This window comes from Streptomyces sp. SLBN-31 (assembly GCF_006715395.1).
In the GTDB taxonomy this organism is placed as follows: domain Bacteria; phylum Actinomycetota; class Actinomycetes; order Streptomycetales; family Streptomycetaceae; genus Streptomyces.
Genome location: NZ_VFNC01000001.1, coordinates 3,234,371 through 4,135,019 on the forward strand (window position 1 = coordinate 3,234,371; position 900,649 = coordinate 4,135,019).

Sequence of the window (900,649 nt, forward strand, 5' to 3'; positions counted from 1 at the left end):
GACCGGGCGAAGGCCGGCCCTGGGAGCGGCCGGGCTCAGCCCTCTCGCGGGTACGGGGTCACGGTCACGTCCAGCGTGAACGCGACGCGCGCCGCGCCCGCCACGTCCGGTGCCTTCGCCGGCGCGGTGACCCTGGCGGTGCCGCCCCGGGTCCCGGCGCACCGCAAGGTGGCGTGCGCGGTGCCGTCGGTGTCCAGGCGCCAGCCGGTCACCACGACGAACACCGGCGCGGAACTGCGCACGTCCGTCCACCGTTTGTCGTCCACCCGGGGCCGCAGCACCAGGGAGATCACGGTTCCCGGCCGCACGCACAACCGTCGCCGAACCGGGTCGCCCGGTTCGACGGTGACCCGCGCCAGCCCCGCGACACAGCCGGTGGCCGTGGGGGAGGGCGAGGCGGCCGATCCGGACGGCGCGGAGGACGAGGGCGGCCGGGAGGGCCGCGCCGGGGTGCCGGACGAGGGCTCCGAGGAGGGGCGGCCCGACGGACGGCCCGAGGGACTGCCCGTCGCCGACCCGCCGCCGTCCGACGAGCCGCACGCGGCCAGCGTCAGCACCGCGGCCACCGCCCATGCTCCGGCCCACCACCGCATGCGCCCACCTCCCGGACCGTTCGTGTACCCACCAGCATGCTCCGCGTTCCCGCACGAAGTCGCGTGAGCATCCGAACGTCCCCCGGTTGTCTGCCCGTCCGGCCCTCGATCGAGGACCGCGGACCCCCGCGCCGACGCTCCCCACGGCGGGATATTGATCAGGGAAGCCACGTGACGCACGGGGGGAGCACGACATCATGGGTACGGCAACTCCCCACAGGCGTACGCCGTCCAGGGCGACGTCGGCAGGACCCGCGGTCCGCCGCAGTCTCGAGGGCTCCGCGCTGCTGCGCGCCTATCGCCGCCTCGTTCCCGCACGGGTCAGACGCGCCGTCGTGGCCCGTACCTCCACCGCGGCCCGCGCCCGGATGAAGCAGTACATCGCGGTGGTGCCGTCCCTGCGGCACCTGCTCGGCAGGATGCGCGCGTTCGGGCTGCGGTGCCTGCGACCGGGCCTGTACCGGGGCCCGGACCGCGCCGTGCGTCTGGTGCGGGACGTCCCCAAGGCGGTGATCACGGAGCCGGACGTCTCACCGCTGGCGGCGCGCAACGCCAACGCGGCGGCGGTGCGCCGCGCTCTCGACGACGCGGGTATCGACTACTTCTGCGTCCGCGGCCGCAGCCACACCGCGGCGGCCGTCGCGGTCGCCGCCGAAGACCGGCGGCCCGTCCTGCGCGCCCTGGCGGCGGCGTGCCGTGCCCGGCCGGGCTACGTCTGCTCCCTCGACACACGCTGGCACGAGCGCAGGGCGACCCGGCCGGGCTTCCACCGTGCCGCCTGGCGACGACTGGCTCTCGCCGACGTCATCCGCGTGACGTGGTACCACGGTGATCCGGACGGCCGACTCACGCTGGGCCCCAAGTACGGCTGCGACGTGGAGTTCTGGCCCGGCGAAGGCGACACGTTGCTCGCCCCGCGCCCCAACCGCACGGCCGACCAGGTGCCCCGCACGGACACCCCGGTGCACGCCTCCGACTCCCTCTTCACCTGGCTCGCCCCCGCCGACCCCCCGTTGCCGCGGGTGCGCACGCGCAGGGAGTTCGCGCGTCCCGCGCCCGACGACATCCGCTTCCCCGTGGACGTCGTGTACACGTGGGTCGACGGCGACGACCCGGAGTGGCTGCGCCGCCGCGAGGCCTGCACCGGGCAGGGCTATCACGAGGAGGCGGCGAACGCGGCCCGCTACCTCAACCGGGACGAACTGCGCTACTCACTGCGCTCCCTGCACCTCTACGCACCCTGGGTGCGCACGGTCCACCTCGTCACCGACGAGCAGACCCCGTCCTGGCTGGACGTGAGCGTGCCCGGTCTGCGCGTCGTCAGCCACAAGGACATCTTCGACGACCCGAGCCTGCTGCCCACGTACAACTCACACGCCATCGAAAGCCAACTGCACCACATCGACGGCCTGTCCGAGCACTTCCTGTACTTCAACGACGACGTCCTCCTCGGCCGGCCCACCACACCCCAGGACTTCTTCCTCGCCAACGGCCTCACCAAGTTCTTCCCCTCGACCGCCCTCATCCCCCAGGGCCCGCCCTGCGCGGAGGACACGCCCGTCGCCGCCGCGGGCAAGAACAACAGGGCCCTGATCGAGGCCACGTTCGGCACCACGATCAGCCAGAAGATGAAGCACACACCGCACGCGCTGCGGCGCAGCGTCCTGTACGAGATCGAGGAGAGGTTCCCGCTCCAGCATCACGCCACCGCGGGTCACCGGGTGCGCAGCCTCGACGACGTGTCGATCGTCTCCTCCCTGCACCACTACTACGCCTTCCACACCGCCCGCGCCGTCCCCGCCCGCCTTCGCTACGCCTACCTCGACCTCTCCCACCCGGCGCTCGCGGCCCGCCTGGGCAGCCTGCTCGCGCGTCGGGACCGCCACGTGTTCTGTCTGAACGACACGGTCTCGCAGGCACAGGACCTGCCGGACCAGCAGGCCCTGCTGTCCTGGTTCCTGAAGGCGTACTTCCCGCTTCCCGGTCCGTACGAGACCCGGAGCTGAACTCCCGCGGCGGGCGGACCACTTGAAACCGGGCCGACAATCGTGCCCGGCCGGGGGATTGATCGCGGTGAGCCGGGGTAGACGGGCGCCGTGTAACCAGTGGGGCGGCGCGGTCCTGGGGAGGTCGTGCGCCGCCCCACCTTTCGTGGCCCGGACACAGACCGTCGACGGGGAGGGCCCCGACCACTTCTCGTGGTCCCTGATCACGCGGTGCGCAGCCCCCCGCTGCTCCTCCGCGTCCCTGTACGGGGCCCTCCCCGTCTCCTCAACCCAACCATCCGCCCACCGTCCTCGCGAGGGCCATGCGGCCCTTTCCGTCTTCCCCGAGGGTCCCGATCGGGCCGACACCCGCTCGCACGGGGTTGACCGGGGCCGGTGGGCCGGTCACCGTGAGGTGACACTGAGGGTGGGAGCGCTCCCATCATTGGCGTCACCCGCCCGGACCGTTGTCACCGATCGACAGAGGATGACCTCATGCGGACGCTTTCGACACCCTGCTTATCCCGCCGGACCCTGATGACCGGCGTCGCCGCGGGCCTGGCCGCCGCGGTGGCGCCTCCCGCGCGGGCGGCCACCGCCCCGGCCCGGTTCCACACCGCGGGCCGGGTCGAGCAGGCACCCGACGGTTCCGTCCGGTACTCGTGGCCCGGCGTCTACTTCGAGGGAAGGTTCCGCGGCACCGGCGTCGGCATCGTCCTCGACGACGCCGACAACGACTACGACGTGTCGATCGACGGAAGGACCGCGGCCACCCTCGTGACCCCCGGCAGGACCACCCACTGGATCCGGGGCCTCGACGACGCCGTGCACAGCGTGCGGATCGTCAAACGGACCGAAAGCCCGTGGGCCGCGGGCCGGTTCGGCGGCTTCGTCGCCGCCCCCGGAGGCGCGGTCCTCCCCGGCCCCCCTCGCCGGAGACGGCAGATCGAGTTCATCGGCGACTCGTACACCGCCGGCTACGGCAACCTCTCCGGTACGCGCGACTGTTCGGCCAACGGCGGAGTCAACCGCAACAGCGACGCGGACCAGTCCTTCGGCGCCCTCACCGCCCACGGCCTCGACGCCGACTACCAGCTCAACGCCTTCTCCGGCCGGGGCATGGTCCGCAACTACAACGGCAGCAGCCCGGGCACCGACTTCCGCACCTACTACGACCGTGCCCTGCTGAACGCCGAGGGCGACGTGTGGCACAGGCCGCCCGGATGGCGGCCGCAGGTCGTCGTGATCGGGCTGGGCATCAACGACTTCTCCACCCCGCTCAACCCGGGCGAGCGCTGGAGCGCGGCTGCCGAACTCGTCGCCGACTACGAGACCGCCTACCACGGCTTCCTCGACAAACTGCGGGCCCTGTACGGTCCCAGGACGTTCCTCCTGGTCAGCGCCACCCGACTCGCGGACACCACGGTGTTCGCCGAGACGACCCGACGGATCGTGCGAACCCGCAACGAGCAGGGCGACGACCGGGTCCGCCACTGGTACTACGACGGCGCGGACCTGGACCACCTGGGCTGCGACTGGCACCCCTCGGTCCACGACCACCGGATCATCTCCGGTCTGCTCGACGACCGGCTCGCCGCTCTTCCGCTGCGCTGGTAGCCGGGAGGCCCGAGCGCCGGGCCGTCCGCGCGTGCGTGGCCGCGAGGACGAGGATCAGGCCCGCGACCGCGACCGGCGCCGCGGCCACCAGCCAGTCCACTCCGCCGCCCGTGCCCGGGCTCACCGCGACGGCGGCGGCGACCGCGGCGACGGCCAGGGCGGAGCCCAGAAGGGCGGCGAAGACGTAGCGGGCGCTGTCGTCGCCCCTGCCGTGCCGGGGCGGGTTCGGGGTCAACGCCGCCCAATGGCGGGCCACTTCCCGCCGCTCGTCCCGGCGCCGGACGAGCGAACGGATGCGGAGGCCGACCGTGGCGACCGCGCCCGCCGCGGCCGTCCCGGCGACCGGCCACCATGTCTGCGCCACGAGGAGCAGGACGGCGACGAGGCCGGCCGTGCCCCAGCCGCTCAGGCAGGCGGCCGCGGCGAAGCGGCGGGAGTCCGGGCGGTCGGCTCCCGCGCGCAGGTCGACGAGGGCGGGGACGTACCAGACACAGCCGGACGCGGTCACCAAGGCGGTGCCGACCGCCAGGACGGCCTGTGCCATGTCACCTCACCGCCTCGGCCTCGAGAGCGGCGATCTCCGGGTGGTGAAGGTCGAACGCCGGTGACTCGGACCGGATCCGGGGCAGCGAGGCGAAGTTGTGGCGCGGGGGCGGGCAGGAGGTGGCCCACTCCAGCGAACGGCCGTAGCCCCACGGGTCGTCGACGCCGACCGGCTTGCCGTACTTGGCGGTCTTCCACACGTTGTAGATGAAGGGCAGGATCGACATGCCGAGCAGGAACGAGCCGATCGTGGAGACCGTGTTCAGGGCGGTGAAGCCGTCGGCCGCCAGGTAGTCGGCGTACCGGCGCGGCATGCCCTCGGCGCCCAGCCAGTGCTGCACCAGGAACGTGGTGTGGAAGCCGATGGTCAGGGTCCAGAAGGTGATCTTGCCGAGGCGTTCGTCGAGCATCTTGCCGGTCATCTTCGGCCACCAGAAGTGGAAGCCGGCGAACATCGCGTACACCACCGTGCCGAACACCGTGTAGTGGAAGTGCGCGACCACGAAGTAGGAGTCGGAGAGGTGGAAGTCCATCGGCGGCGAGGCCAGGATGACGCCGGTCAGTCCGCCGAAGGTGAAGGTGATGAGGAAGCCGGTGGTCCACAGCATCGGGGTCTCGAAACTCAGCGACCCCTTCCACATCGTGCCGATCCAGTTGAAGAACTTCACACCGGTCGGGACCGCGATGAGGAACGTCATGAAGGAGAAGAACGGCAGCAGCACACCGCCGGTGACGTACATGTGGTGCGCCCACACCGTCACGGACAGACCCGCGATCGCGATGGTCGCGCCGATCAGGCCCATGTAGCCGAACATCGGCTTGCGGGAGAAGACCGGGATGACCTCGGAGACGATCCCGAAGAACGGCAGCGCCAGGATGTACACCTCTGGATGGCCGAAGAACCAGAAGAGGTGCTGCCACAGCAGGGCCCCGCCGTTGGCCGCGTCGAAGACGTGCGCGCCGAACTTGCGGTCCGCCTCCAGCGCGAACAGCGCGGCCGCCAGCACCGGGAACACGATGAGGATCAGCACCGCGGTCAGCAGCACGTTCCACACGAAGATCGGCATACGGAACATCGTCATGCCCGGCGCGCGCATGCAGACGATGGTGGTGATGAAGTTGACCGCGCCCAGGATCGACCCGAAACCGGACAGCGCCACGCCCATGATCCACAGGTCGGCGCCGAGCCCCGGCGAGTGGACCGCGTCGGACAGCGGGGCGTACAGGAACCAGCCGAAGTCGGCGGCACCGCCCGGGGTGAGGAAGCCGAACGCGGCGATCGAGGAGCCGAACAGGAAGAGCCAGTAGGCCAGCATGTTCAGGCGGGGGAAGGCGACGTCCGGGGCGCCGATCTGCAGCGGCATGATCCAGTTGGCGAAGCCGGTGAACAGGGGCATGGCGAACATCAGCAGCATGATCGAACCGTGCATGGTGAACGCCTGGTTGAACTGCTCCTGCGACATGATCTGCATCCCGGGCCGGGCGAGCTCGGCCCGCATCAGCAACGCCATCACGCCGCCCACCAGGAAGAACACAAAGGCGGTGACGAGGTACAGCGTCCCGATCTTCTTGTGGTCGGTGGTCGTCAGCCAGTCCGTCCAGGCCGGCCGGCTCTCCTCCCGCCCGACCGGCTGTCCCGCCACGGCGACCACGGCCTCCGGGCGCGCGGGTACCACCTGCTGTATCTGTGCCTCGTCCACCGGACGGCGTCCTCCCGATCTGCTCATGTCGTACGACGAGCCGGGAAGGGCCACGGGTGAGGGATGTGACCGGGCCTTCCGGGCCGCCGCCACATGATCGGCCGAGGGGCACCCGGTCCCGATAGGGTCCAAAGTCCCCCGCGTCGGCCCACCGTGGGGGCCCAACGGCCCCTCTTCGCGCCGACGGGCCGACGGACCCCCGGTCAGGACCTCGCGTGTCGTACGCTGCTGAGCACCAGACCGGCCCAGGAACGGCGGGTATGTCCGAATCACCAGCGCGGGCGGCGCTCCCGTCACGCCCACGGCTCGACGCACCGGAACGGATGCACGGCCTCCTGAACGCGGTCATGAACCTCGGTCGCGGGCTGGAGCTGTCCCAGGTGCTGCGCGGCATCGTGGAGGCCGCCGTCGAGCTCACCGACGCCGAGTACGGCGCCCTCGGTGTGATCGGCGAGGGACAGCGGCTGTCGCAGTTCCTGACGGTGGGCATCCCCGACGACGCGGCGGCCCTGATCGGCCGGCCCCCTCGCGGGCGCGGCATCCTCGGTGAACTGATTCGCCACCCGGTTCCGTTGCGCCTCACCGACCGGACACGGCACCCCGGCAGCCTCCGTCTCCCCGAGCACCATCCGCCGATGCGCGGCTTCCTCGGGGTGCCCATCCGCGTCCGCGACGAGGTGTTCGGCAACCTGTACCTGACCGAGAAGCGGGACGGCGCGGACTTCGACGCCGACGACGAGGCCCTGTTGACCACGCTGGCCAAGGCCGCCGGCGTGGCCATCGACAACGCCCGCAGATACCACGACAGCCGCCGCCGGGAGCAGTGGCTGGAGGCGCTCGGCGAGATCGGCCGCAGTCTGCTCGCCGGCACCGAGACGCGCGCGGTGCTGGGCCTGATCGCCCGGCGGGCGAGCGAGCTGGCCGACGCCGACCAGGCCGTCGTCCTGCTCCCGTCCGGCCCCCACGGCGACCGGCTCATCGTCGAGACCGCGCACGGGCCCGACGCCGAGCACCTGACGGGTCTGTCCTTCCCGGCCCACGGCTCCCTCGCCGGGCAGGCGGCGCGCACCGGCAGCGCCGTGGCCACCACGGACGCCGGGAGCGACCCCCGGGTGCGCCCGTTCGGCGCCGGGGACGGCACGGCCCCGTACGGGCCCGTCGTCGCGGTCCCGCTGCCGCTCGACGCCGCGTCCTGCGGTGCGCTGCGGCTGAGCCGGCACAGCGGGCGAGCGGCCTTCGACGACACCGAGGTGCTTCTCGTCTCCCGTTTCGCCGACCAGGCAGCCCTCGCCCTCGAACTCGCCCGGCGCCGCGCGGAGTCCGGGGAACTGGCCGTCCTGCGCGAACGCGACCGGATCGCCCGCGACCTGCACGACCTCGCCGTCCAGCGGCTCTTCGCCACCGGCATGACCCTGCGGAGCACCACTCGCAATCTGGGCGGCGCGGACGCCGTCGAACGCGTCGGACGGGCGGTGCGGGACCTGGACACCACCGTCGAGATCATCCGTACGGCCATCTTCGAACTGCGGTCCGCCGGTGACGACCGGGGCGGAGCGGGACTGCGCCGTCGTATGCCCGAGACCGTCCGGCTCGCCGCCCGGTCCCTCGGGTTCGGCCCGGCACTGCGGATCGAGGGGCCGGTGGACTCCACGGTTCCAGTCGAGGTGGCCGAGCAGGTGCTCGCCGTGACCGGCGAGGCGCTCGACGGCATCGCCCGGCACACCGGCGCCACCCGGGCGGACGTGTTCCTGGCCGTGCCGATGACCGGGGACCGCCTGACCCTCACGGTGACGGACGACGGCACGGCCCCGCACGGGGACAAGGGGCCCGGCCTGCGCTCGCACGCCGAGCGGTACGGCGGGACGCTGACCGTCGAGCCCACCGCCGACGGCGGCACCCGAATATCGTGGCGGATACAGCTGCCCGCCGACTGAAACGGCCGCCGGCTACCGGAGAGGCCCTTGCCGCTCGCGCAGCCGGCCGGCCAGCAGTGCCGCCTGGACCCGGCGGTCCACGCCCAGTTTGGCCAGGATGGACGAGACCCGGTTCTTGATGGTCTTCTCGGCGAGGAACAGCCGCTCGGCGATCTGACGGTTCGTCAGTCCCTCGCCGATCAGGTCCAGGATCTCCAGCTCCCGCGGTGACAGCCGCTCCAGCTCGGGCGACACGGCCGGCTCGGGCGCGGGCAGCGGGGCCCGCAGCCTCGCCATCACCCGTGCGGTCGCCCTCGGGTCCAGCAGGGACTGCCCGCCCGCCACCTTGCGCACGGCTTCCACCAGGTCGGAGCCGTCGATCCGCTTGAGCACATACCCGGCCGCGCCCGCCATGATCGCGTCGAACAGGGCCTCGTCGTCGTCGAACGACGTCAGCATCAGACAGGCCAACTCCGGCAATCCGGCCCGTAGTTCGCGGCACACCTCGACCCCCGCACGGTCGCCGCTGCCGTCGTCGCCCAGCCGTACGTCCAGCACGGCCACCTGCGGGCGGACGGCGGGCACCCGGGCGAGCGCCTCCTGTGCGGTCGCCGCCTCCCCGGCCACGGTGATGTCCGGTTCGGCCTCCAGCAGGTCACGCACCCCCCGGCGCACCACCTCGTGGTCGTCGAGGATGAACACCCGCAGCGGTGCGGCGGGTCCGGGGGAGGGGACGGAGTCGGTGCGCATGGGAACTTCCATGGAGGGTCGGACGACGAGGTGGGCGGTCGGACGGGGTCAGAGGAGGGTCTGCCAGTAGTCCCACCAGCGGGTGGCGATCAGCATCACGATGCTCAGACACCAGGTGAGCGGTACCACCCAGTGGAACTCCAGCACCCCCGCGACCACCGCGCGCGGAGCGTTGAGGATGCCGTGCCGCAGGTTGTGCGCCGTCGTGTACCAGAACATCGCGATGGTGGCCGCCCAGGCCAGGCAGCACCACAGACACAGCGCACCGATCTCGTACAGCGCCTGCGTCATCAGCCACATGCAGAACGCCGCGCCGAGCAGTGTGCCGGCGTTGAGCCCGAGCCAGAACCAGCGGGGGAAACAGGCACCGGAGAGCAGCGCGACGCCGACGGTGACGACCACCGGGTAGGCGAGCAGCCCGAGCACCGGGTTGGGGAAGCCGAACACCGACGCCTGGGCGCTCTTCATGACGCTGCCGCACGACAGGACCGGGCTGAGATTGCACGAGGGGGAGAACAGCGGGTCCTGCAGGAGCCGGATCTTGTCGACCGTGATCACGAAAGAGGCGAGGGCGCCGAGCGCGCCGGAGACGATCAGCAGCCAGGCGAAGGCACGCGAGGCACTGCTCGCGCCCCGCGGGGCGATCCGCCGCGCCCCTTCCGGTGCCCGTCGTGCGGGGGTGGCGGTGGTCGTGCCGCTCATCGAAGGTGTTCCGCCTTGCCGGTGGTCATGAGGGGCGCCGGGCCCGCGACGGTGTGGGCGATCGCGTGCGGGCGGCGACCGGCGGGACTCGCCGGCACGCCGGGAGTCGTCCCACGGGCCGCCTTGTCGGGCCAGACGACCTCGACCTCGATGCCGTGGGCGCGGGCGTACGCCACCAGGTGGGCCGTGGCGTCACGGCCGTTGGAGGGCGAGCCGTCCCAGACGGCGAACAGGTGCCGGCACTCCGCGATCATCCGCTCGTCGGCCGCGACACACGCGTCCCGGTCCGCCGGGTCGTAGGGCAGCAGCCGTACCTGACGGGCGAGGAGCAGCAACTCGCCCGTCGCCATCCGATCCCGTTCGGGCAGCAGCGCCGGCACGAGCCCCTGGGTGGGAGTCAGGACGATCAGGTCACGTCCCGCCGCCCGCGCGGCCCGGCCGAACGCCACCGGCACACCGGCCCCCGCCCGCACCAGCCCCGGTGTGTCACCGGGCAGGCGGGCCAGGGCCGCCCGCAGCTCGTGCTCCACCAGGTCCAGCGTGTCCCCGGTCAGATCGGTGTGCCCCACCGCCGCGATCATTCCGCCAGCCTCCGCCCTACGACGCTCACGTTTCCCAGTGCCCTCGGGCCCAGCTCGCCACCGCCCCGGGCAAGGACCGCCGGGCCCTGCTCACAAGCCCATGGACAGGCCCGCGGGCTCAGTGAAGCCAGTGCGCCGAAGGCCGACAAGGGCCGAAGGTCCTCGCCACGGACCTCTGCGACGCGCCGGCCGCGCGGGCTCACGCCCAGGGCGAGGCGATGTCGAAGGTGGTGGCGACGCGCTTGATCTCGTCCGAGGTCAGGCCCTCGGCCCGCCGCCCGGCGACCATGTCCATGTACTCGTAGCGCGCGCCGGTCTCGGCGTACTCGATCCGGTCGACGGCGTGGGTGACCGACACGTCCGAGCGGGCCATCACCCCGTGCTTGCTCCACAGCACGACCTGCGCGTTCCGCAGCCCCTCGACGTTGGCCGCCATAAGCTCCGCCGAGCCGGGGACCATGAAGTCGAGCACGACGACCCCCTCCGGCAGGCTGACGACCGCTTCCGGCTCCCAGCGCAGAATGCGGGAGTTGAGGGCCGCCGTACCGCGGTAGGCGGGGACGTGACTGAGGTAGGTCAGGTGCGGGGGCTGGGCATGGACCGCCGCGTGGAAGGCCAGGCCGCGCCGCGCCACCTGGTCCTGGTGGACCCCCAGATGGGAGTTGAACTCGCTGGTCAGGCGGGCGAACCGGCGACGCGGCGAGGTGTGCAGGGTGGCCGTCCGCCCGTCCCGGAGGATGCGTACGGCGCCGATGCCGGCCAGCGGGTCCGCGGCGAGCTGGCGCAGCCGACGGCCGGAGCCGGTCACCAGAACGGTCCGGCCCGCCAGCGCCGGAGCGGGCAGGGGGAGCACGATCTCCTCGCTGCGGGGGAAGTGGTCGCCCAGTTCGAGGTCCCGGCCGACGTACACCGAGAGGTTGCCGGCGGCCGCCTCGCTCGCGCCGATGTCGCTGATCCGGCTGCCGGCCGCGCCCATGTCGGCGAGCAGGTCGTCGAGGTTCGGGAAGGATGTCGTCGTCGGCATGGCTCGGAGCCCCCTTTGAAACGTTTCACTATTGCTCCCACGCTATGCGGGTTCCGCGGGCCCGGACAGTGCCGAACGACCCCCTCCGGGGGTTCGAGGGGTGAACCATCAGCGGGTTTCAACCGGCCCCGTTCACAAACGAATTGGCTGTCCCGTTTCCTGTGTGAACATGCGTGCGACCTCTCCCCTGCGGTGTAGCTTCTACCCGTCAGTAGAGGCCTGATCAAGGGTGGTTCTGTGGCTGCCTCTCCGCACATAGAGAAATTCGCCGCTCACCTTCGCATGCTGAAGGACCGCAGTGGCCGGGGTTACGACCGCCTCGGCAAGGAGGCGGGCGTCAGCGGCTCCAGTCTGCACCGGTACTGCTCAGGCCTCGGCGTCCCGGCGGACTACCGGGTGGTGCACGCCTTCGCCAGGGTGTGCGGCGCCAGTGCGGAGGAACTGCGCGAACTGCACCGGCTGTGGGCCTTGGCGGACAGCGAGCGGGACGCACCGGCAGCAGCGGCCGTGTCGACCACCGAGGAGAGCCGGGAACCGCTGTCCGGCGCAGGCTACGCACCCGCCTCACCCGCCGAGGCGGCGCAGACGGCTCCCGTGCCGGAGGAGGACGTCACCCCGCCGCAGGTCACCGTCGGCCAGGACGGGGCGCCGCGCAAGTACCGGCTGCCCGACAAGCTCTCCTCCCGCTGGGCGGTCCTGGCCGCCGTGCTCGCGGTGATGCTGGTGGCCGGCTTCGTATGGCTGCCTTCAGGCCGTACCGCCGGTGACTCCCGGGCCGCGGGCGACAAGGTGCTGGACTCCTCGGCGTGCGGGACGGTCAGCATGGGGGAGCACGACGAGTGCGTGCGTGAGGTGCAGCGCCTGCTGGTGCGCGCCGAGGGCAGACTCGCCGTCGACGGGGACTTCGGTCCGGAGACCCTGCGCAGAGTGACCGCGTTCCAGGTGCTGGCGGGGGTGACGGCCAGGGGCGTGGTCGACGAGGACACCAAGAAGGCGCTGTACGCGCGCAAGGTGAGCATGGCGACCTGGTCGACGGCCAGGGTGGCGCAGCGGATCCGTGAGGTGTTCGTCGAAGACCCGGACACCGCCGTGGCCATCGCCCGCTGCGCGTCCTTCCTCGACCCGCTGTACGTGCTGCCCAACACCAACGGCAGCCGCAACTGGGGGGTGTTCCAGATCTCCGACACCCGCCTGCGCGACCTCGACGGCACACCGCTGAGGGCGTTCGACCCGGACTGGAACATCAGGGCGGCCCACCGGCTGTGGGCCGTTCGGCACGACTTCCACGACTGGCCGTCCTGCCAGGCGGCGTTGAAGAACACGCCGAAGAGCTGAGGCCCGGTGCCTCGGATACTCACCCGCGGTACCCGAGGACACCGGACCGTCGCCGGGCCGGCGTCAGACCGTGCCGTTCTCCCACCACCAGTCACGGCCCAGGTCGGCCCTGCTGTCGACGTGCTGGTGGTCGGTGTTGTACGTCTCCAGTCCGGAGAACCCGCAGGTCTCCGCCTTCTGGTAGACGGTCTTGTTGGACACGCCGGACACGTCGAGGTCGGCCGCCGTGCCGTACAGGTGCATGCTGTCGCTGGCGCCGCCGATCTCGGCGTTGTGCGCGATGCTGCGGAAGCCGGAGTTGACGGTGATCGGCTTGTCGCCCAGCTTCTTGCGCAGCGCCTCCAGCTTGTACATGCAGCGGCGCACGTTCTCCTTGACCTGCGAGGCGCTCAGCTTGCCGCCGTTGAAGGTGCCGTCCGTCTGGTTCACGAACTCGCTCCAGTTGAAGTGGAGCGTGGAACCGTCGGACTGCTCCAGGGAGTTGAGCTTGGCCTGGGTGTTGGGGCCGGCGCTGCCGTCGACGGAGAGACCGTACGCCGCCTGGAACCGGCGTACGGCCGCCGCCGTGCCGGGGCCGAAGTCCCCGTCGATGCCGACCCGGCTGTGACTGGCGCTGTCCGCGGCCCAGCCCGCGACACGGATCTGCAACTCGGTGACGTCGGCGCCGCTGTCGCCCTGATTCAGGGTGCGCGACCACCCGTAGGCCTGCGCGGTGCCGGAGAACAGCAGCTGGCCGAACGCGGCACCGGCGCCTACGGCCAGGGTGCCACGCAGCATGGCACGGCGGTCGATGGGTCGGGAGAAGGAGGTCATGGTCGTCCTTTCGGTGAACGGCGGTGCGGGGAAGGTCAGTAGGCGATCTGGAAGGTGACGTTCTGGGCGTCGGTGTCGTAGGCGTGGATGCGCAGGACGAAGTGGGTGCCGTCCTTGACGTCGGTGGCGACGGTGCCCCACTCGGTGCCGTGCGTGGTGTACGCGTCGTCGTTGTTGCACTTGGTGGTGTGGTCGACGAAGACCACACAGGCGTCCAGGAACACGCCGGGTTCGTCCGTGATGAGCCTGAGGTTGATGTCGTTGCACCGCGAGGACGTGGTGTAGGTGCCGTACTCCTTGGCGGCGGCCTGGTAGTGGTACGTCAGGGTCTTGGCGCCGCCGTAGCAGCTGGTGGCGGCGGCCGAGGTGTGCGCCGAGGCGGGTGCGACGCCCGCTCCCAGCAGTGCGGCCGCGGTGAGCAGGGCCGAGGCGAACGCTCTTGTACGGGTCATGTCGGTCTCCGTCGGGGGAGGAGGGTCAGAAGGCGATCTGCATGACGGCGTCGTCGCCCTCCAGGGGCACGCCGGCGGGCACCGTGAACTTGCTGTCGTTCAGGACGTCGGTGGCGATGGTCGTCCAGCCGCGTCCCACCCTGGTCCAGTGGTTGCAGGTGCCGTACTTCGCGAACTTCACGCAGGCGTTGACGTAGTCGGCGGTGCCGCCGATGACACGCATGTTGATGTCGGTGCAGCGGCTCGTGGTCCAGTAGGGGCCGAACTCGACGGCGTCCCCGTAGCGCACGGTGACCGCCCCGCCGTAGCAGGTGGTCGCCGCGGTGGCCGGGGCGGCCGAGGCGGAGCCGGTCGCCGGGGCGGTGAAGCCGAGGCAGAGGAGCAGTGCGACGGGAAGCGCGCGGGTGAACCGGGTGGTCATGCGGGTTCTCCTGTGGTCGGGCCGGGTCAGCGGTTGGCGAGCCGGTCCAGATCGGCCTGGGTGCCGTTGAACACGTCCGCGGTCGCCGGTGCCTTGATGCCCGGGAAGACGGCGGCGTCGGTGTACTGCCACATCGCCCAGGCCGTCGAGCCGTTGGGCAGCGGCGGCTGGGTGATCGACTGGCGGTAGTCCGCGAGTTGCAGCGGATAGCGGGCGAACGCGGTGGTCGAGCCCAGGCAGTCGTCCAGGAAGGACTTCTGCGTGTAGATGATCGGAGTGCGGCCGAAGGCCGCCTCCACCCGGTCCAGCCAGGCCTTGACGTCACCGACCGTGCCGTAGGTCGGGCAGCGTCCGCTGCCGTCGTCCATGCGTTCCAGGTCGAAGATCGGCGGCAGGTCGCCCGCCCGCTGCCCGGTGTAGCCGGTCGCCCGCACGGCGGCGATGAAGCGGTCGGCCTGCGCGGCACCCGTGTCGGGGGAGGAGCCCGTGTAGAAGTGGTACGGCGCCACGGCCAGCCCCGCCGCCCTGGCCGCCGGCAGGTCGGTGGCGAGGTACTCGTCGGTGACGTTCGTGCCCCGCGTCGCCTTGACCGTCGCGAACTCGACGCCCGAGGCCCGTACGGCCTTCCAGTCGATCGGCGCGCCGCCGGGGTGCTGGTACTTGGCCGTGTCCAGACCGTCGATCGAGTAGCCGGCCGGACGCGGCGGCGCGCAGTACGTGTTGCGGCCGGACCAGTCCACCAGCCTGGCCCAGGTGTTGGGGCCCACGACGCCGTCGGCGCTGAGATTCGCGCAGTGCTGGAGTTCGATGACCCGGGACTCGGTGCCGCCCCCGAAGTCACCGTCGATCGTCAGCGGCGGATAGTGGAAGGGCTCCATGGCCAGGTTCAGCCGGCACTGCAGCTCCTTGACCTCGACGCCGTTGGAGCCCTTCTTCAGGGTGGGGCGCGTGTCGGTGTGCCCGCACACCGCGGACTCCGCCGCACTCGACGTGCCCTGCACGCCACAGGTGTGCGGTTGTGCGGCCCAGGTGTTCAGCGCCGCCCACGTCTGCGGGCCGAGGACACCGTCCACCGCCAGCCCGGCGCACCGCTGGAAGTCCTTGACCCGCGTCTCCGTCGCCGGCCCGAACGAGCCGTCGGCCGCGATCGGCGTGTACCGGCTCGGCTTCGTCGCCAGGTTGAGCTCGCACTGCGCCTCCAGGGCCGGGTCCCCCGTCGATCCCCGTTGCAGGGTGGGCTGTGCGCTCGTGTGCCCGCAGACGGCGACCGCGGTGGCCGCGGACTGTGCCGCCTGTACCACCGTCGGCCCGCACAGGGGCAGGGCCGCTGCCACGGCGAGGGTCAGACCCCGCAGAAGCGTCCTTCGTCCCATCCGGTGTTCCCCCTCGTATGAGTTGCCGGGAGTTCCCGGCGCCGGATCATGCTGGCAGCGGTCGTCCTCAACTGGCCCAGCACGCCGGTGGATTGGGACACCGGGATGGTCACACCCGTGTGACCTGCGAGAACGGAACACCGCTGGGACGGCGGTGGGACGGGGACGGCGGAGCGTGATCCTGAGGGGCTCGTGGCCTGGCTCGGTGGCCGAGGGGGTGGGCGATGCCCGTGTCACACCCGAGCGCGTAGCCCTGGGCTGCCCAGTGAGGCCAGGCCGAGCGGGAGGGCGGCGCGCTCCGCCTGCCCGGGGGCAACCGCGGCCGCGGCGATGACGTCCAGACACATCGCCGCCACAGCGGGCCGTTGAGGCGCCTCTTGAGGAACATCCGCCCGGGGCCGGGCATGTGCACGTCCGGGCCGTTCGGCGAGCCTACGAGGTGGCAGTGCTGAGCGAATGGCCGTGCCCGGCGACGGTTTCGTTCGCGTCGGCCTGGTCGTTCCCCTCGACCTTGTAGCCCGGGACCGAGGGCCAGCGGACCGTCAGCACCACGGACTCCTCCTCCGCGTACCAGGAGTGGTCGACTCCGCGTCCCCATACGACGTAGTCACCCTGCTCGGTCAGGACGACGTCGCGTCCGGGGAGTTCCACCCGGAAGCGTCCGCTGATGAGGACCAGCAGGGCGGTCCGCTCTTCGCCGGTCACCCATTGGGCCCGCTCGTCGCCCTGCGGGTGGACGCCCCACTTGATCTCCACGTCCTCGCTGTGCCGGGGATCGGAGGCGTCCTTGAAGTGCCCCAGGAGCCACCCCCGGTCGAGTGCCGCGTCTTTGCCCGCATTGCCCACATACACGCCGTCGTTCATGGCTCGGAAGGTAGCAGCAGTGTGCCCCTGCTCTCGCAGGGGCACCTACCGGTCGCTTACTTGGACTCGCGGTTGAACAGGGCCCTCGACCAGCGGTGGCCGAGGACGGTCAGGCCCAGGCACCAGACGAGGGCGATCCACCAGTTGTCGCCGATCTCGGTGCCGAGGAGAAGTCCGCGCAGTGTCTCGATGGCCGGGGTGAAGGGCTGGAAGCGGGCGATCGGCTGGAACCAGCCCGGCATGGAGTGCAGCGGGACGAAGGCGCTGGAGATGAGCGGCAGGAGGATCAGCGGCATGGCGTTGTTGCCCGCGGCCTCGGCGTTGGGGCTGCTCATCCCCATGCCGACCGCGATCCAGGTGAGTGCCAGCGAGAACAGCGCGAGCAGCCCCAGTGCCGCGAGCCATTCCAGGATGTCGGCGTCGGTGGACCGGAAGCCGATGGCCACGCCGACCGCGCCGACGAGGATGACGCTCATGAGGCACTGCAGGACGCTGCCGGCGACGTGCCCGAAGAGTACGGACCCCCGGTGGATGGCCATCGTCTTGAAGCGGGCGATGATGCCCTCGTTCATGTCCGTGGCGACCGCGACCGCGCTGCCGATCGTGGTGGAGCCGATCGTCATCAGCAGGATGCCGGGAACGATGTAGGCGATGTAGGCGGAGCGCCCCGCGCCGGCACTCATGGCGCCGCCGAAGACATAGACGAACAGCAGCAGCAACATCACGGGTGTGAGCAGCAGGTTGAGCGTCAGGGAGGGGTAGCGCCGGGCGTGCAGGAGGTTGCGGCGCAACATGGTGGAGGAGTCGCGCACGGCGAGGGTGAGGGTGCTCATCGGGCGTTCTCCTTGGGCTGGCCGGTGTCGCCGGCTCGGTCGGTGTCGCCGGTGAGGGCGAAGAAGACGTCGTCGAGGTCGGGGGTGTGGACGGTGAGTTCGTCGGCCTCGATGCCGGCGTCGTCCAGGTGGTCGAGGAGGGTGCGCAGGTCGCGCTGGCTGCCGTCGCTGGGGATGCGCAGGGTGAGGGTGTCGTCGTCGGCGGTGATCGGGCGCAGGGTGCGGGCGGCCGTCCGGTAGGCGGCGGGGTCGGTGAAGCGGAGGCGGATGTGGCCGCCGGGGACGAGTCGTTTGAGTTCCTGGGGGGTGCCCTCGGCGGCGATGCGGCCGTTGTCGAGGACCGCGATGCGGTCGGCGAGTTGGTCGGCCTCTTCCAGGTACTGGGTGGTGAGGAGGACCGTGACGCCGTCGGCGACGAGGGTGCGGATGATCTGCCACATGTTGTGCCGGGCGCGGGGGTCGAGCCCTGTGGTGGGTTCGTCGAGGAAGATGATGCGAGGGTCGCCGACGAGGGTCATGGCGATGTCCAGGCGGCGTTTCATGCCGCCGGAGTAGGTGGCGGCGGGTTTGCCGGCGGCGTCGGTGAGGTCGAAGCGCTGCAGGAGTTCGGCGGCCGTACGGCGTCCCTGGTGGCGGGGCAGGTGGTGCAGGTCGGCCATGAGGAGCATGTTCTCCTCGCCGGTGATGAGGTTGTCGACGGCGGAGAACTGTCCGGTGACGCCGATGGCGGCGCGTACATCGTCGGGTGCGGTGGCGATGTCGTGGCCGGCGACCTCGGCCCGTCCGGCGTCGGCGGCGATGAGGGTGGACAGGATCCGCACGGTGGTGGTCTTGCCGGCGCCGTTCGGCCCGAGCAGCGCGAACACGGTGCCGGTGGGGATGCGCAGGTCGATGCCGTCGAGGACGGTCTTGTCGCCGTACGACTTGCGCAGGCCGTTCGCCGTGATGGCCAGGTCGGTCATGAGTGGTTCCCCCCAGTAAGGAGTGTGGGTTACAGGCTGCGGGCGGTGATGTCGCCGTTGGAGGTGGTGGCGCGGATGGTGAGTTCGGCGGTGCCGTCGTTCTTGAGCGCGTTGTCGATCCGGCCGTGGGAGGTACCGGCGTCCAGGGACGCCGAGACGCCGGCGGCGGCCGCGACGCTGATGTCGCCCGAGCCGGTGCGCAGGTCGAGCGTGCCGCGTCCGGCCTCGGCGATGCGGATGTCGCCCCGTGCGGTGCTGATGTCGGCGGAGCCGCCCAGCCGGCCGATCTCGACGTCTCCGTCGACGGCGGTGAGGTGGACGCTCGCGGCCTCGTCGATCTTGATCTGGCGGTAGGCGCCGTCGAAGGAGAGGTCGCCGAGGCGTCCGACCACGCGGAGTTCGGTGCCGGCGGACTTGGCCTCGACGCGGGAGCCGGTGGGCAGTTGGACGGTCACCTCGACGGCGCCGGAGTGGCCGAAGAGCTGGTTCTTCGCCTCGGGGGCCGTGACCCGCAGGACCCCGTCGCCGTGGGTGACCTCGATCTGCTGCGCCGCCTTGAGGTCGCGGCTCTTGGAGGCGTCCGCCGGCAGTACCTCGACCGTGGTGTCGGCGCGGTCGGCGGCGATGAGCTGGACGCGTCCCGCGGGGATGGCGAGGACGGCGAGGACGGGGGCGGTGGTGGCGAACTTCTGCATGACGTTCTCCTGGACTCGTCGTTGTTTCTGACATTGGAAACGCTACGTTGCGTTCTCAGTTCAGGCAACAAGGTTGTTGCGCAGGGAGTGAGAAATACCAGCTCACGGCCGCGATTTCGTTGCAACGGTCATGTCAGCTAATGCAATAGCTCCGATCGTTCGTTGCAATGGAATGTCGGTGAACGCTATAGTCGGGCCACCAACGCACCGAGAAGGAGGCCGCGATGCCGGGCGGCAGGCTCACGCAGCAGGAACGTCGGCAGATCGCGCTCGGGCTGGCCGACGGGCTCGCCTACGCGGAGATCGCCCGACGTCTGGACCGCCCGACCTCGACCGTCACCCGCGAGGTGATGCGCAACGGCGGCCCCACCGCCTACCGCGCCGACCTCGCCCACCGCGCCACCGAACGCCGGGCCCACCGCCGTCGGCAGGCCGCGCCCCGCGGGACGCAGGCGGCCCCGCAGCCCTACGGACGCGATCCCGAGGCCGTACGCGCGTACGAGGAGACCCTCACCACCGTCTTCATGCAGTCGGGCACACCCCAGATGATGGCGCGGGTGATGGCCTGCCTCACCGTCAGCGACACCGGCAGCCTCACCGCGGCCGAACTCGTCCAGCGCCTCCAGGTCAGCCCGGCCTCCGTCTCCAAGGCCATCGCCTTCCTGGAGGGCCAGGACCTGGTACGCCGGGAACGCGACGAACGCCGCCGCGAGCGCTACGTCGTCGACGACGAGGTCATGTACCAGGCGATGATCTCCAGCGCCCGGGCCTCCGCCCAGGTCGCCGAGACCGCACGGCAGGGCGTCGGCGTGCTCGGCCCCGGCACCCCGGCCGGCGCGCGCCTCGAAAACACCGCCCGCTTCCTCGACTTCGTCTCCGAAAGTCTCGTCCGCGCCGCCGAACAGGCCCGCGAGATCCTCCACACCAAGCCGGGGGCGATCGAGTCCGAAGTCGGTGGGGTTCACGACGTGTGAGTTCGTCGCCCCTCATGTTTCATGCGGCCGGCGCATGAAACATGAGGGACGGGCTATAGGCTCGGCGCCATGAGTATGAGCCTGGAGGAGCGGGTGCGGTCCGCTGTGGCGGCTCTTCTGCATGCGGCGGGCGAGTCCCAGACCGAGCTCGCGGGTGCGCTGGGAGTGAGCCAGGCGCAGGTGAGTCGGCGTCAGTCGGGTGCGGCCGCATGGAGTCTGGCCGACTGCGAGGTGGTCGCCGCGCACTACGGCATCGACGTCCTCGACCTCCTGGCAGGACCCACCCGCGCCGCGGAGGCGTTGCCCGCCGGACGCCGTCGCGTCCCCGGCCGGCAGACCACCGCGCGTCCTGCGGCCGTAGCGGACGGGGATGTGTGATGGGTGACTTCGAGGCGATCGACGCACTGCTCGCCCGCGCCGGGAAAGCGGTCCCGCTGCCCCCGGCGGAGGAGCGACGGGCCCTGCGTGAGGAGCTGAACCTCTCCCGCGCCCAGCTCGCCCGGGCGCTGGGGGTCGGCCCCTCCACGGTCGGGGGCTGGGAGTCGGGGCGCGACCCGAGCGGTGAAGTGCGGGAGAAATACGCGTACTTCCTCGAGGGGGCACGGACCAAGCTGGCGGCTGCCGCTGCCGAGGACGATCCGGTTCAGGAGCCGGAGGAGGACGTGTCGGGGGATGCCGGCCGGGACGTCGGCCCGGACGACGAGGTCGACGTACTCGCCGTTGCGCGGCCCTGTGTGCTGTGCGGGCAGCCGGCCCACCACGAGGTGGCCGGATATCCGCAGCACCTCGACCCCGCGGAATGTGCCGCGGCCCCGCCCACCCCGGGTTCCGAGCAGATCCCGGCCACCTCGGATGCTCGACCCCACTCTCGTCCCCGTCCCGGCGGACGGCCCGCCGGAGGGGTGCGGATCGTGCCCGCCGGACGCCGCGTGCAGCCCGCGGACACCCCCGACCTGGTCGTCTCGGCCGTCGCGGCCGCGCTCGCCGAACACTCAGGCGACGTGGAAGCCGCCACCGCGGCGCTGACCAAGCGGGCGATCCCGGACGCGATGGCGCTGCTGGACCACAGCCGCAAGGGCGGCCGTTACGACGTCATCGCCCACCCCTGGCTGCCCGACATCCTGCGCAAGCAGACCTCGCGGGGCGCCGACCAGATCTGGGAGGCCCGCCCCAAGTGGACGCGCCCCGAACTGCCGCCGGGCGAGCACGAGGTGACCGCGCTCGACGTCAACGGCGCCTACCTCTCCGCGTTGAAGACCCACCTGCCGATCGGTCAGTTGGAGCACTCGACCGGCGACCACCACGACCGGCGCCGTGCAGGCGTCCACCTGATCACCCCGCCCGTCTGGGAACACGACGCGGTGCTGCCCAACCCGGTCGGCAGCCGCGACGAGCCGGGCCCGCTGTGGGTGACCGAGCCGACCCTGCGCCTGCTGCTGCGTCTGTCGGGCCCGAAGTACGGCCTGTGCGATCCGCCTCGGATCCACGAGTCGTGGACGTCGGGCGCCACCGAGGGTCTGCTGGAGAAGTTCCGGGTCGCCCTGAAGGACGCCCGGGACGCGGCGATCGCCGAGGGCGACGAGGTGACGCTGGAGTACGTCAAGGCGATGTACTCGAAGTTCGTCTCCACGCTGGGGGAGTCGAACTACAACCGGGAGCTGTACCGCACCGACTGGATGCACCTCATCCGCTCTCAGGCCTTCGCGAACCTGTGGTGGAAGGCCCACCGCGCCTACGACGAGGGCCTGATGGTGGTCCGTGCGATGGGCACCGACGAACTGCACGTCATCGGCGACTGGCAGGCCGTGTTCGCGGAGGGACGCGGCCTGACCGAGGTGAAGGTCAAGGACGTCTACGTTGTCGGGGCGGACCCGTACAGTGATCCTCACACCGAGGACGGAAGAGACGATGCCTGAGCGGAACCTCGAGTTCGGCAAGTACGGCGCCCGCGGCATCAAGGGCCACGAGGCCGTGGCCCGCCAACTGGACGCGCTCGCCGGCTACATCGCCACGCCCGTCACCGTCCGGCGAGGTCTGCTGGCCCGTCTGCACTATCTCACCCGCACCGACCACGCCCGCGCCGCGGCCCGGGCCGCCGGTCTGACCGTCACCGACCGCACCGTGCGCGCCTGGCTTGACGGCACCCGGTCGCCCTCGCGGCGGAACCTGGAGCGCGTCGAGCGGGCGTACCGCACCGTGCGGCGCGAGAACGTCGCCCGCTACCTGACCGCCCGCCTCAACCGCGCCGGCCGCGGCACCCGCGTGGAGATCCACCCGCTCAACCAGTCCGGCGTCGACCGGCCCCGCCAGCGCGTCGTGGAGTTCCGCACCCTCAACGTGCGCCGCTGGGACCGCATCGTCGCCGCCTGGGCGGCCGGCGACGACCGGGAACTCGACGAGGCCTGGGTCGACCAGGTCGTCGACCTCGGCTCGCAGTGGGGCCAGTACGAGTACGTCACCAACGTCGGCTTCGCCGCCTGAGATTCAGGGTCGGCCGGGGGAGCGGCGAAAGCGGGCAGTAGTACCGCATGAGACCCCGACCGCGTTTCACACTGGCCGCGACCACTCTCGATGCACCGGACGCCCGCGAGCTCGCGCGGTTCTATGAGCGCCTGCTCGGGTGGCCTGTGCGGAAGGAAGAGACGGGCTGGGTGGAGATCGCACCGCCCGACGGCGGTGCCGGACTCTCCTTCCAGACCGAACCGCTCTACACGCGCCCGCGGTGGCCGCCGGCCCGTTCCGCGCAGCAGATGATGATGCACCTGGACATCCAGGTCGACGACCTGCCATCGGCCGTCGAGCAGGCCGTAGCCCTGGGCGGGACCGAGGCGGACTTCCAGCCCCAGGACGACGTACGCGTCCTGCTGGACCCGGCAGGTCATCCCTTCTGCCTCTTCGTGCGCTCCGCCTCGAACTAGACCTCGCATTCCGGACAGCCGCTCTTGCCGACAGGCATGTCGGGAACCTGGGCTAAGATGCCGACACTGGCGTCGGCAACATTTGCCGGTGCTTTCGTTCTGCCCTGGAACAGGTGGTTTTCGGATGTACACGGTGATGAACCGGATACCGGTCCCCGCGGCCGGCGCGGTGGCTTTCGAGGAGCGGTTCGCGGCGAGCATGCGCGAGACGCTGCCGGGCGTGCCGGGTCTGGTCACGGCGCGTCTGCTGCGCCCGCAGCACGCGGGCGGGGCGTACGCGGCGGTCATGGACTTCACGTCCCGCGACGCCTTCATGGCCTGGATGGGCTCGCCCGCCTTCCGCGCCGCTCACGGGCCGTCCACCGGCGGGACGGGCGGCGACGTGGAGACCTTCGAGACCGTCGCCTCCGTCGGCGCCTGAAGCGGAAGGCCTCCTGTGTTCCTCGCTCTGCGCGATCTGCGCGTCGCCCGCGGGCGGTTCGCCCTCATCGGTGCCGTCGTCGGCATGATCGCCGTCCTCGGCGTCATCCTCTCGGGGCTCGCCAGCGGCCTCGCGGACTCCGGTATCTCCGCCCTGCGCGCCCTTCCGGTCACCCACCTCGCCTTCGACAGGTCCGCCACCGGAGAGCTGTTCTCCCGCTCCACCGTCACCACCGACACCGCCCGGCAGTGGGCCGGACAGCCGGGTGTCCGCAAGGCGGAACCCCTCGGCCAGCAGTTGGTCCACGCCCGGCTCGGCGGCGCGGGCGGCAAGCAGCTCGATCTCGCCGTGCTCGGCGTACGGCCGGGCGGGTTCCTCGCCCCCTCGCCCTTGTCCGGCAAGCCGCTCGGTGGGTCCGGCGACCCGAACGGCGTCCTCGTCAGCGAGGAGATCGTCAAGGAAGGCGTCAGGATCGGCGACCACCTGACCGCCGGCCAGGCCGGCACCGACCTGACCGTGATCGGCACGGTCGGCCGCGCCTCCTTCGGCCATGTCGGCATCGTCTACGCACCGCTGCCGCTGTGGCAGCGGCTCCACTACGGCCTGCCCGGCGCGCTCCCCGACGCCGCCGCCCACCAGGCCACCGCCGTCGCCCTGCAACTCGCCCCGGGCGCCGACACCACCGCGATCGACCACCGCCTCGGCACCCGGACCGTCGACAAGGCCGGCACCTACGCCGCGTCCCCCGGCTACACCGCCGAATCCAGCACCATGACCCTGATCCGAGGCTTCCTCTACGCCATCTCCGCGCTCGTGGTCGGCTCCTTCTTCACCGTGTGGACCATCCAGCGCCGACACGAGATCGCCCTGCTGAAGGCGATCGGCGCCGCCACCGGCTACATCCTGCGCGACGCCCTCACCCAGGCCGCCGTCGTCCTGCTCGCCGCCACCACGGCCGGAACCGCCGTGGGTCTGGCCCTGGGCGGTGCGATGAATGGATCGGCCCCCTTCTCCCTCCAGACTGACCAGGTCACCCTGGCCGCGGTCCTGCTGATCGCCCTGGGCCTCGCCGGAGCCGCCGTCGCCATCCGCCGCATCACCAAGGTCCAGGCCCTCAGCGCACTCGGAGCCGAACGATGAACCATCCCGCACCCGCCCCCGCCGCGCGCCCGGTACCGGAAGCCGCAGTGCTGCGCCTGACCGGCGTCACGCTGCACCTGGGCCACGACCGGCAACGGGTCACCGCCCTCGACGACGTCGACCTCGCCGTCGCACCCGGCGAGTTCGTCGCCGTCACCGGCCCCTCCGGATCGGGCAAGTCCAGCCTCCTCGCCGTCGGCGGCGGCCTCCAGACCCCGACCCGGGGCGCCGTTCACGTGGCCGGAGTCGACCTGACCACGCTCAAGGAACACCAGCGCACCGCCCACCGCCGCCGCCACATCGGCTACGTCTTCCAGCACGCCAACCTCTTCGCCTCCCTCACCGCACGAGAGCAACTGCTGCTCGCCGCCCATGTCTCAGGCCGTCTCGACGGCGCGACCCGCCGCCGCGCGGACGACCTGCTCGAAGCCGTCGGCATGACCTCCCGCGCCGGCCACCGCCCCGACCGGCTCTCCGGCGGCGAGCGCCAGCGCGTCGGCATCGCCCGGGCCCTCGTCCTCGCCCCCGAGGTCCTGCTCGTGGACGAGCCGACCTCCGCCCTGGACCGCGCCCGGGCCCGCGACATCGTCGATCTGCTCGCCGAACAGACCCGCCTCCACCACACGGCCACCGTCATGGTCACCCACGACCACGAGATACTGGACGCGGCCGACCGCGTCCTGACCCTGCGGGACGGCCGCCTGAGCTGACCGAGCGACCGAAAGGCGATCCCCGCCCCATGCCGAAGATCAACGCCGCCACCGTCGCCGAGCACCGTGCACAGCAACGCGCCGCGCTGATCCAGGCCGCCGTCGACATCCTCGTCGAGCAGGGCGCCGCCGCTGTCACCCCGGCCGCGGTCGGCGCCCGCGTGGGACTCGCCCGCTCCAGCTTCTACCAGTACTTCCCGTCCTCCGCCGCGCTGCTCGCGGCCATCGTCGAGGAGTCCTTCACCGCCGCCGACGCCGCCACCACCCAGGCCCTCGTCGACGTACACGAACCCGCCGCCCGCGTCGACGCCTTCGTCCGCACCGAACTCGCCCTGGCCGCCCGGGGCATGCACCGCCCCGCGAAGGCACTGATGCAGGCCGACCTCCCCCGCGAGTGCCTCGACCGCGTCCACGAACTCCACCGACACCACTACGCCCCCCTCCAGGCCGCCATCGCCCTCCTGGGCGCCGGCGCCGACGAGCTGACCGGCCGGCTCGTCGGCGGCATCGTCCAGGCGGCCATGACCGCCGTCGAACACGGCGCCGACCCCGACCGCGTCGCCGACCGCGCCCTCACCCTCGTACGCCACGGCCTGACCCCGCCGACCGCCGAGCGGTCCGACGAACCCGCGGCCGGCGTCGCCCACGACTGACCCTGCCGTCGACCCCGGCGCGCACTCGGCCGCCGCGAACCTGCATGGGCTGCTCCCGTGGGGCACTCTGCAAGGTATGGGCCAGACTGCGCTGATCGTCGTCGACATGATCAACACCTACGACCACACCGACGCCGACCTGCTGCTTCCCTCGGTGACGGACGTCGTGCCGAGGGTGACCTCGCTCCTGGAGCGGGCGCGCGAGCAGGAGGCGACCGTCATCTACGTCAACGACAACTTCGGCGAATGGCGCTCGCACCACGGCGAACTCCTGGAAAAGGCCTTGGCCGGCCCGCACGCGAAGCTGGTCGAACCGCTCGTGCCCGACGACAACTCCCTCTTCGTGGTCAAGGCACGCCACTCGATCTTCTTCGAGACGCCCCTGAACTACCTGCTCTCCCAGCAGGGCATCGACCATGTGGTGCTGTGCGGACAGGTCACCGAGCAGTGCATCCTCTACTCGGCCCTGGACGCACACATCCGCCACCTGGAGGTGACCGTCCCCCGCGATGCCGTGGCCCACATCCACACCGACCTCGCCGAGGCCGCGCTGCGCATGATGGAGCGGAACATGGGCGCCACGGTCTGCGACGGCGACGATCTGTGGCGCGGCTGAACGGTCGCTCCCGGCCGGGTGTGCCGGGGCGGGGCGTCACCCCGGTGGCTCAGGACCCCGTGTCCTCGCGCCTGTCGCGGCCGTCCGCCAGCACCGCCGCCGCCCGGGGCCGGTACGAACGGAAACGACGCAGGTAGGACCGCGCCATCGGGCCCGGCGGCACTCCCCGGGCGAACGCCCGCATGTTGCGTTCTCCCGCGTTGTAGCCCAGGGCCAGCAGCTCCTCGCGGGTGTAGCGGCGCACATGCCGTTCGGCAAGGCCTCGGTCGAGGTCCGCGAGATGCAGCGCCGCGGCACGGACGGCGAAGGCGGGATCGTCACGCAGGTCCTGCCAGCGCTCCGGCAGGCCGTGCGCGCGCCGGACCCGCTCGAACGTCGCGCGGTGCATGTTGGCCACCCCGAAGGACGCCTCCGGCTTCCACCACTGCCACAACCGCTCCAGCAACGGATGGTGCGGCTTGTACGCCTCGTTGTACAGCACGGTCAGCACCAGCAGCGGCGACACCCCCGCCGCCTCGGCGCTGCGCAGCACGCAGTCGGCATAGTCCGCCGGGTCGTATTCAGCGGGCCGCAACGGCGGCGTCCGCGCCTCACCGCCATCGGGCCCGTCCGACCCCGGCCGCGGCACCGCCGTCGACGGTTCAGCCATCCCCACCCTCGTTTTCTCGCTCGCCCCGGCGGGGCGGCAGACCGTGAACGATTCCGCAGTGCACGTGCCCCCGCGCCCCGCACTCATTCCGGAGTCCGCCGCCTTCCCGTGCATCCGTCGACCCTGCCGCTCCAGAACAGAAGCTGCCGAGACCGGCACGGAGATCGGCGTACGGACACCGAAGCGGAGGCCCTTGTGATCGAAGTCGAGCGTTCTGTGACGTTGGATCACCCCCTGGCCGAACCGCTGCTCAAGCGGGAGTTCCAACGGCTCGCCGACGAGGTGTCCGAGCAACTGCCCCGAGCCGTGGACCGTGCGGTGGGCGCCCCGGAGACCGAAGGAAGGCACCCCCGGTGAGCGGCGCCCGGACCGCACGCGGCGTCGTGACCCGCCGATGGACGTGAGCGAGCCCGAGGCCGACGTGCCGCCGTCGGCCGGGATGACCACCGGCTCCCTCGCCAGACGTCTGGGCGTGTCGCCCACGACGCTGCGGTCCTGGGACCGCAGGTACGGTCTGGGCCCGGCGACCAGGGCGCAGGGACGCCACCGGCGCTGGACGCCCGAAGACGTCGCCATGGTCGTCGAGATGTGCCGTCTGACGGCCGGCGGCATCCCGCCGGGCGAGGCGGCGAAGGCGGCAAAGTCGCAAATGGGCCGGCCGCAGCCGCAGCCCGTGGCACCCTCCCGCCCGCCGAACCACGCCGTGGCCGCCCCGGCGGACGTCATCGAGTCCGTCACCGCCTCGCGGTCCGCCAGCGGCCTGCCGCTGGGCAACGTACGGCACGAGTGCAAGGGCCTCGCGCGCGCCGCCGTCCGCCTGGACGCCGTCGCCGTACAGGAGCAGCTCACCGCGGTGATCCGCGCCTACGGGCTGGTCGTGACCTGGGAGGAGATCCTGTCCCCGGCACTGCAGGCCGTCGGGCGCAAATGGCAGTCGGCCGGCGAGCGCTACGTCGAGGTCGAGCATCTGCTCTCCTGGCACATCTCGGCGACGATCCGGCACGTCTGTGTGGCCGCCGCGCCCGCGCAGAGGGAGTGGAAGTCCGCTCCCGTGATCCTGGCCTGTCTCCCGGGTGAGCAGCACACGCTGCCGCTCGAGGCACTCAACGCCGCACTGGCCGAGCGTGGTGTCGCGACGCTCATGCTGGGCAGCGCCGTACCTGCGGAGGCGCTGACGGCCGCCGTGCAGCGCGTCGGGCCGAGCGCGGTGGTGCTGTGGTCGCAGTCCGGTTCGACGGCCAGTCTGCCGCTGGCCCACCATGTCGCCTCCACCCGCTGGGGCATCCGGGGCGCTCGCACGCAGAGCCATGTGCTGCTCGCGGGCCCCGGCTGGGGGCGCGGGCAGCGTCCCGGTCTGCTGCGTCCGCGTGGCCTGCAAGACGCACTGGTCATGCTCGAAGGGCTGTGACCCGCGACCCACACGGCGGTGGTCCGCGGGAAAGTGGCCCTCGCCGGCTGTCGTCGAGCCCGAGGGCCACCGTGTTCCGAGCGGTCCGCTGCGCCCGCTACTCCTCGCGCTGTGCGCTCATGCCGGCGAGCGCCCGTTGATCCGCCACCCCGCCCGAGGGCAGTGCGGGACCCTGGCCCCGCTCGCGGCGGCGGGCCGCGAGCGACTCACGGGCCGCCTCGCGGGCGTGCCGGCGACGCCAGTACGGATTGTCGTGCGGCAGCTTGCTCGAGACCCGCCCGTACATGCCGAAGGTCAGGATGATCAGCCCCATGACGAAGCTGAACAGGACGTTGGTCATGCCGAAGTCGAGGAAGTTGGCCGAGCGGTCGAGGATGAAGATGTGGACGAAGCCGCTCAGCAGGAACAGCGTCCCGACCACCATGTTGAGCGTCGAGGCGAAGTTCCCGCCGACGATGCCGCCGCCGATCAGGGCCAGGCCCACGACGACGGAGATCAGGCTGAGCACGCCGTTGGTCGACATGCCGGCGATGCTCTGCCCGTCGGTGCTGAACGGGCTCAGTTCATCGGCGAAGCCGAGGGCACCGAAGACCAGCAGGGTCAGCCCGCAGAAGGCGGCGCCGTACCGGTAGACCTTGGCCAGACTGTGATCCAGGGGAAGCTCGTCGCTCAGTTTCATGGCGAATCCTTTCCGTGCACTGTTCGCGACAAATCGGCCGTACGGTTGCACGCTCGTCCGTCACGGCCCCAGCAAGGTCACGGCACCGGTCGCCGCGACCTGTCCGGCGGCCGTCACGACGAAACGGGCTCCCATGTGATCCGGTACGACGTCCACGGCGGCCCCCCGGACGGGCAGCGGCGAGCGGAGATCCACGTACAGGCCGGCCACTGCGCGAGCCGTCATGCCCGAGGACAGCAGGACGGCCTGCCGACCCGCTTCCAGCACGGCCAGGGCGGGCAGACCGGCCGGGCGGCCCGGCAGCAGAACGGGATGGGCAGGGTCGCGCGGGACGATCACCAACCGGCCCTGCGGCCCGCGGGCCAGCAGCACGTCGGGCTCGGAGACCGCACCCACCGCCGCCGCGGCGGGGTGCAGCAGCGCGGAGCCCGGTGCGGGGACGGGCGGTCCCGTCTCCGTCGGCGCCGAGGCGAACCTGATGGCGCACGTCGCGAAGAGTTGCTCCGCGTGCAGGTATTCGGCGGTGACGCGGAAAGAGGTGAGGGTGCCTGCCCGAAGCGCGAGGTCGCTCAGCATCACCCGGACCGACACCCGCGTGGCGCTGCCGCTCTCGACGGGCTGCGTTCCCGCGTACAGCCCCAGGTTCACCGACACCGCTTCGAGCAGTGGCTCCTGGCCGGGGCGCAGGTGCCGGCTCTGCACGGCCGTGGCGAGCTGGCGGGTGGACTCGACGACGATCAGCGGGTGGTGCGACACGGCGGTGGCGCGCTCGTTGAGAGGGTGCAGCCGTGGCCATTGGCACTGTGCCTCGAAGAAGCGGTCCCCCAGCCGGCGCAACGTCATCACCAGCATGCAGGCCATCGTCTCGAGCCGCAGACCGCGCCAGGTCAGCGGCTCACCCGGGCCCTCGTGCTGCTCCTGCGGAATGCCGTGTGCCGCGGCGACGGGCTCCCCGGCCAAGGCCACCTCGTGCACTGCCCTGTCCAGCATGAAGCCTCCTGATGGGCGGAGAGTTCCCCTGCGAACCCGTGATACCGGGCATTCGCGACGAGCCGCGCCGCCGGATGCGCCGGCACCGAATTCCACGGCGAAGGTGGAGGGCCGAACACCCCGGGCCGGGGGCCACGGCCGGGTGTCAGGGGGCGGCGATGAGCCGAGGCTCGCCCCAGTCGGCGGCCGGAGTCTGCCGCAACGCGTCGACGGCCGTGGCGCCGATGCGGTCGGCCAGGACCGACTCCATGACCGCGATGGTGGCCTGCGCCCCCTCGTGGACCCGCCGGCCCTCGGCCGTGGTGCGGATGAGGATCCGGCGCGCGGTACCCGGATCCGGGACCTGTTCGAGCAGGTGCATGCCGATCAGGGCGTGCACCACCTGATGGGCCGTCTGCCGGGCGACGCCGATGCGGCAGGCGAGTTCCGACAGGGTCGTTCCTCGTCGTCGAGCAGCGCGAACACCGACGCCTGGGTGGGAGGTCACCGGCTGTTCCCCGGCCGCTTCCATGCCGGCGAAGAGGGCGTCCTCGAACCAGCGCCGGGATTCGGCGCGGAGCTCGTCTCCGTGCGGGGCGGTGACCACCTGTGGGTGGGGATCGCGGACGAGGAGGTGGGGCGAGACCCGGATGGGGGACCGTCGCGCCTTGTCCCGGCGGAGGTCTGACGTCGGCGTCGGCCCGTCACGACTCACCGCAGGGCACCATCGCCGGCCACTGGCGGCTGACCGACGACGACCTCGCCCTGACGGTCGGGACACCGCCCGGAACCGAGGCCGGGATCCGCCTTCCGGGAGCCGCGCCGACACTCGCGGGACCCGGCACCTCCACGTACGAAATTCGGGTGCGACAGGGCCGGGCTCGTCCATAGGATCTTCGTCCGGGTGCCGCGCGGTGCCCGCCGACGGCCGGCATTCGACACCGGGGGTCCGTGACGCAATGAGCAGCCGCCTCTTCGCCATCTCCTTCGACGCGCATCAGCCCGAGCGACTGGCGCACTTCTGGTACGGCCTCCTGCGGCTCGACAGAGCCGACGACCTCCACGACGGCGTCGCGCTGCTGTCCGGCAACGACGCCGGGTACCGCCTGGGCTTCCGGTCCTCGCGGGCGCGCAAAGTCGCCCAGAACCGGCTGCACTTCGACCTGACCAGCTCCTCGCCGGAGAACCAGCGGGAGACGGTGGCCAGGGCACTGGACCTCGGGGCGCGGCACGCGGACGTCGGGCAGGGCCCGGACGCGTCCCATGTGGTGCTCGCCGACCCCGAGGGCAACGAGTTCTGCGTTCTGGAGCCGGGCAACCGCTTCCTCGCCGGCTGCGGCCTCATCGGAGCGCTCGCCTGCGACGGCTCCCAGGCCGTGGGGTACTTCTGGAGCGAGGCGCTCGGCTGGCCGCTGGTCTGGGACCAGGACGAGGAGACGGCCGTCCAGTCGCCGAAGGGCGGTACGAAGCTCACCTGGGGCGGTCCGCCCCTGATGCCGGACCCCGGCAAGGACCTGCACCTCGAACTCGCACCGGACGGCGATCAGCGGGCCGAGGTCGAGCGCCTGCTCTCGCTGGGCGCGAAGCGTCTCGACGCCGCTGACGATCCGGGCGGCGCGGTAGTGCTGGCCGACCCGGACGGCAACGAGTTCCGCGTGCTCGCCGACGGGTGAGGCCGGTCGCCCGACGCGGGTGTCACCTCGTCGAGCCGCCGCCCGAGCGCCGGCCGAGTGCCTGTTCGCGGACGAGGGCGCAGCTGCGCGTGATCAGTCGCGACACGTGCATCTGGGAGATGCCCAGCCGGCTGGCGATGCTGCTCTGCGTCATGTCCTCGAAGAAGCGCATGTACAGGATCGCCCGTTCCCGCTCGGGCAGTCGGCGCAGGCCTTCCTTGACGGCCTCCCGGTCGAGCACGACTTCGTAGGAGGCCTCAGTCGTGCCGAAGGTGTCGGCGAAGCTGTAGCCGTCGCCGTCGGAGGACATCTCGACGTCGAGGGACAGGGTCTTGAAGCTGTCCATGGCCTCCATGCCCGCGGAGACCTCTTCCTCGGTGAGGCCGGTGTGGACGGCGAGGTCCGCGACGGTGGGTTCGTGGGTGCCCGGGGCCTGGGTCAGCTCGCGGCGCGCCACCCGGACCTTGTTGCGCAGCTCCTGCACCCGGCGCGGCACCCGCAGGGCCCACATCCGGTCGCGGAAGTGCCGCTTGATCTCACCGGTGATGGTCGGCACGGCGTAGCTCTCGAAGGCTCCGCGTGAGGGGTCGTAGCGGTCGACGGCCTTGACCAGCCCGAGCGCGGCCACCTGACGCAGGTCCTCGATGTTCTCTCCCCGGTCACGGAAGCGGCCGGCGATCCGGCGGGCCATGGGCAGCCAGGCCTCGACGAGTTCGTCGCGCAGGGCGTTGCGTTCGGGGCCCTCCTCGAGCTCCGCGAGCCGGGTGAAGAGCGCCGCGGTGTCGGGGGCGTCGTCATGGGCGCGCTGCGCGGTAGGGGCGGCGGCGGTCGTCGTGGGCGTGCCGGAACGGCTTGTCGACATGTCGATGAGCATGCGTAGTGGCTCCCCGAACGATATGGGGCGGACCTGGAGGTCGTGGACCAGGCCGCCCGACGGTATGGCAGCAGTCAGGGTTCGCCGAGGTGAGCTGCCGAGCCATGTGGTGGCTCGGAGGGCAGGTCCACCCGGCGTGCGCCTCCGGTCCGAAGCGTGTGGTTCCGGTTGCCCGCCGGTCGCGGCAGCAAACACCCCGATCGCGGAACGTGCGTCGATTCGTCCCGGCGGTCCCCCCGGGAGGCAGTGGCCCTCGCGTCATGGACGCCCTGGCAGGTGTGGATCCAGCGGCGCGGGGCACCAGAAGATCGCTCAAGGCCGCTGAGCGCGGTGCACGGGGTGAACCTCCTGCCTCATGCGGCCTGACCAGCGGCCGCGTCGGCCGCGTTGAGAGTCGTGTCCTGTGGGGAGAGGGAATCGTCATGCTGCTTCCGGCCGAGAAGGATCTGCGCGCCGTGCTGGCCCGTTTCGAAAACGCGCGCATCGCGCACGATGTGCATCCGTCCGGACGGACGAGCCGTGCGCTGGAGGACGCCACGTACACGCTGTGCGTCATGACCGCCTCCCGTACCGCCGAGCAGGCCGTCTCCGCGGCCCGAGCCCTCCTCGACCGCTACGCCGCCGCGGGTCGGCAGACGCCGGACCAGCAGGACAAGACGCTGGCGGCGTAGGGCGCTCTGCCGCTGAGCGTCGTCGGCGTGCCGCGTTACGCTCATATGAGAGGTAGCCAGTTCAGACGGGCGAGGAGTTGTGCCTATTTGTCCGGGCTCTGGGCACTTGGAGGACCTGAAGGCCACCGTGCCCTCGGCCCGGGACGCACGTCCCGGACACGCCGACGTTCGAGCAACACCTCAAGGAGTGCCGTGAACATTCGCATGGGAGTCGAGGAGGAGTTCCACATCCTGGAGGTGGAGAGCGGACTTCTCGTGCCGCGCGCCGACCAGGTACTGCGACGGCTTCCCCGGCGGACCTTCACCGCGGAGATGCACCAGTCCACCGTGGAGTCGAACAGCGGGGTGCACGACTCCCTGGACGACCTGTACGCCGATCTGGCAGGGACGAGGCGGCGCCTCGACGCGGCCGCCGCCGAACTGGGGCTGGCGGTGGTGGCCGCCGGCACCGCCCCTCTCGCACCGGCCGCCTCAGGCCACCCCACCGCCGACCCCCGTTACCGCCACATGGTCGAGGAATACCGGCAGGTCGCCGACGAGCAGCTCATCTGCGGCGCCCAGGTCCACGTGGACGTGCCCGACCGGGACACGGCCGTGGGGATCATGTGCCTGATCTCGCCCTGGCTGCCCGTCCTGCTGGCGCTGTCGGCCAGCTCGCCGTTCTGGCAGGGCTCCGACACCGGCTACGCGAGCTGGCGCACGCTGCTGTGGCAGCGGTGGCCGACCGCCGGCCCGGTGGGCTGCTTCTCCAGCGCGGCAGACTACGACGCCGCCGTCGACGGACTCGTCCGCAGCGGAGTCATCAGCGACGCGGGGATGATCTACTACGACGTCCGGCCCTCCGCTCATTTGCAGACGCTGGAGCTGCGTATCTGCGACGCATGCCCCCGTGTGGAGACCGTCGTGCTCGTCGCCGGCCTCTACCGGGCCCTGGTGGCCGACGCCCTCGAGCGCCGGGCGACCGGCGCGGCCGCCTGCGACGGCCGGCACGAGTGGGTGCGCGGTGCGACCTGGCGGGCCGCGAGGTCGGGCCTGGGAGGCACGCTGGTGGATCCCGAGACCCGGGGCGAGGCGCCCGCCGGGGAGGTCGTACGCAAACTGCTCGCCCGCCTGCGTCCCGCGCTCGAGGCCCGGGGGGACTGGCAGACCGTCAGCGCGCTGGCCGAGTCGGCACTCGCGGAAGGCGACGCCGCGCGGCGCATACGCCGGACCGCCCAGGACGAGGGCCTGCTGGCCTGCACCGACATGCTGATCGCCGACACGCGCGGCGAGCGCCGGGACCGCAGAAGGACACCGCCCGGCCGCAAGAGCATCCCGTTCGCCGTCCCGGACCCGGCAGGCTCCGCTTCCGCTTCCGGGGCGCCGGAGGCCGTCGGCCGCTGACCCGCGGCCCGGCTCACGGGTCCGCCTTTTCCTGACACCCCACGGAGGTTTCGTCATGCCCAGCCATACCGCCCGGGCCGCGACCGGCAGGCGCGGTCGCGGCCCGGCCCGCTCTTCGCGACCCGCGGCCGTCACCTCGCGGACGGGAGGTGACGCGCTGTGTGCGGTCTGAGCGGGGAGATCCGCTTCGACGGGCGGCGACCCGACCTCGCCGCCGTGGAGCGCATGAGCGACCGGCTGGCGGCCCGCGGTCCCGACGGGCACGGAACCTGGACGCGGGGCGCCGTGGCGCTCGGCCATCGGCGACTGAAGATCATCGACTTGTCGGACCTCGGGGCCCAGCCGATGACCGACGCCGAGGGGGAGATCACCGGCGTCTTCAACGGCTGCGTCTACAACTACCAGGCGCTGCGTGAGGAACTCCGTGGACTGGGCCACCACTTCGTGTCGACGTCCGACACCGAGGTGGTGCTGAAGGCTTACCGGGAGTGGGGCACCGCCTGCGTCGAGCACTTCCACGGCATGTTCGCCTTCGCCCTGGTCGAGCACCGCACCGGACGGCTCGTACTGGCCCGCGACCGGCTGGGCATCAAGCCGCTGTATCTCGCTCCGGCACCGGACAGGCTGCGGTTCGCCTCCTCGCTGCCCGCCCTCCTCGCCGCCGGCGACACCGACACCTCCCTCGATCCGGTGGCCGTCCACCAGTACCTGAGCTGGCACGCCACCGTCGCGGCGCCCCGCACCGTCCTCAACGGCGTGCGCAAGCTGCCCCCGGCCACCGTACGGATCGTCGAGCCGGACGGCAGCCATCGGGACCACCGCTACTGGCAGCCCTCGTACACCCGCCGGCCCGAGTACGCGGGCATGAGCGCCGACGAATGGCGTGACGCGGTGCTGGAGGCGCTGCGTACGGCCGTGCGCCGCCGGATGGTGTCCGACGTTCCCGTCGGCGTGCTGCTCTCCGGCGGACTGGACTCCAGCCTGATCGTCGCGTTGCTGGCCGAGGAGGGCCAGCGCGACCTGATGACGTTCAGCGTCGGCTTCGAGGCCGAGGGCGGGGAGGAGGGCGACGAGTTCCGGTACTCGGACCTGGTCGCCCGCGAGTTCGCGACGGACCACCGCCGTACGACCGTTCCCTCCGCCCGGGTGTCGGCGGCGCTGGACGACACGGTCGCCGCGATGAGCGAACCGATGATCAGCCACGACGTGGTCGCCTTCCACCTGCTGTCCGAGCAGGTCTCCCGGGAGGTGAAGGTCGTGCAGAGCGGGCAGGGCGCCGACGAGGTGTTCGCCGGATACCACTGGTACCCGCAGCTCGCCGCGGTCGCGCGCGAGGACGAGCCGGAACGGTACGCCGAGACCTACTTCGACCGCCCGCACGACGACCTCGCGCGGATCCTGCAGCCGCACATGCTGCCGTCGCAGGACGTCTCGGGCCGTTTCGTGACGGAGCACATGGCGCATCCGGGGGCGGAGACCGCCCTGGACGCGGCACTGCGGCTCGACACGCACGTCATGCTCGTCGACGACCCCGTCAAGCGCGTCGACAACATGACCATGGCGTGGGGGCTGGAGGCCCGGGTGCCCTTCCTCGACCACGAACTGGTGGAACTGGCCGCGGCCTGCCCGCCGGAACTCAAGCTCGCCGACGGCGGCAAGGGCGTCCTCAAGGAGGTCGGACGCAAGCTGCTGCCCCGGGAGGTCGTGGACCGACCCAAGGGATACTTCCCCGTGCCGGCCATCCGCCACATGGCGGGACCGGTCCTGGAGCGGGTGCGGGACGCGCTCGAAGCGCCCGAGGCGAAGGCGCGCGGGCTGTTCCAGGAGTCGTACGTCAGCGAACTCCTCGCCGCGCCCGAAGAGCACCGGACCAAACGCGGGGCCAACGCCCTGTGGCAGGTAGCTTTGCTCGAGATATGGCTGCAGACGCACGGCATCAAGTGACCGGCCGCACGGCCACCGGCACCGCCCGGACGGTGCCCCTCGGCAGCGACACCGCCCCCGTCGCGGTGGCCCTGCCCGAGGCGGCGGGCCCGCGAGACGCCGTCACCCGGCTGCGCGCGCACGGCTGCTGGTACCCCTCCGCGAACCCCGACGGCACCGAGGCGGCCTTCATCTGCGACCGCGGCGGCGTCCCACAGCTGTGGGCGGGGCCGGTCCAGGGAGACGAGGTCCGGCTGCTCGACACGTCCCCGGACCCCGTCACGGAGGTCTCCTGGTCACCGGACGGCCGCTGGATCGCGTACACCGCCGCGCCCGGCGGCGGCGAGCACTCACGGGTGCTGTGCGTGCGGCCCGACGGCACCGGCCGCCGCATCCTCGCCGGGGCGGATCCCGACACCTCCGCCTACCTCGGCTGCTGGGCGCACGACGGATCGGCCGTCGCGGTCACGGTCGCCGTGCCCGCGGTGCGCAAGTCCGGGGACGGTTCGCCCGACGGGACCGCGAACTCCGTCGCGGGGCCTGCGCCCCGGGGCGGCGACGGACTGTCGGCCTATCTGCTCGACCCCGACGGTCTGGCGTCCCCCGCCCTGCTGGCCACCGAGGCCGATGCCGCCACCCTGCGGGTGTGCGACCTCAGCTTCGACGGCACGCTCGCCCTGCTGCGCCGAGGGCCGCGCGGCCGACGGGAAGCGGTCGTGCGGCGTACGGCCGACTCGGCCACCACCTGCACCATGCCGGTGGCCGACGGCGATCCGTGGATCGGCCGCTTCTCGCACGACGGCCGGACACTGTGGCTGCGCACCGACGCCGACCGCGAGTTCGCGGCGCTGTACGCCCTCGAACTCGACGCCGACGGCGCGCCGCGCGCCGCCACACCCGCGGCCCAGCGCCCGGGCAGCGGACTGGAACTGCTGTCGATGGCACACGACGGCCGTACGGCCGTGCTGGTCTGGAACGTGCGGGGCGCGAGCGAACTCGAACTCCTCGAAACGACCACGGCGCCATCGGGCGCGGACACCACGGGACCGGCGCGGCCGGTGCCCCTGCCGCACGAGGTCGTCACCCGTGCCGTGCCGGCCGGGGCGGGCCGGCTGCTGCTCGCACTGTCCGGCTCACGGCGCCGCCCGGGCGTGTGGTGGGCCCACGAAGGGGTGTCCCTGCTGCGCACCCGCTGGTCCTCCCGCGACGAGGACGCCGTCCCGCCCGGCCGTCCGCCCGTACGGCCCGTACCCCTGCACCTGACGGCGAGGGACGGACTGCCCCTGAGCGGCTGGTACTACAGGGCACCAGGGCGCGCCCCCGGCGAGCCGGCCCCCTGTGTGATCCACCTGCACGGCGGCCCCGAGGAGCAGGAACGCCCGGTGTTCAACCCGCTGTACCACGAACTCCTCGGCCGTGGACTGGACGTCTTCGCGCCCGACGTCCGTGGCTCCTCGGGACACGGCAGGTCGTTCGTCGACGCCGACCTGGGCACCGGCCGGTTCGCCGCCCTGGACGACGTCGCGGACTGCGCCGCCCACACCGTCACGGCGGGTCTCGCGGACCCGACCCGGCTGGCGGTCATGGGACGCTCCTACGGCGGCTATCTGACGTTCGCCTCGCTCGTGTGGCACCCGGACCTGTTCCGTACCGGCGTGGCCGTCTGCGGCATGTCCGACCTCCTGACGTTCTTCGCCGGCACCGAGCCGTGGATCGCGGAGTCGGCGGCGCACAAGTACGGACACCCGGTCCACGACCGCGAGTTGCTGCGCTCCCTTTCGCCGATGACCCGCATCGACGCGCTGCGCGTCCCGCTGCTCGCCGTCCACGGCGAGCACGACACCAACGTGCCACCCGGGGAGTCGGAGCAGTTCGTACGGGCGGCGCGTGAGCGCGGTGTCCCCGCCGAACTGCTCACCCTGCGCGACGAGGGCCACGACTTCCTGCGCGCGGACAACCGGCGCCTGTTCCGGCGGAGTGCCGCGGACTGGATGCAGCGCCACCTGGGCTGAGGACCGCGCCCGGCTCGGCCACGGGAGTGTTCAGGGCAGGTGCATGAGCAGCGTCACGGCGGCTCCCGCGGCCCCCGTGGCGATCGTGAGCCGGTCGGTGAGCAGCCGGGCCAGCCACAGCCCCCGGCCGCCCGTGCTGTCCAAGTCCGGGGCTGTTTCGGGAAGTTCGGGCGTGAACCCGGGGCCCTTGTCGGTGATCAGGCACTCCAGCGCGCCGTCGAGGCGCCGGAGCACCAGATGGCCGCCGCCCCCGGCGTGTTCGACGGCGTTGCAGGCGATCTCGTCGACCGCCAGAACGAATTCGCCCAGCCGGTCGTCGTCGAGCCCCTCCTTGGCGGCCGTGCTCTCGACGAGGGCCCGCAGCAGGGCCAGGCAGTCCGCCGTGAACCGCTGCTCCAGCAGGGTCCCGTCCGCCCGGTCGACGGACTCCTCGGAGAAGTTCAGCATCCGGCCCGCACCTCGCTCAGCGTGAGCCGGGGCACGGACGCCGCGCCGAGTTTGCGCAGGATTCCGGCGTGGAGGACCGAGCAGCGGATCTCGATCCGCTTGTGGTCGGTGGCCAGTTGGACCTGGCGCAGCAGGTCGAAAGCGCAGTGGACACCGAGGAAGTGCAGGTGTGTGAGGTCCAGCAGCAGATGGCCGCGGTCGGAGGTCTGCGCCAGAGACTCGGTGAGGGCCGTCCGGAACTGGTCCAGGGTGGTCAGATCGGCGTCGCCGGCGAACCGCACCCCGTCCTCGTCGGGGATCGACAGAAGGACCCCGAGGCAGTCGTGGAGGCGGCGGGGATGAGCGTCGTGCATGGCCTCCACCACGTCGGGGGCGAACCAGTCCCGGTCGTAGGCGCAGACCTCCGTGTAGGAGCGGCCGGTGAACAGGTGCTCCACGTGGGTCTCACGGTGCACGACCCCCGACACGTCGGCACCCAGGTCCGGCACCCAGCGCATGTCGATGAACGTGCGCAGGCCGGTGTACCCCTCACGCCGGGCCCGAGCGGTCTCCTCCCTCAGTCGTGCCGTCTGCCGGTCCATGGTGAAGGCGAGGTCGGGACGGATCACCTCCCGCATGCTGCTGAGCACGAGCTGCCCGCGCGCCCTCGCGGCGGCGGCCTGCGGGCCGTACGTGTCCAGGCGGGTGAGGACCTCCCGCCGTGGCACGTCGGGGTCGGCGAGGACCATCACCTTCTCGTGGCGGGCGAGACCCAGCCAGACGTACGCGGTGAGCACCTGCCAGCGCGACTCACCGAGGCCGTAGCCCACGAAGGCGTGGTCGCCGGGCCTGAGCCGCTGGACCGGGATGAGGCCGGCACAGCCCGTCTGCCTGTCGTGCATCGCAGCGTCCCCTCTGGTGGCGGCCCGCACTCCGTAGCTGCGTGACACCACACCGTAGCCGTCGGCGCCGCTCCCACCCTCACCACGAACGGATATGCCTTCCGAAGGGCGTCGTCTGCGCACAGCCGCCCACTTGGTGATCGCTTCCGACTGCCTCGGGCGAGCCCTTACCGGCCGGGGGCGGGCCGCACCGGGACCAGGTCGGCGAGGCCGGAGACCGTGAGCAGCGGCCGCAGCAGCGTGTCGGCGATCACCTCGATGCGCTCGGCTCGGGCGAACAGCACGTTCAGGCCGGCGCTGTCGAGGTAGTCCACGCCGGTCAGGTCGAGGACGACATGCCCGGGCAGGCGATCGAGCGCGTCGGCGAGCCGGCCGCTGTTGCTCATGTCGATCTCGCCCGTGACGGTCAGCAGCGCGGTTCCGTCGGCGGTTCGTTCTGGGGCGAGTGTCAGCTGCACAGGCGTCACGGGATCCTCGTATGCATCTCGACGCTGGTGCCCGACGGGCCGGGCGTGACGGTCACATGGCTGGACAGGGCGTGCATGATGCCGATGCCCCGGCCGCGCAGGGAGGAGGCGTCCGGATCGCCGGGCTTCCATCGTCCGCTGTCGGCGACGGTCACGTGCACGTGGTCGGTGAAGATCTCGGCACTCAGCCGGATGGTGCCGCCCGGGTGGTCGCGGTGGGCGTGCTCGACGGCGTTGGCGCAGGCCTCGCCGGTGGCGATGAGGACGTCCAGGGCGGTGCGCACGGGCAGTTCGCAGCGGGTGAGCCAGTCGCGCAGGGCGTGGCGCGCGGTGGCGAGCTGACCGGACTCCGCGGGAAAGGCGATCCGCAGGGGTGCCGGATGGCGGTAGAGCAGCAGAGCGACGTCGTCCTCGTACCCGCCCGTGGGAGCCAGGGCGGCCATGACGTGGTCCGCCAGCTCCGAGGGAGGCAGGTCACGGCCGGTCCGCAGGGCCTCGCCCGCCGCCTGGATGCCCTGGTCGAGCACCTGGTGCCGGCGTTCGACGAGACCGTCGGTGTACAGCAGCAGAGTGGACCGGGCGGGCAGTCGGCAGACGCTGTCGGAGCGTTCGCGGTCGGGACGGACGGCCAGTGGCAGCCCGCGGCCGCCTTCCAGCAGGCGCGTGGTGCCGTCGGGGGAGGCGAGCACACTCGGCGGGTGCCCGGCGCTGGAGTAGGTGAGGGTTCCGGTGTGCGGGTCGAGCACTGCGCAGAGGACGGTGGTGCAGAAGGCGCCCGGGATGCCGCCGGCGAAGTGGTCGAGGGCCATGAGCGTGCGAGCGGGGCTGGCGTCCTGCAGGAACAACGCGCGGCAGGCACTGCGCAGTTGGCCCATGACGGTGGCCGCCTCCAGGCCACGCCCGACGCAGTCGCCGACCACGATCCCGGTGCGCTCGTCCGGGAGGGTGATGACGTCGTACCAGTCGCCGCCGATCTCCAGCGGAGGGGTGGCGGGCTCGTAGCGCGCGGCGAAGCCGGCGGGCAGCTGGGAGGGCCCGAGGATGGCGCGTTGCAGGGTGAGCGCGGTGTCGCGCTGCTGGTCGATCTGGTGGCTGCGGGCCAGAGCCTGGGCGAGGTGACCGGCCAGCAGCGCGAGCAGCAGTTCGTCCTGACCGCTGAAGCGGCGGGAGGCGCCCAGTTCGATCCACATGACCAGCGGGCCGTCGGGATGCTCCAGCAGGACGCCCGCCCCGGTGCCCTCGCACACCGGCGTGAGCGGGGGATGGTGCTGCAGTTCGGCGATGGCCTCCTGCTGCTGCTCGGGGAGGTCCTTCCAGGACAGCGGGCCGGTGGCGGTCAGCGCGGGTGGCTCGTCCCCGGCGAAGAGCGCCGTCAGGACGTACTCGGCCTGCCACAGTTGCTGGAACTGGCCCAGAGCCGTCGTGAGTGCCTCGTGCAGGCCGGCCGTCTCCGCCAGGCCCGTGCTGAGGGCGGCCAGAGCGCTCTCGCGTTGGGTGGCGAAGCGCTCGGCGGTGATGTCGCGGAAGGTGCCGACGATCATCCGCCGGCCGGTGTCCGGGTCGTGGGCGCCGTTGAAGGCCGCCCTGATCCACAGGCGGCGCCCGTCCCGGTGGGTGAGGGGAAGGGTGTGGTTGCCCTGTCCCTGACGCAGCAGGTCGGCGAAGGCGTCGGCCACCGCCCGACGGGACTCCGGGTCGGCCGCGGCATCCGGCCACCAGGGATGAGGCGGCTCGCAGGGCAGGATCGCCGAGTCGTGGCCGAGGAGGGTGGTGAACGCGGTGTTGGTCTCCAGCACCACACCGTTCTCGTCCATGACGATCAGCGCCTCCTGCAGGGAGTCCACCAGGGCGGTGCGCCAGCGCACGTGGTGGGTGCGCAGATGGGCGAGTTCGACGTTGGCCCGCACACGGGCCAGCAACTCGGCCGCGGCGAACGGTTTGACGAGGTAGTCGTCCGCGCCCGCGGTCAGTCCTTCGATGGCCGCCTCCTGGCCGGCGCGGGCGGACAGCAGCAGGACGGGCAGCGAGGCGGTCCTGGTGTCCGAGCGCAGGGCGCGCACCAGGCTCAGTCCGTCCATCATCGGCATCATCACGTCGCTGACGATCAGGTCCGGCGGGTGGGAGCGGGCGGCGCACAGGGCCGCCCGGCCGTCGCTGACGGCGCCGGTCTCGTAGCCGGCGCCGTCGAGGATGCGCACGAGGTACTCGCGCATGTCGGTGTTGTCGTCGGCGACCAGGACACGCGCCCGCACCGGCGCCCTGGAGCCGGACTCCGAGGCGGCGGTGCCGGCGCCGGCCTTGTCCCGCACGGTCGTGCCGGTGTCGGCCGGCAGCCAGCGCAGCGCCTCCTGGACGAACGGGACGGCCGTCGTCGAGGCGGCCCTGGCCTGGGACGAGGTGCGGACGGCGTCGGCGGGCAGGTGCGCGGACCCGAAGGGCAACCGGACGGTGAAGCACGTACCGCGTTCGGGGCTGCTGTCCGCCGTGATGGTGCCGCCGTGCAGCGCGACGAGTTCCCGTACGAGGGCCAGGCCGATGCCGCTGCCTTCGTTCGAGCGGGCGCGGACACCGCCGATCCGGTGGAAGCGTTCGAACAGCCGGGGCAGTTCGTGTGCGGGGATGCCGACGCCGGTGTCGTGGACGGTCACCACGGCCCGGGCGCCCTCGGCGCGGACCGTGACGCGGATCGATCCGTCGAAGGTGAACTTCAGGGCGTTGCTCAGCAGGTTCAGGATCACCTTCTCCCACATGTCGCGGTCGATGTGGACGGGGCGGTCAAGCGGCGGGCAGTCGACGGTCAGGGTGAGGCCGGCCCGGTCGATCGCGGAGCGGAAGACGCTGGTCAGCTCGGCGGTCACGGCGGCCAGGTCGACCGGCTCGTAGGAGGCCTGCATGCGGCCGGCCTCGATGCGGGAGAAGTCCAGCAGGGTGTTGACGAGCTTGCCCAGCCGCAGGGCGTTGCGGTGGATCGCCTCCAGTTCCTCCCGGACCCGCGCGGGCGCGTCGGTGAGCAGTTCCTTCAGCTCCTGCACCGGTCCGGAGATCAGTGCGAGGGGGGTGCGGAACTCGTGACTGATGTTGGAGAAGAACGTCGTCTTGGCCCGGTCGAGTTCGGCCAGTTCCTCCGCGCGCCGCTGCTGGTCGCGGTAGCCGCGGGCGGAGCCGATGCCCGCGGCGAGGTGCCCGGCGACCAGTTCCAGGAAGCCCTGGTAGCCCTCGTCGAGGGCGCGGTAGCGGTTCAGCGCGGCGACGAAGAAGCCGTGCGGTGCTCCGCCCGGTTGCAGCAGCGGCATCAGCAGGGCCCGCCGGGGCGGTTCGGGCCAGTCGCCGGTCGGCAGGCCGGCGACGACGTCGGCGTCGAGCGGTACCAGTACCGGTGTGCCGTCGGCGAGATCGGCCCACGGCCAGGGGGCGGCGGGCTGCTCGGGGGACAGCAGGGGCGGTGCCGCCGGATGACCCGGCGAGATGCCCGTGGTACGGCTCAGGTGCGCGCCGTCCTCCCGGAGGAGGTAGGTCAGGGTGAAGGGCAGGTCGGCCAGGTTCCGTTCGAGTTGGCGGCCGAAGAACGCCAGCGTCTCGCTCTCCGTACGCACCACGGTGGGATCGGAGCCCAGGTCCCGCAGCGTGGCCATCCTGCGCGCCCCGATGACGCGCTCGGTGTCCTCACTGACCACGCAGAGCATGCCCACCACCGTGCCGCCGTCGTCGTGCAGCGGGCTGTACGAGAACGTGTGGTAGGTCTCCTCCCGGTAGCCGGAGCGCTCCAGGAAGAGCAACAGCCCCTCGTCCCAGGTGGCTTCGCCCGAGGCCAGCACGTGCTCGATCCGGGGGCCCACGTCGGACCAGATCTCCGACCACACCTCGCTCGCCGGACGGCCCAGCGCCCAAGGGTATTTGCGGCCAAGGGTGTTGCGGCGGTAAGCGGCGTTGCAGAAGAAGGTGAGGTCGGGGCCCCAGGCCATCCACATGGAGAACCGCGAGGACAGCAGGATGCGCACGGCTGTCCGCAGGCTCTGCGGCCACTCCTCGGGCGGCCCCAGGGGTGTGGCCGCCCAGTCGACGGCGGCGAGGTCCGCGCCCAGGCCGGGATCGGCGGCGAAGGCCTCGGTCCAGTCCGCACTGCTCCGCGCGTTGTTGCTCTGGTCACTGCTTCTGTCCGCGTGCCCCACCCGATCCCTGCTTCTGATCCGAGAGCCGGCGGAGAGCCGGACGTGCACTTCCGGCTTTCCGATGTCGAGAGGTATTCCGCCGGGGCCCTGGTGACGGATGCAGCCGGGGCATCCGACCAGTCATATCGAAAAAGAGATGTTTGTTCGAGCGGTGACGGTGCACACGGAGAGCTAACACAACCTTTATGCGACGAAGTGGAGACGGACAATGGGCATCATCGCTTGGATCCTCATCGGTCTGCTTGCCGGCGCCATCGCCAAGATGCTGATGCCGGGCAAGGACCCGGGCGGCATCATCATCACCATGCTCATCGGTATCGCGGGCGGCCTGCTGGGCGGCTGGCTCGGCAAGGTGATCTTCGGTGTGGACTCCATCGACGGATTCTTCGACCTCTCCACCTGGATCGCAGCGATCGTCGGTTCCCTCATCCTGCTGGCCCTCTACCGCGTCGTGGTGGGCAACCGACACTCGCACCGACACGCCTGACACATCGGTGACACGCCTTCGGGCACATGATCACGGCTCCCTCCCCGATGAAGGGGAGGGAGCCGTCGCAGTTCCGCGGTAATCCGGGCGGGGCGGGGTAATGGGACTGCGTTCAGCCTCCGTTGAGAAGGAGCCGAGATGACCGATGACGCCTATCTGTTCCTGCTGGGCGACGCGTCCGCGCCATTCGGGGTGAGCCCCGCAGCCGTCGGTGACCTCGCCTGCATGGAGACACCCGCGGTGCGTGCGTGGCTGGACGCGCAAGGGAGTACGGCGACTTCGCCGCAGCTGCGGCTGTTGCCCCCGGAGGAGACTGCGGCGATCCCCGAGGGAGCCGAACGCCTTCCGGTCCCGCTGAACGACGAGGAGTTGAGCCGGGTCCGGCACGCGATGTCGGCGGAGCCGCTGGCCCGGGTGGAGGACGAGCTGCTCGCCTACCGTGACTGCGCCGACGGCAGGGACGCGCTGATCGGCCGCGCTCTGGCCGCCGGCGTGGCGCCGCACCGCATCGTCGAGCTGACCGGGGTGGATCCCGCAACGGTCACGGCGGCCGCGAACGACTGACACGCGAAGGCGCGGGGCGTGGGAACGGACTCGGCCGTTCCCACGCCCCGCGTGTGTCACCCCTTCGCTAGCCGCACGTCAGCGTGGGCGTCGCCCAGTCGCCGTGGTCGTTGCCGTTTCCGTCACCGGCGTCGCCGACCCTGAGGTCGAGCACCTGGGCACCGCTGACGTCGACGTCGATCGGCACCGCGGCCTGTTTGCCCCGGATCGTCGGCGTGGTGACCAAGGTCTTGCCGTCGGCGATCACCGAGAACGTCACCGTCCCCGCGCCGCCCGTCTCGTCGTCGACGCCGACGTCCGCCGTCAACCGCGAGCAGTGTCCGGCGAGATAGAGCTCGACGCCGCTGACCGAGTTGGTGCCCAGACCCTTGGCGTAGCCGGTGCCGGCGATGCGGATCGGACGGCCGTCCTTGGCCGCCTGCTCGCCGACGCTGCTGTCGCGCTCCACCGGTCCCCATCCGTTGGTGGCGGACAGGAACGGCAAATCGCTCACCGCGTTCTCGCCGGCCGGCGGGGCGGGCGGTATCCCGCCGACGATGCGCTCGTCCTCGCCCACGGCCTGCCGACCGTTCTGCCGGTAGCGCACGGACGCGGTGAGCGCCGAGGCCGACGGCAGCGTCCCGCTCGGCGGCCGGACCTTCCAGGTGAAGGCGGCCGATCCGCCCGGTGGTACGCGCTTGACGGACGTGGGGCTCGTGGCGCTGACACTCCAGCCGTCGGGGGCGGAGAGCGAGCTCGTCAGCCCGGACGCGGACGACCGGTCCTTCGGTACCCGGACCGTGGCCTCGGCCGTGAAGGCCTGCCCCGGCTGAGCGGTGTCGGGCACGTCCAGGGAAACCTCGGCTCCCGGACGCTTCGGCATCGCGTACCGGTGGGGGTCGTAGCGGGGGCTGTCGTTCTGCGCGACGCGCAGCGAGGAGGCGTAGCTGCCGTAGTCGGTGAGGGAGACCTTGCCCAGTCCGCCGGTGCTGCCGTCCAGGTTCCACACGGCGATGGCGATGCTGTTGCGGCCGTTCGGGTCCAGGATGCCGTTGGGCACCGGGAAGCTGTGCTGCGGGCCGAGGTAGTTGACGTAGTTGCCCATCTGCCAGCCGTTGACGAAGATCGTCGCCCGGTACTTGCGTGACGGGTCGTCGGTGAACGTCAGCCCGAGCGAGGTGTCCTGGCCGCGCGGGAGGTCCAGGTTCACGTCGGTGCGGTACCAGGAGACGCCGGGGCGGGTGTCGGTCGTCGGCAGGGACACCCGGTTCCACTTGCCGTCGGGGTAGCCCGGCAGGGACCAGCCGGCCCGCTCGCCGTACAGGCCGCCCGTCGAGAGCGGGCCGCGCACGGTGTCCTGGAGGCTCTCGCCGCCGCGTACGCCCTGCACCCGCCAGGTGACGGAGGTAAGCGGCGCTCCGACGAGGGAGGCGCTGGTCAGGCCGCGCGGCGTCTTGTTGCCGTTGGTGGAGTTGTAGTCCTCCTCATGGCCCATGTTCACGGTGAGGACGGAGAGGATGTTGTCGCCCTTGGCCTTCACGGAACCCGCCGGGAAGGAGAAGTCGGCGCTGCCCGTGGTGGAGCTGCCCAGGAAGGTGCCGTTGAGCCAGGCGGAGAACGCCTGCGCGGCTCCGCCGGAGTCGGAGACCAGGTGGATGCCGGTCTCCTTGCCGGTGGTGCGGAAGCGGCCGCGGTACCAGGTGTTGCCGGTGTGGAAGCCGTAGTCGTCCGCGTACAGGACGGGCAGCGAGTTGGCGCCGGAGACGCTGTTGGTGGTGGTCTTGTCGGCCACCTGCCAGCCGGAGTCGTCGAAGCCGGGTGCCGCCTCGGGTGACTCCTCGGCGTGCTTCCAGCTCGTCAGGGCGGGCAGGTGTACCGCGGCGGCCACCGGGATCTTCCCGGTGAGGCTTGCCGTGTCGGTGGGCCGGGTCTTCACCGACCTGCCGTTCCAGGTGACGTGGTCGGCGGAGGTGAACACCTCGATGTTCTTGGCGTCGGCGTTGTCGCCGGTGAGTGCCACCGTGTGGCCGCCGTCCAGGCTGGTGGCCGTCCGCAGCAGGTGGGTGCCGTGCACGAGCACCGGGCCGCTCGCGGTGTCCTGGCGCCAGAAGGTCTTGGCGGTGTCCTTGTCGCCGACGAGCAGCGTCAGCGGGGGCTTTCCGCCGCCGGTGAGGGTGATACGGATCAGGCCCTTGTGCGTGTAGTTCAGCCGCAGGTCACCGCCGGCCTCGTCCCAGGTGGTCGTGACCGTGCCGCCGGTGGTGGTCACGGTGGGCCGGGAGGAGTAGCGCAGCACGGTCTCGCCGTCGCTGCCCGAGTCGCCGTAGAGCACGGCGACGTCCCGGTCGCCGATGGCCGCGCTGGTCATGATCTCGGAGGTGGAGTACCGCAACTGCGCGTCACCGAGCCGGTAGTCGGCCGTGATCACGTGGGAGTCGCGGCCGTCGAGGGTGATCGCGGTGCCGGGCTGCTGGGGCACGACCGGGTAGGTCGGTTCCGCGGCGGCGGCCATCGGCACGTCGATGGCGTCGATGGACACGTAGTCGTCCGTGGACCCCGAGCCGTGCTTGCCGGCGACGACGATCTTCAGGGTGTGCGCGCCGGACGGCAGGCCGGTCTTCTGGAAGAGCACCGCCTGGTTCTCGCCGCCGGAGTCGTCGACCGTCGCGATCTTGGTGCCGTCGAGGTAGACGTCGGCGTAGCCGTGGTTGTCGGTCTTCGAACCGATCCAGCGGATCGCGGTGCCGTCGAAGGGCACGGTGAGCGAGTCGCCGGCCTTGTTGGAGAACGACTCGGTGTGCTTGTAGTCGCCCCCGGTGTAGCTGGTGTCGGCGACGTGCGACCATGAACCGGTGTACTGCAGCGCGGAGTCGGGGTCGTCCCAGGTGTAGCTGGTGTCCGACGCGGGCTGGGCGTTGAGGTCCAGCGAGATGTGCGTCTTGTCGACCGCGGTGGACGTGGAGTTGCCGTGCCGCAGCACATGGAACTGCGTCTTGGTGTCGGGGTTCATCCGGGCGGTGTCGACGACCGCGGAGTTGTCCGGCGGCGTGGTCCTGATCGCCTCGGTCTTGGTCAGCGGGGCCACCGACTGGGTGAAGTACCCGATCAGCTTGTCCTCGTAGTACTTCGGATCGAGTTGGCGGTTCTCGCGGATCGCCGCCCCGTAGTCGTACGACGTGTAGTTCTCCGGCATGCCCAGCCAGCCCCAGTTGGTGCCGCCGTAGGTCATGTAGAAGCTCTGCGCGGTCGCGCCGACGGCTATGTTCTGCTTGTAGAAGACGTTGGCGAACCGGTCGTTGATGAGCTGGGCGCACTTGTCGTAGCCCGGGCCGCCCCAGGGGTCGAAGGCGCCGCCCTGGAACTCCGGCGAGTACAGCGGCTTCCCGGCCGGATGGTCGTAGCTGATGTCCGGGACGCCGTTCCACTTCGTGGGGTTGGAGCAGTCGAAGCCCTGCGGGTAGGAGTCGGGGCCGTCGACGTCCAGGGCGCCCGTGCCGGAGTTGAAGGTGCCGTTGTTGTTGCCGGTCAGCGGGACGGTGATGCCGTCGGCGCGGGCCTTGTCCTCCAGGTGCTTCATGTAGGAGTGGCCGGCGGCGGAGCCGTTGTAGTACTCGTTCTCCACCTGGTAGGCGATGACCGACCCGGTGCCGTTGGTGAGCTGGTGGCGGGCGATGATCCGGTCGATCTGCGTCAGCCACTCGTCCGCGTACTTCAGGAAGCGCGGGTCGTCACTCCGGTTGTTCCCGGCCTTGGTGGTCAGCCAGCCGGGCAGGCCGCCGCTGTCGACCTCCGCGTTGATGTACGGGGCGGGGCGCGCGATGACGTAGAGCCCGGCCTCCTGGGCCATGTCGAGCAGTCGGTCGACGTCACGGACGCCGCTGAAGTCGTACACGCCCGGCTTGGGCGAGTGGTATCCCCAGTCGAAGTACAGCGACGTGGAGTTGAATCCGGCGGCCTTCATCTTCTGGAAGATGTCGCGCCACAGGTCCGGGCTCGGGAGCCGGAAGTAGTGGAACTCGCCGGACCACAGGTAGGTGCGCTTGCCGTCGACGAGGAACGAGTAGCCGTCGAGGCTCACCGTGTGCGCCTGGGCGGCGGAAGCGGCGGGTGGCTGCCCGCCGCTGTCCCGCGCCGCGGCGGGCGCGGTCATGCCCGCGGCCAGGGCGATGGTGGCGGCGGTCGACAGGACCGCCTTCCACCACCGGCCGCGGCCGGGTCTCGCAGCTTTCGAACCGATCCGAATACTCCGCACTGCGGCCTCCATACCGCCTGAGTAATCAACATCCAACAGACTCAGGCAAAGTCGAACAGTAAGGGGGCGCAAGGCTCAACACAATGGGGCGGGAGGACACGGTCGGGACGGCAGGGGCGTCGCCCAACCGCCCGTCCCCTACTGGCCGTTCGGTGATCGATGGGAGGGAGTGCCCGCATCGTGCGAGGTGACCGCGGGCAGGTCCGGCACGGCCGCCTCGGTCGCACGCGCACGGGTCAGCGCTGTGACCACGCTGTGGGCCGACAGTGGATCGGCCGGCAGCACGTGGGAGGCGAACCAGCGTGCCGCCGACGGATCGGGGGAGGGGTCGACGAACTCGCCGCCCGCGTAGTCGTCGAGCGGAGGATCGAAGACGTACCCGGTGACGATGCCGTGCCGCACCAGGCGGTCGAGGAGGACGTCGCGGTCGTGGACGAGGAGCGGCACCCTGAAGAGCGGCAGGGCGCCCTCGTGTGCCGTCCGGTCGCGCAGGGCGGGCGACGCCCAGGGGGTGTCGGACAGCAGGCGGACACCGGCCCGGCGCCGGGCGAGGCTGTCGTCGAGCCGGGCCATCCGCAGCGCCAACGGTGCCTGGACGAGCAGGCCATGACGGTTTCGGAAGCCGTGCAGATCGACGCGCATCCACGGCTCGTAGGCGGTCAGGCTCGGCGTCCGGAGGGCACAGGCGGCCAGCAGCGGTGCGTGCAGGTCCATGCGGTAGCCGTCGCGCTCCAGCAGCCCCAGGCGCTGCATCGTCCGCCACACCGGGCTCACCAGATGGCTGCCGCGCACGGCGGAGCGGGCCAGCGGCCGCAGTGTCGTGGCCAGGTCGTCACCGAGCCGGCCCGGCACCAGGAGATCGTCGCGCAGCGACTCCAACTCCCTGCGAGTGCGGGCGCTCTCGAAGGCGAGGAAGCCGCCGGCCTTTCCTCCCGCGTGCTTGGACAGGCTGAAGGCGGCCGCCGTTCCGAAGGTGCCGATCGGACGGCCCGCCACGTGCGTCCCCATGGCGTGCGCCGCGTCCTCGAACAGCGGGATACCCAACTCCTCGCACCGGCAGCTCAGTTGCTCCACCCGGTCCGGAATCCCGTAGAGGTTGGTGGTCAACACCGCGTCCACGGTGCGCCACACGGACTCCGGTACGGCCGCCGGGTCGATGTTGCCGTCCCGGACCGACACCGGAGCCGCCACCGGGCGCAGACCGGCCGCGAGGACCACGAAGAGGATCACATCGTCGGTGACCGGGGACATGAGCAGCCGGGCCCCCGGCCGGCACCAACGCCTCAGGGCCAGGTAGAGGGCCAGCCGTGCCGAGGGCGTGTAGACGCATTCGCGTCCCAGCCGCCGGGCCATCATCGCGGCGAGTCGGGATCCGTACGGCATGGGTGCCTTCCTGTGGTGACCGGCGATCGGGTCCGACGGGGACGAGGGGAGCGGCTCAGCGCGTGTCGGTGCCCGTGACCCAGCCCGCGCCGAGCGGGCCCGAGGTGCGCAGCCGGCCTGCCGTCCTCAGCAGCCGGTCGGCGGGCCGACGCAGCCCGGGGTGGGCCAGGACGGTGTTGCGCAGGCCGCGCACCGGCCTGCGCCACAGCCGGTGTGCCGCCGCCACCGGGCTGGCGCGGTACGCGAGGCCTTCGCCGACCCGCAGCTCACGGGTCTTGAGCCAGTTCTTGTACTCCATGTCGCCGCGCCCCAGGTCCACGAGCCGCACCCCGTGACGGCCCGCCGCCTCGATCATCCGCAGATGCATGATCAGGCCGGGGGAGTAGCGGCTGAACGCGGGATCGTAGGCGGTGAACCAGCCCGCCAGCACCGTCTGCGACCTCGGCCCGAAGTGGGCGGCCACCGGACGGTCGCCGGCGTACAGCACGGACAGCATGCCGGTGAGGTGCCGCTCACGGACGGCGAAGAGGTCGTCCACCAGGTCCACGATCCACGGCCGGGCGAAGCGGTCCATCCGCCCCGTCCGCCGGTACTGGGCGGACTTCCACTGCATGAGCGTGCGCAGCCCCCGACGATCTCGCTCGTCGAGCACGAAGCGCACCTCGCCCGCGTCACCGCGCAGGCGGCGCTCCTTGGCCAGCGTCGTCTTGGTGTGCCGCGGGGAGGTCCGCCGCAGCCACTCCACGTAGCCGTTCCCCTCCTCTGGAAGATCGACCACCGGCGAGGCGAACGTCCCCGTGAGATACCTGTCGAACGGCTTCTGATCCTCGACGAGATGGTCGAACTCGAACACCGAAAGGCCGCAGGCCCGCAACAGCTCCGGCGGGTCCCAGGTGACGCCGGGACGGTGCACGACGGCCTGACAGTCGGACAGGCCGTACCCGATGGCCCGCCCCACGCCGAGGGCACTGCGCTGGTGGGGGAAGAAACCGACGGGCTCCGTCTGCTCCCGCAGGACCGCCACCACGCCGCCACGCCGGTGACGGGCCGTCGCCGCCGCGAACTCCGGTGCCAGGAACGGGTTGGCGTACTGCGGCGACTCGTCCATCGCACGGTGCCAGGCCCGGACCAGCGCGGGGCTCAGCTCATCTGCCGCGTGCATCGAGACGTCCATGTCGGACCTGCCGTCCTGCTGATGGCGGAAGGGGACGTGCAACAGGGTGTGCCACCTACCAGGGTCGAGGCGGCCGCACTCCGCGCGCTTGGGCTGGACGGGCCCTGAAGAAGGCCGCACAGCCCCTACGCCGCGGGTGCGGGACCCCGGCGCGCCTCGCCGACCATGGCCTGATTGATCATTGTGCGACCGACGCCCGGAACCGAGACTGCTGTGGGCCGACGGCGACGCGGAGGACGGGACGCTCGGTGAAACGCATCCATTTCACGGCGGAGGACCTGGCGCGGACCCGGGTGGCCACGACGATCGGCGTGGCGGCGGAGACGTTCGACACGGTGAAACTGCTCAAGGACCGCGACGCCTCCCTGGCCTTCCGCCGCTGGCAGGTGTCGGTGCGGGGGCGCCTCGGCGAACAGGCGGGCCCGCTGGCCGCGTTGATGCCCTCGCACGGGCCGCTGGTCGACATCGCGAGCCTGACGGGGCACACGGCGTCCATCGACGAGGCGGTGGACAACCTGCTGACCGCTCCCCTACCCCTGCTGCGCCTGGAGTTGGAGAACATCGACTTCCACCCCAGCCACCGCTCCTGGGCGCGCAACCTGGTCGCCGGGGACCGGGAGGCCCGCCTCCAGGTGGCCGCGGCGCTCCGCGCCTGCCACCGGGTGACCGTCGCGCCCTACTGGGGACGCGTGCGCTCCCGCCTGAGCGAGGTACGCGCCTCGTACGTGGGCGCGATGGCCGACGGCGGGGTCGAGCGGCTCCTCTCCACGCTCTCCGGTCCCTTGGTGCGCTGGCGACCGCCCGTGCTCGAAGTCGTCCATCCGCGCGAGGCGGACATCCATCTGAACGGTCGCGGACTCGTCATCGCGCCGACCATGTTCTCCACCGGGCAGGCCGAACTCCTGCAGGCGCCGCTCGACCCGGGCCGGCCACCGGTTCTCGCCGTGCCCACCCTCGACGGCGCCTTCCTCGACCCGACGCTGTGGGCAGCCGATGGCGAGAGCACCGACCGGTCGCTCGATGACCTCCTGGGACGCACCAGGGCTGCCGTGCTGCGGGCGACCGTCGGTGGATGCGGCACACCACCGACCTGGCCCGCCGCCTGGACATCTCGCCGGCTACCGCCAGCCATCACGCGACGGTGCTGCGCAACGCCCGCCTGATCACCACCCGGCGCGAGGGCCGGGCGGTCCTGCACACCATTACGTCACTGGGCCTCGCCCTGCTGGAGCACGGGCACCCGCACGCCTGACAGGCCCCAGAAGGCTATGCGGTTCCGGCCTCGCCCAGAAAACGCAGCAGCACGTCGGCCTCCGCGCGGAGCCGCGCGGCCCGTTCGGCATGCGCGGGAGCGGTCAACCGCGCCGCCACCTCCAGCCGTTCGGCGGCCTCGGCGCGTACGACGTCCACCACCAGGTGCTCGCTCAGCTCACGCCGCGCCGCTTCGGTGACGCCCACACCGACCGGAGACTGCTCAAGGGCCGAGCCGCGCGGTGCCACCTCGTCCACGGGCACCGCCTCCGCGTTGTCCAGCGCGGCGAGGGTCGAACGCAGTGCGCTCACCGCCGCCTTGTCGCGGGCGCGCATCGCTTCGGGCAGGGCCTGACGCATACGAAGTCGGATGGACATGCCCGTGATCCTAGGCCCTGTCGTCAGATCCCCGCCTGCCCGGAAGGCCCGCCCTGCGGGCGGACGACGGGAATGTGACGACAGGGCCTGGAGGCGGTACGCCGCGAACACCTCCGCGAATTGCGGTGCATGGGCAGCGCGACCCCCGTGCGCCCTGCCCATGCACCACGCCGTCGGCGAGGCGGGCCGGCCCGATGAGCGGGCCGACCCCTCGCCGCGGTGGACGGTACGGCCGTCCGCCCGGCGACCGTTAGTGTGAGGATCCGGATCGCGTCTTGCGAAAACCTTGTGACGGAGGACCGTTGAAGCTCCTTGTGCTCGGTCCGCTGGAACTGCGCCTCGAGCGAGGCGCGTCGGACCTGGGACAGCCGCGAAGGCGAGCCGTCCTCGCCGCGCTGGCGGCGGACGCCGGACGCCCGGTGTCCATGGAGACGCTGCTCGACCGGCTGTGGGACGGCGATCCGCCCGACGGCGCACGCTCCGTCGTCTACTCGCACATCAGCCGCTTACGCCGGCTCCTCGAAGAGGCCGCGGCGCAGGAGAACCGCGGGACGGCGACGCAGCCGTCGATCAGCCTGGGCAAGGTGTCCGGCGGGTACGTGCTGCGGGCGGACGAGGACGCGGTCGACCTCACACGGTTCCGCGCCCTCGTCGAGCGTGGCCGCGAGCCGGCCTGCCCGGACGCGGAGCGCACCGGAATGCTGGAGGAGGCGCTGCGGCTGTGGCGGGGCACCCCGCTGGCCGGACTGCCCGGAACCTGGGCGGACCGCACCCGTACCGCCTGGACCCGGGAACGGATCGACGCGGCACTGGCCTGCGCTCAGATCCATCTACGGCGGCGCACCCCGGAGAAGGTGCCCGAACTGCTGCGGCCCCTGCTGGTCGACCACCCCCTGAACGAGCAACTGGCCGCGTTGCTGATGCGATCGCTTGCGGCCACCGGTTCGACCGCCGACGCACTGCACGTCTACACCGAGACCCGCAAGCATCTCTCCGACGAGCTGGACTTACCCCCCGGCCCCGAACTGCGGTCCCTGTACGAGGAGTTGTCGCGGGGCGCCGACCTCCGCCGACCGTCCGCCCCGCGGCGGCCCGCAACTCCCGTCCCCGCCCAGCTCCCCATGGACGTACGGCCCTTCATCGGCCGGAGTGAGCAGCTCGTCGACCTGACCCGGGCTCTGACACCGGCCGACAGCGGCGCCGGGGCCACGGCGGCGGTCGTCTCCGCCGTCTCCGGCACCGCCGGCGTGGGCAAGACCGCGCTCGCGGTGCACTGGGCCCACCGGTCGAGGGAGGCCTTCCCCGACGGGCAGTTGTACGTCGACCTCCGGGGCTACGACGCTCGTTCGCCGCTGTCCGCGGCCCAGGCCCTGGTCGGGTTCCTCACCGCCCTCGGCGTGCCCCTGCAGGAGATACCGCTGCGCCTGGAGGACCGTGCCGCCCGCTACCGCACGGCCCTGAACGGACGCCGACTCCTGGTGATCCTGGACAACGCCGCGTCCGCCGCCCAGGTCAGGCCGCTGCTGCCGGGCAGTCCGGAATGCCGGGTACTGATCACCAGCCGGGACTCGCTGAGCGCGCTCGTCTCGGTGCACGGCGCCCACCGCGTGGTGCTCGGCGCGCTGTCCGGCGCCGACTCCCTCGCCCTGCTGCGCGCCCTGATCGGGGAACGCGTCGACGCGGAGCGCTCCTGCGCCGAGGACCTGGCGCGGCAGTGTGCGTGGCTGCCGCTGGCCCTGCGGGTGGCGGCGGAGCTGGTCCTGTCCCGGCCCACCGAGCCCCTCAGCGGTCTGGTCGCCGAACTCCACGACCACCAAAGGCGGTTGGACCTGCTGGCCTCCGGCGACGACCCCCGGGCCGCCGTCCGCGCCGTCTTCTCGTGGTCCTACGCCCGCCTGGCCGACCTGCCGGCCCGCCTCTTCAGGTTCCTGGGCCTGCACCCCGGGCCCGACGCCGACCTCCACTCCGTCGCGGCACTGGCCGATGAGTCCGTGGACGCCGTACGACGGGCGCTCGACGTGCTCGTCCGAGCGCACCTGGTGAACCGCAGCGGCGGCGGCCGGTACGGCATGCACGACCTGCTGCGGGTGTACGCGGCGGAACTGGCCGAGCGGCACGATCCGCAGGCCGACCGCGATGCCGCGCTCACCCGACTGCTCGACCACTGTCTGGCGGCCGCGGCAGCGGCCATGGGCGTCCTCTACCCCGCCGAACGGCACCTGCGACCCGCCGTCGAACGGCCGGCCACCGGGCTGCCACCGCTGCGGACCGCGGAGGAGGCCCGCGCCTGGCTGACCGCCGCACAGCCCACACTGGTCGCGCTGTGCTCACGCACCCAGGAGCCCGGCCCGTCCCGGCACACCGTGCGCATCGCCACCACGCTGCACCGCCACTACGAACGCACCGGCCACTACACGGACGCCCTGACCGTCCACACCCATGCGCTGCGGGCCGCACGGTCGGTGGGGGACCAGCGGGGCGAGGCCGACGTCCTGGCCTTCCTCGGCGCCGTCCACCGGCGCCTCGGTGACTACGACACGGCTCGGCGACTGCACGACACCGCCCTCGCGCTGTGCCGCCGCACCGGCTACGCGGCGGGCGAGGCCCGTCACCTGACCAACGTGGGAGTCCTCCTCGAACTGCGCGGCCGTTACCGGGAGGCCGCCGAACAGCACGAGCGGGCGGTCGCGCTGTTCCGCTCGGTCGGTGACGCGCACGGTGAGGCCGATGTGCTCAACAACCTCGGTATCGTGCTGGAGTTGGTGGAGGACTTCAAGGCCGCAATCGAACGCTACGAACGCGCCCTGACGTTGTACCGGACCATGGACCACGCCTTCGGGGAGGCCAGTGCCCTCGGCAACCTCGGCATCCTGCTCGCCCGGCTCGGCGGCCACACCGCGGCGGCAGGCCACTTCGAACGCGCCCTGACCCTGTTCCGGCGGCTCGGCAACGCCTCCGGAACAGGGCACGCGCTGACCAACCTGGGCAACGCGCTCAGCGGCCTGGACCGGCACGCGGAAGCGGCCGGTCACCAGCGCGAGGCACTGGAACTGTTCCGCAGGATCGGCGAGCGCTACGGCGAGGCCGGGGCCCTCAACGGTCTGGGAGAGGCCCTGCACGGCCTCGGGCGGCCCGCCGAGGCTCTGGAGGCGTACGCGAACGCCCTTGAAGTGGCCCGCGAGATCGACGAGCAGGAGGAACAGGCCCGCGCCCACGTCGGAACCGCCGTCGTGCTGCGGGCCGGTGAGGACCCGGCCGGAGCCGCCGGTCACCTCCGCGAGGCCCTGGAGCTCTACACGGCGCTCGAATCCCCGCGCGCACAGGAGGTCACGAGGATGCTGAACGGCGACTGATCACGGCGGGCCCCCCTTCGCACGGCGGGCCGGTCCGGGGTTCCTGATCAGGGCTTACGGGCCAGTCCGGCGGCGATGAGGCGTTCCCAGAGGGTGAGTTCCCGTTCCCCGTCGGCCGTCCACGGGTTGTCGTTCTTGTCGGGGCGCCACAGGGACGCGGGCACGATTCCGGGTTCGAGGATCTCCAGGCCGTCGAGCAGGGAGGCGATCTCGTCGTCGGTGCGCCACCGGCCGCGGCCGAAGGTCTGCTGGAGGACCTTCTCGGCCTCCTCCGTCTCCGGGTTGTTGCCGGAGCGGAAGTGGCTGACGAAGAAGTAGCTTCCGGAGGGCACCTGTTCGCGCCAGAAGCGGACTATGCCGGCCGGGTCCTCCTCGTCGTTGACGTGGTGCAGGATGGCGCTGAACATGACGGCGACGGGACGAGTGAAGTCGATCATCTCGACGGTGTCCGGGTGGCTGCGGACGGCCTCCGGGTCGCGCACGTCGGCCGCGACGACGCGCGTGAACTCGTTGTTCTCCAGCAGGGCACGGCCGTGCACCAGCACCTGGGGATCGATGTCGACGTAGACGACGCGGGACTCGGGGGCGTGGCGCTGGGCGACCTGGTGGACGTTGTCGGCGGTCGGCAGACCGCTGCCCAGGTCTATGAACTGACGCACCTCTGTGGTCTGCGCGATCTCCCTGACCGCACGGGTCAGGGCCGCGCGGTTGGCGAAGGCGATGGCCACCGAGCCGGGCAGATCACGCTTGAACACATCGCCGATCTCGCGGTCCACGGCGTAGTTGTCCTTGCCGCCGAGCAAGTAGTCGTACACGCGGGCGATGCTGGGCTTGTTCGGGTCGATGGAGGAGCCTTCGTACGTCATGGCGCACATTCTTCCCCGCAACCTGCCCTGACGACCGCCTTTTTGAAATCCTCCGAGGCTCACGGGGCGAGGCCGGTCCTCGGACGTCGTCCGGCGGATGCGTGGCTCAGGCGTTCCTCTGGGCGGCGGCGCGGCGTTGCCGTTTGCCAAGGGGCGCCTGAGAGAGGTCCTCCGCCTGGGACCGGAGATTCTTGTAGCCGTACCCGCGCTCGGTCAGCCACGCCCTCGCCGCCTCCTCGGCGCGTTCGGAGGCCTCCAGGATGTCCTCCTCTTCCTCTCCGGAGTCCAGGAACCGGAAGGTGAAGGCGGTACGCGCCGCCAGGTCGTAACTGAGGTGCCCCTCGGGCGTGAAGGCCGCGCGCAGAACGTCGTGCTCCGCGGCGCGGCTCAGGAGTTCGGCTCGCTGGCCGGCGTCCAGCCCGTCGAAGACACCGCGGACCGTGATCCGGAAAGTGCGAGTACTCATCCCGCGACACTAGCCAGCGAGACCGGCGCTCTCCACCGAATTCAGGTGCGGCGTCAGCGCCCGGGCGCCGCGGACGGCGAACGCCACGGACGTCAGGGTCGCATTGCAGGCGGTGGCCGGGGGGAGGACGTTGTGCCGGCCACCCACAGTCCGCGGGTGTTCCGGACGCGGCTGTGGTCGTCGCAGACGCTGGTGGCGTCGTCGGCGGGGCCCATGCGCGTGGTGCCCTGGTAGTGCAGCGAGCTGCCGGCGGCGAGCAGGACGCGGGAGTCGTCCAGCGGGACGCCCAGAGCGGCTCCCGCTTCGGCGACGGCCTTCTTGGCCCGTTTCATGGCGGCCAGGTCCCGGTCGGTGTAGCGGTAGTGGATGCGCGGCGCGGGCAGGCCGTACGGGTCCGTCCGGAGTCGGCGAATCGACACGGTCCTCGGCCGTGACGTCCTTGGCGCAGAACCAGCCAGTCCCACGACGGCTCCGGGCTCGATGTCCGTGTCGTCGGTGAGCGGGACGGGCGAGGCGTCCAACTGCGTGACCTGGCCGTGGAAGGGCTGCTCGTCGGTGCAGGGCACCCAACTCACCCCGCTCCGCGGGACGATGGCGCCGTCGGTGTCGCGCGTGCGGCCGGTGACCGCGCGGTGTGCCGCGACGACCTCGTCGGGCGAACGAACGGCGAAGACGACCTGCGGCTGGTCGTTGAGGTAGCGGCCCAGTGCGGGCGGGCGGACGCCGGAGGCGTGCAGGAGTTGCGGCGTGCGCAGGGCGTCTGCCGCCACGACGACCGCGCGTGCGCCGACCTCGGCCTCCGTGCCGGTGCCCAGGTCGCGTACGACGACCCCGGTCACCGTGCCCCCGTGCAGGACGACGCGCAGGCACAGGCAGCGGTCGGCGATCTCGACGCGCTCGTCGTGTGCGGCCGGACCGAGGACGACGCCGGTTCCGCTCCAGGCGTGCGCCCCGTCCGACCGTGTGGTGACGGCCAGGGGCATCGGGGCCACGCGCCGGTCGAGCGGGCGGCCGCTGTAGAAGAGGGCGGCCAGCCGGCCGCCTACCTCGTCCGCGAAGGGCGCCCGGTCGAAGGCGTGCGCGTCGACATGCAGGAGCCGTTCGGCGCGGGTGAGGTCGGCGTCCATTCCGGCGTCGGGGATGAAGCGGATGCGCTCGCCGTCGCCGGGACGGGGGCAGGCGCCGGTTCAGTGCGCGCCGATGCCGCCGACGTTGGTGGACAGGGCGGCGGCGGGCAGATCGGGGGGCGCCGAGCAGGCGGGTGCCGGGGCGGCCGGCCGGGCGGGGGCCCTCGGAGGCGCGCTGGGCCCGGGCCCGTTCGCCGGGATCGGTGATGTTCTTGACGTTGGTGCCGGGTGACGGCGTCAGCCGGGGTCCGGCGTCCAGGAGCAGGACGCGGGCGCCGGGGTGCTGGTCGTACAGGAGATCGACGACCGCCTCACCGACCTGCACCTCCCCTGGCACGACATCCTCGCCACCCAGCGGGCGGCCGACTGGCAGGGCCGGCTGTCCAGCGAGTACGAGGGCCGGCGCGAGCCCTGTCGAGGACGCGACCAGGTCCGCCGCCGGCACGCCCTGCTGCGGACACTGGGCACGCCGGGCACCTGAGCCCTGGGTGGGGGCGGTTGTCGCGCGGAGTGGGCTGGCCGGCGGCGCGAGGGGTACCGGTGGACCCTACGCCCGGGTTCACCGCAGGGCGCACCGTGGTGTCGTACCCCACGGGAGGCCGCCATGACGAACCTCGACACCGTGGCCGAAGGTCTTGTCGATCAGTTCTTCGCCCAAGGCCAGGCGGCCACCGCCCAGGCGCAGCGCTGGACGGACACCGGAGAGCTGGACCGGCTCACGGTCAGCCAACTGCGCCTCTGGGCAGCGAACCGCGTACTGGACGCGCTGGCACGGCCCACCAGCGCCGGCCCGGCGCGAGCCACGGCCCTGAAGGAGAGAGACGCACTGATCGACTGGCTGGAGGCACACGGATACCGCGCCCTGGCCTGACCTCGTGAGTGGGAAGAGGCGCCGGACGGGGAAGTCGGAGACGGTGGACGACTTCGAAGTCGATGATGTGGTGCAGCGGGCCCTGGACCGGCTGACGCTGCTAGCCGAGGCGACGACCGCGCTGTCCAGCACGCTCGATTCGCACAAGGGCCTGAGCCGGGTGTGCCGCATCCTGGTTCCGCAGTTGGCGGACTGGGCCGCGGTGGACCTGATCGAGGACGACGGCAGGCCGCGGCGCGTCAGCGTCGTGCACCACGATCCCGAGGTGCTGCCGGTCGGCGGCCTGACCGGTGAGCTGCCCCCCGTTCCCGAAGTGCCCGTGGGGCCGCTGGCCAGGGTGCTGGGCGGGGCCGGGCCGCTGCTGCTGACGTCCGCGGACATGCCCCCCGTCACGCAGGCGGCGGATGCGCTGCACGCGCGGCAGCTCGAACTGTTCGCGCAGTTCGGCACGGACACCGCGGTCGTCGCTCCGCTACGGGCCCGCCGCCAGGTGCTGGGCGCGGTGACCGTCGGCCGCAGCGCCGGGCGGGCGCCGCTGACCAGCAGTGACCTGGCGATGGTGGAGGACCTGGCGCATCGCATGGCGCTGGGGGTGGACAACGCGCGGTTGCACCGGGAGACACAGCACATCGCCGAACGCCTCCAGCGTTCACTGCTGCCGACGCTGCCCGAGACCGGCCCGCTGCGGCTGGCCGCCCGCTACATGCCCGCCGCGACCACCGCCGAGGTCGGCGGCGACTGGTACGACAGCTTCACGCTCCCCACCGGCCACACCACGATGATCATCGGCGACGTCACGGGCCACGATCTGCGGGCGGCGGTCACCATGAGCCAGCTGCGCAACATGCTGCGCGGCATCGGCTGCGACCGCGAGGAGCCTCCCGGGAGCATCCTGCGCCGTCTGGACCTGGCTCACCACACGCTGTATCCGCAGGCGACCGCCACCTGTGTGTACGGCCTGCTCGGCGAGCGCGAGGACGGGGCCTGGACGCTGGACTTCTCCAGCGCCGGACACCCACCGCCGCTGCTGATCACCCACGACGGCGACACCCGCTATCTGACCGGAGGCCAGGGCCTCCTCCTCGGCGTCGACCCCGACGAGCCGCGCCCGCACGCCGTCGAGGTGCTGCCCGCCGGCTCGACCGTGCTGCTCTACACCGACGGCCTGATCGAGCGCCGCGGCGAGGGCCTGGACGCCGGCATGACCCGGCTGCGGCAACACGCGGCCGCCCTCGCCCGTGAGCCCCTGGAGATCTTCTGCGACGAGCTCCTCACCGGGCTTGCCACCGATCACGCCGACGACGTCGCCGTCCTCGTCGCCCGCCTGCCCGAGCGTTCCAGGCGCGCGGTGCCCGACGCGTGACGTGCGTCGAAGCCGTGTCCCTCTCAGGTCCGGTACTGCGCCAGGACGTCGTGCAGGGCGTCGCTCACGTGGTCGGGAACGGGCTTTCCCTGCACCAGATTCAGGATGTGTTCCGCCACCACGTGCAGGTGCATGGTGAGAGCGCGCGAGAGATCCACAAGGCCCCGGCCCGCGTCGTCGAGCCGCATGGGACCGAGCACCATCAGCGCGCCCTCCGCCATGTGAATGGTGGACCGTGCGGCCAGCACGCGGCTCAGCTGGGTGTGCTCAGCCTCGGTCAACTCCGGGTGGACGATGGCCGTCGACAGTGCCGTGAAACGGGACCGCGGCGTTGGCGACTGCATGTGACCGCCTTGTCGTGAAGCAGAGAACACTTGTCCCACCCGACTTGCGCGGGCCGACATCGAGGGTGCAAGCAGTGTCGCACGACGCCCGCGCGTACGGGTTCCAACGCCTCTTCTCGCTGACCCTTGCTGCCTTGGATGCACCCATATTGATCAGCTCTTGATCCACCTGTGCTCCACCCCGCACACGGTCATGCGGAGAGCCGGCGGGCGAGCCAGTCCGTGCGGGTGCGACGGGCCGTGGTCGAGATGCGTGCCTGGGGGAACAGGGCGTCGAAGCCGTGGAAACCGCCTGCCCAGACGTGGAGTTCGGCCTGACCGCCGGCCGCCCAGATGCGGGAGGCGTAGTCCGCGTCCTCGTCGCGGAAGACCTCCGCCGAACCGGTGTCGATGTAGGCCGCCGGCAGGCCCGAGAGGTCGTCGGCGAGCGCGGGTGAGACATACGCGGGTATCTCGTCCTCGGTGAGGTCACCGAGGACGGCACGCCACCCGAAGGCGTTCATCTCGCCGGTCCACACGCCCGGCACGCCGGTGTACTGACGGCTGGAGGGCGTGGTGGCGCGGTGGTCGAGCATGGGACAGATCAGCACCTGGGCGACGATGGCCGGGGCGCCGAGATCGCGGGCCAGCAGGGCGACTCCGGCGGCGAGGCCTCCACCCGCGCTGGCGCCCGCGACGACGATCCGGTCGGGGTCGATGCCGAGTTCGGTGGCATGCTCCGCGATCCAGAGCAGTCCCTGGTAGCAGTCGTCCACGAGGGTGGTGCCGGTGGCCTCGGGGGCGAGCCGGTACTCGACGCTCACCACGACCGCGCCGAGTTCGTCGAGCCATTCCAGGGGGATGTCGATCTGGGAGAACCGGTCGCCCATGACCATTCCGCCGCCGTGCATCCAGTACACGCAGGGCGCGGCCTCGGGCCGTTCGGCGCGTGCGGACCGATAGACCGACAGGGGGATGGCAACTCCGTCCTCGGCCGGCACGGTGATCTCGCGACGGTCGACCTGCCGGCGCGCGAGGAGAGTGTCGACGGGCGTCGAGGGCAGCTGACGCAGCATCCTGAGGACTTCCGGGTCGAGCCGCGACATGAGCGGCATGTCGGCCAGCAGCTCACGGAGTTCGGGGTCGAGGGCCGGGCGTGCGCTGGTCATGAGGTGCTGCCTTTCGTTCTGTGCTGCAAGGGCAAGGGCAAGGGCAAGGGCAAGGGCAAGGGCAAGGGCAAGGGCAAGGGCAAGGGCAAGGGCAAGGGCAAGGGCAGGGCAGGGCAAGGGGAAGCGCGGCAGGTCGGGATCTCAGAAGGCGGCCTTGCCGAGGACCGGGACATGGTCGGTGTACTCGGACTCCTTGGCGAGCAGCCCGCCGATCCGCCCCACGATGGCCTGGGCGGCCTCGCCGGCGAAGAGCCGGTGGTGGTCCTCCTCGCTGGTCCAGCCCTCGACCACCTGCACCACGTCGGGGTCGGACGCGGAGCGGGAGACGAGATAGACGAGGCAGTGTTCGCTCGCCCCGGGGCTGCCCTCGTCCAGGCCTGTCAGCAGGAGTTCGACGAGCCGGTCGCCCATGCCCGGCCGGGCGGTCAGAGTGGCGTGGAAACCATAGGTGGCGATCATGGATGCCTCTTCTCGGTCGATGGAGTGGCGTTGTCTGCTCACTGATGCCAGTCAACCGCTCTGACCTGCGTAAACGATAGAACGAAGCTCTCCGTGACTTGCACGATCCTCGCGACCCAGGGGGTGAAGGTGTCGGTCGGTGCTGCAATGAGGGCATGTGCCTCGAAGAGATCCGCACCTTGCTGGCGCGGCATGTCCGCCCCGACTGGACCACGGCCGTCGACGGCGTCCTGATCTCGAAGGTGGACCGGCCGGATCCGCCGTCGCCGTCGATGTCCGGGACGGTCCTCGCCGTCATCGCGCAGGGCGCCAAACGCCTCGCCCTCGGCGACCGCGTCTACGAGTACGGTCCCGGCCAGTACCTGGTCGCCTCCGTCGACCTGCCCGTCACGGGGGAGTTCCTCCAGGTCGCCCCCGGGCGGCCGGCCCTCGGCTTCGGCCTCACACTGGAGGCGTCCGCCATCGCCGAACTGCTGTTGCAGGCGGGGCCCGGAGACATTCCCCGCGCCGGTGCGGCCGCGCCCTCGGGCATCGCGGTCAGCGATGCGCCGGCACCGCTGCTGGACGCGTTGGTCCGGCTGCTGCGCCTGCTGGACGAACCCCGGGACCGGGCAGTGCTGGCACCCCTGATCAAGCGCGAGATCCTGTGGCGGCTGATCACCGGCGAGCAGGGGGCGACGGTGCGTCAACTCGGCCTGGCCGACAGCGGCCTGAGCCACATCTCCCGGGCCGTGCGCTGGATCCGCGAGCACTTCGCGGAGCCTTTCCGGGTCGAGGACGTCGCGCGCATGTCCGGCATGAGCGCCTCCGCCTTCTACCGCAACTTCCAGGCGGTGACCGCGATGAGCCCGATCCAGTTCCAGAAGCAGATCCGGCTGCAGGAGGCCCGCCTGCTGCTCGCCACCCACCCCGGCGACGTCACCGGGGTCGGCCGGCGCGTCGGGTACGACAATCCCTCACAGTTCAGCCGGGAGTACCGCCGCCAGTTCGGCGCACCCCCCAGCCGGGACGCGGCCCGCATCCGCAACTCCGAACGCACCCCCGCGACCGCCCTGCCCTGAGGGAGACGAACGGGCAGAATCGTGCACGGAGCAGCGAGGATGGTTCTACCGTCTGCCCAGGTCAGACCGGTGAAATGGGATCCGTAACCCCCCACGGTCCCTCCGCGAGGCGAGAATCCCGCCCCGTGGATCCCATCCCGTCATGAGGACTCCGCCATGAACACGCTTCTGATCACCGGCACTTCGTCCGGCTACGGACAGCAGACCGCCCGCCACTTCCACGCGCAGGGGTGGAACGTCGTCGCCACCATGCGCACCCCGCGCCCGGGGCTCCTCCCCGAGTCGGACCGGCTCCGCCTCGTCGCACTCGACGTGACCGACCCCGACAGCATCGCCGCGGCGATCGAGGCGGCGGGGCCCGTCGACGTCCTGGTCAACAACGCGGGCGTGCCCTCCATGGGCGTGTTCGAGGGCACACCCATGGCCCGCGTACGCGAGGTCTTCGAGACCAACACCTTCGGCGATGGCGACGACGCAGGCGGTGCTGCCGCAGTTCCGGGAGCGCGGTTCCGGAGTGGTGGTCAACGTGACCTCCAGCGTGGTGCTGGGGCACATGCCGCTGTCTGCCGTCTACAAGGCGAGCAAGATGGCCGTCGAGGGGTTCACGGCGTCCCTCGCCCTCGAACTGGAGCCGTTCGGCGTGCGGGCCAGGACGGTCGAGCCGGGCGCCTGTCTGACGACGAACTTCGCCGCCAGGGCGACGGACGGCGCCTCACCGGACGAGCTGGTGCCGGAGCCCTACCGCGCCTTCGCGAAGAAGGCCATGGACGAATTCGCCGGCCAGGACCTCTTCACCCGGGAAGGCGACGTGGCCGAGACGGTCTGGCGCGCCGTGCACGACACGACCGGGCAGCTGCGCTTCCCCGCCGGCCCAGACGCGGTCCGCCTGGCCCAGGCGAAGTGACGGACAAACGGCAGCAGTTGACGCAAGTGCCGCCCCGCGCAGGGCAACGGTCGACCGGGTTCGGCAGTCGTACGGGGTGACACACGTCCGTTCACAGCTCTCACCGTCAAGCGCCGCCGCTCGTGGGGTGGTTGGCAACAGGGCCTTTGTTCCGGGGAGGAATCATGATCCGTAGACCTGTTGCCGGGGTGATACGTACAGGCGCGGTGGTGGGGGCCGCCGCCGGCCTTCTGGTGGGGGCCGGCGCCTCGGCCGACGCCGCGTCCGACAGCACACCGAGCGATCCCGTGGTCAGCGGTGTCACCGTCAACTCGGGGCACGACGTGATCGTGGGCATCACGCACAACGTGTCGTTCCCGGTGACCGTCACCGGGTCGGACGACTCGGGCCTGCTCTCCGCGGACGTGGATCTGAAGGGGCCGCACGGCGGCTTCTACACCACCGATGCCATGTGCGAGAGCGGTACGGCGTGCACCATGGTGTTCACCGTCAACGCGCACCCGGCCCCGGGAAGCGACGACCCGGTGGACCTGGCGAACGCCAACGCGGGCACCTGGTCGGTCGACACCTTGGTCGACGCCAACGACGGCGACTCCGTGTTCGCCCCGAGCGTGGGGTCCTTCGGCCTCAAGCGAGCGGCGCAGCTGACCGTGAACGCCGCGCCGGAACCCGTCTCCAAGGGCGCCTACATCACCGTCACCGGCAAGCTCGTCCGGGCCAACTGGGACACCTACCGGTACGCGGGATACGCGGGCCGGGCCGTGAAACTCCAGTTCCGTCCGAAGGACAGCAGCACCTACACCACCGTCGCCACGGTGACCACCAGTAACACCGGCACGCTGTCCACCAAGGTCAAGGCGGTCCGGGACGGCTACTGGCGCTGGAACTTCGCGGGCTCCACGACCACCGGTCCCGCCAAGGCCGCCGGCGACTACGTCGACGTACGCCCCTGACCCGCGAGTCCGGCACCTGCTCGATCCATCGGGGCCGGCCTCAACGAGGACCGGCCCCGACGGGTACTCACCACTTCACGGCGTCACCGCGTCACGACAGAGGCGGGTAGGCGTTCTGCATGAGTTGCCGGAACTGGGCGGAGAACCAGTGCCCGGCCAGCGGCGCGTTCGGCAGGGCGCCGGTGGGGTTGTTGCCGTTGAGGACGTTGCCACCGTAGGTGGGGTCACACATGCGGTCGAAGCCCTTGCCCTCGTCGTTGGAGACGGCGGAGCTGGCACCGTCGGACTCGCCCGGGGGCTTGACCCACACGTAGGCGTCGATTCCGGCGGCCGGAGAGGCGGTCGGCCGCTGGCCGAGGCCGGCACCGCTCTGGTTGCACCAGTTGCCGGCGTGGATGCGCCGGTCGATGCGGCCGCCGTTGACGTAGTCGTCGACCGAGGTCAGCGGTCCGGGGCCGGTGGGCCGGGCGGAGCCGCCCCAGCCGTTGCGGGAGGTGTCGATCAGCATGCCCAGACCGGAGTTGAACCCGGCCGCGACCAGCTTGTCCCGCAGCGCGACGGCGTACGACTGCTCGTCCACGTACTGGTTCCAGTCGACCCACTTCGACTGGCGCACGGTCTGCCCGTTGACCGTGTCGGTGACCTTGAAGTTCGGTTCCTTGGTGGGGCTGTAGTTGGCGGTGTTGACGATGAACCCCGTCACGTCGTTCACGCTCGCGCCGTTGGTCGTGGCGACCTTGGCGAACTCCTGCACGGCCGGCCCGAGGTTGCTGTCCCAGCCGAGCCACCCGTGGTGACCGGCGTCGATGTAGTTGTAGACGTTGGGGATGGCCCCGAGCTTGTCCAGGGCGTAGGAGACGCCCTTCTCGTAGTTGCCGTTGCTCTTCATGGTCACGCAGGCGGCGGTGGTGCTGTTGGTGCCGCCGGCGTTGGTGACCAGGTTGGGCAGCGAGTCGGGTTCGATGACCGTGGCGATCCGCAGGCCCGCGTACTTGGAGTCGGACAGGATGGTGGCGATGGGGTCGATGTACTGGGACTTGTACTTGTCGATGTCGTCCGGCCCGAGTTCGCCATTGGAGGCGAGGGCGGCGCAGTCGCGGCCGGGCAGGTCGTAGATGACCAGCTGGACGACGAGTTCGCCGGAGCCCTTCTGCTTCAGCGCTTCGTCGAGGTGGGCGCGCAGGCCCATGCCACCGTTCACGCCGTTGATGGCGGCGATCCGGTCGAGCCATACGGCGGTGGACTGGTCGGCGATCCGGCTGCCACCCGGCTCGGCGGCGGCGTGCGCAGACCACTCGGGGTTCACATAACCCTTGGCCCCGGCATAGGGATTGTCGACCCGGCCGCCGCTGCCGCCACCGTTGTCTCCGCCCGTGCTGCCGCCCGTGGTGCCGCCTGTGCTTCCACCGGTGGTGCCGCCTGTGCTTCCACCGGTGGTGCCACCGGTGCTGCCGCCTGTGCTTCCTCCGGTGGTGCCACCAGTGCTGCCACCCGAGCCGCCGTCGTCGACATTGCAGGTGACGCCGTCGAGGGTGAAGGTCGCGGGCACGGCGTTGGTGCCGCTGTAGGACCCGTTGAAGCCGAAGCTCACCGAACCACCGCTCGCCAGCGCGCCGTTGTAGCTCTCATTGGCCGCGGTGACGGCGGCACCGCTCTGGGTGAGCTTCGCATTCCAGAAGTTCGTGACCTTCTGGTTGCCGGAGTACGACCACTTGACGGCCCAACTCGACTTGGCCGTGCCGTTGTTGGTGACCGTGACGGCCGCGGTGAAGCCGGTGTCCCACTGGTTCTGCACCTTGTAGTCCACGGTGCAGGGGGTCGAGGCGGTGGCGGCGCCGGCCGGCAGCGTCAGGAGCGCCGTCCCGGAGGTGCCGGCGACCAGCGCAAGCGCGGCGACGAGCGACATTCTCGTACGACTCATGAGTGCGGGTTCCTTCTCCCTGAAGTGGTCATGCGGGTTGAGGACGTGCGGAGTTCGCGCAGCCCGAAGGGACGCGCAGGGCGCGCGTGGCCGTGCCGTTGGCAGCACGGAGCAGACTCGCCTGGTGCTGGTGGGCCGACTCTCAGGCCGGGGGAGGAGTTGATCGCCGTGCCGTCCGCGTGCCGGCCGAGGAGACGGCGGCGGCCCGGGCGACGGTGGCGGTCGAGGAGACCGGCAGGACCGGCCGGCCCCGGCTCACGTGGGACCCGGCTTCGTCGGCGATGGTAAAAGTGCTGAACGCGGGGGGTGTCGCATGAGCGACTCCTTGCAGCTTGGCGCATCGTGACGGATGCGTCGACTGATGGAACCGCTCCCACTGGTGCAACGGACGGTAGCGCCAACACAACTGATTGCACAGGGGTGTTGCTCGATTTTTCGAGCTCGTTCGCTTCGAACGATTCAACTTCTTAACGTCTTGACCGGAGCCGCCCCCTTCCCCACTATTGGGAGCGCTCCCACTGGTTCAAGCCTTGACCCCCCTCGAGCCGCTCTCGCAAGGAGGGAACCAGAAACATGAATTCCGGACGCGTGCACGGAGTCGGGCCCCGGTCCGCGCCGAACGCCGGCCGGGGCGGACCATGGCCCGAAGGTTACGATCCGCCACGCAGACGCCTCGTCGGTGGCCGCCGGCTCGTACGCGGAGCCTCTCCAACCGCCCCCCTCTGAAGCTTTGCGTGCGCGACTCCGTCGCAAGCCGACGGGGTCACCCCGCCGGGCGGTCCTCACCCCCCGAGGGTCGCCCGGCACCCGATCTTGTCAGGGGCATGATCTTCGACTCCTGCCCCTGTGAGATTGCATTGGGAGCGCTCCCAAGCAAATGGGCGCTCTCGCCGTCCCCTCACACCCCTGCGGAGGAACCGCATGCAACATTCGAAACCGCGAGCCAGGGTGCGAGCCCTGCTCGGCACGCTGCTCACGTCACTTCTCGCGCTGACGGCGCTCCTGACCGCGACTTCGCCGTCGCATGCCGACACGACCATCTGTGAGCAGTTCGGCTCGACCACGATCCAGGGCCGGTACGTCGTTCAGAACAACCGCTGGGGGACCAGCGCCACCCAGTGCATCACCGCCACGAACTCCGGTTTCAGGATCGCCCAGGCGGACGGCTCGGTCCCGACCAACGGCGCCCCGAAGTCCTACCCTTCGGTGTTCAACGGCTGCCACTACACCAACTGCTCGCCCGGAACCAACCTCCCGGCCCGGCTGAGCTCGATCTCGAGCGCGCCCTCGAGCATTTCCTACAGCTACGTCAACAACGCGGTCTACGACGCCGCGTACGACATCTGGCTGGACCCCACACCCCGCACCGACGGCGTGAACCGCACCGAGATCATGATCTGGCTCAACCGCGTGGGATCCGTCCAGCCGGTCGGCTCGCAGACCGGCACCGCCACCGTGGCCGGGCGTTCGTGGCAGGTGTGGTCCGGCAACAACGGCTCCAACGACGTACTGTCCTTCGTCGCGCCGTCGGCGATCGACAGCTGGAGCTTCGACGTGATGGACTTCCTCCGGCAGGCCGTCTCCCGTGGACTCGCTCAGGACAACTGGTATCTGACGAGCGTTCAGGCGGGCTTCGAGCCCTGGCAGAACGGCGCCGGACTGGCCGTGACGTCGTTCTCCTCGACCGTGAACCTCGGCGGCGGCACCCCCGGCGGCCCCGGTGGCTCGTCGGCCTGCAAGGTGACCTACGGCACGAACGTGTGGCAGGGCGGCTTCACCGCCGACGTCACGGTGGCCAACGGAGGTTCCTCCCCGGTGAACGGCTGGAATCTGGCCTTCACCCTGCCCGCGGGACAGAAGGTCACGAGTTCGTGGAACGCGAACCTCTCCGGCTCCTCGGGGGCGGTGACGGCCGGCGGTACGCAGTACAACGGGAACATCGCGGCCGGCGGACAGGTGTCCTTCGGGTTCCAGGGCACCTACGACGGGACCTTCGCCAAGCCGGCCGGCTTCACCCTGAACGGAACGGCCTGCACCACGGCCTAGAAGCGCCGGCACGCGTCGCCTGACGGCCCCCCACCGGGGCGGGCGGGAGGAACCGCCCGCCCCGCCCGGCGACGACCACCACCCCCACGACGGTCTTCGATCCCGACTTCCTTCGGCCAGGCCTCAGTTGATGACGCGCCGAAGAGTCGTGTGCCCCGTACCTCGGGCCGTAGGATCGGTGATCTCGTGGGGGAGGTGGTGATGGGCAAGCGACGCCCTGGGGCGCCGACGCTGGAAGAGGTGGCCGCCCACGCCGGGGTGGGGCGGGGCACGGTCTCCCGAGTCGTCAACAACGCGGCCGGAGTCAAGGAGTCGACACGCCGTGCCGTGCAACGCGCCATCGAGGAACTGGGGTACGTGCCCAACCTCGCCGCCCGGTCCCTGGCCGGGAGACGGGCCGACGCGGTGGCGCTGGTGCTCACGGAGCCGGACTGGAGGATGTTCGCCGAGCCCTTCTTCTCGGAGATCGTCCGCTCGCTCGGCGACGCGTTGGCGGACACCGGGATGCAACTGCTGCTGACCCTGGTCCGTTCGGAGGACGAGCGCCAACGCTTCCTGGAGTACGCGCGGGGCGGCCGGGTCGACGGGGTCCTGATGATGTCCGTGCACGCCGACGATCGACTGCCCGACATGCTGGCCGAGGCGCGGTTGCCGACCGTGCTGTTGGGACGCCGCTCGGGCGACGAGTACATCAGCTACGTGGACGCGGACAACGTCGGCGGTGCCCGCAACGCCGTGTCCCGTCTGCTGAAACAGGGCCGCAGGACGATCGCCACGATCACGGGCCCGCTGGACATGTACGTCGCCCAATGCCGGCTGCGCGGCTATCAGGACGCCCTGGAATCGGCCGGTCTGAAAGGCTCGCGGTCCCTGGTCGCCGAGGGCGACTTCACCGAGGACAGCGGGCGCCGCTCCATGGCGGAACTCCTGCGACGACACCCGGAGATCGACGGCGTCCTCGCCGCGTCCGACACCTCGGCGGCGGGGGCGCTGCAGGCGCTGCGGGCGGCCGGACGGCGGGTGCCGGAGGACGTCGCCGTGATCGGATTCGACGACTTCTCACTGGCCCAGCGCACCGAGCCACGCCTGACGACCGTGCGTCAGCCGGTGGAGGACATGGGACGAGCCATGATCAGACTGTTGCTGGAGGAGATGGAGGAGCCCTTCGTCGCCTGGCGGCACGTCATCCTGCGTACGGAACTGATCGTCCGCGAATCGGCCTGAGCCGCACGTGTGTTCCGCCTTCCGGCAAAGACCGTGAACCGTAGGCGAATCGGTTCGACGTAAGCGCTTCGACGGGAGGTCGGGACCGGCTGTCCGCGGAGTCACTGGCGTACCGCCGGAGGGGGCTCCGAAGCCGACGTACCGTCAGAAGAGCATCGCATGGGTCGCTTTCTGCGTGCTGGCCTTTTTGGTGCGACGCACCACCACGCCCCAGCTCATGGGCGTAATGAGGAGTCCTCAGAGGGCCGGGCCCCGCCGTCGGCCTCACCCGCGTGGCCCGCGGCATCCACGGCGCAGGCGACCGCGTTGTCGTCCGTCCGCCGCCGCACCGCAACTTTTCGACGCTGCAAACGCCTTGCGAACCGCGTGAATCAGCAGTCGAATCGATTCGCGACGAGGTTCACAGCAGGGGACTCCGCACGCTTTACCACCCCGCAAGACCCGGAGCATCGTCTCCCCCGGAACCTCTCTGCAATCCCACTGCACCACGGCACGTTCGAGCGCTTCGACACTCGTCAGCGCCACCACCACACCCCGCGCGGGTTGCGCCGGCACGTAGGGAGTTCAGATGGGAACCACACGGACAAGACGCCGCCGGCTGCCCGGCCGCGGCGCCCTGCTGACCGCCGTACGGCACAGAGTGAGACCGTCACCCGCGACAGCCGTGCGCCCGGCCCGTTCCCGGTGGTGGACGTCGGCCCGGGTCGGCGCCGCGGCCGCCCTCGTCGCCGGAGCTCTGGCCGGGGCGACGGCCACGGCCGGAACGGCCCGCGCGGCCACGACCGGTCCCTGCGACATCTACGCCTCGGGCGGCACCCCCTGCGTTGCGGCGCACAGCACGACGCGCGCCCTGTACGCCTCGTACAACGGGCCGCTGTACCAGGTCCGTCGTTCCTCGGACAACACCACTCGGAACATCGGCGTCCTGACCGCGGGCGGGTATGCCGACGCCTCCGCCCAGGACTCGTTCTGCTCGGGGACGACCTGCCTGATCACGGTCGTCTACGACCAGTCGGGCCGCGGCAACAACCTCACCCAGGCGCCCGGCGGCGGTGCCGCGGGCGGCCCCGACAACCTCGCCAACGCCACCGCCGCCCCCACCACGGTGGGCGGCCACAAGGCCTACGGCGTCTTCGTGGCACCCGGCACCGGCTACCGCAACAACCACACCAACGGCATCGCCACCGGGGACAACCCGGAGGGCATGTACGCGATCCTGGACGGGACGCACTACAACGGCGGTTGCTGCTTCGACTACGGCAACGCCGAGACGGACAGCAACGACGACGGCAACGGCACGATGGAGGCCATCTACTTCGGCAACATCAAGGTCTGGGGTTACGGCAGCGGCAACGGCCCCTGGATCATGGCCGATCTGGAGAACGGCCTCTTCTCCGGGGTCAACCAGCACTACAACGCGGGCGACCCCTCCATCAGCCACCGCTACACGACCGCCATCATCAAGGGCGGCCCCAACCACTGGGCCATCCGCGGCGGCAACGCCCAGTCCGGTGCCCTGTCCACCTTCTACGACGGGGTCCGCCCCAACGTCGCGGGCTACAACCCGATGCGCAAGCAGGGCGCCATCATCCTCGGCATCGGCGGCGACAACAGCAAGGGCGCCCAAGGCACCTTCTACGAGGGCGTGATGACCTCCGGCTATCCGTCGGACGCCACCGAGAACGCGGTCCAGGCCAACATCACCGCGGTCGGCTACGGCAATTCCTCCGGAGGCGGTACGAGTACCGGCGCGCTGCACGCGGCGGGCGCGGGCAAGTGCCTGGACGTGCCGAACTCCTCCACCACGGCTGGTACGCAGCTGCAGATCTGGGACTGCAGCGGTGGCGCCAACCAGACCTGGACCCGCACGTCCTCCGGTCAGCTGACCGTCTACAGCGGCAGCAGTCAGCTGTGCCTGGACGCGTACAACAACCAGACCTCGGCCGGCACCAAGGTGGTGACCTGGCCGTGCAACGGCGGCGCCAACCAGCAGTGGCAGCTCAACTCCGACGGCACCGTCATCGGCACCCAGTCCGGGCTCTGCCTCGATGTCACCGGTGCCTCCACGGCCAACGGCGCCCTGGCCGAACTCTGGCCGTGCAACGGCGGCTCCAACCAGCAGTGGAACCTCAGCTGACCGATTCGTGTGTTCGTTCGCCCCCACCCACTGTCCCGCACCAGTGAGGAACGCTCATGAAGAAGTACCTCTTACCTCTGGCCGTGGCGTTGACGGCCGCGCTGGGCATCGGCGCCGCGTCACCCGCGACGGCCGCCACCGGCAGCGGGTCGCCGCCTTCCGCGGACCGTGCCGCCGCAGCGCCCGCCGCCCTGCGGCTGATGCCGTTGGGTGACTCGATCACCTGGGGCGTCGGCAGCCCGTCCGGAAACAGCTACCGCAGCTTCCTGTGGAACCAGCTGGCGTCCGAGGGGCACACGCTGGACTTCGTCGGCTCGGGCCGCAACGGCGGCATGTCCGACCCGGACAACGAAGGCCACTCCGGCTGGCGGATCGACCAGATCGCCGGCATCGCGGACTCCGTGCTGGCCCGCTACCGCCCTAACGTGGTCACCCTGGAGATCGGCACCAACGACCTCAACGGCAACTACCAGATCCCGACCGCGCCCGACCGGCTGCGTGCGCTCATCGACCAGATCGTCCGCGACGCCCCCGACGCCACCGTCCTGGTCGGCACGGTGATCGTCTCCACGAGCGGCACCGAGGAAGCCAACCGACCCGCATTCAACGCCAAGCTGCCCGGGATCGTCCAGGCGGAGCAGGCCGCCGGCAAGCACGTACGCCTGGTGGACATGAGCGCCCTGACCAGCGCTGACCTGTCCGATTCCCTGCATCCCAATGACAACGGCTTCCGCAAGATGGCGGACGCCTTCAACACGGGGGTACAGGCCGCGGACGCGGCGGGCTGGATCAAGTCACCGCCATCGGCGGACGGCCAGGTCCGCTCCGGAATCGCAGGCAAGTGTCTTGACGTGAGCGGCGGCAACAGCGCCAACGGGACCGCCGTGGACATCGCGACATGCAACGGCTCCGCCGCGCAGCAATGGTCCGCCCGCTCCGACGGCACGCTGCGGGCGCTCGGCAAGTGCCTCGATGCCACCGGCCGCGGCACCGCCAACGGCACCAGGATCGGGATCTGGGACTGCAACGGCGGCAGTAACCAGCAGTGGCAGTCCTACGGCGGCGGCTACCGCAATCCTGCCTCCGGCCGCTGCCTCGACGATCCCGAGTCGTCCACCGCCGACGGCACCCAACTGGTCCTGTGGGACTGCAACGGCGGCGCCAACCAGCAGTGGAACCTCATGTGAGGTGACCGGGGTCCGTGAACACCGCGTCCGGCACGGCGGTCGTCGCCGGACGCGGCTTTCGGCATGCCCTCGAACGGCCTCCATCGAGCGTCAGACATGGGATGAATAGCGTCTTCGATTACCTGGACAGCGCTATTGACACGGCTGCGAGCCTGTGAGATCACTATGCGTCATGGGATGTCTGAGTGTTCCTTGTGGGCGCTCTCGGGCGAACTGACGGGAGCGGTCGACACCCCTTTTCGAGCCCTTTCGGGCAGGCACAGCACTTTCCGTCCCCTTCCCCCCCGCACACCGAGGACACGGAATGCAGCCTTCATCCGCTCCGCCCTGCCGCCCCGCGGCTCGCACGCCACGCTTACCGGCGGCCGCAGCCGTATGCGTGCTGGCCATGCTGGCCATGTTGCTGGCCGGCGCGCCGACGTGGTCGGCACCGGCATCCGCGGCGTCCCTGGTGAGTTCCGCGTCGGGACGCTGCCTCGATGTCAGGGGCAACGTCGACACGTCGGGCACCGCACTGCAGATCTGGGACTGCAACGGCCAGGCCAACCAGGCGTTCGAGCTCACGGCTGCGGGCGAGCTGAGGACAATGAACGGCACCAGGTGCGTGGACGCCTACGACAACCGGACGGCGCCCGGGGCCCCAGTGGTCATCCGCCCGTGCGACGGATCGGCGACCCAGACGTGGCGCGAGAACTCCGACGGGTCCGTCACCGGCACCGCGTCCGGGTTCTGCCTGGACGTCAACGGGGCGGCAACGGCCAACGGCACGGCGGTCATCCTGTGGACCTGCAACGGCCAGAGCAACCAGAAGTGGACCACGGCGACGGCTCCGCCCCCGCCCGGCAGCCCGGGGCCGTGCGACATCTACGCCGCCGGCGGCACGCCGTGCGTGGCCGCGCACAGCACGGTGCGGGCGCTGTACGCCTCGTACAACGGCCCCCTGTACCAGGTCAGGCGCGCCTCGGACAACGCGACGAAGGACATCGGAGTGCTGGCGACGGGCGGGTTCGCGAATGCGGCCGGCCAGGACGCGTTCTGCGGGGGCACCTCGTGCGTGATCACGGTCGTCCGCGACCAGTCCGGACACGGCAACGACCTCTGGTACCAGGGGTCGGCACAGGTCCCCGGATCGAGCCAGAGCAGTCCCGCGAAGGCGACCTCGGAGTCACTGACCGCCGGCGGCACCAAGGCGTACTCGTTGTACATCAACCCCGGCAACAGCTACTGGCGGGACGGCCATCTGACGGGCGTGCCGACCGGTTCGGCGCCCGAAGGGGCGTACATGGTGACCAGCGGCACCCACGTCAACGGTGGCTGCTGCTTCGACTACGGCAACAGCGAGACGACCAGGAAGGCCGACGCCGCCGGGGCGATGGACGCGATCAACTTCGGTACCGAGTGCTGGTTCGGCGGCTGCTCCGGCAGCGGTCCCTGGGTGCAGGCCGATCTCGAGTGGGGCCTGTACCCGGGCGGCAGCCAGTCCTGGAACCCCAACCAGCGGGCGTTTCCGAGCAAGTTCGTCACCGCGATGCTGAAGAACAACGGCACCTCGAGGTTCGCCCTCAAGGGCGGCAACGCCCAGTCAGGGGCCCTGACCACGCTGTGGGACGGCGGACTTCCCGGCGGATACAGCCCGATGAAGAAACAGGGTGCCATCGTCCTCGGCAGCGGCGGCGACTGCTGCAAGCCCGGCGGCGGCGCCAACCTGAGCGCCGGCACCTTCTACGAGGGCGCCATGGTCGCCGGCTACCCCTCCGACGCGACCGACAACGCCGTGCAGGCCAACATCACCGCCGCCGGCTACCGCTGACCCACCTCGCCCTCAACTCGGCCCAGGAGTCGATGACTTATGCCCACGACCACACCGGGAACCAGACGCTTACGGCCCCTGCCCCCGCTCCCGTCCCTGCGCAGAATCCTGGCGCTCGTCTTCTCGACCGTGCTGCTCACGGCGGCCGCCCCGCTCCTCTTCCTCGGCACGGCGCAGCCCGCCGCCGCGCTCGGCAACGGGCTCGCGCCCACCCCGCAGATGGGCTTCAACGACTGGAACGCGTACGGCTGCAATGTCTCCGAGTCGCTGATCAAGTCCACCGCCCAGGCGATGCACACCAACGGCATGCAGGCGGCGGGTTACACGTACGTCAACATCGACGACTGCTGGATGACCCACAACCGGGACTCCGGCGGACACCTGGTGCCGGACCCGGCCAAGTTCCCCGACGGCATCAAGGGCACCGCCGACTACGTCCACTCGCTGGGGCTGAAGCTGGGCATCTACGAGGACGCGGGCACCGCGACCTGCGCGGGATACCCGGGCAGCCTCGGACACGAGACCACGGACGCGCAGTCCTTCGCGTCGTGGGGCGTGGACTACCTCAAGTACGACAACTGCAACAACAACGGCGTCCCCGCGCGCACCCGCTACACCACGATGCGGGACGCCCTGGCGGCCACCGGGCGGCCGATCCTGTACAGCCTGTGCAACTGGGGCCAGGAGAACGTGTGGACCTGGGGTGCGAGCGTGGGAAACAGCTGGCGCACCACCGGAGACATCAGCCCCACGTACTCCAGCATGCTGTCGATCTTCCACAGCAACGTCGGACTGGCCTCCTACGCCGGACCGGGCCACTGGAACGACCCGGACATGCTGGAGATCGGCAACGGCTCGATGACGGCCACCGAGAACCGCAGTGAGTTCAGTCTGTGGGCGGAGATGGCCGCACCGCTGATCGCCGGCACCAACATCCCGCAGGCCAGCGCCTCCACCCTGTCCGTCCTCACCAACTCCCGCGTGATCGCGGTCGACCAGGACCCCCTCGGCAAGCAGGGCACCCTCGTGTCCTCCTCGGGCGGCCTGGACGTGCTGGCCAAGCCGCTGGCCAACGGGGACGTGTCGGTGGCCCTGTTCAACGAGACGGGCTCCACGGCGACCATCACCACCACCGCGGCCGCCATCGGCAAGACCGGGGCGACCTCCTACACCCTCACCGACCTGTGGTCGGGCGCCACCTCGACCACCTCCGGCACCATCAGCGCCTCGGTGCCGGCCCACGGCACCGTGATGTACCGGGTCGCGGGCGGCACCGGCGGCGGTACGACCGCTGTGACCGGCCCACTGCACGCCGTCGGTTCGGGCAAGTGCCTGGACGTACCGAACTCGACCACCACCGCGGGCACCCGGGTGGAGATCTGGACCTGCAACGGCGGCGCCAACCAGACCTGGACGCACACCGCCTCCGACCAGCTCACCGTCTACTCGGGCAGCGGTCAGCTGTGCCTGGACGCCTACGACAACCAGACCACGCCGGGCACGAAGGTGGAGATCTGGCAGTGCAACGGCCAGAGCAACCAGCAGTGGTCGCTGAATTCCGACGGCACGGTCACCGGCCGCCAGTCCGGCCTGTGCCTGGGCGTCGCCGCGGGCGCCACGGCCGACGGAGCCCTCACGGAGCTCCAGACGTGCAACGGGAGCAGCAGCCAGCGATGGACGCTGGGCTGACTCCGTGCCGCCCCTCCGCACCGCCACAGAGGAGGTCTCCTTGCCCGGATCAGCAACCGATCGCCGCCGAGGTCGACTCCCGGCCGCGTTCCTGATCGCCCTGGCTATGGCCCTGGCCGCACTGGGCACGCCGGCGTTCGCCACGTCCCCACGGGCCGGCACGAGTACGGCCGTCCACGCCTCGGCCCCTGCCGCCGCGGGCTCTTCCCTTCCCTGCGACATCTACGCCGCGGGCGGCACGCCGTGCGTGACGGCGCACTCCACGACCAGGGCGCTCTTCACGGCGTACAACGGGCCGCTGTACCAGATCCAGCGGTCCTCCGACCACGCCTACCGCGACATCGGGGTGCTCGCCGCCGGTGGATACGCCGATGCCGCGTCCCAGGTGTCGTTCTGCGCGGGCACGTCGTGCACGATCACGAAGATCTACGACCAGACCTCCCGGCACAACGACCTGCCGATCTCCTGGGGCGGTTACTGGAAGGGCCCCGGCCCCAACGGATCCGACGTGGGCGCGGACGCCATGGCCCTGCCGGTGACCGCGGCCGGACATCAGGTCTTCGGCGTGAAGGTCACCCCAGGTGTCGGCTACCGGCTCGACCACGCGAGCGGCGTGGCCACCGGCTCCCAGCCCGAAGGCATCTACATGGTGACCTCGTCGAACTACACCAACCAGTGGTGCTGCTTCGACTACGGCAGCGGCGAGAACACCCACACCGACACCGGCAACGCCACCATGAACGCCATCTACTGGGGCAACGCCTGCTGGTTCGGCGGCTGCACCGGCAGCGGTCCGTGGGTCGAGGCCGACCTGGAGAACGGCATGTTCCACACCAACACCGGCTCCAACAAGGACCCGAACAACCAGGGCGTGCACTATCCGTTCGTCAGCGCCTGGCTGAAGAACAACGGCACCACCAACTTCACCCTCAAATACGGCAACGGGGCGAGCGGGGGCCTGACCACCACCTTCTCCGGACCCTTGCCCAACGGCTACTCGCCGATGAAGGTGGACAGTTCGGTCCTGCTCGGCACCGGCGGTGACAACAGCCCATCGGGGCAGGGCGAGTTCTTCGAAGGCGCGATGACGGCGGGCTACCCCTCCGACGCCACCGAGAACGCCGTACAGGCCAGCATCACCGCCGCCGGCTACGGGACGGGCAGCGGTGGGGGAGGCACGCCGGGTCCGCTGCGTGCGGTGGGGGCGGGCAAATGCCTGGAGGTGCCGGGCGGTTCCACGACGCCGGGAACGCAGACGCAGATCCGTGCCTGCACCGGCGCGGCGAACCAGACCTGGTCCCAGACGGCCTCCCATGAGCTGACCGTCACCGTGGGCGGCAGCCGCCTGTGCCTGGATGCCTCGGGACAGGGCACCAGCCCCGGCATCAAGGTCATCACCTGGACCTGCAACGGCCAGTCCAACCAGCAGTGGACGCCCAACGCCAACGGCACGATCACCAGCACCCCGTCCGGTCTGTGCCTGGACGTCACCGGCGCCGCCACCGCCGACGGCACCCCCGTGCAGTTGTGGGCCTGCAACGGCCGGTCCAACCAGCAGTGGACGCGCAACTGACGCGTGAGACGCCCCCGGACCCCACCTGCGAAAGGAACCCGACCGTGTCAGCATTCAGACGGCTGCTGCGGCGCCTGCGTGCCTCGACGGCCGTGCTCACGGGCCTCGTCCTGGCCGCCGGCGGCCTCGTGGGAACGGCCGCCGCCCCGGCCCGGGCCGCCACCTCCATCACCGTCGACGGCACCTCGGGCGGCCGGACCTTCGACGGCGTCGGCGCGATCAGCGGCGGAGGCGGCAACAGCAGACTCCTGATCGACTATCCCGAACCTCAGCGCGGGCAGATCCTCGACTACCTCTTCAAGCCCGGCTACGGCGCCTCCCTGCAGCTCCTCAAGGCCGAGATCGGCGGAGACACCAACTCCACCTCGGGCGCCGAGCCGAGCCACCAGCACACCCGTTCCGACCTGAACTGCGACCGCGGCTACGAATGGTGGCTGATGGAGCAGGCCAAAGCCCGCAACCCGAGCATCAAGCTGTACGGGCTCGCCTGGGGCGCCCCGGGATGGATCGGCGGCGGGAACTTCTGGTCCACGGACATGGTCAACTACCTGGTCTCATGGCTGGGCTGCGCCAAACAGCACGGACTGTCCATCGACTACCTCGGCGGTTGGAACGAGCGCGGCTACAACGTCTCCTGGTACGAGCAACTGCGCAGCGCGCTCAACAGCAACGGGTACGGCAGCGTCAAGATCGTCGCGGCCGACTCGGACTGGGGCGTGGCGAACGACGTGAACTCCAACCCTGCGTTCGCCGCCGCGGTGGGCGTCATCGGCACGCACTACCCCTGCGGCTACCGCTCTGCCCAGTCCAACTGCTCGGTGCCGTCGGCCGCCACGTCGTCCGGCAGGCCCCTGTGGGCAAGCGAGAACGGCTCGGACGACTACAACGGGGGAGCGACGGCCATGGCCCGCGGGATCAACCGCGGATACATCGACGGCCGGATGACCGCTTATCTCAACTGGCCGGTGGTCGCGGCGATCACGCCCAACCTGCCGTATCCCACCATGGGCCTCGCCCTGGCCCCACCGGCGCGGCAACGGCCAACGGCACCCTGCTGGAGCTGTGGACCTGCAACGGCGCCGGCAACCAGACCTGGACCCGCAACTGACCTTCGTCTCGCAGACGTTGAGAGGCTCCGCATGACTTCCTCCCCCCACCCGATCAGCCGCCGCGGCCTGCTGGCGGCGGCCGGCGCGGCCACGGCCTTCGGCCTGCTGCGGTTCGCCCCCGAGGCAGCCGCGACCGACGGACCCGCGAGCTACACCGCGACCTGGTCCTCCGTCGACCAACACCCCCCGGCCCCGGCCTGGTTCCAGGACGCCAAGTTCGGCATCTACTACCACTGGGGCGCCTTCAGCGTCCCCGCGTTCGGTAACGAGTGGTATCCGCGCAACATGTACATCGGCGGCTCGAACGAGAACAAGCACCACATCGCCACCTACGGCGACCCCTCGGTGTGGCCGTACCACAACTTCATCGACGGCGCCCGCGACAAGGCGGGCAACCACGTCCAGTTCGCGCCCAAACCGGTGTCCCAGGGCGGCAGTTGGGATCCGGAGGCCTGGGCCCGTCTGTTCAAGTCGGCGGGTGCCCGGTTCGCCGGACCGGTCGCCGAGCACCACGACGGCTTCTCCATGTGGAACAGCCGCGCCAACCCGTGGAACTCCGTGCAGCACGGGCCCGGACTCGACCTCGTCGCCCTGCACGCGCAGGCCATCCGCGGGCAGGGCCTGAAGTTCATGGCCTCGCTGCACCACGCCTACCACTTCAACGGCTTCTACGACCACGTCCCGTCCCAGTCGGACCCCGCCCTGCGCGTCCTGTACGGACAGCAGGGCTCGGCGGCGGAGAACAAGCTCTGGTACGACAAGCTGGTCGAGGTCATCGACGGTTACCGCCCCGACCTGCTGTGGCAGGACTTCGACCTGAACCTGGTGCAGGAGTCCTACCGGCTGCAGTTCCTCGCGCACTACTACAACCAGGCGGTCGCCTGGAACAAGGACGTGGTCGCGACCTACAAGGACGGGCTCGACAACAAGGGCGAGGTCTACGACTTCGAGCGCGGCGGCCCGGCAGGACTGCTCACCCCGTACTGGCTGACGGACGACAGCATCTCCTCCTCCAGCTGGTGCTACACGGTGGGCATCGGCTACTACTCGACGCAGGCGCTGCTGCACTCGCTGATCGACCGGGTCAGCAAGGGCGGCACCATGCTGCTCAACATCGCTCCGACGGCCGACGGCACCATCCCCTCCGGGCAGCAGTCGATCCTGCTTGCCATGGGGGACTGGCTCGGCCGCTTCGGAGAGGCTGTCTACGGCACGCGTTCGTGGTCCAGTTACGGCGAGGGCCCCACCAAGATGGGCGGCGGCTCCTTCAGCGGACCGGTGGCCGGCAAACCACAGGACATCCGCTTCACCCGCAGCCAGGACAACAAGGTCCTCTACGCCACCGCGCTGGGCTGGCAGGGCGCGACGATGACCGTCACCACGCTGAACTCCGGCCAGATCAACCTCAGCAGCCTGACCGGCGCCCAACTGCTCGACAACGCCGCCGGCAGATATGTCGACCTGCCCGCCCCGACCCAGGACGCCTCCGGCCTGCACCTGGCCATGCCTTCGTCGAACCCGCCGTTCAGCGCCCTCGCCTACACCGTCAAGCTGACCTTCTCCGGCGAGATTCCCGTCCTCGGCGCACCGGGCGGCTCCACGACCTGGGTGAAGATCGCCAATGTGACCAGCGGGCTGGTGCTCGACAGCGGCGGCAACGTCGCCTCCGGCTCCAACCTCAAGCAGTGGAACTACGACGGCAGCCCCAACCTGCAGTGGCGGCTGATCGACCTCGGCAACGGCTACCACCGCATCATGAACCGCGCCAACGGCATGGCCGCCGACAGCTGGGGCAACTCCGCCAACGGCGCGACCGCCCGGCAGGCGGTCTGGAACGGCGGCACCAACCAGCAGTGGTCGCTGAACAGCCTCGGCAACAACCGCTACCAGATCATCAACCGCGGCACGGGCACCGCACTCGACGGCAGCGGCAGCACCACTGCGGGCTCGACCGCGGTCATGTGGACCCCGAACGCCAGCGGCAACAACGCATGGACCATCACCGGCACATGAACCGACCGCCGAACGAAGACCCTGCCCATCCCCGACCACGGAAGAAGGAACGTATGAAACGCATGCCACTGTTAAAGTCGCTCGCGGCTGCGGTACTCCTCGTCCTGACAGCAGCGAGCACCTCGTACGGCAGCGCCCTTGAGACGCCCTCGACGACCAAGGGTGCGGTACAGGCGACCGCCGGCTGCGGCAAGGCACCCGCGCTGACGAGCGGCACGCACACGATCCAGAGCGGTGGCCAGACCCGCAGCTACATCCTGCGCGTCCCCGCCGGTTACGACAGGAACCACCCCCACCGGCTGATCTTCGGCTTCCACTGGCGAGGCGGAACGGCGGGCGACGTCGACTCGGGCGGCACGGACGGCTACAACTGGTCCTACTACGGCCTGCGTCGCCTGGCGGACGGCGCGAACAACGGCACGATCTTCGTCGCCCCGCAGGGCATCGGCAACGGCTGGGCCAACTCCGGCGGTCAGGACCTGGCCTTCGTCGACGCCATGGTCAGCCAGATCGAAGCGGGCCTGTGCGTCGACACCACCCAGTTGTTCGCCGCCGGCTTCAGCTACGGCGGCGCCATGTCCTACGCCCTCGCCTGCTCCCGTGCGACGGTCTTCCGTGCGGTCGCGGTCTACTCCGGCGCGAACCTCAGTGGATGCAACGGCGGCAACCAGCCCATCGCGTACATGGGTCTGCACGGCATCCGGGACAACGTGCTGCCCATCTCGCTGGGACGGCAACTGCGTGACACCTTCGTCCGGACGAACGGCTGCACCCCGCAGAACCCGCCCGAGCCGGCCTACGGCAGTCTGACGCACACCATCACCGCCTACTCCGGATGCAGGTCCGGATACCCCGTCGTCTGGGCCGCGTTCGACGGGGCGGGCCACGACCCGGGCCCCATCGACGGTTCCACCGGCGACGGTTGGCGTACCTGGACATCCGCGGTCGTGTGGCAGTTCTTCACACAACTCCGGTGAACCAGCAGCCTCCGCCGCACTCTGCCGAGGCGCAACGGCGATAACTATCTCGTCGGACAAGCACATGGCCCCGAACGAGGGACACCGTCTCATCCGATGGGGCCATACCCGACCGAAGACGTACCACTTTCCGCGCGGACGCGTTGCCTCAGCATGGACCGCACCGTGACCACCGGAGTCCTCGCCCCAGAGGACGAGGAACAGCAGACGTCCTACGGCACACATCTCGCGGCGCCGCAGGAGGATCCGCCGATCTACGCCGCTCTGCTCAGGGAGTGGCGCGCTCGCGGCCGCATGGTCCCGGGGGTCCGGGACCCCCAGTGGATGCTGCTCACGGCCATCGGCCCCACGGTCACGGCGCAGTTCGCCGGTCCGCCGCGCGCGGGTCGCAGGGAGCGCGCCGCCGAGCTGCCCGCAAGGCATCGTACCGACAAGCTGTCATGGCGCTGACACTGCCGGACGCCCGCGACGTCACGGCCCTGCCGGGTCCTGCGTCGCGGTCGGCCGGTGTCCGACGACCGTATCCGCGGAAGGGAGACGGCCTTCGGGCGTCGACGCTCCGCACGTCGGGCATCTGCGTCTCGTAGGGGCTTGCGAGGAGAGTCGGCCGAGGGCCAGTTGCAGGGCCAGTTCCACGGCGGCCGGCACGAAGAGGGCGCCGGTGCCGTTGGGCGGGATCAGCCAGCGCAGCCGCCCGACGGTACGGTTCGGCGCGGGGACCGCGATCCAGGCGCCCTTGCCCGAGTAACGGATACCCGCACCGATCCAGCGGCCCGTGGGATCGGGCGGCAGGAAGAAGGCCACCCGGCGGGCACAGGCGTCCGCGAGCGCGGGGCCGGGTGGCTGTGGGATGCCCAGCAGTGCGTCCAGGGCAGGCATGGCGAGTTCCTCGGGCACGCTCAGTACGTCCCAGAACCGGCCGCAGGCCAGCACGGCGATGCCTGTCTCGCTGTGCCACTGGCGCTTGCACTCGCGTGGATCTGTCGCAGCGGCCGCGAGCCACTCCGTGGCCTGCCGCATGGCGGTCTGCATGGTCGTCCTCCGAGTTTCCTCCGCCACGCAAGCGGGCGGACATCCTCCACGCAGCCGGGGCGGCCAGGCCCGGCACATTCATGCTGGTCGATATTTGCACCTGGCGGAAGGGGTGGCGAACCGTGGCGAATTGTTCTCGAACCTTCGCGCGGACGGCGTTTCCTCGAACGATAAGGATCCGCCCATCGGTGTCGGGAGCCGGAGTCGGTCCGGGCGAGCAGACCTCGCCGCTGTGCGAGCGCCCCCGCGAAGATCCGGATTCGCGTTCCCGAACACGAGCGCCCCGCCGGATGCGACGCTGAACCCGTGATCAGTGCGTGCCGGCGGGGTGGGAGGAATGCGCGGTGTCTCTGACGGACAAGGCCATCGAGCAGATCCGGGAACTGATCCGGAGCGGTGCCCTGCCCCCCGGGGTCGAAACTGCCACCGGAGCCGGACCTGGCCGCCCGGTTGGGGCTCTCCCGCAACCTCGCCCGTGAAGCGGTCAAGGCGTTGGCCGTCGCCCGGGTGCTGGAAGTGCGGCGCGGTGACGGCACGTATGTGACGAGCCTTCAGCCGAGCCTGCTCCTGGAGGGGCTCGGTGGTGCGGTGGAACTGCTGCAGGGCGACTCGGTGGCCCTGCGGGACCTCATGGAGGTGCGGCGGCTTCTGGGGCCGGTCGCCACGGCACTGGCGGCCACCCGGATCTCCGACGACCAACTCGCCGACATCGAGCGGCATTCGAGCGCAATGCGTGAAGCCCGAGACGACGTCGAACAGCTCAACGCCCATGACGCCGCCTTCCACCGCGCGGTCATCTCGGCCACCGGCAACGAAACCCTCCTCACCCTGCTGGAAGGCATATCCGGCCGTACCCTGCGCGCCCGCGTCTGGCGGGGTCTGGTCGACTCCCGGGCCGCGGACCGTACCCTCGCCGAGCACGAGGCGATCTTCAACGCCCTGTCCGCCCGTGACATCGCCCTCAGCCAGGCCGCGGCACTGCTGCACTTCAGCAACACCGAGCAGTGGCTGAAACAGCACCTGCGCGCACGCGAAGCGGCACAGTGAGCGCCGTGCGCGACGGCGTCCCGCGCCGACACCCGCTGTGACGGCAGGCGCCGTCCGAATAGGTGCGTTGCCTTCTGTGGCCGGCGTCGCAAGGCTGCTTACCGAGGAGGGTGACGGCCGACGGGGGAGAGGGACAAGAACATGCTGCGCATTCACTTCGCGCCCGAGGATTCGCGCGCATCCGGCTGACGAGGACCCCCGATCCTCTCTGGGAGATCGTCGGCAGCCTGCACCGCTTCCAGACGACGCGCGGACGCTGGGCCTACGCGGACTGGTACCGCGGCGCACGGGAGGCCCTGATCGGCAGAGGGCTCGACGCGGCCGTACGCAGACTGCTCATCCCCGTACTGCCCAGAGCCCGCTACTTCCCCGACTTCCTGACCCCGCTGGAGTCCTCGGACGGACTTCAGCGGGGCCTGGAGGCGATCCGTGACGCCCCGCCCGCCCGGGTGGCGCGGGAGGTGCAGCGGCTCGACGAGGTCAACGGCGCCCCCGACTGGGTCGGTAGGCTGCCGGAACGTCACACCCGCGACGAGTTCGTGAAACTGCTCGGCGCCTATCACGAGGCCGTCATCGCGCCGCACCACGACACCATCTCCGCCCGGCTCGCCGGTGAGCACGCGCTGCGCGCCCGCCAGACCCTCGACGCCGGCATCGACGGACTGCTGGGCGGGCTGACGCCCGCCGTGCGCTGGGACCCGCCCGTTCTGCGGATCGACTACGTCGAAGATCGCGACATCCATCTCCGGGGCCGCGGCCTGCGCCTGATCCCCTCCTATTTCTGCTGGCAGATGCCCGTCACCCTGGTCGACGACAGCCTGCAGCCGGTCCTGGTCTACCCACTGCACCGCTCCCGGTCACCGGCCTTGGCGGCTCCGTCCGACGCCTCCCTGGTCGCGCTGCTGGGCAAGACCCGCGCCGCCGCTCTCCGCGCCCTCGCCCTGGGCGCGACGACGTCCGAACTGGCCCGGTTCCTGGGGGTCTCGCCCGCCACCGTCACCCACCACACGTCCGTACTGCGCGACGCGGGTCTGACGACCAGCCGGCGCTACCGCAACACCGTGCTGCACACGCTGACTCCTCTCGGCGCCGCGGTGCTCCGTCCCGGGTTCCAGCCAGGCGCCCGGCGCGCCTCGGCGGCACCGGACGGCCCTGCCTCTTCCCGGTCATCACAGCAGCCCCACCGGTAGCGACGGAGTAGCGGCTTCCACAGCCCTGCCACGGATTTTCGAGCTTGTTCGAAGGTGATGGCCCGGTTCTGTACGGCTCTGCGAGCGTGTGCCGCGTACCACTTCTGAACCGATGTCACCGGGCGGACCGACCTTTCCGTCCCGGGGCAACCACAGTTGGGGGATTCATGAAACGAGCCATCGTCGCGGCCGCGCTCGCCCTCGCCTCCGCGGGGACCTACGTGGCCTTCGCACCCGCCGCGTCGGCCGCACCGCAGGCCTGCGTGACCTCGACGCTGACCACGGGTGCCTACGAGGGCGTCGGCACGATCCGCTACAAGTCGTCCACCAGCAGCTGCGGCGACCTCAACCTCACCTACTCCGACGACTCCACGTCCACTCTCGGCGACCGTTACGCCGGCCGGCTCCGCAACTCCAGCGGTGTCTGGAACACGTGCAACAAGGGCTACGTCTGGGCTTCCGACGGCAGCCACAGCGTCAGCGACTCCACGTACTGGCTGTGCACCGATGTCCGTGACAACACCCCGTTCACGGTGGCCAGTTACTACGACGGCGGCGACACGGTCCACATCACCCACTGAGTACGCCGTCGCCACGCGGGGGTGCCGGGGCATGCGCCGACGGCACCCCCGCCGGCCAAGGAGAGGACAGTTCCGGATGGCCCGCCCGACGCACCGACTCCGGCTCCCGATCCGCGCCGCGGTCGCGGTCGCCGCGGTCCTGCTCACCGCCTGCTCGGCCGACCCCGCCCCGCACTCGGCCGACGTGGCGGCGGCCGGCGGTCCGGCGCGGTCCGTCACCCCTGCCCACCTCAGCCTCACCCTGCCCGCCGACCCCGTCCGCCTGGCCCTGCCGGCGACCGGTGCCGAAACACGCTGGACCCAGGGGCTGGACGTCTTCGTGCAGCAGGTGTCGCGTGCCGCCACGGCCTCGTGTGCGGCCGAGCGCGGCGCCGCCGTGCCCCGGCAGGTCCCGCTCGCGTTCATCCGGTTCTTCGAGATCCCCGACCTGGACTTCATCGCCCGGCACGGCACCAGCGAGAGCGCCGCCGTGCCCACCCCGACCCCGGACGCGTCCGCGACCCGGCCCGCCGGCCCCGCCGTACTGCGCGAATGCGGCGCCGAGGGGAAGTCCGCGGCCGGCGCCCTGCGCGACCTGTACGCCCCGCTCCAGCAACGGTGGTTCACCGAACTCGTCTCCCTGCGCCACGACCCGGCCACCGTCAAGGCCCTTCGCGCGCTGCCGACCTGTCTCGCCGGACACGGCATCCGGGTCCGTGACGAGAACGGCTTCTTCGCCCTCGCCGACGCTCGGATGCAGACCGCCGCTCCCTCCCAACTGTCCCGCGAGAGCCGCGAGCTCGGCCGTGCGTACGCGACGTGCATGCGTCCGGTCGAAGCCGTCCGCGAACCCGCCCGTGAACGACTGCGGACTCAGTTCCTCAAGGCCCACGCCCGCGAGATCCGCGTCCTGCGGCGCACGCTCGTCCCGGCCCTCCGGCACGCCGAGACCCGCTACGACGTACGCCTCGCCTTCCCTGCTCCCTGACGAAGGTCAGAAGGCGTAGCGCACGCGCAGCCAGGGCGCGTGGGTGGAGATGAGCCGGCGCAGGGTGTGCAGGGCGTCCGCCTTGATGCGGTTGCGGTAGCGGACGTTGTGGGCGCCGTTCTGTGAGCGCTTGCCCTGTTGCAGGTCGGGCTGCCACAGGAGGTCCTCGGCGTTCACGGCCCCGACGGGGAGGTCGTGGTCGACGGCGAACTCAACGGCATGGGCACGGTGATCGCCCCCGGCTAGCCGAGGCAGGGACCGGAACGCCCTCCCTCGGCTACTGCCGCTGGATCCTTCTGGACAACTTCGAGTGGATCTTCGGCTACGGCGCTCAACTGGGCCTGTACGAGGTGGACCGCGCGACGTTCCAGCGCCACCCGAAGCCGGGCGCGAGGGTGTACGCCGACGTGGTGCGCGACCATCGAGGCGCGCTCACGGCGTCCCGCTGAGCCGTGCTCCACACCCTCGTCAGGCGAGTTCCAGCACGAGCTTGCCGACGTTCTCCCCTCGGAAGAGCATCTGCAGGACCTCGGGGAAGTCGTCCACTGTTCCGCCGACCACGTGTTCCTTGACCTTGACGCGGCCGGTGCCGATCCAGGCGGCGATGTCCTGGGCGGCCTGCGGGAAGCGCTTGGCGTAGTCGAAGACGACGAAGCCCTCCATGCGGGCGCGGCGCACCAGCAGCGAGAGGTAGTTGGAGGGGCCCTTGACCGGTGCGGTGTTGTTGTACTGGCTGATCGCTCCGCAGATCACGACGCGCCCGTGCATCGCCAGGCGGGTCAGGGCGGCGTCGAGGATGTCGCCTCCGACGTTGTCGAAGTAGACGTCGATGCCGTCGGGAGCGTGCTGCTTCAGCGCCTTCCTGACGTCCTCGGCGCGGTAGTCGATCGCCGCGTCGAATCCGAGCTCGTCGACGAGCAGGGCGCACTTCTCCGGGCCTCCGGCGATGCCCACCACCCGGCAGCCCTTGGCCTTGGCGATCTGGCCGGCCATGGTGCCGACGGCTCCGGCCGCTCCGGACACCACGACGGTCTCGCCCTCCTTCAGTTCACCGACGTCCAGGAGCCCGAAGTAGGCGGTCATACCGGACATGCCCAGTGCGCCGAGGTATGTCGAGGGCGGGGCGAGGGAAGTGTCGATCCGCATGGCGCCCTTGCCGTCGGAGACGACGTACTCCTGCACGCCGAAGGTGCCGACCACGTGGTCGCCCGGCTGGAAGTCGGGGTGGTTCGAGGCGGTGACCTCGATGACCGAACCGGCCCGCATCACCTCGCCGATGCCCACGGGTGGCAGGTAGGAGGGGCGGTCGTCCAGCCAGCCCCGCATCGCCGGATCCAGCGAGATGAAACGCGTACGGCCCGCGAAGCGGCCGGGGCCGGGCTCCTCGACGGGGGCGGAACGGTGCTCCCAGTCCTCAGCCTTGACGTCACCCGTCGGGCGGGCGGCCAAGCGGATCTGGCGGTTGGTCGCGGACATCGCGCCTCCTGTCGTGTGCGGCTCGAGGCAGCATACCGACCAGTAGGTATGAGAGGGGGGTGACGGTGGTCACACCGGCGTCCCGACCTCACGGTCGGCGCCCATTCACGGGCCTTCTCGAGTTGTCCTATCTCTTTCGGCCGATAGCGCAAGGTGAAGCAAGTCACCGTCTGTTGACGTTGGCCGGTGCTCGTCCGACGGGTTAGGTTCCAGCGATCACGGGGCAGGACGTCGTAACCCCCCGAGCGCAGATCTCCCTTTCGCACCCTCCCTTGACGAGAGATACAGGACATGTCTGCTCAAGAACGCTCACACCACCCCCCGCGCCGCGTCGGCGTCGTGGCCGAGTCCGTCTCCGGGGAGACGCGGGTCGCGGCGACCCCGGCGACGGTACGGCTGCTGCTGGGCCTCGGCTACGAGGTCGTCGTCGAGTCCGGGGCAGGCGAGGCCTCAGGCTTCGACGACCAGGCCTACGCCGATGCCGGCGCGGGGATCGGCGAGGCCTGGGACGCCGACGTCGTCCTGAAGGTGAACGCCCCCTCCGACGCCGAGATCCGCCGGCTGCGGCGGCACGCGACCGTGGTGGCCCTGCTGAGCCCCGCTCAGAAACCCGAACTGCTCCAGGCGCTCGCGGGCGCCGGCGTGACCGCTCTGGCGCTGGACGCGGTGCCCCGCATCTCGCGGGCCCAGTCGATGGACGTGCTGTCGTCGATGGCGAACATCGCCGGCTACCGCGCGGTCATCGAGGCCGCGCACGTTTTCGGACGGTTCTTCACCGGCCAGGTCACCGCGGCCGGCAAGGTGCCGCCGGCCAAGGTGCTGGTGGCCGGCGCGGGCGTGGCCGGCCTCGCGGCGATCGGCGCCGCCTCCAGCCTCGGCGCGGTCGTCCGCGCCACCGACCCGCGGCCGGAGGTCGCCGACCAGGTGAAGTCGCTGGGCGGCGAGTACCTGCCGGTGAACGTCGACCAGGAGGCGAGCACCGACGGCTACGCCAAGGCGACGTCCGCCGACTACGACCGCGCCGCCGCCGAGCTCTACCACGAGCAGGCCAAGGACGTGGACATCGTCATCACCACGGCGCTGATCCCGGGCCGCCCGGCGCCGCGCCTGCTGACGGCCGCGGACGTGGCCGCGATGAAGCCGGGCAGCGTCGTCGTCGACATGGCCGCCGCGATGGGCGGCAACGTCGAGGGCACGGTGGCGGGGCGGACGGTGGTCACCGACAACGGCGTCACCATCATCGGCTACACCGACCTCGCCTCCCGACTCCCCGCCCAGGCCTCCCAGTTGTTCGGCACCAACCTGGTGAACCTGCTGAAGCTGCTCACCCCCGACAAAGACGGGCAGCTGACGATCGACTTCGACGACGTCGTGCAGCGGGCCGTCACCGTCGTACGCGACGGTGACGTCACCTGGCCGCCGCCGCCCGTCGCGGTCTCCGCCGCCCCCGCCGCGCAGCCCGCTCCCGCCCCCGAAGCGCCCGAACCGAAGCGGTCCGCGCTGACGCCCGCGCGGCGCTTCGGCCTGATCGGGCTCGGCATGCTCGCGATGTTCCTCCTGGTCGCCTTCGCACCCGCTCAACTCGCCGGGAACTTCACGGTGTTCGCACTGGCGGTGGTGATCGGCTACTACGTCATCGGCAAGGTGCACCACGCGCTGCACACCCCGCTGATGTCGGTGACCAACGCGATCTCCGGAATCGTCGTGATCGGCGCCCTGCTGCAGATCGGCCACGAGAGCTGGATCGTCACCACGCTGTCCTTCGTGGCGATCCTGCTGACGAGCGTCAACATCTTCGGAGGCTTCGCCGTCACCCGCCGCATGCTGTCCATGTTCTCGAAAGGCTGAGCCGAGATGACCTCCCTGACGGCCTCCCACGCGGCCGACCTGGTCGCCGCCCTGCTGTTCATCCTGAGCCTGGCCGGCCTCTCCCAGCACCGCACCTCCCGCGCCGGCGTCGTCTACGGCATCGCCGGCATGGCCCTCGCTTTGGTCGCCACCGTGGTCGTGGCGGCGCAGAGCATCACCGCCGGAGCGGTCGCGCTGATCGTGCTGGCGATGGCGCTCGGCGCGGCGACGGGCCTGTGGCGGGCCCGCCGCGTCGAGATGACGCAGATGCCCGAACTGATCGCCGTCCTGCACAGCTTCGTCGGCCTCGCCGCGGTGCTGGTGGGCTGGAACAGCTACCTGGAGGTGGAGTCCCACGGATCGGCGCAGACCGAGGTCGGCGCCGACCTGCTGGGCATCCACCACGCCGAGGTGTTCATCGGCATCTTCATCGGCGCGGTCACCTTCACCGGCTCGATCGTCGCCTTCCTGAAGCTCTCCGCGCGCATCAAGTCCCGTCCCCTGATGCTGCCGGGCAAGAACGCACTGAACATCGGCGCGCTCGCGGCGTTCGTCGCGTTGACCGCCTGGTTCACCATCAGCCCGAGCCTGCCCCTGATGGTCGCGGTGACCGTGCTGGCGCTGGCCCTCGGCTGGCACCTGGTCGCCTCGATCGGCGGCGGCGACATGCCGGTCGTCGTCTCGATGCTGAACAGCTACTCGGGCTGGGCGGCGGCCGCGGCCGGCTTCCTGCTGGACAACAACCTGCTCATCGTCACCGGCGCGCTGGTGGGCTCCTCCGGTGCCTACCTGTCGTACATCATGTGCAAGGCGATGAACCGGTCCTTCCTCTCCGTCATCGCGGGCGGCTTCGGCATCGAGGCGCCGTCCGGTGGCGAGGAGGAGCACGGCGAGCACCGCGAGGTGCGGGCCGCGGAGGCGGCCGAGATGCTCGCCCAGGCCCGCTCGGTGATCATCACTCCGGGCTACGGCATGGCCGTCGCCCAGGCTCAGCACCCCGTCGCGGAGTTGACGCGGCGGCTGCGCGAGCGGGGCGTCGAGGTCCGGTTCGGCGTCCATCCCGTCGCCGGACGGCTGCCCGGGCACATGAACGTGCTGCTCGCCGAGGCGAAGGTGCCCTACGACATCGTCCTGGAGATGGACGAGATCAACGACGACTTCGCCGACACCTCGGTCGTCCTGGTCATCGGCGCCAACGACACCGTCAACCCGGCGGCGACCGACGACCCGAGCAGCCCGATCGCCGGCATGCCGGTGCTGCGGGTCTGGGAGGCCGAACAGGTCGTCGTCTTCAAGCGCTCCATGGCATCCGGCTACGCGGGCGTGCAGAACCCCCTGTTCTTCCGCGAGAACAGCAGCATGCTCTTCGGCGACGCGAAGCAGAGCGTCGAGGAGATCCTGCAGGCGCTCGGCACCGACGGCCGGCACGAAGCGGCCCCGGCCACCCGCCAGGCGACGGTTCCGAGCCACTGAAGAGCCGGTTCCTTCCGCGCCTCCCGGTACCGGAGGCGCGGTCGCCGGTTCACCCGTGCAGCGAGCGGTACGCCGACACCGCCCCGGGGTGCAGGGCGATGCCCCCCGTCCCACGGCGATGGCGCCGCGGTGTCCGGCGGTCAGCCGGTACATCGTCGCCACCGCCGTCCGGGTCGACCTGTCGCCACAGGTCGCGTCGGCCCGACCGGCGGGCCGGGCCGGCGTGCCGGTCATCGGTCCGTCGAGGGTGACACCGGGCCGACGGCCACCAGTCGGGCGAAGTAGCCCTCCGGCACGCCCTCTCCCACGGGATGTCCTTCGGCCTCGATCCACGCGTGCGCGGTGAAGGGCGGGACGACGCGTACCACGGTGCACCAGGTCGGCCACGTGCCGCCGAGTCGGCACAGCAGAGCGGCCCCCAGGGTGCGCGGCAGGCATCCCGCTTCCCTTCCGTGCGGCCGGGCCCGTCGGGAGCCCGGCCGGGAAGCGGCCGTGGCACCTGTTGGCTGCGGCGTGCCAGGGTCGGGCAAGGGCCTGAGCAAAGGTCGGATAATGTGCAAACTCCGGCCGCCCGCGGTTGTGCGCTCCCTCGGATCACGGCCGTCTCCCGGAGCCGAGCCTTCTCTGTGCCGAGGTACGGCGACGGCCGAAAAATCGTTTCGCGCGCGCCGTCCGGCGGCCGATCGCCTCGTGGGCCGCATCTGCCCGCCGTCCGTCGCGAGCGGGCGGCACCGGCGCGCCCCGCTTCCGGACGCACTCCTTCGGTCGAGCCGGGTCGGTCCGGCGGGCTCGACGCCGGGAGCGGAGGAGGCGGTATGAAGACCGTGTGCGGATGGGATGGTCCGGTGGAGTGGCACCGCCGGGGATGTGCTTGTTCGACGGTTCTTCGGGTACCGCGTTTGAATGGGGCTGGAATCCGTATAACCAGGAAATTACTGAAAGTGATGTGCGAGTGACTCGTCTCAGTGGCTGGGGGGACGACCAGACGAGCGGACGGGGTGCTGAACCCCTGTCTGTTGCGCTGGAGATCGCCGATGCCGTGGACGGTCTGGCGCATCTGTGGACGGTGGCCGCGCAGGGAGCCAGCCTGAGGCTCTCGCCGCACCAGCTGCGGGCCCTGCGGATCCTGGAGGCGGAGCCGGGCCTCAATCTCACGGCCCTGGCCGAGGGCATGGACATAGGGCTGCCGACGGCCAGCCGCCTGTGCGACCGCCTGGAAGCGGCCGGGCTGCTGGAGCGCATGCTGCACCCGCTCAAGCGGCGTGAGGTCCAGCTGGTCCTCACCGGGCGCGGCCGGCAGGTGCTCAACGAAGTGGCCGCGCGCAGGGCGCAGGCGCTCGCCGCGGCCCTCAAGGCCATGACGTCCGACGAGCGGGCGGCGCTGAGCGCGGGGCTGAGCGCGTTCCGGAGCGCTCAGGAGGGTGTCGACAAGGAGGCCGGCGGCCCCGCCCTGTGACGTGTGGGGATCAGCGGCGGCCGTTCCAGTCGAGACAGACCACGGCGGCGTCGGAGAGCAGATCCTTGCTGCCGTAGTGCTCGATGAGGCCGGCGACGACCGCGCGTGCCGCCTCGTGCGGCTCCGTGCTGCGGGTGGCGCCCAGGACCTGGCGCAGGACCCGTTCGCCGAAGAGGTCGCCTGCCGCGGAGCGGGTGCCGTGCACACCGCTGCTGACGGCGATGAGACGGTCGCCGGGCTCGACGTGGAAGGTCTGCTCCTCGTAGAGGGTCTCCTCGAACATGCCGAGCGGCAGTTGGGCGTCCAGTTCGATGCGCTCGGTGTGGCCGCCGCGCTGGCGGAACAGCTGGGGGGAGCCCGCGTCCACGGCGTGCACGATGCCGGTGTCCAGATCGAAGTGCAGCAACAGCGTGGAGGCGTAGGCCTTGCCGCCGTACTGGGCGAAGACGGCCTGGTCGGCCAGGGCCGCCTGATCGGCGAGGCCGATGCCGGCTCGGCGGGCGTTGCGCAGGGCGCTGACCGTGAGACTGGTGAGCAGGGAGGCGTCTATGCCCTGGCCCATGCCGTCGGTGACGGTGAGGGTGAGGTGGTCGGCGCTGGTGGACCAGTCGAAGTTGTCGCCGCCGATGGCGTAGGCGGGTTCGAGATGGGCGCCGATGATGTACTCCCGGCGGGCGCAGCCCCGGCCGGGCAGGAGCTGCCACTGCATCTCGGCGGCGAGCGTGAGGCGCCGGGTGCGGCGGGCCTGGAGGTAGAGGTCGGTGTCGCGGCCGGCGGTGGTGACCTCGTGCCCAAGTGCCGTGGCGAAGTCGCCGAGTTGGAGCACGGAGTCCGGGGCGACGGTCTGCGCGGGCAGCCGCACCGAGAGGACGCCCATGCGGTCGCCGCGCACGGTGATGGGCAGGTGCACCAGATGGCCGGACGGCTCGTCCAGGACTTCGACGACCGGCTTCTGGGTGACGAAGGCGCTGCCCGCGGGCCCCTCGTCGGCCGGAACGGGCGCGTCGGTGTGCGGCAGGTGGGTGACCGGCTGCAGAACGGTCAGGCCGTAGTCGGCCAGCAGCAGGGTCACCTCCTGGGCGCCGACCCGCTCGGCGAGCAGACGGCGGGCGGTGGCGACCAGCGCGTGCGGCGGGGCGGCGCGCAGCAGGGCTTCCGCCGACGGTTCAGGTGCGTTCACGGCATTCACCCTCTCGCCTGGTGACCTCCACGCTACCGCGAGAGGGCCGGTTCCCAGGGGGTTCGTGATGGACGGGGGACCGGTCCGCCCCGGCGGGCCGGCTCGGCGCGGGGGGCTGCACGGTGTGGCACGGCAGCAGGCAGACGTCGTCGGCGCGTTCGCAGTCGTGCAGGAGGGGCTTGAGCACGGCGTCGGCAGCCGCGTCCGGGTCCTGTTCCAGCTCGGCTGCGCTCACCGCTTCCAGGGCGTGGCGGAGACGTCGGATCCCGGCGTCGATGCCTTCGCCCCGCCGTTCGACCAGGCCGTCGGTGTAGAGCACCAGGGAGGAGCCGGCGGGCAGGTCGGCCCAGTGGTCCGGGTACACGCAGGGCAGGGGGATGCCGAGCATCACGCCGGGCTTGGCGTCCAGGACACGGACGATGCCGTGGGCGTCGCGCACGACGGCGGGCGGGTGGCCGGCGGAGATGCGGCCGCCGACGGCGTGTTTGACGAGGTTGCTGGCCAGTTCGGTGGCCACCAGGGCGGCGACCGCGGTGGCGTGCGGGTCCAGTCCCGCGTGGGTGCTGGCGGCCTCGGCGGCGACGCGGACGTCCCGGATCCTGGTGCTGTCCTGGACCGGGATGTCCCACACCCTGGTCATGGCGCACCCGTCCGGGGGGAGGGCACGCCGGAGACCCAGTCGGTGATCGTCACGGTGGTGCCGTGCCCGGGGCGGCTTTCGAGGGTGAACTCCTGCACCAGCCGCTTGGCGCCGCTCAGGCCCGTGCCCAGGCCGCCGCCGGTGCTGTAGCCGTCGGTCATGGCCAGCTCCGGGTCCCGGATGCCGGGGCCGCTGTCGACGAACGACAGGCGGAGTCCACGGGCCAAGCCCTCCCGGAGCGGTGTGGCCTCCATGTGGCCGCCGCCGCCGTGGACGAGGGTGTTGCGGGCCAGTTCGCTGGTCGCTGTCACCAGTTTCGTCTGCTGGACGAGGTTGAAGCCGGCCTCTGCAGCGGCCTGGCGCACGTGTTGGCGGACCCAGGCCAGGTCGGAGTCCGAGGTGATGGGCAGGCGGGAGGTCGAGGCGGTTCGGGCATGCATCACGCACCCTCTTCCGGGTGAGAGGGCGGGGCGGCGGAGGACGTGCGGCCCAGCAGGGCCAGGGCGTCCTCTGCGCTGAGGGCGGTGACCAGACCGGGAAGGGTCAGGCCGAGCTCGACCAGGGTGATGGCCACGGCCGGGCGCATGCCGGCCAGGACGGTCCGTGCGGCCAGCAGGCGCGCGCTCGCGGCGATCTCGGCCAGGATGCGACCGAGGAAGGAGTCGACGATCTCCACACCGGAGATGTCGATCACCACGCCGCCCACCCGCGCGGGGCCGGCGGCGATGCGGTGCGTGATGTCGTGCTGGAGTTGCTCGGCCGCGCCGTCGTACAGGTCCCCCTGCAGGGTGACCAGGAGGATGTCTCCCAGCGCCAGTACGGGCACCGGCGCCGGGCGGGCGGCGGAGAAGCCGGTCACCGCGGGCTCGCTCCGACGACGGCGCGTCGTGCGGGAACGACGGGTCCTGCCGGCCGAGGGCGTGCGCCAGGGCGTCGGCGAGCGTGGCCCGCGTGAGGATCGATCCGAGGTCGATACCGAGGCGGACGATGGTCTGGGCGATGGCGGGGCGGATTCCGGAGACGATGCAGTCCGCACCCATCAGCCGGGCCGCGGCGACCGTCTTCATCAGGTGCTGGGCCACGAGCGAGTCGACCGTCGGCACGCCGGTGATGTCGAGGATGGCGCAGGAGGCCCGCTGGTCCACGATCGCTTCCAGCAGACTCTCCATCACGACCTGGCTGCGGGCGCTGTCCAGGGTGCCGATCTCCAGCAGCTGCTGGCGCTGGCGGGCGATCAGCTCCTGGCCCGCGTGCACGGTCGTGTCCGTCACCACCAGGCGGAGCGTGCCCATCAGGACCGTCAGGGCGAGCGTGCGGGCGTGGACGTCCGGGTCCGCCGCGTCGGCGAACTCGGCGCGCAGCATGGCGGTCACCGGCTCACGCAGGCCGACGACCTCGCCGTCGATGTGCACCGGGCCGAATCCGGCCTGAGCGCGGGAGGTGGACATCCGGCCGAGCTGGTCGCGCACGGTGTCGAAGCCGGGAGCCGCGACGTCCTCCAGCCGACCGGAGCGGGCCACGTCGGCGAGCGCGTCCACCACGGCCTTGCACGCCTCGACCACCTCGTCCCGGGAGATGGTGAAGACCGTGCGGAACAGGGCGGCGTCCGCCCAGCGCTGGGCGATCTGCTCACGGCGCCGTTCCAGGAAGGCGCCCAGCTCCTTGGCCGCCTCGGGGGCCGTGTCGTGCTCCGCCACCTGCATCGTCTCCCTGCTGCCGGGCGCTGCGGCCCGCAGGTCGGCAGGCCACCAGGCAATTATTGCCACATGACAAACATTAGCGCGAGGAAGTGTCGTGGACCAACAATCGCTCGCCGCCCGTCGGCAGGGCCGCCGGTCACCGTTCCGGTGTCCGGCCGCGCCAGTCCAGGCACACGACCAGCGCGTCGTCCTTGGCCAGGGCCGCCCCGCGGTGGCCGGTCAGCTCGCGCAGGATGGCGCGCGGCACCTCGGCGGCGGGCAGCAGACGGGTGGCCTGAATGGCTCGCGCCAGGGCGGCCTCTCCGTAGGGCTCTCCCTTGGGGTCGGCGACGGCGTGGACACCGTCGCTGACGAACACGAGCCGGTCTCCGGGCTCGACGCCGAAGTCCTGCGCCACGTAGTCGGTCTCTTCGAACATGCCGAGCGGCAGCTGCGCGTCGAAGGTGACGCGTTCCACCGTGCCGGCGCGCAGCCTCAGCAGCTGAGGGGAGCCCGCGTCCACGACGCGCGCGCGACCGCTGGCCAGATCGAAGTCGAACATCAAAACGGACAGATAGCAGCGCCCCTGGTAGTGGGCGTAGACGGCCTGGTCGGCGAGGGCCGCCTGGTCGGCGAGGGAGAGACCGGCCCGCCGGGCGTTGCGCAGAGCGTTGATGGCGAGGTTCGTCAGCAAGGACGCCTCTATGCCCTCTCCCATCCCGTTGGTGACGTACAGCATCAGATGGTCCACCGTGCTGGACCAGTCGAAGTTGTCGCCGAAGATCGCGTAGGCGGGCTCCAGTTGGGCGCCGAGGTCGTACTCGGGGCGCGAGCAGGAGCGGCCGGGCAGGAGCTGCCACTGCATCTCGGCGGCCAGCGTCAGCCGGTCCTTGCGGCGGGCCTGGAGGTACACGTCGGTGTCGCGCTCGGCGACGATGACCTGGTAGCCCAGTACGTTCGCGACCTCGGCCAGCTCGGACTCCCACTCGGGCGTCGCGTCGCTCTCGAGCAGGGTCACCGACAGTACGCCGAGCCGGTCGCCGCGGACGCTGACCGGCAGATGCAGACGCACCCGCCCGTCCCGCAGCTGCTCGTGGTACGGCGCCTGCGAGCCGAAGGCCCGGCCGGTCGGGCTGCCGTGCACGGGCACCGGTTCCAGGGTGTGCGGCAGGACCGACACCGGCTGCAGCACGGTCAGGCTGTAGTCGGCCATGAACAGCTCGACGTCCTGGGCGCCGTACTGCTCGATCAGTACGGCGCGGACGGCGTCCAGCAGTGCGTGGGGAGCCGCTGTGCGCAGGGCGCGCTCAACGGCTACGAATCTCTTCATGATGGAAAATGCACCTATCTTTCCCCGGGCACGCGCGGCGTCGCCCCTGTGGGAGCCGCATCGATCGCCCTGGTGAGCTGTGGCCCGCGGTCGGGCCTAGTACGCTGACAGGCACCCCAGTGCCTGCGAGAGTGTGATCGTGACTGCCTTCCGCCGCCGCACCGAGCCCGATGAGGTCGCGCGTGTGACCACCACGGCCGCCGAGCTGCTGGAAGTGGTGTGGGGCCGGGCCTCGACCGCACCCACCTCCGCGTCGCAGCTGCGCGTGCTGCACATCCTTGAGCACCATGACGGCATCAACCTGCGCTCGCTCGCCGAGTCCCTCGCCTCGACCCCGCCGTCCACCAGCCGGCTGTGCGACCGGCTCGTGGCCGCCGGATTCGTCGAGCGGGTGGTGAGCGCGGAGGACCGGCGTGAGGTGCGGCTGCACCTCAGCAGCCGGGGACGCGCGTTCCTCGCCGACCTGCGTGCCCGCAGGGAGAGGGAGTTGCGGTCGGTCCTGGCGGATATGCCCACCGCCAAGCGGATCGCCCTGCTCGAAGGGCTGGAGGCGTTCTGCGACGCGGCGGCGGCGCAGATACACGACGACGCTTCCGATCCGCGCAGCCAGACCGCCTGAGCGATCGCCTGAGCCACCACTCGCGTCCCAGGTGTCTTCATCACCTCGCGACAAGGGTGACCAGCACACGGAGTGGTCTCCGTCCACCGGAGCATTCCAGGTCCTTCCCCGCGTACTTCCGCCACGGTCACTTTGTTGCCTCACGACCATTATTGTCAAACAGCAACAGTCGGTCTCGTGGCTCCTACTCGCTACCGGTTACCCCGAGGTGGCGGATTTCTGCGGGGGTGTGCGGTTTGTCTCTCGAATGCCCCACGACGCATGACTGACAGTCACCGGGGAAGAACGCGCGACGCGGCGATCGGAGGGTTCGCGTCCGGCTGTCACCAGAGCGGCGGTCCTTGCGGAGGAGTCGAGGTGGGGGAGCCTCTCGTACCGTGTACCGCAAGAACCGCCGCTGCGAGGGTCTGCGGCGGGGGGGGGTGCCGCGACCTCTCATCACGCGCTTGCCCCGCATCGGAGGTCCTAACCCAACCAATTTCAGGGAATGTTGGGCCTAGGTGTCAGGGGCGCACATGTCGCCGTGCGGGGACGGTCACTCGGCCATGGCGGGGCGCAGGGTCTCGCGGTGCCGCCGGGCCTTGGTGATCAGCTCGTCGAGCGAGTCCCGCGTGCGGAGGAGGTCGGCGATGTGCTCGGAGAGCCGGTCGCGTTCCTGCGCCATCCGCTCCAGCGCGGCGTCGGAATGCTCCTCGCTGGGCAGGTCGACGCACGGCAGCAGTTCGGCGATGGTGCGGCTGGACAGGCCCGCCGCGTACAGCCGTTGGAGGAAGGCGACCCTGTCGACCTCCTCCTCGGTGTAGTGCCGCTGACCGCTGACACTGCGCGAGCTGTGAAGCAGCCCCTGCTCCTCGTAGTAGCGCAGGGACCTGACGCTGACCCCTGTCCTTGACGCGAGTTCGCCGATGCGCACTGTCGACCTCCCGACTGTGACCTGAGTCACACGGCCTTGCCCCTGACATCCATGTGAGGTTTTAGCGTAACCGCCGTGCCCGAGATCCGGGCACGGCGGACCTTGATGGAGTCATGAAGTGACGACCCTTTTCGACAGTTACCGGTTCGGAAACCTGACCCTGCCCAACCGCGTGGTGATGGCCCCGATGACCCGAGTCCGTGCCGCCGCCGGCGGGCTGGCCACGGCGTCGATGGCGACGTACTACGCCCAGCGGGCGACGGCCGGACTGATCGTGAGTGAGGGCGTGCAGCCGAGTCTGCTCGGCCAGTCGAATCCGGGAACGCCGGGACTGCACACCGACGAACAGGTCGCCGCCTGGCGCCCGGTGACCGACGCCGTGCACACCAACGGCGGACGGATCTTCGCCCAGATCATGCACGGCGGCCGCGTCTCGCACCCGGAAACGACCGGATCGCAGCCGGTCGCACCCTCTGCCGTGGCCGCCGTCGGGGACGTGTTCACCCCGACCGGTCCGCAGCCCGCGCCGGTGCCCCGTGCCCTGGACACCGCCGAAGTGCCCGAGCAGGCACGGTCGTTCGCCGAGGCGGCCCTGCGCGCGGTCGACGCGGGCTTCGACGGAGTGGAACTGCACGGCGCCAACGGCTACTTGATCTCGCAGTTCCTCTCCTCCAACGCCAACCTGCGCACGGACCGCTACGGCGGCTCGGTCACCAACCGGATCCGCTTCGCCGTCGAGGCCGTGTCCGCCACCGTCGACGCCATCGGCGGGGCCCGGACGGGCATCCGCCTCTCGCCGGGCGGAACGTTCTGGGGGTCGAGGAGAGCGACGTACCCGAGCTCTACAACGCGCTGCTGACCCAACTCGCCCGGCTGGAGCTGGCCTACGTCCACCTGGAGGCCACCGCGGACGACGACGTACTGCTCGGCCTGCGCCGCACCTGGCCGGGCACCCTCATCGTCAACCCGGTGCTTCCCATGGGCCCCAAGCAGACCGGCCGTACCGACGCCGACCGCTGGCTGGAGCTGGGCGCCGAACTCATCAGCTTCGGCCGGGCGTTCATCGCCAACCCCGACCTCGTCGAGCGCCTGCGCACCGGCGTCCCGATCGCCCCGGTCGACGAAGCCACGTACTACCAGGGCGGCGACGCGGGTTACCTGACCTACCCGTCGTACCAGCACACGGCCTGAGCCCTCATACGGACGGTGGAGACCACCGGGGCGGGCGGTCGCGGGAGAGGCGCTCCCGCCCGGCCCCGGTGGACACCGGTCAAGCGGCGATGAAGCGTTCCCACACGCGGTGGGATCCCATCAGTTCCCGCACCTGCTCCAGCGTGGCCGTCCCGCTGCCGGCGACCACGACTCCCGGCGCGTCAGCGGGCACCCCGGCCGCGTCGAGGGCGTTCTCGCCGCCGGCCCAGACACCGATCGCCTTGCCGTGCCGGAACGCCTCCGACAGCAGCAGACCGACCCGGGGATCGGCCGCCGCGACGGCCGCGCCCGACGGCCGGGCCTTCACGTCACGGGCGCCGAGCGCGTCACCGCCGACGCCGGGCAGTCCGGCCACCAGCAGGGCGTCGAACTCGACGGACCGTGCGGTGGCGTACGTCCGCTGGACCGTCACCGCGGCGTCGCCCGAGCCCAGGATGCCGCCCTTGGGCGCGACGACCAGAGGAACCATCCCGGCGCCGAGGATCGCCTCCCGTACGGCCTGTACGGCATCCAGGTCCCCGTCCGGACCGGTCACGATGCCGACGATACGGCCGTCAGCCGGCCAGGTGTGGCCGACCTGGGAGAGCGCCGGGCTCGGCTCGACCTCGGCCAGCGGCACGCTCGCCTTCGGCGCCGGCAGGCCGAGGCCCTCCGCGACGCCCGCGCACAACTCGGGGTCGATGTTGGCCAGAACCTGCAGCGCACGCTCCTTGACCGCCTGCTCGTAGCACTTGTTGAGCTCGAAGGTGTAGGCCGCGACGATGTGCTCGCGCTCCACCGGGCTCATGCTCAGCCAGAACCGGCGGGGCTGGCTGAAGTGGTCGGCGAACGACTCGGGGGCCTCGCGCACCTTCGTCGCCTCCGGCACGCGCACGGGAGCCTCGACGAACGCGCCCGCGTCCGCGCCCGCCGTGAACGGGCAGCCCCCGTCGAGGGAGTTGGGACGGTACGGTGCCACGCCCCGGTGCACGGCCGTCTGGTGCATGCCGTCGCGCAGCATGTCGTTGACGGGGGAGTGCGGACGGTTGATCGGCAGCTGCGGGAAGTTGGGGCCGCCCAGACGGGTGATCTGGGTGTCCAGGTAGGAGAACAGCCGCCCGGCGAGCAGCGGGTCGTCGGTGATGTCGATGCCCGGGACGAGGTGGCCGACGTGGAAGGCGACCTGCTCGGTCTCGGCGAAGTAGTTCGACGGGTTGCGGTTGAGCGTCAGCAGCCCGACCGGCTGCACGGGGGCGAGTTCCTCGGGCACCAGGTTCGTCGGATCCAGCAGGTCGATGCCCTCGAAGGTCTGCTCCGGGGTGTCGGGGAAGGTCTGGATGCCCAGTTCCCACTCGGGGTAGGCGCCGGCCTCGATGGCGTCGGCGAGGTCACGGCGGTGGAAGTCCGGATCGACGCCGCCCGCGATCTGCGCCTCCTCCCAGACCAGGGAGTGCACACCCAGCTTCGGCTTCCAATGGAACTTCACCAGCGTCGTGGCGCCGTCGGCGGCCACCAGCCGGAAGGTGTGGACGCCGAAGCCCTCCATCATCCGGTACGAGCGCGGGATGCCCCGGTCGGACATGTTCCACAGGGTGTGGTGGGCGGCCTCGGTGTGCAGGGTGACGAAGTCCCAGAAGGTGTCGTGCGCGCTCTGCGCCTGCGGGATCTCCCGGTCCGGATGCGGCTTGCCGGCGTGGATGACGTCCGGGAACTTGATGGCGTCCTGGATGAAGAAGACGGGCATGTTGTTGCCGACCAGGTCGAAGACGCCCTCGTCGGTGTAGAACTTCGTCGCGAAACCCCGCGTGTCCCGCACGGTGTCGGCCGAGCCCCGGGACCCCAGCACCGTGGAGAACCGTACGAAGACCGGTGTCTCCACGTCCTTGGCCAGGAACGCCGCCTTCGTCACGGACGTCGCGGTGCCGTAGCTGCGGAAGATGCCGTGTGCCGCGGCGCCGCGGGCGTGGACCACGCGCTCCGGGATGCGCTCGTGGTCGAAGTGCATGACCTTCTCGCGCAGATGGTGGTCCTGCAGCAGGACCGGCCCGCGCGGCCCCGCCTTGAGGGAGTGGTCGGTGTCGTACAGACGCGTGCCCTGGGCGTCGGTCAGGTACGCCCCTGACTGGGCCACGCGCGCCTGGGCGTCACCGGTCGGCTGCCCCGTCGGTGACATGGTCTCGGGCCCGCTCTGGTCCGGCTTCGGCGGCAGCGGCTCCCGGGGGTCGGTCGGCTCGGCCACCGACGGGGACTCGGGGCCCGGCTTCCCGGGGATCCCGTCCTCCGGTCCGTTGTCGCCGCCCTGTACGGCTTCGGTGACTTTCTCTGCTGCCCGCTTGAGGGGGTTGGGCTGACTCATCGATGTACCGATTCCTCTGCTCTGGACCGGCCACGGTGACCGTGGCCAAGCATGTGGGGGATCACAGGACTGGCGGGTGCGCCTCGACGGGCGAAACATGCCCGAATCCGCTGAGATCGGGCCTACGTCTGTCAACGTCTCACGGCGCGATCACTCGCACACCGGGCGCGTGCCAGGGGAGTGAACCGTCCGGACGGCACAGGTCGAATCCGGTCCGGCACCATCTCGCTCCCTTCGTCGCCCGCCCGACGGGGCCACCGCCACGACTGCGTACCCAGGTGACGGGACTCAAGGCATGCGCAATGGTGCCGATTGCATCCAGTGCCTTCAGGCCGCGAGGGATGGTGGAGGGTCAGGTCGTGGGTGTGAAGGCCGTGATGGCGGCGACGAGGCCGTCCGGGGCTTCCAGCGGAATCAGGTGACCGGTGTTCGGGATCACCGTGAAATCGGCCTGGGAGAGGAAGGGCACCAGGTTGTCGCGGAGCACGTCGACGGGTTCGACACGGTCGTTCTCTCCGGCGATGACGAGGGCGGGGGCGCTGACCATGCGGGTGTACTCGGTGATGTCCTCCGCGATGCCGCGCAGCGGCCACTCGGTCCGGGCCGCCTCGGCGCCGGCGCGCGAGTCGGTCAGGATCTGTGCCCTTACGGACGCGGGCAGTTCGGTCGCGGTGAGGACGTGGTCCCGGGCTCCGGCAGCGGACTCGTCGGAGTCGTAGGCGTGCGACAGGGCTTCCCGGTACTCGGGAGTGATCTGTGCGGCGGGCTTCGCCGGACCGGAACCGACGAGGACGATGCCACACAGGCCCGCGGGCCGGGTCGCCGCGACCAACTGCGCGACCTTGCCACCCATCGAATGCCCGACCAGGACATGGTCGGTGACGCCGGCGTCGGCGATCACCGCGAGCGTGTCGTCGGCGAGGCGGCGCAGCGTGTAGGGGCCGGCCATACCGCTCGAGCGGCTCCACCCGCGGAAGTCGACCGTGAGCACGTCCCGGCCCGGAAGGCGGTCGACGACGAGGTCCCAGGTGCGGGCGGAACCACCCCAGTAGTGCAGGAACACCAGCGTCGGTCCGGCCCCCGGCCGGTGGTCGTAAGTGGGCAGTGATGTCTGCTGCGTCGTGTTCATCGTGGCTCTCTCAGATCTCGCAGTCGGTCTGCAGGGTGCGGTTGGCCTGTGTGTTCATTGAAACTTCTCCGCCGGGGCCGGGCATCGGAGTGACTGGACGAGCGATGGTGGAAACTGGACACATGACCGTGATCCGGCAGATGACCTACAGGCCCCGAGGGCGTCCTGCCGCCACGGTCGAGACGATGACGTTCGACCGCCTTCGCGAGCTCAACGACGGCGGCACGCAACGTGCCGACTTCCATGTCCTCGCCGTCGTCGACAGTGGGCAGGGCTTCGTGACAGTGGACTTTCTCCAGCACCCGCTGGAGGAGCGGTCGGCGGTGTGGGTCCCTCCCGGAGCGGTCCACCGGTGGGACGACATCGCCGGCGTGGCGGGGCACCTCGTGCTGTTCGTGCCGACCGCGCCGGTCACCCCCGCCACCCGGCAGCTCGTCGCCTCTCCGGACCTGGCCGCACACTGGCGCGTCCCCGATGCCGACTGGCCGTTCGTCGACGCCGCGCGCGGCCATCTCCTCCTGGAGGCATCCGCACCACCGGCGGAGCTCTCGACGGAGCTGCCCGAGATCCTTCTGTCCGCACTCATCGCCCGGCTCAGGCCACCGCACACCGAAGCACGGTTCACACAGCCGTTGTTCCAGATGTTCCGGGCCGGCGTGGAAGCGCACTTCCGGCAACACCACGACGCCGGCTACTACGCACGCGCCCTCGGATACGCGCCCCGCACCCTCTCACGAGCGGTGCAGCAGGTCACCGGCCGCACGGCGAAGGCGTACATCGTCGACCGGATCGTCCTCGAAGCCAAAAGACTCCTCGCGCACGACCGCCTCACCGCGGCCCGCTGCGCCCACGCCCTCGGCTTCCCCGACGCGTCCAACTTCTCGGTGTTCTTCACGAAGGCGACAGGCGTGCGACCGGGCGCGTGGCAGGCGGCGATGGCCGTGCGGTGAGGAGTCCGTCTCCCGAGCAAGAAGCGCCGCGACCGCCCTTGTCGTTCATTGCCGGGTGGCGGCGTCGGTGCCGGGATAGAGGGGGATGACCTGGTCGAGGCCGACCATGCGCAGGACGCGCACCGTGTTCGGGGGAACCGCGGCGAGTGCCAGGTCCGCTTGCGCGGCGAGGGTGTGGTTGTGCGCGGTGATGAGGGCGGTGATGCCGCTGGAGTCGCAGAAGTCCATGCCCGCCAGGTCCAGGACGAGGCGCTGGCCCGGCCGGAGGGTGAGCGTGGTCAGCTGTTCGCGCAGTTCGGGGGCGGTGGTGTAGTCGAGCGCGCCGTTGATCTCCCAAACGGGACCGGTGCCGGCGTCTCGGACGGATATCTTCAGCGGGTTCATGAGTGGCTTCTTCTCGTCGGGAGGGTGGCGGGGCGGGCGGGCACACCGAGGGCGAGCAGGGCGGTGTCGTCGTCCAGTCCGTCGCCGAAACCGTCGAGCAACGCGGTCAGGGCCTGGACGAGGTCGGGTGCGGTGGCTCCGGCGTGGCGGGTGGCGAAGCTGAGCAGGGCGTCTTCGCCGTAGAGGCTGGAGCGGTCGGCGCCGGTACGGGCTTCGGTCAGACCGTCGGTGTAGAGCAGGAGGGTGTCACCGGGGCAGAGCGTGGTGGTGGCCGTGCTGAAGGGGGCCTCGGGAAGGACGCCGACGAGGAGACCGCCCGGGGTCGGCAGGTACTCGGCCGTGCCGTCGGCGCGCAGGACGAGCACGGGCGGATGGCCGCCCGAGGCCAGCTGTACGAAGACCTGCCCCGTGGTCTCGTCGATTTCGAGGATGCCGAAGACGGCGGTGCAGTACCGCGGGTCGCCACCGGCCGCGTACCGCTCGTGCAGCACCTTGTTCAGCGTGGTCAGGGCGGACTCGGGGTCGGGCTCGTGCAGGGCGGCGGCCCGCAGGGTGTAGCGGGTCAGCGAGGTGAGCGCGGCGGCCTGGGGGCCCTTGCCGCACACGTCGCCGAGGAAGAAGGCGAAGCGTTTGCCGTCCACCGGGAAGACGTCGTAGAAGTCGCCGCCGAGCTGGTCGGGCGAGGCGGTGTGGTAGTACGCGGCCGTGTCCAGGCCCGGGATGAGCGGGAGGATGTCGGGCAGCAGCGACCGCTGGAGAACGGCGAGGGCGTCCTGCAGCCGGGCGCGGTCGGCCTCCGCCTGCCTGCGGGCCTCTTCGGCGGCCGTACGGCGGCGCAGAAGCTCCTCCTCGTAGGCGCGGCGGTCCCGGGCGTCGAAAAGTGTGGTGCGGATCAGGAGCGGCTTGCCCATGCTGCCGTACTTGACGACCGAGGAGGTGAGGACCGGTATTCGGCCGCCCGCGGCGTCTCTCAGCTCCAGGGCGATGCCGTTGATCGCGCCCTGCATCTGCAGCAGTGGCGCGAAGTGCGTCTCGTGGTACAGCTTGCCGCCCACAGTCAGCAGGTCCGTGAACCGCATTCGGCCCACCACCGCTTCACGAGCCATGCCGAGCCAGTCCAGCAAGGTAGCGTTGATCTTCGCGATGGTGCCGTCCATCAGCGTGGACAGATAGCCGCACGGCGCGGATTCGTACAGTTCCTCGGCGCTGTCCTCCAGCAGTGCGGCGAACGCCGCGTTCGCCGTCACTTCGTCGTCGGAATCCTGGGAGTCGCGGGGATCGGAAGGGTCCGGTTGGTGTCCGGAGCGGCACATCATCGCAGGGCCGCCAGGAACTCCAGTAGCGCGTGATTGGTGGCCTCGGGCGCCGAGAGGTGCGGGCAGTGCCCGGTGGCATCGAGTGTGACCAGCGTCGAGCCGGGGACCGCGGCATGGACGAAGGCTCCGACCTCCCGGGGTGCGATGGCGTCCTGGCTGCACTCCAGCACCAGCGTGGGCACCCGCACCTTCTTCAGGTCGTCGCGGGAGTCGGACAGGAACGTGGTGCGGGCGAAGACGCGCGCCATGTCCGGATCGGTGGCGCAGAAGCTGTTCCTCAGCTCCTCGCCGAGTTCGGGATGTTCCGGATTACCCATGATCACCGGGGCCATCACGGCCGACCAGCCGAGATAATTGGACTCCAGAGACTGCAGCAACTCCTCGATGTCCTGTGCACTGAACCCGCCTCGGTAGCCGTCGTCGTCGATGTAGCGCGGGGACGGGGCGACCATCACGAGTGCGCCGATCCGCTCGGGAGCCATGTCGGCGGCCAGCACGCCGATCATCGCGCTGACCGAGTGCCCGACGAACACCGCGTTACGCAGGTCGAGTGACTCACACACCTCCGCGGCGTCCTGGGCGTAGCCGTGCAGCGAGGCGTACCGGTCCGGGGAGAAGGCGGACAGCTCCGAACGGCCCGAGCCGACGTAGTCGAACAGCACGACCCGGTGATCCCGGGCCAGCGCGGGAACCGTCAACCGCCACATGTTCTGGTCGCAGCCGAACCCGTGGGCCAGTACGACCGTCGGCCCGTCGGGGTTGCCCGTGACGGTGACGTTGTTCCTGCGAGCGATGTCCATGCCCGCCAGTCTCTCAACTTCCGACCAGTGCTTGCACACCACACCGAATCTGCCCACGGTCCGCCTCTCACCTGCATAAGTGCCTGCCGGGCCGCCGCGTCGCTTTGAACAGGATCGAATTCATGGACCCGGCGGCAGGCGGGTCGCAGGGTTGCTGCGATGACAGCAGGTCGCGGCCCGTCAGCCGGCCTGGTCGTGATGACGGCCGACCAGGGTCGGCCGCGGACGGAGGGACATCACCATGCGCAGGATCACCAGGGGCGCCGCCGCGCTCGCCGTCGCCACGGCCGCCGTGGCGGCCATCGGCACGAGCTCGGCGCACGCGAGCGACAGGACCGTCTTCAACTGTCCGGGCGGGGCGGTCTGCATCTACCCCCGGGACGCGGACATCCACTCGAGCACGCCGACGAACGTCTACTACAGCTACGGCGCCCACAATCTGAGCAACCAGTTCGGCAACCACTACGTACTCAACAACCAGTACGGCGGCGCCAACGCCACCGCCGACCTGTGCACCGGCTACAACGGCGTCGACTGCGGCATCACCATCGATATGAACTACTTCAAGCTCGTCAACCTGACGCCGATCAACTCGATCGTCCTCAACCGACCGTAGCCGCAGGTCTGCGCACGGGCCGGGACTCCCCGCGGGGATGTCCCGGCCCGTCGTCGTGGGCGGGCGCGAGAGTGGGCGCGGGCGTGGGCGGAAGATTCCTCGCGGTGGATGTCGAGAACGCCCGGCCCGCTCCGTCCCAGGGGTGCGATTGGCACCGACCACGGGAGTGTGGACCATGGAGCAGCAGCAGATCACCGAGATCCTGAGCCGCCCGACCAGCCAGGAACTGCTGGCTCGTGACGTGACCCGCCTGGCCTACGTCGCCAAGGACGGGACGCCCCGGAACATCCCGATCGCGTTCACGTGGAACGGTTCGCAGATCGTCCTGTGCACCACGAAGAACGCTCCGAAGCTCCCTTCGTTGCGCCGCAATCCCCACGGACGGCGCGTACGCGGACCTGCTCTACGCACCTGAGCAGGAGGCGTCCAACCGCGCGAGTGTCGACGCCGTCGGGCAGGTCGCTAAGGAACACGGCGTCGGCCGCGCCCAGATCTCACTCGCCTGGCTGCGCCGCCAGGAGGTCGTCACCGCGCCCCTGGTCGGTGCCGGTTCGATCCGGCAGATCGACGAGGCCGTGGCCTCCCTCGAAGTCGAACTCACCGAGGACGAGGTGTGGGCACTGGAGGCCCCGTACACCCCCCGGTACGACTGGCAGGGCGTCTCGGACGAGGCCGAGATGGAGGCCATCCGGCAGCGCGTCCCCGGAATGGCCCTCAGGTGAATCCCATCGTCCGCTCCGAGCCCGCAGCCAGGAGACACATGAAACAGGTACTGGTCACCGGAGGCACCGGATTCATCGGGAGTTGGTGCATCCTGTCCCTCCTCGACGCCGGTCACACCGTCCGCACCACTGTCCGCGACCTGCGCCGGGAACCCGCACTGCGCTCGTGGCTCCACGCGGCCGCGCAGTTCGACGACGACCGGCTCACCGTCGTACGCGCCGATCTCGAACACCCCGACGGCTGGGACGATGCCGTCGCCGGCTGTGAGTTCGTCCTGCACGTCGCCTCGCCGACCCTGCGTCACACACCGGCGAACGACGACGAGTTGGTGGCCCCGGCACGGGAGGGCGTCATACGGGTTCTGCGCGCCGCCCGCGACGCCGGCGTGCGCCGGGTCGTCCTGACGAGTGCCTTCGGTGCCGTCGGGATCGGCCACCCGAGGCGCTCGACGCCGTTCACCGAGGAGGACTGGACCGACGTCGACGCCGACATCCCGCCCTACCAGCGGTCCAAGACGCTCGCGGAGCGCGCCGCCTGGCAGTTCGTCGAAGACGAAGGCGGCGGTCTGGAACTGGCGGCGGTCCATCCCGTGGGCGTCCTCGGACCGCTGCTCGGCCCGGACGACCCGCCCTCGCTGCGTCTGGTGCGCAGAATGCTCGAAGGCAGGGTGCCCGCGTGCCCTCCCTTCGCGATGGGTTACGTCGACGTGCGCGACGTCGCGGACCTGCATCTGCGGGCGATGACCGATCCGGCGGCCGCCGGTGAGCGCTTCCTCGCCATCGCCGGGCACAGCCTGAGCGTCGTCGAGATGGCGCGCATACTCCGTGACCGCCTGGGGGAACGCGCCGCGAAGGCACCCACCCGCGAACTGCCCGTATGGCTCACCCGTGGCCTGGGCCTCCTGAACCCGGAGCTGCGACTGCTCAGGCACCAGCTCGGGCGGGATCTCGACGCCACGAGTGCCAAGGCCGAGCGGCTTCTGGGATGGCGGGCGCGTCCCATCGAGGACACCATCACGGAGACCGCCGAGAGCCTCCTCGCCCACGGCGTGGGCGCATGACCGGCTGGTGAGAGCGCCGATCCTGTCACTCCTCCGGCGATGCCGGCGGCAGGCTGATGTGGAGGGCGCAGACATCGTCGCGATGGTCGGGGCGTGCCATGGACGCGTGCAGACGGCTCAGGCTGTCCGGGCTTGTGGTCAGTAGGGTCGCGGAAGTGCCGGCCAGGGCGTCCAGGCCCGTCAGCAGGTCCTGACCGGGGTGCTCGATCAGGCCGTCGGTGAACAGCAGCAGATGATCGCCCTCCCGCAGCCGGAGGGCGGCCTCGGTGAACCGCGGGGTCGGGGTGGCGCCCAGCAGGATGCCGGTGGGGCGCTCGACGGTGTGGGCCGCGCCGTCGCGGACCAGGACGGGGGGCAGGTGTCCGGCCTGTGCCCAGGTGAGGGTGTGGTCGGCGGGGTGGTAGCGCGCCACGATCATGGTCGCGGTGGTGTGGCGCTCGCCGGGTGCGTGGATGTGCATCAGCAGAGCGTTCAGCCGCGTGAGCGCGTCGGTCAGACTCGAACCGGTGATGATCATGCCCTTTGCCGTGAAGCGCAGTTGAGCCATGGTCGCGACGGCGTTGATGCCGTGCCCCATGACGTCACCGATCACGAAGAGCGCGTCACCGTCGGGCAGTTCGATGGCGCTGTACCAGTCGCCGCCGACGCTGATGCCCCGTTCCGCGGGATGGTAGAAGGCGTTGGTCCACAGTCCGGCGAGCGTGACGGGGCCGGTGGGCAGAGGCAGCAGGGCCTGTTGCAGGCGGGCGGCCACCTTGCGTTCGGCATGGAGCAGGCCCCGTTGGGTGGAAACGGCGCGCTCGCTGCTGAGCAGGGCGAGTTCCGCGTCGCGTTGACCGGACAGGTCCTGGAAGAAGCCATGGACCTCCAGCGGTGTGCCGTCGGCGTCGACGATCGCTTCGGCGACGATGCGGAGGTGACGTACCCCGGTTCGGGTCGTGATGCGGAAGGGCTGGTCGATGGCGGTGCCGTCGCTCAGCAGTTGCTGGGCGGCCTTGGTGAGTTCGGGCAGGTCCTCCGGCAGGACGCATTCGGGCAGTTGCTCCAGCCGCATGGGGCCGAGGCTCCGGTCCCGGTCGAAGATCGTGAACACGTGCGGTGACCAGGTGATGGTGTCGGTGACGAGGTTCCAGTCGGCCCATCCGAGGTTGCCCAGGCGTTGCAGGGCGGCCAGGCGCTGTTCCTGCCGGGCCGCGATGTCGTGCCGGATCCAGGAGACGACGAGGTACTCCCCGAGCCGGGCCACCCGCAAGGAGAAACTGGAGTGCTGTGGGATGCCGGCCACCACCTCCTCGTAGGTGAACGGCTCGCTGGCGAACGGTCTGCCCGTGGCCAGTACGTCCAGGTAGCCCTTCCACATCTGCGTGCCGGCGAACGTGGGATAGCACTCCAGCACCCGCAGGCCGATCAGCTGGCGGCCGGTGCGGCCGGCGACGTCCACCGAGTCGGGCGCCGCGGCCTCGATGCGGAAGTCCTCCACCGTGCCGTCGGGCGCGGACAGCGGGGCGAGCAGGATCACCGATCCCGGCAGGGCGTCGAAGATCTGCTGCACGCTCTCCACGGACGGCTTCCGGCGCGGCACGCCCGAGTCCAGGGTCGCCATCCGTCCGGCGCACAGTTGCACCGCGCCCACCAGCAGTTCCCGCTCGGTGGGTGTGAAGGTCCGGTCGGTGCTGCGCAGGACCGTGACGACCTCCTCGACCTCCCCGCCGGTGTCCACCGGCAGCCAGGCGCGCGAAGGCCACCGGGGCAGGGTCTCCTCGGGGACCGCGTAAGCCTCGGGCGCCTCGGGTCCCTCCGACCACAGTGGCCGGTGGGTGCGCAGCGGGTCGTGGCCGTGGGAGTGGCCGCCGACGGTGAGGCGGTGCCATCGGACGGCTTCCACGCTGTCGATGCCCGCATGCCCGGTCAGCCGGACGCCGTCATCGGTTCCGACGTAGATCAGTACGGCGCCGACCTCGACGCCGTGGGAGAGGTGCTCCAGCAGGCAGCGGGCGAGATCATGGCGGTCCGCCACGCTCGCCAGCCCCAGGCCCAGTCTGCCCAGCAGCAGGGTCGCCTCGTGGTCCGTGCCCGGGGTGGCCGTCGGCGGGGTCGACTCCGTCGGCACCAGGTACTGGGCGGAGGAGAACACCGATCCGCCCCGGCCGCTCTCGCGGCGGCGCCGGCGGCGTCTGCGGGCCGGGCGGATGGCCCCCAGCGTCAGCCAGCATTCCTCGACGAGTGTCCGGCCGGCGGTGCCGCTGCGCTCGAGGAGCGTTTCGTAGGCCTCGTGCGCGGAACACCCCTCCTGCACCATGACCGCGCCCTTGGCGCGCTCCAGCACCGGCATCAGCGCGGCGACCCGCTGCAGGTCGACGATCTCGGCCCGCTGCCGCGCGACCACCTTCGCCAAGGCCGAGGAATCCGATGCGGCCCCCTGCCCGGGCGACTGTTCCCGTGACGTCACGTGTCGAGCATCGCACAGTGAGCGTCTTCGGTCAGCCCGGTGCCCGCCTGTCCGTCGTGGTCGGAGCGGGCGTGGGCGAGGACGGCGGTCCGTCGGTCGTTGATCGTCGTGTTGACGTCCTGCCGGGACCGGACGCCTCGCCGTGGACCTGCGATGCTGGGAGATGACGTGGGCCGGCCGGTGTCCGGTGTCGCGGTCTCAGGGGGGAGCTGCAGCATGGTGCGTCAGGACGTCATCGCGCGGGGAGCGGGGCCCGCGGTCGGCTGGGCCTGGTTCGCGGGCTGGCTGGTGTTGGGTGCGTGCGCAGCTGTCGGACTGGCCGCCATCCTGACGGTGGGGATCGCGCTGCTGGTTCCGGCCGCGGTGGGCGCGGCTGTCCTGCTGTGGAAGGGGCCGAGGAACGCGGTGGTCGGTCTGTCGGCCGGTCTTGCCGTGCCGCTCTTCTATATCGCCTACCTGAACCGCGGTGGTCCCGGAAACGTCTGCCGTACCGTGGCCGGCGGCCAGTCCTGCACGGACGAGTACACCCCGATTCCCTTCCTGGTCGCCGGAGTCGTCCTCGCTGCCGCGGGCTTTCTGCTCTTCGTCGTGCTCGGTCGAAAGAGCAGGACCAGCAGGGTCTGACGCGTTACCAGGCGTGGATGTGCGGCCTTTCCATCGTCGTCGAAATCATTGCCGCTCTCGGACGCCTCGGCGAATGCTTCCCCTTCATGTAGCGCTGCGACGCGTCAACGTGGGGAGAAGCTTGTGACCGAGTGGATATTGGCATTCGACGCCGACTGCCGACTCTGCGAAGAAGTGGCGGATCGGGTGCGCGGGTCCGTCAATGGCACGTTGACCACCGCAGGCCTCACGGAGCCCCGTGTTCGCGCCCTGCGCGCGCGTGCCCTGGGGGACGCGGCCGAATGGGCGCCGACCCTGCTGGCGGTCGGCGGCGACCGGGTGCGGGCCTGGACCGGGACCGCGCTGTCCCTGCGCCTGGCGCGGCTGTTGGGACCGTCGGCCTCGCTCCGGGTGGTGCGCGCGCTCCGCGACCTCGAGGGGCTGCGGCCGCACGACCGCCGGCGCATCCTCAAGGCCGTCCCGGGGCTGGCCCTCGGAACGTTTCTGGTGACCGGAGGCCTGGCCGCCTCACCCGCGCAGGCCGTGAACCGCGTCAAGGGCAGTGACGCCTCGCGATGGGTGAAGGCCAACCCCGACCGGCTGCCCTCCGGCTACGCCGAGTTCGCCTCCTACCCCGCGGACCATCGGCGGGCCATTTACCGCGCGCTGTCCGCCTCGGCCCGCAGTGATCTGTGGGTGGCGCACTTCGCGCACCACCGCAAGTCCCACCCAGGGCTTTCGTCCGAGCAGTCCGCCGTCCTGGACGACGCGACCCGACTGGCACCGCAGATCATCGCGGGGCGCCGGCACGGAGCAGCCCTCGAAGAGCTGCGGACGGCGGCCGTGGCGGCGTTCGGTGAGCGCGGGGCGCGGGCGGTCCTCATGACGCTCGGCCCGGCCGACCCGCCAGAGGCGGCGCCTCGCAGCGGTCAGAGCATCCAGGCCGTCGACTGCAACTCCCAGTGCGGGGGCACCGGAAGCTGCGACGGGGTGTGTTACGCCGGGTGCAACTGGACCGACTACGGCTGCGGTCCCCTGTGGCTGGGGCCGTGCAGCGGGTATTGCCCCTGAAGCCGCCCCTGCTGCGAGGTCCGGCCCCCCGACGTGACGTCGGGGGGCCGGAGTCGCTCAGCGGTGCGAGGTGTCCCTCGGCCCGTGGGTCACGGGAACGAGGTCAGCTTCGACGGCACGGTGTCCGTCCCCGAGGTCGGGGCGCCGGTGTTGTTGACGACGTGGGCGTACTGGCCCTTGCCGCCGAGGGAGATCACGAGCACGTCGTGCAGCTTCACCCCGGCGGTGACCGGGACCTTGAAGCCGTGCGCCTGGACGATCGACGGATCGGCGGTGTAGTTGCAGTAGCTGCCGAGCCCCCACGCCTCGTGCTGGGTCACGGTGTCGGCGACCTTGTAGGCCGCGTATCCGACGATGCCGTCATGCGTGATGGCGGCCGCGTTCGGGGCGTCGTAGGCCTTCTCGTTCTGGAAGAAGACGGTGCGGCCGCGTTCGCCGCTCCACAGGACGTCGTACTTGTTGAAGTGCTCCACGAACAGGCCGGTGGCAAGGACGTCGTCGCCGTTGACGCGCAGGCCGTAGTCGGCGCGGTTGGTGTCCCAGCCGACGCCGCTGCCGTGGTCGGCGCGCCACAGCCAGGTGTGGTCGATGACGACGTCGTCGCTGTTGACGACGACGGAGTTGGTGGCGAGGCCGGGTCCGGCGCCGCCGATGCGCACGAACACGTCCTGCATGGTGGTCGGGTCGGCCGAGTGGTCGGCGCTCGCGCCGGGCTGCCCGATCCGCAGCAGGGTGTCGGAGTTGACGGAGCCCGCGTCGATCAGGAAGCCGGCGAGGCGCACGCCGTCGACGTCGGCAACGTGCATGGCGTCGATGCCGTTGTCCGGCACGAGCGTCGCCAGGCCCAGTCCGAGTACGACGGTGTCGGCGCGGGTGACGTCGATGGTCTGGTCGAGGTGGTAGACCCCGGGGGTGAACAGGAGGTTGAGGCCCTGGGAGAGCGCCTGGTTGATCGTGGCGGCGGTGGCGCCCGGCTTGACGACGTAGAACTGGTCGAGCGGGACGGAGGTGCCCGCGTTCGCCGGCCAGGACACCCCGCGTGCGTTGGTGCGCTTGGCGGGCACGAACACCTTGTAGGTACTGCCGTCGAGGTAGAGGAACGGCTTCTCGCGGGAGACGGGCGTCGTGTCGAGAGTGGTGTACGGGCCCGAGTCGAAGTTGGTCGCCGGCGCGCCCTGCACACCGGTGAACGTCATGTTCCACACGCCGTTGGTCCAGCCCCCGACGGAGCTGTCGCGGGTGTACCACTGCTGCTGGGAGTACGGGCCGACCGTACCGTCGATCTTCGAGTCGGCGATGTAGCCGCCGGAGGCCCAGCCGTAGCCGTTCGGGGCCAGGTTGAGACCGCCCTTGACGTGGATGCGGCGGAAGGGGGCGGCCTGGGCGACGGCCCAGCGGTCGGTGCCGTTGGACGGTGTGATGGCGAGGTTCTCCGCCGAACGCCAGAAGTTCTGCGTGGCGTTGCCGTTGAACCAGCCCGCGTCGACGGTGATGTCGCCGTTGATCTGGGTGTCGTCGGGGTTGAGGCCGAGTCCAGAGATCGAGGTGTAGAAGCCGACCTGGGCGTTCATGCCGTTGTAGGTGCCGGGCTTGAGCAGGAACTGGTAGCGGCCGGTGCCGAACTGGCTGGACTCCTGCTTGGCGAAGACGTCGTCGAACTTCTGCTGGAGGTTGGCGGTGTTGGGGTCGACGACGATGACGTTCGGCCCGAGGTCGCCGCCGCCCTGGACCGGGGGAGTGCTGCCGCCCGTTCCGGTGTGGACGGCCACCTCCCACAGGGAGTAGCCGTAGCCTGTGGCGCGGACGGTGCCGTTGACGCGGACATAGCGGCCGGAGCCGGTGACGTCGTAGGAGGCCGTGCCCCCGCTCGCGCCGGTGACGCTCTTGAGCGTGGTCCAGCTCTGGCCGTCCGTGGAGGCCTGGATCTGGAACTCCTTGGCGTACGCGGCCTCCCAGGTCAGGTCGACCTTGCACAGGGACTTGACCGAGCCGAGGTCGACCTGCACCCATTGCGGGTCGGAGGCCTGGCTGGACCAGCGGGTGCCGGTGTCGCCGTCGAAGGCGGCGGAGGCCGGGGTGCCGGCGTTCTCCGTGGAAGAGGCCGAAGCGGGCCTGTCCTTGGCGGCGTTCGCCGTGTCGCACGAGGACGTGCCGGTGCCGGACGTGCCGAAGACCTGGAACTCCCACAGGGAGTAGCCCCATTGGGTGGCCCGATGGACGCCGTACATCCTGACGTAGCGGCCCTGTCCTGAGACGTCGAGGCTGTCGGTGCCTCCGTCGCCGCCGGTGACGGAGGTCAGGTCGGTCCAGGTGCTGCCGTCGGCGGAGGCCTGGATCTTGTAGTCCTTGCCGTAGGCCGCCTCCCAGTTGAGGACGACCTTGGAGATCGTGGCCGTGGCGCCCAGGTCGACCTGCAGCCACTGGGTGTCGGTCGCCGACGACGACCAGCGGGTGCCGGTGTCGCCGTCGACGGCGTAGGCGGCCGGTGTGCCGGCGTTCTCGTCGGAGGACGAGGTCGCCGTTCGGCCCTGGGACAGGGGGAGTTCGGCCGCTGCGGCCGGGTGGGGAACGGGTAGGGCGAGCAGCGCCGCCATGGCGGCGAGCACGACGCCCATGGATCTCAGTCTCATGGAGGTCCCTGCGGGTGTGGTGGGAAAGGAACACGTGAGGCCGCCGACGGCAGGCGGATCGACACGCCAAGGGCAGCGCCCCGACGCTTAGTTCACGTCTTGATTTAACTGATGAGTCACAACTCTCGGCAAGCCTTCGGAAGTTGAAATCTTTCCGGATCCACTTCTGCCGCATCCCTTGACATCTTGATGACATGCCCTCAACACTCCTCGGCGGGAGAGCGCTCTCCCGTATCCGACCCGGCGCTCCCCGACCCCCACAGCACAGGAGGAGGTCTCCATGTCACGGAGATCGAAAGGCCTGTCAGTCACGCTGATCACCGGCGCGCTCCTGCTCACCTCGCTCGGACTGGGCGGCGTCGCCGTCAGCGCCGGCCCGCCCGCAGCGCACAGCTCCGCGGCGCGGACGTTCGCGGCCACGCACTCCGGGCACGCGATGGCGGCGTCCGTCGCCGGCTCACCGGAGGACCCGGACGGCGACGGCTACATCCCCGCGAACCCGCCGGTCACCGGTGTGACGCCGTCCACGCAGGACCCGCCCCACCGCTACTTCCACGAGTTCCAGGCCAACTGCTCGGTCACCCGCACCAGGCCCGACGACCCCATCGTCTACCCGCAGCAGCCCGGCAAGTCCCACGACCACACGTTCATGGGCAACACCACCACCGACGCCTACAGCACGACGGCCTCACTGGAGGCCGGCGGCACCACCTGCAAGGCTCCCGGCGACCGGTCCGGTTACTGGATGCCCACCCTCTACAACGGCGACCAGCAGATCCTTCCCGTGGGGCCGCAGGTCATCTACTACAAGGCGGGCGTCACCGACTACACCAGCGTCCGGCCCTTCCCCAAGGGCCTGCGGTTCGTCGTCGGCAGCCCCCTGCAGAGCGCCGACGAGTTCCGCCACCACCCCGGCTTCGTCGAGGGCTGGGAGTGCGGTGACAGCTACTTCAACACCGAGTTCCCGGCGACCTGCCCCAACCGCGCCGACGTCCAACTCAACATCCGCTTCCAGGCGCCCAGTTGCTGGGACGGCACGTACCTGGACACCCCCGATCACAAGAGCCACATGGCCTACCCCGTGGTCAAGCCCGGCACGAACGACAACATCTGCCCCGCCGACCACCCGGTCGCCCTGCCGATGATCGAGTTCAAGATGGCCTTCCCGGTCAACGGCGACATGTCCGAGGTGCGCCTGGCCAGCGGCGCGGGCCACACCTTCCACTACGACTTCTTCAACGCCTGGGACGCCCCCACGCTCAAGGCGCTGGTCGACCACTGCGTCGTCGGCGGGCTGCAGTGCGACGCGCGCGGCTACGACGAGACCCACCCGGAGGCGGGCGCGGCACTGAACGAGCACTACGAACTCCCCTGAGGAGCAACAGCGATGACCCCACGACCCCGTACACGCTCCAGAACCCGCCGCACCGCGGCACCCCTCACCGCCGGCGTCCTGGCCGCCTGCCTCCTCATCGCGCTGCCCGCCGCCCAGGCCCACGCCGCCGGCAGCGTCGTCAAGGTCACCGGCGGCCAGGGTGCCTGGCAGCTGACGGTGGACGGACGGCCGTACCAGATCAAGGGCCTGACCTGGGGCCCGAGTGTCGCCGATGCCGAGAAGTACATGCCGGACCTGCAGTCCATGGGCGTCAACACGATCCGCACCTGGGGCACCGACGCCACCAGCAAGCCCCTCTTCGACTCCGCGGCCGCCCACGGCATCAAGGTCGTCGCCGGCTTCTGGCTCCAGCCCGGCGGCGGCCCTGGCAGCGGCGGCTGCGTCAACTACGTGACCGACACCGCGTACAAGAACCAAATGCTCGACGAGTTCCCCAAGTGGGTCCAGACGTACAAGGACAACCCCGGCGTGCTCATGTGGGACGTCGGCAACGAGTCCGTCCTCGGCCTGCAGAACTGCTACAGCGGCGACGAGCTGGAGAGACAGCGCGACGCCTACACCACGCTCGTCAACGACATCACCAGGAAGATCCACGCCGTCGACCCCGACCATCCCGTCACCTCCACCGACGCCTGGGTGGGGGCGTGGCCCTACTACAAGAGGAACGCGCCGGACCTCGACCTGTACGCCGTGAACTCCTACAACGCGGTCTGCGACATCAAGTCGGCCTGGGAGCACGGGGGTTACACCAAGCCCTACATCGTCACCGAGACGGGTCCGGCCGGCGAGTGGGAGGTCCCCGACGACGGCAACGGCGTCCCGCTCGAGCCCAGCGACCGGGCCAAGGCCGACGGGTACTCCCGCGCCTGGAGTTGTGTCACCGGGCACAAGGGCGTCGCGCTCGGCGCCACGATGTTCCACTACGGCACCGAGTACGACTTCGGCGGCATCTGGTTCAACCTGCTGCCCGCCGGCCAGAAACGCCTGTCGTACTACGCCGTCAAGAAGGCCTACGGCGGCGACACCACGCACGACAACACCCCGCCCGTCATCTCCGACCTGGCCGTGGAGGGCGACGCGGGCAGGGTGCAGGCGGGCCATGACCTCGTCCTGGACGTCAAGGCCACCGACCCGGAGGGCGACCCGGTCTCCTACGAGGTCCTCGACAACAGCATGTACATCGACCAGAGCAAGAACCTGGCCTCGCTGCCCTTCACCGACCTCGGCGGCGGCCGGCTGAAGGTGACCGCACCCGACCGCCCCGGGGTGTGGAAGATGTACGTCAAGGCGACCGACGGCCGGGGCAACGTCGGGGTCGAGATCCGCTCGGTCCGCGTCGTTCCACCCGTGCCGTCCGGCACCAACCTGGCGCAGGGGAAGCCGGTCACCGCCTCGTCCTACCAGGCGGGTTACGGCGACTGCCCCTGCACCGCCGCCAACGCGGTCGACGGAAATCCCGCCACCCGGTGGGCCAGTGACTGGAGCGACCCCCAGTGGCTCCAGGTCGACCTGGGCACCCGTACGACGTTCCATCACGTCCAGCTGTTCTGGGAGGCGTCGTACGCGAAGGCGTACACCGTTCAGACCTCCGACGACGGGCAGAACTGGCAGACGGTGCGCACCATCTCCGACGGCAACGGCGGCATCGACGACTTCGACGTCATCGGGACGGGCCGCTACGTCCGGGTCAACGGCACGGTCCGGGGCACCGGTTGGGGCTACTCGCTGTACGAGTTCGGCATCTACTCCTGACAGCCGACCCGACCGGCCCGCCTTCGGAGAGCGCTCTACTGCGTGATCCATACGTCCGTTAGGGTGCCTGCATGCGCAGACGGGCCCCCACGCTGGAAGACGTCGCCCGGGAGGCCGGAGTCTCCCGGGCGACCGTGTCGCGGGTGGTCAACGGCATCCGCAACGTCGATCCGGAGATACAGGACCTGGTCCGCCGAGCCATCGAACGCACGGGGTACGCGCCCAACCGGGCCGCCCGTTCCCTGGTGACCCGGCGGGCCGAGACCGTCGCCCTGGTCGTGTCCGGCGCGGGGGACACCACGGACGCCGGCCAGAACGCCTTCGCCGCGCGGGTGTTCGCCGACCCCTTCTTCGGCCGGGTTGTCGGGGGCGTCGTCGGCTTCCTGCGCCCCCGTTCCCTGCACCCGGTGCTGATGTTCGCCGAGTCCGCCGAAGCCCGTCACGAGGTGCTGACGTATCTGCGGCAGGGGCGTGCCGACGGCGCCCTCGTGGTCTCCACCCACGCCGACGACCCGTTGCCCGCCCTCCTCGCCGACGCCCGGCTCCCCGCGGTGCTCTTCGCCCGTCCCGCCCGTCCGGTACCGCTCAGCTACGTCGACCTCGCGCACCGGGACGGAGCGCGCCTCGCCGCCGAGCACCTGCTCGGGCGCGGCTGCCGCCGACTCGCCACGATCTGCGGCCCCCTGGACGTGCCCGCGAGCCAGGAGCGGCTGGCCGGGTTCCGTGACGCCCTCGCCCGGCACGGCCACCCCTACGTCCCGGTCATCGAGGGCGGGTTCACCCTCGACAGCGGCATCGCGGCCATGTCCGAGCTTCTGGAGCGCCATCCCGAGACGGACGGGGTGTTCGCCGCCAACGACCTCATGGCCCAGGGCGCGTGCCAGGTGCTGCGCGAGCGCGGGCGCCGTGTTCCGGAGGACGTGGCGGTGGTCGGCTTCGACGACTCCAGTGTCGCCGTCACCTGCCGTCCCCAACTGACCACCGTGCGCCAGCCGGTGGAGGAGATGGCGGCGGAGATGGCCCGGCTGTTGGACGAGCACATCCACGGCGCCCGCGCGGACGCGACCTCGGTCGTCTTCGAGCCCGAACTCGTGGTGCGCGAGTCGGCGTGAGTCCACAAGCAGGTCCGTACCGGATGCGTCAAAAGGTGGAGTGACAGGCCGACTTGGGGCTGCGTGTGCGATCGGAAGGCGAAGACGCCGGACTTGTCGCAGGCGGCTCGAGCGCTGAGAGAGCAGGGCCTTGTGATCCGGCGTGGCCGCAACGCAACTGATTTCGGCTTCAGTTGTTGACGGCGGACACTACTGGGGCTACAACCCGGAGAGAGCGCTCTCACGTCTGCTGTTGCTCCACCCCCACGCACGGCCGAACCGGCTTGAGGAGACCCCGCATGCAGAGTTACGTCAGCGCACCCGTTCACAGACCACCGATCGGCGCCGCACGCTGCCGCGCGGTTCTCGGTCTGGTCGTGGCCCTGATCGCCGCCTTCTGCGCGGCCCTGGCCCCCTCACCCGCCCACGCCGCCGACCAGCTGCTGTCCCAGGGCAGGCCCGCCACCGCCTCCTCGACCGAGAACGGCACCTTCCCCGCGAGCGCCGCCGTCGACGGCGACACCGGCACCCGCTGGTCCTCGGCCTTCTCCGACCCGCAGTGGATACGCGTCGACCTCGGCTCCGTCCAGCAGCTCAGCCGCGTCAGCCTCAACTGGGAGGCCGCCTACGCGACCGCCTTCCAGATCCAGACCTCCACCGACGCCACCACCTGGACCACCGTCCTCTCCACCACCAACGCCACCGGCGGCATCCAGAACCTCACGATCTCCGGCAGCGGCCGATACGTCCGGCTCTACGGCACCGCGCGCGGCACCCCGTACGGCTACTCCCTGTGGGAGTTCCAGGTCTACGGCCCCGGTGGCAGCGCCCCTCCGGACGACTTCTGGGGCAGCACCTCCGACATACCCCCGGCGAGCAACGCCGTCGAGGTGAAGATCCTCAACCGCACCAACGGCAAGTACCCCGACAGCCAGGTGTACTGGAGCTTCAACGGCCAGACGCACTCCATCGCCGAGCAGCCCTACCTCGACATGCCCGCCAACTCCGCGGGCCGCATGTACTTCTACCTCGGGTCGCCCAACGGCCCCTACTACGACTTCATCGAGTTCACGGTCGGCAACAACGTCTTCAACGGCAACACCACCAGGGTCGACGCCTTCGGCCTGAAGCTGGCCATGCGCCTGCACACCAAGGACGGTTACGACGTCGAGGTCGGCGAGAACCGGCAGACCTTCGCCGAGGACCGGGCCACCACCTTTCAGCGCTTCACCGACGCCGTGCCGAACGAGTTCAGGGTGCTTGCCCAGACCCAGGCCCCGTACCGGATCATCGCGCCCGGCAGCGACCCGAGCTTCCGCGCGGGCGGCGCCAACGCCAACTACTTCACCTCGTACGCCCAGTCCGTGGGCGTGAGCGCGGCCACCTCCGACATCTTCGGCTGCGCCGCCTCCCTGGCGGGCAACCCCGACATGTGTGCCGCCCTCAACCGTCACGTCGCCACCCTGCCGGCCTCCCAGCAGTCCGACCCGGCACAGTTCTACAAGGCGGCACCGGCGAACTACTACGCCAGGTTCTGGCACGACAACGCCATCAACCACCTCGCCTACGGCTTCCCCTACGACGACGTGGCGGGCCAGTCCTCGTTCATCTCCCACGCCGACCCGCAGTGGCTCCTGGTCGCCGTCGGCTGGTAGCCGGCCAGGTGCCGCGCACGCCCGACGCACACTGATCCGCTCCCTGGTCCCGGCGCGGGAGGCCGGGACCAGGCAGTTCGGCGTTCAGGAGTGCAGCACGGCGACCGGCCCGTTGTAGGCCTGCGCCGTCAGGACCGGCCGGTCCGACGAGTGCGCCCCGGCCGGCCACGACAGCCGGACGGTCCGGGACTCGCCCGGGAGCAGCCACAGGTAGTTGTCGCTGTACAGCGTGGGCAGCACCCGGTCGCCGCCCGGCTCCTTGAGCAGTGACAGCCGGACCATCGCGGCCACCGCCGAACCCTGGTTGCGGATCACCGCCGTCAGCTCCCGGCGGTCACCGGCGCCCGTCACCCGTGTGATCGAGCCCGTCAGCCTGACCTGCTTCGCCTTGTTCAGGGCACGCAGCGCGGCGGCCTCGCGGTAGCGCCAGTAGGTGTTCCGCGACACCTCCTTGCCCCGGGAGTCCCGCAACGTCAGCCGCAGCAGGTGCAGTTCGGGCAGGCCGTCCGTCCAGGGGACGGTGAACGCCTTGGTCGTGTCCGCTCGCGACACGTCCACATCGGCGGTCTTCTTCCCGGCCAGCTCACGGCCGTCCAGGTCGTACAGCCGGGCGGTCACGGTGGCGCCGCGCAGGTCGGCCGAGGTGTGGTTCACCGCGAGGACCTGCCACTCCACGGGGTCGGCCTGCACGTGCAGCGGCTCGCAGCCCGAACGGGCGCCGTAGTACATGCCGTTGACGTCGAAGTCGTAGTCGTAGGTCTGCCACACCGCGCTGTGCCAGGCCGGGTGGGACATCCACAGCATCAGTCCGCTCGCGTTGTCCCACAGGTGGGCGTTCCACGCCTCGAACATGGCGCGGGCGTTCTCGTAGTTGACGAACTGGGCCTTGCGGGCGAAGTCGTCGAGGTCACCGGCTTCGCCGAGCCGCGCCTCGATGGCCGCCCTGTAGTTCTGCGGTGCCTGGTTCCCGTGCTCGCTCCAGTCGTGGTAGTACCAGGCGCCCCGGATGGGCCACTCCGGCTCGTCGCCCGTCATGCTGCGGACCCCGGCCGCGGTGGAGACGACCGGCATGCCGATCTCGGTGTGGAAGCCGAAGTCACGGCTGCCGTAGGTCATCGCGTCGAAGTACCTCTCCGGCTCCACCCAGCCGTAGGGGCCGCCGCCGGTGACGACGCCGCCCGCCGAGTTGTTCTGGTAGAGCAGCCCGGGCACCTGCTGCTCCACGGCCTCGCGCATCCCCTTGTCGACGGTGGCAGGGGGATTGCCCTCGTTCGCGCCGCACCACACCACCACACTCGGGTGGATGCGGTAGCGCAACACGGTGTCCCGGGCCAGCGAGACGAACGCCTCGTGGTCCGGCGGGTCCATGCCCCAGGCGTTGGGGAAGTCGTTCCACACCAGGATGCCGTGCCGGTCGCAGGCGGCGAAGAACTCCTCCCGGTCGCTGCTGCCGACCCAGTTGCGGATCATCGTGAAGTTCATGTCGCGGTGCATGCGCACCGCCGCTTCCATGCGCTCCTCGGGCATACGGCGCAGGAGCTCGTCCCAGCCCCAGTTGCCGCCGCGGGCCAGCACGCGCACGCCGTTGACGCTGATCTTCAGCGGATCGGGGTCGTTCGACACGGACTTGACGTCGGTCCACGTCTCGCCGTCGTCGGACACCTGGATCGTGTACGACTTCGGGTACGCGCTCTCCCAGACGACGGCGACGCGGTCGAACGCCCGTGAGGAGCCGAGGTCCACCTGGATCCACTGGTGGTCCTCGTAGGCGGAGGACCAGCGGGTGCCCGGGTCGCCGTCGGTGGCGTGGGCGGCCGGGTGGTCGGGGTCCTCGGTGGAGGCGGTGGTCTCGCGGTGCAGGGCGAGGTCGGTGCCCGGGTCGCCGCGGTCGATCACGGCGAACGACCACAGCGAGTTGCCCCAACTGGTGTTGCGCAGACCGCAGGCGAGACGGACGTGGCGGGCGGTCCGCCGGTCGAAGTCCTCGATCTGGAGGCTGGCGTTGCCGTTGTTGAAGGGCAGCGGCACCGCACCGTTGTCCACCGCCTTCACGTCGGTCCAGTCCGAGCCGTTCGAGGAGACCTGGACCGCGAAGGTCTTCGCGTAGGCCTGTTCCCAGGTGAGGTCGACCCGGTCGAAGGACTGGGGGGTGCCGAGGTCGACGCCGATCCACTGGTCGTCCTGGTAGGCGGAGGACCAGCGGGTTCCGGCGTCGCCGTCGGTGGCGTGGGCGGCCGGGTGGTCGGGGTCCTCGGTGGAGGCGGTGGCCTCGCGGTGCAGGGCGAGGTCGACGCCCGGCCGGTTGCTGTCCTGGACGGACAGGGTCCACAGGGAGCTGCCCCAGGAGGTGGACCTGGTCAGGCATCTGATGCGAACGTGCTGGGCCTGTTGCCGGTCGAAGGTCACGGTCTGGGTGTAGGCGTCGCCGGACGAGGTGAACACGAGCGGTATGTCGTACTCGTAGCCGAACTGGCGGATGCCGAAGCGGGTGGTGCGCCCGTCGCTCTCACGGCCGTTCACGGAGGCGGTGAGGGTGAGGTCGTGCAGGGTGGCCTCGCCCAGCCCGTTGGGCCACCACAGTTCGGGGTCGCGCAGCCTCAACTGACCGAAGACGTCAGGGGTGAAGGAGACGTCGAGGCTCTCGCCGGCCTTGACCGTGACGGTCCTCGCCACCCGTACCCCGTCGAAGGCCGCCGTGACCGTCGCCCGCTGGTCGGCGGTGCCGGCGTTGCGCACGGGGACGACCAGGGTCACTTCGGCCACCGACAGGTCGGGCAGCTTGGGCAGGACGGTGTCCACGCGCGGGTCGCCGATGACGACATGCCCGGTCGATCTGAGCCGGACGTGGTTCCAGATGCCGGCCGCCCGGTCGCGCACGGCCGGCATCCAGTCCCAGCCCGAAGAGGCCAGGTATGTCGGAGAGTTGAGGTTCATCTGCTGGGCGCCCGCGTCCACCCAGGCCTCGCCCAGCGGTCCCTTGTCGCCGGGGCTGCCGGGCACCGGCATCGGCGTGATCCGCACCGCGAGGGCGTTCTCGCCGTCGGCCGACAGCTGCCGGGTGACGTCGAAGGCGGCGCGGGCGAACGGGTACGTCAGATCGCCGACGCGAGCACCGTTCAGCCACACCTCGGCCTTGTGGTTGACGCCGTCGAACTCCAGCCAGACATGCCTGTCGGCGCCGGTGCGCACGGCGCGGGGCAGCGCGAAGTCGCGCTTGTACCACCATGCGTGGCGGGACAGCGCCTCCGGGACGCGCAGGTTGTTCAGGCCGGCCACCGGGTCGGGCAGCTTGCCCTGCTCCACCAGCGAACCGAGCACCGTGCCGGGAACCGTGGCGGGCAGCCAGGCGCTGGTGTCGACGGACGTCTTCGACAGTTCGGCGCCGTCCGCCCCGGCCCAGTCGTCCAGGGTGAGGCGCCAGCCCGACTCCACCGGCACGGTTCCGTCGTCGGCGACCGTGAGCTTCGGTGCCTCGGTGTGCCGGGTGCCCCAGTCGGTCCAGCCCGTGACGGCGGGGCGGTGGCCGTCGGGGGTGCCGTACACCTCGAACCCGTTGAGTCCGAGGGGCAGCGGGCTGGAGCGCTTGTGCGAGGTCAGGCGCACCCAGCGCGCCCGCACCGGGCGGGCGAGCTTGATGTCCACGATGCCGCCGGTGCCCGCCGTGGTGCGGTGGACGGAGGTCCAGGTGCTGTCGTCCAGGGAGGTCTCGACGACGAAGACGAGCGGGTAACTCGACTGGATCTCCTTGCCGGTGGTGCCGCTGTGCACGTTGCCGCCGGTCGGCGGCGTGTAGACCGGGTCGGAGGCGTCGGCCTCGAAGGTCAGGCGGATCTCCGTGACCTCGCAGGCCGCCTGGAGATCGATGGCTATCCACTGCGGGTCGCCGTCCTCGGCGCGCCAGCCGCTGCCGCGGACTCCGGGCGACGAGAGGCGGTCGACCACGAAGGAGCCGGGTGTGGCGGCGTAGGCCGTCGAGGACACCGAAACCGGCCGGTAGAGCGCCAGTTCACCGCGCACGCCGGGGGCCGCGGCGGGTGCTTCGGCAGGAGCCGCGGCCGCGGTCGGCGCGGGCAGCGCGGAACCGAGACCGATGGCGGCCAGCAGGGTGGTCCCCGTGGCGAGGACGGTCCGCCGTGACGTTGGGCGCGACGAATCCGACTGATCGTTCATGAGCGTGACGTCCCATCGAAAAGCGGCACAAGCCAGAACATTTCAGTCTCGCACCGTGCTATGACAACGTTGCCAAAGGCTGATTGCGGGAGTGTCCGATGTCAACCCCTGTGACGTGGATCGGGGTTGAGAGCGGATCAAGAGCCAGGCGTTGCTGGAGGTCTGCGATGTCGCGACTGCTAGTAAATTAGGAATTAATCTTGACAGGCTCCCGGCCGCGGGCCCACAGTCTTCGCCGTGACGCCGGGCCCTCCGCCTCCGGACACGGCCCGCCCTCACGTCTTCCCGCTTCCCAACCATCGGGAGAGGCACGTGACTTCCCAGTTGCCGGCACACAGACCCTCGCGGCACCGGTCCTCGACCCTGATCATCGGCGCGGCGACAGCCGTCCTGACCGCGTCCGGCATCGGCCCGGTGACGGCCGACACCGGGGCCGACCAGGGCACACCCGCCTACTACGACAGCGGCTTGGCGCCCACCCCGTACATGGGCTGGAACACGTATTACGGTCTCGGCGCACCCACCGAGAGCGAGGTGCGTGCCGTCGCCGACAAGCTGGTCAGCAGCGGTCTGCGCGACAGCGGCTACGACATCGTCTGGCTCGACGGCGGCTGGCAGGCGGACAACCCGCGTGACGCGCAGGGGCGGTTGGTGGCGAACCCCGACCGCTTTCCGTCCGGCATACCGGCCCTGGTGTCCTACCTGCACAAGCGCGGGCTGCGAGCCGGAATCTACACCGACGCCGGCGAGTACGACGGTGGGAGGAGCTGCGGTCTGGGCAGCCGGGGCCACTACGAGGCGGACGCCCGGCAGTTCGCCGACTGGAAGATCGACGCGATCAAGGTCGACTTCCTGTGCGGGATCGGCGCCGAGCTCGATCCAGGGCCGGCGTACAAGGAGTTCGGCGACGCCGTCGCCAAGTCGGGCCGCAGGATGCTGCTGAACCTGTGCAACCCGCTGACCGACGACTGGGGGCTGCCGCACACGCCCGAGCAGGACGCGCACAACACCTACGCCTACGCTCCGACGATCGCCGACTCCTGGCGCACCGGAACGGACATCGCCTGGGGCACCCCGAGCCCGGGGGAGTGGCCCAACATCCTGCGCAACATGGACGCCAACGCATGGCACCCCGAGGCGCAGGGGCCCGGCCACTACAACGACCCCGACTACCTCATCCCCATGCGCCGCATGGCCGACGGGTCGCTGGAGCTGACGCAGGAGGAGTCCACCACCCAGTTCGTGATGTGGGCCGAGATGTCCTCCCCGCTCGTCCTGGGATCCGACCCGCGCACCCTGTCCCCGGCCATGATCGCCACGCTGCGCAATCCGGAGATCGTCGCGGTCGACCAGGACCCGCTCGCCGTCCAGGGGGTCCGCGTCGCCACGGACTCCGTCGGTGACGTCTACAGCAAGGTGCTCTCCGGCCGAGGCCGCCGAGCCGTCGTCCTGCTCAACCGCTCCGACCGGCCGGCCGCCCGCACGGTGACGTTCGCCGACGCCGCCCTGGGCGGCCCCGTCCAGGTCCGTGACCTGCGGGCGCGCGCCGATCGCGGCACCCACACGGGGTCGTACACCGTGGAGGTCCCCGCCCACGGCACCGCGTTCCTCAAGCTCACCGGACAGGACGCGCTGCCCGGCACGAGCCTCGGTGTGAAGACCTCGGCGAGCCCGGCCGTGGTGCGTGACGGCGACACGCTGACAACCTTCTACCGCGGGCCCGGCGGCACGCTCGTCCAGCACACGGCGGACGGCACTCGTCCGGCGCGCGTCCGGGATCTGTCAGGTCCGGTCGGGGGGCGGATCCTCGGGCAGCCCGCTGCCTACGCCTCCGCCGGCGGCCGCATCGACGTCTTCGTCCGCGGCACCGACGACCACGCCTACCGCAGGGTCTTCGCGGGCGGCCAGTGGGGTGCCTGGCAGGACCTGGGCGGTCGCCTCACCGACGCGCCCACCGTGGCGTTCACCGACCCCGCGCACTGGACGCTCGTCGCGCGCGGCGGCGCCGGAGACGTCGTGCGGCGCGGCCCCTCGTCCGCCTGGTCGTCGCTCGGCGCGCCGGACGACCGGCCGGTGTACGGCAGGCCCTCGGCGGTCGTCGACGCGAGCGGGCGGGTCCATGTGGCCGTACGCACCGCCGCGGACGACGTGCGCACCATCGTGCGGGACGCCTCCGGGAAGTGGTCGGACTGGACGTCGCTCGGCGGCACGGTGAGCGGCAGTCCGACCCTCGTCGCCGTGGGGGACGGAGTGGTGCTGTACGCGAGGGCGGCCGACTACACGCTCTGGCAACAGCGGTACGAGAGCGGGGCGTGGCAGGGCTGGACCAAACGGGAGGAGTTCCCCAGCGCGGCCTTCGACGGCGCGCTCGGAGCGGTCGCGGGGCCCGACGGCTCGGTCGACGTGGTGTTCCGCGGGGTCAACGGCTCCGTCCACACCACCCAGTTCAAATAAATTAGTAATAAATCTTGACGTGGCGTGATCACCACGCGACGCTTGATCCGCCGCGAGCCGGGCCCGGCCGCCACGAAGGCCGGGCCCGCCGCCCGCAACCCGCACGGGAGCCCGAATGACCCACCACCTGCCCAGCCGCCGGCACGTCCTCGCCGGACTCGGAGCCGCCGGGACAACGGCACTGCTCAGCGGCTGCGTCACCTCCACCTCCTCCGGCACGACCTCCTCCAAAGGCGCGGTGACGCTCCAGTCGAACCTGTCCGCACCGCAGGCCAAGGCCGCGATGCAGGACCTCGTCGCCGCCTACGGCAAGAAGGGGAAGGGACAGGCCGGCCTGAACACCGTGGCGGCGGAGACCTTCCGCACCCAGCTGCCGACCTACCTGACCTCCGCCAACCCGCCCGACGTGTACACCTGGTACCCCGGCTCGGTGGCGGACGCCTACGCGAAGAAGAACCTGCTCCTCGACCTGGACGAGGTCTGGAACTCCTCACCCGACCTCAAGAAGTACTCCAAGGCCCTGAACAGCCTGTGCACCGCGAGCTCCGGCAAAAAGGTCTTCGTCCCCACCACCTACTACTGGTGGGGCATGTTCTACCGGAAGTCGAACTTCGCCAAATGGGGCGTCAGCGCACCCACCACCTGGGACGACTTCCTCGACCTGTGCGACAGGCTCAAGGCCGAGGGAGTGGCCCCGATCGGGCTCGGCGCGGGCGGCGGTACGGCCTGGGTGGCCTCGGCCTGGTTCGACTACCTCGACATCCGCGTCAACGGCGCCGCCTACCACCGCGAACTCCTCGCCGGAAAGCACCGCTTCGACGACCCCGAGGTGCGCAGGGTCTTCGACCGCTGGCGTGAGGTACTGCCCTACTTCGACCCCGACGGCACCGCCGTCGCCTTCCAGGACGCCACCACCGCCCTGCTCAACGGCCGCACCGGCATGATGCTCATCGGCACCTTCTTCGCCGACGCCGCACCCAGGGACGCCCTCGACGACATCGACTTCTTCCGCTTCCCCGTCATCGACTCCAAGATCCCGCTCGCCGAAGAGGCCCCCACCGACGGTTACTTCGCCAGTGCCCGCACCGGCCGCCGGGAGCAGGTCTTCGACCTGATGCGCTACCTCGCCACCGCCGAAGCGCAGGAGATCTACATCAAGGGCTCCTCCGGCACGGTCCTGCCCTGCAACCCCGCCGCCAAGGACGCCGGCACCGCACTGGTGAGCAAGGGCCGCAAGCACATCGAGGAAGCCGTCGAGATCACCCAGTTCTTCAACCGCGACTCCAGCGACGCCCTGCAGCCCACGGCGGACACCGCGCTGACGAAGTTCATCGCCCGCCCCAACGACGTCGGCGGCATCCTCACCCAGTGGCAGCGCGACGCCGAGAAGATCTGGAACGCCTGACATGGCCGTCCTGACCGCACCGCGGCACACACCCCCGGCCTCGGTGCCCGCACACGGCGGCAGGGCCCGGGGGCCCCGGCGCACACCGCCCCTTGTCCTGGCCTTCGTCCTGGTCCCTCTGCTCGCCGAGGCCCTGTGGGTCTTCTGGCCCGCCCTCCAGGGCTTCTACCTCGCGCTGACGCGCTGGGACGGAGTGTCGGCACCGACGTTCGTCGGTCTCGGCAACTTCCGCGAGATGGCCGGCGATGACGTCTTCCGCAGCGCGGCCGGCCACACCGTGCTGTGGCTGCTGCTCTTCGGCGGCCTGTCCGCCCTGCTCGGCCTGGCCGCCGCCCTGCTGCTGCAGCAGGAGCGCCGGGGCGTCGGCTTCTACCGCGCGGCCCTCTTCCTGCCGGTCGTCTTCTCCCTCGTCGCCACCGCCCTGGTCTGGCAGGCCGTCTACCAGCCCGACGGCGTGCTCAACCGCCTCCTGGAATCGGCCGGACTCGGCAGCCTGCGCCACGCCTGGCTCGCCGACCAGGACACCGCCCTGTACGCGGTGATCGTCCCCGCCCTGTGGCGGCAGATCGGCTACGTGATGGTCCTCTACCTCGCCGGCCTGAAGGGCATCGACCCCGCCCTGTACGAGGCGGCCAAGGTCGACGGCGCCGGACCCTGGCAGCGCTTGCGCCATGTGACGCTCCCTCAGCTGCGCAGCGTCAACGCCGTCGTGCTGTCCGTCATCGTCATCGACTCGCTGCGCTCCTTCGACGTGGTCTGGTCGCTGACCCGCGGCGGCCCCTACCACTCCTCGGAACTGCTGAGCACCTACATGTACTCCACCGCGTTCCAGTCCCTGCGCCTCGGATACGGCTCGGCCCTCGCCGTCGTCATCTTCCTGCTGGCCTTCGGAGTCATCGCCGCCTACCTGGTGCGGGCCTTCCGGGAGGCCGACTGATGTCCGCCGCGACGCCTCACACCTCCGCCGGGGCGCTGCGCCGCCGCAGGGCCGCCACCGCCGGCTTCCACCTCGGCGCCGGAACCCTGGCCGTCCTGTGGCTGCTGCCCATCCTCCTGGTCCTCGTCACCAGCCTGCGCTCGTTCAACGACATCGCCGCGCACGGCCTGGGCAGTTGGCCACGCTCGTTCACCCTGGACAACTTCCGCCAGGCCTGGGTCGACGGCGGCCAGCAACGCGCCCTGATCAACAGCCTCGCCGTCACCGTCCCCTGCGTGCTGCTGACCCTCGCGCTCGCGGCCATGGCCGCCTTCGCCCTCAGCCGCTACGACATGCCCCTGCGCCGATTCCTGCTGCTGCTCATGCTCGGCGGCAACCTGCTGCCCCCGCAGATCCTGCTCATCCCCGTGTCCAGACTGAGCGAGATGATGGGCGTCTACGACACCCTGCCCGCCCTGATCGGCGTGCAGATCGGCTTCGGCGTCGGCTTCTACGTCTTCGTCCTGCACGGCTTCATGCGGGCGATCCCCGTCGAGATCCAGCAGGCGGCCGTCATGGACGGCGCCGGCCCCTGGCAGATCTTCTGGCGCGTCATCCTCCCGCTCACCCGGCCGGCGCTCGCCGCGCTCAGCGCACTGTCCTTCACCTGGATCTTCAACGACCTGCTGTGGGCGATCACCGTCCTGCGCAGCGACAGCCGGATGCCGATCACCGCGGCCCTCATCGGGCTCCAGGGACAGTACGTGTCCATGTGGAACGTCATCGCCGCCGGTTCCGTCGTCGCCGCCGCCCCCACGGTGGCCGTGTTCCTGCGCTTCCAGCGCCACTTCGTGGCCGGCCTGAACCTCGGAGCGGTCAAGTGACCCCGCCCCCGCGCTGGATTCTGCGCACCGACCACAGCAGCTACACCGTACGGCTCTCCGCGGACGGCCCCTGGGCGGAACTGGAGGCCTGGGGACCGCACGGCGTGGAGGTGGGGCCGCCGGCGCTGGACTGGTCCCACCGCACGCACTTCATCACCCCCGCCGACGCCGCCCCCGCCGAGTACCTGCCCCACGGGCTGCGGCCCTTCTCCGAGGCCGACCTCGTCGCCGCACGGCCCGGCGCCGAACGCGGCGTGTGGTGGACCTTCACGGGGGCCGAGCAGGACGGCGGCGGGCTCCGGCTCACCTTCACCGACGACGTCCTCGGCCTGCGCACCACCCTGTGCTACGCCACCGTGTCCGACACCGACGTCCTGCACCGCTGGACCGAACTGACCTGCACGGGCGAGGAACCGCTGCGCCTGGAGCGGTTCGACTCGGCCGCCGTGACCGTCCCGGTGACCACCGCGGCCAGGCTGACCTACCTGACCGGCCAGTGGTCCCAGGAGTTCCAGCGCACCCAACTCGACCTGAGCCGCGGCACGTTCACCATGGGCAGCACCCAGGGCGCACCCAGCCACGCGTACGCGCCATGGCTCGCCGTCCAGGACGCCGGACAACCGGACGCCGCCTACGGCATCGCCCTCGAATGGCCCGGCAACTGGCACATCAGCGCACACGCCGAGCCCGGAGGCACCGTACGGGTGCGGGCCGGACGCGTACCGCACGAGGGCGTGGTGCACCTGGCTCCCGGCGCAACCCTGACCACCCCCCGCGTGGCCTGCGCCTTCAGCGCCGACGGACTGGACGGGCTGTCCCGCGTCTGGCACCGCTACGAGCGTCTGCTCGCCGGAGAGCGCCTGCACCGCCCGCGCAAGGTCCTGTACAACTCCTGGGAGGCCACCGGCTTCGACGTCGACGCCGCCGGACAGCTGGAGCTGGCCAAGGCGGCCGCGGACATCGGGGCCGAGCTGTTCGTGGTGGACGACGGCTGGTTCACCGGCCGCGCCGACGACACCGGCGGACTGGGGGACTGGCATCCCGACCCGGCGGCCTTTCCGCAGGGGTTCGGCCGGTTCGTCGACGAAGTGCGCGCCCTCGGGCTCGACTTCGGGCTGTGGATCGAGCCGGAAGCCGTCAGCCCCGCCAGCGGCCTGTACGCCGAACACCCGGACTGGGTCTACCGCATCGACCACCGCCCGGCCCGCCTGGTGCGCAACCAACTGCTGCTCGACCTCGGCCGGACCGACGTCCAGGACTTCGTGATCGCCACCCTGGACCGGCTGCTGGGCGAGCACGCCATCAGCTACCTGAAGTGGGACCTGAACCGCCCACCCACCGAACGCGGCCGGCCCGGTGACGTACCCGCCGACCACCTCGACCTGGACGCCGGGCACGTCGCCGGCTACCTGCGCGTCCTGGACCACCTGCGCGCCGCCCATCCCCACGTCACCGTCGAGGGCTGCGCGGGCGGCGGCGGCCGGATCGACCACACCACGCTCGCCCGCACCGACGTCGTCTGGCCCAGCGACAACACCGCCCCCCTGGACCGCCTGCGCGTCCAGTTCGGCTTCCTGCACGCCCACGCGCCCCACGTGATGAGCTCCTGGGTCACCGACGCGCCCGGCGTCTTCGACCCGCGCCCGCGCAGCCTCGCCTTCCGCTTCGTCACCGCGATGTGCGGTGTCCTGGGCATCGGAGCCGACCTGCGCGAGTGGGGACCGGGGCAGAGCGCCGAGGCCGCCCGCTGGATCGCGCGGTACAAGGAGGTCCGTGACGTGATCCACCACGGTGACGCACACTTGCTGGGCACACCGGAGGACCCGACCTGCGGGATCCAGTACGACGCCCCGGACGGCAGCCGCACCGTCGTCGCCGCCTTCAGCACCGGCCGCCTGGACGGCGCCCCGCTCCTGCCCGGCCGCGCCGCCCGGCTCCGCCTGCGGGGCCTGGATCCGACGGCGCGCTACGACGACACCGCGAGCGGTGTCACGTACGCGGGCGCCCATCTGCTCCACTACGGTCTGCCGTTCGCCTGGAGCGCCGCCCACGACGCCGAGTCGGTGGTGCTCACCCGGCACCCGGCCGGCTGACCCGCATCCGTCCCACCGCCGGCCCGAAGGAGCCCGACCCCGCGATGGACCACTCCCCACGATCGACCGCCGCCCGGTTCACCGGCCGCACGGCCGTGATCACCGGCGCCGCATCCGGCATCGGAGCCGCCACCGCCGAACGCCTCGCGCAGGAGGGGGCCGCCGTCGTGCTCGCCGACGTCGACGGCGAACGCGGCACGGCCCTCGCCGAGCGCATCACCCGCGGCGGCGGCACCGCCCGGTCCGTCACCGCCGACGTCGCGGCCGAGGAGGACTGGGAGCGGATCGTGGCCGCCGCCCACCGGTTCGGGCCGGTGGACGTCCTGGTCAGCAACGCCTACACCGTCGACGTCACGCCGGCCCACGCGCTGTCCCTCACCTCCTGGCAGCGGCAGCTCGACGTGAACCTCACCGGCGGCTTCCTCGGCTTCCGCGCCCTCCTGCCCGACCTGCGCGAACGCCGCGGCGCGGTCGTGCTGACCTCGTCCGTCCACGCCCACAAGGGCATCCCCGGCCACCCGGCCTACGCCGCCGCGAAGGGCGCGCTGCTGTCCCTGTGCGGCCAGCTGGCCGTCGAATACGGGGGCCAGGTCCGCGTCAACGCCGTACTGCCCGGCCCCGTCCTCACCGCCGCCTGGGACCGGGTCCCGCCCGAGGACCGCGAGCGCAGCATCGCCGAGACCGCCGTGGGCCGCTTCGGCACCCCCGCCGAGGTCGCAGCCGCCATCGCCTTCCTGGCCAGCGACGAGGCCTCCTTCATCACCGGCGCGCACCTCCTGGTCGACGGCGGCTGGAGCGTCGTGAAAGCGTCCGCATGACCAGACCCCCCACCTCGCAGCAGAAAGGCAGCACGACATGACCCCCTACGCCCGCCGCGGCGTGCACGGCCAGACCGTGGAAGCACTGGCCCGCCGCATCCTGGGCGGGGAGCTCCCGGAAGGGGCGACGCTGGATCTCGTCGCCCTGCAGAGCGAACTCGACGTCAGTCTCACGGCCCTGCGCGAATCGCTGAAGGTGCTCGCCGCCAAGGGCATGGTCGACGCCCGGCAGAAACGCGGCACGTTCGTGCGCGCCCGCTCCGACTGGAACCTCCTCGACGCCGACGTGCTGCGCTGGCAGTTCGAGGGCGGCGGGGCCGACGAGGCCGACCGGGCCCTGCTGCGCGACCTCGCCGAGGTCCGCGCCATCATCGAACCCGCTGCCGTCCGCCTCGCCGCCCAGCGGCGCACCGACGCCGACGTGGCCGCCCTCGACGCCGCCCTGGAGGCCATGGACCAGGACGCCTCCGCCGCGCACGCCGTCGAGGCGGACCTCTCCTTCCACCGAGCTCTGCTCAACGCGACCCACAACGAGCTGCTCGAACGCATGGAGATGGTCATCGAGTCGGGCCTGGCCCACCGCGACCGCATCGTGCACAGCTCCCCGCACAGCGAGGACCCGGTCCCGGCCCACCGCGCTGTCCTGGACGCCGTGCGCGACCGGGACCCGGACGCCGCGGAGGCCGCCATGCGCGCCCTGCTCGACCAGGCCGGCCGCGACCTGGACCGGATCGACGGCGACGACGACACGAAAGGCCCCCGCCACAAGTGAAGATCGCCCGCATCGAAACCTTCATGGTCCCGCCGCGCTGGCTGTTCTGCCGCATCGAGACCGACGACGGCCTCGTCGGGTGGGGGGAGCCGGTAGTCGAGGGGCGCGCCGAAGTGGTGCGCAGCGCCGTCGACGTGCTGGCGGAACACCTCCTCGGCCAGGACCCGCTGCGCATCCAGGACCACTGGCAGGTGCTGACCAAGGGCGGCTTCTACCGTGGTGGCCCCGTGCTGTCCAGTGCCGTCGCCGGTCTCGACCAGGCGCTGTGGGACATCGCGGGGCAGGCCTACGGCGCCCCCGTGCACGCCCTGCTGGGCGGCCCGGTGCGCGACCGGGTGCGGGTCTACGCCTGGGTCGGCGGCGATGAGCCGAGTCAGCTGCGCGAGCAGGTCAGCGCCCAGGTCGAGGCGGGTTTCACGGCGGTGAAGATGAACGCGGCCGGCGCGACCTCGCCGATTCCCACCGCCGCCGAGACCGCGGCGGTCGTCGAGCGCGTCGCGGTGGCACGCGAGATCCTGGGCCCCGGGCGCGATGTCGCCGTCGACTTCCACGGCCGCTTCACCGCCGCCGGCGCCCGTCGTGTCCTCACCGAACTCGCCCCGCTGCACCCGCTGTTCGTGGAGGAGCCCGTCCTGCCCGAGCAGAGCCACCTGCTGGCGGACCTCGTCACCTGCGGCCCCATACCGCTCGCGACCGGCGAACGGCTGTACTCACGCCGCGAGTTCCTGCCCGTCCTCAGCGCCGGCGTCGCCGTCGTGCAGCCCGACCTGTCCCACGCGGGCGGCGTCTCCGAGGTGCACCGCATCGCCTCGCTCGCCGAGACCTACGGCGCCCTCCTGGCCCCGCACTGCCCGCTCGGCCCCGTCGCCCTGGCCGCCGGCCTGCAACTCGCCTTCGCCACACCGAACTTCCTGATCCAGGAACAGAGCCGCGGCATCCACTACAACAAGACCGCCGACCTGCTGTCCTACGTCGTCGACCCCGAGCCGTTCCGCTTCGTCGACGGACACGCCACGCGCACCGACCGGCCGGGCCTCGGCGTCACAGTCGACGAGGCCGCCGTACGTGCCGCCGACCGCGGCAGCCACGCCTGGCGCAACCCCATCTGGCGCCACCCCGACGGCTCCTTCGCCGAGTGGTGAACCGATGCGCGTGGAGATCGTCACCGACCCGGACCACGGCGGCCGCTGGACCTCGCTGAAGGCGGGCGGCCGGGAATGGCTGTGGCACCGCGACGCACCCGAACGCGACCGCGTCCTGCCCGGCGACGCCTTCGTCGACGCCGGCGGACTGGAGGAGTGCCTGCCGACCGTGCGCGGCACGCCCGACCACGGAGACACCTGGTCCCGCCCCTGGAGCGTCGTCCAGGACACCGAACGGGTGGACTGCGAGCGCTTCACCCTCACCCGTGCCATCCGCACCACCGGCCGGGACGCGGAGATCGACTACACCCTGGGCGCCGACCCCGGCTTCCGGTTCGTATGGGCCGCCCACGCCCTGCTCGACCTGTCCGAGCACGCCACGCTCCACGCACCCCGGGGCACCCCGACCCGCCTGTTCCCGGAGGCGGCCCCGTCGCTGTCCGAGCCCTGGCCCGCCGACGCCCCCTGGATGGAGGGGAGCTGGCCCGCACCCCGGGGCCTGGCACTGGACCGGTTCGGCCCCGACGACGGCACCGCCGTCGGCGCGGTCGTGGGCACCGCCCACTGCTGCGTCCACGACGGCCCCGACCGGCTGGCGCTGGCCCTGGAGACGGACGGCCAACCGACGTCGATCGCCCTGTGGCGCAACCTCGGCGGGTTCCCCGCCCCGGCCCCCTACCGCAGCACCGGCGTCGAACCCATGCTCGGCCGCGTCTTCGACCTCGCCGACGCCCGGGACGGCGACGCCGCATGCGTTCCGGCCACTGGGGAAGTCCGATGGCGGCTCACCCTGACCGCCCGCTGCCCCTGCCCCTGAACCCGCCGCAAGGAGTGCCCCCGTGGATCTGAGAACCGCCCTGACCACCCACCGCATGCTCGCCATCGTGCGCGGAAGCGACCCCGAGGCCGCCTTGCGCACCGTGCTGACCCTGGTCGACGAAGGCATCGCACTGGTCGAGGTCTCGCTCACCGGGGCGGACGCCCTGACCGTCATCGAACGGGCACGCAAGACGCTCGGCGCCGGCCCGCCGCTCGGCGCGGGCACGGTCCTGACCGCCGACGACGCCCGCGCCGCCCACCGCGCCGGTGCCGACTTCGCGGTCACCCCCGCGCTCGGCGAAGGCGTCCGGACCGCAACCGAGTTGGGCATGCCGGTGCTGGCCGGTGTGCTGACGCCCACCGAGATCGCCACCGCGGGCGCGCTCGGCGCGACGGCGCTGAAGATCTTCCCCGCGGCCCAGTTCGGCGGCCCCGGCTATGTGAAGGCCCTGCGCGGCCCCTTCCCGCACGAACTCCTCGTGCCGGTCGGCGGCGTCGACGCGTCGGCCGCCCGCGCGTACCTCGCCGCCGGTGCCACGGCGGTCGGCGTCGGCTCCCCCCTCGTCGGCGACGCCGCCGACGGCGGAGACGTCACCGCCCTGCGCGAACGCGCCCGTGCGTTCCGCGCCGCCGTCCGGGAGAGCACGCCGTGACCGAGTCGCGCCCCATTCGGCAGGGACCGGTGGTCTGTGTCGGGGAGACGATGGCGGCGCTGTCCCCGGACCCACCCGAACCCCTCGCCCAGGCGCGGCACTTGCGGCTGTCGGTAGCCGGTGCGGAGTCGAACGTGGCCATGTACCTGGCCGATCACGGCGTTCCCGTGACCTGGCTGTCGGCTCTGGGAGACGACCCGCTGGGCGCCCGGGTCCGCGCCGCCGTCGCCGCCGCCGGGGTCGACGTCTCCCACGTACGCACCGAAGCCGGCCATCCCACCGGGCTCCTCGTGAAGGACCCGGACCCCACCGGTACGCGTGTGCACTACTACCGGACCGGCTCCGCGGCCACCCGGCTCGGCCCCGAGCTGCTGGACCGCGAACCCGTGCGGTCGGCCGCCCTGTTGCACTTCACCGGCATCACACCCGCCCTGTCACCGACCTGCCGGGAGCTGGTCACCCGTGCCCTGGACACCCCGGCCGGGCAACGGCCGTACGCGATCAGCTTCGACGTCAATCACCGGGCCGCCCTGTGGCCGCAGGACGGCAGCGCGGGACGCGTGCTGCGCGAGCTCGCCGACCGGGCGGACATCGTCTTCGTCGGCCTCGACGAGGCGCAGAACCTGTGGGACACCGACCTGACCGTGACCGGGCTGCGCCGGCTGATCCCGCGGCCGCGGCTCCTCGTCGTCAAGGACGGGTCCCGGAACGCCACCGCCTTCACCGAGGACGACGTCCACACCGTGCCGGCGTTGCGGACCGAGGTGGTGGAACCCGTCGGCGCCGGGGACGCCTTCGCCGCGGGCTTCCTCGCGGGGCTCCACCGGGAGGCCACCGTGCCCCAGGCGCTCAGACTCGGGCACATCACCGCGTCCTCGGCCCTACAAGTGACCGGCGACCACGGAGCGTTGCCCGCACCGGCTGCCATCACGCGGCTCCTGACCCTGCCCGAGGGGGAGTGGGAGGCGCTCGGAACCGGGCAACGCGGAGCGGCGCCCTGTTAGCGTGCGCGGATGGAGAACCTGGGAAGTGTGCCGTGGCCGCCGGAGCCGATCAGGACCGAGCGGCTGGTGCTCCGCGGGCCCGAGGCGGGGGACCGTGCGGCGTTCATCGACCTGCTGGCCTCGCCGGAGGTGAACGCCTACGTCGGCGGCCCACGCCCGCGTGACGAGCTCGAGCGCAACACGCCCGAGGTGCCCCAGCGGTGGCCCGGGAGTTTCGTCGCCGATCTCGACGGGGAGTTGATCGGCCATGTCCTGCTCAGGAGGACAACGGGGACCGGTCGCCCGGCTGCCGTGGGGAAGGCCGATCTCGGCTACCTCTTCCTGCCCCGGGCGTGGGGGCTCGGGTATGCCGCCGAGGCGTGCTCGGCGGCACTGGCCTGGCTGGAAGGCGTCTTTCCCGGCGAGCCGGTCATGCTCACCACCCGGACCGCCAATCTCGCCTCGATGCGCCTCGCGGCGAAGCTGGGCTTCACCGAGGTGGAGAGGTACCAGGACTGGGGCGCCGAGCAGTGGCTCGGCAGGCGGTCACCGGTCACGCCGGCCGCCTGAGGACCGTGGCACGACCTGGCCACCGTACCCAGGCGGCGGGCTGTCACGGCGTGGCGTGCGACTGTGCGGCGGCTGCCGTGAGGCGCTGAAGGACCCGCCGTTCGGAAGGCAGCAGCGGGGGCTCGGTGAGCCGGGGCAGGGGAGAGCCGTTCAGCGTGGCCAGCAGGGCTCCCGGTCGCAAGGCCCGGGTCGGACCCGCCGTGAGGCTGGTGATGTCGAACAGCGCCGCCGCCGCCTTGAGGGAGCCGGTCGCCGCGTGCGTCAGCCGCCGCGCGAACGCGGTGGTCAGACGGTCGGCGAAGGTCGGCGTTCCGCCCTTCGTGTCCGGGTACAGGACGTCCATCGCGACCGCGGTGGACCAGGCCGTGTCGACGTGACGGGCCGCGTCCTTGAGGACGCGACGGGCGAGCCCCGGGCTGGAGACGCCGTCCTGTCGCAGTGCCCGGAAGAGGTCCTGCGCGCCGAGCGCGGCCACCGACATGCCCTGCCCATAGGCGGGGTTGAAGGTCGCCAACGCGTCGCCCAGGACGAGGAGGCGTTCGGGCCACACCGGCGACTTCTCGAAGTACCGGCGGACGTTGCTGGTGCTGCGACTGACCGCGACATCCGTCAGAGGTTCGGCGCCGGCGATGAGCTGACCGACGATCGGGTGCGGCAGAGCGAAGATGTACTTCAGGAAGGCCTGCGGGTCGCTCGGAGGTTCGCCGCCCCTGGTGCCGCCCGCGCTGACCATCCACCGGTTCCCCTCGATCGGCAGCACCATGGCGCTCCTGCCGGGACGGCCGTTGTAGGGGTTCGCCTGAAGCATGGTCAGCGGGAACGACTCGGCACCCGCCGGAGTGCGGTAGATACGGGTGGCGTTGGTCAGTCCGCAGTCGACCTTCCGCTCCTCCACGCCGCCGACACCGATGTCGCGGAGCCAGCGCAGGTTGTGTGAACCCCGCCCGCTCGTGTCCACCACGAAGTCGGCTTCCACCCGAGTGCCGAGGACCGGGTCCGCTCCGCTGACGCGCACCCCGCGGACGCGCCGCGCGTCGCCGATCAGCCCCTCGACCGTGGCCCGGTGGATCGAGACGTTGGTCGCCTGGGCCAACAGGGCGTCACGGACAACCCAGTCGAGCAGGGCACGAGTGCAGGTGATCATGCGGGAGCCGTTCCACCGGTAGCGGTGGAACCAGCCGGCGTCCGGGGTGAGGGCGAGCATGCCGCTGCCCAATGAGATCTCACGGGCGCCCGCTTCGAGAAGGCGCTCGCGCATGCTTCCCTCGAAGAGGCTCTCCATGGCGGACCACCCTCCGGCCATGAGCAGGTGGGCATGCCGGCCCTGGGGGACGCCCCGGCGGTCCTCGGGGCCGTCGGGCAGTACGTCCCGGTCGAGTACGAGGACTTCCGTCTCGGGTGCGGCCCTCGACAGCGCCGCTGCGGCGAGCAGACCCCCTATGCCGGCTCCGATCACGACAGCTTTCTGCGACACTCGCTCTCCTTGGTGCAGGTGAAACGTCTTCAGTGGGCGCGGACCTGAGGCGGCGCCAGGTTCTGGGCGGGGCTCACGGCGAGGGCAAGCTCGACCAGGTCCACGGTGAGGCGGAACTCGTCGGGCGGATCGGCGGCACCGGTGGTGCGGCCCGAGGCCCGGAGTATGGCGTCGACGATCATCGCCTTCTCCGCGGCGACGCGGGCTTCCTCCCGGCTCTTGCCGGCCTCCAGCGCGGCACCGTGGGCGGCCTCGCCGACCCCCCGGTCGAAGTGAGCCGTCAGGTCCAACAAGGCGTCGTGGATCTGCGCCTCGAGCAAGTACAGGCGGCTACTGGGAAGTTGCCGCCACACTCGGCTCCGCTGCTCCGTGCGGGGTGTTGCGGTGACGTCCTTCAGAGCCGCCCACAAGGGCATCAGGGCACGGTAGTTGGCCAGGCTCTGCTTCTCCGACGCGGCCGAGACCAGACGGGGCAGGACGAAGCCCGCGGAGTAGATGAGCGCGCCGAGGGACGCCGCGGGCGGTGCCACCGTGGTCGACAGGAAGTCCAGGTCGTATCCGTACCACCGTGCGACGACCGCGGCGACCTTGGTCAGTTCGAAGCCGAGGACGTCCAGCAGCAGACCGGCGAGGATCAGCCGGAGACCCACGCGCAGCAGGCCCGTCACCTCGCCCCGTATCCACTTCAGGCAGACGACGCTCAGCACGATGGTGCTGGCCAGGTGCCCCAGCAGATAGAGCGCGATCATCTCCCGCATGTACGGGGTGTTCGCGTAATAGGTGTCCAGGTCCCTGAGCCGCTCCGTGTCCGCGTCCGCGAGGAAGAACAGCACGATGATGGCGATGATCAGGGCCCCGTAGACCGCGATGCTGATGCGGACCATTCGGCGGATCCGGTCGCTCGGACCCCCCCGCCAGTAGATCAGCAGGATGATCAGGGAGCAGCTGAACGCGGAGATGACGCTGTACGTCAGGGGCGCGCCGAAGTTGGGGATTCCCGTGGCGCTGTTGACCGCGGCCAACGTCGCCGGCGCCGCACAGATGAAGCATACCGCGCCGAGGAACGCGGTCGCCCGGGTCGGTACGGTCAGCGGCGTACGGGGAGTCGTGCGGGTCCGGCGGATCATCATCGCGGCCACGACTAACAGCACGGCCGCCGCGTAGACGACCAGACTCATATCGGCAGCTCCGTTTCGCCTGCTGTGGGGGTGTGTCCGGATCCGCCCGTCACAGCGAACCGGCCCTGGCCGGGCCCGCCGCGACGGAGCGTTCCCTGCGTTCCGAGCGCCGCACGGCATCGGCGATCCGGACGAGCGCCTTGGGGTCCTGCGGCAGTGGCAGCGGGGCCGACTCGCCGAACGCGCCGGACGACCGCTGAGCGCTTCGCCGGGCGGCGGCCGAGATCGTCACCGCCCACGCGGAAGCCACGGCCCGCCCCTGTGCCCCGTCCTCGGGTCCGTGTGCGCCGGCCGTTTCCCGCAGCCTCTTCAACTCGGCGTCGTGGACCTGTTCGTAGAGCGCCTTGTCGAAGAACACCTCGATCTCGTGGAGGCCGTTGAGGATGGTGCTGCGCCGCCAGGTGCCCCACAGCAACGGTGAGCGGGGCCGTTCGAGGCGCAGGGCGCGGTCCTCGAGAACCGGGTCGAGCAGGGCGTCCAGCGGCGCGAGCCGCACGAAGTCGGCCCACGACGACAGGTGGTGCCCCGCCATCGGCAGAAGGAATCCGGCGACCGTCAGCAGCGCTCCCAGACCGGCGCACAGCGAGGACACCGACGTACCCACCGTCACCCAGTCCCGGCCCGACCACCGTGCCGCGATGGCGGCCAGTTTGCTGATGCTGTATCCGGTGCTGAGCGCCGTGCCGGTGCCGATCGTCAGCAGGCCGGCCCGCAGCCAGGGCCGTCGGCGTACCTCCGTCTCGCGAGCCCAGCGCAGCGACCACACGGCGCTGACGGTCGCGGCCGTCAGGTGCGCGAGCAGATACAGCACGACCATCTCGGCGACCCAGGGAGTCGTCGCGTAGTAGGTGTCGAAGTCGGTCCGCCGCTCCTCGGCGGGGTTTCCCACCGCGAAGAGGACGGCGATCCCGGTGAGGACCCCGGCGTAGCTGTAGATCCAGTTGCGTGCCGTGCGGCGGACGGACGGACCGCCGCGCCAGCAGGCGATCAGGACCAGGGAGGCCGCGCTGTACGCGGTGATCGCGGCGTAGGTCAGGGGGGCGGCCAGGTTGGGGATCCCGCTCACGCTGTTGATCAGGGCGACCGTCGGTGGCGCTCCGAGGAGGAAGCACATCGAGGCGAAGCCCAGCACGGCGATGATGGCCCGCAGGGAGGGCTCGGACCAGTGGCGCCTGAGGTCGGGCAGCCGGAACAGCAGCGCGACCCAGAGCAGACCGCAGCTTATGTAGTTGATCGCCCCGCTCATCTGCGGTGCCTCTGATAGCCGAGGGAGTCGGCGATGCGGCGAGCGGTGTCGCCGACGATCACGTCCCGGTCCATCAGGGCCCGCATCTGCCGGCCGATCAGAATGCCGAACAGCTCCGCTTCCTTCTCGGGGTCCTCGTCGAAGCCGGAACGCGCGGCGGCCGGCCGGGCGTCGTGCGGGTGCCCGGATCCGAGGACGGAGCAGGAGTCCGCCGCCAACTGCTCGGGGGAGAGGCGGTCCTTCTGCCGCATGTGCCACAACTCGTGGCCGAGGATCTGCGCTTGGTGCCAGACCTCGGCGTCCTGCTCAACGATCACGTCGTCCCGCTGCTTTCGCTCGACCCACATCCCCGTGGCGTGGAACTTACGGGGGATGCGCACCCGGTGAACCTCGAGCGTGCGCTCCCCGCGCCACCGCCGGGCCGACTCCACCAAGGCCGCGAACAGCGCCTCGGGATCCACCGGGCCCTGCTGTCCCGATGCGGCGTCCTGTTCGGCGAAGAGCTTCTCCCGGATGGGGCCGATGAGTTCCTCGGCGAACTGGTGCATCTCCCTGTCGCGACGCCGCAGGTGCCGCCACTGCCGGAAACCCACGAGAGGATTCATCGCCTCACCGACCACGATGTCTCCCCGCCCCTCTACGCGCGCAACGTCATTGACGTTGACCCGACATTACCGGAGAAGGGCCCCGTAGGTCGGCCCGGAAAGGAGAGAGCTTGAGGTCTGCGGGCCGCCGGAATCGTTACCGGTGGGTCTTCGCGGGAGTGCAGGGGTACGCGGGTCGGCCGAGCGCGGTTCAGGTCGTGGTCTCCGGCTGCGGTTCCCCGTTCTCGGTGCGCAGTTGGTCGTTGATGCGCTGGGCTTCCTCGAGCTGGTCCTCGAGGACGACTATGCGGCAGGCGGCCTCGATGGGGGTGCCCTGGTCGACGAGTTCGCGGGCGCGGGCGGCGATACGCAACTGGTAGCGGGAGTAGCGGCGGTGGCCGCCTTCGGAGCGCAGCGGGGTGATCAGACGGTGCTCGCCGAGGGCGCGCAGGAAGGCGGGGGTGGTGCCGAGCATCTCGGCGGCCCGGCCCATGGTGTAGGCAGGGTAGTCGTCGTCATCGAGTGGGGTGACGGAGTGGGCACTGCGAGGGGGCATAGACCTCTTCTTCCGGAGACGCGTCGGGGGGCCCGGGTGCCGTCCTGGCACCCGGGCCCCGAGCTTTCAACACCATCTACCGGCCTACTGCGCCGGCCTTCTTCGTCCGCAGATACCGCCGGGACGGCGGGGCTGCGGGGATCGCGGATGCGTGACCGGGGACCACCTTCCAATCCGGGGCCTGCGGTACCCGGACGGACAACTTCCTCGTCCGGGCGATCCTGATGGCGTTCTGCTCCTTTACCTTCGATTACTCGGTTGTACTGCTGGGTACTGCGGGTACTGCTCACGGACCCGATGGTCCGCTTCCTGCTTCACCTTCTTGCGGCAGATCCGTATCTGCCGCGTCCTTCGACTTCCTGCTGACACCACATACGGTAGCTCCGCGATGGGGCAATGTCTACTGTCACCGCAATAGATTTTGTCCGACGTCGAGCCGTGATCTTCTGCGTCCCGGAGCGGAGGAGCCCTCGTCGGCCGGGCCTGGACGGCGCCGTCACCCGCCGCGGCGTGCGGTGCTGAAACGGCGCTGGTAGGCGGCGGGGCTGATGGACAGCTCGCGGGCGAACACCCGCCGCAGACTCTCGTAGCCGGGGAATCCGGCCAGCAGCGCCGCCTGCGTGGCGGAATGCCCCTGGTCCAGCAGTGCCTTCGCGATGTCGAACCGGATGGACTCGACGTATCGGGCCGGCGTGGTGGACAACTCCTCGCGGAACAGCCGAGTGAGGTGGCGGGGGCTGACGTTGAGGTGCCCGGCGAGGTCCGTGACGGAGTGGCCCGCGGTGGGATCGGCGGTCACCAGGTCGACGACGGTGCGCAGCGCGGGGGAGCGGGGTGGCGGAGTCTGCAGGGGCGCGGAGAACTGTGACTGGCCGCCGGCGCGTTGCAGATAGACCACCAGGGCGCGGGCGACCTCCCGGCTCAGGTCGGGACCGTGGTCCTCCTCCACGAGTGCCAGCGCCAGGTCGATGCCGGCGGTGACGCCCGCCGAGGTGTAGGTGGTGCCGTCGCGCACGTAGATGGCGTCCGGCTCCACGCGGATCTTCGGGTGCCGGGCGGCGAGCTCGTCCGCGATCTTCCAGTGGGTCGTCGCACGCTTGCCGTCCAGGAGGCCGGTGGCGGCCAGGACGAACGCCCCGGAGCAGATGGACGCCACACGGCCGGATCGGAGCGCCAGCCCACTCGCCGCCTCGATCAGCCCGCGGGGGACGGGAGTTCTGGGATAGATGTTCGCGCCCGGCACCAGGAAGGTGTCGGGGTCGGGCTCGGTGGCGGGGCTGCCGTCGACGGCGGTCCGTACACCGATCGAGGAGGCCACCTCCGTACCGGTGGTCGACAGCAGGCTGATCCGGTAGTCGGCGCCCAGCCGGTTCGCTTCCCCGAACACGTCCGCGGGACCGGCGACGTCCAGCAGCTTGACCCCGTCGTAGACGAGGATCGCGATCCGATGCGGGGCGGAGCTCACAGGCCTTCTCCTCGGGTGTCTGGATTCGAGTGGTTCATGTCCGGGCCGAGGTGGCAGTGAAGGCCGCCCGGTAGGCACCGTGGAGAGCGGGCGCAGCACCTGCCCCTGTCCGCCGCGTGGAAAGCGTGAACCTCATGACCGACATTGTCGCAGCCGTGGAAATACCCGATACCGAGGCAGTGGCGGAAGCCACCGCATTCCTCCGTGAAACGACCGGGCCCCTCGTCTTCCACCACTCCCGGCGTGTTTTCCTCTTCGGCTCCCTCCACGCGCGCCGGCTCGGCCTCCAACCCGACCCTGAGCTGCTCTACGTCTCCGCGATGTTCCACGACGTCGGCCTTTCCGTTCCGTTCTCCGACGTGCGGCAGCGGTTCGAGCTCGACGGCGCCGACCATGCGCGCCGGTTCCTTCTCGACCGCGGCTTCTCGGACGGCGCCGCCGAAGTGGTGTGGACGGCGATCGCCCTGCACACGACGCCGGGGATCCCGGGGCGGATGGGCCCGGAGACGGCCGCCACGAACCACGGCGTCCTGACCGACGCGATCGGCTGGGGTCTGGACCGGCTGGACGGCGCCCAGGTGGAGGAGATCGTCGCCGCCCATCCGCGCGGGGAATTCAAGAAGGAATTCCTGCAGGAATTCGTACGAGGGCTGCGGTACCGTCCGGACACCACCTACGGGACCGTGAACTCCGATGTGCTGGAACACTTCGTTCCGGGATTCCGGCGCACGAGCATGGTCGAGCGCGTCATCGACGCGCCCTGGCCGAGTTGACGTCGAGAAAGAAAACGTCCGCCCTCAGGCAAACCTCGCTACCTTTCGCAATCGAACAAAGGAAATGTCATGCGAGCCATCACCGCACCGAGCCGCGAGGCCGGCGTCGCCGGGCTGACCCTCACCGACCTGCCGTACCCCCATGCCGCCGAGAACGACGTCATCGTTCGCGTGCATGCCGCGGGATTCACCCGGGGAGAGCTCGACTGGCCCGCCACATGGTCCGACCGCGCCGGCCGGGACCGCACTCCGAGTGTGCCCGGGCACGAGGTCTCCGGTGTGGTGGCAGAGCTGGGATTCGGGACCACCGGCCTCACCGTCGGCCAGCGGGTCCTCGGCCCGACCGACTGGGCCCGCGACGGCTCGCTGGCCGAGTACGTCGCCGTGGAGGCCCGCAACCTCGCCCCGCTTCCCGCGGGCGTCGACCACACGGTGGCGGCCGCGCTGCCCATCTCCGGACTGACCGCCTGGCAGGGCCTGTTCGAGCACGCGCGCCTCATGAGCGGCCAGACCGTCCTGATCCACGGTGCCGCGGGTGCCGTCGGCTCGATGGCGGTGCAGCTGGCGCGGGAGGCCGGCGCCCACGTGATCGGCAGCGGCCGCTCCGCCGACCGGGACACGGTCCGCGCTCTGGGTGCGCAGACCTTCCTCGACCTGGAGGCCGGCCGGCTGGAGGACGCCGGAGAGGTCGACGTCGTGTTCGACGTGATCGGCGGTGACGTTCTCGACCGCTCGGCCGCCCTCGTACGCTCCGGGGGCACGCTCGTCACGATCGCGCAGCCGCCGACGGTCCGGCCCAAGGACGGGCGGGCGCTGTTCTTCGTCGTGGAACCCGACCGCGCACGCCTCGCGGACCTGGTGCACCGGGTCAGGGACGGACGGCTGGAGGTCAGGGTCGGCGCGGTGCGCCCGCTGACCGAGGCGGCCGCCGCCTTCGCTCCCGAGAAGCGCGTCTCCGGCCGGACGATCATCCGGGTCGCGGAGGAATGAGGGCTACCTCGAGGTGGTGTCCAGCCGGGCGTCCAGGGAGGGCTCGGTCGCGGGCGATTCGAGTGCGGCGTTCACGGTCGGGGCGATGGGGAACATCGTGTCGAGACCGAGGACGTGCCACACCTGCTGGTAGTGGTCGCTGAGGTCCGCGATGCGCAGGGTCCCGTCGCGCTCCTCGAGCGCGCGGGTCACCATGATGAGCATGCTGATGCCCGAGGAGTCGAGGTACTGCACCTGTGAGGCGTCCAGGACGAGGATTTGACAGCCCTGCCTGATCAGGGATCTGCACTCGTCGCCGATGTGGGAAGCGGTATCGTAGTCGACCGCCTCGGGCAGTCGTGCGACCGTCGTGTTCCCTTGCCGCATCCGCACTGTGAGCATGAATTGCGTGCTCCCGTCTGGACCGTTCACACCTTGCAGTTCCTCGGGCGTCCTTGAGCGCCTACCCGGAATTCGATTTCTGTCTCGACCTCCTTGGTGTTCATCGTCACTCACTGCCGCTCGGGCAGCTCCGTGTGGAGGCGTATCGTCGTGCCCTCGACGGGCGTGGAGCGGATTTCCACGAGGTCGCAGAGCTGGTGGATGAGCCACAGACCACGTCCGCCCACCTGCGTCGCGGTCGGCCTGATGCGTCCCGCCAGAGGGTCGGCGATAAAGCCGGCGTCCCGGAATTCGCAGACGAGCCGGCCGTCTTCGCTCCACAGCCGCAGCACGCCGCGTCCGCCGCCGTGTCTGATGCTGTTCGCGGCCACCTCCGTGGCGGCCAGATGCAGTTCGCGCAGACGCCGGTCGGCCAGGCCGTGCAGTTCGGCGCAGGCCGCGATCTTTTCCCGGAGCGCAGGCAGGTCACCGCTGGTGTAGACGAATTCGTCGTACGGATCGCAGGGGTGGGTGAGGGCCCCGAAGGCGTACGGCGCCTGCGGATCGTAGTCCTCGCACGGCGTCGTCCGGCCGTCCTTGCGCATCTCGGGGTGGCAGCGGGCCATCTCCCGCAGCGTGGCCTTGTCGTAGGCGATGTCGTAGGGGCACAGCAGCCACCAGGCCGGGCCCTGGGCGAAGGCCTTGTTGAGCAGCCACTCGTGATAGCGCAGTTCCGCGGCCTCGGCCGGGCTGCGGACGGCCTCCCAGGGGGATTCGCCGATGCCGCGCACGGGCCGCCCGTCGGACACGTGTCCTTGGAGCCACTCCTGCCAGGCCCCGATGAGCCTGCCCGGATGATGCGCCACCTTGCTGGTGTCGACGTAGCGCACGGCCTCGTCCTCGCGGATCTCGGCGCGCAGCAAGGACGCCTTGTCGTGCGGGACGGCCACCACGACGGCCTCGCCACCGTCCAGAGCGTCCTGGATGAAGCTCGCGGTGCCCTCGACGAACTCCTCCCGGCCGGAGTACGGATACAGCTCGTGCCGGTACCCCGTACCGGGCGTTGGGGAGGTGGGAGGGGAGGAGGTCACGACGCGATCACCACCGGGATGTCGGGTACCGCGAATCCGGACAGCTCCCAGGCCAGCCGTACGGTGTCGTTGGTGCCTTCCAGGATGACCTTGCGATCCGGAAGGTGCCTGGCGGCATCGGCCAGCGCGCCCATCCCGGCGGCGTCGAAGAACTCCACGGTGTGGCAGAGCAGGCGGACCGTCGCCGTCTGGGCGAGGAGAGTGCACAGGATGGTGGCGAAGGCGCCGGCGCCCTCGCTGTCGATGGTCCCGCTCACCGTCCATCCCTCCTTCCCCGTCCGGTACACCTGGAACGCGGGTGGCCCGGGACTGCTGCCCAGACGGTGGGGGTGTACGCACTGGATCTGCCGCAAGGTGGTGAGGTCGAGGTCGCCGCTGTAGGCGCACACCACCATGGCGCCGGTGTCCGCGGCGAACTCCTCCAGGTCGAGTTCGCTGCGCAACAGCTCCGTCGCGCGTTCGGGGCGGCAGCCTGGCGTGACATGGTGCAGCACGCGCAGTGAGCGGAAACCCTCACGGTCGGCGTTGGCGGCCTCGCGGCGCACGGCGGCGAGCAGGGACCCGTCCAGCCGGGCGGGATCGAGGACGAGGGGAGCGAACTCGCTGCCTCGGTGGAAGGCGGGACCCACGACCACCACCTTGTCGCCGTGGAGTGCCCCGTCCGCGACGAAGGCGCGACTGCGGCCGACCACGTCGTCGGTGCGCTTCAGCATCTGGCAGACGTGATCACCGGCGTCGACCTCGTCCAAGGTCGCCAGGGTGCGCGACGCTCTCAATGCTCCTCCCCTCGCTTGCCCACCAACTTTAGTGGACCGGCAGTGGGCCCCGGCCGACGGCTTGGCGGCGCGCCACCGGCTGACCTCGACACTTGCGAGCCGGCCGGACGCGGCGCGGGGTTGACCTCAAGCGCTTGAAGTGTCGGAGGCTTGCCGCATGGCAGCCATCGAAGAGCAAGCCGGGAATCTGACAATCCAGGAGATGGCACGGCGGTCGGGCTTCAGCGAACCCACCCTCCGCTACTACGAGAAGATCGGCCTGCTCGGATTGGTCGCCCGCGAGGACTCCAGCGGTCACCGCCGGTACGGGCCGGCGACCGTGGAGCGCGTCCTGGCGTTGTCCTGTCTGCGGTCGTCGGGCATGACCGTCACCGGGATGCGCCGCTACCTGGACCTGCGGGCCCGGGGAGATTCCGCCGCGGCCGAACAGCACGAGCTGTTCGCCTCGCAGGCCGACAGGCTGGCCGCCGAGATCGCGCGACTGCGACTCCGACTCGCCCATCTGCGAGGCAAGGCCGACCTGTGGGACGCCCGGGCCCGCGGGGACGCCGACGCCGAGAAACAGGCCGTCGACGACGTCACCCACGTCATGGACCGATTCACCGACTGAAGGATCACACCTTGAGCACAGAGCAGGTCGCCGCATCCCCCGCCGCGCGCGGGCGGGTACTGGTCACGGGAGGCACCGGTTTCGTCGGCGGTCACTCCGTCGCCCGGCTGATCGCCGAGGGATACCGGGCCCGGGTGACCGTCCGCGAGCCCGGCCAGGAGGCCCAGGTCCTGGCCGCGCTGCGGCAGGCCGAGGTCGAACCGGCCGGGCGGCTGGAGTTCGCCGTCGCCGACCTCGGCGCCGACCGTGGCTGGGCGGAGGCCATGGACGGGGTCGACCACGTACTGCACCACGCGTCCCCGTTCCCCCTCACTCCGCCGAGACGGAGGACGAAGTCGTCGTCCCGGCCCGCGACGGTGCGCTGCGCGTCATCGCCGCGGCTCGGACGGCGGGCATCGCGCGGGTGGTGATGACGTCGTCCTACGCAGCCGTCGGATACACGGTGAAACCCGGCGACCACTACTCCGAGACCGACTGGACCGACCCGCACACCCCGGGCCTGCCCGCCTATCACAAGTCCAAGGTGCTGGCCGAGCGAGCCGCCTGGGAGCACGTCCGCGCTCACGGAGACATCGAGCTGACCGTCGTCAACCCCACCGGCATCTTCGGCCCCCAGCTGGGCGACCGGCCGTCCGCCTCCCTCGGCCTGGTCAGGAACATGCTGACCGGGCGGATGCCGGTGGTACCGGTCATGTACTTCGGCGTCGTCGATGTACGGGAGGTCGTGGACCTGCACCTGCGGGCCATGCTGCACCCAAAGGCGGCGGGTGAGCGCTTCATCGCCGTCGGCGGACCGGCCGTCAGCCTCTTCGGCATGGCACGCATCCTGCGGGAGCACTTCCCCGCCGCGGCCGCACTGCTGCCCTCCGCGGAAATGACCGTCGAGCAGGTACGAGAGGCCGCGAAGACCGAACCGGCCCCGCGGGACGCCGCCGCTCTGCGCGGCCGCATTCCGGTCATCAGCAACGACAAGGCCCGTTCGGTGCTGGGATGGGAGCCCCGGGACGTCGTCGAGACGATCGTTGCGACCGCGGACAGCCAGATCCGACGGGGCCTGGAACTGCCCGACGCCGGCCGAGCCGCCGGGCCTCACGGATGAGGGGCGGTCAGGCCGGCCCCCACGCCGTGTCTTGCCGGTTTCTTGACGAACCCGCAGGACTGGCAGGCCGATCCAGGGCAATGAGCGAGGGGTGATACGTAAGGCAATCGTCGCTGTGATCCTGGCGGGCGGCATCGCGGCAGCCGTCGCCGCGGTCGGACTCTCGCCCTGGTGGTGCCTGGCCGCCGTACCCCTGTGTCTGTTGGGGCTGGTCGGCTTGGCCGACCTGGTGCAGCGGGAGCACTCCGTACTGCGCAACTATCCCGTCCTGGGGCACGCCCGCTTCCTCATGGAGCGGATCCGCCCCGAGCTCCAGCAGTACTTCATCGAGCGGAACTACGACGGGCGCCCCTTCGACCGGGACGTGCGCAGCATCGTCTACGAGCGGGCGAAGGGCACCGACGCCGAACAGCCCTACGGCACCGAACGGGACGTCTACCAGCCCGGCTACGAGTTCCTGGTGCCCTCGATGGCACCCTGCCCGGTGCCCGGGACACCGCCGAGGGTCCGCATCGGCGGCCCGGACTGCGGCCGCCCGTACGACATGGCGCTGCTGAACGTGTCGGCGATGAGCTTCGGCTCGCTGTCGGCGAACGCCGTTCTCGCCCTCAACGGAGGTGCCGCAGCCGGGGGTTTCGCCCACGACACCGGTGAGGGCGGCCTGTCGGAGTACCACCTGCGGCCGGGCGGAGACCTGGTGTGGGAGATCGGCACCGGATACTTCGGCTGCCGCACCCCCGAAGGCGACTTCGATCCCGGCGAGTTCGCCGACAAGGCGGCCCACGACCACGTCAGGTGCGTGTCCCTGAAGTTGTCGCAGGGCGCCAAGCCGGGCATCGGCGGGGTCCTGCCGGGAGCGAAGGTCAACGGCGAGATAGCGAAGGTGCGGGACGTTCCCGAAGGGAAGACGGTGATCTCACCGCCGTACCACAGGGTGTTCTCCACCCCGCGCGAACTCGTCCGGTTCATCGCGCGGATGCGGGAGCTGTCCGGTGGCAAGCCGACGGGGTTCAAACTGTGCGTCGGCTCGCGCCGGCAGTTCCTCGCCGTGTGCAAGGCCATGCTGGCCGAGGGCACGGCCCCCGACTTCATCATCGTGGACGGCGGCGAAGGCGGCACCGGCGCCGCGCCCCTGGAGTTCGCCGACCATGTGGGCGCCCCGCTGACCGAGGGGCTGCTGACCGTGCACAACGCCCTCGTCGGCACCGGACTGCGCGACCGCGTCCGGATCGGCGCGAGCGGCAAGATCGCCACCGGCACCGATCTGGTCAAGCGTCTGGTGCAGGGCGCCGACTACGGCAACGCGGCACGGGCGATGATGTTCGCCGTCGGCTGCATCCAGGCCCAGCGCTGCCACACCAACACCTGTCCCACCGGGGTGACGACACAGGACCCCCGGCGAGCCCGCGCCCTCGACGTGCGCGACAAGACGCCGCGCGTCCAGCGGTTCCAGGAAGCCACCGTGGCGAGCGCCCTGCAGCTCATGGCGTCCATGGGCGTGACCGACCCCGCCGACCTGCGCCCGCACATGCTCCGCCGGCGCCTCGACCCCTACACCGAACGCTCCTACGAGGAGCTGTACGAGTGGCTGGAGCCGGGGCAGTTGCTCGCCGAATCTCCGCAGTCCTGGGCGGCCGACTGGAAGGCCGCCGATCCCGACCACTTCACCGTCTGATCCTGGAGGAACCATCGTGGCCCGTGCCGTCGCCCGCGTGATCGTGGACGCACTGAGCGAACTCGGCGTGCGCCAGGTGTTCGGCGTCGTGGGAGACGCGCTCAACCCGTTGACGGACGCCGTTCGCACCACCGAGGGCCTGGAGTGGGTGGGCTGCCGGCACGAGGAGGCGGCGGCGTTCGCCGCGAGCGCCCAGTCGCAGCTCTCGGGCACCCTCGGAGTGTGCATGGGCACCGTCGGACCCGGCTCCGTCCACCTGCTCAACGGGCTGTACGACGCGGCCAAGAGCCACGCCCCCGTCCTGGCGATCGCCGGACAGGTGCCGCTGGCCGAACTCGGCACCGACTACTTCCAGGAAGTCGGCAACGACGCCCTCTTCAGCGACGTCGCCGTCTTCCGCGCCACCATCACCTCCGCCGACCAGATGCCGCAGATGCTGGAGACGGCCGTACGCCATGCCCTGGGCCGCAAGGGCGTCGCCGTCCTGACCGTCCCGGGCGACCTCTGCGAACGCGAGCTGAGCACCGACCGCCCGGCCCGGTTCGGGCTCGACGCGCCGCTCAGCCGGCCGGATGAGCTCGCGGTGCGGCACGCCGCCGGCCTCCTGGACCGCGCCGAACGGGTCACCCTGCTCGTCGGACGCGGCGCACACGGCGCCCGCGAGGACGTCCTCGCCCTGGCCGACCGGCTGGCCGCGCCCATGGTCCTCACCCTCAAGGCCAAGGAGGGCTTCGAAGGCGACGCCAACCCGTTCCAGGTCGGCCAGACGGGCCTCATCGGCAACCCGGCCGCCGCGTCGGCCCTCCAGGAGGCGGACACCCTGCTGCTCCTGGGCACCGACTTCCCGTACCGGGACTGGTATCCGGAGGGCAAGACCGTCATCCAGGTGGACACCGAGGCAGCCCACATCGGACGGCGGGTGCCCGTCGAGGTCGGTCTCGTCGGCGACACCGGCGCCACCGTCCGCGACCTCCTGACCCACCTCTCGGCCGCCCCCGCCGGGGCGGACGGCGCCCGGGACCGCTCGCACCTGGACAAGGCCCGTGAACGCTTCGAGCAGTGGCGCGCGGGTCAGGCCCGGCTGGCCGACCCCGCACACGACAAGGGCCTGCTCGGCCGCATGCGCTCGTCGCTGGACAACCGCACCCACGACATCCGGCCCGAGGCGCTGGCGGCCGTGGTGGACCGGCTGGCCGCCGACGACGCCGTCTTCACCTCCGACACGGGCATGGCGACGGTCTGGCTCTCGCGCTTCGTCGAGATGCGGGGGGAGCGGCGGCTCATCGGCTCCTACAACCTCGGCTCCATGGCCAACGCCATGCCGCAGGCGCTCGGCGCACAGTGTCTCGACCGGGAACGGCAGGTCGTGGCCTTCTGCGGAGACGGTGGCCTGAGCATGCTCCTCGGCGATCTCATGACGCTGAAGACGCATCGCCTCCCCGTGAAGCTCGTCGTCTTCGACAACCGTCGTCTGGGCATGGTCAAACTGGAGCAGGAACAGGCCGGGCTGCCGGAGTTCGGCACCGTCCTGGACAACCCCGACTTCGCCGCCGTGGCCACGGCCATGGGCATCACCGGCATCCGCGTCACCGACCCGGGCGACCTGGAGAAGGCGGTACGCCGGGCCTTCGACACCCCGGGACCGGTATTGCTCGACGTGCTCACCAACCCCGACGAGATCGCCGTACCGGCCAAGCCCACCGTCGAACAGGGCTGGGGATTCGCGGTGGCCAAGGTGAAGGAGATCGTCCGCAGTCACGGTGACGACGGCGCGCACTGAACCGGATGCCCTGGTGCGTTCGGGGCCGTCCGGGGCAGTCCGATTTAGAAAGTGGCGTCTTTGGGGACACGTAGCTGCGTGGTCTCGATGACGTGAGGCGGTGACGTGCAGGTGAGCGACGCCGTGCGTCGGTCGCCCCGACATCCGGGTGCGGACCCAGGAGCCGGTCGCGGTGCGAGCCGCGGCCCGCGGCGGATGCGGTACGTCGTGCTCGGCAGCCGGCCGGCCCGTGGCGTCGGGACGGTGGCCCGGGCGCGCCGGGCGGCCGTCGAAGTGCGGCGCCCCGGGGACGGTGTGGCCGTGCACCACGGGCTGAAGGTGGGCGCCGCGTACGCGTGGCGGCTGCTGGTGCTCGGGGCGGCCGTGTACGCGGGCTTCGTGATCCTGGGACGTCTGCAGCTGGTCGCGGTGGCGTTGTTCCTCGCCCTGGTCGTGACCTCCGTACTGCGTCCCCTCGCCGATCTCCTGGCGCGCCGGCTGCCCAGGTCCCTGGCAGTGGTGGTCAGTGTCCTGGGCAGCCTGATGGCGGTCCTCGGTCTGCTGGCGCTGGTCGGCGAACTGGTGGCCAGGGAGTGGGACCGGCTCGGGCGGGAGTTCAGCGGGGGTGTCGGGCGCATCGAGCGGTGGCTGCAGGGGCCGCCCTTCCATGTGAGTCCCACGGTGATGTCGGACCTTCAGGGCAAGCTGAACACCTTCGTCTCCGAGCACCGCTCCACACTGATCAGCAGCGCGGTGAGCGGGGCGGGACGGCTCGTGGAGGTGCTGACCGCAGGGGTGCTCGCGCTGTTCTGCTCCCTGTTCTTCATCCATTCCGGCGACCGGTTCTGGAGCTGGTTCCAGGAGTGGCTGCCGCAGCCGGCCCGGGACCCGTGGAGCCGTGCGGGCCGTGCGGCCTGGCGGACCTTCGCCGGGTACACGCGGGGGATCGTCATCGTGGCGGCCACCAACGCGGTGCTGGTCGGAGTCGCCCTGTTCGTGCTGCGGGTGCCGCTGGCCCTGCCGCTGACGCTGCTGGAGTTCTTCGCCGCGTTCGTCCCGCTGGTGGGATCGCCCGTCGCGCTGGGCGTGGCCACGGTGGTCGCCCTCGCCTCGCGCGGGCCGGTCATCGCGCTCGTGGTCCTCGCGCTGATCGTCATCGTCGGCCAGATCGAGGGCCATGTACTGCATCCGCTGGTGATGAGCTGGGCGGTCCGGCTGCACCCGGTCGTCGTGGCCGTCTCCGTCATCGCCGGGGGCATCCTGGCCGGCGTGGTCGGAGCGGTCGTGGCGGTGCCGATGGTCTCGGTGGCCTGGGCGGTGCACGGCGAACTGCGCGGCCGTCCCGTTCGGTGAGAGAAGGGTGGACGCCTGGCCGACCGCAGCGCGAGCCGCGGGAGGCACGGGCGGCGGGATTCACGGCCTGGTGCTGGTGTAGCGCACGCCGGGGCCCCACTGCTCCTGCGCCGCCGCCATGCACCACTGGCACAGCGGGCTGCCGCCGGAGCCGTACTTGTGGGTCTTGCGCTGGCAGGCGGCGCACGGGCCGACCTTGTCACCGGGGCAGGTGAGCGCGGACGGGTCGGGCTCGCTGACCGGGGGCGGGGGAGTCGTCATCGGGAGAGATCCTGTTCTGGGCGATAAGTGGTATATCGCCCAAAGTTCAGGGTATCGGGCGATATCGTGCTGCGGTCGAAGGGTGACCGGACCTCTCGGGGGATAAGTCCACGACGTCGAGCTGTGCGTCGGGCCGGCAGTGGGCGCAGGCTCCGAGGCCGGCGGTGAGGAGGCGGCGGGCCTCGTCGCGGCCGACGGGCCGGCGACGGGAGCCGGCCATGTGGCAGTCGCCCGCGTGCACCTGGACGGGCCGTCGGCCGGTGCCGATGCCGAGCTCGACGATCCACTCCGGTGGCCGCGGCCTTCTGTGCCGGCCGTGTTCGGCCTCGGCCTGCCGCAGTCGCAGCGCCTCGATCTTCGCGTCGATCCGCGCCAGCCACAGGGCGTGCCAGACGCGCAGGGTGTGCAGGCGTTCCAGGTCGGGCGGCAGGTCATCGAACACATTTTTGATTCTATGCTCATGATTCCGTGCTGCGCGTCCTCGCGTGTTCGATTTTATGTTCGATAACGTGGTTGTGGGAGGTGAGGGTCATGACGAGGGCACACGAGGTGTCGACGGTGATGCATGTGCGCTGCCCGGACGGGCTGGGGGAGGAGGGCTACCGGCAGGTCCTGGAGCAGCTGGCGGAGCTCTCCCCGGTGGTGCGGGCGCTCCCGCCCGGTGCGGCGCTGGTGGAGCTGAAGGGCGCCCTGCGCTACCACGGCGCGGACGCGCGCCGCCTGGGGGAGATCCTGCGCGTGCGCACGCTCTCGCGCCTCGGCATCGACCTCCGGATCGGCATCGGCCCCACGATCACCGTGGCCGCCACCGCCTCCGCCCGGGCACCCGGGCCCGGCGGCGTCCTCGCCGTCGCCCCGGACCAGGTCACCTCCTGGCTGGGCCCGCTGCCGGTCGGTGCACTGCACGGCATCGGCTCGCGTCAGGCCGACGTGTTGCGTGACTACGGCATCCACAGTGTGGGCCTGCTCGCCGCCGTCGAGCCCGCCACCGTGCAGCGTCTGCTGGGCGGGAAGGCCGGCCGGACGGCGTCGGACCGGGCCCGCGGCATCGACCCGCGGCCCGTCGTGCCCCGCGAACTGCCCACCACGGCGGCAGTGAGCCGCGCCTTCGACCGCCATGTGCTGGACGGCGCCGACGTCCGCGCCGCTCTGCTGGAACTGGTCGTGCGGCTCGGTCTGCTGCTGCGCCGGCGCGACCAGGCCGCCCGAGCCGTGACGCTCACCCTGCGCTTCGCCGGCGGCGGCCGCTGGGAGCGGACCCGCCGCCTCGCGGAGCCGTCCGCGCACGACGACGACCTGCGGCTGCTCGCCTACCGGCTGATGGATGCGGCCGGTCTCCAGCGCGGACGGCTGACCGGGCTCGCCCTCAAGGGTGAGGACCTCGTGGACGCCGATCAGGTCGCTACGCAGATCAGCCTCGATGACGCTCGCGAAGCCCGCTTGGTCGCCGAGGAGGCCGTCGACCGGGTGCGGGAGAAGTACGGGCCCGACGTCATCGGCCCGGCCGCGCTCTTCCGCCACGCCTCCTGACGACACCGCTCCGCCGGTGGTGCCACCGGTAACCCGTCCGGCCCGCCCAGTTGACCGCCCATCCGGGAAACCCCAGCTCACACCGGGTTTCCCGGCCGCCCCCGGGACGGGCAACAGGAAACCCGTCGACCCCGGCAGTGGCCCGGGACAGGCTGATCCCCGTCAGCTCGAAGCACGGCCTGCGACGACGCAGGAGACCCACTAGGGGGAAACATGCGCAAGATGTTGAGCGCCGCCGCCGCGTTCGCGACCGCGGCCACGGCAGTGGTGGCGATGAGCGGCGCCGCCCAGGCCGCGCCCGCCGACGACTCGTGGGACGGATGCCCGTACGGCGCGGTCTGCATCTACGGCCAGGGAGTGGAACCGACCGACAACCCGCACCCGACCAACGTGTACTACAGCTACGGCGCCCACAACCTGAGCAACCAGTTCGGCAACCACTGGGTCTACAACAACCAGTACGGCGGCGCCTCCATGAGCCTGTGCAAGGGCTACAACGGCACGAACTGCGGCACGCCGATCCCCGAGGGGTACGCCGTCTACGCCGACCTCGGGCCCATCAACTCCATCACCCTCAACCGCCCGTAGCGCGCCCGCGCGCCCTTTGCCACGGGGGAGCGACCGCCGGGACCGGCCCCACACCGGTCCCGGCGGTCCCGTTTTTCGCCACTCCGGGTGAAAGGCTTGGTTCCGTGTCCGACCCCCGCAGTAATCTGGGCATCCGCCGTCTCACGATCCGGGCAGGCCAGTGCCTAGGGGGACGCCTTGGGGGACCAGGAACACGTACACGCGGGCGTCGACCGGACCGACCAGCCGGAAAACCCCGCACAGGCCACACCGTCGTTTCCCGCGCAGCTGAGACGGTTGCGCAGGGAGCGCGGTCTGTCGCTGGCGGACCTCGCGCGCCAGACCCACTACAGCAAGGGCTATCTCAGCAAGATCGAGACCGGCGTCAAGCGGGCGACCGTCGACGTCGCCCGCCAGTGCGACCACATCCTGCGCGCCGAGGGCGAGTTGCTCCGGCTGGTACGGGAGAACGCCCCGGTGGAGCGCGGCGGCGGACCGGCCGCCGACACCGGTGCGCCCGCCTGCCCGTACCGCGGCCTGGCGGCGTTCACCCCCCAGGACGCGGCTCGCTTCTTCGGCCGGGAGCGGGCCACCGCCGCGCTGGTCGAGCGGGTCTTCCAACGCGTCGGCGGTGGGCCGCTGTTGGTGGTCGCCCCGTCCGGCGCCGGTAAGTCCTCCCTGCTGAACGCCGGTCTCGTCCCGGCACTGCGGCGCCCCGGCGGCTTTCCCATGCCCGGCGCCGACCGCTGGCCCGTCGTCGCCCTCACACCCACCGCGCACCCGCTCGACGAACTCCTCGAACGGGCCACGAAGGTCCTCGGCAGCGACCTCGACCTCACCGCGGCCCAGGTGGCCGACCGCCCCGAGGCCCTGCTGGAGGCCGTCCGCGCCCGCTCCGACGACGCCCCGCCGGGCCCCGACGGCCGCCGCCCGCCCCCGGTGCGGCCCGTACTCCTGGTCGACCAGTTCGAGGAACTGTTCACCCTCTGCTCCGACGAGAACGAGAGACGGACCTTCGTCCGGGTCCTGCGCGCGGTGTCCACCTGCCCGGACCCGGCGGTCGTCGTGCTCGGCGTCCGCGCCGACTTCTCCGGACGCTGCCTCGAACTCCCCGAACTCGCACCCCTCTTCGGCGAGGGACTGTTCGTCCTGCTCCCCATGTCCGTCGCGGAACTGCGGGAGTCCATCACCCGGCCCGCCGAACTCGCCGGCGTCACCCTCGAACCCGGCCTGGTCCCCCTCCTCCTGCGCGACGCGGGCCTGCGCGACGAACCGGCCGGCGCGAGCGGCGCCACCACACCCGACGACACCCCGCCCGGCGCGCTGCCCCTCATCTCGCACGCCCTCCTCGCCACCTGGCAGCAGCGCGAGGACACCACCCTCACGGTGGCCGGCTACGAGCGCACCGGCGGCATCCAGGGCGCCGTCGCCCGCACCGCCGAGACCGTGTTCGCCCAGCTGTACCCGGCCGAACAGAAGTCGATCCGGCGCATCCTGTCCCGGCTCGTCCACGTGTCCGACGACGGGACCGTCGCCACCCGGCGCCGCACCGGCCGCAGCGCCCTCATGGAAGAACTCGGCGACGCCGACGCCGCCTCGGCCGCCCTCGACGCGTTCGTCCGGGCCCGGTTGATCACCGTGGACCGGGACACCGTCGAGATCACCCATGAGGCCCTGCTGCACGCCTGGCCCCGGCTGCGCGACTGGATCCACGCCGACCGGGCCGGACTCCTCATCCACCAGCAACTCGCCCACGCCGCCGCCGAATGGGAGCGCGAGCACCGCGACCCCTCCGCGCTCTACCGCGGCACCCGGCTCGACACCGTCCGCTCCTGGGCCGACGACCTCGACACCCGCGGCCGTCTCGGCCCCCGCGAAGAGGCCTTCCTTCTGGCCAGCCAGGCCGAGGAGGACCTCCACCAACTCATGACGAGACGTCAGACACGCCTGAAACAGGGTCTGCTCGTCGTCCTGGCCGTGCTGCTCGGCCTCGCCGTGACCGCGGGCGGCCTCGCCTACCAGCAGCGTTCCGCCGCTCTCGACCAGGAACGCGTCGCCCGGTCCCAGGCCCTCGCCGTGCAGTCCACCTCCCTGGCCGGCGGCCAGCCCGAGGCCTCCATGCTGCTCGCCGAGGAGGCCTACCGCGCCGCCGCCACCCCCGAGGCGCGCGGCGCCCTGCTGAGCACCCAGGCCCAGGCGTTCTCCGCCCGCCTCGTCGGCCACCACGGGCCCGTCAACGCGGTCGCCTTCGCTCCCGACGGCCGGCTCCTCGCAACGGCCGAGGCGTACGGCACCGTACAGCTGCGCCGGACCGCAGACCACCGGACCACCGCCACCCTCACCCTCCCCGGACGCGTCCGCTCGGTGGCTTTCAGCCCCGACGGACGCACGCTCGCGGCGACCTCCACGGACGGGCCGGTACGGATCTGGGACACCGCCGACCACCGGCTGCGGGCCCTGCTGCCCGCGGCCACCCACGGCGCCCACGCACTCGCCTTCGACCCCCGCGGCCGTACCCTTGCCGTCGCGGCCGACGACGGATCGATCCAGTTGTGGGACGTGGGCGGCGACCGCCCCACCCCGGTACGGCTCGTCGGCCACACCGGCCGCGTCGACTCGCTCGCCTACGCTCGGGACGGGCGGACCCTGGCCTCGGGCGGCTCCGACCGGACCGTACGGCTGTGGGACACCGACCGGGCCCGCCAACTGGCCGTCCTCAGGGGGCACACCGACGAAGTGCTCGGGGTGGCCTTCGCCCCGGACGGGCGCAGCGTGGCCTCCGGCGGCGTCGACCGGACCGTACGGCTGTGGGACGTGGTCACGCACCGGGCCACGGCGAAGCTCGCCGGACACAGCGACGACGTCAACGCCGTCGCCTACACGCCGGACGGCACCACGGTCGTCAGCGCGGGCGGCGACGGCACGACCCGCCTGTGGGACGTCCACACCGGCCGGCCGGCCGCGATCCTCGCGGGCCACACCGACTACGTGATGTCAGTCGCCGTGAACTCCACCGGGTGGACGCTCGCCACCGGAGGGTTCGACCAGTCCGTGGTGCTGTGGGACCTGCGCGGCCCGGTGCTGACGGCGCGTCCGTTCACTGAGGTCTCGCAGGCCGCGTACAGCCCGGACGGAAAACTGCTGGCCACCGCTGACGCGGACCACACCGTACGGCTGTGGGACGTGGCCCGGCACCGGATCGTGCGGACCTTCACGGGCCACCGCGAGAGCGTGTTCTCGGTGGCGTTCGCGCCGGACGGCCGCACCCTGGCGTCGGCGGGCTCGGACGGCACCGTCCGGCTGTGGGACATCCCCTCGCACCGCGCGCTCGTCACCCTCACCGGCCACACCGGGGACGTGTTCTCGGTGGCGTTCGCCCCGGACGGCCGCACCCTCGCCTCGGCCGGCGCCGACCGCACGGTCCGCCTGTGGGACGTCGCGACCCACCGTCAACTCGCCGTCCTGACCGGGCATGTGGACTACGCCAACGATGTCGCGTTCAGTCCGGACGGCCGCACCCTGGCCAGCGCGGGCGACGATCTGACGGTACGGCTGTGGGACACGGCCGGCCACCGCCTGCTCGCCACCCTCACCGGGCACACCGGCGCCGTACGCGGCGTCGCCTTCAGCCCCGACGGGGCGACCCTCGCGAGCAGCGGCAACGACGGCACGGTCCGCCTGTGGGACGTCCGCCACCGTCGCCTCGAGGCCTCCCTGACCGGCCACACCGGCTCGGTCCGCGGCATCGCCTTCTCCCCGGACGGCCGCCTGATCGCAAGCAGCGGCAGCGACCGTACGGTTCGGCTCTGGGACGTGCCCGGACGGCGGCCCTGGGCCACGCTCACCGGGCACACGAACGCGGTGTGGGGCGTCGCGTTCACCCCGGACGGGCGGACGGTGGCCAGCAGCAGCAACGACGGGACCGTACGCCTGTGGGACCTGGACCTCGGCGCCCGGCTCACCAGGATCTGCCGACTGCGCCGGGCGATCGGTCCACGGGAGCGCAAGGCGCTGATGCCGGGACTGCCCGTGTCCCTCACTCCCGGGTGCGCGCGGCCCTGACGGCGGGCGGCCGGCCGGATCGCACTGGTGGCGGGGGGTTTCCCAAGGGTTTCCCGTTGCCTCTCGGCGTGGGGTGACGCCGGGTGCTCGACCCACCGAGGCCCGGTCGGCAGGCTGATGCACGACCATTCACGCAGCACAGAAAACGGGGGTCCCGGCATGCTCCGGCGGACCGGAATCATCGGCACACTCATCGGGCTACTGGCCCTCCTCCTCTGGGCGCCCGCGGCAGTCGCCGCGCCCGCCGCGTCCACCGCCCCGGCGGCAAGCGGATGCGGAGTCCTCGCGTCCGGCGGCTCCGCGGCCGCCGAGCGCGCGATCGCCGCCGCCTGCGCCCAAGTCGACGCGGGCACCTGGTACACGTGGGGCGGCGGCCACGGCGCCCAGCCCGGCGCCACCTACGGCCAGGTCGACCCCATCGACCCGGCCAGCGAACACGACCCCGAGCGGCTGGGCTTCGACTGCTCGGGCCTGGTGCGGTACGCCTACGCACAGGCCGCAGGCTCCGACATCCTCAACGGCGACGCCAGCCAGCAGTACTACACGGTCCGCGCCGCCGCCCGCTTCACCGCCGACCAGGGCACCGCCCCGCTGCTCCCCGGCGATCTGCTGGCCTACGGGACCTCGGCGGACCTGCACCACATCGCGATCTACCTCGGCGCCGGCAAGATGGTCGAGGCGAAGCAGTCCGGTACGCATCTGATGGTCAGTGACGTCCGCCTGGGCGGCGACTACTTCGGGGCCCTCCGCGTCAACACCGGCGCGGTCACCGGGCATGTCTTCAAGACCTGGGGCACCGGAGTGTGGACGAAGAAGGCACCCTCCGTCGGCGCCGGCCGCGTCTACGCCTTCCCCGGTCCGACCATCATCCGGGTCGAGTGCCAGAAGCACGCCGAGGTCGTCACATCCGACGGCTACACCAACGACGCCTGGGCCTATCTGCCCGACTACAAGGCCTGGATGACGAACATCTACATCCAGGGCCCGGCCTGGCTGGACGGCGTACCCACCTGCACCTGAGCCCACCACCCGGGCTCCCCTCGCCCACGGCGACCGCCGACGAGCGAGGGGAGCCCGCCGTGCGATCCTGCCCGGATGAATGATCTCGGTGACGCGCACATGCGTATATGGACCCTGCGTATTACGGCCCTGCTCGCGGCAGACGCTCAGGACCAGCTTGCCTGGCTGGGCGAGCGGCAATGGGACACGGAGTCCGTCGTGGAAGAGCTGGAACTCCTCTGCCGCGTCTCCGAGGGGCTTGCGGAGCGCGGATTCTTCGAATCCCGGAATCTGCCCGATCTCCGGGCCATCGGCCGCTGCCTCACCGAGATCGACACCGCGCGTGGCGCCGACTTGTGGAACGAGGCCCTGATCACCGACCCGGCGTGGTCCGAAATACGCATGTATGCCCGCCAGTTCCTCCTCGCGACGCTGGGCGGCTGGCACCAGCCACTGCCGCGCCGCCCAATGAAATAGCTTGCGGATTTCGGGTCCTGAATCGATCCCGAATCTGTCCTCAATTAGTCCGGGCATAAACGGGGTTTGACCCGATAACCGGCTCAATTTAATGTGACGCCATGGATATTGGTCGATGGAATCCGAACATTCACTACTATCCCGTTGTTCTCGGCTTCGTGCCCGGGAACTGTCGCGAGGCGCTGGACGTGGGGTGCGGGGACGGAACACTCGCCCGTCTGCTGGCTTCGAGGTCCGGCCGGGTCACCGGGATCGATCTCTCCGCGGAGATGGTCGAGTCGGCTCGGGAGAAGAGCGAAGGGGTCGAGAACGCCCGGTTCCTGGAGGCGGACTTCCTCGAAGCAGGTGGCCGTGAGCTTCCGCTGGGCCACTACGACCTGATCACCATGGTGGCCGTCGCTCACCACCTTGGCACCGAACGCGCGTTGGCCCGGTCGGCCGAGCTGCTGGCCCCCGGCGGGAGATTGGCCGTCATCGGACTCGCCGGCCCCGGATCCGTCGTCGATCTACTCCACCTGGCCGCGGCGGTCCCCTCGGTGAAACTGCTGAGCCGGCGCAGGGGAGGCAGCACCGCACCGGCGAAGATGCCCGTGGCGGACCCGGACACCACGTTCGCTGAAGCACGCGAGATCGCCCACCGTGTGCTGCCGGGCAGCCAGTTCCGGCGCCGCCTGCTGTGGCGCTACACCTTGCTGTGGGAGAAGCCCCGCGACGGTCGCGGCTGAGCCTTGAGTGTCAGTGCCGTGCGCTTCACTGTCCGCCATGGAGCTCACGCAATCGACCGTCAACGACCTTCTGGCGCAACTCGGCCCGGGAGGCGGACACATGTACCTGCCCCTCGACCTGGACCCGCAGCATGTGACCGACCTGCTCTGCGACAGGTACGGCGCACCGCGCACCCTCGTCCTCGACGGCGTCACCGATCCGACGGTCGACGACTCCAAAGGCGCCGCTCTGCTCGGGGCATTCGAGGACCGGGCCGTGACGATACGAGCGTGGGCGTACGGGGATCAGTGGGTGGGCACGGGCACGACGCATGACGCCGAAGGGATCGAAAGGCCGGTGCTCGTGGTCGCGCCCAGGGAAGTGCCCGAGCCTCCGCGAGTCGTTGAGGACGAGGGCGAGGACGTCGACTGGGTGGTGCGGCTCGAACAGATCACCGGGTGGACGCAGCCCGCTCGGCGGCCGGACGTGGACTGGACGGAGACGGAGTCGCGCCTGGGCACCGCGCTGCCGAGCGACTACAAGCGCATGGTCGAGACGTTCGGAGAGGGTGCCTTCGACGGATTCCTGGGCCTGAACCAGGAGCCCTGGACAGGTCTCAGCCGGGACGGCCTGCTCATCTGGGCGGGCACGGAGCACGAGAACCTGCACTGCTGGAAGGCCGACGGCGACGACCCCGATCGCTGGACCGTCGTCGTCCGGTCCTTCGACGGTGAGGACGTCGCCTTCGACTGCCGGGCCGCGGAGTTCGTATGCCGGGTCCTGACCGACCCGCACCACCCGTTCACGATGGCCCACTACTTCGACACGCACTGGTTCATGAACTACCGGTCGAGCGACTGAACCACCCTTTGCAGGAAGGGAATTCACCTGTCCCGCACCCCCGGTAACGGATCGGGACCGCGTCGGGAACCCGCTCCGGCACTCTCAAGTCATCGGAAGGCGGGGGCCGATGGGGAACCGTCCGAAGGACAGGGAGACCGGGGTGACCAGGATCGTACTGATGTCGGGCAGTCTGCGGCGCGGCTCGGTGAACAGCACCGCAGTCGCGACGATCGGCCGGCTGCTCGCGCGGCGGGGCGCACAGGTGCACACGCCGCTGCTGGATCTGCGGACTCTGCCGTACTACGACCAGGACCTCGACGCGGCCGACGGCCCGGCCACCGTGGCCCGGGCGCGGCGGCTGCTCGGATCGGCGGACGCCCTGGTGATCAGCACCCCCTCCTACAACGGAGGCGCTCCAGGTGTCCTGAAGAACGCCCTGGACTGGCTCTCCCGCCCCTGGGGCGACAGCGCCCTGACGGGATTGCCGACGGCGCTGATGAGCGCCTCACCCGGGCCCCGCGGGGCGGCGGACGCCCAGCCGGGACTGCGGGTGAACCTCGAACGCTCCGGAGCGGTCCTCATCGACCACCGGCCCCTCGCGCTCGGCGACGCGGAAGCCCTGCCGCGTACGGACCAGGGGTTCACCGATCCGTCGGTCCTAGCCCTGCTGGAGGAACTGGCCGACTCCGTATGGGCGGCCCGGCGCGGCGCGGCCGACGCCGAGGTGATCCGCCCGCCGGCCGGTGACGGTGGGCTGCACCCCGCGGCCGTCGCCTGAGACCTGCCGGTCCCGGCGCGGCGCCGTGACGCGCCGCGTCCCTCACAGACTTGCCCCCTGCGTGGTGCCCACAAGGTACGCGTCGGTGGCAGGAACGCCCGTCCGGCCATGGACGGCACTTCGCTTCGGCACCACGCCACGTGGAGCCCGGATCCAGGAAAGGGGGTGCCCCTCATGACGAAGCTCGTCCGCCGCGTGACCCGCGCCGCCATCTGAGGCGCCCTGTCAGTTCCCTTGCCACGAGGTAAGAATGCGAAGGAGGTGCAGTCCCATGACGAAGCTCGTCCGCCGCGTGACCCGCGCCGCCATCTGATGCGTCCTCATCCTGTAGCGCAGTGAGGAATCGCCCCCTGGGGCCGGGTCACCCCAGCCCCGGGGGGCATGTCCACGTTCGCACGGCGCACCTCGTACCCCGCCGGCGCGGCCTTCTTTTCTTGCTCATCAATCCCTCTGCTCACTTTTTGTTGCCGCTTCAGCCCGTCCGACAGGAGTGGAGTCTCACCATGGAGATCCCCGAGATCCCCGAACGGATCACACGGATCGTCAGCCTGCCCGGTCAGGGGCTCTTGGCCTGTGACGTCCGCGGTGGCCTGCACCGCCTCGACCACGACCTGACCCCACGCCGGTCGTCCGGTCTGCCCGCCGTGGCGCAGGACCCGGCCGGCTGCCCGGTGTACGGCGTCGCCCTCGCCGGCGACTGGATCATCACCCGGGACAAGACCGGCACCATCTGCCGCTGGCACGCCGACACGCTGCGTCTGGCCGACCGCCTGGACGCCCGCACCACCGCCGACCGCTCCCTGCTGCTGGAGGGCGAACAGCCGTCCCCCACGATGCTGCGCGGCATCGGCGTGTGGAACGGCAAGGCGTACGTGGACAACGGGTACTTCCAGGTCGTCGTGCTGGACGTCGAGACGTTCGCCGTCGAGCGCATCGTCCCGTGGCCGCACGGCTACGACATGCTCGAATGGTTCTGCACCGACGCCCCGGGCGTACACGCCGTCGCCGACCGGCACGGATGCGTGCACCTCGGTTCGCTGGAGGAGTGGTCGTTCCCCACCACGGTGCGCGTCGACACCTCCAACGTGCACCGCGTCGTCTACGACGCCCGGCACCACCGCTTCTGGGCCATCGGCGACGCCGGCGTCGGTGACACCCACAACGTCTCCAACGGCGTGGTCACCATCGGGTTGGACGGCACGGTCGACCAGCGCATGCACTTCGCCCGCAATGACGTCGAAGGGCTCGTGTTCTCCCCGGACTTCACCACCGTCTACATCGGCGGTTTCGACGGGGAACTGCTCCTGTTCGACAACACCACCCCCGAACTGACCGTCCGCAAGCGGGTCACCGGCTTCAGCCACCAGATCATCGACGTCACCATCGACGAGCAGGGACGCGTCTACACCCTCACCCAGGACGGCGAGATCACGGCGCTGTCCCCCGAGGGCGAGGTGCTGCACCGGCTCGACTTCTCCCGCCAGTGCGTGTGGGACCTGCGTCCGCTGCCCGGCGACCCCACCACCGTCCTGGCCGGCACCGACGACGGAACCGCCGTGGTCCGCCTCGACACCCGGGGCGAGCACGCCCGGCTCGACCTCGTCGACGAGTACCACGGCGCACCGGGCTTCGCCCGCCGGGCCGAGCCCTGCGGCGAAGACCGGGTGGCGATCTTCTGGCCCGACACGGTGCGCCGGTTCACCCCCGACGGCACCATCGTGTGGGAGGCCCGCCTGCCCGGCATCGTCCACACCGTCTCGGTCTCGCCGGACCACAGCCGCGTCCTGGTGGCCTGCAACGCCGGCGGCTTCGAGTTCGACGCGGCCGACGGCCGGCAGCTGCTGCACGTGGACGGGCTGCTCGCGAGCGCCTGGGCGTCGGCCTATCTGCCGGACGGCCGCCGGGTGTTGGGCTGCCGTACCGGCCGGCTCGCGGCCTACGACGAGAGCGGCCGCGTCTCCTGGGAGACGGAGCTGGAGAGCTACCCCAAGCGGCTGCTGGTCGACGGCGACCGGCTGCGCGTCACCGGGGGCGGCGGTGTCAAGGAACTGATCGTCGGCGAGGACAAGCCGCGGCGGCAGTTCGTGGAACTGCTCGACAACACGGCCGAGAACTGCGCGCTGATCGACGGCACGCTGTGCGTGGTCACCTACGGCATGCAGATCGCCGCCTACGACCACGACAGCGGTGAACTGCTCGCCCTGCACGAGGATTTGCCCGACTTCCCCAAGGGGATGACCGCGTTGCGCGGCGACGACGGCCGGGCGTACGTGGTGGTCGGCGGCCGCGGCGGCTACCTGCGCCTGTACCGCCTGGACCGCGGCGGCGAGGGCCCGGTCCTGACCGTGCTGCGCGACCTGTGGCTGCCGCGTTCCTCCGGCGCCCGCCCCTTCCCCGCCGCGGCCGGCGCGGCCCGGCCGTGACCACGGCCGGCCAGGTGCGCGCCGGGCACGGCACCGCCCGCGGCGACGAGGTGGTGGAGCCCTCCCCGTTCACCGAGCGTCCCTTCCTCGTCTTCGCCGCCGGGAACGCCGTAAACAACGTCGGCGAGGCCCTGTACGCGACCGCGCTGCCGCTGCTGGCGTACCGGCTGACCGGCTCGCTGACGGTGATGGCGTGGCTGGCCGCCGCCGTGCCGATGAGCATGCTCCTCGCCCCCTGGTTCGGCTCGGTGGCCGACCGGCGCGGCACGTCCGGTCTCGTCCTGTACGGGCTGTTGGCGCAGGCGTCGGCGGCCCTGGCGATGAACCTGATGCTGTGGAACGGCCATCCGCGGACCTGGACGCTGTTCGTGTGCGCCCTGGTGGTGGCGGCAGGCGGGGTCGCCTACCGGACCGGCTGGATGACGGACGTACCCGTGATGTTCCCGCGCTGCCCGGCGCGGGCCCGCGGCACCCTCAACAGCCTGTTCCTCGCCACCACTCTGGCCGGGCCGGTCCTGGTCGCGGTGACCCTGCCGTGGCTCGGCTATCTGGGCGTGCTGTGGCTGAACCTGCCGACGTTCTTCGCACCGCTGGCGGTGTGGGCGGTGGGCGTGCGCCCGCCGCGCCGCACCGCCGCGGGCGCCGGGCGGCGCGAACCGGCACGCCTGCGCAAGGTCTGGCACGACGTCACCGCCGACCGGCGCATCGCCGTCACGCTCGTCCTGCAGATGGTGCTGGAAGCCGTCTGCGGAACCGGCCTGACGTCCCTGGTCCTCTTCGAACTGCGCCACTCCTGGCGGCTGTCCGGGCAGCAGGCGGGCTGGGTCGTCGCCGCCGTCAACCTGAGCCTGCTGACCGGCAACCTGCTCGTCTCGCAGCGCCGACGGCTGCGCCCCAGAACGCTGCTGCCCGTTGCCCTCGCCGCCCGCGCGGTGTCCCTGGCCCTGCTGGCGGTGCCGGTGTGGCCGCTGTTCCTCACCGCACTGGTCCTCGGAGCCGTCGCCCAGGGCGCGCTGCTGGCCGCCGTGGTGATGCTGCGGGTGCGCTACCTGCCGCAGGCCGTCATGGGCCGGGCCTCGGGCCTGATGTGGCTGCTGACCGGATCCGCCGCGCTGCTGTCCCCTGTTGTGATCCCCCCGCTCGACCGTGTTGCGGGCCCGCACGCCACGTTCCTGGCGCTCGGCGCCGTCTCGTCGGTGGTGATGGTCCACCTGCACCGCGCCCGCACCGCCTGGACCCCGACGAACCCGGCGACGACCGAGCCGGCCTAGGAGGAGGAAGACATGCCCCACATACCCGGCGACACCCGCACCACCGGCCTCCGGGCCCCCTCCGTGCCCGCGCTGCGCCACCGCGACGGCGCCGGTGACCCGCCGCCGCGGGCGGAGGTGCGCCAGAGCGTGCGCATCCCCCTCTACCCGGCGACGGGAGACCCGATCACCGCCCGCGTCATGACCTTCCGCGGGCTGGTGGACGGGCGCGAGCACTTGGCGCTGCGCCTGGGGACGGTCCAGGACGGCGTGCCGCTGGTGCGGGTGCACTCCGAGTGCCTGACCGGCGACGTGTTCGGCTCCGCCCGCTGCGACTGCGGCCCCCAGCTGCGCGAGGCACTGCGCATGATCGACACCGCCGGCGGGCTGCTGCTGTACCTGCGTCAGGAAGGGCGCGGCATCGGCCTGTACAACAAGCTCGACGCGTACGGGCTGCAGGACCGCGGCCTGGACACCTACGAGGCCAACCGGGCCCTGGGACTGGGCGAGGACATGCGCGACTACGCGGCGGCCGCGCAGATGCTGCTCGCCCTGGGCCACGAAGAGATCGACCTGCTCACCAACAACCCCAACAAGTGCGAGCAGCTGCGCCGTTACGGCATCCGGGTGCGGCGCACCGTCGCCACGGGCGTCTTCGTCAACCCGCACAACACCGGCTACCTGACGGCGAAGGTCGCCCGCACCTCGCACACCATCCGACTGGAGGAGTCAGCGTGATACGCCATCACGGGCCGATCAGCGGCGTCGCGGCCTTCGGCGGCGCGTACGTGGCCACGGCCGGCTACGACAACCAGGTCATCCTGTGGGACGCGGCGGCGCGGACGCCGCTCGCCCGCGCCGTCCATGACCACCTCGCCAACCAGGTCGCCTTCAGCCCCGACGGGACGCTGCTGCTGACCTCGTCCAGCGACTACACCGCTCGGCTGTGGTCGGTGCCCGACATGAAGCTGCGGGCCGTCCTGAGCGACCACAAGGACGACGTGGAGATGTCCGTCTTCCACCCGACCCGGGACCTGGTCGCCACCGCCTCCCGGGACCACCTGGTGCGCGTGTACGACCTCACGGGCACGCTGGTGGCCCGGTTCGAGGGACACACCGCCGACGTCATCTCCGTCGCCTGGCTGGGAGAGGGCGACGAACTGCTGACCTCCAGTGACGACGGCACCGTCAAGCGCTGGTCCCTGGCGGCCGGCGGCATGGTCGGCGAGGTCGACCTCGGCGGTGTGGAGACCGACACCATCGCGATCACCCGGGCCGGTGTGGTGTACGCCGGCAACGACGACGGCGAGATCATCACCATCGCCGACGGCCGCACCGGCAAGGCCCCGGCGCACGAGGCAGGCATCAAGCGGCTGGTGTACAACGCGGCCACCGAGTCCCTGGTCAGCCTCAGCTACGACCGTGCCCTTCGGGTGTGGGACGCCTCCGACGCGGACGCCGGGCTCCGGCTCACGCACACCGCCGAGTTCCCCGCCGAGGTGTGGGCCCGCTCGTGCGCCTTCCTCGACGACTCCACGCTCGTCTTCGGGACCTTCGGCTCGTCCTACGCCGTGTACCGCGTCACCGACGGCAGCTGGGACCTGACGGGAGTGGAGCCCACGGCGTGCGTCAACGCGGTCGTCACCACCGCCGACGGCGCCCTCTGGACGACCGGCGACGCCGGAATCGTATGGGTCGACGGACGGCAGCGGGCCGCCACCGGCAGCCTGTGCAACTTCCTCGTGGAGGTCGGCGGCCGTGTCCTGACCGGCGGCCAGCTCGGCCGGGTCTTCGACGCCCGCGACGGCCGCGTCCTGCACCAGCACCGCTCACCGCTGAACTGCGCCGCCGCCTTCACCCGCGAGGGCGTGCCGCACGTGGTGGTCGGCGCCTACACGGGAGAGGGCCTGGTGTTCGCCGTCCGCGAGGGACAGGATCCCGAGCACGTCGCGACGCTGCCCCTGCACACCAACGCGGTCAAGGGCGTCGCGGTCTCCGGGGACACGCTGTTCGCGGTGTGCGCGGACGCCTCGGTGTCCTGGTTCTCCCTGGAGACGTTCACCGAGACCGGCCGCGTGGACGAGGCCCACGCGCGGATCGCGAACGGCTGCGCCCCGCTGCCGGGCGGCCGTTTCGCCAGCGTCAGCCGGGACCTGACCCTGCGGATCTGGGACGGCCGCACCAGCCGTACCGTGCCCACCCCGCACGACCACTCCGTCAAGTGCGTCGCCGCCTCCACGGACGGCCACCTGGTGGCGACGGGCTCGTACGCGGGCACGGTTGCCGTCTACGACGTGACCACCGGGGACTGGCCGCACGTATTGCGGCCCACCACGGCGGGCATCTCCAGCCTGCACTACGACGCCGCCCACGGCCGGTTCCTCGCCTCCTCCTACGACGGGCGGGTCTACCCGCTCCAGCCCCGGCCGGAGCCGGCCCCATGACCACGGCCGACACCCTGGCGGTCAACCCCAACGAGCTGGACGACCGCACGGCGATGGGACTGCCCGCGGCCTTCACCGACCGCGTCGACCAGGACCGGCTGCGGCGGCTGACCCGCACGCTCGCGGGCAAGGACCCGCAGGAACTGGCAGCGCGGGTGGCCGACCCGCGGGCCGACCGGCTGCTTCGGCTGGCCGCGGGCCAACTCCTCGCCCTGCTGGGCGATCCCCGCATCGACCCGCTGGCGCCGGCGATGGAGGACGTCCCGGCCGCCCGCGTACGCCTCGGCCTGGCGGCGGACCGGGTCGACGCCGTCGCCGACGCCTGGCGGCACGTGGGCGTCACGCGCGCGTGGATCGCGAAGGAGGCACCGGAGTACGACGCCGACATCGCCGCCTTCCGCATCGCCCGCTACCCGGTCACCAACGCGGAGTACCGGCTGTTCCTGACCGAGCACCCGGACGCCGGACTGCCCACCTCGTGGCGCTTCGGCGTGTACCCCGCCCACCTGGCCAACCACCCGGTGTGGAGCGTGTCCCCGCAGGACGCCGACGCGTACGCGGCCTGGCTCGCCCGCCGCACCGGACGCGCCTTCAGGCTGCCGACCGAGGCGGAATGGGAGTACGCGGCCTCGGGCGGCGACGGGCGCGCCTACCCGTGGGGCGAGGAGCCCGGCGAGGACTTGGCCAACACCGTGGAGTACGGGCCCCTGGCCACCACCCCGGTCGGCATGTACCCGGCAGGACGCAGCCCGTTCGGCGCGTACGACATGGCCGGCAACGTCGAGGAGTACGTCGCCGACGACTACCGTCCCTACCCGGGCGGCCAGTATGTCGACGACGACCTGCACGCGGACACCGACGCCGGCTACCGGGTGGCCCGGGGCGGCAGCTTCACCCGCTACGCCGACCTGGCCCGCTGCCGCCGACGGCACGGCTGGTACCGGCGCGACATCTACGCCATGGGCTTCCGGCTCGCCGAAACGCCGCCCGCCCCGGGCGTCGCGGCGGGGTGAGGATCCGGTGAGCCGTCATCCGCGTCCGGCGCCGCCACCGTGACCGGCAGCCGGACGGGAGGAGGGTGAGCGGGCATGCCTCTGCCGTCACGCCGGGGCGCCGCCCCGCTGGTCGTGACCGGTGAACCGGTGGAGCAGCTGACCGACCCGGCACCGGCCGCGCTCAGGGAGCGGCTCGTCGACGCCGTCGCCGCACTCGACGGGGTCCGCACGGGTCCCTCGTACGTCTGCGTACGGGGGACCTGCGCGTTCCATCTCGCGCCGGTCCTCGCCCATGGGCCGGCCGAGGCGTTCCTGGCCGGCTCGGAGTTCGGGCACGTGCATCCGCCGTACGACGGGAGCGTGCACCTGATGCTGCCCGGCCGGTGGGCGCGGTGGGCGGTCGCGGCGGGGTGGGGCGTGACCGTCGTACCGCGCGGTTCGCTGCTGGTCTACGGCCCGCGTGACGAAACGGAGTCGATGGTCGTCGAACTCCTGCTGCGGCAGGCCTACTTGTTCGCCCGCGGTGATCCGTTCCCCGAACCGGCGTGACTCAGCTCCGGTGACGCGGGAGAGCCCGGCGTCGGTCGAGGGCAAGGGGCCCCTGGCCTGTCGGGTAACCGGGCGGTATCGGACCGGGACATCGTCGGGATCCGTTGGTCGCATCGTGGTGGCACACCAGGAACGGACAGCTGAAAGGAACGCGACATGCGTTGGTTGGGACATGCGGCAGTGGCCGTGGTCATGGCGGCGGTGGTCGGCTGGGCGGGGGCCACGGCGGGATCCGCCGGTGCGCACGCCGTCGACGGACGCGGCCTGGTCCTGGCCACCGATGTCGGCCCCACTCACTGACAGCCGTCGCGCGCCGGGCCGGGAGGAGACCGTGATGACGGTGCACCAAGGGCGGTTTCCGCTGGTTCTCCTGCCGGGACCGGACACCCCGGTGGCGGAGGTGGCCGGTCTGGTCCGGGCCCTGCCCGCCGGTCTCCGGCCGGTCGTGCTGCGCCCCGGCACGGGGGCGCGCACGCCGACCGGCCTGCCGGAGGCCCTCGCCCGGCAGGTACGCGACGCGGGCGTGCGGGGCCCCTTCGCGGTGCACGGCTGGGGAAGCGGCGCCCATCTGGGCCTGGCGCTGGCAAGGGAGTTCGAGCGGGCGACGGGGCACGCGGTCTGCACCACCCTGTTCGTGTCGGACGCGATCACCCCCGGCCGTACGGCCGAGGCGCGCCGCACGGTCACCGAGAGCCGGCTCGTGGTCTGCACCGACCGGACGTCGGCGCGGTTCGACGGGTCCGGTCTGCAGGCGTGGTGCCGCCACTCCACGTCCGGCACGGAGTTCGTCACCCTGCCGTCGGGCCCGCGGGCGGCCCGTGCGGCGGCCCTGTCCCGGCTGATCGCCGCACGGCTGCTCCCGGCCGCGGGCCGCCCGTCCGCAGCGCGGGCGGCGACGGCACACGTGCCGGGCGGTGACGTCGTGGCCGGCTCCGCGCCCTGACCGCCGAATCCGTCACCGCCCGCCCGCTTCCGGCCGCCGCGCCCTGACGCGTCACACTCAGGGCCCGGCGGCCGGGTCCATTTCCACCCTCGTGCCCAGCGCCATCGCCGCGGCGTGCTCCTGCGCCGCCAGCCCGTGCCCGTCGGCGGCGGTCCCGTCGCCCAGGGCCCGCAGGGACTGGGCCAGCCCCTGGTGCGCCCGGACCATCTCCGTGCGCAGCCCGATGCCCGTGGCCCGCTCCAGCGCGGCCCGGTGGCGGTCCACGGACCGTCGGTGCTGCCCGCGCGCACCGTCGATCCGGCCCAGCACGTTCTCGGCCGCGGCCTGTCTGGCCTGCGAGCCATGACCGCGGGCCAGGTCCAGGGCGTTCACCGCGTGCTCGTGAGCCGAGTCCGGGCGCCCCGCCCGCAGTTCCGCCTCGGCCAGGTTGCACAGCACCAGCGAGGTGAGCGCCGGCGCGCGCAGCGGTTCGCACAGCGCCCGGGCCCGGTCGAGGCACTCGGCCGCCGCGTCGAGCCGCTCCAGGCCGAGATGGGCGAGCGACAGATTGGCCAGCGCGGTCACCTCGATCCCCGCGTCACCGGTGTCGCGGGCCAGTGCGGCGGCCCGCTGCCCGGCCTGCACGGCCTCGGGCAGACGCCCCAGGCGCTCCCGGGCGAAGCACAGGTTGGCCAGGGCCTGCGCCTCCTCCCGCGCGGAGCCGAGCGCCCGATGGGCCTCACTCGCACGCGCCAGGTATCCGACGGCCTCCCGCAGACGTCCGACGCTGGTGCACAGCACGCCGAGCCGGCTCAGGCAGGCCGCCTCGGTGCGCGGGTCTTCGAGGCCGGCGGCGATCTCCAGCGCCTCCTCTGCCGAGGCGATGCCCTCCTGGAACAGGTCACGCTGCCACTGGGCGACCGCCTGGTTGATCAGCGAGACGCACAGCAGCTCCGGATCGCCCTCCTTGCGGGCGCTGTCCACCGCAAGCCGGGCCGTGTGCTCGAAGTCGGAGAAGTGGTTCTGGGCGTGCAGATGGAAGCCGACGCCGCGACTGAGCCACGCGGCGTGCCGGTGCAGGCCGTGCTGGTCGGCGAGATGGACGACCGCCACAACGTTTCGCCACTCCTGGGCGAACCACCGCTGCGCCTCCTCGGGGCGCAGGGCCGGTGCCGCCGCTGCCTGGGTCGGTGGGGCGCAGCCGTAACGCACCCGTCCGGGAAACAGGGCGTCACACGCGCGTTCCAGGTCGGTCACCATGCGGGCGGCCAGGCGCCGCACCGCGGCCGAGCGCTGTGGGCCGTCGTCGGCCGGCAGGGTGCGGGCGAAGCTGTGCACCAGGTCGTGGAAGGAGTACCGGCCGAACTCGAACTCCTGCAGCAGATGCACGTCCAGCAGGTACTCCAGGACCCGTTCGGCACTGTGCGCATCGGTGTCCAGGAGGGCGGCGGCGACCGGCACCGCGAAGTCGACTCCCGGATACAGGCTCAACAGCCGGAAGTGGGCGCGGTGTTCGGGTTTCATGGCGTCGTACGACATTCGCAGGGCCGTTGCGACGCTGCGGTCCCCGGACTCCAGTTCGCCCATGATGCGGGAGTCGTCGCCGAGCCGTTCGGTCAGGTGGCGCAGCGTCCAGTGGGGACGCTTGCGCAGGCGGGCGGCGGACACCCGCAGGGCGAGCGGAAGCCGGCCGCACAGCCGGACCAGGTGTGCGACGGCGTCCGGTTCGGCGGCCACCCGGTCGGCGCCGAGAATGCTGCGCACCATCTCGACGCTGTCCTCCTCGGACAGCAGCCCCAGGGAGAGCCCTTCGGCGCCCTCCAGTTCGGGCAGCCGGACCCGGCTGGTGATCAGGACCAGACTGCCGGGGGAGGCGGGCAGCAGCGGGCGTACCTGCGCCGCGTCGACGGCGTTGTCCAGGACCAGCATCAGCCGTCGGCGGGCGCTGGTGACCCGCCACAGTGCGACGCGGCTGAGCACGTCGTCGGGTACGGACTTGCCGGCCACCCCCATCGCCCGCAGCAGGACGCCGAGTGCCGTTGCCGTGGAGAGGGGTTCCTCCCCGGGGGTGAAGCCCCGGAGGTCGACGTAGAGCTGCCCGTCGGGATAGGTGTCGGCGAGGCGGTGCGCCGCGTGCACGGCCAGGGCCGTCTTGCCGCTTCCGCCCATGCCGTCGACGAGCAGGATGCGCGGGCTGGTGCGGTCGCCCGTGGGGGACGGCGCGGTGACGAGTCGCTGGATCTCCTCGTGGCGGCCGGTGAAGTCCGCGAGGTCGTACGGCAGCGTGCACGGGGCGGTCCCGGTGACCGCGAACGGCGGCTCGGCGGTGTCGCGGACGAGCGGTGGCGCGTCCAACTCGGGGTCCGCGCGCAGGATCTGCTCGTACAGGGCGGCCAGTTTGGGGCCGGGGTCGATGCCGAGCTCCTCCGCCAGCGAGGTCCGCAGCCGCGTGTACTCCTCCAGCGCCTCCGCCTGTCGCCCGGCGCGGTAGAGGGCGAGCAGCAGGTGGCCGCGCAGTACTTCCCGGTAGGGGTGCGCGGTGACGGACTCGCGCAGTTCGCCGATGAGCCCGCTCGACTCGCCGAGGTCGAGGCGCAGTTCGAAACACTGCTCGGTCGCGGTCAGGCGCTTCTCCTCCCACGCGGCCGCGGCGGCGTCGATGAGGGGGCCGCCGGTGCCGCCGAGGATGGGGCCGCGCCAGGAGTCCAGTCCGGCTTTCAACTGCATGACAGCGTTGTCAAGAAGCCCTTCGGCGCGGGCCTCCTGCGCGCGGCGCATCCGGATGTCGAACATCCGCAGATCCGACTGGCCGTCCTCGAGCATCACGCGGTAGCCCGGCGGTTCGGTGACGATGAACTCGTGCCCGGACGGTAACCGCCGGCGCAGTTCGGCGACCGCCTTGCGGACCTGGTGGACCGCCGTGGACGGCGGCGCCTCCTCCCAGACCGCCTCGACCAGCCGCGAGACGGGAACGATCCGTCCCGGCTCAAGCAGCAGCATGGCGAGTACGCGTTCGTTGACAGGGCCACCAGGTCTGATCCGTCTGTCTCCCGCCCAGATCTCGAGGGGGCCGAGTACGTGGAAGCGCAGATGGGGGGTGGAGTGCATGGTCGGTGCTCCAACTCGCGGTAAGTGCCACTGATTCCCCCGCAGGCCAGGTGCCTCATATGTCCGAGCTAATTGCCCGCTGAACATACTTACCCTTCCACGCCGCGCCACGGCCATGCACCGAAACCGGGCGGGGAGCGTCTCAGGGGCGGCTGTTCAACAGCCTTACGGGGGTGAGCCGTTGCAGCTCCTCCACCGTGACACCCGGAGCGGTCTCGACCAGGCCCAGGCCGTCGGGTGTGACGTCGAGGACCGCGAGGTCGGTGATGATCCGGTGGACGCACCGCTCTCCGGTGAGGGGCAAGGTGCACTCCTCGATGATCTTGGGGCTGCCGTCCTTGGCGGTGTGCTCCATGAGGACGATGACGCGGCGGGCGCCGTGGACCAGGTCCATGGCACCGCCCATGCCCTTGACCATCTTGCCGGGGATCATCCAGTTGGCGAGGTCGCCGGTGGCCGAGACCTGCATGGCGCCCAGCACGGCGGTGTCGATGTGGCCGCCGCGGATCATGCCGAAGGAGAGCGCGGAGTCGAAGAAGGCGGCTCCGGGCAGCACGGTGACGGTCTCCTTGCCCGCGTTGATGAGGTCGGGGTCGACCTCGTCGTCGGTGGGGTAGGGGCCGGTGCCCAGGATGCCGTTCTCGGAGTGCAGGGTGACGTGCACGCCTGCCGGGAGGTGCCCGGGGATCAGGGTGGGCAGGCCGATGCCGAGGTTGACGTAGGAGCCGTCGGTGAGTTCGGCGGCGGCGCGGGCGGCCATCTGCTCGCGGGTCCAGGCCATCAGGAACGTACCGTCCTCTTCTCGATCTGCTTGTCGGCGGCCTGAGCGGCCGTCAGTTCCACCACGCGCTGCACGAACACGCCGGGCAGGTGGATGTCGTCGGGGCGCAGGTCGCCCGGTTCGACCAGTTCCTCCACCTCGGCGACCGTGACCCGGCCGGCCATGGCGGCGAGCGGGTTGAAGTTCGAGGCGGCCCCGCGGAAGCGGAGGTTGCCGTGGCGGTCGCCGCGCCAGGCCCGCACGAGGGCGAAGTCGGTGGTGATGCCGTGTTCCAGGACATGCGGGCGGCCCGCGAAGTCGCGGGTCTCCTTGGGCGGGGAGGCCACGGCGACGGAGCCGTCGGCGGCGTGGCGCCAGGGCAGGCCGCCCCGGGCCACCTGCGTGCCGACGCCGGCCGGGGTGTAGAACGCCGGGATGCCGGCGCCTCCCGCGCGCAGGCGTTCGGCGAGGGTGCCCTGCGGCACCAGTTCCACCTCCAGCTCTCCGGACAGGTACTGGCGGGCGAACTCCTTGTTCTCGCCGACGTAGGAGCCGGTGACGCGGGCGATGCGGCCCGCGGCGAGCAGGATTCCGAGACCTCGGCCGTCCACGCCGCAGTTGTTGGAGACGACCCGCAGACCGCCCGCCCCCTGTTCGTGCAGCGCGCGGATGAGGGTTTCGGGTACGCCGCTGAGGCCGAAGCCGCCGACGGCCAGCGAGGCGCCGTCGGGGATGTCGGCGACCGCCTCGGCGGCGCTCACGCGGACCTTGTTCATGCGGGGGAGTCCTTTCAGCAGGTCGCGCCGGGCAGGACGGCGGACCAGCCGCCGTCGACGACGAGGTTGGCGCCCGTGATGTACGCGGCTTCGTCGGAGGCGAGGAAGACGGCGGCGTTGACGACTTCGTCAGGTAGTCCGACGCGGCCGAGCGGGATGTGCCGGGCGATGTCGCGCATCGTGTGGTCGTCGGCGAGGAGGTCTGCGCGGGTGCCATCGGTGTCGATCATTCCGGGGCTGACGCAGTTGACGCGGACGCCGTACGGTGCGCCCTCGGCGGCGAGTTGGCGCGTCAGGGCGATGACCGCGCCCTTGGAGGCCGAGTGCGCCGTGCGCTGGTTGGTGAGCGAGCCGGTGAGGCCCGCGGTGGAGCCGACGGTGAGCACGCAGCCGCGGCTGCGGACCAGGTGCGGCCAGGCGGCGCGCACGGTCAGCCACACCGAGTCGAGCTCGGCGCGCAGGGTGAAGGCGAAGTCCTCGTACGGCTGGTCGGCGATCGCCCCGAAGCGGACGGCGCCGGCGTTGGCGTAGACGATGTCGATGCCGCCGAACGCCTCCACGGCCCCCTCCGTCCACGCGCGGACGGAGCGCTCGTCGGTGACGTCGAGCGGGCCGGGGGTGAGGGCGGTGCCGCCCTCGCGGGCGATGAGGTGCTGCGTCTCCAGAGCCTGTTCGTGCAGCAGGTCCCCGCCCACGACGAGCGCGCCCTCGGCCGCGAAGCGCAGCGCCGCGGCCCGGCCCTGTCCGCGCGCCGTCCCCGAGATCAGGGCCACCTTGCCGTCGAGCCGCTTCACCGGCCACCCTCCGGCAGCAGTGCGTCCGAGATGGACTTCACGCCGCCGTGCGCGGTCAGGCCGCCGTCGACGGGGATCTCCGCGCCGGTGATGAACGAGGAGTCGTCCGACAGCAGGAAGACGACCAGCGGGGTGATCTCGTCCACGGTGCCGGTGCGGCCCAGCGGGGTCTCCCGGATGTTCGCCTCGCGGAAGGCGGGGGCGGCGAAGGCGGTCATCTCGGTGTCGATGTAGCCGGGGTGGACGGTGTTGACGCGGATCCCGCGCGGGCCGAGTTCGAGCGCCGCCGTCTTCGACAGGCCGCGCAGCGCCCACTTGCTGGTGGTGTAGGCGACCGGGTAGTGGGCGGTGAGGGCCGCCGAGGAGCCGATGTTGACGATCGCGGAGCCGGGCGGCATGAGCGGGGCGAGGTGCTGGATACCGAGCAGCGGGCCGGTGACGTTGACGGCGTGGACGCGGTCGAGGTCCTCGGGACGTACGTCGCCCAGCCGGGCGCGCCAGGTGATGCCGGCGTTGTTGACCAGTCCGTGGACGTACCCGTACGCCTCTTTCAACTCGGTGGCGAGATCCGTCCAGTCCTTGTCGCTGGTGACGTCGAGGCGACGGCCGCCGTCGGCGGGCTCGACGTCGGTGGCGATGACGCGGGCGCCTTCCCGGGTGAGGGCCGCTGCCTCGGCGGCGCCCTGTCCGCGGGCCGCGCCGGTGACCACGACGACCTTCCCGAGGAGCCTCTTGGGATGCAGGTCGCTCACGGCCGCTCCCGGGAACGGCGCCGGCCGGCGGGCAGCGGCACGGGCTCGGCACCGGGGACGACGGTGTTGGTGAGGGTGCCGATGCCCTCGACGGTGAGGGTGACGGTGTCGCCGGGCTTGAGCGGCGGCGGGCTCTGCTCGCCGCGCAGGCCCCACAGTTCGGCGAGGCAGCCGCCGTTGCCGCAGGTGCCGGAGCCCAGGACGTCGCCGGGCAGCACCCGGGTGCCGCGGGAGGCGTAGGCGACCATCTCCTCGAAGGTCCAGCTCATGTTGGACAGCAGGTCACGGCCGATGGTCTCGCCGTTGACCTCGGCGGTCAGCGCGAGGCGCAGGAAGCCGTCGGCGTCGCGGTACTTGTCCAGTTCGTCGGCGGTGACGAGGCAGGGGCCGAGGGTGGTGGCGGTGTCCTTGCCCTTGCAGGGGCCGAGGCCCACCTTCATCTCGGCGGACTGCAGGTCGCGGGCGGACCAGTCGTTGAAGACGGTGTAGCCGACGATGTGGTCGCGGGCCTGCTCTGGGGTGAGGTCGCGGCCCTCGCGGCCGATGACGGCGGCGACCTCCAGCTCGAAGTCCAGCACCGCGGAGCCGGGCGGCATCGGGATGGCCTCGCCCGTCGCGTGGACGGCGTGCGGGTTGGTGAAGTAGAAGGTGGGGGCTGCGTACCACTGCTCGGGCACTCCGGCGGCCCGGTCGACGGACCGTCGTACGCCTTCGACGTGTTCCTCGAAGGTGACGAAGTCCCGTATCGAGGTGGGCTGGAGCGGTGGCAGCAGGCGCACCTGGGAGACGTGCGGGCCGGGTGGTACGTCGAAGGTGGCGGCGCCGAGGTCGAGGAGTGCGGGCAGTCCGTCTGCGGCGGTGAGGGCCTCGGTGAGGGAGCGGACGCCGGGCACCGGGTACAGCACTCCGTCGTCGACGACCGCGAAGCGGCGCTGGTCGTGGTGTTCGTAGGCGGCGAAGCGCATGAGCGGCTCCTGGCTCGGGGCTGGGGCCCGGGGGCACGGCGGGCGGTGCGTCAGGGCAGTTGACAGGGCTGCCGTGCCCCCGGGAGTCGGGGTGGGATCAGACCGGCGGGGCGACGAAGCAGCCGCGGTCGGGGTCGTTGAAGGACTCCTTGGCGATGAGTTCGTTCATGGGGTTGGCAGTGCCCCACTGGTCGGTGACCTCGGGCCGGGAGAAGTCGTAGACGTGCGGGTGCCAGGTGTCCTCGTCCAGCAGCTCCAACTCCGTCGTGTACTCGACGGTGTTGCCGTGCGGGTCGAGGAAGTAGGTGAAGGTGTTGTCGCCCGCCATGTGCCGGCCGGGGCCCCAGATCTTCTTGAACCCTGCGCGGATGACGCGACCGGAGCCCCGCATGTACTCGTCGATGCCGCGCATCTCGAAGGAGACGTGGTGCAGCGAGGTGTGCGGGCCCTTGGCGAGGGCCATCGAGTGGTGCTGGTTGGAGATCCGCATGAAGTGCATGACCTCGCCCATGTGCGGCGAGCTGAGCGTGTCGGACAGGCTGAAGCCGAGGTGCCGCTCGTACCAGTCCCTCGTCCGGTCCAGGTCGGGGGAGTTGAGCACGACGTGGGACAGCTTGACCGGGATCGACTCCTTCTCCTCGATCTTGCGGTGCCTGCGCACCTCGACGTCGGCGGAGACCTCGATGGTGCGGCCGTCGACGTCGAAGAAGCGGAAGCCGTAACCGCCGCCGGGGGTGTCCACCTTGCCCGGCTGTGAGATCAACTGCACGCCACCGGCCAGGAGTCGCTCGGCGAGCGTGTCGACGTCCGCCGCGCTCGCGGCGCCGTAGGAGACGAGGTCGAGGCGCTTCTCGTCGGCCTTGCGCAGCCGGACGACGTACTGCTCGGGGGAGCCCTCGGCGGCCAGGAAGGAGATGCCGGAGTCCTCCTCGACCTTGGTCAGGCCCCACACGCCGGCGTAGAAGTCGAGTTGCCTGTCGTAGTCGGGCACGGCGAGGTCGACGTGCCTGAGGTGGGTGAGAAGACGTGCGCTCATGGTGTCACTCCCAGGGAGAGGAGGGCGGCGGCGTTGCCACCGCGGACGGCGTCGAAGTCGGCGTCGGGCAGGCGTGCCGCGCGCAGGGCGCCGACCGGGTCCCGCGTGCCCATGTCGAAGGGGAAGTCGGAGCCGAGCAGTACCCGGTCGGGCCCGGCGGCCCGGACCAACTCCCGCAGCACCGACGGGTCGTGCACGAGGGAGTCGAAGTACAGGCGCTTGAGGTAGCTGCTCGGCAGGTGGGCGCAGCCGGCGTCGGCGTCGGAGCGGGTCGTCCAGGCGTGGTCGGAGCGGCCGATGTGGGTGGGCAGGTAGCCGCCGCCGTGCGCGGCGATCACCTTCAGCCCCGGATGCCGGTCCAGTACGCCGGAGAAGATCAGGTGCGACAGCGCGACGGCGTTCTCCGTGGGCTGGCCCACGGTGTTGGACAGGTACCACCGGTCCAGCCGCTCGTCGAGCGTGCAGCCGAAGGGGTGCAGGAAGACGAGCGCGCCCGTCTCCTCGGCCCGCGTCCAGAAGGGTTCGTACGCCGGGTCGGACAGTTCCCGGCCCGGTGCGTGGCTGGAGATCTCCACCCCGGCCAGACCCTGTTCCAGCGCGTGGTCGAGCGCGCCCACGATCAGGTGCGGGTGCTGCAGCGGGACGAGTCCGAGGCCGCGCAGCCGGTCGGGGGCGGCCGAACAGTGGGTGGCGGTCGCCCCGTTGGCGAGCCGGTACAGCTTTTCGGCGGTCTCCTCGTCCGTCCAGTAGTGGTAGTGCGAGGGGGAGGGGCTGACGAGTTGGAGGTCCACGCCCTGGGCGTCCATCGCGGCCAGCCGTGCGGTGACGTCGAGCAGCAGCGGGATGCGTTCGCGCACCATGGGGCCGTTGACGGCGAGGGCCGCGGGTCCGTTGCGCCGGGCGTCCAGCGCCTTGGCCTCGGCCAGTCCGGGCAGGCCCTCCACCAGGGACTCGACGTCGGGCAGCAGCAGGTGGGCGTGTACGTCGACGGTGGGGGGCGTGGTCACGGCAGCTCCCTGAGCATGGTCATGGTGCGGCCCATCAGGCCGGGCAGGTCCGCGTCGCGCACGCCGTCCAGCTGCCACTGCCCGATCTGCACGGACGCCTCGACCACCGGACGGACGCGTGCGATGCGCCGCTCGTAGTACGCCTGGAACAGCGCGTCGTCCCAGTCGTCCGCTGCGGTCAGCCGTTGCGTGAGCACCCACGCGTCCTCCAGGGACATGGCGGCGCCCTGCGCGAGGGTGGGCGGACAGCAGTGCGCGGCGTCACCGACCAGCACGACCCGGCCGCGGTGCCAGGAACCCTCTACCAACAGCCGGTCGAACCAGGTGTAGTTGACCTTCGCCGGGTCGGTGATGTGCTCGGTGATCTCCGGCCAGAAGCCGCCGTAGGCGGCGGCGAGACGCCGCATCTCCTCGGCGTAGGTCTCCGGCGGTATCGACGCCCGGTCGCGGTTGGCCTCGACGACGTAGGCGTAGATCGTCGTGTCGCTCGTCGGGCAGTAGCCGGCGATGTAGGCGGGGCCGCCGTAGGCGAGGTCGGTGCGGGTGACGCCGGCCGGGCGGGGGGCGGCGACGCGCCAGATGGCCATGCCGGTGGGTTCGGGCTTGGCGGTGATGCCGATGGTGGCGCGGGTGGTGGAGCCGAGGCCGTCGGCGGCGATCACCAGGTCGTAGCGGCCCTCGGTGCCGTCGGTGAAGCGTACGGTCACGCCGACGTCGTCCTGTTCCAGGGACTCGGCGCTGGTGCCAAGGCGCACCGAGGCGCCACTCGCACGGACGGCGTCGCAGAGGATGCTCTGCAGCCGGGGGCGCTGCATGCCGACGGTGGCGGGCAGGTCGTCACCGCCGGTGCGGATGTCCCGGGCGACGTGCAGGACCGTGCCGTCGGGGGCGGTGATGCCGACGGACCCGAACCCGAAACCGGAGGTCCTGATCTGCTCCCAGACGCCCAGTTCGCGCAGCACGCGCAGGGCGTTGCCCTGGAGGGTGATGCCGGAGCCGGCGGTGGCGTTCCAGTCGTCCTTGGCCTCGATCAGGTCCACGGCCAGACCCGCGCGCCGCAGCAGGATCGTCGCGGCGTTGCCGGCCGCGCCGCCGCCTATGACGAGGACCGTGCGGGGTGTGCTCATGGGGGAACTCCTTCGTTCCGCTGGTTACTTGACGGCGACGGGGTTGACGGGCGAGCCGACGGCGCCGGTGATGGGCAGGGGAGCGGCGGTCAGCCAGAACTCGTGCACGCCGTCGGCCGCGCAGTCCTCGGCCAGGCCTTCCAGGTCCCACATCTCGCCGATGAGCAGGCCGATGTTGGGGATCGCGACCTGGTGCAGGGGCTGGAAGGCGTGCTCGAACTCGTTCGGGCGGACCTCGAAGCCCCAGGTGTCGGTGGCGATCGCGGCGATCTCGCTGCCGTGCAGCCATCCGGCGGTGGTGAACGACAGGCCCGGCGCCGGGCCGCCCGCGTAGTCGCCCCAGCCGTCGCGGCGCGCCCGGGCGAGCTGTCCGGTGCGCACCAGAACGATGTCGCCGCGTCCCACGCTCACCCCGTGCGCCTCGGCGGCCGCCGTCAGGTGCTCCGGCGTGATCGCGAAGCCGTCGGGCAGCTCTCCCGCCTCGCCTACGACACGGCCGACGTCCAGCAGCACGCCGCGCCCGGCGACATGCGGGGCCATGTGCTCGATGCCGGTGACGAGGTCGCCGTCGGAGGTGACGACCTTCTCGGCCGGGCGTCCGTTCCAGGCCTTGCCGTGGTCGAAGATGTGGCCGAGGCCGTCCCACTGCGTGGAGCACTGCAGCGGCATCGCGATCACGTCGTCGGCGCCGCCGATGCCGTGCGGGAAGCCCTGGTTGCCCAGGGCGGCGTCGGTGCCGGTGTCGAGCATGGTGTGCACCGGGTTGGTGCGCCGCCGCCAGCCCTTCTGCGGGCCGTTCATGTCGAAGGACTGCGCCAGCGAGAAGCTGGCCCCGCGCCGGACCAGGGCGGCGCCCTCGCGGCGCTTGTCCTCGTCGAGGAAGTTCAGGGTGCCGAGCCGGTCGTCCTCGCCCCAGCGCCCCCAGTTGGAGTACGACTTGGCGGCCTCGGCGATCGCGCCCTCGGGATCGAGCCGGTTCACGACGCCTCCGCGACACAGCGGGTGCGCTGGGCACCGAGACCGGTGATCGCCCCGTCCATCACGTCGCCGTCGCGCAGCAGCCGCCCCCAGTGCATTCCGTTGCCGGCCGGGCTGCCGGTCAGCACCAGGTCCCCGGGCAGCAGACGGGCGGTCTGCGAGGCGTACGACACCATCCGCGCGACCTTGAAGATCATGTCCTTGGTCGACTCGTCCTGCATGGTCTCGCCGTTGAGTTTCAGCGTGACGCGCAGGTCGTCCGGGTCGGTGATCGACTCGGTCGGCACGATCCACGGCCCGAGCGGCGTGAAGCCCGGTGCGTTCTTGCTGCGCAGCCAGTCGGTGCCGATCTGCGGCATGTCACGGCGGAAGACGGTCGCACGATCGGTCAGGTCGTTGGCGATCGTGTACCCCGCGATGTACGCGGGCGCCTCCTCGACGGACACCCGGTGCGCCGCCCGGCCGATCACGACCGCCAACTCCAGCTCCCAGTCCGGCTGTTCGGCCCACGCGGGCAGGACGACGTCGTCGTACGGCCCGGTGATCGCACTGGGCAGGCCGATGAAGACGTACGGCAGGTCCTCGGCCGCCCGGCTGTCCATGATCTCCGCCGCTTCGGCGCGCCGCTCGGCCTCGGGCCGGTCGTCACCGGGCGCGCGGTGTGCCACGTGCAGGTCGATCACGTGCTGCCGGTAGTTCGCGCCCGACTGGAGGACCTGGCGCGGTTCGACCGGGGCGTGCACGTGAAGGTCCGCGAGCGGAGTCCGGCCGAGGCCCGTGTCGGCGGCCAGCGCGTGCAGCTTCGGCAGTGTGGTCTGCCAGTCCTCCAGCAGGTTCAGCACGGTCAGCCGCTCGTCGCCGAAGGCGGACCGCAAATCCAGAACGAGGCCGTCGGGAGTGACCAGGGCGGGAAAGCGAGGCCCGTCCGGGGCCGAGAGCGTCGCGAGAGCGAAGGGTCCGGCGAAGAGCCTGGACGCGGATTCGGGTTTCACGGACATGTCCTCCTGATTGCGGTGCGACTAATCTGGACCCCGCACCCGTGATCAGGGAAATAGATTGTGTGGATCACCGTAATCCGTCACATGGATAGTCCCCGATCGGCGCCGCACTGCTGAGGGAAGCGCATGAACCTGGCCCGTCTCGATCTCAACCTCGTCGTCGCCCTGCGGGCCCTGCTGGAGGAGCGCAACGTCACCCGTGCCGGGCAGCGCGTCGGCCTCAGCCAGCCCGCGATGAGCGCCGCCCTCGCCCGGCTGCGCAGGCACTTCGACGACGACCTGCTCGCCCGCGTCGGCGGCCACTACGAACTCACCGCGCTGGGGCAGATGCTGCTGGACCGCACCGCCACCGCCTACGACGTGCTGGAACGCCTTTTCGCCAGCCAGGCGGACTTCGATCCGGCCAAGGAGAACCGCGAGTTCAAGCTGCTGGCGTCCGACTACGCCGTGGCCGTCTTCGGCACCGAACTGGCCCGCGTGGTGCACGAGGAGGCCCCGGGCATCCGGCTGCGCTTCACCCACACGCCGACGACCGTCGTGGACGACACCGCGACCCTGCTCAGCGCCACCGACGGACTGCTCATGCCGCACGGCGTCATCAGCGACTTCCCCGCCACCGACCTCTTCGACGACCGCTGGGTCTTCCTCGTGGCGCGCGACCACCCGAGCGTCGACGACCGCCTCAGCCGCAAGGACCTGGAACGGCTGCCCTGGGTGACGTACCAGCGGACCTACGACGCTCCCGCGGTGCGCCAGCTCGGCATGCTGGGCGTCGAACCGCGCGTCGAGGTCTCCGTCGACAGCTTCCAGCTGCTGCCGCTGCTGGTCGCCGGCACCCGGCGGGTCGCCCTCGTGCAGTCGCGCCTGGCCCGGCTGCTGGCACCCATCGCCGCCGTCCGCGTGGTGGAACCGCCGTACGAGGCCGTACCACTGCGGGAGGCGTTGTGGTGGCATCCGGTGCACACGCACGACGCGGCCCACATCTGGCTGCGCGAGACGGCCGCGCGGGTGGGGGCGCGGTTGCAGTCCGAGAACTGAGCCGGAACAGGCCGTTCAGGGGCGACGGGGGCTGACGGCGTGACGCCGCCATCCACGGGCTGGATCAGCCACATCGCAAACTTGGATGACGGGGGGACTGGGCAGGCCGAGGCCCGGAACGCATAGTCGTGGCACACCGCCGCGCCGCCCACAGACCGGCACCGGGCGCCGTCCGCCCGTCCGCCCGTTCACCGTGCGGTGCCCTTCCCCGCCCATGTTCCGGAGTGCCGCCATGCCCGCTTCCGCCGCCCTGCCCGCTCATCGACACACCCAGGACCCGGTTGCCGGGAGCAGGCTGCCGGCCGTGCTGCTGATGGCGGGCAGCTGCCTGCCGATCCTGGGCGCCGTCCTCATCGCCCCGGTGCTGCCGCGCATGCAGGACCACTTCCGGGACGTTCCCGGCAACGCCGCCCTCGTCCCCCTCGTGCTCACCGTCCCGGCCCTCTCGCTGGCCGTCCTCGCCCCGTTCGCCGGCGCCCTCGTCGACCGGCTCGGCCGCAAGCGCCTGCTGGTCGCGGCCACCGTCCTGTACACCCTGTTCGGCACCGCGCCGCTGTGGCTGTCCTCGCTGTACGGCATCGTGGCCAGCCGCGTCCTGGTCGGCATCGCCGAAGCGGCCATCATGACGTGCTGCACCACGCTGATCGGCGACTACTACACCGGACGGACCCGGGACCGGTACCTCGCGCTGCAGACCATGTGCGCGTCGGCGTCCGCCACGGCCTTCTTCGTCCTCGGCGGCGCGCTGGGCTCGGCGGGCTGGCGGGCACCCTTCTGGCTCTACCTCGTGGGCGTGCTGCTCGCCCCGGCCATGGCCCGCGCGCTGCCCGCCCCGAGCCCGGCCGCCGAGCCGACGGCGACGGACCGGCGCCCCTTCCCACTGCGGCGCATGGCGGGCATCTGCCTGCTGACCATCTTCGGCGCGGCCGTCTTCTACACCGTGCCTGTGGAGATGTCCTATCTCATGGACGACCTGGGCGTGCACTCCACCGGCGTGGTGGGCGCCGCCACGGCGCTCGCCAGCGCCGCCACCGTCCTTGGGTCGGTGCTGTTCACCCGGTTCGCCGACCGGGCGCGCCGGCGCCTTCCCGCCGTACTCGCCTTGTGCGCCGCGGGCTTCGTCCTGATGGGCGCGACCGACCACCTTCCCCTGCTCATCGCGGGCGCCGTCGTCAACTGCGTCGGAACGGGGATGCTGCTGCCGTCCCTGCTGACGGTGGCGCTGTCCCGGCTCGAGTACGCCGACCGCGGGCGCGGCACCGGGCTGTGGACGTCGGCCTTCTTCCTCGGCGAGTTCGCCTGCCCGCTCGCCCTGCTCGCCGTCACGAGCACCCTGGGCACCCTCGCCTCGGCGGTTCTGCTGCTCGGCGCACTCACCCTGCTGGTATCGACAGCACTGCTGCCTCTCACCCGCCGCGCGCCGAAGCCGCTGGCGCAGGCCGCACCTGAGAGCGCCTGATCCGAGGCAGGCGAACGCGAGGGGCCCGTCGACGAGTTGACGGGCCCTCAGGCGTGCGCGGTGCCGCTAGTCGCGGATCTCGACCCAGAAGGGGTCGGCGGCGTTGTACAGGATGCGGTCGCTGAAGTAGTACCAGCGCAGCAGGCCGCCCGCCGACCGGTTCTCACCGTTGGGGACGGCGCGGACGGAGAAGTCCCAGTTCGGGCTGCTCGCGCCCTGTTCGGTGGACTGGAACGGATACTCGTCGCAGTCCTGGGTGGCCGTGTCGTACGGGGGCAGTCCGCGCCAGGCCTGGTCCCCTCCGTACGGACCCGTGCGGTTGCAGGCGTAGTTCTTCCAGTCCTCGTTGCTCTTGGCGACGACGCCGCCGTCCGGGACGCGCTGCAGACCCTGGTCGTCGCGGCTCCCGCTGTACTTGCCGGGGATGTGCTTGGGTTCCAGTTCGATCGGATAGGTCTTGTCGGGGGTGTCCTGGGCGACCCGTATGTGCCGGGCGACCGAGGCGACCCGGGTGTCGCTGATGTCGTACTGGAGGTGCGGGATCACCTCGTAGTTGACGCACGCTTTCGGGTAGTCGACGTCGAACTGCGAGAAGTAGCCGGCGGAGTCGCAGCGGAAGGTGCGGTCGGCCGTCGTGGCGTCGGGGCCCACGTAGCCGCCGCCGGAGCCGCCGAACCGGAAGTGCCAGTGGTGGAAGAGGACTTTGTCCGGTGAGGTGGACGCCGCCTCGTCGGAGTAGATGTCCCAGTGCAGCCACTCGCGGTGGTAGTCCCACTCGTCGAAGGTGTGCTCGATCCCGCTGCCGGTCGCGAAGCAGGAATCGTAGCCCTCGGCGCAGTCCGAGAGGATGAACATCTTGAGGTTGGGGGCGGTGAAGAACCGATCCCAAAGGCTCCAGTCGTCGTACTCCACCGAGTCGTACTGGGCCTGGAGGTAGGTGCGCAGAACGCGCTGCTTGCCGTTGCCGACCGCCACCGCGTGGAAGGCGACGCTGCTGGTCCCCTGATACACCGGTTCGCCGTCGATGATCTTGAAGTACTGGACGCCGATGCGTAACTTCTGGCACCACAGCCAGCGATTCAGGGTCTCCCCCTGGGCGGAGGAAGCGCCGTCGCGGTCGAGGCACTGGTTGGTGTCCTGCGCGGGAGGCTCGTCACCGAGGTCGGTCGGCGGAAGCCCCAGGGCGGCTGCCTGAGCGGAGGCCTGCCCGTCCTTGGTCAAGGGCACCTTGGAAGTGTCCAGGTAGGACTCGGCGCCCGCTTTCCTCGCCTCGTCCATCGCTTCCTTCATCGCCTGCTTCGGCGAGAGGGGAGCCGTCTTGGCCTTGGGCGCGGGGGCGGCGCGCCACGCCGACCGAGGCCGCTTCGCCTTCTTGTCGACGCCTTCGCCGGTGAGTATCACCGGCTTCCCGATCAACTTGCCGTCGGCCGCGGCCCGCTGACCGCTCCCGGCACCGGGTGTGGCCGTATCCGCCGCGGACGCGGCCGGCACCCCCATACCCAGGACGAGAGCGAGGACCGTGACGACGGTGGACAGTAATGGTCTGCCCCGGCCGCGCATTACGATGGGTTTTCTCACGATGGCGCCAACCTCTCGTTGTTGCCGGTACGGAAGAGACTCCGGACCTGTCAGTGATTGGACGCCGACAACGTTGTTACGGGTGATGGAGGAAGCCCAGGGGAGAAACCGGACGTTCCCCATGTGCGGAAGGTCTGTCCCCGGCCTCGAAGGTTGGTGAAGGACCGTGTCCTGTGAAACGGGTGACGTGCGGTGGAACCGCATCGAGCACTGGCTCGCCCGGAACGCTCCCGCGTATCACGCCCGGCTGAATCCGCCCGCCGATCCGACATCGTTGCGACGGGCGGAGCGGGAGACCGGCCGTCCCCTGCCTGACGGATTGACCGCTTGGTGGTGCGCCGCTGACGGAGTCTCCCCGGCCCGGACACCCGACGGCCACACGCCCTTCAGGCTCCTGCCGTACGGATGCGATCCGTATCCGGTGGCGGAAGCGCTGGCGCGACGCGAACTCCACCTGCGCTCGCTGTACGACACCGTGCCGCCGCCGCTGGCCGACTCCCTGGAGGAGTGGATGGCCCGCTGTGGCGAGGACCGGGCCGGCACCTACTACCCGCAGGACGCGACGCCGCTCTGGCTTCCGCAGTGGCTGCCCGTGGCCGGCGACGGGATGGGTGGCGGTCTCTTCGTCGATCTGCGCGCGGGCGACCTGTACGGGTGCGTGGTCCGCCACGGCACGGCGTCCCACGGCGCGGAACCGTCCTGGCCGGACATCGAGTCTCTACTCGCCTGCGTGGCGGACAGGTTGGAGGCGCTCGGCGGGAACCCCGAGTAGGCGTGCGCGTCTTGCGGCGATTTACCGCGGGGCATCTTCCTCGGGTGCGGCTTGGGTGATTTCCGGTTCCAGGCCCTCGGTCACCGTCGTACGGTCTCGGCCCACGTCGGCTCGCCAGGCCTCGAAGGCCCAGGCGGTGACGGCGACGACGGCGAGGCCGAGGAGCCAGCCGCCCAGGACGTCGCTGCACCAGTGCACGCCGAGGGCGACCCTGGTGAAGCCGACGCCGATCACCGAGAAGACGGCGACGCACCAGCACGCGACCCGCCAGGCCCGCGGGACCAGCGGCAGCAGCACCAGCAGGAAGATACCGAAGGACGTGGTGGCGGTCATGGCGTGGCCGGAGGGGAAGGAGTACCCCGGCGCATGGGCGACAGGGTCCTGTAGGTCGGGCCGGGCCCGCTCCACCACCGTCTTGACCAGCAGTCCGATGAGCCCGCCGGTGACGGCCGTGACCGCCGCCCAGGCCGCCAGGCGCCAGGCCCGGCGGTACAGCAGCCACGCCGTCAGTACGGCGACGGCCAGACGCAGCGTCACCGGGTCCCAGACCCAGTCGGACAACAGGTGCAGTGCGCCCTTCCACGCCGGATGGTCGATCACCTGCGCGTGCAGCCGCCGTGCGGCGCCGGTGTCCAGGCGCTGCAGCGGCCGCCAACGGTCCTCGACCAGGATGAGCAGCAGTCCGAACAGGACCGCGCTCACGGCGGCGACGCCGGCGGAGGCGAGCAGTCGGGCACCGAAGCGGCGGTCGGCGCGACGGGAACGGCGGCGTAGTTGGGTGTACGTGCCCATTTCAGACTCCGGGATCTTCCTGGATCGGCCCGGGACGGCGGCCGCGTACCGCTTCCAGCTGTGCTGCGAAGGACAGGCCCAGCAGCAGGGCGATGGACGTGAGGTAGGCCCACAGCAGCAGGGACATGAACGCGCTGAGGGGGCCGTAGACGGTGTCGAAGGAGCCGCTGATGTTCAGGTAGAGGCTCAGCAGCCAGGTCAGGGTCATCCACAGGACGAGGTACACGGCCGCGCCGAAGGCCAGCCACGTGTAGCCGGGCTGCTTGCGGCGTGGCGAACGGCGGAAGACGGCGCTCGCGGAGATGAGCGCGAGCAGCAGACCGAAGGGCCAGCGCAGGATGGTCCAGGCGCGCAGTGTGCTGTCGTCGAGGTGGTAGACCGTCACGGCTGCCGAGGCGATGTCGCCGCCGGCGACCATGACGATGAACCCGAGGCCCAGGGGCAGTCCGGCGCTGAGCGACATCACCAGGCCCCGCAGGTACTTGAGGTGGAAGGGGCGGTCGCGCTCGTTGCCGTAGATGCGGTTCGCGCCTCGCTCGATCTGGCACATGGCCGTGGTGACGTTCATCAGGGAGAAGACGGCGCCGAACCACAGGGCGACCTCCGCCCCGGAACCCGATGTGCGGCGACTGCGGTCGAGCGCGTCGTCGACGACCTCCGCGCTGGGGCCCTGGGCGATCCGGTGGATCGTCAGTTCCGCCAGCCTGCCGACGTTCTCGGTGTGCAGGCTGGCGGACAGGCCGACGAAGGCGATGGCCAGCGGGATGACCGCCAGCACCGTCTGCAGGGCCAGGGCACGGGCGTGGCTGAAGCCGTCGGCATAGCGGAAGCGGACGAAGGCGTCGCGCACCAAGGACCAGCCGCCGTAACGGCGCAGAGTGGCCCAGGCCTCGTCGGCGGACAGTTCCTCTCCGCTCATGTCCCGGGTCTCGGGGACCTGAGTCGCGGTACCCATTCACTTCCCCCGTGCAGGCAGCAGCATCTTCAGGGCGCCGGGGGCCGCCTCGATCGTCAGGCGCCGCCCGCGGGCTATCGGGTCGCCGTCCAGTTCGCGGGGTTGGTCGTCGTCGAAGGTGAACTCGGCGCGCCGGAAGGTGAAGAAGGCCACCGGAGCGCTGTCGTCTCGGTCGGCGGGGGCGTCGGCGGCCGACCGCGGTGCGGCCGTGCCGCGCAGCAGTGTCCAGAAAGCGCTGATCCAGCCGCCCAGACCGTGCGGATCGAGGATCAGCAGATCAAGCCGCCCGTCGTCGGGTCGGGCGTCCGGAAGCAGCCGCATGCCGCCCTGCACCGCACCGACGTTGCCCACCAGCACCATTCGGGCGGTCCGGCGATGAGCCGGGGCTCCGTCCAGACGTACGTTCACGCTCATCCGCGGAGTTCGCAACCAGACGCGGGGAAGGGCCAGGACGTAGGCGAGCCAGCCCAGAGAGGCCTTCGTCCGGTCGTTGGCGTTGGCGCGCTGGAGCATCGCGGCGTCCAGGCCGGCGCCGCACATGGCGGCGAAGTGGGTGGCGGGCAGGCCGTCTCCCTCGATGCGGCCGAGGTCGACGCGGTGGACGGCGCCGCGCAGAGCCGCATCGAGGGCATCGACGGGTGACAGCGGCAGACCCAGATTGCGGGCCAGGAGGTTACCGGTCCCGCAGGGCACCAGGGCAAGGGGTACCGCACTGCCCGCCATGGCGGTGGCCGCCGCCCGGAGAGTGCCGTCGCCGCCGCAGACGACCACGAGGGTCGCGCCGTTGCGCACCGCTTCGATGCTCTGGCCGCCACCCGGGTCGTCGGCGGTGGTCTCGGTGAACGCCGGTGTGCCGTAACCGTGTTGCTCGAGAACCTCGCGGATGGCGTCGCGGTCGGTCTGATCGGTGACCGTGGGATTGAAGATCACCGCGGCGTGACCGGCGCGTTGACCCAGGCCTTCGGGAACGGTCCCGGCCACCTTGGTCGTCTCGGCCGTCTTGGCCGACCCGGAGGCCGGGGGAGCGGTCACGAAGCCGTCCGTGAGTACGGCGCGGCCGACGATCCACAGCGACAGCCCGCCGTTGACGAGGCCGCCCACGACGTCGGTGGGGTGGTGCATGCCCCGGTACAGCCGGGCGAGGCCCACCACGATCGGGATGAGGAACAGCGCGCCCGCCACGACGCGCCGCCACGGACTGCGCAGCCGGGACAGCGCGAGCACGGCCAGGCCGCCGTAGATCGCCGTGGCCGCCCCGGTGTGACCGGAGGTGTAGCTGGAGGTGGGCAGGGAGCCGTCGAGACGGTGCACCTCGGGGCGATGCCGGTCCACCGCCGTGGTGATGACCAGGAACACCAGGGACTGCAACGACACGGCGAGGGCGAGGAACGCGGCCTGCCGCCACATAGGCAGCCTCGGTATCCACAGAAGACCCAGGCAGCTCAAGAGGGTTACGGCTATGACCGTCCCGGTGTTGCCCGCTTCGGAGGCGAACCACGACACGGTGGTGAGCGAGTGCGTCCGTATCCGCTGAAAGCCCGAGTCGACATGGTCCTCGACCGTCATGGGCCACAGGTGGTGGGCGGGCCCGGTGATGAGCAGGCCTATGCCCACCATCAGTGCGGCCTGGCAGATGGCCAGGGCCGCGATCCAGCGAACGGACCAGCCGACTCCGCGCGGTGCGGTACGGCTGCCGGCGGCGGTGAGACCTCCCGCGGGTCTCTCCCCGGGCAACTCGGCTGGTCTTCCCGATACGGCGGTCGGCATCCCTACTCCCTGATCGAGGTGTCGCGGCGAGGGCCGGCCCGAGGCGTGTCCTCCGGCTCACCGCCGTATGCCCACTGAACTCCGGTACAGACGCGCCGCGCTCGGGTCGGTCCGTGGGGGAGAGGGGGCGAGAGGAGTCGTAGCGCACGACTGCTTCAACAAGTCCGCTGAGGGCGATACGAGTTGGCCGACCTGCCCCGGAAGGAGACCCGGCTGGTGAAACGAGCGGTCCCAGCCGGGAGGGCCGGTGCCGATTCCGGGTGCGCATGAAGGAGAGGGGCTTCGGGCGTGCCGTCGTATTCGCCGGGCAAGTGGCTTTTCGGGCTTGCTCGCCAGCCCGCACCGAACCGCCCCTCAAGGTCAACGGGAGACATGACGTGATTCTCGACGGCATACCGGCAGCCCCCGCCACCGACGACGCACTCGATGCACGCAAGCGCCGCCTGCGCCGTCGCCTGGAGCGGCTCATCGGCGTGGCCGCGACCGAGGGCAACGAACTGCTCCCGCTGCGCAACGGCGACCAGATCTTCCCCGCAATGCTCGGGGCGATCCGTTCAGCTCGCCACACCATCGACATGATGACGTTCGTGTACTGGCGCGGACAGATCGCCCGGGACTTCGCCCTCGCCCTCGCCGACCGGGCACGCGCGGGAGTGCGGGTCCGGTTGCTGCTGGACGGCTTCGGTGCGCAGAAGATCGAGCAGCAGCTGCTCGAGGAGATGGACGACGCGGGTGTGCAGGTGGCCTGGTTCCGCAGACCCGTGTGGCTGTCACCCTTCAAACAGAACCATCGCTGCCACCGCAAGGCCCTCATCGTGGACGAGGCCACCGCGTTCACCGGCGGCGTGGGCATCGCGGAGGAATGGTGCGGCGATGCCCGGGGCCCCGGCGAATGGCGGGACACGCATGTGCAGGTGCGCGGTCCGGCCGTCGACGGCATAGCGGCCGCGTTCGCGCAGAACTGGGCCGAGTGCCACGACGAGCTCTACGACGACCGCGACCGCTTCACCGAGCACGAGCAGCCCGGGTCGTCCGTCGTTCAGGTCGTACGCGGGTCGGCCAGCATCGGCTGGCAGGACATGCAGACCCTCATCCGCGTCATGCTGACCTCCGCCGAGGAACGCTTCCGGCTGGCGACCGCCTACTTCGCTCCCGACACGTACTTCATCGACCTGCTGTGCCGGACCGCCCGGCGCGGTGTGGAGGTGGAGATCCTCCTGCCCGGGCCGCACACCGATCAGCGCGCCTGCCAGCTCGCAGGCCAGCACCACTACACGCGTCTACTGGAAGCCGGTGTGCGCATCCGGCAGTACCAGCCGACCATGATGCACGCCAAGATCATCACGGTGGACTCGGTCGCGGCCCTGATCGGCTCCACCAACTTCAACCGCCGGTCCATGGACCACGACGAGGAGGTCATGCTCGCGGTCCTGGACGAGAACTTCACCGCGTCCCTCGACCGCGACTACGAGGCGGACCTCGAGCACAGCGTGGACATCAACCTCAGCCGCTGGAGACACCGAGCGCTACTGCAGCGCGCGAAGGAGGCGGCGGTGACGCCTATCCGACGGTTTCTGTGATCGGCGATCGTTGTCTGGCCAGGCGGGCTGCGCCACGACCGGCGACCGCAGACTGCTCACACGTCACACCACTCGCCGAGCTCGCCGGGTGTTCCTGTCGCCAGGAAGTGGCCCACCAGGTCCCAAGCGCGATCGACGGAAAGGACGAAGCGGCCGTTGAACGCAGCTAGGTCATCCAGGACGGGAATGCCGACCAGGGCCTCAGCTGCGACGATACCGTCTCCGACCAGCAAGGACGCCCCCTCAGCGTCATCGAACAGGTGGAGGACTCCCAGATCACCTCGAAAGCCGAGAGCCAGCAGGGGGAGCTCATCGCCCTGCCGACGGACTTCAAGGTACCCCTGCCCACGGCAGCGCAACTCGTCGAAGTGATCTGCCAGCTCCGCAATTCCAGAGCACCTCTCAACTGGGCAGAACCGCCCTGATTGCAGTGCCGTTGCCGCCCACGTCACGCTCATCCCCGCACCTCCGACGCCCATCGTGCTACGTGGTCGGCCGAGGCAGGCTTTCAGGGTAGGGAGCTTCCTCGGAAACGCTTCGCTGCGTCCGGCACTCGTCGGCTGGAGCTCGACCGCCAGGCAGGGTGCAGACCCGCCGGTCATGTTCCACAACATGGCGGACGGTCTGGCGACCTGGGGAGGGGCTCAGTCGCTCATCGGAGCGCACGATCACCGGCGGACGGCTGCACTGCGGATGGCTCTGCGCTGGCTCGCCGTGGTGTCGCCCCAGACGCCGTCCGTCTCGCCGTGGCGGATGGCCCAGTCGCGGCAGTCGAGCAGCACGGGGCACTGTCGGCACACCGCGCGAGCACGCGCTGTCGCGCGCTCTGTCTCCGCCAGCGGGAAGAACATCTCGGGATCCTCGCCGACGCACAGCGCCTGCAGGCGCCAGGCAAAGTTGTGATGCTCGAACGAGGGTGAACGCCTCATACCGCACCTCCGCGGTTCATTGGGGGCACAGGTCTGGTCGCGGCGTGCGCCGCGATCCCGGCAGAGGTGTTCGGCATCTTATGTCACAGGGCAACGAAAGGCCATAGCCGACTTTCCCGACATAGCGGCTGCGTGGATGGCCGGCCGTGCGGGGCGGGCGACATGGCGACCGGTCGCGTACGCAGCTTCACCGGCCGCTCTGCGGTGCGGCTCTCGGCGTTGTTGGCGTCACCCGGCAAGAGGGGCCTTGCAGCGTCACGGTGAACGACGCCGCAAGGCCCTGGGACCGGTGCTGTTGCTCAACCGGTTTTGGATATGTCTCGGCGACCTTGCTGTTCCAGGTCGTCGGCGAATTCAGCCCACCATCGGCTGCAGTATTTGGCCATACCTGCGATGCGGACCTTGCTGTGAGCCGGAAGGGACCTGATCAGCTTGGCCCGTTTTTCACCGCTGATGGCATGAAGACTGAGCCAGCGAAGAAGGAACCGGCCGTCCCCGGACAGTCGTACGGACGGATCTTTCTGAAGACTGTCCAGGTTGGAGATATAGGACCCCTCGATCGGTTGCTGGGCCAGGGTGAGTGTCCGCAGACCGTGGCTGGGCCCGGTGCCCGCGGCGGATCCCGGATCGGGGTCGGGGTCGGGGCCGGGATCGGGGTCGGTGTCGGGTAGGAATTTGTCGGGAATGGGATTCTCGCCTCGGTTGAGGCGTTTACGGACGTCCCGTGCGGTGCTCATGGAGATACCCGCGCGTTTGGCGATCTCCCGCAGGCTGAGATTCGGTTCCGCTTCGATGAGTTCGCTGGCGCGCTGACGGCCGGCCGCGCTGTTCAGTGGGCGAACTCGGCCGTCGCGCCCGATCCGGGAGGGCGCAGCGAACTGCTGGTCGGGTCGCGAGCGTGCCCTGATTCGGCCGACCGTGGGGGCGCTCAGCCCGGTCATCTGGGCGATCGCCCTGTCCGACCAGGCGTCACATGACTCGATCAGGCGTACGGCAGCGGCTTCCCGGTCGGCGAGGGTGAGTGGAAGTCCATGGGTCACGTTCACCTGGACGGCGCGTGCGAATGCCTCCACGTCGCTGCCTTCGAACCACTCCACCTGGATTTCGGTGTCCCCGCGTAACTGAGCGACGCGTAATCGGTGCATTCCGTCGATGACACGCATTGTGTCGCGGTGGACCAGAATGGGCGGCAGCGCGTCATCGGATTCGGCCAGGAGTTTTATGTGTTCGGGGTCCTCGCCGTTGATCCGGGGAGAATCGGCGGGTCGGAGTCGGTCGATTCGAGCGAAGTCCCTCGTCGCGGTCCGGGAACTACGGGCATCCGGTACTGACTTGTCGGACGTCACCGTATCACCCCGATCGTTTCACCCACCTCGGGTGTGGGCGACTCACCTTCCTTGGCGTCGCGGAGAACCCTGACATCCCGATGCAGTGTGATCCCAGGTGGTGTGGCCTGAACCATATCCGCTTCCCCCTCGTGTCTCGGATCAACTTACTGCCGCCTACAGCTTGTTCCTCCTGCTTAACTCGCAAACGCCGTGCTGCGAGTCTCTGGGAGAAGTACAGTCAATATTGGCCACGGGCCCGGCCGGCTGCGGGGTGGCTTGCGTGATGGCCCAGCCGATCAGTCTTGCGCCATGCGCAAGCGGGCGTCCGCAACGTGCGTCAGTTGAAGGCTTCCACTACCAGGGCACGTGGGAGCTTACTGTGCAAATCGTCTACGGCAACAGTTGGTTGAAGCGGTAGCGATGCCATGCGTTGTTGTACCGGCCGGAACTGCGGTCCCTCTCACGGTTACTATGCGCATCCGGCGAGATCCAGTCGCTCCCCGCGTACTGCCAGAGCTGCCGCGGGGGCGTAAGACTCCGCTGACCTCACGCCGCGTGCCGCCGTCGATGCCCGTCGCGACGAGCCCGCCTTTCCTGCGGCGACGCGGACCGTTGTGCTGCGCTTGCGGCCAGTCCGAAGTCAAAGGATGACCCTCACGCATTCGCCGGATTCATACGCTCACGGCTCGGTGCCGGGCATCTCAGCGTTTTACGGTGCCTTCACGCAGGCGATCGATCATCCGGTGCGTGGCGTGGAGCGGTGACTCCGTACTGTCGCCGTCGACGGCGATGCCGGCATTGCGGACCGTGATCTCTTCGTCCCAGGCCTCCATTCCCTCGAAGGGGATGGTTTCCCCGTGGACGTAGGGTGGATACGGTCGGTACGTGTTGATCTCGGCGGTGGGCGCTCCGCGGACCAGGATCGGATCGAGATAGAGCCCGTCGCTGAGGATTCGAGTGCTTGTCGGTATGTAACCGACGTCCAGTCCGCAGCGTCGTCGTGCGGACGTGTTCGGCTCCGAGCAGTGCAGGATGTTGGGGTGGTGGATCTCGACATCTCCGGGGTTCAGTTCGACGTCGATGATCCCGCACCGCTCCGACCATTCCTGGACCAGCTTCTCGTCGGAAGCCGAGAACAGCATGTTCGGCGAGTCCGTGCGACGGGTGGGTTGATAGAGCGGCAGACGATGGCTGCCCGGTATCACCCGCAGACAGCCGTTCTCCCGGGTGCACTCGTCGACAGCGATCCACACGGTCAGCGCCCGCATGGGGTCGAGCTTCCAGTAGGCGCCGTCCTGGTGCCACAACACCGGCTGGCCGTCGTAGGGCGGCTTGCATATGTAGTGGGCCGTGAAGCATGCGATGTCGGGCCCGAGGAAGAACTCCGCGATGTCCACCAGCCGAGGGTCGGAGACCAGCCGCACCCAGAAGGCGTCGTTGCGGATCAGCGGGTGATGCAAGTGCTCCGGCCGCAGTTCCGGATACCGTTCGGTGAGCCACGCCACATGCGCCTGTATTTCTTCCACAAGGCTCACGGGAATCGCGTTGCGGATGATGCTGAATCCGTTTTCCTCGTACTCGGCGCGAACTTTGTCCAAGGTGTTCAATGAAACTCCCTTGCTTGCGGTTCTGCGGTTTCCGACGCAATGGTCGTGAGCCGATCAGAAGTTTCTCAGGGCGCTGGATCTGATGACTTTTGAATGCAGCCCGAGACTCGCATGAGGTTAGCGGACGCATCGGCGCGTGCGCCAGAATGTCGAGACCGCCTCGTCCCCTAATACCGTTGATCAAGTGCGGCTGTGCGGTGTCGTGTTGATTTGATCGGGTGCCTGATATGGTCTCGGCGCACATTCGAAATGTGCACCGGTACGGCGCGCCGGGGCTCATCTCTCGGCTTCCGCTGCAGTGCCAGGTCGCTCGGCCGGGAGTCGGCTCGCCGCTCGACGGCGCGATGCGGATGCGATGCGCGGGCGTACGAGTGACAGAAGTTTTCAGTCGAACACTCAGCATGGGCGTGTGAGGTGAGTGAGGCCGTCCGCTTGGGTGTCGGTCGTGTCAGGAAGACACAGACAGGGGAGTGGACCTTGGACGACCTCACGTCGCCGGCCATGATCAGGCCTTTCCGAGCCGCAGGCCGACCTGATCCGTTACCGGTCCCGTCCGCCCAGCTCCGGATCTGGTTCCTCGACCGATTGGCGGGGGGCGCCCCCACCTTCAACCTGTCGATCGTGGTCCGGATGCAGGGCACACTCGACCGTCCCGTGCTCGAGGCGGCGCTGGCCGATGTCGTCGCGCGGCACGAAAGCCTGCGTACCGTTTTCGCCGATGTGGAGGGGTGCCCGGTCAAGCGCGTGTTGGACGAGCGGCAAGCATCGCCGGTCCTTGAGGTCTGCCGCGCAGACCCTTCCGAGCTGGAGCGTGAACTGGCCGTCGCGGCGAAGCGTCCCTTCGATCTGGCGACGGAGCCACCCCTGCGGGCCAGTCTCCTCGAGCTCGCCGAGGATGAGCACGTACTGCTGCTGCTGTTGCACCGCATAGCCTGCGACGGATGGTCGGCGGGCCCCCTCGGCCGGGATCTCGTGGCGTCCTACAACGCCCGGCGTCGCGGTGCCGTCCCGGACCGGTCCCAGCCCGTGGTCCGGGACGCCGATCACTTCGATCACTTCCCAGGCCGACAGCGGAAGCTCGGCGACCCTGCGGACCAAAACAACCTCAAGACCGGGCAGTTGGCGTACTGGCGGACGGCCTTGTCCGGTCTGGGCAACGAGATCGGACTGCCCTTCGACCGCTCTCGTCCTGCGACGCCGAGCTTTGGTGGCGACTCGGTGATGTTCGAGGTGGCATCCGAGGTGCAGGCGCGGCTGGCTGAGCTGGCGCGGCGCAGCGGAACCACGATGTTCACGGTTCTCCATGCCGGGCTCGCCGTGCTGCTCGCCCGCCTGACCGGTGAGCTGGATATCGCGATCGGTACGCCGGTGCCAGGGCGTGTTCGCGACCTGTCGGAGGACCTTGTCGGACACTTCGCGAACACCGTCGTGCTGCGGACCGACCTCGTGGGCAGCCCGACCTTCGCCGATCTGCTCCAGGACGTACACGCGGTTGACTTGGCCGCCTTCGCGCACCAGGACGTCCCGTTCGAGCAGGTCGTCGAGGCGGTCAACCCGGAACGGGTCGTGGGACGCCATCCTTTGGTTCAGGTGTTCATGACGGCGCGGCCACTGGAGCACGCGTGGGGGATGACCGGGCTGCGCACCACTGCGAGGGAGCATCCGTTCGGAGCGGTCGAGTTCGACCTGGGCTTCAATTTCGACACGCGGTACGCGCCTGACGGGACCGCGGTGGGCATCGTCGGCGAGGCACGGTTCAGTACGGACCTGTTCGACCGGACGACCGTGGAAACGATCGTCGATCGGTTGGTCCGAGTCCTCAGCGCGGTGGCCGCGGACGCCACGCTCGCCGTCGGCGATGTCGACATTCTCTCGGCTGCTGAACGCGAGACCCTCCTGAGCGGCTGGAACGACACCGCGACGGAGGTGTGCGCGCAGAGCGTGCCCGAGCTGCTGGAAGTGAGGGCGGCCAAGACACCGGATGCGGTGGCGGTACGGATCGGTGCTGTGGAGTTGACCTACGGCGAGTTGAACGCGAGGGCGAATCGTGTTGCCCGCTGGCTGACACGCCGTGGTGCCGGGCCGGAGTCGGTGGTGGCGCTGTCGATGCCGCGGTCGGTGGATCTCGTCGTCGCGGTCTGGGGAACGCTGAAAGCCGGCGCGGCCTACTGCCCGATAGATCCGGAGTACCCGGCCGAGCGAGTGTCGTTCATGCTGGCGGACTGCGGTGCGCACATCGTGTTGAAGGAGCCCGTGGTCGCCGACGACATGGCGGACACGAACCTGACCAACGCAGACCGTGTCACGCCGTTGTTGCCCGCACATCCCTGCTACGTGATCTACACATCGGGGTCCACCGGTGTGCCGAAGGCCGTGGTGATGCACGGTGCGGCGCTGGTGAACCTGATGAGCTGGTACCGGCGGGCGTCGGAGAAGGAGGGCTGGTCCGCACACCGGACCGCCAACTTCTCGTCGATCAGCTTCGACATGGCGATCATGGAAATCCTCATCTCCACCGTGCGCGGTGGATGTCTGGAGATGCCGCAGGAGGAGGCGCGTCGGGATCTGCACCAGCTGGTGACCTGGCTCGCGGCGAACGAGGTGAACGAGATCTTCGTGCCCAATCTCGTTCTCGCGGCGATCGTCGACGCCAGTCGAGGCGCAGCCGGCGGCCTCCCCCGGCTGCGGCATGTGGTCCAGGGTGGCGAGGCGTTCAGACTCACCGCCGAGTTGGCGGCGTTTCGACGGGCCGCGCCGGACCGTCGCCTGATGAACTACTACGGTCCGACCGAGACTCACGTGGCCACTGCGGCGGTCCTGCCCTCCGATCCCGATGAATGGTCGGCCGAGGCGCCGATAGGGCGGCCGATCGACAACATGCGTACCTACGTGCTCGACCGTTGGCTGAAACCGGTTCCGGTGGGGGTGCCGGGCGAGTTGTACATCGCCGGCGTCCAGTTGGCCCGTGGATACCTCAAGCGAGCGGGCGCCACAGCCGCCCGATACGTTCCCGATCCCTTCGGTGAACCTGGTACGCGGATGTATCGGACCGGGGACGTGGTGCGCTGGCAGGCGGACGGGCAGCTGATGTTCGTCGGCCGCGCGGACGACCAGCTGAAGATCAGGGGTTTCCGCGTCGAGCCAGGGGAGGTGGAGGCGGTCCTGCGACGCCACGAGGAGGTCGTGCAGGTGGCTGTGGTCGCGGTACGCGAGCGCAGCACGGCGGCAAAACGTCTGGTCGCCTACGTCGTGCCGGCGGCCGCGACGCTGACGTCGGCCGTCCTGCGACGCCACGCGGCCGAGTTTCTGCCGCACCACATGGTGCCGAAGATCCGGCTGATCGAGAGCCTGCCGCTGACCCCCAACGGCAAACTCGACCGAGGCGCTCTGCCGGCCCTGACCGAGGAGGCCGGCCGACCCCCCTCCAACCCTGTGGAACGGGAAGTCTGCGGCGCCTTCGCGGAGGTTCTGGGGAAATCGGTGGCCGATGTCGATCAGAACTTCTTCTCGTCGGGCGGCCACTCCCTGGGCGCGCTGCGGGTCGTGCATGGCATAAGGAGGCGCCTGGGGGTGAACCTGCCGGTGTCGGCCGTGTTCGAGTACCCGACGCCGGCCGGAATCGCGCGGGTCCTCGGACGTGCCGAGCGCGTCCGTGCCGTGAACTCGTCCTGAGGCCTTCGACCGGCACGCAGGCTCGCGGATGCGTCTATCGGTGACCCGTGATCCGCACGGCCCGCGGCTGCTCTGCATCGGGCCCGTTTTTCGAGGATGTCAACGGCTGCGGCATTTTCGCGCGCGCATATCACTGAAAACGTCGGGTGAGAAACCACTGCGCTCGAGTTGTGCCGGTACGAAAGAGCGACACTGGACAACCGCACTTCCCGCAAAATATGCTGCGAAGCGTCGCAATGGCCATCGAGAATGGGGGTGGCATCATGTCGTACAACCACTGAAAAAGAAGTGAAGAGCTGGCGTGAATTGCCAGCATTCAGGTGGCGGGACCCTCGAAGAACAAAGAGGGTTTGTGACCTGACGGGGCGTACGTCGTACGCATCTGCCTCTTCGGACGTATGAAATGCGAGCGATGCGGATGCGGGCCGCGTGCGCCCCTGCTCCAGCAATCAAGGGATTTCTTTCCGACCTGCGATCCTAGACGACATCATATTCCGATCGAAGGCGATAAAAGGTGACTCCCACTTCCGTGTACGATCCACTGCGCAGTGAGATGATTCGAGACCCTTATCCCACCTATGCCAGGATGCTCGAGGAGACGCCCATCCACTGGCATGCGGGGATGGAGGCGTGGGTGGTCGTACGGCACGCGGACTGCGTGCGTGTGCTCCGGGAACACGAGACGTTCGCCAGGGATCCCCGCCGTAACGGAGAGAAGATCCCGGAGTTCCGCCAGAACGTACAGATGATGGACCCGCCGGAGCAGACGCCGCTGCGTCGGCTGCTGGTGAGCGCGATGCGCTCACAGGACAAGAAGAGGCTGTTCGACGACGCGGTCGCGTTCCTGCGTGGCACGCTGACCGGACGAAGCCCCGGCGAGCCGTTCGACTGGATGTCGGACGTGGCTGCTCCTTTCGCGCTCCACCTGTCCGCGAGCCTTCTCGGCGTCCCCGAACCGGACGCGTCCGACTATGCGGAGATCTCGCACGGCATCGCCCTGCGCATGGATTCCGGTCTTGCGCCCGAGAACATTCCCGAGGGGGACGCCGCTCGGAAACGTCTGAACGACCTCGGAGAGAGCTGGTTCCCGCGCCCCGAGGGGGATGAGGGACTTGTCGCCCAGCTCATCCGGCGGGCGGACGACGAGTTCCTCGGTGGACACTACATGCGAAATTCCGCGGCGATGATGTTCAACGCGAGCTACGGGACGATCTTCGCCATGGTCGGTAATGCGGCTCTCCTGTTGGCTGCGCGGCCCGAACTGCTGACGGAGCTGTCCAGGCCCGAGATTCTGCCGACCGGTGTCGATGAACTCGTCCGCTTTGACGGGCCGGCGCAGGGGACGAGCAGGGTCGCGGTCGAGGAAACAACGATTCAGGGCACTCGCATAGGCGCGGGGGATTCCGTGGTGACGCTGCTTGCCGCCGCCAATCGCGACCCCCGCGTGTTTGACGATCCACACCACATCAATGTGTATCGCCGGCCGAACCCGCATCTCGGATTCGGTTCGGGACCACATGCCTGCTTCGGTTCCGAGTTCGGCAAGTTGAGTATCTCCGCGATGATCAACGCACTGAGCGACGACGGCGTGAGCCTGCGTCTCGCGGCCGAGCCCACTCGGCGCGTCACTGCCACGGTGCGGAGTCTGGACGTTCTTCCGGTGTGTCTCGAGCGATGACCTGAGCACCGACGCTGATCGGACTGAAGGGGTTGGTAGGCGTGCATGCGGTTCTTCTCGGTGCCGAACAAGAGGCGATCGAAGAGTTGGTCAGGATCGGACACTCCGTCACCGTGTTGTACGTGGCTCACGACCGGGTGGTGCTCGAAGGCTGCCGGGATCTGACCACGTACTGCGCCTTCCTGCCGTCGTTCGACCGGCCGGAACTCGCTTGGGCGGCCCTGGTCCACCTCGGCGTGGCCGACAAGGTGGACGTCGTCATCCCCGGTCACGAGTTCGCGGTGACCACAGCGGCCATCCTGAACGACATCCTCGGCCTTCAGAAGCGCATGGACCCCGCAGTCGCCCTCGCCGGACGTGACAAGCCGCTGCAGAAGAGCCTCTGGCAGCGGCACCAGGTCCCTACGGCGCGATACAGGGTCTTCGCCGAGAAGCCGACGAGCGAAGCGGCGCTGCGCCGCGGCCTGGGCGACCTGACCCCACCGTACGTGGTGAAGCCGACGGCGGACGGCGGTTCGCATCTGGTGTACCGCGTCGACACCGTCGAGGAGTTGTTCCGTCGGCTCAGCGCCGACACGGAGCTGGAAACGTGCATGGTCGAAGAGTGGCAGTCAGGGGATGAATGGCACTTCGACGGAGTCGTCGCCGACGGCCGCATCGAAAGCTTCATGGTGTCGCGCGACGCGACACCCGCGATCGAGACCAAAACCGGGAGTCCGTTCCGTTCCATCGCCCTCCCCGCCAAGCAGTATCCGGAACTCTACGAGGAGGCACGGGCGTTCGCGGAGAGCTGCCGGTCGGCACTCGGAGGCGAGTGCGGCGCATTCCATCTCGAGGTGTTCGGGGAGCCCGGCAGGTTCGTCGCCGGTGAACTCGGCTGGCGCCCGGCCGGCGGCCTGATCAGCGTCAGCGCGCTGCACAGCATCGGTGTCAGTCTCTGGGCGGCGCATGCCCGCGCCCATGTCGGGGCCGACGTCACGCAGCCCGAGTTCGAACCCACCGGCGTATTCGGCTTCGTATGCCTTCCGGTCAAGTCAGGCTTCCGCAACGGCGTGACCCGGGCCGATCTGGAAGGTCTTCCTGGAGTCAGGCACCTTCGCATGAAGGTCCGGCCGGGAGAGGTCATGAAGGAGATGAAGACCAGCTCGATCGCCGTCGCCTGGGCCGTCATCGAAGGAGACGACGTCGAGCACTGCGAGAGGCGGGTCGAAGACGCCATCCGACGGGTGGCCGAGATGCACGAGGCCAAGAGCACGCCATGACCACGCGGGGACGAAGATCACCGGTTCCGATGAGGCAAAGGCAGTCAGATCCTTGAGCATCCACCTGAACCTGTTCATGCTGCTTCCGGGGCATCACGACTCCGCTTGGCTGCACCCTGAGTGCGAGTCGGTGCGCGTCACGGACGTCAAGTACAACCTGGAGCTGACGCGCATCGCGGAAAAGGGGCTGATGGACTCCGTGTTCATCGCCGACGCCCTGTGGCACAAGCCGCGCAGCAATTACTGTGCCGGGCTCGAACCGCTCACCCTGCTGGGTGCTCTCGCTCTGGGAACCGAGCACATCGGGCTGATCGCGACGGCGTCGACGTCGTACTACGAGCCTTTCCACCTGGCGCGGATGTTCGCGTCACTCGATCACATCTCGGGCGGGCGCGCCGGCTGGAACATCGTGGTGTCCAACAGCGTCAACGAGGCCAGGAACTTCAACCGGTCGAAGATGCTCTCCCACCGGGAGCGCTACGAGCGTGCCGAGGAATTCCTCCAGGTGGCCGGCCGGCTGTGGGAGTCGTGGGACCAGGACGCGGTGATCCGGGATCGATCCACCGGTCACTACACCGATCCCGACCGGATCCATCTCGTCGGGCACGAGGGCGAGTACTTCAGGGTGCGCGGGCCTCTCAACATCCAGCGCTCTCCCCAGGTCCGCCCCTTCATGGTTCAGGCAGGGGCGTCGGAGGCGGGGAGGTCGTTCGCCGCCCGCCACGCCGACGCTGTGTTCACGGTGCAGGAGAACGTGCAGGACGGCGCGCGGTTTCGCACGGAGATGCGCCGGCGAGCCGCGGCCAACGGACGCACCGTCAAGGTGCTGCCCGGGTTGCTGCCGATCGTCGGCTCCACCCAGGCGGAGGCGGATCAGAGGAAACGTGACCTCATACAGATGCAGGCCACGGACTACGCCCTTGAGCACATCTCGATGATGCTGAACGTCGATCTCACCGACTGCTCCGTCGACGCCCCCTTCCCCGTGGACCGACTGCCTCCCGCGGACACCATCCAGGGCAACCGCACGACCTACGAGCTGATCACCGGCATTGCCCGCCGTGGTGGAGCCACCGTCGGCGACATCATCGCGCTGCAGGGTTTCGGGCGCGGCCACCTCGTGGTCACGGGCACACCGGAGCGCATCGCCGACGTCATCGAGACCTGGATCGACGGCGGGGCTGCCGACGGATTCAACATCATGCCGCCGGTGTTCCCGACCGGCCTCGTGGACTTCGTGGACGAAGTGGTGCCGCTACTACAGAAGCGCGGGCTGTTCCGCACGGAGTACGGCGAGAAGCGGTTGCGGAGTCGCTATGAGTGAGCGGACACCCGAAAGGCACGGACGACTGCCGGACGAACCCGAGCAGGACGACCCGGCCGACATGGCCTCACGGCTGCGTGAACACCTCGCGTCCTTCCTGCCCCGCGAGGCCTTCCCGACGAAGTTCGTGTTCGTCGACACCCTTCCGACGTTGCCCAACGGCAAGGTCGACAGAGCCGCGCTCGGGCGACTCGGCGCAGCCGAGGCAGCCGTTGTTGAGCCGGTACAACTGCCGGAAGCCGGTGACGACGCGACCACGGACGACCTGGACTTCCTGGTTCGGTTCTTCACCGCGGAGCTGTCCCGCGCCCACATCGACCCGGACGAAGATCTGACGCGACTGGGCGCCGGCTCCCTGATCCTGGTGAAGGCATGCGCGGCATGGACGGAGCGGACCGGGCGGCACGTCGACGGCGCTCGCCTGCGCGGCAACCCGACGATCCGCAATATCGTGGCGTGTTCCTCCCCGGTCGCGAGGGACGCGGACAACGCCGACGTCGTCGTCGACACCCATCGATTCGAAGTCCCCCTCGATCATGACGATCCGGCCGGACCGTCCATCACCGTGTTCGCCCAGACGGTGGTGCGCCGTGAGAACGCGGCCCGTCACCTCCCCTATCTGCTCTTCCTCCAAGGCGGCCCGGGCGGGCAGTGTCCCGATCCGCGCAATGTGATCCCGACGTGGCTCGACGCCGCACTGGACCGCTACCAGGTGGTGCTCCTCGACCAGCGTGGCTGCGGCCGTAGTTCACCGGTCACTGCTGGCTCCATCGCCGGCCTGACGGCGGCCGCCGCGCTGGAGCGACTGCGGTGTTTCCGCGCCGACGCCATCGTCCGGGACGCGGAGTTCCTGCGGGAGCGGATCCTGCGCATACCGAGCTGGACGCTGCTGGGGGAGAGCTACGGCGGTTCCATCGCCTTGACCTACCTCTCCCACTTTCCCGACCGAATCGACCGGGCGTTCATCTCCAGCGGGCTCATCGGGCCGGTCAGTACCGCCGACGACGTGCTGCGGGACACCTTGGTGATGAGCAAGAAGAAGAACGCCGAGTATCACGAGAGATATCCCGACGACGGGGAGATCATCGACCGGATCGTGGACCACCTGCGGGACCACGAGGTCCTTCTCCCGACGGGAGACAGGCTGTCGCCCGAGCGCCTGAGGATGCTCGGCCTGAAGTTCGGATTCGACGGCGGGATGGAGGCGGTGCACGACCTCATCCAGACCGCCTGGGACGGCGATGACCTGACCGAGGCCTTCGTGAAGGCGGTGGCCGCGACCGACATGTCCAGTGCGCCCCTGTTCTATCTGCAGGAGTACATCTACGGAATGCCCGGCTGTGCCACCCGCTGGGCCGCGGACCGTCTTTACGCGGACGAGCCGGTGTTCGGCGACCACGCGCGTCCGTTCCATTTCTACGGCGAGGTCGCCTTCCCTTGGATGTTCCGTCAGCTCGGCGGTCTGAGGCCGTTCGCCGAGGTCGCGGACGAACTTGCCCGGTACACAGGTTGGACGAGCCTGTACGACCTGCCACAACTGGCGCGCAACACCGTGCCCGTATACGCCGTGGCTGCCATGGACGACCTCTACGTCCCCGCCACACAGCAGTTCCGTACGGCACAGCAGATCGGATCGTGCTGGCTGTTCTTCTCCGCGGACTACAACCACGCGGGCTTGATGAATGACCGTCAAGGCCTGGCCCGACTCTTCGAATTCGGGTCAGAACCACGAACCCGGAGGACGTGAAACCGTGTCAAGCTCGCTGTTCGAGCAGGTCAGAGCAGTGGCACTGGACGACCCTTCGCGGCCGGCCGTGTCCGATCGGACGACCACGCTCTCGTACGGCGAGCTGGCGTCGAGAGCCGAGACCCTGGGCCGCCGACTCGTCAGCCATGGAGCGGGACCCGGAGATCGAGTCGGTGTGATGGTCGAACGGGGCGTCGACCTGGTGGTGGCGTTGTTCGGTGTGTCCGCCGCCGGTGCTGCGTACGTCCCTCTCGATCCGGGATACCCGAAGGACAGGCTGCGGGCGATAGCCGAGGACGCCGATCTCGCACTTGTGGTCACGGATTCGAGCGCAGGCGAGTTCTCCGTCCCGGTGCGACACGTCCCTCCACGGGCGGCAGCCGCCCCGGGCCATGCCGAGATCGTGCTACCCACACCGTCCCCCCAGGACCCCGCCTACGTGATCTACACCTCCGGCTCGACCGGCCGGCCCAAAGGCGTCATCGTCACCAACGCCAACGTGGCCGCGCTGTTCGACGCCCTGGACGAGACCTTCGGTACCCCGCGAGACGACACCTTTCTCGCGGTGACCAGTGTTTCGTTCGACATCGCCGTCATGGAGTTGTTCTGGCCGCTGACCCGCGGCGGAACGAGCGTCGTGAGCCCGGACCGAATGGTCGACCGTCTGGACCCCCACGGCGAGGGAAGCCTCCGGGACTTGATGAGGCGCTTCCGGCCCACGCTCTTCCAGGCCACGCCGTCCCTGCTGTCGGCCGTCGCGTCGTACGAGGAGACGTTGCGGTCGCTGCGCGGCCTGAGAGTGCTGTCCGTGGGGGGCGAGGTGTTCCCCGTGGGACTCGCTCGGCGCCTTGTGTCGGCCCTTCCCGGTGTTCGGGTGTGCAACATGTACGGGCCTACGGAGGCCACCGTCTGGTGCGCCGTCCATGAGGTCACGGCAGAGGAGGCCCGGGGCTCCGCGATCCCCATCGGGACGGCTCTCGGGCACGCCCGCCTCCGGGTCGTCGACGACCAGGGCGTCGAGGTGGTCCCGGGAGAGGTGGGGGAACTGTGGGTCGGAGGTTCCTGTGTCACGGCCGGCTACCTTCGCATGCCGGACCGGACCGAGGAGCGGTTCGTCGACGAGGCCGGTAAGCCGTCGCGACGTTGGTATCGAACCGGCGACAGGGTGCGCAGCCGGTGGGACGGCGCACTCGAGTTCGTCGGCCGCTTCGACCGGCAGATCAAGATCTCCGGGGTGCGGATCGAGCTCGACGAGATCGAGGCCGTCCTGTCCACCTCTCCCGACGTACGAGCGGCCGCTGTGGTCGCGCACCGGGGAACCGACGGCTCTCCCGAACTCGTCGCCTACGTCCAGCCGGTGCTCGCCGCGAGGAACCACACCGCGTCCGGCACGGAATCCGACCTCAGCGCACATTGGGGTCGGGTATGGGACGCCGCGTACACGCAGGAGCCGAACGCCGAGTTCGTCGGCTGGCGCAGCAGCTACACAGGCGATCCCATTCCCGTCGCCGAGATGCGCGCATGGCTGTACGACACCGTGCGCCGCATCGAGTCGACCCGACCGCGTCGGGTGCTGGACGTCGGCGTCGGGGCCGGCACAATCCTGCGGAGCCTCGCACCCCGCACGGAGCACTACGTCGGGATCGACATGGCTCCGGCGGCGATCCGGGCGGCGGCCCGGCAACTGGACGACGGATGGGATCACGTCAGTCTGCGGGTCGCCGATGCGGACAGCCTGTCCGAAATGCGGGCGGGGGAGTTCGACACCGTCGTTCTCAACTCGATCGTGCAGTATTTTCCCGGCCTGTCCTACCTGCACCGGGTGCTCACCGAGGCCGCTCGTATCACAGGGGGCGAGGGGGCCGTGTTCATCGGAGACGTCCGCGATCCGGCTCTGCTCGAGGCGCTTCACGCCACGGCCGTCCTTCACCACGCCGCGGCCGACACTCCCGCGGACGAGCTGGCCGCGCTGGTCAGTCAGCGGGTGAAGACGGATCGCGAGTTGTGCGTGCCGGGGGAGTTCTTCGCAGCGTTCGCGGCGGGCGCCGGGATGGACATCGTGCCTGAACTCAAGCGCGGCACAGCACGCAACGAGCTGACGTCCTTCCGGTACGACGTCACGCTCCTGGGTGCCGCGAGAGCCGCCGAACTCGACGCCTTCGCCGCACGTGGCGAGGCCGCGTCGTGGGAGCGGGTCGGCGGTCTCGCCGGCCTGAAGGAACTGCTCGAAGGACCTGGATCGGAGGCAGTGACCGTTACGGGTATCCCGAACGCCCGCCTGACGCTGCCCCTCGCGCTGTGTGGGCTGCTCGCCGACGCCGGGCCGGGGGACACCGCTTCTGACGTCAAGTGCAGACTCGCGTCCCACGACAGCGCGGACACGCCGGACATCGAGTCGGTCGCGGAGCTCGGCGACCGGGCCGGCCGCCCGGTCAGGCTCGTTCCGCACATGCACGGAGCGCGCTGCTATGACGCCTGGTTCGGGGAGCGCCGATGACGGGCCAGGGGAGCCCTCACGTTCGAAGCTCGCGGACGTCCCGGTTCAGCAGGGGCAACAGGCAGACGACGATGAAGGCGATGCCGCAGGCGACGCTCACCGACTTCGCCCCGTAATGCGCGGCCAGTGGTCCCATGGCCAGTTGGGAAAGGGGAATCGCCAAGTAGGACAGTAGGTCGTCATAGGCGGCGACCCGCGAGAGAGACTCTTCCGGAACGGCCGACTGAAGGGTGCTCTCCCAGGTGATGGCGGCCACGGTGAACCCGAGGCCGCCGACGAAGGCGGTCACGGCCACGATCCAGGCCTCCCCGGACAAGCCGACCGCCAGCAGTGGAAGGCCCGCGAGGGTTCCCCAGATCCGCCCGTCCCGGAGCGGTCGGCGCAGAACGATTTTCACGGCGACGACGCTCATCACGAGCAGTCCGATCGCTCGCACGGTCTGCACGGTGCCCCAGCCCACAGCGCCGTCCTCGCCGGACACCACCTGCGGCCCCAGAACGTTCCATGGACCGACGTTGAAAGCGTTCACCAGAGCGAACGAGACGGTCATGATGACCACCCAGCGCATCGACCGGAAGACGGCCCAGCCGTCGACAAGGTCGCGCCACAACGGCCGGTCCGCCGCCGGCGGCCGAGACGCCCCGGGGATGCGAGTGAACGCCGCGGCGGCCAGGACGAAGGAGGCGGCATCGGCTGCGAGGGCCCACCCGCCCCCGACCGTGGCCACCAGGACACTGGCGATCATCGGACCGAGGATGCGCACGGCGTTCTGGCTGCTGGCCAGGAGCGCGTTGGCGCGCTGCAGGTCCTTGCGCTCGACCAGTTCGGGGACGATGCCGCGCAACGCGGGCTGTGAGAAGGCGCTGACGGCTCCACTGACGAGGACCAGACAGGAGATCAGGAAGAGGTCGTAGCGGCTCGTGATCAGGATGACGGCCATCACCGCCATGACGGCGGCGGTTGTCAGGTTGGTCACGATGAGCACGGCTCGCCTGCTGACACGGTCCGCGACCGCGCCCCCGAGGAGCAGAAGCACCAGGGTGGGGATCATATTGGCAGCGAGGACGATGCCGAGATCGGTCGCGCTGCCGGACGCCTGGAGCACGGCGAGGGCAAGTGCGACGGTGGTCATGGACGAGCCGGCGAGATCGACGGTGCGGCCTGCGTAGAACCAGCCGAACCGGCCGCCTAAGAGGTGCCTCAACGGCGTGGGGGAGGCATTGGCTGCGTCGGTCACCTCGACACTATCGGACACGGATTCTTCCAACCTGCCGCAATGGTTTGCCAGTTGAGCTGGCAACGTAGCGAAGCCGCTGGTGGTCGGCTTTCGATCAGAACAACCGTCGTCACCAGTGGCTTCGGCTGCCTGTCTACCGATCACATGCCGACGTGTCCAGTTCTGACCCCGCTTCCTCGCGTGCGGGCGCCGGAGGGCGGGCGGCTCGCCTCCGTACAGGACGTGTGTCCTTCGGTGACGGAGGACGTGCGCGGAGGGGAGTCGACGGAAAGGGAAATTGCGCTACGCTGACCGGAGTCGGTCGGTGGAAGTCGGATCCTTATGCAGGAACTCCTTCCCGTTTCCGACGTCAGGTTGCGGCATTTCAGGCCAGAGTGCGTCTTTGAATTCGGCGCCATGACCTTCCGAGCCATTCCTCACTCGCCTCGAACACGGTTCACCCGTCCGAAAGTTGGTGAGACAGCAACATGCAAAACCCGTTCGATGCCGAGGACCAAGCCTTTCACGTGCTCGTCAATGACGAGATGCAGCATGCGCTCTGGCCGACTTTCGCGGAGGTTCCGGATGGCTGGTCCATGGTCCTTGAGTCGGCGGATCGCGAGTCCTGCCTCGAGTATGTGAATGCACATTGGACAGACATGCGGCCGAAGAGTCTGGCCGACGTTGCGCAGCGCCGTCGTTGAGGAGACTTCCGGGCATTGTCGGCAGCGCCGACAGGCGTTGCCCGAGAAGGGGCGACTGAACAACCCGACAGGAGAAGGCAAGAGATGCCCGATGCACGCATCGCACCAGACGCGGCGACGGTTCGACGCCGGACGCTTGAGTGGGTCGCCGAAATCCTGGAAGAGCCCGAGGTCACCGAGGAGGAGAACTTCCTCGACCTGGGCGGTCATTCCATGCTTGCCCTGGTGCTGGGTGAGCGCGCCAAGGACGCCTTCGGCGCCGACTACGACCTCAAGACCCTGTTCGAGGGAACTCTGGCCTCGGCCGCGGACGAGCTGGCTTCTCGCGTCGCCAGAAGCTGACAGTGCCGTGACGCCACAGAAAGGACGGCTTGCATGACGATCAGTCAGGAAACCGACTATCGGCTCAGCGCCGAAGAGCTCGCCAGGTTCGAACGGGACGGGTTCATCGGCCCGATCAAGATATTCGAGCCGGAGGAGATGACGGAGCGTTGGAAGAGCATCCGACGGCAGCTTCCCGACCGTTCCTTGGCCATCTATCCCGACGACGCGCTCAGCAGCGGCACGAACATCTCCAACTACGACCGCCACCTCGATGTCGATCTGCTCTCCGAGCACATCATGAACCGGCGGATCGTCGACCGCGTTGCCTCCATCCTTGGGCCCGATGTGCTCTGCTGGCGTACCGAGTTCTTCCCCAAGTACCCCGGCGACGAGGGCACTGACTGGCACCAGGCGGCCACCTTCGCCAATGCCAGCAAGAAGCCGCAGATCATGTGGCCGGCGGAGGACTCCGAGATCCCGTTCGGCGGCACGATCACCGTGTGGACCGCGTTCACGGACTCCACGAAGGAGAATGGCTGCCTTCAGCTCATGCCGGGCACGCATCGGGAGATGAACTACGACGAGTCCAAGGCCATGGACTACGATCCCGACGCGATCAACTCCCGTGAAAAGGAGGGAGTCAAGCGGGGATTCTTCGGCTACGACTACCGGCAGTTGCAGAAGGACCCGAACTGGAAACCGGATGAGTCCCAGGCCTTTCCCCTGGTGATGAAGCGTGGCGAGTGCGTCATCTTCTGGTCCACTCTCATGCACGCCTCCCTTCCGCACACCGGGAGCAGGAAGGACTACCGCATGGGATTCGCTGCCCGGTACGTACCGACCAAGGTGAAGATATACCCCGACACGGATCAGGTCGCCGAGTACGGCGGCGGTATCACGCTCGACAACTACGGCGCGGTACTCGTCTCCGGCGAGGACACCTACAAGATCAATACGATCGCCACTCACAGTCGTCGGGGTTACGCGTTCACTCCTCGCCGCTGGTGAGCCGGCACCGAGGACATGTCATGAGCCCGGTTCCGCTCGTTCTGCTGCACCATTCCGGCGGGTCCGCCCAGGTCTTCCACCCCCTCGTCGATGCGCTGCCCCAGCAGTTCGTGGCACACGTGCTGGAACTCCCGGGCAGGGGGCGCAGATGGCGCGAGAACTCCGTCGTCTCGGCCCAGAAGGCCGCCGAGGACCTCGCCGTGCAGGTCGCCGAAGCCGGAATCACCGGAAAATTCGCGATCTTCGGGCACAGCATGGGCGCCTATCTGGGTCTGCTGCTTGCCTCGCAGCTCGAAGCCACCTCGGGCGGGGCATACTGCGGCACGCTCTTCGCTTCGGCCGCTGCGGCGCCGTCCGGCGCATCCCCGTTGTTCGTCGGCGATCCGCAAGAAGCCGAGGAACCGGAAATCCTGGACAAAGCAGCAAGGTTCGGTGGACTGCCACCACAGATCCTCGCCCATGAACAGCTGCGAGAACGATCAGTCGCGTTGCTGCGCGCTGATTTCGCGGTGTGCGACGACTTCGTGCGTAAGCACCGCAACACCGTGACCGAGAGCCGGATCGTGGCGTGCCACGGCACCGACGATTTTTTCACCGGAGAGCAACTCGACCGGTGGCGCCTCAGTACGACGTCCGGTAGCGAAGTCGTGCCCTTCCCTGGAAGTCACTTCTACATCACGGACCATGCCGCGGAAGTGGCCGCGACCGTGTCCGCGATCCTGGGAGGCGGTCCGGCACTTCCCGACCGGCGCAGCGGCGTCGCGCACAGGTGATGCAGCTGGTCCCTGACTCTCCTGACTTACGCGGAAGCGAGAAGGCATGGCTGACGCACCACCCATGGAAGCGATCGTCCTGGCGGACATCGCGACCGTCCTGCTCGCGGGAGCCGTGATGGTGAAACTCGGCAAACGCCTGCGTCAGCCCCCCGTAGTCGCCGAGATCACCGTCGGTCTCATGCTCGGGCCCAGCCTCCTTGGCCTGCTGCCCGGAGACATTCCACATCACCTGTTTCCGGCTGGGGCGATGCCCATGCTGTCGGTCATCTCCCAGGTCGGCTTGGTGCTGTTCATGTTTCTCGCCGGCCTGGAGCTCGATGTGGCCGCGCTGCGCGGCCATGGAAGATCGGTAAGCACCATCGCCGTCCTGTCGATGGCAGTGCCGTTCGCCCTCGGTGTCGCGACAGCGGCGCTGCTGTACAGCCGGTACGCACCCCACGGCGGGAGCCTCGCAGTCTTCGTTCTCTACATGGGAACGGCTTTCTCCATCACAGCCTTTCCCGTGCTGGCCCGCATCATCCGGGAGGGCGGCCTTTCGCGGACCCGGATCGGCATCCTTGCCATGGCTTGCGCCGCCGTGTGTGACGTCCTGGCCTGGTGCCTGCTGGCCGTGGTCGTGGCGGTCGCGCAGTCCGACGGGATCGCCCAGTCCGTATCGGTCATCGCCTGGGCCGCCGCGTACGGCCTGGTCATGTTCCGAATAGTGCAGCCGCTGCTGCGTCGGCTGGTCGCCTCCCTCACACGGCACGGAGACCACGGCATGCTGATGATCACGGTCGTGTCCGGAACTTTCCTCTCCTCTTTGGCGTCCGCATGGATCGGCATCCATGCGATCTTCGGTGCCTTCGTGTTCGGAATGGTCATGCCTCGGGAGGCCCTGTCGGGGCTCCTCGGACAGGTCGCCGCCTCCGTGGAGAAGATCTCCGGCCTTTTCCTGCCGGTCTTCTTCATCGTGACGGGACTCTCGGTCGACATCGGCGCACTCGGCTGGGCGGGGGTGCCGGCGCTGCTGCTGGTCGTCGTGACCGCCGTGGTCGGCAAGTTCGCGGGAGCTGCGTTTCCGGCTCGGTTCCTGGGCATGAGCTGGCGCGAGGCGGGTGCTTTCGGCGCGCTGATGAACACGCGGGGGCTGACCGAGATCGTCATCCTGGACATAGGCCGTGAACTCGGGCTCATCAGCGACCGGATGTTCACGCTGATGGTCCTCATGGCTCTTCTCACCACCATCGCGGCCAGCCCTGTGCTGCGCGCACTGCGCATGTGGTACCCCGAATCCGTTCCGCCAGTGGCGGGCAGCGTCCTGCCGTCGTCCTCCCGGAAGAGGCCGCAGCACGCCAGCGAGGGCGGCATCGCGAGTCGTTCGGCAGAGCACACCGTGGACGGGCCCAATCCCTGAGAAGCCGGGTGCGGCGGCAAGCCATGTGCTGCGGGGCAACCTTCCGGGCATGAGGGGGCCGCGACGCCGTCGCCCCGGTCCACGCGGGCGTACACGGCGATCGACGCGCCGCAGCAGCTCAATGTGGACTCGTCGCCGCAGTCGACCGGCGTGAACTGGCTGCTCTGGGACGACGGGGCGCAGGTCCCGGTCCCCTGCGGCAGGACGCGACGTCATCCGCTCTCGACGAGCCTGATACTGCCCGCGGCGCTCGGACCAGTTGCACCGGTTCATGCGGAAGGGCGCCACCGGCATCGCCGTGGTCACCAGCGGCGTCAAGGGCGGTCCGTGGGCTGCACCGTCACCGCGTTCACCTCGGTGTCGCTCCAGTCGGCCCTGCTCCTGGTCTGCCTGGCCGACGGCAGCCGCACCCTCGCGACGCTACGCGCGAGGGGTGTGTCCGCGGTCAACGTGCGGCCCTTGCCGGTCACTTCGCCACCGTGCCGGGCGACCGGTTCGCCGCCGTCCCCCACCACCCCGTCGACCGCGCGCCTGTTGGACGCGGCGCTGGCCACGGCCGTGTGCCGGGTGAAGCGCGCCTGGCCCTTGGCCGACCACGCGCTGGTGCTCGGCCGGCCCAGCCACTACGGCGCTCTCCGCAAGGTGCCGGCCCTGATCCGCTTCGACGGAGCCGACGGCCGCTCTGCGCCTGAACGCCCGGTTCGTCATAGTCGGTTGGGCCGACCCATGGTCAGTTCTTGCCGGGAAGGGTCAGGAACCCCTCCGCGCGGGCGCTCGCCAGTCCGATGCGGGGAATGTCGCTGCTTCTCGCGAAGAGCAGGTAGCGCGGCTCCCATATCGGGCGGTACTTGGCGTTCGCGCGGTACAGGGACTCGATCTGCCACCAGCGGGAGAAGAACGTCAGCGTGGCGTGCCACAGACGCAGGACCGGGCCGGCGCCGAGTCGGGAGCCGCGTTCGAAGACCGAGCGGAACATCGCGAAGTTCAGGGAGACGCGGCGGATGTCCAGTTCGGCGGCGCGCAGCAGGAGTTCGACGACCATGAACTCCATCAGCCCGTTCTCGCAGGCACGATCGCGGCGCATCAGGTCCAGGGACAGACCGTGCTCGCCCCAGGGCACGAAGCTCAGCAGAGCCCGGGGGACGTCCTCGGCGTCGCGGCACTCCAGCATCACGCAACGCCCGTCGGACGGGTCGCCGAGGCGGCCGAGGGCCATGGAGAAGCCGCGTTCGGTGGCGCCGTCGCGCCAGTGGTCGGCGCGGTCGATGAGCAGCGCCATCTCGTCGGCCGGAATGTCCTCGTGGCGGCGGATGCGGACCGTGTAACCGGCCCGGCGAACCCGGTTGTGGGCCTGCCGTACGACGCGCATCGCGCGGCCTTCGAGGGTGAAGTCGGCGATGTCGACGATCGCCTCGTCGCCGAGTTCCAGGGCGTCCAGGCCGTGGCGGGCGTAGATGGTGCCCGCCTCCTCGCTCGCGCCCATCACCGCGGGCGTCCAGGCGTGCTGGCGCGCCTCGGTCAGCCAGGCGTCGATCGCTCCGGGCCAGGCCTCCGGGTCGCCGATCGGGTCGCCGGAGGCCAGGCTGACGCCGCCCACGACGCGGTAGGTCACCGCCGCCTTGCCGGTCGGGGAGAAGATCGCCGCCTTGTCGCGGCGCAGTGCGAAGTAGCCGAGCGAGTCACGGGCGCCGTGCTTGTCCAGCAGTGCGTGCAGCCGTTCCTCGTCCTCGGGGCTGAGCAGGCGCCGGCCGCGCGGGGAACGGAAGAGGGCGTACAGGACCAGGCAGAAGGCCGCCGCGAGGAGGATGTTGATGATGATGTCGGTCCAGCGGGGGGCGTGGACCGCGGAGACGCGGTCGGCGAGCGGTCCGACGCTGACCCCCCGCAGGAGGGTGTAGCCGAGCTCGTCGGCGAGGGTGGCGCCGGGGATCGTGTTCGTCGCGTGCACGAGGAGGGTGCCCAGGCCGCCGGTGACCACCAGGCCGCCCACGCCGACGGCCAGTGCCAGCTTCGGGTTGGACGGGTCGCCCACCGCGTGGAACTCGCGGCGGCTGATCAGCAGTGCGACGACGAACAGGCCGGTGAGGGCGGCGGAGAGCCAGTTGAAGGCGTGGGCACGGTACTCGTGCTGGGTGAGCGCGAGGACGTACAACACGAACAGGGGAGCGGACAGGGCGAGGTTGACCACCCAGGCGGCCCGCTTGCGGCGGCGCATCACCAGCACGAAGAAGATCGCCAGAGCCGCGGAGATCAGACCGGCCGTGGCCAGGTACGGCGTGAAGAACTGGCCGGAGTGGTGAGCGTGCTGCCGGTGCAGGTGCAGGGTGATACGGCCGTTGTTGTGCTCGTAGACCTCTTGCCGGAACGGGAGCGACATCACCGCCACTATGTTCAGTACGGCGATCACCCGCAGGTACCAGACGGTGGCGTCGGCGGCCCGTCGGCGCAGGCGGCTCGGCTGCGTGCCGGGGGTGCGCTGCGCGGCGGCCGGGCGTGGGGGTATCAGGGCGGACTGTTGTGATGCCATGGTGAGCGACTACCTTGAAGGCGGCTGAGGGGACGGCGATGGGGGAGTTGACCCTACACTCTGTAGGATATCGGCGCAGGTAAGGATGGGGTTCGGCCCGAGTGCGGGAAACGGTGTGAATCCGGGGAGCGTGAAGTTACCGCTGTGCCCGCTCCACCCGCCAGCGCGCCGCCAGTATCCACGCCAGATTGCCGATCGCGGTTCCCGCCACCACCGCCGCGACTATCACCCCGGCCGTGGCCAGCCCGTCGCTGAACAGATGCGGGCGCCGGTCGAGGCTGTGCAGGCCGAAGCCGGACAGCTCGTACACGCCTTCCATCGTGATCAGCAGGCTCACGAGCAGCACCGCCACGGTGGGTGCGACGCTGCGGCGGGCCTCCTGCATGTCCGTGCTCTGCATGAGTACCCCCGAGGAGTTGACGATCCGACGCGGCCGATGGGGGCCCTACAATACGTAGGGCTCGGCACGTCAGGTCGCCACGGGGTCCGTCAAGCGTGGGTGACCAACGCCGTTGCGGTCACTGCCACCAGGCCGGAACCGGTCCGGTTCACCGGTCCAGAAGTCGTGTTCGCCAGTGGATGAGGCCCTGGGACAGATCGCTGGTGCCGGGAGGAAGCCTGAGCAGGGTGGTGTCGATGTAGTGGAGGTAGAGCGGAACGAGGTCGGCGTGGAGGAGTGCGGTGAGGTGCTCCGCCGGGTCCGGCTGTCCGTGGCGGGCGCGCGTCGCGGCCCGGACGAGGTCCTCGGCCACCGGTGCGGGGTGCGCGAGGTGGTGGCGGATGGCGTCGTCGGTGGATCCGCAGTCCGCGGTCGCGGCGGTGTAGAGGAACCTGAGGGGGAGCAGGACCGCCTTGGTGAACCGTCTGATGTCGCTCGCCAGGCGTTCGGGGTGGTGGAACTCGGCCAGGACGGGGTCCGGCGCGAGCACCTGCAGCGCGAACCGGACGCTGTCGGTCACCAGCGTGTCGGCGCCCGGTGGTTGGACGGCCTGCCGTACGTCCTCGCCCAAGAGGAGTTTGCCGCTGTCCTTGAGGTCGAGCCGGTCGACGGCCGGGAATCTGCCGTCGTCGTGGTCCGTGCTCAGGGCGGGCAGGGAACTCCAGAACACTGACAGCCGTTGGTGGGAGCTGTCGCGCTCCTGGAGTTCGAGGGTCACACGGCGGATGGTCGCGTCGTCCTCGTGGTGACGGCCCGTCAGAATCAGCGCGAGGTCGATGTCACTGACTGCGGGTGCGAAGCCGCCGTGCGCGAGGCTGCCCAGGGCGTAGGCCGCGACGAGGCGGTCGTTGAAGGTCCGCTGGAACTGCCTCGCGCTGTCTTCCGCGATCCTCGTGGCCGAGTCGGCGTCGAGTCCTTGCCGGGGGAGCGTGCTCATGCCGGTACGACGGTGTCGCGGCGGGCGAGTTCGGCGATCCGGTCGGAGACCATGGTGATGATCTGCCAGGCGTGGTCGAGGAGTTCGGTGACCTCGCCGAGCTGCCAATCCTGGCGCTCGGCGAGCAGACGGTAGCCCATCTCGATGTGTTCCTCGTCCGCTTCGTCGTGCAGGGCGAAGTAGGCGTTGCCGGGGAATGCCAGGGAGCCGGCGTTGCTGAAGGTGAGGCTGCCCGCCTCCAGCACGAGGTGGGCCAGGACGACACGGTGCAGTCCGGGCAGCGTGCGGAACTGGTCGACGAACCAGGCGGCTCCGGCTTCGACGACGGGGTCCCAACCGGCGGTCCGCCCGCTGCGGTGGCTGTCCGCCAGGATGTCGTTGTGGCCGACCTCCTCCTGCTGGTGCTCCAGGGCGAGTTCCTTCAGTTGGGGGTCGGTCTCGAACGCGGCTCGCACACTGATCATCCGCTGGAACGCGTCCGACCACGGCGCCACGTGCGCCAGTACGGCGTCCTTGGTGGCGGCCGGTGTCGTGGGGTCCTCCAGCAGGACGATCAGGTTGCTGGAGCGGTACGCGCGGACGTGCTCCTCGTTCCTGTCGGCGACTTCCCGGAGGGGCGCGGGCATGGTGGTCATAGGGAGTCGTCCTCCTGGAGGGTGCGCGGGGATGGCTGTGGCGGCGGGCCGGGCTCGGCGGTGTGTGGGGGGTAGAGCGGAAACCTGAAGTAGACGGATACGTCGCCCTCGTGGCCCAGTGAGCGGTAGCTGACCAGCTCCTGCAGCCCCCGGCTCTGGTTCAGGGGGCGCGGCGCCAGGGCGTGCAGGAGGGCGTGGTGACGTCGTGGGTCGAGGCCCTCGTGCGCCATCAACGCGCCGATCCTGTCCGCGGCTTCCTCATCTGACGCGGTGAACGTGGACACCCGGAAGTAGGTGGTCGACTCGTCGGCGCGGAGGGCGTCCGGTCGGTAGGCGAGGCAGGTCAGCGGGGCCGCTCCGGCGGCTTCGGGCGCCGTACCGAGCAGAGTGCGGAAGGCCGAGCGGGCCCTGTCCGGCTCGTGGGCCCGGGCGAGGGAGGCCATCTGCTCCAGGACGGTGACGCTGCCGGTGTGGTTGCGGTAGTAGACCTTGGCCCTGGCCCGCGCGCCTGCGTCCAGGTCAAGGGCGAAGAACTCCAACTCCCGCTCGATTCCGTCCGCCCGTGCCGCTCGCGCCACCTGTGCGGAGGTATCGGCCCACGCGGTGCCCATGGCGAGACGCGCCATCGCCTCGCCGACCAGGGCGTGACGCTCCGTCAAGTCCACCGCGTACAGCCCGAAATAGACCTTGAAGGCAGGAGGACGGCCGGGCTTCCAGGCCAGGGAGTGCCACACCGGGACGGGCGCTGTCGCCTGGCCGGCGCCCGGCGCGAACATGTCGGCCACTTTCCCGTAGCGGTCGAGGCAGACCATCGGCTCCCCGGCCAACCCATCCGTCAGCGCCGCCGCAGCGTCTCGATTCGAGGCCGCGGTGATGGGTCGGGAGCTGCCGAGCGCCTCGAACAGGATGCGCAACTCCGGCCGCCCCCGTGACCACTTCACCGACATCTCCGCGGGAAAGCCGTCGTCCGCGACATACGAGGGGAACGGCGACGCCTGCCCGACGGGCAGGTCGGCCCACGGCCGCAGAAGATCCCCGACCTGTTCCGTCACAGGCCCGCTGAGGGACTGCGGCAGGTCGAGCCCCTCACACATCTCGCTCCAGCGCTCGCGCAGGAACCCGCCGATGGAACGCCCCTCGCCCGAGAAGATGCTGTCCATTCACCCGTCCCCTCTCCGAGCGTGGCCGGGGGATGCCGCGGGCGGCACCGGCGTCCCACGGAACAAGCACACGCGAACTGTTTCACCGCCGGTGTCGACAGCCCTCGCCGCACCCGACGCGATCACCACTCTCCAGCCGCCCAAGCACCCGAACCATCCTTTCGACGAGCTTCGAAAGGGTGACTCCGGGCGGGGAGCGACAGGGCTCCGCGGGCCACTGCTCGGAGCTGAAGCGGTGGCCCTGGTCGTCGCGCAGCAGGGCTCTGAGGCTGTCGATGCGGCGTCCCACCGACGATCGGCGAAGTCCGACGACCTGCTGGGCGCGCTTGACGGGCGGCTGCGAAGGCTTAACGTGCCGGCCGGCTCGACGCGACGTCCGGCCGCCGGGCACGTCGGCTTCCCGCCCGGTCACCGCCCGACCGGCCGCGTGGCTCACCGAGTGAGGCCGCCGCTCAGGCAGGCTCGTCGGGAAGCGGACGCCGTGCGACCTCGTGGGCGTCGTCCGCCGGTACGCCCAGCATGAGCAGGACCATCTCGGCCAGGTTCGCCGCGGCCTCGTCGCCGTCCAGGTCGGGGCGGGCGAAGCGGAGCTCGACCAGGGACAGCAGCGTTCCGCCGAGTGCGGAGAGGGCGACCGCCGGGTCCACGGCGGTGAAGCGGCCGGAGGCCATGCCGACCTCGAGATCACGCACCGCCCTGCGGGCCAGACCGTTGTCGGAGTGGATGTAACCGAGGCCGCGACGGCGCAGGACCTGCATCAGTTCCGGGTGGGTGTCGGCCATGCGGGCGCTGAGGCGGAAGCCCGCCGCGACGAGCTCCGCCGGATCGTCGAGCCCCGCGAGGCGTTCGTCGAAGCTCTGGCCGAACTCCTCGAGCGCATCGATCACCGCCGCTTCGAACAGCTCGGTCTTCGACTCGAAGTGGTTGTAGAAGGAGCCGAAGCCGACGTCGGCGCGCTCGGCGATCGCCTGGATGCTGACGCCGGTGTCCCCGGTCTCGGCGAGGATCTGCCGGGCGGCGCCGATGAGCGCCCGACGGGTTTCGGCGCGGCGCCGCTCGAAGCGGTTGCTGGGCGGGGCTGACGTAGGCATACGGCGAGTCTAGCCGCGTGGGCGATGACGGTCACATCTCTGATGAATTCATCAGTGGTCTCGGCTCACCCCTTGACGACGGAACTGTCAAAGTTGATGATTTCCTCATTACGGCGATGTTGCTCGGAGGGCACCATGTCTGAAACCCGCGTCCACGGGCCCGATGCCAGGACGGCCCATCAGGACCTGCACAGCGAAGACGGTGCGCTGCGCGGGGAGCACCCCGGCCGGTCCCGAAATCCGGTGATCAAGGTCGCCGACCTGGCCTGGCTGGAGTTCGAGAAGCCCGACCTGGACCGCGCCGAGGTCTTCGCCCGCGATTTCGGCTTCGGTGTGGCCGCCCGCACGGAGCGGGAGCTGTGGCTGCGCGGGACCTTCGCGGGCTCGCCCTGCGTGGTGATCCGGCGCGGGCGTACGTCCCGCTTCATCGGCCCGGCGTTCCGCGCCGCGGAGCGGGCCGACCTGGACCGCCTGGCCCGGGCCACCGGGGTCGACGTACGCGAGGCGGACGTACCCGGCGGCGGTCGGGCGGTCGACCTGCTCGATCCCTCGGGCTTCCCGGTGCGCGTGGTGCACTGCGGCGAGCAGCTGCCGGCGCTTCCCGAACAGCACCCGCTGCCGCTCAACTTCGGCACCGGTCCCCGCCGTACGAACGCCACGCAGCGCCCGCCCCGCGAGCCGTCGCGCATCCAGCGCCTGGGCCATGTGGTGCTGGAGACACGGGTGTTCGGCCGGGCTCTGGACTGGTACCTGGACACCCTGGGCATGATCGTCTCCGACTTCCTGTTCATGGACGGGCAGCGCGACCGGGGCCCGACCATGGCGTTCATCCGCTGCGACCTCGGCAGCGTGCCGGCCGACCACCACACGCTGGCGATGCATCTGGGACCCGGCACCGGCTACGTCCACTCCGCCTACCAGGTCACCGACCTCGACTCGATCGCCGCCGGTGGCGAGTACCTCAAGGAGCGCGGCTACCAGCGCAGTTGGGGCATCGGCCGGCACATCCAGGGCAGCCAGCTGTTCGACTACTGGCGCGACCCGGACCGCTTCATGCTGGAGCACTTCGCCGACGGCGACCTGTTCTCCAGCGAGCTCGAACCCGGCTGGGCGCCCATGTCGACGAGCGGCCTGGCCCAGTGGGGCCCGCCCGCCACCCGCGACTTCCTGGGCGCGAACCCCTCCCCGCAGCGGATCCGCGACGTCATCGAGGCCCTGCGCGGCGACAACGAGATGGACCCCGCGCGTCTGCTGGGCCTTCTCAAGGCCACCAGGTCCTGACCACCGACCCCTCCCCCTCACAAAGGCACCGACATGAGCACCAACGTCCTGCGCACCGCCGACGGCTGGTGGGTGATCCTCCCCCGAGCCCTCGACTCCGCCCGATCAGAGGGGACTCCCATCGACCGGGCCGTCCCCGTCCACACCAAGGCGGTCACCACCGCCGAGCTCATCGCCGACCGCGACGCCGTACGAGAAGCGGCGCTCGCCGGCGACCCGGGCACGCCCGTCGCCGACCTGGTCGCCCTCTCGCCGGTCACCGCCCCTTGCCGGGTGGTCGCCCAGATGGTCAACTACCGCAGCCACGCCCGCGATTCGGGCTTTACCGGCGACATCCCGCCCGCCTTCTTCCGCAAGGCGTCCGGCTCGGTCAGCGGACCCGGCGACCCCGTCGTACGGCCCTCCCACGTGAGGTTCCTCGACTACGAGATCGAACTCGGCCTCGTCATGGGCGCGCCCCTTCCCATCGGCGCCGTGATCGAGGAGCGGGACCTGCCGTCGTACGTCGCCGGACTGGTGATCACCAACGACGTCAGCGCCCGCGACGTCCAGCTGACCAAGACCCAGTTCTACGAGAGCAAGTCGTACCCGACCTTCACGCCGACCGGCCCGTACCTCGCCCTGCTGGAGCCGGAGGACTTCACCCGTCTCCTCGACCTGCGGCTGCGGTTGTCCGTCAACGGTGAGCTGCGCCAGGACCGCACCCTGGCCGACATGATCGTCCGTCCGGCGCAGGCCCTGACCCTGCTGGCCCGCTTCCAGAGCCTCGACCCCGGCGACCTGCTGATGACGGGCACACCCGGCGGCACTGCGCTGAAGGCTCCGCCGAAGCCGGTCGAGAAGATCGGCGCCCTCCTGCCGCCCGCGGTGAAGTGGAAGGCGTTCTTCAAGTCGCAGGCGAAGAACCCGCATTACCTCCGTTCCGGTGACGTGATCACGGCGACGATCGCGACCCCGGACGGCCGGATCGACCTCGGCGAGCAGCGAACCCCCGTCACGAACGCCCGGATCGACCCCGGCGAGCAGCGAACCCCCGTCACGAACGCCTGATCAGACCCGAAGTGAGCCGCACATGACCGTCGAAGGCAACGGGCCAGGCGCCCCCGTCGTGATCATCGGCGCCGGGCCGGTGGGCGTGATGGCAGCCCTCCTGCTCGCCCGGCGCGGAGTCCGTACCGTCGTCCTGGAACGCCACCAGGACGTCTACCCCCTGCCCCGTGCCGTCGCCACCGACGACGAGGTCCGCAGGATCCTCCAGGCCGCCGGCGTGGAGGAGGAGTTCGCCACGATCACCCGCCCGTCCAACGGACTGCGGCTGCTCGACGCCCGCCACCGGGTGAGGGCCGAGATCCGTCGCACCGGGCACGGCCATCACGGCTACCCACAGACCAGCATGTTCGACCAGCCCGAACTCGAAAGACTGCTGCGCGACGCCCTCACCCGGCACGCCGAATGCGAACTGCGCGGTGGTGTGGAGGTCACCGGCGTCGGACCGGACACCGCGGCTCCCGTGCGCGTGACCTACCGTGACGACGACGGCGAACACCAGCTGTGGGCCGAGGCCGTCCTCGGCTGCGACGGTGCGAACAGCCTCACCCGGGACGCCATCGGCGCCGCCTGGGAGGACCTGCGCTTCGAGGAACGCTGGAACGTCATCGACGTGCGGACGAAAGCCGACGTCCGCTGCTGGGAAGGCGTCGACCAGGTCTGCGACCCACAGCGTCCTGCGACCTTCATGCGCGTCCGGGAGGACCGCTACCGCTGGGAGTTCCGGCTCGGAGACGGCGACGAACCGCTCCGCGAACTCATCGCCCCATGGCTTCCGACCTCTTACGACGGCGACTTCGAGGTCGTTCGCGAGACGCAGTACACCTTCCGGGCCCGCACGGCCGACCGGTGGCGCAGCGGCCGCGTCTTCCTCCTCGGTGACGCCGCCCACCTCACCCCTCCGTTCATCGGACAGGGCCTGTGCGCGGGGCTGCGGGACGCCCACAATCTCACCTGGAAGCTCGCCCGTGTTCTGCAACACGGCGCGGACGAGCGGCTGTTGGACACGTACGAGAGCGAACGCAAGCCACACGCCAGGCACATCATCCGGCTCGCGGTCGCCATGGGCTGGGCCATGACCGGCGGACAGGACGGCGCGGCCGCCCTGCGCCGCGGACTCCTCGCGGCGGCCTGCCGCATACCCGGCCTGACCGCGATGGCCGGCCGCGATCTCAGCCCGCCCCTGACCGCCGGGCCCCTCGTCCGACGCGGCCTGCGCAGAGGCCTGGCGGGCACCCACTGCCCGCAACCGTGGGTCACCGCCGATGGGCGGCGCACGCGCCTCGACGACGTGCTCGGCGACTCCTTCGCCGTGCTCACCGCCGCCGAACCATGGCCCTCGCTCGAGGCCCTCGCCCACGGTCTCGGCATCCGCCCGATCCCCGTCGGCGACCTCGGCGACGACGGCACACTCGCCGCCTGGCTGCGCGCCGGCCGGGCGGAGGCCGTCCTGTTGCGTCCCGACCGCGTCGTCATGGACGTCGTGCCGGCCGGCGGCCGGGACTTCACGGGCACCGCCGCCTGGGCGTCCGTCCTGCACACCACGCCCCGCCTGCTGCCACCCGAGCCGACCGCACACCCGCTGAGGAGCGCCACACGATGACCGTGCCTTTCGCGACACCGGATCCGCAGACCGTCGCCCACAGCAACCTGGCGGACTTCGCCCGCCACGCCGGTATGGACGGCGCCGACTACGCGACCCTGCACCGCTGGTCGGTCACCGATCCGGCCGGCTTCTGGGGCGCGGTGTGGGAGTACTTCGACATCGACGCGGACACCCCGTACGAGCAGGTGCTCGCCGAGGAGACCATGCCGGGGGCCCGCTGGTTCACCGGCGCGACCCTCAACTACGCCCACCACGCCCTGCGCCACCTCGCCGACGACGCCGTGGCGGTCATCGCCCTCGACGAGACCGGCTCCTGCTACGAGGTGACCGCCGGCCGCCTGCGCTCCCAGGTCGCCTCCGTCGCCGCGACCCTGCGCGACCTGGGCGTCGGCAAGGGCGACCGGGTCGTCGGTTACCTGCCCAACACCCCGCACGCGATCGTCGCGTTCCTCGCCGCCGCGAGCCTGGGCGCGGTGTGGTCGGTGTGCGGACAGGACTACGCCCCCCAAGCCGCCGCCGACCGCTTCGCCCAGCTCGAGCCCACGGTCCTGATCGCCGCCGACGGCTATCCGTTCAACGGCACCACCCACGACCGCCGTGACGCGGCCCGTGAACTCGCCCTGGCCCTACCGACGTTGAAGGCGACGCTGCTGGTGGACCACATGGGCCTGCCGTGGCCGGCACAGCCGTACCCGTCGCTGGTGGTCCCGTGGGAGGACGCGGCGACCCGTACCGAACAACTCGTCTGTACGCCGGTGGAGTTCGACCACCCGCTGTGGGTGGTCTTCTCCTCCGGCACCACCGGTCTGCCCAAGGGCATCGTCCACGGCCACGGCGGAGTCCTGCTGGAGCACCTGAAGACTCTCGGTCTGCACTCCGACCTCGGCCCCGACCACCGTCTGCTGTGGTACACCACCACCCACTGGATGATGTGGAACCTGGTCGCCTCGACGCTGCTGACGGGCGCCGCGACGTGCACGTACGACGGCAGCCCCGCGCCCCTTGCCGAGCCCGACATGCTGTGGAGGCTGGCCGCACGCCACCGGGTGACCGTCTTCGGCACCAGTCCCCAATACCTGCTGGGCATGGCCAAGTTCGGCATCGACCCCGCGGTCCACGACCTGTCGTCGATCCGCGTGGTCGGCTGCACCGGCTCCGCTCTGCCCGCCTCCGCCTACCCCTGGGTCCGCGACCACGTCGGCGAACACGTGCTGCTGGCGTCCATCAGCGGTGGCACGGACGTCGTCTCCGGCTTCGCGGGCAGCGCGCCCAACACCCCGGTGTGGGAGGGGGAGTTGTCCGCACCCCACCTCGGCGTGGCGCTGGCCGCGTACGACACCGAGGGCCGGCCGGTGGTGGACCAGGTCGGTGAACTGGTCGTCACCCGTCCGATGCCGTCGATGCCGCTGTACTTCTGGAACGACCCCGACGGCACCCGCTACCACGACGCCTATTTCTCCTCCTACCCCGGCGTGTGGCGACACGGCGACTGGATCACCCTCACGTCGCACGGCTCGGTCATCGTCCACGGCCGTTCCGACTCCACGCTGAACCGCAACGGCGTACGACTGGGCAGCGCCGACATCCACGACGTCGTCGAACGCCTTCCGGAGGTCACGGAAGCGCTGGTCATCGGCGCGGAGGAACCCGATGGCGGCTACTGGATGCCCTTGTTCGTCGTCCCGGCCGCGGGGGTGGTCCTGGACGACGCCCTCAGGGAGAAGATCAGGGAAGCGATCCGGAGCGGAGCCTCACCCCGACACGTTCCCGACGAGATCCTCGAAGTGCCCGGCATCCCGCACACCCGTACCGGCAAGAAACTCGAAGTCCCCGTCAAACGCCTCCTCCAGGGCGCCCCTGCCGAGCAGGTCGTCAACCGCGGGGCCGTCGACGCGCCCGACCTCATCGACCACTACGCCCGGCTGGGCGCCGAGCGCCGGGAGCGGCCGGGCGCTCACGACCCCCGCCGCTGAGTCCCACAGTCCCCTCCGCCTCCCGGCTGCCAGGAAGGCTCTGTCATGCCCGCGCGTACGAAGGTTCCCGTCTACCGGCCCTACCTGTACTCGGCGTCGGCCATCCGCGACACCTACACGCACTACGCCGCGCTGCGCGAACTCGGTCCCGTGGTCCGGCTGCACAAGCACAAGGTCTACGCCCTTCCGCGGTACGCCGAGTGCAAGCAGGTCCTGCTGGACGAGGCGACCTTCGTCTCCTCGGACGGCGTCGCCCTGAACCCCGTCGCCAACCGGGCGGGGCAGGGCACCACCCTCTTCAGCGACGGTGAGGACCACACCCGCCGCCGCTCCCTGCTCGCCCGCCGCCTCGCCCCCAGGGCGCTGCGCGCGCTGCAGGACATGGTCGACCTGCGGGCCGCCGCCACGGTCGAAGCCGCCGTCGCCCGTCGGAGGGTCGACGGTGTGGAGATCGCCGCGGCCCTGCCGATGTCCGTCGTACCCGACCTGGTCGGCTGGCCACCCGAGGGCCGCGAGCACCTGCTGCGCTGGGCCGGCGCCGCCTTCAACGCCCTGGGCCCGCTCAACCGCCGCGCGATGTGCACCCTTCCCGCGTCCCTCGGCATGCTGCGCTACGCACGCGGCGTCGTCCGCACCGGGTCCGTGCTGGACGGCAGCCTGGGCCACGACCTGCTGGCGGCATCCGAAGGCGGCCGGATCATGCCGGCCGAGTGCGCCACGATGATGATCGACTATCTGGCGCCCTCCCTGGACACCACCATCAGTGCCATCTCCAGCGCGCTGCACCTGTTCGCCACCCACCCCGAGCAGTGGCGACTGCTGAGGGAGAACCCGGACCTCGCCCGCAAAGCGGTCAACGAGGTCGTCCGCCACGCGTCCCCGATCCGGGCCTTCTCCCGCGTCGCCGCCCGCGACACGGTCATCGCGGGCACCGCTCTCCCCAAGGGCTCCCGGGTCCTGGTCCTGTACGGCTCCGCCAACCGCGACCCCCTGGAGTGGGAGAATCCGGACACCTTCGACATCCGCCGCGACGCCGCCCGCCAACTCGGCTTCGGACGAGGCACGCACGGGTGCGTCGGCCAGGGCCTGGCCCGCTTGGAGACCACCGCCGTCCTCCGCGCCCTGGCCGCACGGGTCGATCGCATCGAGGTGGCCGGTCCACCCGAGTGGGCCCTGAACAACGTCATCCACCGCTTCGAACGCCTGCCGCTCGAACTCGTTCCGGCCTGACCCGCCTGCCGGCCCTTCGATGCCCCTCAGCGTCGCGTGCGAGCGGATGACGGCTCGACGAGGCGATCGTCGTAAAGCCGAGTACCCGCCTGCTTGATGAGCCTGAGCACGGGGGAGACCTCCTTGCTTTCCAGCCCGCCCAGGGATCCGATGCGATCGGAGGTGAACTTGTCCCTGGACCGCTTCGGCAAGGCCGTGCCTTGGTGAAACACGCCCGGGCTGCCGATGAGTTTCTCCGGGATCGACGGTCATAGAGGATGGTTGGTGCGCGCAACCGCGACCGTGACGGAAGAGCGCACCGGCCGACCCGTTGACAACCGACACGAGACACCGAGGAACTCTGATGCGAACCCTGATCAGCACTGCTTTCATCTCGCTCGACGGCGTCGTGGAGGCCCCGGGCGGCGAGCCCGGTTACCGCAACGCCGGTTGGACCTTCAAGGACGTCGAGTTCCTCCCCGAGGCGTTCGAGATCAAGGGGCGGGAGCAGAAGGAAGCCACCGCGATGCTGCTGGGCCGCACCAGCTACCAGGCGTTCAGCCCGGTGTGGCCGGACATGGAGGACTTCGCCGACTACAAGGCGATGCCGAAGTACGTCGTCTCCACCACCCTCACCGAGGGCGACCTGGTGTCGAACTGGGGCAGCACGACGATCCTGCGCTCGCTCGACGACGTCGCCGCGCTGAAGGAGACCGAGGGCGGCCCCATCATCGTCCACGGCAGCGCCTCCCTCAACCAGGCCCTGTCCGACGCCGGCCTGATCGACCGCTACCACCTGCTCGTCTTCCCGCTCCTTCTCGGGGCGGGCAAGCGTCTGTTCAGCACCACGGACAAGGACACCCAGAAGCTCAAGCTCGTCGAGCACGAGGCCTATGCCAACGGCCTGCAGAAGAACGTCTTCGACGTCGTCCGCTGACAAGACGATCCCCCGTCGTCTTACCGGTTGCTCTGAACGGCACTTGAAGTGACCGTGCCCCGTGACGGCGACGATTTTTCGGTGCCGATGGCGAACGACGACAGGAGGGTGGCAGTCGTGAGGCTGCCCCAGAGGGCGACCGGGCCGAGCGGCGCGAGAGCGGTGATGATCGCCGGGGAGACGGCGAGGCCAAAGCCGGTGGAGAGTTGGAAGCGTGCGAGGGCGCGGCCCAGGACAGGGGCCGGCGCCAGAGCGGTGACGAGCGCGGTGGCGCTGCCGGCGTAGAGGATCTCGCCGATCGTGCACACCACGGACACGGCGGCCACCGCTGGTGCGGCCCAGCCGTGACCGAGTGGGGTGACCGCGAGGAAGCCCAGGTAGGACGCGGCCAGGACCAGGCCGGAGAGCGCCAGGACGGTGCGCCGCGAGAAGCGGGACATGACGACGGTGACGGGCACCTGCAGGGTGACGACCAGCACCGTGTTGGCGACGAAGACGGCTGCCGACCACACCGGGGAGGCATGCAACTGCGTCACCAGGACCAGCGGGAGGGCGATCTCTGGGACGTTGAGGCAGAAGACGTAGATCACGTTCGCGGCGAGGAGTGCGGACATACGGGGTGCGGGCTCGTCGTCCCGGTCCGTGGCCGGGGTGGCCCGCGCCGGACGGGCGTGTACATGGACCGACCACGCCAGGGCGGCTGCGGCGAGGTAGGCGAGGCCCGTGACGGCGGCCAGGCCGCGCAGTGCGCCCGTCCCGCCCGCCAGGCAGACGATGGCCAGAAGGGCTCCGACGCCCAGGCCGGCGTTGCGCAGGGCGCGGGCTCCCGCGAGCGCGGTGTCGCGTTCGCGGCCGTGGGCCACCGTCGCCACGAGCGCGGCGTGGGCGGCGGGCCATGCCTGGTTGCCGATACCGAGGAAGAGCGCCGCCGCCGCGAACGGCCAGGCATGCCCGGCCGGGGCGGCCAGCAACAGCACAACGCCCAGTACACGCACCAGCATTGACGCCGCCACGACCGTGCTGCGCGCGCCGTGGTCCAGCCAGCGGCCCACCGCGGGCATGCAGACCAGACCCGCGACGATGCCCACGGTCATGGCGGTGCCGGTGACCGGCGCGGACAGCCTGAGCACTGTCACGCCGTAGAGCAGCAGAAAGGGCCGCAGGAGGCCGGTGCCGAGCGCGTCCACGGCCAGGGCGACGACGTAACGGGGGCCTCCGGAGGCGTGGACGAGGGCGCGAGGCCGGACTCGGGTGAGGGTTGCCATGGCGCAGACGGTGCGTCCGGCCGTCGAGTTGCGGCACGTGGGTTGACGTACATCGTCAATCGGCGCTGTCGCCGGACGTCCGGGCGGTGATGATGAGGGGATGACGCTGAGGATCGACATCAGCGGTCTGCCGTCCGAGCGCGTGCGGTTCGCTGCCTCCCCGCTGGCCGAGCTGACCGCGATGCTGCACGTGCTGGCCGAACCGGGCCACCATCCGCAGTTCGCCGGCTGGGCCGCGGACGTCTGGGCCGGTCTGCGTCCCGAGCTGGCCGAGCGGCTGCGGGAGGCCGAGTTCCTCTGGTGTTCCTCGCAGGCCGACTTCCTGATCCCGGGACGGCCTCGGCCGACGCTGGCCGAGGAGCTGGACGACGTGGACCGGATCGACGACGAGACGTACGTGACCGCCGCGCTCGTCACCACCTGCGGCAGCAACCGCGTCCACTTTCCCGGCAGGTCACCGCTCACCGACGCGACCGCGCGCGAGCGGGCCCTGGACGTGGCCCAGGCCCGCGGCGCTCTTCAGGAGGCCTTCGCGGAACGGCTGCTCGCCGATCCGGCCTCCATACGGGCACGGGTGCGCCGCACCCTCGAAGAATGCGCCGAGGCGTTCTTCGACGCCGCCTGGGCGGACGTGGCGGTGCGGCTCGCGACCGATCTGCGCCTGAAGAACGAGCTGCTCAGGCGGCAGGGCCTCGGCGTGGCACTCGCGTCGGTCTCCGGTGCGGTCGGCCTGGCGCCGGACGGTGACTGCATCGTCGTGGACAAGGTGCAGGACAAGGCGACCGCGGCGCACGGCGCAGGGGTCACTTTCATCCCGAGTGTCTTCGGCCGCCCGCACCTGGTGGCCGTTCACGCGCCCGGGTGGCATCCGGTGGTGCAGTACCCCGTGGCCGAGCCGGTTCCGGCGGAGCCCGTGTCTTTGGAGACGGTCACCCTCCGGCTGGAGGCGCTCGCCCATCCGGTACGGCTGCGGTTGCTGCGCACGCTGGCCCGTGGCCCGCACTCCACCGCAGAGCTGGCCCACTTCTGGGAACTCTCGCCCCCGGAGGTGTCCCGCCACCTGGCCGTCCTGCGCCGCGCGGGCCTTCTGACTGCTCGGCGGCAGGGCCGGTACGTCCGCTACACCCTCAACCTGTCCGACGTGACGTCGCTGGGCGCCGACCTGCTGGCGGCCGTACTGCGCTGAGCGGGCCTGCCGCGCACGGCACCGTGCACGAGGGCATCACCAGGGCAGGTCGACGACGACGGGCCGGTGGTCCGACACCGGCATACGCGGAGCACTCGCGGCGAGCGGCGCGCACCGGCATGCGCCGGAGACGAGGACATGGTCGAACTGGACCACGGGGCGGTGCGAGGGATACGTCCGGACCCGGGCCGGCTCCCGCCAGCCACCCAGCCCCGTCGGCCGAACGGACCGCTCGTGCGGGCACGACCCGGCGCACAGTGCCGCACCTCGACCGGCCTTGGGGGCGAGGATCTCGGCGGTACCGAGCACGACCCTGGGGATCGGGCCGATCAGGTTGAGGTCACCCAGCAGGACGTGCGGCCGAGGCAGGTCGGCGATCCACTCTCGTACGGCGAGCAGTTGCCTGATGTTCCATCCGGGGACGAACGAGAGATGCACCGCCACCACCGTCAACAGCCCACGCTCCGCCGCCATTACGGCGGCCAGGGCAGCGCGCGGCTGGTCGCGGACCACGGTGAGTCCGGGCCTCCCGGGCACCCGCAGCGGCAGCGCCGAGGGGGCCGGCGCGAACCGTCTCGCCCGCCATTCCCGAACCGGCAGCCTGGACAGCAGCGCGATGCCGTGCGACGGCACCTCATCTTGGGCCGGCGCATCGTGCGGACCGTGGACCCGTAGCTCCGGCGCGGACGGGTCGAGCAGCCACCCCTTGCCCGGCACGGCCCGGCCGTGGACCGCCGACGCGTACCGCCATTCCGGTGCGTCCGCTGCTTCGGCGGCGACGTGCGCCTGGTCCATGTGCCCCGACCGCTTCTGGAAGCGGTCGAGCTCCTGCAGCGCCAGGACGTCGGCGTCCAGCGCCGCGACGGCGTCAGCCAGTGGAAGCCCGGCCTGCGCGGGCGGGACGGAAACGGGCCGGCCGTCCTGAAGTGTCCGGCCGTGCAGCACGTTGAAGGTCGCGAACCGCATCGAAGAGCACGGTACGTGGCGTACGGCACGGCCGCACACCCGTGGGGGCACTCACTTCCAGGCGCGGTCGAGGAAGTCGGCCATCAGTGGCGCGATGTCCGGCAGGTGCGTTTCGAGGGCGAAGTGGCCGGTGTCGAAGAGGTGGAGTTCGGCGTCGGGGAGGTCGCGGAGGTAGGCGTGGGCGCCGGGTTCGATGAAGAAGGGGTCGCCGGTGCCCCAGAGGACGAGCGTGGGCGGGGTGTGCCGACGAAGCCACGCCTGCCAGCGACCGTAGCGCTCGACGTTGGTGTGGTAGTCGAAGATCAGTGACCGCTGGGCGTCCTTGCGGCCCGGCAGGTCGAGGAAGTGCTGGTCGAGGGTCCAGCCGTCCGGGGCGATGAGGTCCGGGTCGGCGACACCGGTCTCGTACTGGCCGCGGGTGCCGGCCAGGGTGAGTACGTCGCCGATGGTGTCCTGGGCTCCGGGCGTGTGGGGAGTCAGCTCGACGAGGCCGCGCGCGATGTCCGAGAGACCTTCCTCGTAGGCGTTGGCGTTCTGCACGACCAGGCCCGCGATCCATTCGGGGTGGCGCTCGGCGATGCGGAAGCCGACGGGGGCGCCGAAGTCGAAGACGTACATCACGAACCGGTCGAGGCCGAGGCTCTGGACGAAGCCTTCGGTGATGTCGGCGAGCCGGTCGAAGGTGTATGCGAAGCCGTCCGGAGTCCGGGTGAGGCCGAAGCCGGGATAGTCCGGGGCGATCAGCCGGTAGTGCGAGCCGAGGGTGTCGATGAGACGCCGGAACTGGTGGGAGGCGGAGGGGAATCCGTGCAGGAGAAGGAGGACGGGTGCGTCGGCCCGGTCGGGGACCGATTCCCGGTAGAAGACGGGGACGTCCTCGATCTCCACGTGGCGGTGGACCGTACGAGCGATGACACCAAGCATGTCTAATCCTTTATTCGCCCTGTTATGCATTAGGTTGTAATCGAGAGCGATCTAATGTGTCAAGGGCTCGGTGTAGCATTAGTCACATGAGTGATCTCGTGCCGCTGACCGGAGAGCCGCTGGCGCTGGACCTGGTCAACACCCGCCCGTCCACGGGCGACCTGCTGGTCTCCCCGGACGGCCTGCGGGAGTGGTGGACGTTGCAGGCCGCCCGCCTCCCGGACGAGGTGCCGCAGAAGATCGACGCGGAAGACCTGGCCGCCGTGCGGGCCGTACGAGAGCACACGGCCCGCGCCCTGGACCACGTCCGCAGGGGCGACGAGCCCCCGGCCGCCGACCTGCGGGCACTCAATGGCGCCCAGCGCGCCGCGCCGGCCATCAGCGAACTGGGCTGGACCGGCTCGGCCGTGACAGTCGTCCGTCGGCGGGAGGGCTCCCCGGGTCTGCGGCTCGCTGCCTGGCTCGCGGAAGCCGCCGCCGACCTGCTCGTCGACCCCGCGGTGGCGACGATCCGTGAATGCGAGGCGGACGACTGCGTGATGCTGTTCCTGCCCACCCATCCACGCCGCCGCTGGTGCTCGGCCGCCCGCTGCGGCAACCGTATGCGCGTCGCGCGGCACTATCAGCGCCACAAGGCGGGAGATCCGCAGCGCCCCGACGGCCGGTAGCCGGCTCAATCGCAGTCGTACGCGCGTGACTTGGCGCGCGAGTACGTGTGCTGAGACGCACGCGCCGGGCGTCAGCCACAACCCCGTCTCAGCAGGCCGAGCCCCGCGGGACGAACTCCAGGCGGGTGTGTTCCTGCGCGGCGAGCGCTTGGTGGTAGGTCGCGCTGCTGACCTGGAACCAGACGTCGTCCTTGGCCTTGTCACCACCGACGTCGTCCAGACGCACGCACCACCGCTCCGGCCGGACGACGCGGCGGTACGTTTCCGTGCCGCTGCGGACGTTCTTGCAGCTCCGCGTCCGCTCGGTGGTGTACCAGGTGCGGGTCCTCCTCTTGGTGCCCGTGCCCGAACTGGCCGTGTGCCTGACCCGTGTGGTGCTGGACGTGCACTTCTTGACCGTGTGCGGTCGGGTCGCCCTCACCGTCCTGACCGGGAGGTGACGGACCGTGTCCCGCAGGCCGGAGACCGAGTCGCTCCGCGGCGTGGTCTCCTGGGCGGAACTGTCACTGCTGTAGGTGATCGTGTCGCTCGGCGGCCTGGCATCGGACCGTCCGCTTCCGCATGCGGCGAGCCCGGCTATGAGCATCGCCGTTGCTCCGGCGACCATCAGTCTTCGCGTGTTCAAAACAGCTCCCTGCCAGGTCACCGGGTACGGCGAGTGATCGTCTGCGCCGTGGCTACGGCAGCGTAGACGATCATCCGCCGCCCACGGCCACCGGCAGGGGCCTGCTTGCGTCCCGCCCGGTCAGTCTCGGTCGGGCAGCACGGCGTCGGACGGGTCCAGGTGGAGGTGGTGTTCGATTCTTGCCCGCAGTGCCGCGGTGTCCCGGTGGTCGAGTTGTTCGAAGAGGGCCAGGGAGCGGGTCCAGGCGTCGCGGGCGTCGCGCGGATTGCGTGCCGCGTAGTGGCAGTCGCCGAGGTGGGCGAGGATGTCCGCCTCGTAGTAGAGGTCGCCGATGTGGTGGAAGAGCGCCGCGGCCTTCTCGTAGGAGGCGGCGGCCTCGCTGTGCTCGCCGAGGTGGTGGTGTGCGACGCCGAGCGTGTCCCAGGTGTGGGCCTCGCCGGAGACATGGCCGGTGTCGCCGATGAGGGCCAGCGCCTGTTCGCAGTGGTCGATGGCGTGCCGGTACTCGCCCAGCTGCACGTGATCCCAGCCGACGTTGTTGAGTGCCAGGGCCTGCCAGGCGCGGTCCCCGGCGGCACGGAAACCCTGCACGGCCCGCTGCGAGTGCCGCATGCCCTCAGGAACCCGGCCCTGCTGGGTGGAGACCCTGCCGAGCGCGAGATGGGTGTGGGCAACGCCCAGCCGGTCACCGATCCGCTCATACAGGCGCGCGGCGCGCTCGAGGTGGGTGCGGGCTTCGGCGGGACGGCCGAGGGTCGCTTCGGCATTGCCGATGTTGCGGTGGGCGCATGCCTGGCCCGCCTCGTCGCCCGCCCGGCGGGCGGCGGCCAGCCCGGCCATGTGGGTGCCCGCCCAGTCGGACCACAGCGCCTTCCGCTGGTGGAACGGCGTCAGCGCCGCCGCGAGCTGCCAGACGTGGACGTCGAAGCCTTCCTGGGCCGCCTGGTCGACAGCGGCGAGGAGCACCGGATGCTCGGCCGTGAACCAGGCCATGGCCCGCTCCCGGTCGGCCGGTTCCTCGGGGGTCACCTCGGGCTGGGCGGGGGAGGGGAGGACGGGATCCGCGGGCGGCCCGAGGAGGCGCTGGGCGTTCAGGGCGCTGAGCAGGTAGTGGTCGAGGGCGCGGTGCGTCACCTGGCGGCGGTCGGCGTCACTGTCCTCGGTGCGGGCGAGCTCGGCGGCGTAAGCGCTGAGCAGGTCGTGCGAGGCGTAGCGGCCGGGCAGGTGCTCGGAGAGGAGATGCGTTCGGGTCAGTTCGGCCAGCGGGGCTCGGACTTGTGGGGGCGCAACACCGGCCAGGCTCGCGGCGGCCGCGGCCGAGATGTCCGGTCCGGGATGCAGGCCGAGCAGCCGGAACAGCCGTTGGGCGGCGGGGTCGAGGGAGGCGTAGGACCAGGAGAACACCGCCCGCACCTGCGTGGCGGAATCCCCGCCGTCGAGGGCGTCCAGGCGGCTGCCGCTCTCGCGGAGTTCGTCGGCGAGGGTGGCGAGCGGGACGCGGGGCTCGGCGGCCGCTCGGGCGGCGAGTACAGCGAGAGCCAGCGGCAGACCGGCGCAGCGCGCGACGATCTCCGCGACGGCGTCGGACTCGGCGGCGATCCGGTCGGCGTCGAGGCGGTCGGCCAGCAGGGACCGGGACTCGTCCGGGGAGAGCACGCCGACGGAGAGCAGGCGCGCGCCTTCGACGGCCGCCAGGCTGGTGAGCCGGTTGCGGCTGGTGACCAGCGCCAGACAGCCGGGTGTGCCGGGCAGCAGTGGCCTGACCTGTTCGGCGTCCCGTGCGTTGTCGAGCACGATCAGCACGCGTCGGTCTGCCAGCAGGCTTCGGTAGAGGGCCGCCTGTGCCTCCAGGCTCGGCGGAACCCGGGCCGCGGGTACCGCGAAGGCGTCGAGGAATCCGCGTACCGCCTCCGCCGGGTCCACTACGGTCCCGCCGGGATCGAAGCCCCGGAGGTTCACGTAAGCTGCCCGTCGGGGAAGAACTTCCGCACCCGGTGCGCCCAGTGCACCGCCAGCCTGGTCTTGCCCACGCCGGCCGTGCCCGAAACGGCCGAGATGACCACCGGAGTCGGGAGCTGGGCAATCGCCAGGAGCGTGTCCAGTTCGGTCAGTTGGAGGTGTCGGCCGGTGAAGCCGCGTACGGCGAGGGGGAGTTGGGCCGGAACCGAGTCCCGCTGCAGTGCCGGCACGGTGGGTTGCCGCGGTGGGGCGGACGGCGGGAGGTTCCCTCGCAGGATGGCCTGGTGGGTCTCGCGCAGTGCCGACCCGGGATCCGTGCCCAGTTCGTCCGCCAGCCGACGCTGCATGGAGGCGTAACACTGCAGGGCTTCGGCGTCCCGCCCACTGTCGTGCAGGGCCCGCATCAGTGTCTCTGCCAGAGGCTCGACCAGGGGAAAGTCGTCGAGGAGGGTGGACAGCGGTCTCCGATCGTCGCCGTGGGGGCGCCGAGGCGTGCCTGGACGCGGGCCCATGCGATGGTCGCGTCCACCTGTTCCCGCCGCCAGGCCCGGCGCATCTGCTCGGCCCACGGGCCGTTCAGACCGCTGAGCGGTTCGCCCCGCCACAACCCGAGCGCCTCACCGAGCAGTGCAGCCCGCTCGCTGTCCGGCACGCGGGCGTCGCGGGCCCGGTCGACCAGCTGCCGGAAACGGTGAACGTCGACCTGTCGCCGGTCGGTCTGCAGGACGTATCCGTCCGACCGACGGGTCAGCCGCACCGCCTCAGGCGAGGCGTCGGCCGTGCGGTCGCAGGCATTCCGGATACGGGTGATGTGGGCGTAGAGCGAACGCCGGGCACCTTCCGGGGGATCGGTGCCCCAGACCCGGCCGACCAGTACGTCCACCCCCACCGGCCGGCCCGCGTCCACGGCCAACGCGGCCAGAACGGTGCGCCGTTGCGGCGGCCCGATGTCCACCAGCACGTCTCCCACGGCCAGTTCGACCGGGCCGAGTAATCGCAGTCGCACCATGCCATCCCCTCAGAAAGTGCACCGTTCCCGCAGATTCTGCTCACAACCGCGGTACCGGAACAGCCTGATCTGCGACGTGCTGGGCACGGACCCTCAGGGATGCAGGACGACCTTTCCGGCGACCGTGCCCGACTCGGCCAGTCGCATCGCCTCGGCGGCCTGGGCGAGGGGCAGCTCGGCGGCGATGTGGGCGGTGATCTCGCCGCGCTGCAGTGCGTTGAACACCTCGGTGAGATCCGTGCGCAGTCGGGCGCGGAAGCGGCCGGTGCTGAGGGCGCGGCCGGCCCAGACGTTGAAGAAGTAGGCGTGGCGGCGGTTGGGGAGGGTGTTCCACAGCCATACGCGGCCGAGCAGCTTGAGTACGGGCCACTGCTTGGAGCCCTCGTCGTCCCGGGTGGAGGCGCTGCCGTAGGAGACGAGCGTGCCGCCGGGCGCGAGCAGGCGCCAGGAGTCGACGATGCCGCGGCCGCCGACGTGGTCGAAGACCGCGTCCACGCCGGCCGGGGCGAGTTGGCGGACGCGGTCGGGAATGTTCTCGGTGCGGTAGTCGATGGGCGTAACCCCTTGTTCCCGCAGGGCGGCATGGTGGCGCGCGGACGCTGTGCCGATCACCTTCGCTCCCGCGGCCTGCGCGAGCTGGACGAGTACGGAGCCGACGCCGCCGTTGGCGCCGTGCACCAGGACGGTCTGCCCCGCACGGACGCGAGCCTTGCGGTGCAGCATCTGCCACGCCGTGATGCCGTTGATCACCACGGTCTCGGCCTCCGCCGCACTGATCCCCTTGGGGACCGGCACGACATCGGCGGCGTCGACGACCACGTGGCTGGCCCAGCCGCCCACCTTCAGCAGCGCGGCCACCCGGGTTCCGACCAGAGCGGGATCGACGCCTTCGCCGGCCTCCGAAACGGTGCCGACCAGGTCGTAGCCGGGGACGAACGGGAAGGGCGGCTGGTCGTAGTAGCGGCCTCGGCGCATCTGCTGCTCGGCGAAGGAGACGCCGGTCGCCTCCATGCGGATGACGACCTGGCCCGCTCCGGCGCCCGGAGCGGCGACCTGGCGTACCTGAAGCCCTTCCGGTTCCACCTTGCCCGGCAGTACGACCTCGACCCGTGTTCCAGCGTTCATGACGACCTCCGTCGATCCCTCGTCAGTTAGTGGCTGACGCGTTCGTTAGAAGTTATAACCAGTCGTGCGCGTGACAGTCAAGAACGTTCGTAATAGGGTCTAACTCAATGAGTGCGGCGGGGTACCTCGCCGTCCGGCTCTCTCGGAGCCGGTGACCAGAGCGGAGAAGGGACGCGCACGTGACTGTGGCGGGCAAGGAGACACCACGCGAGCGCTACCGCGCCCGGCTGCGGGCCGAGGTGAAGGAGCGTGCTTGGGAGCAGATCGCCGCCGCAGGTGCTCCGGGGCTGTCCCTCAACGCCATCGCCAAGCAGATGGGCATGAGCGGCCCCGCGCTCTACCGGTACTTCGCCGGCCGGGACGAACTGATCACCGAGCTGATCCGGGACGCCTACCGCAGCCTCGCCGACACCGTCCGCGCCGCGGCCGCCCCGGGTGCGGATCTCGCAGAACTCGGGCGCGCACTGCGGACATGGGCCCTTGAGGACCCCCAGCGGTACTTCCTCATCTACGGCACACCCGTGCCGGGCTACCACGCTCCCGACGACATCACCGAGATCGCCTCAGAGATCATGCAGAGCCTTCTGGAGGCCGCCGAACCGGACGCCGCCGAACCGGACGGCGCCGTGGTGAGCGTCGATGCGGGCATCAGGGTCGACGCCCCGCTCGAATCCCACCTCGCCGAACACCGGCAGTGGGCGGCCGGCCATCCCGCATCGCCGCCCGCCCTGCGCCGCGCCCTGCTCTTCTGGACCCGCCTGCACGGCATCCTCTCCCTTGAACTGGCGGGCCACTTCACCGGCATGGGAATCGACCCGGGCGAGCTGTACGAGAACGAACTGCGCCACCTGACTCGGTGAAAAAGTGGCCCCGCGCAGCCACGAAGGGCGTGCGCGGGGCCTGCGTCGTCGGCCTCGGTGAGATCATGCCCTGCCCGGGGTGACGACCCACTTTCCGTGGACCCAGTTGCCGGCCTTCTCGTAGCCGGAGCGGAAGGAGCCCAGCCAGTTCAGCGTCAGGCCGGCCTCGGCCGTGGACTTGACCGCGGTGTAGCTGGAGGGGGAGTCGGGCGAACCGCCCGTGGTGTTCTTCGCGACGTGGGGGAAGGGGTAGGTCGGGCGGGAGGAGGTGGTCTTGCCGCTGCTGTCGACCGTCCTGGTCAGCAGACTCTCCGGTGCCCGGTCCTTGGTGACCCAGTCGACGATCGCGGTCAGCGCGTCCAGCTTGTCCGGGCCCTGGCCGCCGCCGCAGTGGGCGACGCCCGGGAGCAGGAACAGCCGGGCGAAGCCGCTGGTGGCCGCCGCTCCACCCATGGCCTTCTGTACGGCCTTGTAGTACGCCATGGTCCCCACGGCCGGGATGTGCTGGTCGCCCAGGCCGTGCCAGAGGATCAGCTTGCCGCCGGCCTTCTTGAAGGTGCTCAGATCGGGGTCGGTGGCGTCGTACAGACCCTCGTTGGAACGCATGATCTTCTTGAAGTAGGCCGACGTGAACTTCACGTCCCTGTAGGTGAGTTCGGGGTGCGTCTCGTCGAAGACCTGGTAGCGGATGGTCTCCTTGACGAAGTTCTGGTCACCGGTGGTGCCGGTCGCCGTCGTGGGCACGACGATGCCGGCCCAGTTCAGTTCCGAGCCGCGCAACTGGTACCCCGGGTACAGGAGTTGGCCGTGTTCGTCGGTCGGCCCCGCGTAGATCCGGCGCAGGGTGGTGATCTGGTCGGCGGTGAGGCAGAAGTCGGCGGCCGTCGAGGTCTGCCCGGCCTGGCACTTGATGCTCGCCGGGTCCCAGGTGCAGCTCAGCGGGTCGGCGATGATCCCGTCGCCGGATGCGCCGCAGCCCTTGAGGACCGCCGTGTGCAACGGGGCGAGGTCGGCCGTGGTGATCGTGGCCGGGCCGCCGTCGAGGAAGACGGACTGGGCGGTCCAGGCGTGCGAGAAGGTGTTGAGCGCGGTGAAGTTGTTGGCCGGGGCGCCGGCGACGATGCCGTCGAAGTCGGTCGGGTAGCGCTGGGCCTCGGTAAGGGCCTGGTGGCCGCCCTGGGAGCAGCCGTCGAAGTAGGAGTGGGTGGCGGGGCGGCCGTAGTAGTGCTTGACGAGGACCTTGGCGACCTGGGCGAGCAGGTGGTCCGACTTGTAGCCGAAGTCGGCGCGCAGGGTGGGGTCGGTGGAGAACAGTCCGCCGCCCTGGGAGTGGCCCTCGTCGCTGGAGGCCACCGCGAAGGCGCCGTCGGTCAGCGGGACGCAGCCGTAAGAGGCGGCGGCAGCGGCGGTACTGACACTGCCGCACAGGCCGCCGCAGCCGAGCTGCAGGTAGTCGGCCTGCCAGCCGGTCTGCGGCAGGCGCAGCTCGAAGTGGATCTGCGGGGCGATCACGCCCTTGACGTCGCAGTGGGCCCAGTTGCCCAGGGTGTTGCCGTCGGCGGCCACTTCGGTCGCCGACGTGACCTCGAACGGTACGCCGGGCACGGCGGCCACCAGGTCGAGCGCACCGACCCCGGAACAGGACATGGCCGGCTCGATCCCGGAAGCAGTGGTGTTCGCGGTCACCGCCGTGGCCGATCCGGACGCCGACGCGCTGCCGGCCGCCGTGTCGGCCAGGGCCATGCTCACCCCGGTGACGAGAGCGAGGGCGGCGGCCAGGGCGGTCATGAAGGAGGCCGACGACCACCGGCACCATCGGGAAAGCGTGCGCATGCTCGATCTCCGTTCGATCGCTTCGATCGCTGAGCCGAGGCGAGTGACCGTCAAAACGGTGCGCACGGCGAGCCGTTCGGCCTGACCGTTCCGGGCGCACCGCAGCATCTTGCGGCTCACCCGCCCCTGACGACTGCGGCCTTTCGGGGCGGTACGGCGAGGAACGTAGCCCTGCGGTCGACGGCCACGCAAGGTCGTCAACGAAATTGTTGACGATTATTGGCGAGTGGTATGAGGCTGCTCGCGCGAAGGTCGCTGGTTCCAAGGGGTGAAGATGCCCGCTCGACGTGGCCTTTCAGCGACTCGCGGATGTCAGTGAACGTCACCTGTTGAAAGAATGCACGGGTGCAGCCGCTGCCGGTTCCTTGTCCCGCTCGCCTCATCCCGGACGTCACGGGCGCCGAGGCCTTCCGGGGTGCGTACCGCGAGGCCATGGGGCGCAACGCCGTCTTCGTGGCCATCGAATCCGAGGCGCCGCGGCAGTGGACCGTGAAGGCGGACACTCTCACCGCCGGCGCGGATCATGCGGTTGCCGATGTCGTCAACGATGCCATTCGGAACGCGATCCTCCGCCTGGTCCGCAACCGCGAAGCCGATTTCGGCGCCTACACGGGACCGGTGTACTTCATGATGCACGGGGTGCGGAACGAAGAGCGGGCCCGCGAACTCGCCGCTGCACTCCATGCCGCCCTCTACGGGGACCTGGAGCTTCTGGCCCGCGCCGTTCCTTCCGCACCCTGACGCGCAAGCCCTTGGCTCGGCCGCATGCCGCGCACAAGTGCCCTGGTGACAGTGCGCGGCAGGTCGGTCACGGTGGGCGTTCTCGCTGTGACAGGGGACGCGTACCGTTCCCACCTCGCACTGCATGCTCGCTGATTGGAGGGGCACTAGGGAGCAGACGAGCGCGGCTGTCCCCCGGCTGCGCGGGGGAGGGTGAGGCATGCGCATCTGGCAGGAGAACACGGAGGTCGGCGCGCGGCCGGGGCAGACGGCGCCATTGGGTGCCACCTTCGACGGCGCGGGTACGAACTTCGCGGTGTTCTCCGAGGTGGCCGAGCGCGTCGAGCTGTGCCTGTTCGACGAGGACGGCTCGGAGGAACGCGTCGCGCTGAAGGAAGTGGACGGCTTCGTCCACCACATCTACCTGCCGGACGTCGGCCCGGGCCGACGGTACGGGTTTCGGGTGCACGGGCCGTACCGGCCGGAGTCCGGTGAGCGCTGCAACCCGAACAAACTGCTGCTGGATCCCTACGCCAAGGCGATCGAGGGCCACGTCGAGTGGAACGAGGCGCTGTTCCCCTACCACTTCCAGGACACCGACCGCTACAACGACCTGGACTCCGCCCCGTACATGCCGAAGTCGGTCGTGGTGAATCCGTACTTCGACTGGGGCAGTGACCACCCGCCGCGGACTCCGTACAACGAGACCGTGATCTACGAAGCCCACGTGAAGGGCATGACGAACACCCACCCGGCGATACCCGAGTCGATTCGCGGCACCTACGCGGCGCTGGCTCACCCGGCCATGATCGACTACTTCGTCAAGCTGGGCGTCACCGCGGTCGAGCTGATGCCGGTGCACCAGTTCGTGCAGGACCACGCCCTGGTGGACAAGGGCCTGTCGAACTACTGGGGATACAACACCATCGGCTTCTTCGCCCCGCACAACGCCTACGGCTCGTCGGGCCAGCGGGGCGAGCAGGTCCAGGAGTTCCGGGCCATGGTGAAGACCCTGCACGAGGCCGGTATCGAGGTGATCCTGGACGTCGTCTACAACCACACCGCCGAGGGCAACCATCTCGGGCCGGTGCTGTCGCTGCGAGGGCTGGACAACGCGGCCTACTACCGGCTCTCCCCGGAGGACCCGCGCTATTACTGGGACACCACCGGTACGGGCAACAGTCTGCGGATGAACCACCCGCACACCCTTCAGCTCATCATGGACTCACTGCGGTACTGGGTGACCGACATGCATGTCGACGGCTTCCGCTTCGACCTTGCCGCCACCCTGGCACGGCAGTTCCACGAGGTGGACCGGCTGTCGTCGTTCTTCGACCTCGTCCACCAGGACCCGGTCATCTCCCAGGTGAAACTGATCGCCGAGCCGTGGGACGTCGGCGAGGGCGGCTACCAGGTCGGCAACTTCCCGCCGCTGTGGACCGAATGGAACGGCAAGTACCGCGACACGGTACGTGACCTGTGGCGCGGTGAGGGCGGCACGCTGGGAGAGTTCGCCTCCCGTTTGACCGGTTCCGCCGACCTGTACCAGAGCGACGGCCGCCGGCCCTTCGCCTCGGTCAACTTCGTCACCGCGCACGACGGTTTCACCCTGCGCGACCTGGTCTCGTACGACGGCAAGCACAACGAGGCCAACGGCGAGGACAACCGCGACGGCGAGGATCACAACCGCTCCTGGAACTGCGGCGTCGAGGGCCCCACCCAGGACCGCAGCGTCCTCGCGCTCCGCGCCCGTCAGCAGCGCAACCTGCTGGCCACCCTGCTGCTCTCCCAGGGTGTGCCCATGATCTCCCACGGCGACGAACTCGGCCGAACCCAGCAGGGCAACAACAACGCGTACTGCCAGGACAACGAGTTGACGTGGATCGACTGGGAGAGGGCCGCGGAGGGAAGCGAACTGCTCGAGTTCACCCGCAAGTTGATCGCCCTGCGCCGCGACCATCCGGTGTTCCGCCGACGGCGCTTCTTCAAGGGGCGCGTCCCGCGGGGGAGCGAAACGGAGTCGAAGGACATCGGGTGGTTCACCCCCGGTGGGCAGGAGATGACGGACAACGACTGGGACACCGGGTTCGCGCGTTCCCTCATGGTGCACCTCAACGGCAAGGCCATCACCGAACCGGATCTGCGGGGCCTGCCCGTGCAGGACGACTCCTTCCTGCTCCTGGTCAACGCCCACAGTCAGGCCCTCACCTTCACGGTGCCCGACGAACTCGGCCCCTGGTGGGCGGTCGAGGTGGACACGGCCATCCCGTACACCGAGTTCAGGCCGCTGATCAAGGCGGGCAGCGACGTGGAGGTCGAGGCGCGATCGCTGCTCGTGCTGCGCGGGCACGAGGACGCGTAGGCCGTGCGGGTCAGGTGCTCCACGGCTCCGCAGGGGTCGGTGGTGGCGGGGCCGACCGGGCCCAAGGCACTCGTCAGGTCGTCAGGGCCTGGTGCAGGGTCGGGCAGCAGTCGATGACGGTGTCGATGCCCACGATCTGCAGGACGCGGAGTACGGACGCGGTGGGGGCGGCCAGTCGCAGCCAACCGTCGGCCTCGGCGAGGGTGTTGTGGGTCGAGATGAAGATGTTGATGCCCGTGGAGTCCAGGAACGTGACGTGTTCGAGGTCGACCACGACGCGGAGACGCGGGGCATCGGGCCGCGGCAGGGCCTGGCGCAGCACCTGGGCGGTGTCCCGGTCGATCTCCCCGGCAAGGGTGATCACGTGGATGCCGTCGATGACGGTGGGGGTGGCCGACAGTCGGCCGGGGCGCCCAGTGGGGTCGACGTCGGTCATTTCTCCCTCGAACAGGACGTTGGGACTGGCACACTGAAGCGTTGGCCCGAGCTGCTGTGTGAAGGATACGTGTGACTCATGTGCGTGGCGCAGCCATCGGTAGCAGAGGGGCGACTCGCGATTCGGCGCCAGATCAGCGGCGTTGAAGACAGCGGCCAGGGATCTCGCTGTGAGGGAGGCGAAGACCACGGCGTCGGACCAGGGGCCGGAGACCAGCGTCGCGCTGGACGGTGACGGAACGTGCATCGCCCGTGCCCGGCACCTGGCCGCGGACTTCCTCACCCGCCAGGCCGGACACGCTGTGGCGGTCTCCGCGCGCGTGCGGGAAGTGGTCCAGCTGGTGGTGAGCGAGCTGGTCACCAACGCCTACAAGTACGCGCCCGGCCCGGTCATAATGGTGCTGAGGATCACCGGTGAGGCGGTGGAGGTCCAGGTGTGGGACTCCCACCCGGGGCTGCCCGAGGCCCGGACCGCAGACGCCAACCGGGTGGGCCAGCACGGCCTGGAGATCGTGAAAGCCCTCGCCGTGGGCTTCGAGGCCCGGCAGATGACGGCCGGCAAGTGCATCACGGTTCGTATCGCGCTGACGGACGGCCAGGGGTGATGTTGCCACTTGGGGGCATCCGGGAGAAGACACGTCAGGCAACTTCGGGAGGTACGTCATGCTCGCCATCGGTATCATCCTGCTTGTCATCGGCTTCCTCACCGGCGTCTCGATCCTGTGGACCCTCGGCCTCATCCTGACCGTGGTCGGAGCCGTCCTTTGGATCATGGGTTCCACGGGTCACGCGGTCGCGGGCCGTCGCCACTATTGGTGACGCGAGCCGAGAAATCCGGGCCTGCGGCCCGTCGTAGTGCGAGAGCCCCGGGAGGAGAAACAGCCTCCCGGGGCTCTCGCGACTCGGCTCGCCGATCGGCGGAGTCGTACGGTCAGGGGCGTCAGGCCACCTTGAAGACCCAAACGTACCGGCCCGCCGAGCGCGCGGCTTCGGGTACGTCGATGACCAGTGCGCCCTTGCTCGTGGTCCACGACAGTGGCCGGTCGTGGCCGAGGAGGGTGATCTTGTCGCCGCCGCGGACGGGTACCGGCGCCTCGACGCGGAGCCTGGCGCCCGGCTCGGCGAGTGAATGGATGTAGAAGGCGTGGTTGGGGCGGACGGTGAACCGCAGATCGTCGCCGAGTTGCGCCATGCGTGACCAGTATGTCGTGTCGTAGATCGCCTCGCCGTTGGTGCGCAGCCACCGGCCCGTCTCCCGCAGCCGGGTCTGCATGATCTCCGGGATGGTGCCGTCGGCGCGTGGGCCGATGTCGAGCAGGAAGTTGCCGTTCTTGGAGACGATGTCGACGAGACTGCGCACGACTTCCTCGGCCGTCATGTAGGCGTTGTCCGGGGTCGCCTGGTTGTAGCCGTAGCTGAAGGGGTCCAGGCCGCGGCTCGACTCCCATTTGGCGACGACCGTGTTCTCGTACGTCGTGTACTCGGGTGTGGTGAAGTCGTGGAAGGCGATGCCCGAGCGGTCGTCGACCGTGACGTCGATCGGGCGGGCCCGGTTCTTGGCGTGGTTGAAGTACTCGGCGAGCACATGGAGGCTGTCGTTCGCGCCGCCGATGTCGCACCAGATGAGTTCGGGATCGTAGCCGTGGATCAACTCCAGCATCTGCGGGGCCTGGTAGTCCCGGACGAAGTCCTTGCCGGCGGCGTAGCCGGTGTACGGCACCGGCTGGAGGGTGTACGGATTGCGCGGGGCGTGGCCCATCCACGGGCTGTCGGGGTTGAACCACTCCGGCATCGAGAAGTAGAGCCCGCGGTGCAGCTCGGGTGCGTAACGGCGGGAGGCGTCGAAGAGCTCCTTGACCAGGTCCCGTCTCGGGCCCATCTTCACGGCGTTGCGGTCCGAGACCTTGGTGTCCCAGAGCGCGAATCCCTCATGGTGCTTGGAGGTCAGGACGTGGTACTGCGCGCCGGCGTCGCGGAACAGCTCCACCCAGGCGCGCGGGTCGAACTTCTCGGCGGTGAAGCGCGGGATGAAGTCGTCGTAGGCGAAGTCCTCCCCGTAGGTCTGCCGATGGTAGGAGTGCACCGCGTTGGCCGGGTCCTGCATGTGGTTCCAGTACCACTCGGCGTACTGCTTGCCCACCGGTGACCAGGCGGGCACCGAGTACACGCCCCAGTGGATGAAGATGCCGAACTTGGCGTCCTGGAACCAGTACGGCGCCTGGTGACCGGAGAGGGAGGCCTCGGTGGGCAGGTAGTCGGCCACGCCGAGCTTCAGGCGGCTCTGCTGGGAGGCGGCGCGGGCACCGCGGCCGGTGACGGTCACCGACCCGTCCTGAACGGTCCCCGGAACCACGCCCCGACGGTTGCGGATGCCGACGCGCACGCGGGCCTGCTCGCCGGGGGTCAGGCGCCGGACCCGGGCCGGCTCCACCGTGCGGGCCCCGGGCACCTCGACGGCCACGGACACCCCGTCCCCGGCCAGGATCGGGACGGTGCCCGCGTTGACGACGGTCGCCTCGACGCTCTGCGCGCCCGTGGAGTCCATCAGGGAGTTCGTGGAGCGGGCGTTGCGCAGCGCCAACGCCCGTCCCTGGGCGACGGGTTGCAGGGAGAGGGCGAACACGTGCAGGGAAGGTTTGTTCGGCTGCGGCGAGTTGGTGACCGGCAGGGTGAGCGCGATCGCCTCCCGCTGCGGGTCGATCCACACCTCCGCCGTGCCGATCCCGACGCTGTGCGCGTCCTTGGCGCCGTCCGGGGTGTAGCGGTACTGGGCGGACAGTGAGCCGCCCGCCGAGTACCAGTCGGCGCCACCGAGAGCGGCCGTCGTGGTCGATCCGTCCGCGTAGTGCACGGTGGCCGTGCCGGAGGCGCTTCCGTAGCTGCCCGCGGTGAGGAAGTGCGCCGACAGGTAGCGGCCCTTGGGCAGTTCGATTCGCTGACCGAGGGCGACGACGTTGTTCTTGGCGCCGGCCGCCGAGGACGGGAACACGAAGGGGATGCCGTCGACCTCGACGGGCCCTACGGCGAGTTCCTCGCCGGGGAAGGTGTAGCCCGAACCGTCGAAGTCGCCGCCGCGTGCGGAGGTGGTGTCGATGCCGTCGTTGTCGTAGAGGGCGTCGAGCGGGACGGGCACGGGGTCGGGGACGGAGGCCCACGGCTCGGGGTGCCGGTCGACCGGTTGGGCCGCGTGCGCGGATGTGGCGGTGCTGAGGGGGAGGACGGCGGCGGTGGTGATGCCTGCTGCCGCGCCCAGAACCTGACGTCTTGGAGGAGTACTCATGGCGGCTCCCAATTCATCGGATGTCTGATGATTGAGGAGGTGTGATGCCCTGTCAATGGGGCGTACCTGGCGGTGAGTTGACGAATTGGTCGGATGGGTGGCGTAGGCGGCACCTCTGGTGCACGTGTCGTGGCCGTCGTCGAAGGCAGGGTGCTTGTGCGCCACCTGTGACATAGCTCACGGGAACTGGTCCGCACCGTCGGTCAGTTCAGAACGTGATCACAGATATGCGAACGCGGGTACGAAACGGAGATCCGGATGCCTTCGCGGAACTCTTCGACGAGTACGCCCGCGCGGTCTACAACCATGCCTTCCGGTTGACCGCCGACTGGTCCGCGGCCGAGGACGTCATGTCGGCCACGTTCATGGAGGCGTGGCGGCGCCGCGCCTCGGTCGAGGCCGAAGGGGGCTCCCTGCGGCCGTGGCTGCTGGGCATCGCCACCAACGTCGCCCGCTCCCAGTACCGCAGCAATCGCCGCTACCGCAACGCGGCGAGCGCCGCGGCCGCCGCGAACGCCGCCGAGGAGCAGGTCCAGGACCATGCCGAGGAGACCGTCGGACGTCTGGACGACCGGCGCAGGATCGCTGCCACGGTGGCCGCCCTGAGCCTGCTCAAGCGCCCTGAGCGCGAGGTCCTGACCCTGTGCCTGTGCGAGGGGATGGAGTACGCCGAGGCGGCCCGCGTCCTCGGTATCCCGGTCGGCACCGTCCGCTCCCGCCTCTCCCGCGCCCGCGGCAAGCTGCGCAGACTCACCGACACTCAACTCGCGCGAGAAAAACGGGAACCTACCCGCACGAACCGGCAGACAACAGGTGATCGCGGATACGCGGTCCGGTCCGCACAGGAAGGAAACCGATGAACGCCAGCCCCTCCCACCAGCCGCACCCGGCTGAGTGGACGGAGACGCAGAGTCTGCTGCCCTCCGCCGAGCGGGATCTGCCGGCGGGCCGCCACCAGTTCCACAAGGAGCAGCTGATGGCCCGGATCCACGAAGACCTCCGCACCTCCCCGGCAGCGCCCCCGAAACGGCCCAACCCGTTCCTGCGCCGTACGATCCTGGTGCCCGCCGCGGCCCTCGCCCTGGCCGGCGCGGTCGTCGGTGGTCTCGCCCTCACGGGCAGCGGCTCCGACGGCGGCAGGACCCCCCTGGCCACCGGCCCCGCACTGACCACCCAGGTCGGAGTCGCCGACGCCAAGGGCGCCCCCCGGCTCCTCGACCGCATCTCCCTGGCGGCCGCCGACGCCTCGACGCCCACGCCGCGCGAGGGCCAGTACATCTACATCGCCTCCAAAGTGGCGAGCACCTACCCGCGTACGGTCGGCGACAAGACCACGGTCGTCAGCCAGCAGCTGCACTCCCGCCAGGTCTGGAACTCCCTCGACGGCAAGGACGGCTGGCTGATCGAGGCCGGACAGACCGGCGACAAGGGCATCACCCTCTCGAGCGACATACCGCTGAGCGGGGCCTACAACGCCCTGGCCCAGCTGCCCACCGACCCCGGCACGCTGCTGCGGCGGATCTACCGTGCCTCGGACGCCAACCGCGACCCCGAAGTCCCGCGCGACCATGCGGCGTTCGTCGCCATCGGCGATCTGCTGACCGAGAGCTACCCGCCCGCCGCGATCAGCGCCGCCCTCTACAAGGCCGCGGCCAAGATCCCCGGCGTCGTCTCGGTGGACGACGCGGTCGACGCCACCGGCCGGCACGGGATCGCGATCGCCCGGCAGAACGACACCGACGGCGAGCGCACCGAGTGGATCTTCGACAGGAAGACCTTGCGGTTCCTCGGCGAGCGCACCGTGGTGGTCAAGGCCGTGGCGGGCAGTCCGTTCAAGGTCGGCACCGTCACGTTCACCAGCGCGATCACCCGGCGGGCGATCGTCGACGCCGACAAGCAGGTCCCCGGGCAGGCGAGCTGAATGCGTGACAGGACGGCTGCCGGTGCCGCGCTGGCAGCCCTCCTGGCGTCGGGGTTGTTGACCGGCGCCGCGCTGTCGGCCACCGGCTCGGGCCTCGGCGTACGGACGGAGGCGACGGTCACCGTCGTGGGGGCCGGCTCCCAACCCGGCGAGCGCACCACGGGATCCGGCCCCGGCCGTGAGAAAGGCCCCGGCTGGACGGGGGAGACCAGCCGGGGCCGCTAGGCGGTGGCGTGCGGAGGGCGGTCGCCTCTCGGCGGGATGCTCCATGGGGCTTCAGCCGAACGATCGTCCCCATGGGCGGAAGGTGAGGCCCGGGGACACTGTCCCCTCCGCAGCCACGATTGGATGAACGGTCAACCGCCCCGGACTGTTCCCGGCCCCTCACCCCTGCCGGAGTGATCTGAGGCACACCTCCTGGAGAGGGATCACCCGATGAAGTCGGCGACCAGGGTGGCGAACTCGTCCGGGGTGGCCAGTCGGACACCGAGGGTCTCGGCCTTGGCCCGCTTCGATCCCGCGCCTTCCCCGGCGACGACCAGGGTGGTCTTCTTGGAGACGCTGGAGGACGAGCGGCCGCCGGCCCGCTCGATCAGCTCGTTCATCTGATTGCGGCTGAGCTTCTCCAGAGCGCCGGTCATCGCGCCGGTGACCACGACCGTCATCCCGGCCAGCGGTCCACCCATCGCGCCCTCGGCGTCCGCGGACTCGGTCGAGGCGGCCGTCGACGGGGGAGTGGCGCCGGGTTCGGTCATGTTCACCCCGGCGGCAGCGAGTTTGTCGATGAGCGGGGCGAGTTCGGCGAGTTCGGCGACGATCGACGGGGCCTTCTCGGTGCCGATGCCCTCCACCTGCTGCATCGCCTCGGCGTCCGCGGCCCGGATGCCGTCCATGGTGGCGAAGTGCCTCGCGATACGGCGGGACATGGAGCGGCCGGTGCCGCGGATGCCGAGCGCGCACAGCACCCGGGACAGCGGCTGGTCCTTGGCCGCGCCGATCGCCGCCAGGAGGTTGTCGGTGCTGGTCTCGCCCATCCGCTCCAGGCCCAGCAACTGCTCGCGGGTGAGGGCGAACAGGTCGGCGAGGTCGGTGACGAGACCGGCGTCGACCAGCTGGACGACCCGGGTGTGGCCGAGGCCCTCGATGTCGAGCTGGTCGCGGCCGGCCGCGTAGGACAGGGCGGCCACCAGGTGGCAGTTGCGTCCGTTCTCGCAGCGCCAGCGCTGCTCGCTGGTGTCGATGCCGGACCCGCAGCGCGGGCACACGTCCGGGAAGACGATGGGCTGTTCGTCACCGGTGCGCAGGTGGGCGACGGGAGCCTCGATACGGGGGATGACGTCACCGGCCCGGTGCACCATGACCTGGTCGCCCAGCCGCAGGTCACGGCGGGTGATGTCGGCCGGGTTGTGGAGGGTGGCGTAGGTGATGGTGGCGCCGTCGATCTCGACCGGCTCCAGGACGGCACGCGGGGCGATGATGCCGGTACGGCCGACGTTCCACTCCACCTCCAGCAGCCGGGTGATCTTCTCGACGGCCGGCAGCTTGTAGGCGATGGCCCAGCGCGGAGCCCGCGAACCCGACCCCGCGGCCTGCTGGTCGGCGGCCAGGTCGGCCTTGATGACGATTCCGTCGATCCCGAACGGCAGCTCGGCCCGCAGCGCTGCGATCTCCTGCACCCGGGCCAGCACCCGTTCGACGGTGTCGGCGGTGATGCCGGGCACCGCGGTGGTGGCGGTGGTGTTGATCCCGTACGCGGCGGCCTGCGCCATCAGGTCGCTGTGCGCGAGTTCGCCCAGCCGCGCGGCGAGCTCGGTCCCGGTGTCGGGCAGGGGCAGCAGGCCGTAGCCGAAGAACGTCATCGGCACCGTGTAGGCGCGCTCCTTGGCACGCAGGGTGCCGGCGGACGCGCCGCGCGGGTTGGCGAACGGCTGCCCGCCGTGCGAGGTACGCGTCTCGTTGGCGTGCTCGAACTGGGCGGTCGTCATGAGGACTTCGCCGCGCACCTCGACGGTGACCGGCTCGGCGAGTTCGTCCGGCAGCCCCTCGATGGTGCCGATCGCGTGCGAGACGTCCTCACCGGCCGTCCCGTCGCCGCGGGTGATCAGCTGTCTCAGGCGTCCGTGGGTGTAGCGGGCGGCGACCGCGAGACCGTCCAGCTTCGGCTCGACACTGAACCGCTCGACGTCGTGGCCGATGCGCCGGGCGAGCGAGGCCGTCCAGGCCGTGAACTCCTCGGGCGAGAACACGTTGTCCAGACTCAGCATCGCCACCGTGTGCGGGACATCGCCCTCCACCGCGCCGCCGGCGACCTTCCCCGTCGGAGTGTCGGGCAGCACCTGCTCGGGATGGTCGGCCTCCCACGCGGCGATGCCACGCACCAGACGGTCGTAGGCGTCGTCGTCGAGTGCCGACGTCCCGCCCGCGTAGTAGGCGGCGGCTGCCTTCACCGCCTCTTCGACCGCCTGGGCGTAGGCGGCGGCATCCGTGATCACTGCTGCAGGTGTTGTCATGCCGGTCATCCTGCCTGCCACCACTGACAATGCCCCGCGGAGCGGACCTGAGGGCCTCGACGACGGGCGTGCGAGGCTCAGTGCTCCCACATGTCGGGCCCGCCGCCCCGCCACTCGATCGAACCCGACTGCCGTACCCACGTCTCGTCGGTGCTCTCCAGGCCCGCGAGGCGCAGGAACTCGACGATGTCCAGCAGCCCGTACGCCATCCCGACGAACCGCTCGCCCATCCGTACTCGCCGTCCTCCGTCTTCGGCGGGCGGGTAGATCACGATGGACTGCGTGCTGGTCATGGCACCAGCGTGCGGTCTGAGGCGCCGGCTCGCATGCGGGGCGCCGGCGCCGCTCAAAGGTTCCGGCATCGGTGCGCCCTGCCGTGACACCTGGGTCAGCGGCTGCCGTTCACGGCGTCGGCGTACTGCTCGTCGGTGACGGGCTCCAGCCATGTGGTGCCGTCGCCGTCGGCGTTGCCGACGACCATGGCGATGTGCGCCATGAACGTGCTGTCGGTGGCGCCGTGCCAGTGCTCCTCGCCCGCGGGGCACTTGACCGTGTGGCCGGCGCTCACGCGCACGACGTTGCCGTCGCGGGTGCCGACCAGTCCGGTGCCGTCGGTGACATAGAGGGTCTGGCCGCCTGCGTGCCTGTGCCAGTTGGTGCGCGCGCCGGGGGTGAAGCGGACCAGGGCAGCGGTCAGACGAGCGGGTTCGCTCGGGGTGTCGATCATGTTGAGGTAGACGTCCCCGGTGAACCGCTCGGCCGGTGCCTTGGCGGTGGGGGTCGAGTTGACGTGCTCCATGTTGATCTTCCTTGGGGTGGTGGTGTGGTTGTACGGGGGTGGGTCTTCGGTGGAGTCGCGTTCGTCGACGATCTTCTTGAGCCGTGGGATGGCGCTCATGGCGTGGCCGGTGACTTCACGGAAGATGCCCTGCTGGGGCCGAGGTCAGGACCGTGCCCGTGTCGCTGCACCGTTCTCCCTCGCTGCGGGGATCCGGACTTCGCCGGCGCTGTGGGTGACGATGCGGGTCACGTCGCGCTTGGCCGTCACGGCGAGGGCGATCAGCGGCAGCAGGGTCAGCCCGGTGAAGACGGTTCCTACCAGGGCGGGGCCGGTCACGCCGAGGGAGGAGTCGAGGGCCTGTCCGGCGAGTGCGGAGCCGGCGGCGATGCCGGTGTTGTAGGCGGACGTGGTCAGTGCCGAGGTGAGGGTGGGCGCGTCACCGGCGAAACGGACCGCGAGGGCGGTGACGACCGGGTTGATCGTAAACCCGGTGAGCGCCATGAGGAAGATCAGGACGACGGCGGCTGCCGGGCTCGCGGACAGCGGGATGAGCGCGAGCAGGAGAAGCGCGGTCGCCGCGGAGGCCGGGATCGTCGTGGACATGGGACGGCGGTCGCCGAACCGGCCGCCGACGAAGGTGCCGCCCAGCGCGCCGGCCCCGAAGGCGACCAGGACCAGCGGCACGGCTCCGGCGGGGATGCCGGCCCGGTCGGTCAGCAGTGGGGTGATGTACGTGTAGGCGGCCAGCACACCACCCATGATCAGAACGGCGGCGGCCAGCGCCAGCCACAGCCTCCCCTGGCGCAGTGCCCGGATCTCACCGCGCACCGAAACCCGGGCGCGCTGCTCCGTTCGAGGGAGGAAGCGTCCGATCGTGGCGGCGGCGAGCGCGGCGAGCGCGGCGAGGGTCCAGAACAGTCCGCGCCAGCCGGTGATGTGTCCGGCCAGTGAGCCGGCCGGGACGCCGACGACGTTGGCCAGGGTCAGGCCTCCCATCATGACGCTCACCGCCCGTGTGGCGTCGGCGGGACCCGCGGCGGCGGTGGCGATGACGAAGCCGACGGCCCAGAACGCGCCGGTGGCCAGCGCGGTGACGAACCGGGCGGCCATGGCGACGGTGAAGGAGCTGGTGAGAGCCGCGACGACGTGGCCGGCGGCGAAGACCGACAGCGCGAGTACGAGAGTGAGGCGTCGTGGGAGGCGCAGGGTCGCCAGGGACATGGCCGGCCCGCCGACGATCATGCCGACGGCGAAGGCGGTGATCAGCAATCCGGCGTGGGAGACGGAGACGCCGAGGTCGGGGGCGATGTCCGGGAGGATGCCGGCGATGACGAACTCGGTGGTGCCCATCAGGAAGGTGCCGCCGGCGAGCACCCACACGACAGGGGGCAGCTTGCCCGACGCGGCCGCGGCGGGGTGGGGCATGGAGGACTCTTTCCGTGTGTCCGTGTGTCCGTGTGTCCTGTGATCGGGTGATCGGGTCGTGGGGTGCACGGATGCCCTGGGGGCCTTCAGGAGGAGGGCGAGGTTCCCCATGCGCGTAGGACGCGAGGTCGCCCGGCATCCTCGCGGGTCAGGGCTTGAGGAGGGTCTTGATGGCTCGGCGCTCGTCCATCGCCGCATAGCCCTCGGCGACCTGGTCGAGCGGCAGCGTGAGGTCGAAGACCTTGCCCGGCGTGATCGCGCCGGACAGGACGCGGTCGACGAGGTCGGGCAGGTAGCGACGGACGGGGGCCGGGCCACCGCGCAGGCCGACATGGGAGAAGAACAGCTCCTGTCCGTCCACGGCGACGCCGTGGGGCACGCCGACGAAGCCCACGTTGCCGCCCGGCCGGGCGCAGCGCAGGGCCTGGTGCATGGCCTCCTCGGTGCCGACACACTCCAGCACGCTGTCCGCGCCGATCCCGCCGGTCAGCTCACGAACCCGGGCGACACCCTCGGCGCCCCGCTCGCTGACGATGTCGGTGGCGCCGAACTCGCGGGCCAGGTTCTGCCGCGTCTCGTGCCGCGACATGGCGATGATCCGTTCCGCGCCCATCTCCTTCGCGGCGATCACCGCGCACAGGCCGACCGCGCCGTCCCCGACGACCACGGCGGTCGAGCCGGGCCCGACCTCGGCGGCGTCCGCGGCCCACCAGCCGGTGCCCATGACGTCGGACACGGTCAGCAGGCTCGGCCACAGCTCCTCGCCCGGGACCTGGTCGGTGGCGACCAGGGTGCCCTGGGCGTTGGGGATGCGGACGTAGTCGGCCTGGCAGGTCGACATGAACTCGCGGTGCAGACAGTTGGACTGGAAGCCGTTGCGGCAGTTGGCGCAGGTGTTGTCGGAGGTGGCGAAGGAGCCGATGACGAACTGGCCCGCCCTGACCGCCGTGACCTCGCTTCCGACCTCCTCGACGAAGCCGACGTACTCGTGCCCCATCGGGTGCGGCGCGTCGGTCGGCTCCAGGCCGCGGTAGGGCCAAAGGTCCGAGCCGCACACGCAGGTTACGGCCGTACGGATGACCGCGTCGGTGGGAGCGAGGATCTTGGGGTCGTCCAGGGTCTCGAAGCGGATGTCACGGGGGGCGTAGATCATTGCGCCGCGCATGGGGAGTCCTTCGCGTGCCGGGGCGATACCGGGGAGACGGCCGTCGCCGGGTGCAGAGCCGGGTGGCGTCCCGCTCGCCGGCTCGCGGCCGGGGGAACAGCACCACGTCATCCAGGTAACCCGCTGCCGGCACGCGTAGCGAGGCACCGTCAAAGGGTGTACTGCCAGTACACTCCTACGGTCCCGCACGGGACGTACCGTCGAACGCGTGGACAACCAAGCAGAGGTCCGCGAGTTCCTGACCTCGCGGCGAGCGAAGATCACCCCCGAGCAGGCGGGCCTGCCCTCGGGCAGCCGGCGCCGGGTGCCGGGCCTGCGCCGCAGCGAGGTCGCGGCCCTGGCGGACATGAGCGTGGAGTACTACTCCAAACTCGAGCGCGGCAACCTCGCCGGCGCCTCCCCGGCCGTCCTGGAAGCCCTCGCCCGGGCCCTGCGGCTCGACGACGCCGAACGCGCGCACCTGCTCAACCTCGCCCACGCGGCCGACGGTTCCGACACCCTCACACGACCCCGACGCCGCTCCGCGCAGTGGAAGGCCCACCGCAGCCTGCAATGGGTCCTGGACGCCGTCACCGCCGGTCCTGCCTTCGTCCGCAACGGCCGTATGGACATCCTCGCCACCAACCAACTCGCCCGCGCCTTCTACGCCGACGTCTACGCCACCCCCCACAACCAGGCGAACCTGGCCCGCTTCAACTTCCTCGACCCCGCATCCCGCCGCTTCTACCCCGACTGGGACTGGGCGGCCGACATCTCCGTCGCCATCCTGCGCACCGAAGCCGGTCGCAACGCCCACGACAAGGACCTCCACGACCTCGTCGGTGAACTGTCCACCCGCAGCGACGACTTCCGTACCCGCTGGGGCGCCCACGACGTCCGCCACCACGGCACCGGTACCAAACGCTTCCACCACCACGCCGTCGGCGATCTCACCCTCGCCTACGAAGGTCTGGAGATGGCCGCCGAACCCGGCCTCACCCTCACGATCTACACCGCCGAACCGGGCTCCCCCTCCGAGGAGGGCCTACGTCTGCTCGCCTCGTGGGCCGCCACCCAGGACGCCGGCTCCGCGGAGGCCCCCGCAGCGAACTGACCGACTCTGTCCCCGGTCAGGGGTCGGGTCACGCCCCCGAGGGGGCCGTGGAAGGCCTGCCGTCCGGGCCAATACCGGTACCGAGGAGGCCCGCGGCGTCCTTGCTCAGCTCGGCGGTGAACTGCGCGCCGCCGAGCAGCGCGAGGTTGGAAAGCCACAGCCAGATCAGGAAGACGACGGCTCCGGCGAGAGAGCCGTACAGCCTGCTGTACGTGCTCAGGGTGGAGGCGTACAGCGCGAAACCGGTGGAGACGGCCAGCCACAGCACGGCGGCCAGGACACCGCCGGGCAGACTGTGCGCGCGTCGGCGTGCCGCGACCGGACCGGTGTGGAAGACCACGAGGATCAGCAGCGCCACCAGGCACAGCAGCAGCGGCCAGCGCAGCACGCTCCACCCCCAGGCCGCCGTCGCGCCCAGCCCGAACACCCGGCCGAGATCCTCGGCGAGAGGCCCCGTCAGCAGCAGGGCCAGGGAACCGGTCAGCAGCAGGACGAGCAGCCCGAACGCGGTGAGCACGATGCGGTGGGCCCGGCGCAGCGGCGAACGGCTGTCCTCGATCCGGTGCATACGGTGCAGCGCACGGCGGAAGACGGCGAGGTAGCTGGAGGCCGACCAGAGCGCACTCACGGTGCCGACCACCAGCAGCGGCCACGCGCCGCCGTCCACGCCCAGCATCCGGGACAGGGCGGCGTGCAGCGCCACCGCCGACTCGGCGGGCGCGTAGGCGGTGACCTGCGTGACGAACTCCCGGGCCGTGCCCGGACTGATCAGACCGAACGCGAGGACCGCCACCAGCAGAGCGGGCAGCACCGCGAGGATCGCGTAGTACGTCAGGGCCGCCGCGAAGTCCGAGATGTCGTCGTTCCACAACGACACCGGCGTGCGCCGCAGCGCCGGCCACCAGGCGGCATGCGGCCGGGCCCGGGGCACGGGGCGGACGGCGGGGCGGGTCTCGCCGGGGACGGGGTCAGCGGACATGGGACTCACGATGCGGTACGCCGAGGTGCGGCTGGATGTGCGGGCTGTACGGCGCTGTCGACTCGTCGGCCTCGGTGGTCACCGCGCGCGAGGTGGGCCGCGGTGCGGTGCCGCCGGGAGCGGCTGACGTCCGGGCCGTCCTCGCGTCCGGGGCCGAGGGCCCGCAGGCATCCATGGTCACGGTGGTGGTGTCCTTTCCTGCCCTGCTCGGTCGTGGGGCGTCAGCCCTCGGTTCGACCCGCTTCGGCCGCTGCCGTGACGCGGATGCCCCGAAAAGGCCCCGCCAGACCACCGCAGTCCGGTTCGTCGACCGCGTCGTCCAGTGCATGCCCGCACATGCCGGATTCATCCGCCCGGCAACGGCGTCGCCTCCCGGCCGGCCTTCCCTTGGCGCGTTCTCGTGCTCTCGGACACGCCCCGGACAGGGGGGCGTAGGCTCGAACGCACCGAGGGTTCCTCGTGTGCCGGCCCCAGGCGCTGCACCGTTCTCGGTGAACGACGACGCCGAGCCGGATCTTGTCCGGTTGCGGAGCAAGGTTTGCCCCATGACCGTGCACGTGCCGGGCCACCCGGCGACCAGCCGTCCCCGTCCGGTGGGGCGACATCCGATCGCTTCCGATGACTCGGTACCGCACTCCCGCCGGCGTGGAGCGCCGCCCGAGGAGGGCGAGTTCGTCCGGCCGCTGAACAGGCGGCAGGTCGACGACCGGATGTGGGAACTCGACGAGTTGTACGAACGCACCTCGTCGTGCGCTCCACGGGAGCCGGCCAACGTGGGCCCGTCGGGCCGGGACCGGTGCACCGCCTTTCAGCAACGGCTTGCCGACCATGTACGGCGGCCGGGGTTCGAACTGCTCGTGGCGGAGGCGGTCGGCCCCTCCGGTGCGAGGGACCTCACGGCATGTGCCTACGGCTTCCCCGTGCACCGCGCCGGGTCCTGGTGGCGGGACCTCGACGGGCACCTTCCGGAGGACCTCCTCGACGTCGCCGCCGTCGACGGGCTCTTCGCGATCGCCGACATCCTCGTAGAGCGCCGGGTGCGCACTCAGGACCAGACCCGCGACTGGAACCTCGCCCGACGCCTGCAGAAACGGCTGCTCCGCGCCCACACCGGCGCCGTCGGCGTCACCCTGGTGGACCGCTGCGACATGGAGTCCTACCGAGCACTACAGGCCTGGGGCTGGCGCCCCTCACCGGCCGAGACCTGGGCGACATCGCACTTCGTATCCCACCGCCTCCTGGTGCTCCGCTGACGACGACGGCCACTCCGCGCCCCCGTCGGCAGCAGGGCCTCTTGACGCTCGCCGGATTCGGTGGCCGCGAGCTGTCAAGAGGCCCTGATCGGAGAGGCAGGTCGGACATGCGACGCCGGAGTTGAGTGGCTCAGCGAGTCGAGGTGACCCGGTGCTCCTTGAGGGCGGCGCAGTTGGAGCCCGTCACCTGTACGGTCACGTTGGAGATGCTGCCGCCCCAGTCGATGCAGTGGCCCTTGCCGTAGACGTACGCCGGTCCCGCGTACGACGTGTACTGCCCGAAGTCGTTGGCGCCCTGGTCGGTGTCGGGCACGTAGATCCAGGTGGACATGTCCACGGCGGTGCCCGGGTTGCTGCGGATGGTCGCGACGCAGTTCTTGCCGTTGGAGGCGTTGTACGTCAGGTAGACGGTGCCCAGAGAACCGACGGCAGCGGAGTTCACCGTCTTGTAGGCGCTTCCGCAGACCTTCTGCGGCGTGGTGTTGGGTGCGGCCGAGGCCGGCGCCGCCAGGGCCGTGGCGGTCCCCAGCGCCAAGGCGGCCATGGCCGTGGAGATCAGGGCAGACCGATGGAATCTCATGTTTCCCCCTTGTGACTGTCAACTGGCCTTGCCAGCCTCCGTCGCAGAGGTGCGCACCACAAAGCTTTCGATGGTGGTCGAAGCGGATCGTCGACGTGAACGGACCCGTCATGTGGAACCAAAAGGGCGCCAGGCACACTCTGCGTGTTGTAGTTCCATCAACAAAGGATGCGCACACATGATCACGCTCACCAAGGAAGACGGTCCGGCCGACCTGGACGGAGTGACCCACCTGTCCATCGGCGTTTCCTGGGATCCCACGGCCGGCAGCAGCGGCGGAGTGCTGGGCAAGCTGCGCCGCAAGAGCGGGACCGATCTGGACCTGATCGCCATCGCCATGCAGGGCGGAGATCCGGTGCGCCTGGCGGGGCTGGACTCGCTCGACCCGATGGGCAACGGCTCGTTGACCCACAGCGGCGACAACCAGACCGGACACGGCGACGGTGACGATGAGAAGGTGACCGTCGAGTTCGCGCGGATCCCGCCCAACATCACGTCGATCGTCTTCGTGGCCGCCGCGTACAAGAAGGGCAGCTCATTCCAGAAGGCGCGCAACGTCAGCTTCAAGGTCTACGACGCCACCGGGGGCAACTCCCAGCAGGTCGCCGACATCTGGCCGAGCCTCCTCACCCAGGACAACGGCTGCGCCGTGGCCAAGGCGGTGCGTGTCGGTGGCAGTTGGAAGCTCGAGGTGATCAACACGACGGGGAAGATCAAGCAGGGCGATGAGCACGCCCTGATGCGTTTCGCTGTCAGCAAGTAGTACGGCGGTCACCGGAACGTGAGGACAGATCTCGCCGGCGGTGCACCGGGTGTGCCGCTCGGCGTGGGCCTCCACGACTGGACCGCGCCCGCGCTCCCTTGTTCACGTCCGGTCGCTCTCGTGCCCGGCCGCATCGATCGCGTCTCGTTTGCCGGCGTGCTCGCGCTGGTCGAGTGCCGCGACCTCGGGATGGTGCAGGTCGAAGGCGGGGGATTCGGAGCGGATACGGGGCAGGGCGACGAAGTTGTGGCGCGGCGGCGGGCAGGAGGTCGCCCACTCCAGTGAGCGGCCGTAGCCCCAGGGGTCGTCGACCTCGATCCGCTCGCCGTACTTGGCGGTCTTCCAGACGTTGTAGAGGAAGGGCAGGGTGGACAGGCCCAGCAGAAAGGCGCCGATGGAGGAGATGGTGTTGAGGGTGGTGAAGCCGTCGGCGGCGAGGTAGTCGGCGTAGCGGCGCGGCATGCCCTCGGCCCCCAGCCAGTGCTGGACGAGGAAGGTGGTGTGGAAGCCGACGAACAGTGTCCAGAAGTGGATCTTCTCCAGGCGGTGGTCGAGCATCTTCCCGGTCATCTTCGGCCACCAGAAGCTGAATCCGCCGAACATCGCGAAGACGATGGTGCCGAACAGCACGTAGTGGAAGTGCGCCACCACGAAGTAGGTGTCGGTGACGTGCCAGTCCAGGGGCGGGGAACCGAGGATGACGCCGGTCAGGCCGCCGAAGAGGAACGTGACCAGGAAGCCGGCGGCCCACAGCATGGGTGGTTCGAAGGACAGCGAGCCTTTGAACATGGTGCCGATCCAGTTGAAGAACTTCACCCCTGTGGGCACCGCGATCAGGTAGGTCATGAAGGAGAAGAACGGCAGCAGTACGGCCCCGGTGGCGAACATGTGGTGCGCCCACACGGTGACCGACAGACCCGAGATGGCGATGGTCGCGCCGACCAGGCCCACGTAGCCGAAGATCGGCTTGCGGGCGAAGACCGGGATGATCTCGGTGATCACGCCGAAGAACGGCAGGGCGAGGATGTAGACCTCGGGGTGGCCGAAGAACCAGAACAGGTGCTGCCACAGCAGCGCCCCGCCGTACTGGGCGTCGAAGATGTGCGAGCCGAACTTGCGGTCCGCCTCCAGCGCGAGCAGGGCCGCTGCCAGGACGGGGAAGGCGAACAGCACCAGGACGGAGGTCAGCAGTACGTTCCAGGTGAAGATCGGCATGCGGAACATGGTCATGCCCGGGGCGCGCATGCAGATGATGGTGGTGATGAAGTTGACCGCGCCGAGGATGGTGCCGAAGCCGGCCAGTGCCAGTCCCATGATCCACAGGTCGGCGCCGATGTAGCCGCTGCGAATGGGGCCGCTGAGCGGTGTGTAGGCGGTCCAGCCGTAGTCGGCGGCGCCCTGCGGGGTGAGGAAGCTGCTCAGGACGATCAGCCCGCCGAGCAGGAACAGCCAGTAGGAGAACATGTTCAGCCGGGGGAAGGCCACGTCCGGTGAGCCGATCTGCAGAGGCATGATCGCGTTGGCGAACCCGGCGAAGGTCGGGGTGGCGAACAGCAGCAGCATGATCGTGCCGTGCATGGTGAACGCCTGGTTGTACTGCTCGGTGGACAGGAACTGCAGGCCCGGCCGGGCCAGTTCCGCCCTGATGGCCATCGCCAGCACGCCGCCGACCAGGAAGAAGCAGAAGGATGTGATCAGGTACAGGTGCCCGATCTTCTTGTGGTCGGTCGTGGTCACCCAGGAGACGATCACTTTCCCTCGGCTCCGGCGCCCCTCGGCCGCCGGAGTCGGAGAGATCGGTTCAGTGGTGTGCGTCGCCATCGCAATCCCTCGTTCGAGCCAGGGCGGGTCTGGTCCGCAGGCGGTCACCGCGGCGCCTGGGTAACCAGTCATGGCGAACGTAGTCTCACTTACGCCGACGCAATTCGCTCGCGGAGCCGCCACATGGCCGGTCCGACCATTCCTCTGAGCGAGCCGCGCCGCGGTGACGGAGCGCCGGCAGGGGTCGGACTCCCCGGCGACCGGGCTCGTCGGTCCGTGATGTGTCAGGTGCGGCGTGTCCGCCGCACGCACCGTGCCCGGCCGGTGTCAGTCGCCGTGTCCTTCGAGCCCCTGAGACACGGTCTGCGGTGTCGGCCGGCTGTGGTTCTTGTGTTCCGGCTCGTGCAGCCGCACCTCGACGTGGCCGTCGACGATCCGGGTGTCGAACGCGGGCTGGGGAGCGGTGGCCGGGCCGCGTACGTTCCAGCCGTCCGAAAGCCGGAAGACACTGCCGTGCCACGGGCATCGCACGCAGCCGTCGGCGATGGTGCCCTCGGACAGCGGTCCCGCCAGGTGACTGCACCGGTCGGCCAGCGCGTGGAGGGTCCCACCGGTCTCACGGACCACCAGCACCGGGACGTCGTCAACGGTGCGCCGCACCGCCTGGCCGGCTGGGAACTCGGCCACGGCACCGATCCGGTGCCAGCCCGGCGAGACGACGTGCGGGACCTCTTCGGCGTGGTTGGCGCCCGACGCCTGCCGGTAGGCGAGATGGCCGCCCAGCATCCCTCCTGTGGCAGCCGCCGTCAGTCCCAGGAAGGCGAGCCCGCGGCCGGCTCGGGTGCGGTCCGTGGCGCGGCAGGCGAGCGAAGCGGCGTACAGTCCGACGGCCGCCGTGTTCGCCAGCGCGTGCACCAGGCCGACCCGTTGCTGAGGGCGGTGCAGTTCGGCCCAGTCGACGGCTCCCGCCAACGTGGCCGGGGCGGCGGCGGCCAGGCCGACGCCGATCAGCAGTCCGGCCTCCCGCGAACGGCCGGGGCGCAGGTCCAGCACCGCCGCCGACAGCCAGCTCCCGATGGGGACCTGCACCATCAGCGGATGCACCGGATGGCCCAACCACTTGCCGTGCAGCAGATCCCGGCCGGCACCCAGCGGCAGGGCGCGCACGCCGCGGCTGACCAGGTCGATCACCGAATCGGCACGCGTCTGCCGCTCCAAGCCGTCCAGCAGTTGCAGAAGCTTGTTCTGCCCCGTCCGACGATGTCTTGTGTCCTTCATGGGTCGCAGGGTCCCCCTTCTGCGCAGACCACAAACGGCCTGCCCGGCCATGCGGGTGTGTCGTGCGACCGCGACGGCCTTCGGCGACCGGAAAGCTTTCCGGAAGGCGGGGAGCAGCGGCGTTGTGGGAGCGGGGCGCGCTCACCCGGCGCGGCGCCGGTCCGCTGCTGAGTCCTCGCCCGCGTCCGGTCGCTACCCGCCCCCGCTCACTGGCCAGCCGCGTTCAGCAGATCCAGTGCGCTCTGCTGGCAGCCGTAGTCGCTGGTGCCGGTTCCGCCGTTCCAGTGGGGGCCGTACTGGTCGAGGGAGTTGCGGTCGTTGGTGTAGGCGGCGTCCGCCCACCGGTCCAAGGCGGCGGCGTAGGGGTGGTCGGACAGCTGGGCGTCGAGTCTGCCGAGGCCGCGGACGTAGGCGCCCTTGAAGGAGGGGCCGTCGCCGGTGCAGCTGTCGGACTCACCCGGTTCGCGAAGAACTCCGTCGGTCTGGAGGCGGACCGTGGAGGCGTCGGCCAACTGCCGGGCCGTGGTGAGCAGAGAGCTGTCGTTCGTGGCCTTGTACAGCTCGGTGAGGCCGCCGAGGACGACGCCCTGGTTGTAGGTCCAGGTGGTCTGGCCGTTGTTGGCGCAGGCGTCGGTGAGACCGTCGTTGATCATGTGGTCGGCGTTGATCATGCCGCTCTGCCGGAACCAGGCCCACTCGTTCCTCGCCCGGGACAGATAGACGCTGTCGCCACTGATCCGGTTGTGGAGCGCCGCGTTGAGCTGGAGGAACAGTTCGTTGGTGATGGCGTTCTTGTAGGTCTTCGTCTCGTTCCAGAGCACTCCGCCGCCGCAGGTCGCGGTCCAGTAGGCGTTCATGTGGTCGGCGTCGGCGCGTGCGGTGTTCAGGTAGCGGCTGTCGCCGGTCGCGTCGTAGGCGGCGACCCAGGCCAGGCCCCACCAACCGGTGTCGTCCAGATAGTCGTTGGTGAAGTTGCCGCCCTGGGCGCCGATGTTCTTGTCGTAGGTCGAGGCGATGGCGTACCGGTAGCTGGGCATGCCGCTGACGCGGGCGTTGTCGAGGACGGCGGTGAGGGCGTTGGCGGCGGTCCACCAGCCGTTGCCGCCGAACAGGCCCGTCCCGCGGTCGTACGACATCATCAGCGCGGTCGCCGCGGCGGTGCCCCGGCTCCAGGCGTTCCAGTCGACCCGGGCCCAGGCGGTACAGGTGATCTCCGGGCGGTCCCCGGCCTTGCCGCAGGCGCGCAGCGCTCCTACGCCGCTGGTGTTCCAGTCGTCGACGTTGTACATGAGGGTGCGCCAGCCGCGGGAACCCGAGGGCGTCGTGGTGTCGCCGAGTTTGCTGCCGCCGGACCAGGTACGACCGCCGTCGAAGCTCCGGTCCAGCCAGACCTCGTCACCCGGGTTGCCGCCGTCGATGGAGGCCCAGCCCATGACATCGTTGTCCGAGAGATGCAGTCGCACGGTACGGCCGTACAGGGTGCTGCTGACGGGAGTGCGGTCGGAGGTGGCCGCCGCGGGGTCGCGTGTGTCGCAGTACTTGTTGCAGACGGTGGCTGTCGCGGCTGCGGCTGCGGGCGAGGGTGTGGTGAGGGTCAGGAGAGCGCCCAGGACGGCGGTCGCCGACGCTGTCGTTGCCGCGCGGCGGGGTCTGAGTGAGTGGGGCACTGGCCACCTCCGGTGGGGGTGCGGAAGTCTGGTATGGACCTGTGCTGTGAGGGCTCTCAGCGTCCCGCTTGGTAAAGGACATGTCAATGAGTCGGGTCATTGACGACTGGCGCCGGAATGCCTGGCCTTGAGCCCGGAGGACATGCGGAGCGTCGTCGTTGCGCGGCGGCACCTCGCCGCGGTCACACGCCGCCGGGCAGGCGGCCGGACACGAGTCCGGCAATACGCCGCTCCTGCGCGCTCATCGCCACCGCGCCCCCGCCCTGGGGCAGTCCGACGTCCACACCGACGGGTGGCACCGACCGTGGCCGGCGCCACCGGGTGTGCCTCAGTCCTCCCACTTGGTGAAGAGCATGTTCAGCCCCTCGGCCATGGTCGGGTGGGCGATCAGTCCGTCCCGAAGTCGGGTGAAGGGCATCCCGGCCCACATGGCCGTCTGCACCACGCTGAGCACCTCCAAGGATTCGGGGCCCAGGAGCGCGACACCGAGGATCTCCTCGGTGTCGCGATCGACGACCGCCTTCCACAGGCCCCGGGTCTCACGCAGCGTGCGGGCCCGGGGGATGGCTTCCACCGGCAGCCTGGCGACCCGGATGTCACGGCCGGTGACGCGGGCCTGCTCCTCGGTGAGCCCCACCCGGGCGAGTTCCGGGTCGGTGAACAGGTTCCACGGGACCAGGCGCCCGGCGGTGCTGCGCGAACCGCCCGCGATGTTGGCCTTCACGATCCGGTAGTCGTCCAGCGAGACGTGGGTGAACTGCGGGCTGCCCGCCACGTCGCCCACCGCCCAGGTGTGCGGCGCGTCGGTGGCGAGGGTTTCGTCGACACGGATGAAACCGCGCTCGTCGGTCCGTACACCGGCGGCGTCCAGGCCCAGATCACGGGTGACGGGTTCACGGCCGACGGCCACGAGTACGTCGTCGGCGACGAGGGTCCGGCCGTCCTCCAGTACGAGGCGCACGGCCTGTTCCTCGTCGCGGAAGACCTCCTTGACGGATACACCCGCGAGCACGTCGACACCGTCCTGGCGCAGACAGTCGGTCAGCACTGCGGCGATGTCGGCGTCCTCGTGCGGCAGCAGGCGGGAGTTGTGGTCGAGTACCGTGACCCGGCTTCCGAAGGCTGCGAACATCTGCGCGAACTCCAGGCCGACATAACCGCCGCCGATCACTGCCAGCCGCTCCGGGATCCGCTCCAGGCTCAGGAGCGTGTCGCTGGTGAGCGGCTGGACGTCGGCCAGTCCCGGGAGTGAGGGGAGACGCGGCACCGTACCGGTGTTGATCACGACGTCCGTGCCGCGGACGATGCGGCGTCCACCGTCGTTCACATCGATTTCGACCGTGCGCTCGGCCACGAAGCGGGCCGTGCCGAGGACGAAGTCCATCCCGCTGTCCAAGAACTGGCGGTGGTTGAGCTCGACCATGTCCGCCACCACGCCCTCCTTGTGGGAGCGCAGCATCCGAAGGTCGACCTCGAGCTTGCCCAGGCTGAGCCCCAGTGACTGCGCGGCGGCGGCCCGGCGGGCCAGCCGGGCACTGGTGACCAGGGACTTGGTGGGTATGCAGGCCACGTTGATGCACGTGCCGCCGATCATGCCGCGCTCGACCATGACGACCCTGCGGCCGGCCCGCGCCACATCCATGGCCAGGGTCTTCCCCGCCTTCCCACCACCCACGACCAGCAGGTCGACATCCTCTACGACATCACCGGGATCGATCATGACTGTGCGCCCTCCTCGCAGCTGTGCCCCTGCGGCGACCGGGCCGTGCCACGTCGTGCGCGCGCCACGGCCGCCGTGCCCAGCATCTCCTCACGGCTCGGGCCGCGCATCCGACTGGAGGACGTCAGCCCCAAGGTCCTGGAGGGCAAGGGGTTTGTGGACCGGATCGTCTACCCGGCCGTCCACCCGGCGCAGCTGCGGCTGGTCCGCGCTCCCTGGAGCGGCACGCGCCTCACCTCTGCCGTGGCCGAGGTGAGGCGCGCTCGGGTTACTTGCCGAGGAAGGCGAGCAGCGCGCTGTTGACCTCTTCGGCGTGCGTCCAGAGCAGGCCGTGGGGGGCGCCGTCGACCTCGACGTAGTCGGCGTGGGGGAGGGCCTTGTGGAAGGGCCGCGCGGTGGAGTCGATGGGGAGGATGTTGTCGGCGGTCCCATGGAGGATGAGCGCCGGGACGTCGATCTTGGGGATGTCCCGGCGGAAGTCGGTGTACCAGGTCAGCGGGGCGGCTGCCGCGGCGTACGATCCGCCGCCCGCGGCGACGTTCCAGCTGTTGCGCACGGCCTCCTCGCTGATGCGGACGCCGAGGTTGTCGTCGAGGTTGTAGAAGTCCTTGTAGAAGGCGGTGTAGTAGGCGTACCGGTCCGCCTTGACGGTGTCGGAGATGCCCTTGAAGAACTCCTCGGGGGCGGCGCCCGTGGGGTTGTCGTCGGTCTTGAGCAGGTAGGGCTCCAAGGAGGCGAGGAAGGCGACCTTGGCGATGCGGGAGGTGCCGTACGTGCCGACGTAGCGGCCGACCTCGCCGGTCCCCATGGAGAAGCCGACGAGGACGGCGTCGTTGAGGTCCAGGGTCTCCAGGACGTGGTGAAGGTCGGCGGCGAAGGTGTCGTAGTCGTAGCCGGTGGTGACCTGGCTGGACCGGCCGAAGCCGCGGCGGTCGTAGGTGATGACGCGGTAGCCGGCGGCGAGCAGGGCCGCGCTCTGCTTCTCCCAGGAGTGGCCGTCCAGCGGGAAGCCGTGGATCAGCACGACCGGCTGTCCGCTGCCATGGTCCTCGTAGTACAGCTCGATGTCGGTGCTGTTCTCCTGGCCGACGGTGATGAACGGCATGGTGTTCCCCTCTCAGGGTGACGCGTTGTCTCCGGGCACGGTCGGCAGCGGGCCGACCCGTCTCGGAGCGGTCGGCGCGGCGCCGAGCGATTCCCTCAGCTTGCCTCCGATCGGCGAGCGGGGGATCTGTCCATTGACTTAATCGGTGGCGGTTCACGACCGTTCGGCGCGTGCTGTGCCTCCTCCGGCGGGCGTCATGCAGTGGCCCCCGTGAGGGCGTCCGCGAGCAGGGTGGCCGGCATGTCGTCGCACGTCCCTGCGCCCGACGGTGCAGGACGGGTTAGGCCACGCAGGTGGCGAGAGGGCGTGATACGTGAGTGCGGACACGGGTGATCCCTGGCGGTCGGTGACGGGGTGTGGGCCTGTGGAGGACTTCGTGGGGTCAAATGCTGTCGGGGACAGGGCCAACGGACCCTGTACGGCTCGGGCGACTTGGCGTTCGGTGGACTTGGCGGACGTTCGCCGCAGCACAGCCGAGAGGCGGTGCCGTCCGTCGTGGAGGGATCGCCATGACTGTTCTGGTGGCATACGCGACCGCTCACGGGTCCACTCGCGAGATCGCGCACCGTATCGCTTCAAGAATGCGGACGGAGGGTGTGGAGGTCGATGTGCGCGCCGTGGAGGCGGTCGCCGATATGAACGGTTATGACGCGTTCGTCGTCGGCAGTGCCGTGCACGACCAGAAGTGGCTGGCCGAGGCGCGGAGCTTCGTCCGCCAGGGCATCGCCGCACCCGGTTCCCGGCCGGTGTGGCTGTTCAGTGTGGGCATGCCGGGTGCGCTGCGCGGCCCCTGGAAGGGGCTGATGTACAAGGAGGTGCCGGTCATCGAGGCGGATCTCGCGGTACCGTTCTCCGCGCGCGGACATCGGCTGTTCTCCGGTGTCATCAGGCCCGAGCATCTGTCGCGCCGGGGCCGGTTGCTGTTCCGGCTGATGGGCTGCCGGTACGGCGACCACCGCGACTGGGACGAGATCGACGGCTGGGCCGAGCAGATCGCGGGGGCGCTCACGCCCCGCTGAGTCGGTGTGCGGCGGCAGGCGCCGGTTCGCCTCTGTGTCGGGCGGCGGACTCGCGGTGGTCCTGCAAGCCCTCACCAGGGAACCGAGGCCCTGGAGGATGGAACCGGGCTCAGGTGTGGACCTTGGGAGCAGCGGGACTGGAGGCTCTGGCGGTCGGGGGGCCGAGATTCTCGGGGCAGGAGCACGCCCGCGGCGAGGCCGCCGACGCCGATGACGGCCAGGCTGATCATCGCGGCGGCGTAAGCGCCCTTAGTGAGGCCGGCCGCAAGGATGGTGCCCGCGATCGCCGTGCCGAAGGACGAGCCGAGGTTCGACACGCTCCGGGACAGCCCTGAGATCTCTCCCCGTTGTTCCTCGGGGAAGCTCGACTGAACGACGTTGACCGACGGGGTCCGCATGACGCCCAGGCCGAGCCCTATGAGGAGCACCCAGGGACGAACGCCCAGGCGGTGGAGAAGCTCTCGGTCAGGATGATCAGGACCACCACGCCGGCGATGGAGACGACGAAGCCGGACGTGATGAGGGTTCTCCGGGGGAGGCGGCGGGCCGGGCGCTCGGAGGACAGGGACGACGCCAGCAGGCCCAAGGTGGCCGCCCTGAAGACGACGCCGGTCTGGATGGCGTCGTAGCCGCGCATGTAGACGGGTGGGATGAGCAGCGCGGTGCCGATGCCTTCGAGGATCGAGTTGCCGACGATCAGGACGCCGAGTCCCGGAGCGGCGGCGCTGGCAGGGCCCCTGTCGCGTAGACGCCCAGGCCGGTCAGGAAGACCGTTTGCGGCCGTAGCGGTCGGTGAGACTGCCGCCCGGGATCATCAGCGCGGCCATCACCAACAGGAAGATCGTGATGGCCACCTGGACTCCTTGGACGGTGGTGTCCAGGTCCTCGCTGATGTCATTGATCATCACGTTCATGTTGGAGCCCGCGAAGCTGCAGATGAACTGCGCCAGCGCGAGGGCGGCCAGCGCTCGTCTCGGACCTGCCGGCCGGCTCGTCCCGGCCGTCTGAGCCACCGGTGACGCCCCCGCCTGTGTCCTCGTTCGGCACCGTCAGTCCACGCGTTGCAGGATTCCCGTGGTTGCCGTGGCGCGGTCCGCTGTGCGCATTCTCCAGCTCTTCGTCGAGCGCCATGGCCGCGGTGACCAGGGCGAGGTGGGTGAATGCCTGTGGGAAGTTCCCGAGTTGCTCGCCCGAAGGGCCGATCTCCTCGGCGAACAGGCCGACATGGTTGGCATAGGTGAGCATCTTGTCGAAGGCATGGCGGGCCTGGTGGAGCCGGCCGCTGCGCGCGAGTGCCTCGACGTAGAAGAAGCTGCACAGGTTGAAAGTTCCTTCCGAGCCGCGCAGTCCGTCGGGGGATGCCGCCGGGTCGTAGCGGTAGACGAGACTGTTCGCTGACCAGTTCCTTGTCCATGGCGTCCAGCGTGCTCAACCAGTCGGGGTCGTGGGGCGAGAGGAAGCCCACGCGCGGCATCAGCAGGAGTGAGGCGTCCAGGACGTCGGTGTCGTAGTGCTGTACGAAGGCCTGGCGCTTGTCGTGCCAGCCGCGTTCGATGATTTGACGGAAGACTGTGTCGCGCGCGCCGGTCCAGCGGGCGATGTCGGCGGGGCGGGAGAATTCGGTGGCCGCGCGGATACCGCGGTCGAACGCAACCCAGGTCATCAGACGGCTGTAGGTGAAGTCCTGACGCCCGCCCCGGGTCTCCCAGATCCCCTCGTCGGGCTGGTCCCAGTGGGCGGCGAGCCAGTCCAGTACGTCGCTCAGTGCCTTCCATCCGCGAACCGCGCCGATGTCCCCGCCCACGATCAGCGCGTCGGACACCTCGCCGTAGATGTCGAGCTGGAGTTGGTCGGCGGCCGCGTTGCCCGCACGCACCGGCCGGGATCCTCGATAGCCCTCGAGGTGGTCGAGGGTGTCCTCGGTCAGGTGGGGGTCGCCGTCGACCCGGTACATGATCTGGAGGGGGTCCGCCGAGGGCGTGGCTTTGGCTTCGATGCGGTCGCGCAGCCAGCGAGGGAAGGCCTGCGCCTCGTCGTAGAAACCCAGGTCGATGAGTACTCTGACCGACAGCGATGCGTCCCGGATCCATGTGTATCGGTAGTCCCAGTTGCGCTCGCCGCCGATCTGCTCGGGCAGACCCATGGTCGCGGCGGCGATGGGCGCTCCGGTGGGGGCGTACGTGAGCAGCTTCAGGGTGATCGCCGACCGGTTCACGATGTCCTGCCAGCGGCCCCGGTAGGTGCACGAGCGGAGCCACGACAGCCAGAACGTGCGGCAGGTCTCCAGGGCGTCGGCGCACCCTTCCAGCGACGGGCGGGGTGGGGCGGGATCCTGGCTGGGCGTGCTGGTCAGCACCACTGCCGCCGCTTGGCCGGCGGAGGACGGCAACGACATCAGTGCCCGCTTCACCCTCCTTATCAGCTGGTGGACGCCGGTCGGGGCCGAGGAGTCGTTGGGCATCATGAAGTCGGCCACCTCACCGACCCCGCCCGGTGCCATGAACCGGGTGACCAGGACGGCTGTGTCCGACAGATAGAGCTGCCGGACGGTCATGGTGTCGCCGTCGGGGAACTCCACGGCCAGGCGGCAGTGGCCGCCGCGTTCATCGTCCAGGAGTGAGGCGAAGACACTGGGCGAGTCGAAGCGCGGCGTGCACCACCAGTCGACGGTTCCGTCGGACGACACAAGGGCAGCGGTCTGGAGATCGCCGACCATGCCGTGCTCCGCGATGGGCGGGTACCGGTTCGCGTGATCCCCCTCCGAGGTCAGGGACGCCGCGACGACACGGCGGGGAGCCGTCACGGACCTGTGCGTGCAAAGCCTTCGTCAGGCCCGTGACCGTCGCTTCACCCACTGCGGGTGAAACCCCACGCCCAAGTGCCGAAGGCGGACCAGATTCTGTGGTGAGCCAGGGTGCACAGGTGTCCCACCCGACGAGGAGTGCGGCGAACGGACGAGGAGGCACTCACCGGTTTCGTCTTCGGTTGATGAGGAGCGAGGCGCAGCACACCACTGAGCAGGCCAGTCCCGCGTACATCAGGGGCGCAGTCCAGAACCACACCGCTTCGGTGCTGTGGCCGCTGGTCCAGTGGCAGGTGAGGGACGGAGGGAAACTTTCCACGCTCACCGATGTCAGCCCGTAGTCCCGCCCGGCGTCCATGTACACGCCGGCACCGGTCTTGTCCGCGCACACATCGAGCGGATTCGTGAAGGCCATCCCGTAGACGGTTCCTGCCCCGTAGGCGGCGATCGCTGCCGCGCCGCCCAGCACTGCCCAGCGAACCGGCCGTGAGGGCTTCCTCCTGGTCACCCACAACGCGTAGGGGAATGTCCCAACGGCGAGGAGGAGGACGGTGATCGCGGGCGGACCGAACACTGCGAACAGAGACACCATGCGGTCAGAGGTTACGTGGACGCGGCAAGCGCAAGGCGGGTGAAGGGGACAGGTCGAACCAGCGGGAACCGCTCACCGCGTGTCGGTCCGCCACAGCCAGCGCAGAGCGTCCGGCAGCAGGACGCCGCCGTGGTTGGGGCTGTGTCCGCCGTCTCCCAGGACAAGGCGGAAGTCGTACCCCGCTTCGGCGAGAGCGGCGGCCACGCGCAGGTTTTCGGCGAGCCAGTTTTGCTGCGGCTCGTTCCAGCGCAGATCGCGGTGGCCGCTTTGCAGCAAGATGCGCAGCGGCTTGCGGGGAACGCGGGGGATGAGGTCCGGGTAGGGATTGCCGTCCGGCATCTGCGCGAAGCTGGACAGGTATCCGATGACGCGACGGAACCTGTCCGGCCGCAGCCACGCGGCGGTGAAGGCGCAGTTGCCGCCGCTGCTCCCGCCGCAGATGCCCCACCGTTCGGGCGACCGGGCGATGGCATGGCGTTGCGCGACCTGCGGGATGATCTCGGTGAGGAGGAAGGTGACGTACCGGTCGTCGAAGGCGTCGTACTCGGTGTTGCGGTTCTTCGGGTTCTCCGCGCCGGGGAAGACGCCGGGATCGACGAACACGCCGATGGTGACGGGGATGTCGCCGCGGTGAACGAGGTTGTCCAGGACGATCGCGCCGCGTACCTCACCCGCGGGGTCCAGATACCACCATCCGTCCTGGAACACCATCAAGGATGCCGGTTCGGTCGGGTCGTACTGTGCCGGCACATGGACCCAGAACTTACGGAAGGTTCCCGGGTAGACCTTGCTGTCCCTCCACTCGAACGCGACCGTCTCGCCGGCGGGCACGCCGGGCTGCAGAGCGGAATCGGGTCCGTGGGCGTAGCGCACGTCCGACTGGTCGAGTGGAAGTGGCTGGTAGGGCATCTCGATGGTCACGGGGGCAACCGTAGGGCCATCAACACCCTTGCCCGCAAGGGACGTTGACCACTCGCAGTAGGTGTCCGGCTGCGGCCGAAAAGCGGTGGCAGGCGGTCCGATTTGCCTGATCTTCCTGACCAATTCAAGCCGTTGAGTTGCCCCAGGCATGACAGTGCAGGTCGTCGGGTGTCACTCTTCTCCGGAAGTTCACCATTCCTTGCCAGATTCCTCACGCGGCGCAGCCGTGGCACCCCCCCACCTCCTTCCACCCGCATGCCGTGCAGCCCTCGGACCGGCGCACCCTGCCGGCCCGTGCCGTCCGCGGCCCCCACAACGGACCGTCGTACTGAAGGAGTTCTCGTTGTCCCTGCGACACCGCACCTCCCCGCGGCGCAGACGCGCCACCGCACTCGCTCTCGCGTCCATAGGATCCCTGCTCACCCTGGCCGTCACCGGTCACGCCGACGCCACCCCGGCAGCCCCGAGCCCCGCGAAGATCACCGCCAAGCCCCGCACCGGTGCACTGCCGGCCTCCCTGACACCCGCCCGCCGCGCCGCCCTGGTGAAGAGCGCGCAGTCCGCGGCCGCGGAGACAGCGCGGCACATCGGCCTCGGCGCCAAGGAGAAACTCCTCGTCAAGGACGTCGTCAGGGACGCCGACGGCGCCACGCACACGCGCTACGAGCGCACTTACGCCGGTCTGCCCGTGCTCGGCGGCGATCTCGTCGTCCACGACAAGAGCGGCCGCCTCGCCCTCACCAAGGCGCACCGGGCCGCCCTCTCACTGCCCTCGCTCCGTCCGAAGATCACCGCGGCGGGGGCCGCCGACCGGGCCGAGGCCGCCTCGAAGCGTGCCAAGGTCACCGGCTCCCGGATGGCGAAGAAGCCGCGCCTGGTGGTGTGGGCGGGCACCGGCAAGCCCGTCCTGGCCTGGGAGAGCGTCGTCGACGGCGTCCAACGGGACGGCACCCCAAGCGAGTTGCAGGTCGTCACCGACGCCGGATCGGGCAAGCAGCTGCTGGCCGCGCAGAAGGTGGAGACCGGTACGGGCACCGGCCAGTACGTCGGCACGGTTCCGCTCGGCACCACCCCCTCGGGATCGACGTACCAGCTCGTCGACCCCGACCGTGCCGGACACAAGACGTACGACCTCAACCAGGGCACGTCCGGGACCGGCACGCTGTTCACCGATGACAACGATGCCTGGGGCGACGGCCAGCCGTCGAACCGGCAGACCGCCGGCGTCGACGTGGCCTTCGGCGCCGCGGCCACCTGGGACTACTACAAGGACATGTACGGCCGCAACGGCATCCGCAACGACGGCGTCGCCGCCTACAGCCGTGCCCACTACGGCAACAACTACGTCAACGCCTTCTGGCAGGACTCCTGCTTCTGCATGACCTACGGCGACGGCTCCGGCAACTCCCACCCCCTGACCGCGCTGGACGTGGCGGCCCACGAGATGAGCCACGGTGTCACCGCCGCCACCGCGGGGCTGAACTACTCGGGCGAGTCCGGTGGTCTGAACGAGGCGACCTCCGACATCTTCGCCGCCGCCGTGGAGTTCCACGAGAACCTCCCGGCCGACCCCGGCGACTACCTCGTCGGCGAGAAGATCGACATCAACGGTGACGGCACACCGCTGCGTTACATGGACAAGCCCTCCAAGGACGGTGCCTCCCGCGACAGTTGGAGCTCCACCCTGGGCGGGATCGACGTCCACTACTCCTCGGGCCCCGCGAACCACTTCTTCTACCTGCTCTCCGAGGGCAGCGGCGCCAAGACCGTCAACGGCGTGTCCTACGACAGCCCGACGTACGACGGCCAATCCGTCACCGGCATCGGCATCCAGAACGCCGCCGCCATCTGGTACCGCGCCCTGACCACCTACATGACCTCGACGACCGACTACGCGGGCGCCCGCACCGCCACCCTGTCCGCCGCCGCCGACCTCTTCGGCGCATACAGCCCGACCTACCTCGCCGTCGCCGATGCCTGGGCGGCGATCAACGTCGGCAACCGCATCGCCCTCGGCGTCAACCTCGCCCTGATCGGCGACCAGATCAGCGGCATCGGCCAGGCGGTGAGCCTCCAACTGGACGCCTACACCACCAACACCGCAGCCTCCCTCACCTACGAGGCCACCGGGCTGCCCGACGGTCTGAGCATCAGCCCGAGCGGTCTGATCACCGGCACGCCGACCACCCTCGGCACGAGCGACGTCACGATCACGGTCACGGACAGCACCGGCGCCTCCACCTCGAAGACCTTCAGCTGGCGCATCGCCTACGTCTACGCCAACGCCAACCGCGTGGACATCCCGGACAACGGACCCGCCGTGGAGTCGCCGGTCACCATCACCGGCCGCGACGGCAACGCCTCCGCGACCACCTCGGTCTACGTCAACATCGTCCACACCTACCGCGGTGACCTCACCGTCGACCTGGTCGGACCGAACGGCACCGTCTACTCCCTGCTCAACCGCAGCGGCGGCTCCGCCGACAACGTCGACCAGACGTTCACGATCGACGCGTCCGCACAACCGCTCAACGGCAAGTGGACGTTGCGCGTTCAGGACAAGGCGTCCATCGACGTCGGCTACATCGCGCGCTGGCAGCTGACTCCCTGACCCACTCCCGCCGTACGCGGCTGCCCGGGCCCCGACCGGCCCGGGCAGCCGTCCGCCGGTCGGCCGCGCGCGGAAGGATCGTGTAAGCGGCCGGTGGGTCCCCGGCCATCTACTGCGGCGCCGGCCCGTGTGCTTCCGGATGAACATCGGCGAGGGAATCCGCCGCGGCCTCGGCGAAGTCGTGGATGAGTGGGGACCGGCGGCCGGCCACCCACGCCAGGGCCACCTCATTGGGGCCGATGCCGTCGACGCGCAGTGCGACCACGTCCGCCCGGGTGTAGAAGCCGGCGGTGGACAGCGGGAGCACACAGATCCCGGCACCGGCGGCCACCAGTTCGAGCTTCTCCTCGACCTGATGGATCACCGGAACCTCGGGTCGCCGATTGCCCCTCAGCTCCACAGCCACATGGCGCCACTCGGGAACGGCATTCGGGTCCTGCAGAAGGTGCTCGGAGGCAAGATCGGCGACGGTCACCGACTTCCGGTCCGCCAAGGGATGCCCGACAGGCAGGACGACGACCCGTGGCTCCCGGAAGAGTGGCCGCACCTCCAAGCCGTGCTCGTTGATGGGCAGCCGTACGATGCTGATGTCTGCCCGGCCGTCCTGCAGCACTTCCACCTGGTCGTCCCACGTGGTGCGCAACAGGCGCACGTTCACGTCCGGGTGCCGTGCGGCGAACGCGACCATGGCAGGGGTGACCGTGATGCCGGGCATGAAGCCGATGGTCAGCGTCTGGGTGTCGTGTGCCGCCGCCGTCACGCGCGTGAGCAGTGCCTGGGCCGAGGCGAGCAGGGGAACGGCGTCCTCCAGCAGCTGCTCTCCCGCTGCGGTGAGCACAGTGCCCCTGCGGTCACGGGTGAACACTTCCGCCCCGAGCTCGTCCTCCAGGCTGCGGATCTGTCGGGACAGCACGGGCTGCGCGATGTGCAGCCGCTCGGCCGCCCGCCCGAAGTGCAGCTCTTGCGCCACCGCCACGAAGTAACGGAGCTTCCGCAGGTCGAGATCCACCCGGAATCACCGCTTCCTCGCTACGCGCGCCGCCTTGGCGATAGGCGCTTTGCCGCGGCCGCCCAGGGGCACGCGGCCGCGGCAACCGATCACGAATCTACCCTTCCGGCTGTGGGAGCCCTCGCAGCCGGTGCGCGGCTTCGTCCGGGTGGATCACTTGCCGGCTGCGAGGACGGCCAGCGGGTCGGTGTGCGCTGGTGTCCACCCGAGTTCGGCCTCGGCACGCGCCGGAGTGAACTGCTGGTCCACGGCGAAGGCGTCCGCGATCGGGCCCATCTGCAGGCGGGCCTCCTCCAGGGTGACCGACGCGATCTTGCCGTCGAGGCCGACAGAGCGGGCGATGGCCAGCGCGCATTCCTTCGCGGTCGGGTTGACCCCGCCGACGCCCACGTACTCCGCTCCGGGCTTCGCGTCGAGCGCGGCGACGTACAACTCCGCGATGTCGTCGACGTGCACCAGCGCCCAGTGGTTCGCACCGTCGCCGATGCAGGGGACGGCGCCCGCTTCCTTGCCCGGGGTGGTGTAGAAGATGTCGATCAGACGGTTCTCGCCGCCGTACAACAGGCCGGGTCGCACCACGACGGGGCGACCGCCGTGACGCGCGCGCTCCAGGACGGCGTCTTCCACGGGTTTGCGCCAGGCGACCAGGGCCGGCGGGTTCCAGGCGGCGGTCTCGTCGGCGACGCCGTCGGTGTCTCCGTAGACCCAGGTCCCGCCGGTGTGCACGTACGTGCCGGTACCGATGCCGTCCTGCATGGCGGTGGCGGCTGCCAGGTCCTCGGCCCCGGTCTCGGCCTGCGCCAGGTGCACGACCGCCTCCGCTCGGGCGGCCGCGGCGTTGAGTACGCCGAGATCGCCCAGGCCGCCGATCAGCGGTGCCGCTCCGAGGGAGCCGACCGTCCCGGCCGCGCGGTCGCTGCGGGCCAGCGCCTCCACGGTGTGGCCGTGCCGGACCAGAGCGCTGATCGTCGCCCTGCCGATGTATCCGGATCCACCGGTGAGGAAAACCCTCATGATCTTGAGTCCAATCTCCGTCGGTCGATGACTGGTTCAAAGCCTGCGCTCGGAGACCGGAATGCGTCCAAGACCTCTTTCGTCACCTGTGATACCCGAAGGGCATCAGCGTGCAGATGCGGTCGGACAGGTCCGGGAGAGTGTGCCGCCGTCGGTCACACCGCGACCGGGGCCTTGATGGCCGGGTGATGCTGGTAGCCGAGTATTTCCACATCGCCGTAGGCGTAGTCGAACAGTGACTCCGCTTGGCGCAGACTCAACTGGGGAAACTCGAACGGCGTGCGCGAGAGCTGCTCGGTCACCTGCTGGAGGTGATTGTCGTAGAGGTGGCAGTCGCCGCCGGTCCAGATGAAGTCGCCCGGTTCGAGGCCGACTTGCTGCGCCACCATGTGCGTGAGCAGGGCGTAGCTCGCGATGTTGAACGGGACGCCGAGGAACAGGTCCGCGCTGCGCTGGTACAGCTGACAGGAGAGCCTGCCGTCGGCGACGTAGAACTGGAAGAAGGCGTGACACGGCGCCAGCGCCATCTTGTCCAGCTCGGCGACGTTCCACGCGGAGACGAGCATCCGGCGGGAGTCGGGGTCGCGGCGCAGTGTGTCGAGGACGTTGCTGATCTGGTCGATGTGCCGGCCGTCCGGGGCGGGCCAAGAGCGCCACTGCGCGCCGTAGACCGGGCCGAGGTCACCGTTCGCGTCGGCCCATTCGTCCCAGATGGTGACGCCGTGCTCGCGCAGCCAGCCGACGTTCGAGTCGCCGCGCAGGAACCACAGCAGCTCGTACACGATGGACTTCAGGTGCACCTTCTTGGTGGTGATCAGCGGGAACCCCTGCGAGAGGTCGTAGCGCAGTTGGTGTCCGAAGACACTTCGGGTCCCGGTGCCCGTCCGGTCGGCCTTGGCCGTCCCGGACGTGAGCACCAGCCGCAACAGGTCTTCGTACTGGGTGTCCGCCACGGACGCCGATTCTACTGGCGGCGCGTTCGGTGGACGCCGCCGCGGTGACCGGCAGGGACCGCCGCGGCGCGCTCCGGACACGGTGAGGTGGGCTGTTGCACGGAACGATAGCCTTCAGACGCGCTCCGGCAGTGCCCGTCCGGTGGCGTCCCACTCATGTTCGAGACTCCAGGAGCGACCGCGTGACCAGCCGCGTCATCCTCATCTCGCCCGCGAGCAACCCGTCCCTGCGCCAGGCTCGCTTCGACGACGGCCGGACCCCGCTCGATGAGAGCGGTACTGCGCGGGCCGGGGCGGCGGCCTGGACGCCGCGTTCGCCCGCCCGTGTCCTCACTTCCCCCAGTCTGCGCTGCCGGGAGACGGCCGCCGCACTCGGACTGCGCGAGGGTGACCCTCGGGCGGAACTCGCGGGCCTGCACGTGGGCCGGTGGCAGGGCCGCACGCTCGACGAGGTCGGCTCGGCCGAGCCGGAGGCGGTGGCGCAGTGGCTCGCCGACCCGGCTTCGGCGCCTCACGGCGGGGAGTCGGTGCAGCAGCTGTGCTCGCGCATCGGACAGTGGCTGGACAGCGAGTACGTGGCGGACGACCGCACGATCGCCGTCGTGGAGCCCGATGTCGTGCGGGCCGTGGTGGTGCAGGTGTCGCAAGCGCCGCCGACGGTCTTCTGGCGCATCGACGTGGCGCCTCTCACGGCGACGGAGATCAGCGGCCGAGCGGGACGCTGGAACCTGCGTGTGGGGCGCCCTCTCGGCGGGCGGGACACCGACGGCTGAGGTGCCGGAAAACGCCAGAGGGCCCTCGGACGGTTCCGTGGACCCTCTCGCGTGTGGCGGCGCCTGTCAGTTGAGGCCGGCCGCCGGTTGGCGTGCCGTGGCAGCCGCGGCGGGCTTGGGATTCAGCAGCCGTTCGGCCAACTCGCCGAAGACCAGACCGAATCCGGTCCACAAAGCCATCTGGATGGCCAGCGCGGAGAGCCGGAAGCGCCACAGCACGGTGGCCGGGAACTCTCTCGGCACCTCATTGACGACGGGCAGGAACGCGTACGCGAGCCCGATCACCAGCACGAAGGCGGCCACCGCGACCACGGTCGCCCACCATGTGCCCAGGGACGGCGCCAGGCGCTTGCCCAAGATCGTGGCGGCGATCGTGAGGAGGACGCTGAGCACCATCATCAGGAAGTACAGGGTGGTCCGCTTGCCAATGGTGTCGGGGTGGCCGACGGACGGCGGGTTGGCCGGGTACTTCAGGAAGGGGACGACGTAGACGGTGAGCAGTGCGCAGCCGGACAGCAGCAGTGCCGTCGCGCGGGGGGTGAAGCGGCCGACGCGGCCGAGTGCGAAGGCGTAGGCGAGGGCGGCGATGCCGCCGAAGGCGACCCCGTAGATGAGGACGCCGGTGGCCAGGCCGGCGGTGGACTGCAGGGAGCGGGAGACCACTTCCATCTCGTGCCCGTGGGAGTGGCCCTCCTCGAAGGCGATCGCCTTGTCGACGTACGGCTCGCCGAGAAGGTAGGCCACGACCAGCGCGAGCACGCCGGCCGCGAGGCCGGCGAGCATGCCGCGCACGAGGAGGTTTCTTACCGTTGCGGAGTTCATGGAGCGCTCGGTGTCCCTTGCCTCAGTGGCAGGGGAAGCCGAGCAGGTGGCGGGCGTCGTGCACCCACTCGTGAACGTCCGTGCCGTTGAACACGGAGGTGGCGCCCTGCTCGGCGCCGACGAAGTACAGCAGGACCAGCATCAGGATGCCGAAGAAGACCGCCCAAGGAGCGATCGCGCCGATCGGCAGCTTGGCGGGAAGAGCGGGAGTGGTGGCAGTCGGCTGGGCGACATGCTGCGCCATGGCAGGGCCTCCTCTGGGAGTTCGCGTCCCATCTCGGTGGTGCACATGACGACGGCTACGGGTCTGACTCGCCGCCACCTCTTCGCGAGGCGCAGGCACACAGTGGCGCGACCGTTCCGGATTCCCACCGGCTTCCGTCTTGCCGTCGTCGATATCCCAGCGACCGTACCGCGTGTCGCGAACATGGCCAAGACCGCACCACCTGGAGTGATGCATCTCGCGGCGGAAGGGGGATGCGGCGATGGTGCAGTCGGTGCTCGCGTGGCGGCGCACCCCGGCCGTTGGTGAGGGAGACAGGGGGATTGAGCCCTCGTGTCGGAAGCCGCTGCCTGCGGACCGTCCGGCGGCCGTTACACTGGTCGGCAGCGAAGGGGAGTAGTCCCGCAACACCGGCAGGTCGACATACTGGATGTCCACGGATGTCCCGGCCTCCGGGCTCTCGCATCACATGGTGCGGGGGTGGACGAGACCTTCGGCCAAGGCAAGACCCGGCCCGCACGGCTGTGCGGGCCGCTCCGTCATGCCGGGCCGAGTGGTTCTTCCCGTCGCCCGCCTGGGTGCCTCACGAGCCCGTGGCCCGGCCCCGGCAGAAAGCACCAGTAATGACCTTCGACCCCGTGGCGCTCGTCACCGCGTTCGGACTGATCTTCCTCGCGGAGCTGCCCGACAAGACGATGTTCGCCTCGCTGGCCATGGGCACCCGCATGCGGCCGCTGTACGTGTGGTTCGGCACCTCCACGGCATTCGTCGTGCACGTGACCATCGCCGTGGGCGCCGGCAGCCTGCTCAGCCTGCTGCCCACCCTGGCCGTCAAACTCGTCTCCGCCGCCCTGTTCGCCTTCGGCGCCGTCGTCCTGCTGCGAGGGTCGGGCGACGATGAGGACGAGACCGCCGGGAAGACCGTCACCGGTTTCTGGCCCGTCTACACCACTGCCTTCATGGCCGTGTTCATCAGCGAATGGGGTGATCTGACGCAGATCACCACGGCCAACCTTGCCGCCACGAACGGCTGGCTGCCCACCGCGATCGGATCCGCCGCCGCCCTGATGTCTGTCTCCGCCCTGGCCCTGCTGGCCGGGCGGTTCATCGCCAAGAAGGTGCCGCTGAAGACCGTGCAGCGCTTCGGTGCCCTCTGCATGGCGGGCCTTGCCATCTGGACCCTCGTCGAGGCGGTCACCGGCTGAGCCGGTCGGCGGCTGGCGGTGGTGCTGGGTCGCTGAGGCCGCGCGTGCCGGCCCGGGGATCGTTCGCGGCAGACCCGGGCCGGCGGCGACGGCGCGTCTAGGGCAGGACGGACCGGACAGCGTCCGGTGTGCGGCCGATCACCGTGGTCCCGTCGTCCGCGGTGATGATCGGTCGCTGGATCAAGGACGGGTGGGTGGCCAGCGCGTTGATCCAGCGCGCGCGGGAGGCGGTTTCGCGGGGCCGTGCGGAAAGGCCGAGCTCGGCCGCTTCGGGTTCGTTGCTGCGGGTGATGTCCCATGGCTCCAGCCCGAGGCGCAGCAGTACCTCCTCGATCTCCTGCGCCGTGGGCGGTTCCTCAAGGTAGTGCCGCACGGTGTAGGAGGCGTCTTCCGCGTCCAGCATCGAGAGCGCGGAGACGCACTTGCTGCAGCCGGGGTTGATCCAGATTTCCATGTAGTGGGTCTTTCGGTACGCGGGGGAGCGGTTGTCAGCCGGGCAGGCCGGTCAGTGTGAGGAATTCGCTGCGCGAGCGGGCGTCGGTGCGCAGCAGGCCTAGCAGGGTGGAAGTCATGGTGGTGGTGCCGGTGGCCTGGACGCCGCGCAGGGTCATGCAGGTGTGCTCGGCCTCGATGACCACCCCGACGCCTTTGGGCTGCAGCTGGTTCTGCAGCCAGTCCGCCACCTGCTTGGTGAGGCGCTCCTGTACCTGTGGCCGACAGGCGAAGTGTTCCAGGATGCGGGCGAGTTTGGACAGTCCGAGGATCCGTCGGCCCGGCAGGTAGCCGATGTGGGCGGTGCCGACGAAGGGCAGCAGATGGTGCTCGCACACCGACCGCAGGGGAATGTTGCGGGCCAGGACGAGTTCGTCGTACCCCTCGTCGTTGGGGAAGGTCGTCAGGTCGAACGAGCGGGGCGAGAACAACTCGGCATAGGCGCGTGTCATACGGCCCGGAGTGCCGCGCAGGCTCTCGGAGTCGGTGCTGATGCCCAGAGCTCGCAGGAACTGCCCGGCGGCCTGCTCGGCGGCTGCCAGGTCGGTCTCCTGCTCGACGGGGGAGACCACATGCAGGGCAGGCACCTGCTGAGGTATCGGCTCGGACGAATGCGACAGGGCGGCGTGGTGCTGGGACATGTCAGCTGCCCCCGACACTCAGGGCGGACAGCAGGACGAGCAACACGGTCGCCACGGCGAACAGCCCGTGCGCGATGACCACGGCGACGGGGAAGTGCCGCTCAGCGGGAACGTCCTGTCCGGCTCCGGCTCCGGATGCGGCGCCTGCTCCTGCTCCTGCTCCCGCCGGGACGGTGGCGTGCGAGCGGTGGACCGGGATCCAGCGGGCCAGCATGACGAATCCGAGCAGCGCGACGGGTACCAGCAGGATGAAGGCGGTCCAGGCCAGAGCCTCCTTGTCGGCGACGACGTAGACGATCCATACGACCAGTCCGATCGCGGCGAGGGCGAAGTGGCCGAAGATCACCGGGACCGGGAGGTGGCTGCTGCCGCCGCGGGCACCGCCGCGTGAGAGCCAGGTGCCGAGCATGTAGAAGCCGCCGAGAGCGGTGATCACCCAGGTGACCAGTGCGGCGATGTCCATGAGAACTCCAGTTGGGGAAAGCGGCTGCCCAGGCCTATGCCGGACAGAGGGAGCCGATGCCGGACAGAAGGAAGAAACGGCCGGGTCAGCCGGTGCGACCCTGTGCACCTGGCTGTACGGGGGTGAGCTTCTCGGCGTGTGCGGGGGTGAACCCCTCGGCCTGGGTCGCCTCGTCGGCGACCCGGACGCCGTAGCGGTAGGACAACTTGCCGCCCAGCCATCCCGAGACGCCCAGTACGACGAAGGTGGCGGCATTGAGCGCCAGCTGCCCCGCCCCCACGCTGCCGGAGGGGCCTCCACCGGCGTGCCGCCACAGGAAATTGCCGAGGTAGGCGGCGGTCACCAGCAGGTTCAAGGTCATGTGGACCAGGCCCACCCGGAAAGCACGGGTACCGGTCGGGATGGCGAACAGATCCAGGAAGCCCACCGTGGCCGCCGCCAGGGCGCCGATGACGCCGAGGGCGATCAGCCACATCGCCCCCCGGGACAAGAACTCCGGCCCCTTCACGAGGTGGGAGGCGATGTCGAAGACCAGGGCGGCCGCCCAGGCTCCGATCGGCACGGTGACGAGGATCGGGTGGAACGGGTGCCCATAGGGGCCGGCAAGCGCGGCACTGACCGGCTGCTTGGCCTGATGCGGCTGATGAGGCGTGGTCATCGGGGCCACCTCCTTATTTCACCAACAAATCTTGGTCTTATTCCGGGAGGTGGTCAAGTCCTCCAGCTCAAGCACGCGCGATTCGCCCACGCCGAGGACAGTTGGCGTTACCGTGATGATGTGACCTCCGACATGACCCCGCCCACCTCTTCCGACGACGCCGCGATCGAATCCGTCAGCGCGCTCGGCGAGGGCACCCGGCGGCAGATGTTCGCCTTCATCCGCCGCGCCCGTCGCCCCGTCACACGCGACGAGGCGGCCGCCAGCGCCGGCATCTCCCGCAAACTCGCCGCGTTCCACCTCGACAAGCTCGTCGACGCCGGCCTGCTGCGCGCCCGCTACGCCTCTCCCACGGGCGTCCGCAAAGTGGGCAGGCAGCCCAAGGTGTACGAGCCCACCGACACGCCGATCCGCGTCAGCATCCCCGACCGCCGCCACGAGCTCCTGGCCGACCTGCTCGTCCAGGCAGTCGTGACCGAAGGCGAGCACGAGACCGCGGTCCAGGCGGCGATGCGCACGGCCGGACAACGGGGCCAACAACTCGGCGAGGAGGAACGCACTCAGACGCGCCCCGGCCGGCTCGGCGCCGAGCGGGGTCTGACCCTGTGTGAGCGCATGCTCGACCGGCACGGCTTCGAACCCTCACGCGAGGCCCCCGACCGGCTACGACTGCGCAACTGCCCCTTCCACCCCGTAGCCGCCCAGGCCCCCGACCTCGTCTGCGGCATGAACCACGCCTTCCTCACCGGCTATCTGCAAGGACTGCGCGCTCCGGCAGTCGAGGCGGTTCTGGCTCCGCGCCCGGGCGAATGCTGCGTCGAACTCCGTCACACGGCGGTACGCGACGAGACGGAGGGGGCGGCCCCGTGACGCCCCCGTGGGATCACGATCTGCGAGTGGTGGGTGGCTCGGCCCAACCGCTGGTGGTCACAACCTCCCGTGCGATGTCGACGACGCCCCGGCCGTCCGTCGCCACGCGCACGGTCGCTGCGTGGGCCCGCTGATCCAGGAGCCGCGCCTTGCGGACGCTTCCTTCCAGCTCCTGTTCCAGCTCCGAGCCGAGTTCTCGTCCCAACAGCCGCTCCCGGGCGGTGATGTCGGAGGCGGTCAGCAGGACGCGTGTGATCCTCACCCCGGCCCCCATGGCACGTTCGAACATGCCGGTCGCCTCGGGCAGCACGCTCACGGTGTTCGTGTAGATCAGGCGCCGGTAGCCGCGCCGGGCGAAGTTCGCCCACACGGCGGTCAGATTGCTCTCGGTGATCTCCGCGCGGTGAGGGTCCCCCTCCGGTGCGGGATGTACCTGACCCATGAAGTCACCATCGATGATCGCGTGAGCCACTGCCTGGGAGCGCAGCAGCGCCGAAACCTCCCACCCCACCGTCGTCTTGCCGACACCGGCACGTCCTCCGATGAGCAGTACCTCTGCGTGGTTCATGCGCAGAGCGTGCCAGCGGGCGCCCACGTCACGCGATCCGATATCGATTAGGCCGTCTGACCCCGGGTATGTCCCGCACCGGGAGGCGGGGACGAGCCGGTGCGGAGAGTCGTGCTGACCGCGATGTCGTATCACCGGTGCCGACGGCTGTGGGCGTGGCATCGTGGCCGGGTGACGCATGGGGAAGAACAGGAGTGGCTGGCGACTCAGCGTCCGTCGCGTGCGCGCGAGGTCCAGGCCGGGCGCCTGGCCTGGACGGAGATCGACCTGATCGACATCAGAAACTCACCGCGGCCTACCTCCGCGCGCAGCTCCAGTCCGGCGTCTCCCCGTGGCAGGCCGAGTGCGAGGCGCCGGCGTCCGACCTCGATGCGGTCGGGCGGGTCGAGTCCAAGTAAGACCCTGGGGCGGCGTGAAGTCAGCCGCCGTAGGCCCACCCGTGCGGTTCACACCTCTCAGAGGTCGAGTACCGCGCGGATCGCGTTGTCGACGAGCTCTTGCTGCTCCGCGCCGATGTTGCCGTGCAGCGTGCCGGTTTCGAAGCGGATGGCGGAGAGCTGGAGGAGGTTCACGGCGACGAGGGAGGCGTCGACCGGGGTGGTCAGGTGCACGCTCATCGCCGTGTCGGGGTGCTGCGCGGGGGCGTGGAGGACCAGGACGACGACGGCGTTGTAGGCCTCGGCGAGGCCGTCGAGGCTGACGACGAGGACGGTGCGGGTTCCCTTGCCGGTGTCGACGTCCCACACATCGCCCTTGCGGATGGTCACAGGGCGTCGCCCTCGCCGGTGAGGTCGAGGGGCGCGATGGAGGCGAGCTTGCGGGCCGCATCGAGCGTCATCTGACGGCGCACGGCGCGCAGGATGTAGTCGTTCAGTGAGGGTGCGTCGGCGGCCGCGTCGCGCAGCGGTTTGTCCATCGCGTCGGGGATGCGGAGGGTGATGGCAGTCATGACGCCAAATTTAGTGGCATCGATGCCGTCACGGAAGTCGTCGGGCCGGCACCTCGACGAAGCCGTCCCGACGGCGCCGCACAACCACACCCGCCCGCCTTGCGGGCCCGTCACGGAACCCCGAGCTCGAACAACGCGTATCCGGCGTACGAACCCGACGCCACCGCCACGACGGCCAGGAGTGCGCACAGCAGGGGCAGGCCGACCGTGCGCAGGCGTACGGCCAGCGGGATGAACAGGGGGAAGGCGGGGAGCAGATAGCGCGAGACGTTGCCGAAGATCTGCTGGCTGCCCAGGACCAGGACGAAGGTGAGGACGGTGTAGACGGTCAGCACGCCAGGTGGGCGGAGCCGGATCAGGAAGGGGATCAGCAGCAGGCCCGTCAGGACGACCAGCGCGCCGATGACGTCCTCGAACGGGCTCGGGAAGAGGTAGTCGGTGCGGCCCACGGCCAGGGAGGTGAAGACGTCGAGTGTCTGGCTGCCGTAGTCGAAGGTGTGGGCCCAGGCACCCTTCTGCAGTTTGAAGTAGCCGGTCAGGTCGCCCATTCGGTCACCGACCCAGAGGAGGTAGCCCATGAGTCCGAGGGGGGCGATGAGGATCGCGGTCATCGGGCGGGCGACGTCTTCCTGCCGGTGGTGCAGTGTTCGCAGTGCCGCGACGGTGAGGGCGGCTATGAGTGCGAGCGCGGTGGGGCGGGCCAGGCCTGCGGTGAAGGTGAGGACGCCCGCGGTCAGCCAGCGGTCGCTCATCACCGCGTGGCAGGCCCAGACGGCGAGGGCGACGTAGAGCGACTCGGAGTACCCGGACCACTCGGCGCCGGAACCGGGCCACACGGCCCACAGTCCGGCCGCGGCGAGGCCCGCGCGACGGCCGCCGAAGCGGGCGGTGACGGCGTAGACGCCGAGCGCGGCCACGAACGAGGCGAGGATCGAGACCAGCATTCCCCCGCCGTAGAGGCCAAGGCCCGTGCAGGAGGAGACGAGCCGCATGGTGCCCGGGTAGAGCGGGAAGAACGCCGCCGAGTTGCCTTCCAGGGTGATCAGACCCGAGGCCTCGGGGATCCGGACGAGGGCCGGGTCGTAGCCGTGTGCGGCGATCTGCTGGTACCACCAGCCGTCCCAACTGGCCAGGACGTCCCACGCGTGGGCGCCGCCGCCGAAGCGCGGGTTCTTCCTGCGGAAGTCTCCGTTGGAGTCCAGCAGGTGCATGAAGACGGCGAACCCGATGAACTTCAGGATGCCGTACATCGCCAGGACGGGTCCGTGGTAACGGAGTTGGCGCCACGCCGGGTGGAGCAGGGAGGCGACGCGGGTCCCGCCGGTGGGCGCGGGGGAGTGGGTGTCGGGGCGCGTGGCCGGGGTCAGCGTGTCGTTCATGCGGTCGCGGAGTCCGTCCCGTGCCGGCGGGCGCGGAACACCCAGGCGCGCAACAGCGCGAAGCGGACGAGGGTGGCTGCCAGGTTGGCGGCGACGAGCACCGCGATCTCCGCGGTCCGTGCCGCCGCGGGGAACAGGTGGTGCAGCGCGGCGAGTGATCCACTGGTGAGGGCCAGGCCGATGGCGAAGACCAGCAGGCCCTTGGCGTGGTGGCGCAGCGCGCCGCCGTGGCCTCGCAGCCCGAAGGTGAGCCGCCGGTTCGCCGCCGTGTTGGCCAGAGCGCAGACCAGTAGCGCGATCGCGTTGGCGGCCTGCGCCCCGGTGGCGGGGCGCAATGCCGCGTACAGCAGTACGTACCCGACGGTGCTGACGGCTCCCACCGCGCAGAACCGCAGCAGTTGGCCGGCCAGACCGCCCGACGGCCCGTCGTCGCCGCTGCGGCGCAGTGCGGCCGTCGGCAGCGCCCCGCGGGCCAGCGCCCGGCCGATCCGGGCGATGCCCCGCAGGTCGGCCAGGGCCGTGGACAGGACGTCGACCCTGCTGTCGGGATCGTCGACCCAGTCGACCGGCACTTCGTGGATGCGCAGTCCGGCCCGCTCCGCGATCACCAGAAGTTCCGTGTCGAAGAACCACCCGGTGTCCTGCACCAGGGGCAGCAGCCGTTCGGCGACATCCCGCCGCACCGCCTTGAAACCGCACTGCGCGTCGGAGAAGCCGACGGCGAGCGTGGAGCGCAACAGGGCGTTGTAGCAACGGGAGATGACCTCGCGACGGGGGCCGCGCACCACCCGGGCGCCGCGGGCCAGGCGGGTGCCGATGGCGATGTCGGAGTGCCCGGATATGAGGGGGGCGACCAACGGCAACAGCGCGGCGAGATCGGTCGACAGGTCCACGTCGACGTAGGCGAGCACCGGCGCCCGCGAGTTCGACCATGCGGCGTGCAGGGCGCGGCCGCGGCCCTTCTCCGACAGACGGAGCCACTGCGTCTGCGGCAGCGTGGCAGCGAGCCGGGCCGCGATCCGCGGGGTCTCGTCGGTGCTGGCGTTGTCCGCGATGGTGATGCGGAAGGGGTACGGGAAGGTGTCCCGTAGATGGGCGTGCAGCCGCCGTACGCTGCGCTCCACATCTGCCTGCTCGTTGAACACCGGCACGACCACGTCCAGGACGGGCTCGCGGTGGTGCGCCGACACCGGTGTGGGCTGCGGCAGTTGGTTCATCAGGTCTGTCACGGTCCGTCCAGATTCGAGTCGTGGCGGAAGGCATGCCGACGGCGGGCACGGCGGTTTCGCGGTGCTGGACTGTGCGGCGGGTGCGGCGGTGCTGTGCGATGCGGTGGGCGCGGTCAGTACGAGGGGGGAGTGGCTCCTGCTATCCGGGGCCGGCAGAGCCCGACGCCGAAGCCGGTGCCGTCGACGGTGCTGCCGGTGGGGTGGGCGTCGTCGTGCCCTTCGGCGGCGACGTCGTCGGCGCTGTCGGGGGTGGGGCGGAGGTGGAGTCGGATGCGGATGAACTCCCGGTCGGGGGCGGCGCCGTGGACGTCGACGGCGGGGGTCCGGTGACGCTGCTGGTGCTCTCCGGCGTCGTGGTGCTGGGGGGCTCCGTCGTGGGTGCCGAGGTCGGTGTCGTCGGCGCCGGGGACACCTCGCTCGTCGTCGGCCGCGGGCGCGGTGCCTGCGGCTTGTCCGCCCCCGGGTCGTGGGGCAGTACGAAGAGGCCGAGCCCGAGTCCCGCAACCGCGAGGACGGAACCCGCTGCCTTCTGTGCCATGCGGACCCGCTTACGGTTCTGTACCCCGGCCCGCAGGCGCGCCCGGTGTTCCTCCCCGAAGGGGGTGTACTCCTGGGTGTCGCGCATCATCCGCGTCAACTCCCGTTCGAAGTGCTCCATCGGTTCCCCTTCACCCCACCGGCTCGATGACGTCGAACAAGATGCGACGCAGCCGGGCCACGCCCCGCGAGGCATGGGACCGGGCGGTGCCCACCGGGCACCCCAGTACTTCGGCGACCTGCTTTTCGGAAAGGTCCTGGTAGTAGCGCAGTACCACCGCGGCCCGCTGCCGCGGCGGGAGTTGGGCCAGGGCCCACTCCAGCCGCGAACGCTCTGCGACGGCCGCGGACACGTCGCCCGCCGCGGGCAGGTCCGGCAACTGCTCGACCGGGCTCTCGCCCCACCAGCGTCGCCGTGCCGAGCGTGCCGCCGCGCGCGCCAGCACCTTGCGTACGTACGCCTCCGGGGCCTCCTCGGCGATCCGCGGCCAGACGAACCAGAGCTTGACCAGGGCTTCCTGCAGCAGGTCCTCGGCCCGGTGCCGATCGCCTCCCACGAGCAGACGGGAGAGGTGGAACAACGCCGACCAGCGAGTTGCCACGAACCCGTCGAACCCTTCGGCTCGACCCTGTTCCACACGCACCGTCCCCGTTTCGACCAGGCCCCTACATCTGTGGAAAGACATTGGACAGCACGCCACGATGCACCTGACCTGTGTGATCCCGGTCACCGCATCCGGGCCCCGGACAGCAGCGGCCTGTCGCTGGCCGCTGCGGTCCCCTCTGTGGCCGCAGGGGTCAGTTCCCGCCGATCGAGCGGTGCATAGGTTCCCCGCAACCCCTGCTGCATCGAAGAAGGGATCGGGACAGTGAGTGAGAACCAGCACGACACCTGTGTGATCGGTGCCGGACCCGCGGGACTGGCGGTCGCCAGGGCGCTGGCCGAGCGGGACCTGCCGTACACGCACATCGAACGCCACACCGGGCCGGGTGGGCTGTGGGACATCGACAACCCGGGCAGCCCGATGTACGAGTCGGCCCACTTCATCTCCAGCAAGTCGCTGTCCGGGTTCGGTGGCTATCCGATGCCGGACCACTTCGCCGACTACCCGCCGCACCGCCAGATCCTGTCGTACCTGACGTCGTTCGCCGATGCCTACGGGCTCACGGACCGGATCGACTTCGGCACCGAGGTCCGCAGCGTGGAGAAGAATCCGGACGGCACCTGGACGGTCATCCGGGCCGACGGCCGGGCCGGCACACACCGGCAGGTCGTGGTGTGCACGGGGTCGCAGTGGCACCCCAACGTCCCCGATCTTCCCGGCCACTTCACCGGCGAGATCCGGCACACGGTCACCTACCGCAGCAGCGCGGAACTGCAGGGAAAGCGTGTGCTGGTGGTGGGCGCGGGCAATTCCGGGCTGGACATCGCCTGCGATGCGGCGCGGTCCGCCGACCACGCGGCGATCAGCATGCGCCGGGGCTACTGGTTCATTCCCAAGCACCTGTTCGGCCGGCCGGTGGACACCATCGCCGCGGGCGGCCCCCACCTTCCGATGTGGTTGCAGCAGAAGCTGTTCGGCGGCCTGCTGCGGCTGGTCAACGGTGACCCGCGCAGGCTCGGTCTGCAAAAGCCGGACCACAAGCTGTTCGAGACCCACCCGGCCATCAACTCGCTGCTGATCCACCACCTCCAGCACGGGGACATCACCGCCCGGCCAGGCATTGCCCGCGCCGAGGGCCGGACGGTCCACTTCACCGACGGCACCAGCGACGACTTCGACCTGATCCTGCTGGCGACGGGATACGTCCACAAAGTCCCCGTCGCCCAGCGGTACTTCGGCGACGAACAGCACCCCGACCTCTACCTGTCCTCCTTCTCCCGCGACCACGAGGGCCTGTTCGGCGTCGGCTTCGTGGAGACCAACTCCGGCGCCTACCAACTCTTCGACAGCCAGGCCCAGTTGATCGCCTCCTTCATTCAGGACTCCAGGGCCGGGCTGCCGACCGCCGAACGGTTCGCCCGCCTGGTCCGCAGCGACCGGCCGGACCTGTCCGGCGGACTGAAGTTCGTCGACTCTCCTCGCCACATCGGCTACGTGCACAGCGACGCCTTCGTGAAGTACCTCGGCAAGGTCGCCGACGGGATGGGCTGGCGCACCGCGGGTCTGCCACCGCGGGCGACGTCCGTGCGGCAGGAGGCGGTGGCGTCATGACGTACGACTTCCGTGACAAGGTCATCCTGGTGACCGGCGGCGCCGGTGGTATCGGCAGCGCCCTGTGCCACCGTTTCGCGGCAGGCGGGGCACGCGTCCTCGTGGTCGACATCGACGAGGTGCGGGCCGAACGGACCGCCGCCGAACTGCCCGGGAGCGGGCACACCGGGGTGGGCTGCGATCTACTGGACGGCGCCGCCGTGCAGCGGATGCTCGACGGCGTCGCCGTCACCCACGGCCGTATCGACGTCCTGGTCAACAACGTGGGCATGACCAGCGCGGAGCGCTTCGACGTGCGCAGTGTCGAGAGCATCGAGCGGGAGATCGACGTCAACCTGGTCGCCCCGCTGGTCACCACCCGGATCGCCGTGCCGTTGCTACGGGCCTCCGGCGACCCGCGCGTGGTCACCACGGTGTCGCTGGGCGGGATCTTCCCGCTCGGTGAGACCCCGATCTACACCGCGTCGAAGTTCGGACTGCGCGGTGCCATGCTCGCCATCGGGCTCGATCTGAGGGACAAGGGCATCCAGGCGGGTTCGGTGCTGCCGTCGGCGACCGACACCCGCATGCTGCGGCAGGAGGCGGTCGACGGCGGGAACTCCATGCAGTTCCAGGACCCGCCGCAGCAACCGTCCGATGTCGTGCACGCCGTGGTGAGCCTGCTCGACAAGCCCCGCCTGGAGTCCTACGTCCGCTCCGGAGAGTCTCGACTGGTGCGGTTCGCGATGCTGGCACCGAACCTGCTGCCCAGACTCTTCCCGCTGTTCCGTAAACGAGGCGAGCGGGGCATGGCCCGCTATCTGGAGGATCTGCGTCGCAGGGGGCTGGCCCGCCAGCTCGGCGGCGGGCGATGGGAACTGGTGGAGGAAGCATGAGCCGGTCGGGCGACACCCGTGTCGAGGAGACGCTCGACGTCGTCAATCCCGCGACCGGGGAACTGATCACGACCCTGCCGGCGGCGAGCGAGCATGACGTCGTACGGGCGGCCGAGCGCGCCCAGGCCGTCTTCGCCGGCGGCGTGTGGGCCGGCCGGCCCCCGCGGGAGAGAGCCGCAGTCCTGCTGCGCCTGGCCGACCTCATGGGGCGCCACGCCGAGACATTGGCCCGGCTGGACTGCGAGGACGCGGGCAAGCCGATCACGGAGTGCCGTACGGGGGACGTGCCCGCAGCGATCGAGTCGATCCGGTGGTTCGCGGAGGCCGCCGACAAGGTCTTCGGCCGCGTCGCTCCCACCGGTCGCGACAGCCTGGGCCTGGTGAGCCGTGAGCCGGTCGGGGTCGCCGCCGCGATCCTGCCCTGGAACTACCCGCTCGCCATGGCCGCCTGGAGAGTCGGCCCCGCGCTCGCCGCCGGCAACTCGCTGCTGCTCAAGCCGGCCGAGGCCACCCCCCGCTCGACCCTGCACCTGGCCGCCCTGGCGACCGAGGCGGGACTGCCGGACGGCGTGCTCACGGTCCTGCCCGGCAGCGGAACCGTCACCGGTACGGCGCTGGCCCGCAACCCGCTGGTGCGCGCCCTGTCGTTCACGGGATCCACCGCCACCGGACGCCGCATCCTGACCGACGCGGCCGAGTCCAACTTCAAGCGGGTCTGCCTGGAGATGGGTGGCAAGAGCCCCCAGATCCTCACGCCGGACGCGCTCGCGTACGGCATCGAACTGATCGACCACATGATCGAGGCAGCGTTCCTGACCATGGGGCAGAACTGCACCGCCGGCTCCCGCGTCCTGGTCCACCGCAGCATCGCCGAGGAGGTACTGCACCAGTTCACCGCCGCCGCGGGGAAACTCACCGTCGGCGACCCCGCCGACGCGCGCACCCAGGTGGGGCCGCTCATCAGCCGTGCCGCCTTCGACCGGGTCGCCGCCGCGGTGGACGCGGCCCGCTCCGCCGGCGCCCACATCCACACCGGCGGTCTGCCGCACGGTCTGCCGCCGTACGGTGCCTACTACCCGCCCACCGTGATCAGCCGGGCCCCGGCGGGCAGCGACGTACTCACCAAGGAACTGTTCGGTCCAGTCGTCACCGTCCAGACTTTCACCACGGAGGACGAGGCGGTGCGGTTGGCGAACGACACCGAATACGGGCTCGCCGCCTCGGTGTGGACCCGCGACCTCGACGCCGCCTTCCGGCTCGCGCGAGCTGTCGAAGCCGGGGTGGTCTCCGTCAACGCCTACAGCGAAGGCGACATCACGACTCCCTTCGGAGGGTGGAAACAGTCGGGATTCGGAGGAGCGGAGAAGTCCACCGACGCCTTCGCGCAGTGGACCAGAGAGAAAACCGTCTGGATCCGCACGCGTTGACGCCGCGGCACGGCGGCGATGTCGGTCCGTACGACACCGGCGCGCGCCTCACCGGTCGGCGGTGTCCGCGCGCAGCCGGGCCGGGGTCACCCCGTGCCAGCGGTGCACCGCCCGTCGCAGCGCGCGGACGTCGGAGAAGCCCGCCTGCCGGGCGATGTCCCGCAGGGTCAGCTCCGGCCGGCGCAGCAACTGCTCGACCCGTTCGCGGCGCACTCCGTCGACGACCGCCTCGTACGTCGTGCCGCATTCGACCAGCCGACGGCGCAGCGTGCGCTCGCTCAAGGCGTGCCGTCGGGCCTGCTCGACGATGGACGGCACCTCGGGCAGGCCCTGGGCGATCGAGATCTCCAGCCCCTCCAGCAGGTCCTGCCGGTCCCGCGTCGACGCCACCTGCTCCTCGAGAATCTCCACGACGGCGGTGTGGGTGACCGGGTCGCGGCCCGGCATCGGACGCCCTGCCCACGACGTGGCGAACACCAGGCGGTTCGATTCGGCGCCGAAGCGCACCGGGCAGCGGAACAACTCCGTGAACGGCCCGGTGTCGCGAGGGGAGGGATAGGCGAAGTCGACGACCCGCGGCGCGAACTCCGGCCCGAAACTCAGCCGTGTGAGGGTAACGACGCTGGCGAACGCCTCCTCCGCCAGGAAGACCGCGACCGGTGGATCGAGGGCCGGATCGGGCAGTTCGGTGCGCAACACGTAGCCGGCTTCCTCCGGCCGGGCCGACCAGACCACCATCGCCCCGGACAGGTTCTGGAAGCGCACGCCGGTCTCGATTGCCTCCCGCAGCGTGGGGGCCGCCATCTGGGCGAACCCGAGAAGCCCCCAGGAGGTCAGGTGCTGAGCGGCGCCCACCCGCAGGCCCAGGTGGGCGTCACCGGTCAGCTCCAGCGCACGCCGGATGACGGCACTGCCCTGGCGGTAGGAGACCCGCAGCGCCGCCGAGCGCATCATCGCCTCGTCCAGCCCGACCCGGTTCAGTTCGGGCCGGAGATCGACCCCGTACGCGTCGGTGACCGGACTCAGGCAGCGCAGGATGTTCGGAGCGATGGTCGCCGACGTGCTTCGGCTGGTTCCCGGCTGCATCGGGGCGGGGCTGTCGGGCATGGCGTTCCTCGTGGCCGGGTGGTCCTCGCGCCCACAGTAGAAGGAGTGTCGTGGACGCCGCCGCCCGGTTCTTGGTGGAACTCAGTGCGCGCCCGCGCTCTATGGACGCAGGTCCAGGACGATGTGCGGGGACAGCGCGCGGAGGAAGCCGGGCGCGTCGAAGATCTCGCCGGCCGAGGCGACGCCGACCGTCCTGATCCGTTCCGTGAGGATGCGGTCGACCGCTTCCACCGCGAGCGGCGCGGTGACCGCGTAGATGTCCTGGCCCCTTGCCACGGCTCGCCGCTCGACGCCGCCGGAGCGGACGACGACGTCGACGACGAACGTCTGCGCGGACCGGCCGCGTTCGTCGACCGCGGTCGGCGCCGGTGTGTCCGGGGCGGCCAGATCACCGGCCGCCTCGGTGCTCATGTAGGTGCGGACCTCGGGGACGGCCAAGTGGCTGGGGACGGTGACGACGTCGGCCATCGTGAACTCCCCGATGACGGTCCGTGGGCCCATCGGGTCGGGGAACGGCCACGTCAGGGTGGGCAGGGGATCGTCGTGGTACTCCAGCCGCCCCTTCGTGTACCGCACCCGCCGCCCGTTGCGCCGCTCCCCGGAGACCTTGCCCGCGGCGCGGGTGCCGTCCGTGGGGTGCCAGCCGCTCAGTCCGTAGGCGACGTGCACCTCGTCGGCCGCGGTCCAGTCGTCCATCGCGGCGGTGGCGAGGAGGTCGCCGAGACCGCCGTAGAAGGCCATCGCGGGGACGACCGCCACGTCCGCGGCCCGAGCGCGGTCCGCGAAGCGCGCGAACGTGTCGGCGTTGGCCTCGATCTCGGCCGCCACGTCCACGTAGGGGATCTTGGCGCGCAGGGCCGCGTCGATCACGGGGCCGGCGGTCGTGGCGAAGGGACCGGCGCAGTTGACCACGGCGGCCGCATCGGCCAGTGCGCGGTCGAGGGAGGCCGGATCATCGACCGATGCCGTACGGGGCTCGGGTCCGGGCCGTGACGCCGCCAGCTCCGTCAGCTTTCCGGTGTCGCGGCCGCAGAGCACCGGTACGAATCCGCGCTCTTGCAGGTGTGCGACCACGAACCGCCCCGTGTGGCCGTACGCGCCGTACACCGCCACCAGCTGCCCTGATCCCATGGCCTGCCCCCGCTCTCGAACGATCGACAGCGGCCATCCTCACGGGGCGGACACCCCACCACCAGTGTCCGAAACGACATGCCCCGTACAATTACGGACATGAGCTCTGTCTCGCTGGCGGTCACCGACGGCATGCTGCACTTCGAGCTGTCCTTGGCGTACGAGATCTTCGGCACCGCCCCGGCTGGAGTGGCCGGCCCCTGGTACGACCTCGACGTCTGCGGACCGGACGCCATACGGTTCGGCCCGTTCCGGCTGGAGCCCGACCACGGACTCGACCGGCTCCGCAGCGCCGACACCGTGATCGTCCCCGGCTGGGCCGACATCGACGCGGACCCGCCCGCCGACCTGGTGGACGCCGTGCGCGCGGCCCACGAGGCGGGGGCGCGCGTGGCCTCCCTGTGCACGGGCGTCTTCGTGCTGGCCGCGGCGGGCCTGCTGGACGGCAAGCGGGCCACCACGCACTGGGCGCACACCGAGGCCCTGGCCGCCCGCTGTCCCGCGGTGGAGGTCGACCCGGACGTGCTGTACGTGGACAACGGCAGCGTGCTCACCTCCGCGGGCAAGGCCGCCGCCCTCGACCTGTGCCTGCACATCATCCGTCTCGATCACGGCTCGTCCGTCGCCAACGCCGCCGCCCGCCGACTGGTCGTACCGCCCCACCGCGCCGGCGGCCAGGCCCAGTTCGTTACCACGCCGGTGGCCGCCCGGGACGACCACCCGTTCGCCGCCCTGCTCCCGTGGGCCCTGGAGCGCCTCGACCAGCCGCTGACGGTGGAGGACCTGGCGCGCCGGGCGCGGATGAGCTCGCGCAACCTGGGCCGCCACTTCCGTGCGGCGACCGGCACCACCCCGTTGCAGTGGCTGCTGACCCAACGGATCCGCCGCGCCCAGGAGTTGCTCGAGAAGACCGACGACACGATCGACAGCATCGCGGAGGCCACGGGCATGGGCACCGCGACGACCCTGCGCCGTCACTTCAACCGAACGGTCGGCGTGCCCCCGGACACCTACCGCCGCACCTTCCGCGCACGGACGGGAGTCCCACCTGCACGGTGAGGGGTCAGGCGTCGCCGTTGAGCATGGCAGCGGTCAGGACGGTGCCGCCGAACCCCCAACCACCGTCGACGACTTCGTCGATCAGTACGACGGTGTTGGGACGGGCCCGCTCACCGTAGATCTCCGCGTACAGGTCGGTGGTGCGCTCGACGATCTTCTTCTTGTCCTCGGCGCTGATGGTGCCCGCGGGAACCTTGAAGTTGGCGAAAGGCATGAGTGTTTCTCCTTGAACGGGTTTTCCTGTTGGGGGGTGCTGGTCAGAGGCCGGCGTGAGGGGTGAGCAGTGCGTCGATGCCGACGCGGCGGAAGAACTCCGCGCGGATCCGGTCGTACACGGTCGACACCACTTCGCTGCCGTCGCGGCTGGGATCGATGTGGGTGCGGAAGGGGCGTTCGCCGTGCGGCAGACCGATGATTCGGACGATCTCGTCGGCCACCTCCCCGACCTCCCGTCCGGCGGGGAAGATCTCGCTCAGGGTCTCGGCCATGGTGTCCCTGAGCCGGCCGTACAGCTCGTCGTACTCCGCGGCTCGCCCGGGGTCGGCGGGGGTGCCGGCGTGGGCGAAGTGGTTGGTGCCGCTCGGGTAGGCGCCGGGAATGACGAGGGTGGTCTCGATGCCGAACTTGATCAGTTCGGCGGCGTAGCTCTCGGCGAGGGCGTCCATGGCTGCCTTGGCGGCGAAGTAGGGCGCCAGGAAGGGAGGGTGTCCGCCACGGGTCGAGGAGGAACCGACCCACACGAGCAGGCCCCGCTGCCGGCGGCGCATGATCGGCAGCACCGTGCGGTTCACGCGCTGCGTGGACAGCACGTTGATGTCGTAGACCTCGGCGAGCTGGTCGGGAGTGAACGCTTCGGCCGGCCCGAGGACCATGTGGCCCGCGTTGTGGACCACCACGTCGATACGTCCCTGCTCGGTCATGACGTGGTCGATGGCGGCGTCCACCGAGTCCTGTTCCTGGACGTCCATCTCCACGGCGGCCATCTGTACGCCGCGGTCCTTCGCGAACCGGGCGAGCGCGGCGACGGCGGGTTCGTTGCGGTCCGTGGTGGCGCGCATGCCCGCGTACACGATGTGGCCGGCCTCGGCCAGGGCGCGTGCGGTGAGGTTTCCGAAGCCACTGGACGCACCGGTGACGATCACGACGTCGGGTTGGTTCGTCACACCATGCCTCCGTTGGCGCGCAGGATCTGGCCGTTCACCCAGTGCCCTGCCGGGCTGGTGAGGAAGGCGACCACCTGGGCGATGTCCTGCGGGGTGCCCAGCCGTTCCAGTGGCGGGGCCTTGGCGAGCCGGTCGATCTGCTCGGGCGCCTTGCCTTCGAGGAACAGATCGGTGGCCGTGGGGCCCGGGGCGACGGTGTTCACGGTGACGTCCCGTCCGCGCAGCTCGCGGGCGAGGATCATGGTCATCGACTCGACGGCGCCCTTGCTGGCCGCGTACGCGCCGTAGGTCGGGAACTGCGTGCCCACCACGGATGTCGAGAACCCCACGAACGAACCGCCCGCGCGCAGTCGCCGGGCGGCCTGCCGCGCCATGACGAAGGTGCCGCGGATGTTGGTGCGGTGCATGGCGTCGAGCGCCGCGAGGTCGAGGTCGGCTATGGGCGCGAGGGTCATCCGGCCGGCCGAGTTCACCACGACGTCAACGCCGCCGAACTCCTCCTGCGTCCGGTCGAACAGCGCGTCGACCTCCTTCTCGTCCGCCACGTCCGCCCGTACGGCGATCGCCCGGCCGCCGGCGGCGGTGATCGCCGCCACCGTCTCCTCGGCGGAGGCGTCGTCCCGGGCGTAGTTGACTACGACGGCCAGGCCGTCCTGTGCGAGCCGGCGGGAGACCGCACGGCCGATGCCGCGCGATCCGCCGGTGACGACGGCGACCCGATCGGCCGCCGGCGTGCTGTGGTTCTTGGTCATGTCCTCCACGATGCGCGGCCCTGGCAGGCGGAACCAGGGGATGACATCCCCTGGTTCCGCCGCTCCGGCCGGACGCACAATGGCAGGCATGGGTTCTGGGAAATACACCGAGCTGGGGGTCTTCCTGCGTTCCCGGCGTGAGCGCATCCGTCCGGCCGACGTGGGACTGCCGTCCGGCCCCCGGCGCCGGGTGCCCGGACTGCGCCGCGACGAGGTCGCGCAGCTCGCCGGAGCTTCGGTGGACTACTACAACGAGCTCGAACGCGGAGCCGGGTCCCAGCCCTCCGAGCAGATGGTCGCCGCGCTGGCCAGGGCACTGCGCCTGACCGCCGACGAGCGCGACTACCTCTACCACCTGGCGGACCGCCCGGTGCCCGCGCACGGCTCGGCCGCCTCGCACGTCCACCCCGGCATGCTCGACCTGCTCACTCGCCTGACGACGACACCCGCACAGGTCATCACCGACCTGCACGTCACTCTCGTCCAGAACCCGCTCGCGGTGGCGCTGCTCGGGGACCACTCCGGCTTCCGGGGCTCCCGGGCCAGCTTCGTGCACCGATGGTTCACCGACCCCGCCGCTCGCCGCCTGTATCCCGAGGCCGACCACGGCGAGCAGTCCCGCGCCTTCGTCGCCGACCTGCGCGCGGCCGCCGCCCGACGGGACAGCAAAGACACCGAAGCCGGCTCGATGATCAGCTCGCTGCTCGGCACCTCCCCCGAGTTCGCCGCCCTGTGGGCCGACCACGACGTCGCGTTCCGGCGCAATGACCGAAAGCGGCTCAACCACCCCACACTCGGCCTGATCGAGGTCAACTGCCTCAGCCTGTTCAGCGAAGACGGCCGGCAGCGGCTGCTCTGGTTCACCCCTGCGGTCGGCACCGACAGCGCCGATGCCCTGGACCTCCTCGCCGTCATCGGCACCCAGCAGATCAGCGAACCGACCCCCTGAAGTGCCGCACATGGTTACGGTAGCGTAGGTTACGGAACCGTAAGTAGGTGTTCCGAACCGGCGATCATCCTTGCGAGGAACCATGAGCACACCCGGGACGAAAACCGACCTGCCCTGGCTGATCCAAGGGGGGATGGGGGTGGGGGTGTCCGGCTGGCGCCTGGCCAGGTCCGTCGCGGGCGCAGGGCAGTTGGGCGTCGTCTCCGGCACCGCCCTGGACACCCTGTTGATCCGGACGTTGCAGAGCGGTGACCCCGGCGGTCACCTCAGGCGGGCCCTGGCCGCCTTCCCCGTACCGGAACTCGCCGACTCCATACGGCAGCGCTACTTCGTCGAGGGCGGGATCGGCGCCGACGAGCGGTACGCCGCCACACCCCGGCTGACGGCCGACGAGACCTGCGCGGCACGGGAGTTGACGGTCGTCGCCAACTTCTGTGAGGTGTGGCTCGCCAAGGAGGGCCACGACGGACGGGTCGGCGTCAACTACCTGGCGAAGGTCCAACTCGCCACGGCGCCCGCCATGTTCGGCGCCATCCTGGCCGGTGTCGACTACGTGCTGGTCGGCGCGGGCATTCCCGCGCAGATCCCGGGCATCGCGACCAGGCTCGCCCAACTGAAGCCCGTCACCGCGCGGTTGGACATCGAGGGTGACGACACGCCCGTAGAGCTGCCCTTCGACCCGGCCTCGGTGCTGGGCGGCGCGCAGCCGGGGCCCCTGCGTCGCCCCGACGTCCTGGCCATCGTCTCGCTCCCGGCCCTGGCGTCATACCTGAGCCGTTCGGCACAGACCACGCCCGACGGCTTCGTCGTCGAAGGGTACGGCGCCGGCGGACACAGCGCGCCGCCGCGCGGACCGATGCGCCTGGACGAGCAGGGCGACCCCGTCTACGGCCCTCGGGACATCCCGGACTTCGCCAAGATGGCCGCCCTTGGCCTGCCCTTCTGGATCGCGGGCGGCCAGTGCGGACCGGAACACCTGCGCCGGGCACGGGCGTTGGGAGCCGCCGGCGTCCAACTCGGCAGCGTCTTCGCGCTCTGCGAGGAGTCCGGCCTCGAAGCGCCGTTGCGGCGCCGGCTGGTCGAGCGGGAGCTGCGCACGGAACTGACCGTCCACAACGATCCCGCGGCCTCCCCGACCAGCTTCCCGTTCAAGGTCGCCGACCTGCCCGGCACACTGGCCGACCCGGCCGTCAGCGCGGCGCGCCGCCGGCTCTGCGACCTCGGCTATCTGCGCACCCCCTACCGCACCGAGCAAGGCGCCGTCGCCTACCGCTGCCCTGCGGAGCCTGCCGCGATGTACGTCCGCAAGGGTGGCGCCGTCGAGCAGACGACGGGCCGGAAGTGCCTGTGCAACGGGCTGCTGGCCGCCATCGGGCTCGGACAACGCCGCCCGCACGGCGTGGTCGAACCCCCCATCGTCACCATCGGCCAGGACCTCGGCTTCCTCCGCCAGTTGGCCCCCGAAGGCCAGGAGTACAGCGCGGAGTCGGTGGTGCGATGGCTGTCGACGGGGCTGACGGAAGTGCCTGTGTGAGCACTGTCCCGTCCAGAGTGGCTGGATGCTGTCACTCGGCGTGCCGCGCCAGCCAGTGGTCGGCTCATCGGTCGGTGGTGCCGCGGTGCAGTCGATGGGCCGCGCGATCGGCCGGCCCGTAGCCGGTCCGTGCACGCACAGTGGCCCCCCGTCGTCGTCGCGCCTCACTTGCGGATCACGGAAAGGCCGCCCAGATCCGCTGTGGCGTACGGAGCCGCCGCGACGCGGTTCCGCGGTCCGGTGCAAGCGTCGGATCACAGAGGCGAGTTGTTCCGTGGGCCTCGCTCATTGGCAGAAGCCGTCCGGGAGACGTCTCGGCAGCCGATGTGTGCGGAGACCGAGACCACGCCGTCAACGTTGCGGCAGAGCCGTTCGATGATGGGGATCAGGCTGTCCGCCTCGACGGACCCTTCGAGGGTCACCTTCCCCTCGTGTACGTCAGCTGTCACCTCCGAGGGCGCGAGGTGCAGCGTCCGCAGCAGTACGTCTCGGGTGATCTCGTCGCGGATGGCGTCGTCCCGGCGCAGGAAGATCCGCAGGATGTCGCCGCGACTGATGACGCCCCTGAGCCGGTCCGCCTCGTCCACCACGGGCAGACGCTTGACGTTCCGCAGCGCCATCAGGCGTGCCGCCTCCACCGCGGTCCACTCGGGACGCGCGCAGACGGCAGGGGCCGTCATCAGCTCTCCGGCCGTGGCACCCTCGGCCTTGGCTTGCTCCCACGTCTCCAGGTGCGGTAGCGGCGTCCCGCTGGACGGATCGGTGTCGGCGGAGCACTTGCGTAGGAGGTCGGCCTCGGACACCACGCCCAGGGGGTGGTCCATCTCATCCACCACCGGTACCGCGGTGATGCCGTTCTCGGCCAGCAGCTCGACGATCTCCTTGAACGGCGTGTCCTGCCTGGCCCGGACGACGTCATGGGTCATCAGGTCGGCAACAGTACGGTGCTGCATGTCGTCCTCCCTTCGCGGCAACCGGCGGGTCACACATCAAGCGTGTCAGCGGCAGCGCGTCGGCAGGAGAGCCACCCAGGACCCGTTCAGGGCCGGACGGCCCGGAAACAGGTCCGTCCGGCCCCTCCGATCGGGCTTCCTGAGCCCATGCGGCCGCTCCCCCCAGGTGTCACGTTGGACACAGGAGCGGTTCGAGGAAGCGGGTGACGATCATGCGAGCTGAACTCGGTGACGTACTTGTCGTCGAAAGCCCCACCACCGGAGTCACCAAGCGCGACGGCGAGATAGTCGGAGTCCACCACGAGGACGGAACGCCTCCCTACGACGTGCGCTGGTCGGACACCAATGGGGTGACTCTCGTGTTCCCCGGCCCCGACGCACACGTCCGCCACATCGAACACACCTCGCGGAGGCCGGACGCCGACCTCGGTGGGGCGGGGACGGACTGAGGTCCGCACCGAGGCGCCTGTCGGGGACGTGCGAACGCCGGCCCCGACAACGCCGCAACCGCGCTGCACCGGGCCGCCCCCCGACGTCCGGCCCGGCTGTTCGGCCTTCGCCGATGGGCCTGACGGCCCCTACGCGGACCACACCGAACCGGACACCATGGACGCACGATGCTCAAGCGCGCCGTGGCGGAGCGGGCACGTGCCGTCACGGACACGTCCGGAGGTGAGGGATCGATGTCGGTTCAAGACGAGTTGGCACAAGCTCGGCATGCTCTCGACGACCTGGTCCGTGCGGTGGATCGGCTTCAGATCCCCCTCGGAGACGACCCGGACGTCCGTCGCGTCCGAGTGGACACCGACCACCTGCGGGAGGATCTGGACCTGTTGCGGCAGAGCATGGCGGCCGGGGAGCCGGTCGTGGAGCGCGTGCAGCCACAGATCGTCTTCATTCCCCGCACTCCGTACGATCCCTCGATGTGGGTCGGATGCGAGGACGAGGGCATCGGCTCGCGCCACGGCCCGGAACGGCGGCAGGCCCGTCCGGCACGCTGGTTGCCCCGCCGGGCCTCGGGTCTGACCTGAACGCTGAACGGTGTACCCCGCCCCCGTCGCCTGGTCTGCCAGAAGCCTGAGATCAGGCGATCAGGACGAAGGGGGCGGCGTTGAACGGCCGAGCATGGAAGTGGGCGCTGATCTCGGCCCCTATGGCGCTGTCGGTCTCCGCGTGCATCGGATGGGGCGGCTATCGGCAAGCGCAGAACGTCCGCGCTTCTCGGCTCGTCGGCACCTGGCGTGCTCAGGACTGCGACACCACGCTGACCTTGAGGCCCGATGGATCGGCCTCCGCCGCCGGTATCCCCACCGACATGGATCTCCACGGCAAGACCGTGGACAGCCTCAGCGGCGACGGCACCTGGGACATGTACGAGTCCGGAGCCGAGCAAGAACTCGATGTGACCATGGGAAACGAAGAGACCCCGTTCAACCTCTGCCTGGACAAAGGGCACTTGATGGTGGGTCTGACCGTGGGTGATCCAGACGACATGAACTGGTGCGTCCTGACCGGACACTCGGCGGGTTGATGCGAGCGGGTGGGCCGCCCCTCCGGGGTCGGCCGCATGAGGTTCACCGTTCGGGACAGTTGTATTACCTCAACCCGGTTCGAACTCCGCTGGGTTGGGGCTGCGGTCGGCACTGGCCCAGTCGGCGGGGCTGGTGCCGACCGCGCGATGGGACGGGGCTACGGCGATGTCGTCCATCGGGGTGCCGTTTCGGCCCACGCGGTTTCCCACGCGGCGAGGTTGTGCCGGTGCAGGACGCGGCTTGCGATGCCGTAGACGACGGCTGCGGTGGTGTGGACGCCGAGGGCGGCGATGATGCCTGAGTCCACGGCGCGACCGCGGATCTCGCTGGGGTCCAGGGGCGGGGCGGTGATCCGTCCGCCGGTGTCGGTCCAGACGCGGATGATGCTGCCCCTGGGCTTGGCGGGCTCGACATCGGCGGTGGCCGTACGAGGGTGCCCGCGGGAATCGGTGAAGCGGACCTTGGTCGGATAACGGGTCTTCTTGGCTTCGGCAGACCCGGGCTCGGGATGACGCCGGGCGTCCTCGAGAAGGACGGCGATGGCCCGGTGACGGGTCTCGGACTGGTGCTGGGCGATGCGCGTGTAGTGGTGGCGAGCGGCGTCGCCGACCAGGAACACGGCGGCGGGAGTGGCTGCCAGTGCGGCCAGCACCAGGCCGAGCCCGATCCATCCCTGGAGCCGGTCACTGCGGCGACGCAGGGGATTGCGCCGCAGACGCCAGAACGCAACCCGGGGCAGCTCCTGCGGAGCCGGCGGCGGGGGAGTGCGGCCGGGCATGTGTCCTCCTTCTCGGCAGTGGACGCGGCGGATGCGGCGGATACCCCGGGCGATCCATGGCAAAGCCTTAGCGGCGGTCGGCAGTTGGCAGGCAATGGCGGGCAGTGGAGGGGTGGGTGTGAGCGGTTTGCAGGAGTTCGGCGGCGCCGCGTACGGCTGCTGTGTGCGGGGCCGGGACCACGCGCGGCGGCTCGTGCAGCCGTCCGGTGAGGTGATGGGTGATCTCGGGACGCAGGGCGCCTCCACCCGCCAGGAGGATCCGGCGGTGGAGAGCGTCGACGGTGAGCGAGGTGCGGTCCTGGTGGAGCATCGAGGTGAGCATTGAGGCCACGGCCTCGGCGATCCGCTCGGGTGTGGCGGATGCGCCGAGGTCCTCGGTGCCCAGGGCGGTACGGCGTGCGTCGGCGACGGCCCCGTCGTCCAGCAGGACGACTTCGGTGAGGTGGGCGCCGATGTCCACCACCATCAGCGGACGGGACAGGTCCGCCCCGGCCGCCACGGCGATGGCCCGGGCGCTGGGCACGGTCAGAACGCACCGCGGCCGCAGTACGTCGACCGCCGTACGAGCCTCCGTGCGGTAGGCGACGCCGTCCAGGACGGGAGCGGTGAGGACGACCATGGGGCGGGTGGCGCGGGGCAGGCGGTCGGCGAGGAGGCGCTGCAGCATGCGGGCACATCCCGGGGTGTCGACGATGGTGCCGCGCTGGACGGGATACAGCGCGCCCGTCCCGGCGAAGGTCACGGTGGGCACGTCGACCACGACACCTCTGCCCGCCAGCCAGGCCCGGGTGCGGGCGCTGCCCATGTCCAGGGCGATGCCGCAGCAGCCCCGGCATACCGGCCAGGGCCGGTGCGGGGCGGCGGTGTGCGGGTGGGACGCGCCGGTCATGGGATCGCCTCCTTGACCTGCTGGCAGCGGGCGCAGTAACGGGCCTGCGGCACGATCATCAGCCGCTCCCGTTCGATGGCGCGGCGGCACAGGCGACAGCGGCCGTACGTGCCGTCATCCATACGGGCAAGGGCTGATTCGACGTCGGCGAGGACCATGCGGGCGGAGGCGGCGAGCTTGATGTGCACCTCTATCTGGGAGGCGGCCCGCTGTTGGAGCCGGTCCTCGGTGCGGGAGGTGACCGGTCCGGCGAGCCGGCGCAGCTGCTCCTGTCGGAACAGGCGCTGCTCGTGCAGGTTCTCGCGCAGGGCGGCATGGTCGTCGGCCGACAGCGGTGCCGTGCTCTGGCTGATGGTCTGGTAATTCACCACTTCACCCCTCGGAGGGCATGGCGCAGAGGATGGAGACGGACGGTGGTCAGGTGGCGCGCCGCTGGCAGGCGACGCAGAGGCGGGTGTACGGGAGGATCTCCAGCCGTTCCGCGGGGATGGGCCTGGCGCAGTCCAGGCAGGTTCCGTAGGTGCCGTTCTCGATACGGGTGAAGGCCTTGTCGATCTCTTTGAGGGTTCGCTCCATGGCGGTCTTCTGCTCGGACAGCAGGTAGTCCTCCGAGGTGTACCCGGTCTCGTCGAGGGCCTGCAGTTGGGCCAGCCGGGTACTGCGGGCGTGTTCCAGGCGCCGGCGTGCCTCGAACAGATGGGGTTCGGTCCTGGGGACATCGAGGGCCATCGTCGATCCCTTTCGTGAGGACTCGTCCACTGCGCGGAAGCGCACCGCACGGGGTGGGTGCCGTACCGCGAGTCGGTGGGTGGTGCTGCGGGGCCGGGCCGAACCTGTCTGCCGGCCCGGTGCCCTCCAGCCTGTCCGGGCCGACGACGGATACCTATCGGGCGCGGGCCCCATTTACGGGGGGCCACGGGATCCATGCGGCGACGTCATGGGTGTCGCGCGAGCCGGGAAATGGGGTCCGGGGCCCATCGACTGGGCACTCGGGACGGGGCAGGCTGGCCTTGGGACCACTTCAAGCACCTGGCACGGTGGACGATGGCGGTCACAGTGGAGATGACGCCAGAAGGGGAGGCGCAGGGCCGGTGTCGTTGTTCTGGCGGATCTTCGCCCTGAACGCCGTGGTGCTGGGAACGGCCACGGCGCTGCTGCTGTGGGCGCCGGTGACCGTTTCGGTGCCGGTTGTGCTCACCGAGGCGATCATCCTGGTCGGTGGCCTGGCCGTGATGCTGGTCGCCAATGCCGCCCTGCTGCGGCTCGGTCTGGCCCCGCTGGACCGGCTGAGGAAGCTGATGACCACCGTGGACCTGCTGCGCCCCGGCCAGCGCCTGCCCGCCTCCGGCGGCGGCGAGGTCGCCGAGGTGATCCGTACGTTCAACGCCATGCTGGAGCGGCTGGAGCAGGAGCGGGCCACCAGCAGTGCCCGGGCGCTGCTGGCCCAGGAGGCCGAACGCGGCCGTATCGCGCAGGAGTTGCACGACGAGGTCGGCCAGAGCATGACCGCGATCCTGCTGGGACTCAAACGCGCCGCGGACGGTGCTCCGGCACCGCTGCGCGAGGACATCCACGAGGTGCAGGAGATCACCCGAGGAAGCCTGGACGAGATCCGCCGCCTGGTGCGCCGGCTGCGACCCGGTGCGCTGGACGACCTGGGTCTGGTCAGCGCACTGACCTCGCTCACCGAGGACTTCGCCACCCATACGGGGCTGCGGGTCACCCGCCGTTTCGATGCCGATCTGCCGGTTCTGGCCTCGGAGACGGAACTGGTGCTCTACCGCGTGGCCCAGGAGTCCTTGACCAACGTCGCCCGGCACGCGGACGCCCAACAGGTCACCGTCGCCCTGCGCCACGCCGATGACGGCGTGGTGCTGACGGTCACCGACGACGGCTCCGGCATCAAGGCGCTCCGCGAAGGCGCCGGCATTCGCGGCATGCGCGAGCGGGCGCTGCTCATCGGGGGCGGCCTTGAGATCACCCCGGCCCCCCGCAGCGGCACCCGCGTCCAGCTCACCGCGCCCGATGCCAGGAAGCAGCCCGACGATGACTGAACCGACCTCGCCCGCCGGGACGATCCGCATCCTGCTCGCCGACGATCACGCACTGGTCCGCCGAGGGGTGAGACTCATCCTCGATCAGGAACCGGACCTCGAAGTGGTCGCGGAGGCCGGTGACGGCGCCGAGGCCATCGACATGGCCCGCACCCACGACATCGACCTGGCGGTGCTCGACATCGCCATGCCCCGCATGACCGGCCTGCAGGCCGCCCGCGAACTGGCCGCCCTCAAGCCGGACCTGCGGATTCTGATGCTCACCATGCACGACAACGAGCAGTACTTCTTCCAGGCCCTGAAGGCCGGGGCCAGTGGGTATGTGCTGAAGTCCGTCGCCGACCGGGACCTGGTCGCCGCCTGCCGGGCCGCGATGAGAGACGAGCCCTTCCTGTATCCCGGCGCGGTCACCGCGCTGATCCGCAACTACCTCGACCGCGCGCGCCAGGGCGAGGAAACCCCCGACCGGGTCCTGACTCCGAGGGAGGAAGAGGTCCTCAAGCTGGTGGCCGAGGGGCATTCCTCCAAGGAGATCGCCGACCTGCTGTTCATCAGCATCAAGACAGTGCAGCGCCACCGCGCCAACCTGCTGCAGAAACTCGGCCTGCGCGACCGTCTCGAACTCACCCGGTACGCCATCCGCGTCGGCCTCATCGAACCCTGACCCCGGCCCGCACCACGCATCATCAGGAAGCCCGCACCACCTGTCACGGGGAAACCGACACCACACATCACCAGCGAAGGGGACGGTGCATGCACCACGCCGCGAGCACCGCCCCCACCCCCGCAGCCCCCGGCCCCCGGCCGCCGCTGTGCCGGCGGCCATCGTGCTGGCCCTGCTGGCGCTGGTGGCCACACTCGGCATCGCCGGCCCGGCAAACGCGGCGAGGGGCGGTACAGCAGTCGCGGCGGCAGCGGTCGACCACCACCGGGATACCGGAACGCGTGCCGACGACGGACGGGACACCGCCGGCGTACTCCGGGTGGCGACCCGTTCTGAGACGCACCGCGAGCACCCCGCTCCGCGCTGCGATCTCACCGCCTGCGCCCAGGGCACGGGCACCACGCCACCCGCCCGCGCGCAGCCCCCGGCGTCCGGTGGGCACCTTCCCTCGTCCCGGCCCCACGCACACGATGACCGTGGGCGAGGACCCCCTGCGCCCTCCGGCAACTGACATCCCCTTTTCCTGCCCTCACCTCGACAGCACCCGACCGCGCGCCCGCGTGGCCCGGTGCACCTGCCGGAGGCTCCGTTGCGCCGTTCCCTGCGCGTGAAGGCACTGCTCTCCCTCGCCGTGATCGCCGTATCCCTGTACATCGCCGTCACTGTGCCGGTCCGCCTCGGACTCGACCTGCGTGGCGGCACCCAGATCGTGCTGCAGACCCGCTCCACCGCCACCATCGACGCCGACCGCGAGACCACCGACCGCACCCTGGAGGTGCTGCGCGGCCGCATCGACGCGCTCGGCGTCGCCGAACCCACCCTCGTCCGCTCCGGCGACAACCGGATCATCGCGGAACTGCCCGGCGTACAGGACCCGAAGAAGGCCGCCGATGTCCTGGGCCGTACCGCGCAGCTCACCTTCCACCCCGTGCTCGGCGCAGCCGACCGCGCCGACGACACCTCCCCGCCCCTTCCCAAGCGGCCGAACGAGCGTGTCCTGCCCGACGAGACCGGTACATCACTGCGCCTCGGGGCGGCGGCCCTGACCGGCGAACACGTCAAGGAGGCCGCCGCCCGCTTCGACCAGCAGAGCGGCGCCGGGTGGCACGTCACCATCGACTTCGATGGCCGCGGCCGCGACGGCTGGGCCCGCCTGACCGGCGAGGCCGCGTGCCACCCGGCGGGTGAGCCGGCGCGGCGCGTCGCCATCGTCCTCGACGACAGGGTCATCTCCTCACCCCAGGTGGACCCCGCCGTCCCGTGCGGCACCGGCATCCGCGACGGCGCCACGCAGATCACGGGCTCCTTCAACCCCGAGGAAGCCCGTGAGCTCTCCCTGCTCATCAACGGCGGGGCGCTGCCCGTGCCGGTCGAGACCGTCGAGCAGCGCACCGTTGGACCGACCCTGGGCGCGCAGGCCATCACCGCCAGCGCCTGGGCTGCGGCCATCGGCACGGCGCTGACCTCGCTGTTCATCATCGGCGTCTACCGGCTCATGGGTGTACTGGCGGCCGTCGCCCTGGCCTGCTACGGGCTCATCTCCTACGCCGCCCTGGCCGCCCTCGGCGCCACCCTGACCCTGCCGGGACTGGCCGGTTTCGTCCTGGCGATCGGCATGGCCGTGGACGCCAACGTGCTGGTCTTCGAACGCGCCCGTGAGGAGTACGCGTCCCGCCGCCGCGCAAGTACCCGCTCGGCGCTGGCGGCCGGATTCCGCAACGCCTTCGGTGCCGTCGCCGACTCCAACATCACCACGCTGATCGCGGCCACTCTGCTGTTCTTCCTCGCGTCCGGGCCCGTACGGGGCTTCGGTGTCACCCTCGGCATCGGCGTGCTCGCCTCCATGTTCAGCGCCCTGGTGATCACACGCGTGCTCGCCGAGTACGCCGTCGCCCGCCCCGTCCTGCGCCGCCGTCCCGGTCTCACCGGTATCGCCAATACGGGCGCCGTCCGCGACCGCCTCACCCGCCGCAACCCCCACCCGATGCGTCGTCCCCGCCGCTGGCTGGCCACCTCGGCCGCAGCCCTCGTCCTGGCCGCCGCGGGCATCGCGGTCCGTGGCGTCGACCTCGGTGTGGAGTTCACCGGTGGCCGTCTCATCGAGTACGCCACCAGCGCTCCCGTCGATCCCGACCGGGCCAGAACGGCGCTCGCGGACGCCGGATTCCCCCGTGCGATCGTGCACTCCTCCGGTGACACCAACCTGACGGTGCGCACGGATCGGTTGACCAACGCCGAGGAGACCGAGGTGACCGGCACCGTGCGCGGCCTCGCCGACGGGGCGGACAAGGTCCGTGACGAACTGATCGGCCCCAGCCTCGGCGACGAGCTGCGCCGGGGCGCCCTGATCGCGCTGGCCGTGGCCCTCGCCACGCAGCTCGTCTACCTCGCGGCGCGCTTCCGTTGGCTGTTCGGCACCGCCGCGGTCGCGGCCCTCGTCCACGACGCGGTGATCCTCGTAGGCGTCTTCGCCTGGCTGGGCAAGCCCCTCGACGGGGTGTTCCTTGCCGCCCTGCTCACTGTCATCGGCTACTCGGTCAACGACTCCGTCGTCCTCTTCGACCGTGTCAGGGAACTGGCCCGAAGATCCCCCAAGGCGCCGCTGTCCGGCATCGCCAACCAGGCGATCCTGCAGACGCTGCCCCGCACGGTGAACACCGGCATGGGCGCCGCGTTCATCCTCACCGCTCTCGCCGTACTCGGCGGGTCCTCGCTCACCGACTTCGCCCTGGCCCTGCTGATCGGCCTGGCCGTCGGCACGTACTCCTCCGTCTTCACCGCCGCTCCGCTGGCCGTGGCACTTCACCGGCGCGGCGACCCGACCCCCATCTCAAGCAGGCCCTGATGCACCGGCCCGGGCGCGCACGCCAGGCTGTGAGCGATGGCGCGGGCCTGACCGCCGTGGCCTGCGAAGGAAACCGGCCGTGGCCGTGCAGTGCTGTCTGGCCGCGCGGTTGGGATGAATGCGGCCCGGCGCAGCTCCCCGCATCGTGTCCTGCCCCTCTCTCGCGGGTACTCGGCTGCTCTGCGCCAACCACGGTGGAGGAGGTCATCATGCGTATTGGGATCATCGGGGCCGGCAACGTCGGTGGCGGCCTGGCCACGGCGGCCACCGCGGCGGGCCACGAGGTCGCCGTCGCTGCCGCGCACCAGGCCCACGCGGCCAAGGTGGCCGAGCAGGCCGGTGCCGCAGTCGCGGCCGACCCGGCGGAGGCTGTCCAAGGCGCGGATTTGGTGATGCTGGCCGTACCGGCCGCAGCCGCCGCTGGGGTGCTGGGCCGGCTGGGTGACGCCGCCGCTCCCGGCACAGCGGTCGTGGATGTCACCAACCCGCTCAACGACACGTTCAGCGACCTGACCACCTCCGGTATCAGCCACGCCGAGCAACTGGCTGCGGCCGCGCCGCAGTTGAAGCTGGTCAAGGCGTTCAACACGATTCTGGCCTCGCGGCTGAGCAATCCCAGTGAGGATGGTCAGCCGCTGGACGGCTTCTACGCGGGCGACGACGAGGCGGCCAAGGCCACGGTGGCGCAGCTGCTCGGCTCACTGGGGTTCCGGCCGATCGATGTCGGCGGTCTACGCATGGCACGCGCGCTGGAGGAAATGGCGTTCCTGAACATCACCCTCAACGCCCGCAACGGGTGGTCGTGGCAGAGCGGCTGGAAGCTCGTAGGCCCCGTCAGTCGAACCACGGCGTAGCCACTCCTGTCGCAGCCATGGGCCCTCGCCGGCGCGCGTGACGCCCGGCGGGGCTGTGTGGCCGGCTCACAGCCCCGCGACCGTCATTTGCTGCCACGTAGGTAGTGGCAGCTCCCAGCCGGCGGGAGGTCGCCGAGGCACGGCCTCACCGGGGAGCCAGGCCGGATCGTGGTGGCGCCTTTCATCGCCGTGTCGGCAGGGCGGCCCCTGATGATGGGGTGGACCGACTTGCGCTGGTCTCGGACGTGGCGGAGCCGGGATCGGTCAGCCGGGGGACGGATGCGGCCAGCGGGCCAGGCTGCCGGGCGAGGGGGCGGTCTGCGCCGCTTCCACCGTCGAGGGGTAGATCTCGTAGGTCTTGCGCATGCCGCTGAGCTCGAAGAGCCGCAGCACCCGGCCGGAGACGGACGCGATACGCAGCGAGCCCTCGCTTTCACGGATGCGTTTGGTGATCGCCACCATCGCGCCCAGGCCCATCGAATCCATGAAGGTGACGAAGCCCAGGTCCAGGACGAAGTGGCGGTACCCCTCATCGAGGAGCTTGATCACCGCCGCGCGGATCATGGGGGCGGTGTGGGCATCGACCTCACCGTCGACCTCGGCGACGACCCAGCCGTTGACCACGTCGTAGCTCACCATCATGCTCTCGTGCCGGATGATGTTCGTTCGCACGGTCACCCCTCGTCACTTTCTCTGGACGGTGAAGGTCCCCTGGTTGTGGGGCAGTTGGCGTGGAAGCCGCCAACGTCCCGCGGTGATGGCCGCCGACCTTCCTCCAGCCGGCCGGCGAGGACGGCGGCTCGACCGTGGTGTACGTCCGTGGTGGCGGTCAGCGGGCCGCCCGGGTCTTGAGCGGCGCGATTTCTCCGTAGCCCTGCTGCGAAGTGGATGTTCCGGGTTCACCCCATTTTACCGAGAGCCGCCCGGTCAGCGGTGGGTGAGCAGCAGACGCCATGCCTCCGGGCCGCGCTGGAGGTACTCCACCGCGAACGCGCCCGGGTGGCGGTCCTCGATCTGGCCCAGCAGAGGCAGCGGGTCGTGCGGCGCCACCAGGACCATCGACTGCCCGGAGGGCACCGCGGCGATCGCGCCGAACACCGTGGCGTGCCTCAGTGAGTGGGGGACTTCGCGTACGTCCAGCTCGGGCACCTCGGTCTCGTTGGAGCCGCCGCAGCCACAGGCGCCTCCGCAGCCGCCTCCGGTGGTGGCCGCTTCGCCGGCAGTGCCGTGCTCGTGGCCGAGGAGTTCGTGCATACCCGCGAGGAGTCCGGAGAGGGAGATGTCGGGGGCGCCGGCCAGCAGGGGCAGGACGAGGGTGTTCTCCTTCTCCAGGTGTTCCTCGAAGAGCACCTGCAGTGCCCGGCCGTCGGCCGCCGCCCGCACGGGCGAAGCGGCGGTGCGCAGCGCGTCGACGAGCGCGGCCAGCCTGCGGTGCTCGGCGAGCATGCCGTCGATCAGGAGGCGGGCGGCGGGCAGGTCGTGGGCGACGGGGTAGAGCGCCTTCTCCTCGGCGGCCGCGTGCGGCAGCAGGTCGCGGTCGCAGAAGGACACCAGGTCCGTACGGACCCGGTCGACCGCCGCCGGCTCGCGGTCGGCGGCCTCGATCAGTATCGCGACCCGCCCGGCCAGGTCACCCGCCAGTTGCGTGTGGTGCGCCTCGACGGCTTCGGCGGCCGCCGCGTCCTGCGGGTCCGATGCGATGGTCAGGGTGCTCATGAGCGTCGTCCTTCCGACGGCCGGCAGCCCGTCCGCGTTCAGGTCGGGCCCGTGACTGCAATATACTACGGACATGACCGTGGAAAATAAGGGGCCGCTTCCCGGCAGCGGAACGAACCGCGTACCGCTGTCCCGGCAGCGCCGCGGTGTCCTGCAGTACCTGCGCGGCCAGGCCGCCCCCGTCACCGCGAGCGCGCTCGCCCGGGTGTGCGCGCTGCACGTCAACACCGTCCGCGAGCACCTGGACGCCCTCGTCGACGACGACCTCGCCGTGCGTGAACGGTCCAGCCCCTCCGGCCGTGGCCGGCCCGCCTTCCGCTACCGGGCCCGCCCGCCACAGGAGTCACCCGCACGCGAATACGCCGGGCTCGCCGCCGTTCTCGCCGCGCAGATCGCCCGCTCCAGCTCCGACCCCCGCCGGGACGCCCTCGCCGCCGGCGAGGACTGGGGGCGTGTCCTCACCGCGGCGCAGACGCCGTCGGCGGACCCCAAGGAGGCGCGGACCCGGCTGCTGGACCTGCTCGACGAGATCGGCTTCGCGCCGGAAGCGGACGAGAACGCACGCCAAGTCCGCCTGAGACGCTGCCCGTTCGTGGAGACGGCACGTGAACACCCCGGTGTCATCTGCGGTGTTCACGAAGGCCTCGCCCGGGCCGGACTCGCCGCGCTGGGCGGCGCACCGCAGGGGGTCGAGCTGCTGCCCTTCGCCGAACCGGACGCCTGCCGACTGCACTTGGGCATGACCGAGCGTGCCGACGATGACGACGACACCAGGCGCCCGACATCGCCCGGCACCCCTGGGGCGCACCGGTGAACCCGGTGTCCGGCCCCCCTCCCGCCGGCACCGCCGCCCGACGTGTGGGCGCCCGCCGCGCACCCCTGCTGCTCGCCGCCGGACTCTGCCTCCTCGCCGGTCTCGACGCCGCCCTCGGCCTGCTCGGCCTTCCGGCCCCCGTCACCACCGACCGACTCCCGCAGGTGCACGGCGTGTTGATGGTGCTCGGCTTCGCCGGAACGCTCGTCGCTCTGGAACGCGCCGTCGCCCTGGGCGGCCCCTCGGCCTATCTGGCCCCCGGCTGCCTCGGCGCCGGGGGCCTGTTGCTGCTCAGCCCGGTCGACCTGCTCGTACCCCGGCTGCTGCTCGTCGCCGGATGCGCCGCCCTGGTCGCACTGTACGTACGCTTCTGGCGCCGGCAGCCGAGCGCCGCCCTGATCGCCCAGGCCGCGGGCGCGGTGTCCGGGCTGGGTGCGGCACTGCTGTGGCTGGGCGGGATCGACGTACCGCGCATGCTGCCCTGGCTGGTGGCGTTCCTCGTGCTGACCATCGCGGGGGAGCGGCTGGAACTCGCCCGGGTGGCCGTCCTGGCGCCGTCGGCGGAACGGACGTTCCTGGGCTGCGTCGGCGCGGTCACCGCCGGTGTGGTCGCCACGCTGCTGTGGCCCGCGACCGGCACCGCACTGCTCGGTGCCGCTCTGCTCGCCCTGGTCGCCTGGCTCGTCGCGCACGACATCGCCCGCCGGCTGCTGCGCTCCACGGGCCTGCCCCGCTTCACCGCGGCGTGCCTGCTCGCCGGGTACGCCTGGCTGGGCCTGGCGGGCGCACTGTGGCTGCTCGGCGGCCCGGTCACCGAGGGGACGCGGTACGACGCGGTGGTGCACGCCGTGTTCCTGGGCTTCGTGATGTCGATGATCATGGCGCACGCCCCGGTGATTCTGCCCGCCGTCCTGCGCCGTCCCCTGCCCTATCACCCGGCGCTCGCGGTGGCGGCCTGGCTGCTGCATCTGTCGCTGGCGCTGCGCGTGGTCGTCGGCGACCTGCGCGCCGTCCGGGGCGCGTGGCAGGTCGGCGGAGTGCTCAACATCGTCGCCGTGCTGCTGTTCGTCGTATCGGCGGCCACCGCCTCCGTCATCGCCACGCGGCGCGCATCGTCGGCGGCGACGGCCTCCGCCGTCGCGTCGGCACCCTCCGATCCGAGGACCTCCCGGTGACCACGAACCTGTCCCTCTCCCCGGCGAGCGGATCCGCTCCGAAGCCTCCGGGCCGCTCCCCGCGCTCGCGCTGGCATCTCGGCGTGAACGCGATCGTGGCCGTCTGGCTCACTCTCTTCGCCGCGGTCGGCTCCGCCCACCACTTCCTGCCGCACGCCTTCTGGCTGCTCGTCCATGTGCTGCTGCTCGGGGCGGTCACCAACGCGATCGTCATCTGGTCCGGCCACTTCGCCGCGTCCGTCCTGCGGCTGCCCGAGGCCAACCGGGGTGCGCCCGCCGCACTGCGCCTGGTCTGCCTGAACGCCGGCGCGGTCGGCGTGATCGGCGGCATGCTCTTCGAGCGGTGGTACGTCGTCCTGGCCGGCGCGTGCCTGGTCGCGGCCGCGGTCACGGCACACGCCGCATGGCTTGTACGACTGATGCGCCGAGCGCTGCCCGGCCGGTTCTCGATGACGGTGCGCTATTACGTGGCCGCCTCCGCCCTGCTGCCCGTGGGAGCGGCGCTCGGAGTCGTCATGGCCCGCGGCGATCTCGCCGGTGACCTGTCCGAGCGGCTGCGTGTCGCACACGAGACGATCAACCTGCTGGGCTGGGTCGGCCTCACCGTCGCCGGAACACTCATCACCCTGTGGCCGACGATGCTGCGCACACGAGTGGCGGACGGCGCCGAACGGGCCGGCCGCACAGCCCTCCCCGTCCTGCTCGCCGGACTCGGCGCCGCCGTCACCGGCACCCTGCTCGGACCGCCGCCTCTGGCCGCCCCGGGCATGGTGGCCTACGCCGCCGGGCTGGTCGTCGCGGGCCGGCCCTGGTTGCGCGAGGCCCGGGCGAAGTCGCCGCGATCCTTCGCCGCGTGGTCGGTGGCCGCAGGCTGCGGATGGCTCGCCGGATCACTGGCCGTCCTGGCCGGCATCCTCGTCTCCACGACCTCCTGGATCACGGTGGGGGAGCGGATCTCGCTGCTGACAGCGCCGCTCGCCGCCGGCTGGATCGCCCAAGTGCTCCTCGGCGCGCTGAGTTTCCTCGTCCCCGTCGTCCTGGGCGGCGGCCCCACGGCCGTACGCGCCGCCACCGCGAGCCTCGAACTCGCCTGGCCGGCCCGGCTCGCCGTCACCAACGCCGCACTGCTGCTGTGCGTGCTGCCGGTGCCGTCGACGGTCCGGGTGGCGTGCTCGGTACTGCTGCTGGTGATGCTGCTGTTCTTCCTGGTGCTGCTCGTCCAGACGGTCGTACGGGGTATGCGCGACCGTCGCAGGGCCGCACAGGGAGATTCCGTTCCCGCGGCCGCCCCGGCCGAGGATCCCGCGCGTCCGCACCGGGTGCTCGGTGGCGTCGCGCTCGGGCTCGCGGTCGTGATGCTGGCCGTCGCGGGCGGCGCCGCGGCGGACGTGCGGTCGCTGCCGATCCTGGAGCGGTCCGCGGCCGCGAACGCCGACGGGGCGACGGTGACGCCGACCGGCCGCACCACCACGGTCACGGTGACGATCCGCGGCATGCGCTTCTCGCCGTCCTCCGTCGACGTACCCGCCGGAAACCGCCTGGTGATCACCCTGCACAACTCCGGTACCGACACCCACGACCTGGTGTTGGAGACCGGCGCCCGCACCGACCGGCTCAGTCCGGGACACACGGGCACGCTGGACGCGGGAGTCGTCGGCCGTGACCTCGACGGCTGGTGCTCGATGGTCGGCCACCGGCAGATGGGGATGACCTTCACCGTGGAGGTCACCGGAACCGCTTCCAACTCCCGCACGAACAGCGGCGGCACCGTCCACGACCACAGCGGCCGGGGCACCTCCACCGCCACGAAGGACACCGCCGCGGAGGCGTTCGACCCGATGGCCGAACCGGCCGCCGGCTTCACCGCCCGCAACGCCCAACTCCCGCCCGCCACCGGCGGATCCGGCCACCAGGTGCACAAAAAGACGCTCACCGTGAAGGAGGTGACGAGGGAAGTCGCGCCCGGCGTACGGCAGAAGCTGTGGACCTTCGACGGAACGGCCCCCGGGCCCTTGCTGCGCGGACGCGTCGGCGACACCTTCGAGATCACCCTCGTCAACGACGGATCGATCGGCCACTCGGTCGACTTCCACGCCGGATCCCTCGCGCCGAAGCGGCCGATGCGCACCATCAAGCCCGGCGAGTCCCTGACGTACCGGTTCACAGCCACCCGCAGTGGCATCTGGATGTACCACTGCTCGACCATGCCGATGTCCCTGCACATCGCCAACGGCATGTTCGGCGCAGTGATCATCGACCCGCCGAAACTGCGCACGGTCGACCGTGAATACGTGCTGGTCCAGTCGGAGTTCTACCTCGGCCGGCAGGGTGGCACGGCCGACGCCGCCAAGGTCAACGCCAAGGACTACGACATGGTCGCCTTCAACGGCTACGCCAACCAGTACGATCACGACCCGCTGACCGCCAGGACCGGTGAGCGCGTACGGATCTGGGTGCTGGCGGCCGGGCCGAACGAGTCCAGCGCGTTCCACGTCGTGGGCGGCCAGTTCGACACGGTTTTCCGCGAGGGCGCTTACGACCTGGGAGGGGGAGGGGCGGGATCGCCGAGCGGGGGCGCGCAGGTCCTCGATCTCGCCCCCGCCTCGGGTGGGTTCGTCGAGCTGTCCTTCCCACAGACCGGCGACTACCCGTTCGTCACGCACATCATGAGCGACGCGGAACGTGGCGCGCACGGTGTCTTCCGGGTGCGGTGAGGGCGCCATGAAGTTGACGCGTCCGGGCGATCGCAGGTCTCAGGTCCCGGTGAGATGGGCGAGCAGGAGCGCGGAGTCGTCATGGGGCCGAAGCGGAGTGAGGCAAGCGGTGGCGACCTCGTGGAGGGCGTGAGCGCCGACCTTGGGGTCCGTGGCCACCAGCAGGTGGCGCAGTTGCTCGCGGGCGTGATCGGGGTCGGTGTGGGGGATGTCGGTGAATCCGTCGGTGTACAGCAGGAGCTTGCTGCCGGTCGGGAGGCTGAGGCTGGTGGTGGGGTAGGGGGTGCCGGCGAAGGCGCCGAGGGGGAGTCCGGTCGGGAAGTGCGGAACGGGCGTGTCGCCGGGGGTGTGGATGAGCGGGGCCGGGTGGGCCGCTGTGGCGCAGTCGAGCCGGCCGGTCTCCGGGTCCAGGGCGATGAGACAGCAGGTCGCCAGCAGCGCGTGGTCGGGGTCGGCGTCGTTCTCCGCTGTGAGCAGGTCGTTGGTGAGGGCCAGAACGGTGGCGGGGTCGGGGTTGAGGGCGGCGTAGGCGCGCAGGGTGGTGCGCAGCCGGCCCATGAGAGCGGCGGCTTCGGTGTGATGGCCTTCGACGTCGCCGATGGTCAGGGCGATCCGTCCGTCGGGCAGGGGGAAGGCGTCGTACCAGTCGCCCCCGGCGTGGGCCTTGGGGGCGGCGGGACGGTACGAGGCGGTCAGCAGCAGTCCGGGGCGCTCGGGCAGACGGGCGGGCAGCAGGCTGCGCTGCAGACTGACCGCGCGTTCGTGTTCGGCGTCGTAGGTGCGGCAGCGCTCCAGAGCACGCCCGAGCAGCGCCGCGCCGGCGATGAGCAGCGGCTGGTCGGAGAGCTGGAAGGCGTGGGCGCGGGTGAAGGAGAACATGCAGACCGCCGGTGTGGTGCGGTCGGCCAGGGGGAGTGGGATGGCCGCCCAGGCGTGACGTCTGAGTCGGGGCAGGGTGGCGGCGTAGTGGGGGTAGGCGGACACCAGGTCGCGGTGGGACGGGGCGAAGACGGCCTGCTGGTCACGCAGGGCGTCGGTGAGCGGCGTGCGAGCCGAAAGCGACAGGCCATCGAGCACGGCGCGGTGCTCGCGGTCGTAGCCGGCCGCTGTCACGACACGGGTACGGCCGTCGTGGGCCTCGACGATGACCAGGGCGTCGGCACCGAAGACGGCGAGGGCCTCGCAGGCCGCGGCCGCCAGCTCGCGGGTTCCGCTCGCACTGGCGGCGCTGGCCGCGAGGGAGATCATGCGGTCGGCACGTCGTAGCTGCTCCCGCAGAAGCGCTTCCCGCTCGCCGATCCGCTGCGCCTCGGTGGTGACGTCGGTGACCTCCCCCGAGATGTCTCGGACCTGGTTGTCCTCAGTCCGGCTGCTGGTGCAGTGCGCGCGCAAGTGGCGCATGCCGCCGCTGTCCAGGGTGAGGCGGTAGGAAACCTCGAAGGTGCCGGGCCGCTCACGCAGCTCGCCCAGGATCTCCTCGATCCGCGGCAGGTCCTGCGCGGGGATACGGCACAGGATGTCGGCGAGCGGGTAGCGCCCGCGACCGGGCAGGGCGTGCTGCTGGGCGAAGACCTCGTCGCACTCCACCCGCTCGTCGGCCAGATCGAGGCGGAAGACGCCGGCCGACCGCGGCCTCAGCCGTGGGGCGGGTTCCGAGGTGCGTCCGGTTCGCTCCACGCCGGGCAGATAACGGTCCAGCAGGCTCACGGCCCCGCGCAGGAAATCCTGCTCCACCGAGTGGAAGGCGCTGACACCGGGCCTCAGCGCCACAGCGACGCCCTGCCTCTTGGCCAGTGGCAGCACCATCCAGGCCGCGGCCCCGGCTTTCGCCGACAACGGGTAAGGGCCCGTCGTCCCGCAGCCCACGTCCTCCTGGCCGAGGGCCGCCTGCCCCACGGGCCACGCGTCCCCCGTGGACAAGGGCTGCAACGGCGGCTGCCAGCGGCCGCCCAGACCGGCCATCCCGCAGGGAAACAGGTGCGTGCCGTCAGCCTGGAAGAGCATCACGGCCCAGCCCACGAGCCCCATCCACGCGGACGCCCGCACCAGGGCCTCGGTCATACCCTGCAGCTCGGCCGCCATCGCCAATGACTGCTCCAGCTGGCCCAGGCCGGGCGGCGCCTGCCTCGATCCCTCTCCATCTGCCGCATCGACCACGGCCACCCTCACTCGCCCTCGCGCCGAACTGTAGAACGACCATATATCGGAATTTTCACCCGTTGGGGCCAGAGTGCAAAGTTGACCATTAAATGAAACCCCGCCCGGCGTAGATCCTTCACCCGGTTCCGCAGGCCGATCTGGTCCGGGCGAGCCTTGCCGGTATCCCCAATCCGCTCGGTGACCTGGACAGCGATACCCGCAACGTCCTGCTGACCCTGGCTCGCATCTGACGACGGTCGCCACCGGTCAGATCAAGTCGAAGGACGCCGCCGCGGAGTGGGCCCTCGCGCGTCTGGCATGAGGTGCCCGACCCGGCGCCCGACCGAACGACCCAGTCCTTGGTTTGCACTGCCGGGCGGGCTTGAGGTCAGGTGGGCGTCTCGTCGTGGGTGCGGCGGCGGTAGGCGGCGGCGTTCATTCTGCTGCCGCAGCCTCGTTTGGAGCACCAGCGTCGGGTGGCTGCTTGGGAGCGGTCGACGAAGAGGCGGGTGCAGGGTTCACCGGCACAGAGGCGGATGAGCCGGTGGTCGGGTCCGCCGAGCAGATCGCTCGCGCTCGCCGCGAGGGTGGCCAACACCTGTTGGACCCCGCCGCGCCGTTCCACCCGGCCCAGGGCTTGGAGCGTGAGGCTGACGGGAGGGTGTGCCGTGGCCTGCCGGATGCGGGCGACGTCCTCGGGCTCGGACGGCTGTCGTTCGGCGGCTGCCAGGGCCAGCCGGTAGATCGACTCGCGCAGCGCCCGCGCCTCGGCCAGTTCCTCCTGGGCCACCGCCTCCAGTTGGTCGACCACCCCGGCCTCGACAGTCCACCGGGCGAAGTCTGTTGGCTCGGCCAGCAGTTCTTTGCGGCGCGTCGTGCGCCACGCCATCGTGGCGGCGAAATCGAGGGCCAAGTGATCACTGACGAAAGTGAAGCTCACTCCCCGATTATGAGCATCGCCCAGGCCGGGCACACATGTCGTCATACCTTCAGGGTATGACGTCAAGGGGCGAGGTGCCCGAGCAATAGAGCTCCGGTCTGGAGGCGTCAGTGCGTACGCAGACTTCCGTGAAACCGCGAAAGCCTTCAGGCCTGCACAAGTGGACGCTCATCCGTTACTTACAGGTGGCGCTGCTGGTCCGGCTCGCCTCCGAAGGGGCTCGTGTCGCCCTGGTGTTGCTCGCCGTGGACCGTACCGGCAGCACCAGCTTCGGTGGCGCTCTCATCGCGGCTCTCCTGGTGCCCAGTGTCATCGCCGCCCCGCTGGCCGGCGCCCTCGCCGACCGGATTCGGCGACGTCGGTTGTTCTACGGCGGCTGCCTGGTCTTCCACGGGACGGGACTGGCCACCGTGGCGATGTTGGCCGGGCGGGCCTCCGCCCCCACCGTTCTGGCCGTGGCTGGCGCGGCGGGCTGCTGCACCCCCGTGCTGACGGGTGGGTTGACCAGCCTGCTGAGCGACCTGCTGCCGCCCACGGCGCTGAGCCGTGCTTTCAGCCTGGACGCCGTCTCCTACAACCTGGCCGGGATCGCCGGGCCGACCCTTGCCTCCGCCCTCGCGACCTTGTACGGGCCTGCCCGCGCCCTCGTAGCGCTGGGTGTGGGCGCGGTGGCCGGCGGGCTGCTCGTCTTCGCCTTGCCATTGCAACCCCGGGCTGCCGGCACCCACGCCCTGCGCCCCGCAGACCTCGGCGCCGCAGTCGTCCTGCTGTTCCGCAACCCCCCGCTACGCTCGCTCACATGGTCCAGCGCAGTGGGCCAACTCGGCGTCGGCGCCCTGCCCGTGGCCTGTGTGCTGCTCGCCGCCCGTTACCAGGCGCCCTGGGCCGCAGGCGGCCTGATGACCGCCATGGCACTCGGCTCGCTGGCCGGTTCGCTGATATACGCCTGGCGACCGTGGGGCACCCGACGCCCCGAATGGACCGTCATCGTCATGCTGCTCGCGACCGGGGCGACGCTGCTCACCGTGCCCTGGGCGGACAACGCCGCCACCGCAGCCGGCGGCTTCGTGTTGAGCGGGTGCTGCACCGGGCCGCTGTTCGCCGCGCTCCTGACCGGGCGCGACCGTTACGTGCCCCCGACCGCACGCACTCAGGTGTTCACGCTGGGAGCAAGCATCAAGAGCGCCTTCGCCGCGGGAGGGGCCGCACTCGCGGGCGCGTGGCAGTCCTCCGGGTCGGGAAGTCTCGTCGTCGCGGTGGCCGGCTGTCAGGTCGCCGCGGCCGCACTCGGCGTGCTCTTGCTGAAGAAGCGCCAGACCGAAGCGGATTGCCCGGACCCGGAGAGGATCCTGCGGCACTGACCCCTTCTCCAGCGGGGCGTACGGAACGAGTATCAGCGCGCGACCGAGATGGCGAAGGGCGAGAATCCGCTGGACCGGATCACGTGCGGTACGAACAGGACCGCGGCCTCCGTGGCGCGGGCGGTCCGGATCCCGCCGAGGTCGGTGATCCATTCCTCTCGCCAGCCAACGTCGGTGAGGAGTTGGCGAACGGTCTGCTTGGCCTGCGGGTCCTCACCGGAGAGGAAGGCGTCGGGAGCCCGGGTGAGCGCGGTAGGCGCGGTCATGACCGTGAACAGCATGGTGTTGAGCGTCTTGACGACGCGCGTTTGGGGGAGTGCTTCCTGAAGTTGCTCGGCCAGGCTCGAGCCGGGGTAGAGCAGGTCGGCGGGCAGGCCGTCCGGGTCGTCGACGGTGGCGTTGGAGACGTCGACGAGGATCTTGCCGCGCAGTTCCTCGCGCAGGGCGACCAGCCGCTCCAGCGAGCCTGCGCCCGGCATGGCGTTGATGACGACCTGGGCGGTCCGGGCAGCGTTGGCGGCGGCGCCCGGCGTGCGGTCCGCCGTGGTCACCTCATGCCCTGCGCGGGTGAGTGCGGTGGCCAGATTGCTGCCGACACGGCCGTTTCCGAGAATGGCGATGACTGTCATGGATGATCCGGTCCTTCCCTCTGTACGAGCTGTGGTGTGCGGTCAGCGTGAGAGCGTGGTGACCGCTTCGGTGTGGACACCGGGCGCGGCGGCCAGGAAGCTCTCGCTATGCGGGGTCCACGGGCGGCCCTCGGCGTCGGAGATCCGTCCGCCGGCCTCGGTGACGAGCAGCGCTCCGGGCAGGAGGTCCGCGCGGGCGCCGGCGAACTGCCAGAAGGCGTCGATCCGGCCGGCGGCGACGTTCACCAGGTGCAGGGTCGCGGGCACGGCGGTGCGGACGACCAGCGCGTCGGCGAGCATCGCGGTGATCGAGGAGCCGACACGTCGTACGACGTTCTCGTTCTCGTCCGGCCGGGCCTGGCTGGTGGCCACGATGCTCAGGTTGAGGTCTGCGGTCGCGGAGACGTGCAGCGAACGGCCGTCGAGGTGGGCACCGGCGCCCGCGAGCGCCGTGTAGGTCTCTCCGGTCAACGGCAGGTGAACCACGGTGAGCACCGGCTGGTTCACGCGTACGAGGGTGGCGGTGACCGCCCATTCCGGCAGGGCGTGCAGGTGGTTGACGTTGCCCTCGGCCGGGTCGACGACCCACCATTCGCCGGGCGGCAGCGCTCCGCCGTCCAGTTCGTCCTCCACCCAGCCGGCGTCCGGGCGCAGCCGCGTGAGGCTGGGGCGCAGGATGTCGAGGGCCGTGTCGTCGTTCGCGGCGAGGGCGCGCATCAGCTCTTCCCGGGTCCGGTACCGGACCACCTGGCCGAAGCGTTCGCGCAGTGCCGAACCGGCCGCGCGCACGGCGACGGCGGTTTGCTCGAGCAGGTCGGCGTAGGAGGTGGCGGCGTCGGCGGCTGACAGGGTTTCGGACATGGAGGTGCTCCCGTGCGAGGAAGGGCGAGGAGGGGTGATGCGGAGCGAGGAGACGCGCTGTGCGTTGCGTCTTGCGCTCTGATCTCGACGGTATAGAGGCCGGGCATTGACTTCAAATGCATGTCAGGCACGCATAGAGTTACTCGCATGCAATTGGATTTGAACCTGCTCACCGCGCTCGACGCGCTCCTGGAGGAGGGAAGCGTGGCCGGGGCGGCCGCGCGCCTGCATGTCACCGCTCCCGCGATGAGCCGGAGTCTGGGCCGGATCCGACGCACGACCGGGGATCAGATCCTGGTGCGCACCGGTCGCACGATGACTCCGACGCCGTACGCGAGCGCCGTCCGGGAGCAGGTGCACGAGCTGCTGCACCAGGTCCAGGGAGTGCTGGCTCCGAGCCGTGAACTCGATCTGGCGACGTTGGAGCGCACTTTCACCCTGCGCTGGCACGATTCCCTGGTCGCCTTGAGCGGCCCCGCCCTGCTCGCTGCCGTGCGCGAACAGGCACCGGGCGTGCGACTTCGCTTCGTCGCGGAATCGAGCATCGACACGCCCGAGTTGCGGCGCGGCGAGGTCGACCTGGAGGCGAACGCCAACCGACCCAGTGCCCCGGACGTCCGTGCCGAGATGGTGGGGGAGAGCCGCATCGTCGTCGTCGTGAGGCACGGACACCCCCTCACCCGCGTCAAGACCGTCACCGCGAAGCGGTACGCCGCCGCGGAGCACGTGACCGTCTCGCGACGAGGGAACCTCAGCAACGCCCTCGACGACGCTCTCGCACAGCTCGGCCTCACCCGCCGCGTCGTGGCGACCGCGCCCACGGAAGCCGCCGCGTTTCAGTTCGCGCGTGGCTCGGACCTTCTGGTCAGCGTCCCCGAGGTCACCACGCGGACCGCGGTCGCGGACATGGGCCTGGAGGCTCTTCCCCTCCCTCTCGAACTGCCGTCGGCACCGGTGTACCTGTCATGGCATCAGCGCTACGACACCGACCACGCCCATGCCTGGCTGCGCGGGCTGGCGCGAACCGCGCTGGCCATGGGCGGAGCGTCGTAGCCGGTTGCTTCGGCCGCTCATCCGGTACGGGACACCTCGCTTCAGCCCAGTGACGCGCTCGCCGCGCGCAGTTCGGCCAGGGCCGCCAGGGTGTACCCGGCGAGCTCGTCCTTGCCGTCACGGTCGCCCTCGGACCATTGGGCGTATCCCCGCTTGAAGGCGAGGAGGCCCAGCTCGCCCGCCAGTGCCGCGGTCGCGCCGGGTACGCCGCGGGCGACCAGAGCGTTCGTCATCGCGGCCGCGAGGCTGACGCTCTTGAGGGCGTCGCGCTCTTGGAGTTCGGCGCTGGCGGCGACGGCCGCCTTGAGGCGCGGCGCGAGTTCGCGGCTCATGGGGCCCATCGCGCTTGATGCGCGCTCCAGGCCGGCGGCGACCGCCTCGAGGGGGCTGGCGTCGGCGGGCGCGTCGGCGATCCCCTCGGTCAGCAGTCGGCTCAGCGTCTCCTGTCCGGCCACGAGCAGCTCGCGCTTGTCGGGGAAGTGCCGGAAGAAGGTGCTCTTGGTGACCCCTGCGCGCTCGGCGATCTGCGCGACCGTCGTGGCGTCGTACCCCTGCTCGGTGAACAGGTCGACGGCGGCCACGACGAGGCGTTCACGTGCGCCTGGTTCCCATCTGCCCATGGTCACCATCCTATGTGATGGGACTCTTGTCCCGTCACCGCGGTAGGGTGATGGGACAAGAGTCCCATCACTTTGGGGAGTTTTCCCATGCGCGTGTTTCTCACCGGCGGCACCGGTCTGATCGGTTCCGCTGTCGTCGCCGAACTGCTCGACAACGGCCACACGGTCCTCGCCCTCGCTCGCTCCGAAGCATCCGCGCAGGCCGTGGAGGCGGCCGGTGCCGAGCCCCTTCGGGGTGCCCTGGCGGATCTGGACACTCTCCGCGCCGGTGCCGCGCGGGCCGACGGGGTGATCCATCTCGCGTTCAACCATGACTTCAGCAGCTCCGACGTCATCGCGAAGTCGGTCGCGGAGGAGAGTGCGGCCCTCGCGGCCATCGGCGAGGAACTCGTCGGCAGTGACCGCCCGTTCGTCACCTGTTCGGGTACGCCCTACGTGCCCGGCCGCGCCTCCACCGAGGCCGACCCGCTCATGACCGAGGGGCCGGTCGGTGGTCGGGGCCGTACGGTCACGGCGGTGCTGAGCCTGTCCGAGCGCGGGGTCCGCAGCAGTGCCGTACGTTTGCCGCGCACGGTCCACGACCAGGGGTCCGGTGGATTCGCCGGGCTGTTGACCGACATCGCCCGCCGGACGGGCGTGTCCGGTTACCCGGGTGACGGCGCACAGCGCTGGCCGGCCGTGCACGCGCTCGACGCGGCCGTTCTCTTCCGGCTCGCCCTGGAACAGGCGGAAGCGGGTACCTCCTGGCATGCCGTGGCCGATGAGGGGGACAAGGTGCGCGACATCGCCACGGTCATCGGTCGGCGGCTGGGCCTGCCGGTGGAGTCGGTACCGGCGGAGACCTTCGGCCCCCTCGGCCAGATCTTCGCGAACGACCAGCCCTCGTCCAGTGCGTACACCCGGCAGACGCTCGGCTGGGAGCCCAAGCACCCCGGCCTGCTGGAGGACCTGGGGAACATCCAGCCCTGACCGGCGACCGGGACGGTTCGGGCAGGCCGCGCCGAAGCGGTCCCGACCTTCCGCCCCGTGCATGAATCTCATAGCTGAGTGACGATGCCGAGCAGCCGCTGCTCGGCATCTCGCGTAGGGCATGCCGGCTGAGCGAGTTGCCGCTCGCCTTTTCTTTTCTTCCGCATAACCGGGCGCACAACCGGTCGCCGCCAGTACGCTAAACGGGCATTCGCCAGGAATTTCCTAGCGAATCCGCACCTGTTGACCCATGTCCGCACGGAAAAGATCAGGTGTGACCGCTCTCGGGGGGAATCGAACGCGCGGTGGAACAAAATCGCATGCCTATGCGAATAGGCCCTTATCAGGTTTTGGATTTTCTGGGGCAGGGCGGCATGGGGGCCGTCTATCTCACCCGTAGCCGGGGCGGACGGTCGCTGGCCGTCAAGGTCATTCGCGCCGACCTGGCCGCGAACCGGGACTTCCGTCGGCGTTTCGCGCGGGAGGTGGCCGCGGCGAGGAAGGTGAGCGGGGCGTACACGGCGCCCGTGGTGGACGCCGACACGGAGTGCGTCGAACCGTGGCTGGCCACGATGTTCGTACCGGGTCGCTCCCTGTGGGAGACGATCCGGGCCGAGGGTGCCCTCGATGGCGAGCGGGCACGGGAACTCGGAGCCGGTCTTGCGGAGGCGCTGATCGACATTCACGCTGCCGGGATCATCCACCGCGATCTCAAGCCGCACAACGTCCTGATGGGAGCGGACGGCCCACGGGTGATCGACTTCGGTATCGCACACGTGGCGGATCTTCCACCGCTGACCGATCCCGGCGCATTGCTGGGCACTCCGCAATTCATGTCGCCGGAACAGATCAAGGGAAACAGACTGACGTTCGCCAGTGACGTGTTCTCCTTCGGTCTGGTTCTCGCTTATACGGCGATCGGAGGCAGCCCATTCGGCCCGGGAAGCAATGCACAACTGCTCCTGCGCACCCTGCACGAGGATCCCGACCTCACCGCGCTTCCCGGCGGCCTGCGCCAGTTGGTCGCCGCCTGCCTTGCCCGGCGACCCGAGCAACGGCCGTCGCCGAGCGACCTGCTCGACACACTCGCGGCCGTGACCGCCCCTGACCCACAGATGGTGCGGCCCGCCCCTCTGCCGCCGGTGCCGACCGTGTGGGTGCCGGAAGCAGGGCCGGGCGGTACGGACTTCGCGCACAGCGCTCACGCCGCGCCGGGCAGTACGGACTTCGCCCGCAACGCGCACGCCGTGCTGGACGACGGACTGACCGACGCCCTGGTGATCGAGGCGGCCCGGCATGACGGCTGACCACGAAGCGCACCCGGCGCACGTCCTTCTGCACACGGATTGGAGCCGACTGGTGAAGCAGTGGGCCACCACGGCAGGCCTGCCGGTCCATGACGAAGACACCCATGTCTCACTCGATGTGACGCGCCGTCAGGCAGCGGCCGACGACCTGCACGTCCACCTCACGACCTCCAGCCGCTTCCTGGTCGCCTTCATCACCAACGGCCGGACGCTCGGGCCGGGCGAACTGGCCCGGGCGGCCGCGGCCGCCAACGCCTGGAACATCGAACAGCTGATGCCGACCCTGTCGGTCTGGAACGTGCGCGGCAAGCAGCCCCACCTGGCCGGCGTCTGCACCCTGCCGCTGCTGTGCCGGATGAGCCAAAACGACTTCGACGGCACCGCATCCGGCTGGGTCGACCAGGCCACGACCATGTTCGCCCGCTGCCGCGAGGTCTTCCGACTGTGATCCACGAACCGACCCGACCACGCCGTGCGCACCGGCCCGAGACAGGTCGCCGGGCCGCCCTCGCCCGGACCCTGGTGGGCATCGCCCTGCTGGGCTCGGTGCTGACGTTGGTAGCCGCCTTGCCGGCCGGCGCCGAACGACCCGAGCCGCCCCCTCCCGCCACGTCGGTCCCGGCGACACAGGACGACACCACGCACTTCACGGCAGGGCACTGCCCCACGACCGACTTCGGCGCTGCCGTGCGCTGTTGGGGAGATGACGCGTCCGGCGACCACATGGCCGTCGTCACCGTCACGGCGCCCCAGGAGTTCCACCAGGACGCCGGTTCGCGGTCCATGGCCGAGGCCGTGCGGCGCCTGCGCGGCAAGCTGACCGTGATCGTCCCGGACGGAGTGCGCACCGGCTCCGGAGGCACCCTCCTGCTCGCCCTCGCCGCCTACCGGGTCGTCGGACCGCACACCCTGATCAGTCCGCTGACGGAACGCGACGGACAACAGCTGGCGGACCAGGGCGGTTGTCCGCAGAACGGCTTCTGCGATGTCGTACGGACACACCAGCGCAGCGGCGACGAGCTCGTGCGGCGCGGGCTCGCCCAGGACACCCGTACGTCGTTGTTCACCGCCGGTCCCGGGATGGCGGGCGCGACGGCGGACGCCGGTGGCGGCACCGAGTCCGGGGTATCCGGTGACGTCGCCTTCCTGCTCGTCGTCCTGGCCGTTCTGCTGTGCCTGGTGACCGCGCTGGGCCTGCTGGTCGGCCGTACCCGCAGGCCCCGCCGACCGTCCGCGCCCGCAATGGCCGCCGCCGGATCCGCCGCGGCGGCCACGGGCTCCGCCGACGGGTCCGTCGGAGGTGCGCCGAGGCGGTCCGGGGACAGTCCGGACCGCCGGGACCGGGCCGACCACCGCGGGCACCGCGCCGGGTCACGACCGTCGACGGTCCCGGTCGCCGCCATGACCGCGGATCCGGGCCGGCAGCACGGTGAGGAGAGCACCGTCCCGCCGGCGCGGGTCCGCGAGCCCGCGGCCCGGCAGCGGTCGACGGGCGGCCGTGGCCGCGGGGAGGGTCTGCTGTCGGCCACCGTGCGTACCGTGCTCGGGCCGCAGGGCTATGTGGCCATCAACGGCCTGCTGTACCGGGCGCGTTGGGGCGGAGCCGGAGAGCCACCGGAACCAGGCCGGCCGGTGGAGGTCCGCCGGGAGAGCACCGGCGAGCTGACGGTGCTCGGCGACGACGAGATCTCACGGTTCGGCTGACCCGGACTCGGCACGACAGCAACTGCGACAACTGCGACAGCGATCCACAGGGGTATGCCCATGCACGACGACGCCTCGCGAAGCGTTCCTCTCTACTACAACGACATCCTGCCCGAGGGCAATGCCCAGAGGCAGCCTCTGGTGCTGTGCCTGGACACCTCCTCGTCCATGGCGGACGAACCCATCACGATGCTCAACCGGGCGTTGCAGGACTGGGTTCGGGAACTCCGGGCGGACATCAACCTCACCAACAGCGTTGAGGTCGCCCTCGTCACGTTCGGCGGCCGGCGCGTGTGCACCTGGAAGGGCACCACGATGCTGGCCGACACCGCGGACCCGGACGCCTTCGTCGCGGCGCACGCGTTCGGCGCACCGCATCTGCAGGCCAGCGGCGTGACGTTGATGACGGATGCGCTGCGCACCGCCGTTCACCTGGTCGCGGCCCGCAAGGCGGCGCTGCGGGCCGCGGGCCACCTCTACTACCGTCCGCAGATCTGCCTGATCACCGACGGACAGCCCACCGACACCGAGGGCCGCCTGAGCGACGACTGGCGGCAGATCGTGCCGATGCTCACCGACCAGCAGGAGAAGAAGAAGTTCCGGCTGTTCGCCATCGGCGTCGGAGGCATTTCCCCGCACGGCGAGCAGGTGTTGCGTGCCATCGCGCCCAGGTACTACGCCCGTCTGCAGGGATTCCCTTTCCGGCAGGTGCTCCAGATGCTGTCCGCCAGCGCCGGCACCCAGGACAAGGGGGACGGTGAGGAGGTCTACCAGAAGATCTTCGCCCGGTTCACCACACAACGGTCGGCGTGGAACACATGAGCGCGGCGAACATGAGCACCAGGACGACACACTGGCGGCTGCACGGAACCAGCGTGACCGGTCACCGGCACCGCCGCGACAACGCGGCCTGCCAGGACGCCTTCCAGTACCGCGGCACCGGCCCGGACACCTTCCTGCTCGCCGTCGCCGACGGAGCGGGCAGCCGCCCACACTCCCGCGAGGGCGCGCAGACGGCCGTGGAACTCGCGGACCTGCACTTCCTGCCCTCCTCCGGGCTGCCCGACGACCCGCGGGACGTGGAGGAATTCCTGCGGTCCCGGTTCACCGTGCTGCGCGCCGAGTTCCTGCGCCGGACCCGACCGCGTCCGGAGGACTTCGCCACCACCTTGACCGTCGTCATCCACACGCCGCGCTGGCTCGGCTATCTGAGCGTGGGCGACGGCTTCGCCGTACTGCGCGCCGGAACCCGCGAGGGGGAGCCGCTGTTCCACCTGCTGCCCCAGCCCGCACCGGTGAGCGAGTACAGCAACGAGGCGTTCTTCGTCACCTCGGACGATGTGTCGCGGCGGCTGGAGACCGCCTGCGTCCTGGACGAGGAGGTGACGGGAATCCTGCTGTCGACCGACGGACTGACCCAGGCCGCCGTGGAGTTCCCGGGCAACCACCGCAAGCGCGCCAAGCACGACTTCGTGTCCCGGGTGCTCGGCGCGATGGAGCGAACGGACATCGGTGCCGAGCAGGAGGAGGCTGAACTGACCAGGCTGCTGGAGTCCCGACGGCTGGCCGCCGACAACGCCGACGACAAGACCCTGGTCAGGGCGGTCCGAGGCCGATGAGCGAGGTCTTCGTCGACGGTGAGCGCACCCCGCTGGAGCAGGAGCCACTGGCCTCGGGCGGACAGGCGACGGTCTACGCGATCAGCGGACAGCCGCAGCGCGTGGTGAAGATCTACCACGACCCTCCCGGCGAGGATCAGCGCCGACGGCTGAGCAGCATGATCCGGATGCGCCCACTGGCCGACCGCGCCACCGACGGCAGCCAGGCCCCGGAACTCGCCTGGCCCACCGCCCTGGCCAAGGGCACCGACGGCACGACCGTCGGCTACGTCATGCGGCGGTTCGCCCAGCCGGACCATGTGCCACTGGCGGCTCTGTTCGACCAGCGGACCCGGGCCTCCTTGTTCCGGCCCGAGCTGAACTGGGGTTTCCTGCTGGGAGTCTCCTGGAATCTGGCGTACTTGACGGTCCGTCTGCACAGCGAGGACATCGTGGTGGGCGACTTCTCCGCCCGCAACATCGTGGTGGACCAGGGCGGATTCGTGACCTTCCTGGACTGTGACTCGATGTCCTTCGACGATCCGGGCGGGGGCCCGCGCTTCCGCTCCCAGATGCACACGCCCGCCTACAGCGCGCCCGAGCGCCAGGAGGGTGCGCCGGCCTCCCAGGCGAGCGACAGTTTCGCCCTGGCGATCTGTGTCTTCCAGCTGCTGACCGGCGGCACCCATCCGTTCGGCGGCTACCCCAAGGATCTGGGCTCGGTCAGCATCTCCATCGGCAGCCGCATCGCCGAGGGCACCTCGTACGTGACCCAGCCGCAGCGGGTCATCATGCCCCGGGGGACGGTCACACCGGAGATCCTGCCGCCCGCGCTCCGCGCCCTGGCCGAGCGCACCTTCGCAAGCTCGCCCTCCGATCCCACGCTCCGACCCACACCCGCCGAGTGGTTCGAGGCACTGGAGACGACACGGAACGAGACGGCGTCCTGCGCCGTCCGCACCCAGCACACCTACGCCGCCCACCTGGGCGCCTGCCCTTGGTGCGCTCGCGTGGCCCGCCAGGAAGCCGACCTGTTCGAGTCGGTGCCGGTCGCCTCGGTGCCCGCACGGACGCCGGCCACGAGTCCGAAGACGACCGTCACCGCGGACAGTGCGGCGGGCGCGGTTCCGCTCCCGCAGCCCCCCGATCCGCCACAGCCGAGCTCGTGGGGCGCCGTACCCGTGGCCGTGCTGATCGCCCTCTTCGTGATCGCCGTCCTCCTCCTCGGTTTGCACTGAGGGGGCGGACGCCGGACCGGCCGGACGGCTGACCGAAATTCTCATTTTCAGTGGGCTACGTCACAATAGGTTCATGTTCGAGGCGACAGCTCGAATGAACCCGGACATCCAGCGAGCGTATCTGGCCCGCCTCGGCGTCGAGGCGGCGCCACCATCGGTACCTGCGCTGCGTCTGTTGGTACGGCGCCATGCCGAGCGGGTGCCGTACGAGACTCTGTGGATCACGGCAGGCGAAGCCTGGAACATCGATCCGTACGAGGCGGCAGCGCGCATCGCCCTCCACGGTCGTGGCGGCTACTGCTATCACATGAACGGAGCGCTGGGCTTGCTGCTCGGTTCGCTCGGATACGCGGTACGGGGCCATGTCGGGGGAGTGCACGGCCCGGACGCTCCTCAGGCCTCCGTGATGGGCAACCACCTGGTTCTGACGGTGGAGGGGTTGCCGAGCGAGACGAATCCCGGTGGTGTCTGGTACGTCGACAACGGCTTGGGAGATGCTCTGCACGATCCGCTGCCGTTGGTCGCCGGAAGGCACGATCAGCCGCCGTTCGTGCTCGGTCTGGAGCAGGTCGCTGAGCGGTCGGAGTGGCATCTGACCCATGACCCGGGTGGCGGATTCACCGGAATGACCTGGACCACGGCTGAGGCACGTCTGGCCGACTTCGAGGCGCAGCATCAGTTCTTGTCGACCTCGCCGCTGTCCCCGTTCGTCCAGGTGCCGATGGCCGAACGGCGCGACGCGACCGGGGCTGACGTGATCCGCGGGCTGGTGCTGAGCCGGATCGGCGACGGCGCACGCACCGATGCGCCCGTCACCAGCCGCGCGGAATGGTTCGATCTGCTCGCCGATCTGTTCGGCCTGCGCTTGTACGCCCTGCCGGCTGAGACGCGCGAGCAACTCTGGACGAACGTTCTCGCGGCGCACCGTCGCTGGCAGGAGGCGCAGAGCTCGCAGAGCTGAGTTCCGGCGCAGGGCTTGCGTAGCTGAGTTCCGGCGCAGATCTCGCAGAGGTGAGTTCCGGCGCTGAATGCGCGCGCTGCGGCAGCCGCCGGGCCGCGTCATTCGCTTTCGCATTGAGCGGCCTCCGGCTCCCAGCGCAGGAGGTCCCCCGGCTGGCATTCGAGCACTTCGCACAGTGCGGCGAGCGTGGCGAAGCGCACGGCCTTGGCGCGGCCGTTCTTGAGTACCGCCAGGTTGGCGGGGGTGATTCCCACGCGGTTGGCGAGCTCGCCCACGGACATCTTCCGCTTGGCCAGCATGACGTCGATGTCGACGGCGATCGGCATCAGATGACCTCGTCCAGCTCGGCCTGCAGCTGCGACGCCTCGAGGTCGCGGGCTACGGCCTGGGCGAGCAGCATCCGCAGCACGAGCACGATGAGCGCGACCCCCAGAATGGCCACGCCGACGCCGGCCATGATGACGGTGACGCCCGGGTCGTCCCGCTGACCCGGTGCATTGACGATCGTGACCGCGAACCACAGGCACGCGGCCGTCACGATCGCGCCGATCACACGATCCACGTACCGGAAGGCATCGTGGGAGAAGACGGTGCCGCGGCGCACCATCGTCACCAGCCGCCATACGCTGCTCAGGGCGACTTGGGCCGCCACCATGCCCAGGGCGGTGATCACGCGCAGTGCGGTCAGTGGCAGCGTCCCGTCTTCCTTGTCGTTGCCGCCGACCAGCATCCACACCATCCCGGCCTGCACGAACACCGTGCCGGCGAGAACCACCACGAGCACGGCGCGCAATGCACGCACTGCCAGCTTTCCCATGACCCACCCTCCATCGACTTACGATGTGAATCTATCGATATTCGATAGGTGTGGCAAGTGTGGGTCGCCGTAGCGTCTCGTGCCCGTGGATACGCTGAGAGTCACGAGCACCGGCAGGAGTGCGATGCAGATGCAGGTGGCAGGCCAGGTGATCCGGGCTCCGCGAGCCTTCGACGGGACACGTGCGCTTCACGACGGCATCAGCGTGTTCGTGCAGGACGGGAAGATCGCCGGTGTGGAGCCCGTGGATGCCCCGGTCCCCGAGAACTGGCAACTGATGGACTACCCCCAAGGGACGCTGCTGCCCGGACTCATCGACATGCACTGCCACCTCGGCGCCGACAGTCACGACGGCGGACTGCAGCGGATGGACACCGACAGCGAGGAGCGGCTTGAGGAGGTCATCGACGACTCCCTACGGCGCCAACTCGCCGCCGGCGTCACCACAGTGTGCGATCTCGGTGACCGTAACTGGTCCGTCGTGCGCCGCCGCGATATGGCGCGCGGGATCGGCACGGCGGACCGGATGTCGCCGACGATCGTGGCGGCCGGTCCGCCGATCACCACGCCGGACGGTCACTGTGCCTTCATGGGGGGCGCCGTTGAGGGGCCGCAGCACCTGCGCGCGGCGGTACGCGCACGCGTCGAGCGGGGCGTCGACGTCGTCAAGGTGATGGGCAGCGGCGGACTGAACACACCTGGCACCGATGTGTCGAGCTGCCAGTTCACCTTGGAGGAGCTCCGGCTCATCGTCGATGACGCACACACCGCCGGTCTGCCGGTTACCGTGCACGCGCATGCCCTCGCCGCCGTCGAGCAGGCCCTGGATGCCGGGGCCGACGGCATCGAACACTGCACCTGCCTGACCGCCGACGGCGTCCGGATCACGGACGCGCTGCTGGAGCGTCTCGCCCGGCAGGGCACCACGGTCTGCCCGACGCTCGGGGTGACCGCGCGGGGAGTCCCACCGCCGCCCGTGAAAGCGACGATGGAGCGCTTCGGCATCACTGTCGAGGAGCGGCAGCAGGCGTCGGCCCGAATGCACCGTGCAGGGGTCCGCCTGGTGTCCGGTGCTGACAGCGGCATCAACGCCGGGAAGCCGCATGGCATCCTCTTCGCCGCCATCGCCGGTCTGGCTGCGGGAGGAGTCCCGGCGGACGCGGCGCTCGCCACCGCGACGTCGCTCGCGGCGGACGCGTGCGGAATCGCCGCCCGCAAGGGCCGGCTCCGGCGGGGGCTGGACGCCGATCTGCTGGTGGTACGTGGTGACCCACTGGAGGACATGGCCGCGCTGGCCGAACCCCTGGCCGTGCTGATCTCGGGAGTTCAGGCGCGGGGTGCCGCCTAGAACATGAGAGCCGGTGCCCCGCAGGAACGCCTGTCAGGTCTGCCTTCGCAGGTCAATCGACGGCGTCTTCGACGGTGGGCCGCAGGTCGAGCAGGGTGTCGGCGCCGGTGATCTCCAGCACGCGCAGCAGTTGAGGGGGCGGTGCGGCCACGCGCAGGTCGGTCTGCCGGTGGGTGGTCAGCAGCAGGTTGAGGAAGGTCGAGTCGGCGAAGGTGAGGCCGGAGGCGTCGACGACCACCCGGGCGTGTTGTGCGGCTGCGGTCTCCAGGGCGTTTGCGAGTGGGTCGATCGAGTCCAGGTCGTAGGCGCCGTGGGCGACGACGATCCACGCTCCGCCGCGTTCGTACTGGGTCACCCCGCTCTGCGGTGGAGCATGCCCGTTGAGCTGCTGAGACATCGTCTTGTCGTCGTCGGCGGTTGCCATAGTGCAAGTATGCCCATCCAGGGTCACGCATGGGTTACGGCTTCCGCGCGGGGTTGGATCGGCTGTTCCGATCCTTGGCCGGCCTACGGAGGAAAGATCATCATGTTGGCATGTCTGAGAACCAGCCCTCTGCGCCACCGACCGTGATGCGGCTCCCCAGTTACACCAAGACCGAGCAGGAGGAAATCCTCGGCAACGGCGATGATCCCTTCGGTGTCGCCGAGGCCGGTCTCGCGTGGCTGCCCAAAGAAGAACACTTCGGCGTCACACTCGGTGACCGACTCGTGGCACACGCCGGCCTGCTACGGCTGCCCCTGGCGATCGGGGACACGAAGACAGAGGTGGTAGGCGTGGGAGGAGTAGCCGTCGCACCTCAGGAGCGTGGCCGAGGGATGGCTCGCCTCGTGGTCGCAGCGGCACTCCACCATGCTCGGACGATGGGCCCTCAGCACGCGCTCTTGTTCTGCCGGCCTTCCCTCGTGCCGCTGTACCAGCGCCTCGGATGGCACCCACTCGACCAGGAAGTCCTGGTCGAACAACCGGAATCGCGCGTGGTCACCATGCCGCTGCGGACCATGGTGACGCCGCTGCGCGACAACGTGGCCTGGCCCTCCGGGCCGGTACGTCTGTTCTCCCTGCCGATGTGACGTGCGCCGCGGCGGACGTGGTGATCGGTGGCCGGTGACCGGAGGCTACGAAGAGCTGTTGCCCCGCGCCCTCCGGTCCGCCGTTCGGCGCGTTGCTCAGGCCAGGGCGGCCTTGAGAACAGTGAGTGCCGTCTTGGGGTCGGCGAGGGCGTGGTAGATGCCGGGGATCTCGTGGTCGTCGAGGCCGAGGAGGCTGTAGACGGCGTGCATGGCGCCGCGCACGGAGTACTCGACGGTGAAGACCACATCCTCCGGGATCTCCGTGAACTGGCCCAGGAAGGCGAAGTTCGTGGAGCCCTGGGGGACGACCAGCGGCCGGTCGTGGACGGTACGCGGGGCGAACTGGCTGGTGATGTAGGGCATCATCACCGGTATCACGGTCGTGGTCGCCGCGACCTGTTCCTCGATGTCGGACAGCCCGAGGTGGCCGAGGAGTTCGGTGAGAATCTCCCGACCGGTGGCCTCGGCCATCGTCTTGCCGGTGAAGTCGCCCTCGCGGTCGACGAACAGGCCGTATCCCCACAGGGTGTAGACGTCCTCCGGCTGCCCGTCGAAGTGCGGGGCGTGCGGCACCACGACGGACATCAGCCAGTTGGAGTCCTTGAACGTCATCAACGCGCCGGTGCCCGGGAGGTTGCCGGACAGTTCCTCGATGCGGTGCAGCAGCAAGGGGCTGCGCATGGTGAGGGTGAAGGACTCCCACTTCGCCTCGTCGACGTTGCCGTTGAAGGCGCCCGGCCGCCCGAAGTCATCCGCCTTGGCGGCGATCGTCTCCCACAGTCGCCAGCTCCCGTCCCGCTTGCCGCGAACCAGCTCCGGTGCCGTGGCGTCGTCGCCGTAGGCGGCGTCGGCGGTCATCGAGCCGAGTGTGATGAACGCGTAGTCCCCGTCGGTGAGTTCGTAGGCGTCCGGCTGTCCGGCGCGGTCGAGGTGCAGGCGTCGTACGCGACGAGTGCCGTCGTCCTCGGTGGTGAAGTCCACGTCGGTGACCCGTACTCCGTGCTCGAAGAGCACGCCACGGGCTTCAAGCCAGGCCCGCACCGGGCAGATGATGGAGTCGTACTGGTTGAGCCGGGTGCGGCGTACGCCGGACAGCGTGTGCATGCGCGGGAACTCCTGCATGAAGCGCAGGAAGTAGCGCTTGAGCTCGATGGCGCTGTGCCAGTTCTGGAAGGCGAAGGTGGTGCGCCACAACGCCCAGAAGTTGCTCTCGAAGAAGTGCGGCGAGAAGAAGTCCTCGATCCGGCGGGCCCCGATCACCGCCTCGGGCAGCACGAGCAGCCGGGTCAGCTCGAGCCGGTCGCGTGCGTCGAGTCCGTAGTCCGCGGCATCCAGGATCGTGGTGCCCTTGCCGATCAGGCGGGCCTTGGCGTCGGTGGGCCACTTGGCGTTGAACTCCTGGATCTCATCGCGTACGGAGACCGTGTCGTCGGTGAGGGTCGGGATGCTCTCGAGCAGGTTCCACAGGCAGACGTACGCCTCTTCCTCCAGCATCCGTCCGCCACGGGAGACGTAGCCGGCGGGCTGGTCGCCGCTGCCGTCCATGGAGCCGCCGACGACCGGGAGTTCTTCCAGGATGTGGATGTGCTCTCCGGGGAAGCCGCCGTCGCGGATCAGGAAGGCTGCGGCGGCGAGGGTGGCGATGCCGCCTCCGACGAGGTAGGCGTGGGACTGCTGCGGAGCGTCGGTCATGACGTCCCTCCGTTCTGGCCCCGTGTGTCACGGGCGGCCGATCCGTTCTCAATTCCGTGCGCCGCCTGTCCCCGGATGGCGGGCCCTGGGGGCGTGCGGATGGCGCCGACGCGGTCAGTCCGAGCGTGGCGCCCGTAGTGTCCAGTCAACGTGGTGGCTGATCGTGCGGGCAGGGCCGGATGTCCCTGCCCGTGTGCCGAGGGGCCCAGGCCGGAGTGCCGTACAGCGACGTCGGCGCCTGGCACAGCGAGGCTGCAGTGCCATGCCGACCGCCGACGTCGCCTGATCTAGGCTGCGGAAGATCGGCGGTCCCCTGTCCTGCCCTCGCTGGGCTGCAGGAGGGCCCACCCGCTATATGAGAGGCGCAGTTATGGGTGTGCAGCACGGTACGGACCGGCATCACCCGGCGGTGGTGGCGCATCGCAAGCACCGTGCGGAGGACGTTCAGCTGCGGATCGCCGACGGCATCACCCGGTTCGCGGGCTCGATGCCCTTCGTCTACGTGCACGCGGTCGTCTTCGCCGTCTGGATGCTGTTCTTCGAAGCCAGTCCCTGGCCGACGCTGACCCTGGTGGTGTCGCTGGAGGCGATCTTCCTGTCCACCTTCGTCATGATCGGCCAGAACCGGCAGGCGGCCTTCCAGCAGCTGAAGGCCGACCACGATTTCGTCGAGCAGGAACTGGAGCTCAAGACCAACACCGATCTCACGCGCGCGATCCACGCCATGACCCAGGAACTCCACCGCCGCCTGATCGAAGACGACGCCGAACAGTAGGGGCTCCGCACGTCGCTGCTTCGGCGCGCTGCCGCCTGGCCGACGGTGGGCGGTCCAGCCGGCGGCGCAGCGGACAAGTTGGTCTTGGGCGCGGGCCGGGCCACTGGCCAGGGTCGAATACACCGGCCGTTCCGCTGAGCGGACCGGTGGGCGACAGCCGGCCGGTGGTGCACCACGCTTGCCGTCGGTCGCTGACGACGGTGGGTCGTTCGGCTCAAGCGCGCAACCAACAGGGGGAGTTATGAGACAAGCATCGAGTCCTGCACCTCGCCGCCTACTCACCAGGGCGGCGGCAGGACTGCGGAGGCGGACGGCCAGGGTCGCCCGCTCGCCCAAAGCGGTGGTGCTGGTCGTGGCAGCGCTGGTGGCCACGGCCTTCGCCGCGACACCCGCCTACGCGGACGATCCTGGACTGAACTGCGCCGCAACAGCGACCGCCACCATCTCGGTGACGCCCAATCCCGTGCTCTACGGCCACAACGCTCTGGTGCAGTGGAGCGCGGACTGTGTGAGCAACACGGCGGAGGACGTGCTCGTGATCAGTGGGCCGGGCTTCAACCCCTCGACCACCGTCTTCCCGGTCGGCGGGGGATCGCAACCGGTGTTCATCGCCCAGACCGGAACCGTCGGCTGGAACATCACGGTCGTCGACACGTCGTCGGACACCGGATTCAGCCGAGACCTGGCGTCCGTCTCGGCCTCGGTGGTCGGCGTGACGACCGTGCCCGATGTGCTGCATGACACGCCGGCGCAGGCCGGCCAGGCGCTTTCGGGGGCTGGATACGTCCTCGGCAGCGTCGTCGATTGCGACAACCTCAACCGGGTCAGTTCGCAGAGTCCCCGTGCGGGCACCGTACTGCCTGCGGGATCCTCGGTCTCCGCAAAGATCGGCAAGAAGCCCGCTCCGCCCGCTCAGTGCGAGTGAACCTTCCGATCCACCTGCGTCATGTCTGCGTGCCGGAGCCGCACTTCGCGGCTCCGGCACGTTCACGACGTGACATCCGTGGGCCGAGCCGTATCTGCGGTGACTTCTGAAACTCAGGGGCGTTCGTACATCTGGAGCAGACCGCCGACAGAGAAGCAGAAGGCGCCGATGAGAGTGGTCCAGTTGGCGATGTCGGCGTTGATCAGGCTGCCGGTGGCGGGGCGGGTGTAGGCGGCGAGTGCCGAGAACATGAAGAGGACGGAGCCGAGTTGGTTCACGGCGACGATCCACCAGCCGAGGCTGCGCCGACGCAGGCAGGGCCATCCGCGGTGACAGATCTCGACGAAGGCGAGGTGGCCGGAGATCAGGAAGAGCAGGCAGCCGATCACGTCCGGGGTCCAGATGAGCCGGTTGATCTGCTGGACGCTGAGTCCTTTCAGGAAGGAGTCCAGCAGGTTGATGCCGAACACCAGGGTGCCGGCGAAGAGGACGAGCGTGCTCAGCCAGTCAACCCGTGTCGGCTCGTAGCTCCACCAGCGCCATGCGCGGGTGACCAGGCGGCCTTGGCCACCCGGTTCGTGGCGGGGCGCGTTGACGACCTGGAGCAGGGAGACGTAGCCGCCGGTGTTGAAGAACAGTCCGCCGGCGAAGTAGATCGAGGCGCAGGTCGTGGCGTCGCCGGAGCCGAACTGGGCGACAGCGGCGCCCGCCGTGAAGAGTGCGCCTCCGATGATGAAGGCGGTCGCGGCGATGGCGTTGAGCTTGCGCAGGCGGCCGAGGGTGAGGTCGTCGACGCTGACGTCCCGGCCGGCCGGAGCGCCGGACGGACGGACCGCGATGGTGCCGCGGCGCCGGGCGGGCCGCGACTCCCATACCGCGGTGCCGCCGCCGGGCGGCTGCCAGGTGAGCCGGGTCGTGAACGGTCCCGCACCCTCGGCGCGCTGCTCGGCAGCCTTCATGCGGGCTGGAGCGCGGCGGCGCCCTGCGTGCGGGACGGAGCACTGTCGGGGGCGCTCCGATCCGCATCTCGGCCAGGGCCGCTCCGGTCCGCATTCCGGCCAGAACCGCCTTGTGCGTCACTCATGACATTTCCCGGTTCGCTGGGCTGGGGCAGCCGGCCTGGCGCGCCCCTTGAACATGCCTCGACTCTGCCAGAGCAGACCGCACATAACGGCTATTTCGTGAGCGTTCAGCCGTATGCGTCTACGAGCGAAGCAGCTGCCGACCGAGACCCGCGGCCGCGCAAGCCGCTGGAAGCGAGCTCACTGACGACTGGGGGCAGGGACCCCGACGCCCCGGGTGGAGTACATCCGCTGTCGGCCGCCGGTTCTCGCCCATAGCCTCCGAAGAGACAGGGCAGGACGAGGCGAGAGGTGCCACGGTGGCTTTGCACGATGCTCAGGAGAGGGCCGCCGACCCGGCCGGCGACATCTTCACGTCACCGATCAGCGAGCAACCCCTGCCCAAGCGGGCCATGCCGGATCTGCCGGCGCCCCCGAACGTCGTCCTCCAGCTGCTGCGCAGCGAACTGCTCCTCGACGGCAACGCGGCCCAGAACCTCGCGACGTTCTGCACCACTTGGACCGACGACGAGGTCCGGCGCCTGATGGACCTGTGCCTCGACAAGAACATCGTCGACAAGGACGAGTACCCGCAGACCGCGGAGATCGAGTCCCGGTGCGTCAACATCCTCGCCGGCCTGTGGCACGCGCCCGGTGGCGCCGAGGGGACCGAACCCGCCGTGGGGTGCTCCACCACCGGATCCAGCGAGGCCGCCATGCTCTGCGGCCTTGCCCTGAAATGGCGCTGGCGCGACCGCCGACGGGCCGCCGGACAGTCGACCGACCGTCCGAACCTCGTGTGCGGGCCGGTCCAGGTGTGCTGGGAGAAGTTCGCCCGCTACTTCGACGTGGAGCTGCGCCAGGTGCCATTGGAGCCGGGCGCGACCGGCCTGCAGGCCCACCAGCTGCGCGAGTACGTCGACGAGAACACCATCGGCGTCGTGGCGATCCTCGGGGTGACCTACACCTGCACCTACGAACCCGTCGCAGAGATCGCGGCCGAACTCGACCGTCTCCAGTCCGAGACCGGTCTCGACATTCCCCTGCACGTCGACGCGGCGTCCGGCGGGTTCATCGCTCCCTTCCTCCACCCCGACCTGGAATGGGACTTCCGCCTGCCCCGGGTCGCCTCGATCAACGCCTCCGGGCACAAGTACGGCATGGCCCCCCTCGGCGTGGGCTGGGCCCTGTGGCGGGACAAGGCGTCCCTGCCGGCGGACCTGGTCTTCCACGTCGACTACCTCGGCGGCGACATGCCCACGCTCGCCCTGAACTTCTCCCGCCCCGGCGGCCAGGTCGTCGCCCAGTACTTCATGTTCCTGCGCCTGGGCCGCGAGGGTTACCGGCGCGTCTACCAGGCATGCTCCGACACCGCGCAGCACCTCGCCCGCCAGGTCGCCGACATGGGCCCCTTCACCCTCCTCTACGACGGCGCCGGGGCGCTCCCGGCGGTCTCCTGGACGCTGACCGACCCGACCTCGGTGGGCTGGAGTCTGTACGACCTGTCCGACCAGCTCCGCATGCGCGGCTGGCAGGTCCCGTCGTATCCGCTGCCGCGCGACCGTCAGGAGACCGTCATCCAGCGGGTGCTCGTGCGGCACGGCGTCGACCGTGACGAGATCGAACTCCTCGCCGAGGACATGCGCCGGGCGATCGAGCGTCTCGACAAGGGGCACCCGCGCGACTCCGCCCGCGTGGGCTTCCACCACTGACGGCCGCGGCCGGACTGTCGGCCTGAGGCCGGTCTTCCGGAGGGTTCACGATCGCTGACGGGGCCGTCAGCTCCTGGGGGCCGAGCGGTACAGGCGGATCGCAGAGGCGAGGAAGAAGATCCCGCCGAGGGTGGCGTAACCGGCAAGAGCAGCCAGAGACGGGTCGTCCTGGGCGGCGCCTCGGATGAAGCCCGCGCCGGCCAGGACAGAGATGCCGCCGCTGAGGATCATCGCCCACTGGCCTCCCATCGGACGGCGCGCGACGCCCACGAGAAGCTGGATGAGGCCGGAGGCGACCGCCCACGCGCCCCAGACGCGCAGGACGTCGGCGACGCCCGAAGTGCTGGCGATCGCCACGCCGACGGCGGCCAGCGCACTGACGGCCATGTTGGTGTACAGGCCCTTGAGCGGTGCGGCGGCGCGGGCCGACCTGGCGTCGACGACGGACGCGGCCACGTCGAAGGCGGGATAGACGAACAGCAGCAGCTTGGTGCCCACGGTGAGTTCGGAGCCCGACACCAGCAGGAGCGCGGCCCAGGCGGCGGCGAAGACAAAGCGGACGACGTACAGCCGGCGCAGGGAGGGCAGGGCGTCGGTGGACTCGGCGGAGGCGGTGGTGGTTGCCATGAGGAAGAGAGAACGTTCTCTCTTGTCGGGAGCTCCGCACACCCTTCTCCAGGAAACAAGAGAGAGCGTTCTACCCCTACAATGGGCGGCATGGCAAAGACGGAAGCCGGCACTGGCACCGGCAGGCGAGTCTCCGAGGCCCGGGAAAGGCTCCTGAAGACCGCCGCGCAGCTCTTCTACGCGGAGGGCATCCACACGGTGGGCGTCGACCGTCTCGTCGCCGAATCGAAGGTCACCAACGCCACCTTCTACCGCCACTTCCGCAGCAAAGAAGACCTTGCCGTCGCCTACCTCCAGAGCGTCGACCAGGCGATCCGCATCCAGATCGACACCCTGACGGCCGCGGACGTGCCGACCGACGGCATCCTGCGCGGCATCGGTGCGTCCCTGGTCGATCAGATCCGCTCGCCCGGTTACCGCGGATGCGCCTTCCTCAACGCGGCAGCGGAATTCCCCGATCCCGACCACCCGGTCCACCGCGCCGTCGTGCAACACCGCGACTGGTTCCTTCAGACGATCACCGGCCTGTTCGCCCCGATCACCGTCGAACAGGCCGATCACGCCGGGCGGCACTTCGTCATGCTCCGCGACGGCGCGATGAGTGCCGGCTACCTCGGTGACCCCGTCCTGGCCGGCGAGACCTTGCTGCGCGGCATCGAAGGACTGCTGCGGATCCACGCCGCCCGAGGGAAGGACGAGCGCGCCTCTTCCGACTCCGCATCCGATCAGACATCGTCGGCGGCCGAGACGGTCTCCGACATCGAGTGCTCGCCCAGCGCGGGTCCTCGGTGACCAGGGCGGCTGCAGGGCGCAACGACGTGTCAAACAACCGACGGCTTCACAACGCGAGCCGCTGACCATCGGTAGGAAAACCGTCGTCTCCTCGGCGGCGGACCTAGTCGGGCATGGCCACGACCGGCGTGCGAACGCGTGCCGTCCGCTGGCGACAGGGCGGGTGGGTGAACCGCTTTGTCCAGGGCGGTACTTGCGCTTCAACGGCGTTGTTTTGGGTGAGTGGGGCTTCGGTCGGTGGGGCGCGGCGGTCCGGGCCTCGGGCGGCCGCTCGTCCCGTGCGTTTGATCCTGCGGGGTGGAGGCTACCCGCTCCCGCAAGACTGCCCGCGGCCTGGAGGCCCGCGGTGAGCTGCGGGAACGATCGTGGCTCCCGGAGTGCCGACTGAGGTGCGGGCGTGGTGTGGCGTGGTACCGCGCGGCGGAACGCACGCAGGGCGAGGGGTTGATCGTGATGACGGTGGCAACACAGCAGGGTGGTGGCGGAGGTTCCAGTGGCCTCTACGACGTCCTGGAACTGATTCTCGACCGGGGGCTGGTGATCGACGCGTTCGTGCGGGTCTCCCTGGTCGGGATCGAAATACTCAAGATCGATATACGGGTCGTGGTGGCGAGCGTCGATACGTATCTGCGTTTCGCCGAGGCGTGCAACCGCCTTGACCTGGAGTCCGGCCCGCGCAAGCCGGCCGGCCTCACCGAGCTCCCCGGAAAGCTCACCGAATCGGGTGCCCGCGGCAAAACCAAAGGGGCGCTGTCCGGGGCCGCGGAAACGATCTCGCAGGCCTTCCAGGAAGCCCGGGACGAGGGACGTAAGCGGTAGGGAGAGGGCCCCTCACCGAACGGCGCACGTGCGATGAGCGCGTGCTTACGGGAGGGGCCGGCGCGGATGCGGCTGGTTTCTCACGGCGCGGCGGATACTGTGCCGTGAGAAGCTCGCCGCGGCAAGGCGAAGACGAGTGGTGAAGCGGCGCGGCGTCAGAGGCCGAAGACGCGTTCGGCCTCGTCGCGGTGGGTTGTGTGGAGCTCCAGTAGACAGGGGAGATCTCTTCGGGGGTCGTTTCGTCTGGCGGACGCGCAGGGGGTCCACACTCACCCGCGACTACTTGTCCGCCGAAGTCGCTTCCCGGGGCGGCGCTGTCGAGGCGCGTACGACGAGTTCGGTGGCGAGTTCGATGTGGTGGGACTCGGCCTTCTCGCCGTTGGCCAGTCGGAGGGCGGTGCGCAGGGCGGCGCCGCCCATCTCCCGTAGCGGCTGGCGCACGGTGGTCAGCGGTGGCGAGGCCATCTGGGCGAGGCTCGTGTCGTCGAAGCCGACCACGCTGAGGTCTTCGGGGATGCGCAGGCCTCGGGTGCGCGCTGCTTCCACGGCGCCGAGGGCGATCTCGTCGTTGCCTGCGAAGATCGCCGTCGGTGGCTCTTCCAGGTCCAGCAGTGCCACGGCGCCGAGCAGGCCTGTCTCGTACGTGAATTCCCCGGGCCGGACGTAGGCGTCGCGTACCGGCGCTCCTTGCGCCTCCATGGCCGCGCGGAAGCCGTGCATGCGTGCTTGGTTGCACACGGCCATGGTGGGTCCGCCCAGATAGGCGATGCGCCGGTGGCCGAGGGAAAGCAGGTGCTGGGTCGCGGCCAGGCCGCCGGCGAAGTTGGTCGCCCCGACGCTGTTGACCCGGTTGTCGGGGAGGTGCAGCGGGTCCAGCACGACCAGGGGCAGCCCGGCCCGGGCCAGTTCGTTCAGGTGGGTCGTGGTGTACACGCTGGTGATCGCGATGACGGCGCGGCGCCCGGCCGAGACCAGGTCCCGGGCCCAGTGCGGGGCGCGGGAAGCCCTGCTGATCACCACCGACGCTCCCAACTCGGCGGCGGAGTCGATGATGCCTTCCAGGGTCTCGGCCACATACGACTTGAGGCCGCCCTTGAACTGCACCTCGATGGTGGGGCCTTCGACGGTTTCGGTGTGCCGGAACACGGGCGCGAGGTAGTGGTGCTGATGCAGAAGTTCCTGTACCCGGGCGCGGGTTTGCGGCGCCACGTCACCGCGGTCGTTGACCACTTTGGACACGGTCGCGACGGAGACCCCAGCCGCTTGGGCGATGTCCGCCAAAGTGGTGCGTCGCGCGTTCCGTGGCATCGGTTCCTCCCCCTTGTACGTCCACCGGTGTGGTGAGAGCCGCCGGGCGCACCGGCAACGCTGGTGGAACCGGTCAACCGTACGGCAACCGGGCGCCGAGCTCGTCGGGTGCCCGGCTGGCGAGAGATTCGTGCCCGCAGCGTGCCGGTGTGCCGGACCCGGTCGAACCGTCGCTTACCGCCCCGCCTCGAGTCCTACGCGTCAGGTCCAGCCGTGGGCATCGAACCCCTCTCTGCTCCTGCCTCTGTGCACTTCGAAAACGTTTCGATCTCCTGCCGAGGTCCCTCGAGGGCGCTTTTCCCTGACCCTACCCAGCTGTTGGGCGCACGACAACGCCTCTGCAGACGCCTTGACAGGGTGTCAGTTCGAAACCTAATTTGCACGAACGGAGCTCGAAGACGTCCATTTCGAAAAGCTTTCGTCCTGACTCACGAGAAGCCGATGGCTCTCGAGTGCGGAGAAAAACATGGCGCTCTCCCGACGTACCCTCCTCGGCCTGGCCGCCGGCGTGCCGGTCTCCGCGGCGCTGGCGGCCTGCGGCTCGTCCGGTCCCAGCAAGAGCGGCGGTGGGGCCACGTACTGGTATCTGAACGGCCAGCCGCAGGAAGGCGTCAGGGCCGGCGCGGTGGACGCGTTCAACAAGGCCCACCCCAAGGAGCAGATCAAAGACACCACGTTCCAGAACGACGCGTACAAGACGAAGATCAAGACCGCCATCGGTGCCGGGCAGGCGCCCACCATCATCTGGGGCTGGGGCGGCGGGACGCTGCGCACCTACGTCGAAGCGGGCCAGGTCGAGGACCTCACCTCGTGGTTCGACGAGCACGCCACGGTCAAGAAGGGGTTGTTCCCCTCCTCGTTCGGCGCGGCGACCGTCGACGGCAAGATCTACGCGATGCCGTGCGAGACGGTGCAGCCGATCATCCTCTACTACAACAAGAAGGTCTTCGAACGGGTTGGCGCGAAACCGCCGAAGTCCTGGGACGACATCATGGCGCTGGTGCCGAAGTTCAACGCGAAGGGCATAGCGCCGTTCTCCCTCGGTGGCCAGTCCCGGTGGACGAACATGATGTGGCTGGAGTTCCTGTTCGACCGCATCGGCGGTCCCGAGCTGTTCCAGGCGATCATCGAGGGTGAGAAGAACGCGTGGAACCACCCGGACGCCATCACCGCGCTGACCAAGGTGCAGGAGCTGGTCAAGGCCCACGGGTTCGTCAAGGGCTTCTCCTCGATCACCGCGGACTCCAACGCCGACCAGGCGCTGCTGTACACCGGCAGGGCGGCGATGATGCTGCACGGCGCCTGGTCGTACGGCATCCAGAAGGCCGACGGCGGGGACTTCGTCTCCAGCGGTGCGCTGGGCTACATGACCTTCCCGCCCGTCGAAGGCGGCAAGGGCGATCCGAGCGACACCGTCGGCAACCCCGCGCAGTACCTGTCCATCTCCTCGAAGGCCGACGCCGAGGAGAATAAGGTGGCCAAGGACTTCTTCGCCAAGGGCGTGCTCCAGGACGAGGAGGTGAAGAAGTGGATCGACAACGGGTCGGTGCCCATCCGGCTGGGCACCGAGAAGCTGCTGGCGGCCTCCAAGAACGCCGACTTCCTGCAGTTCACGTACGACATCGCCAGCAAGGCCAAGGTGTTCGGCCAGTCCTGGGACCAGGCGCTGAGTCCGACGGCAGCCGAGACACTGCTGGACAACATCGCCAAACTGTTCCAACTCTCCATATCACCAGAGCAGTTCGCCCGTAACCTCAATGCGGTCACCGCCAAATGAGCGCTCTCACAGGCCATCCGCCGCGTCGTGAACCGCGCAGCATCCTGCCGTGGCTGGCAACGCCGGCGCTGGTGGTCTTCGTCGGCTTCGCCGTGATTCCGCTCGTCGGCGTCTTCGCGCTGAGCTTCACCACCTGGGACGGAATCGGCGCCATCCATCCGTCCGGGCTGACCAGTTGGCGCGCGGTGCTCACCAACCCCGGGCTGCCGCACGCCCTCTGGGTGACCTTCCTGGTGATGGTCGTGTCCTGGGCCGTTCAGACGCCACTGAGTATTCTGCTCGGCACGTTCCTGGCAGGCCGCCAGCGCTACCGCGCGGTGCTGGGCGTGGTGTACTTCGTCCCGCTGATGCTCAGCTCCGCGGCGATCGCGATCGCGTACAAGGCCCTGCTCGACCCCAACTTCGGGCTCGGCGCCGGGCTGAGGATCCACGCACTCAGCCAGGACTGGCTGGGGCGGCCCGGGCTCGCGTTCGGAGTCGTCGTCTTCGTCGTCTCCTGGCAGTTCATCCCGTTCCACTCACTGATCTACCAGGGCGGTGTCCAGCAGATACCGAAGTCCCTCTACGAAGCGGCACAGTTGGACGGAGCCGGACGGATCCGGCAGTTCTTCAGCATCACGCTGCCCCAGCTGAAATACACCGTCATCACCTCGTCCACGCTGATGGTGGTCGGGTCGCTGACCTTCTTCGACCTCATCTTCGTCCTGACCGAAGGCGGCCCCGGCGATGCCACCCGGGTCCTCGCACTGGACATGTACAAGCGGGGATTCCAGGCCAATCTGATGGGTCCGGCCAGCGCCATCGCGGTCATCCTGGTCCTGGTGGGACTGGCCCTCGCCCTGCTGCTGCGCCGGCTCGGCGGCCGGGACGCCGGAGCCAGCCAACTCGAGGGGGTCTGAGATGACCACCACGCTGACCGAATCGCGACGACCGCAGAAGACCACCCACGGCGAGAGGCAAGGCAAGTCCCGTCCTGCCCGCCGTCGCAACTGGGCCGGTGGCCTGGCCGGATGGCTCTGGCTCGTCGTCGTCGCCGTACCCCTGTACTGGGCCCTGATCACCAGCCTCAAGGTCCAGAGCCGCTACTACGCGAGCAACCCGCTGGTGCCCTCGGGTGACCCGACCCTGGACAACTACCGGCTGGTCATCGAGTCCGACTTCCTTCGCTACTTCGTGAACAGCGTCGTGGTCACCGCCGGCGCCGTAATCCCGGCGGTCGTGTTCTCCTTCATGGCCGCCTACGCGATCGTCCGGGGTTGGCGCATGCGGGCCCTGCGCGCGATGAACGGGCTGTTCCTCATGGGCCTGGCCATCCCGCTGCAGGCGACGGTGATCCCGGTCTACCTGATCATCATCAAGCTGCATCTGTACGACAGCCTGCTGGCTCTGATCCTCCCGTCGATCGCCTTCGCCATCCCGCTGTCCGTGCTGGTACTCACCAACTTCATCCGCGACGTGCCGAAGGAACTGTTCGACTCGATGCGGGTCGACGGAGCCACCGAATGGACGACGCTGTGGCGGCTGGCGGCACCGCTCACCCGGCCGGCCATCCTCACCGTGACCATCTTCAACGCACTGACCATCTGGAACGGATTCCTGCTCCCGCTGGTCCTCACCCAGAGCCCCGAGCGCCGGACCCTGCCGCTCGCCCTGTGGACCTTCCAGGGCCAGTACGGGGTCAACGTTCCCGCCGTTCTTGCCGCCGTGGTCCTCACCACACTGCCCGTCCTGGTCCTGTACGCGTTCGGCCGCCGTCAACTGCTGAGCGGTCTGACCGCCGGGTTCAGCCGTTGACCGACGCCAACGCCAAAGCCGGAACCCACGCTGTGGCCGGCCCGTGGCTCGGGCGACATGACCTGCATACCTGTTCGCCCGTCAGGCACTCACACAGGGCCTGACGGGCGTGGGAGGAAAGTGAACGCCAACGTGGCCGTAGACAACACCCGCGCAATCCCCCTCTGGAACGACCCCAGCCTGCCCGTCACCGCGAGAGTCGACGCCCTGACAGAGGCGATGACCCTGCAAGAGAAGACCGCCCAGCTGTACGGAGTGTGGGTGGGCGCCTCCGACCAGGGGGGTGAAGTAGCCCCCCACCAGCACGAGATGGAGGAGGCCGTCGATCTCGACGCACTCCTGCCCACCGGACTGGGGCAGTTGACCCGGCCCTTCGGGACGCTCCCCGTCGATCCTGCCCTGGGTGCGCTTTCGCTGGCCCGCACCCAGACTCGTATCGCCGCCACGAACCGCTTCGGCATACCCGCTCTCGCACATGACGAGTGCCTGGCCGGCTTCGCCGCCTGGGGTGCGACGGCCTACCCCGTTCCGCTGTCCTGGGGCGCCTCCTTCGACCCCGACACGGTGCGGCGCATGGCCGCCGCCATTGGCCGCGACATGCGTGCCGTCGGCGTCCACCAGGGACTCGCGCCCGTCCTGGATGTGGTGCGCGACGCCCGCTGGGGTCGGGTCGAGGAGACCATCGGCGAGGATCCCTACCTCGTCGGCACCATCGGGACGGCATACGTGCAGGGCCTGGAGTCCGCCGGGATCGTCGCCACCCTCAAGCACTTCGTCGGCTACTCGGCCTCCCGAGCCGGCCGGAACCTCGCCCCCTCGTCCGTGGGCCCGCGCGAGCGCGCCGACGTTCTGCTGCCGCCCTTCGAGATGGTGATCCGTGAAGGCGGCGCCCGGTCGGTGATGAACGCCTACACCGACACCGACGGCATGCCCTCCGCGGCCGACGAGGATCTGCTCACCGGCCTCCTGCGCGACACATGGGGTTTCGACGGCACGGTCGTCGCCGACTACTTCGCCGTCGCCTTCCTCAAGACCCTGCACGGCATCGCAGCCGACTGGGCCGACGCCGCCGGGACAGCGCTGCGCGCGGGCATCGACGTCGAACTGCCCAACATCAAGACGTACGGCGAGCCCCTGACCGAGGCCGTCACCGACGGCCGCATACCGGAGGCGCTGGTCGATCGTGCCCTGCGCCGGGTCCTCACCCAGAAGGTGACGCTCGGCCTGCTCGACAAGGACTGGAACCCCGTACCGGCCGCGCTCGACGGGGCCGACCTGGACGACCCGGCCGGCCTGCGCGGGAAGGTCGACCTGGACCGGCCCGAGAATCGTCAACTGGCCCGCGGGATCGCCCAGAAGGCGGTCGTACTGCTGAGCAACGACGGCACCCTGCCGCTCGCAGGGCCGCGCCGCATCGCCCTGCTCGGTCCCAACGCCGACGAGCCCACCGCCGTACTGGGCTGCTACTCCTTCCCGCAGCACATCGGAGTCCGCCACCCCGGGACCCCGCTCGGCATCGAGCTTCCGACGCTGCGCGGCACGCTCGCCGCCGAGTTCCCCGACGCCGAGATCACGTTTGCCCGCGGCACCGGAATCGACGACGGGGATCTCTCCGGCATCCACGAGGCCGCGCGGGTGGCACGCGAGGCCGACGTGGCCGTGGTGGTGCTCGGCGACCGCGCCGGGCTCTTCGGGCGGGGCACCAGCGGCGAGGGATGCGACGTCGAGACGCTGGCGCTGCCCGGCGCGCAGCAGCAACTGCTCGACACCTTGCTCGACCAGGGGACACCCGTGGTCACCGTGCTGCTCGCGGGTCGGCCGTACGCCCTGGGCCGCGCCGTGGGGGAGTCCGCCGCGATCGTGCAGTCCTTCTTCCCGGGGGAGGAGGGCACGCACGCGATCGCCGGCGTGCTCAGCGGCCGTGTCAATCCCTCCGGGCGTCTCCCGGTCAGTGTCCCGCGCGGGCCGGGCTCACAGCCGGCGACGTACCTGGGAGCGCGGCTCGCGCACGCCAGCGAGGTGTCCAACATCGATCCCACCCCCGCGTTCGCCTTCGGCCACGGCCTGTCCTACACGCGGTTCGACTGGGCGGACCTGACCGTGGACGCGCAAGAGGCCTCCACAGGCGGCGAGTTCACCCTCAGCTTCAGCGTCCGCAACACAGGCGAGCGGTCCGGAACCGAGGTCGTCCAGCTCTATCTGCACGACCCGGTCGCCTCTGTCGTCCAGCCGGTGCAGCGCCTCGTCGGCTACACCCGGGTCGAACTGGAGCCGGGTCACGCCCGCCGCCTCCGTGTCACCGTCCCGGCCGACCTCGCCTCCTTCACCGGACGCGACGGCCGGCGCGTCGTCGAACCCGGCGAGCTCGAGGTGCGGTTGGCCGCCTCCAGCGCCGATCCGCGCCTCACCGCCAGGGTCACGCTGACCGGAGACGAGCGCCACGTGGATCACACGCGGCGTCTGCACGCCACCTTCGAGCAGGAGCCGGTTGTCGGGACATGAGCCGGGTGTGCGCAGCGCGGGTCGCAGCAGCGGCGGCGCTGCGCACACCTTCCTGGTCTCACAGCACGCCGCGCTTGGCGAGGTTGCGCATCAGCGCTCCCACGCCGAACGTCCACGGCGTGGCGTGCTCACTGGGCACGACGGTGTTGACCAGGGCGCCGAGTCGCGGGCTGGAAATCCGTACGACGTCGCCGTACTCGTGGGTGAAGCCCGCGCCGGGTGCCTGTCGGTCCTCGGTGGGGGCGAACAGCGTTCCGGTGAACAGCACGAAGCCGTCCGGGTATTGGTGGTGCGGACCGTGCGTGGCGGCCACCAGGTCCAGTGCGTCGCGGCTGATCTCGCGCATGGAGCTGCTGCCGTGCAGTACGTAGCCGTCCGTGCCGTCGACCCGCAGGTCGATGTCGAGGCTGCGTACGGTGTCGAGGTCGAAGTCGTCGTCGAACAGGCGGATGAACGGGCCGATCGCGCAGGAGGCGTTGTTGTCCTTCGCCCGGGACAGCAGCAGGGCGCTGCGGCCCTCGATGTCGCGGAGGTTCACGTCGTTGCCGAGCGTCGCGCCGCGTACCCGGCCGCGCGAGTCCACGACGAGCACGGCCTCGGGCTCTGGGTTGTTCCACACCGAGGCGCCGAGCACTCCGATGTCGGCGCCGGTGCCGACCGCGGACATCACCGGGGCCTTGGTGAACACCTCCGGGTCCGGCCCGATCCCGACCTCCAGGTACTGCGACCACAGGCCTTCGGAGACGAGCAGCTCCCTGGCCTTGTCCGCTTCCGGTGATCCGGGGCGGATGCCGTCGAGCGCGCCGCCCACCACCTGCTTCACGCGGGCACGCACCCGTGCGGCCTGCGCCGGATCTCCGCCCGTACGCTCCTCGATGACGCGTTCCAGCAGACTCCGCGCGAAGGTGACACCCGCGGCCTTGATCACCTGCAGGTCGATGGGGGCGAGCAGGTGGGGAACGTCACGGTGGCCCGTCGGCGCCTGCAGCAGTTCCTCCAGGCGCCAGGTGCGTCCGCCGTCGGCCTCGCGTACGACTGCCGCCGCGTCGTCGCGTTCCATCAGGTCGGAGACGGTGGGTGCGATGGCCGTCAGGTCGACGACCTGATCGCCGCGGACCGCGGCCACACACGGTCCGTCCCACTCCGGGTGGTGGACGCGCGCGACGAGGGCGGCCCGGTCGGCGTCCTCCGGCAGGACGGAGCCTGTTGTGAGGCCCGGACGGGGGCGCGCTGCTGCCGATTCCACGATCGATGCTCTCCTGATCCGAGGGTGCGGCCGCCTGAGGGGCTCAGTGCGAGTCGCGGGGGACGTCGTAGCCACGGCTTCCGCGCAGGAAACCGAAGTCGGCCCCCTGGTCGGCCTGTTGGACGTTCTGGGTGTAGAGCCAGGCGTAACCGCTGGTGTGCCGCTCGACGGGTGCCCGCCACGCCTCCCGGCGCCTGGTGAGCTCGGCGTCGTCCACATCCAGGCGAAGGGTGCGGTTGGGGACGTCGAGGACGACGGGGTCCCCGTCACGCACCAGGGCGAGAGGCCCGCCGACGGCGGCTTCGGGCGCCACGTGCAGCACCACCGTCCCGTACCCGGTGCCGCTCATCCGGCCGTCGCAGATGCGCACCATGTCCTTGACGCCGGCCTTCAGCAGCTTGGCGGGCAGCGGGACGTTGGAGACCTCGGGCATGCCGGGGTAGCCCTTGGGGCCGGCGTTGCGGATGACGATGACGGTGTTCTCGTCGATGTCGAGTTCCGGGTCGTCGGCCACCGCGTGGTAGGCCTCGGGGGAGTCGAAGACGCGGGCGGGGCCGCGGTGCGTGAGCAGGTGGGGTGAGGCGGCGGACTGCTTGATCACGGCGCCGTCGGGGCACAGGTTGCCGCGCAGGACGGCGGTGCCGGTACCGGCCGGCTGGAAGGGGGCGTCGAGGGCGGTGATGACCTCAGGGTTGACGCATTCGGCGTTCTCCGTGTTCTCGGCGATGGTGCGTCCGGTGACCGTGATCGGTTCGCCGTGCAGCAGCTCGCCGCGGAGCAGTTCGGCCATGACGGCGGGCAGCCCGCCCGCGTAGCAGAAGTCCTCCATGAGGTACTTGCCGCTGGGCATCAGATTGACCAGGGTCGGCACCGCGCGGACCAGGTCGTCGAAGTCCCGCAGAGGCAGGTCGACGCCGACGCGTCCGGCGATGGCGGTGAGATGGATGATCGCGTTCGTGGAGCCGCCGATGGCCGCGTTGACGCGGATGGCGTTCTCGAACGCCTCCCGGGTCATGATCTGCGAAGGGCGCAGTTCCTCCTCCACCATGCGCACGATGCGCTGACCCGCCGCCTGGGCGGTCTCCATCCGGCGGGAGTCGACCGCGGGCCAGGCAGCCGAGCCCGGCAGTTGCATGCCGAGCGCCTCGGCCATGCAGGCCATCGTCGAGGCCGTGCCCATCGTCATGCAGTGGCCGTTGGAGCGCGCCATGCACCCTTCCGCGAAGAAGCACTCCTCCTCGGTCATCCGGCCGGTCTTCAGGTCCTCCTCGAACTTCCACACATGGGTGCCGGAGCCGACGTCCTGGCCCCGGTACTTGCCGTTGAGCATCGGCCCGCCGGTGACCATGACCGCGGGCAGGTCGACGCTCGCGGCGCCCATGAGCATCGCGGGGGTCGTCTTGTCGCAGCCGGACAACAGCACGACACCGTCGAGCGGATTGGCCCGGATCAGCTCCTCGACCTCCATGGCCATGAGGTTGCGGTACAGCATGGCGGTGGGGCGCATCAGGGTCTCGCCGGTGGCCATGGTGGGGAACTGCAGCGGCAGGCCGCCCGCCTGCCACACGCCGCGCTTGACGGCTTCGGCGACGCGCGTCAAATGGGTGTTGCACGGCGCGAGTTCGGAAGCACTGGTCGCGATGCCGATGACCGGACGTCCATCGAACACCTCGTGCCCGAAACCCTGGTTGCGCATCCAGGAGCGGTACACCATCCCGCTGCGCCCCTGGGCGCCGAACCACGCCTGGCTGCGGCGGCTGTTGCTCCGACCGTCGGTCATGAAGGCACTCCCGTGGCTCTGGCGTCGTCCGCTTCGCGATAGGGGCTTGTCAGGAGAGGACCCGCAGGCCGTACCCTGGAACTCAATCATTAAATGATTCGATGAATGGCGTCCAGGGGGCGAGCAGAGATCGTGGTGCACTTCCGGACCATGCACCAGCGCGTGGTCGACGAGCTCGGGCGCCGCATCGTGGGCGGCACGTGGGAGCCGGGGGAAGCGTTGCCGGTCGAAGACGCGCTCGCGGCCGAGATCGGGGTCAGCCGGGGCGTGCTGCGGGAAGCGGTCAAGGCACTGGCGGCCAAGGGAATGCTGCAGGTACGCCCGCGCACCGGCACGCGGGTGCTGCCGCCGGAGCACTGGAACCACCTGGACCGTGACGTGCTGCGCTGGAAACAGACCGGGGACGCCACGGCACTGCTGCGAGACACGGGTGAACTGCGCCGTATCCTCGAGCCCGAGGCGGCCCGTCTCGCCGCCGAACGGGCCGGCCCCGACGACATACGAGCCCTGTACGACTCCCTGGCCGCCATGCAGGCCACGGCGGCGGAACCCGGTCGCAGCGGCTACGTCGAGGCAGACATCGCCTTTCACCGGACCCTGCTCGACGCCAGCGGCAACCGTCTCCTCGGCTCACTGGGCCGCGCCGTCGACATCGCGCTGGAACACAGCTTCCGCGTCAGCACCCAGACCCCCGGCGCCGTTGCGGCCTCGCTTCCGGGTCACCGCGCCGTCGTGGAAGCCGTCGAGGCCCGCGATCCGGAGGCCGCGGCGGCCGCCGTACTGGCGATCATCGAATCCGCAGAAGAAGAGATCGCCCAGTCACCTGGGCTGCCGAGCGATGCCGCATGACCCGTCTCCTCAGCGCTACGGCGACTCGCCGCGCGGCAACGGGGCAATGTCGCCGCCGGCAGACTCGCCGTCTGGGAGCCACACTATGCGTTCAGTGCGGACCGCCGCCGCAGGCTCCGCTGCTCGGATCACACAGCGGACTCAGAGGTACGTCGGTACAGCCGGCGCCGTACACCCGCGCGGTCGTCTGCCTGCACGTCGCGCTCGTAGCGGACGATCCGGAAGGAGGCGAGCAGGGCTTCCACAGGCGTGGGCTCGCCGTTCCCGTCACGAAGCGGCAGGTGTTCCGCGACGAGCAGGTAGGGCTGCGGTGCTGTCGGCTCGCGGCGGACGGACAGGCGGCGACCGTCGGAGGCCCCGCCAATCAGCTCGATCTCCATACCGCAACGTCTGCCCGCACGTCCGCTTCGTACCGCGTGGCCTCGGACACGTCTCGGCGGGCGGTGCCTTGACCCATACCTCGGCTCAGCGTCCGGCCGCTCTCGGGCGCAGTGCCTTCAGCGCAGGGTGGTCGGGGCGACTTCCCAGTGGGTGACCTTGCCAGGTTCCATACCCGGGACAAGGCCGGTCGCGGGTGTCTGTCCGTCCCTGGGCGAGGAGTTCAGCGTGAGGCGGGAGACGATGCGGTAGCGGTCACCGCGGTAGATGGAGTGGACGTACTCCACGGGCCGGCCCGTGTCGTCGTTGGTGAGCCGTTCGAAGAGCAGGGCGGGCGAGAGGTGTGGAACCTCGAGGAGGCGCGCCTCGGCCTGGCTGACGACCGTGGGTTCGATGCTTTGCACGGCATCGCTGACGTGGACGTGGTGGCGTCGGCGCAGGTGCTCGTACAGCTCACCCACCTCCAGCTCCTGTGTGGTGAGGGTGGGCACCACGTCCGCGCGGATATGCAGGTGTTCGATCGCCATCGGGGTGCCGTCGACGAGGCGTAGCCGGGCCGCATAGACGATGTCCGCGGCGGGGGAGAGGCTGAGCTTGCGGCCTACACGGGCGCCGGCGGCGATGGTGGTGAACTCAAGCAGGCGGCTGGACCAGTTGCCCGACGCCTGAGGGAGCGTCATGCCCTGGGAATCGGCGACGAGTTCCTGAGTGATCTTTTCGGGTGCGACGAACATCCCACGCCCGTGTTCCCGCACGAGCAGTCCCGCAGCGACGAGTTCATCGACAGCCGCACGCAGAGTTGGCCGGGACACGTTCAGGTCGGCGCACAAGGATCGTTCGGAAGGGATTGCGTCCCCGGGGTGGAGTGCCTCGATGAGTTGCAGGATGTGATCGCGAACGCGCTCCCGCTTGAGAACCGCCCCTGATGAGCCAGCTTTCATCGTGCCGCTCCCGCTTCGCCGTCCCCCTGCCACACCTGACCAGTGGTCATCCCGGTGTTGACCTCTGGCGGCCACTGGTCAATCGGAGTGTAGTCCGATCGGGGGCGAGTCGCGGCCGACCGGCAATGATTAGCCATCAAGTTTGTTACTGACACGAGGGGTTGACGCCTCAATTGGTCTATGCCACCTTCATCGTCAGCAAGAGGTCACCTATCCAGTTACTCCACTGGTCAATTCTTCCGGTGCCTTCCTCCCAGGGGTCGACCATGAAGCTCCGCATGCTTGCAAGTACGCCCGCGCAGGTCATCGCTGGAGGTCTCAGAGAAGGCGAACCGCTCTGAGTGCGTTGCGTTCCCGTCTTCGTCACCACAGGTCGAGCGCGACGGTTCTCCCTGAGGGGCGGGCAACCGGTCGGCCGGCCCCGGGGCGAGCACCGGACAAGGCCGCCCGCGTACTGGGCTCTGACTCACACGCCACGCCTGATCCGCACCAACGACCGACTCAGATCTCTTCGAAAGGAGCATCATGGAACCCCCCTCCACCCCCACCACCACGTCCGCTCCTCACAGAAGGCGCGTCGCGCTGGCAGCCGCCGTCGCCTTGGCCACCGCATCAGGCGGTCTCGCCGCCCTCACCGGCACGGCCACGGCCGCCGGCGAACCGGTGACCGTCCAGTACCGCACCAGCGCGTCCGGCGCCACGGCGGACCAGGCCGAGCCCTGGATCAAGGTCAAGAACACCGGCTCCGCCGCGGTCCAGCTTTCCCAGGTCAAGGTGCGCTACTACTTCAAGGCCGATTCCGGCAGCCCCGGTTACCGCTTCGCCTGCTCGTGGGCGGTGAAGGGCTGCGCCAACATCACCGGCACCTTCGGCACGCTCGCCCACCCGACGGCCACCGCCGACCGCTACCTCGACATCGGCTTCACCTCGGGGGCCGGCAGTCTCGCCCCGGGCGCCGACACCGGAGACATGCAACTGCGGTTCTACCGCGCCGACTGGCAGACGCTGAACCAGAGCGACGACTACTCCTTCGGAGCCTCCCAGACGTCGTACGCGAACTGGCCCAAGGTCACCGCCCAGTTGGCAGGGAGCACCGTGTGGGGCGCCGCCCCCGAGGGCAACGACACGACCGACCCGCCCACGGACCCGCCGACCGACCCCCCGGCCGGTGGGCAGAACCTGTTCGACGACTTCAACTACACGACCTCCAGCGACCCGAGGATTTCCGCGAACGGCTGGAACGTCCGCTCCAACTCCGGCGGCCCCGGAGTACCGGGCGCCACCTGGGCACCGGAGAACGTCACCTTCTCCAGCACCGGCGGCAACTCCGTGATGAACATGCGGACTTCGACCTCGGGCACCGGCGAGAGCACCAAGCAGACCGAAGTGCTCACCAAGGCGATGAAGTTCAAGAACGGCACCTATGCCGCTCGGGTGCGCTTCGCCGACGCGCCGGTCTCAGGACCCGACGGCGACCACCTCGTCCAGACGTTCTTCACCATCAACGACCTCAAGGCCCCGATGGCCGACGACTATTCGGAGTACGACTTCGAGTACTTGCCCAACGGCGGCTGGGGCGAGTCCTCCAACATCCTCTACACGACGTCCTGGGAGACCTACAACCCCGACCCCTGGCAGGCGGTCAACCAGCACACGGAGTCCCGGCAGAGCTACGCCGGCTGGCACGACCTCGTGTTGACCATCGACAACAGCGCCATCAAGTACTACATCGACGGCGAGCTCTTCGGCACCCATGACGCCGCCTACCTGCCCGAGCGGGGCATGTCGATCAACTTCAACCAGTGGCTGATCGACTTCGGCGGCCTGAGCAGCTCCACCGCCCGCTCGTACGACGAGCAGATCGACTATGTCCTGCACGTAAAGGACCAGGTCCTGACCCCCGCGCAGGTGACAGCCAAGATCAACGCCTATCGCACGGCAGGTACCAACTTCGAGGACACGGTTTCCGGCAGCTGAGATGGTGACGGCAGGGGCCGACGCCTTTTGGGAGCGGGGCCGGTGTCCGGACGGTGGCTCACCCCGACCGCCGGCACACCGGCCCTGCCCGCCCGGCGACCGGCCGGAGGTGTGCGCCGACCAGACCCGCGAGAAGGCTCAGAGGACAGCCACGGAGAAGCCGCATGCGGGCCCCCGATCTACGTCGTGGCCCAGGCTGGCGGGCACGATCCCGCAGACTTGGCCGTCAACGGCTCAGGCAATGCAGGGTCGTCACGGGCTCGAGCCCGTCTCGCGGCTTCGGCCAGTTCGGCGGTGACGGACTCACGGTGTTCGGTCCAGACGTTGGCGCCATCCGTGTCTGCGACGGTCGCCAGGGCGCATGCGCAGGACGCGAGGGCTGGGCGCAAGGCGGTCTGGGACGAACCGGGACAGTCGGCTGCGGGTGATGAGAGGGACTTTCCTGAGACGCGGTCGGGTGCATCGGCGTCTGCAGTGGAAAGCGAGTGCAGATCACTGTGCGTCACCGCTGACCCTCCCTGATAGGAGCAGCATGCGCATCAAAGCAGTCATGGCCGCGACCATCCTCTCCGCCGCCCTGGTAGCCACCGGCGCCACGACGGCGGCAGCCGTCTCGCACGCCGGTCGTGGCGGTCACGACGACGAGGCGGTTTGCAGCCCGTACGCGGGCAGCCTCACCGCGCTGGGCGACCACATTGACTGGATCGGCGCCCATTGCAGTGACTACCTGCGCTGATCGACCCCGCCCCTGGCCCCGGGCTCCCCTGCCAGTCCCGGCGGCGGAGCCGGCCCTCTGAGCCGCAGTTGATCACTACGGGAGCCGAGGAGCTGCGCTGTCGCCGTCCGAGTGGCTATGACTTGTCCGGCCGACATGGGACTGCTTCGCGCCCAACTCGTTGATGTGAGCATGGGGCGGGGCGATTTCACGGATGCCGAGTGGGAACGACTGCGGCCGTGCCTGCCGGAAAGCAAGGGACAAGCCGGACCGGCTGCCGCCACCCGCCGGGCCGCGCCCCGCGGGCGCGGGTACGACCCGCGGTCCCCGGTCCGTCGGATGCCGCACGCGACGCTGTGTCGTCTGCCCTTAATCCGCCTGTTCGGGGTACTCGCGCCCTGATCGGCGGGTCGAGCCCATGACGGCGGCCGTCCCGCACGAACGAGAGAGGGACGGGAGCTGATCGCCGTGTCGAGTACACACCCGCGCCATGCCGGATCCGACAGCGGCGCCGGCCAGGAGCCGGTGGGCGAGCTGGTGCAACGCGCCTCACAGCAACTGACTGAGCTGGTACGCGGCGAACTGCGGCTGGCGCAGGCGGAGATGAAGGAGAAGGGCAAGCGCTACGGCAAGGGCGGTGGCCTGTTCGGCGGCGCCGGCGTCGTGGGCTTTCTGATGCTGCAGGCGCTGGTCGCCACCGCGATCGCCGCGCTGGCGGTGCCGCTGCCGGTGTGGGCGGCGGCACTGATCGTTTCAGGGGTACTGGGTGTGATCGTCGCGATCATGGCCATCAGTGGAAAGAAGCAGGTGGACCAAGCCGCGCCGCCCGCACCCGAGCAGACGATCGAGAACGTGAAGGCCGACGTGGCCGAGATCAAGGAGAGTGCACAGCGATGACCCAGCCACCACACGACGAGCCCACCGCCGCCGGCCCTGACGAACTGCGCGAGCAGGTCGAACAGACCCGCACCGAGCTCGGGCAGACGGTTGAGGCGCTGGCCGCCAGGACCGACGTCAAAGCCCGCGCTCAGGAGAAGGCCGCGGAGGTCAAGCACCAGGCCGCTGCCAAGGCCGGCAAGCTCAAGGAGCAGGCCACCCACAAGGCCGGGGAGCTGAAGACGAAAGCCGCCGACCTGACGCACCAAGCGCAGGAAAGCGTGCCCGACTCGGCCAAGGAGAAGGCCGCTCAGGCCGCCGGGCAGGTCCGCGAGAAGGCGGCTCAGGCCGGTCAGCTGTGGGAGGAGAAGGCGCCCGAGCCGGTGCGGCAGCGGGCGGCCCAGGGGGCGCAGTTGGCGCGCGACAACCGCAACCTGCTGCTGACGGCGGCCGGCGTGGCCGTCGTGGTGTGGCTGGCCTGCCGTGGCCGGAAGGACTGAGCCGTGAAGACTTCCAAGATCGCGTAGAAGCCGGCGGGTCTCGCCCTGGGAGCGGCCGGGGGCGTAGCGTGCCGGTGCGCTGTCCCAGCGGGCGTGGAAGACGCTCGGCCATGACCAGGGCGCCCCGGACGCCACCGACGGGGCCGCTTCGGCGGCGAGGTGCTGCTCGCGGCCACCCACAGGGCACGGTCTTCGCCGCGCCAAAGCGGGCGGTGACCGCACCGGGTTCCGCGCCCACGCACCGCCTCAGCGGGACCCGGCCCGGCTGACTGGCACGGAGGAAGCGGGAAACCCGGGGCACGAATAATCCCTCCTCCTGCTGCCTCGCACCCCTGACGAAGGGCTGACCCCGAGCATGTCCGATCAACACGCCGCCGTCGCAGTCACGGCCGCGGCCGTCATAGCCGCGATCCTGGTCGCCCGGGCGACGGTGCTGCACCAAGGCCGACGACGGTGTGGCACCGGCTCGGTGCACCCGCCGCAACGGCACCGCCGACAGCGCGCCGGCCAGTCGGCCCCCGCTGCATCCGCTGGCGCCGCCCCGGCGAATGACGCTGTGCGGGAAGCTGAAGCACACGTCCACACGTGCTGGCAGGAGCTGCGGAGCCAGAACCCTGCCCCCCGCCCGAATGACCCCTCATGACAGCGTTCTGCCCACCGAAACGGAGGGTAGATGCTCCAGCGCGGGGCGTATCCAGCACCGGTCACCCGGCTTCCCTCAAGGCTGGGACATCGAACGTCGGACGTCGCCTGCGGCGACTCGGGGCGGGCGGCCACAGCCGATCAGCCCAGGGCATGCGCTGTGAGAGGAGCGTGCATCGGGGCACTCGGACCCTATGACAAAAAGGTATGAAACTGGACAACAAGATCATGCTGTCGATTACGAGCCTCGGCTGGAGGAGCCGGGTCCCGGGCCGGAGACGGAGCGGCGCGCGCCCGAGACGCCCACGAAGCTTCCAAAGGGTGCGTGGCGTGCGGTGCTCAAAGGAAGTTTGCGGGAGTTCAAGGACGATGAGCTGACCGACAGGGCGGCGGCGCTGACGTACTACGGCGTGCTGGCGCTGTTCCCGGCGCTTCTCGCGCTGGTGTCGCTGCTGGGCCTGACGGGCAAGTCGACCACGGACAAGGTGCTGAACAACATCAAACAGTTCGCTCCCGGCTCGGTCCGTGACATTCTCACCAGCGCGGTGCAGCAGCTGCAGGGCAACGCCGGCATCGGCTCGCTCATGGCCCTGGTCGGCCTGGTACTGGCGATCTGGTCCGCGTCCGGCTATGTGGCGGCGTTCATCCGCGCGGCGAACGCGGTCTACGACATGCCCGAGGGGCGCCCGGTGTGGAAGATCCTCCCCGTGCGGCTCGGCGTGACGATCACTCTTCTGATCCTGGCCGTGCTCAGCTCCGTGATCGTGGTCTTCACCGGCGACTTGGCCCGCCGGGCCGGCACCGCGCTCGGGCTGGGCGACACGGCACTGACCGTGTGGTCGATCGCCAAGTGGCCGGTGCTCGTCATCTTGGTCACCGTCATGATCGCGATCTTGTACTGGGCAACCCCGAACGCGAAGGTGAAGGGCTTCAAGTGGATCACCCCGGGCAGTTTCCTGGCCCTGGTCATCTGGCTGATCGCCTCCGCCGCCTTCGCGTTCTACATCGCCAACTTCGCCTCCTACAACAAGACCTACGGCACGATGGCGGGCGTCATCGTCTTCCTGATCTGGCTGTGGATCTCCAACCTCGCCATCCTGCTGGGCCTGGAGTTCGACGCGGAGGCGGCCCGCCAGCGGGCCATCGCCGGCGGCCACCCGCCGCAGGCCGAGCCCTACACCCAGCCGCGGGACACCCGGAAGTGGGACGAGCAGGACCGGCGCCGCCTGGAACACGGATGAGGCCTGGTGCGGCGCTGGCTCATATCCACCTGCACCTGCCGATTCGCCCGCCCGGCGAGGACTGTCGCCAGTTGTCCGCTCCCGAGGGTTCGCCGACGGCCGTTTGCCGGCCGGCTGACTGAGGACCAGGATCGGCATGGGCCCACGGGCAGCGCCCCGGCCAGGTCGCGCGGCGTGCCCGGCCGTTGAGGTTAGTCAAAGGCGCGCCTCGCCTCGGGCGGTGAGACGCGCTGATCCGACGGGGGAGGTCAGCATTCAGCCGCGGGAGCGCAGAGAGCTTGCGGGTCCGCGTTGGACGCCGCGCTGCGCAGCAGGGGTCGGTCAGCGCGGCGGCCGGCCGAAGCCGAGAACCCGCGGCGGGGCGGCCTCATGTGGTGTCTCATCCTGGAAATGCCCGGACGGACGCGAACGAGCGTGTGCCGTTGCCGTTCCTGGGGGAGGCGCGTGAACGGTCCCCCTTTCTACACGTGTGCGATGCCGTAGCTGACGGCATTGGTGACGCCGTTGACCTCGAGGTATCCCACTGCGTTGAGGACCGCGCTACTGCCGACGTCCGTGGCCGTCGGGGCGAAGCAGCCCCGCGTGAAGCCGGGATTGAGGGGGCTGCCGGCGCAGTCGACGTTGCTGCCGAAGTCGCTGCGCACTGCACCGGCGATCGACACTGCGACGCTGGCCGTGTTCTGGACGACTACGACCGCTTGGGCGTCCTCGTTCGCGTTGACCACGATGCAGACCTTGAACTTGACGTGATCCGACACCGAGTGCGTCACGTAGGCGCTGCAATGCCAGTTGGAGTTGGTGCTGACGGCTTTCCAGCCCACCGCTGCGTCGGCGGGTGCCGCCGCGCACAGGAGCGCGCCGGCCATGGCAGAAGTGACGGTCAAAGCTCTTAAGCGCACAACATATCCCTTCGCATGGATTGATCTGCTTTCCGCTCGTGAGCGGGTCGCGTCAGTTGCGGACCGATCATGCAAGGCAGCCCGGCGGCCGTGTTGGTGCTGCATCCACACTTCTTTGCCACTGCGTGCACCGCGAAAGCCCCTCCTTACGGCGGCAGGCCGGTACGGAGTTGGGGAAGAACAGGCCGCCTGCCGGCGCCGGTGAGGCGCACTCCCGGAGGCGCGCCGCGTTCGTACGTCCCTTCACACGGCGCCGCCGCCGAGACCTCGGAGTGGAACGGAGCCCGGGAGTCTCGATGATCACCGCGAGGTCGCTCGATGCCGTCGACATGCCGCTTCGTAAGCTGGTCGGTAGAAGTGAGAAGGAACGTGGCACGGAGCGGAGAGGCGGGCGGGGATGATCGGGGCCCTGTTCCACAGCGAGGATGTCCCGGTGCAGGACCGGTTCGACTGCTGGCGTGAACTGGTCGGCCGGACCCGTTCCAGTGAGGTGATCAGCCGCCATGTGGACGACTTCCACGCGGAGCACCGGCTGATGGAACTCGGTTCGGTGACCGTCTGGTCGTCGTCCTTCCTGCCTGCCCGGTTCCGGCGCAACGCACGGATGGTGCGGCAATCCGACCCAGAACTGCTGCACCTGTCCCTGTTGCTGCACGGAGAGCTGGCACTTGTCCATTCCGGCCAGACCCATACCTTCAAGGCCGGCGACATCCACGTGGTCAGCAGCTCGCAGCCCTACGACCTCCAGTCCGCGGACGCCGGCCACCGCCACGCGGTCCAAGGCATCGGCGTGGACATCCCGACAAGCCTGCTGCCCCTGCCGCAACACCGGATGAACCTGGTGCTGGGCCGCAGCCTGCCCGCACACAATGGACTAGGCGCCCTGACGACGCAGTTCCTCACCAGCATGCAGGCACAGGCCGACCTTCTGCAGCCGGCCGACGCGCCACGACTGGGCACCGTCGTGGTCGACCTGGTATCCGCCTGGCTGGCCCATGTCCTGGAAGCTGAAGCCGCCCTGCCACCGGAGACCCGCCAGCGGACTCTGGCGCGCCGCATCCAGACCTTCATCCAGCACAACCTGCACGACCCCGACCTGACACCACCAGTGATCGCCGCCGCGCACCACATCTCCCTCAGCTACCTCCACAAAATCGCCCGCGAGCACATGGGGGACGAACCGGTAGCGACCTCGATACGCCGCCGACGCCTGGAGGCAGCCCGCCGCGACCTGGCCGACCCCACACAACGGACCACGCCCATCCACGTGATCGCCGCCCGCTGGGGAATCGTCCGAGCCTCGGACTTCACACGCAGCTTCCGCGCCGCGTACGGCCTCTCACCCAAGGACTACCGGCATCGCGCCTTGTCGCACTACCCGTAGTGACCCCTCGCTGGTCGCCTCGGCTGGGAAGGTCGTCGAACAGGCCGCGGCCATCTCTCGCACCCGAGACGGTCGCACCAACACCTACCGGATCGGATCGAACCGGGCACGGCCTGCACCACCAGGCCGAGGCCGGACTGCCGTCACCGCCTACCGGGACGGGCGGGCGTACTCGGTGAGCTTCACGGCCGGACGCGGCCAGCTCATGGTGCTGCGTTCCAGTCGCCGATGCCGAGGGCAATCGGGCATATGAGCCAGGGGTGATGGTCGATGGTTCGGCTGGTCAGGTCCTTTCCGTGCGGTCACACTCCCGGAGGGAACGCTCCCCGGCGACGGCCATCTCGATTGGCCCGACCTCGCCACCATGGCACGCGAACTGGCTACCCGCCTTGACCTGGACGAATCCGCGGAGACCCGGCTTTACGACGCCTTCGCCGCCTGGCGGCGAGAGCTCCAGGCCTCCCTCGACACGGACGGCGACGGTCGCGTCAGCGCCGACGAGTACGCCGCAGCCGTACCGTCCCTCGCCGGTCCCGCGCTCATCCGCATGGCCGAGGTTCTTTTCGACGCCCCCGACAAGGCGCCTGACGGCCGGATCAGCCGTCCGGCTCTGCCGCTCAGGGGAACGCGGAACTTCCTCGAGCGGCAGGGCTTCCCGCCCGCGCGGTCGCCGTAACGGCTCTTGTGACACCAGTGACAGGACCGCGACACAAAGCCCCACAACTCTCAGCGGCCCTCCCCGGTCTGACTTGGCATGGACGGCGACGACCTGCCGTCCCGCCACGTCACCAACAGGGGGAACACCATGAAGTCGATCCGCCACAAGGCAGCTACCGCCGGCGCCCTTGCCGTCCTGGCCCTGGGCGGCACGCTCGCCGCGACGACGCCGGCTTCGGCCGCCACGGCCGGCGCCTACAACGGAGCGTGCGGCAAGGGGTACGAGGTCTTCATGGAGACGCCGATCCAGTCCTCGCAGAGGACCGTGGCGGCCACCACGTACGTGGCCTACAGCTCCGCGGACAAGCAGTGGTGTGCTGTCACGGTGCGCAACAAGCCCGGCGCCCGCGTGTTCATGGAGGTCACCCTGGACACCTGGCCGACCGGCAACCACCCGGCCAGGGACGCCGGCTCCTACACGACCTACGCCGGCCCGGTGTACAAGGACCTGCCCGAGCCCGGCCAGTGCATGACCTGGAGCGGTTCGATCGACATCTACTACAACTCCGACCAGGGCCTGTGCCCCTGACCCGACGGCCGGCGTTGTGGCCGACCCTCGGGTCGGCCACACCTACTGCCCCCGCGGCGGGAACATCCGCGGTCCACGGCAGGCTCTCACAACGGGGTCATGATCCGTTTGCGGCGCCCTCGATGTCCGCCGGGCGGTACGTCAGGGACACGAGGCCGGGGTCGTGGCCCGGGCCGGCGCTCACCAGCTCCCAGGTGCGGGACTGGGCGCCGGGCCGGTAGTAGGTGGTGCCGTCCACGAAGACGGGGACGACGGTCAGCGTCAGCTCGTCGACGAGGCCGGCGTCGCACAGGGTCTGGCCGAACTGCCCGTGCCCGTAGACGATCAGGTCCCGTCCTGGGGCCCGTTTGAGTTCGGCCACGGCTTTCGCGGGATCGTCGGCGATCACGCTCGTGTTGGTCCACTCCGCCTCCTGGAGTGTGGACGAGAACACGTACTTCCTCATCGCGTTGATGTGCTCGGCGTACGGGCCGGACGCGGCGGGCCACTGGCGGGAGAAGAGCTCGTAGGTCCGCCGGCCCATCAGCATCGCCTCGCTGCGCTGCAGGACCTTCAGGGAGTGCTCCGCGCTGCCGGGCCCGAAGTAGGGCCCGGCCCAGCGCAGCGGCTCACCGATCACACCGTTCAGGGACACGAGGGCGGTCTGCACGAGCCGCCGGGAGCTGTCGGAAATGGCGTTCATGGGAATTGGACTGCCGGCGCGCCCGGAATGCATCGGTGCCGGCGCCCACCGATGCATTCCTCCCGGTCGCCGAGTCCATACCCGTGACAACGCAACCGGAAGGACTCCCCATGACCACATCCGCCGCCCCCGGCAGGCCACCGGCGCTGCGCTGGGTCCTGGCCCTGACCGCTGTGGCCGGGCTCATCGTCGCCCTGGACCAGCTGGTCGTCGCCACCGCGCTGAACACCATCCGGCAGGACCTGGGCGCATCCATGGCCGAACTGGAGTGGACCGTCAACGCGTTCGGGCTCGGGTTCGCCGCCCTGCTCATCCCGGCGGCCGAGTTCGGCGACCGGATCGGCCGCAAGCGGGCCTACCTGTCGGGCCTGCTGCTGTTCGCCGCCGCCTCAGCGGCCTGCGCCCTCGCCCCCACGACGGGCGTCCTGATCGCGGCCCGCGCCGTCCAGGGTGCCGCGGCCGCCCTGCTGTCGCCGGCCGCGCTGGCGCTGCTCACCGAGGCCACCCCGCCCCGCCAACGCGGAGCCGTCATGGGTGTCTACGCGGCCGTGATGGGCCTCGCCGTCGTCGGCGGCCCGCTGGTCGGCGGCGCCGTGGCCGAGGGGCTCGCCTGGCAGTGGATCTTCTGGATCAACGTCCCGGTCATCGCGGTCGTGGTCCCCATCGCCCGCTCGGTGCTCACGGAGCACACCGGTCGGCCCGCCGCTCCCGACGTCCTCGGCATCGTGCTCGCGGCCGGCTCGATGTTCGCCCTGGTGTGGGCACTGGTGCGGTCCGGGTCCGCGGGCTGGGACAGCGCGGAGGTGTTGGGCACCCTGGTGGCCGGCCTGGTCACCCTGGCGGCCTTCGCCGTACGCCAGGCGACAGCCGAGCACCCCATGCTGCCCACCCGTCTGCTGCGGCAGTCGGCCTTCGCCGCGGGCAACCTCTCGACGCTGCTGCTGACCGCCTCCCTGTTCGGCACCGTCTTCTTCCTGGCGCAGTACCTCCAGGTCGCCCTCGGCCATTCGCCGCTGGGCGCGGGGCTGAGGTTCCTGCCGTGGACCGCGACGCTGTTCTTCGTCGCCCCGGTCGCGGGCCGGCTGCAGGACCGGATCGGTCCGCGCACCCTGATCTGCGCGGGGCTGTTCCTCCAGGGCGCGGGGATGCTGTGGATCGGCGTCAACGCCCACCAGCACCAGGGGTACGGCGCCTCCGTGGCCGCGCTCGTTCTGTCCGGGGTGGGTACCTCGATGGCCATGCCGGCCCAGCAGACGGCCGTCATGACCGCCGTACCCCCGGCCCTGATGGGCAAGGCCGCTGGCATGTTCAACACCGTGCGCCAGCTCGGCGGAGCCCTTGGCATCGCCGTCATGGCGGCGGTCTTCGGCTCGGTGGGCGGCGAGGACTCCCCGCTCGCCTTCGCGGACGGCTTCTCCGGGGCCATGATCGTCGGCGCCGCCCTGGCCTTCACCGGCGCCGCGTGCGGGCTGCTCGCACCCGGCCGTCCTCGCCCGGCCGCACCGCTCGGCGACGGCGCCGACCGGCCCGTACAGGAGGAACTCGGTGCCCACTGACGACTTCACCGCCCTCGCCGCCTCCTACCGGCACGAGCTGCTCGCCCACTGCTACCGGATGCTCGGCTCGGTGCACGACGCCGAGGACCTGGTCCAGGAGACACTGCTGCGCGGCTGGCGCGGGTACGACCGTTTCGACGGCCGCTCCTCCCTGCGCACCTGGCTGTACCGGATCGCCACCAACGCCTGTCTGTCGGAGCTGGCCGGCACCCACCGCAGGGTGCTGCCCTCGGGTCTGGGCACGGCCGCGGAGGACGGGGGCGCGGACCTAGTGCACGCCGACGAGGTCGCGTGGCTCACCCCGCTGCCGACTCCCGGGCGCACGGCACACGCGCAGGACCCCTCGGAGGTCACGGTCCTGCGCGCCAGCACCCGGCTCGCGCTGGTGGCCGCCTTCCAACGGCTGCCCGCCCGGCAGCGTGCCGCACTGCTGCTCGTCGACGTGGTCGGCTTCCGGATCGCCGAGGCCGCCGAGTTCCTCGGCACCTCCGTCAACGCCTGCCGCAGCCTGCTGCAACGCGCACGTGCCGCACTGGCCGCCGACCCGCCCGCCGAGGACGACATCCGCCCCGACCCCGAGGTGGACGAGGAGGTGCTGCGCCGCTACCTGGAGGCGTTCGAGGCCGCCGACACCCGGCGGCTGGCCGAACTGCTGCGCAGCGGCGTCACGTACGAGATGCCGCCGATCGCCACCTGGTTCCGCGGGCGGGAAGCCGTGTGCGACCACTGGACGCGCCGCGTCTTCAGCAAGCCGCGACGTGCCGTGCCCCTGTGGGCCAACGGCTGTCCGGCGATGGCCGTGTACATGGAGGACGCGGGCGGCGACATGCGGGCGCACGCCATCGAGGTACTGGAGACGCAGGGCGGTCAGGTCTCGAGGGTCGTGGTCTTCCTGCACCCCGAGTTGTTCCCGCACTTCGGCGTCCCGGACGTGCTGAGGGGAGCGAGCGTGTGAACTCCCGACGCCTCCCGGGCCCGCTCCAACCGCAGTTGATGACGCCCGGACCACAAAAACCGCCTGGGCCACACCCGTTGGATCTGCTCCACCAGGCAAGCGGCGCCGCACTGGACACCCTGCACCGGGCCGCCCTCGCCGACCCGGCCACACCCACCCCCTGCACCCGCTGGAACCTCGCCACCCTGGTGCGGCACCTCACCGACTCCACCGCCGCGACTCGTGAACTCCTCACCGGCCTGCCTCCCGGACCTCCGCCGCAGCCCGGCTGCGGGCCGGCCCGACACGAGCTGCACCACCTGCGGCTCGCCGTGCGGGACCTTCCCCGGGACCGCGCCGGCGTCCGCTGGGCTGCACTGTTGGCAAGTTACGAACTCGCCCTGCACGCCTGGGACATCAACCAGGCCACCGGGTGCCGCACCCGCCTCCCGCCGACCCTGGTCGACGCGCTGCTCGGCTCCGCACCCCTGGTCCTCGACGGCGTGGACCGCACCGACCTGTTCGCCTCTCCCTTGCCGCCGCCCCGTCCCGACCACCCCACCGCCCGACTGCTGGCCCTCTTCGGCCGACACGCCGAGCCCGCCCCCTGAGACCCGGACAGGACGATCCACGCCCCATGAACCCCACCCTCTCGGAAACCGACCTCCAGACCCCCGACGGCCGCCGACTGCACGTCTACGACACCGGCGCGGATGACGGCCCGGCCCGACTGACGGTCTTCTGGCACCACGGCACACCCAACCTGGGCAGCCCGCCCGCGCCCCTGCTGCCCGCCTCCCGGCACCTCGGCATCCACTGGATCTCCTACGACCGCCCCGGCTACGACGGTTCCACGCCCCTGCCCGGCAGGAGCATCGCGTCGGCCGCCGCCGACGTCCGCGTGATCGCCGACGCCCTGGACATCGAGCGCTTCGCCGTCCTGGGTCACTCCGGCGGCGGTCCGCACGCCCTGGCCTGCGCGGCCCTGCTGCCGCAGCGGGTACTCGGCGCGGTGAGCGTGGCCGGCCTGGCACCCTACGACGCGGAAGGGCTCGACTGGTTCGCCGGGATGAACGACTCCGGCCGAGCCTCCCTGACCGCGGCGGCCGCGGGCCGCGAGAGAAAGGCGCGCCACGAGGAGGAGGCCGTCTACGACCCCGCCATGTTCACCGCGGCCGACCACGCCGCACTCACCGGGGACTGGTCCTGGTTCGAGGAGGTCGTGACCCCGGCCCTGGCCGACGGCCCCGGCGGACTGATCGACGACGACCTGGCCTACGTCCACCCCTGGGGCGCCGATCCCGCGACCATCACCTGCCCGCTGCTCCTGCTCCACGGCGGCCAGGACCGCATCGCACCGAGCACCCACGCCCGCTGGCTCGCCGACCGCACCCCCGGCTCGACCCTCTGGCTCCGCCCGGACGATGGACACCTCTCGGTACTGAACAGCGCGGTCACGGCGCTGGAGTGGCTGGTCGAGCACGCGAAGCCGTGACGTACATTCTCCACGGTTCGATCGCCGCCTGCTGCTCTCGCTCTTCCTGACCGCGGTCGACAACGGAGTCACCAGCGCAAACCTGCTTCCCCGCCGAAATTGTGGGAACTCCCCAATAAAGACCGGGTAGTTGAGTTGGGTCCAACCGGAGGCTACTTGCGCGTCCCCCTTTAGCCTGAGTGGTCAGTTTCCAACTGTTCACTGAATGGGGAATCTCGATGAAGGAACCCGGGCGCGCTTCTGGGAGGGTACGCCGTATCGCGGGCAGGGCGGGCAAGGTCGCGCTGGCCGCCGCACTCGGCACGTTTGTCCGCTGGGCTGTCACATGGCTCCTCGGCCGCCTCGGCTGAGTTGAGCAAGGAGGCGCGGGAACGCATCGGTTCCTCTTTGTGCCTCGGTACTCTTTGAGAACCGTCTTCATCGTGGTGCACCTGTATGCATCCAGCAATAAGGCACATTTCGGTGCCCCGGTTCCCTGGAGGTAACCATGAGCACAACCGACAGCGAGTCGGGGCCGGTACGGCAAGAGGATCCATGCCGTACCCGTCAAGTACTCGACATCGTTGGCGACAAGTGGTCGTTGCTGGTGGTACGCAACCTCAGCCAGGGACCGCGCCGCTTCACCGAACTCAAGCGGGCGATCGACGGAATCAGCCAGCGCATGCTGACCGTCACCCTGCGCGGCCTGGAACGCGACGGAATCCTCACGCGTACCGTCCACAACGTCATGCCGCCGCACGTCAGTTACGAACTCACTCCGATGGGCAAGACCCTCCGCCAGGCCACAGCGCCCCTGCTGGAGTGGAGCATCATGCACCTGGGAGACATCGACTCTGCCCGCGCCAGGTACGACGCACGCCCCGGCACGTCGACGGCCTAGCCTGCGCCCAGGTTCCCATGGCCCCGCGGCTTCTGCGCCGTTCAGCTGACCTCGATCACGACCTTGCCCTGCGCGGTGCCGTTCTCGATGGCGGCGTGGGCTGCGGCGACGTCGTCGAGGGTGAAGTGCCCGGAGTCGAGCAGGGGCGTGAGCGAGCCGGCCTCGGCGAGCGCGGCCGCCTCGCGCATGATCTCGCCGTGGTGCTCTCGCCCGCGCCCGGTCAGCAGGGGGAGCAGGGTGAAGACGCCGGAGTAGGTCGCCCCTCGGAAGGACAGGGGCGCGATGCTGTGGGTTCCCCAGCCCAGCGCGCTCACGACGTGCCCCGTGTAGGTGCGTACCGCCGTGAAGGAGGCGTCGAGCACGGAACCGCCGACGGTGTCGAAGACGATGTCGAAGCCCTCGCCTCCGGTGTGCTCGGCGACGTACTCCTCCACGGTCGTACTGGTGTAGTCGATCGGGACGGCTCCCAGGCTTTCGACGACCTTCAGGCGTGAGGGCGAGGCCGTGGCGAAGACCTCGGCGCCGCGGGCCCGGGCGATCTGTACGGCCACATGGCCGATGCCGCCGGCCCCACCGTGGATGAGGACCTTCTGCCCCGCGTGGACCCCGGCCCGGTCGACCAGGCCCTCCCAGGCCGTGATGACGACCAGGGGAAGGGCCGCGGCCTCCCGCATGGTGAGTGCGGCCGGCTTGCGGGCGATCAGGCGGGCGTCGACGGCCGCGTACTCGGCGAGCGAGCCCTGCACATCGCCGACGCCACCGGTCATGCCGAAGACCTCGTCGCCGGGCGCGAAGTCGTGGACGCCGGGGCCCACCTCCTCGACGACGCCGGCGAGGTCCAGGCCGAGGACGGCCGGCAGGGTGCGCTGGGCGTGGGCGGCCTTACCGGCCCGAATCTTGGTGTCCAGCGGGTTGACACCACTGGCCTTGATCCTGACCAGTACCTGGCCCGGACCGGCGGTGGGCTTGTCGATCTCGCCCAGCACCAGGGGGTGTCGAATTCATGGAGAACCACTGCGCGCATGACTGCGCCTCTTTTCCTGTCGTGCTGTATGGGTGTGGGCCCGGCGCGGCGATGCACCGGAGGCGGTCAGCTGCGGGCGTACACGAGCAGGCGCGCCGCGGACTTCGCCTCCTCCACGACGACGGGGTCCTGGAGCAGGCGCCCGGAGGCCAGGGCGCCGTCGATGAGCAGGCCGATGTGCCGGGCGAGCGCGCCGGGGACGTCCGCGCCGGCCTGCTCGCACAGCTCGGTCAGCCACGCCTGACGGCGCTGGGTGTGCTGCACAGTGATGGCCCGCGCCTCCGAGTCGAGGTCCGCCTCGACTGCGGCGCTGACGAATGGGCAGCCGAAGAAGCCATGCCGATCGAAGGCGTCCGTGAGCGCGTCGAACAGGGCGACGAGCTGCTCGCGGGGGTCGTCCCCGCTCCGAGCGGCGGCGTCCTGCATCTGTGCCATCCAGGAGTCGTCCGTCCTGCGCAGGTACGCCGCGACGAGCTCGTCCTTTGTCCGGAAGTGTGCGTACAGCGTCGCCTTGGCGATGCCTGCCGCCGCGATGACCTGATCGACGCCGACTCCGCGCAGCCCGTTGGCGTGGAACAGCTCGGCCGCCGCGTTGAGGATCCTCTCCTCGGACTTCGTCTTCCTGACCCGCGTCACCATCACCGTACCTCCTTAATCAGACAGACTAGTCTGTCTGATTAAGGGTGGCAAGTCGGCAGAGGCGGACCTGCAACGCGAGCCGAGGCAGCGCTGGAGCAAGACGGTCCGCGCGTCCCGGAGCCGCGTCTGTCAGGCGCGAGCGCCGCGGTACCCGGCGCCGCTGGTCAGCCCTGCGCGGTGGGCCGCACGATCAGCTCGTTCACGTCCACGTTCGCCGGCTGGTCTATCGCGAAGGCGATGGCATCGGCGATGGCCGACGCCGGGATCGCCAGCTGTTCGGCCGCCGCTCGTGCGGCTGCCTGGGCCTCTGCCGAGCCACCGCGGTCGGTCAGCTCACTCCGCGTGAATCCGGGGCTGACGACAGTGACGCGGACGTCCCTGCTCTCCTGCCGCAGCCCTTCGGACAGGGCCGCCACGGCGAACTTGGTGGCGCTGTAGACAGCGGCGGTCGGGTCGACCCGGTGTCCGGACACCGAGGACACATTGACGATGTGCCCACGGCCCTGCCGTCGCATCTGCGGCAGCACGGCGGCGATGCCGAAGAGCACGCCGCGCAGATTGACGTCGATCATCTGCTCCCACTCGGCAATCCGCAGATCGGCAATCGGTGACAGCGGCATCACTCCCGCGTTGTTGATCAGCACATCGATACGGCCGTACTCCTCCCTGCCGGCGGCGGCGAACGCCTCCACGGAGCGGAGGCTGGTCACGTCCAGCTCGCGGTGGGCGACGGACGCCCCGCCGTCGCGCAGTTCCTCGGCGAGTGAGGCCAGGCGCTCGGCTCGGCGGGCGCCGAGGAGCACGTGGTGGCCGAGCTGGGCCAGTCGGCGGGCGGTGGCCTCACCGATGCCGCTGCTGGCGCCCGTGATGAGGACTGTCTTCGGCTCTGCTGACGTGGTCATGTGTGCTCCCTCGGCTGTTCGGCGGCGTCCGCCGCTCCATCCATTTGGCCGCCCGGCGCCGGGAGCAGGAAGGAAGCACGAGCCTGGGTGCAGGACACCTGGGTTGACGCTCCGTTCCTCGGCGCAGCGCGTCGGCGCATGCTGGGGATGCCGGTTCGTGGCGTCCGCCGGCATTCGAAGGCGCCCCTGCGAGGCCACCGCTCGGAGGCAATCGGGACGGGGGCGATTGACGGTGACGCCGACGGACGGCATGCCCTCGCCCGGCTCACCGCCGAACCCTTCATCGACGGCGTGATCGGCACGCCACCGCGACCACCCGGCAGGAGATCACTCATGACCAGGCCCTTGACCGTGTCGACTCACCGAACAGCGACACCAGCGAGCGCGGCTAGGATCGATGTCATGGCGGCACACGACAACGAGCTCGGCGCCTTTCTCCGCGCCGGCCGCGCGCGCGTGGAGCCGGCCGACGTCGGACTCGCCGGCGGGGTCTCCGGGCGACGCGTCCGTGGCCTCCGGCGTGAAGAGGTCGCCGTGCTCGCCGGGGTCAGTGCCGACTACTACGCCCGCCTCGAGCAAGGGCGTGAGCGCAATCCCTCCGCGCAGGTGATCGGTGCCATCGGGCGAGCCCTTCGCCTCGCCCCCGACGCGCGCGAACACCTGTACCGCCTGGCGGGACTCAACCCCCGCCTCACGTCGGACGGCCCGAGGGATCTCGTGCACCCCTCGCTCCTGAACCTGCTGGAAGCCTTCCCCCAGGCGGCGGCCTACGTACTCGGGCCGGCCTTCGATGTCCTCGCGACCAACCCCATCGCCGACGCACTGCTGTCGCCGTTCGGGAACGAGCGGAACATGCCCCGCATCCTCTTCACCCACCCTCAGGCGAAGACGGTATTCACGGAATGGGAGTTGCTGCAGCGCAGCACCATCCACGCACTGCGGCTGAACGCGGGGCGGTTCCCGAACGACACGGGTATCGCCCAGATCGTGGCTGAACTCAGCGCTGTTTCCGGAGAGTTCCGCTCGCTGTGGGCCGACCACAATGTCGGAAGCCTCACCCGGGCCTTCAAGGTGTTCGTACACCCCGAAGTCGGGCGCATCGAACTGACCTACCAGACCTTCGACGTGGTCGACGCTCCTGGACAACAGCTGCTCGTCGGCAGCCCCGAGCCCGGAAGTCGAAGCGAAGGGGCCATCGCCTATCTGGCCTCCATGGCGAACCCCGCCTGACCATCCACGCGGGGCAGGGACCACAGCCGCTTCTGGGGTGCCGCACACCCAAGAAGGCACTGCCTTCTCGCCTGCTGACCGGTACGCATGCTGCAGGGGCCCGCGCCGGTCACGTCGGCGAGCCACGACAACACACCACGAGAAGGGACCCCCACACGATGGCCGAGATCCTGGAAGTGACCAGGTTGCGACCCGCCCCCGGCCTGACGCCGGACGACTTCGTCGCGGCCAACGCGGACATCAACGACTACCTCAAGCGCCGGCCCGGTTTCCAGTGGCGCCGCATCGTCGTGCAAGAAGACGGAACGATCCTCGACATCGTCGCCTACGACAGCCTGGAGCACGCCCGCGCGGGAGCCGCCGGGATCACCGCAGAGATGGGCGACTCTCCGGTTCACGAAGCGATCGATCACAGCACTGTCGACTGGCAGTTCACCACGGTGCTCCAGCACGTGGAGTGACGTGCCTCCTACCAAGAAGGAGAGATCGCCATGCCCCCGGGGCGGTATGGATGGGATGCCCACTCCGACCACGCTCCGACGGCGCAAAGGTGGTCGAGGTCAACCATGGCGTGGCTTGCTTCAGTGGCCGCTGGTGGCGAGCGCGTAGTCCCCGATGAGGTCGCCCAGGAGAGTGCCGGCGGTGAGGTCGCTGGAGAGGTGGCCGGCCATGTAGAGGCGGGAATAGAGGACTTCGGAGCGCATCCACTCGTAGTCCTGGGCGCGATGGGGGAAGAGCGCGCTGAGGAAGGTGACGGCCGCGGCCGAGCGGGCGGCGTGGCGGGAGGGGTAGGAGTAGGGGGCGTGGCCACGGCCCACGGCGGCACCGCACACGCCGCCAACACCGGGCACGGCACGACCGTCACCCTCGACGTGCCCTGCTGAGCGGCACCGTCGATCGGGCCCGGACAGCGGTGACGTACGGCGGGCACACGGCCCCGCCCCTCCCGGGCCCGCTGCTCGGCCACTGCGGCAATGGGGCCGTCGTCGCCGCGGTCTTCGGGGAGGACTTCGGCTTTCCCGCCGGCCGGTGACGACGTCGGCTGCCTGTACCTTCGTACACCGCCGGGGTCGCTACGTTACGTGTTCCTGACTCTCGAACGCGCCCACAGCGCTGCGGAGTTCTTCACCCGCGACGGTGGCGACGGTGCCCAGCCCGGCGACGCGACCCTCCACCCAGGGTGGAGGGTCGCGTCGCCGGGCTGGGCGCGTGGTCCGCGTCGCGTACTTGGTGTCCGTGGCACCAGCCCGCGCCGAGACAAAGCCGGCGCGGGTGATGTGTGCAGGGATCAGCCCTGGTAGGCGACCAGCGCCATCATGCCTGCCTCACCGTGATACGCGTTGTGGCAGTGCAGCATCCACTGTCCGGGGTTGTCGGCGTCGAAGAACACGGACACGGTCTTCTTCGGCAGGACGATGGTGGTGTCCTTGCGGGGCCCGCCGGCACCGAGCTGGTAGGTGTGGCCGTGCAGGTGCATCGGGTGCCACATGGTGGTGGTGTTGACGAAGTCGAGTCGGACCCGCTGGCCCTCTTCCACGGTGATGGGATGCGCGGCCGGGTTGTTCATGTCGAACCGGCGTCCGTTGATGGCCCAGTTGTAGGTCATCATCGAGCCGGTCAGCTCGATGCGGTGGACCCGGTCGGCCTTCTTCGACGCCAGCCGGACATCGTCCGCGGCGCGCAGCTGCGCGGCGGCCATGAGCATGCCGTCCAGTTCCTTCGGGCGGACGGTCGCGGTCGGGGTGCTGCCGGAGCCGGTGCGGATGACGGCCAGGCCGGTGGCGTTCTTTCCCTCCGCCAGCGCCACCAGGGGGAAGACGCCGTCGCTCAGGGTGACCAGGACGTCGTAGCGTTCGCCCATGCCGATCAGCAGGGCGTCGACCTGCTGGTGCCGCACGGGGAAGCCGTCGGTGTGGGTGATGGTGAGCTGGTGGCCCCCGAGCGCGACACGGTAGGCGGTGTCGCCGCCGGCGTTGATCAGGCGCAGCCGAACCCGCTTGCCGGGCTTGGCGCTGAAGACCTGCGGGTCTGCCGGCACGCGGCCGTTGACCAGGTGGTAGGGGTACTTGACGTCGCCGGCGTCGCCCCCCAGTAGTGGGCTCTGCGCGCCCATCAGCATGAACTTCATGCCCATGTCCCCGCCGGAGGACGGGGCGGACGTGGAGGGTGACCCGCTCATGCCGTCCATGCCGCCGCTCATGTCCATGCCGCCCATGTCGCCCATGTCGTGGCCGTTGGAGCTGGACGGGCTGCTGGAGTCGTTGCCCATGTGCATCCCGTCCATGCCGTGGCGCAACTCGGCGAAGGCGTCGTCGGGGGTACCGGTGACGCCGTCGAGCCAGTCGTCGAGGACGACCACCCACTCCTCGTCGTACGACAGGGGCTCCTTCGGGTCCTCCACGATCAGCGGCGCGTACAGCCCGCGGTCGAGCTGGGCCCCGACGTGGGGGTGGAAGAAGTAGGTACCGGGGGTGTCGGCGGTGAACCGGTACGTGAAGTTGCGTCCCGCGCGTACGGCCGTCTGGGTGGCCGGCGGCACGCCGTCCATGTCGTTGCGCAGGGCGATGCCGTGCCAGTGGACGGAGGTGGTGGCCCGGCCGGGCAACTGGTTGGACAGGGTGGCGGCCAGCGCGTCGCCGGCCGAGACGCGCAGTTCCTTGCCCGGTGTCCGGCCGCTGAAGGCCCAGGTACTGGCCGTGATTCCGGCGCCCAGGTCGACCTTGGCCGAGGCTGCGGTCAGGGTCAGTTCGTGTGTCCTGCCGCTGTGGGTGCGCTTCTTGTCGGTAGTGGCGACGGCCGATCCGGAGGGGCTGATCAGGGCAGGGGCGCCGGCGGAGCCGCTGCAGGCGGCGAGCGCGCCGGCGCCCGCGATGCCGAGCCCGGTCAGCAGGACGGAGCGGCGGTTCATGCTGTTCACAGGGGGTGTCCTTGTCTCGATTCGCTTCTGTTCGGTCGCGTGCGGGCACGGCCGGGCGCACGTGTGAAGGTGCGCAGCCGTGGCCGGCGGCCTACAGCAGGAATCGGGAGAGGACGGAGAGATCCGGTGGCGCCCGGCCCGTCGTTGCCGCTACGGCCTGCCCCACGGCCGGGCCGGGGTGCATGCCCGGGGCCTGGCCAGTGAAGGGCTGGTGGGGAGGGGCGAGCTTCATGGTGTCGATGCCGGCGGCGGAACAGTGCTGCATGGCCGTAACGGAGCATGCCCCGTTGTCGTCGGATGCCAGAGGTGTCGTCGCGCCGGGGGTCATGGGGCGCCCGCCCATGTGCATGGGCAAGCTCGCCGTGGTCGAGTGCCGCATGCCCGCCAGGCTGACTGACTCCGAGGCTGACGGAGGCGGAATATGGGTGATCGCCGCGGCTGTTTCGTGATGGACGAGAACAGCGAGTATCGCCACCACCGCCACGAGGGCAGCACGTATCCACCTCGGTGTGGCGCCGGGGGCGGCGCCCCTTCGGTGATCGACTGTCGCCATGGCTTCCGTCCGTGCTCGGGCCGGCCTGTCGCCGCCAATTTACCCCAGGGGGGTAATACGGCGAGCGGAGATCTCTCCTCGAGGTTTCTACAGGCGCAGCGCCCGGCGCAGGGTGTCGTTGAGTTCCGCGTACTTCTCCTCGGCTTGCGCGGCATCGGTGCGGGCGGCGTCGGCGACGCAGCCGCGTACGTGGTCGTCGAGGAGGCCGAGGGCGACTTCCTGCAGTGCGCGGCTGGCGGCGGTGATCTGGGTGAGGACGTCGATGCAGTAGCGGTCGTCGGTGACCATGCGGGAGATGCCGCGTATCTGGCCTTCGATCTTGCCCAGGCGGTTGAGGTGGTCGCTCTTGTGGGCGGCGTAGCCGGGGGCCGGGTGGTCGTGGGAGGGGTGGTGGGTGGCCGGGGTGGTGTTCATGAGTGTTGGCCTCCCTGGGGTGTGCCGTCGGGGGCGGAGGCGGTGTAGCGGTCCGGGTCGGCGTCGAAGGCGGCGGCGCAGTGGGCGGAGCAGAAGGAGTAGGTGCCGTGTTCGGTTTGCCGGTGTTCCGCGGCTGCCGCGGGGTCCACCCGCATGCCGCACACCGGGTCCGCGGCCGTTTTCCCGCGGTCCTCACATTGGCGGTGTGCGGGGGTGGCGCGCAGGGCGCTGTCGTCGGCGCCGGCTCGGTCGGCAGCGGACTCGACGCGGGGCTGCACGCGGACGGGCCGGGCCGCGGGCAGGGGCTGGGCGTGCCAGCGGCGCAGCCGTGAGGCGTTGGTGACGACCGACAGGGAGCTGAGCGCCATGGCCGCGGCGGCGATGATCGGGCTGAGCCGGATGCCCCACAGGGGGTAGAGGGCACCGGCTGCGAGGGGGATGCCGACGGCGTTGTAGACGAGGGCGAAGAACAGGTTCTGCCGGATGTTGCGCATGGCGGCCCGCGACAGGCGGATCGCGGTGACCACGCCGCTCAGCGAGCCGGAGATCAGCGTGATGTCGGCGGCTTCGATGGCGACGTCGGTGCCGGTGCCGATGGCCAGGCCGACGTCGGCGGCGGCCAGCGCGGGGGCGTCGTTGATGCCGTCGCCGACCATGCCGACGCTGCGGCCTTCGCCCTGGAGGCGGCGGATCTCGTCGGCCTTGTGCTCGGGCAGCACCTCGGCCAGCACCCGTTCCACGCCCACCTGAGCGGCGACCGCCGCGGCGGTGCGGGCGTTGTCACCGGTGAGGATGACGACCTCGATGCCGAGGCGCCGCAGGGCGAAAATGGCGGAGGCGGAGTCGTCCTTGACGGTGTCGGCGACCGCCAGCACGCCCGCGGGACGTCCGTCGACGGCCGCGAGCACGGGGGTCTTGCCCTCGCCCGCGTAGGCGGCGGCCAGGGGGACGAGCGCGGTGGTGTCGATCCCGACGTCGGTGAGGAGGCGGGCGGTGCCGACCAGGACGGCGCGGCCGTCGACGGTGGCCTGGACGCCCTTGCCGGTGACCGAGTCGAAGCCGGTCGCCGCGGGCGGGTGCAGGCCGCGGCCGCGGACGCCGGTGACGACGGCCTGGGCGAGGGGGTGTTCGCTGTCGGCCTCGGCCGCGGCCACCATCCGCAGGAGTTCGTCCTCGTCGAACCCGTCAGCCGGATGGACGTCGGTCAGGACGGGCTTGCCCTCGGTGACGGTGCCGGTCTTGTCCAGCACCACGGTGTCCAACTTGTGAGCGGTCTCCAGGGCTTCGGCGGAGCGGATCAGGATGCCGGCCTGCGCCCCCTTGCCGGTACCCACCATCACGGACAGCGGCGTTGCGAGGCCGAGCGCGCACGGGCAGGCGATGATCAGCACCGCGACCGCGGACACCAGCGCGAGGGTCAGTGCGGGCGAAGGCCCGAAGGCGAACCAGATGGCGAAGGTCGCGAACGCGATGGCGATGACCGCGGGCACGAAGTACGCCGCGACGGCGTCGGCGAGCCGCTGGATGGGTGCCTTGGAGGCCTGGGCCTGCTGCACCAGGCGGATGATCTGGGCCAGCATGGTGTCCGCGCCGACCTTGGCCGTCCGTACCCGCAGGGACCCGGTGCCATTGACGGTGGCCCCGACGACCTTGTCGCCGCTGCGCTTGGTCACCGGCATCGGTTCGCCGGTGACCATCGACTCGTCCACCGCGGAGGAACCGGCGAGAACCTCGGCGTCGACGGGGATCTTCTCCCCTGGCCGGACGACGATCTCGTCTCCCACCGCGACGTCGCCGATGGGGATCTCGGTCTCGGTTCCGTTCCGCACGACGCGGGCGGTGCGGGCCTGCAGGCCCAGCAGGGCGCGGATGGCCTCGCCGGTGCCGGCCTTCGCGCGGGCCTCGAGCAGCCGCCCGAGCAGGATGAGGGTCAGGATGACGCCGACGGCTTCGAAGTAGACCTCCCGCACGTCCTGCGGAAGCAGGCCGGGGGCGAGGGTGACCAGCAGGCTGTAGCCGTAGGCGGCGCTGGTGCCGAGCGTGATGAGGGAGTTCATGTCGGCGGCCCGGTGGCGCAGGGTCAGCCAGCCCGTCACATGGATGGGCCACCCGGTGTAGAACATCACCGGCGTGATCAGCGCCAGCTGCAGCCAGTGGTTCAGCATCCAGCCCGGCACCCAGTCGGCACCGAAGAGTTCGTGGGCCATCACCGCGAACAGCACCGGGGCGGTGAGCACCGCTCCTGTCAGCACCCTGCGGGTGAGGTCCTTGATCTCCGTCTGCCGCTCGGCTGCGTCCGCGGCCTCTGCCTCGGCCGCCGTCCGTCCCTCGCCGGCCTGTTGCCCGCCGCCGGTGGAAACAGCGGGAGCAGCAGGAGGAGTGGTGGCGCCGTGCCCGCCCGGAGCAGGCGGGGCGGAGCCGCCCGTGCCCTCCGCCGGTTCGACCACCAGCGTGCCGTGGATCATGTTCATTCCGCAGGCGAAGCCGTAGGAGCCGGGCCTGTCCGGGATGACCCGCACGGTGGTGCGGCTGTGGGCCGGAAGCCCCGCGCCGACCTTGAGGTCGGGGAAGACCACGCGCGAGGTGCACTCGCCGGCCTCCTGCCGGTCGAAGACCAGCTCCACCGGCACGCCCTGGCGGACCTTGATCACATCAGGGCTGTAGCCGCCCCGGACGGTGACCTCCACCCGCTGCACGCCGCCTTCCAGCCGCGCTGACCCGGCCCGGCGCGGTCCGAAGAAGTACCGGCCCAGAGCGGCGATCAGTACGGCCGACGCCACAACGACCACGATGTCAACGGCAGTCATGGACTCGTTCGCCTCCCAGGTCGGTCGATTCCCTTCCAGCCTCCGACCGGGTACCCCTACGAGGTAGGGGCTGAATGGCCCACCGGTCGGGGACCGTTCGGCCCCTCCCCGGCAGGCCAGGCAGCGTCACTATGCCGGTAGAGGCGAAAAAAAATCCCCTCCGGGAGCCTCTGCGCCCCCGGCTGCTGACAAGCCGAAGCAGGTGAGTGACGATGATGTTCTGGTACAACCACGACGTCAGCGGATGGGGCTGGTTCGCGATGTCAGCCGGCATGATCCTCTTCTGGGCGTTGATCATCGGATTCGGTGTCGTCCTCTACCGAGCCCTGTCCCGGCCGAGTGGTTCGCAGCCGTTCGTGAGCTCCCCGCCCACCGGCTCCTTCCCGCCGACCGCCCCCGCGCCCACCGCCGAGCAGCTGCTCGGTGAGCGGTTCGCCCGCGGCGAGATCGATGAGGACGAATACCACCGCAAGCTCAGCGTGCTGCGCGGCGGCACCGGCCCCCGGCTCAGCAAGAACTGAGGGAAACATGACGGGCGTGCCTTGAAGGAGGTCCGCGATGAACACCAATCAACGCAACTACGGCCTGTACGCCGTCGCCGCGGCCATAGCCGTGGTCGGCGCCCTGGCCCTCGGCCTGCCGGTGGGCACGCTCTTCGTCCTGGCGATCGCGCTCTCCTGCCCGCTGATGATGTTCTTCATGATGCGCGGCATCCATGGTGGTGGTGAGGCGCACGCCGGCCACGGCACATCCCACGAGCCCCGTACCCAGGACGATCTGCTCACCAAGCACGACCGGCCGCCCTACGACGCCGGCCGGACCTGACCGGCCCCCAACGGGTCGCGGACCGGGAGCATGCCTGCCCCCGGTCCCGCGGCCCTTCCCGCACACAAGTGCACACCGAGGAGGCCGTCATGGCTGACGCCGCCTACGGGTTGTGGCCACTGGTCATCCTGAACACCATGCTGCTCATCGCCTTCGCCGCGAGCTTCTTCCACCCCACAACCAGACGCGATCGGCGGGCGAGGGGCGCCCGCAGCGCCTTCCTCGTCGCCCTGTTCACAGAGATGTACGGCACCCCGCTGACGGCCGTCTACGCCGCCCGCACCCCGCGCTTCGTACCGCGCCGCCACACCACCTCGCGTACGCCTCGTTCTCTTCACAGCGCCACGCGGGAGGAGCACCCCCGGTGCCCCGTCCACATCTTCGGAGGCTGACGTGTACTCCGACTCCGCATCGTCCGCCGCACGTTCGCGGCGCCCCAGAGCGGCTGCACGCGCGGCCGCGGCCGGTCTGCTCACCGCGGGTCTGCTCAGCCTCTCCGGCTCGGCGGCGTTCGCGCACGGCGGCGAGGAGAGTGAGCGCGCCTTCGACCTCGTACGGCAGGGCATCGCCTATCTGGTGACCAAACCGAACGACTCCATGGACATCGAGGACAAGATCAACGACTCGCTGGAGGCCAAGGACACCTCACACGTCGACCTGGCCTATGTGCGCAAGGCACAGCGGGCGTTCAAGTCCGGCGACGTCACCGCCACCCGCATCCTGCTGGAGCGGTCCATCGGCGCCCGTCTGGCCACCACGCCCGCCGACCCACTGCCGATCACCAGCCCGCTGCCGATCACTGGCACCGAAACGGGCACGCTCGTCGTCGCCGACCCGCTGCCCGGCCGCGGGGCGCTGCACGCCGGGGACTGGGCTCTGCTGGCCGGCAGTGCGGCCGTAGGAGCCGCGGGCGTCGCCCTCGCCATCCGCATCCGCCCGCACCACGTTCATGGGCAGGCGACATCCGCGGGAGGCACGTCATGACCCGCATGCAGCCGGCGCCGACCGAGCCGCAACACCCCGAACGGGCCGGCCGGACACGACACTTCATGGACGCCGTCGACGAGCGCCTGGGTATCAAGGCCATCGAATACCCCGTGCCCTCCCACGCCAACACCGTCGGCTACAGCCTCGGCGGCCTGACCGCCGTCAGCCTGCTGATCCTTATCGCCACCGGCGTCGTGATGGCCCAGTTCTACAACCCCGACCCGGCCTTCGCGAACGCCTCCGTACGCCACCTCGTCAACGGCGTCTATCTCGGCAAGTACCTGCGCGGCCTGCACTACTGGGCCGCCGAGGCGATGTACGTTCTGGCGATCCTGCACCTGCTGCGGATCTACATCACCGGTTCTTACAAGCGGCCCCGCGAGGGCAACTACCTCATCGGCGTGGGCATGTTCGCCCTGATCATCGGTGCCATGTTCACCGGCACCGTGCTGAAGTGGGACCAGGAGGGCTACGAGGCCCTGAGTCACAACCTCGAGATCGGCAAGCTGTTGGGCGGCATGGGCTTCTGGTTCCACTCGGACTTCTCCGGCCAGGTCCCCCTGCTGATACGTCTGTACGTCGCCCATGTGTCGATGATCCCGATGCTGATCCTCGGCCTGCTGGTGCTGCATGCCCTGCTGGTCAAACGGCACAGGATCTCATCGCGTCCGGACAATCCCACGGAGACCGGTGAGCCGTTCGAGCCGTTCACCCATCACTTGCGCCGTATCGGCGCCCTCGGATTGATCCTGCTGTCCGTCCTGTCCGTGCTCGCGATCGTCTTTCCCCCGGGCATCGGCTCGACGCCGGTGGAGGGCATCGAGGTCACCAAGCCACCGTGGATGTACTGGTGGCTGTTCACTCTGGAGAACTGGATCGGCCTGTCCGGCATCGTCTGGGGGGCCGGCATCCTCTTCGCCCTGCTGATCGCCCTGCCGTTCATCGACCGAGGTCCGGAACGTCACTGGCGCCGCCGCCCGGTCGCGATGATCCTCGGGGCCGCCGTGATCGCCTTCCTGATCGTCCTGACGATCCTGGAGGCCGTCACGACCCCGGCCCAGCACCTGATGGGAGGCTGACACCATGTCGCGCGCCCAGGTCAGCCTGTGGACCCTGACCGCCGTCGCCGTCCTCGCCGCCGGCGGCACCGCCCAGGCCCTCGCCGCCCCGGCCTCCACGGCAGCCGACATCACGGTCGCCGCCGGCCTGCTCCTGCTCTTCGTCAGCGGAGCCCTGCTCTTCCGGGTGTTGAGGCACCTCCTGCGGTCATCGACGCCGCCGCATCCCTAGGAGCAGCCATGACCGCCGCCACCGTCCTCCAGGCCCCGCCGGTCCTGACGGCCACCGGGATCGAGAAGAGCTACCGGCGCGTGGCCCGGCCGCAGCGCCGCCGGATCACCGTCCCCGCTGCGCGCCCCCTGCCGCCAGGCGACCACTGACGTTCCACCGCGAAGGAGGACACATGACCACAACCGGCCGCAAGGAACTGCAGCATCCGCGCTTCGCCCGCCGGTATCTGAAGATGGCCGTCGAGTCCGATCGGCGAGGCGGTGCCGCCCATCGCGACCGGCTGCTCGCCGGACTGACCGGCCGTGTCCTGGAGGTCGGGGCCGGGCAGGGACGCAACTTCCCGCATTACCCGGGCACCGTGACCGAGGTGGTCGCCGTCGAACCCGACGACACCCTCCGCGCCGTCGCCGAGAAGGCCGCCACCTCAAGCGCTGTGCACGTCACAGTCGTGCCAGGTGATGCGAGTGAACTTGCGGCCGAGGACGGAGAGTTCGACGCGGTCGTCGCCTCGCTCGTGCTGTGCTCGGTCACCGACGTCTCCGGCGCGCTGACGGAGATCGCCCGAGTCCTGCGGCCCGGCGGCCAGTTGCGCTTCTACGAGCACGTACGCTCCCCGCACCGGTGGGCGGGCCTGCTGGAGGACGCGATCACCCCGCTGTGGCGCCTGGCCGGCGGTGGCTGTCACCCCAACCGGAACACCGAAGCCGCCATCCGGGCCGCCGGCTTCACTGTCACCGAGATCGACCGGTGCGCCTTCTCCTTCTCCCCGTGCGTACCGAACACGCTGCACATCATCGGGACCGCGGTACGCCCTTGACGGTCCCGTGCGGCGACCCGGATTCCTTCCCGACCCTGCAGATCCAGAGGCGTGGAACACGCCGCCACTCACTGCGTGATCCTATGTGATCGATCGATTACGGTTTGTGTGTGATTCGTGTGGTGGTCGGGAGCCGCGCCCTGCGCCGTCCTGCACCGTCCGTCCTGCTCATCGGGCTGATCGTGCTCGTGGCGTCCCACTTGGTGGGTGCCCTGCACGGGCCGGGCTTCATCGGCCCGCGCAAGCCCCTCACCGTAGGCGTCGCGGCATCGACGGCGGTCGCGGAACCGGTGACCCATCGGTCACGTCACGGCCACGGTCATGACGCCTTCGACGATTCCCTCGAGCATGTTGTCGACCGTGTCCGCGACCATGCAGACCTCCAAGCCCACGCTCCAGAGTCGGTCGGGTCGACGGCCGTTCAACGGCCCGCCACGAGTCCGTCCCCCGATCGCGCAGCCCCGGCAGACAGCGCTTCCGCACCCTCACACGGCCGATCCGCATGCGTCCAGCACTGCGTCTGGAGGCAGTAGGCACGACCCGCACGCCCTGATCAGGCCCGCACCCAGGGAGGGGCGGGCCCCGGTTCGGCGTGCCCCCGCGCCCCTGCACCACCAGCACCGCGCCCGCCCCGACCGGCGGACGCGAAGGAGCCGTACGCCCATGGATCTCCCCCTGCTCGCACCCCCCATCCCTGCCGGGGCCGTCGCCCCCGACCCCCTGATCGCCCGTCGGCCCGCCCACCTGGTCGGCAACACTCCGGTCCTGTGGATCGACGAGCCGTTCGCCCCACCAGGCCGCGGCTTCTACGCCAAACTGGAAGGCGCCAACCCCGGCGGCCTCAAGGACCGCCCAGGCCTGCACATGGTCCGCGAGGCACGGCGCCGCGGGGCCCTTACTCCCGGCGCACCGATCGTCGAGTCCTCCAGCGGCACCCTCGGTCTGGGCCTCGCGCTGGCCGGGCTGACATACGGCCATCCCGTCACCGTCGTCACCGACCCCGGCATCGAGCCCTCGATGCTCCGGCTGCTCACCGCACTCGGCGTGCGCGTCGACCAGGTCACCGCCCCGCACACCGACGGCGGCTGGCAGGAGGCCCGCCGCCGGCGGGTCGCCGAACTCCTCGCCGAAGGCCCGGGCGCCTACTGTCCCGACCAGTACCACAACCCCGACAACGTCGCGGCCTACCGCCCGCTGGCCGCCGAACTCCTCGCGCAACTCGGCCGTATCGACGTCCTGGTGGCAGCCGTGGGCACCGGCGGCCATTCGGCCGGCGTCGCGGCGGGACTGCGCGAGTCCTCCCCCGAACTGCGGCTCATCGGCGTGGACGCGACCGGCTCCACGATCTTCGGACAGCCCGCCCGGCCTCGTCTCATGCGGGGACTGGGGTCCAGCATCCACCCCTGCAACGTCGACTACGACGCCTTCACAGAGGTCCACTGGGTCGCCCCGGCCGAGGCGGTGTGGGCATGCCGCCGGCTCGCCCGGCGTCACTACGCCACCGGAGGCTGGAGCGTCGGCGCGGTGGCGCTGGTGGCCGGGTGGGCGGCGCGGACGTATCCCGTCGGCACGCGGATCGCTGCGATCTTTCCCGACGGCCCGCACCGCTATCTGGAGACCGTCTACAACGACGCCTGGTGCCGTGAACACCAACTCCTGGACGAAGACCCTCCCATGGAACCGGACGAGATCGCCGAGCCGGACGAGCGCGTGGTAGCCGGCTGGACCCGGTGCAACCGGGTGCGGGACCCGCTGGGGCGAAAGACGACGGCGCAGGCAGGTGTCCGGTGAAGCGGCTTCGAGCACAGGTGGCCTCCTTCGACCGGCCGGCCCGGCTGCTGATGGTGAACCAGTTCGCCATCAACTGCGGCTTCTACATGCTGATGCCGTACCTCGCCGACCATCTCGCCCACGGCCTCGGGCTGGCGGCCTGGGCGGTCGGCCTGGTCCTGGGCGTGCGCAACCTCTCCCAACAAGGCATGTTCCTCGTCGGCGGCACTCTCGCCGACCGCTACGGCTGCAAGCCGATGATCCTCGCCGGGTGCGCCCTGCGCACGGTCGCCTTCGGGCTGCTCGCGGCGGCGGCCAGCCTGCCCGTCCTGATCCTCGCCTCGGCGCTGACGGGTCTGGCGGGCGCGCTCTTCAACCCGGCCGTACGGGCCTACCTGGCGGCGGAGGCCGGTGAGGAGCGTCGGGTGGAGGCGTTCGCCACCTTCAACGTCTTCTACCAGGCAGGCATCCTCATCGGCCCGCTCGCCGGACTCGCCCTGCTGGCCTTGGACTTCACCGTGGTCTGTACGGTAGCCGCGCTCATCTTCGGCACGCTGGCCGTCCTCCAGGCCCGCGCCCTGCCTGTCCGCCCACCGGCCGATCGAGGTGCCGAGCCTATCTGGCGGGCGGTGGCCGCCGACTGGCGCACCATCGCCACCAATCGGCCCTTCGTCCTCTTCGCCGCCGCGATGAGCGGCTCCTACGTCCTGGCCTTCCAGGTCTATCTGGCCCTTCCACTCCAGGCCCGCGAGCTCTTCGGCGACCGGACCGGGCTGGTGACCGGCGCGATCTTCTCCGTATCAGCCCTGGCCGCGCTCTCGGGCCAGCTCAAGCTGACCGCGTGGGCGAAGGAGAACCTGCCCGGACCACGCGCGATCGTGTACGGACTGACGGCGATGGGGGCAGCCTTCGTCCCACTGCTGCCCGGGTCGCACGGCGCGGTCGTCGGCGTGGGCGCCCTGACGCTCTGCGCGGCCCTGCTCGCCTGGGGAGGGGCGCTGCTCTACCCCTTCGAGATGGACACCGTCGTACGGCTCTCCGGGGATCGGCTGGTCGCCACGTACTACGGCGCCTACAACACCGCATCGGGCATCGCGATCTCCCTTGGGAACCTCGCCGTCGGCGCACTCTTCGACACCGGGGTGCACTGGCTGCCGTGGGCAGTGCTGGCCACCACGGGATTCCTGTGCGCAGGGATGGTGACACGGCTGAACCGAGCCGGGTATCTGACGCCGAGGCCGACCGTGGTGGCCGTGCAGGGGTGACGCTCAGCGGGGCCCAGCGATGCTCGCCGCCCAGACGCGAAGCCAGTCACCGTGTCGGCCGGCGGATGACACTCGCCGGGGCCGTGCTGCGCGCGGCGGACCACGGCAGCGGCGTCGGCTTGGCCCGGGCGGGTCAGACGGCCGGCTTCCTCGCGGTGAAGAGGGACGCTGCCTGACCCGACCGGGCGCCGGCCGGTCAGAGGTTGCCGTTGTGGACGGGGAAGCGGGCCGGTTCCGGGATGCCCGCCGACTTCACGTCCTCGACCGTCGTCTCCATGGCCCTCAGATGCGACTGCAGGGCTTCGGCCTCGGCATTGCCCGGCCGGGCCCGCAGTGCGAGATGGGCCACCGGGTGATGTCCGTGGTCGTGGCCGCCCATGGGCCCGCTCCAGGGCGGGTGGAAGCTCCAGGGCACCTGCCCTTGCAGGTTGTTGGCGGCCATCCAGTCGTCGATCCGGGCGTCCACCCACCCGTGGATCTTCCAGAAGAGCGGGTTCACGTGGGAGGAGTAGGTGTCGCCGAGCCAGTTGTAGGCGGAGTCGTCCCACTTGGGGTCGACGTTGAACTCGTCCCCGCCGGGCCGGTATTCGGGCATCTGTGCCGACCACCGCATGTGCAGGGCGTTGTGGATGAAGAACTCGACGAAGGCGCCGAGGCGGCCGAGCGTGACCCGGCGCAGTACCGCCGGGTCGGTGACCTGCGCCTCCAGCGCGTGTATCCGGTCGTACTCCGCCTGCGACTTCACGTCCAGGAGAAACTGGGTGCCGCCGGGGTCGCCCGGCAGCTCGTAGACGGGCGGGACGGGGAAGTCCGGGTCGTCCGGCGTCGGGATCGTCACCCACCCCTGCACGTGCGGGTGTTGAGGATCGCCCACCTCGGCCAGGATGCCGTTGACCTCGGCGATCATCTGCCGGTGCATGTACAGGAAGTCCTCGCCCGACTTGTTGTCGAGTTCCACCGGCCTGTCCCCGGTGGCCGGGTCTGTCGGCCCGCGGGACGGCCGGGGCGGTACCCAGCCGTGGTCGCTGAAGACCTTCTTCTCCGCCGTGGTCAGATCGGCCCACGAGTCTCGTGTGCTGTGCCACAGCATGTGGTGCAGGCGCATGGCGCGGTCGGCCATGGCGTCGATGACCGGCTTGGGAAAGGAGTTCATGTGCGCTCGACCTTCCTGACTTGCTGAAGTCGGCGAGTTTGCCTGCGCGGCGGCATAGCCGCCGGCACGGAGGGTGGCTGCGGCAGCGCGGCGGGGGAGGCGCGTAGGGCAGGGCGGTAAGTGGGATGTGCGTACGGCCGCACGGTGCGCCGCAGGCTCGACGGCGACGGTGCCCGAGGCCGGGCAGAGCACACACGTGCCCCAGCGCTCGAACGGCCTTGGAGAAACGGCGGTGTGAGCTTGTCTGATTCCTCTGATTCCACTGTGGGGCAAAGTGCCTGTTCACGCATCTGGGCAAGACGCCGTGTCAGGGGTCCGCCCGCCCGGCGCAAGCCGGCACCGCTCACGCCTACGCCACCTGCGGCATCCCGCAAAGATCCGGGCCGGGTTGTCAGTGCAGGACGCTGACGGCTCGGGCGATGACCAGCAAGGAAGTCAGGAGTGCCGCGATGCTCTGAACGCTCATCAGCAGCTTGGCGCGGGCGGACAAAGGCATGGTGTCGGTGGGGCTGAAAGCGGTGGAGTTGGTCACGGACACGTACAGGTAGTCCACGAGGTTCGGTACCCAGTCGGTGCTGATGCTGGCCCCGTCGGCGACCTCCTGCACCGCGTCGTCGTTCTCGTCCTGGGAGAAACGGAAGTCCGCCAGCGGCAACTCGCCCCGGGGAAGCTGGGTGCGTGCCACCGGGCCGCCTCGGTCCAGTTCCCAGTACGCCAGACCGAAAGCGATGATGTTGGTCAGCCACACTTGCAGCGCGGCCATGAGCAGTGCACGGCCGTCCTTCACGCCGGCGTAGAGCAACTCGTGGATGAGGATGCCCAGGGCGGTGAGGTTGCTGGCGGCGATGACGAGGACAAGTGTCAGGGACAGGAATCGGAAGGCGGCCGTCTGCCGGGTGAGCCGTCTGGGATTGATGGCAATGAGAGGGATCAGGAGCAGCACTTCCAGGGTGGGCACCACGTAGCGGGGCGCGAGCAGCAGCTGCTGGGGGAGCGCCACGTACAGCAGGATGGCCACCAGCGTGGCGGCCACGCCCGGCAGCCGTGCCTCGCCGCGACGCTCGTGGCGAGGATGTCTCATACGCGCCCGATCGCGGCTCTTGACCATGTGCTGCCTCTCTGCCCTCACCGCCTTCCCTGGGACCGTGTCAGAAGGAAGCGGGTGACTTTGTTTTCCCTGAGCGCCGTCTACCCTGACTTTCGTCAGGCATATCGAGCGGGGGGCGGAAGCCACCCTGACGAAGGCTTCCTCTGAAACGCGCCCCGGAGGCGTCCGGCCACGAGGTCGTGATCAACGTGGCCGGACGCACGGTGAGTTGCCGATACACGCAGGCCAACTTGCGCAAAATGATGGACTCCAGGGTCGACTCCGCCCGGATTGTGGGCGCCGCGATCGCGGGTGCTGCCCAACCGCCCGGGGTGTGGCTGCGCCCGCAGCCCCACGGGGTTGAGGTCACAGCAATCGGTCGACCAGCCCGTCGATGTAGTCCGGGGTGAGCGGGACCATGCCGAACAAGACGCGGATGTACATCGGGGCCAGGATGTGGTCCAGCACCTCGAACGCGTCGGGTGGGTGCTCGCCACGGTCGCGGGCGCGATCGAGCATGGACTGCATTTGCCGGGTGCGTTCGGCCCGGAGGTCGGCACCGGCCTCCAGCCCCTTCTGACCGCTGCTCGACAGGGCGACGGCCAGGTGCAGCACCGCCGGACCGTCGGGTCCGGTGATCTCGCGGGCCACTTGGGCCGCGTAAGTGCGCAGGTCGCCGGCGAGGCTTCCGGTGTCGGGCATAGGTGACTGCGCGTTGAGGCGGGTGAGTGCCACGTCGGTGAGCAGGGATTCCAGGCCGCCCCACCGGCGGTAGATGCTGCTGTCGGCTACGCCTGCGCGGGCTGCGACATCGCCGACGGTGAAGTGGCCGTAGCCGCGCTCACTGATCAGGTGGGTGACGGCCTGGTGCACTTGCGCGCCGACGCGGGCGCTGCGTCCGCCGGGCCGCCGGGCTGGCTGTCGCTCGTTCATTCCCTCACCTTAACGCAGTAACCACTTGCGTTTGTGAGGCGATGCTCCCTATAGTCGCCTAACGCAGTCCTCGGCTGCTTTAGGGTGTTCAGGTGTGTCGACACCTGCGTCGACCAGACCGGGCGCAACCAACGATTGAGGGGCATCCCATCGCTGCATCCCATGCGACCATAGGCAGTCGATCAAACCGGGGCGTGCTGCTCACCGTGACCTGCCTAGGCCAGTTCATGGTCCTGCTCGACAACACGATCGTCGGAGCGGCACTGCCCGACATGCAGCACCGGCTGCACACTCAACTGACCGGACTGCAATGGATCGTCGACGCCTACGTCCTGCTGGTCGCCATGCTGCTGCTGTCCGGCGGTGTCTTCGCCGACCGGTTCGGCCGCAAGCGGGTGTACCTGACGGGCGCGGCGGTGTTCACCGCCGCGTCGCTGCTGTGCAGCCTCGCGCCGTCGCTCGGTTGGCTGGTCGTCGGCCGGGTTCTGCAGGGCATCGGGGCCGCGGCGCTGAGCCCGGCCTCGCTCGCCCTGCTCGCCGCCGCCCATCCCGTGCCGCAAGAACGGGTCAAGGTGATCGGGCTGTGGGCCGGACTCAGCGGAATCGGCCTGGCCGCAGGCCCCGTTGCCGGCGGCGTTCTGACGCAGGCCTTCGGCTGGCCTGCCATCTTCCTGGTCAACCTGCCCGTCGGCGTGGTCCTGTTGGCGGTCGGCCTGCGCCGCCTCGGTGAGTCCCGCAACCCGAGCGCCTCCGCGATCGACATCCCGGGCACGGGCCTGTCCGTTCTGGCGGTGGGGGCACTGACCTTCGGATTGATCGAGGGAGGTGCCCGCGGCTGGACCTCACCGGTCATCCTGGGCAGCTTCGCCGCCGCGGTGGTCCTCCTCGCCGCCTTCGTCGCCGTCGAAGCCCGTCGTTCGGCGCCGATGCTGCCGCTGCGGCTCTTCGGGCAGCGCCTGTTCACCGTGTCCAACACCGCCATGGTCGTGGTGGGGTTCGCGCTCATGGGCTCGTCGTTCTTCTTCTCCCAGTTCTTCGTGTACGTCCAGGGCAGTTCGATCCTGCGCGCCGGTCTGCAGACCCTGCCGGTATCCCTCGCCATGGTGATCGTCAGCCCGTACGCGGGCCGACTCGCCGCCCGGTACGGCTTCCGAATCGTGGTCACCATCGGCCTGGCCCTGGCCGGCCTGGGACTCCTGGCCCTCGGGATGGTGCACGCCGACACCGGCTACGGGAACGTGTGGTGGCGGCTGGCACTCATCGGCACCGGCTTCGCACTGGCCATGTCCCCGCTGACGGGGGCCGCCATCCAGGCGGTCAGCCCGCAGGAGAGTGGACTCGCCTCTGGCGTCAGCAGCACTACCCGGCAGATCGGTGCGGTGCTCGGCGTGGCGGTACTCGGAGCCGTCGTCCGCACCCGGCAATCCGGCGGTGCCTCCTTCGAGGCCGGCCTCAACAGTGCCTTCCTCGCTGCCGGCGCCGTCGTTTTGGCCACGGCCGTGTTCACCGGCCTGTGGCTGGCGAGGTCCAAGGCCGCGGAAGGCTCCGCGGCGCGGCAACGTTCCACCGTTCCGGGTGCGGTCCCCGTCTCGAACGAGGCTTCCGTGAACCGCCGTTGACGATAACAACCTCCCCTGGCCGGGAGGAGCGGCTGAGCGCCAAGAGCGTCGTCGTCACCATGCCGCTGCCGAGGCCCCCTGGACGGAAGGGGCCAGGACGATCCGACCCTGGCCGGGCGACGCACCACCAGGTCCGTATGGTTCCGTCAAGCCCCTCGCCGGTCCTCTTCCTCGCCGGTGTCGGCCTGTGCCTGGGGGGACGCGGTCTTGGTGCGCCCGGTGATCGGGGCGAGGCGTTGGGCGGCCGTGCCGAGGAGTTCCAGGTCGGCCTTGGTGTGGGCGATCGCCGCGTCGATCAGGAGGGTGACCAGGGGGTCGTCCGCCCGGGTGCGGCGTAGCCGGGTCAGACCGGCGAGTTCGGCGACGTAGGTCTGCTGTTGCGCGGTGATGAGCGTGTCGAGGGCGTCGGGGCCGAGGGAGGAGGCGCCGAAGAGTTTGAGGAACAGTTCGTCGCGGAATCCGCCGGTGCGGACCCAGGCGCTGGTGGCCCAGTCGCGCAACTCGTCGTCTCCGGCGGGTGTGAGGGTGTAGCGGGTCTTGTCGGGACGGTCCGCCTGGCTCACGTGGGAGCGGACGACGTACCCGTCACGGACCAGGCGGTCCAGGATCTGGTAGAGGTGACCGATGTTCAGGCCGCCCCATTGAGGGCCCATGGCCTGCTCGAACCGGCCTTTGAGCTCATAGCCGTGATCCGGGCCGTCGGCCAGCAGCGCGAGCACCGCGTGGTGAAGCGGCATGGACCCTCCTGCAACGCCATTTACATGCCTGGTGGATTGTGACAATGTACCGCTGCATTGTGACAATGCAGGAGGGTGGCAGCACGGTGGATGTGACGTTACGAGGTGTGACGCGCCGATATGCGGAACTGGTCGCACTTGATGCCGTCGACCTGCGCATCGAGTCGGGGACCGCCGTGGCGCTGACCGGCCCCTCGGGGTCGGGGAAGTCCACGGTGCTGCATCTGCTGGGCGGGATGGACCGGCCCAGTGAGGGGACGGTCGAGGTCGACGGCGACGCGCTCACGCCACGGCGGCTGGACGCGCACCGCCGACGGGTCGGTTTCGTCTTCCAGCGCTTTCATCTGCTGCCGGCTCTGACCGTGCTGGACAACGTCCTGGCGCCGGTGCTGCCCCGCCGGGTGGACTTCGACCGGCACGAACGCGCGACGGAGGTGCTGGAGGCCGTCGGCCTCGCGCAGCGTGCGGACGCACTGCCGTCGGAGTTGTCCGGAGGTCAGCAGCAACGGGTCGCGATCGCACGGGCGTTGATCAACCGGCCCGGGCTGCTGCTGGCCGACGAGCCGACCGGGAACCTGGACAGTACGACCGGGCGGGACATAGTCGAGTTGCTGCTCTCACTGCGCGAGCGCTACGGCACGACCCTGCTGGTCGCCACGCACGACGTCGAGGTCGCCGCCAACTGCGACCGTATCGTGCGGCTTTACGACGGCCGGATCGTGGCCGACGACCGGGTGACGCCGGACGGCGACGTCCTCGGCCGTCTCGGAGGCCTGCGCCCGTGATCGGCATGATCCTTTCCCAGCTGCGGCGCCGACGCGGGCGGGCCCTCGCTCTGGCCCTGGGCATTCTCGTCGCGGCCACCGGCTTCACCCTGCTGACCTCCGCCGTCACCACGAGCCGCGCCCGGACCACCGGAGTGGTCCGGCACAACGCCCGTTCCGCGTACGACATTCTGGTCCGCCCGTCCGCCGCGCAGACCTCCCTGGAGCGTCAACGGGGCCTGGTGCAGGCCAACTTCCTGTCCGGCGTGTTCGGCGGTATCACCCTCGACCAGTACCGGCGCATCGAGAAGCTGCCGGGACTCGACGTCGCCGCCCCCATCGCCAACATCGGCTATCTGATGGTGGACGGCCGCCTGCGCCTCGACGTCTCGCGCTTCCTCGACTCCAAGGCCCCCGCCCAACTGCTGCGCCTGAAGCCGACGGTGAAGGCCGGCCTCGGCAGCTATCCGGTCGCCGACCAGTACGTCTACCTCACCCGCAACCCGATCACGGTCCGCAACGATCTCATGGCCGAAACGGGAATGACCGGCCTGGAACAGGAGAAGGCGGCCGGACGGACGTACTGGGTGTGCTGGTATTACAACAGCGACAAATCCGATACGGCGAAGGGCGCCGACGGCACGAGGCTGACACCCCAGGCCGACCCCGGGTACAACCCGGTACCGACGTCGGCGTTCGACCTCGACGCACGATCGCGGATGACCTGCCGCTCGGGAGAGGGCAAGGCCGCGGCGGAGATCCCGGTCGCCTTCCCGGTACTGTTGTCCGCCGTCGCCCCGGATGCCGAAGACCGGCTGGTCGGTCTCGGTGACACGGTCACCGCCGGCCGGATGCTCACCTCGAAGGACCGGCCGGTGTGGGGCCCCGACCCCTTCGACAGCGGCCCGGCGGCCAGCCGCCAGCATGACTACCAGGTGCCGGTGATGCTCAGCAGCCACGCCCTGACCTCCACCACCCTGACGGCGAAAGTGCAGCGCCTCAACGCAGGTGATCCCACGAAGTTGCCCGGCAGGCTCGGCAGCCCGGCGGCCCACCGGTTCGTCACCGCACTGCGGGGCAAGACCGTCGGCACCGTCGGCGCCGACCTCGACAAGGCCTTCCGCTCCGTCGATCAGGCCGGCAACTTCGACACCGGCGGCTACTGGACCGTCGGACCGGTCGCCTACGGCACCTCCGCCAACGGCCTGGTCGCGCGGACCCGCCCGCAACAGCCCGCCGGCGTCTGGAAGAACAACCTCCAAGGAACCTCGGCGCTGCTGTCCGACGTGCCCGAAGAAAACGCCGGCACGCAGTACCGCACGGTCGTCGGCCATGCCTCCACGAACTGCGGGGGACACAAGACCTGCAGCGGCGAGGACGGCGGCCGCGCCCCGATCCCGGTCATCCACCTGGTCGGCCGCTACGACACCACCCGGCTGCACGGCTTTTCCGCACTCTCCGCCGTGCCGCTGGAGACCTACCGCTCCCCACAGGTCACCGGCGCCGACGCGGCCACCCGGTCCGCGCTCGGCGACCGACCGCTGCACCCCGACCGCAACCTGGGCGGCTACCTCAGTCCACCGCCCACCCTGCTCACCACCCTCGACTCGATCGCCGCGTTCACCAAGAGCCGCCACACTCCCACCGCCCAGGAAAGGGCGCCCGTCAGCGCCATCCGTATCCGGGTGGCCGGAGTGACGGGCGTCGACTCCGCGTCCCGGGCCCGGGTGAACGCCGTGGCCGCACGCATCCATGACACGTTCCCGCACCTCCGCGTCGACGTCACCGTGGGCAGCTCCCCGGCACCGCAGACCGTCGCACTCGCCGCCGGGCTCCAGGTCCGGGAGAACTGGACCGCCAAGGGCGTGGCCCTGCGCATCCTGCGGGCCGTCGACACCAAGAGCGCCGTGCTGTTCGCGCTCGTGCTGGTGGTCTGCGGGCTGTTCCTCACCCAGGCAGCCCTGGCCAGCGTCCGCTCCCGCCGCACCGAGATCGGCACCCTGCGCTGTACCGGGTGGAGCGCGGGGGAAGTCCTGCGCCTGATCCTCGGCGAACTCGCCGTGGTCGGCCTGGGCGCGGGCGCGACGGGCGTGCTCCTCGCCTACGTCCTGGGCGCCCTGCTCGGGCTCTCCCACTCCTTCGCGAAGGCGGCCCTGGTACTGCCGGTCGCCCTGCTCCTCGCACTGGCGGCAGGCCTCATCCCGGCGTGGCGGGCGACCCGGATCAGCCCCCTGGACGCCGTCACCGCCCCGGTGGCGCCGGCCCGCCGCTCCGTCCCCGTGCGCTCGGTCGCCGGCCTCGCCCAGCGCGACCTGCTGCGGGCGCGCGGCCGTACCGTGCTCGGCGCGGCCGGACTCGCCCTGGCGGTGGCGGCGTTCACCGTGCTGCTCTCGGTCACCTTCGCCTTCCGAGGTGAAGTCGCAGGTTCCCTGCTGGGCAACGCGGTCGTGGCCCAGGCACGCACCGCCGACTACCTGAGTGTCATCCTGACCCTGCTGCTCGGCGCGGCCGGCGCGGTGGACGTCCTGGTCATGTCCCAGCGAGAACGGGCAACGGACCTCGCCGTCCTGCGCGCCACCGGCTGGACGACACGCGAACTGGCCCGGCTGACCCTCTACGAGGGCCTCGGCCTGGCCCTGCTCGGCAGCCTCACCGGCGCCGCAGCCGGCCTGGCCACCGTCCTCGCACTCGGCGAAGGAGTCCTTTCAGGACACCTGTTGCCGGTCGCCGCAGCCGCGGCGACAGCCGTCCTCGTCTCGACCGGCCTGGTCTGCGCGGCACTGACCGTCCCGATCCGCACGCTGACCCGGATCGCGCCCCTGCGGGTCCTCACCGCGGACTGATGACGAGAACGACAGCGGACGACGGCCCGTAAAGTTCATTCCGTAGCTCGGCGGCGCGGCCGGGGCACCCCGCTCGCGGGCGGCCCCGGCCGCGCTCGTCACGCTGTCGCGGGCCAGAACTGCACCAGATAGTGCTCGATACCCTCCGGCACCCCGGCCTCCGCCGCCCGACGCACCTCGGCCCGGCCCTCGCAGTACACCCGCACCCACCAGCTGCCGCCGGTGTCGGACAGCCTCAAGCAGGTGTCCATCGGCCCACCCGTGACAGCCCATATCGCGAGCTCACCCGAGGCGCAGCGGAACTGCGCTTCCGCCCGCTCCTCCCATTCCCCGCGACCATCCGCAGCCGGAGGCTCAGCGTCCCAGACCTCAGCGGACAGGGTGGCGGTGTGCGTGTGGCCGGCACTCTCGATGTCGAGCCGCGCCTCCCGAGCGGTCAGAAAAGCACGGCCGGCCTCCCGGCCCTCCGGATACCCGACCGGCACCTGAGTGTCATCGACGTCCTGCAGGGCGAAGCCGTAGAAGTCGACCTCCACGTCCAGCTCCTGCTGCCGGACCAACTCGGCCATCTCGCCTCCCAAGCGCGTCACCCTGTCGAGAGAGTGTTCCATTTGCGAGGGTGTGCGGGTTAAGGTCGCACTCTGCGGATCTTGTACGGAGGTGCCGGCATGGACGACAGTACGACCCCGCGCCGGGGCCGACCCCCGGGCCGGCGGGCCGGCGAGGGAGAGCTGACGGACCGCCAGGCGGCCATCGTCCGCTACATCACACAGACGGTCGCCGAGCGGGGCTACCCGCCGTCGATGAGAGAGATCGGCCAAGCCGTCCATCTCGCCAGCAGTTCCTCGGTCGCCCACCAACTGCTGGCCTTGGAACGCAAGGGCGTCCTCTACCGCGACCCGCACACCGCCCGCGCCTACCAAGTGCGCCCCCCATGGGCACCCGCCGACGACGAGAGCACAACGGACGTCGGCGCCGTCGAGGTACCGCTCGTCGGTCGGATCGCCGCCGGCGCCCCACTGCTCGCCAACGAGATCATCGAGGACGTGTACGCCCTGCCCCGCCAGATCACCGGCGGCCACAGCGACGTCTTCGCCCTCACCGTCTCCGGCGACTCCATGATCGACGCGGCGATCTGCGACGGAGACATCGTCACCGTCCAGCGCACGGACAGCGCCGATCACGGCGACATCGTCGCCGCGCTCCTGGACGACGAGGCCACCGTCAAGGTGCTGCGCCGACAGGACGGGCAAGTGTGGCTGATGCCGCGCAACCCCGCCTACGAGCCCATCCCGGGCGACGCCGCCCGTATTCTCGGCAAGGTCGTCGGCGTCCTGCGCGTGCTGTGAACCGAGGGAGCCGGCATGGCTCCGACCTCCCCGCCGTGTGCCGCTGCCGTCGCAGGAGCTCCACCCGGGCGAGGTCATGATGAAGGGCACGCCCGCCGGCGGCGTCGGCACACCGGACGTCATCGCGCACGCGGTGGTCTGGCCGGCCAGCGGCGGGGCGGCCTTTGTGTACGGAACGGTGGTGGACATCGACGGCGGCAGGACCGGCGTCGCCGTCGTCGCGTCCTGGACCTGCTCCGCGCTCGTCACGTCACCGGCACGTTGCGGGGCGGGCGCGCCGTCCGGCACGCCCGCCGGCTGCTGCGATCGCGCCCGTCAGTTGAGTGTGCAGACCGGGTTGCCGGGCAGGCCGGAGGAGTCTCCGGTGGCGTTGAAGCCGAACGTCGTCCGGCCCGAGGGCGGGACGGTGCTGTTGTAGTCGACGTTCGAGGCTGCGACCGAGGAACCCGACTGCGTCAGCTTGGTGCTCCAGGCGGTCGTCACCTTCTGGCTGCCGGGCCAGGTCCACCCGACCTGCCATCCCTTGCTGGTGGAGGTGCCGGTGTTGGTGAGCGTCACCTCGGCGGTGAAGCCGCCGGGCCAGGAGTTGACCAGCTTGGTGGTGGCGGTGCAGCCGGAGTCGGTTCCGCCCCCTCCGCCGCCCGTCGAGCTCTGGGTGGTCGCCGAAACGCTGTTCGATGCGGCTGATGTGTTCCCCGAGCTGTCGTGGGCGTTGACCGTGTAGGTGTACGACGTCGAGGCGGACAGACCGCTGTCGGTGAAGGACGTGCCGGTGGTGTTGCCCACCAGTTGCCCGTCGCGGTGGACGTCGTAACCGGTGGCGCCGGACGAGGCGCTCCAGGACAGCGAGACGCTGCCGGCAGTGGTGGCGGTCACCGCGAGGTTCGTCGGCGCGTCCAGTGACCCGCCTCCGCCGTCGCTCGTGGTGTAACTGACACTGGTGTACGGCTGGTTACAACCGGAAGCGCAGGAGCGCGGTATGGCGAAGCTGTACGTCCGCCCGCCTTGCACGAGCTTGCCGTCCGCGTCACGGACCCGGATGGTGTAGCTCGATCCGCCCGAGGAGTTCGGGCCGATCGTGTACTGCTGTCCCAGGTCGCTGACCATACCGGCCGACACCCACGCACTGCCGTCGTAGAACTCCACACCGTGGATGCCGTTGGGCAGGTGCGTGACGTCGATGGTGGGCCACCACGTCGCCGCGTTCTGGACGAAGCCGATCGAGATGTCGCCGGAGTAGCCGGGTGCGGGGATGAACGACCAGGAGACGTGCCGGTTGTTCCAGCGGTCGGGGTACATGTCCGCCACCGGCCTGCCGCCGAGTTGGAAACTGTTCAGTGACTGTGTGGCCAGGTCCAGGTGGTACGGGTCGTCCCGGCACCACGCGTTGGTATCGCCGCAGCTGTCGGCGACCAGCATGTCCAGGGTCGCGCCGTTGTACTTGTCCGACGTCCAGTTCCCGTTGCGGCAGAACGCCTGGCCGGCCGCGCCGTCGTTGGTGCCGGTGCAGTAGTCACCGATCGTCACCCGGACCCAGCGGCCACAGTTGTGGCCGTTGTCGAACAATCCCATGCTGTCGGCGTCGCCGGCCGGGATCGGACGCGGGGTGGGCTGCCCGGCGTAGTGACCCGGTGTGTTCCACACGTTGAGCGCGACGAAGTTCCGTGACTCCAGATCGGCCTGCGGGACTCCGCACCCGCCGTACGGGGATCCGAGGCCGTCGAAGTGGGTGGCGTTGCCGGTGTAGCCCGATGGGTCCGCAAGGGCCGCTCCGCCGGCCGGTGCGGCGGACGGCGTCGCGGCGGCGGACGGTGACGACACGCCGTACAGCAATGACGAGGCGAGCAGCAGTACGCCGAACACCGCCAGGACGAGTAATCGCCGGCCGGTGCGTCGTGCGAGAGGGGTGGTGATCACAGTGACCTCCCTGGTGCCGGACCCGATGACCGGCACGTCGACTGGCCCGGCCTCGCGGTCCCCGCGCACCACCGGTCGGGTTCATGCCAATAATGCGACCGGAGCCGCGCCTGGTCACGCCCGCGCTGGAATGTCGTCACAGGGATTTACGGCTGCGCCGGTAAGCGCTATACCCGATAGGTGGGAGCGCTCCCAGCGTCGCGCTCCGGTCGGCCCCCGCACCCTGGTGCGCCGACTGCGGGAGCCTGCCACGCACGGTCGCACCACCCGCTGACGGGCCGCTCTCGGCCCTGCCCGGACGTCATCGATCCGACGGCTGACGGTGCCTGGCCGGCGCTTGCCCGGTGCCTGTCGTCCCCGCAGCGGTCGGATGACCCCAAGGAGACCCCCCACATGAAGATCACACGCACCAGGCGACACACATCGCCGATCCCTGGCCCTCGGTTAGTGAGCCTGCTGGGAGCGGTACTGCTCGCCTTCGCCCTGAGCTGGTTGCCCTCGCCCGCGTCGGCCCACGGCGTGGCCATGGTGCCGGGCTCGCGCACCTACCTGTGCTACCAGGACCTGGTCGCCCACAGCAGCACCCAGATGCCCGCCAACCCGGCCTGCGCCGACGCCGTCAGGGCGACCGGCACCACACCGCTGTACAACTGGTTCGCGGTCCTGGAGTCCAACGGCGGCGGGCGCACCAAGGGCTTCATCCCGGACGGGGAGATCTGCAGCGGCGGCCACACCGGCCCGTTCAACTTCTCCTCGTACAACGCGGCCCGCGCCGACTGGCCCAAGACGCACCTGACCGCGGGCTCGACCGTCCAGGTGCAGTACAGCAACTGGGCAGCCCACCCGGGCACGTTCAACGTGTACATCACCAAGGACGGCTGGTCCCCGACCAAGCTCCTGGCCTGGGACGACCTCACGCTCATCAAGTCCGTCACCAACCCGCCGCAGTCCGGCCGTGCCGGCTCGGAGGGAGGCCACTACTACTGGGACCTCACGCTGCCGAGCGGCAAGACCGGCCAGCACGAACTGTTCATCCACTGGATCCGCTCGGACAGCCAGGAGAACTTCTACTCCTGCTCCGACATCGTCTTCGACGGCGGCCACGGCGAGGTGACGTACTGATCACCGCATGACGCGGCGTTCCGGACCCGCCGGGCAACCTCCCGGCGGGTTGCCCACCGTCCGGCGTGCGGGCTCCCTGCGAGGAGACTTGGCTACGCCGACGGGGAAGCGAGGTTCACGGCTGCGCGTACTCCCGCCGCGTACTCGTCCGGGCACTCCCACGCTGCGAAGTGCCCGCCGATCGCGTATTCCGTCCAGGATCGGACATCGAAGAAGCGGCAGGCGAACTCACGCGGGGCGTTGACGAGGTCTTTGTGAAAGATCGTGAAGGCTGTGGGCACGTCAATGCGACCCACGGGTTTCGGACCGCTCTCCGCGTACGGAGTGAAGGACGTGCCGATTGCACCGCTGACCCAGTACGCGGTGATCCAGGTGAGCAACTGGTCCCGGGCGAAGACGGCCTCGACGTCACCGTCACAGTCGGTCCAAGTCCGTAGCTTCTCCACAAGCCACGCGGCGAGTCCGGCGGGAGAGTCTCCGAGGCCGACGGCCAGCGTGTGCGGCTTGGTCGACTGCTCGTGCATGTAGCCGCCCTCGGTCGCCTGCCATCGACGGCCGTAACTGGCGTAGGCACGCTCCGCTTCGGAGAGATCCTCCGGTGGATCGATGAGGAAGTGGTACTGCGAGACATCGGTCAGGTGCAGGGCCATGACCCGTTCGGGATGTGACGCGGCAATTGCTTCGGCGACGTCGCAGCCCACGTCTCCGGCGGAGATGACGTATCGGTCGTAGCCGAGTTCAGCCATCGCCTCGGAGATGGCTTCGGCCATCGCTGGTGCCGACATCCCCTTTTGCACGATGGGTGCGGCGAAGGGAAAGCCGGGCAGCGCGGGGACAACCAGATGCAGGTCCGACAGCAGCGGGAGAACCTTGTCGAATCGCAGGGTGGAGTCGGGCCAGCCGTGAAGCAACAGAACGGTGACCGCTTCAGGATGTGCTGAGCGCAGATGAATGCTGCGCAGGGGCGTGCCGCCGTTTCCTGTGAGGACCCACGGCAGGCTTCGGATCCTTGCCTCATGTTTTTGCCAGTCGTAGGAATCTGCCCAGTAACGGACCAGTTCCGAGAGGTAGTCGGCGTCTGTCCCGCGTTCCCAGCCGGTACCGCGGGGGAGGTCCAGGCGTCGGTAGGCCCGAAGCCTCGAGCGCAGGTCGTCGAGAACTCCCAATTCGACGGCGGGGGGAGCGTGTTCAGAGCCGGCCATTGGTGAGGTTCCTTTGCTGCGGAGCTTCCCGCGTCCGGGGTGTCCCTAGTGCACTGCCACCAAGGAGTGCCCTCAAACGCGGGGCTCGGGCTATGGTCCACCTCGTACGATTCGGGGTCCTCGGTCGTGCGAATGAAATGCTTGCCGGCAAGGTCGCGTCCGGTCAGTTGAGAGGTCACCCAGGGTGGTCGACACCACGGTCGCGGGCGTGTTCATCATCCGGGTGACGCATCGAGCAGGCTGAAATTCTGGAGCGGTGAGGCGTGGGCGGCTCGTATGATCGCGGGCGGGATGGGGCTCGTAGCGCAGTGGTGGTCGCGCCTTCACCTCATGTGGGAGGACACCGGTTCGAATCCGGTCGGCCCCATCCCGCCTCGGCAACGGAGGCTGGAGAGCAGACCCCGAGCACGGCAATGAGGTGGGCGGCGGTGGTCCGTCTTCCTCTGTCTGGGGTGGGGGAGACTGCGATTGAGCGAGATGGAGATCGCGGGGCAGGATTGGAGGGTCTTCAAAGTTGAGCGGTGCGGAGGTGTCCGCGGGCTCGGCGGGTGGTGACGGAGCGTGTGCGTAGGCGTAGGTCCTCTGCGTTGCGGAAGCCGAAGGCGTTGCGGGCGACGAGCTTGATCGCGCGGTTGATGCCCTCGCTCTTGGCGTTGCTGTGGCCGGTGTCGAGGAACACGGCGATCTCCGACCACCACCGGACCACGGTCACGGCCAGCCGGACGACCTCGGGGATATCCGAGTCCGCGCACCAGGTGAGGAACTTCCGTCGGGCATGGCCGACTTGGTGCCGGTCGGCGCCGGTGCTGGCCAGGGCGAGGAGATTGCGCAGGCTCTCCTTCGCGATCCACGCGGTCAGCAGCGTCTGCCCGATCTGCCCCTCGTCCAGCAGCGGGTTCCACATCCTCGCGAACTGCTCATCGGTGAGGTCCTCGCGTTGCGGAGGAGACGTCGTCTGGCCTTCCAATCCGGGTAACTGGCCTGTCCGCGTCGGCCGCGGGTCTCGGCGGTGGTGCGGCGCCTGACCATGGACGGCATTTATGTTGGCGAGCTGGACGACGTGGAAGTGGTCGACCACGACGATGGCATCGGGCAGGCCGGTGCGGATCGCGGCGCGGTAAGTGGCCGCCATGTCGATGGCGACGTGGGTGATGTTCTTGCGCCAGGTCCGCGGTGTGGTGGACAGCCAGGCCAGGACGTCGGCGCCGGTGCGGCCCTCGACCTGGCCGAGCAGCCCGCGTGGCCGGCCGCGTCGACGAACCCGGTGTGCCACCGATCCCGGGTCAGGCGCCACTTGCCGCTGTCGGGGTCCTGCTCCACTTCGTCCTGCCCCGCCGGGTCTCGTCGACGCCCAGCACCTTCACCTCGGGCAGCGGGACGTCGACGACCTCGCGCGCCGATGTACGGAAGGCCCTCATCACCGTCGGCCAGGACAGGTGCAGGTCGCGAGCGGCCCGGATGACAGTGGAGCCGGCATCGCGCACCCGGCGCCCGGCTGCCTGGCGCAGCCGGGTGGTGATCCGCGCCCCGGCCGGTATCTGGACGACGCTCTCGGTAAACGACTTCCTCGGGCACATCGGCTCGCGGCATCACCAGCGGCGCTTGTGCCACAACAGCACCAGCCCGCGCTCCCCGTAGGGAAGACCCCGAGGACGGGTCCGGGTCGTGCCCTTCGCCTTCCGGGCGAAGGCGCCGCACTCCGGGCAGGCACGAGCCGCTTCCTCCGCCGTGGCCGGATGCACCCGGCGGGTGCCGTCCTCAAGCCGCTCGACCCGTATGACGGACACCCCGTCGAGGTCGAGCAGCAACGTCGCTTCGTTGGGCAAGCCCGTGGATCCTGCTTGATCTCTCCCCGGAGAACAGAAATGATCACGCGCTCGATGGCGAGGCAGCAGCGGCGCGGGGCTGTCGTTGCGGCGGACCGGCTCTGGCCCTCGGGTCACTGGCGCTTCGCAGGGCAGTGTGCTCAGACGTTACGACGTAGGCCCGGATCAGGCGGTGGTCATGCGGCCGCGTCGACGAGGGCTTGGAGCAGGCGCTGGGGGTCTTCGGCGATGCGGTTGCAGACGTAGAGCCACCATTCCGTGCCGAAGACGATGTACTCCCGGGTGGGGTGGCCGCGCTCGGCCATGGCTTGGAGGCGGTCGGACCCGAGGCCGAGGAGGGTCTCGAACTCCCAAGGATCGGAATCGGTGCCCTTCCCTCCGAGGTGCTGGTCAACGCGGTTGATCAGATCCCAGTCGTGGGTGGCGAAGGAGCACAGATGGCCCGAGTCGGCCAACTGTTGCGCATACGCAAGATAGGCGGCGGTCAGGGCCGGGGCCTCGCGCCGGTGGGCGATGGCCTCAGGTTCGAGGAAGGCGCCCTTGACCAGGCGGATGCGGCCGGGACGCGAAAGCAGCTCCGGCAGGTCGTCTGCGGTGCGATACAGGCGTGCCTGGACGGTGATGCCCACATGGTCGAACCGCTCGCGCAGCTTGCGGTGCAGGGCAAGAACCTCGTCGGTCCGGTCGGAGCCTTCAGCCGAGATCACCATCTCCCGCCCGGTGTCGGCGGTGGCCTGGGCGATGCGGGAGGCGTTGGCAAGGGCAAGCTCCGCATCGACGGCGAGGCCGATGTGGGACAGGTCGAGGGAGATCGAGCACCCGGGTGGCAGCAGACGGGCCGCGGAGAGGAACGTGTCGGTCTCTTCCGTGGCTCGCTGCGGGTCGCGGCAGCTCTCGCCCATGTACTCCACGTTCACGCGGTGGCCGGCGGCCAGGACCTGCTGCGCCCGATCCAGAGCGTCGGGCAGGGTTTCACCGGCCACGTACCGCTGCGCAACTTTGCGGGCCAGAGGGCCGAGGACCGGGTCGCCTGGGACGCGCCACTTCAGCTCCTCGTCGAGTGCGAGCCCACGCAGGACTTGGGCAGCCTGTGACGAGAGGGCAGCGTTGGTGGCGGGGGTCTGCGTGGTCATGTGCTGTGCCTAGCTGTTCGCGGGATGGATGAACGCCTGCGAGCCTTCCAGACCGGCGCTCCCACCTGAGAGTGGCAGAAATGCCAGGTAAGCTGAAATTCCTGCCACCGTCGTAAGAAGGGATCGGGAACCTGTGCTTCACGACGTCGCCGTCCTTGCCCTCCAGGGTGCCCACGCGTTCGAGCTGGGCGTGTTCTGCGAGGTCTTCGGGATCGATCGCAGCGACGACGCGCTGCCCGCGTACGACTTCGCTCTTGTCTCGGCCACCGGCGACAGCGTGCCGACCCGCCACGGCTTCGAGGTGCGGGCCCGGCACGGGCTGGAGCGGCTGGCCTCGGCGGACCTCATCTGCGTCCCGGCCTACGACCTCAATGTGCGCCAGCCGGACCACCTGACCGAGGAACTGCGGGCTGCTGTGAAGCGTGGCGCTCGGGTCCTGAGCATCTGCACCGGGGCCTTCCTCCTGGGCGAGGCCGGGCTGCTCGACGAGCGACGCTGTACCACGCACTGGCGCTACACCGACGAACTCGCTCGCCGCCACCCGCGTGCCCGGGTCGAGTCGGACGTGCTCTACGTCGACGAGGACCCGGTCATCACCGGCGCCGGCACCGCCGCTGGCGTCGACACCTGCCTCCACCTCATCCGCAAGGAGCACGGCAGCGACGTCGCCAACGCAATCGCCCGCCGCATGGTCACACCCCCGCACCGCGACGGCGGCCAGCACCAGTACCGCCAACGCCCCCTGCCCCGGGAGGGGACCGGGTCCCTCGCCCCTGTCCTGGCCTGGGTGGAAGCCCACCTCGACCAGGACCTGACCGTCGAGGCAATGGCCTACCGTGCCCACATCTCCCCGCGGACCTTCGCCCGACGCTTCCGGCAGGAGACCGGGACCACGCCGTTGCAATGGTTGACCGGACAGAGGGTCCTGCTCGCGCAGCACCACCTGGAGACCACGGACGACCCAGTAACCGCGATCGCCCACCGCACGGGCTTCGGTACCGTCGACAACCTCCGCCACCACTTCGCCCGACACCTCGGCACGACGCCCCAGGCATACCGGCGGGCGTTCAGAGCCCTGCCCACCAGCCGACGATCCGCGCCCCTCACAGCTTCACAACGGCCGCGCAGTACTGACTGATCGCTGTCCGGTCTTTAGAACGGAACCAGGTCGGCAAGCCCGTCATCACCGTGACTGCACGTCGGTGGCCCAGACGCTGGGCACCGCTCAAGATCGAAGACCCGGATTGGAAGGGCATGCTGTGCGCGTGCGGTGCGGTAACTCTGCAGAGCACGTTGCCCACGATTTGCCGCATCTTGCGGGCGGCGGGGCGAGGTCCAGCCACGTCAGTTTGAGGAACACGTCTGGTCTCCGACGGGCCTTTGGGCACCGGCTCCTGCAGTGACGTCGGTTGCCCTCGCGGCCCTCGCGGACGGTGTGGCACCCCCAGCTCGCGAGTGGTTCCTCTGCCTCCTCCAGTGCCTGGTGGCGGGCGAGGGATCGGATTGGGATTCCGCTCGACGAGGGCTCGATCTGCCGAAAGAGTGCCGAGATCTGGCCGGCAGGGGGCTCTGGCTGCTGTACGAGGAGGTGATGTCGGGTCGGTCGATGGCAGCGTGCGGCACCGCTTTCGAGATTCTCACGGTGGTGGAGCCCGACAGGGGTCGTCTGCAACGTGTTCGGGACGGCCGAGTGGTTGCCCGTGTGCTGCCGGAGTGGCCTGTGCGATGACGAGTTTGAGGAAACCTGAGACGTTAGGCCGCTTCAGCGAGCACGTCCATGCGTCGTCTGCTGTCGCCGCGGCAGCGGGATTTCTGAGATCGAGGCCAGTACGCAGAGACCCGAAGTCATGATCGATGGGCGCCGAGCGGGCAGCACCGAACCGTGGCCCCGTGATCGCTGCGGGAAGCGGCTCCGGGTAGCGTCACCAGGCAACCGCGCCGAAGGAGAGCAGCCTCTCGTGGACCTGGGCATCGTTGGGCAGGCCGCCGGCTTGTTCGCTGTCACCAACATCGACGACATCGTGGTCCTGGCGCTGTTCTTTGCACAGGGTGCTGAGCAACCCGGCTCCGTCCGCCGCATTGTTCTGGGGCAGTACCTGGGCTTCGCCGCGATCCTCGCTGTGGCGGTGGCCGCCACCTTCGGCGCAACCTTCCTGCCCGAGGCCGCCGTTCCTTACCTCGGGCTTCTGCCGCTCGTCCTGGGCCTGAAGGCCGCCTGGCAGACATGGAAGGACCACCGCGGCGGCAGTGAGGACGAGGGGGAGCAGGCTGGCGAGGCTGGGCCGAGCCCGCTGGAGGTCGCAGCTGTCACCTTCGCCAACGGCGGAGACAACATCGGCGTTTACGTGCCCGTTTTCGCCACTGCCGGTGTCGGCGCCATGAGCGTGTACGCCGTGGTGTTCCTCGTGCTTGTGGCCGCGTGGTGCTTTGCGGGCAGGTTCCTCGCCACGCGGCCCGTGATCGCACAGGCTCTCGCCCGCTGGGGCCACATCCTGCTGCCGCTCGTCCTGGTCACCATCGGCCTGCTCATCCTCATCGAGGGCGATGCCTTCGGGCTTTGACCCGGGCTGCGCGCCGTCTACGGCACGGGGACTCGTGGGGAATACCTGCGGCACGCGCTTCTTGCCAAGCCCGTCTTGCGCGGCTCCGCGGAGACATCAGCGCTCCGGTGGTGTGGATGCCGTGGCCAGCTGTCGCAGCAGCCGTTCGACGAGCCGTTCCTTTGCGAGGGTGAGGTGGCGCCGGTAGGTGCCGTAGGGGACGCCGAGGCGTCGGGCGGCGGCCCTGTGGGTGCGGCAGGCCGTGATGTAGGTGGTGGTGAGCGCCTCGTGGGCTTTGACGCCCGCGGGGTCTGTCTGGATCGCGTCGAGGGCGGTGGTGATGGCGCCGCGCAGGTCAGCGACCGAGTCGCGTGAGCCGTGCGGCACAAGAGGGGAGTGCAGCAGGACGCTGGTGGGGAATTCGCGGGGGGTGTGCCAGGTGCGCAGCGCCTCGAGCACGCCTTCCGCGAACACCGCATGTGACCTTCGGCCGTCCGGGCCACTCGTGGTGGCAGGTGCGGGCCACGTCGTGACGCCGGCGTCCTGCGCTACGAGGACGTGGAGCAGCCCGTCCCCGGCGCCGGGGAGGTCCGCATCCGTGTCGCCGCGACCTCGTTCAACTCCGTCGACGGCAACATCCGCGGCGGCTTCATGCAGGGCCCCATCCCGGTGGTGCTGCCGCACACTCCCGGCCTCGATGTCGCAGGCACGGTCGATGCGCTGGGCGAGGGCGTGAACGGACTCGAGGTCGGCGACGACGTCGTCGGCTTCCTGCCGATGGACAAGCCCGGCGCCGCCGCGCAGTACGTCCTCGCGCCGGCCGAGCCCCTCGCGGCGGCGCCCAAGACCGTCTCCCTGGCCGACGCCGCAGCGCTGCCCGTGGTCGGTCTCACCGCGTACCAGGCGCTGTTCGACCACGGCAAGCGACAGCGCCAGAGGCGGCATGGCGGCGGCACTGACCATCTTGGCCCGCGAACGCGGCGGCCCGAACATCGCCCGTCAGATTCTGCTCATGCCGATGCTCGACGACCGTACCCCCGCCCCCGACCCTCACATCGCGCCCTACCTCGTGTGGTCCTACGACGACAGCCGCACCGCCTGGCCCGCTCTGCTCGGCGATTCCGCCGGCGGGCCGGACGTCCCGCCCACCGCCGCCCCGGCCCGCCTGAAGGACGCCACCGGCCTACGGGCCGCCTACATCGAGGTCGGCCAACTGGACGTCTTCCGCGGCGAGGACACCGCCTACGCCACGAAGCACAGCGGTGCCGGAGTGCCGGTCGAGTTCCACCTGCACCGCGGCGCCCCGCACGAGTTCGACTCCATCGGCTTCACCTCCGACGTCGCCCGGCGCGCCATCGCCGACCGCGTCCGGGTCCTGAAGTCGCTCTGAACCGCGACCGGCCACTCACAGCACGGCGCATCCCGGAGAAAGTGAACCTGACGGCGGCAGCGACGTGCATGGGCGAGACGTCAACTGACTTTCGTCGCACTGGAATTGGAGAGCGGATCGCGCTGAGGTCATGACGAGGCCGAGGGGAGGCAACCTCTCTCGCCGCACTGCGTCCTACGCAGTGCTACGTACGGAAATTTCTTCCAGGCTGTGTGAATGCCCACCATTGGCAAGGACGGTACGTGATGCTGGACCCCTCTTTCTGCGTAGACGTTCCCCGCAGGCTTCGACGACTCGGAGGCTGAGACCGGGGTGCACGCGATGGCGAGGAAACTGTTCCTTGGCGCGAGTGCCGCTCAGGTCTTCTCGAAGGCGCACGCCTGGGTGAGCGGGCAGGACATCCGCATCGCGGACGTCTCGTGGGACTTCCTTGACGGCGAGGATGAACCCCACTGTCTGGCCGTGTATTTCACGTTCGAACCCCAGTCTGCCTCAGGCTGACCACGAGGGGCCCGAACAGCCTGGGGCCGAAGGAAGATGGGGGTCGAGGTTGGTCGATCCCGGCTCCGACGGTACCTGACCGGTTGCCGAACCACTGGGCGGAGGTGGGTTTCCTCGTCGGTCAGGCGATCGACACCAACATGTACGTCTCGGCGAACGCGAGCACGATCCCGACGATCAGGAACAGTCCTTGGACGACGGCGGTGACCGGCATGCGCAGACTCGCGTGGACGAACGTCGAGACTGCGAGCGCGGCGGGAACCACCCAGGCGAGGGCGAGCCCCGAGAACGAGAATCCGGGATGAGGTCGTTGAGTTCCGGGCTGGGCGTCGCCCATGGTCGCCGCCATACCGCCCAGGGTCAAGATCAGACCGATGCCGGCCAGCGCGAGGGCGTCGGCCAGTGCCAGCAGCAGTGCGACCACGATGTCCGTCAGCCGGGAGGGCCGGGCCGGTTCGGCGGAGGTCTTGTCCCTGCCGTATCTCCGGCGATTGCCGATCTTCTTCCGAATTCCATCGAATCGGGTCACTGCTCGACTACATCACGGAGCGTGCCATTCCGGCATTGCCGGTACGTAACGAACCGGGCCCTGAATGGGCTCGTATCGGTATCCGGCTGATATGGCCTCATAGTGCCCGAGTCCCTGGCGGGCCGCCTGTGAGAGCGGTGTGGAGACGGTATAGTTCGGCCGTCAACTGTCGCCGTGGACGGGTCAGTTGCTTTTCCCTGCCGTCATTGTGAGTTCTGCCGCCGCACAGTAAATTGCCGCACTTTGCTTTCTCGCGCGGGCGACCGCCGCCATTCTCCGCCCCCTGAACTTCTCACCGAAAGCCTCTTGTTCGTGGCCATCACTGTGCACGGGGACCGGCCTGCCGGTCGGCATGCCGCCGTTCCGCCCGGCAGTCACTTTCGGCGAGTCTACGCACCACGCGCGAGTGATGCGCTGGCGTTTTCCATGTCGACGTACGCGATGCCGCTTCTGGTCCTGACCATCACCAGTTCCGCCTCTTTGACGGGTCTGGCGTTCGCGTTGGAATGGACGCCGCGGATCGCGGCGTTCGTGCTGGCCGGGAATGTGGTGGACCGGCGCGGTGCGGCCATCGTGTGTTTTATGTCGTCCCTCGCCCGGTCCGTGGTGGTGGCGGCGTCCGCGGTCGCCCTGACGATGCTTCCACGGGGCACGACTGAGACGGTCGTCATCCTTGTACTGGCGGCCGTGACCGGAACCCTCTCCCAGTTCGGGTTCGTCGCCAACGAGGCCGTCGGCGCGGTTGTCACCCGGCGCGGGGAAACCCGGCCGCACGGGACACAGGCGGTCCTCGTCGGCATCGACCAGACGGCCACGGTCATCGGTCCGCTGCTCGCAGGCTTCCTGCTGTTGTCCGGCCCCGGGTGGATGCTCGCATGCCTGAGCGCGGTCTCTCTGTTCGCCGCCGTACTCGGTCTGCAGACCCCGCCGACCCCGCTGCGTGCCGCGTCCGGGGAGGGGGCGGGAAAGGGCGGCGGGCTGCGGGCGGGCCTGCGCACGTTGCTGCGCCTGCCCGCGCTGGGCTGGCTTGTGGGCGGCCTGACCTGTTCGAACCTCGCGCTCGGGCTGCTGCAGTCAGCGAGCCCGGTCATTGTCGTGGAGACCTTCGGCCGCTCCTCGGCCAGCGTCGGCACCATGTGGTCCGCCGCCGCGGTGGCGACCCTGCTGGCGATCACCTGCTGCCGTCTGGTGTTGCGCCGACTCGACCTGTGGGCGGTGGGCGTCGTGTCCGCAACGCTCGCCTCCGCGGCCTGTCTTGGCCTGCCGCTGGCGCCGTCGTACGTCTCCTACACGGTCCTGGTCGCCCTCTTCATGGCGGGCGACGGTGGGCTCACGGTCGTGTTGCGAACCGTGCGCTCGCTGATCATCCCGTCGACGGCACTCGGTGCCACGCTCTCGCTGACCATGCTGATCCTGCTGCTACCCTTCCCCGCGGCCGGCATCCTCGTCGCGCTCACCCCGCCCGCGCACCTGGGCCGCGTGCTGCTGGTCTGCGCCGTCCTCCAGGCTGTCGCTCTGATCGTCACCTTCATCAGACTCCGCCGTGCGCCGGCCCTGCGCCTGGTCGTCGACGGGGGATGAACACCACGCGCAGCAAGGCACAGGCGTTTCCGGCGCCAGAACTGCTGGGTTGTCCGCCGATGGAACCTGGTGCCCCGTCGGCCTGATCGTGCTCGCGGTCCCCGCGGCGCCTCACCTGATCCGAGGGGGCCGCGCCCCGCTTCCGGTCAGCGCAACCGGGCTCCGGCGGCGGCCAGTCGGGCGTGCCAGTCGCGCATCCGTGCCGCCGCGCCACCGTTGAGCAACTGGTCCACCGCGCCTCCGGCCGCCGCCGCTCCCGATGATCCGGGGCCGGCGTCCTCCAGAGCCCGCTGCTGATCGGCGCTGGGCGCGGGGGACAGGGAGGCGCCCCTCCCGACAAGGGCGTAGCGCTGTCCTTCGACGGTGAGCACGAGGGTGCCGAGCCGGGTGGGGCGACCGGTGACCGCGCTGGGGTCGGCCTGCAGAACGGTGGCGAGGGAGCGGTCCCGCACCTGCAGGCCGTCTGGACGCAGGGTGACCAGCACGGGCTCACAGCGGGCGCCGTTCCACACGCTGCGCCGCCAGTACACGATCCCCGAGTGTCCGGTGTCTGTGCTCATACCACAGATCATGGCATGAACACGGCGCCCCCGGTCGCCGGCCGGCACATGGCTGGAGCGCACCGAGCGTCCGCCGCGGCAGTGGCGGAAGACCCGGGCTCTAGCAGGCCCCAGGCGGCCGGCAGCAGCCAGAGCAGTGCCAGCGCGGTCAGTCCCGGGAACGTGAGCACGCGCGCGGTGCGGCTCTCCCCGAGGGAGAGGTGGATGCGGCGGGCCTCGGCGCGGCGGAGGTCTTGGCGTCGAACCGGGTGCGCGACCACACCGCTTTGGCGGAGTCGTCCTTGCTGGCCCGGGGGCGCCGCCGCATCGCCGTCATCGGCGGCGCGCTGCGCGGCAGGCAGGGCACCGACCGGCAGCGCACCGACGGCCACCGCGCGGCCCTGACCGCCGCCGGCGTGCCCTTCGACCCCGGCCTGATGGTACCGGTGAACGCCTTCCACTGGCAGGACGGCGCGGACGCGGCGACACGGCTGATGCAGACCGCCACCCCGCCGGACGCACTGCTGTGCCTGAACGACAACCTGGCCCTGGGCGCCCTGCGCGCGCTGTACGAGACGGGCTGCGGGTGCCCGGCGAGGTGGACGTGGTCGGCTTCGACGACATCGAGGCCTCGCGCTACAGCGTGCCCAGCCTGACCTCCGTCGCTCCCGACAAACGCGAGATCGCCCGGGCCGCGGTGTCCTTGCTCCTGGAGCGCATCGACAGCCCCGACCCGTCCGCTCCCTGCCGGGATGAAGTGATCGGCCACCGGATCATGGTCCGGGAGAGCAGCGGCGGCTGAACGGCGCCTGGGTGTCACGGGGTTCGTAACTGGACCTACCGGGTGTCCGCCTCTCGAGACCGCAGCCATGGTGCGCCGCTGTCCGGGCCGCACGCTCCTTGCAGCACTGGCCGGTTGCGCCGCGAGGCTGCCACTCAGGCGATAGCAGCGAAGGGGCGCAGGTCACCCGCCTGCACCGCTCTCGGTGCTGTTGATGGTCGGCTCTTCGATCGAGAGAACTCGTCGGGCGAGGGATGCGCGCGTTCCGCCGGGCCGAGCCACTCGGATTGAGAAGCCGCGGCGCTGAATCCGATGATCCTCACTTGTTGGACTTCAGAATCGTGCACGAGCATGGTTGACGCATGACCCACGTCGCACATCCCGACCGCTACGACGGCACCATCCGCTACCGGCGGACCGGCCGCTCCGGTCTCCACCTCCCGCTGCTCTCTCTGGGGTACTGGCACAACTTCGGGGACGACCGTCCCTTCGAGACCCAGCGCGAGATCGCGCTGCGCGCCTTCGACCTCGGAATCACCCACCACGATCTGGCGAACAACTACGGTCCGCCCTACGGCTCGGCGGAGATCAACTTCGGCCGGCTGATGAAGCAGGACCTTGCGCCGTACCGCGACGAGATGGTGATCTCCACCAAAGCCGGCTGGGACATGTGGCCCGGGCCGTACGGTCAGGGCGGCGGCTCACGCAAGTACATGCTCGCCTCGCTCGACCAGTCCCTGACTCGCATGGGCCTGGACCATGTCGACATCTTCTACTCCCACCGCCTCGACGCCGGCACGCCGCTGGAGGAGACGATGGGCGCGCTCGACACCGCGGTGCGCCAGGGCAAGGCGCTCTACGTCGGCATCTCCTCCTACGACCCCGAGCGCACCCGTCAGGCGGCCGCCATCCTGCGGGACCTCGGCACGCCGCTGCTGATCCACCAGCCCTCGTACAGCATGCTCAACCGTTGGATCGAGACCGACGGGCTGTTGGACGTCGCCCAGGAGGAGGGCTTCGGCGTCATCGGCTTCACCGCCCTCGCCCAGGGGATGCTGACGGGCCGCTACCTCGACGGCGTCCCGGAGGGCTCGCGGGCCGCGGCCGGCACGTCCTTCGACGCGGCGTGGCTGACGGACGAGATGCGGGGCAGGCTGCGTGCGCTGAACGACATCGCCGCCCGGCGCGGGCAAACGCTGGCCCAGATGGCGCTGGCGTGGGCGCTGCGGGACGAGCGGGTCACCTCGCTGGTCATCGGCGCCTCCCGTACGGAGCAACTGGAGCAGAACGTCGCCGCGCTGGAGAACCTGGAGTTCACCGCCGAGGAACTGGCCGAGATCGACAAGTACGCCACCGACGGCGACGTCGACCTGTGGCGGGACGCCCGGCAGGGCAACATCGGCTGACACGGCAGCCGCCCCGACTCCGCGCCGGGCCCGCGGTTCACCGTCGGGTATGGCAGGCCAGGAAGGGCACTGGGTCGATGGGGCGCAAGCGGTCGAGGTGCTGCGGCAGTTGGTCGGGGTGTCTGACGAAGGTGCGGAGGGCGAGCGGTTCCCCACACGACACAACTGCCGTCATTGAGGCAGCCCTTCGAGGTGGCGGAGCCAGGTGTAGTTGACGGGCTGGGCAGCATTCCACTCTTGTTGAAGACCCGGATCAACGGGCACGAACCCGGCACCCGTATAGCACCGGAGCGCCCTGTCGTTCTCCGGATGCACCCGCATGAAGACGTCATCGAAGCCTGCCTCGACAGCCCGCGCAAGCAGACCTCGAACGAGTTCACGGCCCACTCCTTCGCCCCGGACCTCGGGATCCACGATGAGCCGTGCCAGCTCGACCTCGTCTTCCTCGGCGTCGAACCACAACTCCCCATAGGCAAGGAGTCTCTCGCCCTCGACAAGCACGTGCGCTTCCACATCGTCGCCCTGCTGCCACCCGGAGATCGTCTCTTCCGGCATGGGGAACTCGCTTCCCCCGCACCACATGACGACTTCCGTCAAAGATGTCGGCCAACCGGCAACGGAGGCAGCGTGCACAGGGGCAAAGCGGCGCAGGTCCATTAACGTCCATCCGTCCTGGGCTGGTCTGATCGGATGGGCACCGGTCATCCGTTCCGGGGCCCGCGGCAGCTGACGCTACGTGGGGTGCTCCAGGCGATCCACCGCATTTGATAGTTGGCGTTCCGGCTGGCCGCATGATGGTCAGCCACTTCCGGAGGAATGCCTGAGGCCGACGCCCTCAGCCGTGTTGGACTCGCCCGTTCTCCGCCGGCCGAGGCCATGGCTCACCCGTTCCGGCTCTCCCTTCTTCGGGGCGGAACGTCATGTCCATGCTGTTAGTCTCCTTGGACACGCGCGTGGGGGGAGCGGCCGGGGGGCCGCAGGGGATGCCAGGGCGTTGCCGTACCTCCTGCACATGCCTGCCCTGCTTTCTGGAGGAACGGTGGCCCAGCTCCACCCTCGTCGGCACAGACCCGGCATCGGCTCACGCTCGGCACGACGGACCGCAGCCGCCCTCATGGCGGCGCTGACCGTCGGCTTCCCGCTCGGGTACACGCACGCTGTGGCGGCGCCGGCCGTGCCCGCAGTCTCCGCCCAGGGCCTGGTCCTGCCGGCCGCCGCGCGGGCAGTTCCCCGGTTCACCCGGATTCTCAACGCCGGGACCAGCGGATTCCTGTGGGCTCAGGAGAGCGACGACCGGTTCCTGTGGACGGACTACGCCACCGGTACCACCACAGCGATCGAACAGCACATGCCGGCCCCGCTCCAGTACAACATCGACGACGGCTCGACCCTGGGGGACCTCTCCTTCCAAGTCGGCTACTACGGAGACGGATCGGACACTGTCGCCCTCTACTCGGAGGAGGACGATCAGGTCACGCTGATCCAGGGCGCCGGCACCTCGGGCGGCAGCGTCGTCGTCCCCGTGCCCGAGCCCTACTCGTACCAGGGCACTTTCGGCGCCACCGTCCTCACCAGCACGAGCGGCGAAGGCGGCAACCCGGAGGCCTATCAGCTCCGGCGCTTCGTAAGCGGCCAGGTCCAGGAGACGCCGGTGACGGGGCTTCCCTCCGGCGTCGGCGACATCCGCGTCGAGGACGGTGACGCTCGGTCGGTCATCCTGCGCTACCAGACGGACGACGGTACGCGCTGGAGCATCGTCGACCTCACCACGGGCGCATCCAGCCCCCTGCCCGACCGCCCCAGCCCCCAGGAGGGCTGGGAGGTGACCGGCTTCAGGCTGAGCCCCGGCTCGGTGCTGCGGCTGCGCCCGGGACGCGGCAAGGCGGACGTGCTCGACCGCGCCGACCTGGCCGCGCCGCCCCGAACCCTGGAAACGAGCTCACTGTCGTACGAGGCCACCTACGGCGTCGTCGGCTCGGCACTGCTGGGTGTCGAGCCGATGGCGCCGGGCGACAACAAGTACCGGGGCCAGCCCCTGGTCGCCCTCGCCTCCGACGGGTCGGACACCGCCTCGACCACCGTCATGGATCCGGCCGCCCACCAGCTCGTGCAAGCGCCGGACGGTTCCGTCCTGGTGGCGGGTGCCGCGCACCCCGTCGAGCAGGGGGACCTCGACTGGGGCGTGTACCGGGTCGCGCAGGGCGCCGACGGGTCGGTCACCCGCAGCCGCCTGACCGCCGTGCAGCCGATGCCCGCGCAGATCCACGGCCTCTCCCTGGGCAGCGGCATCCTCAGCACGGCTGACAACAGCACGCTCTACGAGCCCGGCACCGTCCTCGGCGCCTACCGCAGCACCTGGCTCACCACGAGCGGCACCCCGAGCCCCACCCGTAGCACCGTGGACGGCCTGGTCAGCGGCTGGGACGGCCCCTGCGACCAGATCATGCCCCGCTGCATCCGCATGTTCGCCGACGGCGCCGGCCACCACGGCCGCCGCGAGGCCACCGAGTCCGGCCTGACCATGCTCCGCTCCAACGGCGTGGCCGGCTGGGGTCCGACCCTCGACACCGGCGACGACTCCCCGCGGCTCGCGGACCTCTCCGGGCGGTACGCCGTCGTCAACGGCGCCTCCTCCGGCCAGCAGTACATCGGCGAGTTCGCCGCCGCAGGAGCGGGCAAGGTCCTGATCAAGCGCGACCGCGTCGCCGCCGCCGTGTGGGGGAACACCCTGTGGAGCGGCGCGGCCGGCGGAGGCAAGGTCACCGCCACTCGCCTGCCTGCGGGGACCGCAGCGGAGTCCTTCACCACCCGCAACGGCTGCACTCCCTCCGGCCTCCAGGCCGTGGACCGCTTCGTGTACTGGGTCTGCGAGGACGCCTCGGGGGACGTGCACGGCGCGGGCCTGTACGACCGCGCCACCAAGCGCACCTCCACCGCCCCGGACGGCAGGGTCCTGCTCGGTGACGGATACCTGGTCGAGCGCGTTTCCGGCACTCAGTCGGCCAGCGGGCTGACACTGATCGACCTGCACAACGGACTGCCCGCCTCCGGCAGTCACACCGACCTGCCGAGCCGCAAACTCGCCGACTGGACCGACATCGGCCCGAAGAACACCGAGGCCGGAACCAGTTGGACCGTGGACCGCTTCGGCGGCGGCGTCGCCTACGCCGACCGCGACCAGCGCGTGCACGTCGTACCGGCCGGTGTTCCCACGTCCCCGCTCACGGCCGTCGACGCCATGGTCGTCGCAGGATCCGCGAACTGGTCCGGCTCCTGGTGGCTGTCAAAGCCCGCGGCGGACTGGAAGGTGACGATCCGCCAGAAGGCGTCCGGCACCGCCGTTCGCACGCTGTCCGGTGCCGAGGCCCGTGGTCTGCTGACGGTTGACTGGGACGGCAAGGACAGCGCCGGCCGCCCGGTCACCAACGGCACCTATACCTGGACCCTCACCGCCAAGGCCGCCGACGGCCAGGGCGCTGCGCTCACCCTTTCCGCAGACGTCAAGGTGACGGCCGGGGCGGCGGCACCGCGCGACTACGTCGGCAGCGACGGAGTCGGTGACGTCCTCACCCTCAGCTCCTCCGGCACCGTCACCATCCACCGCGGCACCGGTACGGGCACGCTGGGCGGCACGGTTTCCGGATCCGGGTGGCCGGCCACCGCCCAGTTCGTGCCGTTCGGCGACCTCGACGGCGACCACTGCAACGACGTGCTGGTCCGTACCGGCGGCGCCCTGCGGGCCTACCGCCCGGCCTGTGGCAAAGCCGCGACGCCCACCACGCCATACACGTCACTCGGCACCTCGGGCTGGAATGCGTACGACGTTCTGACCTCCCCCGGCGACGTCAACGGCGACGGCCGTCCCGACCTGATCGGCCGCCAGTCCTCGACCGCAGACGTCTACCTCTTCAAGGGTCTGGCCAACGGGAAGCTCTCATCCCGCGCGAAGATCGCCTCCCACTGGACCGGATACAAGAAGATCCTCGGCGGCGGTGACCTCAATGGCGACGGCCGCGGTGACCTCCTCGTCCAGGACAAGTCGAACGTGCTGTGGCGGTATGAGGCGAACACCACGAGCACGGGCGGCTTCAAGGCCCGGGTCAAGGTGTTCAGCGACTGGGGTTCCTCCTACAACGCGGTCATCGGCGTCGGCGACATCACCGGCGACGGCCGCGCGGACCTCGTGGCCCGGGACACCACCGGCACCGTATGGCGCTACAACGGCAACGGCAGGGGCTCCTTCGGCAGCCGCACAAAGATCACCACGGGCTGGAAGGACTACAAGGCCGTCATCTGACGACAACCGGGCCCGCCCGGCATCCTCCGGGGTGCCGGGCGACGCCGTGATCGAAGTCCCCCCGCCAGCGGACCGAGACCCGCACCACCACCCAGACCACCGCCCTCGGCGAAGCCGAAGTCGTGACCCCGGCCGCACTGGCGTGGTGAGCCAGCTGGTGGTTGCTCAGACCTGCTGCTCGAATTCCAGGGCTTCGTACCGCCGCTGTGCGATGTCCTCGCGGGTGCCGACGATCAGGGTCTGGGTGTAGACGTTGAGGTCGATCGACTGGCCGTGTATCTGCGCCAGGAGAACGAGGTCGCCCTCGTCCGGTGCCAACTGCCAAGGGCTGGAGAAGCCGCCCAGTTGGACGGAAACTCCATGGGAGGCACCGCCCGCCGCCGCTTCCCGCACGGCGTCCTCGAAATCGTCCAGGATGTCGTCCCGGTCCGCGCCGCCATCCAGGAACGCGCTGGTCGCGGGGGTATCGCGCCAATCGGGTGAGACGGTCAGTCCCGGCACCGGATACAGAACATCCGGCTGGTAGACCCTGACCTGCGCCGGCTCGCCGTCGAGTTCGTACGTCGCCGGGCGTTCCGTGGTCCGTGCGTCGGCGGGGACGTGGAGCACCACGGACGACTCCGGCTCGTACTCGATCTCGGGAAGAACAACAGGCTTCCGTCGTGCGGGAGTTCGATGTCCAGGGCTTCCCGGGGGACTGCCGCGCAGTCCACGGTCAGCACCAGAGGGTCGCGTCCGTCGGGCCAGTCGACGCCGTCCGGCAGGCAGGGGAGGCCTCCCGTGCGCGCGGCGGGCCGGGCCTCTTCCTGCTGGGCGGGCGTCAGGTCCCGGAAGGGGACCAGGTGAAGGCACGGTCGGGAGCCGGTGAGCAGCTCCTGCGCGACGGGCCCGGGGACGCCATGCTTCTCGGCCGCTCGGTAGACGAGCTCTTCCACGATCGAAGTAGTCATGACCGCGATCATGCCAGGGCCCACTGACACCGACTGCCGCCCAATTGCCGCTCAGTTGGGGGTAGTTACTACAGTTCCGGAGCCTATGGCTCTTCGTCTCCGCCGGTTGGGGCGCGGTGGGACTGGCGAGTTCCGCGGTCGGCGGCGGGAGGGGTGCGCGGGCGTAGGCGCTCGCCCTGCGGGCCGAACATGATCAGGTACTCGACCGGGCCGCCGGGACTGGCGTTCGTGACGCCGTGCAGGGTACGGGTGTCGAACTCGGCGGTGTCCCCGGCCCTCAGGATGAGGTCGTGGTCGCCGAGGGCGAGCCACAGTCTCCCGTACAGGACGCACAGCCACTCGTAGCCGTCATGGGAGACCTGACGGGGGCGCGCCGGCGGATCTTCGAGGGCGGGCAGGACGTGCTTGTGGGCGTGCAGGCCGCCGACGTAACGGGTCAACGGCAGCACTGCCTTGTCATCGCCGAAGCTCAGCGGCGCCGCGGCGCGCGGCTTGGCCGCGGGGGCGGGTGCGGGCGCTGTGCCGGTCAGTTCGTCCAGGCCGACGCCGTACTCCTTCGAAAGCTGAAGCAGCACCTCCAGGGTGGGCTGGCGACGACCGGTCTCGATCCGGGACAGCGTACTGGTCGAGATGCCGGTCGCACAGCTGACAGCGGCGAGCGTCGCGCCGTGGTGCTCGCGCGCGGCCCGCAACCGGGGCCCCATTGCGGCGATCGTGCCTTCCACGTCATCGACTGCCATCTTTCCCGGCCCTTCCTGCCGTGCCATTCAACCCCCTGTGTCCTGCGAGTTCGCCAGATTGGCAAGGCTGGTCGCGGCGGGCGGACACCGCGCCGCATGATCGATGGGTAGCCGCATCAGCCGCATCAGCCGCGAACCGAGGAGAAGCCCATGCCGTCCGAGCCGAGTGCTGAGCCGCGCCACCGCACCGTCGAGGGCCCGGCCGGGCGCGTGCACCTGGTCGAGCAGGGTGCCGGCCCGCTGGTCCTCCTCGTGCACGGCTTCCCGGAGTCCTGGTACTCCTGGCGCCGCCAACTCCCGGCCCTTGCCGCGACCGGCCATCGGGCGGTGGCGATCGACGTGCGCGGCTACGGCCGCTCGTCCAAACCGGAGGCGACGGAGGCCTACCGGATGCTCGACCTGGTCGAGGACAACGTCGCCGTGGTGCGCGCCCTGGGTGAGGAGAGCGCGGTGGTCGTCGGCCACGACTGGGGCTCCAACATCGCCGCCACCTCGGCCCTGCTCCACCCCGAGGTCTTCCGCGCCGTCGGCCTGCTGAGCGTCCCCTACGCGCCTCCAGGCGGCCCCCGCCCCACCGACATCTTCGGCCAGGTCGGCGGCCCAGGGCAGGAGTTCTACGTCTCCTACTTCCAAGAGCCCGGCCGCGCCGAGGCGGAGGTCGAGCCCGACGTCCGGGGTTGGCTCGCGGGCTTCTACGCAGCCCTGTCCGCCGACACCATGCCCGCCCAGGACGAGCCCGACCCGCACTTCGTCGCCCGCGGCGGCCGGTTGCGCGACCGCTTTCCCACGGGGGTCCTCCCGGCCTGGTTGAGCGAGGACGACCTCGACGTCTACGCCGGGGAGTTCGAGCGGACGGGGATCACCGGTGCTCTCAACCGGTACCGCAACATGGACCGGGACTGGGAGGACCTTACCCCGTATCGCGGAGCCCCGATCAAGCAGCCGTCCCTGTTCATCGGCGGCGCCCTGGACGCCTCCACCACCTGGATGTCCGATGCCATCGACGCCTACCCCACCACCCTCCCCGGCCTGTCAGGCTCACACCTCTTGGACGGCTGCGGCCACTGGATCCAGCAAGAGCGCCCCGAGGAGGTCAATCGCCTGCTGACCGACTGGCTCGCCACGCTTCAGGTCTGAACAGGCTCGCCCCCGGGGCGGTTTGGCGTTCGCTGTCGGTGGCGCAGCTGCCGGGCGAGGGGGAGCGATGATGAGGCTTCACGCGGATGTGTCGGCCCGCCCGGCGCCGGGTGAGGCGGCCGCCTGCGGGGAGCGGAGGACGAGCAGGGTGATCTCGCTGGGGGCGAAGACGCGGAATGGCGGCCCCCAGAAGCCGGTGCCGCGGCTGGTGTAGAGGAGGGTGCGGGCGCCGTGGTGGCTGAGGCCGGCGAGGGCGGGCTGGTCGAGTCGGACCAGGTGGTGGAAGGGCCAGATCTGGCCGCCTGGGTGTGGCCGGAGAGCTGGAGGTCGATGCCGGCGGCTGCTGCCCGGTCGATGAACTTGGGCTGGTGTGCCAGGAGCAGGACGGGGAAGGTGGGGTCGGCGCCGGTCAGGGCTCCGGCGAGGTGGGCGCGGTGGCCCGGCAGGCCGGAGGATTCGGCGGTGACGTCGTCCACGCCGGCGACCACGAGGGTGTCGCCTCCTCGTTCGAGCAGCAGGTGGCGGTTGCGCAGCGGTTCCCAGCCCAGCTCGTTCATCAGGTCGACCCAGCCCTGGGCTTCGCTGTAGTACTCGTGGTTGCCGGTGACGTACACCCGGGCCCGGGTGGCCCGCACGGTTCCGAGTGGGGTGGCCTGGTCGCGGCGGCGCTGAGCCGTGCCGTCGGCGATGTCGCCGGTGTGGCACACCAGGTCGGCTTCCAGAGTGTTGACCCTCTCGCACACCCGTGCCGACCAGCGGGCGCGATCGAGTGGGCCGTAGTGGGTGTCCGTGATGAGCACCACGCGGAGGCCGTCCAAACCGGCGCCCAGCCGCGGGAGCTGCACGTCGAGTCGGCGCACGCGGGGGACGCGGCGGGCCTCGGCGTAACCCCAGCCGAGCATGAGGGCGCCGACGCCGAGGATGGCCCAAGTGACGATGCGGGCACGGTCCTGACTTCCGCCGACACCGGCCACGGTGAGGGCGAGCCGCAACAGGACACCGAGCAGAACGGACCAGGTGAACAGAATCCAGCCGGTCCCCAGCAGGGTGTCACCGATGATCGCCGCCCGGTCCTGTTGGCGCCGGCCGTGACCGCGCGCCATCGCGAGGGGCATGCCCACGAGGCCGAGGGCGAACAGCGCGGTGCCGAGCAGCTTGACGGGCAGCGGCCAGCTCTGGCCCGTGTACAGGAGCACCCAGCAGGGAACTGCCCACAGCAGTACGGGGGCGATCAGGGGGATGTAGCGCACCACGCGGAGCAGTCGGCTCCGCCGCGGTACTTGCGCTTCCCCCTCGGTGGTTCGGGTGCTGCTGGTGTCGGTCATGCTTGCCCTCCCCGACCAGGCTGCCGTCACGGGCACAGTATCCGGTTGCCCTGGGGCGGGCCGGATCATCGACCGGATCAGCGTCCATCGGGTGCCGAAGCGAGTGCGCGGTCACCTGAGACTCGCCGGATCACCGCGAAGCCCGCTGAAGTGGGGTGCTGTTCGAGCGCGGAAGACCGAGCGGCCGTGTCGGGAACAGTCGGTCCGACCGGCAGGTTGCATCGACCGAGGAACCGGCGCCACACGGGCGGGGACCACGCAGACCACAGGGTCGTCCGCCCCACCGTGGCCCGGACCTTCGCCACGGTGACGCCTCGCCGCGCACGTGAACCAGGACCCGCTTCGCAGGAGGATTGATCGATGCTCAGTCGGCCTTTGACGCTGATGGCAGTACATGCCCACCCCGACGATGAGGCCACGGGAACCGGAGGGGTCTTGGCGCGGTACGCGGCGGAAGGCATCCGCACGGTTCTTGTGACGTGTACGGACGGCAGTTGCGGTGATGGACCGGGGGGTGTCAAGCCGGGCGATCCCGACCACGACCCGGCCGCGGTCGCCTTGATGCGCCGTCGGGAACTCGAAGCGAGCTGTGAGGTCCTGAAGATCAGCGATCTGGAGATGTTCGACTACGCCGACTCCGGGATGGCGGGGTGGCCGAGCAACGACGCTCCTGGGTCCTTCTGGCAGACCCCCGTGGCTGAGGGTGCGGCCCGACTTGCGGAACGTATGCGGCACTACCGACCTGACGTGGTCGTCACCTATGACGAGAACGGCTTTTATGGCCACCCCGACCACATTCAGGCCCACCGCATCACGATGGCGGCGCTGGAGATGTCCGGTCTGACGCCGAAGGTGTACTGGACCACCATGCCTCGCTCGATGATGCAGCGGTTCGGCGAGATCATGCGCGAGTTCAGTGACGAGATGCCGGAGCCGGATCCGGCGGAGGCTGCCGCGCTGGCGGAAATCGGTCTTCCCGACGATGAGATCACCACGTGGGTGGACACCACCGCCTTCAGCGGTCAGAAGTTCGACGCTCTGGCCGCGCACGCCAGTCAGGGCGAGAACATCTTCTTCCTCAAGATGGGCAAGGAGAGGTTCGGTGAGCTGATGGGCGTGGAGACTTTCGTTCGTGTCCAGGACGCCACCGGTGCGGCCACACCCGAGGACGATCTGTTCGCCGGCCTGCGCTGATCCGCCCGCCCGACCGGCGGCAAGAGCAAGCCGCCCCTGTGTCGCCGTGGTCGGGGAGCGGTGGAGGATGCGGGCGAGTTCGTAGGTTGCTCTGAGGCCTGAAAGACCAGCGGAGCGTCACTTCGAGCACGTACACACGGCGCGGCCCGGTGGGTAGCTGATGCCCACCGGGCCGACTACCGGTTCCCGCCTCGCTCACCGCTGGCGGAGGCGGTCGTGGACGGTCGAGGTGGGCGTCAGTTGACCGGAAGACCGAGCGCCAGTGTCAGTTCGAGGACCCGGTGTGGCGATGCGAGATCCGGAAACAGCTCCCGTAGCTGCGTCATCCGGTACCGGACCGTCTGGGGATGGACGAACAACGCCGCCGCCACCTCGTCCCGCCTGCCCTGGTGCAGCAGCCACGCCCGCAGCGTCTCCTCCAGCCGTCGTGCGGTGGCGGCAGGCACGGCCTGCAGGGGTGCCAGGGCTCGGGCACGCAGGTCTGCGAACGCGTCCGCGTCGGCGCTCAGCACCAGCTCGGGCAGGTGGTCCTCGGTGTCGCGGATGTCGCAGGAGAGGGAGCGCGCACGTACCGCTCGGGCGTACGAGGCGGACGCACGCGTCCACGGCCGGGCCGGGCCGACGACGGCGGTACGGTCGGTCAGCTGCCGCAGGAGATGCGATCGGTCGGCGTCGGGGACGAGCAGCACACCGGTGGCGTCCGGCAGATCGTCGAGGACGAGGGTGCCCGGGTCGAGCGTGCGGTAGGCGGGCCGGGCCTGGGCGGCGGGCAGCAGGACCGCGGTCAGCGAGAGGGGAGGCTGCCACCCGGCCCGTTGAGCAGAGACGAGCAGCACGTCCGGGCTGGCGCCGGCGAGGAGGTCGCGGGCCAGGTGTTCGAGGTGGCGCTCGTGCTCCCTGCCCCGGGCAGCCAGTTCGTCGGCGTGGCCCGCGGCGCTCGCGGCGGAGAGCTCGTCGATGTAGGCGAAGGTCAGCTCGGCGAACTTGGCGACCTCGGCGGCGGGCAGGCCCGCGGGTACGGCACCCGCTGCCAGGCACCGCCAGGCCACGCGGGCCCCGACGCGGTAGGCGCTGAGCAGGGCGTCCATCGAACGGCCGTCACGCACTTCGCCGCGGCCCAGCTCGTAGGCCGCGTCACCGCCGTCGCCGCCCGTGGCGTTCCCGCTCGCGAGGTCCAGGTAGTGCCCCAGGGCGGTGCGGACGGCTCGGCGGATCGTGGCGCCCATGTGGCCCGACAGGGCATTGGCATAGGGCGGGACCTCGTCGATGATCGCCTGGACGACCTCGTCGGCGGTGGTCTTCAGCGCGGCCCGAAGTGCGGTGACCGTCGTCTCATCCAAGGCCAGTTCGCTGGCCCTCTCGGTTACACGGCTCACGTTTTTATTCCCTGCGAACAATTCCACCCACCAGATTCACGTCCTACGGTCAGGACTTTACGCCCTGAGACGCAGCAAGCTGGAGTCATGACGAGTACAGCCCTGCGCAGCAGGGCGTGGAAACTGCTGGAGATGGTCACGACGCCGCTGCTGCCGTCGGACTACCTCGACCTGGTCAGCCCGCTGCGTGCGGGCGCCGACCTGCGAGGGCGCATCGAGGCCGTGCACCCCGAGACGGGTGACGCCGCGACCATCGTGATCAGACCTGGACGGGGCTGGCGCGCTCACACGGCCGGTCAGTACATGCGGATCGGGGTCGACGTCGACGGGGTGCGCCTGTGGCGTGCCTACTCCATCACCTCGCCGACGAACCGCCCGGACGGCCGCGTCACGATCACCGTGAAGGCGATCCCTGACGGCAAGGTCAGCAACCACCTGGTCCGCAGGGCGAAACCGGGCACACTGATCCAGCTCGACCAGGCGACCGGTGACTTCGTCCTTCCGCGGGCCAAGCCCGCCAAGGTGCTCTACCTGACCGCCGGCAGTGGCATCACACCCGTGATGGGCATGCTGCGCGACACCGAGTTCGACGACGTCGTCATGGTCCACTGCGCCCCACGGCCACAGGACGTGATCTTCCGCGACGAGCTGCACGGCCTGGTCGCGGACAAGAAGCTGCGGCTCACCGAGGTGCACACCGACACGGACGGCATGCTCGACATCGCCCGGCTCGACGAACTCGTGCCCGACTGGACCGCGCGTGAGACCTGGGCCTGCGGGCCCACGGGCCTGCTTGACGCGGCCGAAAAGCACTGGAGCGACCACGGCGTACCAGAGCGCCTGCACACCGAACGTTTCCGCCCCAGCATCGTCGTCGCCGGCGACGGCGGCGAGGTCACCTTCAGCGCCACCGGCAAGACCGTCGACGCGGACGGCGCCACGCCGTTGCTGGACGTCGGCGAGGAAGCGGGCGTGCTCATGCCCTCCGGGTGCCGTATGGGCATCTGCTTCGGCTGCGTCTCGCCGCTCAAGGCGGGCGCCGTCCGCGACCTGCGCACCGGCGAGATCACCGAGGCCGAGCCGGGCGTCCTCATCCAGACCTGCGTGTCCGCCGCCGCGGGCCCCTGCGACATCGAACGGTAGGAACATCTTGACCGCAATCGACCCCACCGCCCACCTGAGCGCGGAGCAGATCGAGGAGCTCGGCCGCGAACTGGACGCGATCCGCGACGAGGTGATCGCCGGCCGTGGCGAGAAAGACGCCGCCTATATCCGCAAGGTCATCTCCGCCCAGCGCAAGCTCGAGCTGGTCAGCAGGGGCGTACTCCTGTTCTCGATCTTCCCGCCCGCCTGGCTGATCGGCACCGCCGGTCTGTCCGTGGCGAAGATCATGGACAACATGGAGATCGGCCACAACATCCTGCACGGCCAGTGGGACTGGATGCGGGACCCGAAGATCCACTCCACCACCTGGGAGTGGGATCACGTCTCGCCGGCCGACCAGTGGAAGCACTCGCACAACGAGCTGCACCACACGTACACCAACGTGATCGGCAAGGACAACGACCTCGGCTACGGCATCATGCGCGTCGACGAGGACCAGAAGTGGCACCCGTTCCACCTCGGCCAGCCGCTGTGGAACTTCATCAACGCCTGCTTCTTCGAGTACGGCATCGCAGCCTACGACTTGGAGCTCGGCAAGAACCTGCACAAGCGCCGCCGCAAGAACCCGGAGTTCCGCGCGCGGGCCAGGGCCGTGGGCCGCAAGATCCGCAAGCAGGTGCTCAAGGACTACGTGATCCACCCGCTGCTGTCGGGCCCGTCGTTCCTGCCCACGCTCGCCGCCACGTTCACCGCGAACCTGGTCCGCAACCTCTGGTCCCACTCGGTGATCATGTGCGGCCACTTCCCCGAGGGCGTGCAGGTCTTCGAGCGCCGGTCGATCAAGGGTGAGACGCGCGGCCAGTGGTACCTGCGCCAGATGATGGGCTCGGCGAACATCAGCGGCAGTAAGGCCATGCACTTCATGACCGGCAACCTGTCGCACCAGATCGAGCACCACCTGTTCCCGGACCTGCCGAGCAACCGGTACGCCGAGGTCGCGGTGAAGGTGCGTGCGCTGTTCGAGAAGTACGAGCTGGAGTACGTCACCGGCCCGCTGCCCAAGCAGGTGTTCTCCGCGTGGCACAAGGTCTTCCGGCTCTCGCTGCCGAACAAGAAGCCCGTGGTGAAGGCGCCGGAGCGCGAACAGGAGCTCGTCGCGGCCTGATTCCCGCCAAGAGTTCAGGTACGCGGTCGTACGAGTCGCCATGTTGCCTGGCGAGCGGCTGTGGAAGAGGGCGTCGAGTCCTTCACGAAGGACGGTGACAAGTGGGCGTCCGTTCCGATCATGGTGACGGAGGCGCGATAAGCGTGGATCCGAGGCAGTCCAACCCGACCGGGCTGAGTCGGATCCCCGAAGGGGACGTGAGCCCGCGTGACACCAGATGGCTCGTCCAAGTCGACGTCGAGCGCGCGGCCCTTGAGGAGCGCTGGGGTGCGCCCGAGGTGGCTCGTGATGACTTCGCGGAGTGGTTCTGCTTCGCGTTCGCCACGGCGGAAGGGGAGGCCTTCGTCCTGCTGCGGGAGGTGGCGCATCCTCCCGCGCCCGGATTCGTCCTCAGCGTGACGAAGGGGCTCTTCTCACTGGAGGCCGCCGACCGGATCGTCCGGCGACTGGACGTTGCCGGCGCGCGGATCACCCACACGAACGCCGAGGCCGTCTCTTAGCAGCCGGTGGGGGGTAGTGGTGGTGGCAGGCGGCCTGTATGGCCGCCGCTCTCTCGCCCATTCACGACTCGTGTTGTCGGCTCAGGTCCAGGGCCCCTCGGCGTGACGGTGCTGGCCCTGCCCAGGCCGGTATCGGCGGCGTCTATGAGGCCGGTGCGGGATGCGGTCCAGAGTGCGCCGTCTCCGGCAGTTTCGCTGCTACGGGTCGAGGCGATCGACTGCCTGCTCGCTCCATGCCCGGATGACCGATGTCTGCTCGGGGGTCAGTGAGTCGAGGAAGTGGCGGCGGATGTTGCCGCCGTGCACGTGGATGGCGTCCTGGGCGGCGCGGCGCCCCTCGGCGGTCAGTCCGATCCCCGCGCGCCGGCCATCGGCCCCGTACTGAGTGCGCTTGACGAAGCCGCGTTTTTCCATGCGGGTCAGCTGATGTGAGACGCGGCTCTTGTCCCAGTCGAGCGATTCGGAGAGCTCGCCCACACGCAGCTCGCGGCCGGCGGCCTGCCACATCGTCACCAGCACGCTGAACTCGGCCTTCGAGATGTCGCAGTCACGCTGCAGACCACGTTCCAGCTCCCTGGTGAGCAGGCGCTGTGCGCGCATCCAGGTATCCCAGAACTCCCACTCCTCGGGTTCCAGCGACTGAGTCTCCGTCATATCACCGAGGATACCGTGACCAGCAGTGTTGTCACGTCAACTCCTTCGGCCTAGAGTTGACGTGTCAACTCCTGAGAGGAAGACCATGACACTTCGCATCGCGATCATCCTCGGCAGCACCCGCCCCGGACGCCGCGGCGACCAGATCGCCGCCTGGACACTGGAAGCCGCCCGCGCCCACGGTGGAGCCGACTACCAGCTCATCGACCTCGCCGACCATGATCTCGGCAACCTCGACGAGCCCGGCAACCCGAACCTCCAGCAGTACCAGCACGTTCACACCCGCGCCTGGGGCGCACTCATCGACAGCTTCGACGGCTACGTCTTCCTCGTCCCTGAGTACAACCACTCCTACCCCGGAGCCCTGAAGAACGCCCTGGACTACGTGTACCGGGAATGGAACGACAAGGCCGCCGGGGTCATCAGCTACGGCGGCTGGGTCGCCGGGGCCCGGGCCGCCGAGGCACTGCGGCTCGTCCTCGCCGAACTCCAAATGGCCACGGTTCGTGCGCAGCCCACCATCTCGACACACGCCTCGTTCCATACCGGCACCTTCGTCCCCCAGGACGGTCTCGAGACTGCTGTGGGCGGCATGCTCGATCAGGTGATCGCATGGTCCGGCGCGCTGCGCGGGGTGCGCGAGGTCAAGACGCATACGCCCACGGCTGCATGAGGTCCGGTTCGCAGCGGTTCGCGAACAGCCCGAAAGGCCTCGCGGCCGACGACGGCATCACCGCTCGGCTCCACCCCACGATGCGCCCAGGTAGACAGGATCCCGGGAGGGCGACCCAGACCACCAGCCCGACCGCCTTCTAGTCGTCGATCCGTACCGGCGCGTGGGGGTCGGCGACGTGGGGGAGGACGAAGTTGTAGCCGATGGCGGCGTGTCCGCCGCCGTTGGGGCATACGCCTTTGTCGGGGTAGCCGTCGTAGAACATGGCCTGGCAGTTGGCGCAGTAGCGCCAGTCCGTCTGTGCGGTCGGAGTGCCGGCGATGTCGTGCGGTGGCACATAGTGCTTGCCGTCGGCGACATGGCTCCCGCCGCCTGGGCAGCGGCCCTTTTGGGGGTAGCCGTCGTAGAACATGAGCTGGCAGCGTCCACAGCGGCGCCAGTCGGTCTGCGCGGTGGGTGTGCCGGGCACGTCGTTGGGAATGACGAAGGTGTAGCCGATGGCCTGGTGTCCGCCGCCGGTGGGGCAGGAGCCCTTTTGCGGGTTGCCGTCGTAGAACATCGCGTGGCATTTGCCGCAGTAGCGCCAGTCGGTGACCGACATGGCAGTCTCCCTTCGTGTGTTCGTCCGGGGGGTGGCCCGCACGCCGTGACCGACGCTAGCCAACCGCTGTCAGCCCGGCGTTACTCAGCCGTCATCGCGCCGCTTGCGCGAGGCGCTCCGCGGCACGGCAAGCGTGGCGATCGTGAACGTGTCTCCCGCCGCCCAGTTACGGTTACTCGGGCCGTTCCGGAACCGTCCCGCGGCACCGGCACCTACTCCTCACATCAGGGGATCCCCGAACTGTTCGAGGAGAACATCGACCGGCGTATGGTCCGTGGGATCGGACGCGTCGTCGTGCAGGAGCTGCTCCGCCCAGATGACCTTGCCGTGGGACGTGTACCGCGTCCCCCACCGCTGTGCGAACTGCGCCACGAGGAACAGCCCCCGCCCGCCCTCGTCCGTGGTCGCCGCCCGCCGCAGTCGCGGAGAGGTGCTGGAGCCGTCCGACACCTCACAGATCAGACTGCGTCCGTGCAGCAGGCGCACCTTCACAGGTGGCGACCCGTAGCGGATCGCGTTCGTGACCAGCTCGCTGAGGATCAGCTCCGTGGTGAACGCGGTCTCCTCCAGTCCCCACCCGTTCAGAACGGTCCTGCACTGGGCCCGCACCGAGGGCACCACCGCCGTGTGGGGCGGCACATCCCATTCGGCCACCGACGAGGACGGGACCCGCCGGGTCCGCGCCGCCAGCAGTGCGATGTCGTCCGAGAGCCGGTCCGGCTTCAACGCCCCGATCACCGCCCGGCAGGTCTCCTCCGGAGTGCGCTCCCCGGCCCCGGCTCCGCCCAGCGCCCGGCGCAGCCCGTCGAGACCGGCGTCGATGTCGCGGGCGGCGTTCTTGACCAGCCCGTCGGTGTACAGGATCAGCTGCGAGCCCTCCGCCAGGCGCACGTCGGCGGTTTCGAAGGGGTAACCCCCCAGACCGAACGGGGGCGAGGCCGGCACCTCGGGGCAGACGACCGTCCCGTCCGGGTTCACCACCACGGGGCCGGGATGCCCCGCACGGGCCATCGTGCAGATCCCTGCCACCGGGTCGTAGATCGCGTACAGGCACGTCGCTCCGGTCAACCCCGCCCCCTCCTGGTCGTCGGGGGCAGTGCCGGAGTCGTCCTCGTCGTCCAGGCGGGCGACCAGATCGTCCAGCTTCCCGAGGACCTCGTCGACGGGGAGGTCCAGCGTGGCGAAGTTGTGCACGGCGACGCGCAGCCGCCCCATCGTCGCCGATGCGTGCAGCCCGTGGCCGACGACATCGCCCATCACCAGTGCCACACGTCCGCCCGGCAGCGGAATGACGTCGAACCAGTCCCCGCCCACTCCCGCCTCCGACGGCAGGTACCGCCAGGCCACTTCCAGGGCGTCCTGCTCCGGCTGGCCCCGCGGCAGCAGACTGCGCTGCAGCGTCACCGTCATCGCGTGCTCGCGGGTGAACCTCCGGGCGTTGTCGATGGCCACCGCCGCCCGCGCCCCCAGCTCTTCCGCGAAGGTCACGTCCTCCGGCCCGAATGGGGGCGAGCCCTCCGTGCGGTAGAAGTGCGCGAGGCCCAGGGGCACCCCCCGCGCCCGCAGCGGCATGGTCACCAGGGAGTGCAACCCCAGCTCCAGCGCCTTTCGAGCGCGTTCCGGATCCTGTTCCTGCCAGCCGTGGGCCTGCCGCAGGTCCGCCTCCAGGACACCCCGGCTCTGTTCCAGCGCCAGCATCTGCGGAGTCTCCGGCGAGAACGTGATCACTTCACCCAGCCGGTACACCGGCAGCATCCGCTGATCTCCGCTGATCGCGGACCGCAGCAGGTGGCGCCAGCCCTCTGTCGTCGGCTCGGAGCCGCGCACCACCGAGTCCAGCAGATCCACCGCGACGACGTCGGCGAACCGGGGCACCGCCACGTCGGCCAGTTCCTGGGCCGTGCGCTCCACATCCAGCGTCGTCCCGATCCGCATCCCCGCCTCGTACAGCAGCTTCAGCTGTCCCAGCGCCACCTCGGCCCGCCCCGACACCACCGCCAGCTCCGTGGTGTCCCGCAACGTCACCACGCTGCCCGCGTGGTCGGTCTCAGGGAACGTGGGCCGCTTGTTCACCGCCAGCAACCGGTCGTTGGCGAGGTGCACCTCGTCGGTGACCTTCTCCGGGGATGCGAGCACGCGTGCCATCTGCTCGGGAAGCCCCAGATCCCGCACGTACCGGCCCTGTGTGTCCGCCGGCAGACCCAGCAGCCGCTTCGCCTCGTCGTTGGCCAGCAGCAGCCGTCCGTCCTCGCCGGTGATCAGCACCCCCTCCCGCGCCGCGTGCAGCACGGCCTGGTGGTGCTCGTACAGCCGCGCCAGCTCCACCGGGGCCAGCCCATGGGTCTGCCGCAGCAGTCGCCGGGACACCGCGGTCGTCCCCGCCGCGGCCAGCACCAGCATGATCGCGCCGATGCCCAGGACGATCGGCAGCTGCGGCATCCACAGTCGCGACACGTTCCTGACGGTGATGCCCGCGGAGACCAGGCCGACGACCTTGCCGCGCGCGTCGGTCACCGGGACGACCGCCTGGACGCCCGTCCCCTTGCCTGCCGGCAGAGGCGGACCGCCCGCCTGTTCGACGACGGTACGGCCTTCGAGCGCCGGCTCGATGGTTCCGACGAACTTCTTCCCGATCTCCGAGGGGTAGGGATACGTGTACCGGATCCCCTCCGTGCTCATCACGACGATGAAGTCCATGCCCGCCCGCTTGCGCGCCTCCTCGGCTCGCGGTTGCAACACGGCGGTCGGATCCGGGCTGCGCAGCGCCAGGCTCACACCAGGGGCGCTGGCGAACGACTGGGCGGCCACCACCGACTCCCGACGCCCCTGCCGCACCGCGTCGCGCGCCGCCTGCAGCACGATGCTCGCCACCGCGACCACCACCAGCAGCACCACGATCGCGCTCTGGACGAGGAACACCTGCCCCGCCGCGGTGCGCGGGCTCAGTACCGACGGGCGCCGAGTCCGCCGGCCATCGGTGGGCGGAGGACGTGAGGTCCGCAATCGGCTGAGATATCCCTGCATACACCCTTGATAACACCGCTGCGCAGACCTGGGACGACTAAAGACGCCTCCCCGGAGAGGCGATCCCGCCGCGAGTCGAGCAACCTGAGGGCCGTGACGGGGGACCGCCCGAACGGCGCCCCGGGTGAGGGGCGCCGGCGACCGCGCGCCGGGCCCGGCGCCCGCCTTCCGTCGGCCGGATGACGACGCATCCTGCCGCACGTGTCTGATCATGAAGAACGAGCCGCGTCTTCCATCCGAGTTCGATGCCTGGTTCCTGTCGTTATGATTCATTTTGTGATCTGGTCTGGGCGGCCGTGGCGTCGGCATCCTCTTCGCGGCGGCCGGTGGGAAGCGGCCACGCTGTCACCGGTGATCCTCAGCGCCCTCATCGCCGTTCTGGCGTTCTCCACCCCACGGCAGATCGCCTTCAGCCGCCTCCTCCCCACCGCTCCCGCCCTCGCCGCCGCCATGTGGCCCGTGCTTCCCACGCTCCTGCTCGGACTGTTCTGCCTCCTGGTCATGATCGGTCTCAGCTTCGTCTACACCGACCTGGGAACGCCCTACACGTCGGCAGCCATCGTCGCGGTCACCCTGGCGGCCGCCTACGCCAGCCATGTTCGGCTGCAGCGCGAGGAGACGCTGTTCCACGTCCGGCTCGTCGCCGAGGCAGCCCAGGAGGTGCTGCTACGCCCTCTGCCGCGCTGCATCAACAACATCGAGATCGAGGCCCTGTACCTGGCGGCACAGGAGGAGGCCCGGATCGGTGGCGACTTCTACGAGGCGGCCGACACGCCGTACGGGATCCGGCTGCTCATCGGCGACGTGCGCGGCAAGGGCCTGTCCGCGGTCGGAGCGGCCTCCGCGCTGATCAGCTGCTTCAGGGAGGCCGCGTACGACGAGCCCGATCTCAGCGGCATCATTCATCGCCTGGAAGTCACCATTACCCGTCACAGTGCCGCGTTCGCCGTCCCGGACCGGCCGGAGCACTTCGCCACCGCCCTCATCATCGAAATCCCTCAGGACGGCGGTCAGGTCAGACTCGTCAGCTGCGGGCACCCTCCACCCGTGCTCGTCCACCAGGGCAAGACCAGGCTGCTGGAGGCCACCACCCCCTCGCCGCCGCTCAACCTGACGACGCTCGTCGGCGAACACCACCGCGTGGACACCTTCGACTTCACCCCCGGCGACCTGCTGCTCCTCTACACCGACGGGGTGACGGAGGCCCGGGACCGCGCCGGCACGTTCTTCCCCCTGCCGGACTGGACCCAGCAGCAGGGCCAGGCGCCGCCCCGCGAGCTGCTCGACCGGCTTCACGCAGCCCTGCTCCGCTACAGCGGCGGAAGGCTCGACGACGACGTCGCCGCCCTTGTCGTGCACTGCCCGGACGCGTGGGCCAGGGAGCACGACCTATAGGCCTCGCCCGGGCGGCCGTGGCGGAGATCGTCACCGGCTTCGCCGGACACGGCCCGCTCAGCGGAGCCCGTGTCCGTGGGGCGGTCCGGGCCGGGGCGGGGCGTGGAGGCGTCCCACCCCGGCCGGGTGTCATCGCAGGTACTTCACCGGCTTGGTCGCCGCGTTGAGCAGGTATTCCAAGGGACCGCGACGGAAGAAGCGGGACCAGACCCCCGCGAACAGAGTGGCTGCGAGGATAGCGGGGGTGGGGCCGCCAGTTGCCGGATGGGCGGCGGGTGACCGGGCTTCGAGGCTGGAGGCATGACACACCGTGCGCGACACAAGGAAGGCGAGACTTCGCTGCGGTCGGAGGCCGACGTGCCGGGTCGTGACGTCGTCTCCGGCAGGGGCGAGTTCCTGGAATTCCTCGGCCTGACACTGGCGGCCGGCACCTTCGCCCTGGTCGTCGCCCATCCTGAGGCCTGCGAAGCGTTGGTACACACCCTCGCCGCGAGCACAGGCCGACCTACCCACTGTTCGACACACGCTCACGCCCCGGTGTGCCGGGCACCGCGTGTGCGGTGCCCGGCACACCGCGGAAGAAGGGAATGTCGTGAACACCGCATCCGCCCCGACGACGGATGAGCCGTCCCTGTCCGCCCGCGAGACGGTCACAGCGCTGGTGTTGCTGGGTACGGCGGTCGAGGCGTTCGGCGCGTATGTGCTGGAGCGCACGGCGGAGTCGGTGGTGCTGGCCGCGCGGCGCACCCTGGTGGGGCGGTTGCTGCGGCTGCGGATCGCGGAGTGGGAACGGATCCCGCCGGGTGATCTGATGTCCCGGGTCACCTCGGACACCACGCTGCTGCGGGCGGTCAGCACCCAGGCGGTCGTCTCCGCCGCGACCGGAGTGGTCGCCTTCGTGGCGGCGGTCGTGGTGATGGCGTCCCTGGATGTCGTGCTGCTGGGTGTAACGCTCGGTGTGATCGTGCTGGTGGGCGGGGCGGTCGCGCTGGTGATGCCAAGGATCGCGCGGGCCGCCGAGCGGGCGCAGGAGGCGGTCGGGGAGATCTCCGTCGCCTTGGAGCGGGCTCTTGGGGCGTTCCGGACGGTGAAGGCTTCCGGTGCCGAGGAGCGGGAGAACGCCCGGGTGGAGGCGGCGGCGCGGCGGGCGTGGTGGCACGGTGTGCAGAGCGCGAAGTGGGAGTCCGTGGCGGGCTCGGCTGACGAACTCGCCGTACAGCTGGCCTTCCTCGCGGTGCTCGGTGTCGGCGGCGCACGGGTGGCGTCGGGGGAGATCCCCGTGTCCACCCTCATCGCCTTCCTGCTGTACCTCTTCTACCTGATCGAGCCGGTGTCCAGGCTGGTCGACGCCGTCTCCCACTATCAGGAGGGGGCGGCCGCGATCTCCCGCGTCGCGCAGGTGGAACGCCTGGCGACGGAGCCGCCTGCCGGGACGAAGGCGGCCCTGCCCCGGCAGGGTGCAACGGTGCCGAGTCCGGCGTCGGTGCGCTTCAAGGACGTGTCCTTCCGCTACCGCCCCGGCCTGCCGAGTGTCCATCGGCAGGTGAGCTTCGAGGTGCCGGCAACCGGGATGACAGCCTTCGTCGGCCCCTCGGGCGCGGGTAAGTCGACGGTGTTCGCGCTCATCGAGCGGTTCCACGAGGCCACCGGCGGCCGGGTCCTGGTCGACGGCAAGGACGTACGGGACTGGTCCCTGTCCGAGCTTCGGTCTGCCGTCGGGTACGTGGAGCAGGACGCTCCTGTGCTGGCCGGCACCCTGCGGGAGAACGTGGTGTTCGCGGCGCCCGGCGCGACGGACGACGACATCCGCGACGTCCTGGCCCGCACGCGGCTCGACAGCCTCGTCGAGCGCCTGCCGCACGGCCTGAACACCCCGGTCGGACACCGGGGTTCGAAGCTGTCGGGTGGCGAGCGGCAGCGCATCGCCATCGCCCGCGCCCTGCTGCGCAGGCCCCGCCTGCTGCTCTTGGACGAGGCGACCTCGCAGCTCGACGCCGTCAACGAACGGGCGTTGCGGGAGGTCATCGCGGAGGTGGCCCGGGAGACCACGGTGCTGGTGGTGGCCCACCGCCTGTCGACGGTGACCGGCGCCGACCGGATCGTCGTCATGGACGCCGGACGGGTCCGGGCGGTCGGCACACACGAGCAACTCGTGGCCGAGGACCAGCTGTACGCGCGACTGGCGGCCACCCAGCTCCTGGCCCCCGCGCGATGACCCGCCACAGGCCAGGTTGTCCGGTCGGCCACTGCCCGACTCACGGCCGGACAACCACCCGTACTCACGCAAGGACGGGCTTCAGGTATCGAGTTCGGCCGCCGCCGCCGCAAGCCGGGCGGAGCAAGGGCCAGGGCGCCGGCGCCCGTTGCCGGCCACGCTTACGAGTGGGCCCCGTGAGCCACGAGCCGACGGAACAGCACGAGGGGTCGGTCAGTCCGCGCTGGGGGGAATCCGCAGCCGCACCCGGTAGCCGCCCTCCGCGGTCGGGCCCGCATCCAGGGTGCCGTGCAGGATCTCGGCACGTTCCCGCAGTCCGACCAGGCCCTGCTGCGAACTTGGGAGGGAGAGGGAGGGACGCGTGGGCGGTGTGTTGGTGACGGTCACTCCCATGCCGTCGCCGTCCTGCCACAGCTCGATCCGGGCCGTGGCGCCGGGTGCGTGCTTGCGGACGTTGGTCAGCGCCTCCTGGACCGTGCGGTAGAGCGCCCGTTGGGCGGGTGAGCCCACGGTGGGCGGCAGCTCACCCGACAACTCCGCGTGTGTGCCGCTTGATTGCACCAATTTACCCAGGTCGGCCAGGGTGGGCTGAGGGGTGAGCTCCGTGGCGTGGCCGCCGGAGGCCCGCAGCAGCGTGACCATGGTGCGCAGCTCGTCGAGGGTCGTGACGCTCAGGGAACGGATAGTGCGGGCAGCCTCTGGCATCCGCGTCCTTGGCGGCGACCTGCAACGCCCCGGCCCGTACCGCGATCAGACTGACCTGGTGGGAGACCACGTCGTGCATCTCACGGGCCAACTGGGCGCGCTCGCGCGCGAGTACGGCCTGCGCGTGCAGGGCCCGCTCGTGCTCCCTGGCCTCCTCGATCTCCACTATCCGCCGCGCCAGGTCCCGGTGCGCCTGGAGAAGCTGTGCGATGAGGACCGGGGCGGAAGCGGTCGCCAGACTGTAGACGAAGGTGAGCAGCGTCATCGTCCGGCCGACCTCGGCGAGGCCGGCCAGGGGCCACGGAGTGCTGTTCGCGACGGCGGTCAGTGCGACGCACACCGCGAGAAGAGGGCGGTTGCGCGAGCGCTCGGCCAGTGTGAACAGCGCCGCCAGCGGAGCGACGGCGACGGGCTGGGTCAGGGAGATGGGCAGGGTGAGCAGGAAGACGACGAGCGGGAACCGGCGCCGGAAGGCCAACGCCACACAGCCGAGCGCGGCCAGTGCGATACCGAGGCGCGAGTCGTCCAACAGGTTCAGCCACACGTCCACGGCCGCCGCGATGACCAGGACGAGGTCGACGACCGGCGCGGGCACACGCTCCCACAGCGCGCGGACGCGGATCATCGCCCTGCCCCCGAGCGGGGGCGCTCGTCGAGCAGTCCGGCCCGCTGCGCCAGCAGCGCGGCCTGCACCCGACCGGTCACCCGCAGCTTGGTGAGGATCGCGCTGACGTGGTCCTTGACCGTGCCGGCACCCAGGTGGATGCGCTTCCCGATGGCGGCGTTCGACAGCCCGTCCGCCACCAGCACGAGGACGTCACGCTCGCGGGCGGTCAGCAACCGGACCCGTGCCGCATCCTCGTCGACGGCCGTCCCGCTGCCGGGGTGGCTGTGCAGTAGGCTCCGCGACGCCTTGGGGGACAGCACCACACCGCCCGCTGCCAGGGTGCGTACCAGGTGAGCGAGCTGCTCCGGCTCGGTGTCCTTGAGCAGGAAACCGCCCGCGCCCGAGTTCAGCGCGGTCAGGATGTACTCGTCGGCGTCGAACGTGGTCAGCATCGCCACCACCGGCGGATCCGGCATCGCGCGCAGCTCGCGCAGGACGGTGAGCCCGTCGACGTCCGGCATCCGGATGTCCAGCAGCACGACGTCGGGCCGCCGCCGCCTCACGGTCTCCACGGCGTTGGCCCCGCTCGCGGTCGCGACGACCTCGATGTCCTCGGACGCGCCCAGAATGAGTTCGAAGCCCGAGCGGACCAGTGCCTCGTCGTCCACCACCACTACCCGGATCACGTGCTCAGCCTCACCTTCGTCCATGCCGTCGGACCCATGCCGACTCGACCCTAAAGCCCCGATCGGTCCCGACGGTCCGGCGAGCAGCAGCTCCAGCCGCACGGCGGGGTAGCACCCACCACTCGGCAGGGGCCTCACAGCCGCCTGCCGGATAGTCCATGATCGGCCCGGTCTCCAGCCTGAGGGGCATGACCCATCACGCGGACTCCCCACCGCCCCCGGCCGACGCAGTGTCCCCTGTGAGTGAGCGCGGCGAGCCCCCCGGCCGGTGCACCCGGCATGGGCCGGCTGATCGGGCTGGACCTGGCCCGCGGCCTGGCCGTCTTCGGCATGTACGCGGTCCATGTCGGCCCCGCCCCCAGCCAGGGCGGTGTCATCGGCTTCCTGATGGAGCTGGCGCAAGGCCGCTCCTCCGCCCTGTTCGCCGTCCTGGCCGGCTTCGCGGTCGCCCTCATCACCGGGCGCCGCACGCCGAAGACCGGCCTGGCCGGCCGTCGGGCGGTCGCCAAGGTCGTCACACGAGCCGTGAGCCTGCTGGCCCTGGGCACCGCCCTGACCATGACCGGCACCCCGGTCGTGCCGATCCTCGCCTTCTACGGACTGTTCTTCCTGCTCGTGCTGCCGCTGCACCGGCTGAGCGCCAAGCCGCTGGCGATGATCGCCGCGGGCTGGGCCCTGGTGGGCCCGCAACTGTTGTACCTGCTGAAACCGGTGGTCGGCGGCCGCGCCTTCCCCACCATCGGCCACGCCGATGGCATCGTCTCGCTGCTCTTCACCGGCGGCTACCCAGCCTTGACCTGGGTTCCCTCCTTCCGTTCGTTCGTCATCGCAGGTATGGCGATCGCCCGCCTCGACCTGGCCGCCACGGCTGTCCGGTCACGTCTCGCCCTCACCGGCGTCGCCCTCACCCTCACCGGCTACGGCGGCTCCTGGCTGGCGCTGCGTCTCGTGCCCGGTGCCGCCGAAGCCGTCCGGGAAGCTTCAGAGGGATCAGGCATGTCGCCCATGTCGTCCGCACCGCCCGGCAGTGATGGCGTCTTCGGCAACACCCCCGCCGGGCTGCTGGTCGCCTCCCCGCACAGCGAGGCGACCCTGTCCATCGTGGGCAACACCGGCGTGGCGATCCTGGTGATCACCGCGTGCCTGGCCGCCATGGACGCCTTCCCCCGGCTGCGCCGCCTGGTCGGGCCCATCATCGCGGTCGGCTCGATGTCACTGACGGCGTACGTCTACCACATCGTCGCCATCTGGGTCCTGGACACCGAGAAAGCGACCGTCCCGCCGCTCTCTGTCCTGCTCGGCTTCATCGCGTCCGTCACCGTCCTCGCCACCCTCTGGTCCCGCTTCTTCCCCCGGGGGCCGCTGGAATGGCTGCTGGGCAAGGCGACGGGATTGGTGCGACACATGCGGTAGGACGCTTGGCCGTCTCAGGACACCGGGCCCTGAGGCGCTGCTACGCCCACCGCGGCGCGACGGAAACTGGACTGACCGAACGTGACCTGCAGCAGTGGCTGACCACTCGGCGAGACTAGCCGCAGCCGCACGCCTACTTGCGGGACAGCGGCGGTCGAATCCCAAGGTTGCCCCGCAAGGCCCGACGGCACGATCACAGCTTCCCGGTGCACTCGGACCGATGAGTTTCTCGACGACCTCAGGTCATCACCATTGGCAGCACGTAAGACCTGTCCGAGGGCATGGCGGGCCGGCTGGAGGTGCTGGCTTACCGGTGCCCGTGGCTGCATATGCCTGATCGGGGACGCAACATGTTGGACGGCGAACCAAATGTCCTGCTGGGACCTTTCTCGGCCCCAGGCGCGCGGGCGACGCCATGGGCGTCGGCGTTGGCGGTCCTGGCGGAAGCGGAGGTCTTCTGGCTGTCCACGGTCCGCCCTGACGGGCGACCGCACGTGACGCCGCTTTTGGCGGCTTGGAGTCTGGGCAGAATGTGCTTCACCACGGGGCACCAGGAGCGCAAGGCGCGTAATCTCGAGCGCAATCCCCGCTGTGTGCTGACGACCGGCACGAATGCCTTGACCGGTGTGGACGTCGTCATCGAGGGCTCGGCATACCCAGTGGAAGAGCGCTCCGAGCGCGAAGTGGCTGCAACGGACTTCGAGCGGAAGTACGGCCCACATCTGACCAGCCCCGAGGGGACCTGGTACGGGTTGGGCGAGGCCGTCATCGGCGGCGACGTCAGGCTGTATCGCATCGAGCCGGCTGTCGGATTCGCTTTTGGCAAGCTACCGACGTCCAGCGAGACCCGCTACACATGGCCGAGTCGTTAACGATCATGACCTCACTACAGCAAGAAGTCCAAGGCGTCCTGATCGAACTCGTCGAGAGCGGAGCCGAAACCGGCTTGCAGGTCGCCGTCTACCACGACGGCGCTCTTGTCGCCGATGCCGTCGCCGACGCTCGCAGCGGACGCAGAGTGACTTCGCAGATCCCGTTCTTCAGCTTCTCCGCGGGCAAGGCCGTGACGTCGCTGATCGCTCACCTGCTGGTCAGGACCGGAGCGGTCGGACACGACACACCAGTGGTCGACCTGTGGCCGGAGTTCGGTGCCCACGGCAAGGAGACTGCGACTCTTCGCCACGTGCTGACCCACTCGGTCGGTGTGCCGGCCATGCCCCGATGCATCGGCCAGGGAGATCTCATCGACTGGCCGCGGGTCTGCCGCGCGATCGCCGACGCCGAGCCGCAGTGGCGCCCCGGCACCAAAACCGGATACCACTCATTCACCTACGGCTTCCTGGTCGGCGAAATCGCACGCCGAGCCACCGGCAAACCGATGCGGCAGCTCCTCCGCGAGTGGCTCACCGTGCCGCTGGGCATCGACGGCGACCTGTATTTCGCTGTACCCAGCACCGACCTGCCCCGTTTGGCACGACTCGAGGACGCCGCACCCCAACCGGCCGCCCTACCCAACGACGACGCCATCCTTGCGCACTGGGAATTGCGACCGAGCGCGGCTCTGGGGAACAACCAACAGATCCTGCAGGCAGACATCCCGTCGGTCGGCACCTTCACCGCCCGTGGAATCGCCGCCATGAATGCGGCGGCACTCGACGGTCGGCTCATTGACTCAGATCAGCTCGCGGAGCTGACGGCGGTGGCCTTCGAGGGAATCGACCAGGTCTTCGGCAACCACACGCGACTGGCTCTGGGCTATCCCCTCGGACGCATCGGCGCTCAGCAAAACGAAGTATCTACCACGGTCGGCTGGGTCGGGGGAGGCGGCAGTTACGTCTATGCCGACACGGCCACACATACCTCCTTCGCGATGACCAAAACCCGACTCACCCCTCACTTCGATGCCGCACAACGACTCGCAGAGATCACCGCGGCGCACAGCAAACGGCACGCTTGAACGTCGACACGATGGTCTCTCGCAAGGCAGACGATCCGGAAATTGAGCGAGGGACTTTTGTCGTCTCCGTGGCTGTTTCCGGGCGGCGCCGGGCGATAAGACGATGACTCTCCAGCAAGGACACGCCAAGCACCAGCACACCGCGCCCAAAGCCATCTCAGCCCGTACGGCCGGATATCAGCAATCGATGATGCGACCCGTGGCCGCCCAACGGCGCCGCCGCCCCGCGTCTCGGCGGTCTGGTGGGCGTTGGTGCCGCGGGCCAACAACTCGGTGCTGTTTCGAGGCCCGTGAGGCGGATCGGCGCTGGTGGGGCGCCAGTTCTCCGCGCTTCTCCTCTCTGAGGGCGCCGGCATGGTGCGAAGAAACAGGAAGCCACGGAATCTCGGGCCGCTTTGATGGCGCAGTAACGATCGGGAAGGCCGGGATCCCAGGGCGTCAGTCCCAGGTCCTGGTCAGTTGATGTTCAACGACCCTGATGCATCGAGGAGTTGGTGCAGGAGATGCGAGGCGGTGATCACCCCGATCAGGTGCGTCCCATCCTTGGCGTGCTCCGCCACAGCCACCAGCGGGCTGCGCACCTGCGCCATCAGCGCGGCTACTTCCAGCGCTGTGTCGTCCGGGTTGGCGATCGGGGGCGGAGCCGCCTTGCTGGACAGGCACTCACCGACCTTGCGGCCCGCCAGCGCCTGACAGAGCCGATCGGCGTGCTTCTCGTCGACGACGGCGGCAAGCGTCGGATCCTCAATGACGTAAGCCGGCACCAGCGCCTTGATCATCTGGGAGGCCGGCAGGATCGCCTTCGGCTCGCCTCGCCCGTCCAGGACCAGCAGACCCGGCAGTTTGTGCTCGGCCATCAGCCGTGCAGCGTCCAGGGCATCGCTGTCGACACTCACCGTCGGGTATTCGACCGCCAGGTCACGAGCGCGCACGGCAGGCTCCTCATCCGCAGGAAACGTTCCTGTACCCAGCGTCGTACGCGTCCGCGGCACAAGCCAGGTCATCGACGCGAACATACGCGACTGCGCCCGACCGGCGTCACCGGGACGGTCGACCGCCGCCGGGCCCCTGATCCGCCCGGAGCGAGCGCACGGCGCGCCGTCGGAAGAGCTCACTCAGCTGTGAGCCGCTGATGAGCCCGGCCGCCAGCATCAACAAGCCCGCCTGTACGACGGTGAGGAGAAGCGACGTTTCCTGGCCGAGCAAGCCGCTCCACCTCAGCAGTGGAACGAGACCGCCGACCCACATGACGAGCATCGCGACACCCCTGACACGGATTCCCCACGGGCTCGTGCGGCTGCGGACGCGCCTGGGTGCCCAGCCCCGCAACGAGGCGATCGCCAGGGGCAGTACGAAGGCGGACCAGGTGATCAGCCAGATCCACGGGAACACGTCCCACACTCCATTTCCTGAAAGGCCGCTCGCTGAGCGGAAAGGTTCCCCTGGCCATCGGCCCGGAGAGACGAGAACACAGCCGACCCGGCCGGTGGGCTCGGGAGGTCGGAAGACTACCCGGGCCCACTTCGCCACCACGGCTGGTCAGCCGGTGATTTCGACCTTCCCGTTGGCCTCGGCGGGTGCGCCGGCCGTGGACGGCGAGGCGCCGAACCGGGCGGTGATGCCCTTGAGCAGTTCGGCGAGGTCGACTCCCGTGGTGGAGGTCAGCAACTCGACACCTTGGGCGACGTTGTCGGCCACCGTTCGGGAGAGCTGTGAGGCGCCGTCGGTGGAGATGACGGTCATCTTGTCCACCGCGCTGAGCGGTTCGGAGGCCTTCGCGACGACCTGCGGCAGCACCTCGACGAGCATCTGCACCACGGCCGCGTCGCCGTACTGGGCAAAGGCGTCTGCCTTCTTGCGCATCGCCTCGGCCTCGGCGGCGCCCCTGGCCCCTATCGCAGCGGCCTCCGCCTCGCCCTCAACGCGTACGGCCGCCGCGAGCGCGGCACGCTGCGCCTTCTCGCCCTCGCCGGTGAGGCGGGCACGCTGTGCGTCCGCCTCGGCCTGCTTGACCAGGGCGATCCTGCGGGCCTCCGCTTCCTGCTCGGCCTGGTAGCGGGCGGCGTCGGCGGGCTTGCGGACCTGGGTGTCGAGCTGGCGGTCGGTGAGCGCGGCCTGCCGTTCGGCGACCTTCTCCTGCTCGGTGAGCACTTCCTGCTTCCGGGCAGCCTCGGCGAGCGGACCTGCTGCCGCCGCACGGGCCGCTGCCTCGTCGGTCTCGGCCTTGATCTCTGCCTGCTTCAGTGCGAACGTCCGCTGGGCGATGGCGATCTCCTCCTCGGCCTTGAGGCGGGCCTGCTCGGCGGCGCGCCGGGCGACGGCCTCGGCGATATCGGCCTCCTGCTTGGCGCGGGCCGCCTCGGGGCGGCCGAGGTCTTCGAGGTAGGAGCCCTCGGTGGTGATGTCCTGGATCTGAAAGGCGTCCAGGACCAGGCCCTGCCCGGACAGACTGGCCTCGGCCTCCTCGGCGACCTGCCCGGCGAAGGCCGCTCGGTCGCGGATGATGTCCTCCACCGACATCCGGCCCACGATCGCGCGCAGCGCCCCGGAGAGCACCTCTTGGGTGAAACCGACGATGCCGTCCTGCTGCATGAGGAACCGCTGGGCGGCTGCGCGGATGGAGTCCTCCGTGCCGCCGACCTTGACGATGGCGACGCCTTCGAGGTGGGCCTTGACTCCGCGCAGGGTGACCGCGCCACGCACGGCGACCGGGATGTGCCGGGAGGACAGGTCGAGGGTGAACTTCTGCTGTACGAAGGGCACGACGAACACACCGCCGCCGACCACGACCTTCTGCCCGCTGTTGTCGGTGAAGATCCGGCCGGTCTCCGGGTCGGTGGCCTTCTTGCCCCGTCGTCCGGTGACGATGAACGCCTCGCTCGGACCGGCGACCTTGTACCGGGTGACGACGACGAGCGCCAGCAACACGAGGAGCACGACGACTCCGACCACGGCGATGACGACTGAACTCATGGGCTTTCCCCTCAGCCCTCCCTGGGGACGGCGGATCGACAAAGGTCATGCGGATAGGAGGGGTAGGGACGAAGGGGCCGGTTGGAGAACGACGCGGCCGGTCAGCGTTCGACCAGGCGTACGGACACTGCGCTGTGCGACAGGGCCTGTTCCACCCAGACCTCGGCGCCCCTGGCCAACGGAACCTGACTCCTGGCTGCGAGCTTCACGGGCTGCCCGGCCAGGCGGATCAATACTTCTCCGTAGCCGTCGGTCGGGATGGCGGTGACGACGGATCCTGACGCGCCGATCAGATCGTCGTTGCGCGGGGCGGCACCGGATCGGTCACTCATCAGTACCCGGCTGAATCGGTAGGTCAGCCATCCTGTGGCGACCCCGGCAGGCACACCGATCGCGGTGGCACCCACCACCCCAACTCCCGCGGTGCCCATGGCGATGGCGCCGGTGAAACCGAGCATGGATATGAAACCGGCGATCACGGGAAGGGACAGCAGTCCGTCGAACAACCCCTCCAGCACCCCGACGCCTTCGAAGAGACCCTCGAGCACGCCGTCGAGAACGAGCGACAGCACGAGCAGTACGACCCCTGCGATGCCGATACCGAGCAACCAGGCCATGTGCGCTCACCGCCTCCCTCGACGTCCTCCGTTGGTCACCGCATGCTCACATATGCGCTTCGCCGATGACATTGCCTGGTTCCGGCAGTCTTTACGCTTTCTTGATGCCGTGTTCCGGACAGGCGGACGGGTCACCCGACGGGAATTGAGGACGGGCGATCCGTCGCCGTTGTCGGTCAGCCCGCTTCTGCCTGGGCCTCGATGTCCTCGATTCCCGTGGGGCGGCCCGCACGGTTCCAGCGGAAGTACAGGCCGGCCGCGATCAGCAGGGTGGCCACCATGGACAGCACCGGCCAACCGCGCAGCAGGTTCACCGCGAGGGTGAAGGCCACGGCCGCCGCGGCGACGCCGTTCACCCAGGCCAGCGCGGGCTTGCCCTCGCGCAGGGCGAAGCGGGTCATGGCGAGCAGGCCGACGAGAAAGCTGACGAAGACCGCGACTGCGTAGAACAGGACGAGCTCCTGTTCCTGGGCGGCTGCCGCCACGATGATGAGCGCGGCGGCGGCGAGGTAGACGAGGACGGACCAGTAAGGAGTGTGGTGGCGGTTGGTCCGGCCGAGGACCGGCGGCAGTACGCCGGGCTTCTCGGGTGTGCCGGACAAGGCCTTGAGCAGGCCGGGTCCGGCTTGGAAGGAGGAGCTCGCTGCGGCGAGCAGCAGCAGCGAGCTGGTCAGCTGGAAGGCGCCGTACAGCCAGCCGGGGCCGGCGGCGGCGTGTGCGATGTCGGCGATTTGCGTGGAGTCGGCGCCGGGAATGCCGATGCGCAGTTGTACGGCCAGCGTGGTGAGGCACAGGGTGAGGCCGCCGACGATGACCACCAGCAGGGCGAGGGTGCCGCGGCCGAAGCGGCGGCGGTGGGTGTCGTCGAGTTGGCCGAGCTGGGCGATCGCGGTGGAAGGGGCTTCGACACCGGTGGCCAGGGCCATGGCGACCGGGAAGGCCAGCACGACCGCCAGGACGGCGGAGTGGCCCGGAGCGCTGGACGCGGCCGCGTGGCCGGTGGCGTGCGGTGAGGTGAAACCGAGGATCAGCACCCGCGGCGGAGATGACGACGAAGGCGACGGTCATGACGGCGAAGAGCAGCCGTCCGCCGTGCCCGAACCACGTGAGCCCGGCCACGACGACCAGCAGCGCCAGGGCCAGCGGGATGCGCCACGCGGCCAGGCCGGGGAAGAGGGCAATGACCGCGCTGGCGGCGGCCGCGATGGAGATGCCGATGGTCAGCACGAAGTCGACCACCAGAGCGCCGATGGGCGGGAACGTCCAGCGTGCCCCGAACGCCTTCGCCGCCGCGGCCGCGGCGCCGCCGCCCTTGGGAAAGCGGCGCACGAGCTGCCAGTAGTTGGCGGTGACGACGACGACCAGTCCGATCACCAGGCTCATGGTGGGCAGCAGCAGGGCCAGGTCGCCGTGCAGGGCGCGCAGGGCCGCCTCGATCGCGTACGCGACGGAGGACACTGGATCGGCGATCACCGCGAAGGCGAACGCGAAGAAGAGGACGGAACGGCGCGGTGTGCGGCCGTGGGTCACGGCAACCGGAGTGGCCGCGGCGGCAGCCGACTTCGAGAGGGTCACGCGAAGACCTTCCTGACGTCCTTTAGGACGGACTTGTTGGGGACAGGACACTTCGCCGACCAGACTTCCCGGCACTCCGGCATCGACGCTACGTCAAGACGGCGGCGGCACGGGGTTAAGGATCCGTCAGGGTTGGCCGCGAGGATGTCGGTGAGGGCGTAGCAAGACAGAGTCGACGTTGTGTCCATCCGGGCGGAATGATCACGAATGAAACCGTGGTAGCTGCAGGAGCGACGTACCTACGCCTCGTCGCCCCGGGACATGCCACGCTGGTCCCGCGTGTGTTAGGAACACGTCGGCATGGCGTGCGATTGTCGTCACGAGCGCTCCTGCTCCTACAGTCGAGACGTCGGCATTGGAGCGACGGTGTCGCCAGACGACCTTCCCGCCGTGTCAGTCGGCGAGATTGCGTCACGTTCCGCCTCATTGAGCCACGTCTGTCCGCGGCAGCGGCATGCCGGGGATCGGCACGGTCGCGCCCGGTCTGTCTGTCGGAGCTCGGCAATCGCGTCGTGCAGTCATCGGTACAGGTCCGCGCATTGCTTGATCATTCGCCGCCATGCCCGCGTGAACCGTCCTGCTAAACCGTCCATCGGCCCAGCTGGAGGGAGCGAGGCCGAGCGGCGGCGGTAACAGTGAGGGCGGAGCGCCCATCGGGCACTGCGCTACCTGGTGCTGATCGGGGGGCGGGACCGCCGTCAACGGTGTCATCCGAACGCGAAGTAGCGCAGCCATACGTAGCCGATCGTCACGGCAACAGTGACGGCCGTGACGATCAGGCCGTACTTGGTGAACTGCCAGAAGGAGATGGGCTGGCGGTTGCGTTCGGCGATGCCGAGTACGACGACGTTGGCGCTGGCGCCGATGGCGGTGGCGTTGCCGCCGAGGTCCGCGCCGAGGGCCAGCGCCCACCACATGACGTGGTCGCTCGCGCCGCCCATGTCACGAACGAGGTCGCTGGTGACTGGGGCCATGGTGGCGACGTAGGGGATGTTGTCGACGACGCCGGAGAGCACGGCGGAGGCACTCAGCAGGGTGAGGGAGCCTCCGAGTTCGTTGCCGCCGATCAAGTCGGCCAACTGTCGGGAGATTTCACTGATCACGCCGGTGTCGATAAGTCCGCCGATCATGATGAAGAGGCCGGCGAAGAAGGCCAGGGTGGGCCACTCCACCTCCTTCAGCACCTCACCGGTCTCCGCCGTCGAGATCGCGATGAGCAGTCCGGCACCGAGAAGAGCGACGATGCTCGGTTCGTAGCGCAGCACGGGGTGGAGCACGAATCCGGCGACCACCAGAGTCAGCACGATCAGCCCCTGAACCAGCAGCCGCGGATCCCTGATGGCCTCCCGCTCCTCCAGCGCCATGATCTCTACCGCGCGGTCGTCGTCATAGACGAAGGCCTTGCGGAACAGCACCCGGCACAGCGCGAGGAGCACGAGCAGCAGAACGGCCACGATCGGGGTGAGATGGACCAGGAAGTCGTTGAACGTCAAACCGGCACGGCTGGCAATGATGATGTTCGGCGGGTCACCGACAAGTGTCGAGGTGCCCCCGACATTCGAGGCGAACACCTCAGCGATGAGGAACGGGGCGGCGGGCAATCCGAGGCGTTCGCACACGAGCAGCGTGACCGGCGCGATCAGGAGGACAGTGGTGACGTTGTCGAGCAGGGCCGAGGCGACCGCGGTGATCACGACGAGCATGGCCATCACCCGGAAGGGCTTGGCCCGGGCCCGCTTGACCGACCAGATCGCCAGATACTCGAACATACCGGTCTTCTTGAGAACTCCGACGATCATCATCATGCCCATGAGCAGGAAGATGACGTTCCAGTCGATGCCACTGCGCTCGGAGTAGAAGGCCGACTTGTCGTCGGTGGCCCTGATCGCCATCATCAGACCCGCGCCGCCGAGCGCGACGGCGACGCGGTGGATCTTCTCGCTGATGATCAGGGCGTAGGCGCCGACGAAGACGACGACGGCTGCCCAGCTGTGGAAGTCGTTCACGATCCTCCGGTGTAGTACTCAAGTCCGGCTCCGATTTCGGCTTCGGTGGTGACCGTGCCGAAGTGCAGGGGTGAGACATCCGGCCCCACCCAGCCGGGGGAGAGATGGCGCCGGAGTACCCACCGCGCCGCCGGCTGGTCTGCGTCAATCCGTACCGTCCGCCGCAGCCGGCCCGGCTCATGCGTGTACATCGGTGTGCACCTCCTCGGGTCGGCCGGTGGCGTCGTCGTCCGGCTCCGGGATCCCGGCCAGGTCCTCCACGTCGAAGACACGGGCGATCGGAACGTCCGTGGAACTGTGGGCGACGATCGAGAAGGCGATACAGACCGCGATCAGCGTGAACGCCTCCCGTGCCTGCGGGATGCCGGATTGCAGCACCAGCAGCCCGTAGACGACGGAGGCGAAGCCCTTCGGTCCGAACCACGCTGCAACCAGCCTCTCCTTGCGCGTGAGGCGAGTACCGAGCAGCGACAGCAGGAGGGAGGCCGGGCGGATGAGGAAGATGGCCAGGATCACAGCCGCGTAGCCGCCGAGAGACAGGTCGCCGAACAACTTCGGGGTCAGCAGTGCGCCGAACACCAGCAGCGCCGCGAACTTCGCGAGTTCCGCCAGTGCCTCGCCGAGCGGTTCGAAGGACACCTTGGCCTCGGGCGAGACGTGGGCAAGAGCCGCTCCTGCGGAGAAGGCCGCCAGGTAGGGGTTGGCGTGCGTCAGGTGGCAGGTGGCATACAGGATGATCCCGGTAGCCAGCGGCAGGAGCGGTTGCAGTTTCGGTTCGGCGCCGAGCAGCCGGAAGCGGACCAGGGCACTGACGAGCAGCGGCAGTACGACGCCGAAGACCAGACCGAGCAACAACTCGACGGCGATCTTGCCCGCTGAGGCTTCCGAGCTGGTGGTCGCCGGACCGGCGGCGGCGATCAGCACGAGGACGACCGGGAGTGCGAGCCCGTCATTGATGCCGCTCTCCACGTTCAACAACTGGCGCAGTTTCGCCGGCACCTCGGCACGTCCGACGATCGCCGAGGCGAACACCGGGTCGGTCGGTGCGAGCACCGCGCCGACGAGAAACGAGGTCGTCCAGTCCAGGCCCACCAAGAAGTGCGCCACCAAACCCATGAAGACGAAGGCGAGCGGCATGCCCAGTCCCAGAGCGCGGGCCGGGTTCTTCCAGTTGGCGCGGAGTTTGGGCAGGGACACATGCATCCCGTCGGTGAACAACACCGCGAACAGCGCCAGGTCGGCTGTGACGGACACGATCTCACTGTCCGGCGTGATGTGGATCAAGCCGAGGAAGCCGTCACTGACGAGAGCACCACCGACCAGGAACAAAAAGGATGTGGAAAGCACCGTCCGTGCCGCCAGGCCGGACAGCAGCACCGCCACCAGCAGCGCGACTCCGAAGACCACCACGAGCACCATGGCTGAAACCCCGATCGGAAGAGAGAGTGATCCCCTGCTCGCCGACCAGGCTTCCCGGCACACCAGGTGGAACCTTACCCGTCCTTGATGAGCCTTTGACAGGTCACCACTCGTGATACCGAGGGAACGACCAAGTTGCCGGAATCCGGCAACTGCCCGCCGGAACCGTCGGCGTCCTACGAGGCGCGGCGTCTTCCTGCGCCGTCCGCGCCGGGGCATCTCGAACTGAGCGATTCCAACCCTTCGGAAACGTCTTCGCGAAATGACGGCCTGCCGCTGTCATCCGCGGGGTGAAGCCGAAGAAGGTGAGCTCGTTGTGGGCAGATCGGCAGCCGTCGTTGGCAGGGCGTCGGACGTCTCCTCCGACTGCTGATGCGATGTGGTATCCCCGTGTCCGCCAGTACCACCCGGCGACTCATTGATGCGTCAAAGCAGTACCGAGAAGCCAGGGTGAGTGCTTCGATGGAGGAAACAGACTGAGCGGCACGATACAGGGCCCGCCCGGGAGCCCGAGAAGCTGGATATCGGTGATGGTGGCACACATCGTGGGACTGATCGTCGCAATTTGCCTGGTTGGATACCTCGCCCTGGCCGTGAAGTTCCCCAAGAGGTTCTGAGACGCTCCCGTTGAGCGGCGTAGGGTTACGCCACGGTCGCCAGCGGGGCGATCAAGGATTTAGCGGATGATCGACGCGGCAGTCGGTCCGGACGCAGAGAACCCGCCTGCGCTGGGCGTCGACGTCGTCACTGCCTCGATGTCCAGCGCCTGAATTCGGCAAGGAGGCGGTTCGCGTAAATCGCGCGTCGGGGGACATGTAGCTTGACCGTTCGCGCCGTCGCCGACGGGCCGAGTATGCCATGGGCGGCTTGGCGAGAGACACGACAAGGGGTGGCCGTCGCACCAGTCGGCGCCCTGTGGACGACACGCTGACAAGGCGGAGGCGGAACGAACCAGGGTGGATGTGGCTCACTTCGCGGATGGGTCCAACCGCAGGCACCGGAGCACACGAGGCGCCGCATGAGGCGCATCTGTCGAACACCAACGCCCCTCTGATCCTGGTCGTGGTGGTCGTCGCGGTCGCGGTCATCGGCAACCGGATCGCCGGCGCGATCACGGCGCTGTCGGCCGCGGTCTGGTTCGACTTCTAGCATCAAGCGGCTGGGCACAGGCCATACCTGACGATTAGCGGACCAGGCAAAGTCCCGCCGTGAATCGATACAGGGAGGCGATGCCTGGTGAGCGGTGCCGGCAAGGGCCTCAGGAAGGTCGACACCTCCGGAAGATGAGAGGTGCACGAGATGATCCGCGGTTTCGACAGCGCCCCACCATCCTTCGCCCAGGAGATGGGCGCGATCCGACCTACCTGACCGGACCAAGCCCAGGAGCAGTCACCTGCGCACTCGGGGCCTCGGTCGTCTCCGCCCTCACGCACGACGCTCGTCTTGCCATGTTTTTGGTCAACTCACTCAAAAAAGCAAGGAATGAGGGATCGTCCGGAGGCCGGGTGCGGCGATCACGGGTGGTGCGGAGTGTGCGGTGGCGGCATGGTGGCCAGGTCGGGGGTGGCACGGTCGGCCTTTGCTGCGTCGGCCAGGGCGGCGGCTGCGGCTTCCGCGGCCTGGGCCGTGTCGCTGGCCGCTCCGGCGGCCGTGTCGGCGGCGGGCTTCTCGCGGGTGGCCGGCGATTGCGGCAATGCCTCGGTGAACGCGCGGGATACACCCTGCAGAGCCGACGTGACCTCGCTGGGGATCACCCAGAAGGTGCTGCCCGGGCCCTGCGCGAGTTGAGGCAGCGTCTGGAGGTACTGCCAGGCGAGCAGCTTGGGGTCGGGATCGTTGCGGTGGACGGCCTGGAACACCTCGTCGATGGCGCGGGACTGGCCCTCGGCCTGGAGGATGGCGGCGGTACGGTTGCCCTCCGCACGGAGGACGGCGGCCTGCTTGTCGCCTTCGGCGGTGAGGATCTGTGACTGGCGTTGCCCCTCGGCGTTGAGGATCGCGGCCCGTTTGTCCCGTTCGGCCCGCATCTGCTTCTCCATCGCGTCCTTGATGGTCTTCGGCGGATCGATGGCCTTGATCTCCACGCGGTTGACCCTCAGCCCCCACTTGCCGGTGGCTTCGTCCAGGACCCCACGCAGCTGGCTGTTGATCGTGTCCCGCGAGGTGAGTGTCTTTTCCAGGTCCATGGATCCCACGACATTGCGCAGGGTCGTGACGGTGAGCTGCTCGACCGCCTGGAGGAAACTGGCGATCTCGTAGAAAGCCGCTCGCGGATCGGTGACCTGGAAATACAGGACAGTGTCGATCTCCACGACCAGATTGTCCTCGGTGATGACCGGCTGCGGCTTGAAGGAAACGACCTGTTCCCGCAGGTCGATCAGCGGATGGACGCGGTCGATGTACGGGATGACGAGGCTCAGGCCAGGAGTCAGGGTTCGATGGTAGCGGCCGAGTCGCTCGACATTGCGAGCACGCGCCTGAGGGACGATACGGACCGCCCGTACCACGGTGAACACCGCGAACAGTGCGACTATCAGGCCGACAATCAAGAACGCCGTGGTTTCCATGGTTTCAGTCCCGGGGGTAGACGATCGCGGTGGCGCCGCTGATCTCTATGACGTCGACGGTCTTTCCAGCAGGGATCACGAGGGTCTCGTCGTAGGCGCGGGCCGTCCATTCGTCACCGTCGATGCGGACCCGTCCGCCCAGGCCCGTCACGTCCGAGACGACGTAGGCAGCCTTGCCGACCAATGCGTCCACACCAAAACGTGCCGCTTGGGGCTGGAGCCCGTGGCGCAGCGCAAGGGGGCGCACGAAGAGCACGGCGATGGTAGCGACGGCGGCGAAGACCAAGAACTGGAAGGGCGCCGGCAGCCCGACCGCGGCGGACCCTGCCGTGACCACTGCGGCCACACTCAGCATGCCGAGCGCGGCAGTCAGAGTGAAGATCTCCGCCACAGCCAACACGGCCGCGATGATCAACCAGATCAGCCATAGATCCATTGTGTGCCTCATGTGAACGGTGCGGGTACGGACGAGCCGGACTCCCATCAGTGGACCGTGACTTGGGCCAAGCCGCGATACCTATGCGTGCGAAGGCCCTGCCGATCCAGCGAATTTGAAACCGCTTTGCCTCTACTTTACCCAGGGAGGGGGGATTGCTACTCCTCATTGGGTGGCCAGGTTCGTGAATCTTGCATTGACGGTAGACCTCGCCATGCGATCGAGGACGAGCTCACAGGGACTTGTTTCTCGCCGCCACCATTGCCGTGCTCCGGTGCTCCTGGCCTACCAGATCAGCAACATCCTGCGCGTCATCGCCTTCGACGAACAAGAAACCCCCAGCCGCATCCTGCACCGACTGGACGATGTCTTCCACGAACTGCACGCCGGACCCATGACCACCGTCATCGTTGCCCGCCTGGAACCCCTGCCCCAGGGCGGCAGACTGCTGCGCTGGGCCAGCGCCGGTCACCTGCCCCCGCTCCTGGTCACCCCCGACCACCGGTCCCGTTACTTGCACGCCGACACCGGCCCGCCGCTCGGCGTCGACCCCGAGCTGCCCCGGCCCGACCACGAGGAGGCCCTTCCGGCGGGCGCCACCGTCCTTCTGCACTCCGACGGCCTGGTCGAGGACCGCGCGCACGCGCTGGACGACGGCATGCGCCGGGCCGCCGACATTGCCGCCCGCCACGCCACAGAGCCGCTGCCACGGTTGTGCGACGCTCTCCTCGGCCACGGCCAGGACGCCTTCGACGATGACGTGGCCCTGCTCGCCGCACGCCTGACCACATGACCTCGGTGCACATCCGGCCGCCGACGTATTCGACGGGGAGGGCCCCAACCGCTTCTCGCGGTTCCTGATTGCGCGGTGCGCAGCCCCCCACTGCTTCTCCGCGTCTTTCTGCGGGGCCCTCCCCGTCGTCTTCACTACATCACTTCAGCACCGGTCCCGCGAGGGCCGTACGGCCCTGACGGCCGCCCCGCCTGTCTTCTTGACCCGGCCACCGATGGGGTCGCTGACAGGACTTGGCGGTCCCGACACCTCATGCCTGGCCCCGCGGCCCACCGCAGCGGTGCGGGGATACCCTCCCTGCGTTCCAGGGCGGGGTTGGTCATTGACGAGCTTGAGTTGCGGGTCCACGGCAGCCAGCCTGAAGGGATGACCGGGTGAACAGTCCGCGAGCCCGCGCGTGGCCGGCTCCGGCCTGCTGCACAAGGCGGTGCGAGTTGAAACACCACGACTGCGGCATCGGTGATGTCGAACCGAAAACCTTCCGTCTGGCCGCCAGGCGCTCGCGGCTTGTCGGTTTTCGGTGGTCCCACCCCTCAATGGTGCATCCAGTGGGCTGAGGGCACCGCCGCAAGCGGCGATGCGTTGGGGGTGGCGGAGGTCATTTGGCCGTGGCGAGGACGTCGGCCAGTGCCGCGACGGCCTGTTCGGCGTCGGGACCTTTGGCGCGCACGGTCATGGTGCTTCCGGCGGTGGCGCCCAGGCCCATGACGGCCAGGACGCCTGTCGGGTTGACGGTCCGGCCGGCGTATTCGAGTTGCACGGTGCTGGTGAAGCCGGTCGCGGCGCGCGCGAGCTGGCCTGCTGGGCGGGCGTGCAGGTTGGCGGGCAGGACGAGGGACGTTTCGGCGCTGGCCGTGGTCGTGGCGGTGGAGTCAGAGCTTGTGGACATTGCGGGCCTCCTTGGCGGCGTCGGCGACGGTCTTGAGGTCGGCGCCGGATGCGGCGGTGACGACGGCGGCGACGGCTCCTTCGACGAAGGGCGCATCGACGAGGGTGACGTCTGGACGAGGGTGGTCTTCCAGGACGGTGCGGGCGGTCAGGACGGAGCTGCCGAGGTCGGGAAGGACGACGACGCCGCCCCCGCGGTCGGCCTCCTTGATCGCGTTGAGAACCAGGTCGTAGCTGGTGCCGATCCGGCCGTCGTCGGTTCCTCCGGCGGTGGCGAGGGGGACGTCCTTCGAGCCGATCTGCTCCACCAGCAGGCGAAGGCCCGAGGCGAGCTCGGCGCTGTGGGACACAAGGACGATGCCAACAGGTGTGTTCATGAACGGCTACGTTAAATGTCAGAACGCTGTTCAGCAATACGGAACAAGGGAAAGTTTCCGGCCCTTGCCTGCCCGCCGTGACCCGGCGGTGCGGATCACTTCACCTGCCGTGATCGCCCGGCGAGGCGACTGGCGCCATCGCGACCACTGACCCCGCCGAGCACCTGCCGGTCGAACCCGGGATATCCGCAGCCCACGACGACCGCGCCGGGGGCCGCCCGCGATCCGCATCGCGAGCAGGAAGGCTGCTTGGCAGGTCGCTCCATCCGCCGACTCGGTTCCCGTCCGCATGAAGGCGGCGACCGCCGCCACGCCCCCCGCCCGTGATGCCGATGCCGGAGCAGCCTCGAGCCGTCCGCCGTTGGGAGCGGGTTGCGGAACCCCTTGACAGGCGCGAAACGCAGCCTTAATTTTCCGGAACACCGTTCATTCATGATGAACAGTTTCCCCGGAGGCCACTGGCTTCCGGTTTCCAATGAGCCGGCCGCCAGGTTGCCCGACCCTGACCACCTGGCGGCCCCCTCCCCTCACAGCCCGCTCATGCGGAGGAGGTGAGCGCCCCATGCAATGCGGCATGGGCGCCCAACTATGGAAGACAACACCTACCGTCAGAAACTTCTCGCCGAGATGCTGGGCACCGCCGTGCTGGTGTTCATCGGCGTCGGATCGGTCCCCGCAACGCTCATCGTCGGCGGCGACGCCCCGTTCACCATGGCGCAGCTGGGAATGATCTCGCTCGCGTTCGCCACCGCAGTCATCGCGATGGTCTACTCGATCGGCCATATCTCCGGCTGCCAGATCAACCCGGCCATCACGCTGGCCCTCGCCGCCACGAAGAAGATGCCTTGGCGGGACGTCCCCGGCTACATCGCGGCCCAGGTGGCCGGAGCGGTGCTGGGCGCGCTCGCCATCGTCGGGGTGCTGGGGAAGAAGGCGGTCGACGTCGGCCTCGGTATCGCCGCCTACGGCACCGGTGTCGGCGCCGGGCAGGCCTTCTTCGCCGAAGCGATCGGCACGTTCCTCCTCGCGTTCATCGTGTTCGGCGCGATCGACCGGCGCGCCCCCGGCGGTTTCGCGGGCCTTGCCATCGGCCTCGGCGTCTTCGCGATCATCATCCCGGTGGCGCCGGCCACCGCGGCGTCCATCAACCCCGCCAGGACACTCGGCCCCATGACCACGGGAGAGCTGTTCGGAGGCACAGTCCACTGGGGCCAGCTGCCGGTCTACCTGGCCGCCGAGGTCATCGGCGCCCTCGCTGCCGGCTTCCTCTACGTCACCCTCAACACCAGCCGCAAGGCAGTCGCCGCTACCCCCGCCGAGGTCCCGGTGGCCCAGCCCGCCACGGCCGAAGGAGCCCTGTCATGAAGAAGCTCATCAACGCTCCCGAAGCAGTCCTCGCCGACACTCTGTCCGGTATCGCCGCCGCCCACCCGGCACTGAACGTCGACACGGACAACAAGGTGATCACCCGCGCGGGCGGCACCCGGACGGGCAAGGTGGCCCTGCTGTCAGGAGGTGGTTCCGGGCACGAACCCCTGCACGGCGGCTTCGTGGGAACGGGCATGCTGGACGCGGCCTGCCCCGGCGAGGTGTTCACCTCGCCCGTCCCCGGCCAGATGCTCACCGCAGCCCAGGCCGTCGACGGCGGCGCGGGCGTGGTGTTCATCGTGAAGAACTACACCGGTGACGTCCTCAACTTCCAGATGGCCGCCGAACTCGCCGCCGAGGAAGGCCTCAGCGTGGAGACCGTCCTGGTCGACGACGACGTCGCCGTCCAGGACTCCACCTACACCGCCGGCCGCCGCGGCACCGGAGCCACCGTCTTCGTCGAGAAGATCGCCGGGGCCCTCGCCGAGCAGGGCGCCGACCTCGCCGCCGTAGCCGAGATGGGCAAGCGGGTCAACGCCTCCTCCCGATCCTTCGCCGTGGCGCTGACCGCATGTACCACGCCCGCCTCCGGCAAGCCCGGCTTCGACCTGCCCGAGGACGAGATGGAGGTTGGCGTCGGCATCCACGGCGAGCCCGGCCGCCGTCGGGAGAAGCTGCGACCCGCCAAGGAGATCGTGGCCACGGCCCTGGACGCGATCCTCGACGACCAGCCGCTGGCCGCCGGCGACGACACCATCGTCATGGTCAACGGCCTGGGCGGCACCCCGCTCATCGAGCTGTATGTGGTGTTCAACGAGGTGGCACAGGTGCTCGCCGCGAAGAACGTCACCATCGCCCGCAGCCTGGTCGGCAACTACGTCACCAGCCTGGACATGGCGGGCGTCTCCATCACGGTGTGCAAGGCCGATGCCGAGATGCTGACCCTGTGGGACGCACCCGTGAACACCCCCGCCCTGCGCTGGGGCGCCTGACCGAGCCGGGGGCGGGCCGCCCGATCCGCAAGGGCCCGGGTCAGAGCCTCCCCGCAGCCAGCTCTGACCGAACCGCACCCCTTGCCGCATCCAGCGGCCGGCCCCCGGCTCACCCCCTTGCACAAAAAATGCCGCTACGCACGCTTTGAACGGAGCATTTCCGTGGACATCGACCTCGCCCGCGCGTGGGTGCAGGCCATCGCCGCCGCCGTGGACCAGCACAAGGACCACCTCACCCAGCTCGACTCGGCCATCGGAGACGCCGACCACGGCGTCAACATGCACCGCGGCTTCTCCGCCGTTTCCACCGCCCTGGACGGTGTCGAGGCGGACACCGTCGGTGCCTTGCTGGTCAAGAGCGGCACCACCCTCATCTCCAGCGTCGGCGGCGCCTCCGGCCCGCTGTACGGGGGCGCCTTCCGCGCCATCGGCAAGACGCTGGATGCCCCCAAGGCCACATCCCAGGAGTTCGCCGCCGCACTCGCCGCAGGCCTGGACAGCATCCAGAAACTCGGCGCCGCCGCACCGGGCGACAAGACCATGATCGACGCCTACGGGCCCGCGTTGGCCGCCTTCCAGCAGCAGGCCGACGCCGGAGCCGACCTCGCCGCGGCCGCGCTGGCCGCAGCCAACGCCGCCGAGGAGGGGATGCGTGCCACCACCCCGCTGCAGGCCCGCAAGGGACGCGCCTCCTATCTCGGCGCCCGCAGCATCGGCCACCCGGACCCCGGTGCCGCCTCCACCGCCCTGATCTTCCGTGCCCTGGCCGAGACGGCGGTGGCCCGATGACCGACCGCCTCACCTACGAAGGGCACACCGCCGCCGCCGGCACCGCGCTGGGCTTGTTGCGCCGCACCGACCGCCCCGCCACCCGCAGTTCGCTGCCCCAGCGCACCCAGGGTGACGGCGCGCAGCAGATCACCGACGCGTTCGACACCGTTGCCGCCCGGCTGCTCGAACTGTCCGCCTCGCTGCGCGAACAGGGCAAGGACGAACAGGCCGACATCATGGAGGTCAACGGCTACATCGCGCAGGATGCGGACCTGCGCAACCAGGCCGTCGAACGAGCAGGCGAAGGCCGGCCGGTGGCCGTCGCCGTGCGGCAGGCCATCGACGCCTACGCCTCAGTCATCGCCGCCCTGGACGACCCGACCCTCGCCGACCGCGCGGCCGACGTACGCCAGGTCGGCCGCCGCGTCCTGGCCCACCTGCACGGCGAGAGCGGCCCCGCACCCGACCAGCCCCTGATCCTGGTGGCCCACGAGATCGGCGCCGCGGACCTGCTGGAACCGGGCCAGACCGTGACCGGTGCCATCTCAGTCACCGGCGGCCCGAACTCCCACGCTGCGATCGTCGCCCGCTCCCAGGGCATCCCTCTGCTGCTCGGCGTCGACCCGCAACTGCTGCGGCTGCCCGACGGGCAGGAAGTCCTCCTCGACACCGAACGCGCCAGCGCCGTCGTCCATCCCGGCAACGACGAACGCGCCACCGCTCTGCAGACCATCGACGCGGCCCGGATCCGCAGGCAGGCGCTCGCACAAGAGCGCCACCTGCCGGCCCGGACCCTGGACGAGCACGACATCGTTCTGCGGGCCAACGTGGCCACGCAGGCCGAGGCCCGGACCGTCCTGACCGCGGGCGCCGACGGGGTCGGGCTGCTGCGCACCGAGCTGCCCTTCCTCAACCATGCCGCCTGGCCCACCCGCAACCAGCACGCGGCCGCCCTCGTCCCGGTGCTGCGTGCCCTCGCCGGGCAGACCGTCACCGCCCGGACCCTCGACTTCGCCGATGACAAGCTCCCGCCGTTCCTCGCCATGGGTCTTGATGGCGAGCGGCTCGGCCGCGGCCTGCCTCTGATGCTCGCCCAACCGGACGCCTTCGCCGACCAGTTCCGCAGTCTGCTCAACGCCGGAGCCGACACTGACCTGCGCATCATGATCCCTATGGTCGCGAGCGTCGATGAACTGCGCGCCTGCCGAGCCCTTCTCGATTCTGCGGCCACCGAACTCGGCGTCAGCGCACCCCCGCTGGGCATCATGGTCGAGCTGCCCGAAGCCGTCGCCGCAGCTGATGAACTTGCCCGCGAGGCGGCCTTCTTCTCGATCGGCAGCAACGACCTCACCAGTCAGATCCTGGGAATCGACCGCCGCGACCCCACCGCCACCCCGGCGATGGCCGCGCACCCGGCCGTCCTGAAGGCAATCGACCAGGTCGTCACCGCCGCACACCGCCACGGCCGTCAGGTCTCCGTCTGCGGCGACGCCGCCGCCCACCCCCTCGTCACCCCTCTGCTCATCGGCCTCGGCGTCGACGTCCTCTCCGCAGCCCCCTCCGCGCTCGACGAAGTCCGCGCCCGCATCCGCCGCCTGCGCTCCGACACCTGCTCCTCGCTGGCCGCCAGCGCCCTTACCCGGGACAGTCCCGAAGAGGTCTGGCAGCTCGCGCGGCAAGCATGCATGCCGTCGCTGCCGTGACGCCTGCCGCCTGCGCCGGCCCGGAGCTCCGCCCCGGCGCAGGCCGCCGTGCGCGCCGCAGGCCCGGACAGCCAGTCGGGGCCCCGTTGTCCCCACGCGCGGTGTTTCCAGTCGGCGGCGAAGGTGTAGCCCCACTTGCTGCCGTCACGATCTCCGTGACGTGGGGACGGCCCTGAAGCCACTGGGCGAGATGGGAGACAGTGGGCCGCAGCCCGCGAGCAGAGCGGGTCATCCCGGGCCGGCGCCGCGAGCCGGTTGCTGCCTGGTGCGGGTGGAGCGGCCTGTCACGCACGGGCCGCTGTGTCGGCGAGGGCACGGAAGATCAGGGCCGTCGACGTGGCCCCCGGGTCCTGGTGGCCGACGCTGCGCGCCCCGAGGTAGGAGGCGCGGCCCTTGCGTGCCTGCAGGGGCGTGGTAGCGCGCATGCCCTCCTCGGCGGCGTCGGCGGCAGCCGCTGCCGCGGCGGCGAAGCCGGCCCCCTGACGGGCCTGCTCCTTGAAGGCGGCCACGGCGGGTGCATACGCGTCGATCATCGTCTTGTCGCCGGGAACGGCCGTGCCCAGCTTCTGGATGCTGTCCAGACCGGCGGCGAGTGCCTCGGCGAACGCCAGCGGTTCGGCGGCAGGAAAGTCCAGGGCTTTGCCCAGTGCGCGGAACGCGCCCCCGTACAGCGGCCCCGAGGCACCTCCGATGGTGGAGATGAGGGTGGTGCCGGTATTGGTGAAGACGGCTCCGACCGTCTCGGGGCTCAGGTCCGAAACGGCAGCGGCAGCAGCGGTGAATCCGCGGTCCAGGTTGGTCCCGTGGTCCGCGTCACCGATCGCCGAGTCCAGTTGGGTGAGGTAGTCCTTGTGCTGGCCCACGGCGACGGTGATGGCCTGCACCCAGGCACGGGCGAGGTCGATGTCCATGGGGTCTCCGTTCGATGATCGGTGCAACGGGGTCGGTGGTTGGTAGAGCTGGGGGCAGGGTGCAGTTCACACGGCCTCCTGCGGCGGCCGCGCCTCCTGCACGGCCCCGCCTCCTGCACGGCCCCGCCCCCGGCCCGGTTCAGGCGTCCCGTCGCAGGGCGGGGCTGTTCATCACGGGCACGTTCCACAGGGACAGCATGTCGGCATCCGCCCTGCACACCGTGGTGAAGGCACCCGCCGTGCTCGGACGGAGCACGGAAGCGCCCACCCGCCTGCGGGCGGGGGGCCTCTCTCTCAGCGTTCCCGATTGCGCCAGGGCGAGCGGAGCGCCGGCGAAGGTGGTCACCGCCGCGGGGACGGACGCGACGACGAGCGCCTGCACGGCCATCCCCAACACCCTCGGCGTGGAGCCCTGGTGGGCGGGAGTTCTCTTCCCCATGACGGCGTCCGGTACGGGCTGGCACAGACGCTTCACCTCCGCAGGATGCGGGTTGTGCACGGGAGAGGAGCCGCCGGGTCCTGCTGTTCGGGCAGAATCCGGCCGCCTTGTGGAAACCGGACGGTCCACTTTCTCGGCATGGTTCATCATTGATGAACATCGTTCCGGAAGCTAGGCCCACGTCTCCCGCCTGTCAAGAGAGTCAGCAGCCGCGGTGCGGGGCTGTGCGTCTAGGTACCCGAGGCGTAGGCGGCCCGGCGCGGAGCTCCGAGGTCGCGGGAGAGATTGCGGGCGGTTTCCCGGACGGCCACGGCGAGTTCCTCGCGCGTCGATTCGCCCAGCATGCGCTCCACCGGTCCGACGATGCCGATGGCGCCCGCCACCTCGCCGGAGCGGTCGAAGACGGGCGAGGCGATGCCCGCGTCCCCGATGGCCGCCTCCTGGTCCTCGAGCGCATAGCCGGCCTTCAGGACCTCTCCTAGATGGCCTGCCAGCGCGTTCCGGTCGGTCATGCTGGCGCTGGTGAGGACTGCCAGCTCCCCGTCGAGCAGGCGTTCGCGCGCATCGGCCGACGATGAGGCCACGATGGCCTTACCCAGCGCGCATGTGTTCCACGGGATGCTCGCGCCCACCTCGAGAATCTGCACCGCGCCCTCGGGGCGAAAAGCATGGTGGACGATCAGTACGTGGTCGCCCGTGAGGACGCCCACCCACACGGCTTCCTTGGTGCGGTTGGCCAGAGCGTCCGCCCAGGTCAACGACCGCGTCCGCAGCTCGTGTGTGTCCAGATAGGCGTTGCCCAGCTGTACGAGGTTCGGCCCCAACTGGTACTTCGAGCTGTCCCTGTCCTGTCCGACCAGGCCCTCGATCTCCAGCGTGCGCAGCAGCGCGTGCACGGTGGGCTTCGCAACGCCCAGTCGGTCGGCCAGCTCGGTGACACCCAGCCGGGGACCGCCGGAAGCGAGTTCCCGCAAGATCTGCACTGCTCGATGCACAGACTGGACCATTGAGATCTCCGATTCAGTATTGCTGAACAGTGTTCTGAGATTTAATGTGACTGTTCATGAGCACACCCGTCGGCATCGTACTCGTGTCGCACAGCGCCGAGCTTGCTGCAGGTCTGCGTCTGCTGGTGGGGCAGATCGGTTCCGACGCCGTTCCCCTCGTCACCGCGGCCGGAACGGACGACGGCCGGATCGGCACCAGCTACGACCGCATGCTCAACGCGCTCAATGACGCTGACCGGGGGAGCCGGCGTTGTGAATCTTCTCGACCTCGGCAGTTCCGTTCTGACCATCCGCACCGTTCTGGACGCGATCACCCCTCCTGGACGCCGTCATCGTCGACGCTTCCTCCATCGAGGGCGCAGTCGCCGCGGTGGTCGTCGTGTCCGCTGCCGACCTGCACACCGTCGTCAACTCCGTTGAAGAGGCCCGCCATGTCCGCAAGCTCTGACGCTTCCCCCGCCCCCGCCGGTCACGAAGCAGCCGTTGTCCTTTCCGCCGATCTCCACGCGCGCCACGCAGGCCGGCCCGCCCGCGCAGCGGGTCAGTTCTCCAGCACCATCGAGCTGGGCTCCAAGGGCAAGACGATCAATCCCGCCACAGTTCTCGGCGTCATGGGCCTGGGAGTCACGGCCGGAAGCACGGTGACCGTGCGGGCCACCGGTCCTGAGGCCCACGACGCGGTCGCCACGCTGACCGACGTCCTCGCCAACGTCGAATAGCCCTGACCGTCATGACGTCGCAAATGACGAGCCGCGATCCGTGCCTACCTCCGGCCGGCGCCGCGCCTGCCGGTGAAGCCGAATACACCTGCCCGCTGCCGCATATCCCGGAGGCCGTGCGCACCATGCGCCATCGTGCGCGCGCCGTGCTTGGAAGCTGGGCCATACCGGCGACCACGACAGACGACACAATCCTGGTGATATCCGAGATGGTCACGAACGCCATCGCTCACGCCCTCCCCCCGGCCGTGCTGCGGCTGTCACTGCCGATCACCCGCAGGGGGCAGAAGGCCTTGCGTGTGGAGGTCACCGACGGCGGTCCCGCTATGACTGTCCGTTCACCTCTCGCCGATGCCCCGTCTGATCTGGGGGAGTGCGGCCGTGGAGGTGGCATCGTGGGGGCTCTTGCCCTTCAGCACGGCATCTTCTCCCGGGCCGCCCGTGTCACCCGGTGGGCCGACCTCCCCATCTCAGCCGGAGCAGGCCAGTGCGGTCGATGAGCGGCAGACAACGCGTAGCGTCTCGCAGCTGGCATGCGACCACCGGGACAAGGACGCGGAGACCACCCTGTACGCCACCATTGACGATGCCGTCGACGCCCTGCGCCACCACTATGACACCGACGCCATCAACGCCGTCGTCATCTGACTGACGGCTGCGAGCAAACCCGCACCCCCGGACACGGCCTCGAACAACTCACCCCACGTCTGACCGACCCCAGCCAGCCCCCCGTCCGCGTCTACACCATCGCCTACGGTCAAGACGCCTCCACTGCGTCCTGACCAACGTCATCTCTGACTTCTGAGCCCTATGCGCTGCCCCCGTGTAGGTGCGGGAATCGGCAACATCGGCACGGGGGAAGATCGAGGCATGGCCAAACTGCCCATGCCGAAGGTCGACCGGCTGCGGGACCGCGAGCGGCATCTGACACGTTGGTGGTCAGGATCACGGGCCCGCGATGACGCGAGTCGGTGCTTGAGCATGGTCCCGACGCGGCCCGGAGCCGTGCAGCTCAGGTCTGACGCGCGGTCTCGCGGTGCTTCCGGCTTCCAGCTTTCGTAGGGTGACAGAGCTCGTGGCTGTCGCGGAGGCCTTTCATGCCCCGAACCATCTGCCAGGTGCGATCAGCTTCGGTCAGGTGACCTCTCTGAACTAGCGGACCTCGTTACGCCGTATATCCGAACGAGGGTGACCCCAGAAAGAGCCGGCGTGGTCAGGTCACCGCGTTGAGCAAGCCGGCCAGTACGTCGGGGCGTTCCAAGGCGATGAAGTGACCGGCTTTCGGCACCTGCGTGAAGTCGGCCGTGGGCAGCAGCAGCTTGTTGGCCTCGCGGTCGGAGGGGCGAGACCAGTCCTTCTCGCCGTAGACGAGGTGGACGGGGGCCTCGACTCCGGAATAGCGCGAGCGGGCAGCGATGAGACTGGGCAGATTCTGGTACACGCCCCGGGCGACCGCGGTGTACCCGGGACGCTTGCCCACCTGGAGCAGTTCGTCCACGTAGTCCGTCCGTAGGGCGCTCTTGTCGCCGAGGCCCCCTTGGAGGATTCTGCGCAGAGCGGGCTTGGGCTCCACCCCGGCGATCGCCGGGCCCAGTCCGGGGATGAGGACACCGCTGACCACGACCCGGGCGAGGAGGCTGGAGCGGGCGATCCCGCCGCGGAAGTCATAGGCGTTGACCGCGACGACACGCCGGACTCGCTCGGGCAGATCGGCCGCGGCGGTCAGGGCGAGCACGGCCCCCATCGACTCACCGACCAACGTCACGTCTTGGAGGTCGAGTTCGATGAGGAGCCGCGCTACGCCCCTCCGCATGGCCGGCTCGTCGTACGACGCCCCGGGCACGATTTCGGAGTAGCCCATGCCCGGCAGGTCGAGGGCGTAGACGGTGTACCGGTCGGCGAGCAGCGGGATGAGGAGGCCGAAGTGCTCGGCCTGGGTACGCACGGTGTGCAGCAGGACCAGCGGGGCGCCGGTGCCCGCCTTGAGGTAGCGCAGGGTTCCCTCGTGGTTGTGTTCCGCGCGCGGGGCGATGGTGTGGCTCGTGGTCCCCGGAATGTGGATCGTGGGACGTGACTCCTGGGCGGGCATCGCGCTGACTCCTTGTGTGTGGAAGAGGCGTTACTTCGACAGCTGGGCGTACAGGCCGGCCAGGTCGTCGGCCAGGCCCGCCTTGACCTGCCGCGAGATGTCGGCGGCGAGCACCTCGTAGGCGCCCGCTTCGCCACCGTCGAGGGCGAGTGCGGGGACGTCACGAGGATCGGACTTGGGCGCGTCGACATCGGCTGCCAGGTCCGTGTCGACGTAGCCGAGGTGCAGTCCGGTGACCGCAATGCCGCGGGGCTGAAGCTCCACTACGTCGTCAACGGGGGAGTCGAGGAAGGACGCTCCTACGGCTGCACCTGCGTTGTTGATCAATACGGTGACGTCTTGCGCCTGTGCGGCGGCGACCGACACCGAGCCTGGGTCGGTGACCTCGAGCGCCACCGCAACGGCGTGGGGATGCGTCACAGCGCGCGGGTCGCGGGCCGTGCCATAGGCCCTGCTGGCCCCGCGCGCGTAGAGCTCCTCCACCAGCGATGTTCCGATGCCGCGGCTGCCGCCGGTGACGAAGACCTTTGCCCCCTTCAATGCGGTCATGATTGCCCCCCCACATCGGAAACCGATCGGTTTCGCCAAATGTAAACCGATCGGTTTTCTCGATGCAAGCCGCACAGGGCTGTGACGTGAGCGTGGCCTTCAAGGGCGAAGGGTGCGACTCCGGTTCGTGACGCGCGCTGGGGCGGCATCGCCTCCCACGCGCCGAACCACGAACAGCATGGGATCAAGAGCGTCATGGTCGTCGGTCAGAGCTTCGCCATCCACCGTGAGCCGGTGGGCAAGCGGAGCACCACGGCGAACTGCATGAGGGGCGGACGGAGGTGGCCGTCGGCGTGGCCACCGCGGTTACAGGCCGTGGCCACTGGCAGTCCAGGCCGGGAGCAGGGCAGGGAGGCCATTCATTCCTGGCTGCTCGAGCGGTCATTGCCCGTCCCCGAAAATCCGCGCGTTCGCGGGTCACCAGGGGCAGCGTCTTCGCCGATGAAGGCACCGAAGCATAGGCACCCTCAGAGGGCTGCAGGATGGGGATGTTGGCGAGCGGATCGGACGTTTGTGGCCAGGGTCCAGTCTCAGGAAGACCTCGTCGGCCTCATGCGGCCCTACCTTCTTTCGCACGGCCCGGTCGTTCGCGACGATGGGGTCGCGCGAGCGGGGCAGGGATGGTTGTCATGCTGGCTGCCGTTGATGGCTCGGGTTGCTGTTCCCCCTGTCCCGCACCCTCTGGACTGCTGATTAGCCTCTGCGGACCATCGCTTGGTAGGGCGAGGACGGGTGGAAGGGGTCGCACCGCAGGTTGCACGGCGAGGGGAGCGTCATGGCCGCCACCGCAGGATTCGACATCGCCAAGGAGTTCCACTGGCTGACGGTCATCGACGACCGCACTCGGCTGCTGCTCAGCCGCCGGGTCGACAATGACCCCGAGTCGATCGAGCAGGCCATCAGCGAACTGCACGTCATCGAGGGCCGATACGGGGACCTCACGGTCGGTCTGGACCTCATGGGCGGCGTGGCCGGACTGCTCACCGCCATGCTGCTGACCGCTGGTCTGCGCCGTGTCCACCTGCCCGGTCTGGCGGTCAACCGGGCCCGCCGCGGCACCCGCGGTGGTGAGAACAAGTCCGACCCTCGTGATGCGAAGGTCATCGCCGAACAGGTCATGCTCCGCGACGACTTGAGGGTCGTCGACCTGCCCGAGGAAGCCACCGTCGAGCTGCGGCTTCTGGTCAGTCACCGCACCGTGATGGCCAAGGAGATCACCGCGCGGATCAACCGGCTGCGGGATCTGCTCGCCGGCATCCATCCCGGGCTGGGGACGCGTGCAGGGGCATCTCTGCCTGTAGGCCCGTCTCTGTCTGTAGGCCAGCCCTGCAACGTCTCGGTCGGCTCTGGCCTCACTGCGCATCGGCAAGAGTGACGACAGCATGGCGAACGGGACGAGTGACTGTGGGCGTTGCTGCACACGTACGACGGTCATCGGCCTCGGCTCGGCGGCTCTACCACCGCCGCGGCCGTCACGGTCGGCGCAGAGGCCGGCTGTGGATGCCCCGCAGCCGGCTCCACTGGTCTTCTGTGGCGTGGTAGCCGTGCCCGCCTGCGGAGCGCGCGCCCTGCTGCTGCACCGCGCCGCCTATACATGTCCTGGCTTCTTCACGCTGCTGCCCGCCACTGAGTCAAGGCCATGGCCAGTCGGCGGGCGGTCGGTTCGGGGGGCGGTCAGTGGCCGAGGGCTTGCTGGAGGGTTTCGCGGCAGTCGATGAGGGCGTCGAGGCCGATGATCTGCAGGGTACGCATCACGGATGGGCCGACAGCGGCCAGGCGCAGCCAGCCTCCGGCTTCGTTGAGGCTGTGGTGGGCGGTGATGAGGATGTTGATGCCGCTGGAGTCCATGAAGGTGACTTGGCGCATGTCGACCACGACGCGGGAGTGGGCCGTGCCGGAGGCCTCCAGGGCCTGGCGGAGGGTGTCGCCGGTGTGGTGGTCGATCTCTCCGGCCAGGCTCAGCACGCGGATGCCGTCGGCGTCGGTGGCCACCACCGACAAGTGACCGGCCTGCGCGATGTGTTCGGTGTCCGTCATTTCTCCCTCAGACATGCAGATGATCCTTACACACTCAGCCTCGCGCGCACAGTGCCGCCCGACGTGATAGGGGCAGCGGCGTTGTGTGGCCGATCCAACAAGAAGGGAAAGGCGTGATCCCCGGCAGTGCGGGTACGCGCACGCTCAATGGTGAGGGAGTGACATGACAGCTGTGAGGGAACCGAACCCAGTGCAGGACGAGGGCGCGACGCCGGCCAGGCCGGTCATACAGACCAGCGCTGCTCTGGTGGGCGACGGCGCGGACATCGCCCAGGCCCGCCACCTGGCAGCCGGATTCCTCGCCCAGGTCCAGGCCGAGCATGGCCTGCCCGTCTCGCAGCGCGCCATGGACCTCACCCAGCTGGTGGTCAGCGAACTGGTCACCAACGCCCGCAAGTACGCCCCGGGCCCCGTCCTGCTGGACCTGCGCATCCTCGGCGGCCTGGTGGAGATCGTGGTGTGGGACTCCGACCCGGTCCTGCCCATCGCCCGGGCCGCGGACGCCGGCCGGGTCGGCCAGCACGGCCTGGAGATCGTCATGGCCGTCGCCCAGGGCTTCGAAGCGCAACGCGAGCCCGTCGGCAAACGCATCACCGCCCGCCTCGCCCTGGCCGACGACCCAGGTGGCGCGCTCACCGGCCGCAGGCCCCTGTAAAGCGAACTGGCGCCACCGCTCAAACGGCGACGGGACCGACAGCGTCAAGGCTCGTCGCCGCGCCGGGGATCGCGCTGGTGGGGTCAAAGTGGATGACCAGACGGCCGACAAGAAGGACCATACCGAGGCAGGCGTCAGGCTGGCGTAGGCGAGGGCCGCGAAGCGGTGGAGGGCGCTGAACAGCGGCGAACCGGCGGCGGTGTGGTCAGGCGGCCGGTACAGGCCCAGTGGCACGCAGGTGAGGGCAAGGACCACGGACCCGATGACGATGCAGGCCATGGTTCCCTCCGGCCCGGGCAGCTGAGCCACGCCGGAGCCGGCTGCGGATGCGCTGGTGTCCGGCGCGTGTCGGGTGGCCCTGCCGCAGCGGGATTGCCGGCACGGTAACCCGGCGTACCGACGCCGACCACGCAGCCGGCCACCGCACCGGCCTCACCGACTCCCGCCGTCGCCCTGGCCCAGCGCACCGTGGCCTCCTTCTCATCCTCGACGCGAGCGCCTGAACCTGACACCGGCACCGCCCAGCGGGAGACCCGCTGAAAGCTGGAAAGCGGCCATGCCGGCCGCTTCGGTGGGAAGAAGGGTGACAACCAAGGAGGCGGACGTGTTGCGTGATCGGATCGGGCTGTCGGATGTGCTGGCGGCGGCGGAGGACGCCGCACCGGTGGAATCGCTCGATGTCGTGGCGCGCAACCTGCGCGAGCGGTTCGGTGCGCGATACGTGTCGTTCCTGTTCGTGGACGTCGTCGGCCGTCGACTGCTGCGGGTCAGCGACAATACCGCCACACCGCGGCAGCGTCAGGCCGAACCCGTCTCCCTGGCCGGCAGTAGCGTCTACGACCAGGTCCTGCGCAGCCAGAAGCTGGTACAGGCGGCGCACGACGGGCCGGATCCCGGGCAGCGGGTGCTCGCCCCCGTCACCAACCGCGGCGACGCCATCGGTGTCCTGGAACTGTTCCTCACCGACGCCACCCCGGACGTCCTGGAGCAGGTCGAGGAGGCGGCACACGCGCTGGCCTACATCATCGTCACCGACCGCCGCTTCACCGACCTCTATCACTGGGGCAACCGCACCACCACAGTGAGCCTGGCCGCGGAGATCCAGCGCCAGCTGCTGCCCTCGGCCTCCTCCTGTGAGGCGCCCGAGTTCGACCTCGCCGGCGCGCTGGTCCCGGCCTCCGACATCGCCGGCGACACCTACGACTACTCCCTCGACCAGGGCACCCTGCACCTGTCCGTCACGGACGCCATGGGCCACGACGTGAACGCCTCGCTGATTGCCACCCTCCTGGTCAACGCCTCCCGCGGCGCCCGCCGCGCGGGCAAGGACCTGGCCGAACAAGCAAGCCAGAGTCACCAGGCCCTCGTCGAGCACGGCTGGCGCACCTTCGCCACAGGGCAACTGGTGCGCATCGCCCTGGACGGCAGCGGCGCCCAGCTCGTCAACGCCGGCCATCCCTGGCCACTGCGGCTGCGCGAGGGCAAGGTCGAGGAACTGCGCCTGACGGTGAACCTGCCTTTCGGCGTCTCCTGGCAGGGCGCCTATCAGGTGCAGGACCTCGACCTGCGCCCCGGCGACCGCCTCGTCCTGCACACCGACGGCATGCAGGAACGCGAAGCGCGCACCGTCGACCTGCGCGGCCTCCTCCACGACACCGCAGCCGAACACCCCCGCGAGGTCGTGCGCACGCTGGTCGGTGCGGTCTCCGAAGCCTACGGCGGCCGACAGCCGCGAGACGACGCCACGGTCCTGTGCCTCGACTGGCACGGCCCCCTCGCGGCAACCCCGCGCAACCCCACATAGCCCGGGTCATCACTGGCGATTGCGTCCAAGCACGGCCTGACGCCGGCGCCGATCGGTAGCCCACCGGACAAGCTCGCCGCGCTCGTGCGCCTCGTCACCTGGCGAGGGTGTGCCCCCGTCGCCTCGGGCGACGGAGGGGGGATATTCGTATGCCTGGCGGCTGTGGGAGGGCTAGAGTGATCGTCGTTCAGGTGCGAAGGTTGCGGCTACTTCTCCTGTAAAGAGGGTGACGCGGGTTCGAATCCCGTCGCCGGCCACGGCCGGTGTCGTCCAGCGGCCCAGGACGCCAACGTCGCCGCCACCGACCTTGATCTCTGGACGCCTACGACACGAGACCGCCCGCCATAAGGGGAACCACCGACGGGCGGCTTCTTACGAGGCCGCTATAGGTGGCGCGCGGAGGGCAGTCGCATCTCGGCGGCATGCTCCATGGTGCTTCAGCCGAACGATCGTCCCCATGGGCGGAGGGCGAGACCCGGGGTCACTGTCCCCTTCGCAGGCCCAACGTGCGTTCTGGCAGGGAGTGGAACCGTCCGGGTGGGGCTCGGACCCGATCAGCCGTGCGACCGGCTCCAGCCAGGGCACCAGGCGTGCCAGTGCCCACATCCCGGTGGCGACAGAGCGACGACCGTGGTGCCGGGCTGCCGGTCGGCCAGGTCGGCATGCCCAGTCGCCCACCTGGCAGTGGACGCGCTTTCGGTCGTACCGGCCCTGTTCTCGTATAGCTACGGCAAACGGACATGTAGCGCAGGGTGATGCTCGCGGCTGAACCGGGCGAGAGGGCCGGTGTCAGTTTCCGGAGTCGGCTGCATGGATGACGGCCCTGTACTCCCGAAGCTGCCACGAAGTGACAAGTAGCTTTCAGTAGTCGATCTGACGTGCTGCTGTCAGGGTCTCAGCGTTTTGCCCATGGGTAACCGGGTTAGCGGGCTGTGATCGCACGACGGGCGGCATCCCAGACCGCCTCGAATTCTTGCGCAGTCAGTTGATCGGGTTGGTGCCCCTCCTACTGTGAGACCGGGAGCCCAGCGGTAACCCCGAACATTCTTTCGTACTCGGCCAGACCCCCTGCCTGCTGGGCACGCTGCCATTCATCCAGGGACGCAGCCGCGATCGGGGTCAGCTCGGAACCCTGGAGCTCGACCTGTCGGGTCACCCAGCCGCCGGCGTCGACCTCGAAGTAGAACCAGATGGCTTCCTCGTCCCAGAAGCACTGCATCCACGTCGTCACCGGTCGGCCTGCCTCTGCGACAGGGCAATGCGGCGGCGTACGAGGTCGACATCCATGATCTTCACGGTGAGAGCGTCGCCGACCTCGATGACGTCCTGCGGCGATTGATCCAGCTCGTCGGTGTGCACGAGCCCCTCAAAGCCGTCCTCTCGGTCTTCGATGCGGACGAAGACACCGAACGGCACGATCTTGGTGACCGGCCCTGTGACCACCTGGCCGATCCTCTGCGCTACCTGCGGCCATGGGTCTTCCTGCACTGCTCGAAGCGACAGCGGCACTCGCTCCCAGACCATGTCGACGTCTAGAACTTCAGCTGTGACCTCCTGGCCGACGCTGACGACGTCGGACGGGTGGTTGATCGGACGCCAGGACAGCTCCGGAATGTTGATCATCGCGGTGAAGCCGCCGATGTCCACGAAGGTGACGCCGAAACTGGCGATGGACGTCACCGTGCCGGTGACGACCTGGCCGCGCCGCAGGGTCTTCAGGAACGCCCAGTCCCGGTCGCTGGGTGTCGGCTCGGTCTGCCAGCGCGCGCGGAGGACCCCGTCGCTGTCGGGTAGTACAGCGGTGAACAGCGGGAGATCTTCACCGGCGTACATGGATACGACGCCGGCAGCACTCGCGCTGGCAAGCTGGGAGGTCACCTCCTCGAACTGGGTCTCGTCCACGACCGTGCTGGTGATCTTCCCGTCTTCCTTCTCCCAGATGATCTCCACTAGACCTTCGTCGGGCAGGGCGGCCACCGCCGTGTCGACGTCGGTGAGCAGGTCCGGCCAGATTGCCAGCTGTGCGCGTGGGGCCAGCTGGGAGCGCACAGTGTCGATGTTGTCGCGGGTCAGGCGGTGCCACTGGGAGGCGTTGACGGCGAAGACCTCCTCCAGAAACACCGCGCGGTGGGCACTGACGGTCCAGTGCAGGCGGGCCCAGAAGTCGGCGTCGGCTGGCCGCTGCACGTATGCGGGGTCGTCGGGGGCGAAGTCGTACGGCGATGTGTCCAGGCGTTGCGTGAACAGGCCGAGCGCTCGGGTGCGGGTCAGCGCGGTTTCGCAGGGCAGGTTGCTGCCGATGTAGAGGTACTGGTCCCAGCCGACGTGCACCGTGAACTCTCCCTCGACCTCCAGGCGGCACCAGGCGCCGTTGTCGCGGAGCATCGCTCGGACGAGTTCCAAGCCGACACCGATCGGCACCAGTGCCCCGTCGTGGAACTCGGCAGGGCCGGCGGGGAAGAGGCCGGCCAGGCCGTAGCCGTCGGCTGGTGGTTCCAGGCCGAAGTGGGCGAAGCCTCCGAGCTGCGGCTCGCGGATGGCCAGCTGGTCGACGCCGCTGTCTTCGGCGAAGGCGGCGACGGCTTGAAGGTAGGCGGTTTCGACCGGCCCGTGGTCGCTGGTCGTGTCCTCAGCGCCGGCGTAGTGGCCGTGCTGGTCGCGGTCTGCGGGGTCGTACTGGGCGACCTGATAGACGTAGGGCAGCACGTCACTGCCCACCGGGAGTCGACGGCGTGGCTGCGTTCTGGTGGCGTTCAAGGACGCGGTAGACCGTGGCGCGGCTGACGGAAAAGAGCTCGGCGATAGTGTGTTCGCCGGACTGGTGCTGCTGGAACAGGTGGCTCTGCTGGCGGGCGGTGAGCTTGGGCTGCTTCCCCTTGAGCTTGCCCTTGGCCCGCGCCACCGCCATGCCTTCACGGGTGCGCATGCGCAGGAGATCGACCTCGAACTCGGCGAAGGTGGCCAGGATGTTGAAGAACATCTTGCCCATCGGGTCGGCGGGGTCGTAGAGCGTGCCGCCGAGCGAGAGCTTGACGCCGCGGGCGGTGAGGGAGTCGCCGATGTCGCGGGCGTCGGGTACCGAGCGCGCAAGGCGGTCGAGCTTGGGGACGACGAGGGTGTCGCCGGCGCGGACCGCCGCGAGGGCCTGGGCCAGGCCGGGCCGGTCGCGGTTCGTTCCGGTCAGCCCGTGGTCCAGGTAGATCCGGTCCTCCGGGACGTCCAGCATCCCCGGAGCGTACGGTAAACCCCCGCTCAGCGTACAGATCACCGGACACCCTAAATGAGACGCCGTCAGCACAGGTAGATCTCTCCCGCCAGGCAAGATCATCATTGTTCGCTGAGGGTTCCTCTATCGGACACAATCGACGGCCTGGGTCAGTACCCTGACGCGGTGACAACCGACACCGTCTTCTTGAGAGCCGTGGGCGGCACCGTCGACCTTCCCCTGCTCCCGCTTCCAGATCATGTCGCAGCGCTTCTGTCCGCGCTGGGCGGTCCGCCTCGGCTAGCGGCCCACCTACGCGCCGTCCACGACGTCGCGCATCAGCTGATCGGCTGGGTAGAGGAGCGCTATCCCTCCGCGGCGATCGACCGGGAGGCGGCGCTGTTCGGGGCCGCGACGCACGACATAGGCAAGACGGTGCATCTGGCCGAGCTCTCCGGGCCCGGGTCGGCACATGAGGAGACCGGGCGGGCCCTGCTACTCGAACGCGGCATCAGCCCGGAGCTCGCCCGCTTCGCCGCGACGCACGCGTCGTGGACGCGATCGGACGTCGTTCTGGAGGATCTCCTTGTGAGCCTCGCCGACAAGATCTGGAAGAACAAGCGCGTTCCCGACCTGGAGGACCTCGTCGTGGCCAGGCTGGCCGAGGCCACCGGCCGGCCGGTGTGGGAGGAGTTCCTCGCGCTCGACGAGATCCTCTCCCGCATCGGCGACGAGGCCGACGAACGTCTGGCGTTCCAGGCGTCCTTCCCGATCCACACCTGAGGACTTCGCCGCCACCCTGGGTGCGGGACTGGAGCGGAACGCTCCGGCCGCCCGAGCCTAGAACCGGGCATCACCTCCCGGTCGGTGCCGCCTCGTCCTGCGGGCGGCGCGGGGTGGGCACGGTCGCGGCTGGGGTGGTCAGGTCCAGCTGAAGGCGGCTGTTCATGTCCAGCTCGAACCGGCCGTAGGGGTTCACGTGCGTCCAGAACAGCGGGGACAGAGCCCGCCGATCGGCATCGGTGAGCATGTCGGCCCACTTCGAATCGACGAGGACCTGCTGCATCAGCAACGTGTTGACGTGCACGAGGGCGGACTGGAGCAGGTGGAGGGCGAGCATCGACGCCTCCTGGGATTCCTTGTCCGACCCGGCCAGATCGCCGTCCTTGCCGTAGGAGAGGTCCTGGTTCGCGCTGTTCCAGTTCTCCCCGACCTGCAAGCCCTCGTGGATCTCCTGGCGCAGTTCGACGTCGGCCAGGTAGTCGCAGACGAACGCTGTGCGCACCGCCCGCCCGAGTTCCTCGATGGCCTGGTAGGTCGGGTGCTTCGGCCCGCCGCGGGTGAAGCGGCGCAGGACTTGCTCGGCCTCGGCGGTGCCCAGCCGCAGGGCGGTGGTGTACACCTGCTGGGCCACATATTCCACCGCAGCGGCCGGGACCTCCTTGGCCGACTCCGGGAACCGGGCCTCCACCTCAAAGTACTTCAGCAGCAGCGCGAACCCGAGCCGGGTCGTCCCGGACTTGTTCCGCACCCGCTTCATGTCGTCTTCGAGTAGCGTCCAGACCTCGATCAGGTCCTCCGGCTCCCAGTCCTGTCGCACCGCTCCGCCCTTCCCGCCGACGTCACTCGTTCAGCTCAACGAGAGGCCCAGCGCGGGGAAGCGACCTTCAACAGCGCTCACGCAGGGCTACACCTCCGTTCGCCGTAGCTATACGAGAACACGGCCGTACCGATGAGTTTTGTGCGGACCCGCAGTCCATGCCCTGGATCCACCGACAGCGGTGGGGCTGTGCTGAGAAGGTTCCAGCGCGGGAAGCAGCGTACGGAGGCAGTGATGGGTGTCGACGACCCCAAGCAGGAGCGCACGGTCCGGACGGGCAAGCAGGGGATGTGGGTGAGAGGTCCCAAGGTGTTGGTGGCGGGGGCGAGCATCGCGGGACCGGCGCTGGCCCACTGGCTGCGCCGCCGGGGGGGCCGAGGTGACCGTGGTGGAGCGGGCTGACGAACTGCGTCCCGGCGGGCAGGCGGTGGACGCGCGCGGTGTCGCCAAGGAGGTCATCGGGCGCATGGGGCTGGACGCGGCGGTCCGCGCGGCATGCACGGACACGGCCGGCGCGCACACCGTGGACGCGGCCGGGCAGGTGCTGGAGACCTTCCGCGCGGACGATGACGGTGGCGACGGGTTCATCGCGGACATCGAGATTCTGCGCGGGGACCTGTCCCAGGTGTTGTACGACGACACCCGCGACGGCGTCGAGTACGTCTTCGGCGACCGAATCGCTGAACTCGCACAGGACACGGACGGGGTCGACGTGTTCTTCGCGGACGGCGACCGGCGGCGCTTCGACCTGGTGGTCGGGGCCGACGGGCTCCACTCGGAGCTGCGGGCGATGGTCTTCGGGCCGCATGAGCGGTTCCTCCGCCACCTCGGGCACGTGCTGGCCTTCTACAGCGTGCCCAACGAATTCGGGCTGGACCGCTGGCTGCTCGAGTACCAGGACCAGGAGTCCGGGCGCTCTGCCCTCCTGCGACCCATCCAGGACGCCACCCGGGCGATGGCCATGTTCTACCTCCCCTCAGCTGACTTCGACGTCGATTACCGTGACGTCGCGGCCCAGAAGCGTCTGCTGCGTGAGCGGCTGGCGGGCCTGGGCTGGCTGGCGCCGGACATCCTCGCGCACCTGGACGACACCCCGGACTTCTACCTCGCCCAGGTCGCCCAGGTGGTGATGGACCGATGGTCCAGCGGACGGGTGGGGCTGCTCGGGGACGCGGCGTTCAGCTCCTCACCGATGTCCGGGCAGGGCACCGGGCTGGCTCTGGTCGGCGCCTATCTGCTGGCCGGAGAGCTGGCGGCCGCCGAGTGGGACCCCGAGGCCGGGTTCACCCGCTACGAGGCGCGGATGCGCTCGTTCGTCGAGGCCAACCAGGAGATCGGCCGGTTGAACGCCCGCAGCCGCGACGTCCCCGGGCCAGACGCCGAGCCGGGCCCCGATTTCGCCGGCGAGTGGTTCACCGAGTTGGTCGGGCGCGCGATCAACGGCGTCGAGCTGCCCGACTACGCGGGCGTGCCGGACTTGATCAGTGCGCCTCGCTGAGGTTCCAACATCTGACCCGCCCCGCCCGCAGCCTCACCTCCCGAGGACCGTCCGCACGAGCGGCCACGGCGGCATCCGTGGGAGGAACACAAGGGCTTGAGCGGCCCGGTGTACGGGTGGCGAGTGGTTGGCGGGCGGCGCGCACACCGATGTATCGGGCATGGCCGACCCCAATCTTCCAGCCTGTGATCGCCCGCCTGGCAGCCCCGTGCCCGCTGTGGTCTCCCTGCTCTGTCTGCCGGCCGGGGCCGTCGCGGGACCGGTCCTCGGCGGCGAAGGCTTCGCCCGGGGCCGTATCGTGCTGGACGCCCTGGCCAACGTCCTCCTTTTTCCTGGCTCGTCGGGCGATACGCCACAGCCCGCCGTGCCTCGTCGCGGAGTTGGAGCTGCGAGCCGAGCGGGAGCAGATCGAGCGGCGGCAAGTCCCTGCCCACGACCCTGGCTCGCCGCCGCCGTCAGCGCCGGAATCCTCGGCGACATCAAGGACGCCATCGTCATCACCCTCGTCCTGTTCATCAACGCCACCCTCGGCTTCCTGCAAGAACGCCGAGCCGAGCGCAGCTTGGAAGCCCTGCGCCAGATGCTGGGGCTCACCGCCCGCGTGTGCCGCGACAGTCAGGTGAAGGTGGTGCCTGCCCGGACGCTGGTGCCCGGCGACCTCGTCCTGTTGGAAGCCGGCGACCGCAGCCCGGCCGACGGGCGCCGAGCTCGCCGCAGGTCCAGATGGACAGCCTGGCGCCTGGCCCTGGTCAGCGATATCGCCGTTGCCGCCTGTACGCTCGTTGGTCCGTGTCCGGGTAATGGACGCCTACCGTGGCGCCGCCTGTCGTGCCGTTACCCTGGACGCCGGTTGTGACGTGTGATCGCAGCGCGGCGGTGGGGCTCGCCGTACCCGAACCGCGGCATCGGTGCCGCCAACAGTCCCTACTTGCGATGGTGTGTGCCCGTATGCCCGGGCCACGGCGAGTGGGAGACGTACCTTTATGACAGCCCCCGACCCCAAGGCGACGGTCGAGCCCACGGATCCCGACGTCGATCTGCACGTGCCCGCTCAGCGGCAGCAGCCCTGGCGGGCGCAGGTTCCGATTGTGGCGGTGGTCGCGCTCGGCGGGGCGATCGGAGCGTCGGCCCGGTACGGGGCGTCGCAGTTGTGGCCGGTTGCGGCGGGCGGTTTTCCGTGGACGACGCTGTGGGTCAATGCGCTCGGCTGCGCGGTCATCGGCGTGTTCATGGTGCTGATCACCGATGTGTGGGCGGCGCACCGTCTGGTGCGGCCGTTTTTCGGGACCGGGGTGCTGGGCGGTTTCACGACGTTCTCGACGTATGCGGTCGATATCCAGAGGCTGGTCGACGCTGGTCATCCCCGGACCGGGCTCGCGTACTTGGCCGCGACGCTCTGTGCGGCGCTGGCGGCGGTATGGCTCGCGGCGACGGTGGCGCGCCGCCTGGTGGCACGGAGGCAGCGATGACACGGCTCACGGGCAGCGCCCTGCGGGTGACGATCTTCATCGGGGAGAACGACGTCTGGCATCACAAACCGCTGTACAGCGAGATCGTGCACCGTGCGCACAAGGCCGGGCTGATCGGCGCCTCGGTGTTCCGCGGGGTGGAGGGTTTCGGCGCCTCCTCCCTGTTCCACACCTCGCGGCTGCTGTCACTGAGCGAGGACCTGCCGGTGGCGATCGTCATCGTGGACACCGAGGAGCGGGTGCGGGACTTCCTGCCGCAGCTGGACGAGCTGGTCAGGGAGGGGCTCGTCATCCTCGACGACTGTGAGGTCATCCGCTACGTCGGCCGGGGGCAGCAGGCGTGAACTGGCTGCTCGTGGTCGTCGGCGCGATGGTCGGCGCTCCCCTGCGGTATCTGAGCGACCGGGCGGTGCAGAAGCGGCACGACACCGTCTTTCCGTGGGGCACCTTCACGGTGAACGTCGTCGGGTGCCTGATACTCGGCCTGCTCTCCGGCGCCGCGGTCGCCGGGGCCGCTTCCTCGCAGGTGCAGCTGCTGCTGGGGACCGGGCTGTGCGGGGCGTTGACGACGTATTCGACGTTCTCCTACGAGACGCTGCGGCTGGCCGAGGGCGGGGCCCGGTTCTTCGCCGCGGCCAATGTCGTGGCCGGCGTGGTGGCCGGGCTCGGCGCGGCATTCGTCGGGGTGGCGCCGGCGGAGGCCCTGTGGGCGTGAACCCGGCGGCGTCCAGGAAGCAGGAAGCCGGTCAGCCGACGCGGATGGGGCCGTGGCGGTTCGTGGTGTGGTTCGGCACGGTCAGTCTGCTCGCCGACTTCGTCTACGAGGGTGCCCGCTCGATCACGGGTCCGCTGCTGGCATCGCTGGGCGCCTCCGCCCTGGTCGTCGGGGTGGTCACGGGTGCCGGTGAGGCGGCGGCTCTGGGGCTGCGGCTGATCTCGGGGCCGTTGGCGGACCGCACGCGCCGCTTCTGGGGGCTGGCGATCGGCGGGTATGCCCTGACGGTCGTCTCGGTGCCGCTGCTGGGCGTGGTGGGCGTGCTGTGGGCGGCGTGCGCGCTGGTGATCGCCGAGCGGGTCGGCAAGGCGGTGCGCTCGCCGGCGAAGGACACCCTGCTCTCGCATGCCACGGCCGCCACCGGGCGGGGGCGTGGCTTCGCCGTCCATGAGGCCATGGACCAGATCGGTGCCCTGGCCGGCCCGCTGCTCGTGGCGGGGGTGCTGGCGCTGACCGGTGGCGACTACGGCCCCGCGCTCGGCGTGCTGGCTGTGCCCGGGATCGCCGTACTGCTGTTGCTGTTCTGGCTGCGGGCCAGGGTGCCGGACCCCGAAGCCTATGAACGTGAGGCGGAAGCGGCGGCGGCCCTGACACACCAGGCAGCGGATGGGCGGCTGCCGCGGGCGTTTTGGACGTATGCGGGTTTCACCGCGGCCACGACGACGGGGCTTGCCACCTTCGGGGTCCTCTCCTACCACCTGGTCGAACGGCATCTGCTGACCGCCGCGTGGGTGCCGGTGCTGTATGCGGCGGCGATGGCCGTGGACGCCGTGGCGGCCCTGGCCACCGGGTGGCTCTACGACCGTTGTGGTCCCCGCGTGCTGATCGCCCTGCCGGTGCTGACCGCCGGCGTCGTTGTGCTGGCGTTCACCGACACGGTGGCGATCGCGGTGGCCGGGTCACTGGTGTGGGGTGCGGCCATGGGCATCCAGGAATCCACCCTGCGCGCCACCGTCGCCGATCTGACCCCCCGCGGACGACGGGCCACCGCCTACGGGCTGTTCGCCGGGGTCGTCGGTGCGGCGAGCCTGGCCGGCGGCGCACTGACCGGCGGGTTGTACGGCTACTCGATCCCTGCGCTGATCACGGTGGTCGCCGTCATCCAGGTGCTCGCCGTGGTCCTGTTGTCCGTCACTCGGACCGGCCGGCCCTGAAATCCCGGCGTTGCACAGCCAGGGGTGCACGTCCGGTCGCGCCCCTGGCTGTCCCGTCAGTGGCTGAGCCGGTAGGTCAGGGATGGCTCGGCGGCGGCGATCTCGATGAGCCGGTTGTACTTGGCCACCCGCTCACCGCGCGCCGGAGCGCCGGACTTGATCTGTCCGCAGCCGTCGCCGACGACCAGGTCGGCGATGAAGGCGTCCTCGGTCTCGCCGGAGCGGTGGGAGACCATCTGGGCGTAGCCGGCTTCGCGGCTGACGCGGATGGCTTCCAGGGTCTCGGTGACGGTGCCGATCTGGTTGACCTTGATGAGGGAGGCGTTGGCGGCCTTCTTCTCGATCGCCTCGGCGATGATGGCGGGGTTGGTGACGAACAGGTCGTCGCCGACCAGCTGGATGCGGGTGCCGAGGCGTTCGGTCAGGCGGACCCAGCCGTCCCGGTCGTCCTCGCCGAGCCCGTTCTCGATGGTCCAGATCGGGAACCTGTCGGTCATCGTCGTCGCGGTCGATGAGCTGATCGCTGGCCAGGGCCTCGCCCGCTACCCGGTAGCGGCCGTCACCTGCTTCGCGGAATTCGCTGGCGGCCGGGTCTAGGGCGATGCCGTCGCGGCCCGGCGTGTACCCGGCGTCGGTGATCGCCTCGACCAGCACGGCGAGGACGTCCTCGGGGCGGGCGATGTCGGGGGCGAAGCCGTCCTCGTCGCCCAGGCCGGTGGGGTGACCCTCAGGGGCGAGGTGGGCCTTGAGCTTTATTCCGCATCCACCAGCGCGAAACCCGGCCCGTCGGCTGGCGCCACCGCCTTCATGACCGGCTCGCCTCCCTGGCCCTGCGATCCGCAGACGCCTCGTGGGCGGCTTGATTCCGCAGAGCGTCGCGCAGCCGCCGCAGATCATCCGCAGGCCGCCCCAGACCGTTGATCTGCAGCCGGGCGGCCTCCGTGCGGGCATCGGGGTGGGCGGTGAAGGCCAGATTCAGGGACTGGCGCACCATCCACTGGTCGTAGGCGAGCAACCGTCCCGCGCGTGCTTGTATCTCTGCCAGATCAGCTTCGGTCAGCCGCAGCTGCCACAGCCGGACGTGCAACCGGTGAAGTTCCGAACTCACCCGGCCACAATCCCGGGCGGCCTGAGCGCAAACGGGTCCCGGCTCGCCACAGGCCGCCACCGCACCGTCGGCGCGCTGCTGGACCTCCATGGCATCGCTGAGGACCTCAAGCAGCTCCCCGACCTGGGGTGGGCGTTCGAGAAGAACCGGCGTCGGCCGACGACGGCGGCAGACGACCTGGCCCAGGACGCGGCGCCACAAACCGCTGCCGGGCAACTGGGACCGGGCGGGCGCACGGGCTACGGGCATGGCTCCTCCTGGTCGGCACTGGACCACGGACCGTCAGCGAACGCCTCCGCGGTTGCGGTGAGCCCCATCACCGGCACGCCCGCAGACAACAGGGCGTGCTCTTCCAGTGTGCGCCTTGCTCCATTCCAGGCCGGTACTCCGTCACTGGGCATGGGCCAGACGGGGTAGACCGCCGGGACCCTCAGCGGACGGTCGGTCAGCACCGAGCACAAGGCGTGCAGAGTGAGCTCCTTCCCAGCGGAACCAGGGAAGCGGCTCCCTGCGCCGGAGCGCCCGCACGAAACGACGATCACATTGGCGTCGCCGCAGATCACGGACAGATGGCGCGTAATGACCGTTTCCGGATGCCCCACTCGGCCATGCTCCATGAGACGGATGTGGGCCCGGTGCATGAGGGGGACTGGGGTGCCGCGCAGAGAGCGTCCGCTGGACGTGGGGGAGAGTTCGTTACTCAGGTTTGCCGCCGATCTTCGCCGACTGCGGCAGGAGGCGGGCAGCCCGACCTACCGGAAACTGGCCGAGCGCGCGCACTACTCGGCGGCGACACTTTCCGAGGCGGCCGCAGGGCGTCGACTGCCCACGCTGTCCGTCGTGGTGGCCTATGTCGAGGCGTGTGACGGCGATGTACGCCAGTGGACGGAGCGGTGGCAAGAGGTCGCGGCCGAGCTGGCCGCCGCAGACAGCGAGGCGGAGGGAGCCGAGCGGGACGGGCCGGCCGACGGCACCGGCGACGTCGTGCCCTACCGCGGGCTGGCGGCGTTCGAAGCGGAGGACGCCGACTGGTTCTTCGGACGGGAGCGACTGGTCGACGCGGTGACGGCCCAGCTGGAGAAGAGCCGGTTCGTCGCGGTGTTCGGCGCCTCGGGGTCGGGCAAGTCCTCCCTCCTGCGCGCGGGTGTCGTGCCGCGCTGGCAGACGGCGCACGGTCAGCGGCGCGCGGTGGTGCTCGTGCCCGGCGCGCACCCGTTGCGGACGAGCGCGGCCGCTCTTGTCCCGTCTGCCGTGCGTTCGGCCGAGACCCAGCACGTCGATTCCGCCGCCGGTGACCAGGCCCTGCACCGGGCGGTGCGGCAAGCGCTGGCAGACCAGGGCGACGGCGCGGAGCTGCTGCTGGTCGTGGACCAGTTCGAGGAGGTCTTCACGCTGTGCCGGGAGGGCGACGAACGGTCGCAATTCATCCGGGCGTTGGTCGCGGCCGCGCACGCCGAGGACAGCCGCTGCCGGGTGGTGCTGGGCGTACGTGCCGACTTCTACCCGCACTGCACCCGTCACCCGGAACTGTCGGAGGCGTGCGGGGGCGCTCAGGTCGCCGTGGGTCCGCTGACGACCGACGAGCTGCGCCGGGCGATCACCGGGCCCGCCGTCCGTGCCGGGTGCACGCTGGAGGGAGCGCTGCTCGCGGAGCTGGTGGCCCACGCACACGACCGGGTAGGGGTTTTGCCTCTGCTGTCCCATGCCTTGCTGGAGACCTGGCGGCGCAGACGGGGCAACACGCTGACGTTGACGGGGTTCCAGGCCGCGGGGGGAATCGAAGGTGCCCTGGCCCGTACGGCCGAGAGCGTCTACACCGGCCTGACCGCGTCCGAACAGCGGGTCGCCAAAGGGGTGTTCCTGCGCCTGTGTGCGCGCTGGGGGAGGGCACCGAGGACACCAAGCGGCGTATCACCCGCGACGAGGTGGACGGCACGGACCCCGACACCACCGTGACCCTGGAACGGCTGGCCGCGGCACGACTGCTGTCCCTGGACCAGGACAGCGTCGAGATCAGCCATGAGGCACTGATCCGCTGCTGGCCCCGCCTGCGCGACTGGCTCGCCCAGGACCGCGACAGTGTGCGGGTCCACCGCCTGCTCACCGAAGCCGCCCAGACCTGGGCGTCGGTCGGCCGGGACCCCGAGGTCCTGCTCCGCGGATCGCGCCTGGCCCTGGTCGCCGAGTGGTCCGCCGGTGCCGCGCGAGACATGAGCGCCCTGGAGCGCGAGTTCCTCGATGCCTCCCGCGCCGCCGACCTGGCCGAGCAGACCGCCGCCCGACGGCGGGTGCGGCGCATGCGCCGTCTGATCGCGCTCCTCAGCCTTCTGCTCGCCCTGACGAGCATCGCCACGGTCGTCGCCGTCCGCGCCCAGCACAGAGCCGACCAGCAACGGGACATCGCCGCCTCCCAGCGCGTCGCCGAGCAGGTCCGGGCGCTGCGGTCGGCCGACCCCGCCCTGTCACTGCAGTTGTCGCTGGCCGCCTATCGGCTGGCGCCCACGGTCGAGGCTCGCAGTAGCCTGCTCAGCGCCTTCACCACCCCCTACGCCACCGAACTGACCGGCCACCGGGGCGACGTACCCGTGCTCTTCAGCCCCGACGGCCGTCTCCTGGCCACCGGCCACGCCGGGGGCGTACGGCTGTGGGACGCCACCCGCCCGCACCGGCCGCGGGCCCTCGGCACGGTACCCGCTGTCCAGGGCAGTCCCGTTCTCGCGGAAGCCACGCGTGCCACGGCCTTCAGTCCGGACGGCCGTCTGCTCCTCGCCAGAGGTGGGCTCGGCAACACGAAGACAACTCGGAGCGGTACTGGTGGCGAAGCCGGATCGCGTATGTCCGGTCCAACGCGTGTGCCGTACCGGCCAAACCGGTGTCGGCGGCACAGTGGGCTTCGGCCACGGCGAGGCGTATCTCCTGGCGCTGCGCGAGTGCGGGTTCGCCTGGGCCCGAAAGCGCCTCCTCTCGCAACTGAGCGGGGCTGGCGTAGGGATGGCCGGCAGCGCGCATGCAATGAGCCCACTGTTTGACGGCCCGCCCGAAGGCCGGATCGGCCATGACGCGTTTGTGGCGTACCTCCGGGAGCGAATCCTGCGTCACCTTGGCCTGGAACCAGGCCGCCAGATCGCCGTAGAGGACGCGGTCGGTGTCCGACTGACAGCCTTCGGTGCTGCGTCGCAGCACCATGCCGTCAAGCGCGCGAGCGGTGACGCCGTTCGGGTCCTGACCGTTGGCCGCACGCAACGCCTGCGCCCGGCGTTCCCGGGGCAGAGAGCGGAAGTACCGCTGGTTGACGTCCTGCTCGCGCAACCGGGCCATCTCGCGCTGGATGTCGCTGCCGTAGCCGTGTTTCCGGGCCCAGGCAACATCGTCCACCACATAGGGGAACTCCCTGGCCTGCGGTACGGGATTCCGCGGCACTGGACGGTACTCGAAGCCGTGGTCGCGCATACAGGTGCGCAGCAGGAGTTGTTCCGCCTGGTACAGCCGGTTCTTCTCCTTGGCAGTGAGGTCCCGTACGGCAGCACCGGCGGTTTTTCCGGCCTCTGGTGGTCGTTCTTCCGCGGCGACGATCAGGCCGCCCGCGGCCACACAACCGAGCGCCACCGCGAGGAACGCCCCTCGTTTCACTCTCCGCTTTGCCACGAACACCCCGCCCCCTTTCCAAGCGGGCCCCGGTCGGTGCCCGCCGACCAAGGGATAGCGGTCTTGGTTGTTCGACGTCGGCCCGAGCGGGCTGAACAAACAGACTCTGAACAAGGACTCGGGCTGTGTAGGCCCTGACCTGGGTCTGAACCCGGCTCCGCCGGTGGGTGACGGGCCGTTGCTTGTGCCGAGTCGCTCAGTGTTTCTGCCGTCGGCGGCCCAGCCCGGGCCGCCCCAACCGACCGAAACCGGCGCCCGGCTGCAACGCGAGCACGTACGGGAGGTCGCGCGTGACGCGTTCGCGCGCCGAATCCGGTGCTGCAGCCAGGCGGTGACGGCCGCGCTCGCCCGGGTCCGCATCGTCGTCGGCTGATCCTGTACCGCACATCCCGCTGCGGTTACGCGGCACCAACCTCGGGGCTCGGCGCAGCGATCTCTCGCACGCGGTCCAGGTGATAGGGGCGCTAACCGACCGGGTGGGTGCGCACGCGCGTCCTCAGGTTGAGGGTTGTGGTCGGTAGACCGGCAGGTCGGTGGGGAGCGAACCGAGGTGGGGTTTCTCGGCCTCGCGGCCGGGGGTGCCCCACAGATCCGCAGCCCGGGAGAAGTTGTCGCGGGTCGCCGACGGGGAAGGCGACAACCTCGCCGCCCTCCTGATCGTCGAAGAGGGCCTCGGCATCCTGCGCTGGCTCATCGGCGGCGCCCACCGCTACCTGGCCGGCGACCGGGACCTCACCGGCCCCGAACGTGTCCCCATCGGCACCACCACCGCCTACGCCGAGGCCGAGGACCACACCGGCCGCTCGTACGACGAATGCTGCCGCCTCGCCTCCGACCTGCGCGCCGAACAGACCACGCTCCACGCCGCCTACACCAGCTGGTGCCGCAATGAAGGCGCACTGGTGATGTCGTCACGCGCGTTCGCCGCCCGCACCGCGAACTCGTCGGGCTGGCCTCGCCCCTGCTGCGGACCAGGGCGAGGTCTTCGGCCCGGTCGTCTCCACGCCCACGGCCTTGCGGTTGCTCGCTGACGAGCGGGGCGCCTCCGTGCGGGGTGCGACGCCGTCAGGTACGCGTGCCGAACGGGTTACCGCCGGGCCGCGCGGCGACGTACGAGCAGGACCGTACCCGCACCGGCGGCTACGACCGCGGCCGCGGCGCCCGCGAGGGGCAGCGCAGGACCGGAACCGGTGGCGGCGAGGTTACCGCCGGTGGTGGAGGCGCTTCCCGAAGATCCGGTGGCCGAGGAGTTGCCGGTGGCCCCGGATCCCGTCGTCCCGCTTTCGCCGCTGGAACCCGAACCGCCCGGCGAACCGCTGCCGCCCGTCGAACCACTGCCCTCGACGTCGAGCAGGATGTCGGCCTTGTCGTTCGCCTTGTTCACGTCGTACGGGCGGGATTCGGCATTGAGGGCCACTGAGCCCTTGGCCCCCGCCATCGCCTTGTCGATCTTCAGCTTGAAGGAGTAGGTGTTCACCTGGTCCTCCTCCACCCAGCCCTGTGCGATGTAGCAGTCGTAGGTCCCGGCTGTCGGCTTCTTGCACTCTGGTGCCTTGACCGCGGTCGTACCCGAGGGAATCTTGATCAGGACTCGGGTCGGCACGGGAGGGCCCGGGTTCACCAGCACCCAGGCGGGGCCGGCGTTGATGAACTTCACCTGCAGGTCGACCGTGTCTCCGACCCGGCCGTTCAGCCGCGCTCCCGACACCTGGAAGTCGGCCGTGTTCGCCGCCTTCACCCGCACCCGATCTTCGGCATAGTCGTGGTTCCCGGAGCTACTGCCGGTGAGAACGGAGCCGGGCCGCTCGACCAGCTTCGCCGCGGGAGCGGTTCCGCGCATGGGCCTGCTCGCGCCTTCGTCGGGGCCGAAGTCATAGTCCCCGACGGCGACATCGAGATCCTCGTACAGTGCCCGATGGAGAGCCTTGAGCGTCAGCCTCTCGGGCGCGTAGACGACACCCGGCTCTACGGCCTGGTCGAACCCGCAGGTCATCTGGGATCTGGCCGGCAACTCGTCGTACGAGCCGATGTCCCACCGCACGCAGTTCGAGGGCACGTCGGCGTAATCCAACCCCTGGGTGACGGTGTACCGCAGCCAGACCTTCCGCAGTGCCTGGGTGCCCTTGTTGCCGAAGGTGACCGGTGCCTCGAAGGTGCTCCCCGGCCGCACTCCGCTGATCGGAGCGATGGTCCCCAGCACCAATTCGGTCCCGGAATCATCGGCCACGGCGCAGGGAGCGGTGCCCAACGTGATCAGTGCGCCGGCGCCGACGGTTCCGACGGCCCTGCGAAGTGTACGAAAGCTGTGATCGGAGCGGAGCATGCAATGACCCCTGGGCGAAGTGACGAAGATGGGCGGTGAGCCGGACAAGGCAAGTTCCGTATCTCAGACACACGCCGACGTCGGACAGTTGTACCGGCGTCCCGTCGGTTCGGCCGCGGGGTTGCCGTGTGGTGAGTCTGCTTTCCGCGGGCCTGCGAGCGACCTCCTCCCTGGCGCAGAGCGCAGTGGTGAGGCGCCCGGTCGCGACTTGCTCCGCAGCGGTGTGCTGGAGTCCGAAGACGGCGGCGGTGAGCCAAGCCGCGGGGAGAGACGGGTCGAAGTCACCTGTGTGCCCGGCTCGTTGGATGAGTCGTTCGAGCCGCTTCTGCTTGCCCCCAGTCAGGGCTGGGTTTCGGTTTGCGGCTCAGCCCGCGCATTCCTCATGGTCCCCGCCCAGTGGCCTACGGGCTCTCTACGGCGGCGACGTGGAGGAGCCCGAGAACGCCTTGGGAGCGGGTGCAGGGCTGGAAGTGGGTTGGCCGCTGTACCGGGCTTCATTCCGGGACGCCATTCTTCCCGCTGTACCTGAGGAAGAACTCCGAGCACCGGCCTCATAGAAAACCTGTCATGGCGGCAGTAGACATTGAGGGGTCGCTGGGGTACCGTTTTGCTCGTATCCAGGAAGTCGAAGTGGGCGCGGCAGACATGAACTGCCGTGCCGGTATGTCAAGAAGGACACGGCCCCGCGAGGCTGTGGGCAGTACCCGTGGTATCCAGCAGTGCAGTCGAGTAAGCGAAGGTAAGGAGCGAGACGCCATCAGGATCGCCCGGGCAAAGAGGTAGCTCGCCCGGGTACCGCAAGGCCCCGGATTGGAAGGTGGTCCCCGGTCACGCATCCGCGATCCCCGCAGCGCCCTTCCAGGCGGACCCTGCGGATACAGAAGGCCGGCGCAGTTTGCCGGTAGATGGTGTTGAAAGCTCGGGGCCTGAGCGCCGTTACGGCGCCCAGGCCCCTCGACGCGTCGCATCGCCGCCCGCGCCCGCGAACTCGTCGACCAGGGCACCCCCATCGAGGCTGCGTGCCGCATCATCATCCTCGAAGACCAGCTCGAAGAAGCCCAGCGCATCAACGAGCAACTGCGCGCACAAGACCGCGAGCAGCCGACGACCTCAGCCTGAACGGGCAGACACCGACCGCCGACGGGGCAATGAGCCCCGCCCTCGCGTGTTACTTCGCCGTGGCGTATACGGCGCGGCTCGGGCCGAGGCGGCGGATGCCGGGGATGGCGGCGCGGAGTACCTCTTGACTTGGGGCCGGGGCGGCGTGCAGATGAGACGGATACAGACCTGAGTGCCCGTACGTCTTCGGCGGCGCGTCATATCGAGCGCTCCTTTGAATCACACAGGCGATGGATCACCCGTCCCGCTCTCCGGGTAACGTCAGGGGCATGAGTCATCCGCACCCCGAGCTGAAAGCCGCCCCGCCCCTTCCCGAAGGAGGGCTGCGGGTCATCGCCCTGGGCGGCCTAGGCGAGATCGGCCGCAACATGACCGTCTTCGAGCATGCCGGCAAGCTGCTCATCGTCGACTGCGGCGTGCTGTTCCCCGAGGAGACCCAGCCCGGCGTGGACGTGATCCTGCCGGACTTCACCTCGATCCGGGACCGGCTGGACGACGTCGTGGGCCTGGTCCTCACCCATGGCCACGAAGACCACATCGGCGGCGTGCCGTACCTGCTGCGCGAGCGGCGCGACATTCCCGTCGTCGGTTCCAAGCTGACGCTGGCGTTCCTGGAGGCCAAGCTCAAGGAGCACGGCATCCGGCCGCGCACGGTACGGGTACGGGAGGGCGACCGGCGTGGCTTCGGGCCCTTCGACTGCGAGTTCGTGGCGGTCAACCACTCCATCCCCGACAGTCTCGCGGTCGCGATCCGCACCCAGGCCGGGATGGTGCTGCACACCGGCGACTTCAAGATGGACCAGTTCCCTCTCGACGACCGCATCACCGATCTGCGTGCCTTCGCCCGCCTTGGCGATGAGGGCGTGGACCTGTTCCTCACCGATTCCACCAACGCCGAAGTACCCGGCTTCACCACCTCCGAGCGAGAGCTGAACCCGGCGATCGAGCAGGTGATGCGCACCGCGCCGCGCCGGGTCATCGTCTCCAGCTTCGCCAGCCACGTGCACCGCATCCAGCAGGTCCTGGACGCCGCCCACCAGCACGGCCGCAAGGTCGCCTTCGTCGGCCGGTCGATGGTCCGCAACATGGGCATCGCCCGTGACCTGGGCTATCTGAAGGTCCCCTCTGGTCTGGTCGTGAGCACGAAGGAGCTGGAGAAACTCCCGGACCACAAGATCACCCTGGTGTGCACCGGCTCCCAGGGCGAGCCGATGGCCGCGCTGTCACGGATGGCCAACCGCGACCACATGATCCGCATCGGCGAGGGCGACACCGTCCTGCTGGCCAGCTCCCTCATTCCCGGCAACGAGAACGCCATCTACCGGGTGATCAACGGTCTCACCCGGTGGGGCGCCCACGTGGTCCACAAGGGCAACGCCAAGGTGCACGTCTCCGGGCACGCCAGCGCCGGCGAACTCGTCTACTGCTACAACATCGTCAAGCCCCGCAACGTCATGCCCGTGCACGGCGAATGGCGCCACCTGCGGGCCAACGGCGACCTCGCCATCCGTACCGGTGTCGACCCCGAACGGGTCGTCATCGCCGAGGACGGCGTCGTCGTCGACCTGGTCGACGGGCGCGCGTCCATCACCGGCAAGGTCCCCGCGGGCAACGTCTACGTGGACGGCATGGAGGTCGGCGGCGCCACCGAAGCGTCCCTCAAGGACCGCCTCACCCTCGCCGCCGAAGGCGTGGTCACGGTAGTGGCGATCGTCGACGCCGACACCGGCGCGCTGGCCGAGGCCCCCGACTTCCTGGCCCGGGGCTTCGTACACGACGACGCCACCTTCGAGTCGGTCATCCCCGTCATTGAGAAGGCCCTGGCCACTGCTGCCGAGGAAGGCGTCGGGGACGCCCGCCAGCTCGAACAGCTCGTCGCCCGCGCCGTGGCGAACTGGGCGTTCCGCACCCACCGCCGCAAGCCCCTCATCATCCCCGTCATCGTCGACGCCTAAGCCCCGGCCCGGCGGCACGGCCCCCGGTTCCGGCCGCGGCCGGAACCGGGGGCCGTGCCGGCCGCGGCCGCGTGTGCACGACGGCCGTCATCTGGCGCGACCGCAACTTCACGGCCGACTACCTGTCGGGACACGGCGAAGGGCCCGTCGGCGTGCGCCGCAGCGGGCCCTCTTGGGGTCGCAGAAGACCCGGGGGCGCGGACATCAATTGAGTGTCACTTTGAGGAACACGCACTCAAGGCTCCTTACTTAGAAGGGAGTTGAGTACGTGTACTCATACCCGGGGGCTTGCTGTGCGGCCAAGCTGGGGACACGGCGCCACCCAGGGCGCTGTGATCCAGCTGAGACTGTCGGGGGAATCTTCCATGTCGCGTCGTATCGTCATCTCCGCAGCTGCCGGTGCCGTGGTCCTCGCAGGCGCGGGTGCCTTCGCTTTTGCATACGCCGGCAACCAGGCGCCGGTACTGACGCACAGCACGGTGCGCTACACCGCTCCCGGCGCGGACCGTGCCGGCTCGCTGACGTTCACCACCGACGTCACCGCCCCCTCGGGCGTGAAGAGGGTGAAGGTGCTGGCCTGGCCGACTACCTCGTCGCTGGCGAAGAAGGCGCCCACCGCCAAGGAAATGGCCCAAGCCGAATCAGCCCTTTGCACGCCCTCGGGTGGACACACCGCGCGCTGCACCTACCGCGTCACCGTCTCCCGCGCCGATGCCGACACCACCCCGCGGGGACAGTGGTACGTGGCCGTCCTGGCCACGGCCAAGGACAGCCGTACCACCCTCGACACCAAGGCCGCCAACTTCACCGTATGACCCACATACGCGTGTGCGAGCGATACGGCTGCAACCAAGAAGTCACGCCCCTGCTCACCGCGACCGGAACGCGGCAATGAAGGCCACCGCCTCTGAGACGAGGCGCGGTGACCGCACTGCGGGTGATCGAGGCCGCCCAGCAGCTCGGGTTGAGCTTGGTCGCCGAACTGCAGGAGGCCGGTCCAGGCGCCGAGCCGCAGTCAAGCTCGCCGAGGTCCAGCAGTCGGTCGGCGCAGTCGCCCTCGGTGAGCCGGTCGCGGAAGTCGGACAGAACGCTGTGGTGGAAGCCGGTGTCTGCCGGCTCCAGGCCGAAGGGCGTACTTGAAGTCGTTGCGGCAGCGCTCCGTGACGCTATCGGCTCCCATCGGTCGAGGTCGTCAGCGCCAGTCGACCATTTTCATAGACTGTGAATATAAAAACGTTATGCTTCTAGGGTGAGTCATCAAGACGCCGCTCCCGGCGCGTCCGCCGCCATCGGGGCAGTCCTCTACGGCCTGGCCACCAGGGCCGCGAGACGCCTGCCCCGGGACATGAGCCTGACGTCCGCCGCCACCCTGGCGACCCTGGACCGGACAGGCCCGCGGCGCATCACCGATCTGGCCGCGGTCGAGGGCGTCACCCAGCCCGCGATGACCGCGTTGGTCCGGGTGATGGAGGAGTCCGGCCTGGTCGAGCGGCGGGGCGACGCGTCCGACAAGCGGGTCACGCTGGTGTGCCTGACCGAGGCCGGCGCCTCCTATGTCCGGACGCGGCGTCAGGCGGGCGTCAACGCGTTCGAGCGGTTGATCGGCGAGCTGACCGGCGACCAGGTCGAGGCGCTGGTGGCGGCCCTTCCGGCGCTGAAGCATCTGGCAGAGCTCGAAAGCCAGGACCGCGAAGCGACCACACGGTGACCGGGCAGCCGGACGGCGGGGTCGCGGTGAAGGCGTTCCCCGTGGCGCGTTCCGAGGCGCGGCTGCTGGTGTCCGCCCTGATGTTCATCGCTCTGGTCGTGGCGGCGGTCGCCAGCCTTGGGACGCCGCTCATCACCAGCGTGGCGACCTCGTTCCACGTCTCGCTCGGCAGCGCGCAGTGGACGCTGACCGTCGCGCTGCTCAGCGGCGCCGTCGCCACGCCGGTCCTGGGCCGGCTCGGAGCCGGCCCGCACCGGCGGGCCACGATCCTCGCCACGCTGGCGGTCGTCGTCGCCGGCAGCGCGCTCACCGTGCTGCCGCTGCCGTTCGCGTGGCTGCTGGCCGGCAGGGCGGCCCAGGGCGTCGGGCTCGGACTCACGGCGCTGATGATGGGCGTGGCCCGGGACCACCTCCCCGAGGAGCGCAGCGCGGCTGTGATCGCCCTGATCTCGGTGGTCTCGATCATCGGGGCCGGCGTCGGCTACCCGCTGGCCGCACTGCTCGCCGAGCTCGGCGGGGTACGGGCCGCCTACGGCCTCGGCCTGGTCGTCACCGCCGCCGCCCTCCTGACCGCGTGGCGCTCCATGCCCGAAGCCCCCGAAGGCCGCTCCGCCCACGTGGACGTGGCAGGCGCGGTCGTCCTGGCCGCCGCGCTGCTCCTGGTGCTGTTCCTCGCCGGTGAACGGAATCTGTGGAGTCGGCACCTCGCAGTGGCGGCGGGACTCGCCGTCGTCGCAGTGGTGCTGCTGTGCGTCTGGGCCGTCATCGAACTGCGCAGCAGGACGCCCCTGGTCGATGTGCGGGCGGTGCGGCACCCGGCGGTCGCCGGGGCGAACCTCGCCATGTTCGTCGGCGGGATCGGCATGTACCTCCTGCTCACGCTCATCACCCGGTACGCGCAGACGCCGCACGGCGCCGGCTACGGCTTCGGGCTGACGACCTTCGTCGCCGGGCTGGTCCTCATCCCGTTCTCGGTGCTGGGGTTCGTCGCCGGCAAGCTCACGCCGCGGCTCCGGACGCGGATCGCCGACCCCCTGCTCCTGGCCGGCAGCGCCGTCGTAGTCGGCGGCGGGTTCGCCCTGTTCGCGGCGGCCCGGTCGGAGCTGACCGAACTGTTCGCGGCGATGGGCGTACTCGGCTTCGGCGTCGGCGGCTTCTCGGCCGCGATGCCCGGCGTCATCCTGGCCGTCACCCCCAAGAGCGAGACGTCGAGCGCCATGAGCTTCAACTACGTCGTCCGCAGCGTCGGGTACTCCCTGGGCAGCGCCGTCGGCGGACTGATCCTCGCCGCGGGCACCGGCCCCGGCCACCTCTTCCCCGACGACAGCGCCTACACCACCGCGGCGTTGGTCGGCATCGGTGCCATGGCGATCACGACGCTGACAAGCCTCGCTCTCGCCCGCCGACGCTCGCCCGAGACCAACCCGTAAGCCGGATGCACTCATCGGGGCCTTCCTTACGTGGATACCCCTGGCTTGAGCCGGGGGAGGAAGCGAAGCTCCTGCGGAGCAGGGCAGGGAGAGCCGGTTCGCCGCCGGGGCGGACCGACGGCCACCGCACACGGGCCGACACCCAGCGCTCACACGGGAGCTGATAGGGTGTGAGATTTGGCGGAGCGGGTCAAGCGGGCGTTCAAGTACCGCTTTTACCCCACGGACGAGCAGGCGGCGGAGCTGTCGCGCACGTTCGGCTGCGTCCGGCTGGTGTTCAACAAGGCGCTGGAGGAGCGCACCCGGGCCTGGTACGGCGAGCAGCGCCGCATCTCCTACGTGCAGTCCTCCGCCGCGCTCACCCAGTGGAAGAAGACCGAGGAACTGGCCTTCCTGACCGAGGTGTCCTCCGTCCCGCTCCAGCAGGCGCTGCGTCATCTGCAGACGGCGTTCGCCAACTTCTTCGCCAAGCGCGCGAAGTATCCGCACTACAAGTCGCGGAAGAAGTCCCGCGCGTCGGCCGAATACACCCGCTCCGCCTTCACCTGGCGCGAGGGGAAGCTCACGCTGGCCAAGATGGCGCAGCCGCTGGACGTCCGCTGGTCGCGGCCGTTGCCCGAGGGTGCGGAGCCGACCACGGTGACCGTGTCCCGCGACGCGGCGGGCCGCTGGTTCGTGTCCCTGCTGTGCGAGGACAGCATCGCCCCGGCCCCCGCCACAAATCCGGCGGTCGGCCTGGACGCCGGGATCACGCCGCTGGTGACCCTGTCGACCGGGGAGAAGATCGCCAACCCGCGGCACGAGCGCCGCGACCGCGCCCGTCTCGCCAGGGCGCAGCGCGAGCTGGCGCGCAAGGCGAAGGGCTCGGCGAACCGGGAGAAAGCCCGTCGTCGCGTCGCCAAGGTCCATGCGCGGATCGCTGACCGGCGCCGCGACTTCCTGCACAAACTGACCTCGCGCATCGTCCACGAGAACCAAGTGGTCGTGATCGAGGACCTGACCGTCCGCAACCTGCTGAAGAACGGGCGCCTGGCGCGCGCGATCTCGGATGCGGCCTGGACGGACCTGCGCATGATGCTGGAGTACAAGTGCGCCTGGTACGGGCGCGAACTCGTCGTGATCGACCGCTTCTTGCCCAGCTCGAAGCTGTGCGGGAGCTGCGGCACGGTCCGCGGGAAGCTGCCGCTGAACGTCCGCGCGTGGACGTGTGCCTGCGGCGCGGTGCATGACCGCGACGTGAACGCGGCACGCAACATCCTGGCCGCCGGGCTGGCGGCGTCTGCCTGTGGAGACGGTGTAAGACCTCAACGGGAGTCCTCCCGGACGGGGCGGTCGTCGGTGAAACAGGAACCCCAGCGGGCGACCGCTGGAATCCCCCGCCTTTAGGCGGGGGAGGAAGTCAACCCAACACTGGAGGTTCTCTCTATGCCCAAGGCGTATTGGGTCAGCGTCTACCGCACCATTTCGGACCCCGAGAAGCTGGCTGCTTACGACAAGCTGGCCGCTCCGGCCGTCAAGGCCGGGGGCGGTCGGACCTTCGTCCGTGGCGGTCGGGTCGTGACGTATGACGCCGGAATCGCCGAACGCACCATCCTGATCGAGTTCGACAGCTTCGAGCAGGCCGTCGCGGCACGCGAGAGTGCGGCCTACCAGGAGGCGCTGGTCGCCCTCTCCGACGGCGTCGAGCGCGACTTCCGCATCGTCGAAGGCATCGACTGACCGAGGTCCAGTCGGATCTTCACTGAAGATCCGGAGGAAACGCCCGAGCTAGCGCTGGTGAGGTGATCCGGAAGCCTGGGATCGGCGCCACGGCTGTTCAGGAGGCGGGTCGCTGTCGTGGTGGAACAGGAGGCTTTCCCAGGCGTCCAGTCCGAACAGGACGAGCAGCAGTACGACCGGCAGGAGCAGAGCGGTGACGATCATGACGCCTCCCGATGAAGCAGTGTTCACGGGTATCGCCGTTGCGGGGACTGCTCGATCAGCTTGACCGGTGCACATGGATCGGGCCCGCCCGAAGGAGACGCATGTGGGCTGTTCGGGTGACGAAGGTCGGGATCATGCGGCGTGCACGCGCTCGTTGATCTGTGGACATTCCAGGTTTGCGGCGCGCCGCATGACGGCACCGGAGCGTGGCGGCACATCGAATGCACTCAACCGTCCTGGAGACGCGCTCCGCCGCCTGCCTCCATGCCGCGCCCCACGCGGGATGAAGCCGCGGATGCAGCCCGCATTCGCATCGCAGGCTGGAGGCCCGCGTCGCCGCCTGGTCCGACCGGTGCTGGGTGGGGCGGCCGGGTCAGGGGTGTACCGCTGCCGCCTTCCCGAGGATCTCGCGGGCGACGGGGAGCGCCTGCGCGCGGTCCTCTGGTACGACGCCGATGCGGGTGCGGCGGTCCAGGAGGTCGGACTCGTCCAGGGCGCCCTCGTGGCGGACGGCCCAGAGGAGTTCGGCGCGGGTGACGGGGTGGCCGGGGAGCACCGGCTCGGCCAGCGTGGGGTCGTGGGTGGCGAGGGCGTGGACCGCCACGGCCTCGGTGCCGTACCGGCGGACCAGGCGGCGGGGAACGGGTAGTGCGCGCAGCCGCTCGGGGGAGGCGGCACCGGTCATCGGCAGTGTGGCGGTGGGGGAGGGGGTGGCGCGCAGGCCCCGGGCCGCGACGGCGGTGTCCACGGCGTCCTGTGCCATCCGCCGGTAGGTGGTGAGCTTGCCGCCGACCACGATGGTGACCCCGTCGGGCGAGGTCAGTACGGCGTGTCGGCGGGAGATGTCGGAGGTGTGGTCCGGGGAGCCGCCGGTGGAGGTGTCGAGCAGCGGGCGCAGGCCGGCGAAGGCGCCGACCACCTCGTCCCGGCCGACCGGCACGTCCAGGGCCGAGCCCAGTACGTCCAGCAGGAAGCCGATGTCGGTCTCGGGCACCTCCGGCACGTCCGGTATGGCGCCCTCGACCGGCTCGTCGGTGAGGCCGACGTACACCCGGCCGTCCCCCTGTGGCAGGACCAGCACGAAGCGGTTGGTCTCGCCGGGGACCGGGATGTGCAGGCCGGCCGGCAGGGCTCCGAGTTGCTGTGAGCGCAGGACCAGGTGGGTGCCGCGGGACGGCCGGATGCGGATGCCGTCGGCGAGGGTGCCCGCCCACACCCCGGTGGCGTTGATCACGGCACGGGCTCTGATCTCGCCCTCCTCGCCGGTGAGTTCGTCGCGGACGCGGGCGCCGGTGCCGGTCAGTTCCAGTGCGCGCACCCGTGTCAGTACCCGGGCGCCGTGCGCGGCGGCCGTCCTGGCCAGGGCCGTCACCAGCGCCGCGTCGTCGGTCACCTTGCCGTCCCAGGACAGCAGTCCGCCGCGCAGGCCGGCCGCGCGGACCGCGGGCGCCAGGTGCCGGGCCTCCGTCGCGGACAGCCGGCGCGGCGCGGGCAGTACCGGGCGCGGGGTCCGGGCGGCCAGCCGCAGCATGTCCCCGGCTCGCAGCCCGGCCCAGGCCAGCGAGGCCTGGCCCCGGGACACCAGCGGGGTCAGCGGCAGCATGAACGGCTGGGCGGCCACCAGGTGGGGGGCCGTCCGGGTCATCAGCACCCCGCGTTCGACCGCGCTTTCGTGGGCGACGTCGAACTGCGCGGAGGCCAGGTAGCGCAGCCCCCCGTGGATGAGCTTCGAGCTCCAGCGCGAGGTGCCGAAGGCCAGGTCGTGGGCGTCCACCGCGACGACGTCCAGGCCGCGGGCCGCCGCGTCCAGGGTGGCGCCGGCCCCGGTGGCGCCGAGCCCGACGACCAGGACGTCGACCGTCCGGCCGTCCGCGGCCTCGGTCAGTTCCCGGCGGCGCCGGTGTGCGCTCAGGGACGAGCCGGGCGCGGCCTCGGTGTGGCTCATGGCGTCAGGGTCCTCTCCAGGAGGGTGCGCAGCTCGCCGAGGAAGGCGGCCGAGTCCAGCTCCGGGTCGTCCTCGTCGGTCATCGTGCGCAGGGACAGGGTGAAGGACTGCACGGTCAACAGCAGTGCCCGGGCCTGCCGTTCGGTGTGGCCGGGCCGTACCGAACCGTCCGCGTGGCCCTCGCGCAGCGCGTCGGCCAGCAGGCCCAGCAGTGCCTGTTGGCTCGCGCCGCGCCGGTCGAGGACGTACGGCAGGAGCAGTTCCGGGTCGACGTCGACGATCTTGCGGAAGAGCGGGTGGGCCCGGAAGGCCTCGACCCCGGCCACCAGTCCGTCCACGATCCGGGTGCGCGTGCCGGTGCCGGGCGCGGGGTCCGGTATGGCCCGGGTGGCCACGCCGACCCACTCCCGCGTCATCAGGTCGCCCACGAGGGTCCGCAGGTCCGGCCAGCGGCGGTACAGCGTCATTCGGGAGACCCCGGCGCGGCGGGCCACGTCGGCGAGCGTGGTGCGCCGCACCCCGACGGCCAGAACACAGTCGCGGACCGCGTCGAGGACGGCGTCGTTGTCCGATCCGCCGCCTGAACCGTTGTGACGAATAGGCGTCATGTGTCACAGTGTAACGCCTCGGAGCCTGGGCCCAAGCGGCACGGCCCCGACGGGCCTGGATCCAGCGGCACGGCCCCGACGGCAAGCCGAGCCGCACGGAGGCGGGCACCCAGGCCCCCGACCGAGCCTTCGACCAGCAAACTGACCTGTGAGGACGACCGTTCAATGGACATGCTGTGGAACGGCTGGGGCGACCCGGCCAAGGCGGCACCGCTGCCCGAGACGGTGACCGGGCTGCTGCACGACCTGCTCGGTGTCAGGCCGCGCAGCACCCCCGCCCTCGGCCTGGAGGACATCCGCCCGCCCGCCCTCACGGCAGCCCCGGCCGCCCTGCGCGCCCTCGCCGCGGCGGTCGGTGACGAGCACGTGCGCACGGACGCGCAGAGCCGCGTCCGTCACACCCGCGGCAAGTCCACCCCCGACCTGCTGCGCCTGCGCGCCGGCGACGTCAGCGACGTCCCGCAGGCGGTCGTCCTGCCCGCCACCCACGACGAGGTCCTCGACGTCCTGCGCGCCTGTGCCGCGCACGGCCTCGCCGTCGTGCCCTTCGGCGGCGGCACCTCGGTGGTGGGCGGACTCGCCCCGCAGCGCAGCGCGTTCGTCGCCCTGGACCTGCGCCGGATGAACGCCCTCCTCGACCTCGACCCGGTCTCCCGCACCGCGGTCCTCCAGCCCGGCGTGCGCGCTCCCGAGGCCGAAGCACTGCTCGCCGCAGAGGGCTTCACCCTCGGCCACTTCCCGCAGTCCTTCGAATGGGCCACCATCGGCGGCTTCGCTGCGGCCCGCTCCAGCGGGCAGGCGTCCGCCGGGTACGGCCGCTTCGACGAGATGGTGCTCGCACTGACCCTCGCCACCCCCGAGGGCACGATCGAGACCGGCCGCGCCCCCCGCTCCGCCGCCGGACCGGACCTGCGCCAGCTGATCCTCGGCTCCGAGGGCGCCTTCGGCGTCATCACCTCCGTCACCGTACGGATCCGCCCACTGCCCGAGGTACGCATGTACGAGGGCTGGCGGTTCGCCTCCTTCGAGGAGGGCACCGCCGCACTGCGCCGGCTGGCCCAGAACGGACCCCGGCCGACCGTGCTGCGCCTGTCCGACGAGACCGAGACGCTCATCGGCCTGGCCCAGCCCGACGCCATCGGCGCCGACCTGACGTCAGGCGGCGCGGGCTGCCTGGCGATCGCCGGATACGAGGGGACGGCCGAGGACACCGCGTATCGCCGCGAGCGGGCGGCGGCCGTCCTGGCAGACTGCGGCGGCACCCCGGCCGGCGCCGAACCGGGCGAACGCTGGGCGCACGGCCGCTACTCCGCGCCGTACCTGCGCGACGCCCTGCTCGACGCCGGCGCCTTCGCCGAGACGCTGGAGACCGCGGCCTTCTGGTCCCGCGTCCCCGACCTGTACACCGCCGTCCGCACCGCCCTGACCGACACCCTCACCCAGGCCGGCACCCCGCCGCTGGTGATGTGCCACATCTCCCACGTGTACGAGAACGGCGCCTCCCTGTACTTCACCGTCGTCAGCGCCCAGGGCGAGGACCCGGTGGCCCACTGGACGCCCGCCAAGCACGCCGCCAACGAGGCCGTGCTCGCGGCCGGCGGCACCATCTCCCACCACCACGGGGTCGGCACCGACCACCGCGACTGGTACGTCCGCGAGGCCGGCCCCCTCGGCGTCTCCGCCCTGCGCGCCGTCAAGCACCGCCTGGACCCAGACGGGCTGCTCAACCCCGGCGTCCTGCTGCCCACCGACTGACCCACCCGATCCGACCGCCTGCCTCGGAGGCCCATTCGATGCGCCAGTTCACCGCCGTCATCAACCCCACCGCGGGCGGCTCCACCGGGGCGGCGACCCTGCTCCAGCTGGCCCGGCTGCTGCGCGCGGCCGGCGCCGAGCTGGAGACCGAATACAGCCGCAACCTCGCCCACGCCCAGGACATCGCCCGCGCGGCCGGCGAACGCGGCCGGATCGTTCTGGCCGTGGGCGGCGACGGCATCACGGGCGGCATCGGCGGCGCGCTCAGCGGCACGGGGACCGTGCTGGGCCTCGTACCCGCCGGACGCGGCAACGACTTCGCCCGCGCGCTTGGCCTGCCCGCCGAACCGGAAGCCCTCGCGCAGATCCTGCTGCACGCCGAGCCCCGGCCCGTCGACACCATCGAGGTGGAGTCGGCCGTCCACCCGCGCACGGTGGTCCTGGGCAGCGTGTACGCCGGCGTCGACGCCGAGGCCAACCGGTACGCCAACAACGCCCGCCTGCTGCGCGGCGCCGCCTCCTACTACGCGGGCGGCCTGCGCGCCGTCACCACGTGGCGGCCGGCCGACTACCACGTCACCGTCGACGGCGAGGAACACCTCCACCGCGGCTACACCGTCGTCGCGGCCAACTCCCCCTACTACGGCTCCGGCCGGCTCATCGCGCCCGACGCGCGCGTCGACGACGGACTGCTGGACGTGGTGCTGATCCGCGAGGCCCCACGCACGCTCTTCTTCACCCTGATGAACGAGCTGAAGACCGGCGCCCACGTCCACCGCCCCCAAGTGCGCGTCCTGCGCGGCCGGGAGCTGCGCATCGAGGCCGACCGGCCCGTCCCCTACGGCGCCGACGGCGAGGTGGACGCCACCCTCCCGGTCACCGTGCGGGTGCGGCCCGGGGACCTGCCGGTGCTGTACTGAGCCCGCAAGATCGTCTCATCCGCCGAGGAGGCACCTGGCGAGCCGGTCCGCCTGTTCACGTTATGCAGTGCTCACCTTCGTTTCCGTCAAGAGAGCGCACACAAGAATGCCCCCGCGCGGAGGGCGCGGGGGTGGCCCGAAGAGGCTGATCAGAGCGCGTCCACGGCGATCACCTTCCAGCCGTCGGACGTACGGCTCATCGTCATCCGCACCCGGTTCAGGTCCAGACGGGAGCCCGAGACCTGGGTGCTCTGCGTGACCTGGTTGACGAAGAGCAGGACGGTGACCCTGTCCGGTGCCGCCGAGACGACGGAGGCCGCGGTGACCGACGCCTTCACCACCCCGTGGTACTTCTTCGCCGTCGGCCCGACCACACTCGCCGTCGTCTTCCCGTACTCGTCCCGGAAGTGCCCGGTCAGCCGATCACGTGCCCGGGCGAAGTCACGGTCCAGATGCCGGTAGTCGTACGACAGCACGACCGGCGCCGCCTTGCGCGCGGCCGTCAGTGCCTGCGCCCGGGCACTCTCGGCGCGCCGCTCCTGCCCGTACTGCCAGCCGAGCACCGCGACCGCGACCAGGCCCATGACCAGGAGGGCGCCGAGCACCGCGGTGACCAGCCACCGCCGGGACGGGCGGGCCGGCGCCTCGTCCGTCAGGTCCTCGGCTGACGGCTCCGGCGGGTCCTCCCAGCCGTCCGCGGCCGGCGGGTCGATCGTCAGGGTGCGCCCGGTGAGGGGTTCCTCGGGCTGCTTCGGATCCTCGATGCGCCGGGTGCGCTTGGCCGCCGCACGGGCGGCCGCGTTCATCGCGCGGCTACGGGCTGTCGGGTTCGCCATCGTCGTACTCCTCACTGGTGGTGCGTGACCGGTGGTGCGGGTCAGCCCACGAACTCGACGTCGGAGGTCAGCCAGCGCCCGTTCCGGTGGACCAGGTCGAGCTGCAGCCGATAGGTGCGGGCCTGCCCCTTGGGCACGCCAATGTTGGTGACCTTGCTGTCGGCGACCACCAGGACGCGGGCCGAGTGCGCGTCGGAGCGGACGATGCCGGCGTCGAGGACTTGCCCCTCGGAGACCGACCTGTTCTCGGCGACGAGCTTGGTCAGGTCCTGGGTCTGCGCGCTGAACTGCTTCTTGAAGTCGCCGGTGGCGCTCTCGAGGACGTTGGCGCTGTCCCGGTCGTAGTGCCGGTAGTCGAGCGAGGTGAAGTTCAGCGCGGACTGGCGGGCGGCGGACAGGATGTCCTGGCGCCGCGTGTCCTTCTCGTGCTCGTCGTAGAGGCGCAGGCTCAGCCAGAGAGCAGCTGCCGTGGTCAGGAGGGTCGCCACGACGAGTCCGACCGTGAGTGCCTTCCGGTTCCCGCCGAGTTCTCTCACGGTCAGGCCATAGGACCGACTAGCAACCATTGCCAGGACTCCTTTCCGAACACCGTCTGCTGGCCGCCCGTCGAGCCGATCTCGACGGGCCTTCCGTCCGGGCCGGTCGCGGTGCCGGTCTCCGGGTCGTACGGCGTGACGTACGCCGCCGGGTTCGCGCCGCCCGAAGCTGAGCGTGCGCCGGGGGCGTTCTGCGCGCCCCGTACTGAGGTCTTGCTGCCGCGCGGGGCGGTGCAGCGCGCGTCGGTGTTCGCCGCGCGCGTGCCGGTGTCCGAGGGGTCCCGCCGGGTCGTGCCGTATCCCTGGGTACACGGCGCCGGGTCGTCGGCGTTCACCACAAGGCCGAAGTGGAAGGTTCCGTCGCCCGGGACGACCGTGTAGCTGCCCGCGACCAGCGCCGGGAAGGTGACGAGCGCCTGCTCGACGCCGGGCAGGTGGGCCAGTGTGACCTGGCCGCCGCTGATCAGGTTGGCCAGCAGGACCGAAAGCTGCGGACCGGTCGACCTGAGCAGGGAGTTGACCTCCTGCGCGGCCGGCGCGGCATTGCCGATCAGCTTGCGCAGGTCCCCGTCGCTCGACTTCAACTGCTCGGTGAGCAGCGCCAGATCGTGCGCGAACGACTTGATCGACGAACCCTGGTCGGCCTGCGTCTTGAGGACCTTCCGGGAGTCCTCGATCAGCGAGATCGTCTGGGGCAGCGAGTCGGACGCCGACTCGACGAGCGCGTTGCCGGAGTCCACCAGCCGGCTCAGGTCCGGGCCGGTGCCGTTGAAGGCCTTGCCCAACTCGTCGACGGTGACCCGGAGATCGTTCTTGCCGACAGAGTTCACCAGCCGGTCCAGGCTGAGGACGAGGTCGGTGGTGGGTAGCGGCACCCGGGTGCTGCCCCGCGGGATCGCGCTGCCGTCGAGGAGGTACGGGCCGTGCGAAGTGCGCGGCTGCAGGTCGACGTACTGCTCACCCACCGCCGAGCGGTTGGCGACCACGGCGAGGGTGTCCGCCGGGATGCGCGGCGCCCCGTCCTTGATGTCGAGGGCGACCGACACACCGTCGTCGCCGGTCAGTCCCAGCGAGCCGACGCGGCCCACCGGCACCCCGCGGTAGGTGACCTCGGCGCCCGGGAAGATGCCCCCGGAGTCGGCGAAGTCGGCCCGCACGGTGTAGCCGCGGTCCAGGAGGCTGTCCACCAGGCCGGTGTACTCGGCGCCGACGTACGACACCCCAACAGCGGTGACGGCGGCGAAGGCGAGCAACTGTGCCTTGACGGTACGGGTGATCACGGTTGGACCCCCTTCAGCATCAGCTCAGCGAGCGCGAGGTCGATCCCCTCGGGTGCGCGGGCGCGGGTGGAGTAGGCGCTTGTGCACACGGGCGGGCACAGCACGTCGCCGCTGCCCGAGGAGGCCGATGGGGCCGGCAGGCCCGGCGTGCTCGGCAGCGCGGTCGGTGTGGGGACGCTCGGCAGGTCCGGGACGTCCGGGAGGTCCGGGAGATCCGGCACGTCGGGCGTGCTCGGGGGCTGCGAACCGCCCCTGTCCTCACCGGAGTTGCCGTCCGCCACGTTCCCGTACAGGTCCGCGAGGTCGAGGTCCGCGGTGAGGTGGAGGTTGACGTAGTCGCCCTTGACCGCCTCCGTGGCGTTGCGCGGGAACGGGTAAGTGGTCAGCAGCTCGAGGGAGTTGGGCAGGTCGCTGCCCGCCTTGTTCAGCTGCCGCAGGATCGGCCGGAGCTTCTTGAGGTTCGCGACCGTGTCGTCGTGCGAGGCCTCGACCACCTTGGTGCCGGTCCTGCCGAGCTTCGACAGGGCGGTGAGCATCTTCGTCAGCTTGCGCCGCTCGCCGGCCAGGACCTTCAGCGCGGGCGGCATCGTGTCGACGGCCTTGGCAATGGTCTCCTTCTCCTTGCCGAGCCGCCCCGCGAGCCGGTCGACGGCCTTGATCGCGCGGACGATGTCCGCCTTCTGCTCGTCCAGTCCGCCTACGAACGTGTTCAGCTCCTTCAGCAGCGACCGGACCCGGTTCTCGCGGCCGTCCAGGGCCTTGTTCAACTCCACGGTGATCGTCTTGAGCTGGGCCACCCCACCGCCGTTGAGCAGCGCGGACAACGCGGACAGCACCTCCTCGACCTCCGGGTTGCGGCCGCTGCGGGACAGCGGGATGCGGTCGCCGTCGCGCAGCCGGCCCACGGGGGCCGTGCCGGTCGGGGCGGCGAGCGCCACGTACTTCTCGCCGAGCAGGCTGGTTTGCCGCAGTTCCGCCACCGCGTTGGCGGGCAGCTTCACCGAGTCGGCGACCCGTAGCCGTACGCGCGCGTGCCAGCCGTCCAGCTGCACTTTCTCGACCGCGCCCACGGTCACGTCGTCGACCTTCACCGCCGACTGCGGCACCAGGTCCAGGACGTCACGGAACTCGACGGTGACGTGGTACGCGTGGCCGTCGTCGGCCGCACCGCCGGGCAGTGGGACGTCGTACCAGCCGTTGAACTCGCAGCCGGACAGCAGCAGCGAGCCGACCGCAGCCCAGGCGAAGGTCCCCGCCTTGCGTCGTATGCTCATGCGCTCGCCCCCAGGATCCCGCCGAGCGTCCTGTCGGTCGTGCCCGTCACCGCGGCACCCTGCGTGGGAGGTTCGGGCAGGGAGTCGAAGAGTTTCGTCAGCTCCTTGCAGTCGGGGTTCTTGCCCCCTTCGTCGCCCGTCGTCCTGAGCAGGGAGCACAGGAGCGAGGCCGGATCCTGGGCCTGCCGGGCGTTGTTGCGGGTGTCGAGGGTGCCGGAGGAGGGGTTGTAGGTGTTGTTCAGGTTGGACAGACCGACGGGCGCGACCGTCAACAGCTCGTTCAGCGCGGCCCGTTGGGTGACGAGCACCTGGGTCACCTTGCTGAGGCCCTTCACGTCCGAGGTCAGCGACTTCTTGTTCTTCTTCACGAAGGAGGACACGTCACCCAGCGCCGTGGCGAGGTTCGCGAGCGCCGCCGCGAGGTCCTTGCGCTCGCCCGAGAGCTGCTCGGCGACCTTGGCGAGGCTGGTGTTGAACGACCGCACGCTCATGTCGTCGGCCGCCAGGGCCGCCGTGAACACCTGCAGGTTCCGTACCGTGCCGAACAGGTCCGTTCGGCCGTCGGACAGGGTGGTGACCGCCTGCGAGAGGTCCTGGACCGTCTGGTTGAGGTTCTCGCCCTGTCCGTCGAGGTTGTCGGCGCTGACCCCGAGCAGCCGGGACAGGGAGCCGTCCTTGTTGGCGCCCTTGGGGCCGAGGGCGGCCGCCGTGGTGTGCAGGCTGTCGAAGACGCGGTCCAGTTCCACGGGTACGGCGGTGCGCTTCTCGGGGATGACGGCGCCGTTCCGCAGGATCGGGCCCGTCCGGTACACCGGCAGCAGTTGCACGTAACGGTCGCTGACCACCGAGGAGTTGATGATCGCGGCCTTCGCGTCGGCGGGGACCTTGCGCCCTTCGTCGTACTCGAACTCGACGCGCACCCGGTCGCCCTCGGGAGTGATCTTCCGGACTTCGCCGATGCGGACGCCGAGGACCCGGACGTCCGAACCGGGGTAGATGCCGACGGTGCGTGGGAAGTACGCGGTGACGTGGATCTTCCCGGGGCGCGGCCACAGCGCGTAGGTGAGGGCAGCGATCAGCGCCACCACGGTGACCAGAACCAGGTTCCTCCTCACTGCCCTCCTCCCGTCTTCGGGACCACCGGAGCGGCGACCAGGTTCTGGACGTAGGAGTCGAACCAGCGGCCGTTTCCGAGGGTGTTGGTGAAGACCCGGACGTACGGCGCGAGCAGCTTCACGCTGCGGTCCAGGCTGGACTGGTTGCGTTCGAGCATCTGCACCACACGGTTCAGGCCCCTGAGGGCGGGCCCGATCTCCTTGTCGTTGTCGTCGACCAGGCCGGAGAGCTCGATGCCGAGCGTGGCCGAGGTCTTCAGCAGCTTGTGGATCGCCGTACGGCGCTTGCTGATCTCCTTGAACAGGCTGTTGCCGTCCTTGACGAGGGAGGTGAAGTCCTTGGAGCGGTCGGCGAGTACGCCGGTGGTGCCGTTGGCGTGGTCGAGGAGTTCACCGAGGGCCTTGTCGCGCGAGGCCACCGTGCGGGAGATCCGTGACAGACCCTTGATGGACGCGCGTACCTCGGCGGGCGAGTCCTGGAAGGTGGTGGAGATGGTGTCCAGGGCCTTCGCCAGCTGCTCGGTGTCGACCTTCTCCGAGGTGGTGGTGAGGTCGCTGAAGGCCTGCACGACGTCGTAGGCCGCCACCGTGCGCCGCAGCGGGATCTCGCTGCCGGGGCTCAACTGGCCCGGCCCCTTCGGCTGCAGGGCCAGGTACTTCGCGCCGAGGATCGTCTTGACCCGGATCGACGCACCGGTCTCCATGCCGAAAGCCGGGTCGCCCTTGACCTTGAAGGTCACCTTGACGTGGTCGCCGTCCAGGTCGACGTCCTCGACCTTGCCGACCTTCACCCCGGCGATCCGCACCTCGTCGCCGGGCTTGAGACCGCCGGCCTCCGAGAAGGCCGCGCTGTACGTCTTTCCGCCACCGATGAAAGGGAGGCTGTCGGCGTTGAACGCGGCCACCGTCAGCACCGCGAGGACGGTGAGGCCCACGGCACCGATGACGACCGGGTTGCGCTCGCGGAACGGGATCAGGCGGGGGCGTCGCAGCCGTATGCGCGGCAGCCTGGGCGGATCGATGCGGACCTTCATCATCGGCTGCGGCTTGCCGGGGCGTGGTGCCCGTCGGGGAAGCCGTGGTCTGGGCAGCTTCGGCGGGTCGATGCGGACCCTCATCAGGGGTTCGGGCCTGCTGGGACGAGGCGCCCGACGAGGGAGCCGTACGGTCGGCAGCTTCGGCGGGTCGATGCGCACCTTCATCAGGGGCTCCGGGCGCTTCTTGCGCGTCACGATCCGCACCTCGCCCTCGCCACGTGCATGTCGGGGGTCAGCACCTGCTTCGTCTTCGGCAGCACGATCCGGCCGTCGAAGTCGCAGAGGTAGAAGTTGAACCACGAGCCGTACGACGCGGTCCCCGTCAGTGCGTTGAGCTTGTTCGGCAGCCGCTTCAGCACGCCCTCCACGGTCTTCTCGTTGTCGTTCAACGTCCCGGTGAGACCGGTCAGTTGGGCGATGTCGTCCTTCAGCGGCGGCCGCGCGTCCGTCAGCAGCCCCGAGGTGGCGTCCGTCAGATCGCCGATGTTCACCAGCGACTCGCCGATCGGCTTGCGGTCGGCGGACAGTCCGGAGATCACCCGCCGCAGCTGCTTGAGCAGCCCGGAGAAGCGGGTGCCGCGCTTGTCCAGCGTCCCCAGCACGGTGTTGAGGTTGTCGATCACCGAGCCGATCAGCTTGTCGCGGTCGGCGAGCGTCGTGGTGAGCGAAGCCGTGTGCACCAGAAGGCTGTTGACGGTGCCGCCCTCGCCCTGCAGCGTCTTGATGATTTCGGTGGCGAGCTGGTTGACGTCCTGCGGGCTGAGCGCGGCGAACAGCGGTTTGAAGCCGTTCAGCAGGGCGTTGAGGTCCAGTGCGGGCTGCGTGCGCCTCAGCGGGATGGTGGCCCCGGGCCTCAGCCGGGTGCCGTCGCCCGCGCCCTCGGTCAGGGCGACGTACCGCTGTCCGACCAGGTTGCGGTAGCGGATGACCGCATGGGTGCTGGTGAGCAGCGGACGGTCCGCGCCGACGGTGAAGGTGATCTCCGCCAATGTCCGGTCCTTGATCCGGATGCCCTCGACCTCGCCGACCCGCACCCCGGCGATCCGGATGTCGTCGCCCTTCTCCAGGCCGGTGACATCGCTGAAGACGGCACGGTACGTGCGCTCGGGGGTGAAGGAGACGTTGACAATGGTGGCGGCCAGCAGCGCCGTCGCCGCGATCGTGACCAGCGCGAAGACGCTGAACTTGACGAGGGGAGCCGCGGTCTGCCGGGCCGGGGTGGTCCTCATGCCACACTCACCGCCGTCCCGCGCGCCATCGGCCCGAACAGCAGCGTCACGACCGGCGGCACCTCGTCGGCCGGCACGCCCATCACCGGCGACACCAGCGAGCCGACGGCCCGCTGCTCGGCCCGGGTGGCGGAGACGCCGAGCGTTCCTGAGGAACTCCCCTTTTGCGAACCGTCGTTGAGATGTACGCCGGGTGCGGGGACCGAAGGGCTCGGCAGATCACGGCAGTTCGGCCCTGATTGCTCGCCGTATTGCGGCTCCTCCCCGGGCCGGTACGCGCCCTGCTGCCGTACGACTTCGAGCGTGATGTGCATCCTGCCCCCCCGGAAGGCCTGATCGGAGGCCTGTTCCTCGTGGACCAGGCCGGCCAGGAGGCACGGGTACTCGGGGGAGTAGCGGGCGAAGAGCTCCAGGGTGGGGCGGGAGACCCGACCGAGGGTGATCAGCCGGTCGCCGTTCGCGTCGAGGAAGTCGTCCGTGGTGTCCGCGACCGTCGCCGTCGCGGTGAGCGCGCTCGCGAGCCGGTCCCGCTCCTCGACCAGCGTGCGGCTGGTGGTGACGGTGTTGCGCAGGATCTCCATCAAGTCGGGGGCCGCATCGCCGTACACCTCCGCGACGTCGGCCAGACGGGCGAAGTCCTCGGTGAGGGACGGCAGATGGGGATTGAGGCGGTGCAGATAGGCCTCCACGCGTGTGAGGTTGTCGCCGATCCGGTCGCCGCGGCCCTCGAGGGCGGTGGCGAAGGCGGAGAGCGTGGCGTTGAGCTTGCCGGGCTGCACGGTCCGCAGCAGCGGCAGCAGGTCGTTCATCAACTGCTGCACCTCGATGCCGACGCGGGTGCGGTCCTGGGTGATGACGTCGCCGGCGCGGATGGACCGGGCCGAGGTGTGCGCGGGCGCGACCAGGTCGACGTACTTCTCGCCGAACAGCGTCTTCGGCAGCAGGCGTGCCCGCACGTCGGAGGGGATGTCAGCGACGTACTGGGGCTTGAGCGCGATGTCGAGCGTCGCCTTCGTCCCGTCGGCGTGCACCGAGCGCACCTCGCCGACCAGCAGGCCGCGCAGCTTGACGTCGGCGCGCGGGTCGAGCTGGTTGCCGAGGCCGTCGGCCTCCAGCTTGATCCGCACGACCGGGGTGAACGCCTGCTGGTACACGGCGACGGACAGCGACAGCAACAGTGCGAGGACGGCAACGAACACCACGCCGTACAACCGCAGTCTCAGCACCCTCACACGGCTCACCCCGCAATCCGTACGGTCGTGTTGGCGCCCCAGATCGCGAGCGACAGAAAGAAGTCGAGGACGTTGATCGCCACGATCGAGGTCCGCACCGCGCGGCCCACCGCGACGCCGACGCCCGCCGGGCCGCCGCTCGCGTAGTAGCCGTAGAAGCAGTGCACGAGGATGATCAGGACGGCGAAGACGAGCACCTTGCCGAAGGACCACAGGACGTCGACCGGCGGCAGGTACTGGGAGAAGTAGTGGTCGTAGGTGCCCGCCGACTGGCCGTAGTAGCCGGTGGTGATGGTGCGGGCGGCAAGGTACGAGGACAGCAGGCCGATCACGTACAGCGGGATCACCGCGACGAAACCGGCGATCATCCGCGTGGTCACCAGGAACGGCAGCGAGGGCACGCCCATGACCTCCAGGGCATCGGTCTCCTCGCTGATCCGCATCGCGCCGAGCTGGGCGGTGAAGCCCGCGCCGACGGTCGCGGAGAGCGCGAGTCCGGCCACCAGGGGTGCGATCTCCCGAGTGTTGAAGTACGCCGACAGGAACGCCACGAAGTTGGAGGTGCCCAGCTGGTTCAGCGCGGCGTAGCCCTGCAGGCCCACCTCCGTTCCGGTGAAGAACGACAGGAACGCGATGACGCCGACCGTGCCGCCCACGACCGCGAGGGCGCCGCGGCCGAAGCTCACCTCGGCGAGCAGCCGCAGGATCTCCTTCTTGTAGCGCCGCAGGGTGCGGCCCGTCCAGGCCAACGAGCGGCCGTAGAAGGAGAGTTGGCGCCCCAGCGCCTCGAGACTGTCGAACAGCGCCATAGCCTCAGCCCCTCTGCGGGACGACTTGGAAGTACACCGCGGTCATCACGAAGTTCGTCACGAACAGCAACATGAAGGTGATCACCACGGACTGGTTCACGGCGTCGCCCACACCCTTCGGGCCGCCCTTCGCGGTAAGTCCCTTGTACGAGGCGACGATCGCCGCGATCGCCCCGAAGACGAGTGCCTTGATCTCGGCCGCCCACAGGTCGGAGAGCTGGGCAAGGGTGGTGAAGGACGCGAGGTAGGCGCCCGGAGTGCCGTTCTGCAGGACGACGTTGAAGAAGTAGCCGCCGGCGACGCCGACCACGGACACCAGACCGTTGAGCAGTACGGCGACGACCATGGACGCGAGCACCCGCGGGACGACCAGCCGGTGGACGGGGTCGATGCCGAGGACCTGCATCGCGTCGATCTCCTCGCGGATCTTCCGCGCCCCGAGGTCCGCGCAGATCGCCGTGCCCCCCGCGCCCGCGATCAGCAGCGCGGTGACGATCGGCGAGGCCTCGCGCAGTACGGCGAGGACCGAGGCGGCGCCCGAGAAGGACTGGGCGCCGAGCTGTCGCGTCAGACTGCCGATCTGCAGCGCGATGACGGCGCCGAAGGGGATGGAGACAAGGGCGGTCGGCAGGATGGTGACGCTCGCGACGAACCAGGCCTGCTGGATGAACTCCCTTGCCTGGAAAGGCCGTCGGGGCATCGTCCGGACGACGTCCAGCGCCATCGCGAACAGGTTCCCCGACTGCCGCAGGGCACCGGTCGGTGACAGTCTCATACGTCCGCCACCGCCTTCCGCCGCCGCAACTCCGCTTCTCGTTCGGCAATCGCGTCCCAGCGGGGCGGTCGGAGGATGCCTGGGCCCGGCAGCAGGCGGGGAGTCAGAGCCTGGCTGCCGGGAGTCTGTGTGCCGTTGCCCAGTTGGGCCAGCTCCTGCTCGACCTGCGCGGCGTCCTTCTCCTCCGCCATGCCGATCGGGCCCTGCATCCGCCCGTTCAGGAACTGCCGCACAACCGGCTCGTCACTGGTCAGCAGCTCTTCCCGCGGGCCGAACATGACCAGCTCGCGCCGGAACAACAGGCCGATGTTGTCGGGGACCTGGCGGGCCGAGGCGATGTCGTGGGTGACGATCAGGAAGGTCGCGTCGATCTGCGCGTTGAGGTCGACGATGAGCTGGTTGAGATAGGCGACTCGGACGGGATCGAGGCCGGAGTCGGGCTCGTCGAAGAGGATGATCTCGGGGTCGAGGACGAGGGCGCGTGCGAGCCCGGCCCGTTTCCGCATCCCGCCGGATATCTCGCCGGGGAGTTTCGGCTCCGATCCGATCAACCCGACCATGTCCATCTTCTCCAGCACGATGCGGCGGATCTCGCTCTCGGACTTGCGGGTGTGCTCACGCAGCGGGAACGCGATGTTGTCGTAGAGATTCATCGAGCCGAACAGTGCGCCGTCCTGGAACAGCACACCGAACAGCTTCCGCACCTCGTACAACTCGTGCTCGCGAAGCTTCGTGATGTCCCGCCCCGCGATGCGCACGCTGCCGCGGTCCGGCTTCAGCAGCCCGACGAGCGTCTTGAGGAACACCGACTTGCCCGTGCCGGAGGGGCCGAGCATGACGGACACCTCCCCGGCGGGCAGCCTCAGCGACACGTCCTGCCAGATGACCTGGTGACCGAAGGACTTGGTCAGCCCTTCCACACAGATCTCGACACCCATCCGGTCCACCTCTCGGCCCGCGGAGCTGCTCCGACATCTGCTCTACGGGGAGGGGCGGGCGGTCCGTCGCTCGGGAGGGGGATTTTTTTCGGGTGGGTCTGCGGGGCGGAGTTCGGGTGGGGTCTGAGGGGGCTGTGCGGGTGGGTTCGGGCACGGCCCGCGGGACCGTTCGAGCGGGCCCGCAGGGCGGTTCGGGTGGACTTGTGGTGTTGATGCAGGCGGGGGCGCGGGGGGGTGGCTCGCGGGACGGATTCGGGCGGCCCTGCGCCCTGTTCTGGGTGGGGTTACGGGGCCGACGGGAGCGCGCTCAGGGCGGGGGTCGGCAGTGAGGCGGACGGCAGCGCGGGGGTGGGGACAGCGGACTCGACCGGCGTGGTGGGCAGGTCGGGGAGACCTGTCACCGTCGGCAGTCCGGACACCTTGGGCACGTTGGGTACCCCCGGCACCTTCGGGACCGTCGGCGCCGAAACCTGCGGCAGAGGCGGGACCGGCAGCGGTACCGCCTGCGCTGCGTCGCTTGGGGACCCGGCCGTCGGGGGAGTGGTCGACGTGGCCGAGGGGGCCGGTGACTGCCGGACCCGGCTCGTGCCGGTGCTGTCGGTCCGCAGGGCCCCCGCGCCGGGAGCCACCGACGGATGCGGAGCCGTCGTGGTGCCGCCGCCCCCGTCCAGTGCGTACGGCAGCACGAACCCCGCCACCGCCAGCGTGGCCGCCGTCGACGCGACCGCCACGGCCTGTGCCTTGCCGCCGGCCTTGAGGCGCCCGCGGCCGAGCAGGAACAGCACGAAGCCGAGGGTCGCGGCCAGGGAGTTGCGCAGGGTTCGGCGGGCCCGGGCGAGCAGAGACTCGACGGTGCGGTAGCTCAGTCCCATCTTCACGGCGACCTGGCCGACGTCCAGGTCCTCCGACTTCAGCCACAGCGCCTCCGCCTGCCGGGCGGGCAGCTCACCGCTGCGCACCGCAAGCCACTTCGCCTCCGCCCGGTCGCACACCGCCTCCTCCACCGGCACCGGACCGGGCGCGATCAACGTCGGGCTGACGCGGACCTCAGCCTCGCGGTTGACCTGCCGGTACCGGTCGACACACAGCCGCATCGTCACCGTCGTCAGCCACGCACCGAGCCGCTCCTCGTCGAGATCCGGCCGCTCCGCCGCGCGCAGCATCGCGTCGTGCACGGCGTCCTCGGCGTCCTCCTGGCTCATCGACCTGCGCCGAGCCACCTTGAGCAACTGTTCGCGGTGGCTCCACATGCGCCGCCAACGCTCGTCGGCGGCATCCATCTCCGCATCCATCTCGGTCGCCATGAGGGCCCCTTCGCGCTCGCTCGCCGGTGTCCCGGTCCGGCGGGTGGCGACATTACCGTCGGGTAGCCGCGGTTGTGGAGGGGGAGGAGGCCATCGAGTTCGCGCCGTTACTGGTCAGAGGCCGGTGCTGGGGAGCACGTCACCGACGGGGAGGTCGATGCTCGGGGTGGGTACGGGGGTGACCGGTTCGGCCGTACTCCCGCTCGCCGGGCGGGAGTTGGAGGGGGGCGGCGAGGTGGGGACGGACGGCGTCGGGGCCGGGGAGGGGGTGGTGCTCGGGCGAGGGGACGGTTTCGGCTTCGAGGTCGGCTTCGGCCGCGAAGGCTCGGGGTGCGTCGAGGACCGTACCGCCGGATCCGCCGTACTCGTCGAACCGTCCGGCACCACCCGGTGCCCCTCCAGGAAGTACGCGTACCAGGACCGCACCGTCCGCAGATACGCCGCCGAGTGGTTGTAGCCGAGGATCGCCCGGTCCAGCCCGGCGGCCTCGGACAGGTCCCGCCCGGCCGCGCACAGATACCGCCCCGCGGCGAGCGCCGCGTCGAAGACGTTGTCGGGGTCGGACCGCCCGTCGCCGTTCCCGTCCGCACCCCACCGCGCCCACGTCGACGGGATGAACTGCATCGGCCCCACCGCCCGGTCGTACACCGCGTCCCCGTCGTACGCACCACCGTCGGTGTCCCATACGACGGCGAAGGCACCGCCGTCCAGCCGCGGACCCAGGATCGGCGTCACCGTCGTACCGTCGGAGGTCACCCGCCCACCGCCCGCCTGCCCCGACTCCACCTGACCGATCGCGGCCAGCAACTGCCAGCGCAGCCCGCACCCGGGCGCGGTGTGGCCGAGCTCGGCCTCGGCGCGCCGGTAGGCGGCGAAGACGGTGGCGGGCACCGCGCCGCCCGTCGCCGCCGATGCCGTGCCCGTGCCCGAGCCTGTGCCCTTGTGCCTGCGTGTGAGCGGCGGAAGATCCGTGCGGTACGGAGTGTCACCGGACACGCTCGGCCCGTGCTCCGCGGTCTCCCGAGCCGGCACGGCGGCCCGCGCCTCGGTCGCCCCCGGCGCCTGCGACGCCGTCAGCGCCGCCATCGCCGCCGCCGCGACCGCCGTACCCCTGACACGTCTGACCCTCTGCCCTGCCACGTCCCGATCTCCTCCCTATGAGCGGTGAGCTGCTCTCGACTGCTCTACGGGGACGGGCGGCACGTCCGTCGCTGTGCTCAGGGCCTGCCTGGCGGATCAGCCTCCTCCACATTGCGGCTGCACGCTTCCCCACTCTCGGCTTCGCTCGAGCGGGGCCCCCATGACCCCGCTCGGGACGGCTGAGAGGCTCGGTTACTCGCGGCCGACCTGATCCGCCGGGCAGGCCCTGGCCTGAAGGATGCGCGGATCGTCGATTACGTGGGCGGCCGTCACCTAGATGACGAGGCCTCTGACCCGCCGCAAGGCCCGACCGGCCGAACGGTGCGATGGCGTTCCGAATGGCATCGCTAAATGCCGCCCGGCCGTCCTGAAGGGCCCGATACCTTAGGGGTATCAGGCCTGCGGAACAGGTATTGGACGTTCGGGTAAGGGCACCAGAAGATAGCCGTATGTCACCTCTTCCCATGCCCTCCGCCTGGGCGGGGCCTCTCCCCGAGGCTGCGCCGCCATCTGATATGGCTGTCTACCAGTTGCCTACGGGCACCTACGAAACCAGGGCGGTCTTCGCGTTCAAAGGCGGCTCATTCCGCGAAATGCGCAATTTCGCTGCAACGTCGGTCCTGGTGCAGCACCCCAAGGGTGATCTACTGATCGACGCGGGCTTCGGCTCCCAGGTCGCGTCGCACATGCGGGCTCTGCCACGGATGGAGCGCGCTCCGCACCAGTTGACCCGGACCGTGAGCGAGCAGCTGAAAGCCAGTGGCTACGACCACAGCAGGCTCCGTGGGGTGTTGGTAACGCATTGCCACTGGGACCATGTGAGCGGTCTCGACGATCTTCAGCTTCCCATCTGGATCAATGACAGAGAACTGATGCGGGCTCAAGCAATGGGGGAAGAGTTTTCCGCGAGGTCTCCGCAAGTCACACATTGCACCGATATCAATTGAAGGCTGCACCCTATCTTGGCTTTTCGTCGAGCTTCGATGTCTATGACGACGGCTCGGTAGTCGTCGTCGCCGCAGGCGGTCACACCAATGGCTCCGTCATCGTCTTCGTAACTTTGCCGACCGGTAAGCGGTACGCCTTCATCGGCGATTTGACCTGGCAACTCGATGCCATCCGCCGTCGTGCCGAGCGCCCCCTCATGATGCGCATGCTCGCCGACACCGATCCCCAACTGGTGCGCGAGGACATGCTTCGTATGATCGCGCTCGCTGACGTCATGCACATCGTCCCGGCCCATGACCTTTCCGCCTACGACGGGATCCCCATGCTGCTCAGCTGATCGGTATCAACCCAGGATCACTGGTGCGTGATGGCGTCTCAGTTGTTCCACGTCAACGACCGAACCCTGAACCAACCAGGTTCCACGGCGTGCAGCGACGCAGCGGCGAGTCTGTGTTGGGCTGGCCCGCGATCATGCTGTGGCTGAGCGGAGGTGGCCGAGGACCTGCGCTTCATCGGGGCCTTCCTTACGTGGATACCCCTGGCTTGAGCCGGGGAGGAAGCGAAGCTCCTGCGGAGCAGGGCAGGGAGAGCCGGTTCGCCGCCGGGGCGGACCGACGGCCACCGCACACCGGCCGACACCCAGCGCTCACACGGGAGCTGATAGGGTGTGAGATATGGCGGAGCGGGTCAAGCGGGCGTTCAAGTACCGCTTTTACCCCACGGACGAGCAGGCGGCGGAGCTGTCGCGCACGTTCGGCTGCGTCCGCCTGGTGTTCAACAAGGCGCTGGAGGAGCGCACCCGGGCCTGGTACGGCGAGCAGAGCCGCATCTCCTACGTGCAGTCCTCCGCCGCGCTCACCCAGTGGAAGAAGACCGAGGAACTGGCCTTCCTGACCGAGGTGTCCTCCGTCCCGCTGCAGCAGGCGCTGCGTCATCTGCAGACGGCGTTCGCCAACTTCTTCGCCAAGCGCGCGAAGTATCCGCACTACAAGTCGCGGAAGAAGTCCCGCGCGTCGGCCGAATACACCCGCTCCGCCTTCACCTGGCGCGACGGACAGCTGACGCTGGCCAAGATGGCGCAGCCGCTGGACGTCCGCTGGTCGCGGCCGTTGCCCGAGGGTGCGGAGCCGACCACGGTGACCGTCTCCCGCGACGCGGCGGGCCGCTGGTTCGTGTCCCTGCTGTGCGAGGACAGCATCGCCCCGGCCCCCGCCACAAATCCGGCGGTCGGCGTCGACGCCGGGATCACGTCGCTGGTGACCCTGTCGACCGGGGAGAAGATCGCCAACCCGCGGCACGAGCGCCGCGACCGCGCCCGTCTCGCCAGGGCGCAGCGCGAGCTGGCGCGCAAGGCGAAGGGCTCGGCGAACCGGGAGAAAGCCCGTCGTCGCGTCGCCAAGGTCCATGCGCGGATCGCTGACCGGCGCCGCGACTTCCTGCACAAACTGACCTCGCGCATCGTCCACGAGAACCAAGTGGTCGTGATCGAGGACCTGACCGTCCGCAACCTGCTGAAGAACGGGCGCCTGGCGCGCGCTATCTCGGATGCGGCCTGGACGGACCTGCGCATGATGCTGGAGTACAAGTGCGCCTGGTACGGGCGCGAACTCGTCGTGATCGACCGCTTCTTGCCCAGCTCGAAGCTGTGCGGGAGCTGCGGCACGGTCCGCGGGAAGCTGCCGCTGAACGTCCGTGAGTGGACGTGTGCCTGCGGCGCGGTGCATGACCGCGACGTGAACGCGGCACGCAACATCCTGGCCGCCGGGCTGGCGGCGTCTGCCTGCGGAGACGGTGTAAGACCTCAACGGGAGTCCTCCCGGACGGGGCGGTCGTCGGTGAAACAGGAACCCCAGCGGGCGACCGCTGGAATCCCCCGCCTTTAGGCGGGGGAGGAAGTCAATCCCGGTAGGCGGCCGTTGCGATCTGGACGAACGACCGGATCAGCGGGTTGGTGTCCGCCTTGTTCCATGCGGCCACTACACGGTTCGGCGGCATGTCGGTCAGCGGTATCACGGCCAGTTCCCCGGGCTGGCCGTGCCCGATCAATGTCATTCCGACGGTGCCGTTCCAGAGCACCGCCTGTATGCATTCCTGGACGGCCCGCACCACCGGACCCTCGCGGGGCTCGCCCCCGTTCCAGTACGACTGCCAGGCCGGGTCGGTGCCCTCGGGGAAACGGAACCAACGCCGGTCGGCCAGGTCGGCCAGCTCCAGGCTGTCGCGGTGGGCCATCGGGTCGTCGGCGCGCAGCAGCGCTCCTACCGGATCCGCCCGCAATTCATGTACGGCAAGACCCGTCTCGTCGAACGGCCCGCGGGTCAGGGCGACGTCGACCAGCCCGGCGCGCAGCCCGCAGGTCGGATCGCTCAGGTCGCTCTCGCGGATGCGGACCTCGACGTCCGGGTGTTCTCTGCGATACGCCGCGGCCAGCCGTGTCGCGCCTGGGTCGGTGCCGTCGGCCAGCATGCCGACGGTGATGGTCGCGGGGCCGGCCACGGAAGCCACGCGCATGCGCATCTGGTCGGCCTGGCGCAGCAGGAGGCGGGCCTCCTCCAGCATGGTCGCGCCGGCCGGGGTGAGTGCCACGCCGGTGGCGCTGCGGTGCAGGAGTATGACGCCGAGGTTCCTCTCCAGCCGCTTGATCGCGCGGCTGAGTGGCGGCTGGCTCATGTGCAGCCGCGAAGCGGCCCGCCCGAAGTGGCGTTCCTCGGCGACGGCCACGAAATAGCGCAGTGTGCGCAGCTCCATGACCGGCGACTATATGCGGACGGGATCGGCGTCGCCGCCGCCCGCGTAGCCTGCCCGGTCCTCTCGGGCAAGACGCGCCCGTCCCCGCGGTGGCTGTTGTCCAGCGGCGCTTGCAGCTCGCAGACCCGCTCCAAGGCTCCCAAGCGGCCGGTCGGGCGGGAAATCGCGGTCATGACCTACGCCCTCTTCCACGGCCACGGGGGCGGCCGGCTCGGGGCCACCGCCAGACCGGCGGCCGCGAGCAGGGCCGCGGCGCGGACCACCGCCTGCGCACCCAGGTCCGCAAAGGCGGGAAACGCCTGTCACCACCGCCGTGCGAGCCGCTGCTCGAGGGCGGTCAGGATGTCGCCGACAGGACCAAAGCCGATCACGGCGGTCGTTCCGCCGGCGATCTCGCCGCGCAGCGGCAGCAGGGCGTCGCGCGCACGAGCGGCCAGGGACGCGTCGTCGAGCAGGACCGCCGTGTGCGCGGTGACTGCCCAGAGCGCGTCGTACAGGTGGTCGGCGGGGGGAGCGGGCAGGACGGTGGCGGCCTCACGGGCCGCTGCGGTCTTCCCGCGGGCGAGGTGGAGCAGGGGCTGGACCCAGGGCCGGTACGGGCCCCAATCCAGGGCGGGATCGGTCGGCGCGGGCCGTCGGTGGCGCATCCGTAGGGACAGGAGAGCGAGCGGGAGGAACCCGGCCTCCACCCCGGGCATGCCGGCGCCGGCGAGGTCGGTGGCCACGGCGCGATAGGCGCAAGCGGCCTCGGCTGGATCGTCGGACCGCTCGGCCAGCTGCATGGCCCGGAAAGCAGCGGTCAGAACATGAACCAACGGCGTCTCATGAACGCCGGCGAGCCGCTCGGCCGCCTTCACATGGCGTTGTGCTCCTTCGCCGTCGCCGCGGGCCGCACACACCTGGATCCTGACGAGATGGCCGAGGATCTCGAACAGCGGGAGATCATGCCGCGTGGACAGGTCGATGAGCTCACCGGCGATCACATCGCGTTCGCCGGTGCGCCCGGGACGCTGGAAGGACTGCACGAACCGGGCGTTGAGCGCGAGCACCAGCACGCCGGGGTCGTTCAGGTCCCGGGCGAGCCGCTCGGCTTCGAGCGCCGCCTCGGCCGCCCAGAGGTCCCGCGTTCCGCGATGCTCCAGGGCGACGGTCGCCAGGAGCCGCGCGCGCAGCGCTGGCGGAGCCACGGAACCGAGCCGGTCCAGCGTGCGCCGTGCGATCGCCACCAGCGCCGCGGACCGTTTCGGGTCGTCGGCGCGCGTCCAGATGGTCGGCACGTCGTACGCGGCGATCACCCGGGCGGTCAGCCCGGGGTCCCCTGTTCGCTCCGCCTCCGCGGCGGCCGCCGCGCGCTGCTCCTGGGCAAGGACGAGATTAGTGCCGCCGGTGACCGCGGCGGCCCGGGCGACGGTGCTCATCGAACGCAGCCGGGTGTACGTGCCCGTCGCCTCCGTGCGTGTGAGCAGGCGCAGCCGGTCCTCGTCCCGAGGGGCGGACGTCAAATGCGGGGCCTGCCGGAGGATGTCACGTTCCATGTGGTCGAGGCTGTGCGCCGACTCCAGCCCGAACCGGTCCAGCAGCCTGCCCCGCGCCTCTCGCAGCACGGCCAGCGCGTCGACCTGGCGGCCGGCCTGGTAGAGCGCATGGGAGAGCAGGACCCAGCCGGGTTCCCGCCACGGATGCGCGGCGGCGAACGTCTCCAGCTCCGGGACGAGAGGTGCACCCCGTCCCAGGTCCAGCATCGCCCGGGCCCGCAACTCGACGGCCTGACAGTGTAGTTCGGCCAGCCGGGCCCGCTCCTGCGCCAGCCACGACGAGGCGGTGTCGAGATCCGCGTACGGCTCCCCCCGCCACCACGACAACGCCTCGCTCAACGCCCGCGTATCCGCGGCCTCGCCACCGGGCCGGTCGTTCAGGGCCCGGACGGCGTCCTCGAACCGGAGAGCGTCGACGGCCGCCCGCGGCACCCGCATCGCGTACCCGGTACCGACGGTCTCGATGATCCGCGGCCGGGCGCGTGGCAGTCGCTCCGGCTCCAGGGCACGGCGCAGCTCGGCGACGAAGGTGCGCACCGTCCCGGCAGCCGTGGACGGAGGGTCCTCCCACAGATCATCGACCAGCACCGTCAACGGCACGGCCCGCCCCCCGGCCGCGACCAGCCGCCCCAGCAGCTCGCGCCGGCGCCGGCTGCCGACCTCCACAGTGCGTCCCGCGGCATCCGTGACCTCGATCGGCCCGAGCACGTTGACGAGGATCTCCATGCCCACATTGTTCATCGCCCCCGGATCACCACCGAGTCTGCTGATCCACTGCTGATCCGGCCCCCGGATCCTTCGTGTCGTCCCTACAGCGACGCGTGAAGAAGGATTTCGACACGATGAACACAGGCATCCCAGGCTTCCAGACCGGGCAGATAGAGGTGGCCGACGGCGTGCGGCTGCACACGGCGGTCGGCGGAGAAGGACCGGCCGTCGTCCTGCTTCACGGTTTCCCGCAGACCCACCTGATGTGGCGGCACGTCGCCCCCGCCCTGGCCGGGCACCACACTGTGATCTGCCCCGACCTGCGCGGCTACGGTGCCAGCAGCAAACCGGAAGCGGCCGGCGAGGACACCTACTCCAAGCGCGCCATGGCCACGGACATCGTCCGCCTGGCCGACACCCTCGGACACGACCGGTTCACCCTCGTCGGACACGACCGCGGCGCGCACGTCGCCTTCCGGGCCGGCCTCGACCACCCGGACCGGATCAGCCACCTCGGAATCCTGGACATCCTCCCCACCCTGGACACCTGGAACGTCCTCCACGGAACCAGCGCGGCCGTGGCCTTCCACCTCTACCTGATGGCCCAGCCCCCCGGCCTGCCCGAACGGATGATCGCCGCCAGTGCCGACGCGTTCTTCGGCCACTTCCTCGACGCCTGGTCCGCGAGCCCCGACGCGATCCCGGCGGACGTACGGGCCGCATACCTGCGTGCGAGCCGGAACGCCGTACCGTCGATCGTCGCCGACTACCGCGCCACCGCGACCATCGACATCACCCACGACCAGGCCGACCTCGACGCCGGCAACCGGCTCACCATGCCCGTGACGGTCGTCCAGCAGGACTGGGGCAGGCACCTGGACTTCGACGCCACCGCGACCTGGCGGCCCTGGACTGACGACCTCCAGCACTTCACCACCCAGGCCGGCCACTTCATGGCCGAGGAAGCCCCAGAGGACATCACCACCCTGATCCTGGAGCTGATGAAACGATGACGCGCGCGTCCACGCCTCGACGGGCCGCTGCCGATCAGATCCGCCAGGGACGCAGCGCCTCGGCGACGGCGTAGACGTTCAGCCGGCTGTCGCGGATCTTGCGGACGAGGTCGGGCAGGGCGCCGGAGCTCGGATCGATGCCCTCGCCGGACCGGTTCATGTACTGGTCGGTGACGGACGCGGCGAACAGGCTGTTGAGATGATGCCGCGCTCGGCGACGTGGACCGTGCGCTGAACACTGCGCGCGCCGTCCTGGACGAGGGACACGAGGCCGCTCAACAGGCCGCCGACGAGATGGGCTACTGGTCGTCGCCCTCGATGGCCTCGTCTGCTGTGTCGGAAGAGGGAAGATCGGCCGCGGCATTGTCCGGGACAACCTCGAACAACCCGCCGACCAGCAAGGACACCTCGTTCCCGCACTACAACCCCCGCAGTCTTTGCTTGCCGAGTCCCTGGAGGGCATTTCCGAGGCGGTCCACCGGATCTCGGGAGGAAAGGATTCGCAGGACATCGCGATGCGTCTGGGCGGCCCGTCGTTCCCACCCTCGCCGACTCGGTCATGGTCCATCTACGCGACCCGATCCTCGTTGGCGACGCGGATGAGGGCCCGCTGCTACTACGGCTGCGACAGGTTCGCCGCCCCCCCACGCCACAGAGCCGCTGCCACGGCTGTGCGACGCCCTCCTCGGCCAGCGCCCGGACGACTTGAACGACGACGTGGCCCTGCTCGCGGCCGGCCTGACCACATGAGGCGTCTACCCAGTCGACAGCGCATTCGACGGGGAGGGCCCCAACCGCTTCTCGCGGTTCCTGATTGCGCGGTGCGCAGATCCGGCTGCTTCTCCGCGCCTGTGTACGGGGCCCTTCCCCGTCCCCTTCACTTCATCACTTCGGCATCGTTTCCACGAGGGCCGTACGGCCCTGACGGCCGCCCCCTCATCGCCTTGACGCCGGCGTTCCGGTGAGCGGAGCCTCGCATCACGCTGGGTCTGCGCAGCACGGCGGGAGCAGGAGCACAGATGTTGCTGCGCTAGCGGCCCACCATCGTCTTCCCCTACCAGCGAGGCTGCGGGGGTCGCGGAAGTCTCGGCGGTCGGGGCCCGGATGGTGCATCGCTTGCTGGACTGGCGGGCATCTCCTGCCGCAGCCCGCTCTCGTCGAATGGCCTCGACACGCGACGGCGGACGACCGCAGTCGCGGCGCCGAGGAAGATGAAACCGATCGTGACTGGACGTCAGTGCACCGGGCCGAAGAGAGGGTCACGAATCCAGGATTGCAGGCGCCTGCCCGGCGGTGGCAGAACCGCAACTGCTGGTGGGCCATCGGGCACGCACCCCGGCCACATCTCCGTGAGCCACACCTGTTCCGCGGTACCCAATCGATCCCAGTGGTTGCGAACCTCACCCACGAGCCGAACACTGCGCTCGCCACCTGCACCATCGAGATGCCGACCGAGATAGCAGATCGCCGATGCCACCGGTGACTGCACTGAGAGGTACTGCAAGCGGAGGCCAGGGGGCGGTCCCGAACGGCGCAGGATCTGCCTCAAGCGGACAAACGCCTGGTCCCAGGCACTGTCGTCTCCCGCGCCGGCGAGCCCCAGCATGGCGTAGTTCTTCAGGACCGCGTCACGGGCTGCCAGAGCCTGCGCAAGGTCAGCCGATGCCCCCGGCCCGCATCGCTTGGCCAGCGCAAGTGCCGCCGCACACCGCATATCCCGTGACATTCCCTCAGCCGACAGGATGTGTCGCAGTGTCTGTGGACCCGCAGAGCCCTGGGCATCACCCAGGACAGCGACCACAGACACGTGACGGCTCAGAGGAAGATCGTTCAACGCCGCGACGAGTTCGGCCTCGCCCGCAGGGCCGTCCATCACAGCGTCGCACAGCGCGCCCTCGAAGACCTCGGTCTTCCGATGCCGCAACCGTTCCCGCAACGAGGCCACCTCGGCTCCTTCCACTGACTTCGTCCGGCCGCCACCCTGACATGCCAGGCTGACATTCGGCGTCGCCAGTCTGCCCCGGCCAGCGTTATGGCCAACTGACCGCCTGGGGCGGGCGGTGGGAGTCTTCCGGCTACGGGGCGGGCTCGCACGTGACCTTCCGGTCTGGACAGGCTTGTGCTGTCTTGCTCAAGCCGGCCGGCTCGGCGGCGTCGGCGGTGAGGTTCCAGCGAACTTGGTGCCGACCCACTCGCGTTGTGGGGGAATCAGGCTCTGGCCATAGATTTCGCCGAGCCCACGCCCGTACTGAAAGCAGGCGGAGCAGCAGCATCGGTCTCACCAGGGTCAGTAGGCGCGTGCCACGATGGCGATGTTGCCAGGCTGGTCGTCGCTCTCGGGAACGGAACCGTCTGCGGCGACCAGGCACCGCACGGTGACGCCCCGTTCGGCGAGCTTGGCCTCACCCTCCACGCCCAGCGTTTCCCAGGCAATGCGCGCCCAGCCGGTGCTCGCCGCCTCCGCAGCCTCCTCGACCGTGGTCACCTCGACGGTGCGGTCGTTGCGACGCTTACGGGACTGCGCCAGCAGAAGCGCCTGGTCGTCCTCCAGTACCGTGGGCAGGATCTCGGACAGTGCCCCGATCGGCGTCGGCTCCTTGCTTCCCGCTACGCGGCGGACCAGCACGGCAGTCCCGTTCTCCACGTCACGTGGCCCGACCTCGATGCGTACCGGCACCCCCTTGAGCTCCCAGTCGACCGCGCGGCGGCCGAACGGCGTGTCGGTGCGGTCGTCGACGTGTACGCGGATACCAGCCGTCTTCAGCCGGTCACCGATCCCGCGGACCGTGTCCAGGACCGCGTCGTCGCCCTTGACGGCCACGATGACCACCTGAACCGGGGCCAGACGCGGCGGGATGCGAAGGCCGTCATCGTCCCCGTGCATCATCACCAGTGCGCCGACCATCCGGGTCGTGGAACCCCACGACGTCTGCCAGACGTATTCCTCACGGCCGTCCTTCGACAGGTAGCGCGTTTCGAACGCCTTGGCGAAGTTCTGGCCCAGTTCGTGGCTTGTGGTCAGCTGGAGGGCCTTGCCGTCGCCCATCATGCCTTCCAGGGTGAGCGTGTTGATCGCGCCGGCGAACCGCTCCCTGACCGTCTTGCGACCCGGTACGACATCCATGGAGAGGACGTTCTCCAAGAAGTCGGCGTACACCTCCTGGTGGATGTGTGCGGCGTAGTCCCGGGCGTCCTCGTAGGTGGCGTGTGCCGTGTGGCCTTCCTGCCACAGGAATTCCGTCGTACGAAGGAACACGCGCGGCCTCAGCTCCCAGCGGACCACGTTCGCCCACTGGTTGATCAACAGTGGAAGGTCGCGGTAGCTCTGCACCCACTTCGAGAAGTAGTCGTTGACGATCGTCTCAGACGTGGGGCGGACGACGACGGGCTCGTCCAGCTCCTTGCCGCCGCCATGAGTGACGACGGCCAGTTCGGGCGCGAATCCCTCGACGTGCTCGGCCTCCTTCGTCAGGTACGACTGCGGGATGAAGAGCGGAAAGTACGCGTTCTGCGCGCCGGCCGCCTTGATCCGGGCGTCCACCTCGTGCTGCATCCGCTCCCACAGGCCGTATCCGTACGGTCGGATGACCATGGTGCCGCGCACCGGCCCGTTGTCGGCCAGTTCGGCCTTGCTGACCAGGTCCTGGTACCAGCGGGGGAAGTCGTCCGCCTGGGGTGTGAGAACGGGTGCTTTTGCCATGACGCGCAGAGTAGGACGCGGCTCCACCAAGGCGCCAACCGATTACTTCCCACAGGTCAGGACGCCAGCCGGTCCAGTTCGGCACCGATGGCCTCGCGCAGTACGTCGTGCTGCGGGCCGAGGGCATGATGTTCGTCGCTCCATCGCTCACGCGGATACAGCCACACCGGTCCGCCCACGAGATCGGCTGGCTCCCAGCCGAACCGCGGCCACGCATGCGCATGCAGGAACGGATCGGCATTCCCGAGGATCTCCAGATTGACTCGCAGGAAAGCCGGATCCAGCCGCTCACAGACGCGTTCGACGGCCTCGCCCAGCTTGTCCATGCCGGACAGGAACGCAAGCCTTTTACTCTTCGGAAGTTCCGACAGCCGCTGCACCGAAGGATCGTCCACGAGGAGGACCGAATATCCCGGGAGGAACTGGACGTCCCCGATCACCGCAAACCCGGCCTTCACCCTTCGGAGCACCGTGGGATTCTCGCCCCGAAGTGCGCTACCGATCCGGTCCCTCCGCCAGTCATCAGTCATGATCGACCAGCCTACCGACCGCTGATCATCGGCTGGCGCGTTCCCGGACAACCCTGTTGCCGACAATGCAGGGAGGGCGTGGCGGGCCGCTTGTGCCTCACGTCCCTCAGATGCGTTGGCAGGTGAAGATCGTTGCGCACCAACGGCGTTGTGTACTGATCCAACCCGGGAGTGCAGATAACGCGGGTGTTGCAGCCGTCTGTTGGATCGTCACCGGTGTTCCAGTGGCGGAAGCTGCTACGGGTGCAGCCGTCGCGGGACTCGGTGGCCGGCTGGCGACGGCATTGGTACGGGGCAGGATGTCGGCGCTCACCCACCTCTGACGCCGGCGACGGTGTGGCTGCGGCCGGCCCGAGCCGCGGCCTCAGTCGGCAGACTCGCCGACGACGACCTCTCCCGCCCGCTCGCCCCGCGCCGGGCGGGCGGAGAACCCGGCGCTCTTCAGAACGGTGATGACCGCGGTGTTCATCGCCTCCTGCGCGACCCGGAGTTCCCTCACCTGGGGGTCACTCAGGAGCGCGTCGTGGGGCACGGTCCTGAAGTGTTCCTGGAGCAGCGGGTGGACCCGCCACCGGAGGAAGACTTGGGGAGGCAGGTGCTCGTCATCGGCGATCTCCACGTACACACCGTAGGAGAGGGTCGCGTCGAAGGTTGAGGCGAGGGGCAGGCCTGCTCTGGCCAGGGTGCTCTTCACCTTGTCCGCGAAGATGTCGTGCCGGATCAATACCTTGTCGCTTTCTCTCGGCGTGTGGTTCTGTCGGATGCCTGCCACGGCAGCACGGCCGGCCGGCCCTGGCTTTTCACGTTACCGAGGGCATGCCTGAGCTGAGACGGCCGTGCGCGCGTTCCGAATTCGGCGGGACCCTTCTCCAAAAGCTGTGCGCGACAATCATGGCGGCCAGTTCGCGTTCCCGCTCGCCCCCTTCGGTGACCTGCTGTTCGGCATCCGTCCAACCGGGAGAGCCCGGGGGTGAAGCTTCCCCTGCACAGGCGGCACTCCCTGAGTCTCAGAGATGGTTCTCCTTTTCGAACCCCGTGTACGCATTCCGCTGGTCAGGCATGAGATTACGGCTTGCACGGGAGCCTCGACTCGTTGCTGATCGAGTTGCCGTAGGGGTGGTGGGTGCCGTCTATGCCGGCCGCCTGGAAGCGCGGCGGAAGGCCGCAGCCGTGCGGGGGAGGAGCCCGAAGTCGAACTCGAGCGTCCGAACGAACTTGGCAGACGCCGAAGAGGTCCTGAGAGGTCCTCAGGCGCCGGGTGGTCGGGCTTGAGCGTAAGCATCTGGAGGCGCTGGCCGAGGAGGAAACGCCCGCCGGGACGGTCGGCGGTCCGCCGACGAAGCCGGTAGGACCTCGCCGTGCGGTGCCTCACCGCAAGAACGCGGCCGGAACGGACGTGCTGCCGGTGGCCTATCAGACGTTGACGGCCGCCGCCGTGGAGGCCGAGCCGATGGGCTCGGAGCCCGGGAGGCAGCGAAGGTCCTGGGCTCAGCGGCCCCGGCATCCACCTCGACGTCTGGAGACTGCGAAGTGTGAAAATACCGCTCAGGTATGAGTGGCCGTCGGCGCAAACCGAAGGGCGGGGCACCTGCGGTTCGCCTCCGTCTACCGGGCGTTCGACTCGCTCGAGGACTTCGAGACGCCCATCGCCAAGCTAAGGGTGCAGCAGAGCCGGAAGCTGTCAGGCCTGTCCTATCGCGCCGAGCGCCGTACCCGCCAACGTCCCCCAGTCCACGGTCCGATGGTAAGGCTGGGGGCGCCACGGCCCAGAGGGCGTGATCTGCTTGTCGACCTGAGCCCTCAGCTTGGGAAGCTGGGGCACTTGGGGACCGGTTGCGGCGCTGAGCTGGACGAAGGGCTGCCTTACGGCCTCAGTGGCACCGCTCGCTCTCCCCATGATTCCCCGCAGTTCCCCGCCCGATCCGGTGCGCCTGCGGTGCGACGTCACCGTCTCGCATTTCTCAAACGGTCGCTCGATCCGGCCTACAGATCGACACGCGACGCGTCGTCACCCCGCCTGAGGACCACGTGCGCCGGCCGGAACGGCAAGCCACGCAGTATCGGCTCAATGACCTTGAAGAGAGCGTCTGCGTCTGGTCCGTAGGCGTACACGACGGCTTTGCCTCCTCCGAACTCGTTGCCGTCGACCTCGCCGACGTTGGCTTCCTCGGTCACTGCTGCCATGGCTCGCTGTGCTTCGTACACCAGCTTCCGTTGGTCGGCATCGCCGAGGCCTTCACCGGCAAGTCGGAAATGTGCGATGACCGCGTGCTCCTCACCCCCGCTGTCCGGGGTCGGGGCTGTCTCCATACCGGACACACTCTCATCGGGGTCTGACAGCACCACAGCCTCACCCCTGCTCATGTCCTGCAACACCAACACGCTTTCCAACTGTGTTGGCGGGCGGCCTGGCGGTGTGCATGGGCGTTCATCTGCGTTCATGGGTGGCTCGCCACAAGGCCGGGATCGGCTCCGGGTCTCGGCTGAACGCCGGTGAACCCGCTCGAACGAGACGGAAACTGAGACGGTCCCCCCGGCTGCCGTTGGGCCTCGGACGGCCCAGAGACGGCCCGGCCGTAAAGCTCACAGTCGGCATCAAACAGCTGAGGCGGCCCGCCGCTGCGGCCTGATACCTCCCAGCCCGTGCGGTCGCCGCCACGTTCGTACGGGCGCAGGATGGAGATGATGGCCGGCAAGCGGGTTGGCCATTTGCAACGCCGGGATGCGGAAGTCGTAAGGAGGTGCGACGTCATGCCCCAGTTCATGGACGTTCACCACGGGATGAAGGACATTACGGCCGACCAGCTGATGGAGGCCCACCAGGAGGACCTCGCCATCGAGGGGGAAGAAGGCGTTCACTTCGAGAGGGCGTGGGCGGACCCGGAGTCCGGCACGGTCTACTGCCTCTCCGAGGCTCCCTCGGCCGAAGCGGTCAAACGCATTCACGAGCGCACTGGTCACCCGGCCGACGAGATCCACCCTGTTCCCCTCACCGTGTGAACAAAGCCCCCAGAACCGCAGTCGAGAACGCACTTCCCTAACCCACCACCCAGCCCAGCTCCCATCCCGTCTGCCGTCGACCCACTTACCGTGGAGCGGGTGTGCTTTCTGGCGTCCAGGTGGAGCGCGCCACTGTACGAACGCCCTGGACGCCAGAAACCACGTCTGCTCGGCTTTGCTCGGGTCGACGGCAGACGGGATGGGAGCTCCGCCGCGTACGTTCCCGGCGAGCGTTCGCCTGCGTCGGCCGGATGCCGATGACGCGCACGGGCGGGGGCTGCTCCTGGTCGACTCCACCGCCGAGTCGTGGCACTGCGGCTCCAGCCGATTCGGGGGGACGGTGGTCTCCTTCGTGGTGGCCGATGCGTGGCCTTTAGAGGGGGGAGCGGCCGCCCCGCTTCTCCCCCGTACGCCCGAGCGCTGTCGGTTCTACGGCCTCCGGGCGTCGGACGCGCGACCGTGCGGAAGGCTCGGGACAGCAAAAAGGCCCGGGTCTGTAACCTGGGCCTTCCTCATGGAGCGGGTGACGAGAATCGAACTCGCGCTCTCAACTTGGGAAGCTTGGGTTTCTTGGCGGCTGCTGCTGGGCTGACCTGCGACGGAGCGGTGTTGAAGCCCTGATCGCACCCCCAGTCAGTCCCCGCTGTTCCCCGTGGTTCCCCACAACGACTCCCTGCCTTCGCCCCGCGGGGAACGCGTCCGACAGCGGGCTGCTGCTGACCACCACTGCAGGAGTTCGATCAGCATCCACTCCGCTGGCTGCTGTGCTCTGACGCGACGGTCGGGCAGAGATGCTGATGTACGCCGCCGTCCGTCCTCGTTGATGTCAGCCGTGGATGTTAGAAGTCGCCCAGTGAGCGTCGGCCGGCGTCGGTGGCGTCGCCGCCTTCCAGTAGCGCTTTCAATGCTGCCAGGTCCTTGACGTTCGCTCGCCGCACAGCGGCGGCCATCATCGGAGCGCTCACTTTGGCAAAGCCCGATGGCTCGCCGCGGTTGCGCAGCGTCATCCGGGTATGGTCGGCGTCCACTGGCTGCCAGGTGTAGGTCGTCTCCATGGGGAACGGCCCCTGCTCGGTGCGCATCACGAGTCGTTCGGGGGAGTACTCGACGATTTCGTACGTGTAGGTCAGCGTGCGCCCCAGGAACTGGGCGACGAAGTCGAGCTTCGAGCCCACGGCGAGCGGCGGCGAGGTCCGCCAACGAACCGAGACGATGTTGGCATACCAGTGCGGCGCATTGGCCGGATCCCCGGCATAGGCGGCGACCTCCGCACAGGGACGGGCGATCACGGTCTCGGTGAGGACGTCGACAGCCATAACCTCAACGCTAGTCCGGCCACTCATGCTGGGGAGCTCGACACACGTGCGGCCCGCTCAGCCACCACGCCGCGACGGCCGACCCGTGCCAACGGTGCCGGGGCCCTCAGCTTGGGAAGCTGCGATCATTTGCGGCGGGCTTGAGGCTTCACCTGGGCGAACGGCCGGGGAGCGGGCCCGGCGGACCCGGCTGCTTTCACTGTGATTCTTCCCGCTGTTCCCCGCTCGATCTGGTGCGCTTGTGGTGCAGTCCGTATCCGGCGCAGTGCTGGGGGAGGTCTGTGCCGTCGTCCTTCGCCGACGTTGGTGCCAGCGCTCCGACAGCTCTCCGGTGACGACGAACGCGGCGGCCATCACGGCGCACGTGATCCAGTTCTTGAGGTCGCTGATGACCAGGCCGAAGAGGCGGAGTACGACCGTTACCAGGGCTCACCAGACGGGAAACTAGGCTGCCGCGCCGATCCATCTGCCTCGCCTACGGTTCGAGCCCTCGCCCAGTTCGGCGCCGGTGCTTCCACGCGCGAAGCTCAAGCCAGGTAACCCAACCTACGGATAATGTGATCGCCGTTTCGATCGCCTGCCTCCACGTCTCCGGGACCCACTTGTGTGCCGCGACTGCCACGAGGCCGAACCATGCGCTCAGCAGGAGGTAGTGCCGAAGGCGGGTGCGCAGGCGGGCGTCTGGCCGTGCCAGGTACACCATGGAGATCCCCCTCTCTAAACCGGAGGGTACAACGCGGCCGGAAGCGCGGTTGGTCGATCGCGTAGCAAGTTTGGAAGATCGCGTATGCGGATCTGGCCTGAGCCGGCAACACGCTGACCTCGGGCTACGCAAGTCGCATACCGACGTTCCCCGCTGCTCCCCGCCCATTGCTGCAGGGCGGGGCACGTTGGGGGCACGTGTGATGGTGGATATGGGGGCCTGGCGCAGTGCACCGGCTGAAAGGGATGCGGTGCCGCCCCGAACCATCGAGGGTCTCGTCGCCAGTGGGCAAGCCGATCCCGCTGTTTCAGGGCCAGGATCACGGGTAGCCAAGTGGCGTGGTGAATTTAGCCAGTGCCCTTTGGTGATTTTGCCATCCCGTACGGTCAGTGGAACGGAATGATCATGATCGAGGCCATGTTCACGCGCGGTGAACCATGTTGCCGCTGCGCAGGAGAAGACCGGTGGCCTACCGTAACAGAGCGCACACTCTGCGAAGATCATTTCAGGGACGTCGCGGTCGTGTACTTCGCTCGGCGGAACCACTCCAACCCTGTGGAAGCGGCCACCTCGGCGATGGCAGGTGGCCTCCAAGCCGCATCCGCCCCTGTAGACCAGGACGCTGACGAGACGGAGCCGTGCGCAACGACCACCGTTACCAGCAAGTGACAGTGAGAACGCTCAATGACCCTCACCCTCCACCGTCCCCCAGCTCCTATCCCGTACGCCGTCGACCCACACACCGTAGAGCGGGCGTGGTTCATGGCGTCCAGGTGGAGCGCGCCACTGCACGAACGACCTTGACGCCATGGGCCGCGTCTGCTCGGCTTTGCCTGGGTCGACGGCGTACGGGATAGGAGCTCCCCGCGCCACGCCACTACGTCCCGCAGGCGGCGACGGAGCCCCCTCCATCCCGGTGCCGGCCGATTCCCCGCCGGAGGCATCGTTCTGACCGCTCACGTGTGATCGTGCTTCCCGCCTCACGATCTCGCCCGCCATGGCCCGCATGATCCAACGAAGCCCAAGCCGTCGCGCACCTGCTTTTGGGGCACAAAGCGTCTTTTGGGTCCGTGGTGGCACCGTGTGTGCGGGCTTGTGGGCACTGCCGTCTTCCCCCAGGGTGCGGCCTGGCGGGTGTGGGCCGGGGAGGGGAATCAGGATCGGTCCGGCGCATCCGCCCTCGGCGGGATCGGAGCGTGAAGCGTGATCATCCCGGGGCAACGTGTGGCGCGGGGCCGGGGCCGGGGCGGCGCGGGCCGAAGGCATGAGCGAAGCCCCGAGCCCCGAGCCCGCGCCGGCCCCGTGGGGGCCGGTGGGGTGTGATCTACGCAGCGACGACCGGAAGCCGGAAGGGACAGCGCGACCGGATGCCGAAGGTAAGAGCCCCCCGAACCAGGGACCATGACGCTGTAGCCGCTGACCGCCGGGGATGGAGGCGGAAGCCCTGGGGGTTCGTGAAGCATGGGAGAGCTGAGGTTCCCATGGGTGAGCTGTCGGGTCCTCGGTTGCACACGGATCCCTGGGGTTGTCCAGTCCCAGGAGGTGCCTGACACGGTCGCACGGGGTTAGCAGTGGCGGAGCTGGTGCCTGGAAAGTGCGGGAGGGTCTTCTGGCCCTCATTATTGGGGCTCCCGGCCCTGCTGGTGGCGCTGGGCTGTCAGTAGCGTGCTGGTGAACGGCCTGTGTTTGGGGTGTTTGTCCCAGGAATGGACGTGACCACGATGGCGGCGCAAACGATGCCCGGCGGTGTGAGTCAGGCGTTCGAGGTCTTCGAAACGGAGGCCACGGGGCACGCGGGAGCGTGGATGAATGCCACCCGCGCGCTCGACGAGGCCTGCGCGTTGGATCCGAAGACGAAGAATCTCGCCTACCTTGCCGTGCTTGCCGCGCTCCGTCTCGAGAGCGGGATCCCGTTCCACGTGGCTCTGGCCAAGCAGTGCGGGGCCACCCGAGGAGAAGTGATCAGCGCGATCCTGCTCTCCCTACAGCCAGGCGGCCACGATGCGATCGCCTGCCTTCCTGCCGCGTTGCGGGCCTACGATGCGGGTTGAGCCGCACGGGCAGCCATCCCTTCCCGGTCAGAGCACTATCCATGAGTCGCTTCGGGTTTGGTCGTTTTGTGCAGGCTGGGAGTTCGACGCCTTGGCGGTGGGCGAGCGGCAGGAAAACCACTGGTTGGATCGTCCAGGTGATGCGGGTGCTGGCGTGGGTGACTGACACCGTGCAGGGCTCGGCGCGCAACAGGGCTTTCCTCATCGCGATGCGGCCGTCGTACAGCCAGACCCATGCTTCGTCGGAGGCCGCGAGGTCGAGTGCCGGTGAGATCGTGCGGAGTGCGACCGCGACCCATCGGTCTGCCTGAGGGGCCGAGTAGGCGTCGAAGGAGGCCCGAAGTGCGGGCCGTTCAGTTCTGGGAGCTCTTGGGTCCAGCACTCGCACCAGTAGCCGCGCCGGGTCTCGGTGTTCAGCACAGGTGACCTCCTGCGCGCGTGCCCGTGAAGAGCTCCGCCGTGACCGTGTGACCGTGTGGCCGCAGTCGCTTTCGTGGACGACCACCCGGTGGGCGATGGCGCTGACCATGCCCAGGCCCCGGCCGTGTTCGGCGTTCTGGTCCTGGTGCTCGGCCTTGGGTGCTGTGCCGGCGCCTCCGCCGTCTGTCACCGACAGGGCGATGACCTGGGCGGAGACTGCTAGGGCCAGATGGAAGCTGCCCGAGTCCCGGCCGCTGGCGGTGTGAAGGATGGCGTTCGCGCTCAGCTCGCTCACGATCAGCTCGGCGTCCTACGCCAGGGGTGAGCCGCGCAGGATGTCGCGGGTCCAGCGGCGGGCCCGGCTGACCTCTTCGGGAAATCCTGGGCAAGACAGGCCCCAGAACACCTCCGCCTGCGCGCCTGGGCCCACATGCTCGGCTTCTGCGGCCACTTCTCCACCAAGTCCCGGCGCTACTCCACCACTCTCGGCTCCCTCCGCGACGCCCGCGCCAAATGGCGCCGCGCACAAGCCGCAACAGCCACTACGAACAACGGCGAACCCGAGACGACGTACGTCCTCGCGCACTGGGTAACCGACCGCTACCTGTGTCCGTGGACCAGGCCGCCGAACTGCTCGGCACTACGACCCGCTTCCCTCGGCGGCTCATCGAAGAGCGGCGCATCCGCTACGTGAAGGTCGGCCGGCACGTACGCATCCCAGAGAGCGCGGTCGAGGAGTACATTACGGCACGCACCGTTGAGCCGATCAGACTCCGTCGCCGCACCGCCCTTCGGAGGGCTGCCTGATGGCCAACAAGAAGGGCAGACGCCGCCGTTTCGGTGCGGGAGGCCGACGCGCCAAGAAGGCGCAGATGGTCCTCGGTCTTGCGGGCAATGGTGGTCACAGGCCAGTGGCGGCGCGGACCAGTCCCGCGACCACCGTTGAGCGGCTGTGTGGGGGCCAGGCGATGACCGTGGTGACGCGGGGGGCGTCGGGGACCGGTACGGCCGTGAGGTCCTCGCGCAGGCCGGTGCGGCCCGACTCCGGCACGACCGCGCAGGCGCGGCCGAGGGCGATGAGCTGGGTGAGTTGTGTGTGGTCGCGCACCTGCGGTCCGGGGCCGTCCGCGAAGGTGCCGTCAGGGCGAGGCCAGCGGGGCAGGGGCAAGTCGGGAAGGTCGGCGACCTCCGCGAGCCGCACGTGGGGGCGGGCGCTGAGAGGGTGGCCCGCCGGGAGGATCGCGACCTGCCCCTCGCAGTGCAGGTCTTCGGTGTCGAAGCCGGTGGTGTCGTCGAACGGCCGATGCAGCAGGGCTATGTCGGCCCGGCCGTCTTGCAGCAGCCGTGCTTGCTCGCCCGGTCCGCACAGCACGACGTCCACGGCGGCGGCGCCGGGCTCGGCGGCGTAGGCGTCCAGGAGTTTCGCCAGCAGTTCACCGGAGGCGCCCGCCTTCGCGGCCAGAACCACGGCGGGGCGGCCGGTCGCCGCGAGGGCGGCCCGACGGGTGCGCCGTTCGGCGGCCTCGACGGCGTCCAGCGCCGCCCGGGCCTCCCGCAGCAGCACCGCCCCTGCCCCGGTCAGGGCGACACCCCGGCTGTTGCGCTCCAGTAGGCGGGCGCCCAGGCGCCGTTCGAGCCCGCCGATCGCCCGCGACAGCGGGGGTTGGGCGATTCCGAGCCGCTGCGCGGCCCGGCCGAAGTGCAGCTCTTCGGCGACCGCGACGAAGTACCGCAGCTCACGTGTCTCCACCCCGCCAGCCTAACCGGGGCGGCCAGGAGCGATACCCGGGCGGTATCGCCGTCCACCCAGTCGGTCTTGGACGCCCTGCCCGGCGGGGGAGAAGTATCGATGTCATGAGTGAGACCAACACCGTGAACCACCACAAGGTCGCGCTGGTGACCGGGGCCAACAAGGGCATTGGGTACGAGATCGCCGCCGGGCTCGGCGCCCTCGGCTGGTCCGTCGGAATCGGCGCGCGGAACGAGGAGCGGCGCGAGGCCGCTGTGGACAAGCTGCGCGCGGCCGGAGCCGACGCGTTCGGCGTGCCGCTGGATGTGACCGACGACGCCAGCGTGACAGCGGCGGCTCGGCTGATGGAGGAGCGGGCCGGGCGGCTCGACGCGCTCGTCAACAATGCCGGTATCACCGGCGGTGGACCGCAGGAGCCCACCACGGCCGACGTGAACCGGGTACGGGCGGCCGTGGAGACCAACGTGATCGGCGTCATCCGCGTCACCAACGCCCTGCTCCCTCTGCTGCGCCGCTCGCCGTCGCCACGGATCGTGAACGTCTCCAGCAGCGTCGGCTCCCTCACCCTCCAGACCACGCCCGGCGCCGAGACGGGCCCCATCGCCATTGCCTACGCTCCGTCGAAGACATTCCTCAACGCCGTCACCGTGCAGTACGCCAAGGAACTGGCCGACACCCACATCCTGATCAACGCCGTCTGCCCCGGCTACACGGCGACCGACCTCAACGGCTTCCAGGGAGTGCGCACCCCCGAGCAGGGCGCAGCCGCCGCGATCCGGCTGGCCACCATATCGGCCGACGGACCGACGGGCCGCTTCTTCAACGACGACGGAGAGGTGCCCTGGTGACGCGCTCTTGGTTCGCGCCACCCCCCCCAGGTACGGTGCAAGCCGCCTGCCCGCAGCCGGAACTGGCGGCCGACAACGTCAACGATCAGCAATAGTGTCGGACTGGCCGTGCCGACGGCGGGCCGCCTTGTCGGGATGGTTGACCTCGGTGACCGTGATGCCCTCGTGGTGCAGACAGCGGGGCAGGGCGGCCCCGTAGGAGCCGGTGCATTCCAATTCGGCCCGCCGCAATGGTCCGAAAGCGCGCGTGCCCAGGACAGGGATTGCCGATAGCGCTCCGCAGGTCGCGGGAATACTCCGCAGTCCAGCAGGGCGCCTGTGCTGGTGATCACCGCGGCCACATGGATGCCTGTATGCGTGTCGACTCCGAGCAGGACCTGCTCGTGGTGGCGGTCAGGACCGTGACGGTGTCTCTCGCGAAAGCCCCTGTCGGGGTACGCGCGCCCTTTCAGTTGGCAGGGAGACCGCTCTCCGGGGTGCTGGTAGCCGTCTGCGAGCAGCGAGGTGGGCCTTCTCAGGCCCGTCGGCGTCTGTGTCTCCAACTGGCTTCGCGACTGCTGGGTGCCGTTTATGGGGGTCGCCTTGACCAACCCCTGCGCCTTCCCGCCTGCTACCAGCACGGCGGTCGCACAGAAGTCTGTGCGACCGCCCACGCGAGCCGCCACTGCAGGGTCGTAGGCAGCGCTGAGGGGCTCCTTGGATCAGTGCTGTGCGAACTGGGCCCGCGTCCGTTGTACGACGTTCGGCAGGACCGCGAGTCCGCTGACGGTCAGCTGTTCGCCGTAGATGTCGGTGACTCTGATCGCCTTGCCGCAGCCGTTGCCATCGGCGGCGATGAAGTAGTTGAAGCTGGTGCGGGGCAACTGCCGCCAGCCGCCCCCGGTGCGGACCTCCAGCCGTGCCACCGGGTTGCGGTGACCGATGACCTGGATGCCGCACCAGTAGGCGCTGGACCCGGTCTTGTACCGGATGGACATCGTGCCGATGGAGCCGGGGCTCACCAGGCTCCAGGTGATGGGGAGCCGGCCGACCTTGAGGTCGGCGAGCTTGGCGAAGGCCTGTTGGCTGAGGTCGATCTGCCCGGGTGCGCAGGGCAGAGGGCATTCGTTGGTGATTCGTACCGTGATCGACTTGCCGTTGGCCGCGCGGACGAGCACGTACGCGCCGCAGGCCTTGGAGGTCTCGTAGTCGGTGGTGTTCATCGCCGCGATCATCATGTCCGGGCTCGGACCGAAGAGACATGCCCCGTCCCCGACACCGGCCGCGTAGGCGGTCGCGACACCCTGGTACGAGGTGTTGGGCCGGATCCGCCCTGCCGTCGGGGGCGTGCTGGAGCCGCGCGACGTCTTTTGTTGGCCCTTGGCCGTGGACTTTGCCGCCTTGGGGCTCTCGGTGGTCTTCGGGCTGGCCGAGCCGCTCGCACTCGGACTTGACGACCGGCGTGGCGTTGCGCTGACAGACGCCGAGCCGGCGGTGTCGGCGGACTTTGGCTGGGTGGTCACGAGTGGGGTGGCCGTGGCCGGCCCCGCGTCGACCTTGTGGCCAGGGAGCAACGCCATGACCAGACATGCGAGAACGCCTGCTGCTGTCACTGCCACTGTGGTGCCCAGCACGAGTTTGCGTCTGCGTCTGCGCTGCCGCGCGACCTGCCTCGTCGTCATGAATACCGGTCCGTTCGGGATCGAGCCATTGGTGCACTGGTCAGTGGCCGCCCGCGTCGAAAAGGTTGCCGACGACATTGCGGGAGTGTCACCGTCACGGTGGCGGCGGCAACGACACGGCTGCCAAGGCCCGTAGCGCCGCGACCGGTTTGCGTAGTCCGTAGGCGACCGCCGTCGACGCTCCGTCAACTACCTCTGCCACGCCTTGCCGCCACGCTCACCAACACTCTCTGCCCTGGCCGGCCCGGCCAGTGGCTGACCGCAATGCGCCGTGCCGCGCGACGGAGCCTGCATGGGTGAGGGGCGGCGGGGCATCCGAGGTGAGGCAGCGGGCTGACCGCGCCTTCGGTGCCGCCCGTCGACGTCAAGAGCCTCTTGGGAGTGAGAAGGTGAAGGGCATCCGTAGCTTCATCCTGCGCGGCAATGTAGTCGATCTGGCCGTGGGCATCGTCATCGGGGCGGCGTTCACCGCTGTGGTGAACGGCTTCGTCAGCGCCTTCCTGACACCACTGGTCGGGCTGGCCACAGGCGCCACCGGTGACATGAGCCGCAAGACCTTCACGCTGGGCGCCACCAAATTCCCCTACGGCGCCTTCATCAACGCGGCGATCAGCTTCCTCCTCCTCGCCGGCGCCCTGTACTTCCTGGTCGTGCTCCCGATCAACAAACTCCACGAACGCTTCGCCCCGCACCGAGACGTCCAGGCTCCCAAACGGGACTGCCCCGAATGCCTCAGCCCCGTACCCGCCCAGGCCCGACGCTGTGCCTCCTGCACCGTCCCCCTGCCCGCCGTACCCGCTCAGGCCGGGGAGGCAACCCAGCGCGCCGGGTGACCCGATCTCCATGTCCCGGCCTGTTTTGAGCTCCCGCCCGCGCCCTCTGCCTCCGATGCCGGGTCTGCTGTGAGCGGAGGGGCTCAGCGCAGCCGTCGCGCACGCAGCACCAGGTCGTCGGTGTGGCGCGCGCCGGCGCCACCGTCGGGTGCCACGCGGGGTCGCTGCTCGTCGACCTCCATCTTCCAGTCGTCGGTGAGCAGGGCGGCGACCATCGAGGGCCAGACGTAGTCAGCCGGGTCGAAGCCGCTGTCGTGCGCCCGCTGGGTGTCCATCCCCGCGTGGTGGACGAGCAGCAGCACGCCGCCGGGCGCGACGGCCGCGAGCAGCGCTCGCTCGGCTGCGGCGTCGGGGGTGCGCAGCAGGGCTGGATACTGCGCGGACACCAGGTCGAAGGAGGCCGGCGGGAGCGCAGCTTCCGTCAGCGCGGCGTGCACCCAGCGAACGGCGACGCCTGCGTCCCGCGCATGCCCGGCCGCCCGCTCCAGCGCCACACCCGAGACCTCGAGCGCGGTCACGTCCCAGCCGCTGCGCGCGAGCCACACGGCGTCCGCGCCCTCGCCGCAGCCGACATCGAGCACCCGCCCGGGCGTGAGCCCGGCGACCTCGGCCACGAGCGCACCGTTGGGCCGGCCGCTCCACAGCTGTTGCCGGTCGGCGTATCGGTTGTCCCACTCCGCCCGCACCGCGGGGTCTCCGACGTATCCGTCGCCAGGCAGGGAAGTGTCAGACGCGGGCGATGCTGCTGTGATGTTGTCGGTCATGGGCCCAACGTCACCCATCGTGGCCCGCTACGCCACTGTTGTTGCCGCTCCGGCAAAACGGCGTCCAAGGGGCGAGGAAGGCTTGAGGGATTGGTGTCAGTGGTCCCTGCGAGCATGCGGATCATGAATCGATCCGATGATCTCCTGGCGGGGCTGGACGACATCGACTGGGCAGCCCTGGGGCACGCCTACGGCAGCGCCGAGGACGTGCCCGGCCAGCTCCGGACGCTGTGCGGGCTGGGCGAGGAGGCCCGCAAGAGCGCCTTCCGCAGCCTGTTCGGCAACATCTTTCACCAGGGCACCCGGTACTCGGCCTCTCCGTACGCCGTGCCGTTCCTCACCCGAATCGCCGTCGCGGGCCCGGTCGGCGCCCGGGCCGACGCGCTGCTGCTGTTGACCCGTCTGGCCATTGACTGGCACGACGAGTACGACCTCCCGCTCGGCATCGACACCGCCGCGGGCGGCGCCGCGGCGTCGCCCGCCGGCTCCTTTGAGAGGCGGAGCAGGCAGAGGGCGGGATGGAGATGTCCTTGTACGGGGTAGACGGGCTGGACGACGCGGGGCGGTCCGGCGCGCTGCTTGAGGGAGGGTCAACGTATGCAATTCGACGACGATGCTGCTCTGGACACGTCCGAGGTCCAGGACGGTCGAGGAGGCGCGCTGGGCGGGATCCCGGGAGGCGGGAAGACCGTCGGCGGGGGACTGGTCGGGCTCGTGGTGCTGGTCGTGTCCGTGCTCTTGGGTGTCGACCCTGGCATGTTCGGCTCTGGCAGCAGCGACACGTCCTCGTCCGGCGAGCCAGCCGCGAACCTCGCGGCGGACTGCCGGACCGGTGCCGACGCCAACCGCAAGGAGGAGTGCCGGATCGTGGCCGTGGTCGACAGCGTGCAGGCATTCTGGAAGCAGACGGAGACAGCCGCCGGCAAGACCTACCAGCAGGCCCCGACGTTCCTGTTCACCGGCAGTGTGAACACCGGTTGCGGAAGCGCGACTTCCGAGGTCGGCCCCTTCTACTGCTCAGCCGATGACAAGGTCTATCTCGACCTCGGCTTCTTCAACGACCTGAGCAGCAAGTTCGGCGCCAAGGGCGGCCCGTTCGCCGAGGCCTACGTCATCGCGCACGAATACGGCCACCACGTCCAGGACCTCAGCGGAACGATCTCTCGCGGCAGCGGAAAGGGCCAGAAAAGCGGCTCGGTGAAACTCGAGTTGCAGGCGGACTGCTACGCCGGAGTGTGGGCCCACCACGCCACCACCACCCCCGATCCCAAGAGTGGTAAGCCACTGATCACCGACTTGACGAAGGACGACATCGACCGCGGGCTGGACGCGGCCGCCGCTGTCGGAGACGACCGTATCCAGCAGCGCTACCAGGGCAGGGTCACTCCCGACACCTGGACCCACGGCTCCGCGAGCCAGCGCCAGCGATGGTTCTCCACCGGCTACCGCTCCGGCCGCGTCGCCGACTGCAACACGTTCAGCTGACCACGCTGACAAGCACGGCATGACGCTCGGCTGTGGGGCCCCGCTGGTGGGCAGATTGCGCAGCATGCCGTGCCGCGGTCGACGGTTGGCGGCCGACACCAAGTGGAGGTGCTGCCTCGTCAGGCTGACTGTCTCCAGGACCGTGTCGTCGCCGCGCAGTTTGAGCAGGGCGTGATCCAGAGGGCGGCAGGGTCGTGCTGGGCCAGGTACTGGCCGGCGTGGGCGGGGTGGGCAAGACACAGCTGGCGGTCGACCACGCCCGCGCGACAACGGGACACGGACGCAGGGGATCTGCTGGTTTGGGTCACCGCATCCACCCGCACCGCCGTCGTCTCCGAGTATGCCCAAGCGGCCACCGGTCTGCTCGGCCCGGCCCCGGCCGATCCGGAGCGGGCGGCATCGGCGTTCTTGGCCTGGCTGCAGCAGAAGCCCGGCAGCGACCGGCCGCGAGGACCGCGTTGATGTCCGCGACGTTCGCCTCGCCGCGGGTCTCAGTCTCAAGGACGCGGGTTGACGCGCTGCCAGCGCGGGCGGGCGTCACCACCACGCCGTCCGGCCGCGGAGGCGCACCGCGGACACACGCGCCGTACCCGGTCGGCGGCGCCCCCGGACTCCGGGAAGGTGTCCGGCCAGGCGACGTGCGGGAAGCGCACCAGCCGCGAACGGCTGAGGGACAGGCCGCACACGGTCTGGTTCATCCCGCGCTCCCAGGCGTGCACATCTCCGGCGGGCAGTCGGCGTCGACCCTCCTCCTCGTCCGTCCACTGCCCGGACGCGGCGACGGAGAACTGCTTGGGGTGGGCCATGACCTCTCCTTGTCCCGATGCCGGCCGTCACGGCGTAAGCCGCTTAGGATCTTCGCCACGCCATTCGGTGAGCAGGACGGTCGCGTCGTCCTCGAGCCGACCGTGGTGATGATCGAGTACGGCCGTCATCAGACGGCGCAGGGTTTCGTGCAACTTTTGCCCGCCCGAGTGGTGACGGCGGACGAAGTCGATGAACCGGTCCCGCCCGAACTGCCTGCCCAGCGCGTCACGTCCTTCGACGACCCCGTCGGTGTACAGCAACAGCCGGTCTCCCGGCTCTAGTTGCTCACTGCACACCTGCACGGGCAGGCCGAAGCGTGCGCCCATCGGCCCGGCCGGGGGACAGGCCAGGTCGACGGTCCACCGGTTGTCACGCAGCAGGATCGGAAGTGGGTGCCCGCAGTTGATCCAGGTCAGTCTGCCGGTCGTCATGTCCAGATCCGCCAACACGGCCGTGACATAGCGACTCGTGCCGAACTCCTGGACCAGGGTGTTTTCCACGTACCGGCTGGTCTCCGGCAGCGACGCCCCCTGCCGACGGGCATTGCGGCAGGCCGCCACGGCGACGCTGGCGGTGATACCGGCGGCCGTGTCGTGGCCCATTGCGTCGAAGATGCCCAGATGCAGGGTGCCGTCGGCCACGGCGTAGTCGAAGGCGTCTCCGCCCACCTGGTAGGCCGGCTCCATCACAGCCCCCACGATCGCCTCATGGCCGGCGTAGGCGAGCGGGGGAGTGAGGTTCCACTGCATCTCCGCCGCCACGTTCATAGGCTCGGTGCGCACCAGTCGGGCATAGGAGTCGCTGAAGGTGCGTTTGCTCAGGAGCAGCAGAGCCGTCATCGAGGCGAAATCGCGCAGCGACTGACGGGTCGCGGTGTCGTCGGTGTCGGAGTTGGCGCGCAGTACCCCCAGTCGTTCCACACCGTCCGTGATGGCCACCCACCACCGCCGCAGGTCAGGGCGGTCGCCCGTGCCCGCTTGTTCGGAGAGCAGGTCGACGCGCTGATATGCCTGGCCGGGCAGGCTGCCCCGCACGCTGAACTCCTGCCCGGCGGCGCCTGCGTCCGGCCCTCTGCCGGTGAGCTGGCGCAGCACGGTCTCCTGGAGATCCACCACGAAGACGGCCGCGTTGCGCAGGCGGGCCGCGGCGGCGTAGTCGGCGATCATGCCCGGTAGTTGTTCGAGGGTAGCGGTGTGGCTGGCCTGCATCAGCCGTACCAGCAACGCCGCGGCACTGTCCGGCACGCAGAGCACCTCCCGCCGGGATCCTGGGCACGGTGGACCTGTCGTCGGCACCGCGAACCGCGTACCCGCCCTTGGTCAGGACAAGCGGCCGGCCGTCATTGTGCGGGGACCCTCCAGCCTCCACCAGCACAGACGCCGGGGCGGTCGGGGCCGTGGGGCAGGGGAGTATCGGAAGGGAGGCCGCTGGTGATCACGGCGGGTGCCTGACTGGAGTACCGCACCCGCACCGGCGCGGCACGCAGTCAAGGGCGGAGTCGTCCTCCGGGGCCTGCGTTGGCGCACTGATCCTTCGGTGCGCCCTGGACGGTGAAGAGGTGGGTGAGCGTCATGACGCGGCCGCGTATCGAAGGCGGCGATCTGGTGGTGCGTCTGCCGTGGCGGTGGGCGTTGGCGGCGGGGTGCCGCGGCGTGCGCCTGCCGCTTGAATTCGTGGACGAGGTTCATGTGGAGCCGTACTGGCGGCGTGTGCTGCGTCCGCATCCGGGGCCGCGCTACCGCTTCCCTCCGGGACGCTGGTGCGTGGCCGAGTTGGAGAGCGTCCGGGGCCGGGAGTTCGCTGCCCTGCGCTCCCGGGGCCCAGTGCTCGTGGTGACGACCCTCGGTCGGGGCCCCGTATGCCCGCCTGGCCGTGTCCACCTCCGACTCGGAGGGTGACGCGGTCCTACTGCGTCAGGCCGTCGCTCAGGACCGGCAAAAAAGTTGAGCCGGAGGTCGTCAAGTAACTGGCGTAGTGGTACATCAGAAGTAGAGCGGATGGACGAGGAACGATGAAGGAGGGATGACAGGATGCTGATGCGTACGGATCCCTTCCGCGAGCTTGACCGGCTCGTCGAGCGGGTCTGGGGCACGGCCGCACACGTGCCGCTGGACGCCTGGCGTGAGGGTGACACGTTCTTCGTGGAGCTGGACCTGCCGGGCGCTGACGCGGAGTCGATTGATCTCGATGTCGAGCGCAACGTCCTGACGGTGAAGGCCGAGCGCAAGCCGGCGTACGGCGAGAACACCGAGACGGTGGTCACCGAACGGCCCGCGGGGACATTCAGTCGGCAGCTGTTCCTCGGCGAGACCCTCGACCCCGACAGGATCGAGGCCTCCTACGAGGCTGGTGTGCTGAGGCTGCGGATCCCGGTCGCCGAGCAGGCCAAGCCACGCAAGATCGCCATCAGCGGCGGCAGCGACCGCAGGGAACTGGACAGCTGACGCCACAGCAACTCCTCTCTTCAAGGGCCTCGGGCATCAGCCCGGGGCCCTGACGCCGTCTTTGCCCCTTGGCCGTGCGGTGGCCCGGCCTCGCACCCGAACGGCGCCGGGGCGGGGGAGGGCCGAACAGCGCGGGCTGTGACCAGCGCAAGGAGTCCTCCACCAGCTCTCGGCGCTGCCATCCCGGCAGTAGGAAACGCCATGCGGTAACAGTCCCTGGGCGCTCTTCCGCCGCCGGGTCGGCCGAAGGGGCCGCGAGGACTCCCCGGCGCTGCTGCCCAGTGTGCCCTTGGCCGCATCGACTTCACCTGGCGGGCCCTGCCCGTGATCCACCCGGTCAACCATCCGGTCGACGGCGAGCGGCGGCATCGTCATCCGCGCCGACGCCGGGCAGCCCTGCTGGGCCACACACCGTCACCGAGGTCGTGTTCTACGGAGCCCACCACCTCAACGGGCAGACCCGAACCGGCTGGAGCGTCATGGGCACCGCCCCGGCCAATGGGCGGGGGTCTCCCGTGCTCACGCCGCAACGGCGAGGACGACGAGGAGGCCGCGTCCGGGACTGTCATGAGGTTCCCGGCCCGCGGCCCACATGCCGAACGACACGGCCGCGCCACCCGACAACTTGACATGAGCCTACGCAGGCGGAGCACGCCGGAACGCCCCCGCCCCCCAGGTCGTCTCGCGGCCGATCACAGTCGCTCCTGCCCCGCTCCCTTATCGGTGTCGGACAGCCCGCGGCCCGCGGCAGCGTGTGCGCATACGTTGGCGGACACACAGCTTCGCGGCGGACTGCTCGGACTGCTCAACCGCGGCCGCCAGCGCCGCGGCCGCTCCGGTGCTGATGCCGGAGAGGCCGACCAGCGGGCCGCTGGCCTCGGCGGGATATCGCACCGTTACAGTGACGGTCAGCCGCAGAGCGTCGGGCCGGGAGAAACCTTCGCCGACCACCCGCCTGCAGCGCTGGGAGCGCATCAGGACTGGGCAGGGCCCTCCGGCTTCCCGCTCTCCGCGTCGAACACCTTGGTGAAGGTGGCGCCGCACCGGCAGTGGGAGTGCTCGATCAGTTCTCCGTCGGCCGACACGCTCAGCCCTTGACTGAGCCGCACGTGCACATGATCACCCATGAGGAGCTGCCTTCCTCGACATTGTCTGGTCTGGTCATCGTGGAGGCCGACCGGGCAGGTCTTCAATGCCTCAGCTCACATGTGGGCGCCGATGGTGCAACCCTTCCGGGTCCGCCGCAGTGCCCGGGAGATTGGGGTGAGGAGCCCTGACACAACAGCGCAGGCCCGCCGGCTTGCGGCCGCGAGTGAGCGTGCGGCATCAGCGCGGTGTGCTGCTCGGGACGATGGCCGTCCTCGGCCGGGGCGCTGGTGCGATGTGCCGCGGCGTCACCGGGCAGCGGCACGGGCCGACGCGCGCCACCAGCTCCACCCATCGGCGGCCAGCGCTCGCAGGAAGGAGCGCCCTGGGGCACGTATCCATCTCGCCAGACTTGACAAGAGAGGACTCAAGTTTTATCTCAGAATAGGAGGCAGGAGAGCAGGAGATACCAGGTCAGTGTAGTAAGGAGGTGGCCGGAGGTGCAGGCGCCGGAGCCGGAATCGGACCTGTACGCCGTGCTGGGAGTGCAGCGTTCAGCCACGGCCGAGAAGATCACCTCGGCCTTCCGCGCCCGGGTGCGGGAACTGCGCGCCGACACCCGCGTGGACCCGGACACCACCGCACGGTTCGGCGACGCGCGGGCTGCGTACGAGACGCTGCGCGATCCCATCCTGCGGGCGGCCTACGACCAGCGCCACGAGCGCACGGTGCCTGCACCTGATCGGGGTGCTGTCCCCACCGAGCCCGTGCGGCCGACACGGCGGTACGCCGTGGTGCTCGGGGAGGTGCGCCCCGAGCCGCCACTGCGTGCGGGACCGGTCCGGTGGACCCCCGGCCGGTGAGAAGGAAGAACCGGTGAGACGACAAAAGAGGTGAGGACGAGAAGGGAGGGGCAGAGATGGCACGTGCGGTTGGTATCGACCTTGGCACGACGAACTCGGTCGTCTCGGTCCTGGAGGGCGGCGAGCCCACCGTCATCACCAACGGCGTGCGCCAGCGAACCGCTCACGCCCGGTCTGAAGGACGTCGCCGGCAGCCTCGAGGAGCAGCTCGGCTCGCTGGGTGTCACCTCCTTCGGCGAGGTGGGCGACCCGTTCGATCCCGCCTGCCACGACGCCCTCACCCACCACGTCAGTGCCGCCGCGGACGGCGTGGTGTGCTCGGCGATCCTGCGTCCCGGCTACCGGCTGGGCGAGCACCTGCTGCGCCCGGCGAGTGTGGAGGTCACCGGACCGGCCCCGCCCGCGAGCAGCGCGCCGGCGGCGCGGCGCGGCGGACACGAGTCATGCGCCCGCCCGGACAAGCCGCCGTTACCCCCAGCGCTCAGGCCGGCATCCGTACCGTCCGTACGCTCGGACGCCATCAGCCACTCCCGCAGGAGATCTCCGGCCGACGACGGCGGCGGCCAGGACCAGCCGAAGGACGGGGGACGGCGGGACGGTGGACGGGCACCTGACCTCCCCCTCACTCGCTTTGCGACCCACCGGGGCAAAGAGCCGAAGAGAAGGGTGGTTGCCACATGACCCTGCGACGCGAAGCCTTCCTCGAGCAGGTGAGGGAACGCGGCGAGTACGAAACGGAACACGAAGCCGACCGGGCGGCGCGCGTGGTCCTCGCCCTGTTGGGTGCGCACCTGGTAGGCGAGGTGCGCGCCCAGCTGGCGGCGCGCTTGCCGGAAGACTTCGCCCTGATCCTGCTCAACCCCCTGCAAAGCGCCGAGCCGCTGACGCCGGAGCGGTTCGTCCGCGCGACGGCAGCTTGGATCGAGGGAGCCACCGAGCAGACCGCAGCCTGGGACGTCAGCGCCGTCCTGAGTACCGTCGCAGACGCCGCCGGCCACGACCTCATGGACCAGGTCCTGTTCCAGCTCCCGACAGGCTACGACCTGCTCTTCGGCCTCCCTCAGCCCACTTGAGTGTGGCCGCTCGCCGCCGTGTCCCTGGCCACCGGCCACCGCCGCTGTGCAGCGTCCGCCGGGGGGCAGGGCCGACCGGACGGCGGCCGCGCGGGTCCGCGGCATCGACCGTCCGGTCGTGTCCCGCGCGATACCCGCCGCGGCCGCCGTGAGCGCGCCTGCGACCGGCACACCCCCGGCGGGACGCTGCCGGCGCCGGTGGCCCGGCTGGGGACGTGTCTGAGTGACGTGCGGTGGTGAGGCGCCGTCAGCTGCGCTGGGTGTGCGGCGCGCTCATGCCGGTTCGGGCCTTCTCCGCCTCCGCCGCGCGAGTGGCGGCACTGGCGGCCAGGGCCAGCAGGGCGGCTATCGCTCCGGTGATGACGTTGTTGACGACGGTCTTGGTGGTGCTGACGTCGCCTGCCACCACCCAGGGCGCGACGATCGTCCACAGGCCCAGGGCGCAGGCGCCCCACGCCATGCTGTGGGTGCGTTCGTAGGCCCGGCCGAACCCTCCGCTCATGAGCAGCGCGTAGGCGATTCCGACGAGCAGGTTGGTGACGGCGAGCGTCGACAGAGTGTTGAAGCCGGTGATCCACGGGGATGCGGCCAGATAGATGCCGGTGAGGAAGGCCAGAGTTCCGACGGCCTGCCCCTGGGGGGTGCTGGTGGCACGCTCGGCCATCTCGTGACGCTCACGCATTTCGATGATGTCCGGGTGCATCTCCATGGACGGCCGGGAAGCGGAAGTGGACATAGCTCTGACCTCTTTGTCTGACGTGCGGGCAGAGGCGTTCATGCGCCCTCCAGCCCGAGGAATTCGTGGTGTCTTGCCTGGGCCGGGTGACTGCTTATGCGTTCTTCACACCTATTCACATGAATTTAAGTTGGAGGTCACGGATGAGTGTAAAGACGGCCTTTTTGGCAAGCGTCGTGGCCGGGTCGGGTACAGGCCGCGGCCGCTGTGGCGGACAAAACCGGGAGCAGGGCGGGGTCTCCCAGCCTCCGTAGAGGGCTGCAGGATGGGGATGTCGAGCGGCCGGATCGGACATATGTGGTCAGGGTCCAGTCTCAGGAACACCTCGTCGGCCTCATGCAGCAGCCTGACTCAGGTCTGCGGGCACGCGGCGGAGAATTCCGCCCCAGGACCCCTTATCGAGTGTGAAGGCACAGACGTCGGCCTCCACGTCACACTGGCGATCACCCATACTGAGCGTGGCATCAACGCAAGCCGTGCTCTTCTCCGTGCTGACCGAGTGTTGTCCGCCCATCGGGCCGTCCTGACTCAGGCGTTTTCTGGCTGGGCTCCGCGAGTGCGGCGGGCTCGGCCGTCGCGGTGACCGTCTGCGGCTGGTCGATCGACTCGCTTGGACCACGCGGCGGATTCGCGCTCACCGCCGCGGCCGCCGCGGCGATGACTTTCCAGAGCCTCGCCGGTCTGCATCTACTGAGCGCACCCGAGCGGCAGTTGACAGCCGTGCAGACGACGCGAGACTGACGCCGTGCGTGAGCGGTGTCCCGCTGCGGCGGGCGTCGCCCACGGATCGTCGCAAGAATGGGCAGGGGACGTCTTGGCATCGGGACGGCCACTGCCGCCGCATTGCCGAGACGGTCCGACGAAGGCCGACCGGCGACAACGAAGAGGGGTTGCCAGCCATGTCACTCGCCCGCGTCCACAACTTCTCCGTCTCGCTCGACGGCTTCGCCACCGGTGAGGGGCAGAGCCTTGACGCGCCGTTCGGCCACGCTGGCGAGCGGCTGCACGAGTGGATGTTCACCACCCGGTTCTGGCACGACATGGTCGGAAAGCCCGGAGGGACCGCCGGCCTCGACGACGCGTTCGCGCGCCAGTTCGCGCCCGGAATTGGCGCCGAGATCATGGGCGCCGGGAAGTTCGGCCATCCCGGATGGCACGAGGACCCGGAGTGGAAGGGGTGGTGGGGGCCCAACCCGCCGTTCCACACGCCCACCTTCGTCCTCACCCACCACGCGCGCGCGTCGATCGAGATGGAGGGCGGCACGACGTTCCACTTCCTCGACACCGAGCCCGCCAAGGCGCTTCAGACGGCCCGCGAGGCCGCCGGCGGCCAGGACGTGCGCATCGGTGGCGGTCCCACGGTGATCCGTGCCTTCCTCGCCGCCCGGCTCATCGACCACATGCACGTCGTGGTCGTGCCGATCCTGCTCGGCCGAGGCGTCCGCCTCTGGGAGGGACTGGAGGACCTCGACAAGGACTACCGGATCGAGTCCGCCGCCTCGCCGAGCGGGGTCACGCATGTGACGTTCACCCGAGCGGGCCTCTGACTGCCCTCCTGTCCCGCCCTCTGCCTGGCCGGCTGTCCGGCGTCTCATGCACCGCGAGCGTCCCTCGCAGGCAGCACGCGAGGTCACGCCCGCGGCCGTGACGGTTCGGCCGGCTCCCACCGGTACCGCGCGCGTCGCATGTCCACCCGCGCCCCGCGCATCGGCGTGCCCTCCGCGAGCAGCAACCCAGGCGCCTGGCCCCCGTGGCAGGTCGCGGGGCTGCCGTCGGCGCGGACCACGCGCCACCACGGCACGCCCTCACCGAGCAGGCTCATCGCCCGCCCCACCTGCCGCGCACCGGCGCCGATGCGCTGCCCGACGTCTCCGTAGGAGGCGACGCTGCCGGCGGGAATGGCCGCCACCGCCTCGCGGACCTCTCCGACGATGTCCATGCCCACCTCGCTTCAGCAGGGCGCCGGATAGGTGATGCGCCCGTTCTCGACGTGAGCGCACTCGTTCAAGGACGCCGGGTTCGTCACCGTGGCCGACATGATGTGCGCGACCTCCGCCCCGGCCACGATCAGGGCGTCGGTGATGAGCCGGCGGTGGCACCGCCACGGCACGGCCTCGCTGCACATGATGACCGGTCGGCCGTGTTCGGCCAGGCCGAGCAACTCGTCCAGGCCCTGCCGGAACTCGCCGGTCATCATGTAGTCGGCGTAGTCCCGGAACGCCTTCACCCGCCACGCTCCGTTGACGCTCTCGACGCCCTTGGGGGTGTGCCGCCGGCCCCCCAGTGCCCGGATCCACCGGTACTCGATGGTCCGGGGGAGTCCGTCGACGATCGCGTCCTGGTTCCACTGGGGGAACGTGCGCGAGGAGGGGTACGAGCGGACGTCGACGAGATGGGTGATGTCGTTGGCGCGCAGCATCGCCAGCACCTCGTCGAAGGTACGGGTCGAATGCCCCACCGTGCAGACACGGTTCGCCATCCTGGCCCTCCCTTCCACCCCGGCAGGGCTTCTCTGGCCGCCGTGGCGCAGTCAGCGTCCGGCCGTGGCCTCGGGTACCCGGTCCGGGGGAGCGAGAACCACGCAGCAGCGGCCCGGACGGGTGCCAGCACCGCCCGCTCGGGTGACTGCCCGCCGCCTTCGAGCGGGCCCTGCACCAGGTGCAAGTTGAGCCAGCACGCCAGCACGCCAGCACGCCAGCACGCGAGTTCGCTGTGCTCGCGGGCGAGTCGGTGGAAGGGGCAGGTGCGCAGGTGGATGCCGCCCTCGGCGGTCACCGCGGGCTCGTACCCGCAGCCGCGCAGCGGCGCGGTCAGGTCGGCGCCGCCCGTCGACCGGCCGGCCGATCGCGCGGTCTCGGCCACCGCCTCCCCCACGGCCCCGAAGCCGTCGGTGACGACCGTCTGGGCCAGTACCCCGGCCAGCAGGCGTAGTCGCGGGGCGGCACGCTGTTCGACAGCTCCTGGCCCGTTCGCGCGTAGCGCTTGGCGCACCGGCTCGCACCCGGTGCGTCGCGTCGTGCGCGTAGCTGATGGCCAGCAGGCCAGGCGCCAGGCCACGGCCTCCGACATCCCCGGCTTCTGTCCTGCCGGGACCTGGACGAAAGCGCCAGCGCCGGCAGCAGGTTGAGGATCGCATCAACGCCATCGAGTAATTGGTCGTCGGGTGTGTACCAGGCGAGGAACTCGGCGTTATCGGCTTCAGGACCATGCTCGGTGTCTCGGAACAGATCGCAGCGCAGCAGGACACGATTACTGAGCTCGAACTCGGGTTGTCGTAGCCGCTGACAGGGCTTGGTCCTCGCGGTACGCGTTGTCATGAGGTACGCGCAGGGCGGGGGTTTGTCGGACGAGCCTCGGCAGTTCCGTGAGGGGATCCGGATGAGGGCGGCCGAGGGGTTCGCCCGGTACGAGCCCAGCTCGGTGATCGCGAAGGAGTTACGGGTCAGCTTGGTCGGTGCAGCGGTGGCGGCGGGCCTGGGACAAGGGTGGTCCGCGAGCTCTGCGGTCGGCCGGCTCGGTGTCGCCGCCGAGGTTGAGCGAGGCCCAGTTCGCGCACCTGGGGGCGGAGTTGGCCAAGGGGCAGGTCGCGCACGGCTGGCCGGATCAGCGGTGGAATCTCTCCAGGGTCAAGACCGTGATCGGCCGTCGGTTCCACAAGAGCTACACCCTGCAAGGGGTGCGCAGGCTGCTGATACGGCACAGCTTCTCCTGCCAGGTGCCGGCCAGACGGGCGGTCGAGCGCGACGAGGAGCAGGTCACCGGCTGGGTGAAAGAGACCTGGCCGCAGTGGAAGGGCCGCGGCGGCGCTCGGGAATGGATCGTCTTCGAGGACGAGTCCGGTTTCTCGATGACGCCGCCGGTTGCACGTACCTGGGCCCGCGGCCGCACGCCGGTGATCCTGGTCCGTCGCCGGTCCCGTCGGCGGATCTCGATCGCCGCGCTGGCCTGCTACTGAGATCATTCGCAGTGCCCCGGCCTTCAGGCCGGGGGTGAGGCGAAACTTGTGGTTGCGATGCGAAGCGTCGCGGTTTCGTTCCTGCGGAGCCGGACCCCGCTTGGCGATGGTGACGGATCATCCCCATTCTCATGACGACGTGGGGTTGACTTGCCTAGTGTGATCGTCATGCAGCTCCGGTACGCCTTCAGGCTGTACCCCGACGCCGCTCAGCAGGCCGCGCTGGCCAGGGCGTTCGGGTGCGCACGCGTGGTGTTCAACGACGCCGTGCGTGCCCGCGAGGACGCCCGTAAGGCCGGAAAGCCGTTCCCGACGGCCGGGCAACTGTCCACCCGCTTGATCACACAAGCGAAACGGACTGCGGAACGGGCCTGGCTGGGCGAGGTCTCCGCGGTCGTTCTGCAGCAGTCTCTGCGGGATGCCGAGGCCGCCTACAAGAACTTCTTCGCCTGCCTCAAGGGCACCCGGAAGGGGCCACAACTGGGCCCGCCCCGGTTCAAGTCACGCAAGGACGCCCGGCAGTCGATCCGGTTCACCGCCAACGCCCGCTGGAGCATCACCGACGCCGGCCGTCTGAACCTGCCGAAGATCGGTCCGGTGAAGGTGAAGTGGTCCCGCACCCTGCCCGCCACGCCCACCTCCGTCACCGTCATCAAGGACGCGGCCGGACGGTACTTCGCCTCCTTCGTCGTCGACACCGACCCCGCCGCCGACCAGGCGCGCATGCCCGAAACCGACCGCACCATCGGCATCGATCTCGGCCTGACCCTCCCCCAGAGGGGGTACCCCCATCGCGGTCCTCTCCGACGGCACGAAGATCGACTCCCCGCGCTTCCTGCGGCGCGCGGAGAAGAAGCTGAAGAGGGCCCAGCGGGAGCTGTCCCGCAAGCAGAAGGGATCCAAGAACCGGGCCAAGGCCCGTTTCAAGGTTGCCCGTGCCCATGCCAAGGTCGCTGACGCGCGCCGTGAGTTCCACCACCAGCTCTCCACCAGGCTGATCGCCGAGAACCAAGGGATCGCCGTGGAGGACCTGTCGGTGGCGGGACTGGCTCGCACGAAGCTGGCCAAGTCCGTGCACGATGCCGGGTGGGCATCGTTCCTCGGCATGCTGGAGTACAAGGCACAACGCTACGGCCGCACCCTGGTCAGGATCGGCCGGTTCGAGCCGACCTCCCAGACCTGCTCCACCTGCGGCGTCAAGGACGGACCCAAACCCCTCAACGTCCGGGAGTGGACGTGTGCCGCCTGCGGCGCGGTCCACGACCGGGACCACAATGCCGCGATCAACGTGAAGACGGCCGCCGGACTGGCGGTGACGGCCTGCGGAGCGCCGGTAAGACCAGGAGCCATCCCGGCACAGCGCGAAGAAACAGGAAGCCACGGATTCCCGACCGGAAACCGTGCCGCATAGCGGCACAGCAACCGGTAGAGAAGGCCAGAATCCTCGGGCTTCAGCCCGAGGAGCATGTCAAAAACCCGGTCAACGCTCGCGTCTGATCTACCGGCCGCGCCGCGACGACGGACGGCGCGACGGACGCAAGAGCTTCGCCTGGACCGACTACCGCGACCTGCTCGTCACCGCCCATCAGCAGCTCGGCGGCCCCATCGTGCTCATCTGGGACAACCTCAACGTCCACCTCGCTTACGGGATGCGGCAGTTCATCGCCCGGCAGGACTGGCTGAACGTCTACCAGCTGCCCTCCTACGCACCAGACCTCAACCCGGTCGAGGGCGTCTGGTCGCTGCTGCGGCGCGGCTGGCTGTCCAACATCGCGTTCACCACCCCCGAACACCTCATCCAGACGATTCGACACGGGATGAGGAAGATCCAGTACCGCTACCGCCCCCACCTCATCGACGGATGCCTCGCCGGAACCGGACTATCCCTCACCCCAACGACTTCATGAATTCAACCTCAGTTGTGACAGGACTGGCAGGGCATGGGCGGACCCCACGCCTCGCGCCCTGGTCAAGGGGCCGCCCGTCTGGCTCGGCTCCATCGCGGCCGGCTGGGTCAACTCGACACAGCGGGCAGCAAAACGGCGCTCGCAGCCCTGCCCGCCGAACTGCACCGTCACCGCCCGAGATCAGCCCGCCGTCGATCACGGCTCGTCCGAGCCGTGATCGACGGCGGGCCCGGCAGCGCGGTAAGGCGCTGCGGGGGTGGCGGGCTCTGCTCGGCAGGGGGCTACGGCAGCTTCACGAACGGCGCCAGGAAGGCGCGGGCGCCCGGGGTGTCCAGGCGGTACGACACGTTCGTCGCGTAGCACGGGCCGTCGCCGGTGATCGTGGTGGCCGCGAGCATGTTACGGCCGCCGATCAGGGCGAAGTTGGGGCCGCCGGAGTCGCCGTAGCAGGCGCCGCCGTTGCCCTGGGGTTCGGTCATCGCCAGGCGGACCCACGCGTCGTTGAGGGCGTCGAAGGTGACAGGCGCCTTCATCCGGACACCGCCGCCGGGTGGGTCTGGCCGCCGGGGCCGCGCTGGGCCTCCTGGGTGCCGTATCCGGCGACGAACCAGTCGGTGGAGTTCAGCGACTGTGGGCCGAGCGCGCCGAGCTGGTTGGCGGTGGGCAGCGTGGCTGGGGTGAAGGTCCAGCGGGCCTTGACCTTGGTCGTGGGCAGCTCGATCACCGAGATGTCGTGCGGGTCGGACGCGGGCCCGGGGTAGTCGGGATGGCTGTGCGCGGTGCCCTGCACGGCGACGGTGCCTGCCTGCGCGGCCGGATCGCCGGGGTACTTCTTCGCGGCGGCGTCGAGGCCGGCCTGCACGTCCTGGTCCAGGGACACGTAGAACTTCACGTTGTCGGGCCAGTCGGTGGTGCAGTGCGCGGCGGTCAGGAACGTGTCCGCGTCGATCATGGTGCCGGAGCAGACCCAGTCGACCCGGTCGGGTGTCGTGGGGTCGCCGTCGTTGTCCCAGGTAGCGACGAGCGCGCCGACCTCGGTGCGCTCGGGTGCGGGTGTCGCGTTGTACGAGTTGATGGCCGAGGACGGCAGCGCGGTGGCGAGCACGGCGGCACAGGCCGCGGCGGTGACGGCGGAGGCGCGTAGGGCGGTCAAGAGAAACCCTTCTACTGACGGGACGGGTGTTCTCCTGTGGGGGGGAGCAGCAGCGCCAGTGAAGCGCTCTGCAGGCCGCAGCGACAAGAGCACGCCCGCCTTTCCAGGGTTTTCCCTATGTACGGGCTATGGGGGGCAGCTCGCCGCGCGATGCGGCCGAACACCCTGAGGGCAAACCGACTTCGACCAGCCACGCAGCAGCAGTGTGCTTTCTGGTCTTCGCGCAGGGCGGCTACCTGTCGTGGCTGGAGGTCTGTTCATGGAGCGACGACATCCAGGTGACACGGGCCTCCGCGTGTCACTGGCTGCAGCCACGCTCTTGATCCCGAACGGCGAGCGTCCAGCGGTCTCCGATCTATACGACGCCAGGAGCCGACCGACATCACGAGTTCAAGTTCAGGTTTCCGGAGCTGCGCCCCCGAAGGAAAGCGCGGACAACATCATGGTGTCCGCTCAGCCTGGTCAGACCCTGACCTACCATCTCGCTATTCCCGCAAACCAGGCGCCCGGGACGTACTGCTACCACGACCATGAAATGTGCACCAGGGACGGCGAGTCGGTGCCGGGGATGGAGATGTCCTCTGCCCCTCAGCGAAGGCTCGCGGTGCGGCCCTGTTGGACGCTCAGCGTTAATGGGCCATGTGCAGCGATGGTCCGCTGACGTGAGGTCCAAGGGGCGGTCCGGAGACTGTTGTGGGCCAGCTTCGCCTACGACATCTGAGGCCAGCACCGGTCAGTCAGGGTCCGTGCTGACCGACGTGGCGGGAGGCTGCAACAGCACACCCTCGGCCGCCGCACCTGGCCGGCTGTCGGCGTACCGGTCAGTGAGCTGCCCGGGAAGCGCCTGGCGGCGGAGGCAGGTGATGAGGACCGACTCTGCGGCTGACAGCTTTGCCTGACCGGGCGCAAGGCACGAGCCTCGGGGGAAGCGGGGCCGTATTTGTCGCTGCGCGGACTTGGTCCGGATATGTCACACAGGCTGGGGGTACCCGCCTCGTAGCATGGCCCATGGCCGAATCCGGTATGCGGTGACAGCAACGGAGAACCAGATGAAGGCCTCCCAATCAGCAGCTCCGCCGACGCCCGCGCCGGTCCGAGCGGATGAGCAGTCCGCCGAAGTCCTCTGTGGGCGCTACTTGTTGGGCGCGCGAATCGGGTCCGGGGGCATGGCCGACGTCTATGAGGGCGTCGACACGCACCTTGGGCGGCCCGTGGCCGTCAAGGTCTTCCGGCCCGGCCCGGACCCGCAGGCGGAGGACCGTCTCACCGCGGAGGCCGTCCTTCTGGGCCGCCTGCAGCACCCGGGACTGGTCACCGTCTACGACGCCGGCCGCCACGACGACCGCGCCTACCTGGTCATGCAACTGATCAAGGGGCCGGCGTCGTGCATCGAGATATCAAACCGTCGAACATCCTCCTCGACGCCGCCGGTGCTCCTCACCTGGCCGATTTCGGCATCGCGCGTCTGGCCGACGCCACCCGCCACACGGCACCGGACGTGCTGATAGGCACCGCCGCCTATGTGGCGCCGGAGCAGGTTGAGGGCAGGCGGATCGGACCGGCCGCCGACGTCTACGCGCTGGGCTTGGTCCTGCTGGAGTGCCTGAAAGGCGAACCGGAGTACCAGGGCACACCATTGGAAGCGGCCGTCGCCCACCTACACCGCTCACCCGAGGTCCCCACCTGGGTCCCCTCGGACCTCGCGGCTCTGTTGCGGGCCATGACCGCCCAGGACCCCGAGGCCCGCCCGGACGCCGAGCAGTGCGCGCAAGCCCTCGCCTCCCAGCACGCCGAACCCGATCCATTTTCCCTGCCGCTCTCGGCGCCCTCCGAGACGCGCCTTCTGACGCGGCCGACCGCTCACCTTGGAGCGGAGGAACACATACGGTCTCAGGAGGCGGCGGTCACGCCAGGCGACCTCCCCGGCGGCACTCGCCACGGCCGTCGCCTGGCAGTGGGCACCGCCCTGGCCCTCTCCGTGGCCCTGGGCGTGGCTCTCGCCGCCACATCGAGCACCAGCGGAAGCGACGACGGGGCAGTAGTGACGCCTGCCGCAACCCCGTCGCACCCGCCTTCCGCGACCGCCAAGAGCGGGCCCGGTGTCCTCCCAACTACCTCTCGCGCCGCTCAGACTCCCTCTAGGGCATTGGGTGCGTCCCACCCCTCGACTGCGCCAGCCGGATCTCATGCCCAGCCCGTCTCCAGGACACTCGGGGCTTCTTATCCGGCGGCTACCCCGAGCTCAACGCTGCCCGGATCGGCGTCACTGCCGCCACACTCCGCGCCGACCGCAGGCGAGGCAACTGGCCCGAGCCCGAGCCGGAGCGCCTCCACACCGCCCGCGAGTTCAAGGCTGCCCGGATCGGCGTCACCGCCGCCACACTCCGCGCCGACCGCAGGCGAGGCAGCTGGCCCGAGCCCGAGCTGGAGCGCCTCCACACCGCCGGAGGCAGTTGGCCCGAGTCGGACGACACCAGCGGCGGCGCCAACCGCTGACACGGAGTCCGCATCGCCAGGGCCTTCGGAGGGCGGCGCCGCTACCGGCGCACCGCCCAGCCCAAGCCTGACGCATTAGCCTCGATCTTGCATGAGGGTCCGTCAGCTTGCTGACGGACCCTTTCGGCTCGTTCAGAGCGGTGATTTCTGCTTGCGGGCATGCTGGTGGCCCGGCTGTCGCACCGGATGGGCGCCGGGTTCCACGGCTCCGGGTGTGCTGTTCGCAGGGACAGGACGCTGCTGGTCAGCCTGGGCTGGGGGGAGCATCGAGCCGGGCGAGCGCGGTGGTGATCACCTTGGTCCAGGGCCAGTGGGCCGCGAGGCGGAGGAAGCGGCGGCGGCCGGTGGTGACGAGCTGGGCGGCTGTGGAGAACAGCCGTAGCCGCAGGCGGCGGGGTTCCCAGAGCCGGGCGGTGCCAGTGAGGGCGAGCATCGGCATCCAGGCCGGCAGGTCCAGTGCGAGCTGGACGATCTCCAGCCAGACCTGGTTCTGTGCCGCATCGTGCAGGGGCAGGTTGCGCAGGCCGGTGGCCCGTGCTGCACGAATGCGGTCCTCGGCGCGGGCCCGCTGGCGGTGCCGCAGCTCCAGCTCGGCGATCGGGGTGTGGTGGGTGTTTGTGGCGAAACTGGTCAGGCGCATGCCGTCGGCGTCGGTGAACCGCAGCTGGGCGCCGGGGTGGGGCCGTTCCTTCCGCACGATCAGCCGCGTCCCCTTGGGCCGACCCTTGAGGCAGTCGCCGTCGAGCTCGGCCACCCAGGCGCCATCGCGGATCTCGTCATCGGGCTCGACGGCCGGTGTCCAGGCCGATGCCAGGACCTTCAGAACGGCCTGGTGGATGGCGTCGGTGATGGTCATGCCGACCGAGTAGGACAGCCACCGGCCGCGGGCGGAAAGCCAGTCGACGAATTCGTGGGTGCAGCCGCCTGAGTCGGTGCGGATCAGCGTCTGCCGTCCTCGCCGGTACTTCTTCGGCAGCTGCGCCAATGCGAGACGGGCGGCATCGATGTGGTCGGCGGCGGTGTTGCTGCCCGCGTTCCCCGGGCCGCAGCCGCCCGGCCACCGGCTCCCCGGACCCGCCCCGGCCGTGGTCGACGAACCCCATCAGCGGATGGTGCCCGAATGACTTCTTCCAGTTTGCGGCCGCATCCTGTTTCTCGGAATGCGCTATGACCAGCACCCCGTCCAGGTCGACGACCACCTGCCCGGCCGCGTCCGGAGCCACGTCACCGGCCAACCTCCAGGCGTGTTCGCGGACTTGGGCGCGGGCCTGCCGCAGTGCGGTCAGCGCACGCTTCCCGCCCGCTGCCAGCGCGCCGATCAGCCGGGACACCGTCGGATCGGAGGCCACCGGCCCGAACACCGCCGACTCGGCCCGCAGCATGCCCACGTCTGCCAGGCAGTCACCGCCGAGCGCTACCGCGAGCGCGACATCAAGCAGGATCTTGCCCGGATCATGCACCGCTCGCGGTTTGCGCCATGGCACGAGTGCCGCCGATAGCCTCATCCAGACCGGACTTGCGGATCGTCTCGACCAGCTGCACCGCCCCGGCCTGTGAAACCACTCCGCGACCGCCGCCCTCGGCGCGGACACGCGGGTAGGCCCCGATACGCTTCTTCACCTGAAAGTGCCTCCGACGTGGGAACAAGGACCTCAGTAATCCTCATTCTCCCTGGTCAGAGGCACTTTCTGCTGATGCGATCACGTGCCGGACAGCCCCTGCGTGAAGGCCCGAGGCTGGTTAGGCTGGTAACAGACCGCTCGGCTCAACCGCTGTTGACGCGGCACTGGGAAAGCAAAGAGGTGGCGTCATGACCCAGGCACCTGGCAGCCAGGCCGGCGAGGGCGCAGTCCGCGAGTACGACGAGGTGCGCGGAGTCGTGCAGCTCTTCCTCGACGGCGAGGCGAAGGGCGACATCGCGAAGCTCAAGGAAGCCTCGCATCCGGACGCCCGGATGTTCGGCTCGGTCGCCGGTACCCGCTACGACATGCCGATCGCAAAGTTCATCGAGCTGGCGGCGAAGGAGCCGGGTGACACGGGCAACCATCGTGCGCGCATCCTCTCGGTGCAGCAGACGGGAGACGCTGCCACGGCCGTGGTGGCCGAGGAGGGCTACTGGGGGTCGCTGTCCTTCATCGACTATTTCCAGCTCGCGCGTATCGAGGGGACGTGGAAGGTGGTCAGCAAGCTGTTCGCCCACACTTTCGGGGACCTGCCCCCGTCGACGTAACCCATGGTCTCGACTAGCAGGACGGCACTGGTCCGCGAACCGACCGCGGCCATCGCCCTCGACGCGGATTCACGGATACGACCAGATACTCTTCTTCACCTGAGGGGTGCAGCTTTACTGACGAGGAACAGGCCCCTAGACAAGTCCCATCGTCCGAGGTCAGACGCACTCCTCGCTTACTTGTTCAAGCCTCGGACCCTCACACTCGCGAAAGCGCGAGGTTAGTACTCCAGCAGCGGTTCGTGTCCTTGAGCTGGCGGTTGTCGTTGTCCTGGTATGGAGGGGATGACTGAAGTCGCTGGCTGAGCTGCCGAGTTGGAGTCGGTGTTTGCTCGGGTGGCGGGCAGGTTCGCTCGGGCAGATCTGCGGTGGCGGATGCGGGACTACGTCCGCGGTCTGCTGGGGCGGCCGACACGCAAGAACGGCTGGCAGCTCGCGGAACGGGTTGGTCACCACACCCCTGACGGTTTCCAGCGGCTGTTGAACAGCAGTATCTGAGACGCAGACACCGTGCGTGACGATGTGCGTGATTACGTAGCTGAACGGCTCGGACCAGGTGGTGTGTTGATTCTCGACGACACCGGGTTCATCAAGAAGGGCACCACCTCGGCGGGGGTCGGCCGCCAGTACACCGGCACTTCGGGAAAGATCGACAACTGTCAGATCGGAGTGTTCGCCGCCTATGCCACCAGCTTGGGCCGGGCTCTGGTGGACCGGGAGCTCTACCTGCCGAAAGCCTGGACGTCTGACCGTGACCGCTGCCGGGCGGCGAAGATCCCGGATGAACGAGGTTTCGCGACCAAGGGCGAGCTGGCCCGGGACATCGTCCGCCGCTGCATGGCCGCCGGACTGCCCGCCGCGTGTGTCACCGCCGATGAGGCTTACGGACAGGACTGGCACCTCCGTCGCCTGCTCGAACAGCTCGACGTCGGTTACTTGGTCGCGGAAGTCCCAGCAGATCAAATCCCTGGCCGGGATCTGGCGCATCGACCAACTCATCGAGGAAGCACCCCTTGATGCCTGGCAGCGGCTGTCCTGCGGTGAGGGGTCCGAAGGGCCACGGGTCTACGAGTGGGCCGCGGCCAAGCTGCCCAACAACCTGATCTTCGATCCCGATCCGCCGACCCATCACCGCTGGTTGATGGCCCGCCGCAGCCTCTCCGACCCCGGCGAAGTCGCCTACTACCTCGCCTGCGCAGCCGTCGGCATCGAGCTGCCGAACTCGTCCGTATCGCCGGCTCCCGCTGGGCGATCGGGGAGTGTTTCCAGGCCGCGAAGAACGAGTGCGGTCTGGATCAATACGAGGTCCGCCGCTACACCGGCTGGTATCGGCACATCACCCTGTCGATGCTCGCCCACGCCGACCTGACCGCACTCGCAGCGCAGGCCGACGGCGGGGCAAAAGGGGCTGCAGAAACGGATCAGCACCCGTCCCGCTCACTGTGGCAGATATCCGGCGGCTCCTGGACGCTCTCCTGCCCCGTCCACGAGCCGAACGCGATCCCGTCATCCACGCACTGAAGTCGTCGGCCTGGAGAAGACACCACCAAGCCACCGCCCGCCGCTGCCACTACGAAAACGCAGCTCAGGACACGAACCGCTGCTGGAGTACTAGGGTCCGTCTTCAAAGATCATCGGATGGTGGATCATGGTGGGGTGATACGCCGTCATGAACTCACCGATCAGGAGTGGAAGTTACTCGCTCCGCTGATACCGCGGGCTGCGACGGGCCGGCCGCGGGTGCCGGACCGGCAGGTCATCAACGGGATGGTTTACAAGATCCGGACTGGGATCTCCTGGCGTGACCTGCCGGAACGCTACGGCCCATGGCAGACCGTCTACACCCGCTTCCGACGTTATGCCCTGGACGGTGTGTTCACCCGGGCCCTGCAGCGGATCCAGGCCCGTGCAGACGCAGACGGCGACATCGACTGGCTCGTCCAGATCGACTCCACCATCGTCCGCGCCCACCAGCACGCCGCCGCCACCGGCCGAAAAGGGGGATCCCTCGGCCGGACGAACCGGACGATCACGCCCTCGGCCGATCCCGAGGAGGCCTGACCACCAAAATCCACCTCGCCTGCGACGGTCGCGGGCGGCCTCTCGCGATCCTGGTGACACCTGGCCAACGCCACGACGGCATCTGCGCACGGCCCCTCCTGGAACGTATCCGCGTGCCGCGCACCGGCCTGGGTCGGCCACGCTGCAGGCCCGACCACGTCATCGCGGACAAGGCCTACAGCTCCCGAGGCTTCCGGGCCTACCTGCGCCAACGCGGCATCGGGCAGACCATCCCGGAGAAGACCGACCAGCAGCGACACAGGCATAACCGCGGCCGCCGCGGTGGGCGACCACCGGCGTTCGACCGGCAGATCTACCGCCAACGCAACATCGTTGAGCGCTGCTTCAACCGGCTCAAGGGATTCCGCGGCATAACCCGATACGAAAAGACCGCCACTTCCTACGAAGCGGCGGTCACACTCGCGTCATTCCTGCTCTGGGCAAGATCCGTTTGTTGACGGACCTTAGCGGCGGCGCCGATAAGCGCGTTGGTATGAAGTCGATGCCGAAGGCCGGTCCGTCCAGCCCGGACAGTGGCACGGAGGCCGCGTGCTCAGGACATGAGATCAGGTACCATCCCTGGTCAGAAGGCCTGGACGCACGGGGGTGTTCGGCCGTTCAGTCAGGGGGCGGGGAGCATGTCCGGTGCGGGCTCGGGCGGCTACAGGATCGACGCGAGCGGCATGGACGGCGAGGCCGGAAAGCTCGACCAGGCAGGCAACGACGTCGGCGCCATACGCGAGGCCGTGGAAGACCAGATGTGCTACACACCGGACGCTCTCGGCGGCTCCGACTCCGGCCCCGCGTACGATAACTTCGCCGCCGCCTGGCAGGCCGAGGCGAAGACGCTGGAAGCCGCGCTGCACGAACTCGCGGACAAGGTCGGCATCTCCCAGCGGAACTACCAGGGCGCCGACCACGACACCATCGTCGCGCTGCACTCCGCGGGCACGAACGACGGCCTGACGACCATGCCCACACCCGCCGCGGCCCATCCGGGGACGACCGCGGGCCCTACCCCGGGCGCGCGTCCGCCGAGCCTTGCCGACTTCGACTGACTGACCGGCACACGCCGTACAGATCGACACAACGGCACACGCAACACAGATCGACATGCCGGCGACTTCGCGCACCCGGCCGACGTGTGTGCTTCCACCTGACACCTGACACCTGACACCTGACACCTGACTCCTGGGCAAGGACGAGCAAGGACAGCGGGGCTCTCACCACATGGCTGACGCAGGCGAATCCACCACCGACCGCAAGGAAAAGATCGACCGTTACACGGGAGACCTCGCGACGGCCGACAGCAAGAACGAGGTCCTGGAGGCCATCGGCAACCTCCTCGGTGTCTCCGCGCCGGTCGGCTCCCCGAGCACCCTGGACGCCATCGCCCAGCGCTACAAGAGCCAGGCCGACAACGCCGCGGACGTACAGCACCGGGTCGAGAAGGTCGCCTCGTCAGGGCTGCCATCGGTGTGGGTGGGCAGCACCGGCGCCAAGGCGGCCGAGGTGGTGGCGGCGGCCGGCCGTTCCGCCGAGCAGATGGCCGAGGCGTTCCATAAGGCGTCCAAGGCCCTCTGCGACCTCTCTGACGCGCTCACCTCCGCCCAGTCCAAGGACGACGACGGCCGCGAGCAGCTTCGCAAGGCCCGCACGATGCTCGGCGGCGATGACGGCTTCTTCGACGACATGGTGGAGACGGACGACGAGGAAGCCGACCGCAAGCGGGCCCAGGACATCGCGGGAACGGGGGCCAACTTCCTTTACGCCGCCGCGCAGGAGGCGGACGACGCGGCGCGGACGGCGGCGCGGGAGCTGAACAAGTACGCGGCCGAGGCTCGTGCCGGGCACATGCACACCGACAACATCTCCGCCGCCGACCGCCTCGTCCTCGCCGACGTCGGCGTGTTCGGGGGCCCGCAGGAGGAGAACGAACTCCTCACCGCGGGCGACCTCGAACGTTCCGGCCGTTTCATGGAGAAGATGAACGCGCGGGACCAGGCCCGCTTCGAGCAGATGCTCGCGGATGCCAAGACACCGCAGGAGCGGGCGTATCTGGTCAAGGCGCTGGCCGCGGGCTACGACGTGGACGAGGTCGGCCAGTTCCGCGACAAGATCCACGGCAAGGACCCGTACTGGCTTCAGCAGCACCTCAGCCCGATCGTCACGGCCGGCGACAGCAAGGTGGACGAGGGGCTCAATCCGGACGGGTCGAACCGCAACACCGACTACCAGTGGTTCGGCGACGAGAAGTGGTCCCAGGAGGGCAACACCTGTGTGCCGTCGAGCACCGTGACCGCCCGCGCCATGGTCGATCCCCTCTACGCCCTGGAGTTGACCGGCGGACCGTCCGGACAGGAGAACGACCCCGACGCCTTCCGCCACCGTCTCCACGACGAACAGTTGCGCCTGCACGACGAAGGCGACGGCGACTACCTGCACTGGTGGTCCGACGTTCCGGATGGAATGGACAGTGACGGGCAGAACGAGATCGCCAACGACGAGATCAGCCCGCACACCGGCAGCAAGTACGAGTACGAGCAGGTTCGCGGTGCGGACGAGCGCCGTGACGTACTGCCGGACATCGAGAAGTCCGTCGCCGAGGGAAAACCCGTCCCCTTCGAAGTGGAGGGGCACGAGAAGGACGGCAGCCGGGTCGGACACCAGATGATGGTGATCGGCCAGGAGGGCGACATGCTGGAGATCTACAACCCGTGGGGCCAGACGACGTGGGTGAGCGAGGACGACTTCGTCAACGGCCACATGGACAAGGCCTCCGACTCCCGCATGCCCGACGCGTACGCCGTCCACCTGCCCGCCGACCGATAAGTGAGCGTCATGACCAGCGCCCTGCGCCGACTCGCCCTTCCCGCCCTGCTGATGACCCTGCTCGTGGGCTGCGGCAGCACCGGGCCGGACACCTACGAGCTGGGTGAGAAGCACATACAGGTGGATGCGGGGGAGGAGTTCAGGCTGTCCGTTCCGGTCGACACCGCGATGGGGGAGTGGTGGTATCTGACATCGCCGGAGCCCAACCCTGACGTCGTCCGGAAGACGGGCAAACAGGAGGAGATCAAGGCCGACGACGACGCCGTCGGCAGCGGGAGCGGAACGGACTCCTTCGGCTTCAAGGCCGTCGGTCCGGGCACGACGAAGATCCGGCTCATCCAGTGCCCGCGCGGCGCCTGCGCCGGCGGCGGCGATGCCGGCGGTCCCGTCACCCCGTCCCCCGTCCCCAGCGGCAGCCCCACCCCCCAGAAGAAGTACCGAGCCACCATCCACACCTTCACCGTCACCGTGAGGAAGTCATGACCTCCGCGTCGCAGACCCCGCCCCCCGGCCGGACCGACGACGAGCTGGCGCAGTCGGACATCCCGGCGATGCTGCGTTACGGCCTCTCCTTCGCCGGACCGCACCGCACCGCCCTGTTCGGCGACGGCGCGGTGGGCGCCGCCGTCCTGCTGGACCGGCTCGGCATCCAGCCGCGGGCGGTGGCCTTCCTCGCCAAGGTGGTACGCAGCGGGGGTGTCCGGTACGCGGCCGAGCTGCGCGAGCCGGTGCCGGGCGACGATGCGGCGTCCATGGTGCGTACGTGGCTGGAGTCCGCGGCCACCACCGCCGACGGGGTCGACGGCGACGAGCAGGCCGCCCGCTGGCTGGAGGCCGTCGCCGAACTGCTCGGCCTCCGGCACGTCTACCGCTCTCGGACAGCCGGGGAGTGAGCGGCGCGGCTCCGCGGCCGTCCAGGTCGACACCTCAGCCAGACCGTCTACGCCATCACCGACCTGCCCGCCGAACAGGCCGACGCGGCCGAGATCGCCGCCCGCCCGCCTCGTCCACTACCGCTTTTATCAACTGCCCGGCGTCGCAGCGTCCCTGGGGGCATTGCCGGCGGGCGTCTGTGGTCATGCCGCAGCCGAGGCGCCTACCAGCAGCTGTCCCATGGCGGCCAGCACGGACGGCTCGACGCGGTAGTACACCCAGGTGCTGCGCCGCTCGGAGGTGAGCAGCCCGGCCTCCTTCAGCTTCTTCAGGTGGTGGGAGACGGTGGGCTGGGAGACGCCGACGTCGGAGATGTCGCACACGCACGCCTCCCCACCCTCGTGCGAGGCCACCGCAGAGAACAGCCGAAGGCGCACCGGGTCACCGAGCGCCTTGAACATCCGCGCCGCGGTCTCGGCCTCGTCGGCGCTCATCGGGCGTTCGGTCAGCGGCGGGCAGCACGGCGCCGCACCCCGACCGTCAGCGGGCTCGACCAGCGGCAGCACCTTCGCATTCGACATGCGTCTATGTTGACACATGTCGAACCAGTGTGGGGAGGGCCCTCACCGGCTTGCGAGATGGGCGGCCAGGCGCCGGGCGATCCCGTCCGCGTCCCGGCCCACGCCGCGCAGCGAGTTCGACGACAGACTGCGCTGCCACTCCAGCCCGACGAACGCCAGCCCTGGCACGTCGGTGGCGAGGCCCTCGCGGTGCCGGGGTTCCCCTCGGCGTCGAGGGCGCCGTCCAGGCGGGCGAGGTAGGGCGGGTCGGGGTGGTAGCCGGTGGCGAGGACGATCGCGTCGACTTCCTCTCGCTCCCCGTCCGACCAGAGGAGCTCGGCTCCGTCGGCGCCGGTGAACAGCGGCCGCCGGTCGGGCCGTCCCGCAGCCAGGGCGGCCCGGTAGCGGCCGTCGTCGTGGACCGGCTGCGCCGGAGGGCGCGGCAGGAGTCGGCCGAGGGGTGCGCTGTCCAGGCCGTTGCGCGTAAGCCAGAAGTGCAGGTCGCGGCCCAGAACGCGCTGCGCCGCGAACTTCACCGGCCTGCGGGTGGCGAGCGTGACGCGTACGGTCTTGCCGAGCTCGGCGGCGATCTGCACCGTGGAGTTCCCCGCCCCGACCACGACCACCCGCCGGCCGGCGAACGGGGCGGGTGTGCGGTAGTCGGCGGCGTGCGGCACCTGCCCCGTGAACTCCTCCAGGCCCGGCAATGCCGGCCGGTGCGGGCGCCCGAACGTCCCGGAGGCCGCGACGACGGCCCGCGCGGACAGCTGGTCACCGCCCTGCAGCTTCAGCGAGAAGACGTCGTCGGCGCGGCGGACCGCGGTGACACGGCAGTCGGTCCGGATCTCGGCGTTCAGAGGGTCGGCGTAGGCGGTGAGGTAGGCGACCACCTCGTCGCGGTGCGGATAGCGGTCCCGGTCGGCGCCGGGGAACGGTATGCCGGGCAGGGAACTGTACCGGGCGGGCGAAAAGAGCGTGAGGCTGTCGTAGTAGCGCGGCCACGACCCCGCCACGCGGTTGGACGCCACCAGAACCACTGGCCACAGTTCGCGGTGCAGCAGGGCGTGGGCGGTGGCGAGTCCGGACTGGCCGCCGCCGATCCCGGTGATGTCGATGTGCTTCATCGGCTCCCCCCGTTTCGATGAATGTCTATGTTGACGCTCATCAATACAGGTGTCATGCTGGGCCGCGCAACCCATCGACAGATGTCGAAATACGCAAGGAGTCGCCGTGAACGCGCCCGTCACCACCGACCTGCCCGTCGTCGTGATCGGAGCCGGCCCCGCTGGTCTGGCCGCCGCCGCCCACCTGGTCGATCGGGGCATCGAGCCCCTGGTCCTGGAAGCTGGCCAGAGGGCCGGTGCCGCGGTGCGCGAGTGGTCGCACGTGCGCCTGTTCTCCACCTGGGGCGAGGTCGTCGACCCAGCTGCCGAGAAGCTTCTCGCCCCGACCGGCTGGACGCGGCCCGACCCGGCGACCTACCCCTCCGGCGGTGACTGGGCCGACCTCTACCTGCAGCCCCTGGCCGACGTCCTCGGCGACCGCGTTCGCTCCGGCGCCACCGTCACCGGCGTTTCCAGGGCCGGGCGGGATCGCATCGTGGACGCCGACCGCGAGGCCCAGCCGTTCGTCGTGCACGTCGCTTACGCCGACGGCCGTGAGGAGCGCGTCTTCGCCCGCGCTGTCATCGATGCCTCCGGCACCTGGACCACGCCCAGCCCGGCCGGCGGCAGCGGACTCCCGGCCCTTGGCGAGCGCGCGGCCGCCGACCGCGTCACCTACCGCGTCCCGGACCTGAAGGACCCCGTCGTGCGCGCCCGGTACGCGGGCAAGCGCACCGCTGTGATCGGCTCCGGTGCCTCGGCGTTCACCGCTCTTGCCTATCTCGCCGACCTCGCCAAGTCCGGCGACGGCGCCGGCACGAAGGGGGTCTGGATCCTGCGCCGGGGCATCTCCGGCTCCACCTTCGGTGGCGGAGAGGCCGACCAGCTCCCGGCACGCGGCGCACTCGGGCTGGCGGCGAAGGCCGCCGTCGACGCCGGTCACGCGGACGCAGTCACCGGCTTCCGCACCGAGGCGATGGACCGGGCGGACGACGGCCGCTTGGTCCTGGTCGGCGAGGACGGACGCCGCCTGGACGCGGTCGATGAGGTGATCGTGCTGACCGGCTTCCGCCCCGACCTGTCCTTCCTGGGCGAGCTGCGCCTCGGCCTGGACGAGCGTCTCCAGGCTCCGGTTGCCCTCGCTCCGCTGATCGACCCCAACCAGCACTCCTGCGGCACCGTCTACCCGCACGGCCACCGCGAGCTCTCCCACCCCGAGCAGGGCGTGTACTTGGTCGGAATGAAGTCCTACGGCCGCGCCCCGACGTTCCTGGCGATGACTGGCTACGAGCAGGTCCGCTCCGTCGCCGCCGCGATCGCCGGTGACCTCGAGTCCGCCGACCGCGTGGAACTCACCCTGCCTGAGACGGGAGTGTGCGGCGGCGCCGGACTGTTCGACGCTCCCGACGCCGCTCAGGGCGACGGCGGCGGGTGCTGCGCGCCCGCGCCGCAGCTCGTCCAGCTCGGCGCCCCGGCCGCGGTCGCGGTACCGGCTGAGCAGGCCCCGGCGGGCGGCTGCTGCGGCTCGTGACCGACCTCAGCACCCGAGGTGACGGGGCCGCGACCGGAACAGGGGACCGGTCGCGGCCCCGCGCCGCCCTGCCCGCCCTCTGCGTCACACAGATCGTGAGCTGGGGCATCGTCTACTACGCCTTTCCCGTCCTCAACCCCCAGATCACCGCCGCGACCGGCTGGCCGGCCGGGGCGACCACCGCGGCGTTCTCCCTCGCTCTCGTCGTCTCCGCCCTCGCCGGGATCCGTGTCGGCCGGATCCTGGACCGGCGCGGCCCGCGCACCGTCATGACCGTCGGTTCTGTGCTCGGCGTAGTAAGCCTCCTGATCGTGGCTGAGGCCCCGAACATCCCGGTCTTCACTACGGGTTGGGCGCTGGCCGGGCTCGCGATGGCGGCCACCTTCTACCAGCCGGCGTTTGCCGCCCTGACCCGTTGGTGTGCCCCCGACCATGTGCGCGCCCTGACGATCGTCACCCTCGCCGGCGGCCTAGCCTCTACCGTCTTCGCACCCCTTACAGCTCTGCTGGCCCACCATCTGTCCTGGCGCCACACCTACCTCGTCCTCGCCGTCATCCTCGCCACCGTCACCATCCCCGCTCACGCCCTGGCCCTGCGCGCACCCTGGCCCGACGCTCCAACGAGTCCCGCGCTCATGGCCGAGGGCGCCGCCGAAGTTGTGCGCAGCCGAGCGTTTCTCCTGCTCGCCGCAGCCTTCGCCCTGTCCGGCTTCGCGATGTACGCCGTCGTCGTCGCCCTCGTCCCGCTCCTGCTGGAACGCGGGTACACCACAAGCCAGGCCGCCTGGGCCCTCGGCCTCGGCGGCGCCGGGCAGACCCTCGGGCGCACCCTGTATGCAGCCATCGCCCGCCGCACCACCCCCACGGCCCGCACAACGATCCTGATCGCGCTCAGCGGACTGACCACCACCGCGTTTGCCGCCTTCCCCGGCCCGTATGCCCTGCTCATCGCCGTGGCGGTCGTGGCCGGCATGGTCCGCGGCAACCTCACCCTGCTCCAGGCCACCGCCATCACCGACCGCTGGGGCGCCACGCACTACGGCCGCCTCTCCGGACTCCTCGCGGCACCGCCAACCACAGCGGCAGCCCTGGCGCCGTTCGCTGGCGCCGCCCTGGCCGTGCCACTCGGCGGCTACGGATCCCGGCCGGCCAGGACGAAGCAGCCTCCGAAGAAGAGGACTCGGTCCAGGACCAGAGCACCGAGCTGGGAGCCGCCTTCTACAAGCAGGACTTCGCACTCGACCTCGACGCCGGGGGCCAACCGATCGGCACTCGCTCCGACTTCGTGCGCGGACCCGACGGGAAGGTGCTCTGGTGGCGCAACCACGGACGGCTGTACCGCCACCAGACCCAGTGACCGGGCACAAGACAGCGAAACCGGTGCGCCCAGGGCACGCAAGCCCTGGGCGCCGAGGGCGGAGGTGAACACGGGCCTGCCGTCGAGCTTGCCCCGTGCGGAAGTCGTTGCGGCGGCTCACCGGAGTGGATCTGCTCGCCGTCGGATACGGCCCTCGCCATCAAAGTCCTTGAAAAGGTAACCCCGAAGACCAGCTCGAAGAAGCCCGGCGCATCAACCAGAAACTGCGCGCCCCAGGCCGCGAGCAGCCGACGACCTCAGCCTGAACAGGCAGCCGACGCCCGACTGACCGCGTAACTGGGCTCCAGGTGGAAACGGATGCTGCTGCTGCGCAGGGTCATGGCGCTACCGCTCCTTCGCCATATGTCGATCATCCTTGATGGCCTTGCCCGCCGCCGATGGACCTTCGGGCGCAGGACGCCGACAACGATGCGATGTGCACCGGTCGGCGATCTGTGCTGTCGCCCCCCTCGGCGCAGCGGGATGTTCTCTCCGGTGGGCGGCGAGGCGGTGCGAGAACCTGAATCGACGGTCGTTTCGTCTTTCTGATCGTGAAAGGTATGGCAGGCCTCGAAGAGGCAGAACTCGTGCGTCGCGTCGCCGTTGGCGACCGGGCGGCGTTCGACGAGTTGTATCGGCGCACCTCACCCTGGTTGGCGATCCGGCTCCGCCGCCGGTGTGCGGACGACGACGTCGTCGCCGACGTGCTTCAGGAGACCTATCTGGCGGTTTGGCGTGCGGCCGGCAGCTATGCGGGCTCCGTGACCCAGGGCAGTGCGCTCGGCTGGCTCTGGACCATCGCGGCCAACCGTCTCGTCGACGCGTTCCGTCGGCGCGCCCGGCATGAGCGGGTGCCGACCGTTGCCCTGCTCGAGACGACCGCGCCCGCCGCCGAGGACGAGGTGATGGCGACCCGCGTCGACCAGAACTTCGAACAGGCGCTACTGCGGCTGCCGCCGGAGTTGCGGCAGGTGCTGCAGGCCATGGTGCTCGACGACCTGTCGGTGCGCCAGACCGCGGTGCTGCTCAGCGTGCCGGAGGGCACGGTCAAAACCCGCGCACGTCGGGCCCGGATCGCGTTGCGGGAGGCACTGTCATGACTCATCCCACCACCACGCTTCTGGCCCGATACGCGGAGGGCGGGCTGGGACTCGACGACGCCGCTCTCTGGTCGATCGAGGTACATCTGGACGGGTGCGCCGACTGCCGTGGGCAACTGGCCGCTCACGCCACCCCTGCCACGACGGATCTGCTCGACCGTGTCGCCGTCTCGCTCGACCGGGCGCTCGGAACGAGCCCGTCGCCGGCCCGGCACCGTACCCGGGCAGGGGCCGTGCACCGACGCTGGTTCGCCTGGACGCTTCTGCCCTGGCTCGCGGTGACCGCCGCAGTGCTGGGCTGCGGGGTACTCCTCGACGCCGCAGAGCCGAGCCTGCCATCGCTCGTACTGCTGCTCGCTCCGGTGGCTCCGCTGCCCGGCGTCGCGGTGGCCTGGAGCCGCCAGATCGACCCGGCCTGGGAACTGATCGCCACCACGCCCGCGGCCGGCCTGGCCATGGTTCTGCGGCGGACACTCGCGGTGCTCGTCATCTTCGTTCCGGCACTGCTGGTGGCGGGGGTGAGTACCGGAACTTCGCTGGCCCTGACCCTGCTGCCATGCCTGGCGTTCACGGCGGCCACCCTGGTGCTCGGAGCCCGCATCGGCGTACAGCGTGCGGCGATCGCACTCGCGGTGACCTGGTCCGTGGCAGTCCTGTTGCCGAGCCTGGCGGCCCGGTCCCTGTCCCCGGTACTGCAGCACGGCAGCACCGCCTTCTGGGCAGTGAGCACGGTGGCCCTCGCCGCGATCATCCCGCTCACCGCATCCCACTTCCGCCGCCTGGCCAGCGGCAACTGACTTACCGCCATCAAGATCGACTGGATCAACAGGAGAGACCCATGCGGGCGATGAGTGCTGCCGAAACAGCCCCCACGCTTCATCCCTGGCTCGTTCACGCAGAAGATCTGCGGGTCCGGGCGGGCCGGCACCTGGCCGTCGACGGACTCGACCTGGCGCTGAGTGCCGGCGTGCACGGTGTGCTCGGCCCGAACGGCGCCGGCAAGACCACCCTGATGAGGGCGCTGTCCACAGTCGCCGAACCTGCCGAGGGCTCGTTGACACTGCTCGGCGCGCAGGTCGACAACCGTGCCGACCTGCGCGGAATACGCCGCAGACTCGGGTATCTGCCACAGCAGTTCGGCTTCTACCCCCGGTTCACCGTGCGCGAGTTCGTCGGCTACATGGCGTGGCTGAAGGAAATACCCAAGGCCGCGATCCCCGATGCCGTGCAACGCGCGATCGATCGGGTGGGTCTGACCAGCAAGGCCGACAGCAAGATGAAGGCGCTGTCCGGCGGCATGGTACGTCGGGCCGGCATCGCCCAGGCGATCGTGAACGACCCCGAACTGCTGCTGCTCGACGAGCCCACCGTCGGACTCGACCCCGAACAGCGTCTCGACTTCCGCGACCTGCTGCGTGACCTGGGCACTGACAGCTGTGTGCTGGTCTCCACCCACCTCGTCGAGGACGTCGTCGCCGCCTGCACCGACGTCCTCGTCATGAACGAGGGCCGACTCCTCTTTCACGGAACCCCCGACGACCTGATCGCCAGCGGCGGGCAGAGCGACGCGGGCGACAGCCCGGCGGAACGCGGCTACTCCGCCCTCCTGCGCCGCCACCGGAGCAACGCATGAACCGCATCCTCGGCATCGAGTTCCGGCGGTCGGCCGCGCTCGGCGCCGCGCTCCTGATCGCCCTCGCCGGCACGATCCTGCTCCAGGCCACCGCGACGCGATGGTCCACGGCGTGGATGGCACTGGCCATGACGCAGCGCGAATACCTCGCGCTTCTCTCCCCTCTCGCGATGGCCGCCGGTGCCTGGCAGTCCTATCGTGAGCACTGGGCCGACGTCGGTGAACTGTTCGCCAGCGCGCCTCGCCCGCGACCGCAGCGGATGGTGCCGATCCTGGTCACGACCGGGCTGGCGGTGGTCGTCGCGTACCTGGTCACGCTCCTTGCCGCGGCACCACGGATCGCCGACACTGCACGCTACCTACCGTCGGCCGCGTACGTCCTCGTAGCCGTCGGCCTGGTCGCGATGATCGCGTCCGTCTGGCTCGGGCTGGCCGTCGGGCGTCTGGTGCCCGCGCTCGCCACCGCACCCGCGCTGGCCGTGATCGGCTTCGCGCTGCTCATCTTCGCCCCCCATGTCCTGCCCGACGGCGGATTCACTGCGGCGTTCTCCCCGATCATGGGGATGAGCATCTTCAGCGACTACGACACCGTCGACGGCCAAGTCAGCGCTGCCCAGGGGCTCTGGATGGCCGCGATCGCCGCGGCGGCCGTCGTGCTCTTCGCCCTCCAGGACCGCAGGTTCGCGTTCACCGCGCTGGTGCCGCTGGCCATCGGGGCAACAGCCGCGGCACTGGTCGTGCCGACCGGCGATGCCTACGAGCGCGGGAGGCTCGACCCGGTCGCCCAGGAACTGGTGTGTACCGCCGACGCTCCACGGGTCTGCCTCAGCCGGGCCCATGAAGCGTTGCTTCCCGAGGTTGCGCCCAAGGCCCGGCACGCATTGGGACTCCTGTCGAAGACATCGGTCGCCGAGGCACACGAGGACACCACCACGCTCTTTCCTCCCACCTCACCGAAGTCGCTGCCTGACACCGTGCTGGTGAGGATCACGGTGGACAAGCACGGTCACCTCGCCCACCCGGGCCTGCTCGAACCCACGATGCTCACAGGGGCGTTCACCGGCCCTGAAAGCTGCGGAGACAGGTCGAACGTCCCAGTCGCCACGGCGGCGGCCTTCTGGCTGCTCGACCGGCACCCGACCGCCGGTCCCGATGGCCTCGAATACGTCGACCCGGACGCCGTCGAGCTCTGGAAGGACCTGCGGGCCCTGCCGCGCGCCGAGGCCGATGCCCGGGTAACCGCCGTCTATCGGGCTGCCCAGCATTGCCAGGTCGCGACCGGCCTCCTGACACGAGGCGACCGATGAGAGGACTGACTCTCTACGCCCGCTCGCGCCAAGTGCCGGCGGCGCTCGGCGCGGCGGCCGGGGCCACCGCCATCACCGTACTGCTGGCGGCCACCTTCAGTGGCAAGGGGCAAGTCGGCCGCCCCGTAATGGGCCTGACGGTCCTGCTCCTGGTCTCCGTCGTCACCACCACGCTCAGCGGCCCCGACGACACCCTGGACCGTACGGCGGCGCGGCCATGGGGATGGTTGCGCACGTCCCACCTGGCAGCAGCCCTGCTATGCGTACTCGTACTCCTGCTGGCCACGCTGTTGACCGGCACACGGTTCGGGCCCCTCGGATGCGTCTTTCGCGACGCGGCCGGCCTGCTGGGCCTGACCGCCCTGGGAGCGGCCACAGTAGGCACCGCTCGATCATGGTTCCTGCCTCTGGGGTGGACACTCGGCGCGGTGGCGTTCCCGGGCCTGGGCAGTGTGGGGGAGACGCTGACCTGGCAGACGCAGGCCATCGACAGCCGACCCGCAGCGTGGGTCGCAGCAGCCCTCGCCACCGCCGGAACCGCCGCCTACGTCAGCCGAGGCCCACGCCCGCGAACAGCGTCGGACCCCCTCTGAGCCTGCTTTTGGTCGCTCTCAGCGGTCGAGGCGGAGGGCTTCGTCCGGCGGCGGTAGCAGGCCCTGCCAAACGGGCCCACCGTGATGCGGCCCGTGCGGCTGCCCAGGGGCGGCCGGAGCGCGAGGTGCGAGGGCTGCCGACTTCCCCGGTGGGTTGGCCTGCGACAGGAGTGCGGTTTGCCCGAAGGCGAGGTCCTGGGTCCGCAAGGCAGGGACGGCACACAGGGCAGGGCCTTCACCGGTCGACCGCAGCCGCCTCGGCAGCGAGCACCGTGTGATCGTCAACCGCCACGGCTCGCAGTCTCGCTGGGGGCGGGACCCGGCACGACGCCGGCATCATCACATCGCGGCTATGCCCTCCATGCCCGACTCGGCGAAGGGCGGGAGGCCGGCGGCAGTCGTCGTCACCTTGGTGAGGGAGCCGTTCCTGCCGATGTGAAAGCCGTCGACGGTTCCGGAGGTTCCGTTCTGCACGTACAGGAATTTCTCGTCCTGAGTCACCGCGAGGTCGATGACACCCTGCGACATGGCTGACGGCGGCGTGGCGATACCGATCTCGTTGGTGAGCGCGAGCCTGCCGTGCCGGTCGCTGCGATACCCGGTGACGGTTGAGTTGCCTGTGTTGCCGCCGTAGAAGAAGTCGCCGGCGCGCTCCAGCCAGCACGCCGCCTGGCAAAGGTGCCGGGTTCACTACGTGCGGGACGTCTTCAGCGTGATCGAGAAGGGTTCCGCCGCGCCCGCACCGTCCGTGTCGCGGATGACTCCGTCCGGCTCAGCGACCTGCAGCTGACCCACACCCGCGCAGGCGATGACGTCACCGTCTCTGAGCACGAGGCTGCCGCCCTCGGTGCGCCCCGTGAACGGTGTCGTCCTCGTGCTCGGGGCCCCATCCACGTACGCGGGGCTTGCGCATGTCATGGTCGCCGCGAGCGCTCCGGCCGCCGCCATGGTGGCAGCGAGGCTGCTGTCTTCCTCTTGGTCACCGCGGGTGCGCGGCCGCCGACGCCCAGCTCACTTCCTGGATCAGAGGGCACTGGGGTATCGAGAACCTCCTCCACCACGTCCGTCCATCAACACTCTGACCAGCTGATCAGCGCCTGCCGCACAGCGAGGGAACCTCAACCGGACAAGATCACTTCAGGCAAAGACCCTGGCTGCGAGGACAGGTACGAGGGGCAGGTGGTTGTTCGGCGTCATGTGATCGGAGCCCTTTCATTGTCAGAGGCTCCGGGTGCTCAGACGCGTGCCGTTCTCGGCGGTGATAATAAGGTTCCACGCGGTGGCGTTGTCACCGTCGTCGCCGTCCCACCAGGTCACGAACACGTCGGCCAACCGCTTTACGGCGGACTTGGCACTCTTGTCGGTGTAGGTGGTGGCGAGTTCGACGTCGTAGTCCCGGGCTCCGAGGTGGACGAGGATCACCTGGTCGACATGCAGCGCGAGCTGCTTCGCGCCGTTCGCACCGGCCCAGGACCGGAACCGGGCCAGAAGGTCCGGATCAGGTGCGCGGCGCGTCACCGGCCTCGCAGGCGGATGACGTTCCGTTCCTGTTCCGACGGCCTGCTTGCAGCCCAGGACCCAAGCCCCGCGGTCCTTTTCCACCACGTTCTGCGGCTGGGCTGTGAGGGACCGGCGGACGCATCCTCCCCACACCACTTCACGGACCCCCGCGCCCTTGCCGCCGTCCTTGAAGAGCCTTTTACCTTCGCGCCATCCGGCGTCGTACGCCATTGCGTAGCCGTGTCCGGCGGTAGGACGGGACGCCGGTGACTCCGGCGCGGTGCCGCCCCCGCCACCGCAGGACACGGTGATCAGGCTGAGCAAGACCGCCGCGCAAGTAACGAGCCGTGCTTGTGCGGGTGCGTACATGCCTCGATTTCCCTTCCTGATGCCTAGGCCCTCCACCCCAAGTAGAGCCCTTTCAAGGGTCCTTGGTTGCTTCATGGAATCGCCTTTACGTTTGTAAGACGGTGTGCCTAGGATCCGGAATCGCAACGGATCGGGCCGCTGACCACGGCCCGTGAGTACTCCAACAAGGGGGAATCTTGAGGCTGAGATACAGCCTGGCCGCTGTCACCGCGTTAGCGGCTACCTTCATCTCGACATCCGCGTGGGCCGATCCCGCACCCACTCCTGTGACACCGCCCGCGAGCAGTTCACCGCTGAGCCCGACGCCCTCCCCCTCCCTTTCAGAGGAGGCCGCACCCACTACTCCGGGCACGCCGTCCACGTCACCGTCCACGAGCACGGCTACGACCACGCCGCCGGCCGCTCCGTCCGACCCGGCAAGCGCATCACCCAGCGCGAGGAGCACTCCCGAAGACACGACACCGGCGACGGAACTGGAGAAGTTCTGGACCCCGGAGCGCATGGCCCAAGCCGTCCCGGTTGACGAGGACCAGCCCCTGCCGGGGCAGACGTCAGGTCCGAGCCGCGGCAAGGGCGTCGCTCGGACCTCGCCCTCACACACGTTCGAGGGCATCAAGGAGGTGGGCACGTTCTTCTGGCAGGACAGCGATTTGAAGTACCGGTTCTGCGCCGGAACCGTCGTCCCTTCCCCGGGCAAGGATATGGTGCTGACCGCTGCCCACTGCTTCGACAGCACCGACCAGCAGAAGAAGCTCGTGTTCGTGCCCAAGCACCACCGGGCCGACCCCAAGCCGTACGGGCTCTTCCCGATCAAGGTCGGGCAGATCTATGCCGACCCGCGCTATCTGCGCAAGGGCGGTGACCATGACTACACGGACCTGGACTTCGCGCTGCTGAAGACGGAGCCCCGCGCGGACGGGAAGAAGGTCCAGGACGTGGTGGGAGCGATCCCGATCGGCTACGGCACGGGCTTCGACCATCCCGAGACCAGAGTCATTGGCTACCCTTGGCTGCCTGACGACGACGGCAAGTACAAGCCTCATCAGGACCCGCTCGACTGCACGTCGCCGATGAAGAAGTTCAGCACGGACAGCTCCGGAGACTGGAAGGGCGGCACCTTCTCCCAGATCGACTGCGACGGCTATGTGAGAGGAACCTCTGGCGGTCCCTTCATCATCGGCGGTGACCACCCACAGGTCATCGGTGTGACGGGTGGCTGGCAGACCGGCGGCCACAGCGACGACACGTCGTACTCCTCGTACTTCGACAGTGACCTCAAGCGGATCTACGACGCTGCGGTGGCGGGGAAGATGCCGGCCCCGGTCGTACTTCCGGCTGCTTCGACGTGGAAACACGCCAACGACATCGCCTCTGGCTACTTCGCTCTGAACGGGCCGGTCTCAGAGGACCGCATGGACATGTTCGTCCTGTGGTCGGACGGCGAGCTGACCATCTACCGCGGCGCGGACAAGGGCCTGAATTACTTCGACAAGGAGATCAGGGTCCAGAAGCCGAACAAGCTCTGGGCGGAGCACGCCAAGCAGGTTGTGGCTGGCGACTTCACTGGCGACAACGGATCTGACCTGATCGTGGTGTGGTCGGACGGTGAGGTCACGCTGTACCCCTCGGTGGATGAGAAGGGCTTCCACGGTGAGAAGCAGATCGTCGCACCGAACCCGACGTGGAAGCACGCCACGGCGGTAACCGCTGGCCGCTATGGTGGAAACAAGTGGCAGGACGACCTCGTCGTGCGTTGGTCCGACGGTGAGCTGACGGTCTACCAGAACACGGGGACCAGTCTTGGCAAGGAGATCAAGGTCGTCAACCCGAACAGGCTGTGGACCCACGCGGTCGAGATCGGTTCCGGTGACTACACGCAGAACGACACCTGGGACCTGGTGGTGCGTTGGTCGGATGGTGAGCTCACGCTGTACGACGACTTCACCGGCACGGGTGACACCTGGGGCGAGCACCAGTGGAAGGCCCCCAACGACCTCTGGGAGCACGCCATGCTCGTCACCGGTGGTGATTTCAGCGACAACCCCTGGCCGGACGACACGCTCGTCCGTTGGTCGGACGGTGAACTAAGCCTCTACACCGAAGGCAACGGCTCCGGCATCGGCAAGGAAAACGCCCTCGTCAAACCCTAGAGTGCGACGCTAAGCCGCAGTATCTCGCGGCACACCCCGTGCGGGTGTGCCGCGGGGTATCCGTCCCGGCACGGTATTTCCTTCGGTGCGTGCTGCCGGAGCGCGAGCACATCGTGCCTCGGCCGGAGCCCGTGGGGCTGGTGAACTGAGCCAGGGGGCACGGTGCGGTGGACAGTGATCGTCCGGCCCGGCGGAATCCCATCGGGCTGCGGGCCCGTCAGCTTCGTCGGACGGACAGGGATCCCACCGCGACAGGTCGAGGACGACGCTGCGTTCCTCAGGTGTCACCCTTTTCTTCGAATTTGCACGATGAGGTGCCCGCCCCCGGAGTTGCTGTCTGAGCGGAGCCGTCTATAGCGGAGCCGTCTTCACGTTGCCGCGCCGCCCATTGCACCAGGAGGTGCCATGCATTCCGCTCGGTTGTCCCGGGCTGCTCTGTTCACCGTGCTGCTCCTCACCACGGGGACCGCCTGCACAGGTTCCGTCGGGCGCACTGCCGGGGCCGCCGGACCCGGTGCGTCTTCGGCAGGCGATGCCCTGTTTCCGACGCTGGGCAACCGTGGCTACGACGTCGCGCATTACGCCTTGACGCTGGACTACGTCCCGGAAACCAACGCGCTGGTCGGCACCGCGGTGATCACAGCCCGAGCCAAACAGGCCCTGAGTCGCTTTTCCCTTGACCTCATGGGTCTGGAGGTGCGCGATGCGCGCGTCGACGGCTCCGAGGCCGAGGTAAGGAGAGTGAGGAACAAGCTCATTCTCACGCCCGCTGATCCGCTGCGTAGCGGCAAGGTCTTCACGACCACCGTCCGCTACTCAGGCATCCCGAAGATGATCACTGATGCGGACGGAGGCGTGGAGGGGTGGATCGAAACCGACGACGGCGCAGCTGCGCTCGGAGAACCGACAGGCTCGATGGCCTGGTTTCCGGGCAACCACCATCCGTCCGACAAGGCGCTGTACGACATCACCATCACCGTTCCCAAAGACTACACGGCGGTCAGCAACGGCGAACTGGCGGGACTTCAGCACAAGGGACGACGAACAACGTCGCATTGGCACACGGGCGAGCCTATGGCCAGCTATCTCGCAAGTGTCGTCGTGGGCAGCTTCGACATATCCACCACGACTACAACGCATGGTCTGCCGGTTTACATCGCCATCGACCCCGACGAGGTCGAGGGTTCCCCCGACATGGCCGAGTTGGTCCCCAAAATCATCGACTGGGCCAGCGGCCGGTTCGGGCGCTACCCCTTTTCCGGCACAGGGGCGATCGTCGACCATCTGCCTGATATCGAGTACGCGTTGGAGACCCAGAGCAAGCCCTACTTCGAGGAGGCACCCGACGAAACGCTAGTCGTGCACGAACTCGCCCACCAATGGTTCGGGAATTCCGTCACCCCGACCTCATGGCGGGACATGTGGCTGAACGAAGGGTTCGCCACCTACGCTGAGTGGCTGTGGAAGGAAGACCAAGGCGCCACTACCGCAGATGAGATCTTCGACGCTTTCTACCATGGCACCCATCCCGAGAGTAAGGGAATCTGGGACTTTCCGCCGGCGCAACCTCCGAGTGCGGATCGAGTGTCCGACCCTCCCGTCTACGGACGCGGAGCGATGACTCTCCACCGCCTCCGCCTAACCGTGGGCGACAAATGTTTCTTCACCATCTTGAGGGCCTGGTCTACTCGGCACCAATACGGTAACGCCAACACCCGTCAGTTCATCGAGCTGTGCGAGAAGGAGTCCGGCATGGATCTGGCTGAACTATTCGAAGCCTGGCTTTACAGCAGGAACAAGCCCACTGCCGCGTAGCCGTTTCACTGAAGCCGCGTGGAGGTGGAATTCCAACGGTAACACCTCTGCGAACGGGAACATGGTGCGAGCCCTCGGGTCCGCCAATTCGGCATGCCCAATTCCACGACGCGCACCCTAGAAAATCTCCAAGAAATCCTTTTGTCTGCCGGGCTGAAGGGTGATTGGGTCTACTTGGCAATCCAGCCATCACTCGACGGATTACATGGGTAGGTACATCTCATATAATCCGCAATGAAAGCGAGGATATATATGCGTTCCCTCAGGATGTCCGCTGTTGCCGGCGTCACCGGAGTGGCACTGGCCTCGGGGATGCTCGCAGCAACATCGGCGGAGGCGATGTCCGCAACGACAACCACCGCGGCGGCAGCCAGGGATTGTACATCGTGGACGAGCGGCCAGACCGGAAACGTCAAATGCACTCACGGCTCTGGCGCCCGCATACACCGCGCAGTCGTCACTTGCATGAGCCGAAACGGTGGCGGCGCCAAGTGGGAGATCACCGGTCCCTGGGTAATCCTCGGGCAGACTTCATCTGCGACCTGCTCCGCAGTGGGCATGGTGTACTCCATCAGTTATGAACGCTCATCCCACGGCTGAGTCGTCCAGGCAGGGGGACGAACGTGGGCCAAGTGAGGAATGCAGGCACGATCTTGATCGTTTGACTTTCGACCTCGAATGCTGCCTCGGATCGATCACTCGGTTCGGTACACGCCATACACCAAAGTGCCCTTCGGCTGAAAATGTGCTCGGGCCGAAGGTGCACGAGCGTTCAGCGTAAAGGACGTCTTCAAGCGTTGACCGCAGCTGTACTGCGCGACGGTACGGCCTTCGCCTGAAATTGAACCAGGTGAAGGCCCTACCGTGCACGAGCTCGTTACTGACTTCGGCTCGTCAGTACTCCAGCCGTAGATCTTGGTCTTCATGGGGTCTGGACTGCTTGTCGTAGGTAGTGACAGTTGCGGGCGCGGGCCCGGTGGCGTCGGCGCCAGTCAGACCAGTGAAGCCGGTGAGCTGGGCCGTGGGCGGGCTGGACGGTCAGCGTCGCGAACAAATGCTGGATCTCGTTGCAAATCAACGGGATCAGCCCATCCGGGGACGGACGGCGGGCCTGTTCGTGGGCGGCCGTGACGGCCAGGAATGCGTGCGCGAGCATGGCGAGGGTGACCCGCCGGCGCCAGGACATCCACCGCCTCACCTGGTGTTCGTCCAGGCCAGCCAGGCCCTTTCCAGACTGGAAGGTTTCCTCGACCGTCCATCGGCGTCCGGCCACGCGCACGAGGGTGGCCAGAGGGACGGCAGCGGGTGAGTAGCAGCGGTAGAAGGCGAGTTCGCCGGTGCGGCGGTTGCGCCGGATCAGCAGTTGGTGGTGGCCGGGCCGGTTGTCGGTGATGTCGGCCAGGGCCCAGTCATAGAGGCGCAGTCGCTTGGCTCCGGTGCCTGCGGAGCGTTGCTGCCAGGCCCGGTTGGGCAGCTTCTTGACCAGGGCGTCGGCCCGGAGTATCCCTGCGCGGGTGGGGATCTGATGGTCGCAGGCGACGGCGAGGACGTAGCCGGTCTGCCGGGCTTCCAGCGCGGCGCGCAGGTGCGGGTTGGCCTCGTAGACCTCGTCACCGGTGACCCAGGCGACAGGGATGCCAGCGTCCAGGGTGCGGGTGATCAGCGTAGTGGCCAGAGCCGGCTTGGTGGCGAAGCCGATCTCGTCGGGGATACCGGCTGCCTGGCAGCGGTCCGGTTCATCGGTCCACGAGCGCGGGACGTACAACTCCCGGTCGATCGCGGCGTGTCCGGCTGGAGTTGAGTAGACGAGGTAGACGGCGACTTGGGAGTTTTCGATGCGGCCCGCGGTACCGGTGTACTGGCGCTGCACGCCCACGGTGTGGGTGCCCTTCTTCAGGTCGCCGGTCTCGTCGACGACCAGTACCGCATCCTGATCACCGAGATGCTCCACAACGTATCCGCGCAGGTCGTCGCGGACCGCGTCCGCGTCCCACTTGGCCCGGGCCAGCAGGTGCTGCAGGCCGTCCGGGCTGGCGTGTCCGGCATGCTCAGCGATCGTCCAGCAATTCTTCTGTGGCAGGTCGGACAGCAGTCCCAGGACGAGGGATCGTGCGCGGCGTCGCGCTTCGACCCGCACGGATCGGCCCGCGATCCGACCCATCAGGGCATCGAACATGCCCCGCCAGCGAGCGGGGTCTACGCTAGGGCCTGCGGCGACCGCTTGATCTTTGTTTGTCCACACAACACACGATGATCACCGGTGGCCGTACCTGCCCTGGCACTGCCCCTGACCAGTGACATCGCGGTCTACGGCTAGCGCATTAGGATGGGTGTAGAGGTCGATCTCGACGCCTTTGGGTGGAAGGGTTCGTGATGACGCACGAGGGCGGACTGAGGCTGCAAATGCAGCGTGTTCTCACCGCGCCATGCTCAGTCGTATTCCGAGCCTTGACCCAACCAGAGGAACTGGCCAAGTGGTGGGGCCCTGACGGGTTCACCACCCCGAGGGTGGGAAGCGACCTTCGGCCAGGAGGCGGTTATCGGATCGCGATGCAGCCTCCGGAAGGCGATCTGTTCTACCTGGTAGGGGAATTCCTTGAGGTCGACCCTCCGGAACGCCTGTCCTACACCTTCCGATGGGAGGACCCCGATCCCGAGGATCGGGAGACGGTGGTGACGCTGTCGCTTCGCGATATCGACGGTACGTCGGCGGAGTTGGTCTTCACCCAGGGTGACTTCGCCACTGAGCGACGACAAGCTCTCCACGAGGAAGGCTGGACTCAGGCTCTCAACAAGCTGGTAGAGCTGATGTCGTCCGCTGCGTCGCCTTAGATCACTCCGTCGGGGAGGGGCCTACCGGTGGCCGTACTCTCTTCACGCCGCCCTGACCAGAGATCACGATCTACAGCTGGAGTATTAGGGTGATCTTCCTCGAAGTCCCTGATTTCGATGGGGTGTCGTCCGTGGTGTGTGAGGTATGCGGATGGGGGCGGACTGAGCCCCAGGGGAATTGCATGAAGCGGATCCGTCCGGTTCACGCGCCTCGTTCGTGACGTCGTGTCATGTCATGTTCTGGAGCCGGAAGCAGTGCAGGCACGACGCCGGTAATCTTGTGTTGTCGAGGCCCACGAGAACCGAATGAGACCGTGCCTGCCGCTGCATCATCTCTCGTGCCCGTCGCGCTGGCTCCCCGCTGCAAGCCCTCAAACGCCGGCTGATGGTCTGGAGGGTGTCTTGGGGGTGTGGCTTCATACGTCCAGGCGGTGCAGCCAGGCGTCTTGCCCGTCTGCCAGGGAGAAGGTCGACCAAGGGCGGTCTCGGCGGCCTTGCTAGCCGTGACCTGCCGCACTCGATCTGCCGCACGCACTCGTGGAGTGGGTGACGATGCAGATCGTCACCCGGGAGGGTGGTCGGCGCCGCAAGTCCGACCGTCCGCGCATGCGGTGCTCGCTCTGACATACCTGCATCGACATGCCTCCTGGCTCAACTGGCTGCGGGTTTCCGCATTTCTGTCGACACCGCCCACACCTACGTCACCGCTGTCATCGAACACCTCGCGGACCAGGCGCCGGGCCTGCTCCTGGACGGCACGCTCGTCGAGTGCGACCGGGTCGGCGACGGGCGCGCGGACTATTCGACCAAGCACAAGCGTCATGGTGCGAACACGCAGGTCATCACGGACCCGGACGGCCGGACGCTGCGGCTCTCGCCCTCCCTGCGCGGACCCACACACGACCTGACCGCCGCCCGCCCACACAAGATCGTCAGGATCTGTGAGCGCCAGCGCAGTCCCACCCTTGCCGACATGGCCTACAGCGGGACCGGGCGAGTGGGTCGCCACCCCCAAGCGCCGGCTGCCCAAAGGCGAACTCACCACAACCCAGCAGACGGTCAACCGGGCCCTGACGGCCGCTCGCGTACCCGTCGAACGAGGCATCGCCCGCCTGGAGTGCTGGCGAATCTTCCGCCACGCCCGGGGCAGCCCGACCGCATGACGTCAATCATCAAGGCCGTCCTCACCCTGGATCGGCACCGCTGAAAAGGTTCCCTACGGTGTCCTGCGGGAGGCGGTGAGCCCTTCGTATGGTTCACCCGGCACACCAGCCTGCCCGGCGAGAAGCTGACCGCCCAGCTGGTGCACACGCTGGCGAGGGAGGTAATGGCCCTCAACCAGCAGGTCGCCGAACTCGACAAGACCACCGAGGCACGGTTTCGCGACCACCACACGTTCGAGGTAATCAGCAGCATGCCCGGTGGGTGTCATCCTCGGCACCGAGTTCCTGGCCGCCACCGGCGGCGACATGACGGCCTTCGGCACCGCCGACCGCCTCGCCGGCTTCGGCGGCGTCGCCTCGGTGCCCTGCGATTCCGGGAGGACCTGAGGCTCTGCCCTCTGCCCCGGCGACGGACCGTGACCGGGCGCCGCGGAACGCCCGTTCGACGACGTTGCCTCCCTGACGGGGGCCCTTGAACTCACCGTCCACGCCTGCGACCCCGACGAGGCCAACCGGCACACCGGATGCGCTGCCGTCAAACCTGGTGAGCACCTCCTCGTCCACACGCGCCTGCTCGTCAAAGGTAGAAACGCGCCGGGCCCTTCGCCTGGGACGGTGCCACCGCACGGACTGCGTTGCGACACGGCCGGCCGGTCGGTGGCCCTCTTCGGACGGCAACGGGCGACGGCAGGTCCTCGCGAGGTTGCCCATGACCTCGAATCGTATGGACCATTTGCCCGCATATGTACTTGTTGTTGCTCTATGTAGTGTCTAGCGTTCGTTGGGTACAGAACGGCTGCGGGACCCGACTCCCGTGACCACCGGCCAGGGAGCGAGGTGTGGAGCGACGTGAGGTCCGGCTTTCGGCCCCTTCCGGTCAGGAGGCGCCCCAAGGGGAGTGCGCGGCGGCTGCGGGTGCTTGCGGTGCTGCCCCTGCTGGCGTCGACGCTCGCTGCGTGCGGCAGCGGGGAGGGGTCCGGCCCACTCACCTTGAACTGGTACAACTTCCCCGACGACTCCGGTGCACTCCAGAAGGCGGCCGACCGGTGCAGTCAGGCCTCGCACGGCCGCTACAGGATCAGCTACAACAAGCTCCCGCGTGCCGCCGACGGCCAGCGTCAGCAGCTTGTCCGCAGGCTTGCGGCCCACGACGACTCGCTCGACATCGTAGGCCTGGACGTCACCTGGGGGGCGGAGTTCGCCGAGGCTGGCTGGATCCGCGAGTGGACCGGCGCGGCGAAGCAGCGGGCCACCGCGGGCACCCTGCGCGTACCGCTGCAGACCTCGACCTGGAAGAACAAGTTGTACGCCGTCCCGTACAACACCAACACCCAACTTCTTTGGTATCGCAAGGACCTGGTACCCACCCCGCCCAAGACCTGGGCCGAGATGCTGGACATGGCCCGTAACCTCTCTCGGCAGGGCAAGCCGCACTATGTGGAGATCCAGGGTGCTCAGTACGAGGGCCTGACCGTATGGTTCAACACGCTGATCAATAGCGCGGGTGGCTCCATCCTCAATCCGACGGCGACGAAGCCCTCCCTCGGTGCGCCCGCCGTGCGGGCCGCCGGGATCATGCGCGACCTGGCGCACTCTGCGGCCGCGGATCCCTCTCTCTCCAACCAGATGGAGGACGAGAACCGTCTCGCCATGGAGGCCGGGGGTGCCGCGTTCGAACTCAACTATCCGTTCGTCTATCCGTCGATGAAGGCCAACAATCCGGCACTGTTCAAGAACTTCCGCTGGGCGCCGTACCCCAGGGTCGACGCGAACCGCCCGGCACGGCCGACCATCGGCGGCATCGACCTGGCCGTGAGCGCCTACTCGCGCCACCCCCGACAGGCATTCGAGGCCGCCCTGTGTCTGCGCAACCGGGAGAACCAGCTCACCGCCGCGCTCGTGGGCGGCCTGCCCCCCACCTTGCGTGAACTGTACGACGAGCGGCCGTTCATCAAGGCGTATCCGTTCGCCAAGGATGTGCTGGCCTCCCTGGAGTCGGCGAGCGTTCGCCCGCTCACCCCCGCCTACCAGAACGTGTCGATCGCCGTGTCCCACACCCTGTCCCCGCCCTCCGGAATCAAGCCCGAAAGCTCGGTCAACACCATCAGCGGCCAGATCGACGATGCTCTGCAATCCAAGGGAGTGATCCCGTGAACCACCACCCCCTCGGCCGGTGCCCCCGAGTGCCGGTCTCATCCTGCGGCGGTCCCCGATGAGTATGCAGGCAGAACCGGCCGGAGCTCCGCCACCCCCTGAGGCGAAACAGTCGGCGCAGGACCAGGCGGCGCTCTCGGCCGGCGCCAGGCAGGAGCGGCGGCTGGGCTGGCTGCTCTGCTCGCCGGCTGTGGCCGTCATGGTCGCCGTGACCGCGTACCCGATCGGATACGCCGTCTACCTGTCCCTGCAGCGCTACGACCTGCGCTTTCCAGGGCAGGCGAAGTTTGTGGGCCTGAGCAACTACGGTGCGGTACTGTCCTCCCCGTTCTGGTGGCAGGCCTTCTGGGTGACACTCTTCATCGCCGGCGTGTCCGTGGCCATCGAACTGGTCCTCGGCATGGGGCTCGCTCTGGTGATGCACCGCACCATCTTCGGTCGCGGCTCCGTACGCACCGCGGCCCTCATTCCCTATGGCATCGTCACCGTTGTCGCCGCCTTCTCCTGGCAGTACGCCTGGACCCCGCAGCTCGGTTACCTCGCGGGGCTGCTGCCGAGCGGATCGGCCCCGCTGACCCACCAGTGGTCCGCCCTGTGGTTGATCGTGCTCGCCGAGGTGTGGAAGACGACCCCGTTCATGGCCCTCCTCCTGCTCGCGGGCCTCGCGCTGGTGCCTGAGGAAACCCTGAAGGCGGCCATGGTGGATGGCGCCACCGCCCGGCAGCGGTTCTTCAAGGTCGTCCTGCCGCTGATGAAACCGGCCATCCTGGTGGCGCTGCTCTTCCGCACGCTGGACGCGTTCCGGATCTTCGACAACATCTACATCCTGACCTCGGGCGCCCACGAGACGGGCTCCGTGTCCATCCTCGGTTACGACAATCTCTTCACCGCGCTCAACCTGGGCATCGGTTCGACGATCTCGGTCCTGATCTTCATCTCAGTCGGGATCATCGCCTTCGCCTTCGTCAAGCTCTTCGGCGCGGCCGCACCTGGGGCGGAGGTGAAGCGCTGATGGCCACCGTGGGAAAGACGCACGCCGCCCGCTGGGGTGTCATCAACGTCGTGGTGGTGCTGTACGCCCTGTTCCCGGTGTGGTGGATCGCCGCGCTGTCGTTCAAGGACCCCAGCACCCTCACCGACGGCAATTACATTCCCACTCAATGGACCTGGGAGAACTACCGGGGCATCTTCAAGACTTCCGAATTCACCCGAGCACTGATCAACTCGATCGGTATCGCACTGATCTCCACGGTGATCGCGGTGGTGTTGGGCACCATGGCCGCCTACGCGGTGGCCAGGCTGCGATTCCCGGGCAAGCGGGTTCTCATCGGCATGTCGCTGCTGATCGCCATGTTCCCCCCGATCTCCCTGGTGTCCCCGCTGTTCAACATCGAACGCATCGTGGGCATCTTCGACACATGGGTGGGACTGATCATCCCCTACATGACCTTCTCCCTGCCGCTGGCGATCTACACCCTGTCGGCGTTCTTCCGGGAGATCCCGTGGGACCTGGAGAAAGCCGCCAAGGTGGACGGGGCCACCCCCGCGCAGGCCTTCCGGCTGGTCATCGCGCCGCTGGCAGCCCCGGGCGTGTTCACCACGGCCATCCTCGTCTTCATCTTCTGCTGGAACGACTTCCTGTTCGCCATCTCGCTGACCTCCACCCGCGCCGCGCGCACGGTGCCCGCCGCGATCGCGTTCTTCACCGGGAGTTCGCAGTTCCAGCAGCCCACCGGGTCGATCGCCGCCGCCGCGGTGGTGATCACCATTCCGATCATCATTTTCGTTCTGTTCTTCCAGCGGCGGATCGTCGCCGGACTGACCTCCGGGGCGGTCAAGGGGTGACCAGGCTGGCTGCGGCCGGTAGGCCGCCGGCGGGAGACCCCGACCGCGCCTCCCGGACCCGGAAGGCATGAAGGCAAGGAGGCACCAGCATGGCCGAGATCACCCTCGAGCGAGTAAGCAAGCGTTTTCCCGACGGATCCCTTGCCGTGAAGGACGTGGACCTCGACATCGCCGACGGCGAGTTCGTGATCCTTGTCGGTCCTTCGGGTTGCGGCAAGTCCACCACCCTGAACATGATCGCCGGGCTCGAGGACATTACCGAGGGCACCCTGCGCATCGGTGGCCAGGTCGTCAACCAACTCGCTCCCAAGGAGCGCGACGTGGCCATGGTATTCCAGAGCTACGCGCTGTACCCGCACATGAGCGTGCGCGAGAACATGGGCTTCCCGCTGCGGCTGGCGAAGGTGGACAAGACCACCATCAATTCCAAGGTCGAGGAGGCCGCGCGAATTCTCGACCTCACCGAGCACCTGGACCGCAAACCCGCAAATCTCTCCGGTGGCCAGCGCCAGCGGGTGGCCATGGGGCGTGCGATCGTCCGCGACCCCAAGGCGTTCCTGATGGACGAGCCACTGTCCAACCTGGACGCGAAACTCCGGGTGCAGATGCGCACCCAGATCTCCCGCCTGCAACGGCGACTCGGCACCACCACCGTGTACGTCACCCACGACCAGACAGAGGCGATGACCCTCGGCGACCGGGTTGTCGTGATGCGGCAGGGCCTGGTCCAGCAGATCGGCACGCCCGCACAGCTCTACGACCTGCCGCGCAACCTCTTCGTGGCCGGCTTCATCGGCTCGCCGGCGATGAACTTCATGAACGCCACCCTGGAGGGCGGCATGCTGCGCTCGCCCTTCGGCGATCTGCCCCTCGAGGACCGTACGAGGCAGGCACTGGAACGGCAGAACGCGCCCCGCGATGTCATCGTCGGCCTCCGGCCCGAGGCCTTCGAGGACGCGACTCTGTCGACCCAACAAGGCCGGCGCGGCCCCGTCTTCACCGCCACCGTGGATGTACTGGAGTCGTTGGGCTCCGATGTGTACGTGTACTTCACCGCGGAGGGCGGGTCCGCGACGACCGCCGAACTGGAGGAACTGGCGGCCGACTCGGGTATGAGTGACACCGGAGCGGAGGTCCAGCAGATCGTGGCCCGCCTGGACGCCGCCTCGCGCGCCCGTGAGGGCGCGCCGGTGGAGTTGCTGGTCGACATGGCCAAGGCGCACGTGTTCGACCCGGCGACCGGAGCGAACCTGACCCACCCGGAGAGCGAAGCCTGACAATGCCGGGCGGCCGTACGGCGACATCATGGGCCAGGAGATGCCTCTGCTCGGAACCGACAGGGCTCCTGGACTTCCAGGCCTGGTTGGACCAAACGTGCTGGACCTTCGCCGACCCGGCCCACGAGCACGATCGTCGCCGGCTGGACCGGGCAGGCGCCGTTCTGGGAGCTGTAACCGCGCCGAATCAGACGTGTTGCGGCGCACGCGCACTCGCCGCCGCGCTCGGACCGGAAGGCCCTCGCCCTCGCACGGAGTGCCTTCGCTCGGCCCTCGCCTGCCGTCTGGCGTGGGCTTCTCCGCCGGGAGCTCGGTGCTCGCCATGGGTATGTCTACGGCGTGGGATTCGGGATACATGCACTGTGGCCACTGGGAGTCGCGGCGGCGGCCCCGGACGGCTTGTCCGGGTGTGTTCGGCGGATGGGGCTGCTGGCACACAGCGTCGGCTCGCTCTGCATGTCCGAGCGGGCCGACGCGGCGCAGCGGTCGTCTACTCAGGCGCCGCGCCTATGGCTTCCGATGTACGCCTTGCGTATCTGGCTGCCCGCGGTCTCCGCGTCGCTGTGTTCCCTGGGCATCGGAGCACGGTCGAATGTGCTCGTGCCGGTTGGCGGGGATGACCCTGGCGTGGATCATCAGGCAGGTCCGGTTCCGGCAGACTGGGCGAGTTCGACTGGGCCCCTGACGGGCCCCGCCTGCGATCCGTCAGGAAGTCGGCACGCCATGGGACCGCGGGAGGCTGCGAAGATGCAGGAGCGGCAGGAGATCGCCACTCGCTGAGCGAACTGGATGCTCTCGCCGAGCAGTTGACCAAGCAGCTACACGTGCAGGTCGAGCGGGAGGAACCCGCGATCCGGAGCGAGCGTTGAATCCTCCGGCCGAGCAGGCCCAGGCCGATGTCGAGGCGGTCGCTCCGGTGTCGGCGAAGGGGGCCGAGCGGAGGTTTGATTTGGATGCTCGTCCGCACAGATCCTGGCTGGTCGCCGCACTCGTCGCGGGCGTCCTGAGTGCTTGCGATGCGACGACCATGGATCCCACGGACCCCGCCAACTTCAGCTCCGTTGCCTTCGTCAATGGCACAGGCTCCCCAGCTGTCCTGTTCGAGCGTGCCGACAGCCGTGGGCGTGGCTGCCATGACATGAGCGGTCGACCCCGGAGACCGCAGCGACCAGCAGCTGTACTGGGGGAGCAGGACCCGATCCCTGGCAGGTTCGGGACACACGGGGGCAGATTTCGGCTGGCTGCTCGTGAACACGTCTCGTCGTGAATCGGGAGCTGTCTACTACCTCGGTGATGCCGATGCCAAGCCCGGCGAGCCGACGACTCCGCACGTCTCGCCACACCCTGCCCCGACCCGGTAAATCGGTTCCCCTCAGACGCACTGACACCGACGCACACCGACGACGAGTGGCTGCCCGAGAGGTGGGCCGATGCGGCAGCAGCCGCGCGGGGCGGGAGCGTAATGGCGTTTCTCCGGTGGTAGTTGCGTTTGCCGTGAAGAAGAACAACCATACCGTCGAGGGCCCTGACGGCCTGGTCTGCACTGCCCGACTGCCACCCTCAACTGGCTCGCCGGCCTGATACGCGGCCATCCCAAGAAGATCAGGTCACGGTGGCGGCATCCCCTGCACCAGCACCGTGTTGGATGTCATCGCCGGGCCGCCGACTGCACGGTCGGCGCACGGTTGCGGGTCAGCGGCATGCTCACCCCCGAAACGGTGGCCGGCGCCCTGCGGCTGCACGTCAACACCCTCGAAGTGCTCGCCCAACACGACGACGTACCGGTGGCCGACGAACCGGCCGCGACCACCGCGGCTGTTGCGCGGCGTTGAAAATGCCGAAGGCGGCGTTCACGATGCCGATGAACTCTGACGGCGAGGCCCCGCCGGTTGGTGTTCCGGCGGGGCCATTGTCGGTGAGGCGTCGTTTGCTTCGGCAAGGTGCCGGTGGATCAGCCTCAGTAGTCGAACACTGACCAGCAGATGTCGTTACGCAATCGCTGGTCGTCAAGTACGAGTTCGCTGATCGCTTTCGGGAGCTGGTCGCGCTGCCACTGGCACTCGAGCCGTCCTGCGGCCACACTCTCGCCTTGGCGCAGCAGAGCGCGTTCCACGCTACTCCGCACCAGCACGCGCGCGTGCTGGTGCGCCCGAAGGATTCTCCACGGCCCTCAGGGGTTCTCACCCGGAGTGAGACCGCTTAGGCTTGCGGCACTCCGCTGCGCACAGGGTTTCGTGGCAACGCACGCGGATCGGCGGCCGGTTGGCTGCCTGGGCCCCAGACCTAGGGCAAGGACCGATTCGCAGCCTCTGCAGAGCAGTCGGCTTTCGTTGCCGTGCTGGGCCGGCTGCTCGGCTCGCCCCGTCATGCTTCCCCTCGTCGCGAGACCGGCGCGGTGCCTCCCGCGTGCCGTCACACGGTCCGATGCGGGGTACACGGCTCCCGATCGCGCGCCCGTGAAGGGGGATTCGGTCGCGCGGGGAGTCTCAGACGGCCGCCGTCGAGGATTGAACGATCGACGGCGGCCGTCGGAAGACGCTCGCGGCGGCGGACCCACGGCCGCTTGTGTCCGCGGCAGATGCCCGGTTCACGTGCGCGGTGCCACCTGGTTCACGTGCGCGCCTGCCGTTCTTTCCACGTGCGTGGTGCCGCCCAGTGATCTCCCGGTACTCCCGCGGTGCGAGCCGAGTGCGGCCGCCTGTGTCTCGGGGCCCGGTCCTGCCAGTCGGCGGCCCCCTTCAAACTGTCGGAAGCTGCCCACGCACCCGGCCCACGGGGCTTGACCAGCGGTCTCGGGCGTTTCCGGGTATGGGGAGTACGGTGGGGACAACGAGAGTGCGTCGTACCCTCCTGACAGGTCGTCTCCAGCAGACCACTCGTTCACCAGGGGCAGCCCGTGACCCCGGCCGCGCCTTCCTCACTGCGGCCTTCGCCGAGGTCAAGGAGCCGCTCATGTCACCCAGCCCCACCACAGCCCCCGTGCGCGACGGCGGAGAGCGACTGTACGAGCCCGTGGTGCCGGGGGAGGCTTGCCGTTCGTGGCTCTCGGCCTCGTCGGCGGGCTGCTGGGGGACCGGCTCATCCACGCCCCCGACGTACTGCTCCTCCGGCGAGAGCCGGCGCAACCTCCAGCACGCCGACCCATCAGCGCCCGGCAAAGGTGCGGCAGCGGTCGGTCCGCCCCGCCGGCCACGGTTCACGAAGAGCGCCGGCCGCCGCCGAACCCGGATGCGGCCCGTGCCGCCCGACGTCAATCATCCCGTCTTGCAAGGCAGTTGGCAGGAGCCGTCATGAGCACCGCACTGCAACCCCCGCAGTCCTCCCAACCCGTCCTGCGCCTGCGCCTGGCCCCCCGCAGGGAGCTCCCCCGGCCCATCGACGGCGCGTGGTGGCCGCGTTCGTACGACCTGCTCGCCGAACTTCCGCACCTGCTCGCCGGACTGCCGCGTGAGTGGGGCCACATCTCCAGCGTCACGGTCAGCGGGGCGACGTGGTCCGCGGTGCCCGGACGGATGCTCGTCGCCAACCAGGTCGTACGACTGCACAGGGCACCGGGGGCTTCCGCCCCGCGCACCGTCGTCCTGCTCGCCCCGGGCCAGGGGCGTTGGGACCTGCTGGTCGTGCCGCCGGACACCACCGAGGAGGCCGCGGAACCGCTCATGTCGGCCGCCGCGGGCTCACCCCTGACCGGGTCCGTCACCACGGCTGCAGGGGTGGCTCAACAGCTCACCGGGGTACTGACACGCGCGCTGGTGGGCCGGCCGCCGCATGCTCCGTCGGCCGGACCGGGCGACGCGAAACGCTCCCGTTGACCTCGCGCTGCTTGTCGAAAGGGCCCCAACAGGGGGCCACGGTCCGTCGCCTCACTCGCGTCGGCGGTCCTCTTCCGGTGAGCGGCTGGTCTCCAGCCAGGACCGCGCCGGTTCCGCCGCCCGCGTCGTGTCAATGACGAGCTCCAGGCGCGTTCCTCCCCCGGCGCCCGCGGGGTAGCTGCGCTGCTCGGTGGCCGCGAAGCAACGCCGGAGCACCTCCGCGACACGTCGGGCGACCTCGGGAGAGGCGGCGACGACGCGTACGTCGGCGTGCCCTTCCGAGGGTGTTTCGGGAGGCTGCTGCATGGCGACCTCGTCGTCTGGGCACGGTTGGGGAAAGGGATCTTCGACTCTACTCCGGCCCGCCTCGCAGCTTACGCACGTGACCAAGAGCCCCCGGCCGCCGTGAGCCGCGGAGTAGTGTGAAACGAGGAGACCGCTCCGTGTTTCCCGTCGGCGGACAGACAGGTGTGTGTGGTGCCCGACTCCGACATCCCACGTGTGCACAAGCTCCTGCCGGACACGCTCCACCAACTGGTGAGGCCCGGGATGGCGGTCGTACGGCTGGAGACGACACATGAGCGGCAGGGCGTTTTGGACGGGGCATGGTGGCCGCGATCCCGTGACATCGCCGCCGAGCTGCCGGCCCTGATCACCGCTCTGACCGAGCATCTCGGGCCGGTCACGCGCATCGGCCTGGACGCCGCCGCCTGGGAGCGACTGCCGACCCGACTGATCGTCGACGACCACGTGGTCCACATCGACTCCTTCCCGGTCGGCGACGACACCGTCCTCGTCACCAGGGGCGACCAAGACCTCTTCTCCCTCCTCGTGGTCCCGCCGCACGCGACGCCCGAGGCGGCAAGCGCGGCGATGACCGAAGCAGTACGCGCCGACAACGTGTCCCAGGCCGCACAGATCCTCATCGACACGGGCACCGGCGAGGTGGGTCCGGAGACCTGATCACGGTCGGTCCTCCACGGGCAACAGGAGGCGTTCGGCCGCGAGTACCGCCTACAAACCCAGGGCGAGCATCCCGACCCCGCGCAGTGCGGGAAGCAGGGGACGCCGACATGTCCGAGCTGCACACCCCGCGCGCCGGGGACGAGCACCATGCCCGCGCGTGCGGGGAGCAGTGAAGGTCGAGATACGCGCAGGCAGCGGATGCTCCCCGCGCGGGCGGGGATGGCCCCAACACGGGCCGCACCGTGTCACGAGGCGCTGGTGCCTACCGTCGGCCGCTTTGCCTCGGATCGGAGGCGGGGCGGGACCGCCGGGTCACCAGGTCGCCGTGGCTCGGCCGAGCGCTGGGGACGGGCGCGAAACCTCCGCCCATCCTTGTGTCAGCAACCGCCAGTGGGTGTCGACCGGATAGGAACGGAGGGGGCCTTCCGGGCCCTGCGATGGAAGGAACAGATGGTGGCACGCTCCGAGGTCCCGTACTCCATAATCCGGTCCACCCAAGTGTTTGAAACGGTCGACGATGTCGCGGAGGCAGCCACTGAGGACTGGATCGTGTGGCTGCCGCCGGTTCGGACGCGACCGGTGGCAGGAGAGGAAGTGGCCACGCTTCTTGCTCACACCGCAGCGTTCTCACCGTTGCAGGGTGTGAAGGAGATTGCCGGTCCCCGACAGTTCAGGCTGGATACCTTCGTGCGGCAGGCGCTGACCGCGGAGCACGAGCACCGTCAGGTCTTCACCGACTGGCGCAGCACCTTCCTCGGTAGTCGGGTGCGGCGCGATGATCTGCTTCCGGGGCCGGACGCCTACATCGCACAGCGGCTCTACGGGGAATGGCTCATGGACCGGATGGCGGAGGGGCACAGGGCGTCCTGACCAGCGGTCGCAGTCGGGCACGAATCGGTGCTGGCGAGAGGCCGAGCACGACTTGCATCGGTTGCCCGGTCTATGGAGCAGGCGGGTGCGGATGTCTCGCGAACCGAGATGTCCATTCCTGCTATGAGCGTGGCGGTTCCGCTCTCTACCGACAACGTCATCTGCCGCCAACGAGTGTCTCACCCGCCGCGCGACCCGGCCGCGAGTGCAAGGGCCGGGCTGCCGCGGCTTTCCCTGTGTGAGGCGGCCCCGGCCCGCATGAAGACGCCTGCTCCGTGGTGGGCCGACGCCCGGCACGCCGGCACGCGGCAGATGACGGAAGCATCATCGGGGCGCGGCCAGGGTGCCGGGTGACGCGTTGTCAGGAGGGGTGGAGTTCGACGACGACGCGGTAGCTCGCCGGTTCCGAGGTGATGTGCAGGTCGGGGTCGTCGAACATGCGCTGCAGCGAGGCATGCCACTCGGGATTCTCGGTGGCTTTGTCGAGGGCGGTCCCCGACGTCCACTCCGCGATGTGGACGAAGCGGGTCTCCGGGCCTTCATCGAGGGGACGGTGCAGGCGGGAGCGGAGGAAGCCGGGCTGGGCCGCCATGATTCGGGCGTTCTCCTGGTACACGACGGTGAAGCGGTCGGCTTCGTCCGTCGGCACGGTGTAGGTCTTGATGACGGTGACAGGCTCGTCGGTGCTGGTCTTCGACGCGAGGGAATGGCTCATGTCCCTACTGACCGACGACGCCCCGCACATGTGACGGGTCGGCGGGTGCCGATGTACGGGCGCGGGTCGACACCGTGGGCGTTGTTGCTTTGCGGCATTCGGCGGGGCAATGCTGAAGGATCCCGCTGGGACGTCCCGGGAAGGCGAGGCCTCCGTGCGACGGGTGGGCTTGATCGGTGCTGTCGCGTCGCCGCCTTCGCAGATAACCGCCCGGCACGCGCTGCTGCTGGGCAGGAGAGGCGAGGGCCCCCACACGGTGTGCCCGCGGCACGTCGCGTGAGAGCCCTCTTGCGGTTACTCAAATACCGCGGCCTGTGGCTCAGTTGCCGCCGTTCTCCCAGTGGTGGACGGCCGTGGTTGCGGTCACGTCGTTCGCGTAGACGAGGGCGACACGGTGGTTGTACTGGATTGTGTACATCTTCTTGCCTCCGATGACCACCGCTCCGCTGGAGGGGAAGTAGTCGTCGGTGGCGGCCGCTTCCCGCGTAGCCACATATGCCTGTCCGGTCGGAATGGCGTACATGCTCAACGGTCCCTGTGTGGAGGCGCCCAGGCCGGCCGGGTACTCGGCCTTGTCGGGATAGCTGGAGCCGTAGAGGGACACGGGAATGGTGCCCGCGGGCTTGATGATCTTCACACCGTAGCTGGTACGGGTGTTGACGCCGCCAGGATTGTGGAACCACGCCTTCGCACCGCTGAACCAGATCGCGGTCCAGTCCTCCTGGACGTCCGCGACGACGAACTGCTGCCCTGCCTGAGCCGTGCTGCCCCAGTCGTTCACCCGGTCGGTGCCGGGCGCGGTGCCGTGGATCGACTGATCGCCGAAAAGCGGGGTTGTTTCGCTCGGAGCGGTGTGCAGGTTGACGAAGTTGGTCGGGTGCTGCTGCTCGATGCAGGTGGTCGTCTGGCCGGTCGGGTCGTCGGAGGGGCAGATCTGGAGGGTCTGCACGTTGTCCGCGAACGACGGCTTGATCGACACGACGGAGCCGGGCTGCGGCACCTCGGACACGCCGCTGACCGGGGCGTCGAGCAGGCTCATGAAGTGATTCCAGTCCCAGGCGTAACCCGGGTCCCAGTGCATACCGGAGACCAGAGCGGAGTTGGGCCCGGCAACGTTGTCATGTCTGGCGATGTGCTGCCGGTCCAGCGGGATGTCGAAGCGTTCGGCCAGGTACTTCACCAAGTCCGCCGTGGCCTGGTACTGCGCCTCCGTGTACCAGGCGGCGCCGTGCGCGGCGTACCCCTCGTGCTCGATGCCGATCGAGTGCAAATGGGTCGAGTAGTTGCCCGCGTGGAAGGCGATGTCCTTGGTGGGCACCATCTGGGTGACCGTGCCGGAAGAGGACATCACGTAGTGGGTCGCGGCGGGGCTCGTGGGGTTGGCCAGGCCCGCCACGCCGGCGTCGTAGGTGGACTCCAGGTCGTGGATGACGATCGTGTCGATGCGGATGCCATTGGTCGGCCGGTCGGCGACCTGGCGGCCGACCGGTGATCCGGCCACGAAGGTGCAGTCGACGGTAGTGGGGCACTCGGTGGCGGCCGCCGTCGACGAGGTCTTCAGGCGCAGGGAGTTGATCTGCTCTCGGGCGGGATCGACGGAAGGTACGGCGGACAGGCGTACGCGCTGGCCGTCCTGGGTTGTCGCCGAGGCACCGCTGCGGATCGTGCGGAAGACACGGTCGGCGAAGGAGGCAGCCGCCTGCTTCTGCTTGGCCTGGCTGTACCGGGCCACTGCCCCGTACCACTGTGAGGGGTCCACGGGGGTCGCCCCGACCAACTCCTTCTCGTACGAGGCGAGCAGGGCGGCACCCCCGCGGATGTTCGCGGTGTCGTCCTCGCGCAGGGACTTGACGGAGAGTCCGGTCAGCTCGGCCGCCTGGCGCAGGGTGTGCAAGGCGGGGTCCGCGGCGAGGGAGTCGAGGTCGGCGCGGCCCGCCGCGCCCGCGGCACCGCCAGCCAGCATGGTGGGGGTGACGTCCGTGAGGTTCATCGGTCCGTAACCGCCGTCGGTGCTCGGCAGGGCGCCGTGACCCTCCCAGGCCGACTCCTGGTGGGAGAGGGCGAGCAGCACGCTCGACGGGATGTCGAACTCCTCGGCAGCGGCCAGCAGCGCCTGTTGGCGAGAGTCCGCGGTCGCGCTCGGGTCGTCGGCGAGTGCGTGGCCGGGCAGGGTGAGCAAGGAGCCCGCGACCAGCGCGCTCACGGCGATACCGACGGGCACGCCAACGGCCCTCTTTCTTCTGTGCAAGGTGATGCTCCTCAGAGGAAGAAACATGGGCGTCAAGGGGCGCCGACGGCATGGCCGCTCATGGGGGAAGGCCCGGGCGACAACTCGATGCGCGGATGACTATAGGACCATGTTTGTTGCAGTGGCCACGGAAAGGGTAACTGTTTCCGTCACACGTTGTTGTGAACGAAGCTGTGTAGAAAGGGCATAACAGCCCGTCCAGAAAGGCGAGTTGCCGAACAGGCCAGGTAGGGAGGGGGCGCCGCGAAGGTGAAGTGACCAGGCGTGATCCTAGGCACCCGGGGAAGAGTGCGCCCGGGACAGGGACGCCGGAACCCAAAGACGATGTGGATTGCTATACACTCTTCACAGCGACTCCGGCACCGTGTGACACGCTGAGTTGCCGGTATGGGAGCGCTCGCCCACCCGCGGACCGTCCGTCAGCGGGTGCGTGCCTCGGGCTCCTGTTCGAACCCCCGCGGGCAGGTGCCCGAGGCATCTTTGTGACATTCAGTGCACTGAGCCGAGAAGGCTTCGGTCAGGACTCCTGGGCGCGGTAGAGACCGCGGCCGGCCCGGCGTACGCGGGAGGTGCCGACCAGACGGTCGAGCGTGCTGCGCACCGCATTGATGCTCCCGGAGTCGGTGTCGCGGCCTAGCGCCGCGGCCACGTCGCGCGCGCGGACCTCCGCGTCACCGACGCCCGCGAAGTAGTCCAGGATCTGTTCGGTGAGGGCCCCGTAGCTGCGCGGTTCCTCGGCCTCCGCATGCGAGGAGGCCACCGGCTTCTCCTTCTGCCTGCGCTCCGCCTGTCGCGGCGCGGACTGCTTTCGCGCCGTGCGGGCGGCGGGCGCGACGACCGGAGCGTCGGCCTCCGGCTGTTCGGGCTGCTCGGCTCCTCGGCGGCCGGACGGCTCGGCCATGAGGACCGTCAGGGCGCTCAGGGCGCGCTGGACGGAGTCGAGGTGGGCGGCCACGGCGGCCAGTTCCCTCTCCAGTGCCTGCTTCTGAATCTCCAGGCGGGCGAGGTCCTCCTGGAGGCTCTCCGCAGTGACCTCAATCTCATGCGCTGCGCGAGTTGCCGAGACCATGTCTTCCTCTCATCCTCACCCCTCCGTGCCGCGCCTCGCTGAAGTCAGCTGCGGTGCCGCTCGGCTCGGACCCCGGGATGTGTGGGTGCATCGTATGTCACAGCGTACGAGGTTTGGACCCGGTAGATGCAAGATGGTGATGCGAGGCCCCGTCGAGCCAGGCGACTACCACTGTCCTTTCACCCTTTCGTGAGCGGCACCTCAGCGGTGCGGACACGGTGCAAACCGGTCACGTCGTGGGTGACTGGACTCCGGGCCGGACAGGGGCGGAATCGGCCGTGGTCGGCGGGTGTCCGCGGGCGTTTGGCCGGGTTCCCGTCGGGACTGCTCGCAAAGGTGGCGCAGTCGAGGCGCCGATCGTCGGATGCGGGCGCCGACGTCGTCAAGAGCTTCTTGAGCCAGTGAGACACCAGCGGCACGCGAATCGAAGTCCTGGCCCACGCGTTGCCCTCATTTCTCCTGCGTGGCCGCCCGGTTCCAGTGGCGGAGCTTGTCAGGGTTGAGGACCGCCCAGATCTGCACGACGCGGTCGCCCGCGACGTCCAGGCTGATGACCGCGGCGACCTCGTCGCCGTAGCGCACCACTATTCCGGTGCGGGCGTTGACGGACTGGCAGTGCAGTGTGGTGCCGGGGCGGCCAGCTAGGAGGGTCAGCAGGCTGCGGGTGACGCGCCGTGCGCCGTGGACGGGCCGGGTCAGGGTTCTGACCTTGCCACCTCCGTCGAAGAACACCGTGGCGTCCGGTGCCAGGAGGGATGTCAGGCGGGCGGGGTTCTCTGCCACGCAAGCCTGTCGGACCGCTCGCACCACACGGTCGTGCTGCTGCGGTGTCGTGGGGTGTGCCCACCTGGTCCCAAGGCTGTGCCGGGCCCGGGCGGCGAGTTCGTCGCATTCCTGTTCCGTCTGTCCGACGATGGCGGCGACCGTCCCCGGAGCCATCCCGAACACGTCGTTGAGGACGAATGCTGCCCGCTCGGCCGGTGACAGCGTGTCCAGCGCCTCGAGGAGGGCCTGGCTCACCTCTTCGTCCAGGTCCTGAGGGGGCGCCGCGCCGACCGGGCCCGGATGCGACCGCCCGGTCGGCGCCAAGCGCTCCAGACAGATGCCGCCGACGGTCGTCACCAGCCAGGACCGGGGTTCGGCGATACGGATCCTGTGGCCGTCGGACAGGCCGTACCAGCGCCGGTAGGCCTCCGCCACGACGTCGTCGGCGTCCTGGCTCCGGCCCAGCATCCAGTAGGCCACGTTGAGCAGTCGGCGTCGCTCGTCGAGCAGCTCCGCGATCGGCACCGTCTCGTCGTCCTGTACCCGGTCCATCTGGCATCACCCCTTCGCACAGCACCCGAGAAGGCGGTGCCACCCCTGATTCCGGCCGATGTCCGCCGCGGCTCCCGACAATGGGGCAGTCCGCTTTCGTCCGACGGGGCCAACCGATGCACTGCTGACCGGACAGCGGCAGATCGTGTGACACGGTTTCCCGGTCGTACGCGGCGGCGCCCCCGTGCGCAGCGGGCCGCGGTCACCCTCGCGGCGGTCGTCAGGGCAGAAGGCTGTCCAGGGGCGTCTCGGGATCGGACAGGGCCCGCGTTCGCCACGGAGGCACCGGACTCGACGAGGGCGCGGACGGAGTCGATGACGTTCCACACGTTCACACTCATGCCCGCCAGGACCCGGTCCCCGGACAACCAGAAGGCGATGAACCGCCGCTCGGCCGGGTTCCCGCGGAAGACGACGCGGTCGTAGCCGCCGGGCTCGGTGTACCCCGTGTACTCCATCCCGAGGTCGTACTGGTCGGTGTAGAAGTACGGCAGCCGGTTGTATGCCGCCTCCTTCCCGGGCATGGCCAGTGCCGCCGTGCGGGGCTGGTGCAGGGCGTTGGCCCAGTGCTCCACCCGCAGATGCCGGCCGAGCCGGGGGTGGTAGGCATTGGCGACGTCGCCTGCGGCGTGCACGTCTTGGGCCGAGGTGCGCAGACGCTCGTCGGTGACGATGCCGTTGCGCACCTCCAGTCCCGCCGCCTCGGCGAGCTGGACGTTGGGGGTGATGCCGATGCCCACCACCACGGCGTCGGCGGGCAGTCGGGTTCCGTCGGCGAGCTGGACGCCGTCGGCGCGGGTGCCGTCACCGGTGATGCGTTCGACGGCGGCGTGGGGCCGCAGGACGACCCCGTGATCCCGGTGCAGGTCGGCGAAGACCTCGGCCGCCCCCCGGCCGAGCACCTTCAGCAACGGCAGCTCGGAGTGCTCCAGGACGGTCACCAGCGCCCCGGCCGTCCGGGCCGCCGCGGGGGTCTCCAGGCCGATCCAGCCGCCGCCGACGACGACGATCCGGCCCCGGGGGTGAAGGCGGCCTTGAGCCGCTCGCTGTCTCCCACGCGGCGCAGGTACAGCACGTTGTCCAGGTCCGCCCCGGGCACGCTCAGCCGGCGGGGGGAGGATCCGGTCGCCAGGAGCAGCTTGGTGTAGGACATCCGGCGTCCGCCGGTGAGTTCGACCTGGCGGGTGTGTGCGTCGACGGCCGTCACGCGCGTTCCCGTCATCAGCTCGACGTCGTGCTCGCGGTACCAGTCCTCGGAATGCACGAATATGGACTCGCGGTCCTCCTTGCCCAGCAGGTACCCCTTGGACAGCGGCGGTCGGATGTATGGACGCTCCGCTTCGTCCCCGATGAGGACGAGCGGGCCGTCGTAGGACTGACGCCGGAGTTCCTCGGCGGCCTTGCCCGCGGCGAGGCCGCCCCCGACGATCACGAACCCGTTTTCTCGCGACATGATGTTCCCGTCTCCGCTCGCGCGCACCGGACACTGGTGTGCCCTCGTGCGGAAAGACCGTGGAACCCGCAGGTTGTGACACCGGCCCGCGCCGCGCAGACAGCGTGCGGGCCTGCGAGGGCAGAGCGGAGCAGCGCGACGAGGGCGCGGACGACGTCCGTGTTCCACGACCGTGGCCGAGGCGGTCCGCAGATCCGCGTCCCTCGTCGCCGCCGGCGCTAGCGTCCGGTGCCTTGCGCCCAGTGCGCCTCGAGGGCGGCGGCCACCTCCGCGGGCCGCTCCAGCACCGTCCAGTGGTTGCAGTCGAGATGGAGGACGCGGGTGGCGCGCAGGGCGGCGCCGAGTTCGTCGCCGAACTCGATCTGGCAGGCCGGGTCGCGCTCGCCCCAGAACACCAGCGCGGGTGCGGTGACGTTCGACAGGGCCGGTTCCCACTCCGTCCCCATGGTCACGGCGGACCGGTACAGCCGCAGGATGCTGTCCTTCATCGTGCCGTCGACGTGCCGGACCATCTCCTCTACCGGTTCGGCGGGCGCGTCGAAGCCGTTCACCAGGTCCTTCGCGAAGGACTCAGGGTCCAGTTCGGCCATGAACCGCTCGCCGGCGACGGGATCCTGCCAGGTCTCGGCCAGCGGGTGCCAGACGTAGCGGGAACTGATGGGTCCGTTGCCACCGGCCCAGGTGCGCACCAGGTCGGGGCGGAGGGAGGCGGCGCGGGCGGTGAGAATGCAGCCCCAGTCGTGACCGACCAGGTCCACGGGCTCGCCGACGCGCTCGAGGCGTTCGACGAGCCAGTCGACGTACTCCTCCTTGCCGGATCCGAAGCCGGTGGGGCGGGGGGTGCCGAATCCGGGCAGGTCCCAGGCCTCGACGTCGGAGCGGGTCAGGTGCCGGCGTACGCCGTTCCACACGCGGTGGGTGTCGGGAACGCCGTGGATGAGGATGGCGGGCATGTCGGTACATCCCTCGTGATAGGGGCCGCGGCCGGGATCCGGGGAGGCTGTGCGGCCGCGGCGGGCCGGGACGACGAGCATCATGTGCCGCGTCGGATACACCCAACATAGTGGCACACAGTGTCATGGGTATGTGCCGCTCCCCAGTGCGGTGGGAGGGAATGGGCAGGCGGAGAACCCGCGCCGCGGGCGCCGGACCTGTCAACTGGGGGATGTACTCGCATTCGTCCCGCTCGCCCGCGCATCCGACGAGCGCGCCCTCCGGAGAGGCCTACGCCGTCAGTTCCGAGTTCTACGACGTGCTGCAAGGCGAGGCCGATGCCGCGCACGTGCGGCAACTCTGCGGAGAAGCGGTGGGCAACGCGCGGGTCGGTGTGCTGGACCTCGGCACGGGCACCGGCCGTGTCACCCCGCTGGGCCTCGCAGGGTCCGACGTCAGCGTGCACGCCGTCGAACCCACGCGGCCATGCGCGCCACCCTGATGACCCGGCCGGTGTCCTTCCCTCCGACGCGCGCAAACGGATCACCGTCCACCCCTCCACCCTCCCGGAGACCGGCCTGCAGCGGGTCGCGGAAGTCGCCGTCTGCCACAACACCCTGGCGTGCCTCGATCCTTCCTCACGCCGACGGCTCCACCCCGCCGTCACCGAAGCGCTCTGTCCCGGCGGCGTCTTTCCGCTGCAGCTTCCCCCGGCGGCATGTCTCCCGCGGGTGCGCACCGTCCATCCGCTGCCGCCCGACACTAGGGCGGCACGAGTACGGTCGGGGGCATGGTGCTGTCGGCCGACGCCGGCCGCTTCCGGACACGTTTCGACAACTGGGTGCGGGACGACCGGTGTCCTGCCCGAGCGCACGGAGACCTTCTGGATGTGGCCGGCCTTCCGGGACGAAATCGCCGCTGAGCTGGCCCAGCAGCGAGGAGTCACCCGGTTGCCCGACGCGGGCGATCCCGCGGTGCTGACCGTATGACGCGCGTAAACGGCGACCCATTACCCCTTGACACGCTGTGACACACAGAACGCCGTCCCGGAGGCGGTCCCAGTGTCACACGCGCGGGCCCTCACCTGTCAGTCCCTCTGCGGACCTTGCCCGGGTCTCCTCGGCCGCGGTCCGCTCCACCACCGGCAGGCACACGGCGACGGCTCGCAACGACTGATCGTCGTGACCAGCGACCGCAAGGACCCGCATATGTCGACCGTCGTCCCGTACACAGCGCTGACAGGTGTCTACACCATCGACTTGGCACACAGCACCATCGGCTTCTCCGTCCGGCACGCCATGATCGCGAACGTGCGCGGGCGCTTCGGCGCGTTCGAGGGGCTGGTCAAGCTGGACGGGTACCAGCTCAGCCGGTCCGAGGCCTATTTGAGCGTCCAGACCGGCAGTATCGACACCGGCAGCCCTCACCGGGACACCCATCTCGCGGGTCCGGACTTCCTCGACGCCGCCACCTATCCTCTGATGGTCTTCCGCTCCGCCGGCCTCGCCGACCGCGGAGACGGCCAGTTCCGTCTGATGGGCCACCTCAGGATCAAGGACATCGAACTCCCTCTCCACATCCACCTCGCCCTCAACGGGGCCACGCAGGACGAGAGCCGAGACCACCGTGTCGGCTTCTCCGGCACCGCTCTGGTGCGCCGCTCCGACTGGGGGCTCGGCGGGAACACGCCCGACGAAACCGGCGGCGTCCTCATCAGCGACAAGGTCAGGCTCAACTTCGACATCTCCGCCGTCCGCCTCTCCCGCTCGTATGCCGCATGACCAACCCCGCGCCACAACACCGACCGCCCCGCGCGGTCCCCGCCGGCGGCGATGCCGGTGACCACAGGTCGGTCCGCAACCGCGCCCGAACCGTACGCACGAATCCCAGGTGATACCCCCCATGAATCATCAAGACCCCACCGGCCCGACCCGGTTCCGCCCGATCACGGCGATGGAGGACCTGCGAGAGCACCTGCAGTGGGCCATCGAGCTGGAACACGCCACGCTGCCGCCCTACCTCACAGCCCTCTACTCGCTCGACCCCGAGCGGAACGCCCACGCCGTCGAAGTGGTCAGCAGCGTGTTCGTCGAGGAGATGATCCACCTCGCGCTGGTGGCGAACCTCCTGAACGCGGTCGGCGGGCAACCTCGCGTCGACACCCCGCAAATACTGGCGCCGCATCCGCGGCCCATGCCGCACGCCGACCCCTCCATGCAGCTGTCCCTGCTGCCCTTCGGTCAGGAGGCGGTCACCATGTTCCTCCGCCTCGAACAACCCGCCCACCCGGGCGACCTTGGCCGAGGGCGACGCCTACATGACGATCGGCCAGTTCTACGACGCGATCGAGAAGGGCCTGCGACACCTGTGCGCCGAGCTCGGCGAGGAAAAGGTCTTCACCGGTGATCCCGCCCGCCAGGTGGCCGCAGGACCCTTCGGGCACACCGGCGGGCGGCTGAGCCCGGTCACCGATCTCGCCTCGGCGCTCTCCGCCCTGGAGGAGATCGTGGAGCAGGGCGAGGGCGCGGCACGCGTCGACGTGTGGGACGGGGACATGGACATGTTCCACCCGCAGACCAAGGCGGTCTCGCACTACTACCGCTTCCAGGAGCTCGCACAGGGCCGGCGCTACCAGCCGGGGGACACACCGGAGACAGGGCCCACCGGCGAGACGCTCACCGTCGACCCCGCCGGGGTGCGCCCGATGCGGCCCAACCCGCGGCTGGAGGACCATCCGGAGGGCAGTGCGATCCGCACGGCGCAAGAGGCGTTCAACATCGCGTACGGCAAGCTGCTGCAGCTCCTGGAGCAGGCGTTCAACGGCAATCCCGCGATGCTCGGGGTGTCGGTGGGCACGATGTACTCAAGGGGCAGGCGCAGAGCCTGATGTCGATGCCCGACGACGAAGGCCTGACCGCGGGCCCGACCTTCGACTACGTTGCTCCGGAAGATCGCGGCTGACCCCCGAACCCATGGTGGCCCCCTGAACCGTTGGTCCAGGGGCCCCGACGTTGGTGCGGGTCAGGCGCGGAATCTGCACGCCCCCTGACCCGCGGCACCGGTGGGTCAGCGCACGGTCCGAGCGGCTGCCTCGATCACCCCGGCGACGTCGGCGGGGTGGGAGACACTCACGGCGTGCGATGCCCGTACGCGCGTGATGTGGGCGTGTGCGCGCTGTGCCATGAAGATCTGGACCTGCGCCGGGATGTTGCGGTCCTGGGTGGCGACCACGGCCCAGGACGGGATGTTCTTCCAGCCGGGCTCGGAGGCGTCGTCCGCCAGCGCGGCATTGGTGATCGGGCGCTGCGTGACGGCCATGAGGTCCGTGGTGTTGCGGGGGACGTCAGCGGCGAACTGCTGGTGGAACTTGCTCGGCTCGATCGTCAGGTCCGCATCGCGGGAGCCGTCCGGCAGGGTGACCGGCACGGAGCGCAGAGCGTCGCCGAGGGTGCTGCCGGGGAACTTGCCCGACAACTCGACGGCGCTCTCTCCCTTTTCGGGGAGGAAGGCGGCGACGAACACCAGGGCCTTGACGTTGTCGGCGTCGTGGGCGGCGTCGCTGATCACCGATCCGCCAGTGTCCGGCCAGGACCACCGGGCCGTCGATGCCGGCCAGGACCTCTTTGAGGTAGGAGGCGTCGTTGTTCAGCCCGCGCAGAGGGTTGGCCGCGGCGACGACGGGGTAACCCTCGTGCCTCAGCCTCCTGATGACGCCGTTCCAGCTGGTGGAATCGGCGAACGCGCCGTGCACGAGCACCACCGTGGGCTTCTTCTCGCTCTCCGGTGCGGACGTGGTCCTGTCCGCGTGGGCGGGGGCGACCGCAGTGGCGATGAGGGCGGTGGCGACGGAGGCGGTGGCCAGGAGGGAAAGCGGGGTGCGGACCCGCTGATAGGTGAAACTGCGGTTCATGAGAGGCCCTTCGGGAAGCGGTGTGCTGTCACCTTCAAGGACCGTGTGCGTGTCGCAAGTGTGACAGTTTGTGTCTGCTAGTCTTTTTTGCTGGTGAAGTGATGTTTGCCGGTGATTTCCCTGTACTCCTGGACGGTGGGTTTGAGGATCTGTGTCCCCTCGCCGTAGAAGCCGCGGCTGAGCCGCGCGCGCAACCGCCGCACCCTGCCGCTCGCGTGGCCGTCTCCGTCGCGTTGTCCCGGGTCGAGGGGCCGGTACTGCTCATGCGCCGTGAGGGCATGGAGTTCGTAGGGGTCGAGGGGCTGGTGCACCTCGACGTACTCGCCGTGCGGCAGGCGCTTGATGATGCCCGTCTCGCGGCCGTGCAGGACCTTGTCGCGATCGCGGCGTTGCAGACCGAGGGCGATGCGCTTGGTCACGAGGAAGAGGACGACCGGTACCACGAAAAGGGCGATGCGGACCGTCCAGGTGACCGTGTTGACCGACATGTGGAAGGTCATGGCGATGATGTCGTTCGCGGCTCCGAGCAGAGCCGCCAGGTACACCCCGAGCCATGCCACGCCGAATGCCGTGCGCACGGGCCGGTTGCGTGGCCGTTCCAGTAGGTGGTGTTCGCGGTCGTCGTCGGTGACCCAGGCCTCGATGAACGGGTAGGCGCCCATGACGAGGAAGAAGCCGAGGCCGGCGAGGAGAGGGATCAGATTGTCCAGGGCCAGGGTGTGGCCCCAGAGATTCACCTCCCACCCGGGCATGACACGCAGCAGCCCGTCGGCGATGCCCATGTACCAGTCGGGCTGGGATCCCGCGGAGACCTGATCGGCGCGATAGGGGCCGAACTCCCAGACGGGGTTGATCTGGGCGATCGCGGCGATGGTGAAGACGACCCCGGCGACCAGGCAGAAATAGCCACCCGCCTTGACCACGTACACCTGCATCGGCGGGCCGACCACGTTTCGCTCCGTACGGCCAGGTCCCGGGTACTGGGTGTGTCGGTGCCGGTGCCCGAGGAAGGCGTGGAAGGCGACGAGCGCCAGCATCAGCGCCGGAATGACCAGGACGTGGATCATGTGGAAGCGGGGCACCAGGTCGTGCCCGGGGAACTCGCCGCCGAACAGGAACATCGACACGTAGGTGCCGACGATCGGTACCGACAGAAGTGTCCCGTTCACCACGGCGAGCCCGGTTCCCGACAGGAGGTCGCCGGGGAGGTCGTAGCCGGTCAGACCACCGAACATGCCGAGGACGAGCAGTGCGAAACCGGCCACCCAGTTCAGCTCGCGCGGCTTGCGGAAGGCGCCGGTGAAGAACACGCGCATCAGGTGGGCCAGCAGGGCTGCGACGAAGATCAGTGCCGCCCAGTGGTGGGCCTGACGGATGAGCAGGCCGCCGCGTACGTCGAAGGAGATATGCATCGTCGAGTCGAACGCCTCGGACACCAACTGGCCGCGCAGCGGAGCGTAACTGCCGTCGTAGACGACCTCGTTCGACGACGGGTGGAAGTAGAACGTCAGATACACGCCGGTGATGAGCAGGACGACGAAGCTGTAGAGACAGATCTCGCCCAGCAGGAACGACCAGTGCTCCGGACGGGCCCTGCGTGTGCCGGTCGTGGTGGTGGACCCGATCCCCATCCGTGTTCTCGCCCAGTCGGCGATCTTGCCACCGCTGCGGCTGCCCGCCGTGGTGACCGGTTCGATTGCGTCGCTCATGTCATTACCACCATCAACACATCACCGGGAGCGCCTTGCGGCCGGGCCTGCGCAACGAAACGGTGCATGGCGACGAACTGCCGCACCGGGTTTCGTTGCCCTCATCAGAAGGGACCGGGAAAGTGGTGAAGGTGTGACATGACCGTAAGACAGGATCATGCCGGGGTTGTCCGGGTCAGGACGCCTTCGCGCCGATCCGCTCGACGTCCTTGCGTGCCGAGCGTCGCCGCGTCGCGCGGCGCTCGCTCTCCGTCGTGCCGCCCCAGATGCCCTCGACCTGCCCGACGTCCAGCGCCCACTGCAGACACCGCTCCCGCACGGGGCACCGGGCGCAGACGGCCTTCGCCTCGTCGATCTGGACCAGCGTCAGACCCGCGGTGCCGATGGGGAAGAACAGGTCGGGGTCGACATCCCGGCAGGCCGCTCTCTCACGCCAACTCATGACAGCGCCTCCTTACTCGTCTCGGATGCCTCTCATGTATCTGACCGTCCGAAGGGAGTCCCTGTGACATTCCAGGCGGAGGGCAACAGTGTGAAATACAGTGTGACAACAGACACAATGTCTTGAGCGGGGCTCCGGGGCGTCGCACCATCTGTGAGTTGTGAACGCCACACAGGGCCTGAGGCCCCTACCCAGCCCAGCCGTCGATCTCCGGGACCCCCTGTCCCCGGGCACCCACACCCTCGTCGTCCAGCACGGCACGGCCGCCGTCGACCAGCGCTACCACGTCGCCGGAACCGGCCCGGTGTGCGTCGCACACTCCGGAGGGCCGGGCATCGGCTGGGAGTACCTGCGCATGCCCGAGCTGGAGCGCAGCATGACCGTCGTCTACCTCGAGCCGGTCGGCACGGGCGATTCCGGCCGGCTGGCCGACCCACGCGACTACACCCTCGCCACCTACACCCACTTCCTGCACGCGGTGATCGAACACCTGGGCCTCGCCAAGGTGGCCCTACTGGGCCACTCCCACGGCGGCTTCATCGCGCAGCGCTACGCCCTCGGCCACCCCGAGCGCCTGACGTCCCTCGTCCTGTACGACACCTCACCGATGACGGGAGAGGAGTTCTGGGCGGCCGCGGTGGCCAACATGGAGAGCTTCGTTCAGCGGCACGCCGACGAGCGGCCGGAAGTGGCCACCTACGTCGCGGATCTCACCACGCGACTCGACCGGTCCGACGACGAGGGCGCGACGAAAGTGCTGCGCACCATCTCGCCCGCCTACTTTCACGACTACTGGGGCCGCGAGGAGGAGTTTGCCGCGGGGCGGGCATCCCTGCGGATGTTCGCGGCACCGGCCTGGGGGGTGGAGCCCCCGTTCGACGTCCGTGAGGAACTGCCCCGGCTCACCGTCCCGACCCTGGTCCTGGTCGGTGGGGACGACTTCATCTGCGGGCCGCGCTGGGCGCGCATGATGCATCAGCTCCTTCCCGACGCCCGGCTGGTGATCCTGCAGGAGACCGGCCATCTCGGGCACATCGAGCGTCCCGAGAGCTTCACGGCGGCCGTGCGCGACTTCCTCAACGGATGACCACGCGGGCGTCGCTCTCGCCGAGGAGGAGATGCCGCAGGAGGGGATCCGCGTCCTGGGAGCCGAGATCGCGGACCGCGTCCCGGACGACCTGTTCGTAACGGGACGCGGTACGACGCAGCGCGGCGTGCCCCGCCGGGGTCAGCAGCACCTGCACGCCGCGCCGGTCGTGGTCGACGACGCTCGAGATGATCAGGCCCTGTCGGCGCAGGCGTGCCATCAGCCTGCTCGTGGCGGACTGACTCAGGCCGAGCCCGTTGGCCACATCCCCGAGCCGCAGGGGTTCGGCGCCGGCGCCCGGGACGGAGCTCCTTCCCACGTAACGCAGAGCCTGAACTTCACTCAACCCGAACCCGGTCTCCTCGCGCAGCCGCCGCTCCACCGTCCCCTGGACCCGGCGGTGAAGGCGGTCGAGGGCGTCCCACCGGTCGGTCGCGCAGGACTGAGTGCGATCGTCGGCAGGGCCGGTGCGCACCTCGCGCACCACCTCCCCGTGCGACGTGCCGGTCATGCGGTGGCCCGGTAGGAAGACGCGCCGTCGCGTGCGGCCGTCCCCCCGCCGGAGTACGGCGCGTCCTGGCCGGTCAGCACGTGCTCCAGACGGTCGAGGTCTCCTGTGCGGGCGGCGGTGAAGATGGCCTGAACGAGCCGCCGATGGGTGGCCGCGTCCACGTGCTGCCGGTGCCGCCGGTTGTTCAGTCTGTCCTGCGCGCGGGAGACCTGCTGCCGTACGTTCGCCACGGACAGGCGGAGCAGGTCGCCGATCTGGTCGTAGGAATAGCCGAACGCCTCGCGCAGCACGTACGCCGCGCGCTGGTTAGGGGTAAGGGTCTGCAGAAGCAGTAGAACGGCATGCTCCACCGAGTCCTGGCGTTCGGCCAGGGCCTCCGGTGTCATCGTGGTGTCCGTGGACTCCGGCAGCCAGGGGGTGGCACTGGACTCGCGGCGTCTGCGAGCCGACTGCAGCACGTTGATGGCGAGCCGGACGGTCGTCGTGCGGAGCAGCGCACCGGGGTCGGCGACGACCGTGCGGTCCGTGCCCTGCCAGCGCAGCCACGCCTCCTGGATGACGTCCTCGGCTTCGCCGGGATCTCGGAGGATCCGGTTGGCGATCTTGAGCAGTCCTGGCCCGACGCGGCCGAACACGAAGACCGCGTCGTTGAGTTCTACAGGCGCGGCAGTGATGGTCACCATCACCGACTGCGGACTCTGCCGGGTTGCGATCACAGATGTGTCCACGATCGGCTCCTCTGTTGGCTGGGGATCGGCGGCTTCCCTCGCCACCGACACCAACTTCGCGCCGACACGGGCACTGCCGCGCCCCTGATAGACCGTGGGGCACCCCGTGGTCGTACCGTGGCCGCCACGTGGCCAGGGCCTACCACCCCCTGGTCCGCAGGCCCCCGGGGCCCGCCACCCCCTGGCCCCGGACGCCCCCCGGGGTCTGCCCCCGGCCCCCCACGCCCCTGGGACCCGCCCCCCGGCCCCACGCCTCGGGCCCCTGGCCGGGACCTGACCTCGACGGGACCTGCCCCGGACGGCCCGGAGCCATGGGCCATGGTCAGAGGAGTTCGTGGGCGCACCGCGAGGCGGGAGGCCGCTTGTGCGGCCCGTGCAGCAGGACGCTGGTGGCGAATTCGCGGGGGGTGTGCCAGGTGCGCAGCGCCTCGAGCACGCCTTCCGCGAACGCCGCGTGGGACAGGCGGCCGTCCGGGCCACTCGTGTTGGCCAGGGGGTCAGGCGGGGGTCGCCGCCCCGCCCGGCAGCACGGCGCCCAGCTGTTTGCGGGACCGGATCCCGAGCTTCGTGAACACCTTCCGCAAATGCCACTCGATGGTGTGCGGACTGAGGAACAGTTGCGCGCCGATCTCGAGGTTGGTCAGCCCTGCGCCGGCCAGCCGGGCGATCTGGGCCTCCTGAGGCGTGAGCGCCTCGTCGGTGCCGGTGTCGCGCCTGCGCACCGTCTCCCCGGCGGCCTCCAGCTCCCGGCGGGCGCGCTCGGCGAAGGCCTCCGCGCCAGCCCGGTCGAGGATCTCGTGGGCGCGGGCCAGCTGGTCCCGGGCCTCGGCGCGGCGGTTCTCGCGGCTCAGCCACTCGCCGTACAGCAGCCGGGTGCGGGCGAGCGCCGTTCGCACCGGGGTGCTCTCCAGCCGGGCGATCGCCTCCCGGTACAGGGCGTCGGCCGTGTCCCCCTCACTGATCAGGGCACGCCCCGCCGCGGAAGTGCCCGTCGCCCAGGCCGTGCCACTTGCCTGGCAGATGGTCGCGAGGCGACCGGCGGCCTCGACTGCGAGGTCCCGCTGCCCGCTGCGGGCCGCCGCCTCCACCAGCTCGACCAGGGAGGAGAGGGCGAGCCCCAGCTCCTGCGGGTACTCGCAGCCCTTGGCGGCGGCGGCACAGGCCTCCTCGTACCGCCCAAGGCCGTTGTACAGCACAGCCAGCGCCCACTGGGGAGCCGTGAGCGCCTTTCCCTCGCCGCTGAGGGTCCGGTCACCAGTGATCGTTCCGATCGCCCGCAGCGTCTCGGTCTCGCGGCCACGCCAGGGTTCGATCACCAACGCCCCGTAGTGTGCGAGGAAGTGGCTGCCGGTGGCCTCGCCGATCGTCACCGCTTCCGCGGCGAGCGAGTCCGCGTCGTCCAGATCACCGGCGAAGACCCGGTTCGACAGCCGCAGCAGGAGCGCCGAGGGCAGCACGGACAGGGTTCCCGTCTCCCGTGCCAGACGGACGAGCTTGGCCGACAGGGTGCTCCAGCTGTCGAAGTCCCACACGTTGTGGGCCATGCGGCAGGCGAACGGGAGCCAGCCCAGCGACTGTTCCACCGTGAAGCCGCCGCACCGCAGCGTGTTCAGCGCGCGGCGCAGAATCGGGGCGCCCGCCGCGTAGCCGTCCGTGGTGGCCAGGGCCAGGCCGTCGAGGAAGAGGTCGGTGGGTCCGGGGTGAGCCGTCGGGGGCGTGGTGCGTGCGGCCCGGGCGACCTCCTCGAGGCCGGGGCCGCTGGACACACGGCCCGCGGTGAGGGCCGCGTAGAACGCGTCCCGGTAGGTCTCGCGCGCTATGCCGGCGTCGAGCGGCTCGAACTCCCGGGCCGCCGTGAGCAGCAGCGGCACGGTGGCACCGGCGCTGCGGGATCCGAAGGTGATCTGTCCACGCAGCAGGCTGGCCTGGGCGTGCTGGAGATCGTCGAGCGCGCCCATCTCGGCCACGTTCAGCAGCTCGAGCGCGGCGTCGAACGCTCCGGCGAGGTACTTGGCCCGGGCCGCTGCCAGCGCTCTGCTGCGGCGGCGGGAGGGATCAGGCGTCAGCTCGGCCGCTCGTTCCAGGAAGGCCGCCGATGCGGCGATGCCGCCACGCGCCTGCGCGCGGTCGGCCGAGCGGGTCAGTTCGTCCGCCACGGCCTCGTCGGGCTCCGCCGCGGCGCGGGCCAGGTGCCAGGCGCGGCGGTCGGGGTCGGCCCGCGCGTCCGTGGCCTCGGCCAGTGCTCGGTGCACCTCACGGCGCTCGGCCGGTCCCGCCGTGCGGTAGACGGCCGAGCGCACCAACGGATGCCGGAATTGGACCCGTGTGCGCACTTCCAGCAGGTTCGCGGCCACCGCGGGGGAGACCTCGCTCATGGACACGCCGAGAATGTCGGCGGCGCGGCGGAGCAGTGAGACATCGCCGACGGGCTCGGCCGCCGCAAGTAGCAGCAGCCGCCGCGTCTGTGGGGGAAGTTCCTCGACGCGCAGGCTGAAGTTGTGCTCGAGCCTGCCGATGAGTGGCCCCATCGACGGTGAGGCGTAGCCGCCCGCGAGTTCGGCCGCGGAGGTGCTGCGGGGCAGTTCCAGCAGGGCCAGCGGATTGCCGCGCGCTTCGGACAGAATCCTGCTGCGGACCGGCTCGTCGAACCGGCCGGGAAGTACGGAGGTCAGCAGGGCGCGGGCGTCGGGCTCGCTCAGCCCCCCGAGGGTGAGCTCGGGCAGCCCTTGCAGGGCGCGTTCGCCGTCCGCCTCGCGGACGGCGAAGATCAGCCCCACGCGCTCCGCCATCAGACGCCGGGCGACGAACCCGACGATCTGGGCCGAGACGCGGTCGAGCCACTGCACGTCGTCGACGAGACAGATCAGCGGCGTCTCCTCAGCGACGTCGGCGAGCAGGCTGAGGACCGCCAGCCCCACGAGGAACCGGTCCGGGGGAGTGCCCGCGCTGAGCCCGAAGGCGGTCTCCAGGGCCGTCCGCTGCGGATCGGGGAGGTGCCCGAGGCGATCGAGGAAGGGCGCGCACAGCTGGTGCAGACCCCCGAAGGCCAGCTCCATCTCGGCCTCGACTCCCGCCGCGCGCACCACGGTGCAGGCCTCGGCGGTCTCGGCCACGTACTCCAGCAGGGCGGACTTGCCGATACCGGCCTCACCGCGCAGCACGAGGACCGCGCTGTGGCCGTCGCGCACCTTGGCCAGATGCCGGTCCAGCACCGCTCGCTCGCTCTGCCGCCCGTGCAGGAAGCCCGGATTCTCGCCTTTCATGAACACCCCCGGCTGCGAGCGTATATATCTGGTCTTCGGCCACACAACTCATCTGCGCCGCTGGTCACCTCGTGGGTGAGGCGCAGGGCAGTGGCGTCGTGTCGGGCCGTGGTGGAGCCGCGGCCGGGGCCGGCCGGCGTGTGTTGCCGGACCGTCGGCGGTTCGTGTCCGGCGTATCCGTGGCCACCGCCGTCGCGTCAGCGTATGTCCTCGAACGCCGCCGCCTCGACGATCTTCTTCACGGTGGTCAGATAGCGGGCGGCGTCCGCGCCGTCAATCAGCCGGTGGTCGTAGGAGAGCGAGAGGTGGACCAGTTCGCGGACACCGATGAACTCTTCGTCGCCGTCCTGTACGACCGCGGGCCGTCTGACCGCGGCTCCCACGCCCAGGATGGCCGCCTGGTCCGGCGGGACGATGAGGGTGTCGAAGAGGGCGCCGCGTGTTCCGGTGTCGGAGACCGTGAAGGTGGCTCCGGCCACGTCCGCGGGCGTGAGTCGGCCGGCGAGGGCGTGGTCGGTGAGGTCGTGGACGGCACGGGCGATGCCGCTGACGGTCAGATCGCCCGTGCCCCGCACCACTGGAGTCACCGGCCCCTGGTCGGTGTCGACCGTGATGCCGACGTTCTCGGTGTCGTAGTACGTGATGGTCGCGCCGCCCGTGTCGATCCTGGCATTGATGACGGGATGTGCCTTGAGCGCCTGGGCGGCGGCCAGGACGAAGAACGGCAACGGTGTCAGGGCGAAGCCCTCGCGGGCCATGAAGCCGTCCGCTGTCCGCCGCCACAGCCGCAACAGGCCGGTGGCGTCGGCCTCGACGGTGGAGGTCAGCTGCGCCTGCTCCAGCAGCGCCTGCTTGAGACTGTCGCCGACAGCCTTGCGCAGGCGGGGGACGGCGGCGGTGTGCCCGCGCAGGGCGGCCGGTGGCGGAGCCGCTGCCGTTGCCGCTGCTGGGATGGGGAGCGGAGTCGGAGCGGCCGCGGGTGCCGGTGCCGGCATCGGGGCGGGTGCGGCGGCGGGTGCGGGGTGCGGCATTGGCGCCGTGGCGGGCGGCTGCGCGACCGGTGCCGGTGAGGGGGAGGGCTGCGGTGTGGTTACCGGCGGGGCCGGGGCGGCGGTGACCGCGGTCGCCGTCGACGGTTCGGCGTCGGGCGGGCCGATGACGGCGAGCTCGGCGCCCACTTCGACCGTCTCGTCCTCGCCGACGACGATGGTCAGCAAGACTCCTGTGGCGGGAGCGGGGATCTCGGTGTCCACCTTGTCGGTGGACACCTCCAGCAGCGGTTCGTCCTCCTGGACGTGCTCGCCGGGCTGCTTAAGCCAGCGGGTCACGGTGCCCTCGGTGACGGACTCGCCGAGCGCGGGAAGGGGCACGGAAATAGTCATGGCGGCGTATGGCTCCTTCAGGTGTCCAGGCCGTAGTGCTTGCGGGCGCGGTCGACGGTGTCGGGGTCCACTTGTCCGGCCCGTGCCAGCCGGTCCAGGGCCGTCACGGTGATCGATTCGGCGTCCACACGGAAGTAGCGCCGTACGTCCTCGCGGGTGTCGGACAGGCCGAATCCGTCCGTGCCCAGTGAGTAGTAGTCCTGCTCGATCCACTGGCCGATCTGGTCGGGGACCTGGCGCATCCAGTCGCTGACGGCCAGGACCGGACCCGGCGCACCGGCGAGCGCCTCGGTCACGAAGGGCACACGTGTCTCGCCGCGCGTGCGGGCGGTGTCGGCGTCCATCGCGTCCCGGCGGAGCTCCGTCCAGGAGGTCACCGACCAGACATCGGCGCGCACGTTCCAGTCGGCGGCGAGTAGTGCCTGCGCGCGCAGTGCCCAGTGGACGGCGGTGCCGGAGGCCAGGAGCTGCAGCCGGGGGCCGGACACGGCGGGGTCGCCGGGCCGGAACGGGTACAGGCCGCGGACGATGCCCGCCTCAATGCCGGGCAGCGCCGGTATGGGCGGCTGGGGCTTCGGCTCGTTGTAGACCGTGAGGTAGTAGAAGACGTTCTCGGGCCGCTCCCCGAACATCCGGCGCAGGCCGTCGCGGACGATGACCGCGATCTCGAAGGCGAAAGCCGGGTCGTAGCTGACGGCCGCCGGGTTGGTGGCGGCCAGGAGATGCGAGTGGCCGTCGCCGTGCTGGAGACCTTCGCCAGTCATGGTGGTGCGTCCGGCGGTGCCGCCGACGACGAACCCGCGGCCCATCTGGTCGGCTAGGGCCCAGAACTGGTCGCCGGTGCGCTGGAAGCCGAACATGGCGTAGAAGATGTAGAACGGGATCATCGGCTCGCCGTGGGTGGCGTACGAGGTCGCGGCGGCGGTGAATTCGGCCATGGAACCGGCTTCGGTGATGCCCTCGATGAGGAGCTGCCCGGTCTCGCTCTCCCTGTAGTGCAGCAGCTGGTCGGCGTCGACGGGGTCGTAGGTCTGGCCCCGCGGCGAGTAGATGCCGGCCGTGGGGAACATCGACTCCATGCCGAAGGTACGGGCCTCGTCGGGGATGATCGGCACCCAGCGGGGGCCGGTGCGGCCGTCCCGCATCAGGTCCTTCACCAGGCGGACCAAGGCCATGGTGGTGGCGACTTCCTGGTGGCCGAAGCCCTTGAGCAGCGCCTCGAACGGCTGCGCGGCGGGCTCCGGCAGAGGCTTGGCGATCACACGGCGCGCGGGGGTGGGACCGCCCAGTGCGGCGCGCCGCTCGCGCAGGTACCGCACCTCGGGCGAGTTCTCCCCCGGATGCCAGAAGGGGACGACGTCACCGGCGAGGGCGCTGTCGGGGATGGGCAGGTCCAGCACGTCGCGCAGCTCACGGAACTGCGCCATGGTCAGTTTCTTCATCTGGTGGTTGGCGTTGCGGGACTCGAACGCCGATCCGAGGGTGTGCCCCTTGACCGTCTGGGCGAGGATCACCGTCGGTGCCCCCCGGTGTTCGACGGCGGCCCGGTAGGCGGCGTACACCTTCAACGGCTCGTGCCCACCGCGGGAATTCTCGAACAGCTCCACCACCTGGGCGTCGCTCAGGGTGGCGGAGAGGGCGGACAGGGCGTCTCCGACGAAGAAGTTCTTGCGGATGTAGGCGGCGTCCCGCGCGGCGAAGGTCTGCATCTGGGCGTCGGGCTCCTCGCCCAGGCGGCGCACCAGGTCGCCGGTCGTGTCCTGGGCCAGCAGCGGGTCCCAGGCCTCGCCCCACAGGGTCTTGACCACGTTCCAGCCCGCCCCGCGGAACCGGGCCTCCAGCTCCTGCACAATCTTGGAGTTGGAGCGCACGGGTCCGTCGAGGCGTTGCAGGTTGCAGTTGATCACGAAGGTGAGGTTGTTCAGGCCCTCACGGGAGGCCAGCGTCAGGGCGGCCGTGGCCTCCGGTTCGTCCGTCTCCCCGTCGCCGAGAAACGCCCACACGCGTGAGGCGGAGGTGTCCTTGATGCCGCGGGCCTGCAGGTAGCGGTTGAAGCGTGCCTGGTAGACGGCGTCAAGAGGGCCGAGGCCCATGGACACGGTCGGGAACTCCCACAGCCACGGCAGGCGCCTGGGGTGCGGGTAGGACGGGAGGCCGTGACCGCCGGCCTCGCGCCGGAAGCCGTCCAACTGTTGCTCGCTCAGGCGGCCTTCGAGGAACACCCGGGCGTAGATGCCCGGCGAGGCGTGCCCCTGGAGGAACAACTGGTCGCCCGAGCCGTCCTGTTCCTTGCCACGGAAGAAGTGGTTGAAGCCGATCTCGTACAGCCAGGCCGCCGAGGCGTAGGTGGAGATGTGTCCGCCCAGGCCGAGCCGGGAGCCGCGGGTGACCATGGCTGCGGCGTTCCACCGGTTCAGGGCGGTGATCCTGGTTTCCATGGCGATGTCGCCATCGAACGCTGGCTGCGCGGCCGCCGGGACGGTGTTGACGTAGTCCGTGGTGAGCAGCCCCGGCACGGACAGGCCGGCGCGGGCCGCGTACTCGTGCACGCGCCGGATCAGGTACACCGCCCGATCGGGTCCGGCGTTGCGTATGACGGCGTCGAGGGAGGCCTGCCACTCGGCGGTCTCCTCGCGGTCACGGTCTGGAAGCTGGTCGAGCTCACTACTCGACGGGGTCGCGTTGGGCCGGGACGGGTCACTCATGGGCGGCCTTCCTCAAGGCATGGGGGCGGGGGAGACGGGAGGGAGTGGTGGATGCCGCCGGCCGTCGGACGGTGCGGCGCGGGTAGATCAGCGGTCTTTGAGCCACAGGCCCAACGTGTGACGGCCCAGATGGGCGTCCGGTCCGGGCAGCAGGGTCCGCTCCCCGATCAGGGCACCGAAGAACGGCGTCTGTGCGTCGCCGATCACGGGAGTCGCGCAGTCCTGGGCGGTGAGCCCGTCGGCGGCGAGGTCCTCGAACGGTCGCTCCTCGGGTCCGCCGGCCTCCAGGACGCCGAACAGCGGCACCGCGACGGCGACGTGGGCGAGGGGGTGGCAACGTCGCCGGCCGCGACCGGTGGCAGCAGCGGGGCTGCGTACAACCCGTCCGCGTGCACGCCCGCGCAGACGGCGCTCTCCACGGACTCGACGAACGGAGTGGTCCGCACCAGGGAATACGGCAGTGCGGAGCGGCGGAGGAGGTCCTCCTGCGCGGCCTTGGCCCGGAGGTAACCCGAGGCGACGCGGTCGGCGCTCACGGCGGACAGTGCCACGTGGTGCTCGACGCCGGCATCCCCGGCGGCCATCAGGAGGCTGCGGGTGGTGCCGCCGAAGAACGCCGTGCTGACATCCTGCTGTCGCGCGGGCGCGTCGGTGACGTCCACCAGGATCTGCGCACCGCGCAGTGCTCGGCGCAGAACGTGTGCGTCACCGAGGTTGACGCCCAGGGCGCGGGAGAGGGGCACCACTTGCGGCCCGTGGTCCCGCTGACGGGTGACCGATCTCGAGCCGAGCCGTCCCGTGGCGCCTGCAACGACGACTTTCATGCGGTCTCCTTTGCCGTGGGCGGGACGGTCGGGCGTGACGGCCAGGACGTGCTGAGAGAGCGGCGGCGAGGTCGGATACGCCCGCGCACCCTGCCTTGTTGACCGGACGAAAGGTGTTGTTGTGACAAGCTGCCCGTTACCCGAACCTGGGTCGTCCCGACGGCGGGTGTCCCACGACCACGACCGCGGGGAGGACGCGGGTGCCGCGGGACACCGGAGGGGTGGACCTAGTCCACGAAGTAGGAGTCGTGCCGGTCGAAGAACGCGGAGCGCTCCTCCTCCGAGGCGTGCGCCAGCTGTGACACCTGCTCGAAGTACTCCTCGCGCGGCGCGCCCGGTGTGAACAGCAGGAGCATGTCCGCCGGTGCGTCGGAGTCGTTGCGGAAGGCGTGCAGCCCGCCTTGCGGCACGTGCAGGAAGTCGCCCTTGCGGGCGTCCACCCAGCGCACACCGTCGAAGATGCGCACGGTGCCGTCCAGGATGTAGAACGACTCCGAGATCCGCTTGTGGAAGTGCGTCTTCGGGCCGCCGGCCCGCGGCCTCATCTCGACGCGGTACAGCCCGAACTCGCCGCGGGTGGTCCCGGTGGTGGCCAGGTAGTGGGTGGCGTCCTTGCCCGGCCCGCTCTCGCCGAGGTCGGGTGGGGTGTCGGCAGGCCGGAACACGGCGCTGACCTCGCCGTCGTCTCCGAAGTACTTCTGTTCCGGGTAGGGGTACGACATGGTGGTTTCCTTTCCTGAGGCGGTCAGGCGGCCGCGTGCCCGCCCGCACTCGATGTGACCGGTGGGCACGCTCCGATGTGACGTCGGCGCGGCGATGGGCCGAGGTGCCGCGCGGTCGGGTGTCAGCGGGTAAGGCAGTCGTGGCGGGGGTGTCCCCGTCGCAGGGCCCGTACGTCCCGGACCGCCGCGGCGAATGCCTCGGGGCGTTCCTGCGGCAGGTTGTGGCCGGCGTCCGCCACCTGAAGGTGCAGGCGCGGGCCGGTGAAGTGGTGAGCGGTCGATGACCCGTCGGTCGCCGGGAAGTTGCCGTCGACGGTGCCGTCCAGGGTGACCGTGGGGACGGTGATCGGAGGAAGGCCGGCGAGGCGGGCTTCGAGATCGGCGTACGCGTCCGCGCCCGGTGCCAGGCCGAGCCGGTGCCGGTAGGAGTGGATGACGACGTCGACGTAGTCCGGATTGGTGAAGGCCTCAGCGGCCCGCTCCAGTTCGGCTTCGCCGAAGGCCCACACGGGGGAGTTGCGTTTCCAGATGACCCGGGCGACGCCCCGTGGATCGGCTGCCAGTCCGGTGCGGCCGCGCTCGGTGAGGAAGTAGTAGAAGTACCAGAAACCCGCCTCCAGTTCGGGGGAGATGGGGTTTATGGCGGCGCCGATATCCTGGATCAGGTAGCCGTTCACGCAGACCAGGCCGAGGACCCGTTCGGGCCACAACGCCGCGGCGACCGTGGCCGCGCGACCGCCCCAGTCATAGCCGGCGAGGTAGGCCCGCTCGATGCCGAGGGCGTCCAGGAGCGCGATGACGTCAGCCCCCAGGGCCGCCTGCTGGCCGGAACGGGGAAGAGAGTCGGACAGGAATCTGGTGGGGCCGTGCCCTCGCAGGTGGGGGACGATGACGCGGAATCCGCCTTCAGCCAGCAGGGGGGCCACGTCCACGTAACTGTGGATGTCGTAGGGGAAACCGTGCAGAAGGACGACGGTGTCACCGTCGGGGGAGCCCGTCTCGTAATAGGCGACTTCGAGCACGTCGGTCGTGACGCGTCGCAGCGGGGCGAGCAGGGGCAGGGCTGACATGCGAATCCTCCGACGAAGGAGCGGTGGGGGAGGGGAGCCGCGGTTCCCGTCGGGCGCGGCTGGGGTACCGGGTGTCGTGGCCGGGCGCGTTACCGGCCCGATCGCTGCCGGGCCCGGCCCTCGGAGACAGTGTGCACAGTGTGCATGAGAAGGTTGTTTTGTTAGTGTCAAGAGTGTTGGCATCATAATGGCCACGTGTGTGCACGGCGTGATCTCCTCATCACGGGGGACTGTCTTCCCGCACAGACCGGCCTTCGCCACCTGCTGTGACAGCGAAACAAGCCCTGCTCAGCGCCGTGCGCGTCAGGGCCGGACGGACCCCGCGGTCCGTGACGGCCCGAAAGTGCGGGGTCCCGGGCGCACTCACCGCGTCCGGTCCGAACAGGCGCGGAACATCCGACCGACTTAGGTGATGACCATGGAAACCGAAAGTGTTCTGCATCCCAGCTTCCTCGTTCCCGTCGGGCACGTGGAGCCGGTGCCCCGCCGTATCAGGGGCGTGATCGGCGGTCGCACCGTCTTCGACACGCGGCGCGCCCTGTACGTCTGGGAGTGGCAGGCCTATCCGCAGTTCAGCATCCCGATGCGGGACCTCGTCGACGGCGTCCTCGACGACGAAGGGGTCGCCGAGGAGCACGGTGCGGGGACGGCACACCGGCACACTCTGTCCGTGGGCGGGGACTCGCGCCCCGGTGCCGCCTGGGTGTGGGGAAAGGACGCCCCGGCGCCGCTCCAGGGCACGGTGCGCTTCGAGTGGCCGGCCATCGACTACTGGTTCGAGGAGGACGAACCCGTCTTCGTCCACCCCAGGAGCCCGTACTCGCGGGTGGACGCCGTGCGTTCCTCCAGCAGCGTCCGCGTGGAGCTGGAGGGCGTGGTCCTGGCGGAGGCTCCGGCGTGCGTCAAACTCTTCGAGACCGGCCTGCCGACGCGCTACTACCTTGACCGTGCGCACGTCGACTGGAGCCGACTGCGGCGGACCGACACGGTGACCCGGTGCCCGTACAAGGGAACGACCAGCGGCTACTGGTCGTTCGACGGTGCCACCGCCGCCCACGAGGACATCGCCTGGGCGTACGACTTCCCGACCATCCACGCCAACCGCATCGCGGGCCTGACGGCCTTCTACAACGAGCATGTCGACCTCTTCGTGAACGGCGAGCCGCTGCCGAAGCCCGGCACACTCCGTTCCTAGCCCCAGCCCCGGTGCCCGGTCCCGGGCCGTGCTCGACGGCCCGGGGCCCTTTGGTGTCACACATCTGCCGCGGGCCTGGTCTCATGGTGTGAAAAGTCCTCCTAATCGCCAGAGAAGGAACACACCATGAGCGACATCGTTCTCGAGCCCGCCGCGCAGGACTTCGCCGACGCGACCGCCAAGCCGCCGCTGCTGTACGAGCTCGGGGTCGAGGGCGCGCGCAAGCTGCTCGACGACGTGCAGGCGCAGCCCATCGAGAAGCCCGACGTGGACGAGAAATGGATCACGGTTCCGGCGCAGGTCGGCGACGTGCGGGTGCGTATCCTCAAGCCCGTCGGCAGCACCGGCCCCCTGCCCGTCATCCTGTACGTGCACGGCGGCGGCTGGATCCTCGGCAACGCCGGCACGCACGACCGGCTCGTGCGCGAGCTGACCGTCGGGGTGAACGCCGCCCTGGTCTTCGTCGAGTACGACCGCTCCCCGGAGGCCAAGTACCCGGTCGCCATCGAGCAGGCCTACGCGACCGCCCGGTGGATCACCACCGAGGGCGTCGGCGAAGGGCTCGACGCCTCGCGCCTGGCCGTCGCCGGTGACTCGGTCGGCGGCAACATGACCGCCGCGCTGACCCACATGGCCAAGCAGCGGGGCGACGTGGCCTTCGTGCACCAGTCGCTGTACTACCCCGTCACCGACGCGGCCCAGGACACCGAGAGCTACCGGACCTTCGCGCACGGCCCGCATCTGACGGCCAAGGCCATGGAGTGGTTCTGGGACGCCTACACCACCGACCCCGCCGAGCGCGCCCAGATCACCGCCTCGCCGTTGCGGGCGACGCTGGAAGACCTCCGGGACCTGCCGCCGGCCCTCGTCGTCGTCGACGAGAACGACGTGCTGCGCGACGAGGGCGAGGCATACGCCCGCAAACTCGTCCAGGCCGGTGTGCCGACGACCAGCATCCGCTACAACGCCTCCCTGCACGACTTCATGATGCTCAACACGGTCCGCGGCACCCAGGCGTCGACCGCCGCGATCGAGCAGGCCATCCACGTGCTGCGCAAGGCTCTCGGAACCGACTGACACCGCATACCCGACCACATTCCCCCGGCACGTCGAAAGGCCGTTTTTCATGAGTGCACACAAGCCCACCATCGTCCTCGTGCACGGCGCGTTCGCGGACGCCTCCAGCTGGAACGGCGTCGTCGACAAGCTGCTCGCGCACGACTATCCGGTGATCGCCGTCGCCAATCCGCTGCGTGGACTGACCACCGACGCCGACTACGTCCGCCAGATCGTGACGTCCGTCGAGGGCCCCGTCGTCCTCGTCGGTCATTCCTACGGCGGGTCAGTCATCAGCAACGCGGCCAAGGGGCTGCCCGAGGTCAAGGCGCTCGTTTTCGTCGCGGCGTTCCTGCCGGAGGAGGGCGAGAGCGCCGTCACCCTGTCGGGCAAGTTCCCTGGCAGCACCCTCGGCGACACGCTCCGGCCCGTGCCGGTGACGCTTCCCGACGGCAGGCAGGTCATGGACCTGTACATCGAACAGGCCAAGTTCCACAAGCAGTTCGCCGCTGACGTCTCCGAGGAGACCACGGCCGTCATGGCCGCGACACAGCGGCCGGTGGCCGATGCCGCGCTGGCGGAGGGCGCGTCTGCGCCCGCATGGCGGGACATTCCCTCCTGGGTGCTGGTGGCGGACGAAGACCGGAACATCCCCCCGCAGGTGCAGACCTACATGGCCGAGCGGGCCGGGGCCTCCGTCATCAAGGTCTCCGCCTCCCACGCGGTCAGCGTCTCGCGCCCTGGCGACGTGACCCGTCTGATCAATGAGGCGGCGCAGGCGACCGCCTGAGCGCCGGAGGCCCGCGCCTGACGGAGGCGGGGTGCGGGGTTCGGCTTCACAGCCGGACCCCGCACCCCGCGTACTTGCGTGGGCCTGACGCGTCACGGCAGCGGTGCGGGCTCCGCGAGCAGTGTGGGCACCGTGATGATCGTGACGTCCTTGGTCAGCAGCCGATGGACAGGACAGCGTCCCGCGACCGCCAGGAGCTGGTCCCGCTGTGCGGGGGTCAACTCTCCAACGAGCCCGATGTTCTTCACCACCTGCCCCTGTGTGTCGAAGCGGACCGCGACGTCCACCCGGTCCAGCGGCCATTCGTGGCGCTGCGCGTAGGCCCGCACCGCCATGGACGTGCACGCTCCGAGCGCGGCCAGGAGGAGTTCGCCCGGGGTGGGGCCGGTGTCGGTGCCGACGGGCTCCGGCTCGTCGGCTGTCAGGCGGTGTGTACCGATCGCCACGGAGCGCGCGAGCTGCTTTCCTTCGGCCACGGTAACGATGCGCGTGTTCATGCTTGCCTCTCAACCGAGGTACGGGCAGAGGCACGACTTGTGCCTCCCCGAAGCTCAGACCGTGCGGGGCGCCCGACTGTGACGGCCGGCGTGCCCGTACCCGGCTGGAAGCAGGGGGTGCAGGGCGGCGGTTGCTGCCTCGCGGGTGATCAGGGGTGATCAGCGGGACTGGTCGGTGGGGCGTACGAGGATCTCGTTGACCGCGACGTGGTCGGGCTGTGTGACGGCGTAGACCACCGCGGCCGCGATGTCTTCCGGCTGAAGTGTCCGCATCGACTCGGCCATGGTCTTGACCGCGGCACGCCTGGTGGGGTCCGTGATGTGGTCGGCCAACTCGGTCGACACGAAGCCCGGCTCCACGACGACGACGCGGACTCCCTGCTCGGTCACCTCTTGGCGCAGCGCCTCGGCGAAGGCATTGACGCCGAACTTGGTGGCGGAGTAGACCGCGGCGCCGGCCGAAGAGATACGGCCCGAGGTGTATTGGCGTCCAGGACGGGGCCTGTCAGCATGATGCCGGCATTGTTCACGACGATGTCGAGGGTGCCGAAGCGTTCGACGGTCCGGTCGACGGCCTTGCGCACCGACTCGGGGTCGCTGACGTCCATGTCCAGGACGAGGATCTCCCCGGGCGCCTCCTGCGCCAGTGCTTCGAGCCGGTCGGTCCTGCGACCACCGACGGCCACGGTGGCCCCCGCCTTCGACAGCGCCAGTGCGGTCGCTCTGCCGATGCCGGACGAGGCGCCGGTGACAAGGACGACCTTGGGGTCGAGAACGGAACTCATGTCAACTCCGAAAGGGGTGGTGGGGTGAGGCGGGCAGGCCATGTCGTGTGCGAGGAAGAGGACAGGGCGGCCCGAGAAGGTGACCGAGGGGTCACGTTGTGCCAGAGTAACACTGAAAATGACCCGCGAGTCATATTCAGTGTTAATGTTGTGACACGCAGAGGGAGGCGTCATGACCGGGAGAACAGCGGCAGCGCAGGCCAGGGCCGACAGCGTGCGCAATCGTCGGCTGCTCCTGCGAGCGGCTACCGAGGCCTTCGCGGAATGCGGGGTGGATGTGTCGATGCACACGATCGCCCAGCGGGCCGGCGTCGCCAAGGGCACGGTGTTCCGGCACTTCCCGACGAAGGACGACCTTCTCGCGGCGATCATGATGCAGCTGCTCGACCGGCTGCTCGACACGGCGGACCGGCTCCTGCGCGCCGATGACGCCGGCCGTGCGCTGAAGGACTTCATGGGACACGGAATCGGCCTGCTCGCCGCCGACCGCGCGTTCTGCGACGTCATCGGCCGGCCCTCGCTGCAGCACGCGGACGTACGCGAGGCGATCGACCGGCTCTGCGACACGGTCGAGGAGCTCACCGCCCGGGCCAGAGAACAAGAAGCCGTCCGTGGTGACATCACCGGAACCGACATCGTGCTGCTCCTCGGCGGCATCCACCAGACCGCCCAGCCGCTGCTGGACCGCGAACCGCGGGCGTGGGAACGCTTCCTGGAGATCGCGTTCGACGGACTGCGGGCCCGTGACCGCGCGGCCCTGCCCCATCCGCCCCCCGCCCGGCTGCGGATGGCGGACCTGTCGGGTGTCTCCGCACCGACGAAGGCATGACACTAAGTGGCACATCATCGGAGTGTTGTGAAATCATGCCGCAGCTTCTGTCTCGATCAGCCGGCCGACCAGCCGGGTACGGACGGGGGCGGGTAACGTCTGAGGCATGCCGTCGCGGCGGCTGCGGCTCCGGACTCTCGTCGGCGTGTGGGGGTCGCTCCATGGATCATGTCGTTGGCGCGGTACCGCTCGCCGAGTCGCTCGACGAACGGCGGCACCTGCTGGACGTCGCCCGCCGCGCGCTCGGCAGCCGCGTCGCGGCCGAACGCGTCGTCGACGAGGCCTACCAGCGGTGGTACCGCCTCACCGATCCGGAGCGGGTCCGGATGCCGTCCCCCCGGGTCTGGCTCACCCAGGTCGTGGACGAGGCGTGTCTGATGCGACCGGCGTCGGCCTGGCCCGGTGGGGAGGAACGGGAGATCCGGGCCCTGCGGGCGTTGTGCGACGAGGACGTGGAACCGGTCGAGCGGGCCCGGTTGAGTGTGGGTGCGCGGCAGGCGCGGCCCGTGTCGGCGGGTCGCGAGCATGAGATCACCGTTTCCGTGCGGCAGGCGTGCAGCGATCAGGACGGCCCCCGACTGAGGTCGCTGCTGGCCCCCGATGCGACGGCCTTCTTCGACAGCGGCGGCAAGATCCGGGCGCAGACGCGGCCCGTCCGCGGTGACGAGCAGGTCGCCCGCAGCCTGTTGGTCCTGCTGGCTGGACAGCGGCGTGTGACGCTGTGCACCGGATTGGTCAACGGGCGCACCGGCCTCGTCGCCCGGTGTGACGACCAGGTCGCCGCGGTGCTGACCCTCGACATCGCGGACTCGCTGGTCGTTCAGGTCTGGGCGGTGCTCAACCCCGACAAGCTGCGTAGCTGGAACCGTTCCCTTCCCGGGTGAGCTCACGTGCCACGGCGTCCACGGGACGCGAGGGCAGGGGCGCGCAGTGGGCGCGGGATCCGAGGAAGGCGGCGATCTTGTCGGGGGTGAACACCCACAGAACCCGGTGGATCCCCCGCCGTGTGGCGGCGATGGTCATGAAGGTGGCGGGGCGGCCGTCCCGGTACAGCAGAACCCCGGCGCGTCCATTGGCCTGCACGGGTGCGATCTCGACCGTCGGCCAGAAGCGTGACGAGGCGGTCGACAGGTTCGCCACCCGGGCACGACCGACCACGGGTACACGGGCCGCGCCGCGCAGCCCGTTGCCGTCGGACAGACTGACCGCGTCGGGCGTCAGGAGCGCTTCCAGCGAGGCCACGTCCCCATCCTGGGCGGCCGCGACGAAAGCATCGAGCAGCCTGCGGTGCTCCTGGATGTCGACACTGTCCCGCTCGTCGTCCGTGAGGTGCTTGCGCGCCCTGCTCACGATCTTCCTGGCGTTGACCGGGGTGAGGCGCAGGATCTCCGCGATCTCCGGGTACCCGTACTCGAAGGCCTCCCTCAGCACGTAGGCGGCCCGTTCGGTGGGTGTGAGCTTCTGCAGGACGAGGAGCAGGGCGAGTTCCAGGGCCTCGGCGCGTTCAGCGCCGGCCACCGGGTCGATGCTGGTGTCGATGGGCTCGGGCAGCCAGGGCCCGATGTAGGTCTCGCGGCGCACGCGGGCGGACTGCGCCACGTTGATGGCCAGCCTCGTCGTCGTGCTCGACAGGAACGCCGCAGGGCTGACCACCGCCGAACGGTCGGTCCGCTGCCAGCGCAGCCACGCCTCCTGCACGACGTCCTCGGCCTCCGTCGCGCTGCCCAGGACGCGGTAGGCGATACCGAAGAGCCGGGGCCGCAGTTCCACGAAGGTGGTGACGGCCTCGGCGAGGTTCCTGTCCGCGGGAGGTGCCTCTGTGGGGGATGCCTCTGGATACATGTCCCTCTGACTCCATTCCTCCGGGGCCCGGGTTGTCGGAATGCGGCCACGAGGCGCTCACAGACCCGGCGATCGTCTCCCCCTCAACGACCGGGGGACCGAGGACGCTGTGACAGTGCTTTTTGGAGCGCTTTTCCTCGGGGTGTAGGCGGAATAGGCCATGCGCGCCGGCTGATCTACTGCGCCGTACAAGAAATGGGCCTGTCGTTCCACGGGGCGTGGAACGACAGGCCCAGGAAGACGCGCCTACTGCTGCTGGGCGAGCCAGTCGACGAAACGGGTCTCGCCGATGCGGGCGTCCGGGCCGGGAAGCAGCGTGGTCTCCTTCAACTCGGCGCCGAAGTACGGGGCGTGCGCGTCGGCGACGACCGTACGCGCATCGTTCTTGGCGGCCAGGCCCTTGCGGATCAGCTCGTCCAGCTGGAAGGTGCCGGGACCGGCCACCTCGACCACACCGTTGACCGGCGTGCCCACGGCGGTGCGGCCCACAGTGGCGGCGACGTCGTCCGAATAGACGGGCTGGATCTTCACCGGGGCCAGCCTGACGGTGTCACCCTCGGTCGCCGACTCGGCGATGCCCTTCATGAACTCGAAGAATTGCGTGGCATGCACGATCGACCACGGGATTCCGGAGGCCTTGATCAGTTCCTCCTGCGCCTGCTTGGCACGGAAGTAGCCGCTCTCCTGGAGCCGTTCCGTACCCACCACCGACAGGGCGACGTGGTGGGTGACGCCGGCGTTCGCCTCAGCCTTGAGGAGGTTGGTGGTGGAGGTACGGAAGAACTCCATGACGGCGTCGTCTGCGAAGGAGGGCGAGTTGGAAACGTCGATCACGACGGCCGCGCCCTCCAGCACCTCGGCCAGGCCCTCGCCCGTCAGCGTGTTGACGCCGGTGTTCGGGGCGGCCGCCACCGCCTCGTGGCCGTGTTCGTTGAGCTTGCTGACGACCTTCGAGCCGATCAGTCCGGTGCCGCCGATCACTACGACCTTCATGGGGACGTTCCTTTCACTCATTCTCATCTGCCGCCTGCACGACGTATGACCGGGAATTGATCGGCGCTGTGACACCTTTCTCGAATCCCGGACTTCTTCTCCCGGGCAGGGTGATTCCTATTCGACGAGCTTTCCGTCCGCCGAGACGTCCTCCATCAAGGCCGCGATCTCGTCGGGGACAGGGCTGATGGGCTCCCGGGTGATGCCGTCGGTCGGGGACCAGACGAGGTTCACCTGCAGCGCGGGATCCATGTCGGGGTAGTCGCTGCGGTTGTGGCATCCGCGCGTCTCGCGCCGCTCCAGCGCCGCTTCCAGTGTGGCCCTCGCTGCCAGCGCCGACGACTTTAGGTCGAAGGCGTGGGCGAGGTCCTGGAAGCCCGCGATGTCCGGGTGGACGCCGACGTTCTCCATGCGCTTCTCGATGGCGTCCAGCTCCGCCAGCCCGGTTCGCAGCCCCTCCTCGTCGCGGACCACGCCCGCGTGCTCGGTCATGGTGTTGCGGATCGCGCGCTGCAGGGCGCGCACGTTCTCGGGTCCGTCCGCGGCGAGCAGGTCGTCGACCTCCGCACGCGCCTGGGCCACCGCGGCGGCCGAGCGCGGCTGCGCGGGCAGGGACTCCGAGTAGGCGGCGGCCGCCTGTCCGGTGATGCGGCCGTACACCAGCAGCTCGATGAGGCTGTTGCCGCCGAGCCGGTTGGCGCCGTGCAGTCCGCTGGAGGCCTCACCGATGGCGTACAGGCCCCGCACGTCCGTGCTGTGGTCCTCGGGGCGGACCCACACACCGCCCATCGAGTAGTGCGCGGTGGGCGCGACCTCGATGGGATCCCGGGTGATGTCCAGCATCTGCAAGTCCAGCAGTGTCTGGTAGACGCGGGGAAGCCGGTTCATGATGGTCTGCCGGGGCAGGTGGGAGACGTCGAGCCACACCCCGCCGTTGGGTGTGCCGCGGCCTTCCTTGATCTCGGTGTAGGAGGCGAGGGCGACCCGGTCGCGTGTGGACAGCTCCATGCGTACGGGGTCGTAGCGGTTCATGTACCGCTCGCCGAGCGCGTTGCGCAGGATGCCGCCCTCGCCGCGGGCTGCCTCGCTCACCAGGGTCCCGGCCGCGTTCTCCGGCTCGATGATGCCGGAGGGGTGGAACTGGACGAGTTCCGGGTCGCGCAGCCGGGCTCCGGCCTCCGCGGCCAGCCGGAAGGAGTCGCCGGTGTTCTCGTCGCGCCGTGAGGAGGTGCGCCGCCAGATCCGGGTGTGGCCGCCGGCCGCGAGGATGACGGCGTCCGCGTGCACGAGGTAGCGCCTGCCGTCGGCAAGGCCGAAGCCGTAGGCGCCGAAGACGGCGCCGTCGTGGACCAGGAGACGGGTGATGTAGACGTTGTCGAGCACCGGTATGTCCAGCTGGTTCGCGCGCCGGATGAGCGTGCGCTGGATCTCCAGGCCCGTGTAGTCGCCCGCGAAGGCGGTGCGGCGGAACTTGTGGGCGCCGAAGAAGCGCTGGGAGATCCGGCCGTCCTCCTCCCGGGCGAAGGCCATGCCGTAGCGCTCCAGGTCGTCGATGCCGAGGGCGGCTCCCCGGGTGACGATCTCGGCGGTGCGGGGGTCGCCGAGGAGGTAGCTCTCCTTGAGGGTGTCGGCGGCGTGCTGCTGCCAGGTGTCCTCGGGGTCCATCGTGGCCAGGGCCGCATTGATCCCGCCGGCGGCGAGAGAGGTGTGGGTGTCCTCCTTGGGGCGCTTGCCGACTGCGAGGACATCGACGCCGGCCTCGGCCAGCTCGATGGCCGCGCGCAGGCCCGCTCCGCCGGTGCCGATCACCAGCACTGTGGTGGAAAGACGTTGTTCGGTGGCAACCACGATTGCTCCCATCGCTCGGGGTGGTCACCTGCTACGACCAGGTGGAGTGACGGTTTGTGACACCGCCGCCCTGGCCCGGGCCCGCCTGTCGGTGTCACACCCCGGCCGCCGGGCCGGTCATACCGCACACCGGCCGGGCGCACGAAGACCGTGCGGTCCGCAGCCGCCGGCCGGCGAAGGGGAGGTGGGGACGATGACCTACGTCATCGCGGAGCCGTGCGTCGACGTCAAAGACCGGGCGTGTGTGATCGAGTGCCCGGTCGACTGCATCTACGAGGGCGAGCGGACCCTGTACATCAATCCCTGGGAGTGCGTCGACTGCCACGCTTGCGAGCCGGTCTGCCCGGTCGAGGCCGTCTTCCACGAGGACGACCTGCCAGCACGGTGGGCGCAGTACCGGTCCGTGAACGCCGAGTACTTCCGCGACGCCCCGGGGGAGGGCACCGGGCGGGCCGCGCGGGCCGACCATCCCGTGGTCGCGGCCCTGCCCCCGCAGCACGCGGTCAAGAACGACCTGTCCGGATTCGCCGCCCGCAAGGAGGAGGCCGTCGACGCCGACCTGTGGTTCCCGTGGTGAACCGTCCGGCACCGGTGCGGCGGGCCGGCCCTGGGTATGCGGCGAACCGGCGGTCAGGCACCCCGGGACGGCATGCAGGGGCGCGCGTCAGGCCCCCAGGGACAGGACGTAGGGGTTCAGCTTGACCGGGTTCATCACCCACATGATGCGCTCGATGCCGGCCTCGGACGCGTCCACGCACAACAGCGCCACCGGGGCGTCTTCTCGTGCGACGAGCACGGCGGGCCGGCCGTTGGCCTCGACGAACCGGGTCTCGGCATCCGGCCAGAACCGCGGGGCGAAGGCGGCCAGGTAACGCGAGACGTGATCGCGGCCGATGACGGGGATCCTGGACGCGCCGCGGATGCCGCCGCCGTCCGAATAGCTGACGACGTCCGAGGTCAGCAGGTCCTCCAGGGTGGAGAGATCTCCCGTGCGCGCGGCGGAGAGAAAGCCTTCGAGCAGACGCCGGTGGGCCGCGGGGCTGACGCGCTCCTTGCACTCGGCGCCCAGGTGCTTGCGCGCCCGGCTGACCAGCTGCCGAGCGTTCGCGTCGCTGGTCTCCAGGATGTCGGCGACGCGGCGGTAGGGGTAGTCGAACGCCTCCCGCAGCACATAGGCGGCGCGTTCGATCGGGTTGAGCTTCTCCATCAACAACAGCACCGCCAGCTCGAGCGCCTCGGCGCGTTCCGCCCCCAGGTGCGGGTCCTGGGTGGTGTCGACCGGCTCGGGGAGCCAAGGCCCGACGTAGGCCTCCCGGCGTACCCGCGCGGACTGGGCCAGGTTGATCGCTAGCCGGGTGGTGACCGTGGTCAGGAAGGCGGCTGGTTCATGGATCTGCGCGCGGTCGGTGTTCTGCCATCGCAGCCAGGCGTCCTGGATGATGTCCTCGGCCTCGACGGCACTGCCGAGGATGCGGTACGCGATGCCGAACAACCGCGGTCTGGCGGAGAGGAAGTCGTCGAGACCGCGGTCGAACGTGTCGGGGTGGGCGCCAGCGCGCATGGGTCGTCCCTTCTGGCTTTGCGCCCTACATGCTACGCGCGAAGGGGAAGGGTACGCGCCACGGGCCGCTGCTGCTCACGCTATCTCTTTCGCGAACCCCGGTCACACGGTGGCAATCGTCGCGCCCGATCCGCCAGATTTGCCCCCCGGACCGCTGCCCGACTTGCTCCGGAAGACCGCGGTCGACGAGTGAAAGGGACTGTGTGAGGAGGCCGGTTGTCACACATGCGCCCGGTGCCCGGTCACCAGTGACGAACGATGTTCACGCCTACGGAAGGTGCAACACAGTGTCGGACAACATGACAGCACACGACCACTCCGCCCACGGCCACCACGGGCACGGGGACCAGGAGGGCACCGCCGGCTGGATGACGGCGGCGAAGGTGCTCCAGGACGCCTCACCCATCACCGTCCCGGAGGGGGCGTCGGCGATGACCATTCTCGTCGAGTGGGAGCCGGGCGACCCGGGCACGCCCCCGCACCGGCACTCCGGCCCCGCCTTCGGCTACGTTGTCGAGGGCGCGGTCCGTTTCGAGCTCGAGGGCGAGCCCGAGCGCGTGGTGGAGGCGGGCGGCACCTTCTGGGAGCCCGGCGGAGACGCCATCCACTACCAGGACGGCAACGCGCTTTCCGACGCGCGGACCCGGTTCGTGGTGACCATGATGTGTGCTCCGGGCAAGCCCATGCTGGAACTGGTCGACGAGAAGGAACTGGCGGAGCGCGCCCACCTGCGGGCACCGCGCCCCACCGCCTGACCGGGCACGGACCCGGCATGGGCACGCCTGTCGTCACGGTGCACTGCCTGCTGACGCTGCTGTTTGTGGCGGTGCTCCTGCATGGGCTGAGGCGGGGCGCCGGGTCCCCCAGGACCGGGTTGGGTGTCCGGGTGGACCGGCTGCTGGCCGCCGCAATGGCCGTTTCCATGGCGGCGATGCCCTGGATCGATGTCCGCGCGGGGCCCGCTGCCGTCGTCGGCGGTGGTTTCACCGCCGGCGCGGTGTGGTTTCTCCTGCCGGTCGGCCGTCGGGAGGCCGGGAGGAGGGCGGTGATGACCCATCGGCTGCCGCACGCGGCCGGTATGGCCGCGATGGCCTGGATGCTGCGCGTGCCGCACACCAGGACCGGACCGGCGCACGCACACCGCGGGTCGGCTCCGCACTCCACCGGGCCCGGCGCTCTGGGCGCTGGCGTCCCTCTCGGCGGCTCCGTGATCACGCTGTCGCTGGCGACCTGTCTGCTGGCGTATGCGCTGTGGTCGCTGACCCGCCCCATGCCCTCCCTGCGCTCGGCCGTGAGCGCGACGCGCCGTGCCGCGGCGGCGACGCCGTCACGGCACGTGGGTGAAGGGGCGATGGCACTCGGGACGGCCGTGATGCTGGTCCTGCCCCACTGAGCGCGGGGAAGAAAAAACGGGCACGCGCGCCCGGCACGGCGAAGGTGCGGTGGCCCGCGGTCATGCGCTGAGTGACCGCGGACCACACCGCCGGACGGTCGGAGTGACGGTCGTCGCCCTACCGAGGGTGCGGGCGCCGCTCACGGTAGGCCCGCGCCGAGGAGGCGAGCGCCGTTCAGGATGGGCCCTGGTACACCGCCTTGCTCCGCATCAGGAAGTCGGAGAGATAGCTGTCGTGGGGGACGCCCGGCGACATCCAGTGGGTCGGCTGATCGCCGAAGTACACGTTGGCGATGCTGGTTTCCGCGACCAGGGCCTCCCACAGGTCCCGGTCCCGGGTCAGTGCCGACAGCACCAGCGTGTCGCGCAGCGGCGCCATGCCGTCCGCGCGGGTCCAGGGGGCGATCCACACCCAGGGGAAGGGCAGTTCGGTGCGCAGTTGAGGGGCTCGAGCGCTCGCGGTCTGATGCACGGCGGGGCGCAGTACGGCGCTGCCGTCTCCGAGGTCGTCGGCGATCCCGTCGCCCCCGAGCCAGGCGTGCGTCCCGGCCGCCACCGTTTTCAGATACGCGCTGAGGGCTCGCGCCCGCTCTTGCGGACACACCGGCAGACGGGCCCTCTCGTCTTGCGGGGGAAGGCTGGGCAGGACGGCCAGACGTGCCGCGAGGGCTTCGGCGAGCGGGGCCGGGTCGCCCTCGACGAGGATGGCGGTGGCGTTGACGCACGCGGTGCCGCTCTCGCCGGCGACGGACGCGACGAGGGCGTCCAGATGGTCACGCCAGTCGGTGTCCGCGGTGATGAGGATCTTCGACCGTCCCGGCCCCTGAGGCAGGATCCTCGCGTCGTGCGCGTACTTGGTCACCACGTCGTCGCCGCCGTAGACCACGGCCCGGTCCGCGCCGTGGACGAGCGTGTCGGCGGTCGCGTGGTCGGTGGGCAGTAGCATGAGCTGGTCGTCCCGGATTCCCGCCTGACGCAGTGCCGCGACGAGCCGGTGGGGGGTGAAGGGCTCGCGCCGGGACGGGCGCACGGCGACGCGATAACCCAGCGCCAGTGCCTCTAGCCAGACACGGTGTACGCCGGGATGGTTGCCGGACGCGTTGACGGCGAACACGTCACCCTGACGCGCCCACACCGTGTGCGTCTCATGCAGGACGGGGTCGCCGAGGTCGAGGGCGGCGCCGCGCGGCCTTCCACGGTCGGCGGACGAGGCGGCGTGCCGTACGAAGTGCGCCGTGCCCCGGGTCGCGGCGCGCACCACGGCGAGCGGCGTGCCCGAGGTCCGGCTGACGTGACGTTCGTATTCCCGGATGCTCAAGCCCCCCACGGTGCCCGCGGCGAAGGCCTCCCCGGCGGTGGCGAACACGGTCTCCAGGTCGGCCGCGGCGATCGGCGGCGCTTGGCGCAGGGCGTCGATCGCCCGAGCCACGTACAGCGGGGGAACCAGACTCAGCCGTGCGATGGGGGCACCGGCCACGTCGGTCACCGTGCTCGGCACACGTGTGCGGTAGGTGCCCCGCGGGCCCAGGGCGTCGAGGTGCAGCGGCTCGGTGGTCGGTACGGGGGCCATCAGTAGACACCCTCGATGACCGTCTCACCCTCGACCGCGGGAACCGGCGCGACGTCGGCGACCGCGTCCCCGGCGTGGCCGTCGGCCGGGCGGACCCGCAACGCGGTGTCCCGCTCCCTGTTGTTGGGGATCAGCATGGCCTTGCTGACGTGGCTCACCACCACCTGGCCCCGCTCCCTTCCGCCACCTGTTGCCCGGTGTCGGGATCCACGATGCTCAGGAAGACGTACGGCGAGACGGGGTCGAACACACACGGCTCCGACGCCGTGAGACCGACCCGCTCCAACAGCGCGGTGAGCATCATGGTGTTGCCGTACATGCCGATCAGTGGCACGTCGGGAAACACCTCGGTCCGCAACAGGTCCCGGGTGTCGGGATCCATGTGGGTGCCGCCCCAGATGATCGCCTGGGCTTTGCCGTTGATGACCTCCACGAGGTCGCCGTCCCTGGCGAAGCGCTCCAGCATCGGGGTGGTGGCGGCTATGACACCGATGTCCTGGCCGAGCAGGATGCGCCGGCACTGGTCCACGAGATGGTCGGTATAGGCGTCGACCTCGTCGCGACGGCCCGCGGCGACGAGCTTCTTGACCCAGCGGGGGTCCATGTCGACCCCCAGCCCGGGGCTGCCGAGACTTGCCGCGCCCCGTTGCAGCACATCGCCCACGAGGTGCGGGCCGGTCGGCGCCACGGTCAGCCACAGCGCGCCGACGGGCAGTCCGTGGTCCCGGAGCCGGCGGGTCACCTGCTCACTGCCGTGCCGCGCCCAGTCGTCCATCTGCACGACCCGCTTCGGCGCTCCGGTCGTGCCACCGCTCTCGAACACGTGCAGCGGTCGGGCCTGCGGACCGTAGCCGCGAGGCATGAGATCGGCCACCCGCACATCGCGCAGCTCGTCCGTCAGATCGGGAAAGAGCGCAAGGTCCACTACGCCCTTGACGTCGCGGCGGGGGTCGAAACCGGGCCGGTCGACCCGTTCCAGCCAGTAACGGGACCCCGTCTCGGGAGCGAAGTGCCACTGCATGGCCGCCCTGACATAGTCGTCGGGGTCCACCCCGTCGAAGGGGCCGGCGTCCAGAACGGTCAATGAGCCGATCGGCATGGAACCGCCTTTCTCGAAGTCGCTGAGGGCGGACGCGTGAGAGCCGCGCGTCCCGGGCGGTCCCGCGGGCCCGACCCGCTCAAGCACAGAAGACCGAGGGGTGCAGGCGTCTGTGACAGTCCGGCGGAAACGCGGCTGCGCCCCTGCCGCCGGCACACCGTCACAACCACACGTGTCTCGCGGTCTGATGACTGGGCCGCAGCCGACCGGCGGTGTGCCGAGGGCGAGGGAGAGGGAGAGGGACATGCGACAGGGACTGCGGATCGTGCGCGTCGACCAGGACGACGAACCCTGTGTGGCCGCTCTGCACCGCCGGTGCTCCGCCGCCGCCCGGTGGCACCGCTACCACCGGGCCGTGGGCGACCCCGACACCTACCTGGGGCCGCTGCTGTCCCGACCCCACTCCGTGCACCTGGCGGTACAGGACCCGCGAGAGCGGCTCGTCGCGATAGGGCATCTGCTGCCGGACGACGGTGACGCCGAGGCCGCGCTGCTGGTGGAGGACACCTGGCAGAACAGGGGTCTGGGCACCCGGCTCCTGGAGGAACTCGGCCGGTTCGCCGTCGTGTTGGGGGTACATGAGGTCTACGGCGTCATCCACCCCGACGACGCCCGCATGGCGGCCGTGCTGCACCACGCCGGCGTTCCGCTGCGCACGAACCCGGAGACGGACCGTGCGTCGACGGTCCGGGCCCGGACGCAGGACATCGGCCTCGCCCTCGCCTGCTCGCCGACGCGGCGTGCGTGGTGGCAACGCGGTGCTGGAAACACCGTGTGTCGGGGTCGTCGGTACACTCCCGGGCCCCTGAAGCTGGAGTTCAGCGGGTTCTCCGACACTCCTTCGAAGATGCGTCGCCTACTTGCTGAACTCGCACAGTACAAGACGTGTGACAACATTGAATGAAATAGTGTTTCGACTGTCGCTCGACGGCGGGTGCTTCCCCCCGCGGTTCGATGCGGGCGGCTACGAGCGAGGGGATTGCCATGGCCGAGCTGTTCTACGACACCGACGCCGACCTGTCCATCATCCAGGGCCGCAAGGTCGCGGTCATCGGTTACGGGAGCCAGGGTCATGCCCACGCGCTCTCGCTGCGTGACTCGGGTGTGGACGTGCGCGTGGGGCTGTACGAGGGTTCCAAGTCCCGGGCGAAGGCCGAGGAACAGGGCCTGCGTGTGGTGACGGTGACGGAAGCCGCCGCCGAGGCCGACGTGATCATGATCCTCGTCCCGGACCCGCTCCAGGGCGAGATCTACGAGCAGCACATCGCCCCGAACCTGAAGGACGGCGACGCGCTGTTCTTCGGGCATGGTTTCAACATCCGCTTCGGCTTCATCAGGCCGCCGGCGAACGTGGACGTGTGCATGGTCGCCCCCAAGGGCCCGGGTCACCTGGTGCGCCGCCAGTACGAGGAGGGCCGCGGCGTTCCGTGTCTGGTGGCGGTCGAGCAGGACGCCACAGGAAGCGCCTTCCCGCTGGCCCTGTCGTACGCCAAGGGCATCGGTGGCACCCGTGCGGGTGTCATCAGGACGACCTTCACCGAGGAGACCGAGACCGACCTGTTCGGTGAGCAGGCTGTGCTCGCCGGTGGCGTGTCAGCCCTGGTCAAGGCAGGCTTCGAGACGCTGACCGACGCCGGGTACCAGCCGGAGATCGCGTACTTCGAGTGCCTGCACGAGCTGAAGCTGATCGTCGACCTCATGTACGAGGGCGGCCTGGAGAAGATGCGCTGGTCGATCTCCGAGACCGCCGAGTGGGGCGACTACGTCACCGGCCCGCGGATCATCACCGACGCCACCAAGGCCGAGATGAAGAAGGTTCTCGCCGAGATCCAGGACGGCACCTTCGCCCGTGAGTGGATGGCCGAGTACCACGGCGGTCTGAAGAAGTACGCCGAGTACAAGCGGCAGGACGCCGAACTGCTGCTGGAGACCACCGGCAAGGAGCTGCGCAAGCTGATGAGTTGGGTCAACGACGAGGAGGGCTCGTGAGCGTGCGGGCCGGCACGGACGGGAACCGGTGACGGTCTCATGACGATGCTGCATGTCACCCTGCTTGGCGGGCTCCGCGAGATAGCCGCCGTACCACTGCCCGCGGCGGAAGCCGCGCACGGCACGCGGTCTCTGCGCCGCTTCGTCCTGGAACTCCACGTGCCGCACGAACGGCAACCGGCACTGGATGCCGAACTGCAGGCTGCCGCCGCGCCGGACGGGACGTACCTGCAAGGCACGGAGGCGATGTGGCGCGTGGTGGAGGGCTGGACCGTCGTGGCCCACAGTCTGCGGGCCGGGATCCACCGGTACCGGGTGGAGATCGAGGAGGTGAAGGACGCCGCGCAGGCCGGGACCCGCGCTGTGGGCGAGGACGCGTCAGCCGAGGCGGGCAAGCTGCCCGCCGGCGAGAGCGCCGACGTCATGCAGCTCAAGCTGGCCGTCCTGGTACTGCCCGTCTCGGACGTCGACCGGGCTAAGTCGTTCTACGAGACCGTCGGGTTCCGACTGGATGCCGACCATGCCATCGACGCCTCCTATCGCGTGGTGCACATGACGCCCCCGGGATCGGCGTGCTCGATCCTTTTCGGGACCGGAGTCACTACGGCGGCCCCAGGCTCGGTGCGGGGCCTGCACCTCGTCGTCTCCGACATCGAGCAGGCCTGCCGCGAACTCGAAGCGAGGGGCGTGGTGACCGGCAAAATCTTCCATGACACGAGCGGTGTGTTCCACCGCAGCACCGACGAGAAGCGGGTCGAGGGACCCGACCCGCAGCGTCGTGACTATCACTCCTACGCCGAGTTCAGCGACCCGGACGGTAACGAATGGGTGCTTCAGGAGGTGCTGGCGCGGGCCTGAGAGGCTCGCGCAGTGTTCAACCGCGAGGGAGGGCGTCCTCCGGGGATCCGGAGCGACGCTCACCTCCACCGTGTGTGGTCGCGGTGCCGCGCAGGGTCTGGAGGGACTCGGCGATCGACGCGATACGTGTGTTCACGACATGAACGGCCTCACGGAGCTGGCGCAGCCGCCCTTCAAGAGCCGTCGCCTCCGCCGTGAGCGACGCCGCGACGGTGGCGGGGTCCGCCTGAAGATCAACGCCTTGGGACATCTTCCCGGTCCTCCTCGGATCGTGTCGGACACCAATCCCCGTACTGACCGGACAGGGGGCGCGCTTGTGACAGCCGGAGGCGTCGTACCCACAGTGGGGCGGGTGGCCCGGGGCGGGGCCGCGGCTGACACATCCTGGGTTCAGCAGGCTTCCAGGGCGAAGTCGCCCAGGATGTGCTGTCGTATTCGCCGCACCTCGGCGCGATCGGGTTCCACGGGCACCTGGCCGCGGGCGTCCCGCTCGGAGGCGCTGTTGGCCCGGTGCACCGCTGCGCACAGGGCTTCGGCGCTGTCCGGCGCCTCGCCGACGACGTAGTACAGCCAGACGATCTGGGAGTCGTCCGACCGGCAGGGCAGCCCGACCAACCAGGTGCGGGAGTCTCGGCGTGTGCTGAACATGAGGTCTCATCTCCGTTCTCTGCCAGCGGCGATGGCGGCAAAAGTGAGTGGGGCTCCGCGAGGAGTTCCGCCCTTTCTCCATTGACTGGGCAGCGCCCCGGATCGTGACAGCGAATCGGCCTGTTACAGCTGTCCCCGTCAACTGCCGTGGCGCGACTCGTGGATGGAGATCTTGGTGTCACAGATACGTGTGTGCCCCTGTCTCATGAGCGAACAGATCGGGCCAGGCAGGAGAAAAAGGGTGTGCGTTTCGCGAGCCGCCGACACTCGTGCGTGGAGCCGCCATTGCCTCTCGCCGCACGAAAGACCACACATGAGCATCCCCATTCCGCGGCCGGACGTTCCGGCCGTCGATCGCTGTGGAGGACATCGGGCTCGCGAGGCCCGTCCCCGTGGGGACTTCTCCTTCTGCCGCGACCTCCGCGTGGTTCTGCTGTCCCAGGATGAACAGGACGCGGTCCACGTCCGGCGGCTGCTTCCGGACCGGCTGGCCGACGCGCTGGTTTGGCACACGAGCGTCGAGGAAGGATGCCGCACGTCCGGCACCCACGGCCCGCTGTGCGTTCTGGTGGGCAGCACACCGGGCGGACGGACCTTGGCCGACGTCGTCACCCGGGTACGGCGCCACGCCCCCGACGCGGCCGTGCTCGTTCTTGAGGGTACGTATGCGTCCCACGCCTTCCGCTCTGTCGCCGGCTCGGTGCACGGCCGGGCCGATCACCGCAGCAGCGCCCCCGACGAGTTCTGCGGGAAGATCTGGGTGGCGCTGCAACGTGCCGTCGCGGGGCGCACCGTGGCGGGCGAGGAGATCGCGCGGGACAACGCCCTGCTGGAACGGGGCCTGTTGCCCGACCTGACGCTGCAGGCCGACGGCTTCACGACCGCCTTCCACTACGCGCCGGGTCGCGCGCACACTTTGCTGGGCGGTGACTTCTGCGATGTGGTGCGCGGCGACGACGGCAGCGTCCACGTGGTCATGGGAGATGTGTCCGGGCACGGTGCCGCTGCGGCCGCCCTCGGTGTCCACCTGCGCCTGGCATGGCGCACGGCCGTGCTGTGCGGGCAGAGCCAGCTGGAACAAGTCCAACTGCTCGAACGCATCCTGACCGAGGAACGAGCGGAGGAGGAGACCTACGCGACCGTGGTGTCCCTGGTCCTGTCGCCCCACCGCCGCACCCTGCGGACGGTCACCGCCGGCCATCCGGGCTTTCTGCACCGGCACAGGGGAGAGGTCCGTTGGGTGGAGCCGCCGCCAGGTCTCCCGCTGGGACTCTTCCCCGGGCAAGGGGACTGGCGCGAGAGCGAGATGGCGATGCCGGACGGGGACGGCGTCGTGCTGTTCACCGACGGGCTCTACGAAGGTCGTACGGCCGGCGGACGGCTCGGGGAGGAGGGCTTGCTGAGGCTTGCCGGTCGGCTCGCGCATCTGGAGGCGCAAACGTTCGTCGACGCCCTGGTAGGCGGCGTATCGCTGCTGGCCGCCCCGTTCGGTGGGCTACGGGACGATGTGGCGGTGCTTCATCTGTCCTGCGACGGAGGGGGCGGGGTTTGATGTTCTGCCGACCCGCAGGACCGGCCCGGCCTACGGACGAAGCCGGTTCCCGCCGGGGAGAGCGGGAACCGGCTGGCAAATGCGCCCCGGCCGGGGGATCTCGGCGCTCGACCTAGTCGAGAGCCCGGTGATGGGCGAAGCGCGACACCAGCGGCGGCTCCATCAGCCAGCCGTGAGCCCGGCCATGCCGTGCGTCAGAGGTGTCGGCGGTTTCGCGCAGCAGGGCGAAGGCCATCGCCGCGCCGATGGCCAGCAGGCCCGCGCACAGGGGCATGGCCCGGTTGAACGCCGTGTCGAAGGAGTCGGGGGAGCGGGAGGCGTCCGGGCTCATGCCGACCAGCAGCGGCAGCGCGGCCACGGAGACCAGCCCGGCCGCGCGTGCGGCCGCGTTGTTGATTCCGCTGGCCAGGCCCGCGTCGGCGGCCTGGACCGAGGCCAGCAGCGTCACGCTCAGCGGAGCGACCATGATGACCATGCCCGTCCCCATCACGAGCAGGGCGGGCAGAACGTCGGCGAAGTAGGGGGCGTGCGTGCCCACCCGCGCCGTCATCACCATGCCCGCCCCGCACACCAAAGGGCCGACGGTGAGCGGGATGCGCGGGCCCAGGCGTTGGGCGAGTGTCCCGGAGCGGGCGGAGAACAGCAGCATCAGCACCGTGCTCGGCAACATGGCGGCGCCCGCCGCCAGTGCCGAGTAGCCGGCGACGATCTGCAGTTGCAGGGCGGTCAGGAAGAAGAACCCGCCCAGCCCGGCGTAGACGCACAGGGTGATCAGGTTGATGGCCGTGAACGGCCGGGACGAGAAGATCGACAGGGGCATCATCGGGTCGCTGCTGCGCCGCTCCACCAGCAGGAACGCGGCCGCGGCCGCGATACTGCCCGCGGCCGCGGCAAGGGCGACGGGCCCGCCGGAACGGGCTTCGGTGAGCGCGTAGGTGGCCAGAGCGAGCGTCAGCGCGCCCAGCGCCGCACCGCCGAGGTCGAAGCCCCGCCGGGACGGAGTGTGGGTACCGGCCGGGACGGTGGGCTGCTGAGGCCTGCCGACGGACTCCGGGACGTGGCGCATTGCCAGGGGCACGCACAGCAGCGCCGGGGGGATCGTCAGCAGGAAGGTCCAGCGCTAGCCGGGGCCGTCGACGAGCCATCCGCCGAGAAACGGCCCGAGTGCCGCCCCGATGCCGCCGAACCCGGACCACAGGCCGATGGCGCGCGGCCGGTCGTCCGGGTGGAAGGAGGCTTCGATGATCGCCAGTGAGCCGGGGGTGAGCAGCGCTCCGCCGACGCCCTGGAGCGCGCGGGCGGCGATGAGCGTGGTCGTGTCGGGAGCCAGTCCGCACAGTAGGGACGCCGCAGCGAACCAGATGATGCCCAGGACGAAGATCCGGCGTCGGCCGAAGCGGTCGCCCAGGGATCCGCCCAGCAGGATGAGTCCCGCTAGGGTCAGCATGTAGGCGTTCACGGTCCACTGGAGTGCGGCGAGGTCGGCGTTGAGGTCGTCGCCGATGTGCGGCAACGCGACGTTGGTGACGGACGAGCCGAGCAGCACCACGCTGGAGCCGAGGACGGTGGCCAGAAGGGTCCATCGGCCACGGGCGCTGGCGATGCGCAGGAGGGCCGGGTCGCTCGGGGCGGGGGAGGGGTGCATGTCGTCTCCTTGGGACAGTGGGCCAGGAGGCGGCCGGTGCGTTCGTGCCGGGCAGCGGGTGCGGCGGGTCGGTCTTCTCGTCTACGCACGGGTGCGCTGGGTGGGGGTGGTGGGTGGCGCGTCGCGTATGCCCGGGTGCGGTGGTTCGCGCGTGGGCCTTCGCATGGGACCCGGGGTGCTGTGGTTCGCGGTGTGGCGTCATGTGGACGCAGGGCGTCCGGGGGTCTGTCTCCCGCTCGGTGGGCCGGGGCGAGCAGGAGACGGACGGTGGGCGTCCGGCGGGCCGGAGCGCGCGGGTCAGCCGAACATGCCCGGCTTGTAGCCGCCGGCGGGCTGCTGGTTGATGACGTTGATGCGGTTGTAGGCATTGATGATCGCGATCAACGAGATCAGCGCGGCGAGCTGGTCCTCGTCGTAGTGCTTCGCGGCGTTGGCCCAGGCCTCGTCCGACACCCCGCCCGCCGCGTCGGCGATGCGGGTGCCCTGCTCGGTGACCTCCAGCGCCGCGCGCTCAGCGTCGGTGAAGACGGTGGCTTCGCGCCAGGCGGCGACCAGGTGCAGCCGCTGCTGGTCCTCCCCCGCGGCGACGGCGTCCTTGGTGTGCATGTCGGTGCAGAACCCGCAGCCGTTGATCTGGCTGGCCCGGATCTTCACAAGTTCCTGGGTGGCGACGGGAAGCGCCGAGTGCACAGCGGCTCCGGCCGAGTTGAGGTGTTTCATGACCTTGCCCGCGAGAGCGTTGCCGAAGTAGTTGATGCGCGCGTCCATGCAGGGATCCTGAGAGTCAAGTGACGGGAAATGAACTGACGTGACGTTGCTGCGATTTCGGGGCCGTGGGCTCCGTGCTCGCCGTTACTGCTTGCTGCTCCAGTCGGCGAAGTGCGTCTCGCCGAGCTGTGCGTCGGGGCCGGGCAGCAGGTCGGACTCCTTGAGGGCGGCGCCCCAGTAGAGACCCTTCGGGTCCGTCACGACCGTGCGGGGGTCGTTGTGGGCCGCGAGGCCCTTGCGGATGAAGTCCTCCAGGGTGAAGGTGTCGGGGCCGGCGACCTCGACGATTCCGTTGACCGGAGTGCCGACCGCCGTGCGGCCGACGGCCGCGGCCACGTCGCCTGAGAAGATGGGCTGGATCTTGATGGGGGCGACGGACACCGTTTCACCGCTGGTCGCCGAGTCCGCGAGGGTCTTGGCGAACTCGAAGAACTGCGTGGCGTGGACGATCGAATACGGCACTCCGGAGTCCCGGATCATGTCCTCCTGGACCTGCTTGGCCTGGAAGTAGCCGGACTGCTGGAGACGGTCGGTGCCCACGACGGACAGAGCCACGTGGTGCGTGACGCCAGCGGCAGCCTCCGCGGCGAGCAGGTTGGTGGTGGAGGCGCGGAAGAACTCCATCACCGCGTCGTCGTCGAAGGAGGGGGAGTTGGAGACGTCGACGACGACGGAGGCGCCCTTCAGGACGTCGGCCAGGCCTTCGCCGGTGACCGCGTTGACTCCGGTGTTCGGGGAGGCTGCCACCGCCTCATGACCGTGTTCGTTGAGCTTGGAGACGACCTTGGAACCGATGAGTCCGGTTCCGCCGATCACTACGATCTTCATGGACTTTCCCTTCATTGATCTCGCACGGCGCCCGGGGGTCTGCGGCGGCCTCGTCCACGGCACCGGTCGCGATGGTTCGTACCCTCCTGACCAGGCGGCCCCGGCATCTGTGACAGGGCGGCGCACAAAGATTTCGCGCCGCTGTCGATCGCCCTTACACGGCGGGTCCCGCATCATCGGACGCGTCGCGCCACGGCTCGGTGATTCCGTTCGGGGCGGGCCACAGGGATGTGCGGCGCACGCCGGTCGTCGCGGACCACACCATGGCGTCCGGGGTGTCTTCGCGGGCCCATTGAGTGACCACGACGACCGCGACACCGGCCTCGGCGACTTCGATGGCCGCTCGGAGGCCTGACGCACCGCTTCCCACCACGAGGACGGACGTGGTGAGCTGGTGTCGGAGCGAAGACATGCGTCCTCCTACGACAGCGAACGGACAGGATCATTGGTTGGGATCGACCGGCCAGGCCCCCGATTTGTGACAACCTCAGCGTGTGTCCGGGCGTGGAAGTAGTCACACCGTCTGTCCTCACCGAGGGGGAAGGGCCGCAGGTATCGTGACAAGGATTCTTTCGAACACCGCTGTGGGAGCACTGTTCTCCCGGATCCCGCCGAGGAGCCGAGTCGCATGATCGCCAGCCCGCTTCCCGCTCTGGTCGGCCGGCAGCGTGAGTGCACGGCGCTCGACAACCTGCTGGCCGGCCTTCGGGCCGGCGATTCCCGCGTCATGGTCGTCCGGGGCGAGGCGGGCATCGGCAAGTCGGTGCTGCTGGAGTACATGGCTGCGCAGGCGTCCCGGGTGCAGGTGACCTGGGCGCGCGGTGTCGAGGCCGACATGGAGCTCCCTTACGCGAGCCTGCACCAGGTGTGCGCGTCGTTCCTGGACGGTGTCGAAGAACTGCCGCAACCCCAACGTGACGCCGTGCGCGTGGCATTCGGGACGGTTGTCGGCGATCCGCCCGACCGTTTCCTGGTCGGCCTCGCCGTGCTGACCCTGCTCACCCGCGCCTCGGAGACTCGGCCGGTGCTGGTGCTGGTGGACGACGCCCAGTGGCTGGATCAAGTGTCGTTGCAGACACTTGAGTTCGTGGTCCGGCGACTGCTCGCGGAGCCGGTCGCCATGGTGTTCGCGGTCCGCGACCCCGAGGGGCAGTCCGCGCTCGCAGGCCTGCCGGCGCTGCAACTCAGGGGACTTGACGCCGCTTCGGCGGGAGAACTCCTGGAGGGAGCTGTGGGGGGACGGTTGGAGGAGCGGGTCCGGGACCGGTTCGTGGCCGAGACACACGGCAACCCCCTGGCGCTGCTGGAATTCTCCCGTGGCCGCAGCGCCGCCGAACTGGCCTACGGCGTCGACGCGTCGAGTGCCCCGGTCGTCCAAGGGCCGGTGGCCAGCCGCGTCGAGCGTGATTTCGCCGGGCGGCTCGGTGCGCTGCCGGCCGCGACCCGCACGCTGCTGCTGATCGCTGCGGCGGAACCGGTTGGCGACGTGCGCCTATTGATCCGCGCGGCCGCTTCCCTCGGCATCACTCCGGACGCCGCACCGGCCAAGGCAGCCGGCCTGATCGAGTTCGGCGAGCCCGTACGGTTCCGGCACCCGCTGGTCCGTTCGGCGGTCTACCACGGAGCCGAGCCGGAGGATCGACGTGCGGTGCACCGGGCCCTGGCCGAGGCCACGGACCCCCTCCTGGACCCCGATCGGCGTGCCTGGCACGCCGCGCAGGCGGCCGACGGGCCGGACGAGGAGGTCGCCGCAGGACTGGAGCAGGCCGCCGACCGCGCCCGGCAGCGCGGGGGCATTGCGGCCGAGGCGGTTCTGCTGGAACGCGCGGTGGAGGCGACGCCCGATCCCTGGTCGCGAGGGCGCCGGGCCCTTGCGGCGGCCGAGGCGCACTTCTCGGCCGCCGCGCCCGAACGGGCCACGGAATTGGCCGCGGTGGCCGACCTGTATCCCCTCAGCGTCCTGGACCGGGCCCGCCTGGCACGTCTGCGGGCCAGAATCCTGTTCGCCCGCAGCCGCAGCGACGAGGCGGCACCACTGCTCCTGAAGGCGGCCGCACGGTTCACCGCGGCCGGATCTCCCCTGGCGCGCGAGACCTACCTGGAGGCGATCAGCGCGACCATTTTCGCCGGCCGGGTCCATGGTCCGACAGGCGCCCGCGCCGGGGCGATCGCGGCCCGCGCCTCCGGGGCGCCCTCTTCGGGCTCCAAGGCCGCGGACGCTCTCTTGGACGGTGTGGCGGCCCTGCTCGCGGACGGCTCGGAGACGGCCGTCCCGGCCCTGCGCGAGGCACTCGACCTGCTCGAGCACGAAGAGCTCCGCACGCGGGAGGCGACCGTACGGTGGCTGCTGCTGGCCCCGGTCGCGCTTGAGTCGTTCATCCACTGGGCCTGGGACCTGCATGCCTGGGACACACTCTCGACTCGCGCAGTGCGTCTGGCCCGCGACATTGGAGCACTCGGCAGCCTGCCGCCGGCTCTGATCTACGCGGGCGGGGTGCACATCCACTACGGCGACTTCGCCGAGGCCGACCGGATGATCGACGAGGCCGACGCGATCGCCGCAGCGACCGGTCACGCCCCGCACAAATACGCCGCGCTCGTCCTGGCCGCATGGCGGGGTGAGGCGGATGTCGCCGCTGGCATCATCGAAGAAGCCAGAGAGCGCGCCGTGCAGCGGGGCGAAGTATCCCTGCTCGGTGCCATGGGCTACATCCAGGGCGTGCTCTTCAACGGACTGGCCCGTTACGAAGAGGCGATCGAGGCCGCCCGCACCGGTATCGAGCACGACGGGTTCAACTTCACTGGTCTGTCGCTGGTCGAACATGTGGAGGCCGCGACGCGTTGCGGTGAAATCGACCAGGCACGCGCCTCGTTGGCCCGCCTTACCGAACTCACCCGCGCCGCCGACTCCGGATGGGCGCGGGGTGCGAGCGCACGCAGTGAGGCGCTGCTGGCCGACGGTGAGGCGGCCGACCGCCTGTACCGCACGGCGATCGAGGAATTCGGCCGCGGCGGGGTTGTCGTGGAGGTGGCACGCACCCACCTGCTGTACGGCGAGTGGCTGCGGCGCGCACAGCGCCGCGCGCAGGCCCGCGAGCACCTCCGCACGGCCCACGACATGTTCGACGCGATGCCGGCTCACGCGTTCGCCGAACGGGCCCGCCGTGAGCTGATAGCCACCGGCGAGCAGGTGACCGCGCGGGAGACCACACCGGCGAACGCTCTCACCCCGCAGGAGTCGCAGGTCGCAGCCCTCGCCGCCGACGGCATGACGAATGCACGGATCGGCGCGGAGCTGTTCATCAGCCCCCATACCGTGGAATGGCACCTGCGGAAGGTCTATGTGAAGCTCGGCATCAGCACCCGAAGAGCCCTGCCGGACGTCCTCGACAGCGCACGGGCACGGTGAGTTAGAACCGACGGACATCACGAGTCCGCGGGGACGGCGTACCTATGGGTGACGGCATACAGTGCCCAGATCCGGTGCACCCGGTCCAGCCGCACCAGGTCGGTCAGTGCCTCGCGCAGCGAGGAACGAGGTCGGCCTCGCCCCATCTCGTGATGGGCGACGGGGGAAGGACAGCGCGGGCGGCCGCTGGTCCCAGCTGCCGATCCTGTCCCGATCATGACGGCGCACAAGGAACCAGTGCCCCGATCCACGCGTGTGCACGAGACGGGGAGTGGGTGATCCTCGCCGACCCGGCCGGACGTCTCGCAGGCCAAGATCCGAGCCCTGGTCGAACCTGCCGTCGACACACTCAAGACCTGGCGGTTGCTGCGCAAGCTCCGGTGCTCGAGCACGCACATGACCAGTCTCGTCCAAGCCGTCCTCACCCTCCACCTCCCCGGCTCAAAATGAAGTTGGAAAAGGCTCACTGATCCCAGAACGGGTTGTCGGCGACACCCGTGAACGTCAGCGTGTTCACCTTCACGACACCGAATTCCTTTGCACAGTTTGTGGTGCGGGACCCGTGGCTGAGCGCAGGGCAGGCCAGCCGTCTTACGACCTCTCGGACAGGGCAAAACGACCCCGTCACAGCAGCACTGAGAAGCAGTGGTATTGCTGACGCGAAGAGACGTCGTTGGACAGGAGTCGCCCGCCCCATCAGCCAAAGTGTGACACGCTGCACGACGATGCGTTGGTACCGTGTACCCCGACTATACGCACAGCGTATAGTCGACCTGGACATCGCAGATGGCGCTCACGCTCCGCGACTGCCCACCCCTGCGCCGCGAGACGGCACCCTGCCCCTAGTAGGTACGAGAGGAACATTGTGATCCCACCTGCACGTCGGCGCCTCGGAGGTCTCCGCGCGCTCGCTCTCGGCGCTCGACTCGCACTCTTCGGCGGGCGGAACAGCGCGATCCGCACGTCTTTTACAGCCGTCGGGGTGGGGCTGGGTGTGGCCATGTTGCTGTTCGCCGCGTCGGTGCCGACCGTCAGACACCACCGGGACCAGCGGATCCACCACCGCATCGATGTCAACCTCAGCGACCGCGCCACCACGCGCTCGGATCACACTGTTCTTATCAGGGACATCGACACCGTGTTCCGGGGCAAGAAGATCAGAGGGCGCATGGTGCAGCCGGAGGGGCCCGCGGCACCGCTACCGCCGGGAGTCCAGCGCTACCCTCGCCCCGGGGAGATGGTCGTGTCCCCCGCACTGCACGAACTTTTGGCCGCACCGGGAAACGGACTGCTGCGTGAGCGCCTCGCCCATCCCATCGCGGGTGAGATCGGCGATGCAGGTCTGCTCGATCCGGGCGAGCACGTCTTCTATCTGGTCGCGAACCACATGGCGGCGGATGCAGGGCAAGCGCGTCGGCTCGACCACTTCGGTAAAGCCTACGCGAAGAAGCCCCTTCCCCCTGAACTCGTCCTCCTCTGCATCGCAGGAATCGTCGTACTGCTCCTCCCCGTCGGTGCCTTCATAGCCGCGGCCGTACGGTTCGGTGGTGAGCGACGGGACCGGCGGCTGGCCGCCCTGCGCTTGGTCGGCGCGAACCGCAGGATGACCGCCACCATCGCAGCAGGCGAGGTCGCGCTCAGCACACTGGCAGGTATCGCCCTGGGTGCGCTCCTGTTTATGACGGGACGTCAGTTCGCAGGAACGGTGCAGATACAGGGGCTCGGTGTCTTCACCGAAGATCTCACGCCACAGCCCCTGCTGGCGGCGCTCGTGGTCGTCGCCGTGCTCACGCTCTCCCTCGGCATCACACAACTGTCGATGCATAAGGTGGCCGTAGAGCCTCTTGGAGTCGTCCGGAAGTCTGGCAGCACCTCGCGACGCCTGTGGTGGCGTGTAGCACTTCCTCTGCTCGGACTGATTTTGCTGCGGATCTCCGTACGCAGCCCTACCGACCTGAACGGCACCTCAGGGGTCGTCCTGGTGCTCATCGGCATGCTCTCGCTGCTCGTCGGAGTCACCGCGGTGCTGCCCTGGGCCGTGGAACGCCTGACCCGACTGTTCGGCGGCTTCGGCCCGCTGCCTTGGCAACTAGCTCTGCGTGGACTGCAATTGAACAGCGATTCCGCCACCCGCTCGGTCAACGGAATCGCGGTTGCCGTGGCAGGGGCCGTGGCCCTTCAAACCCTCCTCACCGGACTCTCCCAGAACCCCGTGGACAGCACCGCCCGAGGGGCACACGGCCCCTCCGCCTCCACACGCGTCGCTATCGCCCGCCTCGACGACGGCGGCACGCGAGGGGCGCAGTACGCCCCTGTGCTCGCCACGACTCCTGGCGTCCAACGGGCAATTGAGTTCAAGGAGTTGTCGGTGAGCCCCCTGAACGGTGGGTTCCCCCAGGCCGTCCTCATCGCCGACTGCGCTCATTTGCGCCTGTTGGCACAGTTGTCTTCCTGTTCGGACGGGGACGCCTTTCTCACCGCTTCTCCGGCCACAGACACCATGCCCGACATGACCACCTGGGCCACCGGCATGAAACTGCGCATGGACATGTACGGCTCCCGCTGGACAGTGCCGCACATCACCGCAACCGTCCGTGCGACCCCCGCCTATCCGGCAGCGGTTTCCTCTGAACGGACCCTGCTGGCCACTCCCTGGGCGGCCGGGCACACCGCCATCGCACACGCCGTCAGTACGGTCGCCCTCACCTATGCGACCGGGTTCAAAGACGTGCAGGATCACATCCGCACCGCAGCAGCCCGGCTCGACCCGGCCTTCAGCGTCGACTTTCCTGGAAGGTCCCAGGGCGACCCTGCCCTCGACGGAGTCAGGCGGGCTCTGCTGGCCGGGGTAACCGCCGTGCTGGTACTGATCGCAGCGAGCATGCTGCTTGGTGCGCTCGAACAGGTCCGTGAGCGCGCACGAGTCCTGTCCGTACTCGTCGCGTTCGGCACGCCCCGTCGTACGCTCGCCACATCCGTCTTCTTGCAGTCCGTACTTCCCGTCGGACTTGGTTTGCTCGTGGCGGAGTCGATCGGGACGGCCCTCGGCAGCACGCTGCTCGATCTCGCCGGAAGGCCTGTGACGCACAACTGGAGCACCCTACTGGCCATAGCCGGCATCGGGGCGGCCGTCTCCCTCGGTGTCACCCTGTTGACCCTGCCGGCCTTGTGGCGTTCGACGCGACCGCAGGGACTACGTCACGAGTGAATCGCTCCCCCGGCCGCGCCATGTGTAAGGCGACCGGCCGGAGGGTGCCTTCGGGAGCCTGAACGCCAGCCGCCTCCGGACTTCAGAACACGGCCATGATCCTCGCTCCGGAGGACAGTCAAGGCCGCGGAACGCCGGCCGCAACCACAACGCACACTGTGATGTGCAGAACCACGAGATGAGGAAGACAGCAACCGTGGATCCGGCAAGCCCGATCAGCACGTCGAACAACGGGACACGAAGCACTGAGGCTTCGCGGGAACTTGGCGTCATGGCATCGGTGTTCGCCAACTTCCGTCAGTACCTCATGGGATGGGGCACGCAGAGCCGAGTGGGCAACACCGTCGACCAGTTCCGCAGCGGGCTTGCCACCCCGCAGTTCAACGGCGTCGTACGCATACGGTCGGTGTCCGCGTACGGGGCGGACGTGACGGCCGTCCGCAAGGAGTTCGCGAACGTTCCCTGGTGGTGGTGGGTCGGACCCGACAGCCCCGAGGACACCGCCGACGTCCTGCGGTATCACGGTGGACGAGAGCTCACGACCCTCCCCGTGATGGTGCTCCCGCTCGACGAACGGGCCGACCCGGGCACAGTCCCGCACACCGCTCGCACCGGTTTGCGGGTGGAGCCGGTCCGGGGCGATGAACAGCTGGCCGAGTTGGTCCGGACGTACCGGGCGTCGATGGGTGTCGAGTCCGGGCTGGAGGCTGAGATGGTGCGCATCGAGGCGCGGCGCGAGGACAACGCCGACATCATCCGGCTGGCCGCCGTGCTGGACGGCCGAGTGGTCGGGACAACCGTGGTGATCACCGCCCACGGGGTGGCCGGGATCTTCCTCGTCCACGTGACCGAAACACAGCGTCGGCGGGGCGTCGGTGCGGCCCTGACGGCCGCCGCGCTCCAGGTGGGGTGGGAGCGCGGGATGCGCTGCGCCGCGCTGGCGGCCAGCTCTGCGGGCGAACCGTTGTACCGACGTTTCGGCTTCACGACGACATCCGAGTACCGGCTGTTCGCCTTCCCCGCCTGAGCCGCAGCCCGGCCCGGACGCGGAGTATGCGCTGCCCCTCCGACCTGCACGCCGACGCCACCGCTGGTTTGCCCGGCCGGCGGATCGCGCCGGGACTTCGCCTGCCGGCCGGTAGGTTGGCGAGCTGACCGCGCTCGCTCCCCCGACCAAGTCGTCTCTTACACCTCCGGCCGGGCATTCAGCGGCGCCTTCATCCTGCAGTTCTTCGGCTGACTCTGATCATGGCGTGGTAGAGCTCCGTGCGCTGCGGAGCCTCCGGTGCCGGTTCGACGGGAGTGTCGGCGGTGGCGCAGGCGCGCAGCAGTTGTGCCACGAGGCGGTGCGAGGCCTTGGCGGCCGTGGCGCCGCTGGCGCGCAGGGTCCCGGTATTGGCCAGCAGCACCTGGGTGAGATCGCGGCCGTCGAAGGCCTCACGCAGATAAGCCCCTGGCCCGGGAGATGATTCCGAGCGCGCCGCGGGTCGCCTCGGCGCGTCGGGTCTCCACGGCGCCCCCGGGAAAGGTCATGGTCAGGACCTCCACGAAGGTCGGGTCCGCGGTCTGCAGGGCGCACAGACCGCGGACGTAGTCGGCGAAGCCCTGCAAGGGGTCCGGATCGTCCGAGCAGGCGGTCACAAGGCTGTGGTGCGCCTCCACACGGTCCGTGAAAGCGGCGTCGATGAGGTGCTCCCTCATGCCGAACCGGCGGAAGCGTGGCGTTGCCGACGCCGGCCTCGCGTGCGATGGCGGTCATCGGGACGCCGAGTCACTCATGGGACAGGCGCCGGCGGGCCGCCCGCCAGGATGCGTTCGCGGTTGCGTTCCGCGTCGGCGTGCAGCGCCTTGGCGGGGCCGTGTCCCGACGGCGCCGCGTCCGGGCGGTGCTGTGGCCGGGGTGTTCCCTGAGGTCCGTGCGCGGCGTCCGTCTGCGGCCCCGAGCCCACCGTCTCGCTCACTGGTGGGGTTCCTTCCGGTGTCCGCCCCACGGCCGGATGACTACTTGCTGAGCCAGAGGTCGGGACCGAACACCTCGTAGTGGACGGACTGGGGGCTCAGCCCGTGTGCGAGGAGGTCGGAGCGGACGGCCTTCATGAAGGCCAGCGGGCCGCACAGGAACGCCGTGGCGTCGGGCGCAGGGGAGAGGCGGGCGATGTCGGCCAGGCCCTCGTTGATGTGGTCCGCGACGGCGTCGGGGTGGTCGATGTCCTCGTACCAGACGTGCAGGGAGGCGTGCGCGAGCCGCCCGACGAGTTCGACGAGTTCGAGCCGGTGGGCATGGTCCACGGGGGAGCGGTCCGCGTGAACGATGGTCACGGGCCGGTGGGGCGAGGTGGCGGCCAGATGGTCCAGCATCGCCAGCATGGGGGTGACGCCGATGCCGGCCGAGGCGAGCAGCAACGGGCCGTCACCCTCAGCGAGCAGGAGGTCGCCGAAGGGAAGGGAGACCTGGAGCGTGACGCCGGGCCGGGCGTGGGCGTGCAGCCAGGAGGAGACCTCGCCCTCCGGCACCCGGCCGTCGGCGGAGCACTCCCGCTTGACGGTGATGCGCCAGGTCTTGAGGCCGGGCGCCGAGGAGAGGCTGTACTGCCGTATCTGGTGGGCTCCGTCAGGCAGTTCGACCCGAACGCTGACGTACTGGCCGGGGACGAATGGGCCGGTCGGCACACCGTCGGCGCGACGCAGGACGAGGGAGACCGCGTCCGGCGTCTCCTCGTGGCGTTCGGCCACCTCCATGGCCTGCCAGACCGCGCCGTCCTCGACCCGCGCCTGCGCGTACAGGCGCGCCTCCAGGGCGTTGGCCATGAGCCAGTAGACCTCGTCCCAGGCGGCGGCTACCTCCGGGGTCACGGCGTCGCCGAGGACCTCGGCCACGGCCCCGAGGAGGTGACGGGCGACCAGCGTGTACTGGTCGGAGGTGATGCCGAGCGAGGCATGCTTGTTCGCGATGCGGCCCAGCACCGCGTCAGGGCGCTCGTCGGGGCGTTCCACGAGCGCTGTCGCGAAGGCGGCGACGGCACCGGCGAGCGCTTCGCGCTGGGTGCCGCTGGCCTGGTTCGCCCGGTTGAACAAGTCGCGCAGCAGCTCCGGCCGTTCCTCGAACATACGGCGGTAGAACAGCTCCGTGATGGTGCTGAGGGAGGCCCCCACGGCGGGGAGCGTGGTGCGGACGATCTGCGCGGACCGTTCGGACAGCATGCCGACTCCAAACTGGTAAATGAGATGCATATTTTTCGGTGTGAGTCACCGCTGGTGCTCATCCGTGCTCGCATGCTTGACCGGACCGCGAATTACCTTGTGACAACTTTGGGATAGCTACGGAGCACGGTGTGACGGGCTACCGGCTAATCGTGTTGATCGGCCCCAGCAGGCAGTGCTGGAGTCGGCGCGTGGACAACATCCCCGCCAACCGGCGGCCTTGGAACCGGATCGGCAACGCTTACCAGAGCGAGCACGACCCGCAGATCGGCGCCGAACCCCGGCTTCGGGGCACGTACTCCATCCCCGCCGCGCGCACCTGCACGCCCTAGGCGACGTCACCGGCACGCGCGTCCTCGACCTCGGCTGCGGCGTCGGCCAGTGGTCCAAGAGGATGTACACCGTCCAGTACGGCCACCGCGCTCCCTGGTCTACGAAACTGACATGCGGGTGAAGAGGGCGCCCACGCAGCCCTGGCACGTGATCCGACCACCGTGTCACACCGAGTGCCGACGACCGGTCTAGAGGGTTAGGACCGAGAGGAACAGAGGACACCGTGCGTGAGATCTTGATCGTGGGCGGCGGGTACGCGGGCTTCTACACCGCGTGGGGCCTGGAGAAGAGGCTGCGGCCGGGCGAGGCGCGCGTCACCGTCGTCGACCCGCGCCCGTACATGACGTACCAGCCCTTCCTGCCCGAGGTCGTGGCCGGTTCGGTGGAGGCCCGGCACGCGGCGGTCTCGCTCCGCCGTCACCTCCACTACACGCGTCTGGTGGCGGGCTCGGTGACGGAGATCCGCCACAGCGCGCGCACGGTCACGGTCCGCCCGGAGTCCGGGCCATCCCTCGACCTGCACTACGACGTGCTGGTCGTGACGGCGGGGGCGGTCACCCGGACCTTCCCGATCCCGGGGCTGAGCGATCAGGCGTACGGACTCAAGCACGTCGAGGAGGCCGTAGCGATCCGCGACCGCCTCCTCACCTCGTTCGACCGTGCGGCCAGTCTGCCGCGCGGGCCCGAACGCACCAGACTACTCACCGTCACCGTCGTCGGTGGCGGATTCTCCGGAGTGGAGGGATTTGGTGAACTGCTGGCCCTGGCGACCGCGTTGCTCAAGCAGTACCCGGAGATCGGCGCGGACGAACCGGCCTTCCACCTGGTCGAGGCACGGGACCGCATCCTGCCCGAGGTCGCGGACCGGCCGGGCGCCTGGGTGGTGCGTTCACTGGAGAAACGGGGGGCGCGGGTGCACCTGAACACCCAGCTGGTCTCCGCCGAGGACGGCCGGGTGCGGCTGTCGGACGGCACCGAGTACTTCTCGGGCCTGCTGGTGTGGACGGCCGGCAACGCCGCCAACCCGATCGTGCACAACCACAGCGACCTGCCTGTCGACGAGCGGGGCCTGCTCACCGTACGGGCGGATCTGCGGGTCACCACGGACACCGAGGTGGTGCCCGACGTCTGGGCGGCGGGGGACGACGCCTCGGTGCCCGATCTCGCGGCCGGGAGGCCAGGCGCGCACACCGTGCCCAACGCCCAGCACGCCGTCCGCCAGGGCAAGCTGCTGGCGAAGAACATCCTGGCATCGCTGCGCGGCCGTCCGACCAAGGACTACGTACACCGCAGTCTCGGTGTGGTGGCCACACTCGGGCTCGGCCGCGGCATCTTCCAGTACCGGGGACTGGTCATCAAGGGGTTCCCGGCCTGGCTGATGCACCGTGGCTACCACGTCCTGGCCATACCAAGCTGGGAACGCAAGACGCGTGTCTTCGCCGTGTGGGTCACGGCCCTTCTCTACGGCCGCGACATCGTGTCGCTGGCGTCGGTGCAGCACCCGAGGGAGGCATTCGTCTCCCGCGGCGAACTGCGCCGAGGAGAGGAGCCCGCACAGCCCGGAGGCCGGCTCACGGCATGACGGCGCGGTACAGTCCACGGCCAGCCCGCTGGACGCGCGAGGCGCCGACGAGACGGTCGAGCGTGCTGCGGACGGCGTTGATGCTGCCGCTGTCGGTGTCGCGTCCCAGCGCCGACGCGACGTCGCGGGCGCGAACCTCGGTGTCCCCGGCCTGCGCGAAGTACGCCAGGATCTGCTCCGTGAGCTTGCCGTACGTCGTGCCGCCGTCGCCCGCCTCGTCGCTCCGGCCTGCCGTGGCCGGGGGCTCTGCGGCGGCTTCGACCGTTGCCGCGGCGCGCACGGCCTCCGGCTTCGCCGACGACGGGACGCTCACGAGGGCGGGGTCCCGCTGGGATGGGGCGGCCGCCGGGCCGGTGCCGGGCATGAGCGCCTGAAGGGCGTCGAGCGCCCGCCCGAAGCGTGCTCACCCTGCTCCGCGCCCAGCCGCAGACCACCGTGGACACCAGGCCGGTCAACGGACGCACCCGGTTGGTCCTCCGCCACCGCGCCCGGGTCGGCGCGGTGATCACCCTCGACCCGGCCCCGGTCCGCACCCGGGACGACGAGGGACCGGCGTGACCGTGCGCGCACATCTCCTGCGCGGCCTTGCTGGCGGCCAGGCCGCCCCCGACGATCACGAACGTCTTCACACGCGACAGGTTGCATCCCGTCCCAGTTGGTGTGGCCCACACGGCGACCCGTGCGGTGGGGACGTGCGGATGACCGGGACGACGGGCCCGGTTGCGGCAGTACGGCACCCGGGGAGGCTCTTGCGGTGCGGCGTCTCACCGGCGGCCGCGCAGCGTCACTGCCAGCAGCTCCGACTCCTCGTACCCCGGGAGCGGGGCGAACCCGTGCGCTGCCAGCTCGCGGGTCAGCCGGGCCCGCGTCGCGGGCCACATCCAGAACGTCTCGGTGTGTTCCCGCAGCACGTCCTCGGCGTCCCTGACCCAGTAGTCGGCGCGGGTCCGGATGCGATAGCCGGCGGCCGACATCGTCATGCGCCCGCCGTAGATGTGCTCGCCGACCCGCTTGTCCGCCAGCAGGCGCACGACGGTGCGGGTTGGGAGCCGGGCGGGCGGCAGCTGCACGAACAGCGAGCCGCCGGGGGTGAGGGCCCTGCCCAGCGCAGGCCACAACTTCTCGCGTACGCCGGGTGGAAGACAGCCCACCATGTTGTGGCAGACGGCCACGTCCGCGACCGTGTCCAGCGCCGTCTCGTCCAGGGGGTGCGGGTGCACGGTGACCCGGTTCCGCTGCTCGGAGGGCAGGGCGGCGAGCCGGGTCAGCAGCGACGTACGCATAGCCCGGGCCGGTTCGACGGCGTGCACGTCGGCCCAGGAGCCGGCGAGGGCCAGCATCGTCACCCGCCCGGTACCAGCCCCGACGTCCAGCACGCCGGTGCGGGCGTCGGCGATCTGGGGTGCGTAGAGCCGGCGGACCCGGGCTTCGTCCGCGTCCGCCTGCAAGATGTCGTAGAACTCCGCGGTGACCGCGTAGGAGTCGGATTCCCGTCGGAGGCCCGACGGACCGCTGAGGATAGTGCGCATGCCCGACATGACAACGTATGAGCATAGTGTGTGACAGCGAGGACAGGCGACCGCAGCGCGGACCGTTGTCACAGAAGCACACGGTGCGCAGTCAAAGTACGTCGTCATGACCGCGCGATCCCCCCAGGTATGGCTGCCCGCACAGTTCGGCCGCCTCGCCGATCTGCCCCCCGGCCTCGATTACGCCCGCTGGGACGGCCGTTCGGCCTTTCCCACGGACCCGGCGGAGGTCGAGTTCTACGTGCCCCCGCTGACCAAAGACATCAGTGTCATTGCCCGGCCGCTGGCCCGGATGACCCGGCTGCAAGCGGTGCAGGCGCTCAGCGCCGGGACCGACGAGCTGCGGGCGGCACTGGACCGGCAGCCCCGTGAGGTGACCTTGTGCAACGCGAAGGGGGTGCCGGCTGCAGCCACGGCCGAGCTGGCCCTGACGCTGATCCTCGCCAGCCTGCGCGGCATACCGGAATCGCTCCGCGCCCAGGACCGGGAGGACTGGGACCCGCGGACGTTCTCCACCCTGTACGAACGGTCCGTGCTCATCGTCGGTCACGGCGCCGTCGGCTCCGCCCTGGAGAAGCTCCTGACGCCCTTCGGCTGCACCGTCACCCGCGTCGGGCGCGCGGACAGGGACACGCCCCAAGGGCCGGTGCGCTCCGTGTCGCTGCTGCCCCGGCTCGTCGCGGACGCCGACGTGATCGTGCTGTGCACTCCGCTGACCGCGGCGACCCGCGGGCTCTTCGATGCCGCACTGCTGTCCCGCGTCAAGGACGGCGCCCTGCTCGTCAACGTGTCCCGGGGCGCGGTCGTTGACACCGACGCCCTGCTGAAGGAGGTGCACGGCGGCCGGCTGCGGGCCGCCCTCGACGTTAGCGACCCCGAACCGCTCCCGCCGGGCCACCCGCTCTGGACCGCGCCCGGCGTCCTGGTCACCCCGCACGTCGGCGCTTTCACCCCCGATCTGTGGCCCCGTCTCGAAGCGCTCGTGCGACGGCAGCTGGCCCGGTTCGTCGCGGGCGGGGAACTGGAGAACGTCGTCACACGCTGACACGAGGCCGCCCGAGTGTCACACCCTTGCGTCCTCACCGGTCTTGACTGGCACAGCAGCTGATGAATGCACCCGAACAGTGTGCCGCGCGACGAATGGTGACGAGATGGGCAACGACAGCCGGCCAGCCGGACCGGAGCGAGGACGCGGTGGAGAGCGGTTCGCCACGTGGGTGGCGAACCGGACGGGCCTGCGCGGGACGGCCCGCTCCGCCCGGCGCCTGGTCTTCCCGGACCACTGGTCGTTCCTGCTTGGCGAGATCGCGCTCTACAGTCTCGTCGTCCTGCTGATCACGGGCGTCTACCTCAGCCTTTACTTCCACCCCTCCACCGATCTCGTCGTCTACGACGGCGGATACGCGCCGCTGCGGGGGCAGTTGGTCTCCCGGGCCTTCGACTCGACCCTGCACCTCTCCTTCGACGTCCGCGGCGGCCTGCTCGTCCGCCAAGCGCACCACTGGGCGGCACTGGTCTTCGTCGCCGCGGTCTTCGCGCACCTGCTGCGGGTCTTCTTCACCGGCGCGTTCCGCAAGCCGCGCGAGCTGAACTGGGCGCTGGGGTTCCTGCTCCTCGTCCTGGCCATGTTCGCCGGCCTGACCGGCTACGACCTGCCCGACGACCTGCTGTCCGGAACCGGCCTGCAAGTGGTCAACGGCACGCTCCTGTCGATCCCGGTCGTCGGTACCTACCTGTCGTTCTTCCTCTTCGGCGGCGAGTTTCCCGGCGAGGACCTGATCGCCCGCTTCAACGCCCTGCACACGCTGGTCATCCCCGCGCTGATGATCGCGGTGCTCGTCGGTTACGCGGTACTGGCCCTGCGCCACCGGCCCACCCAGTACCCCGGCCCCGGCCGGAGCGAGAACAACGTCGTCGGCGTCCCGCTCGCCGTCCGTGCCGTGAAGTCCGCCGGCTACTTCTGCTTTGTGTCCGGCGTGATCTTCTTCATGGCCGCCGTGGCCCAGATCAACCCCGTGTGGAACTACGGCCCCTTCCGCCCAGACCAGGTCTCCGCCGGGTCCCAGCCGGACTGGTACATGGGCGTCGCGGACGGCCTGCTGCGCGTCATGCCCGGCTGGGAGATCGACGTATGGGGCCACACTCTGGCCCTGGACAACTTCCTGCCCCTGCTGGCCGGCCTGCTCCTCTTCCTCGCGATGGGCGCCTATCCGTTTCTGGAGGCCTGGGTCACGGACGACGACCGCGACCACCACCTCCTCGACCGCCCCCGCAACCGTCCCGTACGGACCGCCTTGGGCGTGGCCTGGCTCAGCATCTACGCGGTGGCGCTCGTCGGCGCCGCCAACGACGTCATCGCCACCCGGCTGCACGTCTCCGTCAACTCCGTGACCTGGGCTGTGCGCCTCGGCCTGTTCGTCGCCCCGGTCCTGGCCTTCGTCACTACCAAGCGCCTCGCGCTCGCCCTCCAGCGGCGCGACCGCGACAAGGTGCTGCACGGCCGCGAGACCGGCGTCATCACGCGCCTGCCGCACGGCGAGTATGTCGAGGTCCACGAGCCCCTCGACCCGGCCCGGCTGCACACCCTCACCGCCCACGAGCAGTACCGGCCGCTGGAGCCCACGCCCGAACCGGACCCGGACGGACCCGCGCCGACCCGGACCCGGACCGCCACTCGGCGCCTGCGCGTGGCGCTCAGCCGCGTCCTCTACGGCCCGGGCACCCAGATCCCCAAACCCTCGCCGCCCGAGCACCGGGAACTCACCGCCCGGCACCGGCCCTGATCCGCCCCTGCCCCCTACCCGACCGACTCCCGCCCGTCTCCCACCCACGCCCCGCCCGGGAGACGGTCGGGGCACCCGCCACCGATCCCGTCCGAAAGGTCATCGACATGAACCGAACCATCCGCACCAGCCGAGCCCGTACCGCACTCACCGCCCTCGCCACCGCGAGCGCTTCGCCGGGCTGTTCACCACCACGACCGGTTCGGCTGCCGCCGACAAGGGCCCCGCCACCGAGGCGCCCAAGCCCACCGTCGTCCTCGTCCACGGCGCGTTCGCCGACTCCACGAGCTGGAACGACGTCATCCGCAGACTGCGCCACGATCACTATCCGGTGGTCGCCGTCGCCAACCCGCTGCGCTCTCTGAGCGGCGACTCCGCCTACCTCAGGGACGTCCTGGCCGGCATCGACGGGCCCATCGTTCTCGCCCGGGCACTCCTACGGCTACCTCGCTGCCTTCCTCCCGGACAAGGGGGAGAGCGCGGCCGACCTGGCGGGCAAGTTCCCGGGCAGTACCCTCGGCGACGCGCTGCGCCCGGTGCCGACCACGAACGCCGGCGGCTCCCCGGTCAATGACCTATAGATTCAGAACGCCGAGTTCCGCCATCAGTTCGCGGCGGACGTGCCCCGCGCCACGACGGACCTGATGGCCGTCACCCAGCGGCCGATCACCGACGCAGCCCTGGCCGGGGCCGCGGCCGAACCGGCCTGGAAGACCATCCCCTCCTGGGCCCTGGTCGCCACGCAGGACCTCAACATCCCGCCCGCGGTGCAGGAGTTCGTGGCCGAGCGGGCCCACGCCCACACCTCGAAGGTGCGGTCCTCGCACGCGGTGAGCGTCTCGAAGCCCGGCAAGGTCACCGAGGTCATCGAGGACGCCGCTGACGCGGTGCGCTGACACCCGACGCCGGACGAGCCGTGCGGACGGTGCGCTGTCGCCCGCCGTACGGCTCGTCGCGCTGTCGCCGCGACCCGCTCCACCGACCGCACCTGCCCCGGACGTGCAAGGACGAACTCGTGCGCTGCGAACCGCGGATCACCCCCATCGACTTCGCCGAGCTCACCTGCACCTCTGCTGCTCAGCGCAGACCCTGGAGCGCTACCACTGGGCAATGCCCCACCCCGGCACGTATCTGCCCGTACTGCTGACGCGCCCTGGGCCCCTCCATCTGGCCGTGCAGGACATCACCCGACGCCACATCGCCGTCGGCCGCCTGATGCCGGGACACTCCGTGGAGGCCGCGCTGCTGGTCGAGGACGCCCGGCAGAGCCGTGGACTGGGCAGTGGGTCTGGCACGGCACGCGCTCAGCGGCGGCCGGGACACCCTCTACGGTCTCTACCTGGCGGGTGACGGACGGATCGACGCGACCCTGCGCCACGCGGACGTCCCCGTGCACCGCACGCGGGAGGGCGACTCCGTCACCGCATGGGCCCGGAACTCGCGACCTCGCCGCGCTCGATGGGGCACCGACACGCTGACCCCGCACGCGGCCGGCCCGCGTCGCCTTCCTCCGGGGAAGAGCTCCGCGGACCGGCCGCGTGCGGGGTCCGTCGTCCTACGGCACCCTGTCGGCGTACAGGTCATCGTCGAACGCCGCGCCCTCCAGGATCGCCTTGACCGAGGTCAGGTAGCGGGCCGCGGCCGCCCCGTCCACCAGCCTGCGGTCGTCCGACAGCGACAGGTGCACAGGTCCCGGAGGCCGATGGCCTCGTCGTCGCCGTCGCGGAGACCGGGGGCCGCCTGACCGTCGTGCCCACACCGGCGATCGCGGCCTCCTTCGACGGCACGATGACGGTGTCGAACAGGGCGCCGCGCGAACCCGTGGTGGAGATCGTGAACGTCGAGCCCGTCACCTCGTCGGGCGTGAGGTGCCCGCCGCGGGCCCGATCGGCCAGGTCGTGGACGGCCGGCGCGACAGCGCGACGTTGGTGACGGTGGAGCCCAGCACCAGGACGCTCGACCCGAGCACCGTGGCGAGCAGGGTCCACCGACCGCGGGCGCCAGCGATCCGGAGGAACGGGACAGGCAGTGGGGGTGGCGCCGTCCGTGGCGGGGGAGTGCGTCATGTCGGATCTTGGCGTCGTCGTCCGACGGGGCGGAGCTGGCACCGGGCGGCCGGGGGCCGTCGCCCGACCGGCGGCCGGGGTGGCCGGGCGACGTACCGTGTTCGGCCGGGCCGGAGCGGCCGGCTCAGCCGAACATGCCGGGCTTAAGACCACCGGGTCACCAGCCCCTTTGCGGCTACCTCACGGATGTCCGTAGCGGTATCCGCTCCGCGCAAGGCCATCCCTCACCCGTGCGGCGTCGTCATCCAGCTCTGCTCGGGACCGATCCAGCCACCTGACCTCCAAACGGAACCGGTCGTTGGCGGTACGGGGGAAAACATGCACGTGAAGATGGAAGACCGTCTGATCGGCCACCTCGCCATCGGCGAGAAACACGTTCACTCCCTGACACGGCAGCTCGGAGCGCCGCAGTGCCCGCGCCAGCAGATGGACGACCTGAAACAAGTGCGCCGTCAAAGTCTGGTCGATGTCCTCCAGGCCTGCGGCATGCGCCTTGGGAATGACGAGGAGATCTCCGGGCGCGGCCGGGTGGATCTCCATGAAGGACAGGACTCGGGCGTCCTCGTACACCCGGCTGGCGCGAACCCGGCCTGCGACGATGTCACAGAAGACGCAGGCCGGATCCGCAGCGAACAACCCCATACGGCCAGCATGCGGCATCGTTCCTCCCCCACCCAACTCCTCCTTACTCACGAGGAGGGTGAGAGCCAGTGCCGAGGATGATGCGGCCGACCGTGTCCCACAGTGCTGCCGAGGCGAATACCGGCCGTTCCGCACCCGGGACTGCCGACCCCTCTCAGGCGCGGCGCACCCGCCAGAGCCATGTCGCCGTGCCGGCCGGCAGCGCGAGCGTCACGAGGTTGGCCACAAAGGCGGGGGTGGTGCCTGCCACGGCGCCTGACAGATTTCCGGTGGCGATGACGGCGCTCGGCAGGACGGGGGTAAGCAGTACGCCGGTGGTCTTTTGAACGGCGGTCCAGTGTCCCCGAGGTGCAGAGAAGTACCGCGCCGATGACGCGGAACAGGACGCCGAACAGCGGCCCGGGGAGGGCGGGGAAGATCATTATGAAGGGCAGCGAGAGGGCGAGCATCAGGAGCGGGACCAGGGGGTGCACCTTGCCGCGCCGGGCGGGTGCGCCGACACCGCTGCGGACCGAGGCCCCCACGTCCGGCGAATCCCCTGGTGAGCGACTCAGCTCTGGACGCCATTCGAGGCCGGGAGATGAAGAACAAGCTTATGCAGGCGACGACCGCTTACCCACCTGACGATGATTCAGCCCAGCAGGTCGCGGATCTCCCGGGCGAGGTCGATGGAGGCGTCGATCTCCAGTTTGCGGTTGGTGAGGCTCTCGACGTTGATCCCGAAAGGCATGCCGAGGCGGCGGCAGTACGCGATCAGGGCCCGGGCATTGAGGAGGCACTGCTCGTACGACACGGCGAGGGGGTCGCCGCGGGTGATCTCGGCCTGGAGCCATCGCGGGACCTCGATACCGAGCCAGGTCATGAACTCCAGGGTCTTCACCGACCCGCACGCGGCCAGGGTCAGCACCACCGGCTTCGGGTCCAGGCCCTGGTCGCGGCAGCCGTGGGTGTAGTCGGAGAGCAGGTTGCGGGTGTGATCCAGGTCGTAGCAGACCTGGGAGACGAAGAATTCGCAGCCGGCGTCCTGCTTGTGCAGCATGCGTGCGCATGATGTCATCCCACTCAGCGGCTCTCTGGCGAAAGCGGTTGGCTTCCGCCGGAGAGCCGCTGAGTGCGCGCAGGTGGATGGCGTCGGCCACCTACTTCCCCTGCTCTCCAATCAGGCGATGTCGGGCTGCCGGTTGAAGGTGCGCTGCAGCAGCCCGTAGAGGGTGTCCCGCTCCTGCTGGCTGAGTCTGTCCAGGCCCGCGATCGTGTTGTGCATTTTCCCGCGGATCACGTCGATGACGCGCTCTCCTTCGGCGGTGAGCACGACGTTCTTGACGCGCCGGTCGGAGGAGCTCGGTTCGCGGCGAACCAGGCCGCGCTTCTCCAGCCGGTCGATGATCCCGGTCATGTTGGAGGCGTCGCAGGTCAGCGTGATGGCCAGGACGCTCATGGAAGCGGGTCCGCGGCGCAACACGTTGAGTGTCTTGCCCTGGCTGGCCGTGAGGTTCTCGCTCGCGGCGGCGACGGTGAAGTCGCCGTAGTAGGCACCCAGCGACACCGAGAGCAGCTCCATGAGCTGGGCGGTGCCGATGCGGGGCGTTGCTGTCATGGACGTCACCTTACCCCGGAAAACTTGACGATCTCAAATATTCCTGGCTACGGTTCGTCCATTACTTGAAGTTCTCAAGCTTCGAGGTTCTTAAGTAGCTCTTCGGGGTCTGAAGGTAGGGAAGAGTTTCGTGTCTCACGTGCAGCATGCGGCGGTCCGGCAACGCTCGGCGGACACCGCGGTGGTCCTGGTGCTAGGGCTTGCCGCCATGGTCGTCTCGATGATGCAGACCCTGGTCGTCCCGATCCTGGGCATCATCCAGAGCGACCTGGCGGTCACCACTGCAAACGTCAGCTGGGTGACCACGGCCACGCTTCTGTCGGCCGCCGTCTTCACTCCGCTGCTCGGTCGCTTCGGCGACCAGCACGGCAAGAAGCCCACCCTCGTCGGCGTTCTGGTCGTGATGATCGCGGGCTCGGTGCTCGCCGCCACCACCACCTCGCTGACATGGCTGATCGTCGGCCGAGTGATGCAGGGAGCGGCGACCGCGATCTTTCCGCTCGCCCTGTCCATCCTGCGCGAAGAGATCAAGCCCGAGAAGCTGCATGGGGCCATGGCCCTGGTCAGTGGCACACTCGCGTTCGGCAGTGGGCTCGCGCTGGTCGGCGCTGGGCTCCTCACGCGGGGCTCGGACCCCGACTACCACCGGGTCTTCTGGCTCGCGGTGGTGCTGGCCGTGGCGGCGCTGGCAGGTGTGCTGTTCACCGTGCCCGCTTCCCGGACGAAGACGGGAGGCAGGACGGACTGGCTGGGGGCGCTGACCCTGGCGGCCCTCCTGGTGCTCCTGCTTCTGCCCATCTCGCAGGGGCAGGAGTGGGGTTGGGCCTCCGGCCGTACGCTCGGTTCCTTCGGCGGGGCGGTCGCCATGGCGGTCGTGTGGGTCGTGGGCGAAAATCGGGTCAAGGAACCGATGGTGGACATGAAGATGTTCGCCCACCGGCCCGTTCTCTTCACCAATCTGGCCGGACTGTTGCTCGGGTTTGCCATGTTCGCCCAGTTCATCGGCGTCTCTTATCTCGTCCAGATGCCCGAGGACGTCGCCGGTTACGGTTTCGGTGCTTCCGTGCTCCAAGCATCCGTCGTGTACCTGCTCCCGACCACACTCGTCTCGCTTCTGGGTGCTCAGTTCGGCGGCGTCATGGTGCGCCGGCTCGGGGCCCGCGTCACCCTGGCGGCCGGCGCCTGCTTCGGAGTGCTCGGATTCGCTTGGCTGAGCGCCGCGCACGACACCACCCCCTCGGTAATCGGCGCGGGCATGGTCATCGGCTTGGCCATCAGCTTCGGTTACGCCTCAATGCCCGCCCTCATCGTGGCCAGCGTGCCCGCGCACCAGACCGGGATTGCCAACGGCATCAATTCCATCTCCCGCTCGGTCGGCAGCGCCGTCGCAAGCGCGGTGATCACCTCGCTGTTGGCGTCGAAAACGATCCGGCTTCCGCACGGCATGCCCGCGCTGCCCCAGGAGAGCCAGTTCACGATCAGCTTTACCCTCGCCGGAGCGGCGTTCGTCCTGGTCGTCGTCGTAGCCCTCGTCGGAATCAGGGCGCAGGCACCCCACACGCCCGTACCGAGGAACGTGACGGAATCCGGGGCCGAGGGGCGTGCGGAGGCGGAAGCCGGCGCCGAACTCGTGTGACCGGGCCTCGTGCCGGCTGCCGACCGGCACGGCAGGCGCTACTCCTGACGTCAGGCGTCGGGGGAGTCACGGGGGCGACTGCGAGCTCGTCGGAGCCGTACCGGCCGCTCCCTCTCGTGCGGTGCTCGGGCCGCTCCCTCTCGTGCGGTGCTCGGGCCGCTCCCTCTCGAGCGGGGGTCCGGCCGCTGCCGTGCGGCGGTGTCGGCCGGCCAATGCCCCGCCGCACATCGACTCGTCGGACACACCCGAACGCTCCTCGACCAGCGCTCGGGTGACATCCGAACCCTCTATGAAAGGCACGACACGATGAAAACTCCCGACCGCACCAACGCGGCCGCACTCACCCCTGCCGAACACCGCACGGCGGTTGCGCAGGAGACCGCCCGGTTCGTCGCAGCGGTCAAGGACGCCGACCTCGGGACAGCAGTGCCCAGCTGTCCCGGCTGGACGCTGGCCGACCTGGTCAAGCACACAGGGAGCGTCCAGCGCTGGTTCTCGGTCCTGCTGCACACGCGCATCCAGGAACCCCCGCGCGGGCGCGAGGTGGACCTGCGACTCCCCGAGCAGGAGGACGGATACGCCGACTGGTTGGCCGAGAGCGAGACCGTGGCCGCGGACGCCTTCGCAGCCACCGACCCGAACCTTCCGATGTGGGCATGGGGCGCGGATCAGCACGCCCGTTTCTGGGCACGCCGGATGCTTTTCGAGACCCTGCTGCACCGGGCCGACGCCGAGCTCGCGCTCGGCCTGCGGCCCACGATCGACCGCCCGCTCGCCGTCGACGGGATCGACGAGTTCCTCGTCAATCTGCCCTTCGCTTCCTTCTTCGCCCCCAAGGTGGCCAACCTGCGCGGCCCCGACCGGACTATCCGCTTCCGCACCACCGACGGGGACGACGACTGGCTGGTGCGCCTGCGGCCCGACGGCTTCGGGCTCGACACGGGCCACCCGGCCACTGACACCGCGAACGCAACCGTCCAGGGCGCCGCGGCCGACCTGCTCTTGCTCGTCTACGGCCGGCTGGCCCACGACGCACAGGAGCTTTCGCACGAGGGCGACGAGAGCCTGCTGGCCCAGTGGTTCTCCAACTCGGCCTTCTGAAAAGGCCCTTTTCCCGGTGACGGCGTGAGACCGGGAAGATGATCAAGTGAGGCCGGCCTGCCAGATCTTGACCCGTCAGGGCTGTGGCCCGCAAGGCTGCAGGGGCTTCGACGACTGGCCAGATGCGTCGCAGCCTGCCGCATGCGTCGGTCGGCACAGGCGTGCCGGTGTACGCGGCGGTTCGGTGCCGACCCACCTCAGGCATCCGGGCTTCGCTCGGTGGGAGGGTGCAGGGGCCGGCACCAATGAGCTCGGCAGGGGGGCGTTTACCCAGCGACTCTCGGCCCAAGTGGGCGCTGCTCTCGATTCCAAGGCGAGCCATGCGAGGGATGCTTCCAGCAGGTCGCTACGGCCGTCACCCGGCAGGCAGGGGGTCGGGTCCGCTGTCCTCCGATCCAACGGCGCCGGTGGCCGCCGCCTTGCGTCGCTCCCGCCACCAGGCCGCGATCAGAGCGGCCGCGGTACCGCCCACCGCGTAGGCGGAGAGCACCCACCAGGCGACCGATGTGGCGTGCGCGTCGAAGTACACGGTGTTGCGGACCAGCGTGGTGCCCGCGCCCGGCGGCAGCGCCTGTCCGATCGCACTCCAGAAGAACGGCAGCAGCACCGAGGGGTACACACCGCCCGAACTCGGGTTGCCCAGCACCACGAACAGCACGATGGTCAACCCCGTGCCAAGCATGCCCAGCAGCGTCTGCAGCGCGAGCGAGGTCGCCGCAGACGCGAACACCACCAGCGTGCCGATCCCGGTCAGCGCCCAGAAGTGACCGCTCAGCGCGTCGAACACCGGGCCCACGATCACCGCGCCGGCGACCCCGGACACGATCGCGTACAACCCCAGTACCGTCAGCCTGATCACGATCCGGTGCCGGTTGGCCGGTCGAGAACCGGCGGACATAGTCATGATCGTCGCCGTCAGATAGCCGCCGATCACCCAGCCGAGCACCAGGTAGAAGGAGGTCATGCCGCGCCCGTCGCCGCTGTTGGGGGCTTGGATGTCGATGACCGCGACCTGCCGCTTCTGCACGGCCTCGATCTTCTGGGCGAGTTGTGAGGCGGTCTGTGACACCGAGGGGCCGCCGGCAGAGGCGACCAGCAGTGTGTCCTTCGTGCCGGTCGAGTCGAACAGGAACGCGGCGTCCGCCCTACGGTCCATGATCCGCTCTCTGGCGGCGGACTCGTCGGGGGCGGCGGTCGCCTTCACCGGGTCGCCGTCGAGCCCGTTGAGCTTGGCCACGATCTGCGCCGAGGCCTGCCGCGGGGCCACCACCGCCACCGGAATCCGGTGCGGCGTGGGGGAGTGGAATGCGCCCAGATAGGAGACGGTGAAGGCGAGTTGGATCAGCAGGCCGCCCAGTACGAGCCCGAAGGCACGAAAGCTGATGGCGTCCCGCAGTTCGGCCGGGAAACCCCGGGCAGGGGCGGCGGAGGTCGAGGGGGAGTCGGCGCTCATGGCACGCATGTACCCCGAATGAGCCAGAACACCGAAGGTGCGATTTGGCATGTGCTTGTCGTCGGTCTTTCTCGCCTGAGAGCTCGGGTGTTGCTGGTCAGGGTGGTGGGTTAGGGGCGTCGTGTGTGGGTGTTTGTGACATCGGGTGAGAAGTGGCAGCGTGCTGGGGGTGAGAGGGCCCAGGGGGTGCCGGCGGTGGCTACCAGCGCATGCCCAGCGCGTCGAGGTCGGTGCGGCGTTGTGGGGTGAGTTTGGCCGCTCTGCGGCGGGTGTTGTCGATCCAGGCACCGAGTTTGACGACCGTCTCCTGGCCGCCGTTGCCGCCTCCGCTCGCCCGGATTGTTTCGGTGTGTTTGCGGGGCACCCGTAGGTGGCCTTCGCGTGCGTGGAACTGGCGTGCGGCTGCGAGGTGGGTGGCCCACCATTCGTCCTGACTGCGCCGGCCCGGCGCTACGGTCTCGCCCGCGGCCGCGGGGTCGATGCCGGCGCTCTCCAGCAGGAACCGCTGCGCCGGCGTCAGCTGTTCCCATCCGGCCCGCTGCGCGGCGATCCAGGCGCCGAGGTCTTCGCCCTGGACGATGAGTTCACCCACCGCGGTCGGGAGGGTGCCGCTGGCGCGGGTTTGGGCGAGGGTGAGCCGGTAGCAGCGCTGCCAGGCCACGTCCCACCCCGCCAGGGCCCACCCGGGATCGAGGGCGTCCAGCGCTTCCATCCGCTCCTGGGCCAGTTCCCCGGCATACGAGAGGCCCGTCTCCCCATTCGCGCGTCGTGCGGCGTTCTCCGGGGTCTTGCGGGCCGCTGCGCGCTGGTTCTTCGCCCAGACCCCGATCTGGAACCCGTCTGCGCCCCAGACCGCGGTGGCCGGCGGCAGGAAGTGTCCGTGCGCGTCCGCGGACGCCTGTGCCACGGCGAGTCCGGCCTCCCAGGCGGAGGCCTGGACCGACCACACCATGCCCAGCGCCTCGAGTTCGGCGACGCGGCCGGCCTCGAGGGTGCCGGCGGCGTAGCAGCGGCGCTGATCGGTGAGGAACACCCCCAGGGGATACGAGCCGAACGCGCCCCACTCGTCCGGGGTGACGTACACATACGGCACCCGCAGCTCTTGCGCACCGCTCCCGCGCTGCCGCATGCGCCCGCTGCACAGTGCCCAGCCCGACCGAGGTGTATGTCGCGAACACCGTCACCGCCCCCGGGCCAGCCGTCCACGCCACCAGCACAGTTGGCTGGCGTGTTGGTCGCTGTGGGGGGCTTGGGCTTGGGCTTGTGACATCGCCGTCGGGTGCGGAGCCCGAACTGCTCACGCAGCGGAGCGTGGACGATAGGCCCCGCGCCCCGGTCCTGTACCCGTTGTCAGGGCCGGTTGGATGCTTTGTCCGTCGTGCTCGATGTGTCCATCGCGGTGCTGCGGGCGTCGGCCGAGGGGCGATACTGGGGGCCTGCCCGATCTCTCGACACCGAGCGCCTTCGAAATGCTGCGCGAACAGTACGCGCGTCGGCTGCCCGCGTCCTTGGACGAGCTCGCCGGGCCGACGACGGGCACGGTGGACCTTCCCCTGCATGTCGGGGTCTGACGGGGGTGGCCCCAACACGGGCCGCACCGTGTCACGAGGCGCTGGTGCCTACCGTCGGTCTGATAGGCCGGACGAGCTCCGGCGTCCGGGCGCCCCCGCACGAAGTCCGTCCATGACGATGTCCAGCAGGCGTGTCGCCTGCGGCTGCCAGTCATCGTGCGGGGCGAGCTGCCACAGGCCGGCGATGGCCAGCATGAAGTCGTCGGCTGTGACGCCGGGACGGATCGCGCCGGCCTCCTCGCAGGCGTGGAGCAGAAGGCCGGCAGCCTCGGTCACTGGGGTGTGGCCCGGTTTCGCCGCCTTCCCCGGCGAGGTGCTCAGGGCCTGGCGGATCGCCTCCGCCAGGCCGGCCTTGGTCATCGCGAACCGGGCGAGGTGGTCCATCCATGCCCGCAGCGCGCGGTCGGGTTCCATGGTCTCCAGCAGCACGGACGCGGTGTCGGCGATCTGCTGTACTCCGTGGCGGTAGAGCTCGAGGACGAGCGTCTCGCGGTTGGGGAAGTTCCGGTAGAACGTGCCCTGGCCGACGCCCGCCTTCTTGGCGATCGCGCTCAGCGGGGTGTCGGCAGCCCGGGAAAGCTCGGTGAGGGCCACTTCCAGAATGCGTTCGCGGTTGCGTTGCGCATCCGAGCGCAGGTGCGGGTCGTTCCTCTGCCGCACTCGTCCTCCTCGCCGGCTTGTGTCCGAAAGCGGTCCTTGAGAACCGGACAGTTGTCCACTACGTTCGACCGATAGCGGACAGCTGTCCGTTTGAGCTCACTCTAGCGTCGGACTGACGCCCCGACGTGTCCAGGACACGTGAAAGAAGGCTGAACATGGCCCCAGCCCCCTCGTCAACGTCCAGCGACATCACCCTGAACATCAACGGCGAGAAGCACAGTCTGCCCGTCGACCACCGCACCACCTTGCTTGACGCCCTGCGCGAGCGCCTCGACCTGACCGGCACCAAGAAGGGCTGCGACCAGGGGCAGTGCGGCGCCTGCACGGTACTGCTCGACGGACGCCGGGCGGTGTCCTGTCTGCAACTCGCCGTGGCCGCCGACGGACGCGAGATCACCACCGTCGAGGGCCTGGCCGAGGGCGACCGACTGCACCCGGTGCAGCAGGCGTTCCTCGACCTGGACGGCTACCAGTGCGGCTACTGCACCCCCGGCCAGATCTGCTCGGCGATCGCGGTGATCGAGGAACACGCGGCCGGCTGGCCCAGTGCCGTCACCGACGACGTCCGCCCCGAGGCTGGACCACCACCCCTGAGCGCCGAGGAGATCCGGGAACGGATGAGCGGGAACCTGTGCCGCTGCGGCGCGTACGTGTCGATCGTCCAGGCCGTGGCCCAGGCGGCGGAAGCGAAAACCAAGGAGGCGGCAGCGTGAGGGAGTTCGCATATGACCGGGCCCTCGACGTCTCCGGGGCCCTGGCCCTGCTGGACGCCGACCCCGACGCCCGCTTCCTCGGCGGCGGCACCAACCTCGTCGACCTGATGAAGACCGGCGTCGAGCGGCCCACCCGCCTGGTCGACGTCCGCGAACTGCCCCTGGACGGCATAGAGGTGACGGCGGACAGCGGCCTGCGCATCGGCGCCACCGTCACCAACAGCGACCTCGCCGCCCACCCCGAGGTCCGCCGCCGCTATCCGGCGTTGGCGCAGGCGGTACTGGCCGGCGCCTCCGGCCAGCTCCGCAACATGGCCACCGTCGGAGGCAACCTGCTCCAGCGCACCCGCTGCGGCTACTTCACCGACGTGACCAAGCCCTGCAACAAGCGTGTGTCCGGCAGCGGTTGCCCCGCGATCGAGGGCGAGCACCACAACCACGCCATCCTGGGTGCCTCCGAGCAGTGCGTGGCCATCCACCCATCGGACATGGGCGTCGCGCTGACCGCCTTCGACGCGGTCGTGTCGTACGAAACCGCCGACGGGCCCGGCGCATTGCCCCTCGCCGACTTCTACCTGCCGGTTGGTGACACCCCGCACCGCGAGACCGCGCTGCCGCCGGGCGCGCTGATCACCGGCGTCATGCTGCCGCCCGCTCCGGTGGCCGCCCGATCTCGCTACCGCAAGGTGCGCGAGCGTGCCTCGTACGCCTTCGCCATCGGCTCCGTCGCCGCGGCGCTCGACGTCCGGGACGGCGTCGTACGCGACGTACGCCTCGCCTTCGGGGCGGTCGCATCCCGGCCGTGGCGGGCGGCGACGGCCGAACGCGTCCTCACCGGAGCGCCTGCCGACGCCGAGACCTTCGCCGCCGCCGCGGACGCCGAACTCGCCGCGGCGAAACCGCTGCCCCACAACGCATACAAGGTGACCCTCATGCGCAACCTCGTCGTGGCCGTGCTGACCGAACTGACCGAGGAGGCCGCCCGATGACCACCACCCCCACGGCACGCAAGAACGCCGTCGGCACCGCGCACACGCGCGTGGAGGGCCGCGACAAGGTCACCGGAGCCGCCCGCTACGCCGGTGAGATCCCGTTCGCCGACCTTGCGTACGGCTGCCTGGTGGTGTCCACAGTCACCCGCGGCCGAATCCGTTCCATTGACACCGCCGAGGTCCTCGCCATGCCCGGTGTGGTAGCCGTCCTGCACCACGGCAACGCCCCGCGGGTCGAGACGGGGTACGTCGGTGTGCTGGGCGTTCCGGACCCGACCGCGGCCGTTTTCCAGCACGACAGGGTGCCGCACGCCGGCTGGCCGGTGGCGCTGGTCGTCGCCGACACCTCCGAACGGGCCCGGGAGGCCGCCGAAGCGCTGGTGGTGCACTACGAACAGGAGCCGCACGACGTCGACTTCACCAGCGAGCACCCCGACGCGTACCCGCTCGACAGCCATGGGCCGGCGGTGATCGAGAACGGCGACCTGGAGGCCGAACTCGCATCTTCCGCGGTGGTCGTGGACGCCGAGTACACCACCCCGGAAGAGCACCACACCATGATGGAGCCGCACGCGGCGACCGCCCGCTGGGACGGCGGCCGTCTCGAAGTCGTCGACTCCAACCAGGGGACCTTCTGGGTCGCGAGCGAACTCGCGCAGATGTTCTCGCTCGACCCGTCCGCTGTCCGGGTGCGCTCCGAACACGTCGGCGGCGGCTTCGGCAGCAAGGGCATCCGGGCACACCAGGTGGCCGCCGTCATGGCAGCGACCGAACTGCAGCGCCCGGTCCGTGTGGTCATGACCCGCCGTCAGATGTTCTCCCTCACCGGCTACCGCAGCCCCACCCGGCAGCGCCTGCGGCTCGGCGCCGATGCCGACGGCCGACTGCGCGCGCTGGAGCACCGTTCCCTCAGCGCCACCTCCACCGTGCACGAGTTCATCGAATCGGCCGCCGGCCCCGCCCGGACCATGTACGGCGCCGACGCCCACCACACCGCCAACCGGCTCGTCCGGCTCGACGTGCCGACCCCGACGTACATGCGTGCGCCGGGCGAGGCACCGGGATCGTTCGCACTGGAGTCGGCGATCGACGAACTCGCCGAGAAGTGCGGTCTCGACCCGATCGAACTGCGCGCCCGCAACGATCCCGCGGCGGGCCCGGTGTCCGGGCTGCCGTTCAGCGGCCGCAACCTGATCGCCTGTTTCAGGGAAGGCGCCCGCAGGTTCGGCTGGGCCGACCGTGACCCCCGCCCCGGCCTGCGTCGCGAGGGACGCTGGCTGCTCGGCACCGGCACAGCGGCCGCATCCTTCCCGGCGGGTGCCGGCCCGTCCACCGCGGCCGTGACGGCGGAGGCGGACGGCACCTTCACCGTGGGGGTCAACGCCGCCGACATCGGCACCGGCGCCCGGACCGCACTCACCCTGATCGCCGCCGACGCCCTTCAGACCGCGACGGAACACGTCCGGGTGCGCATCGGCGACAGCGACCTCGGCCCCGCGTTCATCGCCGGCGGCTCCATGGGCACCCGCTCCTGGGCGTGGGCGGTCATGGCCGCCGCACAGGAGCTGCGGGAGAAGCTCGCCCTCGGCGCCGACATCCCGCCGGAGGGGGTCACCGTACGGTCCGACACCACGGAGGCCCTCGGCGCCCTCGCCAGGACGGAACGACACTCCTTCGGCGCCCAGTTCGCCGAGGTGGCCGTCGACCCCGCCACCGGCGAGGTCCGGGTGCGCCGCATGCTCGGCGTCTTCGCGGCCGGCCGGATCGTCAACCCGCTCACCGCCCGCAACCAGTTCGTCGGCGGCATGACCTGGGGCATTTCCATGGCCCTGCACGAGGAGGCGGTCCGCGACCGGGCCCTGGGCAGCCACTACGGCGCCGACCTCGCCGGCTACCACGTCGCCTCCCACGCCGACGTTCCGGCCATCGAGGCGGACTGGATCGACGACCCGGACCCCGAGGACCCGGTCGGCATCAAGGGCATCGGCGAGATCGGCATCGTGGGCGCCGCCGCGGCCGTCGCCAACGCGGTCTGGCACGCGACCGGCGTACGCCACCGGGACCTGCCGATCCGCCCCGACCGAGTCCTGATGGCAGGCGTCCATGCTTGATCTCGCCGGGGACCTGCACCGCTGGATGGAGGAGGGCCGCGCGTTCGCCGTCGCCACCGTCGTGGCCGTCGGCGGCAGCGCCCCGCGCGGCCCCGGCGCCGCTCTCGCCGTCGACAGCGAGGGCACGGTTATCGGCTCCGTCTCCGGGGGCTGCGTGGAGGGAGCGGTGTACGACCTCTGCGTCCAGGCGCTGCAGCACGGCAAGACGGTCGTCGAACGGTTCGGATACAGTGACGAGGACGCCTTCGCGGTCGGTCTGACCTGCGGCGGGATCATCGACATCATGGTCATTCCGGTCGGCACGGACGCGCCTGGGAGGCCGGTGCTCCGGTCGGCCCTGTCGGCTGCCGTCCGGGACGAGCCGGCAGCCCTGGCCCGCGTCGTACGCGGCCCCGCCGATCTCCTCGGCACGGCCCTGCTGGTGCGGCCGAGCGAAGCGGCAGGGGAGCCATCCCGGCGCTCCCGGGCCAGCTCGTACGAAGGCGGACTCGGCGGGCAGACGGAACTGGACCGTGCGGCGGCAGGTGAAGCCCGCGCCATGCTGGACGCCGGCCGCACCGGCACGGTCGAGCTGTCGGCGGACGGCTCGCGCTGCCCCGGTGGACTGACCTTGCTCGTCGAGTCGAGCGTGCCTCCGCCCCGCCTGATCGTCTTCGGGGCGATCGACTTCGCCGCGGCACTTGTACGGGTGGGCAAGTTCCTCGGCTACCACGTCACCGTGTGCGACGCCCGCCCCGTCTTCGCCACCACGAACCGCTTCCCCGAGGCCGACGATGTCGTCGTCGACTGGCCGCACCGCTACCTGCGCGGCACCGCGACCGACGCGCGCACGGTGCTGTGCGTGCTCACCCACGACGCCAAGTTCGACGTGCCCCTGCTGGAAGCGGCCCTGCGGAGGCCGGCCGCGTTCGTTGGCGCGATGGGCTCACGGCGTACACACGCCGACCGGGAAAGACGGCTGCGGGAAGCGGGCTTGACCGACGGGGAGTTGGCCCGGCTGAGATCGCCGATCGGCCTCGATCTCGGTGCCCGCACACCCGAGGAGACGGCCCTGTCCATCGCGGCGGAGATCATCGCCACCCAACGGGGCGGAACGGGCGCGCCCCTGACCGGGTCGGGCAGACCGATCCACCACGAGGAGGAGACGCACGACGCGGGGACGAGCTCCGGCCCCTGGACACGGAGCACCGCGCCGATGCGAACGTCCATGCCGAGCTTGCGGTAGTGGCCGGGGCCATGCGCCGCGACGTACGTGTGGGCCGTAGGGTCCGAGCCGCCCCGACGGCGCACGGCCGACGCGCAGTCCTGACGTCGCCGTCTCCGGAGTGGGGCGACGCGCACTGAGCGCACGGCTCGGCGCCCTTCGCGACCGCGACCTGGCCCCTTCGTGACACACACCTTCGAAGAGCTCCTGGAGATGCAACGCGCCGCCGACCGGGCGCACGCGACCGTGCAAGCCCTGCGCGACCGGCGATCCGAACCCGAGCTCTTCTGGCAGGTCACGCCAGGGCGAGCAGGTGCGGTACTTCCACGCGACGGCTTCCAGGGGTCCCGAAGGGCATGCTGGCAACACAGAACAAGGGTTGCGCTCGTTGCGGGTCGGCGGTGGTCGGCCCACCGTCGTCCACGGGCCGGATCGGCCGGCATCGACGGCTCGATCCGCTCCCACATTGCATCAGTGATCACTAACCGGACAGACACATCCGATCAACTGACCAACCCACCAAGGAGACACGCTCTAGTCCACTGGCACCGCTGGCGCACCCGCCATCCCACCCGCGTACCGGGTGGCCCACTCTTCGACGGCGGCCAGGAAGGCGAGGAGCTGGGCTTGTACGGAGCCCAGGAGTTCGGGCAGTCGGGCCAGCGGCAGTTCGATGGCAAGGCCGTCCGGGCGCTTCGCTTCAGGCCGCAGCCGGATGGTCGCCCCAGTGTGCTCGGCGCGCGGCGTGGGGTCGTGGCCGAGCCAGGGCTCCTCGCCGTTCATCCAGTACATCCAGTACATCCAGTCTCGCCAGTTCTCCATGCCGAAGCAGCAGCCGGGCGGTGCGGTCACTCCGGTCGAGGTGTCCCGGACCCGGATGCCGCCGGGCGCGATGATCTGGTCAGTGGTCAGCAGCTGGTTGACCTGCTCGGTGCTGTCCTTGGGGCCCCGGGCCCGGGCCTCGTCACCGCTTTTGTTGTAGGTGGTCAGGACTGCCATAGCGGTGCCGAGCTCTTGCACGGACAGCAGGCCGGACAAGGCCAGGAGGTGGTCTGCGGGCGGGTCGGCTACGGGCCACAACGCGAAGTCGGTGGCGGAATAGGTTTCCAGCACGGCATCCATGATCAGCAGGTCCCCAGTGTCGCTCGTCAGATGGTGGGGACGCCTCTCTATCTCCGGGCGGGGCCGAGTCCTCACGTCTGCCGAGTTGCACCTGATGAGATATCTCAAGGTGTCTGGAGAACCGTCCCATTTCGGCTGCCCGGGCCCATCCCGGCGGGGAGTGGGGGCGGGGAGTGGGGTGGTCAGCATCGGCTCCGGCAGCGTCCAGGTCACGCCCCCCATGCCTTCCACCAGGTCCCTCCAAGTCGTCGAGAGTGGGTGATCAGTGGCCGGTCATCCGCACTGCCGCGCTGGGTCTCGCCAGCACCTTGGGTGTCTCGTCTCTGTCGTGCCGGGGCGCCGGCGCCAGGTGGTCGCTCAGGCGAGTGCCGAGCACGGGAGATCTGCTGTCCCCAACTGCGTCGCCGGGGCAGTCTGCAGGGATCAGTGGGGGGTGTTGGCGAGGAAGGAGAGAACGTGGGGCCAGCCCTGCTCGCGTGCGGCGGCGTCGGAGGCGCGGGTCCCGCCGAGCTTGGCTTTCTGGCCGGAGGTGGGGTTGATCACTCAGATGGCCCGTGGAAGGTAGGGGAAGGTTCCCACGCCGTGTCCTGCCCCTGGGTAGATGAGGGTTTGGTGGGGGTAGCGGTCGTGGTTGTCGTGCAGTTGGGCGGCGATCTGCCGGGCGAAGGCTGGGGATGCCCACAGGGCGTCGTCGGCGCCGGCGATGGACAGCAGCGGCCCGCTGAGATGGTCCAGCGGTATGAGGTCCTGGGGGACCGGCTGACCTTGGTAGGTCCAGGCATTGCCGCCGTGCGGGAAGCCTGGAATGACTTTGGAGGAGGGCGAGTACACGACAGTTCCGTGGACGAGCTGGGGGTAGTCCTCGGCCAGGAGCAGAGCGGCCTCGCTGCCGCGCGAGTAGCCCATCGCGATGATGTGGGCGGGGTCTGTCGACGGCTGTGCGGCCAGCAGGCGCGCAGCGGTGGCGAAGTATTCCAGCGGAATGTCGTGCAGGGTCGTGGGCAGACCGGCCACGCGGAAGTAGCCCAGTGCCAGCGTCGGATAGCCGTGGGAGGCCAGCAGCGCGGCCTCGAACTTCATGCTGACTCCGCCCTCCGATCCACCAAAAGCCAGCACTCCTGGATGGCGCGGGGTTCCAGGAGGGGGCAGGAACAGCTTCCCGACCACCTTGTCGTGCGCCAGGGACAGGTCCGTGCCGCGGACACCCGGCTTCGCCCATACGCGGGTGAGAGTGCGGTCCGCAAGCGAGCGCCCGTGCGCGGTGACACCGATCCGCACCTTGAAGGATGGGGCGAGATCTGGGTAGAGAGGGGCGAAGGAGGCCAGGTTGGGATCGCCGGACGGCGGCCTCATCGACGACAACAATCCCATGCCGTCGACCTTGTGGTAGGTCCCCGATTCCGGCCGCGACGTGGTGAGATCGACAACACCGTTCTCGTCCGCGGCAAAGGTCGCTTTTGCTTTCCAGACCTGCCCGTCGTACGCGCTCGCGGAGGAGTGCACGACGATCCGGCCTTGCGGGGCGAGGTGGGTGACTCTTATGTGCACAGGCTGATCGGCCAGGGCGACCGGCCTGTCAACAGTGATCACCGCCCGGGTACTGACAGGACGCGCCACTGAGCACCCGGCGGTCCCCCATATGACGATCACAGACATCACTAAACCTGCGGCCCACCACAGTGGCCTCCGTCGATACATCGTGCCCCCCTCGCCCCCGACCTTCCCCCCACATCTCCCATGGAGAGGGACGGCAGTCAACAGAGCCGTCGTGCGCTCCGGCCACCTCACCGGCCCGCGCACCGAACAGCGACATGCCGCGGGCGTTCCGGCACCCGGTGAGGGGCAGCGGCGGCGGCCAGGTCGGGGAGGAGCGGGTTTGCGCGCAGAACTGGATTCGCGCTTAGCTCCGGATGGCGCGGGCGAGCCAGGGGGTCAGAGTCACACGCAGGATCGGTGCTTTGTAGGTCTCGTCCCCAGGCAACGGGACGGTCAGCCATGCGCCGGGCGGGAAGAACCGCCCCGTCACGTAGGCCAGGCCACTATAGAGGGACCGCAGGAAGGCTGGGGCCGAGTCGCGGGGAACATCGTGGAAGGCGACGTTCTCGACACTGATCTTCGCGTCGTCCTCCGGGAAGATCTGTACGGTGACAGCCGGGGAGCCTTCCAACTCGATGAAGGCCTCGTGTGGCAGCGAGCCGTCCGGGTCGAGGACAGTGAATGCCCCGGCGGAGGTGCGGCGCGACGTCTGGTCCGCACCGATGTCGTCGGTCACGGTCATCGCGAGGCCGTACTCCCGCGCGATCTCACGTATCGCGGTGACGGCGGCTTCGGTGGTAGGCAGATGTGGATGGGTCATGATCCCACTGTCGCAGCAGGCTGATGGCCAGTGACCCGATCCAGGAATCCGCGCCGACGGCCGGACGAGTGACGGCATTTGGGGCTACCCGGTGCTGGCGCCCCAATCCAAGGTCTGCACGATCTCTGTTGTGCGCCCGTCTCGCGCTCGGGCAGCAGGCTGCGTCCCCGCTCGGGCCGTCTGCGCCGTGCGGGGGCGCTCAACGACGACTAACGCTGGCAACCACCGACAGTTAACTGAGCGTTTCACCCCGTGTGCGCAGTGTCGGTTTGCTCGCCGCTGTCTCTCCCGCCACCGTGTAGCGTCTGCTGGGCGGAAGGGTCGGCCGGACGACGGCCAACCGGGCTCGCGGCATCCACCCCCGTGCCATCGTTCCCCGCGCTCTGCCCGCCGCGGCCGCCGTGCAGTGGGATGCCAGCCGCACCGCCGGCCATGGCGGGATCCGCCTGAACTTGGAGGACCCCGAGAGCTGGTCCTACGCCCTGCTCGGACTCAACCCCGACGACGTACTGCTCTCCAGCGTCCTCAACCCGGTGGAGACGAGCTACGCCGAGCCGGAGGCGATCGCCCACGTTGCCCTGGAGCTGGTGGTGCACCGGCGGCTGCCGCAGGCGCGCTACCGCACCGAGTGGCCGGGCGCGAAGCAAGCGCGTGCGGCCGCGAGCGACTTCCGCCGCACCGCCTTTGGCGTCCCACCGTTGGGGCGAGGATGGGGGAGGAGATCACGGAGGGGGAGGGCGTGCAGCTGATCATCGACACCCAGCGGGACACCTACGAGCAGGCGATCGGCGCCGTGCAGGCCGCCTGCGGCTTCAACCTCGCCCCACGACAGACGGCTGGCCCGAGGCTCCCACCCTGGAACCGCGCCCCGGGCCGCAGGACCTGAGCGACGACGACCTGTGGGAAGGCTGGACGGAGCGACCGCTGTTCGACACGATCGCCGCGCTGATGCCCGGCGCCCGCACCGTGCTGCGCCGCATCGCCGACGTGGGGCGGTACCGCCACCTACGACGACATTCAGGCCCACTTCGTCGGCCACCCCGAGACCCCGATCGCGAAGAACCGGATCGGCGGGACGCTCACCTCCGTGCGGGCGGTCCGCCGCCGCATCGCCCCGGACAACAACACCCGCCTGCCCGAACTCGACGACCGGGTACGCGTCTACCGCATCGAGCCCGCCCTCATCGAGGGCCTGCAGCGGGCCTTCACCCTCGGCGACGCCCGCCCTGACCTGCTGCGCCAGGATCCGACAGTTACGTGAGCCGTGTTTTGGACCTTGCGGCCGACTGGTGAAAAGGAAGGCGGCGCCGAAAGCCGCGGCGACGTCACGGCAACCGCGCGGGGTGTGATGCATCCGGCCGCCGAGATCTGGCGGAAGTTGGTTTCAAGCTCCCGCCCTGCGCTCCCCCGAGAGGGGCGGGAGCCCCTCCCCGCTAGCAGCCGTTTGAGTGAGAGTGACAGTAGAAAGGCCAGCCTCCTCAGCCCGCCGAACGGGATTCAGACGCCGGCTACGAGCCCGGCGAGCCCCTCGAGGACCGCAAGTGCACGCCGGGTGCGATCTCTCCGGCGGTGACGCAGGCGAACCTGGGGTCGACGATCTGCCGCAAGGGCGGCTACACCTCCGGCGTACGCCCCTCCGCCTATGTGACGGGTAAGGAGAAGAGGCTGAACGCCGCCTCGGTTCGTGTCTACGCTCGCTCTGCTCGTCGCGCTGCTCCTGGTCGTCGTCGTGGTGCTGCTCGCGGCCGGCGTTGCCTACGTCGTGCACCGCCACCCGACCTGGGGCCAGCCCATTGGAGCCGCGTTCCGGCGCGGTCACGGTGATGGCCGCTCTGGTCGGCGTGATCCTCGCTCGGTGAGCAGCACTCCCGTGCGTGGTCGAGGCATCGGGGAGCCCGACCACGCACGGCTCTTGGTGGAGGTCTCCCAGCACGCCAACGTCCGGGTGCGCCATGTGGCTGAGGCAATTGTGGCGGTGGTCACCGGCAAGGACCCCGCGCCCCGGAGGTTGCGGGATCACCTGGTGGCGGCGATGTCGAGGCGGCAGGTGAAGTGGGCATGAACCGTGGGGGGTGGGGTAGATGGGTGCGGCTGGCCGGGAAAGGGGTCGTGACCTGGGGAGGTCTAAGGTGCCGCTTTCCCGGCCCTTGGCTTCACCGAACGCCGGCGCCGCTTGTCCCGTCGGAACGCCATCACGGTCTGACCCCGCAGCCAGCCGATTCCCACCACGTATCCGAAGTTTACGAGCCGCATCCAACTCGCGGACAAATGATCGAATGACGGGTGCAGGGCCGGGGTAGAACGATGCCGGGCGTCATCCCGCAGGGGAAGGCCCCGTTGTCGACCCGGCCGGCACCCCCGGCAAGATTCGAAGGACGCAGTATGGCCGGCGGCACCGTGAAGTGGTTCAACTCCGAGAAATGAGCGGGGTGACCAGAGTGGGTTGCTCCTGCGGGTCGAGGACCGCCGGGGTGGCGTGGTGGATGTAGCGGCGCGAACGTCGTAATTCCTCATGGCGTCGAGGGCGTCGGATCTCGTGGTGGGGCATGAAGCAGGTGATGAGGCCCGCCGCGAGCGAGGCACCGGCCACGCCCCAGAAGGCGATCGTGGTCCCGGGTCTTGGGGCGAGGCCTGAAGGCCGATCGGCCCCGCCGTGATCCCGGCGGCGGCTCGGTTTCGCGGATGCGGACAGTGGTCATTCCCGCTCGGCAGCGTGCATACCATTGCATGAACGGCATCCAGGCCAGGCTTCCAGGTCGCCCACCAGTGGAGATGCCGCCCGGTCGCCTGGTTCCGCGAGGACGCGGAGCCGTCGGGTGCTGGGGAGGTACAGGAAAACGGGGGGTGCGGCATGCATCGGCGGGCGCTACTGGGTCGCGATACGGAGCGGCGCACGCTGGCTGCCCTGGTCGAGCAGGGGGCCGCCGGTTCGGGCGGCGCGACGGTGATCACCGGAGCGCCGGGGATCGGCAAGTCGGCGCTGGTCGCGGAGGCCGCGGGCGCGGCAGCACGAGGCGGGGCCCGTGTGATCACCGCTGTGGGGGTCCAGTCGGAGGAAGACCTACCCTGTGCCGGCCTGCACCAGTTGGTTCACCAACTGCGCGACGGAATCGACGACTTGCCGGGACGTCAGCGCACCGCGCTGCTCGCGGCCGTCGGACTCGTCGACGAGGCCGTACCCGATCTGTACCTCGTCGGCTTGGCCGCGCTGACCCTGCTGACGGACGCGGCGGCGAAGGCGCCACTGCTGGTGGTCGTCGAGGACGCCCACTGGATGGACCGTGCCAGCCTCGATGTGCTTGGGTTCGTGGCGCGGCGGATCGAGTCCGACCCCCTCGTGCTGGTCGCCGTCACCCGGCGCCTCGACGACCGCCTCAGCAGTGCCGGCCTGCCTGTGCTGCACCTGGGCCCGCTGACGGACGAGGTGTCGGGTGAGGTGCTGGACGCGGTGGCCCCCGGACTGGGACAGCAGGTCAGACGGCGGCTGTTGGAGGAGGCCGCCGGGAACCCGCTGGCGCTGACCGAGCTGCCGGTCGCGCTGCAGTCGGTCGGCGGGGCGTACGCGCTCAACCCGGGTCCGCTGCCGCTGACCGCGCGGCTGGAGCGGACGTTCACGGCACGGGTCTCCCGTCTGCCGGCCGACACCCGTGCGGTCCTGCTCCTCTCGGCCCTCAACGGTGACGGGACGATGGACGAATGCCTCGCCGCGGCGACCCGGATGCTCGGGACGGCGGTCGACGCCGGTGCCTTCGAGGCAGCGATCGGCGCGGGCCTGGTGGAGGCCCAGGGGGCGGCCTTCAAGCACCCCCTCATCCGCTCGGCGATGCACCACGCCGCCACCGCCGCAGAACGTCAGGCCGCGCACGCCGCGCTGGCCGCCGCGCTCCACGGGCAGCCCGATCGGCAGGCATGGCACCGTGCCGCCGCCACCGCCGGTCTGGACGAACGAGTGGCACGGGATCTGGACTCCACTGCCGGCAGAGCCCTGCGCCGAGGCGGTGTCGCCGCGGCTCTTGCCGCGCTGAGGCGGGCGGCGGAGCTGACGAAGGACCCCTCCGTGCGGGCCGACCGGCTGCTCCGGGCGGCGGAGCTCGCACTGGAGTCGGGCCAAGGAGACGTCGCGACGCATCTGCTGACCCAGGCGCGCTCACTGGAGCTTTCGGTCCGGGACCGAGGCCGCGCGGCCTGGGTCAGCATCGCTCTGGCCGAGGGGACGCGGGGCGAGGGCGCCGCGACCGCCGAGCTGGCCGAGCTGGCGGTCGAGATCGCCGCCGGCGGCGAGTCGACACTGGGGCTGCGCATGCTGTGGAGCGCGGTCCTGCAGTGCTTCTGGGGAGAGCCGGGCCCGGCCGCCCTCGAGCGGGTCGCCGCCGCTGCCGACCGGATGCCCGTGCCCGCCGACAACGCCGACCTGGTCGCTCTGCGGGCGTACTCGGCGCCGGTCGAGCGTGCGGAAGGGGTCATGGAGGGCCTGGCGGGTCAGCTGGAGCGCTCGTCGGAGAACGCGGAGGGGGACCAGCTCCTGGGGGCCGCCGCCGTGACGGTGGGCGCTCCCGCCCTGGCGAGCCGGTTCACGGCGAGGTCGCTTGACGCCCTTCGAGCGCAGGGCAGGCTGTCGATGCTGGCTCGCGCCCTCTGCGTCCAGGCGGGGAGCGCCGCACGGCTGGGTGACGTGCGCGCTGGTTCCCTCGCCGCGGAGGAGGCCGCGTCGCTTGCACGCGAGACCGGTCAGCCTCTTGTGCACGCGATGGTGAACGCCATCCGCGCGCAGCTGGCCGCCGTCAGCGGCGACCCGGCGGCAGAGGCATGGGCGGCGGAAGCCGAACGCGAGGCCCTTCCCAGCGGAGGGCGCCCGGTGCTGGCCATCATGCAGATGGCCCGCGGGCAGGCGGCACTCTGTCAGGGCCGCTACGGCGACGCGTTCGGCCACCTGCACCGCGTCTTCGACCCGGCCGACCCCGCCTTCCACTCCTGGCTGCGCTTCTACGCGGTCGCGGAGCTGGTCGAAGCGGCGGTGCGCAGCGAATCCGCGGAGGTGGCACGCGACATCGTGCGGGAGCTGACCCCGCTCGGGGAATCGACGTCTTCGCCCGCCCTGCTCTGCGGGTTGCGACTGGGCCGGGCCCTGCTGAGCCCGCAGGATGCCGCCGAGCCGCTGTACAGGGCGGCCCTCGACGCCGTCCCCACGGACTGGCCGTTCGAGGGGGCGCGGGCGCGCCTCGCCCTGGGCGAGTGGCTGCGGCGTCACCGGCGGCCCGCGGAGTCCCGCGTCGCCCTGCGGGCCGCACGCGAGATCTTCGACGCCCTGGGTGCGTCGGCATGGGCGGAGCGGGCACGGCAGGAGCTGCGCGCCGCGGGCGCGTCGTCCCCGCGCCAGGATCCCGCCGCGGTCGACCGGCTGACCTCGACCGAGCTGCATGTCGCCCAGCTCGCCGCGCAGGGTCTGACGAACCGGGAGATCGGCGAGCGGTTGTACGTCTCGCCCCGGACGGTGAGCACCCATCTCCAGCGGATGTTCCCCAAACTGGGGGTCACGTCCCGCGGCGAACTCGCCGCGGTGCTCGGCGCCACGACGACGTACCCCGAAGGCGCGGCGTCATGACGTACGCGGAAGACGCAGCACCATGACGTACGTCGAAACCGTAGTCCGACGGACGCGGTCCGACCTGCTTGATTCCTAGGTTTGTGCCATGCCCGGTTCGCACACGGCGGACGGGCGGGAAGGCACACCATGGGAACCATCACCGTCGGCTCCGAGGGCTCGACCGGCATCGATCTCTACTACGAGGACCACGGGTCGGGGCAGCCGGTCGTCCTGATCCACGGTTACCCGCTGGACGGGCAGTCGTGGGAGAAGCAGACCGATGCGCTGGTCAAGGCCGGCTACCGCGTCATCACCTACGACCGCCGTGGCTTCGGCCGGTCGAGCAAGACCATGACGGGCTACGACTACGACACCTTCGCCGCCGACCTGGACACCGTACTGACGCAGCTGGACCTGCGTGACGTGGTTCTCGTCGGGTTCTCGATGGGCTCGGGCGAGGTCGCCCGCTACCTCGGCGTCCACGGCTCGGAGCGGGTGGCGAAGGCGGCGTTCCTCGGTTCGCTCCAGCCGTTCCTGTTGCAGACGCCGGACAACCCCACCGGTGTGCCGCAGAGCGTCTTCGACGGCATCGCGGAGCAGGCGGAGGCCGACCGCTACGCCTGGTACGAGAGCTTCTTCGTCGACTTCTTCAACACCGACGAGACGCTCGGGTCGCGGCTCAGCGAGGCCGCGCTGCGGGCGAACTGGGCCACCGCCATCGACTCGGCGCCCATGGCGGCGTACGCGTGCGTCCCGGCGTGGCTGACGGACTTCCGGGCCGACGTGGAGCGCATCGACGTGCCGTCGCTGATTCTGCACGGGACCGCCGACCGCATCCTGCCGATCGACGCCACGGCCCGCGAGTTCCGTCGCCGCCTGCCCGACGCGCGGTACGTCGAGATCGACGGCGCTCCGCACGGGCTGCTGCTCACCCACGCGGCCGAGGTCAACGCCGCCCTGCTCGACTTCCTCGCCGCCTGAGACCTCGCGCCTGTCACGAAAGGACCGCACTCCTGTGCCGGTTGTCAACAACCCTCTGCCCGAGCGCGACCGCGAGACCGCGGGTGCGGCGCTGCAGGCGACCCTGGCCGACCTTCTCGACCTGTCCCTGGTGGCCAAGCAGGCCCACTGGAACGTGTACGGCCCGCGCTTCCGCTCGGTTCACGCCCAGCTCGACGAGGCCGCCACCGTCGCCCGGAACCACGCCGACACGGTGGCCGAGCGCGCGGCCGCCCTGGGCGTCAGTCCGGACGGACGGGCCGGGACCGTTGCGGGAACCAGCGGCGTGCCCGCCTTTCCGCCGGGCTGGACCAAGGACAGTGACGCCGTCGAGGCCTTGGCGTACGCGCTCTCTGCCGTGACCCAAAGGCTGCGTGAGCGCATCGTCGCGATGGGCCCCGTGGATGTCGTCACCGAGGATCTCCTCGTCGGACTGACGGCCGATCTCGAGAAGCAGAGCTGGATGTTCCAGGCGGAGAACCGGGCCTGATCAGGCGGCCAGAGCCGCACAGTTGTCGTCCGAAGTGGAGAAGAGCATGGGTGTCGAGGGAACGAGCACAGACCGATTCGAACCGGTACGGGCGGTGCTGGGGGCGCACCTCGAAGCCGGCGAGGAGTTGGGGGCGTCGATCGCCGTCGATGTGGACGGGGTCATGGAAGTCGATCTGTGGGGTGGCCACGCGGACGAAGCACGGACCGTTCCATGGCACCGGGACACGTTGGTGAGTATGTGGTCGACCACGAAAACCCTCACCAATCTCGCGGCTCTCATCCTCGTCGACCGGGGCGCGCTGGATCTGCACCGCCCGGTGGCGTACTACTGGCCCGAGTTCGCCGCCCAGGGAAAGGAGCACATCGAGGTGCGTCACGTCCTGGCTCACACCTCGGGACTCTCCGGCTGGGAGCAGCCCTTCTCCATGGAGGATCTCTACGATCGGCCTACCGCGAGTGCCCGGCTGGCCGCGCAGGCACCCTGGTGGGAGCCGGGCTCCGCTTCGGGCTACCACGTGCAGACCCAAGGGCAACTGGTGGGAGAGCTTGTCCGGCGGGCCAGTGGCCGTACCCTGACGGAGTTCGTCGCCACCGAGATCGCCGAACCGACGCAAGCTGATGTCCAGATCGGCGCGCGACGGGCCGACTGGCCGCGTATCGCCGATCTGGTGGCCCCCTCGCAGCTTGGCGGTATACCCACGGGTCTTGATCCCGAGGGGATCTTCACCAGGACGCTGCTCGGAAGCCCCGCACGTGACGAGCACGTCGACACCCCGCAGTGGCGCTCCGCCGAACTCGGAGCCGTCAACGGACACGGCAACGCACGTGGCCTGGCCCGAGCGCTCTCCGTCATCTCGCGGCGCGGCCAGGTCAACGGCCGCCGGCTTCTCTCCGAGGAGACGGTGGACAAGGTGTTCGACGTACAGGCCGACGGAGTCGACCTGTTCCTGGGCGTTCCCGTCCGCTGGGGCATGGGCTACGCACTCGCCGATCCGAGGACGATGCCGCACATGCCCACCGGGAGGATCTGCTTCTGGGTCGGTCGGGGCGGTTCGATCGTCATGATGGACCTCGACCGGCGCGTCACGTTCTCGTACACGATGAACCGGGTGGGCGACGGGATCCTTGGCTCGGAGCGCACGCACAGCTACCTCAGGCATGTCTACGAAGTCCTGGAGCGTACCGGCTGAGGTGTAGCCGTAGGCTCCGCGCGCGGCGCTGTGGCACGGGAAAACATTGCCCGGAACGCGAGTGAGCGGCCGTCATCCGGCTGGAGGGGAACTCGCTCCCTCATCCGGGTTGCAGCTTCCGCACCCACGGTGCGACGCAGCGATCGTCACGAAGAGTGAGGACTACGGCACCACCTCGGCCATAGGCTCGATCACGTCGGGAAGGTGCTGCCCGCGGCACCTCGCACCGCCATCCATGTCCGCGAACGAGCAGTCCGCCGGCGGATGAACCGGTCCGATCGCCCCCTCGTAGGACAGGACGAAGGCGCTCCTCGCCCGGTGGACGGGCGAGGCCGAAGCCTCAGGATCACCCTCGGGCCGCAGCCCGGCAGCCGCTCTCCGGGCCGCTGTCGGCTGCCGCCCACCAGCGCTCCGATCCGCGCCGCTCACGTGGCGCAGACGGACCCACATCAACCAGGTACCGGCGAAGCGAGCCGGCCCCCGTTTCTCGACTTACCCAGCTGCATCGCCTTTCGGCCCGTCGAGCACCATCCATCGAACAAGAGGGATTTCACACATGCGCAACACCCGCCTCGTCCGTCCGGGGAGCAGATCCGCGCTGCTCGGTGTCACCGCGGCCGTCGGACTGTCCGTCGCCGCCGTCACCCTGCCCGCTGCGGCCGACGCTACACCCCACCAACCCGTACGTCCGACGATCGTGCTGGAACACGGAGCGTTCGCCGACGCCGCGAGCTGGGACGGTGTCGTCGCCCGGCTGCAGCGTGCGGGCTACCCGGTGGTGGCCGCCGCCAACCCGCTGCGTGGTCCGGCGACCGATGCCGCTTACCTGCGCAGCGTCCTCGACCACATCGACGGGCCCGTGGTCTTGGTCGGTCACTCCTACGGCGGAACCGTCATCAGCCAGGCCGCCGCGGGCCTCGAGGGGAAAGTGAAGGCACTGGTCTACATCGCGGCGTTCCTGCCGGACGTGGGCGAGAGCTCGATCGGACTGACGGACAAGTTCCCCGGCAGCACCCTCGGCCAAGCCGTCGAGTCCGTCAACTACGCCCTGCCCGACGGTGATCAGGGCGCGGACGTGTACATCAAGCCGGAGAAGTTCCGCAGCCAGTTCGCCGCAGACGTGCCGAAAGACAAGGCCAGGCTCATGGCTGCAGGGCAGCGTCCGATCGCTGCCGCCGCTCTGGAGGAGAAGTCCACCCAGGCCGCCTGGAAGACGATCCCCTCCTGGTCGCTGGTGACCACGGAGGACCGCAACATCCCAGTGGCTGCCCAGCGCTTCATGTCAGCCCGCGCCAATGCCCGCACGACGACCATCGACGCGTCACACGCGGTATCCGTATCCCGCCCCGAGGCCGTCGCCCGCATCGTCGAGCAGGCGGCCCGTACGGTCCGATGACCGAAGGCCCCGTCCTGTCGCTCGTCGTACATCACCGCACAGCCGTGTCCGATCGGGGCACTTCACCCTCAGCCGCATTCACACCGGAAGGCAGCAACTACCATGGCGTTCATCACCGTCGACCAGGAAAACTCCACCAGCATCGAGCTGTACTACGAGGACCACGGCACGGGGCAGCCGGTCGTGCTGATCCACGGTTATCCGCTCGACGGCCACTCCTGGGAGAAGCAGTCTGCTGCTCTCCTGGCGGCCGGCTACCGCGTGATCACGTACGACCGGCGAGGTTTCGGCCGCTCCAGCCAGCCCACCACCGGCTATGACTACGACACCTTCGCCGCCGACCTGAACGTGGTCCTGGAGACCCTCGACCTCGACGACGTCGTCCTCGTGGGCTTCTCCATGGGCACCGGTGAGGTCGGCCGTTACCTCGGCACCTACGGCTCCGACCGGATCGCCAAGGCCGCCTTCCTCGCCTCCCTCGAACCCTTCCTCCTCAAGACCGACGACAACCCCAGCGGTGTCGAGGGCGCCATCTTCAAGAACATCGAAGGTGCCGTCACCGCCGACCGCTACGCCTACTTCACCGAGTTCTACGAGAACTTCTACAACCTCGACGAGAACCTCGGCACCCGCATCAGCGAGGAAGCCGTCCGCAACAGCTGGAACGTCGCCGCCGGCGCCTCCTCGTACGCCTCGCTGGCCTGCGTGGCCACCTGGTCCACCGACTTCCGTGCCGACGTGTCCAAGATCAACGTGCCGGCACTGATCCTGCACGGCACCGCCGACCGCATCCTGCCCATCGAGGCAACCGGGGAACTCTTCCACCAGGCACTCCCACAGGCCGACTACGTCGTCATCGACGGCGCACCCCACGGCCTCCTGTGGACCCACGCACAGGAAGTCTCCGAAGCCCTCCTGGCGTTCCTCGCCAAGTGACCGACGGCCGACGCCTCACCGGCCGCGTGGCCAGCCGTGGGCATGCGGCCCTCGAGCCCGACGACGCTGCAGCGACTGAGTTCAGGGGGTACCGGCCCCCCGCCGCAACAGCAGGGCCGCGCAGCAATGGCTGCGCGGCCCTTGACCCTGTTCACGTCGGCGCGAGAGCAGGCGTCTTCGTCCGGGCGGGCCGGCCCCTGCGTGCGCGGCGGCCACCGGACGCCCGCGTGCGCGATCCCTCGGGCAGGTCTTCGAGGTCAGACCAGGTTGATGTTCTCGGCCTGCGGACCCTTCTGGCCCTGGGTGACGTCGAAGGTCACGGCCTGGCCCTCCTGGAGCTCACGAAAGCCTGTCGAGTTGATCGCGGAGTAGTGCGCGAAGACATCGGGGCCGCCGCCATCCTGAGCGATGAAGCCGAAGCCCTTCTCCGCGTTGAACCACTTCACAGTTCCCGAGGCCATGGTCATGCCTTCCAGTCGATGAACGCCTACCACTCCATGTGGCAGACGGAGGTGATCGCCCTGGTTCCTGCGGCACAGCACAGCAAAACGCCCACACCACAGGCGTGGGCAAGAGGGAATTCCGAACCACGACAGCTGGCACAGACGCTACACGCCCGCACACCGTGTCACCACAGAAATGATCACGCCGTGCAGTCCGTCGGTGCGTGCTGTGCCGAGGCCGACGGGCATATGAACTCCTCGTTGGCGTCGTCGCGCGGGTGGAGTGCGACCAGAGCAATCAGAGTCTTTGGCAGTGGTCACCAGCGGCGCTGTCATCACCGGTGGCCGGCTCTCGCAGCCACGTGGAGGCAGACGGTGTCGGATGTGCTGGCCGATGGTGCCTGCTCGGGCGAGTTCGACGCCGTCTTCGACTCGCTCGCGAAGCAGGACGGCCCGTCGGCCTCCACGCACCTGCACTTCCCTGTCGCCTGGATCCTGCAGGGCACCCTCGGGATCCCGGAGGTGGGTGGGATGTACGGGGTTGCGATCGAGGACGTCGGCGTCTGGAGTGTGGGTGACTTCAGCTGTTCCGGCCAGTGAGCGAGGGCGACGAGAATCTGCTGCACGCGGTGTGGGCCCGACCGTTACCCCGGTCGGGCCCACACCGCTGGTCAGATGCCGGCTCGTGCCTGTTGACCTGGTCAGACCGTCACGGGAGTGCCGGGCATCGCGGAGGCGTGCTGCCGCGAGCCGGGGATGTCCGAAGGCGCGGCCTTGGGCAGGGCGCGGCAGGTGAAGCCGAGCTGAGTCATGGCTCGCAGGACTTCGGTGGCGCTGAAGTCACGGCGGTCCTGGCGGGTGATGACGTGGCCGACTTGCTTGACGGGGTAGTGGCGACGGCCGATGATCACCGATTCTCCGGTGACCGGTTCGGGCTTGATGCCCTTCATCGATTCCAGCACTCCGCCCTTGGTGAGCTCGAAGGGGAAGCGGGCGATGACGCAGCGCATGTGGCCTCACAGGAAGAAGGGAAGACGGTCCGACCAGGGGCGAGGAGTTTCAGCGGAAGTGCCCGGGGCGCTGTTTTGCTCGGCTACGACTGGAACACCGAGGCGACGAGAACACATCGCGAGCCCGGCTTCGCCACCGTGGTCAGCGGGGTGAACGATCCGTGGAAGCAGCGGAGGTCACGCAGGCGGACGCGGTCCGTGCGAGCGCCGCTGTCGCGGACGGTGGTGAGGTCGGTTCGGGTCACCAGGCCCACGGGCTGGTCGTCCTGGTCGCAGACGACCAGCCGGCCCGTGCGTGCGGCGGCCATGACGGCCAGCGCCACCTCCACGCTCATGTCGTCACAGACCTGCGGTCCGGCCGCGTCCATGACGTCCACCGCCGTCCTGTGCAGGGTGTTGGCGCCCGCCGTGCGGGACTGCATCTGAAGCAGCGTCAAAATGTGCCTCCTGTCGAGATGGGTCGACTTCCTGATCACCAAGGTCTAGGCCACGGTGTCGAGGACGGGCCGGCGTGCGGGGGTGCGCCGGGCCGCCGAGGAGGGGCGGCGTCGGCCTCGGGAGGTAGCGCTGCGCTTGGGGCGTTCGACCACCGGTACGGTGATGACGACCGGGACGCCGGACGGGGCCTGAGCTCCGGTGATCCGGCTCAGGGCCTCGTCTCCCGAACGGACCTGGGTGGTCTGCGGCCGGATTCCGGCGTCCGACATGAGGCGGACCATGCCTCGGCGCTGGTTCGGTGTGACGAGCGTGACGACGCTGCCGGACTCGCCGGCGCGGGCGGTGCGGCCTCCGCGGTGGAGGTAGTCCTTGTGGTCGGTCGGCGGGTCGACGTTGACGACCAGGTCGAGGTTGTCGACGTGGATGCCGCGCGCCGCGACATTGGTCGCCACCAGCACGGTGACGTGTCCCGTCTTGAACTGCGCCAGCGTGCGGGTGCGCTGCGGCTGCGACTTGCCGCCGTGCAGCGCCGCGGCCCGTACCCCGCTGTTGAGTAGATCCTGGGTCAGCCGGTCGACGGCGTGCTTGGTGTCCAGGAACATGATCACGCGGCCGTCGCGGGCGGCGATCTCGGTCGTGGCGGCGTGCTTGTCGGCGCCATGGACGTGCAGGACGTGGTGCTCCATCGTCGTGACCGCGCCGGCCGACGGGTCGACCGAATGCACGACGGGGTCGGTCAGATAGCGGCGCACCAGCAGGTCGACGTTACGGTCCAAGGTGGCGGAGAACAGCATCCGCTGTCCCTTGGGGCGCACCTGGTCGAGCAGCGCGGTGACTTGCGGCATGAAACCCATGTCGGCCATCTGGTCGGCCTCGTCCAGCACCGTGATGTCCACGTGGTTCAGCCTGCACTCGCCGCGGTCGATGAGGTCCTTGAGGCGTCCGGGCGTCGCGACGACGACCTCGGTCCCGCCGCGCAGTGCGCCGGCCTGCCGGCCGATCGACATCCCGCCCACCACCGTGGCCAGCCGCAGCCCGACGGAACGGGCGTACGGCGTGAGCGCGTCAGTCACCTGCTGGGCCAACTCACGCGTCGGTACCAGGATCAGCCCCAGCGGCTGGCGGGGCTCAGCACGCCGTCCGGCAGTACGGGCGAGCACGGCGAGGCCGAAGGCGAGGGTCTTGCCGGAACCGGTGCGCCCGCGGCCCAGGACGTCACGGCCCGCCAGGGAGTTCGGCAGCGTCGCTCCCTGGATCGGGAATGGCACGGTCACCCCCTGCTTGCCGAGTTCGGCCAGGAGCTGCCCGGGCATGCCGAGATCGGCGAACGCCTCGACGGAGGGCAGTGCGGGGGTGATCGTCCTGGGCAGAGCGAACTCACCGCGCACCGCGGCGGGCCGGCGGCCGGAACCGCCAGAACGGACGGGCCCGCCGAAACGGTGCGGTGCCTGCGTCGCAAAGCGGCTGCCGCCCTTTCCGGCGTCGGCACTGCCCCTACGGGCGCGGGAGGAGCGGTCGTTCGTGCGGGTGCGGTTCATGCGGAACCTTCCTCGATGCGGCACATATCAAGGAATTCCCGCTGCGGTGAGCGGCACGAAGAATTACAAGTATGGACCGATGCCAAAAGACAGCAGATCTGGCCGACGGAAATCTCCGGGGCACAGACGCTGAAAGGGGGAAGCAATGGAGGCCCTGAGTTCCGGGCGTCAACTGCGGTGCAGCTTGCAGGATGCGCCTGCGCGCCTGAAGGAGGAGTCGCGTGTGTTGAGACTGCAGATTCCTCCGCGTCTTCCGCGGACAAGACCGGCGCGGGAGACGCGTGCAGCTGGGGCCCGCACCCCGAAGGATGCGGGCCCCAGCTACAGATTGTGCGTGAGCGTCAGGCGAGAACGATGTTCTCGGCCGTCGGGCCCTTCTGGCCCTGCGCGATGTCGAAGGTGACCTTCTGACCTTCGAGCAGCTCACGGAAGCCCTGCGCGGCAATGTTCGAGTAGTGGGCGAACACGTCAGCGCCGCCACCGTCCTGCTCGATGAAGCCGAAGCCCTTTTCCGCGTTGAACCACTTCACGGTACCAGCAGCCATGTCATATCTCCTTGGGGCAGTACATCGGAATCCGCACTGCGCGGACACCGCGTCGCCGCGATGATTACCCCGCCGGAAATGACCGGAAATACAGAAGTGCTCCCACCCGGCAGAACCGGGTAGGGGCACCTGAAGTTTCGGGAACCACAACTGCAACTCGCATTGACAGTAGCACACTGGAACGGCCCGTGCGCATAACGCAATTCTGCTCGACGCGGTGCGACAAAAACCCTCACCATGCGGTCCTGCAAAGTCTCTCCTCGCGAGCACAGATTCTGTTCCACTCGGAGCGCTACGTCACTCCGTTTTGCCGGTACGGAAGGCGGAATTCCCTCCGCCCGTCTTAAATTCTCCCTTCGCGATGACAGATATCTGCCACCTCAGTGGGTCAGGAGCGCGCTCACGCCGAGGCGGAGCGCGGGGTCGGCAGCGGCGTTCATCAGCCGTGCGGCTGTGCCGACGGGCGACCGCGGCGGGACGACCAGGAGCACCCAGCGTCCGACGGCGTGGCAGTCCAGGATGATGACATGCTCCTCACCCGCGGAACCCGTCGGGTTCACGGTGATCACTCGGCCGGGTGCCATCACCTTGTGCGGTACGTCGGGCCATTGGGCGGCGTCCACGGTGACGCGTACCGTGGTACCCCAACCCGTTTCCAACGCGGCGACGAGCGACGGCAGTTCCAATTCCAGCGCGTCACAGCGCGGCCACCATGCGCCGTCCAGCGGGCCGTGGCCGGAGCCGGGGGTGAGGGCCAGACGGGGCAGGGGCATGCGATAGGTGTGCCCCTCGTCCGCGAGCGGGGCTTCGGCGGGCGTTCTGCTGGATTCCATCGTGCGGTCCCGTCCCGGGAGCCGAGGTCGGCTGCCCGCTTCGTCACTCGCCGGGAACGGCACCGCCGATAGCGCTGCGCGAATAGCCCTCGATGGGTGCAGCTTATGCCCGGACCGGCGGCAGCAGGCGGGGGAGCGATGTCCGGCCCGTTCACAGGGCCGGCACTGCACGCGCTCTGTCGCCCCCTCCGTCGACCGGATCGATGCCGAAGCGCTGTGCCAGGCACCGCACCGTGGCCAGGCCGCCCGCTCTCACTCCAAGTCGCCAGAGGCCGCACGCCGGGTCGGCCGAGGTTGCCGTCGTACATCTCGATGCACACCTGGGTACCGGACACGTGCAGGTACAGGCGACAGCTGCCGCGGTGCCGCGTGGCGTTGGTGACCAGCTCGGAGACGATGAGGGTCGTCGCCGCGTTCGATCCGGATGCCGGCGAGGTCGATTGCGGCGTCACGGCGTCCCGCGGCGGCCGCCTTCTCGAAGCGCGGCTCGGCCCCCGCGCCCTTGCGGTGCAGCGGTTGTAACGCGAATCGACCCGGCCGAGGCCGCCGCCCTGCGGTAGTGCGTCAGCGCCTCCTCCACCACACACGGATTCCCGGTGTCCATGGGGCACTTGGCGAGGCCATGCAGAGCTCCGGCGTCCCCGGCGTCGGCGGCCCGACGGAACCAGGAGATCGCCTCGCCCAGCTCGCCAGCACCGGAGTGGAGGGAGGTGTCGGCTGCTGCTGGCGCTGCCGGGATGGTGGGTGGCGCGGTGTGCGGTGCCGTCAGCACCGCGGGGCTGCGTGGGCGGTCGGTTCGGTGTCGCCGTGCCAGGTGGGCCAGCCCAGCAGGCGTGGGCGTTCGGTGACCCAGGCGCGCGTGTCGGTGCCGATCTCCGCATCGATCAACTGCTCCAGCATGGCGCTGTAGCGGTTCGACCAGGCCGCGGTGTGCGGGGTCGGCGGCCAGGTTGCGCATCTGCGCGGGGTCTTCTTGGCGGTCGTAGAGCACGACGTCGTTGTGGGCGAACAGCTCGTCGACGGAGTGGGGCCGGTTCGGGGCCAGGGGCGCGAAGTAGCGGCCGAAGGTGTAGCGGTGGTCGTTGCAGGCGCGCAGGAAGCCCCGTTTGGTCCAGTCCGGGCGCAGCTCGCCGGCGGCGATGCGCCGGGGGGCGTCGGGGTCGGCGAACTCGAACCAGAAGTCGGCGTCCAGCATCATGATCGACTCGATGGCGCTCAGGACGCCGTCGCGCACCTGCCCCCCGTGCAGCGCGGGGACAAGGGAGCGGCCCTTTAGGGCGGGGTGGCGGGTCGCGGTCTCGGCCGGGTCGAGACCGGCGAACGCCAGGAGGGTGGGCGCGAGGTCGACCGCGGAGGCGAGGGCATCGGTGCGCACGCCGGCCCTCAGGTCGGGGTGGGCGATGACGAGGGGGACGTGGAGGTTCTCGTCGTAGACCAGGCTGCCCTTCTGCCGCAGGCCGTGGGAGCCGGCCATCTCGCCGTGGTCGGCGGTGAAGACCACGACGGTGTTGCCTGCCTGACCGGAGGCGTCGAGGGCGTCCAGCACGTGCTCGATGCTGCGGTCGACGTCGCGCAGGGCATTGAGGTAGATGTTCAGACCGTCGTACCAGTGCTCGTCGGAGGCCACCGGCCCGAACACGGTGTCGGTCATGCGCTGGTACTCGGTGATCGCCGGGGCGGCGCCGGAGAGGTCGTCGTGGAGGCTGGCGGGCAGGTCGAAGTCCCAGCGGCGCCGGTAGACCGGAACGTCGGCGGCGGCCTTCATCCGCACCGCATGGGCCAGCACCGGCGGCAGCTGCACCTGCGGCCGGCCGCCGTAGTCGAAGCTCATGATGTCGTGCGGGTTGACGAAGTTGACCGCCATGAACCACGGCTGCTCCGCCGCGACGACCGGAGCGCGGTCGCGCAGCCAGTGCACGGCCTGCCCGGCGATCTGTTGTCGTTGTCGTAAATCTCGGTCAGCGGCAGGTGCTGGCCGGTGTAGAGGACCGACCGCGCCGAACTATCTGATCGGGCAGGGGAGCGGCGCCGGCCAGGATTTCGGGGGCGCTGGTGTCATGTCCGTGTTGGGCCGCGAGTGCAGTACGCTGCGGCCGGCACGGACCGACAGCAGGGCGCTGAAGCCGTCGTCCTCCAGACTGTGCCGTGTCTCATGAGACGTTGGCCCGTCGAAGCGACCGGAGCCGGTGAGAGTCTCGGCTCTGCTGCCTCGCAGCGGGCGGATGCGGCCGGACTCCCGTACAGCCTCGTGCCAGAGCAGTTGTGAGGCCTCCGCCTCCGAAGTTGCCTCATATCGACCGTCTTCACACACTCTGACAGCCACGCATTGACGCTCACCGTGACGGTGCCCACGCTGGTAGCAGGGGCCGGTGGAAGGTGGGATCGTGAGTGGTGGGCGCAGTGAGCTTCCCTGGCTGCTGACGGCAGCGGAGAGGGCAGCGCCCGTGGAGGCTGTCGATGTGGTCTCGGAGGACCTGCGGCGGCGATTCAAGGCCCGAAAGGTCTCCTTCCTCATCGTGGACCTGACAGGGAAAGCGGTGGCACGACTGTCCACCGCCGGTGCCGCCGAAGGGGGGCGTGAAGCGGAGCGAATCCCGATGCTGGGCAGCGTCTACGAAAAGGTGATCCGAACTCAGCGCCTGCACCAGGAGGCGACTGCCCAGGGACAGCGAGTGATCGCGCCGGTCACCAACCGGGGTGACGCCATCGGACTGCTGGAACTGCTCCTGCCGGCCGCTCCCGACAAAGGTGTCCTTCACGCGGTCGAGGAAGCCGCCCACGTGCTGGCCTACGTTGTGATCGCCAACGGCCGCTTCACCGACCTGTATGCCTGGGGCAAACGCTCCAGGCCCCCCACCCTGGCGGCCGAGATCCAGTACCAGCTGCTGCCTGCGTCACTGTCATGCGAGGCTGCCCAGTTCACACTGTGCGGGAGCCTGGAGCCTTCCGAAGACCTCAGCGGCGACACCTTCGACTACGCCCTCGACCGCGACACCTTGCACGTGTCGGTGACCGATCCCATGGGCCACGACATCGACGCCGCCCTGGCAGCCACGGTTTTGGTGGGAGCTCTGCGCGGTGCCCGCCGGGCAGGAGCCGGCCTGGCCGAGCAGGCCCACCAGGCCGACCAGGCTCTGGCCGACCACGGCCGCGGTCACGCCACCGGGCAGTTGCTGCGTATCGACGTCCACACCGGGCGGGCCCAGCTCGTCAACGCCGGTCACCCGTGGCCACTGCGTATGCGTGAGGGGATTGCCGAGACGATTCCCTGCCAGGTGGACCATCCTTTCGGGCTTTCCGTAGGTGTGCCCCACTCCTACCGTGTGCAGGACCTCGATCTGCGCCCCGGTGACCGCCTACTCATCCTGACCGACGGCATGCTCGAACATCACGGGGAGGAGATCGACCTGCCCGCCCTGCTGGCGAAGACCCGGGATCTGCACCCGCGGGAGGCCGTGCTGACGCTGACGACCGCAGTCCTGGACGCTGCCGGTGGCCAGCTCGAAGACGATGCCACCGCGATGTGCTTGGACTGGCACGGCCCTCAGGAGACCCAGCGACACGTCAGCTCTGGTGCGGACACTCGGCAAGCCTCGGCCGCACGTCCCAAGCGGTAGCTATGACCAAAGTGGACGGCGCGGTACTTGGAGCTGAGCGGGGCGGCGGGCAACGAGCACCAGTCCGTCGACGGCGCCAGCTTCTGACCACGATCCATAGGACCACCCGGTGCCGTCGGCCGCGCGGTAGGCAGGCGGATCGACGCTGAAGATCGAGGGGCGGGACCATCAGCGGCGCGGTGGGCGGACGGATGGCGAACGGGCGGGCCCGAAGGGCCCTGCCTTGCGCCGAACCGTGACGGGCATCCTTGAAGCTTCAGTGGTATGTCGGCGGTCTCACCCGTACCGGGTGGATTCGCGTGGTGCGCGGGGCGCCCGACGCCGGCGAGATTGCCGCGCTGCTGGCGGTCATCGCGGCAGTCAGCAGTGCCAGTGGCGAGCGACGCGGTCTCGACTGTCATTGACGCGCTCGATGGGTTCATGGCGTAAGGCCGTATCAGCTACCCGGCTCGTGGCGCCACGGCGCACAACCTTCGAACACGTGACGTCGTGCCGCGCGCAGCGAAAGACCGTCTCGGCGAGGCCGACGCCGTCGTGGAGACGGCTGCGGGAGTGCCGGCAGTACCGGGTCTGGATACGCGCCGCCGAGCACGTGCGGCCCATCGACAACGACCTGCGCCTGCTGACCTGTCTTGGGGTGTGAGTTCGTTTCAGGCGGTGGCTGGGACGGCGCGGGTGAGGGGTTGCAGGTCTCCGTAGAGAGCGGCGTGGAATGCGGCGGCCAGTTCGCGGGCCCGGTCTTCGCTGCGCAGGCCGTGCATCATGAAGTAGACCGGTCCTGCGTAGGCATCCAGCTCGATCTCACGGCTTTGGACCAGGCGAGCGATCGCGGCCTGGGCTGCGTCGTTCACGGCGTTTTCGACGGTGTGCCCGGGGCCGGCGGGGAGTGTGTCCGCTTTGACGGTCCACCGCTGGGGTCCTTCGGATTCGACGGCGACGAATACGGCGTGCTCTGCCATGGCCTTCCGGTATGTGGTCTGGAAGGCGTCGGTGCCGGTGGCGTCCGGGATCAAGGGAGCGGGGCACGGGACTGGGAGAGGCTGCACGAGCGCACTATCCCAAGAATTCCCAAGTGAGGCACAAGGAACAATCACCAAGTGAGGCATAAGGAGTACCGGCAGCAGAAGGTCCAGTTCAGGGCTCATGGTGGTCCCGGTCCTTGCGGCACTCACCCCAGGGCGATGCCGCAAGGACTGAGAGGGACGCGTTGGAGGCGTCCCCTGGCTGAGAGGAGCGGCGGCGGCCCTCGCGGGAGTGCGGGCTGCTTCTCCCCTCCGTGCTCAGGGTCCTCGTACACGATCCGCTTCGGCAGAGGCCGTTGGACTCATGGCGGCGCCATTTGGCCCTGTCACATCCGATGCGCGATAAGCCCGGGCGAAGCAGATCGTCGCCGCATCTGTACGGCGTCTGAGGACTCGCCGGGGTGCATCGCCTTGATCACGGTGGCGATGCCGGCCGCGGTCGTACGGATCAGCAGGACGGCATCACGAAGAGGATCAGCGGCAGCGCGACTTTCATCGGTGGGCCTGCGGCGATGAGGCCGGAGATCAAACCGTTCATGTCGTCCCTGGTCGGGGTCCTGACGGAGGGCCGAAGCAGCTGGGCTCGGTGGACCCGGTACCTGGCCGCTTATGCGCATCCGGCGCGGCCATCGCCGCAGGTGAACGCTGCAAGACCAATGAGTCGATGCTTCGCCTGGCTGGAGCAGCGGGGTATCAGCACCTGCCGAAATGGCTAGTCAAGTGGCGACGGTGCCGACATCACCGAGTTGCCACAGTCGCGACGGCGGAATGGTGCGTGGGCCGCGCGGGCTGCGATCACGGCGTGGCGCTCTGAGCCTTCGGAGTGGCGTTGCAGGCCGTCGTCGACGACCCACGCCAAGTCGGAGGTTCTCGGCCATGTGGCCGCCGGGGGCCGCACTCCTTGTCATACGCCCCACCATCGCCACAGTATTACGGCCGTAAGGTAAACGATCGTAATTCAATTGCTCGAGGAGTCCGTCATGGCCACCCAACGGCCGGTAGCATTCGTGACGGGGGCGTCATCGGGGATCGGTAACACAACCGCTCGCGCCCTCGCCGCAGCCGGGTTCGAGGTGATCGGAACCGGGCGGAACACCTCGGGACTGACCCCGCCGGCCGGTGTGACCTTCCTCGACCTCGACGTGACCAGTGACGAATCCGTCACCGCCGCCGTCCAGGAAGTGATCGAACGGTTCGGTCGGATCGACGTCCTCGTGAACAACGCCGGTCTGGGCTCGGCCGGCGCCGCCGAGGAGAACTCCGTCGCCCAGGCCCAGAGCCTCTTCAACCTCAACTTCTTCGGTCTCGTCCGCATGACGAAGGCCGTCCTGCCGCACATGCGCGCCCAGCGCCACGGACGTATCGTCAACCTCTCGTCCGTCCTCGGCGTCATCCCGCAGCCCTACATGGCCCTCTACGTCGCCGCGAAGCACGCCATCGAGGGCTACTCAGAGTCCCTGGACCACGAAGTCCGCGAGCACGGCGTCCGCGTCCTGCTCGTCGAGCCCGGCTACACCCGGACCGCCTTCGATGCCAATGCCGCGCAGCCCGACACCCCGCTGCCGCTGTATGAGGAGCGGCGGCGTGTCTTCGACGAGGTGGTCGCTGAGGCGATGAAGGCCGGCGACGACCCCGCCGTCGTCGCCAAGGAGATCGTCACGGCAGCCACCGCCGCGAAGCCGAAGCTGCGCTACGCCGCCGGACCGCTCGCCTCACGCATCACCACCGCGCGACGTCTCGTCCCCGCCGGGATCTTCGACAAGCAGATCCGCAAGTTCAACCGGATGCCCGGCTGACGTCGTACCCGGCTCAACGATCTGCGGGGCGCGCGAGAGGCCCGTTCAGTTCTGACCTGACAAGGAGCAGCGCCATGGGAATCAGCGCGGAAGCACAGCAGTTCGCACATTTCCTCGGAAGCGTGCGCGCGAAGGCGTCGACACCGGGCCTCGATCTGGCCGTCGTCCGCGACATCGTCGACACACATGCTTCGGCATCGCCTGAGCCGGAAGGCGTCACCTACGCCGACGTGGACGCCGACGGCGTTCCCGCCCTGTGGGTCATCCCTGAGGGCGCCGACCCTGACAAGGCGCTGCTCCACTTCCACTTCGGCGGATCGGTCGCCGCCTCCACTGCGTCGGACCGCAAGGCCGCCGGCCGCATCGCCAAGGCAGCCGGAGCCCGCTCACTCGTCGTGGGCTTCCGCCTGGCACCCGAGCACCCCCACCCGGCGCAGATCGACGACACCGAGGCCGCCTACCGCTGGCTCCTCGCGAAGGGCTACGAGCCGCGGAACATCGGCAGCACCGGCCACTCGATTGGAGGCACCCTGGCGGTCGCGCTGCCGCTGCGCCTGCTCGCCAAGGGTGAGGCAACCCCCGGGGCGATCGTCAGCATCTCGCCGTGGACCGACCTCACGATCAGCAACCCGAAGGTGGACGACAACGAGAAACACGACAAGATGCTCAGCCGGGACATCCTCGAGCAGTTCCGAGCGGCTTGGTTGCAGGACCCCGGCGTGGACTTCGCCGACCCCGACATCAGCATCGTGAACGCCGACCTGACCAGCCTGCCGCCCACATCCCTGCACTACGGGGAGTCCGAGACGCTTGCCGGCGAGGGCGCCGACTTCGGCCGCCGACTCGCCGACTTCAAGATCCCCTCCGAAGTCCGCCCGCTGCCCGGGGGCCAGCACTCGTTCATCCTCGGCGCGGGGCGCGTGCCGGAGGTGGACCGGGCGATCGGGCAGATGGGTCAGTGCCTTCGCCGGCACCTCGGCAGCTGACGTGGAAGCCGCCCGGACATGCGCATCGTCCGCCAAGAAGGCAACCGAGAAGATCACACAAAGAGATGGCTGACATGAAGGCATTCGTCGTCGAGAAGTACGGCAAGGACGGCCTGCGCGCCGCAGACGTTCCCGAGCCCACCGTCAAGGACGGCGACGTCCTGGTCCGGGTGAGCGCCGCCGGCATCAACCCGCTGGACAAGATGGTTCGCGACGGGGAGTTCAAACGACTCCTGAAGTACAAGCTGCCCTTCGTACTCGGCCACGACATCGCCGGCACCGTGACGCAGGTCGGGTCCGCCGTGCGCGCCGTGGCCGTCGGCGACGAGGTCTACGCACGTCCCCGCGACCTGCGGATCGGAGGCTTCGCCGAGTTCATCGCGATCGACCAGGACGACGTCGCACCCAAGCCGCAGTCCCTCACCCCTCGCGAGGCGGCCGCGGTGCCCCTGGTGGCACTGGCCTCCTGGCAGATCCTCGTCGACCGCGCCCACGTGATGCCGGGTCAGAAGGTGCTCATTCACGCCGGTGCCGGGGGCCTCGGATCGACGGCCATCCAGCTCGCCAAGCACCTGGGCGCCACGGTGGCGACGACCACGAACACCCGCACCGAGAAGTTGGTCAGCACCCTCGGCGCCGACATCGTCGTCGACTACACCAAGGAGGACTTCTCCAAGGTGCTGTCCGGCTACGACCTGGTGCTGGACTCCCTGGGCGGGGCGAACCTCGGGAAGTCGCTGACCGTGCTGAAGCCGGGCGGTCTGGCCATCGGCGTCGCTGGCCCGCCGGACGCCGGTTTCGCGAGGCAACTCCGCGCCCCCTCGTTCCTGGGCATGGCCATGAACGCGCTTAGCCGAAAGGTGCGCAAGCAGGCCAAGGCCCTGGGCGTGCGCTATGAGTTCTTCTTCATGCAGGCCAGCGGCACCCAGCTCCGCGAACTCGGTGCCCTGTACGACAACGGACGGCTCCGCCCGGTCATCGACCGCACTTTCCCCTTCGACCAGACCCTCGAGGCGATGGCGTACGTCGAGCAGGGGCGTACCACGGCCGGAAAGGTCGTGATCTCGATGGCGCCCGGCAACGACTGAATCGGGCCGGCCGCGAAGAAGGCGTTGCGATGCTCCGGATGCCGGTCGCCTCCCATTGGAGTTCGTTCGTAATCCCATACGATGGCGAAGCCGGCGGAGGGCAGGCGACCCTTCCCGCGCACAAAGGAGCGAGCGCGTGGCGCGTTACGGGAAAGAACACAAACAGGCGACCCGGCAGCGGATCATCGAGACCGCCGGCCGCCGGTTCAAGAAGGACGGTATCGACGGCTCGGGCATCTCGACGCTGATGGCGGACGCCGGACTGACCAACGGCGCCTTCTACGCCCACTTCGAATCCAAGGACGACCTCGTGGCCGCCGCGGTCGCGGACCAGTTGCGTACGCAGTACGCGAACGTCATCGAGCAGGCGGCCACCGGGATCGCCGGACTCGAGCAGATCGTACGGTGGTATCTGTCGCCCCAGCACCGCGACAGTCCCGACGACGGCTGCCCCTCCGCCGCACTCCTCGACGAGGTAGGGCGCTGCGCGGACGAGACCAAGCAGGCGTACACCGACGGCGTGCTCGCCGTCATCGACGGTATCGCCGCTCGCCTGGCGCCCACCGATCCGCGCTCGGTGCGCACGAAGACCCTCAGCGTCTATGCCATGATGGTCGGGACGCTGCAGCTCTCCCGCGCCCTGGCCGACCGGCGACTCTCCGACGAGCTCCTCGAAGAGGGCATCCGCAACGCCCTCACTCTGCTCAGCGCACAACCACCGGCTACTGGCGGCTGAAGGTGCTGTTCGACGGGGACGAGGTGCCCTCCCGCGCACGGCCGGGCAGCAAGCACCACGTCCTCACCGACGGCCAGGGCATCCCGCTCGCAGTGTCGCTGACCGGCGGCAACCGCAACGACGTCACCCAACTCCTGCCCCTGCTCGACAAGGTTCCACCGGTCGCCGGTGTCGTCGGCCGCCCGCGCCGACGCCCGGACGCCCTTCTCGCCGACCGCGGCTACGACCACGACAAGTACCGGCGCCTGGTCCGGGCACGAGGAATCACGCCAGTCATCGCCGAACGAGGACAGGAAAACGGCTCCGGCCTGGGCATCTTCCGTTCTGTGGTCGAGCGCACGATCGCCTGGCTCCATGGCTTCCGACGGCTGCGAATCCGCTGGGAACGACGCGACGACATCCACGAAGCCCTCCTCGGCCTCGCCACCTGCCTGATCACCCACCGACACGTCCAACGCCTTTGTTAGGACGTCTTAGAGAGCATCTGATCAGTGTTCACGCTGATGTGGGTGGGATGCCCGTTTCGATTCGCCAGGTTGGTGTAGATTCTCCGGTCAGTTCGCGGGACATTTTGTTAGCCATCGCCCAGTGGATCATCGCTCTCGACCTCTGCGGGAGGGCTTCATAGTCGCCCGCCAGGCGGCGGTGCTGCATGAGCCAGCCGAAGGTCCGCTCGATCACCCACCGCTTCGGCAGCGGCTCGAACCCCTTCGTCCGCTGCCGCTGAACCACCTCGACATCGATGCCCAACCGGGCGCCGTGGTTGAAGATGCTGTTCTGGTAACCGCCGTCGGCCCAGACCTTGGTGACGCTGGGATGCGCCGCGGCTAGGTCGTCGATCAGGAGCTTGCCGCCGGTGGTGCCATGGACGTTCGCGGCGGTGACGAGGACAGCCAGCACCAGGCCGAGAGTGTCCGTGATCAGGTGCCGCTTTGTTGGGCAGCTTGGGTCCCTTGGGCTGTTTTCGGACGGCCGGTTGGTCGGTTTGCCGGAGCAGGCGTGTCGGCACCGTTTCTCCGTGGTCCGGCGCGGTGGGGCGAAGCGGGCCGAGGACGGGCGGTGCCTCCACCGACGGCGGTTGCGGTGAACGCACCGCCTGTTGTCGGGGTGTCAGAGGGCGATGATCTGCCACTGCTGCTCGGGTGCGCGGGTGTAGGTCAACTGGTCGATGTTGGCCCCGTCGGCGGTCGAGCCCGCATCGACGTTGAGCGACAGGCCGCTGAACCGGTTGGTGAGGTAGTAGTAGCCATCGCCGGTGGGCGTGACCGCCCAGTGTTGCTGGGGAACGTCGTCGTCTGCATAGATGGCGACGTTCCCGCCGTCCACCCGCGAGAGTCCGGCCACCTCCATCAGTTTGCCGCTGTTCACGTTCTTGATCTCGTAGTAGCCGTCTCCAGTGGAGGCGAAGGTCCACTTCTGTGCGGTGTTGTTCAGCCACGGCCACTGCTGGATGTTGGTGCCGTTGGCCGTACCGAAGTTGAACACGTCGACGACCTTGCCGCTCTTGCGGTTGACGATGCGGTAGACCGTGCCGTCGCCAGGGAGGACACCCGACACCAGGGTCGGCTTGGCAGTTCGGCCGCCGATGTGGAGGTTGCCTATGTTGGCGTAGCCGCCGGTGGCCGCGTTGGCCCGGATCCGTACGAATCCCACGTTCCGGGCGGGCCATTCGGCCACCTTGGTGGTGCGGTCTCCGGCCCAGGTGCCGGTGGCGACCTGGGTGAAGTTCGTGCCGTCGGTGCTGGTGGAGATGGTGTACGAGGTGATGTCACCGTCGGTGGTGTTGCTGCGGTTCCACTGCTTGGGCAGGTACTCCAGGGTGGAGACGTTGCTCCACACCCCGCCCAGGTCGATCGTGATGGAGTGGGGCAGGGCGGGGGACAGTCCCCAGGTCGACCAGCAGGTCTCGTAGTTCTTGTCGCTCAGTCCGTCGATGGCGTTGAGCGGTCCCTCTCCGGTGCGGAATGAGGTCGCGTAGGCGCTGACAGGTGTGACGGGGTGCTCGGCGCGCAGCATCTGTGTCGGCAGTGGCGGGCGGGAGGTGTTGGGGCTCCAGGCCGCGCCGACTTCGGCGAGTCGGTTGACGATGTTGGTGTCGAGCCTGCCGTCCCGGTTGGGCGGGCAGTTGAGGATGAACGAGGTGTACTTCGGTTCCAGGTCGGCCAGGTGGGACAGGATCGCCGCCTTGCTCATGGGGTCGGTGGTCGGCGTGGTCGGATGCCAGAACCAGCCGTTGCTGATCGTCTGCCCTTGCGTGGCGGCGTAGGTGTTTCCGGCCGGCGCGGTGACGCCCAGCGGCTCCTCGAAGTAGATCGCGTCACCGAGGAACGGCTCCGACAGCGCACCGTGGTCGATCATGATGATGTCCGGCTGGAGCGACTTCACGTGCTCGCGGATCCGCTGGTAGGAGACGGCCTGCTGGCCCATCTGCCACGCATAGCCGTCGGTGATGAAGATGTCGATGGTGCCGTAGTTCGTGAGCAGTTCGGTGATCTGGCCGAGGATTAAGGTCATGTCGCCGGGCTGGATGGCATCCGTGGTGTCGAGCCCGGACACCGTGTGCCGGCTCTCCCACGCTTCGATGCCGAAGGTGCGGTCCCATATCGAGTAGTAGAGTCCGACCTTCAGTCCCTTGGCCCGGAAGGCGTCGCAGTACACCTTCACCACGTCATGCTTGTAGGAGCTGTTGGCGACGTTCTGGGTGCCGTAGGCGCTCGGCCACAGGGCGAAGCCGTCGTGGTGCTTGGTCGTCAGGATGCCGTAGCTCATCTTCGCCGCCACGGCGGCGTCCGCCCACTGGGCACAGTCCACGGCCGTGGGGGCGAACAGGGCGGGGTTCTGGTTGGGCTCGGCCCACTCCTGGTTGGTGAAGGTGCCCAGGTTGAAGTGGTTGAACATGCCGAACCGCATGTTCACCAGCTTCTCCAGGTTGGTCTGCAGGTCGGCGGCTGCCGCCTGGGACACCAGGCTCGAGAGGGCGGGGGCGACGGGCAGTACCGTGGCGGTGGCAGCGCCGGCGGCGGCCCCCAGGAACGTGCGGCGGGACAGTCTTCCTGACGACATGGGTGTGCTCCCGGTTGAGGGTGGCTCTGCGGCACGGGATGAGGTTTGGCGGCGGCACCCGAGGGCGGGCGGGCTCCAGAGTTTTGGGCGCGGCTCTCCAGATGGGCTCCGAAGCGCCGGATGTTACGCATGAAGGTCGGTGACGTCACTGCCCCGTGTCAACAGGTGAATGGATGAAAGTGCTCACGGGCAGAGCGGAATTGGCGGTTTCGTCCCTCCGCGTACCTTTCCATTTCCTGTAGACATGCCATGTTCTGCAGGAGGCGGAGAGTGATCTACGAAGCGCCGCAGCGGTTCGGGGAGTGGTGCACCCGGCTGCCGCGGCGCCATCCGCGCCCCTCGCTCGCCCTGCACCCGGAGGGGGTGAGCGCAAGGGGGCGTCCCATCACAGACCGGCATCATTGATGGGATGGATTGATCCAAGGAGGCTGATGATCGAGCCTCTCCAGAACGCCCTACCTAATCTGTGCAGCAAACTTTGTCGCCACCCTAGACGGCACCGCCAACAAGCCTCTATAAACATCCCATCTCTGGGGGCGACACACAGCGGTCGCATCTCCGAAACAACCACCCGCTACGGGACCAGCGCGAGGAAGTACCCATGAGACTCAGAACCGGCCTCTGTTCCGCCGTCTCCGCCCTCTCCGCAGTGGCGCTGCTCAGCGCCTGCAGCGGCGGCTCCGGCACCGCTTCGTCGAGCAGCGCCCCGCTGGTCGGCGTCGACTACCCCCGCTCCGACACCGACTTCTGGAACTCGTACATCAAGTACACACCTCAGTCCGCCAAGCAGCTCGGCCTGTCCCTGAAGACCACGAACTCGCAGAACGACGTCGCCAAACTGACCGCCAACGCACAGACGTTCATCAGCCAGGGCGTCAAGGGCATCGCGATGGCCCCGCAGGACACCGCCGCCATCGCGCCGACACTGGCGCAGCTGGAGGCGAAGAAGATACCGGTCGTCACCGTCGACACCCGTCCCGACAGCGGCAACGTCTTCATGGTGGTGCGCGCGGACAACCGCGCCTACGGCGAGAAGGCCTGTCAGTTCCTCGGCGCGAAGCTGAACGGCAAGGGCAAGGTCGTCATGCTGGAGGGCGGCCTCGACTCTATCAACGGCCGTGACCGCACCGAGGCGTTCAACGACTGCATGAAGAAGAACTTCCCCGGCATCAAGGTGTTCGGCGAGGCCACGAACTGGGACGGCGCGACCGCGGCGCAGAAGCTGCAGACGGACCTGACCGCCAACCCGGACATCAAGGGCGTCTACATGCAGTCCAGCTTCGCCCTGTCCGGCACGCTCCAGGTGCTCAAGCAGAAGGGCCTGCTGGTGGGCCCAAAGGACAAGAAGCACGTCTTCATCGTGTCCAACGACGGCATCCCCGAGGAACTCAAGGACATCGCCGCGGGCAAGATCGACGCCACGGTCTCCCAGCCGGCCGACCTCTACGCCAAGTACGCGCTGTACTACCTGAAGGCCGCGATCGACGGAAAGAAGTTCAAGCCGGGCAAGACCGACCACGACAGCACGATCATCCAGGTCCGTGCCGGTCTGCTGGAGGACCAGCTGTCCGCTCCGCTGGTGACCGCCGACGGCGGCACGTTCGGCGGCGTCCCCAGCGTCAAGAGCGACGACACGTCGCTGTGGGGCAACAACCTCGGCTGACCTGCCTTCCCAAGGAACCCAACGGCCAACCATCACAAGGCGGTTGAGATGAGTGACGGGGAGCGTACTGTCACACCCGCGCCCGCCCCGGCGGACGACGGGCGGGCCCCCGCAGCCCCGCCCGTCGTCGAGGCGACGGGCATAGTCAAACGATTCGGTCCGACGGTGGCCCTCAACGGCGCCCGGATCACCATCAGGCCCGGCGAGACCCACGCGCTCGTCGGCCGCAACGGGGCCGGCAAGTCGACCCTCGTGTCCGTCCTGACCGGCCTGCAGGCTCCCGACGAGGGAACGGTCACCTTCGGCGGCGACCCGGCACCACGACTCAGCGACCGCGACGCCTGGCGACAGCGCGTAGCCTGTGTCTACCAGAAGTCGACGATCATTCCCACGCTGACCGTCGCCGAGAACCTCTTCCTGAACCGGCACCACCACGGGCGGGGTCGGCTGATCAGCTGGCCCGGCGTACGCCGCCGGGCCCAGGAACTGCTGTCGACCTGGTCGGTGGACGTCGACCCGCAGTCCCCGGCCGGCGAGCTGAGCGTCGAGCAACGGCAGTTCGTCGAGATCGCCCGGGCGCTGTCCTTCGGAGCCCGGTTCATCATCCTCGACGAGCCCACCGCACAGCTCGACGCGGCGGCCATCAACCGGCTCTTCGACCGCATCCGCGACCTGCAACGCCAGGGCGTGACCTTCCTGTTCATCAGCCACCACCTGCAGGAGGTCTACGAGATCTGCGACATGGTGACGGTGTTCCGCGATGCGGCGCACATCGTGACCGCCCCGGTCGCGGACCTCCCCCGCGCCGAGCTGGTCGCGGCGATGACCGGCGAGGCGGCGACCGACCGGCGGCAGGAGCGTGTCGGCAGCCTGGACCACAGCACCGCACCCGCGCTGGCCGTGCACCGCCTCGGCAGCGACGACACCTACACCGACGTCACCTTCCAGGTGGGCGCCGGGGAGATCGTCGGCCTCGCGGGTGCCGCCGCCAGCGGACGGACGGAGGTCGCCGAGACCGTCGTGGGACTGCGGGCCGCGGCGACCGGGGACCTGGAGATCGCCGGGCACCGGCCGCGGCCGGGCAGCGTGCCCGCCGCGCTCGCCGCCGGGGCGGGGTTCGTCCCGCAGGACCGGCACCATCAGGGCTTCGTGCCCGACATGTCGATCGCCGACAACGCCACCTTGTCCGTGCCCAAACGGCTGGGCAGGAACGGCTTCCTCAGCCGCGGCCGCCGGGACCAGCTGGCCGGGCGCATGATCGAGAACCTGGCCATCAAGACACCGGGACCCGAACTGCCCGTGTCCGCCCTGTCCGGCGGCAACCAGCAGAAGGTCGTCATGGCGCGCGCCTTGGCCGACGACCCCCGGCTGCTGGTGCTGATCAACCCGACCGCGGGCGTGGACGTGCGCTCCAAGGAGTTCCTCCTCGGCAAGGTCGAGGAGACCGCCGTGTCCGGCACCGGGGTGCTCATCGCCTCCGACGAACTCGATGACCTGCGCATGTGCGACCGGGTCCTGGTGATGTTCCAGGGCCGGGTGACGACCGAGATAGCCCGCGGCTGGCACGACCACGACCTCGTGGCCGCGATGGAAGGAGTGGACCTCGATGCCTGAAACCGTCCTCGCCGAGGGCGCCGCCCAGGCCGTGGAGCCCAAGCAGAAGCGGACCGCGCTCTTCGGCGGCCGGATCCCACTGGCCCGGCTGCGCGACCTGGCGCTCGTCCCGGCGATCGTCGTCATCGCGATCGTCGGCCAGATCGTCAACCCGGTCTTCCTGCAGGCCGACAACCTCATCAACGTCCTGCAGACCATGTCCGAGATGGCCCTGCTGGTCCTCGCCCAGACGATGATCCTCATCGTCAAGAAGATGGATCTCTCCCTGGAGTCCACCATGGGCCTGTCGCCCGGCGTCGCGGCCTGGCTGGTCGTCCCGGCCGGCGCCGGACACGGACTCGGGCTGCTCCCCGGCGCCTGGGCGGTCCCCATCACCCTCGCCGTGGGCGCGCTGGTCGGCGTGATCAACTCGCTGCTGATCATCCGCTTCGGCCTCAACGGCTTCATCGTCACGCTCGGCATGCTGATCGTGCTACGGGGCATCCTCACCGGCATCTCCGGCGGCCAGACCTTCTTCCAGCTGCCGCAGTCGATGCTCTACACCGGCACCGCCGAATGGTTCGGCATGCCCGCCTCCATCTGGATCTGCCTGGCCCTGTTCGCCGTCGCGATCGTGGTGCTCGGCTGGACCAGCTTCGGCCGCTCGCTGTACGCCATCGGCGGCAACGTCGACGCCGCGAAGGCGGCCGGCATCCGCACCGACCGGGTGCTGTGGATCGTCATCGTCACCGGCAGCGTGCTCGCCGCCCTCGCCGGGCTGATGCTCTCCGGACGTCTCGCCTCGGTCGCCTCAGCACAGGGCAACGGCTACATCTTCACCGTCTTCGCCGCCGCCGTCATCGGAGGCATCAGCCTCAACGGCGGCAAGGGCACCATGTTCGGCGCGTTCTGCGGCATCCTGCTGCTCTTCATGATCCAGAACGTGCTGACGCTGGCCGGTGTCCCGGCCCAGTGGATCGGCGCCCTCAACGGCCTGATCATCCTCGTCGCCCTCGCCATCTCCCGCATCACCGGCGGCAAGGTCCAGGAATGACCCGGGCGGCCCGCCGGCCGCCCGACCTCCGCCGCGTTCACGTCTCGCCGCAAAGAGGGGAACCCATCCCCCTCCTTGCTCCTCACAGGAGTTGCCGCCATGTCCGACCCCGTGCCCGCATCCGCCCGCATCATCGCCCTGGACGTCCTGGACGTGCGGTTCCCGACCTCCGAACACCTCGACGGCTCGGACGCCATGAACCCCGAGCCCGACTACTCGGCCGCCTACGTGGTCCTGCGCACCGATGCGGGCGACCAACTGGAGGGCCACGCCCTGGCCTTCACCACCGGACGGGGCAACGACGCCCAGGCCGCCGCCATCGCCACCCTCGCCCCGCACGTGGTCGGCCTGTCGGTGGAACAGGTCTGCTCCGACCTCGGCGCCTTCTCCCGCTCCCTCGTCCACGACCCCCAACTGCGCTGGCTGGGACCCGAGAAGGGCGCCATCCACATGGCGACCGGAGCCGTCGTCAACGCCGCCTGGGACCTGGCCGCCAAGCGCGCCGGCAAGCCCGTGTGGCGCTTCCTCGGCGAGATGTCGTCGCAGGAGCTGGTCGCGCAGGTCGACTTCCGCTGGCTGTCCGACGCCCTCACCCCCGGGGAGGCGCTGGAGATCCTGCACCGCGCCGAGCCGGGCCGCGAGGAGCGCATCGCCCGGCTGCTGGAGGGGGGCTACCCCGCCTACACCACCACCCCGGGCTGGCTGGGCTACTCCGACGAGAAGCTGGCCCGCCTCGCCCGAGAGGCCGTCGCGGACGGCTTCACGCAGATCAAGCTGAAGGTCGGCGCCGACCTCCAGGACGACATCCGGCGCCTGCGCGTGGCCCGTGAGACCGTCGGCCCGGACATCCGCATCGCCGTCGACGCCAACCAGCGATGGGACATCCAGCCCGCCATCGACTGGATGCGTGCCCTGGCCCCCTACGACCCGTACTGGATCGAGGAGCCCACCTCTCCCGACGACATCCTCGGCCACGCCGCCGTCCGCCGGGCCGTCCACCCCATCAAGGTGGCCACCGGCGAGCACATCGCCAACCGGGTCGTCTTCAAGCAGCTCCTCCAGGCGGGCGCCGTCGACATCGTGCAGATCGACTCCGCCCGCGTCGGTGGCGTCAACGAGAACATCGCCATCCTGCTGCTCGCCGCCAAGTTCGGCGTCCCGGTCTGCCCGCACGCCGGCGGAGTCGGCCTGTGCGAGATGGTCCAGCACCTGTCCATGTTCGACTACGTCGCCGTCTCGGGCACCACTGAGGACCGCGTCATCGAGTACGTCGACCACCTGCACGAGCACTTCGTCGACCCCGTCCGCATCACCGACGGCCACTACCTCGCCCCCACCCTGCCCGGACTGAGCGCACAGATGCTGCCGGACTCGCTCAAGGAGTACGCCTACCCGGACGGCCCCGTCTGGACAGCCCGTGCCTGACGCCCCGATCCTCGTCGACGCCCATCACCACGTGTGGGACCTGAACATCAGGCCGCAGTCCTGGCTCGACGAGCCCGGACACGAGCCGGTCCGCCGTACCTTCGACACCGACGACCTGCGCACGGCCGCGACCGCGACCGTGGCCGGTCGGCGGCTGGAGTGCGCGGTGCTCGTCCAGTGCGTGGCGTCGGCCGACGAGACGCGCGAGTTCCTCGCCCTCGCCGGCAGCGACCCGCTCATCGGCGCGGTCGTCGGCTGGGTGGATCTCACGTCCCCGGCGATCGGCGACGTACTCGACGAGCTGCGTGCCGGACCCGGCGGTGGCCACCTGCGGGCCATACGCCACCTCGTCCAGGGGGAGGCCGATGCCGCCTGGCTGCAACAGCCCTCGGTGGAGCGCGGACTGCGGGCGGTCGGCGAACGGGGCCTCGGGTACGACCTGCTCATCCGCAGCCACCAGTTCCCCCAGGCCATCGGCTTGGCCGAACGCCTTCCCGACCTGTCCCTGGTCCTCGACCATGCCGGAAAACCACCCATCGCCCGGCAGGACCTGGACGACTGGGAGCGGGGCGTGCGGCAGCTGGCCGCGCATTCCCAGGTGCGGTGCAAGGTGTCGGGCCTGGTCACAGAGGCCGACCACGAGCAGTGGACGATCGACGACATCCGGCCGGTGTGGGAGGTGCTGCTGGCGGCCTTCGGCCCCGACCGGTTGATGTTCGGCTCGGACTGGCCGGTCTGCGTCCTCGCCGGCGGCTGGAACCGCTGGGCCGCCACCGTCGAGAAACTCCTGGCCGGCTGCTCCGCCGCCGAGACCGAGGCGATCCTGGCCGGTACCGCCACCACGTTCTACCGCCTCGAGTCCGCTCGAAGGAAGGAGAGCGCTCCGTGCTGCTGACCGAACTGCTGCACCCGGGCATCCTCCAAGCCCTGGCGGGCGCCGGGCATGGAGCGCGGGTCCTGCTCGCCGACGGCCACTACCCGGCGAGTACGGCAACCGGCCCGCGCGCCAAGACCGTCCACCTCAACCTGGCACCGGGTCTGCTGGATGTCACCACCGTGCTCGACGTCCTGCTGCGGGCCCTGCCCGTCGAGTCGGCGCACGTGATGGTGCCGCGCGAGGGGGAGCCGGAGCCGCCGGCCATCGCCGAGTACCGCGCGATGCTGGCGCCCGTCCCCGTCGAGACGCTGGGCCGCTTCGAGTTCTACGACGCCGCCCGCGCACCCGACCTGGCGCTGGCGATCGTCACCGCCGACACCCGCACCTACGCCAACCTGCTGCTCACCATCGGCGTCCGCGCTGAAGGGACCCTGAGAACACGATGACACTCGCAGTCCGCTACCTGTCCGCCCGCGCCCTGGACACGGCGCCCGCCGAAAGCCCGTCCCCCGGCCCCGGCGAGATGGAGATCGCCCCTGCCTACGTCGGTATTTGCGGCACTGACCTGCACATCTTCCACGGCGACATGGACGCCCGGGTCGCCGTGCCCGCTGTCCTCGGGCACGAGATGTCCGGCCGAATCGTGCGGGTGGGTGCCGGCGTGGAGGGCTGGGCACCCGGTGACGCGGTCACGGTGATGCCGCTGCGCTGGGACGACAGCTGCCCGGCCTGCCTCGCCGGGCATCAACACATCTGCCAGCACCTCGACTTCATCGGGATCGACTCCCCGGGCGCGATGCAGCAGCGCTGGACCGTGCCCGCCTCCACTCTCGTACGGCTGCCCGACTCCCTCCCGCTCGACCGGGCAGCCCTCGTGGAGCCCACCGCGGTCGCGGTGCACGACGTCGGCCGGGCGCAGGTCCGCGACGGCGAGAAGACTGTCGTGGTCGGCGGCGGCCCCGTGGGAATCCTCATCGCGCTGGTCGCCCGGGCAGCCGGCGCCGACGTCCGGGTGATCGAACTCAGCCCTCACCGGCGGCGTTTGGCGGAGGAGTTGGGGCTGGCCACCTGGGACCCTGGCGCCGACGATCTGCCCGAGCTGGTCCGCCAGTGGACCGGCGAGGCCGGTGCGGACGTCGCCTTCGAGGTCTCCGGCGCGCAAGGCGGGGTGGACACCGCGGTTGAGGTGCTCGGCGTGCGCGGGCGTCTTTGTCTGGTCGCGATCCACCCCCGGCCCCGCGAGGTCAACCTGCACCGCTTCTTCTGGCGTGAACTCACCCTCGTCGGAGCCCGGTTGTACGACCGCTCCGACTTCGAGAAGGCGGTGACCCTGGTGGCCGACGGCACCATCCCGGCCGAGCGGCTGATCAGCAAGGTCGTGCCGCTCACGCAGGCACCGGCCGCGTTCGAGGCGCTGGAGGCCGGCGGTGACGTGATGAAGATCCTCGTGGACTGCACCGACGACGCCCAGGGAGCCGACGCATGACCGCCTTCGACCTCACCGGCAGGCTCGCTGTCGTCACCGGAGCCCGGCGCGGTATCGGCCGGGCCATGGCCCGCGCGCTCGCCGGGGCCGGCGCGGACGTCATCGGCGTCAGCGCCCACCTGGAGGAGTCCGGCAGCGCAGTGGAGAAGGACGTCACCGCCGCGGGCCGCAGCTTCGAAGCGATCCGCGCCGACTTCGCCGACCCGGAAGCCGTTCGGGCGCTGGGCGCGGACCTGGCCGGTCGCGAGCGTCCGGTGGACATCCTGGTCAACAACGCGGGCACGATCCGCCGCGCTCCGGCCGCCGAACACACCGATGCCGACTGGGAATTGGTGCTGCAGGTCAACCTGACTGCGCAGTTCGCGCTCACCCGGGCGGTCGGCGCGTCGATGGTGGCACGAGGGCGGGGGAAGGTCATCTTCACGGCCTCCCTGCTGAGCTTCCAGGGCGGCATCACGGTCCCGGGCTACACGGCCGCCAAGCACGGCATCGCCGGTCTCACCAAGGCCCTGGCCAACGAGTGGGCGCCGCATGGCGTGAACGTCAACGCGCTCGCGCCCGGCTACATCGCCACCGACAACACCCAGGCCTTGCAGGACGACCCGGCCCGCAGCAAGGCGATCCTGGACCGCATCCCGGCCGGCCGCTGGGGCAACGCGGACGACCTGGCCGGCGCCACGGTATTCCTGGCCTCCGATGCAGCCGCCTACATTCACGGCACCGTGCTGCCCGTCGACGGTGGATGGCTCGGCCGATGACCACCGACCTGACCACCGTCCTGGCCGGAGCCCGACTCCTGCCGGTCCTGACCGTGCCGTCCACCGCGACCGCCGGCCCACTGGCCGACGCGCTCGCGGCGGGTGGCGCCCGGTGCGCCGAGGTCACCTTCCGCACCCCGGACGCCGAGCGGGTGCTCAAAACGATGGCGGCCCACGGCGGCCTGACTGTCGGTGCGGGCACGGTCCTCACGCCCGAGCAGGCGGAACGAGCGGTGGCGGCCGGAGCCCGCTTCGTCGTTTCTCCGGGCTACGACGAGGAAGTCATCGCCAAGTGCCGGGAGCTGGGCGTGCCCGTGGTGCCCGGTATCGCCACCGCCACCGAGCTGATGCGGGCCCTCAAAGCGGGCTTCGACACCGTCAAGCTCTTCCCCGCCGAGCCGCTCGGCGGCTCGCGTGCGCTCCGCGCGCTCGCAGCGCCGTTCCCGGGAGTGCGCTTCGTGCCCACCGGCGGGATCGACGCCTCCCGTCTGCCCGCCTACCTGGCCGATCGGGCGGTCCTCGCGGTGGGCGGCAGCTGGATGGCCACCGCTGCCCATCTGGAGCGGGGGGACTATCCGGAGATCCGCCGACTGACGGCCGACGCCGTGGACAGGAGCACGACGTGATCGACGTGGTGGCCCTCGGCGAGGTGATGCTGCGCTTCGACCCGGGCGAGGGACGGATCCGCACCGCCCGCACGTTCCAGGTGTGGGAGGGCGGCGGCGAGTACAACGTGGTCCGCGGGCTGCGGCGCTGCTTCGGGTGGCGGACGGCCGTCGTGACCGCTCTCGCCGACAACGCGGTGGGCCGACTCGTGGAGGACCTGATCCTCCAGGGCGGCGTCGACACCTCGCTGATCCGCTGGACACCGGACGACGGGATCGGCCGCATCGCCCGCAACGGTCTCAACTTCGTCGAACGCGGCTACGGCATCCGCGGCGCGCTGGGTGTCAGCGACCGCGCCCACACCGCCGTCTCGCAGTTGCGCAAGGGTGACGTGGACTGGGACGCGGTGTTCTCGGCCGGCGTGCGCTGGTTCCACACCGGCGGCATCTTCGCGGGTCTGTCCGACACCACGGTCGACGTCGCCGACGAGGCGATGGCGGCCGCGCGCCGCCACGGCGTCACTGTCTCCTACGACCCCAACTACCGCACCAGCCTCTGGGCCGGCCGCGGCGGGCCGGAGCGGGCCCGCGAGGTCGACCTGCGCCTCGCCCGGCACGCCGACGTCATCGTGGGCGCTCTGGGCCTGGCCGGGACCTACCCGGGACAGACGCGCATCAGGGACGGCGAAGTAGCCGATGCCCTCGCCGAGTTGGCCGTCCTGCTGCCCGATGCGAAAGTACTGGCGACGACGCTGCGCGGCGTACCGTCGGCCGGCGTCAACGACTGGTCCTCGGCCGCCTGGTCCGCCGAAACCGGCTTCATCACCGGCCCCCGAATGCCCGGCCTGCAGGTCCTGGACCGGATCGGCTCCGGCGACGCCTTCGCCGCCGGCCTGATTCACGGACTGCTGGACGACGCCGGCCTGGAGCGCGCCCTGGCCTACGGCACCGCCCACGGCGCGCTCGCCATGACGACGCCCGGAGACGTCTCCATGGCCTCGCTCGCCGAGGTCGAAGCACTCATCACCGGCGGGTCGGCCCACGTCAGACGCTGACCGACGCCGGCGACGCCCGTATCCCAGGAGCACGACTTGCACCAGCTGCACCAGCGGAAGATCCCGAACACGTCCGTCGCACTCACTGCGCTCGGCTTCGGGGCCTCAGTGATCGGCAACCTCTACCGCGTCACCTCGGTCGACGAGTCGACCGCCGCGATCGACGCGGCCTGGGACGCCGGCATCCGTTACTTCGACACCGCACCGCACTACGGCCTCGGTCTCTCCGAGCGCCGTCTGGGCGCCGCCCGGAGGGACCGCCCGCGTGCCGAGTACGTCATCTCCTCGAAGGCGGGACGGCTGCTGGTGCCCAACGAGGAGCCACGCGGCGTCGACACCGAGGGGTTCGTCGTACGGGACGACCTGCGCCGGCAGTGGGACTTCAGCCGCGACGGCGTGCTGCGCTCCCTCGAGGACACGCTGCAGCGCACCGGCCTGGACCGCCTCGACATCGTCTATCTCCACGACCCCGACGACCACTGGCAACAGGCCGCCGACGAGGCCATGCCCGCCCTGGCCGAACTGCGCGACCAGGGCGTGATCGGGGCGATCGGCGCCGGCATGAACCAGTCCGCCATGCTCGCCCGCTTCCTGCGCGAGACCGCCGCCGACGTGGTGATGCTCGCCGGGCGCTACACACTCCTCGACCAGTCCGCCCTTGACGACGTCCTGCCCGCCGCCCGTGACCTCGGCAAGAGCGTCGTCGCGGTCGGCGTCTTCAACTCCGGCCTACTCTCCCGCGACCGGCCCGCAGAGGGCATGAAGTACGACTACCAGGACGCCCCGACCGACCTGGTGCGACGCGCCCAGGCCATCGCCGAGGTCTGCGCGGCGCACGGGACCAGCCTGCCCGCCGCCGCGATCGCCTTCCCGTACACCCATCCCAGTATCATCAACGTCACCCTCGGCATGCGGACTGCGCAACAGGTCGGACGAAACGTGGAACTCCATGATCAGCACGTCCCGGACGGCCTCTGGGACGATCTGCGCGCGCAGGGGCTGATCCGGTCGGACGTGCTCGCGGGGCACGGTGGAGGGAGGGATGTGCGGTGTCTCTGACGGACAAGGCCATCGAGCAGATCCGTGAGCTGATCCGTACGGGTGCCCTTCCTCCGGGCTCGAAGCTCCCACCGGAGCCGGACCTGGCCGCGCAGCTGGGCCTGTCCCGTAACCTCGCCCGCGAGGCGGTCAAGGCACTGGCCGTCGCGCGGGTCCTGGAGGTCCGCCGGGGGGACGGCACGTATGTGACCAGCCTCCAGCCGAGCCTGCTCCTGGAGGGGCTCGGCGGTGCGGTGGAACTCCTGCAGGGCGACTCGGTCGCCTTGCAGGACCTCATGGAGGTACGCCGGCTCCTCGAACCCATGGCCACGGCCCTTGCCGCCACCCGGATCTCCGATGAGCAACTGGCCGAGGTGAAGCAGCACCTGGACGCCATGCGCGAGGCCCGCGACAACGTCGAACGGCTCAACGCCCACGACGCCGCCTTCCACCGCGCCGTCGTCTCCGCCACGGGCAACGAGACCCTCCTCACCCTCCTGGAAGGGATCTCCGGCCGCACCCTGCGCGCCCGTATCTGGCGCGGTCTGGTCGACGACAAGGCCGCGGGCCGCACCCTCGCCGAGCACGAGGCCATCTTCAACGCCCTGTCCACCCGTGACGCCACTCTCAGCCAGGCTGCGGCACTGCTGCACGTGAGCAACACCGAGCAGTGGCTGAGGGAGCATCTGCGCTCGGGTGAACCGCTGCCCTTCGGGACGGCCGCGGGAAAGTGACGGGCGGGTGCCGATGTTCTTCCGGGCCCGGAGCTCGGAGGACTGAGGTCTCGGGATCGGGGGCATCCGGCGGCGAGAGTGGTCCACTTCTGGTTGGCGCCGCCGTTGCAGTCCCACTGCTGGAGCGGGTTCTGGTTGGTCAACGGTGAGCTCGTGAAGGCGGTGACGGTGCTGGTGCGAGCGTCGCGACCTTACGTGGAAGCTGCCGGTCGCCGTCAGTGGGCCGGTTCGATGCGGTCGGTGTCCGGGCGCTCCGCGCTCAGATGGGCGGTAAGGAAGCGGGCGGCGCGCTCGAGTGCGGAGTCTGCCTCGTCGAGGCGGCCGTAGTGGTGCTGGAAGACGTGGGGGAGTCCGGGCCCGATTTCGAGTGTGACCTCGACGTCGTCGGCGCCCGCGCGACCGGCCAGTCGGACGGCGTCGTCGAGCAGTACCTCGTTCGCCCCGACCTGCACGAGTAGCGGGGGTAGTCCGGTGAGGTCGGCGAACACCGGGCTGGCCAGGGGGTGCGCCCGGTCGCCTGCGCCGACGTAGAGATCGGCGTAGGCGCGCAGGTCGGCTTCTATGAAGATGGGGTCGGCGCCCTCCTTGGAACGGATGCTTTCTCCGGCGAGGGTGAGGTCGACCCAGGGGGAGAAGACGGCCACGGCGGCTGGTTGGGGCAGCCCGGCCTCCCGAGCCGCGAGGAGCGTGGCGATGCTCAAGCCGCCCCCGGCGGAGTCACCGGCCACGACGAGGTCTCGTGGGTCGGTGCCGGTCGCCAGCAGCTCGCGGTACGCCGCGAGCCCATCGTCGACGGCCGCCGGGAAAGGGTGCTCGGGAGCCAGCCGGTAATCCACCGACACTGTTCGCAGCCCGGCGCGGCGGGCCAGTTCACCGACCAGGCCTGCATGGGTGTCCGGTGAGCCGATGACGTAGCCGCCACCATGGAGGTAGAGCAGCCGGCCCTGGCCGGAGGCTTGGGCCGGCTCCAGCTCGAGGGCAGGCCGCCCGCCCAGGACGGTCTTGCGCGTGGCGACGCCCTCCGGCGCGGGGCGGGTGATGGCTGTGGCGAAACCGGTGCGCTGCTCCTCGGGCGTGGGCGGCGTCTCGCTGCGAGGGGCGGAACGGAGCATGGCGTCCAGGGCGTCGCGCTGCTGTCGGGACATACGGGTCTCCATGGGTCGGATGCGAGGATGGATTCCTAGGAATCCATCTGCCTGAGCCCAACCGGATTCCATGGAAGATGATTCCTGGGAATCCAATGGAGGTTTCTGTGAGCCACGTCACCCCGGTCTTCTTCGACCTCGTCCGCGTCGAGACCCGTCTCTACAACGCGGTCAGCAGCCGGCTGCGTGCCGAACAAGGTCTGGGGCTGGGCCAGTTCGAGATGCTGGAAATCATCGACCGTGTGCCGGGGTGCCGCGTGCTCGACATCGTCAACGAATTGGCGATCACCGTGGGAGCGGTCAGCAAGGCGGTCGACCGGCTGGCGGCCACGGGCTGGTGCCTGCGGGTCGCACATCCTCAGGACCGCCGCTCGTCCGTCCTCCGCCTCACACCCGAGGGCGAGAAGCAGTTGGCCGCTTCCCGCCCCATCGTCGAAAGGGAACTCCTCTCGCTGACCGCGGCGATTCCCGCTGACGACCTGGCCCGCATCGCCTCAACCCTGGCCGCCCTTCGCGCAACCCTCGAAGCGGGCGCCGATGGCCAGCCGGGCTGAGGGGGCAGTGCCCACCCGCTTCGAGAAAGCAGCGGCTGCCTGCTGGAAAACCGCGGCCGCCGCCACCGACACCCGCAGCACATCGCATGTGCTGATCGTCTTCGATGCCATCTGAGCGCGCCTGTCGTTGACGTAAAGCGCGCGGAGCTTGTTGTCGCGGTTCAGCGGCGCCTTCCAGAAGTTCCCGCTGTGCTGTGTCCAGCCGGTCACCTGAACGCCTCCGTTCAGGACCGGCTTCTCGTTCTGGTATCGGCACCGTCGGCGACGCCTGGACAACGCCCTCATGGAGTCCCAGATCGGCCTCTGCAAAACGGAGTTGATCAAGCCGCGCAAGCCCTGGCACGGCCTTGCCGACGTCGAACTCGCCACCGCGGAATGGGTGGACTGGTTCAACAACCAGCGCCTCCAATCCGCAATCGGAGACGTCCCGCCCCACGAACACGAGACCAACTACTACGCTCAACACCACCCCCAACCGGCGGCTGGAGTCAACGCATAGAGCCTCCACCGATCCCGGAGCGGTTCACTGTGACCGGCAGATGACGCCGAGATGCACCCTTGAAAGCCGATGCACCAGCATCGTCCGATTGACCATGATCGTCATCAGTCAGGCACGAGACCTCGCCCGCTATGGCGGATCAACTCGTGAGATGTTTTCTGTGAAGCCGGCTATAACCGTGCTCGTCGTTTCTCATTCCATGTGACGCAGCGGCCATGCAGGTCCGCGACCTCGTGGTAGATCAATCGAGGCTCCTCATGCCACTCTGGCTGCGTCGAGCGTGGGAAGTAGTGCTCGTAATAGCTGACCGCAGGGCTCAGCACTGGCCATACGCTGATCAGACCAGCGCCGATGAGGCCGAAGACGAAGTCCTCATCGATCAGGTCCTTGGAGAGCAGGATCGACAACTGGTTGTGAACCGCAGGAGTCGTCGCAGGTCTGCGTCCTGGCTGTTGTCGATGATGTTTGTCCATGGTGAGCCGTCCGCCACTGTCTCGTGGTACTCCTGTGCGTCCCGTGGACACTGCGGTGAGTGAGCCAGTGTCTCGGCCGTGCCACGGGTCCTGCGGATCGCCGGGTCGACGTACGCCAAATACATTGACCACGACAGATCGGCCTGGCGAGCCTGTCGCGAGGATTGCGTGTCTCTTCTGATCTGGATCATCGCGACGATCACGCCGGCGGCAGTGAAGATGATGGCCGCAGTCTGGACGTAGTCGAAGCCGGAGGATCCCTGGCCTTGGGCGAGTATCAGAGAAGGCATAGCGCGAGGCTGCCCGGTGAGCAGGCTGAAGACACTGTTCCGACTCGCTGACGTGTCGTGTGACCCATTCGCCGGGTCCCGCTTTGTGACCAGGGCGATGGCGGACTCCTCACTTCAGGCGGACATCGAGTCCGACCCCGGCTGTCGTGTGGATCGACCTGGCTCTCAACGACCTGGTTTGTTGAAGAGGCCGAATGACGCCGTGCCGTTCACGGCCGTCGGCGCCGTGAACGAACCAGGCCATAGCAAGAAGCTGTGAAGGACTCCGGAGGACGTGGTCGCTGCGGGGCACGCAATCAGCGCATCGTCACGGTGCTTGCGGACTGAGCGGTCAATTGATTGTCGCCGGGCCGGGCGCGCACTGGGGTAGGCGTGCGGCCGATGGTTTGCCAAGTGATGGCGAGGCTGCTGCGGCTGACCAGAGTCTGAGGATGGGTGTCGCCCGGGCTTCGAGGACTCAGGCTCCGCGCCGATTGTCGGCGGGGGCTGGCAGCATGACCTCATGAGCAATGATCTTGACGGAGTTCTGGCCGATCCCGCACGGCTGTTGAGCGTTGACCGTGCGGTGGTGCGCGCTCACCTCGACGGCAGTGACCGGGCGCGTAGCGTCGGTGGCGAGGTCTTCCTGCAGGCCGAGGCGATCTTCGGGGGTGGGGAGGTGACATCCGACGAGTTCGCCTCCTGGCTGCACTTCGCGGCGAAGGCGACCGGTCAGCACAACTACGCCGACCGCGTCGCGGCGGCCGCTCCCGGCATGCCGTGGCGGACGACGTGGGCGTGGTGGCGGCCGGCGAACTGGTTCCCGGCCCACCCGAGCCTGAACGGCGACTACTTCCAGGTGCGCCGGTGCCTGGACGGGCAACGCGAGCTCATCGAGGTCACCGACCAGCGCGGCCCGATCTGGCTCGAGGCCGCAACCGGCCGCCGTGTGACGGTCATGGACGAGATGGCGCTGACCGGCGTGCCTGCCGCCGCCGGGCCCGGCACGGCAGACGCGTTGTGCGACCTCGATCTGTCTCTGCCGGAGGAGTGGGGGGGTGCGGAGGCCTTCGCCACCGACGGCGGACGGACCCGTCACCTCATCGAGAGCGTGCACGGCATAGCGGTCGTCGAAACGGATCGCGACACGCTGCGGGACTGGCCACGCGACGCGGGCCTCGATTCCACGTCGGCGGAGGAACCGCCGCCGGGACCGGCCCCCGCCGTGCGGCGGTCGACGGGCCCGCTGACCGCGGCACGGATCGACGACGCCTTCGGTAAGCAGCACGTGGTGCGCATCCCCGAGGGCGAGCTGCCCGAGGGCCTCGCCCACGAGGGCGTCAGACGGTTTCTACGGGACGTCGGCCTGCCCTCCTGGTGGGCCTGCCACAGTGCCCAGTACGAGACCCGCCCGGTCGACGCCATGCGTCCCCCGGTTCCCGAAGACCTGGCCGGCACGGGCCTGCCCGACGGGATGGCCACGGAGGACCTGATCGCCTTCGGTGACACCGAGTACGGCGAGCTGTACCTCCACCGACACGACGGCACGGTGCACATCCGAAGCCGCCTGACCGGTCCGCACGACACGCTGGTGCCGCTCGCACCGGACCTCGACGTCTTCACCCGCGTCCTGGAGGCCATCGACCGCTACCGCAACGCCTGCTGGCACCCGTACCCGGCAGAGGGCGGCCAGGAGGACGTCAGTCAACTGTTCCTGGCGGAACTGGCGGAGCTGGCGCCGGACCTGCCCGACCAGGACACCCCGACGGGCACCGTGTGGAGCTGGCTGTATGCCGGCATCACAGAACTGGGGGTGGACGGCTACTGAGCCGGTCGTCCGCGCGGTGGAGGAACTCGGGAACGCCTTGGGCGCGGGTGTAGGACTGGAAGCCGGGTGGCTGCCCCAGAGGTGCACCTCACGCTCTACGCGTTCGGCCCGTTCGGCAGCGCTGTGGGAACGACACCGGCCGAAGGGTTATGCCGGGACCCCCTACGGTGCGGATGAGCCTCGGTGCAGGGCCGTCGCTCTGGCCCTGCGCTGGATGCCGTGGGGCGCCGAGATGAGCGGCGACTACTCGCCTGAGGACATCGGCGCGCAGGACCTGTGGCAGCGATGGGCGCAGTAGGCAACCCGGTGCCACGAGAGGAGGGCGGACCTGATCCGGCCGGCGAGGTGTACATCGCCTGGAGGGTCGAAGCGGCGGGACGGCGGCCGGCGGCGCGATGTCCTGGTGTCATGCGCCCCGGACCTGCGGGGCGGTCGACCACCGGAGGCACACCATGGCATCCAGCACCGCCGTCCTTCCTTCGCCCGCCGGCACCCTGACCGGCCCGTTCCGTTCCGTGCGTGACGTCGTGTCCGAACACCTGTGGGACAAGCAGGTCGGGCTGCTCAGGCGGGACTATCCGTACGACTCGGTCATGGCGGCCCGCGTCACGGGGCAGGGCTACGCCTACCTGCTGACGGCGATGGCCAAGCGCGGCCAGCGGCTCGGCCTCGCCCCGTCGTCGATCGTCGACATCGGCGTGCACACAATCATCCTGGACAATGTGGCGTACGCCGAGCTGTGCAACAAGTACACCGACGGCAACTTCCTGCACCACATCCCGCTCGTGGAGATGAAGGACGACGGCTCGGTCATGAAGACGGAGCACGTCATCGCCGCCGAGGGCTGGGAGGTCGACCTGCACCTGGGGTGTACCGCTCCTTCGAGGAGGGCGACTGGGCACGCGTGCTCGCTGCTCCTCCGAGGACGTCCAACCTTGCACCAACCTCGCAAGCCCACAGTGGTGCACACCGCGACGGCGAGGGCCGTCGTACCGCAGCATTCACCATCGCTCACCGAGGAGCGCCGCCATGGTGTACGCGCAGCCGGGAACGGACGGCAGCATCGTCAACTTCGCCCCGCCATATGACAACTTTATCGGTGGCGACTGGGTGGCCCCGTGGAGGGTCGCTACTTCGAGAACCTGTCGCCGGTGAACGGAAAGGTCTTCTGCGAGGTCGCCTGCTCCTCCGCCGCGGACGTCGATCTGGCCCTGGACGCTGGATGGACGCAACCGGGACGACGAGGCTCAGTGGAGTCCACCGCGGCCGGGATGCAGTCGCGGAGTTCTTCGTCGGCATCGCGCGGTACGGCTTGTCCGTCCGGCCAATCGAGCTCTTCGGTCGGGGCGACCGCGTCGTTGCCGTGGTCGCCGTCGAGTTGGCCGGCCAGCGGGCGAACGAAGTGGACCGATTCACCCTTCAGGACGGGCTCATCGTGGTCGTCGAGCACACCGGTGACACCGAGATGCTGAGCAGCGTCGTGACTGGAGAGGCGGCATCATGAGCCTGGCGCAGACCGCAGACGCGATCGGCTCGATCACATGGACCGAGCGCACCTGCGGCGTCCTGACCCGTCGCGAGCAGCGCGCCCTCGCACGGCCTCTGGTCCGAGGAGAACTCGCCATCGTGACCGGTCGGATCGCCATGGCGCTCCGGCTGCACTCAGGTGGTCGGCAAGCCATCGACCCGGTGCGGCTCCTTCCGCCGGACTCGGCGATGGCCAAAGACGCAGAGACCGCCGCGCGCGACCTCTTGAGCCCTGCCTTGCTTAACCATTCCCGGCGGACCTACGCCTGGGGTTCGGCTATCGCTGCGCTGGACGGCATCGAGTTCGACCGTGAGCTCCTCTACGTCGCCGCGATGTTTCATGACACCGGGCTCGCGACCCACGTACCCGAGGTCGACTTCACCATTAGACGCGCCGCCCTCGCCCGCACGTTCACTGACGACCACGGTCTCGCGGCCCCGGAGCGCGAGACCGTCGCGAACGCGATCGCCCTGCCCCACACCCCCGGCGTCGGGATCGACTCCGGAGCCGAGGCGTTCCTGCTGTCGGCCGGCGCAGCTGTGGACGTGTTCGGCCTGCGCAGCGACCGCGTTCCCGACGCAACCCGCAAGCAGGTCGTCTCGGACTTCCCACGGACGGGGTTCAAGCGGGAGTTCGCCCGGGCGTGGCGCGAGGAGGCGAAGCAGGTTCCGCACGGCCGGGCGTGGTACCTCCACCGCTTCGCTTTCAGCGACATCACGATTCGGCTCGCGCCGTTCCGTGGCTGACTGCGGGCTGGTCGGAGCCCTGTCACCACGGCCGGAACTCGGCCACGATCTCGTCATAGTGGGACTGACTGACGGAACCGACCTTCTCGATCTCCTCGGACATGGCTCTCACCACCCCAGTGCGGGTCCAGGCACGGCACTTCGCCGTGACGGGACAAGGCCCGCGTCCACAACCGAGAGTCAGACCGATGATCCTAAGATCACAACGAACGACCACAAATGGCCGATTGGAAAATGAAGTTGCACTCACAATGCGTTCGCTCAGCAGTCACTGTGACCAGTCCACGAACGCTTCCTTCCGACGCGGCCAAGCCCTCACCACCACCGCCGGGAGCAGTACCGGGCGTCCGACCGACCGCCGCCAGGCGCTTGCGCAGCCGCCGTTCCTTCCGCCACTGCCTGGAGCGGCACACCGACGAACAGAACATCGCCCCACGCCTGACCTCCGGCCTTGGCCGTTCACCACAAGCCCGACAAACCCTTTCACTTGGCCCGACCGGCGCCCTCGGACACGACGCCAGCGCGACCGGGCGAATGTGTTCCGGTTCTGCAGACGTGGATGCCCGTGCACTGGCCCTACGTCCAGGCCGTCGACGCCGCCTTGCTCGCCCGCGGCATCCCGCCCGGCCTGGTGCGGGCCAACATCAACAGTCTGCGGTGGGGGCTGACCGGCTACGTGTGATGGGGTCCTCCCAGCCGCACGATCCACTTGCGCGCGACGAACCGGCGCGCGAGAGCGGTCCTCTGCCCTCTGCGGACGCGGGCAGTGGTCTGGACGGCAGTGGCGTGCAGCCGGATCAGGAGGGTGAGTGACTCGCACACGAGGCAGGGGACCATCCGGGCATCGACGCGGCGTGCGGCGTGCCGATGGTGCGGTTCGGCTGCCAGATGCAGGACGCGAAGGGAGCTCCTGGCGGAGGTCTCTGAGCACGCCGGCGTGGAGCTGGGTAGGGTCGCCGAGGCCATCACGGCCAGTACAACGGGGCAGTCGATCCCGACCGAGCTCCACGACGGCCTGGCAGCCGTCGTCAGGAAGCGGTGGTTGGGACCTGAGCGCGGTGATGCGCGGTAGCCGCGCGCTGCTCTGAGATGCCGGAGGCCTGCCGGCCCTAGCTGACCGCAGGAGGATCGCGCGGTTCCACCGGATGAGAGCGGGTGTAAGCCCTGGCGGTGGCGGCACCAGGAGGTGCGGGCAGGGGACAGAAGTGCGGCGCCTGGGGGGCACGTGCTGTCTTATCCTCGTCCGCCGTGGTGAGCGGCGGCTCTTTCGGTGGCACGGTCCGCGGCAGGTGTCCGGCTGTGGCACTGTTGAGGGACTCCTGGCCTGCTGCATTCCCCCGAAGCGGCGGGCCCGGGACCATAGTGCGCCAGCCCTGTGTCCTCGGACCTCACACCGCTGGGGAGCCCGTCGTGGATCGTCTCGGCCTGCGGCGAAGGGGCGTGATGGATCCGACCATAACCCACCGAGGCGCGCGGCACTGGAGCGTTGATTTTTGCGGCCCTGCAACCGCATGAGCCTGCAGCCGTTGTACCCCCGATCACTCCGCTTATCCGACCGACACCACGCCACACGCCAAGCCCGCCTACCTCACGCCAGCAGATCCCCCGGCACCGACGCCAAGGAATGGACGGTCGCGTCTGGGCCTGTGGAAAACCCGTCCGGGTTGCTCAACGGCCCCGGAGCAGTGGCGTCGACGGCGGTGTCAAGGTCAGCGAGTTGTGAGCCCTTGTAGTTGGCAAGCGCCACGCAGGTTAAGACTTGTCCCGTAACCGCTGGTCACGTTGAGATGATCTTGGTGTGGCTGGTGTGATCACGACGTCGGAGCCGAACGTGAGGCTCGTGTCCTTTCCAACTTTTAGTCGTTAGGCCGTTCGGGCACGGTCAATCCGGCAGGAGCAGGCGGGCGTGGAGGTCGAAGGTGTCTATCACGCCTACCGTCGGCATGTGGGCTTACGCGGCGTTGAACTGCGGCTTCGGGCCGGAACTCTGTGCGGGATCGTCGGGGAGAACGGCTCTGGCAAGTCCACGCTGCTGAAGATTCTGTCCGGCGAACTGCGACCCACGCATGGATCGGTCCGTCACAGCGACCGGTTCGGCTACTGCCCACAGCACGTTGTCCTCAATGATGCGCTGACCGTCCGGCAGCACCTGACCTTCTTCCAGAGGGCCTACCGGCCCACCGATGTGCGCTACGCCGAAGGGATCATGGACGTGCTGGGCTTCACCGGCATACGCCGACGAGCGGGCCGGGGTACTCAGCGGCGGCACGCGGCAGAAGCTGAATGTGACGCTGGCGCTCATGCACGATCCGCAGGTCTTGCTGCTGGACGAGCCGTATCAGGGCTTCGACTGGGACACCTACCAGCGGTTCTGGGATCTGGCCGCGCGGCTGCGGGATGCGGGACGCTCGGGCCTGGTCGTCTCTCACCTGGCGTACGACACCGAGCGCCTGGACGAGCTGTGGCGCTTGGACAGCGGAATGCCGCGCGCGGACAGGCGGGGACCGCCGCGTGAGGTTTCACCTGACCCGCTTCGCTGTCGCCACCCGGTTCACCCTCCTGGAGCACGCCGCAATCGCTTCGCCATGGTCTTGGTGATCCTGTTCGTGCCGGTGTGGACGACCCTGGCGTACCTGGCGATGCCCGAGACCCCGGCCCGGATGCGGCTTCGCGCCACCGGGGAGGCGCTGACCCCGCACGGCAACGAGCTGACCGCGATCAGCTGCGCGCTCAACGCCGTCACCCTGATCACCGGTTTCATGATGTTCGCCGCCACCTTCTCCGGTAGCGGCTTCGACCGCCGGCTGGCCATGGCCGGCTACCCGCGCGCCCATCTGGTCTTGGCCAAGGTCACCGCCCTGGCTCTGGTCTCGGCAGCGGTGGCCGCCTACGCCACCGCTATCACCTGCCTGGCATGCCCCCCCGGCCAGCCCCTCTTACTCGCCGCCTCCCTGTTCTGCGCCGGACTGACCTAGGCCGTTTCGTTCGGATCATCTGATCGTTGATCCGGGTGTGCCATTGACTGACGCGCAGTGGGCGCGGATTGAGCCGTTACTCCCGGACCGAACGCCGAGGCGGGGTGGTCGGTGGCGTGACCACCGTGAGGTGATCGACGCCATCGCCTTCAAGTTCCAGAGCGGAACCCAGTGGGCCCACCTGCCGGAGAAGTACGGCAACTAGCGAGGCGTCTACAACCGGCTGCGAATGTGGGCAGTCGACGGCACCTGGGAGCGGGTGGTCACGGCGCTGATGGCCCAGGCCGACGCCGACGAAGACCTCAACTGGGCTGTCTCGGTGGACTCCACCATTGTGCGCGCTCACCAGCACGCGGCAGGGGCCCGCAAAAAGGGGCCCCTGCCGGCGAACCGGACGATCACGCCATCGGCCGGTCCCGTGGCGGACTGACCACGAAGATCCACCTGGTGGCCGACGGCCGCTGTCGTCCACTGGCGTTCGTCCTGACTGCAGGACAAGCCGGTGACGCGCCTGCCTTCGAGCAGGTCATGGCTCGCCTGCGAGTGCCCAGGCAGCGTGGTCGGCCTCGCACCACCCCGGACGTCGTCCTGGCCGACAAGGCGTACTCCTCGCGTGCCATCCGCAAACACCTGCGCAAGCGCGGGATCCGTGCGGTCATCCCCGTCCCGGCCGATCAGCAGACACACCGCCTTCGACGCGGCAGCCGGGGCGGCAGGCCGCCCGCCTTCGACCGCGAGACCTACAAGCACCGCAACACCGTGGAACGGTGCATCAACCGCCTCAAGCAGTGGCGCGGCATCGCCACCCGCTACGAGAAGACAGCCACGATCTACCTGGCCGGACTCCACGTCGCAGGCATCTTTCTGTGGTCCGCTAGGTGATCCAAACGAAAGTCCCTAGGCGCGCTCGGTGTCGGCTTCGGCTCCCTGCTGCGCCGGGAGGTCGAGGGGATGTTCGTCATCGTGATGACCAGCATCATCGACCTGGCCCTGCAGAACCCCATCATGAGTTGCGGGGCCGACAACGCGGTCGTGCGCTACCTGCCCTCTTACGGGGCCATGCAGGCCAGCACGGCGGCGGGCTTCTCCACCAGCCCGGTCCCCGGGCATTTGGCCCTCCAGCTCACCTGGTTCGCAGGCGCCGCCCTTCTCTCCCTGCGGGGTTTCCACCGCAGCACGCGCAATTGCCTGCCATCGACAGCCCTGGGTCTGCTGGCCGGACCCGGAAGGAGCAAGGCTGGCCTTCCCACACCGCGCCAAACCGCCACGCCATCGCCCGCGGCGTCCGACACGGAAGCACACTGAGGTCCCGGCTCTCGACATGGACGTCAGGCCGTAGCAACTCGTACGCGACTACAACCCTGCTCATAGCTGAGGCCCCCGGTCTACCGAGGGCCGCAGCCTGACGTCTCGCGGCCGCGCGAGGTGGTGATTCCGTCTCGCACGGCGATCACCCGGCGGGCAGCAGGTCGGACACATCGTCCAGGCGAGGAGCAGGACCTGATGGCCGACAGCCTCGGTGAGGCCATCGGTGACCCGCTCGACGTCCAGACGCAGCCGGATGCGGTCGGCGCCTTCGGTCGTTGGCGGCAACGGCATGTTCCAGCTCGTCGAGGCGATCCATGGCGGTCTCGGCCGCGGCGTGGTCGGCCGGGTCGCGTGTGAGGACCTGGCCGGTGGTGGTGTGCCGCGGAGCTGGTAGCTGGTCATCGGGACTCGTCCTTCGGCGTCGGATGATCAGTGGTCGAGTCGGCGATCCCGCAGCCTCCCTGCTGCACCCCCCGCGTACGGCAGCCCGACGGCGCCCGCACCCACGATGGCCTCGTACACGGCAGCCGGCCGGGCGGAGATCGTGCCTCTGTCCACGCTCACCCACGAACTCGAAGGAGTCGCGTGCTGGCAGGAGGTCGGAGACAGGGAGAGAGCCACCCAAGACCTGCTGAGCTCATCCGCGGTCACGACTGCGAACGTCCTCAATGTAGGCGTGCCGGAAATCGCCCGCGCCCTGTGATGATCGACGGCTCGGCCGGTTCACGCCTGGAACTCGGTGAGATCGATGGCGTGAATGCGCAGTGGGTAGCCGCACACCGGGTGTGCCGTCTCCCGCTCGGGCACCATGCCGAGCTTGCGGATGACGTTCTCGGAGGAGTTGTCCCCCAGCCGGTTGATGCTGATGACGCGGTCCAGGCCGCGGTCCTGGAGTGCGAACTCCAGTGTGGCGTGCGCGGCTTCGGATGCGTATCCCTGGCCCCAGAACTGTGAGCCGAGCCGCCAGCTGATCGCCACGGCGGGCATCACCTCCGGCAGGAACTCGGGCACGGACAGCCCCGTGAAGCCGATCAGTTCGCCCGAGGCCAGCAGTTCGACGGCGAAGAGTCCGAAACCCGCATCGTCCCACTCCTCCTCCCATCGCTCGATGGCCTCGGCTGTGTCGTCCAGGTCGCGCACCGAGCCGTCGTCGATCCAGCGCATAACCCGTGGGTCCGCGTTGATGTCCGCCATCGGTGCGAGGTCGTCGTAGTGCCACCTACGCAGGAGAAGACGGGGTGTGCGGATCTCGGTCATGCGCCCATCCTGCCGAAGGCAAGCGCCTCATGGGTAATCCCGCGCTCACCGCGCTGCTGCTCCAGCTGACCACTCACCCTGCCGCGCACCACAACCCTTGACTGGGCCGGTCTGCGCAGTGCGGGGCGGTGGCCGACCTGAGCCGCAGCGCATCTGATTCCCATTGCGCAGATTCCGGCCAGAGATCTGCGCAACGCTGTGATCTCCATGGGTGGGGCCATGGGCGCGCCTGGATCTCGCGTGGTCCGGGCTGGGGGAGTCATGGTTCGGGCCGGCGATTGGCGCCGAGGGAGGCCGGCTGGCAGTGGCACTACGTCGCCTTGCGGGACAGGCTGGGTATCACCGTACCCGGAATGGACGTCGGCAGGTGGCTGGGCAAGCGGAGGCAGAAAGCCGCCCCGTAATGTCAGCGTTCCCGGAGGTCACAGGCCCCGGCTGCGGCACGTCTCTAGGCGGGGACGCGGGGGTGTCGGAGTGGTGCTCCGGCCTGGTGGAGACTGGCGAGGGCCAGCCGGTAGGAGGCGATCAACCCGGTTTCCACGTAGTCCACACCCAGTTCCTGGCAGTGGCGCCGGACGATGGTCCGGGCCTTGCGCAGGTTGGGGCTGGGCATGCTGGGGAACACGTGGTGCTCGATCTGGTGGTTCAGCCCGCCCAGGGCGATATCCATGAACCAGCCGCCGCGCACGTTGCGTGAGGTGAGCACCTGGCGGCGGAGGAAGTCCGGACGGTCCTCGCCTGTCAGGATCGGCATGCCCTTGTGGTTGGGCGCGAAGAGGGAGCCCAGGTAGACGCCGAACAGGGCCTGGTGGACGGCGAGGAAGGCGATCGCCATGCCGGGCGGCAGCAGCCACAGCAGCACGGTCAGGTAGAGCACGAAGTGCGCGAACAGCAGGGCGCCGTCGAGCGTTCGGTGTTTGAGTGAGCGCTTGGCCAGCGCCTTCACGCTCGACACGTGCAGGTTGAAGCCCTCCAGGGTGAGGAGCGGGAAGAACAGCAACGCCTGCCAGCGGCCGATCAGGCGGGGGAAGCCCTTGGCGGCCCGGGCCTGGTCCTGGGACCAGACCAGCAGATCGGGATCGAGGTCAGGGTCGAGTTCCTCGTGGTTGGGGTTGGCGTGATGGCGGGTGTGCTTGTCCTGCCACCACCCGTAGCTCATCCCGACGCCGGCACCGGCGATCCGCCCGGATGCTTCGCTGGCCCGGCGGCGGCGGAACACCTGGCGGTGGGCCGCGTCATGGGCGAGCAGGGCGACCTGGCCGAAGACGACGGCGAGGAAGCCGGCCACGGCCAGGGTCCACCAACTGTCACCGATGAGCGCGACGGCGGCCCACCCACCGACATAGAGCCCGGCCACCACCGTGGTCCGCAGCGCGTAGTAGCCGGGACGGCGTCTCAGCAGACCGGCATCAGCGATCCTTCTCGACAATCGGGCGAAGTCACTGCCCGACGCCTCCGAAGGCGGGGGGTGGACCGTGGTGTCTGTGGTCACGTCGGTAACTCTCTCCGAAGGAGGCGGATAGTCAGGCGCCGCCTCGGAGTTGCTGAGACCGGGCCACAGGCAGGGATGCGCTTTCGCCGTATACACATCGCAAGGAGGGGGGACGACGTCCCTCTCCGCATGCGGGTTCCCTGGCAGGCAGGTCTCACACCGTGGCAGGACAGGGCTGAGGGAGCGACGGCCGCACCATTCAGGGAAGAACCGGGAAGTTCGGGGAAGAGGGGGTCGGCTGATCACTGAGGGGCACTCATCACGGTCTCCGGGCAAGCCTGATCACCGCCGAGTGGGAGGCCGCACGCTGCCGGTCGCTGCTGGGCCCGTGGACCGACCGGGACGTCGATGAAAATCGTCCGCATCCAGGCCGATCTCGTCACCGGCTACCGCTTCACCCACTAACCAGCGCAAAGCCCTCTTCGCGCCCCTCACGGAATCGGGTTGAGTACCTGTCCTACCTCTCTACACCGTGTCCTCACTGTGAGGGGCGAGAGGGACGGGCGACGTCCCCCGGTGTTGTGGGGGTCTCCGGTCGCCCCAGTACGGGCCGTGACCCCCGCAGGAGGAGCACGGCCGGGAGCTCGGGTGGGTGGTGATGTCTGCCTCGTCACCCCGCTGGGCGACAAAACGTTGCAGATGGATCTGTCCGGGGTGACGTTCATGGACTCCAGTGGCCTGAATGTCATGCTGGAGCTGGGTAGGCGTCTTCTCGCCGAAGGAGCCAGATTGGGGTTCAGCCCCGTTGAGGACGTGCTGCGTCTGACGGAGACCTATGAGCTTGTGGCCACTGCTGCTGTCAGCAAGGCCGTGTGAAGTCTGGAACGGCCGTGCGAGCTGGGAGAGTGCTTGGCGCTCAGGCCCCGCCGTCGGCCACCAGAGCGTTCTCCGCCTCGCCGACGGTGTCGTACATCCGCAGGATGGTGTCTACGCCGGTCATATCCAGCATCCGGTGAATCTTCGGCGGCACGCAGGCCAGCACCAGCACGGAACCGGCCTGATTCGCCCGGCGCCAGGCCCACAGCAGCACATTCAGCCCGGCCGAATCACAGAACGACACCGTGGACAGATCCAGCATCACGCGTCGCTGATCTGCGGTGATCTCGCCCAGAAGACGCTCACGGAGGAACGGAGCGGTCTGCCAGTCCATCTCCCCGCCGACCTGCACAGTCAGCGACGTTCCCAATGCGTGTGCTTGAACTGAAGGTTCCGCGGTCATCACGCTCTCCCAACCGCCTCATGGGGAGACGCGACCCGTTGTGACGATCAGCCTGCCGACTCCCCCTACACGGCGTCTCACACCGCGCACCCGGCCAAACCTGGGGCCTGGACGGGAACGGCAAACCGCTACGACTTCTACATGTGCGAGGTCACGTACCCCATCACCCGCTGAACGCCTTCCGGATCGCCTTCGACGGCCGACTGAGTCCAAACAACCGCTGACCACCCAACAACCAAGATCATCCGTTGAGTTGACAATCCCTCACTACAGCGGCTTGATGATGAGCACCTCCGGCCGACGCGCGGCGACAGGGCGCCGCCGTCCCGCCTCTGCCCTCAGGACCCCGGCAGACTCCGAGGCCACTTTCCTGACATGTGCCCATCCGCTACGAAGACCGGACCGGGTGGAGATAAGGTGCCGGGTCCGGCGGACGTGCTCACGCTGCAAATCCAGATCGGCTGAGCCCGACGGTGCTCGGCGTCGAACACGAGGGTCTGTACGGGTTGGCTGGACAGCCTGGTTATCAGAGGAGCACTCGATCGGAGCCGGTGTCCGCGAGGAGTCGTGCGGTCTGCGGGGACGGGTAGTGCAGTTGCAGGGACGTGTGGGTCTCGGCGGCGTGCCGCGACGCGTCGAGGAAGACGCGCAGGCCGCTGGTGTCGCAGAGGCTGACGGTGGTCAGGTCGACGTCGATGGTGGTGATGCCGTCATTCAGGCACCGCTCCAGGGCGGTCCGTACCTGGGGCGCGGTGACCGGGTTGATCTCGCCGGCCAGGGTGATCAGTGCTCGCGTGCCCCGGTCGTGCCGGTAGATGTTCAGCTGGGGAAGAGTCATGGTGCCTCAGTTCATGGGTTCCGGCCGCCACTTGCAGGTTCGATGGCCTGGTGGCGGAAACCGGCTGGTCACCTGTGGTGAGTCGTAGGGCTGCGTCGGCGGCGCGGCGGGAAGCGGCCACGGCCTCCGTCGCGGTGGTCCCGTCGCTCGCCGGAGGTCGGCGACTGGGACCGGCCGTTTTTCACCGGGGGTAGTGGCGTGCCGCGTCCGTGACGGCTGGGCAGGGCGGCGCTGTAGTGGTGCACGGCGATTCTGTCGGCGTGCTCGATGTTGAGCCGGTGGATCACGTAGGCGGCCGCTGCGATGAGGACGATGAAGGCGGCGGCCGTCAGCAAGGCGTTCATGGCGGTCGCCTCACATACCGACGATCAGGCGACTGGGCCGGCTGGGTCGACCGGGCTGGGGCGGGACGGCCGCGGACACCGAGGCGCCGCCCTCGTATTCCCATGCCTCGTCCGGGCCCAGTGGCTCGTAGGTCGCGGCGACGCCGTGCCGGGCCTCGTCCGCGGCGATGAGCGCGCTCGCGGTCTGGGGCGGTCCGTCGTAGTGGGACGCGGCAGCCATCAGCCGGGCCGCCGACTCCGCTCCGGTTTCGGGCGGGATGATCAGCAAGTCCCAGCGGCCGGTGCCGTAGGAGAGCAGCAGCAGCTTGTGCGGGTCGATTTCCGGGGTGAACCAGCCGACCTTGACGATGTGGCCGTGCACGGGAACCTTGGGCGGGATGACCGGCCAGTGCTTCGGGTTGACGGCGATGCGGGTGATGCGGCCCCATAGGGGGTCCAACACGTCGGTCAGTGCGGGCAGTTCGCTCAGCAGATCCCGGGAGCGGGGCCACCAGGCACCGTCCAGGAGGCCACGGGAGGCGCCGTCTCTCTTCAGGGTGAGACGCGCGGCCGGGGTGGCGACGGGCTCGGGGTACGGCAGGGTTGGGTGCAAGGTCGCCGACATGATGCGGACCCGTCTCCGGGCCGCCTCTGCGGCGGCCCGGGTTTCATCTCTCGCCGAGAACGACCCGGCGTGGAAGCCGGTGTGCGAATTGCCCTCGGTACTGTCGAGACTACTCCGCGCTTGGCCGCGACGCGGAGGAGTGGCCGCCTAGATGTGGAGCAGTCTCTGGGGTGATCTCCCGGTACTGCCCCAGTGCGAGCCGAAGTTCGTCGCCTGTGCGTCGGGATTCCGACCCTCCCAGCCGGCGCGCAAGAGACGCCGTCGTTCGGCGAGGGTGTTCACGAGTCGGGCGGTGGCTTCGTCATCGGCGCTCTCGGCCTCTTCCAGCGCCTCGAGCGGGGTGTCGGCGAAGGCGTTGAGGCGTGCCGGAGGCGGTGGACGATCTTGTACTGTTCGTCCGGAGTCTGGCCGGCGGGCCGTCGGGCGCGTGTCTGGTCGTACATCATCGGGTGCCCTTTGTGTTCCGTCTGAAGGCGTCCCTGGTCTTCTCCACGGAAACGGTCGTTCCTGCCGCGGCGTTGCAGTCGCCTGTTGCGGGTGGCCGGCCGAGCTCTTGCGTGATCCTGCCCTTCACCGTCTGCGCCTGGTTCCTGATGCTCCGCGCAACGGTCATGGCCGACCTCGCCGTTGTCCGCTGGGTGGGTTCTCGCGGGGACCGGGCGAGGCGGAATGGCGGAATGCTTCGCCGGTGTTCCGGATGTGCATGGCCCGGCACTGTGCGGCCTTCCGCCTCCGGCGACGGTCCGTGTCAACGTGGCGGCCACGCGATCCGGGCCGCCTCGTTACGGCCCGGGCGGCGGCGCATACGGCAGCATCGATGCCGTCAGCCGGTCGGGCCGTCCGGTGCCGGCGTCGGCCGGTGCGGAGGGGGCGTCGACCAATTCCGCCGCCATGAGAGCGGTCGCGGTCGACTGCGGGGCGGTGCTCGCGCTCGCGGCGGCCATCAGCCGGGCGGCCGACGGGGCGCTGACCTCCGGAGGTATCACCAGGAGGTCCCAGCGGCCCGACGTTCCGGACAGCAGCAGGATCTTGTGCGGATCCAGCTCCGTGGTGAACCAGCCGACCTTCACCACATGGCCGTTGACGAAAATCCGTTGCGGGATGACCGGCCAGTAGCGGGGGTTGACGGCGATACGGGTGATCCGCCCCCACAGCGGATCCAGGACGTCGGCCAGCATGGGGAGCTCGTCGTTCAGGTCACGGGAGCGGGGCCACCAGGCGCCGTCCAGCTCGACCTGTCCCGGGGAGGGGCGCACGGGTTTGAGGGTGAGGCGTGCGGTTGGGGCCCTGAAGGGCATGGCGCGCGGCGAGGGATGGTCGGTGGTCGCGGACATCGTGCGAACCCGTCTCCGAACCCCTGCGCGTGAGCAGTTGCCCGGTGCCGTTGCTCACCAGGAACGACACCGGTATCGGGGCCGGTGCGCGAAGTGCTCCCGATGGGTTCACGCTACTCCCCGAAGAGGCCGAACGGACCGCTCCCGGAGATCCCCTCACTTCCGGCGGCCGTCCTTGCCCGCGGAGCGGCTGGTCTCCAGCCAGGACCGCGCCGGTTCTGCCGCGCTGGTGGTGTCCACGGTGAGCTCGAGGCGGGTCCCTCCCTCGGCGTCCACGGGATAGCTGCGCTGTTCTGTGGTGGCGAAGCAGTGACGGAGAACCTCCGCGACCCGACGGGCGACCTCAGGGGAAGCGGCAACGATACGTACGTCGGCGTGTCCGTCCGGGGGAGTTTCCTGGGGCTGCATGACGACCGTTCCCTCTTGGGCGTGGATCCGTGGACTGGATCTTTCACCCTACTCCGGCCCGTGTGACCAGCGAGCTTCCCGACTGCTGCGGGCCGCGGAGTACCGTGAAACGAGTAAGTCACTCCGCATCTCTCACAAACAGGCGAGTGTCATGTCCGACTCCGGTCTCCCGCGTGTGACCAGGCTCCTGCCGGACGCCGTCCACCAGGCGGTGAAGCCGGGGACGGCTGTCGTACGGCTGCAGACCACGCATGACCGGCGGGGCGTTCTCGACGGGGCTTGGTGGCCGTGCTCCCGTGATATCGCAGCCGAGCTTCCCGCCCTGATATCCGCACTGACCGAGTACCTCGGGCCGCTCACGCGCGTCGGCCTGGACGCCGGAGCCTGGGACGCGCTGCCGACGCGACTGCTCGTCGACGACCGCGTCGTCCATATCGACTCCTTCCCGGTCGGCGATGACACCGTCCTCGTCACCAGGGGCGATCAGGACCACTTCTCCCTCCTCGTCATCCCGCCGCACGCGACGCCCGAGGCGGCACGTACCGCGATGGCCGAAGCCGTCCGCGCCAGCAACATCACGCAAGCCGAACAGATCCTCATCAACACCGGTACCGATAGGGCAGCGCCGAAGACGTGACGCCGGTCAGCCGAGGCGGCCGTCGTGCCAGTCCGGTACCGGCGCCGGGATGACCGTGCTGTCGAAGGCGCCGGGGTGCGGCAGTGGACCGGCGAGCCCGCGAAGATGGTGGTGGGCTGGAGGACCGACAATCTGGTCCCCGGAGCCGGCGCGTCAGCCGGTCCGGATCCGGACCGGCCCAGGGGATCCGGCTGGCGCCCACCAGTCTGCGCTCATAATGAGCATCTGCTCCCCGAGTGTGGCCCTCGGGATCTGCGTCCGTGACGTGCTCGTGGGACCGGGTGCCACCCGGTCCCACGATTGAAGGAGGCGATTCACAGTTCAGCCAACCGTGAGGCCCACAGTCCGGGTTCCGCGAACCGGCGCCTGCAAACAGTCTTGGGGCAATTCCAGCAGCCTGCCATCGGCTACGGCGGCCTCTGTTCAGGGCCATGATGTCCGAGGCTGCCTTCACCGGCCCGGTTCACCGCAAGGCGCGGACCGGTCTGCCGCGAGCCGCCGACGCAGGCACGCGCGCACCATGTAACGAGGGCAACGAGGGCACCCTAGTGAGCGACACGGCCACGTCAACCCGGCAGCACGCGCTCGCGCGACCGTCGTCAGTCGCACGAGCACGCCGGCCCGCGGCTCTGTTCCGAACCGCGGACTCGATGCCCGGGTTCCACGGTTTCGGCGCCCCAGACGTGCCGCCCTCGGCGGGCGTGGAGACGCACGCCAGCGGAAAACTGCGCGACGGTCAGCAGAGGACGTTCGAATCCTGGGGTCTGGGGCAGGGGCCCCCGGCGGAACCGGAACCGCCTCCCGCGGGGGAGCCGCTTGCGGCCCCGGCCCCAGTCCTCATGGCCGGGTTGCGTTGGGGCTGAACCCGCTCGCCCCAACGGCCGTGAGGACCATCCCGCAACGGCTCGCGTTGGGGGGAAGGGCGCGAGCCCTCGCGCAGGCGACCGCCGTCTTCGCCGGCCGGGGGCGGTGGTCGTTTCCTTTTACTGTCCCAGTTATCGGGGTGGTGCACCCCGCTCGTCGACGAACTGGTCCGTGCAGCATCGGCCTCTCTGTCCGCGTGGGGCAGCGCAGTCCGCACCGGACCGCTCGCCGCACACGCTTGGCCCCGCCCGGACCCACGAGATCAACAGCGAGGTTTCTTTACAGCTTCTCGCGCCTGACCGTCCACCCCGGCCGCCATGAGCGGTTCTGCGGCTTCCTCGGGCGTGTCCGGTGGCACGACCATCAGGTCCCAGCGCCCCTGGCCGGGCGCGAGAAGGACGATGGTGTCCGCCCGGCGGATTCCGTGAGGGTCCGGTGCAGCTGTACGACCTGGTTGGAGACGAGCATCCGGCCGGGCACCGCAGACCAGGTCGCCCCGTTGACCGTGACGCTGGTGATATAGCCCCACGCGCGCGGCAACCCGGCGAGCAGCCGGGGGAGTTCGGCGAGCAGGTCGTACGAACGAGGCCACCGCGCTGCATCGATGGGGCGTGGCATGCCGCCGCGCGGTGCCAGGCGCAGGCGCAGGAGGGGATGGGAGGGAAGCGGGGGTTGTAGTGCGGCGGTCATGAGATCTCCTGCCAACTGCCGTACATGGATGAATGATTGATGTCAGGCGCGGCAGGCGGCGACGCGGGCCGGACTCGGCCGACAGACGTCGTACACCCCCAGCCGAGACGTTCGAGGAGGCGGATGACGGCGGCCGACGGGTCGAGCTGGCCGCCGTCGACGCCGCTGGCGGGGTCGGCGTGGTGGCGGTTGTGCCGGCTCTCGCCGAACGAGAGCAGGGCGAGGGCGAGGAGGCACAGCGCCGGGACGGGGGACGTCCCTTTCGTAGCCGTGGGCAGCGGGACTGTGTCCGACGGTGTGACCGTCGTGGACGTGGTCGGAAGCGGCATACGTGACTCCTCGGCCTCGATGCGGATGGCGTGGCCGGGCTCACGGGCTGCCCTGTGAGGACGGGCGCGTGCTGCGGAAGGAGGGTGGGCCGGTGAACCGCACACGGGGAGACGGCCCGGGCCGGGCCGAGTTCCGGCATACGGAAAGTCCTCCTCCTGTCCACCGTACTCCTGCTCGTGTCACAACCGCGTGTGTTCGCAAGCGGCATCGCGTCGACGCGGGCCGACACACCGGACGTTGACCGGCCTCACGACTGAGGGCCATGCCGCTCTGCGAATCCGGTACGCCGCACTGGAAGCGGCGCTGGATGATGAACGACCAGACCCGGTCCCAACGGCCGGCGCACCAGCCCGCGGTGCCACAGGACGCCGCGCCGCAGATCCGGCACCCCTATTTGTCGGACGAGCGGGACAAGATCGCACAGTGTCTCGGAGCTTTGCGGACGATCCGGATTCGAGCTACTCCGCGCGGCGGCTCGGGACAGCGGTGGGAGGAGGGCTGAACACCGGATGGTTGCCAGCTATGGCCGCGACGCCTCCCGGGCCTCCTCGTGGGCGTGCGGGTACTTTGCGGTGCGGTGCTGGAAGGCGAGCACCTTGGGGTTTTGGACGACGCCCCCGCGGATTTCGATGGCGTGCCGGATCGTGTCGTCGGTGTCCCAGCCGTCGGGACCCTGGAGCACGACGTCCAGATACGGCAGGAGGGCCTCGCTGTTCTCCCAGGTCGCGGAGTTCCACAGGTATGAGGGGCTGTGGTCCACTGCGTAGTACCTGACGTGGTCGCCGACGGTGAACATCGGGTTGGTGAAGGTGGTGGGCCGGGCCCAGTCGAAGCCCATGCCCTCGTCGCAGGAGACGTCGATGACCAGGGTGCCGGGGGCCAGCTTGGGCAGGTCCTCGTCTATCAGGAACATCAGGGGCGCGTCGGTGTCCTGCAGCACGCAGTTGACGATGATGTCGTGCCCGGCGAGGAACTCGGCCAGCGGCAGCGGGCCGTCCTCGGTGAGGGCGACACTGCGTCGCGGGTCGGGGGTGTTGTCGGCCTTGTCGTGGTCGAAGTGGACGATCCGCGCGGAGTGGATGGGGGAGCTGACGGCGGTGACGCCACGCGCGGTGAGCACGTCGACGTCGTGCACGCCCAGGGCGCTGAGCGCGGTCACTGCGCCTCGCGCGGTCGCGCCGAAGCCGATGACGACGGCGCGCTGTCGGCGCCCGTAGTCGCCTGTCACGCCGGTCAGCTGCATGGCGTGCAGGACTGAGGAGTACCCGGCCAGCTCGTTGTTCTTGTGGAAGACGTGGAGGTTGAAGGCGCCGCTGCGGGTCCAGTGGTTCATCGCTTCGAAGGCGATCAGGGTCAGCTGCCGGTCGATGGCGGTCTGGGTGAGCCTGTCGTCCTGGACGCAGTGCGGCCAGCCCCACAGGATCTGACCCTCGCGCAGTTCCGCCAGGTCTTCGTGGAGTGGTTTGGCCAGCAGGATGACATCGCAGTCGGCGATGAGTTCCTCGCGCGTGCGGAAGCCCGCGACGAGCGGGGCGAGCTGGCTGTCGGGGACGCCGAAATGCTCTCCGTAGTTTTCCTGCAGGTAGATGCGCTTGCGGAGACTGGCGTCGATGCGGTCGAAATGAGCGGGGTGAACGGGCAGGCGATGCTCATTTTCCTTGCGGGTCTGCGACATGATTCCGAGCGTGAGCTGCTGCAAAATGCCCCTTTGGTTACTCCATGTCTAGCACATCGGGGCAAGTCGGCAGACGGTCGCGACGGGCGGGGCCGGGGCAGGCGCACGGGTGGGAGCCGGGTCCGGGCGACATGCGCGTGGCCCTGTTCGCTTCCGGGCAGCGGCATCCGTCTCTGCGGCGATAGGGTCGCCCGCTGTTGGTCAGCTCCGTCGGGTGCGGCCTCGGTCGACGCTCGCGCGGGCCTGAAGGCGCTACGGCCCGACGACAAACAGCAATTCCCGTGAGAACGCGTGCCGGAAGACGTCCGGCACCATGCAGATGAGAGGGCCGAATGGGCCGTCCCGCTGTTCTCCCATCCTGCCAAGGCCGCCGACGAATACGACGTCAGCCAAATGTGCAACGTCGACCCCCGCTGGCAGCCCGACAACTTCGAGAAGAACGTCGAGGCCGTGGGCAAGCTCGGCGGGCTGGCCGCGGCCAAGGGCAGACCATTGTCAAGAACCCGGTCCACCACCAATTCCTCCGCCGGGCAGCGGCATCGAGACCGATCCATAAGCCGGGCATACCCGTGATGCTACCGACACGTGGCACCCCTCTCACCGATGCCGCAGCGCCAGCAGCCAGGCTGCAGGCCCTCGCAGCCGCCCCCACACCGTACTGGTCCTGTACTCCAAGCGACGAACTACGCGGCGGGGCCCGTATCGAGTGCGCTCGACACGGGCCCCGCGAAGCACTGTAGTTGACGCTTACTCAGGACCACAGCTCGATGGAGGTCCCTTGATGCTGCCGCGTGCAGGACAGAGAGTGCCTTGGCCCGGCCGACCGTCTACGGCTGCACACCATCACCTACCTGCCGTCCGGGGTGGGTGCTTTCGTTATGGGTGCGCTGGTGTGGATCCGGGTGTGCAGGGGGCTGGTGTAGTCGACGGCCAGGAACGGGCCGGGCCAGGGCCGGTTCAGGCGGTAGCCTCGATGATGGGAAGCGGGCCGTCATGGTCGAGCCAGGCGGCCCGGCGGCTCAACCGCGGGTGCAGCCGGTCCCACGCCTGTGTGAGGGCCTTCCCACTGAGCCGGGTGTCCGTGGCCGTCACAGTCTGCTCTGTGCCCGAGGTTGCGGGGTCGTCGAAGACGAACTCGCCGCTCTTCGCGGGAGAGTGTTTGACGCCGCGTCACCCGGTCTGAACGGAGTCGGCGAGGATCTCGACGGGCAGGCCGTCCCAGTAGGTGGGCGATGCGCGGGGCGTCGCGGCGGCTGTCAAGAACGTTCCGTTTTCCCCGCGGTAGCGGCGGCCGACAGCCGCCGCGACGTGCGGGCCCTGTCGTCCGACCAGCGGCAGGAACTTCAGGCGGAGATCGACGCGACACTCGCTGAGACGAACAACGGGGGCGTGCAGATCAGTGCCAATGAGGTTTCCTGGGACGGCGGCGACCCGGTCCTGGTCTTCCCGCTCCCCGGGGAAACCGAGGCGCCATCCTCCAGCCCCGCGCGCAATGCGTGCCCAGGGGCTCGACACACCGACCGATGTCGAACCCCAGATCAACTGGGAGAACTGCCCTGCAGGGGCTGACGACAACCGCTGGTACTGCTTCTACCAGTACTCGGGCTTCGACGGCCGCCGACTCCAATGGAACCACGCGCACTGCAACACAGGCATCAAGTTCACCGACTACGGTTTCGACAACAAGACCACCGGCTGGGTGAACACGACCAGGAACGCGGACGACGTGGGGATGATCGTCACCGTATTCGACGGGTGATTCGTGGACACCTTGTGGCGGGAACAGCCGGGGACCAAGGTGAGTCAGGTGGACTCATTCAACGACAACAAGGCCAGCAGCTTCAGGGCCTGCCGAAGGTAGCTGCCACCGGCGACGATGAGTGCGACGCGCTGAGCGCGCCGGCAACGTGCGGGTGCGCTCAGTCGTTGCGCCGCCGTGCCTCCCCGGGCCAGCCGGCTCGACCCTCCAGCGCCTCGACGCGGGCAGCCAAGTCGTGGCACAGGGCCTCCAACTTCCTCACGCGCTGAGCGAGGTCCTCTCGCTCCTCGGGCTTGACGTGATGATCTGCGCCGGGATCGAGAAAGTACGTGTCGCGGTATTCGTCGTGCAGCTGTAGGAGCCCGCCTGTGCGCAGTTCTCGGATCGCGCTGTCGATCTCATCCTCCGGCACGGCGTACTGCGCCCGTAGCTCGGTGACCGTCGGCAAAATGTCACCGAAGGTATACCGCTTGTCAGCCAGGCCCTCGCGGATGTGTCGGACGAACTCCTCGCGTGCCCGCGCCACGTTCCTCGTCGTCGCACCGGGCATCCGAATCGCTTTGAGGTGCGCAGGCCTGTCGTACTTGTTCTCCGGCATCGCTCAGGGCCTTTCATGGTTCGTCGGCACTGTGGCTCGCTCCAGCGTCTCGCTCACACTGATCGTGGCGGGTACGGACACGTTCAGGCGCCGGGCGCTACCGAACAGAGCCGACTCCGAGCCCACGGGGTAACCCGACTCTGGGTCGAACAGCACTGTCTCTCGCTGTGTGCTGCCCTCCACCGTTTCACTCTGGGACACCGCGATCGCGTGCCGTCCGTTCCAGGTCGTGGTGGTGGATACGGCCACGCTGGTGTGGTCGGCGAGAACCCGCAACGCGGCGGCACGTAGCTGAGGATCGGCCGGGCCGGACCTCGCCGCGTAGCCGAGCAGGTCGTCCACCCCGTAAATGATCATCCCTGCTTCCCAGTTCACCTGTGCCAGCTGCTGCGCGAGCTAGCGGGGCGCGGTCGAGAACGGAGCGACAGTGTTCCAGGCACTGCTCTGCGGGAAGGGGAATTTGCCAGGCCCGAAGGTCCGGTCCTCAACCCCTTTGCCGGTGACCAGACCTGCCGCCTCGGCGTCCTTGCGCTGGGCGGGGTTGGGATAGAGCGGCTCGCCGTACGCGCTGCGTCGGCGCCCCGAGTCATTGTCGGCCACCCAGGACTCGGTCACGGTGGGGACGGCCGCATTCACCACTCCTGCCGGAACATCACCAGCGGTGTTCAACCACCAGCCCCAGGTCTTCGTGTACTGATATGCGCCCCGCCTCGGTTCGGGTCCGAGGCGGTCCACTCGGCGCGCGAAGGCGAGGAGGAACGCGCGTGCCGACTGCCCCTGGACAGGGCGCAGGGACAGCACGGGCGGTGTGTAGGCGACAGGGGTCGCCGCGTCCTTGCGGTCCAGGAGGTCGCGCCCGCCCACGGCCAGTACCGCGCCCGCGCCGGCGACCGCCGCGCCCGCCAGGAGCTGCCGTCGACCCGGCAGCACCACCCGTTGAGGACGCCGGGAGCGCTGCAGCAGCCCCAGTGTGTGCTCCGCCTGCGGCGGCAGGGTGATGTGGCCCTGCTCGTCGGGGCCTGCCGGGTCGTTGGCGACGGTTAGGAGTCCTCGGATCCGCTCCACATCTCGCTTCATGTTGCAGTCCCTTCCGCTGTCATGGGGCGAGGCTCGGTCACTGCGGTTACGTCACCGACGAGTTCACGTTCCAACCTGCGCCGGGCTCTGTGCAGACGCACGGTGAAGGTGGCCCTGCTGCATCCCAGAGCCTGCGCCGCTTCAGCCGGTTCCAGGCCATCCCAGGAGACCAGCATCAGCACCTCGCGGTCGCGCTCGGGTAAGCGAGCCAGGATTCGGGCGGCGCCCATGCGCTCCAGCACCTGGAGCTCCGCCCCGGCTTCCTCTCCCCGCACGAGATTCTTCTCGTGACGTAGTCGGTCGGCCAGCCGGTCCCGACGCGCCCGGGAGCGCCGCACATTTGCCGCGACCCGCCGGGCGATGCCGTACAGCCAGGGCAGGGCGGCGCCCCGCCTTGTCGACCAGCGCTCCCAGGCGATCGTGAAGACCTCCGAGGCCGCGTCGTCGACCAACTCCGGTGCGAGCCTGCGCGCCAGATACCTCGTCACGGCGTGGTACGACTCCCGGTACACCACCTTGAACCGGGACCACTCATCTTTCGCCTCGCCCACACGGCCTCCCCTGCCGTTCATGCTCGCAGACTGTTTGTGTCTGCCGAGGCGTTGCGATTACAGCAGCCCACGTGAAATCTCGCGGGTCCCGGGAACGTATCGCCTTCGACCGGATCCACGAGCTGCGGTGTTGGGGTTGCTGACAGCGGTGGGTGTGGTGTGGTGTTGGTCTCGGTCATTCAAGGACCGGTGTGGGTTTGCGCTGGGCAGGTGTTTGTTGGGCGTGCGGGGTCTGTGGGTGGGCTAGGGTCTTTCGTTTGGATCAGGCCGGATCAGGGAGCGGGGTCTGGCACGCGCATCTACGGCGTTGTCGTCGGTCCCCGACGATCCACGTCGGCTCCCTCCTCCGCCATGCATCTGCACGCACCAGACCCCGCTCCCTGATCCGGCCTGATCCAGACGAAGACCCCAGGGCCGACGTAGGGCCGGCCGTCCGAGGCGGACGCAGGGCCGATGGAGAGGGGTGTCTCGATCGCGGGTCCGATGACTGCCGGCAGCGCGGCGACGGTCTCCACCACGCGGTCCAGGCCGTCGCCCGCATGCAAAACCTCGCCCTCGCATCATGACCACAAGACCGCGATCACAGGCTCTGACCTGCCTAGACACGGCCTTGTGCAACACCCTTTAGCTGGACTGGTCCGTTGGCTCAGATCAACCGGTATGGAACCGGGGATCTGGACCTGGGCTTTTGCCCATGACCCGATCCGCTGCCTGTTGAGCTGTCATCCGTTCACCGAGCGCCATTTCCTCATGGCGTCATCCTCCGACTCCCGGTCGGTATACCAGGACACGGTTCGCTTTCCGCACATAATGCAGTCCTCGCCTTGAGAAGGTCGTTGCTGCCTGCGACACTTTCCGCAGAAGTAGACTTCGTTCATTTGCTTCGTCCCGTCGGTGGATATACTTGAACGCCGATTCGTGAAGCTGTTCATCTAGAGAAATTAGCCGGGCTGCCTACGCATCGTGCACTTCCAGTCGAGGGTCAGCGGACTGATATGCCTGCATGAGAGTGTCCAGTGCCTTGCGCGTTGCCACAGCGCTTCCGATGCTGCTCGGAGCCCGCAGGCGAATCTCCCGATGATCTTTCCGGTCCCAGACATACAGGTGGACGACTACGTTGCCGCCACCGCTTCCCATTGCTTTGGGGATCGAGGCGCCAACGGAAAAATCTTCTTTGTCCTGGTTTAGGCTCCCGAAAGGAGATTCATCTCGAGGCGTGAAGAACTCAAGTTTTTGCCCTGAAGGTACTTGGCTGGTAAATCGACGGAGGCCAGCGGCAAACTTGGCAGTCCCCGAAAACATGGAATCCGCCGACTGTTGAAAAATGTCTGCAGCCTGAACAACGGTCAAAATTGTGCGCAGGTCAAACCCTGTAACGCGCATCTGTTCCCCGATCCCTGTGCGTTCGGAATGCTCCATATCGTGGTCCTATAAGTGGAAGTACGCAAGGGGAATCAAAGTTCGCTTCTGGAACAATTGTTCGGTGATTGCAGATCCCCCTTCGCTTGCCCCCCGCGCCGTCGCCGACAACCGCCGTACGGTCGGCACCTGCGCCTTGTCGTGTGCGATGTGCCGGGTTGGTGTCAGTGGGTGGGTGTCGGTGACGGCATGTCAGGTTCAGGCTGTTTCGCTGCTGACGGGTGTTGAGCCTCGGGAAGTCACTGTCGTGGGGCGGCGCATGCGGCGGCCGTGGCTGTCGTGGGCCGGTACACCCCGCTCCGCTCCACTGTCTCGGGAACGGCACTTCTGATTCTTGCGGGGGTTGCGCGGCGGCACGGTGGTCGGTGTCGGTTGTGCGCGTTCCAACGGGTGTGGGGTGGGGCGTCGGATGCGTGGGGTGAGATCACGGCGGGGTTGAGGGTGTCCCGGCCGGTGGTTGCGCGATTACTGGAGCTGGATGCGGCGGGGGCGGCCGTGCGGATGGCGCTTGGTGAAGTGCTTACGGGCTGGAGGGTGACGTGGATGCCGGTACCGGTGCGTCCGTCGGTAGCCGGCATGCGGCGGGCGGTGTTCGACGCTCTGGCACTGCCGGCCGTTTCCCGCACACCTCGGCGCGGGCTGCGGCGGCCGCGGAAGCTCTGCGTGAGGCGCGGGTTCTGGTGGCCGACGAGACGCAGCGCCTTCCTGTGCCGTGTCTGGAGTCCGTGCAGAGCCTGTGGGACCACCCCGGCACGCAGGTCACGCTGGTGCTGTGCGGGGCGGGCAGCGAGCGGGCGCTGGGCCCGGCTTCCGCAGCTGGCATCCAGGGTGGTCGCGTGGCAGGAGGTTCCGCGCCTGGACGGAGTGGAAGTCGCTACGGCGGTGACCGGCTTTCATCCGCCGTGGCCACTGTCCCGGCCGCGCAACTGGCGTGGATCGACCGCTCGTGCGCGCACGGCACCTTCCGCACGTCGGCCGCATTGACCGCGCATCTGCAGAACGCCCTGCTCACCACCGCTGACACGTCCGTCGACCGCGCCTTGCTGCGGCGGCTGTTCAAGCGGGTCGCGCCGCCCCTGTGAACGGAGCGCTCTGCAACGGCCCAACAGGACGTCCCACCGCGCGAGGGGAGCTGGCATGGAGGACGAAGGCACCAGCCGCGCAGGCGGCGGACTGCCCGCGGCGTCGAGGAGGGCTCTGCGCGGTCCTGCGGTGCGGCGGCTGCTCGCCCTGCGGGCGGGGAAAGGGCTGACGGCCGGTCAGGCTTTTGGTTGGCTGGACCAAGACCTTCACCGATCCCCGGCTATGCACGGCCATCGTCGGCCGGCTGACCTTCAACGGCACGATCATCGAGACCGGCACCGACTCCTACCGCCTCGCCCAGTCCCGGGCCAAAGCCGAACAGGCCGCCGCGACCTGATATAACTGCCGCCCCTCGGTGGCCGTCCTCTCTTCTGACCTGCGGCCTTACGACCGTGCGGGTTGGTTGGCGATCAGAAGGGTGACGTCCGCAGGCCGAAACCCCAAACGTGCAAGATGCGGGCGACGGTGTCCTCCGCATCGGCGAGGAAGACGGTCAGCACCCCGTGGTTGCGCGCATGAACGGCCAGGGCCGCCGTGATGGCCGCGGCCAGGCCCTCGCGGCGAGCGGTGGGGAGGGTGCCGACGCCGACGATCTCAGTGGTGCCACCTGCCGGGTGGTAGTGGCCGGCAGCGAGGGGGGTGCCGTCGGGGGCAAGGGCAGCGATGAGTGCTTTGTTTCTGGCGGATCGTGGGCCGGACCACACCTCGACCGTGCCGTCCGCGGCCAACTCCTCAGCAGCCGCCGACAGTTCCGCAGGGCCCGCCAGGCCAACAGCGGTGCTCGGTTCGGCGAACGCCAAGCGAGGGAGAGCGAGTGCCTTGGGAAGGGCCGGGTCGTCGGCCGTCAGCACGCGGAGCGTGACGCCGTCCGGCAGGGGCTGCGGGGGAACCGGATGGTGCGGGTCGAGGACTATCAGGGGGCGTTCATCCACCGGCAGGTCGGCGGCCTCGACCCGGGCACGAAGCGCTGGCGCTGCATCGGCGAGCCACTCGAATGCTTCCGGCACGCCGAGTTCGCGCTGCCGGGCACGCACCCGGGCGATGTCAACTGCGGTGATGGTCCCGGAGCCCTCTGCGAGGGGTTGAGCGTGGCTTGGGCCGCCGTAGTTAGGGGTTCCTGGTTCCTTTCGCACGAACGCCGTAACGGCCCGAACTCTTCCGCGTCGGCGAACAGCAGTGGCACGGCCGCGTAGTACTGCTCGATACGGGCACGCAGTGAGTCACTCAATGCCGCGCATCTCACGATGGAGCATGGGCATGTCGCATCCGAAAATGACCGTCCGGAACGGCTCGGAAGGCCGCCAGGTGTTGCTAAAACTCATCGACGTGTCGGCGGGCGAGCCCCCTCAAGCGTTTCCAGAACTTAGCGTCACACGTTGCCGCTTCTCACCGACACAGTCACGCCGGTGACGATAACGGGGATGGGCCATGGCCATGACGGCGGGGGTGTGTCCTCGCTACGATGAGGTTTGGGCGGCCCGGACGCCCCCCCCGGTTCGACCGGCGAAGGGACCATAGTTTCACCGGGCGCTGCCCGGTCTCCTAGCGAGGCCGGGCATCGTAGCTAGCTCCGTGAGTCTCTTCACGGAGCTCACCCTGCGTACGCCACCCTCACCAGCGCATGTCGAGCTCATGCGGCGCCATACGCCGTTCTGGACTGAGCTTGGCGGCTCTGCGGCGGGTGTTGTCGATCCAGGCGCCGTTCTGACGACCGTCCCCGCCGTCTCCGTCCAGCTTGATCGTTTCGGTGTGCTTGCGTGGAACTGCCGGCCTGCGGCGTGGTTGGTGTCCCACCTTTAGTAGTCAGGACAGTCCGTCAACGGTGGCGGCTCAGGGAAAGACCGATTGCCATCGAGCCAGTCCGTCAACCACTGTGCCAGCGTGAACCGCTCCGGGAAGAGACAGTGCTGTTCGCAGCGGGCGTTCGGTTCCCAGCCCCACATGTGGCCTTCTGGGCTACTGAAATCGACGAACCACCACACGGCACCGCCAAGGGTCACCACCGGCACCGTGTGGCGCGGGGGATGCGGTGGTTGCGGCTCTGCCGGTCCGAAGGCACGTGCGAGCTGCAGAAGCGACTCTTCGTCGCTGTACCACTGACCGGTGTCGGTGAGAGACAGAACCTTGTGGCTGGGTCCGAAACCGCCGTTGGCGACTTCAAGATACAAACGACGCAGCAAATGGGGCATGGGCCAGCCGATGAGTGCCTCCAGCTCCGCGACCGCCTCCAGGGGCGCCGGCGGCGGCAAGCGGTGTTCCTGGGCGAAGACCCGGACACGGTCGATGATCTCGTCCTCAGTCACCGGCTGATCATCGAGTCAATGCCATCCGGCTGTCCATCCCATCTGCCACCACGCAACTCGTCCTCGCCGACGGTCTCTGCTCGCGTGAACCTGCAGGTGGCCTTCGCGGGCGTGGGTGCACCGGCCGGCGCAGGTCGTCGGAGTGGTCGCGGACGCATCCTGGCGGACGCGACGTTCGGCGAACCCCTGGTGAAGTGGTCCTGCGGGGAACGGGCATCAGCTGCGTGCCTGTGCAACGCATGCAGGCCCTGCGAGGTCACGCTTGCCAGTGCATGCCGAGGTTGCTGAGGGCCACACGTCGTTCGTCGGCGAGAGGAGGGTCAGTTGGGGTCGTCGTGTGTGCGGTGCTGGCGGAGTGCTTGGAGGATGGCTTGCTGGTGTGCCTCGTGCGGATTAGCAGGGGCTGTTGCCGGGGTGTCGAGGAGCGGGGCGAGGCGGCTGTGCAGCGTTTCGAGGCCGATGAGTGCGTCGAGACTTTGAAGGGTTGCGTCGTCGAGGACGGGTAGTGGGGCTCGATCGGGCGGTAGGAGCGTGGCGAGGAGGTTGAGCGGGTTCCACCCCTGGTCGAAACGCTGGTTGATCCAGGTTCGGCAGACTTCGGACTTGGTATGGCGCCATGCCCAGATGAGGGTGATTTCCTGCTACGTGAGTGCGTTCACGGGGCGGCTCCCGGTTGGGGCGAGGTGTCTTGCGATCTCGTGGCTGATGAAGGAGCGCGCCTCACCAATCCAGTTGACTGAGGCTGCTGGCTGTGCGCGGTCCGGGGTGTCGGCGTCGTTATGGCTGATGAGGCGTTGGAGGGTGCGGGCAGCCAGGACGGCTCCGTCTGATGTCTCGGCCATGGCCCTCAGGATCGAAGGCCGGTCGGGCTCTGCAAGGTCGGTCACGAGGTCTTTCGCGAGGATGTCCATGGCTCGGTCGGCAGTGAACAGACCCAGGGTCCCTTGAGGAGCCGCGGTGAGGTGGCCGTAGTGCGGGGCTGCGGCTTTGAGGATCGCGGCTGCCGGCACGGGAAAACCGGCGGCGCGTTTGTAACCGATGCGGCGGGTGATGCGTTGGGTGTCGTCGCGCAGGCGCAGGAGGAGTTCGTCTGCCTCTGCGTCCGGGGTGCCGTTAGCCAGTTGCTCCAGGGCGATGTCGAAGGCTCCCTCGGGAAGGTCGTCGTCGGGGACGCCGAAGACCGTGTAGCGGTCGAAGTAGTCGACGCTGCCGACGCCGCGTCGGTGTGCGATGGCCTGGAAGTTGCTGCCATAACCGAGAGCCTGCCGGACTGGTGCGAACAGCATGCCCATCAGGCCGATCACGCCGTCCAGGTGCTGTTCGGCGACGCCGGCGCTCTGGAGTCTGGTGCGCCATCGGTCGAGGCCCTGTTCGGGCCGCTCATCGCGGCGCGAGGGCAGATCTTTGCTGCTGCCGGTGAGCCACGAACTCTCACTGGAGTACTAGTACTCCAGTGAGAGTTCGTGTCCTGAGCTGCGTTTTCGGTAGTGGCAGCGGCGGGCGGTGGCTTGGTGGTGTCTGCGCCAGTGGGACCAGTTCAGTGCGTGATCTCGTGGATGACCGCGAGGTCGGGGGCGGGTCCAGAGAATGTCCAGGAGCCTTCGGATCTCTGCCACGGTGAGTGCGGTGATGGTGCTGGTGGGGTCGTTTCTGCGGCCCCCTTTGCGGCCTCGTCGGCGGCGAGGCCGGCAAGGAAGGCGTGGGCCAGCATGGCGAGGGTGATGTGCCGGTACCAGCCCGTGTAGCGGCGGACTTCGTACTCGTCCAGGCCGCATTCGTTCTTCGCGGCCTGGAAGCATTCCTCGATCGACCAGCGCATCCCGGCCACCCTGGCCAGATCCGCAACCGTGCAGGTCACGGGCGCGTAGGCGAAGTAGTAGGCAATCTCCTGTGTCCGTGTCAGGCTGCGGCGGGCCAGCACCCACCGGTGATGGGTGGGCTCGTCGCCGTCGAAGAAGCTGATCGCCGGCAGCCTGGCACTGGCCCAGTCATAGATCCGCGGGCCCTTGGCGCCCATGCCGCAGGAGATCCGTTGCCAGGCATCCTCGGGTGCTTCGCTGATGAGCTGGTCGATCCGCCAGAACCCTGCCAGGCTCTTGACCTGCTGCGACTTGGGAACAGCGACGACGTATCCGACACCGAGTTCCTCGAGCAGGCGGCGGAACTTCCACTCCTGACCGTAGGCCTCGTCCGCGGTTACCCACTCTGCCGGCAGGCCCGCGGCCAGCGTGCGGGTGACCATCACCTTCGCCAACTCGCCCTTGGTCGCGAAGGCCCGTTCATCCGGGATCTTCGCTGCCCGGCACCGCTCACGGTCGGCTGTCCAGGCCCTGGGCAGATACAACTCCCGGTCCACCAGGGCCCGTCCGCGGCCGGTGGCATAGGCGGCGAACACTCCGATCTGACAGTTGTCGATCTTCCCCGAGGTGCCGGTGTACTGCCGGCCCACCCCCGCGGACGTGCTGCCCTTCTTGACGAACCCGGTGTCGTCGATGATCAGCACACCACCCGGGCCGAGCTTCTGCCCGACGTAGTCCCGCACATCGTCACGGACCTCATCCGCCTCCCAGCGGGCTCCTGCCAGCAGGTGCTGCATTCCGGCGGGATCACGGTGACCTGCCCATTCGGCCAGCTGCCAGCTGTTCTTCCGGGCCACCGGAGCCAGCAGACCCCGCACATACCCCCGCATCCGCCACCGCAGATCCACCCGCGAAAACCGACCGGCAACCCGCCCGAACAACGACTCCAGCTCCGCCGCCCACACCTCGGCATCGACCATCCCCACCATGCCCTGACAACGACACACACCAGCTCAGGACACGAACTCTCACTGGAGTACTAGGGCCGCTCGCGCGCCGAAACGGACCGCGACGTCCCGGCATCGTTCTGCTGGATCTGGGGCCAGGACTCCGGCCCCGGCCGTCCTCGGCCCGCTCACGGGCGCGTACGTCGCCGATCTCGGCGCGGGGCCGCCCCGGCACGCCGCGCACCTGGCGGTGCGGCAGCCGATGGCCCGGGTGGACGCCGTGGACGCCTCGCCCGCCCAGACTGCGATGGCCGCCGACCCGTTCGGGCAGGTGCCGCGCCTGCGGATCGTCGGCGCGAATGTCGTCGCTCACCTGCAGGCCGCGCGCGGCTCCTACGACGTGCTGTACAGCGTGTTCGGGGCGGTCGACTTCACCGATCCGCGGCAGCTGCTGCCGGCGGCGTGTGGGGCGCTGTCGCCGGGCGGGCGGCTGGTGTTCTCCACGCTGGCCCACTTCCTGTCCGGGGACGTCGCCGAGGCCGACGTCGTCTCCCGGCAGATCGCGGTGAAGACGCAGGACGGCGAGGCCGCGTGGATGCCGCGCTGGGTGCTGCAGGAGCAGGTGTGGGTCAAGTTCCTCGACGAGGCCGGGTTCGCCGACATCAGCGTCGAGGAGTGGCCTGCGGGTGAGGGGCCGCGCGCGGCCGCGACGCTGCTAGTGGCGGCCCGCCGCCCGGCGTGACCTCAGGCGAACCGCGCCTCGGCGCCGCGCTACACGTACTGCCAGCGGCCGTCGTCGTCTTCGCCGGCGCGTTGGTGGTACGCCACAGCAGCAGCCGGTAGGGCTGCGGGTGCTCGACGGACGAGCCGGGGACGCCTGCCGGGTCGGCGATCACCGTCAAGAAGTGCGGCGGATGGCCGATGGCGTTGAGCTCGACGTCGAAGACCTTCCCTGCTGCCGGGCCGTGCAGCATGACGGCCTGCTCGCTCATGCTGCGCTCTCCGTCCGGCCGGGGGCGCGGTGGACGCCGTTCACGACGAGGACGACGGGCGGGCAGTCGGGGCACGAGTAGCGGCCAAGTGTGCCGAGCCAGCGCCAGCCCGCATCCCACAGGGGCGCCTGGGGGACCGTGATCAGAGACTTCACCGGTGAGGACGTAGGTGATTGGGGCGACGCCCGCCTCGCCGCCGACGCCGGGGTGGACGGAGTCGCGGTCTCCAACCGCGGAAGCCACCAGGTGACCGGCTTGCGCAACTGGTCGTCCTCACGGTGCTGGATCTGGTGGGAGGCGACGGATGACCCCTTACGGATTCTCGGCAAGGTCGTCGGCGTCCTACGCCTTCTCTGCACAGGCGGAAATCCCTTGGCGATGGACCTGCCGATCATGCCAAGCTGTCAACCACCAAAGGGGCGTAGCTCAGATGGCCAGAGCGCCGGTCTCCAAAACCGGATGCCGCAGGTTCGACTCCTGCCGCCCCTGCCACTCGTGCTTGGCCGCCTCGGCGATCACCCCTTTTATCAGCGCCTGGGGAAGGGATACGAGTCGCCCTCCCAGTCGTGGACGGTCTGCGGTGTGCTGGCGGGTGCCGGCTGCCTTCTGGCGGCCCTGGGGTTCCTTGCGGTCTGGGTGAATGGACTCGTCGCCCTCTTCGACTGACTCAGGTCACCCATGCAGGGCCCTTGTCAGGGCTGCGGTAACAGGTGGCGCGCCTCTATGCCTGTAAAACTCTTCCCCCTGCCGCCCTGAGCCCGAGAGCGAGGAGCAGTCGGGCGGAGGTGCGGGATGGCCGATGGGTTACGAAGGCGGCACCGAAGGTCGCGGCGCCCTCACGGCGGCCGGGCTGAGTGTGGTGCATCCGGCTGCCGAGATCAGCGGAAGTTGGGTTCAAGCTCCAGCCCTGCGCTCTCCAAGAGAGGGGCGGGAGCCGCTCCCGCCCTTCTCGGGGCCGGGCGTGATGCGCGTGACGGTCCACGCTGCCTCCCAGTGCCTCTCCACAGCGCCGGGACCGCCTTGGCGGCGTGGAATGGTGGGACGACGAGGACTACGCCGATTACGGCCTCCGGCCCGAGCAGATCGATGACCTCGGAATGTGGGCCGTGGAGTGGGCCACCAGCGTCAGTACGCGGCTGCAGGCTGAGGAGGATCCCGGCGAACTTTGAAGAAGCGGGCGTCCAGCTTTTCGGTCCCGGCGATCGGCGTCTGTCGAGGTGTTGGCGTTCGATCAGGGTGAGGAGCCGCACTTCGAGGGTGGCCGCTTGAGGTGGGTTGGTCTCGCGGCGGTGGGTGCTGGCGGGGATTCTTTCGGGGGTTGATGGGTGTGGTTTTGGGGTGGGGTGTGGTGGGTTTCGGGTGGTGCGCGCTCGTTGCTGGAAAACCGCTCACCCGGTATCTTTTTCGGTGTTGGCTCGTCCGTACGAGCAGCGGAGCGGTTCAACTTCCTTGGGGAGGTGGGTTGTTCCCGGGGGCTGGGGTTGTCCGGGGTGGGGGGCGGGTGTTTTGTGTGCTGCGCCTCCTTCGCCCTGCCGCGCGTGTGAGGGTCGGTGTCTGGGGGAGGTCCGGGATGGTGCACGGGGTTGAGGGGGATGTGGTGGTCGTGGGCGGGGGGCCGGTGGGGTTGCTGCTGGCGTGTGAGCTGGCGGGGCGTGGGGTGAGGACGGTGGTGGTCGAGTCGCGGGCGGGGGTTTCGCGGTGTCCGAGGGCGACGACGTTGCATGCGCGTGCGGTGCAGTGTCTGGTGCGGCGGGGGTATCTCGCGGGGCTGGTGTCCGGTAGCGGCGGGCGGATGACTGGCCGTGAGAGCGGGGCGGGTGGGGCGGATACCGGTGGGGGGCCGGTGAGCAGTCCGTTCCACTTCGCGGGTTTGGCGGGGTTGGTGATTTCGGTGCCGGCGGGGGAGCCGGAGCCGGTGTTGAAGTGTGCGCAGGAGGTGCTGGAGCGGCATTTCGAGGAGCGGGCGCGGGCGGTGGGTGTGCGGGTTCTGCGGGGGTGTCGGGTGACGGATGTGCGGCAGGGTCCGGGTGGGGTGCGGGTCACCGCGCGGGGGCCGGGTGGTGCGGCGGTGGTGTGTACGGGCCGGTACCTGGTGGGAGCCGACGGGGCCCGCAGCCTGGTGCGCCGTGAGGCCGGCTTCGCCTCCCGTGCCTATCCGGCGACGGTGTCGGCGATGGCGGGGGATGTCCGCGTAGAGGGAGACAGGGGCAGTCTGGAGGCGGGGTGGCGTCGCACGGAGCGGGGCTGGATCGTTGCCAAGCCTCTCGAAGAGGGGTGGGTCCGTCTGCGCACGCTGAACTGCCAGGGTGCGCACGCCGATCGTGATCGGCCGTTGGTCCTGGAAGAGCTCCAGCGTGAAGTGTGTTGGGTCACCGGCCGGGACATCACTTTGCGTGATGGTCGGTGGTTGAGCAGGTTCAGTGATTTTTCCCGGCTGGCTGCCTCCTACCGGCAGGGGCGCATCTTCTTGGCGGGGGATGCGGCGCATGTGCATTTCCCGGTCGGGGGTCAGGGGTTGAGTACGGGGGTGCTGGATGCGGTGAATCTGGGCTGGAAGCTGGCGCTGGCGGTGCGCGGCTGGGCGGGGGAGGGGCTGCTGGACAGCTATGACAGCGAGCGGCGGCCTGCGGCGCAGCGGGTGATCGACCATACGCGTGCCCAGCTGGCGTTGATGCGGCCCGGCCCGGAACTGGACCCGCTGCGGGCGCTGTTCGGTGAGCTGCTGGCCCGGGGCGGGGAGAGCGGTGTGCTGGCGTCGATGGTCAGCGCTCAGGACACGGTGCTGCCGACGCGAGGTGCGGGCTGTTCTGCCTGGGAGGGAACGTTCCTGCACAACACCGTCCTGCGCACCCGCCACGGTCGGGCCGATGTGATCGGTCTGCTGCGCGAGGGCTTGCCGCTGCTGCTGCTCTTGGGCGGCCACCGTGGCACCGACGCCTGTGCCGAAAAGGCTGGGGGGTGGGCGGGGCGGGTGCGGGTGGTGGAGGCCGAGCCGGTGTCCGGTCTGCCCTGTGCGCTGCTGGTGCGGCCCGATGGGTATGTCGCCTGGGCATTGGAGGGTGAGGGGGCGGCCGCCTGGGCGTCGGGGGCCGGCGGGCTGGCCGCTGTGCTGACGGAGCTCTTCGGCCCGGCCGCGGCAGTGAGGGCCCCCGGTGTGCTGGCCGGGGCGGTCGGCTGACTCAGGGTGTCGGCCGGGGCGCGGCAGTGGAAGCCGCCGACGTGGCGGCCGGGGCGGTCAGCTGGCCGATAGGGGCTTCAACGCGGTTTGCAGGCTGGGTAGTTGCTGGCAGGGCCTGCGGCTCGGTGTGGGCGCCGGCGTCGCTCGTATCGGGGTCGGCGGCGGCGAGGGCGGAACGGGTGGCCCTGCCGGGCGGGATGCGGCGCGGCAGGGTGCTGACTCTCACGTCGTGGGGGCCGGTGTGTCGGCGGGGCCGTCAGTTGACGGAGTACGTCGGCCTGGCTCCGGGGTGGGGGCTGCTGGTGGGGGTGGTCAGCCGGCGGGGGCGGGTTCCCGCGACGGGTTGAGGGTGGGGAGGTCGGGGTGGAGGGTTTGGAGTTCGGTGTAGACGGTGTGGCCGCGGGTGGGGGTGAGGTCGAGGGAGGTGAGGACGGAGGGGATGACGACGCTGGGCAGGACGTGGCGCAGGAGGGCGCTGACGCGGGTGGGGAGGTCTTGGTAGTTGGTCAGGGCCTGGGACATGGCCTGGATGCCGGCGAAGGCGCCGACGAGGACGTCGGCGGTCTCGGTGGGGGTGACGTGGGGCAGGAGTTCGCCCTGGGTTTTGGCCTCATCCAGGAGTTGGGTGCCGACCTCGCTCCAGCGCAGGAAGGGTCCGCTGCGGTCGAGGCCCTGGGCTTGCTGGTCGAGGGAGAGGCGTACCCCGGCGCGGACCATGGCGTCGGTTTGCAGGCGGTAGGCGTGCAGGACGACGGTGTCGACCATCTGCTGGATTTTGCAGGCGCGTTCGGGGATGGGCACGTCGAGGTCCTGGGCGTGCAGGACGCCCTCGGCGAGGTGTTCTTTGGAGGGGAAGTGGAAGTACAGGGCGCCCTTGGTGACGCCGGCGCTGGCGAGGATCTCGTTGACGGTGGCGGCCTGGTAGCCGCGTTCTTCGAAGACCCGTGCCGCGGCCGACAGGATGACGCGCCGGGTGCGGACCGCCCGTTCTTGTTTCGCCATGTCGGCCTCCTCCTTGCCGGTGAGTCCCAAGACCCAATAAAAAACCGTCCAGTTTGTATATTACAGGTGTTTGGTGGGCGCGGCATCCCTTCCGGCCGTGAAACGTTCAAGGAGTTGTGCCTCCAAGGGCCGCCACCTGGGCGGCAGGAGGCTGCGCAGCAAGCGGCAGGGGCGTCGGTCGCGTACCGGATCCGGAGGGGTGAGCGCGGGGCGGTGGAGGGGGCGGGGGTTGTGCGCCGGACCCGGGGGGCGGGAGGCGTGCATCGGGGCCGGGGGCGGAAGTCCGCGCCGCAACCCGGCAGGGAGGGGACGCGCGGGACCCGGCGGGGTGGGTGCCGGGCACGTCCAGGGAACGGGGGCGGGTGCCGGGTTCCGGCCCGGGGGCGGGAGTTCATGGACGGTTCGCAGGGCGGGGAAGAGAAGGGGTGGGTGCGGTGATTTTGGTGACCGGGGGGACGGGGACGGTGGGCCGGGAGTTGCTGGGGCGTTTTCCGGTCGGCTGGCGGGTGCGGGTGATGGCCAGGGATCCCGGCCGGGTGGCCGGGCTGGTCCGGGCGGCGGGGGTGGCGGGGAGGGTGGAGGCGGTTGCCGGGGACTTTCGGGATCCGCGGTCGCTGGCTGCGGCGCTTGAGGGTGTACAGACGGCGTTCCTGGTGACGACGGATGTGGCGGGCGGGGATGATGAGCGGTTTGTGGCTGCGGCGCGAGGGGCGGGGGTGCGGCGGGTGGTGAAGCTGTCGGCCGCCGCGGTGCTGGATGAGCAGGCGAATGATCTGATCACCCGCTGGCAGCGCGGGGCGGAGGAGCTGCTGTACGGCTCGGGCCTTGAGTGGACGCTGCTGCGCCCGCGGGCGTTCACCTCCAACGCCCTGGCGTGGGCGCCGTCCGTGCGATCCGCGCGTACCGTGCGCGCGCTGTACGGGACCTCTCCCCATGCCTGTGTGGATCCGCGGGATGTGGCGGAGGTGGCCGTCCGGGTTTTGACGGAGGAGGGGCATGCGGGGTGCGCCTATACCCTGACCGGGCCGGAGGCCGTGACCGCGGCTGGGCAGACGGAGCAGTTGGGCCGGCTGCTGGGCGTCCGGTTGCGGTGTGAGGAGTTCTCCCTGGATCAGGCGCGCGCGGCGCTTGCGCGCCGTTATCCGGCGCTGGTGGCCGAGGCGCTGCTTGCAAGCGCGCAGCGTCAGCGGGCCGGCGCGAAGGCGGGAGTCACGGACACGGTCGCCGCGCTGACCGGCCGCCCGGCGGGCACGTTCAGTGCGTGGGCGAGGGACCATCTGGCGGCCTTCGCGCCTGGCGGGTGACCGGCCGGCGGGCCCGGGTGACTGCTTTCCCTTGAGCTTGTCGTTGATGGTCCTGCGCCGAGGGGGTCTCGAGGCTCTTTCGGTGTTTTCCCGGTTTCACTGGATGAGTGAGGGGCCAAGGGCCGATCCCGTGCTGATCGACAGCGCAGCTCGGCGGCCGGGGTCGTGGGACTGGTCGAGTCCGAGGTTCAATGAGACTCGTTGATGGTGGTGACGGCGTTCCGGTCGGATGTGTAGGCGTGCCTGACCGCGCGGGGCGACGATCTGTTCGGGCTGTGCGACGCATTGTGCGGACCGGACCGTCGGTGCACAGGGTTGCCCTCCTATCGGACGGTCCAGGTCGGGGACACCGCCGCGCTCCCTTCAGCGGGTCAGAACTCGCACCGTGGGGCGACGGCTGCGAGGGATAGCTCTGCCGTCCAGGTGAGACTCGGGTCCACCCGCTGCCCCGACCCGTCGGTGCCTACGAGCGCGACATTGTGCCGGTCGCCGATCAGGCCGGTCGCGCACCATATGCGAACGTCCTCCTCGGCCTCGTCTTATGGCACGAGCACGAGCTTTCCCTTCGCTGCCGAGCGCTCGAGCATCTCGTGCGCGAGACGAGCGTCCGACAGCGGCAGGCGTTCGGCCACGACGGGGTGGATCTTGTGTTCACGGAGCAGCTCTAGCAGCGCGCGGAAGTCCGCCCGGAACTGCTCCGGGTCGCGGGGACCTCCACCCACGGGAAGCGCTGGGTGGCTGCCGGCCACGGGCAGCACTTGGCGGTGACGACCGTGCAGTTTCTGGATCCGGTAGGCGAGTGCCTGCCGACGGGGCGAGAGCAGGCTCCAAAGCGCGACGGCCCCCGTAGCCGCGTACCACTCTGCCCACGCTCGCCGGTTCTTGTGCCCATGCTCGAGCGTGGCGTAGTGGCCGTACACGACAAGCCGTCCGCCGCGCCTCAGCGCGCGGAAGGAGCGCAGCGACACCGCGCCGCCGAGGCCGTCGAGCACGACGTCGACGCCTTTCCCGGGGAGCTCGCGTACGCGCGCCAGGAAGTCCTCGTTGCGATAGTCGATCGCCACCGCGCCGAGCTGTTCGACCTTGGCCCGGTCGCGGGCGGACGCGGTTCCATAGAGGTGAAGCCCGGCGGCCGCTCCGAGTTCGAGGACCGCGGTGCCCACCCTGCCGGCAGCACCGTGCACGAGCACCGACTCGCCGCTCCTCACCCTCGCCACGCGGTGCAGCAGCTGGTAGGCGGTCATGTAAGTGAACACGAGGTTCAGAACCTCGGCGGGGTCGAGGTTCTCGGGTACCTCGACCGCCTCCGCCTCCGGCACGCAGACGCGCTCCGCGTCGGCGCCCCACACCGTCAGCGCACCGATGCGGTCCCCCTCTCGCAGCCTCGAGCAGCCCGGGCCCAGCTCCTCGACGACACCGACGAGCTCATAGCCGGGCGTGAACGGCGGCTTCGGTACGCCCAGATACGTGCCGGCGCGCAGTTGGGCATCGGTGAACGACACGCCTGCGGCCAGCACCCTGACGCACACCTCACCAGGCCCCGGCCGGGGATCGTCGTCCTCTACGACCCGCAAAACCTCGGGGCCGCCGAAATGATCAATGACGACGCGCTTCACGTCTTCAGCCTAGGTAGGCTGCACCGCCCTCGCATCCGATCGATCATGCGGTGGTGGGAATCGTGACCTCCTCAGGTCGGCGGTTCTTGCTCTCGGAATCGGTGGCCTCCTGTTGTCCGCAGGGGGCCGCCGCCGTGTCGGCGAACGGCACCAGAGGCCACCGAGAAACATTCTCTGGCACGGCACTGACGCGGAGGCAGTTCCTCCGCTTCTCCGTCAAGCCGACCATCACGTTCCCATCTTCGTCCGCCCCGCGCAGGCGGCGATGTCGATGCCGGCCAGGATGTCGGCGTTCATGCGGTCGAGGTGTCGAAGGTGTCGAAGGTGTCGAAGGTGTCGAAGGTGTACGCGATGTCAGCGAAGACGTCGCGCGACGGATGCGTGGAGCGGTCGACCAGGCGCCGAACTCCCGCGGCATCTCCCGCCACTGCCCGCCGGTCTTGAACCGCCAGATCACGCCCTCGAACTGCTGCCGTAGCTGCTCGGGGTACGGGCCGTACCGGCCTGTCGGCAAGTGCGGATCGATGAACTCCCGATCCTCATCCGTCAGTTGCGCTTGCGTCACGCAAGACGATCTACCGGAGGCACTCGGCAGCCACATCATCGTGTGGTGGCTGATCATGCGTTCATGCCGGTGAGAGACCCTTGCTCGAGTTGATGCGGACCTGGCCGGCGGCCGGGTTCGCCTTGCGCGCCAGCGCCTGCGCGGTCTCATCTCGTCCTTCCCGCACGATCTGTCGCTCCGTCGTCGTCTGGCGGAGGTGTACCGGCTCTACGGCGATGCTGCCGAGGCTGGACGCTGGATGTACCTCGAAGAGGACCGCAACGCCGATGAGACCGCTGCCTTCGAGGCGCGGTATGTCTGTGCCGGGTGGCGGATGAAGGCCCTTGCCTGGCAGGGGCCTTCAGGCGAAGGCCGTCACCGCTTCCGCTAAGGAGCAGCTGGTCATGGTGCGGACCGCCTGCGCCCAGGAGGTGGGGCACCCCGTTGACTGGGACGACCCCGTCTCCTACCGGGACGGCCTGGAAGGCAAGCGCGAGGCGCCCTTTGAGCCGTGGACGGTCGGCGGTGTGCTGGCGGCCAGCGGCTGGCCGTTCTCTTGTTCCTCGCGATCTGGGTGAAGGGACTCCTTTCCCTTTTCGGCTGACCGGGGGGTGTGCCTCGTGAGATCACAGGTCACGGCTCTGGTGTGCGTGACGGGGGGACTGATGCCGGTTGGCGGCGGATGACCCTGGCGTGGATCATCGGGCAGGTCCGGTTCCGGCGGACTGGGCCGGGTTCGACTGCACCGGTGACGGGCCCCGCCTGCGATTCGTCAGCAAGTCGGCACGCCATGAGACCGCGGGAGGCTGCGAAGGTGCAGGAGCGGCAGGGATCACCGCTCGCCGGAGCGAACTGGATGCTCTCGCCGAGCAGTTGACCCGAGCACCTACCGCAGGAGGTGCAGGTCGAGCGGGAGGAACCGGTGATCGCGGAGCGGGTGTTGGATCCTCTGCCCGCGCAGGACAGGCCGATGCCGACGCTCGCTCCGGTGCCGGCGAAGGGGGCCGTGCCGTGCAGGCGGTTCTGCTGATCCCGCACCGACGCCGCCGGCGAGGGCGCGCTGCCGGCCGACTGCCGCAGGATCCTGGTGATCGTGCGGGAGGCGGGATGGCCCGGTGCAGGCCGGGGCGGTTGGCGAGCCACGGCCTGGACGTGTCGGTGCGCGGCAGGCTGGAGCCGCTGGGGGCCGAAAATGACCAAGCTCGCCGAGCGGGGCTGGCTGCACAACAGCGGCCTGACGGGCAGGTCACCGCACGTTCGTGGCGCCCCGTCAGGCAACGTGTGCCTTCTGTAGGCTCTCCGTCGCCGAACGGAGGTTTGATGTGGATGGTGGCCCGCACAGATCCTGGCTGGCCGCCGCACTCGTCGCGGGCGTTCTGAGTGCTTGCGATCCGGCGACCGTGGATATCACGGACCCCGCCAACTTCAGCTCTGTCGCCTTCGTCAATGACACCGGCTCCCCAGCTGTCCTGTTCGAGTGTGCCGACAGCCGTGGGCGTGACTGCCATGACATGAGCGGACGACTCGCTCCCGGAGACCGTAGCGACCAGCAGGTGTACTGGGGAGGTCCCGATCCCTGGCAGGTTCGGGACACACGGGGGCAGATCATCGGCCTTCTGCTCGTGAACACGCCTCGTCGTGAATCGGGAGCTGTCTCCAACCTCGGTGATGCCGATGCCAAGCCCGGAAAGCCGACGACTCCGCGCGTCTCGCCACACCCTGCCCCGACCCGGTAAATCGGTTCCCCTCAGGCGGTGCTCGCGCGGCATGGGCTGTTGGTTCCTGCGGACGCGGCATCCCCGCCGGCCGGGGTCACGCGGTGGGTTTTGGCGGCGACGCTGTGGCAGGCGCCGGCCTGGTCGGAGGAGTCCGCGGTCCGTTCCAAGTGCCCCGTCATGGAGGCGGGTTGGCCGGTGCGCTGGTACTTCTTGCGGTCCTGCCGGGTGCGTTCCGCCTCGGTGTGGTGGGCGGGGCTGCCGTGCTGGGTGGCATCTGCTGTCCCCGACGGCCTGCCCCGCCCGTCGGGTCCGGCAGATGTCCCCGGGGGGTGGTCAGGTGAGGGGTGGGGCCATGGTGAGGGTGCAGCGGAAGACGTCTTCTTCGTTCTGTCGGGCGGTGACGTGGACGGTTCGGGTGCCTCCCGGGTCGGTGCCTGTGCCGTCGGTCGGGTGTGCCTCGACGGTGCAGGAGGTGTCGAGTTCGACGTAGTGCAGGAACTCACTGGTGATGGCGAGGGGGAGGGTGGTGTGGCCGAGGGTGGCCGTGGCGGCTTGGCGGGCGGCTTCGATCAGCAGCATGCCGGGGACGTGGTCGACGATGTGGTCGAAGAGGACGGGGTGGCGGGTGTCGACCCGCAGCTGCCAGCGGTGGGGCTGGCCGAGGGGGGAGAGGACGACGTCGGTGGGGGACATGCGGCCCACCCTCTGGGGGGGTTCGGGGGCGGTGAGGGGCAGGACCTGTAGGTCGCCGGGGCCGCGGGCGGCGCGCAGGCGCTGGTAGACGCGGGGGGCGATGCAGGTCTGGGTGCCGCCTCCGGTGGCGAGGAGCTGTCCGTCGCGGTGGAGGGCCACCTCGATGCGGAAGCCGGTCACCTCCCCGCGGCGTTGTTTGATGTCGCGGACGCGGACGTCGAGTTCGAGGGTGGCGGGGGTGGCGGCCACGCGCATCTGTGCGGGGCGGACAGCGACGCTCAGGTCGCTGACCAGGAAGCAGTGGCCGAGGGGGACGCCGTATTCGGCGTGGGCCAGGAGCAGGCCGGCCTGGCGGATCGTTTCGGCGGCGATGAGGGGGTCGTGGCAGCCGTCGATGGTGGTGAAGAAGCTGTGTCCGCGGGGCCACTGGGCGGCCAGGGTGAAGTGGTCCTCGCTCCGGCGTGCCCAGTCGGTCAGCATGACCTCGGCGACGGATGCGCGGTGCACGAGTTCTTTGGGGACGGTGCTGGTCAGTGGCTGGAAGACGGGGGCGCCGCCGGTGGGGGCGCCGGGGCCTGCCGGTTGCGTCAGGCCGGGTATCACGCGGGTGGTGCGGTAGGTGCTCACAGACATGGACATGGTTTCCCCCCGAGCCGCCGTGGCCTGGATGTGGCCGGAATGTGGGTGGTGGAGCGCCGAGGACAGTGAAGATACATACCACCCGGTTTAATTTCTAGAAGGAATGCGGAGTTCCCATGGGCAAAATGTGGAGCACCTCGTTCCCAATCCGCAGAGGAGTGCTCGAAGCGCTCTCTATCCCTGCTGAACGGGCACCTCCGGCACCCTCGCGGCGCCGTGGAGCCTTCCGGCGGTCCCCGGGCCGGCGGGGGTGTCCTCCGCACGTCTTCTCGAGTCGTTCTCGAGCGGCCTGCCCGAGGGGTCTCTCCCATGCGGCGGGCATATTCCCTGATCACGGTGGCCGGGAGGGATCGTGCGGGGCGGATTGGCGGCCGCGGTCCGGCCTAGAGGCCCGCCGGCGCGGGGGCGCGGCGGACGCCGGGGAGGAGGCGCCGGCGGCCTGGCTGCCACCGACGTCCCGGCTCCCGCGCTCCGGTCCCCGGAAAACCGCATGAGCGCGGCCCTTGGCTCTGCAAGACCTTCACATTTAAAATAGAGACCGCGTGCGCGGTTTGTTACCATCCTGTGGGTCGGCCGGCGGTGACGGTCTGCGAGGCAGGGGAGCGTGCGTGCGCGCGCGCTCTCGCGTGTCTCGTGTGCGGTGTCGTGCGGTTCGGTGGCCGGGGTCGTGCCGAGTCGCCCGGACGCCTGTGGATTTGTGCCCGGTTGTTTTGGTGGGGCCGTATACGGCCCGGCCCGGTCTGGTCTGGTCTGTTGGCGGTGCGTGCTGCCGTGTGCGGGCGGGGCGGTCCGGCCGGGGGGTGGGCCGCGCGGGCGGGCGGCAATGGTGGAGCCGGTCGGTGGCGGCCGGCCGCAGGTCAGGGAGAGTGGGCGATGGTGAAGCAGGAGCGGGCTGCGCGTACGCGTCAGTCGTTGGTGCGGGCGGCGGCCGAGGTGTTCGCCCGGGACGGCTTCGTGCTGGCCTCGCTGACCTCGATCAGCAAGCGGGCCGGGGTGAGCAACGGCGCGCTGCACTTCCACTTCGCCAGCAAGCAGGACCTGGCGCGCGCGGTCGAGGACGAGGCCGCCGCCGTGCTGCGGGCGATCGGCGCCTCCGTACAGGCGGGCGGCTCCCGTGCGCTGCAGCGGCTCATCGACGCCACCCACGCCCTGATGGAGCACCTGGAGCAGGATGTGGTGGTGCGGGCCGGGTTCGAGCTGGGCAGCGGGCCGCCGCGCCGGGACGGGGCGGCGGACTTGCGTGGGCAGTGGCAGGGCTGGGTGGAGGAGGTCCTCAAGGACGCCGAGCGCGACGGGATCCTGGCCCCGGGGGTGTCCGCGGCCGACGCCGCGGTCACGGTGGTGGCGGCGACCGTGGGCTTTGAGCAGCTCGGCGCGGAGGACCCGGTGTGGATGTCGGCGCGGACGCTGGTGCAGTTCTGGGACCTGCTGCTGCCCCGGCTGGCAGCGGCCGACGTCCTGGACGGGCTCGAGCCCGGCGGCACCCCGGCCACGGCGTCCCGCCAGGGATGACCGCACCAGCACCCGTGGCCTGTCACGGGCCGGCACTGCCCTGGCTGCCTTGTAGGCCTTGGCTGCCGTGCTGTGCTGATCCCTGGTTTGGCTGACCGGGCAGGACGGGCCGCGTGCCAGAGCGTGGCGCGGTAGGGCGGGTCCGTCCTGGACGGAAAAGCCATTTCGGCGAGGTGGAGCGCCCGTGGAAACACCCAGCCGGCGCGTACCGCCAGAACCCCTTGCACAAGAGGAGGGTGACACCACTTCGGACGGCTCTGGATGCGTACCCGCACCACGGACCGCTCGCGCGGAGCAGCATGTACGCCATGGAGATTACGGCCCGGGACTTCGACCGGAAGTCCTCCCAGATCCTCGCCGCAGCAGCCCGTGGCGAGACCGTCACCGTCACCAAGAACGGCACCCCCGGGGCCACGGGTCGTGCCGATCAACGACACCGAGGTGCCCCCGTACCCGACCGATGCCATGGGTGACCTCGATCTGCCCGACCTCGGCCTGCCCGACCTCACCGACGGCGAGAGCGAGGACGCTCCTCAGGGCCGGGGGTTAGGGTCGGCGGATGCGCCGGTTCACAGAGGGTGAAGTCTTGTCGGGGGTTGTGCGGGAGGCGTTGGGGGCGGGGGCCTGCGTGGTGGGGGTGGAGCGGTTGCGTGGCGGGAGCAAGAAGGGGGTCTACCGGGTTCATACGGAGGGGTCGCGCGCGGCGAGTGTGATCGTTTACAGCTGGGCGGAGGGCGAGAATTTCTGGCCGGCTGTGGGCGCTGTCGACGCGGCCGATCCGTTCGCTCCGGCCTCGGGGCTGGTCCCCTTCCTGGCCGCGCAGCGCAGGCTGGACGGTCTGGGAGTGCGGGTTCCGGGGGTGCTGGTGGCGGACGACAGCCGGCGCCACGGCCCGGCGGATGTGGCGGTTCTCGAGGACGTTGCCGGCGGCACGCTGGAAGCGCTGCTGACGACGGATCCCGCCCGCGCCTCGCAGGCCCTGCGCGAGCTGGCCGCCCTGCTTCAGGTGATGCACCGGCAGCACAGTGAGCACTACGGCAGGGTGGATGTCCTCGAGGGGAGCGGCACAGTGGGGGGCGGTTCATGCCAGCGGCTGGTGCTGGAGCGTGCCGTGGAGGATCTCGGCGAGGCGGCCGGACGTGAGCCCAGGATCGCAGCGGCCGCGGCCTTGTTGCACGAGCGCCTGCAGGAGCTGGCCGGGCGGGTGGCGCCGCGCAGGCAGCACGCGCTGATCCACGGCGAACTCGGCCCGGACCACGTCCTGGTCGATGCCCTGGGGCATCCCGTTCTCATCGACATCGAAGGGCTGATGTTTTTCGATGTCGAGTGGGAGCACGTGTTCCTGCGGCTGCGTTTCGGCGACCACTACCCGGCCTTGTCCCGCCCCGGACTCGATCCGGCACGGAGCGACCTCTACCTGCTCGCGATGCGTCTTTCCCTGGTGGCCGGCCCCCTTCGCCTGCTCGACGGCGACTTCCCGCACCGCACGGTGATGCAGGACATCGCCGAGCACAACGTCAGGCAAACGCTGGCCTTGTTGGCCCGGTAGCACCGCGTCCGTCACCTGCCTATCACTCCCGGCGCAACGGCCGGTCCTCGACGCGTTCTCCTGGCGCACGCGTCACTGTTGTCATCACTGGTGGGCATGCGCGGGCCGGCTGATCGGCCACCGCCTTGGGAACCGGCCGGCAAACGCTGCTCCTCGACCGGCGCTGGCGCCTGCTCGCATACCTCGCAACAGGGCCCCGCGACGGTTGTGATGGGTGCCGTGGGGTGCTGGCAGGGGGCGGGGGTGCGGGTGGGTTCGAGTGGTCCTTGAGCAGGGCTCAAGGGTTGGGGGGTGGGGGGATGTTGTACTGGCGGCAGGGACCGGGTTCGGCCGCGCGGACCGGGGCTGGTCCGGGTGATTGATGGGCTTTCGGGAGTGAGCATGAGCAGCACCAAGAGCGGCAAGAGCACCAAGAGCGGCGAGAGCGGCTCGTATGAGGGGTTCTCGGCCGAGGAACGGGCCGCGATGAAGGACCACGCCAAGGAGCAGAAGGCGGCGGCGCGGCGCGGTTCGCAGGCGGAGAAGGCGGCGCTGGCGGAGCAGGACGTCCTGGCCAAGATCGCCGAGATGCAGGGTGCGGACCGGGTGATGGCCGAGCGGGTCCATGCCGTCGTCACCGCCAGCGCTCCTCAGCTGGCGCCGAAGCTGTGGTACGGCATGCCCGCCTACGCCCTGGACGGCAAGGTGGTGTGCTTCTTCCAGAGCGCGGCGAAGTTCAAGGCCCGCTACGCCACCCTCGGCTTCAACGACCCGGCCCAGCTGGACGAGGGGTCGATGTGGGCGACCGCTTTCGCGCTGAGTGAGGTGACGGCCGAGGTGGAGGAGCAGATCGCGGCGCTGGTCAAGCGAGCCGTCGGCTAGAGGGAACGCCCTGTCAGGTCGGGACGCCCCGACAGGTGACAGGTGACAGGTGGTTGCCCCTCTTCGTGGTGTGTCCGCGGTGGTGATCGGGGTGCGCGGCCAGTCGGGGGACGCTGCGCGTCGTTTCCACTTGCCTGCGGCCGGGGCGGACGTGGGCCCATGCGTCGGGCGGGGCGCGGTGGGCGCCGATGCTGCCCTCGTCCCGGCGTTTCGACGCCAACCCCAGCATCGACGCAGCCACCGTCAGCACACTCGCCAGCTGCGAGTGGATCAAGAAGGGGCAGCCGCTCTGCCTGATCGGCGACTCCGGCACCGGCAAGTCGCACATGCTGATCGCCCTGGGCGCCGAGGCCGCCATGAAGGGCTACCGGGTCCGATACACGATCGAAGCCGCCGACGAGAAGCAGCTCACCAAGACCATCGCCCGCTACGGCCGCGTCGATCTATTGTGTATCGACGAGTTGGGATACAGCGTCGCCATCGCCTCCGAACGAGTCGTTCGGCGGCTGGACGAAGACCTTCACCGACCCCCGGCTCTGCGCGGCCATCGTCGACTGACTGACCTTCAACGGCACGATCATCGAGACCGGCACCGACTCCTACCGGCTCGCCGGCACCCGAGCCCGAGCCGAGGAACCTGCCAAGGCTGGTTGACGCCTGCGGCTTCCTACTCGACTGCCTGACGCCCTCCGGGCGGCAGGCAGTTCCCACGATGAGGGGCAGGCTCGACGGTTTCTCAAGGCCTATGCGGATCCGTCCACCGACGGCGCTGGGGCATACGGCTCGATCTCATGCCATGCCGGTGGGCCACCAAGCTGCCAGTCGAGCGGCAGCTGCGATCCGTCCAGTGAGGCACGGGCCGCATTGACGAAACGCATTTGGCCCTCAGCCAGGGCGGCGTGGATCCTCTGCAAGTCCTCGCGCGTCTTGGGTGAGCTGTCGACCAGTTCACAGAAGCGTCCCACGGCCCCCGTCAGTTCTGAAGCTGCCGCCGCCACTTCACGCGGCGCAACCAGGCTGATCGTCGTGAGCGCCGAGTGCCACGGCACCCAATCAGCCGTATGGGGCCGGTCCTCGAGGAACGCCTCACGAAGTTCCATCTCCAGCGTGGCGAACGCCTGCAAGAAGGCCGCATACGCCGCCGTCCGGTTGTCCCTGATCCACTGCTGATTCTGGCTCCGCCGTCCGACCACACCGCCGGCAACAACCCCTACGAGCGTGGTGGCAGCACCACCTGCGCTCGAGATCACCAGCTCCCACGGAACAGCCACGACAACCCCCCACACACTGAACGTGCCGCGCAACCGAACAAGGCTCAGCCCAGAAGCCCAGAAGCCCAGAAGCCCAGAAGCCCAGAAGCCCAGACGTTAGCCGATCACGCCGGACCCGCTCCGCGCGACCTCGTCGAGACGGCCAACCAGCGACTCGCCGAATCGCACTGGACCCACACGCTGACGTCATTTCTCGTGAACATCCCCGGACAATCGCTGCTGCTGAACATGAACAAAGCCACCGGCCTGGCCCTGCCCTGGGACTGCGGCGTCGTCGACATCGTCGAAAGGGGCGCGTCAGCAGGATCGAGCTGCTCTCGTGAGATGTTCGGCCGAGCAGGTTGTGGCCCGCTGCGCATGCGCGTACTGCCGGCCACCTGATCAACCCCTCTCTGGCATTCGGTGACAGGACTTGCCTCTACGACAAGAGAGGGGGCAGGAGGCGGCAGCGTGGAGGCGGTAGGAGCGGTCAGCCTGATCCGCATGGCCGCTGCCAACCTGGCCGGCGAACCCTGGCAGCGCCCCTCGGACGCTTGCCTGGTCCAGGTGGGCCTGGACGCCCTGCTGGCCGGCGTCGAGGCTCCCTCGTTTTTCCTGCCGGCCGGCCTCGCGCGTGGTGAATACCCCCAGGCCCGCGGGCTGTTCGGCCTGGTACTGCAAGAGCTGGGTCTGCTGCCGCCGGTCTCGCAAGATCTTGGCGGGGCGCGATGGACCGCAGCTTGGTGGTGGGCCGGCCAGATCGTGGCATGCCGGCTCGATCCCGGGCGCGGAGCGAAGCTGATCCATGAGGAGGCTGCAGCCGAACTCGGCTATCCCGACGCGCTGCAGCCCGTCGTCGATCTGGCGAGAGCACCCGGCCTGCCGGACAGCCGACCTCCGCACCAGCCGCCCCTTGGCGACCGGGTCACCTTTGCCGCGCGAGACCTTCTCGCCACCCAAGCGCACCCCGGCCACAGCCTTTGAGCTGCGTCGCATGCCCCACCATGACCGGTTCCCGCACGTCGTGCCACAACCTGCGGGGCACCGGCACGTGTGCCTGAGTTCCGGGGTCAGCTGACCGACGAGCACAGGGCCTGCCCTGTGGGTGGCGAAGGAAGTCGTTTGCCGCCCGACGCCGGCGTTCCTAGCCTGCGTCGGGTGATGACGGGTGATGACGTGTTGTGCGTGCTGGCCCTGCTGCAGCGGGCGCAGGCGGACGTGTGGGTGGGTGGCGGATGGGGAATCGACGCTCTGATCGGGGAGCAGACCCGACACCATCGCGATCTGGACCTGATGCACCGGCAGGAGCAGGAGGCGGCTGTGCTGGCCGCCCTGGGTGCGGCGGGTTTCGTTCAGAGCCTGAACTGCAGGCCCGTCCGGTTCGTGGTGAGGGCTGCGGACGGACGGGAGATTGACCTTCACCCGCTGGTCTTCGCTGATGACGGCTCAGCGGTGCAGGCCTCGCCCGCACCGCAACGGCCCTTCACCTATCCCTCCTCCTGCTTCGTGACGGGAACCATCCACGGGGCGCCTGTCCCCTGCCTGTCCGCCTGGCAGCAGGTCTACTTCCACCAGGGATACCAACCATCGGAACGCGACCGGCACGACATGGCACAACTGCGCCGCGTCTTCGGGATCACCACGCACTTTTGACCTCGAGGCGGTGCCAAAACTCAACCGGTATTTTCGCGCGCACGGAGCACGCACCGATGCCGGAACTCATCGGCATGCGCTGTTCCTGGTCATCGACAAGCCAAGCGCTCTCGTCGCCGGCGCCCTGCCGGGCAGCCCTGTCGTGATCGACGCCGATGACGCCCGGGGAGCCGCTGCCCGAACTGCCCTGCCGTCTTCGCACGGTGGCCGGACGTGTACGCGATGGGGTGGTCGGGGACGGATCGGATCTGTCGGGTCGGCCGGGTGGACAGGGCCGAGGTCGGCCCGTGGCGTCAGGAGGGGCGGCAGATCCGCCGCGCACTGCAGGCACCCGCTGATCCCTGTTCGTGACCGCTTCGGCGCACGTCGTGCCGGAGCCCGTCGGGCGGGCGGCCCTGACCGTGGCTCGGGCCGGGGGTGTGCCGGGCCGCCGGTGCTTCCCTCGGGCGGGAGGCACCGGTGCACGCTTCGCCGAGGAGGACCGCCGCTGTGGGGATACGCTTTTTTGGGGCGTTGCGGGTCAGTGCCGTCGCCTGACATCTCAGCGCCGCTCACCAGGGCACGGGCGTTGCGTCCCAGGAGAAGAAGCCACCGGTGGGGCCGTCGTCGGGCAGCAGGGCCAGGCGGGCGGCTGCCTGGGCGGCCTCGGCCGGGTCGTCGCCGGCAGCGGCGGCCAGGGGGTTGAGGTCGGTGGCCCGCATGCCGGGGGCGAGCGTGTTGACCTTGAAGCCGTCCTCGGCCAGCGTCTGGGCGTAAAGGACGGTGAGGGCGTTGAGGGCGGCTTTGGAGGACCGGTAGGCGGCGGCGCCACCGCTTCCCGGGGTGAACTGGGGGTTGGGGTTCGTGCTCCAGGTCAGCGATGCGGTGCCGCTGGAGATGTTGACGATGCGCGGATGCGCAGAGCGGCGCAGGGCGGGCAGGAAGGCATTGGTCACCGCCACCACCCCGAAGACGTTGGTCTCGTATGTGCGCCGGAACTCCTCGACGCTCGTGTCGGCCGGCGGGGCGAGTGAGGTTGAGATCCCGGCGTTGTTGACCAGCACGTCCAGACGGTCCACCTGGGTCGCGGCCCGTGCGATGCCGTCCATATCTGTCACGTCGAGGACCAGCAGGCGGGCGCCTGCGCCGATCTCCTCGACGGCTCGCTGTCCGAGCCCGCGGTCGCGAGAGCCCACGTACACGGTGAGGCCCTCGGCGGCGAGGAGCCGGGCGATGTGCTTGCCGATGCCCTTGTTGGCACCGGTGACCAGAGCTGTGCGATCGTTCATGGCAACTACCGTTCCCTGGCTGTGGGCGCCCTGCCAGGGACAACCTGTACCAGGCAGTGGGAGGAAAGCGGCATGGCACGGCAGGAGCTGGCCCGCTTCCTGCGGGAGCGCCGGGCGGCCCTGCGGCCGCACGAGGTCGGTCTGACGGCGACGGGCACCGATCGCCGGACACCGGGCCTGCGCCGCGAAGAGGTGGCGGAACTCGCCCACATGTCGGTCGACTACTACACGCGGCTGGAGCAGGCCCGCAGCCCGCGGCCGTCCACTGGGATCCTGGACGCGTTGTCCCAGGCACTACGGCTCACGCCGGCCGAGCGCAGCCACCTGTTTTCTCTGGCGGGATGGAGCGCGCCGCCCGGCATCAGCGCCGTGCGGTGGGTACGCCCGCAGGTGGCCCGGATGCTGGAGCGGTTGCCGCAGACCGGCGCCGTCGTCACCGACGCGGCGTACGGCGTCGTCGCCTGCAACCCCCTGGCCCAGGCGCTGCTCGGCGGCGATCTCGCAGGCGAAAGGACGAACCTGGCCCGGCGCCGCTTCCTTGGCCAGGGGCGGATGTACGAGAGCTCCAGCGCCGAGGAGTTCGGGCACATTGTGGTGGCGCGGCTGCGACGGGCCGCCGACCGCTACCCGCATGACCCGCAGCTGACCGCTCTGCTGGCCGAACTGCACGCCGGCAGCGAGGAGTTCCGACAGATATGGCAAACGCGTCCGGTCCACGCCCCCGGGCACCGCACCAAGATCCTCGATCACCCCCGGAGACCGGCCCGCTGCGGTTGAACTGTGACGTCCTGCTCGTGCCCGAGGATGACCAGGAAGTCGTCCTGATCACGGCCGACCCCGGATCACCTGCCGCGCGGACCCTGCACAGGCTGGCCAGGCAGGCGACCTGAAACATCAGACTGGCACAGGTCTCACCAGTGGTGACAGAGCGCCGCAACTACATGATCACCGGGGGGCTGTGCCCGCCTGCTGTCCACGCCGCCTCTCTGCGCGGGCTCTTCAAACAGGCACGCAGGCTCGCGTGAGCTGTTGCCGCCGCGATGCCCGATGAGTTAGGCCGCCGTGCCGGGTCTACAGCACGGGGGAAACCGGTCTGGATCCGAAACCGCAGGAGGCCGAAGTGTCCGCATCAGAAGGATCACTGGGGTGGTGATCACGGTGGTCTTCCGATCTTCGTGCCCAGCCACCGCCCGCGCGGCCCCGCCGCCCGCTGGGGCTATCCGCTGGTGACCTACGTGAGCGACGGGATCGAAAGCGCGATGGCCCAGGCCAAGGCCGCCGCCGGGGACAAGGACGTGCAGGTGCGTGGCGCGTACACGGCGCAACGGGCGCTTGAGGCCGGGGTGCTGGATGAGGTGCAGATCCATCAGATCCCGGTGCTGCTCGGTGGGGGCCGTCGCCTGTTCGACGTCTTGGCGTCGCAGATCGAGTTGGAGATCATCCGGGTGATCGACACGCCTGCGGCCACGCACATCCGCTACCGCGTCCGTCGCTGAACCGGTCGACCAGCACCTTCTGGGTCGTGGTGGGGCGAGGTGCGTTGCCGCATCGCATCAATCACCCGTCGGCGTACGGCGGTTCGCCGGGAATCTCCACCCCCCTCATTCGGGATCACCCACCGGCGACGGTCGCGTTTTGAGCAGGCCAGCGCATTTTCCGTCGGTGGGTCGCTAGCAGTGGGGCAGCAGGTTGACGTCGTACCTGAACCCGTCCCGGTCGAGGTTCACGTCGCTCACCCACACGTTCTTGTTGTGCGTGTCGTCGTCCGTGCGCAGCCACACGGAGCTGGTGTGGCCGTTGCCGGTGTAGGTGACGCCGTAGGTGTAGCAGTAGAAGTAGTTGCGGCCCGCGTGCAACGTGCCGGCGTGCGACTCGTTGTGCCAGTCGGGGGTCCAGTGGGTCCACTGGTCGACCACCGTGTTCAGGTAGACCGGCGCGGCAGCCTGACGCGCTGCCGCGCCGGCCGCGGTTCCCGGCGGGGAGGCCGCCGGGGAGGCTGCGGCCTGGGAGGCGCCGGCGAGCAGTGCGGCCGTGGCCAGCACGGCGAGGAGTCCGCTTCGTTGTGTTCGCGTGCGCATGGGTCCGTCTCCCCCTGTGTGGTGCCGCGGTGACGAGGTGCGTCCCGTCGGCGGTCGCTTTGGTGGGCAGGAACCTAGGTGCCGCCGGCGGGGGTTGCCAGCGTTTCGAAGGAGGCCGAAACGTCGCGGGCCGCAGCGTGTCCTTGCGGCCGTGGCAGGCAGGTGGGGGCCGGCGCGTACTCACGCCGACGCGGCGGCCCGCGGGGGAGGGAGGTGACAGTCGCCTGCGGTTTGGCGCGGTCGGTGGGGGAGCGGGCCACGTCGGCGGATGAGGGGCGCCCGGAGCGGCCGGGACCACCGTGGGGCACCGGCGCGAGGCGGCGCCGGCGCCAAAGGGGGTCGTCACCCGGTATCGAGGGTGGGCTGGAAAGTACCGGATTCGGCCTGTGCGGGCAGGGCGCCGGCCTGGCAGATCGTTGCGACGGCGGTCCGCGGGCCGTGGCGGGTTTGCATTCACGGCAGTGAAGAGACCGTAGTGGGGCCCTGAGGCGCCTCATCGCGAAGCGCGCCCCTGCGGACATCCGTGCGCTCATCGCCCCCTGGCCGGGAGCGGAGACGGCCGGCCGGGAAAACGGCCGGCTGCCGGCGGGCGTGCTGCGTCCTTCCTGCCGGTGTTCATCCCGGCCTGAAAGGGCCGGTGACGTCCCGGGGCCGCGGGGTTCCGGTGTTTCTTGAGCGGGGTTGAAGTGGCTCTGTAGTGCGGTGGCGGACGGTGGCGGCAGCCGATAAGGAGCCGACATGGGTGAAGCGGACGTCGCCCCCCTGGCGCTGCGGGTGGAGCGCGGGCGGGCCGATGATGAGGAACTGGCCGCGGTGGCGGTGGTGTTGTGTTCGGTGCTGGCCGGGCGGCAGGCGGCGGTCGGCGCTGCGGAGCCGGAGTCGGGGCCGCTTGCTGCGGTGCCGTCGTGGCGGCGTCCCGGCCGGCCCGGCGGGCAGTGGCGTTCCCCGCACTGCTGGCGGTAGAGCCCCCGGGGTGCCCGGCCGCGGAGTGGGCCGGGCGCCTTTCTTGGTTCAGGTCCGATGCACGATCCACGCGTGCCACCACCCCCCGTAAACCGCATGAATGGTTTGTTTCCGGGGGTGTCGGTTCGGTGCGCGCACGAGGGAGGCAGGCACAGTGACAGTCCTTGATGACATTCCCCCGGTGGTGGCCGGGCCGTCGCATGCGCGGGGGCGGGTGGCCGAGCTGCAGGCCATCCGGGCGCGGGTGCTGGCCGGGCCGTGTGAGAAGGCGACTAAGGCGCAGCACGCCAAGGGGAAGCTGACCGCCCGGGAGCGCATCGAGCTGCTGCTGGACGCCGGATCGTTTCAGGAGGTCGAGCAGTTGCGCCGGCACCGGGCGACCGGCTTCGGCCTGGAGGCGAAGAGGCCGCACACCGACGGTGTGATCACGGGCTGGGGCACGGTCGAGGGCCGCACCGTCTTCGTCTACGCCCACGACTTCCGCATCTTCGGCGGCGCGCTGGGCGAGGCCCACGCCACGAAGATCCACAAGATCATGGACATGGCCATCGCGGCCGGTGCCCCGCTGGTCTCGCTCAACGACGGTGCCGGCGCCCGCATTCAGGAGGGTGTCTCGGCGCTGGCCGGTTACGGCGGCATCTTCCAGCGCAACACCAAGGCCTCCGGGGTCATCCCGCAGATCTCCGTGATGCTGGGCCCGTGCGCGGGCGGCGCGGCCTACAGCCCCGCCCTGACCGACTTCGTGTTCATGGTCCGTGAGACCTCGCAGATGTTCATCACCGGCCCCGACGTCGTCAAGGCCGTCACCGGCGAGGAGATCACCCAGAACGGCCTGGGCGGCGCGGACGTGCACGCGGAGGCCTCCGGGGTGTGTCACTTCGCCTACGACGACGAGGAGACGTGCCTGGCGGAGGTCCGCTACCTGCTCTCCCTGCTGCCGCAGAACAACCGGGAGTTCCCGCCCCGCACCCCGTGCACCGACCCGCCCGCCCGGCGCAGCGAGGTGCTGCTGGACCTGGTCCCGGCGGACGGCAACCGCCCCTACGACATGGCCCGCGTCATCGAGGAGATCGTCGACGACGGCGAGGTGCTGGAGGTCCACGAGCGCTGGGCGCGCAACATCATCTGCGCTTTCGGCCGGCTCGACGGCCAGGTCGTCGGCATCGTCGCCAACCAGCCGCAGACCCTGGCCGGGGTCCTGGACATCGAGGCATCCCAGAAGGCCGCCCGCTTCGTGCAGCTGTGCGACGCCTTCAGCATCCCCCTGATCACCCTCCTGGACGTCCCCGGGTTCCTTCCCGGTGTCGACCAGGAACACGGCGGCATCATCCGCCACGGCGCCAAACTGCTGTACGCCTACTGCAACGCCACCGTGCCCCGGATCTCGCTGATCCTGCGCAAGGCCTACGGCGGTGCCTACATCGTGATGGACAGCCAGTCCATCGGCGCCGACCTCACCTACGCCTGGCCCACCAACGAGATCGCCGTCATGGGCGCGGAAGGCGCCGCGAACGTCATCTTCCGCCGTCAGATCGCCGCCGCGGACGATCCCGAGACCATGCGGGCCCGCATGGTCAAGGAGTACAGGTCCGAGCTGATGCACCCCTACTACGCGGCCGAACGCGGCCTGGTCGACGACGTCATCGACCCCGCCGCCACCCGCGAGGTCCTCATCCGCTCCCTGGCCATGCTGCGCACCAAGCACGCCGACCTGCCCTCCCGCAAGCACGGCAACCCCCCGCAATAACCCCGGCCCCCGGCCGGCAGTGTGCAGGGTTCTTCCGGCGGGCCGGAAGCCGCCCGCCGCCCCGCCCCGCCGTGCCCCCGGGGGTGCGGCGGGGCGGGAGCGTCCCTCCCCAGCCCTCGGCGGACAGGCGGGTGACACTCCGCGAAAGGTGTGCGGATGCGAAGTGGGCTGGGGCCGGCGCCGGTGTGTGAGCCCGGGCGGAGGGGGCGCCTCCCGCATTGACAAACCGACCGTGCTGTTTTTTACTCGTGTTCAAGCGGGAGCCGTGGCGCACCGTCCAGGCTTCCAAGCGGCGGTCTGCGCGGCATGGACCTGGCCGCAACCGGCACCGGACACAAGGGGGAAGACAGTGGACATCGAAGTTCTGGGCGCGCTGTCGGTAAGCGAGCACGGCATCTCTGTCACACCCACGGCCCCCAAGCCGCGGCAGGTGCTGGCCCTGCTGGCGCTGCACGCGGACCGGGTGGTGCAGGTCTCGGCCCTGATCGAGGAGCTGTGGGAGGACGAGCCGCCGCGCAGCGCCCGCACCACGCTGCAGACCTATGTGCTGCAGCTGCGCGAACTCATCGGCGAGGCGCTGGCCAAGGCGGGGGAGGAGGGGGTGAGTGCCAAGGACATCCTGGTCACCCTGCCCGGCGGCTACCGGCTGAACACCCGCGGCGGCCGGGTGGACTTCCGCGAGTTCGAAAAGCAGGCCGGGGCGGGCTACCGGGCCATGGACGCCGATGACTTCTCCGGCGCGGCCCGCCGGCTGCGCGAGGCGCTGGCGTTGTGGACCGGCCCCGCGCTCGCCGACGTCACCGCGGGCAGCCGGATCGGTTTGGAGATCAAGCGCCTGGACGAGGCCCGGCTGTGCGCCCTGGACCAGCGCATCGAGGCCGACCTGCGGCGCGGCCGCCACCGCGAGCTGCTCTCGGAGCTGACCGTCCTGGTCAACCGCCACCGCATGCACGAGAGCCTGCACGGCCAGTTCATGGTGGCCCTGCACCGCTCCGGGCGGCGCGGGGACGCCCTCAACGTCTACCAGAGGCTGCGCACCACCCTCGTACGCGAGCTGGGCCTGGAGCCCTCGGCCACGCTCAGCCGGCTGCAGCGCTCCATCCTGATGGCCGTCCCCGAGACCGTCCCCGCCCGCGACACGGAGATCAGCGGACCGCCCATGGCCCGGATGGGCTGACCCGCTTTCGCCCGGCCGGCCGCTGCACGCCGAGCGGTCCCCCCACCGGCCCCCGCACGCCGACCACGTCACCCCCCTACGAGGGCCGCAACACCGACCACGAGGGCCGCAACTCCCGACCGCGACCTCCAGCTCCACGCTGAGCTCCCGGCGACCACCGCAGCCGGCCGATCCCACGCTGAGCGCCCCAGCCGTCCCGCCGAGAAGGCCTCGATGCCGGGCCGGGCCGCCGCGAGGACCCCCCCAAGGGGTGAGCAGCAGCGGACAGCCGCTGCAACCCACCACCGGCCGGGCCCGGCAAGCGCGAGCGCCCGTCATGGCAGGGTGAACATCCCCCCCCGGTCGCCGCACCCCGAGCAGGCCCGACGCCGACCTCGACGCCGAGCCCCCAGGGCCCGTGATGAGGACCAGGGGCCGACGCACCCGCCTTGCGCACCCCCGTGCGCCCGGGCCTGCCGGAGGCAAGCACGCAGTTGCTGCGCGGGCCGGCGGATGGCTGACGGGGCCGAGGAGGTGGGAGCGGATCTGCACCACGACCGCCCGGCGCGGAGCACTCGACCGTGCGCAGCCGTCTTGCAGCGCCGCGGCGAACGCGCCGCGCTTAAGCAGGCGACGAGTGAAGCGTGACTGCCGACCGCGCCGCCGCTTCTCGCTGGGCTCATCTGGCCGGGCGTCTGCCTGCTCGTCTCGCGGAGCTGTCCGGGCCGACGACCGGGACAGTAGAACTGCCGCTGCACCTGGCGTGGTCGGGGCTGCGGCAGTTCGAGGCGGACGACGAGAAACTGCTGCTGGGCCTGTATCGCATCGTGCTCACCAACGGCCTGCGCGAGGACCTCACCCGCTATCTCAACGCCGAACTGCTGGTGCGGCACTGGCCGCGGCTGCGGATCGCCGTGGGCAAGCCGGTCCGCGCGTGCTGGGAGCAGCGGTTTTCCGAGCTGATGGCGGCTGTCGCTGCAGCATGAGGCTTCCCGACCTGCACCGGCGTCTGCTCGGTGACGCCGTTGAGAGCGGTGAGGCCTACCGGCTGGTGCCGGCCGGCGGCTATGCCATCCAGGCGCATGGACTGGTCAGCAGTCGCACCAGTGAGGACGTTGACCTGGCCACCGATGCGCCTGCGGACATGGCCGAGATCACCGGCGTTGTGGCCGCCGGTCTTGCGGACCGGGGCTGGACGATCCGCGTCGTGGAGGTCGCCCCGCGCATGTCCCGCCTGCTGGCCACCGATGCGGTCATCGGCGAGTCCTGCGAGATCGACATCCTGAAGGAGATCTTCCACCGGCCTCCCACCCGCACCGAGGCCGGGCCCACGCTGTCGAGGGAGGACGCCGTGGGGCTGAAGGTCCGCGCCCTGCACGACCGCGGCTTCCCCCGCGATGTCATCGACGTCTTCAGCGCCCGCGAGCTGTACACGCCGGCGGAACTCGAGCGCCTGGGTGCGCAGCATGACGAGGAGTTCGACCTGGAGGAGCTCCATGGCCGGCTGGAAGCCGTCGACTTCACCTCCGACCGTGAGTACGCCGCGTACGACCTGAGCCCCACCGAGATCACCGGACTGCGGGCCTGGGTCCAGCACTGGCTCGACGACCTCGGTCTCCGGCTGGCCGAGCCGTACACAGACGACGAGGACGACGGCTGAGGCGCCGCGCACGAGTGCCGCCTCTTTTGAAGCTGCACAGGTACCTCGATCGCGTTCCTTGCCGCCGAGCCGGCCGTAGCGGGTGGCGGTGGTGTCGCCCTCCGGGGTGCCGTACTCGTCGAAGGCTGGTGCGGTCGCCGGCCCTGGCTGGTGTCCAGCGGAGGGTTCGACGGTGACATCGTTCGTGGTGTCGGTGCGTTGTAGGACGGTGTCGCCGGTGGCGCTGGTGAGGGCGCCGAGGTCTCCTCCGATGTCCTGGACGTCGCAGCTGAGGGTGCTGCTGGTCTCCTGGGTCCGGTCGGGGTTGTGGTCGTCGGAGCCGTAGTGGTTGGTTTTGGAGCCGGTCCGGCTTCCAGGTGTAGCCGATGGTGGTGCCGGCTGCCTGGTGGTGGTGCGGCCCAAGGCGTCGTAGACCGTGCCGGAGGTGACCAGCCGGTCGGCGCTGTCGTACGAGTACGACGTGGTGTCCCCGTCACCACCGCACTGCGCGATCTGCGGGCCGCCATCAGGCGAGTGCAGGAAAGACAGCAGCCGCTGAGGGAGGGCTTGAGCAGACAGCCAAACAGGCCGAGGTGATGCAACACGTAGCCGATCGGCCCGAGCCCGCGTGCGCGGTAGCGTCGGGCCTCCTGAGGGGCTCTGCGGCCTCCTTTCGGCCCGGTGCCCTTGTGGCTTGTGCCAGGCACACCCCCGCCCGCGGTGCCGCTCTTGCGCGGCGGTGACGGTGGTGGCATGCACGCCGCATTTCATGAACGGCTTCGTCCGGTGATCCGATTGCGGCTGCGGAGAAAGGCAGAAGGGGAGTCTGTCATTTCTGCGGCCGCCACCGCCGGATCGCGGGCGCCGCACTAGAACGGCGGAAAAGAAACCCCGGCTCCAGCGGAATTGGGGGTTCATTCGAGTTGTCGTGGTGTGTTCTGTCCGTTCTCCCGCCGGGTGTTGTCGGCGGTTTCGTTTTTTTGCCGGTGGTTCGCGTGCGTATCGGGAATTGGTGCTTCCGGCCCGGCGGGAGGGGTGCGGCAAGAAGGTCACTCAATGATTCCTCGACTATGTCCGAGGGCGGGGTGGCGGCGGGGTACGGTGCGCCTCGTCCATGCGTCGCGGGAACGGACGTTCGGTCCCTGTGTGGCGCAATATCGACGAGCCTCGGGCACTGATGCGCACACCGGATCAGAAAACCGACTACAGCCGTCGAGGTACGGGGAGGAAGCCATGAAGATTTGTGTTCTTGGTCCACTGAGTGCCGACGTCAACGGGATGTCGATCGTCCCGACGGCCGGGAAGCCGCGCCAGATCCTGGCCCTGCTCGCCCTCTATCCGAGCCGGGTCATGCCGGTGCCCACGCTCATGGAGGAGATCTGGGGCACCGAGCTGCCCCAGAGCGCCCTGACCACCCTGCAGACCTACATCCTGCAGCTGCGCCGCCGCCTGGGGACCGCCATGGGGCCCGGCGCCCCCGGCACCGCCAAGGACGTGCTCGCCACCCGGCACGGCGGCTACCTGCTGCAGATACCGGCCGACGCCGTCGACGTCCACGCCTACGAACGCCTGGTCACCGAAGGCCAGCAGGCCTTCGAACACGGCGATGACGAGCTCGCGGCCCGCACCTACCGCAGCGCGCTGGATCTGTGGCAGGGGCCCGCCCTGGTCGACGTCCGCGTCGGCCCGGTGCTGGAGATCGAGGCGATGCGGCTGGAGGAGAGCCGGCTGGTCACCCGCGAGCGCCGCATCGACGCCGACCTGCGCCTGGGCCGGCACGCCGAGGTGACGGCCGAGCTGATGGATCTGACCGCCCGCCACCCCGAGCACGAGGGACTGCACTCGCAGGCCATGGTGGCGCTGTACCGCTCGGGCCGCCAGGCCGCCGCGCTCGACGTCTACCACCGGCTGCGCCGCCGCCTGGTCGAGGAGCTGGGCGTGGAGCCCTCGCCGCAGCTGCAGCGGCTGCACCAGGCGATGCTGGCCGTCGACCCCCAGCTGGACGTGACCTCCTGCCCCCGGCGCATCTCCACCTTCGACCTCTACGCCGCCTGACCCCGCCACCCCGCCGCGGTGCCGGGCGCGCCGGACCGGTCAGTCCACGAGGCCCAGATCCCTCAGCAGGGAGCGTTCCAGCGCGGTCAGGGGCACATCCGGGCGCAGCCGCTCGGGATGGCCGGGAGCGGGTTCGTGCAGCAGCCGGCCGGCATCGGCCCGGGCCGTCTCGCCCGCCAACTGCACGGCGCCGGCGGCCACCAGGCACTGCCAGACGCAGGCCGCCAGGGCGCGGGCGGCCCGCCGCAGGCGCCGGGCACCACGAAACGCCATCACCCCTCCTTCGGGCGGCGGGATGCCGCCCCCGCCCGTCACCGTCGGTCCGTGCGCTCGCGAACCGCCTGACACGGTCTGGAACGCCAGGCCGGCCGACCCCGCAGGGCCCCGGTCAGGGGAGTGCCCTGGTGCGGTGCGCCAAGGAAAATCCGGCCGCGGCGGGGCGCCGGGGCGGGCACCATGGCGGGGTGTCCGAACTGCTGTGGGCCGACATTGCGTACTTCTTCGACCCGGACTTGATGGGGTCGCTGCCGGATGTGCGTGTGCCGGATGCCTCGGTTCAGAACTGGCAGGCGGTCCTCGACCTCGTCGGTGACAGCGGCTGGACGTACCGCTACGCAGAAGGCGAGGCGGCGCTGCCGATGCCCACGGCCGAGGCGGTGCTTTCCCGTCCGGCTGACGCTGAGTGCCCTGAGCTGCGGGTGTGGCCGTCGGACGAGGTGCTGGCGATCTTCCGTTTCCATGAGGCCGAGGAGATCGACTTCGATGTGGATCTCCACGAGCTTCAGGGACAGGAGCGACTGGAGGTCTTGTGCGGCTTCCTCCGGGCGATCGGGCGACGGCTGGGCAAGCCGGTGCTGATGGATCCAGAAGGCGACTACGGCCATCCGGTACTCGGGTTCGACGCACAAGCCGACCAGGTCGTGCTCCTGGGCCGAGCCGCCGGTCAGGTGACCGGCGCCGGCCGGGGTTCGTAGAAGGGCCCCGTCGCGGAGCACCGCGAAAAGGGACGCCCGGCTCGACGTCCGGCCGCCACAGCGCAGCGCCTCGCCGGCAGAGAAGGCCGAACGAGCCGCCGCATCGCCGGCCCGGCCAGAGGGGCGAGCGGACACTTGCATGTCCCTGCCCCACGAGCGGCACAGCGCCCAGGGGCCGGCCGGCCGACCCGCCGAGCACGGTCCGTGCCTGGCTTCCAGCGCGCCGAAGACCGCGCGAAGGGTGAGCTCGCCGTTGGGCAGCCGCTTCTCGCATGCCCGTCGTCCCGGCCGGGACGACGGCGGTGGCCTGGTGCGCCCCTCCCGACATCCCGGCCGAGGACGACACCGATGTCGCTGCCATCGGTCATGCACGTGCGTCCTTCGATCCTCCCCACCCGGCCCTCCTACGGCACCGATCATTCATCCGCATGACGAAGAGGTCATGTCCTGATCAGCGGTCTGCCGATGCCGCCGGAGCCGGTGACACCCCCCAGGCCATACGTTCAACGGGGGAGCCACGCGCGACGCCGGACGCGGGGCGACCGCGGCAACGGCAGGAGGGCCCGTCACATCCCCCGCCCCCCGGCTGGTGCCTCCGGCCGGTGCCCTCCGCCCCTGGCCGCCGGTGCTCCCCCTCCCGCCCCCGCGGCGCCCCGGTCATCGCCCGGCCCCGCACTCCCGTGCCCCCCCGCCCCCCGGCCGGGGCCTGCAGGGTCGGCCGCAGTGCTCGGGCCCGGGTGGAGCCGGCGTCGTACGGGATGCCCCGCGGGCGGCACCGCCGACGCCGTGCTGGGGATTCCAGCCGTGCTCCGGTGGGGGCCGAGGTGTTCTCCACCCGGTCAGGACACAGTCCATGGCGAGCCTGTACGAGCCGGGCCGGCGGCACTTTCCCGTGCCCGGCCCGGCCTGGGCCGGTCTGGCTCGGACCGGGCCGGCCTGGGCCGGTCTGGTCCGGGCCGGGGTTGTGGATGTTCGAGACGAGAAATGGGGTGTGGTGGATGTACCTCGCGCCTGTGCACCGTATGGCCCAGCACGCGGAGGTGGACGCCCCGGCCGGCGTGCTCTACGGCCTGATCGCGGACGCCGTGCGCTGGCCGGTGTTCCTGCCGCCCACCGTGCATGTCGAGCAGCTGGAGTTCGACGGCGCGTCGGAGCGGCTGCGGATGTGGGTGACCGCCAACGGCGAGATCAAGTCCTGGACCACGCGGCGCGTGCTGGACCCCGTCGCGCACCGGGTGGACTTCCGGCAGGAGGTGCTGCCCCGCCCGGTGACCTCGATGGGGGGCAGCTGGAGCGTGGAGCCCCGCGGGCCGGAGAAGTCTTTGGTGACCTTGCGCAACGACTTCGCCGTCGCCGACAACGCGCGCGCGGACGTGGACTGGGTCAAGCGGGCCACCACCGCCAACACGCGGGCCGCGCTGGCCAACCTCAAACAGCTCGCCGAGCGCTGGCGCCGCCTGGACGACCTGGTGCTCTCCTTCGAGGAGTCGGTGCACATCGACGCGGGCGTGGAGCCGGTCTACGCCTTCCTGCACCGCTTCGGCGACCGGACCGACGCCGTGCCCGGCGCCGTGAGGATCGACCTGGCCGAGCGCGCCCCCGGGGTGCAGCTGATGAGCGTGGAGCTGCCCGCCGCCGGCGGCAGGACGCGTACGACCGAATCGGTGCGCATCGGCTTCCCGCACGCCGGGCGCATCGTCTACAAGGACATCCGCGACAGCGAGCAGCCCGCGCTGCTGGCCGCGCACGCGGGGGAGTGGTCGGTCGAACCCGACCCCTGGGGGGAGGGGGTCACCGTCATCGCCCGCCACCACGCCGTGCTGGACGAGGACGGCGTGCGCGAGCGCTACGGAGTGGGCGCGGAGGCGGTGCGCGTCGCGCGCCAGGCGCTGCGTGAACGGCTGGCCCGGGAGAGCGCCGCCGCGCTTGAGCTGGCCCGCGAGCACGCCGAGGGCGTCCTCGCCCGCCGGGTGTGAGCCGCGCGGCCGCCCCCGGTGGCCCAAGAGCGTGCCCGTGGCGCCGAACGGTGTCGTTTGCCGGCCTCACGGGCCGGAGTTGGAGGTCGCACATGAACGACAACCTGACAGCCGCCCCCACCCCCGCCGCCCCCGCGGTCCGGCGGACTGCGGATGGCCCGTGTCTTCCCGCGGACGGTGCGGCGCGGGCCCAGCACGTGGAGGATCTGCTGGGGGATCCCTTCGCCGAGGACAACCCGCACGGCCAGCGGGCGCTGCTGGCCGCCGACGAGCGGCGTCAGGCGCCCGCGGCCACCGAGGACCTCCTTCAGCGTTTCGGCCTGGGTGCGGAGTTCGTGCCCGCGTTGCTGGGCGGCCGCCTCACCGGCGTGGAGGACCTGGCGCAGGTACTGCGCCCGGTCTTCCGCCGGGACGTCGCGCTCGGCTTCGGCGCCGGGATGACCGCCCTGTTCGCCGCGTCCGTGGTGTGGACGGCGGGCGATGGCCGTCAGCGCCGCGACACCGCCCGGCGCCTGCTTCAGGACGGCCGGATCACCATCCTGCACCGCGAGTTCGTGCACGCCAACGCCATCCTGCGCGGCGAGTACAGCGCCCGCCCCGCACCCGGCGGCGGGTTTGTGGTGGACGGCCGCAAGGACGTCGTCATCAACGCCGACCGCGCCGACGCCTTCGTCGCCTACGTGCGCACCGCCGACGGCGACGGCCCCGACAGCCACTCGGTGTTCCTGCTTCAAACCGACCGGCTCCCCTCCCATGCCGTGCACCGGCTGCCGCGCGTGCGCACCCACGGCATGCGCGGCGCCCACTACGCCGGACTGGACCTTGTCCAGTGCCCGGTGCCCCCCGACGCCCTCATCGGCCAGCTGGGGGAGGGCATCCACCTGTCCCTGCGCACCTTCCAGGTCAGCCGGGCCCTGGTGGCCGGCGGCGCCCTGGTCGCCGGGATGGACAGCGCCCTGCGCTACGCCGTGCGCGCGCTGGGCGACTCGCGCCGCGGGCTGGTGCTGGGCGGGCGCCGCGGCCGGGTCCTGGCCGGTGTCTTCGCCGACCTGCTGGCCTGCGACAGCCTCGCCGTCGCCGGGCTGCGCCTGCTCGACCTGGCCCCCGAGTACGCCCTCATTCCCTCGGCCGCGGTCAAGTACGCCGTCTCCGCGCTGCTGCACGAGGACCTCGACGAACTCGCCGCGGTGCTCGGCGCCCGCGGCTACGACCGCGGCCCCGCCTACGGCGGCTTCCAAAAACTCGTGCGCGACCTGCCGGTGGCCGGCCTCGGCCACGCAGGCACCGCCGACACCCAGGCCGTGCTCGTGCCCCACCTGCACACCCTGGGCCACGCCGCCCGCCGGGGCGCGCCCTGGCAGGAAGCCCCCGCCGCCCTGTTCACCCCCGGCGCCCCCGGCGCCCCGGAGTCCGCGTTCGACTTCCGGCGGCTCAACGCCGAGCCCCGCGATCCCCACCACGCCTGCGACGGGCTGCTCGCCGCGCTGCTCGGCGCCGCCGCCCGCCTCGAGGGCAAACGTGATCGCGGCCCGCGCTGGGCGGCGCTGGCCGACCTCGGCCGGGCTCTGGCCGCCGAGGTGCACCACCTCACCCAGCGGTGCGCCGCCCTCGCCGGACGCCCGGAGAACACAGGGCCCTCCCCGGCCGCCTACGTCCTCGTCGACCGCTACTGCCTGCTGCTGGCCGCCGCCTCCTGCCTGGCCGTCTGCGAGAACGCCGCCCCCCACGCCCCGCACGGCGCCCTGCTGGCCGAACCCGACTGGGCGCTGCTGGCCCTGACCCGCTTCGCCCGCCGTCTGGGCCTGGAGGTGCCCGACGTGCCGGACGGCGTCATCCCGGACCTGGCCGCCGCACTGGTGGACCGCTACCGGCACGGGCACAGCTTCGACCTGTACGCCATGCGGCTCGCGTGATGCCCCACCTCGACAGAAACGATTCTGCCCGCCAGGGCGCGGCCCGCGCCCCCCAGCACAGCGGCGGACCGCAACGAGCAGACAAGGAGACCGACGCCGTGCACCCCGGTGAGCCCCCGCACCTGCGCGAGGACCGTGTCACCGACGACATCGACGCCCGCGACACCGCCGGCGTCCTGGCCGCCCTGCACCACCTGAGCGCCCTGGGCACCGTCGCCACCGCGCGCGGCTGCGCCGTCGCCCCGCCCGTGCACATCCCCCGCCCCGACAGCTCCTGGCTCAAGGTCAGGGAGAACCTCCTGGACCGCGGGGCCACGATGGCGTACGCGACCTGGACCGAATGGCTGCCCGCGGTCCTGACCACCACGCGGCTCAGGCCGCTGCTGGGCCGCGACCTCAGCCGCTACGAACGCACCCACGACCCCGCGGTCCGCTGCCGCTTCGCCGCCTCCCGGCTGCTGATCAAATACACCGCGGCGGCCGCGCTGGGCATCGCGGCCGAGGACATCGACATCGCCTACCGGCTCGGCGGCCGCCCCTACCTGCGCGGCCTGGACCAGGTCGAGGTGGGCCTGACCCACACCGGGGAGCTGATGGCCGTGGGCATCAGCCGCACCGGCCGGATGGGCCTGGACGCCGAACGCGCCGACCGCCGCTTCGATGTGGACCTGATGCGCCGCCAGATGTGCACCCCCGCCGAGGCCGCGGAACTCGACGCCCTGCCCGCCCACCAGCGCCCCGCATGCCTGCTGCGCCTGTGGACCCTGAAGGAGGCCTACACCAAAGCCCTCGGGCAGGGCATGCGACTGCCCTTCACCGAGTTCGGCTTCGGCCTCACCCTCGGCGGCCTGCGCACCCCCGACGGCCGGGCGGCCCTCGGCGACGAATGGGCCTTCGCCACCTACCCGGTCCTTGGCCGCTACCTCATCAGCGCCGCCTGCCACGACGCCGGACTCGACCCCGCCGCAGACACCTCGGTCGGCACCATGCTGGACCGCCGGCTGCTCACCGCGATGACACCACCCCCACACAACGACCCCCCGGCCGTGGACATCTGACTGTGCTCTTCGGGAGGTGGGTTCCACGAAGCCATCGCCCCGCCGGGTACTGCGGCAGGGTGTCGCGTGGTGGCCGGCGGTTGGGGCGAAGGTGAGGCGGGAGGCGGCAGCCGCCGCCGGACGTGCGGGCACCCGCACCCCCACCGAACGGCCGGCCCCACCGCCGCACGGGGCCCGGCCCTGGCACACCCGCAGCCGGCCACCCGCCGCGCAGCGACGAGGGCCAGGACCACGGCGACCAACCACCCAGGCGGGTGCGGCAGCACCCCCACCCCGGCGCACCCTGACCGCGGGCGTCAGCGGCGGACCAGCACCGCGTGCGTGACCGTCGGCGAGCCGAGCAGCTCCGACACCCGGTAGCCGTCGATCCCGCCGCCCAGATGGTCCAGCAATCGCTCCCCGCGCCCGATGAGCACCGGCGCGATCACCAGGTGGAGCTCGTCGATCAGGCGGGCCCGCAGATACTGCTGGATGATGGCCGCGCCGCCGCCGATCCGGACGTCTTTGCCGCCCGCGGCGTCGAACGCGCGCTGCAGCACCGTCTTGAGCGGCTCGTCGGTGAAGTGGAAGGTCGTGTTGCCTGCCATCTCAAGCGTCGGGCGCAGATGGTGGGTGTGCACGAAAACGTCGTGGTGGTAGGGCGGGTTGTCGCCCCACCAGCCCTGCCAGGACTCGTCCTGCCACGGCCCGCGCTGCGGCCCGAACATGTTCCGCCCCATGATCGTGGCGCCGATGTTCTGATCCCCGCGGGTGAAGTAGTCGACATCGATTCCGCTCCTGCCCGCGGCCGAATCCTGCGCCGCGGAGACGAACCAACTGTGCAGATCCTCACCCCAGCCGACACCGTCGCCGAACGGGGCGTCCAGTCGCTGGTTCGGGCCGGCCGCGAAGCCGTCCAGGGAGATCGTGACGTTGTGTACGCGGACCTTGGGCATGGCCTTCGCCTCTCGTGCTGATGGCCTTGTGTCACCCCTTGCGTCGAACAGAGCCTGCCGGGATCGACATCCCCGCGCCCGTTGTTTCCGCGTGCCCTACCGGTGCCCGGCACCGCGGGCCCTGGCGCCGAGCACGCGGCGCGGGCGGGGCGACGCCGGCGAGCAGCCGGCCCGCGCTGCCAAGACCGTCGTGCCCCGTCCTGCGGGCAGGGGCTGTCGTCGCACACCGGGACTGTTCCCTCAAAAGGCGCCAGTCGGCGTGGCGCCCACCTCATGCGACAGCACATCTGGCCCCCGCACCACCAGGCCGGCCGCCCGGCGCCCTGGTGGGCCGGGCCCCGGCGGGCGGTGCGGGCCCGCCCGCCCTACGGCACCGGGCGGTCCGAGCGCGTCAGTCGCCGTGGTAGAGGCGCACTGGATCGATCAGCTGGATGGTGGGGTCGTTCTCGGTGAGGTGGCGCAGTTCGTCTGTGAAGCCTGTGCCGCTGTAGCACTGCAGCCGGGTGGCGTCGGTGGCGGTGCCGCGCGCGGTGAGCAGAGCACGGATGTGCTGGAGGCGTTCGAGGTGGCTCTTTCCCATGACGTCGTTCCATTTGGCTTCGCCGATGGCGAGCAGGGTTTCGCGGCCGCTGTCGCTCTCGCCATGGACCGCGACGTCGACTTCGTGGCTGGTCTTCGCGGCAGGATCGTTGACGGTCCCGCTGGCGACCCTTGTGACCTGCCCGCCGTGGGTGGCGGCGGACGCGTGCCAGCGGGCCCATTCGCGGCAGACCTGTTCGAAGTGCGGGCCGACGACCTTGCTGCGGAAGGTGGACTGGGCGCGGTGCCAGACGGCGGGGGCGCGTCCGGGGCGTTCCAGATCGCCCCAGGCGGGGCGCATGACTGAGTGGTAGAAGGCGATGAGGGGTTCGGCGATGCGGTAGGCGGAGCGGTTGCGGCGGAAGGCGTCAGCCTCGTGAGTGATCATGCCGACGTCCTGGAGGACGCTGAGGGGGTGGGCGAGGTCGGTGGACTTGCGGCCGAGGAAGTCGGCGATGCCGCCGCGTGCGGCGTTTCCGGCGGCGATGGCGGCCAGGACGGAGTGATAGAGCGCGGTGTCGTGAAGTTCGGGTTCCTCTGCGAGCAGGTAGCGGGCCTCGCGGAAGAGCGGACGGGCGGGATTGAGGACGGCGCGGGTGACCCAGGCGTCGAAGTCGTCGGGCCCGGCGGGGATGTCGCCCTGGGTGAACTCGCGGCGGTAGGCGGGGGTGCCGCCGACGATGGCGTGGGTGAGCAGTGCGGTGCGCGGGTCGGTGATCTCCCAGAACTCGGCGGCGAGGCGGAAGTCCAGGGTGGGGACGACGAGTTCCAGGCCGGCGCGGCCGCGCAGCGGGGCGTTGCCGGCGAGGAGCTTGCCCATGAAGGACAGGGCGGAGCCGCACAGCAGGAGCCGTACGGGGGTGTTGGTGTGCTGGGCGGCGGGGTCCAGGGCGCGCTGGATGATCGAGGGAAGGGCAGGAGAGGCCTTGGCGAGGAAGGGGAACTCGTCGATGACCGCGACGGTGGGGCCGCATCTGTCGGCGATGCGCATGAGCTCGGTGATGGCCTCGTCCCAGTGAGCGAAGCGGAACGGGGTGGGCTGGTCGCGGTGGCGGGCGAGGGCTTCGCCGAACTGGCGCAGCGCGTCGGTTTCGGTGGTCTCGGTGGCGGTGAACATGAAGCCGCCGCTTGCCCGTGTGACGGCGTCCAGGAGGAAGGTCTTGCCCTGGCGGCGGCGCCCGGAGACCACGCCGAGGGTGGCGCGCGGGCCGGGCAGGGCGGCGAAGCGGGTCAGCTCGGCCCACTCGAAGTCGCGGTCGAACATCTCGGCGGGTTTGTCCACAGCACACCTCTGCATGGATAGGTGCGCTTATTATATCTGGGCTTATTCAAGAGCCCCGCAGGGTTGCCGGACGGCCATGCGGTGCCGCGGTGCCTCGGGCGGGCACCGCCGGTCACCTCCAGGGCCCACAGGGACAGCGCCAGGTCCCTGCGCGCGCGTCTCGTGGCGGCAGTCGGCCGCACGCTCTGGGTCCGGCTCGACGACGTACTGCTCCACCAGGGCACATGAGGCGTCCTTCCCGGCCGGCTTTTAGGCCCGGCGCGGGGGCTCTCCCTCGGTGAACAGCACCCGGAACGACAGTGCGCTCATGCGCCACCCGTCGGGGGTCCTGCGGGCCTCGCCGAAGGCGAGCGTGCCCGCGCGGAACAGGGCCGGCCCCTGCCCACCGGGATGGTTCACGTGCGTGGTCAGCACGTGGGCGCGGAAGACGGCACGCTCGCCGTCGATGTCGACCACCGGCGGCGAGCCCAGGTGCTGGGTGCGGGTGAAGGCCGCCAGGGAGGCTTGGTGCCAGGCGGCCAGCCCGGCGCGCCCGGTGTGGGCGCTCATCGGGAAGGTGACGACCGCGTCCTCGGTGAACAGGCTCCGGGCCCAGGCGTCGTCGAGTTCCCCGTCGTCGAGAGCGATCAGATAACGGCCCAGCAGGTCCCCGACCACGGCGGCCTCGACGAAGCCGGCGGCCGCGCCCGGGGCGGCGAGATGGTTGGAAGTCACCGCCCGAGCATGGTGCCGTCCGCGCCTGCCAAACCAGGTTCCTGTCAAAGATCTGACATTGCCGGCAGAGTTCTGTAACGGATTGCATAAAGCCTGTACCGCATTGTCTTTACCGTTCTTCCGTGGCCCGGCAATACTCGTCGAATACCAGTCGGGAGAGGGCGGATGAATACCTTTGACGCGGACGTGATCGTGGTCGGAGCAGGTCCCACCGGACTCATGCTCGCAGGCGAGTTGAGTCTCAATGGAGTCTCGGTCCTGGTCGTCGACCGGCTTGCCGAGCCCATCAGGGAATCCCGTGCCCTCGGCTTTTCCGCGCGCACGATCGAGGAATTCGCGCAGCGTGGACTTCTTTCCCGGCTCGGTGACGTCGACGTCATTCCCTTCGGTCATTTCGGCGGTGTGCCGCTGGACTACCGCGTCCTTGAGGGCGGCTCCTACGGCGCCCGCGGCATCCCCCAGGCACGGACCGAGGCCATGCTCGCCGGCTGGATCGCCGAACGCGGCGTCGCCGTGCGCCGCGGCATCGAGGTCACCGGCCTCACGCAGGACGAGGACGCAGTGACCGTCCACACCGCCGACGGGGACGCCGCCGGTGTGCTGCGGGCCCGCTACGTGGTGGGCTGCGACGGCGCCCGCAGCGTGGTGCGCACCGCCGCGGGCATCGATTTCCCCGGCACCGCGCCCACCGTCGAGCTGCGCTTCGCCGACATCACCGGCGTGCAATTGCGCCCGCGGTTCAGTGGGGAGCCGGTGCCCGGCGGCATGGTCATGGTGCTGCCGCTGGGCCCGGACCGCTCCCGTGTCATCTACTACGACCGGGCCCAGCCGCTGCGCACCACCCCCGGCCCGATCACCTTCGCCGAGGTCGCCGAGGCCTTCGGACGGCTGTCGGGCGAGGACATCAGCGGCGCCACACCGCTGTGGGTGTCCTCCACCACCGACGTCAGCCGCCAGGCCGCTCAGTATCGCAGCGGCCGGGTCTTCGTCGCCGGGGACGCCGCCCACATCCACCTGCCCATCGGCGCCCAGGGCATGAGCGCCGGCATCCAGGACGCGGTCAACCTCGGCTGGAAACTCGCCCTGGCCCTCAAGGGCCACACAGGCGAGCAGCTGCTGGACACCTACCACGGCGAGCGGCACCCGGTCGGCGCCCGCATCCTGGCCAACACCCTTGCCCAGCGCACCCTCTACCTCGGCGGCGCTGAAGTCGACCCGCTGCGCCAGGTGTTCGGCGAGCTGGTGCGGCACGAGGAGGTGCAGCGCCACCTGGTGGGCATGGTCACCGGGCTCGACATCCGCCACGACGTCGGCGGCGAGGGCCATCGGCTGCTCGGCCGCCGCCTGCCCGACCACCAGGTCACCCGCGACGGCGTCAAGCAGAGCGTCCTGGGCCTGCTGGCGTCCGGGCGCGGTCTGCTCCTCGACCTGGCCGGCAGTGCCGAACTGCGCGCCGCGGCCCAGGGCTGGTCCGACCGGGTCGACACCGTCACGGTCCAGGAGTTTGGGGACGAGGACCTGGGTGCCGTCCTGGTCCGTCCCGACGGCTACGTCGCCTGGGTCGGCGCCGTCGGCGAGGGCCCCGGCGCCGCCGCCAGCGGCATGCCGCTGACCCGCGCGCTGACCCGCTGGTTCGGCCCCGCCCACTGACACCGGCAGCCCCGCCCCTCACCGCCCGTCCCATCCCTTAAGGAAGCGAAGAAGACCATGCCGATCATCTCCACCGAGGACAACTACCTGACCGTCCTCAACCTGTTCACCACCGACACCCCCGCCCACCAGGAGCAGCTGCTCACCGAGATGGGCAAGATCGTCGACGCGGCCAGCTACGAGGGGTGGATCTCCTCCACCGTGCACGCCGGGCAGGACAGCCCCGGCACCGCCAACCTGATCCAGTGGCGCAGCGGCGAGGACCTGCAAAAGCGCTACTCCGGCGAGGAGTTCAAGCACCGCACGCTGCCCGTCTTCCGCGAGATCACCACCGCGATCCGGCTGCTGCAGAACGAGATCGTCTTCACCCAGACCCACCCCGCCCTGGGCGGCCGGATCGAGGTCTCCCCCGAGCGCGACGACTACACCGCCATCGAGGTCTACCGGGTCGGCGAGGCCGACCAGGCCGACCTGATCAAACTCCTGGGCGAGGGCCAGAGCTGGCTGGTGGACGTGCCCGGCTACCGCTCGCACTGCGTCTTCAAGGGCCTGCGCGCCATGTTCGTCGAGGGCGCCTTCGCCGTCGTGTACTCGCAGTGGGACAGCAAGGACAGCTACGACGCCTTTCGCAACCTGCCCCACGCCCGCAAGCCCGAGCCGCGCCGCGCAGGCGACGAGCGCATCGCCGAGCTGACCGTCGAGCGCGACGCCAACACCTACCGCGTGGTGCACACCCGCGCCGCGGGCCAGTAACCCCCGCCCCCTTCGGCCGGCCCCCGAAGAAGCGGGCCGGCTGGCGCGGATCGGCCCGCCGGCAACCCGGCCGCCACCCCTTGCCAAGGAGCGAGAACTGATGCACAGCACGCTGATCGTGGCCCGTATGGCGCCCGGTGCGAGCACGGACGTCGCCCGGCTGTTCGCCGAGTTCGACGCCACGGACATGCCGCACCGCATGGGCACCCGGCGGCGCCAGCTGTTCGCCTTCAACGGCCTGTACTTCCACCTGCAGGACTTCGACACCGACAACGGCAGCGCACTGATCCAGGGCGCCAAGGACGACCCGCGCTTCGTGCAGATCAGCGAGGACCTCAAGCCGTTCATCGACCCCTACGACCCCGCGACCTGGCGTTCCCCGGCCGACGCCATGGCCCAGCGGTTCTACCGGTGGCAGGCCCCCGCCTGAACCAGCCCCCCCGCCACCCCCGCACGGGCGGCCCTCTCCCGCGACCCGCGAAGACCGTTCAGCTGGGGCCCCGCGCCCCGAGACCCAAAGGAAGCACCCCATGGCCAGCATCCAGTTCACCCTCGACGACCTGCGGCGGATCCTGCTGGAGGCCGCGGGCGCCGACGAGAGCGTCGACCTCGCCGCCGACATCCAGGACACCTCCTTCGAGGTGCTCGGATACGAGTCCATCGCCCTGCTGGAGACCGGCGGCCGCATCGAGCGCGAGTACGGCATCGTCCTGGACGACGACGACCTCAGCGAAGAGCTCACCCCGCGTGACCTGATCGACGCCGTCAACGCCCAGCTGGCCCCGGCCGGCGCCCGGGCCGCCTGAAAGGGGGGAGTACACCCATGTCCGACACCACCGCCAGGGTCGCCCTGGTCACCGGCGCGACCAGCGGCATCGGCCTGGAGACCGCCCGCCTGCTGGCCGAGCAGGGCCACCGGGTCTTCATCGGCGCCCGCGACGCCGAGACCGTCGAAGCAACCGCCAAGGCACTGCGCGAGGACGGCCTGGACGTCGACGGCCACCGGCTCGACGTCCGCGACGCCGACTCCATCGCCGAGTTCGTGCGCGCCGCCGTCGCCGCGTTCGGCACCGTCGACGTCCTCGTCAACAACGCCGGCCGCTCCGGCGGCGGCCCCACCGCCGACATCAGCGACGAGCTGTGGGACGACGTCATCGACACCAACCTCAACAGCGTCTTCCGCATGACCCGCGAGGTGCTGACCACCGGCGGCATGCGCACCAAGGACCGCGGCCGGATCATCAACATCGCCTCCACCGCCGGCAAGCAGGGCGTCGTCCTGGGCGCCCCCTACTCCGCCTCCAAGCACGGCGTCGTCGGCTTCACCAAGGCGCTCGGCAACGAACTGGCCCCCACCGGCATCACCGTCAACGCCGTCTGCCCCGGCTACGTCGAGACACCGATGGCCCAGCGGGTGCGGCAGGGCTACGCGGCCGCCTACGACACCACCGAGGACGCGATCCTGGAAAAGTTCCAGGCCAAGATCCCTCTCGGCCGCTACTCCACCCCCCAGGAGGTCGCCGGCCTGGTCGGCTACCTGGCCTCCGACACCGCCGCCTCCATCACCTCCCAGGCCCTCAACGTCTGCGGCGGCCTGGGCAACTTCTAACCCCCATCCCCGCCACCCCCCCACCCCGCCGGGCCTCACGCCCCCCGCACCCCCCGGCCCCGCCCCGCCCTGCCCCTGCCCTGCCCCGTTCCGCTGTGTTGCTGTTACGCGTACCGCGGTCCATCGAGGAGAAGCCATGACGACTCGTGAGGTCGAGCACGAGATCACCATCAGCGCGCCCGCCGCCGCCGTCTACCGTCTCCTGGCCGAGGTGACCAACTGGCCGCTGATCTTCCCGCCCACCATCTACGTCGACCGGGAGGAAACCGGCAGCGGCCAGGAGCGCATCCGCATCTGGGCCACCGCCAACAACGAGCCCAAGACCTGGACCTCGCGCCGCACCCTCGACGCCGACTCCCTGCGCATCACCTTCCGCCAGGAGGTGCCCGCGCCGCCGGTCGCCGCCATGGGCGGCACCTGGATCGTCGAACCCCTGGATGACGGCGCCTGCCGGGTGCGGCTGCTGCACGACTACCGGGCCGTCGGCGACGACCCCCACGACCTGCTGTGGATCGAGCGGGCCGTGGACAAGAACAGCCGCAGCGAACTGGCCGCGCTGAAGGAGAACGTCGAACGCGCCCACGCCGCCCAGACGCAGGAGCTGACCTTCTCCTTCACCGACACCGTGACCATCGACGGCCCGGCCAAGGACGCCTTCGCCTTCGTCAACGAGGCCGGGCTGTGGCCCGAGCGGCTGCCGCACGTGGCCCGCGTCCGCTTCACCGAAACCACCCCCGGCCTGCAGGAACTGGAGATGGACACCCGGGCCAAGGACGGCTCCACCCACACCACCAAGTCCTACCGGGTCGTCCTGGGCGAGCACCGCATCGCCTACAAGCAGGTCACCCTGCCGGCGCTGATGACCCTGCACACCGGGGTGTGGACGTTTGAGGAGACCGAGGACGGCGCGACGGCCAGCTCCCAGCACACCGTCACCCTCAACACCGACAACATCGCCCGCATCCTGGGACCTGAGGCCACTGTCGCCGACGCCCGCGCCTACGTGCACAGCGCGCTGAGCACCAACAGCCTGGCCACCCTGGGCCACGCCAAGGCGTACGCGGAGCGGAACCGCTGACATGGCCGCCCCGCACCCGCAGCACCGGGCGCCGCACGCCGGGCCCGCGAAGACGGTCGACACCCAGGTGATCGTCGTCGGCGCGGGCCCCGTCGGCCTGCTGCTGGCCGGTGAACTGGCCCTGCGCGGCATCCGGGTGACCCTCATCGAGCGCCGCCACGGCCCCGACACCGCCTCCCGCGCCTCCACCCTGCACGCCCGCACCATGGAAGTCCTCGACAGCCGCGGCCTGCTCGCCGACCTCGGCCGGCCGCCGTGCGAGGTGCGCGGCCACTTCGGCGGCATCCCCCTGGATTTGACTCTGCCCGGCCCCTACCCCGGCCAGTGGAAGGTGGCGCAGACCAAGACCGAGGCCGTCCTGGAGGAGTGGGCCCTTGGCCTGGGCGCCGACCTCAAGTGCGGGCACACCCTGCACGCCGTGGACGACCGCGGCTCCCACGTCGAAGCGGCCGCCACCTCCCGCCACGGCACCCGCCTCATGCTGCGCGCCGACTACCTGGTGGCCTGCGACGGCCAGGACTCCACCGTGCGCGCCCTGACGAAGGCCGACTTCCCCGGCACGCCGGCCGCCCGGGAACTGCTGCGCGCCGACGTGCAAGGCCTGAACATCCCTAACCGGCGCTTCGAGCGCCTGCCGGGCGGCTTCGCCGTCGCCGCCCGCAACCCCGCCGGCGTCACCCGGGTGATGGTCCACGCCTTCGGCACCACGGTCCGCGAACACCCCGGCGAGCCGCACTACGACGAGGTCGCCGCCGCCTGGAAGCAGGTGACCGGCGAGGACATCACCGCCGGCACCCCGCTGTGGGTCAACCGCTTCGACGACGAAAACCGGATCCTGACCCACTACCGGCACGGCCGGATCCTGTTCGCCGGGGACGCCGCCCACCGCCAGATGCCCATCAGCGGCCAGGCCCTCAACCTGGGCCTGCAGGACGCCTACAACCTCGGCTGGAAACTCGCCGCCGCCGTCGACCGCACCGCCCCCGCCGGCCTGCTGGACAGCTACGACAGCGAACGCGCCGCGGTGGGCGCCGCCGTCCTGGGTAACATCCGCGCCCAGGCCCTGCTGTTGTTGGGCGGCCCCGAGATCGAGCCGCTGCGCACGGTCCTGGCCGAACTCATCGCGCACGAGGCCGTGCGCGCCCGCCTCGCCGCCATGATCAGCGGCCTCGACATCCGCTACGACGTCGGCGGCCCCGAGCACCCGCTGCACGGGATGCGCCTGCCGCCCACCGGCCTGCGCACCGGCGCGGCCCGCTGCACCACGGCCGACCTGCTGCGTTCGGGACGCGGACTGCTGCTGGCCCTGGACGGGCCGCCACCGCCCATGGGCACAGCCCTGGCCGACCGCATCGACACCGTCACCGCCCAGACAGAGCCCGGCTCACCCCTGAATGCCGGCGCCGTCCTGGTCCGGCCCGACGGCTACGTCGCCTGGGCGGGCGCAGAAGACGGCGCCGGGCTCGCCGAGGCCGTCCAGCGCTGGTTCGGATCCCCCTGACAACCGCCCCCGGCCCGCGCGGCCCGCCCCGACTGCGCCACCCCCCGCCGTAACCGAGCCCGGTTTTGCTGACTGAGAGGGATCCCACGCCATGCAGGACATCACGATGGACGCCGACGTCATCGTCGTCGGCGCAGGCCCGACCGGACTGATGCTCGCGGGTGAACTCCGCCTGGGCGGGGCCGAGGTGATCGTGCTGGACAAGCTGGCCGAGCCCACCGGCCAGTCCCGCGGGCTGGGCTTCACCGCCCGCGCCATGGAGGTCTTCGACCAGCGCGGGATCCTGCCCCGCTTCGGGCAGGGCGAGAGCCTGGCGGTCAGCGACGTCGGCCACTTCGGCGGCGTCCAGTTCGACTTCACCGCCCTTGAGGGCGCCCACTTCGGCGCCCGCGGCATCCCGCAGAGCCAGACCGAGGCGGTCCTGGCCGGATGGGCGGCCGATCTCGGCGCCGACATCCGCCACGGTCACGAGGTCCTCGCCCTCGACGAAGGCTTCCTCGACGGCGACCACGCCGAGATCACCGTCGTCACCCCCGACGGCGTACGGCGGATGCGCGCCCGCTACCTGGTGGGCTGCGACGGCGGCAAGAGCACCGTGCGCAAACTCGCCGGCATCGACTTCCCCGGCACCGAGGCGACCCGCGCGATGTTCCTCGCCGACATCACCGGCGTCGACCTCAAGCCCCGCTACCTCGGCGAGACCCTGCCAGGCGGCATGGTGATGGCCGCCCCCCTCAAAGAGGGCGTGCACCGCATCATCGTCTGCCCGCACGGCGCCGCCGCCCGCAGCGCCGAGGACACCGTCACCTTCGCAGAGGTCGCCAAGGCGTGGGAGCACATCACGGGTGAGGACATCAGCGGCGGCGGCGCCGAGTGGGTCAGCTTCTTCAGCGACGCCACCCGCCAGGCCGCCGACTACCGGCGCGGCCGGGTGCTGCTGGCCGGGGACGCCGCCCACATCCACCTGCCCGCCGGCGGGCAGGGATTGAGCACCGGCGTGCAGGACGCCGCCAACCTCGGCTTCAAACTCGCCGCCGTCGCCACCGGCCGCGCGGATGAGGCGCTGCTGGACACCTACCACGCCGAACGCCACCCGGTGGGCCGCCGCCTGCTGATGAACACCCGCGCCCAGGGCCTGGTCTTCCTCGGCGGCGAGAAGGCCGAACCGCTGCGCAGCATCCTCACCGAACTCACCGGCCACCATGTCGTGCGCCGCCACCTGGCGGGCATCGTCTCCCACCTCGACATCCGCTACGACCTCACCGAGGGCGAGGAAACGGGGGAGGGGGCGCATCCGCTGCTGGGGCGCCGCCTGCCCAAGACCGTGCTGAGCGCTCCCGAGGGCGCCACCGACACCTTCCGGCTGCTGCACGCCGGCCGCGGCGTCCTGCTCGACCTCACCGGCGACGCCCGCCTGCGCCAGGTTGCGGCCGCCTGGACCGGCCGCGTCGACACCGTCACCGCCACCCCGGCCGACCGCGACACGCTCTTCGCGGGCGCGGCGGCCGTCCTGGTCCGCCCCGACGGCCACGTCGCCTGGACCGGCTCCGGCACCACCGACGGCCTTCAGACCGCCCTCACCCGCTGGTTCGGCACCCCCGCCGCGCACTGAACCCACACGCGCTCGGCACACGGAGAAAGAAAGGGGGCCGCGAGGCCGGCGCCATGCCCGGGTATCAGATTCCCTGAGAACATCAGTTCATGAAGACGATGACCGCCACCGAAGCATCACGGAACTTCGCCTCCGTGCTGGACCGTGCGGAACGTGGGGAAACCATCGTGATCACCCGAGGAGGCAAGCGTCTGGCCGTGCTCGCTCCCGCGCCCGAGGCCACGGGACGGGCGGTGAAGGACGCTCTCCTGCGTCATCTCGGGACCCTCGACGATGCCTTCGAGGACGACGTGACGGCCACCCGTGACCTGCCGACGCTGGACGATCGGTGGAGCAATTGATCCTGGACACCGGCGTGCTTTCCAGGGGAAATGGCGGACGGCGTCAACCGGGTCGCCCGCCAGTCCTTCATCGATACCGTCCTCGCCACCATCCCGGTCGAGGAATACACCGTGGACGTGGCCCGCGCACATGCCCGGCTGCTCGCGCAGTCCGCCGAGCCGGCCAGCCCCGAGGTGCCCACGACCTGATCATCGCGGCCACCGCGCTGCACCGCTCGCACCGTGGTCACCCACGACAAGCGGGCCCGCTTCGACGACCTTCCCGGCGTTCGGGTACGTCAGTTGTGACGGGTCCTGGACGACAGCTGTGATGCGCATGCATGGGGTCGGTCATCCCACGATGCAGAAGGGCGTGGGAGTCCGCGCGGCCGCAGCCGCGCAAGAAACTCACGCCCCGGCCGACCCGTCTTATGTTTGGTTCATGCCTATGAAGCGGACCACCGTCTACGCGGATCCGGAAGACCTCGCCATCATCAAGGAGGCCGCGAAACGGCGCGGCATCAGCGAAGCCGAGATCATCCGTCAGGGCATTCACCTTGCGGCCATGGCCAACCGTGTCTGGGACGAACCTCTCTTCTCCCGCACCTTCGAAGGATCTGGTCGCACCGCCCGGCAGGGATGAGGCGCGCGCTACCGTCGCCGACGCTGTGCGGTGCGAGACCCCGGCCCGGGACAGCTGCCTGATCATCGTCATCGCAGACATGTCCGGCCTGCCGAGATCGATCACGTCGCCACTGGTGACATCGCCCGTGACGCGGCACTCAGCGCGGTCGACAACATCCGGCACCGGATGCGGCGAGGTCGTATCGTCCTTTCCGAGAACACGGAGCACCACCTGGGTGGCGCCCGGTCGGTGCGCGCCCGCTATCGCGACCTGGACCTGGATCTCGCAGATGCGGTGAACGTGGCCCCTGCCGCCGAGTACGACACCGACGCTGTGCTCAATCCCTGACCGTCGCGACTTGCGGGCCGTGCGCCCGCTCGGCCAACGCGCCTCCTGGCTCGTGCGGCGAGATTCCGGCGCGCCGTCCGGGACGAGTAACTCCGTGATCCCTCGACGGACGCCGATAGCAGCGTGGGGAGCAGCCCGTCCATCGGACGGGCTGCTCCCCACACCTGCATCAGGTGGGTACACCGAGCAGGGCGACCGGCGTTCCCCGCTGCGGCCGGGGCAGGGCGCACCGCAGCGAGAACAGCCCTTCCGATGGCCTTCAACCGCATCAACGTGCCCCCACTCAACGGTTGTTCACCGTCGTGGCCGGACCGCGGGGCGGAGGTCGGATGGCGGGCGTCAGACCTTGATGACGGTGACGCGTCCGCCGGACAGCGCGGCGAGGTCCTCGGGATCCGAGGTGAGAACGGTGACGGGTCCAGGGGCGGCCAGCGCGGTGGCGCTGAGCATGGCGTCGATGGCGTACTTGTGGCCGTGCAGGCCGGCGTCGGCCAAGAGGGCGGCGGCATGGCGGGCGATGGGCTCGGTGACCGGTTCGACGACCAGGCGGGAGAGCGTCCACTCCAGGGCCGGTCGGTTGATCCGGGGGTGGACCACCTCGACGAGGGTGGCCGCGGAGGTGATCACGCGCAGGTCGTCGGCGCGGGCGAGCGCGAGCCAGCCGGTGACCGTGCGGTCACGCAGGATGGCCTTGGCCAGCCCTTCGCTGTCCAGGACCAGGGTGCCGCCGGGGACGGCGGGAGAACGGGTCACGCGGCGTGCGCCCCGTCCGGTGCCTGCTCCTGCCGGGCATGGTGGAGCAGGTCGCGAAGAGCCTGGATCTCCTCGTCCGTGACGGGCCCGTGCTCGGCCTCGGCTACCTGGATGAGTTCGTTGAGATTGTCGCGTTCGATCTGGCGGGCTACGGCGGCGGCCACGTAGGCGGACAGCCCGGAGGGACCGCTGCGGGCTTTGGCGGCCTCGGCGATGTCTCGCGGCATGGTGATCGAATACTTGCCGGTAGGCTCACTCATGCTACCTATCCTACCTTGTATCCCCTGGCGGCTGGTGAAGGGTTTGGCCCCACGTGGCGTGCCAGCGCCCGGGCCCCTTGGTGCTGATCATGTTCGCCGTGTCTCGGCGACCGGCGGCACTGTCAGCTCAACTCACCGGCCGGGAGCCCGAACATCCGACAAGTGCTGGCGCGTCCGGTACCTGCGGTGGGTCGGCGCGCTGTTCTGGCGGAGCCTCTGACCGGCACACCCGCGGGGACCTGAGCAAGAAGGGGCGCCGCCCGAAGAGCCGGGCGGCATCCCCCTTTTTCCGGGTGTGCGCGGGCCGTCAGCGGACGCTGGCCTCCACCACCGAGATCGCGCCCGCGGTGGGCACCACCCGCTCCAGGTGGAAGCCCGCCTCGGCCAGCAGCTGCGCGTACTGTCCGGTGGTGCGCTCCTGGCCGCCCACAAGGAGCATCAGCCACAGGTCGACCAGTTTGGAGGCGTGCGCGGCGTTGGGCTTGTCCGGTACGACCATTTCCATCAGCAGCAGCCGGCCGTCCGGCCGCATCGCCGCCCGGACGTTGCGCAGGATCTCCAGGACCTGCTCCTTGGGCCAGTCGTGCACGATGTGCTTGAGGACGTAGGCGTCCCCGCCCTTGGGCACCGGCCCGAACAGGTCGGCGGCCACCACCTCGCACCGGTCGGCGACCTGCTGCTCGGCGAGGTAGTCGGCGGCCCCGCTGTCGGCCACCCGCGGGTCGGCGAGGATGCCCCGCACGCCCGGCGCCTTGTTCAAGATGCCCGCGAGGAGCTCGCCGCGCCCGGCGCAGAAGTCCACGACCGTGCCGTACGGGGAGAAGTCGTAGGCGGCCAGGATCGGTTCGGTCTCGGTGGCGGACATCGCGCCCATGCCCTTCATGAACACCTCCCCGTACTCCGGCTTGGCCTGAAGGAACTCAAAGGCCGTCATGCCGCGCAGCTTGGGCAGGCTCGGCTCCCCCGAGCGCACCGCGTCGACGAAGTGCGACCAGTCCTCCCAGTGGATGGGATGCCCCATGAGCACCGCGATGCCCCGCATCGACATCGGCGCGTCCTCCAGCAGCGCCGTTGCCATCGGACTCAGCGCGAAGCGGCCGTCCTTGCGCTCGGTGAAGATGCCGTTGGAGGCGAGCAGCCGCAGCAGCCGGTGCAGGGTGTCGGGGTGGGCGCCGACCCGCTCGGCGACCTCCGCGACGGGCAGCGGACCGCCCTGCAGCGCCTCGGCCACGCGCAGCTGCGCGGCGGCGTAGATGGCCTGGCTGAGCATGGCGCCCTGCACCATCTCCAGCAGCGAGAACGGTGCGGGGGCCAGCTTGCGCACCAGCCTCTGCAAAGCGGCGCGTACGCCTTCGACGACTCGCACGACACGGGCGGGCGGCAGCGGCATGGGTTCCTCCGTGAGGGGGCGGCGGGACGGCGGGCGCCCGCGGCGGGCAAGGGCCGGGCGCGCCCGCGGCCCTGTCGGCCGCGCGTACGCGCCTTCAAGACACCGAGACTCCGGTGGCGCGGACGGGCCCCGCTCGCACACCGCTGGAGCCACCCCCACACCCACCCGCCCTCTGCCCCATGAGGGGCGGGGGGCTCCAGTTGGTCCCCACCCGCGCTCCGGGAGCAGTTGAGAGTGCCCGGTGACGATGGGCTCCGTCCGTCTCGGCCAGGGGTCGAGAAGAGTCCCGGAGGGGGCCGTTCCCGTGAAGAAGCTTGCCTCGTCTGCCGCGCTGTCGGAGCGCGCCGAGCGCATCGCCCGGCGTTCGCGCGCCGACAACTGGAAGAAGCCGCCGCGGCGCATCGAGACGTCCGAGTGCATCACCTGCGACAGCTGTCTGCGCGGCTGCCCCGCGGAGTTCGGCGCCATCTTCGACCTCGGCCTGGACGTGGTGATCGTTCCCGAACTGTGCTCGGGCTGTCCGGCCTGCGTCCTGGAGTGCCCGGTCGACTGCATCTACGTCGACGAGGAGTGGACCCCCACCGGCGACGCGATGTGGAACCACATCGAACTCACCGCCGAGAGCGCCGCATGACGGATTCCGCAGGGCGCCAGGAGTCCCGCCGCGCCGCACACGCCAGGAAGCGCATCAGCCGCCGTCCCAGCCGGCTCGGCCTGCCCGCCGGGAGCACGGCCGTACCGGACCGCGTCCGGGATGAGGAGGCCGGGTTCCCCGCCCTGCTGCAGCGCGTCTGGCAGCGTGCGGCCAAGGCACCGGACCTGCCGTCGGCTCTTGAGGTGCTGCTCACCCTCGACGGACACGTGCCCGCCGACATCCAGCTGCGGGCCCTGAACTCGGCCGAGCAGGCCGCCCTGAGCGCACTGTGCGGCCTGACCTGGCGTGACGCCGACGCCGACGCGTCCACCGCCACCGCCGCGGAGCCCGGCGTCGGCTCCAATGGCTCCGATGAGCGGCCCGTCTTCCGCGGTGAGATCGCCCTGACCACCAGCGGCCGCATCGCCGTACGCACCCCCGGCGGCCGCCCCCTGGATGCCCGCGACCTGGTCGGCGGGGTGCGCCGGGTGCCCTGGAGCCGCGCCGTCCTGGACGTCTACCGGCGCGAGCTGCACGACGCCCGCCGGCGGCGTGCCGCCGGCGCCGCCGACTGCCGTGCCTGGCTGGCCGAGCAGGGGCAGGAGGGCCGTGATGCGCTGGTCGTCCAGGCCCGGCAGGCGGCCCTGCGCACCGCCCCGTTCGTCCTGTACCAGCAGGACACGCAGTACACCAACTTCCGCGGCCGCAACACCCTGACCGGCAAGACGCTGTGGCCGGGCCATCCCGACTGCGCGTTGAGCGCCCTGCACGGCCTGCCGCTGGAGTTGTGGTCGGACCAGGACACCCAGCTGGTCGTCTGCCTCACGCTGCTCATCCGCTCGGCCGGCTTCGGCCGCATCGAGGAGGCCAACGGCACCCAGCTGAGCGTCGAGCACGTCGCCCACACCCTGGAACGGGTGCGCCGCACCTACAACGCCGTCCCCGTGCCCGGCGCCGAGCCGGTGCCCGCCCCCGCCTCCCACACCGTCGCCGACCTCGACCACCTCGCCGCCGCGCTGCGCGAACGCCGCCGGCAGGTGGCCGGCAGCGCCCAGCTGTACCGCGAGATCCACGGGGCGCTGATGCACAAGGTGGAGCGGGTGGCCGCCGCCCCCGGCGACGTCGCCCGCGCCCGGCAGGGGGCCGTCGCCGAGCACCTGCGCGCCCGGCTGCCGCTGACCGGCGACACGCTCGCCGACCTCGGCCGCGATCTCGACGCCGCGCCCGGCTGGCTGGCCCGCCCGCACGGCGCCTTCGCCACCGGCCTGGAGTCTTTGGTCTACGAGGCCGTGGCCGCGACCGCCACCGCCTTCGACGCCGACTTCGCGATGAGCCGCGGCATGCGCTCGCTGCCCGCCCTGATCCGCGCGCTGCGCGGCGAGAGCTGGGCGGAGATCTGCGACTGGGACATCACCCACTTCTTCTGCTGTGTGGTGCCGCGCCCCGAGGCCGCCGCCCACTTCGGCCACTCCACGGCCGCGCTCGCCGACGCCGCCTGGGCGATGTCCTCGCGCATGCAGTACAACTCCTGGCACTTCGTCGCCGGCAACCTGCCGCCGGCGCCCGAGGTGGACGCCCGCGACCACTTCGTGCCGCCCGTCATCCCCGACCTGGCGTTCTTCTCCGACCAGCACCACCACGGGCACGTCAACAACAACGTGCGCTTCTCCATCCGCTCCCCGCAGGGCGTCGACGTCGACGGCCGCCGCTTCGAGGGCTTCATGGACCTGCGGCTGCTGCGCTGCGCCGGGCAGCCGTTCGGCGAGCAGGACCTGCTCGCCGCGCACCAGGTGTCCGCCTTCATCGCCCGCGCCACCTCACTCGCCGCCCAACTGGCCGCGGCCGGGACCGGGCTGGAGGTCACCGCCTTCGACTCCGGCTGGCACTGGGAGTCCATCACGGGCCGTGCACCGGCCGGTGCACACTCCCTGACCGGTCAGGTCCGCCGAGCGTCATGAGCGGGGGAGCGTTGACCGCGCACGGTGTCCGCCACACCACAGACCTCCTCAGGCGGGGCGAGCTGAGCGCTCTGGAGCACACCACCGCTGTCCTGGCCGCCGCCCGCGAACACGACACCCTGGACGCCTACGTCGCCATCGCGGGCGAGGAGGCGCTGCGCGCGGCCGCGCGCGCCGATGCGCTCATCCGCGAACTGGGTGCCGACACCTGGCGCACCTGGCCGCTGCTGGGCGTCACCGTCTCCGTCAAGGACCTGCTGCAGACCCGCGACCTGCCCACCGTGCGCGGCTCGCTGCTGCCCAACGACCGGCCCCGCCAGGACGCCCCGGCCGTGGCCCGGCTGCGCGCCGCCGGCGCCGTCATCGTCGGCAAGACCGCCACGTCCGAATACGGCTGGAGCGCCTGCACCCTCTCCCGCGTCGCCCCGCCCGTGCGCAACCCCCACGACCCGCGCCTGAGCGCGGGCGGCTCCAGCGGCGGCGCCGCCGCCGCGGTGGCCGCCGGCCTGTGCGACGCCGCCCTGGGCACCGACGGCGCCGGATCCATCCGCATCCCGGCCGCGTTCTGCGGCGTCGTCGGCTACAAACCCACCCTGGGCCGCATCCCGTACGTGCCCAACAGCGCCGACCGGCTCGCCCACCAGGGCCCCCTGGCCCGCACCGTCGCCGAGGCCGCCCTGCTCGCCCGCGTCATGGCCGGCCCCCACCCCGCCGACCCCGACTCCGCGCTCGGCTCCCTCGACGCCCCCCGCGCCGCCCGCACCCTGCGCATCGGCTGGATCGACTACGACATCACCACCGACGAGGTCCGCCGCGTCGCCGCACAGGCCCGCCTGGCCCTCATCGCCCAGGGCCACCGGGTGAGGGACGTCGAGGTGCGCTGCGAGCGCCTCTACCCCGCGCTCGTCGACCTCCTGGCCGCCTCCGAGGCGGCCGGCGCCCGCCCCGAGGACGACCAGTGGGCCGATCCCGGCCGCCTGGAGGTGATCCGCTACGGGCGCACCCTTAGCGGCGCCGACGTCATCCGCGCCGAAGAGGTCCGCCAGAACCTGCGCGCCACCCTGCGCACCGTCATGGACCGCTACGACGTCCTGGCCATGGCCACCGTGCCCGTCGAGCCGTTCGCCTACGACGCCGTCGGCCCGCCCTGGGCGGCCGACCCGGGTGATCTGCGGTGGCTGGCCTGGGCGCCCGCCTCCTACCCCTTCAACATGACCGGCCAGCCCGCCCTGTCCCTGCCCGCCGGCCGCACGTCGGCCGGCCTGCCGGTGGGCGTGCAACTGGTCGGCCCCGTCGGCGGCGACGACCTGGTCCTGGCCCTGGCCGGGCGCCTGGAGGCCGACCTCGGCACACCGCTGCCGCCCCCCGCAAGGGCCCTGCAGCCCGCCGCCGCCCACTAACCCCCGCCCCGCGAAAGGACGTTATTCCATGTACGTCAGGTCATGGTCCTCGCCCGCCGCCCAGGGCAGCGTCGGGCGGCCCTCCTTCGTGGCCGACCACGCCCTGTGGGACGACGCCCGCACCGCCGCCGCCGAACGGATCGAAGCCGCCCTCGCCGACATCGACCTCGTCCGCCTCGTCTTCGGCGACCCGCACGGACTGGCCCGCTCCAAGACCCTCACCGCCGAGGCGTTCCGCTCCGTGCTGCGCAACGGCATGAACTTCAGCCCCGGCCCGTTCGTCTTCGACACCGGACACGCCGTCGCCGTCGACTTCCTGGGCGAGCACGGCATCGGCGTCGACGAGATCGCCGGCGCCGGCAACTTCATCCTCGTGCCCGACCCGCTCACCTTCCAGGTGCTGCCCGGCGGTGACGCCCGCACCGCCTGGGTGATCGGCGACGAGTACCTGCGCGACGGCACCCCCCACCCGCTGTCCTCCCGGGCCGTGCTGCGCCGCGTCGCCGACCGCTACGCCCAGCACGCCCTGGCCCCCGTCGTGGGCCTGGAAGTGGAGTGGTACCTCACCCGCCGCCTGGACAACGAACCCGGCAACACCGGCAACGGCTTCGGCCTCCAAGGCCAGGCCCCGCGCGTGACGGCGGTGAACGCCGGCTACCAGTTCAACCTCGACGCCCACTACGACACCCTCGCCCCCCTGACCGACCCGCTCGCCCTGCACCTGCTCGCCCTGGGCCTGCCCCTGCGCTCGATGGAACACGAATCCGGGCCCGGCCAGGTGGAGACGACGTTCAGCCCGATGTCCGCCCTGGATGCCGCCGACGCCATGCTGCTGTTCCGCACCACCGTCAAGAACTGGTGCGCCCGCCGCGGCCACCACGCCTCCTTCATGTCCAAGCCGCTCCTGGACGCCGCCGACCCCAGCGGCTGGCACCTCAACCAGTCGGTCACCGACCTCACCACGAACACCAACCTGTTCGCCGCCGACGCCCTCTGCGGCGGACCGTCCCCGCAGGGCAAGGCCTACGCCGAGGGACTGCTGTCCTTCGCCCGCGAGCTGTGCCTTGTGTCGGTGCCCACCGTCAACGGCTACCGGCGCCTGGCCGCCGAGCACACCCTGGCCCCCACCCGGCTCGGCGTCAGCCAGGAAGACCGCAGCGCCATGCTCCGCCTCGTCGGCCACGGCGCCGGCGCGCACATCGAAAACCGCATCGGCGAACCGTGCGCCAACCCCTACCTCACCATCGCCGCCCAGCTCTACGCCGGCCTCGAGGGCCTGACCGCCCAGCCCGCACCCGCCCCCGGCGGACAGCCGGCCACCGGCGGCGCCCCGGCGGCCGACGGCGCGCCGGCGGTGGTGCCGCAGGACCTGCGCGAGGCCCTCGACGCCTTCCGTACCGGACGGGCCGCCCGGCTGCTGGGCGAGCCCCTGGCCGCCTGCCTGACCAAACTCAAGGAAAGCGAACTGCGCCGCTACCAGGCCTGGTGCCTGCAGGCCGCCCCCGCCCCCGGGCAGGTCACCGAGTGGGAACAGCGTGAGTACTTCGGCGCCTACTGACCCCCCGGCCCCCGCCCCCTGCCGCTCCACTCCCGACGGAGGCCGCGCATGATCGCCCGCTACACGCTGCCCGAGATGGCCGCCCTGTTCACCGACCACGCCCGCTACACCACCTGGGTGCGGGTGGAGATCCTCGCCTCCCAGGCACAGGCCGCCCTCGGCCACGTCCCCCACGAGGCGGTGAAGGACATGCGCCGCGCCCCCGTCCCCGACCCCGAGCGGGTCGCCGCCATCGAACGGGAACGCGACCACGAGGTGCTCTCCTTCCTCGCCGCCTACTGCGAGAACATCCCCGACACCTCAGCCCGCTGGGTCCATCTGGGCATGACCAGCTACGACCTCGTCGACACCGCGCTGGGCCACACCCTGGCCCGCGCCACCGACCTCCTCACCGCAGCCGCCCGCCGGCTGCGCCGGGTGCTGACCGAGCGGGCCCTGGAACACTGGGACACCGTGATGGTGGGCCGCACCCACGGCATGCACGCCGAACCCACCACCTTCGGCCACAAACTCGCCGGCCACGCCTTCGCCGTCGACCGCTCACTGCACCGCCTGGCCGCCGCCCGCCAGGCCGTCGCCGTCGGCACCATCTCCGGCTCGGTCGGCACCTACGCACTGATCGACCCCCGCGTCGAGGAACACGTCTGCGCCGCCCTCGGCCTGACCGTCGAACCCGCCCCCAGCCAGGTCGTCGCCCGCGACCGCCACGCCCAGCTGCTGCAGGCCGTGGCCACCCTGGGCGCCTGCGTGGAACACCTCGCCCTGGAACTGCGGCTGCTGCAGCGCACCGAGGTCCGCGAGGTCGAAGAAGCCCGCACCAGCGCCTACCAGGGCTCCAGCGCCATGCCCCACAAACGCAACCCCACCACCAGCGAACGGCTGTGCGGCCTGGGCCGCCTGCTGCGCGGCTACGCCGACACCGCCCTGGAAAACGTCGCCCTGTGGCACGAACGCGACCTCGCCCACCAAAGCGTGGAACGGGTGATCCTGCCCGACAGCCTGGGCGTCGGCCACTTCCAGGCCACCAAGGCCGCCGACCTGGTGGCCACCCTCACCGTCGACACCGACCGCATGCGCGCCCACATCGACCACACCGACGGCCTCCTCTACAGCTCCTCGGTCCTGGCCGAACTCCTCAGTGACGGGGTGGAACGCGAACACGCCTACCGCAGCGTGCAGGCCGCCGCCAACCACACCCTGGCCACCGGCGAGCACTTCGGCGCCGCCCTGGCCAAACAGGGCATCGACCTGGCCGGCCTGGGCCCCGAGCGCTTCCTCACCCACCACGACGTGATCCGCACCCGATTGGAGAAGCTGCATGAGCTGGAAGATTGAGCGTGTCGACGGGGCCGCACTCGACCTCGACGAGGTCCTGGGCGTCTACCGCGCCTCCGGCCTGGGCGAGCGGCGCCCGATCGCCGAGCGGGAGCGGTTCGCGGCCATGCTCGCCCACGCCAACCTCGTCCTCACCGCCCGCGACGACGACGGCACCCTCCTGGGCATCGTCCGCGCCGTCTCCGACTTCTCCTACGTCACCTACCTCTCCGACATCGCCGTCACCCGCGACCGCCAGCGCGCCGGCATCGGCCGCGCCCTGATCGACGCCACCGCCGCCGAGGCCCCCCAGGCCAAGCTCGTACTGCTGTCCGCGCCCGCGGCCGTCGACTACTACCCGCACATCGGCTTCACCCGCCACGACTCCGCCTGGGTCCTTAACCCCTGACACCCCCGGGGGCCCGGGCAGCCGGCTCCTGACGGGGGCGGCCGGGGCTGTACCGGGGCTCGACCGTGCGTGCCTAGATTCAGGTGTCAGGGCGGCAGGCCCGCACCCGCGCACCGCACTCCCGGGGGAGGCAACACCGTGACATCGGCACAGGCGCTGCTCGAGACCCGCCCGCCCGCCGGACCCGCCCCGGCCGCCCCCCGCCCCGCCAGGGAGCGGGAGCCGGTGGCGGCCGGCCGCTCCGCGGCCGTCGCGATGCCCTCCGGCCGCCGTGTCCTGGTCGTCGACGCCGACACCGCCGGCGCCGAATCGCTGCTGACCCAGTTGCGCCGGCACGGTCACGAGGCCTTCGCCGTGCGGCGTGGCGAGGCCGCGCTGCGCGCCCACGAGGACGCCGATCTGATCCTGCTGGACCTGGAACTGCCCGACCTGGACGGGCTGGAGGTCTGCCGCGCCGTGCGCGCCGTCAGCCGGGTGCCCGTCATCATCGTCACCGCCCGCGCCTCCGAACTGGACTGCGTCCTGGGCCTGCAGGCGGGCGCCGACGACTACGTCGCCAAGCCCTACGGGCTGCGCGAGCTGATGGCCCGCATCGAGGCCGTGATGCGGCGGGCGCAGTGGCAGCCGGCCGCCGCCCGCGAGATCCGCCGCGGCCCCTTGCACATCGACGTCGGTTCCCGCGAGGTGATGGTCGGCGGCGAGGAAGTAGCCCTGACCCGCAAGGAGTTCGACCTGTTGTGCCTGCTGGCCTCGCACCCGGACACCGTCATCCCGCGCAAGCAGCTCCTGCAGCAGGTCTGGGGTGACTCCTGGTCCCGGCGCACCGTCGACACCCACGTCAGCAGCCTGCGCGGCAAGCTGGGCGACAGCGGCTGGATCGTGACGGTCCGCGGCGTCGGCTTCATGCTCGGCACTCCCTGAGAGCGGTCTTCGACCATCTCAACGGCCTGCTCCGACGCCTCGTCCGCGAAGCCGAAGGCCGTGACGCCGAGCCGAGCGCCTGCGTGCTCGACGCCCAGAGCATCAAGACCTCAGCTAACGTGCCTGCGGCAGGTCAGGGCATCGACGCAGGCAAGAAGATCGCAGGCCGCAAACGCCACCTCGGCGTCGACACACTCGGCCTCCTCCTGGCCGTGCTGGTTCGCACCTTGATTCCTCACGCCTCGTCAAAGGCCTCGAGCAAGCGCTCGTACGCCAGCTTCGGCCGCAGGGCCGCGTCCCACGGCAGGGAATCGGCCGTGCGCGGAGGATAGATCTTGGTGTCGGCGGTGGAACCGTACCGGTCGGTGAATCCCCATGTGGAGAACGATGTGCAGTTCGGCTCCTCCAGACAGACCCGCAGCTTGCCCGCCATCTCATCAGCCTGGGTCTGCCGCCCGTCCTCCTCGTCCTCACCTATGGGGACGTCCATCTCCGACACCCGCGCCTGAACCCCGAGCTCCGCCAGATCCCGCACATGGCTGCGGAAGGTCTCCGGGTCGATGCGGTCGCCGGGTGCGTACTCATGGTTCTGGAAACCCACGCCGTCGATCGGTACGCCGCGTTCCTTGAGCCGCTTGACCAGATCGTAAAGGGCGTCCCACCGCTCGCCTTCCTCCTCGACCCCGTACTCGTTGAGGAACAGCCGTGCCTTCGGATCGGCCCGGTGGGCGGCCCTGAACGCCTCGTCGATGTACTCCTCGCCCATGGCCTCGAACCACGGGCTCTGCTCGGAGCGCAGACCGAGATCCCCGTTGGTGTAGCTCTTCTCGTCGTCGGACATGGGCTCGTTGACCACATCCCATTCCGCGACCTTTCCCTTGAAGTGCCCGGCGACCATGGCGATGTGCCGGAGCATGGTCCGGCACACCTCCTCGGGGTCGTCGTTCTCCCGCATCCAGTTGGGCAGAGCCTCGTGCCAGACGAGGGTGTGCGCGTGCACCTTCATGTCGTTGGCGCGGGCGAAGCGTACGAGTAGGTCCGCGTCGCGGAAGTCGTAGACGCCCCGGCGTGGGTGGAGGAACTGTGGCTTGAACGCGTTCTCCGGAGTGAGCATGGAGAACTGGCTCCCCGCGAGCGCCCGATAGCGTGAGTCGGTGAGCAGCGGGTTCTCGGCCAGGGCGGCGCCGACGTCGAACGGCCGCCCCACGTCTGCGGCCCGCGCACGCAGCGAGTCGTCCAACTGCTCCTGGCGCAGCTGCGGCGCCTCGATCACGCGGAGCGAGTCACCGCTCTCTGCCCGCGCGATCAGCTGCGTCAGACGCCATCCCTCGCGGCGCTCGTCTTCGCCCGCGTCCGCCTCCAGACCGAACCAGACAGTGCCCTCGGCGAACACCCCCGGGTCCTGCACGGTTCCCAGCCGCCGCCCGTCGGCTTTCACGCGGAAGGTGTCACCGATGCTCGACACGGCGAGCGTCACCGTCCCGGAGCAGCCGCAGTCGAAATCCTTGGAGATGGCCGGCTCATCGCCCTCGCCGTCCCATATCTGTACCTTCACTTGTCCGTCAGCGCTCACGCCGACGCGGAGTGAGGGCCGCTCCTGCCGCCACTCGTCGTAGATGACCGGTACACGTCCGTACAGCCGCAGCCATGAGTCGCCGTCATCGTCACCCACACCGGACATGTGCGCGGTGACGGTGAAGTCGCCATCGGTCTTGAGATGCGGGCCGGCCAGGTTCAGCGGGGGATTGGGCTGACCGCCGGAGGAGTCCTGCTCCACGATGCGCCGATCCAATGCGCTGACCCGCAGGATGTCGTTCCGCGCGGTGGTGCCCGGCATCTGCGTCCAGTCGTGGTTCCGCAGCAGGTCTTCGTCGATTCCGCCGCCCGCGCCTTCGCCCTGCCCCGTACACCCGGCCGCCACCGCCATGACGAGCACCACGGCGGTCAGTCGCTGCCGCGTCCCCCCACCAAGGCCCACCGTCCCTCCCACTCTCTTGTTCGAGACGAGATCAACGTCTCGAAACCGGGTCACAGTTCATCACACGTGAGGTACCGGGGCCTTGTGTGGCACGTCCCAGCTCGTGTGGCGGAGCGGGCCCGGATCATTGCGGCCTGCGCGAGGCTGAGCGTACGGAGTTGACGCGCTGGTCGTGACAGGCGATGACGACCGGGCCGGGATCGGCGCCGGGCCTGTTGGTGTCGACATAGGTGATGCACTGCCTGCACGCCGACACCACGCCTGACGAGAAAGCCAAGCAGGCTCGGTGCCATCGCAGGCTCCTGCCCTCTCCGGCCGCGGACAGCCGGTCCCACAAGGGGTTCTCCATACCTGCATTGAATCCCACGTGCCACCCTCTCGAGCGACCGTGACCTACTCAACTTCGCCGCCTTATCAAACGCCCCTGGCGGAACGAGCGCATCGCGTCGTTTCACGCCCCGTGTCACTCGTGCGGCGCGGGGCCCACTGCTGCCCGCACCCCTGCCCGCACTGCTGCCTGCCCTGCGGGCTGAACCGGGGTCCGTGCTGCGGCAGTCGGGCGGCGGGCACCTCGCGCGGCCGGCAGCCGACACGGTCTGATCCGCCACGGTGGCGCGCACCGCGCCGCACCCGCGGCCCGCACTGCGCCGAAAGTCGAGCCCCTCTCGAGCGGGCTTCCAGCCGGTCTCATGCGTTCCGGTCAACTCTGGGTGAGGCGTGATCAACCGAACGCGCTTTCCGCTTCCGTCTTTTTCGCACCCCATGGGAGACGAACATGCAGATCAGCTCGCGTCTGACCAAGGCCGGCATGCTGGGCTTCGCCGTCGTGTCCGCCCTTGCGATCTCCACCGCTCCGGCCTTAGCGGCCGCCGCGGTGACCGCCTCGCCCAGCAGCAACCTGGCCGACGGGCAGAGCGTGACCGTCACCGGCACCGGGTTCCCGGCGGGGGCCTCGGTCGCCGTGTCGCAGTGCCGGGAGAACACCACCTGCACCGACGCGCTGGCCACGGTCACCGTCGGCGCCGACGGCACCTTCACTGCGCCCTACACCGTGCACAAGCAGTTCACGGCCACCGACTGGAGCACCGGCACCGGCACGTCGGTGAGCGTCGACTGCGCCGTGCAGCAGTGCCAGCTGGTCGCCTACCTGGACGCCACCGGCCCGGTCGGCACGAACATCTCCTTCGGCTGAGGCGCCCGGTTTTCCTCGAAAACGGCAGCCCACCGTGCGGTGCCCGCGACCGGCACCGCCCGGTGGGCGCGTTCGTGTGTGCGGCCGCCCCTTCCGGGGGGCGTCTTTTCAGGCCTGGGCGGAGGTGACCGGCGCGGTCTCCCACGCGAAGCCGTCCGGGTCGGTGAAGGCCCCGGCGGTGCCGCCGAGCACGATGCGGTGCGAGCCGCTGCCCTCCTCGGGCACCCCGACGTCCTTGGCCAGGCCCTTGCGCTTGTAGAGGGCCAGCTTGACGGGGGCGTCGTCGCCGGCGGCGAACTCGACGTACTTGCCGCCGAAGCTCTTGGCGACGGACAGGCCCTGCTCGACGTAGAACTGCTTGCTGGCCTTGACGTCCTCGGCGCCCAGCAGCAGCACCAGGTCGTCGACCTTGCGGGTGGCGGGGCCGGTGTTCTTCTTCGAGCTGGTCGCCATCTTCCAGATGGTGCCGTCGGGGGCCTTGACGACACCGCCGTAGCCCCACAGGGACTTCTCGGCCGGCTTCAGCGTGGTGGCGCCGGCGGCGAGGGCGGAGGCGATGAAGCTGTCGACGTCGGCCGGCTGGGCGACGGTGATCGACATGGAGAACCCGCGGAATCCGGTCGTCTCCGCGTCGGAGGCGCGCAGCCGTAATTGCGGGCCCAGCCCGAAGGCGTCGGCGTAGAAGCGTTCGGCGGCCGCGAGGTCGGCCACCTCCAGGGTGACGGATGTGAGGGAGATCATGGCGGTCACTGTAGTCCCGGGGATGCGGGGGAGCCGGGTGATGCGACGCCGTCCGGAAGGGGGATGTCGGCGGCCGGCGGGCGTGCACATCCCGGGCAGCGGGTGCGGCCGGCCGCCGCAGTCGGCGGGCCTGCCGGAAACCGGCAGTTGAGGCCGCGTCACGCCGGCCGCCGGCCCGCTGCGCGTGCTTTTCGGTGCCCGGTTTTTCACCGGCGCGGGCCTGTAGCGGTCTTCGAGTGGTCCTTTAGCGGATCAGGACGGGCGCGCGCCACCCTGTTGAGCGGATCGGCACGTGGTGCGGCCAGTGAGGTGAGGCATGGACGCAATGGTGGAGGCGGCGGTCGCCTGCATGTACGAACGATTCGGTGATCCGCTGACCGTCGCGGACATCGCCCAAAACGCCGGGCTCGGCCTTTTTGATTTCTCCCGCCTCTTCAAGGAGGAGACCGGGGTGAGTCCCGGGAAATTTCTTGACGCGGTCCGTATCGGAGAGGCGAAGAAACTTATCGACGCCACCTCGATGAGCATCACGGAAATCTCCCGTGCGGCCGGATACGACGGCCTGGATTCGTTCGCCGATGCCTTCACGGCCGGTGTCGGCCTCTCGCCCGGCCGGTACCGCCGGCTGTGCCGGGGCGAGGGGGAGGTGCCGCCCGGGCCGCAGCCGGGCCCGGCCCCGCTGCACGGCTCGGTGGCGGGCACCGTCTCGCTGCCCGGGGGGCACGGCAACGCGCGCGCTTTCGTGGGGGCCTTCGCCACGGCCCTCCTCGCCTACCCGGCGCTCGCCTCGGCGGTCCTCGACGTCCCCGGTGACCGCCCGATCTGCTACTCCCTGCCGGGGGTTCCCCAGGGGCGCTGGCATCTGCGCGCGGTGGCGGTGGCCGCCGGCACCGCTCACGATCCGCAAGCCGTGCGCACCGCGCTCGTCGGGGGCGCCGCCCGGGCCGTGACCGTGACGGCCGGCGAGGTCAGCAGCGCGGCGGTGCGGCTGCGTGCGGCCGGCCCCGCCGATCCGCCGGTCCTGCTCGCGCTGCCCCGCCTGGAGCCGCCGGTGAGCGTGGTGCCGCATCCCGGGTGCGCCGCCGCCGCGGATGCGGCCGGCCCGGGCCTGGGCGGCGCGGGCCGGCTGCGGGTGGTGCCCGCCGCGCCGGGGTCAGGGGCCTGAGGGCGACAGCTTGCGGCACATCTCCTGGCGGGCCTTGAGCCGTTCGGCGAGCTGGCACCACTCCTTGCCGATGTGTTCGGCGAGCGGGGCGACGACGCCGAGCCAGTGCGGGGGGACGGTGTCGACGAACCGCCGCCCCTCCTCACCGGGTTCGGTGCCCTGCGACTGCATCCAGCGCAGCAGCTCCCGGCCGCCGGCGGTGTAGCGCAGGGCGGGGTCGGTGGCCATCTTGGCCGCCACCGCCGCCCAGGTGGGCGGGGTCTCGGTGTGGTTGCGGCGCTGCGGGGCGGCGCTCTCGGCGCCCGCGGCCACCTGCAGCGGCATCCGGGCGGTACTGTCGGCGGCCGTCTCGGCCGGCGCGGCGTCGTCGGGCTCGGGCACGGACCGTACGGGCCGCATGTGCGCCGGGCGTTCGGGGTGCGGGCGGCGCCCGGTGCGTTCGGGTTCCTCGCCGCGCCGCAGCCGGGCGCTGACGTCGTGCACGGTGCCCAGGGAGACGTCGGTGGCGCGGGCGACCTGGCGCAGCGGGGCACCGGGGTGGGCAGCGATGTACTCGGCGGCGCGCCGCCGGCCCTCACCGGCGTCCACCGGGCGGCGCCGGCCGTCCTGGCCGATGCGCTTGCCGCCCAGCGGGGTGGCGATGGCGGAGCGTTCGCGCAGCGCGGCGATGGTCTTCGCGCTGAGCCCGGCGATGCCGGCGATGGCGCGGTCGGACCAGTCGGGGTGGGAGCCCAGCAGGCGCTGGGCGCCGGCGACGCGGTCGGCCCGCGACAGCGGCAGGCCGTGCAGGCCGTTGGCCTTCATGGCGATGACGAGGGCATCGGCGTTGGAGCAGTCCAGCAGGCGGGCCCGGATGTGGCCGGCGCCCATGAGCCGGGCGGCCTCCAGCCGGTGCAGTCCGTCGATGACACGGCAGCCGTCGACCTGGACGAGAATGGGAGGAAGTTCCGCCGAATCGGCGGCGTCGACGAGCAACCGGACATGAGCGGCGTCCGTTCCGCCCTGGCGCAGGGAAACTCCGGCAGAAAGCGCGGCGACGGAAATGTCACGCGCCGGGAGTTTCTCGAAGTGGGTCAGGTCGAATTCACCGTGCGCCGACGATGCGGCGTCCTCCGTCCGGACGAGACTGAATGCACTCGTGAGCGAGACGGCTTGCGCGTTCCTCTGGGACATTTTCGGTGACTCCCTCTCTGCTGCCGCTGCCGACGAGGCTCGCAGGAGGGTCTTAAGCCGCAGTGGAGAGCAGGTCGACGTTCCCTGGAAAACGCAAAGCCGCCGCGGGCGCCCGCCGGGGGAGGACGGGCGCCCGCGGGGCGATCAGGCGTCCCGGCGCCGCAGTTGCACCGCCGCGGCGGCCAGCAGCAGGGCCGTCCACAGCGCGAGCACGCCCAGGCCCTGCCACGGTCCCAGCAGATCGCCGGCGCGGGCATGCTGCTGGGTGATCATGAAGCCGGCCTGGGTGGGCATCCAGGCGTGGATGTGCTCGCCGACGCTGCCGGGCAGCAGGTCCGTCATCGGGGTGATGACCAGGACGAAGCCGACGACGACGGTGATGCTGGCCGCGGTGTGCCGGATGAGGGCGCCGGCGGCGAGCGCGAACAGGCCGAGCAGGGCGAGGTAGAGGCCGCAGCCCACCACGGCCCGCAGGACCCCCGCATCGCCGAGGGCGACCGGCGCCTTGTCATGCAGGATCGGCGCGCCCAGGAAGAAGGAGCCGAACGCGGTCACCTCGCCCACCGCAAGCACCAGCAGTGCGAACACCGTGGCCTTGGCGGCCAGGACGGGCACCCGCCGGGGCACGGCGAGCAGGCTGGCGCGGATCATGCCGGTGGAGTACTCGGAGGCGATCGCCATCACGCCCAGCACGCACACGGCCAGCTGGCTGAGCAGGATGCCGCTGCCCAGGATGGTGCCGGTCGGGTCCAGCCGCATCTCGGCCCGCTGGGCGGGGGAGGTCTTGTCCCAGTTGGCGATGCCCATCTTCATGAACAGCGCGGTGAACACCAGGGTGAGCACGATGAGGATGGCCAGCGACCACACGGTGGAGCGCACCGAGCGGATCTTCGTCCACTCCGAGAGCATCAGGTTCCCGAAACCCTGCCTGCGCTCGCCGGTTGCCCGGCCCTGCGCGGCCAGGGGAGCGGTTGTGGCACTCACTTCACACCTCCGGCGGCGGGCAGGCCGGCGTCGTACTCGACGGCGTCCTTGGTCAGTTCCATGAAGGCCTCCTCCAACGAGCCGCGCCTGGTCGACAGCTCGTGCAGCACCAGCTTCTCGGCGGCGGCGAGTTCGGCGATCCGCGGCGCCTCGATCCCGGTGACGTCCAGGTCGCCGTCGTCGGTGCGGGTGACGGTGGCGCCCTGCCGCTCAAGGAGTTCGGCCAGCTGCTGCCCGTCGGGGGTGCGGATGAGGACGGAGCGCTCGGTGCTGCGCTCGATGAACTCCTCGGTGGAGCAGTCCGCGACGAGCCGGCCCCGTCCGATGACGATGAGATGGTCGGCGGTGACGGCCATCTCGTTCATCAGATGACTGGAGACGAACACCGCGCGGCCCTCGGCCGCGAGGGACTTCATCAGGTTGCGGATCCACAAGATGCCCTCGGGATCCAGGCCGTTGACGGGCTCGTCCAAAACCAGCGCGGCCGGATCCCCCAGCAGCGCGGCGGCGATACCGAGCCGCTGGCCCATGCCGAGGGAGAAGCCGCCCGCCCGCTTGCGGGCCACCGAGGCCAGCCCCACCTGCTCGATGACCTCACCCACCCGGCGCCGGCCGATGCCCTGGGTCTGCGCCAGGCACAGCAGATGGTCATAGGCGCTGCGGCCGGTGTGCACGGCGCGCGCCTCCAGCAGCGCCCCCACCACCCGCAGCGGCCGGGCCAAATCACGGTAGGCCACCCCGTTGACGGTGGCGGTGCCGGCGTCGGGCCGGTCCAGGCCCAGCAGCAGTCGCATCGTGGTGGACTTGCCTGCGCCGTTGGGGCCCAGGAAGCCGGTGACCCGGCCGGGCTCGACCGTGAACGACAAGTCGTTCACGGCGGTCTTGTCGCCGTAGCGTTTGGTGAGGTTCTTGGCCTCGATCATGGTCACCTCGGTTGAATGGCCTGCGAGTACTTCGCTGGGGCAAAATCCCCGGCCCCCTGTGATAGCAGGATCGCTATCTGTTCAGTAGTCGCCGCCTGGAGCGGCCCGTGAACGATGGCCCGCGCCTGCCGCCCCGGATATTTTGAACAGCTCGGCCCATCCGGCAAAGCGCGTGTTTCATCTGCTTACTTTCCTCGGTTGAACCCGAAAATCCTACAAGGGCGGTCATGAATTCAGACACGAACGCTCCGGCGCGTCCCCGGCGGCCGGTGATCGGGATCTGCGCGCGCACCGCGCCGGTCACCCTCCAGGACAGTGACCTCCTAGTCGCCCTGGCCCTCAACGCGCACGTGGCCTTCTTGGCCGAGGCGGGCGCCGTCCCGGTGCTGCTGCCGCTGGTTCAGGGGGCCCGGGAGCTCATCGGCCGGCTCGACGCACTGCTCGTGCCCGGCGGCCCGGACCTGGACCCGGCGCTGTACGGCGCGGCCGCCCACCCCGCGACCCGGGCGATGAGCCCGGACGCCGACCGTGTCGAACTGGCCGTGCTGCGGGCGGCGTTGGACGCCGGCCTCCCCGTGCTGGCGATCTGCCGGGGCATGCAGGCGCTCAACGTGCTGCACGGCGGCACCCTGCACCAGCACCTGTCGGACGTCACCGGCCACGACGGCCACCGGCCGCGCACCGCCTCGTTCACCCTGGGCCGCCAGCCGCTGACACTGCTGCCCGGCAGCCAGATCGCCGCCGTCCTTCACGGCGACGAGGAGCACACGGCCTGCCACCACCACCAGGCGGTGGACCGGATCGGCAGCGGCCTCGCGGTCACCGCACGGACAGCGGACGGCACCGTCGAGGCCCTCGAGGTCGTAGGCCATCCCTTCGCGGTCGGCGTGCAATGGGAATGCGGGCAGACGCCCGACAAACGACTCCACCACGCCCTCGCACACGCCGCCGCAAACCTGCGGAAAGAGCCGGCCGCCGCAATGTCGATTCATTGAGAAAAGGCGGCCGATGAGGTCAGACTGATTTTTCGAAAACCCCTCTTGTGAAGGAGCATTATGTCGCCGCGGATGCCGAATCCCTCGTTGGTGGTTCCCGACGTTCTTCCGCCCATGCGCGCGCTGGTCAAGGCCGTCAACAGCGTCGGCGTGCCCCTGGCCACGCTGGTGCTGGTCCACCTCAGGGTGAGCCAGATCAACGGCCGCACGGTCCACCTGCCCACCAAGCCCCAGGAGTTCGAGGACGCGGGGGAGGAGGACCGCCGTCTGCCGGTGGTGGAGACCTGGCGGGAGCAGAGCTGCTTCACCGACGCCGAACGCTCCCTGCTGGCGCTGGCCGAGGCCGCCACCCGCATCGACGGCGTGACGGACCCGGTCTCGGACGAGGTCTGGGAGGAGGCCGCCCGGCACTGGAACCAGGTGCAGCTGGCCGCGGTGGTCCTGCACATCGGGCTGGTCAACCTGTGGAACCGGGTCAACGTCGTCACCAAGCAGGAGGCGGTGGACTGGCGCATCAACCCCAAGACGTGGAAGCCGATGACCAGCCGGCTCACCCCGGCGCCGTAGAGCCGCCGCGCCCGAAACTCATCAGGCCCTGTCCGGAGGCGGTCTCCCGGACAGGGCCTGATGTCATGCGCGCGGGGAAAACCCCGGGCTCGTTCAGGGTGCGGTGGTCTGACGCAGGGCGGCGTCCAGGACGGCGAGCAGGGTCCTGGCCTGGACGTTGACGTAACGGCTGTGCGCGGCGAGCCAGTTGAGCTGGCCGGGGGTGACCCAGTGGTAGCCGGGGGGCGGCTGGGTGGGGGTGGTGGCCTCGTCGGTCTCCACGATCAGGTAGCGGCTCTCGGCGTTGAGGAAGCGGCCGCCCTCCTCGGAGTGCACCGTGGAGTAGCGCACCCGCTCGGGCGGGGCGTCCAGCATCACGTCCAAGAAGCGCGGGCGGTCCCCGGCGGGCAGGGGGGCGTAGTTGGACGGCACGCACTGTACGGTCGGGGCGAGTTCGACGGTGTCCAGGAAGCCGCCCTCCACCAGGGCGTGCGCCAGGACGTGCGGGACGCCGTCGAAGAGGCGGTAGGCGAAGCCGACCACGCCGCGCTCGACGGGTTCGATGATGGGCTGACTCCAGCCGGCCACCTCGCGGCCGGCGCCCTCGACGGAGACCGCCACCACCCTAAAGAACCGGTCGTCGGTGCGGCTGACGGCGTGCTCGCCGGTCTGCCATCCGCTGATCTCGCGCAGCGGCATGAGGCGGGCGCGGACGTCGTGCCGGGTGCGTTCCCCGGTGAACCAGGCCAGCAGGTCCGCGTCCGAGGACAGGGCCCGGGTCTCGGACGGTACCGCCGGGGCGCTGGCGAGCACGGTGCGGGCGTCCATGTTCACGACGTTGTCCAGGCGCAGCAGCTCAAGGATCTGGCCGAGGGTGAGCCAGCAGAACGCGTCGTGGACGGGGATGTCCTCCTCGACCTCGACGATCATGTTGCGGTTGCGTTTTTGGAAGAACCAGGCGCCGTGCTCGGACTGCAGGACGTCGGTGAGGACCTGCTCGCGGCGGGGGGCGAGGAAGTGCTCCAGGTACTGCACCTCCATGCCGCCGTGGGCCTTGGTGTAGTTGCTGCGGGTGGCCTGCACGGTGGGGGAGAGCTGCACCAGGTTGGGGTTGCCGGGCTCCATCTTGGCCTGCATCAAAAAGTGCAGGACGCCGTCGAACTCCTTGGCCAGGATGCCCAGGATGCCGATCTCCGGCTGCACGATGATGGGCTGCTGCCACTCGGCTTCCGGCCGGGTCACGTGCAGTCCCTCGATGGTGAAGAACCGTCCGCTGTCGTGCCCGAGGTTTCCGGTGTCGGGGGTGAAGGACCAGTGGTCGAGCTCGGCGAACGGGATCCGCCGCACCACCGCCCCGACGGAGCGGCGCTGCTGGGCCAGCCAGCCCGGCACCAGCGAGGTCTGGGTGTGCACGCCCTGGGGCGTTGCGGCCGACAGGGCCAGGCGTTCGGCGATTCCCGCCCGGGTGCGCGGGACGAGCAGGGTGGGGGCGCTCACGGCCGACCACCGCCTTCCTTCAGCGGCTTCCACCACTGGGGGTTGTCCCGGTACCAGGCGACGGTGTCGGCCAGTCCGGCGTCGAATCCGGTCAGCGGCCGGTGGCCCAGCTCCTCTTCGATGCGGCTCTGGTCCAGGGCGTAGCGCCGGTCGTGGCCCTTGCGGTCGCCGACGTGCCGGATCATCTCCGGGCCCGCCCCGAGCAGGTCGGCGATCTTGTGGGCCAGCTGCAGGTTGGTCACCGCCGTGCCGGCGCCGATGTTGTAGGCCTCGCCCGCCCGGCCGTCGGTCAGCACCCGCTGCACCGCACGGCAGTGGTCGTCCACGTGCAGCCACTCGCGGACCTGCCCGCCGTCGCCGTAGACGGGGATCGGGCGCCCTTCGAGCAGGTGGGTGACGGCGAGCGGGATGAACTTCTCCGGGTGCTGGTGGGGGCCGTAGTTGTTGGAGCAGCGGGTGACGGAGACGTTCAGCTTGTGGGTGCGCACGTAGGCCAGGGCGATCAGGTCGGAGGCCGCCTTGGAGGCGGCGTAGGGGGAGTTGGGCAGCAGCGGGGACTGCTCGGTCCACGCGCCGTGCTCGATGGAGCCGTACACCTCGTCGGTGGAGATGTGCACCACCCGCTCCACGCCCACCGCCAGGCAGGCCTCCAGCAGGGCCTGGGTGCCCTCGACGTTGGTGCGCACGAACGCCGCGCCGCTGGCGATGGAGCGGTCCACGTGGCTCTCGGCGGCGAAGTGCACCACCGCGTCCTGGCCGTGAAGGACGTCGCCCAGCAGCGTCCGGTCGAGGATGTCGCCGTGGACGAAGGTCAGCCGGGGGTGGGCGGCGGGGAGGTTGTCACGGTTGCCCGCGTAGGTCAGCGCGTCCAGGACGGTGACGTGCGCCTCCTCGAAACCCGGATAGCCCCCCTCGAGCATGGTCCTGACGTAATGCGAGCCGATGAATCCGGCGCCGCCGGTGACGAGGATTTTCACGTGACCACATCGCAATCCGAATTCCACGCTCGAAGCATGTCCTTTTCCCTTGTCTCGAGGGGGCGGCAGGGGCGCCGCGGGCCCTGCCGGCCGGCGGGGCCCGCGCGGCGGGCGGCTGCCGGGACCTGTTTTTGGCCGGGCATCGCCGGCACGCCGCCGGCCGTTGCCGTCGTCGCGTCGCCGCGTCGGGTGGGATGAGGGGCGTGGTGCCGGCTGCCCGGGGCGGGCAGTGCCGGTCTTGTGCGTGCCGCCCGGACCGGTGTCGGTGTCGGTGTGCCCGCTCATCGCTCTCCCTGTGCCGGGGCGGCCCTTTGAGTTCACGCCCGTCCTGCTCGTGAGCGTGGACGGCCGCCCTCGAAACCCTCTTGAGACGGGCTCGACGGCTTCAAAGGGGCGGCCGGCTGCGGTGGTCGGCTGTGGTGGCCGGACGGCTCCTCAGCTACCCCAAGGCAGGGCGACGTGGAAGCCGGCGCGGTAGTGCGCGTCGGTGTGCGGCGCGCTGCCGGGCCGGGCCGCACCGCTTGCGGGCCGTCGCCAGGTCCGCCGCAGGGTGCGGCCCGGTCCTGATCTCCCCTTCCTTCCAGGCCGTGGCAGGTCCGCCGCCTGTTCTCAAGCCGGTTTCCAGACGGCTTCGAGCGTGAGCCGACAGGCCGGTGCCACGCTGCGAGCGCGCTGAACTAGGAGGGGAAATCACGTGAGAAGGATTGCGTTGGCCATACCGGTCATGGCGGCCGCGCTGCTGGGCTCGGCCGTCGTCCCGGTCGCGGCGGCGAACGACGGGGCCGCCGTGGCGGCGGGCAGTATCGACTGGGTGCCGTGTCCGGGCAGCGACCCGGTCCTCGGCAACCTGCTCAAGGGCCTGGAGTGCGGCACCGTGCAGGTGCCGCTCGACTACGACCACCCCGAGGGCCGGCAGATCAGCCTGGCGCTGACCCGGGCCAAGCACACCGTCCCCGACAGCGACTACAAGGGCGTCGTCATCCTCAACCGCGGCCAGTGGCCCGGCGGCATCGGCCGCGACCTGCCCACCCGGTACGCCACCGGCACCACCGGGCTGGCCAAGGACGTCGGCACCGCCTACGACTGGATCGGCTTCGACCCGCGCGGCGTCGGCGCCAGCGAGCCCGCCCTGGTCTGCGACACCGACTACGTCGACCCCGGGCACGCGCTGCCGAACCCGGTGCCCGCCACCGCCGCCGACGAGCAGCAGTGGGTCACCCTGGCCCGCTCCTACGCCGCCAGCTGCCAGGAGAAGTACGGCGACGTCCTGGCGCACCTGAGCACCGAGGACGCCGCCCGTGACCTGGACCGGATGCGGATCGCCCTCGGCCAGGAGAAGATCACCTACTTCGGCACCGACTGGGGCACCTACCTCGGCTCCGTCTACGCCACGCTCTTCCCCGACCACCTGCAGCGGATGGTGCTGGACAGCGTGGTGCGCCCCAGCGGCGTGGGATACCGCAACAGCCTGCGCAAGAACGTGCTGACCGAGCGCAACGCCCAGATCTTCTTCGCCTGGGTCGCCCAGTACGACACCGTCTACCACCTGGGCACCACCGAGGCCGAGGTCGAGGCGGAGTACTACGCCGCGCAGGACGCGCTCGCCGCCGCCCCCCTGGACGGCAGGATCGGCGCGGCGGAATGGGCGGACGTCTTCGAGCCGGTCGTCTACCGCAGCTGGACCTGGCTCTCGCGCGCCAAGGTGCTCTCCGACTACGTGGTGCGAAAGGACCCGACCTCGCTGCGGGCCACCTGGACCCTGCCCGGCTTCCCGCACCAGAACCGGCAGGCCATGAACGACGCCGCCAACTGCACCGACGGCCCCTGGCCGCTGAACTGGAAGCGCTGGCACCAGGACTACACCCGCCAGTACAACGCCGGCAGCCGCTTTTTGACGTGGACCAACGCCTGGTACAGCGCGCCGTGCGCGTTCTGGCCGCAGCCCGCGCCGAAGACGCCGATGAAGGTCGGCAACGACCAGGTCGACGTCCTGCTGGTGCAGCCGCAGTACGACACCGCGCACGGGGTGGCCGGCGCCGTCGAGACGCACAAGCTGTTCCCCAACTCCCGCCTGGTACTGGAAAAGGGCGGCCACAACGTCGGCGCGGCGCTGTCGGCCAACAACAACCCCTGCCTGAACACCTACGTCGGTGACTTCTTCCGGGACGGCACCCGCCCCGCCTCCAAGAAGGGCATCGACGCCGTCTGCCAGGCATCCAACGATCCGGTGCCCGCGTCCTGACCCACCCCGCCCGAAAAGGGGGGCCCCGCGTGAACCCTCACGCGGGGCCCCCTTTCGCGCATCCCCCGTCCCGGCGCCGTGCCCGCCCCCTCCCGTCAGCGTCCGGCGGGCACCGGGCCGGCCCGGCGGGCGGCGGCCAGGCCTTCAAGGGTGAGCGCCAGCTCGTTGGGCGAGGGCAGCGCCAGCATCTCCTCGCGCAGCCGCACCGCGTTCGCCCGCACGGCCGGATCGTCCAGCAGCCGCACGAGCGCGGCCCGCACCGCCGGCCCGTCCGCCTGGGCAGGCGTCATCGCCAGCCCCGCGCCCGAGGCCTGAAGGCAGGCGAACTTCAGCGGGGCGTCGAACGCCCGGCTGATCAGCAGCTGCGGCACCCCGTGGCGCAGCGCGCAGCCGAAGGACCAGGTGCCGCCGTGATGCACCACAGCCGTACACGTCGGCAGCACCTCCGCCAGCGGAACGGAGTCCACCAGCCGGGTGTTGGCCGGCACCTCGCCCACCTCCCGCCGGGCGTTCGCCGGCAACGCCAGCACCAGCTCCATCTCCAGCCCTGCCACCGCCTGCAGGATCTGCCGCAGGCGCTCGACGGGCAGCGGCAGCCGGGCCTGGACGTCGTCGACGGAGTCGCCGAACGTCATCAAAACCCGCGGCGCCGCCGGCGCCGCGGGCGGCTTCGTGAGCCATTCGGGCACGACGGCCGGGCCGTTGTAGGGGACGAACTGCACGGGCAGGGTGCTCGCCGAGGCATCGGGCCTAAACGCCCCGGGCAGCGGGGCGATGGTGAACTGGCCGCCCACCAGGTCCTCGGCGAAGGGCACCCCGAACCGGCCCGCCCAGCCCTCCAGCCACTGCCGCAGCGCGTCGGTGCGCTGCCCGGGCGGCCGGCCGGCCTGGGCGTGCAGGAAGTCCTCCCGCATCCGGGTGTAGACGTCGACGGAGTACAACACCCGGGCGTGCGCGGCGCCCACGGCCTCGGCGGCCACCGCGCCGGCGAACGCCTTGGCGCCCCACAGCACCAGATCCGGCCGCCAGGCGCGGGCGGCGGCGACGAGGTCGTCCATCATCGAGTCGTTGGAGCGCCGCGCCTGCGGCAGCACCAGGTCCTCGAAGACCCGCGTCGCCTGCTCCCAGCCCAGCCGCTCACGGCCCGGCCGTATGTCGAACAGCGCCTCCAGGCCCTGCTGCGGGGCCCGCTGCGCGGCGGCGGCGCGGTCGGAGCTCTGGCGCCGGTCGCGCTGGGTGCGCACCTGTGCCGTCTCGCCGGGACCGACGGCCACGGCGGTCAGCCCGGCCGAGGTGACGGCGTCCAGCAGATCCGGCCAGCAGGCCACCCGCACCTCGTGCCCGGCCGTGCGCAGCGACCACGCCAGCGGCACCAGATTGAACACGTGCGCCTTCCACGGAAACGGCACGACGAGAACTCGCACAACGCACTCCTTTCCCAATCGGGGATAGGTGAATTCTCTTCCCCGCCCGGCTTGTTCAACCGGAGCGCCTCGGCAGTTGAACAAGCAGAACCGCTCGACCAACACCCTTGAAAAACCATGAACTTGACACAGCGGAGCACCCGACGCGATCGTCAATGCACTCGATTGCCGATACAGCTTCGGGAGGTGAATCAGATGAAGACGCTTCGCCAGTGGAACGCTCTGCGCTCGCAGCGTAAGGGCGGTGTCCGTCCGGCCGGTAAGTACTTCAAGTGGGCTGCCTGATCAGGGCGCTCTCGTGGCCTGTGGAGGGTGACATCACCCTCCACAGGCCAGGGTTTTTGGCCCAGGGATATCTGAGTCGTGGCAATCGAGGTGGGATCAGTGCACAGGTGGAGTTACGAACGTTTTGCCGTCGAGCAGAAGAATGTGAACGGGCTGGTCGAACGTTTTCTGGCCCCGGAGGTCTGGCAGACATCACGCGAACCGCTGACCGGTGAAGAACGCGCCGAACTGCGCGAGGCGATCGCGGCGCTTCGCCACCCCATGGTCATCGAAGAACTCTGTGCGATGGCGGCGACCCACCCCCGTGCGGATGTCCGCCTGACGGTTCTCGAGGGCGTCGAGCCGTTTATGGCCACGCTGCCCGCGGCGCGGGAATTCCTGGTCTGGCTGCTCGGCGACGACGAGGACTTCGTCGTGTTCACCGCCGCGAAGATCGCCGGCCGCCACCGCATCGGCGAGGCTTATGAGGAGCTGCTGCACATCACCGGACCGGCCGAGGCCGGCCTGCTGCGCAGCACCAAGCCGGTCGGCATCGGCGCCGCCGTCGTGGCCAAGGCGATGGACGCCATCCTCGGCGCCGAGGACCGCGCGGCCCGCCTTGAAATCGAGCGGGAGCACACCCGCACCGGCCAGCTGCCCGAGGAGTGCGCACTGGGCGAACACTGGGACTACGACCCGCCCAACCTGCCCCGCCCCGTCCCCGAGGGCATGGTCCTCATCCCGGCCGGCGACTTCGTCGTCGGCATCGGCATCGACGACGTCGTCCATCCGCTGTACGACGTGGACGACGCCGTGCCCCGCCAGCGCCGCCACCTGCCCGACTTCCTCATCGACCGCCACCCGGTGACCAACGCCGAGTACGACGCCTGGGCGAACGGCCCGCTGGCCGCCGAGCACGCCCTGTGCCACCCCGACGAGCCCGAGGACAAGGACCACCGCCGCGGCATCACCGGCGACGCCCGGTTCGGCCCCGACCACCCCGCCACCGGCGTCGACTGGTACGACGCCTACGCCTACCTCGCGCACATCGGCAAACGGCTGCCCACCGAACTGGAATGGGAGAAGGCCGCCCGCGGCGAGAACGGCTCCCTGTACCCGTGGGGCGATGACTTCGACCCCGACGCCCTGCGCTGGTTCGGCGCCTCCTTCGGCGAGGCGAAGAACCTGGAGCACTGGCGCGACACCCTGAGCACCTTCGACGAGGAAACCCCGGCCGTCACCACCGTCCCGGTCGGCTCCCACCCCAAGAACGTCAGCAGCTACGGCGTGGCGGACCTGGTCGGCAACTGCTGGGAGTGGACGGACACCAACTTCTTCACCCGCGACCGCATGAAGCCGATGATCTCCGGCCGGCCCCGCACCGAATGGGCCACCGCCGAGGAGACCTCAGTGGTCATCCGGGGCGGCGCGTGGACCTCCATGCGCGAGCAGGTCACGGCATACTTCCGCGGCAAGGACCTCTTCACCGACCGGCACAACGAGATCGGCTTCCGAGGAGTGATCCGGTGAGCTCCCCGCAGCGCATTCCCCGCTTTGGCTACGACGGCACGGTGACGGCCGAACAACGCGCCTTCTACGAGCAGTACGGCTTCGTCATCTACCGCGGCATCTTCGACGCCCACGACGTGGACCTCATCAAACGCGACGCCCAGCGCCTGGAACGCGACACCCTCGCCGGCAACGTGCCGGCCGAACACCGCGACCAGGTCATCAAACCCTCCTACGACGAGAACGGCCGGGCGACCCTGCACCGGCTGCCCTACTTCACCCTGCACTGCGCCGACACCCGCGACCTGATCGAGCGACGCAACCTGGACGCGCTCGGCCCCGGCCTGCTGGGCGGGCCGACCTGGCGGTTCGAGGACGCCGTCGACGGCGCCGTATGGCAGATGAAACGCGGCAAGCGCAGCTCCTACAGTGCCCTGGACTGGCACCTGGACTTCCCGCACGACCTGCCGCTGACCCCCCTGGTGAACGTGGGCATCTACCTGGACGACGCCACCCTGCGCAACGGCTGCCTGGTCCTGGTGCCCGGCTCCCACCGCTATCCGCCACGCCGCCTTGAACCGGTGGGACTTCCGCTGGAGGCCGAGGCGGGCGACGTCATCTGCCACACCTACAACATCCTCCACCACTCCGGCCCGGTACTGGACGACACCAGCCGGGCAACGCTGTACGTGTACTACTCCGCGGGGGAAAAGCCCTCGGCGGGCACCGCGTACAGCCACCGGGCGGGCGAGGACTTCGCCAAGATGATCACCGGAGCGGAGGCCGGCACACGTTGACTTCCTCCCCCTCCTGAAGGAGGGGGAGTCCTACGGCTCGCGCCGTGGGGTTTTCTGCTTCATCGCCGACTGCCCGCCCGGAGTACTCCGTTGAGGTCTCACATCAGCTCCACAGACCGACGCCGTCAGCCCGACGGCCAGAATGTTCTTCGCCGCGTTCACGTCCCGGTCGTGGGTCGTGCCGCAGGCGCACGTCCACGCGCGGACGTTGAGCGGCATCGTGTCCTGCAGGCTGCCGCAGGCGGAGCACAGCTTGGAGGAGGGGAACCATTGGTCGATCGCGATCACTGCGCGGCCGTACCACTGGGCCTTGTATTCCAGCATGCTCCGGAAATCGGACCAGGCCGCGTCGCTGATGGCGCGGGCCAGGCTGGCGTTCTTCATCATGTTTTGAACGGCGAGGTCCTCGATCACGATCGTTTGGTTTTCACGAACGAGACGAGTGGTGATTTTGTGCAGGTGGTCGCGCCTGCGGTCGGTGATGCGGGCGTAGACCTTGGCCACCTTCCGGCGTGCCTTGGCCCGGTTGGCTCCCTCCCCCTTGGCCTTGCGGGCGAGCTGCCGCTGGGCCGTGGCCAGGCGGGCTCCATCGCGGTGCTCGTGCCGGGGGTTGGAGACCTTCTCCCCGGTGGAGAGGGTCAGCAGGTGATCGAGGCCGACGTCGACACCGACGGCCGCGTGGGTGGGGGGAAGTGGCCGGACGGAGGGGTCCTCACACAGCAGGGACACATACCAGCGTCCGGCCGCGTCCTTGGACACCGTCACGGTAGACGGCGACGCACCCTCGGGCAGGGGACGGGACCACACGATCTCCAGCGGCTCCGCCATCTTCGCCAGGGTCAGCCTGCCGGCCCTGAACCGGAATGCGCTGGTGGTGTACTCCGCCGACTTCCGCGACTTCTTCCGCGACTTGAACCGCGGGTGCCTCGCCCGCCTGCCGAAGAAGTTCGTGAACGCCGTCTGAAGGTGCCGCAGAGCCTGCTGGAGCGGCACGGAGGAAACCTCGTTGAGGTAGGCGAGTTCCTCGCTCTTCTTCCAGGCCGTCAGCATCGCCGACGTCTGGTGGTAGCTCACCCGCTCCTGCCTCGCCCACGCCTGCGTGCGCGCCGCAAGGGCCAGGTTGTAGACCTTCCGCACACATCCGAACGTGCGCGACAGCTCGGCTGCCTGCGCATCGGTCGGATAGAAGCGGTACTTGAACGCCCGCTTCACGAAAGTGGCCACGGCTCACAAACTATTACGCCGGCTTGTGGCCATCTGCCGGTTCGTGGAAATGGACGCCGCTCCGCCCTGGCGGCGAACCGGCTTTCCCTGCCCTGCTCCGCAGTTGCTTCGTTTCCTCCCCGGCCTGAAGGCCGGGGTATCCACGAAGGAAGGCCCCGATGACCACCACCACCGCGGACGTTCCGCCCCAAGTCCTGCACCTCGCCGCCTGGGCCGAGGGGCCGGCCGCCGAACGCGACGCCCTGATCGCCGGCTACCTGAGCACCCTGGAGCAGCTGGCCGACCCGCAGCTGCTCGCTGAATGCCTGGCGGTCGGCCTGCTGCACGAGATGCCCGAGATCCGCCGCCAGGCCCTCGCGGCCGCCGTACGGCTCGCCCCGGACCTGGCGGCGGAGGCCGTCGGCTGGGCGCTGGCCGACCCGGACGAGACCGTGCGCGGCCCGGCCCTGGCGGCCCTGGCCGCAACGCCGGCCCTGCGCGCGGCGGGCGGCCCGTCCGCGCTGCACGCCCTGCTGGCCGTGCTGGGCCGCTCACCCGACCAGATCGCCGGCGGCGCCGGGAACTACGTGACGGTGGCGGACGCCCAGGCGCTGGCCTCGGCACAGACCCTGCTCGCCGACACGGCACTGGCAGACACGGTTCTTGAGGAGCTTCCCGTCCCGTTGTCCGCGGACCGGCTGCCCAGCCGGCTCTCCCTGGAGGGGATGCGGCACATCCCGGCCGGACGGTTGCGCCGCGGCACACCTCCCGGCGAGGAACGCTCCTGGGGTGATCCGGGTGAGCCCGCGGTGGCCGAGGTCACCGTCGAGGGCTTCTACCTGGACACCTGCCCGGTCACCAACGACGACTACGACGCGTTCGTCGCCGACGTCGGTGAGCAGGGCCACCTGTGGTGCCATCCGGACGAGCCCAGGAACACCGACCACACCCGCTCCACCGCCGACGACCCCCGCTGCGCCGGCGGCCATCCGGCGACCGGGGTCAGCTGGTACGACGCGGTCGCCTACGCCGCCTGGTGCGGCAAGCGGCTGCCCACCGAGGACGAGTGGGAGCGGGCCGCCCGCGGCGACGACCACCGCCGCCACCCGTGGGGAGCCGACTTCCGGCCCGAGCGGGTGCGGGGCCTGCACGCGCTCCTGGGCTGGGACGGCGATGTGGGCCTGGACCGCGCCGCGTGGCTGCGCCGGCTCGCGGATCTGTCTGTCGCCCACCTGCCCGCACTGACCGGCCCGGTGAACCTGCCGGGTGGCGAATCCCCCTTCGGGGTGAGGGATTTGTGCGGCAACGTGTGGGAGTGGACCTCCACCCGCTTCCTGGACGGCCTCCCCCTACAGCCGCGCTTCGCCGCCATGGACCCGGGCGATCTGTGGGGGGAGTGGTCGGCCGAGGTCAGCGTCCGCGGCGGGGCGTGGAGTTCACCGCCCGCGCTGCTCACCACGCTCAGCCGGGCGGGCAAGACGCTGGTGACCAGGAGTCCGGAGATCGGGTTCCGCTGCGCGGTGAGCGAATCGGAGGGGCCCGCTCGATGACCCCGGCACGGCGCATTCAGCGGGTGCTGCCCGAGGGCTACACCCGCTGCCTGGCCAACCCCGACTTCCGCCGGCTGCAGCCCGGATTCCTCGTCTCCTTCCTCGGCGACGGCATGAGCTTCATCGGGGTGGCCTGGCTGGCCGTCGAACTGGCCGCCCCCACCCACCGGTCCCTGGTGGTGGGGCTCGCCGTCGCCGCCTACAGCCTGCCCGCCGCGCTCGGCTCCCTGACCCTGGGACGCTGGCTCAGCGGACGCAACGCCCGCAGCCTGATCCTGGTCAACGCCCTCCTGCGCGGCGCCCTGTTCGCCCTGATCCCCGCCTTGTACTGGACCGGACTGCTGACCGCCGCGACCTACATCGCCCTGCTCGCCCTGTCCTCGATCCTGCACGCCTGGGGGATCGCCGGCCGGCAGACCTTCGTCGCCGAGACCCTCCCGGCCGAAGACCGGCTGGCCGGCCACGCCCTGGTGGGCAGCCAGGAGCAGCTGTCGTTCATCACCGGCCCCCCGCTGGCCGGTCTGGTCTCGGCCGCCCTCGGGCCGGCCGCGGTGCTCGCCGCCGACGCGCTCAGCTACGCCTACCTCGCCCTGGTCACGGCCCGGGTACGCGGCGAGGGCACCCTCGAGCGGCGGCCGCCGGTGCCGCTGCGGCGCAGCGGCCAGACCCTCGCCCGCCACCCCGAACTGCTGGGCCTGCTGGGCCTGTCGTTCGTCTTCTACCTGCTGTACGGGCCCATCGAGGTGGCCGTCCCCCTGGTCGTGGCCGAGCGGATGGGCTCCGATCCCACCGTGCTCGGCTGGATCTGGAGCGCGTTCGGTGTCGGCGCGGTGATCGGGACCTGGATCACCGGAACGCTGCGGCGGCTGCCGCTGTGGCCGACCGTGCTGGCCATCGTGGCCGGCTGGGGGCTGGCGATCCTGCCCTTCGCCCACTTCGGCACCCTCGCCGCGGGCATCGCCGGCTTCGGCCTGGGCGGCCTGATCTACGCGCCCTACGGGCCGGTGAGCATCACCCTGCTGCAACAAAAGGCGCCCCTGGAGGAGTTGGTCAGCCTCAGCGCGTTCCGCAGCGCGATCCTGGTGATCGCCACCCCGCTGGGCGCGGTCCTCGCCGGCCCCCTGATCGGCGCGTTCGGCGCGACGGGCACCATCCGCCTGTCCGGGCAGACCACCATCGCCCTCGCCGCCCTGGGCGCCGTCCTGATCCTGCTGCTGCGCCGGCGCCGGCACCGCCCGCAGCGGCACGAACCGCTGGTGAGCACCGAACAGCGGTAGACCCCCGCGCAAGGTGCGGGCCCCGCCCGGCCGGCCAGGTGCCGCGGGCGTGACTTCGGCATGTCCGGCGCCGGGCACTGTCAGGCAGACCAAGGAGCAACGGATGAAACTCGGACAGGAAGAGATGCGCAGCCGGTTCGAGCGGGAGCGGGCCGTGCGGCTGGCCACGGTCGACGACCGCGGGCGCGCCCATGTCGTGCCGGTCATCTTCGTGGTCGACGGCGGCATCTTCTACTCACCCACCGACAAGCCCAAGAGCGGCAATCCGCGGCCCAAGCGGCTGCGCAACCTCGACCGCGACCCGCGGGTGACGGTCCTGGCCGACTGCTACGACGAGAACTGGCTGGGGGCGTGGTGGGTGCGGCTGCGGGGCACCGCCCGGGTCATCGGCGACGGCCCGGAGCGCACCCGCGCGCTGGGCCTGCTGGACGGCAAGTACGAGCAGTTCGACGGCGCCCGCTACCTCAAGGACGGCGGACCGGTGGTGGCGGTCGACATCAAGGACTGGCTCGGCTGGGCCTACAGCGAGCAGTCCGCGGCGCCCACCGGTCGGCGCCGCACCTGGCGCGAGCGGTCGCGGCTGCGGTCCAGTCGTGCTTGACCGGTGCTGAAGAGGGCTTTGCCAGGCTGCGACTGGCAAGGCATCGGCCGATTCTTAAGGGGCGAATATGGGAGCCATCGAGGTTCCGGTTCTGATCGTGGGCGGTGGCGGGTGCGGTCTGTCCGCCTCCGTCTTCCTGTCCGACCAGGGCGTCGATCATCTGCTGGTGGAACGGCACCCGGACACATCGAGGGTTCCGAAGGCGCACTACCTCAACCAGCGCACGATGGAGATCTACCGGCAGCACGGCGTCGCCGACGACGTGCTCGCCGAGGCGGCGCCGCTGGAGAAGTTCGGCAAGGTGCGCTGGCAGACCACGCTCGCCGGTGACGGGCCGCTGGAGCGGCGCCTGATCCACGAGATGGACGCCTTCGGCGGCGGCGCGCTGCGCGAGACCTATGCGGCGGCCGGGCCGCTGCTGCCCGCCAAGCTGCCGCAGATGTGGCTGGAGCCGATCCTGCGCCGGCACGCCGAGCAGCGCAATCCCGGGCGGATCCTCTTCCACCACGAGCTGACCTCCTTCCGCGAGGAGGGCGACCACGTCGTCGCCGAGATCCGCAACGTGGAGAGCGGGGAGACCACCACGGTCACGGCGCAGTACCTTCTGGGCGCCGACGGCGGCCGCATGGTCGGATCCGAGGTCGGCATCCAGCTGCAGGGCCCGCCCGGCCTGGTCAACACCACCACCGTGTACTTCTCCGCCGACCTCTCCGAATGGTGGGAGGAGGGCACGCTCATCACGCACTTCCTCAGCCCCGAGGACCCCGACCTGTCCAGCAACCTCATCGAGATGGGGCCGCGCTGGGGCAAGGAGTGCGAGCAGTGGGGCCTGCACTTCGCCCCCGGCCCGCCCGGACGCTGGAACAACGACAACGTCGTGCCCCGCATCCGCGAGCTGCTGCGCATCCCCGACCTTCAGGTGACGGTGCACAAGGTGACGGACTGGATCGTGCACGCCCACCTCGCCGACCGCTACCGGGTGGGCCGCGTGCTCATCGCCGGCGACGCCGCGCACCGCCAGCCCCCGGCCGTCGGCCTGGGCCTGAACACCGGCATCCAGGACGCCCACAACCTCGCCTGGAAGCTGGCCGCGGTCCTCGCCGGCCGCGCCGGCGACACCCTGGTCGACAGCTACGAGGCCGAACGCCGGCCCGTGGGCCGGGAGAACGTGGACTGGGCGGTCTCCGCGGCCGTCCACCACCAGGCCGTCATCGACGCCGTCGGCGCCGGCCACAACATCCCCGCCGGCCGCCGCAGGCAGCGCCTGGAGTCCTACTTCGACCCCTCGCCGCTCGGCGACACCGTGCGGGCCCGCGCCCTGGAGATCTTCCACACCCACCGCGGGGGCTGCCAGTCCCTCGACATGGAGGTCGGCTTCCACTACGAGGACGGCGCGCTCGTCACGGACGGCAGCACGCCGCCCGCCCGCGTCCCCATGCGCAACGAGCACCAGCCCACCTCCCGCCCCGGACACCGGCTGCCGCACGCCTGGATCACCGCCGGCGGCCGGCGCCTGTCCACCCTGGACCTCACCGGCCCGACCGACTTCACCCTCATCACCGGCCCCGAGGGCACAGCCTGGCGCGAGGCGGCCGTACGCGTGGCGGAGAAGTTCTCCGTCGCCCTGCGCACGGTCAGCATCGGCGCCGGCGGCACTCACGCCGACGTCGACGGCGGCTGGGCGGCCGTGCGGGAGATCACCGACAGCGGCGCCCTGCTGGTCCGTCCCGACCAGCACGTCGCCTGGCGCAGCACGGACGGCGCCGGCGACCCCGAGCAGGTCCTGGCGCAGGTCTTCGCCACGGTGCTGGACCGCTGAGCGCGCCCCGACCGCACCACCAAAGCGGCCGTGCCCACCGGGCACGGCCGCTTTTGAGTGTCGGGGGAGAAGCCTTCAGGCTCCGACCGCCGTCGCACGGGCGGCGGCGTCCTGCTTCACCCAGGCCAGCACCTGCTCGGTGGCCTGCCGCGCGGAGGCCATGCACACCCCCACACCCACCCCGTCGTACAGGGCGCCGCACACGGCGAGACCAGGCTGGGCGGCGACCGTCTCACGGATCTGCCGCACCCGCTCGAAGTGGCCGACGGTGTACTGCGGCAGCGCGTCCTGCCAGCGGCTGACCCGGCTGGCCACCGGCACACCGTGCACCCCGGTGGCCTCGGCCAGTTCCGCGGTCGCCAGCGCCACCAGGTCGGCGTCGTCGCGGCCCAGCAGGTCCTCCTCGCCGAACCGGCCCATCGCACAGCGCACGATCTCCACCTCGCCGGCCAGGTGCGGCCACTTCACGGTGGTGAAGGTGACCTCCTTGACCGCCTTGCCCTCCGGCGCCGGCACCCGGTAGGCGGCATAGCCGCGGCCCGCAAGGCCGCCGGGGAACGCCGAACGGGGATAGGCGAGGGTCACCACCGCCACGTTGGCGTAGGGCACCTCGGCGAACGCCGAGACGGCCCGGCCGGTGCCGGGCACCTGCGCGAGCAGCCGGCCCGCGGGAGCGGCCGGAACGGCGATGATCACGGCGTCCGCCGTGAGGTGCTCCGTCCCGGAGGCCGTGCCCACGCTGATCCGCCAGCCGTCCGCACTGCGGGCCAGCTCGCGGACGGGGGCGTCGGTGCGCACCGACGCGTCCGGCGCCGCCGCCAGCACCTCGCGCACCAGCACCGCGGGCAGCGAGCCGAACCCGCCCTCCAGGGTCGCCACCCGCACCGGCGGCGGCTTCTGCCCCGGAGCGAGCACGGGCGTCAGCGAGCCGGCCGCGTCCGCCAGCGAGACGTGCGAGCGGGCCGCCTTCGCCAGCGGCGTCAGCGTGGCCTCGAACGACAGGTCCGTGGCCCGGCCGGCGAACACCCCGGCCAGGAACGGCTCGACCAGACGGTCCACGACCTCCTGGCCGAAGCGCCCGCCGACGTAGTCGGCGACCGAGACGTCACCCTCCCGGTCGAAGGAGGGCAGCACCAGATCCTGCCGGGCCCGCTCCACGCCCTCACCCGAGACCACGCCGGAGCGGGCGAGGTCGTCCATGTCGCAGGGCACGCCCATGAACTGACGGTCCGGCTGCTGCCGGATCTCGCCCCTGCTCCAGATCGCCGACGCCGTCACACCCGCCGACATGATCTTCTCGCCGAGTCCGGCGTCCGCGATCAGCCCGGTCGTGCGGCGCCGGTTGGCGTACAGCGATTCGGCGCCCTCGTCGACGGCGACGCCCGCGACCTCGGAGACCGACAGTTTCCCGCCGAGCCGGGAGGACGCCTCCAGCACCGTCACCCGGACCGGCTCGTTGCGGAGCTGGAACGCCGCCGCCAGTCCCGCGATGCCACCCCCGATGACGACCACATGGGGCTTTCCACTCACCTGATCCTGTTCGGTGCCAGCCATTTGACCAGATCCTTCGCGGTTAGTGTCGAAAGAGGGGCCGTCTTGCGCCGCCGATTCCTGCGGCGTCAAGACAGGTCCTGGCAGTCTCGCCGGGGGGCCCAGCCCCCCGGTCGAGAGCGCCTAGAGGGTCCCGTGTGCGGTGCCGAACCAGCGCTCGAGGGCCTGGGTGAGGTCGTCGACGGTGCCGGGGCAGGTCCAGGCGACGTAGCCGTCGGGACGGATCAGGACGGCGTCCAGGGCCGTGCCCGGCACGGTCCAGGTGCCGGTGTGGATGTCGACGCGGTCGCGGTGACCGTGGGCGGCCGCGGCAATGGCCTCGTCGGACGTCAGGAGCAGGCCGCGTCCGGTGCGCAGCAGTTCGCCGACGCGGGTGCGGGTGGTGTCGGCCAGGGTGAGGGCGGTGTCGGGGGGCATGCGCCGGCCCAGCAGGGGGTGGTCGCCCTTGGCCAGGTCGTAGCGGACGCCGAGGTTGCTCAGCATGCCCGCCGCGTACTCGGCGGCGTCCCTGTGGGCCAGCAGCTCGCCCACGACCTCGCGCACCGGGTCCATGTCCGCACCGGTCAGGCGCAGTTCGATCGCCGCGCGGGCGTTGCGCGCCAACTGCTCGCCCACCGGGTGCCGTTCACCGTGATAGGTGTCCAACAGGCCTTCAGGCGCACGGCCCTGGACGGTGGCGGCCAGCTTCCAGCCGAGGTTGACCGCGTCCTGCACGCCCACGCTCAGCCCCTGCGCCATGGCCGGGGGCTGCACGTGCGCGGCGTCGCCGGCCAGGAAGACCCGGCCGCTCCGGTATGCGGCCGCGGCGCGGGAGGCGTCGGTGAAGCAGCTGATCCAGCGGCACTGCCCGTGGTGGATGGACTCGCCCGTCAGCCGCTGCCAGGCGTCGGCGAGGTCGGCGAAGGCGATGGCGCCTCGGTCGCGGGGCGGCTGGGTGCCGGCCTCGTGGACGACGACCCGGGTGACGCCGTTCTCCAGGTCCATCGCCATCACCATGCTGCCGCCGGGCAGGTCCTCCCCGATGCGCCGCTTGCGGGTGTCGATGCCGGTGACGTCGGCGGTGAGGAAGCCGCGCCGGCCGTCGGTGCCGGGGAAGGCGATGCCGGCCAGCCGGCGCACCGTGCTGCGCCCGCCGTCGCAGCCCACGAGGTAGGCGGCGCGCTCCTCGGCGGTCCCGTCGGGGCCGTCGACGCTGACCACGACCTCGTCGTCGTCCTGGCGCAGGCCGGTCACCTCAAAGCCGCGCAGGACGGGCACGCCGAGTTCGCCCACCCACTCCTCCAGCATCCGCTCGGTGCGGAACTGGGAGACCCCCCGGTGCCCGTAGTGGTCCTCCTCCAGCATGCCGAGGTCGATGGGCACCCCGCCGAAGTGGCTGTCGGCGGGCTCGGTGGCCCCCAGCCGCTCCAGCAGGCCACGTTGGTCGAAGCATTCGGCGGTGCGCTTGGTGAAGCTCGCGCCGCGTGACTGGCGGGTGGGGGCGTCCAGGCGCTCCAGGACGACGACGTGAACGCCGCGCAGGGCGAGTTCACCGGCGGTCATCAGCCCGACCGGGCCGGCCCCGACGACGATTACATCCCTGGCCATGTCATCTACTCCTCAGTCGAAGGGTGCCGTCGGTGCTCACCGGCCGGCGGGCTGCCGGACGCGTGCGGTGCCGAACCAGTGCTCGAGCACCTGGGTGAGGTCGTCGGCGGTGTGCGGGGAGGTCCAGGCGACGTAGCCGTCGGGGCGGATCAGGACGGCGTCCAGGGGGGTGCCGGGCATGCTCCAGGCGGCGGTGACCGTGTGGACGCGGTCGCTGTAATCCTGGGCGGCCGCGGCAAGGGTGTCGGCGGATGTCAGGAGCAGGCCGCGTCCGGTGCGCAGGAGTTCGCCGACGCGGGTGCGGGCGCCGTCGGCGAGGGTGAGGGCGGTGTCGGGGGGCATGCGCCGGCCCAGCAGGGGGTGGTCGCCCTCGGCCAGGTCGTAGCGGATGCCCAGGCCGCTGACGATGCCCGCGGTCTGCTCGGCGGCGTCCTTGTGGGCCAGCAGTTCGCCCACCACCTCGCGCACCGGGTCCATGGCCTCGTCCCCGAGGTAGAGCCTGGCGGCGGCCCGGGCGTTGCGGATCAACTGCTCCCCGACGGGGTGGCGTTCGCCGTGGTAGGTGTCCAGCAGGCCCTCGGGCGCCCGGCCCTGGACGGTGGCGGCCAGCTTCCAGCCGAGGTTGACGGCGTCCTGCAGCCCGGCGCTCAGCCCCCAGGCGGCCAGCGGGGGGATCTCGTGCGCGGCGTCGCCCGCCAGCAGCACCCGGCCGCGCCGGTAGGTCTCGGCCAGCGCGGAGGAGTTGCCCGAGGCCCACAGCCACAGGCACTGCGCTTCGTCGATGGACTCGCCCGTCAGCCGCCGCCACGCGTCGGCGACCTCGGCGAAGGTCAGCGCACCCGGCTCGGGGCGGGCGGGCAGGGCCGGGTCGTGGACGACCACCCGGCAGCGGCCCCCGCCCAGCGGGGTGCACACCACCATGCGGCCGCCGGGCAGCCGTTCGCCGATCGGCCGCGGGCGCGGGCTGACACCGGTGATCTCCGCGGTGTACATGCCCCGGGTGGGCTCCCAGACGGTGGTGGGGATGCCGGCCAGGCGGCGCACCGTGCTGCCCGCGCCGTCGCAGCCGGCCACGTAGCGGGCGCTTTCCTCGCCGGCGCCGTCGGGGCCGGCGTAGGACACCACGACATGGTCGGTCGCCTCGCGCAGGCCGGTGACCTCCCGGCCGCGGCGCACCGGCACGCCGAGCTCGGCCAGCCACTGGCCCAGCGCCTGTTCGGTGCGGGTCTGGGACAGGCCCAGCACCCCGCTGTGGTCCTCGTCCAGCATGCCGAGGTCGAAGCGGACCCCGCCGAAGTGGCCCATCGGGCCCCACCGCACCGCGCCCAGGCGGGGCAGCAGTCCGCGCTGGTCCAGGGATTCGGCGGCGCGCCGGTTGAAGCCCAGTGCCCGGGACTCTTCGGTCGGGGCGGGCAGCCGGTCGTAGACGGCCACGTCCACTCCGGCCAGCCGCAGTTCTCCGGCCAGCATCAGGCCGACCGGGCCCGCACCGACCACGATGACGTCAGTTGTTTTCATTTTTTGAGGCCCTTTGCGCTGTGGCAATGGTTGGCCATGGTGAAGCTACTCAGGGCAATCTCCGGCCGCAACGATTCACCAATTCCCTGCGCGGTGGGGGGTGTTCGACCGTGGAGTCGGCGCAATTGAACGCGGAGCTGAACACTTGAGCATGCGGTCCGCGCCGCAGCAATATCGTCGGGTGCCTTCGGGAATTTTTCTCCCCCGGTGAATGCGCGCATTACCGGCCCCGCGAAAGGAAGCTGACGTGACGGACGAGAAGATCGCTCTGGTCACCGGTGCCAACAAGGGCATCGGATTCGCCGTGGCACGCCGGCTCGGTGAGCGGGGGATCGTCGTCATCGTCGGCGCGCGCGAGGAGACGCGTGGCAAGCAGGCCGCCGACGCGCTGGCCGCCGACGGCATCGCCGCGACAACGCTCAGGCTCGACGTGCGGGACCCGGCTTGTGTCGCCGAGGCCGCGGCGGAGATCGAACGGCGTTATGGCCGCCTGGACATCCTGGTCAACAACGCCGGCACCGCGGGCAGCTTCACCGGCCCCCCGAGCGCCGCGAGCGCGGCGGATCTGCGGGAGGTGTACGAGACCAACGTCTTCGGCGTGGTCACCGTCACCGGCGCGATGCTGCCGCTGCTGCGCCGCTCGAAGGCCGGCCGGATCGTCAACCTCTCCAGCCACACCGCCTCGCTGGCCCTGACCTCGGACCCCGGCTCCCCGCTGGCGGGCGTCAACATGATCGCCTACCAGTCGTCGAAGACCGCGCTGAACGCGCTCACGCTCGCCTACGCCAAGGAGCTGCGCGGGACTTCCGTCAAGGTCAACGCGGCCCTGCCCGGCGTGGTGGCCACGGACATCAACCACCACCGCGGCCGGCGCACACCCGCCGAGGGGGCGGCCGTCGTGGTCCGCCTGGCCCTGCTGGAGGAGTCCGGCCCGTCGGGCGTGTGCCTGGCGGACGAGGGACCGATCCCCTGGTAGCCCGCCCGACGCACGGCGGCCGCCTGGCGGCCGCATCCGACCGCACCGCCGGGCGCGTTGTCCGGCGGGCACGAGACTTGGAGAGACACAGTGGCGCTTGAGGGAACGATCCTGGTGCTCGGCGCAACCGGCCGGCAGGGCGGGGCGGTGGCCCGCGAACTGCTGCGGCGCGGCCACCGCGTGCACGCCCTGGTCCGCGATGCGGCCAAGGACCAGGCGCGGGCGCTCGCGGAGGCGGGCGCGGTCCTGATCCGCGGCGACATGGACGACCAGGCCTCCCTGGCGGCGGCGATGGACGGCGTGCACGGGGTGTTCAGCGTGCAGACCTTCCGCCAGCCCGGCGGCGTCGAGGCCGAGGAGCGCCAGGCCCGGGCGGTGGCGGATGCCGCGGTGCGGGCCGGGGTGCGGCACTTCGTCTACAGCTCGGTCGGCGGCGCGGACCGCGACACCCGGGTCCCGCACTTCGAGAGCAAGCACCGCGTCGAGCAGTACCTGGCCACCCTCGACCTGCCCACGACCGTGCTGCGCCCGGTGATGTTCCACGACATCCTGCTCGACATCGCCCCGCGCCCGGCCGGGGACGGCCTGGTGCTGGCGATGTGGCTGGACCCGCAGATCCCGGTGCAGCTCATCGCCACCGGTGACATCGGCGTGTTCGCCGCGGACGCCTTCGAGAACGCCGACGCCTGGCTGGGCCGGACGGTGGAGATCGCCGGCGACGCCCTGACCGGGCCGCAGATGGCCGCGGCCTTCGAAGCGGTCTCAGGGATCCCCACCCGCTACCAGCAACTGCCGATCGAGCCGCTGCGAAGCGCCCGCCCCGACCTGGCCAACATGTTCGACTGGTTCGAGCGCGACGGCTACCGCGCCGACCTTGAGGAGTTGCGCCGCACCCGGCCCGGCCTGATCACGCTGGAGAGCTGGCTGGCACAGAACTGGACCGCCCCGGTGACGGCGGCGGCCCGCTGAGGCCTCAGGTGAAGACCGGTCCCCGGGTGCGGGTGCGCTTGAGCTCGAAGAACCCCTCGGTCGCCGCCATGGCGAGCACCCCGTCCCACAGCCGCACCGCGGCCTCACCCCGGGGGGCGGGGGTCACCACGGGCCCGAAGAACGCCACGTCCCCGACCGCGACGACGGGCGTGCCCACATCCGCGCCGACCCGGCCGATGCCGTCGTGATGCGAGGCGCGCACCGCGCCGTCGTACGTCTTGGCCCCCGCCGCGTCGGCGAGGCGGGGGTCGAGGCCCGCCGCCGTCAGGGCGGCCGCGTAGGTGGCGTGCTCCTTGGGCGCCTGCCGCAGGTGGAAGCGGGTGCCGAGCTCGGTGTACAGATCGCCCAGCACCTGCGGGCCGTAGGTCTGTTCGGCGGCGGCGCACACCCGCACCGGCTCCATCCGCACCGCGAGGTCGCGGTGCCAGCGCTCGGGCAGATCGGTCCGTCCCTCGTTGAGGACGGTCAGGCTCATCAGATGCCAGCGCAGCTCGAGCGGCCGCTGCCGGGCGACCTCGAGGATCCAGCGGGAGGTCATCCACGCCCAGGGGCAGGTCGGGTCGAACCAGAAATCCACCGGGGTTGGGGTGTCGTACCGCAACGGGGCCTCCTCGACGTAGCCGGGCCGGAACAATTTGACAAGCCGCCCCGGAATTTCACTGGAGCAGCGCTGGACGGAGCCCTGTTCAACCGCTCAATTCCCCGGTTGAACATCCCGGAAGGCGTGGTGGGAATACGGAAGTTGCGGGTTCCCAAATCGCCGACCTATGGTCTGGAAATCCACGAAAAAAAGGCGCTCCGAAAGGAAAGGCATGTCCGTGCTGCCCGAGGTTCGCGACCAGTCAGACTCCTATGCGCTGCTCCATCTCATCCAGGGCGCGGTGATCACCCAGGCTCTTTCGGTCGCGGCCCGGCTCGGCGTCGCGGACGTGCTGGCCGGCGGCCCGCTGTCCGTGACCGACATCGCGGCCCGCGTCGGCTCCGACCCGCAGGCGACCCACCGCCTGCTGCGCGCACTCGCCGGCCATGAGGTGTTCGCCCGGCGTGCGGACGGCCGCTACGAGAACACCCCGATGTCCGAGCACCTGCGGGAGGACGCCCCGGACTCGATGCGCGGCTTCGCCGTGCTGATGAGCCACCCCACGCTGTGGGAGGAGTGGGGGCACCTGGCCGCCACGGTGGAGAGCGGCGAGGCCAACCTGCCCAAGCTGCGCGGCATGGGCGCGCTGGACTTCTTCCACGCCAACCTCGACTACGCCCGGGTGTTCTTCGAGGCGTTCGGCGGGCTCTCGGCCTCCGAGACCGACCCGATCCTGGCCGCCTACGACTTCTCCGTCTTCGGCACGGTCGTGGACGTCATCGCCGGCCGCGGCAACCTGCTGGCGGGCATCCTGAAGCAGGCACCGGACACCAAGGGCGTGCTGTACGACTCCAAGATCGCCACCGTCGACTCGCCGGCGCTGTTCGAGGCGGCCGGGGTCGCCGACCGGTTCACCATCGAGCACGGCGGCTACCTCGACAAGCTGCCCACCGGCGGCGACGCCTACGTCTTCAAGCACATCATCCACGACTTCTCCCGGGCCGACGCCATCACCGCGCTGCGCAACGCGCGCGAGGCGATCGCCCCCGGCGGCAAGCTCCTCGTCATCGAGTACGTGATCCCCGAGAGCAACGAAAAGCACCTGGGCAACACCATCGACCTCTGGCTGATGCTGATGCTCGGCGCCCAGGAGCGCACCCTCGCCGAGTACACCGAACTGTTCGCCGAGGCCGGCTTCCAGCTCACCCGGGCCGTGCCCACCAGCGCGCCGATCTCGGTCATCGAGGGCATCCCGGTCTGAACGACCCCGCGCACCGCACCCGACTTGTCACGGGTGTCGGCCGGTGGCCGCAGACACCGCATCGTCCTGGAGGCGGTTCGCCTTTCCCTGCCCTGCTCCGCAGGAGCTTCGTTTCCTCCCCGGCCTGAAGGCCGGCATATCCACGAAGGAATCCCGATGACTGCACGGATGGACAACCCCTCCCTGGTCGTTCCCGGCGCCCTGCAGCCCCTGCTCGACCTGACCGAGGTCATCGGCAAGACGGGCGTGCCCAAGACCACCCTCGATCTGGTCCGGCTGCGCGTCAGCGAGATCAACGGCCGCGTCTACACCTTCCCCGACGAGCAGGCGGGCGCGTGGGACGCGCGGCTGCCCCGGGTGGCCGGCTGGCGCACCGAGTCCTGCTTCGACGAGGCCGAGCGGCACGCGCTGGAGATGGCCGAGGCCGTCACCCTGATGACCGACCCCCAGGACATGGCCTCCGACGAGGTCTGGGAGAAGTCCGCCCAGTACTACACCGACGAGCAACTCGGCGCCCTGGTCATGCACATCGGCCTGGTCAACCTGTGGAACCGGGTCAACGTCGCCACCCGCCAGGACGACGCGGCCTGGCGCTGAGATCAGGGAAGAGGGCCCATCGTGCTCACGCTCATCAACGCCGGTCTGGGCAGGACCGGCACGACCTCGCTGAAGGCGGCCCTGGACCGGCTCGATTGCGGCCCGTCCTTCCACATGTTCGACATCGTCGGCGACGCCGAACGGCTGCGGCAGTGGGAGGAGGTCGTCTGCGACGGCGAACGCCCCGACTGGACGGCCCTGTTCGACGGCTACCAGGCCGCGGTGGACGGCCCCTGCGCCCTGTACTACCGGCAGCTCAGCCAGGCCTTCCCCGACGCCAAGGTGATCCTCACGGTGCGCGACGCCGACAGCTGGTACCGCAGCACCCACGACACCCTGTACCAGTTCGCGCTGCGCAGCATGGCCAACCCGCCCGAGCCCGGCAGTGCGCAGGCCCGGCTGCTGCGCATCACCCGCGCCATGGTCTGGGACGGGCTGTTCGGCGGCCGGTTCGCCGACAAGGACCACGCCATCGACGTCTACCACCGGCACAACGAGGACGTGGTGCGGACCCTGGGCGCGGACAACGTCCTCGTCTACGACGTGCAGCAGGGCTGGGAGCCGCTGTGCGACCTCCTCGGTGTCGACGTGCCGCACGAGGCCTTCCCGCGCACCAACGACACCGCGTCCATGCGGCAGCGGATCGCCCGGGCGGCCGGTACTGCGGCCGCCACCGGTTGAGTTCGGCGAGGAGACTACGGTGCTGATAACGGAAATGACGGTCCCCGGCGCCTACCGCCTGCAGCCGGAGGCATTGGAGGACCGCCGGGGCCACTTCTTCGAGTCCGTGCGCGCCAGCGAGCTGCTGGCCGCCAGCGGCTGGGAGTTCACGGTCCGCCAGGTCAACTACTCGGTGTCGCGGCGCAACACCCTGCGGGGCATCCACGGCACCACGGTGCCGCCCGGCCAGGACAAGTTCGTCACCTGCGTGCGCGGCAGCGCCCTGGACATCGCCGTCGACCTGCGCGTCGGCTCGCCGACGTTCGGCCACTACGACGTCACCCTGCAAAGCCCCCAGACGAAGACGGCCGTGTACCTGCCCGACGGGGTCGGGCACGCCTTCCTCGCCCTGAGCGACGACACCTGCATGAGCTACCTGTGCTCGCAGGAGTACGTCCCCGGCACGATGATCGACGTCGACGCGCTCGACCCGGACCTGGCCCTGCCCTGGGACTTGAAGGAGCCGCCGATCCGCTCGGACAAGGACGCCGCGGCGCCCACCCTGGCCCAGGCGGCGGCGGCCGGCCTGCTGCCCACCTACGCCCAGTGCCCGCCGCGCCCGCTGACCGCCACACGCTAGGCGGGCGTGCGCGGCGGGAGTGGCAGACGGCGGGCGGCATCCTCGGATGCCGCCCGCCGTCTGCCTGCTTTTTTCGGTGCGCCCGGCGCCCCTCACCGGCCGGCGCCCACCAGGTTCTGCCCGTCGAGGGCGTGCGCGCGGATGCCGGCCATCAGCCCCGCCTGCCGCACCAGGTCGCGGTGGTGTTCCGCCCGCGCCACCGGGTTTTGTACGGCCTCGTGGAACGTGGTGAACACCCCGAGGAACTGATCCGAGGCCGAGGCCCGGATCCGCGTCTCGCGGTCCTTCTGCTCAAGGCGCAGCACCGGGCGGGCGCTCGCCGAGGGCGTGAACGCCCACTCCAGCACCAGCCGCCCCTCGCTGCCCCACAGCTCATAGGCCGACCGGTAGCCGTGGGACAGCCCGAAGGAGCAGTGCGCGCTCACCCCGTCGTCGTCACCCAGCAGCGCCGCCCCGGACACATCCACCCCCAGACCCGGATCGAACCTCAAGGCCGCTCCCAGCACCCGCGCCGACGCACCCAGGTAGGCCTGGGCCGCGCGCACCGGATAGCAGCCGACCTCCCACAGCGCCCCGCCGCCCAGGTCCGCCTGGTACTTGATGCCGCGCGGATCGGTCGGCGGAATGCCGAACGTGCCGTGGTAGGAGCGCAGTTGCCCGATCGCCCCGTCGGCGAGCAGCGCCTGCGCCTGGCTGTGCTGGGGGTGGCGCAGGAACGCGAAGTTCTCCATCAGGGCCAGACCGCGCTCCTCGGCGAGCGCGACCAAGTCGCGGGCGGTGTCTTCGGCGGGCACCGCGGGCTTTTCGATCAGGACGTGCTTTCCCGCCTCGAGCGCCCGCCGCGCCCAGGTGGCGTGCTCGCTGTTGGGCAGCGGGATGTAGACCGCGTCGATGCCGGGCACCTCCAGGAGGCGCTCGTAGCCCTCGACGGCCGCGCAGCCGGCGCCGGCCGCCACCCGCCGGGCCTTGTCCACCGAGCGGCTGGCGAGGGCCACCAGATGGAACGGTGAGCGGCGGATCGCGGGCAGGGCCCGGCGCACGGCGATGTCGGCGCATCCGATGATGCCGATACCGGCCCTCTGCTCGGATTCGAGATCGGGCGTCAGATCTTCGTTTTCCACGGGTCCACCTAAACGACGACAGTAAATGCGCATGCCTGAACCGGTATGCCGTCAGCCTGAGTAAGTACACCCGTGCCTGTCAACCAGGAAGCAATTCGAATGCGGAGGCAGCCGGGGAAACTTTCGGCCGGGTGGCCGACGCCGATAAAGTGCGGGCACTGCCTAAATTGGCACGAAGTTACGAGGAGGCGCCACGGTGAAGGGCATCATCCTGGCCGGCGGCAATGGCACGAGGCTCCATCCGATCACTCTCGGGGTCTCCAAGCAAATGCTCCCGGTCTACGACAAGCCGATGATTTACTACCCGCTTTCGGCTCTCATGCTGGCGGGGATCACCGAAATCGAGATCATCACCACGCCCGGGGACGCGGAGATGTTCCGGCGGCTGCTGGGCGACGGCTCCTGGCTGGGCATCACCCTGACCTACGCCGAGCAGGACAAGCCCCGCGGGCTGGCGGACGCGTTCCTGGTCTCCGCCGACCACATCGGCGACGACTCCGTCGCCCTGGTGCTGGGCGACAACATCTTCCACGGCTACGAGTTCGGGCCCATGCTCCAGCGGGCCGCGCAGGACATCGAGGGCTGCGTCCTGTTCGGCTACCAGGTCCGCGACCCCGAGCGCTACGGCGTGGGCACCCTCGACGAGCAGGGCCGGCTCATCTCCCTGGAGGAAAAGCCCGCCCACCCCACCACCAACCTGGCCATCACCGGCCTGTACCTCTACGACAACCAGGTCGTCGACATCGCCCGCCGGCTGCGGCCCTCCGAACGCGGCGAGCTGGAGATCACCGACCTCAACCGTGTCTACCTCGAGCGCGGCCAGGCCCGCCTCATCCCCCTGGGGCGCGGCTTCGTCTGGCTGGACACCGGCACCCACGACGCGCTCATGGAGGCCGGCGACTACGTCCAGGTCCTCGAGCACCGCCAGGGCGTGCGCATCGCCTGCCTGGAGGAGATCGCCTGGCGCATGGGCTACATCGACCGGGAGTCCTGCTACCGGCTCGGCAGCCGCCTGGCCCACTCCTCCTACGGCCAGTACGTCATGGAGATGGCCCAGGCCGGCTGACCCCCCGCAACCGCATCACCGCACGCTCCCGCTCCCGCAACGGAAAGAAGTGCGACAGCGATGAAAATACTGTTCACCGTCGGTGGCAGCCAGGCGGCCGTCTTCGGCGTCGCCCCGCTGGCCGCCGCCGCCCGCAACGCCGGCCACGAGATCCTGCTGGCCGCCGACGAACCGCTGATGGCGGCCGCCCAGTCCGTCGGCCTGCCCGCCGTCTGCATCACCCCCGAGCGCATGCGCTACGGCCAGGACGCCCTGACGGCCGCCGGCCGCATCGACGCCCTGCTGGAGCTGAGCGGGCAGTGGAGCCCGGACCTGGTGGTCGGCGGCCTGTCCCACGTGCCGCGGGTGCTCGCCGCGAAGCTGAAGGTGCCCTACGTCCGCCACATCTGGCACATTGCCCCGATGGCCCGCCGCGACGCGACCGCGGTGGCCGAACTGGCCCCGCAGCTTGAGCGCCTGGGCCTTGGCGAGCTGCCGGACCCCGACCTCTTCATCGACCTGTGCCCGCCGCCGCTGCGCCCGCCCGGCGCGCCGGCCGCGCGGTCGATGCGCTGGGTGCCCCGGGTCAGCCAGCGCCGCGTCGAGCCGTGGATGTACACCCGCCCCGAAGGCCGCCGCCGGGCCCTGATCACCGCGGGCACCCGCAACCTGCTGCTGGACACCTCCGCCGGCTCGCTGCGCCCGCTGGTGGACGAGCTGACCGGCGCGGGCGTGGAGGTGCTGATCGCGGCGCTTCCCGAGGCCGCCGAGCGGTTCGGCGCCGAGCTGGGCGACGTGACCATCGGCTGGATCCCGCTGGACGTGGTCGCCCCCACCTGCGACCTCGCCGTCCACCACGGCGGTGCCACCACGGCCATGACGCTGCTCAACGCCGGGGTGCCCCAGCTGATCGTTCCCGACAACGGCTACGGCAAGGCCGTCGCCGAGGCCATCAGCGGCTACGGCGCCGCCGTACTGGTGGACCGCCACCGGCCGCAGGGACAGGACCCGCAGACGGCGATCGCGGCGGGCTGCCGCGCCCTCCTGGACGATCCCCGCTATGCGCAGCGGGCCCGCGCCGTGGCCGCGGAGGCGGCCGCGCTGCCCACCCCGGACGAGGTGCTGCGCGAGATCGAGACCCTGACCGCCCGCTGACCGCCCAGCCCACCCGGGCATGTGTCACGCCGAATCGCCCCGGGACCGACGGAGAGGTTCTCCGCGGTTCCCGGGGCGATTCGGCGTTGCCGGAGTGCCGGTGTGCCGGCCGTCAGACCAGCGCCTCCAGCCGGGGCACGATCTCGGCGGGCGTGGGCAGCGTCGAGATCTCCTTGGCGACGAACTGCGTCCGCTCGGTGTAACTGGGGTTCTCCAGCAGCTCCTTGCACGCCGCGGCGATCACTTCACCGGGCGCCTTGTCGGGCTCCTGGGCCTGCGGCCACAGCGTCTTGCCGGCGCCGAAGTCGGTGATGGCCTTGGCGATGGCCTCGCGGTGGTAGTTCGGCGGGAACTCCGGCGGGTTCTCCGGGATGACCAGCTGCGGCACGCCGTTGGCCATGAGCGTGGTGGCGGTGGTCGCGCCGCCGTGGTGGACGGCCAGGTCACAGGTGGCGGCGGTGACGTCCATCGGGATCCAGCCCACGCGCGCGGTGCCCAGCTCGGCGCCGAACCGCTCCACGGCGCCGGGGTTCGCCGCGATCAGCGCCTCCGCGCCCAGCTTCTCCAGCTCCTTGACCAGCAGCGGCATGGACCAGCCCGGGTCGCGGAACATCAGGCTGCGGAAACCCGAGGTGATCACCACGCGCTTGCGGCCCTCGGGCCGGGTGTACATCCAGCGCTCCAGCCGGCGCTGGGGGTTGCTGGGGATCCAGCGCATCGGCTGCGCGGCCGGGTCGTGGGAGGGGCGCAGCGACGGCGGGGTGGAGTCCAGCAGCAGATCGGGCGTGAGCAGCCCGTCCACGCCCAGGCGCTCCATCTCCGGGCGCAGCTCCGCCTCGGCGCCGGGGTCGATACCGGTGAGCGGAATGCCCAGGTACTCGATGTGGCGCACGTAGGGGACCTTCAGGTGGGCGGCGAGCAGCATCGCGGCGTAGCTCTGCGAGCTGCCCACGACCACGTCCGGGGTCCAGTCCTTGGCCAGCTCCAGCAGGGACTTCACCCCGGCCAGGCCCATCTGCGCGAAGCCGCGGCCCTGCCCGAACATCTCCTCGTCGCCCAGCTCCCGGGGGAAGCGCAGCCCCTTGCCCGGGTTGCTGATCCGCATGAAGTGCCGGATCGGGTCGACGGTGAAGCAGAAGGTGGGAAGGCCGATGGCCTCCGCGGTCTCCACCCACGGTTCGTGGGCGGCCAGCATGACGTGGTGGCCCGCGTTGCGCGCGGCCGTCGCCAGCGGGGCAGCGGCATAGTAGGTGGCCTGACTGCCCGTGGTTATGAACAGGATTTTCATGGCACTCCGGATGCTTTTCGTGGGATGCGGCCTGCGGCATTCGCGAACTGTACCGATGGTCCGCAGCGCGGCCGTTTTCTGTCAAACACCGGCAATTGGCAAGCCCGTTCATTCGCGGATTTCCCGCAGTTGAACGGGTTATTCTCCGGACGTCGTTGCGCACTCTTCGGCCGCTGACCATCATGAGGTCGGTACGTGGCCAGGAAGCCTCAAAAAACCGGATACCGAAAGTCGGTGGCACATGAACAACCTGATCTACGAAGCCCGGATGGCTCTCCGTGACGTCATGGAAGTGAACATCTACAGCCAGGGAAACGACAAGGTCTATCTGACCGTTTTCCCGGAGCTGGTCTGGGAGGGCACGGAAAAGACGCAGCCGGAGAAGGTCGTGCGCAACGTCATCGGCCTGCTGCACGACATGGACCTGGACGTCGCCGACGGCGAGGCGTCCGTGCGCACCCTGCTGGACGCCGGCCCCGTGGAGATCGTCCGCAAGGCCGCCTGACCGCGCCGCCCCCTCTTTTTTTCTTGTGTTGCGAGTGCCCGCGCCGACCACCGCCGCGGGCACTCGCCGTTGCCGGGTCAGTGCTGGTGGCCGGCGTGGAGGTGGTCGGCGGGGCCGACCACCAGCGGGCGCACCATGTGCTGCTCGTGCTCCAGCATGTGGCAGTGGTGCACGCCGCGGCCGGTGACGGGGAAGCGGACCGCGACGGTGACCAGTTCGCCCGGGGTGCCGTTGGGGCCCAGCCGGATCTCTCCCGCGGTGCCCACCCGGATGACGTCCTTCTCACCGCGCTCGTGCGGTTCGAGTTCGGCCGCCTTCACAAACGCCACCGGTCTCGCCGTCCCGCGCACGGTGCGGTCGAAGCCGGTCACGTCGTAGTTGTCGCGGGAGAGCACCTGGAAGTGGGCCAGGTGGATGTGCATGGGATGGGGGGAGGCGGCGAGGTTGAGGTACTTCCAGACCTCCACACTGTCGTGCGCCACGGTGAACGTCCGGCCGTCGTCGTAGTCCATCGCCGTGCGCCGCAGCGTCGTGAGGGTCCCGTCGGAGTCCTTGACCTGCACGATCCCCGCGGCAGGCAAGGTGATGCCCGCCGCGTCGGCCTCCATCACCTCCTCCATCTCCCACAGTTCGGGCACGTTCGCCGCGCCCGGGCCGACCAGCACCACCCACCGGGGAGCGGCGTCGTGCGGCAGGTCGTGGTGGGTGATCCGCTCGAAGGTGGAGGACAGCACCTCAGGCGGCGCGGTGGAGCGGCCGGCTCGCTTGCGGTCGGCGACGCGGAACTGCATCACGTCGGGCTCCAGCAGATCGTTGCGGGTGCTCGAAGTGCCGGGCGGCACGCCCTCCATGGTGTTGACCAGCTTCACCGCCTGCCCGCGGAAGGCACTGAAGTCGACCAGGACGTCGGCGCGTTCGCCGGGGGAGAGGTTGAGCGCCCCCTCCACCGCCAGGGGCGCATCGAGCAGGCCCTGGTCGGTGCCGATGACCTTCAAGGCGCCCGGGACGGGCCGGCCGTCGGCCAGCAGCATCAGCCGGTAGATGCGGGAGTTGGCGGCGTTGGCGATCCGCAGCCGGTACCAGCGCGCATCCACCTCCAAATAGGGCCAGATCACGCCGTTGACCAGGGTGTAGGGGGCGGCGTGGGTGCGCATGAGCTTGGTGTTGACCATCTCCACCTTGTGCACCAGGCGCCCGGTGAGCGCACCCGAGGCATCCAGGTCGAAGTTGCGGTCGCTGAGGACCAGCGGCACCTCGTGCCGGCCCCGGGGCAGATCCAGGGCCTGCTCTTCTTCGTCGCGGCAGACGAACAGGCCGGCCAGACCGGCGTACACGCTGAAGCGGCTCACATGGTGGGTGTGGTCGTGGTACCACAGCGCCGTCGCGCTCTGGTCGTTCGGGTACGCCGACAACTGCACGTCGCCGGGCGCGAGAAGGTTCTCCATCCAGCCGTCGTTGCCGCCCCCGGTCAGCATGCCGTGCAGGTGCACCGCGGCCCACGGCTTAAGGCCGGCCACCCCGGGCACCTCCTGGCAGCCCGCGGTGCCGGGATAGTTGGACAGCGGGTCGGGGGAGGGGCCGCCGGGCGCACCGAAGTCGACGGCGGTGACCGGAACCGTCCCCGTCAGCTCATTCTCCCAGGCGATACGCAGCCGGCGGCCGCGGACCGTCTCGATCGTCGGCCCCGGATAGCTTCCCTCATACGTCCACATCCGCACCGCGGGCATGTCCGAGTGCACCCGCACGTCGGCGGTGCGCATCCGCACCGTCAGCTCGTCGTAATCGCCGCGCTCGACCGGCCGCAGCACCCGCGGGATGCGCAGCGGGTCGGTGAACTTCGTCAGCAGCAGCTTCTCCGCCGACGGCTCGGGCCCGCCGGGGCCCGCAGCGTGCGAAGCGCCGAAGGCGGAGTAGACGGGCACCAGCGAGGCCAGACCGGCCACGGCACCGCCACGCAGCAGCGTGCGCCGCTTGAACAGGGGCGAGTCGGGTATGTCGGCAGAGGGATTCTCCATCTGCCGGATAGTAGGCAATACCCGCTGCAAAGCCGCTCGAAGTCCCGTCCAGGGCACGGCAGTTCACCCCTGGCCGGAAAGGGCTTTTCTGTTGAGGCCGCCTCGCCCCGGCGGTGGGGCGAGGCGGTGGTCAGGGCCGACGTGGCGGCAGCCTGCGGTGTCAGGTGTAGTAGGGCGAGTTCAGGTCGATGCTGGCGTCTTTGACGACGTCCCCGTCGAACAGGCGTGTCGTTGCCGGGGCTCCGGCCCGGCGGGCTTCTTCGGCGAAGGGGCCCTGGGCGAAGGCCAGGGCGTTCTGTGCGCTGTCGAACTCGTAGAAGCCGCCGAGGGTGTGCGTTCCGATGCCGGACAGCCACGTCTTGCGGATCAGGCCCGGCGCGGTTTTCAGCGCCGCATTGATCTGGTGCCAGTCGAACTGATCGAACGGCACTGCCGTCTGGATCTCGGTGTAGAGAAAGGTCTTGCCCATCACGGACCTCCGGTGTCGGGGGCTGTTCAGCCCGCACTACTAGTACGTGCGTCCTAGTGGGGTGAGCATGGACTAGGATGGCCGTACTAGTCAAGGAGGTCGCGATGGCCGCGGACACCAAGTCCCGCATGATCAGCGCAGCAATCGGACTCCTGCAGCGCCACGGCCTGGCAGCGATGTCCTTCACAGACGTCCTGGCCGAGAGCGGTGCCGCGCGGGGAGCGATCTATCACCATTTCCCGGGCGGCAAACAGCAACTCGCACTCGAAGCCGCCCGCCGCAACGCAGAGGACGTCCGCGGCCACCTGCACGAACTGCCGGCCCGCACGCCACGCGAAGTCGTGGAGGCGTTCCTTGCCGGCGTCCGCCCCGTGGTGCAGGCGTCCGCCGGGGGCGGCGGCTGCGCCATCGCGGCGGTCACCGTCGACGGCGGTGCGGCCATCGCCGACCAGAGCAGCCTGCGCACGGTCGCGGCCGAAGCGTTCACCGGATGGGGCGGCGAGCTCGCCGGGAAACTCACCGCTGCCGGCATGAGCCCGTCCCAGGCCGCCGACCTGGCCACACTCATGATCGTCACACTCGAGGGTGCTCACATCCTGTGTCGCGCCGCCGGCAGCATCGCCCCTTTCGACCGGGCTGCTGCCGCCCTGCTCCACAACCTGCCGAGCACGCACTGAACCGGTGCCGGACCACGACAGCGTGGCGCGCTGACACGATCAGGGCGTCTGCCCGGGCAGCCTTCACCGGCCTGCGGCGCCGTCGACTCGGTTCGCTGACCGAAGAGTTGGCCCAAGCGCGGAGGGCCGCCGAGGAGAGCCGGCTGCACGAGCGCCGAGGCCGCAGTCGGCTGCGGGCGGCCGGCGCCGGCCCGGGTCACCAGCTGGTGTTCACCGACGAGCACACCAACGCTGCACACCAGCAGCGGCGCCCCCTCCAGCGCTCCCTCGGATGCCCTGGTCTGCGACCGTGCCGCCGAGAGGTGAGACAACCCGGCAGGCCGACACGCCCCGCCCTCATGGGTACACAAGGCCCTTTAGACGGCTGCCATCTCGGTGTCCCGGCGCACCAGCGCGGCATAGCGGCCGCCCAGGGCGAGCAGTTCCTCGTGCGTGCCACGTTCGGCGATGCGCCCCCGATCCAGCACGATGATCTCGTCGGCGCCTCGGACCGTCGACAGCCGGTGGGCGACCGTGATGGTGGTACGGCCCGCGCTGGCGGCGTCGATGGCCTGCTGCACGGCCCGCTCGGTCTGGGTGTCCAGGGCGCTGGTGGCCTCGTCCAGGACCAGGACGGGCGGGTCGCGCAGCACGGCACGGGCGATCGCCAGCCGCTGCTTCTCCCCGCCGGAGAACCGATAACCCCGCTCGCCGACCACCGTGTCGTACCCCTCGGGCAGGGACATCAGATAGTCGTGGATGTGCGCCACCCGCGCCGCCGCGACGAGTTCCTCGTCCGTCGCGTCGGGCTTGGCGAAGCGCAGGTTGTCGGCGACCGAGGCATGAAAGAGATACGACTCCTGGGAGACCACGCCGACCGCCGCCGACAGCGTCTCGAAGGACATCTCGCGCACGTCGACGCCGTCGATGGTGACGCTGCCCGAGGTGGTGTCGTACAGCCGCGGGATGAGATAGCTCAGCGTCGTCTTGCCCGAGCCGGTTCCCCCGACGACGGCCAGGCTGTGCCCGACGGGCACCGTCACGTCGATGCCGTCCAGGGTGAGCCGCTCGGCGCCGGCGTAGCGGAAGCAGACGTCGTGCAGGCGCACCTCGCCGCGCAGGTGCGCCGGCACCACCGGCCGCTCCGGCTCGGCGACGTCGACAGGCAGGTCGAGGTACTCGAAGATCCGCCCGAACAGCTCCAGCGAGCTCTGGATGTCCAGACCGATCGTCAGCAGCCGCTGGGCGGGCCGGAACAGGATCTGCTGCAGGGTGACGAAGGCGACCAGCTCGCCGATGGAGACGGACATGCGGCCGCCGCTCGCGGTCAGCCCGGCCACCCAGTAGATCACCGCGGGCATGGCCGCCATGACGACCCAGATGGTGGACTGGTACCACAGGCCCGCCGTGCTCGCGCGCACCTCGGTGTCGGTGAGCTTGCGGGACTGCGCGGCGAAGGCGTCGCTGAGCGACCGCGAACGGCCCATGGTGTGCCCGAGGATGATGCCGCTGACCGACAGCGACTCCTGCACGTTGGAGGACAGGTCGGCGAACTGCCGCTGCCGCGACCGGGTCAGCACGCGCAGCTGGTCGCCGACATGGCGGCTGACCCACACGAATCCCGGCAGCACGACCAGTGACGCCAGGGTCAGGCGCCAGTCGAGCAGGACCATGGCGGTGACGGTGGCCAGCACGGTCGTCACGTCCGACACCAGCGCCGTCGCCGTCGTCGTCACGGTCACCTGCATGCCGCCGACGTCGTTGGCGATGCGGGACTGGACCTCACCGGTACGGGTGCGGGTGAAGAACGCCAGTGACATGCGCTGCAGATGGGAGTAGACGGCGGTACGCAGATCGTGCATGACCAACTGCCCGACCCGCGCGGACAGATAGGTCTGCCACACGTTGAAGGAACTGTTGGCCACCGCGACGGCGACCATGCCCAGGGCCAGCAGGGACAGCAGTCCGGTCCGGCCCTGCGGCAGCGCCACGTCGACGATCTCACGGATCAGGAAGGGGTTGATCAGGGAGACCAGCGAGGATGCCGCGACCAGGAACGCGACAGACAGAAGGCTCTTGCGGTAGGGGCGGAACAGCTTGAGGATGCGCCGCTTCTGCACGGGATGGCGGGCAGTGGCCGACCCGGTGGTCCTCACCCTGGTCTCCTTCTCTTCGGTCGACTCCGGACGACGGCTGCTGCGGCCGGTTCTCACAGCTTGCTGACCAGCTCGTTCCACCGGGTCAGCTCCTCCTGCGACAGCGGCGGCAGGCACGGCGGTTCGCCAGGCGGGCTGACGTGCTGCGTCCAGGGAGTCGGCAGGTAGGTTCCGTACCAGCCGATCGCCATCCACATGAGCCCCTCGCCGAGGTTCCTGCCGATGGCCTTGAAGGCGGATGTGTGCCATGCCCGCATGTCGGTCTCCGTTTCGCCGGCCAACCCTTCACCGCCACCTTCGGCGAGGCCTCTCAAGAAGCGGCGGGCAATCGCTCAAGCCCCGCTGGAGGCGCCGTCGTCAGCCCTTCACCAGCAGGCCGCGGCTGCGCAGCACCCAGCGTTCCAGCGGGCTGAACAGCAGCAGATCGATGGCGATACCGACGGCGAGGATGAGCACGATGGCCTCGAACACCATCGCCGTGTCACTGGCATTGCGGCCGTTTTCCAGCAACTGCCCCAGTCCCACCCCCAGATCGGGGAACGAGGCGATGATCTCGGCGGCCATCAGGGAGCGCCAGGAGAACGCCCAGCCCTGTTTGAGCCCGGCGACGTAGCCGGGCAGCGCGGCGGGCAGGGTGACGTGCCAGATGCCGCGCAGTCCGGTGGCGCCCAGGGTGCGGCCGGCGCGCAGGAACAGCGGGGGCACCTGGTCGACGCCGGAGACGAGGCCGTTGGCGATGGAGGGGACGGCGCCGAGCAGGACGACGGCGTACATCATCTTGTTGTTCAGGCCCAGCCAGAGCACCGCGGGCGGCACCCACGCCACCGACGGCAGGGACTGCAGGCCGGACAGGATGGGGCTGATCGCCGCCCGTACGACCTTCACCCTGGCCACCAGCAGTCCCAGTGGGGTGCCGATCGCGAGGGCCAGCAGGAAGCCGAGCAGGCCGCGGGAGAGCGAGGTCCAGATGTAGCCGAGCAGTTCGCCCTTCAGCCAGGCTTCCCGCAGGACCTGCCACACGGCGGCCGGGGCGGGCAGTTTGGTGGGATCGTCGACGAACTTCAAGGACACCAGGCCCTGCCAGAGGCCCAGCACCAGGGCGACGGCGATGACGGGCGGCAGCATCTTCTCGGTCAGGATCTGCCGCCACGGCGTGCGCGGCGCGGGCACCGTCTCCAACGCGTCCAGGCCCGCCTCCAGGCCGGACAGATCGCTGCCGTTGTCGACGGCGGTGTCAGGGCCGGCCATGGCGGCGGATCTCCCCACGCAGCTCTTCGGTGATCTCGACGGCCAGTTCCGCCACGGCCATGTCCTCGATCCGGCGCGGCTGCGCCATGCCCACCCTCCACTGGCGGGTGACACGTCCCGGGCGGGAGGACAACAGCACCACCCGCTCGGCCAGGCGTACGGCCTCGCGCACGTTGTGCGTCACGAACAGCACCGACAGGCCCGTCTCGGCCCAGATGCGGGTCAGTTCGTCGTGCAGCACGTCCCGGGTGATGGCGTCCAGCGCGGCGAAGGGCTCGTCCATCAGCAGCAGCCGGCTGTCCTGCGCGAGCGCCCGGGCCAGCGCCACGCGCTGGCGCATGCCGCCGGACAGCTCGTGCACCCGCTTGCCGTGCGCACCCTTGAGCCGCACCAGTTCCAGCAGCTCCTCGGCCCGCTCCCGCCGCTCGGAGCGGGCAACGCCACTGAGACGCAGGGCGAGTTCGATGTTCTTGCCCGCGCTCAGCCACGGGAACAGGGCGTGCTCCTGGAACATCAGCGCCGGGCGGCCGTCGGTGGTGATGGTGCCGGCGCTCGGTGTGTCCAGGCCGGCCACCAGATTCAGCAGGGTGGACTTGCCGCAGCCCGAGGCACCCAGCAGGGTGACGAACTCGCCGGGGGCGATGTCGAGGCTGATGTCGTCCAGCACGAGCTGCCCTGCGGCAGGGCCCGGGAACGACTTCGAGACGTGCGCGATGCGGGCGGCACACGGGGCCGTCCCGGCGGCCTCGGCCGCCGCGGGAGCCTCGGCGGCCGAGGCGGCTGTGGCGAGGGTCGTGGTCATGGTCGTCACCTCCTGGGAATCTGATCGAAAACCTGTGTCAGCGGGTGCCGAGACCGGCGTCGTCGACCGTGCTCCCGCCTGCGGCCCCAAGGACCTTGTTCAGGAGCGTGAGGTCGTAAATGCCCTTCAGATCGGGCTTGTTCAGCAATCCGGCCGTGACCGCGTGCTCCGCCTCGGCGTGCAGGGTGGCGGCCAGCGGATCGTCGGTGAAACGGATCGAGGACCACGCCGGGTCCAGGACGTTTGCCGGCAGGGCCTTGCCGGAGTCGGCGGCCAGCTGCTTGTTCGCCGCGGCCTTCGCCGCACCCGGGTTGGCGTTGATCCACCTATTGGACTCGACCGACGCCTTCAGCACCGCCTCCACGGCCCTCGGGTGCTCCCTGAGGAAGCTCTGCCGCACGATGACGTTGGTGATCACGAACTTCTTGCCGGGCCACAGCGTCGCCTCGTCCAGCAGCACCTTGCCGCCCTCGGCGACCAGCTTGGAGGCGGTCGGCTCGGGCACCCAGGCGCCGTCGACGGAGCCGGACTTGTAGGCATCCGGGGTGATCTTGTTGTCGGTGCGTACGACGGTCACATCGCCCTTGCCGCTCTGGGCGTCGACCCTCCAGCCCTGTTCGGCGGCCCAGTTGAGGAAGGCCACGTCCTGGGTGTTGCCCAGCTGCGGGGTGGCGATCTTCTTGCCCTTGACGTCCTTCAACGACGTGATCTTCTTGGGGTTGACGACCAGCTTCACCCCGCCCGAGGCCGAACCGCCGATGATGCGCAGGCTCTTGCCGCCCGACTTGGTAAAGCCGTTGACCGCGGGGGAGGGGCCGATCCAGCCGATGTCGATGGAACCGGAGTTCAGCGCCTCGATCTCCGACGGCCCGGCGTCGAAGAGAGCGTACTCGGCCTTCGTGGCGCCCAGTTCCTTCTGGAACAGGCCCCGCTCACGGCCCACCAACGCGGTCGCGTGGGTCAGGTTGCCGAAGTAGCCGATCCTGACCGAGCCGAGAGCGTCGATCTTCTTCGCGCCGGCGGCGACCTTGGCGATGTCGTCGTCCTTGGCCTGGGACCCGTAGCCACAGGCGGCGAGGGCGAGCAGGGGGAGCATGGCCAGGGCCGCGAGGATGCGGCGCCGGGCGATGGTGGCAGACACGGTAGACGTCCTCTCGAAGGGGAGCGTGCTCAGACGTCCCGCTGCCCGTGGCCGGGTGCGCCGTCGGCGGATGCCGCGGTGGCGAAGGACTCCCCGGCCATGCCCGCGGTGAGGGTGGTGCCGTCCTCGGCGTCGATCAGGATGAACGAGCCGGTGCGCCGGGAGTCGGCGTAGGAGTCCAGGGGGAGTGGCTCGGCGGTGCGTATCTTGACGCGGCCGATGTCGTTGGCGGCGAGCTGTCCGGGGTTGGGGTGCTGGGACAGGTGGTCGAGGGTGAGCCGGGAGGGGATGTCCTTGACGATCGCCTTCACCGTGCGGGTGCCGTGCTTGAGCAGCACCCGCTGCCCGACGGTCAGCGGGGCGTCGGCGACATGGCAGACGGTCGCCTCGATGTCCCGGGTGGCCGGTGGGGCGTCGCCGCTGGGCACGATCAGATCGCCGCGCGAGACGTCGATGTCGTCCTGGAGCAGGAGCGTCACCGACAGCGGCGCCGCAGCTGCCTGGACCGGAGCGCCCAGCAGGTCGATGCCGGCGATGCGGGTGGCCCGCCCGGAGGGCAGCACCGTCACCGCCTCGCCGACGCGGAAGGTGCCGGCGGCGATCTGCCCGGCGTAGCCGCGGTAGTCGGGGTGCTCGGTGCTCTGCGGCCGGATCACGTACTGCACCGGCAGGCGGGCCGGGCAGTGCCCCGGGTCGTGCGCGGCCGGCACGGTCTCCAGGTGCTCCAGCACGGTCGGCCCGGCGTACCAGTCCATGGTCGCGGACGGCTCCACGACGTTGTCCCCGGCCAGCGCGGAGATCGGGATCCCGGTGACCTCCGGCACGCCCAGTTCGAGCGCGTAGGCGGTGAACTCTGCGGCGATCGCCGCGAAGACGGACTCCCGGTAGTCGACCAGGTCCATCTTGTTGACGGCCAGGACGACGTGCGGGACGCGCAGGAGAGCGGCGATCGCGGCGTGGCGGCGGGTCTGCTCCACGACGCCGTTGCGGGCATCCACCAGGATCACCGTCAGCTCGGCGGTGGAGGCGCCGGTGACCATGTTGCGGGTGTACTGCACGTGGCCGGGGGTGTCGGCGAGGATGAACCGCCTGCGCGGCGTGGCGAAGTAGCGGTAGGCGACGTCGATGGTGATGCCCTGCTCGCGCTCGGCCCGCAGCCCGTCGGTGAGCAGCGCGAGATCGGGACCCTCCTGACCGCGATTGCGGGAGGCGTGCTCGACGGCCTCCAGCTGGTCGGCCAGCACCGACTTGGAGTCGTGCAGCAGCCGCCCGACGAGGGTGGACTTGCCGTCGTCGACGGACCCGGCGGTGGCGAACCGCAGCAGTTGTGCGCTCGGGGCGGCTTTCACGGCGGTCGTCATGGCTAGAAGTACCCCTCGCGCTTGCGGTCTTCCATCGCGGCCTCGGAGAGCTTGTCGTCGGCGCGCGTGGCGCCGCGCTCGGTCAGCCGGGAGGCGGCGATCTCCGTGATCACCTTGGCGATGGTGTCGGCGTCGGAGTCGACCGCGCCGGTGCAGGACATGTCGCCGACCGTGCGGTAGCGCACCCGCCGCTTGACGACGCTCTCGCCGTCCTTGGGCCCGCCCCACTCGCCCGCGGTCAGCCACATGCCGGCCCGCCGGAACACCTCGCGTTCGTGGGCGTAGTAGATCTCCGGCAGGTCGATGCCCTCGCGGGCGATGTACTGCCACACGTCCAGCTCGGTCCAGTTGGACAGGGGGAAGACGCGGACGTGTTCGCCGGGGGAGTGGCGGCCGTTGTAGAGGTTCCACAGCTCGGGCCGCTGGCGGCGCGGGTCCCACTGGGAGAACTCGTCCCGCAGGGAGAACACCCGCTCCTTGGCGCGGGCCTTCTCCTCGTCCCGGCGTCCGCCGCCGAACACGGCGTCGAACTTCTCCGCCTGGATCTTCTCGGTCAGCGGCAGGGTCTGCAGCGGGTTGCGGGTCCCGTCGGGACGTTCGCGCAGTACACCCCGGTCGATGTAGTCCTGCACGGAGGCCACATGGAGCCGTAGCCCGTGTGCGGCGACCGCCCGGTCGCGGTAGTGGAGGACCTCGGGGAAGTTGTGGCCGGTGTCCACGTGCAGCAGCGAGAAGGGCACCGCCGCGGGGGCGAAGGCCTTCAACGCCAGGTGGAGCATGACGATGGAGTCCTTGCCGCCGGAGAACAGGATCACCGGCCGCTCGAACTCGCCCGCCACCTCACGGAAGATGTGCACCGCCTCCGATTCCAGGCCGTCCAGGTGGGACACCGTCGTGGCGTCCCGGACCAGCCCCGCCGGCCCCTGCGTCAAAACCGTCATGCCAGCCCCCTCTCGACCAGGAAGGCGTGCAATTCGGCGGCCGTCTCGGCCACCGACCTGCCCTCCGTGCGGATCCGCAACTCCGGGGCGTCCGGCTCCTCGTAGGGGTCGTCGATCCCGGTGAGCCCGGTCAGCTCGCCCGCCGCCTGCCGGGCGTACAGGCCCTTGACGTCCCGCTCGGAGCAGACCTCGACCGGGGTCGCGACGTGCACCTCCAGGTACTCGGTGCCGGCCGCGGCATGCCGGTCGCGGACGGCGGCGCGGGAGGCGGCGTAGGGGGCGATGACCGGGGCCAGCACCAGCACGCCGTGGGAGGCCAGTGCCTGCGCCAGAAAGCCGATCCGGGTCACGTTGGTGTGCCGGTCGGCCCGGGTGAAGCCGAGTTCGTGGGAGAGGAACCGGCGGATCTCGTCACCGTCGAGGACCTCGGTGCGGCGGCCGGTGGCGGCCAGCCGCTCGGCGACCGCGCGGGCCAGGGTGGTCTTTCCCGCGCTCGGCAGCCCGGTCAGCCACACGGTGGCGCCGCGCTCGCGGGTGGCGGCGGCCGCGGCCGGTGCCGCTGGGGTGGCGGCCAGGGTGTGAGCCGTGGTCACGGTGATTGCCCTCCTGAACGTGAGGTGACGTGCCGGACGTGAGAGGTGTCAGGCGGTGGCGAACTCGGCCAGGGTCCGGCCGAGTACGTCCATGTCGATCCGGTGCCAGGAACCGGGCAGTTCCAGCGACCGGCCCTCGGGCAGGGCGGCCGCGGTCGCCTGGGCCGCCGCGCGCAGCCAGTCGCTGGTGCCGCTGCTGTTGAGGACCAGCGTCGGGGTGCGGTAGCCGGCGAGCCGGTCGGCGGGGACGTTGCAGTCGCCGCAGATCGCCACGTCGTAGGCGAGGGTGTGGGCGTTGGCCTCGTTCACCGCCCAGATCGGCCCCTGGCGCCACTGCGCGACCGTGTCCGGGGTCAGCCCGAGGAAGCTGCCCAGGTAGTACTCGACCGCCTCCTGACGCCGGTCCTCGGCCATCAAAACCCGCAGGGTCTTGGCGACGTTCCACGGGGGCTTGGGGAAGCCGTCGGTGCGGTAGAACGGCTCGTGCAGCGCCAGTTTGGTGATCGGGGCGCCCGCGAGGGCCGCCTCGATCGCGAGGTTGGCGCCCGACGATCCGGCGAACACCACCGCCGACCCGCCGGCCTCCTCGATCACCGCCTGGAGGTCCTCGATCTCGCGGGCGACCGTGTACTGCGGTGCGTCCCCGCTCTCGCCGCGTCCGCGGCGGTCGTAGACGTAGGTGGTGCAGTGCGGCGCCAGTTCGGGCACGAGCGCGTCGAAGATGGTGTGGTCGCGAAACGAGCCGTTCAGGAGCACGATCGGCGGACCGTCCCCCGCCTTCTCGTAGGCGATCGTGGTGCCGTCACGGGAAACGACCTTGCGCATACGCACTCCTCACGCCGAGCGGGAGGTGCCCTCACCTCCCCACCTGGCGGCATCTTCGAGTGCCTCGCTGGACCACGGGTCGAAGAACGGTCGTGAGACCCCTGGGCCCCGCTCGCCCGCACGGCGTGAACCCGCGGCTTCGCACCGGCCTTTTTCGCCCCAGGGCCGCGCGGCCCCAGCGGCCCACCAGCGCGGCCACAGCCGCATTCGACTCCCGGCCCCTGTGATGGACCGTGGCGAGACCGAACCCGGCGGTGGCCGTCAGCGGCGCGTCAGGCTCCAGGCGGCGCACGGGGCGACAGCAGGCCGGGCCCGTCCCGTCTGCCGCCGACCACAGGGGAGTTGTTCTCATGAGCGACCGGGCCGAACTCGGTGAGGTGCGTGCCGCCCTCGTGTCGCTGCCCGGTGTGCGGGACGCCGCCGTCCACGTCGCCCGGCATGCCCTGGGCGGCCTGCGGATCATCGCGCACGTGGTGACGCGCACCCCGCCCGTCGAACTGCGGGCCGCCCTACGGGCCCGGCTGCCGTCCCATCTGGTCCCGGCTCGGCTGCACCGGGTGCCGCACATCCCCCTGCTGCCCGACGGCCAGACCGACCACCCCACGTTGGCGGCCCTCACCGCACCCGAACCCGACGCCGCCCCCGTACTGGCGGAGGAGAGCCGGTGGGCCGCGGCGAGCGTGCCGGTCACCCCCCAGCAGCGCGCCCTGCTCCCGCACGCGCTCGCCCACCGCACCACCGGCCGCTGGGTGCAGCAGCTGCACTGGCGCTGGCGCGGCCCGCTGGACACCGGCCGGTTCACCGCGGCCTGGCAGTCGGTGTTCGCCCACGAAAGCGTCCTGCGCGCCGCCTTCGACACCGGCAGCGGGCCACGCCTGGTCCTGCACGAGCACGTGCGCGCCGAGGTCATCCGCCACCCGGCCGGCTCCGTGGACTTCGACCAGCTCATGGAACGCGATCGGCTGCGCGGCTTCGACCTGCGCTGCCCGGGCCTGCTGCGGCTCCACCTCGTCGACGATCCCGCTCCCCACGGCGGTGGCCCGCCGTCGGTGCGGATCCTGCTCACCTTCCACACCCTCGCGCTGGACGACTTCAGCGTGGCCGTCCTGCTGGAGGAGTTCTACCGCGCCTACCTCGCCGGGGGCCGTCTGCCCGGCGGCGAACGGCGCCCCGACTGCCGCGACTACGCCCGCTGGCTCGCCGGCCAGGACACCGCACCCGCCCGCGACTTCTGGTCCTCAGCCGCCCCCGACCCCGCCGCCCTGATACGGCCCGGCATCGCCGGCCCGGCCACCCACATGACCGGATACGGCCGGGCCGAGGCCCGGCTCGGCGCCGCAGCGGCCGGCCGGCTGCGCACCTGGGCGGCCTCCCACGCCTCCACCGAGGCCGGCGCGCTGCAGGCGGTGTGGGCACTGCTGCTGTACCGGGCGGCCGCCACCGCCGGTCCCGCCCTGGTCGGCTTCGGCGTCAGCGTCCTGGGCCGTGGCGTCGCCCTGGACTTCGTCCAGCGGCTGCCCGGCCTGCTGGCCAACTCCCTGCCCATGACCGTCCGCGTCGACCCCGACGCACCCCTGGCCCGGCTGCTGGCCGACCTGCGCGAGCTGGCACTGGAGATGGCCGCCTACGAATGGGTCTCCCTGGAGCAGATCGGCGCCTTCAGCGGGCGCCGGGCAGGCGACGAACTCATCGACAGCCTCGTCGTCTTCGAACACCGAAGGCGCGGCTCCGCCACCCTGCGCTCCGCACTCGCCGCCCAGGGCATCAGCGTCGAACCGCCCCGCCCGGCCGGTACGCCCACCGTCTTCCCCGTCACCCTGCAGGCCCGCCGGGACGCCGACGACGGCCTGCACCTGACCGCCGTCCACGACCGCGCCCGGCTCGCCGACGCCGACGCGGCCCGCCTGCTCGGCCAGTGCGCCCGCCTGCTGCGCGAACTGCCCCACCTGGCGGGCGGTGCGGCGACCGTGTCCGACGCCCTCGCCGCGCTCGCCGACGAGCCGCCGGCCGCCATGGCCTGTGCGCCCGCAGCGACCGCCACCGGTGCACCGACGTGAGGAGAACCCTCGATCATGACCCCCCGCCAGCGGCGCCCCGTCCCGCCCGGCCCCAGCCACGGCCCCGGCGGCCACCTCGCCGCCCGCCGCCGTCCACCCACCCGGCCGCCGCACCCGTGCCGCCCGGCCGCCCCCGCCCGCCGCGGGATGACGAGGTGAGCGCCGCAGACCTCAGCATCTGCATCGTGGGAGCCGGACCCCGCGGCCTGTCCGTACTGGAGCGGATCTGCGCCAACGAACGATCCGCCCCCGCCCCGCGCCGGGTGACGATCCACCTCGTGGACCCCTGCCGGCCCGGCGCCGGACGCGTCTGGCGCACCGACCAGTCCCGGCTGCTGCTGATGAACACCGTCGCCTGCCAGGTGACGGTGTTCACCGACGACACAGTGGCGATGAAGGGCCCGGTGGAAGCCGGACCCGACCTGTACGAGTGGGCCCGCGCGGTCGTCCTGACCGCACCGCCCGGCCGGTTCGGTGCCGCCGTGCACGCCGAAGCGGCAGCCCTGCACCCGGACACCTACCCCACCCGCGCCTTCTACGGCAGCTACCTGCAGGACTGCTACCGGCGCATCGTGCACCTGGCCCCCGCCCACTGCCGCATCGTCGAACACCGCACCCACGCCGTGGCGTTGCGCGAGCAGACCCACACTCTGGGCGGGCCGCAGGTCCTCACCCTCGCCGACGGCACCCGCCTGCGCGACCTGGACGCCGTGATCCTCGCCCAGGGCCATCTGCCGCGCCGCCCCACCGCCGAGGAAGCCGCCTGGTCTCAGGCGGCCGCACGCCACCACCTGACCTACATCGCACCCGCCAACCCCGCCGACCTCGACCTGTCCACCCTCCCCCCCGGCCAGCCCGTCCTGATGCGCGGGCTGGGACTGAACTTCTTCGACGGCATGGCCCTGCTCACCCAAGGACGCGGCGGAACGTTCGTCCGCCGCACGGGACGGCTCACCTACCGGCCCTCCGGCCGCGAACCACTGATCTACGCCGGCTCCCGCCGCGGCGTCCCCCACCACGCGCGCGGCGAGAACGAAAAGGGCCCCACCGGCCGGCACCGGCCCCGGGTACTGACCCCCGAGACCATCGACACCCTGCGACGCCGCCGCCTGGCCGGGAAGGCGGTCCGGTTCCGTACCGACCTGTGGCCGCTGATCTGCCTGGAGGTCGAAAGCGTCTACTACGAGACGCTGCTGCGCGCCCAGGGTCGCATGCAGGAGGCGGCCGCCTTCATGCCCACCTTCCTCACCGCCGGCACGGCCACGGCCCGCCAACACCTCCTCGACGCCTACCGCATCGACCCCGCCGCACGCTGGGACTGGGACCGCATCCAACACCCCACCGCCGGGCGCCATTTCCCCGACCGCGCGAGTTTGCGCACCTGGCTGCTCGACCACCTGGCCCAGGACATCCGCCACGCGAGAGCCGGAAACGTCAACGGACCCCTCAAGGCCGCCCTGGACGTCCTGCGCGACCTGCGCAACGAAATACGCCTCGCCGTCGACCACGGCGGCCTGGACGGCGACTCCTACCGCGACGAACTGACCGGCTGGTACACCCCGCTCAACGCCTTCCTGTCCATCGGCCCACCCGTCTCCCGCATCGAGGAACTCCACGCGCTGATCGAGGCCGACATCATCCGCCCGCTGGGCCCCGGCACCCGGATCAGCCTCCACACGGACGGCGACCGGGCCGCGTTCGTCGCCACCGCCGACGGCGTGGACGCGGCCCCCGTGCACGCGAGGGCACTGATCGAGGCACGGCTGCCGGAACCCGACCTGCACCGCACCGCCGACCCCTTGCTGCGCCACCTGCTCACCACCGGCCAGGCGGCCCCCTACCGGATCGACACCACCGGCGACAGCGCTTATGAGTCGGCCGGCCTCGCCGTCTCCGCACGGCCCTACCACCTCATGGACGCCCACGGCCTGCCCCACCCACGCCGCTTCGCCTACGGCGTGCCGACCGAGTCCGTGCACTGGGTGACGGCGGCCGGCATCCGCCCCGGGGTCGACTCGGTGATCCTCGGCGACTCCGACGCCATCGCCCGCACGGTCCTCGCCCTCGGCTCCGCCCACCGCACCGTCCCCCTTCCCGGCCTCCCGTCGGACGTCCTGGAGATGACCCCATGACCCCTGCGACGAGCGGCTTCGACGGTGGCCAGGACGCCGGACTGTTCTCCCCGGTGCGGGCGGGCACGCCGGTGGAGGAGGCCGTCAGCGAGACGGCCTGGCTGCAGTGCCTGCTTAACGCCGAGGCGGCGCTCGCACGGGCCCAGGCCGCCCTGGGCACCGTCCCGGCCGCCGCCGCCCGCGCCATCACCCGCGCCGCCCGCGCCGAACGCTTCGACCTGCGCGCGCTGGCGGTGCAGGCCCGGGAGACCGCCAACCCGGTCGTGGGGCTGGTGCGCGCCCTGACCGCGGTGGTGGCCGCCGACGACCCGCAGGCCGCCGAGTACGTCCACCGCGGCTCCACCAGCCAGGACGTGCTGGACACCGGCACCATGATGATGTGCCGGCGAGCCCTGGAGCTGATCCTCGCCGACCTGCAGCGCAACGCCGCCGCACTGGCCGCGCTGGCCGGCCGGCACCGCGGCACCGTCATGGCCGGCCGCACCCTCGCCCTGCACGCCGTCCCCACCACCTTCGGCCTCAAGGCGGCCGGCTGGCACCGGCTGGTGTCGGACGCCGCCGCCCGGATCACGGCCGCCCGCGACGCCCTGCCGGTCTCCCTCGGCGGAGCCGCCGGCACCCTCGCCGGATACCTCCAGTTCGCCGTACCCGGGGCCGATGCCGTGAGCGCGGGAGAGTACGGGGAACGGCTCGTGGACGCCTTCGCCGCCGAAACCCACCTGGCCCGCCCCGTCCTGCCCTGGCACGCACTGCGCACACCGGTGGCGGACACCGCCGCGGCGCTCGCCTTCACCACCGGCGCCCTGGGCAAACTCGCCGCCGACGTCCAGGTGTTGGTGCGCACCGAGATCGCCGAGGTCGCCGAGCCCGCCGTCGCGGGCCGCGGCAGCTCCTCCGCCATGCCCCACAAACGCAACCCCGTACTGTCCACCCTGATCCGCAGCGCCGCCTTGCAGGTGCCGCTGCTGACCGCGGGCCTGACCCAGTGCCTGGTGGCCGAGGACGAACGTTCGGCCGGGGTGTGGCACGCCGAGTGGCTGCTGCTACGCGAGGCGCTGCGCCTGACGGGCGGAGCCGCCGTCACCGCCGCCGAGCTCGCCGAGGGCCTCACTCCCGACCCGGCCCGCATGCGCCACAACCTCGACCTGACCGGCAGCCAGATCGTCAGCGAACGCCTGGCCGCGGCGCTGGCCCCCAGGATCGGCAAGGGGCGCGCCAAGGACCTGCTGGCCCAGGCCTCGCACACCGCCGACGAGCAGCGCATCCCCCTGCTGGAGGTGCTGCGCACCCTGCCGGAAGTCACCGCGCACCACAGCGCCCAACAGCTGGAGCACCTGCTCGACCCCACCGCCTACGTGGGCGCCGCACCGGCCCTGACCACCCACGCACTCGACATGGCAGAGCCGGCGAGAACACCCCTGCCCACGATGCGCGCGCTCTGAGACCGACCGCCGGCCCCCACCCGTGGGCGAGGATCCGCCGCCACCGCTGCGTTCGCGCACGTGGCCGATTCGAGTCTTCCTCCAGGCCCGTCGGCGAGGCTCGAAAACAGCCGATGCGCTCTTGTCGAAGGCGGCGGCCGAGGAGGTGCGACACATCATGCGGGATGGCCCGCCGGTCACGCTCTACTGCTTCGCGCACGCCGGCGCGGGCGCGTCCGGGTTCGCGCACTGGCGCACCACCACCGGCCCCGGAGTCAACACCGTGCCCCTACCGCTGCCCGGCCGCGGCACCCGGCGCCGCGAACCCCGCCCGACCTCGCGCCAGGCACTGCTGGACGCGCTCCTTGAGCCGCTGGCCGACCAGGTCGCCGACGGCCGCCCCTACGTGCTGTACGGGCACAGCCTGGGCGGCATCGTCGCCCACACCCTCACCCGCGCCCTGATCCACCGCGGCCTGCCCGCCCCCGCCTGCCTGGCCGTCGGCGCCAGCCCCCCACCGCAGACCGCACCGACCGGCCACAACGACGACCTGAGCGACGAACGGCTGCTGCGCTTCGCCGCCGGCCTGGGCTCGGCCCCCGACGGCGCACTCGCCGCCCCCGGCAGCCTCTGGTACCGCCGCGTGCTGCCCCTGCTGCGCGACGACCTCACCCTCGCCGACGCGCTGCGCGCCGACGCGCTCGCCGACCCCTCCGGCCCGCTGCCGGTTCCGGTCCTGGCCGTCGGCGGCCAGGACGACCCTGTCGTCGGCGCGGCGGTCCTGGACGGCTGGGCCCGCTGGACCACGGGCCGGTTCATCCGGCGCACCGTCCCCGGCGACCACTTCTTCGTCCGCGGCCCGCACGCACCCCAACTGATCGGGCGCGCCTGCCGCGTGGTGCGACGCACCCGGCTCGTACCTGGGCCCCTATCTGGAGGACAACTGTGAGGGACACACGATGAGGCGGGTCGTCATCACCGGTATCGGGGTCGTGGCCCCGGGCGGCGTGGGCACCCGCGCGTTCTGGGACACGCTGACCGCGGGCCGTACCGCCACACGCGGCATCACCCTGTTCGACGCGAGCACGTTCCGCTCGCGCATCGCCGCCGAGGTGGACTTCGACCCGGCCGCCAACGGCATCGCGGCCGCCGATGCCGCCCGCCTCGACCGCGCCGCCCAGTTCGCCCTCACCAGCGCCCTGGAGGCGGTCGAGGACAGCGGACTGACCGGCGCCCTGGACCCGGTGCGCACCGGGCTCACCCTCGGCAGCGCGGTGGGCTGCACCACCGGCCTGGACAACGAGTACGGCGTGGTCAGCGAGAACGGCAGCACCTGGGAGGTCGACCACACCCGGGCCGTGGCCCACCTCTTCGACTACTTCGTGCCCAGCTCCATGGCCGCCGAAGTGGCCCTCGCCATCGGCGCCCAGGGCCCGGTCTCGCTGGTCTCCACCGGCTGCACCTCCGGCATCGACTCCGTCTGCCACGCCGTCGACCTGATCCGCGAGGGCAGCGCCGATGTGATGGTCACCGGCGCCACCGAGGCACCGATCTCTCCGATCACCGTGGCCTGCTTCGACGCCATCAAGGCCACCAGCCCCCGCAACGACGAAGCGGCCACCGCCTCGCGCCCCTTCGACCGCTCCCGCAACGGCTTCGTCCTCGGCGAGGGCTCGGCCGTGCTGGTCCTGGAGGAGTTCGAACACGCCCGGCGGCGCGGCGCCCACATCTACGCCGAGATCGCCGGGTTCGCCGGACGCAGCAACGCCTACCACATGACCGGACTCAAGAGTGACGGCGTGGAGATGGCCGAGGCGATCCGCGCGGCCCTGGACGAGGCCCGCCTGGATGCCACCGCCGTCGACTACATCAACGCCCACGGCTCGGGCACCAAGCAGAACGACCGGCACGAGACCGCCGCGTTCAAGCGCAGCCTCGGCGAGCACGCCTACCGGGTACCCGTCAGCTCCATCAAGTCAATGATCGGTCACTCGCTCGGTGCGATCGGTTCCCTGGAGATCGCCGCCAGCGCCCTGGCCATCGAGCACAACACCGTCCCGCCCACGGCCAACCTGCACGAGCCGGACCCGGCCTGCGACCTCGACTACACCCCCCTCACCGCGCGCGAACAGCGCACCGACACCGTGCTCAGCGTCGGCAGCGGCTTCGGCGGCTTCCAAAGCGCCATCGTCCTGACCCGGCCGCGACTTCAGGAGGCGGCAGCGTGACCACAGCAACCCTGGACCGTCCCACCGCCCGGCCCGGCGCCGGCCCCGTCACCGCCTCGGTCGTCACCGGCATCGGCGTCGCCGCCCCCAACGGCCTGGGCACCGAGGCCTGGTGGGCGGCGACCCTGCGCGGCGAGAGCGGCATCCGCCCGCTGACCCGCTTCGACGCCTCCCGCTACCCCGTGCGTCTCGCCGGCGAGGTCCCCGGCTTCGTCGACGACGAACACCTGCCCAGCCGGCTGCTGCCGCAGACCGATCGCGTCACCCGCCTGTCCCTGGCCGCCGCCGCCGAAGCCCTGAGCGACTGCGGCACCGACCCGGCCGCTCTGCCCGAATACGGCGCCGGAGTGGTCACCGCCTCCTCCGCGGGCGGCTTCGAGTTCGGCCAGCGCGAACTGCAGGCCCTGTGGTCCAAGGGCGGCCAGCACGTCAGCGCCTACCAGTCCTTCGCCTGGTTCTACGCCGTCAACACCGGCCAGATCTCCATCCGGCACGGCCTGCGCGGCTCCAGCGGCGTCGTCGTCGCCGAACAGGCCGGCGGCCTGGACGCCGTCGCCCACGCCCGCCGCCAGATCCGCAAGGGCGCGGCGCTGATGGTCACCGGCGGCGTCGACTCCGCCCTGTGTCCCTGGGGCTGGGCCGCCCACCTCGCCGCCGGCGAGCTGAGCCCCGTGGCCGACCCCGCCCGCGCCTACCTCCCCTTCGACGACGCCGCCACCGGCCACGTCGTCGGCGAGGGCGGCGCCCTGTTCGTCCTGGAGAGCCACGCCGCCGCCCGCGCACGTGACGCCCGCGTGTATGGGGCGTTCACCGGCTATGCGGCCACCTTCGACGGCCCCGGCACCCCGCGCCTGCAGGATGCCGCCCGGCTCGCCCTGGACGACGCCGGCCTGCTCCCTGAGGACATCGACGTCGTCTTCGCCGACGCGGCCGGCGCACGGGCTGCGGACCGTGCCGAAGCGCAGGCGCTGGCCGCCTTGTTCGGCCCCCGCGGTGTGCCGGTCACGGCACCGAAGTCGATGACCGGACGGCTGCTGGCCGGCGGAGCCTCCCTCGACGTCGCAGCCGCCCTGCTGTCCCTGCGCGACCAGGTCATCCCCCCAACCACTGGGACCACCGAACCCGCCGCCGACTGCCCCATCGACCTCGTCACCGCACCCCGCGACACGCCCGTGCGCCACACCCTGGTCCTGGCCCGCGGCCGCGGCGGCTTCAACTCGGCGGCCGTCCTCAGCGCCCTCTGACCGGGTCGCACCGCCCACGCGTGGGCTCCCGCGCACCGGGGCCGCCGGACGACATCCCCCGCGTCCGGCGGCCCCGGCCCCATTCCTCCGGATCCACCGGCCCCGCGACAGACATTCACGAATCACCAGGAAGGCACCCCATGAACGCCGCGAGCACCCCCACCGCCCGGATGAAGAACCCCGCCATGGTCCTGCCGGACGCCATGAAGGGCATCCAGACCATCTACCAGGCCATGTACCAAGGCGGCGTCGCCCCGCAGATCCTCGAACTGGTCCACCTGCGCGCCAGCCAGATCAACGGCTGCAGCGCCTGCGTGTTCGCCGGCGTGGCGGGCGCCAAGAAGCACGGGGAGAGCGACGAACGCCTGCACTCCGTGGCCGCCTGGCGCGAGGCACCGTTCTTCACCGACGCCGAACGCGCCGCCCTGGCCCTGACCGAGTGCGCCACCCGCATCGCCGACCGTACCGGCAAGGCCGTCCCCGACGAGCTCTGGAACGATGCCACGAACCACTTCACCGAGGAACAACTCTCCGCGATCATCCTCATGATCGCCCTCACCAACTTCTTCAACCGCCTCAACACCACCATCGAGGAGCCCGCCGGCACCACCTGGTAACCCGGCACCACGACCCGACGACGGGGCCGTGGCACACGCCTTGTGACAAGCGGTGGCGCTGACTGCAGGGGGAGACCCCTTCCGTCAGCGCCACCGCCGTACCCGGCCCCAACCAGAGGCCGCCCGTCAGACGGATCGGGCGTGCTCCCAGGACCCGCCGACGACCACGACAGGCTCACGCCACCTCGCACCCCGCCCCCGCACCGCCTCCAGCCGCCGCCAGTCGAGCGGCGACGCGCGACGCTCCAGCCGGTCCGCCAGCAGCCGCTCCGCCCGGTCGTACTCGCCCCCCGCGATCAGAGCGTGCAACAGCGTCTCCTCCACCACCTCCTGCTGCGCCTTGCTGGCACCCGTGCGCGCCAGCAGAGGCAGCAACGGCCGCAGCCGCCGTACCGCCTGCCGCCACTCCTTGCGCACGACGGACGACAGCGCCTCGCACAGCGGAGCGACCAGCAGCGCGAACACCGCCTGGTGGTGGGCCAGCGCATGCGCCCGCAACCGTCCCAGGGCGTCGAGATCCCCGGCTGCGGCGAGGGCCAGTGCGCCGTGCAGAGCGGCGAAACCCGTCGCCGGCGCCTCCAGCCAGTCCGGGGGAGCGGCGTGCAGCAGTTCGGCGACGGGCAACTCGCCGCTCCAGCTGTCCGTCATGCGCGCCCGCCACAGCAGCGAGGCGGAGTCGACCAGCAGCCGTCCCCCGCCCACCCGGCAGGCGATGAGCTCCTGGCGGTAGCGGCGCAGCAGCGCGGGCCGGTCATCGAGCGACAGCTCGTGCAGGGCGGCATGCCAGGCGACATGGGAGCGCTGTGCCGCCCCCTCTCCGTGCCGGCGCAGCCACTCATCCAGCCAGGCCAGGCCGGCACGGTGCTCGCCGGTCTCGTAGTACACATGAGCCCGGGCGTGGACGGCGTGCCCGGCATCCGGCTGCGCGGTCAGCGCCCGGCAGGCCAGCGTCTCGGCCTCCTCCCAGCGCTCCTGCTCCTGCCGGACGAAGGCCAGCTGCCCCAGATACCACCAGTCGTCCCCATAGCTTCCCGACAGCCCCTCGACCAGCGCCCAGGCCTCCTCGGCGGCGGTCACCCCGTTGAAGGAGACGGTCGGCACCGCCGCACTCACCGCCAGCGCGTCCCGGGGATGAGCGGCGATATGACCCAGCAGGGCCGCCTTGCCCCGCTCCTCGGTACCGGTCAGGCAGGCGTCCACCGCGGCGACCAGGCTGCGTTCACGGTCATCCGCCCGCACCTCCACTGCCCGCCGTGCGGATGCCAGCACCGCAGGCGTCTGCCCGGCGCCCCCGCGCTCGTGGCCGAGCAGCGCCAAAGCCGCGTGGCCGACGGCGAAGTCCGGATCGACGCCGACGGCTTGGCCCAGCAGCTCCTCCGCGCCGAGGCGGCCCGCCAGGATGCGCTCCAGGGCCCGGTCGTACAGCTCGGCGGCCTCGGGCGAGGTGCTCAGGCGCTGCCCGTAGCGGTCGGCCGGCGTAGGAGCACGGCGGTCGGTGAGCGTCTCCAGCACGGTGCCGGCGACCTCGGCGGCCTGCGCACGGATCTCCGGAACGGCGGTGGTCTCCAGCAGATTCCCGCGCCGCGCGGCCCCGACCGCCCACAACCGCAGGACCGGGCCACCCACCGCGGGCACCAGCCGCCCGTCGCCGGCGGTGTCCAGCCCGAGCCCGGCGGGGCCGGGACGGCCGTATCCGCCCTCCAGCAGGCAGCGCACCAGGGGAGCCATCGTGCCGCGCGAACCGGTCGGCGCCCCGGTGCAGTTGACCACCGCACCGACCCGCAGCCGCGTGCCGTCATTGAGGGAGACCTCCACCGCGCCGTCGACCGGCACGGCAGTAACCACCCGTCCGGCACGGGTGCGCAGCCGGCCCGACGCCAGCAGCGTGCGCAGCGTCGCCGCACTCGCGGGCGCCATGCGGTGGCGGTGCACCTCCCAGACCCGCAGATCCTCCTCCAGGAAGCGAGCCCGGTCGGCCACGGGCAGCTGCTGCCACAGCGCCGCCGTCACCGGGCGCAGCCCGTCCAGCGCGGGCCGCCAGTCTCCGCAGGCACGCCGGGTGGCAGACAGATGCCGCCGCACGCTACGGCGCAGCACGTCCAGACCGTGAGAACCATCCAGGCCCGGCGGCGCCTGGGCCGGCGGGGCCGCGGCAGGCAGATGCTCCTGCGGAAGCAGCCCGTGCCGGGAGACCGCATGCACCACGCGATCCGGACGGGCCAGCGAGGCGGCCACATCGACCATGGTCAGACCGGTGCCGACCAGCAGAACATCCCCCTCCCCGGTGGCGAGGCCGTCCAGAGCACCCGGTGCCCAGGGATCGGCGACGAACCGCCCCGACCCGCTCAGCTCGGCCCCGGCCCAGTCCTGCGCCGGAGCGAGACTGCCCAACGCCAGCACGGCCGCATCCACCCGCACCTCACCACCGCCGGCCAGCCGCAGAACCGCCCCGGCCCCCTGCCCGCGTACGGCGGCGACCTCGTCCTGCACCCGGTGCAGCCGGGCATGCGCGCAGGCGGCGGCGGTGCGCTCGACGACGTCGGCCAGGTACTGCCCGTACACCTGCCGGGGAACGAAGTCACCGGCCGCAGCGTGCGGGTGTCGGTCCGTCAGCCAGCGCAGGAAATGCCCGGGGTCGTCGGGAAAGGCACTCATACGGCCGGCGGGCACGTTCAGCAGGTGCCGCGGATCCCGCGTGCCGTAGGCGACACCCGGCCCGGTCCGCCCGGCCGGATCAACCAGCCATATCCCGACCCTCCGGCCGAGCCGGTCGGCCTGCCGCATCAGCTGAACCGCCGTCAACGCCCCCGCCGCACCGGCCCCGACGACCGCGACGCGGCGCATCACAGCCGCCTTCCCGCGGCGCTATCCGTGCGGGCATCCGCGCGGACGGCGGTGAAGGCCCCGCCCGCCGTACGACAGATCGAGGCGGCCGCGGGCGCGTCCCCCGTCCTCTCGCAGGCGGTCGCGGTGCCGTCACGGAAAACGACCTTGCGCATACGCACTCCTCACGCCGAACGGAGGTCTCTCACTCCAGCCCCCGGCGGCATCCTCGAGCGCCTCGCTCGACCACGGGTCGAGGAACGGTCGCGATCCAGGTGAACCCCGTTCGTCTGCCGCGGTGCATGCGGTGACTCCTCCCCCTCGTGAACGAGGGGGCTTCTCGCTATGCCGGTGCGGCTTCGCGGCGGACCAGCCCGGCCCGTAGAACGTTCAGGGCGCCCACCGTGTCGGCGTGCGCCAGGTGGCCGCAGCTAACGCAGTGGAACTTCTCCTGGGTGGGCCGGTTCTCCGCGCTGACGTGCCCGCATTCGGGGCAGGTCCGGGAGGTATTGCGGGGGTCCACGGCGATCACGTTTCGTCCGGCGCTTTCAGCCTTGGCGTGCAGGATCGTCAGGAACACCCCCCATCCGGCATCTGAGATCGAGTGGTTGAGTCCGGCCTTCGCGGCGGACCCGTTGGGCAGGAAGCTGCCTGGCGTCTCGGGGTCCGGCTTCGGCGTGGGGGCCTTGACCATGTTTCGGATCTTGAGATCCTCGTGCGCTATCAGGTCGTGGTCCCGGACCAGACCGAGCGCGGTCTTGTGGGCGTGGTCGAGGCGCTGGCGACGCACCTTGCGGTGAAGGTCGGCGACCCGCTGGACGGCCCGCTGATGATTCGCCGTCCGCTTGTCCCGGCGCACGCGCCCGAACCGGCTGAGCTTTTGCTGTGCAGGTTCGAGCTTGGCGGCTGCCTTCCGAGCGTGGCGTGGGTTCTCGACGTGCTCACCGTTGGAGGTGGTCAGGAACGAGGCGATACCCATGTCGATGCCGACCACGGACCCTGTCGCGGGGAGCGTTTCGGGCTGGGCATGCTCAGCGGTCAGGACGACGTACCAGCGCTTGCCTTCGCGCTTGACGGACACGGTCTTGACCTTGCCGGCCACGGGCCGGTGCTGGTTGACCTTGACGTGCCCGACGCCCTGGAAGCGGACGCGGATGACGGGGTCGTGCGGCGTGGAGTCCCAGCGGCAGCCGTCTCCGTCCTTGGGGAAGTCCACCGTGTCGAACCAGTTCACCCCCCGGAATCGGGGATAGCCCGGCTTGTCACCGCACTTCACGCGTCGGAAGAACGCAGCGAACGCCTTGTCCAGGCGGCGCAAGGTCGCCTGCTGCGACGAGAACGACCACCGGCCCTGGCGCTCCGGGTCGAAGGCCCGGATGTCCTTGAGTTGCGCGGACTGCTGCCCGTACTTGATCGAGGTTTTCGAGGCGTGCCGGTAGGCGTCGCGGCGTTCCTGCAAGGCGCCGTTGTAGAGCGAGCAGTGGTCGCGCAGCATCTCACCGAGCGCGGCTTGCTGGCTCGCGGTGGGCCGCATGAGGAACTTGTACGCACGGATCATCCAGCCCACCCCCCTTTTCTGCCCAGCTTGCAAGATCATACTATGCTTGGCGTATGTCGCCACGCTGGGAACCAAACCCCGAGATTCGCACCGGTCGTCACGTCATCTACAACCTGCATGCACACTTGGTGTTCGTCACGAAGTACCGGCGCGGCGTCTTCGATGACACGATGCTGAAGCGGTGCGAGGAGATCATGCGGGAGGTGTGCGCTGGTTTCGACGTTGAGATACGGGAGTTCAACGGCGAGGCCGATCACGTCCACCTGCTGGTGCACTACCCGCCGAAGGTCGCCCTGTCCAAGCTGATCAACTCCCTCAAGGGCGTTAGCTCCCGATACCTGCGGGCCGAGTACACCGGCCGGATCAACCACATCGGCATGGGTTCCGTCTTCTGGTCCCGCTCCTACTTCGCCGGCTCGTGCGGCGGCGCACCGCTCACGGTGATCCGTCAGTACATCGAGCAGCAAAAACGTCCACTGTGACCTGCGGGTCAAAGCAGTCCTGAGATGCGTTTCCCTCTCCGGCTGAAGCCGGGGATACCCGCGCAAGATCAGGGATGGACTGACGACTTCGACGGGTCGGTGGCCCGCGCGGCAGCGGTCGCCTGACAGGCGGTGAAGGCGGGAGAACAGCTCACTGTCCTGTTGCTGAAACCCGAGTTGTACGTGAGCGCCGGCATCACTCCACTGAATACGGTCCGGCCTTCGGTATGGCGGGTGGTGCCGTGCTGGGTCAGGAAGACCACGAAGGCCGACGTGTCGATGACGGTCAACGGCCCCCTCGCCCCTCGTCGATCGCCGTGAAGAACATCATCGGTGATGTACTGCGCGCTGGCTTCGCGCTCGAGCCGGGCAGCCATCTCCGCCATGGTCGGCTTGGTGGTCTCCCGGGTGATCAGTTCCTGCATGTACGCCTGGAGGGACTTCCCGGCCTGGGCGGCGAGGGTCTTGAGAACGCGGACCTGGTCTTCTGGCACGTCTCGGATGGTAAGACACTCATGTCTGCATTCTGGAGCAGAATTCTGCATCATCCAGAAGTCGATGGCGGTCCGGCGTATATACCGGGAGAACTCCGCTGAGGGCCACGCCCCATTGCAGCCGGCGCTGGCCTGCATCGTCAGGTTGTCCCGCAGGGCGGCCCCGGTCTGCAGGAGGAGCTTCGGCGACTTTCCTTGGGGTCGAGAAAGCGGTCCAACCGCACCACTTTGATACCGGTCAGGTATCATCTCTGTATGGCGATGACACTCCGACTCCCGGACGACCTCGATGCGAAGCTCACCGAGCGTGCCCGTCGTGAGGGTCGCAGCAAGCAGGAACTCGCCATCGAGGCTATTCGTGAGGCTCAGGATCGGGCCGAGTTGAAGGTTGGCGACGTCCTGGCTGAGCTCATGAACAGTGACGCGGAGATCCTGGACTACCTGAAGTGACCGAGGTGCGCTACCTCCAGATCGACGAGATTCTGACCATCGCCCGCGCGGTCAACGGTACCGAGCACAGCGTGCGTGACATGGGGCTTCTGGTGTCGGCGATCGAGCGGCCCCGGACCAACGTGTTCGGGGCCGAGCTGTATCCCACTCTGCATGAGAAGGCTGCGGCGCTGCTGCACTCCGTCGCCCGCAATCACGCTCTGATCGACGGCAATAAACGCACTGCCTGGCTCGCCATGCGCGTCTTCCTGCGGTTCAACGGCGTCAAAGCCGAGACGGTCCCGCCGCCCGTCTCCGTGGCAGGCCCGTTCGTCGAGGAAGTCGCGCAGGACAACATTGACGTACCGGTCATCGCCAAACGCCTGGCGACCTGGTTCCCCATTTCCTGACGATGTCGTCAGGCTGGTCCCACCGGCGATATCGCAGCTGTCCCGCGAGGGCCTTGCGGTCCGTGTAGACGTCGCCATGCGCACCGAACCTGGAAGGTCCTGACCCGACCGGGCGGCTCTGTTCGCTAGTTCGCGCCGCTGGGTGGCCCACTCCTGAAGAATGGCGATCTTGCACAGGAAGTGGTCGAACGCGGTCGCCCGCGACACGTCTGCCCGGTCCGGGCTGTTCCGGCAGTGCTCGCGCTCCGCGGCACTTCCCGCCTGGCCGACGTGTTTGCCCGCGACCCGTCATCCTCCTGCCCGTCAGGTGCCCGGCGGATCAGATGCGCCAGGAACGCAGCGCCTCGGCGACGGCGTAGACGTTCAGACGGCTGTCGCGGATCTTGCGGACGAGGTCGGACAGGGCGCCGTAGGATGGATCGGTCGTCACGGAAAGTGCGTGTAAGATCGCGCTCCGCTTAAGATGACGTGGTGAAGTTCGTGCTGGTGCCGGGTGGTTGGCAGGGCGGGTGGGCGTTCGACGCGGTGGCGGCCGAGCTGCACCGCGAGGGTCACCAGGCCGAGGCGGTGACGCTGGCGGGGCTGGAGCCGGACGGGCCGGCCGACAGGGACCGGCCGCCGAATCTCGACACCCACATCGACCAGGTCGCCGAGATCATCGACCGCGGCGGTGACGGGCCCGTGGCGTTGTGCGGGCACAGCTACGGCGGGATGGTGATCGCCGGTGTCGCGGACCGGCTCGGCGACCGTCTCGATCAGCTCGTCTTCATCGACGCCTACGTTCCGCAGGACGGTGACTCGTGCTGGTCCCTGACCAGTGACCGGTTCCGGGAGCTGTTCATGGACGGTGCCCGCGACGACGGTCGCTGGGTCGCGGTGCCCTGCGGGGCCGACCCGCGTGCCCGGCCGCATCCGCTGGCGAGCTTCCTGCAGGCGCTCAGACTGCACGGTGATCCCGGGCGCGCGGTCGGCCGTACGTTCATCAGTGGGGGCGCGTGGCCGGGCAGCCCCTTCACGGCCGTGACCGAACGGCTGCGCCGCGACGCGGGCTGGCGGGTGCACGAGATTGCCGTCGGCCACAACATCGCCCGGCACGATCCGGCCGGTCTCGCAGCAGTCCTTGGGGCGCTTCCGCCGGCCGGTGCGGGCGCGTGACGCGGATGCGCGGCCCGGGCCGGGAGCCGGCGCTCGGCACGCCGCCGCCGCGGGTCACTCGCGGGCCGCGGCCGTGCTGCTCATGTCGGCGTAGCGGGTGCCGGCCACCTGCGCCGCCAGCGGTTCGAGCGCGCTCAGTTCGGCCGCGGACAGGGTGAGCGCCGCCGCCGCGGCGTTCTCCCGCAGCCGGGAAGACTTGCGGGAGCCGGGGATGGGCAGAACGGTGAGGCCGTGTACGCGGGACTGCTGGTGCAGCCAGGCCAGCGCGATCTGGGCGGGGGTCGCGGCGTGGTCCGCGGCGATCGCGCGGACCGTTTCGAGGAGCGCGTGGTTGGTGCGGGCCTGCTCGCCGGTGAACCGGGGCATCGCCAACCGGGCGTCGCCCGGGCCCAGTTCGCTGCTGTCGGGCAGTGCCCCGGTGAGCAGACCACGGCCCAGGGGCGAGTACGCCACGAACGCCACGCCGAGTTCCGCGGCCGCGGGGACCGCCGAGGTCTCGACGTCGCGGCTGAAGAGCGACCACTCGGACTGCAGCGCGGTGATCGGGTGGACGGCGTGGGCCGCCCGCAGTTCGGGGCCGGTCACCTCGCAGAGCCCCAAGTGGCGGACCTTGCCCTCCTGGACGAGCTCCGCCATCGCGCCCACGGTCTCCTCCAGGGGGACCGAGGGGTCGCGGCGGTGCGCGTAGTACAGGTCGATCGTGTCGATGCCGAGGCGCTTCAGGCTCGCCTCGGCACACTGGCGGACGTAGGCACGGTCGCCGCGGACCTGGTTCCAGGTCCGGCTGCCCGGCCGGCGCACGATGCCGAACTTCGTGGCGAGGAAGACCCGTTCGCGGTGGGCGCGGACGAAGGGCCCGAGGAGCACCTCGTTGCCGCCGTCCCCGTACAGATCGGCGGTGTCGAACATGGTGATGCCCGCATCGAGGGCGGCCTGCAGGGTTTGCTGCGCCTGGGCCGGCGTGCTGGGTCCGTAGACCTCGCTGAAGCCCATGCAGCCCAGGCCCTGCGCGCCGACTAACGGCCCGTTGGTGCCGAGGGGAACGGCCGGGAGGGTGAGGGCAGGCATGCGAAGGCTCTCCTTGTCTCGGTGGGTGGCCGGGAGGGTGCGGATCTCAGGCGTGGCGGGGGAGGGTGATGTCGATGATCTCCTGTACGCGGTCGGTGAGATCCTCGCGATTGCGCTGGACCCAGGAGATGTGCTGGCTGCCGAAGAACGCGGCGACGATGACCCGTGCCATGGCGGCGATGTCGGTGGTGGGCCGCACCGTGCCCTCCTCCTGGGCCTGCGCCAGGAGCTCGGTGATGAGCTGGGTGAACCCGCTGAACGGCGTCGGCATGTCGGCATCGACCAGGTTCCGTTCGATCTGCAGCCGGGCGCCGGCCTGCATGACCGGGTTGTCCCGCAGGGCGATCGCGGTCTGCAGGAGGAGTTCGGCGACCGCGTCGAGCGGCGGGAGCTGCCTGGCCGTCACCGAGTCGGCGATGGCGGGCAGCTGTGTGTAGAACTCCTCGGTGACCGCGACGGCCACCGCCTCCTTGTTGGTGAAGTGGAAGTAGACGGCTCCCTTGGTCATCTCGGCGAGGTCGGCGATGTCCTGGAGTGTGACGGCGGGGAACCCCTTCGCGGCGAACGCTGTGGCGGCGGCGTCGAGAAGCAGCCTCCGGGTGCGGCCGGCCCGTTCCTGCTTGAGCTCCCGCGGCGCGGCCTTGCCCACGGTGGCTGTCCGGAGATGCTTGCTCATGATCCCTCTTCCGTACGTCTCTGCGGTGCCCGGTGCGCATGCCACGCACGAGATGGGTTCCTTGCAAGATACCTCTGCGAAGGTATATTTTCACGTTGCGCCACCACGGTATTCCCGAACCCGATGGGGGAGAGACCATGGACCAGTTGTACGAACTGTCGACCAGGGTCCCAGGTGAAACGGGCACCGCAGTAGTGGATGCCTCTTTGAAGTTTCTTCAACCGGTCTCCCGGCAGCTGGTCCACCGGGCCGCCGTCGCGGAGGTCTTCATCACGGACGCCCTGCAGGTGAGCCAGGACCGGTTCCTCGTGGGAGCCCAGTGGCCCCGGGACCACGCTCTGTACTATCCCGACGCTCAGGGCATGAGCGACCCGCTGCTGCTGACCGAGACGGTGCGTCAGGCCCTGGTCTACCTGGCGCACGAGTACTGCGGAATTCCGCTCGGGCATCGCTTCGTCGGCAGCGACACCCACTTCGAGATCACTGACCACGAGGCCCTTGCGGTCGGCGACACTCCCTTGCACGTCACTCTGGACGTCCAGTGGTCGTGGGTGGCGAACAGGCCGCCCCGGCGCTTCGGTATGCGGGTGGACGCGGTGGTCTCCGTGGCCGGGCGCGAGTGCGCCCGGGCCGGACTGAGCGTCTACGCCGTCGACGAGGAGCTGTACCGGCGGTTGCGCTGGCGGGGCAGGCAGGGGCAGGACCCGGACGAGGCCGCCCGCGGCGGGCACTGCGCCGCAACTCGCCTGCCGGCGGCGGACGTCGGCCGGCTGCGGGCCAAGGACAGCGTGCTGGGCCGCACGGAGGCGGGGGAGTGGCAGCTGCTGGTCGATCTCCATCACGCCGTGCTCTTCGACCACCCCGGAGACCACATACCGCTGATGGTCACCCTGGAAGGCGCCCGCCAGCTGGGCCACCGCCTGCTCCACCACCGCCACGACGCTCCGGCGCAAGCGGTACTGCGCGCCGTCCAGGTGGACTGCCCCGCCTTCGCCGACCTGCACGAACCGGTGCGGCTGTGCGCCGAGTTGCAGCCGCCGGCGACCGCGTCGGACGTCACGAGGCTGCGCATCGCGGCCGTCCAGCGGGAGGACACCGTCGCCACGGTCACCATGGAGTGGCTGCCGCGGGTCATGCCCGCCGCGCCCGAGGAGGTCACCTTCTCCTCTGACCGGGTCGGCTCCGTCGCGGCCGTGTAGCAAAGGCCCACGGCACCCGGTGACGGCCGCGAGTGCCTCCCCTGCGTGGACGCGCACCGAAGCGCAGGTGTGCGGGGAGCGTTCCTTCTCTCGCGGCATCCCCACCTCCGAGTAAGAAACCGTTGAGAAAGTATTTTTCCACATCCGTGTCCGGCTCGACAAGGAGCTGAACCATGCTCGATCATGCTGAGCCGCAACAAAGGCAGCGATCCCGCCCTTCCCGTCCGCAGCGAACGGGCGGCGGGCTCGCCGAGGACGCCGTCCTGCGTGCCGCCCGGGCGGCAGGACGTGCCGCCGCGGCGGCGGACCGGGACCGGCGGCTGGCTCCCGGGGTCGTGACCGCACTGAAAGAGGCCGGTGTCGCACGGCACTTCGTGCCCCGCCGATGGGGCGGCCGGGAGGGCGGCTTCGCCGACCTGATCACCGCCACGGCGCTGATCGCCGGACAGTGCCCCTCGGCGGCCTGGTGCGGCATGCTCTGGGCCGCGCACGGGCGCTACGCCGCCAGGCTGCCCGAAGAGGGACAGCGGGAGCTGTGGGGGAAGGGGCCCGACACACTGATCGCCGCGGCCCTGGCCCCGCCCGCCGGAGCGGCCCGCCCGGTACCGGGCGGCTGGCTGCTGGAGGGCCGGTGGGAGTGCGTCAGCGGCGTGGACTTCTCCCAGTGGGTCCTGCTCGCGGCCCCGGTCGACGACGCCCCGGTCGAGGCCGGTGCCACCCCCGCCGGTCCGGTGCAGGCCGCGGCATGGGTCCTGGCGGTGCCGCGCTCCGAGGTGATCGTGCACGACACCTGGCGCAGCACCGGGCTGCGCGGCACCGGCAGCAACTCCGTGGAGGTACGCGGGGTGTTCGTCCCCGACCGGCGCGCCTGCCCGCTGGGCGACGTGCTCGCCGCCGTGGTCGAGCCGGGCGCCTCCCCGGCGCGCCAGGCATCCGCGCATCTGGCCGGCGGCGCGATGTTCTGCGCGACGGCGCTGGGTGCGGCCCGGCTCGCCCTGCGGTCCTGGGCGCGCTGGGCGACGACGCCGCCCGCCGGGCGCCCGGCGGCGCTGGGCGACCCGGCCGTCCAGCGGGTGCTGGCGCGCTCCGCCGGCGAGATCGACGCCGTGGCCCTGCTGTTGGAGCGGGTCGGTGCCAGTGCGGACGCCGAGCCGACCGCGTCACGCGTCGAGGCGGTCAACCGGCGTGACGCCGCGGTGGCGGCCGAGTTACTGGTGGAGGCCGTCGAGCGACTGTTCAGGGCGGGTGGCGTCCACGCCCGGGACGACACCAGCGAGGTCCAGCGGGCCTGGCGGGACACGCACACGGCGGCGGCGCACGGCGCCCTGCGGCTGGACGCCGCGGCCGGCGCGTACGCCGCCTGGGGCGAGGGCGAGTGGTCGGCGCCGATGCCATGGGAGCCGCGGTGAGCCGGCCGCCCCTCCTGGTTTTCAGCGACGTGGACGAGACACTCATCGCAGGGAAGTCGATGTTCGACTTCCTCGCGTACTACCTCCGCGCCACCCGCGGAACACCAGGCGCCCGCCACGCGGCAGACGTCCGACAGGAGCTGTCCCGCCGCACGTCCGCCGGTGCGCCCCGGGAAGCCATGAACCGCCTGTACTACCGCACCTGGGCGGGCGAGCCCGCCGCCCGGGTCGAGGAGCTGGCCCGGGCCTGGTACGCCGAGCGGTCGGGGGCTCCCGGCTTCTACCTGGCCGCCACGCGCCGGGCGCTGGAACTGCACCGCGCCGCGGGGGACACGGTGATCCTGGTGTCCGGATCTTTCCCCGCGGTCCTCGCGCCCATCGCCGCCGAGGTGGGTGCGACGCGCCTGCTGTGTTCGGTCCCCGAGGTCCACGACGGCGTCCTGACCGGCCGGCTCGTGGGTGATCCCTGTATCGGAGAGGCAAAGCGCGCGGCGGTCCGCGCCATGCTGCAAAGCCGGCCGGCCCTGGACCCGGCGCAGTGCTTCGCGTACGGGGACCACGTCTCGGACCTGCCGATGCTGGCGGAGGTGGGCAACCCGGTCATCGTCGGCGGCTCGGCGCGGCTGCGGGCGCGGCTGCCGCGGGCGCGGGTGCTGCACCCGCAGGCCGTGGAGGACGTCCTCGCCCTCCTGCGCCCCACGCGGGAGCAGAGCGGCGAGGAGTTCCACCGGGCCGGTGTCTGACCTGCCCGGTGAGCGGGCGCGTGCCTCGGTGCGCGCCCGCTTCGTACGTAACGGCGCGGGGGAAGGACGCCGTCCGCGCGGTGAGCGGGCGGGCGCATCTCGCCTCCCTGTGCGGTCATGTGACGGTGTTTCAGCCCGGCGCGGGCGCGGACAGGGTCGCCCACAGGTCGTCGAACCGCCGTGCCGCGTCGG

At 70.1% G+C, this 900,649-nt stretch carries 825 protein-coding genes, 2 tRNA genes, 57 pseudogenes and 1 riboswitch (1 of these 885 only partly in view); of the genes and pseudogenes, 483 read left to right on the forward strand and 401 right to left on the reverse strand.

Going from position 1 to position 900,649, the window contains the following annotated elements; all coding sequences use genetic code 11:
- Nucleotides 1-35: 35 nt before the first annotated feature.
- Nucleotides 36-293, reverse strand: a complete 258-nt coding sequence (locus FBY22_RS14900; RefSeq protein WP_260844844.1) for an acetyl-CoA synthetase — start codon at nucleotides 291-293, stop codon at nucleotides 36-38.
- A gap of 52 nt (nucleotides 294-345) precedes the next feature.
- On the opposite strand from FBY22_RS14900, the gene FBY22_RS44155 reads away from it, so the two are divergent.
- The 3 genes from FBY22_RS44155 to FBY22_RS14910 all read left to right on the forward strand — a co-directional run bounded on the left by FBY22_RS44155 (nucleotide 346) and on the right by FBY22_RS14910 (nucleotide 4,195).
- Nucleotides 346-660, forward strand: a complete 315-nt coding sequence (locus FBY22_RS44155; RefSeq protein WP_174267051.1) for a hypothetical protein — start codon at nucleotides 346-348, stop codon at nucleotides 658-660.
- A 130-nt stretch (nucleotides 661-790) separates the two neighbouring features.
- Nucleotides 791-2,599, forward strand: coding sequence for a stealth family protein (locus FBY22_RS14905; protein ID WP_142145848.1), 1,809 nt, complete (start codon nucleotides 791-793; stop codon nucleotides 2,597-2,599).
- 474 nt (nucleotides 2,600-3,073) lie between these two features.
- On the forward strand, nucleotides 3,074-4,195 hold the full coding sequence (locus FBY22_RS14910) for an SGNH/GDSL hydrolase family protein (RefSeq protein ID WP_260844845.1): 1,122 nt from the start codon (nucleotides 3,074-3,076) through the stop codon (nucleotides 4,193-4,195).
- Here the strand turns inward: FBY22_RS14910 and FBY22_RS44415 are convergent.
- Entirely contained in the window at nucleotides 4,143-4,739 is a 597-nt protein-coding gene (locus FBY22_RS44415) for a hypothetical protein (RefSeq protein WP_186363012.1), read from the reverse strand. The two genes, FBY22_RS14910 and FBY22_RS44415, sit on opposite strands and share 53 nt — an antisense overlap.
- Before the next feature lies 1 nt (nucleotide 4,740).
- On the reverse strand, nucleotides 4,741-6,390 hold the full coding sequence (gene ctaD, locus FBY22_RS14920) for a cytochrome c oxidase subunit I (protein ID WP_399211463.1): 1,650 nt from the start codon (nucleotides 6,388-6,390) through the stop codon (nucleotides 4,741-4,743).
- 371 nt (nucleotides 6,391-6,761) lie between these two features.
- Here ctaD (FBY22_RS14920) and FBY22_RS14925 point away from each other — a divergent pair, with 371 nt between their 5' ends.
- A complete protein-coding gene (locus tag FBY22_RS14925) occupies nucleotides 6,762-8,372 on the forward strand; it encodes a GAF domain-containing sensor histidine kinase (protein WP_142147654.1) in 1,611 nt (536 codons plus the stop codon).
- A gap of 12 nt (nucleotides 8,373-8,384) precedes the next feature.
- Here the strand turns inward: FBY22_RS14925 and FBY22_RS14930 are convergent, their stop codons facing one another.
- The 4 genes from FBY22_RS14930 to FBY22_RS14945 form a co-directional block, all read right to left on the reverse strand.
- A complete protein-coding gene (locus tag FBY22_RS14930; RefSeq protein WP_142145850.1) occupies nucleotides 8,385-9,101 on the reverse strand; it encodes a response regulator transcription factor in 717 nt (238 codons plus the stop codon).
- A 48-nt stretch (nucleotides 9,102-9,149) separates the two neighbouring features.
- Nucleotides 9,150-9,803 carry a vitamin K epoxide reductase family protein gene (locus FBY22_RS14935; RefSeq protein ID WP_142145851.1) on the reverse strand — a complete coding sequence of 218 codons (654 nt, stop codon included), beginning with the start codon at nucleotides 9,801-9,803 and terminating at the stop codon, nucleotides 9,150-9,152.
- Entirely contained in the window at nucleotides 9,800-10,384 is a 585-nt protein-coding gene (locus FBY22_RS14940) for a hypothetical protein (protein WP_399211135.1), read from the reverse strand. The genes FBY22_RS14935 and FBY22_RS14940 overlap by 4 nt, the downstream gene beginning before the upstream one ends.
- 199 nt (nucleotides 10,385-10,583) lie before the next feature.
- Nucleotides 10,584-11,408, reverse strand: a complete 825-nt coding sequence (locus FBY22_RS14945) for a class II aldolase/adducin family protein (protein WP_142145852.1) — start codon at nucleotides 11,406-11,408, stop codon at nucleotides 10,584-10,586.
- Between the two features lie 237 nt (nucleotides 11,409-11,645).
- Between FBY22_RS14945 and FBY22_RS14950 the strand changes: the two genes are divergently transcribed.
- Nucleotides 11,646-12,743 (forward strand): helix-turn-helix domain-containing protein, encoded by a 1,098-nt coding sequence (locus FBY22_RS14950; protein ID WP_260844846.1) that lies wholly within the window; start codon nucleotides 11,646-11,648, stop codon nucleotides 12,741-12,743.
- Between the two features lie 63 nt (nucleotides 12,744-12,806).
- Here FBY22_RS14950 and FBY22_RS14955 read toward each other — a convergent pair whose 3' ends face one another.
- The 8 genes from FBY22_RS14955 to FBY22_RS14990 form a co-directional block, all read right to left on the reverse strand.
- Nucleotides 12,807-13,556, reverse strand: coding sequence for a D-Ala-D-Ala carboxypeptidase family metallohydrolase (locus FBY22_RS14955; RefSeq protein ID WP_174267150.1), 750 nt, complete (start codon nucleotides 13,554-13,556; stop codon nucleotides 12,807-12,809).
- 35 nt (nucleotides 13,557-13,591) lie between these two features.
- Entirely contained in the window at nucleotides 13,592-14,008 is a 417-nt protein-coding gene (locus tag FBY22_RS14960; RefSeq protein ID WP_142145854.1) for a hypothetical protein, read from the reverse strand.
- A 25-nt stretch (nucleotides 14,009-14,033) separates the two neighbouring features.
- Entirely contained in the window at nucleotides 14,034-14,429 is a 396-nt protein-coding gene (locus FBY22_RS14965) for a hypothetical protein (RefSeq protein WP_142145855.1), read from the reverse strand.
- A 26-nt stretch (nucleotides 14,430-14,455) separates the two neighbouring features.
- Nucleotides 14,456-15,802 carry a GH25 family lysozyme gene (locus FBY22_RS14970; protein ID WP_142145856.1) on the reverse strand — a complete coding sequence of 449 codons (1,347 nt, stop codon included), beginning with the start codon at nucleotides 15,800-15,802 and terminating at the stop codon, nucleotides 14,456-14,458.
- 432 nt (nucleotides 15,803-16,234) lie between these two features.
- Nucleotides 16,235-16,666 carry a signal peptidase I gene (locus tag FBY22_RS14975; protein WP_142145857.1) on the reverse strand — a complete coding sequence of 144 codons (432 nt, stop codon included), beginning with the start codon at nucleotides 16,664-16,666 and terminating at the stop codon, nucleotides 16,235-16,237.
- Between the two features lie 56 nt (nucleotides 16,667-16,722).
- A complete protein-coding gene (locus FBY22_RS14980) occupies nucleotides 16,723-17,499 on the reverse strand; it encodes an ABC transporter permease (protein ID WP_142145859.1) in 777 nt (258 codons plus the stop codon).
- A complete protein-coding gene (locus tag FBY22_RS14985; RefSeq protein WP_142145861.1) occupies nucleotides 17,496-18,461 on the reverse strand; it encodes an ATP-binding cassette domain-containing protein in 966 nt (321 codons plus the stop codon). The genes FBY22_RS14980 and FBY22_RS14985 overlap by 4 nt, the downstream gene beginning before the upstream one ends.
- A gap of 29 nt (nucleotides 18,462-18,490) precedes the next feature.
- The gene (locus FBY22_RS14990; protein WP_142145863.1) at nucleotides 18,491-19,156 is read right to left on the reverse strand and encodes a DUF4097 family beta strand repeat-containing protein; all 666 of its coding nucleotides are present in this window, start codon (nucleotides 19,154-19,156) and stop codon (nucleotides 18,491-18,493) included.
- 224 nt (nucleotides 19,157-19,380) lie between these two features.
- Here FBY22_RS14990 and FBY22_RS45925 point away from each other — a divergent pair, with 224 nt between their 5' ends.
- From FBY22_RS45925 to FBY22_RS15040, 10 genes are all read left to right on the forward strand, one after another.
- A complete protein-coding gene (locus FBY22_RS45925) occupies nucleotides 19,381-20,130 on the forward strand; it encodes a helix-turn-helix domain-containing protein (RefSeq protein WP_142145865.1) in 750 nt (249 codons plus the stop codon).
- Nucleotides 20,131-20,199: 69 nt separating this feature from the next.
- Nucleotides 20,200-20,508, forward strand: a complete 309-nt coding sequence (locus FBY22_RS15000; protein ID WP_174267151.1) for a helix-turn-helix transcriptional regulator — start codon at nucleotides 20,200-20,202, stop codon at nucleotides 20,506-20,508.
- A complete protein-coding gene (locus FBY22_RS15005; RefSeq protein WP_142145867.1) occupies nucleotides 20,508-22,046 on the forward strand; it encodes a DNA-binding transcriptional regulator in 1,539 nt (512 codons plus the stop codon). The genes FBY22_RS15000 and FBY22_RS15005 overlap by 1 nt, the downstream gene beginning before the upstream one ends.
- Nucleotides 22,039-22,611 (forward strand): transcriptional regulator, encoded by a 573-nt coding sequence (locus tag FBY22_RS15010; RefSeq protein ID WP_142145869.1) that lies wholly within the window; start codon nucleotides 22,039-22,041, stop codon nucleotides 22,609-22,611. The genes FBY22_RS15005 and FBY22_RS15010 overlap by 8 nt, the downstream gene beginning before the upstream one ends.
- 47 nt (nucleotides 22,612-22,658) lie before the next feature.
- The gene (locus FBY22_RS15015; protein ID WP_142145871.1) at nucleotides 22,659-23,048 is read left to right on the forward strand and encodes a VOC family protein; all 390 of its coding nucleotides are present in this window, start codon (nucleotides 22,659-22,661) and stop codon (nucleotides 23,046-23,048) included.
- 124 nt (nucleotides 23,049-23,172) lie between these two features.
- A complete protein-coding gene (locus FBY22_RS15020) occupies nucleotides 23,173-23,469 on the forward strand; it encodes an antibiotic biosynthesis monooxygenase (protein WP_142145873.1) in 297 nt (98 codons plus the stop codon).
- Between the two features lie 15 nt (nucleotides 23,470-23,484).
- Nucleotides 23,485-24,609: an ABC transporter permease gene (locus tag FBY22_RS15025; protein WP_142145875.1), complete on the forward strand. Its 1,125-nt coding sequence runs from the start codon at nucleotides 23,485-23,487 to the stop codon at nucleotides 24,607-24,609.
- Nucleotides 24,606-25,319 carry an ABC transporter ATP-binding protein gene (locus FBY22_RS15030; RefSeq protein ID WP_142145876.1) on the forward strand — a complete coding sequence of 238 codons (714 nt, stop codon included), beginning with the start codon at nucleotides 24,606-24,608 and terminating at the stop codon, nucleotides 25,317-25,319. The genes FBY22_RS15025 and FBY22_RS15030 overlap by 4 nt, the downstream gene beginning before the upstream one ends.
- A 29-nt stretch (nucleotides 25,320-25,348) precedes the next feature.
- A complete protein-coding gene (locus tag FBY22_RS15035) occupies nucleotides 25,349-25,972 on the forward strand; it encodes a TetR/AcrR family transcriptional regulator (RefSeq protein WP_142145878.1) in 624 nt (207 codons plus the stop codon).
- A 76-nt stretch (nucleotides 25,973-26,048) separates the two neighbouring features.
- Nucleotides 26,049-26,588 (forward strand): cysteine hydrolase family protein, encoded by a 540-nt coding sequence (locus tag FBY22_RS15040; RefSeq protein WP_142145880.1) that lies wholly within the window; start codon nucleotides 26,049-26,051, stop codon nucleotides 26,586-26,588.
- Between the two features lie 49 nt (nucleotides 26,589-26,637).
- Here FBY22_RS15040 and FBY22_RS15045 read toward each other — a convergent pair whose 3' ends face one another.
- Entirely contained in the window at nucleotides 26,638-27,237 is a 600-nt protein-coding gene (locus FBY22_RS15045) for a lytic transglycosylase domain-containing protein (protein ID WP_142145882.1), read from the reverse strand.
- Nucleotides 27,238-27,453: 216 nt separating this feature from the next.
- On the opposite strand from FBY22_RS15045, the gene FBY22_RS15050 reads away from it, so the two are divergent.
- Both FBY22_RS15050 and FBY22_RS15055 read left to right on the forward strand, forming a co-directional pair.
- Nucleotides 27,454-27,594, forward strand: a complete 141-nt coding sequence (locus FBY22_RS15050) for a hypothetical protein (protein WP_186363013.1) — start codon at nucleotides 27,454-27,456, stop codon at nucleotides 27,592-27,594.
- A gap of 37 nt (nucleotides 27,595-27,631) precedes the next feature.
- The gene (locus FBY22_RS15055; RefSeq protein WP_142145884.1) at nucleotides 27,632-28,645 is read left to right on the forward strand and encodes a MerR family transcriptional regulator; all 1,014 of its coding nucleotides are present in this window, start codon (nucleotides 27,632-27,634) and stop codon (nucleotides 28,643-28,645) included.
- A 97-nt stretch (nucleotides 28,646-28,742) separates the two neighbouring features.
- Here the strand turns inward: FBY22_RS15055 and FBY22_RS15060 are convergent, their stop codons facing one another.
- The 3 genes from FBY22_RS15060 to FBY22_RS15070 all read right to left on the reverse strand — a co-directional run bounded on the left by FBY22_RS15060 (nucleotide 28,743) and on the right by FBY22_RS15070 (nucleotide 31,008).
- A complete protein-coding gene (locus FBY22_RS15060; RefSeq protein WP_142145886.1) occupies nucleotides 28,743-29,324 on the reverse strand; it encodes a DUF4383 domain-containing protein in 582 nt (193 codons plus the stop codon).
- A 60-nt stretch (nucleotides 29,325-29,384) separates the two neighbouring features.
- Nucleotides 29,385-30,314 carry a hypothetical protein gene (locus FBY22_RS15065; protein WP_142145887.1) on the reverse strand — a complete coding sequence of 310 codons (930 nt, stop codon included), beginning with the start codon at nucleotides 30,312-30,314 and terminating at the stop codon, nucleotides 29,385-29,387.
- 145 nt (nucleotides 30,315-30,459) lie between these two features.
- Nucleotides 30,460-31,008, reverse strand: a complete 549-nt coding sequence (locus tag FBY22_RS15070) for a MarR family winged helix-turn-helix transcriptional regulator (protein WP_260844847.1) — start codon at nucleotides 31,006-31,008, stop codon at nucleotides 30,460-30,462.
- Between FBY22_RS15070 and FBY22_RS45930 the strand changes: the two genes are divergently transcribed.
- Nucleotides 30,903-31,184 carry an alpha-L-rhamnosidase C-terminal domain-containing protein gene (locus FBY22_RS45930; RefSeq protein ID WP_142145891.1) on the forward strand — a complete coding sequence of 94 codons (282 nt, stop codon included), beginning with the start codon at nucleotides 30,903-30,905 and terminating at the stop codon, nucleotides 31,182-31,184. The two genes, FBY22_RS15070 and FBY22_RS45930, sit on opposite strands and share 106 nt — an antisense overlap.
- 68 nt (nucleotides 31,185-31,252) lie before the next feature.
- Complete coding sequence (locus tag FBY22_RS15080; RefSeq protein WP_142145893.1) at nucleotides 31,253-31,966, forward strand: VOC family protein; 714 nt, start codon at nucleotides 31,253-31,255, stop codon at nucleotides 31,964-31,966.
- Nucleotides 31,967-31,988: 22 nt separating this feature from the next.
- On the opposite strand, the gene FBY22_RS15085 is transcribed toward FBY22_RS15080, so the two are convergent.
- Nucleotides 31,989-32,840 (reverse strand): SigB/SigF/SigG family RNA polymerase sigma factor, encoded by an 852-nt coding sequence (locus FBY22_RS15085; protein ID WP_142145895.1) that lies wholly within the window; start codon nucleotides 32,838-32,840, stop codon nucleotides 31,989-31,991.
- 422 nt (nucleotides 32,841-33,262) lie between these two features.
- Between FBY22_RS15085 and FBY22_RS15090 the strand changes: the two genes are divergently transcribed.
- From FBY22_RS15090 to FBY22_RS15105, 4 genes are all read left to right on the forward strand, one after another.
- Complete coding sequence (locus FBY22_RS15090) at nucleotides 33,263-33,511, forward strand: DUF5133 domain-containing protein (RefSeq protein WP_142145897.1); 249 nt, start codon at nucleotides 33,263-33,265, stop codon at nucleotides 33,509-33,511.
- 192 nt (nucleotides 33,512-33,703) lie between these two features.
- The gene (locus FBY22_RS15095; RefSeq protein ID WP_260844848.1) at nucleotides 33,704-34,894 is read left to right on the forward strand and encodes a glutamate--cysteine ligase; all 1,191 of its coding nucleotides are present in this window, start codon (nucleotides 33,704-33,706) and stop codon (nucleotides 34,892-34,894) included.
- Nucleotides 34,895-35,053: 159 nt separating this feature from the next.
- Nucleotides 35,054-36,838, forward strand: a complete 1,785-nt coding sequence (locus tag FBY22_RS15100; RefSeq protein ID WP_142145899.1) for an N-acetylglutaminylglutamine amidotransferase — start codon at nucleotides 35,054-35,056, stop codon at nucleotides 36,836-36,838.
- Complete coding sequence (locus FBY22_RS15105) at nucleotides 36,811-38,829, forward strand: prolyl oligopeptidase family serine peptidase (RefSeq protein WP_142145901.1); 2,019 nt, start codon at nucleotides 36,811-36,813, stop codon at nucleotides 38,827-38,829. The genes FBY22_RS15100 and FBY22_RS15105 overlap by 28 nt, the downstream gene beginning before the upstream one ends.
- 30 nt (nucleotides 38,830-38,859) lie before the next feature.
- Here the strand turns inward: FBY22_RS15105 and FBY22_RS15110 are convergent, their stop codons facing one another.
- From FBY22_RS15110 to FBY22_RS15125, 4 genes are all read right to left on the reverse strand, one after another.
- Complete coding sequence (locus FBY22_RS15110) at nucleotides 38,860-39,276, reverse strand: ATP-binding protein (protein ID WP_142145903.1); 417 nt, start codon at nucleotides 39,274-39,276, stop codon at nucleotides 38,860-38,862.
- Complete coding sequence (locus FBY22_RS15115) at nucleotides 39,270-40,157, reverse strand: MEDS domain-containing protein (RefSeq protein ID WP_142145905.1); 888 nt, start codon at nucleotides 40,155-40,157, stop codon at nucleotides 39,270-39,272. Before FBY22_RS15115 ends, FBY22_RS15110 begins: the two co-directional genes overlap by 7 nt.
- 167 nt (nucleotides 40,158-40,324) lie before the next feature.
- A complete protein-coding gene (locus FBY22_RS15120) occupies nucleotides 40,325-40,624 on the reverse strand; it encodes an STAS domain-containing protein (RefSeq protein WP_260844849.1) in 300 nt (99 codons plus the stop codon).
- The gene (locus FBY22_RS15125; protein ID WP_260844988.1) at nucleotides 40,621-44,592 is read right to left on the reverse strand and encodes a SpoIIE family protein phosphatase; all 3,972 of its coding nucleotides are present in this window, start codon (nucleotides 44,590-44,592) and stop codon (nucleotides 40,621-40,623) included. Before FBY22_RS15125 ends, FBY22_RS15120 begins: the two co-directional genes overlap by 4 nt.
- Nucleotides 44,593-45,001: 409 nt before the next feature.
- Here FBY22_RS15125 and FBY22_RS15130 point away from each other — a divergent pair, with 409 nt between their 5' ends.
- Together FBY22_RS15130 and FBY22_RS15135 are read left to right on the forward strand one after the other, a co-directional pair.
- On the forward strand, nucleotides 45,002-45,280 hold the full coding sequence (locus tag FBY22_RS15130) for a GlsB/YeaQ/YmgE family stress response membrane protein (RefSeq protein ID WP_142145909.1): 279 nt from the start codon (nucleotides 45,002-45,004) through the stop codon (nucleotides 45,278-45,280).
- A 138-nt stretch (nucleotides 45,281-45,418) separates the two neighbouring features.
- Nucleotides 45,419-45,844 carry a DUF6003 family protein gene (locus tag FBY22_RS15135; protein ID WP_142145911.1) on the forward strand — a complete coding sequence of 142 codons (426 nt, stop codon included), beginning with the start codon at nucleotides 45,419-45,421 and terminating at the stop codon, nucleotides 45,842-45,844.
- A 67-nt stretch (nucleotides 45,845-45,911) separates the two neighbouring features.
- Here the strand turns inward: FBY22_RS15135 and FBY22_RS15140 are convergent, their stop codons facing one another.
- The 3 genes from FBY22_RS15140 to FBY22_RS15150 form a co-directional block, all read right to left on the reverse strand.
- A complete protein-coding gene (locus tag FBY22_RS15140) occupies nucleotides 45,912-50,075 on the reverse strand; it encodes a beta-galactosidase (RefSeq protein WP_260844850.1) in 4,164 nt (1,387 codons plus the stop codon).
- Nucleotides 50,076-50,213: 138 nt separating this feature from the next.
- Nucleotides 50,214-51,458: a DegT/DnrJ/EryC1/StrS family aminotransferase gene (locus FBY22_RS15145; RefSeq protein WP_142145915.1), complete on the reverse strand. Its 1,245-nt coding sequence runs from the start codon at nucleotides 51,456-51,458 to the stop codon at nucleotides 50,214-50,216.
- A 55-nt stretch (nucleotides 51,459-51,513) separates the two neighbouring features.
- Nucleotides 51,514-52,620, reverse strand: coding sequence for a GNAT family N-acetyltransferase (locus FBY22_RS15150; RefSeq protein ID WP_399211151.1), 1,107 nt, complete (start codon nucleotides 52,618-52,620; stop codon nucleotides 51,514-51,516).
- A 260-nt stretch (nucleotides 52,621-52,880) separates the two neighbouring features.
- Between FBY22_RS15150 and FBY22_RS15155 the strand changes: the two genes are divergently transcribed.
- Both FBY22_RS15155 and FBY22_RS45740 read left to right on the forward strand, forming a co-directional pair.
- A complete protein-coding gene (locus FBY22_RS15155) occupies nucleotides 52,881-53,795 on the forward strand; it encodes a transcriptional regulator (RefSeq protein ID WP_313905398.1) in 915 nt (304 codons plus the stop codon).
- Complete coding sequence (locus FBY22_RS45740) at nucleotides 53,741-53,884, forward strand: helix-turn-helix domain-containing protein (RefSeq protein ID WP_313905436.1); 144 nt, start codon at nucleotides 53,741-53,743, stop codon at nucleotides 53,882-53,884. The genes FBY22_RS15155 and FBY22_RS45740 overlap by 55 nt, the downstream gene beginning before the upstream one ends.
- Before the next feature lie 14 nt (nucleotides 53,885-53,898).
- Here the strand turns inward: FBY22_RS45740 and FBY22_RS15160 are convergent, their stop codons facing one another.
- Nucleotides 53,899-54,219: a hypothetical protein gene (locus tag FBY22_RS15160; RefSeq protein WP_142147666.1), complete on the reverse strand. Its 321-nt coding sequence runs from the start codon at nucleotides 54,217-54,219 to the stop codon at nucleotides 53,899-53,901.
- 344 nt (nucleotides 54,220-54,563) lie between these two features.
- On the opposite strand from FBY22_RS15160, the gene FBY22_RS15165 reads away from it, so the two are divergent.
- A complete protein-coding gene (locus FBY22_RS15165) occupies nucleotides 54,564-57,614 on the forward strand; it encodes a tetratricopeptide repeat protein (RefSeq protein WP_160159871.1) in 3,051 nt (1,016 codons plus the stop codon).
- Nucleotides 57,615-57,661: 47 nt separating this feature from the next.
- Here FBY22_RS15165 and FBY22_RS15170 read toward each other — a convergent pair whose 3' ends face one another.
- The 3 genes from FBY22_RS15170 to FBY22_RS15180 form a co-directional block, all read right to left on the reverse strand.
- Nucleotides 57,662-58,489 carry an SAM-dependent methyltransferase gene (locus tag FBY22_RS15170; protein ID WP_142145919.1) on the reverse strand — a complete coding sequence of 276 codons (828 nt, stop codon included), beginning with the start codon at nucleotides 58,487-58,489 and terminating at the stop codon, nucleotides 57,662-57,664.
- 97 nt (nucleotides 58,490-58,586) lie between these two features.
- Nucleotides 58,587-58,946 (reverse strand): DUF6204 family protein, encoded by a 360-nt coding sequence (locus FBY22_RS15175; protein WP_142145921.1) that lies wholly within the window; start codon nucleotides 58,944-58,946, stop codon nucleotides 58,587-58,589.
- A 92-nt stretch (nucleotides 58,947-59,038) separates the two neighbouring features.
- Entirely contained in the window at nucleotides 59,039-60,073 is a 1,035-nt protein-coding gene (locus tag FBY22_RS15180; protein WP_222127757.1) for a GMC oxidoreductase, read from the reverse strand.
- Between the two features lie 280 nt (nucleotides 60,074-60,353).
- Here FBY22_RS15180 and FBY22_RS15185 point away from each other — a divergent pair, with 280 nt between their 5' ends.
- The 3 genes from FBY22_RS15185 (at nucleotide 60,354) to FBY22_RS15195 (ending at nucleotide 62,307) form a co-directional block, all read left to right on the forward strand.
- A complete protein-coding gene (locus FBY22_RS15185; protein ID WP_142145923.1) occupies nucleotides 60,354-60,554 on the forward strand; it encodes a hypothetical protein in 201 nt (66 codons plus the stop codon).
- A 123-nt stretch (nucleotides 60,555-60,677) separates the two neighbouring features.
- A complete protein-coding gene (locus tag FBY22_RS15190) occupies nucleotides 60,678-60,944 on the forward strand; it encodes a hypothetical protein (RefSeq protein WP_142145925.1) in 267 nt (88 codons plus the stop codon).
- Nucleotides 60,945-60,987: 43 nt separating this feature from the next.
- A complete protein-coding gene (locus tag FBY22_RS15195; RefSeq protein WP_142145927.1) occupies nucleotides 60,988-62,307 on the forward strand; it encodes a PP2C family protein-serine/threonine phosphatase in 1,320 nt (439 codons plus the stop codon).
- Nucleotides 62,308-62,330: 23 nt separating this feature from the next.
- Here the strand turns inward: FBY22_RS15195 and FBY22_RS15200 are convergent, their stop codons facing one another.
- The 3 genes from FBY22_RS15200 to FBY22_RS15210 form a co-directional block, all read right to left on the reverse strand.
- Nucleotides 62,331-62,651: an ANTAR domain-containing protein gene (locus FBY22_RS15200; protein ID WP_142145929.1), complete on the reverse strand. Its 321-nt coding sequence runs from the start codon at nucleotides 62,649-62,651 to the stop codon at nucleotides 62,331-62,333.
- A gap of 191 nt (nucleotides 62,652-62,842) precedes the next feature.
- Nucleotides 62,843-63,799 carry an alpha/beta hydrolase gene (locus FBY22_RS15205; protein ID WP_142145931.1) on the reverse strand — a complete coding sequence of 319 codons (957 nt, stop codon included), beginning with the start codon at nucleotides 63,797-63,799 and terminating at the stop codon, nucleotides 62,843-62,845.
- Nucleotides 63,800-63,940: 141 nt separating this feature from the next.
- The gene (locus FBY22_RS15210; protein WP_142145933.1) at nucleotides 63,941-64,258 is read right to left on the reverse strand and encodes a putative quinol monooxygenase; all 318 of its coding nucleotides are present in this window, start codon (nucleotides 64,256-64,258) and stop codon (nucleotides 63,941-63,943) included.
- A gap of 155 nt (nucleotides 64,259-64,413) precedes the next feature.
- Between FBY22_RS15210 and FBY22_RS15215 the strand changes: the two genes are divergently transcribed.
- The 3 genes and pseudogenes from FBY22_RS15215 to FBY22_RS15225 all read left to right on the forward strand — a co-directional run bounded on the left by FBY22_RS15215 (nucleotide 64,414) and on the right by FBY22_RS15225 (nucleotide 67,176).
- On the forward strand, nucleotides 64,414-65,319 hold the full coding sequence (locus FBY22_RS15215) for an AraC family transcriptional regulator (RefSeq protein WP_142145935.1): 906 nt from the start codon (nucleotides 64,414-64,416) through the stop codon (nucleotides 65,317-65,319).
- 156 nt (nucleotides 65,320-65,475) lie between these two features.
- Nucleotides 65,476-66,223 (forward strand): annotated as a pseudogene (locus FBY22_RS15220) (SDR family oxidoreductase).
- A gap of 164 nt (nucleotides 66,224-66,387) precedes the next feature.
- Nucleotides 66,388-67,176, forward strand: a complete 789-nt coding sequence (locus tag FBY22_RS15225; RefSeq protein ID WP_142145937.1) for a calcium-binding protein — start codon at nucleotides 66,388-66,390, stop codon at nucleotides 67,174-67,176.
- A gap of 91 nt (nucleotides 67,177-67,267) precedes the next feature.
- Here the strand turns inward: FBY22_RS15225 and FBY22_RS15230 are convergent, their stop codons facing one another.
- On the reverse strand, nucleotides 67,268-69,097 hold the full coding sequence (locus tag FBY22_RS15230) for a glycoside hydrolase family 6 protein (protein ID WP_142145939.1): 1,830 nt from the start codon (nucleotides 69,095-69,097) through the stop codon (nucleotides 67,268-67,270).
- Nucleotides 69,098-70,018: 921 nt separating this feature from the next.
- Here FBY22_RS15230 and FBY22_RS15235 point away from each other — a divergent pair.
- From FBY22_RS15235 to FBY22_RS15285, 10 genes and pseudogenes are all read left to right on the forward strand, one after another.
- On the forward strand, nucleotides 70,019-71,143 hold the full coding sequence (locus tag FBY22_RS15235) for a GH12 family glycosyl hydrolase domain-containing protein (RefSeq protein ID WP_142145940.1): 1,125 nt from the start codon (nucleotides 70,019-70,021) through the stop codon (nucleotides 71,141-71,143).
- 201 nt (nucleotides 71,144-71,344) lie between these two features.
- Nucleotides 71,345-72,367, forward strand: a complete 1,023-nt coding sequence (locus FBY22_RS15240) for a LacI family DNA-binding transcriptional regulator (RefSeq protein WP_142145942.1) — start codon at nucleotides 71,345-71,347, stop codon at nucleotides 72,365-72,367.
- A 568-nt stretch (nucleotides 72,368-72,935) separates the two neighbouring features.
- Complete coding sequence (locus FBY22_RS15245) at nucleotides 72,936-74,504, forward strand: arabinofuranosidase catalytic domain-containing protein (RefSeq protein WP_260844851.1); 1,569 nt, start codon at nucleotides 72,936-72,938, stop codon at nucleotides 74,502-74,504.
- A gap of 56 nt (nucleotides 74,505-74,560) precedes the next feature.
- Nucleotides 74,561-75,691 carry an SGNH/GDSL hydrolase family protein gene (locus tag FBY22_RS15250; protein ID WP_142145944.1) on the forward strand — a complete coding sequence of 377 codons (1,131 nt, stop codon included), beginning with the start codon at nucleotides 74,561-74,563 and terminating at the stop codon, nucleotides 75,689-75,691.
- A 382-nt stretch (nucleotides 75,692-76,073) separates the two neighbouring features.
- On the forward strand, nucleotides 76,074-77,501 hold the full coding sequence (locus FBY22_RS15255; protein WP_222127795.1) for an arabinofuranosidase catalytic domain-containing protein: 1,428 nt from the start codon (nucleotides 76,074-76,076) through the stop codon (nucleotides 77,499-77,501).
- A gap of 39 nt (nucleotides 77,502-77,540) precedes the next feature.
- Nucleotides 77,541-79,190, forward strand: coding sequence for a ricin-type beta-trefoil lectin domain protein (locus FBY22_RS15260; protein ID WP_142145948.1), 1,650 nt, complete (start codon nucleotides 77,541-77,543; stop codon nucleotides 79,188-79,190).
- A 106-nt stretch (nucleotides 79,191-79,296) separates the two neighbouring features.
- On the forward strand, nucleotides 79,297-80,763 hold the full coding sequence (locus tag FBY22_RS15265; RefSeq protein WP_142147670.1) for an arabinofuranosidase catalytic domain-containing protein: 1,467 nt from the start codon (nucleotides 79,297-79,299) through the stop codon (nucleotides 80,761-80,763).
- A 44-nt stretch (nucleotides 80,764-80,807) separates the two neighbouring features.
- Nucleotides 80,808-83,885: an alpha-L-fucosidase gene (locus FBY22_RS44880; protein ID WP_260844852.1), complete on the forward strand. Its 3,078-nt coding sequence runs from the start codon at nucleotides 80,808-80,810 to the stop codon at nucleotides 83,883-83,885.
- A 53-nt stretch (nucleotides 83,886-83,938) separates the two neighbouring features.
- Nucleotides 83,939-84,853 (forward strand): annotated as a pseudogene (locus FBY22_RS15280) (alpha/beta hydrolase family esterase); the annotation flags it as partial.
- A gap of 174 nt (nucleotides 84,854-85,027) precedes the next feature.
- Nucleotides 85,028-85,312 carry a hypothetical protein gene (locus FBY22_RS15285; protein WP_142145950.1) on the forward strand — a complete coding sequence of 95 codons (285 nt, stop codon included), beginning with the start codon at nucleotides 85,028-85,030 and terminating at the stop codon, nucleotides 85,310-85,312.
- A gap of 21 nt (nucleotides 85,313-85,333) precedes the next feature.
- Here FBY22_RS15285 and FBY22_RS15290 read toward each other — a convergent pair whose 3' ends face one another.
- On the reverse strand, nucleotides 85,334-85,894 hold the full coding sequence (locus FBY22_RS15290; protein WP_142145952.1) for a hypothetical protein: 561 nt from the start codon (nucleotides 85,892-85,894) through the stop codon (nucleotides 85,334-85,336).
- Nucleotides 85,895-86,238: 344 nt separating this feature from the next.
- Between FBY22_RS15290 and FBY22_RS15295 the strand changes: the two are divergent.
- The 4 genes and pseudogenes from FBY22_RS15295 to FBY22_RS15310 all read left to right on the forward strand — a co-directional run bounded on the left by FBY22_RS15295 (nucleotide 86,239) and on the right by FBY22_RS15310 (nucleotide 89,679).
- Nucleotides 86,239-86,941 (forward strand): annotated as a pseudogene (locus FBY22_RS15295) (FadR/GntR family transcriptional regulator).
- A 110-nt stretch (nucleotides 86,942-87,051) separates the two neighbouring features.
- Nucleotides 87,052-88,131, forward strand: coding sequence for a helix-turn-helix domain-containing protein (locus FBY22_RS15300; protein ID WP_313905399.1), 1,080 nt, complete (start codon nucleotides 87,052-87,054; stop codon nucleotides 88,129-88,131).
- 167 nt (nucleotides 88,132-88,298) lie between these two features.
- On the forward strand, nucleotides 88,299-88,712 hold the full coding sequence (locus FBY22_RS15305) for a hypothetical protein (protein WP_142145954.1): 414 nt from the start codon (nucleotides 88,299-88,301) through the stop codon (nucleotides 88,710-88,712).
- Between the two features lie 76 nt (nucleotides 88,713-88,788).
- Nucleotides 88,789-89,679, forward strand: coding sequence for a hypothetical protein (locus tag FBY22_RS15310; RefSeq protein ID WP_142145956.1), 891 nt, complete (start codon nucleotides 88,789-88,791; stop codon nucleotides 89,677-89,679).
- 6 nt (nucleotides 89,680-89,685) lie between these two features.
- Here FBY22_RS15310 and FBY22_RS15315 read toward each other — a convergent pair whose 3' ends face one another.
- Complete coding sequence (locus tag FBY22_RS15315; protein ID WP_186363014.1) at nucleotides 89,686-89,856, reverse strand: hypothetical protein; 171 nt, start codon at nucleotides 89,854-89,856, stop codon at nucleotides 89,686-89,688.
- Between FBY22_RS15315 and FBY22_RS15320 the strand changes: the two genes are divergently transcribed.
- A complete protein-coding gene (locus FBY22_RS15320) occupies nucleotides 89,802-90,128 on the forward strand; it encodes a family 1 glycosylhydrolase (protein ID WP_142145958.1) in 327 nt (108 codons plus the stop codon). The two genes, FBY22_RS15315 and FBY22_RS15320, sit on opposite strands and share 55 nt — an antisense overlap.
- A gap of 19 nt (nucleotides 90,129-90,147) precedes the next feature.
- Here the strand turns inward: FBY22_RS15320 and FBY22_RS15325 are convergent, their stop codons facing one another.
- Nucleotides 90,148-91,155, reverse strand: a complete 1,008-nt coding sequence (locus tag FBY22_RS15325; protein ID WP_174267153.1) for an NADP-dependent oxidoreductase — start codon at nucleotides 91,153-91,155, stop codon at nucleotides 90,148-90,150.
- 291 nt (nucleotides 91,156-91,446) lie between these two features.
- Between FBY22_RS15325 and FBY22_RS15330 the strand changes: the two genes are divergently transcribed.
- Nucleotides 91,447-93,003, forward strand: coding sequence for a Re/Si-specific NAD(P)(+) transhydrogenase subunit alpha (locus FBY22_RS15330; protein WP_142145960.1), 1,557 nt, complete (start codon nucleotides 91,447-91,449; stop codon nucleotides 93,001-93,003).
- Between the two features lie 6 nt (nucleotides 93,004-93,009).
- The gene (gene pntB / locus FBY22_RS15335) at nucleotides 93,010-94,476 is read left to right on the forward strand and encodes a Re/Si-specific NAD(P)(+) transhydrogenase subunit beta (RefSeq protein WP_174267154.1); all 1,467 of its coding nucleotides are present in this window, start codon (nucleotides 93,010-93,012) and stop codon (nucleotides 94,474-94,476) included.
- 230 nt (nucleotides 94,477-94,706) lie between these two features.
- Here pntB and FBY22_RS44885 read toward each other — a convergent pair whose 3' ends face one another.
- The gene (locus FBY22_RS44885; protein ID WP_260844853.1) at nucleotides 94,707-95,177 is read right to left on the reverse strand and encodes a lasso peptide biosynthesis B2 protein; all 471 of its coding nucleotides are present in this window, start codon (nucleotides 95,175-95,177) and stop codon (nucleotides 94,707-94,709) included.
- 251 nt (nucleotides 95,178-95,428) lie between these two features.
- Here FBY22_RS44885 and FBY22_RS15345 point away from each other — a divergent pair, with 251 nt between their 5' ends.
- Entirely contained in the window at nucleotides 95,429-95,932 is a 504-nt protein-coding gene (locus tag FBY22_RS15345) for a MarR family winged helix-turn-helix transcriptional regulator (protein WP_142145962.1), read from the forward strand.
- A gap of 10 nt (nucleotides 95,933-95,942) precedes the next feature.
- Here FBY22_RS15345 and FBY22_RS15350 read toward each other — a convergent pair whose 3' ends face one another.
- The 6 genes and pseudogenes from FBY22_RS15350 to FBY22_RS15375 all read right to left on the reverse strand — a co-directional run bounded on the left by FBY22_RS15350 (nucleotide 95,943) and on the right by FBY22_RS15375 (nucleotide 100,761).
- Nucleotides 95,943-97,121 carry a PP2C family protein-serine/threonine phosphatase gene (locus FBY22_RS15350; protein WP_174267155.1) on the reverse strand — a complete coding sequence of 393 codons (1,179 nt, stop codon included), beginning with the start codon at nucleotides 97,119-97,121 and terminating at the stop codon, nucleotides 95,943-95,945.
- Entirely contained in the window at nucleotides 97,099-97,752 is a 654-nt protein-coding gene (locus FBY22_RS15355; RefSeq protein WP_142145965.1) for a PP2C family protein-serine/threonine phosphatase, read from the reverse strand. The genes FBY22_RS15350 and FBY22_RS15355 overlap by 23 nt, the downstream gene beginning before the upstream one ends.
- Complete coding sequence (locus FBY22_RS15360) at nucleotides 97,749-98,192, reverse strand: anti-sigma regulatory factor (protein ID WP_142147678.1); 444 nt, start codon at nucleotides 98,190-98,192, stop codon at nucleotides 97,749-97,751. The genes FBY22_RS15355 and FBY22_RS15360 overlap by 4 nt, the downstream gene beginning before the upstream one ends.
- On the reverse strand, nucleotides 98,192-98,611 hold the full coding sequence (locus tag FBY22_RS15365) for an STAS domain-containing protein (protein WP_142145967.1): 420 nt from the start codon (nucleotides 98,609-98,611) through the stop codon (nucleotides 98,192-98,194). The genes FBY22_RS15360 and FBY22_RS15365 overlap by 1 nt, the downstream gene beginning before the upstream one ends.
- A pseudogene (locus FBY22_RS15370) lies at nucleotides 98,608-99,455 on the reverse strand (STAS domain-containing protein). The gene FBY22_RS15365 and the pseudogene FBY22_RS15370 overlap by 4 nt, the downstream one beginning before the upstream one ends.
- 133 nt (nucleotides 99,456-99,588) lie before the next feature.
- Nucleotides 99,589-100,761 carry a PP2C family protein-serine/threonine phosphatase gene (locus FBY22_RS15375; protein ID WP_142145969.1) on the reverse strand — a complete coding sequence of 391 codons (1,173 nt, stop codon included), beginning with the start codon at nucleotides 100,759-100,761 and terminating at the stop codon, nucleotides 99,589-99,591.
- A gap of 184 nt (nucleotides 100,762-100,945) precedes the next feature.
- On the opposite strand from FBY22_RS15375, the gene FBY22_RS15380 reads away from it, so the two are divergent.
- Nucleotides 100,946-101,380 (forward strand): MarR family transcriptional regulator, encoded by a 435-nt coding sequence (locus FBY22_RS15380; RefSeq protein ID WP_142147680.1) that lies wholly within the window; start codon nucleotides 100,946-100,948, stop codon nucleotides 101,378-101,380.
- Between the two features lie 535 nt (nucleotides 101,381-101,915).
- Here the strand turns inward: FBY22_RS15380 and FBY22_RS15385 are convergent.
- Entirely contained in the window at nucleotides 101,916-102,293 is a 378-nt protein-coding gene (locus tag FBY22_RS15385) for a MerR family transcriptional regulator (protein WP_142145971.1), read from the reverse strand.
- A gap of 118 nt (nucleotides 102,294-102,411) precedes the next feature.
- Between FBY22_RS15385 and FBY22_RS15390 the strand changes: the two are divergent.
- Nucleotides 102,412-103,484: pseudogene (locus tag FBY22_RS15390) on the forward strand (alkene reductase).
- A 79-nt stretch (nucleotides 103,485-103,563) separates the two neighbouring features.
- Here FBY22_RS15390 and FBY22_RS15395 read toward each other — a convergent pair.
- Nucleotides 103,564-105,840, reverse strand: a complete 2,277-nt coding sequence (locus tag FBY22_RS15395; RefSeq protein WP_142145973.1) for a catalase — start codon at nucleotides 105,838-105,840, stop codon at nucleotides 103,564-103,566.
- 352 nt (nucleotides 105,841-106,192) lie between these two features.
- Nucleotides 106,193-106,969: an alpha/beta fold hydrolase gene (locus FBY22_RS15400; protein WP_142145975.1), complete on the reverse strand. Its 777-nt coding sequence runs from the start codon at nucleotides 106,967-106,969 to the stop codon at nucleotides 106,193-106,195.
- A gap of 122 nt (nucleotides 106,970-107,091) precedes the next feature.
- Here FBY22_RS15400 and FBY22_RS15405 point away from each other — a divergent pair, with 122 nt between their 5' ends.
- Nucleotides 107,092-107,919 carry an AraC family transcriptional regulator gene (locus FBY22_RS15405; RefSeq protein ID WP_142145977.1) on the forward strand — a complete coding sequence of 276 codons (828 nt, stop codon included), beginning with the start codon at nucleotides 107,092-107,094 and terminating at the stop codon, nucleotides 107,917-107,919.
- 45 nt (nucleotides 107,920-107,964) lie between these two features.
- Here the strand turns inward: FBY22_RS15405 and FBY22_RS15410 are convergent, their stop codons facing one another.
- Genes FBY22_RS15410 through FBY22_RS15420 form a run of 3 tightly spaced genes read right to left on the reverse strand, consistent with a single transcriptional unit; the run spans nucleotide 107,965 to nucleotide 110,419 of the window.
- On the reverse strand, nucleotides 107,965-108,303 hold the full coding sequence (locus tag FBY22_RS15410) for an STAS domain-containing protein (protein ID WP_142145979.1): 339 nt from the start codon (nucleotides 108,301-108,303) through the stop codon (nucleotides 107,965-107,967).
- Complete coding sequence (locus tag FBY22_RS15415) at nucleotides 108,300-109,616, reverse strand: PP2C family protein-serine/threonine phosphatase (RefSeq protein ID WP_142147682.1); 1,317 nt, start codon at nucleotides 109,614-109,616, stop codon at nucleotides 108,300-108,302. Before FBY22_RS15415 ends, FBY22_RS15410 begins: the two co-directional genes overlap by 4 nt.
- On the reverse strand, nucleotides 109,616-110,419 hold the full coding sequence (locus FBY22_RS15420) for an alpha/beta fold hydrolase (protein ID WP_142145981.1): 804 nt from the start codon (nucleotides 110,417-110,419) through the stop codon (nucleotides 109,616-109,618). Before FBY22_RS15420 ends, FBY22_RS15415 begins: the two co-directional genes overlap by 1 nt.
- 241 nt (nucleotides 110,420-110,660) lie before the next feature.
- On the opposite strand from FBY22_RS15420, the gene FBY22_RS15425 reads away from it, so the two are divergent.
- From FBY22_RS15425 to FBY22_RS15440, 4 genes are all read left to right on the forward strand, one after another.
- A complete protein-coding gene (locus tag FBY22_RS15425) occupies nucleotides 110,661-111,035 on the forward strand; it encodes a hypothetical protein (protein WP_142145983.1) in 375 nt (124 codons plus the stop codon).
- A gap of 175 nt (nucleotides 111,036-111,210) precedes the next feature.
- A complete protein-coding gene (locus FBY22_RS15430; RefSeq protein WP_260844854.1) occupies nucleotides 111,211-111,450 on the forward strand; it encodes a hypothetical protein in 240 nt (79 codons plus the stop codon).
- Complete coding sequence (locus FBY22_RS45935) at nucleotides 111,434-111,757, forward strand: aldo/keto reductase (protein ID WP_399211467.1); 324 nt, start codon at nucleotides 111,434-111,436, stop codon at nucleotides 111,755-111,757. The genes FBY22_RS15430 and FBY22_RS45935 overlap by 17 nt, the downstream gene beginning before the upstream one ends.
- 38 nt (nucleotides 111,758-111,795) lie before the next feature.
- The gene (locus tag FBY22_RS15440) at nucleotides 111,796-112,818 is read left to right on the forward strand and encodes an aldehyde reductase (protein ID WP_142145985.1); all 1,023 of its coding nucleotides are present in this window, start codon (nucleotides 111,796-111,798) and stop codon (nucleotides 112,816-112,818) included.
- Between the two features lie 25 nt (nucleotides 112,819-112,843).
- Here the strand turns inward: FBY22_RS15440 and FBY22_RS15445 are convergent, their stop codons facing one another.
- A complete protein-coding gene (locus FBY22_RS15445; protein WP_142147683.1) occupies nucleotides 112,844-115,204 on the reverse strand; it encodes a SpoIIE family protein phosphatase in 2,361 nt (786 codons plus the stop codon).
- Nucleotides 115,205-115,483: 279 nt separating this feature from the next.
- On the opposite strand from FBY22_RS15445, the gene FBY22_RS15450 reads away from it, so the two are divergent.
- Both FBY22_RS15450 and FBY22_RS15455 read left to right on the forward strand, forming a co-directional pair.
- Nucleotides 115,484-115,891: a hypothetical protein gene (locus FBY22_RS15450; protein ID WP_142145987.1), complete on the forward strand. Its 408-nt coding sequence runs from the start codon at nucleotides 115,484-115,486 to the stop codon at nucleotides 115,889-115,891.
- Between the two features lie 210 nt (nucleotides 115,892-116,101).
- Entirely contained in the window at nucleotides 116,102-116,941 is an 840-nt protein-coding gene (locus FBY22_RS15455) for a bacteriocin fulvocin C-related protein (RefSeq protein WP_160159872.1), read from the forward strand.
- A gap of 89 nt (nucleotides 116,942-117,030) precedes the next feature.
- Here FBY22_RS15455 and FBY22_RS15460 read toward each other — a convergent pair whose 3' ends face one another.
- On the reverse strand, nucleotides 117,031-119,571 hold the full coding sequence (locus FBY22_RS15460; protein ID WP_142145991.1) for a discoidin domain-containing protein: 2,541 nt from the start codon (nucleotides 119,569-119,571) through the stop codon (nucleotides 117,031-117,033).
- Nucleotides 119,572-119,851: 280 nt separating this feature from the next.
- On the opposite strand from FBY22_RS15460, the gene FBY22_RS15465 reads away from it, so the two are divergent.
- The 4 genes from FBY22_RS15465 to FBY22_RS15480 all read left to right on the forward strand — a co-directional run bounded on the left by FBY22_RS15465 (nucleotide 119,852) and on the right by FBY22_RS15480 (nucleotide 125,465).
- Complete coding sequence (locus tag FBY22_RS15465; protein WP_142145993.1) at nucleotides 119,852-120,946, forward strand: DUF1996 domain-containing protein; 1,095 nt, start codon at nucleotides 119,852-119,854, stop codon at nucleotides 120,944-120,946.
- 12 nt (nucleotides 120,947-120,958) lie between these two features.
- Complete coding sequence (locus FBY22_RS15470) at nucleotides 120,959-122,719, forward strand: discoidin domain-containing protein (RefSeq protein WP_142145995.1); 1,761 nt, start codon at nucleotides 120,959-120,961, stop codon at nucleotides 122,717-122,719.
- A gap of 71 nt (nucleotides 122,720-122,790) precedes the next feature.
- Nucleotides 122,791-123,831, forward strand: a complete 1,041-nt coding sequence (locus FBY22_RS15475; protein ID WP_142145996.1) for a LacI family DNA-binding transcriptional regulator — start codon at nucleotides 122,791-122,793, stop codon at nucleotides 123,829-123,831.
- A gap of 278 nt (nucleotides 123,832-124,109) precedes the next feature.
- Nucleotides 124,110-125,465 carry a beta-1,3-glucanase family protein gene (locus FBY22_RS15480; RefSeq protein WP_142145998.1) on the forward strand — a complete coding sequence of 452 codons (1,356 nt, stop codon included), beginning with the start codon at nucleotides 124,110-124,112 and terminating at the stop codon, nucleotides 125,463-125,465.
- An 84-nt stretch (nucleotides 125,466-125,549) separates the two neighbouring features.
- Here FBY22_RS15480 and FBY22_RS15485 read toward each other — a convergent pair whose 3' ends face one another.
- On the reverse strand, nucleotides 125,550-129,635 hold the full coding sequence (locus FBY22_RS15485; RefSeq protein ID WP_142146000.1) for a discoidin domain-containing protein: 4,086 nt from the start codon (nucleotides 129,633-129,635) through the stop codon (nucleotides 125,550-125,552).
- A 312-nt stretch (nucleotides 129,636-129,947) separates the two neighbouring features.
- Here FBY22_RS15485 and FBY22_RS15490 point away from each other — a divergent pair, with 312 nt between their 5' ends.
- From FBY22_RS15490 to FBY22_RS15545, 12 genes are all read left to right on the forward strand, one after another.
- Nucleotides 129,948-132,089, forward strand: coding sequence for a glycoside hydrolase family 27 protein (locus tag FBY22_RS15490; RefSeq protein WP_142146002.1), 2,142 nt, complete (start codon nucleotides 129,948-129,950; stop codon nucleotides 132,087-132,089).
- 115 nt (nucleotides 132,090-132,204) lie between these two features.
- Nucleotides 132,205-133,494 (forward strand): ABC transporter substrate-binding protein, encoded by a 1,290-nt coding sequence (locus FBY22_RS15495; protein ID WP_142146004.1) that lies wholly within the window; start codon nucleotides 132,205-132,207, stop codon nucleotides 133,492-133,494.
- Nucleotide 133,495: 1 nt separating this feature from the next.
- Nucleotides 133,496-134,431, forward strand: coding sequence for a carbohydrate ABC transporter permease (locus FBY22_RS15500; protein ID WP_142146006.1), 936 nt, complete (start codon nucleotides 133,496-133,498; stop codon nucleotides 134,429-134,431).
- On the forward strand, nucleotides 134,431-135,294 hold the full coding sequence (locus tag FBY22_RS15505; RefSeq protein ID WP_142146008.1) for a carbohydrate ABC transporter permease: 864 nt from the start codon (nucleotides 134,431-134,433) through the stop codon (nucleotides 135,292-135,294). Before FBY22_RS15500 ends, FBY22_RS15505 begins: the two co-directional genes overlap by 1 nt.
- A complete protein-coding gene (locus FBY22_RS15510) occupies nucleotides 135,291-137,387 on the forward strand; it encodes an alpha-galactosidase (protein WP_142146010.1) in 2,097 nt (698 codons plus the stop codon). The genes FBY22_RS15505 and FBY22_RS15510 overlap by 4 nt, the downstream gene beginning before the upstream one ends.
- Before the next feature lie 44 nt (nucleotides 137,388-137,431).
- Nucleotides 137,432-138,205 carry an SDR family NAD(P)-dependent oxidoreductase gene (locus FBY22_RS15515; RefSeq protein ID WP_142146012.1) on the forward strand — a complete coding sequence of 258 codons (774 nt, stop codon included), beginning with the start codon at nucleotides 137,432-137,434 and terminating at the stop codon, nucleotides 138,203-138,205.
- 37 nt (nucleotides 138,206-138,242) lie between these two features.
- A complete protein-coding gene (locus FBY22_RS15520; protein ID WP_142146014.1) occupies nucleotides 138,243-138,977 on the forward strand; it encodes a FadR/GntR family transcriptional regulator in 735 nt (244 codons plus the stop codon).
- Nucleotides 138,974-140,119 (forward strand): galactonate dehydratase, encoded by a 1,146-nt coding sequence (gene dgoD, locus FBY22_RS15525; protein ID WP_142146016.1) that lies wholly within the window; start codon nucleotides 138,974-138,976, stop codon nucleotides 140,117-140,119. Before FBY22_RS15520 ends, dgoD begins: the two co-directional genes overlap by 4 nt.
- A 4-nt stretch (nucleotides 140,120-140,123) precedes the next feature.
- Entirely contained in the window at nucleotides 140,124-140,936 is an 813-nt protein-coding gene (locus FBY22_RS15530; protein WP_142146018.1) for a hypothetical protein, read from the forward strand.
- 22 nt (nucleotides 140,937-140,958) lie between these two features.
- Entirely contained in the window at nucleotides 140,959-141,591 is a 633-nt protein-coding gene (locus tag FBY22_RS15535) for a bifunctional 4-hydroxy-2-oxoglutarate aldolase/2-dehydro-3-deoxy-phosphogluconate aldolase (protein ID WP_142146020.1), read from the forward strand.
- Nucleotides 141,588-142,595 carry a sugar kinase gene (locus tag FBY22_RS15540; RefSeq protein ID WP_260844856.1) on the forward strand — a complete coding sequence of 336 codons (1,008 nt, stop codon included), beginning with the start codon at nucleotides 141,588-141,590 and terminating at the stop codon, nucleotides 142,593-142,595. Before FBY22_RS15535 ends, FBY22_RS15540 begins: the two co-directional genes overlap by 4 nt.
- 9 nt (nucleotides 142,596-142,604) lie before the next feature.
- Nucleotides 142,605-143,144 carry a GNAT family N-acetyltransferase gene (locus FBY22_RS15545; protein ID WP_142146022.1) on the forward strand — a complete coding sequence of 180 codons (540 nt, stop codon included), beginning with the start codon at nucleotides 142,605-142,607 and terminating at the stop codon, nucleotides 143,142-143,144.
- 43 nt (nucleotides 143,145-143,187) lie between these two features.
- Here FBY22_RS15545 and FBY22_RS15550 read toward each other — a convergent pair whose 3' ends face one another.
- From FBY22_RS15550 to FBY22_RS15575, 6 genes are all read right to left on the reverse strand, one after another.
- Complete coding sequence (locus FBY22_RS15550; RefSeq protein WP_142147688.1) at nucleotides 143,188-144,618, reverse strand: NAD(P)/FAD-dependent oxidoreductase; 1,431 nt, start codon at nucleotides 144,616-144,618, stop codon at nucleotides 143,188-143,190.
- A gap of 29 nt (nucleotides 144,619-144,647) precedes the next feature.
- Nucleotides 144,648-145,796: a DUF6545 domain-containing protein gene (locus FBY22_RS15555; RefSeq protein ID WP_186363015.1), complete on the reverse strand. Its 1,149-nt coding sequence runs from the start codon at nucleotides 145,794-145,796 to the stop codon at nucleotides 144,648-144,650.
- A 49-nt stretch (nucleotides 145,797-145,845) separates the two neighbouring features.
- The gene (locus tag FBY22_RS15560; RefSeq protein WP_186363016.1) at nucleotides 145,846-147,042 is read right to left on the reverse strand and encodes an MAB_1171c family putative transporter; all 1,197 of its coding nucleotides are present in this window, start codon (nucleotides 147,040-147,042) and stop codon (nucleotides 145,846-145,848) included.
- Nucleotides 147,039-147,647 carry a toxin gene (locus FBY22_RS15565; RefSeq protein WP_142146024.1) on the reverse strand — a complete coding sequence of 203 codons (609 nt, stop codon included), beginning with the start codon at nucleotides 147,645-147,647 and terminating at the stop codon, nucleotides 147,039-147,041. The genes FBY22_RS15560 and FBY22_RS15565 overlap by 4 nt, the downstream gene beginning before the upstream one ends.
- Before the next feature lie 190 nt (nucleotides 147,648-147,837).
- The gene (locus FBY22_RS15570; protein ID WP_142146026.1) at nucleotides 147,838-148,182 is read right to left on the reverse strand and encodes a MerR family transcriptional regulator; all 345 of its coding nucleotides are present in this window, start codon (nucleotides 148,180-148,182) and stop codon (nucleotides 147,838-147,840) included.
- 496 nt (nucleotides 148,183-148,678) lie between these two features.
- A complete protein-coding gene (locus tag FBY22_RS15575; RefSeq protein ID WP_142146028.1) occupies nucleotides 148,679-149,647 on the reverse strand; it encodes a GlxA family transcriptional regulator in 969 nt (322 codons plus the stop codon).
- Between the two features lie 134 nt (nucleotides 149,648-149,781).
- On the opposite strand from FBY22_RS15575, the gene FBY22_RS15580 reads away from it, so the two are divergent.
- On the forward strand, nucleotides 149,782-150,420 hold the full coding sequence (locus FBY22_RS15580; protein WP_142146030.1) for an HD domain-containing protein: 639 nt from the start codon (nucleotides 149,782-149,784) through the stop codon (nucleotides 150,418-150,420).
- A gap of 69 nt (nucleotides 150,421-150,489) precedes the next feature.
- Nucleotides 150,490-151,410, forward strand: coding sequence for an NADP-dependent oxidoreductase (locus FBY22_RS15585; RefSeq protein WP_174267156.1), 921 nt, complete (start codon nucleotides 150,490-150,492; stop codon nucleotides 151,408-151,410).
- 3 nt (nucleotides 151,411-151,413) lie between these two features.
- Here the strand turns inward: FBY22_RS15585 and FBY22_RS15590 are convergent, their stop codons facing one another.
- From FBY22_RS15590 to FBY22_RS15600, 3 genes are all read right to left on the reverse strand, one after another.
- Nucleotides 151,414-151,791, reverse strand: coding sequence for an STAS domain-containing protein (locus tag FBY22_RS15590; protein WP_142146032.1), 378 nt, complete (start codon nucleotides 151,789-151,791; stop codon nucleotides 151,414-151,416).
- Nucleotides 151,792-151,901: 110 nt separating this feature from the next.
- Complete coding sequence (locus FBY22_RS15595) at nucleotides 151,902-152,861, reverse strand: sensor histidine kinase (RefSeq protein WP_142146034.1); 960 nt, start codon at nucleotides 152,859-152,861, stop codon at nucleotides 151,902-151,904.
- The gene (locus FBY22_RS15600; RefSeq protein WP_142146036.1) at nucleotides 152,858-153,637 is read right to left on the reverse strand and encodes an MEDS domain-containing protein; all 780 of its coding nucleotides are present in this window, start codon (nucleotides 153,635-153,637) and stop codon (nucleotides 152,858-152,860) included. The genes FBY22_RS15595 and FBY22_RS15600 overlap by 4 nt, the downstream gene beginning before the upstream one ends.
- A 157-nt stretch (nucleotides 153,638-153,794) precedes the next feature.
- On the opposite strand from FBY22_RS15600, the gene FBY22_RS15605 reads away from it, so the two are divergent.
- The 6 genes from FBY22_RS15605 (at nucleotide 153,795) to FBY22_RS15625 (ending at nucleotide 160,133) form a co-directional block, all read left to right on the forward strand.
- Entirely contained in the window at nucleotides 153,795-154,247 is a 453-nt protein-coding gene (locus FBY22_RS15605; protein ID WP_142146038.1) for a MerR family transcriptional regulator, read from the forward strand.
- Nucleotides 154,248-154,258: 11 nt separating this feature from the next.
- Nucleotides 154,259-154,657, forward strand: coding sequence for an NAD-dependent epimerase/dehydratase family protein (locus FBY22_RS44900; RefSeq protein ID WP_260844857.1), 399 nt, complete (start codon nucleotides 154,259-154,261; stop codon nucleotides 154,655-154,657).
- The gene (locus FBY22_RS15610; RefSeq protein WP_399211470.1) at nucleotides 154,609-155,346 is read left to right on the forward strand and encodes an NAD-dependent epimerase/dehydratase family protein; all 738 of its coding nucleotides are present in this window, start codon (nucleotides 154,609-154,611) and stop codon (nucleotides 155,344-155,346) included. The genes FBY22_RS44900 and FBY22_RS15610 overlap by 49 nt, the downstream gene beginning before the upstream one ends.
- Nucleotides 155,347-155,437: 91 nt before the next feature.
- Nucleotides 155,438-157,021 (forward strand): FMN-binding glutamate synthase family protein, encoded by a 1,584-nt coding sequence (locus tag FBY22_RS15615; RefSeq protein WP_142146040.1) that lies wholly within the window; start codon nucleotides 155,438-155,440, stop codon nucleotides 157,019-157,021.
- A 16-nt stretch (nucleotides 157,022-157,037) separates the two neighbouring features.
- Complete coding sequence (locus FBY22_RS15620; protein WP_142146042.1) at nucleotides 157,038-158,801, forward strand: thiamine pyrophosphate-dependent enzyme; 1,764 nt, start codon at nucleotides 157,038-157,040, stop codon at nucleotides 158,799-158,801.
- Between the two features lie 105 nt (nucleotides 158,802-158,906).
- Nucleotides 158,907-160,133, forward strand: coding sequence for an AI-2E family transporter (locus FBY22_RS15625; RefSeq protein WP_399211178.1), 1,227 nt, complete (start codon nucleotides 158,907-158,909; stop codon nucleotides 160,131-160,133).
- 60 nt (nucleotides 160,134-160,193) lie between these two features.
- Here FBY22_RS15625 and FBY22_RS15630 read toward each other — a convergent pair whose 3' ends face one another.
- Together FBY22_RS15630 and FBY22_RS15635 are read right to left on the reverse strand one after the other, a co-directional pair.
- A complete protein-coding gene (locus tag FBY22_RS15630; RefSeq protein ID WP_142146046.1) occupies nucleotides 160,194-160,394 on the reverse strand; it encodes a hypothetical protein in 201 nt (66 codons plus the stop codon).
- A 46-nt stretch (nucleotides 160,395-160,440) separates the two neighbouring features.
- Nucleotides 160,441-160,836, reverse strand: coding sequence for a DUF6233 domain-containing protein (locus tag FBY22_RS15635; protein WP_142146048.1), 396 nt, complete (start codon nucleotides 160,834-160,836; stop codon nucleotides 160,441-160,443).
- 89 nt (nucleotides 160,837-160,925) lie between these two features.
- Between FBY22_RS15635 and FBY22_RS15640 the strand changes: the two genes are divergently transcribed.
- From FBY22_RS15640 to FBY22_RS15710, 16 genes are all read left to right on the forward strand, one after another.
- A complete protein-coding gene (locus FBY22_RS15640; RefSeq protein WP_142146050.1) occupies nucleotides 160,926-161,924 on the forward strand; it encodes a hypothetical protein in 999 nt (332 codons plus the stop codon).
- Between the two features lie 213 nt (nucleotides 161,925-162,137).
- On the forward strand, nucleotides 162,138-162,512 hold the full coding sequence (locus FBY22_RS15645) for a hypothetical protein (protein WP_142146052.1): 375 nt from the start codon (nucleotides 162,138-162,140) through the stop codon (nucleotides 162,510-162,512).
- A 177-nt stretch (nucleotides 162,513-162,689) separates the two neighbouring features.
- Nucleotides 162,690-166,553 carry a helix-turn-helix domain-containing protein gene (locus FBY22_RS15650; protein ID WP_142146054.1) on the forward strand — a complete coding sequence of 1,288 codons (3,864 nt, stop codon included), beginning with the start codon at nucleotides 162,690-162,692 and terminating at the stop codon, nucleotides 166,551-166,553.
- Nucleotides 166,554-166,712: 159 nt separating this feature from the next.
- Nucleotides 166,713-167,573, forward strand: coding sequence for an NlpC/P60 family protein (locus FBY22_RS15655; RefSeq protein WP_142146056.1), 861 nt, complete (start codon nucleotides 166,713-166,715; stop codon nucleotides 167,571-167,573).
- Nucleotides 167,574-167,648: 75 nt separating this feature from the next.
- Nucleotides 167,649-168,029 carry a hypothetical protein gene (locus FBY22_RS15660; protein WP_142146058.1) on the forward strand — a complete coding sequence of 127 codons (381 nt, stop codon included), beginning with the start codon at nucleotides 167,649-167,651 and terminating at the stop codon, nucleotides 168,027-168,029.
- A gap of 158 nt (nucleotides 168,030-168,187) precedes the next feature.
- Nucleotides 168,188-168,754 carry a bifunctional 2-polyprenyl-6-hydroxyphenol methylase/3-demethylubiquinol 3-O-methyltransferase UbiG gene (locus tag FBY22_RS15665; RefSeq protein ID WP_260844858.1) on the forward strand — a complete coding sequence of 189 codons (567 nt, stop codon included), beginning with the start codon at nucleotides 168,188-168,190 and terminating at the stop codon, nucleotides 168,752-168,754.
- Nucleotides 168,755-168,791: 37 nt separating this feature from the next.
- Nucleotides 168,792-169,595: an SMI1/KNR4 family protein gene (locus FBY22_RS15670; protein ID WP_142146062.1), complete on the forward strand. Its 804-nt coding sequence runs from the start codon at nucleotides 168,792-168,794 to the stop codon at nucleotides 169,593-169,595.
- Between the two features lie 142 nt (nucleotides 169,596-169,737).
- Nucleotides 169,738-170,355 (forward strand): NADPH-dependent FMN reductase, encoded by a 618-nt coding sequence (locus FBY22_RS15675; RefSeq protein WP_160159873.1) that lies wholly within the window; start codon nucleotides 169,738-169,740, stop codon nucleotides 170,353-170,355.
- Nucleotides 170,356-170,858: 503 nt separating this feature from the next.
- Nucleotides 170,859-172,778 (forward strand): PQQ-binding-like beta-propeller repeat protein, encoded by a 1,920-nt coding sequence (locus FBY22_RS15680; protein WP_142146066.1) that lies wholly within the window; start codon nucleotides 170,859-170,861, stop codon nucleotides 172,776-172,778.
- On the forward strand, nucleotides 172,775-174,049 hold the full coding sequence (locus tag FBY22_RS15685) for an MFS transporter (protein ID WP_160159874.1): 1,275 nt from the start codon (nucleotides 172,775-172,777) through the stop codon (nucleotides 174,047-174,049). The genes FBY22_RS15680 and FBY22_RS15685 overlap by 4 nt, the downstream gene beginning before the upstream one ends.
- Before the next feature lie 12 nt (nucleotides 174,050-174,061).
- On the forward strand, nucleotides 174,062-174,766 hold the full coding sequence (gene ribA, locus FBY22_RS15690) for a GTP cyclohydrolase II (protein ID WP_142146070.1): 705 nt from the start codon (nucleotides 174,062-174,064) through the stop codon (nucleotides 174,764-174,766).
- On the forward strand, nucleotides 174,763-176,472 hold the full coding sequence (locus FBY22_RS15695; RefSeq protein ID WP_142146072.1) for a WD40 repeat domain-containing protein: 1,710 nt from the start codon (nucleotides 174,763-174,765) through the stop codon (nucleotides 176,470-176,472). The genes ribA and FBY22_RS15695 overlap by 4 nt, the downstream gene beginning before the upstream one ends.
- Nucleotides 176,469-177,485 carry an SUMF1/EgtB/PvdO family nonheme iron enzyme gene (locus FBY22_RS15700; protein WP_142146075.1) on the forward strand — a complete coding sequence of 339 codons (1,017 nt, stop codon included), beginning with the start codon at nucleotides 176,469-176,471 and terminating at the stop codon, nucleotides 177,483-177,485. The genes FBY22_RS15695 and FBY22_RS15700 overlap by 4 nt, the downstream gene beginning before the upstream one ends.
- A 75-nt stretch (nucleotides 177,486-177,560) precedes the next feature.
- Complete coding sequence (locus tag FBY22_RS15705) at nucleotides 177,561-178,016, forward strand: luciferase family protein (protein WP_142146077.1); 456 nt, start codon at nucleotides 177,561-177,563, stop codon at nucleotides 178,014-178,016.
- 156 nt (nucleotides 178,017-178,172) lie between these two features.
- On the forward strand, nucleotides 178,173-178,316 hold the full coding sequence (locus FBY22_RS43865) for a hypothetical protein (protein ID WP_160159875.1): 144 nt from the start codon (nucleotides 178,173-178,175) through the stop codon (nucleotides 178,314-178,316).
- A gap of 34 nt (nucleotides 178,317-178,350) precedes the next feature.
- Complete coding sequence (locus tag FBY22_RS15710) at nucleotides 178,351-178,959, forward strand: hypothetical protein (RefSeq protein ID WP_142146079.1); 609 nt, start codon at nucleotides 178,351-178,353, stop codon at nucleotides 178,957-178,959.
- Between the two features lie 57 nt (nucleotides 178,960-179,016).
- Here the strand turns inward: FBY22_RS15710 and FBY22_RS15715 are convergent, their stop codons facing one another.
- From FBY22_RS15715 to FBY22_RS15765, 11 genes are all read right to left on the reverse strand, one after another.
- Nucleotides 179,017-182,046, reverse strand: coding sequence for a BTAD domain-containing putative transcriptional regulator (locus tag FBY22_RS15715; RefSeq protein ID WP_142146082.1), 3,030 nt, complete (start codon nucleotides 182,044-182,046; stop codon nucleotides 179,017-179,019).
- Between the two features lie 142 nt (nucleotides 182,047-182,188).
- On the reverse strand, nucleotides 182,189-182,827 hold the full coding sequence (locus FBY22_RS15720) for a CoA transferase subunit B (protein ID WP_142146084.1): 639 nt from the start codon (nucleotides 182,825-182,827) through the stop codon (nucleotides 182,189-182,191).
- Nucleotides 182,827-183,582: a CoA transferase subunit A gene (locus FBY22_RS15725; protein ID WP_142146086.1), complete on the reverse strand. Its 756-nt coding sequence runs from the start codon at nucleotides 183,580-183,582 to the stop codon at nucleotides 182,827-182,829. The genes FBY22_RS15720 and FBY22_RS15725 overlap by 1 nt, the downstream gene beginning before the upstream one ends.
- Before the next feature lie 14 nt (nucleotides 183,583-183,596).
- Complete coding sequence (locus FBY22_RS15730) at nucleotides 183,597-184,376, reverse strand: SDR family NAD(P)-dependent oxidoreductase (RefSeq protein ID WP_142146088.1); 780 nt, start codon at nucleotides 184,374-184,376, stop codon at nucleotides 183,597-183,599.
- Nucleotides 184,373-185,128 (reverse strand): SDR family NAD(P)-dependent oxidoreductase, encoded by a 756-nt coding sequence (locus FBY22_RS15735; RefSeq protein ID WP_142146090.1) that lies wholly within the window; start codon nucleotides 185,126-185,128, stop codon nucleotides 184,373-184,375. Before FBY22_RS15735 ends, FBY22_RS15730 begins: the two co-directional genes overlap by 4 nt.
- Complete coding sequence (locus tag FBY22_RS15740; RefSeq protein WP_142146092.1) at nucleotides 185,125-186,093, reverse strand: fumarylacetoacetate hydrolase family protein; 969 nt, start codon at nucleotides 186,091-186,093, stop codon at nucleotides 185,125-185,127. Before FBY22_RS15740 ends, FBY22_RS15735 begins: the two co-directional genes overlap by 4 nt.
- A gap of 97 nt (nucleotides 186,094-186,190) precedes the next feature.
- Nucleotides 186,191-187,129 (reverse strand): VOC family protein, encoded by a 939-nt coding sequence (locus FBY22_RS15745; protein WP_142146093.1) that lies wholly within the window; start codon nucleotides 187,127-187,129, stop codon nucleotides 186,191-186,193.
- Complete coding sequence (locus FBY22_RS15750; RefSeq protein ID WP_142146095.1) at nucleotides 187,126-188,136, reverse strand: amidohydrolase family protein; 1,011 nt, start codon at nucleotides 188,134-188,136, stop codon at nucleotides 187,126-187,128. Before FBY22_RS15750 ends, FBY22_RS15745 begins: the two co-directional genes overlap by 4 nt.
- Nucleotides 188,133-189,263: an FAD-dependent oxidoreductase gene (locus FBY22_RS15755; protein WP_142146097.1), complete on the reverse strand. Its 1,131-nt coding sequence runs from the start codon at nucleotides 189,261-189,263 to the stop codon at nucleotides 188,133-188,135. Before FBY22_RS15755 ends, FBY22_RS15750 begins: the two co-directional genes overlap by 4 nt.
- Before the next feature lie 24 nt (nucleotides 189,264-189,287).
- Nucleotides 189,288-190,244 carry a cyclase family protein gene (locus tag FBY22_RS15760; protein WP_142146099.1) on the reverse strand — a complete coding sequence of 319 codons (957 nt, stop codon included), beginning with the start codon at nucleotides 190,242-190,244 and terminating at the stop codon, nucleotides 189,288-189,290.
- Nucleotides 190,241-191,239 (reverse strand): fumarylacetoacetate hydrolase family protein, encoded by a 999-nt coding sequence (locus FBY22_RS15765; protein WP_142146101.1) that lies wholly within the window; start codon nucleotides 191,237-191,239, stop codon nucleotides 190,241-190,243. The genes FBY22_RS15760 and FBY22_RS15765 overlap by 4 nt, the downstream gene beginning before the upstream one ends.
- A 126-nt stretch (nucleotides 191,240-191,365) precedes the next feature.
- On the opposite strand from FBY22_RS15765, the gene FBY22_RS15770 reads away from it, so the two are divergent.
- A complete protein-coding gene (locus FBY22_RS15770) occupies nucleotides 191,366-192,277 on the forward strand; it encodes a LysR family transcriptional regulator (RefSeq protein WP_142146103.1) in 912 nt (303 codons plus the stop codon).
- Nucleotides 192,278-192,509: 232 nt separating this feature from the next.
- Nucleotides 192,510-193,736, forward strand: a complete 1,227-nt coding sequence (locus tag FBY22_RS15775) for an MFS transporter (protein ID WP_399211190.1) — start codon at nucleotides 192,510-192,512, stop codon at nucleotides 193,734-193,736.
- Between the two features lie 66 nt (nucleotides 193,737-193,802).
- On the opposite strand, the gene FBY22_RS15780 is transcribed toward FBY22_RS15775, so the two are convergent.
- Nucleotides 193,803-195,233, reverse strand: a complete 1,431-nt coding sequence (locus tag FBY22_RS15780; RefSeq protein WP_160159876.1) for a NucA/NucB deoxyribonuclease domain-containing protein — start codon at nucleotides 195,231-195,233, stop codon at nucleotides 193,803-193,805.
- 268 nt (nucleotides 195,234-195,501) lie between these two features.
- Here FBY22_RS15780 and FBY22_RS45940 point away from each other — a divergent pair, with 268 nt between their 5' ends.
- Nucleotides 195,502-196,086 carry an SMI1/KNR4 family protein gene (locus tag FBY22_RS45940; RefSeq protein WP_399211472.1) on the forward strand — a complete coding sequence of 195 codons (585 nt, stop codon included), beginning with the start codon at nucleotides 195,502-195,504 and terminating at the stop codon, nucleotides 196,084-196,086.
- 21 nt (nucleotides 196,087-196,107) lie between these two features.
- On the opposite strand, the gene FBY22_RS15790 is transcribed toward FBY22_RS45940, so the two are convergent.
- The 3 genes from FBY22_RS15790 to FBY22_RS15800 are packed head-to-tail and all read right to left on the reverse strand — an operon-like array spanning nucleotide 196,108 to nucleotide 199,600.
- Complete coding sequence (locus tag FBY22_RS15790; RefSeq protein WP_142146111.1) at nucleotides 196,108-196,878, reverse strand: phosphatase PAP2 family protein; 771 nt, start codon at nucleotides 196,876-196,878, stop codon at nucleotides 196,108-196,110.
- Between the two features lies 1 nt (nucleotide 196,879).
- Nucleotides 196,880-197,833 (reverse strand): YihY/virulence factor BrkB family protein, encoded by a 954-nt coding sequence (locus FBY22_RS15795; RefSeq protein ID WP_142146113.1) that lies wholly within the window; start codon nucleotides 197,831-197,833, stop codon nucleotides 196,880-196,882.
- Entirely contained in the window at nucleotides 197,834-199,600 is a 1,767-nt protein-coding gene (locus FBY22_RS15800) for a diacylglycerol kinase family protein (RefSeq protein ID WP_142146115.1), read from the reverse strand.
- A 377-nt stretch (nucleotides 199,601-199,977) separates the two neighbouring features.
- Between FBY22_RS15800 and FBY22_RS15805 the strand changes: the two genes are divergently transcribed.
- Nucleotides 199,978-201,180 carry a phosphatidylserine/phosphatidylglycerophosphate/cardiolipin synthase family protein gene (locus FBY22_RS15805; RefSeq protein ID WP_260844860.1) on the forward strand — a complete coding sequence of 401 codons (1,203 nt, stop codon included), beginning with the start codon at nucleotides 199,978-199,980 and terminating at the stop codon, nucleotides 201,178-201,180.
- A 56-nt stretch (nucleotides 201,181-201,236) separates the two neighbouring features.
- Here the strand turns inward: FBY22_RS15805 and FBY22_RS15810 are convergent, their stop codons facing one another.
- From FBY22_RS15810 to FBY22_RS15825, 4 genes are all read right to left on the reverse strand, one after another.
- Nucleotides 201,237-201,638 (reverse strand): hypothetical protein, encoded by a 402-nt coding sequence (locus FBY22_RS15810; RefSeq protein WP_142146118.1) that lies wholly within the window; start codon nucleotides 201,636-201,638, stop codon nucleotides 201,237-201,239.
- Nucleotides 201,639-201,848: 210 nt separating this feature from the next.
- Nucleotides 201,849-202,109: a WhiB family transcriptional regulator gene (locus FBY22_RS15815; RefSeq protein WP_142146120.1), complete on the reverse strand. Its 261-nt coding sequence runs from the start codon at nucleotides 202,107-202,109 to the stop codon at nucleotides 201,849-201,851.
- 299 nt (nucleotides 202,110-202,408) lie between these two features.
- On the reverse strand, nucleotides 202,409-203,455 hold the full coding sequence (locus FBY22_RS15820; RefSeq protein WP_222127758.1) for a hypothetical protein: 1,047 nt from the start codon (nucleotides 203,453-203,455) through the stop codon (nucleotides 202,409-202,411).
- A 683-nt stretch (nucleotides 203,456-204,138) separates the two neighbouring features.
- Nucleotides 204,139-205,044, reverse strand: coding sequence for a phytanoyl-CoA dioxygenase family protein (locus tag FBY22_RS15825; protein WP_142146122.1), 906 nt, complete (start codon nucleotides 205,042-205,044; stop codon nucleotides 204,139-204,141).
- Nucleotides 205,045-205,521: 477 nt separating this feature from the next.
- Here FBY22_RS15825 and FBY22_RS15830 point away from each other — a divergent pair, with 477 nt between their 5' ends.
- From FBY22_RS15830 to FBY22_RS15855, 6 genes are all read left to right on the forward strand, one after another.
- The gene (locus FBY22_RS15830; RefSeq protein ID WP_142146124.1) at nucleotides 205,522-208,716 is read left to right on the forward strand and encodes a non-ribosomal peptide synthetase; all 3,195 of its coding nucleotides are present in this window, start codon (nucleotides 205,522-205,524) and stop codon (nucleotides 208,714-208,716) included.
- 529 nt (nucleotides 208,717-209,245) lie between these two features.
- Nucleotides 209,246-210,394 (forward strand): cytochrome P450, encoded by a 1,149-nt coding sequence (locus FBY22_RS15835; RefSeq protein ID WP_142146126.1) that lies wholly within the window; start codon nucleotides 209,246-209,248, stop codon nucleotides 210,392-210,394.
- A 41-nt stretch (nucleotides 210,395-210,435) separates the two neighbouring features.
- Nucleotides 210,436-211,656, forward strand: a complete 1,221-nt coding sequence (locus FBY22_RS15840) for a hypothetical protein (RefSeq protein WP_142146128.1) — start codon at nucleotides 210,436-210,438, stop codon at nucleotides 211,654-211,656.
- A gap of 52 nt (nucleotides 211,657-211,708) precedes the next feature.
- Entirely contained in the window at nucleotides 211,709-212,980 is a 1,272-nt protein-coding gene (locus FBY22_RS15845; RefSeq protein WP_260844861.1) for an LLM class flavin-dependent oxidoreductase, read from the forward strand.
- The gene (locus tag FBY22_RS15850; RefSeq protein ID WP_142146130.1) at nucleotides 212,973-214,727 is read left to right on the forward strand and encodes an alpha/beta fold hydrolase; all 1,755 of its coding nucleotides are present in this window, start codon (nucleotides 212,973-212,975) and stop codon (nucleotides 214,725-214,727) included. Before FBY22_RS15845 ends, FBY22_RS15850 begins: the two co-directional genes overlap by 8 nt.
- On the forward strand, nucleotides 214,663-217,224 hold the full coding sequence (locus tag FBY22_RS15855; protein WP_142146132.1) for an amino acid adenylation domain-containing protein: 2,562 nt from the start codon (nucleotides 214,663-214,665) through the stop codon (nucleotides 217,222-217,224). Before FBY22_RS15850 ends, FBY22_RS15855 begins: the two co-directional genes overlap by 65 nt.
- Nucleotides 217,225-217,240: 16 nt before the next feature.
- Here FBY22_RS15855 and FBY22_RS15860 read toward each other — a convergent pair whose 3' ends face one another.
- Nucleotides 217,241-218,461: an MFS transporter gene (locus tag FBY22_RS15860; protein WP_160159878.1), complete on the reverse strand. Its 1,221-nt coding sequence runs from the start codon at nucleotides 218,459-218,461 to the stop codon at nucleotides 217,241-217,243.
- A 467-nt stretch (nucleotides 218,462-218,928) separates the two neighbouring features.
- Here FBY22_RS15860 and FBY22_RS15865 point away from each other — a divergent pair, with 467 nt between their 5' ends.
- The 6 genes and pseudogenes from FBY22_RS15865 to FBY22_RS45945 form a co-directional block, all read left to right on the forward strand.
- On the forward strand, nucleotides 218,929-219,144 hold the full coding sequence (locus FBY22_RS15865; protein ID WP_142146136.1) for an MbtH family NRPS accessory protein: 216 nt from the start codon (nucleotides 218,929-218,931) through the stop codon (nucleotides 219,142-219,144).
- A gap of 84 nt (nucleotides 219,145-219,228) precedes the next feature.
- The gene (locus tag FBY22_RS15870; protein ID WP_142146138.1) at nucleotides 219,229-219,486 is read left to right on the forward strand and encodes a phosphopantetheine-binding protein; all 258 of its coding nucleotides are present in this window, start codon (nucleotides 219,229-219,231) and stop codon (nucleotides 219,484-219,486) included.
- A 33-nt stretch (nucleotides 219,487-219,519) separates the two neighbouring features.
- A complete protein-coding gene (locus tag FBY22_RS15875; RefSeq protein ID WP_142146140.1) occupies nucleotides 219,520-220,476 on the forward strand; it encodes a chlorinating enzyme in 957 nt (318 codons plus the stop codon).
- Nucleotides 220,477-220,496: 20 nt separating this feature from the next.
- Complete coding sequence (locus tag FBY22_RS15880; RefSeq protein WP_142146142.1) at nucleotides 220,497-221,249, forward strand: thioesterase II family protein; 753 nt, start codon at nucleotides 220,497-220,499, stop codon at nucleotides 221,247-221,249.
- 64 nt (nucleotides 221,250-221,313) lie between these two features.
- Nucleotides 221,314-222,648: a cation:proton antiporter gene (locus FBY22_RS15885; RefSeq protein ID WP_222127760.1), complete on the forward strand. Its 1,335-nt coding sequence runs from the start codon at nucleotides 221,314-221,316 to the stop codon at nucleotides 222,646-222,648.
- A gap of 357 nt (nucleotides 222,649-223,005) precedes the next feature.
- A pseudogene (locus tag FBY22_RS45945) lies at nucleotides 223,006-223,212 on the forward strand (hypothetical protein); the annotation flags it as partial.
- 166 nt (nucleotides 223,213-223,378) lie between these two features.
- Here the strand turns inward: FBY22_RS45945 and FBY22_RS15895 are convergent.
- The 6 genes from FBY22_RS15895 to FBY22_RS15920 all read right to left on the reverse strand — a co-directional run bounded on the left by FBY22_RS15895 (nucleotide 223,379) and on the right by FBY22_RS15920 (nucleotide 229,437).
- Nucleotides 223,379-225,175, reverse strand: coding sequence for a phosphatidylglycerol lysyltransferase domain-containing protein (locus FBY22_RS15895; protein ID WP_142146147.1), 1,797 nt, complete (start codon nucleotides 225,173-225,175; stop codon nucleotides 223,379-223,381).
- A 136-nt stretch (nucleotides 225,176-225,311) separates the two neighbouring features.
- Nucleotides 225,312-225,575: a hypothetical protein gene (locus FBY22_RS15900; RefSeq protein ID WP_142146149.1), complete on the reverse strand. Its 264-nt coding sequence runs from the start codon at nucleotides 225,573-225,575 to the stop codon at nucleotides 225,312-225,314.
- A 148-nt stretch (nucleotides 225,576-225,723) separates the two neighbouring features.
- The gene (locus FBY22_RS15905) at nucleotides 225,724-226,551 is read right to left on the reverse strand and encodes a hypothetical protein (protein WP_142146151.1); all 828 of its coding nucleotides are present in this window, start codon (nucleotides 226,549-226,551) and stop codon (nucleotides 225,724-225,726) included.
- Nucleotides 226,548-227,186: a hypothetical protein gene (locus tag FBY22_RS15910; protein WP_222127761.1), complete on the reverse strand. Its 639-nt coding sequence runs from the start codon at nucleotides 227,184-227,186 to the stop codon at nucleotides 226,548-226,550. The genes FBY22_RS15905 and FBY22_RS15910 overlap by 4 nt, the downstream gene beginning before the upstream one ends.
- Complete coding sequence (locus tag FBY22_RS15915; RefSeq protein ID WP_222127762.1) at nucleotides 227,183-228,346, reverse strand: tryptophan dimethylallyltransferase family protein; 1,164 nt, start codon at nucleotides 228,344-228,346, stop codon at nucleotides 227,183-227,185. The genes FBY22_RS15910 and FBY22_RS15915 overlap by 4 nt, the downstream gene beginning before the upstream one ends.
- A gap of 452 nt (nucleotides 228,347-228,798) precedes the next feature.
- A complete protein-coding gene (locus tag FBY22_RS15920) occupies nucleotides 228,799-229,437 on the reverse strand; it encodes a TetR/AcrR family transcriptional regulator (protein WP_174267157.1) in 639 nt (212 codons plus the stop codon).
- A 135-nt stretch (nucleotides 229,438-229,572) separates the two neighbouring features.
- On the opposite strand from FBY22_RS15920, the gene FBY22_RS15925 reads away from it, so the two are divergent.
- The 6 genes from FBY22_RS15925 (at nucleotide 229,573) to FBY22_RS15955 (ending at nucleotide 237,490) form a co-directional block, all read left to right on the forward strand.
- Nucleotides 229,573-230,718 (forward strand): VOC family protein, encoded by a 1,146-nt coding sequence (locus tag FBY22_RS15925; RefSeq protein WP_142146153.1) that lies wholly within the window; start codon nucleotides 229,573-229,575, stop codon nucleotides 230,716-230,718.
- A gap of 33 nt (nucleotides 230,719-230,751) precedes the next feature.
- On the forward strand, nucleotides 230,752-231,768 hold the full coding sequence (locus FBY22_RS15930; RefSeq protein WP_142146155.1) for a fumarylacetoacetate hydrolase family protein: 1,017 nt from the start codon (nucleotides 230,752-230,754) through the stop codon (nucleotides 231,766-231,768).
- Nucleotides 231,769-231,790: 22 nt separating this feature from the next.
- A complete protein-coding gene (locus tag FBY22_RS15935) occupies nucleotides 231,791-233,368 on the forward strand; it encodes a bifunctional 3-(3-hydroxy-phenyl)propionate/3-hydroxycinnamic acid hydroxylase (protein WP_142146157.1) in 1,578 nt (525 codons plus the stop codon).
- Nucleotides 233,365-235,344: an acetoacetate--CoA ligase gene (locus FBY22_RS15940; protein ID WP_142146159.1), complete on the forward strand. Its 1,980-nt coding sequence runs from the start codon at nucleotides 233,365-233,367 to the stop codon at nucleotides 235,342-235,344. Before FBY22_RS15935 ends, FBY22_RS15940 begins: the two co-directional genes overlap by 4 nt.
- Nucleotides 235,345-235,389: 45 nt before the next feature.
- Nucleotides 235,390-236,574, forward strand: a complete 1,185-nt coding sequence (locus FBY22_RS15945; protein ID WP_142146161.1) for a cytochrome P450 — start codon at nucleotides 235,390-235,392, stop codon at nucleotides 236,572-236,574.
- Nucleotides 236,575-236,917: 343 nt separating this feature from the next.
- On the forward strand, nucleotides 236,918-237,490 hold the full coding sequence (locus tag FBY22_RS15955) for a dihydrofolate reductase family protein (protein ID WP_142146163.1): 573 nt from the start codon (nucleotides 236,918-236,920) through the stop codon (nucleotides 237,488-237,490).
- 20 nt (nucleotides 237,491-237,510) lie between these two features.
- Here the strand turns inward: FBY22_RS15955 and FBY22_RS15960 are convergent, their stop codons facing one another.
- Nucleotides 237,511-238,755 carry an MFS transporter gene (locus FBY22_RS15960; RefSeq protein WP_142146165.1) on the reverse strand — a complete coding sequence of 415 codons (1,245 nt, stop codon included), beginning with the start codon at nucleotides 238,753-238,755 and terminating at the stop codon, nucleotides 237,511-237,513.
- 100 nt (nucleotides 238,756-238,855) lie between these two features.
- On the opposite strand from FBY22_RS15960, the gene FBY22_RS15965 reads away from it, so the two are divergent.
- Entirely contained in the window at nucleotides 238,856-239,941 is a 1,086-nt protein-coding gene (locus tag FBY22_RS15965) for a helix-turn-helix domain-containing protein (protein WP_142146167.1), read from the forward strand.
- Nucleotides 239,942-239,977: 36 nt separating this feature from the next.
- Here the strand turns inward: FBY22_RS15965 and FBY22_RS15970 are convergent, their stop codons facing one another.
- Both FBY22_RS15970 and FBY22_RS15975 read right to left on the reverse strand, forming a co-directional pair.
- On the reverse strand, nucleotides 239,978-240,907 hold the full coding sequence (locus FBY22_RS15970) for an endonuclease/exonuclease/phosphatase family protein (protein WP_142146169.1): 930 nt from the start codon (nucleotides 240,905-240,907) through the stop codon (nucleotides 239,978-239,980).
- A 51-nt stretch (nucleotides 240,908-240,958) separates the two neighbouring features.
- Complete coding sequence (locus tag FBY22_RS15975; protein WP_142146171.1) at nucleotides 240,959-241,831, reverse strand: alpha/beta fold hydrolase; 873 nt, start codon at nucleotides 241,829-241,831, stop codon at nucleotides 240,959-240,961.
- A gap of 86 nt (nucleotides 241,832-241,917) precedes the next feature.
- Here FBY22_RS15975 and FBY22_RS15980 point away from each other — a divergent pair, with 86 nt between their 5' ends.
- Nucleotides 241,918-242,499, forward strand: a complete 582-nt coding sequence (locus FBY22_RS15980; RefSeq protein ID WP_142146173.1) for an ABATE domain-containing protein — start codon at nucleotides 241,918-241,920, stop codon at nucleotides 242,497-242,499.
- A gap of 88 nt (nucleotides 242,500-242,587) precedes the next feature.
- Here the strand turns inward: FBY22_RS15980 and FBY22_RS15985 are convergent, their stop codons facing one another.
- The 5 genes from FBY22_RS15985 to FBY22_RS15995 form a co-directional block, all read right to left on the reverse strand.
- Complete coding sequence (locus tag FBY22_RS15985) at nucleotides 242,588-243,124, reverse strand: hypothetical protein (protein ID WP_260844863.1); 537 nt, start codon at nucleotides 243,122-243,124, stop codon at nucleotides 242,588-242,590.
- Between the two features lie 120 nt (nucleotides 243,125-243,244).
- Entirely contained in the window at nucleotides 243,245-245,083 is a 1,839-nt protein-coding gene (locus FBY22_RS44910; RefSeq protein ID WP_260844864.1) for a tetratricopeptide repeat protein, read from the reverse strand.
- A complete protein-coding gene (locus FBY22_RS44915) occupies nucleotides 245,080-245,487 on the reverse strand; it encodes a BTAD domain-containing putative transcriptional regulator (protein WP_260844865.1) in 408 nt (135 codons plus the stop codon). Before FBY22_RS44915 ends, FBY22_RS44910 begins: the two co-directional genes overlap by 4 nt.
- The gene (locus FBY22_RS44920) at nucleotides 245,487-246,092 is read right to left on the reverse strand and encodes a BTAD domain-containing putative transcriptional regulator (protein WP_260844866.1); all 606 of its coding nucleotides are present in this window, start codon (nucleotides 246,090-246,092) and stop codon (nucleotides 245,487-245,489) included. The genes FBY22_RS44915 and FBY22_RS44920 overlap by 1 nt, the downstream gene beginning before the upstream one ends.
- A 93-nt stretch (nucleotides 246,093-246,185) precedes the next feature.
- A complete protein-coding gene (locus FBY22_RS15995; RefSeq protein ID WP_142146175.1) occupies nucleotides 246,186-247,217 on the reverse strand; it encodes a medium chain dehydrogenase/reductase family protein in 1,032 nt (343 codons plus the stop codon).
- Nucleotides 247,218-247,396: 179 nt separating this feature from the next.
- On the opposite strand from FBY22_RS15995, the gene FBY22_RS16000 reads away from it, so the two are divergent.
- Nucleotides 247,397-248,077 (forward strand): TetR/AcrR family transcriptional regulator, encoded by a 681-nt coding sequence (locus FBY22_RS16000; protein ID WP_142146177.1) that lies wholly within the window; start codon nucleotides 247,397-247,399, stop codon nucleotides 248,075-248,077.
- Between the two features lie 63 nt (nucleotides 248,078-248,140).
- On the opposite strand, the gene FBY22_RS16005 is transcribed toward FBY22_RS16000, so the two are convergent.
- The gene (locus FBY22_RS16005) at nucleotides 248,141-249,910 is read right to left on the reverse strand and encodes a tannase/feruloyl esterase family alpha/beta hydrolase (protein ID WP_142146179.1); all 1,770 of its coding nucleotides are present in this window, start codon (nucleotides 249,908-249,910) and stop codon (nucleotides 248,141-248,143) included.
- A 345-nt stretch (nucleotides 249,911-250,255) separates the two neighbouring features.
- Between FBY22_RS16005 and FBY22_RS16010 the strand changes: the two genes are divergently transcribed.
- Complete coding sequence (locus tag FBY22_RS16010; RefSeq protein ID WP_142146181.1) at nucleotides 250,256-250,651, forward strand: hypothetical protein; 396 nt, start codon at nucleotides 250,256-250,258, stop codon at nucleotides 250,649-250,651.
- 199 nt (nucleotides 250,652-250,850) lie between these two features.
- On the forward strand, nucleotides 250,851-252,992 hold the full coding sequence (glgX, locus tag FBY22_RS16015; protein WP_142146183.1) for a glycogen debranching protein GlgX: 2,142 nt from the start codon (nucleotides 250,851-250,853) through the stop codon (nucleotides 252,990-252,992).
- A gap of 73 nt (nucleotides 252,993-253,065) precedes the next feature.
- Here glgX and FBY22_RS16020 read toward each other — a convergent pair whose 3' ends face one another.
- Entirely contained in the window at nucleotides 253,066-253,428 is a 363-nt protein-coding gene (locus FBY22_RS16020) for an STAS domain-containing protein (protein WP_142146185.1), read from the reverse strand.
- A gap of 169 nt (nucleotides 253,429-253,597) precedes the next feature.
- On the opposite strand from FBY22_RS16020, the gene FBY22_RS16025 reads away from it, so the two are divergent.
- Complete coding sequence (locus tag FBY22_RS16025) at nucleotides 253,598-254,032, forward strand: ATP-binding protein (protein ID WP_142146187.1); 435 nt, start codon at nucleotides 253,598-253,600, stop codon at nucleotides 254,030-254,032.
- Nucleotides 254,033-254,090: 58 nt separating this feature from the next.
- A complete protein-coding gene (locus tag FBY22_RS44160; RefSeq protein WP_142146189.1) occupies nucleotides 254,091-254,246 on the forward strand; it encodes a DUF6131 family protein in 156 nt (51 codons plus the stop codon).
- 121 nt (nucleotides 254,247-254,367) lie between these two features.
- On the opposite strand, the gene FBY22_RS16035 is transcribed toward FBY22_RS44160, so the two are convergent.
- Nucleotides 254,368-256,707 carry an alpha-L-fucosidase gene (locus FBY22_RS16035; protein ID WP_142146191.1) on the reverse strand — a complete coding sequence of 780 codons (2,340 nt, stop codon included), beginning with the start codon at nucleotides 256,705-256,707 and terminating at the stop codon, nucleotides 254,368-254,370.
- A 227-nt stretch (nucleotides 256,708-256,934) separates the two neighbouring features.
- Here FBY22_RS16035 and FBY22_RS16040 point away from each other — a divergent pair, with 227 nt between their 5' ends.
- The 3 genes from FBY22_RS16040 to FBY22_RS16050 are packed head-to-tail and all read left to right on the forward strand — an operon-like array spanning nucleotide 256,935 to nucleotide 258,853.
- Entirely contained in the window at nucleotides 256,935-257,567 is a 633-nt protein-coding gene (locus tag FBY22_RS16040; protein ID WP_260844868.1) for an RNA polymerase sigma factor, read from the forward strand.
- Complete coding sequence (locus FBY22_RS16045) at nucleotides 257,564-258,628, forward strand: CU044_5270 family protein (RefSeq protein WP_142146194.1); 1,065 nt, start codon at nucleotides 257,564-257,566, stop codon at nucleotides 258,626-258,628. Before FBY22_RS16040 ends, FBY22_RS16045 begins: the two co-directional genes overlap by 4 nt.
- Nucleotides 258,629-258,853, forward strand: coding sequence for a hypothetical protein (locus FBY22_RS16050; RefSeq protein WP_142146196.1), 225 nt, complete (start codon nucleotides 258,629-258,631; stop codon nucleotides 258,851-258,853).
- A 203-nt stretch (nucleotides 258,854-259,056) separates the two neighbouring features.
- On the opposite strand, the gene ligA is transcribed toward FBY22_RS16050, so the two are convergent.
- The 5 genes from ligA to FBY22_RS16075 all read right to left on the reverse strand — a co-directional run bounded on the left by ligA (nucleotide 259,057) and on the right by FBY22_RS16075 (nucleotide 264,509).
- Nucleotides 259,057-261,138 carry an NAD-dependent DNA ligase LigA gene (gene ligA, locus FBY22_RS16055; protein WP_174267158.1) on the reverse strand — a complete coding sequence of 694 codons (2,082 nt, stop codon included), beginning with the start codon at nucleotides 261,136-261,138 and terminating at the stop codon, nucleotides 259,057-259,059.
- Between the two features lie 77 nt (nucleotides 261,139-261,215).
- The gene (locus FBY22_RS16060; RefSeq protein ID WP_142146200.1) at nucleotides 261,216-261,431 is read right to left on the reverse strand and encodes a hypothetical protein; all 216 of its coding nucleotides are present in this window, start codon (nucleotides 261,429-261,431) and stop codon (nucleotides 261,216-261,218) included.
- Nucleotides 261,432-261,526: 95 nt separating this feature from the next.
- Nucleotides 261,527-261,937, reverse strand: coding sequence for a cupin domain-containing protein (locus tag FBY22_RS16065; RefSeq protein WP_142147703.1), 411 nt, complete (start codon nucleotides 261,935-261,937; stop codon nucleotides 261,527-261,529).
- Between the two features lie 144 nt (nucleotides 261,938-262,081).
- Nucleotides 262,082-263,344, reverse strand: coding sequence for an MFS transporter (locus FBY22_RS16070; RefSeq protein WP_142146201.1), 1,263 nt, complete (start codon nucleotides 263,342-263,344; stop codon nucleotides 262,082-262,084).
- A gap of 148 nt (nucleotides 263,345-263,492) precedes the next feature.
- On the reverse strand, nucleotides 263,493-264,509 hold the full coding sequence (locus tag FBY22_RS16075; protein ID WP_142146203.1) for a zinc-dependent alcohol dehydrogenase family protein: 1,017 nt from the start codon (nucleotides 264,507-264,509) through the stop codon (nucleotides 263,493-263,495).
- A gap of 208 nt (nucleotides 264,510-264,717) precedes the next feature.
- Between FBY22_RS16075 and FBY22_RS16080 the strand changes: the two genes are divergently transcribed.
- A complete protein-coding gene (locus FBY22_RS16080; protein ID WP_142146205.1) occupies nucleotides 264,718-265,602 on the forward strand; it encodes a helix-turn-helix transcriptional regulator in 885 nt (294 codons plus the stop codon).
- 28 nt (nucleotides 265,603-265,630) lie between these two features.
- Here the strand turns inward: FBY22_RS16080 and FBY22_RS16085 are convergent, their stop codons facing one another.
- Complete coding sequence (locus FBY22_RS16085; RefSeq protein WP_142146207.1) at nucleotides 265,631-266,581, reverse strand: YihY/virulence factor BrkB family protein; 951 nt, start codon at nucleotides 266,579-266,581, stop codon at nucleotides 265,631-265,633.
- Complete coding sequence (locus FBY22_RS16090; RefSeq protein ID WP_142146209.1) at nucleotides 266,571-266,762, reverse strand: hypothetical protein; 192 nt, start codon at nucleotides 266,760-266,762, stop codon at nucleotides 266,571-266,573. Before FBY22_RS16090 ends, FBY22_RS16085 begins: the two co-directional genes overlap by 11 nt.
- A gap of 364 nt (nucleotides 266,763-267,126) precedes the next feature.
- Here FBY22_RS16090 and FBY22_RS16095 point away from each other — a divergent pair, with 364 nt between their 5' ends.
- Nucleotides 267,127-267,834 carry a hypothetical protein gene (locus tag FBY22_RS16095; protein ID WP_142146211.1) on the forward strand — a complete coding sequence of 236 codons (708 nt, stop codon included), beginning with the start codon at nucleotides 267,127-267,129 and terminating at the stop codon, nucleotides 267,832-267,834.
- 130 nt (nucleotides 267,835-267,964) lie between these two features.
- On the opposite strand, the gene FBY22_RS16100 is transcribed toward FBY22_RS16095, so the two are convergent.
- Entirely contained in the window at nucleotides 267,965-268,414 is a 450-nt protein-coding gene (locus tag FBY22_RS16100) for a spore-associated protein (RefSeq protein ID WP_142146213.1), read from the reverse strand.
- Nucleotides 268,415-268,592: 178 nt separating this feature from the next.
- Between FBY22_RS16100 and FBY22_RS16105 the strand changes: the two genes are divergently transcribed.
- Complete coding sequence (locus FBY22_RS16105; protein ID WP_142146215.1) at nucleotides 268,593-269,177, forward strand: TerD family protein; 585 nt, start codon at nucleotides 268,593-268,595, stop codon at nucleotides 269,175-269,177.
- 102 nt (nucleotides 269,178-269,279) lie between these two features.
- Here FBY22_RS16105 and ctaD (FBY22_RS16110) read toward each other — a convergent pair whose 3' ends face one another.
- From ctaD (FBY22_RS16110) to FBY22_RS16130, 5 genes are all read right to left on the reverse strand, one after another.
- Complete coding sequence (gene ctaD / locus FBY22_RS16110; RefSeq protein WP_142146217.1) at nucleotides 269,280-270,998, reverse strand: cytochrome c oxidase subunit I; 1,719 nt, start codon at nucleotides 270,996-270,998, stop codon at nucleotides 269,280-269,282.
- A 267-nt stretch (nucleotides 270,999-271,265) separates the two neighbouring features.
- On the reverse strand, nucleotides 271,266-272,216 hold the full coding sequence (locus FBY22_RS16115; RefSeq protein ID WP_142146219.1) for a Rieske (2Fe-2S) protein: 951 nt from the start codon (nucleotides 272,214-272,216) through the stop codon (nucleotides 271,266-271,268).
- Nucleotides 272,217-272,422: 206 nt separating this feature from the next.
- Nucleotides 272,423-273,826, reverse strand: coding sequence for a glycoside hydrolase family 76 protein (locus FBY22_RS16120; RefSeq protein WP_174267208.1), 1,404 nt, complete (start codon nucleotides 273,824-273,826; stop codon nucleotides 272,423-272,425).
- 385 nt (nucleotides 273,827-274,211) lie between these two features.
- Nucleotides 274,212-275,603 (reverse strand): NAD(P)/FAD-dependent oxidoreductase, encoded by a 1,392-nt coding sequence (locus FBY22_RS16125; RefSeq protein ID WP_142146221.1) that lies wholly within the window; start codon nucleotides 275,601-275,603, stop codon nucleotides 274,212-274,214.
- 268 nt (nucleotides 275,604-275,871) lie between these two features.
- The gene (locus FBY22_RS16130; protein ID WP_142146223.1) at nucleotides 275,872-276,708 is read right to left on the reverse strand and encodes an alpha/beta fold hydrolase; all 837 of its coding nucleotides are present in this window, start codon (nucleotides 276,706-276,708) and stop codon (nucleotides 275,872-275,874) included.
- Between the two features lie 509 nt (nucleotides 276,709-277,217).
- On the opposite strand from FBY22_RS16130, the gene FBY22_RS16135 reads away from it, so the two are divergent.
- A complete protein-coding gene (locus FBY22_RS16135) occupies nucleotides 277,218-277,727 on the forward strand; it encodes a flavodoxin domain-containing protein (RefSeq protein ID WP_142146225.1) in 510 nt (169 codons plus the stop codon).
- A 71-nt stretch (nucleotides 277,728-277,798) separates the two neighbouring features.
- Here FBY22_RS16135 and FBY22_RS45745 read toward each other — a convergent pair whose 3' ends face one another.
- From FBY22_RS45745 to FBY22_RS16155, 6 genes and pseudogenes are all read right to left on the reverse strand, one after another.
- Entirely contained in the window at nucleotides 277,799-278,125 is a 327-nt protein-coding gene (locus tag FBY22_RS45745; RefSeq protein WP_313905402.1) for a hypothetical protein, read from the reverse strand.
- 17 nt (nucleotides 278,126-278,142) lie between these two features.
- Entirely contained in the window at nucleotides 278,143-278,364 is a 222-nt protein-coding gene (locus tag FBY22_RS45750) for a hypothetical protein (protein WP_313905403.1), read from the reverse strand.
- Nucleotides 278,365-278,488: 124 nt separating this feature from the next.
- Nucleotides 278,489-278,632, reverse strand: a complete 144-nt coding sequence (locus FBY22_RS45755; RefSeq protein WP_313905404.1) for a hypothetical protein — start codon at nucleotides 278,630-278,632, stop codon at nucleotides 278,489-278,491.
- Nucleotides 278,622-280,443 (reverse strand): annotated as a pseudogene (locus tag FBY22_RS16145) (glycoside hydrolase family 15 protein). Before FBY22_RS16145 ends, FBY22_RS45755 begins: the two are co-directional and overlap by 11 nt.
- 250 nt (nucleotides 280,444-280,693) lie before the next feature.
- Entirely contained in the window at nucleotides 280,694-281,122 is a 429-nt protein-coding gene (locus tag FBY22_RS16150; protein WP_142146227.1) for a hypothetical protein, read from the reverse strand.
- A gap of 72 nt (nucleotides 281,123-281,194) precedes the next feature.
- Nucleotides 281,195-282,043: an esterase family protein gene (locus FBY22_RS16155; RefSeq protein ID WP_142146229.1), complete on the reverse strand. Its 849-nt coding sequence runs from the start codon at nucleotides 282,041-282,043 to the stop codon at nucleotides 281,195-281,197.
- A gap of 343 nt (nucleotides 282,044-282,386) precedes the next feature.
- Between FBY22_RS16155 and FBY22_RS16160 the strand changes: the two genes are divergently transcribed.
- Nucleotides 282,387-284,654 (forward strand): M4 family metallopeptidase, encoded by a 2,268-nt coding sequence (locus tag FBY22_RS16160; protein WP_142146231.1) that lies wholly within the window; start codon nucleotides 282,387-282,389, stop codon nucleotides 284,652-284,654.
- A 109-nt stretch (nucleotides 284,655-284,763) separates the two neighbouring features.
- On the opposite strand, the gene FBY22_RS16165 is transcribed toward FBY22_RS16160, so the two are convergent.
- The 3 genes from FBY22_RS16165 to FBY22_RS16175 form a co-directional block, all read right to left on the reverse strand.
- The gene (locus FBY22_RS16165) at nucleotides 284,764-285,663 is read right to left on the reverse strand and encodes a LysR family transcriptional regulator (RefSeq protein WP_142146233.1); all 900 of its coding nucleotides are present in this window, start codon (nucleotides 285,661-285,663) and stop codon (nucleotides 284,764-284,766) included.
- A 153-nt stretch (nucleotides 285,664-285,816) separates the two neighbouring features.
- Nucleotides 285,817-286,677 (reverse strand): NAD-dependent epimerase/dehydratase family protein, encoded by an 861-nt coding sequence (locus tag FBY22_RS16170; protein WP_142146234.1) that lies wholly within the window; start codon nucleotides 286,675-286,677, stop codon nucleotides 285,817-285,819.
- Nucleotides 286,678-286,832: 155 nt separating this feature from the next.
- Nucleotides 286,833-287,630: a thymidylate synthase gene (locus tag FBY22_RS16175; RefSeq protein WP_142146236.1), complete on the reverse strand. Its 798-nt coding sequence runs from the start codon at nucleotides 287,628-287,630 to the stop codon at nucleotides 286,833-286,835.
- 182 nt (nucleotides 287,631-287,812) lie between these two features.
- Between FBY22_RS16175 and FBY22_RS16180 the strand changes: the two genes are divergently transcribed.
- Nucleotides 287,813-288,403: a histidine phosphatase family protein gene (locus FBY22_RS16180; protein ID WP_142146238.1), complete on the forward strand. Its 591-nt coding sequence runs from the start codon at nucleotides 287,813-287,815 to the stop codon at nucleotides 288,401-288,403.
- 66 nt (nucleotides 288,404-288,469) lie between these two features.
- Here the strand turns inward: FBY22_RS16180 and FBY22_RS16185 are convergent, their stop codons facing one another.
- Nucleotides 288,470-289,225: a CbtA family protein gene (locus FBY22_RS16185; RefSeq protein ID WP_142146240.1), complete on the reverse strand. Its 756-nt coding sequence runs from the start codon at nucleotides 289,223-289,225 to the stop codon at nucleotides 288,470-288,472.
- A 22-nt stretch (nucleotides 289,226-289,247) separates the two neighbouring features.
- Nucleotides 289,248-289,469 carry a CbtB-domain containing protein gene (locus FBY22_RS16190; RefSeq protein WP_142146242.1) on the reverse strand — a complete coding sequence of 74 codons (222 nt, stop codon included), beginning with the start codon at nucleotides 289,467-289,469 and terminating at the stop codon, nucleotides 289,248-289,250.
- 36 nt (nucleotides 289,470-289,505) lie between these two features.
- A riboswitch (cobalamin riboswitch) is annotated at nucleotides 289,506-289,651 on the reverse strand.
- Nucleotides 289,652-290,071: 420 nt separating this feature from the next.
- Here FBY22_RS16190 and FBY22_RS16195 point away from each other — a divergent pair.
- Nucleotides 290,072-290,653 (forward strand): TMEM165/GDT1 family protein, encoded by a 582-nt coding sequence (locus FBY22_RS16195; protein ID WP_142146244.1) that lies wholly within the window; start codon nucleotides 290,072-290,074, stop codon nucleotides 290,651-290,653.
- Between the two features lie 97 nt (nucleotides 290,654-290,750).
- Here FBY22_RS16195 and FBY22_RS16200 read toward each other — a convergent pair whose 3' ends face one another.
- From FBY22_RS16200 to FBY22_RS16215, 4 genes are all read right to left on the reverse strand, one after another.
- A complete protein-coding gene (locus tag FBY22_RS16200; protein ID WP_142146246.1) occupies nucleotides 290,751-291,107 on the reverse strand; it encodes an ArsC/Spx/MgsR family protein in 357 nt (118 codons plus the stop codon).
- A 34-nt stretch (nucleotides 291,108-291,141) separates the two neighbouring features.
- The gene (gene folE, locus FBY22_RS16205; protein WP_260844869.1) at nucleotides 291,142-291,786 is read right to left on the reverse strand and encodes a GTP cyclohydrolase I FolE; all 645 of its coding nucleotides are present in this window, start codon (nucleotides 291,784-291,786) and stop codon (nucleotides 291,142-291,144) included.
- Nucleotide 291,787: 1 nt separating this feature from the next.
- Nucleotides 291,788-292,249: a hypothetical protein gene (locus FBY22_RS16210; protein ID WP_142146248.1), complete on the reverse strand. Its 462-nt coding sequence runs from the start codon at nucleotides 292,247-292,249 to the stop codon at nucleotides 291,788-291,790.
- A gap of 85 nt (nucleotides 292,250-292,334) precedes the next feature.
- Nucleotides 292,335-292,907, reverse strand: a complete 573-nt coding sequence (locus FBY22_RS16215; protein ID WP_142146250.1) for a DUF2231 domain-containing protein — start codon at nucleotides 292,905-292,907, stop codon at nucleotides 292,335-292,337.
- A gap of 120 nt (nucleotides 292,908-293,027) precedes the next feature.
- Here FBY22_RS16215 and FBY22_RS16220 point away from each other — a divergent pair, with 120 nt between their 5' ends.
- Entirely contained in the window at nucleotides 293,028-293,777 is a 750-nt protein-coding gene (locus tag FBY22_RS16220) for a metalloregulator ArsR/SmtB family transcription factor (protein WP_260844870.1), read from the forward strand.
- A gap of 13 nt (nucleotides 293,778-293,790) precedes the next feature.
- Here FBY22_RS16220 and FBY22_RS16225 read toward each other — a convergent pair whose 3' ends face one another.
- The 7 genes from FBY22_RS16225 to FBY22_RS16255 form a co-directional block, all read right to left on the reverse strand.
- A complete protein-coding gene (locus tag FBY22_RS16225; protein WP_142146252.1) occupies nucleotides 293,791-294,345 on the reverse strand; it encodes a hypothetical protein in 555 nt (184 codons plus the stop codon).
- Between the two features lie 455 nt (nucleotides 294,346-294,800).
- Nucleotides 294,801-295,112 (reverse strand): hypothetical protein, encoded by a 312-nt coding sequence (locus tag FBY22_RS16230; protein WP_142146254.1) that lies wholly within the window; start codon nucleotides 295,110-295,112, stop codon nucleotides 294,801-294,803.
- Nucleotides 295,109-295,294, reverse strand: a complete 186-nt coding sequence (locus FBY22_RS16235) for a hypothetical protein (protein ID WP_142146255.1) — start codon at nucleotides 295,292-295,294, stop codon at nucleotides 295,109-295,111. Before FBY22_RS16235 ends, FBY22_RS16230 begins: the two co-directional genes overlap by 4 nt.
- Nucleotides 295,295-295,404: 110 nt before the next feature.
- Nucleotides 295,405-296,673 carry a hypothetical protein gene (locus FBY22_RS16240; RefSeq protein WP_142146257.1) on the reverse strand — a complete coding sequence of 423 codons (1,269 nt, stop codon included), beginning with the start codon at nucleotides 296,671-296,673 and terminating at the stop codon, nucleotides 295,405-295,407.
- The gene (locus tag FBY22_RS16245; RefSeq protein ID WP_142147711.1) at nucleotides 296,670-297,890 is read right to left on the reverse strand and encodes a bifunctional glycosyltransferase family 2/GtrA family protein; all 1,221 of its coding nucleotides are present in this window, start codon (nucleotides 297,888-297,890) and stop codon (nucleotides 296,670-296,672) included. The genes FBY22_RS16240 and FBY22_RS16245 overlap by 4 nt, the downstream gene beginning before the upstream one ends.
- A 151-nt stretch (nucleotides 297,891-298,041) precedes the next feature.
- Complete coding sequence (locus FBY22_RS16250; RefSeq protein WP_142146259.1) at nucleotides 298,042-298,560, reverse strand: hypothetical protein; 519 nt, start codon at nucleotides 298,558-298,560, stop codon at nucleotides 298,042-298,044.
- A gap of 10 nt (nucleotides 298,561-298,570) precedes the next feature.
- On the reverse strand, nucleotides 298,571-299,077 hold the full coding sequence (locus tag FBY22_RS16255; protein WP_142146261.1) for a SigE family RNA polymerase sigma factor: 507 nt from the start codon (nucleotides 299,075-299,077) through the stop codon (nucleotides 298,571-298,573).
- A 231-nt stretch (nucleotides 299,078-299,308) separates the two neighbouring features.
- Between FBY22_RS16255 and FBY22_RS16260 the strand changes: the two genes are divergently transcribed.
- From FBY22_RS16260 to FBY22_RS16270, 3 genes are read left to right on the forward strand one after another with little or no spacing between them, the layout of a single operon-like run.
- On the forward strand, nucleotides 299,309-300,655 hold the full coding sequence (locus FBY22_RS16260) for an NAD(P)/FAD-dependent oxidoreductase (RefSeq protein WP_174267159.1): 1,347 nt from the start codon (nucleotides 299,309-299,311) through the stop codon (nucleotides 300,653-300,655).
- Nucleotides 300,652-301,530 carry an SDR family oxidoreductase gene (locus tag FBY22_RS16265; RefSeq protein WP_142146263.1) on the forward strand — a complete coding sequence of 293 codons (879 nt, stop codon included), beginning with the start codon at nucleotides 300,652-300,654 and terminating at the stop codon, nucleotides 301,528-301,530. Before FBY22_RS16260 ends, FBY22_RS16265 begins: the two co-directional genes overlap by 4 nt.
- Nucleotides 301,527-302,957, forward strand: a complete 1,431-nt coding sequence (locus tag FBY22_RS16270; protein WP_174267160.1) for an aldehyde dehydrogenase family protein — start codon at nucleotides 301,527-301,529, stop codon at nucleotides 302,955-302,957. The genes FBY22_RS16265 and FBY22_RS16270 overlap by 4 nt, the downstream gene beginning before the upstream one ends.
- 48 nt (nucleotides 302,958-303,005) lie before the next feature.
- Here FBY22_RS16270 and FBY22_RS16275 read toward each other — a convergent pair whose 3' ends face one another.
- Both FBY22_RS16275 and FBY22_RS16280 read right to left on the reverse strand, forming a co-directional pair.
- Nucleotides 303,006-304,064: an AraC family transcriptional regulator gene (locus FBY22_RS16275; RefSeq protein ID WP_142146267.1), complete on the reverse strand. Its 1,059-nt coding sequence runs from the start codon at nucleotides 304,062-304,064 to the stop codon at nucleotides 303,006-303,008.
- 99 nt (nucleotides 304,065-304,163) lie between these two features.
- Nucleotides 304,164-305,195 (reverse strand): saccharopine dehydrogenase NADP-binding domain-containing protein, encoded by a 1,032-nt coding sequence (locus FBY22_RS16280; protein WP_142146269.1) that lies wholly within the window; start codon nucleotides 305,193-305,195, stop codon nucleotides 304,164-304,166.
- A 99-nt stretch (nucleotides 305,196-305,294) separates the two neighbouring features.
- Here FBY22_RS16280 and FBY22_RS16285 point away from each other — a divergent pair, with 99 nt between their 5' ends.
- Entirely contained in the window at nucleotides 305,295-306,254 is a 960-nt protein-coding gene (locus FBY22_RS16285) for a helix-turn-helix domain-containing protein (RefSeq protein ID WP_142146271.1), read from the forward strand.
- Between the two features lie 4 nt (nucleotides 306,255-306,258).
- Here FBY22_RS16285 and FBY22_RS16290 read toward each other — a convergent pair whose 3' ends face one another.
- From FBY22_RS16290 to FBY22_RS16300, 3 genes are read right to left on the reverse strand one after another with little or no spacing between them, the layout of a single operon-like run.
- The gene (locus FBY22_RS16290; protein ID WP_142146273.1) at nucleotides 306,259-306,468 is read right to left on the reverse strand and encodes a 4-oxalocrotonate tautomerase family protein; all 210 of its coding nucleotides are present in this window, start codon (nucleotides 306,466-306,468) and stop codon (nucleotides 306,259-306,261) included.
- A gap of 43 nt (nucleotides 306,469-306,511) precedes the next feature.
- Nucleotides 306,512-307,417, reverse strand: a complete 906-nt coding sequence (locus FBY22_RS16295; protein ID WP_142146275.1) for an SDR family NAD(P)-dependent oxidoreductase — start codon at nucleotides 307,415-307,417, stop codon at nucleotides 306,512-306,514.
- Nucleotides 307,414-308,169 carry an SDR family oxidoreductase gene (locus FBY22_RS16300; RefSeq protein ID WP_142146277.1) on the reverse strand — a complete coding sequence of 252 codons (756 nt, stop codon included), beginning with the start codon at nucleotides 308,167-308,169 and terminating at the stop codon, nucleotides 307,414-307,416. Before FBY22_RS16300 ends, FBY22_RS16295 begins: the two co-directional genes overlap by 4 nt.
- Nucleotides 308,170-308,248: 79 nt before the next feature.
- Here FBY22_RS16300 and FBY22_RS16305 point away from each other — a divergent pair, with 79 nt between their 5' ends.
- Together FBY22_RS16305 and FBY22_RS16310 are read left to right on the forward strand one after the other, a co-directional pair.
- Nucleotides 308,249-309,118, forward strand: a complete 870-nt coding sequence (locus tag FBY22_RS16305; protein ID WP_174267161.1) for a helix-turn-helix transcriptional regulator — start codon at nucleotides 308,249-308,251, stop codon at nucleotides 309,116-309,118.
- An 82-nt stretch (nucleotides 309,119-309,200) separates the two neighbouring features.
- Nucleotides 309,201-310,652, forward strand: coding sequence for a nitronate monooxygenase (locus tag FBY22_RS16310; RefSeq protein WP_142146281.1), 1,452 nt, complete (start codon nucleotides 309,201-309,203; stop codon nucleotides 310,650-310,652).
- Between the two features lie 254 nt (nucleotides 310,653-310,906).
- On the opposite strand, the gene FBY22_RS16315 is transcribed toward FBY22_RS16310, so the two are convergent.
- On the reverse strand, nucleotides 310,907-311,605 hold the full coding sequence (locus FBY22_RS16315) for a CBS domain-containing protein (protein ID WP_142146283.1): 699 nt from the start codon (nucleotides 311,603-311,605) through the stop codon (nucleotides 310,907-310,909).
- A 212-nt stretch (nucleotides 311,606-311,817) separates the two neighbouring features.
- Here FBY22_RS16315 and FBY22_RS16320 point away from each other — a divergent pair.
- The 3 genes and pseudogenes from FBY22_RS16320 to FBY22_RS16330 all read left to right on the forward strand — a co-directional run.
- A pseudogene (locus FBY22_RS16320) lies at nucleotides 311,818-312,024 on the forward strand (DUF1918 domain-containing protein); the annotation flags it as partial.
- 264 nt (nucleotides 312,025-312,288) lie between these two features.
- Nucleotides 312,289-312,636, forward strand: coding sequence for a hypothetical protein (locus FBY22_RS16325; protein WP_142146287.1), 348 nt, complete (start codon nucleotides 312,289-312,291; stop codon nucleotides 312,634-312,636).
- Between the two features lie 80 nt (nucleotides 312,637-312,716).
- Nucleotides 312,717-313,136: a hypothetical protein gene (locus FBY22_RS16330; protein WP_142146289.1), complete on the forward strand. Its 420-nt coding sequence runs from the start codon at nucleotides 312,717-312,719 to the stop codon at nucleotides 313,134-313,136.
- A gap of 158 nt (nucleotides 313,137-313,294) precedes the next feature.
- On the opposite strand, the gene FBY22_RS16335 is transcribed toward FBY22_RS16330, so the two are convergent.
- The 4 genes from FBY22_RS16335 to FBY22_RS16350 form a co-directional block, all read right to left on the reverse strand.
- Nucleotides 313,295-313,915, reverse strand: coding sequence for a hypothetical protein (locus FBY22_RS16335; RefSeq protein ID WP_142146291.1), 621 nt, complete (start codon nucleotides 313,913-313,915; stop codon nucleotides 313,295-313,297).
- Between the two features lie 67 nt (nucleotides 313,916-313,982).
- Nucleotides 313,983-314,804, reverse strand: a complete 822-nt coding sequence (locus tag FBY22_RS16340; protein ID WP_142146293.1) for a rod shape-determining protein — start codon at nucleotides 314,802-314,804, stop codon at nucleotides 313,983-313,985.
- Nucleotides 314,801-315,175, reverse strand: a complete 375-nt coding sequence (locus FBY22_RS16345; RefSeq protein ID WP_142146295.1) for a TraR/DksA C4-type zinc finger protein — start codon at nucleotides 315,173-315,175, stop codon at nucleotides 314,801-314,803. Before FBY22_RS16345 ends, FBY22_RS16340 begins: the two co-directional genes overlap by 4 nt.
- Before the next feature lie 46 nt (nucleotides 315,176-315,221).
- Complete coding sequence (locus FBY22_RS16350) at nucleotides 315,222-315,533, reverse strand: TraR/DksA C4-type zinc finger protein (protein WP_142146297.1); 312 nt, start codon at nucleotides 315,531-315,533, stop codon at nucleotides 315,222-315,224.
- A 362-nt stretch (nucleotides 315,534-315,895) separates the two neighbouring features.
- Between FBY22_RS16350 and FBY22_RS16355 the strand changes: the two genes are divergently transcribed.
- The 4 genes from FBY22_RS16355 to FBY22_RS16370 all read left to right on the forward strand — a co-directional run bounded on the left by FBY22_RS16355 (nucleotide 315,896) and on the right by FBY22_RS16370 (nucleotide 321,221).
- On the forward strand, nucleotides 315,896-316,858 hold the full coding sequence (locus FBY22_RS16355) for a sensor histidine kinase (protein WP_142146299.1): 963 nt from the start codon (nucleotides 315,896-315,898) through the stop codon (nucleotides 316,856-316,858).
- Complete coding sequence (locus FBY22_RS16360) at nucleotides 316,851-317,522, forward strand: response regulator transcription factor (RefSeq protein ID WP_174267162.1); 672 nt, start codon at nucleotides 316,851-316,853, stop codon at nucleotides 317,520-317,522. Before FBY22_RS16355 ends, FBY22_RS16360 begins: the two co-directional genes overlap by 8 nt.
- Before the next feature lie 589 nt (nucleotides 317,523-318,111).
- A complete protein-coding gene (gene secD / locus FBY22_RS16365) occupies nucleotides 318,112-320,367 on the forward strand; it encodes a protein translocase subunit SecD (protein WP_142146303.1) in 2,256 nt (751 codons plus the stop codon).
- On the forward strand, nucleotides 320,367-321,221 hold the full coding sequence (locus FBY22_RS16370) for an NAD(P)-binding domain-containing protein (RefSeq protein WP_142146305.1): 855 nt from the start codon (nucleotides 320,367-320,369) through the stop codon (nucleotides 321,219-321,221). Before secD ends, FBY22_RS16370 begins: the two co-directional genes overlap by 1 nt.
- A gap of 264 nt (nucleotides 321,222-321,485) precedes the next feature.
- On the opposite strand, the gene FBY22_RS16375 is transcribed toward FBY22_RS16370, so the two are convergent.
- A complete protein-coding gene (locus tag FBY22_RS16375) occupies nucleotides 321,486-321,893 on the reverse strand; it encodes an STAS domain-containing protein (RefSeq protein ID WP_142146308.1) in 408 nt (135 codons plus the stop codon).
- Nucleotides 321,894-322,148: 255 nt separating this feature from the next.
- Nucleotides 322,149-322,937: a DUF2249 domain-containing protein gene (locus FBY22_RS16380; RefSeq protein WP_142146310.1), complete on the reverse strand. Its 789-nt coding sequence runs from the start codon at nucleotides 322,935-322,937 to the stop codon at nucleotides 322,149-322,151.
- Nucleotides 322,938-323,010: 73 nt separating this feature from the next.
- On the opposite strand from FBY22_RS16380, the gene FBY22_RS16385 reads away from it, so the two are divergent.
- From FBY22_RS16385 to FBY22_RS16395, 3 genes are read left to right on the forward strand one after another with little or no spacing between them, the layout of a single operon-like run.
- Nucleotides 323,011-323,751 (forward strand): metalloregulator ArsR/SmtB family transcription factor, encoded by a 741-nt coding sequence (locus FBY22_RS16385; RefSeq protein ID WP_142146312.1) that lies wholly within the window; start codon nucleotides 323,011-323,013, stop codon nucleotides 323,749-323,751.
- Nucleotides 323,752-323,756: 5 nt separating this feature from the next.
- Nucleotides 323,757-324,926: a hypothetical protein gene (locus FBY22_RS16390; protein WP_222127763.1), complete on the forward strand. Its 1,170-nt coding sequence runs from the start codon at nucleotides 323,757-323,759 to the stop codon at nucleotides 324,924-324,926.
- On the forward strand, nucleotides 324,923-327,640 hold the full coding sequence (locus FBY22_RS16395) for a multicopper oxidase domain-containing protein (RefSeq protein ID WP_222127764.1): 2,718 nt from the start codon (nucleotides 324,923-324,925) through the stop codon (nucleotides 327,638-327,640). Before FBY22_RS16390 ends, FBY22_RS16395 begins: the two co-directional genes overlap by 4 nt.
- Nucleotides 327,641-327,679: 39 nt before the next feature.
- On the opposite strand, the gene FBY22_RS16400 is transcribed toward FBY22_RS16395, so the two are convergent.
- Nucleotides 327,680-329,797, reverse strand: coding sequence for a SpoIIE family protein phosphatase (locus FBY22_RS16400; RefSeq protein WP_142146314.1), 2,118 nt, complete (start codon nucleotides 329,795-329,797; stop codon nucleotides 327,680-327,682).
- Nucleotides 329,798-329,910: 113 nt separating this feature from the next.
- On the opposite strand from FBY22_RS16400, the pseudogene FBY22_RS16405 reads away from it, so the two are divergent.
- Nucleotides 329,911-330,095 (forward strand): annotated as a pseudogene (locus tag FBY22_RS16405) (aminoglycoside adenylyltransferase domain-containing protein); the annotation flags it as partial.
- A gap of 72 nt (nucleotides 330,096-330,167) precedes the next feature.
- Here the strand turns inward: FBY22_RS16405 and FBY22_RS16410 are convergent.
- Nucleotides 330,168-330,719: an ABATE domain-containing protein gene (locus FBY22_RS16410; RefSeq protein ID WP_142146315.1), complete on the reverse strand. Its 552-nt coding sequence runs from the start codon at nucleotides 330,717-330,719 to the stop codon at nucleotides 330,168-330,170.
- A 185-nt stretch (nucleotides 330,720-330,904) separates the two neighbouring features.
- Between FBY22_RS16410 and FBY22_RS16415 the strand changes: the two genes are divergently transcribed.
- Nucleotides 330,905-332,080, forward strand: a complete 1,176-nt coding sequence (locus tag FBY22_RS16415) for an MFS transporter (RefSeq protein WP_260844872.1) — start codon at nucleotides 330,905-330,907, stop codon at nucleotides 332,078-332,080.
- 32 nt (nucleotides 332,081-332,112) lie between these two features.
- Here FBY22_RS16415 and FBY22_RS16420 read toward each other — a convergent pair whose 3' ends face one another.
- Complete coding sequence (locus FBY22_RS16420; RefSeq protein ID WP_142146317.1) at nucleotides 332,113-332,709, reverse strand: NADPH-dependent F420 reductase; 597 nt, start codon at nucleotides 332,707-332,709, stop codon at nucleotides 332,113-332,115.
- A gap of 42 nt (nucleotides 332,710-332,751) precedes the next feature.
- Nucleotides 332,752-333,570 (reverse strand): 3'(2'),5'-bisphosphate nucleotidase CysQ, encoded by an 819-nt coding sequence (locus FBY22_RS16425; protein ID WP_142146319.1) that lies wholly within the window; start codon nucleotides 333,568-333,570, stop codon nucleotides 332,752-332,754.
- Nucleotides 333,571-333,717: 147 nt separating this feature from the next.
- Here FBY22_RS16425 and FBY22_RS16430 point away from each other — a divergent pair, with 147 nt between their 5' ends.
- Nucleotides 333,718-334,623, forward strand: coding sequence for a LysR family transcriptional regulator (locus FBY22_RS16430; protein ID WP_142146321.1), 906 nt, complete (start codon nucleotides 333,718-333,720; stop codon nucleotides 334,621-334,623).
- A 41-nt stretch (nucleotides 334,624-334,664) separates the two neighbouring features.
- On the opposite strand, the gene FBY22_RS16435 is transcribed toward FBY22_RS16430, so the two are convergent.
- Nucleotides 334,665-335,243 carry a TetR/AcrR family transcriptional regulator gene (locus tag FBY22_RS16435; protein WP_142146323.1) on the reverse strand — a complete coding sequence of 193 codons (579 nt, stop codon included), beginning with the start codon at nucleotides 335,241-335,243 and terminating at the stop codon, nucleotides 334,665-334,667.
- Nucleotides 335,244-335,330: 87 nt separating this feature from the next.
- Here FBY22_RS16435 and FBY22_RS16440 point away from each other — a divergent pair, with 87 nt between their 5' ends.
- The 8 genes from FBY22_RS16440 (at nucleotide 335,331) to FBY22_RS16475 (ending at nucleotide 343,020) form a co-directional block, all read left to right on the forward strand.
- Complete coding sequence (locus FBY22_RS16440) at nucleotides 335,331-336,212, forward strand: SDR family oxidoreductase (protein ID WP_142146325.1); 882 nt, start codon at nucleotides 335,331-335,333, stop codon at nucleotides 336,210-336,212.
- A gap of 305 nt (nucleotides 336,213-336,517) precedes the next feature.
- Nucleotides 336,518-337,519 carry a serine/threonine-protein kinase gene (locus FBY22_RS16445; RefSeq protein ID WP_260844873.1) on the forward strand — a complete coding sequence of 334 codons (1,002 nt, stop codon included), beginning with the start codon at nucleotides 336,518-336,520 and terminating at the stop codon, nucleotides 337,517-337,519.
- A complete protein-coding gene (locus tag FBY22_RS16450) occupies nucleotides 337,509-337,967 on the forward strand; it encodes a hypothetical protein (protein WP_142146327.1) in 459 nt (152 codons plus the stop codon). The genes FBY22_RS16445 and FBY22_RS16450 overlap by 11 nt, the downstream gene beginning before the upstream one ends.
- Nucleotides 337,964-339,223 (forward strand): hypothetical protein, encoded by a 1,260-nt coding sequence (locus FBY22_RS16455; protein WP_142146329.1) that lies wholly within the window; start codon nucleotides 337,964-337,966, stop codon nucleotides 339,221-339,223. Before FBY22_RS16450 ends, FBY22_RS16455 begins: the two co-directional genes overlap by 4 nt.
- 54 nt (nucleotides 339,224-339,277) lie before the next feature.
- Entirely contained in the window at nucleotides 339,278-340,045 is a 768-nt protein-coding gene (locus FBY22_RS16460; protein WP_260844874.1) for a VWA domain-containing protein, read from the forward strand.
- A gap of 11 nt (nucleotides 340,046-340,056) precedes the next feature.
- Nucleotides 340,057-340,842, forward strand: coding sequence for a PP2C family serine/threonine-protein phosphatase (locus tag FBY22_RS16465; RefSeq protein WP_142146331.1), 786 nt, complete (start codon nucleotides 340,057-340,059; stop codon nucleotides 340,840-340,842).
- Entirely contained in the window at nucleotides 340,839-342,059 is a 1,221-nt protein-coding gene (locus FBY22_RS16470) for a protein kinase (protein WP_142146333.1), read from the forward strand. Before FBY22_RS16465 ends, FBY22_RS16470 begins: the two co-directional genes overlap by 4 nt.
- A gap of 73 nt (nucleotides 342,060-342,132) precedes the next feature.
- On the forward strand, nucleotides 342,133-343,020 hold the full coding sequence (locus FBY22_RS16475; RefSeq protein ID WP_222127765.1) for an arylamine N-acetyltransferase: 888 nt from the start codon (nucleotides 342,133-342,135) through the stop codon (nucleotides 343,018-343,020).
- A gap of 98 nt (nucleotides 343,021-343,118) precedes the next feature.
- Here the strand turns inward: FBY22_RS16475 and FBY22_RS16480 are convergent, their stop codons facing one another.
- Both FBY22_RS16480 and FBY22_RS16485 read right to left on the reverse strand, forming a co-directional pair.
- Nucleotides 343,119-343,346 (reverse strand): helix-turn-helix transcriptional regulator, encoded by a 228-nt coding sequence (locus tag FBY22_RS16480; protein ID WP_142146335.1) that lies wholly within the window; start codon nucleotides 343,344-343,346, stop codon nucleotides 343,119-343,121.
- The gene (locus tag FBY22_RS16485; RefSeq protein ID WP_142146337.1) at nucleotides 343,346-343,837 is read right to left on the reverse strand and encodes a DUF2975 domain-containing protein; all 492 of its coding nucleotides are present in this window, start codon (nucleotides 343,835-343,837) and stop codon (nucleotides 343,346-343,348) included. The genes FBY22_RS16480 and FBY22_RS16485 overlap by 1 nt, the downstream gene beginning before the upstream one ends.
- A 124-nt stretch (nucleotides 343,838-343,961) precedes the next feature.
- Here FBY22_RS16485 and FBY22_RS16490 point away from each other — a divergent pair, with 124 nt between their 5' ends.
- A complete protein-coding gene (locus tag FBY22_RS16490; protein WP_260844875.1) occupies nucleotides 343,962-345,185 on the forward strand; it encodes an amidohydrolase family protein in 1,224 nt (407 codons plus the stop codon).
- Nucleotides 345,186-345,237: 52 nt separating this feature from the next.
- Here the strand turns inward: FBY22_RS16490 and FBY22_RS16495 are convergent, their stop codons facing one another.
- Nucleotides 345,238-345,609: an STAS domain-containing protein gene (locus tag FBY22_RS16495; protein ID WP_260844876.1), complete on the reverse strand. Its 372-nt coding sequence runs from the start codon at nucleotides 345,607-345,609 to the stop codon at nucleotides 345,238-345,240.
- Between the two features lie 110 nt (nucleotides 345,610-345,719).
- Here FBY22_RS16495 and FBY22_RS16500 point away from each other — a divergent pair, with 110 nt between their 5' ends.
- On the forward strand, nucleotides 345,720-346,256 hold the full coding sequence (locus FBY22_RS16500) for a GNAT family N-acetyltransferase (RefSeq protein WP_142146339.1): 537 nt from the start codon (nucleotides 345,720-345,722) through the stop codon (nucleotides 346,254-346,256).
- Nucleotides 346,257-346,352: 96 nt separating this feature from the next.
- Here the strand turns inward: FBY22_RS16500 and FBY22_RS16505 are convergent, their stop codons facing one another.
- Nucleotides 346,353-347,948 carry an oleate hydratase gene (locus FBY22_RS16505; RefSeq protein WP_142146341.1) on the reverse strand — a complete coding sequence of 532 codons (1,596 nt, stop codon included), beginning with the start codon at nucleotides 347,946-347,948 and terminating at the stop codon, nucleotides 346,353-346,355.
- 370 nt (nucleotides 347,949-348,318) lie between these two features.
- Between FBY22_RS16505 and FBY22_RS16510 the strand changes: the two genes are divergently transcribed.
- Together FBY22_RS16510 and FBY22_RS16515 are read left to right on the forward strand one after the other, a co-directional pair.
- Nucleotides 348,319-348,723, forward strand: coding sequence for a DUF1003 domain-containing protein (locus tag FBY22_RS16510; protein ID WP_142146343.1), 405 nt, complete (start codon nucleotides 348,319-348,321; stop codon nucleotides 348,721-348,723).
- A gap of 352 nt (nucleotides 348,724-349,075) precedes the next feature.
- Nucleotides 349,076-349,648, forward strand: a complete 573-nt coding sequence (locus tag FBY22_RS16515; protein WP_160159880.1) for a PASTA domain-containing protein — start codon at nucleotides 349,076-349,078, stop codon at nucleotides 349,646-349,648.
- A gap of 113 nt (nucleotides 349,649-349,761) precedes the next feature.
- Here the strand turns inward: FBY22_RS16515 and FBY22_RS16520 are convergent, their stop codons facing one another.
- The gene (locus FBY22_RS16520) at nucleotides 349,762-350,607 is read right to left on the reverse strand and encodes a hypothetical protein (RefSeq protein ID WP_142146347.1); all 846 of its coding nucleotides are present in this window, start codon (nucleotides 350,605-350,607) and stop codon (nucleotides 349,762-349,764) included.
- A 422-nt stretch (nucleotides 350,608-351,029) separates the two neighbouring features.
- Between FBY22_RS16520 and FBY22_RS16525 the strand changes: the two genes are divergently transcribed.
- A complete protein-coding gene (locus FBY22_RS16525) occupies nucleotides 351,030-352,421 on the forward strand; it encodes a glutamate decarboxylase (protein WP_399211235.1) in 1,392 nt (463 codons plus the stop codon).
- Between the two features lie 66 nt (nucleotides 352,422-352,487).
- Here FBY22_RS16525 and FBY22_RS16530 read toward each other — a convergent pair whose 3' ends face one another.
- Nucleotides 352,488-353,048: a hypothetical protein gene (locus FBY22_RS16530; RefSeq protein WP_142146349.1), complete on the reverse strand. Its 561-nt coding sequence runs from the start codon at nucleotides 353,046-353,048 to the stop codon at nucleotides 352,488-352,490.
- Between the two features lie 81 nt (nucleotides 353,049-353,129).
- Here FBY22_RS16530 and FBY22_RS16535 point away from each other — a divergent pair, with 81 nt between their 5' ends.
- Both FBY22_RS16535 and FBY22_RS16540 read left to right on the forward strand, forming a co-directional pair.
- On the forward strand, nucleotides 353,130-353,840 hold the full coding sequence (locus tag FBY22_RS16535) for a TetR/AcrR family transcriptional regulator (protein ID WP_142146352.1): 711 nt from the start codon (nucleotides 353,130-353,132) through the stop codon (nucleotides 353,838-353,840).
- Nucleotides 353,841-354,293: 453 nt separating this feature from the next.
- Nucleotides 354,294-354,659 carry a gas vesicle structural protein GvpA gene (locus FBY22_RS16540; protein ID WP_142147733.1) on the forward strand — a complete coding sequence of 122 codons (366 nt, stop codon included), beginning with the start codon at nucleotides 354,294-354,296 and terminating at the stop codon, nucleotides 354,657-354,659.
- Between the two features lie 279 nt (nucleotides 354,660-354,938).
- Here FBY22_RS16540 and FBY22_RS16545 read toward each other — a convergent pair whose 3' ends face one another.
- Complete coding sequence (locus FBY22_RS16545; RefSeq protein WP_142146354.1) at nucleotides 354,939-355,967, reverse strand: LacI family DNA-binding transcriptional regulator; 1,029 nt, start codon at nucleotides 355,965-355,967, stop codon at nucleotides 354,939-354,941.
- Between the two features lie 466 nt (nucleotides 355,968-356,433).
- Here FBY22_RS16545 and FBY22_RS16550 point away from each other — a divergent pair, with 466 nt between their 5' ends.
- The 4 genes from FBY22_RS16550 (at nucleotide 356,434) to FBY22_RS16565 (ending at nucleotide 362,040) form a co-directional block, all read left to right on the forward strand.
- The gene (locus FBY22_RS16550; RefSeq protein WP_142146356.1) at nucleotides 356,434-357,744 is read left to right on the forward strand and encodes an extracellular solute-binding protein; all 1,311 of its coding nucleotides are present in this window, start codon (nucleotides 356,434-356,436) and stop codon (nucleotides 357,742-357,744) included.
- Nucleotides 357,741-358,643 carry a carbohydrate ABC transporter permease gene (locus FBY22_RS16555; protein ID WP_142146358.1) on the forward strand — a complete coding sequence of 301 codons (903 nt, stop codon included), beginning with the start codon at nucleotides 357,741-357,743 and terminating at the stop codon, nucleotides 358,641-358,643. The genes FBY22_RS16550 and FBY22_RS16555 overlap by 4 nt, the downstream gene beginning before the upstream one ends.
- 1 nt (nucleotide 358,644) lies before the next feature.
- Nucleotides 358,645-359,538, forward strand: a complete 894-nt coding sequence (locus FBY22_RS16560; protein WP_142146360.1) for a carbohydrate ABC transporter permease — start codon at nucleotides 358,645-358,647, stop codon at nucleotides 359,536-359,538.
- A gap of 120 nt (nucleotides 359,539-359,658) precedes the next feature.
- Nucleotides 359,659-362,040 (forward strand): glycoside hydrolase family 3 N-terminal domain-containing protein, encoded by a 2,382-nt coding sequence (locus tag FBY22_RS16565; protein ID WP_142146362.1) that lies wholly within the window; start codon nucleotides 359,659-359,661, stop codon nucleotides 362,038-362,040.
- Between the two features lie 58 nt (nucleotides 362,041-362,098).
- On the opposite strand, the gene FBY22_RS16570 is transcribed toward FBY22_RS16565, so the two are convergent.
- Together FBY22_RS16570 and FBY22_RS16575 are read right to left on the reverse strand one after the other, a co-directional pair.
- Nucleotides 362,099-363,286 carry a fumarylacetoacetate hydrolase family protein gene (locus FBY22_RS16570; protein WP_142146364.1) on the reverse strand — a complete coding sequence of 396 codons (1,188 nt, stop codon included), beginning with the start codon at nucleotides 363,284-363,286 and terminating at the stop codon, nucleotides 362,099-362,101.
- 43 nt (nucleotides 363,287-363,329) lie between these two features.
- Nucleotides 363,330-365,066, reverse strand: a complete 1,737-nt coding sequence (locus FBY22_RS16575; RefSeq protein ID WP_142146366.1) for an IlvD/Edd family dehydratase — start codon at nucleotides 365,064-365,066, stop codon at nucleotides 363,330-363,332.
- A 105-nt stretch (nucleotides 365,067-365,171) separates the two neighbouring features.
- On the opposite strand from FBY22_RS16575, the gene FBY22_RS16580 reads away from it, so the two are divergent.
- Nucleotides 365,172-365,915, forward strand: coding sequence for a FadR/GntR family transcriptional regulator (locus tag FBY22_RS16580; protein WP_142146368.1), 744 nt, complete (start codon nucleotides 365,172-365,174; stop codon nucleotides 365,913-365,915).
- 128 nt (nucleotides 365,916-366,043) lie between these two features.
- Here the strand turns inward: FBY22_RS16580 and FBY22_RS16585 are convergent, their stop codons facing one another.
- Nucleotides 366,044-366,295, reverse strand: a complete 252-nt coding sequence (locus FBY22_RS16585) for a hypothetical protein (protein ID WP_142146370.1) — start codon at nucleotides 366,293-366,295, stop codon at nucleotides 366,044-366,046.
- Between the two features lie 117 nt (nucleotides 366,296-366,412).
- Complete coding sequence (locus FBY22_RS16590) at nucleotides 366,413-367,234, reverse strand: GntR family transcriptional regulator (protein WP_142146372.1); 822 nt, start codon at nucleotides 367,232-367,234, stop codon at nucleotides 366,413-366,415.
- A gap of 525 nt (nucleotides 367,235-367,759) precedes the next feature.
- Between FBY22_RS16590 and FBY22_RS16595 the strand changes: the two genes are divergently transcribed.
- From FBY22_RS16595 to FBY22_RS16620, 5 genes are all read left to right on the forward strand, one after another.
- Nucleotides 367,760-369,211: a cellulose binding domain-containing protein gene (locus tag FBY22_RS16595; RefSeq protein ID WP_142146374.1), complete on the forward strand. Its 1,452-nt coding sequence runs from the start codon at nucleotides 367,760-367,762 to the stop codon at nucleotides 369,209-369,211.
- Between the two features lie 532 nt (nucleotides 369,212-369,743).
- Nucleotides 369,744-369,947, forward strand: a complete 204-nt coding sequence (locus FBY22_RS16600; RefSeq protein WP_142146376.1) for a hypothetical protein — start codon at nucleotides 369,744-369,746, stop codon at nucleotides 369,945-369,947.
- 504 nt (nucleotides 369,948-370,451) lie between these two features.
- A complete protein-coding gene (locus tag FBY22_RS16605) occupies nucleotides 370,452-370,823 on the forward strand; it encodes a phage holin family protein (protein ID WP_142146378.1) in 372 nt (123 codons plus the stop codon).
- A complete protein-coding gene (locus FBY22_RS16610; protein WP_142146380.1) occupies nucleotides 370,820-371,302 on the forward strand; it encodes a DUF3618 domain-containing protein in 483 nt (160 codons plus the stop codon). The genes FBY22_RS16605 and FBY22_RS16610 overlap by 4 nt, the downstream gene beginning before the upstream one ends.
- An 836-nt stretch (nucleotides 371,303-372,138) precedes the next feature.
- Entirely contained in the window at nucleotides 372,139-373,185 is a 1,047-nt protein-coding gene (locus tag FBY22_RS16620; protein WP_142146382.1) for a YihY/virulence factor BrkB family protein, read from the forward strand.
- Between the two features lie 461 nt (nucleotides 373,186-373,646).
- Here FBY22_RS16620 and FBY22_RS16625 read toward each other — a convergent pair whose 3' ends face one another.
- Entirely contained in the window at nucleotides 373,647-374,051 is a 405-nt protein-coding gene (locus FBY22_RS16625) for a hypothetical protein (protein WP_260844877.1), read from the reverse strand.
- Nucleotides 374,052-374,481: 430 nt separating this feature from the next.
- Here FBY22_RS16625 and FBY22_RS16630 point away from each other — a divergent pair, with 430 nt between their 5' ends.
- The 3 genes and pseudogenes from FBY22_RS16630 (at nucleotide 374,482) to FBY22_RS16640 (ending at nucleotide 376,714) form a co-directional block, all read left to right on the forward strand.
- Nucleotides 374,482-375,468 carry a helix-turn-helix domain-containing protein gene (locus FBY22_RS16630; RefSeq protein WP_142146384.1) on the forward strand — a complete coding sequence of 329 codons (987 nt, stop codon included), beginning with the start codon at nucleotides 374,482-374,484 and terminating at the stop codon, nucleotides 375,466-375,468.
- A 328-nt stretch (nucleotides 375,469-375,796) separates the two neighbouring features.
- Nucleotides 375,797-376,066 (forward strand): annotated as a pseudogene (locus tag FBY22_RS16635) (calcium-binding protein); the annotation flags it as partial.
- 156 nt (nucleotides 376,067-376,222) lie between these two features.
- Nucleotides 376,223-376,714 carry a hypothetical protein gene (locus tag FBY22_RS16640; RefSeq protein ID WP_260844878.1) on the forward strand — a complete coding sequence of 164 codons (492 nt, stop codon included), beginning with the start codon at nucleotides 376,223-376,225 and terminating at the stop codon, nucleotides 376,712-376,714.
- 97 nt (nucleotides 376,715-376,811) lie between these two features.
- Here FBY22_RS16640 and FBY22_RS16645 read toward each other — a convergent pair whose 3' ends face one another.
- The gene (locus tag FBY22_RS16645; RefSeq protein ID WP_160159881.1) at nucleotides 376,812-377,396 is read right to left on the reverse strand and encodes a dihydrofolate reductase family protein; all 585 of its coding nucleotides are present in this window, start codon (nucleotides 377,394-377,396) and stop codon (nucleotides 376,812-376,814) included.
- 110 nt (nucleotides 377,397-377,506) lie between these two features.
- Here FBY22_RS16645 and FBY22_RS16650 point away from each other — a divergent pair, with 110 nt between their 5' ends.
- From FBY22_RS16650 to FBY22_RS16670, 5 genes are all read left to right on the forward strand, one after another.
- A complete protein-coding gene (locus FBY22_RS16650; protein ID WP_142146388.1) occupies nucleotides 377,507-378,952 on the forward strand; it encodes an MFS transporter in 1,446 nt (481 codons plus the stop codon).
- Nucleotides 378,942-379,907: an RNA polymerase subunit sigma-70 gene (locus FBY22_RS16655; RefSeq protein WP_142146390.1), complete on the forward strand. Its 966-nt coding sequence runs from the start codon at nucleotides 378,942-378,944 to the stop codon at nucleotides 379,905-379,907. Before FBY22_RS16650 ends, FBY22_RS16655 begins: the two co-directional genes overlap by 11 nt.
- A gap of 77 nt (nucleotides 379,908-379,984) precedes the next feature.
- On the forward strand, nucleotides 379,985-380,497 hold the full coding sequence (locus tag FBY22_RS16660) for a maleylpyruvate isomerase N-terminal domain-containing protein (protein WP_142146392.1): 513 nt from the start codon (nucleotides 379,985-379,987) through the stop codon (nucleotides 380,495-380,497).
- Between the two features lie 26 nt (nucleotides 380,498-380,523).
- Nucleotides 380,524-381,381: an alpha/beta fold hydrolase gene (locus tag FBY22_RS16665; protein ID WP_142146394.1), complete on the forward strand. Its 858-nt coding sequence runs from the start codon at nucleotides 380,524-380,526 to the stop codon at nucleotides 381,379-381,381.
- Nucleotides 381,382-381,868: 487 nt separating this feature from the next.
- Entirely contained in the window at nucleotides 381,869-382,261 is a 393-nt protein-coding gene (locus tag FBY22_RS16670; protein ID WP_142146396.1) for a helix-turn-helix domain-containing protein, read from the forward strand.
- A 41-nt stretch (nucleotides 382,262-382,302) separates the two neighbouring features.
- Here FBY22_RS16670 and FBY22_RS16675 read toward each other — a convergent pair whose 3' ends face one another.
- From FBY22_RS16675 to FBY22_RS16685, 3 genes are all read right to left on the reverse strand, one after another.
- Entirely contained in the window at nucleotides 382,303-383,247 is a 945-nt protein-coding gene (locus FBY22_RS16675; RefSeq protein ID WP_260844879.1) for a zinc-dependent alcohol dehydrogenase family protein, read from the reverse strand.
- 104 nt (nucleotides 383,248-383,351) lie between these two features.
- Nucleotides 383,352-383,924: a TetR/AcrR family transcriptional regulator gene (locus FBY22_RS16680; protein WP_142146399.1), complete on the reverse strand. Its 573-nt coding sequence runs from the start codon at nucleotides 383,922-383,924 to the stop codon at nucleotides 383,352-383,354.
- A gap of 164 nt (nucleotides 383,925-384,088) precedes the next feature.
- The gene (locus FBY22_RS16685; protein WP_142146401.1) at nucleotides 384,089-384,826 is read right to left on the reverse strand and encodes an SDR family oxidoreductase; all 738 of its coding nucleotides are present in this window, start codon (nucleotides 384,824-384,826) and stop codon (nucleotides 384,089-384,091) included.
- Between the two features lie 402 nt (nucleotides 384,827-385,228).
- Here FBY22_RS16685 and FBY22_RS16690 point away from each other — a divergent pair, with 402 nt between their 5' ends.
- Nucleotides 385,229-386,056, forward strand: coding sequence for a helix-turn-helix transcriptional regulator (locus FBY22_RS16690; protein WP_142146403.1), 828 nt, complete (start codon nucleotides 385,229-385,231; stop codon nucleotides 386,054-386,056).
- 158 nt (nucleotides 386,057-386,214) lie between these two features.
- Complete coding sequence (locus FBY22_RS16695; protein ID WP_142146405.1) at nucleotides 386,215-386,517, forward strand: hypothetical protein; 303 nt, start codon at nucleotides 386,215-386,217, stop codon at nucleotides 386,515-386,517.
- Between the two features lie 120 nt (nucleotides 386,518-386,637).
- Here the strand turns inward: FBY22_RS16695 and FBY22_RS16700 are convergent, their stop codons facing one another.
- From FBY22_RS16700 to FBY22_RS16715, 5 genes are all read right to left on the reverse strand, one after another.
- Nucleotides 386,638-386,907 (reverse strand): phosphatase PAP2 family protein, encoded by a 270-nt coding sequence (locus FBY22_RS16700; RefSeq protein WP_160159882.1) that lies wholly within the window; start codon nucleotides 386,905-386,907, stop codon nucleotides 386,638-386,640.
- Between the two features lie 437 nt (nucleotides 386,908-387,344).
- Complete coding sequence (locus FBY22_RS16705) at nucleotides 387,345-388,973, reverse strand: multicopper oxidase family protein (RefSeq protein WP_142146409.1); 1,629 nt, start codon at nucleotides 388,971-388,973, stop codon at nucleotides 387,345-387,347.
- A gap of 91 nt (nucleotides 388,974-389,064) precedes the next feature.
- Nucleotides 389,065-389,238, reverse strand: a complete 174-nt coding sequence (locus tag FBY22_RS43870) for a hypothetical protein (protein WP_160159883.1) — start codon at nucleotides 389,236-389,238, stop codon at nucleotides 389,065-389,067.
- A gap of 375 nt (nucleotides 389,239-389,613) precedes the next feature.
- Nucleotides 389,614-389,940, reverse strand: a complete 327-nt coding sequence (locus FBY22_RS16710; RefSeq protein ID WP_142146411.1) for a metal-sensitive transcriptional regulator — start codon at nucleotides 389,938-389,940, stop codon at nucleotides 389,614-389,616.
- Nucleotides 389,937-392,747, reverse strand: coding sequence for a heavy metal translocating P-type ATPase (locus FBY22_RS16715; RefSeq protein ID WP_142146412.1), 2,811 nt, complete (start codon nucleotides 392,745-392,747; stop codon nucleotides 389,937-389,939). Before FBY22_RS16715 ends, FBY22_RS16710 begins: the two co-directional genes overlap by 4 nt.
- 215 nt (nucleotides 392,748-392,962) lie before the next feature.
- Between FBY22_RS16715 and FBY22_RS16720 the strand changes: the two genes are divergently transcribed.
- The 10 genes from FBY22_RS16720 (at nucleotide 392,963) to FBY22_RS16760 (ending at nucleotide 399,701) form a co-directional block, all read left to right on the forward strand.
- On the forward strand, nucleotides 392,963-393,268 hold the full coding sequence (locus tag FBY22_RS16720) for an SHOCT domain-containing protein (protein WP_142147739.1): 306 nt from the start codon (nucleotides 392,963-392,965) through the stop codon (nucleotides 393,266-393,268).
- 37 nt (nucleotides 393,269-393,305) lie between these two features.
- Complete coding sequence (locus tag FBY22_RS16725) at nucleotides 393,306-393,572, forward strand: DUF2933 domain-containing protein (RefSeq protein WP_142146414.1); 267 nt, start codon at nucleotides 393,306-393,308, stop codon at nucleotides 393,570-393,572.
- Nucleotides 393,573-393,661: 89 nt separating this feature from the next.
- Nucleotides 393,662-393,964 (forward strand): hypothetical protein, encoded by a 303-nt coding sequence (locus tag FBY22_RS44925; RefSeq protein ID WP_260844880.1) that lies wholly within the window; start codon nucleotides 393,662-393,664, stop codon nucleotides 393,962-393,964.
- 1 nt (nucleotide 393,965) lies between these two features.
- Entirely contained in the window at nucleotides 393,966-394,556 is a 591-nt protein-coding gene (locus FBY22_RS16735) for a hypothetical protein (protein WP_142146416.1), read from the forward strand.
- Entirely contained in the window at nucleotides 394,553-395,638 is a 1,086-nt protein-coding gene (locus FBY22_RS16740) for a cytochrome b N-terminal domain-containing protein (RefSeq protein WP_222127766.1), read from the forward strand. Before FBY22_RS16735 ends, FBY22_RS16740 begins: the two co-directional genes overlap by 4 nt.
- A 4-nt stretch (nucleotides 395,639-395,642) precedes the next feature.
- A complete protein-coding gene (locus FBY22_RS16745; RefSeq protein WP_142146417.1) occupies nucleotides 395,643-395,849 on the forward strand; it encodes a hypothetical protein in 207 nt (68 codons plus the stop codon).
- An 8-nt stretch (nucleotides 395,850-395,857) separates the two neighbouring features.
- On the forward strand, nucleotides 395,858-395,998 hold the full coding sequence (locus FBY22_RS43875; RefSeq protein WP_160159884.1) for a hypothetical protein: 141 nt from the start codon (nucleotides 395,858-395,860) through the stop codon (nucleotides 395,996-395,998).
- Nucleotides 395,999-396,021: 23 nt separating this feature from the next.
- Nucleotides 396,022-396,666, forward strand: coding sequence for a class I SAM-dependent methyltransferase (locus FBY22_RS16750; protein ID WP_142146419.1), 645 nt, complete (start codon nucleotides 396,022-396,024; stop codon nucleotides 396,664-396,666).
- A 663-nt stretch (nucleotides 396,667-397,329) separates the two neighbouring features.
- Nucleotides 397,330-398,457, forward strand: a complete 1,128-nt coding sequence (locus FBY22_RS16755; RefSeq protein WP_142146421.1) for a PLP-dependent cysteine synthase family protein — start codon at nucleotides 397,330-397,332, stop codon at nucleotides 398,455-398,457.
- Nucleotides 398,454-399,701: an MFS transporter gene (locus tag FBY22_RS16760; protein ID WP_142146423.1), complete on the forward strand. Its 1,248-nt coding sequence runs from the start codon at nucleotides 398,454-398,456 to the stop codon at nucleotides 399,699-399,701. The genes FBY22_RS16755 and FBY22_RS16760 overlap by 4 nt, the downstream gene beginning before the upstream one ends.
- Nucleotides 399,702-399,897: 196 nt before the next feature.
- On the opposite strand, the gene FBY22_RS16765 is transcribed toward FBY22_RS16760, so the two are convergent.
- Nucleotides 399,898-400,854 (reverse strand): Tat pathway signal protein, encoded by a 957-nt coding sequence (locus FBY22_RS16765; protein WP_142146424.1) that lies wholly within the window; start codon nucleotides 400,852-400,854, stop codon nucleotides 399,898-399,900.
- Between the two features lie 391 nt (nucleotides 400,855-401,245).
- Entirely contained in the window at nucleotides 401,246-401,935 is a 690-nt protein-coding gene (locus tag FBY22_RS16770) for a hypothetical protein (protein ID WP_174267164.1), read from the reverse strand.
- A gap of 194 nt (nucleotides 401,936-402,129) precedes the next feature.
- Here FBY22_RS16770 and FBY22_RS44930 point away from each other — a divergent pair.
- A pseudogene (locus tag FBY22_RS44930) lies at nucleotides 402,130-402,285 on the forward strand (epimerase); the annotation flags it as partial.
- A gap of 22 nt (nucleotides 402,286-402,307) precedes the next feature.
- On the opposite strand, the gene FBY22_RS16780 reads toward FBY22_RS44930, so the two are convergent.
- On the reverse strand, nucleotides 402,308-402,874 hold the full coding sequence (locus tag FBY22_RS16780) for a TetR/AcrR family transcriptional regulator (protein WP_142146428.1): 567 nt from the start codon (nucleotides 402,872-402,874) through the stop codon (nucleotides 402,308-402,310).
- A 149-nt stretch (nucleotides 402,875-403,023) separates the two neighbouring features.
- Between FBY22_RS16780 and FBY22_RS16785 the strand changes: the two genes are divergently transcribed.
- On the forward strand, nucleotides 403,024-404,493 hold the full coding sequence (locus FBY22_RS16785) for an MFS transporter (RefSeq protein ID WP_142147743.1): 1,470 nt from the start codon (nucleotides 403,024-403,026) through the stop codon (nucleotides 404,491-404,493).
- A 146-nt stretch (nucleotides 404,494-404,639) separates the two neighbouring features.
- Here the strand turns inward: FBY22_RS16785 and FBY22_RS16790 are convergent, their stop codons facing one another.
- Nucleotides 404,640-405,230, reverse strand: a complete 591-nt coding sequence (locus FBY22_RS16790; protein ID WP_142146430.1) for a PadR family transcriptional regulator — start codon at nucleotides 405,228-405,230, stop codon at nucleotides 404,640-404,642.
- 107 nt (nucleotides 405,231-405,337) lie between these two features.
- On the opposite strand from FBY22_RS16790, the gene FBY22_RS16795 reads away from it, so the two are divergent.
- The gene (locus FBY22_RS16795) at nucleotides 405,338-406,015 is read left to right on the forward strand and encodes an ABC transporter ATP-binding protein (protein ID WP_260844881.1); all 678 of its coding nucleotides are present in this window, start codon (nucleotides 405,338-405,340) and stop codon (nucleotides 406,013-406,015) included.
- Between the two features lie 5 nt (nucleotides 406,016-406,020).
- Nucleotides 406,021-408,837, forward strand: coding sequence for an ABC transporter permease (locus FBY22_RS16800; RefSeq protein WP_142146432.1), 2,817 nt, complete (start codon nucleotides 406,021-406,023; stop codon nucleotides 408,835-408,837).
- Nucleotides 408,838-408,935: 98 nt separating this feature from the next.
- On the opposite strand, the gene FBY22_RS16805 is transcribed toward FBY22_RS16800, so the two are convergent.
- A complete protein-coding gene (locus FBY22_RS16805) occupies nucleotides 408,936-409,406 on the reverse strand; it encodes a hypothetical protein (protein WP_142146434.1) in 471 nt (156 codons plus the stop codon).
- A gap of 99 nt (nucleotides 409,407-409,505) precedes the next feature.
- Between FBY22_RS16805 and lexA the strand changes: the two genes are divergently transcribed.
- Nucleotides 409,506-410,186: a transcriptional repressor LexA gene (lexA, locus tag FBY22_RS16810; protein ID WP_142146436.1), complete on the forward strand. Its 681-nt coding sequence runs from the start codon at nucleotides 409,506-409,508 to the stop codon at nucleotides 410,184-410,186.
- A 55-nt stretch (nucleotides 410,187-410,241) separates the two neighbouring features.
- Nucleotides 410,242-410,412, forward strand: a pseudogene (locus FBY22_RS44935) (short-chain dehydrogenase); the annotation flags it as partial.
- Between the two features lie 89 nt (nucleotides 410,413-410,501).
- Here FBY22_RS44935 and FBY22_RS16820 read toward each other — a convergent pair.
- Nucleotides 410,502-412,103, reverse strand: coding sequence for a cellulose binding domain-containing protein (locus FBY22_RS16820; protein WP_260844882.1), 1,602 nt, complete (start codon nucleotides 412,101-412,103; stop codon nucleotides 410,502-410,504).
- 525 nt (nucleotides 412,104-412,628) lie between these two features.
- On the opposite strand from FBY22_RS16820, the pseudogene FBY22_RS16825 reads away from it, so the two are divergent.
- A pseudogene (locus tag FBY22_RS16825) lies at nucleotides 412,629-413,219 on the forward strand (lytic polysaccharide monooxygenase); the annotation flags it as partial.
- Nucleotides 413,220-413,317: 98 nt separating this feature from the next.
- On the opposite strand, the gene FBY22_RS16830 reads toward FBY22_RS16825, so the two are convergent.
- On the reverse strand, nucleotides 413,318-414,427 hold the full coding sequence (locus tag FBY22_RS16830) for an epoxide hydrolase family protein (RefSeq protein ID WP_142146440.1): 1,110 nt from the start codon (nucleotides 414,425-414,427) through the stop codon (nucleotides 413,318-413,320).
- Nucleotides 414,428-414,720: 293 nt separating this feature from the next.
- Between FBY22_RS16830 and FBY22_RS16835 the strand changes: the two genes are divergently transcribed.
- Nucleotides 414,721-414,794: transfer RNA gene (locus FBY22_RS16835), tRNA-Met, on the forward strand.
- A 141-nt stretch (nucleotides 414,795-414,935) separates the two neighbouring features.
- Here the strand turns inward: FBY22_RS16835 and FBY22_RS44500 are convergent.
- The 4 genes from FBY22_RS44500 to FBY22_RS16845 all read right to left on the reverse strand — a co-directional run bounded on the left by FBY22_RS44500 (nucleotide 414,936) and on the right by FBY22_RS16845 (nucleotide 417,386).
- A complete protein-coding gene (locus FBY22_RS44500; RefSeq protein ID WP_222127767.1) occupies nucleotides 414,936-415,700 on the reverse strand; it encodes a transposase in 765 nt (254 codons plus the stop codon).
- A gap of 10 nt (nucleotides 415,701-415,710) precedes the next feature.
- A complete protein-coding gene (locus FBY22_RS44505; protein ID WP_222127768.1) occupies nucleotides 415,711-416,004 on the reverse strand; it encodes a helix-turn-helix domain-containing protein in 294 nt (97 codons plus the stop codon).
- A gap of 12 nt (nucleotides 416,005-416,016) precedes the next feature.
- Nucleotides 416,017-416,253, reverse strand: a complete 237-nt coding sequence (locus tag FBY22_RS44510; protein WP_222127769.1) for a transposase family protein — start codon at nucleotides 416,251-416,253, stop codon at nucleotides 416,017-416,019.
- Between the two features lie 176 nt (nucleotides 416,254-416,429).
- Nucleotides 416,430-417,386 (reverse strand): proline dehydrogenase family protein, encoded by a 957-nt coding sequence (locus FBY22_RS16845; RefSeq protein WP_142146442.1) that lies wholly within the window; start codon nucleotides 417,384-417,386, stop codon nucleotides 416,430-416,432.
- A 133-nt stretch (nucleotides 417,387-417,519) separates the two neighbouring features.
- Here FBY22_RS16845 and FBY22_RS16850 point away from each other — a divergent pair, with 133 nt between their 5' ends.
- The 5 genes and pseudogenes from FBY22_RS16850 (at nucleotide 417,520) to FBY22_RS16875 (ending at nucleotide 421,817) form a co-directional block, all read left to right on the forward strand.
- Nucleotides 417,520-418,524, forward strand: a complete 1,005-nt coding sequence (locus FBY22_RS16850) for a GlxA family transcriptional regulator (RefSeq protein ID WP_142146444.1) — start codon at nucleotides 417,520-417,522, stop codon at nucleotides 418,522-418,524.
- 820 nt (nucleotides 418,525-419,344) lie between these two features.
- Nucleotides 419,345-419,947: a cadmium resistance transporter gene (locus FBY22_RS16855; protein WP_142146445.1), complete on the forward strand. Its 603-nt coding sequence runs from the start codon at nucleotides 419,345-419,347 to the stop codon at nucleotides 419,945-419,947.
- A gap of 537 nt (nucleotides 419,948-420,484) precedes the next feature.
- Nucleotides 420,485-420,709, forward strand: a pseudogene (locus tag FBY22_RS44940) (alcohol dehydrogenase catalytic domain-containing protein); the annotation flags it as partial.
- A gap of 160 nt (nucleotides 420,710-420,869) precedes the next feature.
- Entirely contained in the window at nucleotides 420,870-421,316 is a 447-nt protein-coding gene (locus tag FBY22_RS16870; protein ID WP_222127770.1) for an alpha/beta hydrolase fold domain-containing protein, read from the forward strand.
- A gap of 321 nt (nucleotides 421,317-421,637) precedes the next feature.
- Nucleotides 421,638-421,817, forward strand: coding sequence for a hypothetical protein (locus FBY22_RS16875; RefSeq protein ID WP_260844883.1), 180 nt, complete (start codon nucleotides 421,638-421,640; stop codon nucleotides 421,815-421,817).
- A gap of 121 nt (nucleotides 421,818-421,938) precedes the next feature.
- On the opposite strand, the gene FBY22_RS16880 is transcribed toward FBY22_RS16875, so the two are convergent.
- Nucleotides 421,939-422,346 (reverse strand): hypothetical protein, encoded by a 408-nt coding sequence (locus FBY22_RS16880; protein ID WP_142146447.1) that lies wholly within the window; start codon nucleotides 422,344-422,346, stop codon nucleotides 421,939-421,941.
- Between the two features lie 312 nt (nucleotides 422,347-422,658).
- Here FBY22_RS16880 and FBY22_RS16885 point away from each other — a divergent pair, with 312 nt between their 5' ends.
- On the forward strand, nucleotides 422,659-423,927 hold the full coding sequence (locus FBY22_RS16885; RefSeq protein ID WP_142146448.1) for an MFS transporter: 1,269 nt from the start codon (nucleotides 422,659-422,661) through the stop codon (nucleotides 423,925-423,927).
- Between the two features lie 146 nt (nucleotides 423,928-424,073).
- Here FBY22_RS16885 and FBY22_RS16890 read toward each other — a convergent pair whose 3' ends face one another.
- Entirely contained in the window at nucleotides 424,074-424,487 is a 414-nt protein-coding gene (locus tag FBY22_RS16890) for a hypothetical protein (protein ID WP_142146450.1), read from the reverse strand.
- Nucleotides 424,488-424,735: 248 nt separating this feature from the next.
- On the opposite strand from FBY22_RS16890, the pseudogene FBY22_RS16895 reads away from it, so the two are divergent.
- Nucleotides 424,736-425,268: pseudogene (locus FBY22_RS16895) on the forward strand (LacI family DNA-binding transcriptional regulator).
- Nucleotides 425,269-425,609: 341 nt separating this feature from the next.
- Nucleotides 425,610-426,653 carry an L-glyceraldehyde 3-phosphate reductase gene (mgrA, locus tag FBY22_RS16900; RefSeq protein ID WP_142146452.1) on the forward strand — a complete coding sequence of 348 codons (1,044 nt, stop codon included), beginning with the start codon at nucleotides 425,610-425,612 and terminating at the stop codon, nucleotides 426,651-426,653.
- Between the two features lie 171 nt (nucleotides 426,654-426,824).
- Here the strand turns inward: mgrA and FBY22_RS16905 are convergent, their stop codons facing one another.
- Nucleotides 426,825-427,358, reverse strand: a complete 534-nt coding sequence (locus FBY22_RS16905) for a GNAT family N-acetyltransferase (protein WP_313905417.1) — start codon at nucleotides 427,356-427,358, stop codon at nucleotides 426,825-426,827.
- 334 nt (nucleotides 427,359-427,692) lie between these two features.
- On the opposite strand from FBY22_RS16905, the gene FBY22_RS16910 reads away from it, so the two are divergent.
- Complete coding sequence (locus FBY22_RS16910) at nucleotides 427,693-430,950, forward strand: FG-GAP-like repeat-containing protein (RefSeq protein WP_260844886.1); 3,258 nt, start codon at nucleotides 427,693-427,695, stop codon at nucleotides 430,948-430,950.
- 165 nt (nucleotides 430,951-431,115) lie between these two features.
- Here FBY22_RS16910 and FBY22_RS44950 read toward each other — a convergent pair whose 3' ends face one another.
- Together FBY22_RS44950 and FBY22_RS16920 are read right to left on the reverse strand one after the other, a co-directional pair.
- Nucleotides 431,116-431,562 carry a hypothetical protein gene (locus FBY22_RS44950; RefSeq protein WP_260845004.1) on the reverse strand — a complete coding sequence of 149 codons (447 nt, stop codon included), beginning with the start codon at nucleotides 431,560-431,562 and terminating at the stop codon, nucleotides 431,116-431,118.
- A gap of 421 nt (nucleotides 431,563-431,983) precedes the next feature.
- Nucleotides 431,984-432,640 carry a helix-turn-helix domain-containing protein gene (locus FBY22_RS16920; protein WP_142146458.1) on the reverse strand — a complete coding sequence of 219 codons (657 nt, stop codon included), beginning with the start codon at nucleotides 432,638-432,640 and terminating at the stop codon, nucleotides 431,984-431,986.
- Between the two features lie 150 nt (nucleotides 432,641-432,790).
- Between FBY22_RS16920 and FBY22_RS16925 the strand changes: the two genes are divergently transcribed.
- On the forward strand, nucleotides 432,791-433,777 hold the full coding sequence (locus tag FBY22_RS16925) for an alpha/beta fold hydrolase (protein ID WP_142146460.1): 987 nt from the start codon (nucleotides 432,791-432,793) through the stop codon (nucleotides 433,775-433,777).
- 78 nt (nucleotides 433,778-433,855) lie between these two features.
- Here FBY22_RS16925 and FBY22_RS16930 read toward each other — a convergent pair.
- A pseudogene (locus FBY22_RS16930) lies at nucleotides 433,856-435,102 on the reverse strand (metallophosphoesterase).
- A 360-nt stretch (nucleotides 435,103-435,462) separates the two neighbouring features.
- Here FBY22_RS16930 and FBY22_RS16935 point away from each other — a divergent pair.
- On the forward strand, nucleotides 435,463-436,296 hold the full coding sequence (locus FBY22_RS16935; RefSeq protein WP_142146461.1) for a PIG-L family deacetylase: 834 nt from the start codon (nucleotides 435,463-435,465) through the stop codon (nucleotides 436,294-436,296).
- A gap of 236 nt (nucleotides 436,297-436,532) precedes the next feature.
- On the opposite strand, the gene FBY22_RS16940 is transcribed toward FBY22_RS16935, so the two are convergent.
- Nucleotides 436,533-437,672 (reverse strand): CdaR family transcriptional regulator, encoded by a 1,140-nt coding sequence (locus FBY22_RS16940; RefSeq protein ID WP_142146463.1) that lies wholly within the window; start codon nucleotides 437,670-437,672, stop codon nucleotides 436,533-436,535.
- Nucleotides 437,673-437,759: 87 nt separating this feature from the next.
- Between FBY22_RS16940 and FBY22_RS16945 the strand changes: the two genes are divergently transcribed.
- The 3 genes from FBY22_RS16945 to FBY22_RS16955 all read left to right on the forward strand — a co-directional run bounded on the left by FBY22_RS16945 (nucleotide 437,760) and on the right by FBY22_RS16955 (nucleotide 440,441).
- Nucleotides 437,760-438,815 (forward strand): ferredoxin reductase, encoded by a 1,056-nt coding sequence (locus tag FBY22_RS16945; RefSeq protein ID WP_142146465.1) that lies wholly within the window; start codon nucleotides 437,760-437,762, stop codon nucleotides 438,813-438,815.
- A gap of 7 nt (nucleotides 438,816-438,822) precedes the next feature.
- On the forward strand, nucleotides 438,823-439,941 hold the full coding sequence (locus tag FBY22_RS16950) for an acyl-CoA desaturase (protein WP_142146467.1): 1,119 nt from the start codon (nucleotides 438,823-438,825) through the stop codon (nucleotides 439,939-439,941).
- A 197-nt stretch (nucleotides 439,942-440,138) separates the two neighbouring features.
- Nucleotides 440,139-440,441, forward strand: coding sequence for a hypothetical protein (locus FBY22_RS16955; RefSeq protein WP_260844887.1), 303 nt, complete (start codon nucleotides 440,139-440,141; stop codon nucleotides 440,439-440,441).
- A 198-nt stretch (nucleotides 440,442-440,639) separates the two neighbouring features.
- On the opposite strand, the gene FBY22_RS16960 is transcribed toward FBY22_RS16955, so the two are convergent.
- On the reverse strand, nucleotides 440,640-441,095 hold the full coding sequence (locus FBY22_RS16960; protein WP_142146469.1) for a MarR family winged helix-turn-helix transcriptional regulator: 456 nt from the start codon (nucleotides 441,093-441,095) through the stop codon (nucleotides 440,640-440,642).
- 85 nt (nucleotides 441,096-441,180) lie between these two features.
- Between FBY22_RS16960 and FBY22_RS16965 the strand changes: the two genes are divergently transcribed.
- The gene (locus FBY22_RS16965; RefSeq protein ID WP_142146471.1) at nucleotides 441,181-441,768 is read left to right on the forward strand and encodes an NADPH-dependent FMN reductase; all 588 of its coding nucleotides are present in this window, start codon (nucleotides 441,181-441,183) and stop codon (nucleotides 441,766-441,768) included.
- Nucleotides 441,769-441,907: 139 nt separating this feature from the next.
- Here FBY22_RS16965 and FBY22_RS16970 read toward each other — a convergent pair whose 3' ends face one another.
- Nucleotides 441,908-442,369 carry a hypothetical protein gene (locus tag FBY22_RS16970; RefSeq protein WP_142146473.1) on the reverse strand — a complete coding sequence of 154 codons (462 nt, stop codon included), beginning with the start codon at nucleotides 442,367-442,369 and terminating at the stop codon, nucleotides 441,908-441,910.
- A 219-nt stretch (nucleotides 442,370-442,588) separates the two neighbouring features.
- Nucleotides 442,589-445,393, reverse strand: a complete 2,805-nt coding sequence (locus tag FBY22_RS16975; RefSeq protein WP_142146475.1) for a SpoIIE family protein phosphatase/ATP-binding protein — start codon at nucleotides 445,391-445,393, stop codon at nucleotides 442,589-442,591.
- A 351-nt stretch (nucleotides 445,394-445,744) separates the two neighbouring features.
- Here FBY22_RS16975 and FBY22_RS16980 point away from each other — a divergent pair, with 351 nt between their 5' ends.
- Nucleotides 445,745-446,788 carry a PP2C family protein-serine/threonine phosphatase gene (locus FBY22_RS16980; protein ID WP_260844888.1) on the forward strand — a complete coding sequence of 348 codons (1,044 nt, stop codon included), beginning with the start codon at nucleotides 445,745-445,747 and terminating at the stop codon, nucleotides 446,786-446,788.
- Between the two features lie 129 nt (nucleotides 446,789-446,917).
- Here the strand turns inward: FBY22_RS16980 and FBY22_RS16985 are convergent, their stop codons facing one another.
- On the reverse strand, nucleotides 446,918-447,241 hold the full coding sequence (locus FBY22_RS16985; protein WP_142146479.1) for a DUF418 domain-containing protein: 324 nt from the start codon (nucleotides 447,239-447,241) through the stop codon (nucleotides 446,918-446,920).
- Between the two features lie 139 nt (nucleotides 447,242-447,380).
- On the opposite strand from FBY22_RS16985, the gene FBY22_RS16990 reads away from it, so the two are divergent.
- Nucleotides 447,381-449,003 carry an ABC transporter ATP-binding protein gene (locus FBY22_RS16990; RefSeq protein WP_142146481.1) on the forward strand — a complete coding sequence of 541 codons (1,623 nt, stop codon included), beginning with the start codon at nucleotides 447,381-447,383 and terminating at the stop codon, nucleotides 449,001-449,003.
- 213 nt (nucleotides 449,004-449,216) lie between these two features.
- On the opposite strand, the pseudogene FBY22_RS16995 reads toward FBY22_RS16990, so the two are convergent.
- Together FBY22_RS16995 and FBY22_RS17000 are read right to left on the reverse strand one after the other, a co-directional pair.
- Nucleotides 449,217-450,333 (reverse strand): annotated as a pseudogene (locus FBY22_RS16995) (sensor histidine kinase).
- Entirely contained in the window at nucleotides 450,330-451,025 is a 696-nt protein-coding gene (locus tag FBY22_RS17000) for a response regulator transcription factor (protein WP_142146483.1), read from the reverse strand. Before FBY22_RS17000 ends, FBY22_RS16995 begins: the two are co-directional and overlap by 4 nt.
- Nucleotides 451,026-451,280: 255 nt before the next feature.
- Here FBY22_RS17000 and FBY22_RS17005 point away from each other — a divergent pair, with 255 nt between their 5' ends.
- The 3 genes from FBY22_RS17005 to FBY22_RS17015 all read left to right on the forward strand — a co-directional run bounded on the left by FBY22_RS17005 (nucleotide 451,281) and on the right by FBY22_RS17015 (nucleotide 454,371).
- The gene (locus FBY22_RS17005; RefSeq protein WP_142146485.1) at nucleotides 451,281-452,414 is read left to right on the forward strand and encodes a DUF418 domain-containing protein; all 1,134 of its coding nucleotides are present in this window, start codon (nucleotides 451,281-451,283) and stop codon (nucleotides 452,412-452,414) included.
- A 350-nt stretch (nucleotides 452,415-452,764) separates the two neighbouring features.
- Nucleotides 452,765-453,286 carry a pyridoxamine 5'-phosphate oxidase family protein gene (locus tag FBY22_RS17010; RefSeq protein WP_142146487.1) on the forward strand — a complete coding sequence of 174 codons (522 nt, stop codon included), beginning with the start codon at nucleotides 452,765-452,767 and terminating at the stop codon, nucleotides 453,284-453,286.
- The gene (locus FBY22_RS17015; protein ID WP_260844889.1) at nucleotides 453,271-454,371 is read left to right on the forward strand and encodes a serine hydrolase domain-containing protein; all 1,101 of its coding nucleotides are present in this window, start codon (nucleotides 453,271-453,273) and stop codon (nucleotides 454,369-454,371) included. The genes FBY22_RS17010 and FBY22_RS17015 overlap by 16 nt, the downstream gene beginning before the upstream one ends.
- A 455-nt stretch (nucleotides 454,372-454,826) precedes the next feature.
- Here FBY22_RS17015 and FBY22_RS17020 read toward each other — a convergent pair whose 3' ends face one another.
- The 4 genes from FBY22_RS17020 to FBY22_RS44960 form a co-directional block, all read right to left on the reverse strand.
- Nucleotides 454,827-455,303, reverse strand: coding sequence for a CBS domain-containing protein (locus tag FBY22_RS17020; protein ID WP_142146489.1), 477 nt, complete (start codon nucleotides 455,301-455,303; stop codon nucleotides 454,827-454,829).
- A 607-nt stretch (nucleotides 455,304-455,910) separates the two neighbouring features.
- Entirely contained in the window at nucleotides 455,911-457,344 is a 1,434-nt protein-coding gene (locus tag FBY22_RS17025) for a flotillin family protein (protein ID WP_142146491.1), read from the reverse strand.
- Nucleotides 457,345-457,445: 101 nt separating this feature from the next.
- A complete protein-coding gene (locus tag FBY22_RS17030) occupies nucleotides 457,446-457,961 on the reverse strand; it encodes a hypothetical protein (RefSeq protein ID WP_142146493.1) in 516 nt (171 codons plus the stop codon).
- 176 nt (nucleotides 457,962-458,137) lie between these two features.
- Nucleotides 458,138-458,995 carry a hypothetical protein gene (locus FBY22_RS44960; protein ID WP_260844890.1) on the reverse strand — a complete coding sequence of 286 codons (858 nt, stop codon included), beginning with the start codon at nucleotides 458,993-458,995 and terminating at the stop codon, nucleotides 458,138-458,140.
- 11 nt (nucleotides 458,996-459,006) lie between these two features.
- Between FBY22_RS44960 and FBY22_RS44965 the strand changes: the two genes are divergently transcribed.
- On the forward strand, nucleotides 459,007-459,303 hold the full coding sequence (locus tag FBY22_RS44965; protein ID WP_260844891.1) for a hypothetical protein: 297 nt from the start codon (nucleotides 459,007-459,009) through the stop codon (nucleotides 459,301-459,303).
- 940 nt (nucleotides 459,304-460,243) lie between these two features.
- On the opposite strand, the gene FBY22_RS17040 is transcribed toward FBY22_RS44965, so the two are convergent.
- Together FBY22_RS17040 and FBY22_RS17045 are read right to left on the reverse strand one after the other, a co-directional pair.
- Nucleotides 460,244-461,542: an SLC13 family permease gene (locus FBY22_RS17040; protein ID WP_142146495.1), complete on the reverse strand. Its 1,299-nt coding sequence runs from the start codon at nucleotides 461,540-461,542 to the stop codon at nucleotides 460,244-460,246.
- 177 nt (nucleotides 461,543-461,719) lie between these two features.
- On the reverse strand, nucleotides 461,720-462,961 hold the full coding sequence (locus FBY22_RS17045) for a sodium:proton antiporter (RefSeq protein ID WP_142147752.1): 1,242 nt from the start codon (nucleotides 462,959-462,961) through the stop codon (nucleotides 461,720-461,722).
- A gap of 978 nt (nucleotides 462,962-463,939) precedes the next feature.
- Here FBY22_RS17045 and FBY22_RS17055 point away from each other — a divergent pair.
- Entirely contained in the window at nucleotides 463,940-464,110 is a 171-nt protein-coding gene (locus FBY22_RS17055) for a hypothetical protein (protein WP_260844892.1), read from the forward strand.
- Nucleotides 464,111-464,475: 365 nt separating this feature from the next.
- Here FBY22_RS17055 and FBY22_RS17060 read toward each other — a convergent pair whose 3' ends face one another.
- Entirely contained in the window at nucleotides 464,476-465,528 is a 1,053-nt protein-coding gene (locus FBY22_RS17060) for an SPFH domain-containing protein (RefSeq protein ID WP_142146499.1), read from the reverse strand.
- Nucleotides 465,529-465,532: 4 nt separating this feature from the next.
- Complete coding sequence (locus FBY22_RS17065) at nucleotides 465,533-465,964, reverse strand: NfeD family protein (protein ID WP_142146501.1); 432 nt, start codon at nucleotides 465,962-465,964, stop codon at nucleotides 465,533-465,535.
- Nucleotides 465,965-466,238: 274 nt separating this feature from the next.
- On the opposite strand from FBY22_RS17065, the gene FBY22_RS17070 reads away from it, so the two are divergent.
- Nucleotides 466,239-466,757, forward strand: a complete 519-nt coding sequence (locus tag FBY22_RS17070) for a PP2C family protein-serine/threonine phosphatase (protein WP_260844893.1) — start codon at nucleotides 466,239-466,241, stop codon at nucleotides 466,755-466,757.
- A 598-nt stretch (nucleotides 466,758-467,355) separates the two neighbouring features.
- Here the strand turns inward: FBY22_RS17070 and FBY22_RS17075 are convergent.
- On the reverse strand, nucleotides 467,356-467,646 hold the full coding sequence (locus FBY22_RS17075) for an HPr family phosphocarrier protein (protein ID WP_160159885.1): 291 nt from the start codon (nucleotides 467,644-467,646) through the stop codon (nucleotides 467,356-467,358).
- Nucleotides 467,630-468,022: a dihydroxyacetone kinase phosphoryl donor subunit DhaM gene (gene dhaM, locus FBY22_RS17080; protein WP_142146507.1), complete on the reverse strand. Its 393-nt coding sequence runs from the start codon at nucleotides 468,020-468,022 to the stop codon at nucleotides 467,630-467,632. Before dhaM ends, FBY22_RS17075 begins: the two co-directional genes overlap by 17 nt.
- A gap of 588 nt (nucleotides 468,023-468,610) precedes the next feature.
- Between dhaM and FBY22_RS17085 the strand changes: the two genes are divergently transcribed.
- The 4 genes from FBY22_RS17085 (at nucleotide 468,611) to FBY22_RS17100 (ending at nucleotide 472,856) form a co-directional block, all read left to right on the forward strand.
- On the forward strand, nucleotides 468,611-469,387 hold the full coding sequence (locus FBY22_RS17085) for an MIP/aquaporin family protein (RefSeq protein WP_142146509.1): 777 nt from the start codon (nucleotides 468,611-468,613) through the stop codon (nucleotides 469,385-469,387).
- Nucleotides 469,384-470,382, forward strand: coding sequence for a dihydroxyacetone kinase subunit DhaK (gene dhaK, locus FBY22_RS17090; RefSeq protein WP_142146511.1), 999 nt, complete (start codon nucleotides 469,384-469,386; stop codon nucleotides 470,380-470,382). The genes FBY22_RS17085 and dhaK overlap by 4 nt, the downstream gene beginning before the upstream one ends.
- Before the next feature lie 162 nt (nucleotides 470,383-470,544).
- Entirely contained in the window at nucleotides 470,545-471,171 is a 627-nt protein-coding gene (gene dhaL / locus FBY22_RS17095; RefSeq protein ID WP_142146512.1) for a dihydroxyacetone kinase subunit DhaL, read from the forward strand.
- Entirely contained in the window at nucleotides 471,168-472,856 is a 1,689-nt protein-coding gene (locus tag FBY22_RS17100) for a phosphoenolpyruvate--protein phosphotransferase (protein ID WP_142146514.1), read from the forward strand. Before dhaL (FBY22_RS17095) ends, FBY22_RS17100 begins: the two co-directional genes overlap by 4 nt.
- Nucleotides 472,857-473,140: 284 nt before the next feature.
- On the opposite strand, the gene dhaL (FBY22_RS17105) is transcribed toward FBY22_RS17100, so the two are convergent.
- The 3 genes from dhaL (FBY22_RS17105) to FBY22_RS17115 form a co-directional block, all read right to left on the reverse strand.
- A complete protein-coding gene (gene dhaL / locus FBY22_RS17105; RefSeq protein ID WP_142146516.1) occupies nucleotides 473,141-473,767 on the reverse strand; it encodes a dihydroxyacetone kinase subunit DhaL in 627 nt (208 codons plus the stop codon).
- A 139-nt stretch (nucleotides 473,768-473,906) separates the two neighbouring features.
- Nucleotides 473,907-474,242, reverse strand: coding sequence for a hypothetical protein (locus FBY22_RS17110; RefSeq protein ID WP_142146518.1), 336 nt, complete (start codon nucleotides 474,240-474,242; stop codon nucleotides 473,907-473,909).
- A gap of 194 nt (nucleotides 474,243-474,436) precedes the next feature.
- Nucleotides 474,437-475,201 (reverse strand): IclR family transcriptional regulator, encoded by a 765-nt coding sequence (locus tag FBY22_RS17115; RefSeq protein ID WP_260844894.1) that lies wholly within the window; start codon nucleotides 475,199-475,201, stop codon nucleotides 474,437-474,439.
- 68 nt (nucleotides 475,202-475,269) lie between these two features.
- On the opposite strand from FBY22_RS17115, the pseudogene FBY22_RS44970 reads away from it, so the two are divergent.
- Nucleotides 475,270-475,389, forward strand: a pseudogene (locus FBY22_RS44970) (PTS fructose transporter subunit IIA); the annotation flags it as partial.
- A 134-nt stretch (nucleotides 475,390-475,523) separates the two neighbouring features.
- On the opposite strand, the gene FBY22_RS44975 reads toward FBY22_RS44970, so the two are convergent.
- Nucleotides 475,524-475,646: a hypothetical protein gene (locus tag FBY22_RS44975; RefSeq protein ID WP_260845005.1), complete on the reverse strand. Its 123-nt coding sequence runs from the start codon at nucleotides 475,644-475,646 to the stop codon at nucleotides 475,524-475,526.
- Between FBY22_RS44975 and FBY22_RS44425 the strand changes: the two genes are divergently transcribed.
- From FBY22_RS44425 to FBY22_RS44170, 3 genes are read left to right on the forward strand one after another with little or no spacing between them, the layout of a single operon-like run.
- A complete protein-coding gene (locus tag FBY22_RS44425) occupies nucleotides 475,645-475,932 on the forward strand; it encodes an HPr family phosphocarrier protein (RefSeq protein ID WP_142146522.1) in 288 nt (95 codons plus the stop codon). The genes FBY22_RS44975 and FBY22_RS44425 overlap by 2 nt on opposite strands.
- 23 nt (nucleotides 475,933-475,955) lie before the next feature.
- On the forward strand, nucleotides 475,956-476,432 hold the full coding sequence (locus tag FBY22_RS17130; protein WP_142147754.1) for an ATP-binding protein: 477 nt from the start codon (nucleotides 475,956-475,958) through the stop codon (nucleotides 476,430-476,432).
- Nucleotides 476,374-476,580, forward strand: a complete 207-nt coding sequence (locus tag FBY22_RS44170; RefSeq protein ID WP_174267052.1) for a hypothetical protein — start codon at nucleotides 476,374-476,376, stop codon at nucleotides 476,578-476,580. Before FBY22_RS17130 ends, FBY22_RS44170 begins: the two co-directional genes overlap by 59 nt.
- A 565-nt stretch (nucleotides 476,581-477,145) precedes the next feature.
- Here FBY22_RS44170 and FBY22_RS17135 read toward each other — a convergent pair.
- Nucleotides 477,146-478,021 (reverse strand): alpha/beta fold hydrolase, encoded by an 876-nt coding sequence (locus FBY22_RS17135; protein ID WP_142146524.1) that lies wholly within the window; start codon nucleotides 478,019-478,021, stop codon nucleotides 477,146-477,148.
- Nucleotides 478,022-478,051: 30 nt separating this feature from the next.
- Nucleotides 478,052-478,570 (reverse strand): SDR family NAD(P)-dependent oxidoreductase, encoded by a 519-nt coding sequence (locus FBY22_RS17140; protein WP_142146526.1) that lies wholly within the window; start codon nucleotides 478,568-478,570, stop codon nucleotides 478,052-478,054.
- A 775-nt stretch (nucleotides 478,571-479,345) separates the two neighbouring features.
- Here FBY22_RS17140 and FBY22_RS17150 point away from each other — a divergent pair.
- Nucleotides 479,346-479,945: a transposase gene (locus FBY22_RS17150; RefSeq protein WP_142146528.1), complete on the forward strand. Its 600-nt coding sequence runs from the start codon at nucleotides 479,346-479,348 to the stop codon at nucleotides 479,943-479,945.
- A 299-nt stretch (nucleotides 479,946-480,244) separates the two neighbouring features.
- Here FBY22_RS17150 and FBY22_RS17155 read toward each other — a convergent pair whose 3' ends face one another.
- A complete protein-coding gene (locus tag FBY22_RS17155) occupies nucleotides 480,245-480,622 on the reverse strand; it encodes an STAS domain-containing protein (protein WP_142146530.1) in 378 nt (125 codons plus the stop codon).
- 148 nt (nucleotides 480,623-480,770) lie between these two features.
- Between FBY22_RS17155 and FBY22_RS17160 the strand changes: the two genes are divergently transcribed.
- Both FBY22_RS17160 and FBY22_RS17165 read left to right on the forward strand, forming a co-directional pair.
- Nucleotides 480,771-481,262: an ATP-binding protein gene (locus tag FBY22_RS17160; RefSeq protein ID WP_142146532.1), complete on the forward strand. Its 492-nt coding sequence runs from the start codon at nucleotides 480,771-480,773 to the stop codon at nucleotides 481,260-481,262.
- A 604-nt stretch (nucleotides 481,263-481,866) separates the two neighbouring features.
- Nucleotides 481,867-483,066 (forward strand): PP2C family protein-serine/threonine phosphatase, encoded by a 1,200-nt coding sequence (locus FBY22_RS17165; protein WP_142146534.1) that lies wholly within the window; start codon nucleotides 481,867-481,869, stop codon nucleotides 483,064-483,066.
- Between the two features lie 922 nt (nucleotides 483,067-483,988).
- On the opposite strand, the pseudogene FBY22_RS17170 reads toward FBY22_RS17165, so the two are convergent.
- From FBY22_RS17170 to FBY22_RS17180, 3 genes and pseudogenes are all read right to left on the reverse strand, one after another.
- Nucleotides 483,989-484,285 (reverse strand): annotated as a pseudogene (locus FBY22_RS17170) (hypothetical protein).
- An 8-nt stretch (nucleotides 484,286-484,293) separates the two neighbouring features.
- Entirely contained in the window at nucleotides 484,294-485,784 is a 1,491-nt protein-coding gene (locus FBY22_RS17175; protein ID WP_260844895.1) for a S1 RNA-binding domain-containing protein, read from the reverse strand.
- Nucleotides 485,774-486,292 (reverse strand): recombinase family protein, encoded by a 519-nt coding sequence (locus tag FBY22_RS17180; protein WP_142146536.1) that lies wholly within the window; start codon nucleotides 486,290-486,292, stop codon nucleotides 485,774-485,776. Before FBY22_RS17180 ends, FBY22_RS17175 begins: the two co-directional genes overlap by 11 nt.
- 165 nt (nucleotides 486,293-486,457) lie before the next feature.
- Here FBY22_RS17180 and FBY22_RS17185 point away from each other — a divergent pair, with 165 nt between their 5' ends.
- A complete protein-coding gene (locus tag FBY22_RS17185; RefSeq protein WP_142146538.1) occupies nucleotides 486,458-487,054 on the forward strand; it encodes an HD domain-containing protein in 597 nt (198 codons plus the stop codon).
- Between the two features lie 70 nt (nucleotides 487,055-487,124).
- On the opposite strand, the gene FBY22_RS17190 is transcribed toward FBY22_RS17185, so the two are convergent.
- On the reverse strand, nucleotides 487,125-487,871 hold the full coding sequence (locus tag FBY22_RS17190) for a Tn3 family transposase (RefSeq protein WP_160159886.1): 747 nt from the start codon (nucleotides 487,869-487,871) through the stop codon (nucleotides 487,125-487,127).
- Between the two features lie 234 nt (nucleotides 487,872-488,105).
- Between FBY22_RS17190 and FBY22_RS44980 the strand changes: the two genes are divergently transcribed.
- From FBY22_RS44980 to FBY22_RS17220, 7 genes are all read left to right on the forward strand, one after another.
- The gene (locus FBY22_RS44980) at nucleotides 488,106-488,273 is read left to right on the forward strand and encodes a hypothetical protein (RefSeq protein ID WP_260844896.1); all 168 of its coding nucleotides are present in this window, start codon (nucleotides 488,106-488,108) and stop codon (nucleotides 488,271-488,273) included.
- Entirely contained in the window at nucleotides 488,260-489,369 is a 1,110-nt protein-coding gene (locus FBY22_RS17195) for an FAD-dependent monooxygenase (protein WP_260844898.1), read from the forward strand. Before FBY22_RS44980 ends, FBY22_RS17195 begins: the two co-directional genes overlap by 14 nt.
- A 160-nt stretch (nucleotides 489,370-489,529) precedes the next feature.
- The gene (locus FBY22_RS17200; RefSeq protein WP_142146540.1) at nucleotides 489,530-490,225 is read left to right on the forward strand and encodes a hypothetical protein; all 696 of its coding nucleotides are present in this window, start codon (nucleotides 489,530-489,532) and stop codon (nucleotides 490,223-490,225) included.
- A 127-nt stretch (nucleotides 490,226-490,352) separates the two neighbouring features.
- Complete coding sequence (gene crcB / locus FBY22_RS17205) at nucleotides 490,353-490,838, forward strand: fluoride efflux transporter CrcB (protein ID WP_142146542.1); 486 nt, start codon at nucleotides 490,353-490,355, stop codon at nucleotides 490,836-490,838.
- Entirely contained in the window at nucleotides 490,835-491,182 is a 348-nt protein-coding gene (locus tag FBY22_RS17210; protein ID WP_142146543.1) for a DUF190 domain-containing protein, read from the forward strand. The genes crcB (FBY22_RS17205) and FBY22_RS17210 overlap by 4 nt, the downstream gene beginning before the upstream one ends.
- Entirely contained in the window at nucleotides 491,179-491,553 is a 375-nt protein-coding gene (gene crcB / locus FBY22_RS17215; protein ID WP_142146545.1) for a fluoride efflux transporter CrcB, read from the forward strand. Before FBY22_RS17210 ends, crcB (FBY22_RS17215) begins: the two co-directional genes overlap by 4 nt.
- Nucleotides 491,544-492,767: an MFS transporter gene (locus tag FBY22_RS17220; protein WP_260844899.1), complete on the forward strand. Its 1,224-nt coding sequence runs from the start codon at nucleotides 491,544-491,546 to the stop codon at nucleotides 492,765-492,767. The genes crcB (FBY22_RS17215) and FBY22_RS17220 overlap by 10 nt, the downstream gene beginning before the upstream one ends.
- 56 nt (nucleotides 492,768-492,823) lie before the next feature.
- On the opposite strand, the pseudogene FBY22_RS17225 reads toward FBY22_RS17220, so the two are convergent.
- Both FBY22_RS17225 and FBY22_RS17230 read right to left on the reverse strand, forming a co-directional pair.
- Nucleotides 492,824-493,523: pseudogene (locus FBY22_RS17225) on the reverse strand (phosphopyruvate hydratase); the annotation flags it as partial.
- A gap of 49 nt (nucleotides 493,524-493,572) precedes the next feature.
- Nucleotides 493,573-494,124 (reverse strand): hypothetical protein, encoded by a 552-nt coding sequence (locus tag FBY22_RS17230; protein ID WP_260844900.1) that lies wholly within the window; start codon nucleotides 494,122-494,124, stop codon nucleotides 493,573-493,575.
- 405 nt (nucleotides 494,125-494,529) lie between these two features.
- Between FBY22_RS17230 and FBY22_RS17235 the strand changes: the two genes are divergently transcribed.
- The 4 genes from FBY22_RS17235 to FBY22_RS17250 all read left to right on the forward strand — a co-directional run bounded on the left by FBY22_RS17235 (nucleotide 494,530) and on the right by FBY22_RS17250 (nucleotide 498,551).
- The gene (locus FBY22_RS17235; RefSeq protein ID WP_160159887.1) at nucleotides 494,530-495,831 is read left to right on the forward strand and encodes a helix-turn-helix domain-containing protein; all 1,302 of its coding nucleotides are present in this window, start codon (nucleotides 494,530-494,532) and stop codon (nucleotides 495,829-495,831) included.
- Nucleotides 495,744-496,904 (forward strand): WD40 repeat domain-containing protein, encoded by a 1,161-nt coding sequence (locus FBY22_RS17240; RefSeq protein ID WP_142146549.1) that lies wholly within the window; start codon nucleotides 495,744-495,746, stop codon nucleotides 496,902-496,904. The genes FBY22_RS17235 and FBY22_RS17240 overlap by 88 nt, the downstream gene beginning before the upstream one ends.
- Nucleotides 496,867-497,658, forward strand: coding sequence for a hypothetical protein (locus tag FBY22_RS17245; protein WP_142146551.1), 792 nt, complete (start codon nucleotides 496,867-496,869; stop codon nucleotides 497,656-497,658). The genes FBY22_RS17240 and FBY22_RS17245 overlap by 38 nt, the downstream gene beginning before the upstream one ends.
- Before the next feature lie 440 nt (nucleotides 497,659-498,098).
- Nucleotides 498,099-498,551 (forward strand): hypothetical protein, encoded by a 453-nt coding sequence (locus FBY22_RS17250; RefSeq protein WP_313905419.1) that lies wholly within the window; start codon nucleotides 498,099-498,101, stop codon nucleotides 498,549-498,551.
- 56 nt (nucleotides 498,552-498,607) lie between these two features.
- Here FBY22_RS17250 and FBY22_RS44175 read toward each other — a convergent pair whose 3' ends face one another.
- The gene (locus FBY22_RS44175; RefSeq protein ID WP_174267053.1) at nucleotides 498,608-499,747 is read right to left on the reverse strand and encodes a hypothetical protein; all 1,140 of its coding nucleotides are present in this window, start codon (nucleotides 499,745-499,747) and stop codon (nucleotides 498,608-498,610) included.
- 1,029 nt (nucleotides 499,748-500,776) lie between these two features.
- On the opposite strand from FBY22_RS44175, the pseudogene FBY22_RS44985 reads away from it, so the two are divergent.
- The 7 genes and pseudogenes from FBY22_RS44985 to FBY22_RS17290 all read left to right on the forward strand — a co-directional run.
- Nucleotides 500,777-500,962: pseudogene (locus FBY22_RS44985) on the forward strand (MerR family transcriptional regulator); the annotation flags it as partial.
- Nucleotides 500,963-501,231: 269 nt separating this feature from the next.
- Nucleotides 501,232-502,917: a ribonuclease J gene (locus FBY22_RS17260; protein ID WP_142146553.1), complete on the forward strand. Its 1,686-nt coding sequence runs from the start codon at nucleotides 501,232-501,234 to the stop codon at nucleotides 502,915-502,917.
- Nucleotides 502,918-503,282: 365 nt separating this feature from the next.
- A complete protein-coding gene (locus FBY22_RS17265; protein ID WP_142146555.1) occupies nucleotides 503,283-503,732 on the forward strand; it encodes a DUF5707 domain-containing protein in 450 nt (149 codons plus the stop codon).
- A 530-nt stretch (nucleotides 503,733-504,262) separates the two neighbouring features.
- Nucleotides 504,263-504,625 (forward strand): MarR family winged helix-turn-helix transcriptional regulator, encoded by a 363-nt coding sequence (locus FBY22_RS17275; RefSeq protein ID WP_142147761.1) that lies wholly within the window; start codon nucleotides 504,263-504,265, stop codon nucleotides 504,623-504,625.
- Complete coding sequence (locus FBY22_RS17280; RefSeq protein ID WP_142146557.1) at nucleotides 504,622-506,055, forward strand: MFS transporter; 1,434 nt, start codon at nucleotides 504,622-504,624, stop codon at nucleotides 506,053-506,055. Before FBY22_RS17275 ends, FBY22_RS17280 begins: the two co-directional genes overlap by 4 nt.
- A 177-nt stretch (nucleotides 506,056-506,232) precedes the next feature.
- The gene (locus FBY22_RS17285; RefSeq protein WP_142146559.1) at nucleotides 506,233-507,441 is read left to right on the forward strand and encodes an RNA-guided endonuclease TnpB family protein; all 1,209 of its coding nucleotides are present in this window, start codon (nucleotides 506,233-506,235) and stop codon (nucleotides 507,439-507,441) included.
- 39 nt (nucleotides 507,442-507,480) lie between these two features.
- Complete coding sequence (locus FBY22_RS17290) at nucleotides 507,481-507,774, forward strand: DUF1330 domain-containing protein (protein WP_142146561.1); 294 nt, start codon at nucleotides 507,481-507,483, stop codon at nucleotides 507,772-507,774.
- Nucleotides 507,775-507,822: 48 nt separating this feature from the next.
- On the opposite strand, the gene FBY22_RS43880 is transcribed toward FBY22_RS17290, so the two are convergent.
- From FBY22_RS43880 to FBY22_RS17300, 3 genes are all read right to left on the reverse strand, one after another.
- Nucleotides 507,823-507,978 (reverse strand): hypothetical protein, encoded by a 156-nt coding sequence (locus FBY22_RS43880; RefSeq protein WP_160159888.1) that lies wholly within the window; start codon nucleotides 507,976-507,978, stop codon nucleotides 507,823-507,825.
- Between the two features lie 373 nt (nucleotides 507,979-508,351).
- Nucleotides 508,352-509,923, reverse strand: coding sequence for a glycerol-3-phosphate dehydrogenase/oxidase (locus FBY22_RS17295; protein WP_142146563.1), 1,572 nt, complete (start codon nucleotides 509,921-509,923; stop codon nucleotides 508,352-508,354).
- Nucleotides 509,920-510,531 (reverse strand): TetR/AcrR family transcriptional regulator, encoded by a 612-nt coding sequence (locus FBY22_RS17300; protein ID WP_142146565.1) that lies wholly within the window; start codon nucleotides 510,529-510,531, stop codon nucleotides 509,920-509,922. The genes FBY22_RS17295 and FBY22_RS17300 overlap by 4 nt, the downstream gene beginning before the upstream one ends.
- 165 nt (nucleotides 510,532-510,696) lie before the next feature.
- Between FBY22_RS17300 and FBY22_RS17305 the strand changes: the two genes are divergently transcribed.
- Together FBY22_RS17305 and FBY22_RS17310 are read left to right on the forward strand one after the other, a co-directional pair.
- Nucleotides 510,697-512,286, forward strand: a complete 1,590-nt coding sequence (locus FBY22_RS17305) for an FAD-binding oxidoreductase (protein ID WP_142146567.1) — start codon at nucleotides 510,697-510,699, stop codon at nucleotides 512,284-512,286.
- Nucleotides 512,287-512,324: 38 nt separating this feature from the next.
- Complete coding sequence (locus tag FBY22_RS17310; protein WP_142146569.1) at nucleotides 512,325-513,206, forward strand: YegS/Rv2252/BmrU family lipid kinase; 882 nt, start codon at nucleotides 512,325-512,327, stop codon at nucleotides 513,204-513,206.
- Between the two features lie 149 nt (nucleotides 513,207-513,355).
- Here the strand turns inward: FBY22_RS17310 and FBY22_RS17315 are convergent, their stop codons facing one another.
- The 13 genes from FBY22_RS17315 to FBY22_RS17375 all read right to left on the reverse strand — a co-directional run bounded on the left by FBY22_RS17315 (nucleotide 513,356) and on the right by FBY22_RS17375 (nucleotide 526,711).
- Nucleotides 513,356-514,042, reverse strand: coding sequence for a hypothetical protein (locus FBY22_RS17315; RefSeq protein WP_142146570.1), 687 nt, complete (start codon nucleotides 514,040-514,042; stop codon nucleotides 513,356-513,358).
- Nucleotides 514,043-514,083: 41 nt separating this feature from the next.
- Entirely contained in the window at nucleotides 514,084-514,608 is a 525-nt protein-coding gene (locus tag FBY22_RS17320) for a hypothetical protein (RefSeq protein ID WP_142146572.1), read from the reverse strand.
- The gene (locus tag FBY22_RS17325) at nucleotides 514,581-515,858 is read right to left on the reverse strand and encodes an MCE family protein (protein ID WP_142146574.1); all 1,278 of its coding nucleotides are present in this window, start codon (nucleotides 515,856-515,858) and stop codon (nucleotides 514,581-514,583) included. Before FBY22_RS17325 ends, FBY22_RS17320 begins: the two co-directional genes overlap by 28 nt.
- Entirely contained in the window at nucleotides 515,855-517,132 is a 1,278-nt protein-coding gene (locus FBY22_RS17330) for an MCE family protein (protein WP_142146576.1), read from the reverse strand. Before FBY22_RS17330 ends, FBY22_RS17325 begins: the two co-directional genes overlap by 4 nt.
- Nucleotides 517,129-518,235, reverse strand: coding sequence for an MCE family protein (locus tag FBY22_RS17335; RefSeq protein ID WP_142147764.1), 1,107 nt, complete (start codon nucleotides 518,233-518,235; stop codon nucleotides 517,129-517,131). The genes FBY22_RS17330 and FBY22_RS17335 overlap by 4 nt, the downstream gene beginning before the upstream one ends.
- A gap of 8 nt (nucleotides 518,236-518,243) precedes the next feature.
- Complete coding sequence (locus tag FBY22_RS17340) at nucleotides 518,244-519,224, reverse strand: MCE family protein (protein ID WP_142147762.1); 981 nt, start codon at nucleotides 519,222-519,224, stop codon at nucleotides 518,244-518,246.
- A 251-nt stretch (nucleotides 519,225-519,475) separates the two neighbouring features.
- The gene (locus FBY22_RS17345; protein ID WP_142146578.1) at nucleotides 519,476-520,513 is read right to left on the reverse strand and encodes an MCE family protein; all 1,038 of its coding nucleotides are present in this window, start codon (nucleotides 520,511-520,513) and stop codon (nucleotides 519,476-519,478) included.
- Complete coding sequence (locus tag FBY22_RS17350; RefSeq protein WP_142146580.1) at nucleotides 520,510-521,745, reverse strand: MCE family protein; 1,236 nt, start codon at nucleotides 521,743-521,745, stop codon at nucleotides 520,510-520,512. The genes FBY22_RS17345 and FBY22_RS17350 overlap by 4 nt, the downstream gene beginning before the upstream one ends.
- A gap of 5 nt (nucleotides 521,746-521,750) precedes the next feature.
- A complete protein-coding gene (locus tag FBY22_RS17355; protein WP_142146582.1) occupies nucleotides 521,751-522,554 on the reverse strand; it encodes an ABC transporter permease in 804 nt (267 codons plus the stop codon).
- Nucleotides 522,555-522,558: 4 nt separating this feature from the next.
- Nucleotides 522,559-523,329 carry an ABC transporter permease gene (locus FBY22_RS17360; RefSeq protein ID WP_142146584.1) on the reverse strand — a complete coding sequence of 257 codons (771 nt, stop codon included), beginning with the start codon at nucleotides 523,327-523,329 and terminating at the stop codon, nucleotides 522,559-522,561.
- Nucleotides 523,326-524,267, reverse strand: coding sequence for an ABC transporter ATP-binding protein (locus FBY22_RS17365; protein WP_142146586.1), 942 nt, complete (start codon nucleotides 524,265-524,267; stop codon nucleotides 523,326-523,328). The genes FBY22_RS17360 and FBY22_RS17365 overlap by 4 nt, the downstream gene beginning before the upstream one ends.
- Before the next feature lie 284 nt (nucleotides 524,268-524,551).
- Nucleotides 524,552-525,571, reverse strand: a complete 1,020-nt coding sequence (locus tag FBY22_RS17370) for a sigma-70 family RNA polymerase sigma factor (RefSeq protein ID WP_142146588.1) — start codon at nucleotides 525,569-525,571, stop codon at nucleotides 524,552-524,554.
- A gap of 114 nt (nucleotides 525,572-525,685) precedes the next feature.
- Nucleotides 525,686-526,711 carry a lytic transglycosylase domain-containing protein gene (locus FBY22_RS17375; RefSeq protein WP_260844903.1) on the reverse strand — a complete coding sequence of 342 codons (1,026 nt, stop codon included), beginning with the start codon at nucleotides 526,709-526,711 and terminating at the stop codon, nucleotides 525,686-525,688.
- A 515-nt stretch (nucleotides 526,712-527,226) separates the two neighbouring features.
- Here FBY22_RS17375 and FBY22_RS44515 point away from each other — a divergent pair.
- The 3 genes from FBY22_RS44515 to FBY22_RS17385 all read left to right on the forward strand — a co-directional run bounded on the left by FBY22_RS44515 (nucleotide 527,227) and on the right by FBY22_RS17385 (nucleotide 529,542).
- The gene (locus FBY22_RS44515) at nucleotides 527,227-527,658 is read left to right on the forward strand and encodes an MBL fold metallo-hydrolase (protein ID WP_222127772.1); all 432 of its coding nucleotides are present in this window, start codon (nucleotides 527,227-527,229) and stop codon (nucleotides 527,656-527,658) included.
- Complete coding sequence (locus tag FBY22_RS44520; protein ID WP_222127773.1) at nucleotides 527,655-527,996, forward strand: hypothetical protein; 342 nt, start codon at nucleotides 527,655-527,657, stop codon at nucleotides 527,994-527,996. The genes FBY22_RS44515 and FBY22_RS44520 overlap by 4 nt, the downstream gene beginning before the upstream one ends.
- Nucleotides 527,997-528,333: 337 nt before the next feature.
- Nucleotides 528,334-529,542, forward strand: coding sequence for an RNA-guided endonuclease TnpB family protein (locus FBY22_RS17385; RefSeq protein WP_142146590.1), 1,209 nt, complete (start codon nucleotides 528,334-528,336; stop codon nucleotides 529,540-529,542).
- A gap of 13 nt (nucleotides 529,543-529,555) precedes the next feature.
- Here FBY22_RS17385 and FBY22_RS17390 read toward each other — a convergent pair whose 3' ends face one another.
- Together FBY22_RS17390 and FBY22_RS17395 are read right to left on the reverse strand one after the other, a co-directional pair.
- Nucleotides 529,556-530,407, reverse strand: a complete 852-nt coding sequence (locus FBY22_RS17390) for a LysR family transcriptional regulator (RefSeq protein ID WP_142146592.1) — start codon at nucleotides 530,405-530,407, stop codon at nucleotides 529,556-529,558.
- 302 nt (nucleotides 530,408-530,709) lie between these two features.
- Nucleotides 530,710-532,668, reverse strand: coding sequence for an AfsR/SARP family transcriptional regulator (locus tag FBY22_RS17395; protein ID WP_142146594.1), 1,959 nt, complete (start codon nucleotides 532,666-532,668; stop codon nucleotides 530,710-530,712).
- 116 nt (nucleotides 532,669-532,784) lie between these two features.
- On the opposite strand from FBY22_RS17395, the gene FBY22_RS17400 reads away from it, so the two are divergent.
- Nucleotides 532,785-533,663, forward strand: a complete 879-nt coding sequence (locus FBY22_RS17400) for an alpha/beta fold hydrolase (protein ID WP_142146596.1) — start codon at nucleotides 532,785-532,787, stop codon at nucleotides 533,661-533,663.
- 34 nt (nucleotides 533,664-533,697) lie between these two features.
- Here the strand turns inward: FBY22_RS17400 and FBY22_RS44990 are convergent, their stop codons facing one another.
- The 5 genes from FBY22_RS44990 to FBY22_RS17425 all read right to left on the reverse strand — a co-directional run bounded on the left by FBY22_RS44990 (nucleotide 533,698) and on the right by FBY22_RS17425 (nucleotide 538,665).
- Nucleotides 533,698-533,823, reverse strand: coding sequence for a hypothetical protein (locus FBY22_RS44990; RefSeq protein ID WP_260844904.1), 126 nt, complete (start codon nucleotides 533,821-533,823; stop codon nucleotides 533,698-533,700).
- Nucleotides 533,824-534,897: 1,074 nt separating this feature from the next.
- Nucleotides 534,898-535,608: a hypothetical protein gene (locus tag FBY22_RS17405; protein WP_142146598.1), complete on the reverse strand. Its 711-nt coding sequence runs from the start codon at nucleotides 535,606-535,608 to the stop codon at nucleotides 534,898-534,900.
- A 342-nt stretch (nucleotides 535,609-535,950) separates the two neighbouring features.
- Nucleotides 535,951-537,363: a proline--tRNA ligase gene (gene proS / locus FBY22_RS17410; protein WP_142146600.1), complete on the reverse strand. Its 1,413-nt coding sequence runs from the start codon at nucleotides 537,361-537,363 to the stop codon at nucleotides 535,951-535,953.
- A 56-nt stretch (nucleotides 537,364-537,419) separates the two neighbouring features.
- The gene (locus FBY22_RS17415) at nucleotides 537,420-537,893 is read right to left on the reverse strand and encodes a diadenosine tetraphosphate hydrolase (RefSeq protein WP_142146602.1); all 474 of its coding nucleotides are present in this window, start codon (nucleotides 537,891-537,893) and stop codon (nucleotides 537,420-537,422) included.
- 364 nt (nucleotides 537,894-538,257) lie between these two features.
- A complete protein-coding gene (locus FBY22_RS17425) occupies nucleotides 538,258-538,665 on the reverse strand; it encodes a hypothetical protein (RefSeq protein WP_142146604.1) in 408 nt (135 codons plus the stop codon).
- Nucleotides 538,666-539,478: 813 nt separating this feature from the next.
- Between FBY22_RS17425 and FBY22_RS45005 the strand changes: the two are divergent.
- A pseudogene (locus FBY22_RS45005) lies at nucleotides 539,479-539,565 on the forward strand (transcriptional regulator NrdR); the annotation flags it as partial.
- A gap of 311 nt (nucleotides 539,566-539,876) precedes the next feature.
- Here the strand turns inward: FBY22_RS45005 and FBY22_RS17435 are convergent.
- On the reverse strand, nucleotides 539,877-540,275 hold the full coding sequence (locus FBY22_RS17435; RefSeq protein ID WP_260844905.1) for a hypothetical protein: 399 nt from the start codon (nucleotides 540,273-540,275) through the stop codon (nucleotides 539,877-539,879).
- 369 nt (nucleotides 540,276-540,644) lie between these two features.
- Here FBY22_RS17435 and FBY22_RS17440 point away from each other — a divergent pair, with 369 nt between their 5' ends.
- Entirely contained in the window at nucleotides 540,645-540,893 is a 249-nt protein-coding gene (locus FBY22_RS17440; RefSeq protein ID WP_142146606.1) for an SCO4226 family nickel-binding protein, read from the forward strand.
- Nucleotides 540,894-541,113: 220 nt separating this feature from the next.
- Nucleotides 541,114-541,266: pseudogene (locus FBY22_RS45010) on the forward strand (ATP-binding protein); the annotation flags it as partial.
- Between the two features lie 466 nt (nucleotides 541,267-541,732).
- On the opposite strand, the gene FBY22_RS17450 reads toward FBY22_RS45010, so the two are convergent.
- Complete coding sequence (locus FBY22_RS17450) at nucleotides 541,733-542,209, reverse strand: SRPBCC family protein (RefSeq protein WP_142146608.1); 477 nt, start codon at nucleotides 542,207-542,209, stop codon at nucleotides 541,733-541,735.
- Between the two features lie 2,424 nt (nucleotides 542,210-544,633).
- Here FBY22_RS17450 and FBY22_RS17455 point away from each other — a divergent pair.
- A complete protein-coding gene (locus FBY22_RS17455) occupies nucleotides 544,634-544,963 on the forward strand; it encodes a carboxymuconolactone decarboxylase family protein (RefSeq protein ID WP_260844994.1) in 330 nt (109 codons plus the stop codon).
- 67 nt (nucleotides 544,964-545,030) lie between these two features.
- Here FBY22_RS17455 and FBY22_RS45015 read toward each other — a convergent pair.
- Both FBY22_RS45015 and FBY22_RS17465 read right to left on the reverse strand, forming a co-directional pair.
- Nucleotides 545,031-545,383, reverse strand: a pseudogene (locus tag FBY22_RS45015) (hypothetical protein); the annotation flags it as partial.
- Nucleotides 545,377-545,789 (reverse strand): annotated as a pseudogene (locus FBY22_RS17465) (ATP-binding protein). The pseudogenes FBY22_RS45015 and FBY22_RS17465, both read right to left, overlap by 7 nt.
- On the opposite strand from FBY22_RS17465, the pseudogene FBY22_RS45020 reads away from it, so the two are divergent.
- Together FBY22_RS45020 and FBY22_RS17475 are read left to right on the forward strand one after the other, a co-directional pair.
- A pseudogene (locus FBY22_RS45020) lies at nucleotides 545,769-545,975 on the forward strand (replication initiator); the annotation flags it as partial. The pseudogenes FBY22_RS17465 and FBY22_RS45020 sit on opposite strands and share 21 nt — an antisense overlap.
- Nucleotides 545,897-546,190, forward strand: a complete 294-nt coding sequence (locus FBY22_RS17475; RefSeq protein ID WP_142146610.1) for an excisionase family DNA-binding protein — start codon at nucleotides 545,897-545,899, stop codon at nucleotides 546,188-546,190. The pseudogene FBY22_RS45020 and the gene FBY22_RS17475, both read left to right, overlap by 79 nt.
- Nucleotides 546,191-546,284: 94 nt before the next feature.
- Here FBY22_RS17475 and FBY22_RS17480 read toward each other — a convergent pair whose 3' ends face one another.
- Nucleotides 546,285-547,133 (reverse strand): LysR family transcriptional regulator, encoded by an 849-nt coding sequence (locus FBY22_RS17480; protein WP_142146612.1) that lies wholly within the window; start codon nucleotides 547,131-547,133, stop codon nucleotides 546,285-546,287.
- Between the two features lie 104 nt (nucleotides 547,134-547,237).
- On the opposite strand from FBY22_RS17480, the gene FBY22_RS17485 reads away from it, so the two are divergent.
- The gene (locus tag FBY22_RS17485; protein ID WP_142146614.1) at nucleotides 547,238-547,981 is read left to right on the forward strand and encodes an SDR family oxidoreductase; all 744 of its coding nucleotides are present in this window, start codon (nucleotides 547,238-547,240) and stop codon (nucleotides 547,979-547,981) included.
- Between the two features lie 78 nt (nucleotides 547,982-548,059).
- On the opposite strand, the gene FBY22_RS17490 is transcribed toward FBY22_RS17485, so the two are convergent.
- Nucleotides 548,060-548,197 carry a hypothetical protein gene (locus FBY22_RS17490; RefSeq protein ID WP_186363017.1) on the reverse strand — a complete coding sequence of 46 codons (138 nt, stop codon included), beginning with the start codon at nucleotides 548,195-548,197 and terminating at the stop codon, nucleotides 548,060-548,062.
- A gap of 485 nt (nucleotides 548,198-548,682) precedes the next feature.
- Nucleotides 548,683-549,720 (reverse strand): expansin EXLX1 family cellulose-binding protein, encoded by a 1,038-nt coding sequence (locus tag FBY22_RS17495; RefSeq protein WP_313905420.1) that lies wholly within the window; start codon nucleotides 549,718-549,720, stop codon nucleotides 548,683-548,685.
- Between the two features lie 311 nt (nucleotides 549,721-550,031).
- On the opposite strand from FBY22_RS17495, the gene mscL reads away from it, so the two are divergent.
- Entirely contained in the window at nucleotides 550,032-550,475 is a 444-nt protein-coding gene (gene mscL, locus FBY22_RS17500; protein ID WP_142146618.1) for a large conductance mechanosensitive channel protein MscL, read from the forward strand.
- Between the two features lie 83 nt (nucleotides 550,476-550,558).
- Here the strand turns inward: mscL and FBY22_RS17505 are convergent, their stop codons facing one another.
- Complete coding sequence (locus FBY22_RS17505; protein WP_142146620.1) at nucleotides 550,559-551,239, reverse strand: bifunctional 2-polyprenyl-6-hydroxyphenol methylase/3-demethylubiquinol 3-O-methyltransferase UbiG; 681 nt, start codon at nucleotides 551,237-551,239, stop codon at nucleotides 550,559-550,561.
- A gap of 123 nt (nucleotides 551,240-551,362) precedes the next feature.
- Between FBY22_RS17505 and FBY22_RS17510 the strand changes: the two genes are divergently transcribed.
- Nucleotides 551,363-551,782 (forward strand): hypothetical protein, encoded by a 420-nt coding sequence (locus FBY22_RS17510; RefSeq protein ID WP_142146622.1) that lies wholly within the window; start codon nucleotides 551,363-551,365, stop codon nucleotides 551,780-551,782.
- 54 nt (nucleotides 551,783-551,836) lie between these two features.
- Nucleotides 551,837-552,724: a neutral zinc metallopeptidase gene (locus FBY22_RS17515; protein WP_142146624.1), complete on the forward strand. Its 888-nt coding sequence runs from the start codon at nucleotides 551,837-551,839 to the stop codon at nucleotides 552,722-552,724.
- A gap of 497 nt (nucleotides 552,725-553,221) precedes the next feature.
- Here FBY22_RS17515 and FBY22_RS17520 read toward each other — a convergent pair whose 3' ends face one another.
- Nucleotides 553,222-553,530 carry a hypothetical protein gene (locus FBY22_RS17520; RefSeq protein WP_142146626.1) on the reverse strand — a complete coding sequence of 103 codons (309 nt, stop codon included), beginning with the start codon at nucleotides 553,528-553,530 and terminating at the stop codon, nucleotides 553,222-553,224.
- Nucleotides 553,531-553,557: 27 nt separating this feature from the next.
- Nucleotides 553,558-554,775: a PP2C family protein-serine/threonine phosphatase gene (locus tag FBY22_RS17525; RefSeq protein WP_142146628.1), complete on the reverse strand. Its 1,218-nt coding sequence runs from the start codon at nucleotides 554,773-554,775 to the stop codon at nucleotides 553,558-553,560.
- Between the two features lie 786 nt (nucleotides 554,776-555,561).
- Here FBY22_RS17525 and FBY22_RS17535 point away from each other — a divergent pair.
- Complete coding sequence (locus FBY22_RS17535; protein WP_142146630.1) at nucleotides 555,562-555,975, forward strand: Hsp20/alpha crystallin family protein; 414 nt, start codon at nucleotides 555,562-555,564, stop codon at nucleotides 555,973-555,975.
- A gap of 974 nt (nucleotides 555,976-556,949) precedes the next feature.
- Here FBY22_RS17535 and FBY22_RS44180 read toward each other — a convergent pair.
- On the reverse strand, nucleotides 556,950-557,102 hold the full coding sequence (locus FBY22_RS44180) for a hypothetical protein (RefSeq protein ID WP_174267167.1): 153 nt from the start codon (nucleotides 557,100-557,102) through the stop codon (nucleotides 556,950-556,952).
- Nucleotides 557,103-557,561: 459 nt separating this feature from the next.
- Between FBY22_RS44180 and FBY22_RS17540 the strand changes: the two genes are divergently transcribed.
- The 4 genes and pseudogenes from FBY22_RS17540 to FBY22_RS17555 all read left to right on the forward strand — a co-directional run bounded on the left by FBY22_RS17540 (nucleotide 557,562) and on the right by FBY22_RS17555 (nucleotide 558,997).
- A complete protein-coding gene (locus FBY22_RS17540) occupies nucleotides 557,562-557,924 on the forward strand; it encodes a J domain-containing protein (protein ID WP_142146631.1) in 363 nt (120 codons plus the stop codon).
- Between the two features lie 56 nt (nucleotides 557,925-557,980).
- Nucleotides 557,981-558,085: pseudogene (locus tag FBY22_RS17545) on the forward strand (Hsp70 family protein); the annotation flags it as partial.
- 13 nt (nucleotides 558,086-558,098) lie between these two features.
- Nucleotides 558,099-558,605, forward strand: a complete 507-nt coding sequence (grpE, locus tag FBY22_RS45025) for a nucleotide exchange factor GrpE (RefSeq protein WP_399211478.1) — start codon at nucleotides 558,099-558,101, stop codon at nucleotides 558,603-558,605.
- Nucleotides 558,602-558,997 (forward strand): DUF2267 domain-containing protein, encoded by a 396-nt coding sequence (locus FBY22_RS17555; RefSeq protein ID WP_142146633.1) that lies wholly within the window; start codon nucleotides 558,602-558,604, stop codon nucleotides 558,995-558,997. The genes grpE and FBY22_RS17555 overlap by 4 nt, the downstream gene beginning before the upstream one ends.
- Before the next feature lie 247 nt (nucleotides 558,998-559,244).
- Here FBY22_RS17555 and FBY22_RS17560 read toward each other — a convergent pair whose 3' ends face one another.
- Nucleotides 559,245-559,706, reverse strand: a complete 462-nt coding sequence (locus tag FBY22_RS17560) for an SPW repeat protein (protein WP_142147771.1) — start codon at nucleotides 559,704-559,706, stop codon at nucleotides 559,245-559,247.
- A 926-nt stretch (nucleotides 559,707-560,632) separates the two neighbouring features.
- Between FBY22_RS17560 and FBY22_RS17565 the strand changes: the two genes are divergently transcribed.
- Nucleotides 560,633-561,280: a dihydrofolate reductase family protein gene (locus FBY22_RS17565; protein ID WP_142146635.1), complete on the forward strand. Its 648-nt coding sequence runs from the start codon at nucleotides 560,633-560,635 to the stop codon at nucleotides 561,278-561,280.
- 83 nt (nucleotides 561,281-561,363) lie between these two features.
- On the opposite strand, the gene FBY22_RS17570 is transcribed toward FBY22_RS17565, so the two are convergent.
- The gene (locus FBY22_RS17570; protein ID WP_142146636.1) at nucleotides 561,364-561,672 is read right to left on the reverse strand and encodes an MGMT family protein; all 309 of its coding nucleotides are present in this window, start codon (nucleotides 561,670-561,672) and stop codon (nucleotides 561,364-561,366) included.
- 12 nt (nucleotides 561,673-561,684) lie between these two features.
- Nucleotides 561,685-562,212 carry a DUF488 family protein gene (locus tag FBY22_RS17575; protein WP_142146638.1) on the reverse strand — a complete coding sequence of 176 codons (528 nt, stop codon included), beginning with the start codon at nucleotides 562,210-562,212 and terminating at the stop codon, nucleotides 561,685-561,687.
- A gap of 1,089 nt (nucleotides 562,213-563,301) precedes the next feature.
- Here FBY22_RS17575 and FBY22_RS45030 point away from each other — a divergent pair.
- The 4 genes and pseudogenes from FBY22_RS45030 (at nucleotide 563,302) to FBY22_RS17595 (ending at nucleotide 565,595) form a co-directional block, all read left to right on the forward strand.
- A complete protein-coding gene (locus tag FBY22_RS45030; RefSeq protein WP_260844906.1) occupies nucleotides 563,302-563,688 on the forward strand; it encodes a winged helix-turn-helix domain-containing protein in 387 nt (128 codons plus the stop codon).
- 168 nt (nucleotides 563,689-563,856) lie between these two features.
- On the forward strand, nucleotides 563,857-564,645 hold the full coding sequence (locus tag FBY22_RS45950) for an RNA-guided endonuclease InsQ/TnpB family protein (RefSeq protein WP_399211481.1): 789 nt from the start codon (nucleotides 563,857-563,859) through the stop codon (nucleotides 564,643-564,645).
- Nucleotides 564,539-565,099 (forward strand): annotated as a pseudogene (locus FBY22_RS45955) (RNA-guided endonuclease TnpB family protein); the annotation flags it as partial. The gene FBY22_RS45950 and the pseudogene FBY22_RS45955, both read left to right, overlap by 107 nt.
- Nucleotides 565,089-565,595 (forward strand): transposase, encoded by a 507-nt coding sequence (locus tag FBY22_RS17595; protein WP_142146640.1) that lies wholly within the window; start codon nucleotides 565,089-565,091, stop codon nucleotides 565,593-565,595. The pseudogene FBY22_RS45955 and the gene FBY22_RS17595, both read left to right, overlap by 11 nt.
- Nucleotides 565,596-565,876: 281 nt before the next feature.
- On the opposite strand, the gene FBY22_RS45035 is transcribed toward FBY22_RS17595, so the two are convergent.
- Together FBY22_RS45035 and FBY22_RS17600 are read right to left on the reverse strand one after the other, a co-directional pair.
- Entirely contained in the window at nucleotides 565,877-566,128 is a 252-nt protein-coding gene (locus FBY22_RS45035) for a hypothetical protein (protein ID WP_260844907.1), read from the reverse strand.
- Nucleotides 566,125-566,748, reverse strand: a complete 624-nt coding sequence (locus FBY22_RS17600) for a S1 family peptidase (RefSeq protein ID WP_260844908.1) — start codon at nucleotides 566,746-566,748, stop codon at nucleotides 566,125-566,127. Before FBY22_RS17600 ends, FBY22_RS45035 begins: the two co-directional genes overlap by 4 nt.
- Before the next feature lie 1,166 nt (nucleotides 566,749-567,914).
- On the opposite strand from FBY22_RS17600, the pseudogene FBY22_RS17610 reads away from it, so the two are divergent.
- A pseudogene (locus FBY22_RS17610) lies at nucleotides 567,915-569,323 on the forward strand (protein kinase).
- Between the two features lie 165 nt (nucleotides 569,324-569,488).
- Here the strand turns inward: FBY22_RS17610 and FBY22_RS17615 are convergent.
- Nucleotides 569,489-570,864 (reverse strand): annotated as a pseudogene (locus FBY22_RS17615) (IS1380 family transposase).
- Between the two features lie 190 nt (nucleotides 570,865-571,054).
- Between FBY22_RS17615 and FBY22_RS17620 the strand changes: the two are divergent.
- The 7 genes and pseudogenes from FBY22_RS17620 (at nucleotide 571,055) to FBY22_RS17650 (ending at nucleotide 577,260) form a co-directional block, all read left to right on the forward strand.
- Entirely contained in the window at nucleotides 571,055-571,474 is a 420-nt protein-coding gene (locus FBY22_RS17620) for a nuclear transport factor 2 family protein (protein WP_142146642.1), read from the forward strand.
- Nucleotides 571,475-571,789: 315 nt separating this feature from the next.
- Nucleotides 571,790-572,995, forward strand: a pseudogene (locus FBY22_RS17625) (IS701 family transposase).
- A 138-nt stretch (nucleotides 572,996-573,133) separates the two neighbouring features.
- Nucleotides 573,134-573,993, forward strand: a protein-coding gene (locus tag FBY22_RS17630) for an IS5 family transposase (protein WP_399211483.1) whose coding sequence is annotated in 2 segments (ribosomal slippage) — nucleotides 573,134-573,488 and nucleotides 573,488-573,993 — 861 coding nt in all. Because the reading frame shifts where the segments join, the coding sequence is not laid out codon by codon here.
- A gap of 180 nt (nucleotides 573,994-574,173) precedes the next feature.
- Nucleotides 574,174-574,593 (forward strand): WXG100 family type VII secretion target, encoded by a 420-nt coding sequence (locus tag FBY22_RS17635; RefSeq protein ID WP_142146644.1) that lies wholly within the window; start codon nucleotides 574,174-574,176, stop codon nucleotides 574,591-574,593.
- Between the two features lie 172 nt (nucleotides 574,594-574,765).
- The gene (locus tag FBY22_RS17640; protein ID WP_142146646.1) at nucleotides 574,766-576,367 is read left to right on the forward strand and encodes a peptidoglycan-binding protein; all 1,602 of its coding nucleotides are present in this window, start codon (nucleotides 574,766-574,768) and stop codon (nucleotides 576,365-576,367) included.
- A gap of 9 nt (nucleotides 576,368-576,376) precedes the next feature.
- Nucleotides 576,377-576,850, forward strand: coding sequence for a protease inhibitor I42 family protein (locus tag FBY22_RS17645; protein ID WP_142146648.1), 474 nt, complete (start codon nucleotides 576,377-576,379; stop codon nucleotides 576,848-576,850).
- Entirely contained in the window at nucleotides 576,847-577,260 is a 414-nt protein-coding gene (locus FBY22_RS17650) for a hypothetical protein (protein ID WP_142146650.1), read from the forward strand. Before FBY22_RS17645 ends, FBY22_RS17650 begins: the two co-directional genes overlap by 4 nt.
- Nucleotides 577,261-577,443: 183 nt before the next feature.
- Here FBY22_RS17650 and FBY22_RS17655 read toward each other — a convergent pair whose 3' ends face one another.
- Nucleotides 577,444-577,821 (reverse strand): helix-turn-helix transcriptional regulator, encoded by a 378-nt coding sequence (locus FBY22_RS17655; protein ID WP_142146652.1) that lies wholly within the window; start codon nucleotides 577,819-577,821, stop codon nucleotides 577,444-577,446.
- Complete coding sequence (locus tag FBY22_RS17660) at nucleotides 577,746-578,924, reverse strand: NAD(P)/FAD-dependent oxidoreductase (protein WP_313905421.1); 1,179 nt, start codon at nucleotides 578,922-578,924, stop codon at nucleotides 577,746-577,748. The genes FBY22_RS17655 and FBY22_RS17660 overlap by 76 nt, the downstream gene beginning before the upstream one ends.
- 106 nt (nucleotides 578,925-579,030) lie before the next feature.
- Here FBY22_RS17660 and FBY22_RS17665 point away from each other — a divergent pair, with 106 nt between their 5' ends.
- The 7 genes and pseudogenes from FBY22_RS17665 (at nucleotide 579,031) to FBY22_RS17700 (ending at nucleotide 586,424) form a co-directional block, all read left to right on the forward strand.
- Nucleotides 579,031-580,434 carry an NAD(P)-binding domain-containing protein gene (locus FBY22_RS17665; protein WP_142146654.1) on the forward strand — a complete coding sequence of 468 codons (1,404 nt, stop codon included), beginning with the start codon at nucleotides 579,031-579,033 and terminating at the stop codon, nucleotides 580,432-580,434.
- Nucleotides 580,431-581,570 (forward strand): annotated as a pseudogene (locus FBY22_RS17670) (MFS transporter); the annotation flags it as partial. The gene FBY22_RS17665 and the pseudogene FBY22_RS17670, both read left to right, overlap by 4 nt.
- 781 nt (nucleotides 581,571-582,351) lie before the next feature.
- Complete coding sequence (locus FBY22_RS17680; protein WP_142146656.1) at nucleotides 582,352-582,891, forward strand: RNA polymerase sigma factor; 540 nt, start codon at nucleotides 582,352-582,354, stop codon at nucleotides 582,889-582,891.
- Nucleotides 582,888-583,688, forward strand: a complete 801-nt coding sequence (locus FBY22_RS17685; RefSeq protein WP_142146658.1) for a zf-HC2 domain-containing protein — start codon at nucleotides 582,888-582,890, stop codon at nucleotides 583,686-583,688. The genes FBY22_RS17680 and FBY22_RS17685 overlap by 4 nt, the downstream gene beginning before the upstream one ends.
- A gap of 41 nt (nucleotides 583,689-583,729) precedes the next feature.
- Nucleotides 583,730-584,524, forward strand: coding sequence for an ABC transporter ATP-binding protein (locus FBY22_RS17690; RefSeq protein WP_142146660.1), 795 nt, complete (start codon nucleotides 583,730-583,732; stop codon nucleotides 584,522-584,524).
- Complete coding sequence (locus FBY22_RS17695; RefSeq protein ID WP_142146662.1) at nucleotides 584,521-585,831, forward strand: hypothetical protein; 1,311 nt, start codon at nucleotides 584,521-584,523, stop codon at nucleotides 585,829-585,831. Before FBY22_RS17690 ends, FBY22_RS17695 begins: the two co-directional genes overlap by 4 nt.
- Nucleotides 585,828-586,424 (forward strand): hypothetical protein, encoded by a 597-nt coding sequence (locus FBY22_RS17700; RefSeq protein ID WP_186363018.1) that lies wholly within the window; start codon nucleotides 585,828-585,830, stop codon nucleotides 586,422-586,424. The genes FBY22_RS17695 and FBY22_RS17700 overlap by 4 nt, the downstream gene beginning before the upstream one ends.
- A 339-nt stretch (nucleotides 586,425-586,763) precedes the next feature.
- On the opposite strand, the gene FBY22_RS17705 is transcribed toward FBY22_RS17700, so the two are convergent.
- Complete coding sequence (locus FBY22_RS17705) at nucleotides 586,764-587,081, reverse strand: lactonase family protein (RefSeq protein WP_260844996.1); 318 nt, start codon at nucleotides 587,079-587,081, stop codon at nucleotides 586,764-586,766.
- Between the two features lie 561 nt (nucleotides 587,082-587,642).
- Nucleotides 587,643-588,155 carry a hypothetical protein gene (locus FBY22_RS17715; protein ID WP_260844909.1) on the reverse strand — a complete coding sequence of 171 codons (513 nt, stop codon included), beginning with the start codon at nucleotides 588,153-588,155 and terminating at the stop codon, nucleotides 587,643-587,645.
- 758 nt (nucleotides 588,156-588,913) lie between these two features.
- Between FBY22_RS17715 and FBY22_RS17720 the strand changes: the two genes are divergently transcribed.
- Both FBY22_RS17720 and FBY22_RS17725 read left to right on the forward strand, forming a co-directional pair.
- The gene (locus FBY22_RS17720; protein WP_160159889.1) at nucleotides 588,914-590,443 is read left to right on the forward strand and encodes a serine protease; all 1,530 of its coding nucleotides are present in this window, start codon (nucleotides 588,914-588,916) and stop codon (nucleotides 590,441-590,443) included.
- Between the two features lie 405 nt (nucleotides 590,444-590,848).
- Entirely contained in the window at nucleotides 590,849-592,258 is a 1,410-nt protein-coding gene (locus FBY22_RS17725) for a M1 family metallopeptidase (RefSeq protein ID WP_142146668.1), read from the forward strand.
- Nucleotides 592,259-593,180: 922 nt separating this feature from the next.
- Here FBY22_RS17725 and FBY22_RS17730 read toward each other — a convergent pair.
- A complete protein-coding gene (locus FBY22_RS17730) occupies nucleotides 593,181-594,419 on the reverse strand; it encodes an IS701 family transposase (protein WP_142146670.1) in 1,239 nt (412 codons plus the stop codon).
- Between the two features lie 242 nt (nucleotides 594,420-594,661).
- On the opposite strand from FBY22_RS17730, the gene FBY22_RS17735 reads away from it, so the two are divergent.
- The 9 genes and pseudogenes from FBY22_RS17735 to FBY22_RS17775 all read left to right on the forward strand — a co-directional run bounded on the left by FBY22_RS17735 (nucleotide 594,662) and on the right by FBY22_RS17775 (nucleotide 605,341).
- Entirely contained in the window at nucleotides 594,662-595,090 is a 429-nt protein-coding gene (locus tag FBY22_RS17735; protein ID WP_260844997.1) for an SRPBCC domain-containing protein, read from the forward strand.
- Nucleotides 595,091-595,642: 552 nt separating this feature from the next.
- A pseudogene (locus FBY22_RS17740) lies at nucleotides 595,643-596,297 on the forward strand (transposase family protein).
- A 54-nt stretch (nucleotides 596,298-596,351) separates the two neighbouring features.
- Nucleotides 596,352-596,634, forward strand: a pseudogene (locus FBY22_RS17745) (transposase); the annotation flags it as partial.
- A gap of 543 nt (nucleotides 596,635-597,177) precedes the next feature.
- The gene (locus FBY22_RS17750) at nucleotides 597,178-598,407 is read left to right on the forward strand and encodes an ABC transporter substrate-binding protein (RefSeq protein ID WP_260844910.1); all 1,230 of its coding nucleotides are present in this window, start codon (nucleotides 597,178-597,180) and stop codon (nucleotides 598,405-598,407) included.
- Between the two features lie 58 nt (nucleotides 598,408-598,465).
- Entirely contained in the window at nucleotides 598,466-599,419 is a 954-nt protein-coding gene (locus FBY22_RS17755) for a carbohydrate ABC transporter permease (protein WP_142146674.1), read from the forward strand.
- Complete coding sequence (locus FBY22_RS17760; protein ID WP_142146676.1) at nucleotides 599,419-600,252, forward strand: carbohydrate ABC transporter permease; 834 nt, start codon at nucleotides 599,419-599,421, stop codon at nucleotides 600,250-600,252. Before FBY22_RS17755 ends, FBY22_RS17760 begins: the two co-directional genes overlap by 1 nt.
- A gap of 89 nt (nucleotides 600,253-600,341) precedes the next feature.
- A complete protein-coding gene (locus FBY22_RS17765; RefSeq protein WP_142146678.1) occupies nucleotides 600,342-601,529 on the forward strand; it encodes an ABC transporter ATP-binding protein in 1,188 nt (395 codons plus the stop codon).
- 1,700 nt (nucleotides 601,530-603,229) lie between these two features.
- Nucleotides 603,230-603,361 (forward strand): hypothetical protein, encoded by a 132-nt coding sequence (locus tag FBY22_RS45045; RefSeq protein WP_260844911.1) that lies wholly within the window; start codon nucleotides 603,230-603,232, stop codon nucleotides 603,359-603,361.
- Between the two features lie 1,458 nt (nucleotides 603,362-604,819).
- A complete protein-coding gene (locus FBY22_RS17775) occupies nucleotides 604,820-605,341 on the forward strand; it encodes a DUF5994 family protein (protein WP_222127775.1) in 522 nt (173 codons plus the stop codon).
- Nucleotides 605,342-605,392: 51 nt separating this feature from the next.
- Here the strand turns inward: FBY22_RS17775 and FBY22_RS17780 are convergent, their stop codons facing one another.
- Complete coding sequence (locus tag FBY22_RS17780; RefSeq protein ID WP_142146680.1) at nucleotides 605,393-605,647, reverse strand: hypothetical protein; 255 nt, start codon at nucleotides 605,645-605,647, stop codon at nucleotides 605,393-605,395.
- 171 nt (nucleotides 605,648-605,818) lie between these two features.
- On the opposite strand from FBY22_RS17780, the gene FBY22_RS17785 reads away from it, so the two are divergent.
- Both FBY22_RS17785 and FBY22_RS17790 read left to right on the forward strand, forming a co-directional pair.
- A complete protein-coding gene (locus FBY22_RS17785; protein WP_142146682.1) occupies nucleotides 605,819-606,304 on the forward strand; it encodes a DUF5994 family protein in 486 nt (161 codons plus the stop codon).
- A 501-nt stretch (nucleotides 606,305-606,805) separates the two neighbouring features.
- Nucleotides 606,806-607,177, forward strand: coding sequence for a hypothetical protein (locus FBY22_RS17790; protein ID WP_160159891.1), 372 nt, complete (start codon nucleotides 606,806-606,808; stop codon nucleotides 607,175-607,177).
- 361 nt (nucleotides 607,178-607,538) lie between these two features.
- Here the strand turns inward: FBY22_RS17790 and FBY22_RS17795 are convergent, their stop codons facing one another.
- From FBY22_RS17795 to FBY22_RS17820, 6 genes and pseudogenes are all read right to left on the reverse strand, one after another.
- A complete protein-coding gene (locus FBY22_RS17795) occupies nucleotides 607,539-607,892 on the reverse strand; it encodes an antibiotic biosynthesis monooxygenase family protein (protein ID WP_142146685.1) in 354 nt (117 codons plus the stop codon).
- A gap of 319 nt (nucleotides 607,893-608,211) precedes the next feature.
- Nucleotides 608,212-610,167 carry an N-acetylmuramoyl-L-alanine amidase gene (locus tag FBY22_RS17800; RefSeq protein WP_399211306.1) on the reverse strand — a complete coding sequence of 652 codons (1,956 nt, stop codon included), beginning with the start codon at nucleotides 610,165-610,167 and terminating at the stop codon, nucleotides 608,212-608,214.
- Nucleotides 610,168-610,657: 490 nt separating this feature from the next.
- Nucleotides 610,658-611,209, reverse strand: coding sequence for a hypothetical protein (locus tag FBY22_RS17805; RefSeq protein WP_142146688.1), 552 nt, complete (start codon nucleotides 611,207-611,209; stop codon nucleotides 610,658-610,660).
- A gap of 450 nt (nucleotides 611,210-611,659) precedes the next feature.
- The gene (locus FBY22_RS17810) at nucleotides 611,660-612,526 is read right to left on the reverse strand and encodes a sigma factor (RefSeq protein ID WP_142146690.1); all 867 of its coding nucleotides are present in this window, start codon (nucleotides 612,524-612,526) and stop codon (nucleotides 611,660-611,662) included.
- Between the two features lie 220 nt (nucleotides 612,527-612,746).
- Nucleotides 612,747-613,979, reverse strand: a pseudogene (locus FBY22_RS17815) (NAD(P)/FAD-dependent oxidoreductase).
- Between the two features lie 218 nt (nucleotides 613,980-614,197).
- Nucleotides 614,198-614,932 (reverse strand): alpha/beta fold hydrolase, encoded by a 735-nt coding sequence (locus FBY22_RS17820; RefSeq protein WP_142146692.1) that lies wholly within the window; start codon nucleotides 614,930-614,932, stop codon nucleotides 614,198-614,200.
- A 212-nt stretch (nucleotides 614,933-615,144) separates the two neighbouring features.
- Here FBY22_RS17820 and FBY22_RS17825 point away from each other — a divergent pair, with 212 nt between their 5' ends.
- From FBY22_RS17825 to FBY22_RS17835, 3 genes and pseudogenes are all read left to right on the forward strand, one after another.
- The gene (locus FBY22_RS17825) at nucleotides 615,145-615,414 is read left to right on the forward strand and encodes a class I SAM-dependent methyltransferase (protein ID WP_142146694.1); all 270 of its coding nucleotides are present in this window, start codon (nucleotides 615,145-615,147) and stop codon (nucleotides 615,412-615,414) included.
- A gap of 706 nt (nucleotides 615,415-616,120) precedes the next feature.
- The gene (locus FBY22_RS17830; protein WP_142146696.1) at nucleotides 616,121-616,693 is read left to right on the forward strand and encodes a YceI family protein; all 573 of its coding nucleotides are present in this window, start codon (nucleotides 616,121-616,123) and stop codon (nucleotides 616,691-616,693) included.
- A 172-nt stretch (nucleotides 616,694-616,865) separates the two neighbouring features.
- A pseudogene (locus FBY22_RS17835) lies at nucleotides 616,866-617,799 on the forward strand (ferritin-like protein).
- Between the two features lie 179 nt (nucleotides 617,800-617,978).
- On the opposite strand, the pseudogene FBY22_RS17840 reads toward FBY22_RS17835, so the two are convergent.
- A pseudogene (locus tag FBY22_RS17840) lies at nucleotides 617,979-618,669 on the reverse strand (alpha/beta fold hydrolase).
- On the opposite strand from FBY22_RS17840, the gene FBY22_RS45050 reads away from it, so the two are divergent.
- Nucleotides 618,620-618,802, forward strand: a complete 183-nt coding sequence (locus tag FBY22_RS45050; RefSeq protein ID WP_260845006.1) for a hypothetical protein — start codon at nucleotides 618,620-618,622, stop codon at nucleotides 618,800-618,802. The pseudogene FBY22_RS17840 and the gene FBY22_RS45050 overlap by 50 nt on opposite strands.
- A 97-nt stretch (nucleotides 618,803-618,899) precedes the next feature.
- On the opposite strand, the gene FBY22_RS17845 is transcribed toward FBY22_RS45050, so the two are convergent.
- Entirely contained in the window at nucleotides 618,900-620,531 is a 1,632-nt protein-coding gene (locus tag FBY22_RS17845) for a ubiquinol-cytochrome c reductase cytochrome b subunit (protein WP_142146698.1), read from the reverse strand.
- A gap of 175 nt (nucleotides 620,532-620,706) precedes the next feature.
- Nucleotides 620,707-620,973, reverse strand: a complete 267-nt coding sequence (locus tag FBY22_RS17850) for a WhiB family transcriptional regulator (RefSeq protein ID WP_142146700.1) — start codon at nucleotides 620,971-620,973, stop codon at nucleotides 620,707-620,709.
- 160 nt (nucleotides 620,974-621,133) lie between these two features.
- On the opposite strand from FBY22_RS17850, the gene FBY22_RS17855 reads away from it, so the two are divergent.
- Entirely contained in the window at nucleotides 621,134-622,060 is a 927-nt protein-coding gene (locus FBY22_RS17855) for an alpha/beta fold hydrolase (protein WP_142146702.1), read from the forward strand.
- On the opposite strand, the gene FBY22_RS17860 is transcribed toward FBY22_RS17855, so the two are convergent.
- The 8 genes from FBY22_RS17860 to FBY22_RS17895 form a co-directional block, all read right to left on the reverse strand.
- Nucleotides 622,050-622,571, reverse strand: a complete 522-nt coding sequence (locus FBY22_RS17860; protein ID WP_142146704.1) for a MarR family winged helix-turn-helix transcriptional regulator — start codon at nucleotides 622,569-622,571, stop codon at nucleotides 622,050-622,052. The genes FBY22_RS17855 and FBY22_RS17860 overlap by 11 nt on opposite strands.
- The gene (locus FBY22_RS17865; RefSeq protein WP_174267168.1) at nucleotides 622,568-623,299 is read right to left on the reverse strand and encodes a sigma-70 family RNA polymerase sigma factor; all 732 of its coding nucleotides are present in this window, start codon (nucleotides 623,297-623,299) and stop codon (nucleotides 622,568-622,570) included. Before FBY22_RS17865 ends, FBY22_RS17860 begins: the two co-directional genes overlap by 4 nt.
- A gap of 497 nt (nucleotides 623,300-623,796) precedes the next feature.
- Nucleotides 623,797-626,562, reverse strand: coding sequence for an AAA family ATPase (locus tag FBY22_RS17870; protein WP_142146706.1), 2,766 nt, complete (start codon nucleotides 626,560-626,562; stop codon nucleotides 623,797-623,799).
- A 197-nt stretch (nucleotides 626,563-626,759) separates the two neighbouring features.
- Entirely contained in the window at nucleotides 626,760-627,944 is a 1,185-nt protein-coding gene (locus tag FBY22_RS17875) for a 2-oxo acid dehydrogenase subunit E2 (RefSeq protein ID WP_142146707.1), read from the reverse strand.
- A 17-nt stretch (nucleotides 627,945-627,961) separates the two neighbouring features.
- Complete coding sequence (gene aceE, locus FBY22_RS17880) at nucleotides 627,962-630,649, reverse strand: pyruvate dehydrogenase (acetyl-transferring), homodimeric type (protein WP_142146709.1); 2,688 nt, start codon at nucleotides 630,647-630,649, stop codon at nucleotides 627,962-627,964.
- Between the two features lie 203 nt (nucleotides 630,650-630,852).
- A complete protein-coding gene (locus tag FBY22_RS17885; protein ID WP_260844912.1) occupies nucleotides 630,853-631,473 on the reverse strand; it encodes an SDR family oxidoreductase in 621 nt (206 codons plus the stop codon).
- Nucleotides 631,474-631,700: 227 nt separating this feature from the next.
- Nucleotides 631,701-632,195: a cupin domain-containing protein gene (locus FBY22_RS17890; RefSeq protein ID WP_142146711.1), complete on the reverse strand. Its 495-nt coding sequence runs from the start codon at nucleotides 632,193-632,195 to the stop codon at nucleotides 631,701-631,703.
- 122 nt (nucleotides 632,196-632,317) lie between these two features.
- Entirely contained in the window at nucleotides 632,318-633,265 is a 948-nt protein-coding gene (locus FBY22_RS17895) for an alpha/beta fold hydrolase (RefSeq protein WP_142146713.1), read from the reverse strand.
- A gap of 418 nt (nucleotides 633,266-633,683) precedes the next feature.
- On the opposite strand from FBY22_RS17895, the gene FBY22_RS17900 reads away from it, so the two are divergent.
- The 3 genes from FBY22_RS17900 (at nucleotide 633,684) to FBY22_RS17910 (ending at nucleotide 636,306) form a co-directional block, all read left to right on the forward strand.
- Nucleotides 633,684-634,460, forward strand: a complete 777-nt coding sequence (locus tag FBY22_RS17900; RefSeq protein WP_142146715.1) for a DUF427 domain-containing protein — start codon at nucleotides 633,684-633,686, stop codon at nucleotides 634,458-634,460.
- A gap of 126 nt (nucleotides 634,461-634,586) precedes the next feature.
- On the forward strand, nucleotides 634,587-635,537 hold the full coding sequence (locus FBY22_RS17905; RefSeq protein WP_142146717.1) for an alpha/beta hydrolase: 951 nt from the start codon (nucleotides 634,587-634,589) through the stop codon (nucleotides 635,535-635,537).
- 49 nt (nucleotides 635,538-635,586) lie between these two features.
- Nucleotides 635,587-636,306, forward strand: coding sequence for an alpha/beta fold hydrolase (locus tag FBY22_RS17910; RefSeq protein ID WP_142146719.1), 720 nt, complete (start codon nucleotides 635,587-635,589; stop codon nucleotides 636,304-636,306).
- 92 nt (nucleotides 636,307-636,398) lie between these two features.
- Here the strand turns inward: FBY22_RS17910 and FBY22_RS17915 are convergent, their stop codons facing one another.
- Together FBY22_RS17915 and FBY22_RS17920 are read right to left on the reverse strand one after the other, a co-directional pair.
- Nucleotides 636,399-636,803, reverse strand: a complete 405-nt coding sequence (locus FBY22_RS17915; RefSeq protein WP_142146721.1) for an OsmC family protein — start codon at nucleotides 636,801-636,803, stop codon at nucleotides 636,399-636,401.
- Nucleotides 636,804-636,962: 159 nt separating this feature from the next.
- Nucleotides 636,963-637,762 (reverse strand): annotated as a pseudogene (locus FBY22_RS17920) (SDR family NAD(P)-dependent oxidoreductase).
- Between FBY22_RS17920 and FBY22_RS17925 the strand changes: the two are divergent.
- The gene (locus FBY22_RS17925) at nucleotides 637,761-638,417 is read left to right on the forward strand and encodes a TetR/AcrR family transcriptional regulator (protein WP_142146723.1); all 657 of its coding nucleotides are present in this window, start codon (nucleotides 637,761-637,763) and stop codon (nucleotides 638,415-638,417) included. The pseudogene FBY22_RS17920 and the gene FBY22_RS17925 overlap by 2 nt on opposite strands.
- A 161-nt stretch (nucleotides 638,418-638,578) precedes the next feature.
- The gene (locus FBY22_RS17930; protein WP_142146725.1) at nucleotides 638,579-639,301 is read left to right on the forward strand and encodes an RNA polymerase subunit sigma; all 723 of its coding nucleotides are present in this window, start codon (nucleotides 638,579-638,581) and stop codon (nucleotides 639,299-639,301) included.
- Here the strand turns inward: FBY22_RS17930 and FBY22_RS17935 are convergent.
- The 3 genes from FBY22_RS17935 to FBY22_RS17945 all read right to left on the reverse strand — a co-directional run bounded on the left by FBY22_RS17935 (nucleotide 639,255) and on the right by FBY22_RS17945 (nucleotide 643,100).
- Nucleotides 639,255-640,259, reverse strand: a complete 1,005-nt coding sequence (locus tag FBY22_RS17935) for an RNA polymerase sigma-70 factor (RefSeq protein WP_142146727.1) — start codon at nucleotides 640,257-640,259, stop codon at nucleotides 639,255-639,257. The genes FBY22_RS17930 and FBY22_RS17935 overlap by 47 nt on opposite strands.
- Before the next feature lie 246 nt (nucleotides 640,260-640,505).
- On the reverse strand, nucleotides 640,506-641,252 hold the full coding sequence (locus tag FBY22_RS17940; RefSeq protein ID WP_142146729.1) for an SDR family oxidoreductase: 747 nt from the start codon (nucleotides 641,250-641,252) through the stop codon (nucleotides 640,506-640,508).
- Between the two features lie 117 nt (nucleotides 641,253-641,369).
- Nucleotides 641,370-643,100: an L-aspartate oxidase gene (locus FBY22_RS17945; protein ID WP_142146731.1), complete on the reverse strand. Its 1,731-nt coding sequence runs from the start codon at nucleotides 643,098-643,100 to the stop codon at nucleotides 641,370-641,372.
- A 193-nt stretch (nucleotides 643,101-643,293) separates the two neighbouring features.
- Between FBY22_RS17945 and fdxA the strand changes: the two genes are divergently transcribed.
- The gene (gene fdxA / locus FBY22_RS17950) at nucleotides 643,294-643,677 is read left to right on the forward strand and encodes a ferredoxin (protein WP_142146733.1); all 384 of its coding nucleotides are present in this window, start codon (nucleotides 643,294-643,296) and stop codon (nucleotides 643,675-643,677) included.
- Nucleotides 643,678-643,764: 87 nt separating this feature from the next.
- Here the strand turns inward: fdxA and FBY22_RS17955 are convergent, their stop codons facing one another.
- Nucleotides 643,765-644,661, reverse strand: a complete 897-nt coding sequence (locus FBY22_RS17955) for an RNA polymerase sigma-70 factor (RefSeq protein ID WP_142146735.1) — start codon at nucleotides 644,659-644,661, stop codon at nucleotides 643,765-643,767.
- A gap of 299 nt (nucleotides 644,662-644,960) precedes the next feature.
- Between FBY22_RS17955 and FBY22_RS17960 the strand changes: the two genes are divergently transcribed.
- On the forward strand, nucleotides 644,961-645,416 hold the full coding sequence (locus FBY22_RS17960; RefSeq protein WP_142146737.1) for a cupin domain-containing protein: 456 nt from the start codon (nucleotides 644,961-644,963) through the stop codon (nucleotides 645,414-645,416).
- Nucleotides 645,417-645,433: 17 nt separating this feature from the next.
- Nucleotides 645,434-646,054, forward strand: coding sequence for a DUF5134 domain-containing protein (locus FBY22_RS17965; protein WP_142146739.1), 621 nt, complete (start codon nucleotides 645,434-645,436; stop codon nucleotides 646,052-646,054).
- 175 nt (nucleotides 646,055-646,229) lie between these two features.
- Here FBY22_RS17965 and FBY22_RS17970 read toward each other — a convergent pair whose 3' ends face one another.
- Nucleotides 646,230-647,624: an aldehyde dehydrogenase family protein gene (locus FBY22_RS17970; RefSeq protein WP_142146741.1), complete on the reverse strand. Its 1,395-nt coding sequence runs from the start codon at nucleotides 647,622-647,624 to the stop codon at nucleotides 646,230-646,232.
- Nucleotides 647,624-648,723 (reverse strand): annotated as a pseudogene (locus FBY22_RS17975) (phenazine antibiotic biosynthesis protein). The gene FBY22_RS17970 and the pseudogene FBY22_RS17975 overlap by 1 nt, the downstream one beginning before the upstream one ends.
- Nucleotides 648,724-648,967: 244 nt before the next feature.
- On the opposite strand from FBY22_RS17975, the gene FBY22_RS17980 reads away from it, so the two are divergent.
- The 3 genes from FBY22_RS17980 to FBY22_RS17990 all read left to right on the forward strand — a co-directional run bounded on the left by FBY22_RS17980 (nucleotide 648,968) and on the right by FBY22_RS17990 (nucleotide 651,570).
- Nucleotides 648,968-649,627, forward strand: a complete 660-nt coding sequence (locus tag FBY22_RS17980; protein ID WP_142146743.1) for a GNAT family N-acetyltransferase — start codon at nucleotides 648,968-648,970, stop codon at nucleotides 649,625-649,627.
- Nucleotides 649,628-649,707: 80 nt separating this feature from the next.
- Entirely contained in the window at nucleotides 649,708-650,712 is a 1,005-nt protein-coding gene (gene ilvC, locus FBY22_RS17985; RefSeq protein ID WP_142146745.1) for a ketol-acid reductoisomerase, read from the forward strand.
- 423 nt (nucleotides 650,713-651,135) lie between these two features.
- Nucleotides 651,136-651,570: a VOC family protein gene (locus FBY22_RS17990; RefSeq protein ID WP_142147779.1), complete on the forward strand. Its 435-nt coding sequence runs from the start codon at nucleotides 651,136-651,138 to the stop codon at nucleotides 651,568-651,570.
- A gap of 16 nt (nucleotides 651,571-651,586) precedes the next feature.
- Here the strand turns inward: FBY22_RS17990 and FBY22_RS17995 are convergent, their stop codons facing one another.
- Nucleotides 651,587-651,820 carry a hypothetical protein gene (locus FBY22_RS17995; protein WP_142146747.1) on the reverse strand — a complete coding sequence of 78 codons (234 nt, stop codon included), beginning with the start codon at nucleotides 651,818-651,820 and terminating at the stop codon, nucleotides 651,587-651,589.
- Between the two features lie 140 nt (nucleotides 651,821-651,960).
- Entirely contained in the window at nucleotides 651,961-652,218 is a 258-nt protein-coding gene (locus FBY22_RS18000) for a hypothetical protein (RefSeq protein ID WP_142146749.1), read from the reverse strand.
- A gap of 424 nt (nucleotides 652,219-652,642) precedes the next feature.
- Here FBY22_RS18000 and FBY22_RS18005 point away from each other — a divergent pair, with 424 nt between their 5' ends.
- Entirely contained in the window at nucleotides 652,643-653,770 is a 1,128-nt protein-coding gene (locus tag FBY22_RS18005) for a PP2C family protein-serine/threonine phosphatase (protein ID WP_222127776.1), read from the forward strand.
- A 112-nt stretch (nucleotides 653,771-653,882) separates the two neighbouring features.
- Here the strand turns inward: FBY22_RS18005 and FBY22_RS18010 are convergent.
- From FBY22_RS18010 to FBY22_RS18025, 4 genes and pseudogenes are all read right to left on the reverse strand, one after another.
- A pseudogene (locus tag FBY22_RS18010) lies at nucleotides 653,883-655,415 on the reverse strand (MFS transporter).
- 297 nt (nucleotides 655,416-655,712) lie between these two features.
- A complete protein-coding gene (locus FBY22_RS18015) occupies nucleotides 655,713-656,183 on the reverse strand; it encodes a carboxymuconolactone decarboxylase family protein (protein WP_142146753.1) in 471 nt (156 codons plus the stop codon).
- A gap of 84 nt (nucleotides 656,184-656,267) precedes the next feature.
- Nucleotides 656,268-657,011 (reverse strand): SDR family oxidoreductase, encoded by a 744-nt coding sequence (locus tag FBY22_RS18020; RefSeq protein ID WP_142146755.1) that lies wholly within the window; start codon nucleotides 657,009-657,011, stop codon nucleotides 656,268-656,270.
- A gap of 154 nt (nucleotides 657,012-657,165) precedes the next feature.
- Nucleotides 657,166-657,423, reverse strand: coding sequence for an FAD-binding protein (locus tag FBY22_RS18025; protein WP_142146757.1), 258 nt, complete (start codon nucleotides 657,421-657,423; stop codon nucleotides 657,166-657,168).
- 216 nt (nucleotides 657,424-657,639) lie between these two features.
- Here FBY22_RS18025 and FBY22_RS18030 point away from each other — a divergent pair, with 216 nt between their 5' ends.
- Nucleotides 657,640-660,420 (forward strand): LuxR family transcriptional regulator, encoded by a 2,781-nt coding sequence (locus FBY22_RS18030; RefSeq protein WP_142146759.1) that lies wholly within the window; start codon nucleotides 657,640-657,642, stop codon nucleotides 660,418-660,420.
- A gap of 17 nt (nucleotides 660,421-660,437) precedes the next feature.
- On the opposite strand, the gene FBY22_RS45055 is transcribed toward FBY22_RS18030, so the two are convergent.
- Nucleotides 660,438-660,566, reverse strand: coding sequence for a hypothetical protein (locus tag FBY22_RS45055; RefSeq protein ID WP_260844913.1), 129 nt, complete (start codon nucleotides 660,564-660,566; stop codon nucleotides 660,438-660,440).
- A gap of 157 nt (nucleotides 660,567-660,723) precedes the next feature.
- Here FBY22_RS45055 and FBY22_RS18035 point away from each other — a divergent pair.
- The 3 genes and pseudogenes from FBY22_RS18035 to FBY22_RS18045 all read left to right on the forward strand — a co-directional run.
- Nucleotides 660,724-660,870: pseudogene (locus FBY22_RS18035) on the forward strand (IS5/IS1182 family transposase); the annotation flags it as partial.
- A 550-nt stretch (nucleotides 660,871-661,420) separates the two neighbouring features.
- Entirely contained in the window at nucleotides 661,421-663,628 is a 2,208-nt protein-coding gene (locus FBY22_RS18040; protein WP_142146761.1) for an FtsX-like permease family protein, read from the forward strand.
- Nucleotides 663,629-663,899: 271 nt separating this feature from the next.
- Entirely contained in the window at nucleotides 663,900-664,655 is a 756-nt protein-coding gene (locus tag FBY22_RS18045) for a GNAT family N-acetyltransferase (RefSeq protein WP_142146763.1), read from the forward strand.
- Nucleotides 664,656-664,845: 190 nt separating this feature from the next.
- On the opposite strand, the gene FBY22_RS18050 is transcribed toward FBY22_RS18045, so the two are convergent.
- From FBY22_RS18050 to FBY22_RS18065, 4 genes are all read right to left on the reverse strand, one after another.
- On the reverse strand, nucleotides 664,846-665,037 hold the full coding sequence (locus FBY22_RS18050; protein WP_142146765.1) for a hypothetical protein: 192 nt from the start codon (nucleotides 665,035-665,037) through the stop codon (nucleotides 664,846-664,848).
- 28 nt (nucleotides 665,038-665,065) lie between these two features.
- Entirely contained in the window at nucleotides 665,066-665,329 is a 264-nt protein-coding gene (locus FBY22_RS18055; RefSeq protein WP_142146767.1) for a hypothetical protein, read from the reverse strand.
- 74 nt (nucleotides 665,330-665,403) lie between these two features.
- Nucleotides 665,404-665,589 carry a hypothetical protein gene (locus FBY22_RS18060; protein ID WP_142146768.1) on the reverse strand — a complete coding sequence of 62 codons (186 nt, stop codon included), beginning with the start codon at nucleotides 665,587-665,589 and terminating at the stop codon, nucleotides 665,404-665,406.
- Between the two features lie 40 nt (nucleotides 665,590-665,629).
- On the reverse strand, nucleotides 665,630-666,829 hold the full coding sequence (locus FBY22_RS18065) for a globin domain-containing protein (RefSeq protein WP_142146770.1): 1,200 nt from the start codon (nucleotides 666,827-666,829) through the stop codon (nucleotides 665,630-665,632).
- 191 nt (nucleotides 666,830-667,020) lie between these two features.
- Between FBY22_RS18065 and FBY22_RS18070 the strand changes: the two genes are divergently transcribed.
- Both FBY22_RS18070 and FBY22_RS18075 read left to right on the forward strand, forming a co-directional pair.
- Entirely contained in the window at nucleotides 667,021-667,161 is a 141-nt protein-coding gene (locus tag FBY22_RS18070) for a hypothetical protein (protein WP_260844914.1), read from the forward strand.
- Nucleotides 667,162-667,385: 224 nt separating this feature from the next.
- A complete protein-coding gene (locus FBY22_RS18075) occupies nucleotides 667,386-668,744 on the forward strand; it encodes an NAD(P)/FAD-dependent oxidoreductase (RefSeq protein ID WP_142146772.1) in 1,359 nt (452 codons plus the stop codon).
- Here the strand turns inward: FBY22_RS18075 and FBY22_RS45060 are convergent.
- Nucleotides 668,734-669,108 carry a hypothetical protein gene (locus FBY22_RS45060; RefSeq protein WP_399211322.1) on the reverse strand — a complete coding sequence of 125 codons (375 nt, stop codon included), beginning with the start codon at nucleotides 669,106-669,108 and terminating at the stop codon, nucleotides 668,734-668,736. The two genes, FBY22_RS18075 and FBY22_RS45060, sit on opposite strands and share 11 nt — an antisense overlap.
- Nucleotides 669,109-669,143: 35 nt before the next feature.
- On the opposite strand from FBY22_RS45060, the gene FBY22_RS43890 reads away from it, so the two are divergent.
- Complete coding sequence (locus FBY22_RS43890; protein ID WP_160159893.1) at nucleotides 669,144-669,302, forward strand: hypothetical protein; 159 nt, start codon at nucleotides 669,144-669,146, stop codon at nucleotides 669,300-669,302.
- 206 nt (nucleotides 669,303-669,508) lie between these two features.
- On the opposite strand, the gene FBY22_RS18085 is transcribed toward FBY22_RS43890, so the two are convergent.
- Nucleotides 669,509-670,273, reverse strand: coding sequence for a bifunctional 2-polyprenyl-6-hydroxyphenol methylase/3-demethylubiquinol 3-O-methyltransferase UbiG (locus FBY22_RS18085; RefSeq protein WP_142146774.1), 765 nt, complete (start codon nucleotides 670,271-670,273; stop codon nucleotides 669,509-669,511).
- A gap of 106 nt (nucleotides 670,274-670,379) precedes the next feature.
- Here FBY22_RS18085 and FBY22_RS18090 point away from each other — a divergent pair, with 106 nt between their 5' ends.
- The 3 genes and pseudogenes from FBY22_RS18090 to FBY22_RS18100 all read left to right on the forward strand — a co-directional run bounded on the left by FBY22_RS18090 (nucleotide 670,380) and on the right by FBY22_RS18100 (nucleotide 673,952).
- On the forward strand, nucleotides 670,380-671,318 hold the full coding sequence (locus FBY22_RS18090; RefSeq protein WP_142146776.1) for a 2-hydroxyacid dehydrogenase: 939 nt from the start codon (nucleotides 670,380-670,382) through the stop codon (nucleotides 671,316-671,318).
- 106 nt (nucleotides 671,319-671,424) lie between these two features.
- The gene (locus tag FBY22_RS18095; protein WP_142146777.1) at nucleotides 671,425-673,056 is read left to right on the forward strand and encodes a cytochrome b; all 1,632 of its coding nucleotides are present in this window, start codon (nucleotides 671,425-671,427) and stop codon (nucleotides 673,054-673,056) included.
- A gap of 107 nt (nucleotides 673,057-673,163) precedes the next feature.
- Nucleotides 673,164-673,952 (forward strand): annotated as a pseudogene (locus tag FBY22_RS18100) (alpha/beta fold hydrolase).
- 659 nt (nucleotides 673,953-674,611) lie between these two features.
- On the opposite strand, the pseudogene FBY22_RS18110 reads toward FBY22_RS18100, so the two are convergent.
- From FBY22_RS18110 to FBY22_RS18130, 4 genes and pseudogenes are all read right to left on the reverse strand, one after another.
- Nucleotides 674,612-674,972 (reverse strand): annotated as a pseudogene (locus FBY22_RS18110) (2-oxo acid dehydrogenase subunit E2); the annotation flags it as partial.
- A gap of 330 nt (nucleotides 674,973-675,302) precedes the next feature.
- Nucleotides 675,303-675,764, reverse strand: coding sequence for an HIT family protein (locus tag FBY22_RS18115; RefSeq protein WP_142146778.1), 462 nt, complete (start codon nucleotides 675,762-675,764; stop codon nucleotides 675,303-675,305).
- Between the two features lie 631 nt (nucleotides 675,765-676,395).
- Complete coding sequence (locus tag FBY22_RS18125; RefSeq protein WP_222127777.1) at nucleotides 676,396-676,803, reverse strand: methylenetetrahydrofolate reductase; 408 nt, start codon at nucleotides 676,801-676,803, stop codon at nucleotides 676,396-676,398.
- A 120-nt stretch (nucleotides 676,804-676,923) separates the two neighbouring features.
- The gene (locus FBY22_RS18130; protein WP_142146779.1) at nucleotides 676,924-677,361 is read right to left on the reverse strand and encodes a MarR family winged helix-turn-helix transcriptional regulator; all 438 of its coding nucleotides are present in this window, start codon (nucleotides 677,359-677,361) and stop codon (nucleotides 676,924-676,926) included.
- A 130-nt stretch (nucleotides 677,362-677,491) separates the two neighbouring features.
- Here FBY22_RS18130 and FBY22_RS18135 point away from each other — a divergent pair, with 130 nt between their 5' ends.
- Nucleotides 677,492-678,997: an MFS transporter gene (locus FBY22_RS18135; RefSeq protein ID WP_260844916.1), complete on the forward strand. Its 1,506-nt coding sequence runs from the start codon at nucleotides 677,492-677,494 to the stop codon at nucleotides 678,995-678,997.
- A gap of 306 nt (nucleotides 678,998-679,303) precedes the next feature.
- On the forward strand, nucleotides 679,304-680,098 hold the full coding sequence (locus tag FBY22_RS18140) for a maleylpyruvate isomerase family mycothiol-dependent enzyme (protein WP_142146780.1): 795 nt from the start codon (nucleotides 679,304-679,306) through the stop codon (nucleotides 680,096-680,098).
- Nucleotides 680,099-680,453: 355 nt separating this feature from the next.
- Here FBY22_RS18140 and FBY22_RS18145 read toward each other — a convergent pair whose 3' ends face one another.
- From FBY22_RS18145 to FBY22_RS18160, 3 genes are all read right to left on the reverse strand, one after another.
- A complete protein-coding gene (locus tag FBY22_RS18145) occupies nucleotides 680,454-681,551 on the reverse strand; it encodes a DUF3533 domain-containing protein (RefSeq protein WP_399211328.1) in 1,098 nt (365 codons plus the stop codon).
- A gap of 199 nt (nucleotides 681,552-681,750) precedes the next feature.
- Nucleotides 681,751-682,680, reverse strand: coding sequence for a helicase associated domain-containing protein (locus FBY22_RS18150; protein ID WP_142146782.1), 930 nt, complete (start codon nucleotides 682,678-682,680; stop codon nucleotides 681,751-681,753).
- 490 nt (nucleotides 682,681-683,170) lie between these two features.
- Complete coding sequence (locus tag FBY22_RS18160) at nucleotides 683,171-683,782, reverse strand: TetR/AcrR family transcriptional regulator (protein ID WP_142146784.1); 612 nt, start codon at nucleotides 683,780-683,782, stop codon at nucleotides 683,171-683,173.
- Between the two features lie 155 nt (nucleotides 683,783-683,937).
- Here FBY22_RS18160 and FBY22_RS18165 point away from each other — a divergent pair, with 155 nt between their 5' ends.
- Genes FBY22_RS18165 through FBY22_RS18180 form a run of 4 tightly spaced genes read left to right on the forward strand, consistent with a single transcriptional unit; the run spans nucleotide 683,938 to nucleotide 688,823 of the window.
- Entirely contained in the window at nucleotides 683,938-684,495 is a 558-nt protein-coding gene (locus FBY22_RS18165) for a (2Fe-2S)-binding protein (protein ID WP_142146786.1), read from the forward strand.
- Complete coding sequence (locus tag FBY22_RS18170; protein ID WP_142146788.1) at nucleotides 684,492-685,484, forward strand: xanthine dehydrogenase family protein subunit M; 993 nt, start codon at nucleotides 684,492-684,494, stop codon at nucleotides 685,482-685,484. Before FBY22_RS18165 ends, FBY22_RS18170 begins: the two co-directional genes overlap by 4 nt.
- Nucleotides 685,481-687,598, forward strand: coding sequence for a xanthine dehydrogenase family protein molybdopterin-binding subunit (locus FBY22_RS18175; protein WP_142146790.1), 2,118 nt, complete (start codon nucleotides 685,481-685,483; stop codon nucleotides 687,596-687,598). Before FBY22_RS18170 ends, FBY22_RS18175 begins: the two co-directional genes overlap by 4 nt.
- Nucleotides 687,591-688,823, forward strand: coding sequence for an XdhC/CoxI family protein (locus FBY22_RS18180; protein WP_142146792.1), 1,233 nt, complete (start codon nucleotides 687,591-687,593; stop codon nucleotides 688,821-688,823). Before FBY22_RS18175 ends, FBY22_RS18180 begins: the two co-directional genes overlap by 8 nt.
- A gap of 255 nt (nucleotides 688,824-689,078) precedes the next feature.
- Here FBY22_RS18180 and FBY22_RS44190 read toward each other — a convergent pair.
- The 4 genes and pseudogenes from FBY22_RS44190 to FBY22_RS18200 form a co-directional block, all read right to left on the reverse strand.
- A pseudogene (locus tag FBY22_RS44190) lies at nucleotides 689,079-689,299 on the reverse strand (hypothetical protein); the annotation flags it as partial.
- 37 nt (nucleotides 689,300-689,336) lie between these two features.
- Complete coding sequence (locus tag FBY22_RS18190) at nucleotides 689,337-689,915, reverse strand: hypothetical protein (RefSeq protein WP_142146794.1); 579 nt, start codon at nucleotides 689,913-689,915, stop codon at nucleotides 689,337-689,339.
- Nucleotides 689,916-690,467: 552 nt separating this feature from the next.
- Nucleotides 690,468-691,580 carry an acyl-CoA thioesterase/bile acid-CoA:amino acid N-acyltransferase family protein gene (locus FBY22_RS18195; RefSeq protein WP_160159894.1) on the reverse strand — a complete coding sequence of 371 codons (1,113 nt, stop codon included), beginning with the start codon at nucleotides 691,578-691,580 and terminating at the stop codon, nucleotides 690,468-690,470.
- A gap of 244 nt (nucleotides 691,581-691,824) precedes the next feature.
- Complete coding sequence (locus FBY22_RS18200) at nucleotides 691,825-692,280, reverse strand: hypothetical protein (RefSeq protein WP_142146798.1); 456 nt, start codon at nucleotides 692,278-692,280, stop codon at nucleotides 691,825-691,827.
- A gap of 452 nt (nucleotides 692,281-692,732) precedes the next feature.
- Here FBY22_RS18200 and FBY22_RS43895 point away from each other — a divergent pair, with 452 nt between their 5' ends.
- The 10 genes from FBY22_RS43895 (at nucleotide 692,733) to FBY22_RS18245 (ending at nucleotide 702,877) form a co-directional block, all read left to right on the forward strand.
- Entirely contained in the window at nucleotides 692,733-693,029 is a 297-nt protein-coding gene (locus tag FBY22_RS43895; RefSeq protein ID WP_160159895.1) for a hypothetical protein, read from the forward strand.
- Nucleotides 693,020-693,166, forward strand: coding sequence for a hypothetical protein (locus FBY22_RS43900; RefSeq protein WP_160159896.1), 147 nt, complete (start codon nucleotides 693,020-693,022; stop codon nucleotides 693,164-693,166). Before FBY22_RS43895 ends, FBY22_RS43900 begins: the two co-directional genes overlap by 10 nt.
- A 201-nt stretch (nucleotides 693,167-693,367) precedes the next feature.
- Entirely contained in the window at nucleotides 693,368-693,541 is a 174-nt protein-coding gene (locus FBY22_RS45070; RefSeq protein WP_260844917.1) for a hypothetical protein, read from the forward strand.
- A gap of 423 nt (nucleotides 693,542-693,964) precedes the next feature.
- Nucleotides 693,965-694,342 (forward strand): ANTAR domain-containing protein, encoded by a 378-nt coding sequence (locus FBY22_RS44195; RefSeq protein ID WP_174267054.1) that lies wholly within the window; start codon nucleotides 693,965-693,967, stop codon nucleotides 694,340-694,342.
- Nucleotides 694,343-695,131: 789 nt separating this feature from the next.
- A complete protein-coding gene (locus FBY22_RS18220) occupies nucleotides 695,132-697,882 on the forward strand; it encodes an AAA family ATPase (RefSeq protein WP_142146802.1) in 2,751 nt (916 codons plus the stop codon).
- Between the two features lie 129 nt (nucleotides 697,883-698,011).
- Nucleotides 698,012-698,845 (forward strand): alpha/beta fold hydrolase, encoded by an 834-nt coding sequence (locus tag FBY22_RS18225; protein WP_142146804.1) that lies wholly within the window; start codon nucleotides 698,012-698,014, stop codon nucleotides 698,843-698,845.
- A 34-nt stretch (nucleotides 698,846-698,879) separates the two neighbouring features.
- Nucleotides 698,880-699,353, forward strand: a complete 474-nt coding sequence (locus FBY22_RS18230) for a Dps family protein (RefSeq protein ID WP_142146806.1) — start codon at nucleotides 698,880-698,882, stop codon at nucleotides 699,351-699,353.
- A 46-nt stretch (nucleotides 699,354-699,399) separates the two neighbouring features.
- On the forward strand, nucleotides 699,400-700,545 hold the full coding sequence (locus FBY22_RS18235; protein ID WP_142146808.1) for a serine hydrolase: 1,146 nt from the start codon (nucleotides 699,400-699,402) through the stop codon (nucleotides 700,543-700,545).
- 556 nt (nucleotides 700,546-701,101) lie between these two features.
- Complete coding sequence (locus FBY22_RS18240) at nucleotides 701,102-701,941, forward strand: alpha/beta fold hydrolase (protein ID WP_142146810.1); 840 nt, start codon at nucleotides 701,102-701,104, stop codon at nucleotides 701,939-701,941.
- Between the two features lie 102 nt (nucleotides 701,942-702,043).
- Nucleotides 702,044-702,877 carry an alpha/beta fold hydrolase gene (locus FBY22_RS18245; RefSeq protein ID WP_142146812.1) on the forward strand — a complete coding sequence of 278 codons (834 nt, stop codon included), beginning with the start codon at nucleotides 702,044-702,046 and terminating at the stop codon, nucleotides 702,875-702,877.
- 257 nt (nucleotides 702,878-703,134) lie between these two features.
- Here FBY22_RS18245 and FBY22_RS18250 read toward each other — a convergent pair whose 3' ends face one another.
- Complete coding sequence (locus FBY22_RS18250) at nucleotides 703,135-703,338, reverse strand: cold-shock protein (RefSeq protein ID WP_142146813.1); 204 nt, start codon at nucleotides 703,336-703,338, stop codon at nucleotides 703,135-703,137.
- Between the two features lie 357 nt (nucleotides 703,339-703,695).
- Here FBY22_RS18250 and FBY22_RS45075 point away from each other — a divergent pair, with 357 nt between their 5' ends.
- A complete protein-coding gene (locus tag FBY22_RS45075) occupies nucleotides 703,696-703,920 on the forward strand; it encodes a hypothetical protein (RefSeq protein ID WP_260844918.1) in 225 nt (74 codons plus the stop codon).
- A 101-nt stretch (nucleotides 703,921-704,021) separates the two neighbouring features.
- Here FBY22_RS45075 and FBY22_RS18260 read toward each other — a convergent pair whose 3' ends face one another.
- The 6 genes from FBY22_RS18260 to FBY22_RS18285 all read right to left on the reverse strand — a co-directional run bounded on the left by FBY22_RS18260 (nucleotide 704,022) and on the right by FBY22_RS18285 (nucleotide 709,602).
- Entirely contained in the window at nucleotides 704,022-704,330 is a 309-nt protein-coding gene (locus tag FBY22_RS18260) for an SCO5918 family protein (RefSeq protein ID WP_142146815.1), read from the reverse strand.
- Nucleotides 704,331-704,413: 83 nt separating this feature from the next.
- Nucleotides 704,414-704,767 (reverse strand): CBS domain-containing protein, encoded by a 354-nt coding sequence (locus tag FBY22_RS18265; protein WP_260844919.1) that lies wholly within the window; start codon nucleotides 704,765-704,767, stop codon nucleotides 704,414-704,416.
- A gap of 45 nt (nucleotides 704,768-704,812) precedes the next feature.
- On the reverse strand, nucleotides 704,813-706,306 hold the full coding sequence (locus FBY22_RS18270; protein WP_142146817.1) for a DEAD/DEAH box helicase: 1,494 nt from the start codon (nucleotides 706,304-706,306) through the stop codon (nucleotides 704,813-704,815).
- Nucleotides 706,307-706,647: 341 nt separating this feature from the next.
- A complete protein-coding gene (locus FBY22_RS18275; RefSeq protein ID WP_014145516.1) occupies nucleotides 706,648-706,851 on the reverse strand; it encodes a cold-shock protein in 204 nt (67 codons plus the stop codon).
- A gap of 380 nt (nucleotides 706,852-707,231) precedes the next feature.
- Nucleotides 707,232-707,684 carry a DUF5994 family protein gene (locus tag FBY22_RS18280; RefSeq protein WP_142146819.1) on the reverse strand — a complete coding sequence of 151 codons (453 nt, stop codon included), beginning with the start codon at nucleotides 707,682-707,684 and terminating at the stop codon, nucleotides 707,232-707,234.
- A gap of 448 nt (nucleotides 707,685-708,132) precedes the next feature.
- The gene (locus tag FBY22_RS18285) at nucleotides 708,133-709,602 is read right to left on the reverse strand and encodes a sulfatase-like hydrolase/transferase (protein ID WP_160159897.1); all 1,470 of its coding nucleotides are present in this window, start codon (nucleotides 709,600-709,602) and stop codon (nucleotides 708,133-708,135) included.
- 526 nt (nucleotides 709,603-710,128) lie between these two features.
- Between FBY22_RS18285 and FBY22_RS18290 the strand changes: the two genes are divergently transcribed.
- From FBY22_RS18290 to FBY22_RS43905, 3 genes are all read left to right on the forward strand, one after another.
- A complete protein-coding gene (locus tag FBY22_RS18290) occupies nucleotides 710,129-711,301 on the forward strand; it encodes a PP2C family protein-serine/threonine phosphatase (RefSeq protein ID WP_174267170.1) in 1,173 nt (390 codons plus the stop codon).
- Between the two features lie 302 nt (nucleotides 711,302-711,603).
- Nucleotides 711,604-711,705, forward strand: a complete 102-nt coding sequence (locus FBY22_RS45960; RefSeq protein ID WP_399211486.1) for an acyl-CoA carboxylase epsilon subunit — start codon at nucleotides 711,604-711,606, stop codon at nucleotides 711,703-711,705.
- A 77-nt stretch (nucleotides 711,706-711,782) separates the two neighbouring features.
- Nucleotides 711,783-711,944, forward strand: coding sequence for a hypothetical protein (locus FBY22_RS43905; RefSeq protein WP_160159898.1), 162 nt, complete (start codon nucleotides 711,783-711,785; stop codon nucleotides 711,942-711,944).
- 7 nt (nucleotides 711,945-711,951) lie between these two features.
- On the opposite strand, the gene FBY22_RS18300 is transcribed toward FBY22_RS43905, so the two are convergent.
- Nucleotides 711,952-712,260, reverse strand: a complete 309-nt coding sequence (locus FBY22_RS18300) for a hypothetical protein (RefSeq protein ID WP_260844920.1) — start codon at nucleotides 712,258-712,260, stop codon at nucleotides 711,952-711,954.
- Between the two features lie 1,043 nt (nucleotides 712,261-713,303).
- Here FBY22_RS18300 and FBY22_RS18305 point away from each other — a divergent pair.
- The 5 genes and pseudogenes from FBY22_RS18305 to FBY22_RS18325 all read left to right on the forward strand — a co-directional run.
- Entirely contained in the window at nucleotides 713,304-714,119 is an 816-nt protein-coding gene (locus FBY22_RS18305) for an oxidoreductase (RefSeq protein ID WP_142146829.1), read from the forward strand.
- Nucleotides 714,120-714,193: 74 nt separating this feature from the next.
- Nucleotides 714,194-715,105 (forward strand): alpha/beta hydrolase fold domain-containing protein, encoded by a 912-nt coding sequence (locus FBY22_RS18310; protein WP_142146831.1) that lies wholly within the window; start codon nucleotides 714,194-714,196, stop codon nucleotides 715,103-715,105.
- Between the two features lie 74 nt (nucleotides 715,106-715,179).
- Complete coding sequence (locus FBY22_RS18315; protein WP_142146833.1) at nucleotides 715,180-716,193, forward strand: NADP-dependent oxidoreductase; 1,014 nt, start codon at nucleotides 715,180-715,182, stop codon at nucleotides 716,191-716,193.
- A gap of 136 nt (nucleotides 716,194-716,329) precedes the next feature.
- The gene (locus FBY22_RS18320) at nucleotides 716,330-716,929 is read left to right on the forward strand and encodes a TetR/AcrR family transcriptional regulator (protein ID WP_142146835.1); all 600 of its coding nucleotides are present in this window, start codon (nucleotides 716,330-716,332) and stop codon (nucleotides 716,927-716,929) included.
- Nucleotides 716,930-716,943: 14 nt separating this feature from the next.
- Nucleotides 716,944-717,396: pseudogene (locus tag FBY22_RS18325) on the forward strand (IS5 family transposase); the annotation flags it as partial.
- Between the two features lie 28 nt (nucleotides 717,397-717,424).
- Here FBY22_RS18325 and FBY22_RS18330 read toward each other — a convergent pair.
- Together FBY22_RS18330 and FBY22_RS18335 are read right to left on the reverse strand one after the other, a co-directional pair.
- Nucleotides 717,425-717,862, reverse strand: a pseudogene (locus FBY22_RS18330) (transposase); the annotation flags it as partial.
- A gap of 177 nt (nucleotides 717,863-718,039) precedes the next feature.
- Nucleotides 718,040-719,992, reverse strand: coding sequence for an alpha-L-fucosidase (locus FBY22_RS18335; RefSeq protein ID WP_174267171.1), 1,953 nt, complete (start codon nucleotides 719,990-719,992; stop codon nucleotides 718,040-718,042).
- Between the two features lie 601 nt (nucleotides 719,993-720,593).
- Here FBY22_RS18335 and FBY22_RS18340 point away from each other — a divergent pair.
- The 12 genes from FBY22_RS18340 (at nucleotide 720,594) to FBY22_RS18395 (ending at nucleotide 732,280) form a co-directional block, all read left to right on the forward strand.
- A complete protein-coding gene (locus tag FBY22_RS18340; RefSeq protein ID WP_142146837.1) occupies nucleotides 720,594-721,655 on the forward strand; it encodes a sugar ABC transporter substrate-binding protein in 1,062 nt (353 codons plus the stop codon).
- Between the two features lie 48 nt (nucleotides 721,656-721,703).
- Nucleotides 721,704-723,269, forward strand: coding sequence for a sugar ABC transporter ATP-binding protein (locus tag FBY22_RS18345; RefSeq protein ID WP_142146839.1), 1,566 nt, complete (start codon nucleotides 721,704-721,706; stop codon nucleotides 723,267-723,269).
- Entirely contained in the window at nucleotides 723,262-724,302 is a 1,041-nt protein-coding gene (locus FBY22_RS18350; protein ID WP_142146841.1) for an ABC transporter permease, read from the forward strand. Before FBY22_RS18345 ends, FBY22_RS18350 begins: the two co-directional genes overlap by 8 nt.
- A 99-nt stretch (nucleotides 724,303-724,401) precedes the next feature.
- Entirely contained in the window at nucleotides 724,402-725,727 is a 1,326-nt protein-coding gene (locus tag FBY22_RS18355; protein WP_142146843.1) for an L-fuconate dehydratase, read from the forward strand.
- A complete protein-coding gene (locus FBY22_RS18360; RefSeq protein ID WP_142146845.1) occupies nucleotides 725,720-726,622 on the forward strand; it encodes an amidohydrolase in 903 nt (300 codons plus the stop codon). The genes FBY22_RS18355 and FBY22_RS18360 overlap by 8 nt, the downstream gene beginning before the upstream one ends.
- Nucleotides 726,613-727,050, forward strand: a complete 438-nt coding sequence (locus tag FBY22_RS18365) for an RbsD/FucU family protein (protein ID WP_142146846.1) — start codon at nucleotides 726,613-726,615, stop codon at nucleotides 727,048-727,050. The genes FBY22_RS18360 and FBY22_RS18365 overlap by 10 nt, the downstream gene beginning before the upstream one ends.
- Nucleotides 727,047-728,090, forward strand: a complete 1,044-nt coding sequence (locus tag FBY22_RS18370) for a zinc-binding dehydrogenase (RefSeq protein ID WP_142146848.1) — start codon at nucleotides 727,047-727,049, stop codon at nucleotides 728,088-728,090. The genes FBY22_RS18365 and FBY22_RS18370 overlap by 4 nt, the downstream gene beginning before the upstream one ends.
- Complete coding sequence (locus tag FBY22_RS18375; RefSeq protein WP_142146849.1) at nucleotides 728,087-728,848, forward strand: SDR family oxidoreductase; 762 nt, start codon at nucleotides 728,087-728,089, stop codon at nucleotides 728,846-728,848. The genes FBY22_RS18370 and FBY22_RS18375 overlap by 4 nt, the downstream gene beginning before the upstream one ends.
- Nucleotides 728,845-729,474 carry a bifunctional 4-hydroxy-2-oxoglutarate aldolase/2-dehydro-3-deoxy-phosphogluconate aldolase gene (locus FBY22_RS18380; RefSeq protein ID WP_142146850.1) on the forward strand — a complete coding sequence of 210 codons (630 nt, stop codon included), beginning with the start codon at nucleotides 728,845-728,847 and terminating at the stop codon, nucleotides 729,472-729,474. The genes FBY22_RS18375 and FBY22_RS18380 overlap by 4 nt, the downstream gene beginning before the upstream one ends.
- A complete protein-coding gene (locus FBY22_RS18385) occupies nucleotides 729,471-730,508 on the forward strand; it encodes a sugar kinase (RefSeq protein WP_142146852.1) in 1,038 nt (345 codons plus the stop codon). The genes FBY22_RS18380 and FBY22_RS18385 overlap by 4 nt, the downstream gene beginning before the upstream one ends.
- Nucleotides 730,509-730,553: 45 nt before the next feature.
- On the forward strand, nucleotides 730,554-731,567 hold the full coding sequence (locus FBY22_RS18390) for an aldo/keto reductase (RefSeq protein WP_142147785.1): 1,014 nt from the start codon (nucleotides 730,554-730,556) through the stop codon (nucleotides 731,565-731,567).
- Nucleotides 731,558-732,280, forward strand: a complete 723-nt coding sequence (locus FBY22_RS18395; RefSeq protein ID WP_142146854.1) for a FadR/GntR family transcriptional regulator — start codon at nucleotides 731,558-731,560, stop codon at nucleotides 732,278-732,280. Before FBY22_RS18390 ends, FBY22_RS18395 begins: the two co-directional genes overlap by 10 nt.
- A gap of 215 nt (nucleotides 732,281-732,495) precedes the next feature.
- Here the strand turns inward: FBY22_RS18395 and FBY22_RS18400 are convergent, their stop codons facing one another.
- Nucleotides 732,496-733,425, reverse strand: coding sequence for an alpha/beta hydrolase (locus FBY22_RS18400; protein WP_142146856.1), 930 nt, complete (start codon nucleotides 733,423-733,425; stop codon nucleotides 732,496-732,498).
- A 107-nt stretch (nucleotides 733,426-733,532) separates the two neighbouring features.
- On the opposite strand from FBY22_RS18400, the gene FBY22_RS18405 reads away from it, so the two are divergent.
- Nucleotides 733,533-733,979 (forward strand): MarR family winged helix-turn-helix transcriptional regulator, encoded by a 447-nt coding sequence (locus FBY22_RS18405; protein WP_142146858.1) that lies wholly within the window; start codon nucleotides 733,533-733,535, stop codon nucleotides 733,977-733,979.
- Here FBY22_RS18405 and FBY22_RS18410 read toward each other — a convergent pair.
- Complete coding sequence (locus FBY22_RS18410; RefSeq protein ID WP_174267055.1) at nucleotides 733,920-734,189, reverse strand: hypothetical protein; 270 nt, start codon at nucleotides 734,187-734,189, stop codon at nucleotides 733,920-733,922. The genes FBY22_RS18405 and FBY22_RS18410 overlap by 60 nt on opposite strands.
- Nucleotides 734,190-734,262: 73 nt before the next feature.
- Here FBY22_RS18410 and FBY22_RS18415 point away from each other — a divergent pair, with 73 nt between their 5' ends.
- Nucleotides 734,263-734,478 carry an integrase core domain-containing protein gene (locus FBY22_RS18415; protein WP_142146862.1) on the forward strand — a complete coding sequence of 72 codons (216 nt, stop codon included), beginning with the start codon at nucleotides 734,263-734,265 and terminating at the stop codon, nucleotides 734,476-734,478.
- 170 nt (nucleotides 734,479-734,648) lie between these two features.
- Here the strand turns inward: FBY22_RS18415 and FBY22_RS18420 are convergent, their stop codons facing one another.
- Nucleotides 734,649-734,951 carry a hypothetical protein gene (locus tag FBY22_RS18420; RefSeq protein WP_142146864.1) on the reverse strand — a complete coding sequence of 101 codons (303 nt, stop codon included), beginning with the start codon at nucleotides 734,949-734,951 and terminating at the stop codon, nucleotides 734,649-734,651.
- 792 nt (nucleotides 734,952-735,743) lie between these two features.
- Between FBY22_RS18420 and FBY22_RS18425 the strand changes: the two genes are divergently transcribed.
- The 9 genes and pseudogenes from FBY22_RS18425 (at nucleotide 735,744) to FBY22_RS18460 (ending at nucleotide 743,602) form a co-directional block, all read left to right on the forward strand.
- A complete protein-coding gene (locus FBY22_RS18425; RefSeq protein ID WP_142146866.1) occupies nucleotides 735,744-737,048 on the forward strand; it encodes an SUKH-4 family immunity protein in 1,305 nt (434 codons plus the stop codon).
- A 452-nt stretch (nucleotides 737,049-737,500) separates the two neighbouring features.
- A complete protein-coding gene (locus FBY22_RS18430; RefSeq protein ID WP_313905422.1) occupies nucleotides 737,501-738,136 on the forward strand; it encodes a hypothetical protein in 636 nt (211 codons plus the stop codon).
- A gap of 134 nt (nucleotides 738,137-738,270) precedes the next feature.
- Nucleotides 738,271-738,552, forward strand: coding sequence for a nuclear transport factor 2 family protein (locus FBY22_RS44200; RefSeq protein ID WP_174267172.1), 282 nt, complete (start codon nucleotides 738,271-738,273; stop codon nucleotides 738,550-738,552).
- Nucleotides 738,549-739,322, forward strand: coding sequence for an HD domain-containing protein (locus FBY22_RS18440; RefSeq protein WP_142146868.1), 774 nt, complete (start codon nucleotides 738,549-738,551; stop codon nucleotides 739,320-739,322). Before FBY22_RS44200 ends, FBY22_RS18440 begins: the two co-directional genes overlap by 4 nt.
- Before the next feature lie 559 nt (nucleotides 739,323-739,881).
- On the forward strand, nucleotides 739,882-740,004 hold the full coding sequence (locus FBY22_RS45085) for a hypothetical protein (protein WP_260844921.1): 123 nt from the start codon (nucleotides 739,882-739,884) through the stop codon (nucleotides 740,002-740,004).
- A 1,224-nt stretch (nucleotides 740,005-741,228) separates the two neighbouring features.
- A pseudogene (locus FBY22_RS18445) lies at nucleotides 741,229-741,805 on the forward strand (ATP-binding cassette domain-containing protein); the annotation flags it as partial.
- A gap of 28 nt (nucleotides 741,806-741,833) precedes the next feature.
- Nucleotides 741,834-742,294: pseudogene (locus FBY22_RS18450) on the forward strand (ABC transporter permease); the annotation flags it as partial.
- 40 nt (nucleotides 742,295-742,334) lie between these two features.
- Nucleotides 742,335-743,179, forward strand: a pseudogene (locus tag FBY22_RS18455) (IS5 family transposase).
- Nucleotides 743,180-743,248: 69 nt separating this feature from the next.
- Nucleotides 743,249-743,602: a hypothetical protein gene (locus tag FBY22_RS18460; protein WP_399211345.1), complete on the forward strand. Its 354-nt coding sequence runs from the start codon at nucleotides 743,249-743,251 to the stop codon at nucleotides 743,600-743,602.
- A 432-nt stretch (nucleotides 743,603-744,034) separates the two neighbouring features.
- On the opposite strand, the gene FBY22_RS45090 is transcribed toward FBY22_RS18460, so the two are convergent.
- The 3 genes from FBY22_RS45090 to FBY22_RS18470 all read right to left on the reverse strand — a co-directional run bounded on the left by FBY22_RS45090 (nucleotide 744,035) and on the right by FBY22_RS18470 (nucleotide 746,354).
- Nucleotides 744,035-744,169, reverse strand: a complete 135-nt coding sequence (locus tag FBY22_RS45090) for a hypothetical protein (protein ID WP_260844922.1) — start codon at nucleotides 744,167-744,169, stop codon at nucleotides 744,035-744,037.
- 159 nt (nucleotides 744,170-744,328) lie between these two features.
- The gene (locus FBY22_RS18465) at nucleotides 744,329-744,862 is read right to left on the reverse strand and encodes a GNAT family N-acetyltransferase (RefSeq protein ID WP_142146870.1); all 534 of its coding nucleotides are present in this window, start codon (nucleotides 744,860-744,862) and stop codon (nucleotides 744,329-744,331) included.
- Between the two features lie 448 nt (nucleotides 744,863-745,310).
- Nucleotides 745,311-746,354, reverse strand: coding sequence for an acyl-CoA desaturase (locus FBY22_RS18470; protein ID WP_142146872.1), 1,044 nt, complete (start codon nucleotides 746,352-746,354; stop codon nucleotides 745,311-745,313).
- Nucleotides 746,355-746,942: 588 nt separating this feature from the next.
- On the opposite strand from FBY22_RS18470, the gene FBY22_RS18475 reads away from it, so the two are divergent.
- On the forward strand, nucleotides 746,943-747,170 hold the full coding sequence (locus FBY22_RS18475; RefSeq protein WP_142146874.1) for an STAS domain-containing protein: 228 nt from the start codon (nucleotides 746,943-746,945) through the stop codon (nucleotides 747,168-747,170).
- 40 nt (nucleotides 747,171-747,210) lie between these two features.
- On the opposite strand, the gene FBY22_RS18480 is transcribed toward FBY22_RS18475, so the two are convergent.
- The 6 genes from FBY22_RS18480 to FBY22_RS18510 all read right to left on the reverse strand — a co-directional run bounded on the left by FBY22_RS18480 (nucleotide 747,211) and on the right by FBY22_RS18510 (nucleotide 751,101).
- Nucleotides 747,211-747,573 (reverse strand): STAS domain-containing protein, encoded by a 363-nt coding sequence (locus FBY22_RS18480; protein WP_142146876.1) that lies wholly within the window; start codon nucleotides 747,571-747,573, stop codon nucleotides 747,211-747,213.
- A 526-nt stretch (nucleotides 747,574-748,099) separates the two neighbouring features.
- Complete coding sequence (locus FBY22_RS18485) at nucleotides 748,100-748,411, reverse strand: STAS domain-containing protein (RefSeq protein ID WP_142146878.1); 312 nt, start codon at nucleotides 748,409-748,411, stop codon at nucleotides 748,100-748,102.
- 68 nt (nucleotides 748,412-748,479) lie between these two features.
- Nucleotides 748,480-748,755 carry a hypothetical protein gene (locus FBY22_RS18490; protein WP_142146880.1) on the reverse strand — a complete coding sequence of 92 codons (276 nt, stop codon included), beginning with the start codon at nucleotides 748,753-748,755 and terminating at the stop codon, nucleotides 748,480-748,482.
- A gap of 10 nt (nucleotides 748,756-748,765) precedes the next feature.
- Nucleotides 748,766-749,359, reverse strand: a complete 594-nt coding sequence (locus FBY22_RS18495; RefSeq protein WP_142146882.1) for a DUF5994 family protein — start codon at nucleotides 749,357-749,359, stop codon at nucleotides 748,766-748,768.
- 782 nt (nucleotides 749,360-750,141) lie between these two features.
- Nucleotides 750,142-750,615, reverse strand: coding sequence for a DUF5994 family protein (locus tag FBY22_RS44530; RefSeq protein WP_399211349.1), 474 nt, complete (start codon nucleotides 750,613-750,615; stop codon nucleotides 750,142-750,144).
- A 234-nt stretch (nucleotides 750,616-750,849) separates the two neighbouring features.
- Nucleotides 750,850-751,101 carry a hypothetical protein gene (locus FBY22_RS18510; protein ID WP_142146884.1) on the reverse strand — a complete coding sequence of 84 codons (252 nt, stop codon included), beginning with the start codon at nucleotides 751,099-751,101 and terminating at the stop codon, nucleotides 750,850-750,852.
- A 151-nt stretch (nucleotides 751,102-751,252) separates the two neighbouring features.
- On the opposite strand from FBY22_RS18510, the gene FBY22_RS18515 reads away from it, so the two are divergent.
- On the forward strand, nucleotides 751,253-751,738 hold the full coding sequence (locus FBY22_RS18515; protein ID WP_142146886.1) for a DUF5994 family protein: 486 nt from the start codon (nucleotides 751,253-751,255) through the stop codon (nucleotides 751,736-751,738).
- Between the two features lie 1,227 nt (nucleotides 751,739-752,965).
- Here FBY22_RS18515 and FBY22_RS18520 read toward each other — a convergent pair.
- The 3 genes from FBY22_RS18520 to FBY22_RS18530 form a co-directional block, all read right to left on the reverse strand.
- Entirely contained in the window at nucleotides 752,966-753,292 is a 327-nt protein-coding gene (locus tag FBY22_RS18520) for a DUF5994 family protein (protein WP_313905423.1), read from the reverse strand.
- Nucleotides 753,289-753,621, reverse strand: a complete 333-nt coding sequence (locus FBY22_RS45965) for a hypothetical protein (protein ID WP_399211352.1) — start codon at nucleotides 753,619-753,621, stop codon at nucleotides 753,289-753,291. Before FBY22_RS45965 ends, FBY22_RS18520 begins: the two co-directional genes overlap by 4 nt.
- A 521-nt stretch (nucleotides 753,622-754,142) precedes the next feature.
- Complete coding sequence (locus FBY22_RS18530) at nucleotides 754,143-755,321, reverse strand: N(5)-(carboxyethyl)ornithine synthase (protein ID WP_142146888.1); 1,179 nt, start codon at nucleotides 755,319-755,321, stop codon at nucleotides 754,143-754,145.
- A gap of 267 nt (nucleotides 755,322-755,588) precedes the next feature.
- On the opposite strand from FBY22_RS18530, the gene FBY22_RS18535 reads away from it, so the two are divergent.
- The gene (locus FBY22_RS18535; RefSeq protein WP_142146890.1) at nucleotides 755,589-755,870 is read left to right on the forward strand and encodes a hypothetical protein; all 282 of its coding nucleotides are present in this window, start codon (nucleotides 755,589-755,591) and stop codon (nucleotides 755,868-755,870) included.
- Between the two features lie 919 nt (nucleotides 755,871-756,789).
- A complete protein-coding gene (locus FBY22_RS18545) occupies nucleotides 756,790-757,056 on the forward strand; it encodes a hypothetical protein (protein WP_142146892.1) in 267 nt (88 codons plus the stop codon).
- Nucleotides 757,057-757,216: 160 nt separating this feature from the next.
- On the opposite strand, the gene FBY22_RS18550 is transcribed toward FBY22_RS18545, so the two are convergent.
- From FBY22_RS18550 to FBY22_RS18565, 4 genes are read right to left on the reverse strand one after another with little or no spacing between them, the layout of a single operon-like run.
- On the reverse strand, nucleotides 757,217-757,654 hold the full coding sequence (locus tag FBY22_RS18550) for a GntR family transcriptional regulator (protein WP_142146894.1): 438 nt from the start codon (nucleotides 757,652-757,654) through the stop codon (nucleotides 757,217-757,219).
- Between the two features lie 3 nt (nucleotides 757,655-757,657).
- Nucleotides 757,658-757,996: a hypothetical protein gene (locus FBY22_RS18555; protein WP_142146896.1), complete on the reverse strand. Its 339-nt coding sequence runs from the start codon at nucleotides 757,994-757,996 to the stop codon at nucleotides 757,658-757,660.
- Between the two features lie 54 nt (nucleotides 757,997-758,050).
- Nucleotides 758,051-758,731: a hypothetical protein gene (locus FBY22_RS18560; RefSeq protein ID WP_142146898.1), complete on the reverse strand. Its 681-nt coding sequence runs from the start codon at nucleotides 758,729-758,731 to the stop codon at nucleotides 758,051-758,053.
- Nucleotides 758,728-759,282: an RNA polymerase sigma factor gene (locus tag FBY22_RS18565; RefSeq protein WP_160159899.1), complete on the reverse strand. Its 555-nt coding sequence runs from the start codon at nucleotides 759,280-759,282 to the stop codon at nucleotides 758,728-758,730. Before FBY22_RS18565 ends, FBY22_RS18560 begins: the two co-directional genes overlap by 4 nt.
- Before the next feature lie 485 nt (nucleotides 759,283-759,767).
- Between FBY22_RS18565 and FBY22_RS45760 the strand changes: the two are divergent.
- Nucleotides 759,768-759,848 (forward strand): annotated as a pseudogene (locus tag FBY22_RS45760) (IS5/IS1182 family transposase); the annotation flags it as partial.
- Nucleotides 759,849-760,236: 388 nt separating this feature from the next.
- Here FBY22_RS45760 and FBY22_RS18575 read toward each other — a convergent pair.
- On the reverse strand, nucleotides 760,237-760,701 hold the full coding sequence (locus FBY22_RS18575; RefSeq protein ID WP_142146902.1) for a hypothetical protein: 465 nt from the start codon (nucleotides 760,699-760,701) through the stop codon (nucleotides 760,237-760,239).
- Nucleotides 760,702-761,240: 539 nt separating this feature from the next.
- On the opposite strand from FBY22_RS18575, the gene FBY22_RS18580 reads away from it, so the two are divergent.
- Nucleotides 761,241-761,783 (forward strand): hypothetical protein, encoded by a 543-nt coding sequence (locus tag FBY22_RS18580; RefSeq protein ID WP_260844923.1) that lies wholly within the window; start codon nucleotides 761,241-761,243, stop codon nucleotides 761,781-761,783.
- Between the two features lie 191 nt (nucleotides 761,784-761,974).
- Nucleotides 761,975-762,121 (forward strand): annotated as a pseudogene (locus FBY22_RS44205) (ATP-binding protein); the annotation flags it as partial.
- A gap of 73 nt (nucleotides 762,122-762,194) precedes the next feature.
- Here the strand turns inward: FBY22_RS44205 and FBY22_RS18590 are convergent.
- From FBY22_RS18590 to FBY22_RS18610, 4 genes are all read right to left on the reverse strand, one after another.
- Nucleotides 762,195-762,818 (reverse strand): GNAT family N-acetyltransferase, encoded by a 624-nt coding sequence (locus FBY22_RS18590; protein ID WP_313905424.1) that lies wholly within the window; start codon nucleotides 762,816-762,818, stop codon nucleotides 762,195-762,197.
- Between the two features lie 762 nt (nucleotides 762,819-763,580).
- On the reverse strand, nucleotides 763,581-764,087 hold the full coding sequence (locus FBY22_RS18595; protein ID WP_142146903.1) for an SMI1/KNR4 family protein: 507 nt from the start codon (nucleotides 764,085-764,087) through the stop codon (nucleotides 763,581-763,583).
- Nucleotides 764,088-764,728: 641 nt separating this feature from the next.
- The gene (locus tag FBY22_RS18600; protein WP_142146905.1) at nucleotides 764,729-765,391 is read right to left on the reverse strand and encodes a hypothetical protein; all 663 of its coding nucleotides are present in this window, start codon (nucleotides 765,389-765,391) and stop codon (nucleotides 764,729-764,731) included.
- A gap of 233 nt (nucleotides 765,392-765,624) precedes the next feature.
- Entirely contained in the window at nucleotides 765,625-766,866 is a 1,242-nt protein-coding gene (locus FBY22_RS18610) for an IS701 family transposase (RefSeq protein ID WP_142147787.1), read from the reverse strand.
- Nucleotides 766,867-767,095: 229 nt separating this feature from the next.
- Between FBY22_RS18610 and FBY22_RS18615 the strand changes: the two genes are divergently transcribed.
- Complete coding sequence (locus FBY22_RS18615) at nucleotides 767,096-767,575, forward strand: class I SAM-dependent methyltransferase (protein ID WP_260844924.1); 480 nt, start codon at nucleotides 767,096-767,098, stop codon at nucleotides 767,573-767,575.
- A gap of 246 nt (nucleotides 767,576-767,821) precedes the next feature.
- Here FBY22_RS18615 and FBY22_RS43910 read toward each other — a convergent pair whose 3' ends face one another.
- Entirely contained in the window at nucleotides 767,822-767,980 is a 159-nt protein-coding gene (locus tag FBY22_RS43910; RefSeq protein ID WP_160159900.1) for a hypothetical protein, read from the reverse strand.
- Between the two features lie 260 nt (nucleotides 767,981-768,240).
- Here FBY22_RS43910 and FBY22_RS18620 point away from each other — a divergent pair.
- The 3 genes from FBY22_RS18620 (at nucleotide 768,241) to FBY22_RS18625 (ending at nucleotide 771,003) form a co-directional block, all read left to right on the forward strand.
- A tRNA-Trp gene (locus FBY22_RS18620) sits at nucleotides 768,241-768,317 on the forward strand.
- A gap of 536 nt (nucleotides 768,318-768,853) precedes the next feature.
- A complete protein-coding gene (locus FBY22_RS44535; RefSeq protein ID WP_222127780.1) occupies nucleotides 768,854-768,994 on the forward strand; it encodes a hypothetical protein in 141 nt (46 codons plus the stop codon).
- Between the two features lie 401 nt (nucleotides 768,995-769,395).
- Nucleotides 769,396-771,003: an FAD-dependent monooxygenase gene (locus FBY22_RS18625; protein WP_142146907.1), complete on the forward strand. Its 1,608-nt coding sequence runs from the start codon at nucleotides 769,396-769,398 to the stop codon at nucleotides 771,001-771,003.
- 312 nt (nucleotides 771,004-771,315) lie between these two features.
- Here the strand turns inward: FBY22_RS18625 and FBY22_RS18630 are convergent, their stop codons facing one another.
- Entirely contained in the window at nucleotides 771,316-772,005 is a 690-nt protein-coding gene (locus tag FBY22_RS18630) for a ScbR family autoregulator-binding transcription factor (RefSeq protein WP_142146909.1), read from the reverse strand.
- A 434-nt stretch (nucleotides 772,006-772,439) separates the two neighbouring features.
- Between FBY22_RS18630 and FBY22_RS18635 the strand changes: the two genes are divergently transcribed.
- Complete coding sequence (locus FBY22_RS18635; RefSeq protein WP_142146911.1) at nucleotides 772,440-773,309, forward strand: NAD(P)H-binding protein; 870 nt, start codon at nucleotides 772,440-772,442, stop codon at nucleotides 773,307-773,309.
- Nucleotides 773,310-773,848: 539 nt separating this feature from the next.
- On the opposite strand, the gene FBY22_RS18640 is transcribed toward FBY22_RS18635, so the two are convergent.
- The 3 genes and pseudogenes from FBY22_RS18640 to FBY22_RS45105 form a co-directional block, all read right to left on the reverse strand.
- A complete protein-coding gene (locus FBY22_RS18640) occupies nucleotides 773,849-774,925 on the reverse strand; it encodes a medium chain dehydrogenase/reductase family protein (RefSeq protein WP_142146913.1) in 1,077 nt (358 codons plus the stop codon).
- A 293-nt stretch (nucleotides 774,926-775,218) separates the two neighbouring features.
- On the reverse strand, nucleotides 775,219-775,353 hold the full coding sequence (locus FBY22_RS45100) for a hypothetical protein (protein ID WP_260845007.1): 135 nt from the start codon (nucleotides 775,351-775,353) through the stop codon (nucleotides 775,219-775,221).
- Nucleotides 775,314-775,490, reverse strand: a pseudogene (locus tag FBY22_RS45105) (transposase); the annotation flags it as partial. The gene FBY22_RS45100 and the pseudogene FBY22_RS45105, both read right to left, overlap by 40 nt.
- Before the next feature lie 100 nt (nucleotides 775,491-775,590).
- Between FBY22_RS45105 and FBY22_RS18650 the strand changes: the two are divergent.
- Nucleotides 775,591-776,073 (forward strand): annotated as a pseudogene (locus tag FBY22_RS18650) (DUF6584 family protein).
- A gap of 1,447 nt (nucleotides 776,074-777,520) precedes the next feature.
- On the opposite strand, the gene FBY22_RS18660 reads toward FBY22_RS18650, so the two are convergent.
- Complete coding sequence (locus FBY22_RS18660) at nucleotides 777,521-778,513, reverse strand: ScbA/BarX family gamma-butyrolactone biosynthesis protein (protein WP_142146917.1); 993 nt, start codon at nucleotides 778,511-778,513, stop codon at nucleotides 777,521-777,523.
- Nucleotides 778,514-779,392: 879 nt separating this feature from the next.
- On the opposite strand from FBY22_RS18660, the gene FBY22_RS18665 reads away from it, so the two are divergent.
- The 5 genes and pseudogenes from FBY22_RS18665 to FBY22_RS18685 all read left to right on the forward strand — a co-directional run.
- The gene (locus FBY22_RS18665) at nucleotides 779,393-780,031 is read left to right on the forward strand and encodes a ScbR family autoregulator-binding transcription factor (protein WP_142146919.1); all 639 of its coding nucleotides are present in this window, start codon (nucleotides 779,393-779,395) and stop codon (nucleotides 780,029-780,031) included.
- Nucleotides 780,032-780,339: 308 nt separating this feature from the next.
- Nucleotides 780,340-780,504, forward strand: a complete 165-nt coding sequence (locus tag FBY22_RS45110) for a type II toxin-antitoxin system Phd/YefM family antitoxin (protein ID WP_260844925.1) — start codon at nucleotides 780,340-780,342, stop codon at nucleotides 780,502-780,504.
- 86 nt (nucleotides 780,505-780,590) lie between these two features.
- Nucleotides 780,591-781,580, forward strand: a complete 990-nt coding sequence (locus FBY22_RS18675) for a phosphotransferase family protein (protein ID WP_142146921.1) — start codon at nucleotides 780,591-780,593, stop codon at nucleotides 781,578-781,580.
- Between the two features lie 381 nt (nucleotides 781,581-781,961).
- A complete protein-coding gene (locus tag FBY22_RS18680; protein ID WP_142146923.1) occupies nucleotides 781,962-782,441 on the forward strand; it encodes an iron chaperone in 480 nt (159 codons plus the stop codon).
- A gap of 209 nt (nucleotides 782,442-782,650) precedes the next feature.
- Nucleotides 782,651-783,095: pseudogene (locus tag FBY22_RS18685) on the forward strand (ATP-binding protein); the annotation flags it as partial.
- An 89-nt stretch (nucleotides 783,096-783,184) separates the two neighbouring features.
- Here the strand turns inward: FBY22_RS18685 and FBY22_RS18690 are convergent.
- The gene (locus FBY22_RS18690; protein ID WP_142146925.1) at nucleotides 783,185-783,712 is read right to left on the reverse strand and encodes a hypothetical protein; all 528 of its coding nucleotides are present in this window, start codon (nucleotides 783,710-783,712) and stop codon (nucleotides 783,185-783,187) included.
- 195 nt (nucleotides 783,713-783,907) lie between these two features.
- On the opposite strand from FBY22_RS18690, the gene FBY22_RS18695 reads away from it, so the two are divergent.
- The 3 genes from FBY22_RS18695 (at nucleotide 783,908) to FBY22_RS18705 (ending at nucleotide 785,344) form a co-directional block, all read left to right on the forward strand.
- Complete coding sequence (locus tag FBY22_RS18695; RefSeq protein ID WP_142146927.1) at nucleotides 783,908-784,093, forward strand: hypothetical protein; 186 nt, start codon at nucleotides 783,908-783,910, stop codon at nucleotides 784,091-784,093.
- Between the two features lie 102 nt (nucleotides 784,094-784,195).
- Entirely contained in the window at nucleotides 784,196-784,675 is a 480-nt protein-coding gene (locus tag FBY22_RS18700; RefSeq protein ID WP_142146928.1) for a hypothetical protein, read from the forward strand.
- Between the two features lie 177 nt (nucleotides 784,676-784,852).
- Nucleotides 784,853-785,344, forward strand: coding sequence for a nucleotidyltransferase domain-containing protein (locus tag FBY22_RS18705; RefSeq protein WP_142147791.1), 492 nt, complete (start codon nucleotides 784,853-784,855; stop codon nucleotides 785,342-785,344).
- Nucleotides 785,345-785,895: 551 nt separating this feature from the next.
- Here FBY22_RS18705 and FBY22_RS18710 read toward each other — a convergent pair.
- On the reverse strand, nucleotides 785,896-786,612 hold the full coding sequence (locus FBY22_RS18710) for an SDR family oxidoreductase (RefSeq protein ID WP_142146930.1): 717 nt from the start codon (nucleotides 786,610-786,612) through the stop codon (nucleotides 785,896-785,898).
- A gap of 72 nt (nucleotides 786,613-786,684) precedes the next feature.
- On the opposite strand from FBY22_RS18710, the pseudogene FBY22_RS18715 reads away from it, so the two are divergent.
- Together FBY22_RS18715 and FBY22_RS45115 are read left to right on the forward strand one after the other, a co-directional pair.
- Nucleotides 786,685-787,502, forward strand: a pseudogene (locus tag FBY22_RS18715) (helix-turn-helix transcriptional regulator).
- Between the two features lie 345 nt (nucleotides 787,503-787,847).
- The gene (locus tag FBY22_RS45115; RefSeq protein WP_260844926.1) at nucleotides 787,848-788,108 is read left to right on the forward strand and encodes a dihydrofolate reductase family protein; all 261 of its coding nucleotides are present in this window, start codon (nucleotides 787,848-787,850) and stop codon (nucleotides 788,106-788,108) included.
- Between the two features lie 174 nt (nucleotides 788,109-788,282).
- Here FBY22_RS45115 and FBY22_RS18725 read toward each other — a convergent pair whose 3' ends face one another.
- On the reverse strand, nucleotides 788,283-788,690 hold the full coding sequence (locus FBY22_RS18725; protein ID WP_142146932.1) for a hypothetical protein: 408 nt from the start codon (nucleotides 788,688-788,690) through the stop codon (nucleotides 788,283-788,285).
- 738 nt (nucleotides 788,691-789,428) lie between these two features.
- Here FBY22_RS18725 and FBY22_RS18730 point away from each other — a divergent pair.
- The 6 genes from FBY22_RS18730 to FBY22_RS18755 all read left to right on the forward strand — a co-directional run bounded on the left by FBY22_RS18730 (nucleotide 789,429) and on the right by FBY22_RS18755 (nucleotide 796,250).
- Nucleotides 789,429-789,653 carry an acyl-CoA carboxylase subunit epsilon gene (locus FBY22_RS18730; protein WP_142146934.1) on the forward strand — a complete coding sequence of 75 codons (225 nt, stop codon included), beginning with the start codon at nucleotides 789,429-789,431 and terminating at the stop codon, nucleotides 789,651-789,653.
- A gap of 154 nt (nucleotides 789,654-789,807) precedes the next feature.
- On the forward strand, nucleotides 789,808-791,400 hold the full coding sequence (locus FBY22_RS18735; RefSeq protein ID WP_142146936.1) for an acyl-CoA carboxylase subunit beta: 1,593 nt from the start codon (nucleotides 789,808-789,810) through the stop codon (nucleotides 791,398-791,400).
- Between the two features lie 349 nt (nucleotides 791,401-791,749).
- Complete coding sequence (locus FBY22_RS18740) at nucleotides 791,750-792,577, forward strand: AfsR/SARP family transcriptional regulator (protein ID WP_142146938.1); 828 nt, start codon at nucleotides 791,750-791,752, stop codon at nucleotides 792,575-792,577.
- Nucleotides 792,578-793,200: 623 nt separating this feature from the next.
- Nucleotides 793,201-793,542, forward strand: coding sequence for a hypothetical protein (locus FBY22_RS18745; RefSeq protein ID WP_142146940.1), 342 nt, complete (start codon nucleotides 793,201-793,203; stop codon nucleotides 793,540-793,542).
- Nucleotides 793,539-794,216 carry a nucleotidyl transferase AbiEii/AbiGii toxin family protein gene (locus FBY22_RS18750; RefSeq protein ID WP_142146942.1) on the forward strand — a complete coding sequence of 226 codons (678 nt, stop codon included), beginning with the start codon at nucleotides 793,539-793,541 and terminating at the stop codon, nucleotides 794,214-794,216. Before FBY22_RS18745 ends, FBY22_RS18750 begins: the two co-directional genes overlap by 4 nt.
- A gap of 1,212 nt (nucleotides 794,217-795,428) precedes the next feature.
- The gene (locus FBY22_RS18755; protein WP_142146944.1) at nucleotides 795,429-796,250 is read left to right on the forward strand and encodes an AfsR/SARP family transcriptional regulator; all 822 of its coding nucleotides are present in this window, start codon (nucleotides 795,429-795,431) and stop codon (nucleotides 796,248-796,250) included.
- A gap of 39 nt (nucleotides 796,251-796,289) precedes the next feature.
- Here the strand turns inward: FBY22_RS18755 and FBY22_RS18760 are convergent, their stop codons facing one another.
- The gene (locus FBY22_RS18760) at nucleotides 796,290-796,523 is read right to left on the reverse strand and encodes a DUF6059 family protein (RefSeq protein WP_142146946.1); all 234 of its coding nucleotides are present in this window, start codon (nucleotides 796,521-796,523) and stop codon (nucleotides 796,290-796,292) included.
- Between the two features lie 191 nt (nucleotides 796,524-796,714).
- Here FBY22_RS18760 and FBY22_RS18765 point away from each other — a divergent pair, with 191 nt between their 5' ends.
- From FBY22_RS18765 to FBY22_RS18780, 4 genes are all read left to right on the forward strand, one after another.
- A complete protein-coding gene (locus FBY22_RS18765; protein ID WP_174267173.1) occupies nucleotides 796,715-797,224 on the forward strand; it encodes a hypothetical protein in 510 nt (169 codons plus the stop codon).
- A gap of 998 nt (nucleotides 797,225-798,222) precedes the next feature.
- Nucleotides 798,223-799,200, forward strand: coding sequence for an SRPBCC family protein (locus FBY22_RS18770; protein ID WP_142146950.1), 978 nt, complete (start codon nucleotides 798,223-798,225; stop codon nucleotides 799,198-799,200).
- 92 nt (nucleotides 799,201-799,292) lie between these two features.
- On the forward strand, nucleotides 799,293-801,113 hold the full coding sequence (locus FBY22_RS18775) for an acyl-CoA dehydrogenase (protein ID WP_142146952.1): 1,821 nt from the start codon (nucleotides 799,293-799,295) through the stop codon (nucleotides 801,111-801,113).
- A gap of 98 nt (nucleotides 801,114-801,211) precedes the next feature.
- Nucleotides 801,212-802,171 carry a 4'-phosphopantetheinyl transferase superfamily protein gene (locus FBY22_RS18780; RefSeq protein WP_260844927.1) on the forward strand — a complete coding sequence of 320 codons (960 nt, stop codon included), beginning with the start codon at nucleotides 801,212-801,214 and terminating at the stop codon, nucleotides 802,169-802,171.
- Nucleotides 802,172-802,467: 296 nt separating this feature from the next.
- Here the strand turns inward: FBY22_RS18780 and FBY22_RS18785 are convergent, their stop codons facing one another.
- The 3 genes from FBY22_RS18785 to FBY22_RS18795 all read right to left on the reverse strand — a co-directional run bounded on the left by FBY22_RS18785 (nucleotide 802,468) and on the right by FBY22_RS18795 (nucleotide 805,681).
- A complete protein-coding gene (locus FBY22_RS18785; RefSeq protein ID WP_142146954.1) occupies nucleotides 802,468-803,106 on the reverse strand; it encodes a dihydrofolate reductase family protein in 639 nt (212 codons plus the stop codon).
- Nucleotides 803,107-803,497: 391 nt separating this feature from the next.
- Nucleotides 803,498-804,949 carry an ATP-binding protein gene (locus FBY22_RS18790; RefSeq protein WP_142147794.1) on the reverse strand — a complete coding sequence of 484 codons (1,452 nt, stop codon included), beginning with the start codon at nucleotides 804,947-804,949 and terminating at the stop codon, nucleotides 803,498-803,500.
- Nucleotides 804,950-805,216: 267 nt separating this feature from the next.
- Nucleotides 805,217-805,681 carry a nuclear transport factor 2 family protein gene (locus FBY22_RS18795; protein ID WP_142146956.1) on the reverse strand — a complete coding sequence of 155 codons (465 nt, stop codon included), beginning with the start codon at nucleotides 805,679-805,681 and terminating at the stop codon, nucleotides 805,217-805,219.
- Between the two features lie 165 nt (nucleotides 805,682-805,846).
- Here FBY22_RS18795 and FBY22_RS18800 point away from each other — a divergent pair, with 165 nt between their 5' ends.
- From FBY22_RS18800 to FBY22_RS18855, 12 genes and pseudogenes are all read left to right on the forward strand, one after another.
- Nucleotides 805,847-807,331 (forward strand): FAD-dependent monooxygenase, encoded by a 1,485-nt coding sequence (locus FBY22_RS18800; RefSeq protein ID WP_142146958.1) that lies wholly within the window; start codon nucleotides 805,847-805,849, stop codon nucleotides 807,329-807,331.
- Nucleotides 807,332-807,388: 57 nt separating this feature from the next.
- Entirely contained in the window at nucleotides 807,389-808,084 is a 696-nt protein-coding gene (locus FBY22_RS18805) for an antibiotic biosynthesis monooxygenase (protein ID WP_142146960.1), read from the forward strand.
- Nucleotides 808,085-808,184: 100 nt separating this feature from the next.
- Nucleotides 808,185-808,514 (forward strand): TcmI family type II polyketide cyclase, encoded by a 330-nt coding sequence (locus tag FBY22_RS18810; RefSeq protein ID WP_142146962.1) that lies wholly within the window; start codon nucleotides 808,185-808,187, stop codon nucleotides 808,512-808,514.
- Nucleotides 808,515-808,614: 100 nt separating this feature from the next.
- Nucleotides 808,615-808,890 (forward strand): acyl carrier protein, encoded by a 276-nt coding sequence (locus FBY22_RS18815; RefSeq protein ID WP_058920580.1) that lies wholly within the window; start codon nucleotides 808,615-808,617, stop codon nucleotides 808,888-808,890.
- Nucleotides 808,891-808,907: 17 nt separating this feature from the next.
- Nucleotides 808,908-809,693: a 3-oxoacyl-ACP reductase FabG gene (gene fabG / locus FBY22_RS18820; protein ID WP_142146964.1), complete on the forward strand. Its 786-nt coding sequence runs from the start codon at nucleotides 808,908-808,910 to the stop codon at nucleotides 809,691-809,693.
- Nucleotides 809,694-809,829: 136 nt separating this feature from the next.
- The gene (locus FBY22_RS18825) at nucleotides 809,830-810,771 is read left to right on the forward strand and encodes an aromatase/cyclase (protein ID WP_142146966.1); all 942 of its coding nucleotides are present in this window, start codon (nucleotides 809,830-809,832) and stop codon (nucleotides 810,769-810,771) included.
- A 1-nt stretch (nucleotide 810,772) separates the two neighbouring features.
- Nucleotides 810,773-812,272 (forward strand): FAD-dependent oxidoreductase, encoded by a 1,500-nt coding sequence (locus FBY22_RS18830; protein WP_142146968.1) that lies wholly within the window; start codon nucleotides 810,773-810,775, stop codon nucleotides 812,270-812,272.
- A 91-nt stretch (nucleotides 812,273-812,363) separates the two neighbouring features.
- Complete coding sequence (locus FBY22_RS18835) at nucleotides 812,364-813,884, forward strand: FAD-dependent monooxygenase (RefSeq protein WP_260844929.1); 1,521 nt, start codon at nucleotides 812,364-812,366, stop codon at nucleotides 813,882-813,884.
- 89 nt (nucleotides 813,885-813,973) lie between these two features.
- On the forward strand, nucleotides 813,974-814,225 hold the full coding sequence (locus tag FBY22_RS18840; protein ID WP_142146970.1) for a type II toxin-antitoxin system Phd/YefM family antitoxin: 252 nt from the start codon (nucleotides 813,974-813,976) through the stop codon (nucleotides 814,223-814,225).
- 30 nt (nucleotides 814,226-814,255) lie between these two features.
- Nucleotides 814,256-814,414 carry a hypothetical protein gene (locus FBY22_RS45120; RefSeq protein WP_260844930.1) on the forward strand — a complete coding sequence of 53 codons (159 nt, stop codon included), beginning with the start codon at nucleotides 814,256-814,258 and terminating at the stop codon, nucleotides 814,412-814,414.
- Between the two features lie 232 nt (nucleotides 814,415-814,646).
- A pseudogene (locus FBY22_RS18850) lies at nucleotides 814,647-814,887 on the forward strand (CopG family transcriptional regulator); the annotation flags it as partial.
- Entirely contained in the window at nucleotides 814,878-815,177 is a 300-nt protein-coding gene (locus FBY22_RS18855; RefSeq protein WP_186363021.1) for a hypothetical protein, read from the forward strand. The pseudogene FBY22_RS18850 and the gene FBY22_RS18855, both read left to right, overlap by 10 nt.
- Nucleotides 815,178-815,516: 339 nt before the next feature.
- Here FBY22_RS18855 and FBY22_RS18860 read toward each other — a convergent pair whose 3' ends face one another.
- The 3 genes from FBY22_RS18860 to FBY22_RS18870 form a co-directional block, all read right to left on the reverse strand.
- A complete protein-coding gene (locus FBY22_RS18860) occupies nucleotides 815,517-815,930 on the reverse strand; it encodes a PIN domain-containing protein (protein WP_142146972.1) in 414 nt (137 codons plus the stop codon).
- The gene (locus FBY22_RS18865; RefSeq protein WP_142146974.1) at nucleotides 815,927-816,190 is read right to left on the reverse strand and encodes a CopG family transcriptional regulator; all 264 of its coding nucleotides are present in this window, start codon (nucleotides 816,188-816,190) and stop codon (nucleotides 815,927-815,929) included. The genes FBY22_RS18860 and FBY22_RS18865 overlap by 4 nt, the downstream gene beginning before the upstream one ends.
- Before the next feature lie 307 nt (nucleotides 816,191-816,497).
- Nucleotides 816,498-817,580: a methyltransferase gene (locus tag FBY22_RS18870; protein WP_142146975.1), complete on the reverse strand. Its 1,083-nt coding sequence runs from the start codon at nucleotides 817,578-817,580 to the stop codon at nucleotides 816,498-816,500.
- A 304-nt stretch (nucleotides 817,581-817,884) separates the two neighbouring features.
- Here FBY22_RS18870 and FBY22_RS18875 point away from each other — a divergent pair, with 304 nt between their 5' ends.
- The 8 genes and pseudogenes from FBY22_RS18875 to FBY22_RS45125 form a co-directional block, all read left to right on the forward strand.
- Nucleotides 817,885-818,214 carry a 4Fe-4S dicluster domain-containing protein gene (locus tag FBY22_RS18875; RefSeq protein ID WP_222127781.1) on the forward strand — a complete coding sequence of 110 codons (330 nt, stop codon included), beginning with the start codon at nucleotides 817,885-817,887 and terminating at the stop codon, nucleotides 818,212-818,214.
- The gene (locus FBY22_RS18880) at nucleotides 818,211-820,172 is read left to right on the forward strand and encodes a hypothetical protein (RefSeq protein ID WP_142146977.1); all 1,962 of its coding nucleotides are present in this window, start codon (nucleotides 818,211-818,213) and stop codon (nucleotides 820,170-820,172) included. Before FBY22_RS18875 ends, FBY22_RS18880 begins: the two co-directional genes overlap by 4 nt.
- 11 nt (nucleotides 820,173-820,183) lie before the next feature.
- Nucleotides 820,184-821,572, forward strand: coding sequence for an amidase (locus tag FBY22_RS18885; protein WP_222127782.1), 1,389 nt, complete (start codon nucleotides 820,184-820,186; stop codon nucleotides 821,570-821,572).
- A gap of 28 nt (nucleotides 821,573-821,600) precedes the next feature.
- Complete coding sequence (locus FBY22_RS18890) at nucleotides 821,601-823,130, forward strand: glutamine synthetase family protein (RefSeq protein WP_142146981.1); 1,530 nt, start codon at nucleotides 821,601-821,603, stop codon at nucleotides 823,128-823,130.
- A 48-nt stretch (nucleotides 823,131-823,178) separates the two neighbouring features.
- Nucleotides 823,179-824,465 (forward strand): adenylosuccinate lyase, encoded by a 1,287-nt coding sequence (gene purB, locus FBY22_RS18895; protein WP_142146983.1) that lies wholly within the window; start codon nucleotides 823,179-823,181, stop codon nucleotides 824,463-824,465.
- Nucleotides 824,449-824,853, forward strand: a complete 405-nt coding sequence (locus FBY22_RS18900) for a GNAT family N-acetyltransferase (RefSeq protein ID WP_142146985.1) — start codon at nucleotides 824,449-824,451, stop codon at nucleotides 824,851-824,853. Before purB ends, FBY22_RS18900 begins: the two co-directional genes overlap by 17 nt.
- A 255-nt stretch (nucleotides 824,854-825,108) precedes the next feature.
- Nucleotides 825,109-825,774, forward strand: a complete 666-nt coding sequence (locus FBY22_RS18905) for a response regulator transcription factor (protein WP_142147800.1) — start codon at nucleotides 825,109-825,111, stop codon at nucleotides 825,772-825,774.
- Between the two features lie 5 nt (nucleotides 825,775-825,779).
- Nucleotides 825,780-825,995, forward strand: a pseudogene (locus FBY22_RS45125) (transposase); the annotation flags it as partial.
- Between the two features lie 14 nt (nucleotides 825,996-826,009).
- Here FBY22_RS45125 and FBY22_RS18915 read toward each other — a convergent pair.
- Nucleotides 826,010-827,752, reverse strand: a complete 1,743-nt coding sequence (locus FBY22_RS18915; RefSeq protein ID WP_142146987.1) for an endo-1,4-beta-xylanase — start codon at nucleotides 827,750-827,752, stop codon at nucleotides 826,010-826,012.
- A 775-nt stretch (nucleotides 827,753-828,527) separates the two neighbouring features.
- Between FBY22_RS18915 and FBY22_RS18920 the strand changes: the two genes are divergently transcribed.
- Nucleotides 828,528-828,944, forward strand: a complete 417-nt coding sequence (locus FBY22_RS18920; protein ID WP_142146989.1) for an enediyne antibiotic chromoprotein — start codon at nucleotides 828,528-828,530, stop codon at nucleotides 828,942-828,944.
- 108 nt (nucleotides 828,945-829,052) lie between these two features.
- Here the strand turns inward: FBY22_RS18920 and FBY22_RS18925 are convergent, their stop codons facing one another.
- Nucleotides 829,053-829,685: a glyoxalase gene (locus tag FBY22_RS18925; protein ID WP_142146991.1), complete on the reverse strand. Its 633-nt coding sequence runs from the start codon at nucleotides 829,683-829,685 to the stop codon at nucleotides 829,053-829,055.
- A gap of 316 nt (nucleotides 829,686-830,001) precedes the next feature.
- On the opposite strand from FBY22_RS18925, the gene FBY22_RS18930 reads away from it, so the two are divergent.
- Complete coding sequence (locus FBY22_RS18930) at nucleotides 830,002-830,850, forward strand: AraC family transcriptional regulator (protein WP_142146993.1); 849 nt, start codon at nucleotides 830,002-830,004, stop codon at nucleotides 830,848-830,850.
- On the opposite strand, the gene FBY22_RS18935 is transcribed toward FBY22_RS18930, so the two are convergent.
- From FBY22_RS18935 to FBY22_RS18945, 3 genes are all read right to left on the reverse strand, one after another.
- Nucleotides 830,839-832,023 (reverse strand): ParB N-terminal domain-containing protein, encoded by a 1,185-nt coding sequence (locus tag FBY22_RS18935; RefSeq protein WP_142146995.1) that lies wholly within the window; start codon nucleotides 832,021-832,023, stop codon nucleotides 830,839-830,841. The genes FBY22_RS18930 and FBY22_RS18935 overlap by 12 nt on opposite strands.
- A 144-nt stretch (nucleotides 832,024-832,167) precedes the next feature.
- Nucleotides 832,168-833,007 carry an ABC transporter permease gene (locus tag FBY22_RS18940; RefSeq protein WP_260844932.1) on the reverse strand — a complete coding sequence of 280 codons (840 nt, stop codon included), beginning with the start codon at nucleotides 833,005-833,007 and terminating at the stop codon, nucleotides 832,168-832,170.
- Nucleotides 833,004-833,930: an ABC transporter ATP-binding protein gene (locus FBY22_RS18945; RefSeq protein WP_142147803.1), complete on the reverse strand. Its 927-nt coding sequence runs from the start codon at nucleotides 833,928-833,930 to the stop codon at nucleotides 833,004-833,006. Before FBY22_RS18945 ends, FBY22_RS18940 begins: the two co-directional genes overlap by 4 nt.
- Before the next feature lie 227 nt (nucleotides 833,931-834,157).
- Between FBY22_RS18945 and FBY22_RS18950 the strand changes: the two genes are divergently transcribed.
- Together FBY22_RS18950 and FBY22_RS18955 are read left to right on the forward strand one after the other, a co-directional pair.
- A complete protein-coding gene (locus FBY22_RS18950; RefSeq protein WP_142146997.1) occupies nucleotides 834,158-834,925 on the forward strand; it encodes a gamma-glutamyl-gamma-aminobutyrate hydrolase family protein in 768 nt (255 codons plus the stop codon).
- Nucleotides 834,926-835,039: 114 nt separating this feature from the next.
- Nucleotides 835,040-835,492, forward strand: a complete 453-nt coding sequence (locus FBY22_RS18955; protein WP_260844933.1) for a carboxymuconolactone decarboxylase family protein — start codon at nucleotides 835,040-835,042, stop codon at nucleotides 835,490-835,492.
- Nucleotides 835,493-835,585: 93 nt separating this feature from the next.
- On the opposite strand, the gene FBY22_RS18960 is transcribed toward FBY22_RS18955, so the two are convergent.
- Both FBY22_RS18960 and rfbB read right to left on the reverse strand, forming a co-directional pair.
- The gene (locus tag FBY22_RS18960; protein ID WP_142147001.1) at nucleotides 835,586-836,968 is read right to left on the reverse strand and encodes an NDP-hexose 2,3-dehydratase family protein; all 1,383 of its coding nucleotides are present in this window, start codon (nucleotides 836,966-836,968) and stop codon (nucleotides 835,586-835,588) included.
- Nucleotides 836,965-837,945 carry a dTDP-glucose 4,6-dehydratase gene (gene rfbB, locus FBY22_RS18965; protein WP_142147003.1) on the reverse strand — a complete coding sequence of 327 codons (981 nt, stop codon included), beginning with the start codon at nucleotides 837,943-837,945 and terminating at the stop codon, nucleotides 836,965-836,967. The genes FBY22_RS18960 and rfbB overlap by 4 nt, the downstream gene beginning before the upstream one ends.
- Before the next feature lie 709 nt (nucleotides 837,946-838,654).
- Between rfbB and FBY22_RS18970 the strand changes: the two genes are divergently transcribed.
- A complete protein-coding gene (locus tag FBY22_RS18970) occupies nucleotides 838,655-840,187 on the forward strand; it encodes an alpha/beta hydrolase (protein ID WP_260844934.1) in 1,533 nt (510 codons plus the stop codon).
- A 95-nt stretch (nucleotides 840,188-840,282) separates the two neighbouring features.
- On the opposite strand, the gene FBY22_RS18975 is transcribed toward FBY22_RS18970, so the two are convergent.
- Nucleotides 840,283-841,611, reverse strand: coding sequence for a nucleotide disphospho-sugar-binding domain-containing protein (locus FBY22_RS18975; RefSeq protein WP_142147006.1), 1,329 nt, complete (start codon nucleotides 841,609-841,611; stop codon nucleotides 840,283-840,285).
- A gap of 429 nt (nucleotides 841,612-842,040) precedes the next feature.
- Between FBY22_RS18975 and FBY22_RS18980 the strand changes: the two genes are divergently transcribed.
- A complete protein-coding gene (locus tag FBY22_RS18980; RefSeq protein WP_160159903.1) occupies nucleotides 842,041-843,405 on the forward strand; it encodes an SUMF1/EgtB/PvdO family nonheme iron enzyme in 1,365 nt (454 codons plus the stop codon).
- On the forward strand, nucleotides 843,402-844,181 hold the full coding sequence (locus FBY22_RS18985) for a phytanoyl-CoA dioxygenase family protein (protein WP_160159904.1): 780 nt from the start codon (nucleotides 843,402-843,404) through the stop codon (nucleotides 844,179-844,181). The genes FBY22_RS18980 and FBY22_RS18985 overlap by 4 nt, the downstream gene beginning before the upstream one ends.
- Nucleotides 844,182-844,211: 30 nt before the next feature.
- Here FBY22_RS18985 and FBY22_RS18990 read toward each other — a convergent pair whose 3' ends face one another.
- On the reverse strand, nucleotides 844,212-845,405 hold the full coding sequence (locus FBY22_RS18990) for an RNA-guided endonuclease TnpB family protein (RefSeq protein ID WP_142147012.1): 1,194 nt from the start codon (nucleotides 845,403-845,405) through the stop codon (nucleotides 844,212-844,214).
- A 158-nt stretch (nucleotides 845,406-845,563) separates the two neighbouring features.
- Here FBY22_RS18990 and FBY22_RS44540 point away from each other — a divergent pair, with 158 nt between their 5' ends.
- From FBY22_RS44540 to FBY22_RS19010, 4 genes are all read left to right on the forward strand, one after another.
- Entirely contained in the window at nucleotides 845,564-846,934 is a 1,371-nt protein-coding gene (locus FBY22_RS44540; protein WP_222127783.1) for an SUMF1/EgtB/PvdO family nonheme iron enzyme, read from the forward strand.
- Nucleotides 846,931-848,211 (forward strand): MFS transporter, encoded by a 1,281-nt coding sequence (locus FBY22_RS19000; protein WP_142147014.1) that lies wholly within the window; start codon nucleotides 846,931-846,933, stop codon nucleotides 848,209-848,211. The genes FBY22_RS44540 and FBY22_RS19000 overlap by 4 nt, the downstream gene beginning before the upstream one ends.
- A gap of 103 nt (nucleotides 848,212-848,314) precedes the next feature.
- Nucleotides 848,315-848,812: a pyridoxamine 5'-phosphate oxidase family protein gene (locus FBY22_RS19005; protein WP_142147016.1), complete on the forward strand. Its 498-nt coding sequence runs from the start codon at nucleotides 848,315-848,317 to the stop codon at nucleotides 848,810-848,812.
- A 67-nt stretch (nucleotides 848,813-848,879) separates the two neighbouring features.
- Nucleotides 848,880-850,631, forward strand: a complete 1,752-nt coding sequence (locus FBY22_RS19010) for an FAD-dependent monooxygenase (protein WP_142147018.1) — start codon at nucleotides 848,880-848,882, stop codon at nucleotides 850,629-850,631.
- Nucleotides 850,632-850,706: 75 nt separating this feature from the next.
- Here FBY22_RS19010 and hemG read toward each other — a convergent pair whose 3' ends face one another.
- The 3 genes from hemG to FBY22_RS19025 all read right to left on the reverse strand — a co-directional run bounded on the left by hemG (nucleotide 850,707) and on the right by FBY22_RS19025 (nucleotide 855,287).
- Nucleotides 850,707-852,185, reverse strand: coding sequence for a protoporphyrinogen oxidase (hemG, locus tag FBY22_RS19015; protein WP_142147020.1), 1,479 nt, complete (start codon nucleotides 852,183-852,185; stop codon nucleotides 850,707-850,709).
- A gap of 120 nt (nucleotides 852,186-852,305) precedes the next feature.
- Nucleotides 852,306-853,769 carry an FAD-dependent oxidoreductase gene (locus FBY22_RS19020; protein WP_142147022.1) on the reverse strand — a complete coding sequence of 488 codons (1,464 nt, stop codon included), beginning with the start codon at nucleotides 853,767-853,769 and terminating at the stop codon, nucleotides 852,306-852,308.
- Between the two features lie 36 nt (nucleotides 853,770-853,805).
- Nucleotides 853,806-855,287, reverse strand: a complete 1,482-nt coding sequence (locus FBY22_RS19025) for an FAD-dependent monooxygenase (RefSeq protein ID WP_142147024.1) — start codon at nucleotides 855,285-855,287, stop codon at nucleotides 853,806-853,808.
- 247 nt (nucleotides 855,288-855,534) lie between these two features.
- Here FBY22_RS19025 and FBY22_RS19030 point away from each other — a divergent pair, with 247 nt between their 5' ends.
- Together FBY22_RS19030 and FBY22_RS19035 are read left to right on the forward strand one after the other, a co-directional pair.
- On the forward strand, nucleotides 855,535-856,263 hold the full coding sequence (locus FBY22_RS19030; RefSeq protein WP_142147026.1) for an SDR family oxidoreductase: 729 nt from the start codon (nucleotides 855,535-855,537) through the stop codon (nucleotides 856,261-856,263).
- A gap of 90 nt (nucleotides 856,264-856,353) precedes the next feature.
- Nucleotides 856,354-857,232 (forward strand): NmrA/HSCARG family protein, encoded by an 879-nt coding sequence (locus tag FBY22_RS19035; RefSeq protein ID WP_142147028.1) that lies wholly within the window; start codon nucleotides 856,354-856,356, stop codon nucleotides 857,230-857,232.
- Nucleotides 857,233-857,236: 4 nt separating this feature from the next.
- Here FBY22_RS19035 and FBY22_RS19040 read toward each other — a convergent pair whose 3' ends face one another.
- Nucleotides 857,237-857,854, reverse strand: coding sequence for a DsbA family protein (locus tag FBY22_RS19040; RefSeq protein ID WP_142147030.1), 618 nt, complete (start codon nucleotides 857,852-857,854; stop codon nucleotides 857,237-857,239).
- 211 nt (nucleotides 857,855-858,065) lie between these two features.
- On the opposite strand from FBY22_RS19040, the gene FBY22_RS19045 reads away from it, so the two are divergent.
- The 4 genes from FBY22_RS19045 (at nucleotide 858,066) to FBY22_RS19060 (ending at nucleotide 860,991) form a co-directional block, all read left to right on the forward strand.
- A complete protein-coding gene (locus tag FBY22_RS19045) occupies nucleotides 858,066-859,094 on the forward strand; it encodes a methyltransferase (protein WP_142147032.1) in 1,029 nt (342 codons plus the stop codon).
- Between the two features lie 156 nt (nucleotides 859,095-859,250).
- On the forward strand, nucleotides 859,251-859,691 hold the full coding sequence (locus FBY22_RS19050) for a carboxymuconolactone decarboxylase family protein (protein ID WP_142147034.1): 441 nt from the start codon (nucleotides 859,251-859,253) through the stop codon (nucleotides 859,689-859,691).
- Between the two features lie 21 nt (nucleotides 859,692-859,712).
- Complete coding sequence (locus FBY22_RS19055; RefSeq protein ID WP_142147036.1) at nucleotides 859,713-860,372, forward strand: sulfotransferase family protein; 660 nt, start codon at nucleotides 859,713-859,715, stop codon at nucleotides 860,370-860,372.
- A 19-nt stretch (nucleotides 860,373-860,391) separates the two neighbouring features.
- On the forward strand, nucleotides 860,392-860,991 hold the full coding sequence (locus FBY22_RS19060) for a dTDP-4-dehydrorhamnose 3,5-epimerase family protein (protein ID WP_142147037.1): 600 nt from the start codon (nucleotides 860,392-860,394) through the stop codon (nucleotides 860,989-860,991).
- Nucleotides 860,992-861,083: 92 nt separating this feature from the next.
- On the opposite strand, the gene FBY22_RS19065 is transcribed toward FBY22_RS19060, so the two are convergent.
- Entirely contained in the window at nucleotides 861,084-862,112 is a 1,029-nt protein-coding gene (locus FBY22_RS19065; protein ID WP_142147039.1) for a Gfo/Idh/MocA family protein, read from the reverse strand.
- A gap of 196 nt (nucleotides 862,113-862,308) precedes the next feature.
- Here FBY22_RS19065 and rfbA point away from each other — a divergent pair, with 196 nt between their 5' ends.
- Nucleotides 862,309-863,178: a glucose-1-phosphate thymidylyltransferase RfbA gene (rfbA, locus tag FBY22_RS19070; RefSeq protein WP_142147041.1), complete on the forward strand. Its 870-nt coding sequence runs from the start codon at nucleotides 862,309-862,311 to the stop codon at nucleotides 863,176-863,178.
- A 60-nt stretch (nucleotides 863,179-863,238) separates the two neighbouring features.
- Nucleotides 863,239-864,312 carry a glycosyltransferase gene (locus FBY22_RS19075; protein ID WP_142147043.1) on the forward strand — a complete coding sequence of 358 codons (1,074 nt, stop codon included), beginning with the start codon at nucleotides 863,239-863,241 and terminating at the stop codon, nucleotides 864,310-864,312.
- 112 nt (nucleotides 864,313-864,424) lie between these two features.
- Here the strand turns inward: FBY22_RS19075 and FBY22_RS19080 are convergent, their stop codons facing one another.
- Nucleotides 864,425-865,600, reverse strand: coding sequence for a glycosyltransferase (locus tag FBY22_RS19080; RefSeq protein WP_142147045.1), 1,176 nt, complete (start codon nucleotides 865,598-865,600; stop codon nucleotides 864,425-864,427).
- A gap of 241 nt (nucleotides 865,601-865,841) precedes the next feature.
- Here FBY22_RS19080 and FBY22_RS19085 point away from each other — a divergent pair, with 241 nt between their 5' ends.
- Entirely contained in the window at nucleotides 865,842-866,105 is a 264-nt protein-coding gene (locus tag FBY22_RS19085; protein WP_142147047.1) for a hypothetical protein, read from the forward strand.
- A gap of 77 nt (nucleotides 866,106-866,182) precedes the next feature.
- On the opposite strand, the gene FBY22_RS19090 is transcribed toward FBY22_RS19085, so the two are convergent.
- Together FBY22_RS19090 and FBY22_RS19095 are read right to left on the reverse strand one after the other, a co-directional pair.
- Complete coding sequence (locus FBY22_RS19090) at nucleotides 866,183-868,120, reverse strand: multicopper oxidase family protein (protein WP_142147049.1); 1,938 nt, start codon at nucleotides 868,118-868,120, stop codon at nucleotides 866,183-866,185.
- A gap of 160 nt (nucleotides 868,121-868,280) precedes the next feature.
- Nucleotides 868,281-868,589 (reverse strand): hypothetical protein, encoded by a 309-nt coding sequence (locus FBY22_RS19095; RefSeq protein ID WP_142147051.1) that lies wholly within the window; start codon nucleotides 868,587-868,589, stop codon nucleotides 868,281-868,283.
- Nucleotides 868,590-868,693: 104 nt separating this feature from the next.
- Here FBY22_RS19095 and FBY22_RS19100 point away from each other — a divergent pair, with 104 nt between their 5' ends.
- Nucleotides 868,694-869,266 carry a TetR/AcrR family transcriptional regulator gene (locus FBY22_RS19100; RefSeq protein ID WP_142147053.1) on the forward strand — a complete coding sequence of 191 codons (573 nt, stop codon included), beginning with the start codon at nucleotides 868,694-868,696 and terminating at the stop codon, nucleotides 869,264-869,266.
- A 356-nt stretch (nucleotides 869,267-869,622) separates the two neighbouring features.
- Here the strand turns inward: FBY22_RS19100 and FBY22_RS19105 are convergent, their stop codons facing one another.
- From FBY22_RS19105 to FBY22_RS19145, 9 genes are all read right to left on the reverse strand, one after another.
- Nucleotides 869,623-871,401 carry an ABC transporter ATP-binding protein gene (locus FBY22_RS19105; protein ID WP_142147055.1) on the reverse strand — a complete coding sequence of 593 codons (1,779 nt, stop codon included), beginning with the start codon at nucleotides 871,399-871,401 and terminating at the stop codon, nucleotides 869,623-869,625.
- Nucleotides 871,402-871,454: 53 nt separating this feature from the next.
- Complete coding sequence (locus FBY22_RS19110) at nucleotides 871,455-871,658, reverse strand: hypothetical protein (protein ID WP_142147057.1); 204 nt, start codon at nucleotides 871,656-871,658, stop codon at nucleotides 871,455-871,457.
- A 100-nt stretch (nucleotides 871,659-871,758) separates the two neighbouring features.
- Entirely contained in the window at nucleotides 871,759-872,649 is an 891-nt protein-coding gene (locus tag FBY22_RS19115; RefSeq protein ID WP_142147059.1) for an ABC transporter permease, read from the reverse strand.
- Nucleotides 872,636-873,451: an ABC transporter ATP-binding protein gene (locus FBY22_RS19120; RefSeq protein WP_142147061.1), complete on the reverse strand. Its 816-nt coding sequence runs from the start codon at nucleotides 873,449-873,451 to the stop codon at nucleotides 872,636-872,638. Before FBY22_RS19120 ends, FBY22_RS19115 begins: the two co-directional genes overlap by 14 nt.
- A gap of 37 nt (nucleotides 873,452-873,488) precedes the next feature.
- Complete coding sequence (locus tag FBY22_RS19125; RefSeq protein ID WP_399211490.1) at nucleotides 873,489-874,547, reverse strand: aliphatic sulfonate ABC transporter substrate-binding protein; 1,059 nt, start codon at nucleotides 874,545-874,547, stop codon at nucleotides 873,489-873,491.
- A gap of 74 nt (nucleotides 874,548-874,621) precedes the next feature.
- The gene (locus FBY22_RS19130) at nucleotides 874,622-875,953 is read right to left on the reverse strand and encodes a sulfate adenylyltransferase subunit 1 (RefSeq protein WP_142147065.1); all 1,332 of its coding nucleotides are present in this window, start codon (nucleotides 875,951-875,953) and stop codon (nucleotides 874,622-874,624) included.
- Between the two features lie 2 nt (nucleotides 875,954-875,955).
- Nucleotides 875,956-876,894, reverse strand: a complete 939-nt coding sequence (cysD, locus tag FBY22_RS19135) for a sulfate adenylyltransferase subunit CysD (protein ID WP_142147067.1) — start codon at nucleotides 876,892-876,894, stop codon at nucleotides 875,956-875,958.
- Nucleotides 876,891-877,469: an adenylyl-sulfate kinase gene (gene cysC / locus FBY22_RS19140; protein ID WP_142147807.1), complete on the reverse strand. Its 579-nt coding sequence runs from the start codon at nucleotides 877,467-877,469 to the stop codon at nucleotides 876,891-876,893. The genes cysD and cysC overlap by 4 nt, the downstream gene beginning before the upstream one ends.
- 66 nt (nucleotides 877,470-877,535) lie before the next feature.
- On the reverse strand, nucleotides 877,536-878,312 hold the full coding sequence (locus FBY22_RS19145) for an alpha/beta fold hydrolase (RefSeq protein ID WP_142147069.1): 777 nt from the start codon (nucleotides 878,310-878,312) through the stop codon (nucleotides 877,536-877,538).
- Between the two features lie 350 nt (nucleotides 878,313-878,662).
- Here FBY22_RS19145 and FBY22_RS19150 point away from each other — a divergent pair, with 350 nt between their 5' ends.
- From FBY22_RS19150 to FBY22_RS19180, 7 genes are all read left to right on the forward strand, one after another.
- The gene (locus tag FBY22_RS19150; protein ID WP_142147071.1) at nucleotides 878,663-880,369 is read left to right on the forward strand and encodes a condensation domain-containing protein; all 1,707 of its coding nucleotides are present in this window, start codon (nucleotides 878,663-878,665) and stop codon (nucleotides 880,367-880,369) included.
- A gap of 155 nt (nucleotides 880,370-880,524) precedes the next feature.
- A complete protein-coding gene (locus tag FBY22_RS19155; RefSeq protein ID WP_142147073.1) occupies nucleotides 880,525-882,501 on the forward strand; it encodes an FAD/NAD(P)-binding domain-containing protein in 1,977 nt (658 codons plus the stop codon).
- Complete coding sequence (locus FBY22_RS19160) at nucleotides 882,498-883,943, forward strand: lyase family protein (protein WP_142147075.1); 1,446 nt, start codon at nucleotides 882,498-882,500, stop codon at nucleotides 883,941-883,943. The genes FBY22_RS19155 and FBY22_RS19160 overlap by 4 nt, the downstream gene beginning before the upstream one ends.
- A 157-nt stretch (nucleotides 883,944-884,100) precedes the next feature.
- Entirely contained in the window at nucleotides 884,101-884,871 is a 771-nt protein-coding gene (locus FBY22_RS19165) for a thioesterase II family protein (protein WP_142147077.1), read from the forward strand.
- A gap of 10 nt (nucleotides 884,872-884,881) precedes the next feature.
- The gene (locus FBY22_RS19170; protein ID WP_142147079.1) at nucleotides 884,882-886,150 is read left to right on the forward strand and encodes a beta-ketoacyl synthase; all 1,269 of its coding nucleotides are present in this window, start codon (nucleotides 884,882-884,884) and stop codon (nucleotides 886,148-886,150) included.
- Nucleotides 886,147-887,394: a ketosynthase chain-length factor gene (locus FBY22_RS19175; protein ID WP_174267174.1), complete on the forward strand. Its 1,248-nt coding sequence runs from the start codon at nucleotides 886,147-886,149 to the stop codon at nucleotides 887,392-887,394. Before FBY22_RS19170 ends, FBY22_RS19175 begins: the two co-directional genes overlap by 4 nt.
- A gap of 140 nt (nucleotides 887,395-887,534) precedes the next feature.
- The gene (locus FBY22_RS19180) at nucleotides 887,535-888,011 is read left to right on the forward strand and encodes a carboxymuconolactone decarboxylase family protein (protein ID WP_142147081.1); all 477 of its coding nucleotides are present in this window, start codon (nucleotides 887,535-887,537) and stop codon (nucleotides 888,009-888,011) included.
- A 126-nt stretch (nucleotides 888,012-888,137) separates the two neighbouring features.
- On the opposite strand, the gene FBY22_RS19185 is transcribed toward FBY22_RS19180, so the two are convergent.
- From FBY22_RS19185 to FBY22_RS19190, 3 genes are all read right to left on the reverse strand, one after another.
- The gene (locus FBY22_RS19185) at nucleotides 888,138-890,855 is read right to left on the reverse strand and encodes an FAD/NAD(P)-binding protein (protein ID WP_142147083.1); all 2,718 of its coding nucleotides are present in this window, start codon (nucleotides 890,853-890,855) and stop codon (nucleotides 888,138-888,140) included.
- On the reverse strand, nucleotides 890,855-891,010 hold the full coding sequence (locus FBY22_RS43920; protein ID WP_160159905.1) for a hypothetical protein: 156 nt from the start codon (nucleotides 891,008-891,010) through the stop codon (nucleotides 890,855-890,857). The genes FBY22_RS19185 and FBY22_RS43920 overlap by 1 nt, the downstream gene beginning before the upstream one ends.
- A gap of 167 nt (nucleotides 891,011-891,177) precedes the next feature.
- Nucleotides 891,178-892,392 carry an RNA-guided endonuclease TnpB family protein gene (locus FBY22_RS19190; RefSeq protein ID WP_142147085.1) on the reverse strand — a complete coding sequence of 405 codons (1,215 nt, stop codon included), beginning with the start codon at nucleotides 892,390-892,392 and terminating at the stop codon, nucleotides 891,178-891,180.
- A gap of 53 nt (nucleotides 892,393-892,445) precedes the next feature.
- On the opposite strand from FBY22_RS19190, the gene tnpA reads away from it, so the two are divergent.
- Nucleotides 892,446-892,874, forward strand: a complete 429-nt coding sequence (gene tnpA / locus FBY22_RS19195) for an IS200/IS605 family transposase (RefSeq protein ID WP_142147086.1) — start codon at nucleotides 892,446-892,448, stop codon at nucleotides 892,872-892,874.
- Nucleotides 892,875-892,942: 68 nt separating this feature from the next.
- On the opposite strand, the gene FBY22_RS45130 is transcribed toward tnpA, so the two are convergent.
- Nucleotides 892,943-893,368 (reverse strand): hypothetical protein, encoded by a 426-nt coding sequence (locus FBY22_RS45130; RefSeq protein WP_260844935.1) that lies wholly within the window; start codon nucleotides 893,366-893,368, stop codon nucleotides 892,943-892,945.
- Nucleotides 893,369-893,623: 255 nt separating this feature from the next.
- Between FBY22_RS45130 and FBY22_RS19210 the strand changes: the two genes are divergently transcribed.
- The 3 genes from FBY22_RS19210 to FBY22_RS19225 all read left to right on the forward strand — a co-directional run bounded on the left by FBY22_RS19210 (nucleotide 893,624) and on the right by FBY22_RS19225 (nucleotide 895,362).
- On the forward strand, nucleotides 893,624-893,818 hold the full coding sequence (locus tag FBY22_RS19210; protein WP_142147090.1) for a ribbon-helix-helix protein, CopG family: 195 nt from the start codon (nucleotides 893,624-893,626) through the stop codon (nucleotides 893,816-893,818).
- Nucleotides 893,815-894,207 (forward strand): type II toxin-antitoxin system death-on-curing family toxin, encoded by a 393-nt coding sequence (locus FBY22_RS19215; protein WP_142147092.1) that lies wholly within the window; start codon nucleotides 893,815-893,817, stop codon nucleotides 894,205-894,207. Before FBY22_RS19210 ends, FBY22_RS19215 begins: the two co-directional genes overlap by 4 nt.
- A gap of 471 nt (nucleotides 894,208-894,678) precedes the next feature.
- Nucleotides 894,679-895,362: an alpha/beta fold hydrolase gene (locus tag FBY22_RS19225; RefSeq protein WP_260844936.1), complete on the forward strand. Its 684-nt coding sequence runs from the start codon at nucleotides 894,679-894,681 to the stop codon at nucleotides 895,360-895,362.
- 54 nt (nucleotides 895,363-895,416) lie between these two features.
- On the opposite strand, the gene FBY22_RS19230 is transcribed toward FBY22_RS19225, so the two are convergent.
- Nucleotides 895,417-896,430, reverse strand: a complete 1,014-nt coding sequence (locus FBY22_RS19230) for an aldo/keto reductase (RefSeq protein WP_142147093.1) — start codon at nucleotides 896,428-896,430, stop codon at nucleotides 895,417-895,419.
- 46 nt (nucleotides 896,431-896,476) lie between these two features.
- Complete coding sequence (locus FBY22_RS19235; protein WP_142147095.1) at nucleotides 896,477-897,106, reverse strand: ScbR family autoregulator-binding transcription factor; 630 nt, start codon at nucleotides 897,104-897,106, stop codon at nucleotides 896,477-896,479.
- A gap of 206 nt (nucleotides 897,107-897,312) precedes the next feature.
- Between FBY22_RS19235 and FBY22_RS19240 the strand changes: the two genes are divergently transcribed.
- From FBY22_RS19240 to FBY22_RS19250, 3 genes are all read left to right on the forward strand, one after another.
- Entirely contained in the window at nucleotides 897,313-898,305 is a 993-nt protein-coding gene (locus tag FBY22_RS19240; RefSeq protein ID WP_160159906.1) for a ScbA/BarX family gamma-butyrolactone biosynthesis protein, read from the forward strand.
- 173 nt (nucleotides 898,306-898,478) lie between these two features.
- The gene (locus FBY22_RS19245) at nucleotides 898,479-899,714 is read left to right on the forward strand and encodes an acyl-CoA dehydrogenase family protein (protein ID WP_142147099.1); all 1,236 of its coding nucleotides are present in this window, start codon (nucleotides 898,479-898,481) and stop codon (nucleotides 899,712-899,714) included.
- Nucleotides 899,711-900,457: an HAD family phosphatase gene (locus FBY22_RS19250; RefSeq protein WP_260844938.1), complete on the forward strand. Its 747-nt coding sequence runs from the start codon at nucleotides 899,711-899,713 to the stop codon at nucleotides 900,455-900,457. The genes FBY22_RS19245 and FBY22_RS19250 overlap by 4 nt, the downstream gene beginning before the upstream one ends.
- Before the next feature lie 130 nt (nucleotides 900,458-900,587).
- Here the strand turns inward: FBY22_RS19250 and FBY22_RS19255 are convergent, their stop codons facing one another.
- Nucleotides 900,588-900,649, reverse strand: partial view of a TetR/AcrR family transcriptional regulator gene (locus tag FBY22_RS19255; protein WP_142147103.1) — the final stretch only. It continues 514 nt past the right edge of the window; 62 of the gene's 576 nt are visible here — the last part of the coding sequence; the start codon falls outside the window, past its right edge; the stop codon is at nucleotides 900,588-900,590.

Excerpts from the sequence above, each read along its gene's own strand:
- FBY22_RS14905 (WP_142145848.1), top strand. The coding sequence starts at position 791 with ATGGGTACGGCAACTCCCCACAGGCGTACGCCGTCCAGGGCGACGTCG.
- FBY22_RS14910 (WP_260844845.1), top strand. The coding sequence starts at position 3,074 with ATGCGGACGCTTTCGACACCCTGCTTATCCCGCCGGACCCTGATGACC.
- FBY22_RS44415 (WP_186363012.1), bottom strand. The coding sequence starts at position 4,739 with ATGGCACAGGCCGTCCTGGCGGTCGGCACCGCCTTGGTGACCGCGTCC.
- FBY22_RS14925 (WP_142147654.1), top strand. The coding sequence starts at position 6,762 with ATGCACGGCCTCCTGAACGCGGTCATGAACCTCGGTCGCGGGCTGGAG.
- FBY22_RS14930 (WP_142145850.1), bottom strand. The coding sequence starts at position 9,101 with ATGCGCACCGACTCCGTCCCCTCCCCCGGACCCGCCGCACCGCTGCGG.
- FBY22_RS14935 (WP_142145851.1), bottom strand. The coding sequence starts at position 9,803 with ATGAGCGGCACGACCACCGCCACCCCCGCACGACGGGCACCGGAAGGG.
- FBY22_RS14940 (WP_399211135.1), bottom strand. The coding sequence starts at position 10,384 with ATGATCGCGGCGGTGGGGCACACCGATCTGACCGGGGACACGCTGGAC.
- FBY22_RS14945 (WP_142145852.1), bottom strand. The coding sequence starts at position 11,408 with ATGCCGACGACGACATCCTTCCCGAACCTCGACGACCTGCTCGCCGAC.
- FBY22_RS14955 (WP_174267150.1), bottom strand. The coding sequence starts at position 13,556 with ATGACCTCCTTCTCCCGACCCATCGACCGCCGTGCCATGCTGCGTGGC.
- FBY22_RS14960 (WP_142145854.1), bottom strand. The coding sequence starts at position 14,008 with ATGACCCGTACAAGAGCGTTCGCCTCGGCCCTGCTCACCGCGGCCGCA.
- FBY22_RS14965 (WP_142145855.1), bottom strand. The coding sequence starts at position 14,429 with ATGACCACCCGGTTCACCCGCGCGCTTCCCGTCGCACTGCTCCTCTGC.
- FBY22_RS14970 (WP_142145856.1), bottom strand. The coding sequence starts at position 15,802 with ATGGGACGAAGGACGCTTCTGCGGGGTCTGACCCTCGCCGTGGCAGCG.
- FBY22_RS14975 (WP_142145857.1), bottom strand. The coding sequence starts at position 16,666 with ATGAACGACGGCGTGTATGTGGGCAATGCGGGCAAAGACGCGGCACTC.
- FBY22_RS14980 (WP_142145859.1), bottom strand. The coding sequence starts at position 17,499 with ATGAGCACCCTCACCCTCGCCGTGCGCGACTCCTCCACCATGTTGCGC.
- FBY22_RS14985 (WP_142145861.1), bottom strand. The coding sequence starts at position 18,461 with ATGACCGACCTGGCCATCACGGCGAACGGCCTGCGCAAGTCGTACGGC.
- FBY22_RS14990 (WP_142145863.1), bottom strand. The coding sequence starts at position 19,156 with ATGCAGAAGTTCGCCACCACCGCCCCCGTCCTCGCCGTCCTCGCCATC.
- FBY22_RS45925 (WP_142145865.1), top strand. The coding sequence starts at position 19,381 with ATGCCGGGCGGCAGGCTCACGCAGCAGGAACGTCGGCAGATCGCGCTC.
- FBY22_RS15000 (WP_174267151.1), top strand. The coding sequence starts at position 20,200 with ATGAGTATGAGCCTGGAGGAGCGGGTGCGGTCCGCTGTGGCGGCTCTT.
- FBY22_RS15005 (WP_142145867.1), top strand. The coding sequence starts at position 20,508 with ATGGGTGACTTCGAGGCGATCGACGCACTGCTCGCCCGCGCCGGGAAA.
- FBY22_RS15010 (WP_142145869.1), top strand. The coding sequence starts at position 22,039 with ATGCCTGAGCGGAACCTCGAGTTCGGCAAGTACGGCGCCCGCGGCATC.
- FBY22_RS15015 (WP_142145871.1), top strand. The coding sequence starts at position 22,659 with ATGAGACCCCGACCGCGTTTCACACTGGCCGCGACCACTCTCGATGCA.
- FBY22_RS15020 (WP_142145873.1), top strand. The coding sequence starts at position 23,173 with ATGTACACGGTGATGAACCGGATACCGGTCCCCGCGGCCGGCGCGGTG.
- FBY22_RS15030 (WP_142145876.1), top strand. The coding sequence starts at position 24,606 with ATGAACCATCCCGCACCCGCCCCCGCCGCGCGCCCGGTACCGGAAGCC.
- FBY22_RS15035 (WP_142145878.1), top strand. The coding sequence starts at position 25,349 with ATGCCGAAGATCAACGCCGCCACCGTCGCCGAGCACCGTGCACAGCAA.
- FBY22_RS15040 (WP_142145880.1), top strand. The coding sequence starts at position 26,049 with ATGGGCCAGACTGCGCTGATCGTCGTCGACATGATCAACACCTACGAC.
- FBY22_RS15045 (WP_142145882.1), bottom strand. The coding sequence starts at position 27,237 with ATGGCTGAACCGTCGACGGCGGTGCCGCGGCCGGGGTCGGACGGGCCC.
- FBY22_RS15055 (WP_142145884.1), top strand. The coding sequence starts at position 27,632 with ATGGACGTGAGCGAGCCCGAGGCCGACGTGCCGCCGTCGGCCGGGATG.
- FBY22_RS15060 (WP_142145886.1), bottom strand. The coding sequence starts at position 29,324 with ATGAAACTGAGCGACGAGCTTCCCCTGGATCACAGTCTGGCCAAGGTC.
- FBY22_RS15065 (WP_142145887.1), bottom strand. The coding sequence starts at position 30,314 with ATGCTGGACAGGGCAGTGCACGAGGTGGCCTTGGCCGGGGAGCCCGTC.
- FBY22_RS15080 (WP_142145893.1), top strand. The coding sequence starts at position 31,253 with ATGAGCAGCCGCCTCTTCGCCATCTCCTTCGACGCGCATCAGCCCGAG.
- FBY22_RS15085 (WP_142145895.1), bottom strand. The coding sequence starts at position 32,840 with ATGCTCATCGACATGTCGACAAGCCGTTCCGGCACGCCCACGACGACC.
- FBY22_RS15090 (WP_142145897.1), top strand. The coding sequence starts at position 33,263 with ATGCTGCTTCCGGCCGAGAAGGATCTGCGCGCCGTGCTGGCCCGTTTC.
- FBY22_RS15105 (WP_142145901.1), top strand. The coding sequence starts at position 36,811 with ATGGCTGCAGACGCACGGCATCAAGTGACCGGCCGCACGGCCACCGGC.
- FBY22_RS15110 (WP_142145903.1), bottom strand. The coding sequence starts at position 39,276 with ATGCTGAACTTCTCCGAGGAGTCCGTCGACCGGGCGGACGGGACCCTG.
- FBY22_RS15115 (WP_142145905.1), bottom strand. The coding sequence starts at position 40,157 with ATGCACGACAGGCAGACGGGCTGTGCCGGCCTCATCCCGGTCCAGCGG.
- FBY22_RS15125 (WP_260844988.1), bottom strand. The coding sequence starts at position 44,592 with ATGTGGATGGCCTGGGGCCCCGACCTCACCTTCTTCTGCAACGCCGCT.
- FBY22_RS15130 (WP_142145909.1), top strand. The coding sequence starts at position 45,002 with ATGGGCATCATCGCTTGGATCCTCATCGGTCTGCTTGCCGGCGCCATC.
- FBY22_RS15135 (WP_142145911.1), top strand. The coding sequence starts at position 45,419 with ATGACCGATGACGCCTATCTGTTCCTGCTGGGCGACGCGTCCGCGCCA.
- FBY22_RS15145 (WP_142145915.1), bottom strand. The coding sequence starts at position 51,458 with ATGCCGTACGGATCCCGACTCGCCGCGATGATGGCCCGGCGGCTGGGA.
- FBY22_RS15150 (WP_399211151.1), bottom strand. The coding sequence starts at position 52,620 with ATGCACGCGGCAGATGAGCTGAGCCCCGCGCTGGTCCGGGCCTGGCAC.
- FBY22_RS15160 (WP_142147666.1), bottom strand. The coding sequence starts at position 54,219 with ATGCGCGCCCGCGACAAGGCGGCGGTGAGCGCACTGCGTTCGACCCTC.
- FBY22_RS15170 (WP_142145919.1), bottom strand. The coding sequence starts at position 58,489 with ATGTGCGCCATGACGTACGAAGGCTCCTCCATCGACCCGAACAAGCCC.
- FBY22_RS15175 (WP_142145921.1), bottom strand. The coding sequence starts at position 58,946 with ATGAGTACTCGCACTTTCCGGATCACGGTCCGCGGTGTCTTCGACGGG.
- FBY22_RS15180 (WP_222127757.1), bottom strand. The coding sequence starts at position 60,073 with ATGGACGCCGACCTCACCCGCGCCGAACGGCTCCTGCATGTCGACGCG.
- FBY22_RS15190 (WP_142145925.1), top strand. The coding sequence starts at position 60,678 with ATGACGAACCTCGACACCGTGGCCGAAGGTCTTGTCGATCAGTTCTTC.
- FBY22_RS15200 (WP_142145929.1), bottom strand. The coding sequence starts at position 62,651 with ATGCAGTCGCCAACGCCGCGGTCCCGTTTCACGGCACTGTCGACGGCC.
- FBY22_RS15205 (WP_142145931.1), bottom strand. The coding sequence starts at position 63,799 with ATGACCAGCGCACGCCCGGCCCTCGACCCCGAACTCCGTGAGCTGCTG.
- FBY22_RS15210 (WP_142145933.1), bottom strand. The coding sequence starts at position 64,258 with ATGATCGCCACCTATGGTTTCCACGCCACTCTGACCGCCCGGCCGGGC.
- FBY22_RS15215 (WP_142145935.1), top strand. The coding sequence starts at position 64,414 with ATGTGCCTCGAAGAGATCCGCACCTTGCTGGCGCGGCATGTCCGCCCC.
- FBY22_RS15225 (WP_142145937.1), top strand. The coding sequence starts at position 66,388 with ATGATCCGTAGACCTGTTGCCGGGGTGATACGTACAGGCGCGGTGGTG.
- FBY22_RS15230 (WP_142145939.1), bottom strand. The coding sequence starts at position 69,097 with ATGAGTCGTACGAGAATGTCGCTCGTCGCCGCGCTTGCGCTGGTCGCC.
- FBY22_RS15235 (WP_142145940.1), top strand. The coding sequence starts at position 70,019 with ATGCAACATTCGAAACCGCGAGCCAGGGTGCGAGCCCTGCTCGGCACG.
- FBY22_RS15240 (WP_142145942.1), top strand. The coding sequence starts at position 71,345 with ATGGGCAAGCGACGCCCTGGGGCGCCGACGCTGGAAGAGGTGGCCGCC.
- FBY22_RS15245 (WP_260844851.1), top strand. The coding sequence starts at position 72,936 with ATGGGAACCACACGGACAAGACGCCGCCGGCTGCCCGGCCGCGGCGCC.
- FBY22_RS15250 (WP_142145944.1), top strand. The coding sequence starts at position 74,561 with ATGAAGAAGTACCTCTTACCTCTGGCCGTGGCGTTGACGGCCGCGCTG.
- FBY22_RS15260 (WP_142145948.1), top strand. The coding sequence starts at position 77,541 with ATGCCCACGACCACACCGGGAACCAGACGCTTACGGCCCCTGCCCCCG.
- FBY22_RS15265 (WP_142147670.1), top strand. The coding sequence starts at position 79,297 with ATGGCCCTGGCCGCACTGGGCACGCCGGCGTTCGCCACGTCCCCACGG.
- FBY22_RS15290 (WP_142145952.1), bottom strand. The coding sequence starts at position 85,894 with ATGCAGACCGCCATGCGGCAGGCCACGGAGTGGCTCGCGGCCGCTGCG.
- FBY22_RS15305 (WP_142145954.1), top strand. The coding sequence starts at position 88,299 with ATGAAACGAGCCATCGTCGCGGCCGCGCTCGCCCTCGCCTCCGCGGGG.
- FBY22_RS15310 (WP_142145956.1), top strand. The coding sequence starts at position 88,789 with ATGGCCCGCCCGACGCACCGACTCCGGCTCCCGATCCGCGCCGCGGTC.
- FBY22_RS15325 (WP_174267153.1), bottom strand. The coding sequence starts at position 91,155 with ATGTCCGCGACCAACCGCCAGATCCGCTTGGCCGCCCGCCCGACGGGT.
- FBY22_RS15330 (WP_142145960.1), top strand. The coding sequence starts at position 91,447 with ATGTCTGCTCAAGAACGCTCACACCACCCCCCGCGCCGCGTCGGCGTC.
- pntB (WP_174267154.1), top strand. The coding sequence starts at position 93,010 with ATGACCTCCCTGACGGCCTCCCACGCGGCCGACCTGGTCGCCGCCCTG.
- FBY22_RS44885 (WP_260844853.1), bottom strand. The coding sequence starts at position 95,177 with ATGCGGCCCACGAGGCGATCGGCCGCCGGACGGCGCGCGCGAAACGAT.
- FBY22_RS15355 (WP_142145965.1), bottom strand. The coding sequence starts at position 97,752 with ATGACCAGGGTGTGGGACATCCCGGTCCAGGACAGCACCAGGATCCGG.
- FBY22_RS15360 (WP_142147678.1), bottom strand. The coding sequence starts at position 98,192 with ATGCATGCCCGAACCGCCTCGACCTCCCGCCTGCCCATCACCTCGGAC.
- FBY22_RS15375 (WP_142145969.1), bottom strand. The coding sequence starts at position 100,761 with ATGAAGAGATTCGTAGCCGTTGAGCGCGCCCTGCGCACAGCGGCTCCC.
- FBY22_RS15395 (WP_142145973.1), bottom strand. The coding sequence starts at position 105,840 with ATGAGTCAGCCCAACCCCCTCAAGCGGGCAGCAGAGAAAGTCACCGAA.
- FBY22_RS15400 (WP_142145975.1), bottom strand. The coding sequence starts at position 106,969 with ATGAACACGACGCAGCAGACATCACTGCCCACTTACGACCACCGGCCG.
- FBY22_RS15405 (WP_142145977.1), top strand. The coding sequence starts at position 107,092 with ATGACCGTGATCCGGCAGATGACCTACAGGCCCCGAGGGCGTCCTGCC.
- FBY22_RS15410 (WP_142145979.1), bottom strand. The coding sequence starts at position 108,303 with ATGAACCCGCTGAAGATATCCGTCCGAGACGCCGGCACCGGTCCCGTT.
- FBY22_RS15415 (WP_142147682.1), bottom strand. The coding sequence starts at position 109,616 with ATGTGCCGCTCCGGACACCAACCGGACCCTTCCGATCCCCGCGACTCC.
- FBY22_RS15420 (WP_142145981.1), bottom strand. The coding sequence starts at position 110,419 with ATGGACATCGCTCGCAGGAACAACGTCACCGTCACGGGCAACCCCGAC.
- FBY22_RS15425 (WP_142145983.1), top strand. The coding sequence starts at position 110,661 with ATGCGCAGGATCACCAGGGGCGCCGCCGCGCTCGCCGTCGCCACGGCC.
- FBY22_RS15430 (WP_260844854.1), top strand. The coding sequence starts at position 111,211 with ATGGAGCAGCAGCAGATCACCGAGATCCTGAGCCGCCCGACCAGCCAG.
- FBY22_RS15440 (WP_142145985.1), top strand. The coding sequence starts at position 111,796 with ATGAAACAGGTACTGGTCACCGGAGGCACCGGATTCATCGGGAGTTGG.
- FBY22_RS15450 (WP_142145987.1), top strand. The coding sequence starts at position 115,484 with ATGGTGCGTCAGGACGTCATCGCGCGGGGAGCGGGGCCCGCGGTCGGC.
- FBY22_RS15460 (WP_142145991.1), bottom strand. The coding sequence starts at position 119,571 with ATGAGACTGAGATCCATGGGCGTCGTGCTCGCCGCCATGGCGGCGCTG.
- FBY22_RS15465 (WP_142145993.1), top strand. The coding sequence starts at position 119,852 with ATGTCACGGAGATCGAAAGGCCTGTCAGTCACGCTGATCACCGGCGCG.
- FBY22_RS15470 (WP_142145995.1), top strand. The coding sequence starts at position 120,959 with ATGACCCCACGACCCCGTACACGCTCCAGAACCCGCCGCACCGCGGCA.
- FBY22_RS15475 (WP_142145996.1), top strand. The coding sequence starts at position 122,791 with ATGCGCAGACGGGCCCCCACGCTGGAAGACGTCGCCCGGGAGGCCGGA.
- FBY22_RS15480 (WP_142145998.1), top strand. The coding sequence starts at position 124,110 with ATGCAGAGTTACGTCAGCGCACCCGTTCACAGACCACCGATCGGCGCC.
- FBY22_RS15485 (WP_142146000.1), bottom strand. The coding sequence starts at position 129,635 with ATGAACGATCAGTCGGATTCGTCGCGCCCAACGTCACGGCGGACCGTC.
- FBY22_RS15495 (WP_142146004.1), top strand. The coding sequence starts at position 132,205 with ATGACCCACCACCTGCCCAGCCGCCGGCACGTCCTCGCCGGACTCGGA.
- FBY22_RS15500 (WP_142146006.1), top strand. The coding sequence starts at position 133,496 with ATGGCCGTCCTGACCGCACCGCGGCACACACCCCCGGCCTCGGTGCCC.
- FBY22_RS15505 (WP_142146008.1), top strand. The coding sequence starts at position 134,431 with ATGTCCGCCGCGACGCCTCACACCTCCGCCGGGGCGCTGCGCCGCCGC.
- FBY22_RS15515 (WP_142146012.1), top strand. The coding sequence starts at position 137,432 with ATGGACCACTCCCCACGATCGACCGCCGCCCGGTTCACCGGCCGCACG.
- FBY22_RS15520 (WP_142146014.1), top strand. The coding sequence starts at position 138,243 with ATGACCCCCTACGCCCGCCGCGGCGTGCACGGCCAGACCGTGGAAGCA.
- FBY22_RS15530 (WP_142146018.1), top strand. The coding sequence starts at position 140,124 with ATGCGCGTGGAGATCGTCACCGACCCGGACCACGGCGGCCGCTGGACC.
- FBY22_RS15545 (WP_142146022.1), top strand. The coding sequence starts at position 142,605 with ATGGAGAACCTGGGAAGTGTGCCGTGGCCGCCGGAGCCGATCAGGACC.
- FBY22_RS15555 (WP_186363015.1), bottom strand. The coding sequence starts at position 145,796 with ATGAGTCTGGTCGTCTACGCGGCGGCCGTGCTGTTAGTCGTGGCCGCG.
- FBY22_RS15560 (WP_186363016.1), bottom strand. The coding sequence starts at position 147,042 with ATGAGCGGGGCGATCAACTACATAAGCTGCGGTCTGCTCTGGGTCGCG.
- FBY22_RS15565 (WP_142146024.1), bottom strand. The coding sequence starts at position 147,647 with ATGAATCCTCTCGTGGGTTTCCGGCAGTGGCGGCACCTGCGGCGTCGC.
- FBY22_RS15570 (WP_142146026.1), bottom strand. The coding sequence starts at position 148,182 with ATGCCCCCTCGCAGTGCCCACTCCGTCACCCCACTCGATGACGACGAC.
- FBY22_RS15580 (WP_142146030.1), top strand. The coding sequence starts at position 149,782 with ATGACCGACATTGTCGCAGCCGTGGAAATACCCGATACCGAGGCAGTG.
- FBY22_RS15585 (WP_174267156.1), top strand. The coding sequence starts at position 150,490 with ATGCGAGCCATCACCGCACCGAGCCGCGAGGCCGGCGTCGCCGGGCTG.
- FBY22_RS15590 (WP_142146032.1), bottom strand. The coding sequence starts at position 151,791 with ATGCTCACAGTGCGGATGCGGCAAGGGAACACGACGGTCGCACGACTG.
- FBY22_RS15605 (WP_142146038.1), top strand. The coding sequence starts at position 153,795 with ATGGCAGCCATCGAAGAGCAAGCCGGGAATCTGACAATCCAGGAGATG.
- FBY22_RS15630 (WP_142146046.1), bottom strand. The coding sequence starts at position 160,394 with ATGACGACTCCCCCGCCCCCGGTCAGCGAGCCCGACCCGTCCGCGCTC.
- FBY22_RS15640 (WP_142146050.1), top strand. The coding sequence starts at position 160,926 with ATGACGAGGGCACACGAGGTGTCGACGGTGATGCATGTGCGCTGCCCG.
- FBY22_RS15645 (WP_142146052.1), top strand. The coding sequence starts at position 162,138 with ATGCGCAAGATGTTGAGCGCCGCCGCCGCGTTCGCGACCGCGGCCACG.
- FBY22_RS15655 (WP_142146056.1), top strand. The coding sequence starts at position 166,713 with ATGCTCCGGCGGACCGGAATCATCGGCACACTCATCGGGCTACTGGCC.
- FBY22_RS15660 (WP_142146058.1), top strand. The coding sequence starts at position 167,649 with ATGAATGATCTCGGTGACGCGCACATGCGTATATGGACCCTGCGTATT.
- FBY22_RS15670 (WP_142146062.1), top strand. The coding sequence starts at position 168,792 with ATGGAGCTCACGCAATCGACCGTCAACGACCTTCTGGCGCAACTCGGC.
- FBY22_RS15680 (WP_142146066.1), top strand. The coding sequence starts at position 170,859 with ATGGAGATCCCCGAGATCCCCGAACGGATCACACGGATCGTCAGCCTG.
- ribA (WP_142146070.1), top strand. The coding sequence starts at position 174,062 with ATGCCCCACATACCCGGCGACACCCGCACCACCGGCCTCCGGGCCCCC.
- FBY22_RS15700 (WP_142146075.1), top strand. The coding sequence starts at position 176,469 with ATGACCACGGCCGACACCCTGGCGGTCAACCCCAACGAGCTGGACGAC.
- FBY22_RS15705 (WP_142146077.1), top strand. The coding sequence starts at position 177,561 with ATGCCTCTGCCGTCACGCCGGGGCGCCGCCCCGCTGGTCGTGACCGGT.
- FBY22_RS43865 (WP_160159875.1), top strand. The coding sequence starts at position 178,173 with ATGCGTTGGTTGGGACATGCGGCAGTGGCCGTGGTCATGGCGGCGGTG.
- FBY22_RS15710 (WP_142146079.1), top strand. The coding sequence starts at position 178,351 with ATGACGGTGCACCAAGGGCGGTTTCCGCTGGTTCTCCTGCCGGGACCG.
- FBY22_RS15715 (WP_142146082.1), bottom strand. The coding sequence starts at position 182,046 with ATGCACTCCACCCCCCATCTGCGCTTCCACGTACTCGGCCCCCTCGAG.
- FBY22_RS15720 (WP_142146084.1), bottom strand. The coding sequence starts at position 182,827 with ATGGCCTGGACCCGCGAGCAGATGGCCGCCCGCGCCGCCGCCGAACTC.
- FBY22_RS15725 (WP_142146086.1), bottom strand. The coding sequence starts at position 183,582 with ATGAACAAGGTCCGCGTGAGCGCCGCCGAGGCGGTCGCCGACATCCCC.
- FBY22_RS15740 (WP_142146092.1), bottom strand. The coding sequence starts at position 186,093 with ATGCGCTTCGCCGCCTACGAACACCACGACCAGCGCCGCTTCGCGGTC.
- FBY22_RS15745 (WP_142146093.1), bottom strand. The coding sequence starts at position 187,129 with ATGAGCGCACGTCTTCTCACCCACCTCAGGCACGTCGACCTCGCCGTG.
- FBY22_RS15755 (WP_142146097.1), bottom strand. The coding sequence starts at position 189,263 with ATGAGCACACCCCGCACGGTCCTCGTCATAGGCGGCGGCGCGGCCGGC.
- FBY22_RS15765 (WP_142146101.1), bottom strand. The coding sequence starts at position 191,239 with ATGTCCGTGAAACCCGAATCCGCGTCCAGGCTCTTCGCCGGACCCTTC.
- FBY22_RS15770 (WP_142146103.1), top strand. The coding sequence starts at position 191,366 with ATGAACCTGGCCCGTCTCGATCTCAACCTCGTCGTCGCCCTGCGGGCC.
- FBY22_RS15775 (WP_399211190.1), top strand. The coding sequence starts at position 192,510 with ATGCCCGCTTCCGCCGCCCTGCCCGCTCATCGACACACCCAGGACCCG.
- FBY22_RS15780 (WP_160159876.1), bottom strand. The coding sequence starts at position 195,233 with ATGGGGGTGCCGGCCGCGTCCGCGGCGGATACGGCCACACCCGGTGCC.
- FBY22_RS15790 (WP_142146111.1), bottom strand. The coding sequence starts at position 196,878 with ATGGGCACGTACACCCAACTACGCCGCCGTTCCCGTCGCGCCGACCGC.
- FBY22_RS15795 (WP_142146113.1), bottom strand. The coding sequence starts at position 197,833 with ATGGGTACCGCGACTCAGGTCCCCGAGACCCGGGACATGAGCGGAGAG.
- FBY22_RS15800 (WP_142146115.1), bottom strand. The coding sequence starts at position 199,600 with ATGCCGACCGCCGTATCGGGAAGACCAGCCGAGTTGCCCGGGGAGAGA.
- FBY22_RS15810 (WP_142146118.1), bottom strand. The coding sequence starts at position 201,638 with ATGAGCGTGACGTGGGCGGCAACGGCACTGCAATCAGGGCGGTTCTGC.
- FBY22_RS15815 (WP_142146120.1), bottom strand. The coding sequence starts at position 202,109 with ATGAGGCGTTCACCCTCGTTCGAGCATCACAACTTTGCCTGGCGCCTG.
- FBY22_RS15850 (WP_142146130.1), top strand. The coding sequence starts at position 212,973 with ATGAGTGAGCGGACACCCGAAAGGCACGGACGACTGCCGGACGAACCC.
- FBY22_RS15855 (WP_142146132.1), top strand. The coding sequence starts at position 214,663 with ATGACCGTCAAGGCCTGGCCCGACTCTTCGAATTCGGGTCAGAACCAC.
- FBY22_RS15865 (WP_142146136.1), top strand. The coding sequence starts at position 218,929 with ATGCAAAACCCGTTCGATGCCGAGGACCAAGCCTTTCACGTGCTCGTC.
- FBY22_RS15870 (WP_142146138.1), top strand. The coding sequence starts at position 219,229 with ATGCCCGATGCACGCATCGCACCAGACGCGGCGACGGTTCGACGCCGG.
- FBY22_RS15875 (WP_142146140.1), top strand. The coding sequence starts at position 219,520 with ATGACGATCAGTCAGGAAACCGACTATCGGCTCAGCGCCGAAGAGCTC.
- FBY22_RS15880 (WP_142146142.1), top strand. The coding sequence starts at position 220,497 with ATGAGCCCGGTTCCGCTCGTTCTGCTGCACCATTCCGGCGGGTCCGCC.
- FBY22_RS15885 (WP_222127760.1), top strand. The coding sequence starts at position 221,314 with ATGGAAGCGATCGTCCTGGCGGACATCGCGACCGTCCTGCTCGCGGGA.
- FBY22_RS15895 (WP_142146147.1), bottom strand. The coding sequence starts at position 225,175 with ATGGCATCACAACAGTCCGCCCTGATACCCCCACGCCCGGCCGCCGCG.
- FBY22_RS15900 (WP_142146149.1), bottom strand. The coding sequence starts at position 225,575 with ATGCAGAGCACGGACATGCAGGAGGCCCGCCGCAGCGTCGCACCCACC.
- FBY22_RS15905 (WP_142146151.1), bottom strand. The coding sequence starts at position 226,551 with ATGAGCACGCTCCCCCGGCAAGGACTCGACGCCGACTCGGCCACGAGG.
- FBY22_RS15910 (WP_222127761.1), bottom strand. The coding sequence starts at position 227,186 with ATGACCACCATGCCCGCGCCCCTCCGGGAAGTCGCCGACAGGAACGAG.
- FBY22_RS15915 (WP_222127762.1), bottom strand. The coding sequence starts at position 228,346 with ATGGACAGCATCTTCTCGGGCGAGGGGCGTTCCATCGGCGGGTTCCTG.
- FBY22_RS15920 (WP_174267157.1), bottom strand. The coding sequence starts at position 229,437 with ATGCCTACGTCAGCCCCGCCCAGCAACCGCTTCGAGCGGCGCCGCGCC.
- FBY22_RS15925 (WP_142146153.1), top strand. The coding sequence starts at position 229,573 with ATGTCTGAAACCCGCGTCCACGGGCCCGATGCCAGGACGGCCCATCAG.
- FBY22_RS15930 (WP_142146155.1), top strand. The coding sequence starts at position 230,752 with ATGAGCACCAACGTCCTGCGCACCGCCGACGGCTGGTGGGTGATCCTC.
- FBY22_RS15935 (WP_142146157.1), top strand. The coding sequence starts at position 231,791 with ATGACCGTCGAAGGCAACGGGCCAGGCGCCCCCGTCGTGATCATCGGC.
- FBY22_RS15940 (WP_142146159.1), top strand. The coding sequence starts at position 233,365 with ATGACCGTGCCTTTCGCGACACCGGATCCGCAGACCGTCGCCCACAGC.
- FBY22_RS15945 (WP_142146161.1), top strand. The coding sequence starts at position 235,390 with ATGCCCGCGCGTACGAAGGTTCCCGTCTACCGGCCCTACCTGTACTCG.
- FBY22_RS15955 (WP_142146163.1), top strand. The coding sequence starts at position 236,918 with ATGCGAACCCTGATCAGCACTGCTTTCATCTCGCTCGACGGCGTCGTG.
- FBY22_RS15960 (WP_142146165.1), bottom strand. The coding sequence starts at position 238,755 with ATGGCAACCCTCACCCGAGTCCGGCCTCGCGCCCTCGTCCACGCCTCC.
- FBY22_RS15965 (WP_142146167.1), top strand. The coding sequence starts at position 238,856 with ATGACGCTGAGGATCGACATCAGCGGTCTGCCGTCCGAGCGCGTGCGG.
- FBY22_RS15970 (WP_142146169.1), bottom strand. The coding sequence starts at position 240,907 with ATGCGGTTCGCGACCTTCAACGTGCTGCACGGCCGGACACTTCAGGAC.
- FBY22_RS15975 (WP_142146171.1), bottom strand. The coding sequence starts at position 241,831 with ATGCTTGGTGTCATCGCTCGTACGGTCCACCGCCACGTGGAGATCGAG.
- FBY22_RS15980 (WP_142146173.1), top strand. The coding sequence starts at position 241,918 with ATGAGTGATCTCGTGCCGCTGACCGGAGAGCCGCTGGCGCTGGACCTG.
- FBY22_RS44915 (WP_260844865.1), bottom strand. The coding sequence starts at position 245,487 with ATGCGGGCCCTGCACGACAGTGGGCGGGACGCCGAAGCCCTGCAGTGT.
- FBY22_RS44920 (WP_260844866.1), bottom strand. The coding sequence starts at position 246,092 with ATGGTGCGACTGCGATTACTCGGCCCGGTCGAACTGGCCGTGGGAGAC.
- FBY22_RS15995 (WP_142146175.1), bottom strand. The coding sequence starts at position 247,217 with ATGAACGCTGGAACACGGGTCGAGGTCGTACTGCCGGGCAAGGTGGAA.
- FBY22_RS16005 (WP_142146179.1), bottom strand. The coding sequence starts at position 249,910 with ATGCGCACGCTTTCCCGATGGTGCCGGTGGTCGTCGGCCTCCTTCATG.
- glgX (WP_142146183.1), top strand. The coding sequence starts at position 250,851 with ATGCGCATCTGGCAGGAGAACACGGAGGTCGGCGCGCGGCCGGGGCAG.
- FBY22_RS16020 (WP_142146185.1), bottom strand. The coding sequence starts at position 253,428 with ATGACCGACGTCGACCCCACTGGGCGCCCCGGCCGACTGTCGGCCACC.
- FBY22_RS44160 (WP_142146189.1), top strand. The coding sequence starts at position 254,091 with ATGCTCGCCATCGGTATCATCCTGCTTGTCATCGGCTTCCTCACCGGC.
- FBY22_RS16035 (WP_142146191.1), bottom strand. The coding sequence starts at position 256,707 with ATGAGTACTCCTCCAAGACGTCAGGTTCTGGGCGCGGCAGCAGGCATC.
- FBY22_RS16040 (WP_260844868.1), top strand. The coding sequence starts at position 256,935 with ATGCGAACGCGGGTACGAAACGGAGATCCGGATGCCTTCGCGGAACTC.
- FBY22_RS16045 (WP_142146194.1), top strand. The coding sequence starts at position 257,564 with ATGAACGCCAGCCCCTCCCACCAGCCGCACCCGGCTGAGTGGACGGAG.
- FBY22_RS16050 (WP_142146196.1), top strand. The coding sequence starts at position 258,629 with ATGCGTGACAGGACGGCTGCCGGTGCCGCGCTGGCAGCCCTCCTGGCG.
- ligA (WP_174267158.1), bottom strand. The coding sequence starts at position 261,138 with ATGACAACACCTGCAGCAGTGATCACGGATGCCGCCGCCTACGCCCAG.
- FBY22_RS16060 (WP_142146200.1), bottom strand. The coding sequence starts at position 261,431 with ATGACCAGCACGCAGTCCATCGTGATCTACCCGCCCGCCGAAGACGGA.
- FBY22_RS16065 (WP_142147703.1), bottom strand. The coding sequence starts at position 261,937 with ATGGAGCACGTCAACTCGACCCCCACCGCCAAGGCACCGGCCGAGCGG.
- FBY22_RS16070 (WP_142146201.1), bottom strand. The coding sequence starts at position 263,344 with ATGCCCCACCCCGCCGCGGCCGCGTCGGGCAAGCTGCCCCCTGTCGTG.
- FBY22_RS16075 (WP_142146203.1), bottom strand. The coding sequence starts at position 264,509 with ATGCGCGGCGCAATGATCTACGCCCCCCGTGACATCCGCTTCGAGACC.
- FBY22_RS16085 (WP_142146207.1), bottom strand. The coding sequence starts at position 266,581 with ATGTCCGCTGACCCCGTCCCCGGCGAGACCCGCCCCGCCGTCCGCCCC.
- FBY22_RS16095 (WP_142146211.1), top strand. The coding sequence starts at position 267,127 with ATGACCGTGCACGTGCCGGGCCACCCGGCGACCAGCCGTCCCCGTCCG.
- FBY22_RS16100 (WP_142146213.1), bottom strand. The coding sequence starts at position 268,414 with ATGAGATTCCATCGGTCTGCCCTGATCTCCACGGCCATGGCCGCCTTG.
- FBY22_RS16105 (WP_142146215.1), top strand. The coding sequence starts at position 268,593 with ATGATCACGCTCACCAAGGAAGACGGTCCGGCCGACCTGGACGGAGTG.
- ctaD (WP_142146217.1), bottom strand. The coding sequence starts at position 270,998 with ATGGCGACGCACACCACTGAACCGATCTCTCCGACTCCGGCGGCCGAG.
- FBY22_RS16115 (WP_142146219.1), bottom strand. The coding sequence starts at position 272,216 with ATGAAGGACACAAGACATCGTCGGACGGGGCAGAACAAGCTTCTGCAA.
- FBY22_RS16125 (WP_142146221.1), bottom strand. The coding sequence starts at position 275,603 with ATGATCGATCCCGGTGATGTCGTAGAGGATGTCGACCTGCTGGTCGTG.
- FBY22_RS16130 (WP_142146223.1), bottom strand. The coding sequence starts at position 276,708 with ATGCCGTTCATCACCGTCGGCCAGGAGAACAGCACCGACATCGAGCTG.
- FBY22_RS16135 (WP_142146225.1), top strand. The coding sequence starts at position 277,218 with ATGACTGTTCTGGTGGCATACGCGACCGCTCACGGGTCCACTCGCGAG.
- FBY22_RS45745 (WP_313905402.1), bottom strand. The coding sequence starts at position 278,125 with ATGCGGACCCCGTCGGTCAACGTCGTTCAGTCGAGCTTCCCCGAGGAA.
- FBY22_RS45750 (WP_313905403.1), bottom strand. The coding sequence starts at position 278,364 with ATGCGCGGCTACGACGCCATCCAGACCGGCGTCGTCTTCAGGGCGGCC.
- FBY22_RS45755 (WP_313905404.1), bottom strand. The coding sequence starts at position 278,632 with ATGATCAATGACATCAGCGAGGACCTGGACACCACCGTCCAAGGAGTC.
- FBY22_RS16150 (WP_142146227.1), bottom strand. The coding sequence starts at position 281,122 with ATGGTGTCTCTGTTCGCAGTGTTCGGTCCGCCCGCGATCACCGTCCTC.
- FBY22_RS16170 (WP_142146234.1), bottom strand. The coding sequence starts at position 286,677 with ATGAGGGTTTTCCTCACCGGTGGATCCGGATACATCGGCAGGGCGACG.
- FBY22_RS16185 (WP_142146240.1), bottom strand. The coding sequence starts at position 289,225 with ATGAACTCCGCAACGGTAAGAAACCTCCTCGTGCGCGGCATGCTCGCC.
- FBY22_RS16190 (WP_142146242.1), bottom strand. The coding sequence starts at position 289,469 with ATGGCGCAGCATGTCGCCCAGCCGACTGCCACCACTCCCGCTCTTCCC.
- FBY22_RS16195 (WP_142146244.1), top strand. The coding sequence starts at position 290,072 with ATGACCTTCGACCCCGTGGCGCTCGTCACCGCGTTCGGACTGATCTTC.
- FBY22_RS16200 (WP_142146246.1), bottom strand. The coding sequence starts at position 291,107 with ATGGAAATCTGGATCAACCCCGGCTGCAGCAAGTGCGTCTCCGCGCTC.
- folE (WP_260844869.1), bottom strand. The coding sequence starts at position 291,786 with ATGTCCCAGCACCACGCCGCCCTGTCGCATTCGTCCGAGCCGATACCT.
- FBY22_RS16210 (WP_142146248.1), bottom strand. The coding sequence starts at position 292,249 with ATGGACATCGCCGCACTGGTCACCTGGGTGATCACCGCTCTCGGCGGC.
- FBY22_RS16215 (WP_142146250.1), bottom strand. The coding sequence starts at position 292,907 with ATGACCACGCCTCATCAGCCGCATCAGGCCAAGCAGCCGGTCAGTGCC.
- FBY22_RS16225 (WP_142146252.1), bottom strand. The coding sequence starts at position 294,345 with ATGAACCACGCAGAGGTACTGCTCATCGGAGGACGTGCCGGTGTCGGC.
- FBY22_RS16235 (WP_142146255.1), bottom strand. The coding sequence starts at position 295,294 with ATGACTGCCATCACCCTCCGCATCCCCGACGCGATGGACAAACCGCTG.
- FBY22_RS16240 (WP_142146257.1), bottom strand. The coding sequence starts at position 296,673 with ATGAACGACACGCTGACCCCGGCCACGCGCCCCGACACCCACTCCCCC.
- FBY22_RS16245 (WP_142147711.1), bottom strand. The coding sequence starts at position 297,890 with ATGAACCAACTGCCGCAGCCCACACCGGTGTCGGCGCACCACCGCGAG.
- FBY22_RS16250 (WP_142146259.1), bottom strand. The coding sequence starts at position 298,560 with ATGGAGCACTTCGAACGGGAGTTGACGCGGATGATGCGCGACACCCAG.
- FBY22_RS16265 (WP_142146263.1), top strand. The coding sequence starts at position 300,652 with ATGACGTACGACTTCCGTGACAAGGTCATCCTGGTGACCGGCGGCGCC.
- FBY22_RS16270 (WP_174267160.1), top strand. The coding sequence starts at position 301,527 with ATGAGCCGGTCGGGCGACACCCGTGTCGAGGAGACGCTCGACGTCGTC.
- FBY22_RS16275 (WP_142146267.1), bottom strand. The coding sequence starts at position 304,064 with ATGCCCGACAGCCCCGCCCCGATGCAGCCGGGAACCAGCCGAAGCACG.
- FBY22_RS16280 (WP_142146269.1), bottom strand. The coding sequence starts at position 305,195 with ATGGGATCAGGGCAGCTGGTGGCGGTGTACGGCGCGTACGGCCACACG.
- FBY22_RS16285 (WP_142146271.1), top strand. The coding sequence starts at position 305,295 with ATGAGCTCTGTCTCGCTGGCGGTCACCGACGGCATGCTGCACTTCGAG.
- FBY22_RS16290 (WP_142146273.1), bottom strand. The coding sequence starts at position 306,468 with ATGCCTTTCGCCAACTTCAAGGTTCCCGCGGGCACCATCAGCGCCGAG.
- FBY22_RS16300 (WP_142146277.1), bottom strand. The coding sequence starts at position 308,169 with ATGACCAAGAACCACAGCACGCCGGCGGCCGATCGGGTCGCCGTCGTC.
- FBY22_RS16305 (WP_174267161.1), top strand. The coding sequence starts at position 308,249 with ATGGCAGGCATGGGTTCTGGGAAATACACCGAGCTGGGGGTCTTCCTG.
- FBY22_RS16310 (WP_142146281.1), top strand. The coding sequence starts at position 309,201 with ATGAGCACACCCGGGACGAAAACCGACCTGCCCTGGCTGATCCAAGGG.
- FBY22_RS16315 (WP_142146283.1), bottom strand. The coding sequence starts at position 311,605 with ATGCAGCACCGTACTGTTGCCGACCTGATGACCCATGACGTCGTCCGG.
- FBY22_RS16325 (WP_142146287.1), top strand. The coding sequence starts at position 312,289 with ATGTCGGTTCAAGACGAGTTGGCACAAGCTCGGCATGCTCTCGACGAC.
- FBY22_RS16335 (WP_142146291.1), bottom strand. The coding sequence starts at position 313,915 with ATGCCCGGCCGCACTCCCCCGCCGCCGGCTCCGCAGGAGCTGCCCCGG.
- FBY22_RS16340 (WP_142146293.1), bottom strand. The coding sequence starts at position 314,804 with ATGACCGGCGCGTCCCACCCGCACACCGCCGCCCCGCACCGGCCCTGG.
- FBY22_RS16350 (WP_142146297.1), bottom strand. The coding sequence starts at position 315,533 with ATGGCCCTCGATGTCCCCAGGACCGAACCCCATCTGTTCGAGGCACGC.
- FBY22_RS16360 (WP_174267162.1), top strand. The coding sequence starts at position 316,851 with ATGACTGAACCGACCTCGCCCGCCGGGACGATCCGCATCCTGCTCGCC.
- FBY22_RS16370 (WP_142146305.1), top strand. The coding sequence starts at position 320,367 with ATGCACCGGCCCGGGCGCGCACGCCAGGCTGTGAGCGATGGCGCGGGC.
- FBY22_RS16380 (WP_142146310.1), bottom strand. The coding sequence starts at position 322,937 with ATGAGCACCCTGACCATCGCATCGGACCCGCAGGACGCGGCGGCCGCC.
- FBY22_RS16385 (WP_142146312.1), top strand. The coding sequence starts at position 323,011 with ATGACCGTGGAAAATAAGGGGCCGCTTCCCGGCAGCGGAACGAACCGC.
- FBY22_RS16420 (WP_142146317.1), bottom strand. The coding sequence starts at position 332,709 with ATGACAGTCATCGCCATTCTCGGAAACGGCCGTGTCGGCAGCAATCTG.
- FBY22_RS16425 (WP_142146319.1), bottom strand. The coding sequence starts at position 333,570 with ATGTCCGAAACCCTGTCAGCCGCCGACGCCGCCACCTCCTACGCCGAC.
- FBY22_RS16430 (WP_142146321.1), top strand. The coding sequence starts at position 333,718 with ATGCAATTGGATTTGAACCTGCTCACCGCGCTCGACGCGCTCCTGGAG.
- FBY22_RS16435 (WP_142146323.1), bottom strand. The coding sequence starts at position 335,243 with ATGGGCAGATGGGAACCAGGCGCACGTGAACGCCTCGTCGTGGCCGCC.
- FBY22_RS16440 (WP_142146325.1), top strand. The coding sequence starts at position 335,331 with ATGCGCGTGTTTCTCACCGGCGGCACCGGTCTGATCGGTTCCGCTGTC.
- FBY22_RS16450 (WP_142146327.1), top strand. The coding sequence starts at position 337,509 with ATGACGGCTGACCACGAAGCGCACCCGGCGCACGTCCTTCTGCACACG.
- FBY22_RS16460 (WP_260844874.1), top strand. The coding sequence starts at position 339,278 with ATGCCCATGCACGACGACGCCTCGCGAAGCGTTCCTCTCTACTACAAC.
- FBY22_RS16465 (WP_142146331.1), top strand. The coding sequence starts at position 340,057 with ATGAGCACCAGGACGACACACTGGCGGCTGCACGGAACCAGCGTGACC.
- FBY22_RS16470 (WP_142146333.1), top strand. The coding sequence starts at position 340,839 with ATGAGCGAGGTCTTCGTCGACGGTGAGCGCACCCCGCTGGAGCAGGAG.
- FBY22_RS16475 (WP_222127765.1), top strand. The coding sequence starts at position 342,133 with ATGTTCGAGGCGACAGCTCGAATGAACCCGGACATCCAGCGAGCGTAT.
- FBY22_RS16480 (WP_142146335.1), bottom strand. The coding sequence starts at position 343,346 with ATGCCGATCGCCGTCGACATCGACGTCATGCTGGCCAAGCGGAAGATG.
- FBY22_RS16485 (WP_142146337.1), bottom strand. The coding sequence starts at position 343,837 with ATGGGAAAGCTGGCAGTGCGTGCATTGCGCGCCGTGCTCGTGGTGGTT.
- FBY22_RS16490 (WP_260844875.1), top strand. The coding sequence starts at position 343,962 with ATGCAGATGCAGGTGGCAGGCCAGGTGATCCGGGCTCCGCGAGCCTTC.
- FBY22_RS16495 (WP_260844876.1), bottom strand. The coding sequence starts at position 345,609 with ATGGCAACCGCCGACGACGACAAGACGATGTCTCAGCAGCTCAACGGG.
- FBY22_RS16500 (WP_142146339.1), top strand. The coding sequence starts at position 345,720 with ATGTCTGAGAACCAGCCCTCTGCGCCACCGACCGTGATGCGGCTCCCC.
- FBY22_RS16505 (WP_142146341.1), bottom strand. The coding sequence starts at position 347,948 with ATGACCGACGCTCCGCAGCAGTCCCACGCCTACCTCGTCGGAGGCGGC.
- FBY22_RS16510 (WP_142146343.1), top strand. The coding sequence starts at position 348,319 with ATGGGTGTGCAGCACGGTACGGACCGGCATCACCCGGCGGTGGTGGCG.
- FBY22_RS16520 (WP_142146347.1), bottom strand. The coding sequence starts at position 350,607 with ATGAAGGCTGCCGAGCAGCGCGCCGAGGGTGCGGGACCGTTCACGACC.
- FBY22_RS16530 (WP_142146349.1), bottom strand. The coding sequence starts at position 353,048 with ATGGCAACCACCACCGCCTCCGCCGAGTCCACCGACGCCCTGCCCTCC.
- FBY22_RS16535 (WP_142146352.1), top strand. The coding sequence starts at position 353,130 with ATGGGCGGCATGGCAAAGACGGAAGCCGGCACTGGCACCGGCAGGCGA.
- FBY22_RS16540 (WP_142147733.1), top strand. The coding sequence starts at position 354,294 with ATGACGGTGGCAACACAGCAGGGTGGTGGCGGAGGTTCCAGTGGCCTC.
- FBY22_RS16545 (WP_142146354.1), bottom strand. The coding sequence starts at position 355,967 with ATGCCACGGAACGCGCGACGCACCACTTTGGCGGACATCGCCCAAGCG.
- FBY22_RS16550 (WP_142146356.1), top strand. The coding sequence starts at position 356,434 with ATGGCGCTCTCCCGACGTACCCTCCTCGGCCTGGCCGCCGGCGTGCCG.
- FBY22_RS16555 (WP_142146358.1), top strand. The coding sequence starts at position 357,741 with ATGAGCGCTCTCACAGGCCATCCGCCGCGTCGTGAACCGCGCAGCATC.
- FBY22_RS16560 (WP_142146360.1), top strand. The coding sequence starts at position 358,645 with ATGACCACCACGCTGACCGAATCGCGACGACCGCAGAAGACCACCCAC.
- FBY22_RS16575 (WP_142146366.1), bottom strand. The coding sequence starts at position 365,066 with ATGACCGACGGTCGGAGCAACAGCCGCCGCAGCCAGGCGTGGTTCGGC.
- FBY22_RS16580 (WP_142146368.1), top strand. The coding sequence starts at position 365,172 with ATGGCGTCCAGGGGGCGAGCAGAGATCGTGGTGCACTTCCGGACCATG.
- FBY22_RS16585 (WP_142146370.1), bottom strand. The coding sequence starts at position 366,295 with ATGGAGATCGAGCTGATTGGCGGGGCCTCCGACGGTCGCCGCCTGTCC.
- FBY22_RS16590 (WP_142146372.1), bottom strand. The coding sequence starts at position 367,234 with ATGAAAGCTGGCTCATCAGGGGCGGTTCTCAAGCGGGAGCGCGTTCGC.
- FBY22_RS16595 (WP_142146374.1), top strand. The coding sequence starts at position 367,760 with ATGGAACCCCCCTCCACCCCCACCACCACGTCCGCTCCTCACAGAAGG.
- FBY22_RS16600 (WP_142146376.1), top strand. The coding sequence starts at position 369,744 with ATGCGCATCAAAGCAGTCATGGCCGCGACCATCCTCTCCGCCGCCCTG.
- FBY22_RS16610 (WP_142146380.1), top strand. The coding sequence starts at position 370,820 with ATGACCCAGCCACCACACGACGAGCCCACCGCCGCCGGCCCTGACGAA.
- FBY22_RS16620 (WP_142146382.1), top strand. The coding sequence starts at position 372,139 with ATGACAAAAAGGTATGAAACTGGACAACAAGATCATGCTGTCGATTAC.
- FBY22_RS16625 (WP_260844877.1), bottom strand. The coding sequence starts at position 374,051 with ATGGCCGGCGCGCTCCTGTGCGCGGCGGCACCCGCCGACGCAGCGGTG.
- FBY22_RS16630 (WP_142146384.1), top strand. The coding sequence starts at position 374,482 with ATGATCGGGGCCCTGTTCCACAGCGAGGATGTCCCGGTGCAGGACCGG.
- FBY22_RS16640 (WP_260844878.1), top strand. The coding sequence starts at position 376,223 with ATGGACGGCGACGACCTGCCGTCCCGCCACGTCACCAACAGGGGGAAC.
- FBY22_RS16645 (WP_160159881.1), bottom strand. The coding sequence starts at position 377,396 with ATGAACGCCATTTCCGACAGCTCCCGGCGGCTCGTGCAGACCGCCCTC.
- FBY22_RS16650 (WP_142146388.1), top strand. The coding sequence starts at position 377,507 with ATGACCACATCCGCCGCCCCCGGCAGGCCACCGGCGCTGCGCTGGGTC.
- FBY22_RS16665 (WP_142146394.1), top strand. The coding sequence starts at position 380,524 with ATGAACCCCACCCTCTCGGAAACCGACCTCCAGACCCCCGACGGCCGC.
- FBY22_RS16670 (WP_142146396.1), top strand. The coding sequence starts at position 381,869 with ATGAGCACAACCGACAGCGAGTCGGGGCCGGTACGGCAAGAGGATCCA.
- FBY22_RS16680 (WP_142146399.1), bottom strand. The coding sequence starts at position 383,924 with ATGGTGACGCGGGTCAGGAAGACGAAGTCCGAGGAGAGGATCCTCAAC.
- FBY22_RS16685 (WP_142146401.1), bottom strand. The coding sequence starts at position 384,826 with ATGACCACGTCAGCAGAGCCGAAGACAGTCCTCATCACGGGCGCCAGC.
- FBY22_RS16690 (WP_142146403.1), top strand. The coding sequence starts at position 385,229 with ATGGCGGCACACGACAACGAGCTCGGCGCCTTTCTCCGCGCCGGCCGC.
- FBY22_RS16695 (WP_142146405.1), top strand. The coding sequence starts at position 386,215 with ATGGCCGAGATCCTGGAAGTGACCAGGTTGCGACCCGCCCCCGGCCTG.
- FBY22_RS43870 (WP_160159883.1), bottom strand. The coding sequence starts at position 389,238 with ATGCAGCACTGTTCCGCCGCCGGCATCGACACCATGAAGCTCGCCCCT.
- FBY22_RS16710 (WP_142146411.1), bottom strand. The coding sequence starts at position 389,940 with ATGAACACCACCCCGGCCACCCACCACCCCTCCCACGACCACCCGGCC.
- FBY22_RS16715 (WP_142146412.1), bottom strand. The coding sequence starts at position 392,747 with ATGACTGCCGTTGACATCGTGGTCGTTGTGGCGTCGGCCGTACTGATC.
- FBY22_RS16720 (WP_142147739.1), top strand. The coding sequence starts at position 392,963 with ATGTTCTGGTACAACCACGACGTCAGCGGATGGGGCTGGTTCGCGATG.
- FBY22_RS16725 (WP_142146414.1), top strand. The coding sequence starts at position 393,306 with ATGAACACCAATCAACGCAACTACGGCCTGTACGCCGTCGCCGCGGCC.
- FBY22_RS44925 (WP_260844880.1), top strand. The coding sequence starts at position 393,662 with ATGGCTGACGCCGCCTACGGGTTGTGGCCACTGGTCATCCTGAACACC.
- FBY22_RS16740 (WP_222127766.1), top strand. The coding sequence starts at position 394,553 with ATGACCCGCATGCAGCCGGCGCCGACCGAGCCGCAACACCCCGAACGG.
- FBY22_RS16745 (WP_142146417.1), top strand. The coding sequence starts at position 395,643 with ATGTCGCGCGCCCAGGTCAGCCTGTGGACCCTGACCGCCGTCGCCGTC.
- FBY22_RS43875 (WP_160159884.1), top strand. The coding sequence starts at position 395,858 with ATGACCGCCGCCACCGTCCTCCAGGCCCCGCCGGTCCTGACGGCCACC.
- FBY22_RS16750 (WP_142146419.1), top strand. The coding sequence starts at position 396,022 with ATGACCACAACCGGCCGCAAGGAACTGCAGCATCCGCGCTTCGCCCGC.
- FBY22_RS16755 (WP_142146421.1), top strand. The coding sequence starts at position 397,330 with ATGGATCTCCCCCTGCTCGCACCCCCCATCCCTGCCGGGGCCGTCGCC.
- FBY22_RS16765 (WP_142146424.1), bottom strand. The coding sequence starts at position 400,854 with ATGAACTCCTTTCCCAAGCCGGTCATCGACGCCATGGCCGACCGCGCC.
- FBY22_RS16770 (WP_174267164.1), bottom strand. The coding sequence starts at position 401,935 with ATGAGACATCCTCGCCACGAGCGTCGCGGCGAGGCACGGCTGCCGGGC.
- FBY22_RS16780 (WP_142146428.1), bottom strand. The coding sequence starts at position 402,874 with ATGAACGAGCGACAGCCAGCCCGGCGGCCCGGCGGACGCAGCGCCCGC.
- FBY22_RS16790 (WP_142146430.1), bottom strand. The coding sequence starts at position 405,230 with ATGCCGCTTCACCACGCGGTGCTCGCGCTGCTGGCCGACGGCCCGGAT.
- FBY22_RS16800 (WP_142146432.1), top strand. The coding sequence starts at position 406,021 with ATGATCCTTTCCCAGCTGCGGCGCCGACGCGGGCGGGCCCTCGCTCTG.
- FBY22_RS16805 (WP_142146434.1), bottom strand. The coding sequence starts at position 409,406 with ATGGCCGAGTTGGTCCGGCAGCAGGAGCTGGACGTGGAGGTCGACTTC.
- lexA (WP_142146436.1), top strand. The coding sequence starts at position 409,506 with ATGGACGACAGTACGACCCCGCGCCGGGGCCGACCCCCGGGCCGGCGG.
- FBY22_RS16830 (WP_142146440.1), bottom strand. The coding sequence starts at position 414,427 with ATGGCCGGCTCTGAACACGCTCCCCCCGCCGTCGAATTGGGAGTTCTC.
- FBY22_RS44505 (WP_222127768.1), bottom strand. The coding sequence starts at position 416,004 with ATGTGCCCGAGGAAGTCGTTTACCGAGAGCGTCGTCCAGATACCGGCC.
- FBY22_RS16845 (WP_142146442.1), bottom strand. The coding sequence starts at position 417,386 with ATGACCACGCAGACCCCCGCCACCAACGCTGCCCTCTCGTCACAGGCT.
- FBY22_RS16870 (WP_222127770.1), top strand. The coding sequence starts at position 420,870 with ATGGCGGCGGCACTGACCATCTTGGCCCGCGAACGCGGCGGCCCGAAC.
- FBY22_RS16875 (WP_260844883.1), top strand. The coding sequence starts at position 421,638 with ATGGCGAGGAAACTGTTCCTTGGCGCGAGTGCCGCTCAGGTCTTCTCG.
- FBY22_RS16890 (WP_142146450.1), bottom strand. The coding sequence starts at position 424,487 with ATGAGCACAGACACCGGACACTCGGGGATCGTGTACTGGCGGCGCAGC.
- mgrA (WP_142146452.1), top strand. The coding sequence starts at position 425,610 with ATGACCCACGTCGCACATCCCGACCGCTACGACGGCACCATCCGCTAC.
- FBY22_RS16905 (WP_313905417.1), bottom strand. The coding sequence starts at position 427,358 with ATGACCGGTGCCCATCCGATCAGACCAGCCCAGGACGGATGGACGTTA.
- FBY22_RS16920 (WP_142146458.1), bottom strand. The coding sequence starts at position 432,640 with ATGGCAGTCGATGACGTGGAAGGCACGATCGCCGCAATGGGGCCCCGG.
- FBY22_RS16925 (WP_142146460.1), top strand. The coding sequence starts at position 432,791 with ATGCCGTCCGAGCCGAGTGCTGAGCCGCGCCACCGCACCGTCGAGGGC.
- FBY22_RS16935 (WP_142146461.1), top strand. The coding sequence starts at position 435,463 with ATGCTCAGTCGGCCTTTGACGCTGATGGCAGTACATGCCCACCCCGAC.
- FBY22_RS16945 (WP_142146465.1), top strand. The coding sequence starts at position 437,760 with ATGACGAGTACAGCCCTGCGCAGCAGGGCGTGGAAACTGCTGGAGATG.
- FBY22_RS16960 (WP_142146469.1), bottom strand. The coding sequence starts at position 441,095 with ATGACGGAGACTCAGTCGCTGGAACCCGAGGAGTGGGAGTTCTGGGAT.
- FBY22_RS16965 (WP_142146471.1), top strand. The coding sequence starts at position 441,181 with ATGACACTTCGCATCGCGATCATCCTCGGCAGCACCCGCCCCGGACGC.
- FBY22_RS16970 (WP_142146473.1), bottom strand. The coding sequence starts at position 442,369 with ATGTCGGTCACCGACTGGCGCTACTGCGGCAAATGCCACGCGATGTTC.
- FBY22_RS16975 (WP_142146475.1), bottom strand. The coding sequence starts at position 445,393 with ATGCAGGGATATCTCAGCCGATTGCGGACCTCACGTCCTCCGCCCACC.
- FBY22_RS16985 (WP_142146479.1), bottom strand. The coding sequence starts at position 447,241 with ATGGGCGACGACCAGGGCGAAGGTGCCGGCCGCCAGTGTCAGGCCGAG.
- FBY22_RS17000 (WP_142146483.1), bottom strand. The coding sequence starts at position 451,025 with ATGGACGAAGGTGAGGCTGAGCACGTGATCCGGGTAGTGGTGGTGGAC.
- FBY22_RS17005 (WP_142146485.1), top strand. The coding sequence starts at position 451,281 with ATGGGCCGGCTGATCGGGCTGGACCTGGCCCGCGGCCTGGCCGTCTTC.
- FBY22_RS17010 (WP_142146487.1), top strand. The coding sequence starts at position 452,765 with ATGTTGGACGGCGAACCAAATGTCCTGCTGGGACCTTTCTCGGCCCCA.
- FBY22_RS17015 (WP_260844889.1), top strand. The coding sequence starts at position 453,271 with ATGGCCGAGTCGTTAACGATCATGACCTCACTACAGCAAGAAGTCCAA.
- FBY22_RS17025 (WP_142146491.1), bottom strand. The coding sequence starts at position 457,344 with ATGAGTTCAGTCGTCATCGCCGTGGTCGGAGTCGTCGTGCTCCTCGTG.
- FBY22_RS17030 (WP_142146493.1), bottom strand. The coding sequence starts at position 457,961 with ATGGCCTGGTTGCTCGGTATCGGCATCGCAGGGGTCGTACTGCTCGTG.
- FBY22_RS44965 (WP_260844891.1), top strand. The coding sequence starts at position 459,007 with ATGACGACGAAGGCGACGGTCATGACGGCGAAGAGCAGCCGTCCGCCG.
- FBY22_RS17045 (WP_142147752.1), bottom strand. The coding sequence starts at position 462,961 with ATGGTGCTCGTGGTGGTCTTCGGAGTCGCGCTGCTGGTGGCGGTGCTG.
- FBY22_RS17055 (WP_260844892.1), top strand. The coding sequence starts at position 463,940 with ATGGGTCCAACCGCAGGCACCGGAGCACACGAGGCGCCGCATGAGGCG.
- FBY22_RS17060 (WP_142146499.1), bottom strand. The coding sequence starts at position 465,528 with ATGGAAACCACGGCGTTCTTGATTGTCGGCCTGATAGTCGCACTGTTC.
- FBY22_RS17065 (WP_142146501.1), bottom strand. The coding sequence starts at position 465,964 with ATGGATCTATGGCTGATCTGGTTGATCATCGCGGCCGTGTTGGCTGTG.
- FBY22_RS17075 (WP_160159885.1), bottom strand. The coding sequence starts at position 467,646 with ATGTCCACAAGCTCTGACTCCACCGCCACGACCACGGCCAGCGCCGAA.
- dhaM (WP_142146507.1), bottom strand. The coding sequence starts at position 468,022 with ATGAACACACCTGTTGGCATCGTCCTTGTGTCCCACAGCGCCGAGCTC.
- FBY22_RS17085 (WP_142146509.1), top strand. The coding sequence starts at position 468,611 with ATGGAAGACAACACCTACCGTCAGAAACTTCTCGCCGAGATGCTGGGC.
- dhaK (WP_142146511.1), top strand. The coding sequence starts at position 469,384 with ATGAAGAAGCTCATCAACGCTCCCGAAGCAGTCCTCGCCGACACTCTG.
- FBY22_RS17100 (WP_142146514.1), top strand. The coding sequence starts at position 471,168 with ATGACCGACCGCCTCACCTACGAAGGGCACACCGCCGCCGCCGGCACC.
- dhaL (WP_142146516.1), bottom strand. The coding sequence starts at position 473,767 with ATGGACATCGACCTCGCCCGTGCCTGGGTGCAGGCCATCACCGTCGCC.
- FBY22_RS44425 (WP_142146522.1), top strand. The coding sequence starts at position 475,645 with ATGTCCGCAAGCTCTGACGCTTCCCCCGCCCCCGCCGGTCACGAAGCA.
- FBY22_RS44975 (WP_260845005.1), bottom strand. The coding sequence starts at position 475,646 with ATGGCGGGCCTCTTCAACGGAGTTGACGACGGTGTGCAGGTCGGCAGC.
- FBY22_RS17130 (WP_142147754.1), top strand. The coding sequence starts at position 475,956 with ATGACGAGCCGCGATCCGTGCCTACCTCCGGCCGGCGCCGCGCCTGCC.
- FBY22_RS17135 (WP_142146524.1), bottom strand. The coding sequence starts at position 478,021 with ATGCCCGCCCAGGAGTCACGTCCCACGATCCACATTCCGGGGACCACG.
- FBY22_RS17140 (WP_142146526.1), bottom strand. The coding sequence starts at position 478,570 with ATGACCGCATTGAAGGGGGCAAAGGTCTTCGTCACCGGCGGCAGCCGC.
- FBY22_RS17150 (WP_142146528.1), top strand. The coding sequence starts at position 479,346 with ATGGCCGCCACCGCAGGATTCGACATCGCCAAGGAGTTCCACTGGCTG.
- FBY22_RS17155 (WP_142146530.1), bottom strand. The coding sequence starts at position 480,622 with ATGTCTGAGGGAGAAATGACGGACACCGAACACATCGCGCAGGCCGGT.
- FBY22_RS17160 (WP_142146532.1), top strand. The coding sequence starts at position 480,771 with ATGACAGCTGTGAGGGAACCGAACCCAGTGCAGGACGAGGGCGCGACG.
- FBY22_RS17180 (WP_142146536.1), bottom strand. The coding sequence starts at position 486,292 with ATGCTGGACGTCCCGGAGGACCGGATCTACCTGGACCACGGGCTGACC.
- FBY22_RS44980 (WP_260844896.1), top strand. The coding sequence starts at position 488,106 with ATGGGTGTCGACGACCCCAAGCAGGAGCGCACGGTCCGGACGGGCAAG.
- FBY22_RS17200 (WP_142146540.1), top strand. The coding sequence starts at position 489,530 with ATGGCCGACCCCAATCTTCCAGCCTGTGATCGCCCGCCTGGCAGCCCC.
- crcB (WP_142146542.1), top strand. The coding sequence starts at position 490,353 with ATGACAGCCCCCGACCCCAAGGCGACGGTCGAGCCCACGGATCCCGAC.
- FBY22_RS17210 (WP_142146543.1), top strand. The coding sequence starts at position 490,835 with ATGACACGGCTCACGGGCAGCGCCCTGCGGGTGACGATCTTCATCGGG.
- FBY22_RS17230 (WP_260844900.1), bottom strand. The coding sequence starts at position 494,124 with ATGCCCGTAGCCCGTGCGCCCGCCCGGTCCCAGTTGCCCGGCAGCGGT.
- FBY22_RS17245 (WP_142146551.1), top strand. The coding sequence starts at position 496,867 with ATGGCCGGCAGCGCGCATGCAATGAGCCCACTGTTTGACGGCCCGCCC.
- FBY22_RS17260 (WP_142146553.1), top strand. The coding sequence starts at position 501,232 with ATGAGTCATCCGCACCCCGAGCTGAAAGCCGCCCCGCCCCTTCCCGAA.
- FBY22_RS17265 (WP_142146555.1), top strand. The coding sequence starts at position 503,283 with ATGTCGCGTCGTATCGTCATCTCCGCAGCTGCCGGTGCCGTGGTCCTC.
- FBY22_RS17275 (WP_142147761.1), top strand. The coding sequence starts at position 504,263 with ATGAGCCTGACGTCCGCCGCCACCCTGGCGACCCTGGACCGGACAGGC.
- FBY22_RS17290 (WP_142146561.1), top strand. The coding sequence starts at position 507,481 with ATGCCCAAGGCGTATTGGGTCAGCGTCTACCGCACCATTTCGGACCCC.
- FBY22_RS43880 (WP_160159888.1), bottom strand. The coding sequence starts at position 507,978 with ATGATCGTCACCGCTCTGCTCCTGCCGGTCGTACTGCTGCTCGTCCTG.
- FBY22_RS17295 (WP_142146563.1), bottom strand. The coding sequence starts at position 509,923 with ATGAGCCACACCGAGGCCGCGCCCGGCTCGTCCCTGAGCGCACACCGG.
- FBY22_RS17300 (WP_142146565.1), bottom strand. The coding sequence starts at position 510,531 with ATGACGCCTATTCGTCACAACGGTTCAGGCGGCGGATCGGACAACGAC.
- FBY22_RS17305 (WP_142146567.1), top strand. The coding sequence starts at position 510,697 with ATGGACATGCTGTGGAACGGCTGGGGCGACCCGGCCAAGGCGGCACCG.
- FBY22_RS17310 (WP_142146569.1), top strand. The coding sequence starts at position 512,325 with ATGCGCCAGTTCACCGCCGTCATCAACCCCACCGCGGGCGGCTCCACC.
- FBY22_RS17315 (WP_142146570.1), bottom strand. The coding sequence starts at position 514,042 with ATGGCGAACCCGACAGCCCGTAGCCGCGCGATGAACGCGGCCGCCCGT.
- FBY22_RS17320 (WP_142146572.1), bottom strand. The coding sequence starts at position 514,608 with ATGGTTGCTAGTCGGTCCTATGGCCTGACCGTGAGAGAACTCGGCGGG.
- FBY22_RS17330 (WP_142146576.1), bottom strand. The coding sequence starts at position 517,132 with ATGAGCATACGACGCAAGGCGGGGACCTTCGCCTGGGCTGCGGTCGGC.
- FBY22_RS17345 (WP_142146578.1), bottom strand. The coding sequence starts at position 520,513 with ATGAGGACCACCCCGGCCCGGCAGACCGCGGCTCCCCTCGTCAAGTTC.
- FBY22_RS17355 (WP_142146582.1), bottom strand. The coding sequence starts at position 522,554 with ATGGCGCTGTTCGACAGTCTCGAGGCGCTGGGGCGCCAACTCTCCTTC.
- FBY22_RS17360 (WP_142146584.1), bottom strand. The coding sequence starts at position 523,329 with ATGAGACTGTCACCGACCGGTGCCCTGCGGCAGTCGGGGAACCTGTTC.
- FBY22_RS17365 (WP_142146586.1), bottom strand. The coding sequence starts at position 524,267 with ATGGGTGTCGAGATCTGTGTGGAAGGGCTGACCAAGTCCTTCGGTCAC.
- FBY22_RS17370 (WP_142146588.1), bottom strand. The coding sequence starts at position 525,571 with ATGGCGACCGAGATGGATGCGGAGATGGATGCCGCCGACGAGCGTTGG.
- FBY22_RS44515 (WP_222127772.1), top strand. The coding sequence starts at position 527,227 with ATGGCTGTCTACCAGTTGCCTACGGGCACCTACGAAACCAGGGCGGTC.
- FBY22_RS17385 (WP_142146590.1), top strand. The coding sequence starts at position 528,334 with ATGGCGGAGCGGGTCAAGCGGGCGTTCAAGTACCGCTTTTACCCCACG.
- FBY22_RS17390 (WP_142146592.1), bottom strand. The coding sequence starts at position 530,407 with ATGGAGCTGCGCACACTGCGCTATTTCGTGGCCGTCGCCGAGGAACGC.
- FBY22_RS17395 (WP_142146594.1), bottom strand. The coding sequence starts at position 532,668 with ATGGAGATCCTCGTCAACGTGCTCGGGCCGATCGAGGTCACGGATGCC.
- FBY22_RS17400 (WP_142146596.1), top strand. The coding sequence starts at position 532,785 with ATGAACACAGGCATCCCAGGCTTCCAGACCGGGCAGATAGAGGTGGCC.
- FBY22_RS44990 (WP_260844904.1), bottom strand. The coding sequence starts at position 533,823 with ATGAACCGGTCCGGCGAGGGCATCGATCCGAGCTCCGGCGCCCTGCCC.
- proS (WP_142146600.1), bottom strand. The coding sequence starts at position 537,363 with ATGGCAAAAGCACCCGTTCTCACACCCCAGGCGGACGACTTCCCCCGC.
- FBY22_RS17415 (WP_142146602.1), bottom strand. The coding sequence starts at position 537,893 with ATGACTGATGACTGGCGGAGGGACCGGATCGGTAGCGCACTTCGGGGC.
- FBY22_RS17440 (WP_142146606.1), top strand. The coding sequence starts at position 540,645 with ATGCCCCAGTTCATGGACGTTCACCACGGGATGAAGGACATTACGGCC.
- FBY22_RS17450 (WP_142146608.1), bottom strand. The coding sequence starts at position 542,209 with ATGGCTGTCGACGTCCTCACCGAGACCGTGATCGCCCGTCCCTGTGCG.
- FBY22_RS17455 (WP_260844994.1), top strand. The coding sequence starts at position 544,634 with ATGGCGGCGCAAACGATGCCCGGCGGTGTGAGTCAGGCGTTCGAGGTC.
- FBY22_RS17475 (WP_142146610.1), top strand. The coding sequence starts at position 545,897 with ATGGCGCCGCGCACAAGCCGCAACAGCCACTACGAACAACGGCGAACC.
- FBY22_RS17485 (WP_142146614.1), top strand. The coding sequence starts at position 547,238 with ATGAGTGAGACCAACACCGTGAACCACCACAAGGTCGCGCTGGTGACC.
- FBY22_RS17495 (WP_313905420.1), bottom strand. The coding sequence starts at position 549,720 with ATGTCGTCGGCAACCTTTTCGACGCGGGCGGCCACTGACCAGTGCACC.
- FBY22_RS17505 (WP_142146620.1), bottom strand. The coding sequence starts at position 551,239 with ATGACCGACAACATCACAGCAGCATCGCCCGCGTCTGACACTTCCCTG.
- FBY22_RS17510 (WP_142146622.1), top strand. The coding sequence starts at position 551,363 with ATGAATCGATCCGATGATCTCCTGGCGGGGCTGGACGACATCGACTGG.
- FBY22_RS17515 (WP_142146624.1), top strand. The coding sequence starts at position 551,837 with ATGCAATTCGACGACGATGCTGCTCTGGACACGTCCGAGGTCCAGGAC.
- FBY22_RS17520 (WP_142146626.1), bottom strand. The coding sequence starts at position 553,530 with ATGGCCCACCCCAAGCAGTTCTCCGTCGCCGCGTCCGGGCAGTGGACG.
- FBY22_RS17535 (WP_142146630.1), top strand. The coding sequence starts at position 555,562 with ATGCTGATGCGTACGGATCCCTTCCGCGAGCTTGACCGGCTCGTCGAG.
- FBY22_RS44180 (WP_174267167.1), bottom strand. The coding sequence starts at position 557,102 with ATGGGTGATCATGTGCACGTGCGGCTCAGTCAAGGGCTGAGCGTGTCG.
- FBY22_RS17555 (WP_142146633.1), top strand. The coding sequence starts at position 558,602 with ATGACCCTGCGACGCGAAGCCTTCCTCGAGCAGGTGAGGGAACGCGGC.
- FBY22_RS17560 (WP_142147771.1), bottom strand. The coding sequence starts at position 559,706 with ATGGAGATGCACCCGGACATCATCGAAATGCGTGAGCGTCACGAGATG.
- FBY22_RS17565 (WP_142146635.1), top strand. The coding sequence starts at position 560,633 with ATGTCACTCGCCCGCGTCCACAACTTCTCCGTCTCGCTCGACGGCTTC.
- FBY22_RS17570 (WP_142146636.1), bottom strand. The coding sequence starts at position 561,672 with ATGGACATCGTCGGAGAGGTCCGCGAGGCGGTGGCGGCCATTCCCGCC.
- FBY22_RS17575 (WP_142146638.1), bottom strand. The coding sequence starts at position 562,212 with ATGGCGAACCGTGTCTGCACGGTGGGGCATTCGACCCGTACCTTCGAC.
- FBY22_RS45950 (WP_399211481.1), top strand. The coding sequence starts at position 563,857 with ATGCAGCTCCGGTACGCCTTCAGGCTGTACCCCGACGCCGCTCAGCAG.
- FBY22_RS45035 (WP_260844907.1), bottom strand. The coding sequence starts at position 566,128 with ATGAAGGCGCCTGTCACCTTCGACGCCCTCAACGACGCGTGGGTCCGC.
- FBY22_RS17620 (WP_142146642.1), top strand. The coding sequence starts at position 571,055 with ATGACCCAGGCACCTGGCAGCCAGGCCGGCGAGGGCGCAGTCCGCGAG.
- FBY22_RS17635 (WP_142146644.1), top strand. The coding sequence starts at position 574,174 with ATGTCCGGTGCGGGCTCGGGCGGCTACAGGATCGACGCGAGCGGCATG.
- FBY22_RS17640 (WP_142146646.1), top strand. The coding sequence starts at position 574,766 with ATGGCTGACGCAGGCGAATCCACCACCGACCGCAAGGAAAAGATCGAC.
- FBY22_RS17645 (WP_142146648.1), top strand. The coding sequence starts at position 576,377 with ATGACCAGCGCCCTGCGCCGACTCGCCCTTCCCGCCCTGCTGATGACC.
- FBY22_RS17650 (WP_142146650.1), top strand. The coding sequence starts at position 576,847 with ATGACCTCCGCGTCGCAGACCCCGCCCCCCGGCCGGACCGACGACGAG.
- FBY22_RS17655 (WP_142146652.1), bottom strand. The coding sequence starts at position 577,821 with ATGTCGAATGCGAAGGTGCTGCCGCTGGTCGAGCCCGCTGACGGTCGG.
- FBY22_RS17660 (WP_313905421.1), bottom strand. The coding sequence starts at position 578,924 with ATGAAGCACATCGACATCACCGGGATCGGCGGCGGCCAGTCCGGACTC.
- FBY22_RS17680 (WP_142146656.1), top strand. The coding sequence starts at position 582,352 with ATGGCAGGCCTCGAAGAGGCAGAACTCGTGCGTCGCGTCGCCGTTGGC.
- FBY22_RS17685 (WP_142146658.1), top strand. The coding sequence starts at position 582,888 with ATGACTCATCCCACCACCACGCTTCTGGCCCGATACGCGGAGGGCGGG.
- FBY22_RS17690 (WP_142146660.1), top strand. The coding sequence starts at position 583,730 with ATGCGGGCGATGAGTGCTGCCGAAACAGCCCCCACGCTTCATCCCTGG.
- FBY22_RS17695 (WP_142146662.1), top strand. The coding sequence starts at position 584,521 with ATGAACCGCATCCTCGGCATCGAGTTCCGGCGGTCGGCCGCGCTCGGC.
- FBY22_RS17700 (WP_186363018.1), top strand. The coding sequence starts at position 585,828 with ATGAGAGGACTGACTCTCTACGCCCGCTCGCGCCAAGTGCCGGCGGCG.
- FBY22_RS17715 (WP_260844909.1), bottom strand. The coding sequence starts at position 588,155 with ATGGCGTACGACGCCGGATGGCGCGAAGGTAAAAGGCTCTTCAAGGAC.
- FBY22_RS17725 (WP_142146668.1), top strand. The coding sequence starts at position 590,849 with ATGCATTCCGCTCGGTTGTCCCGGGCTGCTCTGTTCACCGTGCTGCTC.
- FBY22_RS17730 (WP_142146670.1), bottom strand. The coding sequence starts at position 594,419 with ATGGGTCGGATCGCGGGCCGATCCGTGCGGGTCGAAGCGCGACGCCGC.
- FBY22_RS17735 (WP_260844997.1), top strand. The coding sequence starts at position 594,662 with ATGCAGCGTGTTCTCACCGCGCCATGCTCAGTCGTATTCCGAGCCTTG.
- FBY22_RS17755 (WP_142146674.1), top strand. The coding sequence starts at position 598,466 with ATGAGTATGCAGGCAGAACCGGCCGGAGCTCCGCCACCCCCTGAGGCG.
- FBY22_RS17760 (WP_142146676.1), top strand. The coding sequence starts at position 599,419 with ATGGCCACCGTGGGAAAGACGCACGCCGCCCGCTGGGGTGTCATCAAC.
- FBY22_RS17765 (WP_142146678.1), top strand. The coding sequence starts at position 600,342 with ATGGCCGAGATCACCCTCGAGCGAGTAAGCAAGCGTTTTCCCGACGGA.
- FBY22_RS45045 (WP_260844911.1), top strand. The coding sequence starts at position 603,230 with ATGCTCACCCCCGAAACGGTGGCCGGCGCCCTGCGGCTGCACGTCAAC.
- FBY22_RS17775 (WP_222127775.1), top strand. The coding sequence starts at position 604,820 with ATGAGCACCGCACTGCAACCCCCGCAGTCCTCCCAACCCGTCCTGCGC.
- FBY22_RS17780 (WP_142146680.1), bottom strand. The coding sequence starts at position 605,647 with ATGCAGCAGCCTCCCGAAACACCCTCGGAAGGGCACGCCGACGTACGC.
- FBY22_RS17795 (WP_142146685.1), bottom strand. The coding sequence starts at position 607,892 with ATGAGCCATTCCCTCGCGTCGAAGACCAGCACCGACGAGCCTGTCACC.
- FBY22_RS17800 (WP_399211306.1), bottom strand. The coding sequence starts at position 610,167 with ATGTTTCTTCCTCTGAGGAGCATCACCTTGCACAGAAGAAAGAGGGCC.
- FBY22_RS17805 (WP_142146688.1), bottom strand. The coding sequence starts at position 611,209 with ATGGTCTCGGCAACTCGCGCAGCGCATGAGATTGAGGTCACTGCGGAG.
- FBY22_RS17810 (WP_142146690.1), bottom strand. The coding sequence starts at position 612,526 with ATGGACCGGGTACAGGACGACGAGACGGTGCCGATCGCGGAGCTGCTC.
- FBY22_RS17820 (WP_142146692.1), bottom strand. The coding sequence starts at position 614,932 with ATGCCCGCCATCCTCATCCACGGCGTTCCCGACACCCACCGCGTGTGG.
- FBY22_RS17825 (WP_142146694.1), top strand. The coding sequence starts at position 615,145 with ATGTACTCGCATTCGTCCCGCTCGCCCGCGCATCCGACGAGCGCGCCC.
- FBY22_RS17830 (WP_142146696.1), top strand. The coding sequence starts at position 616,121 with ATGTCGACCGTCGTCCCGTACACAGCGCTGACAGGTGTCTACACCATC.
- FBY22_RS45050 (WP_260845006.1), top strand. The coding sequence starts at position 618,620 with ATGACGCCGTTCCAGCTGGTGGAATCGGCGAACGCGCCGTGCACGAGC.
- FBY22_RS17845 (WP_142146698.1), bottom strand. The coding sequence starts at position 620,531 with ATGAGCGACGCAATCGAACCGGTCACCACGGCGGGCAGCCGCAGCGGT.
- FBY22_RS17850 (WP_142146700.1), bottom strand. The coding sequence starts at position 620,973 with ATGAGTTGGCGTGAGAGAGCGGCCTGCCGGGATGTCGACCCCGACCTG.
- FBY22_RS17860 (WP_142146704.1), bottom strand. The coding sequence starts at position 622,571 with ATGACCGGCACGTCGCACGGGGAGGTGGTGCGCGAGGTGCGCACCGGC.
- FBY22_RS17870 (WP_142146706.1), bottom strand. The coding sequence starts at position 626,562 with ATGAAAGGCGAGAATCCGGGCTTCCTGCACGGGCGGCAGAGCGAGCGA.
- FBY22_RS17875 (WP_142146707.1), bottom strand. The coding sequence starts at position 627,944 with ATGACTATTTCCGTGCCCCTTCCCGCGCTCGGCGAGTCCGTCACCGAG.
- aceE (WP_142146709.1), bottom strand. The coding sequence starts at position 630,649 with ATGAGTGACCCGTCCCGGCCCAACGCGACCCCGTCGAGTAGTGAGCTC.
- FBY22_RS17885 (WP_260844912.1), bottom strand. The coding sequence starts at position 631,473 with ATGAAAGTCGTCGTTGCAGGCGCCACGGGACGGCTCGGCTCGAGATCG.
- FBY22_RS17890 (WP_142146711.1), bottom strand. The coding sequence starts at position 632,195 with ATGTCGTACCCCTACCCGGAACAGAAGTACTTCGGAGACGACGGCGAG.
- FBY22_RS17895 (WP_142146713.1), bottom strand. The coding sequence starts at position 633,265 with ATGTCAGCCCTGCCCCTGCTCGCCCCGCTGCGACGCGTCACGACCGAC.
- FBY22_RS17900 (WP_142146715.1), top strand. The coding sequence starts at position 633,684 with ATGGAAACCGAAAGTGTTCTGCATCCCAGCTTCCTCGTTCCCGTCGGG.
- FBY22_RS17905 (WP_142146717.1), top strand. The coding sequence starts at position 634,587 with ATGAGCGACATCGTTCTCGAGCCCGCCGCGCAGGACTTCGCCGACGCG.
- FBY22_RS17910 (WP_142146719.1), top strand. The coding sequence starts at position 635,587 with ATGAGTGCACACAAGCCCACCATCGTCCTCGTGCACGGCGCGTTCGCG.
- FBY22_RS17915 (WP_142146721.1), bottom strand. The coding sequence starts at position 636,803 with ATGAACACGCGCATCGTTACCGTGGCCGAAGGAAAGCAGCTCGCGCGC.
- FBY22_RS17925 (WP_142146723.1), top strand. The coding sequence starts at position 637,761 with ATGACCGGGAGAACAGCGGCAGCGCAGGCCAGGGCCGACAGCGTGCGC.
- FBY22_RS17930 (WP_142146725.1), top strand. The coding sequence starts at position 638,579 with ATGGATCATGTCGTTGGCGCGGTACCGCTCGCCGAGTCGCTCGACGAA.
- FBY22_RS17935 (WP_142146727.1), bottom strand. The coding sequence starts at position 640,259 with ATGTATCCAGAGGCATCCCCCACAGAGGCACCTCCCGCGGACAGGAAC.
- FBY22_RS17940 (WP_142146729.1), bottom strand. The coding sequence starts at position 641,252 with ATGAAGGTCGTAGTGATCGGCGGCACCGGACTGATCGGCTCGAAGGTC.
- fdxA (WP_142146733.1), top strand. The coding sequence starts at position 643,294 with ATGACCTACGTCATCGCGGAGCCGTGCGTCGACGTCAAAGACCGGGCG.
- FBY22_RS17955 (WP_142146735.1), bottom strand. The coding sequence starts at position 644,661 with ATGCGCGCTGGCGCCCACCCCGACACGTTCGACCGCGGTCTCGACGAC.
- FBY22_RS17960 (WP_142146737.1), top strand. The coding sequence starts at position 644,961 with ATGACAGCACACGACCACTCCGCCCACGGCCACCACGGGCACGGGGAC.
- FBY22_RS17965 (WP_142146739.1), top strand. The coding sequence starts at position 645,434 with ATGGGCACGCCTGTCGTCACGGTGCACTGCCTGCTGACGCTGCTGTTT.
- FBY22_RS17970 (WP_142146741.1), bottom strand. The coding sequence starts at position 647,624 with ATGGCCCCCGTACCGACCACCGAGCCGCTGCACCTCGACGCCCTGGGC.
- FBY22_RS17980 (WP_142146743.1), top strand. The coding sequence starts at position 648,968 with ATGCGACAGGGACTGCGGATCGTGCGCGTCGACCAGGACGACGAACCC.
- ilvC (WP_142146745.1), top strand. The coding sequence starts at position 649,708 with ATGGCCGAGCTGTTCTACGACACCGACGCCGACCTGTCCATCATCCAG.
- FBY22_RS17990 (WP_142147779.1), top strand. The coding sequence starts at position 651,136 with ATGCAGCTCAAGCTGGCCGTCCTGGTACTGCCCGTCTCGGACGTCGAC.
- FBY22_RS17995 (WP_142146747.1), bottom strand. The coding sequence starts at position 651,820 with ATGTCCCAAGGCGTTGATCTTCAGGCGGACCCCGCCACCGTCGCGGCG.
- FBY22_RS18000 (WP_142146749.1), bottom strand. The coding sequence starts at position 652,218 with ATGTTCAGCACACGCCGAGACTCCCGCACCTGGTTGGTCGGGCTGCCC.
- FBY22_RS18015 (WP_142146753.1), bottom strand. The coding sequence starts at position 656,183 with ATGGACGCGCGCATCAACTACTTCGGCAACGCTCTCGCGGGCAAGGTC.
- FBY22_RS18020 (WP_142146755.1), bottom strand. The coding sequence starts at position 657,011 with ATGAAGATCGTAGTGATCGGCGGAACCGGACTCATCGGTTCCAAGGTC.
- FBY22_RS18025 (WP_142146757.1), bottom strand. The coding sequence starts at position 657,423 with ATGTCTTCGCTCCGACACCAGCTCACCACGTCCGTCCTCGTGGTGGGA.
- FBY22_RS18030 (WP_142146759.1), top strand. The coding sequence starts at position 657,640 with ATGATCGCCAGCCCGCTTCCCGCTCTGGTCGGCCGGCAGCGTGAGTGC.
- FBY22_RS45055 (WP_260844913.1), bottom strand. The coding sequence starts at position 660,566 with ATGGGGCGAGGCCGACCTCGTTCCTCGCTGCGCGAGGCACTGACCGAC.
- FBY22_RS18040 (WP_142146761.1), top strand. The coding sequence starts at position 661,421 with ATGTTGCTGTTCGCCGCGTCGGTGCCGACCGTCAGACACCACCGGGAC.
- FBY22_RS18045 (WP_142146763.1), top strand. The coding sequence starts at position 663,900 with ATGGCATCGGTGTTCGCCAACTTCCGTCAGTACCTCATGGGATGGGGC.
- FBY22_RS18055 (WP_142146767.1), bottom strand. The coding sequence starts at position 665,329 with ATGAGGGAGCACCTCATCGACGCCGCTTTCACGGACCGTGTGGAGGCG.
- FBY22_RS18065 (WP_142146770.1), bottom strand. The coding sequence starts at position 666,829 with ATGCTGTCCGAACGGTCCGCGCAGATCGTCCGCACCACGCTCCCCGCC.
- FBY22_RS45060 (WP_399211322.1), bottom strand. The coding sequence starts at position 669,108 with ATGCCCGGCACCGGCCCGGCGGCCGCCCCATCCCAGCGGGACCCCGCC.
- FBY22_RS18085 (WP_142146774.1), bottom strand. The coding sequence starts at position 670,273 with ATGCGCACTATCCTCAGCGGTCCGTCGGGCCTCCGACGGGAATCCGAC.
- FBY22_RS18090 (WP_142146776.1), top strand. The coding sequence starts at position 670,380 with ATGACCGCGCGATCCCCCCAGGTATGGCTGCCCGCACAGTTCGGCCGC.
- FBY22_RS18095 (WP_142146777.1), top strand. The coding sequence starts at position 671,425 with ATGGGCAACGACAGCCGGCCAGCCGGACCGGAGCGAGGACGCGGTGGA.
- FBY22_RS18115 (WP_142146778.1), bottom strand. The coding sequence starts at position 675,764 with ATGGGGTTGTTCGCTGCGGATCCGGCCTGCGTCTTCTGTGACATCGTC.
- FBY22_RS18125 (WP_222127777.1), bottom strand. The coding sequence starts at position 676,803 with ATGCTGCACAAGCAGGACGCCGGCTGCGAATTCTTCGTCTCCCAGGTC.
- FBY22_RS18130 (WP_142146779.1), bottom strand. The coding sequence starts at position 677,361 with ATGACAGCAACGCCCCGCATCGGCACCGCCCAGCTCATGGAGCTGCTC.
- FBY22_RS18140 (WP_142146780.1), top strand. The coding sequence starts at position 679,304 with ATGAAAACTCCCGACCGCACCAACGCGGCCGCACTCACCCCTGCCGAA.
- FBY22_RS18145 (WP_399211328.1), bottom strand. The coding sequence starts at position 681,551 with ATGAGCGCCGACTCCCCCTCGACCTCCGCCGCCCCTGCCCGGGGTTTC.
- FBY22_RS18150 (WP_142146782.1), bottom strand. The coding sequence starts at position 682,680 with ATGCGGCAGCGCGGGAGCGGTGCGCAAGAGCTGCGGGTGCCGTATGTG.
- FBY22_RS18165 (WP_142146786.1), top strand. The coding sequence starts at position 683,938 with ATGGCCCCAGCCCCCTCGTCAACGTCCAGCGACATCACCCTGAACATC.
- FBY22_RS18175 (WP_142146790.1), top strand. The coding sequence starts at position 685,481 with ATGACCACCACCCCCACGGCACGCAAGAACGCCGTCGGCACCGCGCAC.
- FBY22_RS18180 (WP_142146792.1), top strand. The coding sequence starts at position 687,591 with ATGCTTGATCTCGCCGGGGACCTGCACCGCTGGATGGAGGAGGGCCGC.
- FBY22_RS18195 (WP_160159894.1), bottom strand. The coding sequence starts at position 691,580 with ATGTCTGTGATCGTCATATGGGGGACCGCCGGGTGCTCAGTGGCGCGT.
- FBY22_RS18200 (WP_142146798.1), bottom strand. The coding sequence starts at position 692,280 with ATGACCCATCCACATCTGCCTACCACCGAAGCCGCCGTCACCGCGATA.
- FBY22_RS18220 (WP_142146802.1), top strand. The coding sequence starts at position 695,132 with ATGCATCGGCGGGCGCTACTGGGTCGCGATACGGAGCGGCGCACGCTG.
- FBY22_RS18225 (WP_142146804.1), top strand. The coding sequence starts at position 698,012 with ATGGGAACCATCACCGTCGGCTCCGAGGGCTCGACCGGCATCGATCTC.
- FBY22_RS18235 (WP_142146808.1), top strand. The coding sequence starts at position 699,400 with ATGGGTGTCGAGGGAACGAGCACAGACCGATTCGAACCGGTACGGGCG.
- FBY22_RS18240 (WP_142146810.1), top strand. The coding sequence starts at position 701,102 with ATGCGCAACACCCGCCTCGTCCGTCCGGGGAGCAGATCCGCGCTGCTC.
- FBY22_RS18245 (WP_142146812.1), top strand. The coding sequence starts at position 702,044 with ATGGCGTTCATCACCGTCGACCAGGAAAACTCCACCAGCATCGAGCTG.
- FBY22_RS18250 (WP_142146813.1), bottom strand. The coding sequence starts at position 703,338 with ATGGCCTCGGGAACTGTGAAGTGGTTCAACGCGGAGAAGGGCTTCGGC.
- FBY22_RS18260 (WP_142146815.1), bottom strand. The coding sequence starts at position 704,330 with ATGCGCTGCGTCATCGCCCGCTTCCCCTTCGAGCTCACCAAGGGCGGA.
- FBY22_RS18270 (WP_142146817.1), bottom strand. The coding sequence starts at position 706,306 with ATGAACCGCACCCGCACGAACGACCGCTCCTCCCGCGCCCGTAGGGGC.
- FBY22_RS18275 (WP_014145516.1), bottom strand. The coding sequence starts at position 706,851 with ATGGCTGCTGGTACCGTGAAGTGGTTCAACGCGGAAAAGGGCTTCGGC.
- FBY22_RS18280 (WP_142146819.1), bottom strand. The coding sequence starts at position 707,684 with ATGGAATCCAGCAGAACGCCCGCCGAAGCCCCGCTCGCGGACGAGGGG.
- FBY22_RS18300 (WP_260844920.1), bottom strand. The coding sequence starts at position 712,260 with ATGGCAGAGCACGCCGTATTCGTCGCCGTCGAATCCGAAGGACCCCAG.
- FBY22_RS18305 (WP_142146829.1), top strand. The coding sequence starts at position 713,304 with ATGGCCACCCAACGGCCGGTAGCATTCGTGACGGGGGCGTCATCGGGG.
- FBY22_RS18310 (WP_142146831.1), top strand. The coding sequence starts at position 714,194 with ATGGGAATCAGCGCGGAAGCACAGCAGTTCGCACATTTCCTCGGAAGC.
- FBY22_RS18315 (WP_142146833.1), top strand. The coding sequence starts at position 715,180 with ATGAAGGCATTCGTCGTCGAGAAGTACGGCAAGGACGGCCTGCGCGCC.
- FBY22_RS18335 (WP_174267171.1), bottom strand. The coding sequence starts at position 719,992 with ATGTCGTCAGGAAGACTGTCCCGCCGCACGTTCCTGGGGGCCGCCGCC.
- FBY22_RS18340 (WP_142146837.1), top strand. The coding sequence starts at position 720,594 with ATGAGACTCAGAACCGGCCTCTGTTCCGCCGTCTCCGCCCTCTCCGCA.
- FBY22_RS18345 (WP_142146839.1), top strand. The coding sequence starts at position 721,704 with ATGAGTGACGGGGAGCGTACTGTCACACCCGCGCCCGCCCCGGCGGAC.
- FBY22_RS18350 (WP_142146841.1), top strand. The coding sequence starts at position 723,262 with ATGCCTGAAACCGTCCTCGCCGAGGGCGCCGCCCAGGCCGTGGAGCCC.
- FBY22_RS18355 (WP_142146843.1), top strand. The coding sequence starts at position 724,402 with ATGTCCGACCCCGTGCCCGCATCCGCCCGCATCATCGCCCTGGACGTC.
- FBY22_RS18370 (WP_142146848.1), top strand. The coding sequence starts at position 727,047 with ATGACACTCGCAGTCCGCTACCTGTCCGCCCGCGCCCTGGACACGGCG.
- FBY22_RS18375 (WP_142146849.1), top strand. The coding sequence starts at position 728,087 with ATGACCGCCTTCGACCTCACCGGCAGGCTCGCTGTCGTCACCGGAGCC.
- FBY22_RS18380 (WP_142146850.1), top strand. The coding sequence starts at position 728,845 with ATGACCACCGACCTGACCACCGTCCTGGCCGGAGCCCGACTCCTGCCG.
- FBY22_RS18400 (WP_142146856.1), bottom strand. The coding sequence starts at position 733,425 with ATGTCCCGACAGCAGCGCGACGCCCTGGACGCCATGCTCCGTTCCGCC.
- FBY22_RS18415 (WP_142146862.1), top strand. The coding sequence starts at position 734,263 with ATGGAGTCCCAGATCGGCCTCTGCAAAACGGAGTTGATCAAGCCGCGC.
- FBY22_RS18420 (WP_142146864.1), bottom strand. The coding sequence starts at position 734,951 with ATGGACAAACATCATCGACAACAGCCAGGACGCAGACCTGCGACGACT.
- FBY22_RS18425 (WP_142146866.1), top strand. The coding sequence starts at position 735,744 with ATGAGCAATGATCTTGACGGAGTTCTGGCCGATCCCGCACGGCTGTTG.
- FBY22_RS18430 (WP_313905422.1), top strand. The coding sequence starts at position 737,501 with ATGGCATCCAGCACCGCCGTCCTTCCTTCGCCCGCCGGCACCCTGACC.
- FBY22_RS44200 (WP_174267172.1), top strand. The coding sequence starts at position 738,271 with ATGGACGCAACCGGGACGACGAGGCTCAGTGGAGTCCACCGCGGCCGG.
- FBY22_RS18440 (WP_142146868.1), top strand. The coding sequence starts at position 738,549 with ATGAGCCTGGCGCAGACCGCAGACGCGATCGGCTCGATCACATGGACC.
- FBY22_RS45085 (WP_260844921.1), top strand. The coding sequence starts at position 739,882 with ATGCCCGTGCACTGGCCCTACGTCCAGGCCGTCGACGCCGCCTTGCTC.
- FBY22_RS18460 (WP_399211345.1), top strand. The coding sequence starts at position 743,249 with ATGTTCGTCATCGTGATGACCAGCATCATCGACCTGGCCCTGCAGAAC.
- FBY22_RS18465 (WP_142146870.1), bottom strand. The coding sequence starts at position 744,862 with ATGACCGAGATCCGCACACCCCGTCTTCTCCTGCGTAGGTGGCACTAC.
- FBY22_RS18480 (WP_142146876.1), bottom strand. The coding sequence starts at position 747,573 with ATGACCGCGGAACCTTCAGTTCAAGCACACGCATTGGGAACGTCGCTG.
- FBY22_RS18485 (WP_142146878.1), bottom strand. The coding sequence starts at position 748,411 with ATGACTCTTCCCCAGCTGAACATCTACCGGCACGACCGGGGCACGCGA.
- FBY22_RS18490 (WP_142146880.1), bottom strand. The coding sequence starts at position 748,755 with ATGAACGCCTTGCTGACGGCCGCCGCCTTCATCGTCCTCATCGCAGCG.
- FBY22_RS18495 (WP_142146882.1), bottom strand. The coding sequence starts at position 749,359 with ATGTCGGCGACCTTGCACCCAACCCTGCCGTACCCCGAGCCCGTCGCC.
- FBY22_RS18510 (WP_142146884.1), bottom strand. The coding sequence starts at position 751,101 with ATGCAGCCCCAGGAAACTCCCCCGGACGGACACGCCGACGTACGTATC.
- FBY22_RS18515 (WP_142146886.1), top strand. The coding sequence starts at position 751,253 with ATGTCCGACTCCGGTCTCCCGCGTGTGACCAGGCTCCTGCCGGACGCC.
- FBY22_RS18520 (WP_313905423.1), bottom strand. The coding sequence starts at position 753,292 with ATGACCGCCGCACTACAACCCCCGCTTCCCTCCCATCCCCTCCTGCGC.
- FBY22_RS45965 (WP_399211352.1), bottom strand. The coding sequence starts at position 753,621 with ATGCCGCTTCCGACCACGTCCACGACGGTCACACCGTCGGACACAGTC.
- FBY22_RS18545 (WP_142146892.1), top strand. The coding sequence starts at position 756,790 with ATGCGTGCCCAGGGGCTCGACACACCGACCGATGTCGAACCCCAGATC.
- FBY22_RS18550 (WP_142146894.1), bottom strand. The coding sequence starts at position 757,654 with ATGCCGGAGAACAAGTACGACAGGCCTGCGCACCTCAAAGCGATTCGG.
- FBY22_RS18560 (WP_142146898.1), bottom strand. The coding sequence starts at position 758,731 with ATGAAGCGAGATGTGGAGCGGATCCGAGGACTCCTAACCGTCGCCAAC.
- FBY22_RS18575 (WP_142146902.1), bottom strand. The coding sequence starts at position 760,701 with ATGGAGCATTCCGAACGCACAGGGATCGGGGAACAGATGCGCGTTACA.
- FBY22_RS18610 (WP_142147787.1), bottom strand. The coding sequence starts at position 766,866 with ATGGTCGATGCCGAGGTGTGGGCGGCGGAGCTGGAGTCGTTGTTCGGG.
- FBY22_RS18615 (WP_260844924.1), top strand. The coding sequence starts at position 767,096 with ATGGCCCGGGTGGACGCCGTGGACGCCTCGCCCGCCCAGACTGCGATG.
- FBY22_RS18625 (WP_142146907.1), top strand. The coding sequence starts at position 769,396 with ATGGTGCACGGGGTTGAGGGGGATGTGGTGGTCGTGGGCGGGGGGCCG.
- FBY22_RS18630 (WP_142146909.1), bottom strand. The coding sequence starts at position 772,005 with ATGGCGAAACAAGAACGGGCGGTCCGCACCCGGCGCGTCATCCTGTCG.
- FBY22_RS18660 (WP_142146917.1), bottom strand. The coding sequence starts at position 778,513 with ATGTCTGTGAGCACCTACCGCACCACCCGCGTGATACCCGGCCTGACG.
- FBY22_RS18665 (WP_142146919.1), top strand. The coding sequence starts at position 779,393 with ATGGTGAAGCAGGAGCGGGCTGCGCGTACGCGTCAGTCGTTGGTGCGG.
- FBY22_RS45110 (WP_260844925.1), top strand. The coding sequence starts at position 780,340 with ATGGAGATTACGGCCCGGGACTTCGACCGGAAGTCCTCCCAGATCCTC.
- FBY22_RS18675 (WP_142146921.1), top strand. The coding sequence starts at position 780,591 with ATGCGCCGGTTCACAGAGGGTGAAGTCTTGTCGGGGGTTGTGCGGGAG.
- FBY22_RS18680 (WP_142146923.1), top strand. The coding sequence starts at position 781,962 with ATGAGCAGCACCAAGAGCGGCAAGAGCACCAAGAGCGGCGAGAGCGGC.
- FBY22_RS18700 (WP_142146928.1), top strand. The coding sequence starts at position 784,196 with ATGGCCGCTGCCAACCTGGCCGGCGAACCCTGGCAGCGCCCCTCGGAC.
- FBY22_RS18705 (WP_142147791.1), top strand. The coding sequence starts at position 784,853 with ATGACGGGTGATGACGTGTTGTGCGTGCTGGCCCTGCTGCAGCGGGCG.
- FBY22_RS18710 (WP_142146930.1), bottom strand. The coding sequence starts at position 786,612 with ATGAACGATCGCACAGCTCTGGTCACCGGTGCCAACAAGGGCATCGGC.
- FBY22_RS18725 (WP_142146932.1), bottom strand. The coding sequence starts at position 788,690 with ATGCGCACGCGAACACAACGAAGCGGACTCCTCGCCGTGCTGGCCACG.
- FBY22_RS18730 (WP_142146934.1), top strand. The coding sequence starts at position 789,429 with ATGGGTGAAGCGGACGTCGCCCCCCTGGCGCTGCGGGTGGAGCGCGGG.
- FBY22_RS18750 (WP_142146942.1), top strand. The coding sequence starts at position 793,539 with ATGAGGCTTCCCGACCTGCACCGGCGTCTGCTCGGTGACGCCGTTGAG.
- FBY22_RS18755 (WP_142146944.1), top strand. The coding sequence starts at position 795,429 with ATGAAGATTTGTGTTCTTGGTCCACTGAGTGCCGACGTCAACGGGATG.
- FBY22_RS18760 (WP_142146946.1), bottom strand. The coding sequence starts at position 796,523 with ATGGCGTTTCGTGGTGCCCGGCGCCTGCGGCGGGCCGCCCGCGCCCTG.
- FBY22_RS18770 (WP_142146950.1), top strand. The coding sequence starts at position 798,223 with ATGTACCTCGCGCCTGTGCACCGTATGGCCCAGCACGCGGAGGTGGAC.
- FBY22_RS18775 (WP_142146952.1), top strand. The coding sequence starts at position 799,293 with ATGAACGACAACCTGACAGCCGCCCCCACCCCCGCCGCCCCCGCGGTC.
- FBY22_RS18785 (WP_142146954.1), bottom strand. The coding sequence starts at position 803,106 with ATGCCCAAGGTCCGCGTACACAACGTCACGATCTCCCTGGACGGCTTC.
- FBY22_RS18790 (WP_142147794.1), bottom strand. The coding sequence starts at position 804,949 with ATGTTCGACCGCGACTTCGAGTGGGCCGAGCTGACCCGCTTCGCCGCC.
- FBY22_RS18800 (WP_142146958.1), top strand. The coding sequence starts at position 805,847 with ATGAATACCTTTGACGCGGACGTGATCGTGGTCGGAGCAGGTCCCACC.
- FBY22_RS18805 (WP_142146960.1), top strand. The coding sequence starts at position 807,389 with ATGCCGATCATCTCCACCGAGGACAACTACCTGACCGTCCTCAACCTG.
- FBY22_RS18810 (WP_142146962.1), top strand. The coding sequence starts at position 808,185 with ATGCACAGCACGCTGATCGTGGCCCGTATGGCGCCCGGTGCGAGCACG.
- FBY22_RS18815 (WP_058920580.1), top strand. The coding sequence starts at position 808,615 with ATGGCCAGCATCCAGTTCACCCTCGACGACCTGCGGCGGATCCTGCTG.
- fabG (WP_142146964.1), top strand. The coding sequence starts at position 808,908 with ATGTCCGACACCACCGCCAGGGTCGCCCTGGTCACCGGCGCGACCAGC.
- FBY22_RS18825 (WP_142146966.1), top strand. The coding sequence starts at position 809,830 with ATGACGACTCGTGAGGTCGAGCACGAGATCACCATCAGCGCGCCCGCC.
- FBY22_RS18830 (WP_142146968.1), top strand. The coding sequence starts at position 810,773 with ATGGCCGCCCCGCACCCGCAGCACCGGGCGCCGCACGCCGGGCCCGCG.
- FBY22_RS18835 (WP_260844929.1), top strand. The coding sequence starts at position 812,364 with ATGCAGGACATCACGATGGACGCCGACGTCATCGTCGTCGGCGCAGGC.
- FBY22_RS18840 (WP_142146970.1), top strand. The coding sequence starts at position 813,974 with ATGAAGACGATGACCGCCACCGAAGCATCACGGAACTTCGCCTCCGTG.
- FBY22_RS45120 (WP_260844930.1), top strand. The coding sequence starts at position 814,256 with ATGGCGGACGGCGTCAACCGGGTCGCCCGCCAGTCCTTCATCGATACC.
- FBY22_RS18865 (WP_142146974.1), bottom strand. The coding sequence starts at position 816,190 with ATGAGTGAGCCTACCGGCAAGTATTCGATCACCATGCCGCGAGACATC.
- FBY22_RS18870 (WP_142146975.1), bottom strand. The coding sequence starts at position 817,580 with ATGCCGCTGCCGCCCGCCCGTGTCGTGCGAGTCGTCGAAGGCGTACGC.
- FBY22_RS18880 (WP_142146977.1), top strand. The coding sequence starts at position 818,211 with ATGACGGATTCCGCAGGGCGCCAGGAGTCCCGCCGCGCCGCACACGCC.
- FBY22_RS18890 (WP_142146981.1), top strand. The coding sequence starts at position 821,601 with ATGTACGTCAGGTCATGGTCCTCGCCCGCCGCCCAGGGCAGCGTCGGG.
- purB (WP_142146983.1), top strand. The coding sequence starts at position 823,179 with ATGATCGCCCGCTACACGCTGCCCGAGATGGCCGCCCTGTTCACCGAC.
- FBY22_RS18900 (WP_142146985.1), top strand. The coding sequence starts at position 824,449 with ATGAGCTGGAAGATTGAGCGTGTCGACGGGGCCGCACTCGACCTCGAC.
- FBY22_RS18905 (WP_142147800.1), top strand. The coding sequence starts at position 825,109 with ATGCCCTCCGGCCGCCGTGTCCTGGTCGTCGACGCCGACACCGCCGGC.
- FBY22_RS18920 (WP_142146989.1), top strand. The coding sequence starts at position 828,528 with ATGCAGATCAGCTCGCGTCTGACCAAGGCCGGCATGCTGGGCTTCGCC.
- FBY22_RS18925 (WP_142146991.1), bottom strand. The coding sequence starts at position 829,685 with ATGATCTCCCTCACATCCGTCACCCTGGAGGTGGCCGACCTCGCGGCC.
- FBY22_RS18930 (WP_142146993.1), top strand. The coding sequence starts at position 830,002 with ATGGACGCAATGGTGGAGGCGGCGGTCGCCTGCATGTACGAACGATTC.
- FBY22_RS18935 (WP_142146995.1), bottom strand. The coding sequence starts at position 832,023 with ATGTCCCAGAGGAACGCGCAAGCCGTCTCGCTCACGAGTGCATTCAGT.
- FBY22_RS18945 (WP_142147803.1), bottom strand. The coding sequence starts at position 833,930 with ATGATCGAGGCCAAGAACCTCACCAAACGCTACGGCGACAAGACCGCC.
- FBY22_RS18950 (WP_142146997.1), top strand. The coding sequence starts at position 834,158 with ATGAATTCAGACACGAACGCTCCGGCGCGTCCCCGGCGGCCGGTGATC.
- FBY22_RS18955 (WP_260844933.1), top strand. The coding sequence starts at position 835,040 with ATGCGCGCGCTGGTCAAGGCCGTCAACAGCGTCGGCGTGCCCCTGGCC.
- FBY22_RS44540 (WP_222127783.1), top strand. The coding sequence starts at position 845,564 with ATGACCACCACCACCGCGGACGTTCCGCCCCAAGTCCTGCACCTCGCC.
- FBY22_RS19000 (WP_142147014.1), top strand. The coding sequence starts at position 846,931 with ATGACCCCGGCACGGCGCATTCAGCGGGTGCTGCCCGAGGGCTACACC.
- FBY22_RS19005 (WP_142147016.1), top strand. The coding sequence starts at position 848,315 with ATGAAACTCGGACAGGAAGAGATGCGCAGCCGGTTCGAGCGGGAGCGG.
- FBY22_RS19010 (WP_142147018.1), top strand. The coding sequence starts at position 848,880 with ATGGGAGCCATCGAGGTTCCGGTTCTGATCGTGGGCGGTGGCGGGTGC.
- hemG (WP_142147020.1), bottom strand. The coding sequence starts at position 852,185 with ATGGCTGGCACCGAACAGGATCAGGTGAGTGGAAAGCCCCATGTGGTC.
- FBY22_RS19020 (WP_142147022.1), bottom strand. The coding sequence starts at position 853,769 with ATGGCCAGGGATGTAATCGTCGTCGGGGCCGGCCCGGTCGGGCTGATG.
- FBY22_RS19025 (WP_142147024.1), bottom strand. The coding sequence starts at position 855,287 with ATGAAAACAACTGACGTCATCGTGGTCGGTGCGGGCCCGGTCGGCCTG.
- FBY22_RS19045 (WP_142147032.1), top strand. The coding sequence starts at position 858,066 with ATGTCCGTGCTGCCCGAGGTTCGCGACCAGTCAGACTCCTATGCGCTG.
- FBY22_RS19050 (WP_142147034.1), top strand. The coding sequence starts at position 859,251 with ATGACTGCACGGATGGACAACCCCTCCCTGGTCGTTCCCGGCGCCCTG.
- FBY22_RS19075 (WP_142147043.1), top strand. The coding sequence starts at position 863,239 with ATGAAAATACTGTTCACCGTCGGTGGCAGCCAGGCGGCCGTCTTCGGC.
- FBY22_RS19080 (WP_142147045.1), bottom strand. The coding sequence starts at position 865,600 with ATGAAAATCCTGTTCATAACCACGGGCAGTCAGGCCACCTACTATGCC.
- FBY22_RS19085 (WP_142147047.1), top strand. The coding sequence starts at position 865,842 with ATGAACAACCTGATCTACGAAGCCCGGATGGCTCTCCGTGACGTCATG.
- FBY22_RS19090 (WP_142147049.1), bottom strand. The coding sequence starts at position 868,120 with ATGGAGAATCCCTCTGCCGACATACCCGACTCGCCCCTGTTCAAGCGG.
- FBY22_RS19095 (WP_142147051.1), bottom strand. The coding sequence starts at position 868,589 with ATGGGCAAGACCTTTCTCTACACCGAGATCCAGACGGCAGTGCCGTTC.
- FBY22_RS19100 (WP_142147053.1), top strand. The coding sequence starts at position 868,694 with ATGGCCGCGGACACCAAGTCCCGCATGATCAGCGCAGCAATCGGACTC.
- FBY22_RS19110 (WP_142147057.1), bottom strand. The coding sequence starts at position 871,658 with ATGCGGGCATGGCACACATCCGCCTTCAAGGCCATCGGCAGGAACCTC.
- FBY22_RS19115 (WP_142147059.1), bottom strand. The coding sequence starts at position 872,649 with ATGGCCGGCCCTGACACCGCCGTCGACAACGGCAGCGATCTGTCCGGC.
- FBY22_RS19120 (WP_142147061.1), bottom strand. The coding sequence starts at position 873,451 with ATGACCACGACCCTCGCCACAGCCGCCTCGGCCGCCGAGGCTCCCGCG.
- FBY22_RS19125 (WP_399211490.1), bottom strand. The coding sequence starts at position 874,547 with ATGCTCCCCCTGCTCGCCCTCGCCGCCTGTGGCTACGGGTCCCAGGCC.
- FBY22_RS19130 (WP_142147065.1), bottom strand. The coding sequence starts at position 875,953 with ATGACGACCGCCGTGAAAGCCGCCCCGAGCGCACAACTGCTGCGGTTC.
- cysD (WP_142147067.1), bottom strand. The coding sequence starts at position 876,894 with ATGACGGTTTTGACGCAGGGGCCGGCGGGGCTGGTCCGGGACGCCACG.
- FBY22_RS19145 (WP_142147069.1), bottom strand. The coding sequence starts at position 878,312 with ATGCGCAAGGTCGTTTCCCGTGACGGCACCACGATCGCCTACGAGAAG.
- FBY22_RS19150 (WP_142147071.1), top strand. The coding sequence starts at position 878,663 with ATGAGCGACCGGGCCGAACTCGGTGAGGTGCGTGCCGCCCTCGTGTCG.
- FBY22_RS19160 (WP_142147075.1), top strand. The coding sequence starts at position 882,498 with ATGACCCCTGCGACGAGCGGCTTCGACGGTGGCCAGGACGCCGGACTG.
- FBY22_RS19165 (WP_142147077.1), top strand. The coding sequence starts at position 884,101 with ATGCGGGATGGCCCGCCGGTCACGCTCTACTGCTTCGCGCACGCCGGC.
- FBY22_RS19170 (WP_142147079.1), top strand. The coding sequence starts at position 884,882 with ATGAGGCGGGTCGTCATCACCGGTATCGGGGTCGTGGCCCCGGGCGGC.
- FBY22_RS19180 (WP_142147081.1), top strand. The coding sequence starts at position 887,535 with ATGAACGCCGCGAGCACCCCCACCGCCCGGATGAAGAACCCCGCCATG.
- FBY22_RS19185 (WP_142147083.1), bottom strand. The coding sequence starts at position 890,855 with ATGCGCCGCGTCGCGGTCGTCGGGGCCGGTGCGGCGGGGGCGTTGACG.
- FBY22_RS43920 (WP_160159905.1), bottom strand. The coding sequence starts at position 891,010 with ATGCGCAAGGTCGTTTTCCGTGACGGCACCGCGACCGCCTGCGAGAGG.
- FBY22_RS19190 (WP_142147085.1), bottom strand. The coding sequence starts at position 892,392 with ATGATCCGTGCGTACAAGTTCCTCATGCGGCCCACCGCGAGCCAGCAA.
- tnpA (WP_142147086.1), top strand. The coding sequence starts at position 892,446 with ATGTCGCCACGCTGGGAACCAAACCCCGAGATTCGCACCGGTCGTCAC.
- FBY22_RS19210 (WP_142147090.1), top strand. The coding sequence starts at position 893,624 with ATGGCGATGACACTCCGACTCCCGGACGACCTCGATGCGAAGCTCACC.
- FBY22_RS19230 (WP_142147093.1), bottom strand. The coding sequence starts at position 896,430 with ATGCCTGCCCTCACCCTCCCGGCCGTTCCCCTCGGCACCAACGGGCCG.
- FBY22_RS19235 (WP_142147095.1), bottom strand. The coding sequence starts at position 897,106 with ATGAGCAAGCATCTCCGGACAGCCACCGTGGGCAAGGCCGCGCCGCGG.
- FBY22_RS19245 (WP_142147099.1), top strand. The coding sequence starts at position 898,479 with ATGCTCGATCATGCTGAGCCGCAACAAAGGCAGCGATCCCGCCCTTCC.